We start from the raw sequence: 922746 nt of genomic DNA on the forward strand, positions 1-922746 counted from the left end.
GACATCGGCATGGACCTGAAGCGGTCGGTGACGCCCCGGTCCACGTCGGTGGTTACCGCGATCGTTGTCTGCGCGATGCCGAACAGCATGGTCATGGTGAACATGCCCGGCATCAGGAAGTCGCGGTACTCGCCACCGCCCGGCACGATGATCGCGCCGCCGATCAGGTAGTTGAACAGGAGAACGATCAAGACGTTGAACAGGAGCGTGAAGATGACCACGCCGGGATTGCGCGCCCAGTGCGCGAACGCCCGCTGGGTCACGGTCCACCCGTCGATGAACACCCAGCGCAGGCGGCCGCCGGCGCCGGTCGGGATCGCCGGTGTGTCGATGACCGTCATGACTTGACCTCCTGTCCGTCCTTGCTCGTCTTCTCCTGCATGGCCTGGCCGGTGACGTGCAGGAACACGTCGTCCAGGGTCGGACGTCGGAGCGAGAGGTCGTCAAGGGCGGTGCCCAGCTCGTCGAGCACCCGGACGATCCCGGCCAGCGCGTTGGTCCGGTTGTTGACCTGCACGCTGATCATCCGCTCGTCGCGGTCGATGTGGGGCTCGGCGCCGGTGAACCGCGCCAGCGCGTGCCCGGCGATGGTCAGGTCGCCGGCGTTGTGCAGCACCACGTCGATCCGATCACCGCCGACCTGCGACTTGAGCTCGCTCGGTGTGCCCTCGGCGATGACCTTGCCGTTGGCGAGCACGGAGATCTGGTTGGCCAGCTGGTCGGCCTCGTCCAGGTACTGGGTGGTCAGGAGCACTGTCGTGCCCTTGTCGACCAGTTCCCGGATCGCCTGCCACACCTCGTTGCGGCCGCGGGGGTCCAGCCCGGTCGTCGGCTCGTCCAGGAAGAGGACCGCCGGGGCGAGGATCATGCTCGCGGCCAGGTCGAGCCGGCGGCGCATGCCCCCGGAGTACGCCTTCACCTGCTTCTTCCCGGTCTCGCTCAGGCTGAACTGGTCCAGCAGGTCGACCGCCCGCTTCTTGGCGGCCGCGGTGCTCAGGTGGTAGAGCCGACCGAACATCACCAGGTTCTGGTACCCGCTCAGGACTTCGTCCACCGCGGCGTTCTGCCCGACCAGGCCGATCCGGTGCCGAACCTGCGCCGCTTGGCTGACGACGTCGTACCCGGCGACGGTCGCCCGTCCCTCGTCCAGCTTCAGCAGGGTGGCCAGGATTCGCACGGACGTGGTCTTGCCGGCGCCGTTCGGGCCGAGCAACCCGCACACCGTCCCCTGGGGCACCGACAGGTCGAACCCGTCCAACGCGTACTTGTCGCCGTAGCGCTTGCGGAGGCCCTCCGCCGCCACAGCCAGCGTGCTCCCTGTCACCTTAACTCCTCCGGCTGTCGTCAGCGCCGTGGACGGCAACTGAACCGTACGTCATACGGTACAACATACCGAATGCGTTGTCACAGCCTCTCCGCCTTCCGGGCGAGTTCGGCTTGGCGACGCTCGACGAACGCCTCGATGCCGTCGAGCACGCGCTGGAGGCCGAACTCGAACGCGTGCTCGGGGGCGTACGCGGCGCCGTACGCCTCGCCGGTGGCTACGCCCACCCTTGCCGCGGTCGGGAACTTCGCGTCGTCCACGATGTTGCGGATGAGCGGGCCGTTGAGCTCCCACCACTCCTCATCGGTCATCCCGCTCTCGCGCTCCGCCTGCGTCGCGTCCAGCCACCGCCGCGCCACGTGGTCGACGTGCCCGTTCACCAGGTCGACGATGGAGTCCATCTCGATCTCGGACAGCCCGATCCCGGCGACCGCGGTGAGCTCGAAGTCGTACTTCGCGATCGAGTTCGGCCCGAGTGGCGGACGAATCGTGGAGACCTGGAGGATCCAGGGGTGACGTCGGGCGAGCAGCCAGTTCTCGCGGGCGACCTGTTCGAGTCTGGCGCGCCAGCCCTCGGGCAGGTTCGCGGGACGGGTCATCTCCCCGTACACCGAGTCGAGCATCAGGTCGATCAGTTCTTCCTTGCCCGGGATGTACGTGTACAGCGTCATCGTCCCCACACCGAGCCGCTCGGCCACGCGCCGCATCGACAGCGCGTCGAGGCCTGCTTCGTCGGCCGTGTCGACGGCGCTGCTGACGATCTTCTCGATGCTCAGGTCCGCCCGGCTCTTGCGGCCCGACCACGGCTGGAGACCCCACAGCAACGCCAGTCGCCGCGCCGCGTTGCGGTCCGTGCCCTTCATCTTGCTCATCGGCTCTCCCGTGGGCGTACCGTATATCGTACGGTACATAGTACAATCAGCTGGGGGTGTGAACCAAAGATTCTTCACCGCAGGGGAAAGCCCCGACGGCGAGGTGCCGGCGGGGCTGGGGAATGCGGCTTCCTCCGCTCTACTCGGGGAGCTCGATCGACAAGGCATGCCGGAAGACGTTGTTCGGATCCCACTTCGCCTTGGCCTGCCGCAAACGGGGGTAGTTGTCCCGGTAGAACAACTCCGGCCACGGCACCCCCGAGGTGTTCCAGCGCGGGTCGGCCAGGTCGTTGTCGGGGAAGTTGACGAAACAGCCGCCGTCGACGTCCCCTGGCACGGGGACGCCCCCGGTCTCGGCGTACATCTCGCGGTAGAACCGCCTCATCCAGTCCAGCGCGGCCTCGTCCTGGGACTCCTCCGCCCACGTGCTGTAGTACAGGGCTTGGAGGACTGTGTCCCGGAACGCCACGGCAGTCGCGTCCCGCGCCACCGCGTTGGTCTGCCCGCCCATGGACTGGAGCGCCACCGCCGCCTCGCCGCGGTCGGGGTCCGGTGTGCTCAGCCACTCGTAGCACGTGCTGATCTGGCGCTCGGTGTAGCAGCGCTTCAGGTACGCGGCCTTCAGCTTCACCCTGACACCCGGCGTCTCCTGGAGCCTCGCCTGCTTGACCATCAACGCCATCCACGGTGATGAGGTGACCGGTGCGATCATCGGGTCGGCTCCGACCCCGTCGGCGATCGCCGCGACGTAGTCCGCCAGCTTCCCGTCGGCCTCCGGATCGGTCGCGTCGATCTGCGAGAACGACAGGACCGCGGGACCGGCTCCCTCGCCGAAGCCGCGGCCGAGCAGCACCAGACCGCCGTACAGACCGTTGTACGGCGACGCCGGATCACTGTTGCGCTCGTGCCACTCGCCGTGGTTGCGGACGATGCGGTGGAAGGACTTCTCGTCCATCGTCGCCCACGGCCACATCACCTGGCTGCTGAGCACGCCGGCCGGCGCCTTCGGCAGCAGGTCGGACGGCGCGTCGCCGGGCGCCCCGGGCGTGCTCAGCCAGTACCTGGTCACCACGCCGAAGTTGCCGCCGCCTCCACCCGTGTGGGCCCACCAGAGGTCGTGGTTCGGGTCGTCGGGATCCCTGGTCGCGACGACGACCCTCGGCGTGCCGGACCGGTCCACGACGACCACCTCGACCGCGGCCAGGTAGTCCACCGCGAGCCCGTGCTTGCGGGACAGCGGACCGTAGCCACCGCCGCAGATGTGCCCGCCCGCGCCCAAGTCGCAGGAGCCGCCGGGGAAGGTGACCCCCCAGCCGAGGAACAGCCGCTGGTAGACGTGCACGAGGGTGGCGCCGGCCTCCACCGCGAACGCGCGCCGTTCGCGGTCGAAGTAGACGGCGTTCATCTCGCTCATGTCCAGCACGATCCGGACCGAGCTGTCGCTGACGAAGTTCTCGTAGCAGTGCCCACCGCTGCGCGCGACGATCCGCTTGCCCGAGCGGACGGCGTCGGTCACCGCACGCACGACCTCGGTGGTGTTCCGGGCCAACTGGAAGGACTCCGGCCTGGCCACCATTCGTGCGTTCGCCCCGCGGATGGACAGATCGGCGTACCTCGGGTCGTCCTGTGTCACGACGACAGGGCCCACCACATCGTTGCGTTCGCTGATCACATCCGAACGTTCCGCAGGTTTCGCGACGGTGTTCGCGACATCCGGCATCAGCCCACTCCTGTCCCTACCTGGTACGTGCGGTTCGGGACCAGTCTTCCGGCACGACCTCAAGAATGCGTGGAGGGAGAATCCAGCCGCACGGCCGCAAGCTGGTCGCGCAGGTGTTCCGCGAGTCGGGTCGGTGTCGGGAAGTCGAAGACCAGTGTTTCCGGCAGGTCTACCCCGGTCGCGGACTCCAGTCGCCTCCGGAAGTCGGTCGCGCTCAGCGAATCGAAGCCGATGTCGATGAAGTCCCGGAGCGGTTCCACAGTGCCGGCCATCGCGTGCCCGAGCACCTCGGCCGCGTGCGCGCGGACCACTTCGAACAGCACGTCGACCTGATCGTCCGGGGTCGCTGCGGCAAAGCGGTCGCGCACCGTCGGTGTCGACCCGACGGGATTATCCGCGGAGCTTTCCGCAGACGCGCCGTTCCTTTCCGATACGCCTTCCCCATTGGCGCTGCCGGAGGTGACGTTGATGGTTTCCCTCGCCCAGTTCGCGAGCGCGGGCAGTAGTCCGCTCAACGGTGTGTCGGCGTCGATCCCGAGTACTCCGGCGAGTTCCGCGGAATCACCCTTGCGCACGAGTTCCCAGAAGTGTTGGTCGTCGACAACGGGTTGTGGCGCGCTGTCGAGCCAGTAGTGGTGGTGTTGGAAGGGGTAGGTGGGGAGGTCGGGGGGTGGTGGTGTGGTGGTGGGGTGGATTGTTTGCCAGTTGGGGGTGGGGTTGTGGTGGGTGTGGAGTGTGGTGAGTGCGTTGGTGAGTGTGTGGTTTTCGGGGTGGTGGGGGTGGAGTGTGTTGGTGGTGGTGTGGTGGTGGGCGTTGAGGTGGTGGAGGATGTTTTTGGTGAGGGTGGTGAGGGTGGTGTCGGGGCCGATTTCGAGGTAGTGGGTGGTGTTGTTTTTGTGGGCGTGTTGGATGGCGTGGTGGTAGTGGACGGTGGTGCGGAGGTGTTGGGTCCAGTGTTCGGGGGTTTGGAGTTGGTGTGGGTTGGTTGGTGTTTCGGTGGTGGTGATGATGGGGGTGGTGGGTGGGTGGTAGGTGAGTGTGCGGGTGGTGGTGTGGAGTTGGTGGAGGAGGTGGTTTGTGTGGGGTGAGTGGAAGGCTTGGCGGGTGGGGAGGGTGGTGGTTTTGGGGAATTTTTTGGCGATGGTGTGGGCGGTGTGGTGGTCGCCGGAGATGACGGTGTGGTGGGGGCTGTTGATGGCGGCGATGGCGATGTGGTGTTCGTGTCCGGTGAGGTGGGGGAGGACTTCGTGGTGGGGGGCGTGGATGGTGATCATGGCGCCGGTGGTGGGGAGGGTTTGCATGAGGCGGGCGCGTGTGGTGATGAGTGTGGCGGCGTCGGGGAGGGTGAGGATTCCGGCGAGGTGTGCGGCGGTGATTTCGCCGAGTGAGTGGCCGATGAGGTGGTCGGGGTGGATTCCCCAGTGTTGGAGTTGGCGGTGTAGTGCGATTTGGAGGGCGAAGAGGGCGGGTTGGGCCCAGCGGGTCTGGTGGAGTGGGGGTGGTTGGTGGATGGGTGGGAGGCCGAGGTGGTGGGCGGCTTCGTTCCAGGCTTGTGCGAATACGGGGTGGTGGTCGTGGAGTTGTCGGCCCATGTGTTGGTGTTGTGGGCCTTGGCCGGTGAAGAGGAACGCGAGTTTGCCGGGGATGACGCGTCCTTGGGTGAGGGCTTGGTGGTGTTGGTCGGTGGCGAGTGCGGTGAGTGCGTGGAGCAGGTCTGTGGTGGTGGTTGTGGTGAGGGTGGCGCGGTGGGGGAAGTGTGTGCGGTGGTTGGCGAGTGTGGCGGCGAGTGCGTGCAGATCGGTGTCGGGACGTTCCCGCAGATAGGCCGCCAAACGCACCGCTTGTTCTTTGAGTGCTTGGTGGGTGGTGGCGGAGAGGAGGTGGGTGGTGGGTGTGGTGGTGGGTTGTGTGGTGGTGGGTGTGGTGGGTGGTGGTTGTTCGATGATGGTGTGGGCGTTGGTGCCGCTGATTCCGAATGAGGAGATTGCGGCGCGGCGTGGGTGGTTGGTGTGGGGCCAGGGTTGTGTGGTGGTGGTGAGGGTGATGTGGGGGTTCCAGTGGGCGTGGGGGGTGGGTTGGTTGATGTGGAGGGTTTTGGGGAGGGTTTTGTGGTTGATGGCGAGGGTCATTTTGATGATGCCGGCGATGCCTGCGGTGGCTTGGGTGTGGCCGATGTTGGATTTGAGTGATCCGAGGTGGAGTGGGTGTTGGCGGGGTTGTGCGTAGGTGTCGATGATTGCTTGGGCTTCGATGGGGTCGCCGAGGGTGGTTCCGGTTCCGTGTGCTTCGACGGCGTCGATGTCGTGGTGGGTGAGTTTGGCGTTGGTTAGTGCTTGGTTGATGACTTGTTGTTGGGCGTGGCCGTTGGGGGCGGTGAGGCCGTTGGTGGCGCCGTCCTGGTTGATGGCGGTGGCGCGGATGATGGCGTGGATGTGGTGGTTGTGTTGTCGGGCGGTGGAGAGTTTTTCGATGAGGAGGATGCCGATTCCTTCGGACCATGCGGTGCCGTCGGCGGTGTCGGAGAAGGGTTTGCAGCGTCCGTCGGGGGCGAGTCCTTGTTGGCGGCTGAATTCGAGGAAGATGCCGGGTGTGGACATGATGGTGGCGCCGCCGGTGATGGCGAGGTCGCATTCGTTGTTGCGGATGGCCTGGGTGGCGAGGTGGAGTGCGACGAGTGAGGAGGAGCAGGCGGTGTCGATGGTGATGGCGGGGCCGTGGAGGCCGAGGGTGTAGGCGATTCGTCCGGAGGCGACGGCGCTGGTGTTGCCGGTGAGTTTGTAGCCGGTGAGGGTGGTGGGTGTGTGTTGTAGTTGGGGTCCGTAGTCGTGGGTGGTGGCGCCGATGAAGACGCCGGTGTTGGTGCCGTGGAGTGTTGTGGGGTCGATTCCGGCGCGTTCGAGTGTTTCCCAGGTGGTTTCGAGCAGGTGTCGTTGTTGTGGGTCCATGGCGGTTGCTTCGCGGGGTGAGATGCCGAAGAAGGCGGGGTCGAAGTCTGCGGCGTTGTGGAGGAATCCGCCGTGGCGGGTGTAGGTGGTGCCGGGGTGTTGGGGGTCGGGGTGGTAGAGGTTGTCGAGGTCCCAGCCGCGGTTGTCGGGTAGTCCGGTGATGGCGTCGCGTTCGTCGATCAGCAGGTTCCACAGGTCTTCGGGTGATCGGACGCCGCCGGGCAGTCGGCATCCCATGCCCACGATCACGATCGGATCGTCATCGACAGGTCGCTCCGAGGTCCTGGTCTTGGTGGTGACCGGTGTCGTGCGCCGGCTGTCCGTGTCGGGGTTGCCCGTGAGGAGTTCCCACACCCGTCCGGCCACCGCCATCGGCGTCGGGAAGCTGAACACGAACGTCGGTGGCAGGCGCAGCTCGGTGACCGCGACCAGCCGGTTGCGCAGATCCACTCCGGCCATGGAATCGACGCCCATGTCCCGGAAGGGCACGGTCAACTCGACCTCGTCGGGTGAGTCGAAGCCGAGCACCTCGGCGGTGTGCCGGCGGACCAGGTCGAGCACCACGTCCCGGCCCTGTTTCTCGGGCAGCTCCGCCAGTCGGCGGGCGTACTCCGACGGAGCCGGCGATTCTCCGTCCACGGACTCCTCGACCTCTTGGTCCACGGGCATGTCGGCGGACTCGGGCGGATCGTCGTGGACGGCCGACGGCGTTCCGACCGCCTGCGTCGTGTCGAGCCAGTACACCCGGTGCTGGAACGCGTACGTCGGCAGTTCGACGCTCCGGCCGGCGAACCCGGGCAGCGGGTCGACGTCGACACCCCGCACGAACGACTCGGCGAGCGAGGTCAGGAACCGGGTCATCCCGCCGTCGTCGCGGCGGAGACTGCCGATGACGACGGCGTCAGGACAGGTCTCCTCCATCGGCATGGTCAGCACCGGGTGCGCACTGGCCTCGATGAACGTGCGGAAGCCTTGGTCACCGAGCGCGCGCACGGCCGGCTCGAACAGCACCGTCTGCCGCAGGTTCCGGTACCAGTAGGCCGGGTCCAGCGTGGTGCCGTCCGCCCAGGCGCCCGTCACCGTGGAGAAGAACGGGATCTGCCCCTTCTGCGGCCTGATGCCGGCCAACGCGTCCAGCACACCGTCCCGGATGGACTCCACTTGTGCGGAGTGCGACGCGTAGTCCACCGGAACGCGCCAGACCCGGATGTCGGGCCTGCGCGCGATCAGCTCGTCGATGGCCGGGGAGTCACCGGAGACGACCACAGAGGACGGCCCGTTGATCGCCGCCACCGACAGCCGACTGTCGTGGAGCAGCTCGCGCGCCTCGTCCACCGGCAGCGGGACCACGGCCATGCTGCCGTGGCCGGCGAGGCCGAGGATCACCTTCGACCGCAGCGCCACCACCTTGGCCGCGTCCTCCAGCGACAGCGCACCGGAGACGCAAGCCGCTGCGATCTCGCCCTGGGAGTGCCCGAGCACCGCGGCGGGCTCGACACCGTGCGACCGCCACAAGGCGGTCAGGGACACCATGACCGCGAACAACGCGGGCTGCACGACATCGACGGCCGCGAGCGCCTCGGCATCGCCCAGGACGTCCGGCAGGGACCAGTCGACGTGGGGCGCCAGGGCGTCGGCGCACTCCCGCATCCGTTCCGCGAACACCGGGGACGACTCGATCAGCTCCTGTGCCATGCCGACCCACTGCGCTCCCTGGCCGGGGAAGACCAGCGCCACCTTGCCCGCGTCGCACGCGGTTCCGCGTACACCGCCTTGGCCCGAGGCGATCTCGGCCAGTCCCTGGAGGAGGCCGGTGTGGTCCTCGGACACGACGGCGGCGCGGTACTTCAACCGGGCGCGGGCCGTGGCGAGCGTGTGAGCGGTGTCCGCGAGGCTGAGTCGTGGGTGCTCGGTGAGGTGTCGGCGGAGCCGTTCGGCTTGTTCTTTGAGTGCTTGGTGGGTGGTGGCGGAGAGGAGGTGGGTGGTGGGTGTGGTGGTGGGTTGTGTGGTGGTGGGTGTGGTGGGTGGTGGTTGTTCGATGATGGTGTGGGCGTTGGTGCCGCTGATTCCGAATGAGGAGATTGCGGCGCGGCGTGGGTGGTTGGTGTGGGGCCAGGGTTGTGTGGTGGTGGTGAGGGTGATGTGGGGGTTCCAGTGGGCGTGGGGGGTGGGTTGGTTGATGTGGAGGGTTTTGGGGAGGGTTTTGTGGTTGATGGCGAGGGTCATTTTGATGATGCCGGCGATGCCTGCGGTGGCTTGGGTGTGGCCGATGTTGGATTTGAGTGATCCGAGGTGGAGTGGGTGTTGGCGGGGTTGTGCGTAGGTGTCGATGATTGCTTGGGCTTCGATGGGGTCGCCGAGGGTGGTTCCGGTTCCGTGTGCTTCGACGGCGTCGATGTCGTGGTGGGTGAGTTTGGCGTTGGTTAGTGCTTGGTTGATGACTTGTTGTTGGGCGTGGCCGTTGGGGGCGGTGAGGCCGTTGGTGGCGCCGTCCTGGTTGATGGCGGTGGCGCGGATGATGGCGTGGATGTGGTGGTTGTGTTGTCGGGCGGTGGAGAGTTTTTCGATGAGGAGGATGCCGATTCCTTCGGACCATGCGGTGCCGTCGGCGGTGTCGGAGAAGGGTTTGCAGCGTCCGTCGGGGGCGAGTCCTTGTTGGCGGCTGAATTCGAGGAAGATGCCGGGTGTGGACATGATGGTGGCGCCGCCGGTGATGGCGAGGTCGCATTCGTTGTTGCGGATGGCCTGGGTGGCGAGGTGGAGTGCGACGAGTGAGGAGGAGCAGGCGGTGTCGATGGTGATGGCGGGGCCGTGGAGGCCGAGGGTGTAGGCGATTCGTCCGGAGGCGACGGCGCTGGTGTTGCCGGTGAGTTTGTAGCCGGTGAGGGTGGTGGGTGTGTGTTGTAGTTGGGGTCCGTAGTCGTGGGTGGTGGCGCCGATGAAGACGCCGGTGTTGGTGCCGTGGAGTGTTGTGGGGTCGATTCCGGCGCGTTCGAGTGTTTCCCAGGTGGTTTCGAGCAGGTGTCGTTGTTGTGGGTCCATGGCGGTTGCTTCGCGTGGTGAGATGCCGAAGAAGGCGGGGTCGAAGTCTGCGGCGTTGTGGAGGAATCCGCCGTGGCGGGTGTAGGTGGTGCCGGGGTGTTGGGGGTCTGGGTGGTAGAGGTTGTCGAGGTCCCAGCCGCGGTTGTCGGGTAGTCCGGTGATGGCGTCGCGTTCGTCGATCAGCAGGTTCCAGAGGTCTTCGGGTGATCGGACGCCGCCGGGCAGTCGGCATCCCATGCCCACGATCACGATCGGATCGTCATCGATCGAGGGGTTGTCGACCCTGGTCGTGCTGACCGCCGCGCTTTCGGGTTTGCCGTCCTCGGCCGGATCACCGGTGAGCAGCTCCCACACCCGGGTCGCCAGCGCCGCCGGAGTCGCCCGGTCGTACAACAAAGTGGGGGGAAGTCGGAGATCCGTCGTCGCGGCGATTCGTTCGATCAGGTCGACTCCGGCCATCGAGTCGATGCCGATGTCGGTGAACGTCGACTCCATGCTTATCTCGCGTGGTGACGCAACGCCGCGGATAGCGGCCGTCGCGTTCCGCACCAGCGTCCTTACTTCTTCTTCGGAAACGGCCTCGTGCTTCGCTTCCGGTGACGTGGTCTCCGAGTCCTCGTCCGACTGCTGCGTGATCGGCAGTTCCGAATCGAGCCAGTAGTGGTGGTGTTGGAAGGGGTAGGTGGGGAGGTCGGGGGGTGGTGGTGTGGTGGTGGGGTGGATTGTTTGCCAGTTGGGGGTGGGGTTGTGGTGGGTGTGGAGTGTGGTGAGTGCGTTGGTGAGTGTGTGGTTTTCGGGGTGGTGGGGGTGGAGTGTGTTGGTGGTGGTGTGGTGGTGGGCGTTGAGGTGGTGGAGGATGTTTTTGGTGAGGGTGGTGAGTGTGGTGTCGGGGCCGATTTCGAGGTAGTGGGTGGTGTTGTTTTTGTGGGCGTGTTGGATGGCGTGGTGGTAGTGGACGGTGGTGCGGAGGTGTTGGGTCCAGTGTTCGGGGGTTTGGAGTTGGTGTGGGTTGGTTGGTGTTTCGGTGGTGGTGATGATGGGGGTGGTGGGTGGGTGGTAGGTGAGTGTGCGGGTGGTGGTGTGGAGTTGGTGGAGGAGGTGGTTTGTGTGGGGTGAGTGGAAGGCTTGGCGGGTGGGGAGGGTGGTGGTTTTGGGGAATTTTTTGGCGATGGTGTGGGCGGTGTGGTGGTCGCCGGAGATGACGGTGTGGTGGGGGCTGTTGATGGCGGCGATGGCGATGTGGTGTTCGTGTCCGGTGAGGTGGGGGAGGACTTCGTGGTGGGGGGCGTGGATGGTGATCATGGCGCCGGTGGTGGGGAGGGTTTGCATGAGGCGGGCGCGTGTGGTGATGAGTGTGGCGGCGTCGGGGAGGGTGAGGATTCCGGCGAGGTGTGCGGCGGTGATTTCGCCGAGTGAGTGGCCGATGAGGTGGTCGGGGTGGATTCCCCAGTGTTGGAGTTGGCGGTGTAGTGCGATTTGGAGGGCGAAGAGGGCGGGTTGGGCCCAGCGGGTCTGGTGGAGTGGGGGTGGTTGGTGGATGGGTGGGAGGCCGAGGTGGTGGGCGGCTTCGTTCCAGGCTTGTGCGAATACGGGGTGGTGGTCGTGGAGTTGTCGGCCCATGTGTTGGTGTTGTGGGCCTTGGCCGGTGAAGAGGAACGCGAGTTTGCCGGGGATGACGCGTCCTTGGGTGAGGGCTTGGTGGTGTTGGTCGGTGGCGAGTGCGGTGAGTGCGTGGAGCAGGTCTGTGGTGGTGGTTGTGGTGAGGGTGGCGCGGTGGGGGAAGTGTGTGCGGTGGTTGGCGAGTGTGGCGGCGAGTGCGTGCAGATCGGTGTCGGGACGTTCCCGCAGATAGGCCGCCAAACGCACCGCTTGCTCTTTGAGCGCTTCTTGGGTGGTGGCCGAGAGCGTGACCACCGATTGCCGGTCCGCCCGTTCGACCACTTGGAGGTCGACGGGCGGGGAGGGCGGTGCTCCCGTCAGCACGACGTGGCAGTTCGTGCCGCCCATGCCGAACGAGCTCACGCCGGCGATGCGCGGCCCGTTCTGGTCGGGCCACTGCGCCAACGACTCCTGGACGCGCAGGTTCAACTCGTCCAGCGGGATGCTCGACGGCGGCGAGGAGAAGTTGAGGCTCGGCGGCAAGTGGCCGTGCCACACGCACAGCGCGGCCTTCACCATGCCCACGATCCCGGCCGCGCCCTCCAGGTGACCGATGTTCGTCTTGGCGGAGGCCACCCGCAACGGCTCGCGGCGGGACGGCGCCTTGCCCAGGACCGCGCCGAGGGCATCGGCCTCCACCGGGTCGCCACGCTTGGTGCCGGTTCCGTGCAGTTCGACGTACTGGACGTCGCCGGGGTCGATCCGCGCGTCCTTATAGGCCAGTCGCAGCACTTCCCGCTGAGCGGCTGAACTCGGCGCGGTCAGTCCGTCCGTGGCGCCGTCGTTGTTCATCGCGCTGCCCCGGATCACGCAGTAGATCCGGTCTCGGTCGGCGACGGCTTGCTCCAGCGGTTTGAGGACGACCACGCCGCCGCCCTCGCCCCGGACGTACCCGTCCGCGCGCTCGTCGAAGGTGAAGACGCGATCTCCGGTGGAGAGCGCCCCGAACTTGGCTGTGGCGAACGTGGTCTCGTCGGCCAGGTTCAGGTTCACCCCACCGACGACGGCGAGGGACGACTCGCCGTGGCGCAGGCTCTGGCACGCGAGGTGGACCGCGACCAGCGAAGAGGATTGCCCGGTGTCCACGGTCATGCTCGGTCCGTGGAGATCGAGGAAGTACGAGATCCGGTTGGCGATGATCCCGCGGCTGAGACCGGTCAGGCTGTACTGCGTGATGGAGTCCGGCCCACGTCGGTGCAGCAGCGCCGCGTAGTCGTCCCCGATGGCGCCCACGAACACACCGACAGCGGAGCGGTCGAGCCGGTCGGGCACGATGCCGGCGTCCTCGAGGGCCGACCAGCTCAGCTCCAGCATCAGCCGTTGCTGTGGGTCCATCATCGCCGCTTCGCGTGGCGTGATCCCGAAGAACGCCGGGTCGAACTCGTCCACGGCGTCGAGGAATCCGCCGTACCGGACGATTTCTCCGGCCGCCGGCCACCGGCCGCGGGGCGGCTGTGTGATCGATTTCCCGCCTTGGCGCAGCAGTTCCCAGAAAGCCGATGTGCTGGTGCAGCCGGGCAGCCGACAGGAAAGACCGACGACCGCGATCGCGCCGTGGCGTGCCGGTGTGGGCTCGACTTCGGATCCGTGTGCGATCGGGAACACTCCGACCTCCCGTTGAACGGCATTGGAAATGACGCGTGCCGCAGCGGATTCGGACCGGATGGTATTTCCGTACTGGCGCGACTGCGGCGATGGGCCGGGATCGGCGTCCGGCGCGCACCAGGCAGCCGTTGAAATTAAGGAGGTGTCCGAATCTCGTGGACCTCGGCAGCGCAGGGTGCTGGCTGCGGACCGACCGGAGGGCCGGTTCGGGTCGAGTCGAGTCTTGTTCGGTGGCGGGGCAGCGCCGCGGGTCGAACCCGGCGATCAGATCGAAATGTCGCTGTCGAGGTCGCCGCTCGAACTCAATATCCCCAGATGCAGACGCTGGACCTGTGGGCTCGGCTCCAAGCCGAGTTCGAAGACGAGTTTGTCCCGTAGCATTTGATACACCATCAGTGCCTGGGCCCGCCTGCCGCTGTAGTGCAGCGCGCGCATGTACTGCGCGTGCAGCCCTTCGTGCAAGGGGTTCTCGGTGGTGAGCATGACGAGCTCCGGCAGCACTTCCCGGTGATGCCCGAGCCGCAACTGCGCGTCCACCATGTACTCGACCGCGACCAGGCGGGATTCTTCCAGCTGGCGCCGCTTCGACTCCAGCACCCGACCGCCCTTCACGTCCACGAGTGCGGGCCCCCGCCACACGCGCAGCGCTTCGCCGAGGCTCTTGACGGCGGTCCGGTCGTCACCGCCGGCCAGTGCGGCCTGGGCCGCCGCGAGGTACGTGTTGTACCGGTTGAGGTCCAGATTGCTGGGGCCGATGTTGAAGACGTACCCGCCCGCCCGCGTCACGAGTACTTCACGGGAAATCTCCGTCAAGCTCAGCTTCATGGTCGAAGCGAATAGCTTGCGGAGATTGAGGATGTAGGTCTGCAAGGTGGTCAGTCCACTGACCGGAGGTTTGTCGTCCCACAATTCAGACATGAGTGCAAACGTTGGAACTGTTTGTCCCTCATGGACCAGCAGAGTGCCGAGCACGCTCCGGAGTTTTGGTGCGCTCGGCACGCCGGAAATTGATCCCACACGGAGTTGTAAAGGTCCCAGAATGCCCGCATCCATGATAGTCCCCCAAGTCCGGCTTTAATCAGCCCCCGTCAGTTCAACCTACCACGGCTTTACCGGTGCTGCACTTGGTTCCCCAATGTTCTACGACCGATCCCGGTTGGGTTGACGGTTCAACTTCCGTCGAAGGCCAAGGCAATACGCCGAAAGCGAGGTCGATCTTAGTCATTTCGCAGTCGTGCGAGGTGCTCCCCGGCCAAACGGATCGTCGCGGTGCTGTTATCGCCGAGACTGGTCCGTACCAATTGGCGCGCACCGGCGACGGTCGCGTCGCGGCCGAGCAGAGTGGGAATGGCCAGGCGGTCCAGTCGCACGTTGTGTGTCGCAGTGACTACGGTCTGTTGGCCGGTCCCCGTCAGACGCCATTGGCCGGTGTGGGCGGTCATGATGCCCGGGGCTTGGAGCTGCTTGTAAACGATCCGGTCGTCGGGGAAGCACACGCGCACCGACTTCGTGGTGTGCGTGGACCCGTCCGCTGCGAGGGTGTTCATCTCCAGGGTCTGGATGTTCGGTGATTCCTCGGTGAGCACGACGCCCACGACGTGGGGGATGCGCTCGGTCCACTGTCCCGCGTCGTGCAAGAATTTGTAGACATCCCCTCGTTCGGCCGGAACCGCTACCGTGTCGTCGAAGGTGAGCAGCAGTTCTTCCGCGTCTTCCCGTTCGGCCTCGGCCTTCAGCGCGGCCAGTTCGGCCGTGCTGTTGCGGTCCACCGCGCGCTCGACCCAGGCCACGTTCCTCGGCTCGTTGCCCACAACGCGGAACTCGTGCGTGAGCCTGACGTGGGTCCGCTTCCCGGGCAGCGCCGCGATCAGCCAGGCGCCGGCCATGCTGAGCAGGGGGTGCTGGGAGACCTCCTGGTGGAACGTGACCCGCAACCGGTCGTGGTCCAGTTCCCGTCGGGACTGCCACTTCCTCACCTCGCCGTTGCCGGTTGCCCATATTTGCAGCCGCTCGGCACTTTCCCCACGTTCGAGGTAGTCCACATGCACCGTGGGTGGAAAGATCATCGGCCATTTCGCCGCATCGGCGATCAGATCGAACACGGTCTTCGCCGGTGCCGCGACAGTGATCTCGTGTGCGGTCGTCCGGGTGTCGGAACTTGCCATGTGGTGTCCGTTCTCGGGCGTCGGATCGGGTGGCGAAGATCGTCGTCTGTGGGATGCCGATGTCGCCGCAACCGTTGAGTTCCTACGGGGCGGACAACGCCACGGCCGGGTGGCGGACGGATCGAGCCGACCCCTTCGGGGCGGCGCGACGACCCGGCGGAATCTTCGCCTTGGACTTGTCTGGAACTGCCGCGCCCGTCGTCCCCCGACCGCTGCCCTTACGGGGCAGACGACGCCGCGTTCGGGCGCGCGGAGAGGACCGCTTCGTACGGCTCTCTCCGCACGTCGCCGGTTTGGTCGACGCCCCGGATATCGCGTCGGAGATCGACGTCGACCTCCTGGTCGGTGGCAATCGTGGCCAGCTGGTCCGCTGCGGCCATCGGTCTCCTCAGCTCTCGGATGTCCGGGCACGTCGAGGGCGCCGCGTCCGAGGTTGGCACGAGGTGCTAGGAGATCGCATGGAGCGTCGGGCCACGCTCACTAGGGATCCACTGGATGTGCGCAGCGTGGTGGTTCAAACGCGCTCCGCTTCCACGATCCAGGCCGGGGTGTGGATGTGGCCGTTCTCGTCCGGTTCGAGGTCCAACCGGAAGTACTCGAGGGCCGCCTTGGGCATGACGCCGGTGATCAGGCCGGCGTCGAGTCGGGTGATGGCCCACCCGGTGGCCGGAAGCGTCTTTCGCAGGTCGTCCTCCGAGATGCGGAAGGGGACCGGCATCTCCTTCGGTGTGGCGTCCGACGCGCAGAGCATGTGGAGCCGGGCGCCGGGCCTGGTGGCCCGGTGCAGAGCCGTCGTGTAGTCCCGGCGTTGTCTCCCCGCGCTCAGGCCGTGGTAGAGCCCGCTGTCCAGCACGACGTCGAAAGAGGCGTCATACCCCGGCAGCACGCACGCGTCGGCGACCTCGAACGCGACCGCGACACCCCGTTCGGCGGCCCGTTGCCGTGCCTGCTCGATGGCCGTCGGCGCGGAGTCGATCCCGGTCGTCCGATGGCCGTTGCCGGCGAGGAAGATGGCGTTCTCGCCGCGGCCGCAGCCCGCGTCGAGCACATCGCCGTGAAATCCGCCGGCGCGTTCGATCTCGACCACGACCGGTTGTGGTCCGTGAATGTCCCACGGCACGAAGTTGAACAGGTCCGGGACGTCGCCGCGATAGATCGACTCGAAATCGAAGTACTGATCGATTTTCTGTCGCTTGGAATACTCGCCCGCCATGCGAACTCCTCCGGGTATGCAGATGGCACCAGCAGAGTAGTGCGTTGCGCGTCGATGTGGTCCACCCCGGCGCGCCTCAGCTGTCCCGCCGATGGGACTGGCGCACCGGCCTGCGGCGGACGGGTGCGTCTCGGCGGTCGGCGCACCTCCGGTCGAGCCCGAGCGATTTACGAGAGCCGCTCGATCACCTTCGCCAAAGCTGGTCGGGTACCTGGACGAGCTGTTCGGACGAAGGGCTTTCGAATGCTGATGAACCGGCGGGTCGCCGTCACCGGGATAGGTGTGCGTGCCCCGGGCGGGGGGAACACCAAGGAATTCTGGGAGCTGATCTCGTCGGGCACTTCGGCGACGCGGACCATTACGCAGTTCGACGCTTCCCGGTTCCGGTCGCAAATCGCCGCCGAGTGCGATTTCGACCCGGTCGCGGACGGGCTCACACCGCAGCAGATCCGGCGGATGGACCGGGTCGCCCAATTGGTCGTCGCCGCGACCAGGGAAGCACTGGTGGACAGCGGCGCGGCCGACGGGCTGGACCCGGAGCGCACAGGTGTGTCGGTGGGGAGTGCGATCGGCAGCACCATCAGCCTGGACCGCGAGTACAACGTGCTCAGCGACGGGGGCCGCAAGTGGCTTGTCGACCACGAGTACGCGATTCCCCACCTGTTCAGCTACCTGGTCCCGACGTCGCTGGCGGCCGAAGTCGCCTGGGTGGCGGGCGCGGAGGGGCCTGTGGCGGTGATCTCCACCGGGTGCACGTCGGGGATCGAGTCGGTGGCGCACGCGGCGCGGCTGATCCGGGAGGGCTCTGCCGACGTGATGATCGCCGGCGCCACCGACGCGCCCGTCACGCCCATCACGGTGGCCTGCTTCGACGCGATCAAGGCCACCTCGCCGCGCAACGACGACCCGTTGCACGCCTGCCGGCCGTTCGACCTGAACCGCAACGGGTTCGTGCTCGGGGAGGGGAGCGCGGTGCTGGTCCTGGAGGAGCTGGAACGAGCGCGGGCGCGTGGTGCGCACATCTACGCCGAGCTGGCCGGCTTCGGGGTGCGGGCGAACGCCCACCACATGACCGGTCTCCGGTCGGAAGGCCATGAGATGGCCGCCGCGATCACCTCGGCGTTGGCGATGGCCGGCCGCTTGCCGGAAGACGTCGACTACGTCAACGCGCATGGTTCGGGCACGAAGCAGAACGACCGGCACGAGACGGACGCGTTCAAGCGCAGCCTCGGCTCGCACGCGTACCGGACTCCGGTGAGTTCGATCAAATCCATGATCGGCCATTCGCTGGGGGCCATCGGTGCGATCGAGATCGCCGCCTGCGCCCTGGCCCTGGAGTACGGCGTGGTGCCACCCACCGCCAACCTGCACGAGCCCGACCCGGAGTGCGACCTCGACTACGTGCCGCTCAAGGCGCGCGAGGCTCCATTGGAGACGGTGCTCACCGTGGGCAGCGGTTTCGGCGGTTTCCAGAGCGCCGTAGTGCTGACGAAGGGGGAATCGTGACTACCACGAGCACACTGCCGCGAGCTGTGATCACCGGATTGGGGATCACCGCGCCGAACGGCTTCGGCATCGACCGGTACTGGGCGGCGACCCGGCGCGGTGAGAGCGGCATCGGCCGGATCACCAGGTTCGACCCCTCCGGCTACCCGGTGCGGCTGGCCGGCGAGGTGCCGCCCTTCGACCCGAACGACTACCTGCCCGGACGGTTGGTCCCGCAGACCGACCAGATGACCAGGCTCGCGCTGATGGCGATGGACTGGGCGGTCGAGGACGCCGCGGTCGACCTGTCCACGATCCCGGAGGAGCTGGTCGGCATCGTCACCGGCAACTCGGTCGGAGGCCTGGAGTTCAGCCAGCGCGAACTGGAGAAGCTGTGGAGCGTCGGCGGCAAGCACGTCAGCGCCTACCTCTCGTTCGCCTGGTTCTACGCGGCGAACACCGGCCAGATCTCCATCCGGCACGGGCTGCGTGGACCAGGCGGGGTGCTCACCGGCTACGCGGGTGGCCTCGACGCGGTGGGGCACGCTCGTCGCTACGTGCGTGACGGCGTGCCGCTGGTGGTCTCCGGCGCGGTGGACAGCGTCCTCTGCCCGTTGGGCTGGGTGATCGAGATGACCACCGGCCGGGTCAGCGAACACCCCGACCCCACCCGTGCCTATCTGCCGTTCGACGCGGCGGCGAGCGGCTACCTGCCGGGCGAGGGCGGCGCCATCCTGATCGTCGAGGACGCCGATGCCGCGCGTCGCCGGGACGCCCGTCCCTACGGTGAGATCGCCGGCTACGGGTCGACCTTCGACCCGGCGCCGGGCTCGGACCGCGAGCCCGGACTGCGGCGCGCGATCGAGCTCGCCCTGCGGGAAGCCCGGGTGACACCCGCCGAGATCGACGTGGTGTTCGCCGACGCCGCCGGTGTGGCCGAACTCGACCGCGCCGAGGCGACCGCGATCAGCGGCGTGTTCGGCCCTCATGGCGTGCCGGTGACGGCGCCGAAGACCATGACCGGTCGGCTGCACTCCGGCAGCCCCGCGCTCGACGTCGCCACCGCGCTGCTCAGCATGCGGCACGGCGTCATACCGCCGACGATCAACGTGACCGATCCCGTCGCGGCGGACCAGCTCGACCTGGTGCTCGACACGCCACGCGAAGCGTCTCCACGTGCCGCTCTGGTGCTGGCCCGCGGCGACGGGCTGAACTCGGCCATCGTGCTGACCGCCCTCTGAACACGGCGAAGTGGGCGGACCCCGCGGGTCCGCCCGCTGTGGGCAACTCAGAAGTTGCCGAGGCCGCCGCAGACGTTGAGCGCCTGCGAGGTGATCGACGCGGCCGTGGGCGAGGCCAGGTACGCGGCCAGCCCGGCGACCTCCTCGGGTGTGGTGTAGCGACCGAGCGGGATCTTGGCCTGGAAGCGTTGCAGCACCTGGTCTTCCGTGATGCCCCACGCGTTCGCGTAGCCCGCCCGGACCCGTTCGGCCATCGGCGTCTCGACGTAGCCGGGGCACACGGCGTTGACCGTGATGCCGGTCGACGCCAGTTCGTTGCCCAGTGCCTTCGTGAAACCGACCACGCCGTGCTTGGACGCAGAGTACGGCGCACCGAGCACCACGCCCTGCTTGCCCGCGGTGGAGGCGATGTTGATGATCCGGCCGCTCTTCCGGTCCCTCATGCCTCCGGCGGTGAGCACCTCGCGGGTCACCCGGAAGACGCTGTTCAGGTTGGTCTCGATCACGTCGTCCCAGGTCTCGTCCGGGATGTCGGCGGTCACGCCGCCTCCGGTCCGGCCCACGTTGTTGACCAGCACGCTGATCGGGCCGTACGTCTCCACCGCCGTCGCCACCAACTTCCGCACCTGGTCGACCGAGCGGACGTCGCACGGCGCACCGGAGACCTCCAAGCCTTCGCCGCGCAGCTTCTCCGCGGTCATGGCGACGGTGTCGGCGTCGCGTGCGCAGAAGAACACCCGCATCCCGGCGTCCGCCAGCGCGCGGGTGATGGCCAGCCCGATACCGCTCGATCCGCCCGTGACGAGCGCGGTCCTGTTGTCCGACATGTCAGCTCTCCCGCCTGATTAAACCTTTCCGAGTCAACTTCGCAGGCGCCGCTAGGAACCCGGTCGAGCACGAGGTGATCCCTCACAGCACTTCCAGGACCGCGACCGTCCAGCTGAAGCCGGCGCCGATGCCGACGAGGACGCACGTCTGGCCCGGGTGCAAGAGGCCGGTGTCGACGAGGTGGGCGAGGCCGGCGAACTGGTCACCGGCCCCGAGGTGCCCCACCCGTGTGCTCCACGGCCACGTCGTCCGCTCGGGGTCGATGCCGAACGGGCCGAAGTACTGCGCCGACATCCGGGTGCGGCCCAGGTTGGGCAGGACGAACCAGTCGATGTCGGCCAACTTCACGCCCGCTCGCGCTGTCGCCTGGTCGAACGCCTCGCGCTGACCGGACTCGATCCGCTTGAGCAGCGCCTCCAGCCCGATCTCCTGGACCAGCGCGGAACTGGTGGCGCTCAGATCGATCGGCATCCCGGTCGCGAAGGGAGCGTCGGCGAACGGGGCGTCGCCGCGACCGCCGCGCTCCAGGCCCGGATCGGACACCGTGACGAGACCTCGGATCCTGGCGAACCCGCCGCGAGTGGAGAGGACCAGCGCGGCGCCGCCGTCCCCGCAGATCGTGCTGGGATCACTGCGCCACCGGTCGAACCCCGGCATGCAGAAGCGGTCGGCCGTGGTGAGCAGGGCGGCGAATCGGCCGGGGTCCGCCTCGAGGTAGGCAGCGGCGAGTTGCAGCGCGGCCATGCCGCCGTTGGACATCTGCCGGACTTCCATAGCGGGACAACGGTTACCCACGGAGAACCGTTGCACGTAAGAAGCGGGTGCCCACATGTCGTGGCCTTGGAAGTACGCGCTGGCGTGCAGGACCAGGCTGATGTCGTCCGGGGAGCAGCCGGACCGGTCGAGCGCGGACCGAGCGGCCAGCACGGCCATCTCGGGCGCCGACTCCCGCGTCGAGACGCGGACCGACTCGATCCCGGTGTTCCACACCAGGATCCGTTCTGCCAGCCCCGCTTGTTCGGCTTCGTCCAGGGTCATCGGGTTCGGCAGCCATGAAGCAGCGCCGGCGACGTAGAGCACCATACCGGCGACTGTCGCCCATCCGGGTCGAGAACGGGCCGGGATCCGGCCGGGGAGCCGACCTCGAGCGGCCTTGGGCCAAGTCTTGAGCCGCCGTCGCTATCCATGCAGCAACAGCCGAACAGGAGGAACTGCCATGACCCGACGAGTGGCGCTGCTGTTTCCGGGACAGGGGTCGCAGTACCCGCGGATGGCGGCCGGACTCTATGGCAGCGACGACGTCTTCACCTCGGTCATGGACGAGGCGTTCGAGCTGCTCGGCGAGCAGGGACCGGCGATCCGAGCGGCCTGGCTCGACGACAGCCACGCGGAGCATTTCGACGACGTGACCCGTGCGCAGCCCTTGCTGTACGCCGTCGACTACGCCCTCGGACGGGTGGTCCTCTCGTGGGGGCTGGAACCGGTGGCGATGCTCGGCCACAGCGTGGGGGAGATGGTCGCGGCGACTTTGGCGGAGGTGTTCACCTTCGCCGAGGGCATGGAGCTGATGCGCGACCGGGTCAAGCACTACGCCGACTCGCCGCCCGGCGGGATGCTCGCGGTCGCGGCGTCGGTCGACGACGTCACGCCGTTCCTGACGGGCGCCGTGGCCATCGCCGCGGTCAACGCCAAGCGGCAGACCATGCTCGCCGGCGGGCGCTCCGAGTTGGCCGCGGTGGCGAAGGCCTTGCACGCCGATGGGTACACCTGCATGCGCGTCCGCGCGAACCAGGCGTTCCACAGCCCGATGGTGGCGGACGCGGCCGAACGCACGCTCGACGGCTTCCGCTCCGTTCGGCTCTCGGTTCCCCGCCGCACGATCGTCTCGTCGCACCTCGGCACGGTGTTGACGCCTGAAAAGGCCCTGGACCCGGTCTTCTGGGCGATGCAGCCGGCCACCACGGTGCAGTTCTGGCCGGCGCTCGACCTGCTGCTGGGCGGCGAGGACCTGTTCGTCGTGGAAGCCGGTCCCGGGCAAGGGTTGACCACGCTCGCGCGCCTGCACCCCGCGGTCCGGTCCGGGAGGAGCGAGGCCGTCGCGCTGTTGCCGACACGGGCGATCAGTCCTCGGGCCGACCGCGACGCGGTGCGCGACGTCGCGCACCGCATCAAGGCCGAGAGCATGACCGCGACCGCGTCGTGAAAGGACCCGAGATGCACAGGACCGAGCACCTGCGCGCCCGGCTGCGCGCGGAGCTGGCCCGGCTGCTCGAAGTGGACCCCGCCGAGGTGGACGAGGACGACCGGTTCGCCAATCTCGGCCTCGATTCCCTCCGTGCCACGGCATTGGCGGACGCGCTGTCCGGCGTGCTCGGCGACCGGGTGTCACCGGCATTGCTGTGGGCGTATCCCACCGTCTCCGAGCTCGTCCACCACCTGACCCGGCCCGCACCGGTCGAGACGACGGTCCGGCACGCGTCCAGCGCCCGCGAGGAAGAGGTCGCGGTGATCGGCATGGCCTGCCGGTTCCCGGGTGCGGGCGACATCGACGCGTTCTGGGAATTGCTGCGCACCGGGACCGACGCGGTCAAGCCGGTGCCGCCAGACCGGTGGACCCCGGACCCGACGCTGGTCGGGATGCCGGACCACGCCGGTTTCCTGGACCAGCCGGTGGACGCCTTCGACCCGCTGTTCTTCGAGATCTCGCCCCGTGAAGCGGCCGAGATCGACCCGCAGCACCGGTTGTTCCTCGAGGTGGCCTGCGAGGCGCTGGAAGCGGCGGGAGTCGCGGGCGACGCGCTGAGGAACAGCCGCACCGGGGTCTACGCGGGCGCGATCTGGCACGACTACGCCGATCTGCACGGCACGGACGTGGACCGGCTGTCCCCGCACACCGCCACTGGCCAGGCGTTGGGCATGGTGGCCAACCGGCTGTCCTACGCGCTCGGACTGCGCGGTCCCAGCATGACGCTCGACAGCGCGTGCTCCTCTTCGCTGCTCTCTGTGCACCTCGCCTGCCAGAGCATCCGGTCGGGTGAATCCGACATGGCTGTCGCCGGTGGGGTGAACCTCCTGCTGAGCATGGCGACGATGGCCTCGCTCGCCCAGTTCGGCGGGCTGGCCCCGGATGGGCGCTGCAAGGCCTTCGACGCCCGTGGTGACGGTTTCGGCCGCGGGGAGGGCTGCGGTGTCGTCGTGCTCAAGCCGCTGTCCCGCGCGCTGGCGGACGGTGACCGGATCTGGTGCGTGATCAAGGGGTCCGCGGTCAACAACGACGGCCCCAGCAACGGTCTCACGGCGCCGAACCCGTTGGCGCAGCAGGAAGTCCTCCGGGACGCCTGCGAACGGGCCGGGGTGCCGCCCGGCGACGTCCACTACGTGGAGACGCACGGGACCGGAACCGCACTGGGCGACCCGATCGAGGCGAGCGCGCTTGGTGCGGCGTTCGGCTCGGGCCGGTCGGCCGACGAGCGGTTGGTCATCGGTTCGGTGAAGACGAACATCGGCCACTTGGAGGGCGCCGCCGGCATCGCCGGTCTGATCAAGACGGCGCTGTGCCTGCACCACGGCCAGGTGCCGCCGAACCTCCACTTCGACGAACCCAACCCGCACATCGACTTCGACCGGTTGCGGTTGCGCGTGCCCCGTGCGGTGGAAGAGTGGCCGCCGGACCGGCGGTTGGCCGGCGTGAGCTCGTTCGGCTGGGGAGGCACGAACGTCCACGTCGTGCTCGGCGGCTGGACGGAGCCTGCGCCGCCGGCCGAGTTCACCCCGGCGCACGACGCCGATGGGCACGCGCGGATCGCGTTCGTCTGCTCACCGCACGGCCACCAGTGGGTCGGCATGGGGCGGCTGATGCTGCGCACAGAGCCGGTGTTCCGGTCCGCGATCGAGCGCTGCGACCGCGCACTCGCGCCGCACACCGGCTGGTCCCTGCTGGACGAGCTGTTCGCGGACGAGGATCGAGTCCGCTACGACGACGTTTCGGTCACCCAGCCGATCCTGTTCGCGGTGCAGGTGGCGCTCGCCGCGTGGCTGGCGTCGCGCGGGGTCCTACCGGACACCGTGGCGGGTCACAGCCTCGGCGAGATCAGCGCCGCGGTGATCGCGGGTTTCCTGGACATCCCCGAGGCAGCGCGGCTGGTCCACCACTACAGCAGGCACCAGAGGCTGCTCGCCGGCCGTGGTGAGGGGATGGCCGTGGTGGAGCTGTCCGCCACGGAACTCGGCGAAGAGGCGGAGCGGGCGGGAGTCGTCGTCGCGGCCCGGAACGGCCCGAGGTCGACCTCACTGGCCGGGTCGGTGGCCGCCCTCGAAGGACTGCTCGCGGACCTGAAGGCCCGCGGCGTGCTGTGCGCGATGGTGAAGGTGGGCGTCGCCGCGCACAGCCCGGCCATCGACGAGGTGAAGGACGACCTGGTGGCGGCCATCGGCGAGCTGGCCGTCACTCCAGGCCGGATCCCGATGATCTCGACCGTGACCGGCGCGCCGGTCGAAGTGTCCCAACTGGACGCCGCCTATTTCGCGCGAAACCTCCGCGAGCAGGTCCTGCTGGCGGATGTCACCGCCAAGTTGCTGGCCGACGGGCACGACGTCCTGGTGGAGCTGAGCGCGAATCCCGTGCTGCTGTCCGCCCTGCGGCAGAGCGCGGAGGACGCGGGCGGCGCCGCGACCGTTTTGGGCACCATGACCCGGGGCGACGACGACCGCGCGGGTGTCCGGGAAGCGCTCCTGGAACTCGACCGGCTCGGTGCGGTGCGGCCGGTCCCGACCGGCTCCGCCGAGCTGTTCACGCTGTCCGCGAAGACGACGGCGGCACTCCGTGAACACGCCGGGCAGGTGGCAGCCGTCGTCGACGGAAGCCGGCCGATGCCGGACCTCGCGGCCGCCGCGGCCCGTCGTCCCGATCATCCCTACCGCCTCGCGGCGGTCGCCGGCACCAGCGGCGAACTTGCCGACGTGCTGCGCGACTACGCCGAGGGCGCGCACTCCGGTGGACTGCGCGCCGCCACGAGACCGGCCCGACAGCCCAAAGTCGCGTTCGTGTTCCCCGGCCAGGGCTCGCAGTGGATCGGCATGGGCCGGGAGCTGCTGGCCGGGGAACCCGTGTTCCACGCGGTGATGCGGGAGTGCGATGCGGCCATCGCGCGGTTCGTCGACTGGTCGTTGCTGGACGAGCTGCTCGCCGACGAGTCGACCGCCCGGCTGGACCGGATCGACGTGGTGCAGCCGACGCTGTTCGCCATGGAGGTCGCGCTCGCGAAGCTGTGGGAGTCGTGGGGCGTGCTGCCCAGTGCGGTCGTCGGGCACAGCATGGGTGAGGTGGCGGCCTCGTACATCGCGGGTGCCGTCTCGCTGGACGACGCGGCACGGGTGATCTGCCGGCGCAGCAAGTTGATGCGCCGGGCCGGTGGTCAGGGCGCGATGCTCGCCGTCGAGCTGACCGCGAACGAGGCGGCGGAGGCGATCGGTGACCGGCGGGAACTGGTGTCCATCGCGGTGAGCAACAGCCGGCGTTCCACGGTGTTGTCCGGTGACCGCGCCGTTCTCACGGCGGTGGCGGACGAGCTGGCCCGGCGCGAGGTGTTCCACCGCTGGGTCAAGGTCGACGTCGCGTCGCACAGCCCGCGGATGGACCACCTGCGCGACGACCTGGTCGAGCTGCTCGACGGCGTGTCCGGGCGGTCACCTCGGGTGCCGATGTACTCCACGGTGTCCGGTCGGCTCGCCGAGGGCGCCGAGCTGGACGCCGGCTACTGGTTCCGCAACCTCCGGATGCCGGTCCGGTTCGGCGACCAGATCGAGAACCTGGTGCGCGCGGGGCACACCGTGTTCGTGGAGATGAGCCCGCACCCGATCCTGCTGCCCGCCGTGCAGCAGGTCGCCGCGGACCTCGGTTCGACCGACGTGACCGTCCTGCCGTCGCTCCGGCGCGGCGAGCCGTCCCGCCGCGTGCTGCTCGACTCCCTCGGCGCGCTCTACGTCCTGGGTGCTCCGGTCGATCGGGAGCGGGCGTCGACCCCCGGACGTCGCACGGTCGCGCTGCCGCACTACCCCTGGCAGCGAGAGCGGTACCGGCTGGAGGTCCGGTCCCGGTCGCGGCGCGGGTCGCTGCTGGGCGACCGGCTCGATTCGGCGATCGAACGGGGCGCCCACTACTGGCAGCCCGAGCTGGACCTGGACACCGCGGCCATCGGCGATCACGTGATCGGCGGTCGGGCCGTCGTCCCCGGGAGCGCCTACCTGGACATGGCCCTGCGGGCTGCCCGCGAAGTGCTGCCCGGGTCCGAGGGGTTCGAGGCGAAAGCCGTGCGGTTCCGCAGACCGTTCGTGATCGGCGAATCCGGTCGCAGAGCCCAGATTGCGCTCATCCTGGACGAGACGACCGGCTCGGGCGCGGTCCGCTTCTTCGAGGACGGCGAAAACGGGTTCGCCTCCGTCGCCGAGCTCGACTTGTCCACCACGGCCACCGCCCCGCCAGAGGTGTCGGCGGACGCCACGGCGATCAGGCGGCGGTTGGCTGCGGACGGCATCCCCGGCGACGAGTTCTACGCGCGGCTGGCGGAACGCGGCCTGGCGTACGGACCGGCCTACCGTCGCATCCGGCGGGTCAGCAGTGCGGAGCAGGAGGCGTTCGCCGAGATCACCGCGGCTCCGCGTCGTCGTGACGACGGGTGCGTCGTCGATCCCGCAGTGCTCGATGCCGCTCTTCAAACGGCCGTGGCGCCCGCGCTCGGCCCTGAGGGCGGGTTGATCAGCGTCGGGATCGAGCGGGTCGTGGTGCGTCGAAGCCTGATCGAGGACTGCTACGCCCACGCCGTCGTCCGACCGTACGAACGCGGCTTCAAGGCGGACGTGTCCGTGTACGACCTGTCGGGTGAGGTCGTCGTGGGAGTGACCGGGCTCGCCCTCGTCCGGTCGACACCTGTTTTTCCGGCGGACGCGGACACCCCCGTCGCCGCCGGAGGCGAGTCGCGGCCGGCCGGGAGGATCCCCGCGCTGGTCCGCGACTCGCTGCTGAAGATGTCCAGCGGAGCGCACCGGCGGGCCGCCATCGAGACGGCCGCGGCGGAATGCGTGGCGACCGTGGCCCGCATCCCGGCGGCCTCGATCGACCCGGACATGCCGCTGCGCGCGCTGGGCATCAATTCTTTGATGGCCATGGAACTGCGCAACCAGCTCGAAGGCCGGTTCGAGATCACGTTGTCGACCACGACCATCCTGAACCACCCGACCGTGCGCGCGCTCGCGCCACTGGTCGCCCGGCAGGCGGGAGTTCCACTGGACGACGCGGTGATCGATTCGGCCTGAGCGGCCCGTGCGACGTCGCAAACCATTCCGGCGAAGGGAGATATATCGACATGGGAAAGTTCACCATGGAAGATCTGGTCCGTGTGATGCGAGCCGCGGCAGGCGAAGACGGACAGGTCGACTTGGACGAAAAGGTCCGCCAGTGCGGCTTCGACGAACTCGGCTACGACTCCCTCGCCGTGTTGGAGACGGCGAGCCGCGTCGAACGGGAGTATGGGGTGATCCTTGACGAGGAGGCCATGGCGTTGGTCGAGACGCCGACACAGTTCGTCGCGCTCGTGAACGGTCAGCTCGCCTCTTTGGCGTGACGGTTCGCCACGGGATCGGCCGGGGCCGAGTGGATAAGCGGCCTCGCACCGGGTAGCCGGAGGGATTTCCGCCCTCCGGCTATTCGTGGTGGCTCGGGTGCGACAGCGACCACGTGCCCAGTTTTCCTGGATCAAAGGTCGAGTGGGCGCTCGTACGCTCTCACCATGAGCGAAGTCAATTACCAGGAATTGTCGAGAAGCGTCATCATCACCGGTGGTGGAACGGGAATCGGGAGAGCCGCGGCGCTGGCTTTCGCGAAGGCCGGCGACCGGGTCCTCATCGTCGGCAGGTCGGCCGGGCCGCTCACGGAAACCGCGAACCAGAGCGATCGCATCAAGGCGCTGCCTCTCGACATCACCGACCCCGACGCGCCGGAGCGGATCGTCCGCACCGCGCTCGACGAGTTCGGTCGCATCGACGTCCTCGTGCACAACGCTTACACCGCCGGGTTCGGTGACCTCGAAGCGATCGAGCGGGCCTCGGTCGAAGCGCAGGTGGCGACGAACCTGATCGCGCCGATATTCCTCACCCAGCACGCCGTGAGCGCGCTCGCCGAAACCGGGGGGACGGTCGTGAACATCACCACCTCCGGATCGCTCGGCATCCGGGCCACGCCGAGTCGCGGTGTGTACGGCGCCACCAAGGTCGCCCTCGACTCGCTGACCAGGACCTGGGCGGTCGAACTCGGGCCGAAGGGCATTCGGGTCGTGTCGGTCGCGCCCGGTCTGGTGGACACCGGCGGCGCCGTGCGGGCCGGGATGATGCCGGAACCCGTCTACCAGGACTTCCTCAACGGCATGCGGTCCAAGGTGCCCGCTGGTCGCATCGGCGATCCCGAGGACATCGCGTGGTGGATCGTGCGGATCACCCAGCCCGGGGCCGGGTACGCCACCGGGGCCGTGCTCGCCGTCGACGGCGGTTTGTCACTCACCTGAACCGTGTCGCCCTGGTGATGTCGCGAACGGTGCGGCGCCGGCAGCGTGGTCGTGGACAACGCGGAGCCGACACCGCACCGTCGCATTACGAGCGTGGTGCGGATTTCTCACTGATCGGCCGAGGTATTCCACTTCCCGGCGTTCTCGGCCAACCAGTCCAGCGTGCTGCGGACGTTCAGCGGTTCCAACTGGACCTTGACCCGCACCTGGTCCTCCAGGTGCTCGTGGGCGCCCATCTGGTAGCGCTCGTCCAACTCGGAGAGGTGCTCCTGCGCGCCTTCGGTAGTGGTGCCGACCAACCGGGCCTCGATGTGCACGGTCCGCGTCATGTCTTTCGGATCGATGAGCAGCAGGGAAGCTTGCTGGTCGCGCTCGAGGTGCTCCAGCCAGCGGGCGCCGCGGAACGTGTTGAGCCAGAAATGGCCGTCGCGGTACTTGTACCACACCGGGTCCATCTTCACCACGCCATTCCGGCGCTTCGTGCCGATCACGATAGGCATTACTTCCGCGAAGAAATCGACATTGGCTTGACTTATCTCGAGCATGGTGGCCTCCGGTGATGACCAGGTCGCGTGCCCCTATCGTGTCCGGGTGTCGGTCGGTGCGCAATGGTCATCCAGCGATTCTCGAGCGATCCAATGTACACCGTGGTCGTCTAGTCATGCTCGACCGGCGATAGAAAGGTCGCCGCTACAGTGGCGGACAGCCTGGCGATACCGGATCGGGCATTATCCGCAAGAGGGGAAACTGCCGATGAGCACCACCGACGACGTGATCGAGCGAACCTCGCCGGAGCCCTTGCCGTCGACCCCGGCCGAGTTGCTGGAGTGGTGCCGCACCCACCGCGCGGACAACCCGGTCCACTACGACGAGCGCCAGCGGTCGTGGCAGGTGTTCCGGTACGTCGACGTGGCCGAGGTGCTCGGCGACCCGGCCCGGTACCTCGCCGACCTCGGCGACCTCAGGCCGTCCAATCCGGAACTGGACCTCATGCAGCGGGGCAACTTCGTCAACATGGACGGGCCGAGGCACAGGATGCTGCGCGGTCTGGTGAGCCAGGCGTTCACCTCGAAGGTCGTCACCGCGCTCACACCGAAGATCACCACGCTCACGGGCGAACTGCTCGACGCCGTCGCCGACCGCGAGTCGTTCGACCTGGTTGACGCTCTCGCCTACCCCCTCCCGGTCACCGTGGTGTCGGAACTGCTCGGCGTGCCTGCCGAGGACCGCCCGCTGTTCCGGCGGTGGGCGGAGCAGCTGTTCCCGTTCAACGAGGAGGACTCGAACGTCGCCGGCACGCAGGACGCGATGGACGCCCTGATCCCCGCCGTCCGCGAGATGATCGAGTACTTCCGGGCGCAGCTCGACCGGCGCCGGGCCCGACCGGCCGACGACCTGACGACCAGGCTGGTCGAGGCGGAGACGGCCGCCGACAAGTTGACCGACGACGACATCATCGGGGTCATCACCCTGCTGTTGACGGCCGGCCACGTGACCACCACCGCACTGCTCGGCAACGCCGTGCTGACCCTGCACGAACACCCCGAGGCCGCTGCGAGGCTGCGCACCGACCGGGACGCCCTGCCGTCGGCGGTCGACGAAGTGCTGCGTTACCGGCCGTCGCTGCCTTGGCTGACCCGGCGCACGGCCACCGAAGTGACCCTCGCCGGACAGGTGATCCCCGCCGGGGACGTCATCATGCCGTGGTTGGTGTCGGCGAACCGGGACGAGGCGAAGTTCCGCGACCCGGACGTGTTCGACATCGGCCGCCGGCCCAACCAGTACCTCAGCTTCGGCCACGGCATCCACTACTGCCTGGGCGCTCCGCTGGCCAAGCTCGAGACCAGGATCGCGCTGGGACTGCTGTTCGACCGGTACCGGGAGATCGCCGTCGTGGACGACGAGTTCCACCACCCGTTCGCGATGGGCGGCGCCAAGAGCCTCAGTGTGGCCGTTGTCCGCTGAGGCGCCGGATGGCGAAGAACGCGAACGGCGGGTCCCGTGCCCCGGGACCCGCCGTCGTCGCGCCCGATCAGCGTCCAGGCCGCTGCTCGCCCGCTTGGACCGACAGCGCGTGGCGGAAGACGTCGCCGGGGTCCCAGGCCGCCTTGACCGCCTGGAGCCTCGGGTAGGCGTCCTGGTAGTACAGGTCGTGCCACGGCACACCTGAGGAGTTCCACTCCTCGGAGGCCAGGTCGGTGTCCAGGAAGTTGATGAAGCACCCGTCGCTGACCTCGCCGGGCACCGGCACACCCCCGGTTTCGCGGTGCACGTCCCGGTACAGGGCCCGCAGGAAGTCGAGGTTGGCGACGTCCCCCGCGGGGTCGGTCCACGTCTTCATGTAGAGCACCCGCATCACCGAGTCGCGCTGGGGCACCGCGGTCGCGTGGGAGGGAACCAGGTTCGCCGCACCGCCGTACGACTGCAACGACACCGACGTGTCCATGCCGTCGTTCCCGACATGGTTGAGGTGGTCGAAGATGGTGTCGATCTGGCTGTCGGTGAACGACCGCCGCAGGTACGACGACTTGACCTTCTGCCGGTTGGTCTCGTCGTCCTGGAGCTCGGCCAGCAGCCGCACGGAGTACAGCCAGGGCATCGGAGTGGTCGGCATGCGCATTTCCGGCGGACCGTCCGCGGTCACCGCGCCGATGAAGTCGTCCAGCAACGCCTCGGCGTTCTCGCCGGTGCCGTCCATGTGGGTGAACAGGATCGCGCCCAAGTCCGGTCCCTCGGCCGCGGCCTGCGGGCTGAACAGGATGAGGCCGCTGAAGAGGCCGGCGTACGGCGACTCCGCGTCGCTGTTGTGCTCGTGCCAACGGCCGAAGTTGCGGACAAGGGCGCGGAAGGAGTCCCGGTCCATGCCCTCCCTCGGGAACAGCACGGTGCTGGTGAGCACGGTCGACGGCGGCTTCGGCAGCAGACCGGACGGGTCGACGCCGGTGGCGTGGGGCGACCGGAACCAGTAGCGGGTGACGACACCGAAGTTGCCGCCTCCGCCACCGGTGTGCGCCCACCACAGCTCGCGGTAGGGGTCGTCGGCTTCCCGGGTCGCGATCACCGCCCGCGCTTGGCCGGCCTGGTCGGCCACGACCACCTCGACCGCGTACAGGTGGTCGACGCTGATGCCGTACCGCCTGGACAGCGCCCCGAACCCGCCGCCGGACACGTGCCCGCCGAAGGCGATGCCCGCGGAGGCGCCGCCTGGAACGGTGACGCCCCAACCCAGGTAGAGCGTGCGGTACACGTCGAGGAGGGTCGCACCCGCCTCGATGACGAAAGCGTTGCGCTCGTGGTCGAAGCCGACCGCGTTCATCTCGGAGAGGTCGAGCACCACGTCTACGTGGTCGGTGCCGACAAGGTCCTCATAGCAGTGCCCGCCACTGCGCACGATGATCCGCCTGCCGGACCGCGCCGCCTCGGTCACCGCTCCGACCACCTGCTCCGTCGAGCCGACGACGTGGAACGAGTCCGGCGTGGCGGTGATGCGCTTGTTCGCCCCCTTGGCGCTCAGCACGGTGTACCTGGGGTCGTGCCGATCGATGGTGATCGGGCCGAAGGTCGCGGATCGGGTGTCTTGTGCCCAGGGAATCAGATCAGTCAACGTCAACCTCGCTCGGTAGTGCGGATCGGGGTCGGGGGCGGCCACCGGCGTCCGCCCAGCCGCACGCGGGGGTGCGCCAGGGCTCGGCCTGTCGCCGGTGGACTGTGCCGAACCCGTGTTGCCGCAACGCGTTTCAGGCGGCGGCGGGGATCACACCGATCGCTTGGAGTGCCGGAAGCATGTTGACGACGTCCCAGCGCTCGATCACCTTGCCGTTGGCGAATCGGAGCTCCTCCACCATGTCCCAGGTCACCGACCGGCCGGTCGGCTGGATGCCCGCGAACTCGCCCTTGTGGGTGCCGGTCACGGTGATCCTCAGCGTGACCAGGTCGTCCTCGGCGATGATGCTCCGCACGTCGAGGTGCAGGTCCGGGAAGGCGTTGAGCCCGGTCTCCATCTGCTTGATCATGAACGACTTCTCGACCGGCGCGCCCTGCCAGTAGTGCACGACGTCCGGGGCCCAGTGCTCGATGATCCCGTTGAGGTCCCAACGGTTCCACCCGGCGACCATCTGGAGGCACTTCGCCTTGTGCTCCTCCGGTGTCATACCGACTCCTCGGGTCATGTGATGGCCTGCTCCTACGCCGTCCGGTGCGACACGTGTGCCCGGCCGCTGGAGCAGCTTCATGATCGGCTTCTGCCGACGGGGTCAAGCGTGTCAGCGCCCGCTAGAGAACCAGGGCAGTCCGGCTGTAAGGCCGCCTTGAGCCCGCTACTTGGAGGTTTCAAGAGGCGCGGCCGACGCTGGTGTCGGTTCGGAAAGGAGCCGAGATGACAATCATGGTGACCGGGGCGACCGGCAGCGTTGGCAGGCACGTCGTCGCAGAACTGGTGGCAGCGGGGGAGTCCGTCTCCGCGTTGACCAGGACGCCGGAGGAAGCGAGCCTGCCGGAGGGGGTGCCGGTGTTCGCCGGGGACCTCGCCAAGCCGGACGGCCTCGAGCGGGTGTTCGCCGGCGTGCGGCGGCTGTACCTGTTCCCGGTGCCCGAGACCGCGCGCGAGGTCGTCGCGGCGGCCGTGCGGGCTGGTGTCGAGCGCATCGTCGTGCTCTCATCGAGTTCTGTGCTCGACGAGAGGCCGGACAACCACAGCGGCCAGTACCACCGCGCCGTCGAGCGGGCCGTCGAAGCCGCGGACGTGGAGTGGACGTTCGTGCGGGGCGGCGAGTTCGCGACCAACGTCCTGCTGCGGTGGGGCCACTCCATCCGCACGGAGAACGTGGTCAGGGCGCCCTACGCCACGGCGGCACGGGCACTGCTGCACGAGGCGGACGTCGCGGCGGTCGCTGTGGCGGCGCTGCGGTTCGACGGGCACCACGGCAAGGCCTACGAGTTGACGGGGCCCGAGTCGCTGACCCAGCTTCAGCAGCTGAACACGATCAACGAAGTGACCAGGCTCGGGATCCGGTTCGAGGAGCTCTCCCCGGAGGAGGGAAGGGCGCAGTTCAGCCGGTTCATGCCGCCCCCGGTGGTGGACATGGTGATGAAGTACCTGGCCGAGGCGGTCGGCGGTCCGGCGGCGGTGCTCCCGACCGTGCAGGAGGTCACCGGCGCGCCCGCGCGCACGTTCGGCACGTGGGTGGCCGACCACGCCTCCGAGTTCGCCCCCGACCCCGTCCCGGCCCGCTGAAGCGGACCGGGACGGGCATCCGGTTCAGGCGTAGCTCATGGGCTGGAGTCGCCAGTCGACGGCGGCGAGCCAGTCGGAGAAGGTGCGGAGGCCGGGATGCCGGCGGCGCAGGTCCGCGATGTCGGCGCGGTAGCCGGCGGACCGGAACCACTCGAACATCAGGGCGACCTCGTGGCTGAACGGGACGTGGGTGTTGGCGGCCAGGTCGTCGGGCTCCATGGGAACGTACTTCGCCGGAAGGTCAGCGTGGGCGCCGAACGCCGCTGCCAACTCCGGTCCGGCGAGTTCGTCCCCGGCGAGTTCGACGGCCTGGCCGGCGTACTGCTCGGGCCGGTCGAAGGCGTCGGCCGCGAACACGGCGATGTCTTCGACCGAGACCAGTTGCACCCGGGTCTCCGGCGGCAGGGCCAGGCTCACCGTCAGCACGCCGTCGACGAGTGCGGGGCCGTGCGCGGCGAAGTTCTCCATGAAGAAGGTCGGGCGCAGCACCGTCGTCGGCACACCGGTCGAGCGCAGGTGCTGCTCGATCGTCCACTTGCTCGCGAAGTGCGGCACCCCGCTGTCGCGGTCGGCGCCGCCGACGGAGGTGTACACCACGTGCCCGACGCCGGCGGCCGCGGCCGCGTCGGCGACCGCCTTGCCGTGCCGGATCTCCCCGCCGATACCCGCCGGTGACATGAACGTCTGCACGCTGAACACGCCGTGCGCCCCGGACATCGCGCGCACCAGCGACGCCCGGTCGTCCAGGTCACCGGTGACGAGTTCGGCCCCCCGCGCGGCGAGTTCCCGCGCGGCCGGCCCGCCGGGATCGCGGACCAAGGCGCGCACGGGCCGCCCACGGCGGAGCAGTTCGCGCGTGACGGCGCCTCCCTGCTGGCCCGTCGCGCCGGTGACGAGGACCGTGCCGTCCCACCGGGTCCTCGTGGATGCCGGTCTACTGTGGACCGATCCGTCATGAGCGGCCATGCGAGTTGTTCCTTTCATGTTCGGTGTCCGGTCCCGCGCGGTCAGCGGAACAGGTGCGCGTTGGTCGTCGCCCACTCCCGGAAGGTGCGCGGTGCGCGGCCGGTGATCTCCTTGACGGTCTCCACCGTCCTGCCCCACGGCACTCTCGGGCTGTGCAGGGCCTCGATGTTCGTGGTGGACGCCTCGCGGTCCCACGACAGGTCGGTGAACACGTCGGTCGCCTCCGACTTCGTGGCGACGAGGAACTCGATCTCCTTGCCGAGCGCGTCGCCGATGATGCGGACCTGTTCCTCCGAGGTCAGCAGCTCGCCGCCGGTGAGCTCGTAGGAGCTGTACTCGTGCCCCTCTTCGGACAGCACCTGCACCGCCACCGCGGCGATGTCGTCCGGGTCGATGGGGGCGCCCGGGTTGTTGCCGATCAAGCAGCGCGCGACGCCCCTGGTCTGGATGGTCTTCGCCCACCACAGCGAGTTCGTGTGGAACGGTCCCGGCCGCAGGAAGGTCCACGGGACACCCGTCCCGCGGATGGCCCGTTCCGCCTTCTCGTGGTTGTCCTTGATGGCGTGGGGTACCGGGTGCAGCACCGCAGACGACGACAGGACCACCATGTGGCGCAACGTGCCCGCCGCCGCCGCGGTGGCGAGCGTCTGCGCTTGGCTGTCGATGTCGCCGGTGAGCACGACGAACGCCTTCTCCACACCGGCCAGGGCGGCGTGCAGTGAATCCGCGTCGTCCGGGCTGCCCTGGACGACTTCGACCGCGGCGGGCAGCGCCGCCTTCTCCGGCTGGCGACTGAGCGCCCTGACCCGCGCGCCCCTGCCCACCAACCGCGTCACCACGCCGCGACCCACCTGGCCCGTCGCGCCTGTCACGAGGATCATCGCAAACTCCATTCGGTCAACTGGTCTTGTGTCACCCGGGGTCGGTGGAGGGGATGAGTCAGGGGCGCCAGCCGTCGCCCTCGGGCCATGGCTCGCCCAGCTGCCGGTACGTGCCGAGGTAGTCCGGCCAGTCCCGGTGGTCGCGGACCTTGCCGTCCACCAGTCGGATCAAGTGGATCTGCTCGCCGGAGAAGCGCCGCCCGGTCGCCGGCATGCTGACCATGTTCCCGACCTGGCGGCCGAACAGGACCAGCCTCGCGCGCACCCAGGCGCCGTTCTCCTCGTAGCCGATCTCCTCCAGGTGCATCTCTTCGGAGAAGGTCGCCTTCAGCCACTTCACGGCCAGCGCGAACGCCTGCGGGCCGAGCAGGTCGGAGAAGTGCTCCATGGCGCCCGGGTTGAGGTACTCCGGGTGGATGTACTCGTCCACGTCGTCCACGAAACCCGTGTTGTACGCGTTTACCATCCGGCGGACGGTGTCGATCTGGTCGCTCATCGCTCTCCCATTTCTCCCATGGAAACCCATCCCGGAACGGCCGGCTGTCGATGTCGGCGGATCGGTTGATATGGCATCATGGTGACTCAGACTCCGGTTCCATAACAAGCCCCGAAACGCTCGACGAGCGATTTCTCGAGCATTAACGGATCTATTTTTTACCGCGTTCCGACTCGATTTCGAGTGGGTGGCGATAACGTACGTGCGGAATACGCGCTCCGAATCGTTGCCCGAAGCGGCGGAGGCGCGTCGCCGAGCCTGAAGACAGGAGCCGGGGATGGACCCGACAACCTACAAGGCCACTGTGACCGCGGCCTTCAACGACGCGGCCGCGTCCTACGACCAGTACGGCGTCGAATTCTTCACGCCGATGGGCAGGCGCCTGGTCGAGATCGCCGACCCGCGCCCCGGTCAACGAGTGCTCGACATCGGGTGCGGCCGAGGCGCGGCGCTCTTTCCGGCCGCGAACCTGGTCGGGCCGACGGGCCGCGTGCTCGGTATCGACATCGCGCCGGCGATGGTCGAGGAAGCACGCCGGGAGGCGTCACGTCAGGGTGCGACCAACGTCGACGTCCGGGTGCTCGACGGTGAGGCGCCGGATCTGCCGACCGCCTCGTTCGACGTCATCACCGGCAGCTACAGCGTGATCTTCCTGCCGGACGCCCCCGCTGCGTTGGCGCGCTATGCGAAATTGCTCGACAACGACGGCAAGATCGTGTTCACCAGCCCCATTTTCAGGTCGGACACGTTCCCGTTCCTGCCTCCTGTGTTCACCGACATAATTCCGCGAACGCTGCTGCGCAACCTCCCCCCGGAATGGCAGCCGGAACAGCTCATCCGCCGGTTCAACAGCTGGCTGGAGAACGTCGAGGACCTGCGCTCGACCATGACCGGAGCCGGGTTTGCCGACGTCGTCATCGTGGACGAGCCGGTCGAACTGGTCGCCGAGTCCGGCACGACCTGGGTCGACTGGTCGCACACCCACGGCATGCGGCTGCTGTGGCAACACCTGCCTCCAACGGAGTCGCGTCAACTGCGCGAACGCCTGATCACGGCACTGGACGCCATGCGGGAAGACGGCGGGCCGCTCAGGCTCGAGGTCCCGGTCCGGTACGTCTCCGCCCGGGTCTCCCGGTAGGGCACGCCGCCTCGGCAGGCCCGCGGCGGGTAGGAGGACGACGAGACCGGCACCACCCCGGGGAACCGCGGGTGGTGCCGGTCTGGTGCGTGTCCCCGTCGGTGGCCGGTATCGACCGAGCGAGTGATCGCCTTCACCGACCGCCGGGTCCGTCCCCTCCCGAGACGCGCTCCTGGACCGGCCGGTAGACGTTGGGCTCGCTCGTGCTGACGGTCCGCAGCACCGCGGCGTGCGCCTGGAACTCAGGCTGCCGGACCGCTAGTTGCAGGTCGGCTTCGCTGCGCCACCGGGCGATGTTCACGTAGCTGTCGGGCTTCACCGCGTGCCGCACGAGGGTGTGCTGAACGAAACCGGGCTGGCGGGTCATGAACGCCGCGGTGTCCGCGAACACCCGCTCGAACTCCTCCGGCTCGGCGTGCACGGTGAACCTGTTCACGAAGGTGATCTCGGACGCGTCCGGGGTGTCCTCAACGGACATGATCGGTCCTTATCTTCTTGGTCGGGTCTGTTCTGGTCATTCGTAAGATCGGGAAGGCCCAGGGGGACTCGGGTGTGGCTGCATGGTCGGTGCCGTTGGTGTGGCTCGAAGGGATTGGCCGCCCGAGGCCCCGCGACGACTCCGGCCGCTGATTGGGATGAGCGAACCGATCGCTGCATAAGGACATGACGGCGAGGTCGTCTGCTGGGTGCCCCAAGACCAACGACGACGGAGGTGACCGTGCCTCAACTGTGGGCCGGTGTGGACGCGGGTAAGGCCCACCATCACTGTGTGGTGATCGATCCGGAGGGCACCACGGTCCTGTCGCGGCGAGTGCCCAACGACGAGACCGAACTGCTGGAGCTGATCGCCGACGTGCGGGAACTGTCGGCGAATGTGTTGTGGGCGATCGATCTCAACGCCGGCGGCGGCGCCCTGCTGATCGCCCTGCTGATCAATCACGACCAGCGGTTGCTCTACATCCCCGGCCGCGCCGTCCACCACGCCTCGGGCGGCTACCGGGGTTCGGGCAAGAGCGACGCCAAGGACGCGTTCATCATCGCCGACCAGGCCCGCATGCGCCGGGACCTGCACCCGATGACCGCCAGTGACGAGATCGCGGTGGACCTGCGGATTCTCACCGCCCGCCGCTACGACCTGGTCGCCGACCGGACCCGGGCGATCAACCGGCTGCGCGCCCAGATCCTGGAGTACTTCCCCGCTTTGGAGCGGGCCTTCGACTACAGCGGTTCCAAGGCGGCCTTGGTGCTGCTGACCGGTTTCCAGACTCCCGCCGCGCTGCGGGAGATCGGCCAGGCCGAGCTCGCCGATTGGTTGCGGGCACGGAAGGTCCGCAACAGCTCGGTGATCGCCGCGACCGCGCTCGCCGCTGCGCAGGCGCAGTTCACCACCGTCCCGGGCCAGAGCACGGCCGCGGCCATGGTGGCGCGGCTGGCGAAGGGGGTGATGGACCTCGATGCCGAGATCGCGGAGACCGATGCCCTGATCGAGGGTCGGTTTCGCCGGCATCGCCATGCCACCGCGATCCTGAGCATGCCGGGCATCGGGCCGATGCTGGGAGCCGACATCATCGGCTTGACCGGCGGGAACCTGGCCGCGTTCGGCAGCGCCGACCGGCTGGCCGGGGTCGCCGGCCTGGCCCCGGTTCCTCGTGATTCCGGCCGGGTCCAGGGCAACCAGCCGGCCACCGCTGCTGGTTGACAACCTCATTGGGAATCCCTTCTGGTCGATCGGTGTGGTGTGTCAGCCGCACCCGGAACGGGTGTGGTGGGCGACGGCGACACGGGACCGCGTCGCCGTCGCCCACCACACCGCCGGGCTGTGCCTAGACGGTGACCGCGACCGTGATGGCGTCCTCGACCGCGGCCTCGAAGTCGCCGACGAACGAGTCGGGGTCGATGTCGAGCGTGACGGAGGCGACCACCCTCGTCTCGCCGTCGATCGTCGCCCCGATGAAGGTCGCGTAGCCGGGGATGCCGCCCCCGTGCCCCCACAGCTCCAGCCCCGTCGAGGTGGCCGTCCGCATGATCCCGAGGCCGTACGCCTCTGCCATCGGCAGGTCGAGGGTGAGCCCCTCCGGCAGTGGCTCGGTCAGCACGGCGAACTGCTCTTCGGTCAGCAGTTCGTGCCGGATGAGCGCGAGCAGGAACCGGTCGAGGTCCGCCGTGGTCGAGATCATCTCGCCGGCCGAGCACGCCTCGGACGGGTTCATCAGGGTGACGTCCTCGGTCTTGCCCTGGATCTTCATGTAGCCGTGCGCGTGCGGACCTGGGATGGTCGGGTCCGAACCGGGGAGGAACGTGTCCTTCAGGTCGAGCGGGGTGAGGATGCGGTCGCGGATCTCGTCGGCGTACGACCGCCCGGTCACCGCCTTGATCAGCTCGCCGATCACGATGTAGTTCGTGTTGGAGTACTCGAACTTCGTGCCCGGCTCGAAGTTCAACGGCCGCTCCGCGGCGACCGCGATGAGCTCCCGCGCCTCGTACTGCTTGTAGCGATCGCGCATGAACCGCTCGCCGGGGCGCTGGAACGAGTCGGCGTGGTTGAACAGCCCGCTGGTGTGCTGCATCAGGTGCCGAACGGTCATCCGGTCGCCGGTCGGGATCAAGCCCGGCAGGTAGCGCTCGACGGGCGCGTCCAGGTCGACCTTGCCCTCGCTGACCAGTTGGACGATCACAACGGCGACGAAGGTCTTGGTGATGCACGCGATCCGGAAGCGACCGTCGGTCGGGACGGGGGTGTCCTCCCCGATCTTGGCCACCCCGGATGTGACGGTGAACTCGTGCCCGTTCTTGGCGACCCGGAACTGGACGCCGGACGCGCCGAGCTGCACCACTTTCTCGCATGCACCGCGCAGGGCCGCTTCGTGTGATGCGCCCGGCTCGTACGGGGCTGTGGTGGCGGTCGAGGAATTCTTGAGAGGCATTGTCTTACCACACCTGACTTTCTCGATTGGAAGGAAGACGTTCGGTACCGCTTGTTCGCCGGACTGGCTCCCATGGTCGACCGGCGCCCTGGAACCTCGTACGAGCCCACCTAGGGCCCTGGTCGGGAAAGCCGGGCCGCCGCGTCCACGCCGTTGACGGTTCCGGGGTCGTGCGGCGCTTCGAACCCGGGCACGTTCACCGACGTCGGCGGTCCCTGCCAGCGGACCGCTCCCGGCAGTTCGAGCCCGAACTGGTCGAGCACCCTCGCCGCGATGTGGGTGACGATCTCCTCGACGGTGGTGGGCCTGGTGTAGAAGGCGGGCACGGGGGGCGCTATGACCACGCCCATCCGGGCCAGCCCGAGCATGTTGTCGAGGTGTATCTCGGAGACCGGGAGTTCGCGCGGCACGAGCACGAGCCGTCGGCGCTCCTTGATCGTGACGTCCGCGGCTCGCGCGATGAGGCCATCGCCGTACCCGCCCCGGACCGCGGCCAGGGTCTTCATGCTGCACGGCGCGATGATCATGCCGTCGGTGTGGAAGGAGCCGCTGGATATCGGCGCGGAGTGGTCGCCGGCGCCGTGCACCACGTCGGCGAGACGGTGGAGGTCGGCGGGGGAGATGTCGGTCTCCATCCCCAGCGTGGCCCGGCCCCACCGGCTGAGCACCAGGTGCGTCTCCACACCGAGATCCCGGAGAGCGCGGAGGATGCGCACGCCGATGATCGATCCGGTGGCTCCTGTGATGCCGAGTACCAGCCTCATCGGTGCGCTCGCACCGGGACGGGGAAGCTGCGCACGACGCTCTCCCTCAGACGGTGCGGCACGGTCGCGTCGATCGCCACCCGCCGCACGATCTCCCCTCCGGTGCCCTTGGCCGCCGCCCAGGCCAGCGACTGCGAGGGATCCATGGCCATGTGCGGGAACCCGGCGAAGGACAGGCAGTCGGTCGCCAGGTTCGCGCGCGTGGTCATCGCCCACAGCACGTCCTCCGCCGAGCTGATGTCGATGTCCTCGTCGGTGAAGACGATCAGCTTGACGAAGGGGTGGTCCGCGAAGACCTTCCTGGCCAGCGGGGCCAGGCGCTGGTCGGCCCGCGGCGACCCTTTGCGCACGGACATCGTGAGCAGCAGCAGACCGCCTCCCGCGGCGGAGAAGTGCGCGTCCCGAACGAGGTCGCGGTAGTCGTCGCCACCGGACAGCGCCAGCGACAGCGCGCCGGCGAGGCCGAGGATGACCGACTGCTCCCGACCGGGACCGATGGTCGCCTGGTACACCGGGCGCCGGCGGGTGGTTATCGCGGTCACCGTGACCACGGGCAGGTCAGGTCGGGCGGACCCGTCGTAGCCGAGGAACTCCGGCAGCGAGGTGGTGGGCGGCCCGACCACGCTCTCGTCCGCGGTGGCGCCGTCCAGGTAGCCCTCCAGCACGATCTCGGACTCGGCCAGCACGGTGACCGGCTGGCTGACCGCGGTGGCGAGCGCGATCGGCGCGCCGGCCAGCGCGCCGGCCACGTCGAGCTTGTCCACCCCGGCCGGGAGGAATCGGCTGTTCAGCGCCGATGCGATCATCGCGGCCGGCGGGACACCGATGTTGATCGAGACGGGTAGTCGCTCGCCCCGGCCGGCCGCTGCCGCGCACAACTCGCGCAGCCGCCGGCTCGGCAACGTCCAGAGGGTGAGCCGGTTGTGGTCGAGCACCAGCATCCGGTGCACCGACACGGCGTACCCGTCGCGATCGGGGTCGTGCGCGCACACCATCCCCATGGTCAGGTACCGACCGGCGTCGCGCGGGGTCGTCCGCAGTACGGGCAACGCGGCCAGGTCGACGGCGTCGGCGCCGAGCCGGCCGGACCCGCGGCCGTTGACCGCTCCCCGGACCCGGCCGTCGGCGACGAGCACCTCGGCCTGGCAGGCCGGTTGGTCACGGACGAACTCCGGTGCGCGCGCGGCAGCCACCAAGGCGTCCGCAGCCGCGCGGTCGGCGACGGTCGGCAGCCCGGGCAGCCACCCGCGCACCCGATCGGCGTCGCCGTACAGACCGAGCACGACGGGCATCGTCCCGTCGTTGACATCGGTGTACAGCACAACATCCTCGGAGTGGGACCGCGATGTCGCGGGGATGCCCGCGAACTCGGCGGCGAAGTCCGCACCGACCTCCTCGTCGGTGAGCCTCCGAGTGGAGACGCGGAAGTGCCGCGGATCGTCCCGGCGTGCCGCTTGGAGCGCGGCTCGCAGGGACAGCGCCGGATCGTGGGGTTGTGCGGTCACGGAACACTCCTCGTCCCCGGCGTGGAGGCGTCGGCGACCAAGGAGCCCGCGGTGAGCCGCCGACCGCCGCCGTCGGAGGCCGCGAACAGACCGGGGTGTGCCGCCCGCACGTCCTCGATCACCCGGTCGTAGGGCAAGTCGTCGAACACCCCGTGTTCGACGAGGAACTCCATGGACCGACGACCGTCCAGGTCGTACGGGTGGAAGACGGCGTCGGTCGTGCCGTCGAAGTCCAGTTCGGCGATGCGGTAGAGACGGCACAGCGCCCGGTTGAACACCGGGGTCGCGCGTACCCACTTGCCGTTCAGGCGCACCGATACAAGGCAGTGGTGGTGGACGACGTCGCCGCCGAACAGCGTGCGGATGCGCTCGGAGGACAGGTGGTTGCGGACGTTGGCGAGCACCAGGCGGCAGGGGATGTCGAGCGACCGGACGGCCGCCGCGTAGAGCACGGACTTGTGCAGGCACAGCCCGCTGCCCGAGCGGACCGTGCTGCTGGCACGAAGGCCGGACCTGGACATGTCGGCGCCGTAGATCTCGTAGTGGATGCCGTCGCGCACGGCGTAGTACAAGGCGACGGCGCGGTCCACCGGATCAGAACCCACACCCGCGACCGCGGCTTCGGTGAAGTCGCGCACTTCCTCCGATCCGTAGTCGAGGAACTCGGTTGCTCGGCGGGCCTCGGCCGGCTCGGCCGTACCGGACACGGACATCGTTCCTCCCCTTTCCCGGGGGCTCGGCACGCTTCTCACATGCCGAGCATCGAGGCGATTCGGTTGCGTTGGATTTCCGAAGTACCCGAGTAGACGGTGCCCGCCACGGCGTCGCGCAGTTCCTGTTCGAGCCCGTACTCGGCCAAGTAGCCGTAGCCGCCGAAGACCTGTATGGCAGCGAGGGCGGAGGCCGTGTTGTTCTCGCTTGTCACCAGCTTGGCGATCGCTATGTCCATTGTGGACTCGACGCCGGTCATGACCTTCTCCGCCGCCGCGTACAGCCACATCCGGGAGGTCTCGAGCCCGATCTTCATCTCCACGATCTTGTGGGCGACGGCCTGGTACGAGCCGATGTTCTTGCCGAACTGACGACGTGTGTTGGCGTAGTCGACGCAGCGGTCGAGCCGGTGCCGCATCGCGCCGGCGCTGATCGCGAACGAGTAGAGGATCTCCCGCTTCATCACGTGGTGCAGCACGCGATAGCCCCAGCCGACCCGGCCGACGACGTTGTCGGCCGGTACCCGGCAACCATCGAAGTACAGGTCGCTCAACGGCGAGCTGTGCAGGCCCATCTTGGCGACCGGATCACCGATGTCGAAGCCCGGCGTGCCCCGTTCGACGAGGAATGCGGTGATGCCGAGGGAACCACCGGCCGGATGGGTCCGCGCGTACACCACGAAGATGTCCGCGACCGGGCCGTTGCTGATGAACGTCTTGTTCCCGTTCAGGACGAAGTGGTCCTTGTCCCGCACCGCGGTGGTGTGCATGTTCAGCGCGTCCGAGCCGCTGTCCGGTTCGGTGATCGCGTGCGCGCCTATCGCGTCCCCGGCGCAGATCTTGGGCAGGTACACCTCCTTCAGCCGGGTCGAGCCGAACCGCTGGAGGGGCACACCGGTGCTGGCGACGTGCGTCGCCACCGAGAAGCTCAGACCGCCATCGCGGCAGCCCTCACCCAGTTTCTCCAGGACGTGCATGGTCGTCCGCAAGTCCGCGCCGAGTCCGCCCCACCGTGATTCGAAGGGCAGCCGCAGGAGGCCGCTGTCCTTGACGAGCTTCCACCTGTCCCAAGGGAAGGCGCTTGTCCCGTCGTGCCCGGTCGACGTGGTGTTGAGCGCGTCGAGCCAGCGCGCCAACCCGTCGCGCAGCGCGCTCGAGGTGTCCGTCCACTCCGTCACCGATGCGTCCTTTGTCCGCTGTGCCACCCCGTTGTCATCAGTACTGGGAGAACTCGTCGGCGGAATCGAAGCGGTGCTGCTCGTGCCCGGCGAGCGCGGGAGCGAACACGCACACCAACCGCAGGTCCTCGTCGGGGCCCGCGATCAGGAAGTGCGGGTCGTGCCGGTCCAGTGCGTACAGGACGCCCGGCTCCAATGGATATGACCGGCCGTCGACGCTGACGACCTCACCCCGACCGGCGATGCAGTAGCAGGTTTCGAGGTGGCGCCGGTACTCGAGTCGAGACTTCGTACCGGCCCTCACCGTCGTGTCGGTGAGGGTGTACCCCATGCCATCCGACGCGAGGAGGAAGCGTCGACTGAGCCCGTTGCCCCAATCGACGGTCGTCACCTCGCTCATCTCGCGGTAGATCATCGTCGCTATCTCCCTGTCGTCGCTCGTTCTACGAACGAGGCCATGGCCGTGATCGACTGGAAGTCCGTCGGACTGATGTCGATGTCGTCCATGGAGATCTCGAACTGCCGCTCGAGCCACGTCAGCACCTTGAGCACCGCGAGGCTGTCGATCACGCCGCCCTCCAGCAGGTTGTAGTCGTTGTCGAGCTCGCCCGCGTCGACGTCGGGCAGGAATTCGTGTATGACGTACTGCTTGATGATCTGGGTGTTCATACGAACTCCGATTCGTGCTCCGCGGCACCCTCTGGGAACCGCGCCGCGGGTCCGATCCGCTTCCGGTCGACCTTTCCGGTCGAGGTCCTCGGCAACGGGTCGTCAACGATGTGGATCACCGCCGGCACGGCGTCCCGGGACAGGCGCTGGGCGCAGTGCCGGCGCAGGACGAGCGTGTTCAGCCGCGTGCCGGCGCGCCTGCGCACCACCGCGTGCAACCGGTGCCCGGCGAGGGCGTCCGGCACCGCGACGACCCCCACCTCGACCACGTCCTCGTGATCGCCGATCGCACGCTCCACCACCTCGGTGTTCACGCGCACGCCGGCGACCTTGACGTGGAAGTCCGTGCGCCCTTCGAGGGTGACGCTGCCATCGGCGTGCCGGCGGACCACGTCGCCGCTCCGGAAGTAGCGCGAACCGCTCGAGCCGCCCTTCGGGTCGGGTACGAAGTCCGCCTGCGACTCGCCGCGCCGGCTGCCCAGGTATCCCTCGGTCTGGAACGGCGTCGAGACGTACAGCTCGCCGACTCCGGCCCCCTCGACGACCATGCCGTCAGAGCCGACGACCACCGCGTCCACGCCGGGCAACGGCGTGCCGAGCGGCATCGGCGAGCGGGGCGGCGCGGTGGTGTCGACCTCGTGGATGAAGCTGTCGTTGGTCTCGGTGCAGCCGTAAAGGTTGTACAGCCGCGCGGCGCCGAACAGGCCGCCCAGCGCCACGAAATCCCGCCACGGCATGCTGTCCCCGGTCACGATGACGTGATGCGGTCGGTCGAGCCCGGCCGACGCGCCGCCGGATCGACCGCCCCCGGCCGCGGCGTCGAGCAGCAGCCGGTAGGCCAGCGGCACCGCTTGGACGACGTGCACGTCGTTGTCCGCGAACAGGTTGAGCAGGTAGCCGGCGTCGGTCGCGCGGTCCGGGTCGACCAGCACCACTTGGCCGCCGTGCTTGAGGGTGGTCCAGATGTCGAGCAGGCAGAGGTCGAAGTTCAGCGGAGCGTAGTTGAGCACCGCTGTGCCCGGTCGGATGCCGAAACGCTCGGCCGCCCACTCGGTGAACCGGTCGACGGCGCCCGCGGTGAGCGGGACGAGCTTCGGCACGCCCGTGGATCCGGAGGTGGTCAGGATGAAAGTCAGGTCCTCCTCGCCGACCACGTGCGGCGACGCGATGACGCGGACGTCGTCCGGCCGGTCGGCGACGGCCGCGGCGATCCGCTCGGGCGTCAGCACGGTCCGGCAGCCGGCGCGGTCGCTCAACAGCTCCAACGTGGACCGCGGGAGCGCCGGCGACACGGCCAGCACGCTCTGGCCGGTAGCCAGGCACGCCAGCACGACGGCGATCGCGGCCGGGGATTTCTCCGCCACGACGCACACCGGACGGGTGTCCGTCCGCGCGGGGCCGGTGTCCACGACAGCGCGGGCGCGGTCGACCCAGTGCGCGAGTCGGCCGTAGCTGACGCGTTTCCCCCGCCAGACCAACGCCGTCGCATCCGGACGTCGCCGGGCGTGTGCGCGAAACGAGTCGAAAAGCGATTCTGTGCGCATTTCGGCCCTTCACTCGGAGACGATGGCGACCGCGCGCGTCCATCCCGCACCGGCGCCGGTGATCTTCACCGGGAAGCACGAGACCTGAAATCCGAACGGCGCCGGCAGCGCGTCGAGGTTGTTCAGCCGTTCGATCTGGCAGTACTCGCGCTCTCGGCCGGCGAAATGCGCGGGCCACAACACGGAGCGGTCACCGGTCCGGTTGTACTCCTCGATGATCGTGCCGAAAGGCGCGTCCAGGCTGAACGCGTCCGTGCCGATCACCCGCACACCGAGGTCCAGCAGCAGGTGCACCGCGGAGCCGTCGAGCCCGATGAAGTCCGTGAAGTAGAGCTGGGTGCCGGCGTGGCGCGTGGCGCCGGTGCGCAGTAGCACGATGTCCATCGGCTCCGGGGTGTGCCCGATGCGGGTGAACTGCTCCTTCAGGTCCTGTGCGTCCACGGTCGGCCCTGGCCGGTCGCTGACGTCGAGCAGGACTCCCGGGTTGAGGAACCAGTCCAGCGGCATCTGGTCGATGTTCCGGGGCGGGCCGTCGCGGTACGCCGCGCGGGAACCGTAGTGCGACGGCGCGTCGATGTGCGTTCCCGTGTGCGTGGTGAGCGACATGCGGTCGAGTGAGAGGAATTCGGACTCGGGCAGTACGTCCGGATCGAACAGGACGCCGAAGCGCTCACGCATGCCGTCGCTCATGTGTCGAGCTCCTTGCTTCGGCGTCAGCACCTCGTGCCGCACCGGATCGGGCTCGGGCGCGGAGGCGTCAATGGGCGAAGAAAGATCGATGATCCGCATGTCTGTCTCCGGTTCGGGTCCGCATCCGGCCACTGCGCTCACGGGGGTGGCGCAGCTGAACTCATGCTGGTTCCGGCCGCTCAAGGAGCGTTGGAGATCCGGTAGTGGACCGCGGAGAGGTCGTGTATCGATCTTTTAGCGACGATAGAGGAGGAGTTGCGAATATCGGCCGGTGGCCCTCCGCAGGCAATCGGCACCTATCGCTTCCCCGTCCGGGACCGGACCGGACGCGCAGCCCTCCGCGTGGGAGTTGTGCGCCGGATGCGGCGCGGTGGTGTACGCACCACGCTGGGAACGCGGCCACCGGGTGTGCCCGGAGTGCGCCCGGCACCACCAACTCACCGCTCAGGACCGCATCGCCCAGGTGCTCGACCCGGGATCGGTCACGTGGCTCGACTGCGACGTGGTCACCGCAGACGTGTTGGGGTTCGTGGACACCAAGCCCTACCCGCAGCGGCTGGCCGCGGCCCGCACGGCCACGGGCATGGCGGACGCCGCACTCGCGGCCCGGGGCGCCGTGTGCGGTCACCCGCTCATCATGGTGGCAATGGACTTCCGCTTCCTGGGCGGCAGCCTCGGCGCGGCCGTGGGCGGGCTCGTCACGCTGGTGGCGGAGACCGCGCTGGTAGAGCGAGTTCCGTTGCTCATCGTGTCCGCCTCCGGCGGGGCGCGGATGCAGGAGGGCGCGGTGTCGCTGATGCAGATGGCCAAGACGGCCGCGGCGCTGGGCCGCCTGGACGACGCGGGCGTGCTCACGATCTCTTTGCTGACCGACCCGACCTTCGGAGGGGTGGCGGCTTCGTACGCCACGCTCTGCGACGTGATCCTCGCCGAACCGGGTTCGCGGTTCGGGTTCGCCGGGCGGCGGGTGATCGCCCAGACCGTGCGACAGGAGCTGCCCGCGGACTTCCAGACCGCGGAATTCCTGCTCGGCCACGGCCTCGTCGACCGCATCGTGCCGCGGGAACGGCTACGGGCCGGGTTGGCCGCCCTGCTCGGCATCGCCGCCAACCCGGGAGACCGCTCGGGCGACGCGCCACCGCCGGTCGACGGAGCCGAGTCGATCGTCCGCGATCCCGGCACGCTCCCCGAAACGGTTGCCTGGGAGAACGTGCGCCGCGCGCGGGACCTGACCAGGCCGACCACGCGGGACTACCTCGCCACAGCGTTCGACGAGTTCTTCGAGTTGCGCGGCGACCGCGCCGGGGACGACTGCTCCGCGGTCGTAGCCGGGCTGGCCCGGCTCGGCTCACGCGGCGTGGTGGTCGTCGGCACCCAGAAGGGCCACACGCCCGCGGAGCTGGCCGAGCACAACTTCGGCATGCCGACACCGGCGGGCTACCGGAAGGCCGCGCGGGCGCTGCGACTGGCGGCGAAGCTGGGGCTCGCGGTGGTGACGCTCGTCGACACGCCGGGCGCGTACCCCGGCATCGAGGCGGAGGAACAGGGCCAGGCGTTCGCGATCGCGGACAACCTGAGGTTGATGGCGTCCCTCCCGGTGCCGGTGGTCAGCGTGATCACCGGGGAGGGTGGCAGCGGCGGTGCGCTGGCGCTCGCCGTCGCCAACCGGGTGCTGGTGTTCGCCGACGGCATCTACTCCGTGATCAGTCCGGAGGGCTGCGCGGCGATCCTGTGGCACGACGCCACCGCGGCCAGGCAGGCGGCGACCGCGCTCCGGTTGACGCCCCGGGACCTGTGGCGGCTGCGCGTCGTGGATGGCGTCCTGGCCGAACCGGAGGGCGGTGCCGGCGCGGACCCACTCGTCGCGGCCGCACGGCTGCGCGCCGCGCTGCTCGACACCCTGTCCGAACTGTCCGCGATGGACTCGACAGAGCTGAGGAACGACCGGTGGGCGAGGTTCCACAAGTTCGGTGCGCCGGACTCGGTGGACATGCGAATCCCGACGCCGAGTGAGGAGCCGACATGACCTGGCCGGCCGACGACGAGACCGATCGGCGTGCTGACCAGCCCAAGGCGGTGCTGCTCGCCGTCGAGCAGCTCCTTTGGGCATTACCGGACCAGCCGCGTCGCATGCGGGTGCGCACGGCGGATTTCGTCATCGACCTGGACTGGTCGGGACCGGCAGAGGCGCCGACGCCGCGTGCCACGGTCGAACCGGTCGACCACGAAGAGCGGATCGGCCAGGGGGAGGGGACCGGCCTGGGGGAGCGGATCGGCCCGGCGGAGCCGACCGTTCCGGGGGAGCGGACCGGTCCGGCGGACACGACAACGTCGGTGGAGCCGAGTTCGCCGACGCGCCACCACGTGCTCGCCCCGAGCATCGGCACCTTCTACCGCGCGCCCGAACCCGGTTCGACGCCGTTCGTCGTCGAGGGGCAGCGGGTGGAAGCCGGCCGGCAGGTCGCGATCGTGGAGATCATGAAGCTCCTGTTGCCGGTGGAGTCCGACGTGGCCGGAACGGTCGTCCAACTGCTCAAGGCGGACGGTGAACCCGTCGAGCACGGGGAACCGGTCCTGGTGATCGCACCGGACGAAACGGCGTAGGCGGGAGCGGCGGATGTTCGAAAAGGTGCTCATCGCCAACCGGGGCGAGATCGCGCTGCGGGTCGCGCGGACCTGTCAAGAGATGGGAATCCGCACCGTGGTCGCACATTCCGAGGCTGACCGGGACTCCGCGGCGGTGCGGTTCGCCGACGAGTCCAAGTGCATCGGCCCGGCGCCGGTGAAGGGCAGCTACCTCAACGCGGCGGCGGTGCTCACGGCGGCGTTGCAGACCGGGGCCGAGGCGATCCACCCCGGTTACGGCTTCCTCTCCGAGGACGCAGACTTCGCCGACGCCTGCGCCCGGTACGGCATCAGCCTGATCGGTCCGGACTCGGAACTCATGGCAGAACTCGGCGACAAGTCGTCGGCCAGAGTGCTGATGAGCAAGGCAGGGCTGGCACTGCTTCCCGGCAGCCTGGAACCGCTGACCGTCGGCCGGGCGCGGGTGCTCGCCGACGAGATCGGCTACCCGGTGATCATCAAGGCGGTCGCGGGCGGCGGGGGGCGCGGCATGTCGGTGGTGGACTCCGCGGCGGACTTCACCGACGCGTTCGTCCGTACCCGCGCGATCGGGCAGACCCTGTTCGGCGACGACCGCGTGTACGTGGAGCGCTACCTGCCCACCGCACGCCACGTCGAGGTGCAGATCCTCGCTGACACCCACGGCCGGGTGATCCACCTCGGCGAACGGGACTGCTCGGTGCAGCGCCACCGGCAGAAGCTGGTCGAGGAGACCCCCGCGCCCCGGCTGCCTCCTGGCCTCGCCGACCGGATGTGCCGGGCAGCCACGGCCGCCGCGGCCTCCGTCGGCTACACCGGCGCCGGGACGGTCGAGTTCCTGGTCGACGAACGCGGCGAGTTCTACTTCATGGAGGTCAACTGCCGCCTCCAGGTGGAGCACGCGGTGACCGAGGCGGTGACCGGCATCGACCTCGTCCGCGAGCAGATCTCGGTGGCCTCCGGCCACGCGCTCTCGCTGGACCAGCCGGACGTGGACCGGCGGGGAGTGGCCATCGAGTGCCGCGTCAACGCCGAGGACCCGACTCTGGACTTCCGCCCGACCGCGAGTCCGATCACCGAGTTCCTGCCGCCCGGTGGGCCTTTCGTCCGGGTGGACAGCCATGCCTTCGCCGGGTACTCGGTGCCGCCCAATTACGACTCGCTGCTGGCGAAGCTCGTGGTGTGGGCTCCGGAACGGGACCAGGCGATCGCGCGGGCACTGCGCGCGCTGCGCGAGTTCCGTCTGGGCGGCCCCACCCTGCGCACGACGGCTGACTTCCTGCGCCGCGTGCTGGAACACCCGAAGTTCGCCAAGGCCGAGCACAACACCTCGCTGGTGCGGGACATCGTTTCGACCGAGGCCTGACGGATCGGCCGCCGGACCAGCCGACCAGACCGACACCAGCCGATCACGACCGAAACAGGAAGAAGGTGCCATGTCAGTACAGGCCGAACCGGTAGGAGCCCAGCACGACGGCTTCCCCGCCCTCTACGCCGAAGTGCTGCGGTTCTACGCCAGGCAGATGCGTTTCCTCGACGACGGCGCTGCCGAGGAGTGGGCGCTGACGTTCACGGAGGACGGCATGTTCGCTCCGCCGTCGCTGCCGGAACCGCTGCGCGGGCGGGGCACGCTGGCCGCGGGTGTCAAGCAGGCCAAGGCCGAGATGGCCGAGTCCGGGGAGGTGCACCGGCATGTTGTCTCCATGGTGGATGTTCAGGCCAATCCCGACGGGAGTGTCGAGGCACGCTCCTACGTTCAGGTGATCGCTACGCCGCGTGGCGGCGAACCGAATCTCTACATGATGACCACCTGTCACGACGTCCTCGTCCGCGACGGCGGCGAGCTCCGGGTGAGCGAACGCAGGGTCCGCCGGGACGACCGGCCGTCTGCCTAGCCGCAGGTGCGGTCGTGCCCGATTCGAGTCCGTTCCGAGTGAACAGCCGGACTGATCGGCCACCATGGGTACGCGAACGTGCACAGACAGTTGTTCCGTGGTAACAACCGGGTTGGAGGACCGATGAAGATCTTGGTGACCGGCGGCACGGGGAATGTGGGTCGCCGGCTCGTCGAGCGGCTGGCCACCCGGCCGGGGGTGAGCGTCCGGGTGCTGACCCGCGACCCCTCGCGCGCGGCGTTCGGGCCGGGCGTGGACGTGGTGAGGGGCGACCTGGCCGACCTGGACGGTCTCGCGGCAGTGTTGGAGGGGGTCGACCGACTGTTCCTCTTCCCCCTCGCCTACCCCAGCGGACCGAGCCAGTCCCTCGACGAGTACGTGGTCACATCGGCGGTTCCCGAGCTCGCGGCGAAGGCGGGCGTGCAACGGGTCGTCCTGCTGTCGTCGAACGCCGTGATGTACGGAAGGGATCCGCACCACCAGCAGGCCGAGGCGGCCGTCGAGGAATCAGGGCTGGACTTCACGCTGCTGCGACCCGGTGAGTTCGCGATGAACAAGGTCCTCGCGTGGGGCGGGAGCATCCGGTCAGAGGGTGTGGTGCGCTCCGGGTTCCCGGACGTCAAGGGCGTGCCCATCCACGAGGCCGACGTCGCGGCGGTCGCCGAGGTCGCGCTGGTCGAGGACGGGCACGCGGGCGCCCGCTTCGAGCTCACCGGCGCGGAGGTGCTCACCGAGCGCGAGCAGGTCGCGGCGATCGCCGCCGGCGCCGGGAGGGAGATCCGCTTCGAGGTGCTCACTCCCGACCAAGCGCGGCAGGACTGGATCAAGCAGGGCATCATGCCGGAACTGGTCGACGAGATCATGGACCATTACCGCCACTTCACGGACAACCCGCCCCGGGCCACCGACACGGTCGCCGAGACGACCGGCGTTCGTGCCCGGACGCTCGAGGAATGGGCTGCGGACCACGCCGCCGATTTCCGGTGACAGGCGACCGGGCGCGGCGCTCTGGGCCGGCAGGTTCCAGGCGGTCGGCGCGTCGATGAACCAGCGGCCCGACAGCGCTCTGCCCGCGGCAGGCGCGCTGTCGGGCCATTGCCTGCCGAGCGTTCTCCGGGGGATCGGAGAGGTGGGCGCGGAGGAATTCGGCCGGAACACCACGCGGGCCGCGGTCGGCGCGGATGACGGGGGTTGAACCGATGACGGAAGCAGATGATCTGGCGGCGACGAGGCCCGGTCGGCCCGGCGGCGAACTCACCATGGGCGGCCTGATGGCCGACCCCGATCGACTCGGCACGTACGCGCGACTCCGAGAGGACGGACCCGTCAGTCGGTGCCTGTTCTTCGACGGCAATCCGCTGTGGCTGGTCACCCGGTACGAGGACGCCAAGGCGGTGCTGTCCGATCCCCGGCTCGCGAGCGACTCGTCCAAGCACGGCCGGATGCGCGTCACCGACGCCCACGGCCTGCCGGAGAACATCGCGCGCTACTTCAACGGGAACATGCTCGACAGCGACCCGCCGGAGCACACCCGGCTGCGTGGGCTGGTCTCACGTTCCTTCACAGCACGGCGGATCGCCGACCTGCGGCCCGCGGTGGAGCGGATCGTCGACAGGCTCATCGACGACGCCGCGGAGCGGGAGCGGCGGGACGGCCACGTGGACCTTGTCGACGTGCTCGCCGACCCGCTGCCGCTCAGCGTGCTGTGCGAACTGCTCGGCGTGCCGGACGATCACCGGCACCGGTGGGCCGCCGCGGCCAAGGACCTCACCGCGATGGGGCCCGACGTCGTGGCAGCCGCCGGCACGCTGGTCGAGCTGGCCAAAGCGCTGGTGGACCTGAAGCGGGCGCGGCCCGGCGCCGACCTGATCTCCGACCTCATCCGCGCCCGCGACGACTCCGGCGACCGGCTCAGCGAGGACGAGCTGGTGACCACGGCGATCACCGTGCTCGGCTCGGGCAACGAGTCGACCGTGCAGTTGATCGCCGCCGGCACGTTCCACCTGTTGTCCCACCCCGAACAGGCGGCGGCGCTCGCCGACGATCCGGCCCTGCTGCCGGGGGCGGTCGAGGAGTTCCTGCGCTACTTCAACCCCTTCGAGCTCAGCGGCGTCCGCTTCACCACCGAACCGGTGACCATCGGCGGCGCCGACATCCCCGCGGGCGAGGCCGTACTGGTCGTGCTGGCCGCCGCCGACCGCGATCCGCGTGTGTTCGCCGAGCCGGACCGCGTCGACTTCTCCAGGCCGGACGGCCGCGGCCACCTGGCGTTCGGCCACGGCATCCACTACTGCCTCGGCGCACCCCTCGGCCGCATGCAGGCCGAGGTCGCCATCGGCACGCTGTGGCGGCGCAGGCCGCGCGTCGCGCTCACGGTGCCGGCCGAACGCATCAGCTGGCGTGCCGCCTTCGTCAGCGGGCCGGGCGAGCTGCCGGTCCGGCTCGGTCCAGAGGCCGAGGTCGGTCGTCAGCCGTAAAGGAGGCGATCCACCCTCGCCAGGCCAACCGGACGGCATACGGTACAGTGTACCGAGAAGGGTGATCGGACGGTCGGGCCGCCGATACGGGTCGGCCGGGACACGCGTGTCCGCAACCGCTGCCGGTTGACTCTCGCGTCCATCACCGCATCCACCTCGCAGGAGGACAGCACATGAGCGACTCGATCGAGATCCGCGGCGCCCGCGAGAACAACCTCATGGACGTGTCACTGGACATTCCCAAGAAGAAGCTGACGGTGTTCACCGGGGTATCCGGATCGGGGAAGTCGTCGCTGGTGTTCGCCACGCTCGCCGCGGAATCCCAGCGGTTGCTCAACGAGACGTTCACCGCGTTCATCCAATCGGTGCTGCCGCAGTACGGCCGGCCGGACGTCGACGCGCTGTCCGGGTTGTCCGCGGCGATCGTGGTCGACCAGAAGCGCCTCGGCGGCGATGCCCGGTCCACCGTGGGCACGGCGACGGACGCGTACTCCGTGCTGCGCATCCTGTTCGCCAGGCTCGGCCGTCCCCACGTCGGGTCCGCCAGCATGTTCTCCTTCAACGACCAGCAGGGCATGTGCTCGGCGTGCGGCGGTCTCGGTCAAACCTCGCACATCGATCTCGACCAACTGCTCGACCGGGACCTCGCGCTCGCCGACGGCGCGATCCGATTCCCCACGTTCGCGGTCGAGTCGTGGTTCTGGACGATCATCGTCAAATCGGAGTTCTTCGACGTCCACAAGAAGCTGCGCGACTACACCGACGACGAGATGGGCAAACTGCTCCACACCGACGAGGTGAAGATCCGCAACGGTCAGATCAACTCGACCTACGAGGGCCTCATCCCCAAGTTCACCCGGCTCTACCTGACCAAGGACCCGGATTCGATGGCGCCGCACCTCCGCGTCGCCGTCGAACGGGTCGTCACGACGGTGGTCTGCGAGACCTGCGCCGGCAGCCGGCTGAGCGCGGAGACGCTGTCGTGCAAGATCGCGGGCACGAACATCGCTGAATGCGCGGCTATGCAGGTCAGCGAGTTGGCCGAATTCGTGGACAAGATCTCCGATCCGACCGTGGCCCCGGTCGTCGCGGCGTTGCGGGTGACTCTCGACAACCTCAACCGGATCGGGCTCGGCTACCTGAGCCTCGACCGGCGGACCTCGACCCTGTCCGGTGGTGAGTCGCAGCGCGTGAAGATGGTCCGCCACCTCGGCTCCAGCCTGACCGATGTGACCTACATCTTCGACGAGCCGACCGTCGGCCTGCACCCGCACGACATCACGCGGCTCAACGAACTGCTGCTGCAATTGCGCGACAAGGGCAACACGGTCCTGGTCGTGGAGCACAAGCCCGATGTGATCGCCGTCGCCGACCACGTTGTCGACCTCGGACCAGGGGCGGGCAAGCACGGCGGTCGGATCATGTACCAGGGGGACGTGGCGGGGCTGCGCGCCTCCGACACGATCACCGGTCGTCATCTCGCCGACGGCGCGCTGATCAAGACGACGCCGCGCACCCCCACCGGTGCGCTGCGGGTCGAACACGCGAACCTGCACAACCTCAAGGACGTGACCGTCGACATCCCACTCGGCGTGCTCACGGCCGTGACGGGTGTGGCGGGCGCCGGCAAGAGCACTTTGATCACCGGAGCCCTGCCGCGCCAGCACCCCGACGTGGTGGTCATCGACCAGGACCTCCCCAGGGCCAACCGCCGGTCCAACCCCGCGACCTACACGGGCATCCTCGACCCGATCCGCAAGGCTTTCGCCAAGGCCAACAGGGTGAACGCCGCCCTGTTCAGCCCCAACTCCGCAGGGGCCTGCCCGCAGTGCAAAGGGCTCGGGCTGATCTACACCGACCTCGCGTTCCTCGACACCATGGTCAGCGTGTGCGACGCCTGCGACGGACGGCGTTTCACCGACGAGGTGCTCACCTACACCCTGCGTGGGCAGACGATCAACGACGTGTTCGGGATGACCGCGGAGCTCGCCGTGGAGTTCTTCACGGAGCGCACGATCGCACCGACGCTCAACGCGCTCGTCGACGTCGGACTGGGGTACCTCACACTCGGCCAGCCGCTGTCGACCCTGTCCGGCGGTGAGCGGCAGCGGTTGAAGCTCGCGATCGAGATCATCAACTCCGGCCAGGTCTACGTGCTGGACGAGCCGACCAGTGGCCTGCACATGCACGACGTGGACAACCTCATCGGCCTGCTCGACCGACTGGTCGACCTGGGCCGCACGGTCATCGTGATCGAGCACAACGTCAACCTCATCGCCTCCGCGGACCACGTCATCGACCTGGGGCCGGGCGCCGGCCACCTTGGCGGGACCGTGGTCTACCAAGGGGGACCTGCGGGCCTCGCCGAGGACGGGAACTCGCTGACCGGTCACCACCTCCGGCGGCGCGCCAACGTGCCCGCCGGCGTCTGACCAGCCAGGCCACGCACTGGTCGGCAACGGGTCCTCTCGGCGTCGGCCGACGCCGGCGCCGAGTCCGCGGCCCGGTTGGAGGACTACCCCCAGAGTCCTCCGGCCGGGCCGACCTTCGCCGCACGCCCCAGGACCCGACGATCAGCGCGAACGCCCCGACGGATCGGTCCGGTCGGCGGCCTGACCGCAGACGGCGACACGCTTCACCGGCTGTAGCGGCCGGTCACGTGTCGGCCATGACCGATTCGGCTACCCCTGTGGCGTCGGTTCTCGTCGACCACGGGAGGGTGGGGCCATGTCCAGCCCGGACAGCCTGGAGAGCCAGCTGGGACGCGGTGCGGTGGTCGTCGGGTTCGACGGCTCGGAGCGGTCGCGGCAGGCCGCGCGCTGGGCGGCACGCGAGGCGGTGAGCCGAGGGCTGCGCCTGGTCGTCGTGAACGTCATCCGCGGGCCGTTCCCGGAGGTGCTGGTGACGCCCGTGTCCATGCCGCTGCCGCAGTTGGTCAACGAGGACGCGGTGCGTGCCTACACGAACGAGCACCTGGCCGAACTCGCCGACGAGTGCGCACGGATCGCGCCCGGCCTGGAGGTGGACACCCGCGCGTTCGACGGGCATCCGGCCGCCGTGCTGGGTGAGGTCGCCGACGAGGCGGCGCTGCTGGTGGTCGGTTCGTCCGGCACCACGGGCCTGACCAGGCTGTTCGCCGGTTCGATCACCGCGGACCTGGCACACCACTCCACCGCGCCGCTCGTGGTGGTCAGGGAGACCGGCGCCGAGGACGGCCACGTGGTGGTCGGCGTGGACGGATCGGACCCGAGTCACCGCGCGGTCGACTTCGCCCTGGACTTCGCCTCCCGCCACGACCGCCCGGTGGTCGCCGTGCACGCCACCACCGGCCTCCCGGTCGACGCGCTGACCCCTGGTGGGGCCTGGGGTCAGGGCCTCGGCCTGGGTCTCGACGCCGACCAACTCCGCACGTCCGCGGACGCCCTGATCACCAAGTCCCTCACCGGACCGCTCGCCCGCCACCCGGAGGTGCGGGCGGAACGGCTGGTGTCGTTCGCCCGGCCTGCCCAAGCCCTGCTGGACGCCTCGGAAGGCGCCGCGCTGCTGGTGGTGGGCAGCCACGGCCACGGAGCAGTCCACCGCGCGCTACTGGGCTCCGTCAGCCACGCCATGCTCCACCACGCCCACTGCCCGCTCGCGCTGGTGCACGGCAAGTCCGAGCCCCGTTGACGCGGCACCCGACGTCCGTCGGGCCTCGGCGGTGATCCGCTCCACATCGGCCAGCTCAGCCGCCGGACGTGGAACTCCGGTCGACTCCCACAGCCGGTGCGCGTCGCCGAGCAGCCGCACGGCCTCCTCATGCGCGTCCGCAAGCAGACACGCCCCGGCGAGCCCTTCAAGGGCGGCGGCCTCCGCACGGGGATCACCGAGCCGCCGTGCGAAGTCGAGGGCCTGCCGGTGGTAGCCCGCCGCCCTGGCACCGTCACCGCGCAGCTCCGCGACGAAACCGAGCTCGGTCAGCACCACCGCGTACCCCGGCGCCCGCCCCGTGCGGCGGTACCACTCGGCGGCGGCGCTGAGCTGCGCCTCCGCCTCCGCCAGGTCCCCGGCACGCCGTGCGCTCTGCCCCAAGCCGATCGCGGCGTAGATCTCGCCGGGTTTGAAGCCGTGTTCCGCCGCCAGCCGCCTGGCCCGTTCGTGGAACCGCCGCGCGGTGTCGTGGTCGCCACGGAGCATCGCGATCCGGCCCAGCCCGGACAGCCGGTCCGCCGCCTCCGCCCACATGCCGAGCTCTTCGGCCGACGCGAGCCCGTCACGGTGCAGCCGCTCCGCCGAGTCGTAGTCACCCTGGATCTCGGCCAACGCCGCACGCGGGTACACGGTGAGCAGTTCGCCGCCCCGATCCCCGAGATCCCGGAACAGCGCCAGGGCACGGTCGCCGGCGTCGGCCGCCGTCCGCAGGTCCCCGCGGGCCAACGCGTGGTTGGCGCGCAGACCGGTCGTCACGGCCACGCCCCACGTGTGGCCGAGCGAACGGAAGCCCTTCGACGCCCGCGCCGCCAACTCCTCGCTCGTGTCCAGGTCACCGCAGTGCAGGAGCACGTAGGCGAGGAACCACTCCGCCATGGCCAGCCCGAGCGGATCGTCCACCCCGTCGAACGCCCCCACCGCGGACAGCGCCGGCTCGGCGTCCGACAGGATCGCGATGCCCGCCTCCCAACACCGCACCCTCGCCCGGAGCGCAGGCGGCGCGTCACCCGGAACGGCCAGCGCCCGACCCGCCCACCGGGCCGCCTGACGCACCCGTCCGCGCAGCAGCAACGACCACGCCAGTGCGTCCACCAGCCGTAACGCCACCTCGGCGGCCCCGCGGGCGATCGCGTGGTCCAACGCGCAGTGCAGGTTGCCGTGTTCGGCGTCGAGCAGGTCGAGGCACGACCGCTGGTCGGGACCGAACAGACCGGGAACGCACGCCTCGGCCACCGCCAGGTGGTGCAGCGAGTGCCGGTCGCGCACCGCGTCACCCTCGCCGGCCTCGGCCAAGCGCTCCCGCGCGTACGCCCCCACGGTCTCCAGCAGCCGATACCGCCGGTCACCCGTGACGGTCACCATCGACCGGTCGACCAACCGCGCCAGCACACCGGCCACGTCGGCGCGGCGCACGGCGCCATCCGAGCAGATCGACTCGACCGCCGCCACGGGACCGCCGTCCAGCACGGCGAGTCGGCGCAGCACGACGCGTTCGGCGTCGGTCAGCAGCTCCCAGCTCCAGTCGAGCACGGCGTGCAGGGTCCGCTGCCTGGCCGGCCCACCGCGGTTGCCGCCGGCGAGAAGCCGGAAGCGGTCGTCCAACCGGGCGGCCAGTTCGTGCACGCCCAACGCACGCACCTTGGCCGCGGCCAGTTCCAGCGCCAGCGGCAGACCGTCCAAGCCCCGCACGAGATCGGCCACCGCCCGCGCGTTCGACGGGTCCACCGTGAACCCGGGGTCGGCGTCGGCGGCGCGGGCGAGGAACAGCCGCACCGCGCTCGACTCGCGCACCCCTTCCACATCGGCTCCCGGCGCGGGCGGCTCCAACGGCGGCACCGGCCGCAGCACCTCGCCCGGCATGCCCAACGGCTCGCGGCTCGTCGCCAGCACCCGCAGCCCCGGCGCCGCGCCGAGCAGCGCCACCACCAGCTCCGCGGACTGCCCGGCGACGTGCTCGCAGTTGTCCAGCAGGAGCAGGAGTCGCTTGCCGCGCAAGAACGCGGTCAGCCGGTCGAAGTGGCTCACCGGCTCGCCGGTCGGCACCGGTCCCGGTATCGAGTTCTCCCGGATGCCGAGCACCGCCATCACCGCCTCGGCGACACCGTCACCGGACCGGGCGTCGGCCACCCCGGCCAACTCGACCAGCCACACCCCGTCCGGGAACGACGCGACCCGCTCGGCGGCGGCCAGGCCGAGGCGGGTCTTGCCCACCCCTCCGGGACCGGTCAGCGTGACGAGCCGCCCGGCGTCCAACGCCGCGAGCACGTCCGCGACCGCCTCGTCCCGGCCGATCAACCCGGTGACGGGGGAGGGGAGGTTGGTCCGGCGGCGAACCGGGCGCGGCTCCAGCGCCGGGTCACGCGCCAGGATCGCCTGCTGGAGCGCGACCAGGCCCGGTCCGGGGTCGAGCCCCTGGTGGTCGGCCAGCCGGCGGCGGAACTCGTCGTAGCCGGCCAACGCCTCGGCCTGCCGCCCGGACAGGTACAGCGCACGCAGGTGGGCGGCCCGGAGCCGTTCCCGGTCGGGGTGCCGGTGCACCCATTCGGACAGGTCCGCGGCCACCGCGTCGTGCTCGCCGATGTCCAGCCGCGCCTCGGCGAGCTCTTCGACGGCGGCGAGCCGCTGCTGCGCCAACCGCTCGGCCACCGGTCGCGCGAACGCGAAGTCGGCGAAGTCGGCCAGCGCCGGACCACGCCACAACGCCACCGCCTCGGATAACAGCCGTGCTCGGGTCCACGGGTCGTCGGCGGCCCGCGCCTGCCGCAACAACGCCTCGAACCGGCTCGCGTCCACCGAGTCGGCCGACGTCCGCAGCCGGTACCCGCCCGACCGGTGCTCGATCAACTCGCGTCCACCCGGCCGCGCGGCCTCCAACGCCCGCCGCAGCCGGGAAACCCTGACCTGGAGCGCGTTCGCCGGGTTCGCGGGCAACGCGTCCGGCCAGAGGTCGCCGATCAACCGGTCCGCCGGCACCAACGCGCCGTCGTGCACCAGCAGCACGGCCAGCAGGGCGCGCACGTCGCCGCCAGGCACGGTGACCGGGGTGTCGTCCGCTTCCCGCCACACAGCGAGGGGACCGAGCACACCGAACCGCACGACCCCAGCGTAACGCCCGACAGCGGACGGACAGTGATCGGCAAGCGACCGGCGGAATCCTCGGCGGCACCACCCACACGTCACCGCGACCGCGCGGTGCCCGAGAAGGATCCGGGGCATTGGAAAACCGAAGCACGCTGTTCAGGCAACTCCTCCCGCTGTCGCTGGCCCTGTTCGCGGTGGGCACCGACGGGTTCGTCATCGCAGGCCTGCTGCCGCAGATCGCGGCGGACCTCGACGTCGGCGTCTCCGCCGCCGGTCAGCTCGTCACGGCCTTCGCGCTGGCGTTCGCCGTCTCCGCGCCGGTCGTCGGCGCGCTCACCAGCTCGATGGACCGGCGCACGGCCCTCCACCTGGCGCTCGCCGTCTTCGTGGTGGGCAACGTGGTGACCGCGATCGGCCCCGACTACCGGACCGTGATGATCGCCCGGGTCGTCACGGCCGTCGGCGCCGGGCTCATCGGCTCGGCCGCGTTCAGCGCCGCCGCGGCCATCGCACCGGACGAACGCCGAGGTCAGGCCCTCGCGTTCGTCATGGGCGGCCTCACCCTCGCGATCGCGTTCGGCCTGCCCGCCGGCACCTTGATCGGTGGGTCCGACTGGCGCGTGACGCTGTGGGGCGTGGCCGGGATCGGGGTCGTCGCCGCGGTGGGTGTCGCGGTGGCCCTGCCCCCGGTGTCGCTGGCGGCCGACTCGTTGCGGGCCCGGCTGGCGCCGCTGCGGGAAGGCCGGGTGTTCGGCATGCTCGCCGTCACCCTCATGAGCCTCGCCGGCACGCACGTCCTCTACACCTACATCAGTCCGGCGGTCGGGACGGCCACCAGCGGCTCCACCACCTCGCTGACCGTCATCCTGCTGGCCTGGGGCGTCGGCAACATGATCGGCAACACCGCCGCGGGCCGGCTCGCCGACCGCTACCGGCCGGAACGGGTCGTGTCCGGTGGCCTGGCCGCCGCCGCGGTCGTGCTGGCCATCAGCCCGCTGGTCATCGGCAACCTGGCCGCGGCGATCGCGTGGGCCCTGGTCTGGGGCGTCTTCGTGTCCCTGCCGGTCGTGCCGCAGCAGAGCCGGCTGGTGGAGCACGCGCCGAGCGCGTCGGCCGTGCTGCTCGGGCTAAACAACTCGGCGATCTACATGGGCGTCGCGCTCGGCGGTGTCCTCGGCGGACTTCTCCAAGGCCACCTGACCCCAGCGCGGCTGGGACTGGTGGCCGCCGGGGTCAGCGTGATCGGGCTGCTGGTCAACCTCACCACCGCCCGGCGCACGGCGGTCGGCGCCGCGTCGGGGCGGTGATGGTAGGAAGGCCGGGTGAGTAACTTGGATGACGGGGCCGGGCTGCGGCTCGCGCAGGACGAGGTCGTGTCGCTGGCCAGCGAGTTGATCCGGATCGACACGACCAACACGGGCGATCCGGCCACGGTCGTCGGGGAGCGCGCCGCCGCCGAGTGGGTGGCCGAGAAGCTGGGCGAGGTCGGCTACGAGACGACCTACGTCGAGTCCGGCGCCAAGGGCCGCGGCAACGTGGTCGCCCGGCTGGCCGGCGCCGATCCGTCACGGGGCGCGCTGCTCGTGCACGGGCACCTCGACGTGGTGCCCGCCGACGCCTCCGAGTGGTCCGTGCACCCGTTCTCCGGCGCGGTCCAGGACGGGTACGTGTGGGGGCGCGGGGCCGTCGACATGAAGGACATGGTCGCGATGACCCTGGCCGTCGCACGGCGGTTCAAGCGGGAGGGCGTGGTGCCGCCGCGGGACATCGTCTTCGCGTTCCTGGCGGACGAGGAGGCCGGTGGCCTGTTCGGGGCCAAGTGGCTGGTGGACAACCGGCCCGAGCTGTTCGAGGGCGTCACCGAGGCCATCAGCGAAGTCGGCGGGTTCTCCATCACGCTGAAGGACGACGTCCGGGCGTACCTGGTGGAGACCGCCGAGAAGGGCATCCGCTGGCTCAAGCTCCGGGTCCGCGGCACGGCCGGCCACGGCTCGATGATCCACAACGACAACGCGGTGGCCAAGCTGGCGGCGGCGGTCACCAAGCTCGGGCAGCACCGGTTCCCGATCGTCATCCGGCCGTCCGTGCGCGAGTTCCTCGACGGCGTCACGGAGATCACCGGGCTGGAGTTCCCCGACGACGACATCGAGGGCGCCGTCGGCAAGCTCGGCGCGCTGTCCCGGATGATCGGCGCGACGCTGCGCGACACGGCCAACCCGACCATGCTCTCCGCCGGGTACAAGGCGAACGTCATCCCGTCGCTCGCCGAGGCGACAGTGGACTGCCGGATCCTGCCGGGCCGCGAGGAGGCGTTCGACCGCGAGCTGGCCGAACTGCTCGGACCGGACGTCGAACGCGAGTGGCTGGGGCTGCCGCCGGTGGAGACCACGTTCGACGGCGCGCTGGTCGACGCGATGACGGCGTCGATCACCGCCGAGGACCCCGGCGCGCGGGTGCTGCCGTACATGCTGTCCGGCGGCACGGACGCCAAGTCGTTCCAGCAGCTCGGCATCCGCAACTTCGGCTTCGCCCCGTTGAAGCTGCCCGCCGACCTGGACTTCTCCGGCCTGTTCCACGGCGTGGACGAGCGCGTGCCGGTGGACGCGCTCCAGTTCGGCGTCCGCGTGCTGGACCGGTTCCTGCGCAACTCGTGACCGACCGGGTGCCGTCCGCGCGTGCGGGCGGCACCCGGCCCGCGCGACCGCATTATTCGTAGGAATTGTCGCCGCGAATTCCTCCTATCGAATGCATGACCGGCGTTTTGCGCGGTCGCCCGGAACCCGTCGCCTCGATACTGCTCGCCTCGATTCCGACAGGAAGAGGCGAAGGTGAACGATCCTCTCTTTCGCGGCGTCCGCGTGCTGCTGTCCGTGATCAGGGGCCTCGTGAGCAGGCCGAAGTGGCGCCCCCGCCGAGGCCGGGACGGGCTGCGCGGCGACCGCCCGCTCCCGCTGCTGTGCCTGATCCGCGATTCCGGGCGGAACGACGTGCTGGACGCGTTGTCGGACCACCTCGGCCGAGCCGGGACACCGCGAAAGCGAAAGGTGCCGTCCGTCCTCGTGCGGGCCGATCACGCCAAGGAGGACTCGAAGGACCACTGGTCGCCGCTCGGCCGCGAAGTGCCCCTGCTGCCCCTGCTCGACGTGCTGCACCGCCGGCTGCTGAGCGACCGGTTCGGCCCCGACGGGCTCAGGTCGTTCCGGCACTACCGGCTGGTCGACTGGCTCACCGGCCAGTGCCCGCTGCCCGGCAGCAGGCGTGACGACCGCACCATCACGGACGTGCTCCGTGACTGGTACGCGGTGGCGGACAGCCCCGCCGAAGGGGACCAGCGCACGGCGGTCGAGCATGCCGCCCAGTCCTTGTGGGCCCGGCTCCTCCTGCTGGCCTTCACCGTCTGGAACCGGCCGCTGCGCTTCTGGCTGTGGGTGCACGGCGTGCCGCCGATCGGCCGTGAGCCCCGGTGGCTGATGCGCCAACCGTTCATGGTCCCCGGGCACTCCACCGCCTTCACCGGGTTCGCCGAACGCCTCACCGTCGTCAGGCGTGGCGAGGAGAGCCTGGAGCACCTGAAGAAGCTGCTGGTGCACGCGTTCCTGCAAGACCTCCGGTTGGCGTACCGACCACGCCGGCTGAGCCTGCGCCGGTGGCAGCGCACGGCGTACACGGTCGTGCTCCTGGACGGCGTCACCGAGGAGAACGGCGGCTGGGAACTCCTCCGGCTGATCAACGACGTCCGCAACGAGTCGACCGAGCACGACCCGCTGCTGGTGATCGCCACCGCCGCGGCGAAGCCGGATGACCTCCAGACCGATCGCCCCCTGGCGCCGGTCAGCCGGATCAAGGGCGAGTTGGACGCCTGGCGGGCCGGGCTGCCCGGACACCGGCAGTCGCTGCGCCCCGACGCGAGGTTCGTCTTCGCCCGGATCCCCGCGCAGGTCGGCGCCGACACCGCGCTCAGCCAGGACGACGACTCGGCCTGGTCCGACCTGGGCGACATCCAGCCGCGCACACCGCCGCTGCCCGCCCGGAAACCGGTCGTCGCCGCGGTCCTGGGCGCGGTGCTCGTCGCCGGGCTGCTGACCGGTGGCCGCTGGGGGTACGTGCGGCTGGAGCAGCGCTGCCTGCCCGATCCAAGGTCGGGCGTCGCCGTCCGCTGGGTCGACGACATCACGACCTGCATCGGTTACAGCGACGACGCGGCGCACGTGTTCGGTGACGACCCGCGGCTGGAGGCGGTCCAGCTCGCGATCTTCGGACTCAACCGCGAAGCCGAACGGCTGCACGAGGACAACCGCGATCGGGCCATGGTGAGCCTGGTCTACTTCGCCGACGTGACCCCTCGGCAGTCCGGTCCCGACACCTACGACTCCGTCTCCGAAGAGCTGGAAGGGCTGCTGATCCGCCAGATCGCCCAGAACCGGCCCAGCCCGGACGAGCCGCTGCTCCGGGTGATCGTGGCCAACGGCGGCGACGAGATGAAGGCCGCCCGCACCGTCGTCGACGAGTTCCTCGAACCCCTGCTCGCCCGCGACTCCTCGATCCTGGGCGTCGTCGGCATGGGACTGACGAGGCCGTCCACCGAAAGCGCCATCGGGGCGCTGGGCGACCTCGGCACGCCGGTGCTGGCCACCTCGTTGACCGGCGAGGGTCTGGGCGACCTGTCCCCGCTGTACTTCCAACTCGTGCCGGGGAACGGGGTGCAGGCCGAGCTGATCGCCGACTACGCCCGGGTCCAGGGCAAACCCGTCACCGTCTACCACCCGGTCCCGGACGACAACTACCTCCAGAGCCTGGTCGACGAACTGGACCGGGCGCTCGGCGGACCTCCCAAGCGGTCATGGGCCGAGCGGGTCGGCGAGGTCTCCGTGGACTGCGGTCGGGAGAAGATCGCGTTCTTCGCGGGCCGCGAAGGGGAGTTCACCACATTCCTGAGCGAGGTCATCCGCAAGTGCGACGACGACCGCCCGATGATCATCGGGGACGACAGCGTCTCGCGGTTCGTCGCGCAGGGTGGGGAGAGGCGCAACAACGAGTTCAAGGGCGTCGCCGTCTCCTTCGTGTCGATGGGCTCCCGCGTCGTCCTCGCGGGTCCGGACTGCCTGGAAAGTGGTGAGCCGGCCGCGGGACGAGCCGCTCACGGCGGCACGCAGTCCCTCGCGGCGTTCTGCGCCGGGCACCACGTGGTGCGCAACGGCACTGGACCCGATCGGGTCGCGGAGCAGGTCGGCTCGACCGGGAAGACCGACGACCGCATGCCGTGGCCGGGCGAGCGGGTCGGACTCGCCTTCGACGCGGCCGGTGTCTTCGTGGACGCGGTGCGGAACAACCTGAACCGGAACAGGGTGGCCAACCCGGACAAGTCGGCGCCGTCCGTCGAACACCGCGTCCACCGGGCAGCCGTCGCCCAGGAACTGCGAGAGCCGAACAAGTTCAGGGGAGCCACCGGCCCGATCGACTTCGCCGAGTCCCGCACCGGCCGGACCCGGCCACTGGCGATCCTGACCATCGCCGACATCTACGACCTCGACCAATCTCCGAAGTGCGCGTACGAGATCACCATGCCGGCGGGCACGTCGACGAAGCCCCGGGGCAGCTCGGACTGCTGACCGGGGATTGACGCCGGGCGGCGGTGTTGGCATGGTCTGTACCAGTGTGAGAGCGCTCTCAACGACTTGCCTGGGCGCGTGGCCACTCCTGCGCGGCCGCGCGCCTCCCTGCGGACAAGGAGGACTGCGTGCGCATGACAACGTTGACGAAGTTGGGTGTGGCCGCCGCGTTGGCGATGAGCGGACTGGTGGTCGCACCGGCCGCCCAGGCCGCACCGCCGTCGGCACAGCTGTCACCGGGGCTGGTGTCCTCGATGCGGGCCGCGTTCGGGCTGACCGAACACCAGGCCCTGGCCAGGATCGACCAGGAGTCCAAGGCCACGCGGCAGGCGCCGTCCGCACGTGCCGCGGCCGGCTCGTCGTTCGGCGGGAGCTGGTTCGACCAGGACAAGGGCGTGCTCGTGGTCGGCGTGACCGACGCGGCCGCCGCCGAACGGGTCCGGGCCACGGGCGCCGAAGCCCGGCTGGTCGACCGGACCGCCGGCGAACTCGACCGGCTCAAGGACCGCGTGGACGCGCTGTCGGCGGCCGGCAAGGTCCCTTCGGCGGTCACCAGCTGGCACCCGGACCCGCGCAGCGGCGCGGTCGTGGTCGACGTCCAGCCCGGCGTGCAGACCGCGCAGGTCACGGAATTCCTTGCCGACGCACGGGAACTCGGCCCGATCGAGGTCAACACGAAGGGCGTCACCGCGCCCGTGCCGTTCGCGGCAGGCACCGTCGGCGGCGACCCGTACTACACCGGCAACGTCCGCTGCTCCATCGGCTTCTCGGTGCACGGCGGCTACGTCACCGCCGGGCACTGCGGCCGGACCGGCGCGCAGGTCTACGGCTGGGACCGGTCCTGGCAGGGCCAGTTCGCCGGATCTTCCTTCCCCGGCAACGACTACGCGTGGGTGCGCACCGGTGGCGGCTGGTGGAACGTGCCGGTCGTGCTCGGCTGGGGCACGGTGCCGGACCGGCTCGTGCGCGGCTCGTGGGAAGCACCGGTCGGCACGTCGGTCTGCCGCTCCGGCTCGACCACGCGCTGGCACTGCGGCGTGATCCAGTCCCGCAACGAGACCATCCACTACGCCCAGGGTGACGTGCACCAGATGGCGGGCACCAGCGTGTGCGCCGAGGGCGGCGACTCGGGCGGCTCGTTCATCACCGGCGACCAGGCCCAGGGCGTCACGTCCGGCGGGTACGGCAACTGCTCGTCGGGCGGCCGGACCTGGTTCCAGCCGATCAACGAGATCCTGTCCACCTACGGCTTGGCACTGCTCACCGCCTGACCTCACCGCCTGACCGCGACAGGCCCGCCCGCACAGCTGCGGGCGGGCCTACGCGCGTTGACCTGTCACTACGTTCCCGTCAAGTGAATTGCCGTTGACGTTCTCGGTCTTCCGACACTGTTGCATCCGTCACGGGCGGCCTCTACGGTTGCCAGTCGAAGCGCTTCGATGACGCGGGAGCCCTGCTCCCTCCGAAGACGAAGGGGATGACCGTGTCGAGACTCCGCCGCCCGGTGCTGATGTCACTGGTCGCGTTGCTGGTGTTGATACCCCTGCCCGCCCACGCCCAGGAGCTGCCGTTCCGCGACCCCGACCTGCCGCGCGCCGTCCGGATCGACGACCTGGTGGGGAGGTTGACGGCCGACGAGAAGGTGTCGTTGCTGCACCAGTACCAGCCGGCGATCCCGAGGCTCGGGATCGGCGCGTTCAAGACCGGCACGGAGGCCCTGCACGGCGTCGCCTGGCTCGGCGAGTCGACGGTCTTCCCCCAGGCACTCGGCCTGGCCAACACCTGGAACCCCGACCTGGTCAAGCAGATCGGCGCGGTGACCGGCCGCGAGGCCCGCGGCTTCCACGCGAAGGACCCCGCGTACAACGGCCTGAACCTGTGGGCGCCGGTGGTGAACCTGTTGCGCGACCCGAGGTGGGGGCGCAACGAGGAGGGCTACTCGGAGGACCCGTACCTGACCGGCGCGATCTCGACCGCGTACGGCCACGGCATCCAGGGCGACCACCCCGACTACCTCCAGGCAGCGCCGACGCTGAAGCACTACCTGGCGTACAACGTCGAGGACAACCGCACCACGGTCGACTCGATCGTCCCGCCGCGGATCATGAAGGACTACGACGAGGCCGCGTTCAAGCCGGCGATCTCGGCGAACGCCGCGACCGGCGTGATGGCCTCGTACAACCTGGTCAACGGCCGCCCCACGCACGTCATGCACGACCTGGACGACGTCGTGCGCTCGTGGACCGACGAGGACCTGATGATCGTCGGTGACGCGGCCGGCGCGTCGAACCTCACCGGCTCGCAGCGGTACTACGCGACCAAGGCGGAGGGCAACGCGGCGGCGGTCCGCGCGGGACTGGACAGCTTCACCGAGGACAACCAGAACTCCGCGCCGACCACGACGGCGATCAAGTCCGCGCTCGCACAGGGTCTGATCACCATGGCGGACGTCGAGGGCGCCGTGCGGAACGTGCTGTCGATCCGCTTCCGGCTCGGCGAGTTCGACCCGGCGGGCCGTAACCCGTACGCGAGCATCACCCCGGACGTGATCGACGCGCCGGAGCACCGTGAACTGGCCCGCAAGGCCGCTGCCGAGCAGATGGTGCTGCTGCGCAACGACAATAAGACCCTTCCGCTGTCCACCGCGGACACGAAGAAGGTCGCGGTCGTCGGCCAGCTCGCCGACACGCTGTACGAGGACTGGTACTCGGGCACCATGCCCTACCGGGTCACGCCGGTGAAGGGTCTCGCGGAACGCGCGGCGGTCACGGCGAGCGAGGGCGTGGACCGGATCAGGTTGAAGAACCTGGCCACCGGCAACTACGTCACCGCGTCCGCGGCGGAGGCCGGCGCGGCGCTGACCGCCACCGAGGCGACCCCGACCGACGCGAGCGGGCTGGACGTGTTCGACTGGGGCGAGGGCACCGTCACGCTCCGGGCCGCGGCCAACGGCAAGACCCTGTCCCTCGGCGACGGGCGTGCCTTGGTCAACAACGCCGTGCAGCCCAACGGCTGGTTCGTCCAGCAGCAGTTCAAGCTCCTGGCGCAGACCGACGGCTCGTACGTGCTGGAGTACGCGGGCAACGAGGTCACGCAGTCGTGGTTCGGCCGGAACAGGTACGTGGTCGTGGGCGCGGACGGCAAGCTGACCGTGGGCGCCGAGACGCCGGAAGGCGCGGCGAAGTTCGGCCGCGAGGTCGTGCACAGCGGTGTGGAAAGCGCTGTGGCGGCGGCGAAGGGCGCCGACGCGGCGGTCGTGGTGGTCGGCAGCATGCCGTTCATCAACGGCCGTGAGGACGACGACCGCAAGACCACCGCGCTGCCCGCCGGTCAGCGTGCCGTGATCGACGCGGTGCGCAAGGCGAACCCGCGCACGATCGTGGTGCTGGAGAGCAGCTACCCGTACTCGGGCGACTGGGACACCGCCGACCTGCCCGCGATCCTCTGGACCACGCACGCGGGCCAGGAGACCGGCCGGGCGCTGGCGGACGTGCTGTTCGGCGACACCAACCCGAGCGGCAAGCTGACCCAGACGTGGTACCGGTCCGACGCGGACCTGCCGGACATCCTCCAGTACGACATCTCCAAGTCCGGGCACACCTACCAGTACTTCCAGGGCAAGCCGCTGTACCCGTTCGGGTACGGGCTGAGCTACACGTCGTTCCGCTACGACAGGTTGCAGGTCGACAGGACCACCGTGGACGCCGCCGGTCAGGTGAAGGCACGCGTGGACGTGACGAACACCGGCGACCGGGCGGGCTCCGACGTGGTGCAGCTGTTCTCGCACCAGAAGAAGTCGCGGGCGGAGCAGCCGGTCAAGCAGCTGCGCGCGTTCGAACGGGTGGAGCTGGGGCCGGGTGAGACCAAGACGGTCGAGTTCACCGTTCCAGCCTCCGACCTGTCCTTCTGGGACGTGACGCGGGAGAAGCGGGTGGTGGAGACGGCGCCGCACGACCTGATCGTCGGTTCACTCACCCGTGCGATCAACGTGCGGGGCGAGAAGATCCCGCCGCGTGACCTGCGCAAGACCACCCAGGCGCAGAACTTCGACGACTACTCCGGCGTGACCCTGGTGGACACCACCAAGGAACTCGGCACCGCCGTGGCCGCGACGGCGCCGGGCCAGTGGGTCGCGTTCGAGGACGTGAACCTCGGCCGGTCTTCCCGGTCGCTGTCGGTCCGGGTGGCGAACCCGGACGCGCCGACGACCGTGGAGGTCCGCCTGGGCGGCCCGACCGGCCGGCTGGTGGGAACGGTGGCCGTGCCGACCACGGCCGACAAGTACTCCTGGACGTCCGTCTCGGCGCCTCTGCGCGACGCGGCCGGTCGACAGGACGTGTACCTGGTCTTCACGGGGAAGGCCCGGATCGACAACCTCACCGTGGAGGGATCCTGATGTCCAAGCGACTCCTGGTGGCCGCCGTAGCGGCCCTGATGGCCGTGGCCGGGTGCGGCGGCGGTTCGGACGACGCGTCCGACGGCAAGACGCTCAAGCTGTGGCACTACGAAGGCCCGGACAGCGCCATGGGGGTGGCGTGGGCGGAGGCGATCAAGCAGTTCGAGGCCTCCCACCCGGGTGTGAAGGTGGAGTTCGAGGAGAAGGGCTTCGAGCAGATCCAGAAGACGGCGCCGATGGTGCTCAACTCCAACGACGCGCCGGACCTCCTGGAGTACAACAAGGGCAACGCGACCGCCGGGCTGCTGTCCAAGCAGGGCCTGCTGACCGACATGAGCGAAGAGGTCACCAAGCGCGGCTGGGACAAGAAGCTCGGTCCGGGCATCGACACCACGGCCAAGTACGACGAGCGCGGCGTGATGGGTTCGGGCAAGTGGTACGGCATCCCCAACTACGCCGAGTACGTGATGGTCTACTACAACAAGACCATGTTCGACCAGCAGGGCTTGGCCGAGCCCAAGACGCTGGACGAGCTGACGGCCGCGATGGCGAAGTTCGTCGCCGCCGGGATCACCCCGCTCGCGCTCGGCGGCGCGGAGTACCCCGCCCACCAGCTGTTCTACCAGTTGGCGTTGACCAAGGCCGACCGTGACTGGGTGGACCGCTTCCAGCGCTACACCGGTGACGTGAACTTCCACGACAACACGTGGGTGTACGGCGCGGAGACGTTCGCCAAGTGGCTGCGCGAGGGCTACATCTCCAAGGACTCGGCGGGTGTGAAGGCCGAGGAGATGGGTGTCTCGTTCATGCAGGGCAAGGCGCCGATCATGGTCAGTGGTAGCTGGTGGTACGGCCGGGTGGCGTCCCAGGTGAAGGACTTCGAGTGGGCGTCGGTGCCGTGGCCGGGTATGACGGCCGGGTCGAGCGGCAACCTGTGGGTGGTGCCGAAGGGGTCGAAGAACAAGCAGCTCGCCTACGACTTCATCGAGATCACCATGTCGCCGGCGATCCAGGACAAGCTGCGTGACGCCGGTGGCATCGCGGTCGCGCCGAGCGCCACGCCGCCGACCGACCCGAAGACCAAGCAGCTGAACGACGACTTCAAGACGATCAGCGATGCCGACAGGTTGGCCTTCTACCCCGACTGGCCCGCCCCCGGCTTCTACGACGCCCAGGTGTCGTCGGTGCAGAAGCTGATCACCGGGCAGGCGGGGCCGCATGAGGTGCTGACCGAGATGGCGGACTACTACAAGGAAAACACGGCGAGCGTAGGCAAATGAGCGTTGTCCCCTTCTCGATCCGTGATCGCGGGTCGTACCTGTGGTTCCTGATACCGGGTGCGTTGTTGTTGCTCGCGGTGATCCTGGTGCCGTTCGGGATGAACATCGGCATCAGCTTCACCGAGTGGTCCGGCGCGGGTGAGCCGGAGTGGATCGGGCTGGACAACTACACCCGGTTGATGGGCGATGGCACGTTCTGGGCGTCGTTCCGGCACAACGTGGGCCTGGTGGTGGCGATGGCGGTCCTGCCGACGTTGGCGGGGCTCGTCATCGCCGCGGCCCTGTTCGACTTCGTCGGAAAGCATTTCGGGTCGCGGCACGCCAGCATCCTGCGGGCGTGCATCTACCTGCCGCAGGTGTTGCCGATCGCGGTGGCCGGGATCGTGTGGAGCTGGATCCTGGCCCCACAGGACGGCGCGCTCAACGAGGTGCTGCGCGCCGTCGGGTTGGACTCGTTGGCGCAGAACTGGCTGGGCGACCCGGATCTGGCGTTGTGGTCGGTGATGGGGGTGATGCTGTGGATCCAGGTCGGCTACCCGGTGGTCATCTTCATGGCCGGGATGCAGCGGGTGGACCCGTCGTTGCACGAGGCGGCGGAGTTGGACGGGGCGTCGTGGTGGGGCCGGTTCTACCACGTGACGGTGCCGCAGATCCGGCCGGAGATCTTCGTGGTGCTGCTGACGTGCACGATCGCGGCGTTGAAGGTGTTCGCGCCGATCTACGTGCTGACCCGCGGTGGTCCGGGCGGGTCGACGAACGTGCCGTCGTACTACTCGTTCCAGAACTTCTTCGAGAAGACCCAGGTCGGCTACGGCGCGGCGATCGCCACGGTGCTGACCGTGCTGATCCTGGTGCTGACGACGGTGTTCCTGCGGGTGCAGAATCGGGGTGATCACCGGTGAAGCGGCACGCGGTGTTGTGGTCGATGATCGTGCTGGCCGTGGTGATGCTGGTGCCGTTCTTCCTCGTCGCGCTCAACGCGGTGAAGACACCGGAGGAGTACTCGACCGGCGGCCCGCTCGACCTGCCGGGCGGCATCTCCCTGGACGGCATAGTCGCGTTCTGGGAACGGGTCGACTTCGGCGAGAAGCTGCTCAACAGCGTGGTGATCAGCGGGTCGGTGGCGGTGCTCGCGGTGGTGGTGTCGGTGTTCAACGCCTACGCGTTGGGCATCGGCCGGGTGAAGGGCCGCCTGTGGATCCTGGTGGTGTTCCTCATCGCGAACACCCTGCCGCAGGAGGCGTTGGTCTACCCGCTGTACTTCCTGGCCAACCAGGTCGGCCTGTACGACACGAAACTGGCCGTGATCATCATCTTCACGGTGATCCAGGCCGCGTTCGGCACCTACCTGCTCACCTCCACCCTCGGCGGCTTCCCCCGCGAACTGCTGGAAGCCGCCCGGATCGACGGCGCCAACAAGTGGCAGACGCTGGTGCGGATCGTGGTGCCGATCAGCAAACCCACCCTCGGCGTGCTGTTCGTGTTCTTCTTCATCTGGACCTGGAACGAATTCTTCCTGCCCCTGGTCCTGCTGATCTCCAACGAGAACCAGACCGTGCCGGTGGCACTGGGTGTGTTGCAGGGCCAACGGATGATGGACGCCACCATGACCAGCGCCTCCGCGCTGCTCGGCGTCATCCCGGCCATCGTCTTCTTCCTCATCTTCCAGCGCGCGTTGACCCGCGGCATCACAGCAGGAGCAGTCAAATGAAGTTCAGCGATGGGTACTGGCTGCTCCGACCAGGGGTGGAGGCCGCGCACCCGGTCGAGGTGCACGACGTCACCACGGGCAACGGGGAGGTCGTCGTGCACGCGTCGACCCGCCCGATCCGGCACCGCGGCGACACCCTCAAGGGACCGGTGATCGCCCTCGGCCTCACCTCACCGATGGCCGACGTGATCGGCGTCAAGATCACGCACTTCAGCGGTGAGACGGCCAAGGAGCCGGCGTTCGCCCTGCACACCGACAGCGCGCACGAGGCCAAGGTGGTCGAGGACGACGCCGGCGCGGTGATGACCGCGGGCGCGTTGACGGTCCGCGTGCACCGGGGTGACGAGTGGAAGGTCGACTTCACCGCGGACGGTCGTTCGCTGACGAGCAGCGGCGTCAAGGGCATCGGCCTGATGACGGTCGACGGCACGCACCACGTCCGCGAACAGCTTGTCCTGGGCGTGGGCGACACGGTCTACGGGCTGGGCGAGCGGTTCGGGCCGCTGGTCAAGAACGGCCAGACCGTCGACATCTGGAACGCCGACGGCGGCACGAGCAGCGAGCAGGCGTACAAGAACGTCCCGTTCTACCTGACCAACGCCGGCTACGGCATCTTCGTCAACCACCCCGGCCACGTCTCGTTCGAGGTCGGCTCGGAGGCGGTGTCGAAGGTCCAGTTCAGCGTCGAAGGCCAGTCGCTGGAGTACTTCCTCATCTACGGCCCGACACCGCGCGAGATCCTGCGCAAGTACACCGCGCTCACCGGACGACCCGCGCTGCCGCCCGCCTGGTCGTTCGGCCTGTGGCTGTCGACGTCGTTCACCACCTCGTACGACGAGCAGACGGTGTCCGGGTTCATCGACGGCATGTCGGAGCGCGACCTGCCGTTGAGCGTGTTCCACTTCGACTGCTTCTGGATGCGCGAGCACCACTGGTGCGACTTCGAGTGGGACCCACGAACGTTCCCCGACCCGACCGGCATGCTCGAACGCCTGCGCGCCAGGGGCCTGCGCATCTCGCTCTGGATCAACCCGTACATCGCGCAGCGGTCGCCGATGTTCGCCGAGGGCAAGGCGAACGGGTACCTGCTGCGTCGCCCGAACGGCGACGTGTGGCAGTGGGACCTGTGGCAGCCGGGCATGGCGTTGGTGGACTTCACCAACCCCGCCGCCCGCGCCTGGTACTCGGCCAAGCTGGACGCGTTGCTGGCACAGGGCGTGGACTGCTTCAAGACCGACTTCGGCGAGCGCGTGCCGACCGACGTGGTCTACCACGACGGCTCCGACCCCGAGCGGATGCACAACTACTACACCCACCTCTACAACCAGACCGTCTTCGAGGTGCTGCGCAAGCGCCGCGGCGACGGCGACGCGGTGGTTTTCGCCCGGTCCGCCACAGCCGGCTCGCAACAGTTCCCCGTGCACTGGGGCGGCGACTGCGAAGCCACCTACGAATCCATGGCCGAAAGCCTGCGCGGCGGACTGTCCCTCGGCCTGTCCGGGTTCGGGTACTGGAGCCACGACATCGGCGGCTTCGAGGGCACGCCCACGGCCGCGCTGTTCAAGCGGTGGATCGCATTCGGCCTCCTGTCCTCGCACAGCCGACTGCACGGCAGCTCCTCCTACCGGGTGCCGTGGATGTTCGACGAGGAGTCCGTCGACGTCCTGCGGCACTTCACAAAGCTGAAGCTCAGCCTGATGCCGTACCTGGACCAGGCGTCGCGGCAGGCCGCCTCGGAGGGCGTGCCGATGATGCGGGCGATGGTGGTCGAGTTCCCCGACGACCCCGGCTGCGCCCACCTCGAACGCCAGTACATGCTCGGCGACAACCTGCTGGTCGCCCCGGTGTTCTCGGATGACGGCGACGTCTCGTACTACGTCCCCCAGGGCACTTGGACGCACCTCCTCACCGGCGCGACCGTCGAAGGCCCGCGTTGGGTGAAGGAGCGTTGCGACTTCCTCACCGCGCCGGTCCTGGTGCGCCCCAACACGATCCTGCCCGTCGGCGCGGTGGACGACCGGCCCGACTACGACTACGCAGAGGGCGTCACGCTGCACGTCTACCAACTAGCGGACGGCGACCACGTGACGGTCGTCGGCGACACGACGTTCCGCCTCCACCGCGACGGTGACGGTATCCGGGTCGAGACCGAGGGCGCGCCGTCGCACTGGCGGCTGCTCCTCGTCGGCGCGGAGGCGGTGGGAGAAGTGGACGGTGGTGCGGCGAGCCCGCACGACAACGGAGTGCTCATCAGCGCCGAGGGCGGCGCTCTGACCCTGCAAGGGATCCGATGAGCCGGGGCACGACGTCTCGCTCGGCCTGCGGTTCGACGACGCCACCGCCCGCGGCTACCGGGTGCTGATCTTCGTCAACGGCTGGAACATGGGCCAGTACCTGAACGGCGTCGGCCCGCAGCGGGAGTTCGTGCTGCCGGCCGGTGTGCTGCGCGACCACAACACGCTCACCTTCGCCGTGATCGCGACCGAGGCGGCGCAGGGTGATCCGGGACCGGTGCGCCTGGTGACCCTAGGCAACCGCCGGACCGGTGCTGCTCCGGACCGTTAGCCGGGGCGGGAGCAACCGGACCTCGGGTTCGGCCAGGCCGTCGAGTTGGCGCATCGCCAGCTCGACGGCCAGCGCGCCCAGCTCGGTGGCCGGGATGTCCACCGAGGACAGCGGAACGGATTGCGCCTCGGCCAGGTCTGGCGGGCAGACCGCGAGCACGGAGATGTCCTCCGGCACCAGCCTGCCCCGCCGGGCCAGTTCGGACAGCAGCGGGCCGAGGATGGCCTCGTTGTGCACCACCAGACCGGTGGCCGGACGGGGTCGGGCGAGCAGGTCGTCCAGGACCGCGCGGAGGCCGTCGTAGCTGGGCACGCAGGCCAGCGTGGCGGCGTCGACGCCGCGGTCGGCGGCCGTCTCCTGGAACCCGCGCAGGAACCGGCCCGCGTAGCTCGTGCCGCGCTCGTAGACGGCGGGGGACGGGCCGATGAGGGCGATGTCCCGGTGGCCGAGGTCGGCAAGGTGGGTGACGCACTCCGCGCCCGCCGCGGTGAAGTCCAGGTCGACGCAGGCCAGCCCCTGCGGGTCGTCCGGCACGCCGATCAGCACCGCGGGCCGGGCCAGCGACGTCAGCACCGGGACCCGCGGTTCGGCCGCTTCGACGTCCATCACGATGATCGCGTCGGCGAGGGAGGAGGCCGCCACCCGGTGCAGGCCGTCGGCGCCTTCGTCGGCGGTCACCAGGAGCACGTCGTGGTCGTAGCGGCGGGCCTCGGCGACGGTGCCCGTCACGAACTGCATGACCACCGGGACGTTCAGGTCGGTGCGCAGCGGCACGACGAGGGCGAGCACGTTCGAGCGGCTGCTCGCCAGTGCCCGCGCGCCCGCGTTCGGGTGGTAGCCGAGCTTGCGGATGCTGTGGTGCACCCGGCGCCTGGTCGACTCCGAGATCGAGCGCTTCCCGGACAGCACGTACGACACGGTGCTGGGTGAAACACCCGCCGCGCGTGCGACGTCGGCGATGGTGACCATCGAACGATCATAATGCGTCCCACGCGGCGGACCGGATGGAGGTCCACAGTGGACCAGCGAGAAAGCGCTTTCCAGACCACTTGACGTGACCCGGCCGGATGCTGAATCTTGAGTGGTTCTGATCGAACATGGAGGTTCGGTATGCCGCGCCTGCGCGCTTTAGCTACGATCCTGTTCGTTCTAGGTGCTTCGGTGGTCAGCGTCAGCTCCGGCGCGGCTTCGGCCGCCGGACCACCGGGCGACCTCTACTCGTACCTCGAGGATCCGGGCATGGTCGCCGAGGGGCAGGAGCGGGCGCACGCCTACCTCCGCCCGTACGCCGACGTCGACTCGGCCGTCCGCCGTGACGAGAACTCGCCCTACACGCGGTCGTTGGACGGCACGTGGCGGATCGCGATGGCCAAGCTGCCGGAGGAGGTCCCGGCCGGCTTCCACGCCGACGGCTACGACACGTCGGAGTGGCGCGAGGTCTCGGTGCCGCACACCTGGCAGACCGACGGCCTGGACCACCCGATCTTCCGCAACATCGCCACCGAGATCCAGCCGGACGACCCGCCCCGCGTGCCGCGCGACATCAACCCGACCGGCGCGTACACGCGTGACTTCGACCTGCCCGCCGACTGGGCGGACCGCAGCACGTTCCTCCGCTTCGAAGGCGTCACCTCCGGCTACTTCGTCTGGGTCAACGGCGAGTACATCGGCTACGACCAGGGCGGCTACACGCCGGCGGAGTTCGACATCTCGACAGCGCTGCGGCCGGGCAAGAACCGCGTCGCCGTGCAGGTGCACCGCTGGAGCGCGGGCGCGTACCTGGAGGACGTCGACCAGTGGCGGTACTCGGGCATCTTCCGCTCGGTCCGCCTGCACTCGACGCCCGCCACCCACGTGAGCGACGTGACGCTGCGGACCGACCTCGACGCCACCTACACCGACGCGACCCTTTCGGCCGCCGTCGAAGTCCTCCGCAAGCCCGGCGGCACGACCGGGACCCACCGCGTCACGGCGAGTCTGCGTAACGCCCGGGGCACCGAGATCGGGACGGTCGGCCAGGACGTGGAGGTGACCGACCAGGGCGGCCAGGTCCAGTTGACGTTGCCGGTGCGCGACCCGGCGAAGTGGACCGACGAGACCCCGAACCTGCACACCGTCGTGTTCACCCTGACCGACCCGGACGGCCGCACCACCCACGTCACCAGCGAGACCACCGGGTTCCGCGAGATCGAGATCCGCGACAAGCAGCTGCTGGTCAACGGAAAGCGCGTGCTGTTCAAAGGCGTGAACCGCGCGGAGACCGACCCCGAACACGGCCGGCACGTGCCGAGGGCGGCGCAGGAACGTGACGTGGCGCTGATGGAGCAGCTCAACGTCAACGCGGTGCGCACCTCGCACTACCCGTCCGACCCGTACTTCTACGAACTGGCCGACAAGCACGGGCTGTGGATCGCCGACGAGGTCGACATCGAGACCCACAACCACGAGAACTGCAACAACTGGTGCCAGGCGGACCAACCCGAGTGGCGTGCGGCGTTCCTGGACCGCTTCACCGCGATGGTCGAGCGGGACAAGAACCACCCGAGCGTCTTCCTGTGGGACACCGGCAACGAGGCCGGACTGGGCGCGCACCACTACGCGATGGCCGAGTGGCTCGACGCGAACGAGCCGACCCGGCCCAAGTACCACCAGTCCAACAACCCCGACGGAGACGCGCCGTTCGCCGACGTGTGGGGTCCGCGCTACCCGTCGCCTGAGCGGTTCGAGGAGCAGGCGAAGAGCACCACGAAGCCGTTGATCTTCGGCGAGTACGCGCACGCGATGGGCAACAGCCTCGGCAACTTCCGCGAGTTCTGGGACACCATCCGGGCGAACCCGGCGACCCAGGGCGGTTTCATCTGGGACTGGGCCGAGGGCAGCATCCGGCAGAAGGTGCGCATCCTGCCCGACTCCTCGGGCAACGACATCTCCGCGCACATGACTGGAGCGCCCGAGCTGGTCGACGGCCACCGCGGCAAGGCGCTGTTCATGTCCGGCCTGGACGACTTCGTGGAGGTCTACCGCGACCGGAAGCTCGACATCACCGGCAAGACGCTCACGCTGGACGCGTGGGTCAAACCGGCCCGGTGGAGCGGTGACTTCCGCATCGTCGGCAAGGGCGATCATCAATACGCGCTCAAGCTGAAGTCCGCGAACACGCTCGAGTTCTTCATCCACAGCGGCACTTGGCACGCGGTCCAGGCCACCGTGCCGAGCGACTTCTACGGCAACTGGCACCGGGTCAGCGGCACGTACGACGGCACCGCGCTGCGGCTCTACATCGACGGCCGCGAGGTCGCGAGCACGCCGTTCACCGGCGCGATCGACCCGTCGTCGGCCGAGGTCAACATCGGGCGGGACTTCGAGACGTCCTGGAACGACCCCAGCAAGGTCGGGCGGATGGCGCACGGCGCCGTGGACGACGTCCGGATCTACGACCGCACCCTCACCCCGGCCGAGCTGAACGCGGCGGAACCCGTCGGCGGCGCGGTGCTGGCGCTCGACTTCGACCGCGTGGAGGAGCGCGGCACGCACCTGTCCTACGGTTCCAGCCTGTCCGGCCTCGACGGTCTGATCAGCCCGGACCGCGACGCCCAGCCCGAGACCGCCCAGATGGCGTGGGCGCACCAGCCGCTGCGGTTCGGCTACCAGGACGGCGTGCTGTCGGTGCTGAACGAACGGCAGTTCAGCGGCACGGACGGCCTCGCGCTGCGGTGGAAGGTCACCGAAGGCTCACGGGTCGTGGCGAAGGGGGAGCAGCCGTTGCGGGTGGCGGCGAACTCGACCGGCACGATCCGGGTGCCCGCGCCGACCAACCCGGCCGACCGCGAGCGGTTCCTCACGGTCGAGGCCTTCACCACGTCGAAGCAGCCGATGGTCCCCGCCGGGCACGTGCTGGCGCACGACCAGTTCTCCTTGGGCGGTACCAAGGTGCCGGGCCTCGACCAGGCTCCCAAGGGTGGCAGGGCTTCGGTCACGGCCGACACGTCGAGTGCCGTGACGGCGGCGGCCGAGGGCGTCAGCTACACCGTGGACAAGAAGACCGGTTCGTTGTCGTCGATCAAGGTCCGCGATCGGGAGTTGCTGAGCAGCGGGCCGGAGCTGGACGCGTGGCGCGCGCCGATCAGCAACGAGACCTTCAAGTGGGGACGTGCGGAGGGTGAGGACTGGCGCAAGGTCGGGTTGGACCGGCTCGCCACCACCGTCACCGACGTCCGCGTCGAGCCGGCGCCGTCCGGTGTCCGCGTGGTCGTGGACAGCCGGGTGGCCGCGCCGGACGTCACAGGTGCGTGGTTCGACCAGACGATGACCTACACGGTCGAACGCGGCGGTGTGCTGAACCTCGGGCACAAGGTCACGCCGCAGGGCGCCATGCGCACGTTGCCGTACCTGCCGCGCATCGGCGTCTCGCTGGCCGTGCCGGACAGCTACGACCGGTTCGCCTGGTACGGGCGGAAGGCCGAGAGCTACGTCGACCGCAAGGACGGCACGCCGATCGGCGTCCACTCGTCCACGGTGGACGAGCAGTACGTCGACTACCACCGGCCGCAGGACTACGGCAACCACACGGATTCGCGGTGGGCGCTGTTGACCGACGGCAGCACCGGCGGCCTGCTGGTGGCCGGTGCGCGGGACGTCAGCGTGACGCCGTACGACGACCTGGACCGGGCCGCGTACCCGTTCCAACTCCAGCGCAACAAGGGCTGGGTGACGCTGCACGCGAGCCACGCCGTGACGGGTGTCGGCGACACACCGAACCCGGTGCGGCAACGGAGCCAGGTCCGACCGGACACCACCTACGAGTACACGCTCAGCCTCCGGCCGTTGACCATCCAGGAGGCCCGTTCGGGGATGCCCTCCGGCGGATGATCGCCGCCTGACGGTCATGGGGCCACTCCGCGCGGGGTGGCCCCATGACCGCGCTCAACCTCCGCCGCTCACATTTCGGCGCTGTGAGCCGCCACGTTGACCGTCAGCCGGCGCAGCGAGTCGCGCAACCGGTCCAACTCCGCCTCCGGCATGCCCATGGCGTCGCCGATCGCGATCGGGATGTGGCGGGTCGACTCGCGCAACGCCCGTCCCTCGTCGGTCAGACCGACTTCGACGGACCGCTCGTCGTCCAACCGGCGGCGACGCGTGACCAGGCCCGCCGCCTCCAGCCGCTTGAGCAGCGGGGTCAGGGTGCCGTAGTCCAGTTGCAGGTGGTCGCCGAGTTCCTTGACCGAGATCGACCCGTGCTGCCAGAGCACGAGCATCACCAGGTACTGCGGGTACGTGAGGTTCAGCGCCTGCAACAGGGGCCGGTAGGCGGACGTGACCGCGCGCGACGCGGCGTAGAGCGCGAAGCACACCATGTCGTCGACGGTCGACACCGCTTTGTCCGGGTCCATCCCCATGGCAACCACTCCTCACCGACCGGTTGTTCCCCGTTCGCCATGATGCCATGCGTGCCATTGGTCACGCTCAAAGTAAGTTGTGCACAAGTTAGTTGCGCACTAGCTTTATCGACATCAGCCCGCACGGAACGAGGAGAACACGATGACCAGCAACAACAACCCCACAGTCGTCCTGGTGCACGGCGCGTTCGCGGACGGCTCCAGCTGGGCCGGGGTGATCGACCGGCTGCGGGCGCGTGGCGTCGAGGCGGTCGCGGTGAGCAACCCGCTGCGCGGCTTGGCGCACGACGGCGACTACGTGGCGAGCGTCGCGGGCCAGATCGACGGGCCGGTCGTCCTGGTCGGGCACTCCTACGGCGGACCGGTCATCACGCACGCCGGTTCCAAGACCCCGAACGCGAAGGCGCTGGTCTACGTGGCGGCGTTCGGCATCGACCAAGGTGAGAGCGCGCTGGGTTCGGTCGAGAGCTTCCCGCCGGTGGACCTCGGCACGTCACTGGTGCAGCAGACGTTCCCCGACGGCGAGAGCGTCGAGGTCGAGTTCACCATCCGCCGTGACGCGTTCGCCGGGGTGTTCGCCGCCGACCTGCCCGCCGACTTCACCGCGACCGCCGCCGCCAGCCAGCGTCCGATCGCAGCGCGGGCGCTAGGCGAGCCCTTGACTGTCGAGCCGGCCTGGAAGACCCTGCCCTCTTGGTTCTTGGTGGCAACGGCCGACAACGCCATCCACCCCGACTCCCAGCGCGCCGCCGCCAAGCGCCTGGACGCCACCACAGTCGAGGTAGACGCCTCGCACGCAGTAGCAGTGTCCCGCCCCGACGAGGTAGCAAACCTGATCCTCGCCGCCGTCAACTCCCTAACCTGACACCCCCGCCCCAACCCCCGCCCCTGACACCCCCGCCCCTGACACCCCCCGCTCAACGCAACCACCCCGCGAGGTCGCGTCGGTCGTTCGTGACCCATTTTCCGGCGATCACGCCCTTCGATCGTCGGAAAATGGGTCACGAGCGGCCGACTTCCAGGCGACCGAGCCCGCGACGCCGGAGGCGGCGCAATCCAATACAGCGGCGCCATCCAACACAGCGCAAGCTTGTGTCGGAGGTGGTGCGGGTGTTGCGGCTGCCGTTCGCGGTGCACGACGAGGTGCGCGCGGAGTTCGAGCGACGCTGGTCGCGGGCGCGGCCTTCGCTGCTGGGTTTCCTCGCGCCACCGGTGGTCAGCCTGGTGGTCGCCCTCGTCGCCCCGTGGTCCGGCGCCGCGCTGCTGGGCTGGCCAGTCCTGGTGATCGGCGTCGCCGTGCCGGTGTGGTTCCTGGTCCGGAAGGTCTACCTGCACCGGACGAGCTGGTGGGCGGGCGTCGTCATGTACGGCGGGGTGGTGCAGGCGCTCGGGGTCGGGTTCCTCACCGCGAGACCGCTGCTGGTCGTGCCCACGGTCGTGGCGGCGGCGATCGGTGTGCTGCTGGTGGTCCGGGCGAAGGCCGTGCTGCTGGACGAGGTCGGCTGCGCGATCGCCGGGACGACGCTCGGCGTGCGGAGCGCGTCGCGGCAGGTCCGCAGCCCCACCGGCCACCTGGTGCCGGCCCACGCGGTGTTCGACGGCGAATGGCTGCGCTGGCACGTGTCCACCGGGTCGTCCCACCCGGACACGTTCGGCGGCGAACTCCCGATGGCCGAGATCATCGACGTGTGGGTGGCCGAGGCGAGCGGCGAGCCCGGCGGTCCGGTGGTCGTCGTGCGGACGCATGAACGGACCGTGGAACTGGTCGTCGGGCACCCGCACGACTTCGCCACCGTCCTCGATCGCCGGGTGCGGCTCCTCGGGCAACCGGGCTGGTCTTGACCTGGCCGGCCCTGAGGCCACGGATCGTCGTCGCGTGACGTCCGCCGTTGTTACTCGTTGGTCAGGAAAGACGTTCGACGACGGAAGGGGCAGCGGCCATGGCGACCGAGCGGTTGCGGCTTGAGGACGGCACGGAGCTGAACGTGGCACACAGCGGCCCCTCCGACGCCGAGGTGACCGTGGTGCTCGCGCACGGCTACGCGCTGGACCACCGCAGCTGGCACCGGGTGGTGGCGGCGCTGCCGGACTCCGTGCGGGTGATCGCCTACGACCACCGCGGGCACGGCGGGTCGTCGCCGGCGGACAAGGAGACCGCGACGATCGAGCGGTTGGGCGAGGACCTCGGCGAACTCGTCGAACGGCTGGCGCCCGACGGGCGGGTGATCCTCGCCGGTCACGCGATGGGCGGGATGGCCGTGATGGCGATGGCCGAGCGCCGTCCCCGCCTGTACCGGCAGCGGGTGGCGGGGGTGGTGTTCGTGTCGACCGCCGCGACGGGGTTGGCGGAGACGTCGTTGGCCTGGCCCAAGGCGTTGGGGAAGCTCGTCCGCGAGCTGGAACGGGCGTTCGGGCCGTTGGTGCGGGCGGTGCGGGAGAAGATCGAGCCGACGAAGACGGCCGGGTTGCGCTGGTGGCTGTTCGGCGACGAGCCGCGCCAGGAGGACGTGGACCTGACCGCGGACATGGTGTGGGCGCACTGGCCGGAGACGGTCGCGTTGTTCCGGCCGGCGGTGGACCGGTACGACCGCGAGGCAGCCCTCACCGTCGCGGGCGAACGGCCGGTGATCGCGATGGTCGGCGACGAGGACCGGCTCGTGCCCGAGTCGAACGCCAAGGCGCTGGCCACGGCGGTCGGCGGCGAGTCGGTGGTGGTGGAGGACGCGGGCCACATGCTTCCGTTGGAAGCGCCGACCGAGGTGGCGGCTCGGATCATGGAACTTGGCGTCTAGAGCCCGGCGGCCGAGCACGGCCGCCGGGCATCCGGTTCATGGCTTGCGGCCACGCCGCCCGCTGGTCGTTCACCTCGACGACGGCGTGGTCCGGTAGCTCTCGGTGTAGTAGTCGCCGAGGCGCTGCCGGTAGTCGTCGGCGTCGAACGTGTCCGCGTCGTACTCCGGCGCCTCCCGCACCTGGTCCTTGGTGCGGTCGACGTGCACCTTCTTGGCGTCGTGGTCGACCTTGACGACGGCGCCGACCGGCAGCACGACCTTCAAGCGCGACAGCCACGTGCCCGCGTCGACCAGCAGGCAGTCGGCGGGCACGCGGGCGTTGGACTGGTCGACCTCGCCGATCGAGCCGTCCAGCGCCTCGACCTCGTACCCGATCAGGCCGATGTCCGGGCGGTCCTGCCGCCCGGCCGACTCGGTCGCCTCGTCGGCCTCGGGGGAGTCGGTGTCGCGCCGGTCGAGCGTTTCCGCGACGTTGCGCCAGACCCACGGCGCGAAGGGGATGGGGAGCGGCTGCATCTCGGCCTCCTTGGTCGGATGGACAACCTGGGAGTACCCGTTAGGAGGGCCTCCGAGTCCCCACGAGACAGGTGGCCCGCGCCCGTCGCTGCTCAGCAAGCAGATGCCCCGGAACCTCGGGTTCCGTCACTAGCGGGTTACGTGGTCCAGCGCCAGACCGATGGCGGCCGTCCGCCCTTCGGCAGGGCGGCGGCGTGCTGGGCGGTGCGTTCCAGCCCCGGCACCCGTTCCATGGTCCGCCCCAGGTTGGCCGGGTACGGACGGTCGCCGGTGAGGGATTCGGTCAGGTCCAGCGCCTGCGCGGTGGTGAACTCGCGGCCCAGCAGGCCGGCGGTGAACGTGGTGTCCCGCCAGAGCCGGTCGGCGAGCATCGGACGGCAGTCCCGGACGATGCGGTCGTGGTCGAACGCCAGCGGCGGCACGTCGTCCAGCTGGGTCCACGTCGGGCCGGCGCCGGTCAGCCGGGTGGCGTCGATCGTGGACCACAGCGCGATCGACAACGTCGGCCCGCGTGGATCACGGGACGGCTCGTCGAACGTCGCCAGCTGACCCGACGCCGAGATCGCCTCCTCGGGCACACCGAGCTTGCCGGTCACCGCACGTCGGGCCGCGTCACGCAGCCGCTCGCCCCGGCCCAGCAGCACACCGGGCAGGGCGAGCGCGCCCGCGAACGGTTCGAGCGCGCGTGGAGCGACACCGAGCAGCACAGTGCGCGCGTTCGGGTCGAAGCGCAGCGCCAGCACGTCCACCGACACGAGGGTCGACTCGATCATGCCCCAATCCTCCCGCACGTCACCGGGGGACCGGTGTCCGCACCGCGTAGGCCGCCCGGTCGGGGCCGGCGCCGGTCACGAGGACCGGCACGCCCAAGTCCTCTTCCAGCCACGCCACCGGGTCCGGCATGTCGACCAACGTCGGCGTGCGGCCGGAAAGGAACTCGGTCAGCCCCGAGGACGGCAGGGGAGCGTCGTACGAGGTGGCCACCTTGAGACCGTCGACGTCCAGGTGCGTCACGGCCAACGCGTCCACGCCACCGCACGCCTCCACCGCGTACCGCAGCAGCACGGCGTCGAGGTGCCCCGCCCGCCACGAGCCCTGGTACTCGCCGGTGCCGTTGTGGCGTTCAGGGAACCGTGCCAGCACGCCGTGATCCTCGGTCGGAAGCGGCCCCGCGCCGTGGCGGGTCTGGTAGGTCCTCGTCACGCCGATCACGGTGGCACGGCGGTGTCCCAGCAGGCTCCGGGCGTTGTCCGGCGTGACCGTGGACCACGTGGTGTGCGGGTGGAACCCGTGCCACTGGTCGAGCAGCACACCCTGCGCGCCCTCGAACACCAGCCGGCCACGATCGGCGAGCCGGCCGACCTCGTCACCGGTCGTGACGCGGACCGCCCCCGCGAAGTCCCGGTACAGCGCCACCAACTCGTCCACCGACGTGCCGGCGCCGATCAGCGGCTCGTAGAACCGGGCCAGCGCGTCGAGCTTCCCCCGCAGCACCGAGGGCCGGGCGCAGTCGCCGACCGTCGGAGCCGGCCCTGGAACACCGATCACCCGCTGGTTCTCCACCACGTCGCCCGGGACCGCGCCCGCGAGCAGCGCGTACCAGGCGGTCTCACCGATGCCCTTCCCGCACGACCCGTGCCGACCATCACCGCGGGCGTCCTCCCGCGCCCGGTTCGCGGCCACGTGGATCGGGGTGGTGAGCAGGGCGTCGGCGTCGATCGACAGCAGCCGGAGGGGGTCGGCGACACCGAGTGCCGCCAACTCCTCCGACTCGCCGGCCAGGGCGATCGGCTCCACCAGCACGTGCCGGGAGAGGTGGGTCGGCACGCCCGCGAGCGTGCCGGACCCGAACTGGCTGAACGTGTGGTGCCGGTCGCCGACGACCACGTTGTGCGCGGCCTGCGCACCGCCGTTGAACCGGACCACAGACGTCACCGCGCCGCCCTGAGCCGCGCCGCCTTGCGCCAGACCGTCTTGCGCCAGACCGCCCCGCGCTGTGCCGTCCTGGCACAGCGCGTCGACGACCGCTCCCTTGCCCTCGTCGCCGAACCCCAGACCCACGACGATGATGTGCTCCGCCATCAGGTCAGCGCCACGTCGTCGGGACCGTCGAGCATCGGGGGAGTGGCCGACTTGGTCAGCCCCCTCCCACCCGCGTGGACGAGCGCCTTGCCGACCGACTCGCTCTCCGCCACCGACCCGATCTCGGCCAGGTCCACCATCGCCTGGTCCAGGTCGACCACCCGCTCCTCCATCCCGATCGTGGCGGCGATCAGCTCGCACACCGCGCCCGGGTCGTCCAGCTTGAGGAAGTTCTGGCCGAGCAGGTCACGCCAGTGGTCGGCGATCTGCGGGTCGTCGTAGTACGAGGACTGCTTGGGCAGCACGAAGTACACGTGCCACTTGCGGCTCAGCTCCTGGTACACCGACGCCGGGTCGATGTCCTCCCGAACGTCGTCCCCGATGAGCCGGCGGATGTGCTTGGCCTCCAGCCGCGGCTTGTTCAGCTCGTCGCCGATCAGGAACAGGTAGCCCTTGCGCCCGCGCTTCTGCCACGCGTCGGTCACCACGTGCCGGGCCACGAAGTAGGCCGCGAGCTCGTACGACTCGCTCTTCTGCCCGCCGCCGTTGCCCTCCAGGAAGATGGTGCGCAGCTGCTCGTCCATCCGGTTGTCCGACTCGAACTGCCCGACCTGGAGCGGCACGCGGTCGCTGTCCGCGTCACCGATGCCGCCGAACATCAGCTGCGGGTCCGTCAGGTAGCCCTTGCGCTGCAACAGGCCGTGCAGCTTGCCCAGCTTGCGCTGCATGATCTTCGGCACCTGGCCCATAGAGCCGGTGACGTCGAACAGCACCGCGATCGGCGTCGAGTCGGCGTGGTCGGGTGAGTCACGGCACTCGCGCGCCACCACGCCCTTCGGGTCGAGCGACGGGTCGGCCTTCCACTTGTCCCTCGGCTGCGACCGCAGCGTGGCGGTGTAGCCGAAGTCGTCGACGCCCTTGGCCGCGCGGAAGGTCCGGCCCGCCGCGTAGGCGTTGTCGTCCCACTTGCCGTGTCCCATGTCAAGCTCCTGTCCTGGGTAGCGCGAACGGGCGGAAGGTCCGTTCGCCGTAGAGTTCTTCGAGCAGGTCGTCGTACTCGGTGAGCAGGTCGGCGGTGTCGGGCCGTCGGTCCGGGTTGTCCTGCGTGCACCACCGCGCGAACGTGCGCTGTCGGGTTTCGTTGTCCGCCAGGAGGTCCAGCATCAGCATGTGTGCCATGTGGACGTCCGTGGCGGTGGTGACCGGTCGTCCGTCGTGGACTTCCGGCGGGTAGGCGATGGTCTTGTCGGTGGCCAGGAGCCGTTCGCCGGCCGTGACGCCGAACGTCCAGCCCGCGAGCACGATCCCGTGCTGCTCCGGGTGCACCAGCACGTTCGCCGGGGTGATCGCGCCGTGCACCAGTCCGATCTGGTGCGCGCCCGCGATCGCCCGCAGCAGCCTGCGGTGCATCCACGCGTAGTCACGCCCGTCCAGGCCTCCGGGGAACGCCCGGCGCACGTCCGCCAGCGTGACGAACCCGTCCACCAGCGGTTCGAGCACGGTGAAGGCGCGCTCGCCGCGACCCACGTCACCGGACTTGTCGACCAGGCGCGGGTAGTAGGGGCGGAGCCGGCGGTCGGTGAGCCGGTCGAGGCGGCGCAACGCGTCCCACTCGGCGTGCAGCAGCGGGTTGAGCGCCGGGTTCCGCACCACCTTGACCACGTGCGGGCCGTCGGTCCGGTAGACGTTGGCGACGCTGCCGACCGCGTGCCGGTCGGTGATCCGGTAGGTGGCGTGCGCGGTGCGCAGTTCGACCGGCGTCCCGTGCTGCCACTCGTGGTGCAGTCGGGTCAGCTCCGCCGACGCCGCGTGCGCCCTGGCGTCGTCCGCGCCGACCCGATCGGGGTGCAGCACGGTCGCCAACGCCCGGAACAGCCTCTGCGCCTCCTTCTTCCGGGTCGTGTCGAACGGACCGAACAGATCGGCCGGCGAGCCTGCCCGCTCGACTCGGTCGAGCGCTTCGTCCCTGGTGAACATAGTTTGAGTCTAGACGACTCAAACTGCTGGCGGGATGGAATAACGGTGTGTCCCCGGTCACGTCGGCTACCCGGCGGCGGCTTGGCGGTGCAGGCGGCTCACCGCCGCCATGCGCGCTACTCGTTGATGAGCTGCTCGCGCAGGATGTCCGCGTGTCCGCAGTGCTGAGCGAGCTCGCGCAACACGTGGAGGTACACCCAGCGAAGCGGGAGCGGGCCGCGTCGGTTGCCACGGACCGTGTCGTCCAGTCCCAAGGACGACGTCGCGCGGCGGGACGCTTCACATGCGGCGCGGTGTGCTTCCCGCACCGTGGCGATTGTGTCGTCGTCGTTGAGGATGAACGACTCGTCCGGTGTCGTGGGGATGCCGATCTCGGCGCGCGAGCGGCACGTGACGGCTTCGTTGAACCAGACCTTCTCCACGAAGGTCGCGTGCTTCACCAACCCCAGCAGCGTGGTCCGGGAGGGCACCAACGATCGGCGCGCTTGCTCCTCCGTGAGCCCGTCCAGGCAGCGGTTCAGCGCACCGCGGTGCTCGTCGAGGAACGCCTCGAACTGGGCTCGGACAGGCTGATCGACAACGTCGTCGGCGGACGCCTCTGGGGACACGTGCGAAGCATCCCAGACCGTCGTCCAGCGGACGAGGCTGTTTTCAGGTCCGGGCGATCGGCTGGGACGGGTCGCGGTGCAGGCCGGTCGCCGCCGCGAACGGCCGCCACGCGACGACGGTCACGCCCGTCACCACCACGACCGCGAACCAGAACGGTGTGGTGATGTCGAACTGCCGTGCCAGCACACCGCCGACCACCGCGCCCAAAGCCGACCCGCCGATGCTGAGCAGGAAGTAGGCGCTGCCGACCCGTCCGCGCAGCTCGTCGGGCACCTCGCGCTGCCGCACCGTATGGGTGATCACGTTCCACACCACCGCGTGAAAGCCGAACACGGCGAGCGTGGCGCCCGCGACCCACACGTTCCGGGCCAGCGCCAGCGCGAGGTGGGTGGCCGTCTCGATCACCAGCCCGATCCGCAACAGCGTGGTCGGCCCGAACCGGTCGATCAGCCGGTTCGCCAGGACCGTGCCGAGGATGCCGCCGATCGCGATGGTGCTGAGGAGCAGGCCGTACCACTTCCCGTCCAGGCCGAGCCGTTCACCGGCGTAGAGCACCAGGATGGACATCGCTCCGGTGAGCGTGAGGTTCATCAGGCACAGGCAGAGGGCGAGCGTCCGCAGCACCTCGTGCCGCCACAACCACTTCAGCCCCTCGCCGATCTCCACCCGCAGCGGTCGGCGTTCGGCGGGCACCTGCTTCGGCACGCCCCGCAGTGACGCGATCAGCAGCGCGGCGACCACGAACGTGACCGCGTCCAGCCCGAACGGCAGCGCGGCGGCGACCACGAACAGCGCGGCGCCGATCGGTGGCGCGGCGAACTGGTTCCCCAGGATGTGCGTGGCCATCAGGCGGGAGTTGGCCCGCGGCAGGTGTTCCTTCGACACCACGGCGGGGAGGATCGCGCCGGTGGCGTTGTCGGCGACCGTCTCGCCGATGCCGAGCAGGAACAGGCAGGCGTAGACGACCGGCACCGACGCCTGATCCGCCACGATGGCGACGGTGAGGAGCGCGACGACCCCGGCCCGGAACAGGTTCGCCGCGACGGCCAGCTTGCGCCGGTCCAGCCGGTCCACGATCGCGCCGCTGAGCAGCGAGAACAACAACCAGGGCAGCTGATGGGCGAACACCGCGCCCGCCACCAGCGCCGGGTCGTCGGTGAGCGAGGCCAGCAGCAGGGGCCCGGCGGCCGCCGTCATGCCGTCACCGATGTTCGACACCGCCGACGCGAGCCACAGCTTGCCGAAGTCGCGTCCGATCCTCGCCGTCATGGTGATGAACGCTAGCGAGCCGCCCGCGCGGGGGCACGTGGTTAAGCAATTCTTCGGATAGTCGAACATTGCTCACGGTATCCGCGGCACGACGTCCGGCGGCGCGACGGGCAGTGACCGAAGGTGGTGTGCCGATTACACTGCGCTCGAACACCATATCACGGCGATCTGCTCCGCAATGGCGTCCGATAGGCAGCGCCAATGGCAACTTCCGGTCACGTTAATACCGCCGGAGTCGTCCCGCAACGGCGAAGTAAACACTGGTTTGCGGGCCAGTCCGGCCGGGGTCGCCGCCCGCGCCGGCCGACCACCCCTACCGCCACCCCTAAGTGCGGAGTTACCTGTGGATACGTCCATGCGGAGCCCGACTCGCGGCCCAGCTCGCGCGGTGGCCGTTGCTGCTTGCGGCCGAACGGGACTGGGCCGTCTACCGCAAATCGCACAAAGCCCGCCGCGGGCGCCGCGAATCAGTGCTTAGGTACGCTGTCGTAGCGGCCGGCTCATTCCACGGAAGCGGTCGAGCCAGTGACGCGTCGCCGACAACGGCGGGCCAGCCTGGGGGATGGCAGCAAATGAATCTGGTCGAAAGAGAAAGCCATGCGGAATTACTCGTCGGTATGCTCGCGGACGGCCTGGCCGGCCGTGGCCGGGTCGCGCTGGTCTCCGGCGGTATCGCCACCGGCAAGACGGAGCTGATCTACGGCTTCACCGAGTCCGTCCGCGACGCGCTGGTGCTCAGGGCGACCGGGTCGCGTGGCGAGCAGCAGTTCGAGCTGGGCGTGGTGGAGCAGCTGTTCTACTCGGCCGCCATGCCCGCCGACGTGGCGACGCGCGCACGCAGCCTGCTCGCGTCCGCGATGGCCGCCGTGCCCGAGGACTCGACGGGTGGCGAGGGGGATGCCCGATCGGTCCACGACCTCTGCGCCCTGCTGCTGGAACTGTCCCGCGAACGACCGCTGGTGATCGCCGTGGACGACGTGCAGTTCGCCGACCGGACGTCCTTGCGCGTCCTGCTCCACCTGCAACGGCGGATCAGGTCCGCCGCCGTCCTGCTGGTGCTCGGTGAAGCCGCCGGCACGAGCACCCGGCCCGCGCACACCGCGCTGCGCGACGAGATCGTCCGGCAGCCGCAGGCACGTCACCTGCGGCTGAGACCGCTGTCCCCGGCGGGCGTCCGAGACCTGCTGGCGCACCAGCTCGGCCCGCAGGCGGCGGCCGACCTGGAGGAGCCGTGCCACGTGCTCAGCGGCGGCAACCCGCTGCTGGTGCACGCGCTGATCGAGGACTTCGTCGCGGCCGGCCGCCCGGCGACCGAGCAGGGCGTGTCCGAACCGGTCACCGGTGACGCGTTCGCGCAGGCCGTGTACACCTGCCTGCGCCGGGGCGAGGAGCTGCTGCTGCGCGTCGCGCAAGGCGTCGCGGTCCTCGGCGAGCTCGCCAAGACCGAGCTGCTCGCACGCCTGCTGGAGCTGGACTCCCGGACCGTGCGGGACGTGTTCAAGACCATGAACGAAGCCGGGCTGATGGACGCCGACCGCTTCCGGCACCCCGTGGCACGCACCGCCGTGCTGCGCGAGCTGGATCCGGACGAGCTGTCGGCGTTGCGGCTCAAGGCCGCGCGGTTGCTCCACGACGACGGCGTGCCGGCCGTGACGGTGGCCGAGTACATCACCGCCGCCGAGTGCGAACCGGGCGCGTGGGCGGTGCCCGTGCTGCGGGACGCGGCGGCGGAAGCGTTGGCGCGCAACGACATCCACCGGGCGGTGGAGTGCCTCGACCTGGCCCGGACGGCGTGCCGGGACGAGCCTGAGACCATCGCCGTCACGGCCACGCTCGCCGCCGCGCAGTGGTTGGTCGACCCGGCCGCCGCAGCCCCGCACCTGACCCGGCTCGGCGCCGCTTTCCACCGCGGCCTGCTCCCCGAACGCGAGGCGTGGGGTCTGGTGCGGGCGCTGGTGTGGTTCGGCCGGTCGACCGAGGCGGCGGCGGTGCTCGCCGAACTGGACGAAGGCGACCAGGACAAAGCCGAACAGGACAAAGCCGGACGTCACGTCACCCGGCACTGGCTGGTCACCGTCCAGCCGCAGCTGCTCGGCGACCTCGCGGCGGACCTGGACGGCCGACAGCTCGGCACGCTGGCGTCCGTGGCCGCGTTCGGCGCCACGCCCGCCGCCGTCGAGAGCGCGGAACGCGTGTTGCAGAGCGCCCGCATCGGCGAGACGCCGCTGGAAGAGCTGATCTGTGCGTTGCAGACGCTCAACCACGGCGACCGCGGTGACCGGGCAGGCTACTGGTGCGACGAATTCCTCGAAGAGGCGCGCACGCACCGCGCGGTCACCTGGCGTGCTGCCCTGTCGGACGTGGCCGCCGGCGTCGCGCTGCGCCGAGGCGACCTGGTGTCCGCCGAACGCCTCGCCCGTGCCGCGTTGGGCGCGTTGCCCGCGCCGAGCTGGGGCGTCGGCATCGGCTCACCGCTGGCCACGCTCGTGCAGGCGGCGACCCGGCTGGGCAAGTACCCGGAGGCCGACGCGCAGCTGCGCCAAGGCGTGCCGCAGGCCGTGCAGCAGACCCTGCACTGGCCCCAGTACCTGCTCGCCCGTGGTCAGCACTACCTGGCGACGGACCGGCTCCGCGCCGCGCTCGCCGACTTCCTCGCCGTGGGCGAACTGGCCGCCGAGTGGAGGCTGGACCTGCCGGTGCTGCTGCCGTGGCGGCACGAGGCCGCGCAGGTCTACGTGCGGATGGGCGAACCGGAACGCGCCCGCGAGCTGGTGGACGAGCAGCTGGCCATGCCGGGAGCGGACGGCGCCCGCGTGCGCGGTGTGTCGCTGCGGATCCTGGCCTCGGCCAGTGCGCCGGGACGTCGGCTGCCGCTGCTGCGGGAGTCGGTCGACCTCCTCGGCGGCCTCGGCGACTGGTACGAGCTGGCGTTGGCGTTCGCCGACCTCAGCGCCGCCCACCAGGCGTCCGCCGAGTTCGACCAGGCCCGTATCGCTGCCCGCCGCGCGCTGCGGCTGGCCAAGAGCTGTAAGGCGAAGCTGCTGCACGAGCACCTGCAACACCACCGCACCGCCACGGGCGGCCTTGACTTCGGCGACAGCACGGAGAACGGCGTGTCCGTGACGCCGCTGAGCGCCGCGGAACGCCGGGTCGCGGGTCTCGCCGCGCTCGGCTACACCAACCGCGAGATCAGCCGCCGGCTCTACATCACCGTGAGCACGGTCGAGCAGCACCTGACCAGGACGTACCGGAAGCTCAAGATCAACCGGCGGGCCGACCTGCCGATCCTGGCCAACCCGGTGCCGGGCGGGTTGCCGGTCGAGGCGCGTCCGGGGGTGGCGCTGCCCGGCGACCGGCTGCGCTGACCCCTTCGGTGGGTGCACGGCCGTGCGTGGAGTGGTGGACTGGGGGTGACGTGCGACCGACCCCAGGAGAGGGATGCCGATGACTCTCGACCAGACCGGCACGACCGACACCGCCCCCGCGTGGTGGACCTCGGCCGTGGTGTACCAGGTGTACCCGCGCAGCTTCGCCGACTCGGACGGCGACGGCGTGGGCGACCTGGCCGGGCTGACGTCACGGCTGGACCACCTGGAACGGCTCGGTGTGGACGTGGTGTGGCTGTCGCCGGTGTACGCGTCACCGCACGCCGACAACGGGTACGACATCTCGGACTACCAGGCGATCGACCCGGTGTTCGGGACGTTGGAGGACTTCGACCGGCTGCAGGCCGAGGTGCACGCGCGGGGCATGAAGCTGGTGATGGACCTGGTGGTCAACCACACGTCCGACGAGCACCCGTGGTTCGTGGAGTCCCGGTCGTCGAAGGACAACCCGAAGCGGGACTGGTACTGGTGGCGCCCGCCCCGGGACGGCTTCGAGGCAGGGCAGCCGGGCGCGGAGCCGACGAACTGGGAGTCGTTCTTCTTCGGCCCGTCGTGGACGTTGGACGAGACGGCAGGGGAGTACTACCTGCACTTGTTCGACCGCAAGCAGCCGGACCTGAACTGGGAGAACCCGGAGGTCCGGCAGGCGGTGTACGAGATGATGCGGTGGTGGCTCGACCGGGGCGTGAACGGCTTCCGGATGGACGTCATCAACCTGATCTCGAAGGACCCGGCGTTGCCGGACGGCGCGACGACGGGCGCCGGTGGCCTGGGTGACGGGTTCCCGCACTACGGCAACGGTCCGCGCATCCACGAGTTCCTGCGCGAGATGCACCGCGAGGTGTTCGAGGGACGGCCGGGTGAGCTGCTGACCGTGGGGGAGATGCCCGGTGTCACGTTCGAGCAGGCGAAGCTGTTCACCGACCCGGCGCGGCGCGAGCTGGACATGGTGTTCCAGTTCGAGCACGTGTCGCTCGACCACGGTCCCGGCGGCAAGTTCGACCCGAAGCCGTTGGACCTGCGCGACCTGAAAGCGTCGCTGGGTCGGTGGCAGACGGCGTTGGGCGACACGGGCTGGAACAGCCTTTACTGGAACAACCACGACCAGCCACGGGTCGTGTCCCGGTTCGGCGACGACGGCGAGCACAGGCGTGAGTCGGCGACCGCGTTGGCCACGGTGCTGCACCTGCACCGCGGCACGCCGTACGTCTACCAGGGCGAAGAGCTGGGGATGACCAACGCGCCGTTCGGCGGCGTGGGCGAGCTGCGCGACGTGGAGTCGCTCAACCACTACCGGCACTCGCTGGCGGCCGGGGGCGACCCGGAGTCGGTGTTGCGCGCCCTGCGTGCGATGGGCCGGGACAACGCCCGCACACCGGTCCAGTGGGACTCGACGCCCAACGCCGGGTTCACCACCGGCGAGCCGTGGATCGCGGTGAACCCCAACCACACGTGGCTCAACGCCGAAGCGCAGTACGACGACCCCGGCTCGGTCTTCAACCACTACCGGCGGCTCATCGACCTGCGCCACAAGCTCCCGGTCGTGGCCGTGGGCGACTTCCGCATGCTCATGCCCGACCACCCGCACGTCTACGCCTACGAACGCAGGCTGGACGACGCGCGCCTGCTCGTCGTGGCCAACCTCAGCGGCACCACCCAAGCGGCCGAACTGGACGCCGAGTGGTCCGCTTCCGACGTGATCCTGGCGAACACCGAAGATCTCCGGATCTCGCCCGGTCGGGTGGAACTGGCGCCGTGGCACGCCCTGGTTTTCCAACGGTGATTTTGGCCGGCGTGTATCCCACTTAGGGGCGAGAGTCTCTTTTCTACCGTAGGGGTTGTTGTGCCCCTCGGAGGTGGGAACGATGCGTTGGCGCCGGACAGTCGGTTCGTTGGTCATTTTCGCTGCCGTCACCGCCGGGTGCGGGAGCAATCCCGGACCCGGCGATGATCTCTCGCGGGATTCCGCGCAGTCCTCGGACACCGGAACGGATCAGCCCGGCGCCGAATCGACGGGCGCCGAACCCGACGCCGGCGAACCCAACGCGGGCGAATCCACTGACGGTAAAGGCACCGACGGTGAAGGCACGGCCACGGGCGGCCCGCCCACGCGAGGCGGCAAACCCGGAACGGCCACAGAGGGCAAAAAGCCGGGCGCGCTCGGCAGTCCGATCAAATTCGACCCGACCCAGCAGAACCCCACGCTCGCCGAACGGCGCGATCATTTCCGCGACCTGCTCAGGGCCGAATGCGGAGCCGACCTCTGCGACGTCACGTTCAGCGTGATCTACCACGACGAGCCCGACTTCGCCGGTGAGGACTGCTCGGTCCGGGGAACGGACTGGCCCAAGCCTCCCCATCGCGGCATGGTGATCACCATCGAGGTGAACAACCCGTGCTCGGAGAACCCGGCCCGGTCGAAGGACACGACGACGGTCACCACCGCCGCCGAGCGCACGACCACCACGACGCAGGACACCGCCCAGGCTCCGGAGCAGCCCACCGTTCCCGAGCGAGCGACTGTGCCTCCGACCAGCCCTGATGGCGGTTGACCGTGGCGGGCCCGCTCGATCGCCGCGGCCGTCCGCCGGTACCCGTGCCGGGCGTTAAGGCGCGGCGCATCGCGCATCCCCTGCATCACGTCAACGGCTCGGAACCACCGGACGACGCCGGGGAATCGGGACCGGCGCGCGCGCTGAAAGTCGTCGGCTCGGTCCTCGCCAACGCGACGCTGTTGACCGCCCTGGTGTTCCACTTCGGGTTCCTGTACACCCAGGTGTTCTTCGCGCATTTCGGCGTGCATTACACACTGCTCGGTGAGAGCACGGACATCATCCTGGTCCGCGGTGTCGACGGCATCTACATCCCGCTCGCGGTTATATCGGCTTCGGCGCTCGTCGTGATGTGCGTGATCGCCTACCTGCGCGCCCGGCTGGCCGAGAGCACCTGGCTCGCGATCCTGCGGGTTTGCACACCGATCGCCGCCGTGATCGGAATCGTCCTGGTCGGCATCGCCGTGGTCGTCGCGATCGACCCGCAACCGTTCCAGGACCACGCCGGTCTGCCGGGAATGAGTTTCTCCGCCGGAATCCTCCTGCTGATCTTCTCCTGGCGTCGGGTGATGTCGGGTGCGCCGGAACGGGCGACCGGCACGGCCGTGGCGGAATGGGTGATCACCTTCGTGCTGGTGAGCGTCGGCTTGTTCTGGGCGGTCAGCGACTATTCCAGCGCGGTCGGTGTCCGGCGGGCGTCCGAAACGGAGGCCGCCATCCCCGCGATGCCGCACGTGCTCCTGTTCAGCGCGAAAAGCCTCAATTTCGCCGCGAACGGCGTGGCCGAGGTCGAATGCCAACGCCCCGAGTCCGCCTACCGGTACCGCTACGACGGCCTCAAGCTCCTGCTCCAGTCCGGGAACCAGTACGTCCTGCTGCCGGCGGAGTGGACGCCGTCGGACGGCACGGCGATCATCCTGCCGCGCTCCGAGCAGGTCCGACTGGAGTTCACCCCGGCAGCGAGCCCGCCCGGTGACACCTGCTAGCACCACCTCTGTCGCGGTGCGTGAGCAGGCCTGACAGCCGATCGTCCGGCGTTTGCCTTCGCGGGACAGGGGAGTGGGCCGTGCGGATCGGGTACAGCGCCGAGGCCCGGGTGCTCGATCGGGCGATCCGCTGGGCCTCTTCGCGTCGGCCGGGTGACCCGGTCGGGCAAACTCGTTTCGCGTCCACGACGGTCTTGCCGGACAATCGCCCGATCATCGCGGACGCGACGGAGGGTGATCGGTGCTGGGTGGGGATGTCGGGCTTGAGCTCGGCCTGCGGGTGGCCAACGCGCTGGAAGCGGCGCTCGACGTGGAGATCACACCGGACGAGGCGCTGATCCGACCCTCCGCACCCGGTCGCGGCGCGGACTACCAGTGCAACGTGGCCATGAGCCTGGCCAAGAGGCTCGGCCGGCCGCCGCGTGACGTCGCCGCCGCGATCGTGGCGAACCTGGACGCCGCCGAGATGGTCGAGCCGCCCGAGGTCGCCGGACCGGGGTTCATCAACCTCACCCTGCGCCGCGAGTGGCTGGAAGATCAGACGACCCGACTGCTCGGCGACGACCGGCTGGGCGTGCCGACGGCCCAGGACGGGACGGGCGGGCGCAAGCGGTACGCCATCGACTACGGCAGCCCCAACGTGGCCAAGGAGATGCACGTCGGCCACCTGCGGTCCTCGATCATCGGCGACGCGGTGGTGCGGATGCTGGAGTTCGCGGGCCACGAGGTGATCCGGCACAACCACCTCGGCGACTGGGGCACTCCCTTCGGAATGCTCATCGAGCACTTGGTGGACCTCGGCTGGACGTCCGGCGACCACACGATCAGCGACCTCAACGGCTTCTACCAGGAGGCGCGCAAGAAGTTCGACGCCGACCCGGAATTCGCGGACCGGTCACGCCGCCGCGTGGTGGCGCTGCAGGGCGGCGACGAGACGACGTTGGCGCTGTGGCGCGAGCTGGTGGAGGAGTCCGAGCGGCACTTCGCCACCGTCTACGAGCTGCTGGGCGTGAAGCTGACCGCGGAGGACTACTACGGCGAGAGCTTCTACAACCCGTTCCTGGCCGATGTCGTGGACGAGTTGGAGGCCAAGGGCCTGACGGCGGTCAGCGACGGCGCGGTGTGCGTCTTCCCGCCGGGCTTCACCAACCGCGAGGGCGAACCGCTGCCGCTGATCGTGCGCAAGCGCGACGGCGGGTACGGCTACGCGAGCACCGACCTGGCCACCGCCCGCTACTGGACCCGTGAACGGGGCGCCACCGACCTGCTGTACGTGGTGGGCTCTCCGCAGGCGCAGCACTTCCAGATGGTGTTCGCCGTCGCCCGCGAGGCCGGGTGGCTCGGCGACGAGCACCAGGCCGTGCACATCGGGTTCGGGTCGATCCTCGGTGAGGACGGCAAGGTCCTCCGCACCCGTGCCGGCGGGTCGGTGAAGCTGGTGGACCTGCTCCGCGAGGCCGTCGACCGGGCCGCCGCCGTGGTCGCCGAACGGTCCAAGATGGACGCCGCGCAGCAGGAGGCGGTGTCCCGCGCGGTCGGCATCGGCGCGGTCAAGTACGCCGACCTGTCCAGTGACCGGGAGAAGGACTACGTCTTCGCCTGGGACCGGATGCTGGCCATGGAGGGCAACACCTCCGTGTACCTCCAGTACGCCAACGCGCGTGTGCCGTCGGTGCTCGCCCGTGCCGGGAAGCAGGCGGAACCGGGAACCCCGGTCCTGCTGGGCGTGACGGCGGAACGCGCGTTGGCGCTGAAGCTCCTCCAACTACCGGCCGCCCTGTCCACCGCGACGGCGGAGTACGCGCCGCACAAGCTGTGCACGTACCTGTACGAGACGGCGGTCGCCTTCTCGACGTTCTACGAGAACTGCCCGGTCGTGCACGCCCCGGACGACCGCACCCGCATGTCCCGGCTGGCCCTGGCCCAGCTGACGTCCCGCGTGCTGACCCTCGGGTTGTCGCTGCTCGGGATCGAGGCCCCGGACCAGCTGTGACGAGGAGATCCCCTTCTCTTGTCCACCGATCTCCGTGATGTCGTCGGAGAGGACGTGGTCGGAAAGCCTGGCCTCACGTCTGGTAGCGCGGGTTGGTGGCGTGCCACTCGAACCCGCCCCCCATCCATGCCCGAGCCCCGCGCAGGAACCGCTGTAGTTCCGGTGACGGCAAGGCCTGGAGCTCCCGGTGGCCCGCTTCGAAGTCGCGGACGAGGTTGTTGTGGAGGTCGACGGTGATCTCGGTGGCCTCCTCGACCGAACTGCCCCGGTCGGCCATGATCTGCAGGACCATGTTGCAGACCGGGGTCTCGTCCGCCGCGTCCTTGGCCACCGAGTGCAGGTCGTTGACCATCACCGAGGCGGTGCCGGCCTGCATGAGCAGGCGGCGGACACGCGGGTCGTAGTACAGGTTCGCGGGGAGTTCGTAGCCGCCGACGGCGTCGACCACGGTCATCGACGTGTAGAAGCTGTCGTGCTGCCTGGCGGCGAGGTACTCCCACGCGGGCGGGTACTTGCCCGTGTGCCGCCACGCCGCGTACGCGTTCCAGCTGACGAACATCGCGAACGTGGCGTAGCAGGCTCGTTGGACCTGCGCCGGCGTTCCCTGCCTGGCGAGGTGGTCGACCGCGGACTTCAGCGCGACCAGCACGGGATCGCCGCGCAGCGCTTCGTCCAGCTCGGCGGAGAACTCCCCGGCGGGCGCCACCGGGTCCATGGCCGCCATCACGAGCGCGAGTCGCGGCGGGAGCTCCACCGGCACGGCGCCCATCCCGCTGTCGTCGGCGTAGAGGTCGTCGGCCGCCCACCAGGCGGCGTTGAGCCGCGCGGCGATCAGCAGGCGCTCCGGGTCGTCCGTGTCGGTGTGGGCGAGCATCGCCAGCCGCCCGAAACCCGCCTTGCGCAGCGGTTCGAGATCGTCGTCGGCGAATCCGCACTCCGACGCCCAGCGGACGAGCCGGTCGTCGACCTCCTCGCCGAGCGGCTCGTTGATCCGTTCCACGACGGGCACGTAGAGGGGCGGCGCCTCGCCGTCGCCCCACGGCCGTTCGACGTACGCGGGATCGTGGCCGAAGAGGGGGGCGACGTGTGCCGCCGAAGTGCCCAGCCCGGACGGTCCGGCCAGCGCGGTGGCCACCGCCACCGCGCTGTCGAACGGCGTCCCCTCGTGCTCAGACACGGTCGGCCGCGATGAGCAGGTAGTGGAAGCTGCCTTCGCGGTACGCGGTGAGGAAGGCGTCCTCGATGCCGGTGGCGACCGAGGACTTCGCGCGCAACTCCCAGTAGGGAATCGTCGCCGCGGTCAGGTCGATCACGTTGATCGGGACGAAATCATTGGTCGCCAATGCCTTGAAGTACTCGCTGCGCGGGTGGATGTTGCAGATGTAGTGCTGGTCGATCTGGCTCACCGCCCGCGACCGGCCGCCGGTGACGTCGTTGTAGCAACCGGTAATGGTGACGTAACGACCGCCGGGCGCGATCTGGCGCGCGTGCTCGGCGAACAACTCGAACAGGTCCACGTACATCGTGCTCTCGTTGTTCCACGCCGCTTTCATCGAGCCCGTTTCGAAGCGGGTGTCGAGCATGTTGCGCAGGTGGTACTTCACCTTGTCGTCGACGCCCCGCTTGTGGGCCTGGGCGTTGGCGAACTGGACCTGCTTCTCCGAGATGGACACACCGTCGACCCGGCAGCCGAAGCGCTCGTTGGCCATGATGCTGGTGCCGCCCCGGCCGCAACCGGCGTCGAGCAGGCGGTCACCGGGCAGGATGTCGCCCAGGTTGTCGAGCAGGACGTCGGCCTGCGCGGTCTCGAGGCGGTGCATCTCGGCGATCACGGCCTCGTCGCGCCGGTCGGCCGGGACCTCCAGCACGGCGGGGTCGTAGTCGCCGATGCCGTAGTGGTGGTGGTAAAGGCCGTCCACCTCGCCCAACCGCAGGTTCACCGGGTTCTTCTCGTTGTTCCAGTACGTGGCGATCGAGCGCTGGTAATCAGTGCGCAGCACCGGTCGTCCCTCGGTGTCCTGTGCGGTCGTCATTGAGTCGGCTCCCTACGTCGTTTCCCGTGACCCACGCCCATTTTGGCCTTCGGCGAAACTAACACCACGTTCTGTGCGTGCGCAGTCACCTGACGGAGTGGCGTGACGCCGACCGGCACAGGATTCGATCCGAGGAGTTCTTATCCCATTGGCCGCAATTTTCACCCGCTCCGGTGACGACCGAGCACCGTGAGTGGATGCCTTTGGCGCGCGATTACACCTTTTAGGCGGATCACGGGACGAGGACGACCTTGCCGGTGACGGTGCCGGACTCGGCCAGCCGCATCGCGTTCGCCACCTGCTCCAGCGGCACGCGGGCGGCGACCTGAGGGCGCAGGGAGCCTTCGGCCAGCAGTGCGAACACCGCGCCGAGGTCGCGGGTCATGCGGGCGCGGAACTTCGCCGCGTTCCGCCTGCCCGCCCAGATGTTGAAGAACGTCGTGGTGCGGCCGTTGGGCAGCGCGTTCCACCACAGCAGGCGGACGAACAGCTTCAGCACGGGCAGGCGGGACGAGCCCTCCTGGTCACGGGTGGACGCGGTGCCGTAGGCGACGAGCGTGCCGCGCGGCGCGAGCAACCGGTAGGAGTCCACGACGCCGGGGCCGCCGACGTGGTCGAACACCGCGTCCACGCCGTCCGGGGCGAGTTCGCGCACCTTGGCGGGCAGGTCGGTGTCCCGGTAGTCGATCGGGGTGGCGCCCAGCGCGCGGACGGCGTCGTGGTGCCGGGGTGAGGCGGTGCCGATCACCCGTGCCCCGGCGAGGCGGGCGAGCTGCACCAGGGTCGAGCCGACGCCTCCGTTCGCGCCGTGCACCAGCACGGTCTGGCCGGCGGTCACCTTCGCGATGCCGTGCAGCATCTGCCACGCGGTGAGGCCGTTGACCACGACCGTCTCCGCCTCGGCCGGGTCGACGCCGTCGGGGACCGGCACCAGGTCGGCCGCGTCCACCAGCGCGTGGCTGGCCCAGCCGCCGATCTTGGTCAGCGCGGCGAACCGCCGGCCGACCAGCGTCGGGTCGACCCCGGGGCCGACCTCGGCGACCGTGCCGACCAGGTCGTAGCCGGGCACGAAGGGGAACGCCGGCTGGTCGTAGTACTTGGCGCGGCGCATCTGCTGCTCGGCGAAGGACACCCCGGACGCCTCGACCCGCACGAGGGCCTGCCCGATCGAGGGGGAGGGGCGATCGCGGCGGCGCAGTTCGAGACCGTCGGGCTCGACGGCGCCGGGGAGCACGACTTCCAGGACCTGCTCGGTGGACGGCTTGCCCATCGCTTCCTCCAAGGGTGTGAGTGGTCAGTCACTCAGTACTTGGCCGAGTTAACGCCAGCTCGGCTATATGTGTCAACCCAGGCAGCTTTTGAGGAGTGGTTGGTGAGTCACAGTTACGACGGGTACGCGTGCGCCTCGGTGGCCTTGACCGCCGCCCACAGCTCGTCACCGGGCTGGAGGCGGAGGTCCGCGACGGTCGCGGTGGTGATGTCGGCCAGCACGGGCGGCACGCCGTCCAGCCGCACACGGGTGGTGTGGGCGTGCTGCTCGATCCCGGCCACGGTGACGCGCCACGCGTTGCGCGGGCTGCCGGTCGGGTGCCCGGGGTGGAGGCTGACCGCGGTGGGCGGGAACACGACGTGCACCGGCCCGGTCGCCGGCATCGCCACGGTGAGGGTGCCGCCGGCGTCCAGGGAGACGGTCGTGCCGTGCGCCGTGCCGCGGTAGAGGTTGAGGCCGACCAGGTCGGCGACGTAGTCGGTGCGCGGGCGGCGGGCGACCTCGGTCGGCGTGCCCTGCTGCACGATCCCGCCGTGTTCCAGCACCACCAGCCGGTCGGCCAGCACCATCGCGTCCAACGGGTCGTGCGTGACGAGGACCGTGTGGCCGGGGTAGTCGCGCAGGTGGCGGCCGAGTTCGGCGCGCACGTGCAGCCGGGTGGCGGCGTCGAGCGCGGCCAACGGCTCGTCGAGCAGCAGCAGGTCAGGGCCGGTGACCAGGGCGCGGGCCAGGGCGACGCGTTGGGCCTGCCCGCCGGACAACGTGCGCGGCCTGGCCTTCGCGTGCGCCGTCAACCCGACCCGGTCGAGCCAACGAGCCGCTTCCTCCCGTGCCGCCGCACGTCCGATCCCCCGCGCCCGCAGACCGAAAGCGACGTTCTCCAACGCGGACAGGTGCGCGAACAAGAGGTAGTCCTGGAACACCACACCGATCGGACGCCGTTCGGCGGGCCGGAACACGTCCGGCGGCGCGTCCCAGGTCTGCCCGCCCAGCCGGATGTGCCCACCCGTCAACGGAAGCAGCCCCGCGAGCGCACGCAGCGCCGTGGTCTTGCCCGCCCCGTTCGGCCCGAGCAGCGCGACGACTTCGCCCGGTTCGACGGCCAACTCCGCGTCGAGCCGGAACCCGTCCCGGGTGACCTTCAAGTCCGCGTGCAAGGTCATGACGGCCCGCTGATCCACCGGTCGCGCAGCGCGGCCAGCACACCGACGGACACCAGCAGCAGCACGACGCTGAGCACGATCGCGGACTCCGGATCGGTTTCCAGGGCCAGGTACACGGCCAGCGGCATGGTGGTCGTCTCACCGGGGAAGTTGCCCGCGAACGTGATGGTGGCGCCGAACTCGCCCAACGCGCGCGCCCAGCACAGCACCGTCCCCGCCACCACGCCCGGCAGGATCGACGGCAGGGTCACCCGCCGGAACGCCAACCAGCGCGACGCGCCCAAGGTCGCCGCGGCCTCCTCGTAACGAGGGTCGGCCGCGCGCAACGCGCCCTCCACCGAGATGACCAGGAACGGCATGGCCACGAACGCCTCCGCCAGCACCACCCCGGCCGTGGTGAACGGCAGCGAGATGCCGAACCAGGCGTCGAGGTGCTGCCCCACCAGTCCACGCCGGCCCAACACGAACAGCAACGCCACACCGCCCACCACCGGCGGCAGCACGAGCGGCACCGTCACCAACGCCCGCAGCACACCGCGCCCTGGCACGTCACCGCGCGCGAGCAGCCACGCCAACGGCACGCCGAGCACCAGGCAGACGACCGTCGCCAGGCTCGCGCACACCAGGGACAGCCGCAGCGCGTCGCCGACCGACTCGCTGAACAGCTGCTCCGGCAGGGTCCTCCAGGGCGCGCGCACGAGCAGTCCGACCAGCGGGATCAGCAGGAACGCGAGCCCGACCACGGCCGGCAGCACCAGGACCACCGGCAGTCGACCCCGGGCGCGGCGACGGGTCGACGTCACGGCACGTCGAACCCGGCCTCGGCGAGCACCGCCCGGCCCTGCTCGGACCGGACGTGCTCGATGAACGCCCGCGCGCCCGCGTCGTTCGGCGCGTCCGCCAGCGGCGCGATCACGTAGTCGTTGACCGTCCGATCGGCTTCGGGGAACGCGACGCCCTCGACCTCGCCGGCCGCCGACCGCACGTCCGTCCGGTACACGAGCGCCGCGTCGACCTCGCCGAGCCGGACCTTGGCCAGCACGGCCTTCACGTCCTGCTCCAGCGTGTCCGGCCGGGCGGTGATCCCGGCGGCGTCGAACGCCCGCTTCGCCGCCGCCCCGCACGGCACCTGCTCCGCGCACAACGCGATCTTGGCTTCGGCATCGCCGAAGTCGGCCAGCCCGGAGATGCCCGCCGGGTTGCCCCGGGGCACCGCGATCTCCAGGCGGTTGCGCGCGAACGTGACGGGCGCGGCAGCCGTTCCGCCCGAGTCGACGACCTGCGCCATGTTCGCGGGCGCGGCGGAGGCGAACACGTCCGCCGGCGCGCCCTGGCCGATCTGCTGGGCCAGTCCGGCGCTGCCGCCGAAGCTGAGCACGACCTCCACGCCGGGGTGCGCGGCCTCGAAGTCCTCGCCGAGCCGGGTGAACGTCCCGGTCAACGACGCCGCCGCGAACACGGTTATCCGCCCGGTCGCCGCACCATCGGATCCGGTCGCGCCGCAGCCCGTCAGCACCATCAACGCCACCAGGGCGAGCGCACGCATCAGGCCTCCGGGATCTCGACCACGACGTGGGTGGACTTGATCGAGGCGACCGCCACGCTGCCGACCTCCAGGCCCAGCTCGTCGGCCGACTCGCGGCTCATCAGCGACACCACCCGGAACGGCCCGGCCTGCATCTCGACCTGCGCCATCACCCCGTCCTTGAGGACCCGGGTGACGATCCCGCGCATCCGGTTGCGCGCCGACGCGGCCACCGTCACCCCCGGTTCGGGCGCCTCGGCCAGGTGTTGGGCGAACTCCGCCAGCTCCCGGCCGTCCACACCCTTGCGCCCGCTGTCGAGCTGCACCTCGGCCAACCGGCCCTGCTCGATCCACCGGCGCACGGTGTCGTCGCTGACCCCGAGCAGGGCGGCAGCCTCACTGATCCGCAGATTCGGCACAGTGACGAGTATAACTCCGTACCTGCGGCACTTCGTGATCTTGGTTTCACCCGTTCGGGCCTGGGTACGCCACAGGAAGCCGGTCCGATCGGAGGTGGCAGCCATGACGACCTCAGCGGAACGCGTCGGCCTCCGCCGTCGTCCCGTCCAGTCCCTCGCCCTGTTCGTCGGGGTGGTGTTCCTGCTGGTCGGCCTCCTGGGCTTCGTGCCGGGCGCGACCGCGGACCTCTACCTGCTCGAATTCGCCGGACCGCACTCCGGCGCGATGCTGTTCGGCGTGTTCCAGGTGTCCCTGCTGCACAACTTGCTGCACCTGCTGTTCGGCGTCGCCGGGATCCTGTCGGCCTGGACGTGGGGCGCGTCCCGCCTGTTCCTGGCCGTGGGCGGGTTCCTCTACCTGCTGCTGTGGGTCTACGGGTCGGTCGTGCACTCGATGGACCACGACGGCGGCGCGGCCAACTTCGCCCCGTTCAACCCGGCCGACAACCTGCTGCACCTCGCGCTGGGCGCCGTCATGGTCGTCCTGGCCGTGGTCGGCACGGTCTACGAACGCACCCACGGGCAGTATCCCGGTCGCGAGCAGCGTGGTCGGTGACGCCCGGTTGATCGGTCGTCGGAACCAGTCGCGTAAGTTCACCCAAGGAGGCGCTTGACTGGGAGGACGTTGATGGCGAGTTCCGGAGGACGGCGGCATTTCGGGCGAGTGGACCCGTTTTGCCTGTTCATGGTCCTGCCGCTGGTGCTGATCGCGGGCATCCTGATCGTGGGTGGCCTGGCCTTGGTCGGCGTCGTCGTCATCGTCATCGCGGCGATCGTGATCTTGATCGACTCCTGGACGAACCGGCCGCTGCCGTTCGACCTGCCCGACGAGGACTACGACTACGAGCCGCCGCCACCCGGTCGCCGCGCCCACTGACCGCGCCCACTGACCGCGCCCACTGACCGCGACCTCTGGTGCGACCGCCGCTCAGGCGTAGGTGTAGATGCCGCGGTGGTCCAGCGTGGAGGCCACGGTGGCGCCGAAGGGCTCCAGCACCTCGTTCACGTCGACGACGTTCGCGACGTTCCCGCCGGGCTGGTACCGGGAGGCGCCGAATCCCCAGGACGTCTGCCAGCGCGACCAAAGCCGGTCGATGTTGCAGTGGTGCAGGAAGAACGCCGGGTCGTTCGGCGAGTCGACCTGCGCCATGTGCCCGCCGACCCAGTTGTGCACGCGCCCGTGCAGGGCCGGCGTCAGGCCGCCCTCCACGCGGTTGCGCATGCCGCCGCTGGAGGCGGAGCTCCAGGGCGCCACGTCGTAGGTGGACGTGCCCATGATCGAGTCGACATCGGACGTGGTGGGCAGTGAGCCGCGCAGCGTCATCGCCCGGCGCAGCGACGTCGAACTCGTGGCGCTGACGGTGATCGGCCAGTTCGCGGAGCCGGCGAACGGGCCGCTGACGACGGGGCCGTTGCCGCCGGAGCCGTTGCCGCCCATGAGGTCGGAGGTGAAGGGCGCCCCGGTGGTGGAGCGGTTGGCGGCCCAGTTCCAGTAGGGCAGGTCGACCGCCGGGTTGAACGCCTTGAGGGCGTTCTCGAGTTCCAGCAGGTACTGCCGGTGCCACGGCAGGAACGACGGCGACATGTGCGCGTACCTGTGGTTGTTGACGACGTTGAAGTAGGTCATGTGCGTGCGCACGAACCAGTCGTAGTTGCGACCGCCGGCCTGCGCCTTGAGCGCCTTCAGCGCCGCCACGAAGTTCGACTTCTCGGTGGCGGTCAGGGCGGCCGCGCTCTTGCGGGTTCCCATGGGCTCGTTCCTCTCGGGGTGGTCAGGCGCCGGTCACGGGTGCGGGTGGTCGGCGTCGTGGGTCAGTTCCTGGTCCCCGAGCTGGTCCACGGCCAGCTTCGCCAGCTTCTTCAGGCCGTCCCGGTTGTTCCCCTCGTCCAGGGGGATGGGGTCGAAGTGGTTGACCGTGCTCAGCACGGCGGTGTACGTCGCGGTCGAATCGGGGGCGACGGGCAGCTCGATCTGCATGACCCCGAGCTTCTTGCCGTTGATGTGCACCTTGTGCTTGCCGTTGGCCTTGTCGTGTTCGCCCTTGATCTTCTTGCCTTTGTAGGTCTCGTCGAAGTCGCGGGGATCCGGCAGGGCGGCGGAGTCGACCGGGCGGGCCGTCGCGCCGGAGGAGGTCAGGCCGGTGAAGCCGGCCGCGGTGATGGCGACGAGGGTGGCCGCCGTGCCATGTCGGAGCACGTTGCGGCGTGACATGTCATTCATGGGAAGTCCTCGGGGGTGGGTGTTGTGAGAGGCCCCCACCGGCGTCGCGACTGCTGCCGCGATCGGCCGTCCCTCTCATGTGGAGCGTGCAACTGCTCCACATCCCGGACAACCACCCTCACCCTGCCGTGTGGGGGCCTGTACACCCCTGTGGGTGACAAGTGGCGAGCCGGCGCTCGTGACACCCACGCAGGTGACCCCTCAGGCGGTGCGCAGGGTGAGCAGTGAGATCTCGCTCGGCGCGAAGACCCGCAGCGGCGGCCCCCAGAACCCGGCGCCCCGGCTCGTGTAGAGCCTGGTGCGCTCGCCGTGCCGGCTCAGCCCGGCCAGGACCGGCTGCTGGAGCCGCACGAGCAGGTGGAACGGCCAGATCTGGCCGCCGTGCGTGTGACCGGACAGCTGGAGGTCGACACCGGCGGCCACCGCCTTCGGGATCTCGCTCGGCTGATGCGCCAGCAGCACCACGGCATCGTCGTCACGAGTGCCCGCCAGCGCGGCGGCGAGGTCGGAGCCGTGGCCCGCTTCGCCGGAGTGCGCGGCGGTGATGTCGTCCACGCCCGCGATCACCAGCCGCGCGTCACCGCGTTCCAGCACCCGGTGCTGGTTGTGCAGGCTGGTCCAGCCCAGGTCGGCCATGTGGTCGAGCCAGGCCTGGGCGTTGCTGCCGTACTCGTGGTTGCCGGAGACGTAGAACCGGTGCCGCGCCCGCACGTCGCCCAACGCGGCGGCCTGACCGCGGCGCTGCGCCACCGTGCCGTCCGCGATGTCGCCGACGTGGACGACGACGTCCGCGGCGAGTCCGTTGACCGCCGCCACCGTGCCCTCGGACCACTTGGTGCGGTCGATCGCGCCGTAGTGCGTGTCGGCGAGGACGGCGATGGTGAGGCCGTCGAACGCCTTGTCGAGCCGGGGGAGCACCACGTCGGTCCGCTTGATCCGGGGCACCCGGCGTGCCTCGATGATGCCGTAGGCGACCAGGGCCAGGGCGACCACCAGCAGTGACACCGCGACGAACCGCGAGCGGAACGGGTCCGCCACGTCCGTTGCCGCCAGCACGAGCCGCAGCACGTGGGCGATCAGGGACCAGGCGAAGAACACCCACGCGACGCCGAGCATCAGGTGGGCGGTGCGGGCGGCCCGGTCGGAGTGCTCACGGCCGTGCGCACGGACCAGGAGCAGCGGGAACGCCACCGACGTGACCACGAAGAACGCTGTGCCGACCGCCTGAACGGGCCACGGCCACTGGGCGCCCGGCGTGAGCAGCACCGTCCACGGCACCCAGAACAGCAGCGCGGTCACGGTCAGCAGCACCGCCGTGAAGACGACCCGCCGCCGTGCGGCTGGACGGGGTGGCGCGGTCGTCGTGCTCGACATCGGTTCTCCTCGGCGTTACGAACCAGTGGGCTCTTATCGAAGGTAGCCCGCCGCCTGGCAGCTGTCCAAGTTTGCCGGTGGAGCGCCCGGAAACCCTGGTCGCATGGCCGACGACGAACGTGAGATCCGCGTGCCCGAGGTCGACACCACGGCGCAGGAAGAGCAGCTGGCCGACACGCAGCGGAAGATCGACGAGGCGAAGGTGGCCGCCGCCGACCTCGCCCGGACCACCCCCGATCCGCTGCCCGACAGCGAGCCCCCGGAACGGTCGACACCCGCGTCCTAGCCCCTCCGCGGGCTGGTCCACAGTGGACTCACCCGAATGGCGGTTGCCGACTGTGAACACGGGTATGGATAGTTCGATCTTCCGTGTGAGATGTTCAGTCGATTGCCGCTTGACCGGGGGTAACAGGGCGTGGCCCGTCCAACCCGCAGCGTGGTGGGCCCGCCACTGTCGTCACCCGGGCAGGCCGGCTTGCGTCGGATCAGACGCCTGACCGAGGTCTACGCCTGGCTGTCCGGCGTCGCCTTCACCCTCCAGCTGTTCTTCCTCGGGGACGGGCACGGTCGCCTCCTGCTCCTCGTGCTGGTGCCCGCCGTGCTCGCGTCGTGGTGGCTGCGGCCGGCCAGGGACGGCTGGGCGGTGGCACTGGTGGAAGGCGTGATCGCCCACGGCGCGGTGTTCGTGCTGCCCAATCCCCAGCCGGTCATCGGCTTCCTGTTCGCGGTGACGATGCGGCGCGCGCTGCGCGGCCACACCGAACGGTTCCCGCTCAAGGCGGTGCCCGCGCTGCTCGGGTACCTGTCCGGGTTCGGGGTGTGGGTCGTGGTCAACCCGGCCACGGTGACCGGCCCGCTCGTCACGTCCGTCGTGATGCCGCTGGTCGCTCTGGCGGTCGGGACCATGGCGCTGCACGAGACGGTGCGCTCGGCGAGGCTGCTGGAGGACGCGCACCGGACCGTCGAGGCGGTGGTGGTGGCCAGCCCGGTCGGGCTCGTGCTGCTCGACGCCTCGGGTGCGCCGCAGCTGCACAACGAGCGGGCGCGTCAGCTGCTGGAGTGGGACGCGGGCGGCTCGGGGCGGGTGCCGTGCCCGCACGGTCCGGACATCTCGCGCTGCGGCGACGGCTGCCGTTCCGCCGAGGACCCGGTGGAGGTCGGCGTGACCCGTGCGGACGGCTCGACCGGCGTGCTGGCGGTGCACGCGGTGCCGGTGGAACACGTCTCCGAAGAGCACACCGTGGTGACCGCGCTGGACGTGAGCAAGCGTCGGGAGTGGGAGGACGCGTTGCGCACCCGCGCGGAGCGGGACGAGTTGACCGGGCTCGCCGGGCGCACGCACTTCCTGCACCTGGTGGACGAGGCGTTGCGCGGTGGTGAGGCGGTCGGCCTGCTGGTGCTGGACCTGGACGGGTTCAAGGAGGTCAACGACGCCGAGGGGCACGAGGCGGGGGACTGGTACCTGGTGTCGGCGGCCGAGCGGATCAGCCGGGCCATCGGACCGGTGGCGACCGCGGCCCGGCTCGGTGGTGACGAGTTCGCCGTGCTCGCGCCGGGGCATGACGTGCGCGACTCGGCGCGGTTGGCCACCCGGATCCTGTCCGAGCTGGCGCGGCCGTTGACCGGGCTGGGGCACGAGACGGTGATGCGCGCGAGTGTCGGAATCGCCGTGTCGTCACCCGGCGCCGGCACCACGGAGCTTTTGCGTGACGCGGACACCGCGATGTACGTGGCGAAGCGGGAGGGCGGCGGGCGGATCAGGCTGTTCCGGCCGGAGATGGGGGAGCGGGTGCTGGCCCGGCAGCGCGACAAGGCCGACCTGCGCACGGCCGTGTCCGACGGGCAGTTGGTGTTGCACTACCAGCCGATCGTGGACCTGGCGACGTCGGCGGTGGCCAGCGCGGAGGCGTTGGTGCGGTGGCAGCGTCCGGGGCACGGGTTGCTCGGGCCGGGTGAGTTCATCGGGCTGGCCGAGGAGACCGGGCTCATCGTGCCGCTGGGGAACAGGGTGCTGGCGGGTGCGTGCGACCAGGCGATGCGGTGGCGTGAGCAGGGGCGCGCGTTGGGGGTGACGGTGAACGTGTCCACGCGGCAGTTGTCGGTGCCCGCGTTCCTGCCGTCGTTGGACCGGGTGTTGAAGACCACCGGCCTGCCGCCCGATCGGTTGACGATCGAGGTGACCGAGTCGGTGTGGGCCGACGGCGCGGCGATGCGCGGGCTGATGGAGGTGCGGGAGACGGGGGTGCGGGTGGCGTTGGACGACTTCGGCACGGGGTACTCGTCGCTGAGCTACCTCCAGCGGTACCCGTTCGACGTGGTGAAGATCGACAAGTCGTTCACCGGCGCCCTCTCCGAGACCGGTCGCACCGCCGGCGTCGTCCGCTGCATCATCGACCTGGCGGAGGTCCTGGGCGCCGACACCGTCGCGGAGGGCATCGAGACCCAGGCCCAGGCCGACTGGCTCCGCGACGCCGGCTGCGCGTACGCCCAGGGCTACCTCTTCGGCCGTCCCGACCTCCCCGAGAACTGGCGCCCCCACCCCACAACCGCGTGAGTCCTACGTTCAGAACCCGTGAGTCCTACGTTCAGGACCACCGTGTCCTACGTTCAGGACCCCTGAATTCAACGCTCAGGACCCGACGACTGTCGGTGCGCGGTCGTAGGGTCCGCGCCATGACGACCACCACGCCGTTGCACGCGGTGTACTGCGAGGGTTGGGACGCGGAACGCCGGGCCGTCGTGGGCCGACTGACCGCCGCCACGGCCCGTGAACGCGACCGCAGCGGCGAGCAGTACGCCGTCGCGGTGATCGAACCGCAGACGCACACCGTCGTCGCGGTCCTCGAAATCGCCTGGAGCGACCACTTCGCGCGCTGCTGGCACCTCGACGTCCGCGGCCGGAGGCACGCGGTGGACGAGTTCCGCGAACTGGACGGTCGGATGTTCCTCCTGCGCTCCGCCGAGTGGGGCTACGACGACCCGGAGCAGCCGGAGTTCGACGAGGAGCGCGCCCGGCACGAGGAGGTGAAGCACCACCCGGACGGGACGGCCACGCGGACCACCCAGCCGCAGGGCGGTTCCGGACCCATGAGGGTGACCACCGTGCTGACGCCGGTGGAGGACCTGTACCTCGACGTGCCGCGGTTCGGCGAGTGGGGCGGCCTAATCCGGTCGGACGCCGAGCTGGTCGTGCAGCCCGACCCGTCGGCGGACGAGACAGTGGAACCGCCGTGGCGGCCCGCTGCGCCGCTGCGACCCGAACGCCTGGGCCTGGTGTTCCAGCCGGACGTGCGGTGGACGCTGGCGAAGACCGACCACACCGTGGTCACCGAACTCCGGGACGGCGGCACGGTCCGGTTGCCCAGCGGCCGCCTGGTGGTGGCGGACCCGGCGTGGTTGAGCGTCGAGCTCGAGCCCTTCACCGCCACCGTCCGGCCCGGCGACTACGGCGTCGAGTTGGCGGTGGTCCGGTTCGTCACCGAGGAACACCGGCGGGTGGCGGCGGCCAAGCTGGTCGTCTCCACCGAGCCGGTGGCGTCCTGGGAGCCGGCGCTGACGGCCGGGCAGAACCCCGTGCTGCTCGGTGACGGCGCGTTCTTCGGCTTCGGCGTGGACGCCGGCACGGCCTGCTTCGTGGACGGCGACGTGCTCGGCGAGATGGAGCGGATTCTCGAGGAGTCCTGTGAGACCGTGGTCGGGATCCCTGCCGGCGAGACGGTCGAGGTCCGCGAACCGGAGTCCGGCGCCACGCTGGTCGCCTTCGGCAGTGGCTGGGGTGACGGGGCGTACCCGACGTGGGTCGGTCGCACGGCGGACGGCGACATCGCCTGCTTCGTCGCCGACATGCTCGTCCTGCACGGCGCGACGGCGGTGCAGGACGAGCACGAAGATCAGCCCAGGTCGGCGAGGGTGTTCCAGAACATCAGCTCGTAGGAGTGCAGGAGGCGGGCGGCGGGCATGGCGCCCTCCGGCTTCCACCCCGTCGCCAGCACCTGGTCCAGGGCGCGCAGCCCCAGCGCGTCCAACTCGGGCGCGGGCACGGCGAAGAAGTCGAAGAACGCACACCCCGCGTCGTCGAAACCGTAGTGCTCACGCAGCGCCGCCGCGATCGTCGCGCAATAGCCGCCCCATTCCGCGAAGTTCGCCAGAATCGCGAGCAGCGCGTGGTGCGGATTGCCGTCCAACGTCAGCCTGGCCACGTACGACGGGTACGCCTGGCATCCCGGCAACGGCCGGTACGCGGCCACGTCATCCGGGCTCAGACCGCACGCGGCGGCGAAATCGGCCAGCTTGGCCAACGCCAGGCCTTCACCTCCCGCGACCGCCGCGAAGAACTCGCGTTGCGCCGGTTCGGTGGACTGCGCGGCCAAGGTGAGGAAAGCTCGCCAGTCGCTCTGGACGATGCGGTGCTCCTCGGCCGCCAACGCCTTCAACGCCGCCAGTGGCGCCTCACCACTGGCGATCAACGGTACCAGCCGGTTCGTCCCTCCCTCGCCCTTCAGCTCCTCGCGCACCCGTTCCAGCAGCGCTTTCGCGTCCTTCGTCATCGCTCTCCCTCGTCCCGGCGCCGTCGACCCGCGGCATGATCAATGGGCACTCTATCGACGCCCCAACCCGTGCATATGCACGCACACGCACTTCCTACGGTGAAGACTCGGCAACAGGGATTGACGCCGACTCCCCTTTCCGGTCTCATGACTCCCGCCTTGTAGGATGTCAGCGTTGCCGCAGTAGGGAGAGCCGGGATTGCGCGTCGCCGGAACAACCTCGGTCGAAAACCGCGGAATCCCGATCGAAAAGTCGCACCGGGTGTGGATCGGTTACCTGGTATTCGGCCTGTTATCGATCGGCGTCTACTATGCCCTGCCGATCTTCGTCGGCACGGTGCCGCTGCGGGTCATCGTCTACTGCGCGGTGAGCCTGTCGGCCGTCATCGCCGTGTGGTGGGGTGTCCGCCGGAACCGGCCCGAGCCGCGCTCGCCGTGGGTCGTGCTGGGGCTGAGCCAGGTCGTCTACGTCCTGGCCGACTCCACGTTCTACGTCTCGCACTACGTGTTGAACGAGACGAGTTACCCGTCCGTGGCGGACGCCTTCTACATCGGCCACTACCCCCTCGTCGTGGTCGGCCTGGTCATGCTGATCCGGCAGCGCCGCTCGGACCGCGACCTGCCCGGCCTGCTCGACGCCGTGTCGCTGACCGTGGTCGCGGGCCTGCTGTCGTGGGTGTTCGTGATCGGCCCGCAGACCCGCCTCGGCACGCCGCTGCTGGTGGAGATGGCCTCACTGGCGTACCCGCTGATGGACCTGGTGCTGCTGCTGGTGTCACTGCGGCTGCTGTTCGACGGCGGTCGGCGTGAAGGGTCGTTCGTCCTGCTGGTCCTGTGGCTGACCGCGATCCTCACCGCCGACACGGTGTACGTGCTGCAACGCCTCGCCCACAGCTACGAGGCGGGCAACTTCCTGGACGCGATCTGGCTGACCGGGAACCTCGCGCTCGGCGCGTGCGCGCTGCACCCGTCGATGGGGCGGATGGCGCAGGCGGTCGACGTGCCCGCGTTGCGGCTGAGCTGGCCGCGCCTGGCGATCCTGTCGACCGGCGCGTTGATCGGACCGGTGGTGCTGCTCGTGCAGCACGCCCAGGGCGTGCGCCGGGACGTGCCGGTGATCGCGGCGGGTTGCGCGGTGCTGTTCGCGTTGACGGCGACCCGGCTCGCGGGCCTGGCCGTGGACCAACGCAGCCTCGCCATCACGGACAGCCTCACGAGGCTGCGTAGCCGCCGGTACTTCGAGGCCCAGCTGGCGGACGAGGTGGCGCGGGCCAGGCGCACCAACTGCCCGTTGGGCGTGGTGATCCTCGACGTCGACCGGTTCAAGTCGATCAACGACCGGTTCGGGCACCCGGCCGGTGACCGCGTCCTGGTCGAAGTGGCGACAAGGCTGCGTGCCGTCGCCGGGGCGGATCGAGTGCTCGCCCGGTACGGCGGGGAGGAGTTCGCGCTGATCGCGACCGGTGCGGACGCGGAGAACCTGCACCGACTGGCGGAACGGCTGCGGCACGGTGTCTCGCACCACCCCATCGCCGTGAGCGGACGGCGTTCGGTGACGGTTACGCTCTCGGCCGGCACCGCCGCGTTCGCGCCGCACTACGGCACGGCGTCCGCGCTGGTGTCGGCGGCGGACCGTGCGCTGTACCTTGCCAAGGATCTTGGTCGGGATCGCGCGGTCGCCGGTGGCACATCGCTCACCGAACACCGGGAGGACGTCGCGGTGGACTACCTGAACCAGGTCGCGGACCTGGTCGATCTACGCGTCGCAAGCCCCGGGCGCAGCCTGGCCATCGCCGACTGGGCGCGGACCATGGCAGAGCACCTGAAGCGCGACCCGGGGGAGATCCGCACCGCGCACCGCGCCGGACGGCTGTTGGACGTCGGCATGATCGTGCTGCCGGACGACCTGCTCACCGAGTCCGGCCCGCTCACCGACCAGCAGTGGCACCTCTTGTACGAGCACCCGGACAGCGGCGCCCGGATGGTCGGCGTGCTGCCAGACCACGGCGACGTGGCGGAGGTGATCCGCCAGCACCACGAGCGCTGGGACGGCGCCGGCTACCCGGTCGGGCTGACCAGGGACTCGATCCGGGTCGAGGCGCGGATCCTGTCCGTGTGCGACTCGTGGGCGGCGATGCGCGCCGACCGGCCGCACCGGCGGGCGTTGACGCACGAGCAGGCCGTGCGCGAGCTGACGTCCGGACGTGGCGCCCGGTTCGACCCGGAGCTGGTGGACGTGTTCCTGGAGTTGCTGGAGAAGCGGGTCGTCGGCGACCTGACGGCGGGTCCCGCTGCCGGCTCGGCGGCGGTGTGGGAGGACAGCCGCCTATCGTGACGCCATGTCGCGCCGGGCACTGATCACGATGACAACGGACGAGGTGCGCGCGTTCCTTGAGGAGCAGCGCGTGGTCACGGTGGCCACGATCGGCCCGAACGGCAGGCCGCACCTCGTGCCGCTGTGGTTCGTGCTGGAGGACGGCGAGCTGGTCGGCTGGACGTACCGGGCGTCGCAGAAGGTGGCGAACCTGCGGCGCGAGCCGGAGGCCACGGTGCAGCTGGAGGCGGGGGAGACCTACGACCGGCTGCGCGGCGTGACCATGGAGTGCGACGTGCGGCTGGTGGAGGAGCCGGCCGAGGTGGCACGGATCGGCGCGGCGGTGGCGGCGCGGTACTCCGGGCACAGCGGGCCGGAAGTCGATGCGCTGGTCGCGGCGCAAGCGGTGAAGCGGGTCGGGCTGCGGTTCGCGCCGACCTCGGTGGTGTCGTGGGACCACCGCAAGTTGAGCGGCACTTATTGAGGCTCGTTCTGTTCGACCTCGACGACACCCTGGTCGACTTGGCCGGGGCCTTCGGTCGTTGGGCGGTGGAGTTCGTCGGGGACCACGATCTCCCGTCCCATGCGGTGTCCTGGCTTGTGGCCGCGAACCGCCGTGCGACCGGCCCCAAGGACCGGCTGTTCGCCGAGATCCGCGCGCACTTCGGCCTCACCGATCCGGTCGACCGGCTGTGGGGCCGTTACCGGTCGCGGATTCCCGAGCTGGTCGCGCTGCGCCCGTTCGTGCTGGACGGGCTGGTGGGGCTGCGCGCGGCCGGCTGGCGGCTCGGCGTGGTGACGAACGGTCAGCCGGACAACCAGGTCGCCAAGCTGCGGCGCACCGGCCTGGCCGACCACGTCGACGGCTGGTGCGTTTCCGCCGAGGTAGGCGTGCGCAAGCCGGACCCGGCGATCTTCCGGTCGGCCGCGCGGCGTTGTGGCCGACCGATCGAGGACGGCCGCATCGACGGCTGGATGGTGGGCGACAGCGCGGAACTCGACGTCGACGGCGGTCGCCGGGCCGGGCTGGCGACGTTCTGGATCAGCCACGGCCGACCGTGGCCCGCCGATCTGACGCCGCCTGACCGCGTCGCGTCCGACACCCACCTGGCGATCCAGGCGCTCCTCGAACGCCGCTGAACGGTCAGCGTAAGTGAACGCAAGTTTCTGTAAGTCATCTGCAAGCACAGTGATCAGCGGCGCACCGCACCGACCGTGAACGCCCTGTACAGGCGCGATGTCGAACGGCTGAAACCGCTGCACACACCAGACATTCGGGCTAGTCGTGATTTTGCGGAGTTTCGTAGACATCTTGCGTCGACTCGATCGGGCTGCTTAAGGTGTGCGCCACGCCACACCCTGCGACATTCCCTGCCCGCAGTACGAGGTCCCGTCCAACGAAGGGCTGAACCCATGCGAGTCGACCCCACCCACCGGCGCCCGTTGGCGCTCGGCGCGGCGGCGGTGGCCACCTCCCTGGTAACCGCGCTGGCCGTCGCCGCCGCACCGGGCGAGGTGTCCGCTCAAGTAGCCGCGGCAGCCGCCATCTCGCCGTTCGACATCCCCGGCCGGGGCGCCGACGTGCCCTTCGTCGAGCACGAAGCCGAATCCGCCGCCACCAACGGCACGAAGATCGGCCCCGGCCGCCGCCAGGGCACGCTGGAGGGCGAGGCGTCCGGCCGCCAAGCCGTCACGCTGTCCGGCCAGGGCAAGTACGTCGAGTTCACCCTCACCGAACCGGCCAACTCGATCGACCTCCGCTACAGCGTCCCCGACGGCAACGGCGGCGCGGGCATCACCGCGCCGCTCTCCTTGTACCTCAACGGAACGAAGACCGGCAGCCTCACGCTCACCTCGAAGTACGCCTGGCGCTACGGCGGCTACCCGTACGCGAACGATCCGAACCAGGGCAAGCCGCACCACCTCTACGACTCCACCCGTGCCCTGTTCCCCGGCACGCTCCCCGCCGGCGCCAAGGTGAAGCTCCAGGTCGACGCCGGCGACACCGCGCCGTCCTACACGATCGACCTGGCCGATTTCGAACTCGTCGCGCCCGCCGCCACCCGCCCCGCGAACTCGGTCTCCGTCACCGACCACGGCGCCACCCCGAACGACGGCACGAACGACAACGCCGCCTTCGACGCCGCGATCGCCGCCGCCAGGGCGTCCGGCCGCGAAGTGTGGATCCCGGCCGGCCGGTTCACCGTCACCAAGCACATCACCGTGGACCAGGTGACCGTCCGCGGCGCGGGCCACTGGCACAGCGTGGTCGCCGGCGACCGGGTCGGCTTCTACGGCCTCGGCGAGCCGTCGAGTTGCGGCCAGGGCGGCAACTCCGGCGTGAGCACCCGCGTCGGCCTGCACGACTTCGCGATCATCGGCGAGGTCTCGAACCGGGTCGACTGCGACCAGACCAACGCCATCGGCGGCGCGTTGGGCGGCGGTTCGGTGATCTCCGGTATGTTCCTCCAGCACACCAAGGTCGGCCTGTGGCTGGACGGCCCGTTCGACGGACTCACCATCCGCGACAACAAGGTGGTGGACCAGCTCGCCGACGGCATGAACCTGCACCGCGGCATCAGCAACGTGCTGATCGAGCACAACCTGTTCCGCAACATCAGCGACGACGGCATCGCGTTCTGGTCGGAGCACCAGGCCGACCACAGCAACACGATCCGCCGCAACACCGTCGTCGTGCCGATGAAGGCCAACGGCATCGCGATCTACGGCGGCCGGGACAACATCGCCACCGAGAACGTCGTGGCCGACACGCAGGACCAGGGCGGCGGCATCCACGTCGGCAACCGGTTCTCGTCCGTCCCGCTCGCCGGCACGACCACGTTGTCCCGCAACACCACCCTGCGCGCCGGTGTGCTCGACTCCAACTGGCAGTTCGGCGTGGGCGCGCTGTGGTTCGACGCCCGCGACGGCGCGATGAACGGCCGGATCGACGTCACCGACACCGATCTGATCGACAGCAACTACGAGGCGATCCAGTTCATCAGCGGCACTATCACGAACGTCCACTTCAACGGCGTGCGGATCAACGGCGCGGGCACGTTCGGCATCCAGCTCCAGTCGCCGGGAGCGGCGTCGTTCACCAACGTCACCGCCACCGGACTCGGTCGCGCCGGGATCTACAGCTGCCTGGGGGAGAACGGGTTCCAGATCACCAAGGGCGCGGGCAACTCCGGCTGGGACGGTCCGTCGTACTGCGGCCCGTGGCCGGACCCGATCTACGGCGACCCGACCAACCCGCCGACCAGCACCACAACCACCACCACAACGACCACGACGACCACCACTACGACGGTTCCTCCCGGCGGCAACCTGGCCCGGGGCAAGGCGGCCACGGCGTCCAGCGCGAACGGCGGGTTCCCGGCCTCCAGTGCGGTGGACGGTGACGCGAACACGTACTGGGAGAGCGCGAACAGCCAGTTCCCGCAGTCCCTGACCGTCGACTTGGGACGGTCGGAGAGCGTCGGCCGACTGGTCCTGAAGCTGCCGCCGCCTGCCGCGTGGGAGGCGCGCACGCAGACCTTGAGCGTGTCCGGCAGCACGGACGGCAACGCCTACAGCCAGGTGGTCGCGTCCGCCGGGTACCGGTTCGATCCGGCGTCGGGCAACCAGGTGACCATCCCGGTGTCAGGGAGCCACCGCCACCTGCGGTTGACGTTCACCGGCAACACCGGGTGGCCCGCCGGTCAGTTGGCCGAGCTGGAGGCGTACAGCGGCCCTGCGACGACCACGACTACGACCACCACCAGTCCTCCACCGACCGGGAACGTGGCGCGGGGCAAGCCGGTCCAGGCCTCGGCCAACGGCGGTTTCCCGGCGTCGAACGCGGTGGACGGTGACGTGAACACCTACTGGGAGAGCCCGAACAACGCGTTCCCGCAGTCGCTCACGGTGGATCTGGGCCGGGGGATCGCGGTGAACCGGATCGTGCTGAAGCTCCCGCCGGCGGCGGCGTGGGCCGCGCGCACGCAGACGTTGAGCGTGTCCGGCAGTACGGACGGCAATGCCTACAGCCAGGTTGTGGCGTCGGCCGGGTACCGGTTCGATCCGGCGTCGGGCAACCAGGTGACCATCCCGGTGTCGGCGAACCACCGCTACCTGCGGTTGACGTTCACCGGCAACACGGGGTGGCCGGCCGCTCAGCTGGCCGAGTTGGAGGCGTACGCGGGCTGACCCTCACTCCGACGGGAGATCGCCCCGCCACGCCCGCTGGTTCTCCGTGATCCGCCCGAACAGCCGTTTGAACTCGCCGAACCCGTCGCAGCCGACGCGTTCGGCGTTGCGCTGTTCGATGGCGGCCATGATCGCGTCGGCCTGGACCATCTGGTCGAGCCCGCGTTCGGTGGGCATGACGAGCTTCGCGCGACGGTCGCACGGGTCGGGGTGGCGGGTGACGTAGCCGAGCGCCTCCAGCTCGTCCAGCACCTTGCCGACGACCTGTTTGTGCTGGCCGGAGCGCCGCGCGATGTCGGTGGCGCGGGTGCCTTCGGGGTCCAGGTAGGCGAGCACGGCGCCGTGCAGGGGGCGGAGGTCCGGGAACCCCTGGCGGGCCAGCGTGTCGAACAGCTCCTCCTGCACGGCCAACAGCAGTCGGCTGGTGAGCACGCCCAGGTCGGGGTGGGTCAGTTTGCGTTCGCCTCGACGCATCGCGCCGCTCCTTCGGTCACCCAAGGTGATAGTCACCATATTTGACTATCACAGGCTATGACTATAACGTCTTGAGCGTGATCAAGCAGCAGGAGGAGTCCACCGTGGACAGTCCCGTCAAAGTCGCGATCGTCTACTACTCGTCAACCGGGAACATCGCCCACATCGCGCAGGAGATGGCCGACACGGCGGAGAAGGCCGGCGCCGAGGTCCGGTTGCGCAAGGTCGCCGAACTCGCGCCGCAGTCCGCGATCGACGCCAACCCGGCCTGGGCGGCCCACGCCGCTTCGGCCGCCGACGTCGCGGTGGCCGTCGCCGACGACCTGATCTGGGCGGACGCCGTGATCATGGGCACGCCGACCCGGTTCGGCAACGTGTCGTCGCAGCTCAAGCAGTTCCTCGACACACTGGGTGGCGCGTGGCAGCAGGGGCTGCTGGCGGACAAGGTCTACAGCGGGTTCACGTCCACGGCGACGCTGCACGGCGGCCACGAGTCGACGCTGCTGGCGTTGGCCAACACGTTCCACCACTTCGGCGGCATCGTGGTCGCGCCCGGCTACACGCATCCGGACAAGTTCGCCGACGGCAACCCGTACGGCACCTCGCACCACGACGGGGGTGGCTCGATCGCTGTGGACGACACCGTGCGCGCCGCGGCCCGTGTGCAGGCTGAGCGAGTCGTCCGCTTCGCCCGCGCGATCGCCGCCGCCTGACGATCGTCGAGGCGCGCATCCGGCTTTCGGACGTGCGTGGGGCGCGGTGCGCGACGCACCGCGCCTCGTTCACTTCTTGTCCAGCCACACCATCCACTCGCCGTGCGCGCCCTCGTGCTCGACGCTGATAACGATCTCCTCGCCGGGTCGCCCTCCGGACCCCTGTCCCTGCACGCTGGCGGTAGTCAACCAGGGGGGCGGACGGGTGCTGACGGCGTTACGGGTGGGGGATTTCAGGCTGCTGTGGGCGGCGCGGACGATCAGTGTGTTCGGCACTTGGCTGCTCGTCGTGGCGGTGCCGGCGCACGTCTACCTGCTCACCGGCTCGTACATGGCGGCCGGATTGGCGTTGGCGGCGGAGTTCCTGCCGCCGGTGCTGCTCGGGCCGTTCGCCGGGGTGGTGGTCGACCGGTGGGACCGGCGGCGGGTGATGATGGCGGCCGACGTGCTGCGTGCCGCCGCCCTCGCACTGCTGCTGCTCGCCCGTGACCCCGGCGACCTCTGGCTGGTCTACGTCGCGTTGGTCGTCGAGAGCACCGGAACGGTGGTGTTCCGACCGGCCGCCCAAGCGCACACGCCGGTTGTCGTCGGCACCGGCACGGCGTTGAGCGGGGCCAACGCGCTGAACTCGATCACGGACGGTGTGGCCCGGCTCGCCGGCGCGCCACTGGGCGTCGCGTTGCTCGGCCTGGTCGGGTTCGAAGCGCTGGTGCTGATCGACATGGCGAGCTACCTGGTCTCGGTCGGCCTGATCGCGTTGATGTCCAAGCGAGCCACCACGACCACAGCGCGGGGCGTGGGCAAGGAGTTGGCGGAAGGGCTGGCGTTCCTGAAGAAGGAACGGACGGCCTCGTCACTCCTGGTCGTCAGCAGCGTCTTCCTGGCGGCGAACGCCTCGCTCAGCGCGTTGCTGGTCCCGTTCGGCATGACGACCCTGGGCGGCATCGGGCCGGTCGGGCTGGTGATGTCCGGACTGGGCGTTGGGTTCCTGCTCGGTGCGCCCCTGACCCGGCTCCTGGTCGACAGGCTGCGCACCGGACCCCTGCTGGCCGCCGCACTCGTCGCCACGGCCGTGGGTTTCGTGCTGCTGTTCAGCTCACGGTCGATGACTTCCGCCGTGCCGGCCGCAGTTCTCATCGGGTTGGCCGGGTCCGCGGTCCTGGTCGTCACGCAGACCGCCGTGCAACGGGTGACACCCACCGACGTGCTGGGACGGATCAGCGCGGTGATGTTCACGGGGGAGGCGGTGGCGACGTTCGTCGGCGCGCTGGCCGGCCCTGCTCTGGCCGAGACCACGTCACCGCGCACGGCCGCTTACACCGCGTGTGCGATCACGTTGCTCAGCGCGGTCTACGCGGCCAGATCGACGCCTTCCGTTCACCAATCGTTCGCCCGCTGATTCGCCGTTCCCCGCGTCATACAAGGGGAACGGGAGAGATGATCAGCGGGGAACACGGGGGTGAGCGGGTCCAGTGAAACGCCGGTTGTCCATCGGCTTGGCCGTGGTGTTGTTGGCCGCCGTCGTCGCGGTGGTCGTGTGGGGTCGTTCGGACGACGCCGAGGGCGGCGAAGCGGGCGACCTGACCGTCGTGCGCGGCGTCATCGGGTCGGAGAAGCTGGCCTTCTTCAGCGATCAACGCGTGGTCGACGCGTTCGCCAAGCAAGGTCTGAAGGTAGAGGTGGACACGGCCGGCTCGCGGCAGATCGCCACCTCCGTCGACCTCGGCAAGTACGAGTTCGCGTTCCCGTCGTCCTCGCCCGCCGCGCAGAAGATCCAGCGCGACCGCAAGACGACCGCCGCGCACACGCCGTTCCAGTCGCCGATGGCCGTGGCCACGTTCGAGCCGATCGTCCAGCTGCTCCAAGCGGCCGGTGTGGTGGCCAAGGGTCCGGGCGACTACCTGGTGCTCGACGTGGCCAAGTACCTGGAGCTGACCAAGGCCGGCACGCGCTGGGACCAGCTGCCCGGCAACACCGCCTACCCGGCCCGGAAGAACGTCCTCATCACCACGACGAACCCGGCCGAGTCGAACTCCGCCGCGATGTACCTGTCGATCGCGTCGTTCGTGGCCAACGGCAACACCGTGGTCGGCACGCCGGAGCAGGAGGCGGCGGTCCTGCCCGACGTCGCCCGGCTGTTCCGCGACCAGGGCTACACGCAGAACAGCACCGAGGGCCCCTTCGAGGACTACCTCGCGGCCGGCATGGGCAAGACGCCGCTGGCGCTGATCTACGAGTCCCAGTACCTCGATCGCGTGGTGCGCGCCGACGGCTCGATCCGCCCGGACATGCGCCTGCTCTACCTCGCCCCGACGGTCTACTCGAAGCACACGCTGGTCCCGTTGTCGGACAAGGGCGACCAGGTCGGCAAGCTGCTGACCACCGATCCCGAACTGGGCAAGCTCGCCGCCACCTTCGGCTTCCGCACGAGCGACCCGCGGCTGTTCGCCGAAGTGGTGGGGGACAAGGCGCCCGCCGACCTGGTGGACGCGGTCGAGCCGCCGTCCTTCGAGACGCTGGAACGCCTGCTCGACGCGGTCGGGAAGTGGTGACTCCGCCCACGCCTGCAGACGCGGGCTTCCTGCGTCGGTGGCTAGGCCCCCGCGCAGAGGGCCAGCCCGGCCCTGTGCAGAACGTTCAGCGCGCCGACGCGGTCCGCGTTCTCTCGGAATCCGCACTTGACGCACTCGAACTTGGCTTGGGTGGTGCGGTTCTCCGCGCTTACGTGTCCGCATCCTCCGGCGGAAGGCGGGCACGTGCGGGAGGTGTTGCGGGCGTCCACCGCGATCACTCGGCGACCGGCGCTCTCAGCCTTGTTCGCCAGGATTCGGAAGAACAGCCCCCAACCCGCGTCCAGGATGCCGCGGTTCAACCCGGCCTTCGCGGCAGCCCCGTTCGGAAGGAACGAGCCCGCGTTGTCCGGATCGGACTTGGGTGCGGGCGCTCGCGTCATGCCCGCCGTATTCAGCTTCTCGTGCCCGATCACGTCGTGCTTGGCGATCACGGCGTTCGCCGCCTTGTGGTGGTGGTCCAGGCGGCGGCGCTGGATCTTCGAATGAAGCCGGGCGACTTTTCGCGCTGCGGCCCGGTGTTTCCTGGTGCGACGTCGGATGCGTTTGGGGAAGGCGTCCAGTACACGCTGAGCGGCGGCCAGTACGTCGGCCATCGCCTTCAGGAATCGCGGGTTCTCCTCGTGGTTCCCGTTGGAGTCGGTGAAGAAGTGCACCGTGCCCATGTCGATGCCGACGAGCGATCCGGTTGCCGGGAGTCGTGCATCCGGCACGTCGTCGCAGGCCAGGATGACGTACCAGCGCTTGCCCTCGCGCTTGACGCTGACCGTCTTGACCCGACCGTGCACGGGCCGGTGCCGGTGGACCCGGATGTGTCCGACGCCCTGCAACCGGACGCGGGTCTGACGATAGTGAGGGGCGGAGTCCCAGCGGCAGCCGTCCCCGTCCTTGGGGAACTCCACGGTGTCGAAGTGCCCGACACCCTTGAAACGCGGGTAACCCGGCGTCCGACCCGCCTTGACGCGGCGGAAGAACGCTCGCATCGCCTTGTCCAGCCTCCGCAGGGTGGCCTGCTGCGACGAGCACGACCACCGGCCTTGACGTTCGGGGTCGAACGCCCGGATCTCCTTCAACTGTGCGGACTGATCCCCGTACCGCACGGTGGTTACCGACGGGTGGCGGTAGGCGTCGCGTCGTTCCTGCAACGCCCCGTTGTAGAGCGAACAGTGGTCCCGAAGCATCTCCGACAGCGCCTGCACCTGCTTGGCGGTGGGACGGAGGAGGAACTTGTAGGCGCGCTTCACAAACACACCCTCCTTCCACCCCGGTCAAAGCCACTCGATCCTTACACACACGACATGTCTGCTTACCGAGGGGAGGTGGCGAGGATGCCCGGTACAGCCAAGAACGACTGGTCCGGCCCCACAGCGGCGATTCACCCCGCAGCTCTGGCGACGGGGCCCCTCGCCGAACTGTGATGGACGACTTCACCCTCACCGCGCCGGAGCCGGTGACGCCGATCCCGGTGGAACGCGCGGCCGGGCTGATCGCGCTCGGCGACGACGTGCGCGATGACGTCGACCGGCGGGCCGGGCAGTTCGCCGAACGCCTGCAAGCGCTGGACGCCCGGTCACCGGAGTTCACCGCCGTGCTGGACGACGTGCTCGCGGTCGGCGAGGCGGACATGCGTGCCGCGGCGGGTGTGGCGGGCGCGATGCTGGACCGCTCGGCCCGCGCCATGCGTGACAACTCGCCGCAGGTCCAGGTCACCACCTCCCTGTCCGACCTGCGCCGCACGGTCGGCGAACTGGACCCGGCCAAACTGCCGATCACCGGCCGCAAGCTGCTGAAGGTCTTCCCCGCCGGGAACGCCGCGAAGAAGGCCCTCGACCGCTACCGCGCGGCCGGTGAGCCGGTGAACGCGCTGGTGGTCGACCTGCGCGACCGCCAGGACGTGCTGCGCCGGGACAACGCCGCCATCAAGGGCGAGCGGGAGCGGTTGTGGCGGGCCATGGGCAAGCTGTCCGAGGCCGCCGCGTTCGCCGAGGCGGTGGACGCGGCGATCGACCGTCAGGCCGACGTGTTCGACCTGACCGATCCGGCGAAGGCACGGGCGTTGCGCGCGGACGTGCTGCACCCGATCCGGCAACGCCACCAGGACCTGCTGACCCAGCTCGCGGTGAGCGCGCAGGGCTACCTGGCGCTGGACCTGGTGCGCCGCACCAACGACGAGCTGATCCGTGGCGTCGAACGCGCGGTGACGACCACCGTGGCCGCGTTGCGGATCGCGCTGCTGGTCAGCGGCGCCCTGGCGAGCCAGCGGGACGTGCTGGACGAGGTCGCCGCGTTGCAGGCCACCACGGACGGCCTGATCCGGGCCAACAGCGACCTGCTGGACTTGCAGAGCGCGGAGATCCGCCGTGCGAGCAGCGACCCGGCCGTCGCGGTCGAGACGATCCGCGCGTCGTTCGACCGGATCTACGCGGCGATCGACGCGGTCGACGGGTACCGGGCGGACGCGGTGCGCACGATGGCGGTGACCGTCGAGTCGCTGTCGGGGGAGATCCGCCGCGCCGAAGAGCATCTGCGCCGCTCGCACGACGCGACGGCGGCCGAGGGGGACCGATGAGGACTGCGCTCGTGGTGACCGGGCTCGTGCTCGCCACGCTGCTGACCGGGTGCACCGACGAACCGGATCCGGCCGCGCCGGTCGGTCCGGCGGAACCGGGTGTGCTGCGGGTGCTCGCGGGCAGCGAGTTGACGGACATGCAGCCGGTGCTGGACGAGGCCGCCAAGGCCACCGGCATCAAGGTGAAGTTCACGTTCACCGGCACGCTCGAAGGCGCCGAGGCGTTGGCGAACGGAGAGGTGGACGGCAAGTACGACGCCGTCTGGTTCTCCTCCAACCGCTACCCGGCGGGCATCCCGGACGCCGCGAAACGGCTCGGCAACCAGGTCAAGATCATGAGTTCGCCGGTGGTGCTCGGCCTGTCGACGTCGTCGGCGAAGCGGTTGGGGTGGGCGGACAAGCGGGTCGGCTGGGGCGAGATCGCCGAGCAGGCCGGGCGCAAGGCGTTCAGCTACGGCATGACCGACCCGTCCGCGTCGAACTCCGGCTTCTCCGCGCTGGTGGGAGTGGCGTCCGCGTTGGCCGGCGCGGGCAACGCCGTGGACGCGGGCCAGATCACCGCGGTGACGCCGCAGCTCAAGAGCTTCTTCGGCGCGCAGGCGCTGTCCGCCGGGTCGTCGGGCTGGCTGTCCGAGGCCTACCAGCGCCGGGCCACCGGGCAGGACCCGGGCGCGCAGGTGGACGGGCTGATCAACTACGAGTCCGTGCTGCTGTCCATGAACGCGGCCGGGAACCTGCCCGAACCGCTCACCGTGGTCTACCCGAGCGACGGCGTGGTCACCGCGGACTACCCGTTGACGCTGCTCACGGACGCCGGTGACGACGCGCGTGACGCCCACCAGCGGCTCAGTGACCACCTGCGCACGGCGGACGTCCAGCGCAAGATCATGGAGACCACGCACCGGCGGCCGGTGGTGCCGGGTGTCGAGCTGGCGTCCGCGTTCGCGGTGCGCGACCTGGTCGAGCTGCCGTTCCCGGCCGCGCGCGACTCGGTGGACGCCCTGCTCTCGGCCTACTTCAACCAGATCCGGCGGCCGTCGCGCACGCTGTACGTGCTGGACACGTCGGGTTCGATGGCGGGGGACCGGATCGAGTCACTGCGGTCCGCGCTGGTCCGCCTGACCGGTGCGGACGACTCGCTCACCGGCCGCTTCCGCCAGTTCCGCAGCCGGGAAGAGGTGACCATGCTGCCGTTCAACACGGCTCCCGGCGCGCCGCGCACGTTCACCATTCCCGAGGGTGATCCGCGGGCCGGGCTGGCGGAGATCAAGGCGTTCGCGGAAGGGCTGCGTGAAGGCGGCGGCACGGCCATCTACGACAGCCTGTCCCGGGCGTACGAGGTGATGGGACCGCTGGTCGCGGCCGACCCGGACCGGTTCACGTCGATCGTGCTGATGACCGACGGCGAGAACTCGAACGGCTCGGGCCTGGCCGAGTTCCAGGCGTCGTACCGCTCGGTGCCCGAGTCGGTGCGGCAGGTGCCGGTGTTCACCGTGTTGTTCGGCGAGGGCAGCAGCGCGGAGTTGGGCATCGTCGCAGCCATGACCGGTGGCAAGGTGTTCGACGCGCGCAACGGTGAACTAGGCAAGGTGTTCCAGGAGATCCGCGGCTACCAATGATCCGTTACCTGGGCTCGACCAAGAACCTCGTCGGCTGCGTCGGCGGTCTCGTCGGCGTGCTGCTGCACCTGACGGGTGTGGTCGGCGGGCTGTGGCCGGTGGTGGTGGCCGGGCTGTACGCGGTGGGTGCGTTGCTGGCGCCGTCGGAGAAGGTCCGGCTGGTGCCGGTGGACGCCGTCACCGAGGCCGGGCAGCTCCGCTCGGAACTCGACTCCCTGGTGCGCGAGGTCGGCACGCAGGCGTCCCGGGTGCCTCCGTCCGCGGTGGCGGCGGTGGGTCGGATCGCGGGGGTGCTCGGCGACCTCCTCGGCCGACCCGACGCGTTGGCCGCCAACCCGGACCTGCGGCACACCGTGGTCCGCTTGGCGCGCACCGATTTGCCGTTGTCCGTGCAGACGTACCTGAACCTGCCGTGGTGGTTCGCGGTGAAGCAACGCGCGGGTGGGGAGCCGAGCCCCGGTGACGAGCTGACGACCCAGCTGGGGCTGCTGGAGGCCGAGGCGCACCGGCTGGCCGAGCGCGTGTACGCGGCGGACGTGAACCAGCAGGCCGACCACACGCGGTACTTGCGGGAGCGGGACGCGGGCGAGCCTTTCTGACCGCAGGGGGAGTTAAGGGGTCGGCGCGGCGGTCGCCTCTCGGCGAGTGGCTCGACGCGGCTCCAGCCTGACAAGACGGTATTCCGCGACGGCGCTAGGTGAGGCCCGGGGACACGGACCGCACCGACCGAAGCTTCCAACGGCTCGGGGCCGTCCGGTGTTCCCGACTGCGCGTGGCGTGCGTCACGAGTCCTCAGTTTCCGTGGGATAGCGTCCGGACGATCGACCATACGGTCGCGTACGGAGGTGTCGGATGACGGCGTTGGCTCTGCTCACGGCAGGTGTGTTGGTGCTGGTGAGTGCGATTCACGTGCTGTGGATCTTCTCGCCGTGGCCGTGGCGGTCATGGGAGGAGTTCGGCCGGAAGGGGGCCGACGTGTCGGTGGACAAGCTGCCGCCACCCGCTCTCACGGCCGCCGTGGCCGTGCTGCTCGGGCTGGCCGCCTACCTCGTTGTGGGACGGGCGGGTCTGGTCGGCGTCCCGGGTCCGTCGTGGTTGACGGTGGTCGGCACGGCGGGTTTGGCGGCGGTGTTCCTGCTGCGCGGTGCGGGCGGGTTGGTCGTGTCGTCACGGCGGTCGACCGACTTCGCCCGCTTGGACCTGCGCGTCTACTCGCCTTTGTGCCTGGCGTTGGCGGTGTCCTGCGCCGTGATCGCGTTCGCCTGACGGTCTCACCCGATCGGGACGCGTGGACCACTGGGGCGACAATCACTATCGCTTCAGTGTTGACTAAACTCAACCATCACGGGTGGTCGCCCGGAATGGGATCGGCCCCCGCCTCAGCACAAAGGCTCAGACGGGGGCCGACGACTGGCTGTGCACGATCAGCTGTGCACGATCGGATCGACTACGCGCACTTCGGCAGGTGCGGGTGCTTCTCGCCGCGCTCGACGGCTTCCTTGGCCAGCGTGCACTGGAGAGCGTGGTACGCGGGCTTGCGGGAGAAGTCGTTCCACATCACGGTCGCCGCACCCTGGCCGGAGAAGAACACCGGCACCCAGGAGTACTTGTCGGTGAAGCCCCAGATCGTGAAGGAGTTGCAGCCCTCCACGTTGAGGCACGCCGACAGCGTCCGCTGGTAGTAGTCGGCCTGCTTCGCCAGCATCTCGGCGGTGGGCACGCCGTCAGCGGGCAGGTCCATCCGCACGTCCAGCTCGGTGATGGCGGTCTCGAGGCCGAGGTCGGCGAACCGGTTCAGGTTCGTCTCCAGGTCACCGGGGAAGCCGTACCGGGTGCTGAGGTGCGACTGGGCGGAGAACCCGTGCACCGGCACGTCCTGCGCGAGCAGGTCCTGGATCAGCGTGTAGTAGGCGTTGCTCTTGGGGTTGACGCCCTCGACGTTGTAGTCGTTGAAGAACAGCTTCGCCTTGGGGTCGGCCTCGTGCGCCCAGCGGAACGCGTCCGCGACGATGCCGGGGCCGAGCTCGCGGATCCAGATGTTGTCGGTGGTCCGCAGCCGGCCCGAGTCGTCGAAGATCTCGTTGGCCACGTCCCACTGCTGGATGTCGCCCTTGTAGCGGCTCACGACCGTGGTGATGTGCTCACGCAGGATCTCGCGCAGCTCGTCGGGCGTGAAGTCGCCCTGCTCCACCCACTGCGGGTTCTGGCTGTGCCACAACAGGGTGTGCCCGCGGACCGCCTGGTTGTTCTTCCGGGCGAAGTCGACGATGGCGTCGGCCATGCCGAAGTTGTAGCGGCCCTGCTCCGGGTGGATGTACTCCCACTTCATCTGGTTCTCGGCGGCCACCGAGCTGAACTCGGCCGCGAGCACCTTGCGGTATTCGAGGTCCTTGGTGAACGGGTCGGGGTAGGGCTGCGACTCGTGGTGGCCGCCGCCGGCTGCGGCGGTGCCGATGTAGAACCCCTTGGGCGCGACCCAGCGGAGGGTGTCCTTCTTGGCGTGCCCTGCCGACAGGTCGCCGCTGGTGGGTACTTCGGCTGCGGCTGCCACCAGTGCCAGCGGTGACGTCAACGCGATCGCGGCAAGCGCGGCGGTGGCGAGGCGGATCGACTTCATGGGGACTTCGCTTTCTCGGACGACTGCGACGGCGGCTTTCGAAAGTTTCGAGATTGACCCAGTAATTTTCGAGATGCCGGACACTAAGTCGATTGCCGCGCGATCGTCAAGACCTGTCCACGCTGTGTCTCGATCCGTCGACGTCGGGTCCGCGTTGGTCCGTTCTGTGGCATGCATACGCCCATACGTGTCACTAGTTCACCCACCTGGGGAACGTGTGTTCGACTACGGTGGAACCCGTTGATCGAACTACATCACTCGGGGGTCTGCGGACATGAGGAAGCTGGCGGCACTGCTGGTCGCGGTGCTGGGGATCGCGCTGGTTCCGGGCACGGCGACGGCATCGGGCCTGGGGTGGGGTGCGACGTGGGCGGCCTCGCCGCACGCGCCGACGGACGTGTTCGGGCCGGGTTGGGGCACGGTCGGGTTCGACGACCACACCGTCCGCCAGGTCGTCCGGATCAGCGAGGGCGGCGCGGCGGTGCGCATCAGGCTGTCCAACGCGTACGGCACGTCGCCGCTGGTGGTGACGGGTGCGACGGTCGCGCGTGCGGAGGGTGGGGCGGCCGTGCGGCCGAGCACCGTTCGGCACGTGACGTTCGAGGGCCGGCGGTCGGTGACGGTGCCGGTCGGCGGTGAGGTGGTCGGTGATCCGGCGGCGTTGTGGGTGTCGCCGTTGAGCCGGGTGACCGTGACGCTGTACCTGGCCGAGCCGACCGGTCCGGCGACGGGCCACGGGTTGGCCAGTGCGACGAGTTGGCGTGCGTCCGGGGACCACCGGGCGGACGTGGCGGCGGACGCGTTCACCGAGACGTCGTCGTCGTGGTTCTACCTCAGCGCGGTGGAGGTGGTCGACTTCTCGCCCCGGCGTGAGGTCGTGGTGGCGTTCGGCGATTCGATCACCGACGGTGCGGCGTCCACTGTGGACGCTGACAACCGTTACCCGGACGAGTTGGCGGAACGGCTCGGTGGGCGGCTGGGCGTGGTGAACGCGGGTATCGGCGGGAACCGGGTGCTGAACGACTCGCCGTGCTTCGGCGAGAAGGCGCCGGCCCGGTTCGAGCGGGACGCGTTGGGGCAGGCGGACGTGCGCACGGTGCTGTTGTTGGAGGGCATCAACGACATCGGGTTCCCGCACTTCGCGCACGAGTGCACCACGCCGAACCCGGAGGTGGCGGCTGCCCAGTTGATCGCCGGGTACCGGGAGTTGATCGGCATGGCGCGTGCGGCGGGTGTGCGGATCGTGGGCGGCACGCTGCTGCCGTTCAAGGGGGCCGGGTACTACACCGACGCGGGTGAGGCGGTGCGGGACGAGGTGAACGAGTGGATCCGCACGTCCGGGGCGTTCGACGCGGTGGTCGACTTCGACCGTGCGTTGGCGGACCCGGCGGATCGGGACGCGTTGCTGCCGGTGTACGACAGCGGTGACCGGCTGCACCCGAACGACGCGGGCTACCGGGCGATGGCCGAGGCGGTCGACCTGTCCGTGTTGTAGCGGCACGAGTTCGACATCCAGCTCAGCTTCCGCATGATCGAGCAGAGCCTGGGCTGGGCCGCCCGCAACTGCGGTCGCATGAGCAGGTCGACCGGTGGACCTGGCTGGTCATCGCCGCCTACGCGAACAGGCCGAAACTCGGGCTAGCGTTCCCGCATCCGGGATCTGAGCACGTCGAACTCGCATCCCGGCGCGTCCGGATCGAAGCCGTGCTCGATCAGCCAGCGAGACGCCACCAGGCTGCGCAGTGACCACCAGGCGCGGATCACGTCCCGGTTCGCGTCGGCGCCGTACCCGGCAAGCAGGTCGTCCAGGCGTTCCTCGTGCCCGAGCGTCAAGGTGGCGAGGTCGAACATGGCGTCGCCGGGGGCTGCCTCGGACCAGTCGATGACGCCGGTGACCTCGTCGCCGTCGACGAACACGTGGGTGATCTGGAGGTCGCCGTGGATGAACACCGGTTCCCACGGCCGGAGCGCGGCCTCGGCGATCTTGCGGTTGCGCCGGATCACCTCGGCGGGCAGAACGGCGTTGGCGAGCAGCCACGCGCACTCGATGTCGAGTTCCGCCGCCACGTCGTCGAGGCTGGGCCCCGGCCACTGCGGCAACGGCGCATCGTGCAGCGTCCGTATGGCGGCACCCGCCGCAGCCCACGCCGACGGCGACGCAGACGACGGTTCGCCGAGGAGGCCGAGCGCCTTGCCGGGCACGGCGGCGATCGCGAGCACGGGCGGCTCGCGCCAGAGGATCGCCGGGGTCGGTATCGGCGCCATGGCCATCGCACGCACCTCGACGTCGGCGTGCGCCGGGTCGCCGTCGACCTTCAGGAACACGTCGCCGACGCGCAGTGTCGCGCGCCGGCTGTGGGCAACGACGACTTCAACCTCTTCCACACCGGTCATCCTGGCGAGGATGGCCGCCGATGTCGCCGGATTTCGCGGGGTGGCGGGACGCCGCTCAGCCAGGAAGCCCCTACTGGAGCCCAAAGCGGTGTCGGGAGGGTCTTTGTCGAATTGCGGTCGAACGTGCGTCGAATGGGAAGTCGTTGTCCGCCAACACTTCCCAATTCTGTGCACGGATGGTTACAGTGCGATTTGGGAGCGCTCCCAGCCCTTCCATGGTCGTCTTCACCATGGACATCCTCAACGAGGAGGAAGCGTGGCGCTGATATCCGTCCCTGCGAACAAGAGCCTGCTCGCCAAGGCCCTCGCGACCGCCATGGTCGTCGCCGGGCTCATGGCGAGCGTGCTGACCGGTGTCGCCGACGCGCACGGGTCGACCACCGATCCGCCGTCGCGCAACTACGGTTGCTGGCAGCGGTGGGGCAGTGATTTCCAGAACCCGACGATGGCCCAGCAGGACCCGATGTGCTGGCAGGCCTGGCAGGCTGACACCAACGCGATGTGGAACTGGAACGGCCTCTACCGCGAAGGTGTGGCGGGCAACCACCAGGGTGCGATCCCCAACGGGCAGCTGTGCAGCGGTGGCCGTACCGGCGGCATGCGGTACGCGGCGCTGGACAACCCTGGTCAGTGGAAGGCCGTGACCAAGCCGCGGCAGTTCACCCTGACCGTCACCGATCAAGCCCGGCACGGCGCGGACTACCTACGGGTGTACGTGACGAACCAGGGCTTCAACTCGACGACGCAGTCGTTGGGCTGGAACAACCTCCAGTTGGTCGCGTCCACCGGCCGTTACGCGCCGGCGGGCCAGTACCAGGTCGCGGTGAACGCGGGCAGCCGCACCGGCCGCCACATCGTGTACGTGATCTGGCAGGCCAGTCACTCGGACCAGTCGTACTACTTCTGCAACGACGTGGTCTTCCAGTAGATCGGCGGTGCGGATCCCGGCTCCCGGATGCTCGGGGGCCGGGATTCCGCTGTGCCCGGAGTTGGCCCGGTCAGATCCGGCCGACGCCGGCGCCTTGCGTGACCAGCGCCTTCACGTTGGCCGGGGAGTCGAGGGTGTAGGCGTAGTAGGTGCGGGGTTCGACGACGGTCCCGAGGGTCTCCGGCGTGCCCGAGTTGACGTAGATGTTGTTGCGCTCCACCACGCGGCCCGGTCCGCTCTTGTCGTAACCCGACAGGATCGGGTGCGCGACGTTCTCGAAGTAGTTGCCCTCGACCACGACACCGGCGTCCATTGTGGACGCGACGCCGTAGAGCGAGGTGCCGGCGTAGTAGTTGTTGTAGATGTGCACCGGCTCGGCGAACCGGATGCGCGGGTGGCGTTGGGCCGTGCCGTCGAAGAAGTTGTGGTGGTAGGTGACCCGCAGCTTGCCCCGGTCCAGGGTGTAGGTGTCGGAATGGCCGATCAGGGCCGTCTTGCTGTGGTCGTGGAAGTGGTTCCAGGACACCGTGACGTAGTCGGACTGGCGCTTGATGTCGAGCAGTCCGTCGTAGCCGCGGGACAGATCGCAGTGGTCGATCCACACGTGGTGGGCGGAGTTCGTGACGCTGATCGAGTCGTCCGAGGCGTTGGTGAACCGCAGGTTGCGGATGATCACGTTGTTGCCGGGGCGGGTGGTGGAGCCGAGTTGCAGGCCGCCGCCGGTGATCTCGGCGGTGGCGCCGACGCCGATGATGGTCTTGTTCGCGACCACGGTCACCATGCCGCCGAGTTGGATGCGGCCGGACACCGTGATGACGTACGGCTCCTTGCGGCCCACGTAGTCGGCGAGGGCGGCGGCGGTCGTCACGGTGACGGCCTGGCCGCCCGCGCCGCCGGTGGTGCCGTTCTGGCCCAGGGCGTTGACCCCGGCGAACCCGTTGGCGACGTTCTGGATGACGATGTCCTGGGCGCCGATGTCCTGCGCACCACTGTCCTGCGCACCACTGTTCTGCGCACCACTGTTCTGGGGATCGGCCGGTCCGGCCCAGGCGGCGCGCGGGGCGGTGGCGGCGACCACGGCGAGTGCCGTGCCGGTGAGCAGGCGTCGTCGGTTGATGGGGCTCATGCGTGTTCTCCTGGCTGTGCGGGCTCAGATCCGGCCGACACCGACGCCGCCGGGGACGGTGCTCGGCAGGGTCGAGGGGTTGTCCGGGGTGTACGCGTAGTACGTGCGGGGTTCGACGACGGTCCCGAGGGTCTCCGGGGCGCCCGAGTTGACGTAGATGTTGTTGCGCTGCACCACCCGGCCCGGTCCGCTCGCGTCGTAGCCGGAGTAGATCGGGTGCGGGACGTTCTCGAAGTAGTTCGCCTCGACCAGGACGCCGGCGTTCATCGTGGACGCGACGCCGTACAGCGCGTTGTCGCGGAAGTAGTTGTTGTAGACGTGGATCGGCTCGCCGAACCGGACCCGCGGGTGTCGTTGGGCGGTGCCGTTGAAGTAGTTGTGGTGGAACGTGACGCGCAGCTTGCCGGCGTCCTGGCTCGCGTTGGAGTCGGAGTGGCCGAGCAGCGCGGTCTTGCTGTGGTCGTGGAAGTGGTTCCAGGAGACGGTGATGAAGTCCGCGCCCCGGACGATGTCGATCAGCCCGTCCTGGCCGCCGCTGAAGTCGCAGTGGTCGATCCAGATGTGGTGCGAGGACTGCTGGACGCTGATGGCGTCGTCGTCCGCGCCGCTGAACTTGAGGTTGCGGATGATGACGTTCTGCCTGCGGTACATGTCGAGGCCGCCGCCGCGGATCTCGGCGCCGGGCAGGCCGATGACGGTCTTGTTCGAGCGCAGGCCCTGTTTGCTGCTGAACGTCATGATCCCGTCGACCTGGATGACGTAGGGCTCGTTGCGGTCGCAGTAGTCCAGGAAGGTCTCGGTGTCCCGCACGGTGACCACCGGGCCGCCCACACCACCGGTGGTGCCGTTCTGGCCGAGGGTGTTCGTGCCGGCGAACCCGTCGGCGGTCTGGAACGGCTCGGCCCACACGGGGTTGGTCCGGGCCGGGCTTGAGTGGGCAGCACGTGCGGTCACGGCGGTGAGCGCGGTGGCGGCGGCGCCCGCGAGGAGGCCGCGCCGGCTGAGCCTGCTGATGTCGTTCATCGTGGTTTCTCCTCTGGATGCGACCGGTCAGATGCGCAGGGCAGGTGCGGCAGGGCAGGTGCGGCAGGTCAGGTGCGGCAGGTCAGATGCGGCAGGTCAGATGCGGCCGGTGCCCGCACCGGCGGGCACGATCGTGGGGACCTCGGCGGCCCGGTTGAGGGAGTACGCGTAGTACGTGCGGGGCTCGACCACGGATCCGCGCACTTCGACCTGGTGGTTGCACTCCACGAGGATGTTGTCGCGGGAGACCATCCGGCCGAGGTCGCCGCTGAAGTCGACGCGGCCGGGGTTGTTCACGCTGAAGAAGTAGTTGCCCTCCAGCACCACGCCCGCGTTCATCGCCGAGGCCACGCCGTAGCTGTTGTCGCGGTAGTAGTTGTTGTAGACGTGCACCGACTCGCCGAACCGGACCCGCGGGTTGCGCTGGTCGGAGCCGTCGAAGTAGTTGTGGTGGTAGGTCACGCGCAACCGGCCGATGTCCTGCGCGCCGTTGTCGTCGTCGTGGCCGAGGAGCAGCGTCTTGTCGTGGTCGTGGAACCTGTTCCACGAGACGGTGACGAAATCGCTGCCCCTTTTGATGTCGACCGCGCCGTCGTCGCCGTTGGAGAAGTCGTTGTGGTCGATCCAGATGTGGTGGCTGAACATCTGCACGTTGATCAGGTCGTCGGTGGCGCCGGTCAGCGCGAGGTTCCGGATGATGATGTTGTGCACGGCGTTCGCCGGGGGAGTGGTGACGCGGTCGTCCGCCGGCTGGCCGATGGTGAGGCCGCCGCCGACGAGTCGGGCGTCGGCGCCGAGGCCGATGATGGTCTTGTCCGACGCGACCTTGTGCATGCCGTCGGTGGTGCCGGTCGGCAGCGTGATCGTGCCCTTGACCTGCACGACCAGCGGTTCCGGGCGGGCGATGTAGTCCAGGAACTGGGCGGTGTTAGTGGCGGTGACGACCGCGCCGCCCGCGCCGCCGGTGGTGCCTTGTTGACCGAGTGCGGTGACCGAGGCGAACCCGTCCGCTGTGGTCGCGGCCAGCGCCGGCGTGGCGCCGGGGAGGACGACCAGGGTCGTGGCGAGCATGACGGCGGCGGTGACGACCTTCGGCAGGGCGCGCGTGTTCCCGACAAGTGTGCGCATGGGAATTTCCTCTCCCGTATGAGGGTGAGTGCAGGGTTTTATCGGGAAAGCGCCTTCCCTTTCGCACCGTAGCGCAAGTTTCGGGCGTGTCAACGGCCGATGGCAGGCTGGGTCCGATGTTCACATATGTGGCCGGACTATTCGACGGAGAGGTTCACATATGTGTCGGGGAAGGCCGGTTGAACACCCATTCCGGGTGGCCTGGAATTCGCCGGACGGCATTCTCGACGGTGTGGAGACCCACCCGGGAGTCGAACCCGGAATCGACGGCTTTGCAGGCCGCCTCACGACCGTCGTGACGTGGGTCGGGCGCCCCCTCCGGGGCGTTGCTGGTCTGGAACCACCGACCGCCGCCCTCCGGGTCGTTCCCGGTGAGTCGCGGTGGCGCGGGTTCCAGCGGCGCCCCCACCAGGAGTCGAACCTGGGACCTCGCCGTTCGTAGCGGCGCGCTCTGTCCTGCTGAGCTATGAGGGCATGGTCGTGCGGACAATTCTTGAGGGCTGCCGATAATGGACGTCCGAGAATCGGCGGCCGCAGTATTCGAATCGCTTTTCGGGGTGCGCGAAAAGAGAAAGCCGCCCTGGTCGGTTTCCCCGACGGGCGGCTCCCTTGACCGGACCTTTCAACAGGTCACGGCGGGGAGCCCGGACTGCCCGGACAGCGTCGACGAGTGTTCGTCATGTCCCCTCCCGGGCTCGTTGTGTGTTTCCATGATGCACACCGGCCCGCACCGCGGTCAAACCATTTAGGACATCTTTTCGAATCCGGTGGCGGCTGTCCCGCGGGTTGGACAGAATCCCGGGGTGACCACCGCACGACGCCTGCTGAAGGCCATCGACCGACTCCCGTACGGCGCGCGTCAGCGCCTCCTCGCCCGCACGGCGCGCGAGCTGGCCGCCACCGGGGAGCTGGACGCCCTGCTGTGCGACCTTGACGGTCGAGGCGAGTTCGAACGGCGCGTGGCGTTGCACCTTGCCTACGTGGCGCGCGATGGCGCGTACGTAGAGCAGTGCCTGTCCGCCGGGCAGACCTCCGTGGTCCGCCAGGCGATCGGCGCGGCGATCCGATTGGACCTGCCCGCCGAAGTGTTCCTCGCCCGGCTGCCGCACCTGCCGACCGCGCTGCGCCAGACCTTCTACAGCGCCATTCGCCGTCATGGTCGCGGGGCGTTGGCGGAGCGACTGTTGCCGGTGGTGCGCGAGACGTTCGGTGATCATGAGGCCGCCGGTCTGCTGCCGGTGTGCTCATCGGCGGTGGTGATCGAGGCGCTGCCGGACCTGGAGCACGCGATCGCCAACTGGGGCGCGTTGGGTCGCAGCCACCCGACGGTCCTGCTGGACTTCGTGACCGCCGAGCTGTCCGCCGTCACGCCGGTGTGGTGGCCGGACGTGTGGCGGCGCTTCGGCGACGCCGCGGCCGGTGCCGCGGTCGCCGAGCCGGACCGGGTGCTGGACCTGCTCGAACGCCTCCTGCCGCACGCGCCGCTGCCGTGGCAGATCGACCGGGTCATCGGCGGTTTGGCCCGGCACGCGCCCGAGCGGGTCGCGCGGATGCTGGTCGACCCGCGCCGCACCGGGCACCTGCCCCAACGTCAGTCCCTGTGGCGGGCGCTCGCCGTGATCGGTGACGACGAGCTGATCGCCGTCGCCCGTTTGCTCGACGGGTCTCGCCTGGCCCGGTTCCTGCACGCGATCGCGCCGTCACGGCGGGCGGCGGTGTTCACCGGCGCGCTCGACGACCGCCCGGACGCGCCGCTCGACGCCGTGGACGAACTGCCGTCCGCCGCACGGCCCGCCGTCGCCCGCCGGCTGCTGGCCCTGCGCCAGGTCGCGGACGACCCGGCCCGCCGACTGGCCGTCACCGCCCGGCTGGCGTGGGCGGACGCCCGTGACACCCTGCTCGCCGCGACCCGCCGTGCGACCGCCGACGAACGCGCCGAGGCGTACCCGCTGTACCTGGCCGCTGCCGCCGCCACCCGAGACCCGGAGGTCGTCGGCGGTGTGATCACGGGCCTGACCAGGCTCGCCAACGAGCAGGACCCGGTCCGGTCCGTCGCGATCGCCGCGCTCGCCGCGATCCCGGGGTGGCTGTTCCGCCCGGACGAGGCCGACGCGCTGGTCAAGTTGATGGTCGACGCGACCGAGGCCCGCGACTGCTCGTGGCAGACCCAGCAGGCCGTGCGCGCGCTGGCCGACACGGTGATCCGCGAGGGCGCGATGTCCCTCCGTCCTCAGCTGGTCGAGGCCGGGCTGACCGGGTTGGCGCACATGAGCCGGAACGCGCCGTGGATCAGCCTGAACGGGTTGGACCGGCTGCCACGCGGCGCCGAGCACCAGGTTTTCGAGGCGCTGCGACCGCGGATCACGGCCGACGCCCGGCTCGGCCGGTTCGAGGTGCTGCTGGCCGTGGCCGCCGGTCTCCGCCGACGCGCGTGGGACATGGGTCCGTTGCAGGAGCTGCTGGACGAGGCGCGGTCGGCCAAGGACGACGGTGTCGTGCGGCGCGCGGTGGAGCTGTGGCTGGCGCCGTCGGCACAGCGGGACGAACGGGTGGAGCGCGTGTTCGCCGACGACCCGTCCACCATCACGTTGCACCCGGTGCGGCAGGCGATCGCGTTGCGGCGCACGGATTTGCTGGACCGGGTGATCGGCCGGTCGCCGCACGGCCGGTTCCTCAAGCGCGGTGTGCGGTACGTGCCGCCGTTCGAGGGCTGCTTCGACCGGTGGCTGCCGCGTCAGGTCACCGCGTTCGCCGCCGAGCTGACGGACGTCGCCACGTCTCCCCGTGCCAGCGCGTTCGAACGCAGGGCCGCCGTCAGTTCGTTGGGACGGGTGCCGGGCTCGGTGAACCTGGTGCGCGGGTTCGTCGCCGACCGCGAGACGATCGTGGCGGAGGCGGCGCTGGCCGCGTTGGCGTGGACCGACGAACCCGGCGACGTGCTGCCGGACCTGCTCGCCCACGTCGGGACCGACCGTGCGCGGGTCGCCGTGTACGCGTTGGGCCGGTGCGCCCGGTTCACCATGCCCGAACGGCTCGGCGCGCTGCTCGCGCCCGTGCTGGAAGGGCAGAAGGTGACCGCGCGCAAGGAGGCCGTGCGGCTCATCGCGAAGCACCGCACGCCGGGCGCGGTCGTGGCGTTGACGGGGGCGTGGGAGAACGGCCACCGGGACGTGCGGCGCGCGCTGGTGTCCGCGACCCGCTGGTTCCTGGACGACGAGGCCGCGTGGGACCTGCTGGGCCGTGCCGTCGCGGACGAGCACGCGGTGGCGGGTGCGGTGCTCGACCTGGGCCCGGACGTGGTGGCGCGCCGGCACCGGGCCCGGTACGCGGAGCTGGTGGGGGCGATCGCGGGCTCGGCCGACCCGGACACGGCAAGGCTGGGCCTGGCCGCGTCGCCGTCGTGGATCCGCTGGTCGGACAGTGGCGCGGAGCCGCTGGTCGACCGCGTGACCGATCTCGCCGACACGGCCACGTGGCGCTATGCGCTGTCGGCGTTGGTGCGGCTGTCCGCCACGACGGCCGACGTGACGCCGCTGCGTGCCGTGGTCACCGCGCTGCTCGCCGCGGACGGTGAGTTCGACGCGGTCGAGGATCGGGATCTGCCCGCGCGGCAACGGATCGCCGCGCTCGTCGGGGAGTTGTCGGGCACGCGGAACTCGGAGCACTCGCGTGCGGCGGCACGGACGCTGATCCCGAGCCTCGCCGCGGCCGGATACGGGTCGTGGGCGGTGAACCTCGCGGTGGTCGCCGTCGCGTGGGAGGAGGAAGGCGCGGACCTCGACGGGTTGCGCGAGGTGGCCCGCCTGGCGGTGCGGCCGACGCTGGCGCGGCAGGCCGCGGGCGAGCTGACGGCCGTGCTTCCGGACGTCATGCGGCGGTCGTCCCCGGCACGGCTGCTCGACGTGGCGAACGCGCTGGCCGGCTCGGGTGCGGCGGCGCTGGCACTGGGGATCGCGATCCCGGCCGGTCGTGACGCCGGGTGGCCCGAGGGGTGGCGTGAACTGCTGCGCGGCCTTCGTCGGCACGACGACCCGGACGTGCGCGAGGCCGCGTCCGCCGTGTTCACCAGTCAGGAGTGAACACGGCTACGCCTCCGTGCCGCGTCAGGACACCACCAGCGAGCGCGCCATCTCCCGGAACGCCGGCAGCTGATCCGGGTGGGTGGCGGGGTCGAAGTCGCCGGCGATGACGATGTAGCCGTCGTCGGTGAACACGATGGCGGCGTACACGGTCTCGCCACCGCGGCTGCCGGCGCCGGTCAGCTCGAAGCCGGGCAGGCCGGCGATCTCCACCTCGGCGGTCGAATCCGCGGACGGCTTGGCCGGCAGACCCTTGAACCGCGTGACGGCGAACGAACGGCGCTCGCCCTCGGCGACCAGGGCCTGTCCCAGGGACGGCGCGGCGAGCAACTTGGGCGCGTCCGCGCCGGACTCGCCGCCGAGGGTGAACAGGACCGCCCCGCCCACGGCGTCCTTGCGTTCGTACCCGGCGGCCGGGGCGAGGTCGAAGCCGAGATCGCCCGCGGCCGTCTCCGCGCTCCACCGTGCGCTGGTCAGCACCGCCAGCAGGTCGTCCGCGGTGAGCGACCCGTCCTCCTCCGCGGTGCCGCTGATCAACACGACGGTGTCGTCCGCGGCCAGCACGGCGATCGCCTTGGCGTAGGTCTGGCCGGACTGGCGCTGGACGCCGGACGCCACGATGGCCGGGCGGCCGGCGATCGTCAGCCGCCGCACCTCGCCCATCTCCAGCCCCTGCTTGGCGGCCTTGGCCCCGGTGAAGCCGGTGGCCATCTCGTTCATCACCTCCTGCGGCGTCTGGTCGTTCACGGGCATGGTCGTCACCACGATCGAGTTCCGGGTTCCCGGCTCGCCCAAGCCGGACAGCCTCTCGTCGACCGTCATGCCGTCCGGCACACGCAGGAGGATGTTGGTGCGGGGGATGGCGGCGAAGTCGCCGAGCGCCACCGGGTCCGCCGAGATCGTGGTGGCGGACGTGGACTGCGACGTGGACGACCCGGCGGTCGGCGTCAACTGCCCGGCACAACCGCCCAGCAGCACGACGCCGCACAGCGCGACGACGGGCAGCATTGTTCTCGACGACATTCCGGAATCCCCCACGATGGCAGCCAGGTGCGACGCGCGAGACGCTACCGTTCGCCGAGGGCCGGGCGAAATCCGAAACGGCTGGTCAGCGCATGATCGCGGGGTGCGGCGAGTTCAGGCAGGCGTCAACCGGGATCGCAGCGTCAACCGGGATCGCCGCGTCAGCCGGGGTCGCCGCGGCGCTTGCGGTGCACCACCCAGCCGAAGTCGACGATCAGCACGACCACGATCACCGCGAGCAGCACCGCGAGCCACGTCAGACCCGCCCGAACGCACAGCCACGCCGCCACGCCGTTGAAGACGACGCCGAACCCGGCCAGCCACAACCGCAGGGTCAACGCGCTGCGCGGCGGTGCGGGTGGTGGCAGGTCGTCGTCCGGTTGGCGGGGCGGGGTCACGTCCGCCACTCCTCCTGCCAGCCGTGGTGCGTGTCGTAGGCGGCGGCGACCATCTCCAGCACCGACCGGTCTTCGGTCCGCTCGATCTCGCCGCGCAGCCACCGCGCCTTCTCCTCGAACGGCACGGCCACGCGCTCGTCCTGCGCGTGCGCCGAGCCGGGCACGAGCAGCAACTCCCGGCCGTCGTCGGACCGCAGGATCCTCAGCCGTCCCCGGAGTTCGGCCTCGTCCAGGAGCGGCGAGTGGTCCTGTTCCAGCCGTTCCTCGTCTTCGGTGAGCCGGTCCAGGACGAACCGGCGCAGGTCCTCATCCGACAGGCGTTTCGGCTCCACGTCCATGGGCACGGGGTATCCCGTTCCCGCCCGGCCACACGTGCGGGACAGGCCGGGCACGATGGCGGGATGGACCTGGTGCCCCTGGCCGAGCGGTTGCTCGGTATCCGCTCGACCGCCGACCGGCCCGACGAGCTGCGCCGGGCGTTGGACTTCGTGCTCGACGTCGTCGGACCGGGCTTCACCGTGGAACGGTTCGAGGCGGGCGGGAAGCCGAGCGCGCTCGTCTACGCGGGCGGGCGTCGGCCGCACTTCCGGGTGATCTTCAACGCGCACCTGGACGTCGTGCCCGGCGCGGACGACCAGTTCCTGCCGCGTCGTGACGGCGACCGCCTGATCGGCCGCGGCACGCAGGACATGAAGCTGTCCGCGCTGGTGCTGGCCTCGGTGTTCCGCGATATGGCAGCCCGGCTGCCTTACCCGATCGGGCTCCAGCTCGTCACCGACGAGGAGGTCGGCGGGCGTCACGGCACCCTGCACCAGTTGGAGCAGGGCGTGACCGGGTCGTTCGTGGTGATCGGGGAGCACAGCGCGCTGCGGGTCGTGAACGAGTCCAAGGGCCTGATCACCGCACGGCTGCACGCGGTCGGACGTGCCGCGCACGGCGCGTACCCGTGGCTGGGGGACAACGCGTTGCTCAAGCTGATGCGGGCGGTGGACGGCGTGCTCACCGCGTACCCGGTGGCGACGGCGGAGGCGTGGCGGACCACGGTCAACGTCGCCCGCGTCTCGTCCGGGAACCAGGCGCTCAACCAGGTGCCCGCGGACGGGACCGCGTGGCTGGACATCAGGTTCCCGCCGCAGGACAGCGACTTCGCCGGCCGAACGTGCGACGAGATCGCCGCCCACCTCACCGCCCTGTGCCCGCCCGGTGTCACGGCGGCGGTCGACCACGCCGAACCACCGCACCGGGCTGATCCGGCTGGCGTCGACGTGCTCGCTTTGCAGCGCGCCGCCCGTGCCCAGGGGTATTCGGGGGAGCTGCTGCGCAAGCACGGGGCGGCCGACTCCCGGTTCTTCTTCCAGCGGGGGATGGACGCGGTGATCTTCGGCGTCGGCGGGGACGGGCAGCACGGGGCGGACGAGTACGCCGACCTGACCACGGTCGAGCCGTACCGGCGCGCGCTGACCGCGTTCTTGGAGGGGATCGCCGAACGTGAGGGCATCGCCAAGCGCGTTGCTGAACCCGACGGCATTGCAGAAGCCGAGGGCGTCGAACCTGAAGGCATTGCAAACCCGTAACGCAGTGGTTACGCTTCCTGGTGTGGACGAGGTGGCGGCAGCGATCGCCGACCCGGTGCGGCGGGAGATCCTGGAGATGCTGCGTGACGAAGCGCGGCTGTCGGCCGGGAACATCGCCGAGCGGTTCGCGATCAGTCGGCCCGCGGTGAGCAGACACCTGCGGGTGCTGCGGGAGAGCGGGTTGGTGCGCGACGAGACGGTGGGCCGGCAGCGGTTCTACGTGCTCGACGCCTCCCGCCTGACGCCGTTGGCGCAGTGGCTCGCCTTGTTCGAGCGCTCGGGCCGTCCCGCGGACCGGCCTTCGGGCTGGGAGCACCACCTCGACGCCCTCGAAACCGAGGTCTACCGCGCCCGGCGGGAACGCCGCCCCGACAAACCTGACGAATCTGACAAACCTGACGAATATGACGAATATGACGAATCCGAGGAGAACACGGCATGACCCCCATCCCCACCGGCCGGCTGTTCCGCACCGACACCGGCAGCGACCTGGTGCTCACCAGGACGTTCCGCGCGCTCGCCGACGATGTGTGGGCGAGCCTGACCGAGCCGGAGCGCACCGCCCGGTGGTTCGGGCCCTGGGAGGGCGAAGGGCGGCCGGGTAGCACGGTCAAGGTGCAGATGGTGTTCGAGGAGCAGGAGCCGTGGGTCGACGTTCGCATCGAGGCGTGCGACCCGCCTCAGCGGCTGTCGCTGTCCATGGCCGACGAGGCCGGCTCGTGGCGGATGGAGCTGGTGCTGTCCGAAGTGGACGGAGTCACCGAGCTGCGACTGGTGCACCACCTGGACACCGAGGAGGGCCTCGGCGAGGTCGGTCCCGGCTGGGAGTACTACCTCGACATGCTGCTCGCGTCCCGAGCCGGTAAACCCCTGCCGTCCTTCGACGACTACTACCCGTCGCAGAAGGCCCACTTCGAGTCCCTGACCACGGCCGTCGACTTATGAGCGTGGCGGCTGCACGGCTGTGAACTGCGGAGTTCCCGGATCGGGGGTACCGTTCGAGGCGCAGCGGGTTGAGCCAGCAGCCACTGCCTTCTTCGACCCCCGAGGAGGCTGCGGGCCGTGAGAGCAGAGCGATTCGACCACCCGTTCCGGGTGGAACGGCAGGTGCACGGCTACGCCGTCGTCGTACGGGTGGCCGGCGAGGTGGACGCGTTGACCGTCCGCGAGCTGAAACGCGAGATCGCGGTCGGCCTGGCGCTGGCCACCCCGCCCGCCCCGGTCGTGGTGGACTTGACCGAAGTCGAGTTCTTCGCCGCCGCAGGCCTGAACGAACTGCACCGCGGTCACTTGGCGGCGCAGGCGGCGGGTGTGATGCTGCGCGTCGTCGCCTGCCACCGTCACGTGCTCCGGCCGTTCGAGATCAGCGGCCTCGACCACGAGCTGAGGCCGTGCCGAACGCTGGCGGAAGCACTGGTCGTGCGAACCCCCAACGGCGTCCGCAAACTCACCGTGCCCGACGTGACGCACGCCAGCGGCGCCCGCTGACCCGAGTCGGTCGGCCGCGTGGGCCAGCCGCGTGGGCCAGCCGCGTGGGCCAGCTGCGTGGGTTGGCCGCGTGGGTTGGCCGAACGGTGCAGTGCAGTACACCGGCCGAGCGTGCCAACCCCAGCGCGTCGCCGTGCGGGCCGAGGCCCGCATGGTGACCCGTCGTGCTTTGTCACGTGCACCGGCCGGTGGCGCTGCCGCAACCGGGTGACGGTGAGCCCAACCCAGCGGGCTGCCGGGCGCGTGAACTGAGCGGGCTGACGTGTCGCGCCAGCCGAGTTGAACCGGAGTGGCGGCGGGTGGGTCCGCCTTGCGGGCGGACCTAGCCCGCCCGTCGAGCGGGATGGACGCCGCGCCAACCAAGTACGCCGAACCGAGCTAGCCGGGTGCACCAGCGGGGCGCGCTGCCGCAACCGACCGTGCGGCCAACCCAGCGAGCTGCCGGGCACGCGAGCTGAGCGGGTTGATGTGTCGCGCCAGCCGAGTGTGCTGACCCGTAGTGGTAGCGGGTGGGCCAGCCCTGCGGCGAAGCTATCGCCATGCCGAAACGGGATAGCCGCCGCGCCAACCCAGCGCACCCACGTCCTGCTAGCCAACTGCACCGGCCGGGCGCTGCCGCAGTGTCGTGACTCAGCGGTCCGCCCGGCGTGCTGGCTGTGGGTGGTTTCCCGGCGCACCGGCCGATTGGTCGTCGTGCGGTTGGCCGGGCGCTCACCCAGCGTGGTGGTAATCGAGCGTGTTAACCGGGCGTGCTTGCGGAGCGTTGGGCGGCGCGTTAACCCGGCGTGGTAGTCGAGCGGTACGGAAGGCGGCTAACTCGGCGTGGTTGCGGAGCGTTGAGCGGTGGGCGAGCTGGGTGGGGCCCGGAGGTTGGCGGCGGCCGAGCTCGGTGTGGTCGCGGAGGGTTGGCGGTGGGTGAGCCCGGTGTGGTCGCGGAGGGGTAGGGGTCCGCGGTGGGCGAGTCGGGTGTGGCATGGAGGGTTGGGCGGTCGGCGGGTCTGGCAGGGGGTTGAGTGGGCGCTAACCGAGTGGGCTGGCGCTAGCCGAGTGTGCTGGCGTAGGCCAGCGCGCCCAGCGCGGTGGTGGTGGCGAGGGTGGTCAGGACTGACCGGCGGCTTGGCTTTGGGCCGTTCGAGGCCAGTCGTAGCCCGCCTGGCACGAGCGCCACGCATAGGCCGACGACGGCGATCACCGATGTGACCTCCGTGCCCTTCAACACGCCTAGCGGCAGCAAGCACATCGCGGCCAAAGCGAGTGCGCGGGCTGGGCCTAGGACGCCGCTGCGGTAGGCGGCGAACGCCAGAACCAGCCAGCCGAACAGGATGGTGAACGACAGGAAGCTGAACAGGTGCACGTTCTGGTACGACGTGCCAACGAGATCGGTGGCGGCCTGAGCGCCGTGGTGCTCCACCAGACCGTGTGCGGCCTGGTCGATTCCGGCGTGGAACGTGCGTTCCAAGAGGCCTACGAGTACTAGGCAGCCACCCCATGCCGCCAGGAGGGGCCGGGTTCTCCCGATTTGGTGCGTCAGCGCGACTACGGCCGGGGCCAGCAGCACGGTCCCGGCGATGAACGCGGTGTGCGCGGCGGTCATCAGGGCCGGGTGGGTGGCGACGGCAGCCAGCTGGTCAGGGAAGAAGTAGTGGAACGGCCACCGCAGCAGGACCGCGACCAGCAGGAGCACCGGGCCGAAGACCATCGCGGTCGCGGTGAGCCAGCGGCCGGGGAAGGTGTGGTGGGTTGTCATGGGGATGACTTTGGCGGGCGGGGGGTGGTTTCGGATCGGCCTACGGTCCGAAGTGGAGGATCAGACCAGGGTCCTATGCCGCCGGAGGAACGGGCGGTCGCCAAGCGGCACGTCGACCATCGGCCCGGCCGCGCGCAGCACCACGTCGAGCGCCCGTGCCGGATCCGACATGTAGACCTGACTGAACCACGCCATGTTCGCCTCCACCACCGCGAGCGTGGCGCGAGGGTCGTTCGGCGGGCCGGTGAGACCGACGTCCACCACGACCGCGGAGGGCAGGCCGGGAAGGTTCGCCGCGAACGCGCATACACGGGCCGCGTCGGGGCAGTCGGCCAGCGGCGCCGGGTCGAGGCGCCCCCACGTCGCGTATCGCGAGCCCGTGCGCACCTCGCCGTCGAGCAGGAACAGGCGGAACTCCGCAGCGAACTCGACCACATCGGCCACCAGCACGGCCGTGTCGGCAGGCAGGTCGGCCGGCAGTTCACCGCCGTGCTCGTAGACGCGGGCAGTGAAGCTCTTGCTGCTGGGCGGTTTCACGAACACCCGATCGGGCCGAGAACGGGCTTCGCCGAGCGTGGTCGCGTGGATCCGGCGGCCGACGAGAGACAGCGGTAGCCCCGGAAGCCAGTCGTCGGCCGGTTCGAGCAGGCAGAGGTCAGGGCGGAGGTCAGGGCGGAGGTCGGCGACGAGACGGTCGGCGAACAGGGGTCCGCCGTAGTAGTGCACCCGCACCGCGGAGGCCACTGCCGGAACCACAGCGGAGACCACGGCCATGCCCCGATCCACCGCCGCGCGGGCAAGCGGACCGATCGTGGGCAGCGCAGCGGGCGGGACGAGCAGGGAGCCGGTCATGGTCCGGACATCGTGCGGACGAAGGAGCCGTCCGTCGAGCGAATAGTCCGCCGGCACGCCTCCGTAGGCTACTGCGGGTGATCGACTACGAGTGGCGGGGCACGTTCGAGAACGGCGAGCTCAACGCACTGCATGCGGAAGGCTTCGATCACCCGCCGTTGGACGACGACTGGTGGGGCCGGGTCACCCGGCACAGCCTGGGCTGGGTCACCGCACGCCGCGACGACGAGCTGCTGGGATTCGTCAACGTGGCCTGGGACGGCGCGATCCACGCGTTCATCCTCGACACCCTTGTCACCGGAACGGCACAACGGCAGGGCGTCGGACGACGACTCGTCGCCACGGCGGTGGACGGCGCGCGGGCCGCCGGGTGCGAGTGGCTGCACGTCGACTTCGACGACCACCTCAAGCCGTTCTACTTCGACAGCTGTGGCTTCCAGCCCACCAACGCGGGCCTCATCGCGTTGTGAGAACCAGCGTGTGAGGAACCCCTTGCGGGCGTCACCGCGTGTAGGTCGGCCGGACACGGGTAGTCGGCGGAGGACTGCCGACAAGGAGGAGCACGTGGATCCGATCAAGCCCGCCAAGGTCGTGAAAGAAGCCCTGGAGAAGGCGGTCGAGAAGGTCGCCGACCTGGTCACACCGCCTGCCCCGGGCAAACCCGCCGGCGTATCGCCACCCGTGGACCCGCCGAACCGGCCACAAGGCCCGCTACCCCGCAAACCCGACCAAGCGTCCCCCTCGACGCGGACCGCCACCGGCGCGGAGACCGGGGCCGCCGCGGACACCCGTGGCCAGCAGGCCGAATACCTCACCACCGCCCAAGGCGCACGCCTGTACGACACCGACCACTCCCTCAAAGCCGGTGAACGCGGCCCGACGCTGCTCCAAGACCACCACCTGCGCGAGAAGATCACCCACTTCGACCACGAACGCATCCCCGAACGGGTTGTCCACGCCAGGGGCGCGGCGGCACACGGCGTCTTCGTCGGCTACGGCACCGCCGCCCAGGTCTGCAAGGCCGGTTTCCTGGCCGAGGGCGTGACCACCCCGGTGTTCACCCGGTTCTCCACGGTCGTGGGCTCGCGCGGCTCGGCGGACACGGTGCGTGACACTCGCGGTTTCGCCACGAAGTTCTACACCGCCGAGGGCACGTTCGACCTGGTGGGCAACAACATCCCGGTGTTCTTCATCCAGGACGGCATCAAGTTCCCCGACATCATCCACGCCGTCAAACCGCACCCCGACCGCGAGATCCCGCAGGCACAGAGCGCGCACGACACGTTCTGGGACTTCGTGTCCCTGCACACCGAGGCCACCCACCACCTGTTCTGGCACCTGTCCGACCGGGGCATCCCGCGCTCCTACCGGATGATGGAGGGCTTCGGCGTCCACACGTTCCGCCTGGTCGACGCCAAGGGCGCCACCACGCTGGCCAAGTTCCACTGGAAGCCGAAGCTGGGCGTGCACTCCCTAACGTGGGAGGAGGCGCAGCTCATCAACGGCATCGACCCGGACTTCCACCGCCGCGACCTCGCCGACGCCATCGAATCCGGCGCGTTCCCCCAGTGGGAGCTGGGCATCCAGGTCTTCCCGGACACGCCGGAGCAGACGTTCGAGGGCATCGACCTGCTCGACCCGACCAAGATCGTGCCCGAGGAACTGGCTCCGGTGCAGCCGATCGGCATGCTCACGCTCAACCGCAACCCCACGAACTTCTTCGCCGAGACCGAGCAGGTCGCGTTCCACGTCGGGCACCTGCCGCCGGGCATCGACGTCACCGACGACCCGCTGCTGCACGCCCGACTGTTCTCCTACCTCGACACCCAGATCACCCGGTTGGGTGGACCGAACTTCGCGCAGATCCCGATCAACCGGCCGCACGCGCCGGTCAACGACATGCTGCGCGACGGGTTCCACCAGCACGCCGTGCAGAGCGGTGTGGCGCCGTACAAGCCGAACACGCTGGACGGCGGCTGCCCGTTCATGGCGGGCGCGGACGTCGGCGCGTACGTGGAAGTCGCCCAACCGGTGGCCCAGTCCGTCAAGCAGCGGGAGGCGCCCGCGTCGTTCGCCGACCACTTCACCCAGCCGCGCCTGTTCTACCGCAGCCTGAGCCCGGTGGAGCGCGAGCACGTGGTGCGGGCGTTCACGTTCGAGCTGGGCAAGTGCTACGAACAGTCGATCCGGGAACGCGCGCTGCGGATCCTGGCGAACGTCGACGCCGAACTGTGCGCGCAAGTGGCCGACGGTCTCGGCCTGCCCGCGCCGGAAGCGACGAAACCGGTCGGCGAGGTGACGCCGAGCCCGGCGTTGTCGCAGATCGGGCAGGTGTGGCCGACCGCGGGCCGGATCGTCGGCATCGTGGTCGACGCGGAGAACCAGGCGAGCCTCGACGGCCTGCACGAACTGCGTCAGGCGATCAACGCCGCCGGCCTCACGCCGTTGGTCATCGCCGCACGCGGCGGGCATTTGGAGGACGGGCTGGAAGCGCAGCGGACGTTCCTCACCGCCCGCTCGGTCGAGTTCGACGCCCTGCTCCTGGCCGCCGCGCCACCGCCCGCCCCGGACGCGCTGCCGAGCCGTGACGACAAGGCCGCCGCCCAAACCGCCGTCGACCCGCGCGTGGTGCTGATGATCGAGGAGTGCTACCGGCACGCCAAGGCGATCGGCGCGTGGGGCGACGGCCCGACCGCGCTGCTGGAGGCGCGGGTCGCGCCGGACGACCTCGGCATCGTCGTCGGCGACTCCCCGGCCGGCGTGTTCCAGCAGGTCCAGGAGCTGCTCGGGACGCACCGCGTGTGGGACAGGTTTCCCGCCACCGTCGTCTGACGATCGCAAGGTGATCGTAAGGTGATCATCGGTCGAAACGGATCGCCGAGGTCGGGGGACCGGCCAGAATGCAGCGGGTGAACGACAAGGCGCCGGCCGACGGGGACGCGGCCGGCGCCACCGTCCCGAGCCCTCTGCCGAGAAAGCCGATAGTGACCGCCATTCCCGGTGACCGCGACGCCTCGACCCTCGTGCTGATCTGCGACCACTGCGGTCGCACCTACCCGGAGCCGAGCCCCGAGTGGGCGGGCCTGTGGCAGGCCGCCACCGCCGCCGGGTGGGGCGGCCGGGGCAGACCCGTCGGACCGCACCGGTGCCAGGTCTGCGCCGTTTGACCCGTGTACGTCAGCGGGCCTCGCACAGGCCGAAGCCACCCGGTTTCCATCCGGCAGCGAATCAAGCGGATCCAGCGGATCAGCCCGCCACGGCGTCCCGCTCCGACTTCACCCGGGTCAGCAGGTACCCGGCCACCGCGGCGAGCGGGAACATCACCACCCCGTACACGGCGGCCGGCACGGCGAGTTGCTCGCTGCCGAGCACGGTCACCGCGACCGTGATCGCCAACGTGCTGTTGTGGATGCCCACCTCGAACGCCGACGCGATCGCCTGCCGCTTGCCGACCTTCGCCAGCCGGGGGATCAGGTAGCCGGCGGTCAGGCTGCACGCGCAGAACAGCACCGTCACCAGCCCGATGTCGGCCAGGTAGCCGCCGATGTTCTCCCGTTCGGCGACGATCGTGCCCGCGATGACGGCCACCAGCACCACCGCCGAGAAGATCCGCACCGGCTTGTCCGCCCGGTCCGCGAACGCGGCCGACCAGCGGCGCACCAGCATGCCCAGCACCACCGGCACCAGCACGATCGCGAACACCTGCGCGACCTTGCCGAACTCCAACCCCACCGCGCCCTCGGCCGACGGCTCGAAGTAGTCCAGCGCGAAGTTGACCACCAGCGGCAGGGTCGCCACGGCGAGCACCGAGTTCACCGCGGTCAGCGTGATGTTCAGCGCGACGTCACCGCGGAACAGGTGGCTGAACAGGTTCGCCGTGGTCCCGCCGGGCGACGCGGCCAGCAGCATCATGCCGACCGCCAGCACCGGGTTCAGCCCGAGCACCACGACCAGCCCGAAGCACACCACCGGCAGCAGGATGAGCTGCGTCGCCAACGCGACCGCCACCGCTCGCGGCTCCCGTGCGATCCGGGCGAAGTCGGCGACCGTCAACGACAGCCCGAGCCCGAACATGACCACGGCCAGCGCGATCGGAAGTCCGACGCTCGTCAGTGCGGAGTCCACGGCGACCACCTGCGTTTCTGCGTCGAGCCCGGCATCGGGAGGAGCCGCATCTTCCCCCAGAACGGGACGGAATGGGGAGGCCCGACACCGGTTCGATGGCATTCGGTGATCAAGGCGTGCGAGCACGCCGACCGTGTCGTGAGCGTTGAATTCGGGGGTCCTGAACGTAGGACACGGTTGTTCTGAACGTAGGACTCGCGGGTTCTGAACGTAGGACTCGCGCGGTGGGAGGGTTGGCTGTTAGCGTTAACAACGCGTGGGCGCGGTGCCTCGGCGGCGCATCGCGCCCGCGTGCGCTACCGACTTCCCAGTTGCGCCAGCGTGCGGCCGACGTTCTGCTCCACGATGTCCAGCATCCCGGCCCGGTGGGGGAAGTCGCCGTCCAGCAGCCTGAGCGGTCCCGCCACCAACGACAGGTAGGTGGCCAGCCGGTACAGGCGCAGCCGGGCGGGGTCGAGGTCCGGGTTCGCGAAGTGGCGGTAGTGGGGACCGAACCTCAGCTCCAGGAAGGCGTGCTCCCACTCGACGTCGAAGAACACCGCGCCCTCGATGTCGATCAACACCGGCTCGTCGCGTTCGGCGTCGACGAGGACGTGGTCGGGGCCTAGCTCGCCGTGGACCAGACCGAATCGGGATCGCGGCGCGACGTCGGCATGTCTCGTCCGCAGCCGGTCCGCCAGCCGATCCCGCACGGCGTCGAGCCGGTCGACCCGGTCGGCGGACGCGGTGAGGTTGGTGAGTGCTTGGCGCAGCACGACGTCTTCGAGGCGTTCGAGCTTTTCGAGGGGTTCGTGCGGCTTCGGGTCGGCGGTGTGGGCGTGCATGTCCCGCACGGCGGTCCCGAGCTTGGCCAGCACGCCTTCGGCCCGCTGCGGATCACGGGCCGTCAACTCCTCCAACGTGCCGCCGCGAACGTCCTCGACCACCGCCACGTCACCCAGCGGCCCACCGGCCTCGCGCAGCAGCACCCGGGGCGCCCGGACGCCTACGGCCGACAGCCGGTCGTGCGCCTGTCGGAACAGTTCCAACCCGGTGGTGTGCTGGAACGGGCTGTCCGGATCCACCGGCGCGTCCGGCCAGAAGTCCTCGTCGGGGTGCCACACGTAGGCGATCCCGCTGGTGCCGTCGGCCAATCCGAGCCGGTAGACACCCTTCTTCGTGCCACCCCGCAGCCGCTCGACCGACACCAGGTCCGGGTTCCGAACACGGCCCGTGTGACACCGCGCAGGTCTTCGAGCCCGAGGTGCTTCCGCACGGCAGGACCGGGTCCGCTCTCGTCCGATGGCATGTCCGCCATGATCGCGCACGGGCACGCCGCCCGGTTCAGGGCAGGATCGAGTCGACGTAGCCGCCGTCCACGCGCACCGCCGCCCCGGTCGTCGCCGACGCCTGCGGTGACGCCAGGTACACCACCAGGTTGCCGATCTCCTCCGGCTCGATCAGCCGCCCCAGCAGGGACTGCGGCCGGTGCAGGCGCATGAACTCGCGCTGCGCCTCGTCCCACGGCAGCGATCGGTCCACCAGCTGGTAGACGAAGTCCTCGACCCCGCCGGTGTGCGTCGGCCCGGCGATCACGCAGTTCACCGTCACCCCGCTGCCCGCCGCCTCCTTGGCGAACCCCCGCGACACACCCAGCAGCGCCGTCTTCGACACCCCGTAGTGGATCATCTCCGCCGGGATCGCCACGGCCGAGTCGCTGGCGATGTACTGCACCCGCCCCCACCCGCGCTCCCGCATCCCCGGCAGGTACGTGCGGGTCAGCCGGACGGCCGCCAGCACGTTCACCTCGAAGTACCGCCGCCACTCGTCGTCGCTGATCTCCAACGCCGGCTTCGCGCCGAAGATGCCGACGTTGTTCACCAGCACGTCCACCTCGGGCAGCTCGGCCGCCAACGCCGCCGCCCCGGCCTCCGTGGACACGTCCGCCGGCACGCCGACCAGGTTCGCCCCCGGCACGTCCTCCCGCAGCCGCGCCACCGCCGCGTCCACCGCCTCGGCCTTGCGCCCGTTCACCGCCGTCCGAGCCCCGGCCCGCGCCAACGCCGCCGCGATCGCCTCGCCGATGCCCTGCGTAGATCCGGTGACCAGCGCCGTCTTCCCGCTCAGATCCAGGTGCATGCCGACGATGATCGCGCAGCCGGCCCGACCCCGCCGGTCACGAGTACAGCGCCCCCAGGAACTCCACCAACAGCCGTTCCCGCAACGCCGGACGTGCCGCGGCGAGCAGCGTGTTCACCGTCGCCATCCGTTCGGGCAGGCCGGTGTCCCCGGTCATGCCCGCTGCCGCGAGCAACCCGCCGAACTCCTCCGGCGTGAGCGAGTCCGGCTCCAACCCGCCGATGAACTCCAGGACCTCAGGCGCCACCGCGACCGGTCCGGCCTCCACCGCCGCCTTCACCGACGCCCGCAGGTCGGCCAGCAACTCCGACTCCTGCCCGTGGTTCGCCGCCGTCACGGTCAGGTGCAGGTTCGCGGGGGAGGAGCGGTAGGCGAACTGCGGCTGCACGTACCAGTTCCGCGCCTTCATCTCGTCGGCCACGGTGAACACGTCGAAGTCGTCCCGTGACGCCGCGACCGCCAGCAACGTCGACGAGGGCGCGCCCAACACCCGCAACCCGTCGATCTCCGCGATGCCCTCGCGCAACACCCGCGTGCTTTCCAACGCCCGCAACGCCAACGATCGGTACCCGTCGTCACCGATGTGCCGCAGCACCGCCCACGCCGCCGCCAACGGCCCACCTGATCGAGTGGACTGGGTCGTCGAGTTCAACATCGTGTAGCCGGGCCAGGCGGCCGACGCGAAGTACTGGGACCGGCGCAGGTCGGCCGACGCATGCAGCAGCACGGACGTTCCCTTGGGGCAGTACGCGTACTTGTGCAGGTCCACCGAGATGCTGGTGACGCCCGGCACCGAGAAGTCGAACGGCGGCACGTCGGGCCCGTGCGGCAGGACCCATCCGCCGATGCACGCGTCCACGTGGAAGCGCACGCCGTGTGCCGCCGCAGCAGCAGCGATGTCCGCGATCGGATCGACCACCCCGTGCGCGTACGACGGCGCGCTCGCCACCACCAACACCGTGGACGAGTCGATCGCCGCCGCCATCGCCGCCGCGTCCGCCTGGAACGTCACCGGATCCACCGGCACCGCCACCACCCGCACCCCGAAGTAGTGCCCAGCCTTGTGGAACGCCGCGTGCGCCGTCTCCGGCAACACCATCGAAGGCCGCTCGACGTCCGGCCGCGCATCCCGTGCAGCGACGACCGCGAGCAGGCACGACTCGGTGCCGCCGGACGTGACCGTGCCGACCGTCCGGTCATCGCCGCCCAACAACCGCGCGGCCGTGCGCACCACGTCGTTCTCCAGCCGCAGCAGGCTCGGGAACGCGGTCGGGTCCAGGCCGTTCACCGATGCGGCCAACGCGTGCGCGGACGCGGCCAGCTCGTCCAACCCCGGCAGCGCGCTGTCGTACACGTAGGCCAACGTCCGACCGCCGTGCGTGGGCAGGTCGCCGGCCCGCAAAGCACGCAGCTCGGCCAGAACGCCATCGGCGGACACGTCGGTCACCGGGTCTCCTCACGCAGCAGGGGAAGGGCCGCCAACGCCAGCACGGCCGGGATGACGGTGAAACCGAGCAGCGCGGCCGTCACCGCGCCGGAGGACTGCACGGCCGAGCCGTCGGTGCTCGCGGTGTACCCGCCCAACGCCAGGACCAGCCCGTACACGCCCGGACCGAGTGCCAGGCCCAACGTCTCGCCGGCCGTCCACACGCCGGAGAACAAACCCGCCCGTGTCGCACCGGAACGCTGTTCCTCGGCGGTGATCACGTCCGGCAGCATGGCCAGCGGGAACACCTGCATGCCCGCGTAACCCACGCCGATCACCGCCATCAGCGCCAGCACCGCCGTCACCGGCAGCACCCGTGACGCGGTCAACCCGGCCACCGCGACCGCGAAGAGCGCCGAAGCGGCCACCAACCCGACCCGTTTGCCGTATCGGCGGCCGACCCGTTGCCACAGCGGCATGACCAGCAGCGCGGGGCCGACGAACCCGACGAACAGCACGGTCTGCAAGCCTTGCTCGCCCAATACCAGTCGGGCGAAGTAGTCGACGCCCGCCAACATCGTGCCAAGGCCCACGGCTTGCGCCACGAACACGGTCAGCAGCAGCCGGAACGCCCGCGACTCGCGAACCACCGCCAACAGCTCGCCGACACCGGCCGCCGACGCCACCCGACGTGAGGCCGGGACCCGGCGCGTGCCCACGAACGTTGCCAGCGTGCCGACGACCATCAGCGCCGCGACCGCCACGCCCATCCCCGGATACCCGACGAGATCCCGCACCGCCGGCGCACCCGCGCCGCTGATCAGGATGGCCAACGCCAGGAACGCCATCCGCCACGCCATCAGCCGGGTGCGCTCGTCGTAGTCCTCGGTGATCTCGGCGGCCATCGCCACGTACGGCACTTGGAAGAACGCGTAGGCGGTCGCGCAAGCGAGGAACACCAACGCCACGTACGCCGCCGCGCCGGTTCCGGTGAACGGCCCGGCGAAGAGCAGGGCGAACAGGACCGAGGTGGCGAGCCCGCCGTGCAGGAGGAACGGTCGCCGGACACCGGCCCGGTCGCTGATCCGACCGGCGACCGGGTTGAACAGGACGTCCCATGCCTTCGGGGCGAGGACCAGCAGTCCGGCGAGGGCGGCGGGCACGGCCAGGCTGTCGGTCAGGTAGGGCAGCAGGAGCAGGCCGGGCACCGTGGCGAACGCGCCGGTGACAAAGGACCCCGCCGCATACCCACCCCGAACCCCGCCCGCAATCTGCCGCATAGGCGGAGAAGTTTCGCATTCCACCCACTACCTGCGCGAGGGCCACTTCGGGCATCGGGCGGCGGGCAGTGCGCGGCGCTGTACGCCGCGAGGGATGGTGCCGGCCACGCGGGGCTGGGGCGTTTAGGCCGGGTGCTGTGAGCGGTTGGTGGTTGGGGTGGTGCCGGTCAGTTCGGCGACCAGTGCGACACCTACCTCGCCCGCCCGCTCTCCACCCGGATGCGCTGCCGTCGCGTACATGCCTTCGATGACGAGCCAGATCCGCTCAGCCAGCAGTTCGGGGTTCGGGAGGCCGGTCTGCCGGGTCAGCTCACCGATGTGCGCCCGCACGTCCGCCAAGTGGTCGGCGGCGAACCGGCCCACCTCGTGGTCCGGGAACTCGGTGAAGCAGTTGCGGAACGCGCAACCCCGGTAGTCGACCTCGCCGACCTGGCCCGCGGCCAACCGCGTGATCGCCACCAACTGCGCCGCCGGGTCATCGACGAGCGGCGCGGTCGCCTGTTCGACCTGGTCCATCCAGAGCGAACGAATCCTTGCGAGGTGGGCGACGACCAAGGCGTCCTTGCCGGGGAACTCCCGGTACAGCAGGTTCTTCCCGCAGCCGCACTCGTCGACGATCCGCTGCATCCCCACCGCACGCACCCCGTGCTCGGTGAAGAGCCGGGCCGCCGTGTCCAAGATGCGGTCCCGAGTGCCCGGTTCCCGCTGACGCGCCATCACGTGAGCAGCTTAGCGGACCAATCGGTCCGTTCCCTTGACGTGGCTCTTCAACGTAAAGCAAGATCGGCGGACCGATCGGTCCGGGACTGATCGGTCCATAACGGGAAGGAACGGACGAATGTCGGCACCCAGCGTGCTCGTGCTCGGCGCAACAGGCAGGACCGGCGGCGCCTTAGTCGACCAACTGGTCGACGCCCACCGTGAAGGCGAAGTGACACTGATCGCCGCAGTCCGCCGCCCCGAGGCCGCCGCGGCCTTCACGGAACGCGGCATCGAGACACGCCACGTCGACCTGGACTCCGCCGAGCGGCACGGGCTGGCCCCGATCGTCGCGGCACTGCGGGACGTGCGGCGGGTGTTCCTCGCCTCCGGCTACGACGTGCGGATGCTCAGCCAGGCCAAGGCCGCGATCGACGCCGCCCGGCTCGCGGGCGTCGACCACCTTGTCCACCTCGGGGTCCACGCCGAACCGGACACCACGGTCGTCCACTACGGCTGGCACCAGCTGGTTGAGGCTCACCTGGCGCGATCCGGGCTCGGGCACACCAATCTCCACCCGACCGCGTTCATGCAGAACCTGCTGATGCCGGTGATGAGCGACCCGGAGTCGGCCGTGCTGACCCACTACATCGGCGACGCACCGACAAGCTGGGTGGACGCGGACGACATCGCGGCGGTCGCGGCGACCATCCTGCGATCACCGGAAGAGCACGACGGCCGGAGCTACGGTCTCGGCACCGAGGTCGCCACCATCAAAGGTGTCGCGGCCATCCTCACGGAGCTGACCGGGCGGACATGGCGGCACGCGGCGAGGGAACCGGGGGAGTTCCTGGCGGCGGTGACGGCGGCGGGCGCGGACCCGGTCTACATGGACTGCGTGCGCAACGTCTTCGAACGGATCAGGGACGGATCACTGCCGGAGGCGGCGGCCACGTTCGACACGGTCGAGCGGATCACGAAGAGGCCGGCCACGTCGCTGCGCACGTTCCTCGACCGTCACCGCGAGCACTTCACAGCATGAACGGACCGCTGGGGCGTCGAAGGGGTGCTCGACGCCCCAGCGGCCAAGGACTACGACGCAGGCACCGTGTCGACGTGGTCCACGCCGGAGGTGCGGTAGCCGTTCACGCGCGACTGCACCTGGGCCGGGCTGAGCACCTGGTCCTTGGCGAAGTACACGTAGTCCACGTGCTGCTGGTACGCGCGGTCACCGGGTGTGCCGACCAGGCCGCCCGAGATGAACCACAGGTTGAAGTTCAGCGACATCGGCGTCTCCGGGTAGTACTTGTCACCGTGATCGGCCACCTGCGCGCCGTCGATGAAGTACTTCACCCGGCCACCGGACACCTGGATCACCAGGTCGTGCCACCCGGCGTAGCTCTGCCGCTGCTCGGTGTGGATGTTGTCGGCGATCCACGGCTCGTTCTGGTAGGTCTCCCAGGTCGTCTCGTACATGATGTTGGCGGGCTCGCCCCACCCGCCGTTGGGCAGGTACTCGAAGTCGATCTCGCCGTAGTTCGGGTCCATGTTGCTGTTGAGCGGCGTGATGGTGAAGAACGTCTGCACCACGTGGTCGCCGTCGGGACCGTAGACCGGCGCGTCGGAGAACTTCACCCGCGCCGCGTACGTGCCCTCGAAGAACTTCCGCTGGTGGTACAGCTCGGTCTGCCGCGCGGACGACCCGTTGTTGGACGACTCCAGCCGCATCGACTTCTGGCCGTCCACGGTCGGGAACGTCACCATCGCCGGATCCCACACCGCTCCCGGCACGCCCGGACCGCCACCGCCCGAGCGGACCGTCCACCCGCGCTGGGAAATCCGCGAGTCCACGGAGCTCGCGTAGTTGAAGTCGTCGAACAACGCCGGGCCGTTCGGGTTCGGCGGAGTCGAGGACGTGGTCGTGGTGGTCGGGCCGGTGCCACCGGGCGGCGTGCCCCACAGCAGGGTTCCCGCCCGGTGCACGGTCACCCGTGACCACGCGGAGTAGGTGCTCGCCGCGCGGAACGAGTAGTCGTCGGACTGGGTGATCGGCCCCCAGTTCGACCGGTAGAACCGCAGTTGCAGGTCACCGGTGTCGGCGCCGGGCCCGAGCGAGCCCGCGCCCGAGGTGAACCCGACCTCCAGGTACCGGTCGGCCGCGCCGCCGGTCAGCGTGCCGAAAGCGCCGGTCACGTTGGCGCAGCCGCGCACCGCCCACGAGCACGCGAAGCGGTAGCCGACGTCGGGCGTGTCGCTCTTGAAGTAGTAGCGGACCTTCAACTCGGTCAGCGGCACGGTCGTGCCGCCGGTGTTGACCAGCTTGAACCACGGTTCGACCTGGTCGGTCGTCGCACCGGACGCGCTGGTCCGGTACTGGGCGGTGACCACGTCGGCGGCGAACGCCATCGGCGCGACCACCAGCGCGGCGACGGACACCGCTGCGGCTCCGATCGCCGCGATCATGCGTGCGGACACAGTGTTCTCCTCAAGTCAGCAGGGTGGGACAGGGGAGCGGGCGTCGTCCTCCTTTCGGGGCAAGGGCACGGACAGCGCGCTCAGGCGGCCGGTGTGCGCGCGCATCCGTTCGGTGAAGTCGGTCCAGGACGGGCGCTGAGCCCAGAGCGTGTCGGCCAACGCCGCCAGCCGGGGGTACGCCAGCCGTTCGAGGTGGTGTGCGGTCGGCACGTACTCCGTCCACAGCGCGCACTGTGCGCCGAGCACCCCGTCCGGCAACGGCAGGTCGTAGACGTCCCGCGCGGTCACCACCAGGCCGGGCTGTCCGGCCGGCTCGTCGGGGTCGGCGGACTGCGGGTAGTCCAGGTAGGTCGAGCGGTGCGGCGCCATCACCACGGCGTGCCCGAGGTCCATCGCCGCCCGCGCGTCCGCCGCGTCACGCCACGGCATCACCACCGCGCGTGGGTCGCCGATCGGCTCCCACGACACCGGCACCCGCCCGCGCTCGACGACGTGGTCGGCCATCGCGCGCAGGAACCAGCCGTGCAGGTCGTGCGGACCGGTCAACTCCTCGCGGCGGACCCGCCGCAGCGCACCGGGACTGGACTCCCACTCCGCGGTGGGGCACTCGTCGCCGCCCAGGTGCACGTGCGGGCCGGGGAACACGTCCACCACCTCGTCCAGCACGTCACGGCAGAACTCCAGCACGGCGTCGTCCACGCCGAACACCGCGTCGCTGATGCCCCACCGCGTCCACACCGGCGACCGGCGCCGGGGGAAGTTGCCCAGGTGCGGGTAGGCGGCCAAGGCGGCGCGGGCGTGTCCCGGCATCTCGATCTCCGGCACGATCCGCACACCGCGTTCGTCGGCGTACGACACCAGCCCGGCCAGCTCGGAGCGCGTGTACGAACCGCCGTGCGGCACGCCGTCGCCCATGGTCTCCGCACGCCACCCGCCGACCGACGTCAGCAGCGGGTGGCGCGGCACCGGCATCCGCCAGCCCTGGTCGTCGGTCAGGTGCAGGTGCAGCACGTTCAGCTTGTGCACCGCCATCAGGTCGACGAACCGGCGCAGCACCGCGACCGGCTGGAAGTGCCGCGCCACGTCCAGCAGCACCCCGCGCCACGGCAGCCGCGGCGCGTCGCGGACGTCCACCCCGGGCAGCGTCCAGTCCACATCGGACACCGGCCGTGAGCCCAAGGCCGTCGGCGACATCAGCTGCCGGATCGTCTGCACGCCGTGCGCCAGCCCGTGACGCGTGGCCGCTCGCAGCACCACCGCGTGCTCGTTCACGGTCAGCGCGTAGCCCTCGTCGCCGAGCCCGATCAGCCGGTCGTCCAACGCGAACACCACCCGGCCGTCCTCGTGCAGCGGCAGCGGCAACCCGGTGGCCGGTCGCACCAGCGCGCGCAGCAACCGTGCCGCGCCCTGGGCGCCGGGCGTGGCACGGATCGCCGTGTCGCGGTCGAGCGTGAACCGGCCGTGCCGCCGGATCAGTCGCGTCGGTCGTGGAACGATCACCAGCAGAACCCCCGAATCAGCCTTTGACCGCGCCGCCGACGATGCCGGTGGTGACCCGGCCCTGGAGCACGAGGAACACCACCAGCACGGGCAGCATGAACAGGGTCGAAGCGGCCATGGTCGCGCCCCAGTCGGTGCCGAACGTGTTGCTGAACGACGACAGCCAGACCGGCAGCGTGCGGTCGTCCTGGTTCTTGATGATCAGCACGTTGGCGAAGGCGAACTCGTTCCACGCGGTGATGAACCCGAACAGCGAAGTCGCCAGCAGACCCGGCGCGAGCAGCGGGAACACCACCCGCCGGAACGCCTGCGCCCGCGAGCACCCGTCCACCAGCGCCGCCTCTTCGAGGTCGACGGGGATGGCGGCGAGGAACCCGCGCAGCGTCACGATCGTGAACGGCAGGGTGATCATGAAGTAGACCAGCGTGAGCATCCAGAGCGTGTCGAGCATCCCGGTGTCCCGCGCGATCACGTAGATCGGGATGAGCAGCGCCTCCCACGGCGTCATCTGCGCCACGAACACCATCAGGATGAACCCGCGCCGCCCCTTCCACCGCAGCCGCGCCACCGCGAACGCCGCCAGCAACGCCACCACGAGCGCCAACAGCACCGCCCCGCCCGCGACCAGGATGCTGTTGCGCCAGAACGACCAGAAGCCCTGCGCCGACACCGCCGTGCCGAAGTGCTCGAACGTCAACGACAGCGGCAGGAACGTCGGCGTCTCGGCCTGGATGTCGCGGGTCGGCTTGAACGCGGTCAGCACCATCCAGTACACCGGGAACACCGACACCACGAACACGACCACCGCGGCGACACCGCGCAGCACCCTGCCGGTTGCGGGACGGCCGGTCACGAGACCTCCTCCTGCCGGTACATCTGCCGGAAGTACGCCAGCAGCGCCAGCACGAGCAGCAGCACCATGAGCATCGACACCGCCGCGCCGAGGTCGTAGCGCTGCAACGACTGCGCGACCTGGAACGCGTACACCGGCAACGTCGTGGTGGCCTGCCCCGGCCCGCCCTGGGAGATGACCCAGATCTGGACGAAGCACTTGGCCACCCAGATCACCTCCAGGCAGGTGATCAGCCCGAACATGGCCCGCAGCACGGGGAACGTGATGGAGGCGAACTCCCGCCACGCGCCGGCGCCGTCCATCCGCGCCGCCTCGTACAGCTCGGACGGCACCGTCACCATGGCCGCGTACAGCGACAGCGCCGCGAACGGCACGGACTGCCACACGATCAGCGCGACCAGGATCCCGAACGTGGCCGGACCGTCGGCGAACCACGTGTAGTCGCGGTAGCCCTCGAACCCGAGCGACACCAGCACCCAGTTGACCACCCCGAGCCGGGACTGGAACAGCCACTGGAACACCGTGGTCGCCGCGATCACCGGAGTCGCCCACACCAGCACGAGCCCGGACATCACCAACAGCCGCGTCCACCTGCCCAGCCGCACCAGCAGCAGCGCGACCAGCGTGGACAACACCATGATCAGCACGACGTTGATCGCGGTGAACACCAGCGTGCGCCGCACGACCGCCCAGAACTCCGGGTCGCTCAGCACCCGCGTGTAGTTCGCCAGGCCCACGAACCGCGCGCCGCCGCGGACCAGCTGCGGCAGGCCGAACTCCTGCACGGACATGACCACGTTGCGCACCAACGGGTACAGCAGCAGGAACCCCATCGCCAGCACGGTCGGCGCGATCAGCAGGTACGGCCACCAGGGCGTACGGCGGCGGCGCGGGGGAGGGGTCGACAGCGGGCGGCGCTCGACCGCCCGCGTCAGCGTCGTCGCCACGGCTACGCGCCCGAGTTGAGCGCCTGGGTGATCACCTTGTCCGCCTCGGCCGCGGCGGTCGCCGGGTCCGCGCCGGTCAGCACCGCGGTCAGGAACTCCTTGATCGGGTTGCGCGCCTCGACCGCCGCCCAGTTCGGCGAGTTCGGCGTGGCGCGCCCGTTGACCGCGCCCGCCGCCATCGCCGCCGCGCCGGGGTCGTCGCCGACCGCGCTCGCGAGCGACGTCCGGTTCGGCACGTAGTTCATCGCCTTGGCCAGCTCGACCTGCCACTTCTCCCCGGCCAACGCCTTCACCACGGCGTACGCGCCGTCCTGGCGAGTGGAGGCGAGGGGGATGATCAGGTCCGAGCCGCCGGTGAACACCGCGCCCGGCTTGGCCGCGGTCTTGCCGGGGATGGGGAAGAAGCCCAACTGGTCCGCCAGCTCCGGGTTGGCCTTGGCGACCAGCTTCGCCGCGCCGGGCACCGCGATGAACTGCGCGACCTCGCCGCCCGCGACCACGTCGGTCTGCTGCGGTTTGGCCTCGTCGGAGTCCTTCGGCCCGTCGCCCAACGCCTGGAGCTTCCGGTAGAAGTCCGCGCCCGCCAACGCCTCCGGCGTGTTCAACGCGCCGGACCACTTGTCGCCTTCCTGTTCGGCGAGGTCACCGCCCTCGTCCCAGACGAACCCGGACAGCACGTACCAGTTCTGGCCGGGCAGGTAGATGCCCTGCGTGTCGCCCTGGTCGAGCTTTTCGGTGGCGGCCAGCCACTCGTCCCGCGTCTTCGGCGGCGCGACCCCGGCCGCCTCGAACAGGTCCTTGCGGTAGATGACGACCCGGTTGGCCGCGTAGAACGGCACGCCGAACTGCTTGCCGTCCACCGCGCCCGGCTCGGCCAGGCCGGGGATCCAGTCGTCGCCGCCCAGCTCGCCGACCTTGGCGGACAGGTCGGTGACGCCGTCGCTGGCCGCGTACTGCGCGACCTGCGTGTTGCCCACCTCGATCACGTCGGGCGGATCGGTGCTGGCCAGCGCGCTGGTCACCTTCTGCGTGATGCCGTTCCACTCCTGGATCTGGATCTTCAGGTCCAGCTCGGGGTGGTCGCGCTCGAACTCGGACTCGAAGCGGCTGACGAAGTCGTCGGTGGCCGAGTCCTTCATCAGCCAGACCGTGATGTCCTGCTTGCCGCCGGACGCGCCCGGGTCGGCGCCGCAGGCGGACAGGACGAGCAACGACGCGAGGACCACGGCGACGGGGCGTTTCGGCACGTCTCACCTCTCAGCTGACCAATTGGTAAACCTCGGTGGAGCCTGTCCGAAGATGGCATAGACCAATCTGGCAGTCAACACCCAGTTCACAGCGGTGAGAGCGCTCTCGATCTTCACCGACATCGACCTGACCACTGGTCTGACATACTGGTCGGCGACCGGCAAGACGAAGCGAGGCGGCATGGCCGAACCGATCCTCAAGCGCGAACGGGTGCGCGACTACCTGCTCGAACTCATCGAGACCCACCCGCCCGGCGCGCCCATCCCGGCCGAACGGGCGCTGTGCCGGCAGCTCGAGGTCTCCCGGCCGACGCTGCGCTCGGCCGTCGACGAACTGGTCAACACCGGCCTGCTGATCCGCCAGCACGGCCGCGGCACGTTCGTCGCGCCCGCCAAGATCACCCAGGAGCTGGTGTCCGCCGACCGCGCGATGACGGTGCCGCAGGCGGACGGCGCGTGGACCAGCCGGGTGCTGGAGCACGCGCGCATCCCGGCCGGCGCGCGGGTCGGCCGCAGGCTGCGCGTGTCGCCGGCGGCCGAGATCACCTACATCGCCCGGCTGCGCCTGGTCGACGGGTCGCCCATGGCGATCGAGTACCTGCACGTGCCGGTCGCCGTGGCGCCCGGCCTCACCGTCGAGGACATGGAGTCGGGCAACTTCTACGACCGGCTCGCCGACCACGGCGTGCACGTCAGCGACGCGGTGCAGTCCATCGAGCCGACCGTCACCAACGAGGACGAGTCCACGCTGCTCGGCGTGCCGGTGTTCGCGCCCGCGCTGTTGTTCGAGCGGCTGACCAACGACACCACCGGACGCCCGGTCGAGTACGTGCACTCGTTGTACCGGGGCGACCGCTACCGGATCGTGTCCCGGCTGTCGCTCGCGCCGACCGCGCCCACGCCCGGCGCGCGGGCGGGCCACCACCCCGGCATCCCGCCCGGCGACCTGTCCTCCGGCACGGTCCGCTCGGCCACCAGGGGCGACGTCCAGTAGCCCTGGGTGCTTCTCCTGCGGCCGGACGCACGTGCTGCCAGGATGGGTCCGCCCGTACGACCTTCCCCGTATGACCGTCAAGGAGGACCCGGTGGCGTCTCGACTCAACCCGTACATCAGCTTCGCGGGAAACGCCCGTGAGGCGATGGAGTTCTACGAATCGGTCTTCGGCGGCACGCTGCGGCTGAACACGTTCGGCGAGTACGGCGACCCGGACGCGCCCGAGGCGGGGAAGATCATGCACGGCATGCTGGAGACACCCAGCGGCTACACCATGATGGGCGCCGACACCCCGCCCGGGATGTCCGTCAACGCGGGCGACAACATCACCATCAGCCTCAGTGGCGACGACGCGGACGAGCTGCGCGGCTACTGGGAGAAGCTGTCCGAGAGCGGCAACATCATGATGCCGCTGGAGAAGCAGATGTGGGGCGACGAGTTCGGCGCCTGCCAGGACCGCTTCGGCATCTCGTGGATGGTCAACATCAGCGGCACGTGAGCGCGCCCGCCGCCCGGCCTCGTACCATCAGCCCGTGGTGAACCGGTTGGGCGAGTTGGAACGTGCCGCGATGGACGTCCTGTGGGACCGGGGCGAACCGGTCGCGGTGCGGGAGGTCGTGCGCGCGCTGAGCGACCGCGACCTCGCCTACACGACCGTGATGACCGTGCTGAACCGGTTGGTGAAGAAGGGTTTCGTCCGCCGGGAGGCGGGGGAGGGGCGTGCCTGGTACTACGCGCCGGTGGCCAGCCGCGAGGAGTACGTCGCCCGGCTGATGCTGGACGCGCTGTCGCTGACCGGCGACCGGGAGACCGCCCTGGCGCACTTCGCCCAGTCGATGAGCGCGCCCGAGGCGGAGGCGTTGAGCCAGGCGCTGGACGAACGGTGAACGCCGCGCTGCACCTGGTGGCGACCTTGGCGCTGTGCACGGTGGTCGCGGGCCCGCTGGCCGGTGCACGGTGGGTCTGGCGAGCCCCGCGCACCGGCATCCTGCTGTGGCAGATGCTCGGCCTCACGTGGGTGATGTCCGTGGTCGGGCTGCTGCTCGCCCTCGGCCTCGCCCCCTACGACGCCCCCATCCCGGTCGCCCTCGGCCGATGGGTGGCCGACGCCGTGCGCGGGGACGTCACGCCGCTCGCCGTCCTGGTGGTGCTGGGCCTGCTGTCGGCGTTGGACCTGCTGATCGGCCTGCTGTGGACGTGGTGGTCGGTGCTGAGGGTGCGGCGGCGGCACCGTGACGTGCTGGCGCTCGTGGCCCGTCGTGACGACGCCGCGCCCGGCGCGCTCGTGCTCGACCACCCGCACGTCGTCGCGTACTGCGTGCCCAGCGCGCGGTCGGTCGTCGTGCTGAGTTCGGGCGCGCTGACCGCGTTGACCAAGGACCAGCTGGACGCCGTGCTGGGGCACGAGCACGCGCACGGCCGTGAGCGGCACGACCTGGTCTTGCTGCCGTTCAGCGCGCTGTGCGCGGTGCTGCCGAAGGTCCGCCTGGTGCGGTCGGTCGCGCAGGCGGTGGCGTTGCTGGTGGAGATGCGGGCGGACGAGAGCGCGAGCCTGCGTCACGGCGCGGTGCCGTTGGCGGCGGCACTGCGCAGGTTCAGTGCCGTCCGGCCGCCCGAAGGTGCGCTGGGTGCGGTTGCGTTGGGTGCGGCTGACATCGCGGTCGAGGCACGGCTGGACCGGCTCGCGGGCCTGCCGCCGCTGCCTCCGGTGCTGCGGTGGTCCGTGCTGGTCGCAGGCCTGGTGCTGGTCTCGACCCCGGCGAGCTTCCTGGTCTTCTGACCCCTCCGGATCGGCTACTACAACGTGTAGTGCTACGTTCTGTAGTAGCCATTCCGGAGGGGTTCGATGATCCAAGTCCTGGCGACCGCGTTGACGGTCGTAGCGCTCGTCGCCGCTGCCTGGTCGTTGGGGTTGGCCGTGCTCGACCGCCCGATCACGTTGCGCACCAAACCGACGCTGTGGCTCGCGGCGGTCGTCCTGCTGCTGGAGGTCGGGCTTCTGGTGCAGGCCGTGGCCGGTGTCGTCGCCATGCTCGGCGCCGACCGTGAACTGGACCGGGCCACGTTCGTCGGCTACCTGATCGGCGCGGCGGTCGTGCTGCCGTTGGGCGCGGTGTGGTCGGTGGCCGAACGGTCCCGGTGGGGCGCCGGCGTGCTGACCATCACCTGCCTCAGCGTGCCGGTGATGATCCTGCGGCTGAACCAGCTGTGGGCCGGCCATGGGTGACCGGCTCGGAGTGACCGCGCTGCTCAGCGACTGGCTGTTCACGAGCGCGTTCGGCGTCTACATGCTCGCGGCCCTGCTGTGCTCCGCCGAGTACGCGCTCACCCGGCACGCGGCGAGCCCGCCGGCCTACGCGGTGAGGTTGGGGCGGTCCGGTGTCGCGCTGACCGTCCTCGGTGGACTGCTGCACCTGGGATCGCTGGCGCTGCGCGGTGTCGCCACCGGTCGGGTGCCGTGGGGCAACATGTACGAGTACCTGTCCGCGGTCGGTCTGATCGCCGTCGGCGTGTGGCTCTACCTGGTGTTCCGGCACGACATGCGCCGGATGTCGGTGTTCGTGCTGCTGCCGATCGCGTTGCTGCTGTTCCTGGCGGGCAACCGGCTCTACACCGAAGCCGCGCCGCTCGTGCCGCCGCTGCGCTCCTACTGGATCGTCATCCACGTCGCCGCGGCGATCATGGCCAGTGGTGTGTTCCTGCTGTCCGGTGTCGTCAGCGCGCTGCACCTGGTCAGCACGGGGGAGTTCAGCCGGAAGGGCAAGTCGGGCCGTCGGCTGCCGCCCGCCGAGGACCTGGACAAGATCGCCTACCGCACCGGCACGGTCGGGTTCCTGACGCTGACGTTCGCCATCGTCACCGGCGCGGTGTGGGCGGAGCAGGCGTGGGGCCGGTTCTGGGGCTGGGACCCGAAGGAGACGGTCGCCTTCGCGTCCTGGGTCTGCTACGCCGCCTACCTGCACGCCCGTGCCACGGCGGGCTGGCGGGGACGGCGTTCGGCGTGGCTCAACGTGATCGGTCTGGTCGTCGTGCTGTTCAACCTGTTCTTCGTCAACCTCGTCGCCGTCGGCCTGCACTCGTACGCCGGGGTGAAGTGACCAGCGCATGTTTCAGATGTGGCTAGCGCTCCCGGTCGAGCGGACCCCAGGCGGTGTCGGCGTTGGCGTCGACCAGGCGTTCGCACTCGGCCATCACCTCGTCCGCGATCCACCCGATCGGACGATGGCACTGGACCAGCGGCTCGTTGTCCGGGCCTCGCCCGACCTCCTCGCCCTCCAACACCCACGGCCGCACCCCCGGCCCCCGGCGTTCCCGCAGGTGGCGGTAGTCGTGCAGGCGGCGGGCCACCCACAGTCGCAGCGGCCGGTCGCCCCACCACGGCTCGATCGCCAACGGGTTCGCGGACAGGCCGGGCAGCCGCCCACCGGTCAACCCGTCCCGACTGCCCCGCCCGCCGTCCGCGTCGGGGCCACGCGACCAACGCACGAACAACTCGTGCGCGGGCGCGCGGTCGTCGATCAGCGCGACGAGGTCGTCGAGGTCGGCGAAGGTGCGCATGACCGGGGGATAGCCCGCGAAGCGGAGGTTCGAACGCGATGGGCTTGGGTATGAGCTAGAGCATGACGGAAGCGACCACGACGGCCCGGCACTCGCTGTGGTCGGAGGCCATCCCGCACGGGCGGTTCCCGGCGCTCACCGGCGAGACCGCCGTGGACGTCGCGGTCGTCGGCGGCGGTATCACCGGGATCACGACGGCGCTGCTGCTCAAACGGGCGGGGCTGCGGGTCGCGGTGGTGGAGGCGGACCGGGTCGGCAGCGGGGTGAGCGGCAACAACACGGCCAAGGTCACCGCGCTCCAGTCCACTGTGTACTCGACCATCGAACGCAAGCACAACGCCGAAGTGGCGTCCGACTACGCCCACGGCAACATGGCCGCCGTCAAACGCGTGGCCGCGTTGGTGTCCGAGGAACGCCTGGACTGCGACCTGCACCGGATGCCCGCGTACACCCTCGCGTTCGACGAGCGCGAGCTCGCCGCCGTCGAGGAGGAGGGCACCGCCGGGATCAAGGCCGGTCTGCCGCTGTCACGCGATCGCGGTGAGCTGATGGGCGTGCCGTTCCCGGTCGCGGGCGCGGTGCGGTTGGACGACCAGCTGGTGATCCACCCCGTGAAGTACGTGCGCGGCCTGGCCGAAGCGGTCGACGGCGACGGATCGCGGGTCTACGAAGGCAGCCGGGTCCAGGGCGTCGAGGACGGCAGGCCGTGCCGCGTCCACACCGACCGGGGCACGGTCGTCGCCGAACGCGTGGTGATCGCCACGCACTACCCGATCCTGGACCGCGGCCTCTACTTCGCGCGCCTAGAGCCCGTGCGGGCGTACTGCATCGCCGCACGCCTCCGGTCCGGCACGCCTCCGACCGGTCTGGCGATCAGCGCCGGCAGCCCGTCGTGGTCGCTGGCGCGGCACGGCGACCTGCTGATCGTCGCCGGGCGCAGTCACCCGACCGGCTCGTCCGAAGGCGACCCGTACGGCGGGCTGATCGCGTTCGCCGAACGGCACTGGGACGTCGCCGAGGTCACCCACCGCTGGTCGGCCCAGGACCCGACCTCCTACGACAACCTGCCGATGATCGGCTCGTACATGCCCGGCTCGACCACCCTGTACTGCGCGACGGGGTTCATGAAGTGGGGCCTGAGCAACGGCACCATGGCCGCCGAACTGCTGACGGACCTGGTGGTGGGCCGCGCGAACCGGCTCACGGCGACGTTCAGCCCGCACCGGCTCACCTTGGGCGCCACGCCGAAGCTTGCCAAGCTGAACGCGAAGGTCGCCGTGGACCTGGTCGGCGACCGGCTCCGGTCCGCCGAGGTCGGCTCGGTCGCGGACGTGCCGGTCGGCGCGGCGCGGGTGGTGCGGGACGGCACGGGCAAGGCCGGGGTGTACCGCGACGAGGCGGGCGGCGTGCACGGCGTGTCTTTGCGCTGCACGCACCTGGGCTGCATGGTGCGCTTCAACGACGCCGAGCGCAGCTGGGACTGCCCGTGCCACGGCTCCCGGTTCGACGTGGACGGCGCCGTGCTCGAAGGCCCGGCGACCAAGCCCTTGCCGCGGCGCGACCCGGCCTGATGACCGTGGGCGTCGAGGAGGAGTTCCTCCTCGTGGACCCGTCGACCCGCCATCCGGTGGCACGCGCCGGGGACGTCCTGGCACGAGTGCGGGGTCTGCCGCCGGGTGCGGAGGTCCACCGTGAGCTGAGCCGCGCGCAGGTGGAGTTCGCCAGCGGAGTGTGCGCGGACCTGGACGAGTTGCGCGACCAGCTCGTGACGGGACGCCGTGTGTTGGCCGATGCCGCCTACTCCGAAGGACTGCGGCTGATCCCGTCCGGCTCACCGGTGTTCGCCGACCCGGACCCGGGGTTGAGCGAGGGGGAGAGGTTCGAGCGGATCGAGGCGATGTACCGCGGCCAGGTGGACGACTACCAGTGCTGCGGCTGTCACGTCCACGTCGGTGTGCCCGACCGGGAGACGGCGGTGCGCGTGGTGAACCACCTGCGGCCGTGGCTGCCGACGCTGCTGGCGTTGGGAGCCAACTCGCCGTTCGTCCGGGGCCGGGACACCGGGTACGCGAGCTGGCGGATGATCGACCAGGCGGGGTTCCCGGGTTCGGGCGTGCCGCCGTTCTTCCGCACGGCCGCCGACCACGACCTCCGCGTCACCCAGCTGATGGCCTGTGGCGCGCTGGTCGACGCGGCCATGACGTTCTGGCTGGCCCGGCCGTCACCGCGGTACCCGACTGTCGAGGTTCGTGCCGCCGACACCGTGGCGACGGTCGACGACGCTGTGCTCCAGGCCGGTCTGACGAGAGCGCTCGTGGACGCCGCGCTCGCCGGGGGAACCGCTCCGGACCTGGACGACCAGGTGTTGGCGGCGGCGGTGTGGTCGGCCGCCCGGTACGGCCTCACCGGTCCGGGCGTCGACCCGTTCGCCGCACGCCAAGTGCCCGCGGTCGAGTTGGTGGAGGCGTTGCTGGAGCACGTGTCGGACGCGCTCGGCGACGACCGTGACCGGGTTCGGAAGCTCGTGCGGGGCGTCCTGGAGAACGGGACGGGTGCGGAACGGCAGCGCCGCGCCGGATCACCGGAAGCGGCCGTCGATCTGCTCGCGTGCACGGGCGTCCGAGCGGGTAGTCCACCGTCATGACCACTGCGGATCCGGCCGTTCACCAAGCCGTGCTGCCCACGCCGCGCGGCCCCGTGTCCGCTGCCGTCGTCGAAGCTCTGCGCGCCGGTCCGCCGGCCGACCTGCCGTCGCACGTGTCGGCCGACCCGTACGGCGAAGACCTGCAACTGGCCCTGCACGTCTGCTACGAGCTGCACTACCAGGGCTTCACGGGGGTGTCGGACGAGTGGGAGTGGGATCCGGAGCTGCTGCGGTTCCGCGCCACGCTGGAGCAGGTGTTCCTCGACGCGCTGCGGCACGACGTGCCCGGCGGTGTGGACGTCGGTGGTGTGCTGGACGAACTGCTGGTCGAGCCGGTCGACGCCGTCGGTGTGAGCCACTACCTCCGTGATCAGGGGGAGTGGTGGCAGATGCGCGAATACCTGGCGTTGCGCTCGGTCTACCACCTCAAGGAGGCCGACCCGCACGCGTGGGTCATCCCGCGCCTGCGCGGCCGGGCGAAGGCGGCGCTGGTGGCGGTCGAGTTCGACGAGTTCGGCGGCGGGCGCGGTGACCGGATGCACTCGCGGCTGTTCGCGGACCTGCTCGTCGGCGCCGGTCTGGACGACGGCTACCTGCGCTACCTGGACCACGTGCCCGCCGAGATGGTGGCGACGGTGAACCTGATGTCGTTGTGCGGCCTGCACCGGTCGCTGCGTGGCGCCCTGGTGGGCCACTTCGCCGCCGCCGAGATCACCACCGCGCCCAGTGCCGCGCGGATGGCGAAGGCGCTGGAGCGGCTGGACGCGCACCCGGACTGCGTCGAGTTCTTCACCGAGCACATCGAGGCGGACGCGGTGCACGAGCAGGTGATGCGGCGGGACGTGATCGGCGACCTGCTGGCCCGTGAGCCGGGGCTGGCCGAATCCGTGGTGTTCGGCGTGCAGGCCACGGAGTTGCTGGAACAACGGCTGGGTGAGCACCTGCTGGGCGCGTGGACGGCGGGACGCTCGGCGTTGCTCCTACCGCTGTAAAGCTCCGGCCGCTGCAAACGCGGGAGAACCGCTCAACCAGAGGAGATCCGTCAACGACGCTTGCGGTGGCTGGTGTCGCACAACGGATAGCGCTTGCTGCGCCGGCACGCGCACACGGCGACGACGAAACGGTCCGAGCACACCACCGTCCCGTCGTCCAGCCGCAGTTCGACCGGCCCTTCCACCAGGACCGGTCCGCCGGGCACGACCGTCACCACCCGGGCTTCACGCGGCGTCGGCACGGATCACCACCAGTTCCTCGTGTTCCTGGCCGTCCGCGATGAGGTCGCGCCGGGCCAGCCACCCGGCCCGCTGCCGCATCACGGGTCCGAACGGGACGGTGCGACGGGCAACCACCGATGCCTTCAGCCCACCACCGCGCAACTGTCGCAGCGTCACGTCCGAATCGCACAACGTCGAGTGCACGATCAGCCCCATGCCCTTGGCCGCCAACAACAACGGCATCACGGAGCACAACCGGTCGAGCACGGAGCGTCCCCGCGGTCCCGCATCCCAAGCCCTCGCACGTCCACGTTCCGGCGTCGACGGGCTCGGCACGTACGGGGGATTAGCCGTGATGACGTCGAACTCGTCGCTGCCGACCAGGTCGCCGAAATCACCGCGCCGCACGCGCACCGGCAGACCGCGCAACCGCGCGTTGACCCAGGTGGCAGCCACCGCACGGCGGCTCAGGTCGACCGCCGTGACGTGACCCGCACCGGCCAGCCCGGCGGCGATCGCGACCGCGCCGGTGCCGGTGCACACGTCCAACACGCGCCCGCCACGCGGCATGCCGGCGCCGGCCAGCGCCTCGGCGATCAACCAGGTGTCCTCTTGTGGCCGGTACACACCCGGCGGCCTCCACAACAACATGGTCTTTGGTTCCCGAAGCCACGGGCGGCAAACGGGTGCGCGGAAAGGGAATGGACCGCCCGGTACGGGGAATCCTCTTGTGCCCGAACAGGCTCAGACCGCCGGAACAGGGAGGTCGGATGGGCGTGGTGGAGGCGGCGCGCGAAGCGGCCAGGGAACAGGTGCTGGTGGCCATGATGCTCGGCATCCCCCGTCTGCTGGGCGATCCGGCGTGGCGTGCCGCCGAACCGGACGAAGGCCGTGGCCTCGGTGTGCTGCTGGCGCCGGGGTTCGGTTTCGGGGACCGGAGCCTGCACCTCACCGCCACGTGGTTGCGCAAACGCGGTTACGTTCCCATCGGGGCGAGGATCGGCCTGAACGTGGGCTGCACGACCGAGTTGGTCGACCGGCTGGAACGCCGGTTGGCGGCGCACGTCGAGGCGACCGGCGGCAAGGTGGTGCTGTTCGGCCAGAGTCGCGGCGGCGGGCTGTGCCGACTTCTCGCGGTGCGCAGGCCGGAGTTGGTGCGTGGCCTGGTGATGCTCGCCAGCCCGGTGCTGGACCAGCTGGGCGCGCACCCCAGCGTGGTGCGGGTGGCGCGGAAGTTGGCCAGGCTGTCGGCGGCGGGCATTCCGGGCCTGCTGGACCAGGACTGCTTCGCGGGCACGTGCTACGAAACGAACTCCACGGCCATGGCCCGACCGCTGGAGGTGCCCGCGATCGCGGTGTTCTCCCGCAACGACCCCATCGCGCCGTGGGAGCTGTGCGCGGACCCGTGCGCGGACTGCGTGGAGGTGGCCAGCAGCCACACCGGCATGAGCCTGGACCCGGAGGTGTACCGGCTGCTCGCGCCACGACTGGCGGCCTGGGCCAGGATCAGCGAACCCGCCCCACGCGCCGGCTGAGCCAACCTCCACGATCGGGTGCCTGCCGCTCGTTTGAGGCCAGTGGTCTTTATAGCTTCAGTGTGGACTAATTCTTATCTCTTCCCGAACGGTTCGTTGATCATTCACTCGAACGAGTGATCTTCCATGGGATCCTGCCGAGGTGCGGCCACCCTGCGCCGCCGCGCCCGGGAGGAGACACCCCATCGTGCGATCCCTGCTGAATCCGCTTGCCGTCGTCGTTTCCGTGGTCGCCATAGCGGCGGCCCTGCTGATCCCCACCGCCGCCGCTGCCACGCCGATCACCGTCGCGCAGGCCATCGGCCAGCAGACCGGCGCGTCCGCCACCGTCCGCGGTTACGTCGTCGGGCAGCCCACCGCCACCAATACCGTGGTGCGGTCGAACTTCCCGTCCGACTACGCGTTGGCGCTGGCCGACACGCCCACCCAGACCAGCACGAGCCAGATGCTGTACGTGCAGATCACGTCGGCGTTCCGGGCCCAGTGGGGCCTGCGGACCAACCCCGGTCTGCTCGGCGCGCGGATCGACGTGACGGGCCCACTGAACGCGTACTTCTCGCACCCGGGCCTGACGTCCCCGACCGCGTTCGCCCACGCGGGCACGTCGCCGACCACGACGACCGCACCGACCACCGTCACGACCACCACGAGTTCCGGTGGCGGCTACGACACCACGTACTACCGCAACGCGATCGGCAAGACCGGCTCGTCGCTGAAGACGGCGTTGAACGGGATCATCCGCACCAACACCAAGCTGTCGTACGACCAGGTGTGGAACGCGTTGAAGGTCACCGACCAGGACCCGAACAACAGCGCGAACGTGATCCTGCTGTACTCGGGGCGTTCGCAGAGCAAGACGCTCAACGGCGGTGACCCGAACGACTGGAACCGCGAGCACGTCTGGGCCAAGTCGCACGGCGACTTCGGCACCGCGACCGGTCCGGGCACCGACATCCACCACCTGCGGCCGACGGACGTGTCGGTGAACTCGGAGCGTGGGAACAAGGACTTCGACATGGGTGGTTCGCCGGTGGCCGAGGCGCCCGGCAACTACACCGACACCGACTCGTGGGAGCCGCGCAACGCCGTGAAGGGCGACGTCGCCCGGATGCTGTTCTACATGGCCGTGCGGTACGAGGGTGGCGACGGCTACGTGAACCTGGAGATGAACAACAACGTCAACAACGGCACGGCGCCGTACCACGGCCGGCTGTCGGTGTTGCTCCAGTGGAACGCGCAGGACCCGCCGGACGCGTTCGAGAAGCGCCGCAACCAGGTCATCTACGACACGTACCAGCGCAACCGGAACCCGTTCATCGACCACCCGGAGTGGGCGGCGTCGATCTGGGGCTAGACCCTGTCCGGTCCGACGACAACGCCTGCCCTCGCCGCCTCACACGCGGCCGGGGCAGGCGTTTCTCGTGCCGGATGAGTATTCGGCGTTGACTGTGAACGCGAACTCTGTTCGACTGAACAGGACGTCTGTTCAGTAGGGGGTTGGGTCATGAGGGTCGGGATCACCATCCTGCCGGAGTACCGCTGGGCCGAGGCGAAGCCGCGGTGGCAGGCGGCGGAGGCGTACGGGTTCGCCCACGCGTGGACGTTCGACCACATCGGCTGGGGGCCGCTGGTCGACCACACGTGGTTCGGCTCGGTGCCGACGTTGAGCGCGGCGGCGCAGGTGACCTCGCGGATCGAGTTGGGCTTCATGGTGGCGTCGCCGAACTTCCGCCACCCGGTGCCGTTCACCAGGGACGTGACGGCGCTGGACGACCTGTCGGACGGACGGTTGACGGTGGGCGTCGGCGCGGGCGGTCTGGGCGGGTACGACGTGGAGGTGTTCGGCGGCGGGACCGCGCCGGCCAGTCGATCACGCCGGTTCGAGGAGTTCGTGGAGCTGCTGGACGCGTTGCTGACGCGGGAGCGGGTCGACTACTCCGGCGAGTACTACACGGCGGTAGACGCCCGCAACGCGCCTGGTTGCGTCCAGCGCCCGCGGACGCCGTTCGTGGTGGCCGCGAACGGTCCGAAGGCGCTGGCCCTGGCGGCGAGGCTGGGTCAGGGCTGGGTGACCATCGGTTCGCACTACGACACGTTGGACGGGTGGTGGAAGTCGGTGGCCGAGTTGCCGGCCCGTTTCGACGACGCGTTGGCCGCGGAGTCCCGGCCGTCCGCCGAGGTGCGCCGTTTCCTCCAGACCGACGCCGCGCCGCTGTACGCGTTGTCGAGCATCGAGTGCTTGCGCGACTTCCTGGGTCGGGCGGACGAACTGGGCTTCACCGACGTGCTGCTCCCGTGGCCGAGGGAGTCGGGTCGGTTCGCCGGTGACGAGGCGATCCTGGACACCGTCGCCACCGACGTCCTGCCGACCCTCTCCTGACCGACCGCTGTCTGCCCGGTTGGCTGTCCGGGCCGCCGTGACCGGGACCGGTTCGTCGCCGACTTCGAGCGCGAGGCCGTGCGCTTGTTCGACAGCGTGGTGGCCGGCAGCGCCGAGGTGCGCTCGTTCGTGACGCCCCAGGAGATCGCCGCCGGTTCGCTGTCCCAGGCCCGCAAGATCGAGGTGATGCGGGCGATGTGCGACGCGAGTCAGGCCGGCGGCTCCGTTGCGCCAGTTGCCGAAGGCTGCGCGTAGGGCGGACTGTCCGTTGTAGATGGTCGTGGGCTGTGCCGACCGAGCCCGAGCATCGACAGCGCCTTGTAGACGCTGGAGTGCGGCGCGCGCCGGAGCACACCTTCGTCGGTCCGCCATTTCGGGCTTCGTGACGCCTTGCATCCGCTCTCTGTCTTGATCGACGAGCAGGACGGTCGGATGTCGCCCGAACTCGTGAACTTTGGCGGGTTTCCGGTCCCCGACACCCACAGCGGCCACGTGTGATGTGACCGACCGGATGAACCTTCGCCGAGGGCCGCAACCTGGCCGAGTGGTGTTCGGTCCGGGCACCACTCTTAGCTCTGGGTGACTGTTAGCTTGCGGACAGCAATGAATCCAGACGAGGAGGCGATCGTGAAACGCAGGTTCGGTGTCGTGCTCGGCGGGCTCGCGTCCGTCATCCTGCTGGCTCCGCTCGCCCCGCCGGCGCAAGCGGCAACCGGGCAGGTTGCGGTGTTCTCGGTCGAGTTCCTTCCACTTGAGACCTATGAGAACCCCAGGGGCTGCAAGGTACTTCCGGCCGGCGCGCACGTGTTGGCAAACCTGACCGACGGCGACGTGACGATCTTCAGCGACCAGCTGTGCCTCACGCCGGCCATGGTCACGGTGCCGGCGGGGTACGGCACGCACGTGCCGTCGCTCGGCGCGGCGTTCCGCGCCTGAACCCTGTCCGCGCAAACGAATCCGATGAAGTGGAAAGGCGCAAGTGTCCTTCGATCTGGTCGTGGTCGGAGTCGGCTACGTCGGGCTGCCGCTCGCGGCGGCGGCCACCGCCGGGGGTCTGTCGGTGGCCGGGTACGACACCAGTCCGGACGTGGTCCGTACCCTCACCGAGGGCCGCTCGCACGTGCTGGACGTGCCGTCCGCCGAGCTGCGGGTGATGCGCGCCAGGGGTTTCACCCCCACGACCGACCCTTCGGTGATCGCCGGGGCCGACACCGTGGTGATCTGCGTGCCGACCGGTTTAGGCGCCGACGGTCGACCTGACCTGGGTGCGGTCCGTGCCGCCGCCGAGACCGTGTCCGAGCACCTGAGGCCCGGCACGCTGGTGGTCCTGGAGTCGACCAGCTTTCCCGGCACCACCGACGAGGTGCTGCGGCCCGTGCTGGAGCGGCACGGTCTGCTTGCCGGAGAGGACTTCCCGCTCGGCTACTCGCCCGAACGGGTCGACCCCGGCAACCGGCACTACGGCATCCGCAACACACCCAAGGTGGTGAGCGGGCACACGCCGTTGTGCGCGAAGCACTGCGCCACGTTCTACAGCCGGTTCGTCGACACGGTCGTGGTGGCGCGCGGCACCCGTGAGGCCGAGATGGCGAAGCTGCTGGAGAATACCTACCGGTACGTGAACATCGCGCTGGTCAACGAGATCGCCGTGTTCTGCGACCGGATCGGCGTGGACGTGTGGGACGTGCTGCACTGCGCGGCCACCAAACCGTTCGGCTTCCAGCCCTTCACCCCCGGGCCGGGCGTCGGCGGGCACTGCATCCCGATCGACCCGCGCTACCTGCTGGACAAGGCCCGCCGTGAAGGCGCCCGGCTCGGCGTGGTGGAGGCCGCGCGGCTGGTCGACTCGGCGATGCCGTCCTATGTGGTCGAACGCGCGGTGCGGTTGCTGGCCGATGAGGGCGTGCCGGTGGAGGGTGCGCGGATCCTGCTGTTGGGTGTCTCCTACAAGGCCGATGTGCCGGACACGCGTGAGTCCGCCGCGTTCCGGATCGTCGACGAGCTGTGCGCGCTCGGCGCGGTGGTGGGCTACCACGACCCGGTGGCCGGCGCCGTGACCGCGCTGGGTCCGCCCGTCGCCGACCTCGACTCCGCGCTGCGCACGAGCGACGCCACCGTGCTGCTCGTCGCGCACAGCGGCTACGACCTCGGCCGCCTGGCCAGGAACGCGCGGCGGCTGCTCGATGTCACGGGCAGCGTGCCGGGAGGGGAGGTCATGCGCCTCTGAGACGCCCCGACGGGGGAGCCGGTCCGGAGACCGGATTCGCACGCCGATTTTCGCTGGAACAACGTTTTTCACACTGAGGAGAATCCCCGAAATGGTCATGTCCACGACCGTCAAGAACGATCGGCTCAAGAAGCGCTTCGAGAAGTGGGACGTCAACGGCAACGGCCGGATCGAGAAGTCCGACTACGAGGCCGAGGCGCACCGCATCATCCAGGCGTTCGGCGAGGACCCGGCGTCCCCGCAGGCGCGGGCGCTCCTCGACGCCTACGTCTCCATGTTCGAGTTCCTGGCGACCAAGGCCGGGGTCAGCGTGAACGGCGCGATGACCGAGGACCAGTTCCTGAGCGTCGTCGAGGCGCAGGTGTTCGCCGAGGGCGACGCCGGCTTCAACCGCGTGATCCGGCCGACCGTCGCGGCGATGGTCGGGCTGTGCGACACCGACGGCGACGGCGAGGTCAGCCCGTCGGAGTTCCGCAGGTGGCTGGAAGCGATCGGCGTGGACGCCTCGTCCGCGGTCGAGTCCTTCCGCACGATCGACGTCAACGGCAGCGGGACGTTGACCGTGGACGAGCTGGTGGCCGCGGTGCGCGCCTACCACTTCGGCACCCTGGACGTGCCGCTCCTCGGTCACTGACCTGACGCACACGAACGGCGCCCCGGGGACGATCCCCGGGGCGCCGTTTCGCGTGAAGGTCAGACGGCGGGAACGACCGCCGGGCTGAACACCACGCCCATCTCGGGCCGCAGGCCGAGTTCCGGGCCGGTGCGCGGGGTGGGGGTGCTGATCAGGATGTTGTAGTGGTTCGGGTGGTGGCAGGCGTCGAACCCGAGCACGGTGCCGACCAGACCGCCGTCGCACCACACCTCGTCGCCCCGGTCGATCACGCCCGCGTTGGCGATCTCCACGAACCCGAGGAACGCGACCCGGTCGACGCGCGCGCCCGGCGTGGTGTCGTGGTGGTCGGTGGTCACCAGCTCGTGCACCTCACCGCGGCGCACGCAGCGGCTCGCGTACGGCTCCAGGCTCATCCCGCGGTCGTCGCGGCGGTGCACCAGGACCTTCACCACCCTGCTGCCGACCGCCCGCTTGTCGCCGTCCTCCAGCATCACGCGCCCTCTCGTCGGTATGCCTCGTCCACCAGGTCCAGCGCGGCCAGGCCGCCGTCCCGCCACGCCGGACCGAGTGCCACGGCGTGCGCGAAGTCGTGCAGCACGCCGGTGTACTCGTGCCACAGCGAGCCCTTGAACTCGTCGAAGCCGGCGAGCATGTCCGCCCGCAGCGCGGTTCCGTCGGTCAACCGGACCGTCACGTCCTTCGTCTCGCCCGGGTGCGACCAGTCCAGCTCCACCGTCGCCGGCGCGGTCCCGCGCACGTGCAGCACGGCATGCCGGTCGACGCCCGCCGTGCGCGTGATCCGCACCGACTCCAGCGTCAGCTCGCCGAGGAACAGCCGGACCAGGTCCAGCGCGTTCGGCCCGTTGTCCGCCACGCACCCGCCGCCGGACCGGGCCGGGTCGAGGTACCAGCGGTCGCGGCCGACGTGCTCCTCGATCCGTTCCAGGTAGCGCACGGTCAGCTCGGCGATCGGCGCGCCGCCGGTCAGCTTGTCCCGCAACGCCAGCACGTTCGCGTTGTACCGGCGGTGGAACGCGGTGAACAGCGCCACGTCCCGCGCCCGCGCCGCCTCGGCCACCGCCAGACCATCCCGCAGCGTGGTGGCCAGCGGCTTTTCCACGCACACCGGCAGCCCGCACGCGATGGCGTCGAGCGCGACGCCCGCGTGGACGTCGTTCGGCGCCGTCACCACCACCGCGTCGAGGCCGCCCGCGTCGAGCATCGCGCGATGTGACCGGTACACCGGCACGCGGTGCCCGGCGGTCGCCTGTTCGTCCGGATCGCACACGGCGGCCAGTTCGAAGCGCGGCGAGGAGGCGATCGCGGCCAGGTAGAACCGCGAGATCACCCCCAGCCCCACCACGCCCAACCGGATGATCTGGTGCCCGGTCATCCCGCCTCCCTCAGCTCGGGCGCGACCGCGCGCAGCTCCTCGTACAACTCCACCGGCACCGGAACGCCGTGCGCCCGCCGCCACCGCGCCCGTTCACCCTCGTGCCACCCCGGGTACGACACCGCCTTGCGCGGGTCGACGGGCAGCGCGCCCACCACCGCCCCGAACAGCGCCGACGCGTCCTCGGCGAACCCGGACCGCAGCGCCGACGGTGCGAACGCCAACGCCGTCACCCCGATGTCGTCGTCCTGCGACACCGACGACGTCGGTCCCGTCGTCGCACCCGGCACCAGCGCGGCCAGCACCTCGACCAGCAGACCGAGCCCGAAACCCTTGTACGCGCCCGTTTCCGCCGCGCCGCCCAGCCACAGCAGGTGGCCGTCGCCCCGGTCGAACGCGGCCGGGTCGGTCACCGGCGTCCCGTCGTCCGCGGCCAGCCACCCCGGCGGGATCTCCTCACCGGCCCGCGCCGCCGCCCGCACCCGTCCCGTCGGCACCACCGTCGTGCTCATGTCCAGCACGAACGGCGGCCGGTCACCCGCCGGGCAGGCCAACGCCAGCGGGTTCGTGCCCAGCATCGGCTCCCGACCGCCCGGCGGCCGGGCGATGCGCTGCCCACCGCAGTTGGAGACGATCAGCCCCACCATGCCGTGCGCCGCCGCCCGTGCCGCGTGGTGCCCGGCGCACCCGATGTGCGTCGCGCCGCGCAACGTGACCATGCCGATCCCGTACCGGGCGGCCCGTGCCGCGGCCAGCTCCATCGCCTGGGACGCAGACCACAGCCCGAGCGCCTTGCGCGCGTCGGCCAGCACGGACGCGCCCAGGTCGGCGATCACCGCCATGTCGGCGGCCGGGTCCGTCCGGCCCGAGTCGAACAGCGGCAGGTACAGCCTGGTCAGGTTCACCAGCCCGTGCGTGCTCATCCCGGTCAGGTCGCCGTGGCACAACGCCTCCGCGGCGACCGCGGCCCGGTCGGGCGGCATCCCGCGCTCCCGGAAAACACCGGTGACGGTGGCCAGCAGGATCGGATAGGGCACCAGGACGGTCATGTTCCTGCTTCCAATTCCTTGATCAGGGTTGATCGGTTTCGGATATTTCGCTCTCCACACCGACAGTGACCTGCGGTGTTGGAGTCCTGGTCCGGCAGTCTGGACCGTCGGCGATCTCGTTCCTGGATGATCTGCTTCACCCGCGTGTGCGGGGGTGTGCAGGCCGATGTCGGAGTCGGCGGCTCGAGCCAGGATGTTGATCGCAGCGGCGTGGTCGGCGTGCCACACGGCCCCGCATTTCGCGTGGTCGCCGCGTTCGGCGGCTTTCTCCGCGATGCCACAGAGCTTCGCTCGCCGCGCGTTCTTCCTCTTCCGGTGGTCCGATTCGCTGGTCGGCAGTTCGCCCAACCCGGTGTCGTGGCGGTGGCCGTCCGATCGGTGAGGACTTCGCTGTAACCCTTGTCCACGCCGACCTCGCGGTTGCCACGGGGTCGCTTCGACGATGTCACCGTGGCCGCGTCGATCGTGTAGTGCACCTCGACCCGGTTGTTACGAAGGATCAGCCGGAGTGTCCCGGTGGGGGTCCACGTGTCGATCCACCGGTCGCGGATGACGCGGTCCCTGATACCGGCCCCGTTGATGGAGCCGTGCTCGCGCCACACCATGGACCGGATGACGCCGAGCCGCCGTGCCTGCTCCGCGAGTTGCTTGAGCTTGCCGGCGTTGAGGTCCGCGGAGTAGGCGACGCGGGTGACCTTCACCGGCCACCACCGTCGAACTCGTCCTTCAGCGCCTTCTCGCAGGTCGCCTTTCCGTTCCGCGCGAACCGCACGACGACGTCCCGCACCACGTCGGTGAACCGGTCGAGGTCGGCGACGTCGGCGTGTTCGCCGCGCGCGTGGGCGTTGTTGGCGTCCAGCGATCCGGGGCCGAGGACGGCGGTCCGCGCGCCGGGCACGTCGGCGAGCCAGATCGCGTCACAGGTGAACGCGGGCTCGTGCGCGGGCCAGCGCGGGACCACGCCGTCGAGCAGCGGCACGTCCTGGGGCGGTAGGGCGGGCAGGCCGCGTTTGCGCCACTCCAGCCGGGTGATGGCGGCGGCGTCGACGGCGGTGCGGTGGAATGGCGGCACACCGCGGAACCGGGCGGTGAACTCGGCCAGCCCTTCGCGCAGCGCCGCGTCCAGCGCCACGGCCAGCACCCGCGCGGACGCCGTGCTGCCGTACGACAGGTTCAGCAGCAGCTCACCGGACCCGTACACGCGGTTGTGCATGCGGCCGGTGTGCAGACCCGCCACGCACACCTGACCGTCGGGCACCCGTCCGGCCAGCGCGCCCGCCACGTGCTGGGCGAGGAAACCGAGCAGCACCGACGCGTTGTGCCCGGCGTGCGGCCGGTCGTCGATCGCGTCCTCACCGCGCACCCGCACGCACGCCGTCATCGCGGCGGTGGACCTGGGCAGGTAGCGCAGGCCGGTGGGCTCGCAGAACACGTTGAGGCTGCCGTGGAACCCGGCCTCGACCAGCGGACGGGTGCCGAACACGCCCATCGCGCCGCCCTCCTCGCCGGACACGGCCTGGACCAGCACGCTCACGTCCCGACCGACCGCCGGATCGGCCAGCGCGGCGCGGATGCCCGCCAGCAACGCCACCGCCGGGCCCTTCGCGTCGATCGCGCCGCGGCCGTGGAACCGGACGCCGTCGAAACCGGCCGGCTCGAACGGCGCGACCGTGTCCAGGTGCACGTTGAACATCACCGTCGGCTCGGCGTCGCCCACGCGCAGCACCAGGCTCGGCTGCCGTTCCAGGAAGTCCGGGTCTTCGGCGATCGCCTCGCGCACCACCGCGGGCACGTCGTGCCGCAGCACGTCCGCTTCCCGGGCCGCGCCGAGGTGGACGGTCCGCAGCCCGAATTCCTCACCGGCCTCCGCGTACGCGTGCACCGCGTCCCACAGGCGAACCTCGGCCGTCGTCTCCAACGGACCGGCGGTCGGCAGGGCGAGCAACGTCAGCAGCAGGTCCCGATCCTGGTCGATCACCGCACGAACCCGATCACCGCACCAGCCCGGCCATCGCCCGACCGGCGGCGACGAACGCGAACGCCGCGTCGGGGGCGAGCGCGCCGGACGCGTGCGGCAACAGCGACACGTGCGGCTCCAGCGACCACGCGCCCTGATAGCCGTTGGCGCGCAACAACTCCACGCAGTCCGCCACCCGGGCCGACCCGGAGCCGGGCAGCACGAACCGGTCACCGAGGGCGTCCTTGACGTGCACGTGCTCGACGTGCGCGACGACCTCCCTCAGCAGCGCGTACCCGTCGTAGCCGTGCGCGACGCCGTTTCCCGTGTCGAACAGCAGCTTCAGCGCCGGGTTGTCCACCGCGGCCAGCAGCTCCAGCGCGCGCTCGCCGCTCATCCCCGCCCAGCCGGAGCAGTTCTCGTGCAGCAGCACGACACCGGCCGCCTCGGCGCGCTCCGCGAGGATGGCCACCCGCGTGATCACCCGGTCGCGCCACCGCCGCTCGGACAGGCCCGCGTTCGGGTACGACATGATCCGCACGTACCGGGTGCCCAGCTCGGCGCACCGGCGCAGCAGCACGTCCAGCTCGGCCAGGTCCTCGTCGAACGGCGTGACGACCGGGCGCGCCCAGCCGCCGATCCGCGACGCCAGGCACACCACCCGGACCTCGCACGCGGCCAGCGTCTTCGCCACCACGGCGAACTCCGCGTCGTCCAGGTCCGCGACCGCGCGGTGGTCGACCGTGCGCAGCTCCATGTGCGACCAGCCCAGCTCGGCGAGCACCGCCAGCTGACCGGCCAGGTCCGGCGCCGCCTCGTCGGTGATGCCGGCCAGCACGGGGTCAGCGGACATGGACGGCCACCGGGCCGGGCGACGCCTCACCGCGCGCGGTGGGTATCACCGGCTCGGCGCAGATGTTCTTGGCCACCGACAGCAGCTGCACCACGTCCGTGGCGAACGCGAACCCGCGGGCGTGCTGGTCACCGCCGGCGACGAAGAGCCGGTAGGCGCGGATCATCCACTCGGTGAGCGAATCGTCCCGCAGCACCTCGTGCTCGCTGCGCCCGTTGACCGTCACGGTGAGCTGCGAGTGGTCGTCGTCGTCGCTCACCGCGTAGTGGCCGACCGCGCTGCCCCGCTCGAACTCCACCGTGATCCGGCGCTCCCGCACCGGCGACGTGAGGTCGGAGCTGATCTCCGTGCGCACACCGCTGTTGTGCCGCAGGCCGATCCGCGCGCCGCCCATCCGCGGCACCACCACGTCACCCACGGTCAGGTCGTACCCGGCGGCGTGCGTGACCCGGGCACTGCCCGCGAGCCGCAGCGCCAACGCCACACCGTGCGGCAGCTCCACGTCGAACGCGGTCAGGTGGCTCGGCCTGGTCAGCGAACGGCGGAACCGCGGCTTGTTCTGCACGATCGAGATCGCCCTCGGCTCGCCGAGCGTGCCGCCGCGGACCAGCTCCGTCAGCCGCACGGTCAGCGAGCTGGTCAGCCACGGCTCCACGACCGCGATCCGCAGGCCGTACTTGCGGCGCAGCCTGGTCAACCGGGCGAGGTCGTCGGTGTCGGCGGCGAGCGGCTTCTCCGAGATCACGTTGCGGAAGCCGCGTTCGGCCAGCTCGACCATCACCTCGGCGCGCACGGTCGGCGGGGTGCACACGTGCGCCACGGTGTCGGCCGGGTCGAGCAGCGCGGCGGCCTCCGCGAGGCTGCCCGCCATCGCCAGGCCGGGTCGTTCCGCCGGCAGCCGCCGCGGGTCGCACGCCACGATCGGCCGGTCGTCGAACAGCTGTCGGACCGAGGTCCGCGCCCTGGTCAGCACCGGCAGGTGCAGTTCCGCCCCGGCCCGGCCCAACCCCACGACGAGTGTCCGCACTATGTGAGCCCTGTCTTGTCTCGTCCGCTTATCGAAGGCATCAGGAATGGCGATCTCAATTGAGTGACGGTGCCGACGTTGTCCCAAATCGGGTAGGGCTGTCAACTCAGGACCGGTGAGTTGACCAGGAAGAGTGAACTCCCCCGTGCTCGGGGGTTCGTCCGGTCGCCTGCCATACGCTCGCTGCCGAAAGCGGTGATCGCGGAGGTGAGTGCGCTGACCGTGCCATTCTTCACGCAATCGGCGACATTCTCTGAAATGTGGCCGACAATGCGCAGGCACATTGTCGAAGTGGTCGAGAACGGCAAGTTCTCGCACGGGAGCAAAGTTCTCGAACTGGAAAGCGCGTTGGCCGCGTACACCGGGGCCGCGCACGTGATCGGGGTGAACAGCGGCACCGACGCGCTGGTCCTGCTGCTGCGCGCGTGCGGGCTGCGCCCCGGTGACGAGGTGGTGGTGCCGGCGTTCTCGTTCATCGCGTCGGCGTCCTCGGTGGTGCTCGCGGGCGGGCGGCCGGTGTTCGCCGACGTCGAGCCGGACGGCTACGGCCTCGACCCCGGCTCGGTCGCCGCCGTCGCCGGTCCGCGCGCCCGGTTCGTGATGCCCGTGCACCTGTTCCACCACCTCGCGGACATGACCGGGCTGGGCGAGGTGGCGCGCGGTCTCGGCCTGACGGTGGTCGAGGACAGCGCGGAGGCGATCGGCATGCGCTACGACGGCGTGCACGCGGGTCTGCTCGGCGCCGGGGGAGTGCTGTCGTTCTTCCCCACCAAGACCCTCGGCGCGCTCGGTGACGCTGGCGCGGTCGTCACGAACGACCCCGACGTCGCCGAGGCGGTGGGCGCGCTGCGCCACCACGGGCGGTTCGGCCGCACGATCGACAACTTCCCCGGCATCGCCACCACCACCGGCCTGGTCGGCGTGAACAGCAAGATGGACGACGTCCAGGCCGCGGTGCTGCTGGCCAAGCTCGGCCGGCTGGAAGAGGACATCCGCCGCCGTGCGGTCCTGGCCGAGCGGTACGCCGAGGCGCTGGCCGGTGTGCCGGGCGTGCGGAAGCTGCCGTCAGTGGTCACGCGCCGGGGCAGTGTGCGCGGCGTCTTCTACGTCTACGTGGTCGAAGTGGACCGGCGGGACGAGCTGGCGGCGCACCTGGCCGGGCTCGGTGTCGGCACGGAGACCTACTACCCAGTGCCGATGCACCTCCAGCCGTGCTTCGCCGACCTCGGCCACCGCCCCGGCGACTTCCCCCACGCGGAGGCGGCGTGCCGTCGCACGCTTGCGTTGCCGCTGTACCCGGATCTGCCGCCCGGCGACGTGGACCGGGTATGCGACGCGATCCGCTCCTTCTACCTCGGACGGCGCGCGTGACGATCCAGTTCTTCCCACCGGACCTGTTCGACCGCGACCTGCTGCTGGAGGTGGTGGAGCAGGTCGGGCTGACCGCGGACCAGAAGTTCATCCTCGGCGAGCGCACGGCGGAGTTCGAGGCGGTGCTGCGGGACTCGCTCGGCGTCGCGGACGCGGTGGCGTGCGGCAGCGGCACTTCCGCGTTGACGCTGGTGCTGCACGCGATGGGCGTGGGGCCGGGCGACGAGGTGATCGTGCCCGCGTACGGGTGCGCGCCGCTGGCGTCCGCGCCGTTGCTGCTGGGCGCGACGCCGGTGTTCGCCGACGTGGACCCGTGGACGATGGTGGTCGACCCGGCCGAGGTGGACAAGCTCGTCACCGAGCGCACGAAGGTCGTCATGCCCGCGCACATGTTCTCGGTGATGGCGGACATGCCCGCGTTGCGGCGGATCGCCACCGCGGCGGGCGCGCGGCTGCTGGAGGACTCCGCGGTCGGGCAGGGCGGTGTGCTCGCCGGTCGGCCCGCCGGGACCTGGGGCGACGCGGGCGTGTTCTCGTTCGTGCAAGTCAAGACGTTCGGGATGCCCGGTGAGGGCGGCATGGTCGTCACCGGAGACCCGGCGCTCGGCCGGGCGGTGCGGATGCTGCGCAACCACGGCCAGGACGGCGGGCAGCGGTTCGTGCACCACCGGGTCGGCTACAACAGCCGGTTCGACGAGGTGATGGCCGCGTTCCAGCTGCGCCGGTTCGCCACCCTGCCCGACCGGTTGGAACGGCGGGCGCGGATCGGCGAGTACTACACCGACCGGTTCGCCGGGCTGGAGGGCCGGGGCGTCCTCGCGCCGCCGCCGGGCCGGGACGGGCGCTGCTTCTACGTCTACTCGCTGCTGGCCGACCGGCGTGACGCGCTGCGCGACCACCTGACCGCCCGCGGCATCGGCACGCACATCTACTACCAGGCCCCGCTGCCGCGCCAGCCCGCGTTCGCCGGGCACGCGCAGCCGGACCGCGACTGGCCGGCCGCCGCATCGGCCGCGCGGCGCCAACTGGCCATCCCGATCCACCCCCACCTGACCGACGCGGAGGTGGAGCACATCGCCGACGAAGTCTGCCGGTTCGCGGCCACACCCGGTCCCACGGCCTGAGGAGGCCCCGATGACGACCACCGTCGCGCCCGGATCCACCGGTGCGTACGTGAAGCTCGCCAAGCTCGACATCGTCGACTACTACCTCGGCGTCCTGGTGGTGTGGGCGCTGCTCGCGCCCGCGCTGCGGCTGGACGGCGGCGTGCTGGCCACGATGGGGGTGTTCCTGGTCGGCGAGGTGTTCGTGATCGTCGCGATGGTCGCCCTGGACGACCTCACCGGGTACCGGGACGGCAGCGACATCGCGAACTACGCCCCCGACGCCCCGGCGCGCAAGCTCAACCGCAAACCGCTCGTCGCGGGCACCCTCACCGAGCCGCAGGTGCTGCGGTTCGGGCTGATCACGGCGGTGGTCGGCGCGGCGGTGTGGCTGGGCGCGCTGGCGATCGCACCACACCGTCCGATGTGGACTCTTGTGCTGGTCGCGGTCACGTACTTCTTCGCCCTCCAGTACTCGTGGGGCGTCAAGCTGAGCTACCACGGCTTCCAGGAGTTCTTCCTGGCGGCGTTGGGCTGGGCGCTGGTGATCGCGCCGTACGGCCTGGTCACCGGCGGGGTGGACGGCGTGGTGGTCGTGCAGGCGCTCATCTTCGGCCTGGGGCCGCTGCTGTTCGGCGTCTACTCCAACACCAACGACGTGGCGGGCGACCGGCGGGTCGGCCGGCCGACGGTGGCCGCGCTGACGTCACCGCGCGGGAACATGCTTTTCGTCGCGGGCGTCTCGGCGTGCGAGCTGCTGCTGATCCTGGCGCTGCCGCTGGTCGGCGGGCCGTGGTGGTTCCCGCTCGCGCTGCTGCCCACGATCCTGTTGCGGGCCAGGCAGTTGCGGGTCGGTTTCGGCGAGGGCGACATCCTGCGGGCCCGGCGGATCGGCATCGACGTGCACCGGGTGACCGTGGTGACGCTGGTCGTGGTGAACCTGGTGGTCCGGTGACCGACCTCGACGTGGCCGTGATCGGCGGCGGGATCGCCGGGTTGGCCGCCGCGCACGAACTGACGCGGGCGGGCCGCGAGGTGCGGGTGTTCGAGGCGGCGGACCACGTCGGCGGGCGGATGGCGACGCGGCGGGTGTCCGGGTTCGTGGTCGACAGCGGCGCCGAGCAGATCTCCACCCACGGGTACCCGCACACGTGGGAACTGTTGCGGCGCCTGGGTCTCGACACCGTGCCGAAGATCGGGCGGCAGCTGGGGGTGTGGCGTGGCGGCCGGGTCCGGCGAGGGCTCGCGCACCCGCTGGGGCTGGTCACCGGCGCGGGGCTGTCCGTCCGGGCGCGGGCCGACTTCCTGCGGGCGAGCCGGGCAAACGGGGTCGACACCGAACGTCCGGAGGCGTCCCCGCTGGGCACGGCCACCGTCGCGGAGTTCGCCGCGCCGTGCCACCGGGACGTGCTGGAGTACCTGTGCCAGCCGGTGGTGTCCGGGTTCTTCGGGTGGCAGCCGGAGCGTTCCGCCGCCGCGCCGTTCCTTGGTCTGCTCGGCGCGATCGGCCCCTCCACGGCGTGGCGTGCCTACGACGGCGGCATGGACGTGCTCGCGCGGGCGCTCGCCGCACGGCTGGACGTCACCACGTCGTTCCCGGTGCGGGAAGTGGTGACGGGGCAGGGTTCCGCCAGGGTCAGCGGTGACGGCACGGAGTTCCGCGCCCGGTCCGTGGTGCTGGCTGTGCCCGCGCCCGTCGCACGGCAGGTCCACGTGAACGCCCCGGCGTACGAACGGCCGTTCCTGGACGCGTGCACGTTCACGCCGATGGTGAAGGTCCACGTGATGCTCGACCACCGCCCCGAGTCGCCCGTGTACGTGATCGCCGTGCCGCGTTCGGAGAGCCCGTCGGTGTCGGTGGTGCTGTTCGACCACCTCAAGCACCCGGACCGGGCGCCGGACGGCCGCGGCCTGGTCACGGTGATCGCGAGCCCGGCGATGGCGCCCGCGCTGCTCGACCTGCCGGACGACGAGGTGGTGCGCGTGCTCGCGGACGAAGCCGGCCGGTTCGTGCCGGGGCTGCGGACGGGCGTCACGGGATCGGTCGTGCACCGGTTCCGCCACGGCCTGCCCGAGGCCACACCGCGTGCCCTCGCGTTGCGCGGTGAGTTCGAGTCCCGCATCGGCGGGGTCGTGGACTACGCGGGGGACTGGGTGACCTTGATCCCGTACAGCGAGGCCGCCGTGCGATCCGGCCGCCGGGCCGCCGCCCGGGTGCTCGCCCTGAACCCGTCGTACACCGGCACGAGGAGGCAGCTCAGGTGAGGCCGCATGACATGGGCACGTTGTTCGAAGAGGTCGCGGACCGGCGCACGCACACCACCGTCCACCTGGACCGGCCGTTCGACATCGCGCCGACCGGCGTCGTGACGTCCGCCCGCGGTCCGGTCGTCGACTACACCGTGCCGCAACTGGCCAAGCTGGTCCGCGAGGCGGCCGGCTGGCTGTACGCGGCGGGCGCGCGCCGGGGTGACCGGGTGGCGGTGGTGAAGCGCAACCACTACGACTACGACCTGCTCGCGTGCGCGGCCGTGCGGATCGGCGCGGTGCCCGCGCTGCTGTCCGGGCACCTGTCGGACGACGTGCTGGAGATCCTGCTCAAGCGGCTGGATCCGGCCGTGCTGGTGACCGACCGGGTGCTGCCGGCCGACCTGGCACGCCGGGTGCTGTCGCTCGGCCCGCCCATCCCCGGTGCGGTGACGCTGGACGACGTGCGCGGCTCGCGGGTGCCGGTGCCCCGGCGCAGGCACGACGACGACCCGCTGATCGTCAACCACACGTCGGGCACCACCGGCGTCCCCAAGCTCGTGGTGCACACCACCCGCACCATCGTGCACCGGCTGGCCAGGTTCGAGGCCGTGCGCTGGCCGGTGATCGGCGTGCGCCGTGACGACGTGGTGGCGAATGCCAGCTCCTACGCGCACGGCCGCACGTTCTGCTGGACGGCGAGCGTGTTCTGCCTCGCGCCGCGCAAGATCGTGCTGCTCAGCTCCCCGGAGTCGCTGTCGGTGCTGGAGCGGTACCGGCCGACGACGCTGGAGGCGCTGCCCTCGGCGTACGTGCGGTGGCAGCCGTCGGCGGCGCGGCCCGACAACCCGTTCCGCGACGTCCGGCTGTTCGTCAGCACCTACGACGCCATGCACCCGCCGGCCATGCGCGCGATGCTCGGCGCGTCCCGGCGCAAGCGTCCACTGTGGATGCAGGGCTGGGGGCAGACGGAGACGGGTCCGCTGACGTTCCGGTTCCTGACCCGGCGTGCGCTCGACCGCGCGCCGGATGCCCGTGACCTGGGGCGTCCCGTGCCCGGCCGGACGAAGCTGCGCGTGGTGGACCCGGTGACGTTCGAACCCGTGGCACGCGGGCAGAGCGGGCTGGTGCTGGCGCGGACGGCGGCGCGGTGTGCGGGGTACGTCGGTGAACAGGACCGCTGGCAGGCGAAGAAGAACGGCCCGTGGTGGAACACCGGCGACCTCGCCGTGCTGACCCGCGGGGGTTCCGTGCGGCTGCTGGACCGCGAGGTGGACGCCGTGCCGGGGCTGAGCTGCCTGGAGGTCGAGGACCTGGTCGAGGACCGGTTGCCGGAGGTGGTGGAGTGCGTGGTGCTCGGCACGCCCGGCCGGCGGCCGATCCCGGTGCTCGTGACGGAAGGGCCGGTGGACCCGGAGGTGTGGCGGCGGGCGGTGGCCGACCTGCCGACGATGGCCGACCCGCACGTGCTGGCCTGGGACGACGTGCCGCGCACCGCCACCGGCAAGGTCCGTCGGCTCGACCTGCTCACCCGGCTGGTCGGCAGCGCCGAGACGTGCGGCTCCGGACGGTGGACGTGACCACCTACGTCTTCGACCGCGCGCACGTGGCCGAGCAGCACCGCTGCCTGGCCGCCGCGTACGACCCGGTGACGTTCGGGAGGCTGGCGCGGATCGGGATCCGGCCGGGTTGGCGGTGCCTGGACGTCGGCGCGGGGGGCGGCAGCGTGGCGCACTGGCTGGCCGCTCGTGGTGCGAAGGTGCTGGCCACGGACGTGCAGCCGGACCACGTGCCGCCCGCGCCCCGGCTCACCGTGCTGCGGCACGACGTGGTGTGCGACCCGCTGCCCGAGGCCGAGTTCGACCTGGTCCACGTGCGGTTGGTGCTGCGTCACCTGCCCGAGCGGGACGCGGTGCTGCGCAAGCTCGTCTCTGCTTTGAAGCCAGGAGGGTGGTTGCAGGTGGACGAGTTCGACAACTCGTACAGCCCGGTGCTGCTGGCGCCGGACCGGCGGGCGGCCGAGCTGTACGAGACGTTCCTGGCGGTCAAGGAGAGCGTGTTCGACGCGTTCGGCGTGGACGGCGCGTGGGGTCGCAAGGCGGCCGGCGCGATGGTCGGGGCCGGACTGGTCGACGTGGACCCGAGGGTGGTCGTGCACCCGTGGCGGGCCGGGTCGCCCGGTGTGCGGCTGCTCGCGCACACCACGCACATGTTGCGGGACAAGCTGATCGCGGCGGGGATGACGGACGAGCAGTTGGTGGCGGTGCGGGAGGTGCTGGCCGACTCGCGGTTCCTGGCCACCTCGCCGGTCGTCTACTCGGTGCACGGGCGGCGGCCCGTATGACGTCAGTGGTGTCGGCGGTGCCGTGGTCTGGGCCGGTGGACGTGCCGTTGGCCGGTGAGCTGGACGTGCAGGCTGCGTGCGGGTTGATGCACGTGCACGGCCGACGGTTCGGCCGGCCCACGGCGCTCGGGTTGGATTATGCGTCGATCGTGGCGGCGGAGCTGGACTCGATCGGGGCGCTGGCGCTGGAGGTGGCGCGGTTGCGCGGCGTTCCGGTGCGGACGGTGTCGACGTCGGTCGCGCAGGCGGGGTTGCTCGCGGTGTCGCAGTACCTGGCGGCGGCGACGGCGGACGAGCCGGAGTCTGTCGGTGAGGGTGTGGGCGGGCCGCCGTTCCTGTCGGTGGACGGGGTGGCGTTCGAGGTCGAGGCGTTGGACGCGGAGGTGTGGCGTCGGTTCTGGGCCGAGTTGGACGCCGATCCGGGCGTGGTGGCGGGTGCTTGGCGGCCGTTCCAGCACCGGTTCGCCACTGCGACCTGTGCGGTGCCGGGGGAGCTGACCGGGTTGACCGCGCGGTTGCCGATCACGCGGCTGGAGCAGGTCGCGGCGGTGACCGGGATGACGCTGGTGCGGGTGGCGAACCGGGCGGTGGACGACCTGCCGCCCTACCGGATCCGTGCGTTGGGCACGGCTCCGGTGTCGACGGCTGGTGAGTTGCCGGACGCCGGAGAGCTGCGCGGTGTCGGGGTGCTTCGCCGTGCGGGGGAGTTGCCGCTGTCGGGGGTGGTGGTGCTGGAATCGTGCCGGCGGGTGCAGGGGCCGATGGCTGGGCACTTGCTGTGGCAACTGGGCGCGTCCGTCGTCCGGGTCGAGCCGCCGGGTGGTGATCCGTTGCGGGGTGTGCCGCCCATGTCCGGTGACGTGTCTGCCCGCTTTCATGCCCTGAACCGGGGCAAGCGGGTGGTCGAGGTGGATCTCGGCACGGTGGCCGGGCGGCGGGAGTTGCTGGAGCTGGCATCGGGCGTCGACGTGTTCCTGCACAACTGGGCGCCTGGCAAGGCCGCCTCGTGGGGGTTGACGGCCCGGGACGTCGCACGGGCGCGGCCTGGGGTCGTGTACGCGCACGCGTCCGGCTGGGGTGACGCGCTGGGCCCTCGGCCGCCGTTGGGGACGGATTTCGTCGTACAGGCGCACGCCGGGGTGCCGCCGTCGCTGATGACGATCGTGGACGTGTTCGGCGGGGTGGTGTGCGCGCGAGGCGTCGTGGAGGCCATCGCGCGGCGGATCCGGTCCGGAGTGGGGCAATCGGTGGCGTCCTCGCTTCTGTCTGCGGCGTCACGGATGAACGCGCAGGCGACGCGGCGGTGCACGGCGCCGTTGAGCGTGCCGGTGTGCACCGATCTGGCGATGTTGGGGCGGGATCCGCGGTTCTCGCGTGCCCTGGTCCGCGACGGGTGCGTGGTGCCGGTGTCGGCGTGGGAGTTCGGATGAGGTGGACGTCGTCCACCGGCGTCGTGGTGCGGGACCTGGTTCCCGCCGCGTTGCGCCGGTCGTGGGTCGAGGCGGGGCACTGCCCGGACCGGGACCTGTACTCGTTGTTCCGGGACCGGGTCCTGGAGCACCCGGAGCGGACGGCGGTGATCGACGACGCCGGAGCGATGGACTACGCGTCGCTGGATCGCGCTGTGCGGCGGCTGGCGGCGTCACTCCGGGGTCACGGCCCGTCCGACATCATCGGCATCGACCTGCCGAACGGGCGGGAGGCGGTGGTGGCGGAGTTGGCGGTCGCGGCGGTCGGTGCGGTGGCGGTGCACTTGCCCGACGGCGGTTCGCCGATCGCCGGCACCATTGTCAGCGACGTGTCGGCGGCGTTGGAATCGCGCTGGGACGCTCCGCTGTCGCCGGTCGCGGTCGATCCGGAAGCGCCGGCGCGGGTGCTGGTGTCGTCGGGCTCGGAGGCCGCGCCGAAGCTGGTCGCCTACTCGCACAACGCGTTCGCCGGCGGTCGGGGGAACTACGTGCGGGCGGTGCACGGCGACACGGTGGTGCCGCGCGACCTGGTGCTGGTGCCGTTGGCGTCGGCGTTCGGCTCGTTCGGCGCGGCGATCACGCTGTGCCGGTTCGGGGGAACGTTGGTGCTGATGCGGCGGTTCGACGCGGCGGCGGCGTGGCGGATGGTGGCCGAGCACCGGCCGACGCATGTGTTCGGCGTGCCGACGATGCTGCGCCGGATGGCGGCGCTGAGGTCCACTGTGGACGCACACTCGGTGCGGGCTGTGGTGTCGAGCGGTGATGTGCTGACGCCGGAGACCTTGGCGGACGTGCGCACGGCGTTCGGCTGCCCGGTGATCAACATCTACGGGTCGTCGGACGGCGTCAACTGCCACACGTCCACGCCGGAGAACGGTGTGGGCCGACCTGATCCGGCGGTGACCGACATCCGGATCGTGGACGGCGAGATCTGCGCGCTGGGTCCGATGACACCGCTGTGCTACGTCGACGCGCCGGAACTGGACGAGCGCCACCGCCTGCCCGGCGGCTGGGTGCGGACCGGTGACGAGGGATTCTTCGACCCTGACGGCACTTTGCACGTGGTGCGCCGGCTGAAGCGCGTGGTGATCCGCGGCGGTTACACCATCAGCCCGGCCGAGGTGGAGTCCGCGCTCGGCGGTCACCCCGTCGTGGCCGAGGTGGTGTGCGTGCCGGTGCCGGACCGGGACCTGGGGGAGCGGCTGTGCGCGTGCGTGGCCGTGCGTCCTGATGGCCGCCCGCCGTCGCTGGGACAGTTGACGGAGTTCCTGAGCGAACGCGGTGTGAGCCGTCGGAAGCTGCCCGAACACCTGCTGGTCCTGCCCGAGCTGCCGTTGGGGCGGACGGGGAAGGTCTGCCTGCCCACCGTCACCCGGCTGGCCGTCGAACAACTGGCACAAGGGAGTTGATGGCGATGAGGCTTGATCCGTTCGCCGGGCCGGGATTCGCCGCGCTGGGCGCGTTGGACAAGGCCGTGGACGACGTGGACCTGCCGGTCGGGCTCGTGGAACTGGTGCGGCTGCGGTGTTCGCAGATCAACGGGTGCACGTATTGCGTCCGGCTGCACACCGACAAGGCCGCGGCGGCGGGGGAGGTGCGTGATGTCTCCTCCTGGCGCACCGATCCCGCGTTCACGGAGGCGGAGCGCGCTGTGCTCGCGTTGGCCGAAGCGGTGACGCTGGTGCACGACGGCCACGTGCCGGACACCGTTCTCGACACCGCGATCAGCCGGCTGGGAGAAGTCCGGGTCCAGCAGGTGGTGTGGGTGGTGACGGTGGTCAACGCCTACAACCGGCTGGCGATCAGCGCTCGACTCACCTGACCTAGACCGTCACGCAGCATCCTGGCACCTCCCCGCGCGGGACGGGAGGCGGCGGTGATCCGTTCTGCCGGCTCCGACGCGAATGCGGCCCGCGGGTGATGAGGCAGAATCGGGCCGGTGAGCACCAACTGGGCAGGCAACTTCACCTTCTCCGCCGCGCGGACCGCGCACCCGACGTCGGTCGAGGAGGTCCGGGCCGCGGTCAAGGCCGCCGACTCGGCACGCGTCGTCGGCGCGGGCCACTCGTTCAGCACGATCGCCGACACCACCGGAACGCTGATCAGCCTCGACGGGATGCCCGAGGTGTTCGAGGTCGGATCCGGATCGGTCCGGGTGGGCGCGGGGATGCGGCTGGCCAGGCTCGCCGACCTGCTGAACGCCGCCGGGCTCGCGCTGCCCGCCATGCCGTCGCTCCCGCACATCACGATCATCGGCGCCTGCGCGACCGCCACCCACGGCTCGGGGAACGACGTCCCGTCGCTCGCGAGCCTGGTCCGCTCGCTCGACCTGGTCGCCGCCGACGGTGGCGTCACCACCCTGAGCAGGGGAGACGCCGGTTTCGACGGCGCCGTGGTGGCGTTGGGGTCGCTCGGCGTGGTGGTGGCGGTGGAGCTGGACGTCGTGCCGACGTTCGACATCGAGCAGCGCGTCTACGAGGACATGCCGTTCGACGCCCTGGTCGCGAACGTGGACGCCGTCTTCTCCGGCGCCTACAGCGTCAGCGCCTTCACCACCTGGCAGGGCGTGGCCCAGGTGTTCGTCAAGCAGCGTGCCGAGGTCCCCGGCCACGACCTGACCTGGACGGGCGCGAGGCCCGCCACCGAGCCCCGGCACCCGGTGCCCGGCCAGCCCGCTCTGCACTGCACGGCCCAGCTCGGCGAGCCCGGCCCGTGGCACGAACGGCTGCCGCACTTCCGCGCCGACTTCACGCCGAGCGTCGGCAAGGAACTCCAGTCCGAGTACTTCGTCGCCCGCGAGCACGCCGCCGACGCGCTGACCGCGTTGAACGAGCTGGGCGCGGACATCACGCCCCTGCTGCTGACCTCCGAGGTCCGCACCGTCGCGGCCGACACGCAGTGGCTGAGCCCGGTGCACGGCCGGCCGAGCGTCGCGCTGCACTTCACGTGGTTGCAGGACGACACGGCCGTGCGGGCCGTGCTCCGCAAGATCGAGGCGGCGCTCAGCCCGTGGCGTCCCCGCGCGCACTGGGGCAAGTTGTTCGAGATGGCCGACCCCGGCGCGCGGTACGAGAACTGGGCGCGGTTCGCCGAACTGCGCGCCGAACTCGACCCCACGCGCAAGTTCCGCAACCCCCTGGTCGACGGCTGGTTCACCGCCTGATCGCAAGCGGACGGCTGGTTCACCGCCTGATCACAAGCGCGCGAACCTCCGCAGCCCTTCGAGGTCGGGCACGACGACGTCACGCCGGAGGTGGCTCACCACCACACCCGCCTTGCGCAGGTCGGCGAACGCCTTCTCCGCGGTGCGCGGCTTCATCCCGGCGATCGACGCCAGCTCCACCTTGGTCAGCGGGATGCCGAGCACCCAGCCGCCGACCTCCTGCCGGCCGTGCGCGCCGACCAGCTCGGCCAGCACCCGGGCGACCCGCTCGGCGGCGGTGTGGGACAGGAAGTCACGCCGCCGCCGGTTGGCCCACCGCAGCTGGTCGTCGATCACGCCGATCAGCTCCACGAAACCGTCGTTGCGGCGGTGCAGGAACCCGTGCAGCTCGGCGCTGGTGATCAGCCTCGCGGAGACGTCGCCACAGGTCACCACCGTGGCCGACCGCGGCTTGTGGTCCAGGGACGCCAGTTCGCCGATCAGGTCGCCCGCGACCCGCACGGTGAGCACGGCGGTCTCCCCGCTCGCGTCGTTGACCAGCACCTTCACCACGCCTTCGAGCAGCAGGAAGACGTGCGTGTCGGTGGCGCCCTGGACGATGATCTCCCGGTCCGCGGCGTAGCGGACCGCGGTGCCCAGGGTCAGCAGCTCCTGCCGGCTGCTCTCCCGCAGCCGGGCCAGCAGCGTGCCCGGCGGCCACTCCGTCGGCATGTTCTGCCGCACGGCCGGCGTTCCCGGCTTCGCGGTGGCCAACGACCGGCCGGCGTCGGCGAACGACGCGTAACCGCGCTCGAACGACGGGTCGGGCCCCGCGCCGGACAGCAACGCCTCGCACGCCCGCCGCTGCTCGTCCAGCGCGACGGCCGCCGGGTGGTCCGGGCCGAGCGCCGACATGGACCGCATCGACGCGTCGCGCACCAGGTCCAGCAGCCGCTGCGCCTGCGCGCGGGCGCCGTCGAAGTGGGCCAGCTCCAGCTCGGCCGAGGCCAGGTTCGACGCCGCGACCATCGCGTGCGGGTGGTCCTGGCCGAGCCTGGTGCTGGTGCGGTCGGAGGCCGAACGCAGGTTGGGCAGCACGTGCCTGGCCCGTTCGGCGGACCGGCGCATCCTGGCCAGCTCGAACTCCGCGGACGCCAGGTTCGCCTGCGCGACCAGCGCCCGCGGGTGGTAGGTGCCCAGCGAGTTCAACGCCCGGTTGGTCGCGTCACGCATGTCGGTGAGCGACTCGGCGATCTCCTCCGCGTCACCCTGGTCGCGGGCCACCCGGAACCGCGCGCACATCAGGTTCAGCCGGAGCACGCACGTCTGCGGGTGGTTCGCGCCCAGCACCGCCGAGTTGCGCTGTAACGCCAGCTCCAGCGCGCCCGTCTCGGTCGATTTCGCCGGTTCGACGGCCACCGCGACCGCGCCGACCGTCACCGGGTCGGGCAGCGGCACCGGGTCCAGGAAGTCGCCGACCACCTGGCGCAGGGGAGCACCCCGGCCGAACGTGGTTCCGGGTGCCCTGCGCCGCGCCTGACGCGCCAGTGTCGCGCCAGGGTCCCGCCGACCGCGGGCCACGGAGGTCAGCGCCTGCTGGTCGCGCACGCGTGACGCCTCGGGCCCCACCGGGTCCACCAGGGCCAGCATGGCGATCAGCAGCGCGTCGGCGGCGTCGGCGGAGCCGATCCGGGTCAGCGCGCCGGCACAGCGCAGCAGGCGGTCCACGTCCCGGCGGGCGCTGAGCGCGTCCAGCGAGCGCGCCAAGTCCACGGCGAGGCGCCGTGCCGCCTGCCGGTCCGGCGCGGACCGGGACAGGACTGCTTCGAGTTCGACCATTCGGCTGTTCATCCGGCACCCCAGTTGGTTGCTCGGTCTGCGACGGCGCGGTTCAGGCGTTCGGACGCCGTGCTCCGGCGTTCGGGCGCGAGGACTCCTGCCGTCGGAGTGGAATCCTCGTTCATAGCGGCGTTATCGGTTGCTCCGGGTATTTGTTAGCGCATACCCGACATTGTTACGGCACGAATGGTCGGATGTCCGAACGCTCTCCGCAATAATGCGGAAAACCGGGCAAGTTTTTGGTCACGAATCCGTCGCCCTGCATGGTGCCACGTGATCACCGGGCGTGACGTCGTGACGCACCGCAGTCGAAGCGTGACGCGACCGTGCGTGCGGACCGGCGTTCCGGGGTCGATCCGGGGTCGTTCCCACCGTGGGGGACGGGCGCCGACCTGGCCCTAAAGCGTTCCGGTTACCGAAGCGGAACGGTCGGCGGCATTCCTACCTGGGCTGTTCGTCGGTCATCCTGTGGCCTCGCCGAACCCCGGTTAGCGGTACGCCGTTCCGGGGGCGATCCCGTAGTTTCGCGCCGGTGCGGGCCGACCGTCCGGTTGACCTCGTCCGCAGGAGGAAATCGATGACCGTTGCCCACGACGATCCCCACGTCGCGCGGCTCTTCGATCGCATGGCACAGCTGGTCGCCGAGGGAGTCGGCGATCCGCGCGACGTCCAGGGCGAGCTGGTCGAGCTGGCCATGGCGAACTCGCCGGACGTCGCCCGGTACTGGAAGCAGGTCGGCGTGGGTGTCGGCGTGCCGGACACCGCCTACAAGGACGGCGGACCACACCTGTTCCCGGACGCGCCGGCGGTGCGGGTGTTCCGGACCAGCGGGACGACCGGGAGCGTCCGCGGCACCGTCCGGTACTCGGCGCTCGGGCTGGAGCTGAAGCGGCTGGCGATCGAGGCGCAGGCCCGACGGCACTTGCGGCCGGACGACGGGGTGCGCCCGGTCGTCCTCGCGTTCGCGCCGTCCGAGGAGGCCGCGCCGGAGATGGCGATCGCGTTCGACATGGCGCGGATCGTCCGGTCGTGCGGCGACCCGGATCTCAGCACGGCCGTGGTCGGCGCGAACGGCGTGGACTTCGACCTGCTGGCGCGGCGCCTGGACACCGCTGTCGCGGAAGGACTGCCGGTGGTCCTCGTCGGCGCGACGTTCGCGTTCGTCAACATCTGCGACGCGCTGGAGGCCCAGGGCCAGAGCTGGCGGTTGCCGCCCGGCTCGCGGATGTACGACGGCGGCGGGTTCAAGGGCCGCTCGCGGATCATGCGGGTGGACGACCTGCGCTCCGCCGTGCGCCGGGTCTTCGGCATCGACCGCCACGGCAACATCTTCGGCATGACCGAGCTGGCCAACCAGCTCTACGACGCCTCGGACACGCCGGTCGGCCCGCTCGGCGAACGGCCCAAGGGCGCTCATCCGGCAGGTGGTCCACGGGTCCGTGACCCGCACACCCGTGAGTACCTGACCGAGGGCACGGGCCTGCTGGAGATCACCGACCTGTCCCTGCTCGACCGGCCGCACGTGCTGCTCACCGGCGACCTCGGCATCACCGGACCGGAGGGCGTCGCGATCGCGGGCCGCGTCGCGGGCGGCACCAGCCGCGGCTGCTCGCTCACCCTCGACGACATGACCGGAGGAGCCGCATGAGCGTGTCGTGGATGCCGCAGTGGGCGCCGGCGGACGGTGTGCCGTTCACCCTCAGCTCGGGTCCGCACGAGTGGCGTGGCGTCCGACCCGTCGACTGGGCCGCGATCGGAGCCGGGCTGGCGACCGCGCACGACGGACTGCGGCGGCTGCCCGTGCGTCGGATCGTGGACGCCATCGACGCGGCCGTCGACCTTTGGAGCAAGCGGGACTTCGCCGCACGCCGTGACACGGTGCGGGACGCGGCGCTGGTCACCGGCATGTCGGAGGAGACGATCGACCGCGCGCTGGACGGCGAGCTGGGCAACCTGCGTGCCGAGCCGCTGCTCGCCGCGCTGACCCGGGAACTGGGCGATCCCGATGTGCTGGACGGCTTCAAGGGCGGAACCACGGCGGTCGGGCCGCGGACCGTGCTGGCCGTGTTCTCCGGCAACGTCCCCGGCCTGCCCGCGCGGTCGCTGGTGCGGGCGCTGCTGGTCAAGGCGACCGTGATCGCGAAGGTCCCGGCCAGGGAACCGCACTTCACCGCCGCGTTCCTGCGCACGCTGCACGACGTGGAGCCGGTGCTGGCCGACGCGGTCGTGGCCACCTACTGGGACCGTGACGACGAGGAGACGCTGGAGGCCGCGCTCGGCCAGGCGGACGCGGTGATCGCCTACGGCGGCGACCAGGCGTGCGCGGCGATCCGGGCCAAGGTCGCGCCGCACCAGCTCTACGAAGAGCACGGGCACAAGCTGTCGTTCGGCATCGTCGACGCCGGGTACGTGGACCGGCACGGTCCGGCGGAAGTGGCGCGACAGATCGCCGCGGATTGCAGCGACCTCGACCAGCACGCGTGCCTGTCGCCGCAGGTGTACCTGGTGCACGAGCAGCACGCCCGCCCGGTCGCCCAGCACCTGGCCGAGGCGATGCGGCGCGAGGCCCAGGACAGCCCGCCGGGGACGATCGACACGCAGGACGCCGCCATGCTGCAACACCGCAGGCTCGTCGCCGAGTGGCGGGCGGCCGGTTCGGACCACAGCGAGGTGTGGGCGCCGGACAGTCTGGAGTGGACGGTCGTGCTGGACGACACGCTGATGCCGCTCAGCGGCGCGGGCAACCGGGTCGCGCGGATCGTCTCCGTGCCCGACGTCGCCGCGGCGGTCGACGTGATGCGCCCGTACGCCGAACACCTCCAGAACGTCGGGCTCGGGATGGTCGGCGAGGAGTTCCGGCGCACCGCCCGCGAACTGGCGACCCTCGGCGCGAGCCGGGTGTGCGCGCCCGGCGCGATGACGAAGGCGTCGATGGTCTGGCGGCACGACGGGCAGCCGCGCATCGCCGCACTTGTGCGCTGGTGCGATATCGAGCTTCACCCGGAGCTCGAAACCTCCTAGCCTGTGCCCGGGGTCACATGCGTTCTCCGTGCCCCGCCCGAGTGGGCGGGGCACGCCATCCTCATGGGGGAGACGAGCAATGTCCGTGACGGTTACCGGCGCGCGCGGCGCGTTGGGGGAGAGAGACTTCCGCCGAGTGGCGGAATCCGTGAGTTTCATCCAGGACACGAGCACCGCGGAGGCGTTGGCCGCCGTGCTGGGCGGTGACGCGCCTGCTGCGGCCTTACCCCACTTGGAATTCCTGCACGCCGCCGTCTTAGTGGCGGTGGAACGGGTGCCGGACGCGGTCAGTGTGCTGGCCGATCTCGGTGTGGAGGCGAGGGAACCGGTCCCGAGCGTCGTGGTGCGCGACCGGCTCCGGCGCAGGACCGGGCAGGACCTCGACGTGCGGATCGTGCGCGGCAAGGTCGCCGGCGGCCCGCGTGAGCTGGAATTGTTCGTCGTGGCCGGTGGATCCGCGTTGTCCGACGAGGACCGCGAGGCCGAGTCGCACCTGGCGTTCCGCGTCACGAACGGCGACGACGTGCTGGTGCGGGGGCTGTGCGGGACGTTGCTCGACGCGGGCCTCGTCGTGGACGGCGGCGGCTACAACGACCACGAGAACATGACGGTGCTGTACTTCCGCGGCGTCGCGCCGGCGGCCCGGATGGAGCTGAAGCTGCCCGGCCGCCACCCGGACCTGCTGGCCCGTCACGTCGGGCCGCCGGACCGGTCCCGCCGCGAGATGCTCGACCTGATGACCGGCGCGTGGCGCACCAGCGCCGTCGCGGTGGTGGCCGAGTTGGGTGTGGCCGACCTGCTGGCCGACGGCCCGCTCGGCACCGCAGACCTGGCCGAGCGCACCGGCACGCGGGAGGACAACCTCCGCCGCCTGCTGGCGTACCTGGCCGCGCTCGGCGTGTTCGACCGGGACGGCGACGAGTGGTCGTTGACCGACGTCGGCGCGATGCTGCGGAGCGACGCGGCCGGGTCGCAGCGGGACCTGGCCCGCATCTACGGCGGCCTGTTCTACCGGTCGTTCGGCGCGCTGGAGCACACCGTGCGCACCGGCGGGAGCGCGTTCAGCCACGTGTACGGCGTGCCGCCGTTCGAGCACTTCGCCCGGCACCCGGCCGACGCGCGGCTGTTCGAGGGCGCGATGGCGGCGGGCACGGCGTTCCTGGAGCTGGTGCCCGGCGTGCTGGACCTGCCTGCCACCGGCACCGTGGTCGACGTGGCCGGCGGTGACGGTCGGCTGCTCGGCCTGGTGCTGGACTCCGTGCCGGGGCTGCGAGGTGTGCTGTTCGACCGGCCGCACGTGGCCGGTGCGGCGGCTGACGTGCTGGCGGGGTACGGGGAGCGGGCGGAGGTGGTCGCCGGCGACTTCTTCGACGACCCGGTGCCGCCCGGCGGCGACGTCTACCTGCTGTCGCGGATCCTGCACGACTGGGACGACGAGCGGTGCTCGGTGATCCTGCGCAACGTGCGTGCGGCGATGGCGGAGGGCGCGACGCTGGCGTTGGTCGAGCGGCCGATCCGGGACGGTCGGCCCGCGGTGCTGCCGCTGGCGTTCAGCGTCCACATGATGGCGAACACCACGCAGGGTCGTGAGCGAACGACCGACGAGTTCCGAGAGTTGTTGTCCGCCAACGGCTTCACGTTGGAGGACGTCCGCGAGCTGCCGCTGGACATGGCGGTGCTCGTCGCGCGCGCGACCGTGTGATAACGCTCTCACCGGGTCCGGATGGTGATAATCGGTTTCCTCGTCGCCCGGGTGGGCGGCGAGGATCGCCGGTGTGGCACTGACCGAGAACCCCGCTCCCGCCCGTTCACGACCCTTCATCCCGTTGGTGTCGATGAGCCTCATGACGGGTGTCGGGTACGCGTTGGCGGCCCCGTTCATGTCCTTGTTCCTGATCAAGGAAGTCCAGGCCGGTCCGGTCGCGGTCGGGGCGTTCCTGCTGATCAGCGCCCTGATGTCGATGGTGGTCAGCACGCTGATCGGACGGCTGTCCGATCGGCGTGCGATCCGCCGCACCCTGTTGGTGGTGGCCAGCTTGACGGGCGCGGCGGCGTGGGCGCTGTTCGCGGTCGTGCGCGACTACTGGCTGCTGCTCGCGGTGGCGGTCACGCTGAACGCGGTGGCGTCCTCCCAGTTGCCGCAGATGTTCGCCTACGCGCGGCAGTTGCTGGAACGCAGCGGCTCGGCCAAGGCGCCGCTGGCGATGAGCGGCCTGCGGATGACGTTCTCGATGGCCTGGGTCGTCGGGCCGCCGCTGGGCGCGCTGCTCATCGTCGGCGGCGGGTTCACCGGCCTGTTCGCGGCCAGCGCCGTGGTGTACGCGCTGGCCGTCGTGGTGACGCGGGTGTGGCTGCCAGAGCTGGGACCTTCCCCCGCGCCCGCGCCCGGCGTCGAACGGCAGTCCGGGTTGCGCCGGGAGGTCGTGCTCGCGGCGCTCGCGTTCGTGCTGCTCCAGTGCGCGACGGCGGTCGGCGTGGCGGCGATGCCGTTGTTCGTCACCGAGAACCTGGGCGGCACGCCCGGTGACGCGGGCCTCGTGCTGGGTCTGTGCGCGGCGCTGGAGATCCCGCTGATGCTCGGGTTCGGCGCGTTGGCCCTCAGGTTCAACCACCGGGTGCTGGTGCTGGCCGGCGGCGCGGTCGCGCTGGCGTACTACGGGGTCATGCTCCTGACCGAAGCCACCTGGCAGGTGATGGCCGCGCAGGTGCTGCACGCGGTGGTGATCTCGGCGGTGATGGGCGTGGGCATCTCCTACTTCCAGGACCTCGCGCCGGACCGGCCGGGTTACGCCAGCACGCTGTACACGAACACCGCGAAGACCAGCGCGATGCTGGCCGGGCCGCTGCTGGGGCTGGCCCAGCACCTCGGCTACCGCACCGCGTACGGCATGGGCCTGGTCATGTCAGTGCTCGGGCTGGCGCTGCTGCTGGCCGCCCGCCGTCGGGTGACACCGGCGGCATGAGGACTACTGCGGTCGGCGGGTGACGCACGGTCAGTGAGTTGACCATGCGTTGCGCTCTTCGAGGGGTTCTCCGCGAAATTCGGGTCTACGACCCCCTCGGCGTTGATAGACCTACCTCAGGGGGAGGAGGTCACAGTTGCCCAGAAAGTTCACATCCAGAAGGTTCTACACGGATGCGAAAGGCCGGGTTCGGCCGGTCGCCGGCGGCGGCGGGAAGACCGGCTCGGTGCTGTTGGCCGGGTTGGTCGTGTTCGGCGCGGTCGGGTACGGGGGAGCGGTCGGCCTCACGGGCGGCTCCGGTGGCGGCGGACCCGGGCTGACGGTCGAGGAACGCACGGCCGAGGGCGTCGACCAGGCACGTCAGGGTGACGCGGAGGCCGCGTGGCAGGAGATGGGGCTGCACGGGCTCAACCAGACCGGGAAGCACCGGGCCGAGTGCGTCGACGCGTCCTTCGGCTGGGTGCAGTACTTCCTGAGGACGACGCCGTGCACGTCGATGGACCGGGCGCTGTTCACGGTCGGCGACGACTGGGGCAACTCGGCGGTGATCACCGTGGCATGGGTCGAGTTCCCCTCGCGCGGCGACGCCGAGGACTTCCACCACGTCGTCGACAAGCCAGGCTCGGGTGACCTGGAGCCGTTGGGGTGCGCGCTGGTCGGCGTGGCGGACATCCCGTTCAGCGGGCAGAACTACGGGTCGGAACGGGACCGGACCACGGTGGCCGTCGCCGAGGCCGAGGTCGCCACCGGCTACCTCACGCCGGAGGTGTTGGACGGGTTGGCGGAGGTGGCGGCGCGACTGCCGCGCTGAACCCCGGATCTTCGGGCGGTCCGAACACCGCATCGCCGAACGAGGCCTTGCGGGCGGCCCGGCGCAGCGTGCGCAACAGCACCGGGCCGGTCGCCAGCACCAGGATCGTGGTGGTGACGGCCCGGCCGATGTCCCAGCCCAGGGACGTGGCCAGGCTGAACGCCACCACGCGCGCGAGGTTGTCGAGGATCGGGCCGCCCGGCTCGTAGGACAACGACGTGCTGCCCGCGCCCAACGCGAACGGCCAGAACGACAGGTTCAGCAGCAGCCCGTAGACCAGTGACGCGGCGGCGCTGTACGCGGCGAGCATCGCCAGTTCCGCTTTGCCTCCCCGCGACGACGCCCGCAACGACGGCAGCAGCCCCGCGCCCATCGCGACCCACGCCGCGCCCAGCATCTGGTACGGCAGCCACGGCCCCACACCGCCGGTGAGCAGGCCGGACGCGAACAACATCGTGTTGCCGAGCACGAACCCGAAACCGGGCCCGAACACCCGTCCGCCCAGGACGAGCAGGAAGAAGACGGTCTCGATGCCGGCCGTGCCCGCGCCGAGCGGCCGGATCGCCGCACCGAGCGCGGACAGCACACCGAGCATCGCCACGGCTTTCGCGTCCAGCCCGCCTTCGCTGACCTCCGCCAGCACTACGGCGAGCACGAGGGGGAGGAGCAGCGCGAACGTCCACGGCGCCGTCGTGCCCCGGACGATGTCCGCGTCGGCGGAGACCAGCAGCGGCCAGCCGAACGCCACCACCGTGATCGCCGCCGCGACGGCCAGGGCCAGGGTGGCGCGGGGTCGGATGCGGATCGGCGCGTTCACGGCCGCGTTCACGGCGCCGCCGCCAAGGCCGCGCGCACGTCCGCCACCGTCAGCCACGGCTGCGGTGCGAGGACCTTCGCCACCTGAGGTGAGAACACCGGTGACGCCGTCACCACCTCGGCGGTCGGGCCGTCGGCCACCACCTCGCCGTCGGCCAGCACCACCACCCGGCTCGCGTACTCGGCCACGAACTCCACGTCGTGCGTCGCCAGCACGATCGCGTGCCCGTCGTCGGCGAGGTCGCGCAGCGCGCCGGCCAGCCGGGTCTTGGCCGGGTAGTCCAGCCCCCGGGTCGGCTCGTCCAACAGCACCACGCGCGGAGACGGGGTGAGCGCGACGGCCAGCACCAGCGCCAACCGCTGACCCTCGGACAGATCGCGCGGGTGCCGGTCGTCCGGGACGCCGGGCGCGAACCGGTCCAGGAACTCGCGGCACGTGCCCGCCGGCTTGTCGGACTCACGATCGGCCTGCGCGCACTCGCCGCCGACGGTGTGCAGGTACAGCAGGTCCGCCGGCTGCTGCGGCACCAGTCCGACGGCCTTGCGCCGCGGACCGGGCTTCAACGACGCCGGGTCGACGCCGTCCACCGCGACCTCGCCACCGGACCGCTTGCCGGTGCCCTGGACGGCCCACAGCAGGCTCGACTTGCCCGACCCGTTGCGCCCCATCACCGCCACCCGCTCGCCCGCGCCGACGCTCAACGACACACCGCGCAAAGCGTCCACAGTGGAATACCGAACCCGCAGGTCCTTCGCTTGCAAGAGTTCCACGGTCTTGGGGGTGGAGACCGCAGGCGGTTCTGCGAGATGGTCGCGCAACGGCCCGGCCAACCGCCGCGCGTCCCGGATCGACACCGGCACCGGCTCCCACCCGGCCAGCTGACCCAACCGCACCACGGGCGGCGCGACCGGCGCGTCCGCCAACACCGGGCCGGGCTCACCCGCGACCGGCGGCAGCCCACCACCGGGCAGCCACACCACGCGGTCCGCGTACTGGGCGACGCGTTCCAACCGGTGCTCGGCGATCAGCACCGTCATCCCCAGGTCGTGCACGAGCCGGTGCAGCGCGGCCAGCACGTCCTCCGCCGCACCCGGGTCCAGCGCCGACGTCGGCTCGTCCAGCACCAACACCTTCGGGTGGGCGGTGAGCGCCGCGCCGACCGCCACGCGTTGCTGCTGCCCGCCGGACAACGTCGCCAGCGGCCGGTGCCGCAGGTCGGCCAGGCCCAGCAGGTCCAGCGTCTCCTCGACCCGCTTGCGCATCACCGGGTTCGGCAACGCCAGCGACTCCATCGAGTACGCCAGCTCCTCCTCGACCGAGTCCGTGACGAACCCGGCCTGCGGGTCCTGCGCCACCATGCCGACCACGTCCGCCAGTTCGCGCGGCGGGTGCGTGCGGGTGTCACGACCGGCGACCAGCACCCTGCCGGTGAGCGTGCCGCCGGTGAAGTGCGGCACCAGCCCGTTGACCGCGCGCAACAACGTCGACTTGCCCGACCCCGTGCGCCCCACCACCAGGCAGAACTCACCCTCCGGCACGTGCAGGTCCACCGCCGTCAACGTGGGTGCGGCGGCGTCGCGGTAGGCGACCGAGACGTTCTCGAACCGGATCACGCGGGCACCTTCTTCCGGGTCGCGATCAGGACGGGCGCCAGAGCGCACAGCAGACCGATCGCGGGCAGCAACGGCAGTTCGGGCGCGGTCAACGGCACCGTGCTCGGTGTCAGCACCGCGCCGCCCAAGCCGGCCGGGGCCAGGTACGTCGCCAACGCCGCCACCAACCCCGAAGTCATGATCAACAGCTCGCGCGGACCCCAGGTGTCCGGCCGGTACCGACTGCGCCGCACGCGCCGCGACCCGCTCCACAGACCCGCGATCGCGAGCACCGACCCCACCGCCAGCATCGGTCCGCCCACCACGGTCGGCGTGCTGCCGCCGAGCAACCCGTACGCGCCGACGCACAGTCCCATCAACCCGCCCAACACCAGCACACCCGTCACCATCCGGGTCTTCTTCGACAGACCGGCCGTGCGGCCGTACCCGCGCGAGTCCATCGCCGCCGCCAGCACCAGGGACCGCTCGAACGCGTCCTCCAACACCGGCACCATCAGCACCCGCACCGCCTTCACCCCACGGACCGCGTCACCTCGCAACGCCCGCGCCCGCCGCACCGACCGCGCGCTCGCCACCAACTGCGGGGCGACCGTCAACGCCACCACCACCGCCACGCTCACCTCGTACAGCGCGGCAGGCAACGTCCGCAGCAGCCGCTTGGCGTTGGCCAACGCGTTCGCCGCGCCGACACAGCACAGCAACGTCGCCAGTTGAAGTCCCTGGTACAGCGCGAAAGCCAGGCCTTCGGCACTGACCGGGCCGCCCAGCCGGATACCCCTGGTCCACTCGGGCAACGGGATCTCCGGCAACGTCACCAGCACCGTCGGCCCGCCGACACCGCCGAGCAGCACGTGCAACACCACGCGGATGGCCAGCACCACCAAGGCGAACTTGAGGAACACCCCGTACGCGCCGGCCCACGGGGTGTCCTCGCGGCAGGACACCGCGACGTACCCGGCGACCGCGATCACGAGCGCGAGCAGCACCGGGTTCGTCGTGCGGCTGGCCACGGCGGCGAGGCACAGCGCCCAGAACCACCACGCGCCAGGGTGCAGGCTCACTCCGCCGCCTTGGCCCGTCGCCGCGCCGTCCACACACCCAGACCACCCAAAGCCGCGATGACCACGAGCCCGATGACCAGCCCGACCGTCCCACCGGACGACGTCCCCGCCGTCGGCTGCACGGCCACCGGCGTCTCACCGACAGGCGTGGACGAACTCGTCGCGGGACTGCTACTGGCCGCCGTCTCCGAAGAAGCCGGCGCAGTCGTCTCGACCGTCGTGGTCGCCTCCGACTGCTGCGGCGGCGCGGACTGCCCCGGCTGCGTCGACTGGCCCGACGTCACCGGTTGTCCCGGTTGTCCCGGTTGCACGGGCTGGCCTGGCTGAGCGGCGGGAGGTTGCGGCGCCGGAGGCTGCGCTGCGGGCTGGGTCGGCTTCGGCGCGGGCTGCGGCGGGGGAGCAGGTGCCGGAGGTGCGATGCCAGGCGGCTCGCCCGCACCGAACGACCAGCCCTCCACGCTCCCCGGCGCCGGGTTGTACGCGCTCGCGCTGGAGTTGCTGTAGACCCACGACCCGCCGGGCTGCCCGTGCCAGTACGACCAGTGCGCGTCCGACGGTGGCGTGTAGTTGCACGAGTCGCCGGCCGGTTGGTCGTTGATCTTGCACACGAAGCCCGGTTGCCGGGTCACGAACGTGTAGCCGAACCCGGCGGCGGTGAGGGCGGCCGTGCCCGACGACGGATCACCAGGGGCACAACCCGTCCGCACACCGCCGCCCAGCGACCGGAAGTCCACGACCACCGTCACGCCCGCGCAGTCCGCCGCCTGAGCGGTCGGCGGAGCGCCGATGATCGTGAGTCCGAGCACCGCCGACGCCGCCAGGACGCGCCGCCACCAGCCCGTCATGGCGCGGTGGCGAGGGCCTGACCGGAGCCGAACGCCCAGCCCTCGACGTCGCGTGCCGTCACTTCCGTTCCCCCGCATACCGCTTGCGCGACAGCACGACCGCCAGCACGCCGCCGACCAGCATCAACACGCCGATCCACAGCATCGGCCCGACCACCGCGCCGGTCCGGGCCAGGGTGCCGTTGCGGTTCACCACAGCCGCTGCCGCCGTCGTCGTGGTCGTGCTGGTGGCGGTGACCTCGGTAGTGGTCGTCGGAGCCGCCGTCGTGGTGGTGGTGGTGGGAGTCGTGTCCGTTGTGGACGAAGTCGGCGTCGTGGTGGTGATCGGGCAGTCGAGCACGGGCGCGCCGGACGTGCCGCCCTCCGCTGTCAGGTCCGCGAAGCTCACCCCCACCAGCCCGAGGATGCCCTGGGCGCTCGCGCGCTGCGCGGTGTCCGGCGTGAAACCGGACTTGTCGAGCGCGATCGCGCCCCGTTCGGCGTCGGTGGCCGTGCAGCCGACCTGCAACGACTTCAGGAACGCCGTCGCCTTGTCCGCTTCCGCCGTCCGACCTGCCGCGCGCAGTGCCTGTGCCGCGAGACCGGTGCTGTTGGCGTTGCCCTCGCCGGTCGCCTTGTCGTCGAGGAACCCGCCGCCGGGCTGCTGGTGCTCGGCGAACCACTTGAGCGCCTTGGCCACCGCGCCCGTCACGGCGGGGGTCTGGTCGACGGCCAGCAACGCCTGCACGGACATAGCGGTGGCGTCCGCGTGCGACACGCACGGCGTCGCTTCCAGGATCAGCGGGAAGCCGCCGTCCCCGCACTGCTGGCCGACGACGTACGTGACCGCAGTCTGCGGCGCGCCCTCCCACCGGTCCAGAGCCAGCACCGCGAACGCCTGGCTGAACCCGTTGGAGAAGTCGGGGTACTTCGACTTGTTGACGAACCGGCCGGAGGGGGCCTGCAACGCGGTGAGGCCTGCGATCAGGTCGTTGCCGGCGAACGTCGTCGGGTCCTCGCCGCGCGCCTGGACGGCCAGCGCGAGCTTCGCGTACGAGCCCGCGACGAACTCGGCGGGGTCGCCGATGTGCAGGTAGTCGTTGATGACGTCCGGCTTCGCCAGCCACGCCATCGCCCGATCCGCGCTGTCCGACGCCACACCGGCCGCGGTGAACGCGAACACGGCGTCCAACGTGCCGCCCTGGTCGCCGGAGGTGCTGCCGGGGTACACGAAGTGGTCACCGTCGATCAACTGCCGGGCGAGCCACCCCGCGGCGGCCTCGCTCGCGTCCGTCGTCACCGGCGCGTCGGGCAGGCCTTGGGCGGGCGGCACCAAGGCGAGCGCGGCGACAGCGGTGGTGGCGATGACGGCGGCGGTCCGTCTCAACGACATGTTTGCCTTTCCGGGCGCAACGCGTGAGCGGACCCCGGACAGCCGTGATCGACTTCCCCCGGGCTCCGACCCGTTGACCTCGACGGTGTCTGGAGCGTGCACGCGCGGCGGGTGTTCGGGCTCGTCCCGGGCGGGACCTACCGTTGCGGGTCAGCGCCGGATTTCGACCGGCTTCCCCCGTTTCGCACGCGATTGCCGATCGTCTGTCAACCACGATCTCCTGTCAATCCGCCTGTGGCGCGATGCTGCTCACCCCTACGTACGGTTACCGTCGCTCAAGTCAACCTGGGGAAGAGGGGTGTGGGGATGACGACTCTGGCGTCCGTGCGCGACGGTTTGGTGGCGTGGGTCGCACGGCGTTCGGCGACACGGTGGGTTGTGGGCAAGATCGGTTCGCGGGCGTTGTCGCTGCTCCCGGACCGTGCGCTGGTCCCGTTGAAGCGGGACGGCGTGGTGCCCGTCGCCGAGTTGGAGCGGATGCGGGAGGCCGGCGCGGTGCACCGGATCCCGGTGCCGTTCGGCTTGCGGGTGTGGTTGGTCACTGGTCAGGAAGAAGCCAAAAAGGTGCTTTCCGACACAGTGGCGTTCAGTAACGACTACGCCCGGCTGGGTGCGGCCGTCCGTATCGAGCAATCGCCCGGAGGCCTCGGTTTCGCCGACCCGCCCGACCACACGCGGTTGCGCAAGCTGCTCACGCCGGAGTTCACCATGCGGCGGCTGTCGCGGCTCGTGCCGCGGATCGACGCGATCGTCACCGAGCGGCTGGACGCGATCGAAGCGGCCGACGGGCCGGTGGACCTCGTGCAGGAGTTCGCGCTGCCGATCCCGTCGCTGACGATCTGCGAGCTGCTGGGCGTGCCGTACGAGGACCGTGACCGGTTCCAGGAGCTGGCGGCGGCCCGGTTCGACCTGTTCGGCGGCGCGGGGCAGGCGTTGGGGGCCATCTCGGAGTCGTTGTCGTACATGGAGGAGATCGTGCGCCGTGAGCGCCGGTCGCCGGGGGACGGCCTGATCGGGGCGATCATCCGGCAGCACGGTGACGACGTGAGCGATGTCGAGTTGGCCGGCTTGGCGGACGGCGTGCTGACCGGTGGCTTCGACACGACGGCGTCGATGCTCGCGTTGGGTGCGATCGTGCTGATGACCGACGAGGACGCGCGCACGGCGATGCGTGACGACGACGCGGCCACCGGGCCGCTGGTGGAAGAGCTGCTGCGGCACCTGAGCGTGGTGCAGGTGGCGTTCCCGCGGTTCGCCCGGCACCAGCTGCGGGTCGGTGACCAGCAGATCGAGGAAGGCGACGTGGTCGTGGTGTCCCTGACGGCGGCCAACCGCGAGGGCACGTCCGACTTCGACGCCGGTCGACCCGCGTCCGCGAACCTGGCGTTCGGCCACGGCGCGCACCGCTGCGTCGGCGCTGAGCTGGCCCGGATGGAACTGCGCGCCGCCTACCCGGCCCTGCTGCGCCGTTTCCCCAACCTCCGGATGGCCACCGACAACCCCGGCTACCGCACCGCGTCGATCGTCCACGGCGTCGACACGCTGATGGTGCACACGCGCTGACCTGAGCGGACAGCTCGCGGTGCCGGACCTCACGGTCTGGCACCGCGAAGCCCGCGACGTTTAAGTGATGCTTAACGTGAGGTGAGCAGGCTTCACTTTTCTTTAAGCCGGTCGTGGGGGACGGTGGTCCCGTGACCGGACGAGGCGTGCTGAGGATGGGAGTGCTGGCCCTGTTGTGGGGGTCGGGCTTCCTGTGGATCAAACTGGCCCTGACCGGGTTGTCGCCGGTGCAGATCACGGTGATCCGGTGCGCGCTCGGTGCGGGCGTGCTGTTGGTGCTGGCCCGTGCCGGCGGCCAGCGGCTGCCGCGCAAGCTGTGGGGTCACCTGGCGGTCGCCGCGTTCTTCTGCAACGCCCTGCCGTTCCTCCTCTTCGCCATCGGCGAGCAGACCGTGGACTCCGGCGTGGCAGGCGTCCTCAACGCGACCACCCCGCTGTTCGCCGTGCTCATCGGGCTCATGATCGGCGCTGAACGCGGCCTCACGCCGGTCCGCGTGACCGGTCTGGTCCTCGGCTTCGCCGGCGTCCTGCTGATCTTCGCCCCGTGGCAGCAGGAAGGGCTGACCAGCGTCGGAGCCCTGGCACTTCTCGGCGCGGCGGCGAGTTACGCGGTCGCGTTCGCCTACATGGGACGCAACCTCGTCGGCAAGGGCGGCCCGATCGCGGTGTCGGCCGCCCAGTTGACCGCCGCCACCGGCCTCAGCGCCGTCATGATGCCGTTCGACGGCGCCCCGACCACCCCCAACGCCACCGCGATCGTCGCCGTGGTCGTCCTCGGCGTCTTCGGCACCGGCGTCACCTTCTACCTCAACTACCGGATCATCGAGGACGAAGGCGCGACCAGCGCCGCCACCGTCGGCTACCTGCTGCCCGTCGTCTCCGTCGCACTGGGCGCGATCGTGCTCGACGAGCCGCTGACCGCGCGGATCGTGGTGGGGATGGCCGTGGTGTTGGCGGGGGTGGCGCTGACACGGTCGGCCCTGGCCAAGCGCCCGCACGAGCGAACCGGGCGTTACCAGTTGTCGGTTATGTCCACCGAGCGTGACACCGGTCGCGGCCGTTCGGCCGACCTTCGTTGACCTTGGGATAACCGCTGGTCAGGCTGCTCGGTGTACCCACGGACGAGTGACCGTTCGCTCCGTCAACCCTGCGTCGGAGCGCGCTCGCCGGGGGTCGTCCGAAGGAGCCGTTCCGTGCGTCCTTTCAGCAGAACCCTTGCCCTTCTCGCCGCCTTAGCCGCCGCGACCGGAGCCACCACAGCGACCGCCGGCGCCGCACCCCTGCACCAGGCCGACATCGTCCTGGCGACGGCGTCCGCGACCGTCCACCCGATCAAGGACTCCTACATCGTCACGCTGGACGCCACCGCCCGCAGCGGTGCGGGCGTGGCCGCCACGGCGGGCGTCACGCCGACCCATGTCTGGAACGCGGCGTTCAACGGGTTCGCCGCCAAGCTCACACCGGCACAGCTGCGCAAGCTCAGCCACGACCCGGCGGTCACCGCGATCGAGCAGGACGTGCTGGTCACCGACGCGCTCGACGCCACCCAGACCAACCCGCCGTCGTGGGGCATCGACCGGGTCGACCAGCGCAACCTGCCCCTGTCCCGCAGCTTCACCTACACGTACACCGGCGCCGGGGTGCACGCGTACATCATCGACACCGGCATCACGCCGGGCCACGCGGACTTCGGCGGCCGGGCCACGTTCGACTACAACGGCATCGACACCAACAACACCGACTGCCACGGCCACGGCACGCACGTCGCCGGCACCGTCGGCTCCGCCACCTACGGCGTCGCCAAGGGCGTGCGGCTGCACGGCGTGAAGGTCATGAACTGCTCAGGCAGCGCCACGACCACCGCGGCGATCAACGCGATCAACTGGGTCACGGCCAACCACACCAAGCCCGCCGTGGCCAACACGTCCTGGAACTTCACCGCGTCGGCGAGCCTGGAGACCGCGATCCGCAACATGATCGCCGCGGGCGTCTTCCTGGCCACCTCGGCGGGCAACACCGGCGGCAACTCGTGCGACCGCCTGCCGCGCAAGGTCGAGACGGCCAGCGTGGTCGCCTCTTCCACCAACACCGACGCCCGGTCCTCGTTCTCCAGCACCGGCCCGTGCGTCGACATCTACGCGCCCGGCAGCTCGATCGTCTCGACCGTCCGCACGGGCGGCTCGGGCACGATGAGCGGCACGTCGATGGCGGCCCCGCACGTGGCGGGCGTGGCCGCGCTCTACAAGCAGCGGTACGGCGACCAGTCGTCGGCCACCGTGCACAACTGGCTGAACTCCAGCGCCACGCCGAACGTCGTCAGCGGCGGCACCACCGGCGGCACGGTCAACCGGCTGCTGTTCACCAACGGTTCCTGATCGCACCCCGGCGCGCGGGCGGGGACGTCCGCGTGCCGGGGACCTCCCCTCAGGATCGCTCTGCGAAGATCGGCCCATGGGGACCACCGCGCTGGTGCTGCCGCTCGCCGACTCCGCCGCGGACCTGGACACGGTGGGCGGCAAGGGCGCCTCGCTGGCCCGGCTCGCCGCCGCAGGCCTGCCGGTGCCGGACGGCTTCCACCTGACCACGCACGCCTACCGCCGGTTCGTCGCGGACATCGAAGCGCGGATCGGGGACGCGCTGCGCGAGGACGACTCGGCGGCCCTGATCGCCGCCGAGTTCGAGCGCAAGGACATGCCCGAGGAGATCGCCGCCGCGATCCGTGCCGCCCTGCCGCCGGGACCGGTCGCGGTGCGTTCGTCGGCGACCGCCGAGGACCTGCCGGACCTGTCGTTCGCGGGCCAGCACGACACGTTCCTCGACGTCACCGGCGACGACGTGCTGGACGCCGTCAAGCGGTGCTGGGCGTCGCTGTGGACGGAACGCGCCATCGCCTACCGCGCCCGCAACGGCATCACCGACGTGGCGTTGGCCGTGGTGGTGCAGGAGATGGTGCCCGCCGACGCCGCCGGCGTGCTGTTCACCGCGAACCCCGTCACCGGCGCGCGGACCGAGTCGGTGGTCAACGCCGCGCCCGGTCTGGGTGAGGCGCTGGTCGGCGGAACCGTCACCCCGGACGAGTACGTGGTGACCTCCGGCGTGGTGCGGCGGTCGGGCGACCTGCTGTCCGACGCCGAAGTGCTGGAGCTGGCCGGGCTGGGGGAGCGGATCCAGGACCTGTACGGCATGCCGATGGACGTCGAGTGGGCCGTGGTCGGCGGTCGGATCTCGGTGTTGCAGGCCCGGCCGATCACCGCGCTGCCCGAGGCGAGGGCCGAGGTGTGGAACGACAGCCTGCGCGGCGACTACCTGTGGACGTGCGCGAACCTGCGCGAAGCCGTGCCGAGCGTGATGACGCCCGCCACCTGGTCGTTCGCAAAGGTGCTTGCTCAGCCACCGATCGCCGGGCACCCGATGACGGGCGCCATCGGCGGCCGGTTCTACCTCAACATCAGCGTCGCGCTGGCCGTCGGATCGGCGCTCGGGCTGGGGCTCGGCGGGTTCATGCTCCAGACGACCGAGCAGTACTTCGGCCGCATCCCGCCCGGCGTGGAGCTGCCGAGCCTGCCGATGTCACGCCTGGCCGTGCTGCGTGCGGCGATCGGCGCGGCGGGGCCGTTCCTGCGGCAGGGCCGTGAGTACCGGGTGAAGATCGACGGGCTGCTGGCCTCCGCGCCCGACCGCGCCGAACGTCTGCACGCCGCCTTCCGCGCCGCGTCCACACCCGATGACCTGCTCGCACTGTGGAAGTCCGATGTGGACGGAGTGCTGCACGTGGACGCCAGGGTGTTCGACGCGGGCGCGCGCAACGGCTCGATGTCGTCGCACAAGGTCCGCCGCCGGCTCGTGAAGCTGGTGGGGGAGGACGACGCCACCGCGTTGCTCACCGGAGCGCACGGCGCGGCGGGCGAGTTGGAAAGCCTGGGCCCGCTGCTGGGCCTGGCCCGCTTGAACCGGGGCGAGATCACCCGCGAGGCGTACGTCCGGCAGTACGGCCACCGGTTCGCCGACGAGTTCGAGGTGTCCGCGCCGCGCCCGGCCGAGGACCCGGAGTGGCCCGCACGGCAGGACGTCGGCATCGACCCCGAAGAACTGCTGGCCCGGCAGGCCGCCGTGCGCGACTCGGCGTGGGAACGGCTGCGCGCCGCCCACCCCGGCAAGGTGGAATCCCTGCGCCGCCAGGTGGCCAAGCTCGCCGAGCTGGCCCGTGAACGGGAACGGGCGAGGTCGGAGTTCGCCCGGACGTTCGGCATCCTGCGGGCGTTCCTGGTGCGGGTGGGCGAGGTGACCGGGCACGGCGACGACGTGTTCTTCCTGCCGTTCCAGGAGACCTTGCGCGTCCTCGAAGGCGACGAGACCCCGCTGGCATCGGTCCCGGCCCGCAGAGCCGCCTACGACCGCTACCGCGCGCTGCCGCCGTACCCCACGGTGATCCGGGGCCACTTCGACCCCGAAACCTGGGCCGCCGACCCGAATCGCAGGTCGGACGTCTACGACTCGTCGGCCGAGCCCCTGGGTGACGCCGTGTCCGGTTTCCCCGGCGCTGCGGGCGTGGTGGAGGGCGTGGCGCGGGTGATCCACGACGTCGAGGACGGCGCGTTGCTGCGGCAGGGCGAGATCCTGGTGACCACGGTGACGAACATCGGCTGGACCCCGCTGTTCCCGCGCGCGGCCGCCGTGGTCACGGACGTCGGCGCGCCGTTGTCGCACGCCGCGATCGTGGCCCGTGAACTCGGCATCCCGGCCGTCGTCGGCTGCGGCAACGCCACCACCCGGATCAAGACCGGCGACCGCGTCCGGGTCGACGGCGGACGCGGCACCGTGAACGTGCTGGACCGGTGACCGGGTAGTACGCGCGTTCGTTCCACCGACCGTTGCGGCAGCCGGAGTATTCCATTGGGGTGACGGAATCGTTACAGTCTGTTTCTGGGAACGCTCCCAGAAACGACAACGAAGGGGTTGTTGTGCGAAATCTGCTGGCGGCGGTAGCCGCTGTGGTGTCGATAGCCGGGTTGGTGGTGATCGGCGGGACCAGCCCTGCGGGGGCGGCTCCCGTCTGCGCCGTGGACTACAAGCTCAACCAGTGGTCGACCGGGTTTACCGCCAACGTGACCGTGACCAACCAGTCCGCTCCGGTCACCTCGTGGACGCTCGCCTGGACCTTCTCCGGCAACCAGGCGATCAGCTCCGGGTGGAGCGCGAACGTGAGGCAGTCCGGCGCGCAGGTGACGGCGTCCAACATGCCGTGGAACGGTTCGCTGGCCACGGGCGCGAGCGCCCAGTTCGGCTTCCAGGCGACGTACAGCGGCACGAACGCGACGCCGACCGACTTCGCGTTCAACGGTGTCTCGTGCAGCGGTGACCCGACCACGACCACCACGCCCACTTCCACCACCACGAGCACGTCCACGAGCACGTCGACCTCGACCTCGACCACGACGTCGACGACCACCACCACGACCACCACTACGACGACCAACCCGACCGGCTGCGGCACGGCGGCGTTGTGCGACGACTTCGAGCAGCAGACCGGGACCACCCCGGCCGGCCGCTGGACCGTCGGCGCGTCCAACTGCACGGGTCAGGGCACGGTGGCCATCGACAACTCGGTCGCGCACAGCGGCTCGAAGTCGGTGCGGGTGAACGGCGCGTCCGGCTACTGCAACCACATCTTCTTCGGCACCCCGGTGTCCGGGTCCGGCCCGGTGCACGGCCGGTTCTACGTCCGCCACACCACGGCCCTGCCGATGGCGCACGTGACGTTCATGGCCATGAAGGACTCCGCGGACGGCGGCAAGGACCTGCGCATGGGCGGCCAGAACTCGGCGCTCCAGTGGAACCGCGAGTCCGACGACGCCACCCTGCCCGAGCAGAGCCCGGCGGGTGTGGCGAAGAGCAAGCCGCTGCCCACCGGCCAGTGGAACTGCGTGCAGTTCACCGTCGACCCGGCGGGCAAGATCTCGACCTCGCTGAACGGCGGGGTGGTCGAGGGCCTGGTCGTCGACGGTGTGTCCACCCCCGACGTCGACAGCCAGTGGCTGCGCAAGACCGGCTGGCGGCCCGCCGTCACCGACCTTCGGCTGGGTTGGGAGAGCTACGGCGACGGCGCCAACACCCTTTGGTACGACGACGTCGCGGTCGGCTCCTCGCCGATCGGCTGCTGAGGTAGATCGCTCCGTGGAAGAGGGGAGGGCCGGTCGAGACCGGCCCTCCCCGTTCAGCCCGAGTGGATCAGGACGCCGTCACGGAGACGTCGTCCAGCACGAACGAGGTCTGGTAGGACCAGTCCTCCGCGCCGGTGAAGCTCAGCGTGACGCTCTGGCCCGCGTACGCGCCCAGGTTGAAGGTGCGCACGGCGTAGCCGGACGGGTTGAGGTTGGTGTAGGTCGCCAGGGTGGTCGAGCCCGCCTTGACGGTGAACGTGTCGAACACGGCCGGCTCGTACTCCGCCGTGCTGATCTTCAGCCACAGCGACAGGGTGGTGTTGGCGCAGCCCGCCGGGACGGTGACGGTCTGGGACAGCGTCTCGGTGTAGGTGTAGCCGTAGCCGCCGATCCAGGAGGAACGGCTGCCGGTGCGCGGTGAGCCTTCGCCGGTCCACGCGCCGATCGTCCAGGTGGCGTTCGACCAGCCGGTGGTGCCGCTCTCGAACCCGCCGTTGACCAGCTTCTCACCGGGCGCGGAGCACGAACCTCCGGTCGGGCTGATGGTCCAGGTGAACGTGGTGCTCGCGGACTTGCTCGCGGTGTCGGTCGCCGTGACGGTCACGGTGTAGGCGCCGGCGGTGGTGGGCGTGCCCGAGATCAGACCGGTCGACGCGGCGAGCGTCAGGCCGGGCGGCAGGCCGGTGGCCGACCAGGTGTACGGCGGCGCGCCGCCCGAGGCCTTCAGCTGGAGGCTGGTGGCCGTGCCGACGGTGCCGGTCTGGTTGCCCGGCGGGGTGACCGACGGGTTGCCGGGACCGGGGTCGCCGGTGTTGACGTACAGCAGCCGGTTCGGCGAACCGGTGCCCGGACTGGTGATCTTGTCCAGGGTGGAGTTGGCGACCATCGCGTTGGCGACCTGCGCGGGCGTCAACGACGGGGTGGCGCCGAGCAGGACCGCGGCCCCGCCCGCGACGTGCGGTGCGGCCATCGACGTGCCGCTGATCGTGTTGGTCGCGGTGTCGTTGGTCATCCACGCCGAGGTGATGTTCTGACCAGGCGCGAAGATATCCGTGCACGTGCCCCAGTTGGAGAACGAGGCGCGCGCGTCGGTGTTGGTCGACGCGTTCACGGTGATCGCCTCGGCGACCCGCGCCGGGGTGAAGTTGCACGCGTTGGCGTTGGAGTTGCCGGACGCGATCGCGTAGGTCACGCCGTCGGCGATCGAGTTGCGGACCGCGTTCTCACCGGTGGTGTCGCTGCCCTGGCCCCCGAGGCTCATGTTCGCCACGGCGGGGCCGGAGGTGTGGTGGCCGGTGACCCAGTCGATGCCCGCCGCGACGCCGGCGAACGAGCCGGAGCCCTGGCAGTTGAGCACCTTGACCGCGATCAGCCGGACGCCCTTGGCGACGCCGTGCGCGGTGCCGCCGACGGTCCCGGCGACGTGGGTGCCGTGGCCGTTGCAGTCGGTGTTGTTGGTGTCGACGGTGTTCGTGCCCCAGCTGGCACGGCCGCCGAAGTCGCTGTGCGTGGTCCGGATGCCGGTGTCGATGATGTAGGCGGTGACGCCGGTTCCGTCGTTCGGGTAGGTGTAGGTCGAGTCCAGCGGCAGGTTGCGCTGGTCGATCCGGTCCAGCCCCCAGGACGGCGGGTTCGGCTGGGTCCCGGTCGCCTGGACGGTGCCGTTCTGCTGGACGTAGGCGACGCCGGGTTCGGCGGCCAGGCGGCGGGCGGCCCGTTCGGACAGCGTGCCCGCGAAGCCCTTCAGCGCGTGGCGGTAGGTGAAGTCGACCTTGGCGTCGTGCTTGGCGCTGAGGTCGGAGGTGAGCGCGTCGACGCTCTGGGTGGTCACGTCGTTGTAGACGACGATGTAGCTGTCCTTGATGGCGGTCGGGTTGTTGGCGCCGAGAATGTCGCCTTCGGCGGCCGCGGGCGTTGCGCCGGTGGCCAGCGCCATGGCGGTCACCGCCGCGCCGGCTAATGCGATCAGGGCTCGTCTTGATCCGCGAACGTCTCCCATTGCAGGGTTCTCCCTCATGCAGGGTTACCGGCGGACCCGAATGTGGGCTCGGTTCCGTCGGGGAGTGGAGGTTCTGCGATCACGTTCGCGCGGACGTGATCGGGAACGTTAGAGGACCGGGTGAGGCCGGACAATCGGCCGGCCGTGGGAACGATTCGCCATGTGGCCACTGGTCCAGTGAATTATCAACTACCTCGATAACTTCAGTGTTGAATGAAACGAGCGTTCCCGGCATCGCTTGACACCAAGGAACGCTCGTTTCAAAACAAGCCAGGACGGTCAGCGGCCGACGTAGGCCCGGAGGTGCTGGGCGGTGAGCGTGGACGCGTTCTCGACCAGGTCGGCGGGCGTGCCGGTGAACACGATCCGGCCGCCGTCGTGCCCGGCGCCGGGGCCGAGGTCGATGATCCAGTCGGCGTGGGCCATGACGGCCTGGTGGTGCTCGATCACGATGACCGTGTTGCCGTCGTCCACCAGGCGGTCGAGCAGTGCCAGCAGTTGGTCCACGTCAGCGAGGTGCAGGCCGGTGGTCGGCTCGTCCAGGATGTAGGTGGACGCCTTCTCCGCCATGTGGATCGCGAGCTTGAGCCGCTGCCGCTCGCCGCCGGACAGCGTGGTCAAGGGCTGGCCGAGGGAGAGGTAGCCGAGGCCGACGTCCACGAGCCGGTCGAGGATCGCCTTGGCCTGCTTCTCGGTGAAGAACTCGCGGGCGTCGGTGACGGACATGCCGAGGACTTCGCTGATGTTCTTGCCGCGGAGCTTGTGCGTGAGCACTTCCGGCGTGAACCGCTTGCCTTCGCATTCCTCGCACACGGACGCGACGCCGGCCATCATCGCGAGGTCGGTGTAGACGAGGCCGATGCCCTTGCACTTCGGGCACGCGCCTTCGGAGTTGGCGCTGAACAGTGCGGCTTTGACGCCGTTGGCCTTGGCGAAGGCGGTGCGGATCGGGTCGAGCAGGCCGGTGTAGGTGGCCGGGTTGGACCGCCGTGAGCCGCGGATGGCCGCCTGGTCGACGGTGACGACGTCCGGACGGCGGGCCAGCGATCCGTGGATGAGGGAGCTCTTGCCGGAGCCGGCGACGCCGGTTACGACGGTGAGCACGCCGAGGGGGATGTCGACGTCGATGTTCTTCAGGTTGTGCAGTGAGGCGCCGGTGATCGGGAGTTGGCCGGCGGGTTCGCGGATGTCGTCGCGGAGGCGGGCGCGGTGGTCGAGGTGGCGGCCGGTGAGGGTGTCGGAGGCGCGGAGTTCGGCGACGGTGCCGGTGAAGGTGATGTGGCCGCCGTTGGCGCCCGCGCCGGGGCCGAGGTCGATGACGTGGTCGGCGATGCGGATGGTCTCGGGCTTGTGCTCGACCACGAGGACGGTGTTGCCCTTGTCGCGGAGGCGGAGCAGGAGGTCGTTCATCCGCTGGATGTCGTGGGGGTGCAGGCCGATGGTGGGTTCGTCGAAGACGTAGGTGACGTCGGTGAGGGCGGAGCCGAGGTGGCGGACCATCTTGACGCGCTGGGCCTCGCCGCCGGAGAGGGTGGCGGCGGGTCGGTCGAGGCTGAGGTAGCCGAGGCCGATCTCGACCAGGGAGTCGAGGAGTTCCTTGAGGGTGGTGAGCATGGGGCCGACGGAGCGGTCGCTGACCTTGGCGACCCAGTCGGCGAGGTCGCTGATCTGCATGGTGGAGCAGTCGGCGATGTTGACGCCGTCGATCTTGGATTCGAGGGCGGCGGCGTTGAGGCGTGCGCCGTGGCAGTCGGGGCATTCGGCGAAGGTGACCGCGCGGTCCACGAAGGCGCGGATGTGCGGCTGCATGTTCTCCCGGTCCTTGCCGAGCATGAGGCGTTGGACTTTGACCAGGAGGCCTTCGTAGGTGACGTTGGTCTTGCCGATCTTGACCTTGGTGGATTCGAGGTTGAGGAAGGCGTCCCATTCCTCTTCGGTGAAGTCCTGGAGTTTCTTGTCGGGGTCGTAGAAGCCGGATTGCAGGTAGGTCTGGACGTACCAGTTGTCGACGGTGAAGCCGGGGATGGTGATGGCGCCGTCGGTGAGTGATCTGGTGCGGTCCACGAGTTGGTCGACGTCGATGGTGGAGACGCGGCCGAGGCCTTCGCAGTGCGTGCACATGCCTTCGGGGAGGTTGAAGCTGAAGGCGCCGGAGGTGCCGACGTGGGGTGTGCCGAGGCGGCTGAAGAGGATGCGGAGCATGGTGTGGGCGTCGGTGGCGGTGCCGACGGTGGAGCGTGAGTTCGTGCCCATGCGTTCCTGGTCCACGATGATCGCGGCGCTGAGGTTTCGCAGGCCGTCGACGTCGGGGCGGCCGAGGCTGGGCATGAAGGACTGGATGAACGCGGTGTAGGTCTCGTTGATGAGTCGTTGGGACTCGGCGGCGATGGTGCCGAAGACGAGGGAGGACTTGCCCGAGCCGGAGACGCCGGTGAAGACGGTGAGTCGTCGTTTGGGGATGTCGACGGAGATGTCGGCGAGGTTGTTCACCCTGGCCCCGCGGACCTGGATGACGTCGTGGCTGTCGGCTGGTGCGGACATCGCCTGGCTTCCCCCTGCTTTGTTTATGTCGTAAGGTGACCGCGGGCACGATACTTTAGGCTGTAAAGGGGTGGCAAGTGGCCGTCTTCGCCGGGCAGGGTGACGCGGGTCGGTCGATGCGGCTGCTGTGGCGTGGGCCCGGTGGGGGAGCGGGGCCGGGGCTGAGCGTGGACGTGATCCTGGACGCGGCGATCGAGGTGGCGGACCGGGACGGCATGGCGTCGTTGTCGATGCGTGCGGTGGGGGAGCGGTTGGGGCGTTCGGCGATGGCGTTGTACACGTACGTGCCGAGCAAGGCCGAGTTGGTGGATCTGATGTACGACAAGGTGTTGGGGGAGTTGCCGGCGGAGTACCCGTTGGACGGCGGGTGGCGGGTGGCGTTGCGGGCGTGGGCGGAGGACGTGCGGGCGTTCTTCCTGGCGCATCCGTGGGTGTTGCAGGTGTCGCAGGCGCGGCCGGTGTTGGGGCCTCATGAGTTCGCGATGCTGGAGACGTTGTTGCGGATCCTGCGTGCGACGGGGTTGGGCGCGTCGGTGTTGCGGGGTGTGGTGGGCGCGGTGATGCAGTTCGTGCGCGGCGCGGCGGGGGTGATCGCGGACGCGCGGCAGGCGGCGCGGGAGACGGGGATGACGGACGAGGAGTGGTGGTTCTCGCGGTCGTCGGTGTTCGAGGAGGTGGCGCCGGATTTCGCCGTGCGGTTTCCGTTGTCGGCGTGGATCGGGTCGGAGGAGCCGCCGGCGGTGGAGGGGGACGAGTGCGTGCCGTATTTGGAGCGGGACGCGGTGCGCAATTTCGCGGTGGGGTTGGACGTGTTGTTGGACGGTGTCGAGGCGGCGGTGGCGCGGGCTCGCGCGGGTGGCGGCTGAGGGTCGTTCCGGGTGGGATACCGTGTGGCCGTTCACGCGGATTTTGGAGGTGGGACCCATTTCTGCTGGTGCATGTCGGGTCGTCTCCGGCCGCGTTGTGGCGGTGTAGGGGCGCCCGCGGTTCTTACGCGAGAGGCGTTGCGCTGTCCATGCTGGTTCCCGATGTCGATGTGGTCGCGCGGTTGCGTGCGGCGGGTTGTGTGTTCGCCGAGGACGAGGCGCGGTTGTTGGCCGCTGCCGCTCGCACGCCCGCGGAGTTCGAGGTGTTGACGGCGCGGCGGGTGGCCGGGTTGCCGTTGGAGCACGTGGTGGGGTGGGCGGAGTTCTGCGGCTTGCGGGTCGTGGTGGAGCCGGGCGTGTTCGTGCCGCGTCGGCGCACGGAGTTGATGGTGCGGGTGGCGGTGTCCGGTGCGCGGCCGGGCGCGGTGGTGGTGGACCTGTGTTGTGGGTCGGGTGCGGTGGGTGCGGCGGTGGCCGATCGGGTGGCGGGGGTGGAGTTGCACGCGGTGGACATCGATCCGGCGGCGGTGCGCTGTGCTCGTCGCAACGTGGGGGCTGGTTCGGTGTACGAGGGTGATCTGTACGCGCCGTTGCCGGTGTCGTTGCTGGGCCGGGTCGATGTGCTGGTGGCGAACGCGCCTTATGTGCCGTCGGGGGCGATCGGGCTGATGCCGCCGGAGGCCCGCGAGTACGAGCCGTTGGTGGCGTTGGACGGTGGTGTGGACGGTCTGGACGTGCAGCGGCGGGTGATCGCGGACGCGGTGCGGTGGTTGGCGCCGGGTGGGCGGTTGCTGGTGGAGACGGGTGCGCGGCAGGCGGCGGGGACGGTCGCGGCGTTCGCGCGGGGCGGGTTGCGCGCGGAGGTCGTGTCGGACGAGGACCTGTCGGCGACGGTCGTGGTCGGGTGGCTCGACCAGGTGGTCGTCTAGGAGCTGTTTGAGCGAGTGCTCAACACCGTCTACCCTCCGATTTGAGCGATCGCTCAAAAGGGGTGGGTCGATGGTCGAGCGCACCGTGGTCGTGGTGGCGGCGGGATCGGGGGACTCGCGGCGGCCGTCGCGCTGCGCCGGCGGGGTTGGCGGGTCGTCGTGCTGGAGCGGGCCGGGGAGTTCGGCGAGGTGGGCGCCGGTCTGTCGCTGTGGCCGAACGCCCTGCGGGCGCTCGCGGCGCTCGGTGTGGAGGAGCGGGTGCGTGCGCTCGGGGCGGTGGAGTCGGCGGGCGGTGTGCGTGATCGCAGGGGCCGCTGGCTCTCCCGGCTGGACAACGCGGAGATCGCGCGGCGTCACGGCCGGCCGCTCGTGGTGGTGCACCGGGCGGATCTGGTGCGGGCGCTGGTCGAGGCGTTGCCGGTGGAGTGCCTGCGGTCGGGCGGCGAGGTGCGGGCCGTGCGCCCGGACGGTGACGCCGTGGTGGTCGAGTACCGGGGCGGGGTCGTGCGCCCGGACGGTGATGCCATGGTGGTCGAGCACCGGGACGGGGTCGTGCGCCCGGACGGTGACGCCGTGGTGGTCGAGCACCGGGACGGGGTGGTGCGGGCGGATCTGGTGGTCGGCGCGGACGGTGTGCACAGCGGGGTGCGGCGGCAGTGGTGGCCGGAGGCGGCGGTTCCCCGCTACGCCGGGTACACCGCGTGGCGCATGATCGCCGGGCCCGTCGCCGAGCCGCCCGCGGAAGGCGCCGTGACGTGGGGTCGCGGTGAACGGTTCGGGTTCACGGCATTGCCGGGCGGGCGGTTCTACTGCTTCGCGGCGGCCACCGTGCCCGAGGGGGTGCCGCCGATGGCGAGCATGCGGCCGTGTCGAGCCGGTTCGCCGACTGGCCCGATCCGATCCCCGCGCTGCTGGCGGCGACGCCGGAGGGCGGTGTGATCCGCCACGACATCTACCACCTGCCGCCGTTGGCGACCTACGTGCGCGGCCGGGTGGCGTTGCTGGGGGACGCGGCGCACGCGATGGACCCGATGCTGGGGCAGGGCGCGTGCCAGGCGTTGGAGGACGCGGTCGTCCTCGCCGCCTGCCTGGACGAGACCCCGGACGTGGAGTCGGCGCTGGCCCGCTACGACGGGCTGCGTGGGCCGCGGACACGGGCTGTCGTCCGCCGCTCGGCGCGTCTCGGCGCCGTCGCCCAGTGGTCGTGGCCGCCGGCGGTGTGGGCCCGTGATCTCGGCGCCAGGGTGGTCCCGGCGTCGGTGACCTTGCGTTCCATGGCGTCCGTCCTGGACTGGACGCCGCCGCGCGGGTCGGGGGAGGGCGTGTAGTGCCCGACTGGACGTACCACCCGCTGCGCGGAGCGGCGGCGGCGCTGCTGGGAACTCGTCGGTCGCAGCGGACGGCGCTGCGGACGCTGGCCGCGGTGGCGTCGTTGCCCGGGGGTGGGTGGCTGATCTCGCGGGGGTTCGGGCACCGGCACCCGCCGCCGGAGTCGGCCGGTTCGGTCGCGGGGGTGGTGGTGGCGAATCGGCTGGGCGCGGTGGTGCCGCCGGACGTGGCGCGTGACGCGGTGCGCGCGTTGCCGCTGTTGGGTGCCGGGCTGGTCGAAGTGGCTCCGGTCGGCCCGGCGGACGTCGAGGTGGTGCGGGAGGCGGCGGTGGGTCGACGTGTCCCGGTGGTGGTGCGCGCGACGGGACCGGACGTGGTGGCCGCGCTGTCGGGGCACGTCGACGCTGTCCTGACCGAGGCCGACGACGGCGTGATCGTGATCCGGACGGGATCGGCCTCCGTCGCCGAGGCCGCCGCCGCGCTCGTCGACCCGGGCACGACGGTGCTGGTCACGCCGGGGGTGTTGGTGGAGGCCGGTCCGGGCTGGTTCGCCCGGGTCACGGACGCGGTGACGCCCACCCGTCCTGCGCCCACCCTGCGCGACGTCGGCCGTGATCCCCGGCGGTGGCCGGCCTGGTGGTGGGGTCTGCTGGTCGGCCTGGGCATGACCGGGGCCGGGCTGGGGGCCGCCGTGATCACGCTCGGGCCGGTGCTGCTGTGGTACGACCGCGGCTTCCTGGGCATGGGCGTGGACCGGCTGCACGGGATCAACCACCACCTGGTGCACTTCCTCCAGCACGACCGGATCACCATGGCCGGGACGATGGTCGCGATCGGCGTGCTCTACGTCGGCCTCGCGGTGGGCGGCATCCGGCGGGGGTGGCCGTGGGCCAGGGAGGCGTACCTGGTCTCCGGGTGGATCGGGTTCGCCACGGTGCTGTACTTCCTGGGGTTCGGGTTCGTGGAGCCGCTGCACACGGCGGTCGCCGTGGTGCTGTTCCCGATGTTCCTGGCCGCGACCCGACGCCGCCCGGACCGGCCACAGTGGACCGCGCGACCCGAGGGCCCCGAACGTGAGCGGCACCGGGCGCTGGTGGGGCAGTTGCTGATGGTGTGCACGGGGCTGGGGCTGTTCGTCGGTGGCGCGGTGGTGTCGGCGGTCGGTCTCACGGAGGTGTTCGTGGCCAGTGACCTGGAGTTCCTGCGGACCGGCCCGGACGAGCTGCACGCGGCGAACCCCCGGCTGCTGTCGTTCGTCGCGCACGACCGGGCCGGCTTCGGCGGTGCGCTGATGTCGGCCGCCACGGCGATCACGCTGCTCAGCGCGTGGGGGTGGCGGCGGGGCGAGTCCTGGGTGTGGTGGTCGCTCGCACTGGCCGCGATCGCCGGGTTCCTCCCCGCGGTCGCGGTGCACGGCGCCATCGGGTACACCGACGCCGTCCACCTGGCGCCGGTCTTCGCCGGGATGGGTCTCACCCTGACCGCGCTGGTCCTGGCCCGCCCCTACCTGTGCGCGCGCCCGGAGGAGGTCCGTGCGACCGCGCACCTACCGTATGCGGCATGGCGGACACCCGACAGCGACTGATCGACGGCGCGATCGACGCGATCCGGCGGCACGGCATCGCCGGCACGTCCGCCCGGACGATCGCCACCGCCGCCGGCGTCAACCAGGCCCTGATCTTCTACCACTTCGGCAGCGTGCACGATCTGCTCGAAGCCGCGTGCCTGGCGTCCACCGAATCGAGGGTCGCGCCGTTCCGGGACCGGCTGGACGGGGTCACGTCACTGCGGCAGCTGTTGGACGTGGGCCGACGCCTGCACGCCGAGGAACGGTCGGTGGGCAACGTCATGGTGCTCGCCCAGATGCTCGCCGGCGCGCAGTCGGACCCGAAGCTGGCCGAGGCGACGTCGGCGGCGCTGCACCTGTGGATCGCCCCGATCGAGGGGGTGCTGGAGCGGCTGCTGGCCGACTCGCCGCTGGCCGGGTTCGTCGACACGGCGGGTCTGGCGCGCGCGGTGAGCGCCGGGTTCATCGGCCTGGAACTGTTCGAGGGCGTCGACCCCGCCGGCGCGCACGCCGCGCTGGACGCGCTGGACCGCCTCGGGGCCCTGGCCGAGGTGGTCGACGACCTCGGCCCGGTCGCCCGGCGCGCGCTCAGCGCCAAACTCCGCAAGTCGGCGAAGTGACCCGTCCCGTCAGGCGCCGACGACGCCGTCGCTGAGCTCCCGTGCGATGTCGAGGTGCCCGGCGTGCCGTGCGTACTCCTGGAGCAGGTGGAACAGGATCCACGCCAGGGTCGGGCGCGGCACGTCGGGTTGGCCCCAGTGGGCGGCACGGTCGGTGAAGGCGGATTCGGCGACGATGTCGCGGGACCGGGCGCACTGCTCGCGGTAGAAGGCGCGGACGTTGTCGGTGGAGTCGTCGCCTTCGATCACCCACTCGGCGTCCTCGACGTCGGGGTTGCCGTACGGGTGGGTGATCTCCTCGCCGCGGAAGCACCAGCGCAGCCAGCGCAGTTCGACGAAGGCGAGGTGTTTGACCAGGCCGAGGGGTGTCCAGCCGGAGGGCAGGCGGCTGGTGCGCAGTTCCTCCTCGGTCATCCCGTCGATCTTGCGGAGCACGGCTTCGCGGTAGAAGTCGAGGTAGGCGAGGAGGAGGTCACCGGTGTCGGCGATGTCCGGCGTGGGTTCGACGGGCACGGGCAGGTGCGCCAGGACGCGGGTGCCGTCGACGTCGAGGATGGCGCCGGCCTTGCGGAGGACGGTGATGGCGGCGATGTTGTCGGTGGTGGTGTCCGCGACGATGGCGCTCACGCCGCGCCCGGGTGCTTCCTCCACGATGCGGCGCAGTGCGGCCAGTCCGACGCCGGCCCCGCGGGCGCAGCGGGCGATCCACATGCCGGTCTCGCCCTTGACGGTGAGCCGGGCCATGCCGACGGTGCGGTCGTCCTCCACGATCTCGTACGCGTCGTCCCGCATGCCCCGGTAGAACTCGCGGAACTCGTCGGGGCGGTCCACGGTCCAGCCGGGTGGCATCACGTCGGCGGGATCGGCGTCCGCGACCGCCAGGCCGAGCAGGCGCTCCACTCCCTCGTCGTCCAACCGCCGCAAGAGGATCATTTCGCCAACTCCTTTTCCAACGGGGTCCGGAAGCGGGGGATCACGCGCACCCCGGCCAGCCGGACCGCCACTCGGTCCGCCTCACGGGCGATCGCGGCCGCCGCCTCCGTGCCGACGTCCTCCACGAGTTCCCAAACGAGTTCGCCGTCCGCGCGTTGCGCCCACCCTCCGACCACCGAGCCGTTCCACCAGACCGTCGGCCCGACGTTGCCCGTGGTGTCGAACAGGCGTGACCGCTGGTGGTCGGGGAGGTACCAGCCGCGAGCCTGCCACCCCATCGGTGTCGAATCCAGTGCCGGCAGCAGCGCGGCCCACGGCTCCGGCTCCCCGATCGGCTCCACGTCGTCCGGCAGCACGTAACCGTCGCCGGTGGACAGTCGGACCCGGACCGCGCCAACGGCGGTGAGCGCCTTGCGGACCGCGCCGAGCGTCCAGCCGGTCCACCACTTGACGTCCGCCTCGGTGCCGGGCCCGTAGGACGCGAGCCAGCGGCGCACCAGTTCGGCGCGGGCCTCGTCGGGGTCGATCTCGGGCCACGGTGTCGCGGGCGTCCAGCGGAACTGGCTGCTCAGCCACGTGCCGAGCGGGCGGCCGCGACGCATCCAGCCCTCGGCGGCCAGGACCCGGATGACGCGGCTGGAGACGTTCTGCCGGATCTCGCGGGGCGTGCCGGCGCCGAGCACGACCTGCTCCAGCAACGCGGGCACGTCCCGGGTCAGCTCGACCGCGGTCGCCTCGCCGCGCAACCGCAGCGCCTCCAGCGTGGCCTTCTCGACCTCCGCCAGCCGGTCGGCGTCCCAACCGACGCCCTCGGCGAGGTACTGGACCAGCCTCTGCCGCTCCTTCGCGGCGATCGCGTCGCCGGCGGCGGCCTGCACGACAGGGGCCGTGGCGGCGGTGACGGCGAACATCGTGCGGCGCATGCAGAGCAGCCGCACCAGCGTCCGCCGCTCGTAGAACGCGGTCTCGACCTCGGCCGCCGAAGGGTGTTCCATCCGGGCGCACGCGGACAGGACCACGGTGGCCGGGTCGGTGGCGTGCAGACCCACCAGGGTGTCTGCGACGTCCTCGACGGAGGCGGCGGTGGGGGTGGCCAGCAGGTGGCGGACGCCGAGGCGGACCCGCCGCTGGGCGTCGTCGATCTCGGCGAGCGTCACCGCTCCATCCTCGGCGATCTACCCTGGTCCCGGAACCGGTGATGCGAAACCGGAATACCGCCGGACAAGGACGAGATGTCTGCTACACGGCTGTTGGTGCTCGGGGTGGTGCACGGTTATGGGCGTGCTCACGGCTACCTGATCGGCAACGACCTGATGGCGTGGGGTGCGGGGGACTGGGCCAACGTCAAATGGGGCTCGATCTACCACGCGCTCAAGCAGCTCACGAAGGACGGCTGCCTCGCCGATCACGCCGTGCCGCCCGGTCGGACGGATTACGAAATCACCCCCAAGGGGGAGGCCGAGTACCGGCGGCTCCTCGGTGACGCGCTGCGCCGTCCGGAGACCCGGCCGGACATGCTCGCCGCGGGACTGGCCTTGCTGCCGTCGTTGGCGCGGGCGGAGGCGGTGGAGTTGCTGACCGAGCGGTTGGCGGAGCTGGAGAGCCGTCGTGACGCGGCGCGCAAGCAGGCGGAGGAGTGGCGGGAGCCGGCGCACGTGCGGGAGCTGTTCGGGTTGTGGGAGCACACGGCGGCCGGTGGGGCGGAGTGGACGCGGGGGCTGCTCGAACGGCTGGAGGCCGGTGCGTACCGGATGGCGGGCGAGCCTGGATCGCCGGGGGAGGCCGGCAGCTGGGTTATACTCAAACTTGAGTAGCTAGGGGGAGTGCTGAACACAGGGTTGGAGCGGTACGCGGCCGTCTTCGAGGCCGCCGACCCGCCACGCACGTCCACGATCGCCTTCTACCCCGATCAGAGCCCGCCCGATCAGAGCCCGCCAGGACCCGCCGGCGAACACGACGCCCGGCCGGATCGGCCGGGGCACAGCGGCGCCGACGAGCGCTTCGCCAACGACCGGCCTGCCGCGGCACGCGTGGGCGAGCACTCGGACCGGGACCGTCGCTCCGCAGCCCATCCCGGCGCCGACGAGCGGTTCGGCGAGGATCGGCTCACCATCGCCACCCCGGACGGCACCCGCCGCGACGTCCCCGCTCTCCGCCTGCCCGTCACCGAAGCCATCCCCCTGCTCAGCCGCGCCCGCCGCACCCCGCACGCCCACCCCGCCGCCGCGTTCTGGGGCGCCGCCGTGGTCGTCGCGCTGCAACTCGTCTCCCGGGGCCGGGTGCGGCCGGCCGTCACCGACGGGGACTTCGACGCCTGGCTCCTCGGCCCGCTCGACGCCGCCGACCACGCCCGCGTCCGAGACCTCGCCGAAGCCATGCCCCCGCACGCCCGCGCCGTCCCGCTGACGGGCCGAGACCCGCTCGAACTGCCCGACGCCGAACCTCTGCTCCGCTCCTTCCTCGACGCCGTCGCCGACACCATGCCGCGCGGTGCGGCGGCAGTGCACGCCGCCGGGGCCCCGGCGTTCGCCGCGAACGCGCCCCAGAAGGTCCCGCACCTGCGCGACTGGGCCGACCAGGGCGTCCGGATCTCCCTGCGGATCGAGGGATTCGGCCCGTTCCGCGCCGTCGTGCAGGTGCACAGCCTCGCCGACCCGGCCCGCGTGGTGGACGCGGCGGAGCTGTGGGCCGCCGCGAACCAGCGGTCCCGGGCCGATGCCACCGTCGCCCTGCGCCGCGCCGCCCGCGCCTGGCCCCCGCTGGAACGGCTGCTCGACCAGCCGGTGCCCGACGAGGTCGCCCTGCTGGACTCCGACGTGGAGCACCTGCTCACCACCGGCGCCGTCCGGCTGGCCGGCGCGGGCGTCGACGTGCACTGGCCGAAGGACCTGGTGCGGGACCTGTCGGCGAAGGTCGTCATGGGGGAGCGGCCCAGCGACCGGCCGGCGTTCTTCGGCCCCGACCAGGTCACCTCCGTGGACTGGCAACTCGCCCTGGGCGACGACCCGCTCACCCCCGACGAGCTGGACGTGCTCGCCGAGGCCACCCGGCCCGTCGTCCGGCTGCGCGACCGCTGGACCCTGGTCGACCCGGAACTCGCCCGCCGCGCCCGCGAACGCGCCGTCAAGCCCGTCACCGCGATCGACGCCCTCGGCGCCGCCCTCACCGGCACCACCGAGATCGACGGCGTCGTGGTCGAGGTCGCCGCCACCGGCTGGCTGGACGAGCTGAGGTCCCGCCTCGTCGACCTGGACGGCGCACCCGTCGAGCAGCCCGCCGCGTTGCGGGCCACCCTGCGCGACTACCAGCTGCACGGCCTGCGCTGGCTGGACCGGATGACGTCCCTCGGCCTCGGCGCGTGCCTGGCCGACGACATGGGCCTCGGCAAGACGATCACCCTCATCGCCCTGCACCTGCACCGCGACGGCGGCCCGACGCTCGTCGTCTGCCCCGCGTCCCTGATGGGCAACTGGCAGCGCGAGATCGAACGCTTCGCGCCCGGCGTCCCGGTCCGCCGCTTCCACGGCCCGCGCCGCGACATCGCGCACGACGGGTTCGTGCTCACCACGTACGGCACGATGCGCCTGGACGCCGACCGGCTCGCCGACGTCGACTGGGGCATGGTCGTCGCGGACGAGGCGCAGCACGTGAAGAACCCGGCCTCCGACACCGCGAAGGCGTTGCGCCGCATCCCCGCCCGCGCCCGCGTCGCCCTCACCGGCACGCCCGTCGAGAACGCCCTGTCCGAGCTGTGGGCGATCCTCGACTGGACCACGCCCGGCCTGCTCGGCACGCAGGCGCAGTTCAAGGCCCGCTGGTCCGGCCCCATCGAGGCCGACCACGACCGCGAGGCCGCCGAACGGTTCGCCCGCCTGGTCCGGCCGTTCCTGCTGCGCCGCCGCAAGACCGACCCGGGCATCGCGCCCGAACTGCCGCCGAAGACCGAGACCGACCAGCCCGTCTCGCTCACCCGTGAACAGGCCGCCCTGTACGAGGCGGTCGTGCGGGAGCTCATGGCGGAGGTCCGGGACGCCGACGGCATCGCCCGACGCGGCCGGATCGTCAAACTCCTCACCGGCCTCAAGCAGGTCTGCAACCACCCGGCCCAGTACCTCAAGGAGCCGTCGCCGAAGCTCGCCGGGCGCTCCGGGAAGCTGGAACTGCTGGACGAGCTGCTCGACACGATCCTCGCCGAGGACGGCGCGGTGCTCGTGTTCACCCAGTACGTCGCCATGGCCCGGCTCATCGAGAAGCACCTCGCCGGCCGCGGCATCCCCACCCAGCTCCTGCACGGCGGCACGCCCGTCGCCAAGCGGGAGGACATGGTGCGGCGCTTCCAGGACGGCGAGTGCCCGGTGTTCCTGCTGTCCCTCAAAGCCGCCGGCACCGGCCTCAACCTCACCCGCGCCGACCACGTCGTGCACTACGACCGGTGGTGGAACCCGGCCGTGGAGGACCAGGCCACCGACCGGGCGTACCGCATCGGCCAGACCCGGCCCGTGCAGGTGCACCGGCTCATCGCCGAGGGCACCATCGAGGACCGGATCGCCGCGATGCTGCGGGCGAAGCGCGACCTCGCCGACGCCGTGCTGGCCCGCGGGGACGCCGCGTTCACCGAACTCGGCGACGACGAACTGGCCAACCTGGTCGAACTCAGGAGCGGAACGTGAGCGACCGCGTCAAGGGCTTCCCCGCGTTCGGCAAGGGCGTCCGCCGCGCGCGGTCGTGGTGGGGCAAGGCGTGGCTCCAGGCGTTGGAGGACACGTCTCTGGACCAGGCGCCGCTGCGGCAGGGCCGCAAGTACGCGCACGCCGGGCTCGTCGGCACCATCACCGTCAGCCCCGGCCGCATCGCCGCCACCGTGTACGACGTCGAGGACACCTACCGGACGTCCGTCCACCTGACCCCGCTCACCGACGGCGAGTGGAACCGGTTCCTGGCCCAGATCGCGGCCAAGGCCGGGCACCTCGCCGCGCTGCTCGACCGGGAGATGCCCCGCGAACTCGCCGACGCCGCGGCCGACGCGGACGTGCCGCTGCTGCCCGGCATCGGCGACCTCGACCCCGAGTGCACGTGCCCCGGCTGGGAACTGCCCTGCAAGCACGCCGCCGCGCTGTGCCACCAGGCGTCGTGGCTGCTCGACGCCGACCCGTGGGTGCTGCTGCTCCTGCGCGGACGTGACCAGGACGAGGTCGTCGCCGGCGCCCGCCCCACCGCCGGCGTCCTCGCCACCGCCGCCTACGCGCAGCCGGTCCCGGACCTGCCCGACGACCCGCTTCCCGGCGACCTCGGCCCTCTGCCCGAGTTCGAACCCGCACCCGGCCTCGACGTGGACGTGCTGCGGCTGCTCATCGCCGACGCCGCCGCGAAAGCCCGCGACGTGCTCGCCACCGGCCGGTGGCCCGCCGCCGACGACCGCCGCGACCACATCCGGATGGCCGCCACCAACCCCGCGCTGCGCGAGCGCCTCGACGTCGAACCCCGCGCCGTCCGCGCCTGGCAGCAGGGCGGGGCCACCGCCCTGGACGTCCTCGAACAGCCCTGGACACCGTCCACGACGGACACCGCCCGCGCCCGCGCCGCCTGGGACAGCGGCGAACTCCCCGAACCCACCGTCCGGCGCAACCACTGGACCGTCCACAACCGACAACTGCGCTACGGCCCCGACGGCCGCTGGTACCCGTACCGCGTCACGGACGGCACGTGGTGGCCCACCGGCACCCCGCACCGCGACCCGACCGCCGCCTTCGCCGACACCGACTGAACCCCCGCAAACCGTTGGTCGACCGTCGGCGCCACTGAATAGGGTGGCCCGACACGGGATCAAGGGGGACATGTGACGAACGAGGCCGCCCAAGTACAGGTAGATCCGTCCAACGCCGAGCAGTTCCGCGCCTGGGAAGGCGACGAGGGCGCCTACTGGGTGTCCCGCGCCGAGCGCATCGACGACGGCGTCGCCCGCTACCACCACCGACTGCTGGACGCCGCGGCGATCGACCCGGCCGACAACGTCCTCGACATCGGCTGCGGCGGCGGCCAGACCACACGCGACGCCGCGCGCCGCGCCACCACCGGGTCCGCCCTCGGCGTGGACCTGTCCTCGCGGATGGTCGACCTGGCGACCCGCGTGGCCGAGCGGGAACACGTGCCGAACGTGACGTTCCTCCAGGCCGACGCCCAGGTCCACCCGTTCCCCGAGGGGCACTTCGACGTCACCATCAGCCGCCACGGGGTGATGTTCTTCGGCGACCCCCACGCCGCGTTCACCAACCTCGCCCGCGCGACGCGCCCCGGCGGACGTCTCGTCCTGCTGACCTGGCAACCGCACGAGCGCAACGAATGGCTCACCGTGTTCCGCACGGTCCTCGCCGCCGGCCGCGACCTGCCCCCGCCGCCGCCACCCACCCCGGGCTCCCTCAAGGACCCCGACCAGGCGCGGGAGTTGTTGACCTCGGCCGGTTTCACCGACGTCCGGCTGACCGGGCTCACCGAGCCCATGTACTTCGGCCCCGACCCCGACGACGCATGCGGGTTCGTCCGCGGCCAGTTCGCCGGGATGCTCGACGGCCTCGACCCCGCCACCCGCGCGCGTGCGGTCGACGCGCTGCGGGCCGACATGGCGGACCACCACACCGACGCCGGCGTCCACTACGACTCGGCGGCCTGGCTCGTCGAAGCACGTCGCTGACGTCCCCAAGCGACACGACCGCCGTCCACAACGGACGGACGTGGGACCAAAGCCCAGTTCGAGCCCGCTCCACCACAGGTGTGGTACCACACCTGTGGTGGTAGCCGGCGGGTGGCCGCTCTTGGCCGTGATCACGTCGGCGGGGTCGTACAGTTTCGGATCATGGACGCGTTGTCGGAGCACTACGGCCGGAACGTCGCATCAGCGATGGCGACCGTGTTCGGGCCGGACCTGGTGGGCGTCTACCTGCACGGCTCCGCCGTGCTCGGCGGGTTCGACGCCCGGCGAAGCGACATCGACATTCTCGCCGTCTGCGAAGGGCCGACCAGCGCAGCGGAACGGTCGGCCGCCGTGGAACGGCTGAGCGACCGGCATCTGCCCTGCCCCGCCCACGGGCTGGAGCTGAGCATCGTCACCCTGCCGGTGGCCCGGCACCCCACGGCGCAGCCGGCTTTCGAGTTGCACATGACCACGGCGCCGGAGGGCAGCAAGGTCGTCGACGGTCACGGGCACGACGGCGACCCCGACCTGGTGCTGCACTTCGCCGTGTGCCGCAGCGCCGGGCGCGCGCTCGGCCCAGGGCCCGTCGCGGCCGCGGTGTTCGCCCCGGTCGCCGATGACCTCGTCGTCGCTCAACTCGTGACCGAGCTGCGCTGGAGTGTCGAGCACGCCAGTGGTGAGTACGCGGTGCTCAACGCCTGTCGTGCCTGGCGATTCGCGGTGGACGGCGCCCTCGTGTCCAAGATCGACGGTGGTCGATGGGCTCTCGACCGAGTGCCAGGCCCGGACCGCGAGCTGATCAGGACCGCGCTCGACCGCCAACGATGCGTCCTCGCCGCCGAACTCGACCCGGACGCCGTCCGACGATTCATTCGGCGGGCCCTCGCCCACCTCACCGACACCTCGTCGTGTTGAAGCGCACCGGACGTGGCGAGCGTGGAACCGGGCATGAGGTGTAGTTCGACCTCGGCTCGGCGGGCGAGATGGCGAACGGGTCCGCCGCCACCGCCGAAACGGTGACGCGACAGGGGACCGCGCCGGCCCTAGGTGATCACGCCCGGCATCAGGGCGGCCGTCCGCTTGCGGCGCAACCACACCTTGCGCGAACCGTCCCCGAACAACAACGTCCGCGACAACTCCCACCCGGCGAACTCCGCGTGGATCGTCAGCTGCGTCGTCGCCGTGCGACGGGAGACACCGGCCGGCAGCCGCAGCGGCCGGTACTCCCAGTCCCCGTCGACCACCCCATCGCCCATCATCCGATCACCTGCATCCCTCGGCCGTCCCCGGACGCGACGAACACGCGCCCGCTGCCTGGATCAACCGCCACCGAGTCCGGCTGGCGGACCGTGGCGAACCGGTGCTTCTCCACCGGCTCGCCACCGGCGACGTCGAACCCCACGACCTCGTTGCGCTCGGTGAGCGTGATCCACACCAGGTCGCGCGCCTCGTCGTAGGCCATCCCGTACGGCGCTCCCGGCAACGGGTAGCGCAACCTCATGATCAGTGGGGCGGTGGAGAACGCCATCAGCTCGCCGCCGCGGGTGTCCACGACGAACACCCGGCCGAACCTGTCGGCCACCGCGTTCGTCGCGCCATCGCCCGCGCGCAGCCCCGCACCGGGGCCGTCCGCCGCCGGGTCGAGGTCGAACACCGCGCTGCGCGGCCGGTCCAGCACCACGGCCGCGTCGCCCACCGCGACCAGCCGGTCCGGGCTGGAGATGCCGCGCACCACGTGCCCGTCGACCTCGACCTGCTTCAGGTCCCGCTGCGCCACCAACGTCGCGCCGTCGACCCGGGCCACGTCCACCGGGCCGCCCTCCACCGCGCGCTGCGACGTCGACCCGTCGGGCCGGATCGTCACCACGACACCGGCGGGCACCACGGCCTCCACCGCGTCACCCACGGCCACCAGCCGCTCCGCCGGACCGGGCAGCGGCACGACCACCGGGTCACCGGGCGTGTGGACCGGGTACAGGGCCACCGACGGGGGATCGGCCACCGCCACCGCGACGCGCCCGCCGGCCACCGCGACCGACGTCGCCCGCCCGAGCGGCACCACCCGGCCCTCCGGCGTCGCGGACTGCTCCGGCGAGACCGCCGGCCGGGCCGGCTCCAACGTCGCCGCCAGCTGCAACGGGTCGGCCGGGTTCTCCTCGGCCGCACAACCGGAGACCAACACGGCTCCGGTGAGCACTACCGCCGCGAGTCGGCGCAACGTCGGACCTCCCCGTTAACCCGTTCGCTCACTGCCCTCCCAGCATCCATCACCGAACCACCATCGTCACGCAGGGGGCGGGTGTTGTCGTTGGTCTGTGAGGGTGGTAGTCGCGCCGCACCCACACCGACCACCCCCGGTCCGGCCACCATCCCCGGTGAGGGAAGGCGGCGCGATGACGATCGAGGAGCTGCGGAGCACGCACGTCCGACTGCTGCGGGACCGGCGGGTGGTCGACCACCTCGAACCCCTCGCGAACCCCGCCGACACCGCGCTGCGCTACCACACGTGGACCAGGGTGGCCGCCGAACCGCTGTCCTCCAGGCTCGCCCGACTGGCCGAGGTCCGCGTCCGGCCCGCCGCCTACCGGCCCGCGCACCTGCACGACCGGCAACGCACGCTGGACGCCCTCCAGCCCGAAGTGCTGCACCTGGCCAGGACCGCCGGCCTGCCCGTCGACACACCGGTCTTCGCGGGCGTGTTCCCCACCGGCACCCTCGACGGGCTCACCGTCCCCGTGCCCGGCCGCGGCATCCTCGTCCTGGTCGACACGTCCCTGCTGGACCTGCTCGACGCCGTGCTGAAGATCATGACCGGGACGTCGCCGACCTACGGCACACCGCCCCTGCTGACCCAGGAACAGGCGTCCTACGCGCTGGCCGAGGCCTTCAACGCCCACTTCTACGGCAACGGCGCGGTCCAGGCACGGCGGCTGCCCGAGCTGTCCGGGCAACGCCTCGCCCTGGCCAGCCTGATGGCCCGCCGCGCCACCCAGTTCGTGCTCGCCCACGAAGTGGCGCACCTGCTGGCCGGACACCTCGTGCACGCCGGCCGCCGCACCGACCCCGACACGCCAGTCGGCGCGCTCGACGCCCGGTCCGTCGGCTGGCCGCGTGAACACGAGGCCGACCGCATCGCCGCCGTGATCATGCTGCACACCCTGGACGACCTCGGCGCCCGCGACCTCGACGCGCACGAGCCGTGCCTGGTCGGCGCGGTGCTGCTGGTGCTGTTCCTGCACGAGGTCACCGACCGGCTCGCCGACGAACTCGGCCTCACCGTGCCGTTCGCGGGCAACCACCCGCCGCCGGTGCGGCGCGTCCACGACCTGGCCGACCACCTCGCCGGCCACGTCAGCACACCCCGCGCGATGGACCTCGCCGCCGACATCGCCACCTGGCTGGAGGACCAGCTCGGCGGGGTCCGCCACTGGTTCCGCCTGGTCGACGAGGCGACCTCCTGACCGCCGCCGCCGCGTCGTCGAGCCGGGCCGGTCCGGCGGCGGGGCCGTGCGCCATCGCGGCGGCGCGGGTGGTCAGGTCAGGCGGGTCACCGCGCCGGTGTCGAGCTGGTAGCTGGCCGCGACGACCTTCAGCCCGTGGTGCGCCACGGCCGTCCGCAGCGTCACCGACCGCTCCTGCATCAACGACGCCACCCGCCGCGCCTGGTTGTCCACCGCCGTCGCCAGGAACCGCGCCTCGTCCGCGTCCGGCGGCGTGGACAGCACGGCCGGCTCGATCGACCGCACCAGCACGCTCACGTCACCCGACACCTCCGCCCGGCCGCGCACCACGTCGACCGCCGCCGACACCGCGCCGCACTTCGCGTGACCCAGCACCACCACCAGCGGAACGCCCAGGTGCTCCACCGCGTACTCGACGCTGCCCAGCACGCTGTTGTCCAGCACCTCGCCCGCCGCGCGGATGGTGAACAGGTCGCCCAGCCCGTGGTCGAACACCAGCTCCGGCGGCACCCGCGAGTCCGCGCACCCGAGGACCACCGCGAACGGGTGCTGACCCTCCACCAGCGACTCCCGCCACCGCAGCGACTCGTGCGGGTGGGACTGGCGCCCGGTGACGAACCGGAGATTGCCGTCCGCGAGCTTGCGCCACGCGCCTTCCGCGTCCAGGGACGTCGCCTCGCGGGGCCTGATGGGACTCTGCCGCACCGAAGTCGAAGCCGAAGCCGCCGCAGACGCTGCCGCGGGCCCCCCGGCGGCCACGAACGTGCCGGCCGCCGTGCCCGCCGTGATTCCGAACAGCCGACGCCGCGTCACCGCGGTCGGCTCACCGCTCAATTCACGCACCTGGCGAAAGTAGACCCGGATCGGCCGTACGGGTGACGCAGGGTCACGCAGCTCACAGGATCGATCACGGAAAGCAACATTCCGCCCAACTCCGTCCTATTCGGACACTGGCGGACATACACCGCGAGCGGAAATCAGACCAGGCGTCGTTCGGGATAGCCGAACTCCACCGCGCTCACGTCGTCCAACGCGGCCCGGATCGCCGGCGGCAACGTCAACTCCTCCGCCGCGAGCGACCCGAGCAGCTGCACGGTGTCCCGCGCCCCCACCACCGGTGCCACCACACCCGGCCGGTCACGCACCCACGCCAGCGCCACGCACAGCGCGTTCGTGCCCAACCCGTCCGCCGCTGTCGCCACCGCCTGCACGATCCGCGCCGCCCGCTCCGTGCGGTGCTGCTCCACGTACCCGGCGAAGTGCGCCGACGCGCCCCGGGAGTCCGACGGCGTGCCGTTGCGGTACTTCCCGGTCAGCACGCCACGCCCCAACGGCCCCCATGGCAGCAGCCCGACCCCGTGGTGCTCCGCCGCCGGCACCACCTCGCGCTCCACGCCACGCTCCAGCAGCGAGTACTCCACCTGCGTCGACACCAGCGGCGTGTGCCCCGGCAGCGCCGCCGCCGTGCCCAGCTGCCAGCCCGAGTAGTTCGACACCCCCACGTACCGGACCCGGCCCGACGCCACCGCCGTGTCCAGCGCCGACAGCGTCTCCTCCAGCGGCACGTTCGCGTCCCACGCGTGCAGCTGCCACAGGTCCACGTGCTCGACGCCCAGCCGCCGCAGCGACCCGTCCAGCGCGTGCAGCAGCGCACCACGGGACGCGCCGCCGCCGAACGGGCCGTCGTTGCGCCGCGCCACCGCCTTCGTCGCGATGACCACGTCCTCGCGCGGCACCACCTCGCCGAGCAGGCCGCCCAGGATCCGTTCGCTCTCGCCCTCCACGTACACGTCGGCGGTGTCCACCAGCGTGCCGCCCGCCTCGGTGAACGCCAGCAGCTGCGTGGCCGCCTCGTCCGCGTCGGTGTCCCGGCCCCAGGTCATCGTGCCCAGTGCCATCCGGGAGACCCGCAGTCCGCTGCGGCCGAGGTATCGCTGTTCCACGCCGGGGAGCCTAAGGGGTGATCGAAATTCCGGCGGGTCGTAACGCGCATCTGTCAAGGGCGAATCTCGCCACGATCGGATCACAGGGTGTCGCGGCCCGCCCTGGCCAACCAGGTTACCGGGCGGTAGGGTGCCGGTTCGTGCGACTGGGACTGAACCTCGGGTACTGGGGCGCGGGCAACGACGCCGCGAACCTCGAACTGGCCAAGGAAGCCGACCGGCTGGGCTTTTCGGTGGTGTGGGCCGCCGAGGCCTACGGCTCCGACGCCCCCACGGTCCTGGCCTGGGTGGCCGCGCAGACCGAACGCGTCGACGTCGGCAGCGCGATCCTCCAGATCCCCGCGCGGACACCGGCGATGACCGCGATGACCGCCGCCACCCTCGACTCGCTGTCCGGCGGCCGGTTCCGGCTCGGCCTCGGCGTGTCCGGGCCGCAGGTGTCGGAGGGCTGGTACGGCGCGCGGTTCGACAAGCCCCTGGGCCGCACCCGCGAGTACATCGACATCGTCAACACCGCCCTGCGCCGCGAGCGGCTGTCCTACGACGGCGAGCACTACACGCTGCCGCTGCCCGACGGCCCCGGCAAGGCCCTCAAGCTGACCGTGCACCCCGTGCGCGAGCACATCCCCGTCTACCTGGCCGCCATCGGCCCGAAGAACGTCGAGCTGGCCGGCGAGATCGCCGACGGCTGGCTCGCGCTGTTCTTCTCGCCCGAGCACTCCGGCGACGCGCTCGCCGCGCTCAAGGCCGGCCGCGACAAGGCGGGCAAGACCCTCGACGGGTACGACATCGCCGCCACCGTCCCGCTCGTCGTCGGCGAGGACTGGCGCGCCTGCGCCGACCAGATCCGGCCCTACACGGCGCTGTATGTCGGCGGCATGGGCAGCAGGAAGAAGAACTTCTACAACGACAACGCGGTGCGCATGGGCTTCGCCGCCGAAGCCGCCGAGGTGCAGGACAAGTACCTCGCCAAGGACTACGACGGTGCCATGGCCGCCCTGCCGCTCGGCTTCCTCGACGGCACCGCCCTGCTCGGCACCAAGGAGCGCATCGCCGACAAGATGCGCGCCTACGCCGAAGCAGGGGTCACCACCCTCACGCTTTCGCCCATGCTGCAAGATCTTGAGCAGGGGATCGCCGCGCTCCGCACGGCGACCGAAGCTCTGGATCTGGCAGGAGTGGGTAGTTGAGCTGGTTGCAGGCCCTTGTCCTAGGACTGGTCCAAGGACTCACGGAATTCCTGCCCATTTCCTCGTCGGCGCACGTCAGGATCGTCTCCCAGCTCTTCTTCGGCAACGACGCGGGCGCGTCGTTCACCGCGGTCATCCAGCTGGGCACCGAAGTCGCGGTGCTGATCTACTTCGCCAAGGACATCGGCAACTTCATCAAAGCGTGGTTCGTCGGCCTGTTCAGCAAGGCCGCGCGCAAGACCGAGGACTACCGGATGGCCTGGTACGTCATCATCGGGTCCATCCCGATCAGCGTGCTCGGCTACCTGTTCAAGGACGAGATCCGGTCCTCGTTCCGGAACCTGTGGATCACCGCCACCGTGCTGGTGGTGTTCGGCATCCTGCTCGGCGTCGCCGACCACTTCGCCCAGCACCTGCGGTCCAAGCTGAAGCTCACCGACGCGGTCGGCATGGGCCTCGCCCAGGCCCTCGCGCTGATCCCCGGTGTGTCCCGTTCCGGCGGCACCCTGACGGCGGGCCTGTTCCTCGGCCTGGACCGCGCTGCCGCCGCGCGCTACTCGTTCCTGCTGGCGCTGCCCGCGGTGTTCGGGGCCGGGATCTTCAGCATCCCCGACGTGCTCGACCGGTCCGGGTCCAACGCCGCCTCCGTGCCGCAGATGATCGTGGCCACGATCGTCGCGTTCGGCGTCGGCTACGCCACCATCGCCTGGCTGCTGCGGTACGTCTCGAAGCACAGCTACTCGGCGTTCGTGTGGTACCGGCTGCTGCTGGGCATCACGCTGATGGGGCTGCTGTCGATGGGTCTGCTCAACGCCACATAGGGTTGGCCACGTGGCTACCGTGATCTTGCTGCGACACGCCCGGTCCACCGCCAACGGATCGGGCGTCCTCGCGGGCCGCCAAGCCGGCGTGCGACTGTCCGACCGTGGCGAGGACCAAGCCGCGGCACTGGTCGCACGGCTCGCCGGCGTGCCCCTCCACTCCGTGGTGACGTCTCCGCTGGAACGCTGCCGACAGACGTTGGCGCCGCTGCTCGCCGAACGGGGCCTCGAAGCGACCGTCGAACCGGGCATCGTCGAAGTCGACTACGGGCAGTGGACCGGGCGTGCGATCAAGGACCTCGGCGCCGAACCCCTGTGGACGGTCGTGCAGCAGCACCCGTCGGCGGCGGTGTTCCCCGAGGGGGAAGGCCTCGCCGCGCTCCAGGCGCGCGCTGTGGCCGCGATCAGGGCCCACGACGCCCGCGTCACCGCCGAGCACGGCCCTCGCGCGGTGTGGCTGGCGTGCAGCCACGGTGACGTGATCAAGGCGGTGCTCGCGGACGCGCTCGGCGTGCACCTCGACGGGTTCCAGCGCATCGTGGTCGACCCGGCGTCCGTGTCGGTCGTCCAGTACACCGAGACGCGGCCGTTCGTGCTGCGCGTCAACGACAACGGCGGCGACCTGTCCGCCCTCGTGCCCGCGCCCGAGGAGAGCAAGGCGGCCGAGCCGCTGTCCTCCGACGCCGTCGTGGGCGGCACCACCGGGGCCTGACCAGAAGCACCGCGTGGCCCCCGGACAGTGCAGGGTAGTCCGGGGGCCACGGTGTGTTCGGCCGGGGCGGGCGGCCTCGTGGGACGATCGTATTGGCGTTAACGCGCGGGTAGACGCACTCCCGAGGGGTGGGCGCCCGGAGGCGCCGCTCCGCCGGGCGCAGGTCAGATTGCCGACTTGGCCGGGAAAGCGCTTAAAACCGCAGCTCACGGCATGTGGAAACACGTCGGAAACAACCGTGGCAAGCGATCGGGTGCCCTAACCCGCTAGGCCGTTCGGTTCCGCCCGGAAGGACCGCGCGTGTTAGAAGTTAACGACGCCGTGTGCGCCCTTGATCACAGTCCGAGACGGGTGACGGCGTTGTCCTCCAACGGATTCGCCGTCCGGATGTAGCGGTGCACGGTCCGCGGGTTCGTCCAGCGGCCCTGCCGCATGATCTCCCGGTCGCTCGCACCGCCCAGCGCCGCCTGCGTGGCGAAGCCCGCCCGCAGCGAGTGGCCGCCGAACATCGCCGGGTCCAGACCGGCCCGCAGCGCGTACCGCTTCACCACGTCCGACACGGCCCGGTCCGACATCGACCGCGTGCCCACGCCGCCGTGGCGGGTCACCGACGGGAACAACGGGCCGCGCAACGGACCCGGCCGGTAGCCGTGGCAGCGGTGCGTCGGCTGCGGGTCGCCCTCGTCCTCCAGCAACGCCCGCCGGTCCGCCGCGGTCAGCACGTCCACCCAGTCCGCGAACGAGCACACCGGGCACGTGGGGCGGCGTGCGCCGCGGGGGAGCACCACCCGCTGCCGGTGCACGCCGGTCTGGTCGGTCTTCGTGACGCCCAGCTCGACCAGCAGCAGCGGCTCGTGCGTGCGCGGGTCCACGTCCACCGTGACGTCCTCCAACGCCACCGCGGCCAACTCACTGCGCCGCAACGCGCCCGCGAACCCGACCAACAGCAGCAGCGCGTCACGGCGGCGCGCAACACCCGTCGGCCAGCCCGGCGGGGGACGTTCCGCCAGCAACGCCTCCAACGTCCCCAGCAGCACCGGGCGTTTGCGCTTGGGCTGCGTCTGCCGGGTGCGGCGGATACCGCGCAGCGTCAACCGGACGACGTCCGAACGGGTGGGGGAGGGGAGCCCGCCGGCGGCGTGCACGGCGGCGATCGCGGCGGCCTTGCGCTCCAACGTGGACGGACCGAACGCGGGGGAGCCGTCCGCCTTCGTCGCGTCCGCTGCCACCGCCAGGTACACCGCGACGTCCACCGGATCGGCGGGCAGCGCCACGCGGCCCTCGGCCTCGCACCACGCCGCCCAACCCACCCAGTCCGAGCGGTAGGCGCGCAGGGTGTTCGCGGACTGGGCCGCCCGCAGGTACCCGGAGAGCGAGGCGGCCTGCTCGTCGTCGAACCGGCGCCGCACCTGCTCCAGCGCGGCGTGGTCGACCAGGACGGTGTGCCTGACGCGGTCCAGTTCGGCACGCACCGGCTCGGGCAGGGTCACACGATCACCGTAACACTTTCGAGTGAATTTATAGCTTCAGTGTTGACTAAAAAAGAACCTATCGGTGGCGGCTACTATGCGAAACCGTGCGCGCCTTACACCACCCAGCCGTGGACGACATGGACCTCGCAACGGTACTGAGCGCGCTCGCGGACCCCATCCGACTGAAGATCGTCGCCGAACTCGCGCGGTCCGGCGGGATCGCCTGCGGGCAGTTCGACGTGCCGGTCGGCATGTCGACGCTGTCGCACCACCTGAAGGTCCTCCGCGAGGCCGGCGTGCTCCGCGTGACGCCGCAGGGCAGCTACCGCACGCACGAGCTCCGGCGTGACGAGATGGAACACCGGTTCCCGGGCGTGCTGGACTCCATCACGCGGGCGATCGGACCGGACTGACCGCCCGCGTGGCGACACCTCACCCCCGGTGCAGCTCGCCGACCTTCGGCCCGGCCTGCTGGAGTTCGCGCAACAGGTGGAAGTACGCCTGGTCGCCCTCGGCGTAACAGCCCCGGCCGAACTTGATCGCGTACCGGGAGCAGGTGCCGTCGAGCTGCTTCGTCATCTGCGCGTTCATCGCCAGCAGGCCCGGCGAGTTGTCCGTGCGGGGCATGTACCGGTCGCCGATGGCGGATCCGGCGGACGCCAGCACCACGAACAGCGCGGTGAACGCGCCGATGGCCGCCGACCGCGACCCGGCGATCCGCGAGCCGGTCCTGGGCGGGCCGGCCGCCATCCGCCGCCGGGTCTCGTAGTAGACGGCGAACCCGGTCAGCAGCAGCAGGCAGTAGAGCAGTTCGGCGGTGCTGCGCGGGTAGAGCTGGACGGCCTGCTCGGCGTACATCTTGGAGCCGAAGTGGAACCGCAGCATCCACGCGCCGACGAACACCGACACCAGCATGATCACCGCGCTGCGCTGCCGGGCGACCGCGATCGCGAAGCCGAGCCCGAGGACGGCGAGCAGCGTGAACAGGCCGACGCCGCCGAGTTCGCCGGGCGGCGGCCAGGGGCCGGGGTTCATGCCGGGCAGGTCGCCGCGCCACATGGCGATGTAGGCGGGTTCGATCCAGGTGTCCCAGTAGAAGTAGGTGTCCTTGATGGAGCTGGACGCCAGCAGCAGGCCGTAGAGGTGTCGTGCGGAGACGACGGCGAACACGACGGAGGTGACGGCGACGAGTAGGAGCGCCTTGCGCCACCCGGTGCGCCAGGGGCAGAGGACCAGTGCGGCGACGATGAAGCCGGGGGCAGACCAGACGAACCAGCCGGAGTAGATCAGGAACACCACGCCGAGCGTCGCGCCGAACGCGATGCCGGAGAGCACGATCTGGCGGGTGGTCCGGGTGGTGATCCCGCGCAGTCGGCGCAGCAGGAGCAGCAGCACCGGGATCAGCACGACCAGCATCAGGTTGGTGTAGGGCTTGTACGGGTCGATCAGCGGCAGGGTGGGGACGATGCCCAGGCCCAGTGCCCACAGCGGGGAGAGCAGGCGTCGCCAGGTGAGGTAGGCGATCGGCCCGAACAGGGCGGTGATGCCGATGTGCAGGGCCTTGAGCGCGTACTCGGGCGGTTGGCCGGTGAGCTGGGACGTCCAGGCGAGGATGTGCGGGAAGCCCGGCGGGTAGTTGGCTTCCATCGTGCCGTGCTGCTCGATGTACTGGGCGATGGCGACGAGCGCGCCGGAGTCGCCGAAGGTGGCGTGCAGGCCGTAGGAGGTGCCGGCGAGGGCGACCACGACGGCGCCGGCGACGAGGCCGCTGAAGAGTCCGGCGGCGGTCGCGGCGGCGATGCGTTCCACGACGGGTGCGTAGGCGCGCCAGCGGACGCGGGCGGCGAGGATGACGAGGACCGTCGCGATCACGGCGATGAGCGCGAACCGGGACTGGAGGGCGGCGAGGCCGCTGACCTGGCCGATGCGGTCGAGCGGGTCGACGTCGACGCCCTGGGCGTGCAGCACCATCAGGCCGGCGGCGCCTACGGAGGCGACGATCTCGGCGGCGACGAGCAGCGCGCGGCGTCGTGGGCCGCGGCGCACGGGTGCGAGGTCGGGGACGGTGGCCTGGTCGACGCCGGTCGGAGCCGAGGTGGCTTGGTCTTGGTCTGGGGTGTCTTGGTCTGGGGTGGTGGTGCGCGGGTCGGCCGGGGTCAGCTGCATGGCGACCACTCCGCCGCGGTGTTCACCGGTCTGGCCGGTCGCGTGTTGTCGTGCTCGGTTTGGTTTTCAGTGCACACGTTGTCGACACACCTTCGCCCGGCGATGGACAGCTGACCCCTGGATCGGCCACCCGTGGCGGTGCGGAGACTGCTTCGGTGGTGGCGGCGCCGAAGCCTATCGGGGCGCGGTGCGGTGGTCGGTGCGGGCCTGGCGCGGATGCCTTGTGGCCGGGCACGGTCCGTGGTAGGCGGTGCCGTTGTCAGGTGCGGATCCAGAGGCAGAACGGGTGGCCGGCGGGGTCGAGGTAGACGCGGACGTCGTCCTGGGGTTGGTGTTCGGCGAGGGTGGCCCCGGTGGCGACGGCGTGCGCGCCGGCGGTGTCGAGGTCGTCGACCTCGATGTCGAGGTGGGCCATCATCTGCTGGTCGCCGTCGCCCGCGGGCCAGGTGGGGCGCCGGTAGCGGGTTTCGGTCTGGAAGGACAGGCCGGCGCCGCCGTCGGGTGGGCGGACGGTGGCCCAGCCGGGTTCGTCGTCGCCGAGCGGCCAGCCGAGCAGGTCGCGGTAGAAGCGGGCGAGGGCTTGGGCGTCGGGTGCGTCGAGGACGGTCGCGCTGAGCTTCATCACGCCCTCGATTTTCACTCGCTTGTGTGATCGTCGCATTCGGGCGCGGGGCGGCTGGTCGGTGTGCTCCGGTCGGTGTGCTCCGGTCGGTGTGCTCCGGTCCGCGTTCTCCCGGTCAGCGTTCGCCGGGGATGTGCGGGAGTTCGCCGGGCTTGGGTCCCTGCTTGCGCAGTTCGGCCAGGACTTCGCCGAGGCGCGGGTCGTCCGGTGCGAAGCAGCCCTGGTTGAGGGTCGCGGTGTAGGCGGCGCAGGTGCCGTCGAGCAGTTCGATCATGTGGGAGTTCAGGGCGAGGATGCCGAGGGAGTTGTCGGTGCGGGGCATGTACCGGTCGCCGGTGGAGGAGCCGGCGGAGGCGATGAGCAGGAACAGCGCGGTGAGCACGCCGAGGCCGAGTGAGGGTGAGGCGAGTGCGGTGCGGACGCGGGCGATGCCGTGGAGGCGGCGCAGGCCGTAGTAGCCGGCGAACCCGGTCAGCAGCAGCAGGCAGTAGAGCAGTTCGGCGGTGCTGCGCGGGTAGAGCTGGACGGCGTCGGCGGCGTACATCTGGGAGCCGAAGTGGAACCGGAGGAGCCAGGCGCCGCCGAAGACCGCGGTGAGGGTGATGACGACGGTGCGGGTGCGGGCGACGGCGATGGCGGCGGCGAGGCCGATGAGGGCGAGGATGGTGAACAGGCCGACGCCGCCGAGTTCGCCGGGCGGGGGCCAGGGGCCGGTGTTGCCGGGCAGGTCGCCGCGCCACATGGCGATGTAAGCGGGTTCGGTCCAGGTGTCCCAGTAGAAGAAGCGGTCCTTGACCGAGCCGGAGGCGCGCAGCATCTCTGAGAGGTGGCTGTAGGACACGGCGACGAACACGGTGGCGGTGATCGCGATGAAGGCGAGGCCCTTGCGCCGGCCGGTGCGCCAGGGGAACAGGACGAGGGTGGCGACGAGGACGCCGGGGGCGGACCAGACGAACCAGCCGGAGTAGATCAGGAACACCGCGCCGATGACGGCGCCGAAGGCGATGCCGTGCGCCACGATCGTGCGCCACGGGGTGTCGCCGGCGCGGCGCAGCCTGCGGAGCAGGGTGAGCAGGACCGGGACGAGCACCACGAGCATGAGGTTGGTGTAGGGCTTGTAGGGGTCGATCAGGACGATGGCGGGGACGACGCCGAGGGCGAGTGCCCACATCGGGGACAGCAGGAGTCGCCAGCTCAGGTAGGCGATCGGCCCGAAGAGGGCGGTGCCGACGATCTGGATGATCCGGAGGCCGTACTCGGGCGGGGTGTCGGTGAGCTGGGAGTACCAGGCGAGGACGTGGGGGAAGGCCGGTGGGTAGTCGCCGACGAAGGTGCCGGTGCGGATGACTTCGTGGGCCCAGCGGGTGAGGGTGCCCGCGTCGCCGTAGGCGGCGTTGAGTCCCCAGGAGGTGCCGCGCAGGGCGATCACGACGGCGCCGGCGACGAGGCCGCTGAACAGTCCGGCGGCGGCTGCGGCGGCGATCCTGCGGGCGAGGGGCGCGTGGGCGGCCCAGCGGACGCGTGCGGTGATCACGACGAGCGCGAGCAGGACCACGGCGATGAGCGCGTGCCGGAGTTGGAGTGCGGCCAGGCCGCTGATCTGGCCGATCCGGTCGAGCGGGTTGACGTCGACGCCGCGGGCGAGGAGCACCATGAGTCCCGCGGCGGCCAGGGACACGGCGGCTTCGGCGGCGTAGAGCGGGCCGGTGCGTCGTGGTGTGGCGGGCGGTGGGGACGGGGGCTCGGGGCTGGTCCGCGGCGGTTGTTCGGACGCGGTCGACAGCACCGGCGATCACTTCCTCACGGGTCTGGTGGTTCCGGATGCGCGGCGGGCGGGGGCTCGGTCGTGCCGTGGTGTGGAACGGCCGTCGCCCCGGCCACTGCGTTGCGTCCTGCTCCTCGTCGATCCGCCCGGTGGTCGGTCGAGGACCGGCCTTCGGGAGGTGGCGACGCGGGAGCCTACTGCGTCGGTTGATCGTGTCGTGCCCACGGGGTTGGACCGTGGGTTCGGGCATGTCGGTGCGTGGTGGCGCGCAGGGCTTACTTGATCACCACGGTTTCACCCGGTCGTGCGACGGCGGCGCGGGCGCGTTCGGTGGCTTCGGCGTTGGTGAGGGTGTGGCCGATGTGGGTCAGCAGGAGTCGTTTGGCGCGGCGGCCCGCGGCGGCGGCGTCTTCGGGGGTGCAGTGGTGCGGTCCTGCGCCGTCGGCTTCGCAGAGCAGGAGGTCGGCGCCGTCGGCGAGGGTGTCGAGGGCGGGGCAGGGGCCGGTGTCGCCGGAGTAGGCGATGACCCGGTCGGCGTGGGTGGCGCGCAGGCCGAACGCGGGCAGGCCGTGGTCGACGGCGTGGCTGGCGAGGGTGATGTCGCCGACCTCGGCGTGGTGGCCGTCGTGGAGTTCGTGGACGTCGAAGGCGGCGGCGGCCGGGTTGTGGTCGGCGCCGGCGAGGAACGTCTCCAGTCGTGCGGCGAGTCCTGGTGGGCCGTAGAGCGGGATGGGTCTGTGGGGGTGTTCGCCGGCGAACAGCAGTGCGTAGTAGTAGGGCAGGAGGTCTGCGGCGTGGTCCGCGTGGGTGTGGGAGATCCAGACGGCGTCGAGCAGGTCGGGGCGGTGGTGGCGTTGCAGTTCGGCGAGCGTGCCGGGGCCGGCGTCGACCCACACTGCGGTGTGTTCGGTGCGCAGGAGGTACCCGGAGCAGGGGTTGCCGGGGCGCGGGTAGGGCGTGGCGGTGCCCAGGACGGTGAGGCGGAAGGTCACGAGTCAGTGTGGCGCAGGACGTGCACGCCGGCTGCTGTTTTCAGGTAGGCCCAGGTGGTGGCGCCGGTGGTGGCGAGGCCGACGTGGGAGGCGGAGGTGCGGGCGAGGGCGTCGGGCAGCGGCACGGCGGTCCAGGTGTCGCCGGTCCAGCGGTGGAACGCGGGTCTGGCCTCGAACGAGGTGCGGGTGGCGCGCACGCCCCAGGTCCAGCCGGCGGCGACGCCGTGGACGCTGAGGCGGCCGACGTCGTCGGGTGATGGGACGGAGGTCCAGGTGTTGCCGTCCCAGCGGTGCACGCGGAGGCCTTCGGTGTCGCGGACGTGGCCGAGCCACAGGTCGTCGGGTGCGGCGGCGGCGAGTCGGGCGATGTGGCCGCGTTCGAGTCTGGGGCCGGCGACGTCGGTCCAGGTGTCGCCGTCCCAGTGGGTGAGGACGGGGTATTCGTAGCTGGCCGCGCCGGCTCCGGCGAGGCCGCCGCCGCCGGCCCACACGTCGTGGGGTGCGGGGGCGGTGATGGTCAGTAGCCCTTCGCGGGCGGAGGAGAGCGCGGTGCGCTGGTGCCAGGCGGCGCCGTCGAAGTGCAGGGCGTCGCGGCCGGTGCCGACGACGTGGACTTCGTCCCTGGTCACGGCGACGACCGCTTTGGCCCAGGTGATGGCCGGGGTGTGGACGGTGTGCCAGGCCGTGCCGTCGAAGTGCAGCACGAGCGGTCGGCCCGCGCTGTTGCCGACGGCCCACACGTCGTCGGGCGCGGTGGCGGCCACGCCGGACAGGCTCGCCGCGGCCGGCAGGTCGGGCAACCGCTCCTCTCGCCAGGTCTCGCCGGTCCAGCTCAGCACCAGGGGTGCGGAGGGACGGCTGGTGAACACGCCGGTGGTGCCCGCGAGCCACGCGTGGTGCTCGCCCGCGGTCGCCAGGTCGGCCAGTGCGGTGCTGGGCGGCAGCACGGGCACCGGCACGGGTCGGAACAAGCCAACTCCCCCTCGATGGGTCCCCCGACTCATCGCGTGGTCAAGCTCATCGGGCCTGGTGCCGATTCGCCATCCGCCGAACGGCGGCTTGTGCGGCGCAACAGCACGACCCCGAGGCGATGTTTCGGAAGTCCCGTGCCGCCAGGGGCCGCATCCGGCGCGGCTATCGCGAACACGACCTTCCGAAACACCGCCTACGACTTCGCGCGGGCTTCGAGGTAGCGGCGTTCGGGGAGGCTGAGGGTGGTGCGGGCGGCCTTCGCGTAGTGCTCGCGGGCTTTCTCGTGGTCGCCCGCGAGGTCGAGCAGGTGCGCGCGGACGGCGTCGACCCGGTGGTGCCCGGCCAGGGCGGGGTCGGCCGCCGCGTCGTCCAGCCGGGCCAGTCCGGCGGCGGGGCCGTGCACCATCGCGGCGGCGACGATCCGGTTGAGGGCGACCATCGGGCCGGGTGTGACGGTGTGCAGCAGGTCGTAGAGGGCGAGGATCTGCCGCCAGTCGGTGTCCGCCGCGTCGCGTGCCTCGGCGTGCAGGGCCGCGATGGCCGCCTGGAGCTGGTAGGGGCCGATTGCGGTGGTGGTCAGCGCGTGGCGCACCAGGCGGGTGCCCTCGGCGATCATGTCGGCGTCCCAGCGGGTGCGGTCCTGCTCGGCGAGTGGCACCAGTGAGCCGTCGGGGCGGGTGCGTGCGGGTCGGCGGGCGTCGGTGAGGAGCATCAACGCGAGCAGTCCGGCCGCTTCGCCGTCGTCGGGCAGCCGGGTGTGGAGTTCGCGGGCCAGTCGGACGGCCTCACCGGAGAGGTCGACGCGGTGCAGGTGGTCGCCGGAGCTGGCGGTGTGGCCCTCGGTGAACACGAGGTACAGGACGTGGCGGACGGCGTCGAGGCGTTCGACGCGTTCGCCGTCGGGTGGCAGGTCGAACCGGGCGCCGGCGGCTTTGATGCGCTGTTTGGCGCGGCTGATGCGCTGGGCCACGGTCGGTTCCGGCACCAGGAACGCGCGGGCGATCTCGGCGGTGGTCAGGCCGCCGACCGCGCGCAGGGTCAACGCCACCCGGGACGGCGGGGTGAGCGACGGGTGGCAGCACAGCAGGAGCAGCGTGAGCGTGTCGTCGACGCCCGGTGCGGGTTCCGGGTCGGGTGCGGTCAGCGCGAACGCGGTCTCCTCGCGTCGGCGGCGTGCCGTGTCGGCCCGCCACATCTCGATCCGGCGCCGTGACGCGACGGTGACGAGCCACCCTTTCGGGTTGTCCGGCAGGCCGTCGGCGGGCCAGCGGGTGGCCGCGGCGAGCAGTGCCTCCTGCACGGCGTCCTCGCACGCGTCGAACCCGCCGTGGTGACGCACGAGCGCGCCGAGGACCTGCGGCGCGAGTTCCCGCAGCAGCGGGCCGATCCCGGTGTCGGTCACAGCAGGAAGTCGTCGAGCGACGACAGCACCGGCCGCACCTCCACCAGACCGAGTTGCGCCTCGGGGACGCGTGCGGCGATCTCCACGGCCCGCTCCCGCGTCTCGCAGTCCACCAGGTAGAAGCCGGCCAGCAGCTCCTTGGCCTCGGCGAACGGCCCGTCGGTGGTCAGCGCCTGCCCCTCGCGCACCGTCACGCGGGTCGTCAGGGCGGGGTCCGCCAACGCCTCGGTCACCACCAGTTCGCCCGACGCGGCCAGCTCCTCGTTCAGCGCCGCGTAGGCCTCCAGACCGGTCGCCCGGTCCTCCTGGGCCATCCGGTCCCAGATCGCGCGGGACTCGGGGTTGCTGTAGATCAGGACGAGGTACTTCACCAGAACCTCCGAAAAACTCCGGCCCGGGGATGTCGAGAATGCCCAGCCAGCTTCTACGTCACCAGTGGAAGGCGCCCGACGGGGGTGCCCCATCGGGAAGGACCATCACCATGAGCCAGCACGTCCGAGTCCGTGACCTGCTCGAAGAGCGCGCCGCCGCGATTCGCGCGGGCGACGCCGACCGCCTTGTCGCCGACTACCTGCCCGACGCCGTCACGTTCACCATGGCCCCGCCGCTCAAGCACACCGCGCCGGAGGTGACGGATCCGGAGGCGATGCGCGCGTGGTTCGCGACGTTCGACAGCGCCGTGGACTACGAGATGCGCGACCTGGAGATCACCGTCGAGGGCGATCTCGCGTTCTGCCACAGCCTCAACCGCATGTCCGCCGTCCCGCAGGGCCGCACCGAGGCGTTCGACCTGTGGTTCCGCTCCACGGTGTGCCTGCGGCACGTCGACGGCGCGTGGCGCATCGCGCACGAGCACGAGTCCACGCCGTTCTACATGGACGGAAATTTCGGGGCGGCCCTGGATCTGAAGCCGTAGTGTTGCGGCGTTGATCAACGGGGGACTGGAGTCGATGTGAGCAGAGCCGACGCGAGCGCGGCACGGGCACTGCGGGCGCTGCACGTGCCGGGTGATCCGCTGGTGCTGCCGAACGTGTGGGACGCCGCGTCCGCGCGGGTCGTCGCCGACGTCGGTCACCCGGTGGTCGCCACGGCCAGCGCCGCGGTGTCCGCCGCGCTCGGCTACCCGGACGGCCACGGCATGCCCGCCGACGAGGCGTTCGCCGCCGTCCGCCGGGTCGCCTCGGCCGTGGACGTGCCGGTGACCGCCGACGTCGAACGGGGTTACGGCCTGTCGCCCGCGCGGATCGTGGAGCGGTTGGCCGAGGCCGGCGCGGTCGGCTGCAACCTGGAGGACTCCGACCCCGCCACCAACGCCATGGTCGACGTCGCCGAGCAGGTCGACTTCCTGGCGGCGGTGCGTGCGGCCGACCCGGACCTGGTGATCAACGCCCGGGTGGACGTGCACATCCACGGCGACGGGTCGTTCGACGAGAGCGTGCGGCGCGCGCTGGCCTACTTCGAGGCCGGCGCGGACTGCGTGTTCCCGATCGCCCTGCCGGCCGCCGACGTCGCGCGGTTCGTGCGCGCCGTCGGCGGCCGGCCGGTGAACGTCGGCCACGACCCCGGTCCGCCGACCGCCTCGGAGTTGGGTGTGGCGCGGGTCAGTTTCGGCCCGCGCCTGCACCGGCAGCTCATGGCCCAGTTGAAGACCGTGGTGACGGACCTCCGCGCGGGCACCTGAGCTACTGGCGGGTAACGTCCATTAGGGTGATCCCCATGCATGAGTGGGACGCCGACACGCGGGTCGATCCGACGGGGGACGGGCGGTTCACCGCCCACCTCACCGACCGGTGGAGCGGCCCCGGCGGACGTCCCAACGGCGGCTACCTCGTCGCGTTCTGCCTGCGGGCGCTCGGCGAGGTGCTGCCGCACCCGGACCCGCTCGTGGTGAGCGCGCACTACCTCCGGCCCGGTGTCGTCGGCCCGGTCCGCGTCGACACCGAGGTGGTCCGTACGGGCCGCAGGCTGTCCACCGGTGAAGCGCGCCTGAGCTGCGGCGACCGTGAAGTGCTGCGCGTCGTCGCGTCCTACGCCGACCTCGGGGCCGCCACCGGCCGCACGCTGGTGCTCGGCGAGGCGCCCGACCTGCCGCCGCCCGACGAGTGCGTCGACGTCCACGGCGGCGCGCGCCGGTCTGACATCACCGTCGCCGACCGCGTCGACCTGCGTGCGCCCAAGCCCCACGGCTGGGCGCAGGGCCGTCCGACCGGCACCCCGCACACCGAGTTCTGGATCCGCTTCGCCGACGGCCGGCCCGCCGACACCGCGAGCCTCGCGTCCCTGGTGGACTCCGCCGCGCCGGCCGTCCTGGAACTCGGTGAGATGGACTCCACCACGGTCGAACTCACCGTCCACGTGCGTGCCCGGCCTCTGTCGGAGTGGCTGGCCGCCCGTGTCACGACCCGCTACCTCGTCGGCGGCCACCACGAGGAGGACGTCGAACTGTGGGACGCCACCGGGCAGCTCGTCGCCCAGTCGCGTCAACTCGCGCTCCTGCCCGCCGGATAATCGGCGGCCCCACCAGTCCCACCCGGATATCCTTTACCCCAAATGAACCCGATGTCGCACGCTGACCTGCGCGAACGCCTGTCCGAACTGATGCCGCGGGACCAGCGGAGGCTCAGTCGCCGGCTCGACGGCGCGCGCAAGGTCCGCGACGACAAGGCGCGGGCGGCCGTCCTCGCCGAGATCGAGGCCGAAGTCGAGGCCGCCGACCTGCGGGTCGCGCTGCGCCGCGAGAACGTGCCGAAGATCACCTACCCGGCCGAGCTGCCCGTCAGCGCCCGCAAGGACGACATCGCCGCGCTCATCCGCGACCACCAGGTCGTGATCGTGGCCGGCGAGACCGGCTCCGGCAAGACCACCCAGCTGCCCAAGATCTGCCTCGAACTCGGCCGCGGCGTGCTCGGCCAGATCGGCCACACCCAGCCCCGCCGCCTCGCCGCCCGCACCGTCGCCGAACGCGTCGCGCACGAACTGGGCACCGAGCTGGGCAGCGCCATCGGCTACAAGGTCCGGTTCTCCGACCAGTCCGGCGATGAGACGCTGGTCAAGCTCATGACCGACGGCATCCTGCTGGCCGAGCTCCAGACCGACCGGATGCTGTCCCGCTACGACACGATCATCATCGACGAGGCGCACGAACGCAGCCTCAACGTCGACTTCCTGCTCGGCTACCTCAAGCAGCTCCTGCCGAAGCGGCCCGACCTCAAGGTCGTCATCACGTCGGCGACCATCGACCCGCAGCGGTTCTCCCGCCACTTCGGCGACGCCCCGATCATCGAGGTCTCCGGCCGCACGTACCCCGTCGAGGTCCGCTACCGACCCGTCGTGGACCCCGAAGACCCCGAAGCCGACCCGGACCGCGACCAGACCCAGGCCGTCTGCGACGCCGTGCGCGAACTCCAGGCCGAAGGACCCGGCGACGTGCTGGTGTTCCTGTCCGGCGAACGCGAGATCCGCGACACCGCCGACGCCCTCGCCGCGCTGGACCTGCGCAACACCGAGATCCTGCCGCTGTACGCGCGGCTGTCTTTCGGCGAGCAGCACCGCGTGTTCCAGCCGCACACCGCCCGCCGCGTCGTGCTCGCCACCAACGTCGCCGAGACGTCGCTGACCGTGCCGGGCATCAAGTACGTGGTCGACCCGGGCACCGCGCGCATCTCCCGCTACAGCCACCGCCTCAAGGTGCAGCGGCTGCCCATCGAACCCGTCTCCCAGGCGTCGGCCAACCAGCGCAAGGGCCGCTGCGGTCGGATGTCCGACGGAATCTGCATCCGCCTGTACAGCGAGGACGACTTCGACGCCCGCCCCGAGTTCACCGACCCGGAGATCCTGCGCACCAACCTCGCCTCGGTCATCCTCCAGATGACGTCCATCGGGCTGGGCGACATCGCCGCGTTCCCGTTCATCGACCCGCCCGACGCCCGCAACATCAACGACGGCGTGCAGCTGCTCCAGGAGCTGGGCGCGCTGCTGCCCGCCGAGAAGCAGCTGACCCCGCTGGGCCGCAAGCTCGCCCAGCTGCCCGTCGACCCGCGCCTGGCGCGCATGGTCATCGAGGCCGACCGCAACGGCTGCGTCCGCGAGGTCATGGTCATCGCCGCCGCGCTGTCCATCCAGGACCCGCGCGAACGCCCGTCGGACAAGCAGCAGGCCGCCGACGAGTTCCACGGCCGGTTCAAGGACCCCGACTCGGACTTCACCGCGTTCCTCAACCTGTGGCAGTACGTGCGGGAGCAGCAGAAGGCGCTGTCGTCCAACCAGTTCCGCCGGCTGTGCCGCAACGAGTTCCTCAACTACCTGCGCGTGCGCGAGTGGCAGGACATCTACCAGCAGCTGCGGCAGGTCGCGAAGACCCTCGGCGTGCACGTCAACGACGAGCCCGCCGACCCGCGCAACGTGCACATCTCGCTGCTGTCCGGGCTGCTGTCCCACATCGGCGTCAAGGACGTGCCGAAGAAGCGCGATCCGGGCAAGCGGGTCTCGACCGAGTACCTGGGCGCCCGCAGCGCGAAGTTCGGGATCTTCCCCGGCTCCGCGCTGTTCCGCAAACCACCGCAGTGGGTGATGGCCGCCGAACTCGTGGAGACCTCGCGGTTGTGGGGCCGCACCGTCGCCAAGATCGAACCCGAGTGGGCCGAGAACCTGGCCGGGCACCTCGTCAAGCGCACCTACAGCGAACCCCACTGGGAAGCCAAGCGCGGCTCCGTCGTCGCCATGGAGAAGGTCACGCTGTACGGGGTGCCGATCGTGGCCGCCCGCAAGGTCAACTACGGGAGCATCGACCCCGAGCTGTCCCGTGACCTGTTCATCCGGCACGCCCTGGTGCAGGGGGAGTGGACCACCCACCACAAGTTCTTCCACCGCAACCGGGAACTGCTCGCCGAGGTCGAGGAACTGGAGAACCGGGCCCGCCGCCGCGACATCGTGGTGGACGAGGAGACCGTCTACGCGTTCTACGACGAGCGTGTGCCGGCCGACGTCGTGTCCGTGCGGCACTTCGACACGTGGTGGAAGAAGACCCGCCACACCGAGCCCGAACTGCTCACGTTCGACAAGGCGATGCTGGTCAACGACCGGACCGCGGTCACCCCCGAGGCCTACCCCGACGAGCTGCGCCGCGGCGGACTGACCCTGCCGCTGACCTACCGGTTCGAACCCGGCACGGCCGTCGACGGCATCACCGTCGACCTGCCGCTGCCCGCGCTCACCGCCCTGCCGGACGACTCGCTGTCCTGGCAGGTCCCCGGCCTGCGCACGGAACTCGTCGTCGCGCTCATCAGGTCGCTGCCCAAACCGGTCCGCCGCAACTTCGTGCCCGTGCCCGACGTCGCCGCGGCCGCCCTGTCCGGCATCGACCCCAACGAACCCCTGCTGCCCGCGCTGGAACGCGAACTGCGCCGGCTCACCGGCGTCGTCGTGCCCCGCGACGAGTGGCAGCTCGACCAGGTCCCCGAACACCTCAAGCTCACGTTCCGGATCGTCGGCGAGGACGACCGCGAGCTCGCCCGGGGCAAGGACCTCGGCGCGCTGAAGGCCAAGCTCCAGGGTCAGCTGCGGGAGACCCTGGCCGCCGCCGCGAGCAACCTCGCCCGCACCGGCCTCACCACGTGGACCATCGGCGACCTGCCGCGCACCGTGCAGCGCCGCCACTCCGGCATCGTCGTCACCGCCTACCCCGCGCTGGTCGACAAGGGCGACACGGTCGCGGTGGAAATCCTCGACACCCCCGGACGCCAACGGCAGGCCATGTGGCGCGGCACCCGCCGACTGCTGCTGCTCAACGTGCCGTCACCGGTCAAGAGCCTGCAACGCGGCCTGAACAACGCCGAGAAGCTCGCCCTGACCCGCAACCCGCACGGCGGCGTCGCACCGCTGCTCGCCGACTGCATCGCCGCCGCCGTCGACAAGCTCCTGCGCGACGCCGGCGGACCGGTGTGGGACGAGTCGGCGTTCACCAAGCTCACCGACACCGTGCGGCGGGGCCTGGGCGAGACCACGTTCGACGTCGTGCACAAGGTCCGCAAAGTGCTGGAAGCCGCACAGGACGTCGAACTGCGCATCAACGGCGTGCGCGGCCCGGTGTTCGAGGAATCGCTCGCCGACGTCCGCACCCAGCTCACCGGCCTGGTGCACAACGGTTTCGTCACGTCGGCGGGCGCGGACCGGCTCACCGACGTGCACCGCTACCTGCAAGGAATCTCGCGGCGGCTGGAGAAGCTGCCCGAGAACGTGAAGCGCGACCAGGAGTGGATGGACCGCGTCCACGCCGTGCACACCGAGTACCGCGAACTGCGCGCCGCCCTGCCCGCCGACGAACCGCACGAGGAGCTGGACGAGGTGCGGTGGATGATCGAGGAACTGCGGCTGAGCTACTTCGCCCAGACCATCGGCACCCGCTACACCGTGTCCGACAAGCGGATCTTCAAAGCCCTCGACGCCGTGCCCCGCTGACCGCCCGGTAATCCGGTTGAGCGGGCCGGGCAGGGTCGGTAGCGTCGGCCCCGTCCGGTTGATCAAGGTTCGGTTGTCCAGGAGGCTGACGATGACGTGCATGGTTTCCGGTGGAGTCACGATCGCTCCGACCGGGGAGCGCGCCGCGCGCTGACCGTGCCGCCGACACGTCGTCGGCCGTAGCAGCTCAGCGAGACAGAGCGCGCACCCCTCCTCGACTCGGAGCGGTCCTCACCGGCCCGCGGGGTTCCTCCCCGGGCCGCCGGCATCGCCGCGCGCGGTGCCGTGACCCGCGTACCGCACTCCACGAGGAGAAATCCGTGCATTCCGCATCATCCGGACCACCCGCACAGCCGTTGACCGCGGCCGAAGGCGGACCGAGCGACGTCACCCACTCCGACGGGACCATCCTGCGTCCCGCCCGACCCTGGACCACGACCGTCCACGCGCTGCTGCGCCACCTGGAGGACGTCGGCTTCACCGGCGCGCCCCGCGTGGTCGGCGACGGCGTCGACGCGGACGGCAACGAAGTCCTGACCTACATCGACGGCGCCATCGTGCACCCGCACGCGTGGACCGACGAAGGTGTCCGGCAGGCCGGTGCGCTGCTCCGCGACCTGCACGACGCCACCGCGGGGTTCCGGCCGCCGCCGGACGCGGTGTGGCAGCCGTGGTGGATGCACCACACCGGCCCGGACACCGTGATCGGGCACTGCGACGCGGGTCCGTGGCACATGGTGGCCCGCGACGGCCTTCCCGTCGGGCTCATCGACTGGACCCTCGCCGGTCCGGTCGACCGACTCGACGAGATCGCCGCCGCGGCGTGGTGGAACGCCCAGTTGCACGACGACGACGTCGCCGAGCGCAACGACCTGCCCGACGCCGGCCACCGCGCCCGGCAGTTGGGACTGTTCCTCGACGGCTACGGACTCCCGTCCCGCGACCGGGACGGGCTCGTCGGCCGGATGATCGAGTTCGCGATCCGCGACTGCGCCGCCGAGGCGACGTACGCGGGGATCACCCCGGACTCGACCGACCCGGGGCCACTGTGGGCGCTGTCCTGGCGGGCCAGGGCAGCCGCCTGGATGATCCGCCACCGAGGACTGCTGGAAGCGGCCGCCCGGCGTTGACCCGGGGCCCGCTCACATAGGCAGTCGTGAGGCAGGGCAGGGCCGTCGGCCCTGCCCTGCCCTGCCTTCTGGAACCAGCCGTCCCGGACCACGGCCGCACGGTGTCGCCCGAACTCCCGGTTGATCGTCCGAAGTGGACGTGCCGGTTCGGTCGCGCGGGTCGCCGGGTGGTGGCGCGGCCGGCCGGCTCGACCGGAACGTCGCCCGCCGCGGGGGACTACCGGGACGCCCCACCCGTGGACGGGTCGGCGACCAGGCGGAACAGGTCGCGCGTCGGGTGCACGTCGACCGGGATGCGCGTCCCGACTTCGATGATCTCCTCCCCGCCGACGAGGTGGCTCGTGGTGAACGGCGGCCGGCCCGGCACGGTGACCAGCATCCGGACCCTGGTGCAGCGGTCGTCCTCGCCGCACCACACGCGCTCGGCGGACGTGACCTCGCCCATGACGCGCACGCCGGCCGTGTCCAGGTCGCGCCACACGCGCTGGTCCCGCACGGTGCCGACGACGGCCAGGACCAGGACGACCACGGTGAGAGGAGTCAAGACGAGACCGGTCACGACGACGCCCACCTTGTCGTCGTCGGGGACGTACCCGTTCAAAGCGGCCAGCAGGATCAGGGGACCGGCACACACGACCAGGAGCCCGAGCGCGGTCCAGATCGGCTGCTCGGCAAAGCCCGTCGGACGGTTCACCGGACCTTCCGCCTCGGGTAATCCGCCACTCGTCACGGTTCGAAATAGTACGGACCTGATCCAGTCGGCGGTGCCGGTTACTCGCACTTCTCCAGCAGCCACGATCGCCTGACCGCACCCTGGGCGCCGGGATGCCGGATCCAGGCTCCTTAGTCGGCCGACAGCTCCTCCGTCGCCGTGCGGCCCAACGCCGTCGTCCGGCGCAGGAAGTCCGCCAGCAGCGCCAACTCGTCCTCGCTGTACCCCTCGAACAGCCCGTCCATCGCCGAGTTCATCCCCGAGTACAGCCCGAACAGCTCGGCATTGCGGTCCTTCACCGGCCGCACGGTCACCGCCCGCCGGTCCGCGGCCTGCGGATCGCGTTCGCGCGTGACCCACCCGCCCTTCTGGAGCCGGTCGAGGATGCCGGTCAACGTCGCCGGGTGCAGCCCGGCGCGGCGTGCCAACTCGCCCGGCGTCATCGCACCGTGCTTGAGGATCAGCTCCAGGCAGTCCAGGTCGACGTCCTTCAGCTCCAGCCGCCGGCCGACCTGGTGGTTGAGCAGCGACAACTGGTTGCGCAGGTCGCGCAGCGCCTCCTTGATGGCCGTGACGGTCCGACGCCGGTCCCGCGCACTCCCTGAACTTATGGAACTCATATGATATGGTCTCCGTATCGTATCCGATCCACACGGAGTCTAACCGGGGGAACCAGCCATGACCGTCCTCGTGACGGGGGCGACCGGCACCGTCGGCCGCCACCTCGTCCGCCTGCTCGACGGACCCGTGCGCGCCGTGAGCCGCGACCCGCACGCCGACCTGGGCCCGCACGACGCGGAGCACCGCGTCTCGGTCGTCGACAACGACCCGATGCACCTCGTGGGCGTCACCGCCCTGTTCGTCCACCCGCGCGCCGTCGCCGACCCGGCCACCCTCGTCGCGCGGGCCCGTGCCGCCGGTGTGGGCAAGGTCGTCGCGCTGTCCGCGTCCAATGTGGACGACGACCCGGCCGACCAGCCCTCACGTCACCGCGGCGACCGCAACAAGGAAGCCGAGGACGCCGTCGCCGGCAGCGGCCTGCCCTGGGTGAGCGTGCGCGCCGGGTCGTTCGCCGGGAACACCGCCACCGCCTGGGCACACCAGATCCGCGCCGGCGACGTCGTTCACGGGCCCTACGCCGACTTCTCCGAGGCGCCGCTGCACGAACGCGACCTCGCCGAGGTCATCGCCCACGCGCTGACCACCGACACGCTCGACGGCCGCCGCGTCGAGGTCACCGGACCCCGTTCGCACACCCACGACGAGCTGGTCGCGATCATCGGCGGCGCACTCGGGCGACCGCTGCGCTACCAGGAGATCCCGCCCGAGCAGGCGATCGCCAACTTCGTCCGGGCCGGCCTGCCGGAGCCGTTCGCGCACGCCCTGATGGCCCGTTACGCCAGGGGAGCGGGCCTGCCCGCCACCGTCACCGGCGAGGTCGACAAGATCCTCCGCCGCCCCGCCCGGACCTATCCCGACTGGGTCGCCGACCACCTCGACATGTTCACCGGAGACCACTCATGACCATCCTCGTCACCGGGGCGGCCGGCACCGTCGGCCGGCACCTCGTCACCCAGCTCCTCGCCGCGGGCCACCAGGTCCGGGCGCTCAGCCGCCACCCCGAAGCCGCCGGGCTGCCCGCCGACGTCGAGGTCGTGCGGGGCGACACCACCGACGTGGACAGCCTCGCCGCCGCGTTCGCCGGCGTCACCGCCGCGCACCTGATCAACTTCGGTCGCGGCTACCAGCCGCTGGACAACGGCGAGCAGATCGTCGCCGCCGCGGTCCGCGCGGGCGTCCGGCGCGTCACGCTCCTCGGCGGCTGGTCCGAAGGCACCCTCGAACCCGCCGTGCGCGCGAGCACGCTCGACTGGACCCAGCTCCAGCCGCGGGCGGACTTCATGGCCAACACCCTCGCCGACTGGGGACCGCCGCTGCGCGCCCACGGCGTGATCCGCGAACCGCACGGCGACCGGCTCGGCGCCTCCGTGCACGAAGCCGACATCGCCGCCGTCGCCGCCACCGCCCTCACCACCGACGGCCACGCCGGGCAGACCTACACCATCACCGGCCCCGAAGCGCTCACCCCGCGCGCCAAGGTCCGGCACCTCGCCGACGCCACCGGCCGTGACCTGCGGTTCGAGGAACTGACCCCCGACCAGGCCCGCGCGCTGTGGACGGCCGAGCCGCCGCCGTTGCAGATCTACCGCGTCGCACCCGGCGGCCCGGCGGAGAAGGCCGACTTCGTCCTCCGGCTCTACGCGAACGTCCCCGAGTCCGGCTCGACGCCCACCGACACCGTCGAACGCGTCACCGGCCGGCCCGCCCGCACGTTCGCCCAGTGGGCGGTCGACCACGCCGACTCGTTCCGGCCGTCAGCCGCCTGAACGAGGGGTGACCGGGTCCGCGTGGACCCGGTCACCCCTCGTCCGGGAACACTCCCTCGTCCGGGAACACTCCGGACTCAAGCGCCGTGCCCGCCCCGCAGCTGCACGACCACCACCGTGATGTTGTCGTGCCCGCCCGCCTTCAACGCCACGTCCACCAGCTCCCGCGCCACCTCCACCGGCGGCAACCCGCGCGGCAGGACCTCCAGCAGGTCCTCCGGCTCCGGCACGTAGTTCCACAGCCCGTCGCTGCACAGCACCAGCAGGCCCGCCGTCTCCACCCGGAACGTCACCGTCTGCGGCGCCTCGATCCCCGAGTCCGCGCCCAGCCACCGCGACAGCACGTGCGCCCGCCGGTCGGTCAGCGCCTCCTCCTCGGTCAGCACACCCTCCGCCACGAGCTGCGCCGCCCACGTGTCGTCCGTGGTCAACCGCGCCGCACCACCGGCGGCCACCAGGTAGGCGCGGCTGTCGCCGACCCAGCCCACCGTCGCCGACTCGTCCGTCACCACCGCCGACACGAACGTGCAGGAAGGCGCCACCTCGGCCGCCTCCGGCCGCGCCAACCGGCTCACCGCGTCGTTCGCCGCCACCACCGCGTCACCGGTGGACTTCTCGGCGTCCGTGCCGGACTGCAACCCGGTCAGCAGCACGTCCGCCGCCGTGTCCACCGCCGTCTGCGACGCCCGCTCGGCCCGCTCCGACGACGCCACCCCGTCGCACACCACCACCGCGACACCACGCCCGCGGACCCGGCCGAACGCCATCGAGTCCTCGTTGCGCCGCCGCCGCTTGCCCCGGTCGCTCACCCCCGCCACCGCGGGCAGCACGAACTCCACCCGGTCCCGCGCCGACGGCCGCGCCCGACCGCACGCCTCGCAGAACCCCTCCGCGTCGAACTCCTCACCGCCGCACGCGCACATCGGCGGCCACTGCGCGGCCGGACCACCCACCGGTGTCCGCTGCACCCGCAGGTTCCGGCCGCACGCCTCGCAGAAGCGGTCCTGCGACGTCACCGGCGACGCGCACTCGGGACAAGACTCCATCGTCACACCAACGTCCTGGGCCGGACCGCGTTCGCGCGGTCGACGAGCGCGATGCGCTCCTCCGGGGTGTCCGCCAACCGTGCCAACTGCCGATAACAGCGTTCCAGGCCCGACCTCAGACCCGACTCGCTCAACTCGCAGCCCACCAACCTCCCCTGAGGCGGGGAACCGTCGCCCGGCAACGACTCCAACGCTACGCGGAGCAACTCCGCCGTCAACCCGGCCCGCCTCGCCACGTCCAACTCCAACCCCGACAGCCGCGCACCGGCCGCCATCACATCCGACAACGTCCCACCGGCCGACTGCGCCCGCACCGCGGCGACCTGCGCGGCCACGTGGTGGACCGACGTGTCGGGCACCGAGTGCAGCACGTCCACCGCCGCCTCCCGGTCGCCCTGCGCCGTCAACACCCTGGCCAGCCCGAACGCCGCCGACACGTACGCGTGGTCGGTACGCCACACCACCTCGTAGCCGCACGACGCCGCGTCCCGGTCGCCCTGCGCCTCCGCGCACACCGCCGCCGCCAGCTTCGGCGCCGGCTCACCCGGCAGCACGTCGCACACCTGCTCGAACGCGGCCCGCGCGTCGTCCGCCCGGCCGGCCACGAGCGCGGCCACACCCCCGTACCAACCGGGCCGCCAGTCGTCCGGCGCGGGCGTCAGCGGATCGTCCGGATCGTCCGCGTCCGAGGGGGACGTCAGCTCCGCCAGCTCGGTGACCGCCTCGTCCAGCCGGCCCGCCTCGATCAACGCCCGCACCACCTGCAACCGCACCTCGACCGTCTGCACCGGGGCCGCCCGCAACGCCGCCACCACCTGATCCGGGTCGCCCGTGGTGGCGGCGGTCGCCAGGAACCCTGCCGCCGCGTCGGCCGTGTCCACCTGCGGCACCGGCAGGCCCGTCGCCACCGCCCGCACGTCCAGCCCGCCCTCCGTGCCGAACGCGCGCCGCTCCGGCGTGAACTGGCGTGACACACCCGGCCGCGGCACGTCGTCCTGCTCCGCCAACACCTCCCGCAGCACGCCCGTCAGCTGCTCGGCCATCTCGTCGGCCGTGGCGAACCGCTGCTCCGGATCCGGGTGCGTCGCGCGGCGCAGGAACCGGTGGAACGACTCGTGCCGGCGCAGCAGCGGCTCCTCGTCCGGACTCGGCAGCGACTCCTTGTGCCGGCCGCGGAAGTCGAACCGGAAGCTCATCACCGCCAACGCCCGGCCCACCGTGTACAGGTCGGACGCCACCGACGGGCCGACCCTGCCGATCTCCGGCGCCTGGTAGCCGACGGTGCCGTAGATGGGGGAGTGCCGGTCGTCGACGCGCCGCACCGCCCCCAGGTCGATCAACTTCAACTGCTCCTCGGTCTGGATCACGTTGTCCGGCTTGAAATCGCAGTACAGCAGGCCCACGCCGTGCAGGTAGCCCAACGCGGGCAACACCTCCAGCGCGTAGGCGATCGCCTGTGCCAGCGGCAACGCCCCGGCGCCCGTGCCGTGCTTGATCATGTCCTTGACCGAGGTGCCGCCGACGTACTCCATCACGATGTAGTCGACCAGCTCGCCACTGGCCCGGTCCTCGTGCCGCACGAAGTTGTGGATCTTGACGATATTAGGGTGCTCCACCTCGGCGAGGAACCGCCGCTCCGCCATCGCCGCCGCCATCGCGTCCGCGTCACCGGAGTCCAGCAGCCCCTTCAACACCACCCAGCGGTCGCTGACGGCGTGGTCGAGGGCCAGGTAGATCCAGCCGAGGCCGCCGTGCGCCAGGCATCCGAGCACTTCGTACTGGTCGTGCAGCACCTCGCCGGGGGCCAGCTTCGGCGTGAACGAGTAGTGGTGCCCGCAGTGCGCGCAGAATCCCTCCACCTGGCCGGGCCTGCCCTCCCGACCCCGACCGACCGCCTTGCCGCAACTGGAGCAGAACCGCTTCGCCTCGGGCACTTCGGGGTTGGTCAGGACGGCCGTCTTGGGATCCCGGTAGGGCACCCGCGGCACCTCCACCAACCCCGCCCCCAACCGACCTCGGGCGGACGACCGGGAAGCCCCCGACGCCCGCCGCGTCCGGCCGGCCGACCCGGTCGAGCCCCCTGAGCCACCGGAACCACCACCTGAACCGCCGGAAGCGCCCGCACCCCCACTACGCGCGCCACCGGCCGGACCGGCCGGACCGGCCGCAGCACCCAACGGCGCCGTGCCTGGCCCTGTCGCAGGGCCTGTCGCAGGGCCAGTTACAGGGCCAGTTACAGGGCCGCTGTAGGCGCCAGTGGCGGGGCCACTGTCCCGCTTTGCCACGGGCTCACGGTCCCGTCCAGTCGCGGGGCCACTGTCCGGCCTGGTCGCGGGGCCGCTGTCGGGACCGTCGTCCCGGTCGGATTGGTGTCCGTTGTGGGGAATCGTGCTCATCGAGGGACCTCCGTCCTCGCCGGCACCGCATCGAACTCCGCCACATCCCGAAAACGTCTCCGCAGCCCGTCGAGTGCCCCACCCGTCTTCACCACGACCACCGCCCGCCGCCCACCGAGCTGAACAGCACCCTGAACAGCACCCTGAACAGCGCCGCACCACACCCGAAGTCCGTCCATGTCAGTCCCGGTACACCGCGACCGGCGGGGCAGGGGGAGGGCCGAGCCACCGCTGGTGCAGCCGCGCCCACGTCCCGTCCGCCCGCATCCGCTCCAACAGCGCGTTGACGAACCGCACGAAGTCCTCGTCCGCCTTCGGGACCGCCATCCCGTACGGCTCGTCGGTGAACTTCGGGCCGACGATCTTCGTGTACGGGTCCTGCGCGGCGAACCCGGCCAGGATCGTGTCGTCGGTGGAGATCGCGTCCACCTGCCCCTGCTGGAGCAGCACCAGGCAGTCCGTCCAGTTCGGCACGGACACCGCCACCGGCCGCACCGGCGCGGCGGCCACGTTGGCCAGCGAACTCGACCCCTTCGTCGCGCACACCCGCTTGCCGCCCAGCGACTCGATGCCCGTCACGTCCGAGTTCGACGGCACCAGCACCCGCTGCCCGGCCTCGTAGTACACGGTGGAGAAGTTGACCCTCTGCCACCGTTCGCACGTCACCGTCATGGTCCGCACCACGATGTCGACCTCCCGGTCCTCCAGCGCCGGGATGCGCTGCTCGGACGTCAGCACCTTGTACTGGATCGCGTTCGGATCACCGAACACCGCCCGCGCGACCTCCCGCGCCATGTCGACGTCGAAACCCTCCAACTCGCCCGAGAACGGGTTGCGGAACCCCATCTGGAACGTGTTCTGGTCCACGCCCACGATCAGCCGGCCCCGCTGCTGGACCCGCGCCATGGTCGACCCGGCCGGCATCTGCCCCGGCACGGGCAGCGGCCCTGTCGGACGCAGGCTCGCCCTCGGATCGCACGACGCGGGCGGCACGGCGGGTGCGCTGGGCGGCGCGGTCAGCTCCACCACGTCCGCCGGCAACGGCAGCACGGCCGAACCGCCACCGATCGGCGGCGCGCCACTGGGCACCGGGGCGCACGCCGCGAGCACCACGGCGAGCAACGCCGCCACCGCGGGCCTCACCGGTACTCCTTGAGCCGCTGCCACAACCCGAACGACGACGCCACCGGCGCCAGCAACGCCAGCACCACCACCAACGGCACCGCACCGCCCAACGCGGCCCGCGCCCGCCCGATCGCCTCGGTCAGCTCCGCCCGCGCCGCGCCGATGGCGTCCACCAGGTCGGCGTCCAACGCGTCGAACGCCGTGGTCGCGCCCGCCGGGTCCGGCCCCAACGCCAGGTCCACCGCCGCGGTGAAGTCGCCCTCGTCGTCGGCCGCACGGATCCGACGGTGCGCCTCCTGCCACCGCACGTGGTGGTCCACCGCCCCCACCACCGCAGGCGTCCCGTCCAACGCCCGCGCCCGGCCCAGCAGGTCGGCCAGGTTCCGGTCCGCGTCCAGGTAGTTCTTCTCGTACTCCGCGCCGCTGCCCCGCGCGACCAGCGTCAACGTCTCGTCGCCCCGCGCGGTGAGCGTCGCGATCCGGGACCGCGCCAGCAGGTCCACCAACGTCGCCTCGTTCTTGCTCTCCGACGCGTGGTAGACCACGAGCAGGCTCGCGAGCAGCACCCACAGCAGCGAGAACGCGGTCAGCGCGGTCGCCACCACCAGACCGGGGTTGAGCACCCGGTTCGTCCGGCGGGTCAGGTACCGCTGGACCAACACCAGCACCACCAGCACCAACGCGCCCAGCAGGAGTTCCAGCCACGGCAGCGACGCGGCGTCCTCCAGGTCGCGCACCACGTTCCGGGTCTCCACCTCGTACAGCTCCCGCGCGGCGGGCAGCAGCTGCGTGCGCATCAACGTGGACGCCTCACGCAGGTACGCCGCACCGACAGGGTTGCCCTGCCGGTTGTGCGCGCGGGCCGCTTCGACCAGGCCCGTGTAGACCGGCAGCTGGCCGGACAGCGTGGACAGCGCCTCGATCAGCTCGGGGGAGCGGGTGATCTCGCCGGTCGCGGTGGACAACGCCGCGGCGGCCTTCGCCACATCCGCCTCGTACCGCCGCCGCAACACCGTCGACTCGACACCACCGGACAGGAACGCGCTCGCCGCCGCGGCGTCCGCGTCCGCCATCGCCCGGTAGACCTCCTGGGCGGCGAACGCCAGCGGCTCGCTGCGGTCGGCCAACGCCTCCAACGCGTCCGACCGGCGCTGCACCGACGCCGCGGTCGACGCCCCGACCAGCAGGCTCACCACGATCAGCAGCAGGGCGAGCAGGCTCAGCCGACCCGGCGTGCTGCGGGCCAGACCGGTCACCCGCCGCACGGGACCGCGGTTCCGCTGAGCCTCGACCAGCACGACCGCCCCCTTCCCGAGGTGATCGGCGCCACTCGCCGCTCCGTTAGCGTAGATCGAAATACGCCGATCGGACCGCGATTGACCCCAACCGGCGCGGCACGCCCGGACGCACTTCGCGCGGCGCCCTCGGTCGGGTGACGCTCAGCCCCGCCCGAGCCGGTCGCGCACCTCCATCAGGGCCTCACCCAGCAGGTTCAGGCCGCGCCACGTGGCCGGATCGGCGGCGCGCTCGTCGTCGGCGGCCAGGCCGATGCCCCAGATCCGGTCCAGCGGGCTCGCCTCGACCAACACCCGTTCCCCGGTGCCCAGCAGGTACTCGCGCAGGTCGTCGTGCGCGCCGAACTTCGCCAGGTTCCCGCGCACGACGACGTCGAGCCGCCCGGCCACCCACGTGTCGTCGTCGAACCCGCGGACCTGGCGGCCCAGGGACTTCGCCTCACGGGGCGTGCGCGCCGCGAGGACCCGGGCGGCGGTGTGCTCGTCGCCGAACATCAGCGCCTTGCCCCACATCATGTAGTGCTCGGCCGTCCGGTAGTCGCGCCCGTCCTCGGTGAACGGCGCCTCCCACCACTGGCTCAGGCACTGCTTGCCGACCGGTGCGCCGGGCTTCGCCTCGTGCCCCCAGAAGAACAGGTATTTCGCCACGGCGCAGACGATGTCACACGGCGCGCGTCACACGAACGGGTTTTCAGCGCGGCAGGTTTCAGCGCGGCGGCAGGGGCAGCGGGACGGCGGGCAGCCCGTCCAGGCTGACCGCGACGTGCTCCTTCTTGTCGCAGTACGCCGCGAACTCCTCGTCGGACTTGCGCTCGAAGTACTCCTCGTGCAGCGTCCGCTCTTCCCGGTAGTCCATGAACGGCACCGCGAACCCGCACGTGTCGCTGATCAGCTTCGCGGTGACGACCACGACCGCCCGCAACGCCGGCCCGTCCGCGTCGCCGAACCCGGCGACCAACTCCGCGAACCTCGGGTCGTCCCGGAACACGGGCTCACCCGTCCCGTGCACCCGGACGATGTTCGGCGGACCGTCGAACGCGCACCACATCAGCGTGATCCGGCCGTTCTCGCGCAGGTGGGCGATGGTCTCGGCGTGGCTGCCGCCGAAGTCCAGGTACGCCACCCGCTGCTCGTCCAGCACCCGCCAAGTGCCCTTGCGGCCCTTCGGCGACAGGTTCAAGTGTCCGTCGGCCGACAGCGGCGCGGTGGCCGTGAAGAACACCGGCTGCGCCTCGATGAACTCGCGCAGGCGCCCGTCGATCCGTTCGTAGGTCTTCCCCATGCTCGCAGTATCAACGCCGGATCAGCCTTCGACGACCCTGTAACGCCGAACGTCACTTCCCTTGAGACCGGTGAACGACCGTACACGTCGCCACAGGTCGGACACCCCGACCGCACCGTCCCCACGGGCCAACGCGTCCCGGTGCGCCTGCGCCGACGTCCACTCCGCGTAGTTCAGCACCCGCAGGCCGTCCGAGCTGATGTGGAAGTGCCCGGAGATGCCGCCCGGGTCCGGCTCGTCCTCGGCCGCCAGCGCCGAGAACACCAGGTCGATCCACTCCTCGGCGACGCCGGTCCGGTCGAACTCCACCGACACCAGCACCACGCAGCCGACCGGCCGGTCCGGTGAGGCCAGGCCTCCGGACCGGTAACGCCGGTACGCCACCCCGCCGTCGACGTCCGCCGGGCCGGACCACTGCGAGTAGGTGACGGGGTCACCGCCTTCCAACGGCTCCAGCCACCGCACGTCCAGCAGACCGTCGGGACGGGGTTCGAACGGCACGCGGCCGTAGTGGACGAGGACGAGTTCGGCATCGGCACGGGTCAGATCCATGACTCCGACGCTAAGCGCGGCGATCCCGCCATGAATCCGTCACATGACCGGTCAAACCCCGTTGCACGCCGTCCGGCCGCGACACCAGACTCCGGCAATGGCATCCGAGACCCGCCGTTCCCTGATCCAGCACTCCAGGCTCCGCCGCGACCCGCACGCGATGCTGCGCCGCATGCTCGACCGGGTCGAGCCGGGAGCCCTCCTGGACGACCCGACCAAGGAACTCGAACAGCGGATCGCCGACCTGCTCGGCAAACCGGCCGCCCTGTTCTTCCCCTCCGGCACGATGGCTCAGCAGGCCGCGCTGCGCGTGCACGCCGAACGCACCGGCCGCCGCACGTTCGCCGCGCACGCCCAGTGCCACCTCGCGCTGTGGGAGGACGGCGGCTACAACGCGGTGCACGGCCTGCGGCACAAGACCGTCGGCGACCACCACGGCCTGATCACCCTCGACCACCTCGCCGAGGTCCGCGAACCGATCGCCGCGCTGCTGCTGGAACTGCCGCAACGCGAGATCGGCGGCCTGTTGCCCGAGTGGGACGACCTGGTCGCGCAGACCACATGGGCCCGCGAACGCGGCGCCGCGACGCACATGGACGGCGCCCGCCTGTGGGAGGCGCAGACCTACTACGAACGGCCGTTCGCGGAGATCGCGGACCTGTTCGACACGGTCTACGTGTCGCTCTACAAGAGCCTCGAAGGCGTGCGCGGGGCCGTTCTCGCGGGCGACCAGGAGACGATCGACTCCGCGTCGGTGTGGCGGCGCAGGCTCGGCGGCGCGATCCCGGACGCCTGGCCGCTGGCCGTCGCCGCGCTCGTCGGGCTGGACGACGTGCTGCCCCGGATGGCCGAGTTCCGCGACCACGCCCGCGCGGTGGCCGCCGCCATCAACGCCGACGGCTACGCCCGCACGTACCCCGAGGTGCCGCAGACGCCGCTGTTCCACGTCCACGTGCCCGCGTCGAAGAAGGCCGTGCAGGCGGCGGCGAAGCGGATCCACGACGAGACCGGCGTCGAACTGCCGAAGCACCCCAAATCGTCGCCCGATCCGGGCCGGTGCACCATCGAGTTGACCATGGGCGTGGTGTCGCTGGAGTTCACCCCGCAGGAGGTGGCCGACCTGATCCGGCAGCTGCGCTGACCCGGCTAGCCCGGCTAGCCCGGCCGGTCCGGCTGACCGGCTGCCCGGCTGCCCGGCTGACCCGGCTGCCCGGCCGGTTCGGCTGCCCGGCTGACCCGGCTGACCCGGCTGACCCGGCTGACCCGGCTAGCCCGGCTAGCCCGGCTGTCCGGCTAGCCCGGCTGTCCGGCTAGCCCGGCTGTCCGGCTAGCCCGGCTGTCCGGTGACGGCGTCGAGCCCGCGTCGCAGCAGATCGCGCTCGGCGTCGTTCCCGGCCAGGTCCAACGCCCGCCGGTACGCGTCGGCCGCCGCCGAAGTCCGTCCCGCGCGACGCAGCAGGTCGGCGCGGACGGCGTGGAACAGGTGGTACCGGTCCAACGCGGCCAACCCGTCCACCAGCGCCAACGCCGCCTCCGGCCCGTCCACCTCGGCCACCGCGACGGCCCGGTTCAACGCCACCACCGGGCTCGGCGTCAACGCCAGCAGGTGGTCGTACAGCCGCACGATCTGCGCCCAGTCGGTCGGCGGCGGATCGCTGTGGACCGCGTTGATCGCCGCCTGCACCTGGTACGGGCCGGGCCGGTTGCGGCGCAGGCACAGCCGGACCAGCGCGCGGCCCTCCTCGAGCATCTCCCGGTCCCACGACGAGCGGTCCTGGTCGGCCAACCGCACGAGGCCGCCGTCCGGGCCGGTGCGCGCCGGACGGCGGGCGTGCAGCAGCAGCATCAGCGCGAGCAGGCCGACGACCTCCGGCTCGTCCGGCATGAGCTCCGCCAGCACCCGACCGAGCCGCACCGCCTCGGCGCACAGGTCCTCGCGCACCAGCCGGTCACCCGAACTGGCCGAGTAGCCCTCGTTGAACACCAGGTACACCACCGCGAGCGCACCCCGCAGCCGGTCGGGCAGCTCCGCGTCGCCCGGCACCCGGTACGGGATGCGCGCGTCCCGGATCTTCGCCTTCGCCCGGACCAGCCGCTGCGCCATCGTCGACTCCGGCACCAGGAACGCCCGCGCGATCTCCGCCGTCGACAGCCCGCCGAGCAGCCGCAACGTCAACGCCACCCGCGCCGCCTGGTTCAACGCCGGGTGGCAGCACGTGAAGATCAGCCGCAGCCGGTCGTCACCCACAGCGCCCACCTCCACGGGCTCGTCACGCACGTGCAGCAGCGCCGCCTGGGCCTGCTTGTCGTCGCGCGCCGACTCCCGGCGCAGGCGGTCGATCGCCCGGTTGCGGGCCGTGGTGATGATCCAACCCGCCGGGCTCAGCGGCACACCGGTCTCCGGCCAGCGCCGCACGGCCTCGGCGAACGCGTCCTGGACCGCTTCCTCGGCGACGTCGATGTCGCCGAAGACGCGGACCAGGACGGCCACCGACCGGCCGTACTCGGCCCGGAAGACCTCCTCGACCGGCGTCACGTCCGCTGTCACCTCATCCGGGGAAGTCCTGGAACGGCCGGACCTCGACCGGCAGCGTGCACGCGACGCTCATCCGGCGGCCCCACTCCAGCGCCGCGTCCAGGTCGGGCACGTCGATGATGTTGAAACCGCCGATGTGCTCCTTGGACTCGCTGAACGGACCGTCGGTGACGACCACCTCGCCGTTCTCGCCCGGCCGCAGCGTCGTCGCCGACTCCGGCGCGTGCAGTCCGCCCGCGAACACCCACACGCCGGCTTCGCGCATGTCGGCGTCCACGGCCTGGACGTCCTTCATGATCCGTTCCAGTGCCTCCGGCTCGGGAATGTCGTAGCCGGTCGGCTCGATCACGCTGATCAGGTACTGGGTCATCTCGTCCTCCTCGGAGCGGGTTCCTGCGACGCCCTCTACACGAACGGGGCCCGACCGGATCGACACGACTCCGGAAAAATCTTGGGAACCGCCTCAGATCACCACGACGAGCTTGCCGATCCGCCGGTTGTGCTCCAGGTCGTCGTGCGCGCGCCGGATGTCGTCCAGCCGGTACACCGTCGTCGGCCCGAGCGACACCTCACCGCCCGCGACCTGGTCGAGGAACCGTTGCAGCACGTCGGCGGGAAGGTCCTCGCCCTCGCCGCCGTACGCGGTGAGCCGGACGCCCTTGGGCAGGTAGCCGATGGGGTAGAAGTCCCGCACGATCCACTCGTTGGACAGCATCCCGGTGAAGCACACCGTGCCGTGCACCTTCGTCGCGGCGAGCGTGTCCGGCAACGTCGGCGTCCCGACCAGCTCCAACGCCGCGTCCACCCCGTCCGGGACCAGGTCGCGCACCTGCCGGGCCACCTCGCCGTCGTCCACCAACGGGTGGGCCACCCCGTGCTCGCGCAGCACGTCGAGCCGGTCGGCGCTGCGGGTCGTGGCGAGCACCGCGGCCCCGATGTCGTTCGCCAGGGCGGTCGCCGCGAACCCGAGCGCGGACGTGCCGCCGCGGATCAGCAGCGTCTGCCCGGCGCGCAGGTCCAGGCCCGTGGTCAACGAGCCGTAGGCGGTCTGCAACGTCTCCGGCACCGCGCCCAGCACCTCCCACGGCAGGTCGGAGGCGAACGGGATCAGCAGCTCGCGGGGCACCACCGTGTGCTCGGCGTACCCGCCGTCGAACACCCGCCCCATGCCGCCCATCATCGCCGCCACCTGCTGTCCCAGGGGCAGGTCGCAGTCGCTGTCCACCACGCCCACGGCTTCGATGCCCGGCACGCGCGGGAACGTGACGCCCTCGGCCAGGCCCAGCCGGGTGTGCAGCTCGGACCGGTTCACCCCGAACGCGCCGACCTTCACCCGCACCCACCCCGGCGGCGGCTCGGGCACCGGCCGCTCCACCACCTGCAGGTTCTCCACCGGCCCCGGCCCGCTCAGCACGACCGCGCGCGTCATCCGTGGTGCTCCAAGACCAGGGTGAGCATCCGCCTCAACTCCTCCCGCTCGGCCGCCGACAGCGGCGCCAGCAGCGCGTCCTGAGCCTGCCCCAACACCCGGTCGAGATCGCGCAGGTGGGCCACCCCCGACGGGGTGATCGTCACGATGTTGCGCCGCTTGTCCACCGGATCCGGCCGGCGCTCGACGAACCCGCGGTCCGCCAACTCGTTCACGGTGGCCACCACGTCACTGCGGTCCACGCCGCCCCGACGCCCGAGGTCCGCCTGACTGGCCGGGCCGAACTCGTCCAACGCCGCCATCAAGGAGTAGTGGTAGCGCCGCGCGCCCACCGCGCCCAGCCCGTCCGACACGAGCCGGTGCGCGTGGGTCGTGGTCTGGCCGAGCAGCCAACTCGTCGCTCCGCGCAGCCGTTGCGGCGCGCCGTTGGTCTCCATGCCGCCGCAGCCTACCCACCTGTTGGCCAGGCCAACGATCGTGGCGGCTCAGGCGTGTCCGCCGACCGTCACCGTGCCGATGGTCAGCTCCGGCCGGCCCTCCAGGAACTCCCCGACCCGCGCGACCTGCCGGTCCAACTCGGCCAGTCGCGCCTTGGACAGGGTTCCGAACAGCTCCACCGTGACCACGATCCGCCGGCCCGACCGCTTCTGGTGCCACACCCCGGCGACCACGCCGTCCACCAGCACCACCGGGAAGTTCCCCGCCTGCCCACCCGACAGCGCCCGCTCGAACGCCCGGCCGGGGAACACCTCCTCACGCGGGTGGCTGCCCACCACGTACGCGTCGAAGTAGGGGAGCAGCCGCACCCCGCCCGGCGGCTCGTCGGGCCACGACACGTCGCCGCGCACCACCCACCCGCCGTCGACCTGCTCCAGGTCCGCCCGCTCGAACAGCTCGTTCACCCACCGCTTCGGCGCGGCCAGCCACTTCGCGAAGTGCGCCTGCGTCGCCGGCCCGTACGAGCGCAGGTAGGAGCGCAACAGCTCCACCGCGCCGTCCGCGGCCGGCGTGAAACCGGGCAGCCACCGCTGCGGACTGGTGTAGGCGACCTTGCGGCCCTTGTTCGGCGCGAAGCACATCGCGCCCAGGTTCGACGCCGCGCCCATCGCCTCCACCCACCGCGGCCACGGCGTGCCGCCGAACGCATCCATCACCCGATCGCCCGCCCACGGCCCGGTGCGCTCGACCACCGCCTCGGTCAACTCGTCACCGGTCAGCTCGGCGTCCCGCAGCGCGTCCGCGATCGCCGCCACCACCTCCGCCCTCTGTTCCCCGGTGAGCAGCACCGACCGCTGCGGCAGCCCGGCCAACGCGCCCGTCCACATCGGCAGGTCCGCCGTCGGCAGCAGGTGCACCGTGCCGCGCGGTCCGCGCGTCTTCACCAACGTCCGGTCCACCCACAACGCGTCCCGGACCTGCTGCCGGGTCAGGTTCGTGCGCAACCCGATCGACAACTCCGCCGCCGACATCACCTGGGCGTGCGCGCCGCACATGGCCCGAACCACCCCGACCGGGTCGTCCGACAGGTCCAGCAACGAATGCCGACGCAACCGCCGGCCGATCACACGCTCGGTCACAGGACTCACGCTAGAAGCCATTCAGGACAGAACCGGTCCTAAATCGAACCCGGATGCCCGAACCGCGCGATCCGCAGCCCGCCGTCGACCACCACGGTGTCGACCACCCGGAACCCCAGGCTCTCGTACAACGCGATGGCCGGCGCGTTCGCCGCACCCGTCGACACGATCGCCGGACCGCCCTCGGCCAGCACCTCCTCCACCAACCGCCGCGCGAACCCGAGCCGGAAATGGCTGGGCGCCACGCACAACCGGTCGATGTCCAGCACGCCGTCGACCTTCGCGTACCCGACGAACGCCACCAGCTCGCCGTCCACGTACCCGCCCAGCCACCGCAACGGCAGCCGTCTGATGTCGTCCACCGACTCGTGCAACGCCGGGATCCCGGTACTCCCGATCAGCTCCGCCTCCACCGCGTAGGACAGCAACGCGATCCGGTGCACGGCTTCCGCCGTCGTGTCGTCGGTCAGGTCCAGGGGAACGATCATGGGGCCACCGCCTGCTCGTGCGTGGGGACTCGTGCGTGGGGACGTGAGCCGAAGATTGCCATTCGGTGATCGGTTCAACCATGATCGCCCACGAACGGCTCCGGATCGAAGTACTTCGATACGTCGGCACGGCTCGTATACTCGGCGTGATCACCATGACGACGCGCGCCGAGCTCCCGCCGGACGCCTCCGAGCAGCTGCTGGAGGCGTTCAAGGCGTTGGCCAACCCCGTCCGGCTCCAGGTGCTCCAATGGCTGCGCGAACCCCTGCGCCACTTCCCTGTCGATCAGGAAACCGCGGAGCGGGTCGGCGTGTGCGTGAGCCACATCCAGGCCAAGACCGGGCTCGCGCAGTCGACCGTGTCCGCTTACATGGCGTCGCTGCACCGCGCCGGGCTGGTGCGTGCGACCCGGGTGGGGAAGTGGACCCACTACCAGCGCGACGAGCGGCACATCGCCCGGCTTGTCGACTTGCTCGGACGCTCGCTCTAGCGACGACCCCGGCGAGGGTGGAGCGGAAAAGACAAAGGCAAGGAGCTAATCCACTCCTTGCCACTCCTAATTTATAGCGGACCCCCGGTCTTGCCGCAAGACCCGGGTCGTGCCGCACAATCTGCGGCCGAAGCCAAGTACCCGCGGAAATCAGGGATTCGCGGAGTACGTCAACGGGGGTTTTCGTGTTCGACGTGATCGTGGCCGGCGCCGGGCCGACCGGCGTGATGCTGGCCGCCGAGCTGCGGCTCCAAGGCGTGAACGTGCTCGTGCTGGAGAAAGATCAGGAGCCGACCAAGGTCGTCCGCTCACTCGGCCTGCACGCGCGCAGCATCGAGGTGATGGACCAGCGCGGACTGCTGGAACGGTTCCTCGCGCTCGGCACGCGGTATCCGGTCGGTGGATTCTTCGCCGGCATCACCAAACCGTCACCGGAACGGCTGGACACCGCACACGCCTATGTCCTGGGAATTCCGCAGCCTCTCACCGATCGACTGCTGACCGAGCACGCCCTCGAACTCGGCGTCGAGATCCGGCGCGGCTGCGAGCTGGTCGGGCTGAGCCAGGACGACGACGGCGTGACCGCGGAGCTGGCCGACGGCACACGGCTGCGTTCGCGCTACCTCGTCGGCTGCGACGGCGGCCGGAGCACGGTGCGCAAGCTGCTCGGCGTCGCCTTCCCCGGTGAGCCGAGCACGGTCGAGACGCTGCTGGGCGAGATGGAGGTGGACGTACCGCACGAGACGCTGGTCGCGGTGATGGCCGAGGTCCGCAAGACCCAGCTCCGGTTCGGCGCCATGCCCCTCGGCGACGGGGTGTACCGCGTCATCGTGCCCGCCGAGGGGGTGGCCGAGGACCGCAGGGTGCCGCCGACCCTGGAGGAGGTGAAGCAGCAGCTGCGGGCGACCGCCGGCACCGACTTCGGCGTGCACTCGCCGCGCTGGCTCTCCCGCTTCGGCGACGCCACCCGGCTGGCCGAGCGCTACCGGACCGGCCGGGTGCTGCTGGCCGGCGACGCGGCGCACATCCACCCGCCGACCGGCGGGCAGGGGCTCAACCTCGGCGTCCAGGACGCGTTCAACCTGGGCTGGAAACTGGCCGCCGAGGTCAACGGCTGGGCGCCGGAAGGGCTGCTGGACACCTACGACTCCGAACGGCGCCCGGTGGCCGCCGACGTGCTCGACAACACCCGCGCGCAGATGCGGTTGATGTCGCTGGACGCGGGTTCGCAGGCCGTGCGCCGGCTGCTCTCGGAGCTGATGGAGTTCGACGAGGTGAACCGCCACCTGATCGAGAAGATCATCGCGATCGGGCTGCGCTACGACTTCGGCGAGGGCCACGACCTGCTCGGGCGGCGGCTGCGGGACGTCGGGCTGAAGCGGGGACGCCTCTACGGACTGATGCACGGCGGCCGTGGACTGCTGCTCGACCAGACCGGCCGGCTGTCGGTGCAGGGCTGGGCGGACCGGGTGGACCACGTGGTCGACGTCAGCGAGGAGTTGGACGTGCCCGCGGTGCTGCTGCGGCCGGACGGCCACGTGGCGTGGGTCGGTGAGGACCAGCAGGACCTGGTCGACCGACTGCCGCGGTGGTTCGGCGCCGCCACCGGCTGAGCGGGGTCGTCCGGTGTGCCAGGCCGTGACGTGCGGTCCGGCACACCCCCTCGTCCGTCACATCGTTAATCTGCGATACTTCGATTCGTTCGCAGGTTCCGCAGGACCAGGGGGAGACATGGGCTCGATCGACGGGATGGATCTGGGGCGCTTCGGGGTCTGGACGTTCGACTTCGAGGACCAGCCGGCGGGCATGGTGCGGGAGTCCGTCCAGGAGTTGGAAGAACTCGGCTGGCAGGCGATCTGGGTCCCGGAACTGCTCGGGCGGGAGGCGCTGACGCACGCCGGGTTCCTGTTGTCCTGCACCCGGCACATCACCGTTGTCAACGGCATCGCCAAGATCTGGTTGCGAGAGCCGCAGTGGATGCGGGGCGCGGCACTGCTCCTGGCCGACGCGTACCCGGACCGCCACCTGGTCGGCCTCGGTTTCGGTGACGTGCGCCCCGGGGTGAAGCCGTTGCGGGCGATGAGCGACTACCTCGACGCCATGGACGCGACGACGAGCCCGAACCCGTTGCCGCAGTCGCCGATGCGACGCGTGCTCGCGGCGTACGGGCCGAAGATGCTGGAGCTCGCGCGCGACCGTTCCCTGGGCGCGCACACCTACCACGTGTCCGTGCGGCACACGGCGCAGGCGCGGGAGGTGTTGGGCGACGGCCCGTTCCTCGGGGTCGAGCACGCGGTGCTCTTCGAAAGCGACCCGGACAAGGCCCGCGAGATCGCCCGCGAACACCTGCACCTCTACTTCACCTCGACGTACAACGTCGCCAAGTTCCTCCGCCTCGGCTACACCGAAGCGGACATCGACGGCGGACGCGGGAGCGACCGACTCGTCGACGACCTCGTGTTCTGGGGTGACATCGACACGATCGCCGACAAGCTCCAGGGCCACCTCGACGCCGGCGCCGACCACGTCGGCATCCAGGTCATCAACACCCCGCCCGGCCAGTCCGCCATGCCCCACTGGCGACGTCTGGCCGAGGCCCTGCTGCCCGCGAGCGTGTCCGGCCGGACGTGACCGATCACGGCGGCTCGGCGGTCCGAAACCCAAGGCGCCGCTGGTGACCCTGCTGAGGAAACAGGGGTCACCGCGTGGTGAGGCCGAGCGCGGCGCGGTGACCCCAGGCCAGGGTCAGGCATGCCTGCGCGCCACTGCGGGTCGCGGGCTCGGACGCGTAGTGGCGCACCCACTCCTCGGTGAACGGGATACCGCGCCCGTCCGGCCCGACCAGGATCGTGCCCTCACGCCCGGCGGCGACGATCCCGGCGAACAGCGCGTCGAACACGTCCGCGTCCACGGCGCTCACCACGAAGAGCTCCGGCGTCCACGTCAACGGGTCCAGGCCGACGCCGAGCACGTGCAGCCGTAGCGCGCCAGTCCCGTAAGCCGCCGCCAACCCGCCCAACGGTCCCGACTCGTAGTCGGGCGCCTCCTGGACCTCGTCGGCGTCCAGGAACTCCTCCACGTACTCCCGCGCGATCACGTGCCACAGGTCGAAGTCGGTGCCGTGGAACGTCCTCCCGGCGGGCGCGAAGTTCCCGGCGGGCACGCAGTGCAGCATCTCCGGCGCGGCGACCACCCGTTCACCGTCCCGCCGGTGCAGGTAGAACCCGCTGTCCGCGCCGTCCACCCGCACCGTCAGCACCACCAGCCCGAAGCACGTCGTGCGGGCCGCCAGGTCGAACGGGTCGCCGAGCGCCGCGCGGTACCGGCCCCCGGTCGGCGGCCTGCCCGCCAGGTCGGCCGCCGCCGCTTCGTACGCCAGCACCTCGGTCTCGTCCAGGTGGCCGAAGTAACCGGCCGAGGTGAACGCCAGGCAGAGGCCGCCGGGAGAGAAGTCGATCGACAGCGGCCGGTAGATCCGCCCGTCGAACAGGTGCCCCATGCCGGCGAGTCCGGAGAGGGCCGCGCTGTACCCGGACACGGGCCGGGCCTCGCGCGCCGGGTGGCCGGGCGGTGGCACGGGCCGCCACTCCAGCCGGATGTCGTCCAGCGGCAACGGTTTCGCCGGTATCCACTCGGGTCCGGTCAGCACGGGCAGGTCGTGCCGCCGCCACGACCGCGGGGCGGCGGACGCGGCCAGGTTCACGAGTCGCGGCTGGCCGAACCGGACGTGCCGGTACACCTCCGCGAAGCTCGGATCCATCGACCCCCCCAAGGTGGATCGCTATCGGAGACTCAACCTAGCACCAGGGCATGGTAATATCAAGGTTGACTTATATAAGTGTCCGGTGTGACGACTCCGTGGGAGGTCGGTGTGCGATTGCCGCGCGGGAGGTGGTTCTGGAGCCGTCGACTCGACTCACTGGAACTGGAGCTGGAACGGGTCAAGCTGGACGAGGCTGACGACCCGCGCAGCGAGGGCGACGGGAGTGAACCACACCCGACCGGGGAGTCCACGCGTGTGGTCGACGAGGAGTCCCGGGGTGACCACCTTGACTAGTACATTTAAAAATATATAGTCAGATGGGGCTGGTAGTGGCCAACCCGAGATGGCGAGGTCTGCGCATGGCACCCGACGACCGACTCTCGGTGTTCCTCGTCCAGCAAGGCATCTGGGACCTGGCCCTGGAGTCGATGCCACTCGCGGCCGGCTACCTCAAGGCCGCCGCGCTCGCCGACGAGCGGATCGCCGGGCGCTTCGACTTCGAGATCCTCAACTTCCGCGGCGGGGACACCCTGGCCGACATGGCGGAGCGGATCTTCAGCCTCCCGGCGCCGGACGTGCTCGCGTTCTCCGTGCTGGGGTGGAACTTCCGCGAGTTCTGCGCGCTCGCGGAGACCTTCAAGCAGGTCAACCCCGACGGCTGGGTGGTGTTCGGCGGCACGCACGTCGCCAACCAGGCCGACCGGACGTTCCGGCTGTGCCCGGAGGTGGACGTGGTCGTCAACGGCGAGGGCGAGCCCGTGTTCCGCGACCTGCTGCTCGCCTTCCTGGACGGCGTGTCGCCGCACGACCTGGCGGACATCCAGGGCCTGTCCTACACCGGCGGCGACGGCGAGGTCGTCACCACCGTGCCCAGACCCCGGCTGGACGACCTCGACGCCATCCCGTCCCCGATCCTGACCGGCGCGATCGACCTGACCGACGAGCACGGCGCGTTCCGGTACGACGTCGCCCTGATGGAGACCAACCGGGGCTGCCCCTACAAGTGCTCGTTCTGCTACTGGGGCGGTGCGGTCGGGCAGCGGGTGCGGGCGTTCTCCCGGGCCAGGCTGCGCGCCGAGCTGGAGGTGTTCGCCCGGCTCCAGGTGCACACGGTCGTGTTGTGCGACGCCAACTTCGGGATGCTGCCGATCGACGTCGAGTTCGTGGACGACGTCATCGCGGTGCGCGACCAGTACGGGTACCCGCGCGCGCTGGACACGTCGTGGGCGAAGAACAAGTCCGCGGTGTTCCACGAGATCGTGAGCCGGATGAAGCGCGCCGGGCTGCGCAGCTCGTTCACGCTGGCGCTTCAGACGCTCAACGACGCCGCGCTGCGCACCATGAACCGCCGCAACATGAAGGTGAACGACTGGGAGGACATGGTCGCCTGGCTGGACCGGGAGGGCCTGGACTGCTACGCCGAACTGATCTGGGGCGCGCCGGGCGAGACCGTCGAGTCCTTCATGGAGGGTTACGACAGGCTGTCCAGGCACGTGTCCCGGATCGCCGTCTACCCGCTGCACCTGCTGCCGAACACGGAGTACGCGGAGAAGAAGCACAAGTACGGGATCGTGTCGGTGCGCGGCGACAACGACGACTTCGAGTACATCCTCAGCCACGACACCATGACGCTGGCCGACAACCTCTCGGTGGTGCGGTTCCTGTTCTGGGCACGGGTGGTCGCGGAGAGCGCGCTGCTCCGGCACATCTGGGTCGGCCTGCGCGAGCTGACCGACCTGACCCAGTCCGGGGTGCTGCGCCGGCTCGACGCGTGGGTGGAGACGACGGACGACCCGGCGGTGACGCCGCTGCGGGCCGCCGTCGGGCGGGTGTCGAGCATGGACGTGGCCTACGGCGACGCCGTCGCCTACCTGTGCGGGCACCCGGAGGCCAAGCGGCTGCTGGCCCGGTGGTGGACCGAGGCGATCCGGCCGGACCTCGACCCCGCGCACGTGTCGCTGCTCGACGAGATCTTCCGGTTCGACGTGCTGACCCAGCCGCTCTACCGGCACCCCGACGCGCCTGCCTCGGCCGACCTGCCCGTCGTGCGGCTGGCGGACGGCGAGTACGCGGTGCGCCGCGGTGTCGTGCTCCGGCACGACGTGCCCGCCGTGGTGGCGGCGCTGCGCGCGGGCGGGGAGGCCGATCTGGAGCCTCGGGAGACGGTCCTGGACGTGTACTACCGGCTGGGCGCGGAGAACTTCGTGCGCACCACCAACCACGAGCAGATCGTGAACTACCTGGGCCTGACCGGCGCGGACGTGCCCGACGTATCTCAGACTTGACTTATATAAGTCGAGGCTGCACAATTGATCCGTGCACGCGTTCGACGTACTCGGCGACCCGGTCCGCCGGCGGATCCTGGAGTTGCTCGCCGACGGCGAGTTGGCCGCCGGTGAGATCAGCGCGGTCGTCCAGGCGGAGTTCGGCATCTCCCAGCCGGGGGTGTCGCAGCACTTGAAGGTGTTGCGCGAGAACGGCTTCACCAAGGTCCGCCCGGAAGGCACCCGCCGGCTGTACTCCGTCGACCCCGCGCCGTTGCGCGACGTCGACCGCTGGCTGGACCGCTATCGCGGGTTCTGGACCCAGCGGCTGGACTCGCTCGACACGGAACTGGCGCGCGGCAGACGCGCACGAGGGCCATCCGGCAGATCGTCCACCACCCCACCGGGCGAACCGACTTCGGACACGGAAGGCGCCAAGGGAAAATGACCGACATCACCGATGTGCTCGACGACACCCGCCGGGAGATCGTCACCAAGCGGATCGCCGCCGGCGAGGTACGGGCCATCCGGATCCGCAGGCACTTCGACGCCCGCCCCGAGGAGGTCTGGCACGCCTGCACCGACCCGGCCCGCTTCGGCCGGTGGTTCAGCGGCGTGTCCGGCGACCTGCGCCAGGGCGGCCGCTACGAGATGGACCTCGGCGTGTCCGGCGACATCCTCCACTGCGAGGCCCCGACCCGGCTCGTGGTGACCTGGGCGTACGACGACCGCGGCGCCGACGAAGTCGAGCTGCGGCTCGCGCCCGACGGCGACGGCACCGAGATGGTGCTGGAGCACGCCGCGGTGAACGAGACCGCGGAGATGGACGGCCGGCTGGTCGACGTCATCCTCAACGACGCGGGCAGCGGCGCGAACGGCCAGGGCGCGGGCTGGGAACTCGGCCTGGTGCTGCTCGACAAGTACCTGCACGACGAGCTTCCCGATGACCCCGGTGCGTGGGAGGAGTCTCCTGAGGCGCTGGAACTGGCCGACCGGTCCGGCGCGGCGTGGGAGGCGGCGCTGGCCGAGTACCGGAACGTGGGCGGCTGACGGGTCGCTGGAAGTTTGTTTTTCGGACAGCGCCGCGCTCGTCAAGGCACATCTTCACCCGCTCGAGCTGCCTTGACGAGCACGAGCGCGGCCCTGTCCGAGAGGCGAGTCCGGCGGGTCAGTCGGTCGGCCGTCAGCGGGCTTCGGCGCGCAGGCGCGCACCGGCGATCACCGCCTGACCGGCCGCGATGCCGCCGTCCGACGGTGGGATCGCGCCGTGGTGCAGCACCCGGAAACCCGCCGCGGTGAGTTCGGCGTCCACCCGCACCGACAGGTACTGGTTCAGGAACACGCCGCCGCTCAGCGCCACGACGCCCAAGCCCGTCTCCCGGCGCAGCCGACCGCACACCTCGCCGATCGCGGCGGCCAACGACGAGTGGAAACGCCTGCTCAGCACCGGCACGGGCGTCGTGGCCAGCTCGTCGACCACCGCCCGGACCCACGGCCGGACGTCCACGACCTGCAGTCCGCCGACGTCGTCCACCCGCACCGGCCACGGCGGCACGGGCGTGTGGTCGCCGCCCAGGACCTCCTCCAGCCGGATGGCCGCCTCGGCGTCGTAGCCGACCGAACGGCACACGCCGAGCAGGGCGCCGAACCCGTCGAACAGCCGGCCCGCGCTGGACGTGACCGGCGCGCCGACCCCGCGTTCGCACATCCTCAGCAGCACGTCGCGCTCGAACGGGTCGCGGTCGCGCACCGCGGCCAGCGGCAGGTCCGCCGCCTCCCGGCCGTAGGCGGCGTGCAGGAGGGCGAGCGCCACCCGGTCGGGTTCGCGGACCGCGCGGTCGCCTCCGGGCAGCCGGAACGTCGACAGGTGGCCGCGTCGTCGCGCCGACACGTAGTCGCCGACCAGGAACTCGCCGCCCCAGATCGTGCCGTCCTCGCCCAAGCCGGTGCCGTCGAACACGACGCCGATCGCCGGCTCGTCCACCCCGTTGTCGACCAGGCAGGACGCCAGGTGCGCGTGGTGGTGCTGCACGGCGATGGTGCGCAGCCCGGACCGCGCGGCCCACCGCGTGCCGTGGAAGTCCGGGTGCAGGTCGTGCGCGACGGCCACCGGGTCGACTTCGAGCAGCCGGCCCAGGTGTGCGACGGCGGAGTCGAAGAACGACCTGGTGCGCTCGGTGCCCAGGTCGCCGAGGTGCTGGGTGAGCACCAGCCGCCGCCCGGAGCCGTAGCACGCGGTGTTCTTCAGCTCCGCACCGACCGCGAGCACCGGCGGCAGGTCGAACGGCGGCCGCACCGGTCGCGGCACGTAACCCCGCGCCCGCCGGACGAGCTGCGGACGCGGCCCGCCGGCCAGCGGCACGACCCGGGCGATCGAGTCGTCCACCCGGCTGTGGATGCGGCGGTCGTGCTCCAGGTACGCGTCGCAGATGCGGCCGAGGTCGCGCCGGGCCGACTCGGCGGTGCGGGCCATCGGCTCGCCGGGCGCGTTGCCGCTGGTGGCGACGAGCACCGGGAAACCGGACGCGAGCAGCAGGTGTTGCAGGGGCGTGGAGGGCAGCATCACGCCGAGCACACCGAGGCCGGGCGCGACCTGCACGGACAGCGGCGCGTCCGGGTGCGCGCGGAGCAGCACGATCGGACGCGCCGGCGAGCACAGCAGGTCGGCTTCGGCGTCCGACACGCGCGCGTACCGGCGCACCTCGCCGACGTCCGCGACGAGCACCGCGAACGGCTTGTTGCCGCGGTCCTTGCGCTTGCGCAGCCGGGCCACCGCCTTGTTGTCCGCCGCGTCGACCACCAGCTGGTACCCGCCGTGCGCCTGCACCGCGACGACGAGACCGTCCCGCAGCAGCGCGGCGGCGGCCTCGACCGGGTCGCCCCCGGTCAACGGGACGCGGTCGTGGTCGGCCAGCCGGACCCGGGGGCCGCACACCGGGCACGCGTTCGGCTGGGCGTGGTAGCGGCGGTCGGTCACCGAGTCGTACTCGGCCTGGCAGTCCGCGCACATCGGGAACGGCGCCATCGTGGTCAGCGGCCGGTCGTAGGGCACGTCCAGGATGATGCTGAACCGGGGTCCGCAGTCGGTGCAGTTGATCAGCGGGTAGCGGTGGCGGCGGTCGGCGGGGTCGAACAGCTCGGTCAGGCACGGCCCGCACAGGTGGGTGTCGGCCGGTACCAGCGCCCGCCGCCGTCCTTCCGGGTCGCTGGGCCGGATGCGGAACCCGGCGGCCGGCACGTCCACCGGCTCGTCGGTGTAGTCGAACGAGTCGATCACGGCCAGCGGCGGCGGTCGTTCGGCCAGGTCGCGGGTGAAGCGCCGCACGTCGTCCGGCGCGCCCTCAACGCACACGGTGACGCCGTCCACCCCGTTGTTCGCCCAGCCGCCGAGCCGGTGTTCGGCGGCCGTGCGGTGCACGAACGGCCGGAAGCCGACTCCCTGCACGATCCCGCCGATCCGGATGGTCCGCCGCAGGCCCATCAGCACAGCCGGGGCAGCTGGGCGCCGCGCAGCACGTCGACCGGAGTGGTCCGGCCGCGCGCGTCGCGGATCCGCACCCGGCCGTCCCCGGTGACGACTTCGCCGACCGCCACCGTCGTCGCAGCTTCCGGCCACCCGCGCAGCACCCGCACCGCCTCGTCGGCGACATCGGGGTCCACGACCGCGCACAGGACGCCCTCGTTGGCCAGGTACAGGACGTCCAGGCCGAGCATGGAGGCGGCCATCCGGGTCTCGTGGCGCACCGGCAGCGCGGGCCCGTCGAGTTCGACGTCCACCCCGGACGCCCCGGCGAGTTCGTTGAGGACGGTGCCCAGACCACCCCGGGTCACGTCGCGCAGGCACCGGATTCCGGGGCCGCACGCGTCGAGCAGCGCCGCGACCACCCGGTTGAGCGGCGCGCAGTCGCTGGTGACGCGTTGCTCGAAGCCGAGTCCTTCGCGCAACGACAGCAGGTGCACGCTGTGGTCGCCGAGGTGGCCGGTGACGAGGACGGCGTCGCCGGGCCGCAGCAGCCGGGAACCCAGCCGCAGCCCCGGCCGGTCGAACACGCCGATGCCGGTCGTGTTCAGGTAGAGCCGGTCCGCCTCGCCCGCGCCGACCACCTTGGTGTCGCCCGCGACGACGGTGACGCCCGCCGCGAGCGCCGTCTCCCGGACCGAGTCGAGCACCCGGACCAGGTCGGTGATCGGGAACCCGGCCTCGATGATCATCGCGAGGGTCAGGTACAGCGGTCGCGCGCCGGACACGGCGAGGTCGTTGACGGTGCCCGCGACGGCGAGCTTGCCGATGTCGCCGCCGGTGAAGAACAGCGGCTTCACCACGAACGAGTCGGTGGTCACCGCGATCCGCTCGGCCGGCGCGGCCACGTCGGCGCTGTCCTCCATCAGGCCGGTGTGGACCTCGCCCAGGGTGGCCGCGACGATCTCGCCGACCAGCCACTGGCTCGCACCGCCGCCGGCGCCGTGGTCGAGCGTGATCCGCTCGGTGGCCGCGACGTCGTTCGCCACGGTATTCGGGTTGGCCATGTCGGGGTTCGCCATGTCAGGACGCCGGGTTGGGCATGACCTCGGCCAGGCTGCCCGCCTCGGTGCGCTCCAACGCCTCGGCCATGGTGATCACGCCGCCGCAGAACGACCCGATCCAGTCCAACGCCCGCCGCAGGTCCTCCTCGGACATCGAGATCACGCCCTCCCGCGGCACCGCGACGTTGTAGCCGCGGAAGAACGCGTCGGCGGCGGTGGTCTGCACGCAGATCTGGGTGTGCATGCCGACCACGACGAGGTCCTGGACGCCCTCCGCGTGCAGCAGCTTGTCCAGTTCGGTCTCGAAGAACCCGCTCGCCTGGTGCTTGACGACGACGGCGTCGCCGGGCGCAACCAGCTCGGCCAGCACCGCACGACCCGGTGAGTCGGCGGTCGCCGGCAGCCAGCCGTCGTAGCGCTCCGCCCTCGGGTCCTCGGGCCGGTTGATCAGTTGCAGGTGCACCACCAGCGCGCCGAGTTCCCGCATGGCCGCGAGGAACCCGGCGAGCCCGGGCACCACCTCGTACACCACGGCCCGGCGCCGCTCGTCCTTGTTGACCAGGTCGTACTGGAGGTCGTTCGTCAGCACGGCGACCCTTGGCATGGAGGGGCTCCCGGTGAGGTTGAGGGACCGCGGTCGAGTCAGCGCAGGCGAGTCGGCGCGGTCGGGTCAGCGCAGGTCGGGTCAGCGCAGGTCGGCGTCGGCCACCGCGAACACCAGTCCGTGCGGTCTGGCGTGCCCGTGCTCGCCGTGCGGCCACCGGTCGCGGTTGAAATCGACGCACGGCGTCCGCTTGGCCTCGTCGACGAACCGGGTGTCCTGGGTGAGCCTGCCGCGGTGGTCGACCAGCGCCATGCACACCTGGTGGTTGCCGTCCACGCCGGTGATCTGGACGAAGTAGTTCGAGGTCGCGACCCGGGTGATCCGCTCGGTCTCGTGGTAGCGGCGGTCGCCGCCGAGGGTGAAGTTGTCCAGTGCGCCCCAGTGCGGGCCGCCGCTGGTCACGTCGGCGATCGGCAGCGCGCCGGCCAGCGTCGGGCAGTCCGGCTCGGCCCCGCCCTGGCTGACCTCGGCGAGGGTGTCGATGCTGCACTGAACGTCCGGGCCGGCCGCGAGCAGCTTGTGCAGGTCCAGCACGTAGAGCGTGCCGGGCACGCGATCGCTGTCCGGTGTCCCGGGTCCGGCGCCGACCACGACGTGGAACAGGTACCGGTCGTCCGGGCTGACCTGCATCCACCCCGCGCCGGACGCGCCGGCGGTCGGCGTCCCGGTCGGGTAGAGCGCGGTGAACACCGACGTCAGGTCGTACACCTCGCGCCAGCGCGGGCTGGGGTCGGTGATGTCGGGCGTGTAGTAGACCGCGCCGCCGCCGCTGGTCGACGCGAACGCGCCACGGTGCCAGGGCTTGTTGGTGACCGCGACCTCCATCGCACCGCGCGGCTCCGCGGTCATGGGGTCGGCGTCCCGGCGCGGCCCGACCGGCAGCCGCGACACGGACAGCAGCTCCGGGTCGCCGCGGTCGGCGATGTCGTACACGCGCACGGTGTCGCGCAACAGGTTCGGGTCGAAGTCCGTCGGCGGGGGATCGGTCGGCAGCAGGTTACGCACCTCCACGAAGTCCGAGGTGATCATCCGGTCGAGGTCCTCGCGGACCTGCACGCCGTGCGGGTTGGCGCAGGACGCCTTGGGCAGCGCGGGCACCGACGGGCACAGCTTCGGGTCCTCGCCCGCCAGATCGGCTGCCCGCACCTGCGCGAGCACCCGGCCGTCCGGCCCGTAGCGCACGACCTGGCCCGGTGTGCCGCCGAAACCGTTGCCCACGACGACGTCGCCGTTGCTGTAGCGGCAGGGTCCGGCGACGTCCGGCCCGCCCATGTTCGTGCCGTACGCCGTGCCGTCGCGCAGCACCCAGAACGCGTCCGGCGCCGAGCCGCACGGTGTGTCGGCGGGCTGGGCCACTCCGCTGAGCCGGATCTGCGGCAGCTTGGACACGTCGAACACGAACGTGGTGTCGGACAGCAGCCCGCCCGCGTAGATCCGGTGCCCCTTGTGCCACGTGTACTGCATGTGGTGCGGCTCGTTGCCCAGCGCGTCGTCGAGCGTCGCGGTGTTCACCACGCGCCCGTACCCCGGTGTGCCGCGGGTGGCGTCGATGACGGCGATGAAGTCCGGGTTGGGCGCGTCGGGCGTGCCCGCCTGGTCCGCGCCGGCCCACACCAGCAGGTACTCCCGCCGGATCCGGCGGTACTCGGCCGTCCGCGTGTCCGCGACGAGGTGGTTCGTGACGGTGTAGGTGCGACCGTCCGAGCCGGTCGCGGTCGAGCGGATCTCGTAGGTGTCCGCGTCGGCCGACCGACCCGACGGGAAGGCCGCCGCCAAGGCGGCGAGGAGCGTGGCGGCGGCGCAGAACGCGGCCATCCGACTGCGGCGGGATGAACTCGATCGGGACAGCATGACTCCTCCACGGAAGGCGGCCGGTCCACAAGATCGCGCTGACATGCTTTTATAACACATAGTGAGTTTGCGGCGATAGGTCGCGGTCGAAGTCTTTTTGTCCTGGTTGACGAGCTGGTTTCTCGACGCCCGATCCCGGTATGCTAACTAAATTTACAGCGAACGGCGCACATGTCGAGCACATGTCGATGGGATGGTGGGCTATGGCCACAGCGGTGGTCACCGGCGGGTTCGGGTTCATCGGCAGCCACCTCGTGGAGCGGCTGGTCGCGGCCGGCGTGGACGTGACCGTGTACGACCCCGCGCCCCCGCCGCCCGACCTGGCATGCGACCCATCGGCGGTGCGGCACGTGGCGGCGGACGTGCGCGACGAACGCGCGCTGGGCCTCGTGATCACGCCCGAGGTCGACGTGGTCTACCACCTGTGCGCGCTGGTCGGCGTCGACCAGTACCTGCACGACCCGCTCGACGTGATCGACGTGAACGTGCTCGGCACCCGGAACGTGCTCCGCGCCGCCCACGAGGTCGGCGCGAAGCTGCTGGTCGCCAGCACCAGCGAGGTCTACGGCCGCAACCCCGATCCACCGTGGACGGAGGACTCGCAGCGCGTGCTGGGCAGCACCGCCGCCGACCGCTGGTCGTACTCGTCCAGCAAGGCGGTGGCGGAACACCTCACCTTCGCCTACGCCCGCCAGCACGGCCTGCGCGCCGCGATCGTCCGCTACTTCAACGTCTACGGCCCGCGCCAGCGCCCGGCCTACGTGGTCAGCAAGACCGTCCACCACGTGCTGAACGGCGTCGCGCCGCTGCTGTACGACAGCGGCGAGCAGACCCGGTGCTTCACCTACGTGGACGACGCGGTGGAGGCGACCCTTCTGGCCGCCGCGTCCCCCGAGGCGGAGGGGGAGTGCTTCAACATCGGCAGCGACCGGGAGACCACGATGGCGGAGGCCGTGCGGACGGTGATCGAGGTGGCCGGCTCGACCACCCGCCCCCGCATGATCGACACCGCCGCCGTGCTGGGCGCGGGCTACGAGGACATCCCGCGCCGGGTGCCGGACGTCGCCAAGGCGTGGCGGGTGCTGGGGTGGCGCAGCCGGACCTCATTGCGGGACGGGCTGGAGCGGACGGTGGAGTGGGCCAAGGCGAACCCGTGGTGGCTAGCCTGACCCTCGGCTCCGCTGACCCGGGCCGTGTCTGACCAGAGGGCTCGCCTGCCGCGTCTGGCCAGAGGGCTCGCCTGGCCCAGGCCGGGCCTGATCCGGTGGCTCGCCTGACTCGGGCCGGGCCTGACCCGCGGGCGCGCCAGCGATCGCCTGCCCCGGCCTCCCCCGACCGGGGCCGCACCTGACCTCCTGCCGCGCCTGACCCGCAGGCCTCCCACTGACCTGGGCCGGGCGCGGGCCTGGCCCTGGCCTTGCCCCAGGGCTGGGCCGTGGCGCCGCGCCTTCACAACTTACTTCTCGCAACGAAATCGGCCTTACCATTCATCCCCGAAGCCCCTTGCCCAATCGGGTGATCCTCGGGTGGTGAGGCGAGGGACGTCGCAACCTCGCCTGGGCGGGCCGCGCCTGACCAGAACGGCGCGCCGGCACTCACGGTCGGCGCGCACCAAGGTCAACCGCAGCCGTCGACGGCTCCGGCGCAGTTGTCCGGGTTGTTGCCCGTCGCCGTGCTGTTGGTCATGGTCACCACACCACCGCCGGTGTTCGCCACTCCGCCGCCAGGCACCCCGGAACGGTTGCCCCGGACCGTCGTGTTCACCAACTTCACGACGCCGCCCGCGGTGTCCGCGACACCACCACCCGCGCCCGTCGCAATATTGCCGCTGATCGTGCTGTTCACCACGGTCACCGAACCGCCACTGCCGTTGGTGACACCGCCGCCCGAGTCGGCCGTCGTGTTGCCGGTGATCTCACTGTCGGTGATCAGCGTCGTACCACCGCCCAGGTTCGCCACCCCTGTACTGGTGTTGTCGGTGACCTTGCAGTTGACCACCTGGAGGATGCCCGCGTTCGCGAGCCCGCCACCGCACAGCGCCACACCCGGCGGGCAGACCAGCCGGTTCGCACGGATCTCGGTGTCCAGCACGGTCATCGAGCCGCCGCCGTTCACCAGGCCGGCGCCCGCACCGAGTTCGGCGACGTTGCCCACCACCACCCCACTGATCACGGTGACCTGGCCGTTGGTGTTGAACATGCCCGCCGCGAGCGGCGCGCGGTTCTCGGTGATCCGGGTGTTCGACACCGTCATCACCGCGCTGTAGCCGTTGTTGCCGAGCCCGGCCGCGCTGTAGGACGCCGTGTTGCGGTACACGTCCGAGTCGTTCACCGCGACCGTGCCGCCGAGGTTCGCCACCGCGCCGCCGAAGTGGCCGGTGTTGCCGGTGAACCGCATCCGCTCGGCGGTGAAGCTGCCGCCGGTCGCCACCGTCACCGCGCTCGACGTCGCGCCGGTCAACATGAAACCGCTGAGCTGCAACGAACCCCGGTCGCCCACGTCGAACAGCGAGTCACCCCCGCGCAACGTCAGCGAGCCGGGGCCGGCGGCGGTCAGCGCCAGCCGCCCGGTCAGCACCTCGAGTCCGTCCGCGTCGACGTCGACCGTGCACGCGCCGTGCGGACGCAGCGTCTCGGTCACCGCCGCGCCGTTGTTGGCCTTGCGGATCCAGTCGTCGAGCCGCTTCTCCGTGACACCGCGGCACGGTCCGCTCGCGTCGTCCTGCGCGTACAGCGGCGTGTGCCACCCCAGCAGCACGGCCGCCGCCGTTAGGATCACAGCCACCCTGGCGCGCCGGGCGTTCACCGGACCCCCGGCTTCCGACCGACGCCCGCCACCGCGAGTCGCCGAGCCGTCTCGGAGACCGGCCTGGTGGAGTCCGGCCCGGTCGAGTTCGGCCGCCAGTCGGGCGTGCACACCACACCGGGGTCGAGCAGTTCGAAGCCCGCGAAGAACTCCGTGACCTCTTCGGCGGTCCGCATGTACGCGGGGGTGTCGGTGTCCTTCGACATGGCGATCGCGCTGCGCAGCACCACCGGGTTGTCGCCCTCGGTGCCGTGCGTGACGAGCAGGTGGCTGCCCGGCGCGAGCACGTCCCGGTAGCGCGCGACCAGTCTCGCCGGATCGTCGTCGTCGTGGACGTAGTGCAGGACGCCGAGCATCAGCAGGCAGACCGGCCGGTCGAAGTCGATCAGCCGGCGCACCTCGGGCAGCGCCAGCACCTCGTCCGGGTCGGTGAGGTCGGCGCTGACCATCGCGGCCCGCTCCTCGCCCTCCAGGATCGCCCGGCCGTAGGCGAACGCGACCGGCTCGCGGTCGACGTACACCACCCGGCACGACGGGTCGTGCTCCCACGCGATCTCGTGCACGTTCCCGACCACGCCCGCGGTCGGGATGCCCGAGCCGAGGTCCAGGAACTGCCGGATGCCCTCGCGCAGGCAGTGCTCGACGCCGCGGCGGAGGAACTTCTTGTTCAGCAGCGCGACTTCCGGCGCTTCGGGGACCTTCTCCAGCAGGCCGCGGGCGAACTCCCGGTCCACCTCGAAGTTGTGGTCGCCGCCCAGCAGGTAGTCGTACATGCGCGAGATGCTCGCCTTGGTGGTGTCGATACCAGGTGGTGCCCAGCTGGGTGTCTCGTTCACGGCCTGGCCCTCCGTGTCGCCCTAGAAAGCTACACCTTCTTATAGCAGCACGGCTGACGTCAGGGAAGTGGCAACCGCCCTTTCCTGCTCGTTGTCGAAGCGGCTGTCCAAATAAGCTTTAGTCACATATGGTGAAGCGCGTTGCCGTGGTGAAGGGCGGACCCCGACATGACCGACGACGAGCCGACGTACGGCGGCACCCTGCGCTACTTCGGCCCCGGCGGTATGGACCACGTGGACCCGGCGTGCGCCTACTACACGTTCTCCCACCAGGTGATCCGGCTGTTCGCCCGCCAGCTCTACGGCTACCGCACCGCCGTGGACGGCTCGGCGCTGACGCCGGTGCCGGACGTCGCGCTGGACGTGCCCGAGGTCGGCGCGGACGGCCTCGTCCACACGATCCGGCTGCGCACCGGGGTCCGGTGGGACACCGACCCGCCGCGCGAGGTCACCGCCGAGGACTTCGTGCGCGGCCTCAAGCGGATGTGCAACCCGGTCGTCGGCTCGGGCGCGATCCACTACTACACCAGCACCATCGCGGGCATGGCCGAGTTCGCGCGGAACTACCGCGACCGGTTCGCGGGCCGCACACCGACCGCCGCCGACCTCGCCGGGTTCCAGGACGCCAACGAGGTGCGCGGCCTGCGCGCGGTCGGACCCAAGACCCTGGTGGTCGAGTTGACCAGGCCCGCCAACGACCTGCTGAACGTGCTGGCCACGACGTTCGCCTCCGCCGCGCCGCGCGAGTACGACGCCTTCCTCCCGGACAGCCCCGAGTTCGTCCGCGGCGTGCGCTCCAACGGGCCGTATCGGCTCGTCTCCTACCGGCACGCCGAGTCCCTGCGGATGGAGCGCAACCCGGCGTGGCGGGCCGACACGGACCCGTTGCGGCACGGCTACGTGAACGCGATCGACGTCCGGATGTCCAGGGTGGACGACGACACCGTGCGTGACGCGATCGAGCGCGGCGACGCCGACCTGTCCTGGGGCGCCCCGGTGATCAGCCGCGACCGGGTGCCGCCGGACGCCGACCGGCACCTCGGATACGCGCTCAACCCCTACCTGACGTTCAACCTGCGCAGCCCCAACGAGCGCGGCGCGGTGCGCAACCTGCTGGTGCGGCGGGCCGTCGCGCACGCGATCGACAAGGCCGCGATGGTCAAACTCTTCGACGACATGGACCTGGGCACGGTGACCACCGTCGCGCACACCGCCATCCCGCGCGGCAACACCGGCCACCGCGAGTACAACCGCTACCCGACGCCCGGCGACCGCGGCGACCCGCGCAAGTGCCGCGAACTGCTCGCGGAGGCCGGCTACGGCGACGGTCTGGTGCTGCGCGCGCTGTACCGGTCGGACGCGCCGCACGCCGACGTCGCCGAGTTCTACGCGGAGAACCTCGAACGCGGGGGCATCACCGTCGACCTGGTGCTGATCAGCCAGGCGGACGACTACTACCGCTTCCTCCAGGACCCGGCGAAGGCGGTCGCCGGCGAGTGGGACATCACCGCCGCCGCGTGGACACCGGACTGGTTCGGCAACAACGGCCGGGCCTGGGTGCAGCCGATGTTCCAGTCCAACTTCGCCGCCGGTACCAGCAACTACGGCGACTACCGCAACCCGGAGGTCGACCGGCTGATCGAGGCCGCGCTGTCCGAACCCGACCCGGACCGGGCCGCGGACCTGTGGCACGAGGTGGACCGGCAGGTCATCGAGGACGTGGCGATCGTGCCGATCCTGATGTGCGAGCCGACGATCCCGCACATGACCGGCCACCGGGTGCGCGGCGCGCTGCCGATGCCGCAGGTCGACCGGTGGCTGGACGCGGCGAACCTGTGGCTCGACCCGACGTCCCGACCGCACGCCGGGCAGGGGTCGGGCGCTGACCAGGGGTCGCACGTGACGGGCGCCGGGCAGGGGACGCACGTGGCGCAGGTGGCGGGCGCCGGTCACCGGCCGATGCCGCGGTAGCCGAACCCGTTGCGCCGCAACCGTTCGATGTACTCACGCGAGTAGTAGGCGCGGCCGTCGAACACCAGGCACGGCAACGAGACCAGCCCGGCCAGCCACTCCGGCGGCAGGTCGGCGAACGCCCGGTGCCCGGCCAGCACCGCCACGCAGTCCGCGCCCACCACGGCATCCGCCAGCTCCCGCTCGGGCTCGACGCCGAACACCCGGCGCATCGCGTCCGGGTCGGCCAGCGGGTCGAACAGCCGCACGGTCGCGCCGGTCGCCCGCAGCGCACGCACCACACCCAGCACCGGGGTGTGCCGCAGGTCGCCGGTGTCGCTCTTGAACGCCGCGCCGAGCACGGCGACCGTCGCCGAGCCGACGTCCTTGCCCAGCTTCGCCAACTCGTCGCCGATCAGCCCGGCGGCGTAGTCCGGCATCGCGTCGTTGACCTCCCGCGCGGTGCGCACCGTGCGCAGGTCCGCACCCCGGTCCCGCGCCGCCCGCCACACCATCCACGGGTCCTTGGTCAGGCACGACCCGCCGACGCCGACGCTGGGCAGCAGCACGTTCACCCGTCCCGTGCCCTTGGGCAGCGAGTTCGCCGCCGAGATCACCTCCAGCACGTCCACGCCGTAGAGCGCGCAGAACCGGGCGAGTTCGTTCGCCATGGCCACGTTCACGTCGATCCACCAGTTGCTGGCCAGCTTCACCACCTCGGCCACGTCGGCGTCCGGCACGCGCCGCACCTCCACGCCGAGCGCGGTGCGCCAGAACAGGTCCGCGGCGTCCGCGCTGGCCGGGTCGCAGCCGCCGACCACCACCGGCAGGGTCACGAGCTGCGCCAGCGCGTTGCCCTCGGCCAGTCGTTCCGGGCAGTACGCCAGCCCGAAGTCCTCGCCCTGCACCAGCCCCGAGCCCTCCAGCAGCGGCTTGACCAGGCCCCGCGTCACGCCCGGCGCGACCGTGCTCTTCAGCAGCACCAGCTGTCCCGGCCGTAGCCGGGGCGCCAATTCCCCGCACACCTCCTCCAGCTGCGCGGTCTCCAGCGCCCCGCCGTCGTCCACCGGTGTCCCGACGGTCACGACGACGACGTCCACCGCGCGTACCGCGTCGTAGTCGGTGGTGAACGCCAGCAGCGGACCGCCCGCCAGCCCGGCCAGCGCCTCCGCCAGACCGGGCTCGGGCACCCGGCACCGCCCGGCCGCGAGATCGGCGACGAGGTCGCGGTCGCGGTCGACGCCGACCACGTCGAACCCGGCTCCGGCCAGCGTCACGCCCAGGCAGGACCCCACGTACCCGAAGCCGATGACGGCGATCCGCGGAGCACCCGCTGCCGGCCAGAACCGCATGGCTCGCTCACTCTCTGGTCCCGATGAAGTAGCCGTTCGCGAAGGGCTCGGCCGTCACGTACTCGACGTCGGCGCACCCGGCGCGCCGGAACGAGCCCAGCACCTCGTTCCGGCTGAAGGGCGTGTACACGTGGGTCTGGGTGAAGTGCTCGACGCCGTCCGGACCGGCGACCACGAAGTGGATCTCCATCTCCGCCGACCGGCCCGGCAGCGTGGTCCGCGACACCCGCGACATCACCCGATCGCCGTCGCGGACGATCTCCGCGCCGATGTAGCCGTCCAGGTACTGCTCCGGGAACCACCACGGCTCGGCGAACAGCACGCCGCCCGGCGACAGGTGCCGCGCCATGCACCCGACCAGCATGTCCAGCTCCTCGACCGACCGCATCAGGGCGAACGTGCCCCACATGCACACGACGGTGTCGTAGGTCCGGCCCAGGTCGAAGTCCCGCATGTCCTCGTCGTGCACCACCACGTCCGGCAGCTTGGCCCTGGTCTCCTCGCGCATCCGGCTCGACAGGTCCAGGCCCTCGACCGTCGTGAACGCCTTGGCGTAGTGGGTGAGGTGCTCGCCGGTGCCGCTGCCCACGTCGAGCAGGGACGCGGCGCCGGGCTTGCGGGCCAGCACCAGGTCCACCACGCCGACCGCCTCGGCGCGGTAGTCCTTGCCCTTGTGGTCGCGGTAGATCGAGTCGAACCAGTCGGCGAGCTTGTCGAAGATCCGCTCGGCGTTCTCGTCGGCCACGGGTTGCCTCCTCCGGTCAGGACAGCGGGTCAGGACAGCGGGTGGGGTGCCGGTCAGGGCAGCCGGTCCGCCAGCTGGTCCGCGATCCGGTCCACGACGACGGCCGGCGAGGGGAGGCCGGCGATCTCCGCGCGCACCGCGGCCGTCGCGGCGCGCAGCCCGTCGTCCACGACCAGCCGTTCCAGCAGCGCGCTGGTCACGTCGGCGCGGTCGCACACCAGGCCGACACCGCTGTGCCGGATGGCGTTGCACGTGACGTGCTGCATCTGGTCGCGCGGGTCGACGGCGGCCAGCTGCGGCACGCCCGAGTCGACGGCGGTGATCGTGGTGGCCGACCCGCCGTGGTGCACGACGGCCGCGCAGGTGCGCAGCAGCACGTGCAGCGGGACCCAGCCCACCGACCGCACGTTGGGCGGCAGCTCGCCCAGCGGCGAGATGTCCACGTCGCCCAGCGCCAGCACGAACTCCGCGTCCGCCCCGGCCGCGGCGGCCAGCAGCGGCGCGACCGAGTCCACCCCGAACGTCTGCAACTCGATGGTGCCGAGCGTGATCGCGATCCGGGGCCGCTCCGGCGCGCGGGTCAGCCAGTCGTCCAGCACCGCGCCGCCGCTGTACGTGACCCAGCGCGTGAACCAGCCCTCGGGCTCGTACTGGAGCATGCTCGGCGGGAACGCCTCCAGCGTCACGTCCGGCTCGGGCAGCACCACCCGGTACCGCTCGCAGAGGTCCTGGAGATAGCCGCCCACCGCCTTGTGCAGCCGGCCCGTGCGGTTGCCACCGAGGTTGCGCTGTACGGCGGGCACCCCGCGTCGGGCAGCGCCGAACAGCCCCGCGGTGGCGCCCTGGTCGTACACCACCAGGTCCGGTTCCCACTCGTCGGCCAGCTGGACGGTCCGGTCGACCGCCCGCCGGTTGACCGCGGCGATCGACGGCGCCCAGTCGGACACGTCGACGACGGGTTTCGTCGTGGCGGTGGCGGCGAAGTCCGGGTAGTCCCGCGCCACCTCCTCGAACACCGCGACCGAGCTGAAGCCCGGCGCGACGTCCACCACCTCGAGCCCGGCCGCCGCCGCCCTGGCGCTGTGCTCGGCGACCGTCACGACCACGTCGTGGCCCGCCGCCCGGAACGCCCAGGCGAGGCTCACCAGGGGGAACAGGTGCCCGACACCGGGCGCGGCACAGAACATCACGCGCATGCGAGTGGTCCCTTCTCGATCCGCTGTGCCGCGCGGGTCACCAACCGGCGCGGATGGTCGTGGAGATGTGGGCGAGGTCCTCGTCGGACAGCCACCAGCCCACGGGGATGTGCACCACCCGGTCGTGGACGGAGTCCAGACCGGGCAGCGGCACGCCGGCGTCCGCGACGCAGCTGTGCGCGTCGTTGCGGCGGGCGATGAGGCTGGTGCCGATGCCCGCCTCGGCGAGCCGGCGCAGGAAGCCCGGCCGGTCGTCCACCTTGACCGGGTAGACCCAGAACGACGGGTCGGCCGCGTCCGGCCGCGCGACCTGCTCCAGGCCGGGCACGTCCGCGAGTTCCTTGTCCAGGTGTGCCGCGTTCGACCGGTGCCGCTCCAGCAGGTCGTCCACCGCGGCCAGGTTCGCGAGCCCCACCGCGGCGCACAGCTCGTTGAGGTGGAAGCGGTATCCCCAGTCGGCGACGTCGTACTCGCCCAGCCGCCGTTCGGAGTGCCGGTTGATGCCGAAGTAGCGGCGCGACTTCGCCCGGCGGTGCGCCTCCCCGTCCGGGAACGCGACCACGCCGCCGCTGCCGCAGGTGAGCAGCTTGATGGCGCCGAAGCTGTAGACGCTGATGTTGCCGTGCGTGCCCAACGGACGGCCGCGGAACGTCGCGCCCCAGGCCTGGGCGCAGTCCTCGATGACGACGCAGCGCACGCCGTGCTCGGCCTCGCCCGCGTCCACGACGGCCCGCAGCCGGTCCAGGTCGACCGGGTAGCCGGCCCAGTGCACCAGCACGATCGCGCGGGTGGCCGGGGTGATCTTGCGCGCCAGGTCGTCCAGGTCCATGTTCAGCGTGGCCGGGTCGACGTCCACCCAGCGCAGCCGCAGACCCTCGGCGAGCACCGGCCAGTTCGTGGCCTCGAACGTCAGCGGGGTGCACAGCACCTCGGCGTCCCGATCCGCTGGGCGGCTGTCGCCGGGCCGGTGCACCAGGCTGAGCGCCAGTTGCAGGCCTGAGGTCGCCGAGTTGACCGCGGTGACGAACGGGTTGCCCAGCCGCGCGCCGATCGACCGCTCGAACTCCTCGGCGCGCGGCCCGTGTTCGAGCTGACCGCTGCCCAACGCGCCCGCCACGCCGTCCAGCGCGTCGGGCAGGTTCATCGCCACCTTGAACAACGGGATCATCACGCCCCCGGTTGCTAATAGCTAATGAAGTGAAGTCGCCCGTCCGGTGTCGGCCCGTCCGGTGTCGGCTCGCGCGGCGAGGAGGCCCTCGATCGCCTCGGCGGCGCGGGCGGCGCCGCCCGCCTCGTGGATGTCCTGCCGCATCCGGTCGACCCGCCGCCGCACCTCGGGGTCGTCGACCAGCCGGCGGACGGTGTCCGCGAGGGTGTCCGCGACGACCTGGTCCAGCGTCAGCCGGTGGCCGAGCCCCAGTTCCACGACCCGGTCGGCGGACGGCTCGGCCTCGGTGGCGTAGTCCGGCACGACCAGCAGCGGCACGCCCCAGCTCAGGGCCTCCATCACCGCGCCGGTGGTGCCCTGGGTGACGCAGGCGCTCGCGTGCCGGAGCACCTCGGGGAACGGGATCCACCGGTGCGCCTCGACGTTGTCGGGCAGCGCGCCGAGCACGTCCGGGTCGAGGAACTCGCCGACGGCGAGCACGACCTGCCACGACGTGCCGTCGAACGCCCGCGCGAACTCCTGGAAGAACTCGGGGTGCTCGTTGAACGTGGTGCCCAGCGACACCAGCAGCACCGGCCGGTCCGGGTCGCGCGGCCGCCACCCGTCCACGGGGTCCTGCTGCGCCGAACCGGGCCCGACGAACACGTACCGCTCGTCGCACGACTCGGCGGCGATCTGGAACGAGCGCGGGATGAACACCACGTTCAGCTCCTCGATCTCCGACCAGAAGTCTCGGATGGACAGGGCCACGCCGAACTCGGCCAGCAGCGGGGTCAGCCGATCGCGGAACGGCCCGACCTCCGCCGGGTGCCGGAAACCGTGGCTGCGCCACAGTTCCTCGAAGATGGAGTAGACCGGGGTGGACGCGAAGATCGGCCACATCCGCACCGCGGGCACGTCCCAGCGGGTGGCCAGCAGCCGGGCGGCGATGAACGGGAAGACGTCGTACAGGAGGAGGTCCGGCGGGTCGTCCGCGAGCTCCCGCTCGACGGGCCGCAGGATCGCCTCGTTCTCGGCCAGGTGGACCAAGTGGACCTGGGTCTCCGCGTCCGCCGCCGCGGCCAGGTCGGGCAGGTGCGCGTCGTCGAACACCGACTTGTAGAGCAGCGCCCGCGCGCCGACGGATTCGACCGTGGGCGCGAACTTCTCGTTGGTCACATAGGTGACGCGGTGCCCGCGGTCGACCAGTTCGGCGATGACGCCCAGGGAGGGGAGCACGTGTCCGGCGCCGGCGAGGTTGACGACCAGGATGTGGCGCCGCTCCATGCGAACCCCTCGCGGTCGGTTGGTTCGTGATCAGCTTCGGCCAAACCTACCATCTGAAAATATAGTAAGCAACGACGAAATGAAGAGTTGCCTTATATAAGCGGCTGCTTTAGGATCGGCCTGTGCCGAACTCGGTTCGGCCGAGGCGAGGAGGAGGAGCGGTGACGTCGGATTCGACACTCGCGATCGAGACGTCCGGCCTGGTCAAGGTCTTCGGCGACACGAAGGCCGTTGACGGGCTCGACCTGGCGGTGCCGGCCGGGACGGTCTACAGCGTGCTCGGCCCGAACGGCGCCGGGAAGACCACCGCGATCCGGATACTGTCCACTTTGCTGCGTCCGGACGGCGGTGTCGCGCGCGTGTTCGGCCACGACGTCGTCACGGAGTCGGCGGCGGTGCGCGGCCTGGTGAGCGTGACCGGCCAGTCGACGTCGGTGGACGAGGACCTGACCGGACTCGAGAACCTGATCCTCGTCTCCCGGCTGTTCGGCCACCGCCCGGCGGCGGCCAGGGACCGGGCGGCCGAGCTGATCGAGGCGTTCGGCCTGACCGAGGTCGCCAAGCGACTGGTCAAGACCTACTCCGGCGGCGAGCGCAGGCGCGTCGACATCGCGGCCAGCATCGTCGTCACGCCGGACCTCCTGTTCCTGGACGAGCCGACCACCGGCCTCGACCCGCGCAGCCGCAACCAGGTCTGGGAGATCGTCCGGGAACTCGTCGGCAGCGGCACCACCGTGCTGCTGACCACCCAGTACCTGGAGGAAGCCGACCAGCTGGCGGACCGCATCGCGGTCATCGACCACGGCCGGGTCATCGCCGAGGGCGCGCCGCAGGAGCTGAAGTCCTCCGTCGGCTCGGGCGTGCTGCACGTCGGCGTCACCGGCCCGGCCGACCAGGCCAGTGCCGTGCTGTCCCGCGTGCTCGGCGTCGAAGTCCAGTCCGAAGGCGACGGGACCCGGCTCTCCGCCCGCGTCGGCGACCCCGACCAGGCGACCCTGGCGCTCGCCGAACTCCGGTCCGCCGGCGTGGCGGTGCGCGACTTCTCCCTGGGCCAGCCCAGCCTGGACGAGGTGTTCCTCGCGCTGACCGGGCACCCCGCCGCGGACGAACCCGCCCTCGGCACGACCGTCGACGAGGAGGTCCCGGCATGACGACGTCGACCGCGCCCGCCACCGAGGGCGCCGCACGGCGCGGCGCGCTGTCCGCCCGCACCCGTCCACCGAAGGCCGGCCCGCTCTCGGCGGCGCTGACCTTCGCGTGGCGGTCCATGCTGAAGCTCAAGCACGTGCCGGACCAGATGTCCGACGCGGTCGTGCTGCCGGTGATGTTCACGCTGATGTTCACGTTCCTGTTCGGCGGCGCGATCTCCGGCACGACGCACGACTACCTCCAGTTCTTCCTGCCCGGCGTAATGGTGCTCGCGGTGACGCTGTCGTCGGTGTTCTCGGGCATCTCGCTGAACCTCGACCTGTCCAAGGGCAGCTTCGACCGGTTCCGCACGCTGCCGATCTGGCGGCCGTCGATGCTCATCGGCGCGGCGCTGGGCGACACGTTCCGCTACTTCGTCGCGTCGCTGGTGCCGTTCCTGGTCGGTCTGCTGCTGGGTTTCCGGCCTGGTGGCGGCGTGGTCGGGCTGCTGCTGGCCCTGCTGTTCCTCCAGCTGTTCGCGTTCTGCCTTTCGTGGCTGTGGACGATGTTCGCGCTGCTGCTCAGCACGCCGACGGGGTTCCAGGGTCTGACGATGCCGATCCAGTTCGTGCTGGTGTTCGCCAGCAACGTGATGGTCCCGCCGCAGACCATGCCCGGCTGGCTGGACGCGGTGGTCAGCGCCAACCCGATCAGCCACGTGGCGACGGCGGTGCGGGGCCTGCTGCACGGCACCGTGACGGCGGGTCAGCTCGGCGCGGGTTTCCTCGCCTGCGCGGCGTTCCTGGTGGTGTTCGGCACGGTGACGTCGGTCCTGTTCAGCAAGCGCCAGCGCTGAGACCCGCGGTAGGCGGGGCGCGCAACCCGCCCCGCCTACCGAGATCAGCAGGTCTCCAGGTCCGCCGGCAGCAGCGGCTGCTCCAGCAGCACCCGGTACCGGTCGACCGCCGACTCACCCTCGGGCCGGGCCGCCAGCCAAGCCCGCACGAGCCGCGCGCCCTCCACGTAGGTGACCGAGTACGCGCGCCACAACGGGTCCATCAGGAACCGGCCTATGTGCTCGGCCCGGTCGCGCGGCAGGAGCAGCCAGCGCTCCAGGTGGTCGACCGCCTCGTCCAGGCTCGCGCCCCGGTCGTGCAGCATGATCGCCGCGTCCTGCCTCGCCGGCATCAGCCGCTGCACCAACACCAGCAGGCGTTCCACCAGCTCGCCATCGGTCTTGAGACCCAGTCCGGCCACCACCTCGGACGTCCACTCGCCCCAGCCCGGCCCGAGCACGACGTCCACCGCGAGTTCGGCCGCGCCCTCCGCGGTCAGGCACTGCGGCGTGTTCACCAGCGCGATGGTCTGCTCGATCTGACCCAGCCCGGTCACCAGCCCGGCTTCCTTCAGGCAACGTTCGGTGTGGTGGCCGGGATACGCCTCGTGCGTCGCGATCAGCGGCAGGGCGGCAATGGTCCGACCGGCCTCCGCGTTCACCGCGACCGCCGAGCGGTGGCCGCCCAGGTAGCGGTTGAACGCGTTCCACGGCTTGCCTTCCACCACCTCGAACTCCACGCGTTCGTCGGCGGGCAGCGGGAACTCCGCGCGCACCTTCGCGCGCAGCTCCTCGGCCACCGCCCGGACGGCCGCGCCGATCCGGTCCGGCGGCACCGCGTTGCGGTCGTAGAACGCCGCCACCCGGTCGGTCAACGGCCCGCCACCGGGCAGCAGCGCGGAGATCTCCTCGTGGATACCGGCGTACGCGTCGGGCTCGCCCAACCCGACCCGCACCCCGAAGCACGTCTCCACCTCCGTCAGGAACGGCATGTCCCGGCCCGCCATCCGCCCCGCGCCGCACTCCAGCGCGGTCAGCTGCGCGTGGAGGAACCTCGTGCGGCTCGCGTCGAGACCGCTGTCCGGCAACCGGACCAGGAGTTCGGCCGCCTGCCGCGCCAGGTCGGCCGGATCGGGCGCCGGCTCGGCGTCCACCCGCTCCTTCAGCTCCGGGTCGCCGAACCAGCAGTCCACGAACCCGTCCACCACCCGGCCCATCCGCAGGCCCAGCGACAGGTAGTCCCGCGCGAGGTCGCTCACCGGTCCGCGCCCGGCTCGACGCGGACCGTGGCCAGGTCGATGGAATGGCCCAGCGACGGCAGGATCCGCGCGTCGCGCACCCGCGGACCACGCAACGGCGGCCTGGACGGTCGGCGGAACAGCAGCGGCACCACGGCGGCGTCCGCCAGCACCGCGCGCTGCGCCGCACGCCAGTGCTCGGCCTCCTGATCGGGGTGCGCCACGGCCGCCAGCGCCCGGTCGACCAGCAGGCCCACCTCGGGATCGCCGGTGTCGCCCAACGCCTGCACGAACACCCGTCCATTGCGGTGGAACCACGGCGCGGACCAGCAGGCCAGCGCGGCGTCCCACTCGGCGTCCGGGTCGTCGAGCACGGCGCGGTGGCGCACGTCGTCCAGCACGACGGTCCGCACGGTGACACCGGCCTTCTCCAGGTCCGCGGTGACGGCCGACGCCACCGCCGCGTCGCGTTCAACGCACACCAGCGTGAGTGCCAGATCGGCGTGGCCCGCTTCGGCCAGCAGGGCGCGGCAACGTTCCGGCGCGCCGGTCAGCGGGACGACGGGCGTCTCCTCGTGCCCGTCGCTGCCCGGCGGGATGAGCGAACCGGCGGGCAGCACGTCGAATCCGGGCTCCGCCACCAGCTCCGCCGTGGACAGCCGGTCGAGCGCCTGGGCCAGCGCCCGCCGCACCGCCGCGTCACACGCCCGGCCGCGTCCGTTGAACACCAGGTACGGGTCGAGCGCGAACCCACGGGCGTCGAGCTTCCCGTTCGGTTGGAGCAGCGGTGTCGCCCACGGCAGGTCGGCCTCGTCGGCCGCGATCCGCGCGGCGAGGCCGTCCGCGTCGTCGACGGTGAACTCGACGCGGTCGAAGTGCTGTTCACGCACCGGATCGGTGTCCTTGCGCCACCAAGGATTGCGCTCCAACGCCGCAGGTTCGCCGGGCACCGGTCGGTACGGGCCGGTGGAGCGCACGTGGTGGACGAACGCCGGGTCGCCCGGCACCAGCAGGTCGTACTCGGCCGGCGCGGGGGAGAAGCACGGCAGGGTCAGCACGTCCACGAAGTCGAGCGCCGGCCGGATCAGCTCCACCATGACGGTGCTGTCGTCCAACGCGAACACCCCGCTGATGTCGTGCGCCGCCTGGTAGTTGGACATGTCCGCCGCGGTCGGGCCGACCCGCGCGTAGCCGGCGTGGAACTCCGCGAGGCCGCGGACCGTGCCGAGGAGGTAAGGCAGGGCGGCGTTGCGTGCCGCCGGGTGTGCCAACCGCTTGAACGCACGCACCACGTCGTGCGCGGTGACCCGCCTGGGCGGCGTGGTGTCCCAGACGACTTCGGGCCGCAGGTGCACCACGTAGCCGAGGTGGCTCGCGCCCAGGCCCGCGTTGTAGGTCGACGGCACGGCGGTCGCGAGGTCGCCGACGGGCTCGTAGGCCTGCCAGTCCCGCAGGTTGTCCCGCGGTGGGTAGGCGAACAGCGTGCGGGCGAACAGCCTGGTCACCCGGTCCTCGATCCCGTTGCGCCAGTACGCCGGGTCGACCACCAGCGGCGTCGCCGGTCCACGCAGTCGCAAGGGGGTCGGCACCCTGCCACCGGCGACCTCGTGCCGGTTCACGGCGTCCGACGAGTTCACGGCGTCCGGCGGGTTCACGGCTTCCAACGGGTTCGACGCTTCCGGCGGGTTCACGACATCCGCTCCGCGAGCCGGGCCATCACCGCGACCGCGCGGTCGATCTCGGCGTGGTCGTTGAACAGGTGGGTGGTCAGCCGGGCGGCGTAGTGCTGGTGCGGCGAGCCGGGCACGTCGAACTCCGTCCACCTGGTCCAGATCCGGTGCTCCTCTTCGAGCGTGTGCACGAAGGCGTTGAACTTCTTCACGTTCCAGGCGTCCTCGGGCGCGCGGAACGGGTTGAACGCGATCAGCGGCGACCGCAGCGCCGGGTCCACACCGGGCGAGTACAGCGACTCCGCGCCGAACGCCTCGATCAGCCGGCCGCGCGCGTGCTCGGCGAGCTCCATGATCCGCCGTTCGATGCGGGCCCGGCCGATCCGGTCCCACAGCTCGCACGCCTTCGCCAGCGCGGCGCCCCGCGCGATGCTGGCGCTGCCCGCGCTCTGGAGGTAGTCGCCCATGTTGCAGCTCTCCACCTTCGTGGTGGTGCGCGGCGGCGGACTGCCGAGCATCGGGTACCACGTCGAGATCACCGGCCAGAACGTCGGCAGCGGCAACGGGTTGTGCTCGGGGTAGACCTTGTTGCGCACGTACAGCAGGCCGGTGCCGAGCGGGCCGCACTGGAACTTCGAGCCCGAGCACGCCATGAAGTCGACGCCGAGCGCGCGCAGGTCGGCGTCGAGCATGCCGGGCAGCAGCGCGCCGTCGACCACCGTGGTCAGGCCGTGCCGCTGGGCCAGGTCGCACAGCCGCCGGATCGGCATCATGGTGCCGGTGAACAGGGTGACGGCGGCGAACGCGAGCACCTTGGTGCGCGGCGTGATCGCCTCCTCGAACAGGGCGACGATCTCGTCCGCGGCGACCTCGTGCCCGGACGGCGGCGTGATCACCTTGAGCGTGATGCCGTGCCGGTTGCGGACGAGGTTGAAGTTCGACAGCACCGAGTAGCACTCGTGCGAGGTGGTCACGACCTCGTCGCCGGCGTGCAGGTCGAGCCCGTTGATCACCCGGGCGACGCCCTCGGTCGCGTTGTGGCAGATGACCATCTCGTCCACGTCGACACCGTAGGAGCGGCCGATCGCGGTGCGGTACTCGGTGAACATCGCGGGCAGGTAGACGTCCATCAGCCCGCCGGTCCACTCGCGGGTCACCCGGTCGACGGTGTCGAGCACCTCGTACGGCATCGCGCCCACGGTGCCGGTGTTGAGGTGGATGGTGGTCGGGTCGAGTGCGAACAGTTCGCGCAACCGGTCCCACGACGCGGTGCGCAGCGGATCGGCGGTCGGGTGTCCGAGGTTCGCGGTGTGGCTCACGCGTGGCCCCCTCTGCGTGGAAGGACTCCGGAACCACACCGACGATACAGTTAATTTTAACGTAGTGAACAGGGTCTTCCGGTGGTCCCGTCATCGAGCCGGGTAGTGCGCGGACAGGCACAGGAGCAGGCTCCGCGCCTCGATGTCGACCTGGTAGCTGGACCGCGCGAGCGCGGCGACCGCGGCCACGTCCAGCCAGCGGAACCCCGGCGGCTCCGGCGCGTCCGGCGCCTCCACCAGCACGTGCCTGGTCACCGCGTGCCGGAACCGGCCGCCCTCCTCGGACTGCACCACGTCGTAGCGCACGTCGGCGCCGGGCGCGAGCACGTCGTCCAGGAACCGCGGGCGGGAGCCGTCCGCCACGGACGCGGGCGCGCACTGCACCGTCGGACCCAACTCCACCACGTCCCGGTAGCCCGGCCGCAGGTCAGCGCGCGCCAGCACCTGCGGCACGCCCTCGCGGCAGCGCACCAGGAACGCGGCCAGGCCGGGCGAAGCCGGCTCCAGCAGCGGCTGGCACCAGCTGCCGACCTCGCGGTTCGTGGCCTCCACCCGGACGCCGACGATGCCGAAGAAACGCCCGTCCGGCCGGGAGATCCGCTCGCCGTCCCGCCGCCACCCGGTCACCCGGTCCAGCCGGATCGGCGTTGTGGTCAGGAAGTGCGCCGACTTGTGCCGGGTGAGCCAGCTGCCCGCCGCGCCGGGGCACGCCGCCGACGCGCCCGCCAACAGGCACGACAGGACGGTCCGGGCGTCCATGTTGACCACGTTCGGCACCGCCAGCGACGCGTGCAGCTGGCCCAGCGTCAACCAGACGAAGTCGTCGTGCGCGGGCGGCGGACCCGGCAGTTCCACCACGACGTTCCGGTTCCGCTTGCCGCGGAACCACGAGCCCTGCTCGGACTGGAGCACGTCGACCAGCACCGATCCCGGCTCGGGGTCGAGGAAGTGCTCGACGTACCGCGACGCCGCGCCGCGGTGGGCCCGCAGGTAGTTGCTGGACGTGGCCTGGACGGTGGGGGAGAGCTGCACGACGTTGACGTTCCCCGGCTCCATCTTGGCCTGCATCAGGAAGTGCAGCACGCCGTCGATCCGGGTCGCCAGGATGCCCAGGATGGCCACGTCCTGCTGGTTGACGATGGGTTGCCGCCAGTGCCGCGCCCCGCCGTGGTCGGTGCGCACGTCCACGCCCTCGACGGCGAAGAACCGCCCTTCCCGGTGCGCGAGGTGGTCCGTCTCCGGGTCGAAGTGCCAACCGGCCAACCGGTCGAACGGGACCGTCACGACCGTGAACGGGTTCCGCCGCCGTCGTTCGGCGAGCCACCCCAGCAGCCACTCGACGTCCCGGGGCACGTGCTCGGCCGAGTCGGCGAGTCGTCGGGAGAGGTGGTCTGCGGTCGCCCTGGCCATGAATCCCCCCGGTACGGATAGACTTCAAACATCTATAGCATGTCGGGTGACCGTGAGAGGTGTCCATGGACGATCACGAGTCGGCTCTCTTCCTCTTCCACGAGGCGATGGCCTTCACCTACGCGGCGGCGTTGCGGGCCGTGGTCCTCACCGGGGTCGCCGATCACCTCTCCGACGGACCCCGCACCGCGGCGGAACTCGCCGAGGCCACCGGGACCAGCGCGGACGGGCTGCGGCGGACCATGCGGCTGCTCGTGACCCGCGGTGTGTTCGAGGACCACGGCGACGACCTGTTCGCCCTCGCCCCCCGCGGTGTCGCGCTGCGCACCCACTCGCCGCTGTCCGCCCGCCCGGCGATCCTGATGTTCACCGATCGGATGTGGTGGGACACCGCCTGGGAACTCACCACGACCCTCCGTGACGAGAACGTCGGCTTCGCGGGCGTGTTCGGCACATCGCTCCAGACCTACTTCGACGCCGACGCCGACCGGGAGGCGTTGTTCTACGCCGGGATGGAAGCGGTGTCCGACGCCGAGATCCCCTACGTGGTGGACCTCTGCGACTTACCGGACACCGGCGTCGTGGCCGACCTCGGCGGCCGGCACGGCGCCCTGCTACGCGCCGTCCTGCGCCGCCACGCCGGACTGCACGGCATCCTGTTCGACCGGTCGCAGCAGGTGCTGGACCGACACCGGCTCGGCGCGACGGACCTGGCCGCCCGCTGCGACATCGTGTGCGGCGACTTCATGGTGGACGTGCCCGCGGCGGACGTTTACCTGCTCAAACGGGTCGTGCACAACCTGGACGACGAGCAAACCGCGCTCCTGCTGCGCAACTGCCTCGAACGGCTGCGGCCCGGCGGCCGGGTCATGGTCGTCGACGCGATCGTGCCGCCGGACGGGCAGCGGCACCAGAGCAAGGAGATGGACCTGATGATGCTGGCCGCGCACACCGGCCGGGAACGCACCGAGTCCGAACTCGACGCGGTGTTCGCGGCGGGCGGGCTGAGACTCACCAAGGTCGTCCGCACGCCCTCGGTGATGTCGATCGCCGAGGGCGTGCCCGCGCGGTGAGCCACCGTTCAGCCGGGCCAGCGCAGGTAGGCCAGGGGAGGCTCGCGGTGCGGCAGGACGCGCAACGCGCCGCGGGCCAGGCCGAGCACCTCGCGGACGGCGGCGGTCTCACCCGGCCACTTCGCGTGCGCCAACTCGTCGAACGCGACGACGCTGCCCACCGTGAGGTACGGCTCGATCATCTCCAGCACGGCGCGGGTGGGCTCGTAGAGGTCCATGTCGAGGTACGCCAGCGCGATCACCGTCTGCGGGTTGGCCGCCAGGTAGCGCGGCAGCGTCTCCCGGACATCACCCTGCACCACCACGTTCCGCTGCACGTGACCGAGGTGTTCACCCGCCTGATGCGCGTCCAGCACCGCCCGCAGGTGATCCGGGTAACCGGGTGCCGTGGCGAACCGGCCCACCACCGCGCTCGTGCTCACGTCGTCCACGTCCGCGATGTCCGGGAAACCGCTGAACGTGTCGAACCCGATGATCCGCCTGGACGCGTTGTACGGCTCGAACACCCCGCGCAGCGCGGTGAACGCCGCCAGGTGCCTGCCGTGCAGCACACCGAACTCCATCACCACACCCGGAACGTCGACCACCATCCGGTAGATGTCCACGATGGACAGCAGATCCGCCAGCTGACCGCGCCGCAGGTACAGGGGCAGGTTGTCGATCAGGTACTCCTCCGGGATCGGGCTGCTCGCCAGCAGCTTCGCCAGACCCTCCCGCGCGGCGCGGTCGCGGTCGGACTCGTGCGGCAGCATCGCCGGGTCGACGTGTTTGTCGGTCACGTTCGTTCCTTCCCTGGAAACCTCGTTCGAAGGGCACCGCGATGAGCAACCCGGAGTTCCGCTACGTCATCCACATCGAGGCGACGCCCGAGCGCGTCTGGCAAGGGCTCACCGAGGCCGACCTGACCAGGCTGTACTGGGGCGTCGGGCTGAAGTCGGACTGGGCGGCCGGTTCGGTGGTCCACTGGCAGGACGACCGCGACCCGGAAGGCCGGTTCGTCGACCTGGGGATGCGGGTGCTGGCCGCCGAGCCCGGCCGGCTCCTGTCCTACACCTGGCACCCCTACCAGCCGGAGGACCGGGTGGAGTTCGGCTGGACGGAGGAGGAGTTCGCGGCGGCGTCCGAGGAGGAGTCGGCCGTCGCGTTCGAACTGGAGCGGATCGGCTCCTCGGTCAAGCTCACGTTGACGCACAGCGGGTTCACCGATCCGGGCAGCCGGATGCTGTTGTCCGTGACCGACGGCTGGCCGTCTGTGCTGTCCCGGCTCAAGACCGTGCTGGAGACCGGCACGGCGCCGGGCGGCACCCACCGCGAGTGGTACCGGGCCGCTAACTACTGACACCTCGGTCACGTGGTCTGACGCCTTGCTCACGTGATCGCCTGGGTCACGTGGTCGTCTGGTCACGTGACCCAGGCGGCCGGCGCCGGGCCACCCGAGCCCAGCGGCGGGAACAGCGCGTCCAGCGCGTCCAGCTCCGCGGCGGACAGCCGGAGGTCCGCCGCGGCGAGCGCGCCGTCCAGTTGCGCCTCCGTGCGCGGTCCCGTCACGAGCGCGGTGACACCGGGCCGCGACAGCAACCACGCCAGCCCCACCTCGGCGGGCGGACGGCCGATCGACGCGCAGAACTCCTCGTAGCGGCCGATCTCGTCCCGCAGCGCGGGCAACGCCTCCGCTCCCCGGCCCTGCGCGGACTTCACCGCCGTGCCCTCGGCGGTCTTGCGCAGCACCCCGCCGAGCAGACCGCCGTGCAGCGGCGACCACACCAGCACGCCGATGCCGTACGCGCGGGCCGCCGGGATCACGTCGAGTTCCGCGTGCCGAACCGCCAGGTTGTACACGCACTGCTCGGCGGCGATGCCCGGGAAGTGCCTGCGGCGCGCGGCCTCCTGCCCGGCGGCCAGCTGCCATCCGGCGAAGTTGGACGTGCCCGCGTACCGGACCTTGCCCTGCGCCACGAGGGTTTCCATCGCCTGCCACACCTCGTCCCAGCCGGCCGCCGGGTCGGGCGTGTGCAGCTGGTAGAGGTCGATCCAGTCGGTGCCAAGCCGGCGCAGCGACGCCTCGCAGCCCGCGATCAGGTGCCGCGCGGACAGTCCCCGGTCGTTCGGCCCCGGCCCGGTGGGGTTGCCCACCTTGGTCGCCAGCACCGTCCGTTCCCGGCGGGAGGGGTTCCCGGCGAACCAGCGGCCGAGCAGTTCCTCGGTGTGGCCGGGGTGGACGCGCCAGCCGTAGATGTCCGCCGTGTCCACCAGGTTCGCGCCGCCGTCCAGCGCGCGGTCGAGCATCCGCACGGCCGTGTCGTCGTCCACCCTGCCGCCGAAGTTCACCGTGCCCAACGCGATCCGGCCGACCCGCAGCGCGGTGCGCCCCAACGGCACGTACCTGTCGTCGTCCGCCATGCGCGCGGCTCCCGTGGTTCGCAGGCACGATCGAGTGTGCTATTAGTATCACTAACTTAACTTCAAGTGTCGAGCGGTGGTGGCGGCATGAGAACCTTGTCTTGCTGGACACAACGGAGCGTTGCCGGCCTGTCGGTACTTTTACTGATAGCGACCAGTTGGCCTAGTGCCGCAGCAGCACCAGCCGCGCAGCGACCGGAGGCGGCACCCGCGCCGGCCTGCGGGGGCGTGTCGGAAACGACGCTCAACGGCTGGATCCGCGCGGCGAACAACGGCGCCCACGTCCACGAACGGCTCACGCCGACACCCAAGGACTGCGTGGTGACCATCGGCCCGGCCGGGCTCGACCCGCTGGTCGGCAAGTTGACCCTGACCGTGACCGATCCGGGCCGGCTCACGTTCAGCGGCGGCGACTCGATCTTCGACGTCCGCGACCGCGGCGTCCTGTCACTCACCGGCTTGGTGCTGACCGGCGCCACCGCGACCGCGATCACCAACAACCACGGCGGCACCGTGACCCTGACCGGGACCAAGGTCACGGGCAACAGCAACCAGGGCATCTTCGGCGGCGGCCTCGCGAACAGCGGCGGCACGATGACCATCGTCGACAGCGAGGTGTCCGGCAACACGGCGGCGGGCCAGGGCGGCGGCATCGCCAACGCGGGCATCAACAGCTCGCTGACGGTCGTCAACAGCCGGGTCACCGGCAACACGGGCTTGTTCGGCGCCGGCATGTCGACCAGCGGCGGCACCGTCCTGGTGGTCAACACCCGCATCGCGGGCAACCAGTCCTCACCGGACGGCGCGGGCGGCGGGTTCACCAACGGCGCGGGCACCGTGACGATCATCGGCAGCGAGGTCGTCGACAACTCCTCGAACGAGGGCGGCGGCCTGACCAACACCGGCACCCTGCACGTCATCAACACCAAGGTGTCCGGCAACCGCAGCACCGGCATCGCGAACCTCGCCGGCGGCGTGGTCCTGGTGACCGACTGCAAGGTGACCGGCAACCACACCGACGGCCCCGGCGGCGGCGTGATCAACGGCGGCGGCGGCACGATGACCGTCGCGAACACGGAGATCTCGGCCAACACGGCGACCGCCGCGGGCGGCGGCGCCGCGAACACCTCGGGCGGCGTGCTCAGACTGGTGAACGCCAAGGTCTTCGGCAACAAGGCGGACGCGGCAGGCGGCGGCGTGGCCAACACCGGCACCGGCCGCACCTACCTCACCAACACCGCGGTGGACGGCAACACACCGGACAACGTGCGGAACGGCTGAGCCCACAGCCCAGGCCGTCGCCATCGAACCTGGACCGAAATTCATTCCAGGTCCCCGGAAGGCGTGTGTTCGGACCAGCTCTGATTGGTGATGCTGCGGCTTCACTTTGGTGGTCGACGACGTACGTGAACTCCTATCCATGCGGGATTTCCGGACATCGCGGCCCGGACCGAGCGGATGCGCCGGCACGGCGTCGCGGCCTGCTCGTTCAGCGACCGCCCACGGCCCCCATGGCTGGGCGCCGTCGGCCCGTGTCGCGGGCGGCAGCCCCTGGTCGTCGTGGAGGGCTGATCCGCTTCGACGGCCGGTCCTGGCGGAGGGTCGGGCCGACCACGCTGCCCGACTTCCTGCACTGGGCCTTCCACGGGCAGGCCGTGCCGCACACGGTGCACTCGCTCGCGATGCGCACGATGTTCAGCAGCCCGCGGAGCAGGTGGGACGCGCGGTAGAACGCGGCGTGCAGCGCGCGTTCCCATAGATCGGCCAGTTCCTGCCGCTGGCTTCCGATAAGGTTCACTTATCGGAAGCCAGCAATTTCGCACTCAATAGCGTTACGTTATATCCAATAACGTTTGTAGTGACGGAATAGTGCTACGGTATTGCTGTGACGACGACCGAGACCGCCGCGACGACCTGCAACTACCCCGGCTGCACCCGACCGGTGTTCCGGGGCAGTGGGCCGGGGCGGCCGGCCGAGTACTGCGACCTGCCGGAACACACCCGGTGGCGGGCGTGGCGGGAACGGCAGCGGTTGGCGCAGGGGGCGGAGGCGGAGCAGGAGGTCGTCACCGTGACGAAAGGCCTGCAGGGGATCACCGCGGGCAAGATCAGGGCCGAGGAACTGTTGGAGCGGTTCCGGGTGCTCTCCGAGCAGATGTCGACCACGCTCACCGGCGCCGTGGCGGAACTGACCGCGATCGCCGACCCGAGCGTCGCCGAAAGCCAGGTGCAGGCCGTCGAAGCCGAGGCCGCACGGCGGGTCGCCGAAGCGGAAGCTGCCGTAGCCAAAGCGGAACGACGACGGCGTGACGCCGAACAGGCCCGCAAGGCCGCCGAAGACACCACCGAAGACGCGGTCCGTGCCGCCGAACAAGCCGAACAGGACGCCGAAGCCGCCTACGCACAACGTGACGCCGCCCGCGCCGAAGCCGACGCGGCCGTCGAACGCGCCGAACAGGAAATCGCCGCCATCCGCGTCGAAGCCGCCACCGTCGTGGACGAAATCCGCCGGGACGCCCAAACCCAGGTCGAACAGGCCAAAGCCGACGCCGTCTCACACGCAGAACAAGCCCGACGGCTGGCCGTACGCGAGGTCGAGCAGGTCCGGGCGGACGCCCAAGCCCTGATCGACCAGGCCAGGCAGGACGCCCAGGCACTCGTCGAACGCACCCGCACCGAAGCGCAGACCCAGGTCGACCGGGCCCAGACGGACGCGCGGACCCTGGTCGAACAAGCCCGCGCCGAGGCGCACGCGAGCGTCGAACAGGCCCGTGCCGCCGCACGCACCGAAGCGGACGCCGCGAACGAAGCACGGATCAAGGCCGAACGCGCCGAGCAGACCGCCCACGACGCCCGCACCGAACTCGACCGCGCACGAGCCGAACTCACCGAACAGCGCGAGACCCACCGCGCCGACCTCGACCGGGCAGAACGCGCCGCCCGCGAACGCCTCGACGCCCTCGAAGAAGCCCGCACCCAGACGCTGGTCCGCGCCGAACGGGCGGAAAGCCGACTCGACCGACTGCAAGCGGAACTCGACGCCCTCCGAGCGGAGCGAAGCACCCAACCCTGACCGCACGACGTGCCGACCGGATCAACCCCGCTGCGCACCCGAACGGCACGGGGCCGGTACCGCCCGTGCCACCTCAGTTCAGCCGAGAGGGGCCGGTTTTCCGACCAGGCTCGTGGCCACCACACGGTTGACGCCGGGCAGGTTCGACAGCCTCATCGCCACCCGCCGCGCCCACAGCCGCCGCGGCGACGAGGGCAGGAACCAGCGCGCGCCCGACCGCGCCACCTCCTGCTTGTCCACCACGACCGGTCGCCACGCGCGTTCGTACGCCACCGGATCGTCCAGGTGCTCGGCCAGCACGTACGCGCCGCCGATCCCGAGTGACGCGCCCTGCCCGGCCAACAACGACACCGCGCCGCACGCGTCACCCACGAGCACCACCCGCCCGGACGACCACCGCGGCAGCTCCACCTGCGCGACCTGGTCGTAGTAGATCTCCGCCGGACACTTCGCCAACGCCCGCGGCACGACCCAGCCCAACGTCCCGTACGCCTCCATCACCGCCGCACGCGGATCGTCGGGCAGGTCGGGGGACGTCGTCCGGTGCACGGTGAACGCCGCCACCCGACCGTCGCGCAGCCCGTAGAACCCGACCTGCCGGCCGACCGTGTCGGTGACGCAGAACCGTCCGGCGACCAGCGCGTGGATCTCCGGGTCGTCGAACGTGAACGCCGCCGTGTGGAACCCCAACCGGCGCAGGTGCCCGTCACCGAACACGAGCCGCCGCACGGTCGAGTGCACGCCGTCCGCCCCGACCAGCAGGTCACCGGACACCGTCGAACCGTCGGACAACCGTGCGGTCACATCGGATTCCGAATCCTCGACACCCACCACTCCGGCGCCGAACCGCAACGTCACGCCGGCGGGCAGGTCCTCCCGGAACGCACGTTCCAGGTCCGGCCGCATGATGCTCAGCAGCCGCCCGTCCACCGCCCGCGCGAGCCGGTCGAACCGCAGCCCGGCCACCCGACGGCCCCGGGAGTCGACGTACGCGGCCTCCCGCACCCGGTACCCCGACTCCACCAGGCGCGGCAGCACGCCCATCCGTTCGGCGGCGTCGTACCCCGGGCCGAAGAAGTCGATCATGTAGCCGGTGGTGCGCGGCCCGGTGGCGCGTTCCACCACGACGACCTTGTGGCCGAGCGTCCCGAGCCGGTGTGCCAGGGCCAGCCCGGCGATCCCCGCCCCGCTGATCACGACCTTCACCGCAGCACCCTCCCCAGCACGGGCACGACGACGTCCGACGTCAGGTCGGGGGAGATCGCGCGGTGCAGGAGCACGCCGTCGACGGCTGCCGCCAGCACGGCGGCGGTCTCGACCGGTGTGGGCACGTCACGGGAGGCCAGCCACTCGGCGAGCGTCCGGCGGAAGTCCGCCAGCACCGCCCCGACGGCCTGCCGCAGTTCGTCGTTGCGGGTGGCGGCGAGCAGGGTCTCGGTGAACAGTTCCTGCCCGCCGTGGCCGTCCAACGCCTCCAGCAGCCGGGTCAGCACGTCGGCCGGCGTGGACACCGTGTCCAGCAGCCGCCCGAGGTCGTCCACGGCGGACCGCAGCGCGCCGACGGAGGCCTGCACGAGCACCGCCTGGACCGAGTCGAAGTGGTAGTGCACGACCCCCGAGCCGACGCCGGCGCGGTCGGCCAGCATCCGGGTGCTGACCGCGCCCCAGCCCTTCTCGGCGATGAGTTCCGTGGCCGCGTGCAGCAGCCGTTCCCGAACCGTCATTGGACGATCGTACTGGACGATCGTCCTAAGCGTTCGTCCAGATCTAGAGCCGGACCTCCCCGGTCACGCCCGCGAACGCCAGCAGCCGGGCACCCTCGGAGGACACATCGGCCTTCTGCGCGCTGGTCAACGGCCGGAACAGCTCGACGTCCAGCCCGTCGCCGGCGATCTTCCAGGTGCCGTGGACGAAGCCGTCGACCAGCAGCGTCGGCTTGCCGCCGACCACGATCCCGCGCCGGTAGTCCTCGTCGGAGATAACGCGGGTGCGGTCGTCGTGGCCGAGCAGGAGGTTGTCGAACTCGGGCAGGAACCGTGCCGGCGCGGGGGTGTCGGGGTCGGGCAGCGGCCCGTCGGGCACGTCGTAGAGGGTGCGTCCGCGTTCGTCGGTGAAGGTCCGCAGGTCCATCGCCTCGACCACGGGCTTGAGCCGGGTCATGCCCGCCCAGGTCTGCACGTCCCGCACCGAGGCGGGTCCGAACGCGGCCAGGTAGCGGCGCACGACCTCCTCGGGTGTCGTGGCGGGTTCGGCGGTGCCGAGCCAGGTCGAGGCGGTCGTCCACGCCGCCGGTCCGGACTTCCCCCACACCGCGCGGGGCGGCACCTGCACGGCCGGGACGAGGTAGCTGGCCGCGTAGCCGAGGGCGGTGGCGTCGCGGTCGGGCCACCGTGCGCCGAGCCGGTCGCTCAGTTCACGGCGGGTGCGCGGCTTCTCGGCGGCCAGGGCGGTGGCGGCTTCGATGAACGTGTCGCTGTCGAGCCCGTCGAGCACGAACCCGAACGGCGAGGACGCGAACCGCCGGTGCAGGAACGGCCGGAGCAGCGGTTCGATCCGGCCGTGGTCGGCGGCGCTGACGAGGTGGATCGTGGCACGGTGCAGCGACGCGCGGACCACCTTCCGGTCTTCCAGCAGTGACGCGAGCTCCTCGGGCCGGAAGTCCCGGATCCGCGACCACAGGCCGTAGTAGGGCGAGAACGGTTCCTGCGCCTGCATCCCGACCAGGTGCTCGACCACGTCGAGCGCGGGCGTGGTCACCAGGTCCAGCAGCAGTTGCCGGTGCAGTGTGGCGCGGTTCAACGCCCGGGTCGTCAGCTTCTCGATCACGAGGTCACGCTATCCGGAATCGCGGACAGGTCCCGTCCGCGATTCCGGATCGGAGGTGGACTTCAGCGGGACCCGGCGTTGACCGATCGGCGCAGCGCGATGGCGTCGGTGCGCACGCGTTCGGGTGGTTCGCGGTCGATCAGGGCGCGGCGGATGAGGTCGGCGACGGCGGGCTGGTGTTCGGGGGTGAAGCCGCGGCGGGTGATCTCCTGGGTGCCGATGCGCAGCCCGCGCAGGCCCTCGTCGATGCGCTGCCACGGCAGGCTGATGCCGCTGAGGTAGACGCCGGCGTCACCGAGCCGCACGGCCGCCGCGTCGCCGCCGCCGATGGTGAGGGCGTCGATGGCGAGGTGGTGGGAGCGGGTGAACTCGCCGTCGTGGCGGGCGACGTCGAAGCCGTTGTCGGACAGCGCCCGGCCCAGGGCCTGGGCGTTGGCGATGCACGCCCGCGCGTACTCGGGGCCGTGTTCGGCGAGTTCGGCGGCGGTGACGGCGAGCGCGCCGAGGCGTCCGGCGTCGTAGTTGGCGAGCATCCCGGGGTAGGCGACGTTCGAGACGCGTTCGGCGAGGTCCGGGTCGCGGGTGACGACGCAGCCGCCGGACGGGCCGCCGAACGACTTGTAGGTGGAGAACGTCATGAGGTGGGCGCCCTCGTGCAGGGGCCGCTGGAACTCCTTGCCGGCGACGAGGCCGGCCATGTGGGAGGCGTCGTAGACGAGGACGGCGCCGACCTCGTCGGCGGCCGCGCGGACCGCGGCGACGTCGTGCGGGAACAGCATCATGCTCGCGCCGATGACGACGATCCGGGGCCGGTGCACGCGCAGGAACCCGGGAAGCTTGCCGTAGTCGATGTCGAGTTCGTCGGGCAGGTAGGGCAGGTCGACGACGGTCAGGCCGCGGATCGCGGGCACGCCCTGGGCGTGGTGGCTGGCGTGGCCGCCGGCGAACTCGGGCAGCACGGCGATCTTGTCGCCGGCGCGGGCGAACGCGGTGTAGACGGCGAGGTTGGCGAGGGTGGCGCTCTGGAGCCGGACCTCGGCGAAGCTGCCTTCCATGAGGGACGCGACGAGCATCGGCGTGAGGACTTCGAGGGTGTCGAGGTGGTCCAGGCCGACCTGGTACTTCTCGCCGGGCCAGCCCATGCTCGGGCGGCTGGACACGCTGTGGGAGACGGCCGCCGCGGCGGCGGGGCTGACCACGTTGGTTCCCGCGTAGAGCACGATCCCGTCGTCGTCGACCTGGGCGCGGTGCGCTTCGAGGGCTTTGCGGACGGTGCTCGCGACACCGGCGGCGGTCAGGTCGGTCGAGACGGCGGCTTCGACCTCGGCGAGTCGGCGTTGCGCCTGCGGGGAGGCCCAGGGGGCGATCCGGCTGTTCGTCACGAGTGTGCACGCTAGGGCGTCGGCGTCGGGTGGGGCGACCGTCCGGCGACTGGAGTTGTTCCTACAGTTGTCGGAATGCAGGAGTTGCTGGACGAGCTGTCCCGGGTGTTGGGACGCGGTGTGTCGGTGGACGACGTGGCGGGCCGGGTGGTCGCGCACAGTGCCCAGGCCGACGACGTGGACCCGGCGCGGGTGCGGGCGATCCTGACCCGGCGGGTGCCGGCGGACGTCGCGGCGTGGCAGGAGCAGCACGGCGTCTCGACCGCGGCGGGGCCGGTGCGGGTGCCGGAGAACGCGGTGTTGGGGTTCTCGCAGCGGGTGGGTTTCCCGTTGCGGCACAACGGGGTGCTGGTCGGCTACCTGTGGGTGTTGGGCGAGCCGCCGGAGCTGGACTTGGGCGGTCGGTTGGCGGCGTTGGCGGCGCAGGTGCCGGTCGGGGAGCGGACGCCGGTGCGGGTGGTGGTGGGGTTGGAGCCGCGGGTGGTGCGCACGGTGCCGGCGGGTGATCCGCTGCCGGAGTTGTCGGGGCACGTGGGGGTGAGCGATCCGCATCCGCCCGACCGGGCCGGGTCGGCGTACCAGCAGGCGTTGGCGGCGGCGGAGTTGGCGCGGCTCGACCCGGCGTTGCCGGACCGGGTGCGGTGGTCCGAACTGGGCGCGTACCGGCTGTTGCTCGGGGCGTCGCCGGACGAGGTGCTGTCCGGGTTGTCGGAGGTGCTGCTGGTGACGTTGGAGGTGTACCTGGACTCGGGGTGCGACGTGCGGGCCGCGGCGGATCGCCTGCACCTGCACCGCACGAGCCTGTACTACCGGTTGGGCCGGATCGCCGAGCTGACCGGCCGTGACCTGGCGGACGGCGGGGTGCGGCTGGAGCTGCACCTGGCGTTGAAGCTCGCCCGGCTGGCCCGACGCCCCTGAGCGGTGTCGACGCGCAAGCGGGGTTGACGCGCGTCCGGAGTTGACGCGCGTCCGGAGTTGACGCGCATCCGGAGTTGACGCGCATCCGGGTCGAGTGGTCCGCGCTGCGCTTGTGTCACAGTCCCGGTGGTGTCGCGGCCTGTCGCGATAAGGTGATCGACTTCGCTGGCCGATGTCAAGGAGTGCCGTGCCCGACGACCTCAGCCTGCTGCTGTACCTGCCGCACCGCGAGATGGAGGACCGCGTGTTCGCCGCCTTGGCGGGGGCGGGTTTCGACGACGTGACGCCCGCCCAGTCGCGGGTGTTCCAGCGGATCCGCCGCGACGGGTCGAGGTTGACCGAGTTGGCGGAAGCCGCACAGATCACCAAGCAGACCGCGGGTTTCCTGGTCGACCAGCTGGAACGCGGCGGGTACGTGGAGCGCACGCCCGATCCGACCGACGCGCGGGCCCGGCTGATCCGGGTGGCCGAGCGCGGGCAGAAGGCGATCCCGGTGGGGCGGGCGGCGATCGCGGAGGTGGAACGGGAGTGGACGGCGCACCTGGGTCAGCGGCGGATGGCGGCGCTGCGTGACGCGTTGGCCAGGCTGCGGGAGATCACCGATCCTTCGTTGTAGTGCGCACGGTGTACTTCAGGTGGGTGGCGCGTGTGCCCTGGATGACGACCGGGTCCTCGAACCGGTGCGGCGCGCGGGTCAGGTTGGCGAAGTAGGGGATGCCCTCGCCGAGCAGGACGGGCACGAGGCTGACGTGGACCTCGTCCACCAGCCCCAGGTCCAGCGCCTGTGCGGCGATACTGGCACTGGCGATCGTGACGTCCTTGTCCCCCGCGTCCCGGGCGATGCGCTTGGCCTCGGCGATACCGGCCTCGACGCTGTCGGTGAAGGTGGTCGTCTTCCACCTGTCGGCGTCCTCGGGCCGCCGGTGGGTCACCACGACGACGTGGTCGGCCGCCGGGTGTTGGCCGCCCCACCCGTCGGTGTAGTCGAACAGGCGTCGGCCGCACACGATGACGGCGGCGTTCTCCAGGTACCCGCGCAGCATCGCGGCGCTGTCGGGGTCGACCTGGAACGAGTACTCGGGGGCGTGGCTGGGCACGGTCACGTCGCCCGCCTGGTACCAGTCGAACAGCTCGGCGACGCCGTCCTGCGGGTCGGCGATGAACCCGTCGAGCGACATCGTCATGTGCGAGAAGACCTTGCCCATCGTGGACCTCCTGCGGGTTGCGTCGGCTACGGGAGTGGAACGTCCGCGGGCGACGAAACTCATCGGTGGCGCGATTACCCCCTACCGCGATTACCCCTTCGAGGACAGGCTAGGACGACAGGAACCGGTCGAGCACGCGCGCGCCGAAACGCAGGCCTTCGACGGGCACGCGTTCGTCCACGCCGTGCGGCATGGCCCGGTAGTCGTAGCCGGCGGGCAGGGTGAGCGGCGAGAAGCCGTAGCAGTCGATGCCCAGCCGGCTGAACGCCTTGGCGTCGGTGCCGCCGCCCATGCAGTAGGGCACGACCACGGCGTCGGGGTCCTCCGCGCGCAGCGCCGCGGCCATCGCGTCGAACCAGGGCGAGTCGATCGGGGCCTGCACGGGCGGTTCGCTGGCGATGAACTCGCGGCGCACCTCGGCGCCGAGCGCGACGTCGATCGACGCGAGCAGTTCGTCCACGGTGCCGGGCAGGGTGCGCACGTCGATCTCGGCGGTGGCGCTGCCGGGGATGACGTTGACCTTGTACCCGGCGCGCAGCACGGTGGGTGTGGTGCTGTTGCGGACGGTGTTCTCGACGAGCCGGGCGGCGGGTCCGAACCGGGCGATGGTGCCGTCGACGTCGGCGAGGTCGACGGGGACGTCGAGGGCCGCGCCGACCTGTTCGATGAACGCCTTCACGGTGGGGGTGAGCCGCACGGGGTGGTCGATGGCGGCGATGCGGGCGAGCGCGCCGAGGAGCTTGACCACGGCGTTGTCGTCGTTGCGGCGTGATCCGTGGCCGGCGCGTCCGGTCGCGGTGAGCCGCAGGTGGGAGGTGCCGCGTTCGGCGGTGCCGATGGGATAGACACGATGGTCGCCGACGGGGTAGGAGTAGCCGCCGGATTCGCTGATCGCGGTGGTGCAGCCGGCGAAGAAGTCCGCGTGGCGTTCGACCAGCCACTGGGCGCCGTACTCGCCGCGGTCCTCCTCGTCGGCGACGAACGCGAGCACGATGTCGCGGCGGGGCCGGCGTCCCTCGCGGGACCAGTCGCCCAGCACGGCGAGCACCATGGCGATCATGTCCTTCATGTCGACCGCGCCGCGGCCCCACAGGAACCCGTCGCGTTCGACGCCGGCGAACGGCGGCACGCTCCACTCGGCGGCGTCGGCGGGCACCACGTCCAGGTGCGCCTGCACGAGCAGCGCGGGCAGATCGGGTTCGGTGCCGGTCACACGGGCCAGCACGTTGCTCCGGCGTGGCGCGGATTCCAGCACGGTGGGCTCGACGCCGACGGCGTCCAGGTGCGCGGCGACGAACTCGGCCGCCTCGCGTTCACCGGCGGACCGGCCGCCGCCGTGGTTGGTGGTGTCGAACCGCAGCAGTGCGGCGCACAGGTCGACGACGTCCTCAGCCATGCGTTCCCTTACCCGTAGATCCCTTCGACCGCCCCCGCCGCGATCGCGGTGACGATCTTGAACGCCTGCATCGCCAGGGTCATGGACGCTGCGTCGAACCCGACCCGGCGTGCTCCGACCTGCTGCACAGTAGGGACCACGGCCGCGGCGGCGGCGAGGTGGGTGGCGTCGAACTCGACTTCGACCCGGTGCGGGGCGACCGTGCCGGGCACGCGTCCGGCGCGGTCCATGGCGGTGCGGGCGGCGGCGGTGATCCGCTCGGAGGTCACCTTCGGCGGGGCGCAGACGGCGGCGTAGCGGCTGACGCAGTCCTTGACGGCGACGAGTTCGGCGTCGGGCGCGTAGTCGCGGGCGTCGTCGCACGCCTTGTCGTCGCCGGTCACGAGCAGCACGGGGACGCCGTGCTCGGCGGCCAGCGCGGCGTTGAGCCTGCCCTCGCTGGCGGGGACGCCGTCGAGCCAGACGCCGGTGATCGAGTTCTCGAGGTAGGTGTGGGCGAGGACGCCCTCCTGGCCGGCGCCGGCGTGGTAGCCGAGGAAGACCACGCCGTCCACGCCGGAGTCGATGCCCTGCATCATCGACAGCGGCTTGTGCCGTCCGGTGAGCAGTCGGGCGCGGGGGTCCAGGTCCTCCAGCAGGAGGTTGCGCTGGGACGAGTGGGCCTCGTTGACGAGCAGGTCGGTGGCGCCGCCGGCGTGGGCACCGGCGACGCACGCGTTGACGTCGCCGGTGAACAGCCGGCGGAACCGCTGCCACTGCTCGGTCTGGGGTACGACGTCGGCCGTCCAGGTGACGCCGGTGGCCCCTTCCATGTCCGCCGAGATCAAGATCCGCATGGGGTTCACCGTACCGAGGTGTCGTCGCTTCTTGACGTGCACCTCGCGGTAGTGGTTACTTCTTGACCTCGACTCACGGGCAGGAGGCGGTCACTGTGGGTATCCGGCGGTTCGGCGCGGTCACGGCGGCGATGGCATTGGTGGTGTTGCTCGCGCCCACACCGGCGCCGGCGCAGCAGACGGTCACGTTGAGGGTGGCGATCACCCAGCAGGTCGATTCGCTCAACCCGTTCCTGTCGGTGTTCCAGGCGGGCACCGAGGTCGGCAGGCTGATGTACGACTACCTCACCGCCTACGACGTCAAGGACCAGCGCCCCGTGGAGGGCCTGGCCGACAAGTGGGAGTCCTCCGAGGACCGGCTGACCTGGACGTTCCACGTGCCCGAGGGCAAGAAGTGGTCCGACGGGCAGCCGATCACCGCCAAGGACGCGGCGTTCACCTACAACCTGATGATGCGCGACGAGGTCGCGGGGACCGCCAACGGCAGCTTCACCGCCGCCTTCGAGTCCGTCACCGCGACCGACGACCGCACGCTGGTGATCAAGACCAAGCAGCCGCAGGCCACCATGCTCGCGCTGGACGTGCCGATCGTCCCCGAGCACGTGTGGTCCAAGGTCACCGACATCGCCGAGTACCGCAACGACCAGACGCCCGTCGTGGGCAGCGGGCCGTTCGTCCTCACCGAGTACCGGGCCAACGAGTTCATCCGGTTCAAGGCGAACAAGGACTACTGGCGCGGCGCCCCGAAGTACGACGAGCTGACGTTCACCTACTACAAGACCTCCGACGCGGCCGTGCAGGCGCTGGGCAAGGGCGAGGTCGACCTGGTCAACCGGATGGGCCCGGCGCAGTTCGACTCGCTCAAGGACAAGTCCGGCATCACCCGCAACCAGGCGCACGGCCGCCGCTTCAACGAACTGGTGATCAACCCGGGGGCGGCGACCCGCACCGGCGAGCCGATCGGCGACGGCCACCCGGCGTTGAAGGACGTGGTGGTGCGCCGGGCGATCGCCAAGTCGCTGGACCTCGACGCGATCATCAAGCGGGTCAACGGCGGCTACGCGCAGCGCGGCACCGGCCCCATCCCGCCCGTGTTCGCCGACTACCACCTCAAGCCCGAACCGGCGCACCCCTACGACCCGGCCGCCGCGAACGCCGACCTGGACAAGGCGGGCTACGCGCGCGGAGCGGACGGCATCCGCGTCTCGCCGGAGGGCAGGCGGATGGAACTGCGGCTGCTCGGGCACTCCAGCCGTGCCTACGACGAGCAGGCCGGCGAGTTCGTCAAGCGGTCCCTGGCCGACCTGGGCATCGTCGTGGACGTGCAGATCGTGTCCGACAACCAGCTCAACGAGTCCAGCACCGCCGGCACGTTCGACCTGGTGTTCTCCGGCTGGGGCACCAACCCCGACCCGGACTTCATCCTGTCGCTGCACACGTGCGACCAGCGGCCCAACGCCGACGGCAAGGGCGGCACCACCGACACGTTCTTCTGCGACGCCGAGTACGACGCGCTCTACGCGCAGCAGCGCGCCGAGTTCGACCCGGCCAAGCGGCGTGAGCTCGTGCAGAAGATGCAGCAGCGGTTCTACGACCAGGTCCCCGCGGTGGTGCTGGGCTACGACAACGCGTTGGAGGCCTACCGCAGCGACAAGTTCGCCTCGTTCCCGGTCCAGCCCGACCCCGGCGGCGTGATCATGGCGCAGAACGGCGTGTGGGGCTATTACGGGGCGTTGCCGGTCGCGTCGGCCGGTCAGCCGAGCGGGTCGAACACCGGCTTGATCGCGGGCGTCGTCGGCGGCGCGCTCGTCGTCCTGCTGGGCGGCGTGTGGCTGATGAACCGCCGGCGCGGTGCGCGCGCGGAGGACCGCGAGTGATCCGCCACCTGGCGGGCAAGGTCGGCGGCGCGCTGGTCAGCCTGCTCTTCGTGGTGGCGCTGGGGTTCCTGCTGTTCCGGGTGATCCCCGGCGACCCGGTGGTCGCGATGACGCGCGGCCGGCCGGTCACCGGGGACCAGCTCGCCGAGCTGCGCGTGCGGCTGGGCGTGGACAAGCCGCTGGGCGAGCAGTTCGTCGACTACCTGACGGCGGCTCTCCAGGGTGACTTCGGCACGTCGTACGTCTACAGCCGGCCGGTGATGGAGCTGATCGGCGAACGGATGTGGCCGACGATCCTGCTGACCGGCACGGCGACCGTGCTGGCGGTGGTGCTCGGGCTGTGGCTGGGCATCCGCGGGGCGTGGCGGCGCGGGTCGCGGTCGGACCGGATCTCCACCGGTGCGGCGCTGGCGCAGTGGGCGATGCCGACGTTCTGGCTGGGGATGCTGCTGTCGCTGGCGACCGGGGACCTGTTCCCCAGCGGCGGCATGCGGTACCCGGACACGCCGCCGGACTTCCTGTCGCAGGCGGTGGACGTGGCGCACCACATGGTGCTGCCGTGCCTGACCATGATCGCGGTGGTCTACGCGCAGTACCTGCTGGTGATGCGGTCCTCGCTGCTGGAGGAGATGCACGCGGACTACCTGACCACGGCGCGGGCGAAGGGGCTGCGGGACGACGTGGTGCGGCGGCGGCACGCGGTGCCCAACGCGTTGCTGCCGACCGTGACGCTGGTGTTCCTGCACCTGGGGCTGGTGGTGTCGGGGGCGATCACGGTGGAGACGGTGTTCTCCTGGCCCGGGTTGGGGCTGTTGACCTACGAGGCGTTGACCGGGCCTGACCTGCCGCTGTTGCAGGGCACGTTCGTCGTGCTGGCGGGAGCGGTGATCACCATGAACGTGTTCGCGGACCTGCTGTACCGGGTGCTCGACCCGCGGGTGCGTGCGTCGTGACGGCGATCGTGTGGCAGCGCCGTCGGGCGGCGGCCAGGGCGACGTGGCGTGAGTTCGCGTCGCAGCGGTCCGGGTTGGTCGGGTTGATCGGGCTGGTCGTGATCGGGGTGCTGGCGGTGCTGGCGCCGTTCGTGACCGACCAGTCGGGGTTGGACGTGACGCGGCTGACCGCGTCGCCGTGGGAGCCGCCGTCGTCCTCGAACTGGCTGGGGACCGACCACAACGGGCGTTCGGTGCTGCTGCTGACGTGGTGGGGCACCCGGATCTCGCTGGTCGTGGGGCTCGCGGCGACGGTGTTGTCGGTGCTGATCGGCACGGTGGTCGGGATCACGGCGGCGCACTTCGGCGGCTGGGTGTCGGCGGTGCTGATGCGGTTCACCGACTTCTTCCTGGTGCTGCCGTCGCTGGTGCTGGCGATCGCGCTGTCGACCGTGCTGCCCCGCGGTCTGGGCACGATCGTGCTGGCGATCGGCGTGACGTCCTGGCCCGCGACGGCGCGGCTGGTGCGGGCGCAGACGCTGGCGGTGGAGGCGCGTCCGTTCATCGAGCGCGCCCGTGCGCTGGGCGGCGGGCACGGGCACGTCATCGGCCGGCACGTGCTGCCCGCCGTGCTGCCGCTGGTGTTCGTGAACACGACGTTGACGGTGGCGTCCGCGATCGTGGCGGAGTCGACCCTGTCGTTCCTGGGGTTGGGCGATCCGACGCGGGTGTCGTGGGGGTCGCTGCTGCACGCGGCGAACATGCACGGCGCGGTGTCGCAGCGGGCGTGGTGGTTCCTGATCCCGCCGGGGTTGGGTGTGGTGTGCGTGGTGCTGGCGTTCACGCTGTGCGGGCGGGCGCTGGAGACGGTGCTCAACCCGCGGCTGAAGGGGGAGCGGTGAGCCTGCTGGAGCTGCGGGACCTGAGCGTGCACTACCGGGGCGCGCGGGGCGAGGTGACGGCCGTGCGGTCGGTGTCGCTGGCGTTGGAGGCCGGGCGGACGCTGGGGTTGGCGGGGGAGTCGGGCTGCGGCAAGTCCACCGTGGCCATGTCCGTGCTTCGGCTGCTGCCGCGCAACGCCCGTGTCGAGGGGCAGGTGCTGCTCGACGGCGAGGATGTCCAAGGGATGTCGTGGGGCCGGTTGCGGGCGGTGCGGTGGGCGGCGGCGTCGGTGGTGTTCCAGGGTGCGATGCACGCGTTGAACCCGGTGCACCGGGTGGGCGAGCAGATCGCCGAGCCGATGCGGCTGCACGGCGTGACCGGGTCGGTGTCGGCGTTGCTGGACCAGGTGGAGCTGCCGGCGCGTGCGGCGCGGGCGTATCCGCACGAGTTGTCCGGCGGGCAGAAGCAGCGGGTGATGATCGCGATGGCGCTGGCGTGCTCGCCGCGGCTGGTCATCGCGGACGAGCCGACGACGGCGCTGGACGTGGTGGTGCAGGCGCAGGTGCTGGACGTGTTGAAGCGGCTGGTGGCCGAGCGGGACATCGGGTTGGTGATGATCAGCCACGACCTGTCGGTGCTGGCGTCGACGTGCGACCGGCTGGCCGTGATGCGGGACGGTGTGATCGTGGAGGAGGGTCCGGCGCGGGAGGTGATCGCGTCACCGACCCATCCGCACACGCAGGCTTTGGCGGCGGCGTTCCCGACCGTGGGCGATCCGGCGTCACGGCACGCGGGCCCTGCGGTGTCTTCGCCTTCGTCCTCTGCCTCTTCACCTTCACCTTCACCTTCGTCGTCTTCGTCTTCGGGGCCGGTGCTGCTGCGCGCGGAGGGTCTGCGCGTGGACTACGGCTCGACGAAGGCCGTGGCGGGGGTGGACCTGGAGGTGCGGGCGGGCGAGATCGTCGCGCTGGTCGGCCAGTCCGGCTCCGGCAAGACCACCCTGGCCCGCACGTTGCTGGGCCTGCAACGACCGACCGCCGGCCGCGTCTTGTTCGAGGGCGTGGAGCTGCCCCGTTCGGCGTCGGGTCTGCGTGCGTACCGGCGGCAGGTGCAGCTGGTGTTGCAGGACCCGACGAGCGCGCTGAACCCGCGGCACTCGGTGTACGAGGCGGTGGCGGAGGGTCTGCGCATCCACCGTGTCGAGGGTGACGAGGCCACGCGGGTAGCCGAGGCGTTGTCCCATGCGGAGTTGCGCCCGCCGGAGCTGTTCTTCACCTCCCTGCCGCACGAGTTGTCGGGCGGGCAGCGGCAGCGGGTGGTGATCGCGGGGGCGCTGGCCTTGGGGCCGCGGTTGCTGATCGCGGACGAGCCGGTGGCGTCGTTGGACGCGTCGGTGCGGGGGGAGATCCTGGCGTTGCTGCTTCGGTTGCGCCGTGAGCTGGGATTGGCGGCGTTGGTGATCACGCACGATCTGGGGTTGGCGTGGACGATCGCCGACCGGGTCGCGGTGATGTACCGGGGTGAGTTGGTCGAGCAGGGCACGGTGGAGCAGGTGCTGCTGTCACCGCAACACGACTACACGCGCACTCTGCTCGCCGCCGTCCCCCACCACGACGTACCCGAACCGGACAGAACCGGCACGCCGTAGTACACACCCACCCCGCACCGCCGGCCCCCCGCCCACGTTCCTGACCTGCACAGATCCCGGTCACAGCTTGCACGATCGGGTGATCATCGCCCCACAACCAAAGAACACGCCGTTATCATTGAACTGAAACGTCGGTAGAAACAACGAGGCCCCCGACCGACCCCGACCCATGCCGCCGCCGGGCATCGACCAGATCACCGGAGTGCTCCTCGGCCCAGGCGGCCAACGCCCGAACCGGCCCCAACAACGACCGCCCGAGCCCGGTCAGCTCGTACCGGCCGTCGACGCCGACCACCAGCCCGTTCCCGCGCAGCCGGGCGAGCGTCTGGGTGAGCATCTTGTTGCTGATGCCGCCGATCCGCTCCAGCAGCTCGCCGTAACGCAGCGGCCTCTCCCCGAGCGCGACCACGACCACGACCGACCAGGTGTGCCCGATGACCTCCAGCGTCGTGCGGGCGGGACAGTCGGCCAGGAACACGTCGTAGTCGCTCACCCCGTCACAGATACCGCTTGAGCTCCCGCTTCGCCAGCGACATCCGGTGCACCTCGTCCGGTCCGTCGGCCAGCCGCAGCGTGCGTGCCGCCGCCCAGAGTTCGGCGAGCGGGAAGTCCTGGCTCACGCCGCCCGCGCCGTGTGCCTGGATCGCCTTGTCCAGCACCCACTCCGCCATGATCGGCGTGCCGATCTTGATGGCCTGGATCTCGGTGTGCGCGCCCTTGTTGCCGACGGTGTCCATCAGCCACGCGGTCTTGAGCACGAGCAGTCGGGCCTGTTCGATGCGGACCCGCGACTCGGCGATCCACTCCTGCACCACGCCCTGGCGGGCGATCGGCCGGCCGAACGCGACACGTGAGATCGCACGGCGGCACATCAGTTCCAGCGCGCGCTCGGCGATGCCGATCAGCCGCATGCAGTGGTGGATGCGGCCGGGGCCGAGGCGGGCCTGGGCGATCGCGAAGCCCTCGCCCTCGCCGGCGATGAGGTTGTCGGCGGGCACGCGGACGTTGTCGAAGACGATCTCGGCGTGCCCGCCGTGCGAGGCGTCGGTGTAGCCGAAGACGTGCATCCCACGCTTGACCTGCACGCCGGGCGTGTCGCGGGGCACGAGGATCATGGCCTGCTGGCGGTGGCGTTCGGCGTCCGGGTCGGTCTTGCCCATCACGATGAAGATGGCGCAGTTCGGGTTCATCGCGCCCGACGACCACCACTTGCGCCCGTTGACGACGTACTCGTCGCCGTCACGCACGATGCTGGTGGCGATGTTCGTGGCGTCGGACGACGCGACCTCGGGCTCCGTCATGCAGAAAGCGGACCGGATCTCGCCGTCCAGCAGGGGTCGCAGCCACTGCTTCTTCTGCTGCTCGGTGCCGAACATCGTCAGCACCTCCATGTTCCCGGTGTCCGGCGCGGCACAGTTGAGCGCTTCGGGCGCCAGGTGCGGGCTGCGGCCGGTGATCTCGGCCAGCGGCGCGTACTGGAGGTTCGTCAGGCCGCCGCCGTGCTCCGGATCGGGCAGGAACAGGTTCCACAATCCCTGCCTGCGCGCCTCGGCTTTGAGCTCTTCGAGGACGGGCGGGCGCGCCCACGGGTCCTCGGCGTCGTGGAGCTGCTGCTCGGCGACCGGCTCGGCGGGGTAGACGAACTCGTCCATGAACCGCAGCAGCTTGGCGCGCAGTTCCTCGGTCTTGGCGTCGTAGGCGAAGTCCATCAGTGCTCCCCTGAGGTCGCGGCTAGTCCCTGCCGGACCAGCGGCAGGGTGAGTTGGCCGATCTGGTCGAACCCCGCTCCCACGGTCTTGCCGTGGGTGAAGCGGAAGTGGATGCCTTCGAGGATCACGGCGAGCTTGAAGTACGCGAACGCCGTGTACCAGGCGAGGCCGCTGGTGTCGGCGCCGCTGCGCTCGGCGTAGCGGCGCACCATCTCGTCGGTGCCGGCGAACCCGGGCAGGGTCGGCACGGTGCCGGTGATCGGGTCGTCGTCGCGCGCGCCGATGCCGTTCCAGTAGACGCACAGCAGGCCGACGTCGGCGAGCGGGTCGCCCAGCGTGGCCATCTCCCAGTCCAGGACCGCACTGATGTCCACCGGGTCCTCGGTGACCAGGACGTTGTCCAGCCGGTAGTCGCCGTGCACGATGGTGGCGCGGGCGGAGTCGGGGACAGTGTCGGCGAGGCGGTCGCGCAGGTCGTCGATGCCGGGCAGGTCACGGCTGCGGGACGCGTCCAGTTGCTTGCCCCAGCGGGAGACCTGGCGTTTGAGGAAGCCGTCCGGTCGGCCGAAGTCGCCCAGCCCGACCGCCTTAGGGTCGACCGCGTGCAGGTCGGCGAGCACGTCGACCAGCCGTTCGGACAGGGCCTTCGCCTTGTCCGGGGTCATCCACGGGCACTGGTCGCGGTGCCGCAGCGCCGCGCCGGGGACCTCTTCCATCAGGTAGAACGGCGCGCCGATGACGTCGGGGTCCTCGCACAGCAGCTCGGCCTTCGGCACCGGCACGGCGGTGTCGGCGAGGGCTTTGATCACCCGGTATTCGCGGGGCATGTCGTGCGCGGTGGCCAGGACGTGGCCCAGCGGCGGTCGGCGCAGGACCCAGCGGCGGGCGCCGTCGGTGACCCGGTAGGTGAGGTTGGAGCGGCCGCCGGGGATCAGGTCGCCGGTGAGGGGGCCGGTGTCGAGGTGGGCGGCGAGCCGGTCGAGGTCCAGGCCCGGTAGTCCGGTCATGCGGCGGCTCCCCTGAGCTGGGCGATCACGGCGCGCGTGGTGTCGGCGTCGGTGTGGAGGTGTGCGTGCATGCCGACAGCCTGCGCGCCTTCGACGTTGACCGGTGCGTCGTCGAAGAACACGCACCGGTGGGCGGGCAGGCCGATCTGGTCGAGGGTGTGGCGGAAGATCTGCGGGTCGGGTTTGCGCATGCCGATCCGGCCGCTGATCACGATGGTGTCGAACAGTTCCAGCAGGAGGTCCTCGGGGTAGCCCTCGCCCCAGCTGTTGGACAGCAGGACGGTCCGGAGGCCGTCGGCGCGCAGTTCGCGGACCAGGTCGACCATCTTCGGGTCGGGTCGGGCGCTGCCGAACATGCGGCGCAGCAGGCCTTTCGACGCCACCTCGCGCCCGTCGAGGGTGACGAGTTCGGCGGCCAGGAGCGATTCGAACTCCGCGGGCGTCAGCTCGCCGGTCTCCAGTCGGAACACCGGGTTGTCCGGGGCCGCCCGCCGACCCATCCAGTTCCGCATGGTCTCGCCGTAGCGGGCCCGGTCGATGTTGTCCGCTGTCAGCCAGTCCTCGATGAAGGCGGGCACGGACACCGTGAGCACGCCACCCCAGTCCAGAACCACCGCGTCGATGCGCCGTTCTTCCACGTCGTGAGGGTACCGACCGGTCGGTATGTAGGCAACCCGCCACGCTGCCGAGCCTGCTTGGGACGGCGCGCGCTGGTGCGCGCCGGCGCGCGCCCTACTGCGGTCGCGCCGGTCGCTCCGGTCCCGCCGGTCCCGCCGGTGTTGCCGATTCCGCCGGTCGCTCTGGTCCCGCCGATTCCGGCACGGCGTTGCGCAGCCGGATCCCGCTGAACCCCATGGTGCTCGCGACGACCCGTCGCCAGAACGGCCACAGGTTGGCCATGAGCCGCACCTCGATGCCGGCGTCCTCGTGCAACGTCAGCAGGCCCCCGACCGGCACGGGTGCGCCGAGCGGTTCGACCGGTTCGGTCGCCACGTGGGCGTTGGGTGGCTCACCGAACGGTCGGAACGTCCGCGCGTCGAACCGGTACGCGTAGAGGCGTGCCGTCTGCATCCGGCTCAACCAGCCGAACTCGATCGCGTGCACCCGTTCGGCGCCCAGCCATGCCGCGTCTTCGGCGCTGGTGGTGGGCTCCACCCACGCCATCGCGCGCGGACACTGGCGCGGGAACCAGTAGTCGGGTGCCCGGTCGTGGTCGACGGCCCACACGTACGCCTCGGGCTGCCGTGCCGTCGCCGCGACGTGCGGCGAGAACCGGGTGATCGTCGGATCTTCCGAGAAGTGCAGCACTTCCCCTGACGCCGGCCGCATGACCGGTGATCTTTCCGGGAACCGCCGCCGCGAGCGACCGATTTCCGGTGGACTCCCCTCTAATCGGTTCACGCCTGCATGGTTCACGGTGACTCACGGCGCGGTTGTGGACGACGGCGCGGTTGTGGTCGGTGTGGGACGTGCATTGGCGTGCGATGTGCACCGGGCCTACCCGTCGTAGACCCGGTGCACATCCTGGGATCCGACGGCGGTCGGCTCAGGCGTTGATCTCCTTCGGTGCGCCGTCGGTTTGGCCGATGGCGATCTTGCGCGGCTTGGCCTTCTCCGCGACCGGGATGCGCAGGGTCAGCACGCCGGAGTCGTAGTCGGCCTTGATCCGGTCGAGGTCGAGCGAGTCGCCGAGGAACAACTGGCGCGAGAACACGCCGAGCGGCCGCTCGGACAGTTGCATCTCGACCTCGTTGTCCGTCCGGCTCGGGCGCCGCTCCGCCTTGACGGTGAGCACGTTGCGTTCCACGTCGAGGTCGATCGCGTCCGGCGTGACACCGGGCAGGTCGAACTCCACCACGAACTCGTCACCGGCGCGGTAGGCGTCCATCGGCATGGGCGTGGGCCGCGACCAGGTGCCTGGTCCGGTGAAGAGCTGCTGCGCCAGTCGGTCCAGCTCGCGGAACGGGTCCGTGCGCATCAACATCGGGAACACCTCCTGTTTGGTCGGGTCAATGCGCTGCGATTCAGTTCTACCATGTCGTCATGCCGTTGACAACCCGGTCTGTCATCTGTACGTTGACGTCATGGCGATCGGAGATTACGAGACCGTCCGGGCGGCGGCCACCGGAGACGACCTCAGTGCGGGGCAGGTGTTGTCCGCACTGGTCCTGCTGCGGCGGTTGCGCGACGAGCTGGCCGGATGGGAGCCGCAGCTGATCGCCGCGGCGCGTGAGCTGGGCACGAGTTGGGCCGAGCTCGCGCCCGCGCTCGGGGTGGCCAGTCGGCAGGCCGCCGAGCGCCGCTACCTGAGGCTGCGCCCGTCGGAACTGGGCGCGACGGCCGAAGGGACGGCCGAAGGTCGGGTGCGTGCCGAGCGGGACCGGCGGGCGGCCGACCGGGCGGTGTCGCAGTGGGCCCGCGACAACGCCGCGTCCTTGCGCAGCCTGGCCGGTCAGGTGGGCCGGGTGGACGTGGTGGTCCGTGAGGCGCTGGCGGAGGACGACGCGGTCGCGCTGCTCGGGCCGTTGACGGCGGCGCTGTCGAGGGTTCGGGCGACCGATTCCGGGCTGGCCGCCGAGATCCAGTCGGTCAACGAACAGGCGGAGGAGGTGCGACGCGACACCCAGACACTGCGGGACAGTCAGACATTGCGCGACAACCAGTGACGGCGCGACGGCCATGACTCCGCCTCCATGACTCCGCTGCCCGGTCGACACTGCCGAGTCGACAACTGCTGAACCGCCGCGCCGAACTCGAGCGGCGCGGCCGGCAGCGGCTCGAGCGGCGCGGCCGGCAGCGGGCCGGTTTCGGCAGTCCGGCAGGAACCCGCCCCTCGAACCCGGCGAACCTTGGTCGGCGAACCTTGGCGGCGGGAGGTGGTCGGCGGGGCCGGAGCTGGTGGTGGAGCGGTGGGTAGTCGGCCGGCGCGGTGGTGTGTTCTCTCAGATGGTCTTGCCGTTCGACGCCGCTGTGGCGGCCCGCTCGATCTCCGCCCGGCGGGCCGTCCAGAAGGCCGCGTCGCGTGGTGGACTGGCGTGTCCGGTTGCCGTCCCGGTCGTGCCGTCGAGCTGTTCTCGCAGGATGTCGGCGTGTCCGGCGTGCCGGCTGGTTTCGGTGAGCACGTGGACCAGGACGTTGAACAGCACCACGTTCGGGCGTGGCCACCACGGCACATGGCCGGGCGAGTCGATGCGAAGAGCCGCGATCGTCGCGTCGGAGTGCGCCCACACCCGCCGATAACGGGCGGTGATCTCGTCACGGGTCTCGTGCTCGGTCGCCCACATGTCGGCTCCGCGCGCGTCGAGGTCGTCCCATCGGGGCAGTGGTTCGGGGAACGGTCGGTCGAAGACCTCGCCGAAGTACCGGGACTCCGACAGCGTCAGGTGTTTGACCAGTCCGAGGAGGTTGGTTCCCGTCGTCGTCAGGGGACGGCGGACCTCGTACTCGCCCAGCCCGTCGAGCTTCGAGAGCATCGCCTCGCGGATCTCCCAGAGATCGCTGTGCAGGTACGCCTTCGCGAAGTCGTCGATCATCGAGAAGACCGGGGGTCAGGCAGGGTCGGGCGGGAAGGTCCGGGCGAGGAACTCGGTGGTGAGGGTCCACGCGGTGGCGGCGGCGGCCGGGTGGTGGAACTTCGGTGCCACGCGGTTGTGGAAGGCGTGGCCGGCGGCCTCCTGGACGTGGATCTCCGCGTTGGGCCGGTCGGCGACCGCGTCGACCACGCGTTGCACGGCAGGGCGCGGGATGTAGGGGTCCTGGCCGCCGAAGTGGAACTGGATGGGGCAGGTGACCGCGTCGATGCCGGTGATCCGGTCGGGCACGGTGGAGCCGTAGAACGACACGGTGACGTCGGGGTCCGCGGTCATCGCCGCCTCGTACGCCAGGGATCCGCCGAGGCAGAAGCCGAGGAGTCCGGCGCGTCCGGTGCGGGCGCGGAGGTGTTCCAGGGTGGCGACGACGTCGGACACGCCGAGGGCCGGGTCGAAGCGGGAGCCGACGTCCATGGAGGCGGCGAGTCCCGCGTCGTCGTGGCCCGAGGACCAGCCCGGGGCGACGCGCCAGAACAGTTCGGGGATGGCGACGACGTAGCCGAGCGCGGCGAGGTCGGCGGCGACGGACTTCAGGTACTCGTCCAGGCCGAAGATCTCCTGGATCAGCACCAGTCCGGGGCCGTGCCCGGAAGCCGGTTCCCACACGGGTGCGTCGAACGCGCCGTCGGCGACGTGGATCTTCACCCCAGTACGGTTACCACACCCGTGGCTCCGTCGATCTCGACCGACACGCCCAGGGGCACGGTGAGTTGCGCCTCGCAGTGCCCGAAGCCGACGTCGGCGACGATCGGCACGCCGAGGCCGCCCAACCGGTCGGCGAGGACGGGCGCGGCGTCGCCGCACCCGATCCACGAGCCGAGGACGAGCCCGCCGACCGGGTCGAACCAGCCGGATCGCAGCATGCGGGTGAGCCGGTGGTCGAGTCGGTACGGCTCCTCGTTGACGTCCTCCAGCAGGACGATCGCGCCGTCGGGCGGCGGGGCGTCGAGGAGGCTCAGGTTGCCGCCGACGGCGACGCCGCGGGCCGTGCCGGGCGCCATGCCGATGCCGGCGTAGGACCGGACGCCGGTGAACAGGGCGCGGTGGAGTCGGTCGCGGGCGGCGGTGTCCTCGACGAACGCCCTGGTGCCGATCATCGGTCCGAACCAGGTGGGTGTGCCGTGGTGCCAGAACCGTTCGTGCAGGGCGGTGATGTCGCTGGAACCGACGAAGACCTTGCGGTGCGCGGCGACGGCGGTCCAGTCGACCAGGTCGACCATGCGCATGCTGCCGTAGCCGCCGCGGGCGCAGAGGACCCCGTCCACAGACGGGTCGAGCCAGGCCTGTTCGAAGGCGCGGGCGCGGTCGGCGTCGTGGCCGGCGAGGTAGGGCAGGTCCGGGTGGGTGTCGAGGACGTTCGGGGCGAGTCGGACGTCCAGGCCCCAGGTGCGCAGCCATGCCGTGCCCGCTTCGAGGAGTTCGGCGGGGCAGGGCCCGGCGGGGCTGACGATGGTGACGCGATCGCCCGGCCGCAGCAGTGGCGGTCGAGCGAGTGCGGCGGACACGGCACCGGCATCGTCCGCATGGGCTGCGGCTGGGTGGGTGGAGGTCTTGGCGGTCGACATCCGGTCGGTGGCCGAGGTGGCGGAGGTGACGGAGGTGGCGGAGGTGACCGCGGTGGCTGAGGTGACCGCGGACTCCGGTGCCGGCTCAGGTGCGGCGGGTGTGGCTGGCCCGGCGGGTGTGGTCGGCCCGATTGGTGCGGTCGGTGTCACCGGCGCAGCTCCAGGACCGGGATGCCCTCCGGGGTGAAGCCGAAGACCTGGCCGTAGAACGACAGCTCGGCCTCCAGCGCGGCCACGATGGTCTCGGCCTTGCGGAACCCGTGCTGCTCGCCCTCGAACGTCAGGTACGCGTGCGGGATCCCGGTGCCGTCCATGGCCGCCGCGAACCGGTCCGCCTGCTCCGGCGGGCAGATCTCGTCCTCCAACCCCTGCAACAACAGCACCGGCCCGGCGAGCCGGTCCACCCGGTTGGACGGCGACCGCTCCGCGTACACGGCGGCTGCCTCCGGCCACGGCCCGACCAGGCCTTCCACGTACTGCGACTCGAAGTCGTGGGTCTCCCCGCCCTCGGCGGTCCACCCGGCCAGGTCGAGGATGGGGAACGCGACCATCCCGCACCGGTAGGTCTTCACCGACGTCAGCGACGCGGCCGACGTCCACCCGCCTGCGCTGCCGCCCCGGATGCCGAGCCGGGCGCCGTCGGCGGTCCCCTCGTCGGCCAACGCCTGGGCCACGGCGGCGCAGTCGTTGACGTCCACCACGCCCCACTGGCCGCGCAGCCGTTCGCGGAACGCCCGCCCGTACCCGGTGGAGCCGCCGTAGTTCACCGCGACCACGCCGATGCCCCGGCTGGTCAGGTAGGCGAGTTCCAGGTCCAGCGCCGGCATCGCCCGCCCGGTCGGCCCGCCGTGGACGTGCACGACGTACGGCGGCTTCTCGCCTGACGGCGCGGCGAAGTCGGGGTTGCGCGGCGGGTACACGTAGGCCGGGACGTCGCCGTCGGGCCCGCTGAACACGCGTTCCTCGGGCACCGGCAGGTACTCCACCGGCAGGACCGACTCGCCGGACGTGTGCTCGGTGAGCGTGCCGGTGGACAGGTCCAGCGACACCACCACGGACTCAGCGCCCGGTCCGGCGGCCCCGCTGACCACGACGCCGTCGTGCACGGCGAGGTGCGAATGCCACACCGGCAGGTCCACGTCGACGTCGGTGACGGTGCCGCTGCGCTCGTCGAGGACGGCCAGCGCTCCGGAGCGCAGCACCGCGTACCGGCCGGCGCCGATCGCGGCGAACCACCGGTTGCCCAGCCGCCACATGGGGCCGCCCAGTTCCTCGGCGCACGGCGCGAGGTTCTTCGCCGTGCCGTCCAGGCCGATGCGGTAGAGGTTCCACCAGCCGTCGGGGTCGGTGAGCGCGAGCAGCGACGGCGCCCCACCGGTCTCGGGCGTCTCCCACTCGACCTGGCAGACGGCCTCCGAAGGTCCGCCGGCGAGCACCCGGTACTCGGAGGAGCCGACCTCGGCGACGCACAGTTCGGTGCCGTCCCACGGCATGTTCGGGTGGTCCCAGCCGATCCAGGCGTAGTGGCGGCCGTCGGGGGAGAGCCGCGGCCCGCTCATGAAGTGGTGGCTCGCGCCCAGCACCCGCGCCGGGGAGCCGTCCAAGGGCAGCGCGACCAGTTCCCGCCGCACGTCGGTGCGCGCGTCGCCGGTGACGGTCTCGCGCACGCACCACACCTCGCCGGCGGGTCCGGCGGTGAGGTCGGCGTACCGGTGGCCGTGGTGCCGGGACGGGGCCGGGGTCAGCGGCACGGGCGAGGGGTCGTCGGGGTCGAACACGTAGACGCGCTGGTCGTCCCAGTTGGTGAACGCGACGCGCGTCCCCTCGGGGGTGTCCAGCACGACCCACGGCCGTCCGCCGTACTCGTGGACGCGGTTGCGCACGTTCCACGGGGGCGGCAACAGGTCTTCCCCGTCGCGCACCAGCGCGACCCTCCCGCCCTCTCCTGGTCGTCCCTCGGCCCACCAGGGTCGCCCGTCGTGCAGGTCGACCCATGAGAGGCCCCCACCGGCCGCGGCGGCGTCTGCCGCGTCGATGGGCGATGTCCACGTTCCGTACGGTGCGATCTTCACCACGCGGCCGACCCTATCCGGGTGTCCGCCGCCCGGCCGGCGCCTTTCGTCGGCGACGCGCGAATCGCGGGGGCAGGGCTGCCGATCTTGCTCGCGTGGCCTAGGGTCGTCGTTGTCATGGCACGCGTCATCCACGTATTCCGCCAGCCCGACCGGTTCGTCGCCGGCACAGTCGGGCAGCCTGGCGAGCGCACGTTCTACCTGCAGGCCTCCGAGGAGGCCCGTCTGGTGAGCGTGGCGCTGGAGAAGCAACAGGTCGCCGTACTCGCCGAGCGCATCGGCTCGCTGTTGGAGGAGGTGCACCGGCGGTTCGGCGCGGAGGTCCCCGAAGTGGTCCCCGACGACCTCCGGGACACCGAACCGCTGTCGGTGCCGGTCGAGGAGGAGTTCAAGGTCGGCACGATGGGGCTGGGGTGGGACGCCGAGTCCCGCGCGGTGGTCGTGGAACTGCTCGCGATCACCGAGGAGGAGGTCGACGAGGCGGTGGTCCTCGACGACACCGAGGAGGGTCCGGACGCGGTGCGGGTGTTCCTGAGCCCGGTCGAGGCGCGGGCGTTCGCCGAGCGCGCGGACCGGGTGGTGCGGGCGGGCCGCAAGCCGTGTCCGCTGTGCGCGGAGCCGCTGGACCCGGAGGGGCACGTCTGCCCGCGGCAGAACGGCTACCGGCGTTCGGACGAGGGCTGAGCCGCACGTGGGGTCGGGCGTGGGTCCGGGCGACGACGGCGTGGTCGACCTGCTGGAACGTGGCCGCATCGAGGTCGAGGGGCGGTTGGTGGACGCGTCGAACGCGACGCTGTTCTGCCGGATCGGGCTCGACGGCGTGACCGCGCAGTGCGTGTACAAGCCGGTGCGGGGCGAGCGGCCGTTGTGGGACTTCCCGGACGGCACGCTGGCGGGCCGCGAGGTGGCGACGTACCTGGTGTCGGAGGCGGCGGGCTGGGGTCTGGTGCCGCCGACGGTGCTGCGGGCGGGTCCGTTCGGGCCGGGCATGGTGCAGCTGTGGGTGGAGACCCGCGAGGACGAGGGCCTGGTGGACATCGTGCCCGCGGACCGGGTGCGGGCGGGGTGGCGTTCGGTGCTGCGCGCGCACGACCGGCACGGGGAGCCCGCGGTGCTGGTGCACGCCGACCACCCGCGGGTGCGGGAGATGGCGGCGTTCGACGTGGTGGTGAACAACGCCGACCGCAAGGGCGGGCACGTGCTGCACGCGGTGGACGGCGGCGTGTACGGGGTGGACCACGGGATCTGCCTGCATGCCGATCCGAAGCTGCGCACGGTGCTGTGGGGCTGGCTGGGCGAGGAGCTGCCGGCGGAGTCGGTGGAGGCGCTGCGGCGGCTGCGGTCGTGCCTGGACGGCGATCTCGGCGACCGGCTGCACGGGCACCTGACGCGCGCGGAGGTGCGGGCGTTGACCGAGCGGGTGGAGAAGCTGCTGGCGGCCGGGGTGTTCCCGGAGCCGTCGGACGAGTGGCCGGCGATCCCCTGGCCGGCGTTCTGACCGGCGGTTCTGCCGGGTGGATCCGGTGCCGGGGATCTTCTGGCGGCGGGGGTGTCCGGTGTCTACTTGCCGGGTGGACATCGAACTGCGCGAGGTGACCGCGGCCGACGTGCTGGTGTTCTTCGAGCACCAACGCGATCCGGAGGCCGTGCGGATGGCCGCGTTCACGTCGTCCGACCCGTCGGACCGGGCGGCGTTCCTGGTGCGGTGGGCGCGGTTCCTGGCGGACGACTCGGCGGTGGCGCGGACGGTGGTGTTCGACGGCCGGGTGGTGGGGCACGTGGGGCGGTTCGCGCAGTTCGGTGAGCCCGAGGTGACGTACTGGATCGATTCCGAGTACTGGGGCATGGGGTTGGCCACGGCGGCGTTGCAGCTGTTCCTGGACGAGGACCCGGTGCGTCCGCTGTACGCGCGGGCGGCGGTGGACAACCTGGGGTCGCTGCGGGTGCTGGAGAAGTGCGGGTTCGTCGCGGTCGGCGAGGACGTCGGGTTCGCGGAGGGGCGGGGCGAGGACGTGGAGGAGTTCATCCTGAGGCTGGACCGGTGACGTCGCTGGAGACGCGCATGGTGCGGCGGTTCGGCGACGGGGTGCGGTCGTGGCTGGACGGGTTGCCGGCGCTGGTGGCGGGGTTGTGCCGGGACTGGGGCCTGGAGGTGGTGCGGCCGATGTCGGGCGGCACGTCGCACGCGCTGCTGTGCGAGCGCGATGGGGTGCCGGTGGTGCTGAAGGTGACGCCGGAGCCGCTGCTCGCGGTGCAGGAGCACGCGGCGCTGCGGGCGTGGGAGCCGTCGCCGCGGATGGTGCGGGCGCTGCGGGTGGATCCCGCGCGGGGCGCGCTGCTGCTGGAGGGCCTGGTGCCGGGCACACCCGTGCAGGACGGGCCGGGGCCGGCCGGTTCGGGGCTGGCGGAGGTGCTGCGGGCGTTGCACATCCCGCCGCCGGAAGGGTTCCCGCCGTTGGCGGAGCGGGTGGACTTCGTCTTCGGCCTGCTGCGCACACGGCATCCGGGTGATCACGACGCCGCGCACGCGAAGGCTGCGGCGTTGGCGCGCGACCGGGTGACGGCGACGTTGCTGCACGGAGACCTGCACTTCGGGAACGTGCTGGACGCGGGCGAGCGAGGGCTGGTGGCGATCGATCCGCGGCCGTGCGTGGGTGACCCGGCGGTCGACGCGGTCGACTTCGCCTACGCGTCCCCGGACCTGCGCGACGGGATCGAACGCTGGTCGTCGGTGGTGGACGGCGACCGGTTGGCGGCGTGGTGCGGCGTGTTCGCCGGGTTCTTCCCCGATCATCCGTCGGTCGCCGGCACGGCGTAGCCGCGTTCTGTCGTGGGGGGCGGGTAACGTCGCCGGCCGTGCGATCACACGACTACGGCCGCGACGTGCTGTCGGGCCGCAAGCGCAGGACGGTGCCCGAGGTGGTGGCCGAGGTCGGGCTGGTGGCGGAGGACCCGGCGTCGGGGTTCTGCGGCGCGGTGGTGCGGTTCGAGCACGGGCAGGTGGTGCTGGAGGACCGGCACGGCCGGCGCCGGCTGTTCCCGCTGCTGCCGGCGGGGTTCCTGGTGGACGGCCGGCCGGTGACGCTGGTGCGGCCCGCGCCCACCGCCGCCGCACCGGCGCGCACGGCGTCCGGCTCGGTGAAGGTCGAGGGTCTGCGGGCCCGCACGGCACGTGACAGCCGCATCTGGGTGGAGGGCCTGCACGACGCGGAGCTGGTGGAACGCGTGTGGGGCCACGACCTGCGGGTGGAGGGCGTCGTGGTGGAGCCGCTGGACGGGGTGGACGAGCTGGCGGACCGGATCGCGGACTTCGGCACCGGCCCGGGGCGGCGGCTGGGCGTGCTGGTGGACCACCTGGTGGCGGGCAGCAAGGAGTCACGGCTGGTGTCCGCGATCGACGACGACCACGTCCTCGTCACCGGTCACCCGTTCGTGGATGTGTGGCAGGCGGTGAGACCGGCGTCGGTGGGGATCGCGGCGTGGCCGGTGGTGCCGCGCGGCGTGCCGTGGAAGGAAGGGGTGTGCGAGGCGCTGGGCTGGGGCGAGCCGTGGGAGGGGTGGCGTCGGGTGCTGGCCGGTGTGTCGGGGTTCCGGGACCTGGAGACGCCGTTGATCGGCGCGGTGGAGCGGCTGATCGATTTCGTGACCGATCCCGGGGTCGGGTGAAACAGCCCCCGAGGGGCGGTCGGGGTGGGAGGATGGACGGGTGGCCGCGCTGATCTGGTTGGTCCTCGGTGTCGTCCTGGTGGCGGCCGAGGTTCTGTCGGGCGACTTCGTGCTGGTCATGTTGGGTCTGGCCGCGTTCGGCGCGGCGGGCGCGTCGGCGTTGGGCGCGGACGTGCTGGTCAGCGCGATCGTGTTCGGCGTGGTGTCGCTGGGGTTGGTGGCGGGCGCGCGTCCCGCGATCAAGCGGCGGATGGCGCTGGGCACGGGCCACCGGTCGGGCGTCGAGGCCCTGGTGGGCAGCACGGCGATCGTGGTGTCCACTGTGGACGGCCACGACGGTAGGGTGCGGATCGGCGGCGAGGTGTGGTCGGCGCGGTCGTTGGACCGCGAAGTCATCGAGCCCGGCGCCGAAGTCACAGTTGTCGAGATCTCGGGCGCGACCGCAGTGGTGCTGTCCGGGGCCTGAGTGGAGGCTGGAGAGTTGACCACCACGCTGATCGTCATCGCGGTCCTGGTGCTGTTCGTGTTGATAGTCATGGTGAAGTCGGTGCTGGTGATCCCGCAGGCCACGGCCGCGGTGATCGAGCGGCTGGGCCGCTACCGCACCACCGCCGCGCCGGGGTTGAACATCCTGGTGCCGTTCTTCGACCGGGTGCGGGCCAAGATCGACCTGCGGGAGCAGGTGGTGTCGTTCCCGCCGCAGCCGGTGATCACCAAGGACAACCTGACCGTGTCGATCGACACCGTCGTGTACTTCCAGGTGACGGATCCTCGGTCGGCGGTGTACGAGATCTCGAACTACATCGTGGGTGTGGAGCAGTTGGCGACCACGACGCTGCGCAACGTGGTGGGCGGGATGAGCCTGGAGGAGACGCTGACGTCCCGCGACCAGATCAACAACCAGCTGCGCGGTGTGCTGGACGAGGCGACGGGCCGCTGGGGCATCCGGGTGGCGCGGGTGGAGTTGAAGGCGATCGACCCGCCGCCGTCCATCCAGGACTCGATGGAGAAGCAGATGCGCGCGGACCGGGAGAAGCGCGCGATGATCCTGACCGCGGAGGGTCAGCGGGAGTCGGCGATCAAGACCGCCGAGGGCCAGAAGCAGGGGCAGATCCTGTCCGCGGAGGGCGCGAAGCAGGCGGCGATCCTGACCGCGGAGGCGGAGCGGCAGTCGGCGATCCTGCGGGCGCAGGGCGAGCGGGCGGCCCGGTACCTCCAGGCGCAGGGTCAGGCGAAGGCGATCGAGAAGGTGTTCGCGGCGATCAAGGCGGGCAAGCCGACGCCGGAGGTGCTGGCCTACCAGTACCTCCAGACGTTGCCGCAGATGGCGCAGGGCGACGCGAACAAGGTGTGGCTGGTGCCGTCGGACTACGGCAAGGCGCTGGAGGGGTTCGCGCGGATGCTGGGCACGCCGGGCGAGGACGGGGTGTTCCGCTACGAGCCGCCGGCCTACGAGAAGCCGGAGACGTCCGCGCCGGAGGAGGACGACCCGGCGGTGGCGGACTGGTTCGACACGGCGCCGGATCCGGCGGTGGCCGAGGCGGTGCGCGCGGCGGAGGCGGTGGCGCGCAAGGAGGTGCCGGGTCCGTTGGAGAGCTCGTCGGCGCCTTCGGTCCCGCCGGCTTCTTCGCTGGGGCAGGGTTCTCCGGGGCGGGGTTCGCTCGGGCAGGGTGCGACGCCGGCGCGTGAGGTGGAGTCCGGGGAGGCCGAGCCTCCGCGTTCGCCGCACGAGTGATCTTGGACATGCCTGGGAGGGCGTCGGCGTGATCGCCGGCGCCCTTCGGCGTGTTCGGGGGGTTGTAGGCGGGTGACGGGCGTCCGGCCGGGCGTCGCCGGGGAGGGTCGGCGTGCGGTTGGATGTCGCGGTGGATCCCTTACCCGGTCGTGCGGCGGCTGCGCTGTCCCGTGTCGACGTTCCGTGGCCCGCGCGGTGGGACGAGCTGGCGTCGGTGGTGGCGGACCTGTCCGTCCTGGTGCGGGGTGGCCCGGGGGCGCGGGTGGTGGCGCAGGAGCTGGTCGGGGTGTTGGTGGCGGCGGCGCAGGACCGTGAGCTGCGGGACCGTGAGCACCGGGTGGCGTTGGCCGGGTTGGTGGACCGGGTGTTGGACCTGCACGCGGTGGCGTGTCTGGCGGAGCCGCCGGACGGGCGTGGGTTGGCGTCGTGGCTGCTGTGGCTGCAGACGGGGTTCGCCGAGCCGCCGGAGGTGCGGTTGGCGCCGTACGCGTCGTCGTTGGGCGAGGACGGGTTGGCGTGGTACCGGGCGGAGGCGGTGGCGCGGTTCGAGCGGCTGCCGGTGATCGGGTTCGGGGAGACCGGGCGTTACGACCGGGAGCGGTGGGCGTTGTTGCGGCTGATGGAGGAGTTGGCCGAGCACTGCGGTGACGTGGACCTGCAGGTGTCGGTGCTGTCGAAGGACCTGTCGTCGGGCTGGCACTACTTGCAGGTGGCGACGGTGCTGCGGGACGCGGGCCGGTCGGGCGAGGCGCTGGAGTGGGTGGAGCGCGGCCTGGTGGCGACGGGTGGGCGTGGCGCGGCGCTGCGGTTGGTGGACCTGGGTGTGGACGAGTGCCTGCGTGCGGGGTGGGTGGAGCGGGCGGTGGAGTTGCGGCGGCGGGCGTTCCTGGCGTGTCCGGGGGTGGAGACCTACACGCGGTTGCGGGCGGCGGCGTCGGCGTGGGGTGACTGGCCGGCGGTGCGTGCCGAGGTGTTGGCGCGGGTGGGTGACGGTGTGGACGACGCGTTGCGGCAGGTGGTCGCGGCGGAGTCGGGAGGGGCCGAGTCCGGCGGGGCGGAGTCGGGCGCGGCCGGAACCCGCGATTCCCGTGCCTGAGTGTGCGGCTCGCGGTGCCTCACCGGACGACCTGCGCGGGTGTGCGGTGTTCTGAGCGTTGAATTCGGGGGTCCTGAACGTAGGACACGGTGGTCCTGAAGGTACGACTCGCGCGTTCTGAACGTAGGACTCACGCGGGGCAGGGGGCGGGGGTCAGGGGTAGGCGGGTGGGCGGCGGTCGGTCCAGGGGCGGGCGCGTTCGAGCTGGCCGGCGGCGGTGAGGACGGTGGCGTGGTCGTCGGTGGCGGCTACCAGCTGCACGGCGAGGGGCAGGCCGGTTCGGGTGTGGCCGGCGGGGACGGCGGCGGCGGGGTTGCCGGTGACGTTCCACAGCGGCAGGAACGTGGTCATGCGGGCGGCGGCGAGCAGCGCGGCGATGGTGGGCAGGCGGCCGAGTTCGCCGATGCGCAGCGGCGGCCGGGTGAGCGCCGGGGTGAGCAGCACGTCGTGGTCGGCGAAGATCCGGTTGGCGTGCTCGGTGAGCTTCGCGGTCCGGGCGAGCGCGGCGCGGACGACCGGCGCGGGCAGCGACCGGCCGAGGGCGGCGACGGCGCGGGTGCGGGCGTCGAGCCGGTCGGGCCGGTCGAGCCGCTGTTCGGTGGTGACGGCGCAGTGCAGGTAGCGCACGGCGAACCAGGCGGGCCCGGTGAGATCGTGCTGGTCCAGGTCGACGCGGGTGACGTCGTGGCCGAGGTCGGCGAGCAGCCCGGCGGTGTCGAGAACTGCGTCGCGCGCTTCGGGGTCGACGGGGATGCCGCGCCCCCAGGTGCGCAGGGACACGGCCACGCGCAGCGTCCGCTGCTCGGTGACCGCGGCGGTGTGGTCGGTGCCGGGTACGAGGACGTCGAGCAGCAGGGCGGCGTCGGCGACGTGGCGGGTGATGGGTCCGGCGGCGACGAGGCCGTTCCACACGTCGCGGTCGGGGGCGAGCGGGACGTGGTCGCGTTGGGGTTTGATCCCGAACAGGCCCGTGCACGCGGAGGGGATGCGGATGGACCCGGCGCCGTCAGTGCCGATGGCGGCACCGACGAAGCCCGCGGCGACGGCGGCTGCCGATCCGCCGCTGGACCCGCCCGGCGAGTGCTCGGGTGACCAGGGGTTGCGGGTGGCGCCGGCCCAGGTGGACTCGGTGTGGGGCCAGAGGCCGAGTTCGGGCATGCGGGTGCGGCCGACGATGACGGCTCCGGCGTCGCGGAGGCGTCGGACGATCTCGGCGTCGGCGGGTGCGGTGGTGTCGACGGCGGCGGTGCCCTTGGTGGTGGGCAGCCCGGCGATCGCGATGTCCTCCTTGACCGCGACGGGCACGCCGAGCAGGGGCGCGTCCTCGCCCCGGGCGCGGCGGGCGTCGGCGTGCTCGGCTTCGGCGAGGGCGCGGTCGGTGAACACGATCCGGAACGCGTTGAGCGCGCGGTCGTGCCGGTCGATGCGGCGCAGGCATTCGGCGACGAGGTCGCGTGCGGTGAGCGCGCCGGACCGCAGCAGCTCGGCCTGTCGGGCGGCGCCCGCGAAGCACGCGTCGGTCAGGTCCATGTGCGGACTCTAGGGCAGGAGCGGGGTGCGCGTGATCCGCTGACCCGGCAACGGGATCGGAGTCCCGAGGGGATCAAGATCACAGTGGCTCAGGCGTGGTGGAGGCGGCGCCGTTGGACGCCCCGGTAGATCAGGAACCCGATGAGGAGGACGGGCCACGGGAACGGGAGGGGCGAGGCGATCCAGGCGACGGTGACCAGCAGGAGGATCACCGGCACCAGGGGTGGGCGGCGCCGCGCGGGCGGGGTGGGCGGCGCCGGCGGGACGGGGAGGTCCGCGGTGAGCAAGGCGAGGTCGTGGTGGTGGACGGCGGTGTAGGCGGCGGCGATGCGCTCGTCGGCCTCGGCCAGCGTGAGGCGGCCTTCGCCGACGGCGTCACGCAGTCGGGCGGCGATGTGTTCACGGTCGGTGTCCGAGGCGCGCAGTGCAGTGGCGGCCGGTCGGGCTTGTGGCGTGGTCATGCCCTCGATGGTCCGCTCGGGCGGCTGTCTCGGCGTCGGGTGGGAAGCGGTGACGGGGGATACGTCCGTCGACGTACGCGTGGGGGCATGATCGGGGGTATGTCCTCGTGGCTCGTGCCGTTGGCGGTGGCGTTGGTCGTCGTCTGGGTGGTCGTGCGTCATGTGCGCGCGTCGCACTCCGACACGTTGCTGGACGAGCACGCCCGGCGGCGGGTGGGACCGGACGCGGTGGCCCCGGCGGCGGTGTCGGTGTGGCGGGAGGCCAACCGGCTGTTCCGGGCGGGCGAGACGGAGGGCTTGCTGCTGCTGGCCGAGATCGGCCGGCAGGTGCCGCGACGGCGGCAGGCGGTGGTGGACACGTGGCTGGCGGCGTTGCGCGGCGGGGTGAGCCTGGGGCTGGACGCGCCGTGGCGCACGGCGGTGCAGCGGGAGTTGGTGGCGCACCTGCGGCCGGGTGACGACTTCTGGCCGGGGATGGACCTGGTGGCGCCGGGCGCGATCCTGGTGGACCTGGACCTGTCGGGGTGCCGGGTCCGCCGGGTGGAGCTGGTGGGCGCGGTGTTCCTGGGTGACGCGCGGTTCGAGGCGACGACGGTGACGGGCGACGCGGACTTCGCGGGCGCCCGGTTCCTGCGGCACGCGCTGTTCACGGACGTGTTGTTCGCGCGGTCGGCGTCGTTCGGGTCGGTGGTGTTCACGGGCAACGTGTCGTTGCGGTCGGCGCAGGTGGCGAACCAGCTGGTGTTCGCGCGGGCGAAGGTGTCGGGCCGGGCGGACCTGCGCCACGCCGAGGTGTCGGGTCTGGCGGATTTCCGGCACGTGCTGTTCGGCGGGCGGGCGCTGTTCGGCGACGTGGTGTTCCACCAGGACGCCTGGTTCCGGCATGCGTGGTTCCGGGGCCGGACCGATGTCGGGTCGGCGTTGATCGGGGAGGCGGCGGAGTTCGGCAACGCCCGCTTCGGCCGCCGAGTCCTCCAGTAGGGCACGGCAGGTCCTTCAGTAGGCCTTCAGTGGGGCACGGCAGCCGGCGATACGCAGGGCAGGTAAGGCCGTGGTGCAAGTGGGGCGGGCCGTGGGGCGAGTAGGCAGGGCAGGGCAGTGCGGCGCGTGAGCAGGGCCGTGGGCGAGTGGGCAGGACCGTGGGACGAGTAGGTGTCAGGGCGGTCGGGCCGGTGGGGTTCGTCGGCGCCGACGGCGCGGGGTGCGGCGATGTGCGCGCGGTTGGGGTGGCGGACGGAACTGATCAGGTGGTGGCGGTGGGTCTCGTGGGATGGGCTAGGGTCCCGTCCCCGTGACGAGCCGTCGGGACCTGCTGTGCGACTGTGCGATCTCGGTGTTGGCGGCGGAGGGCGGTCGCGGGTTGACGCACCGGGCCGTCGACCGGGCGGCCGGGGTGCCGGAGGGCACGACGAAGAACTACTTCCCGTCGCGCGACGCGCTGTTGGAGGCGGCGGCGGGGCGGATGACGGCCTCGCACGCGGCGGCGGTGCGGCGGTTGCGGGAGACGACTCCGGTGGGCATCTCGCCGGCGCAGGTGGCGGAGCTGTACCCGGCGTTGCTGCGGCGCGCGGTGGTCGAGGATCCGACGCAGCTGTTGGCGATGGTGGAGCTGTATCTGGAGGCGGTGCGGCGGCCGGGGGTGCGGGCGGCGCTGGGGCGGATGGCGGTGTCCAACGCGGAGGCCGGCGCGGGTCTGCACGCGGCGGCGGGGTTGTCGAGCACGGCGCGGGACGCGGGGCTGTTGGACGCGTACTTCCTGGGTGTGGCCGTGTCGTTGTTGGCGTTGCCCGCGGAGGCGTTGGGGGCGGTCGGGTTGGACGATCCGCACGCGCTGGGGTTGGGGCTGTTCCACGCCGCGGTGCCGGGGTCGACGGCCCCTGCCGGGTGAAACGTCGGCCGGGTGGGCGTCGGGCAAGGGTGGGTGTCAGGCGACGGGGACGAGGTCCTCGACGGCGGTGACGACGAGTGCGGTGTCCCGGGTGGGGGTCGCGCCGCAGCTCGCGGGCCGGGCGGCCGGGAGGTCCCGGGTGTCGACGGTGACGCGCCAGGACCGGCCGTCGGTGTGGTGGACGGTCGTGTGACGGTCACTCCCGCCGTGGCCCGAGGCGTCGGTGTCGTGGTGGACGGTGAGCACGTCGCGGTGTTCGCCGATGTGATCGCGGACGGCGAGTTCGGCGGCCTGCCCGTGCGGTGTGTGGGTGGACCGGCCGCGGCAGCGTTCGGTGACGACGTGCCCGACGGCGGCCTGGTCGAGCAGCCGGGCGGCGAACGCGGTGTCGAGGCGGCCGTAGAGGTACCCGGTGGGCAGCAGCACGCCCGTGGGCGCGAAACGGTGGCCTCCGGTGTGCGTGCACTCCCACACGGCGCCGGGACGCGCGGACGCGAGCTCTTCCACGAGCGGACGGCCGCGCAGCGCGCAGCACACGTCACGACGGCTGTTGGTGCACACGAACAGCAGCGGCGCGGTCACGGGGACACCGAAACCGGTGGACCGGCCCGCGCCGAGCGCGGCGAAGTCGAGGTCCAGCAGCGCTTCCGGATCGGCGACGTCGGTCTGCTCGAGCCACGGACGACCCGGCGTGGTGGCGGCGAGGAACACGCGGCGCGGGGCGTCGTGGTGGGTGTCGGCGTGCCGGCCGGGGCGACGGATCAGCAGCACCCGGACCCCGGTGGCGGCGGCGCGGCGGGCGAGCTCCGCGCCGAGCACGGGGTCCAGGCGGCTCTGGGTGAGGGCGTCGCGTCCCCACGGCCCGGGCTGCTCCAGGCAGACCCACCCGGTGGCGGTGGTGGCGGTGCCCGCCTCGGGCTCCCCGATGTCGGCGGAGATCGCGGCGCAGCGCGGCTCGGTCACAGTCCCAGAGTGCCCTGGGGACGCCGTTCGTGTGACACCGGGGTTCGGGTTCACGCATCAGGGTGACCGTCCGGTGGCGGTCCGTGCACGTCGACACGGCAGGGAATCGTCACGAACGGGCCGACGCCGCGCGGGCAGGGGCGGGACGTAGGTTCGGCGTCATGGTGATCACAAGGTCGACCGCAATCGGGCCCACGCCCGGGAACAACGCGGAGGTGACGGCGTGGCGGGTCTGATCGTGGTGACCGGCGGCAGCCGGGGCATCGGCGCGGCGGTCGTGCGGCGGGTCGCCGCGGACGGCCACCGGGTGGTGCTCGGCTACCGCGCCGCGACCGCCGAGGCCGAGGCGTTGGCCGAGGAGGTCGGCGGGGTCGCGGTGCGGGTCGAGGTGTCCGACGAGCACGACGTGGACGCCCTGTTCGACACCGCCGCCCGCCTCGGCCAGGTGACCGGGGTGGTGATCAACGCCGGGATCACCAGCCCGGTCGGCACGCTCGCCGAACTGCGCACCGAGGACCTGCGCCGCGTGGTCGACGTGAACGTCGTCGGAGCGCTGCTGTGCGCCCGACGCGCCGCCCGCGACCTGGTCGAAGGCGGGTCGATCGTCTCGGTGTCGTCCGCGGCGGCCACCCTGGGATCACCGGGGGAGTACGTGCACTACGCGGCGAGCAAGGCCGCCGTCGACGCGATGACCGTGGGCCTGGCCAAGGAGCTGGGGCCACGCGGGATCAGGGTGAACGCCGTCGCGGCCGGCACGGTCCGCACCTCGATCCACGAGCTGTCCGGCGTGCCGGACCGGCCCGACCGGGTCGCGTCACGCATCCCGCTGGGCCGACCCGGCGAACCGGAGGAGATCGCCGAGGCCGTGGCGTGGCTCCTGGGCGACGCCGCCTCGTTCACGACCGGAGCGGTGCTACGGGTTGCCGGGGGGCTGTGAGCACCCGAGGCCCGTCCTCCGTGACGGCGACGCTGTGCTCCACGTGCGCCGCACGGCTGCCGTCCACGGTGTGCAGCCCCCACCCGTCCTCGCCCGCGTAGTACCCGTCCCGACCGCCCGCGTGGAACATCGGCTCGATCGCGATCGCCATCCCCGGCCGCAGCGTCAGACCACGCCCCGGCTTGCCCTCGTTCGGCACACCGGGCGCCTCGTGCATCTCCCGGCCGATGCCGTGACCGCCGAAGTCCGACGGCATCCCGTAGCCCGCGGCACGGCAGATCACGCCGATCGCGTGCGACACGTCCCCGATCCGCGCACCCGGCACCGCGGCGGCGATCCCCGCCTCCAACGCGCGCCGGGCCGTGTCGATGAGCAGCAGGTCGGCCGGGTCCGCCTCGCCGACGACGAAGCTGATCGCCGAGTCGCCGTGCCAGCCGTCGAGGTGCGCCCCGCAGTCGATGCTGACCAGGTCGCCGTCGCGCAGCCGGTAGCCGTCCGGGATGCCGTGCACGATGAGGTCGTTCACCGAGGCGCAGATGACGCCCGGGAACGGGGTCGGCGCGAACGACGGCCGGTAGTGCAGGAACGACGACCCGGCGCCCGCGTCGCGGATCACCTGGTGCGCCACCTCGTCCAGCTCCAGCAGGGAGACCCCGACCCGGGCGTGGTCGCGGACCGCCGCCAGCGCGTCGGCCACCACGACGCCGGCGGCACGCATCGCGTCCAGTTCGCCGGGGCTCTTCAACTCGATCACCACATGCTCCCAACCGTGATAGTAATACCGGTATTACTATCACAGCATGGTCCGACAGCCACTCACCCCGTCCGACCGCGAACGAGGCGAACGCCTCGGCGAGATCCTCCGCCTCGCACGCGGACCACGCAGCATGGTCGACGTCGCCGCCACAGCCGGCATCTCGGTCGAAACCCTCCGCAAAATCGAACGCGGCCGCGTGCCCACACCCGCCTTCTTCACCGTCGCCGCCCTCTGCGAAGCCGTCGGACTCTCACTCGACGCGCTGTCCCGCGCCCTCGAACCCCAACGGCTGTCGGCCTGATCCGATGCACGAGTTCGTCCGCGCCGCGACCACCCCGCGGCCGGTGCCGCTCACACCCGACATCGTCCTGCACACCGCCGACGACCTCATCACCCTCTGGGAACGCACCGGCACACCCGAACCCCCGTTCTGGGCGTTCCCCTGGGCCGGCGGCCAGGCACTCGCCCGCCACATCCTCGACCACCCCGACCTCGTCGCCGGCCGCCGCGTGCTCGACCTCGCCTCCGGCTCCGGCCTGGTCGCCGTAGCCGCCGCCCGCGCCGGCGGACACGTCACCGCCAACGACATCGACCCCGTCGCCATCACCCTCAACGCCCACGCCAACGACGTCACCGTCACCATCGCCACCGGCGACCTCCTCGACACCACCCCCGACGTCGACGTCCTCCTCGCCGGCGACGTCTTCTACGACCGCGACATGGCCGCCCGCGTCGAACCGTTCCTCCTCGCCGCCCACCGCCGCGGCATCCTCGTCCTCGTCGGCGACCCCCAGCGCAGCTTCATGCCCCGCGACTGGACCCGCGTCGACGCCTTCCCCGTCCCGGTGCCCCACGACCTGGAAGGCGTCGACATCAAGACCACCACCGTGTGGCGGCCCGCCACTACCTGACCATGCCCACGAACTCCACCCAGTAGAACCGGGCCGACGCCCCGCCATGCCGGGCACCCCGGCCACCCGCTACGCCCGCGCCACACCCGGGACACGCGACCCCTGACCTACAGGCGATACGCGAACCCGTCCGTCGCCGCCAGCACCGCCTCACCCATCCCCGGATCCGTCGCCGCGTGCGACGCCCCCCGCACCACCACCAACTCCGCGTCCGGCCACACCTGCGCCAACTCCCACACCGTCCCCAACGGCAACTGCAAGTCCAACCGACCGTGCACCAACACCGCCGGAATCCCGTGCAACCGCTCCACGTCCCGCAACACCCGACCGTCCTCCAACCACGCCCCGTGCCGGAAGTAGTGCGCCGTCAACCGCGCGAACGCCATCTGCCACACCGGATCCGACATCCGCGGTCCCGCCCGGTGATCCGGGTGCACCGACAGGATCGACGCCTCCCAGTCCGTCCAGTCCGTCGCCGCCTTCACCCGCACCACCGGATCAGGCGAATTCAGCAGCGCGTCGTACGCCTCCACCGGATCCGCCGCACCCTCACCCGCGCCCCGCCGGAACCTCGCCCACTGCTCCGGGAACAACATGCCCAGCCCGTTGTACAACCAGTGCAACTCACGACGCCGGGCCGTCATCACCGCGACCAGCACCATCTCGCTCACCCGATGCGGGAACAACTCCGCGTAGTGCAGACCCAGCGTCGTTCCCCACGACGCGCCGAACACCATCCACCGATCGACACCCAGGTGCTCCCGCAACCGCTCGATGTCCGCCACCAGGTGCGCGGTCGTGTTCACCGACAGATCCGTCGAGTACTCGCTCGCGTGCGGCAGACTCCGACCACTCCCACGCTGGTCGAACAACACGATCCGGTACGCCGCCGGGTCGAACCGCCGCCGGACGTCGGGGGAGCAGCCCGTACCCGGACCACCGTGCAGGCACACCACCGGCTTCCCCTCCGGATTCCCGCACACCTCCCAGTAGACGAGGTTGCCGTCCCCGACGTCCAGCATCCCGTGCTCGTACGGCTCGATCTCCGGGTACATCGGCACTCCTCGGATATGCAACAGTGCTGTTACATTAGGGGAGTGGACCACCGACCCGCACCCGAATTCCTCGGCACCCGCCTACGCCACCTGCTCGACCTCCTCGACAGCGGCGTCGCCCGCGTCTACACCGACCTCGGCCTACCGGGCTTCCGACCCCGCTACACCCCGGTCATCCGCCTCGTACACACCGGGGGACCGCAGTCCATCCGCGACCTCGCCAACACCATCGGCGTCACCCACTCCGCCGTCAGCCAGACCGTCAACCAGATGCGCCGCGACGGACTCGTCGACCTCCGACCCGGCGACGACGCCCGCCAACGCATCGTCCACCTCACCGACCACGCCCGCGCCATCCTGCCCACCCTCGACGCCGAATGGCAGGCCACCACCGCCGCCGCCCGAACCCTCGACGCCGAACTGCCCCACCCCCTCACCGACCTCGTCGCCGCAGCCCTCGAAGCACTGGGGGAGCGGCCCATGCACGACCGCATCCACGACCACCTCCAGCCGGACCGCACACCACTCCCGACCCAGCCGCCGACTCAGCCCGGTCAGCCGTCGCCGGACCAGCCACCGGGTCAGCCGCAGCCTGGTCAGCCGTAGCGCGCCACCAACTCCGAGCCCAACCGCGCCAACTCAGCCCGCACCCCGTCCGACTCCACCACCTCCACCAGCGCACCCCACCCCGCCAACACCTGGGCGATCATCAGGGGAGCAGGCGCCGACAACCGCAACCGCGCCCGACCGTCCACGTCCTCCAACACCTCACAGTGCCGCCCGAACTGATCCCGCAACACCGACACGTACCGCGCCTCGACCGACACCACCGCCGACACCGTCGACCGCCGACGCTCCACCTCGGACACCACCCGGTCCCACGCCGCAGACAGGTCGAAATCCGCCGGACGCGCGAACACCTCGTCCGTCACCCGCGCCGACACCACCCGATCCACCCGGAACGTCCGCTCACCCGCACCCGTCCCCGCCACGAGGTACCAGACCTCGTCCTTGTCCACCAACCCCCACGGCTCCACCACCCGCTCCGACCGCGACCGCCCACGCCCCTCGTACACCAACTCCACCCGCAGACGCCGCACCACCGCCTCCTGCAACACCTCCACCAACCCCGGCCGGTCACGACCCACCGCACCCCACCCGGCCACGTCCACCACCACCGCGTCCGCCGCCGCCTGAGCACCCTCCCGGAACGTCTCCGGCAACGCCCGCACCAACTTCCGCAACGCCGCCCGCACCTCCGGCGACCCCGCCGCCGCAGGCCCCACCAACAGGAACAACGCCTGCGCCTCCGACGACGTCAACCCACTCAGATCCGTCCGCGCACGCCCCACCAACCGCCAACCACCACCACGACCCGGCTGCGGGTACACCGGCACACCAGCCGCCGACAACGCCTCCAGATCCCGACGCGCCGTCGCCAACGACACCTCGAGCTCACCGGCCACCTCGGCCGCCGTCACCTGCCCCCGCGCCTGCATCAACAGGAGAGTGGCCACCAACCGGTCCGCACGCATGGCCCCAGTCTCCCCGGAAAAGTGCTCACACCGTGAGCACTTTGACCGCCAGAGTGGGAACCAACAGCGAACGAACGACCGGAAAGAGGAACCACCATGCTCCGCGGACTCACCACCACCAGCTTCTTCGCCGACGACCTCGACGCCGCGGCCGCCTGGTACACCGAGTTCTTCGGCATCGAGCCGTACTTCAAGGTCCCCGGCGGCTACATCGAGTTCCGGATCGGGGACTACGAGCACGAGTTCGGCATCGTCAAGAGCGACTACGCGCCGCACGACGTGCACAGCGGCCCGGCCGGGGCGATCACGTACTGGGCCGTGGACGACCTCCAGGCCACGCTGGACCGGCTCGCCGAACTCGGCGCCAAGCCGCACGACGAGCCGAAGGTGCGGGGCGAGGGTTACGTCACCGCCAGCGTGGTCGACCCGTTCGGCAACGTCCTGGGCGTGATGGCGAACGCGCACTACTTCGAGATGCTGGGGAAGCGGTCCTGAACCCGCTACTTAACATAATGTAGATTATCGGCGTTACGGACGACCCGGTGAGCAGGGGTTGAAAGCACGGCACAGACCATCCACACAGGCCGAACACATCGTTCCGCACACGCCGCCGTCGACCGTCCCGCCGCGCCGCCCGCGCGCACTGCCACGGCAAGCCGTCGCACCAACGACGCCACGGTGCCGGGCGGCCGATACGGACCGGCGAGCCCGAGGGGCCCCACACCGGGGCGCGGACGGGCATCCGCTCACACCACCGTAGAAACGTCACAGTGACGGATCACCGGTGGTGTGAGCGGATGTCGAGCCCGACGCGCACGCCGGACCCGCCGTCGAAGTCGATCACCAGAGGCCGCCTGGAGGGCCTGAGCGCTCGGCAGGTCGTCACTGACTCGACTGGCCACCGGCGCGCGACCTGCCAACGGCGGCACGCATGCACACGTGCGCGTTCGAAGGGCTGAGTCGGCCGCCGGCGTGACGTCCGAGAGGGGTAATCCCCCAGTCGGGGCCCGAACCCCTTCCAGCCCCTTCCGGACCTCCTTTTGATGGATAATGGCGATTATCCATCAAATGATCTTGAGTGCGGGGGATCGGGACCGATGAGTTCGTGGTCGCCGCTGCGTACACACCTTCGTAGGCAGTCATCGCGTACTACGGAAGGTGTCCCCAGTGTTGATCATTGCCGGTTTCCTGGAGGTCGACCCGGATCGGCGCGACGCGTTCGTCGCCGCTCACGTGGATCTGGTGCGTCGGGCCCGCCGCTCCCCCGGGTGTCTCGACCTGGCCATCACCGCCGATCCGGTGGACCCCGGTCGGGTGAACAACTTCGAGCGCTGGGCGTCCCGTGCTGAGTTGGAGGCGTGGCGTGCGGTGGCGGGGGCGCCGGACATGGGGATCGAGATCGTCGGTGGTGACGTGATGGAGTACGGCGTGAGCGGGGTTCGTCCGGTGTTCGGCTGAGCGCCGTCGTGGGTTCCGTCGCGGGTTTTGTCGGTGGGGTGCGGTAGGAAGATCGACATGCTGGTGCTTGCCGCTCAGGAGTCGTTCTTCCTCGCTCGTCGTCCGCGGAAGGATTCGCCGCACACGACGGCGGCGTATCGGCGTGATCTGGCTGGTGTGACGGTGTTGCTGGCGGAGGTGACGGGTACTCCCCCGGCTCGGTTGGAGATCTCGGATCTGACGGGGCGGAACCTGCGTGAGGCGTTCGGGGTGTTCGCGGATTCGCATGCGAAGTCGTCGGTGTTGCGGGCGTGGTCGACGTGGAACCAGTTTTTGACGTTCTGCGTGGCGGAGGATCTGGTGCCGGGGAATCCGATGGGTGCGGTGGCGCGGCCGAAGACGCCTCCGTTGACGCCGAAGCCGTTGCGGGGTGAGGACACGCCGGAGCGGTTGTTGGCGGCTGCGGCGGAGGGGGCGCGGAAGGGGCGTGATCCGTGGCCTGAGCGTGATGTGCTGGTGTTGGCGTTGGGTCTGGTGGCGGGGTTGCGGTCGGCGGAGATGCGGACGTTGACGTTGGCGTCGGTGGTGGGCCGGCCGGGTGAGCGTCGGTTGCACGTGGTGGGCAAGGGGAATCGGGATCGGTCGGTGCCGATCGAGTCGGCGATGGATCGGATCATCGAGCAGTACCTGGTGTCGTGTCGGCGGCGTTTTCCGCAGGCGCGGTTCGATCGGGGGTCGGCGTTGGTGCGTGATCGGCATGGTGAGCCGATCGGTCGGGGTGGGTTGGAGTATCTGGTGCGGTCGTGTTTCCGGTGGGCGGGGTTGCACGATCGGGTGCCGTCGGGGGCGAATCTGCACGCGTTGCGGCACACGTTCGCGACGCGGTTGGCGGAGGACGGCGCGTCGGCGTCGGAGATCATGGCGTTGTTGGGTCATGCGTCGTTGGCGACGTCGCAGAATTACATCGAGGCGACGGCGCGGGAGCGGCGGGCGGCGGTGGCGGGTAGTCGGACGAATCTGTCGTTGGCGCGGTTGCCGGACCGGGAGTGACGGGTCTCCCCTGGTCCGGTGGTTGCACTCCCCCGGTTCGTTAGCCCGTTCGGGTGACGTGCTAGTGCGGATCGTGCGGTTCGCGGGTAGTCACGTGGCATGAGGTCCGTGTGGCGTGGGGCGATCTCCTTCGGGTTGGTGACGATCGGTGTCCGGTTGTACACGGCCACGGAGGAGCACGACTTCCGGTTCCACCAGGTGCACCGGGAGGACGGTGGGCGCGTCCGGTACAAGCGGGTGTGCCAGGTGTGCGGCGAGGAGGTCGCTTACGCCGACATCGCGAAGGGGTACGAGCTGGACGACGGTCGTGTGGTGGTGATGGACAGCGAGGATTTCGACAAGCTGCCGATCAACACGGATCACGCGATCGACGTGTTGGAGTTCGTGCCGGTCGACGAGGTGGATCCGATTTATTTCCAGAAGTCCTATTATCTGGAGCCGGACAAGGCGGCGACGCGTCCTTATGTGTTGTTGCGGACGGCTTTGGAGCGGAGCGGTCAGCTCGCGGTGGTGAAGATCACGATTCGTCAGCGGGAGACGTTGGCGATGTTGCGGGCGCGTGAGGACTTGTTGGTGATGCACACGATGTTGTGGCCGGATGAGGTGCGGAAGCCTGATTTCGAGTTCCTGGGTTCGGATGTGGATGTGCGTCCGCAGGAGTTGAAGATGGCGTCGTCGTTGGTGGAGAGCATGGCGGGGTCTTTCGATCCGGGTGATTTTTCCGATGATTACACGGTGGCGATGCAGAAGTTGATCGAGGCGAAGGCCGAGGGTGCGGAGGTGCCGGAGCGGCCGGAGGCCGAGGAGGCCGGTGAGGTGATCGACTTGATGACGGCGTTGGAGCGGAGTGTGGAGCAGGCGAAGACGGCGCGTGGGGGGAAGTCGGCGGCGCGGAAGCCTGCGGCGAAGAAGGCTGCTTCGGGGTCGTCGGGGTCTGATGGTTCGTCGTCGTCGTCGTCGTCGTCGCGGAAGGCTCCGGCGAAGAAGAAGGCGAAGCCCGCCTGAGGGCGTGGCGGCGTGGGATGGGTGGGGATCTTTCGGAGTACCGGCGGAAGCGGGTCGTGGGGCGGACGCCGGAGCCGGTGCCGGATGACGGGGTGTTGCCGCGGGGTGGTGATGACACTTTTGTGATCCAGGAGCACCACGCGTCGCGGTTGCATTGGGATGTGCGGTTGGAGCGGGGCGGGGTGTTGGTGTCGTGGGCGGTGCCGAAGGGTTTGCCGGCGGAGCCGGGGACGATCCGGTTGGCGGTGCGCACGGAGGATCATCCGTTGGAGTACGCGTCTTTTTCGGGTGTTATTCCGAAGGGTGAGTACGGCGCGGGTGAGATGTTCATCTGGGATCGCGGTCGGTATGAGACGGTGAAGTGGTCGGACCGCGAGGTGGATGTGGTGTTGCACGGTTCGCGGGTGGAGGGCGAGTTTGTTTTCTTCCGCCGTGAATCGTCCGGTGGTGATTCGTCGTCGGGCGGTAAGGATTGGATGGTGCGGCGGCGGCATGAGGCGGTGCGGCCGGATTGGGTGCCGTTGCCGGAGTTCGTGGCGCCGATGTTGGCGACGGCGGCGGCGGAGTTGCCGCGGCCGGAGTCGCGGTTCGCGTTCGAGTTCAAGTGGGACGGGGTGCGGGCGGTCGCCCGGGTGGAGGGTGGCCGGGTGCAGTTGACGAGTCGTGCGGGCAATGACGTGACGGGGACGTATCCGGAGTTGCAGGGCTTGGGTGCGCAGTTGGGTGCGACGCAGGTGTTGTTGGACGGGGAGATCGTGGCGTTGTCGGGGGGCCGGCCGAGTTTCGGGGCGTTGAAGGAGCGGATGCACGCGTCGGCGGCGCAGGCGCGGCGGTTGGTGGGGCGGGTGCCGGTGACGTTTTTGGTGTTCGACGTGTTGCACCTGGACGGTTCTCCGACGGTGGATCTGCCGTATTCGCGGCGGCGTGAGCTGTTGGAGGGTTTGGGGTTGGGTGGTGCGCACTGGTTGACGCCGAGGGCGTTCCCGGGTCAGGGGGCGGCGGTGTTGGCGGCGAGTCGTGAGCAGGGGTTGGAGGGGGTGGTGGCGAAGCGGCTGGATTCGCGTTATGTGGCGGGTCGGCGGTCGCCGTTGTGGGTGAAGGTGACGGGGGTGTTGACGCAGGAGGTGGTGGTCGGGGGGTGGCGGCCGGGTGCGGGGAAGCGGAGGGGGCTGGTGGGGGCGTTGCTGCTGGGGGTGCCTGAGGGTGAGGGGTTGGTGTTCGCGGGGTCGGTGGGGACGGGGTTCGGTCAGGCGGAGTTGGAGCGGTTGACGGCGCGGCTCGGGGAGTTGGAGGTGGCGGAGTCGCCGTTCGTGTCGGGGGTGCCGCGGGATCGGGCTCGGGGTGCGCGGTGGGTGCGGCCGGTGTTGGTGGGTGAGGTGGCGCATCGGCAGTGGACGGCGGACGGGCGGATGCGGTTTCCGACGTGGCGGGGGTTGCGGCCGGACAAGTCGCCCGGGGAGGTGCGTCGGGTTGACGGGTGACGCGGTGGTGCGGGTGGAGGGGCGTCTGTTGAAGCTGACGAACCTGGAGAAGGTGCTGTATCCGGAGGTGGGGTTCACGAAGGCGGAGGTGATCGACTACTACACGCGGATCGCGCCGGTGTTGTTGCCGCATGTGCGGGATCGGCCGGTGACGTTGCGGCGGTATCCGAACGGGGTGGACGGGAAGTCGTTCTTCGAGAAGAACGTGCCGTCGCACGCGCCGGAGTGGGTGCGGACGGTGCGGGTGGAGACGCCGGGGTCGTCGCGGGGCGCCGAGTTCGCGGATTTCGTGGTGGTGGACGACTTGGCGACGGTGGTGTGGTTGGCGAACCTGGCGGCGTTGGAGTTGCACGTGCCGCAGTGGACGGTGGGTCCGCGGGGTGGTCGGCACTCCCCTGACCTGGTGGTGTTCGACTTGGATCCGGGTGAGCCGGCGACGGTGGTGGAGTGTTGCCGGGTGGCGTGCCGGGTGCGGGAGGTGTTGGTGGCGGATGGGTTGGCGCCGGTGGTGAAGACGAGCGGGTCGAAGGGGTTGCAGGTGTACGCGGCGGTGTCGGTGTCGTCGGCGGAGCGGACGTCGGAGTACGCGAAGGGGGTGGCGCGGCGGTTGGCGGGTGAGGCGCCGGGTGAGGTGGTGTGGCGGATGGCGAAGGCGGAGCGGACGGGGAAGGTGTTGATCGACTGGTCGCAGAACAATCCGGCGAAGACGACGGTGGCGCCGTATTCGTTGCGGGCTCGGGCGCGGCCTTCGGTGTCGGCGCCGGTGCGGTGGGACGAGGTGGAGGCGTGTCGGGTGGTGGAGGACCTGGTGTTCCTGGCTGATGAGGTGCGGGATCGGGTGGCGTCGGAGGGTGACTTGTTCGCGGTGGGGGAAGCGGTGGTGTTGCCGCGTTGAGTGGCGGGCGCGTGTTGAGGCGGGACGTCCCGTTGTTGGAGCGGTTGTGTGAGCTGATGCTGTTCGGCCGGGAGTGGGTGGCGCAGCAGCCGCACGAAGCCCGCATGCGCGGCGACCTGTCCGTGGTGGGCCACGACGCGGTGCCCGACCGGACAACTCGCGGTGCCCGGGTGGAGGGCTCGCGGGTTGTCCGGTCGTCGGTGTGTCCGGTCAGCGGGCCAGGACGGTGTCCAGGGCCGCGGTGAGGGCGGCGGCCGAGTCGGGAGTGGTGGCGGGGGCGGTGGTGCGCCAGGCGACGTGGCCGTCCGGGCGGACGAGCACCGCGCCCGCGGAACCCACGCCGTACACCTGTGCCCACTGCGCGGAGTCGGTTGCCCCGGAGCCGTCGGCGGAGATCTCCACCGTGTCCACCGCCACCCGGGCGTCGGTTTCCTTCGCCGCCTGGGCCCACCCGCTCCCGGTTGGGGTCAGCACGGTGAACCCGATGCCGAGCACGTCCAGGGTGGACACCCGGCCGGCCGCGCGGTCCAGCCACACGTGGGGCGCGCGGTGGCCGGGACGGGCGGTCGGCACGTAGGTGCGGTAGGGGTCCGCCGGTGTCGGGGCAGGGGTGCTGTCCGGGATGACCGCGGTCGAGTCGTAGTGGAAGCCGAGCACGAGTCCTTCGACGCTGCGCCGGCCGGCCTGGAGGCTCAGCGACTCGGCCATGCTGAGCTTGCCTTCCATCATGTCGAACGTGATCAGGGCGTTGCGCAGGCTCTCTTCGACGGTCCGCTCGCCGATGGGGTGCCGTTCGGCGCCGTAGCTGTCCAGCAGGGCCTCCCCCGCGCCCCACCGCTGCCGCGCCGCCAGCTTCCAGACCAGGTTGTGGGCGTCCTGGATGCCGCAGTTCATGCCGAACCCGCCTTGCGGGGTGGACACGTGGGCGGCGTCGCCGGCGAGGAACACGCGGTCCGCGCGGAACCGTTCGGCGACGATGGCCTGCTGGAGCCACGGCGACACCCCGATCAGGGTGACGTCGAGGTCGGGCAGGCCCACCGCGGAGCGGACGATCTGCACGCAGAACTCGTCGGTGAAGTCGTCGATGCTGCCGCCGTCGGCGGGGTCGTAGCCGGTCTGCACGATCCACCGGCGGTCGTTGTCGACCGCCTCCACCGCGCATGGGATGGCGCTGCGCAGGAAGTACAGCGCGCACATCCGGTCGCGCAGCAGGTGCGCGATGTCGGCTTCGAACATGATGCTCACCATGTGGCCCAGCGGCGGTGGGCCCTGCACGCCGATGCCCAGCGCCGTGCGGACGCCGCTGCGGCCACCGTCGGCGGCGACCGCGTGGCGGGCGCGCACGACCGTCGACCGGCCGCCGGACTCCACCACCGCCCGCACTCCCGACGCGTCCTGCGTCAGTTCGGTCATGGTGGTGGAGAACCGGACGTCCGCGCCGGGCTGCGACTCGGCGAGTGCGCGCAGCACGACCTCGAACTTGTCCTGTGCGCAGATGTAGGAGTAGGTGGGGCTCTGCGGCGCGTCGGTGGCGATCTCGGCGACCTGGTGGTGGAAGTCGTCGGCGAGCAGCGACGAACCCACCCCCACCGCGAGGCTTTCCTCGCGCGGCAGCCCGACCCGTTCGACCTCGTCCTGGATGCCCCATGCGCGCACCAGTTCCATGGTGCGGGTCGACATCAGCCGCGCCTTGGGGAAGATCGACGTGCCGGCGTGCCGCTCCACCAACACCGAGGACAGCCCGTGCCGGGACGCCTCCACCGATGCGGACAGGCCGACCGGGCCGCCGCCAACTACGAGCACATCGACCTCGACCTCGTTCATGGCGGCAGCGTCGCGCACGTCCCGTGACTGGTCAACACGATGGATAACGATGTGAAAGAGCTCCGATATGGCGCTTCGTTAGCGTCCTGCGCCACAGCGCGCAGACGCTCTCGAACGACGATGCTGGAGTTGCCGAATGTTCACCGAAGGCTCGGTAGCACTGGTCACCGGCGGGTCGCGCGGCATCGGCCGGGCGGTCGCCCTCGACCTCGCCTCCCACGGCGTGCACGTGGTGGTCAACTACTCGAGATCCGAGCAGCCCGCCAAGGAACTGGTCGCGCAGATCGAGGCGGACGGTGGCAGCGCGAGCACCGCCGGCGCGGACGTGACCGACGAGGCCGCGGTGCGCGCCATGTTCCAGGGTGTGCGCTCCGAGCACGGGCGGCTCGACGTCCTGGTCACCAGCGCCGGCGTGACCCGTGACCGGTTCATGGTGGTCATGGGCAGCAAGGACTTCCGCGAGACCATGGACGTCAACATGACGGGCACGTTCCTCGCCTGCCGGGAGGCGCTGCGCATCATGCAGCACCAGCGGCGCGGGGCGATTGTGACGCTGTCGTCGTCCAGCGGCTTGGACGGCGGGTTCCCCGGCCAGACGAACTACGTCGCGTCCAAGGGCGCGATCATCGCCTTCACCAAGGCGCTGTCCAACGAGGCCGCCCCGCACGGGGTGCGCGCCAACTGCGTCGCGCCGGGGTTCATCGCCACCGACATGACCAAGTCGATCCCCGCCAAGATCCGCGCGGAGTACGAGTCGCGCATCCGGCTGGGCCGGATGGGCACGCCCGAGGAGGTCGCGCAACTCGTGACGTTCCTCGCCTCGGACCGCGCCTCTTACATCACCAGCGAGACCTTCGTCGCCAACGGCGGCGGGCTGGCCTGACACCCATCCACCGGGAGATGAAGTTGAGCATCGACGAACTGCGCGCCACGGCGGCCGCGCGCCTGCAGACCTGCGCCCAGATCAAGAAGATGATCGTGTCCCGTCTCGACCTGCCGATCGAGCCGGACTGGATCACCGACGACCAGCCGCTGTTCGGCCGCGGCCTCGAGCTGGACAGCCTCGACGTGCTGGAGCTGTACGTGGCGATCGAGGCCGAGTTCGGCGTGGCGCTCTACGACAGCGACATGTCGGTGTTCGGGTCGGTGTCGCGGCTTGCCGACCACGTCAACCCGAAGCTGGCCGAGGCGAATTCGCTGACCGGGGCATGATGCGCAACGGCACCCGCCCCCGCGAGAGCTCGGCGCTGACCAACGACCAGGTCCGCGAACTGCTCCCGCACCGGTGGCCGATGTTGCTGCTGGACCGGGTCGAGAAGATCGACGCGGGCGTCAGCGGTGTGGCGATCAAGAACGTCACCGGCACCGAACTGTGGTTCCAGGGCCACTTCCCCGAAGAGGCCGTGCTGCCCGGCGTCGTGGTCATCGAGGCCATGGCGCAGTTGTCCGGTGTCATCTTCTCCCTGGCCGGCTCCAGCCGGATCAGTTACCTCGCCGGGGTGCGGTCGATGCGGTTCCGCCGGCCGATCGTGCCCGGCGACCAGATCGTGCTGTCCGCACGACGCACCGCCGGCGGTGCGGGGTTCTGCGAGTTCAAGGTCGAGGCCAAGGTCGACGGCCAGGTCGCCGCCGAAGGCTCGCTCACCATCGCCGATCCCAGCAGCTCACTCGGAAGGGCCTGACAAACACCATGGATTCGCTGACCTCGCCGCTGGCCGCCGTCCACCCGGAGGGCACCGAGTACGGCGCCGCGCAGGAAGCCCACGTGGCTTTGCGCTACACCACGCTCGATGAGGAGTACACCGCGATCCGGGAGCGCGCCGCGGTGCTGGACCTGTCCGGTTCGCGCGTGCTGGAGGTCTCCGGCTCCGACGCGACCGACTTCATGCAGCGGGCGCTGGCCCGCGACGTGGAGTACCTGACCTCGGAGCGCTGCATGACGAGCCTCGTCCTGGACGAGGAGGGCCTGGTCGTGGACCAGGTCGTCGTGTGGGGCCGTGAGGACGGGATGCTCGTGGAGAGCTCCGTGGGCGGCGGCGCCCGGCTGTTGGAGCACCTGCGGTCCGTCGCGGGCGAGGACCGGGTCGAGATCAAGGATCTGACCGGCGAGCAGGTCCTGCTGGGCCTGGAAGGGCCCTACGCGTGGGGTGTCGTCGGCCGCCTGGTCGACGGTGAGCTCGCCGCGCTGCCGTTCGAGTCCGTCGTGGACACCACCTGGGACGGCGTGGACGTGCTGTTCGCCCGCACCGGTGTCACCGGCGAGTACGGCTACAAGGTGCTCGTGCCGCACGACCAGGCCGCGACGCTGTGGGCCAAGGCCGTCGAGCAGGCCACCCCGGCGGGCCACGAGGCGCTGGAGCTGGCGATGCTGGAGGTCCGCCAGCCCACCCACCACGAGCACGCCGACGGCGCCGACGTCCTCACCATGGGCGCGAACTGGCTGGTCGACATCACCAAGGAGTCGTTCATCGGCCGGGACGCGGTGCTGGCCGCGTTCTCCGGTGGCGCGACCCGCCGCACCGTCGGGTTCTCCGGCGGCGACACCGTCCCCGCGGCCGGCACTCCGGTCACCGTGGGCGGCGAGCAGGTCGGCGTCGTCGTCCACGCCGTGCACAGCATCGGTCTCGGCGCGCCCCTGGGGTTGGCGCGCCTGGACGCCGACCTGGCTGCCGCCGGACTGCGGCTGACCGTCGGCGACGCCGACGTCACCACCCTCACGAGCCCTTACGTCACGCCCAAGAGCTGGAGCACCCCGATCATCTGATCGGGGCCAGGGAAGAAGGAGCACGCCATGGCGCTGCGACCGGTCGTCATCACCGGGGTCGGCGTGATCTGCGCGATCGGCCGTGACCCGCAGGAGTTCTGGCAGCGGCTGGCCGCCGGTCGCAGCGGGATCACCGAGATCGCCGACGACGCGTTCCACGCGTTCGACGCCCGTTATGCCGGGCAGGTGCCCGACGAGTGGATCGACGGGCAGTCCGGTCCCTCCGACGCGCACCTGGACCGAACGTCCCGGTTGGCGCTGGTCGCGGCCCGCCAGGCGATCGCCCAGGCGGGACTGTCCGAGCAGGACCTCGACCAGGACCGCTACGGGCTGGTGCTGGGCAAGTGCCAGGCCACCCCGGCCGCGGACGGCGGCTACCAGCCGATGCACGCGACCGGTGACATCGTCGCCGGTGTGCTGGGCATGCGGGGTCCGCGGATCCTCGTGTCCACCGCGTGCGCGGCCGGCGGCAACGCGGTCGGGCTCGCCAAGGACAAGATCCTCACCGGCGAGGCCGACGTGGTCCTCGCCGGCGGGGTGGACCCGCTGCTGTTCGGCACCTACGCCGGGTTCGCCGGGCTGCACGCGCTGAGCGACCGGCCCTGCGGCCCCTACAGCCGTTCGGACGGCCTGAACCTCGGCGAGGGCGCGGCGTTCGTCGTGGTCGAGCCGCTGGACCGGGTCCTGGCGCGGGGCGGGACGCCGCTGGCGGAGGTCGCCGGCTACGGCCTGTCCGCGGACGCCCACCACGCCACGGCGCCCGACCCCACGGGTCGCGGCGGTGTCAGCGCGATGCGCCGCGCCCTGGCCGACGCCGGCCTGACGTCGGACGACGTGCACTACGTCAACGGGCACGGCACCGGCACCCCGGCGAACGACGCCATGGAGATCAAGGTGATGCGCACCGTGTTCGGTGACCGCGCGCCGCAGGTCCCCACCAGCAGCATCAAGTCGTTCCTCGGCCACACCCTCGGCGCCGCCGGCGCGGTCGAGGCGGTGGCGAGCGTGCTGGCGCTCAAGCACCAGACCGCGCCGCCGACGATCGGGTTCGAGGGCCGCGAGGCGCCGTCCGGGCTGGACTTCGTGCCCGACACGGCACGGCCGATGCCGATGTCGGTGGTGGCGTCGAACAACTACGCCTTCGGCGGCAACAACGTGTCGCTGCTGCTCACCTCACCCCGTGACACCGGCGCGGACACGGCCGACGCGGACACCGCGGGCGGGTTGCCCGAGATGGACGTGGTCATCTCCGGCCTCGGCCCGGTCGGCCCGCTGGGCGTCGGCATCGCGGAGGTCTCCGAGGCCCTCGCCACCGGCCGCCGCCAGGTGGGCGGGCAGCCGTCGCTGACCGGCCGCACGTTCGCGCCCCGGTCGCTGTGGCGGCACATGAACAACCTGTCGCGCATGGCGATCGCCGCGTCGCGGCTGTCGCTGGAGGACGCCGGCCTGCAGCTGTCCCGCGCCGAGGCCGAGAACGTGGGCGTCATGTTCGCCACCGCCGCGGGGTCGTGGGAGAGCACCGACGGGTTCGACGAGAGCGTCCTGGCCAACCCCAACAAGCCCGCCGTGCTGAGCTTCTCCAACGTGGTGCTCAACGCCACCGGCGGCGCGGTGTGCCAGACGCTGGGCCTGCGCGGGCCGACGACGACGATCTGCAACGGCGGCGCGTCGGCGTCCATCGCGCTGGACTGCGCGGTGGAGACCATCCGCGCGGGCAAGGCCGACGTGGTGCTCGTGGTCGCCGCCGACGAGGCGGCGCTCGCCGCCGAAGGTCTCGACGTCACCCCCTACGACCGGGTGAACAACGGGTCGGTGCCCGCGTCCGGAGCGGTGGCGCTGGTCGTGGAGTCGGCGCGGCACTGCGCCGAGCGCGGCGGCACGCCCTACGCGAAGGTCGTGGGCGGCGGCCACGTCGGCGGCGCCGGCGAGGACGAGCGGGTCCTGGTGGCGCGCAGCCTGGCGAAGGTCGACACGGAAGGCGTGCGGCTGGTGTTCGGCGCGGCGGTCGGCGACGAGCACGACGCCGACGAGGCCGCGGCGGTGTTCGACGCGGTCCCCGACGCGCTGCTGACCGCCACCACCGGTTACACCGGCGACTGCCGGGCCGCGACCGGCGGGTTGAACCTGGCGCTGGCCGCCCTGGCGGTCCGCGACGGCGTCGCACCCGCCGTGGCCGGCCTGACCACCCCGCAGGTGGGCGGCCTGTCCGGGTACGTCACGAAGTCGGAGCTCGACGCACCGGTGGACCGGACGCTGGTCCTCAGCGCCGCCGCCGGGTCGGTGCGGGGCGTGACCGTGCTGGGCGCACCGTGACCACCGCGGCGGATCCCGTGACGGCCCCGGCGGCCGCTCCCGGGACGCCGTTCGACGTGGCGGAGACCGACCGGTTGCTGACCACCACCCGGTCGGTGCGCCGCCGGCTGGACCTGGACCGGCCGGTTCCCCGCGAGATCGTCGAGCAGGCCCTGGAAGTGGCGGTGCAGGCGCCGACGGCCAACGACCAGCAGAACTGGCGGTGGCTGGTCGTCACCGAGCAGTCGGTGAAGGACGAGCTGGCCGCCGTCGTGCGGCACGCGTGGAACTTCCACCAGCGCGAGGTGCTGACCAGGTCGGGGCGGCGGCGCAACAACGCGCAGAACCAGCGCAACAACGCCTCCGCCGCGACCCTGGTCGACATCCTGGCCAAGGTGCCGGTGCTGGTGATCCCGTGCGTGCTGGGCCGCCCGCCGGACATCGGCGCGATCGACGAGGAGTACGTGCGCACCGCCGCGGGCCGGCGCAACGTCGGCACCTGGCAGGAGGACGTGCGGCTGGGCGCCATGCGGGCCAGCAACTTCTACGGCTCGATCTTCCCCGCCGTGTGGTCGTTCCAGCTCGCGCTGCGCAGCCGGGGCCTGGGCTCCACGATCACCGGCCTGCACCTGCCGTTCGAGAAGCACGTCGGCGCCCTGCTGGGCATCCCCTCGGGGGTCACCCAGGTGTGCATGGTGCCGGTGGCCTACACCGTCGGCACCGACTTCCGCCCCGCGAGCCGGCACCCCGCCGCGGAGCGCACGCACTGGGAGAGGTGGCAGGGATGACCCCCACAGGGACGGGTTCCGGCACGGGCACGGCACGGGTCGACGTGGTCGTCGTCGGCGGAGGGATCGCGGGCGCCTCGGCGGCGGCGAACCTCACCGCGAACGGCCTGTCGGTGCTGCTGCTGGAGAAGCAGGACACCTACCAGGACATCGTGCGCGGCGAGTGGATCGCCCCGTGGGGCATGCGCGAGGCGCAGCTGCTGGGCGTGGAGGACGCGTTCGGCGTCGGCGGCGCCTGGGAGATCCGCGAGTGGGTCCAGTGGGACGAGACCGTCGCCCCCGACGACGCCGAGGTCGTCGACATGACCCGCTTCGTGCCCGGTGTCGGCGGGCCGATGTCGTTCCCGCACCACACGGTGTGCGAGCTGATGGTCGAGCAGGCCCACGGCAACGGCGGCCAGATCGTGATGGGCGTCCGCAAGGTCCGCGTCACGCAGGGCACCGAACCGGTGGTGACCTACCACACCGACGCGGGCGAGCACGAGGTGCGGGCGCGGATCGTGCTGGGCGCGACCGGCCGCGGCTGCACGGTGGGCCGCCAGGTCGGCGTCACCATGGAGACCTCGGTGCACCACTGGGGCGGCGGGGTGCGCGTGTCGGGCCTGGACGACTGGCCGATGGACGTGCAGGCCATGGGCACCGAGGCCGACAAGATGTTCATGGTGTTCCCGCAGGGCGAGGGCGTCGCCCGGCTCTACATCAACTTCCCCACCACCAACCGCGACCGCTACCGCGGGCCCAACGGCATGGAGCGGTTCATCGGCGACTTCGAGCTGGAGTGCCTGCCCGACCGCGGCAAGTCCGTCTACGCCGCGGCGGTGCCGCTGGGGCCGCTGAAGCTGTGGCCGTCGGTCAAGGCCGTGCCGGAGCGCCCGCCGGTGGTGGACGGCGTGGTGCTGATCGGCGACGAGGCCGGCGCCGCGGACACCGTGCTGGGCACCGGGTTGTCGTCGGCGCTGCGCGATTCCCGCGCGGTGTGCGGCATCCTGCTCGGCGGCGACGACTGGTCGCCCGCCGCGTTCGCCCCCTACCTGGCCGAACGCGACTTCCGGATGGGGCGGCTGCACTTCGGCGCGGAGATCGTCGCCAAGCTGCACTGCGAGTTCGGCCCGGAAGCGGCCGAGCGGCGCCGCCGCGTCCGCGACCTCATGAACGACAACTTCGCCGCGCAGGTCACCGGCCTGCTCAACATGGTCAGCCCCGAGGACGTGCCCGACTTCGGGTTCAGCGAGTTCTTCGCCGAACGGCTTTTCAGGGAGACGGTGTGAGCGCCAACAACAGCTTGATCAACGCCCGCGCGCAGGTCAACGGGGTCGAGATCGCCTACGTCGACCAGGGCGAGGGCGACCCGGTGCTGCTGCTGCACGGCTTCCCCGACTCGCACTACCTGTGGCGCCACCAGATCCCGATGCTGGTAGACGCCGGGTTCCGGGTCATCGCGCCGGACCTGCGCGGGTTCGGCGAGTCGTCCAAGCCGCAGGAGATCGACGCCTACTCGATGCGCAACATCGTCAACGACGTCGTGGCGCTGACCATGCAGCTGGGCATCCAGAAGACCCACGTGGTGGGCCACGACTGGGGCGCCGCGGTGGCGTGGATGTACGCGTTCCTCATGCCCCGGCGGGTGGACCACCTCGCGGTGCTGTCGGTCGGGCACCCCGGCGTGTTCGCCACGCAGACGGTGCAGCAGCGCGCCGCCAGCTGGTACATGCTGCTCTACCAGTTCCCCGGCGTCAGCGAGCAGTTGTTGCGCCGCAACGGGTGGCGGCTGTTCAAGGAGATCATCGGCGGCGAGGGCGACCACCAGCGCTACCTGCGCGAGCTGGCCAAGCCGGGCGCGTTGACGGCGGGCCTGAACTGGTACCGGGCCAACCGGTCCCCGGAGGCCGAGCTGCGGGTGGAGGGCAACTTCCCGCCGGTGTTCGCGCCGACGCTGGGCATCTGGTCCAGCGGCGACAAGGCCCTGCTGGAGGACGGCATGGTCGGGTCGGCGAAGTTCGTCAAGGGCCCGTGGCGCTACGAGCGCGTCGAGGACGCCAGCCACTGGATCCCGCTGGACCAGCCCGAGCTGGTCGGCAAGCTGCTGCTGGGGTTCCTGGGCACCGAGCAGCCCGCGGCCGCGGCGGTCAGCCGCCGCCGCCGCATGTAGACGTCCGCCCATCGGGACCAACGGAGGACTCATGATCGGGTATCTGTTCCCGGGCCAGGGCACGGTCCGCGTCGGCATGGGCGGCTGGCTGCGCCGCGACCCGGCGGGAGCGCGGGTGTTCGCCGCCGCCGACGACGTGCACGCCGACCTCGACGGCGGGCTGGCGGAGCTGTGCGCGCGCGGCCCGCTGGAGCGGCTGATCAGCACCGACGTGGCCCAGCCGGTGGTGACCGCGTGCAACCTGGCGGCGTTGGAGGTGCTGCGGTCGCGGGGACACGTCCCGGACATCGTCGCCGGGCACAGCGTCGGCGAGCTCAGCGCCCTGTGCGCGGCGGGCGTGCTCGACGTGGAGGCCACGCTGCGGCTGGTCGCGGTCCGCTCCCGGCTGATGGCGGCACTGCCCGACGTGGGCGGCATGACCGCGGTGCTGGGTCTCACCGAGCAGCGGGTGGCGGAGTTGGCGGCGGAGGCGTCGGCGCCCGGCGAACCCGCCGTGGTCGGCCTGGTCAACGGACCCGACAACATCGTCGTCTCCGGTGCGCTGCCCGCGTTGCAGCGGGTCGCGGACCTCGCCGTCGACGCCCGCAAGGTCGTGTCGCTGAAGGTCGGCGGCGCGTTCCACTCGCCGTTGATGGCGGGCGCCGTGGACGACTGGGCGGCGGCGGTGCGGGCGACACCGATGCGGCCACCGGCGGTGCCGGTCGTCCCGAACGTCACCGCCGAGCCCACCACGGACCTGGCCGAGATCACCGACGCGCTGATCGCCCAGCTCACCGGGCGGGTGCGGTGGGCCGAGACGGTGCTGCGCCTGACCGACGTGGACACGTGCGTGGAGGTCGGCGACAGCAAGGTCCTCACCGGGCTGCACCGCGGTGTCGGGGGCCGGTGCCTGACCATGGCCGACCCCACCGCGGTGCGCAGGCTTCGGGCGGAGTCGGTGGCATGAGGCGGTGGGGCAGCGCCGCGGTCGCGCTCGACGGGCTGACCGCGCCCCGGCAGCTGGTGTGGCCGATGCGGCTGGAGGACGTCTACTCCCGCGAGGAGCGGCTGCGGTCCGCCGCGGGCCGGACCCTCCAGCACTGGGCGGGAAGGCTGGCGGCGAAGTACGCGGTGCTGTCGCTGCTGGGCCTGCCCGCGACGGCACTGCACCTGGGCCGGGTGGAGGTGCTGCCGCAGCCGTCGGCGATGTGCGCCCGCACCACGGCGTGCACGCACGGCCACCCGCCGTGCGTGCGGCTGCTGGACGGGCTGCCGAAGGACCCCGACACGGCCGACACCCTCGGCGGCGGGCGGATCGGCGTGTCCATCAGCCACACCGCGGACCTGGCGTTCGCGGTGGCCCTGGTCTCGGCGCGGCTGCCCGAGGACGACGTGGTGGAGGCGGTGGGCGGGTGGAACTGACCGACGCGGACCAGTCGGAGGGCGACGTGACCGACGTGGACCGGACCGACGTGGACCGGACCGACGTGGACCGGACCGATGCGAGCCCGACCGAGGGCGGCGGCTCCCGCGCGGAGCCGGGCGGGAAGGACACCGAAGGCTCGACGGGGCTGGACCTGGCGGGGCTGGACCTGGCGGGGGTCGCACGACGGCACATGGCCGCCTGGAGCGCCGCCGACCCGGCCGCGATCACCGCGACGATCGCCTCGTTCGACGACCCCGACACCCCCGGCCCCCTGACCGGCGACGACCTGGCCGGGCACGTCGCCTCGGTCCTGGCCCGGTTCGCCGAGCTGAAGCTGGAAGCCGACGAACCGGTCGTCGCCGGCGGCACGGCCGTGGTGACGTGGACGTTGCGCGCGGTCCACCGCGACGCCTACCTGGGGATGCCCGGCACGGGCGGCGAGGTCGAGGCGTCCGGTGTGGACGTGCTGACCGCCCGGGACGGCGCGGTGCACGTGCGCCGGGTGTTCGACCGGCTCACGGTGGCCGAGGCGCTGGGCTACACCCCGCGGTTCGTGCCCGCCGCCGACGGCGAGCGCGAGTTCGGCGTCAGCTCCCGCACCCCGGCCCGCGCGTCGTCCGCCGGCACCCCGGTGGGCGCGCTCGTGCTGACCTGGCTCGACGTCCGCGACGACGCCGAGGCGGCCGACGTGGACCTGCTCAGCGTGGAGATCGTCAAGAGCCTGCGCGCCTCCAAGGGTTTCCTCGGCGCGACCAGCCTGGACGTGGGGCTGCGCAAGTACACCCTGACGGCGTTCGAGTCGGTCGACGCGGTGCGCGCCGTGCACGCCCGCCCCCACCAGCGGGCGCTGCGGAGGTTCTTCCGCAGCGGCCTGTGCACCGGGGCGTCGACCGGGGTGTGGGTGCCGCTGCGGGACAGCCTCTACACCCGCTGCCCCGACTGCGGGTCGGTCGTGACGCTGGACCGCGAACACCCCGACAAGTCCTGCGACTGCGGGTGGATCCCCATCCCCGGCGCCCTCTTCTGATCTGGAGTGTCCCCATGACTGCCTTCACCTTCGAGCACATCACGGGCAAGGAGTCGCGGCCCGCGGTCGTGTTCATGTCCGCGCTGTTCGCCGGCGGCTGGATCTGGGACGACCCGGTGCGGCGACTCACCGCCGCCGGGTGGCCGGTGCTGCGCACCGTGGAACCGATCTGCGCGGTGGACAGCCGCATCGCCGGGTCCATCGAGCGCCTGGGCGACGAACTGCTGGCGGCGTGCGACGAGGCCGGTGTCGACGAGATCGTGGTGTGCGCGAACTCGCTGGGCGGGCTGGTCGCGATCGACCTGGCGGGCCGGTTCCCGCAGCGCGTCAGGGGCATCGGGGTGTCCGGCGCGCCGGGCCTGACCCCGGACCCGAACGTGGGCCTCAACGTGGACAGCCGCGCCAGCGTGCAGCCCTCGGGCCCGGAGTTCGAGGACATCATGATGAAGGCGCTGTTCCACGGGCCGGCGCTGTTCACCCGCGAGCAGCTCACCGAGACCGCGGACCTGCTGCGCCAGGGCCCGGCGATGCTGTCGATGGCCCGCAGCATCCGCGCCACCCGCACCTACCAGGTCGAGCCCGCCCTGGACCGCATCACCTGCCCGTCGCTGTACGTGTGGGGCCGCCACGACCGGATGACGCCGATCGACCCGTGGGAGACGGTGATCCCGGGCCGTGCGGACACCGAGTTCGTCGCGGTCGAGGACTGCGGGCACATCCCGATGATCGAGGCGCCCGAGGAGTACTCCGACCGGTTGCTGGGATTCCTGGACCGGGTGGCCGGGGCGCCGGTGTGATCGACACGCTCTTCGGCGGTGTCGCGGGTGGACGGCCGGTGCTGTTCGGCGTGGACATCGTCGACATCAGCCGCGTCACCCGCGCCATCGCCTACAGCGGCCCCGCCTACCTGCGGCACGTCACCACGCCGCAGGAGCACGGGCTGCACCCCGACGAGGAGCTGGCCGCCGCGGCGAGCGTCGCGGTGAAGGAGTGCTTCATCAAGGCGGTCGGCGGCCGGCCGCCGGGGTTCAGCTGGCACGACTTCCGGGCCCTCGGCGACGTGGACCACGCGGCCCGGGAGTGGGCCGGGCCGCTGCTCGCGGGCGCGGCCCCCGAGGTGGAGAAGACCACCGGCATCCCGTTGGGCAACACCATGGCCTACAGCGTGCACGGCGCCAGCCACGCCGCCGCGCTGACCCGGTTGGCGCCGGGGCGGCCCGCGGCGGACGTGGTCGGCGAGGCCCGCTGGGGTTGGGCCGGCGACCGGGTCGTCGCGCTCGCGATCCTGACCGCTACCACCGATGAGGAGCAACGATGGCCGTGAACCAGACCCTGGACCAGACTCCCCGACCCGCCGCCGACAACGAGATCCGGGTCGAGCCGGGCCAGTCGGTCCAGGAGGCGGTGGACCGCGCCGGCCCCGGCGCGACCGTGCTCCTCGCGGAGGGCACCCACAGCGGCAACGTCGTCGTCACCCACCCCGGTGTGACGCTGAAGGGCGCCGGCGCCGGCCGCACGATCCTGGTGCCGGGCCCGGTCGCGCCGTCCACCGTGGCGCCGCTGCACGACGCCCCGCCGGACGTCGTCAGCGGCATCGTCGTGCACAGCGACACCGGCATCGGCGAGGTGGCCGTCGAGGGCCTGACCGTGCGCGGGTTCTCCGGCGCCGGGGTCTACGCCCACACCGTCACCGGTCTGCGGCTGCACGACGTGGAGGCCGTCGACAACGTCGTGTGGGGCCTGTACGTGCGGGAGTCCTCCGGCATCGACGTGTCGCGCTGCCGCGGCGAGAACAGCCGCTACGGCGGGATCGCGTTGGCGTTCTGCGCCCGCGCCGACGCCGTGGTCGCGGACAGCGAGTGCGTCGGCAACGCCTTCGGCGTGTTCGTCGACAACTCCAGCCGCGCCAGGGTGCTGCGCAACCGCTGCCACGGCAACGCCGCCGGGATGCTGCTGCTGCACCAGGTGTACCCCGGTGAGCCCGAGGGCGGCGTGCGCGACTGCCTGGTGTCCGACAACGACGTGTACGACAACACGCTCGCGGCGGGCGGCGACGACCCGGAGGCGCTGGGCGCGGCCGGTCCGCCGATCTCCGGTGTCGGTATCGCGCTGATCGGCACCGAGCGGGTGTCGGTGGTGGGCAACCGGCTGCACGGCAACCAGCCGGGCGGTTTCTCCGTCATGCCCGCCGCGCTGGTCGTCGATTCCTCCGCGGAATGGGGCGGATCGGACGCCGTGGACAATTCCCTGGAGTGGAATACGATCACCGGGAACAGCCCGCTCGACGTGCGCATCAGCGTCGACGTGACACGCCAGCGGCTGGCCAACAACGTCGTGGGCGCGTCCGAGCCGGAATCCCTGTCGGGTCGCGCCGCGGAAGGGACCCAGTGACCTCGACGCCGATGGCTTCCCCGCCCCGGACCTCCACCGCGCCGCCCGCCTTGCAGTGCACCGGGCTGCGCAAGCGCTACGGCGACAAGACCGTGGTCGACGACGTGGGCTTCCACATCGACAGCGGCGAGGCGTACGGGCTGCTGGGTCCGAACGGCGCGGGCAAGACCACCACGATCTCCATGCTCGTCGGGCTGCTGCGCCCGGACGAGGGTTCGGTGCGGGTGGGTGACGCGGTCCTGTCCGACGACCCCGCCGTCGCCAAGTCCCGCATCGGCTACGTGCCGCAGGAGATCGCCCTCTACCCGGAGCTGACGGCGCTGGAGAACCTGCGGTTCTTCGGCCGGCTGCACGGCATCCCCCGGCGCGCCCTGGCGGGGCGCATCGACGAGGTGCTGGAGATGGTGGGGCTGCGCGACCGCGCGAAGGACCGGGTGGAGACCTACTCCGGCGGCATGAAGCGCCGCTGCAACATCGCCGTGGCGCTGCTGCACGAACCGTCGCTGCTGATCCTGGACGAGCCGACCGTGGGCGTGGACCCGCAGAGCCGCGTCGCGATCCTGGACGGGGTGGAGGCGCTGGTCGCCGCCGGGATGAGCCTGCTCTACACCTCCCACTACATGGAGGAGGTCGAGCGGGTCTGCACCCGGGTCGGGATCATCGACCACGGCAAGCTCGTCGCGGAGGGCACCAAGGAGGAGCTCGTCGCCGGGCTGGGCAGCGCCGACCGGATCGAACTGGTCCTCGACGGCGACGTCACGCGCGCCGCGGACACGCTGCGCGGCATCGACGGGGTGAGCGAGGCCATCGTCACGGGCTCGCACTCGGTGCGGCTGCTCGCCACCGGCGGACGGCACCTGCTGCCGGCGCTGATCGGCGCGCTGCCCGGCATCGCCGCGGTGACGGGCGTGGAGGTGGTGGAACCCGACCTGGAGGCCGCGTTCCTGCACCTGACCGGCAAGTCGCTGAGGGACTAGAGGGCGGACGCGGACGTGAGAGCCCTTTTCGTGGTGAGCCTGCACGAACTGCGCAGCCGGCTGCGCGACGGCACCGCGGTGCTGATCACCCTGGTGGCGCCGATCGCCCTGGCCACCCTGTTCGGGGTGGCGCTGGGCGGCGACGACCCGCCGCTGCGCACCACCATCGCCATCGTCGACCACGACGGCGGCGAGTTCCCCGCCAGCGTGCGCCGCGAGGCGCTGGCCGTGCCGGAGCTCGAGGACATCCTGACCTTCCGCGACTACACCGACGAGAACGCCGCACAGGCCGCGATCGACACCGGCGAGGCCGGTGCGGCGCTGGTGTTCCCCGCCGGGTTCACCGACAGCGTCGGCGCGGGCCGCGGCGGCGAGATGCAGGTCATCGAGTCCCCCGACACCCCGCTGGCGGGCACCATCGCCCGCAGCATCGTGGACCGGATCTCCGCGCTCGTCGACGCCCGCACCCTGGCGGCGAAGTCCGTGCTGGCGGCCGGGATGCCGCCGGAGCAGGTGAAGGCGTACGTGGAGGAGAACGGGGCCCGCGGTCCGACCCTGGAGTTGGCGGGCGACCCGTTGAGCGGCGGCGCCGTGGACCTGGCCGTGTACTACGGCTCGGGCATGGCGGTGCTGTTCGCGTTCTTCGTGGCGGGCTCCTCCGCCCGCAGCCTCCTGACGGAACGCCAGCTGGGCACGCTGGGCCGCATCCGCGCCGCACCGGTGCCGGTGTGGACCGCCCCGGCCGGGAAGGCCGTGGTCGGGTTCGGGTTGGCGCTGCTGAGCATGTGCGCCACCTGGTGGTCGTCGGTGCTGATATTCGGCGAGTCGTGGGGCGATCCGGTGGGGGTGTTCGCGCTGTGCCTGGCGCACACGTTCGCCGCGACGTCCCTGGTGATGCTGGTGGCCAGCGGCGCGAAGACCGACGCGCAGGCCGACGGCTACACGCTGGGCATCGGGTTCGTGTTCGCGTTCCTCGGCGGCAGCCTGGTGCCGCTGTACAACCTGCCGGAGTTCCTCCAGCACGCCGCCCTCCTCACCCCCAACGGGTGGGTGGCGTCGGGCTTGACCCACCTGGCGAGCACCGGTGAGGGCGCGACGTCCGTCGCCGGTCCCGTCGCCGTGGTCGCCGGTATCGGTGTGGTGGCGGGCACGCTCGCGGTGTACCGCATCCGGAAGGGACTGCTCGCATGAGCGGCATGAGGCCGCGGCCGATCACCGCGCTGGTGGCGGCGAACCTGCGCCGCCAGGTCAAGGACCGCGTCGGGTTGTTCTTCATCGTGGTCATGCCGATCCTGACGATCCTGTTCGTCGGCATGGCGTTGGGCGGCACGTCGGGCACGGGCGCGATGCCGGTCGGCGTGGTCGCCCAGGACTCCGACCCCGTCGCCGCGGCGCTGCTGCGGGAGTTGGCGGCCAACCCGAAGCTCGAGGTGCATCGGCACGACACCGAGGACGAGATGCGTGAGGGCGTGCGCCGGGGCGCGCTGGCCGCCGGCCTCGTGGTGCGGCCGGACGACCCGTCGCTGGACCTGGTGACACCGCAGGGCAGCGGCAGCGCCCTGGCCGCGCGCAGCGAGATCGACGTGGCGGTCGGCAAGGTGTCCGCGGTGCGGGAGGCGACGCGTGCCGCGCTGGGCGCGGGCGCCACCCCCGAGTTGGCGGAGAAGTACGTGTCGGCCGCGCAGGCGGAGTCCGGTGACGTCGCGATCCGCCGTTCCGGGCAGGGGGCCGACACGCCGACCGGGTTCGCCTACACGGCGCCGGCGAACCTGCTGCTGTTCACGTTCATCAACTCGCTGGCGGTGGCGGCGGCGCTGGTGGAGAGCCGCCGGATCGGCATGGTGCGCCGGGCGCTGGCCACCCCGGTCGGGCCGGGCCGGGTGCTGGCGGGCGAGGCGCTGAGCCGGTTCCTGGTGGCGTTGTCGCAGTCGCTGCTGATCATCGTGGTGAGCCGGTTGCTGTTCGACGTCCGCTGGGGTGACCCGGTGGCGGTGGCGGCGGTGGTGACGGTGTTCTGCCTGGTCGCCACCGGCGCGGCGATGCTGGTGGGCGCGTTGGTGCGCTCGCCGTCGCAGGCGCCCGCCATCGGCCCGCCGATCGGGATCGTGCTGGGCATGCTCGGCGGCTGCCTGTGGCCGCGGGAGGTCGCCGGGGAGACCCTGACCACCATCGGCTACCTGTTCCCGCACTCGTGGGCGATGGACGCGCTGCTGGCGCTGTCCACCCCCGGCACGGGCGTGGGCGCGGTGCTGACCGAGATCGCCGTGCTGGCCGGGATGGCGACGGTCGTGCTCGGCGTGGCACTGGTGGTCTTCCGCCGCCGCGCCCTCGCACTGCGGTAGGTCTTCCTCCAGCTCCTCCTGCACGGGTTCCGGTGGTTCCGCAAGGGCCACCGGAACCCGTTTTTCGTCTTCCCGGCGGCTGCGGTCCCCGCCGGGGACCTGGTGCTGCGACCTGCGCGTGCACCCGTCGACGAGTCCCGGTCATGCCGCGCCCCGGCGTTTCGCCCCGGGCCGGTGTGGTCGGGCGGGGGGTGGCGGGTGCGGGAGGATCCGCGGGTGCGGTTCGGGGTGTTGGGTCCGATGGTGGCGCGGCGTGCGGACGGGTCGGAGGTCCGGGTCGGTGGGCCGCGGTTGCGTGCGTTGTTGGCCGTGTTGGTGGTGGACGCGGGCCGGGTGGTGGGGGTCGACCGGGTGAGCGAGGCCCTGTACGGGTCGGAGCCGCCGGTGGGGGTGGGTAACGCGATCCAGTCGCAGGTGTCGCGGTTGCGGTCGTTGGTGGGCGTGGAGGTGGAGCGCTCCCCCGCCGGGTATCGGCTGGCGGTGGATCCGGGTGAGGTCGACGCGCTGCGGTTCGAGGAGTTGGTGGCGCGGGGCCGTCCGGGTGAGGCGTTGGCGTTGTGGCGTGGTCCGGCGTTGCGGGATGTGGGTGACGCGCCGTTCGCGGCGGTGGCGGCGGCGCGGTGGGAGGAGCTGCGGCTGCGCGTGGTGGAGGACCACGACGTGGCGCCGGTGGGATTGTTGCGGGAGTTGGTGGCGGCGCATCCGACGCGGGAGCGGCTGGTGGCGCGGTTGATGCGGGTGTTGCACCGGGAGGGGCGGCAGGCGGAGGCGCTGGAGCTGTTCGGTCGGGTGCGGGGCGTGTTGGCGGACGGGTTGGGTGCGGATCCGTCTCCCGTGTTGGCGGCGGCGCACGGCGAGGTGGTGCGGGGTGACGTGCCGCGGGCTCGGCATGTGCTGCCGGCGCAGTTGACGGGTCTGGTGGGTCGTGACGGTGAGGTGCGGCTGGTGACGGCGGCGTTGGGGGCGTCGCGGCTGGTGACGTTGACGGGTCCGGGCGGGGTGGGGAAGACGCGGTTGGCGGTGGAGGTCGCGGGCCGGGATCCGGGTGAGGCGCTGTTCGTGGATCTGGCGCCGTTGGCGGTGGGCGGGGATGTGCCGCGGGCGGTGGTGTCGGCGTTGGGGTTGCGTGAGGACGGGTTGCGTCCGGCGCCGGACCCGGTGGAGCGGTTGGTGGAGGCGTTGCGGGACCGGCCGGTGTTGGTGGTGTTGGACAACTGCGAGCACGTGGTGGAGGACGCGGCGGCGTTGGCGGGCCGGTTGTTGGCGGCGTGTGCGGGGTTGCGGGTGTTGGCGACGTCGCGGGAGGCGTTGGGGGTGACCGGGGAGGCGGTGCGTCCGGTGCCGCCGTTGGGGTCGGACGGTGTGGGGTCGGCGGCGGTGCGGTTGTTCGCGGAGCGGGCGGTGGCGGTGAGTCCGTCGTTCCGGCTGGATCCGGTGACGGCGGGTGTGGTGGTGGACATCTGCCGTGCGTTGGAGGGGTTGCCGTTGGCGATCGAGTTGGCGGCGGCGCGGGTGCGGTCGTTGCCGGTGTCGGAGGTGGCGGCGCGGTTGGGTGACCGGTTCCGGTTGTTGTCGCGGGGCAGTCGGGGCGGGGCGCCGCGGCATCGGACGTTGCACGCGGTGGTGGAGTGGAGTTGGGGGCTGCTGGACGACGGGGAGCGGGCGTTGGCGCGGCGGCTGACGGTGTTCCGGGGTGGTGCGACGTTGTCGGCCGCGGTGGCGGTGTGCGGGGTGGCGGGGACGGACGAGTTGTTGCCGTCGTTGGCGGACAAGTCGTTGGTGGAGGTGTCCGGGGACCGGTATCGGATGTCGGACACGATCCGGGCGTTCTGCGCGGGCCGGTTGGCGGAGTCGGGCGAGGAGGAGGTGCTGCGGCGGGCGCACGCGGAGCATTTCGCGGCGTTGGTGGCGGAGGCGTCGCCGCACCTGTACGGGTCGGGGCAGTTGGCGTGGTTGGGGCGGTTGGCGGCGGAGCACGGGAATTTCCTGGCGGCGGTGCGGTGGGCGGCGGGGCGCGACCACGGGTTGGCGTTGCGGTTGGCGGCGGATCTGGGGTGGCCGTTGTGGCTGCGGGGGTTGCGGTCGGAGGGTGCGGCGCTGGCGGCGGAGGTGGTGCGGGCGGTGGGGCCGGTGCCGCCCGCCGGGGTGGCCGAGGAGCATTTGCTGTGTGTGGTGAACGCGTCGTCGACGGGTGTGGGGTTGCCGGGTGCGCCGTCGCCGAGGGAGCCGACGCCGGAGGGGTTCGCGGGTCCGCCGACGCGTCCGTTCCTGTCGGTGCTGTGGGGTCTGGCGCACGGGGTGCCGCGGATGGATCTGCGGGAGGCGGAGGTCCTGCGGATGCGGGCGAGCCTGTTGGCGACGGATCCGTGGAGTCGGGCGTTGGGGCGGCTGGGCTCGGGGATGCAGCACCAGTACCTGGGGCGGGTGGGTGTGGCGTGGGAGGAGCACACGGCGGCGCTGGCGGGATTCCGCGCGGTCGGCGAGCGGTGGGGTATGTCGATGGCGCTGTCGCAGTTGGCGGAGTTGGCGCGGGCGCGCGGGGATCTGGCGGGGGCGGTAGGGTTCCTGGACGAGGCGTTGGCGTTGTCGCGTCAGTTCGGGGCGACCGAGCACACGGCGAGTCTGCTGTGCCGGCGGTCGGAGTGGGCGCTGCACGCGGGCGACCTGGACGGCGCGGCGGCGGATGTGGAGCGGGCGGCGGACCTGGCCCGGTCGCAGGGTGTGGTGGAGACGGTGGCGCAGGCGTGGTTGGGGATGGCGGAGGTCGCGCGGCGGCGGGGTGATCCGGGGGCGGCGCGGCGGTGGTGCGCGGAGGCGTTGCGGGTGTGTCCGGAGGGCTGGTTCGGGTCGGACGAGACGCGGTCGCTGGTCCACGTGACGGCGGGGCGGGTCGAGTTGGAGTGCGGTGACCAGGGTGCCGCGGTGCGGCGGTGGCGGCTCGCGGCGGGGACGGCGTTGGGCTGGGGCAATCAGGTGGTGCTGGCGCGGGTGGTGGACGCGCACGCGGCGTTGGCCGTGGTGGTGGGTGACGGTGCGCGGGCGGCGTTGTTGGCGGGTGCGGCCCGGGGGTTGCGGGGTGAGGTGGCGGTGGTGGACCCGGACGTGCTGGAGGTGGAGCGCGCGGCGCGGGAGGCGGTGGGTGACGGGTTCGACGCGGTGTCGGCGCGCGGTGCGGCGTTGGGGCGGGACGAACTGGTCGCGCTCCTCGACACCGCGCCGGCCGACACCGCGCCGTAGCCGTGGCCCCTAGTCGGCCGCTCGCGGCCCGGGGTTGGGGAAGTCGTGGAGGTGGTCGACGAGGAAGTCGGGGTCGTCGAGCCACGGGAAGTGGCCGGCGTCGGGTTGTTCGACGTAGCGGGCGCTGGGGATCAGGTCCGCGAGCTGCCGCACGAGGTGGGGTGGGGACACCGGGTCGGCGCCGCCGGCGTGGACGAGCACGGGGACGTCGAGGCTGGCGAGGGCACGTCGGGTGTGGCCGGGGCTGAACGCGCCCTCGGCGTCGTAGCCGGCGGCGGCGGCCGGGGCGGCTTCGGCGGTTTCGGCGGCGGCGTGCGCGCGGGCCTGGTCGTCCCAGCGGCCGTAGAACAGGGGTGAGGAGGCGAGCCGGTTCGCGGGGGTGTCGTCGCCCCGGCTCCAGGCGGTGAGCGCGGCGGCGGCTTCGGCGTACCAGGGCTGGTGGGCGTGACGGCCCAGGTGGGCGCCCCAGTCTGCTTCGGTGGGCGACGCGCCGACGGCGCGCAGGGCCGGGGTGAGCAGCACGAGCGACGCGAGCCGGTCGGGGTGCTGTTCGGCGTAGGCCATGGCGATGCCCGCGCCGGCGGAGTGGCCGAGCAGGTCGACGCGGTCGAGGCCGAGGTGGGCGCGCAGGGCGTCGACGTCGGCGGCGAGCCGGTCACGCCGGTAGGTGGCCGGGTCGGCGGGGACGTCGGAGTCGCCGGTGCCGCGGTTGTCGAGGAGCAGCAGGGTGCGGTGGCGGTCGAGTCCGCCGAGGTCGCCGAGGTAGGAGGCGGCGCGGCCGGGGCCGCCGGGCACGCACAGCAGAGGCGGGCCGTCGCCGGTTTCGCGGTAGGCGAGCTTGGTTCCGTCGTGAGCGGTGAATCGGGGCATGGTGGTCATCTTCGCCCAGCCGTGCGGTGCGGGAGACCGGTGGGCGGGTTGCCGGTGGGGCGGGTTCTCCTAGGCTGGTGGCATGCCGAGAATCGCCACCGCCGACGCCGTGCCCCGCGACGAGTTGCTCGCTTTCCTCCGGCCGCGTCACCGGGCGCTGTTGGTGACCGCGCGGGCGGACGGGCGGCCCCAGGTGTCGCCGGTGTCGTGCGGGGTGGACGGCGAGGGCCGGATCGTGGTGTCGACGTATCCGGGGCGGGCGAAGTCGCGTAACGCGCGCCGGGACGAGCGGGTGACGGTGTGCGTGTTGTCCGACGACTGGGACGGCCCGTACGTGCAGGTGGACGGGCGTGCGGAGGTGCTGGACCTGCCGGCGGCGCTGGAGCCGTTGGTGGAGTACTACCGGTCGATCGCCGGTGAGCACCCGGACTGGGACGAGTACCGGGAGGCGATGCGCCGCCAGGGGAAGGTCCTGATCCGGGTGACGATCGACCGGTGGGGTCCGGTGGCGACGGGCGGTTTCCCGCCCGAACTCGCCGACTGACGCCCCAGTCCCCTCCCCCGGTGTCCTCGGCTCACACCTTGGCGGGCACCGGGTTGCCGGAGGCGACGATCGCGCGCCGCACCGGCACGAAGATCATCAGGACGAAGCCGACGACGAAGAACACGACCAGCGAGATGATCGCGAGCCGGAACGACCCGGTGGCCTGGCCGACGCCGGCGAACACCATGGGGCCCAGCCACGAGGTGGAGCGCTCGCCCACCTCGTAGAGGGAGAAGTACTGGGCTTCGCGGCCGGGCGGGATCATCTGGCTGAACAGCGACCGGGACAGGGCGTTGGTGCCGCCCAGGACGAGGCCGATGCCGGCGGCGAGGGCGTAGAACTGGGTCTGCTGCCCGGCCTGCACGAAGAACGCCGCGCCGATGACGACGATCCACACGCACAGGCTGACCATGATGGTGCGTTTCGCGCCCCACGACTTGGCGAGCCGTCCGTGGAGCATGCCGCCGAAGAACGCGACGAACTGGACGATGAGGATCGTGGTGATCAGCACCGTCTCGTCGAGCATGAGCTCGTCGCGGCCGTACTGGGCGGAGACGTTGGCGACGGTGGCGATGCCGTCGGTGTAGATGAGGTAGGTGCCCAGGAACGCGAGGGTGAGCGGGAACATGCGGGCCTGTTTGACGGTCTGGCGCAGTTCGGCGAACCCGGCGGTGATGACGGACGCGCCGGATTCGGTGCCGTGCGGCGCCTGGTGCCGTTTGAGGCGGGCCAGCGGGATGAGGGTGAACCCGGCCCACCACAGGCCCGAGAGGATGAAGCCGACGCGGACGGCGCCGCCTTCGCTGAGGCCGATGGCGTCGTGGCCGATGAACAGGGCGAGCTGCATGCCCAGTGCGAGGCCGCCGCCGAGGTAGCCGAACGCCCAGCCGCGGGCGGACACGGCGTCGCGTTCGTCGGGTCCGGCGATCTCGGGCAGGAACGCGTAGTAGACGACGACGGACGCGCCGTAGCAGATGTTGCCGAGGATGAACAGGACGACGCCGAGGTGCCAGTTGTCGCCGGAGACGGTGGCGAGGGCGATGGTGGCGACGGAGCCGGAGAACGCGAGGGCGCCGAGCATGCGCCGCTTGTTCTGGGTGCGGTCGGCGATGGCGCCCATGAGGGGCAGCACGAGGACCTGGACGAGGGTGGCGATGGACAGCAGGTAGCCCCACAGCGACCCGGCCGGGAAGTAGGCGCCGAACAGGGAGATGTCGCACTGCTTCAGGGATCCGTCGGCGCAGGCGTTGGGGCCGTTGCGGGCGGTGTCGGCGATGGCCGCTTCCTTGGCCACGGCGGTGAGGTAGCCGGAGAGGAACACGGTGATCACCGAGGTGGGGAACACCGAGTTCGCCCAGTCGTACCAGGTCCACCCGCGCTGTTCCCGCTTGCGGTCCACGGCGGGTGCGGTGCTGTCGGCCACGCTCATGGGCGGGGACTGTATATCGCCCGCCACCGGTTCGTGGTGATCACCGCCAACCTGTTGCCAACCGGCCGCCCGCACGCCATCCGCGCCCCCCGGGGGGTGTCAGCTGCCGGTCCAGGCCCCGCGGTCGATCAGCACGTCGCGCAGCCGGTCGGGGCGGTCGGTGACGAGGCCGTCGACGCCGAGGTCGAGCAGCCGGCGCATGGCGGTCTCGTCGTCGATGGTCCAGACGTGCACTTCGAGGCCGCGGCGGTGGGCGGCGCGCACGAACCGGTCGTCGACCACCAGCAGTCGGCCCTGGTTGACGGGGACCTGCGCGATCATGCCGCGCACGGGCAGCCCGACCAGCGGCATCCGGCCCGCAGCCCACAGCGCGCCCGCCGAGCGCGGCCCCATGGAGGTGAGGAGGTCGGGGCCGCCGAGGCGGCGCAGCCGGGCGAGGCGTTTCTCGGAGAACGACGCGAGGCACACCCGGTGCACGGCGTCGGTGCGGCGCAGCACTTCCAGGACGGGCACGACGGCGGAGTCGGCCTTGACGTCGATGTTGACCAGCGCGTCGGGCAGTTCCTCCAACAGCTGGTCGAGCCGCGTGATCGGCTCCCGTCCCCCGACGTTCGCGCGCCGCACCGCGGACCACGGCTGCGACGCGACGGGGCCTTCGGCGTCGGTGGTGCGGTCGAGGACGTCGTCGTGGTGGACGACGACGACACCGTCGGAGGTGGCGTGGACGTCGGTCTCCAGGTACCGGAAGCCCTCCTGGGCGGCGCGGCGGAACGCGGCCAGCGAGTTCTCCATCCCCGCCAGTTCGGCGAGGTGCCAGCCCCGGTGGGCGAACGCCCTGGGGTGCGGTCCGGACAGGTACGGGTGGTTCGCGGTCACACCCGGAGTCTGCCCTGGCGGCGTGGCGTGGTGGTGACCGGCGGGTAGCCGGATACCGTCGCGCGCCATGGAGTCGGTGACCGAGGCCGTGGCGGCGCGCCGTGAGGAAGCCAGGCACTGCTCGTGGTGCGGGCGTCGTCTGCCGGACAGCGGGCGGATCGGCCGGCCCCGCCGGTATTGCGCGCAACCGTGCCGGCAGCGCGCCTACGAGCGCCGTGCCGCGGTGCAGCGGGGCGGGTTGCCGGAGGACGCGGTGGTGCTGTCGGCCGGCGAGCTGGCGGACCTCCAGGACCGCTTGTTCCAGTTGCGGTGCGCCGCGGAGGACGTGGCGACCGCGGCGGAGGACGGTGCGGCGCGCGCCGAGCTGCGGCGCCTCGCGGGAGAACTCGTGGACACCGCGCGCGGGCTGGAACGGCTGCGCTGACCTCCCCCGACGTCCCGCTCGGGCCTCTGCGGGGGTGCGCGGGGCGGGTTCGGGGGTGTGCGGGCTGAATCGTGTCGGCTTGCCCGTTCCGCGTGGTCTCGACCATCATGGCGCGCGGGTGGCGAGGAGGGCGCGTGGACGGCAACGGCGCGTTGCACCGTGAGGTGCTCGACCGGGCCGACGTCGGTTTCGGTGTGACGGACGCGGACGGCGTGCTGGCGTGGGTGAATCCGGCGCTGGCGGAGATCCTGGGTGTCCCGGCGGGTCACGTGGTGGGCCGGTCGCTGCCCGCGTTGCTGCCCGGCGCCCCGGACCGGCCGCGGTCGGGTCTGGCGCTGCTCGCGCCCAGCTCCTACCGGCGGGGCCACCGCTGGCTGGACGTGACGTGCCAGACGTTGGGGTCGGACGGGCAGTTGCTGTACCGGGTCGCGGACGTCACGGCGTGGCGTGACCGCGAGCTGGAGGCGACGCACGAGGCGGACGCGTTGCGGCGCGCGCAGGTCCTGGGCCGGATGGGCACGTGGGAGTGGCACGTCGCCGAGGACCGGGTGGTGTGGTCGGACACCCTGTTGGAGATGTTCGGGTTCCCGGCGGGCACGGACCTGGACTTCGAGGGCTACGCCGCGTTGGTGCACGCCGACGACATGCCGATGATCCAGGCGACGCTGGAGGAGGCGATGCGGTCGGGCGTGGGCTTCTCCTACACCCACCGCATGATGCTCGCGGACCGGTGCACGGAGCGGTGGTTCGAGTGTTTCGGCGAGATCGTCGCCGACGCGGACGGCACCCCGCTGCGGGTGCTGGGCACCGCGCACGACATCACGCGGGCCCGCCGGGTGCACGACGAGCTGCTGGCGCTCGCGGAACAGGATCCGTTGACGGGGCTCGCGAACCGGCGCGCGGTGACGCGGGAGCTGGAGCGGCAGCTCGCCGGCGGCGGTCCGGGCGCGTTGCTGCTGCTGGACCTGGACAACTTCAAGGACGTCAACGACCTGCGCGGCCACGCCGTCGGCGACCGGCTGATGAAGGCGCTGGCGACGGCGCTGCGGTCGCGGCTGGAACCGGCGCAGCTGATCGGCCGGCTGGGCGGCGACGAGTTCGCGGTGGTGCTGCCCGGCACGGCGTCCGCCGACGCGGCGCGCATCGCCGAGGGCCTTCGGGACGCCGTAGCGTCGTTGCCGCTCGTCGGACCCGCCCGGGGCATCACGGTGTCGACGGGTGTCGCCGAGTACGGGCCGGGCGACACGTGGGAGCTGGTCCTCGCGAACGCCGACCTCGCGCTCTACGCGTCGAAGGCGGCGGGCCGCAACCGGGTGACCGTGTACGAGCCGGGCCACTACGCCGACACCGCCAAGCGGGTGTCGGTGCTGGACCGGCTGCGCGCCGCCCTGGACGGCGGTGGTCTGGCGCTGCACGCGATGCCGATGCTGCACCTGGCCACCGGCCGCACGCTGGGTCACGAGCTGCTGCTGCGGTTGGAGGACGGCAAGGACCCGTACCTGGGGCCGGCGGAGTTCCTGCCCGAGGCCGAGCGGTCCGACCTGGTGCTCGACATCGACCGCTGGGTGCTGTCGACCGCGATCGACGCCCTGGTGCGCCACCCCGATCCGGGGCTGCGGTTCAACGTCAACATCTCCGGGCGGACCCTGGAGGACGAGGACTTCGGCGGGTTCGTCCTCGACCGCCTCGCCACCGCCGGCGTCGCGCCGGGCCGGCTGGGGTTGGAGATCACGGAGACGGCGGCGGTGACGAACCTCGACGCGGCGCGCGCCCTGGCGTTGCAGCTGCGGGCGTTCGGGTGCCGCATCATCCTGGACGACTTCGGCTCCGGGTTCGGGTCGTTCGTCCACCTCAAGCACCTGCCGATCACCGGCATCAAGATCGACGGCGAGTTCGTGCGCGGCATCGACGAGCGGTCCACCGACGCGGTCCTCGTCGCGGGCATCGTGGAGATCGCCCGCGGCCTGGGTCTGGACGCGGTCGCCGAGTGGGTCGAACGCCCCGCCCAGGTCGACGCGCTGCTGCGGCTGGGCGTCCGGGTGGGCCAGGGTTTCCACCTGGGCAAGCCGATCCCGCTCACCCACGTGCTGTCGGCGCAGGCCCGGACCGAGCAGAGCCATACCGGGCAGGCCCCTTCCGGCCCGACCTCCTCCGGTCAGGTCCGCCCGGGTCAGGTCCGATCGGGTCAGGGATAGCAGCCGAACGGAGCATTGCCGTCCCGTATGGGGGGTGCGGAGGATGGGGCGCGTTCCTGATCTCCGCCGCTCCGCCCCCCGATGGGAAACCCTCCGCCGTGCCCGGTACCCCCGACAGCCCCGCGCGCGGTGTCCGCCGCGTCGAGCTGAGCACCACCGATCCCGAGAAGACCGCCCAGTTCTACGCCCACCTGCTGGGGTGGGTCCTGATCGCCGAGCCGGACGGCTCGTTCACCGGCTGGGTGGGCGACCGCCTCGCGCTGCGCGTCCGTGCCGGCGACCCCGGCTGGCTCGTCGTGTTCGCCGGCCGCGAGCCGCGTGACCTGCGCGACGAGTCCGGCCACAGTGCCGCCGTGGACCAGGGGCGGGTGCTGCACGGGCCGTGGGCGCCCGAGCCGCGGCCCGGCGAACCCTGCTGGGTCGAGCTGATGGCCGACCCCGGTGTCGACGAGCACTGGGCCGGCGAGCTGGGCTGGCGGGTCCGCGACCCCGGCGCCGAGTTCACCCTCTACGACGCGCACGTGGCCGACGACCGCCGTGCCGTCGCCGGGCGTCTCACCGCGCCGGGCGGCTGGACGTGCTACTTCGCCGTCCCCGACGCGGCCAGGACCGCGGCGGAGGCGACGGAGTTCGGCGGCAGGGTCCTGATCGGCCCGAAGGAGGTCCCCACCGGTGTGGTGGCGGCCGTCGCCGATCCCTCCGGGAGCGTCTTCGCGATCCTGGAGAACCCGGCCGGTTGGGGCGGCGCCTGGCGCACGCCCCGCCGCAAACCCGACTAGTCCTCGATCCCCGGTGCCCGCCTTCGGGCACCGGGGATTCCTGTCCAGCGGCTCTGGCGGCTCGCGAGCGGCTCCAGTGGCTCCAGTGGCTCTAGTGGCCGGTTGTCGCCGGGGTCGTGGCGCGGGCCGTCCACGGGCGGAACGCGGCCACCACGGCCACGGCGACCAGCCACGACAGCAGCATCGTCGCCGTCGACAGGCCCGGCGTGAACAGCACCGACGCCGCACCGACGACGAGCGCGACCGGCGCCATCACCCACCACACCCGCGGCACCGGCGGCGCCTCCCGGTGGAACCCGAGCAGCACGGCCACCGCCGTCACCCACACCGGCAGCTGCCACAGCACGTGCGGCCACCCCATCGCCCCGACCTCGGCCAGCGTCCACACGACCGGCCACAGCGCCGCCAGGCCCAACAGCCCTCCGGCGACCCGCCCGGCCGCGCGCCGCCCCGACACGAGCGCCGCGAACGCCGCCACGGCGAGCACGTCGTACCACCACACCGGCCGGTCCCCCGCCCAGCCGAACCTGGCCGACACGGTCCACGACTGCGCCGCGACCACCAGCAGGCCCAGCAGACCGGTCAACGCCAGCAGCCGCACCACCGCGCCCGCCGGACGCCCCACCCCGAACCGCACCCGCACGGCCAGGCCGAGCGTCGCCGCCGCCTCACCCCACCCCGGCCACCCGTGCTCCAGGTCCAGGTCGTCACCGCGGTCGGCGAAGAAGATCCCGACCATCTCCTCCTCGCGCTCCGCCCGGTACCAGGCGGGCAGGACCCGCAGCAGCGTCCGGTAGCGGCGTTCCAGGTTCGAGCTCACAGCGCACCCCTCGCCTTCAGCACCGACGACGCGGCGCGCACGTTCGCCGACAGCCGGGCCACCTCCGCGGACAACACCCGCACACCCGCGTCGGTCAACCGGTAGTAGCGGCGCAACCGGCCCTGGTGCACCTCCTCGCGGTCCCGCTCGGCCAGGCCCTCCGCGACCAACCGGTCCAGCACCCCGTAGAGCGTGCCCACCCGCAACCGCATCCGACCCTCCGACAACCCGTCGACCGCGCGCACGATCGCGTACCCGTGCAACGGCTCCTCCGCCAACGCGGTGAGCACCAGGAACACCTGCTCCGACATACCTCTCACACCGCACGTTATATCGCGAAGCGGTATATCTCGTCCAGTGTCACCCGTGTGGTCGCGCGCAGCGGGCGGCCGTCACACCCCGGCGCGGGAACCGGTCGGGTCGGTACTGCGTCCTCCCGGCGCTCCGAGGAGCCGTCGACGCCCGCGCCGGTACCGCCCATTAGGGTGGCGCGCCGTGGAACCGATCAACGCCTCACCCGACCCGACCGACGCGCTGTCCTCCGTGCCCGCCTCCGGCGACGGCCGCGCGCCCACGGGGCGGTTGCGGTTCTTCTTCGGCCCCATGGACTGCGGCAAGTCGACCCTCGCGCTCCAGATCGACCACAACCAGGCCCGCCAGGGCCGCCGCGGACTGCTCCTGGTCCGCCACGACCGCTCCGGCACGCCCACCATCTCCAGCCGCATGGGCCTGGCCCGCAACGCGCTGGAGGTGCACCAGGCCATGGACCTGCGCACCCTGGTCCGCGACCACTGGACCCGCGGCGCCCGGGTGGACTACCTCATCGTCGACGAGGCCCAGTTCCTGTCCCCCGAGCAGGTCGACCAGCTCGCCGAACTCGCCGACGACACCCACCTGGAGGTGTACTGCTTCGGCCTGGCCACCGACTTCCGCAGCACCCTGTTCCCGGGTTCGCAGCGCCTGTTCGAACTGGCCGACGAGCTCGACGCCATCCAGGTCGAGGTGCTGTGCTGGTGCGGCCGTCCGGGCCGGTTCAACGCCCGCGTCCACGACGGCGACGTGGTCCGCGCGGGCGACACGGTCCTGGTCGCCGACACCGCGCCGCCCGCCGCGCCCGACGGCGTCGACATCCGCTACCAGGTCCTGTGCCGCAACCACTACCGCACCGGCGACCTCGGCCCGCACGCCGTCAAGGGCCACCAGCTCAGCCTCACCTGACCCCGCCCCGACCCTCACCCGATCCCCCGCACGCGGCGGTCCGGGCAGTGCTGCGGGCGGTCGGTTCACGCGGTGGGTTCAGGCGGCCGTGAACACCAGGTCGGCGTTGACGGCCACCCCGGCCTTCGCGCCCGCCGCCGCGGCGGACACCACCTGTGCCATCGCGTCCACCACGTTCCCCGCCGCGTAGACACCGGGCACGCTCGTCGCGCCCCACCCGTCCACCCGCACCCAGCCCGCGTCGTCCCGCTCGCACCCCAACGCGTCGAGGAACCCGTCGCGGGGCAGGAACTCGGGCGCCACGAACACCGCCCGACGCGGCACGAGCCCTTCCGCCTCGGTCTCGACCCCGGCGGCCGTCACCGCGTGGACCGGTCCGTCGACGATCCGGATGCCCCGCTTGGTCAACGCGGCCCGGTCGTCGTCGGACAACGGCCGCACGGCGAAGAACACCAGGTCCGACGACCACTGCCGGACCAGCAACGCCTGGTGCGCGGACCGTTCGTGCGTCCCGAGGATGCCCAGCGGCCCGTCGGCCACCTCGTACCCGTGGCAGTACGGGCAGTGCAGCGCGTAGGCGCCCCACCCTTCCCGCACACCGGGCACGTCCGGCAGTTCGTCGCGCAGCCCGGTGGCCACGACGACCCGTGCGGCGGCCAGCACGGTCCCGTCCTCCAGCACCACCCGGAACGACGGCCCGTCCCCCGCCTCCTGCTCCACCCGCGCGACCCGGCCGGACACGAACCGGCCCCCGTACCGGGCCACCTCGTCCCGTCCGACCGCCAGCAGCTCGCCGGGCGGCATCCCGTCGCGCGACAGGAACCCGTGCACGCCCTCCGCTGGGGCGTTGCGAGGCTCCCCCGAGTCGACCACCGCGACCGAACGCCGCGCCCGCCCCAGCACCAGCGCGGCGTTCAGCCCCGCCGCGCCACCTCCGATCACCACGACCTCGTACCTGTCCGAGCTGTACCCGCTGTCACCGATCTCCATGTGGACGAGCATCCCCCCGATGTCCCACAATGGACAAACCTTGTTGCCGAAACCGGGAAACGATCATGAACAGTACGACCGGCCCGCCCGACCACCCGACCGACGACCTGGCAGACGACCCGACCGACGACGTGCTGGGCAAGGTGGGTGAACGGCTCCGTCACGTCCGCACCAGCCGGGGCGCGACGCTCGCCGACCTCGCGGAGGCCACCGGCATCTCCAAGAGCACCCTGTCGCGGCTGGAGTCGGGGCAGCGGCGTCCCAGCCTGGAGCTGCTGCTGCCCATCGCCCGCGCGCACCGCGTCCCGCTGGACGAGCTGGTGGGCGCGCCGCCGGTGGGCGATCCGCGGATCCGTCCGGTGCCGGTGCGCCGTGACGGCATGACGATCCTGCCGCTCACCCAGCAGCCCGGCGGCCTCCAGGCCTACAAGATGATCATCCCGCCGCGCGGCGAGCCGGATCCGCGCACGCACACCGGCTACGAGTGGCTGTACGTGCTGTCGGGGCGGCTGCGGCTGATCCTGGCGGACCACGACGTGGTGCTGGTGACGGGCGAGGCGGCCGAGTTCGACACCCGCCTGCCGCACTGGTTCGGCCCGGCGGACGACGAGCCGGTCGAGCTGCTGAGCCTGTTCGGCAAGCAGGGCGAGCAGATCCACATGCGCACCCGCCGCAAGACCTGACCCGCCGCCGGAAGGCCTGACCACCCGCCGCAAGGGCCTGACCCGCCGCCGCGCTCCGGGACGCCGGCCCGCACCGGTCCGGCGGTGCGGGACACGTCACACTGTGCGCATGACAGGCAGGCGCAGCGCCGGGATCCTGCTCCACCGCGTGGTGGACGGCGAACTCCAGGTGCTCCTCGGGCACATGGGCGGCCCGTTCTGGGCCCGCAGGGACGACGGCGCGTGGTCGATCCCGAAGGGCGAGCCCGACGGCGACGAGGATCCGGAGGCCACGGCGCGCCGCGAGTTCACCGAGGAGCTGGGCCTGCCGGTCCCGGAGGGTGAGCTGGTGCCGCTCGGCGAGGTCCGCCAGTCGGGCGGGAAAGTCGTCCAGGCGTGGGCGCTGGCCGCCGACCTCGATCCCGATCAGGTGATTCCGGGCACGTTCACGCTGGAATGGCCGCGGGGGTCGGGTCGGTTCCGGGAGTATCCCGAGGTCGACCGGGTGGCGTGGTTTCCGCTGGTCGAGGCGAGGGTGAAAGTCGTGGGGGCGCAACGGGAGCTGCTCGACCGACTGGTCGGGAACGTTGCGTTCGGGCAACACTGAAGTCATCGAGGGGACCAAGCGCCCGGATGGACGTTTGGGGGCGGTCCGGACGGGTGATTCATCCTCATGTCCGCCACCGTCCACACCCGCGCCGCCACCGAGCGTGGCGACGTGGCCGAAAAACTCCGGATTAACTTTGCGTAACCGTAACCATGACGGGCGTCACTACTGTCGAGTTAAACCCGCCGTAACGTCGCCCTACGTGTTCGGTCTAAGCTGTCGCAGCCGCACGACTTCTCCCGGGACTGCTCCATCAGTGTGATGAAGTACCCCGGTAGCTTGATAACGCGTCACGAACCGGTCGCGATTGCATCCCTTAGGAGGAAGCCTTCGTTGACGGGTGAAAGACGTCACTGTGGGCGACGATGACCGTGAAGCCGGGAACGAACGGAGCAGTCCGATCGTTGCACTCGGTGAGCAACAAGCCTGGGCCCCGGCCCTGAGCCGAGCGAAAGGACACCGCCATGGCCGACCGCGTTCTACGGGGTAGCCGGCTCGGAGCAGTCAGCTACGAGACCGACCGCAATCACGACCTCGCCCCGCGCCGGTCGGTGCGGTACGCCTGCCCCAAGGGCCACGACTTCGAGGTGCCGTTCTCCGACGACGCGGAGATCCCGCACACCTGGGAGTGCCGTCTGCACGGCCAGGTGTCGAAGATCATCGACGGTGCCGTGCCGGAGGAGAAGAAGGTCAAGCCGCCGCGGACGCACTGGGACATGCTCCTGGAGCGGCGCACGATCCCGGAGCTCGAAGAGCTGCTGGACGAGCGGCTGGAAGAGCTGAAGGGGCGGCGCACCCGCACCGCCTGAGCCGCATGACGCCGAAGGGGCCCGCCGGATTGATTCCGGCGGGCCCCTTCGGCGTTCGTGCGTCCGTGGACCGCTCAGCGGCTGCTGGGGGTCTTCGGCTTGGGGGCGAACAGGTCGCGCAGCTGGCCGCCGCGGCGCCGCAGGCCCCACTTCGTGACCCGCCACAGGGCTTCGCGGACGATGTTGCCGCTCATCTTCGACTCGCCGACCTCACGCTCGGTGAACGTGATGGGCACCTCGACGACGCGGTGGCCAAGTTCGATGGTGCGCCAGGCGAGGTCGATCTGGAAGCAGTAGCCCTGCGAGGCGACGGTGTCGAGCTTGAGGCTTTCGAGGACCTCGGCGCGGAACGCGCGGAACCCGCCGGTGATGTCCTTGACCTTCGCGCCCAGGGCGATCTGGGAGTACACGTTGCCGCCGCGGGAGATGAGCTCCCGGTACTTGGGCCAGTTGACCGTGCTGCCGCCGGGCACGTAGCGGGAGCCGAGGACGAGGTCCGCGTCGCGCAGCGCGTCGAGGAGCCGGGGCAGGTCCTCGGGGGCGTGGGAGCCGTCGGCGTCCATTTCGACGACCACGGCGTAGCCGCGGTCCAGTGCCCACCGGAAACCGGCGACGTAGGCGGCGCCGAGGCCTGCTTTCTCCGTGCGGTGCATCACGTGCACCCGGTCGTCGGCGGCGGCCATCTCGTCGGCGAGGTCGCCTGTGCCGTCGGGGCTGCCGTCGTCGACGACGAGCGCGTGCACGTCCGGCAGTGCCGTGTGCAGCCGTCGCACGATCTTCCCGATGTTGTCCCGCTCGTTGTAGGTCGGGATCACCACCAGCACCGGCCCGAGCTCGCGGTCAGGCTGCGCCTGCTGGTCCGCCATCCGTTTCCTCCTCGCCGACGCCCTCTTCGGGGGTCGGACGCGATCGTCGTTTCGTCGTCACGCTGAACGCCACGGCCAGAAGGCCCAGGGCGGTCATCACCCACTCGGGCCATGCGCCGAGCCGGGTGGCCAGCGTAGCCTCCCCCCGCAGCGGCACGGTCGCCACCAGCGCGTCGGGCGTGAACATGCCGGTACGCGCGGTGACGGACCCGTCGGGTTGGACGATGGCGCTCACCCCGCTGGTGGCCGCGACGACCACCGTCTTGCCGTACTCGACGGCACGCACACGGGACATCGCGAGCTGCTGGTAGGTCATCTCGGTGTAGCCGAACGTGGCGTTGTTGGTGGGGATGGCGATCATGTTCGCGCCGGCGGCGACGGAGTCGCGGACCACACCGTCGAACGCGACTTCGTAACACGTGTCGATGGCCACTTTCGCCGGTCCCATGGTGAAGCCCTCGGGGTCGGTGCCCGGTTGGAACGTGCCGGCGCGGTCGACGGTCTCGCTGAAGATCCGGAAGAACGACCGGTAGGGCATGGTCTCGCCGAAGGGCTGGAGCTGCCGTTTGGTGTAGGTGTCGGTGGCGCCGCGGCCGGGTTCGTAGAGGACGACGGTGTTGCGGGGCAGCCGGTCGTCGGGGTCGATGACGACGGCGCCGACGGCGATGGGCGCGCCGATGGTCTCGGTGGCGAGTCGGATGCGGGCGGCGGCGTCGGCGTTGCGGAACGGGTCGATGTCGGAGGAGTTCTCCGGCCAGATGACCAGGTCGGGTTGCTCGGCGCGGCCGGCGCGGACGTCGTCGGCGAGTTGCAGGGTGCGTTTGACGTGGTTGTCGAGGACGGCGCGGCGCTGGGCGTTGAAGTCGAGGCCGGCGCGGGGGACGTTGCCCTGGATGGCGGCGACGGTGGCGGTGCCCTGGTCGGGGTTCGTGTGCACGAGCGCGGACGCGCCGACACCGGCGGCGAGGGGCAGCACCACGGCGGCGGCCGCGATCCCCCGGCCGCTCCAGGCCCGTTGGCGCAGGAGGTGGGCGGCGCCGAGGCCGGTGAGGGCGACGGCGAACCCGATCAGCGGGGCGCCGCCGACGGAGGCGAGCGGCAGGTACCAGCCCTCGGGCTGCCCGAACGCGATCTTGCCCCAGGGGAAGCCGCCGAACGGGACGACGGCGCGCAGTGCCTCGTCGGCGACCCACACCAGCGCCATCCACAGGGGCGCGCCGGGCAGTCGGGACACGACGGCCATGGCGGCGGTGCCGACGGCGATGAGCAGGGCGCACAGCAGGGCGAGGGGCAGCCAGGCGACGAGGCCGACGAACTCGCCGGTCCACCGCAGCAGCGGCACCATGAACCCCAGCCCCCACACCAGGCCGAGCCCGAACCCGGCCCGCGCGCGCCGCCCGTGCAGCAGGACGCCGAGGACGGCGAACCCGACGGGCGCCAGCCACCACACCGTGCGGGGCGGGAAGCTGAGGAACACCGCCCCGCCGCCCAGCGCGGCCACCACGACCCGCGTCAGCGTGCCGCGCAGGTCCCGGCGGCGGGCGGGGGGCGTGTCGGCGACGGACTGACCCGGCGCCACGGGGGTTGCGACCACCCGATCAGCCTACGAGCCCCCGGTCACGAACCCACAGCCCGTCCCACGCCCGGGGGACGGGCTGTCCGTTCTGTCCGGGATCGGCGGTCGGGCCTGCGCGCGGCCGGCGTCCGTCCTGCGCGGGGTCGGCGGTCGGCGCGCGGTGTCGCCGGGGGTGGGTGGACGTGTGGGCGGGGTGGTGGTTGCCCTGGGGTTGGGGTGGGGCGGGCGGGGGTATCAATCAGGGTTCCCACCGATGTGGGGGGCGTCCAGTGCGGGGATGGTGGAGTCATGACCACGTTGACCAGGCCTCAGAACCAGAAGGTGATCGCGGGCGTGTGTGCGGGGCTGGCGGCCCGGTACGGGTGGAAGCCCAACACCGTGCGGTTGGTGTTCGTGTTGTCGTGCCTGCTTCCGGGACCGCAGTTCCTGATCTACCTGGTGTTGTGGGTGATGATGCCCAAGCGTCCCTACTGACGGGACCGGACCAGCGCTTCGATGCCGTCGAGCACGCGTTCCAGCCCGAACGTGAACGCGTGCCCGCCGTCGTAGGCCGCGCCGTGCGCCTCCCCCGCCGCCGCTCCGACCCGGGCGGCGGTGGGGAAGCGGTCGGGGTTGAAGACCTTCGCCAGGAACGGCGCGGCGGCCTGCCACCACTGCTCGTCGGTGAGGCCGGTGCGCTGTTCGACGCGTGCGGCGTCGACGGCGATCCGGGCGGCGGCCCGCACGTGGGCGAGGACGAGGGTGAGGACCGAGTCCATCTCCAGGTCGGTGAGGCCGATGCCGTCCACCGCGCCGAGTTCGTAGTCGTACTTGGCGGCGACGTTGGGCCCGAGGACGGCGCGGTGCGCGATGACGTCGAGCAGCCACGGGTGGCGCAGGTGCAGCGCCCAGTTCTCCCGCGCCACCTGGGTCAGCCTGCCGCGCCACCCGCCGGGGACGTCGACGGGCCGCGCGGTCTCCGCCTGCACGGCGTCGACCATCACGTCCACCAGCTCGGCCTTGCCGGGGACGTGCGTGTACAGCGACATGGTGCCCACGCCGAGCCTCTCGGCGACGCGCCGCATGGACAGCGCGCCGAGGCCTTCCTCGTCGGCCAGCGCGACGGCGGCGACGACGATGCGATCCACGCCGAGGTCCTTGCGCGCCGTGCGTTCCGTGGTGCGCCACAGCACCGCGAGGGTCCGGGCGGGGTCGCCGCCGTGTTCGTTCGCCACCCGCCCAACCCTACGGGTCAGCCGGCCAGCGCCGCGCGCACGATCTCCAGCGCCTCGTCCGCGGTGAGGCCCTGCTCGCGGGCGGTGGCCGCGTAGGAGCGGGCGGCGCGCAGGACGCGTTCACGGCTGCGTTCCCCGGCGGCGCTCACAACCGTCCCCGCCCGGCCGCGGGTCTCGATGAGACCGGCTTCCTCCAGTTCGCGGTAGGCGCGGGCGACCGTGTTCACGGCGAGGCCCAGTTCCGCGGCCAACGCCCGCACCGTCGGCAGACGGGTGCCGACGGCGAGTTCCCGCTCGGTGATCTGGCGGGCGAACTGCGACCGCACCTGCTCGTAGGGCGGCACGGCGGAGGCCGGATCGAGACTGATCACGTGACCGATCCTGGCAGAACGGCGGCGCGGTGCGTGCCGCGGCACGCGGGGTGACGCTGGGTCGCGGCCGTGCGACGGTACGTGGCAGGCTGGTGCCCGTGGTTCGCAGACCGCTGCTGCTCACCGTGGGCCTCGCGCTGGCCACCGGCGTCACCGCGCTCCTGGTGGTCTTCCCGCAGGCCCGGCACGTCCCCGGCGCCCCGACCCCGTACTGCACCGCGTTGCAGGTGCTGTTCGACGCCGACGACGAGATGCGGCGCGTCGCCGACGAGCTCCGCGACGACGACCGCGTGCGGGAAGTGCGCGACGAGCGGACCAAGGCGGAGAACCACCGGCGGCTCACGGACGAGCTGCGCGAGGCGGGACGCGAGGATCTCGCCGACGCCGCCGCCGTGGACCACACCCCGGCGTCGCTGCGGGTGGTGGAGGCGTTCGGGGTCGACGCCGGGGTGTTCGCCGACGAGCTGAGGCTGCGGCACCGGGTCAACCACGTCGACGCGTGCGAGAACCCCGAAGTCCTCCAGGAGGGCGACTAGTCCGGCCGGGGGTCGGCTCAGGCGGGCTTGGGTGCGACGACCGTGCCGCGGGCGCGGGTGACGACCAGGGGCGGGTCGAGGACGACGGCGGCCGACGGGCCCCGGTCGGGGGCGGAACGGCACACGACACGCGCCTCGAAGTCGATCTCGCGGGAACGGGTGCCGACCCGGACGAGGGTGGCGGTGGCCTCGACGACGTCGCCGGCGAGGACGGGGGCGAGGAACTCGACCGAGGAGTAGGCGGCGAAGAGTCCTTCGTCGCCGTCGGTGCGGATGAGCAGTTCGGTGGCGACGTCGCCGAACAGCCCCAGCCCGTACGCGCCGTCGACCAGGGCGCCGCCGTAGTGGGCGTGCGAGTGCGGCACGTACCGGCGGTGGGTGACGGCGAATCCCTCGGTGACCGATCCCGCGGTGACCGAGGGATCGGTCACCGTCCCCGCAGCGCCCGACCCCGCGGGGACGGGTTCGGCGGTGGCGGATCCTTCGGCGAGGCTCACGTGTTCTCCTTCGTCTTCGCGCTCGTCACCCGCGCGGCTTTGACAGGCGGTGCGGTTTTCCTGGTCTGGACGGCGTGCACGAGGTAGCCGGCGACCTCGCCGGGGGTGGTGCCGCGACCGAACACGCGGTCCACGCCCAGTTCGCCGGCCATCAGCGGGTCGAAGCGGGGTCCGCCGGCGATGAGCAGCGGCCGCCGCTCCCCCATCGCCTCGCGGAACGCGGCGGCCATCTCCCGGATGTTGAGCAGGTGCGCGTCACGTTGGGTCACGACCTGCGACACGAGCACCGCGTCGGCCTTCTCCGCACGCGCACGCCGCACCAGCTCGGGCACGGACACCTGCGCGCCGAGGTTCACCACCTTCAGCTCCCGGTAGTACTCCAGGCCCTTCTCGCCGGCGAATCCCTTGATGTTGAGGATCGCGTCGATGCCGACGGTGTGGGCGTCGCTGCCGATGCACGCCCCGACCACGACGAGCTTGCGGCGCAGCAGCTTCTTCAGCGTCGTGTTCACCTCGGCGGGCGACAGCAGCGGGTATTCGCGTTCCACGACGCGCACGTCGTCGAGGTCCACGATGTGCTGCACGGAGCCGTAGACGACGAAGAACGTGAAGTCGTCGCCGATGGGCTTCGAGTGCACGACCATGGCGGGGTCGACGCCCATCCGGTTCGCGAGCTGCCGGGCGGCGCCGTCGGCTTTGGGGCCGGCGGGGACGGGCAGGGTGAACGACATCTGCACCATGCCGTCGCCGGTGGTGTCGCCGTAGGGTCGGACGTGCCGTGTCACCGTGCCTCCAGCAGCTCGGACGCCGGGTTGAGGTAGTCGTCGGCCTTCTCGACCACGCCGTCGGCGCCGCGTCCCCCGTCGGCGGGGCGTTTCATCAGGCCGAACGTGCCGTCCGCGATGGCGTTGAGCAGTCCGTCGTCGACGATGCGGGCGAGCAGGTCCACCGCTTCCCCCAGCACCTGGTGCGCGCGTTTCACGATCAGCCCGTCGGGCGCGGGCCGGAAGTCCTCGGCGAGACCTCCCGCCGCGTCCAGGACGTAGCGGACGTTGGCCAGGGCGAGGTCGCGGTCGGACAGGAACGGCGTCACCACGGCCTCGGTCATCATGCCGACGAGCAGGATGCTCTGCCCGGTGAGGACGCCGGCGAGGGTGAAGAACCCGTCGAGCAGGTAGCCCTCGAACACGTTGCCGGTCATGTGCTTGGTGGGCGGCATCCACTTGAGCGGCGCGTCGGGGAACAGCTCGCGGGCCAGCAGGGCGTGGGCGAGTTCGAGGCGGAACGACCCGGGGATCTTCGGGTCGATCTCGAACGCGTGACCGAGGCCCAGCAGGTGGTCGGACAGGCCGGCTTCGTGGGCGAAGTGCTCGTTGAGCAGCTGCGACACGGTGACGGTGTGCGCGGCGTCCACGGCGTCGTCGGTGGTGAGGTAGTTGTCCTCGCCGGTGTTGATGACGATGCCGGCGCGGGCGTGGACCTGCCGGGAGAACCGCTGGTCCACGAACGTGCGGACCGGGTTGATGTCGCGGAACAGGATTCCGTACATCGAGTCGTTGAGCATCATGTCCAGGCGCTGCAACCCGGCGAGCACCGCGATCTCCGGCATGCACAGGCCGGAGGCGTAGTTGGTGAGCCGCACGTACCGGCCCACCTCGGCCGACACGTCGTCCAGCGCGGCGCGCATGATGCGGAAGTTCTCCTGCGTGGCGTACGTGCCCGCGAACCCGTGGTGGGTGGCGCCTTCGGGAACGTAGTCGAGCAGGGACTGCCCGGTGGAGCGGATCACGGCGATCACGTCCGCGCCGGCGCGCGCGGCGTTCTTGGCCTGCACGACGTCCTCGTCGATGTCGCCCGTCGCCACGATCAGGTAGATCCACGGCCGCCGGGGCGGATCGCCGAGCCGCGTGACGAGCCGGTCCCGCTGGGCGCGGTTGCGGTCCACGATCTTCAGACCCTTGATGACGGCGGCTGTCGCGGCCTTGCCGGCGCGTTCCCGGTCGCGCCCGGTGGGCAGCGAGTATCGGACCTGCCCGGCGGCCGTCGCCTCGGCCAGGTCGGTGAGCCCGGCCAAGTTGTGCTCCCGCAACGCGTGGAACACCGGCAGCACCACGCCGTGTTCCAGACCGCAGTGCTCCCGCACGGTGTCCACGACCCGGTTCACCCACGGCACGTCGCCCGCGCGGTGGGTCGAGTCGGCGCCGGTGATGCCGGCGAGGCGCAGCGTGGCGCGCTCGACCGCCACCGTGGTGTGGGCCTTCGCCAGGGCCACCACCGGTTCGGCGGCCCGCGCGGCGAGTTCCCGCGCCGTGGCGACCACCTTCGGGTCGAGGTCGAGCAACGCCATCAGGTCACTCCTGCTCTTCGGGGTCTGGAATTTCGCTCATCGCCTGGCTCATCCGCGCGCCGCGCTCGGCGACGGCCCGGCCGGTCGTCGGGCGCGGCGGCCCGAAACCGGTCCGGTCGCGAGCAGGTTCCACCTGTGGTCCGGGAGACGCGCCGGTCGCGACTCGGTCGGGTCGTCGCGGACCGAGCCGGGGAACGCGGGCACGTCGCCCGCGAAGACCGTCACGGGGCCTCCCGGTCGAAGATCGTGCGGCCCCGCAGGACGGTGCGCAGGCACGTCGGGGCGGGGCCGTCGAGCGCGGGCAGGGCGGGAACGCGGGAACGGGGGTCGGTGGACCAGCGCTGCACCCGGCTGTCCGGGGCGGCGACCTCCAGGTCGCCGGCGTCCCACACGGCGTAGGTGGCGGGCGCGCCGGGCTGGAGGGTGCCGGTGACACCGTCGTCCACACCCGCCGCACGCCACCCGCCGCGGGTGTGGGCGGTGAACGCGGCGCGCGCGGACAGGCCGGAGCCGTCGGTGCGGTGCCGCACGGCGGCCTTGATCGCCGCCCACGGGTCGACCGCCGTCACCGGCGCGTCGGAACCCAGCGCGAGGATCATGCCGGCGGCGGCGAGCCGCGAGAACGGGTTCAACGCCGTCCCCCGCTCCACCCCCAGCCGCTGCGCGTACATGCCGTCCGGGCCGCCCCACTCGCGGTCGAACAAGGGCTGCACCGACGCGACGACACCCCAGGAGCCGAGCTTCACCGCCTGCTCCGCGGTGACCATCTCCAGATGTTCCAGACGGTGCCTGCGGGCGGCGAGCGCAGGGACGCCGACCACCGCCGCGGCCTTCTCGAAGCCCTCGACCACGGCCGCGACGGCGGCGTCACCGATGACGTGGAACCCGCCCTGCAACCCCGCCTCCGTGCACGCGACCAGGTGACGGGCGATCGCGTCGGCGTCCAGGTACAAGACGCCGGACGTGTCCGCGTCCGCATACGGGGAGCACAACGCGGCCGTGCGGGAACCGAGGGCGCCGTCCACGAACAGGTCACCCGCCAGACCGCGCACGGGCAGGTCCACCGGCTCCAGACCACCCCAGTAGAGACCACCCCAGTAGCCGACGACGTCGAGCACGTCGGTGGCCAGCAGGTCGGCCAGGTCGTCCACGCCGGAGATGTCCGGTCCGGCGCATTCGTGCACCGAGGCGATACCGCGCGACGCGGCGTGCGAGAGGAACGCCTGCTGCGCCGCCCGCCGCCGCCCCACCGGGATCGCCTCCTTCGCCGCCCCCCGCACGTGGTGGTGCGCCGCGCGGGACAGCGGCCCGTCGGGCGACCAGCCGTCGGCGTCACGCGCCGCCGGGGCGAGCTCGACCAGCGCCGACGACACCAGCGCGGAGTGCACGTCGATACGGGACAGGTAGACCCGCGCCCCACGGGCGGCGGCGTCGAGTTCGGCACGGGTCGGCGGACGGTTCTCCGGCCACCGCGTCTCGTCCCACCCGTGACCCCACACCACCGGCCCCTCCGCCGCACGCACCGCGTCCAACAGCTCGGCGAGAGAGCGGCAGCCGGTGAGATCCAAGCCGGTCAGCAGCAGACCGGCCGACGTGGCGTGCACGTGGGCGTCGACGAACGCGGGCGCGACGAACGCCCCGTCCAACTCGACCACCTCCGCGTCGGGATGCAGCGCGCGCCCCACGGAATCCCGGCCCAGCCACACCACGGTGCCGTCGCTGATCGCCATCGCCGTCGCGTCCGGCGCGGTCGGAGAGTGGACGCGTCCCCCCACGAGCAGACGCGTCGCAGGACTGGCCGACGCCGGGACGCCGTTCACGGTAGTCACGCCTGCCGAGTCTGCCGGTGCTCGAACAACGCCCGCACGGCAGGTTCGGCCCGCAGCAGATCCAGCGCGAACGCGGCGTGACCGGGCACGTAACCGTTCCCGACCAGCATCTCCACATCCGCCGCCAGACCCTCCGCGCCGAGCGCCGCGGCAGAGAACGACGTCGCCATCGAGAAGAACACCACCGTGCCGCCGTCGGCCGTGGCGAGGATCGCCCCGTGCTCGCACCCCGGCACGTCCACGCACACCACCGTCACGTCGACCGGGGCACCGACCGCCTCCGCGACCGCCACCGGGTCACGGGCATCGGCCACCACGACCACATCGGCCAGCCCAGCGTCACGCACCGCGCCCGCCTCACGCTCCGTCGGCACCAACGCGACCAGCCGCGACGCCCCCGCCCGACGCGCGGCGGCCAGCGACAACGACCCAGACTTGCCCCCACCACCCAACACCAGCACCGACGGCGCGCCGTGACGCCGCACGACCCGATCGGTCAACGCGGGCGCACCGCACACGTCCAGCACCGACAACGCCAACCCCGCCGGCAGATCGTCCGGCAACACCGCCGCGATCGACCGGCCGAACAGCACCGCCGTGCCCGAACACGGCACCTGCTCATCCGCGCCGTCCCACCGCGCCAGACCGTCCGTGATCCGCAACGGGGTCAACGTCAGCGACACCAACGTCGCAACCCGGTCACCCACCCGCAGACCCAGAGGCGACGACGCACCCACCGCGCGGACCGTGCCCAACAGCATCCCGCCCGACCCGGTGACCGGGTTCTGCATCTTCCCGCGCGACGCCACGATGTCCAGCACCGCCCGCCGCACCCCCGCGACACCGTGCTCCTCGCGCAACTGCCGGTACGACGCCGCGTCCAGGTTCAGCCGCTCCACGTCGACCACGACCTCGTCCGCACCGCACTCCGGGGACGCGTCCAACCGCCACGCCTGCTGCGGCAACACCCCCGCGGGCTCGACGACACGATGCAGACCGTACGGCGAAGTCATGGAAATCCTTCGGTCGACAAGGTCAGGACGCGAATATCTTCACGTGAACGACCGGGATTCCGCAAGTATCTGGTTCGAACGTAGTCGCGGGCTACGCGGGCGTCGGCGGGGCTACCGCACCTGCCGGAACCACCGACAGTCGTAAGGACCCAACTCCACCTGCGCCTTGCCGTCCTTCACCGGCACCGTGCCGTCCACCAACACGTCCGTCAGCTCACCCTCCAACTCCGACAACTCCACCGTCACCTCCCGCTCCGCGAAGTTGTGCACCGCCACCACCGTGCCGCCGTCGATGTCACAGCGATGCGCGAACACCGCCGGATCCGCCGTGTCCACCACCTTGAACGTCCCCCACGCCAACTCCGGGCACTCCCGGTACCGCTCGACCAGCAACTGCGTCCACGCCAGCAGCGAGTCCCCGTCCCGCCGCTGCTCGGCCACCGCGTCCCACCACATCGGCGTCCGCACCGCGCCCCGACCCTCCACGGCCAGGTCCTCCGTCATCCCGACCTCCTCCCCGTAGAACAGGACCGGAGTGCCCGGCAGCGAGAACAACAGGCTGTACACCATCCGGATCCGCCGCAGGTCGAAGTCCAACATCCCCGGCAACCGCCGCCGCAGACCCCGCCCGTACAACTGCATGTCCTCATCCGGACCGAACGCCTCGAACACCTCCTGCCGCTCAGGCACCGTCAACTTGTCCAACGTCAACTCGTCGTGGTTACGCACGAACGTCGCCCAATGGCAGTCACGCGGCGGCACCGGACGCTCCGTCAACGCGTGCGTCAACGGACCCGCGTCCTTCCGCGCCAACGACAAATACATCTGCTGCATCCCGATGAAGTCGAAACACAAGTGCAACTCGTCACCCACGCCGTCGGAGCGGCCGAAGAACTTCATCGTCTCCGCATAAGGCAAATTCACCTCGCCCAACAACACACCCTCGCCATTGCGACGCGACAGGAACGCCCGCAGATCACCCAGGTAGTCATGCGGATCCGGCAACTCCTCGATCGGCGCCTCCAACAGGAACGGCACCGCGTCCACCCGGAACCCCGACAACCCCAACTCCATCCAGAACCCCATCACCCGCGCGATCTCGTCCCGCACCGCCGGGTTCCCCACGTTCAGATCAGGCTGGTGCTTGTAGAACCGGTGCAGGTAGTACCGCTTCGCCTTCCGGTCGTACGTCCACAGCGACTTCTCCTTGTCCGGGAACACCACACCCTTCTCCGCGTCCGGCGGCGGCTCGTCCCGCCACACGTACCAGTCGTGGAACGGACTCCCCGGATCCCGCGCGGCCTGGAACCACGGATGCTTGTCCGACGTGTGGTTCACCACCAGGTCCGCGATCACCCGGATACCCCGATCACGGGCCGTGCGCACGAACTCCACGAAATCCCCGAGCGTGCCCAAGCGGGAATCCACACCGTAGAAATCGGTGATGTCATAACCATCGTCCCGCTCCGGCGTCGGAAAGAACGGCATCAACCACACACACGTCACACCCAACCGGTGCAGATGGTCGACGCGCTGCGTCAACCCCCGGAAATCACCACAACCATCGCCGTCCGAATCATGGAACGTCTCCACATCCAGGCAGTACACAACAGCGTTCTTCCACCACAGGTCCGCCGTCCGCGTCAGCTTCACGCCCTCACCCCCGGCAGCACCCGCGCCCCGAACACATCCAGGAAACGCTCCTGCTCCCGACCCACGTGGTGCAGGAACAACCCGTCGAACCCCAACCCCGCGTAATCCCGCAACACCGCGACATGCCGATCGAGATCCGACGACACGTTCACCACCGCCGCCACCTGCTCCGGCGTCACCCGCTCCGACACCACGTCGAAGTGCTCCACCGTCTCCAAGTCCCAACACACCGGCGGACCGAACACATTGCTCCGCCACTGGTCATGCGCGACCGCCGACGCCTCCTCCTCCGACTCCGCCCAACTCAAATGCACCTGCAGGTACAGCGGACCCCGACCACCCGCGTCCCGATACGCCCCCACCATCCGCTTCAGGTGCTCCACCGGCGCGTTCACCGTGATCAACCCGTCCGCCCACTCCGCGCACCACCGCGCGGTCGCCTCACTCACCGCCGCACCCACCAGCGGCGGAGGCACCTCCGGCCTCGTCCACAACCGCGCCCGGTCCACCCGCACCAGCCCGTCGTGCGAGACCTCCTCCCCCGCCAACAACGCCCTGATCACGTCCACACACTCACGCAACCGCGCCGACCACACGTCCTTACGCGGCCACACCCCACCCGTGATGTGCTCGTTGCTCGCCTCACCGGTCCCCAACGCCGCCCAGAACCGACCCGGGAACATCGCCCCCAACGTCCCGATCGCCTGCGCCACCACCGCCGGGTGATACCGCTGACCCGGCGCGTTGACCACCCCGAACGGCAACGACGTCGCCTGGAGCGCCGCACCCAGCCACGACCACGCGAACCCCGACTGCCCCTGACGCTCACTCCACGGCGAGAAGTGATCCGAACTCATCGCCGCGTCGAACCCGACCTCCTCCGCCCGACGCACCGCCTCCAACAGCGCCGACGGATGTACCTGCTCATGCGAGGCGTGCACACCGATGACCGTCATGCCGTGTCACGTACCCAACGCCCCACCACACGACACCCCGGCAGGGTCGGCAGCCGACCCGCGCTCAGGTCAACCCGGGCTCACGACAACTCGGCTCATCAGCAATTCGGGCTCAGGTCAACCGGCGCTCACGGCAACTCGGGCCGGTCCACCGGCGCCGGACCCGGGCGCACGTCCCCCTCGACCACCACACCGTCCACCACCACACCACCGGCCATCGGCGACTGCCCATAGCGGAAGTTCAACGCCATCGCCCGCTCACGCTCCTCCGCGCGCCGGACGATCCGCCGGCTCACCAACCTCCGCGTCGGCGGGAACAGCAGGAACAACCCCACCACGTCACTGATGAACCCCGGCACGATGATCAGGAAACCCGCCGCCGCGATCAACACGCCGTCCGCGATCTCCTGATGCGGCGCACGACGCGTCCGCAACGCCTCCGAGAACGCCCCCATCGTGCGGGCGCCCTCCCGGCGCATCAGCACCGAACCCACCACCCCGCCCACGATCAACAACCCGAGGGTCGGCAACGCACCCCAGGCGTCGAACGCCGCCACCAGGGCTGTGACCTCGACCGCCAGGCCGACGAGCAGTACCGCCAACACACGCATACACACCCCAACGCACGAACACCCCGAAACGCTCCCCGCCGAAATATTTACGTCGCAGGGCCCATCTGGCAACATATCTTCACGCCACTCGACGGGTAGGGAGCACAGATGACTGCGCTGCAGGAGGTCACGCCCACGTCACACCGGGCCGACCTACAGCCCTACACCTACGTGCGCCAAGAACTGACCGAACCCGACTGGCGCCGCTTCCCCGGCTGGCGCGACGTCACCGACGCCCAATGGCGCGACGCCCAGTGGCAACGCGCCCACTGCGTCAAGAACCTCAAACAGCTCCGCACCCTCATGGGCGACCTGCTCACCGACCGCTTCTACGAAGACCTGGTCGCCGACCAGGAACACGCGGCCACCATGTCCATGCTCACGCCGCCCCAGATGCTCAACACCATGGCGCCCCACGCGCCACTGGACCCCGAAACGTTCACCACGGCGTTCCTCGCCGACCCCATCCGCCGCTACATGATCCCCGTCCGCTCCGACCGCGACCCGGACTGGCCCAGCCACCCCCACTCCAGCCGCGACTCCCTCCACGAAGCCGAGATGTGGGTCGTCGAAGGCCTCACCCACCGCTACCCCACCAAAGTCCTCGCCGAACTCGTCTCCACCTGCCCCCAGTACTGCGGCCACTGCACCCGCATGGACCTCGTCGGCAACTCCACCCCGCAGATCCAGAAGCAGAAGCTCGCCCTGAAACCGGTCGACCGCCAAGACCAGATGATCGACTACCTCAAGCGCACACCCGGCGTACGCGACGTGGTCGTCTCCGGCGGCGACGTAGCCAACGTCCCCTGGCCCCAACTCGAGTCGTTCCTCATGCGGCTGCTCGACATCGAGACCGTCCGCGACATCCGACTCGCCACCAAGGCACTCGCCGGACTCCCCCAGCACTGGCTCCAGCCCAAGGTCGTCGAAGGCCTCGAACGCGTCGCCCGCACCGCCTCCCGACGCGGCGTCAACCTCGCCATCCACACCCACGTCAACCACGTGCAGTCCGTGACACCACTCGTCGCCGAAGCCGCACGCACCGCGCTGGAAGTCGGCGTCCGCGACGTCCGCAACCAGGGCGTGCTGATGAAGGGCGTCAACGCCACCCCGGACGACCTGCTCGACCTGTGCTTCGCACTCCAAGGCGAGGCGAGCATCCTGCCGTACTACTTCTACATGTGCGACATGATCCCCAACGCCGAACACTGGCGCGTCGCCGTCTGGGAAGCCCAGGAACTCCAGCACGCCATCATGGGCTACCTCCCCGGCTACGCCACGCCGCGCATCGTCTGCGACGTCCCGTACGTCGGCAAGCGCTGGGTCCACCAACTCCACGAGTACGACCGCGAACTCGGCATCTCGTACTGGACCAAGAACTACCGCACCGGCATCGAACTGGACGACCCGGACGCGCTGGACCGCCGGTACCCGTACTACGACCCGATCTCCACGCTCGGCGAATCCGGCCGTCAGTGGTGGGCATCGCAACCCTGAGCCGTCGTTGCAAGGAAGCCCCCGGCCCCGCCCGGGGCTTCCTTGCTGTTTTGGTTGTTTGTTGGGGCCGGACCACTGGGTTGGGGCTAATTTTGGTCAACACTGAAGCTATTGAGATAATTATCCTGTGACGATCGCTCGATTACGCCATTCCGTTGGCGCGCATGGCCTCCGACCGTGACGACGGGACAGACTGGCGTTCATGAGCGATTCAGCCGTTGCCGTCCAGTCCTACGACCTGTTCACCCCCGAGGCCATGGCCGATCCCACAGGGCTGCTGCACCGCATCCGCGCCGAGAGCCCGGTCAGCCATGTCCCCCAGCTCGACGCGTACATGCTCACCCGGCACGCGGACATCATGGCCGCGCTCAAGGACCGCCGCCTCTCCCCCGCCAACATGACCCAGACCATCTCCACGCTCAGCCAGGACGAGCAGGACGAACTACTCCCCCTGCGCCAGTCGATGGAGCTGTGGATGGGCCACACGGTCGAGGCCGACCACCTGCGGTTCCAGCACCTGCTCAAGCGCTACTTCACCCCCGCGACCGTCAACGGCTTACGCCCGCGGGTGCGTGAGCTGACCAACGAACTGCTCGACGCGGTCGCCGAGCGGGGCCGGATGGACGTCGTCGCCGACCTGGCGTACCCGTTGCCCGCCAACGTGATCGCCGAGATGCTCGGCATGCCCACCGACGAACGCGAACAGCTCCAGGCGTGGTCGAGGGACATCCTGGCGATCTTCCTGCTTTCCGACGTCGACCAGCTGCGCCAGTCGCAGCGCAGCGTGCTGGAGATGCAGGAGTACGTGCGCGGCCTGGTCCGGCAACGCCGTGCGGAGGCGCGTGAGGACCTGATCAGCATGTTCGTGGCCGCCGAGCGGGAAGGGCAGGTCACCGAGGACGAGATCGTGGCCAACTGCGTGCTGCTGCTGTTCGCGGGCCACGAGACGACCGCCGGGCTCATCGCCAACGGGCTCGCGCTGCTGTTCGAGAACCCCGGCGAGCTGGCGCGGCTGAAGGCCGACCCGGAGCTGACGCCCGGCGCGGTGGAGGAGATGCTGCGCTGTGACGGGCCGGCGGGCGTGATCGTCCGGGAGAGCACCGAGCCGGTCGAGGTGGGCGGCCTGGACCTGCCCGCCGGCAAGCGGTTCTACCTGGCGATGATGGCGGGCAACCGCGACCCCGAGGTGTTCACCGACCCGGACCGCTTCGACATCACCCGTAAGCCGAACCGGCACACCGCGTTCGGCCTCGGCGCGTTCTACTGCCTGGGCGCCGCCCTGGCCCGCACCGAAGCCGACGAGTGCTTCCGCATCCTGCTGAACCGCTTCCCCGACATCCGCCCGGCCAACGCCGTCCTCGACCGCACACCCCTGCCCCCGCTCGGCCACCGGCTGCACACGCTCAACGTGGAGTTCTGAAATCGGCGGACGGTCGTGCTTTGAGCAGAGCGATACTGGTTCTTTTTATTCTACACTGAAGGTATAGAGGCGAGTATGACAGCACTTGCAGCCAGCGCTGCCGAGCGCTCGCCCGTTTGTTGATCACGCCCGACAATGGCGGGCATGCGGAAACCAAGGGTGTTCGTCGCGGGGCCGGTGTCGTGGAACCGACTGGTCTTCCTGGACCAGTTGCCCGAGGCACGGCCGCACACCGTGTTCGCCTCAGGCCACCGGACGACAGTCGGCGGCACGTCGGCGGGCAAGGCGTTGAACCTCGCCTCGCTCGGCGCGGACGTCACGCTGCGGACCGTCGTGGGTGACGACGCCGCCGGCCGCGCGGTGCTCGACGTGCTGGAACGGGCTGGGGTCGAGGTGATCGCGGAGGTGGCGGACGGCGCCACTGAGCAGCACCTCAACCTGATGGACCCGCACGGCGGGCGGGTGTCGATCTACCTGGAGCTGCCGGAGCTGCGTGTCTCCCGGCACGACGAGCGGACGGCGGCGGCGTTGGCGGCGGCCGATGCGGCGGTGATCGACCTCGCCGACCACGCCCGTCCCCTGCTGTCCGCCGCCCGCGCGGCCGGGGTGCCGGTGTGGTGCGACCTGCACGACTACGACGGGGTCGCCGACTTCCACCGTGACTTCCTGGAAGCCGCCGACTACGTGTTCCTCAACAACGACGCCTTCACGGGCGAGGACGCGCTGTCAGTGTTCCTGAAGTCGCTCGACAAACCCGCCGTGGCCACGCTGGGAGCCGCCGGAGCGCTGGGTGTGGCCGAAGGCGCCGTCCACCGCGTCCCGGCTGTGCCGATCGAGGAGATCGTGGACACCAACGGCGCCGGTGACGCGTTCTTCTCCGGCTTCCTGCTGGCCCACCTCGCCAGCGCGGACATGCCGGCGGCCATGACCGCCGGAGCCGAACAGGCCGCCCGCTGCCTGGCCTCACCGAACCTGGCACCGGAGGCGTAAGTTGTCAAGGGCTTGCAGAAACCGCTTGCAAGGACTTTCCTAACGGGTGCGTGTGTCGCCACGAAGGAGAGGACCCGACATGGACGGCGTGACCGCGAGGTTGAGCGATATCGCCGCGCAGGCGGGCGTCAGCGAGGCGACCGTCAGCCGGGTGTTCAACGGCAAGTCGGGCGTCTCCGCCGCCACCCGGCAGGCCGTGGTCGCCGCGATGGACCTGCTCGGCTACGAACGCCCACCCCGGCTGCGGCAGCGCAGCGCCGGGCTCATCGGGCTGATCACCCCCGAGCTGAGCAACCCGATCTTCCCCGCCCTCGCCCAGGTCGTGGAGCAGGTGCTGACCAGCGCGGGCTACACGCCGCTGCTGTGCACGCAGACGCCAGGCGGCTCGACCGAGGACCAGCTGACCGAGATGCTGGTGGACCGGGGCGTGGCCGGCATCGTGTTCGTCTCCGGCCTGCACGCCGACTCCACCGCCGACATGGACCGCTACACCAAGCTCGCCGGGCGCGGCATCCCGTTCGTCATGATCAACGGTTACACGGAGAAGATCTCGGCGCCGTTCATGTCCACCGACGACCGCGCGGCCATGCGGCTCGCGGTGTCACACCTGGCCGAACTGGGTCACGAGCGCATCGGTCTGGCCGTCGGGCCACGCCGGTTCGTGCCGGTGCTGCGCAAGATCGAGGGTTTCGTGCAGCACATGCGCACGGTCCTCCCCTACACCGCCGAACAGGCCGAAGAGCTCGTCCAGCACTCCCTCTTCACGGTCGAAGGCGGCCAGTCCGCGGCGACGGCGTTGCTGGACAAGGGCTGCACGGCGATCGTGTGCGGCAGCGACCTGATGGCGTTCGGCGCGATCCGGGCGGCCCGGCAACGCGGGCTGAACGTGCCGCAGGACGCCTCGGTGGTCGGGTTCGACGACTCGCCGCTGATCGTGTTCGCCGACCCGCCGCTGACCACCCTGCGCCAGCCCGTGGAGGCGATGGGCCAGGCCGCCGTGAACGCGTTGCTGGAGGAGATCGGCGGCACACCGGCGCCGCACGCGGAGTTCGTGTTCATGCCCGAGCTGGTGGTCCGCGGCTCGACGGGCGCGGGGCCGAGGTGACCGCCGGTCGGGCGAGGGCGCTGCGCATGCGGGCGCAACGCCTGACGACCCCCGCCCGCTCACTGCCCGAACTGCTGCGCGACGTGCTCGCCGTGCAGGCGCAGGACATCACGGCCGCCGGTCTCGCCGTGCGGGCCCGCACCACCGGCGTCACGCCCGCCGACCTCGTCACCGCGCTCGACTCCGGCGACGTCGTGCGGACGTGCGCGATGCGCGGCGCGGTGCACCTGCTGCGCCACGAGGACGTCGGCTGGCTGGTGGCGCTGCTCGGCCCGGTGAACGTGGCCCGCTCCCGGCGGCACCGGCTCGAACTCGGGCTCACCGACGAGCTGTCCGCGCAGGCGTTGGCGGCCCTGCGGGAAGTGCTGACCGAACCCCTCACCAGACCTCAGGTCGTCGCCCGGCTCGCCGAGGTGGGCGTGGTGCTCGACCCGTCCACCGCCGCGGCGGCCTACCTGCTCGCCTACGCCGCGAACAAGGGTGTGGTGTGCGTGGGAAGGTCGACCTACCGGCTACTCCCCCACACCGACGACACCCGACACGGCATCCCGGAGCTGGTCCGCCGCTATCTGCGCGCCTACGGCCCCGCCACGGTCGAGGACTTCACCGCGTGGAGCGGGCTGCCCGCGGTCGACGCGCACGCCGCGTTCCCGTTCGACGAGCTGGTGGAGGGCAAGCACGGCTGGCAGCTGCCGGCCACCGACGCCGCCGACCTCGACGGCACGGTCCGCCTGCTCGGCCCGTTCGACACGTTCCTGCTCGGCTACCAGGACCGCGACCTGCTGCTCGACCCGCAGCACGCGCCGCTCGTGCGGGGTGGCGTCGGCGGCGCCCCGATACCGCACGTCGTGGTGGACGGGCAGGTGCGCGGCACGTGGCGGCGGCGGGACGGGCGGATCGTGGTGGAGCAGTTCGGCCACATCCCGGTGTCCGAACTCGACGTCGAGGTGGAGTCGGTGCTGGCCTGGGCGTGACCCTGGGATCCGGCGGGCGGGCGGTGGGAGAGAAGCACGCCCGCCCGCCGGAAGTCACTTCAGGTACGGCCCGTCGACGCCGACCTTGCCCGGCGCCGGGTTGCCCGGCAGGTCCAGCACGTAGACCCGCACGTTCCCCTTGCCGCCCACCGACGCGGACAGGCTGCCGCCGGTGACGACCTTCGTGTCACCCGTGACGACGTCGCGGTAGGTGCCGTTGGGGATGCCGCCGAACGTCGCCGACCCGGAGACGGTGACCAGCGCGAAGCTGTCCACCGACCCGGACGTGTAGCGGCGCTTGAACGCCATGCCGCCGGAGACGCCGTCGGTCGAGTACTGGCCCTTCTGCAACGCGGGCACCGCCCGGCGGATCTGGTTGAGCCGCTGCACGTGCTTGACCAGCGGCTTCTGCAACGTGGTGGCGACGGTGCCGGACGCGGACGACACCACGCCGTAGTCGGACGCCGTGACCTGACCCGCGATCTGGTCGCCGAAGTAGGCCCGCCCGGTGGTGGCCAGCGGGCACGTCGGTCCGCAGTCGATCGGCTTGCCCGCCTGGAACTCGACCTCCGAGCCGTAGTAGAGCGTCGGGATGCCCCGGAACGTCCACATGAGACTCATGTTCTCCGCCCACGCGTCCGTGCCGCCCGAGTAGCGCACGCTGGACTTGTTCGGCCCGAAGTCGTGCGAGTCCACGTACGTCACGTTGTAGGTGGCGTCGTTGGTCGAGTCGTCCGAGTCCTTGGCGTTCCAGAACGCGTTGTTCGCATCGCCAAAGTTCATGTGCATACGCATGTCGATGATGTTCATGCCGGAGAACTTCGAGTGGTCCGGCGCGTGGTAGGCGTTGCCGTCGAGGAACGCGTTGCGGCTCGTCGGCTGCCCGCCCGTGCCCATGCCCTGCTCGTAGTCGTACTGCTCCAGCGAGGCGGTGGCGTCGTCGGCGCTGTACTCGCGGCGCTCCTTCCAGGTGAAGAACTGCGCCGAGTGGTTGACCGAGCCGCGGTTCCACTTGTCGTTGACGAACGCGGCGACCTCGCCGAAGACGAAGAAGTCGCGGCCCTTCTCGCCGAACTTCGCGGTGGCGTGCTGCTGGATCGCGGGCAGGAACCGGCGGTTCCAGGTCACGCGGGGGATGTGCACGGCGGTGTCGACCCGGAAGCCGTCCACGCCCATGTCGATGAACCGGTTGTAGGCGTCGATCAGGTACTTCTGCACGATCGGGTTCTCGGTGTTGAAGTCCGCCAGGTCGTCGTGCAGCCAGCACGAGCGTGAGTCCTCACCCTCCCAGTTGCCGATCCAGCAGCGGTGGTAGAGCTGCGCGGGGAACATGCCCGAGGTGGGGCTGGGCCACTGGCAGCTGTAGATGCGGTAACCCTCGGGGCTCGTGTATTGGGTGGGTTTGCCCCAGTCGACGCACGTGTTGCCGGTCGGCTCGGTGGTCGACCACAGGTCGCCGTTGTAGTACGACTTGCCGGTGTTCGGGTCGATGGTCAGTCCGTCGTACTCGAAGCCCTGCACGGGCTGGTCGTAGTGCCAGGACCACTGGTTGTCGCGGACGCCGAAGACCTTGGCCTGGAACAGGCCCTTCGCGCCCCAGCGGGAACTGTGGTTGTAGACGACGTCCTGGTAGATCTTCAGGCCCTTGGCGTGCGCCTTGTTGATCAGGTCCTGGTACGACGCGCCGGGGGTCTCCAGGCGCGGGTCGACGCGGTAGAAGTCCCAGCCGTGGTAGCCGTGGAAGTCGTAGTCCGAGCGGTTGAGCACGACCGGGGTGATCCAGACGGCGGAGAAGCCGAGGCCCTTGATGTAGTCGAGCTTGTCGACCAGGCCTTGGAAGTCGCCGCGGAACATCGGGTCGTTGTTGGCCGCGTTGCCGGAGCGGACGTGCTGGCTGCCGCCCCGGTTGTTGGCCGTGACGCCGTCGTTGAAGCGTGCGGTCATCACGAAGTAGATCGAGTCCTCGCGCGGGTCGCCGCCCAACGGTGTGCCGCCGGGTGGGGCGGGTGGCGCGTCTCCCGTGGTCACCGCGACGGACGCGGTGGAGGCGGACTTGTTGCCCGCCGCGTCGTAGGCCTTGAGGGTGTAGGTGTAGGTGGTGTTCGCGGTCAGCGGGCCGTCGGCGAAACCCACGTTGCCGGTGTTGCGCACGACCGTGCCCAGCGCGCCGCCGGTGCGGGTGATCTCGTAGCCCGCGACGGCGACGTTGTCGGTGGAGGCGGTCCAGGCCAGGGAGACGGTGAGTTCGGACGCGGTGGCTTGGAGGCCGGTCGGCACGGTGGGCGCGATCGTGTCCTGCGGGGCAGGGGGTCCGCAGGGATCGGCCGCGCCCGCGGTGACCACGCCGTCCTTGACGGTGCTGCGCCCGGTTCCGATGGTGTAGTCGGCGCCGTTGTTGTTGTCCCACTGGCCGGAGCCGTTGTTGAACGCGGCTTTGAGGCCGGTGGCGGTGCCGAGGTCGACCGAGGCTCGTGCCCAGTCCGCGCAGACCTGTTCCATGGGCACGCCCGGCACGGCGGTCCACGTGCCGCCGGTGGGCTGGTAGTGGATGCGGGTCGCGGTCCAGTTCCGGGTCTTGGTGAAGTAGTAGACCTCGGCGTCGCCGGTCGGGTCCGGGCCCGGGCCTGGGTCGGCGCCGCAGGGGTCTCCGGTGCCCGTGACGCCGGCGGCGACCGTGACGTTCCCGGTGCCCAGGCTGTAGTTCTGCCCGTTGTTGTTGTCCCAGGTGCCCGAGCCGTTGTTGAACACCGCGACCAGGCCGGTGGCGTCGGCGAGCGACACGGTCCGGCGCACCCAGCCGGCGCACGCCGCTTCCATACGTTCCCCGGGCACGGCGGTCCACGGCCCGTTTCGCGGTTGGTAGTGCACGTTGGCCACCGGCCAGCCCGACGGCAGGCGGTAGAAGACGGTCGTGGAGCCGGCCGCGGCCGGCGGTGTGGTCGAGTCCTCGGCGGAACCGATCGGCGCGGCCCAGGTCGCCGCGGCCAGGCCCGCCGCCACGAGTAAGGCGGTCCATCGTTGCGATCTTGCTCGCATCACTGCTCCCGTCACGCGTCTTTGCGCAAGGTCATGCAATTCCTTGCAGGCTAGACCTGGGGCTGTACCGCTGTAAACGGAGTGAAGTGCTTCGATTCAGGGCGAGCTTCGCAAGGATTTGCAGAGTGATTCGCCTGCGGGCCGCTTCGGCGATCTCACGCCGCGTCGGCGATCGGTGTCGTACGGTGTCCGGATGACCGACCGGGCATCGGGAAGCGGTGTCATGCCGCGTGCACTGAGTTCATTCGTGGGACGGAAGGAACTACTCGCCGAACTGCGTCGACGGATCGGCGTCGCACCGCTCATAACGCTCACCGGCGTGGGCGGTGCGGGCAAGACCCGGTTGGCGCTGGAACTGGCCGCGCAGGTGGACCGCGCCTACGACGACGGCGTGCGCCTGGTCGAGCTGGCGTCCGCCCGCGGCGGCGACCCGGAGTTGTTGGCGCAGGTCGTGGCGAGCGCGGTCGGCGTGCCGGACCAGGCCACCACGACGCCGTTGGAGACGCTGGTCGACTACCTCAAGCCGCGGAAACTCCTGCTGGTGCTGGACAACTGCGAGCACCTGGTCGAACCGGTGGCGCACCTCGTGCGCACGGTGCTCGGCGCGGCGCCCGGACTGCGGATCGTGGCCACCAGCCGGGCCCGGCTCCGGGTGCCCGGCGAGGTGCTGGTCATGGTGCCGCCGCTGGACGTGCCCGCTGAGGGCTCGCCGCTCGACCTGGGCCACGAGTCGGTGGCGCTGCTGGTCGACCGCGCCGAGGCGAGCGTGCCCGGCTGGGGTGGTGTCACGCCGGAGAACTGGCCGGACGTGGTGCGGGTGCTGCGCCGGGTCGCGGGCATCCCGTTGGCGATCGAGCAGGCCGTGGTGCGGATGCGGTCCATGCCGGTGTCGTTGCTGGCCGATCGGCTGGACGACGTGATGCGCGTGCTCACCGCCAACGACACCACCGCGGTCGAGCACCACCAGACGATGGCCGCCCTGATCGACTGGAGCCACGACCACTGCACGCCCGCCGAACGCCTGTTATGGGCACGGCTGTCGGTGTTCGAGGGCGGGTTCACGCTGCCCGCGGCCGAGGCGGTGTGCGCGGGCGACGGGCTGGACGCCTACGACGTGGCCGACACGCTGGCCGGGCTGGTGGACAAGTCGATCGCCCTGCCGTCCGCCGACCGCAGCCGCTACCACCTGCTGGAACCGTTGCGGCAGCACGGCGCGGCCCGGCTGCGGGACGCGGGCGAGGTGGACGACGTCCGGCTCCGCCACCAGGACTACTTCCGACGTGACGCGGCCCGGCTGGCCGAGTCGTTCGTCGGGCACAACGAGGCCGCGCTGCTCGCCGCGGTCGACGCGGACATGGCCAACCACCGGGTGGTGCTGGCGGACCTGATCGGCAACCCCGCCACCGCGTACGCCGGGCTCCAGATGAGCGTCGACCTGGCCCGCACCCGCTGGTACACCTACGCCGGCCGATTACCGGAAGAGCGGCTGTGGCTGGGGCGCGCGCTGGCCGCCGCACCCGTCGCCGCCGACCCGTTGCGGGCCAGTGCCATCGCCCTCGACGCGTGGATCGCGTTGTGCCTGGGCGTGGAACGGCAGCAGGTCGCGCGGCGGGTGGACGAGGCCGTCGCGTTGGCCCGCGAGGTGGACGTGCCGCTGGCCGCGGTGACGTTCGTGGGCGGCGCGTACATCGTGCTGGCGACCGGCGACCTCGACGGCGTGGAGCTGCTTCGGCAGGCGCACAAGGAGTTCGGGGAGCTCGGGCAGCCGTTCGCGGTGGACCACCACCTCGCGCACATCCTGCTCACCGTGTCGCTCGTGCTGCTCGGCACCCGTGAGCAGGCCGAGCCCGCGGCGGACGACTTCCTCACCACCTGCCAACAGCTCGAAGCGGCCTGGGGGCTGAGCTGGGCGCACTGGTGCAACGGCGTGGTCGAGACCCGGTGGGGTGATCCGAAACGGGCACTGGAAGTGCTGCGGGAGGGCCTGCGGATCCAGCGGGCGATCCGCGACAAGTGGGGCCCGCTGTGGACGATCGAGGCTTTGGGCTGGGCGCACGTGCGCGCCGGTGACGCCCGCGCCGCCGCACGGATGCTGGGCCTGGCACACCGGCTGCACCGCGTCACCGGCGTGCGGGTCGACGGCCTGGTGCCGTTCTCGCTGCTCTCGGAGCAGACCGCGGCCCAGGCCAGGGCGGCGCTCGGCGACGACGAGTACGAGCGGGCCTACGCGAGCCGGGCCGAGTCCGTGGACGAGGCGCTGGCAATCGTGCTCGACGAGGACGTCGCCGCGAACAGCGCGCCGGACCACCGCCCGGCCGGGCTCACCCCGGCCGAGTGGAACGTGGCCCGGCTGGTGGGTGACGGCCTGTCCAACACGGAGGTCGCCACCAGGCTGGTGATCTCCCCCGCGACCGTGCACACCCACCTGACCCGGATCTACCGCAAGCTCGACATCGCCAACCGCCACCAGCTCATCACCCTGCTGGCGAGCATGGTCGAACGGCCGCCCCCCGGCACCGTCCGCCGCAGCTCGCCCAGTCGTGCCGACATGTGAGTTCCCGTCCTGTTCGCTCTACGCGTCCAACGCCACGTGCACGGCGGCGAAGGTGTTGGGCACGACCTTGTCGCCACGCTCCAACTCGGCCGCGTCCACCGACAGCCGTGCCTGCGGCGCGCGTTCACGCAACGCCAAGAGTGCGGCGCGCGTCTCGATCCGGGCCAGGTAGTGGCCCACGCAGAAGTGCACCCCGTAGCCGAACGTCGCGTGGCCCAGCGTCGCGTTGCCGGTCGCGGGCACGCGCGTCGGGTCGAAGCGGTCCGCGGTCGGTCCGTGCACCAGCGGGTCGCGACCGGCCGTGCCCATGCCGATCATCACCACGGAACCCTCCGGGATGACGCCGCCGGGCACGTCCACGTCGACGGTGGCGCGGTAGTGCGGGGTGACGCGGACCGGCGGGTCCCAGCGTGCCGTTTCCTCGACCGCGGCGGACACGGTGTCCTCGTTCAACGCCGCCCACGCGCCGGGGGTGGCGAGCAGGGCGGTGGCGGCGTTGCCGATGAGGCCGGTCGTGGTCTCGTGTCCCGCCACGACAAGCAGGATCGCGGTGGTCAGCAGTTCTTCGGGGGTCAGCCGGTCGCCGTCGATCTCCGCCTGCGCCATCGCGCTGAGCAGCGCGTCGTCCGGCTGCTCGCGCTTGTACTCGATCAGACCGGCGAGGTAGCCGAACATGGCGTCGGAGGCGGGCACGACCAGCTCAGGGCGTTCGGTCATCATCGCCGTGGTCCAGTGGTGCAACTGGGCGCGGTCCTCGGCCGGCACGCCGAGCAGGTCGCAGATCACCGCCAGGGGAAACGGGAACGCCAGTCCGCTGATCAGGTCGGCGTCCTGGGGCAGGGCGGCGACCATCTCGCGGGCCGTCTTCTCCACCGCCGGGCGCAGCTCTTCGACACGGCGTGACGTGAACGCCTGCGACACGAGCGCGCGCAGCTTGCGGTGGTGCGGCGGGTCCGTGTTGAGCATCGACGGGCCGATGATCCGGGACAGGTCGGTCGGTCTGCCCTTGCGCGCCAACTGGTCCTGCATCGCGGACCGCAGCGAGGCGGCGTCCTTGGCCATCCGGCCGTCGTTGAGCAGGGCCCTGGTCGCCTCCAGGCCCAGCGTGGTGACCAGGACTTCCAGACCGTTCGGCAGTTCGGCCGGGTGCACGGGACCGAGACGTGCCAGCGCGTCCTCGTGCGCGTGGTGCTGCCATCCGCGCAGCGGACCGCCGACAAGGGTCTGTCGGTCCGGGGCGAACTCCGCGGTCAGCTGCACATCGTCTCCTTGGCATGGTGCGGTTGCCTCGTCTACTTTGCTGTGACCGCCCCGCTTCGCGCATCCACCGCGATCCGTATCCCTGTGGGACGACATACGGAGACAGGTGTACGTCCGCGTATACGGATGCGAACCGACCTCGCGGTACTCGGCGTGCCGGCAGACTTCGGTGATGTCATCTCGCACAACGGTTCCCATGCGGAAGCTCCGAAGACTTGTCGTCGCGCTGGTGGCGATCACAGCCGTGGTCGTGCCGTCGGCGCCGGCCGGCGCCGCAGCCGCCACGCCTCGGTTGACCAGGGTCGACACCGACACCGCCGGTCAGCCCGACCCCAAAGGCGGCGTCGTCTTCACCGGGCTGTCCGGTGACGGTCGGCACGCGCTGTTGGCGGCGTACAGCCACAGCACCCTGGTGCCCGCCCCTCACCGCACTCCCGCGGACCAAGGGGTCTACTTGGTTCGCAAAGACCTGCAGTCCGGCGCGCTTGTTCTCGTGAGCGTGCGGGAGAACGGCAGTCCGCTCGCGGTGAGCTGGGAGGCCGGGATGGGGCACACCGGCACGACGTTCGCGTACGCCGGCCGGGTGAACGCAGGTCCGATGGTCCTCTACTACCGCGACCTGACTTCCGGCGTTCGCCCGATCTACACCATGTCGGGCGACTGGTCCCCCAACAAGATCACGCTGTCCTCCGACGGGCGATGGCTGTCGTGGCTGGCCAGAAACAACGCGGCGGGCGGTGTCATCATCCGGCACGACCTCCACACCGGCCAGACCACCAGGCTGCTCGAGTGCGCGGACCCGCTCACCGGCTGCTACATCTACACGGGGCCGCTCTTCTCCGACGACGGCACCACGATCGCGTTGCAGTACCGGAAGACCCCCGCCGACCCCATCCGGCTGGCGGTTCTCGACCCCGGGGCCGTCGAGCCGCGCATCCTCCCGGAAGGCGTGCAGGGCGAAGGCTTCGTGATCAGCGGCAACGGCAAGTGGATCTTCTACGGCCGCGGCAGCGGCTGCCCGGGTTGCGGCGGGGGCAGGTTCGAACTCAAGAGGATCGCCACCACGCCCGGCGCCTCTCCACAGCTGCTGCGGGCGTGGGAGGACGGGGTCACGTGGGGCCTGTATCCGACCTCCAGTGACCGCACCGGCACTCTGGTCGGCTACTTTCGGCAGACCGGCGACAGCGGGAAGTACTACGCCGCGGCGCGCGGCTACCTGCACGACATGCTGACCGGCATCGAGACCCGGCTCCCCGAACCGCGTACAGAGCTGGCCTATGCGGCGCAGCCCAAGATCAGCTCGAACTCGCGGGTGGCCGTGTTCGTCGAATCCTGCCTGTCGGCCACATCGTGCTACCCGACAGGCACCTACGCGGTCGCGCTGACCACGTTGCTGCCAGGTCGGATGTGGGCTTTCGACCAGCGTTGACCCGGCGGCGGTGCGGCGTCTCACTTGTCGTCGATACGCCCGATCGGGTCGGTGGTCTCCGCGAGTTCGGCCTGCACCTGCTTCCACGCGATGTCGTCGATCCCGAGAGCGCTGCGGAGGTAGGCCCAGCAAGCCCACCGGATCAACGCGACGCGCTCGGGGCTCTCGTCGGTGGTGTCCGTGGCGTTGTAGGCGTGGATCCCGCCGAGCAGGTGCTCGCCCCCGAACAGGGTGAGCAGGCTGCGGGCGCCGGGGCTGTGCCGGTGCACGTCGGTGAACCAGTCGGGGCCACGAGTGGAGAGCGCGGACTGGTCGTGGTCGCCCGCGACCACGAGGGTCGGTGTGGTCAGGCGGTCGAAGTCGGGGCTCATGAAGGAGAAGTTCTCCTTGGCGAACGGCGTCAGGTCGTCGCCGCCGAGGCCCGTCGTCGCCAGGAGCACACCGGCTTTCACGCGGGCATCGGTCTTGTCGGGTCCCGGCTGTCCGTCCGCGCCGACGACGCGTGCGCCGAGAAGCATGCCGGCGGTCTGCCCACCCCAGGAGTGTCCCGCGACGGCGATGCGGTCCCGGTCGACGCGGTCACCGAGCCCCGGGACTTCGGCGAGGATGTGGTCGAGTTCGTCGAGCACATGTCCGACGTCCTGCACCCGGATGCGCCAGATGTCCGCGTACCGGGGGTCGGCGGGGGTGATGCCGAGGGTGCGCGAGTCGAGGAACGTGGGCTGGATGACGACGAAGCCGTTGCCCGCCCAGAAATCGACCAGCGGGTCGTAGGAGGACATCGACTTGCCGAAGCCGTGGGCGAGGACGAGGACCGGGAGACCGGCGCCGGAAGCCGGGGCCGACACGCGCACCTGTAGGTCGTCGCCACGTTCCGGCGCGGGCAGGACAACCGGCTTGACGCTGATGATCGGGGTGGTCATGGCCGGGACGGCGCTCGGCGTGGCCGTGACGGGTGCGGGCATGTGTGGCTTCCTCACAGTGCTTGTGGGCGTTGTGTCGGCGCGGGCTGTCGAGCGAGTGGACAACCGGATAGGCTCGTAACCGGAGCGTTGTTCCAAATATACGGAGCAGTGTTCCGTTTGGCAAGCGCGGTCGTGGAAGGAGTGCAGTCGTGGGAGAGGAGCGCCGCGTGGGCGCAGGAGACGAGCCGTTGTCGAGGACCGCGAACCCGACCAAACGCGCGGACGCCCGGCGGAACGAGAAGGCGCTGCTCGATGCCGCGGCATCGGTGTTCGTCACCGACGGGGTGGACGCGCCGGTTCGCCGGATCGCCGCCGAGGCGGGCGTCGGCATGGGGACCATCTACCGGCACTTCCCCACCCGCGCCGACCTCGTCGTGGCCGTCTACCGGCACCAGGTCGACGCCTGCGCCGAAGCCGGACCCGCCCTGCTCGCGACAGCAGCGTCACCGTTCGTCGCGATGACTCGATGGGTGAACCTCTTCGCGGACTTCCTGGTGACCAAACACGGGCTCGCCGCCGCGATGCGCGACGACCACGACGGCTTCACCGCCCTGCACGCGCTGTTCCTCGATCGCCTGGTGCCGGTGCTGGCCGACATCCTCGCCGCGGCCCGCGACGCGGGCGAAGTCAAGGCTGACCTCACCGCCTACCAACTGCTTCGCGCGATCGGCGACGTCTGCGCGGGCGCCGAACGGGTCGATCCCGCATACGACGCGCGTCTGACCGTTCAGCTGCTGCTCGACGGATGCCGACAGCGGTAGTTCCGTTGGCGCACAAGGAACTCAAGACGCTGCACAGCGGCGCGTGACGGCCCTCCGACCAAACCCGGCACGCCGTCATGACGCTGTGTGACACCACCCACTTGCCGTCGCGTTGACACGACGGTCACGTGAATGGCGGGTAAAGTCGCACGTCGGCGGTTTCGTGGTTGCGATCGCCGAGGCTGCTTGGCCGGTCCCCGCCGGGTGCGGAGCAGCGATCCGACCCTTCGGAGGACTACACAGTGCGTTCGCGTCCCATCGGTGCCCGCCGGTGACCATCGCCCCCGACACCGCCTTCCCCACGCTGATCGACGCGCCGGCGCTGTTCCGCGCCGGGGCCGCCGCGCCCGAGCGCACCCTGCTCGACGTCCTGGCCGACACGGCCCGCCGGCACCCCCACTCCCCCGCGCTGGACGACGGCGTCACTTCGCTGACCTACCGCGCGCTCCTGGACGAGGTCGACGCGCGGAGCCAGGTGTTGACCTCGTCCGGCGTGGGTGTCGGCGACCGGGTCGGCATCCGCGTCCCGTCCGGCACGGTCGACCTGTACCTGGCGGTGCTGTCCGTTCTCGCGGCCGGTGCGGCGTACGTGCCGGTGGACGCCGACGATCCCGACGAGCGCGCCGAACTCGTGTTCACCGAAGCGGGTGTGTGCGCCGTCGTCGGCGAAACGCTGGAGATGCGCGGCACTCCGATGGGTCTGCTGGGCACGCCGAGCCCGGACGACGACGCGTGGATCATCTTCACCTCCGGTTCGACCGGCAAGCCCAAGGGCGTCGCCGTCTCGCACCGGTCCGCCGCCGCGTTCGTGGACGCCGAGGCCCGCCTGTTCCTGCCGGACGACCCGATCGGCCCGGACGACCGCGTGCTCGCCGGCCTGTCGGTGGCGTTCGACGCCTCGTGCGAGGAGATGTGGCTCGCCTGGCGCAACGGCGCGTGCCTGGTGCCCGCGCCCCGGGCGTTGGTGCGCACCGGTTTCGACCTCGGCCCGTGGTTGGTCGAGCGCGAGGTGACGGTGGTGTCCACGGTGCCGACGCTGGCCGCGCTGTGGCCGGTGGACGCGCTGGACGACGTCCGGCTGCTGATCTTCGGCGGTGAGGCGTGCCCGCCCGAACTGGCCGAGCGGCTCGCCGTCGACGGCCGCGAGGTGTGGAACACGTACGGCCCGACCGAGGCCACCGTGGTGGCGTGCGCGGCACGGCTGACCGGTGACGGTCCCGTGCGCATCGGCCTGCCGCTGGACGGCTGGGAGCTGGCCGTGGTCGACGCCACGGGCGCGCCGGTGCCGATGGGCGGTTCCGGTGAGCTGGTGATCGGCGGCGTCGGCCTGGCCCGCTACCTCGACCCGGCCAAGGACGCGGAGAAGTTCGCGCCGCTGCCCGGGTTGGCCTCGTACGGGCCGGGCTGGGACCGCGCCTACCGCAGCGGTGACCTGGTCCGCGCCGAACCCGAGGGCCTGCTGTTCCTCGGCCGCGCGGACGAGCAGGTCAAGCTCGGTGGACGGCGGATCGAGCTGGGCGAGGTGGACGCGGCGTTGCAGGCGCTGCCCACCGTCGCCGGCGCAGCCGCGGCCGTGCGCACCACCAAGGGCGGCAACCAGGTCCTGGTCGGGTACGTCGTCGCTGCCGAAGACTTCGACCACGCCGACGCGTTGGCCCGGCTGCGGACCGCCCTGCCCGCGGCGCTCGTGCCGCTGCTCGCCGTGGTGGACACCCTGCCCACGCGCACGTCCGGCAAGGTGGACCGGGCCGCGCTGCCGTGGCCGCTGCCGTCCCTCGACGTCGGCGTGCCCGAGGACACCCTCACCGGCACCGAGGCGTGGCTGGCGGAGCAGTGGACGGAGCTGCTGGGCGCGCGGATCACCAGTCCAGACGCGGACTTCTTCGCCCACGGCGGCGGCAGCCTCGCCGCCGCGCAGCTCGTCTCCACGATCCGGACCCGCCACTCCGGCGGTTCGGTCAACGACATCTACCAGCACCCCACGCTGCGGCAGCTGGCCGCGCGGCTGGACGAGCTGAGCGGCCACCGTGCCGCCACCCGCGAGGTCGTGCCGACGCCGCGGCGGACCGGCGTGATCCAGTCCCTGCTGCTGATCCCGCTCATGAGCCTCATCGGCTTGCGCTGGTCGGTCGCCCTGGCCGCGGTCGGCAACCTCATCGGCTTCACCACGCCGGTCTCGTGGTGGTGGATCGCCGCCGGGTGGCTGCTGTTCGTCAGCCCGCCCGGCAAGGTCGCCATCGCGGCGGGCGGCGCACGGCTGCTGCTGCGCGGTCTGCGTCCGGGCACGTACCCGCGTGGCGGCGGCGTGCACCTGCGGCTGTGGACCGCCGAACGGCTGGCCGAGTTCAGCGGCGCGACGAACCTCGCCGGGTCGTGGCTCACGCACTACGCCCGCGCGTTGGGCGCGAAGATCGGCCCCGACGTCGACCTGCACTCCGCGCCGCCGGTGACCGGGATGCTCAAGCTCGGCAAGGGCAGCGCGATCGAGCCCGAGGTGGACCTGACCGGGCACTGGGTGGACGGCGACCGGCTGCACGTCGGCCGCATCCGGGTCGGCGCGGGCGCGTCGGTCGGCGCGCGCAGCACGCTGTTCCCCGGCGCGCGGGTCGCCAAGCGGGCCGAGGTCGCGCCCGGTTCCGGGGTGACCGGCTCGGTGCCGACCGGGCAGCGGTGGGCCGGTGTGCCCGCGACGCGCGACGGCAAGGCCGGTCGTCCCGGTCCGCGTCCGCCGCGGTCGCTGTGGTGGAAGCTGGTCTACGCGGTGACGACGTCCGCGCTGGGGTTGCTGCCGGTGGCGGCGGCCGTTCCGGCGGTGCTGCTGGTCGTGCGCCAGCCGTTGACTCTCGGGTCGGCGCTGCTCTCGGTGCCGTTGGCGACGGTGGCGTGGCTGGGCGCGTACGCGCTGCTGGTCCTCGTGTCCGTGCGGCTGCTCGGGATCGGGCTGCGGGCCGGGACGTACCCGGTGCACAGCCGGATCGCCTGGCAGGCGTGGACCACCGAACGGCTGATGAACATGGCGCGGGTCGCGCTGTTCCCGCTGTACGCGAGCCTGTTCACGCCGGTGTGGCTGCGTGCGCTGGGGATGAAGGTCGGCCGCCGGGTCGAGGCGTCGACCGTGCTCGCGCTGCCGAAGATGACCACGATCGGCGACGGCGCGTTCCTGGCCGACGACACCATGGTCGCCTCCTACGAGCTGGGTGGCGGCTGGCTGCGGATCGCCGCCGCGCGGGTCGGCAAGCGGGCGTTCCTGGGCAACTCGGGGATGACCGCGCCGGGCCGCTCGGTGCCGAACCGCGGCCTGGTGGGCGTGCTGTCGGCGACGCCGAAGCGGGCCAAGGCGGGCAGCTCGTACCTGGGCATGCCCCCGATGAAGCTGCCGCGCGCGGCCGAGCAGGGCGACCAGAGCCGCACGTTCGACCCGCCGCGTCGGCTGGTCGTGGCACGGGCGCTGGTCGAGCTGTGCCGGGTCGTGCCGGTGATGTGCCACGTCGCGCTGGTCGTGGGTGTGGTGTTCGCGCTGCGTGCCGTGATGTCCCTGTGGGCGTGGCCGCTGCTGGCCGGGCTGGTGCTGCTCGCCGCGGGTGTCGCGGCGTGCGCGGTGGCGGCGGTGGCGAAGTGGCTGCTGGTCGGCCGGTTCCGGGCCCGTGAGCACCCGCTGTGGAGCGGGTTCGTCTGGCGCAACGAGCTGGCGGACACGTTCGTCGAGGTGCTGGCGGTGCCGTGGCTGGTCGGCTCGGCGGGCGGGTCGCCGGTGATGGCGCTGTGGCTGCGGTCGCTGGGCGCGCGGATCGGGCGCGGCACGTGGATCGAGTCGTACTGGTTCCCGGAGTCGGACCTGGTGCGGCTGGGCGACGGCGCGACCGTGAACCGGGGGTGCGTGGTGCAGACCCACCTCTTCCATGATCGGATCCTGCGCATGGACAAGGTGGATTTGGCGGACGGGGCCACGCTCGGCCCGCACGGGATCGTGCTGCCCGGTGCGACGGTCGGCGCGCACGCGACGGTCGGCCCGGCGTCGTTGGTGATGCGCGGCGAGCACGTGCCGGCGGGCACGCGGTGGCTGGGCAACCCGATCTCCGCCTGGCGATGACCGGGTACCTCCCCGATCACGGCGACGGCGGTTACCGGGTCGCGCACTACGACCTGGACCTGGACTACAAGCCGCACACCGGACGGCTGGGCGGGCGGGCGACCCTGTCCGCCGTGGCCTCGGCGCCGTTGACGCGGGTCGTGCTGGACTTCGACGCGCTGGCGGTGAGCCGGGTGCTGGTGGACGGCAAACCGGCACGCCACACCCACGGCGGCGGCAAGCTGCGGATCCGGCCGACACGTCCGGTGGACGGGCCGTTCACCATGGAGGTCCGGTACTCGGGGGTCGCGCGCCCGATCCGGACCCGGCACTGGGGCGAGCTGGGCTGGGACCAGCTCGCCGACGGGGCGTTGGTGGCGAGCCAGCCGGTCGGCGCGTCGTCCTGGTTCCCGTGCAACGACCTGGTGCGGGACAAGGCGACGTACCGGATCTCCGTCACCGCGCCGTCGTCGTACGTGGTGCTGGCGAACGGCGTGCAGGTCGAGGGTCGCACCGGCGGCAGCAGCACGACGTGGGTCTACGAGCAGGCCGAGCCGATGGCGACGTACCTGGCGTCCGTGCAGATCGGGCAGTACGTGCGGGTGCCGTTGGGCGGCGGCCAGGACGTGGCCGCGCCCGCCCGGCTGGTGCGGGACGTCCGGCACGACTTCGCCCGGCAGCCGCGGATGATGACCGTGTTCGAGGAGCTGTTCGGCCCCTACCCGTTCCGCGCCTACCAGGTCGTGGTGACCGACGACGAGCTGGAGGTGCCGGTCGAGGCGCAGGGCATGTCGGTGTTCGGCGCCAACCACGTGGACGGGCGGCGCGGGCACGAACGGCTGGTCGCGCACGAGTTGGCGCACCAGTGGTTCGGCAACAGCGTCGGCCTGGCCGACTGGCGGGACATCTGGCTCAACGAGGGTTTCGCCTGCTACGCCGAGTGGCTGTGGTCGGAACGCTCCGGCGGCCCCACCGCCGCAGTCCTCGCCGAACGGGCGCGTGCCCGGCTGACCCGCGCACCGCAGGACCTCAGGATCGGCGACCCCGGCGTGGCGAACCTGTTCGACGACCGGGTCTACAAGCGTGGCGCGCTCACCTTGCACGGCCTGCGGACCCGCCAAGGCGACCTCGACTTCTTCGCCACTCTCCGTGAATGGACCGACACCCACCGGCACGGCACCGCGACGACCGCCGACTTCATGGCCTTGGCCCAACGCCACACCACCTACCCGCTGAGCCTCTTCTTCCGCTCCTGGCTGGAGGAACCACACCTCCCGGCGCTGTGACCCACGGCACGCAGCGCTCACCAGCCGGTGCCCTCATACAAGGCATGACGGAAGCTCCAACGGATGCGATCGGGGTGTTGGCGTTGACCAACGCTCCCGGTGTCGGTCCACCCCCGAAAGCCGGCCCGACTGAATCGGACGCCGCGGAATCGGACGCTCCGGAATCGGACGCCGAGCTGTGGCGCACGATCGCGGGCGACGGACCGGAGGCGCACGCCGCCTTCACCGAGTTGTTCCAGCGGCACGCCGAGGCGGTGTGGAACTACGCCTACCGGCTCACGGCGTCGTGGGCGCAGGCCGACGACCTGCTGTCGACCGCGTTCCTCAACGCCTGGCGCACCAGGGGCCGGGCGGTCCTGACGCGGGACTCCGCGCGCCCCTGGCTGTTCACCGTCACGGCCCGCCTGGCCCGTGACGAACGCCGCGCCGGCGCACGGCTGACCGCGTTGCTCCAACGGTTGTCCCGCACGACCGCCGAACACGATCACGCCGACGCGGTCGTGGAGGGCGATTTCGCCGAACGCCGCCTGCGCCGCATGGTCGAGGCCGTCGACCGCCTGCCGCGCGGCGAGCGTGAGGCCGTCCGACTCTGCCTGCTCGGCGAGGTGTCCACGGCCGACGCAGCCCGGCTGCTCGGCATCGCCGAAGCCAGCGTCCGCTCCCGCACGTCCCGCGCCCGTGCCCGACTCCGCGAGCTGCTCAAGGAGGATTCCGATGACTGACCTGGACCTGCCCCCGAACAGCCCGCTGCCCGACGGAGTGCGCGCCGCCGCGCTCATCCGCGTTCGGGAAGGGCTGGACGCGCCGCCCCCGCGCCACCTGCCCCTCAAGATCGCCGCCATCGTGGTCGCCGTCGTCACCGCGACGACCCTGGCCGTGCAGCTCGGCGACCGCGGGGACTCCACCGCGACGACCACTCCGACGGAGATCCCCGAACTGCGCCACCACGACCTCGATCCCTCCTACGACGTGCGCACGAGTTCCGCCCCGGACGGCGCGGCCCAGCGCTGCCACGCGCAGTCGACCGGCCTGCCCCCGGCCGACCAGTGGACCCCGATCGCCACGGCGTCCCGGCACCGGGTCGACCTGATGGCGTTCGAGACCACCGCCGGGGTCGTGTTCTGCGAGAACACCCCCATGTCGGTCACCGTGTCGCCGCCGTCGACCGACCCCGGAGCCCTCACCATCGCGTTCACCACGGCCACCGGCTCGATGGCCGGGTTCACCGGTTCCGAGACCCGGTCGTTCGCGCTCGCCGCCGGCACGGACGTCCAGCGCAAACGGGCCATCGTCGCCCGATCAGGCCGCGTGTTCCTGATGCCCGACGGTTTCGTCGCCGACAGCGTCGTCGCCCAGCCGGAAGTGGCGGAGTCGATCGACCTCGCCCAGACGTTCGAGCTGACCACGCCGCTGCGGTCCCCCACCGTGGTCGACCGGCCGGCCCCGCCCGAGGATCGCGGCAGCGCGGAAGGACGCCGGCTCGGCGAGTGCCTGGCCGACCAGCCACAGCCGGTCCCGGACCCCGACGCGTGGAGGGCCGGGCAGGCGATCGCCCTGACCCCGACCGAGTCGGTGCAGCTGGGCCACTACCAGGACCTGCTGCTGCTGTGCCGTAAGGACCGGACGGTCGTGGTGTACGACTTCCGACGGCCGGACACCCCTCAGTGGGCCAGGACGCTCATCACCGGCACGACGGTTCGAGGGGTGCTGACGTTCTACTACATCGCCCGGACCATCCCGAATGCCCCGACCACCCAGGACAGCGCCGCTTTCGACACGCTGGCCCTGATCGCCGAGGTCACCGACCCGCGGGTCGCCACCGTGACCGTGGTCATCCCGGGAAGGCCCGACGTCACGGCCGAGCCCGTGGCCGGTTCCGTGGTCGTGCGGGATCTGCGCTCGGACGGCTCGGGCCGCCCGCCCGGGATGCGGATCGTCGTCCGCGACGCCGCCGGGACCGTGGTGGAGGAACTCACGTACGAGTTCTGAGTCCCAGGGGTCCGGGTGCTTCGATCACGGTCATACCGGGTAGCTCTCGGTCATGACGGGTCGAGTAGCGGTGTTCGCGCCGTCGCCTGAGCTGACGGTGACGGTGGAAGAGCTGGACGGCACGCCCGACATCCACATCCACGCCGGAGGGCAGGGGGTGTGGATGTCGCGCATGATCGAATCCTTGGGCGCCAAGGCGGTGCTGTGCTCGGCGTTGGGCGGGGAGACCGGGCACGTGCTGCGGCACCTGATCGGGGTCGAGCTGAAGGCGCGGGACGTTGCCGCCCGCAACGGCGGGTACGTGCACGACCGGCGTGACGGCGGACGCGACCTGGTGGTGCGGATGCCCGCCGACCCGCTGTCCCGCCACGAGCTGGACGACCTGTACGAGATGACCCTGATCGAGGCGCTGAACGCGGGTGTCGCGGTGCTCAGCGGTCCCGCCGCGGACGACACGCCGGTGCCCGACTCAGTGTACGAACGCCTCGCCAACGATCTACGCGGCAACGGCTGCCGCGTGGTCGTGGACCTGTCCGGCGCCCGGCTCGCCGCCGCGCTCGCGGGCGGCCCCACGGTGGTGAAGGTCAGCCACGAGGAGTTGGTGTCGGACGGGCGCGCCGAGTCCGACGCCCTGCCGGACCTGGTCCAGGGCGCCCTGAAGATCGCCGACTGCGGCGCGAGCGCGGTCGTCGTGTCCCGGGCCGCGGAGGAGACGTTGACCTGGATCGACGGTGACGTGTACCTGGTGGACGTGCCCGATCTGAGCCCCGTCGACACGCGCGGCGGCGGTGACTCGATGACCGCCGGACTGGCCGCCGGACTGGCCCTGGGCGGCTCGATCGAGGACTCGCTGAAACTCGGCGCGGCGGCCGGCGCGGTCAACGTGACCAGACACGGGCTGGGCACCGGCAGCGGTGACGTGGTGCGCGCGCTGGTCGACCGGGTGAAGCTGAGGCCGTGGGAGGACGCATGAGGGTGCTCATCACCAACGACGACGGCATCGACTCGCCCGGCCTGGCCGCCTTGGCGCGCGGCGCCGTGGCGCACGGGTGGACGACCGTGGTCGCCGCGCCCGCCGCCGAGGCCAGCGGCACGAGCGCCGGACTGACCGCCGCCGAGGACCACGACCGGGTCCGGGTCGAACGCCGCGAACTGGCCGGACTGGACGGCGTGCCCGGCCACGCCGTCTCCGCGCACCCCGCCCTCATCGCCATGGTCGCCGCGCAGGGCGCGTTCGGCGACCCGCCCGACATCGTGCTGTCCGGCGTGAACAGGGGCGCGAACGTCGGCCGCGCGGTCCTGCACTCCGGCACCGTCGGGGCCGCCCTCACCGCCGCCATCAACGGCGCACGCGCGATGGCGGTGTCCCTCGACGTCGGGCTGGACCCGGACGTCCACCACCACTGGGACACCGCCGTCGCGGTCGCCGCCGGGCTGTTCGACCACCTCGCCTCGATGCCGGCCGGCACGGTGCTCAACCTCAACGTGCCGAACTGCGCCGACACGCGCGAACCGCGCCGGGCGAGCCTCGCCGAGTTCGGCTCCGTGCGGAGCCGGGTCAAGCACACGGACGACGGCACGATCGGCATCGCCACCGTCCTCGTGGAAGGCGAACTGCCTCCGGGCAGCGACGCCGCCCTACTGGCGAGCGGTCACCCGACCGTCACACCCCTGCGGTCGGTGGCCGAAGACCTCGACCTCGTGTTCGAACCGTCCTAATCGTCGTCGGTGCGCTCCCCCGTCGCGGGCTCGGTCTGGTCCGCATCGGACCTGACCAGCGCGTCCTCGGCCCCGTTCACCAAATCGGGACCGCCCCATTGGCCGCTGTCGCTCTGACCCAGCCGGTGCTTCGCCATGGTGTGCTCCCATCGATCGCCGGACAGGTACCCACTTCCGGGCGACCTCACACGCGTGAATCGGTGGCCCACGCCGAACTGTGGCGAGGGCCACCGACGTTCACGGACGTGATCAGCGGGCGTAGTACACGTCCGGCCACGGCGCGGACACGGTGCCGCTCCCGATGTGGAAGCTCGGGTGCGGCGGCTGGTTGTAGGCGGTGTTCTGCCACGCGATGGCGACCCGGTACATCGTGTCGTGCATCAACGTGGGGATGCGGCGGTCCGTCTGGTGCGGGGTGGAGTAGATCCGCAGCGCGGAGTTGTCCGAGGTCCGCCAGACGACCTCCTCGCGCCAGTCGCCCAGGATGTCGCCGGACAGGGCGGGGGTGGCCTTGGTGCCGTTGTTCGAGGCCACGCCGCTGCCGGTGAGCAGCCGGGTGTCGCCGGACGTGCCGTACTTGTCGATCCTGGTCTGGTCGAGCAGCTCGCGGGACGAGTCGCCGTCCCACCAGATCAGGAAGTTCGCCGACGACGGCTTGCGGGCGATGCCGGTGCCGCTGGTGTTGCGCAGCTGGGTGTCCGCGCTCGACCACGACTCCGCGCCGGGGCTGCCCGCGTAGATGTCGGCCGAGATGCCGCGGCCGTTGTCACCGGCCGGGGCGGTGGTCCACAACCGCTGACCGGTCCGGGCGTCGGCGAACCACGAGCCGGGCTTGGACGAGTCCTCGGAGACCTTGTAGTACTCCAGGCCCGGACGTGACGGGTCGAGGTCGCCGAGGTGCGCGGCGTCGCCGTGGCCGAGGCCGGTGGTCCACAGACCGCGGCCGGTGTCGTCGATGGTGGCCGCGCCGTAGACGATCTCGTCCCGGCCGTCCTGGTCCACGTCGCCGATGGTCAGCGAGTGGTTGCCCTGACCCGCGTAACCGCTGTTGCCGGAGGTGTTCGAGTCGAACGTCCACCGCTTGACCAGCGCGCCGTTGCGGAAGTCCCACGCGGCGACGACGGCACGCGTGTAGTAGCCGCGGGCCATGATCAGGCTGGGCCGTGCGCCGTCCAGGTACGCGGTGCCGGCCAGGAACCGGTCGACCCGGTTGCCGTAGCTGTCACCCCAGGACGAGACCGTGCCGCGCGGCGGGTCGTAGTTCACCGTGGACATCGCCGCACCGGTCTGACCGTTGAACATGGTCAGGAATTCCGGCCCGGTCAGGATGTAACCGGACGAATTGCGGTGATCGGCGGTGGAACTCCCGATCACGGTGCCGCGACCGTCACGGGTGCCGTCCGCGGTCTTCATGGCGACCTCGGCGCGGCCGTCACCGTCGTAGTCGTACACCTGGAACTGGGTGTAGTGCGCGCCCGCCCGGATGTTCCGGCCCAGGTCGATGCGCCACATGCGGGTGCCGTCGAGCCGGTACGCGTCGATGTAGACGTTCCCGGTCACGCCCGACTGCGAGTTGTCCTTCGCGTTGTCCGGGTCCCACTTCAGCACGAACTCGTAGTCGCCGTCGCCGTCCAGGTCGCCGACGCTCGCGTCGTTCGCGCTGTACCCGACGCCCGGTGACTGGATCGGCACGTCCCGGTAGCCCGCGCCGAACGAGAGCGAGGGTGGGGACGCCGGCTGCTCGGACCCGTTCACGATGGCGCTCACCGTGTAGGTGGCGTCCGCGGGCGCGCCGTTGTCCAGGTAGTTGGTGGACGCCGTGATCGGCGTGCTCGTGATCCTGGTCGAGCCCCGGTACACGAGGAACGACACGTTGGACGGGTCGCCGGCCAGCAGCCGCCAGCTGACGAGGTTGCCGGTGCCCGAACGGACGCTCACCACACCGCGGTCCAGCCGCTCGGCCTGCTTGCGACCGGTCGGGTCGGCCGGGCCGGGCTGCTGGGTCGTGGAGGACGGCGGCGTGGTCGTGGTCGTCGGCGTGGGGTCGACGGCGCCGGTGCACGTGACGCCGTTGAGCGTGAAGGTCGTGGGCACGCCGACCTGGTCGCCGGTCATCGTGGCGTTGAAGCCGAACGACGCCGTGCCGCCGGTCGGGATGACCCGGTTCCAGTCCACGTTGGACGCCGTCACGCTCGCGCCGTCGGAGTCGAACGTCGCGTTCCACCCCTGGCCCATGCGCTCGGAGCCGGGGAACGCCCAGGCGAGTCGCCACCCGTCCACCAGGTCGCCGACGTTCCTGATCGTCACGTTGGCGGAGAACCCGCCCTGCCACTTGTTCTGCACCGTGTAGTCGACCCCGCAGCCGGGGGCCGCCGACGCCACGCCGACCATCACCGTGCCGCCGGTCAGTGCGATGACCGCCGTGGCGGCGCCGATCGCGCGCACTCTGAACGAGTTGGTGAGCACCGTTGCTCCTTCGTCGTTGTTCTGGGAGCGCTCCCAGAAGTGCCCAGGGTAACGCCCAAATGGGGCACATGACAGTCACCTGGTCAAGATTGCGTTGAAGCGTTCAAACGCGCCGTTCACCGGTACCGACGACGCACCCGGGGCACCCGCCTGCTCGACTCGCGGACGACCAGTTCGGGGGCGAAGAGCACGTGCCGGTGCGTGTGCTCGGCCGGTCGCAACGTCTCCTCGATCACCAGCTCCGCCCCGGTTCGGCCGATCAGCTGGCGCGGCTGGCGCACCGAGGTGAGCGGCACGGCAGCGGCGGCGGCGAAGTCGATGTCGTCGTAGCCGACGATCGCGATCTCCTGCGGCACCCGCACGCCGGCCCGCACCAGCACTTGGAGCACGCCGAGCGCGAGCAGGTCGTTGGCGCAGAACACCGCGTCCGGCCGGGTGCGCGGGGGACGGGCCAGCAGCTGCTCGCCGGCGCGCTGCCCGGACACCACGTTGAGCGCCGGCACCTTCAGCTCCTCCAGCACGCCCTCCTCACGGCCGGCCTTGCGCACCGCGTCCACCGCGCCCTGGTGCCGCTGCCGGGCCTGGTGGATGCGGGACGGCCCGTTGACCATCACGATCCGCTCGTAGCCCTCGGCCAGCAGGTGGGTGACGGCGGTCTCGCCACCCGCCCGGTCGTCCACGGCCACCGCGCACAGGTCGGGGTCGACGGTCGGGTGGTCGAGCAGCACGACCGAGATGCCCCGCTCGCGCAGCCTCCGCACGGGGGCGAGGTCGCTGTCGACGGGCGTGATCAGCACGCCGTGCACCCGCTGCTCGGCCAGCAGCTCCACGTGCCGCGCCTCGCGCTGCGCCGACTCGTCGCTGTTGCACAGGATCACCGCGTGCCCGGCGTCGCTGGCGGTGTCCTCGACCCCGCGCGCGACGTCGGTGAAGAACGGGTTGCCCACGTCGAGGACCACGAGCCCGATGGCGCGCGGCGTGCCCGAACGCAGCTGACGGGCGGCGTCGTTGCGGACGAAACCCAGCTCGACGATCGCGCCCAGGACGCGGTCCCTGGTGGCCGGCGCGACGACCTCGGGGCGGTTCAGGACGTTGGAGACCGTGCCGACGGACACCTTCGCGCGCGCGGCCACGTCGCGGATGCTCACCGGCAACGCCACCGTGCCTCCTCGGCGGGCCGCAGTACCCGACCCCGTTGGATCAAAACCGTTTCACAGCCCAATGGTCCAGTCCAGTGTCAGTCCAGGTGGAAGACCTCCGTCAGCGGCTTCATGGCCTCGTCGGGATGCCTGCCGTCCAAGGCGACGAAGAACTCGGCCATCTCCGTCTGCCACCGGTCGTTCACCTCGCGGTCGCGCATGCCGCGCTGGGCCGCGTCCCAGTCCGGCGTCTCCAGGTAGCCGACGAGCAGCCCGTCGTCGGCCAGGAAGAGGCTGTAGTTGCCCCAGCCCGTCTCGCGCAGCGCCTCCCGCATCTCCGGCCACACCTCGCGGTGCCGCTCCCGGTACTCCTCCAGCCGCTCCGGACGCACCCGGAGCAGGAAGCACACACGTCGCACGTCGACCTCCGCCATAGAACGTTTCACAAGGACAGGGCTTCACGGCTGCGCACGCCGTCGTAGAACGCCACCCGCACGGTGATCTCCCGCTCCTGGCCAGGCGCGAGCACCACGGGCGCATCCCACGCGAGGGCGGAGCCGATGCCCTGGTACTGCCCGACCCGCACGAACCACGGGTCGGTCGGACCCGACACCACGGCCGTCCACGGGCGCACCGGGTCACCGACCACGACCGCGACCCACGGCGCGGTGCTTCCGTTGACCTCCTCCTCCCCCACGCCGTTCGGGCTGTGCACCCGCACGTACATCGGATCGAGGTCGGGCAGCCGCCAGAACCAGCCGCCGTAGCCCGCGCCCGCCCGGCCCTTGCTCCCGGGACTGTGCAGCACCACGTCGTCCTCGGCGGTCAGCACGCTGGTCCACTCCAGCTCCCAGCCGTCGGTCAGCATCCGGCGGCGGACGCGGCGGCGTTCGCGCAGCATCGCCTTTCCCGCCGAGTCGCACCAGGCCAGCTCGCCGGGGCCGGACTCCTCGACCCGGCCCAGCTCCCCCGGCACGTAACCCTGGCCGGGCACGTAGTTCCGCCCGCCCCACAGGTTGACGCCGTTGACGTCGGGCAGCGCCAGGCCGATGCCCCGGTGCCACTGGTGGTCGTCCGGGTGCTCGCCGGTGACCACGACCCCGCCGAGCGTGCGCACGGGGTGCAGCGCCGGTCGGGGCACGACCAGTGGCAGCCGCACGCTGTCCCAGCCGTACCGGGCGACGCCGCCCAGCGGCGACCACGGCGCCTCCAGTTCGGCGAACGTGCGCAGGTGCTCGGCGGCCTTGGCCACCACGTGGTCCACTCCGTCGACGTCCACCCGCTTGCCGTTGCGGCGCAACCACGCCGGGTCGATCGGCACCGGATCGGGCGCGGTGCGCACCGCCTCCAGCACCCGCATGAACCCGCCCGTCGCGGCCAAGGGCGAGTGCAGCGGCACCGCGGGATCCTTGAGGTGGGCCAGCAGGTTCCGCAGTGGGCTGTCGTGCCGGTACCGCTCCTCGATGCCGTCGATCACCAGCCGGTGCTGGGTGTAGTGCAGTTCAGCGCGCTTGCGGCTGCCGTGCACGACGAGCACCGGCTCCCGCACGACCTCGGCGCACAGCGTCACCGCGACCACGACGACCGTGCCGTTGCGGGTGCGCAGCCGCAGGCAGGAGGTGTCGTCGGCCTCGATGTCGCGGGCGCGCAACAACTCCAGCTCGACGTCGTCCACGTCGTCCACGCCCGTGCTGTCGTCCAACGCCAGCGCGGTGGCGATGCCGTGCGCGAACGGGTTGGTCAACGCTCCGTCCACCACGGGCACGCCGTCGAGCGTGCGACGACCGGCCCACGTCGCGCGGGTGTAGTAGGCGTCGTCGCGCGACCACGTGCCGCGCACGCCGATGCCCCTGATCTCGCCCAACGTGCCCAAGCGCATCAGCTCGGCCAGCCGGTGCACGGCGTGCGAGCCCAGGCTCTGGAAGCCGACCTGGACCAGCCTGCCCTCGGACCGCTCGACCAGCCCGTGCCAGTCGGCGAGCGTCGGCGTGGGCGGTTTCTCCAGCAGCAGGTGCGCGCCGGCGTCCAGGACCTGGTGCGCCAACGGCACATGGGTGTGCAGGGGCGTGGACACGATGCCGATGTCCGCGCCGCGCAGCAACGTCGACAGGTCCGCGTCCACCGGCCGGTCGCCGATGATCCGCCGGGCCTCGTCGTCCAGCGCGCCGACCTCGCACACGCCCGCCAGCCGCACCAGCCCTTCGGCCTCCAGCGCGGCGATCTCCCGCAGGTACAGCCGCCCGTAACCGGAAGCCCCGGCGAGCACCACCCGCGGCGTCACCGGCGTTCCACGGCAACCGCGGCGAACACCAGCAGACCCGGCACGATGATGACGAACGCGGGCGCCTGAGCGACCACCAGCACCGCGATCACCAGCGCGACGACCAGGTACGCGTACCCGACCCAGTCACGCGAAGGGTCGGCCAGCGACACGGCCCACCGGTCACCCGGACTCCACCGTGCCGCCGTCCGCAGCAGCACCAGCACCAGTCCTGCCAAAGCCAGCCCGATCACCGGACCTAGGACGGAAGCACCCGGGAGCCCGCCCAGCACCGCCAGCACGTCCATCACGCCGACCGCCAGCACCACCACCGGGACCACGACCGCGACCGGGTCGCGCAGCGCCTGACCCAGCAACACGACGAACCGCCGCACCGTGGGTGTGCGGCCACCGTCGACCAACTCGCGCAGCAGCACCGCACCCGCCGCCGCGGCGGGCAACGCCGTCAGCACCGGAAGCGACGCTACGGTCACCAGCACCCCGATCAGCAGCACCTCGGCCAACAACGCCAAAGGCCGCACCCACGGGCTCATCGCCCCCTGCTCCCGCATAGCGCCCCTCACCCCTTGAGACCGGACGTCGCCACACCTTCGACCAGGAATCGCTGGAACGCCAGGAAGAACAGCCCGATCGGCAGCAGCGCGAGCACCGACATGGCGAACATCGGCCCGAACGCCGACTGCGACGCCTGGTCGATGAACAGCTGCAACGCCAACGGCAGGGTGAACATCTCCGGGTCGTTGAGGTAGATCAACTGGCTGAAGAAGTCGTTCCAGGTCCAGATGAACGTGAAGATCGCGGTGGTGATCAGGGCCGGCCGCAGCAGCGGCAGGATCACGTGCCGGAACACCCCGATCGGACCGCAGCCGTCCAGCGTCGCCGCCTCGTCCAGCTCACGCGGCAGCGAGCGGATGAACTGGACCATCAGGAAGATGAAGAACGCGTCGGTGGCCAGGAACTTCGGCAGCACCAGCGGCCAGAAGGTGTTCACCATCTCCATCTGCTGGAAGATCACGTACTGCGGGATCAGCACCACGTGCTGCGGCAGCATGATCGTGATCATCATGAACCCGAACATCGGACCGCGACCGCGGAAGTGCAGCCGGCCGAACGCGTAGGCCGCGAGCGAGCACGACAGCACGTTGCCGACGACCGCGCCGACCGAGATCATCAGCGAGTTCCAGAAGTAGTGCAGGACGCCGAACTCGCCGACGCCGTCGAACACCTCGGCGTAGTTCTCGCCGGTCGGGTCCCGCGGCAGCAGCGCGAGCGTCGAGACCACCTCCGTCGCCGGCTTGAACGACGTGGAGACCAGCCAGACCACCGGGTACAGCAGGACCAGGAGGACGCCGATGACCAGGACGTGCCACACGGCCTTCTTGGGCCACCCGGATTTCGCCGGCTCGGCTTTCGACGGCTTGGACGTGGACGACACCGGTGTCCCGGATGCGGCAGTCATCGTGCTCAACGGTCCTCCCCCGCGTAGAACACCCAGCGCCGGGCGCTGCGGAACACCAGCGCGGTCAGCACCGCGACCACGACGAGCAGCACCCAGGCCATCGCCGAGGCGTAGCCCATCCGGAAGTCGGTGAACCCGCGCTGGTACAGGTAGAGCGGGTAGAGCAGGGTCGCGTCGCTGGGACCGCCTCGTCCGCTGCTCACCACGAACGCGCCGGTGAACGCCTGGAACGCGTGGATGGTCTCCAGCACCAGGTTGAACAGGATCACCGGCGACAGCATGGGCAGCGTGACGCTGAGGAACCGGCGGGCCGGCCCCGCGCCGTCGATCGCCGCCGCCTCGTACAGCTCCCGCGGCACCTGCTTCAGCCCGGCCAGGAAGATCACCATCGGCGCGCCGAACTGCCAAGCGGCCAGCGCCACCAGCGTGTAGAGCGCGTACTGGGGCTGGTCGACCCAGCCGCCGAGGTCGAGGCCGACCGAGGACAGCAGTCGGTCCACCGTGCCGTCGGTGGAGAACATCGCCCGCCACGCCAGCGCGACGCTCACGCTCGCGCCCAGCAGCGACGGCGCGTAGAACGCCGACCGGTACAGACCGACGCCCGAGCGCTGCCGGTTGAGCAGCATGGCCACCGCGAGCGCCAAGCCGAGCTTGAGCGGCACCGAGATCAGCACGTACTTGGTGGTGGTCCACGTCGCGTGCCAGAACCGCTCGTCGGCGGTGAACATGGTCACGTAGTTCTCGACGCCGATCCAGCTCGGCGCCTCGAACAGGTCGTAGTCGGTGAACGACAGGTACAGCGACGCCACCATCGGGCCGATGGTCAGCAGCGTCGCGCCGATGATCCACGGTGACAGGAACAGGTACGCCACGCCCTGGCCCCGCCGACGCCCGCGGGTGGCGGGCGCCGGCGGCGGTTCGACGACCTCGGGCCGCTTCACGAGGGATTGCGTCACGTCAGGACCCCAGCGACTTCTCGGCGTCCTGGATCACGCGCTTGGCCGCGTCGGCCACGCTCACCCGGTTGAAGATCACGTCGTCGTAGGTGCGCTGGAAGTCGCGCTTGATCGCCGACGAACCGGTGGGCCAGGCGCCGAACGCCGGACCGATCTTGTCCTTCTGCGCCACCTCGTAGTCGCACACGGCCTTGCTGCCGCCCTCCGCGGACGAGCACACCTGCGCGCGGACCTCCTCGTTCGGCGGCACACCACGCGAAGCGCCGAGCAGCTTGCCCGCCTCCGGGTCGTTGACCAGGAAGTCGAGCAGCTTCACCGCCGCGTCCTTGTGCTTGGAGCGCTGGCCCACCGCGAACGACACCGGCGGCATGGCGGCCATGCCGCTCTCGGCCGCGTCACTGGGCAGCGGAGCGACCTTGAGGCTGGGGCCGTACGCGCTGAAGTAGCCGGTGACGCCCGAGTCGTACCCGATCTCCGAGGCAGCCTGCTTGGTCACCATGCCGGAGTTCTGCACCGAGCCGTCCATCTTGGTGGTCACCTCGGCGGGAGAGACGCCCTTCCCGGGCCGCATCTTCCCGATCATCTCCCAGTACTCGGTCAGCTCCTCGGCGCTGAAGCCGAGCTTGCCGTCCGGGGTGTAGAGGGACTTGTCGCGCTGGTGCAGCCACACCTCGAACCAGTCGATGGCCCAGCCGAAGTCGGTGGTGCCGGACACCTGGCCGGCCGCGCCGACCTTGGTCATCGCGTCGGCGAACTCCGTCCAGGTCCACTTCTCGCCGGGCGCGGTGGGCACCTTGGCGCCGACCGCCTCGAAGTGGGTCGGGTCGAAGATCAGCATCTGGGTGGTGGCGCCGGCCGCGACGGCGTGCTGCTTGCCGTCGACCTTGCCGCCTTCGAGCAGGTTCGCGGGGATCTTGTCGACCTTCAGGGTCTTGCCCACGTACTCGCCGAGGTCGGCCAGCACGTTGCGGCCCGCGTACTCGCCGATCGTGCCCCGGTCCAGTTGCAGCAGGTCAGGGCCCGCGCCGCCGGCGACCTGGGTGGACAGCTTCTGGAAGTACGCGTCGTAGCCGCTGTACTCCGTCTCCACCTTGATGTCCGGGTTGCGCTTCTGGAACTCCTCGACCGCCGCCCTGGTGACCTTGGCGCGGTCCTCGTTGCCCCACCAGACGAACCTCAACGTCACCGATCCGTCAGCCGACTCGCTGCCGCACCCGGACAGCGCCGCGGTCGACGCCAGGAGCCCGACCAGCAAGCCCGCCGCGCCGCGGCGAGACATTCGTCCCATCACCCTCACCTCTCGATTGAATCGGTTCAAGCAATGTAGGTGAGCCCCATCACCGGGGTCAAGGCTGCTGTTCCGATGTTGAAACTCGATCGTCATCCAGTATTGCGATTTATGTTGAAACGGTTCATCGTGTGTCTTCGTCAGGCACCTCGCGCAAAGTCGCGCTCCCTGGAGGCCCGCACATGACCCGCGTCAGACCCCTGTTCGCCGTCCTCACAGCACTCGCCATAGTGCTGTCCACGTCCCCCGCCTCGGCGACATCCCCGACCGAGGCCTCACCCGGCGGAGCGCGGCTGGAACGCCTCGACCGCGGCCTGGTCGCCGCACGCACCACCGCCGGTGTGCACCTGAGCTGGCGGCTGCTGCGCCACGAGGCCACCGGCCACACCGACACCGGCCTCGCCGGTCCTGCCTTCGCGGTCTACCGCGACGGCAAGAAGATCGCCACGGTGACCGACAGCACCAACTACCTCGACGCCGAAGGCGGCTCCGAGTACCGGGTGGCCCCGGTGGTCCGCGGCCGGCAGGGCGACCTGAGCAAGCCCGTGTCGCCGTGGGCGGGCGGGTCCTACGACCTGCCGCTGCGCAAGCCCGCCGACGGCGTGACGCCGACCGGTGAGGCCTACACGTACTCCGCCAACGACGTGAGCGTCGGCGACGTGGACGGCGACGGCAGCTACGAGTACGTGGTCAAGTGGGACCCGTCCAACGCCAAGGACGTCTCGCAGATCGGGTACACCGGGCCGACGTACGTCGACACGTACCGGTTCGACGGCACCCTGCTGCACCGCGTCGACCTGGGCGTGAACATCCGTTCCGGCGCGCACTACACGCAGTTCCTGGTCTACGACTTCGACGGCGACGGCCGTTCGGAGATGATGATGAAGACCGCGCCCGGTTCGAAGGTGACGTCCTACGACCGGCACGGGAACGTCGCGTCGGAGCGGCACGTGACCATGCCGCGCGAGGACGTCAAGGCGGGCTACTCGCACAGCGACGACTACCGGCTCAGCGCCGCGGGCTACTACGAGCACGTGGTGGAGATGTTCCGCGGCTGGCACCAGCACCCCGAGGTGGTGGCCGGCAAGTGGCCCGCGACGTTGGAGCAGGCGTTCGGCATCGAGCCCCGGCACAGCTACCCGCTGTCCGATGTGGACGCCCGTGCGATGGCGGACCACTTCATCGACGTGTACGCGCCGAGTCGCAGCGCCCGCAACAACCTCCGGGCGTTCGCCGGGTTCATCGTCGACGGTCCGGAGTACCTGACCGTGTTCGACGGCAAGTCCGGCCGTGAGCTGGAGACCGTGCGGTACGAGCCCGGTCGGCACGACGACGGCCTCATGTGGGGCGACTACGCGCTGGGCCGGATCGAGCCGGGCAACCGGGTGGACCGGTTCCTCGCCGGTGTCGCGTACCTGGACGGCAAGAACGCGTCGGCGGTGTTCGCCCGCGGCTACTACACGCGGACGACGCTGGTGGCGTACCGGTGGAACGGCCACAAGCTGACCAAGGACTGGTTCGTGGACAGCGGGTGGGTGCCGATGAGCAACCCGTTCAACTTCCCGGTCCACGGCCGTGACGGCACCTCGCCGGAGTACGGCTCGCTGGCCACGCAGGGCGCGCACTCGTTGAGCGCGGCGGACGTGGACGGCGACGGCAAGCACGAGATCGTGTACGGCGCTTCGACCATCGACCACGACGGCAAGCTCCTGTACAGCTCGTCGGGCGTGCTGCCGCCGGGCAGCGCCGACCCCGGCGCGACGGCGCGACTCGGGCACGGCGACGCGTTGCACGTGACGGACATCGACCCGGCTCGACCGGGTCTGGAGATCCACATGGTGCACGAGGGCGGGACCTACGCGCCCTACGGCTACACGCTGCGTGACGCGGCGACCGGTGAGGTGCTCTACGGCGGGTACACCGGTCGGGACACCGGGCGCGGCATGGTCGGTGACGTGCTGCCGGACGAGCCGGGCCTGGAGACGTGGGCATCGGTGCCTGGCGGTTCGGGCGCGGTCGGGTTGTGGTCGGCGGACGGGCGTCCGCTGTCGGCCTCGATCCCCGGCACGAACGCGAGCATCCGCTGGGCGGCGGACCTCACCACGCAGATCGTGGACGGCGCGGGCACGGTGACGCCGTCGATCAAGGACTGGCGGCGCGGGACCCTGCTCACCGCGACGGGCACGCTGACCAACAACGGCACCAAGGGCAACCCGTCGCTGGTGGCGGACGTGTTCGGCGACTGGCGCGAGGAGATGGTGGTGCGCACGGCGGACAGCTCGGCGTTGCGGATCTACCTGAGCACCGAGGTCACGGGGCACAAGCTGTACACCCTGATGCACGACCCGCAGTACCGGGTCGACGTCGCGCGGCAGCAGACCTCGTACAACCAGCCCGCGTACACCGGCTTCTACCTGGGCTCGGACACGGACTGGTCGAAGGTTCCGCGCTAGCCCTGTCCACGCCGGCTTGTCTCAAGCAATGCGGCCGTGCCGCACCGACTTCGAGGTTCGTCCACTCGAAGGTGGTGCGGCACGGCCGTTTTCATTGACTGGCAATGGGTCCGTCCGGTTCGGCGGGTCGCTTGGCGGTCCGGTGGCGGGTCCGGTGGAATGATCGGGTTCTCCAGCGCACGGATGGAGGGGCATGACCGACGCCGATTTGCCCGGTTTCTTCCACGATGCCGACAACGCCTCGCAGCGGGGTCAGCGGTTGACGTTGACGTGGAGCAGGATTCGGCTGTTCAGCGCCATCGCGGCCGGTCTCGGAGGTGCGCTGGAGTGGAAGCTCGCCGAGAACTTCCACCCGTGGGCGGCCTTGGCGCTGGTGGCGTTCTCGGTGGCGCTGGTGGTGGAGATCCTGCTGTGGACGCAGCAGCCCGAGCGCGAGTGGTACGCCGGGCGCGCGGTCGCCGAGTCGATCAAGACGCTGGCCTGGCGGTACGCGGTGGCCGGCGCGCCGTTCTCGGCCGGCGTCGAAGACCCCAAGGCGTTGTTGCGGGAACGCGTGAACGAGGTGATCGCGCAGGGCGAGCAGCGGTTGCCGCTGGAGAGCGACGACCCGTTCGCCACGGCCTCGATGGCGAAGCTGCGGGCGGCGCCGTTCGAGGAGCGCCGGAAGGTGTACCTGGAGAACCGGCTCCAGGCGCAGAAGACCTGGTACGCGGAGCGGTCGAAGGTCAACCGGCTGCGCGCGATGCAGTGGCGGACCGCGCTGGTCGTCGGCGAGGTGCTGGCCGTGGTGCTCGCGGGCGGGCGGGCGTTCGGCCTGTGGGAGGTCGACCTGTCCGGCATGCTCGCGGCGGCCTTGGCCAGCGGCGCGGCGTGGCTCGGGACGCGGCGGCACTCGACCCTGGCGACCAGCTACTCGTTGGCCGCGCGTGAGCTGGTGCTGGTGCGGTCCAAGCTGCTCGACGCGGACGAGGCGTCGTGGGACGCGGCGGTGGCGGAGGCGGAGGAGACGATCAGCCGGGAGCACCAGATGTGGCTGGCATCGCGCCCGGTGGAGAGCTGACCGCTCGACCGCCGCGTAGTTGTACTCATGCAGCACCGTTCGCCGGTCGTGGAGACTGGGCGGATGGAAGATCTCGACCAGCGGAAGCGCAAACGCCCCGGTGTGGCGTTCGCGGGTTTCCTCGTGCCGTTCGCGCTGCTGATGGCGGTGATGGCGGCGCACCGGGCGCAGTCCTTCGACGCGCTGGGCTGGCACGGTGGCGAGTACGCCTACGCGTTCATCGGCGTCGCGCTCGGCGCCGTCGTGGTGGGAGCGCTGCTCAAGGCCGCCCGGCCGCCGTGGCCCTCGGTCGGCACCGGCATGATCCTCGCCGGCACCGTGGGGGTCCTGATCGCCATCGCGATCGTCGCGTTGTTCGTGATCGCCTTCTCCGGGATGGTGTCCTGACCGGTGTCCTGGGCGTTACCGCGCGGACAGCCAGGACAGCAGCTTTCCCATGTTCGCCACGTACGCCGCGGTGCTGATGACCAGCGGGCGTTCGCTCGGCACGTACGGCGCTTCCGCCGGAGGGTTCCGCGGGTCGTAGGGCGAGGTGTCGTACCGGTCTCCGACGTGCTTGCTCATGTACGCCGTGCCGTCGTAGGGGTCTGCGGGCGCGGGACCGCGGTACGGGTTGGTGACGGCGTCAGCGGGGGTGAGCCAGTGGCCCTTCGGTCCGAGGTCGGCCACCAGCGCCTCGGCCTGGGCGTCGGTGACGGTCGGGAGTGGTGGCGGGGCGTCCCGGAACAGGTCGGTCAGGGCCAGGTCCCGCAGGGAGAAGTAGCGCGGCAGCGGGATGGGTCGGCCGGTCAGCGGTGACCTGGCCTTGAGGTCGGCCACCTGCCGCGGGGTGAGCGACATCAGCTCGTCGTAGGTGGCGCGCAGGGACGCGGTGTCGACCGCGCGGCCCGCCGAGTAGTGGCTGGGCGTCGAGCGGTGGTCGTAGTCGAAGTAGTAGGCGCCGTTGCGGACGTTCGAGCCGAAGCGGTGGACGAACCTCGCCCGGTTCGTGCCGAGTTCGACGAACGTGGGGTGCGTGCGGCCGGCCAGCAGCGGGTTCTCGCCGATCTGCTGGTCCGTGAGGCGGCAGCCGTCCAGCCACGCGATGGCCTCCGGCACGCGGGCCAGGTAGGCGTGGTCGCCGGTGAGCCGGAAGTAGTGGAACAGCTGGTTGACGTTGGTCTGCGTGGTGTGGGTGGTCAACGCCCTGGGCTCGTAGGACCGCGCGCCCGCCGGTGCGCCGGCCGGTCGTCCGCCCGCCGTCCTCGACAGGTGTTGCAGACCCCAACCCGCCTGCGGACCGGGCTGGTGGAGGCGGTGCAGGCAGCGCATGGCACGCACCACTGGGTCCACGAGGTCGTGCCTGCCCAGCGTGGACACGCACATCAGCAGGAACTTGATGTTCTCACCCAGCACGTCGTCGTTGAACGTGACGTGGCCGGTGTAGTCGCCGTCCTCCATGCCGTGGCCGACGTCGTCCGGCAGCCACGGCGGCCGTGCGTCGGGCCACGGGGACCGCGTGATCGCGCCAGGGCGGTGCGGGAAGCGCTGCGGCCAACCGCCGTCCGCCACACCGCCTCGGAACTGCGCCTTCAGCACGAACCGGATCGCCCGCTCGACCGCCGTGCGGAACCGATGGTCACGACGTTCCAGGTACAGGCGCAGCAGCAGTTGGGCCGCCGACGCGGTGCCGCCGTCGTCGAACGTGGCGTTGTCGTAGTGGTGTTGGAACTCCTCCAGCCGCCAGCCGTTCGCGCCGACGGTCTCGTACCAGCGGCGCAGTGACGCCGTGCCCGCGAAGTCGTGGACGTAGTTCCAGCCGCCGATGGGCAGTTGCGCCCGCACGAGTGCCAACCCGGTCCGTTCGGCCGCACGGAGGAACGTTTCGTCGCCGGTGGCGTGGTAGGCGTCGAGCATGCTGTGGCCGACGGACGGCGTGCCGGGTGGCTGGACCCAGCACATCGTGCGGTTGGCCTCCATCTCGCCCCAGGTGCGGGACAGGTCGGGCAGGTAGCTCCAGACGTACCCACCGCGGTACGACAGGCGTTCGTCCAGGAACGCGGCGGCCCGGCGCATCGCACCGACCACGTCGGGTCCGGCGGGCGCCGCGACGGCCGGTGGTCCCACCGCGGCGGCGACCGCCGGAGCTGTCACGAGCAGGCCGAATCGACGTCGGGTGAAAGCCATCGACCAGCAGTACAGGTCCGACGGCCGGCGCGTCAACGGTGGATCACAAGCGTGAACCGAGTGGTCCGCGCGGTCCACAGTGGACCGGAACTCGTGATCTTCTCCGTCACTCGACCGATGTCTCCGCGGCGGTGCGGCCTCATCGTTGGTGCATCGCACCGATGCCCGCACAACGACGTGCGGCCTCACCGGGAGGTGCACCCAGCATGATCCACTCTGTGCCCGCCGCTCGACCGGACGACGCCGAAGCCCGTGCCGAGACGATGGCCCGGTTCCTCCGCGACGTACCCGTCCCGTTCACCCGTGTGCTGTCCCTGTGGGTGGGCTACCGCCTGCGCCGCGACCCCCGGCAACCGGACACCCCGCACTCCCTCACCCCGCGCCAGGCCCACCTGCTCGGCTTACCGCCGCACGCCACCGTCACCCGGCGGGAGGGCTACCTGGTCCCGTACCTGGGCGATCAGGGCCCGCGCCTCGCCGCGATCACCGCCCTTGTGCACCGGCGGTCGTTGGAACTGGACGAGCCCGGACGCGAAGACCTCGCCAAGGGCTACGTCCCGCTCGGCGTGCTGGTCACCGACGCCCGTCGGGCCACCCACTACGCCACCACCACCCGCGCGCCCGACGACCCCGACTTCGCCGACCCGCTGCCCGACGAGCCCGACGACGTCCCCGCGCTGTGGTGCCAGGCCACCCTGCTCAGCGCCGGCCGACCCGTGGCGCTGGTCCGGGAGACCGTCTACCGGGCGGCGTTCACCGGCCGCCGGCCACCCGACCTGTCGTTCCACCTGCCCCCGGCGCCGCCACTTCTGGTGTCGTGATGCGCGCCCGGATCTCCGCCCTCGCCGCGACGACGGTGGCGGCGGGGTCCAGCGGGTACGTGGTCGCGGCGGTGCTGACCGAGGTCGCCGACGACCACGGTGTCACCACGGCGGCGGCCGGCCAGACGATCACCGCGTTCGCCCTCGCGTACGCGATCGGGTCACCGCTGCTGGCGATCCTGACCGCACGCGTCGAACGGCGTGTCCTGTTGGTGGTCGCGCTGCTGGTCGCCGCGCTGGGCAACGTCGGCGCGGCGCTCGCCCCGACGTTCGACCTCCTGCTGATCGCCCGCGTGCTCACGGCGTGCGGCGCGGCGCTGGCCACGCCGGCGGCCACCGCGGTCGCCGCCGGACTCGAACCGGACCACAAGGCGAGGGCGATGGCCGTGGTGACCGGCGGTCTGACCGCGGCGACCCTGTTGGGTGTGCCGGCCGGGCGGTTCGTCGCCGACCTGTACGGCTACCGGTCGGCGTTCGTGCTGGTCGCGGCGTTGTGCGTGGCTGCCGCCCTGGTGGTGCGGGTCGCGGTGCCGCGGGTGCGGACCGGTCCGGTGTCGGGGTTCCGGCAACGGCTGGCGCCGCTGGCCGACCCTCCGGTGCGGCGGCTGCTCGCGGTGTCGCTGCTGGCGTGCCTGGCGACGTTCAGCGTGTACGGCTACCTCGGCCCGATCACCGGTCAGGCGGTGGACGGCGGGCACCTGCTCGCCTACGGGGCCGGCGGCGTGCTGGGCAACGCGATCGGTGGTGTGGCCGCGGACCGCCACGGGCCGCGCACGCCGTTGCTGGTGGCGTTGGGCGGCTGCGCGGCGGTGCTCGTGCTGTTGCCGGCCGCGCTGACCGGGTCGGCCGCGTTCTTCGTGATGGCGGCGTGGGGCGCGTTGTTCTGGGCGTTCAACCCGCCCTTGTTCGCGGCCCTCGTGGCGCTGGACCCGGACCGGGCGAACCTCCTGCTCGCCCTGAACGCGTCCGCCATCTACGCGGGCATCGCGGGCGCCGGTGTGCTCGGCGGTGCGGTCGACGCCCCGGTCGTCCCTCTCGTGGGCGCTGTCGTCGCCGTCGCGGCCACCGTGATCGCCACTTCGGTCGGGGAAAGGAGGCTGGTGACGCGCTGATCGGCGCGATCCGGGTTAGGTTTCCCGCATGGCCGGAAAGGTGCCTTCGGTGGAGCTGGAGGTCGGGGACCGCGTCGTGCGGATCTCGAACCCGGATCGCGTCTACTTCCCCGCCCGCGGGGAGACCAAGCTCGACCTCGCCCGGTACTACCTGTCGGTCGGCGACGGCATCGTGCGCGCGCTGCGGGACCGGCCGTGCATGATGCACCGCTTCCCGTCCGGGGTGACGGGCGAGAAGGTGCACCAGAAGCGGCTGCCGCAGGGCGCGCCGCCGTGGGTGCCGACCGTGCGGGTGCACTTCCCCCGGTACAACCGGCATGCCGACGAGCTGTGCGTGGCCGATGTGGCGGACGTGGTGTGGGCGGTGCAGATGTCGACGGTGGAGTTCCACCCGTGGAACTCGCGGCGGTTCGACACCGAGAAGCCGGACGAGTGGCGGATCGACCTGGACCCGATGCCGGACTGCCCGTTCGACCGGGTCCGGCGGGTCGCTCACGTGGCGCACGAGGTGTTGGACGAGTTGGGCGCGGTGGGCTGGCCGAAGACCTCCGGTGGGGCCGGGATGCACATCTACGTGCGGATCAAGCCCGAGTGGGGGTTCACGGACGTGCGGCGGGCGGCGTTGGCGTTCGCGCGGGAGGTGGAGCGGCGCGCGCCGGACGACGTGACGACGGCGTGGTGGCGGCGGGACCGTGACCCGAGCAGCTTGTTCGTCGACTACAACCAAAATGCCCGCGACCACACGATCGCCGCTGCTTATTCGGTGCGGGGCGTGGCGGAGGCGACCGTGTCCACGCCGGTGCGGTGGGACGAGGTCGACTCGCTCGACCCGCGTGACTTCACCATCGCCACGGTGCCCGCCCGGTTCGCCGAGCTGGGCGACCTGCACGCCGGGATCGACGACGCGGTGTTCGGGCTGGAGCCGTTGCTGGAGTGGGCGGACCGGGACGGCGAGGAAGTCCCCGAGGAGTGAGGTTTCAGCGAGGAGTGTTGGTTTCAGCGCAGCACGCGTGGTCGACGGCGGCCCAGCGCGATGCCGTTCTCGATGTGGTGCAGCGACTCCCGCTCGGTCCAGCCCTCGATGCCATTGTGGGTCGAGGCGGCGGCCAGCAGGAGTGACGTCGCGGTCGCCTCGTCCAGCCAGCCCGCGCCGACCAGTTCACCGAGCCGGCACGCGGCGGTGAACACGGTGTGCGCGCGTCCGCCAGGTCTCGCTTCGCGGACGCGTTCCACCTCGCCGTCCACGGCGGCGGCACGGTAGGCGTCGACGCGGCGTGGCGACGGGCGTTGGGTGGGGATCGGCAGGTCCTCGGGCGGCGGTGGGGTCAGCACGGCGACCAGCCAGTCCGGCGCTGGGGCGACCGGGGCGTCCCGCAGCACCTGGTACCGGTGCGGGCCCAGGAGCGACCCGGCGGCCACGACGTACCCGCCGACACCCCTGGTGTCGACGTGCGGCGCGATCCGGCCGACGGTGTTGCCCAGCGGCACGTCCGGCGCGTGGAAGTACCGGTGCTCTCCCCCGCTGGGCGTGGCGACCGTGTACGTGTCACGCGGGTCTTCCGCGCCGTGCTGCCAGGCGCGGCGGGCGAACGCCTCCCGGCCGTGCGGGACGTCGAGGTCGACCACCAGCAACCCGGCCGGACCGCACGCGATGCCGACGTTGTAGGCGCGGCGCGACCACCAGTGCCTGATCCGGTCACGGTTCAGCGTGGCCTCGTCGTCCCAGCCGCGCAGGGCGGGAACTTTGCCGTGCGGGCGCAACGGCACCACGGGCCAGCCTCGTGCGGCGGCGGCCAATGCCGCCCGGTACCTGCTCATGCTCGTCTCCCCCTGGTGTCGGGCAACGGGGGAAGCGCCGCCGATGTCCAGTCTGCCGGGGTCGGGACTGCCGGAACAGGGCCACCAGGACGCCGTGCGCTGGGCGAGCCGGAGTCCCTCACGCAGTAGGTGGGTACCCGGCAGGTGCAACGGGTAGTCGACAGCGGAACCGACCGGATGGAGGCGTGAACGACCATGTCCGCGATGACGATGATGGACACCTACCCCGCCGAGATCAACCTGGACCGGAGCAAGCTCGCGGCCACCATCGACGCGCTGATCGAGTGCGCGGAGGCGTGCACGGCCTGCGCGGACGCGTGCCTGAGCGAGAGCTCGGTCGCCGAGTTGACCAAGTGCGTGCGGACCAACCTGGACTGCGCGGACGTCTGCGGCACGACCGCACGGGTGTTGTCCCGGCACACGGGTTACGACGCGAACATCAGCCGCACGCTGCTGGAGGCGTGCGCGATGGTCTGCAAGTCGTGCGGTGACGAGTGCGCTTCGCACGCGTCGATGCACGAGCACTGCCGGGTGTGCGCTGAGGCGTGCCGGGCCTGTGAGCAGGCATGTCTGGATCTGCTGGCCGCCATGAGCTGACCGAGGTGTACCCGTGGCGCACACGGGTAGGCCACTGGTCGGACGAGTGGAAGGAGCCCACCATGCCCGATCCAGGGAGCCACGCCTACGACGTCCGCCGCACGCGCCTGCGTGCCGAGTACGACGACCAAGGCGTGCCGGACCAGCGCGCCGACCGGGCGGCGAACGAGGAACTCCAACGCGACCACCCGCCCCGTGCCGTCGGTGAGCGGGCGGCCGGCCCGCCCGGCGGCGGTGGCGGCGTCGAGGAGGACGGCGGCCTCAACGCCCGCAGCGCCGCGTTCAGCGGTCACACGATGATCCCCGACCGGTACTCGTACGAGGGCGGCAACACGTCGCCGCCGTTGGAGTGGTCGGACGTGCCGTCGGGCACGGCGGAGTTGGCGTTGCTGTGCGAGGACCCGGACGCGCCGAGCGGCACGTTCACGCACTGGGTGGTCACCGGCATCCCCGCGGACGTGACCTCGATCGAGGAGGGGGCCGTGCCGCCGGGCGCGGTCGTCGGCCGCAACGGCTTCGGCGAACAGGGCTGGGGCGGACCCCGGCCACCGGTCGGCGACGAGCCGCACCGGTACATCTTCCGCGTGTACGCGGTCGACCGCCCGCTAGGACTAGGCGAAGGCGTCACCGCGGACGACCTACGCAGCGCGATCAAGGGCCGCGTCCTAGCCCACGGCACCCTCGTAGGCCTATTCGGCCGCTAACCCCAGGACCGTTTACTCGGGCCGGCTGACCCGCGCGCCAGTCGGCCCACCTGCTGACCGCGCTGGCTGACTCGGCAGCAGCTGACTCCGGGCTGACTCGGCGCCTGGCTGGCCGACCCCGCATCCGCTGCCCCCAGCCCCGCTGCCCGCGCCCGCTGACCCGCACCTGCCTGCCCGCTGAAGATCCTGGCGTGGGTGGAGGACCGAGGATCCAGGCCCGCCACCCACGCCGGAGTCAGCCGAGCTGCGCGATGGTGGCCCGGCAGCCGAAGCAGTACCCGCCCACGCGGTAATACCGGCCGGTTGACCAGACCGTCGCCGTGCCCGGTACCGCGGCGATACCACGCATCCCGCTGTACGCCAGCCCTTCCGGGGACTCCGTGCTCCACTCCCCAGCCACGTGATGCCCCAGGAATGGCGCCGACTCGCGCCCCACCTTGGTCTCCCCCGCCACCCACAGGCCGCCACGCCCGTCGTCCGCCACCGCGTTGAGCCTGGTCCCGGCCGCAACGACGGGCATCTTCACCTCCGTCCACACGCCGTCGGCCCAGCTCAGCGTCAACGGCCGACCGTCCGCACGACCCACCGCCCACACCCGGTCCGCCACCGCGACCACGTCCGTCAACTCCACCTGATGCGCGCCGACCGAAGGCACCGGGACTTCCTTCCAGCCCGCGCCGTCCCAGCGCCACGACACCCCACGTGACGCCGCTCCGGCCAGCCCGCCCTCGGTGCCGACCGCCCACACGTCACCGGTCGGCCCGCCCGACACGCCCTCCGCCTTCGCGTACGTCCCCACCACAGGCAGGACGAACCGCTCCAGCGCCGTCCCGTTCCAGCGGTGCGCGACCGGGCGTTCGGTCAAGCCGGAACCCTCCCGACCGACCGCCCAACCGAGCCCGACGTCGGACGCGAACGTGACGTCCGACAGCCGTGCGCTATCGCCTTCGGGCGCGACACCCACGGCCTTCGTCCACACCCCGCCGCGTTGCGCCAACAGCAACGGCCGCATGACGCCGGACACCAGGTCGTGCCCGGCGACGAGCACCCCATCGCCCCGAGCGTCCACGGCGCGCAACGTCGGGGAGTTCGTCGCCGGCGGGTTCGCCTCGTGCCGCCACGCCGAGCCGTCCCAGCGCAGCAGGAACAGCCCGCCGCCCACCTCGGTGAACCCGACCGCGTAGGCCAGGTCCGGCCCCACCGCGCTGACGTCGTCCAGCAGGTAGTCCAGTCCCGACGGCGGCGCGGCGACCCGCGTCCAACCCCGGGTGTCGGCATGTGCCGTCGTCGTGAGCATTCCGAGCGCGACCGCCGCGACGGTCGCCTTCCGCATCACGCCCACCATCTCCTCCATGTGATCGAGTCGCCACGGAGTGTCGCGGGCCCGCCGGCCCCGGCGGAAGATCGATCCGGCGACGGTAAGGAGGCGGTAAGACCCTGCGCGAGGCGTGATCACGCCGCTGGATACCTGGCCGTGTTCATCCGTTCGAGAAGTGGTGCGACTGGGGGTTGCCGATAGCATCGATACAGGGGGCACTATGGATCACTTTGAGGTTCGTCATGGACGACGGTGACCTCGTCGAACGATTCACCCGCCGACTGCGGCTGTTCGACTCGAACGCGGACGGCATCGTGCGGCGGCGGGACGTGGTGGCGGCGGCCGAGCGGCTGGTGCGCGTGTTCCGCGTCGACCCGAGGTCGATCGGGGCCGAACGGATCCGGACCGCGTACGAGATGCTGTCGTTGGCGCTGCTCGCGGAGTTCGGCGACCAGGCCAGGGACGAGGTCGCGGTGCCGCGGTTCGCCGAGGCGCTGGCCGCGGACCCGTGCCGCCGGACCGACCTGGGCCACCGGATCGCCGGTGCCGACGCGGTGGCCGTGCGCGAATGCCTCGCTCCGATCGGCGCCTCGGTCAAGGCCGAGCACGTCGCCGAGGTGATCGTGGTGCTCGGCGCCCACCCCGGCCACCAATGGTTGATCCAGCAGACCCTGGAACGCGACGCCGCGCTGATCCTGCGCGCCGCCGTGATCCGCCCCTTCGCCGCGTACTTCGCCGGTTGCGGCTACCCGGGCCTCTACGGCCGGGCCTAGGGTCGGCAACATGGCGGACTCGGACGATCAGTACGACGAACTCGGCAAGCTCTACGAGCGCACCAAGCACATCCCGACCGGTCTGGCCGAGCGCGCCACCTTTCTGTCCGCCCTGCCCGACCTGCGCGGCAAGTCCGTGCTGGACGTCGCGTGCGGCACCGGTTTCTACCCGCGCGAGTTCCGCCGCCGGGGCGCGGTCCGGGTGGTCGGCGTCGACTCGGCGGCCGAGATGATCGGCTACGCCCGCGAGGTGGAGAGCCGCACACCGCAGGGCATCGAGTACCACCGGCAGGACGCGACGACGTTGCCGGTGCTGGGCGTGTTCGACGTGGTGACCGCCGTGTGGCTGCTCGGGTACGCCGAGGACGAGGCCGCGCTGGACCTGATGATCGGCAACCTGCGCGCCAACCTCGCGCCCGGCGGCACGCTCGCCGTGCTGGTGCCCAACCCCGACGCCGACTGGGACCTCCTCGCGGACTACGGCCGTTACGGCTACGAGGTCACCCGCACCGGGCCGGCCGGCGCACGGCAGCCGGTGGCGGTGCACGTGCTCGGCGACCCGCCGTTCGACTTCGACTCGTTCTTCTGGCCCGGCGGCACGTTCGAGGCGGCCCTGACCCGGGGCGGCCTGACCGACGTCGCCCGGCACGCCACCGTGGTGCCCGACGACGGGCGCGGTGAGGAGTTCTGGGGACCGCTGCGCCGCAGCCCGAGCTTCGCCGTCTACACCGGACGCGGGTGATCCACAGCCGCTGTCGGACCCGGATGGCAGGATTTCCCCGTGACCGTTCCCGCAGTGCTGCGCACGCTGGCACGCCTCAGCGCGTCCGAGCAGCCGCAGCGGGTGCAGCTGGACCTGACCAAGACCGCCGGGTTGGTGTGGCTGGGCACGGACGAGACCGCGTGGAGCGCTCTCACCGAGCCCCCGGTGCAGCCGCGCTGGACGCCGATGCCGTGGACCGCGCGGGCGGACCAGCAGACGACCGTCGAGCGGCTGGCGTCGTTCGACGCGTTGCACCAGGAGGACCGGCTGCTGAGACTGGGCTGGGCGTTCCTGTGCGGGCCGGCGACGGTGGGCGGCCAGCGCCGGCGGGTGTGCCTGCCGCTGGTCTCGCGGCCGGTGCGGCTGCACCACTCGGGCGGTCGGCGCTACATGTTCCACGTCGCCGGTGACGTGGCGATGTTCCCGCTGCTCACCGACTGGTCGAAGGCGGCCGAGCTGGAGACGCGGCTGGCCAGGGGCGAGGAGTGGATCAGAGCGACGCTGGCGGCCGGCGGGTTCGGCGACGTGCCGGTGCTGGGGCCGGAGCACGACCCGCGTGGGCTGATCAGCGGGAACGACCTCGTCGTGGTGGCCGGGGCCGGGTTGCACGCGGGTGAGCCGGTGGTCAGCACCGAGCGTGGTGCGGCGCTGTACTCGTGGGCGCGGACGCGGGGGGTCGAGCAGACCGCGCTGGCCGGGCTGTACTCGTCTGCGGAGGACACCGCGGAGGACGTCGACACCGCGACAGGTGACGTCACCGGGGCGTTGGCGTTGAGCCCCAGCCAACAGGCCGCCGTGCTGGCCGCCCGCGCCGCGCCGGTGACCGTGATCGGCGGACCGCCGGGCAGCGGCAAGACCCACACGCTGGCCGCGATCGCGCTGGACGCGGTGGCGTCGGGCCGTTCGGTGCTGTTGGCCAGCCGCACGCGCAACGCCGCCGACGTGCTCGGTGACGCGTTGCGGCGGGCCGGTGGTCCGGTGCCGGTGCTGTTCGGCGACTCCGAATTGCGGCAGGAGATGGCGCGCGAGCTGGGCACCGGGCTGGCCGCCACCTCGGCGAAGGGCGAGCTCGACCGGCTCGACCACGCCAGGAAGGGCGCCATCGCGGCGGTCGCGCGGATCGAACGCGCGGTCGGTGCGGCGTTGCGGGACGAAGGCCTGGTAGAGGCCGCACTCCGGTTCCAGGCGCTCATGCCGGCACACCGTTCGGTCGCGCCGCGGGCCTTCGAGGAGGGAGTGGACTTCGAGCGACTGCACGGGCTCCTGCGCGCACGTCACGGCCTGTTCGGGCAGTGGCGGACGCGGTGGGCGGTCCGGTCGGCACGGCGGCTGACCGGCGCGGCGGACGACGTGGACGTGGTGGACCTGGAGGCGGCGGTGCGGGCCGCCGAGCAGTCCGCCGCGCAGGTCCGGGTCGCCGCGAACGGCGGCACGTCGACGGCCTCGCTGCGCGCGCTGCTCGCCGAGGAGGACGCACGCGGCCACACCGCGATCGCCGCCTGGCTCGCCACCCTCGCGGTGAGCAGACGTGGCGCCGGACCGCGTCGTGCGGTGGCTGCGTTGGCGACGTCGTTGCGGTCGGGTCGGGCGGCGCGGCGGCGGGCGTTGGCCGGGATCTCGACCGAGCACCTGGTCCAGGCACTGCCCCTGTGGGTGGGCACGCTGGCCGACGTGGAGGACATCCTGCCCGCCGTGCCGGGGATGTTCGACCTGGTGGTGATCGACGAGGCGAGTCACGTCGACCAGCCACTCGCCGCGCCCGCGTTGTTGCGCGGCAGACGGGTGGTGATCGGCGGCGATCCGCGTCAGCTGCGGCATGTGTCGTTCGTCGGCGACCACGCCGTGCGCGAGGCGTTGGCGGCGGAGGGCACGGAGTCGTTGGCGGACCGGCTCGACGTGCCCAAGGTGAGCCTGTTCGACGCGGGCGCGGCGGCGGCCGGGGTGCACTGGCTGACGGAGCACCACCGCTGCGCGCCGCACCTGATCGGGTTCGCCGCGAGCCGGTTCTACGAGGGTCGGATCGCGCTGCTCACCACGCACCCGTCGATCGCGGACGTGGACTGCATCGACGTCGAGCGGGTGGCGGGAGTCCGTGACAACAAGGGCGTCAACGAGGTCGAGGTGGACGCCGTGCTGGCGCACCTGCGCCGCCGGATCGCCGCTGGGGTGCGCTCGATCGGCGTGGTCACGCCGTTCCGGGCGCAGGCCGACGCGCTCGAACAGGCACTGCTCGACCGGTTGAGCCTGGACGAGATCACCACGGGTGGGGTGCGAGTCGGCACCGTCCACGGCGTGCAGGGCTCGGAGTTCGACGAGGTGGTGGTGAGCATCGCGCTCACCGACGAGGACCGGCCCGCTGCCTGGCGGTTCGCCAACGACCGGAACCTGCTGGCCGTGCTGACCACGCGGGCCCGGCGGCTGGTGCACGTGATCACGTCGGCGGGTGAGCCGGTCGGCCTCCTCGCGGAGTACCTGCGGCACGCGGAAGTCCCGCCCGACGAGACCGAGGGCGTTCCGCCGTCCGACGACTGGACCGTGCGGCTTGCGACCGAGCTGACCGGCCTGGGCATCACCGTGCGCACCGGCTATCCGGTGGGTCAGTGGCGGGTGGACCTGGTCGTCGGCGAACGGGCGTCGGCCGTCGCGCTGGACACCCGACCGCACCCGGACGGCACGGCCGCGCACCTGGCCCGGTGGCGTGCCCTGCGCGGCGCGGGCTGGCGGATCCACGACGCGTTCCCCAGCCGGTTCGACCACGACCCGGCACGCGCCGCCGTCGAGCTGGCCCAGGAGCTGAACCCGCAACCCGCCCACCGCTCGTAGCGGCTTCGTCAGGCCCGTGCGCGCAGCCAGTCCAAGGCGGACGCGGCGGGGTCGAGCACCGAGATGTGCCCGTCCTCGGCGAACACCCGCAGCTCGGCCGCCGGGCAACGACGTGCCAGCCACTCACTGTGCGAGCTGGGCACCACGCGGTCCTGACCGCCGTGCACGAACAGCACCGGCGCGGACACGTCGGCGGGGTCGCAGCCCCACGGGTTCACGTAGGCGAGATCATCGTCGATCAGCGCGGCCGGCCCTGCCGCAATGGCCGGCCCGACGACGTCGTCGAACCACGACCAGTCGCCCGAGAGCGCGGCGAGGTCCGCCGGGATGAACCCGTCGAACTCGACGTCCGACGCCTCGAACCGCTCCTTCACCGCACGGCCCGCGGCTGCCGCGCGCAACGACGCCACCCCGGACGGCGCCATCCCCGCGAACCAGTCGAGCCCGTCCGCGTCGTACGGGGCGACCCCTGCCACGCTCACCACACCCAGCACCCGGTCGGGCAGCAACGCGCCGCAGGCCAGCGCATGCGGCCCGCCACCCGAGTGCCCGAACACCGCGAACCGGTCGATGCCCAGCGCGTCGGCGACGGCGGACGCGCAACCGGCGGCGGACGCGATGTCCCGGCCGGGGTGCGGCGTCGATCCGCCGTAGCCGGGGCGGTCGTAGGAGACCCACCGGATGCCCAGCCGTTCGGCGGCGGGGAAGAACGGCACGGGCGGTGCGCCGATGTTCGGTGTGCCGTGGTGCCAGAGGACGGCGAGATCGCCGACACCGGAGTCGTACGCGTGCAGCGTGCGGCCGTCGTGCAGTCCGATGTCGATCTCCGAGACCATCGGTGGAGGCTAACAGCGGCTGCCCGGAACCGGCCCTGATCCACCGTGCACCTGATTAGGATCCCCCCTCGTGTTCGACGAGCGGTGGGCGGTGGTGCCGGCTCGACCGGTGGCCACGAGGTGGGCCACCCGTCGGGCCGAGAAGCTCGTGCTCGGCGTCGTGCACAACGTGACCGCGGCGACGCGCCTGTTCGACGTGCTGCCGCTGGTCGCCACCGACCCGAGGGTCCAGGTGCTGTTCACCTGCACCGGGTCGTCCCCGTTCACGCCCGGCACGGTCGAGCACCTGGCCCGGCTCGGCGTGCAGCCGATCGACTGGGCGCAGGCGGAGCGGACGCCGTTCGACTTGGCCGTCGCCGCCGGCTACGGCGGACCGCTGGAACGCCTGCGCGCACCCCTTGTGGTATTGCCGCACGGAATGGGATATAATAAATACCTGGAAATCGGAAATCGGAAATCGGAAATCGGTGACCGGAGTCCGGTTTTCGGTTTGTCGCCGGAATGGCTCACCCATGACGGCCGACTGATTCCCTCCAGCATGATCCTCTCCCACGCCGAACAGCTGGACCGACTGCGCCTGAGCTGCCCAGAAGCGGTTCCGGCGGCGGTGGTGGCGGGTGATCCCTGTTTCGACCGGATGCTCGCGAGTTTCCCCTTGCGCGATACCTATCGCGCGGCGCTGGGCTTGCGAAGCGGTCAACGATTGGTGGTCGTTTCCTCGACTTGGGGGCCCGGCAGTCTCTACGACCAAGCGGCCGATGTCGTTCGCCTCCTGCGCACGGAATTGCCTTTGGACGACTACCGGGTCGCGTTGGCGCTCCACCCGAACACCTGGTTCGGCCACTCGCCGTGGCAGGTCCGGATGTGGCTCGCCGAGTGCGAACGGGCCGGGGTGGTCGTCCTCCCGCCCGAAGAAGGCTGGCGTGCCGCCCTTGTCGCCGCCGATGTGGTGGTCGGCGACCACGGATCGGTCACGTTCTACGGCGCGGCACTCGGCGTGCCGGTGCTGCTCGCCGCCGCCGCGCACGACGCCGTGGACCCCGCGTCGGCGGTCGGCCGCTTCATCGACAAGGCGGACCGGCTCGTCCCCGGCCGTCCGCTGCGCCAACAGCTGGGCGCGGCGACGCTGAGCGACGAGGTGTCCGCGATCGCCGCATTGGTCAGCTCCGCGCCAGGCCAGGCCGCGACGTTGCTGCGCACCGAGTTCTACCGGCTGCTGCGACTGGCGGAACCCGGGACCGCACCGGAAGTCCGCACCATTCCCGTCGCCCGGGTCACGACGCCACCGGTCGTGCACCAGTGGGTGCGGGTCGAGTTCGACACCCCCGACCGGGCAGCGGTGGTCCGCTTCCCCGCCGACCTCCGCCGCGCCTCACCACCGGACAGCCACCTGGTGGTGGGCGTGGACACGCCGGACGCGACGCTGCTGGAGAGTGCCGAGATCGTCGTCCACGACGACGCCGGTGACGCCGAACGGTGGATCGCGGCGATGTTCGACGCGCTACCCGGCCTCGGATGCGCGTCCATGCCCGACCACTCCGGCCGATGGCTCGTCGGCGCCCGGGACGGCTCGCTGCTGGCGTTCACCGGCCCCGCTCAGGCGGGCAGGGTGTGGGCGTCCGTGGTCCACGCCTGGCAGCTGCACGCCCTCCCGTTCCCGACGCATGTCACCGTGACGCTGGGCGAGGAGGAGCGCACCGCCGAGGTCTGTCAGCTCAGGGCGGCCAGCCGCTGAGCGGTGCGGGTCATGGCGTTGACGAAACCGTGTTCGGCGTAGAGCGCGATCGCCTGCTCGTAGAACGCCTTCGCCGCATCGCCCGTCTCCAGGTCGCCGAGCGCGTCGAGCACCTGGGCCTGGTCGAACGGCCAGCTCTGCTCGGCCGTGATCGCCCTGGCCTGCGCCAGACGTTCACGGGCCTGCTCGGTGCGCCCGGCCTCGCCGGACTTCCGCCCCTGCCAGGTCATGATCTTGGCGAAGTTGCGCGGTTCCGGGGCGGCCAGCCCGCGGAAACCGGCCAACGCCTGGTCGAGCAGAGCGATCGCGGACTCCGGTGGTTCCGCCTTGGCCAGGTGGAAGCGCGCCAACGCGATCCGGCGCGGGTCGCCGACCGACTCGGCCAACGCCAGGTTCCGCCGCAGCACGGTCCGAGCCTCGTCCACGTCGTCGCGCGCCAGTCGGGCGAGGCCCGCGCATTCCAGTGCGGTCGCCTCCGCCTCGACGTCCCGCGCCGCCAGCGCGATCCCGATCGCCGACCGACATGCCGCGATCGCCGCGTCGGTGTCGCCGAGGTGGAGGTGGGCGAAACCCATCTGCGTCAACAACACCGCGCGCACGACATCACCGGCTAAGTGTTCCGCCGCACGGACGCCGATCTCGTTGGTGGCCAACAGGTCGTCGTAGTACTTGCCCGGCTCGTACAACGCCCACAGCACCAGGCACAGCACCACGACCGCTTCGAACGCGCCATCCTCATAGGACGCCACGACCACCGCGCGCAAGGTGACCCGCTCGCGCTCCAACCACCCGCGCGAGTCCACCTCCGCCGGGTGGCCGGGCTGCGGCCGGACGTCGGGGAACAGCCTGCGCCGCCACACCCGTTGCCCCATCACGGCGGCCTCGGCGGTGACCGCACCCGCCACGTACCAGTCGATCAGCCGCCGCCGGAGGGCGTCCCGCTCGGCCCGGTCGACCACCTCGCCGATCCGCGCCGCGTGCCCGCGCACGAGGTTGTGAGCCACCACCCGGCCGGCGACCGGGTTCTCGACCACCCTCAGCGACACCAGCTCGTCCACCGCGCGGCGAACCGTCACCTCGTCGACACCCATCCCTGCGGCCAACGCCGCGACGGACACGTCGCCCGTGCCCGGATGCGCGCCCAACGCCCGGTAGACGCCCTGAGCCCGCGGGCTCAGCCGGGCGTAGGTGGCGTCGAACAGCGAACCCAGCGTCGGCTCGTCACCGACCGCCACGGACGTGATCCCGGCGTCCGGATCGGCCAGCTCCTCCAGCAGTTCGGCCAAGGACAACGTCGGCCGCTCGGCGAGCATGCCGCCCACGAGGCACAACGCGACCGGCAGTCCCGCGCACAACTCCAGGACGCCGCGCAGCGCGTACTGATCGGCGCCGACCCGGTCCTCGGCGAACTGGCCCAACAACTCGACCGCCATGTCCGGTTCCAGCGGATCGATGTCGATCAGCGTCGCCCGCTGCCGCGCCAACACGCCGAAAGCGCCGTGACCGGTGACGACCACGACGGAACCACCGGACCCCGGCAGCAGCGAACGGACCTGCGCGGGCGAGACCACGTCGTCGAGGAACACGGCCAGCGACAAGCCATGCGTGACCGACCGGAACATCGACGCCCTCGACGCCAGATCGGCGGGCAGGTTCCCCCGCTCCACGCCGAGCGACACCAGGAACTCGCCCAACACCTCGCGCGGCGCGACCTGGTGATCGCCCCACGCGCCGAGCGTCGCGTACAGCTGGCCGTCGGGGAAGTGCTGCTGGACGCGGTGCAGCCAGGACGTCGCCACCGTCGACTTGCCGCTCCCCCGCGGACCGAGCACGACCTTGATCACCGGATCGTCCAGCGGCGGCCGGTCGGCGATGTCCCGTTCCAACTCGGCCAGCACGCGGACCTGGTTGACCAGCTCCACCCGCGGCGGCAGTTGGCGGGGCACCTTCGTCGCGGGCCAGTGGAAGTGCACATCACCGTGGATCGCACCGGCCTGCACGACGGCACGCGCCGACCCGCTGAAATCGTTGCGCGCGACCCGTTCTTCGCCGACCACCCGTGACCTCCGCGCCCACGTCGAGGACAAGATCGTCGGGCCAGCCTACCGACTGTGCCGACCGCAAGCAGCCGGTTCGCTACACACCGTCAGCACGTGTCCTGGTCCTGATCATGCCGAGATGCCCGGAATGTGACGCAAGAGCTGGTTTGGCGCGTCTGCGGAACGGTTACCACCTGCGTGCGCCTTGAGTGGACAGGGTGCTGGAGGAGCGTGCCATGAACATGGTGGAGCTGCCTGACGACGGGCTCGACCTGGAGTCGGACGGCACGGTGGACCGCATCGGCGGTTGGGTGCGACAGGTCGCCTACGAGGTGGACGAGCGCCGGATCGCCGATCTGGCGTTGATCACCGCGGAGTTGGTGGGGAACGCGCGTCGGCACGCCGAGGGGCCGTGGCGGGTGCGGCTGTGGCGGGTGGACGACCGCCGGGTCGTCCGGGTCGAGGTGGAGGACCGCAGTCCGAGCCTGCTGCCCGTGCTGGGCCGGGCCGACAACCCCTCGCTGGGCAACGGCCTGGTGCTGGTCAACCGGCTGTCGGTGCACTGGGGGTTCGAGCGCCACGAGGACCGCAAGGTGGTCTGGGCCGAAGTGCCGATGGGGTGAGCGGCCCGCTGGGGCGAGGCCGGAGTGCGGGGTCCGCGGCGCGTGCGGACCCCGCACCACCGTCAGCGGCCCACCTCCTCCACTGCCCAGGAGGAGACCGCCGAGTAGTAGTCCCGCGCGTTGGGCGCGAGGTTGATCGAGTGGCCGTAGTCGGGCAGCACGTACGTCCGCAGCGGCGCGCGGAAGTACGGCGCCTCGGCCGCGTGGAGCGTCGTGGACGTCGAGCAGTCGGTGGCGAGCAGGCCGCACACCGCCGCGTCACGGCTGCCCACGGCGGACATCACCGGCACGTCGATCAGCTTGCTGTACGGCAGCAGCACGGCCACCCCGAGCCCGTCGGCGGCCTCGGTCGGCGCGAAGACGTCCTTTGTGGACTCTTCCAGGGGCAGGACGCCGGACAAGGGCAGGCCGGGGGCGTGGAAGCTGGCGTGCCGGGTGCCGGGTGCGGTCGTCAGGTAGCCCAACGGGTGGAGCAGGCCGAACTTCGGGTCGAGGTTGGCCGGCCGGAAGTTCGCGAACGCCGCCACCACGCCCGCCGGGTTGATCCGGTGCGTCATGCCGGTGAGCAGCACGCCGTCCACGTCGCCGTAGGTGCCCGCCTCCACCACGCTGATCGCCGCGCCGAGCGAGTGGCCGCCGATGATCACGCGGCTGAACCGCGGCCCGTACGCGCCGGCACGCAGTCCTTGCACCACCTGGTGCATGGCGTCGGCCTGGACGAACGCCGTCAGCGTCAGCGCCAAGGGCCGCGAGCTGCGTCCGGTGCCGAGCCGGTCGACCGCGAACGTGGCGAACCCGGCCGCGTTCTGCGCGGCGCGGAAGGAGTGCCTGCCGTCGGGGAAGTCCCAGTAGGAGCTGTTGTAGGTGGCGCCCGGGACGAGCACCTGGACGGTGGCGGCGCCGGCCGGCGTGCACAGGGTGCCGTGGACGACGTGGCGGTGGCCGAGGACGGTCACCGGCGCGTCGACCGGACGACACGTGGGACCGGCCGAGGCGGACGCGGACGTGAGCGACGACGCCACCATGAGCGCCACCACGGCGGCGGCGAGTGAGTACCGCAAGAAGGACTACCTCCAGGATCAGCGGGGACGGGAGTGGGCGGTCATCGGCAGCCGGTTGGGGTACAGCAAGCCGATCACCTTGGGGCGCACGGGTTTCCCCGGCACGGGCACGAGCCGCCAGCGGGCGGCCAGGGTCGCCACGACGATCGCCATCTCGATGTGCGCGAAGGCGTGGCCGGGGCAGTGGTGCAGGCCGCCCGCGAACGGCACGTACGCGCCCTTGGGCAGCGCGGCGGCACGTTCGGGCAGCCACCGGTCGGGGTCGAAGCGCTCGGGTTCGTCGTAGTAACGCGGGTCGTGGTGCAGCGCGTGCGGGCTGAAGCCGACCTCGGTGCCCGCGGGCACCCGCGCACCGCCCAGCGACACCGACGTGTTGGTCCGCCGCAGCATGATCCACAACGGGTAGCGGCGCAGCACTTCCGTGATCACGCGCTGGAGGTACGGCAGCCGGCGGACGTCGTCGATCGTCGCCGCACGGCCGCCGAGCACGTCGTCCACCTCCGCGTGCACCCGCTGTTCCACCAAGGGGTTGCGGGCCAGTTCGTGGAACAGCCAGGCCAGCGCGGTCCCGGTGGTCTCGGTGCCCGCGGTGAGCAGGGTGACCACCTCGTCCCGGATCTGCTGCCGGCCCATCGCCTCGCCGGTGTCCTCGTCCCGCGCGTTCAGCAGCACGGACAGCAGGTCGTCCCGGTCGCCGCGGGACGAGTCGACCACGTCGTCCACGACCCGGTGCACGCCCGCGACGGCCCGGTCGAACCGCCGGTTCACCGGGAGCGGCAGCTTCTCCAGCCCCGGCGGCGACAGCGCGCGCACCACGCCCAGCCTGATCACCGTCGGCGTGTGCGTCCGGATCGCCGCGCTCGCCGCGGGCCCGAAGTCGGCGGAGAACAGCGTGCGGCCGACCACCGAGATCGCCAGGTCCCGCATCACCCGATCGAGCGACACGGTCTGTCCATCCCGCCAGGAATTCGCCAGGTCAGCGGCCAATGCGGTCATAGTCTCCGAATACCTCGTCAACGGGCGGCGGTGGAACGCGGGCTGGATCATCCGGCGTTGCCGGCGGTGGAAATCGCCGTTGGTGCTGACCAGCCCGTTCCCGAACGCGCGCCGCAGTTTGTCGACGAAGATGCCCTTGTCGAACTTGTCCGTCTCGCCGGTCAGCACCTGGTGCGCCAATTCGGCCGAGGTGACGAAGTACAGCGGCAGGCCGCCGAGGAAGATCCGCACCACCGGCCCGTGCGACCGCAGATCTGCGGTGAAGGCGAGGCGTTGTCGCAGCAAGGAGGCGGTGTGCCCGAGCAAGGGTAATCGCCCGGGAACCGTGGGAACCTCATGTCCACCGGTATCGGTGTTGTCGCTGGTATTCGGGCCGGACGTCATCGGGCGCCACTCCCAGGTGCCGGCCAGTCCGCCGGCAAGTCATTGACCGCGTGCACTCTATGCGCCACCCGGACCGCAACGGGATCGCGCATTCGAGTTATATTGTCGAATCCGCTGGTATCCACCGGACCCAGGCGGTTGGATGTCCTGGTTCACCACGACCCGAAGCTCGAAAGGCCCACGGAGCACGCCATGAGCGACCTTGACTGGGTACCGGAAGGCATCGACGTCACGGTGCCGAGCGTGGCCCGGACCTACGACTACCTGCTGGGCGGCGCGCACAACCTCGCCGTCGACCGCGCCATGGGCGACCAGATGCTCAAGGTGCTGCCCGGCGCGCGGGACTTGGTCCGGCTGAACCGGGCCTTCCTGCGCCGCGCGGTCACCCACCTCGCCGAGCGCGGTGTCCGGCAGTTCCTCGACATCGGCTCGGGCATCCCCACCGCCGGCAACGTGCACGAGATCGTGCGGGACGTCGCGCAGGGGTGCCGGGTGGTCTACGTGGACAAGGACCCGGTGGCCGTCGCGCACGGCCGACTGCTGCTCGCCGACGACGAGAACACCGCCGCCGTGCAGGCCGACCTGCGTGAGCCGGAGGACGTGCTGAGCCGGCCCGAGGTGACCGGTCTGCTGGACTTCGACCAGCCCGTCGCGCTGCTCCTGCTGCTGGTCGTGCACTTCGTCAGACCCGAGGAGGAGCCCGGCGACCTGCTGGCCCGGTACCGGGACCGGCTGGCGCCCGGCAGCTTCATGGTGATCTCGCACGCCACCGCCGACGACCGCCCCCAGACCATGGCGCGGGCCGCGGACACCGTGCGGGAGAGCAGGTCCAAGGACAACCTGGTCTACCGGACGCGCGCCGAGGTGACGGCCCTGTTCGACGGCTACGAGCTGGTCGAGCCGGGTGTGGTCGGCCATGCCCTGTGGCGGCCGGGTGGCGCCGGGGACATCGCGGACAAGGCCGAGGACAACACCCAGGTCTGGGCGGGCGTGGGCCGCAAGCCGGCCGGACACGAACCGGCCGGACACGAACTGCCCGGCGTGGGCGACGAACCGGCCGCCGGGGGCCGCTGAGATGACCGCGCCGCTCCCCCAGGACGCGGATGGGCTGCGTGCCCGCACCAGGCTCGCCAAGAAGTGGGCCTACCTGCTCAGTTCCAAGACGTTCATCCCGATGGCGAGCCCCGAGGTGGAGCGCAAGCTGCTCGGTTTGGTGGAGCGGCTGTGCGCCGGGGTGGCGACGGAGGCGTTGGCGCAGCGCGCGGGCCAGGAGGTCGGCGAGGCGCTGGTCGACCTGAACTGCACCACGGCCGAGGGTCTCCAGGTGTCGGTGGAGATCGTGGGCAAGGGCCTGCTGGGCATGCCCGCGCTCGCGCCGCCGGACAAGCTGCGCGAACGCGTGGTGGACGTGATCGCCTCGCTGACCGCCGCGTTCGTGGCTCAGGTGAAGGCCTCCACCCTGGCGCAGCAGGAGCAGCTCGGCCGGTCGCTGTACCGGGCGATGCGCGAGGCCCAGGTCGAACTCCAGCTCAGCGAGGCCCGGTTCGAGCTGCTGGAGCACCACCTGTCCACCGGTATCGCGATCGCGGACGTGGACGGCGGGCTGGTGCGGTCGAACGCCGCGCTGGGCCGGATCGTGGACCGGACGCCCGCCGAGTTGACCGCGTTGCCGGTGTTCGAGCTGGTGCACGAGGACGACCGCACCGCGTTGCGCGCCGATTTCGCGGAGCTGACCAACGGCGGCACGGCGTCGATCACCCAGCCGCGCCAGTTGCTGCGCGGCGACGGCGAGCTGGCCTGGGTGACGCTCACCCTGTCGCCGCTGCGCCGGACCGAGGGCCCGGCGCAGGTGATGGTGCTCGCCGAGGACGCGACGGACGTCAACCTGTTGCAGGGCCAGCTCAACCACCAGGCGCTGCACGACGTGCTGACCAGGCTGCCGAACCGGCAGTACTTCACCAGCCGGCTGGAACAGGCGCTGCGCACGGCGGATCCGGGCGCGGGCGTCAGCGTGTTCCACCTGGACCTCGACGGTTTCTCGCGCATCACCGGCGGGCTCGGCCGCGAGGTCGGCGACCACGTGCTCAAGATCGTCGCCGGTCGGCTGCGGGCGCTGGTGGTGGAGGAGAACGCGATGGTGGCCCGGTTCGGCCACGACGAGTTCGCGATCCTGGTGGAGAACACGCCGACCACGCCGGACGTGGTGACGATGATCCGGCGGATCAACGACCTGCTGTCCGCGCCGTTCCACGCCGACGGCAACCGGGTGGCGGTGTCCGCGACGATCGGCGTGGTGCACCGGCCGCCGCGCGATTCGACGCCGTCGGACCTGCTCGACTCGGCCGACCTGACGTTACGGCGGGCCAGGGGCGTCGGGCGCAGGCAGTGGGAGTTGGCCGACCGGGCGCAGGACGGCCGTGACCGGCGCACGTTCAGCCTGGCCGCGACCATGCCCGGCGCGTGGGAGAACGGCGAGATCCGGGTGCTGTACCGGCCGGTGGTGCGGCTCGCGGACGGGCGGGTGGAGTCGGCGGACGTGGTGTTGCGGTGGGACCACCCGACGTTGGGCGGGCTGCCGCACGAGCAGTGCCTGGCGCTGGCCGAGGACACCGGGCTGATCGTGCCGCTGGGCACGTGGGCGCTGCGGATGGCGTGCGAGCAGGCTCAAGCGTGGCGGGAGGAACCGGGGCGCGACCTGCCGGTGCGGTGGGCGTTGACGCCGAGCCAGGCGGCCGACCCGGACCTGCTGGGCGCGGTGCGGGACGTGCTGTCCGAGTCCGGGCTGCCGACGTCGTCGCTGCGGCTGGGCGCGCCCGCTCAGGCGCTGTTCGGCGACCTCGGTGAGGCGGCCGACAACCTGCGGTACCTGGCGGAGCACGAGGTGGGCGTCGAGCTGGACGAGTTCACCGCCGCGCCCGCCGACCTGGTGCGACTGCTGGAGGGCGGGTCGGTGCGGGCGGTGCGGATGGCGCAGTCGTCCGCCACGGAGCCGGATTCGACCGTGGCACGGGCGTTGGCCGGTGTGCTGGAGGTGGTGCGTGACGCCGGCATCGGCCTGACCGCGGCCGGCGTCACGACCCCCGAGCAAGCCCGGTGGTGGCGGGAGGTGGGTGCGGACACCGCGTCCGGTCCCCTGTTCGCTCCCGCCGGTCCACCGGACGCGATCACCCGATAGCGCAAGTCAGAGCAGGCGCTGTCGGGGAGCCGTTGGCCAGGTAGCCGAACGTGATGGTCTCCCCCGGCTTGATGGCCGCGTTCCACGACAGGTTCTTCGCCGTCGCGGTCGTGCCATCGGTGGTGATGGTCGCGCCCCAGGCGTGCCGGACGTGCCCGCCCGCGAACGGCCAGGTCACCCGCCAGCCCGCCGACGGCGAGTTCTCCTTGTGCTTCACGGTGATCTCGACGTGGTGGCCGGTGCCCCACTGCGCCACCACGCGCATGGCCGCCGTGCAGTGGCCCTGGGTGGTCTTGAAGGCCGGCAGCTCGTCGAGCGTGATCACCTTCGCGTCGTTGTAGACGCGCTGCACGAAGTCACGCGGGTTGACCACACCGTCCTGGATGAACGAGCCCGACCACGTGACGAACCACGACCAGCGGGCTTCGTACGCGCGGACGAGTTCCGGGTCCGGGATGGAGCCGACCTCGCCCAGCGCGACCAGCTTGCGGTCGCCGCCCAGCTCGACCAGCCGCTCGTACGGGCCGATCACCGGACCGTGGTCGCCCTGCGGCGGGTAGGAGTCCATGGAGACCACGTCGACCACGTCGTCACCGGGGTACCACTCCGGCGCGATCGAGTTCCACACCCAGATCAGGTTGTGCAGGTTGTGGTGGCCGACCAGGCGCTGGTGCAGCAGCCGGTACAGCTCCTTGGTCGGGCCGGGGCCCTTCGCGCCCCACCAGAACCAGCCGCCCTCGGCCTCGTGCAGCGGGCGCCACAGCACCGGGACCTTCGCGTCGGCCAGCCGCTTGAGCTGCACGGCGATCGCGTCCATGTCCCGGATCAGCAGCTTGTAGTCCGCCGACGTCGGGTCCGCGAGCGCGGCGGCCACGTCGAACGTCGTCGCGTCGGTGTAGAAGCCGCGCCACCACTCCTTGCCCGGCACGTCGATCAGGCCGGACGGCGCGTTCCAGTGCCACGCCAGCGTCACCATGCCGCCGCGCCGGTCGTAGGCCAGGGCGTGGTCCACGTCCGTGCCGACGGTGCCGCGCTCGACCCGGCTCGGCGAGTAGTCCATCAGGTCCAGGCCCGCGATCGCCGGCGCCTTGCCGATGTTCTGCTCGACCCAGTCGATGCTGCCCTGGTCCTGCTGGCCGGACAGGATGTTCTTGCCGTAGTTGTCCGCCAGGTACCGCATCAGGCCCTTGGCCTCGGCGGTCGCGGCCGGGTCGGTCAACGCGCCGGTGACCTGGTGCGGACCGCGGGGCGCGCTGGGCGTCACCTTGATCGCGTCGATCAGGTACCAGCCCCAGTTGTTGGTGATGGTGACCGTGTTGTCGCCCGGTCGCAGCAGCACCTTGCCCGCTGGGATCGACGTGAACGTCGGGTTCTCCGGGAAGGAGACGTCACCGAGTCCGCTGCCGTTGAGGGACAGCGACGCCGTCTTCGCGCCGTACGGCGTGGCGTAGAGGATCGCCAGGTCGTGCAGCCCGCCGGGGCTGTCCGAAATCGTGATCGTGACGTTGTCCGTGCCGGTGTCGAAGCCCGCCACGTAGCCGCGGCCGGAGAAGCCGGCGACGCTGGACTCGACCACCGTGCCGTTGAGGACACCGTCCTCGGCCTCGTGCACGCCCGGTGCGGACGGCGCGCTCGGGGCGACGCTGATCGCGTCGATCAGGTACCAGCCCCAGCCGGTGGCGAAGGTGACCGTGTTGTCGCCCTCGGCCAGCATCAGCTTCGCGCCCGTGGCCTCGGTGAACCCGGCGCTCTCGGCCAGCGCGACCTCGCCGACGGCGGTGCCGTTGAGCGACACGGCGGTCTTCTTGGGCCCGTTGGGCGCGGCGTAGCGGACGGTGAGGTCGTGCAGGCCTCCCGGGCTGTCCGGGATGGTGATGGTCACGTGGTCGGCGGCCTCGTCGAAGCCGCCGACGTAACCGGCGCCCGAGTAGCCCTCGACGGTCGTCTCGACCACGACGCCGGACAGCGCGCCGTCCTCGGCCTCGATCCACTCGCCCGGCGCGGCGGCAGAGGCCGCTGGGGCGAGCGTCAGGGCTAACAGGGAGACGAGCAGCAACAACCTCACGTCGTTTTGTCCCTTCACCGTCGTTGGCAGGGGCGCCTACATTTCTGGGAGCGCTCCCAGAAGTGTAGGCCGCAACTCACCCGCGGCAAAGGAGTTGTTCACCGACGCGTCCACGGGTTCGGCGCTGTCGGGCGCACCCGGTCGGCGGGTGCGCCCGACATGCCCGTTACCCGCTGACCGAGGCGGAGAAGTTGTCGACAGCCAGGCCGACGCCGCCGTTCCAGGGTTCGAAGCCCGCCTGGATGCTGGTCAGGTACCAGGAGCTGGTGATCGCGCCGCGGTTGCGCACGTCGTTGACGAAGTCCAGCACGTTGAACGACCACGAGTTGATCGGCGAGGGCGCCACGTAGGAGATGACGTTGTTCGCGCCGTTGCTGCCCCGCCACACCTGCCAACTGCGGCCACCGACGTTGGCGTTGCCGACGGCGCTGCCGATGGGCTGGATGGAGCCCTGGCGGTTGAACCAGATCATGATCTCCATCTGGTTGACCCCGTTGGTCTTCGGCGTGGGGTCGAGCCAGATGTCGTACGAGGCGTTGTACGTGCCGCCGGCGTAGCGGTAGTTGATCGACGACGTGGCACTGCGGATGCGACTCACCTGCATCGGCAGGTTCGAGCCGGGGGAACAGTTGGTGTAGTGGCAGCCCAGGAACGCCGACGGGTAGGACAGGGGCGCGCCGTTGGTCGGGGCGGAACCCTGCTGCTGGGTGATCTGGAACCCGCTCGACGTGACGTTGATGCACTGCGTGGCCGAAGTGCCCCACCGGTTGTTCTGGACCACGTAGCGGCCCTGGATGGTGGTCGATCCGTATTGCTGGCAGATCGTCGTGTCGGCTTGGGCCGGTCCTGCGCCGGCGAGGACCGTGCCCGCGGCCAACAGGCCGATGGCGACGAGTGCGCGGACGGTGCTTCGCATGGGAACTCCTTCCGACGGACTCGCAGCGGCGGGTGCGACATCCGAGAGACCGTTGACGGGATGAACGCCTCGGGTACGTCGCCCGACTGGGCGATATCACCTTTCCGGTGATCTACGGGGAGCGGATCGCTCGAGAACCACGCCGCCGCGGGTGTGACAGCACCACTCCGCCCTCCTCGTCGAGGTTCTCCGCAACTGCGCTGGGAGCGCTCCCAGAGCCCTCGACTCTAGCAAGCCACGCCCGTTGTGAACAGAGATCGCGCCTGCCGCCCCGGCGCACTCACCCGGTGACCGGAGTTCCCCGCCGTGCGCGACGGCTCGACAGGGGTCGCCCGAGTCGGGGTCGGGCGACGCCTGTCGAGCCGTCGGCACCTCCGCGGCCGGAGGGGCGGTGTGCAGGGCTCAGGTCAGCAGGGCTTGCGGAGGATGGCCCCGGAAGTGCCCGCCAGCGACACCGATGTGACCTCCGCGCCGCGCTCGTCGGCGTGCGCGCTGCCGAGCCGGACCGTGACGGACGTGCTCGCGGTCCGGTTCGCGTTGACCACGACCGTGCCGCACGAGAAATCTCGCTGGAACACGTTCCCGGCCACGGACCGGTACGGCCCCGCCGGCGCGCCGAGGTCCCAGTCGTACTCCGCGTGCCACGGTGACGGGTCGCCGTAGCCGTCGGTCTGGTCGACCTCCGCGATGGCCGCCCGCTCCCCCGCCGCCATCAGGTAGCTGGCCAGCGCGTACCGGTGCGGCCGGTCCTGACCGGCGGTGAAGTGCGGCTGCACCCACGTGATCTTGCCGCGGGCCTCGTTCGAGGCGATCTCGGCGACCTGCCTGCTCCACCCCTCGGGGTACTCGGACAGCAGGTTCTGGTCGTCGAACGTGAGCCACCACTCGTCGAAGCCGCCGTCCAGGTGCTCGGTGTAGGCGTCCCAAGCGCCGGGGTGCAGGCGGGCGTTGGACAGGTTCGCGACCGTCTTCAACCCTGCCGCGACGAATTCGTCCCGCGTGTTCGCCAACATCGACTTGTACGCTTCCTGCAATGCCGTGTCGGTCGGGTAGTTCGCCGGGCACACGCCTTCGTGGTATGCGTCACACGGGAAGAGGGCGTTGTCCATGAACACGCCGTCGAATCCGGCGGCGGTGCTGCTCTCGATCACGTTCGCCGCCCAGGCGTCCTGGTACGCGGTGTTGCCGACGTCCATCTGCCAATGCCCGGAATAGCCGCCGTACTCGAACCGGCGTCCGTTCGGATCGAGCAGGAACCACTCAGGGTGAGCCTTTTCCGCCTCGCAGTAACCGACACCGGTCGGCAATTGCGCGTCGTCCACCCCGTCGCGGCAGGCGTACGACCGGGTGGACGACAGGTCCTTGTAGACGAACACCTGGACCGCCGGGTTCGCCGCCTTGAGCTTGGGGACCATCGCGCCTTCCCAGGCGTTGAGCACGACGTAGCTGCGCCGTTTCGCCTCGGTGGCCAGCATCGCATCGGACACCGGCGTCCCGTTCCAGTGCAGCCAGAAGGACTGCACCCGTCCGCCTCCCGCAGCCGAATCGGCACCCGTGGCGACTGAAGGGGCCGTCACAGCGGCCGCGATGGCGACCACAACGGACAGCATGACGCGGACTCGGCCGCGTCGCATCGGCCGGTGCCGGTGCCGGTGCCGGTGCCGAACAGGATCGTTCCGAGTGCTCAAGGACATGCCGGACTCCCGTTCGACAGGCGCCACCCATCGTCGATCACCACGACAATGTCGCCCCACAAAGGGAACAATGGGCGCGCCCGCGCTCGCTTCGGTAGCGCGAAGGTCATCTACCAGTCGGTAGGTGAATGCGCGACGGCAGTAAAGCCGCCGACCGGCAAGCAGGTCAAGTAACGCACGCCACACCACGCACGAAATTCGCCGTCTCCATTGGACGCGATTGTTCGGTCAACTGGCAAAAAATCATGGGAGCGGTTTCAGCGGGCCCGGTCCACCGGGTCGCGCGTCACGGCACCGTGCCCGCACTTGTCCGCGCACGTCGAGCAGCGCGAGCGTGCAGTGCTCGTGCGCGATGTCAGGATCACGTACGGGACGCCGCGCCCAGCGGGTTCGTGCTGGACGGCGCTACTTGCCCGCAGTCCGGTCGACCGGGCTTCCTCCCGGCGCGATGCCGGCCCTGGGAATCCCGCCCTGAGAGCTTCCGCCCCGAGGGATTCCGCCCTCGGAAATTCCGCACAGTTCGTCGGCGGCGGCCCACAGCTCTTCCTCACGTCGCTCGTCGTAGGACTCGGACGATGAAGGGATCACCTCGCCCCGGCTGATGTAGGCGCCACTGTCACCGGGGCGGGGCCCCGCCATCGCCTCCGCCAGGAGCCGACCGGCTTCAGCGGGCTTGGTGGCGATCCGCGTCGACGCCAACGCGGTCGCAACCGCCTGGAACACGGCTTGGCCGACCCGGCCGGCATCGCGCGCCAACCCCGTCCCCGGCACCAGGCCGGGGTTGTAGGAGTAGACGTCGATCCCCTCGGGCAGCCGGCGCTGGAGCGCGTGCACGAGGTAGATCACGCCGAGCTTGCTGGTGGCGTACGCGCGCCTGCCCGCTTTGCCGGTGTCCTCCCCCGGCTTGGCCAGCTCGCGCGGATCGTCCCAGCGCGGCGGCGGGATCAGGCCCATGCTCTTGTGCGCGCTGTCGTGCACGTCGCTCGCGACGACGACGATCCGCGCCGGGTTCGTGAAGCGGGGCATCAGCAGGTTCAGCAGCAGGTGGTAGGCCAGCACGTTCACGCCGAACGTCATCTCGTGGCCGTCCGCGGTGAGCTTGCGCGTGGTCGTCGTCTGGAGGCCCGCGTTGCCCAGGAACCCGTCCAGCGGACCGTCCACTTCGGACACCGCACGGCGGATGTCGGCGAACGACGCCAGGTCGCACACCACCTCGGACACGTTGCGGTTGCCGGTCTGCTCCGCCAGTTCGGCGGCCAGGCCGGGCTTGCGGTTGAACACGAGCAGGTGCCGGTCCGGGTGGTGGCGCAGCAGGTGCTCGGCGGCGTGACGGCCGAGCCCTCGGCTCGCCCCGGTCATCAGCGTGGTACCCATGATCGCTCCTGGTACGTAGTTCGAACTGGTACTCAGTACCGTACCGGACGCCGTTCCGGACCACTATGCTGGGCGCATGTCGGGACGGATGCCGCTGCGTGAGCGCAAGCAACAGCGCGCGCGGGAACAGATCGTGGAGGCGGCGTTCGCGCTGTTCGCCGAACGCGGGTTCGCGGACGTCACGGTCGCCGACATCGCCGAACGGGCGGAGGTCGGGCGGACCACGTTCTTCCGCTACTTCGGCGACAAGCAGGAGGTCGCCTTCTTCAACGAGCAGGCGATCGTCGAGGAGCTGACCGAGCGGCACCGGGCACTGCCGCCGGTGCACGACCTCGCCGGTGCGATGGCGCAGCTCCGCGAGGTTTCGGTGGGTCTGTGCGCGGCGTTGACCGCGGACCAGGAGCACTTCGTCGCGCACGAACGACTGCTGCGGGAGAACCCCGAGCTGCGTGACCGTTCCGCGCGGAAGTTCGCCAGGCTGTGCGCGATCTTCCGGGACGCCCTGGTCGAACGCGGCACGCCCGTCGAGGTGGCCGTGCTCGCGCCGCAGCTCGCGGTCGCCTGCTACCAGGCCGGCAACGAACTCGCGGCCGGCGACCCTTTGTTGCTCCCCGGCGCGGTGGACGCCGCGTTCGCACAGATGAGCGAATTGGGCGCCCCCGACACCCCCTGAACGTTCGTACGGTGTCGGTCCCGTGCGTTAGGTTTCACCCTGCCATGCGACTCATCGGACGGGACCATCCAGCCGGGGTGCTGCGCGTCGAGATCGACCGCGCCACCCGGAGCCACGGTGGGCTGGTCCTGGTCGCGGGCGAGGCCGGGATCGGCAAGACCACGCTGGTCACGGGCGCGGCCGAGGAAGCCAGGCGGCACGGTGCGCTGGTGCTCGGCGGGTCGTGCTGGGATTCCGACAGCGCGCCCGGCTACTGGCCGTGGGTGCAGGTGATCCGCGCGTTGCGCCGGGCCGCCTCGCCCGACGAGTGGGCGTCGGTCGACCGGGGTCCGCTGGCGGTGCTGCTCGGCGAGGCGCCCGCGGAGCACAAGCCGGAGGGCTTCCCGCTGTACGACGCGGTGACAACGGCGCTGGTGGCGATGTCGCACCACCGGCCGGTGGTGGTCGTGCTGGAGGACCTGCACTGGGCCGATCCGGCGTCGTTGCGGCTGCTGGAGTTCGCCGCGCAGCACACCTGGTTCGAACGGGTGCTGCTGGTCGGCACGTACCGCGACGCCGAGGTCGACGCCGAGGACCACCCGCTGCGGCCGGTGATGGCGCCCCTGCTGAGCCGGGCCACCACGGTCGCGTTGACGGGTCTCGCGCCGGTCGAGGTGGGCGAGTTGATCTCGCGCACGGCGGGCCGCGAGCCCGATCCGGACCTGGTCGCCGAGGTGCACCTGCGCACCGGCGGCAACCCGTTCTTCGTGGAGCAGACCGCGCGGCTGTGGCACGGCAGCGGCTCGGTGACGGCGGTCGCGCCGGGCGTGCGGGACGCGTTGCACAGGCGGTTGTCGCTGCTGCCCGTGCAGGTGGGCGAGCTGTTGACCACGGCCTCCGTGCTCGGGCGCGAGTTCCACCGGAAGGTGCTGGCCGCGGTCGCGTCGCTGCCGGTGCCCGCGGTGGACCGACTGCTCGCCCAGGCCGTGCAGGCGCGACTGGTGCTGGGGCTCGGTGGCGGCCGGTTCTCCTTCGCGCACGACCTGGTGCGCGAGACGCTGTACGACTCGCTGCCCGACGCGGCCGAACGGCACGCGGACGTGGTTCGCGCGTTGGAAGGCGACCTGGAGGGCGAGGTGTTCCCCGCCGAGCTGGCCCGGCACGCGCACCTGGCGGGCGACCTGGTGCCCGCCGACCGCGCGGTGGACGTCCTGGTCGTGGCGGCGCGTGACGCGAGCAGCCGGATGTCGGTCGAGGAGGCCGCCGGGCACTACCGGCGTGCGCTGGCCCGTGCGGACACCCCGCGGCGGCGGATCGCGGTCGCGTTGGAGCTGGGCCACGACCTGTTCCACTGCGCCGAACCCGCCGAGGCACGCCGCGTCTTCGACGAGGCCGCCCTCATCGCCCGTGAGCTGGACGACCCCGAGCCGTACGCCAGGGTGGCGTTGACGATCTTCCGGTTGACCGACCTGGAGGACGGGGGCGCGGGGCTGCTCCGGGAGGCGCACACCCGGCTGATCGGGCCGCCGCCGGACGTGCCGCCGGACGAGTTGGCCCGCATGATCAGCCTGCACGCCACCGAGATGGCGCGGGGCGCCGGCGACTACGACGCGTTGGCCACGGGGCTGTGGGCGGCGCACGACACCACGCCCGGCATCGGCAACGCCGCTCGACGGCTGGCGTTGACCGAGGAGCTGATCTCCGTGTCGCGCCGCAGCGGCGACCACAACGTGGAGCACTACGCCACGTCGTTCCGCTGGGTTGCGCTGGTCGAGCTCGGCGACCCGCGCTACGCCGACCAGTTGCACGCGTTCGTGGCGCTGTCCGAACGCCTCGGCCTGACCAGGTTCAGCTTCTCGTCGGCCATCGACCAGTGCATCGTCTTCACCATGCGGGGCCGGTACGCCGAGGCCGAGGCGATGCTGGCCAAGGCGACCGAGCTGGGCGCGAGCAGCCACCCCGGGTTCCGGATGATGTACCTGCACCTGCGGTGGGCGCTGCTGCTGCCGCAGGGCCGGTTCGCCGAGCTGGACGACCTGGCGGCGGAGATCGCCGCGAGCACCCACCCGTGCCCCGGTCTGCCGGCCGGGATCGCGGCGCTGGAACGCGGTGACGTCGAGGCGGCGCGCGCCCTCCTCGACCGGCCTGCGCCGGACGACCGGCACCAGCAGATGTTCGAGCCGCTGTGGCTGCGTTTCCAGGCCCGGTTCGCGCTCGCGGCAGGTGACCGGGAGTTGGCGGCGCGGGTGCGCGAGCAGTTGGCGCCGCACCGGGGCAAGTGGCTGGTGTCGTTGTACGGGTGCGACATCAGCGGCCCGGTCGACCTGTGGCTGGGCGTGGTGGACATGGTGCTGGGGCGGTGCGACGACGCGGTGGAGGAGTTGCGCGCGGCGCAGCGGTCGGCCGAGCGGATGCAGGCCCGGCCGTGGGCGGCGCTGGCCCGGCGTCACCTGGCCGAGGCGTCGGGGCGGTCCTCGACGCCCGAGCCGGTCGCCGCGGCAGCACAGGAGTTCCGCCGCGACGGTGACGTGTGGACGTTGACCTACGGCGGTGCCACGGTGCGGATGCCCGACTCGAAGGGCTTGCGGGACCTGCACGTGCTGCTGAGCAGTCCGGGTGAACCGGTGTCGGCGGTGTCACTGCTCGCACCGGAGGCAGTGGCGTCGGCCCGTCTCGGCGGCGACCCGGTCCTGGACGACGAGGCGAAGGCCCGTTACCGGCGGCGCTTGGACCAGTTGGACGACGAGATCGACCGGGCGTTCGACGACGACCGAGCCGCCGTCCTGGACCGCGAACGCCAAGCCCTGCTGGAGGAACTGCGCGCCGCCGCCGGCCTGGCGGGCCGCACCCGCCGCCTGGGCGACGAAGCGGAAAGGGCCCGAAAAACCGTCACCGCCCGCATCCGCGACACGCTCCGGAAACTGGACGAACGCCACCCCGGTCTCGCGGCCCACTTGCGGGAGACCGTGTCGACCGGGGCGGCGTGCCTCTACTCAGGACACGAGCACTTCAAGCTCTAGCCCTTGTCCCGGAACATCACTTCCGGTTGTACAGGCGCATGGTCCAGTAGCCGAACACGACGGTGAACATCACGCTGTAACCCAGCGTCCACAGCATCGCGTCACCGTCGAAGCCACCGGCCATCAGCGACCGCACGGCCGCCACCAGCTTGCTGATCGGGTTGACGTTGACGAACGACTGGAGCCAACCGGGCATCGTGGCGGGGTCGACGTAGACGTTGGACAGGAACGTCAGCGGGAACAGCACCAGCATGCTCGTGCCCATCACCGACTTCTCGCTGCGCAGCAGCAGCCCGAACATCGTCCAGACCCACGAGAACGCGAACGAGAACACCACCAGCAGACCCACGCCGAGCACGACCCCGACGAAACCGCCGTCCGGCCGGAACCCGAGGATCAGGCCGACGACCATGATGGTGAACGACGCCAGCACGTACCGCAGCAGGTCACCGAGGATGTAGCCGACCATCGGCGCGGGCCGCCAGATCGGCAGCGTGCGGAACCGGTCGAACACGCCCTTCTCGATGTCGGTGTTCACCGCGACGCCCGTGTACATGGTGATCATCACGACGCTGGTCACCGTGATGCCGGGCAGCAGGTACTGGATGTACTCCCCCGGCGACCCGGCGAGCGCGCCGCCGAACAGGTAGGTGAACATCAGGATCATCATGATCGGGAACGCGGTGACGTCGAACAGCTGCTCCGGCACGTGCTTGATCTTCAGCACCGCGCGCCAGCCGAAGGTGAGCGACGCGGACAGCGCGGACGGCCGCTTCGGCTGCACGGTCTCCAACAGCACCGCCGCCAGGTCCTCCGTCTTCGGCGCGGGCAGGAGTTCGGCTTCCTTGGTGACGGTCACGCCGCCGCCTCCTTCTTCTTGTCCGGGTTCCCGGTGTTGCCGGTCTTGTCGGTGAGGGCGAGGAACACCTCGTCCAGGCTGGGCTGCCCGAGCGAGAACGTGTCGACGGTGATGCCCTCGCGGGCGAGTTGGGCCAACGCCTCGGCGGCCTGCTCGGTGGCCCGGCCGGTCAGCCGCGCGGTGAGCGCCACCGGGTCCGAGTCGAGCTGAACGTCCGCGTCCAGCGCGGCGGTCAACACCTCCTGCGCCCGTGGCCGCTGGTCCGCGTCACGCAGCCGCAGGTGCACCGCGCCCACGCCGACCGACGCCTTCAGCTCGCCCTTGGTGCCCTCGGCGATGACCTTGCCGTGGTCGATCACCGCGATCCGGGACGCCAGCTGGTCGGCCTCGTCCAGGTACTGCGTGGTCAGCAGCACGGTGGTGCCGTGCGCGACGACCGCGCGGATGATGTCCCACACCTGGTTGCGGCTGCGCGGGTCCAGGCCGGTGGTCGGCTCGTCCAGGAACAGCAGCTTCGGCGTGTTGAGGATGCTGGCCGCGATGTCCAGCCGGCGGCGCATACCGCCGGAGTAGTGCTTGACCTGCTTGCCCGCCGCGTCGGTCAGCCCGAACGCCTCCAGCAGCTGGGCGGCCCGCTTGCGGGCGTGGACGCGGGTGTGGCCGAGCAGCCTGCCCAGCAGGACCAGGTTCTCGGTGCCGGTGAGGTCCTCGTCCACCGAGGCGTACTGCCCGGTGAGGCTGACGAGCTGCCGGACCGCGTCCGGGTCGGCGCGCACGTCGTGACCGAACACCCGCGCCTCCCCGTCGTCGGGTCGTAGCAGGGTGGCGAGCATGCGTACCGTCGTGGTCTTGCCCGCGCCGTTCGGGCCGAGCAGGCCGTACACCGTCCCGGCGGGCACGGTCAGGTCGACGCCGTCCACCGCGCGGGTGTCGCCGAAGACCTTGACCAGGCCCGACGTTTCGATGGCGTTCATGATTTCCCTTTCTCGGAGGTCAGGAGACGTAGGGGCGTCGGGTGCGGGCTTCTTTCAGGGCCGACGCCCACCAGGTGAGCTGGTCGAACATCGCTTCCGCGGCGCACCGGCGGTGTTCGGTGTCGATCGGTTCGTCGGCGAAGAGGTTCACGCCGACGCCGGTGCGCATAGTCATGACGTGCAACTCGGTGAAAACTGTTCGGAGCTGTTCCACGGCGTGGAAGCCCTCGGAGCGGTAGCCGTAGGAGACGAACCCGACGGGTTTGGCCTGCCACTCGTCGTACGCGTAGTCGATGGCCTGCTTCAGCGAGGCGGGAAAGCTGCGGTTGTACTCGGGCGTGACGACGACGAACCCGTCCGCGTCCGCCACCTGCCCGGTGAACCGCCGGATCTCCGGCGTCGGCCGTGCCGGGTAGCACGGCGGGAAGTCGTAGTCGGCCAGGTCGACCACGACCGGTTCGACGTCGGCCCGCCCGGTCGCGACGTCGGCGACCCACCGGCCGATGCCGTCACCGACCCGTCCCTCGCGGGTGCTGCCGATGATCACGGCGATGCGCAGCGGCTCCACCCCGACCACCTCCTCTCACCCAGAAGGCGCGAGACCACCCGCTAGACCGCGTCTAGCACCCGCGAGTCGAACGCTCAGGTCCCGCGAGTCGAACGCTCGCGACCCTCGAATTCAACGCTCAGGACGCGCGGCCGGCTGCCAGGAAGACGAAGAACTCCACGTTCGCGCACGGGTGAGGTACGCGAACGTGGAGTTCGGGGTGTCTGAGTGTTCGACTCGCGGGACCTGAGTGTTCGACTCGCGGGATTTAGATGCGGCAGGTGTCGAGGGAGCTGACGAGGATCGCGCGGGCGCCCACGCGCCACAGCTCGTCCATGATGAACGGGGCGTCGTCGCGCGGCACGAGGGAGCGGACGGCCACCCAGCCTTCGCGGGCCAGCGGCGAGACGGTGGGCGACTCGATGCCGGGCACCAGCTTGAACGCCTCCTCCTGCGCCTCCGTGGGGCAGTCGAAGTCGAGGATGACGTAACGGCGGGCGATCAGCACGCCCTGGAGCCGGCGGTGCAGGATCTCGACCGCGCGCACGGAGTCCCCGTTGTCGGCCACGGTGTCGCCCTGGATCAGCACGGCCTCGGACTTGAGGATCGGCGAGCCGAACGTCTCCAGCCCCGAGGTCTTCAGCGTGATGCCGGTTTCCACCACGTCGGCGATCGCGTCGGCCACGCCGAGTTCGACGGCCGTCTCCACCGCGCCGTCCAGCCGGACGAGGCGCGCCTTGACGCCGAGGTCGGCCAGGTGGTGCTCGACCAGGTTCGGGTAGCTGGTCGCGATCCGCCTGCCCTCGAGGCCCGCGGCGTCCTCGATGCCGCCGGGCTTCGACGCGAAGTAGAACGACGCCCGGCCGAAGCCGAGCGGCAGGATTTCCTTCGCGGACACGGTGGAATCGAGCAGCAGATCACGACCGGTGATGCCGACGTCCAACGACCCCTCGCCCACGTACACCGCGATGTCGCGGGGACGCAGGAAAAAGAATTGCACATCATTTGCCGGGTCGGCCACGATCAGCTCACGGCCTGACCTGTTCACCCGATAACCCGCTTCGGCCAGCATTTGGGCCGCGGGAGCACTCAACGAGCCCTTGTTGGGCAGGGCGAAGCGAAGAGGAGCCATGGCGCGAAGTCTCCCACACCGAGGCGTCCGTCCCCGTCCCGGGTATGCCCAGGTGTCCCACGGTGTGGAAACCACGCGGTGTGGTGCCGGCGTCACCCGTCCGGGCTTCCCACTACGTGAACACCGGACGTCCCGACACCGCCCGGCACGTCTATTCGACCCGAATTGACGCCGACATCGAGCACATTAAAGAAAGCGGCCCAAACGGGTTCGGGTGGTCAATAGCCAACCGGCCCCGAAAGACACCGCGATCGCGATCGCCGCCACCAGGAACGCTTTCACCTCGGCCGGGAACGGCAACGGCCGGGCCGCGACCGCCAGCACGATGAGAACCGGCCCCTGGATGAAGAACGCGGCGAACGCACCACGCGCGAGCGCCACCGCCAACGGTCCGTCACGGGTCAACCGGCGCTGCGCCCAGCCGAGCAGCCACACCGACCCGCCGACCACGAGCACCGCCTCCACCGCGGCGAACAGCAGCGCCTGCCACCGCCAGCCGCCGAGGAACGGTCCCGCCTGACCGGCCAGGTCCGACACACCCAGTGCGACCGCGGCCACCGGCACCGACAGGATCGCCAGCGCCGCCACCACCCGACTCCCCCGCCACATCCCTTCCGGCACCCGCTGCGCGAACCCCGAACGCGCGCCCACGATGCCCAGTCCGAACATCGCGATCAGCTGCGGCCACCACCAGATGTGCAGGTCGCCGACCTGGCCGCTGCGCGCCGGAATCCACAGCCGCACCACGAACGTGCTTACCACGACGCCCGCCGTGACCGCCACGAGGTGCCCGCCGGTCAGCACGACGGCAGCCGACGCCGGCCGGCCGAACAGCGCGTAGGCGACGGAGAACAGCAGCAGGATCTCGACGAACCACAGCGATCCGGAGTCCAGCAGCGGCTCGCGGTGCGTGAACACCCACCACGGCGTGACGTCGTGCCCGGCGGCCCGGTACGCCACCCACAACGTCAGCGGCCACACCAGCAGCGCGGAGATCGCGAACGGGATGCCGAGGCGGACCAGTCGGTCGCCGATGAACCGGGCGGTTCCCTTGCGCGCCAACGACTCCGGCGTGAACAGTCCGGACAGGAGGTAGAAGGTGCCCATCAGGAACAAGCCCGACGGGCCGAGGACGGCGGCGAGCACGGCCTCGACGTGCGGTTCGAACGTGACTTCGTTGACCTCGTCGTACGGCCACCCGCCCACCGCGGAGTACCCGAGCAGCGCGTGCCCGCCGATCACCCAGGCGACGAGCAGCACCTTCAGGTTGTCCACCGCGGCCAGCCGGGACCGCTGCCGCACCTCTGCGGTCATTCTCCCAAGGTAACTCCGGAAACGTGAAAAAGACCCCGGAGAAGTCCCCCACCAGCGACATCATCACCCGTTCGCAGTCGGGCCACATCAGCCCGGAGGCGTGACGCCCGTCAGTCGATGTTCGACCACCAAGCGGCCTGGGTGACGACGGAGAAGCCGAGCGAGTCGTAGAGCGGCCGACCCGTCTTGGTCGCGCTGAGGGTCATCGGCAGCACCGGGAACTCGTTGAGCACGGCGTGCATCAACGCGCGGCCGACGCCGCGGGAGCGGTGCTCGGGCAGGGTCGTCACCCAGTACACACCGGCCGCGTCGTCCGACTCGACGGTCAGGCACACACCGGCCACGACGCCCTCGCGCCACACCGTGTGCATCCGGAAGCCCTCGCGGTCCTTCAACGCCAAGGGCACCGCGTTGCCGGTCGGGAAGCCCGGCAGGGGAAAGCCTTCGACCACGACCCGCTCGGCGACGGCCCACTCCTCGGCCGTGCGCACCGTCCGAACCTCCAGGTCGGGCGGCGGCACGGGGGCGGACGGCCGGATCATCACCGGCAGCTGCCAGAAGGTGAGCCCGAGCGCCGCGCCGTCGATCCCGCCGAACGAGTCCTCGACCACCACCCGCGCCGGGGCCCGCTTGACCAGCAGCTCCAGCTCGGCGATGTCGTCCGGGTCGGGGTCCGGACGGACCGCGAGCACCCGCAGCAGGGTCGGCCCGCTCATCGCGAGGTACCCGGCGCGGGTGATCAGGTCGTAGCCGCGGGTCCGGGCGAGCGCGGTCGTCAGGGCGGCGGCGTTGCGCACCGCGAGGTGCAGCGAGGCGGACATGGACCGAACCCTAAGCGGCGACCGGACCGGCGGTCAGGTCCGTTTCCACCTCGCCGACGTGCGCCGCTCACCGTCCGGCGAGCAACTCCTCGAACGGCACGAACCGCTCCGCGGGCTTGGTGGCCGCACGTCCCGCGAGCAGGTCCGCCAGCTCACCGGCCGCACGGTCGACGCGGCCGGGCAGGCCTTCCGCGCCCCAGTCGGACGACGCCGCGTACACACCGGTCGGCGCCACGATCGCCCGCATGTAGGCGAACAACGGCCGCAGCGCGTGGTCGAGCACCAGCGAGTGGCGCTCGGTGCCGCCGGTCGCGCCGATCAGCACCGGCTTGCCCGCCAGGGACTCCGGCTCCAGCACGTCCACGAACGACTTGAACAGGCCGCTGTAGGACGCGTTGAACGTCGGCGTCACCGCGATCAGCCCGTCCGCCCCGACCACCGACTCCACCACCTCGCGCAGCCGTGCGCTCGGGAAGCCGGTGACGACGTTGTCCGCGATGTCCCGCGCCAGGTCCCGGAGGTGCACCGTGCGCACCTCCAGTCCGGGCACGAACCGCTCGACGCCTTCGGCCAGCCGGGTCGCCAGCATCTGCGTGGACGACGGCGACCCGAGCCCGGCCTGCACGACAGCCAGCGTGGTCATCGGCTGTTCACCCCTTCCGCGGCGAGCATCGAAGCGTGGGTCGGGGCGTCCGGCACGTCCGCCGGCCGGCCCACCGCGAACTCACGGCGCAGCGTCGGCACGATCTCGCCGAGGAGGTCCAGCTGCTCCAGCACCGTCTTCAACGGCAGGCCCGCGTGGTCCATCAGGAACAGCTGCCGCTGGTAGTCGCCGAAGTGCTGCCGGAACGTCAGCGTCTTGTCGATGACCTCCTGCGGGCTGCCGACCGTCAGCGGCGTCTGCGACGTGAACTCCTCCAGCGACGGGCCGTGCCCGTACACCGGGGCGTTGTCGAAGTACGGCCGGAATTCGCGCACCGCGTCCTGCGAGTTGCGGCGCATGAACACCTGGCCGCCGAGTCCGACGATCGCCTGGTGCGCGGCGCCGTGCCCGTAGTGCTCGTAGCGCTCCCGGTAGAAGGTGATCAGCCGCTGGAAGTGCTCCTTGGGCCAGAAGATGTGGTTGGCGAAGAAGCCGTCGCCGTAGTAGGCGGCCTGCTCGGCGATCTCCGGGCTGCGGATCGAGCCGTGCCACACGAACGGCGGCACGTCGTCCAGCGGACGCGGGGTCGAGGTGAACGACTGGAGCGGCGTGCGGTGCTTGCCCTCCCAGTCCACGACGTCCTCGCGCCACAGCCGGCGCAGCAGGGCGTAGTTCTCGATCGCCAGGTCGATGCCGTCGCGAAGGTCCTTGCCGAACCAGGGATACACGGGCGCCGTGTTGCCTCGGCCCATGACCAGGTCCACCCGGCCGTCGGCGAGGTGCTGGAGCATCGCGTAGTCCTCGGCGATCTTCACCGGGTCGTTCGTGGTGATCAGCGTGGTCGCGGTGGACAGGATCAGCCGCTCGGTGCGGGCCGCGATGTAGCCGAGCATGGTGGTCGGCGACGACGGCACGAACGGCGGGTTGTGGTGCTCGCCGGTCGCGAACACGTCCAGGCCGACCTCTTCCGCCTTCAGCGCGATCGCGACCATGGCCTTGATGCGCTCGGCCTCGGTCGGCGTCCGGCCCGTGGTGGGGTCGGGCGTCACGTCGCCGACGGTGAAGACACCGAACTGCATGGCCACTCCTCATCAGGTAGTTGCACTTTCAACTAACTCGCACAACGGTACCTCACCCCAGGACTATTCCGGTGTTGTCTGGTGGCGCGGACCACGCCAAGGTGTGTCACACGGGTCACCGACGGGGGAGGCACGGTGCACGAGCTGGTCCGGCGCGCCGCGGAGATCGTCCCGGTCCTGCGCGCCCACGCCGCCTGGGGTGACGAGCACCGGAGGCTGCACGAGGGCGCGTTGGAAGCGATGGCCGACGCCGGCGTGCTGCGCCTTCGGGTGCCCGTCGCGCACGGCGGTCACGAAGCGGACCTGACCACGGTGGTCGAGGTCATCGCCGAACTGGCCCGCGGTGACGGGTCGGCGGCGTGGACCGCGGCGGTGTGGGCCATCTCGACCTGGGTTGCCGGCCAGTTCCCCGACGAGGTCCGGCAGGAGGTCTTCGCCAAACCGGACGTGCGGGTCACCGGCATCCTCAGCCCCACCGCGACGGCCGAGCCGGTCGGCGGCGGGGTGCTGGTCAACGGGCGGTGGGCGTTCACCACGTCCGCGCCGCAGAGCCACTGGACCACGAACGCCGCCATCCTCATGCCGGACCGGGTACCCGTGGCGCTGGCGATCCCCCTGGTCGACCTGGAGGTCGTGGACGACTGGCACACCACCGGCCTGCGTGCGACGGGCAGCGTGACCACGGTCGCGAAGGACCTGTTCGTGCCGGCCGAGCGGGTGCTGCGCCTGGCGCCCGTGCTGCTGGCCCACCCGGACGCCTCCGCGCCGATGTTCCGCGCGCCGTTCATGCCCGCCGCCTGCGCCACGGTCAGCGCGCCCGCCGTCGGCCTGGCCCGCGCGGCGGTGGAGGCGTTCGCGGCGGTCACCTCCGCGTTCCCGCTGCGGATCCGCGAGGCCACGGTGCTCGCCGACGAGGCCCAGGTCCACTCCCGCCGCACCGCCTCCGTGGTCGACCGCAAGGCCGCCCGCGGCGAGACGTGGACGCCCGAGGACCGCGCCGGGGTGCGCCGGGACCTCGGCGAGGCGTGCTCACGGGCACGGGACGCGGTCGCCGTCCTCGACGCGAACGTCCTAGGCGCGAACGGTGCCGGGGCGGACTGCCCGGCCCTGCACCGCATCCAGCGCGACGTGCACGCGCTCAACCTGCACGCGGTCCTGCACCCCAACGCCAACCTGGAGCGGTACGGCCCGGTCTTCCTCGGCCGGCAGCCGGAGGCGGACGCGTGATTCCTTGATCCACCATTGTTTGCTGTTAGAAAGTAGTTAGCGCGGTTCCCCACTCTTGTCCGCAAGGCACAACGCCTGCACACAATCGAGGGGGAATGATCGTGATTCGCAGGATTCTCACGTTGCTCGGCGGTGTCGTGGCCGCCGCAGCGCTGTTCAGCGCTCCCGCCCAGGCCGCCGACACGGCCGACGTCCGGACGTACACGGCTCCGAGTGATTCGGTCTCCACCCTGGCGTGGAGCGACTGCCCGGCCGCCCGGATGTGCATCTTCGCCAACCTCAACGGCGGCCGGCCGTACGGCTACTTCGCGTCGGGTGACGGCGACCTCGCCGACTCCAGCGGTCCGAGGGGGCTCAACAACACCACCGAGAGCGTGTGGAACCGCACCAGTCAGTACTGGTGCTTCTACGACGCCGGCGGCTACAACAACCTGATCTTCATCGTGGGGCCCGGCGTCCAGACCAACCTGGTCCCCGGGGACCGCAACCGGGTGACGTCGCTGCGCATCTGCCCCTGAGCCCACCGGGGGTGAACGGGTCCGCGGCCGGGTTCTCGAAACCCGGCCGCGGGCCTGTTCGAGCGGTCACCACCCCGCTGCGACCTCGCCGCGCAGGATGCGGGAGTGCAGCGCGCGCAGCCGATTCGACGGCTCGACGCCCAGTTCACCGACCATCGTCCGGCGGAACGCCGCATAGACGTCCAAAGCGTCGGCGACCCGGCCGGACGACGCCAGCGCGGTCATGAGCTGCGCGCGGAGCCGTTCCCGCAGCGGGTGCTCCGCGACCAGCCCGGTCAGCTCGGCGACGAGGTCGGCGTCCCGGCCGAGCAGCAGGTCGGCGTCCACGCGCTCCTCCAGCACCGCCATCCGGAACTCCTCCAGCCCGGCCGCCACGTGGGCCGCGCAGCGGAGTTCCGGGAGCACCGGCCCCCGCCACCGCTTCAACGCCGACCGCAGCATCGCGGCGCCCGACTCGACGTCACCGGCGGCCAGCACGCGCCGGGCGTGCTCGACGTCGTCCCGGACCAGGTCCACTTCGAGTTCGGCCGGACTCGCCCGGAGCACGTACCCGGGTCTCGCCGTCCCGATCCGCGTCCTGCCGAGCAGTCGGCGCAGCCGGAACACGATGCTGTGCAGCTGCGCCTTCGCCGACGGCGGCGGGCACTGATCCCACAGCTCGTCGAAGATCCGACCGGCCGACACCACCTCGTTGGCGTGCAATACGAGCATCGCCAGCACAACCCTGTTCTGCGGTGTGCCGAGCGGAACTTCCTCCCCGCCGCATTCCACCCGACATTGCCCCAGTGAACGGAAAAGCCACATAAGCGCATCCCCCCGGATCCGTCTGCGATCCAGGGTGACACGCGACCGCGCCATTCGCAGGGAATGCGGCAAATCGCTTTCGCGCGTGGCGGCGGGGCTCAGTCGCGTTCGATCAGGTGCCCCACCACGTCCGGACCGGGGTGGGCGTGGCCGGAACCGTCCCGGCGGTCGTCCGCCGCGGGCAGCTCGACCGGCGACCCGTTGTCCGCCGCACCGGCCGGCCGCGGCCCCACCCAGGCCAACGCCAACGCCGTCTCGCCCTTCAGGAACCGGTGCGCCCGCACACCACCCGTCGCCCGGCCCTTCGCCGGGTACACGGAGAACGGCGTCACCTTCACGCTCTGCCCCGTCGACGTCACGACCATCGGCTCACCGTGCTCGTCATCGTCCGTGCGCACGGCCCCGAAGAACACCACCGACGCGTCCGAGCCGACGTTGACACCGGCCATACCGCCGCCCTTGAGGCCCTGCGGACGCACCAGCGACGCCGGGTACCGCAACAGCGACGCCTCCGACGTCACGAACACCACGGTCTCGTCCGGGCCGGCCAGCCAGGTCGCGCCGACCACCTCGTCACCCTCCTTGAGGGTGATCACCTCGAACTCGTCCGACCGCACCGGCCACTCCGGCGCGCACACCTTCACCGTGCCCTGCCGCGTGCCCAACGCCAGCCCCGGCGACTCCGTGTCGGTCAGCGGCGCGATGCCCACGACCTTCTCACCGGCCTCCAGGTCCACCAGCTCACCGGCCGACATCCCACCGCTCAACGACACCGTGCCGCTCTGCTCCGGCAACACCGGCAGCGGCAGCACGTCCGTCTTGAACGCCCGACCCCGGTTCGTCACCAGCAACACCTGGCCACGCGCCGTCGTGTGCACGGTCGCCGCCACCGCGTCGTGCTTCGTCCGCCCGTTGCGGCGACGCGCCTCCGACGCCTCCTCCGACTCGGCGGCCGTGCGCGCCACCAGGCCCGTCGCGGACAGCACCACCTGGCACGGGTCGTCGGCCACCTCCAGTGGCCCGGCCGGCTTCGACGCCGCCAGCACCTCCTTGAGGTCACCGTCGAGCAGCGTGGTGCGGCGCTCCTGCTGGAGGTCCTTGGCCACCTTCGCCAGCTCGGTCGACACGACCTTCTTCAACACGGCCGGGTCGTCCAGGATCTTGCTCAGCTCGGCGATCTCGTTGCGCAGCTTCTCCTGCTCCGCTTCCAACTCCAGCGCGTCGTAGCGGGTGAGCCGGCGCAGCGGCGTGTCGAGGATGTACGTCGCCTGGATCTCGGAGAGCTTGAACGTTTTCATCAAGCCCTCCTTCGCGGCGGCGGCGTTGTCGCTGCCCCGGATGAGCTTGATCACCTTGTCGATGTCCAGCAGCGCCCTGAGCAGGCCCTCGACCAGGTGCAGCCGGTCCTCCCGCTTGCGGCGGCGGAACTTGGTGCGCCGGGTGACGACCTCGTAGCGGTGCTTGAGGAACACCTCCAGCAGCGCCTTCAGCCCCAGCGTCCGCGGCTGTCCCTCGACCAGGACCAGGTTGTTGATGCCGAACGACTGCTCCATCGGCGTCAGCCGGTACAGGTCGGACAGCAGGGCCTGCGGGTTCACGCCGACCTTGCACTCGATGACCACGCGGGTGCCGTTCTCGCGGTCGGTGAGGTCCTTGACGTCGGAGATGCCGGTCAGCCGCTTGGACTTGGTGACCTCGTCGGTGATCTTCTCGATGATCTTCTCCGGCCCGACGCCGTACGGCAGCTCGGTGACCGTGATCGCCTGTCGGCCACGGCTGCCCTCCAGCAGCCCGGTCTCCACCTTGGCCCGCATCCGCACCACACCGCGCCCGGTCTCGTACGCCTTGCGCACCTCGTCCAGCCCGAGCAGCACCCCGCCGGTCGGCAGGTCGGGGCCGGGGATGAACTCCATCAGCTTGTCCAGCGAGGCGTCCGGGTGCGTCACCAGGTGCCGCGCCGCCGCGACCACCTCGGCCAGGTTGTGCGGGATCATGTTCGTCGCCATCCCGACCGCGATCCCCGACGTGCCGTTGACCAGCAGGTTCGGGAACGCGGCGGGCAGCACGGTCGGCTCTTGCAGTGAGCCGTCGTAGTTGGGCCGGAAGTCGACGGTGTCCTCGTCCAACTCCCCGACCAGCAGCATCGCGGCGGGCGACATCCGGGCTTCCGTGTAGCGCGACGCCGCCGGTCCGTCGTCCGGGCTTCCGAAGTTGCCGTGCCCGTCGACCAACGGGGTGTTCAGCGAGAAGTCCTGGGCCAGGCGGACCATCGCGTCGTAGATCGCGGTGTCGCCGTGCGGGTGGTACTTGCCCATGCAGTTGTGCACGACGAAGCCGCTGACCACGAACGCGTGCTCGTCGGTGGCGACCTGGATGTCGTACGTGGTGTCCGGTGCGACCGGTTCCACCGACACGACCTGCGGGAACGGCTTGTCGGTGGCGTGCCGGGCGTTGCGGATGACCTGGACCAGGCCGTCTTGGCGCGGGCCGACGCCGGTCCAGCGCAGCAACGCCACGGCGAGCGCGGCGGCGTCACGGCCGGTGATGGCGAGGGAGCCGGCGTCACGCCGGGTGCGGATGCCCGAATCGGCGAGCATGGCGTACTCGGGCTCGCCGCCGGGCAGCACGATCTCGCGGCCGTCGCGGACGAAGCCGCCGGCGGCGAACAGGCCCGACAGGAACGGCGTCCACGCCGAGCGGTCGCGCAGCACGGAGTCGAACCGGCCCGCGACGGCCGCTTCCAGGCCTGTGTGGCGGGCGAAGGTGAGGGTGTGGCGGACGCGCTCGTCCGTCTCGACCTTGTCGCGCGCCACGGTCACGTCGTGCGCGATGGCCCAGCCGTGCGCGATGTCGATCGGGTCGACGTCGGCCAGTTCCAGCCGCACCCGCCCGTCGGCGAGCACGTCACCGGCCGCCGCGACCAAGCCGAGCACGAAACCGGACGAGTCGCCGTCGGCGAGGAGGTTCGCGTGCCGTTCGCCGCCGAAAGCCACCGTGTGGGCGCCGGCGAGGTCACGGGCGTCGGTCCACCCGTCGGTCTCGTCGTGGGTGCGGAACCGCTGACCGGGTGTGACGAGCATCGAGTGGCCGTCGGACCAGGTGACGCGGACCAGGTCGGACACGGGGTTCTCGTACACGGCGTTGACCGCGACCGGCTCGCCCCGCCCGTCCAGGACGCGGTCGCCGATCTCGATCTCCTCGATCGGCCGCAGGCCCTCGGGCGTGGACACGAGCGCGCCGCGGACGAAGCAGTCGCCGACCACGCGGGAGGACTTCACGTACGCGCTGGTCGGGCGGTAGCCCTGCTCGTTCATCGAGAACAGGATCCGGCGGTGCACCGGCTTGAGGCCGTCCCGCGCGTCGGGCAGGGCCCGGGAGTGGATCACCGAGTAGGCGTACTCCAGGTACGAGTCCTCGATCTCGGTGGTGAGCGAGTTGTCGAAGACCTGGGCGCCCGCGCGGTCGAAGGCGGACGGGTCGACCCTGGTCGTGGGGGTCTTGCGGCGTGCCATGGTCGGTCGTTTCCTCGTGTCAGGCGGGGTGTCAGGCGGGTCAGATGTCGATCGCGGACTGGTCGACCCGGGCGGACGACTCGACGAGCCACGCCCGGCGCGGCTCGACCTTCTCGCCCATCAGCAGTTCCAGCGCGGCTTCCGCGGCTTCCGCGTCGTGCATGGTGATGCGGCGCACCGAGCGGGTGGCGGGGTTCATCGTGGTCTCCCACAACTCGTCCGCGTCCATCTCGCCCAGGCCCTTGAACCGGGGCACCGGCTTGACCACCGTCTTGCCGGCCTTTTCCAGCCGGGCGACCTTCTGCTCCATCTCGCGCTGGCTGAAGGTGAAGTGGGTCTCGGCGTTGCGGCCCTTGGTGACGACCTTGTGCAACGGCGGCATGGCGGCGAAGAGCCGGCCGTCCTCGATCACCGGACGCATGTACTTGGCGAACAGGGTGATCAGCAACGTCCGGATGTGCGACCCGTCGACGTCCGCGTCGGCCATCAGGATGACCCGGCCGTAGCGCATGGTGGCCAGGTCGAACGTCCGCCCCGTGCCCGCGCCGAGCACCTGGACGATGCTGGCGATCTCGGCGTTGCGCAGGGTGTCGGCGAGGCTGGCCTTCTGCACGTTCAGGATCTTGCCGCGCAGGGGCAGCAGCGCCTGGTACTCGGACACACGGGCCATGCGCGCGCTGTTGTGCACGAAGACACCGGCTTCGAGCGCGAAGTTGTGGTAGCCGTCGACCGTCAGGTCGTAGACGTCGGCCGTTTCGCTGAGCGGCTCGACCGCGGCCACCGCGTGGTTGACGTGGGCAGCGGCCTTCCAGAGCCGACCAACGTCGCCGTCGACGGTTTCGAGCAGGCGCTCGAACTTCAGGCCGGTGCGGGCGTTCGCCAGGCGATCGGCTTCGTACGCAGCGGCGATCTCCGCGTCGGTCAACGACAGCAGCGGTCGGAGGCGCTTCAGCGCGGCCAGCCGCCTGCCTTCGATCTGCTTCGCCACGCGCTCCGACCTGTCCACCGTCTCGACGTAACGACGGCGCCCCGCCTGGACCTTGGCCAGGTGGCCGTTGTCCGGGTCGAGCAGACGCAGCTTCATCCGCAGTGCGTGCCGTTCCCCGAACTCGGGGTGCTCCTCGTGCCAGGCGATCACCGCGGCCCGCTGGCGTTCCCGCTCAGCCGGGTCCGAGAACTGCTCGACCGTTTTCCTCGATCGCCACGCCACCAGGTCCTCGTCGGCCCATTGCCGCTTCGACCTCTCGCTCCACTCCGCCCGCCGGCCAGGCTCGGCGAAGAAGAGCCGGACCCGCTCGGCCGCGTCCTCGCGGTGTTCGGGACGTGCCCAGTAGTTGGCCTGCCGCTCGCGCATCCGCTCGGCGTACTCGGCCCGCTCGTCTTCGGTGAGCGACGCGTACCAGTCCTGGAAGCCCTGCTCGATCCGCCGCCGGAACTCCGGGTCCGAGTTCAGCGCCACCAGCCGCGCCAGGCAGGCCTGGCGGAAGTCAGGGTCTTTCCACTGCGCCGACAGCATCGCCGACTTGAACTCCAGCCCGCCCTCGGCAAGCCACGCCCGGTAACCCGCGTGGACATGCTCACCCATCATCGAGGCGTGTAGGGCGGCGTGGTCGTCCCACGTCATCCGACGAAGGTTGCGCGGGTCGTTGTTGCGCTTGTCGACGTCGACGTGGTGACGGACGGTGCCGTTCTCGGCACTGTCGAGGCCGTGCCGGAGGTTGTAGGCGTCGGCGAGGTAGTGGGTGTAGACCCACTCGTCCCGGTCGTTCATCCAGACCCGCTCGTAGCCGTCGAGTTTGTCGCCCGTCGCCTTGGCCGAGAAGGAGCGGTACAGCGGCATCAGCGAGTCACCCGGCTGGAGCTGGTCGGCGCGCCGGTAGGAGCCGTCACGGAGCCGGAACAGGTGGTCCGGCGTGCAGCGGACGGACTCGCCGCTGTCCAGCGTGACGCGCACCAGCGGCGCGTTCCGCTTAGTCAGCCTTGGCTCTACGAGCGGCGCGACGACGACGCGGCCAGCCTTGTTGGTCGTGTAGCCGAAGTGCGTGACACCGCGGTCCCAGTCCGCGGCGAGGTCCGCGAAACTCATGGCGCGCCCGGAGGCCAATGCCACCTGTGTGTCGCCAACAAAACAACCGAGGGCGCTGTCGCCTTCCACCAGAAATAGTTCGCTACGCGAAACACCTGTGCTGCGGCAGTCCACCAGTTTCGCGGGCATCGCGGCGCCTTCGAGGGCCGTCTTGCGCCGCGCGGCGTCCTTCTGGTGCTTCTGGGTCAGTCGGACGCGGGCGGCGTCGACGACCTTCTGGAGCACCACCTTGGCCTCGCCCTTGGTGCGGCGGTCCTCGGTCCACGCCTTGAGGTGCTTCTCCACCACCGCGAGCGTCACCTTGGTGATGCCGGCGGTGGACAGCTCGTCCTTGGTCTGCGAGGTGAACTGCGGTTCCGGGATGCGGACGTGGACGACGGCGGTCATGCCTTCCAGCACGTCGTCCAGGGTCGGCGGGTCCTCCTTGGGCTTGAGCAGGCCCCTGGTCTTGCCGATCGCGTCCTGGATCGCCTTGACGACGGCGCGGTCGAAGCCGCGTCGGTGGGTGCCGCCGTGCACGTTGCGGATCGTGTTGGTGAAGCACTCGATCGTCCGCTCGTAGCCGGTCCCCCAGCGCAGCGCGATCTCGACCTCGGCGTGGCGCTCCACCTTGGACCGCATCACGCCGTTCTCGTCGGCCGCGTTCTCGTAGTAGACGCCGGTGCCGTTGATGAGCAGGGTGCCGGAGACCGGCTTCTCGCTCGCGGGGGCCAGGTGGTCGACCATGTCGACCAGACCGCCCGGGAAGTGGAACGTCTCCTCGCCGATCGTGTCGTCGGTGGCGACGCGGAGGGTGTACGTCACGCCGGGCACGAGGAAGGCGGTGTTGCGCAGCTTGGTGCGGACGGCCTCGACGTCGAGCGCGGCGCCGTTCTCGAAGTAGCGGGTGTCGTACCAGTAGCGGATGGACGTGCCGGTGCGCTTGGTGCGGCCGGTGACGCGGAGGCCGGACTGGCGGGTGAACGCGGCCTTGGGGCCGGGGCCGTCGAAGACGCCGGGGACGCCGTGCGCGAACGACATCTCGTGCGTCTTGCCCTCACGGCGGACGACGACGTCGAAGCGGTGGGACAGGGCGTTCACGGCGGACGCGCCGACGCCGTGCAGGCCGCCGGAGGTCTTGTACCCGGAACCGCCGAACTTGCCGCCGGCGTGCAGCCTGGTGAGCACGAGTTCGACGCCGGACAGGCCCGACTTGGCGTGGGTGCCGGTGGGGATGCCGCGGCCGTCGTCGTCGACCTGGACGCTGCCGTCGGCGTGCAGCGTGACGACGATCTTGGTGGCGTGACCGGCCACGCCCTCGTCGGTGGAGTTGTCCACGACCTCGGAGAACAGGTGGTTGATGCCCCTGCTGTCGGTGGACCCGATGTACATGCCGGGGCGCTTGCGTACCGCCTCCAGACCCTCCAGGTGGGTCAGGTCGTCGGCCCCGTACAGGATCTCAGCGGTCACCGGGTCGTTCTCCCCAGGTCGTGGGCGTGCGTCGAGCGGTTCACGGTAACCGAGGACAGCGTGGGATCTGCCGAGTCCCCGGTGTCGGGATACGGTCGGGCACGTGGTTCGGTCGTTCACCCGCGATCTTGCCATACTCGAACACAGGTTCGAAGCGTGGCATCGGATCGGAGCAGGGACCGCCGCGAAATGACCCCGCACTCCCGTCTGCCATACCCCTCGCGCGGTGGGCCCACACCTACGACGCGCCTGTTGCGGGCGTGGTTGGTCGCGTCGACCCTCGGCGGGGTGCCGTCGACCGTGCACGCGCTGCTGACCGGTGGTGACGTGCTGCGATCGACCAGGGCGGCGGCGACGTTGCTGGGCGGCTCACGCTCGGGCGGCCCAGGTTCTGGCTCAGGCTCGGGCGGCCCAGGCTCAGGCTCGGGCGCGGCCGGCCTGGTCCGTGGAGCCGTCGCGCACCTCGGCGTGTCGGCGTTCTGGACGGTCGCCTTGGCACTCGTGGACCGGCGGTGGCCGTTGGACGCGCGCCGGGGCGCGGTGGCCGGGGCGGTGATCGCGGTGGTCGATCTGGAGGTGGTCGGCCGGCGGTTCCCGGCGATCCGGGAGTTGGGCCGAACGGCCCAGTGGGCGGACCACGTGGCGTTCGGCGCGCTGGTGGGCGCGGTCCTGGGGTCCACAGTGGACGAGGTTGGCGGCACGCGCCGGTCCCTGGCCCGACGTCGTCCGGGTAGGGTGCGGGCGTTCCCGCGCTGTCGTGCCTGGAGGTGATCGGGCGCCTTGATGTTCCGACGTGCCGCACCGAAGGAGCGTGCCCCGCAAGTGGATCCCGTGATCGAGCGGGAGCCCCTGCCCGCGCCCCAACCTCCCGCCGCGACGCCCCCGCCCGCCCAGTTCTCGGCTTCGTTCGCGGGCGCCACGCTGGTCATCGGGCCGCCTTCGGGCGCGACACCGCCCGCGGTCGCCGTGGGCCGGAGCCTGCCGGTGGACCGCGGCCGCACGGTGGTCGTGATCGATCCGCCGCACGGCGACGAGGCGTCCTTCTGGCCGGCCGTGGCCACCGCGCTGCACGGCCGTGGTCCGGTGCGGCTGATGACCTCGCACTCGGGCTCGATGCGGCCGACGGCGCCCGCGCAGTGGCTCGCCGAGCAGTTGCAGGCCGAGGTGGTGGCGCCGGACGGCGCGGTGACCACGGTGCCGGGCGCGGCGTTCGTCGCGGGCAACGGCGGGTACGGCTGCTGGCTGCGGTTCCTGCCGGGCGCGTCGCCGGTGCCGATGGGCCGCCGGTTCCCGGTGCCGCAGTGGGAGGCGGTCGACCCGAACACGCCGTGGCCGACGGGTGACGTCGGCATCTCCGAACCGATCCCGGCCGGGCTGTGGCTGCGGGCGCAGCGCGCGCAGTTCGACCCCCAGGCGCCGGACGCGCGTGCGGTCATCGGGCTGCCGTGCCGGGACAACGTGCTGACCGTCGTGATCGGCGGTCCCGGTCAGCCGGCGATCCCGACCGACGAGGTGTGCCGGCTGCTGGGCGGGCTGCCGTCGGTGGCGCGGTCGCGGGTGCGGCTGGTCTGGTACGGCGGCGAGCACCAGGCGCAGGCGGTGGCCGACGAGCTGGGCGAGCCGATTTCGCTGTACACGGGCCTGCCGGTGGGTTCGGTGCGCACCGGCGCGGCCGTGGTGGCGGTGAACCCGCGTGGGCAGCAGACGTGGCGGCCGTACGTGACCGAGGTGCGGTACGCGCCGGCGGGCGTGCCGGTCGTGTCGGGTTACCGGGCTCCGGTCCCCGGCCTGGTGGAACGCGGCGCGGGCATCTTCGACCTGGGCGGCGGCGTGGTGCTGGAGGTCGTGCCGTCCGGCTTGTGGGTGCGTGAGGCGGAGGACAACGGGCCCGAGGTGCGGTCGCTGCCGGTGGACCCGGAGTGGGCTCGGCTGACCGTCGGCACGCCGGGCCGCACGACGGCGGGCGCGGTGGCGGTGGCGGGCGCGTCGCTGGTGGAACGGCTGGAGCCCGAGGTTCGCCGGCTGCTGAAGGTGGTGTTCTGCGACCCGTCGCCGCCGTCACGGCCACCGGTCGCCGAGGAGGAGCCCCCGCCCGTGACGGCGGACGAGCCGGTGCCGCTGAGCGTGGACGGTCCGCTGTCCGACTCCCCCGCACCCGTGTGGGGCGAGCAGGTCGGCGAGGAGGTCGTGCCGCCGGACCACCGCAGCACCGAGCAGGAGCGCGACGCGCTGCGCCGGATGCTCGGCGAGCGCTACGGGCAGCACGCGGCGGTGGCGTGCCGGCACATCGCGGAGCGCCCGGACGACTCCGAGGCGTTCGAGGCCGTGGTGACGGACCTGGCGGCGGTGTCGGCGTACCTCCAGCAGGACGAGGAGATCCTGGTCGAGGCGCTGCGCACGGGGAAGCTGGGCCGGTTGTGGCCGTACGCGGCGTCGGTGGTGTCGGGTCTGCGGCGGCTGCCGGTGTACCAGGGTGTGACGGTGTGCTGGGGCGAGGCGCGGCGGTACCGCACGGGTGACGTGCTGGTCGAGCAGGGCCTGCTGAACACGGTGGCCGGGCCGGCGGTGCCGGTGGACGGGCGGGTGGAGTTCCTGATGTGGTCGGTCACCGGGCGACGGGTGTCGGTGGTCGACTCGTTCGGCAGCGTGCTCCAGGAACGGGTGGTGTTCCCACCCGGCAGCGCGTTCAAGGTGCTCGCGGTGGTGGAGGCCGAGGAGTCCGCGCCGATGCAGGTGATGGTGCAGGAGGTCGTGGGTCGCCACCACGAGCTGCCCCAGGGTGTGCTGGGCAGCCTGGAGCGTGCCGCGGTCGCCCTGCGCAACCACGCCCGCGCCACCGCCTGACCCGGCGGGTTCAGTACCCGAAGGCGCGGTCGGCGAACTGCTCGGCGGGTGAACCGGCCGCGGCCGGGTGGGAGATCCGGCCGGGCACGCCGTCGGACGTGTACCGCTGCTCCGGGGCGGCGGCCAACTGGTCCAGCCACACCGTCGAGCCGTAACGGGCGTCCTCGCCGGTCGGGTCCTGCGACCGGATGCGCGGCGTGGCGACCGGGTCGAACTCGGCCGAGTACGGCGAGGGCGCCGGTCCCGCGCCGACCATCAGCACGCACACGTAGTCGTAGGACGCGCCGTCGGACGTCCCGCGTCGGGCGAGCTCCGGGTTGCCGGGCACCGCGCCGAAGGGCAGCGCGAGGCTCGACACCCGGTACCCCGGCACGGCCTTCTCGATCTCCCGCTGGCCGAGCGCCACGGCCTGCTGGACCTGCTGGTCGGCCACGGAGCCGAGGTTCGTGTGCTCCAGCGTGTGGTTGCCGATCTCGAAGCCGTTGTCGTGCAGCCACCGCAGCGCCGCGCCGTCCGGCGACGCGAACGGTCCGCCGTTGACGTACAGGCTCGCCACCGGCCGGAAGCCGGGGTGCTGGGCGGCCACGTCGAGCAGGATGGCGATCGCGGTGCCAGGCGCCGGGCGGCCGTCGGGGCCGAGCGCGAACTGGGTCGGGTCACCGTCGTCGAACGTCAGCACGACGGGGTGCTTGCCCGCCGGGATGTCGATCCGACCCGTCGCGTACTCCGAGGTCGTCACCGGCACGTACCCCTCGCCGGCGAGCCGTTCCAGCTCGGCGCGGAACGCCGCCGGTGTCCGGTCGTAGACGGACGTCGGCTGCTCGACCAGCCGGTGGTACATCAGGATCGGGACCTGCCCGAGTTCGTTGGCCCGGACGGCCGCCGGGTCCGGCGGCGCGGAGGAGGAGGGCGCCGGCGACGGAACAGCGGCGGCCGGTCCGGGCATTTCCGCCGCGGGCAGCTCGGCGGCGGGCTGGGCGGTGCAGGCGAAGCACAGGGCGGCGGAGAGCGCCACGACGGCCGGTACCGGCCTGGGCGACATGGTGTTCACCTTCGGATGGTTGCGCTTGTCGGCCGACCGGAAACCCGAGTACACCCCTTTGGATGACCGCCTGTTTGGCAGCCGGCCAGGGGGTTAGTCGCTGGTTGCAGATGGCACGCCCAGATCGGAGTCGACCGGATGTCGGATTCAGCCTCATCGGACGCAGCCTTGTCGGACGCCGCCCCGCCGGACCCGCCCCTTTCCGGCGGTGAGCCTGGAGAGCCGCCTCGCAAGACCAGGCGCGTGGTGATACCCGCGGTCGGTGTCGTGGTGTTGCTGCTGATCGCGGCGGTCGTCACGACGATCGTCTACGGCCGTGGCGTCGGACTCTCCGTCGCCGAACTGGCCGACGGAATCGCTGTCACTCGTTCGGGTGTAGAGCGCGTGTCCATCACGACCGCGGACCCCAAGGGGCTCGATCGTGTCACCGTGCACTTGGACGGACAGCCGGTGGAAGTGGTGCGCGCCGACGGCCGCATGACCCTGACCGGCGTGAAGCTGGCCGAGGGCAGGCACATCCTGTCCGTGTTCGCGGCGAACCCGCTGCCGTGGATGCCCGACGCGCAGGTCCGGCGCGAGTTCACCGTCGACGACACGCCGCCCACGTTGAACGTCGACGTGGTCGAGGCCGAGTCGCCGCGCGGCCCGGTGACCGTGCGGGGCAGCGCCGACGGAGCGGACTCGGTGCTGGTCGGCGACCAGAAGGTGCCGGTCCGGGACGGCAAGTTCGAGGCGTCGCTGGCCGCGGCGCCCACCCGGATCCGGGTCGAGGCCAACGACGCGGCGGGCAACGCGCAGCACCGCGAGGTCCCGGTCAAGGTGACCCATCCGGGGATGCGCGCCGTGCACATGAGCGCCACGGCGTGGGCGACCCCGTCGCTGCGCGATCCCGTGCTGGCGATGGCGCGGGAAGGCCGCATCGACACCGTGCAGCTGGACATCAAGGACGAGAGCGGCGAGATCGGCTACGACTCGCAGGTGCCGCTGGCCAGGCAGATCGGCGCGAACCGCAACCACTACGACGCCCGCGCCGTGCTGGACGACCTGCACGGCAAGGGGCTGCGGGTGGTCGGCCGGCTGGTGGCGTTCCGCGACCCGGTGCTGGGCAAGGCGTCCTGGGATTCCGGCGCGCGCGACCGGGTGGCGCAGAACGCGTCGGGCGCGCCCTGGTCGGCGCACTACGGCCAGTACGCGTTCACCAACTTCGCCAACCCCGAGGTCCGCGCCTACAACACCGCGATCGCCGAGGAGGCCGCCCGACTCGGGTTCGACGACATCCTCTACGACTACGTGCGGCGGCCCGACGGCCCGCTGCGGCAGATGGTGTTCCCCGGCCTGAGCACCACGCCCGAGCAGTCCATAGTGGACTTCCTCCGGGACAACCGGGCCGCCGTCCGCCCGCACGGCGCGTACCTGGGCGCGTCGGTGTTCGGCATCGCCGCGCACAGCCCGCAGGACGTCGCGCAGGACATCCCGGCGTTGTCGGCGCACGTCGACTACGTCGCGCCGATGGTCTACCCGTCGCACTGGGGTCCGGGCGAGTACGGCGTGGACAACCCGAACGCCAAGCCGTACGACATCGTGCGGGCGTCCGTCGCGGACTTCGTGCGGATGACGGAGGGCACCGGCGCGACGGTCATCCCGTGGCTCCAGGCGTTCTCGCTGGGCCACGCCTACGGGCCGGGTGAGGTGCAGGCGCAGGTCGTCGCCACGGCGGACGCGGGCGCGCCGTCGTTCCTGCTGTGGCACGCGGGGTGCACCTACGGCTCGGCCGGGTTGGAACCCGCATGAGGTCCGTCCCGCTCGTGCCCTACCTGACCGGGGTGTGCCTGGCCGTGACGACGGTGGTGGCGTTGGACTTCGGGCTCGCGGACCGGCCGGCCACCGTCGTGTGGCCCGCCGCCGGCGTCGTGCCCGCCGAGCTGCCATCCCCGTCCACTCCGACCCCGGCCGCGGCGCCGTTCGACAGCTTCCGGTCCGCCCCGGATCTGCCGCCCGGCCACCCGTTCCCGGCGCACGGGGTAGGGACGTGGCGGGTCGTGCCACCGGTCGCTCGGAACTCCGATGGGGGTGGGTTCACCTACACGGTCGAGGTCGAGGACGGCATGGAGCTGCCGAACGGCGACAAACCGTTCGCCGCGGTGGTCGAGTACGCGCTGACGCACCCGCGCGGGTGGTCCGGACGACAGCACGCGTTCCGCCGGGTCGGGCCCGAGGTGGAGCCGGAGCTGCGGATCAGGTTGACGTCCCAGCAGACCTCACGGACGCTGTGCGGCTTCGAACTGCCCTACGACACGTCGTGCCGGATCGGGTCGACCGTGCACCTCAACTCGGCACGCTGGTTCCGCGGCGCGCACACGTACGGCCGTGATCTGCTGGGCTACCGGATCTACACGATCAACCACGAGGTAGGCCACTTCCTCGGCCTCGGGCACGAGGTGTGCCCGACGGACGGCGGCCCGGCCCCGGTGATGATGCAACAGACGTTCAGCATCGACAACGACGGCCTGGCGTCGATCATCACCGGCAGCAACCAGGGCGTCCAGGTGACCCCGGACGGCAAGTCCTGCACCCCAAACCCCTGGCCCTGAACCGGACCACGCCTCACGCACCGCGAGGTCGACTTCCCAGGCGACCGAGCCCGCCATCTGCGGAGCCGGGGCAATCAAATGCAGCCACCGTCGCGCCGAACGCGCCTCCGCGCGACGGTGGCCCGGCAGGTCACCCAGCAGCGGCGGAACTCCCCCGCTGCTCGGCGACCAGGTCGCGGTACCAGTGGAAGCTCGCCCTCGGCGTGCGCTCCAGCGTGTCGTAGTCCACGTGGACCAAGCCGAAGCGGTGCTTGTAGCCGTGCGCCCACTCGAAGTTGTCCAGGAACGACCAGACGAAGTAGCCGCGCAGGTCCACCCCCGCCGTGACCGCGTCCCGTGCCGCCGCGAGGTGGCTGCGCAGGTAGTCGATGCGCTCCTGGTCGACGAACCCGGGGTTGTCCGGGTAGACGCACCCGTTCTCGGTGACGTAGACCGGCGGCAGGTTCGGGTACCGGTTCTTGAGGCCCACCAGGGTCTCCGTCATCCCGGCGGGCTCGACCGGCCAGTTCATCGCGGTGCGCGGCACGTCCGGCAGCCGGCTGGTGTCGATGCCGACGTCGATCGACGTGCGGGTGGCCGGGTTCGGGTCGCGGTGCGGCGCGTCGGCCACGTGCTGGCGGTAGTAGTAGTTGATGCCCACGTAGTCCAGCGGCGTGGAGATCAGCTCCAGGTCGCCGTCCTGCCGGAAGGAGAGGTCGGTGACGCCGGCGAACGTCTCCTCGTAGTCGTCGGGGTAGCGCCCGGCGAACAGCGGCTCGGTGAACTGGCGCCGCAGCAGCAGGTCGTGCCGGCGTGCGGCGGCCACGTCCGCCTCGGACTGCGTCACAGGGGTCGACGGCGACTGGTTGAGCACGATGCCGAACTCATGCCCCTCCTTGCCGCGCATGGCGTTCACCGCGAGGCCGTGCGCGACCATCAGGTGGTGCGCGGCGGCGAGTGAGCCGTGACCCTCCCGTGCGCCGGGAGCGTGTCGGCCCTCGCCGTAACCGACGATGGAGGAGACATACGGCTCGTTGAACGTCGTCCACTTCGACACCCGGTCGCCCAGCGCGTCGTGGACGATCGTCGCGTACTCGGCGAACCGCAGGGTGGTGTCGCGGGAGCGCCAGCCACCCAGTTCCTCCAACGCCTGCGGCAGGTCCCAGTGGTAGAGGGTGAGGAACGGCTCGACGCCCCGTTCCAGCAGCCCGTCGACCAGCCGGCTGTAGAAGTCCAGGCCGCGCTGTTCAACCGGGCCAGAGCCCGTCGGCAGGATGCGCGACCAGGACACGGAGAACCGGTAGGCGTCCACACCGAGCTCGCCGAGCAGCGCCAGGTCCTCCGGCACCCGGTGGTAGTGGTCGCAGGCCACCGCCCCGGTATCACCACCCGCGACCGCACCCGGCACCGCGCCGAACGCGTCCCAGATCGACGGTCCTCTCCCGTCTGCGTCCACGGCCCCTTCGATCTGGTACGCCGAAGTGGCGACGCCCCAGCGGAACCCTTGGGGAAAGTCGATCATCTGAAAACTCCAATGGGGGCTATCCGGCGTTCATGCCGGTCGATCCTCGCTGGGACCGACACTCGACTGACGTTCACATACGAACTGTTAAAGTGTGAATGGTGGGGAGGATCTCGGTGAAGCGTGCGTTCAAGTACCGCTTCTACCCGAGCGAGTCGCAGGAACATCAGTTGCTGCGAACGTTCGGCTGCGTCCGCCTCGTGTACAACAAGGCGTTGGAAGCCCGGACGATCAGCTGGTACGAGCAACACCGGCGGGTGAACTACGGCGACACCTCCGCAATGCTCACCGCCTGGAAGAAGACCCAGGACCTCGCCTTCCTGAACGACGTGTCGTGCGTGCCGCTGCAACAGTGCCTGCGCCACCTGCAAGGCGCGTTCACGTCGTTCTGGAAGAAACAGGCGCGGTACCCGAAGTACAAGTCCCGCAAGCGTAGTCGGGCTTCGGCGGAATACACCCGCGCGGCGTTCCGGTGGCGCGACGGCCGGCTCACCCTGGCGAAGATGGCCGAACCACTGGACATCCGCTGGTCCCGTCCCCTGCCCGAGGGCGCCGAGCCGTCGACGGTCACCGTCTCGTGCGACCGCGCGGGGCGTTGGCACGTGTCGATCCTGGTCGAGACCACGATCGAGCACCTGCCGCCCACCACCGCAGAGGTCGGCGTGGACGCCGGGCTGACCGCGCTGGTCACCCTGTCCACCGGGGAGAAAATCACCAACCCCTGCCACGGCAAACGCGACCACGCCCGACTCGCCCGCGCCCAGAGGGCCTTGTCCCGCAAGCAGAACGGGTCGAACAACCGCGTCAAGGCCCGACTTCGAACCGCCCGCGTCCACGCCAGGATCGGGGACCGACGACGGGACTTCCTGCACAAGCTGTCCACTCGACTCGTCCGTGAGAACCAAACGGTCGTGGTCGAGGACCTCAACGTGCGGGGCATGATGAAGAACCGATCGCTCGCCCGAGCGATCGGCGACGCGTCCTGGGCGCAACTGCGGTCGATGTTGGAGTACAAAACCCGGTGGTACGGGCGTGCACTGGTCATCGTCGATCGCTGGTACCCGAGCACGAAGACGTGCTCGCGATGCGGGCACCTGCTCGACCGGATACCGATGGGTGTCCGCGAGTGGACCTGCCCAGGATGCGACACGACGCATGATCGCGACGTGAACGCCGCGACGAACATCCTGGCCGCCGGGCGGGCGGCCGCAGCCTGTGGAGTCGGAGTAGGACCGACCCGACGTCAGTCGGCGAGGCATCTGACGCAACCCTCCCCTCGTGGGTGGAAGAAGCAGGAACTGCCTGGCGTGAGCCTGGCGGAATCCCGACCTGTGGGCCGGGGTGGACGCCAAGCAAGGAGCGCTGAAATCAGCCCTTCAATGCGCCCTGCATGATTCCGCCGACGATCTGGCGTCCGAACAGGAGGAACACGGCGAGCACCGGCACGGTGCCGATCGTCGCCGCGGTGAGCACGAGGGTGTAGTCGGTGGTGTACCCGCTGGCCAGGGTGGACAACGCGGTCTGGACGGTCGGGTTTTCCGGGGGCAGCACGACGAGCGGCCAGAAGAAGTCGTTCCACGCCTGCATGAACGTGAACAGGCCGAGCACCGCGGCCGCCGGACGAGCGGCGGGCAGGACGACGTTCCAGTACAACCGCAGTGAGCTGCACCCGTCCATCCGCCCGGCCTCCAGCAGCTCGTCGGGCACCGCCCGTTCGAAGTACTGCCGCATGAAGAACACGCCGAACGCGGTGACCAGGCCGGGCACGATGACCGCGTGGATCTCCCCCGCCCAGCCGAAGTCGCTCATCATCATGAACAGCGGGATGACGCCCAGTTCCGTCGGCACCGCCTGGGTGGCCACCACCAACAGCATGAGGCCCGACCGACCCCGGAACTTGAGCTTGGCGAACGCGAACCCGGCCAGCGTGGAGAAGAGCACCACGGACACCGTGATGGTCCCCGACACGATCACCGAGTTCATCATCGCCAACGCGAAGTCGGTCTGGTCGAACACCCGCGCGATGTTGGCGAACAGGTGGCCGCCGGGCACCAGCACCGGCGGCACGCTGTCCACCTTGTCCGGCGTCTGCGACGACACGACGAGCGACCAGTACACCGGGAACGCCGACCCGGCCAGCACCGCGATCAGCGCCGCGTAGGTCCACGGTCCGGGCATCCGCATCCGCATCACGCCACGCCGCCGGGGCTGCGGGGGCGCGCCGGGCGCCAGCGGTTCGAGCACGGTGGTCATGGGTGTCCTCTCAGTCCGTCCGGATGCGGCGCGCGGCCAGGTAGCTCAGCCCGGTGATGACGACCGTGGCGATGACCAGCAGCCAGGCGACGGCCGACGCGTAGCCGAAGTCGAACTGCTTGAAGCCCTGCTCGTAGAGGTAGAGCGCGGCGGTCTGGAACTGGCGGTCCGAACCACCGGTCTCGCCGCCCGCGCCGAACAGCAGCGGCTCGGCGAGCAGCCGCATGTTGCCCGCGGTGGCGATGACCGTGGAGAAGATGATCTGCGGGCGCAGCATGGGGACGGTGATCCGCCAGAACTGCTGCCAGCCGCTCGCGCCGTCGAGCCGGGCCGCTTCGTACACGCTGGTCGGGATGGCCTGCATGGACGCCAGGAAGATCAGCGCGTGGTAGCCGGTCCAGCGCCACACCACCATCGCGGCGATGGCGGTGTGGGAACTGCCGGTGCCCGCCTGCCAGTCGATCTTGCCCAGGTCGAACAGGCCCAGCACCCAGTTGATCATGCCGAAGTCCCGGCCGAACAGCTGCGCGAAGATGATCGTCACCGCCGCCACCGAGGTGATGTTCGGCAGCAGCACGCCCATCCGGAAGAACGTCCGGCCGCGCAGCCGCCGGTTGAGCAGCTGCGCGACGCCGAGCGCGAACAGGATTTGCGGGACGGTGGTGAACAACCACAGGCTGAGCGTGTTGCCCATCGCGTTCCAGAAGTGCGGGTCCGCGGTGAGCAGCTCGACGTAGTTGTCGAGCCCGATGAACGTCGCCGCGTCGCCGTCGAGCAGGTTGCGGTCCTGCATCGACACCCAGGCGGTGTAGAGCAGCGGGAACAGGCCGAACACCGCGAACAGCAGGAAGTACGGCGCGATGTAGGCGTACGGCGCGTACCGGATGTCCCACCGGTGGCGGCGTTCGCGCCAGTCCGTCTTCATCACTCTTCGACGTCGGCGACGAACTGCTGCCACGACTCGTCCGGGCTCTGCTTGCCCTGTTCGACGCGGAGCATGGCGTTGCCCATCGCGGTCTGCACGTCACCGGCCTTGGGACCCTGGTACTGCGGCTTCAGGGCGCGGGCCGCGTCGGTGAACACCTTGCCGACCGGTGCGTTGTTGAAGAACTCGTCCTGCTTCATGGCCACGGACTGCTCGCCGTACAGCTTGGGCGCGGACGGGAGCAGGCCGGCGTTGGCGAAGACCTTGGCCTGCTGCTCGGGCGCGGTGAGCCAGGTGGCCAGCGCGACGGCCTTGTCGACGTTCTTGCCCTGCTTGGGCACGGTCAGGTAGGAGCCGCCCCAGTTGCCGCCGCCGCCGGGCACGGCCGCGAGGTCCCACTTGCCCTTGGTGTCGGGGGCCTGGTCCTTGATCTTGGCCATCATCCAGGCGGGGCAGGCGAGGGTGGCGAACTGGCCCTGCTTGAAGCCGGTGTTCCACTGCGGGGTGCTGTGCAGGAGCCCGGCGGACAGGCCGTCGGCCACGCCCTGGGAGACCAGGTTCCAGCCCTTCCTGATGTCGGCGTTGTCACCGACGACGATCTTGTCTTCCTTGTTGTAGTAGCCGGTGGGCGCCTGGCCCACGATGGCGTTGAGCACGGTGGGGCCGCCGTCGAAGAACTTCGCGCCGGCGGGCGCCTTGGCCGCGAACTGCTTGCCGGTGGCCATGAACTGCTCCCACGTGGGCCACAGCGCGGACACCTGGTCGCGGTCGGAGGGCAGGCCGGCGGCTTCGAACAGGTCGCGGCGGTAGCAGATGGCCAGGCCGCCGATGTCGGTGCCGTAGCCGATCTGCTTGCCGTCCTTGGACAGCGAGCCCTCCCACTTCCAGTCCAGCCAGCGGTCCTTGATGTCGGAGCTCAGCTCGGTGAACTGGCCGGGGTTGGCCTTGAACTGGTTGATGTAGCCGACGTCGACCGCCTCGATGTCCGCCGCGCCGTTGTTGGTGGCGAGGTGGGCGGCGAGGTTCTTGTGGTGGTCGGAGTAGGAGGCGGTGCGGTCGGTGATGTCGATCTCCGGGTGCGCCTTCTCGTACTCCTCGAACAGCTGCTGGTAGCCGAAGTTGCCGAACATGCCGATGGTGATCCTGGTCTTGCCGTCGGCGCTGTCGCCGCCGCAGCCGGCGAGCAGGCTCGCGGCCAGCAGACCGACGCCGACCATGGTCCCGGTTCGTCTCATATCGCGGCTCTCCCTCTTTTCCAACAATCCAGCCGATTCGGGGCACGCCGGATACGCGCAGGGTCGAACCGAGGGGTTTCCGGCGAATTCGACCGGGTCCGCGCCCGGTCTGTGTGGTGTACATGACAGCCGTGGGCCGCGACACCGTCAAGTAACGAACAGATAACCCCACTGTTTCAGGGCTCCGGCGTTTCCGCAGGTGATACGGTGTCCAGCCTGGTCAGGGCCTGGTCCCTGCGAGCTTGAAACCGGTTACAAAGAAGGGGCCGTGCGATGCCGACGATCCGCGAGATCGCCCAGCTCTGCGGAGTGTCCGTGGCGACCGTTTCCCGCGTTTTCAACCAGCCCTTGACGGTCAGCCGGGAAAAGCGCGAAGTGGTGGAACGGGTGGCCCGCGAGCTGGACTACCGACCCAACGAGTCGGCACGCGCGTTGGCCACCAAGCGGTCCGGGCTGATCGGCCTGGTGTGGGACACCGACCACCGCCGGCCGGGGTGGCGGCACCCGTACCTCCAGGAGTTGCTGATCGGCTTGAAGTCGGCGCTCAGCGCGCACGGGTACCACCTGCTGATGCTCGCCACGAGCGGGTCTGCGGCGTTGCGGGCGGTCGGCGCGTCCCTGGCCGACCCGGTGGCGTACGTGAACATGACCCGGCGGCACCACTTGGGCGGGCTGGTGCTCATCGACAGCGGGTCGGACGCGTCCGCGTTCACCGCGTTCGCGCAGTCGGGGCTGCCTTGCGTGGCGGTCGACGTGGACGTCGACGGGCCGCGGGCCACCTACGTGACGTCGGACAACGTAGGCGGCGCGGCACTGGCCGTTCGGCACCTCGCCGCTGCCGGGCACCGCCGGATCGCGACCATCACCGGGCCGCGCACCAACCGCCCGTCGGTCGACCGCGTGACCGGATTCCGTGCGGCGATGGCGGAGGCAGGCCTGGACGTGCCGCCGGAGTACGTGGTGGAGGGCGACTTCTACCGGCCCAGCGGCCAGGCGGCGATGCGGTCGCTGATCGCCCTGCCCGAGCCGCCGACCGCGGTGTTCTGCGCGAGCGACGAGATGGCCGTGGGTGCGCTGCTCGCCGCACGCCACGCGGGTTTGCGGGTGCCGGACGACCTGGCCGTCGTGGGGTTCGACGACATCGAGCTGGCCGCCTTGGTCGACCCGCCCCTCACCACGTTGGCGCAGGACAAGTCGGGTATCGGAGTGGCCGCGGCGCGCGCTGTGCTGACCATGGTGCACGGCGGCGAGACGCCCGAGCCCGCGTTCCTGCCGACCAAGCTCGTGGTGCGCGCCTCCAGCAGATGACCCGGTCAGGGCTTGACGCGGTCAGGGCTTGACGCGGTCAGGGCTTGACCCGCCCGGTGGCCCAGGCCCACGCGGCGATCGCGACCCGGTTCCGGGTGCCGGTCTTCTGCTGGACGGACGCGATGTGGTTCTTCACGGTGCCCGGCGACAGGAAGAGTTCGGCGGCGATCTCGGCGTTGGTCCGGCCGACCGCGACCATGGCCACGACCTGGTCTTCCCGTTCGGTCAGCACGACGCTCGACTGTTCACGCGGCAGTTCCCGGCCTCTGAGCAGCCGGACGGTGAGCTCCGGGCTGATGAGCATGTCGCCGTTGATCGCGGCCCGGACGGCTTCGATCAGCAGGGCCGGGGCGGAGCGCTTCAGGATGAACCCGGCGGCGCCGTGGCGCAGGGCGGCCTGGACGTACTCGTCCAGCCCGAACGTGGTGACCACGACGACGTGGATGCCGGAGCCGTCCAGCGCGCGGGCCACCTCGATGCCGTCGATGCCGGGCATCCGGATGTCGGCGAGCACCACGTCCGGCCTGATCGCGAGGGCGGTGTCGATCGCGGACCGGCCGTCGGCCGCCTCGGCCACCACCGTCAGGTCGGGCTGGGCGTCGAGGATCATACGGAAGGCGCCGCGGATGCCCTCCTGGTCGTCGGCGAGGAGGATTCGGGCGACCACTCCGGTGATTGTGCCGGCGGTAGGCGCGCTGTCAGCGACCACCCGTCCGGCATTGCGCGGGTGACCAGTTCGCCGCCCTGTTCGGCGACGACCGCGGCCAGGCCGGGCAGTCCCGACCCGCCACGCCGCCGGCCGCGCGTGCCGCTCACGCCGTCGTTGGTCATCCTGACCTCCAAGGCCCCGGCCGAGTCGCCGACGTGCAGCTCGACGCGCGTCGCCCGCGGTGCGTGCCGCCGGACGTTGGTCAGGCCCTCGATCACGATCCGGTAGGCCAGGGCCGCGGTCTCCACCGGAACCGTCAACTCCGGGTCCAGGTGCAGGTCGACCCGCGCGGGACCGGCGGCGGAGAACCGTGCGGCTGCCTCACGGATGCCGCCCAGATCGCCCACGGGGCCGAGAGGTCGGTCGTGGTGGAGCATGTCGAGCGTGCGGTCCAGCACCGACAGTGCCCGCTGACCCGCGGCCTCGACGCGTTCCAGCGCCGGCAGCGGATCGCCCGCGACCGCGCCCGCCTGGGCGTGCGCCACCATCTCGCTGATGTCGTGGGCGACGAAGTCGTGCAGGTCCCGGGCCAGCCGCAGCCGCAAAGCGGTGCGCGTGTCGGCCACCGCGCGCTCCTGCCGCACGTCCAGGGAACGCAGGTAGGCGCCCACCCCGGCGGCCACCAACGCGCCCAGTCCCCAGAACACGCACGCGCCCAGCACCTCCAGCGGCGACTCGGGCGTGAACACGCGCAGCAGCCAGCCGCCCGCGGCCAGACCCGCCACCACCGCGGCCAACACCGCTCGCGGCGGTGGCGCGTACCGGACGGCCAGGCCCGCCGACACCATCAGCGCCGCGCTCTCCACCATCCCCAGCACGCCGGTGCCCCACTCCGGCTTGACCGCGCCCAAGAGATGGGCCAACGTGAAGATCAGGGACACGCTTCCGGCCGTGAGGACCAACACGGGCAGACGCGGCCTCAGCCGTGGCCGGAACAGCCCGATCGCGTTCACCGCGACGGCGACCACCACCGGCAGCAGGACGACAGCCCAAGTCACGTTCACCCCAAGACGATAAGCACATCCGCCGATCGCATGACGAGTGCCGAACGGCACCTCTTCCGCGAACACCGGTGCCGAACGGCATCTGGCTCGCCACCCGGCCACGGCGGAAGGCTCGACCACATGAAGAAACTGTCTACTTCGGACCGGTGGGGCTACGCGGCAGCGCTGTGGGCGTTGACCTACGGCGTACTCGGCGTCGCCTGGGCGTTGGGGATGCCGGGGTACCCGTGGGGCGCCAGCGATTCCGATCCGGACGGGGCGTTGTCCGTCCTGGCCGGCACAACACCGGGCTTCGGCTGGTGGATCGCCTCGTTCTCCCTGGTCACCGCGGCCTCCGCGCTGGCGCTGACCGGGAACAGCGGCCACCGCGCGCCGTTGGTCCCGGCCTGGACGATCGCCGCGCTCCTGGTCCTGGTCATCCCCGACTCCCGGCTGCTGATGGGGGTCGCCTACACACCGTTGCTGACGGTCGCCCCTCTGTTCGGCTGGGAGCTGGGCGGCACCACGTTCGCCGACGCCTGGCCGTGGCCGGTGCTGAACCAGCTCGTCTGCGTGCTCGGCGGCCTGCTGCTGGCCGCCGCAGCGCTGGCGTACGGGCGCAAGCGGGAAGGCCGGACGTGGTTCACCCCTGAACGCGGGCGCGTCGCCGTGTACGTGGCGTTCGCCGCGCCGCTGGTGTACTGCGCGACGCGGTGGGCGTGGGCGCTCGGCATCCCTCTCGGCGTGACCGGCGAGTTCATGGCCGAAGGTGAGGACGGCATGTGGCTGGCCGGCGCGTACCTGGCGACCTTCGGCGCGTTCGGCGGCGTGCTCACCCTGGGACTGATCCAGCGGTGGGGCGAGGTCTTCCCGCGCTGGATCCCCGGCCTGCGCGGCAAGCGGGTGCCCCCGATGCTCGCGGTCATCCCGGCCGGCTTCGTCGCCATCATCGTCACCGTGGCCGGGTTCACCTATATCCGCTTCGCCATCGCCGGCCACTTCACCGCCGACGAATGGGGCGCCTGGCTGCCGGAGTGCTTCTGGCCGATCTGGGGCGCCGCACTCGCCACCGCCGCCATCTCCTACCACCAGCGCCGCAAGCGTCCGGCACGCCCCATGTCGGCCGCCGGCACCCGGTAAACCCGGTTGCCGTCCGATGCGATCCTGGTGGCCGACGGCGACACCGGGGAGAGCTGGTTGGCGAAGCGGCGGTACGTGGCGAGGGGTGTGCCCGGCGGCTACCGGATCTGGGACAACAAGGCGCGGCGGTGGTGGGGCGACCACTACGAGCTGTGCCCCGACGACCTGCTCGCCGAGCTGAACGGCGCCGCCGACCCCGCGCGGATCACCGCCCTGCTCAAGCGCTACCGGTCGCTCCGGCGCTGACTCAGACGTTGCGCCGGTACTGGCCGCCCACCTCGAAGAACGCCTCGGTGATCTGGCCCAGCGTGCACACCCGCGCCGCGTCCATCAGCACCGCGAACACGTTCTCCCCCGACGCCGCCGCCTCCTTCAGCCGCCGCAACGCGGGCTCGGCCTCGGCCGCGTGCGCGGCGGCGAAGGCGCGGGTCCGCTCGACCTGGGAACGCTTCTCGTCCTCCGTCGCACGGGCCAACTCGATGGTCACGTGCTCGCGCGACCCGTCCTCCGGCAGGAACGTGTTCACGCCGATCAACGGCAGCGAACCGTCGTGCTTGCGCTGCTCGTACAGCATCGACTCGTCCTGGATCCGGCCACGCTGGTACCCGGTCTCCATCGCGCCCAGCACACCGCCGCGCTCGGAGAGCCGGTCGAACTCCGCCAGCACCGCCTCCTCGACCAGGTCGGTCAGCTCCTCGATCACGAACGAGCCCTGCAACGGGTTCTCGTTCGCCGACAGGCCCCACTCCTTGTTGATGATGAGCTGGATCGCCATCGCCCGCCGCACCGACGACTCGGTCGGCGTCGTGATCGCCTCGTCGTACGCGTTGGTGTGCAAAGAGTTCGTGTTGTCGTACAAAGCGCACAACGCCTGCAACGTGGTGCGGATGTCGTTGAAGTCCATCTCCTGCGCGTGCAGCGACCGCCCCGACGTCTGCACGTGGTACTTGAACTTCTGCGAACGGTCGTTCGCGCCGTAGCGCTCGCGCATCGCGATCGCCCAGATCCGCCGCGCCACCCGGCCGATCACGCTGTACTCGGCGTCCATCCCGTTGGAGAAGAAGAACGACAGGTTCGGCGCGAAGTCGTCGATCCTCATCCCCCGCGCCAGGTACGACTCGACGTACGTGAACCCGTTGGCCAGCGTGAACGCCAGCTGGCTGATGGGGTTCGCCCCCGCCTCGGCGATGTGGTAGCCCGAGATCGACACCGAGTAGAAGTTCCGCACCTTCTGCTGGATGAACCACTCCTGGATGTCGGCCATCATCCGCAGCGAGAACTCGGTGGAGAAGATGCAGGTGTTCTGCCCCTGGTCCTCCTTGAGGATGTCCGCCTGCACGGTCCCGCGCACGGTCGCCAGCGCCCACGCCTTCAGCTGGTCCGCCTCCGCCGACGACGGCTCACGGCCGTGTTCGGCGCGGAACTTGTCGACCTGCTGGTCGACCACCGTGTTCAGGAAGAACGCCAGGATCGTCGGCGCCGGGCCGTTGATCGTCATCGACACCGACGTGTTCGGCGCGGTCAGGTCGAAACCGTCGTAGAGCGCCTTCATGTCGTCGAGCGTCGCGATCGACACCCCGGACGTGCCGACCTTGCCGTAGACGTCCGGCGGGGTGTCGGGGTCGCGCCCGTACAGCGTCACCGAGTCGAACGCGGTCGACAGCCGGGTCGCCGGCGAGCCCTTCGACAGGTACTTGAACCGCCGGTTGGTGCGGAACGCGTCACCCTCCCCCGCGAACATCCGCGCCGGGTCCTCGCCGTCCCGCTTGAACGGGAAAACCCCCGCTGTGTAAGGGAAGTAGCCCGGCAGGTTCTCCCGACGCAGGAACCGCAGCAACGTGCCGTCGTCGTCATAGCGCGGCAGCGACACGCGGCGCACCTTGTTGCCGGACAACGTCTCCCGCGTCAGCTGGGTGTGGAGCTCCTTGTCCCGCACCCGCACCACGAGCTCGTCACCGCTGTAGCCCTCCACCATCGTCGGCCACGACGCCAGCAGCTCCGCCGACACCGCGTCGACCTGCTTCTCCGCCGACTCCAGCAGCGACGAGATCGCCGCCGTGTCGTGCCCCGCCTCCTCCAGCTCTGCCCGCGCCGCACGCAGGTGCGCCACCCGCCGCACCGCGTCCACGTGCGTCTCGGTCGCACGGTGGTAGCCGCGTACCGTCTCGGCGATCTCGGCCAGGTACCGCACGCGCGTCGCGGGCACGACGGTCGCCGCCGACGTCGAGACCTTCCCCGACACCACCGGCAACGCGCCCTCGGCGACGTCCAGCCCGCGCTTCGTCAACTCGTCGCGCAAGTGCTGGTAGAGGGCCGTCACGCCGTCGTCGTTGAACGTCGCCGCCGATGTGCCGAAGACCGGCATGTCCTCCCACGACGCGCCGAACGCCTCCCGGTTGCGCACCAGCTGGCGGGCCACGTCACGGCGGGCGTCCTCCGCGCCCCGGCGCTCGAACTTGTTGATCGCCACCGCGTCCGCGAAGTCCAGCATGTCGATCTTCTCCAGCTGCGACGCGGCGCCGAACTCCGGCGTCATCACGTACAGCGAGAGGTCCACGAACGGCACGATGGCCGCGTCGCCCTGGCCGATGCCCGGCGTCTCCACCACGATCAGGTCGAACCCGGCGGCCTTGCACGCCAGGATCGCGTCACCCAGGCCGTCCGGCACCTCCGAGCCGGCCCGCCGGGTCGCCATCGAGCGGAAGAAGACGCGGTCGCCGTCCAGGCAGTTCATCCGGATCCGGTCGCCGAGCAGCGCGCCGCCGCCACGCCGCCGGGTCGGGTCGACGGCCAGCACCGCGACCCGCAGCTTGTCCTGCTGGTCCAGCCGGAACCGGCGGACCAGCTCGTCGGTCAGCGACGACTTGCCGGAACCACCCGTTCCAGTGATACCCAGGACCGGCGCCGCGCGATCGGCCGCCGTCCGCACCATCCGCTCACGCACGTCCGCGGGGAGCGCACCGGCCTCGATGAGCGTGATGGCGCGGGCCAGCACGTCCTCGCTGCCGGTGAACAGGCCGTCCCACGACGACGGCGGACGCTCGGCCAGTGACTGGTCGCACTCCTCCACCATCGTGTTGATCATGCGGGCGAGGCCGAGCTCCTGGCCGTCGGCCGGGGAGAAGATGCGCGCGACACCACGTGAGTGCAGCAGCTCGATCTCCTCCGGCACGATGACGCCGCCACCGCCGCCGTAGACCTTGATGTGCTGCGCGCCGCGTTCGGCCAGGAGTTCCACCAGATAGGTGAAGTACTCGACGTGTCCGCCCTGGTAGGCGCTGATCGCGATGCCCTGGACGTCCTCCTGCACGGCCGCGGCGACGACCTCGCGCACCGACCGGTTGTGGCCGAGGTGGACGACCTCCGCGCCCTGCGACTGGAGGATCCGGCGCATGATGTTGATCGCCGCGTCGTGCCCGTCGAACAGGCTGGCCGCGGTCACGAAACGGACCGGGTGCAGCGGGTTGTGCAGCGATGTGGCGGTCACGACGGCTCCTTCGGGCAGCGCTGGACTACCACCAGATTACTAGGACATCCGTCTATCGGAAGTACGATGGAGTTGTGTGCCAGGTCACCCGCCGGCACGGTCGCGTCGATCGTTTTCGCAACCCTGGCCGTACCCCTCACTGACTTAGCGTGTAACTTCCGTCCAAACGGGGTAGAGGATCTTCCATGAGCAGCACACCTATCTACGACGAGCTGGCCGCCATCCTGCTCGCCGACAACCCGGGGACGACCGAGAAGGCGACCGCCGGGAAACAGCAGCCCGAACCGGCGTCCGAGACCTCGAAGCAGGTCCGCACCGGTGGCCGACGACGCAAGCCCGAGCCGGACGCCTGAGCTTTCAGTTAACACTGAAGCTATAGAGTTCACTGCGGGTCGAACGCGTGTTCGACTCTCGGGTTATGCTGCGCTCATGCAGGTGTCGCTGTTCGACGACGGCGCGGAGACGCCCGCCCTGCGCCCGCTGGCCGGTATCCGGCGGACGGTGCTCGGTGACGGCGCCTGGGTCGACGTGCTCCCCGGCTGGCTGACCGGCGCGGACGCGCTGTTCCAGGGCCTGGCCGCCGAGGTGCCCTGGCGTGCCGAACGCAGGCAGATGTACGAGCGCGTGGTCGACGTCCCGCGCCTGCTCTGCTTCTACGACGAGGACATGCCGCTGCCGGAGCCGGTGCTGACGCGTGCCCGTGCGGAGCTCACCGCCTGGTACGCCGAGGAGTTGGGCGAGCCGTTCCGCACCGCAGGCCTCTGCTACTACCGCGACGGGCGCGACTCCGTGGCCTGGCACGGTGACACGATCGGACGCGGTTCGAGCGAGGACACGATGGTGGCGATCGTGTCCGTCGGCGCTCCGCGCGCGTTGGCGTTGCGGCCCCGTGGCGGCGGCGCGACGGTCCGGTACGCGCTGGGGCACGGGGACCTGATCGTGATGGGCGGCTCGTGCCAGCGGACGTGGGAGCACGCGGTGCCGAAGTCCGCCAAGCCGGTCGGACCCCGGATCAGCGTCCAGTTCCGACCGCGGGGCGTGCGCTGAGCTGTTGCTGTTCGGACCACGGACGGACCGCCCGATTCGGCTCAACCGGGCGGTCCGGGCGTCGTCGCTGGTAGTGCCCGGAATTACTGGTCCTTGAACACTGTGACCGCGGTCATTACCCTCCGCTGGGAGCGCTCCCTGGGAGCGCTCCCAGAACGCGTTGCGAACATCCTCAAAGGAGAGCGGTATGCGGCAACGGAGATCGATCTTCGGCGCCTTGCTGGCGGCTGCGATGGCCGTCAGCGGGGTCGTCGCGATCACCACGGCGGGTCAGGTCACCGCGGCCCCGGCCGGTGGTTACCTGCACACCGCGGGCAACAAGATCGTGGACAGCAACGGCGCCACGGTCCGGCTGACCGGCATCAACTGGTTCGGCATGGAGACCGACAACAAGACGTTCCACGGGCTGTGGTCCAACCGCACGTGGAAGCAGCAGCTCGACCAGATGGCCTCGTTGGGCTACAACACCCTGCGCGTGCCGTTCTCGAACGACGCGCTCAAGCCCGGCGCGACGGCGTCCGGTGTCAACGACTTCAGCAACCCCGACCTGGTCGGGCTGACGCCGTTGCAGATCCTGGACAAGGTCGTCGACTACGCGGGCCAGAAGGGGATGCGCATCATCCTCGACCGGCACCGGCCGACCAGCGCCTCCCAGTCCCCTCTCTGGTACACGTCGACCGTCCCGGAGTCGACGTGGATCAACGACTGGAAGATGCTCGCCCAGCGGTACGCGGGCAACACCACGGTGATCGGCGCGGATCTGCACAACGAGCCGCACGCAGAGGGCACCAACCCGGCGGCGACCGGCGCTTGCTGGGGCTGTGGCGTGGTGGAGCGCGACTGGCGGCTGGCCGCCGAACGGGCGGGCAACGCGATCCTGTCCGTGCAGCCGAACTGGCTGATCTTCGTCGAGGGTGTGAGCTGCCCGAGCGGCGGTCTGTCGAACACGTGGGACAACGACACGTCCAACGACGAGGACTGCGGCTGGTGGGGCGGCAACCTGTCCAAGGCCGGTCAGTTCCCGGTGCGGCTGAACGTGGCGAACCGGCTGGTCTACTCGCCGCACGAGTACGCGACGTCGGTGTTCGCCCAGAAGTGGTTCGACGCGCCGGACTACCCGGCCAACATGCCCGCCATCTGGGACAAGTACTGGGGTTACCTGTACAAGAGCAACACCGCGCCGATCATGATGGGTGAGTTCGGCACGACGCTGGCCAACCCGAAGGACAAGGTGTGGCTGGAGAACCTGATGGCCTACACCGGGACGGGTGTGAACGGGATGTCGTTCACCTACTGGTCGTGGAACCCGAACAGCGGTGACACGGGCGGCATCGTGGGCGACGACTGGACCACGGTGAACCAGGCCAAGCAGTCCATCTTGCAGCCGTACCTGATCCCGCCGACCAATGGGCCTGTCACCACGACGACCAGTTCCACCACTTCGTCCAGCACCACGTCGTCGACCGGGAGCACCACGGTCACCACGACGACCACGACGTCGAACGGCAACTCGGGGTCGTGCAAGGCGGCGTGGCGGCAGGACAACGCCTGGCAGGGCGGGTTCCAGGGTCTGCTGACCGTGACGAACAGCTCCACCAGCGCGGTCAACCCGTGGAAGGTCGTGTTCACCCTGCCCGCCGGGGCGACCATCAACAGCGGCTGGAACGGCACGTTCAGCCAGACCGGCACGACGGTCACGGTGACGGCGCCGTCGTGGGGGTCGTCGTTGGCGGCCGGTGGGTCGGTCGGTCTCGGATTCACGGCGAACGGTCCGCTGGGCCAGCCCGCCGGCGTGACGCTGGCCGGGACTGCCTGCACGGCGTGATCTTCGTGGTCGGCGGGCCGCCTTGCCTCGCGGCGGCGGTCCGCTAGCCCAGGATCGAGATCATCGTGTGCGCGGTGGTGGTGCTCGGCCGGTCACTCACCTGGCCGTCGCCGAGCTCCACCACCCGCCAGACGCCGTCCTGACGCCGGGCCAGGTCGACCGCGACGAACCGCAGATGTCCCACGAGCGGCCCGATCGCGGCCAGGTCCGGCGCGTCGCTCGGATTGCCAGTCGAGTCGCCCAGCTCGCCAGTCGCGTCATGCGGGGTGCCGGCTGCGTCATGCGACGTGCCGGCTGCGTCATGCGGGGTGTCCGGGTGAGGGCCGACGAGGGCGCACACGCCGTCCACCCACCACGTACGGACCTCGGACGAGGTGAACGGCTCGAAGCGGCGAAGCACGAATCCGCCGGTGGCATCGTCGTCCCGCAGCTCGATGAGGCGACGTGCGACGTCCCAGGCGGCGTCGGCGTCGGCCAGGTCCGGGATGTACGCGGCTTCGTGCCAGTAGTGCTTCATCGACTTGGTGTAGTCCCGCAGCACGGCAGGGCCGGCGCGGAGTCGTTCGCGGGCTCGCTCGAACTCTTCCCGGTCGAAGCCGTCGGTCCAGACGGACTCCGGCGTGAGGTCCTTGAAGTCGTCGTACCAGCCCGGCAGTTCGTGCGCGCTGCGGTACTGGTCGGCGGTGGTCCGCAGCACGGCGCCCCGTCGCGCGAGCGCGTCCGCGAAAGCCGCGTAGTGCTCGGACCGCAGCATCCAACCGCGGTAGACAGCGCGATGGACGGCGCGGTGGACGGCGTCCCCAGGCTCCTCGGGCACCGGCACCTTGGCGACCGCACGCGCTGCTTCGCCGCGGGCGAGTAAGTCGTGGTCGACCAAGGCGACCCGGTGCCCGGCGTCACGGGCGGCGGTGGCTTCCGCTGTGAAGTGCGGGTCGGGGCGGGTGGAGCGGAGCGGGTCGGCCGGCACCAGGAGCATCATGGCCGTCATGGTGATCGATCGGCACGTCTGTTGCCGGCGGGTTTATCGCCCGGCTGGGCCTGAGGCTGGGTCTGAGCCGGCAGTGGGAGTGAGTGTGCGGGCGTGGGAGTGGCGGGAGTGCTGTGCGCTTGGCGCGTCGTGGGGTTGGTCGCGGGCCTCGTTGTTTTAACCGACGTTTGAGTTCAATGATAACGGCGTCTTGCTTCAACGTGCCGGCATGATCACCCGTTCGTGGAGCTGACGGATCAGAAAGCCGCAGGTCAGAGCGGGTCCGACCTCGCGTCGTCACCGGACCACTGTGGCACGGTGACGACGCGCGCGCTGTGCGGCTACGGGTGGGTCAGGCGGCTACGGGTGGGTCAGGTTGTCCATCAGCAGACCGACGAAGTGGTTCATGTCGGCCAGCAGGCACGGGAACTGCGCGTGTTTGCCGGTGCAGCCCTCCGCCCACCCGCCACCATCGCCGTAATCCACGAACGTGTGCGGGATGCCCGCCGCCACCAGGTGATCCCGGGCAACCCGGTTCGTCGCCCTGGCCCGGTTCTCCAACACGGCCAGGACCGTATCCACCGTGAGGTCGCCGCCGTCGCCGGTGTACATCGCCACACCCATGCCGCGCAGCGGTCCGACGTGCTGCGCCGGGCTCTCCCGGTTCCACACCCCGTCGAACGGCCACACCGGCGGACCGAAGATCGCGTCCACCGCCACCGTCGGCACACCGCTCCCGGACAGCTGCGTGGACCCGACGACCGCCACCCGCTGTTCCTGGCTGAGCAGGTCCAACCCACCGGAGAAGCTACCGACGTACCCGAACAGCTCCGGCCGGTGCTCGGCGTAGTGGAACGCGCCGAACCCACCCATCGAGTGCCCCGAGATCGCCCGGCCGTCCCTCGTCGGGATCGTCCGCAGGTTCGCGTCCACGAACGGGATCACCTGGTCCAGGTGGAACGTCTCCCAGTTCTGCGGCCCGAGCGCGGCCGGCGGGTACACCCAGTTCGTGTACCACCCGCGGCCTGAACCGTTGGGCGCCACCGTGATCAGCGGGACGCCGACCGTGCTCTCCTCGAACAACCTCTGGTTGGCGGCCGTGTTCGGGCGGTCCGGGTGGCCGTGCAGGTGGTACTGCACCGGGTAACGGGTGGCGGCGGCCTGGTCGTAGCCCTCCGGCAGCGTCACCATGATCGCGTGCTCACCGGAGACCTGGCCTTCCATCACCGAGTACGCCGGCACCTGGGCGGTCCGGACGGTGAACACGAACGTGCGTTCGTCCGCGTCCACCCACTTCGGCTGGCTCACCACCGTCAGCCCATGCCCATCGGCGAACACGGGCGGCGCGCTCGCTGCGTGCGCGCTCGTGCCTCCGGAGAGCAGGCCGAGCAAGCCGAGCACCACGACGAACGCGGTCGGTCGCCGTCGCCGCATCACGCCTCCCCCTCACACAGCGCGGAATCGGCAACGGCGCCGATGGACGGTGTCGTGTTGGCGTTGTTCGAGTTGGTGACCACCGAAGCGAACCGGCCGTCGTCGGTGACCAGGGTCATCGAGTAGTGCCCGGTGGGCAGGCTGCCGTCGTGGCCCCATGCCTCACCGCCGCACGACAGGGGCACCCTGGCCAGCGACAACCCGTAGAAGCCGCCCGGCGTGAGGGTCCGCATCTCGGCGAGCGCGGCGGCCGAGACGACGCGGCCGTCGAGGAGTGCCCGGTAGAACTTCGCCAGGTCGTCCAGGGTGGACGCCATCGCGCCGGCGGTGCTCCAGAACGACAGCTCGGTCGCGGTGGTGGCCTCGACCCAGAAGAAGAACGGGCCGGCCCTGCCGCCCAGGTAGCCGGGCAGGTACGGGTCGGCCAAAGCTCGGACTCGCGGCGCGGGGAAGGACGTGCGAGTCAAGCCGAGCGGCACGATGAGCCGTTCGGTGATCACGTCGCCGACCGTGCGGCCGGTGATCCGCTCGATCAGCATGCCCAGGACCAGGTAGCCGACGTTGGTGTACTTCCAGTCCGTGCCGGGCGGGAACTGCGGCGGTTCGTCCATCGCCGACCGCACCAGCTCGGCGAGCGAGTAGGTGCCGTCGGGGTTGGGCACGGCGTCGCGGACGTCCCTGACCAGTCCGCTGGTCATCTGGAGGAGCCGGCGGACCGTGATGACGTTGCCGTCGTAGTTGCCGGTGACGACGCCGGGGAGGTAACGCTCGATCGGCGCGTCCAGCGTAACGAGCCCTTCATCCACGAGCTGGAGCACCACTGCCGCCGTGAACGGCTTCGTCTGGCTACCGATGCGGAAGTGGTCGGTTGCCGTGAGCGGGCGGTTCTGGTTGATCTTGGCGGTGCCGCTGGTCAGCGTCCACGAGCCGGTGGCGTTCCCCGCGTGGACGGCGGCGCCCGGTCCGGCCTGTGAGCGGTAGCGGTCGAGCACGGCCCTGGTCGCGGGGTGGTCGTCCTGCGCGGCGGCGACCACGGGCGTGGTGACACCGGCCGTGACGGCCAACGCGACACCGCCCGCGATCGCGGCCAGCCACCGGCGAATCGTGCCGGTCATGCCGGTTCGTCCGTCGTCGGTGACGTCGGGTCTGCGGGCTTGGCGGTGGGCTCGGCTGCGGGCTTGGCCGCGGGGCCGGCCGATTGGCTCTGCTCGCCGATGAACGACAGGACCTCCTTGACGACCTTCAGCACGCTCAATGCGCCTTCGACCAGCTTGATCAGGTTCTCGCCGGACGCCAGCAGCTCGGCCAGCTTGCCGGCGATCCGCGTGCCGCAGTCGACCGCGATCTGGACGCACTGCGGGATCGCCACCGCGATGCTCTGCCCGAACGTCGCCGGGGCCGCCGCCACCGCCTGGGTGATGATCGGGGTGATCTTGCCGACCGCCTCGGTGATCAGCTGGGTGACGTCCGCGACGACCTTCGCCACCACCTCGCCGGCCGCGATCATCGCCTTGGCCGAGGTGAGCGAGGTCTCGGCGATCGACAGGATGCCGTCGGCCAGCTCGGTGCCGGTCTTCAGGTAGTCGGTGGAGGCCTCGCCGGACCACTCGCTGGTCTCGTCGCCGACGGAGGACCGGTACTCCTCGGCGACCGACGTCGCGTCCCGCCCGGCCGTGTCGAACTCGGTCGCGCCCGAGGTGACGGAGTCCGGGTCGCCGCGCAGCTGGTCGAGCGGCTCCTCCAGGAACGAGATCATCGGCGTGAGGAAGCCGACGCCCGCGCTGTCCAGGGCCGACAGCGGCCGTTCGGTCGAGCCGAGCGCACCCAACGGGGCGGGCTGTCCTCCGGCCAGATCGGACGACAGCCACTCCTTGTTGTCGACGGCCGCACCGGCGGCCCGCAGTTCGGCGAGCAGCGCGTTGATCCGTGCCACGTCCGTTGCCGGCTCGGCCACCTCGGACCGGGTCAGTGTCGTCACCACCGGAAGCCCTCCCCCATGGTCGCCTCGATGCCGGTCAACCCGGTGGCGCTGTCGTCGTCGGTCCGCTCGTACTGGTCGGCTGCCTGCCTCAAGCCGCTGCTGACCTTGTCCAATGTGGAGGCGGCGTGGCCGAACGCGTCGAGCGTGGTGGCCATCGCGCCGCCCAGACCGGCGGTGAGGAAGCCGGCGAACGAGCCCAGCGACTGCTCGCCGAGCGAGTCCGGCAGCCGGGTGCCGGACTCGCTGAGCAGGTCGGCGCGGCCGGCCAACGTGCGAGCGTGCGCGCGCAGCTGCTCGGGGTCGACGGTGAAGGCGTCCGCGGTAGAAGGGCCTGTGGTGGGAGCGTCTGCGCCGGTCATCGCGTGACCTCCGCGGGCTGGTGCTCGGTGATCCGTTCCAGCGCCTCGCCCTCACCGAGGTAGCCGGCCATCACCTCGGTCATCCGCGCGCCCGCCAGCCGTTGTGCCTCACGGGCGGTGGCGACGATGAGCACGGCGAGCGCGTCCACCTCCAGCTTTCGGGCCGCCGGCGTCAACGTGACCTGGTCGAGCACTCCCCCGGCGTTCACCGTCACGGTGACCTCACCTCGCGGCGATGTCGCGCTCGCTCCCACCTCACGCAGGCTCGCACTCGCCGCACGGGCGCCGTGCGCCGCCCGTTCGAGCCGTTCCCGGTAGTCCGCCAGCCACTGTGCTGAATCCATGGTCCTCCCCTTTCCTGGCTCCACTTGTTCCGCCCGACCTCTAGGCGCGGGCGATCGCCGCGATCTCGCCGAGCACCCGGACGAGGTCGCTGTGCCGCAACGGGTTGACGCTCACCCAGCCGCCGTCCCCGTGATCCACCCGGACCCGCCCCCGTGCGCTGTCCAACCACGACACCTCGCACGGCCGGGTGACGGCGTCGCCGCCGGATCGGCGGACGACCCCGAGCTGCCCCCTGCCCGTCACCGCCGGGAACAGCTGGACGAGCCGGTCGACCACGGCCTCGTCACCGCCGTACGCGCGGACCAACTCGCGCACGCGCCGCCGGGTGACGTCGTCGGCGTCGGTCGTGTCCGGCGTGTCGGCGAGCAGCCGCATCGCGCTGTCGACCACGCCGGGCGGCAACGTGACCGGCATGGTCACCGCTGCCCGGACCGCGGGGATCAAGCCGGCGAGTTCGTCCTCCAGGGCGGTGGCTTCGACCACCGTCACCTGGACCGCTTGGCCGTCGTGCGACTGGTTGCACACGACCGCCCGGTCCCCGTAGACCATGGCCACCGCGCCGATCTCCACACCGCCGCCGACCACCACCAGGTCGACCGCGCCCCGGTACTCCCGCAACGCTCTGACCAGCTCGTCCGCGACGCCGACCGGTCCTTCGTCGGTGGCGAGCCCTCGGGCGCACAGCGTGTGGCCGGCCGAAGCGAGCAACGCGTCCCGTTCGTCGGCGAACCGGCCGAACGACGGCACCCGCAGCGGGAACGGGAAGCGCACCCCGGCGTGGGTGGCGAGGAGGTCCAGCTCGACGGGTTCGAAGCACGCCGCACGCTCGATCGCGGCGGTCACGACGCCGCCCCGTCCGTCCGCGGGGAGCCACCGGCGGCCTGGACGCCCTTGCCGGTGTCTCCGTCGACCTTGGCGTAGGCGGCCTTGGCCTCGGCCAGCATCCGCCGGAACTCCACCACCTCGCGTTGCGCCGCGCTCACCTCGCCGGCCAGACCGGACTCCCCCGCCGCCGCACGCAGCCGCGTCGCCAACTCGACCGCCGGCGGCGCGGTGCCGAGCATCGGCTGCCGTTCGGCCAGCCGGCTCACCGCGGTCACCAGGTCGCCGGTGAGGTCGCCGAGCTTGGTCAGCGTCGTGATCCGCAGCTCGATCTGGTCCAGCTCGACCTGGTAGCCCTGCCCGGCGTTCACAGCTGTGCTCCCGTCGTCAGGCCGATGACCGCCGGGCTGACCGGCAGGTCCACGGTGAACAGGCCGTGGTCGACAGTCGGCATCTGGTTCTCGTGCGGCTCGTCGTCGTTGCCGGTTCTCCCGCCGCCGACCGGCGCCATCACCCCGCCGTTCGCGCCCGTACGTGCCGAGGTTTCGCTCCCGTGGTGCGTGGTGGGCATTCCGAGCACACCGGCGGTCATGCCGGCCAGCACGCCGGCACGCGGTCCGGGCCCCAACGACACGCCATGACCGGCGGTCGGTGCGCCGATGGCCTGGTTCATGCCGGCCACCGACCCTCCGCCGAGGAGACGTGACCACGGCACCCCGCCCCGCGTGCCCGCCGACGTGCCGCCAGTCGTGCCGAGCGGCATGCCGCCACCCGTGCCTGCGGGAACGTCGGCGCGGAGCACCGGAGTAGCCGGCGGGATCGCTCCCCGCGCCTGGTCGATCAGCCGGCTGCCGCCCACGAGGCTGGACTCGTAGGTCCGCATCGCGCGGATGGCCTCGGCCTTCTGCTGGTCCACCGAGGCCGCGCCGAAGTAGAAGCTGAACCCCGCACTGCCCACCGCGCCGAACGCCGTGCCCATGCCTGAGGTCGGAGCCGTGCCGAAGATCCCGGCGTAGTTCGGGATGGACGGCAAGGAGGCCGTCGACCAGCTGGGAATGGTCGATCCGGTGAAGAAGTTCGGCGCGGTCGGGAAGTTCGGTGCCATCGGGATGGTCGGCGCGGTCGAGAAGGTCGGGATGGCCGGTGCTGCTGGGAAGCTTGCTGTCGTCGGGATGGTCGGCATCGACTGCGCCAAGGCCGCCGCGAAGCCGCCCGTCCCGAAGGCGGACTGCACCCGCGTCGCCGGATCGCCGTCGATCGGCGCCACAGGCTCGGCCGGTGGCGGCGGCATCATGGCCCTGGCCGTGGCCAACGCGTCGGCCGCCTCCTGCGCGGCCCGTTGCCCCGCGTACGCCAGCTCGCTGATCTTCTCCACCCGGCCGGCCAGCGCGTCCAGCCGGTCGGCCGCCTCCTCCGCCGCCGAGCCCTGCCACCCGTCCAGCAACGCGACCCGCTGTTCCCGCAACACCTCGGCGTGCGTGTCCAGCGCGGCGCGGTACTGCGCCCACTCGGTGGCGACCACGCTGACGTCGGCGACGTCGGCGTCCTGCCACAGCATCCGGTACAGCTCTTCGTGGCTGTACGCCTCCCAGTTCACCGCACCCGCCGGTGACGCCGACTCCTCGGTTGGCACCCCGCGACCCCCTCCCACTGCCGGCCTCCACCGGACACTGCCAATGCTCACGGCGCGGGGGACGGCGGGACAGGCCAGGAAGGCGGCCATCTATGGCCGGTGGCCGTGATCAGGGAAGACGGCGGTGGATGCCGGTCAGGTGGTCCTGGAGTCGGGCATGGCGGAACTGGTAGACCGCACCGGCCCGGCGCAGCACACCACGCCGGTAGGCGTCATCGAGGAAGCCGTTGACGGCCCACGGCAGCCTGCCCATCAGCGGCAGCCAGATCCGGGCGAACACGACCCACTGGCCCCACGCGGTCATGCTGAGCACGTAGCCGAGTCCGTCGCCGAGCCCGCCCACGATCCCGATCGCCAGCACGGCGGCGGTGCTCGTCTCGATCGTGACCCCGAACGGTCCACCGCCTGGCAAGGCCATCAACGCTGTGGCGATGAGCCAGGTCGTAGCGGTGACGAAGACCACGAAGGCCGGCACGAACAGCGCCACCTGGACGAGCACGGCAGTCCTGTTCGCGTGGAGCAGGCCGGCCGGGCTCGCGGCCGACCGGATGTCCAGAGGCGCTTCGACCGCCGCGAGCAGCCCGAATGCCAGGCCGACCCCGAGAGCGAACACCGCGATGTACACCGCCGTGTCGACAACGATCCCCGCCAGTGAGATGGGGACGCCCAGGATGATCCGGGATGCCAATCGGAGCACGCCCCCGTAGGACAGACCGACCAACGCACCGAACAGCAGGCCCATCCGGGCCCGCGACCGCACCCGCGGCCACCTCGTTCCCGATCGCGCCCGGAATCGGAACCTCAGCCTGAACCGCGCCGGGCGGAGCGGCTGGACGACGGCCAGGTGCCCGTGCGCCAGGCCGAACGAGACGCCGACGAGCACGCCGACCATGGTCCCGAACAGGAACAGTCGCCCGTTCACCTCGCCGAGCAGGAAGCCCTCGATCAGCACGTCCGCCACGCTGACCACGGCGCAGACGACGAGCCCGACCACCAGCGCCCTGGTTCTCGGACGCGCGGAGGTGCCGAGCTGCCACCAGGCGAGGTCGTGGGTGCCGAGCCGGCTCAGGTGGTCGGCGAGGTGGCCGAGCCAGCGCAGGACGTGGTCGATCTCGTAGGCGCGGGCGCCGCGGCGTTCCCGGTAGACGGCCGGCACGAATCCGGCGAGCAGGTGCCGCTCGATCGACTCGCGTGTGCCGAACCGGTCTGCGTCCAGCAGTTCCGCCGGGTCGTGGTCGGGGGTGTCGCTGTAGATGCGGCGTGCGAGCGCCACCATCAACGGTGTGGTGAGCACGGCGGCGAGGGCGCCGTCGGGACGCGCCAGCACCTCGTCCAGGATCGGTTGCCAGACGTTGCCCGCGCCGCTGCTCTTCCGGGTGGTGCGGGGGAGGTAGTCGGCCAGGTCGTCCTGGGTGAGGTCGACCAGTTCCACCGCGCCCGCCGCCCTCAGCACGCCGGTCGCCTCGACCGCCGCGCGGTACTCGTCCACCCGGCTGGTCAGCAGGAGCGGCAGGGTGGTGGCGTTCAACGCGGCGAGTGCGGCCCGGTGCAGGCCGCGTGCGATCTCGTCGAACCCGTCCAGCACGGGCAGGACGCGGTGGGCGTCCACCAGCGCCGCGGCCAGTGTCGATCCGCCGGGGCCGGGTGCGGCGAGGCCGGGGTGGTCGCGCACCAGCTGTTCGGCCAGCCAGTCGCGCAGGCCGGTGCGGTTCGGGTTCCACGAGCCGAGGCCGAAGATCACCGGGACCGGGTCGTCCGGTGCTCGCGTGGCCAGCAGGTCGAGCACGAATCGCGTGGTCAGGATCGTCTTGCCGGCGCCGGCCCGGCCGAGCACCACCAGTCGGCAGGAGGGGATCCGCCGGTAGACGGCCACCACCTGGTCGAGCCGGCCGCTCAGGTCGAGCGGGCGTGCGGGCTCACCCGGCTTGGTCACGAGGATGTTGGCCCAGCTGTCCTCCAGTGCGGCAGGCGCGCGTCGCCAGCTCACGGGCAGCGGCACCGGGTCGTGGACCTGCTGCTGTTCCTCCTCCCGCTGCCAGCGGGAATGCACCGCGTACGCGAGCGCGTCGGTCGCCTCGACCAGTGGGTCGTCGTTCACCGCCGGTCCGCGGCGCGACCGGCTGGGCGCAGGTCCACGTCGGACGGTGGCGGGTGGGTCCTCGACGTCTTCGATCTCTTCGGCGTGCCCGGCGGCGGTGAACAGCTCGGCACGCTCGGGTCCGCTCAACCGCAGTGCGTCGGCCAGCATGCGCACCGTGCGGACCTGCGGGTTGTCCCGTTTACCGGTCTCCAGCCCGCGGACCGTGCGCTCGCCGAGACCGGCGCGCGCGGCCAACTCCTCCTGGCTCAACCCGGCCCGCTGCCGCCACTGCCGCAGTAATGCGCCGAACCGGCTCGTCAACCCGCCCCCCAGCGTCGTGCACGTCAACACACTGTGTCAGCAGAGGGGCATGACCGGTCCGCACTCTGGCGGGCCGAATCCTAGACTCCTAGATCAACTCGGCTGGACCTGCCCATCGGCGTGGTGGCACCTTGTCTATCGACAAGGGTGACTGGTAGCGATCGACACAGGACTCTGCGTAGCGATCTCCATATGGTCGGTGCCATGAACGAACTCATGGCGGCACAAGCCGTGTCAGAGCCGGCGTACCCCGCCTCGGTGTCGGATGTGCCGGACGTGAGCGCGTGGTGGTACCTGGAGGTGGTCGAGCGGGCCGCGGGGAGTGCGGGGTTCACGCAGTCGTTCGCGGCATTCGCGACGGAGGCGCTGATCGTCGTCTTCGCGGTGCTGTTCGCCGTCGTGTGGTGGCGGGCGCGCCCTGGTTCACCCGCTCGGCGCCGGGCGTACCTGGCGCCGGTCGTCACCGTGCTGGCGTACCTGGTGAGCGAGGGTGTGAAGGAGGTGTGGCAAGAGGACAGACCGTGTCGGGCGCTGGGCGAGGTGACGACCATCGTGCCGTGTCCGGAGGTGGGCGACTGGTCGTTCCCCAGCAACCACTCGGCCATCGCCGGGGCCGCCGCGGTGGCGGTCCTTTGGTCGAGCCGGGCGCTGGGCGCGTTAGCCGTGGCCACCGCTCTCCTGACCGCCGCGTCGAGGGTGTTCGTGGGTGTCCACTACCCGCACGACGTCGTCGCGGGTCTGCTGCTGGGCGCCTCGGTGGCCGCACTCCTCCTCGCCTTGCTCATGCGCCTCACCACCCGTCTCATACCGCCCGGCTCCGGCGGCCCACGTCGGACACGCCACTCGACGGCCCGCCAACCCGCCACCGAGAGGACGTCGCCAGTTTGATCGCGACCGGCCAGGCGCCGACACCGGCGGATCCAGCGAAACCTGACCGACAACAGGGAAGGAGCCTTCTGGTGGACCGGCTGTCACGCGCGGTGGCCCTGCGTCGCCGGCGCCTCTGCGACGCTGCTGAACAATGACTCCCATGCTGAGACTGCGCGCGCTGCTCCTCTCGGCCGCTGTCTTCCTGCCGATGATGTGGGCGGCGGGCACGTCGCAGCCGGAGCGGGTCGGGCCGTGGGAGACGGCCGCTTCCGTGGTGGTGTTCACGGGGTTGCTGGTGCTGGTCAAGTACCGGCCGATCACTTCGCTGGTGCTTGCGGTCGCGGCGTGGGAGGTGAGTTTCCTGTCGCGCTTCGCGGCGGACACGACGGTGGCCGTGGTCGCGACGGCCGGCGGGGTGGCCATGGTCAGCCTGATCGCCGGTCGGAACGCCGACGACGAGCAGCGAGGCGTGGTGGCGCTCGCCGTCGCCGTGGTCGGGACGGCGGTGGCGGCGGCCGTCGCCGGTGGGGCGGACACCGCCGTCGTGGCGGTGGCGGCGGTCGGCGCGCTGGCCGTCGTGCCGTGGGCGCTCGGGCGGTACCGGCGCGGGTACACCGAGTTGATCGGCGCGGGTTGGGAACGGGCCGCGTTGATGGAGCGGGACGCGCAGGAGGCGCGGGGCCGTGAGAGGGCGCGGCTCGCGGCGGAGATGCACGACCTGGTCGGGCACGAGTTGGCGCACGCGGCGTTGCAGGTCGGGGCGTTGGAGGTCAGCCGGACGCTCCCGCCGGAGCACCGGGACGCGGTGCGCCAGGCGAGGGCGGGGGTGACGGCGGCGGCCGAGCGGCTGGCCGACGTGGTGCGGCTGCTGCGCTCGGACTGGGGTTCGGCGATCGAGTCGGTGGAGGAGGTGGTGGAACGGGCCAGGCAGTCCGGGTTGCGGGTCGAGTTGGAGGTGCGTGGCGCGGCGGCGCGTGATCCGGTCATCGCGCGGACGATCCACCGGGTGGTCACCGAGGCGATCACGAACGCGATGAAGCACGCGTCGGGTGCGGCGGTCTCGGTGTCGCTCGACCGGTCCGGCGGCGGCACCGAGGTACGGGTGGCCAACGGGCCGGGCCGGGCGGTCGTGCCGCGGACGGCCGGCGGTGGGCACGGGCTGCTCGGGCTGGCCGAGCGGGTGGCGCTGGTGGGCGGACGGCTGACCGTGCGCTGGATCGAGGACGGCGGGTTCGAGGTGGTCGCCCAAGTCCCGGACCGGCCGAGGTCCGAGCGTCCGGCCGACACCATGACGCCGATCCTGCGACTGCGGGCGCAGGATCGGAACCGGCGGAACTCGCGGCGGACGATGCGGCTCGTGGCGTGGGTGTCGGCGGTGATCGTGGTCGGCGTGGCCGGGTACTTGGTGTTCGACACAGCCACGTCGACGCTCACTCCCACCCGGTTCGCCGACCTGCGGGTCGGGCAGTCCGAGGCGGAGGTCGCCGGCGTGCTGCCGCCCCGGACGCGGACGGACGGCACCGGGGGCGGGCCGGAGCGGTCGACGTGCCGGCTCTACAGCACTCACCCCAACCCGTTCGACGAGCGCAGGCGCGACCGGTACCGGGTGTGCTTCCGTGACGGCCTGCTGGTGACCAAGGACCTGCTGGCCCGCGACCCGTGAGGCAGGATGCCCGACATGATCAGGGTGGTGCTCGCCGACGACGAGGCGATAGTGCGAGTCGGCGTGCGGGCTGTGCTGGCGGCGGCCGACGACATGCTGGTCGTGGCCGAGGCGGACAACGGCCGGTCGGCGGTGGACCTCGTGCTGCGGCACCGGCCGGACGTCGCGGTGCTCGACATCCGCATGCCCGGGTTGACCGGGCTCGACGCGGCGGCGGAGATCAGGCGGGCCGGCAGCGGTACCGCGACGCTGATCCTGACCACGTTCGCCGAGGACTCGTACATCAGCCGCGCGCTGGGTGAGGGTGCCAGCGGTTTCGTGCTGAAGACCGGTGACCCGCACGAGCTGATCGCCGGGGTCCGGGCGGTCGCGGCCGGAGCCGCGTACCTGTCCCCTTTGGTGGCGCGGCGGGTGGTCGACCACCTGTCCGGCGGTGGGCCGCGACTGGGAGCGGCCGAGCGGGTGTCCGGGTTGACCGCTCGGGAACGCGAGGTGCTGGGGCTGGTGGGAGCCGGCCTGTCCAACGGGGAGATCGCGAAGCGCATCCACGTCGTGGAGGGGACGGTGAAGGTGTACGTCAGCGCGATCCTCAAGCGTCTGGACCTGCGCAACCGCGTGCAGGCCGCCATCGTCGCCTACGAGGCCGGGCTCATCCCAGCCGAAACCTGACCGACTGCCGAACTTGACCGACCTGACCGACTGCCGAACCTGACTGGCTGCTGGAACCTGACCGACGACGATACCGACGATGATGGCTCAGGGGTCAGTCGTCCGGATCAGTCGTCGGGGTCGGGGATCAGTCGTCGGGGTCGTTCTCGCGGAGGACGACCGCGGACGCGGGCACGTGGTCGTCGCACGAGTCGCAGGCCAGCTCGGTCCGCACGGTGCCTTCGCAGTTCGCGTGCACCGCCATGGCGGGCGGGCCGGGGGCGATCGGCAGGTGCCGGTCGCCCCACTCCATCAGCACCATGATCACCGGCATCAGCTCACGGCCCCTGGCGGTGAGCAGGTACTCGTGCCGGGGCGGCCGGTCCTGGTACTGCACCCGCTCCATGACGCCGTGGTCGACCAGACCGTTGAGGCGGTCGCTCAGCACGTTCCGGGCGATCGGCAGCGAGTTGAGGAAGCCGTCGAACCGGGTGACGCCCGTCAGCGCATCGCGCACGATCAACAGCGTCCACCGCTCGCCGACTATTTCCAGCGTGCGGGCGACCGAGCAGCGCTGGCCGTCGTAAGTGCGTCGGAGCATCCGCGCATGATAACCACGGGTTTTGTGATGAAATCCACCATTCGCTTGATCGATTGCACCCGGTCACCGAGGCGTCGCGATGAGCTACGCCGGGTCGGGTGCGGTCTCTGGTTCGGGGTCGTCCGGACGGTCGGGGGCGACGGGCGGCGGCGCCGAGTGGTGGTCGATGACCTCGCTCAGGTACCGGAGCACGACCGCCGCCGCGGCGACCACCGGCACGGCTAGGAACGCGCCCGCGATGCCGTAGATGGTGCTGCCCGCCGTCACGGCGAGCAGGACGACCGCGGCGTGCAGGCGCAGGCTCCGGGACTGGAGCACCGGCTGGAGCACGTTCCCCTCGACCTGCTGCACCACCACCACGACCACCAGCATGATCACGGCGGTCGTCAGGCCGTTGCTGACCAGGGCGACGAGGACCGCCAGCGCGCCCGCGATGAACGCGCCCACGATGGGGATGAAACCGCCGAGGAACGTCAACGCCGCCAGCGGAATGGCCAGCGGCACGCCCAGCACCACCAGGCCCAGGCCGATCAGCACCGCGTCGACCAGGCTCACCAGCGCCTGCGTGCGGATGAAGTCGCCGAGCGTCGTCCAGACCCGCTCCAGCACGATGGTCACGTGCCTGCCGGCGCGCTCGCCGACCACCCCGCGCAGCCACGGCGTGAACCGCGGCCCGTCCTTGACGAACAGGAACGCCAGCAGCAGCGCCAGGATGCCGGTGACGATGCCGGAGGTCACCGTGCCCACGCCGGTGAGCAGCCCGTCCGCGATCGACCCGACGCTGGACTGCAACTGGTCGACGCCCTGCTGGAGCAACTGGTCCAGCTGGCTGTCGGCGAGGTTGATCGGCGGACCGGCCAGCCAGTCGCGCGCCTGCCCGAGGGCACGGCTGGCGCTCTCGGCGATCTCGGGCACGCCGGACGCGATGGACGTCGAGATCAACGCCAGCACGCCGCCGAGCACGGCCAGTCCCCCGAGCAGCACGATCGTCGCGGCCAGCGCGGCCGGGAGACCGCGCGAGCGCAGCCACCGGGCCGGCGGCCACAGCACGGTCGTGATCAGCAGACCGAGCAGGACCGGCATGACCACGACCCACAGCCTGCCGATGAGCGTCCACAGCAACCAGAAGCCGACCGCGACCAGCGCGAGTCGGGTGCTCCAGCGCGCCAGCCAGCTCACCCCGTGCCCGATGGCCGCACCGCGATCGGTCCAGCGGCGGTCTCCAGCGTCCACGTCTTCCCGTCCCCTCCACGGCGGCGCGTCGTGCCGCACGTGTTCGGCAGCCTGCCAGAACCGGCCGCCGGAATGGCGTCGCCCGCGCCGACGGGTCCGACCTGAGCCGTGGTCACGTGATGCGCTTGGCGCGGCGGGACGAAGTAGGCTCGGAAAGGTGAGCGACACTGCGGCGGCTGCGGAGAACGGCGCGAACCCCGAGCACACCCGGGGCGGCACCTACTCGGTCAAGGGCAAGGAGTTCACCCGCGACACCCGGTACATCAACACCCGGATCACGGCCGACGGGCAGGACGGGTTCCCGGTCGAGCCCGGTCGGTACCGGCTGATCGCCGCGCGGGCCTGTCCCTGGGCGAACCGGGCGATCATCGTGCGCAGGCTGCTCGGCCTGGAGGACGCGCTCTCGATGGGGCTGGCCGGCCCGACGCACGACGCCCGCTCGTGGACGTTCGACCTCGATCCCGGCGGGCGTGACCCGGTGCTCGGGATCGAACGCCTCCAGGAGGCCTACTTCAAGCGCGACCCGGACTACCCGCGCGGGATCACGGTGCCGGCGGTGGTGGACGCCAGGACGGGCGCGGTCGTGACGAACGACTTCGCGCAGATGACCCTGGACCTGTCCACGGAGTGGCGCGAGCACCACCGCGAAGGCGCGCCCGACCTGCTGCCCGACGCGCACCGCGACGAGATGGACGACGTCAACCGGCGCGTGTTCACCGAGGTCAACAACGGCGTGTACCGGTGTGGTTTCGCGGGCAGCCAGGAGGCGTACGACGACGCGTACGCGCGCCTGTGGACGGCGCTCGACTGGCTGGAGGACCGGCTGCGCGACCGGCGGTACCTCGTCGGCGACACGATCACCGAGGCCGACGTGCGGCTGTTCACCACCCTGGCCCGCTTCGACGCCGTCTACCACGGCCATTTCAAGTGCAACCGGCAGAAGCTCGCCGAGATGCCGGTGCTGTGGGCGTACGCCCGTGACCTGTTCCAGACGCCCGGTTTCGGCGACACGGTCGACTTCCGGCAGATCAAGGAGCACTACTACATCGTCCACAAGGACATCAACCCGACCGGGATCGTGCCGGTCGGTCCGGACCTGTCCGGGTGGGTCACCCCGCACGGGCGGGAGGCGCTCGGCGGGCGGCCGTTCGGTGACGGCACGCCGCCGGGTCCCGTCCGCGAGGGCGAACGGGTGGACCCGGCGAACACGCCGCTGAGTTGAACAAGCCCACCTGAACGAACCGCCGACCTGAACGAACCGCCGAACCGAACGGACGGCGGCCGGTCCGACCGGCCGCCGATCCGGCCCGACCAACCACGGATCGTCAGGCGTCCGCCGGAATCTTCCCGCCGGACAGCGACGAGACCAACTTCCCCCACTCCGGGTACTTCGCCACCTTCGCCAGGTGCAGCGCGAGGACCTTCTCGCCCAGGTCCGGGTCGGTGTCGTCGGTGAACCGGACCGGCGCCAGCTCCGCCACGTGCGGCAGGATCTCGAAATCGCCCTCGACGTGCACGGGGTCGTGCAGGTACCGCTCAAGCGCGGCCAGGTCGGCGATGCCGGCGACGTAGGCGTGCGTGTACCCCTCGGCCGGGTCGCCGATGTCCTGGCCGACGGCGCCGAAGGACACCGACTCCACGCTTGCCGTCCGCCTCATGGCGGCCAGCACCGCAGCCTGCTGCTCCTCGGTCGTGCCCTCCTTGAAGCTGAACCGCAAGATGTTGACTATCAAGGGTTTCCTCCATCGGTTGAACTCGCTGGTTCAGTTTGATGACCTGTTCGGGAAACTAACAAAACGATCCACTGGAGTGAACCCGTGAGTTCAACTCGGGCCGGGTGCGGGCTACCATGGCGTGGTGACGGCGACATCGGCCCGCGGGCGGATCGACAAGCGGCAGGCCATCCTGGAGGCCGCGTTCACCGTGTTCGCGCGGCGCGGCTACGACCAGGCGTGCGTGCAGGAGATCGCCGAGGAGGCCGGGGTCGCCAAGCCGACCGTCTACAACCACCTGACCGACAAGGAGAACCTGTTCCGGCACGCCGTGATGGCCGTGGCGGATCTGGTGATGGCGGAGAACCTCGACGTCGTCGAGCGGCTGCGCGAGCCGGGGGACGACTTGCGCGCGGCGCTGGAGGACGTGGCGTACCGGATGTCGCGGGTGTGCTCGAGCGAGCAGGCTCGCGCGCTGCGCTCGCTCGCCTACGGACAGGCGGGCAGGTTCCCGGACCTGATCGACGTGGTCCGGGAGCGCACGTCGCACCGGCTGAGGGAAGCACTGGCAGACCGGCTGGCCCGACTGTCGCTGGCGGAGCGGTTGCGCCCGTGCGATCCGACGCTGGCCGCTGACCAGTTCCTCGCGCTGCTCACCGGCCCGATGGAGGTCCGGTCACACCTGGGCGCCCGCAAGGTGTCCGCCGCCGACACGCGCATCGTGGCGAACGCCGCCGTTGACACCTTCCTGCGCGCCTACAAGGCCGACTAGCGGAGCCGGTCCGCCACGTGCGAACCCGACAGTGGCGCGAGGCTGCCCCGCGCCACTGAGGAACCGACCGACCGCCGCGTCAACGCGCCTTGGGCGGGCAGGTGCTCTCCCGCACGATCAGTTCGGTGGCGAGGTCTATCCGCTCGTTCGGCGGGTGCTGGCCGCGGGCCAGGCTGAACACCATGTGCGCGGCCGTGGTGGCCATCTCTTGCAGAGGCTGACGCACGGTGGTCAGTTGCGGCCCCACCCACTCGCTGACCGACAGGTCGTCGTAGCCGACGATCGACACGTCCTCCGGAATCGACAGTCCGAGCTCACGGGCCGCCCGCATCACGCCGAGCGCCTGGAAGTCGGAGCCGGCGAAGATGGCGGTGGGCGGGTCGGGGCGGTCGAGCAGGTCGAGACCGTGGCTGTACCCGCCGTTGACGTAGAAGTCGCCGTAACGGACGAAGTCCGGGTCCACGACGACGTCCGCGGACTCCAGCGCGCTGCGGTAGCCGTCGACCCTGGCGCGGCTGCACAGCATGGTCGTCGGCCCGGAGATGACCGCGATCCGGCGGTGGCCGAGCCCGAGCAGGTGCCGGGTCGCGGCCAGGCCGCCGGCCCAGTTCGCCGATCCCACGGTGGGCACGCCGGGCGGCGGCTCGCCGGCGGTGTCCACGAAGACGAACGGGATGTTGCGGGTGGTCAGCTGGCGGCGCTGCTCGGCGTCCAGCCCGGCCAGCACCAGGATGACGCCGAGCGGGCGGCGGGACAGGAGGTCGTCGAACCACTCCCGGCGCGGCCGGTGCTCACCACCCAGCTCGGACAGCACGACGGCCGCCCGCTCGTTGGCCGCGGCCAGCTCGACCCCGCGGATGATCTCCGTGGACCAGGCCGAGTTCAACTCGTGGAAGACCAGGTCGATGAGGGCGGGCCGGGACGACTGCCGGGCCCGCCGTCGCCGGTAGCGGTGCTGCTCGATGACGCTCTCGACCCTGGCGCGGGTGTCGGCGGCGACGTCCGGGCGTCCGTTGAGCACCTTGGAGACGGTCGGGATCGACACGCCCGCCTCGGCCGCGATGGACGAGATGGACACCGCGCCCTTCACCGCCTTCTCCGGCACGGCGCCGGCGTCCGGCTCGGTCGACGAACTCATGCTGCCCCCTGGTTCGCGCGCGGCACGCACACGCCCTCATACCGTTCCCGAAAACGTCTAAAGTTTCGACGGCCGAGCGTAAAGGTTCGCCCTTCCGATCACCAGCCTAGCCGCCAAATGCGTCAGCGGGGACCGAAATTGTTCAGGTCTGTGAACCTGATCAGACCCGACGTGACGGCCGGTGAACTGCGAATATATCGAACTGACACGAACTGTTGACGTCTTGCGGAGATCCCCCTACGTTCTCCCCACCGGATCGGCATGTCGGAAGTTACTTCGATAGTTTCGGTCTTCACGAGGACGTGAGCGGGGGTTTCTGGTCGATGATGAACAGGACGACGGACGTCACGGCGCCGCCGGCGGGCGATGCCGCGAGGACGACCGCCGACCGGCCGAACGCGGTCTGGCAGGACGTGGGCCTGCCGGTCACCGAGCGGGTCGAAGCGCTCGTGGGCGCGATGACGCTCGAAGAGAAGCTGGCGCAGCTCGTCGGGGTGTGGGTCGGCGCCGATCCGGAAGGCGGCGAGGTCGCGCCGCACCAGAACGACATGACCGGCGACCCGGTGGTGTGGAACGAGGTCATCGCCGCCGGACTCGGCCAGCTCACCCGCCCGTTCGGCACCCGGCCGGTCGACCCGGTGGTCGGCGCCCGTTCACTCGCCCTGTCCCAGCAGCAGGTCGCCGCCGCCAACCGATTCGGCATCCCCGCGCTGGTGCACGAGGAATGCCTCACCGGCTTCGCGGCGTGGCAGGCCACCGCGTACCCCGCTCCCCTCGCCTGGGGCGCGTCGTTCGACCCCGGGCTGGTCGCCGAGATGGCGGGCCTGATCGGCCGTTCGATGCGGGCCGCGGGCGTGCACCAGGGTCTGGCGCCCGTCCTCGACGTCACGCGCGACTACCGCTGGGGCCGCACCGAGGAGACCATCGGCGAGGACCCGTACCTCGTCGGCACGGTGGGCACGGCCTACGTGCGCGGTCTCGAAGAGGCCGGGATCGTCGCCACGCTGAAGCACTTCGCCGGCTACTCGGCCTCACGCGCCGGGCGGAACCTCGCGCCGGTGTCCATCGGCCCGCGTGAATTCGCCGACGTCATCCTGCCGCCGTTCGAGATGGCCGTGCACGACGGCGGCGTCCGGTCGGTCATGCACTCCTACAGCGACGTCGACGGCGTGCCGTCCGCGGCCGACGCCGGGCTGCTCACCACGTTGCTGCGCGACACCTGGGGTTTCGACGGCACGGTGGTCGCCGACTACTTCGCGGTCAAGTTCCTCCAGACGCTGCACGGGGTGGCCGAGGACGAGTCGCACGCCGCCGCGCTGGCCCTGAGCGCGGGCGTGGACGTCGAGTTGCCGACCGTCCGCTGCTACGGCGCGCCGCTGCTGGAAGCGGTCAAGCGCGGCGACGTGGACGAGGCGCTGGTGGACCGCGCGTTGCGCCGGGTACTCCGGCAGAAGATCGAACTCGGCCTGCTCGACCCGGACTGGACGGCACTGCCGGAGAACGTCGACGACCTGCGGCTGGACTCGCCGCACGCACAGGACGTCGCGCTGCGCCTGGCGCGGGAGTCCGTGGTGCTGCTGGCCAACGACGGCGTCCTGCCGCTGCGGCCCGGTGCCCGGCTCGCCGTGGTCGGCCCGCTCGCGGACGACCCGATGGCGATGCTCGGCTGCTACTCGTTCCCGGCGCACATCGGCGTGCACCACATGGACATGTCGCTGGGCCTGGAGATCCCCACCGTCCTGGCGTCCCTGCGGAACACGGTGGACAGCGTCACCTACGCCCGCGGCTGTGAAGTCATCGGCGAGAGCACTCCCGAGGACATGGCCGCCGCAGTGGCCGCCGCGTCGGAGGCGGACGTGTGCGTCGTGGCCGTGGGCGACCTGGCGGGCCTGTTCGGACGCGGCACGTCCGGCGAGGGGTGCGACGCGACCGAACTCGTCCTTCCCGGCGCGCAGGCGGATCTGGTCCGCGCGGTCGTCGCCACCGGCACGCCGGTGGTGCTGCTGCTGATCACCGGACGGCCGTACGCGATCGGCGACCTGGCCGGCGGCGCGGCGGCTACGGTGCAGACGTTCTTCCCGGGGCAGCTCGGCGGCCAGGCCATCGCGGACGTCCTGACCGGCGCGGTCTCCCCCTCGGGCCGGCTGCCGGTCGGCATCCCGGGTGACGCGTCCGGTCAGCCCGGCACCTACCTGTCCGCACCGCTGGGGCGACGCAGCGGAGTGTCCAATGTGGACCCGACACCGGCGTTCCCGTTCGGGCACGGGCTGGGCTACGACACGTTCACGTGGTCGTCCCCGCGCGTGGTGGGCGGCGACCGGCCGTGGGCCACGGACGGCGAGGTCGAGGTCGAACTCGACGTGCGCAACCCGGGCGACCGCGCCGGAGCCGACGTGGTGCAGCTGTACCTGCACGACCCCGTCGCCCAGGTGACGCGCCCGGTGGTGCGGCTCGTCGGGTACGCGCGGGTGCCGCTGGACGGCGGCGCGTCGGCCCGCGTGACGTTCCGCGTCCCGGCCGACGTCACGTCGTTCACCGGCCTGAACGGGCGTCGTGTGGTGGAACCGGGCGCGGTGCAGCTGCGCGTGTCGCGGTCCAGCGCCGACGTGCACGAAGCGGTGGACCTCCGGCTCGTGGGCCCGCTGCGCGAAGTCGACCACACGCGCCGTCGGCTCACCGACGTGTCGGTCACCCACGAGGAGGTGGAGCGAGCATGACCACCCAGGTCAGCGAACCAGCCGCCGCGGCGGCGCCGACCGGGAAACCGCCCAAGGCCCCGAAAACGCCCCGGTACAAGACGACCTGGCGCAAGGCGTGGAAGCGCGACTGGCAGCTCTACACGCTGGTCATCGTCCCGCTGCTGTTCTTCCTGGTCTTCCGCTACGCGCCGATGCTCGGCAACGTCATCGCGTTCCGCAAGTTCGTGCCGGGCGGCAGCATCTACGGCGAGACGTGGGTGGGCCTGCGCTACGTCAAGATGTTCATCAACGACCCGAACTTCTGGGAGGTCTTCGGCAACACGATGGCGCTGGGCGCGCTCAGCCTGTTCTTCGTGTTCCCGCTGCCGATCGTGCTGGCGCTGCTGCTCAACGAGGTCCGCTCGCGCTACTTCAAGCGGTTCGTGCAGACGGTGTCCTACCTGCCGCACTTCCTCTCCATCGTGATCGTGGCCGGCATGGTCATGCAGCTGGTGTCCGTGGAGGGCACGGTCAACCAGGTCGTCCGCGCCTTCGGCGGCGAGCCCACCTCGTTCATCCAGGAGCCGGACTGGTTCCGCTCGATCTACGTCTCGTCCGAGATCTGGCAGACCGTCGGCTGGGGCACGATCCTCTACCTGGCCGCGCTGACCACGATCGACAGCCAGCTCTACGAGGCGGCCCGGATCGACGGCGCGAGCCGCTGGCAGCAGACCTGGCACGTGACGCTGCCCGGCATCCGGCCGACGATGATCGTCTTGCTGATCCTCAACATCGGCACGTTCATGGCGGTCGGTTTCGAGAAGGTCCTGCTGCTGTACAACCCGCTGACCTACCCGACCGCGGACGTCATCTCGACCTACCTCTACCGGGTCGGCCTGGTGTCCAACAACTTCAGCTACGCCGCCGCGATCGGCCTGTTCGAGTCGATCATCGGTCTCACGCTGATCCTGTCCGCCAACGCGATCTCGCGCCGAACAGTGGGGACGAGCCTGTGGTGACCACCGACCCTACCGCTCTCGCCGCCAGGCTGGACAAGCCCGCCGGGCCACGCCGCACCTCGCTGGACGACTCGCGCGGCTACCGGATCTTCCGCGTCGTCAACGTCGTGGTGCTGCTCGGCGTGGTCGCGGTGACGCTGTACCCGTTCGTCAACATCGTGGCGCAGTCGTTCAGCAGCGAGGTCTTCATCCGCACCGGCCAGGTGAACCTGGTGCCGCGCGGGTTCAACCTCGACACCTACAAGCTGGTCGCGTCCGACCCGGTGTTCTGGAACAGCTACTTCAACACCGTCCTCTACACGGTGACGGCCACCGCCATCTCGATCGTGCTCACCACGATCTACGCGTACGTGCTGTCGAAGCACAAGCTGAAGGGCCGCGGCCTGCTCGTCGGCATCGCGGTGTTCACGATGTTCTTCAACGGCGGCCTGATCCCGAACTACGTGCTGGTGAACGGGCTCGGGATGACCAACACGATCTGGGCGATCGTGCTGCCGAACGCGATCAGCGTGTTCAACCTGCTGGTCATGAAGGCGTTCTTCGAGAGCCTGCCGACGGAACTGGAGGAGGCCGCCGCGATCGACGGCCTCAACACCTACGGCATCCTGCTGAAGATCGTGCTGCCGCTGTCGAAGGCCGTGCTCGCGACCATGATCCTGTTCTACGCGGTCGCGAACTGGAACTCGTGGTTCCAGGCGTTCCTCTACCTCGACCGGGCGGACCTGTTCCCGGTCACCGTGTACCTGCGGAACATGATCGCGGGCGCCACCTCTGCGACGTCGGTCGGCGCCGTGGAGACCAACGCGGTGGCGATCTCCGCGAACATCAAGGCTGTGACGATGGTGCTGACCGTGCTGCCCATCGTTGTCGTTTACCCCTTCATTCAGCGCTATTTCGTGTCGGGCGTAATGCTCGGCGCGGTCAAGCAGTAGCGCGCCTCCGAGTTGACGACGGTGTCAAACACCCGAGGAGAGAGCACGATGCGATCGAAATGGAAGCGCACGCTTCTGACTCTTGTGGCGGGCAGCCTCGTGGTCAGCGTGGCGGCGTGCAGCGAAGAAGACCCGGCCTCGACCGGCGTCAACCTGGACGGCAAGAAGGTCGCCGCCATGGCCGAGTACAAGGCCGGTGACCAGTTCAAGGCGACCGAGCCGCTGGACGTCAGCCTGCTGTACCTGGACCAGGCCCACTACCCGATGAAGGAGGACTGGGCGATCTGGAAGGAGATCTCCCAGCGGACCAACATCACGCTCAAGCCGACGGTCGTGCCCTACAGCGACTACGACCAGAAGCGCGGGCTGCTGATCAGCTCGGGTGACGCGCCGACGATCATCTCCAAGACCTACCCCGGTCAGGAGGCGCCGTTCGTCTCGTCCGGCGCGATCCTCCCGGTGAGCGACTACCTCGACCTGATGCCGAACTTCAAGGCGAAGATCGACAAGTGGAAGCTCCAGCCGGAGCTGAACACGCTGCGCCAGGAGGACGGCAAGTTCTACCTGCTGCCCGGCGTGCACGAGAACGTGTGGCAGGACTACACCCTGGCGTTCCGCACCGACGAGCTCCAGCGCCTGAACCTGAAGGCCCCGACCAACTGGGACGAGGTCTACACGGTCCTGAAGGCCATCAAGACCGCGAACCCGGACAGCTACCCGCTGTCGGACCGGTTCGAGGGCAAGTCGATCCTCAACTACGCGGGCCAGACCTTCGGCACCCAGGCCGGGTGGGGCTACAACAACGCCACCTGGAACGAGTCGGCGCAGAAGTTCGACTTCACCGGTGCGACGCCCGAGTACAAGGCGATGATCGAGTACTTCCGCAAGCTCGTCGCGGAAGGCCTGATGGACCCGGAGAGCTTCACCCAGAAGGATGACGCGGCGATCCAGAAGTTCGCCAGCGGCAAGTCGTTCGCGATCAGCAGCAACGCGCAGAACATCGTCAACGACTACCGGCCGAACGTCTCCAAGATCGCCGGCGCCACGGTGGCGAAGATCCCGCTGCCCGCCGGCCCTAAGGGCGACGTCATCCGCGGCACGCGCCTGGAGAACGGCCTGATGGTCTCGGCCAAGATCGCCGAGAGCGACAAGTTCGTGGCCACGATGCAGTTCATCGACTGGCTGTGGTACTCCGACGAGGCGCAGGAACTCGTCAAGTGGGGCGTGCCCGGCACGACCTACGAGAAGGACTCCTCCGGCAAGCGGACGCTCAAGTCCGACGTGGCGTTCGGCGGCATGAACGTCGGCGCGGCGAAGAACCTCCAGCGTGACTTCGGCTTCCAGGGCGGTGTGTTCGCGTACGGCGGTCCCACCGAACTGCTCCAGTCGATGTTCACCGAGGAGGAGCTCGCCTTCCAGAAGACGATGGCGGACAAGAAGGTGATCGCGCTCGCCCCGCCGGCGCCGCTGAGCGAGGAGGAGCGCGAGCGCGCCACCCTGTGGGAGTCCCCGCTGAAGGACCTCGTCACGCAGTCGACGCTCCAGTTCATCCTCGGCAGCCGCGACATCTCCACGTGGGACGCGTACGTCAAGGAGTTGGACGCCAAGGGCATGACCCAGTTCATCGACGTGGTGAACGGCGCTCACAAGCGGTACAAGGAAAAGAACGGCTGATAGTTCACCTGGCCCGGTCACGGCGAGATGCCGTGACCGGGCTGTGTTCAATGGCCGCTGCTCCGCGGGCGGCGGCCGGGTCCTGGAGGGTATGTGAACCGCGTTGTCGTCCCCGGTGAGCCGATCGGCCGCCTGTCCGAGTCCTGGCGGCACTGCGTGGGCACCGGCAGGCTGAACCTCGCGCTGCGCGCCGACTACCAGGAATCCCTGGCCATGGTCCAGCGCGACATCGGTTTCCGCTACATCCGGGGCCACGGGCTGTTGTCCGACGACATGGGCTTGCACCGCGTGTCCAATGGCCAGGTCCGGTACTCGTTCACGTACGTGGACCAGGTGTTCGACCGGTTCCTGGAGCTGGGCCTGCGGCCGTTCGTGGAGCTGGGGTTCATGCCCACCGCGCTCGCCTCGGGCGACGACACCGTGTTCTGGTGGAAGGGCAACATCACCCCGCCGAAGGACCTGGACGAGTGGGCCGCGCTCGTGCGGGCGCTCCTGCGGCACCTGATCGACCGGTACGGCCTGGACGAGGTGCGCACCTGGCCGATCGAGGTGTGGAACGAGCCGAACCTCGTCAACTTCTGGAAGGACGCCGACCAGGAGGCCTACTTCCGCCTCTACGAGACCACCGCGCGGACCGTCAAGGACGTGGACGCCGGGCTCCAGGTCGGCGGCCCCGCGATCTCACCCGGCTCGGACGAGTGGTGGGCGCCGTTCGCGGACTTCGTCACCCGCCGGGACGTGCCGATCGACTTCGTCAGCAGGCACGCCTACACGTCCGGGCCGGCGCAGCACGTGCCGTTCGGCACCTACCAGACGCTGACCGCGCCGGAACTGCTGCTGGAGCAGTTCGACGCGCCGCGCAAGCACCTCGCGGCGACGGCGCTGGCCGGGCTGCCGGTGCACATCACCGAGTTCAACACCTCGTACCGGCCGGACAACCCGATCCACGACACCGCCTACAACGCCGCCTACCTGGCGCCCGTCCTCACCGGCGGCACGGAACTGGTCGACTCGTACTCCTACTGGACGTTCTGCGACGTCTTCGAGGAGGAGAACGTGCCGACGTCGCTGTTCCACGGCGGTTTCGGGCTGCTCACGCACCGGCAGGTGCCGAAGCCGACCTACCACCTGTACGCGTTCATGGCCCGGATGGGCTCGCACGTGCTGGCGCGCGGCGTCGACCACCTGGTGTGCGCCACGGACGACGGGCGCGTCACGGTGCTGGCGTGGCAGCCGGTGGGCGGCAGCGACGCGCCGGAGGCCCCCGAGCGGCACGAGGTGCGGCTGTCGGTCCCGATGACGGGGCCGCGCGCGTTCGTGCGCCGCGAGCGGGTGAACGAGCACGACGGCAACGCGTTCGGCGCGTGGCGCGAGCTTGGCCGGCCGCGGTCACCCGACCGGCGGACGATCGAGGTGCTGCGTGACTGCGCACGCCCGGCCGTGGAGCACCGGTCGGCGGCGGTCGAAGGTGGTCGGGTGCTGCTCGACCTGGCATTGTCGCGGCACGAGGTGACGTTCGTCGAGCTGATCCCGGTCGAACCCGAGGAGCACACCGGGTTGGACGACCGGCGACTGCTCGGCGGATCCGACGAACGCCTCGTCGCGGAGCACGAGAGGTGACGGCGATGGCGACGAAACCGGGACGCGGCGACCCGGCGGACGAGATCGGCAAGGGCGTCCTGTCCCGGGCGTCGGCGATCGTGTACTGGTTCGTCGTCATCGAGGTGCTGCTCCTGCTCACGGCCGGTCCGCCGTTGCTGCTGGTGGTGTTCCTGGTCGGCGAGGCGGGCAACGCGCCGTTGATCGGCCTGTGCTTCGCCCCGCTGGCACCGGCGCTGTCGGCGGCGTTGTTCGCGTGGCGGGTGTTCCTGAACGACCGGGACCTGTCCCCCGCCCGGCACTTCTGGCGCGGCTACCGGCTCAACCTGCTGGACGTGCTGCGCTGGTGGCTGCCCACCCTGGCGGTGCTGACGGTCATCGGCTTCAGCCTGGCGAACCTCGGTCTGGCGGGCGTGCCGGCCGGGTACGGGCTCGTGCTGGTCGTGATCGCGGCGGCGGTGCTGCTGTGGTCGTGCCACGCGCTGGTGCTGTCGTCCGCGCTGGCGTTGCGCACCCGCGACACCGCGCGGTTGGCGTCCTACTACCTCGCCGCACGTCCCGCGTGCACGCTCGGCACGTTGTCGCTGCTCATCGCGGCCGGCGGGCTCGTCGTGCTCACCTCCGACTGGGTGCTGGCGCTGCTGGCTTCCCCGTTCACCCTTCTCCTGCTGCGCAACGCCGATCCGGTGCTGCGCGACGCCACCGAAAGGTTCACCGCGTGACCCCTCAGATCGGCTACGGCGGCGACTACAACCCCGAGCAGTGGCCCCGTGAGGTCTGGGACGACGACTACGCCGCCCTCAAGCTCGCCGGCATCAACACGGTGACCGTGGGTGTGTTCGCGTGGGCCCACCTCCAGCCCGCCGAGGACCGGTACGACTTCTCGACGTTGGACGCGATCGTGGCGCGGGCGACGGCCGAGGGAATGCGGATCGTGCTGGCCACTCCGAGCGGCGCGATGCCGCCGTGGCTGGCGCACAAGTACCCGGAGGCGTGTCGGGTCGACTTCGAGGGACGTCGGCACGTCTACGGGCAGCGGCACAACGCGTGCCCATCGTCGCCCGACTTCCGCCGACTCTCGGTGGCGATGGCCGGGCGGCTCGCCGAGCGGTACGGGGACAACCCGGCGGTCGTGGCGTGGCACGTCGGCAACGAGTACGGCGGCGCGTGCTGGTGCCCGCGGTGCGGTGAGGCGTTCCGGGAGTGGCTGGGCGAGCGCTACGGCTCCCTGGACCGGCTCAACGACGCGTGGAACACCACGTTCTGGTCGCACACGTTCACCGACTGGGCGGAGATCCAGCCGCCGAACATGCTGTCGGAGCACTGGCGCGGGCCGGACCACACCGCGTTCCAGGGCATCACGCTGGACTACAAGCGGTTCATGTCCGACGCGTTGCTCGGTGGGTTCGTGGCGGAGAAGGCGGCGATCCGCGAGCACTCGGCGCACACGCCCGTGACGACGAACATGATGGGCCTGTACCAACCGATCGACTACCACCGGTGGGCTCCGCACCTGGACTTCGCGTCGTGGGACAACTACCCGCCCGAGGACCCGTCGGCGTCCCGCACGGCCGCGCGGATGGCGTTGGCGCACCGGTTGATGCGCGGGCTGCGCGACGGCGAGCCGTTCTGGGTCATGGAGCAGACGCCGTCGGTCACGGCGAGCCGGAACGTCAACTCCGTAAAGCGGCCCGGCGTGCTGCGGCTGTGGTCGTGGCAGTCCGTCGCGCACGGCGCGGACGCCGTCCTGTACTTCCAGCTGCGGCAGTCTCGTGGCGCGTGCGAGAAGTACCACGGCGCGGTGCTGGACCACGCGGGGCGGACGGACACGCGGGTGTTCCGCGAGGTCTCCGAGGTGGGAAGCGAGTTCGCCCGGGTCGGTGACGCGGTGCTCGGCGCCCGCACGCCCGCGCGGGTCGCGTTGCTGGTGGACTGGGACAGCTGGTGGGCGGTCGAGATGTCCGACGGTCCGAACCGGAACGTCCGGTACATGGACGTGCTCACGGCGTACCACCGGACGCTGTGGCAGGCGAACGCGTCGCTGGACGTCGTGCCGGTGACGGCCGACCTCTCCGGCTACGACGTGGTCGTCGCGCCGTTGCTGCACATGGTGAAGGGCGATCTGGCGGAGCGCGTCACGGCGTTCGTGGACGCTGGCGGCACGTTCGTGACCACGGCGCTGTCCGGTCGCGTGGACGAGGACGACAACGCGTTCCTGACCGACGTGCCCGGTCCGTTCGCCTCGCTGCTCGGGTTGCGGGTGGAGGAGACCGACGCGCAGCAGCCCGACGTGGTCAACCCGGTGACGTTGTTCGGCACGGAGTACGAGGGCCGACACGTGTTCGAGGTGGTCATCCCGGACGACGCGGAAGTGCTCGGCACCTACGGCGCGGACTTCTACGCCGGGACACCGGCCGTCACGCGGGCGGCACGGGGACGTGGCAGCGCTTGGTATGTGGCGACGTTGCTGGACGACGCCGGTGTGGCGACTGTGGTTCGGAAGGCGCTGGACGAGCACGGGCTGGTCGGTCCGCTCGCCGACGTGCCCGATGTCGAGGTCACCGAACGCGTGTCACCGGACGGCACGCGCCACCTGTTCGTGCTCAACCACGGTGAGGCCCGGACGGTGGAGTGCCCGGTAGGCGGGACGAACCTGTTGGACGGACGGGCGCTGCGGGCCGGTGACAAGGTGGACCTGCCACCGGCCGCAGTACTGGTGATCCGCCAGGATCAGTAGATCCGGCGACCCCGGGCGTCCGGCACGCCCGACTTGCGCCGGAAGTACGTGTTCACCTGGTCACGCCATTCGGTCGCGCACCGCAACTGCTCCGCGAGCAGTTCGGTGACGCGGCCGAAGACGTCTTCGGGGACACGGCCTTCCAGCGCCGACCAGGTGGCCACCATCCGCTCCACCTCTTCACGACCGGCGAAGTGCGTGTCGTAGATGTGCTGGATGACCGTCGTCCCCGAGTGCAGGACGTGCTCGTAGGGCACGTGGTGGAAGAACAGCAGCAGCTCGTCCGGGCACGTTTCGGTCGACTCGTACAGGTCCCGCCACGGCGCCGGGTACTGGCCGGTGTAGCCGGTGCCCGTCGCCCGCGTGCGGTCCACGCCGACACCGTCGCGGTCGGCGAAGTGGTAAGTGCCCCAAGACGAATACTCGTAGCCGTCGACGTCCGGCCCGTAGTGATGGCGGGCGGGACTCACCATGAAGCCCACGCCCAGCGGCGCGGTGTAACGCTCGTAAGTGAGCCACGAGCCGTCCATCAGCTCGTGCAACGCCTTGCCCACGCCCGGATCCGCGAAGGTGAGACCGATCCACTCGTCCAGCACGTCCTCCGGCGCGATCCGGTCGTCCCACGTGAGCCGCCCGAAGCCGAACAGGTTGGCCTGGGCCAACGGATGCCCGGTCCAGAACCGGTCGTCACCGACGTTCGACACCGCCACCACACCGCCTGCCGGCGCGGACGCACGACCGCCGGCGACGTCCGCCACCGTCGGCTCACCCTCGCCCCACAGCGGGAAACCGAGCATCTCGGACCACTGCGGCACCAGGTGGCACACGTGCTTCTGCTGCCCGGTGTACTCCTGCGTCACCTGCAACTCGACCGCGAGCCGGGTGCGCGGCATCGCGGCGATCACCGGCGAGATCGGCTCGCGCGCCTGGAAGTCCATCGGACCGGCCTTCACCTGCACGACCACGTTCGGGTCGAACTTGCCGTCGAGCGGGGCGAAGTTGTCGTGCGCCGCACGCGCGCGGTCGGTCGAGCGGTCGCGCCAGTCCTGGCGGTGGTTGTAGACGAACGCGCGCCAGAACACCGTGCCGCCGAACGGCGCGAGCGCGCGGGCCAGGACGTTCGCCCCGTCGGCGTGGTCACGGCCGTAGGCGAACGGGCCTGGTTGGCCCTCGGAGTCGGCTTTGACGACGTACCCGCCGAAGTCCGGGATCGCCGCGTACACCGCGGCGGTGGTGCGGGCCCACCACTCCCCCACCGCCGGGTCGAGCGGGTCCGCGGTGGGCAGGCCGCCAAGCGTGACGGGAGCGGCGAAGCTCACCGACAGGTGCACCTTGATCCCGTGCGGACGGAACACCTCGGCGAGGCGCACGACGTCCGGCAGCCGTTCGGTCAGCAGGAGTGCTTCCGGGCGGTGCACGTTGACGTTGTTGAGGCCCACGCGGTTGATGCCGATCGAGCCGAGCAGCCGCGCGTAGGACCGTGCCCGCGACAGGTCTTCGCGCACCACGCCGTCGTCGTAGAAGATCGAGCCGCCCGCGTAGCCGCGTTCGACCTGGCCCATCACCGGGTGCACGGCGGCGTTGTCCCAGTGGTCGAGCATCCGGACCGGCTGGCGGGGCGCGTGCCGCTGGAGCTCCAGCGTGCCTTCGAACGCCGACTCGCCCTGCCGCACCACGTGGTGGAAGCCGTAGAGCAGGCCGTTCCCGGCCACCGCGCGGACCGTCGTGGTCGACGCGTCCCGTGCCACGACGAACGATTCCGGGTCTTCTTCACCGTCGTCCGGCGCGCACACCAGCTCCAGGTCCGCCGGACCGAGGTCGACCAGCGTGCCGCCGTGCTCGGCCACCGCCGCCTCGACTTCGCCGCGCACGGTGGCGACCACCGGGCCGTCACCGACGACCCGGACGCGTCGTGAGCCGACCGGCCGGAGCGCGGACGCGGGCAGCCACGCGGGGTGCACGCCCTCCGGGAGTGGTGCGACCGGTGTCCGGTCGTCCAGGGCTTCCGGTGGCGTCGTGCCGACCATGCGTGGTCCTCTCGCGTCGGGCTCGGTGACCACGTCAACCTATGACGATTCCGCTGTCCGGGCAAGGAAAACGCACCTGTTTGGTGCGTCCACTTTCGACAGTCGGGGCTACGAAACTTTTGCGTGACAAAGCCTTTGGATCACCGTCACGCGGGTCCGGGCGCGAACAGGTCCAGCGGGACGGCGTCCGCCAACGCCTGGTAGCCGGCCGGGCCCAGGTGCAGGCGGTCACCGTCGTCATAGGCGGTGAGCAGGCGTTTCGGCTCGTCCGGGTCACGAACGGCCGCGTCGAAGTCGACCACCGCGTCGAACCGCCCGGAGGTCCGGATCCACTGGTTGACCGACTGACGCGATGTGTCGCGGTGGCCATCAGGGTCGTCGTAGTCACCACTGCCGCCGAGGGGTGTCAACGTGGCACCGCACACGGAGATGCCACGGGCATGGGCACGTTCCACGATCTGCTCGTACGCGGCGACGAGGTCGTCGGTGACCTGCTTCTGCGCGGCGGGCGTCGGGGCGGCGGTGCCGATGTCGTTCACACCCTCGAACAACACCAGCCACGTGACGCCGCCCAGTGCCAGCACATCGCGGTCCAGCCGGGCCAGCGCGCTCGGGCCGAGCCCTTGGCCGAACACCTGGTTCCCGCCGATGCCCTGGTTGAGCACGGCGACGTCCGCGGTGGCCGGGTCGGCACGCAGCCGGGAAGCCAGGCGGTTGGGCCAGCGGTCGTTGCCGTTCGTGGTGGAGCCGCGGCCGTCGGTCAGGGAATCGCCCAACGTCACCACGGCCGTGGTGGGCCGGGTCGACCACACCTCCACGCCGCTGAGGAGGTACCAGTGGTCGACGGGGGTCGCGCCGGGCAGGTCCACGGCGTCGACGTGGTCGCCCCGCAGCAGGTGGGAGGTGGTGCGGGAGCCAGGGTGCGAGGTGAGCGCGTCGGCGGGCTGCCCGTCGGCCAGGAACACCGTCACGGTCAGGTCGGCGTCCGGCGCCACCGGGAAGTCCAGCGCGTCCGACACGACCTGCGCGCCGACCGGGACGACGACCGACGTCCGGCCGTGGAAGGTGACGGGACGGATCGTGCCCGCTCTGACCGCGCTCTTGCCGACCTCTTCCGGGGACGCCACGGACACGGCGGTGAGCGCCAACGCCGTGCGGCCGAAGGCATTGGAGAACCGCAAGCGCAACCGGTCCCCGCCGACGGACACCCGGATCGTCTGCCGCACCGTGGCATCGGCCAGCGCGACACCGTCCCGGACGAACGGCTCGGGCGGCAGGTCGGCCGGGTTCGTCGGCTGGGGCGAGGAGACCCAGGTGTGCGCCCAGCGGCCGGGCGGAGTCGTTCGGGACGGGTTGTGGCTCATGGGTGACCGACCTCCGCGCTCGATGGCGTGACGGGGCCGATTACACCATTGGGCCCGTGGGCCGAAGGCATGTGCCGGGCAGGCGTAGCGATGTGCCGGTCCGCGACGATCACCTGTGCGGGAGTTCCCCACGGGAGTTCCCCAATGGCCCCAAGGAGAGCACATGCCTCGCTTATCCAGGTTGTTCGCGGCGGTCGCCGCCGCGACCCTGGTCCTGTCCGGCACGGCTCACGCGCAGGACGACCCGTTGGTGGTGATCACCACCCCGACCACCCACGCCGGCGCTGAGGTCGGCGTCCCGCTCCTGATCACCGGCAGCTCGCTCAGCCCGACACCGGGCACGATCACCGCCACCGAGCTGACCTTCGACGGCGGGGCGACGTGGGTGACCACCGAACGCCTGCGGGTGCTGGACGGCTTCCGGACCGACTGGCGGTACGCCTACACGCCGGACGTGGCCGGTGACGTCACGGTCGCCGGTCGGGCCGTCACCTCGTCCGGGGTCGGCACCACCGGCGCGGCGACCACCGTCCACGTGGGAGGCACGACCGTCCCGCAGCCGGTGCACTGCGAGATCCGCTGCGAGTTCTCCACCCCGTACGCGGCCGTGGTCGACGATCCGGACGTGCTGCCCGTCGAGGTGGGCGTGCGGACCCGGTTCGACCGACCGGGGCACGTGCTGGGCGCGTCCCTGCTGCGTGGCGCGTACCGGGGGCCGATCAGCCTGCGGCTGTGGTCGGACGCGGGCGTGCTGCTCGCCGAGCGGCCTTGGGACCACCCCGGTCGGATGGCCGAGATCGACTTCCCGACGCCCGTCCCGGTCGAGCCGGGCCGCGACTACGTGATCTCCTACTACACGCCGCACGGTGGCTACGCGACGTCGGAGAACTACTTCACCGGCACGCTGACGCACGCGCCGTTCACCGCGCCGCACGACGGCACGCACGGCGCGGGCGTGTACCGCTACGGCGGCGGGTTCCCGACCGACAGCTGGCACGACAGCACGTACTGGGTGCAGCCGGAGTTCCGGGGCTGACCTCCGGGGTGCCGCGCCGACCACTCGGCGCGGTCACTCCTCGCGTATCGCGGTGGCCTCCACGAGCGGGGTGATCGCCAGGCCGAGGAGGTTCGCGGCGGTCGCGCTGGACAGGGCGATGCCCCAGCCGATCGGGCCGAGCGGCGTGCAGCCGAAGAACTGGCTGACGCCCGGCGTCTGGATCACCGCGCCGAGTGCGGCGAACGAGCCGAGACCGGCGGCCAGCACCGACCGGTCCAGTCCGCCGGTGACGAGGGTCTGGCCGAGTTGGGTGCCGACCAGAGCGGCCAGTGCCACGGTGCCCGCCCGGCGGGAACGGCCGGTGAGGCGGGCCGCCGTCCACGCCGCCGTCGCGCCGAGCGCGGTGGTGATGGCGCGGGCGGTGATGTCCCGGTTCAGCGCGCTGCCGAGAGACGAGGTCGGTCCTTCGCGCAGCAGTTCGGGCACGGACTCGCGGGCGGGCCGGCTCAACGCGATGGCCAACGCGGGCGCGAGGTCGGTCAGCAGGTTCACCAGCAGGAGCTGCCGTGCGGTCAACGGCGACCGGCCGGTCAACGCGGAGCCGAGCACGCTGAACGCGATCTCGCCGATGTTGCCGCCGAGCAGCACCGCCAGCGCCTCGCGCACGGACGCCCACATGGCCCGGCCCTCGATCAGCGCCGCGATGATCGTCTCCAGCCGGTCGTCGGTGACCACGAGGTCTGCGGCGGCACGGGCGGCCGGTGTGCCGCGCCGGCCCAACGCGATGCCGACGTCGGCGAGCCGGATGGCGGGCGCGTCGTTCGCGCCGTCGCCGGTCATCGCGACCACCCGGCCCAACCGTTGGTACGCCTCGATGATCCGCACCTTCTGGGACGGTGTGCAGCGGGCGATCACGTCCACGGTCGGCAGCAGGGCGTCGAGTTCGCCGTCGTCCAGCCGGTCGAGCCGCGATCCGGTCACCACGGTCATGTCCGCGCCGCTGCCGCTGACCTCCGCGGCGATCGCCTCACCGGTGGCGGGGTGGTCGCCGGTGATCATCACGATCCGCACGCCTGCCTCACGCAGTTTCGCGGCGGCGGGCGGCGCGGCGTCGCGCACCGGGTCCGACAGGGCCACGAAACCCAGCAGGGACAAGCCTTGCACGTCGTCGTCGGTCACGATGGCGGCACCGTTCTTGGCGGCACCGTTCTCGAAGCCGGTGCGTTCGGCGACGGCGAGCACGCGGTGGCCGCGACCGGCGAGCCGCCGCACCCGTTCCTCCAAGCGCTTCAGACCCCGAGGGTCGACGTCGCAGCGCGGCAGCACCACTTCCGGCGCGCCCTTCACGCTCAGCACCGACTGCTTCCCGACCTTGCCGACGGTCGCGTGGTAGCCGCGGGACGGTTCGAACGGCAGCGCCTCGACCAGCGACCAGCCGCGGGCGCCGGTCGTCGGGCGGATGCGGGCCCGTCGTGCGCCGGCCAGCACGGCACGGTCCGTCTGGTGGGCCAGGTCGTCCGGGTCGTCGGCGGGCGGTGTGGCCCGGACGGCGGCGGCCATGACCCGGCGCAGTTCGTCGTTGAGCTGGTCGAGCGGCGCGGCGCGGCGGCCGTTGTCGACGCGGCTGACGGCCAGCCTGCCCTCGGTCAGCGTGCCGGTCTTGTCGAAGCACAGCACGTCCACCCGGCCCAGCGCCTCGATCGTGCTCGGGTTGCGCACCAGCGCGCCGTGCTCGGCCAGCCGCCGTGCCGCGGCCAACTGGGCGGCGTTGACCAGGAACGGGAGGCCTTCGGGCACCGACGCGACGGCGAGGTTCACGGCCGCGCCCATGCTCTGCCGCAGCGGCACGCCCCGCAGCAGTCCCGCGCCGGTGACGGCCGCCGCCGAGCCCAGCGCGACGGGCATGATCTTGCGGGTCAGGTCGGCCAGCCGTGCCTCCACGCCCGTGGTGGGGATGTTCCGCCGGGCCGCCGCCATGCTGCGGCCGACTTCGGTGGCGTCCCCGGTGGCCACGACCACGGCCAGCGCCTCGCCGGCGGCGATCGTGGTGCCCTCGTAGAGCATCGAGGACCGGTCGGCGAGTTCGGCGGCCACCACCGGGGCCGGGTCCTTGGCCACGGGCAGGGACTCTCCGGTGACGGACGACTCGTCCGCTTCGAGCCCGTCGCCGTCGAGCAGCCGGCAGTCGGCGGGCACCACGTCTCCGGTGACCAGCCGCACCACGTCGCCTACCACCAACGCGTCGGCCGTCACCTCGTGGTCACGGCCTTCGCGGACCACCGTCGCACGCACCGCAGAACGGCTGAGCAGGGTCGCCAACGCCCGGTCCGTCGCCACCTGCTGCACGCTGCCGATCAGCGCCGACACACCCACGACGCCCGCTACCAGCGCCGCGTCGACCGGGGAACCCACGGCCGCCGACACCGCCGCGCCACCCGCCAGCACGGGCGTCAGGGGGTTCGCCAACTCGGCCAGGAAGGCGCTGCCCAGGCTCGTGCCGACGGCCTGCCGCCCGGTGGACGTGCGCTGCCGGCGTTGCGCCTCGCCGTCGGCCAACCCGTCCCGCCCCGAGCCCAGCCGGTCGAGCACGGTGGCCGCCGGCATCAGGTGCCACGGCTGCGAGGTGCCCGCCGCGACCGGCGCGGCGCCGTTACCGGTCAGCCGCTTCGCCCGCCACACACCGTCCACGAAGGCGATCGCCGACGCGCCGTCGACCGCGCGGGCAGCTCCTCGAGAGGGTCTGGGACCACGCGTGCTCAGCGCGCTGACCGCGCCGATGCCGCTCGCGGCCTGGGCGAGCATGATCCCGTCCCGGTCGACCCGCCGTGCCGCGGGCACCGCCTCCGCCAGCAGGACGGCCCCTTCGAGGTCCCGGACGACGACGTGCGCGCCCCACGGCGGCGGCCCGCCGTCCCGGTGCACGCCGACGCCGCAGTCCGCGGTGCCGAGCGCCCGCCGGTTGTCCGACACCAGCAGCACGACGTGCCCTTGGCCCTGGAGTTCCCGGACCGCGCCGACCAGGCCTTTTCCCGACGGGACGCGGCTGTCGGCGAACCGGACCGGCGTCCGTTCGCGGTCCGTGGCGACGACCACGCGCAGCCCGGCGTCCCGTGCCGCCGCCGCGATCGCGTCCACCGCCGGGTTGGTCTCGACGTCGACCGCGAGCACGGCCTGGAGGCGGTGGCCCTTGCTCAACCCGAGCACCGCCGCGTGGTCGGACAACCGGCGTTGTTCGCGCACGCCCTTGCGGCCTTGCAGGCCGAGGTGGTCGACCGGGCCGATCGCCCAGTCGCCGTCGCGTCGCACGGAGGTCGGGTCCTTGGGGTCGAACAGCGCGAACGCGCGTTCCGCCGCTTCGGCGGGCTCGGTGTCCGGCAGCGGAACGAGGTCCACCAGCACCGAACGGCCCGAACCCAGCGCGGTCTCGTCGAGCACCAGCACGTCCATCGCGTCCAGCCGGCGCAGGACCGAGCGCTCCATCACCAGGGCGCCCCGCCCGGCCAGCACGCGGCCCAGTTGCGCGGCGAACGCGGCCCGGCCGACGAACGGCGCCTTCGGCAGGCTCGCCACGCCCAGTGCGGCGGCCCGGCGCGGACCGGTGAACGGAACCGCCGCGAGGCCCGCCGCCGCACCCGCCGCCAACGCCCGCCGCGCGTAGCGGTCGACCGGCCCTTCGGGGAACGGCAGCGGCCGTTCGACCACGACCGGCTCGGCCACCGCGTCGTCCGGGCCGTCGATCAGGTCGCCTTCGGCGGCGCACCACGCTTCCTCGTGCGCCTTCACCTCACGCCACTGCTGCACGCGTTGTGCGATGTCCAGCAACGTGCTCTCGCTGCGTGAGGCGAGGCCCTGGACCAGCGCGGCGGCGATCGACGTCGCGGTGTCGGCGCGTTCCCGGCCTTGCAGCCGCCCGGCGGCCAGCTCGCGCAGCTTCGGGTGCAGGTCGACGGCGGCGATGAGGGCGGCCAGCTCACCCGGCAGCGGCGCCCACGGCGCGATCTTCGTGATGGCCGCCAACGCCAGGCCCGCCACGTCGGCGGCGAGCGCGGGCAGCAGGCGGGTGCCCTGGAGGCCGTCCGCCGGGTGGTGCAGCTCGTCCTCGACCAGGCGTTCGTCCTCGGTGGCGGGCTCGGCCTCGGCCCGGCGCACCAGCGCGACCAGCTCGGACGTCGGCGGTTTGCCTTCGACGGCGACGATCACCCGGGCCGACGGCGCGTTCACCCTGGCCCAGAGCACTCCCGGATGGCTTTCCAGCGCCCGTTCGATCCGTTCGGACACCTGCTTGCCCCTCGGCCCGTGCACGCCGTGCGCCTCGATGTACAGGCGTCCCGGGCACGACCAGACCTTCCGCCGGTCCTGGCGCAGGGCGGTCTGCTCCAGCGGGGCGAGGGCGAGTCCGATCAGCCCTTTGGCCAGGCCGCCGGCCACCCGGACGGGATCGATGCCGAGAAGCTCCACCGTGCCTGTTTTCCCGAACGGGTGGTCTCCTATGCCTCACGATCGGTGCGAGATCGAGAAGGACGGCTCACCGGACGATCCGCTCCAACGCGGCCACCGCCGTGCCGACGCCGTCCTCGGCGCGCACCCGCTCCCCCAACTCCCGGGCGGACCGCGCCATCACCTCGTTCCCGACCACCACGTCGAGCGCGGCGGCCAGGCTGTCGACGGTGAGCCGGCGTTGCGGCACGGGCGGCGTGCCCACGCCACGCCGGTGCACCACGTCCCCCCAGAACGGCTGGTCCGCCACGAACGGGCACACGACCTGCGGACGTCCGGCGGCGAAGGCCGCTCCCGTCGTGCCCGCGCCTCCGTGGTGCACGACCGCCGCCACGCGCGGGAACAGGCTGCGGTAGTCGATGTCGTCCACCACCAGCACGTCGGCGGCGGACGTCGCACCCGTCAGAGCACCCCAACCAGCGGCCAGGATCGTCCGCACGCCCACGCGGCGGGCCGCCTCGACAACCACCTCGGCGAGCCTGGCCGGGTCGCTTCCGATCATCGAACCGAACCCGACGGACACCGGAGGGTCGCCGGCCGCGAGGAATTCCTCGACTCGCGCCGGGAGCGGCGCGCAGCCCGACCCGGTCCAGTAGCCGGTGGTGAGCGCCGACGCGGGCCAGTCGGCCGGTCGCGGGATCACCGCCGGGCTGAACGCGTGCAGCACCGGTGCCGCCGTGCCGTCCGCCGCACGCGTCGGATCGTGCCTCCCTCGCCTGGGCGGCAGGCCGACTGTCCTCTCGCGCCACTTGTCCACGACCCGGCCGAACGCCACCGCGGGCACCCTCATGCCGAGGTAGCTGGCACGGTTCAACGCGCCCGGCAGACCGGCCGGCAGCGGCGCGCCCGGCCAGCGGAACTCGCGCGTAGGCACGTACATCGGCAGCGGCAACCCCAGCACGGCGGGCACGCCCAGCGCCTCGGCCACGTGCTGCCCGGCGATGATCTGTCCGTTGTGGACGACCAGGTCGAACGCCGGTCCGGCCGTGGCCACCGCCCAGCAGTCCTCCAGCACCTTCGTGAACATCGCGGGCATCTCCCGCATCTGCCGCAGCCGGACGCGGAGGCCGCCCTCGATCACCTCGCCGGCCCGGTCGTCGTCCATCACCCGCAGCGGACCGTCGTCCACCCCGGCGAACGGCACGCCGAACCCGTCCGCCAAAGCGGTGAACCGGTGCGGCGCGGCGACCAGCGGATCGTGGCCCGCCGCACGCAGCCCGCGCGCGAGTTCGAGGAACGGCTGCACGTCACCGCGCGTGCCCAGCGTGAGCACCAGAACTTTCACCACGAGCCCCTATGTCCGGACGGCCGACCCCACGACCCCCTCCGAATCCTGTTCTCCCGACCGCTCGCGGACAACGCCGCGCCCCGGCCACTCGCCGATCACCTTGATTGCCGGTCACCGGCAACCGAGGTCGTCACGAGCCGGCGTCGGGCCAGCCGAGCAGCTTCGCGCCGAGCACCGCGACCTGGAGCGTGAAGCCCTGACCCGGGTCGTCCGCCGCGTAGCCGGTGAGCTCGCGGATCCGTTGCAGGCGGTACGTCACCGTGCGCACGCCAAGGTGCAGGTTCCGCGCGCACACCGTAGCGACGGACCCGCACGCGAAGTAGGCGGCGAGCGTGTCCAGGAGCGGCCCCGCGCCGCCACGCGCCTGCCGCAGCGGCTCCAGCACCTCGCCGACGAGATCGGCGAGGGCCGCGCTGTCGCGCAGCAGCACCTGGTAGACGAGCAGGTCGGCGGCCTTGTGCAGGCGGCCGGGCAACGCGAGCCGGTCGGCGATGTCCAGCGCGTCCCGGGCCTGCTCGAACGACCGCACCGCGCCGCCCGGACCCGACTGCGCGCGCCCGAGCCCGACCCGCCAGTCCGCCTCCACACCCATCACGGCCGACACCTGGCGCACGAACTCCTCCGGCACGTCGGCCGCCAGTGCCGGCGAGACGCACACCAGCAGCCCGTCCTTCGTGGTGACCAGCACGTCACGCGAACCGAGCCGCAGTTGCACGGCCGTCTCCACGTTCCGGGCCACCTCGCCGCCGACCGCGATCGGCTCCTCGGCCCGCATCGCCGCCACCACGTTGCTGGCGGCGAGCCGGAAGCCGATCCGCTCCGCCCGTTCGGCCAGGTGCCCCAGGTTGCGGCCGTCCAGCAGGTCGTCCACGAACTCGCGGCGGAACGACTCCTCCCGGCGCACGGACCAGCGCTGGGCCTCCTCGTACCCCTCGGCCAGCGCCGTGACCGCCGCGTCCGCCGCCCGGAACACCGCCTCGCCTACGGCCCGCACCGCGTCCGCGCCCGTCGCGTCCCGCACTCCCGGCAATGACGACCAAGCCAGCCAGGTGGCGCTGAGGTAGAGGTCGACCAGGTCGCGCAGCGGCACCCCGTCGGCCGCCGCACGCGCGCCGGCGGCGTGCCGGACCCGCAGCTGCTTCGCACCCAGCTGGACGCCGGTCGTGCTGAGCTCGGCCAGGTCCTCCAGGTAGCCGTCGAGCAGTTCGGCGGGCACACCCTTGGCGTCCCGGCTCGCCCGCAGCCCGAGGTCCACCACGTCGAACCCCACCGCACGCCTCGTTCGTGACATACCGGGAAGTCTTCCCTGGCCGACGGGTCGGTGGGAGCGGGGCCACCGGTTTTGTCCGGCCGCACGCCGGGTAGGCAGCCCTATGGGCCGTTACGGGGACGAGGTCGCGGCGATGGCCGTGCCGCTGCACGACGCCGGCGACTTCGACGTGCTGATTGACCGCGTAGGCGACGCGCGGGTGGTCATGCTGGGCGAGGCGAGCCACGGGACGCACGAGTTCTACCGCTGGCGGGCGCTGCTCACCCGGCGGTTGATCACCGAGAAGGGCTTCTCGTTCGTCGCGGTGGAGGGTGACTGGCCCGCCTGCGCACGGGTCGACGACTCCGTGCGACGCCGGCCGGACGCGCCCGAGGACCCGCGCGCCGCGTTGGCCGCGTTCGACCGCTGGCCGACGTGGATGTGGGCGAACGAGGAGGTCGTGGACTTCGCCCGGTGGCTGCGCACGCACAACGCGGGGTTGGCCAAGGAGGAGCGCGTGGCGTTCCACGGCTTGGACGTGTACTCGCTGTGGGAGTCGCTGCGCGAGATCCTGACCCACCTGCGCGAGCACGACCCGGAGGAAGTGCCGACCGCGCTGGCCGCCTACCGGTGCTTCGAGCCGCACGGCGAGGACCCGCAGGAGTACGCGATCTCGACCCGGTTCGTGCCCCGTGGCTGCGAGAACGAGGTGGTCGACCTGCTCGTGCGGCTTCGGCGGCAGGCGGACGCGGACGGCGCCAGGTCGTTCGGGGCCTGGCAGAACGCCGAGGTCGTGGCGGGGGCCGAGCGCTACTACCGGGCCGTCCTCGGTGGCGGGCAGCCGTCGTGGAACGTCCGCGACCGGCACATGGACGACACCCTGGACCGGCTGCTCGACCACCACGGGTCCGGTTCGAAGGCGGTCGTGTGGGCGCACAACACCCACGTCGGCGACGCCCGTGCCACCGAGATGTCGCTGTCCGGGCTGGTCAACGTCGGTCAGCTGGCCCGCGAGCGCTACGGGGCGGAACAGGTCGTGCTGGTCGGCTTCGGCACCCACAGCGGCACGGTCGTCGCAGGTGAGGCGTGGGGTGCGGGCACGCAGGTGATGTCCGTGCCGCCGGCCAGGCCGGGTTCGCTGGAGGACGAGCTGCACCACACCGCGCCCGGCGCCGCGCTGTTCACGTTCCCCCGTTCGGAGCAGCCGGACCTGCTCACGACGACGCTCCCCCACCGCGCGATCGGCGTCGTCTACCACCCGGAACGGGAGCGGTGGGGCAACTACGTGTCGACCGTGCTGGGCGAGCGCTACGACGCGTTCCTCTGGTTCGACCAGACCACGGCCCTGCACCCGCTGCACACCCGCAGGGTCGACGTGCTGGAGCCGGAGACGTACCCGAGTGGTGTCTGAGCGTCACCGTCACTCCACCGGGCCCGGCTGCTGACCTCGAAAAACGAGAGGTTGATAACATCGTGTCACGGCAACCGCGTGCCGTCTGCTCGGCGAGGATGGCACCGTGACCAAGGCACAGAGAATCGTAGCGGCGTGGGCGAACCTGCCCGCACCGGAGTTGACCGACCAGGTCCGTCTCCTGGTGAAGGCCCGGGACGCCGCCTCACGCGGCGTCTGGTCCGTCGTGAGCGAGAACCCCGTCATCGCCGCGCGTGTCCGTGGCGCGTTGGCGGGCTTGAAGGCCGAGTACCGCGGCCACCGTGACGAGGCCATGTGGCTGGTGTGGATCGCCCAGGTCCAGCAGCAGCTGAACGCACCGCCCCCCGCGCCCGTGTCCGCGCCCGCCAAGGCCGCCCGCGCCGACGACGTCACGCCCGACGACGGCCCCACCCCCGAGGAGTGGGCCGCGCAGCACGAGACGGCCCCGCGTCCGCCCAGCGACGCCCCGCCGGTCCTGTTCCAGGAACCGTCGATGAAGTAACCGTCTTCCCCGACCGGGTCGGTCAGCCACGACCGGCGGGCGCGAGTGCACCCCGCAACGCGCCTCCGGCCCAGTTCGAGGAACCGGCGATGAAGTAGCCGTCCTCCCCGACCCGGCGGTCAGCCACGACCGGCGGACGCGAGTGCAGGTGCGACGACCGGCGGGACACGGCCGGCACCAACCCGCCCGACAGCACGGCCGCCGCCGTCAGGTGGCACCACACCGGCACCGCTACGGGTCTCGCGGTCGGCCGGCGTCCGGACGATGATGCACGTGGGCCGGACGGGCGGAAGCGAGGGTGGCGCGGTGGGGTCGACCGGGCGGGTGGTGAGCCAGGACCAGGTGCTGCACGGCGCGTGCCGGTTCTTCCTGCGGCACGGCGGGGTCGACATGGACGGGCTCGCGTCGAGCCTCGCCATCAGCCGGGCCACGCTCTACCGGGTCGTGCACAGCCGTGACGGACTGCTCGGCGACGTCCTGTGGGTGCTCGCCGACCGCGTCCTCGCACGGGCCCGGCGCGAACGCACGAACGGCGGCGTCGAAGGCGTCCTGGAGGTCACCCGGCGGTTCGTGGACCAGTTGCGGGCGGCGGGACCGTTCCGCGCGTTCCTGCGCGGCGAGCCGGAGACGGCCGCACGGGTGTTGTTCAACGCGTCCGGCGGGGTGCACCGGCGGGCGGTGTCCGCGCAGAAGGAGATCCTGCTCGAAGTCGACGGCGGCCCGTGGTCGACCGCCGCGCTCGACCAGGTGGCGTTCCTCTACGTGCGGATCGTGGAGTCGACCCTCTACGCCGAACTGCTCACCGGCGCGCCGCTCGACCCGGACCTGGCCGAGCGGGCGGCCAGGACGGTGCTCCTCCAGCACCGTTGAGCCTGCTGCGACAGCGGTCTCACGATCACCGCGTGTTCTGGTGCCGGTCGTCCGGGCCTGGCTACGGTCGGCGATGTGACGCCCTCCATCCCCCATCGCTGTGGGAGCCGGTATGTCCCTTTCCCCGTGGCGGCGACTCGGTCTGGTCGCGGCCGCCCTCGGCCTCCTCGTCCCGACGCCCGCCGCTTCCGCATCCCCCGACCCCGCGTCAGCGTCCCTGCCTCAAGTCGTCGGCCCGCTGCCCGGAACCGTGCCGGGTGACCGGCTCGCGGACCGGATCGAGGACACCTACCCGTTCTTCTCCACGCCCGCGGACCTCGCCGCTTCCGGTTACGTCGAAGAGGAGTTCCACGTCTCCGGCACGGCCGACGGCTGGGCGGTCGACGGCACGAAGGTCGCCACCGGCGTGCCGTACACGACCCGGATCATCGTGCGGCGTCCTGTGCACGCACGGGACTTCAACGGGACCACGCTGGTCGAGTGGCAGAACGTCACCGCCGGGTACGACCTGGACGCGTTGTGGAACACCGAGTCGGTCGTCCGGGCGGGCTACGCCTGGGTCGGCGTGTCCGCGCAACGGGTCGGCGTGGACCAGCTCCGCGGCTGGAGCCCGGCCCGGTACGGCGGCCTGGACGTGACCGGCGGCGGCCGGTTCACCGCCGACGAGCTGTCCTACGACATCTTCACCCAAGCGGGCCGTGCGGTCACGAAAGCGTTGGGAGGACTGCGGACCAGGACCCTGCTCGCCATCGGCGCTTCGCAGTCGGCGGCCCGGATGACCGTGCTGTACGACCGCGTCCTGCCGCAGCAGCAGCCGGTCTTCGACGGTTACAGCTTCATCGTCGGCACCGCGCCGACGCGGGCGGGCGCCGAACCGGTCTTCCAGGTGCTGTCCGAGACCGACGTGCGGACCGCGCAACGCCCGGCCGACACCGACCGGTTCCGCCGCTGGGAAGTGGCGGGCGCGGCGCACTCCGGCCACGAGGGTCAGGTCTACCGGGCGCCGATCTCCGAACGCGACCTCGGCGGCGCGCCCCAGTACGACTGCGACCGGCCGCCGTTCAGCCGGATCCCGATGCACCACGTCACCGCCGCGTCCTACGACCACCTGCGGCGGTGGGTCGAGCGGGGCACGCCGCCGCCGACCGCCCGGCCGCTGGAGTTCGAGCCGGACGGCGTCACCAAGAAGCGGGACGCGCTCGGCCTCGCCCTCGGCGGCATCCGGTTGTCGCAGGTGTCCGCGCCCAGGGCCTTGAACACCGGCGACAACACCGGCGTGACGTTCTGCCGGCTGTTCGGCACGCACGTGCCGTTCGACGCGGAGACGGTGGCCCGGCTCTACCCGAACCGCGGTGACTACCTGCACCGGGTGGTGACGGCCGACGTCGCCAACGTCCACTCGGGCTACCTGCTGCCGGCCGACGCACGGCGGAACCTGGCGGACGCCTTGACCACCGGAGGACAGCGATGAAGGTCTTGACCCTGGTCCTGGCACTCGTGGCGACGACCGTGACGCCCGCGCAAGCCGCCGAACTCACGCCCGTGGTGTTCGTGCACGGCCAGCAGGGGTCGGCACAGCAGTGGCAGTCCAACGCGAAGCGGTTCTCCGGCAACGGCTACCGGGACGCGCTGCTCCACGCCTACGAGTACGACACCACCATCCCGACCAACGACCGCGCCGTCGCCGACCTCGAAGTGTTCATCGCCGGGGTGCGGGCGCGAACCGGTGCGTCCACAGTGGACGTCGTCGCGCATTCCCGTGGCACGACGGTGATGCACGCCTACCTGGCCTCACCCGAACGGGCCGCGTCGGTGCGGAGGTACGTCAACGTCGACGGGCGTTCCAGCGCCGCGCTGCCCGGTGGCGTGCCGACGCTGGCGTTGTGGGGCAGTTTGCAGCCCAACGGCTCCATCGGCGGCGCGACGAACGTGTACCTCACCACCCTGGGGCACACCGAGACCACCACGTCGGCGGACGGTTTCGCGCACATGCACCGGTTCCTGCGCGGCCGGCCCGCGCTGACGACCTGGGTGGTGCCGGAACCACCCGGTCAGGTGGAGATCGCGGGCCGGGTGACGTTCTTCCCGCAGAACGCGGGCGTCGAGGGCGTGTTGCGGGTGTGGGAGGTCGACGCCTCGACCGGCGCGCGGCGGGGCGAGCCGCGGCACAGCGTGCGGACCGGTGTGGACGGCTCGTTCGGCCCGTTGCCCGTCAACGGTCGCAAGCACTACGAGCTGGTGTTGCAGCGGGAAGGGCAGCAGGCGAACCACTTCTACTTCGAGCCGTTCGAGCGCAGCGACCGGTTCGTGCGGTTGCAGGTGTCACGTCCGGGCGGCATCGCGGACAACGTCGACCGGTGTCCGGGCCACAGCGCGCTGACCGTCGTCCGCAACCGCGAGTGGTGGTCCGACCAGCCCGACTCCGACCGGCTGACGTTCGACGGCGTCAACGTCATGGAGCAGGCCGTCTCACCCCGCGCCCGCCAGGTCATCGCCGCGTTCGTGTTCGACGACGACTGCGACCGCGCGTCCACGCCGGGCGTCGCGCTGCCGCCGTTCGCCACCCTGCCGTTCCTGACCGCGGTGGACGCGTACCTGCCCGCCCAGCCCGACGCCGCCGACCCGATCCGCGTCACCCAGACCGCACGCGGCACCGATGGTCGGTCGCGGACGATCGCGGTGCCCAACTGGCCCTCGGACGGCCACTCGGTGACGGTGCAGTTCAAGGACTACCTGGACGTGGGAGGACGGCACGTGACGCCCTGGTGACGTCCCGTGCCCGGCACGGATTCCAGTTCTGGACGGTCCCCCGGATCGGTTACGCTCCGCGCCGGTCGGGGGACCATCCAGTCTGGGGGACAAGTGTTCCGTTCGGTGCGCGGCCTCGGGGTCGCCTTTGTCGTGCTGGTCGGGCTGACCGCGTTGTCGGACGTGCTCGTGACGGGCTGGGTGTGGCACGTGCGCGCCATGCTCGACGGCTACCTCTACGGCGACGTGAGCGAACCGGAGATCGACCGCACGCTCGCCTTGGGCGTGTTGATCGACATCCCGAACATCGGCCTGTACCTGGCGACGGGCATCGTGTTCATCGTGTGGCTGTGGCGGGTCCGGTCGAACGCCGAGCTGATCGCGCCGCACGGGCACCAGTACCGCAAGTCGTGGGCGATCTGGGGCTGGCTGCCGATCGTCAACCTGTGGATCCCCCGCCGGTACACCCTGGACGTCTGGCAGGCCAGCCGGCCCGCACAGGAGCTCGGCCGGAGCCACGCGGAGGTCAACTGGTGGTGGGCGCTGTTCCTGGCCTCCCAGGCGCTCGAGCGGATCGCGGGCCAGATGCTGGAGCGAGGAGAGACGCTGGAGGCGTTCACCAACGGGGCGACGCTGGCCACCGTGGCGGCCCTGCTCGGAGTGCCCGCCGCCGTTCTCGCGGTGATGATCGTGCGGCGGATCAGCGACTGGCAGTCCACGCCCGGGTTCCTCGCGCCGGTGGAGCTGCTGTCGCAGCCGCTGGTGGGACTGGCGCCCGTCGACCTGGACCGACAGCCTCCGACGATCGTCGCCCCGCCTCGTGACGACCCGCGGTGGCAACGCCCGGAGTGACCCTCCGGGTGCCGGCGTCCGAGAGGTCGCGTGCGGCTCCGGGGCCCATACTCGTCCTCGGGTTCGGGATCCCACGCGGAGCAGCGCCGCCGCCACGCCCGTTCGGAGGACCACATGCACGCGAGTTCCACCGCGACGCTCCGGCGGGAAGACCTCACGTCGCTGTTCACCAGATCAGGTGACGTCCGCGAGCGGATCGGGCTGGAGATCGAGAACGCGGTGGTCGATCCGGACACCGGGCTCGCCATCCCCTACTCGGCGCCGGGCGGCATCCGCGACCTGCTCGGAGCGCTGTTGGCCGAGTTCGGCGGCGAGCCGCTGCACGAGGGCGAGCACCTGACCGGGCTCACCACCGGCAACGGCATGGCGGTCACGCTGGAGCCGGGCGGCGCGCTCGAGTACTCGTCCGCGCCGACCGCCGACCTGGCGACCGCGGTGGCGGACATGCGTCGCACGATGGAGCGGTTCGCCGAGATCGCCCGCCGCTTCGGCCACGCGATCGTGCCCGGCGGGAACCTGCCGTTCGACCGGCTCCGCGACGTCTCGTGGGTGCCGAAACCGCGCGGTGTCGTCATGCGCGAGCACTTCCACCGCCTCGGCGAGGAGGGCGCGGAGGGGCCGGTGGTCATGGCGCTCACCCTGTCCACCCAGACCACCCTGGACTACACGTCGGCCGAGGACCTGGCCGAGAAGGTCCGGGTGCAGGTGGCCGCCTCGCCGGTGGTGTCCGCCCTGTTCGTCAACTCGCCGTTGGCTGGTGGTGAAGTGACCGGGTTGCGGTCGCGCCGCCGCAAGAGCTGGCTGAAGGCCGACCCGAGCCGTTGCGGTCTGCTGCGGGTCGGGCTGCGGGAGGCGATGACGGCGGAGGACTTCGTCGAGTGGGCGCTGACCTTCCCGATGATCTACCGCCTGACGGCCGGTGGCTGCGACCCGGCCGGCGGGCGGCCGTTCGGCGCGGTGCTGGCGGACGGCTTCCCGGACGGCAGCCCGCCGACGTGGGCCGACTGGACGTCCCACCTGTCCCAGCTGTGGACCGACGTGCGGGTGCGGGGCACGCTCGAACTCCGCGCGCCGGACGGTCCGCCGTACCCGCACATCCCGGCCGTGCCCGCGCTGTGGGTCGGCCTGACCTACCACCGGCCGTCCCGGCTCGCGGCCTGGGACCTGCTGCGCGGCTACTCGGCCGACGACCTGGAGCGCACCATGCGGGAGGTTCCGGTCAAGGGGCTCTCGGCGATGGTCGGCGACGTCGAGGCGCGTGAACTGGGCGGTGAGCTGGTCCGACTCGCCCAGGAGGGCCTGGCCGCGCGGGTCGAGGCCGGGGTGGAACGCCCGGAAGTGGTCGGCTACCTCGATCCGATCGAGGAGGTCGTGGCCACCGGGACGACGTTCGCCGACCACGTCGTCCGCCGGTGGGAGGGCGAGTTCGACCGCGACCCGGCCCACTACGTCGCCGCGTTCCGGGTCTGACCGCCCGATCAGGTGGACTCCCGTCACCCGATCCCGCGTCACGCCCGTCAGCGGCGCGTAGGTGGCGGGTCGGCGTGCACAGAATGCGGAGGTCGCTGCCCGCTCCGAACGGAGATCCCGGTGTCCGAATCGAGGGCCGCCGCCACGGCCACCCACGCCGCCGCCGGCCACGCGCAGGCAGGGGACATCGCAGCCGCCCGCCACGCGCTGGGCGACGCTCTCACCGCCGATCCGGGGTACGAGCCGGCGTGGCGGTGGCTGGCATCCCTGGTCACGGAGGACGCGGAGCGCAAGTTCTGCTGGCAACGCGCGCTGGCCGCGAACCCGACATCCGAGGCGAGGCGGCGGTTGCGCGCGCTGCGGCACGTCACCCCGGCGCCACCGGCCGAGGTCGGCTGGCTCGCCGATCCTCCCGCTCCCCCGCCGCCCGCCGATCCAGAACCTCTCGTGGCGCGTCGGCACTGGCGGTGGATCGCGGTCGGGCTGGTGGCGGTCGTGCTGCTGGGCGCGGGCGCGGTGTGGCTGGGTGGACGCGGGAACGACCTCGAACCGGTGCACCTGGCGTTCGTCGCGGGCGGGTCGAGCGACGAGGCCCGGACCGTGCGGACCATGCTCGACGCGGTGAACCTCGTGCTGGACGACGTGAACGACTCCGGCGGTATCGGCGGCCACCCGGTCGAGTTGCTGGTCCACGACGACGCCAACCAGCCCGAACAGGCACGCGAACGGGCCGAGGAGATCGTCGCGGACGGTCGGGCGCGGGCCGTCATCGGCCACATGACCACCGACACGTCGCTGAGCGCCGCCCCGGTGTACGAGGCCGCCGGACTGCCCGCGATCACGCCGACCGCGACGTCCGACGAGCTGGTGGCGTCCTCGCCGTGGTTCCTCCGGACGGTGTTCGGCAACCGGGCCCAGAGCGAGTTCGCCGCCGCCTACCTCGGCTCGGTGCTGGGCGCGCGCCGCGTGTCCGTGCTCAGTGAGGACAGCGAGTACGGCCGGGACATCCGGGACGGCTTCGTCCGCGCGTTCGCCGCGCACGGCGCCATCGCGCACGACCTGACCGTGGGCGCGGCAGGTGCCACGAGCGCCGTGGGCACCGCCGGGCAGCGCGGCAACACGACGGTCGAGCAGGCGGTGGAGACGTTGAAGGCCGACCCGGACCGCGGCCCGGTCATGGTGGCGTTCCAGGAGGGACCGGGGCTGGACGTGGTCGGCAGGCTGCGCGAGGCCGGGGTGGACGGGCCGGTGTTCGCCGGCGACTCGATGTCCGACGACGCCTTCCACCAGGCGCTGGCCGAGCGGACCGCGCGCGGTGACACCTCGATCGGCGAGTTCTACGCCATGTCGCCGCTGGTCGGGGACGCGGTCACCGGCTCAGCGCTGCGCTGGTCGAACACCTTCCGCAACCGGTACGGCTACCGCCCGACGTGGCACGCGGCGACCGCCTACGACGCCGCGGTGCTGGCCGTGCACGCCTTGCGGCAGCCGGGGATGCGGCTCGACGCGGACGGCACGGCGGACGACCGCCGCCGCGTTCGTGACGTGATCGCGGGTCTGGACGATCCCGCCGAGCCGGTGGACGGCGTGCTCGGCCCGATCCGCGTCGTGGACCGTTCGGCGGTGCGGCAGGTGTCCGTGGCCAAGAGCGACGGCAAGCGGTTCGTCTCCGCGCCCGTGCAGTACGTCGACTACGTCCCGCGCACGGCGGACGCCGCCGCCGCGGACCTCCAGGCGGGCCGGGCGGTGGAGGTCGGCGGCCGACTGCTGGCCCGCAGGCAGATCGTGTCGACCGGGATCAACATCAACGAGGTCCGCGACCTCGACACCCGTGACGGCACCTTCTTCGCGGACTTCTTCCTCTGGCTCAAGTACGTCGGCGACGACACCGCGGCCGACGTGGCGTTCCTCAACTCGGTGCGCCCCGACCTGACACCGGGCGAGGAGATCCGCAGCGCGCGGCACGGTGACACGACGTACAAGCTGTACCGGGTCGCCGAGAAGTTCAAGGCGGACCTGGACTTCCGCGCGTTCCCGTTCGACGAGCAGACGGTCGGGATCATGCTCCAGAACCGGGAGCTGCCCACCGAGCACGTCGTCTACGTCACCGACCAGGCGGTGCTGGACCAGTCGCAGGAGGAACGGCTGCGCAACGGGGCCGACGCCGCCGCAAGCATCGACCGCATCCCGAACTGGCAGGCGGAGAACCTGTACTTCTTCCGCGAGACCGTGGGCACCAGCGACGAGCTGGGCGATCCGACGACCGCGGCCGGCTCCGGGACGTACTACAGCCAGTACGTCGCGGAAGTCCGCGTCACCCGCGAGATCGGGCCGTTCCTGGCGAAGAACCTGTTGCCGCTGGCACTGCTGGTCGTGATCACCTACATCGGGCTGTACTTCCCGGCCGATTCGGGCGTCCCGTTCTCCATCGCGATCACGGCGATCCTGAGCAGCGCGGTGCTGCTCGCCGCGGTGACCTCACCGCTGCCGAGCGTCAGCTACACCGTGGCGATCGAGTGGGCCTACTACGCGTTCATCACACTGGCCGCGCTCGTCATGTTGACCCTGCTGCTGCGGCAACAGCTGAGCGCGCGGAGGCGGGACGACCTGGCGCACCGGCTCGGGCTGGCCACCCGCATCGGCTACCCGGTGGTGATCGCGGGCATCGTCACGGCGTACGTCGTCATGTTCGGTTGACGGTGGCAGGGGTCAGGCGCTCGACCAGCTGGAGGCACAGGCGTCCGTTGTGGTAGCAGCACTTCCACTTCCCAGCTGCCTCCTTCCGCAAGGCGACGTTGTCCGCGTCCCTGGCGTAGAGCCATTCCCCGGTCGGCCGGGAGTCGATCATGCTGGTGGTGATGTAGTCCCAGGTGCCGCGCGCCAACGCGCGGAACGTCCCGTCGCCGGTGCGCTCGTGCGCGTTGAGGAAGCCGACGACCGCCTCCGCCTGCACCCACCAGACGCGCGTCGCGTCGACCCGGCCCCCGATCGCCTCGTTGGCCACCGAGCCGTCCGCGAGCACCGCCCGCTCGGCCGTGCCCCGGGCCAGCCCGACGACCATGTCCGGCAGGTCCGCGCCGATCTCGCGGGACGCCTCGTCGATCAGCCAGCTCGCCTCGATGTCGTGGCCGTACGACATCACGTCACCGAGTTCGCGCCAGTCGGCGTCCAGGAACACCCGCAGTGACCGTCGGCGCGGGTCGTAGAGCCGGTCGCGGAACGTGTCGAGCAGGGCGGCGATCCGACCCGTCACGGCCGGTGTCGGGGCTACCACGTGGTACGCGGTCAGCGCCTCCAGGACGTGCAGGTGCGTGTTCATCGTGATGTCGGCCCGGTCGAACTCACCGAGCAGGACGTTCGGCTTGGCCGTCCAGGACCGGTCGAACTGCTCGCGGTACGCCCCGGTCGCCGGGTCGAACCCGATGCCGGTCACGATGTCGTGGATCTCCGTCGCACTGGCGAGCGCGCTCTCGTCGCCGGTGGCGCGGTGGTACTCGCTGAACGCGTACAGCGCGAACGCCTGCGCGTAGACGTGCTTGTCGGTGTCCGCCGGGGCGCCGGTGTGGTCGACCGACCAGAACACCCCGCCGTGCTCGGCGTCGACGAGCCGGCCGGTGATGAACCGGTACATGTCCTGCGCGGCGGCCAGGTACGACCGGTCGCCGAACTGCCGGTATGCGGCCGAGAAGGTCCACAGGAACCGGCACGCCATCACCGCGCCCTTGTCCGCCTTGCGGTCGATCTCCAGGTCCGCGTCGACGTGGCCGTGGACGCCGCCGTGCTCACGGTCCGCCAAGCCGAGCCAGAACGGCAGGATCCGGTGGCGCAGTTCGGTTTCCGCCGCTTGCCGCAGCTCGTCGTCGCTCACCGTGTCACTCCAGGCTCTGATGGTGTTCCGACTCTATCCGCCGCACCTGCTTAACCGGTTTTGCCCCTGCGTCATCGCTGCTAGACATCCGACCCATGAGCGAACACGACGACGGGGTGCCCGACCTGGTCGCCAAGGCTGTGGACCGGGCCCGCGAGCTGGAGTTCGGGTACTCGTGCGAGCACCCGGTGGGTCCGCTGCTGGCGACGCTGGCGGCGGCCGTGCCACGCCGCGGGCGGATCCTCGAACTGGGCACAGGCGCCGGTGTCGGCGTGGCCTGGATCGTCTCGGGTCTCAGCGGTCGCGCCGACGTCACCGTGCGGACGGTCGAACTGGACGCCGCCCTGGCGGCCGAGGTGGCGGTCGACCTGCCGGAGTGGGTCGAAGTGATCACCGGCGACGGCGAGGCGTTGCTGCCCGGACTCGGCCGGTTCGACCTGATCTTCGCCGACGCGCCGGCGGGCAAGTGGAGCGGCCTGGAGTTGACGCTCGACGCGGTGCGACCCGGCGGCATGCTGATCGTCGACGACATGGACCTCGACCAGTACGCCAACCCCGACCACCGGGCGTCCACAGCGGCGGTGCGGACGACGTTGACCACAGATCCCCGGCTGGTGACGACCGAGCTGCCGGTCGGCTCCGGCATCATCCTGGCGACCCGGCGCGGCTGACGCCGATCAGGCCACCGGTCGTCAGTTCTGTTATCGCTAACAGGATGCCCGCCGTAGAGAACCTTGAATCGGTAAGGCCTGCGCTGTTAGCGTTAACAGGAGGAGGCAACGATGCCCGCTCCCCCGCGCAGACCACCGGCGAACCTAGGCCGGGTCGACCCGTGTCGATCCGGGCAGGACCGACACGGCGGTGGACTCGCGGAGCACCAACCTGCAAGGGCTGACGTGCCTACCGGGCGCCGGTTCGCCGTTGATGGCCGCCAGCAGCAGGTCCGCCGCCGTCCGCCCGAGCCCTTCCAGCTCCATGTCGATGCTGGTCAACGGCGGCTGACAGGCCAGGGCCATGACGTCCCAGTTGTCGAAGCCGACCAGGGCCACGTCGTCCGGAACCCGGCGGCCCGCAGCCCGCAACGCGTCCGCCACGCCACGCGCTATCTGGTCGCTGCCGCAGAACACCGCGTCGAACTCCTCGGCCGCGCCGAGCAGGATCCCGGTCGCCTGCCTCCCCCACGCCTCGCTCCACTCGCCGAACAGCGGAGCGCCGACCAGGTCGAGCCCGGACGACGCCAGCCGCTCGACCGTCGCCGAGGCGCGCACCGCCGCCGAGTGGTGGTGCTCCGGACCGGTCACGTGGGCGATCCGCTTGCGCCCCAACGCCAACAGGTGGTCGACGGCCTTCTGCGAGCCGCCCACCTCGTCGGGCACCACGGAGCAGTCGTCCGGGTCGGTGGAGCTGATGAACGCGTAGACCACCGGCACGGGCAGGTCGACGCCGATCGGGGCGCGGGCCTCCGTGCGGCGGCCGGTCACGATGATGCCGTCCACCCGGCGACTGAGCAGGGTGCGCAGGTAGTACTGCTCGCGGATCGGGTCGTCCCGGGCGTCGCAGAGGAACACCGACATGCGGCCCGCTCCGAGCGAGTCCTCGGCGCCCGTCATCAGCGGGATGCTGAACCGGCCGATGGTGTCGGTGGTGATCATGCCGACGGTGTACGTGCGGCCGGAGTTGAGCGTCAGGGCGGCCGTGTTCGGCTGGAAGCCGAGCTCCTCGGCGGCGTGCCGGACGCGTCGCCGGGTCTCCTCGCGCAGCGAGCCGCGGCCGTTGAGCGCCTTGGACGCCGTGCCGACCGAGACGCCCGCCAACCGGGCCACGTCGCTGATGGTGGCCGGTCGGACCACCGTTCCGGCGTTTTCCTTGAGTTTCCTCGGCGGCATGGGCGAAGGTTACCCCAGCGTCCGTCGGCCGCTGAGCCGAACGGCGAATTAGCACTTCACAGGGTCGAAACCGCGTCTTGACACGGGTTGCGCCGATCCCTAGGTTCTCAAGGCAACCGGTTTCCTTATTTTCCTCCGACGATGCCGTCGCAGCCCTTGCCCGAGGAGACAGCCCCCGATGAGTCCCTTCCCCCCGTCCCGGCCACGCCGGGCGCTCGCCACGGCCGCGGCGGCGTTGCTGCTCCTCACCGCGTGCCAGAGCGGCCCGGCGGTGTCGTCAGCGGACGAGACCACCGCCGTGGACGACGGCACGACGATCACCATGTGGACCCGGTCGCCGACGGCCACCTTCAGCCAGACCCTGGTCGACGCCTACAACGCGAGCCACAAGAACAAGGTCGAGCTGACGGTCTTCCCGGCCGACTCCTACCAGCAGAAGGTCGGCACGGCGGCGGGCGCGAAGCAGCTGCCGGACATCCTCGCCGCGGACGTCGTCTACGCGCCGAACTACGCCGCCAAGGGCGTCTACCTGGACCTCACGGCACGGGTCGACACACTGCCGTTCAAGGGCAAGCTCGCGCCGGCGCACATGGAGACCGCCACGCACGAGGGCAAGGTCTTCGGCGTGCCGCACGACATCGACCTGTCCGCGGTGTTCTACAACAAGGTCCTGTTCAGCCGGGCCGGGCTCGACCCGGAGAACCCGCCGACCACGCTGGAAGGCCTGTACGAGGCGGCCAAGAAGATCGACGCCCTGGGTGACGTGGACGGCTACTTCTACGGCGGCGCGTGCCCCGGCTGCATGCTGTTCACCACCTGGCCGATGATCTGGGCGGCCGGTGACACCGTGCTCGACGAGAAGGGCACCGCGGCGACGTTCGACAACGAGTCGGCCACCGACGTCTACGCGATGATGCGCCGGATGTACGCCGAGGGCATCGTGCCGACGTCGGCGAAGAACGAGTCCGGTCCGACGTGGACGCAGCTGTTCGGCGAGGGCAAGATCGGCATCCAGCCGATGGGCGCCACCGCGTTGCAGGGCATGAAGGAAGGCCCCGGCCTCCAGATCGGTGTCGCGCCGATCCCCGGTCCGAAGGGCGGCCGGTCGTCGTTCGTCGGCGGTGACGTGCTGGGCATCAGCTCCAACTCCACCAAGGCCGCGGCGGCGTGGGACTTCATCTCGTGGACGCTGTCCGAGGACGCCCAGGTCGAGGTGCTGGCGAAGAACAAGAACATCACCGTGCGCAGCGACCTCGCCGACAACAAGTACGCCAAGCAGGACCACCGGCTGCGGATCTTCAACCTGCTCGCGGGTGAGGGCCAGACGCCGATCTCGGTGAACTTCGGCAAGACGTTCAACGACACCAACGGCCCGTGGACGGCCGCCGTCACCGACGCGCTGTTCGGCACGCAGGACGTCGGCGCGACGTTGAAGCAGCACAACGGGACCATCACCGAGTCCCTGGCGAGCGGCGGCTGACGATGGCGACCGTCACGCGGACCCGACCGCCCGCGCCGGCCAGGCCGACGCCCGCGGGCCGCCGTCCCACCATCGCGAGTGCGCGGCGGCGGCTCGGCCTCCTCTACGCGAGCCCGATGGCACTGCTGGTGGTGGTCCTGTTCGTCGTCCCACTGGTGCTGATGGTGTGGATGTCGTTCAACCACTGGCCGTTGCTGGGCGCATCGTCCCCGAACGGGGTGGAGAACTACAGCGCGTTGCAGGACCCGTTCTTCCTGCGGGCGGTCATGTTCACCCTGAAGTACACCGCCGTCACGACGGTGGTGCTCGGTCTCGTCGCGTTCGGCCTCGCCCTGCTGGTGCAGGAGACTCGGCCTGGCGTGGGCGTCTACCGGACGGCGTTGTTCCTGCCGAGCGTGGTCGGGCTCGCGTCCACCAGCCTGCTGTTCTACGGGCTGTTCAACACCGAGGCGTCACCGTTGAACGAGCTGGTCCGGTGGCTCGGGCTCGGCTCGGTGGACTGGCTCGGGTCGACGGACAACGCGCTCGGGTCGGCCGTCGGGATGATCACCTGGCGGTTCGCCGGGTTCTACATGCTGATCCTGATGACCGGGCTCCAGAGCATCGACCCGCTGCTCTACGAGGCGGCGCGGGCCGACGGGGCGAACCGGTGGCAGATCATGTGGCGGGTCACGCTGCCACTGCTGCGGCCGACGCTCGCGCTGACCATGGTGCTGTCGCTGACCGGCTCGCTGCTGGCGTTCGACCAGTTCTTCATCCTCACCGGCGGCAGGCACGAGACCGCCACCGTGGTCATCAGCGTCTACCGCGAGGCGTTCCTGTCCCAGGACCTCGGCCGGGCGGCCGCCGTGTCCGTGGCGATCCTCTTCGTCCTCATCCTCGTCAACGGCGCGCAGATGCGGCTGATCCGCCGTGCGGACCGCTGACCGCGTCAACCCGCCTCACACCGCTAGGAGATTGGGCGCCATGTCCCGCGCGCGCACCGCCGGTTTCCACATCACGGGCTCCGCCCTCGCCGTGCTCTTCCTGCTGCCGATGCTGTGGACGCTCTACTCGTCGGTCCACGGCAGGCGCGCGGCCGACGGCGGGCCGGGCTGGGGCGTGGACAACTACGAGCGGCTGGCCGACTACGGCACCGGGTTGGGCACGTACCTGCTCAACACGGTGGTGGTGGCGGGGGTCGCGGTCGTGGTCACCGTCGTCACGACCACGCTCGGCGGGTACGCGCTGGCGCGGCTGAGGTTCCCCGGCCACAACCTGCTGTTCCTGGTCACGCTGGCGATCCTGATGGTGCCGTACACGACGATCCTGGTCCCGCTCTACATCCTGCTCGGCTGGATCGGCCTCCAGAACTCGCTGGTCGGCCTGGGGCTGGTGCTGGCGATGTTCCAGCTCCCGTTCGGCCTGTTCATGATGCGCAGCTCGTTCGAGGCGCTGCCGCGTGAACTGGAGGAGGCGGCGCTGATCGACGGCTGCACGCCGGGCAGCGCGTTGTGGCGGGTCCTGCTGCGCGGTGTGCTGCCGGGCATCGTCACGGTGGGCCTGTTCTCCTTCCTGGCGGCGTGGAACGAGTTCGTCGCGCCGCTGATCTTCCTCACCGACGGCGCGAAGTTCACGCTGCCGGTCGCGTTGTTCAACCTCCAGTCCGGCAGCCTCGGCTCCGTCGACTTCGAGGCGCTGCAAGCGGGTGTGGTCACGTCGGCGCTGCCGTGCGTCGTGGTCTTCCTGCTGCTGCAACGGCATTACGTACGCGGTTTCACCTCGGGCGCCCTCAAGGGCTGAACCAGCCTGGGCCAGACAAGGAATCTCCATGACTCACCTGCACCAAGGCCCTGTCCAGCCGACCCCGTCCGCGAAATCCGCGCTGCGCCCGGTCGCCCTCGACGGCGTCACGTTCGCCGCCGACGGCTTCTTCGGCCGGTGGCAGCACCGCAACGCCACCGGCACGCTCCCGCACTGCGTCGACCAGCTGGGCACGTCCGGCGCGCTGCACAACCTGCGGCTGGTCACCGGTGAGGCGACCGGCGAGTTCCGGAACATGTGGTTCGCCGACTCCGACGTGCACAAGACGTTGGAAGCCGCCGCGTGGCTGCTCGCCTCGCAACCGGACGACGAGCGGCTGCTCGCGTTCGTCGACTCGACCGCCGCGTTGTTGTCGAAGGCGCAGGGCGACGACGGCTACCTCAACTCGTACTACACGGCGGTGAAGCCGGAGCTGCGGTGGCAGGAACCGCACTACAGCCACGAGATGTACTGTGCGGGGCACCTGATCCAGGCCGCCGTCGCCGCCGCGCGCGCCGGTGTCGCGGCCGAGCTGGTCGCCGTCGCCCGCCGGTTCGCCGACCTGATGGTCGACCATTTTGGCAAAGCCGACAGCCCCATGGCGTTGGACGGGCACCCGGGCATCGAGACGGCGCTGGTGGAGCTGTACCGGGTGACCGGCCACCGGCCGTACCTCGACCTCGCGCGGCGGATGCTCGACCAGCGCGGCCACGGCCTGCTCAACGGCGAGCGCTTCGGTTCCTCCTACCTCCAGGACCACGTCCCGGTGCGGCAGGCCGACGAGGTGGCCGGGCACGTCGTGCGGCAGCTGTACCTGCTCGCGGGCATGGTGGACGTCGCGGTGGAGACCGGCGACGACGAGCTGTTCGAGGCCGCCCGCCGGTTGTGGGAGGACGCGTTCGGCAGCAAGACCTACATCACCGGCGCGCAGGGCTCCCGGCACCGCGACGAGGCGTTCGGCGACCCGTACGAGCTGCCGGCGGACCGGGCGTACGGCGAGACGTGCGCGGCGATCGCCAGTGTCCAGTGGAACTGGCGGATGCTGCTGGCCACCGGTGGCTCCCGCTACGCCGACGAGATGGAGCGCGCGCTGTACAACGCGGTCGCGGGCTCGACCTCGTTGGACGGAACGCACTTCTTCTACTCCAACCCGCTGCACCTGCGCACCGGCCACGACGGCTCGCACGAGGACGCGCCGTCACAACGCCTGCCGTGGTACTCCTGCGCGTGCTGCCCGCCGAACCTGGCCCGGCTCGTGGCGTCCCTGCACGGCTACACCGCGACCACCGACGACACCGGGCTCCAGGTGCACCTGTACTCGGCGGGCGCCGTGCGTGCCGAGGTGGACGGCGTCCGCATCGAGGTCGTCACGCGCACCGACTACCCGTGGGACGGCCGGGTGGAGCTGACGGTCACCGGTTCCGGCCCGTTGGACCTGTCGCTTCGGGTGCCCGACTGGTGCTCGGAGCCGTCCTTGCTGGTCGACGGCGTGCCGCTGGACGTCACGCCCGACGACGGCTACCTGCGGTTGCGTCGGGACTGGTCGGCCGGCGTCACCGTCGTGCTGGACCTGGCCATGCCGGTCCGCGTGGTCACCGCACACCCCCGTGTGGACGCCGTGCGCGGCTGCGTCGCGTTGGCCCGCGGCCCGCTCGTCTACTGCGTGGAGCAGGCCGACCTGCCCGCCGACGTCGTGCTGGAGGACGTCCGGATCGACCCGGCCGCGGCCGTCGTCCACACCGCGCTGCCCGCCGTCCCGGTCGCGCTGACCACCGAGGGCGCGCTCCTGCCGCCCGGTGGCGACGCCCTGTACCGGACCGGCGTGCCCGAGAACGCCGCCACTCCGCTCACCCTGACCGCCGTCCCGTACTTCCTGTGGGGCAACCGGTCGCCCGGCCCGATGCGGGTCTGGATCCCGACCACCACGGGATGACACCACCTCCACAACCCATCCCCTGAACGAGGTGCACGGTGCCAAAGCCGACACTGCGGACCGCGATAGCGGTCTCCGCCCTCGCCGCCACCGCCCTGGTGGCCCTACCGCTCCACTCCGCCCAAGCGGCCGGCAGCACGTTGGTCGTCGACGCGGCCGTGCCGTTCCGGCCGGTCACGCACGCCGCCTCCGGTGGCCTGTACGCGTTGGCGGAGAACAACCGGCCGGCGGACTCGCTGCTGCTGCCAATCAAGATGCACACCCTGACCCAGCCGCCGCCGAGGGTCGGGCAGGCGCCCAACGGCCAGCCGCCCGGCGGTGACACCCTCCTCGTCGCGCCCCAGGCCGACCGCGTCGGCGCCGCGCAGGTGATCCGGATGCCGGACATCTACCGCGACTTCCCCTACCGCTGGGTCGGCTGGAACGACTGGTTCGCCAAGGTCGACCAGATGGTCAACGACCGCCTGGCCGCCACGAACGTCAGCAACGTCACCGCGTACGAGATCTGGAACGAGCCGGACTGGACCTGGGACACCGCCGCGGCGGGGGACTTCAACACCGGCTGGACGCGCACCGTCCAGCGCATCCGCACCCGTGACGCCGTCACCCCCGTCGCCGGCCCCGGCTACGCGGTGTGGAACGTCAACTGGATGCGGGCGTTCCTGACCAACGCCAGGAACACCAACACCCTGCCCGACATCGTGGTGTGGCACGAACTCGGGCACACCACGCCGCACATCGCGGCCAACGTCGCGGCCTACCGGTCGCTGGAGGCGTCGCTGGGCATCAGCCCGCGCCGGATCTTCATCAACGAGTACGCCGAGCGCGACGAGATCGACGTGCCCGGCCGCGTCACCAACTACATCGCCAAGCTGGAACGCGCCGGGGTCTGGGCCGCCGACCGGGCGTTCTGGTACGAGTACGGCACCGTCAACGGCCTGACCCACAACAACCAGCCGACCGCCTCGTGGTGGCTGTACAAATGGTACGGCGACATGGCGGGCAACATGGTCCGCACCATCCCGCGCGCGCAGACCGGCCTGGACGGCTTCGCCTCCTACGACAGCACGCGCAAGCGGGTCGACGTCGTCTTCGGTGACGAGTCCGGCACGAACTCCGTGCGCGTCACGGGTCTCGCCGGGCTCGGCAGCACGGTCCGGGTGAGGTTGGAGTCCACGCCGGGCTCCGGCCGGTTCACCAACGTGTCCGGGCCGACCACGCTCGCCAACACCACGTACACGGTGACGAACGGGCAGATCACCGTGCCGGTGCCGAACATGTCCGCGACCGCCTCGTACCACCTCGTGGTCGAGCCGACCAGCGGCGTGCCGTCCTACCAGCAGCGGTACGAAGCGGAGAACGCGTCGGTGTTCCGGGCCGAACGGTTCTCCGCCGGCAGCGCGTCCAACGGCGGGTACGTCGGCTTCATCGACAACACCGGTGACCCGCGCACCGCGAGCTACGTCGACTTCGTCGTCAACGTGCCCACGGCCCGCAGCTACACGATGACCATCGGGTACGCCAACGGCACCGGCGCGACCGCGACGCACGGCCTGGCCTACAACGGCGGCGCGTGGTCGACGGTGAGCTACCCGCCGACCGCCGGGTGGGGCCAGTTCGGCTCCACGGTGTCCACCACGGTCGGCCTGCGGGCCGGCTACAACGTGATCCGCCTGGCGAAGGGCTCCCCCTTCTTCGCCGGTGGCACCGGGTACGCGGAGCTGGACTACCTCCAGCTGACCTGATCCACCGAGTCCGGCTGCCGGCGGTGGCCCACCGCCGGCAGCCGGTCCCCCGCGCAGTCCGCACGAGGAGAGGTATGACATGGCACAGCCCGTAGACCGGCGAGTTTTCCTCCGCGCCACGGCATTGGCGGCGGCTGCTCCCCTGGTCGCGTCCACCGTCGTCGGACGCGCGGGAGCCGCACCCGTGGTGGCTGCGGCGGGGTCCGCGTTGCCACCACCGGCCGCGTGGCGGGTGCGACCGTTCGCGCTGGACCAGGTGGCGCTCGGCAACAGCGTCTTCGCCGCCAAGCGGGACCTGATGCTCGACTACGCCCGCGGGTACGACGTGGACCGGTTGTTGCAGGTCTTCCGCGCGAACGCCGGGCTGTCGACGCGTGGCGCGGTGGCGCCCGGCGGCTGGGAGGGCCTGGACGGCGAGGCCAACGGCAACCTGCGCGGCCACTACACCGGGCACTTCCTGACCATGTTGTCCCAGGCGTACGCGGGCAGCGGTGACGAGGTCTACGCCGACAAGATCCGCTACGCCGTGGGCGCGCTGGTCGAGGTGCGCGAGGCGTTGCGGCACGAGCCGGTGCTGCGCAGCGTGCCAGGGAAGTTCGGCACGGCGGTGGACAACCCGCGCGGCAGCCACCAGATCTTCGACCTGCCGCCGACCGTGCTGGCGGGGTCACCGGCCATCACGATCTCGGTGTGGGTCAAGCCGGAGCACGACACCATGTGGGCGCGGATCTTCGACTTCGGCAACGACGTCTCCCGCTACATGTTCCTGACCGTCCGCAGCCACCTGAACCGGCCCCGCTTCGCGATCACACCCAACGGACCCGGCGTGGAGCAGGTGATCGACGCCGCCGAGCCGCTGCCGGTCGGCCGGTGGAGCCACCTCGCGGTCACGATCGAGGGCACCACCGGTTCGCTCTACGTAGACGGCAAGCGCGTCGGCGAGAACCGGAACATGACCCACAACCCGGCCACGCTGGGCGCGCTGCGCAACCATTGGCTCGGCAACTCCCAGTTCCCCGCCGACCCGGCGTTCGCGGGCGCGTTCGACCAGGTCGACATCTGGTCCCGGGCACTGGGCGCCGACGAGATCGCCGCGCTCCAGCACACCCCCGCGCGGGGCGACCTGGCCTCCTACTCGTTCGACGAGACGAGCGGCTCGACGGTCGCCGACGCGTCCGGGCGCGGGCAGCACGCGACGTTCCGGCGCACGTGGGGCCGGCCGAGCCACCCGGGTTTCCTCGCCGCCTACCCGGAGACGCAGTTCATCACGCTGGAGTCGGCGACCACGTCCAACTACTTCGTCGTCTGGGCGCCGTACTACACCGCGCACAAGATCCTGCGCGGTCTGCTCGACGCCTACCTCAACACCGGTGACGAACGGGCGCTCGACCTCGCCGACGGCCTGTGCGACTGGATGCACTCGCGGCTGTCCAAGCTGCCCGAGTCCACGCTCCAGCGGATGTGGGGCATCTTCTCCAGCGGCGAGTTCGGCGGCATCGTGGAGGCGATCTGCGACCTGCACGCCATCACCGGCAAGGCCGAGCACCTGGCGCTGGCCCGGCTGTTCGACCTGGACCGGCTGATCGACTCGTGCGCGGCGGGCGCCGACATCCTCGAGGGCCTGCACGCCAACCAGCACATCCCGATCCTCACGGGCATGGTGCGGCTGCACGACGAGACCGGCGAGCAGCGGTACCTGACGGCGGCGCGGAAGTTCTGGGACATGGTCGTGCCGACCCGCATGTACAGCATCGGCGGCACGAGCACGGGGGAGTTCTGGCGGGCGCCCGGCAGCATCGTCGGGACGTTCAGCGAGACCACCGCCGAGACGTGCTGCGCGTACAACATGCTCAAGCTGAGCCGGGTGCTGTTCTTCCACGAGCAGGACCCGAAGTACATGGACTACTACGAGCGCGCGCTCTACAACCAGGTGCTGGGGTCCAAACAGGACCGTGCCGACGCGGAGAAGCCGTTGGTCACGTACTTCATCGGGCTGCTGCCCGGTCACGTGCGGGACTACACGCCGAAGGCGGGCACGACGTGCTGCGAGGGCACCGGCATGGAGAGCGCGACCAAGTACCAGGACTCGGTGTACTTCGCCAAGGCCGACGGCAGCGCGCTGTACGTCAACCTGTACAGCGCGTCCATGCTGAAGTGGGCCGACAAGGGCGTCACGGTCACGCAGACCACGAACTACCCGGTCGAGCAGGGCAGCACGATCAGCGTGCGCGGCAGCGGCCGGTTCGACCTGCACCTGCGCGTGCCGGGCTGGGCGGGGTCGGACTTCCGGGTCGAGGTCAACGGCGAACGGGTGCCGCGTGCCGCCGTTCCCGGCTCGTACTTCACGTTGTCCCGCACGTGGCGCAGCGGTGACACCGTGCGCGTGTCCATCCCGTTCCGGCTGCGGATGGAGCGGGCGTTGGACGACCCGGCGACGCAGACGTTGTTCTACGGTCCGGTGAACCTGGTCGCGCGGGACGCCCGGCGGACGTTCCTGGAGTTCGGGCTGTTCCGCAACGCGGGGCTGTCCGGCGACCTGCTGCCGAGCCTGACGCCGGTGGCCGGCAAGCCGCTGCACCACGTGCTGGACGGGGTCGAGTTCGCGCCGTTCTTCGAGGGCACGGAGGACCCGACGCACGTGTACTTCCACCGCCGTGAGCCGCGGATCGTGTTCGGCGGCCGGGACGCCGGGGTGGCGAACCCCAGCCGGGGCGACGGGACGACGTTCCTGGACGAGGTGTGGGCCGCCGCGCCGTTCCGGGGCAAGGGGCACCTGATCCAGCACGTGAAGGCGACCGCCGACGCGTGGGTGTCCGCCGGCCTGCTCACCGCCGACGACGCGCGGAAGGTGGTGAGCACCTCCCAGGACGCCACGTACGCGGCGTGAGCGCTCGTGCGGCGCGGGTGGACCCGGCCACCCGCGCCGCCGCCGCTCGACCAGGCCTTTCCCGCGATCGGGCGTACGATCGGACCTGCCCGGTTCGACTGGACAGCGGAGTCGCGGGACAGCGGATCGGCTGGTGTGCGAGGAGGTTCCGGACATGGGCCATGTGCACGAGATCGTGAACATCCAGACCGACCTGGCCACCGGCATCCCGGGTGAAGCCGGGGACTACGCGCGGCTGAAGGTCGCCGCCGTGGGCAAGTACTCCCCCGCCGACATCCACTGGGCCAAGATCCGCCTGAGCTCGGACGGTCCGCGCCGGGTCGTCGCGCACGCCTCACTGGACGTCAACGGCACGCCGGTGAACGCCGAGGCGGCCGCGGAGACCTACCACGAGGCGGTCGACCAGTTGCACGAACGGCTGCGGCACCAACTGGTGGAACTCGGGCGCTGACGACGGGTTCCCGCACCCGGTGGTCGCCCGGACGAGTGGTGTGTCCGGGGTCGCAGCAGGCGTTATCGCCACGGTCTTGTGTGAAATTTAGGTTAGCTTTACCTTGTCTCCGCCTGGGCCGCCAGGGTGGAGTACGAGGAGGACCCGCAGTGAGCCGTCGCGCACGCGCCGTCGCGTTGATCATGGCGTTGTTGACCGTTCCGGTAGTCGCGTGCGGCAGCGCCGGCGGCAGTGACGCCCTGGTGATCTACTCCGGCCGCAACAAGGAGCTCGTCGGCGGTGTGCTCGACCAGCTGGAGCAGGCCACCGGCGTCAAGGTCGAGGTCCGCTACGGCAGCAGCGGCGAGATGGCGGCCCAGCTGCTGGAGGAGGGCGACGGCACCCAGGCCGACGTGTTCTTCTCGCAGGACGCGGGCGCGCTGGGCGCGGTCGCCGAGCAGGGCCGGCTCGCCGAACTGCCCGCCGACGTGCTGGGCATGGTGCCCGAGGAGTACCGGGCGGACGACGGCAAGTGGGTCGCCACCTCGGCCCGTGCCCGCGTGGTCGCCTACGACCCGCGGGTGGTCACCGAGGCGGAGCTGCCGGAGACGCTGGAGGACGTGGTCGACCCGAAGTGGAAGGGTCGGATGGGGTACGCACCCACCAACGCCTCGTGGCAGGCGTTCGTCACATCGGTGCGCGTGGTCAAGGGCGAGGAGTTCGCCAAGGACTGGCTGGCCAAGTTCGCCGCCAACGACCCACAGCGGTACGACAACAACATCGCCATCATGAACGCGGTGAACGACGGTCAGCTGCCGGCCGGCTTGATCAACCACTACTACTGGTACGCCAAGGTCGCCGAGAACGGCGCCGACGCGGTCAAGGTGAAGCTCCACTACGCGGGCGGCGGCGATCCGCTGAGCCTGGTGAACGTGGCGGGCGCGGCCGTGGTCGCCGGCTCCGACCGGAACGAGGCCGCGGTGAAGGCCGTCCGGTTCCTGCTGTCCGAGCAGGCCCAGAAGTACTTCGCCGACGAGACCGCCGAGTACCCGGCCAACCCGGCGGTGACGTCCGACAAGCACAAGCTCCCGACGTTGGCCGAGCTCAACGGCCCGGACATCGACCTCTCGAAGCTGTCGACCCTCCAGCAGACGCTGACCCTGTTGCAGGAAGCAGGGCTGTCCTGAGGGGTCCGTTGCGGGCCGCACCGACGAACACCGCGCTCGCCCTGGTCGTGGCCGGGGTCGCCCTGACACCTCTCGCCTACCTGGCGGTCCGCTCCTTCGACCGCGGGGTGGGCGAGGTGGGGCGGGTGCTGTGGCGTGCCCGCACCCTCGACCTCGCCGTGCGCAGCCTGGCGTTGGCGGGCGCCGTGACGGTGGCGTGCGTGGTGATCGGCGTGCTGGGCGCGTGGCTGGTGGTGCGCAGCGACATGGTCGGACGGCGCGTCGCCGGAGTGCTGCTGGTGCTGCCGCTGGCCGTGCCGTCGTACGTCGCCGGGTTCACATGGGTGGCGCTGCTGCCCGGCCTGACCGGGTTCACGGGCGCTTTCCTGGTGCTCACGCTGGTGTCGTTCCCGTACGTGCTGCTGCCGGTGGCCGCCGCCCTGCGCACGGCCGACCCGGCGGTGGAGGAGGTCGCGCGGTCGCTGGGACGGACGAGCGCGCAGACGTTCTTCTCCGTGACGCTGCGCCAGATCCGACCGGCGGCGACGGCGGGCGGGCTGTTGGTGGCGCTGTACGCGTTGAGCGACTTCGGCGCGGTGTCGTTGATGCGGTACGAGGCGTTCACGCTCGGCATCTACACGAGTTACCGGGCCACGTTCGACCGCACGCCCGCCGCGATCCTGGGCTGCGTCCTGGTGGCGCTCGCGATCGCGCTGACCGTCGGTGAACGGCGGGCGAGAGGCGCCGCGGCCACGACCCGCGGTCCCCGTCCGGCCGTCACGGTGCCGTTGGGCCGCGCCCGTGTCCCGGCGTTCCTCGGCACCGCCGCGCTGGTCGTGGTGTCGCTGGGTGTGCCGGTGTTCAGCCTGGGCTGGTGGCTCGCGGCGGGCCGGTCCACGGTGGGCGACGACCTGCTGTCCACCACCTTGAACACGGTGACGGTGTCGGCGCTGGGCGCGGCGCTCACGATCGTGATGGCGCTGCCGGTCGGTGTGCTCGCGGCACGTCATCGCGGCGCGCTGGTGCGGGGCGTGGAGCTGGCGGGGTTCGCCGGTCACGCGTTGCCGGGCATCACGATCGGGCTGGCGCTGGTGTTCTTCGGCATCCGGTTCGCGCCCGGTCTCTACCAGACGACGCCGATGCTGGCGTTCGCGTACGCGGTGCTGTTCCTGCCGCTCGCGGTGGGCGCGGTGCGGACGGCTGTCGCGCACGCACCGCCGGTGCTCGAAGACGTCTCGCGGTCGTTGGGCAAGAGCCGGACCGAGACGCGGTTGCGGGTGACCGTGCCGCTGGCCGCGCCGGGCATCCTCGCGGGCGCCGCGCTGGTCTTCCTGACCTGTGCCAAGGAGTTGCCCGCGACCCTGCTGCTGCGGCCGACCGGCGTCGACACGCTGGCGACCGAGCTGTGGACCAAGACGGAGGTGTCCGCGTACGCCGCAGCGGCCCCGTACGCGGCGGTGTTGTTGGTGGTGGCGGCGATACCGGCCGTGGTGCTGGACCGGTTCCTTCGTGGAGGTGTGCGATGAGCGACTTGCGCGTCAGCGGTCTCGTCGTGGGCTACGGGCCCGAACCGGTGCTGCGCGGCCTGGACCTCGCCGTCCCCGAAGGCCGCCTGCTCGCCGTGCTCGGTCCGTCCGGCTGCGGCAAGACGACGTTGCTGCGGGTGCTGGCTGGCTTCCACCCGGTGCGGTCCGGTGAGGTCCGGCTCGGCGACCGGGTGCTGGCCGACCGGTCCACCCACGTGCCACCGGAACGTCGTGGCATCGGCATCGTTCCGCAGGAAGGCGCGCTGTTCCCGCACCTGACCGTGGCCGGCAACGTGGGCTTCGGCCTGCCCAGGGCACAGCGCCGGGACGGCCGGGTCGAGGAGTTGCTGGAGCTGGTCGGGCTGTCCGGGTACGGCCGGCGGATGCCCGCGGAGCTGTCCGGCGGGCAGCAGCAGCGGGTCGCGCTGGCGCGGGCGTTGGCGCCTCGGCCTGGTGTGGTGCTGATGGATGAGCCGTTCTCGTCGCTGGACGCGAGCCTGCGCGACGAGCTGCGTGCCGACGTGCGGACGGCGTTGCACGCGTTCGGGGCGACGGCGTTGCTCGTGACGCACGACCAGCAGGAAGCGCTCGGCGTCGCCGACCTGGTCGCCGTGATGCGTGACGGTTTGGTGGCGCAACTCGGTGCGCCGCAACAGATCTACTCGTCACCGGCCGATCTCGGGGTGGCGTTGTTCGTGGGTGAGGCGGTCACGTTCGACAGCTCGGCACGGGATGGTGTCGCCGAGACCCCGCTGGGGCGGCTGCCGGTCCGTGACACGGTGTCGGGCGCGGGCACGGTCCTCGTGCGGCCAGAGCAGCTGCACGTCGGCACGGACGGTGTCGCGGCCACTGTGGACGATGTGCTGTTCCACGGGCACGACGCGACCGTGCTGCTGCGGCTCGGCGACGGCACGCGCGTGCGGTCACGGGTCCAGGGTGCTCCGCCGGTGCGACCAGGGGACGTCACGGCGGTGCGCGTGTCCGGGTCGGCGCTGTTCTTCGCCGGCGGCCCGTCGTGACCGCGACCGCCGACCTCGGGTTCGCGGCCGGGCTCGCCGCGCACGGTGACCGGGTCGCCCTCGTCTCCCCGGACGGCACGGCGATCAGCTACCGGGAGCTGGACGACCGGGTGGCCGCCGCGACGGACCGGCTGGGACCGGTGCGGCGGCTGGTGCTGCTGGCCGTGCGCAACGACGTCGACTCGCTCGTCGCCTACCTGGCCGCGTTGCGCGGCGGGCACCCCGTGCTGCTCACCTCGCCCACGCAGGTCGACGCGCTGACGTCCGCCTACGACCCGGACGTGGTGGTCGACGGCCGGTGGACCGAACACCGGACCGGCACCGCGCACGAACTGCACCCAGACCTCGCGTTGCTGCTGTCCACCTCCGGCTCGACCGGGTCGCCCAAGCTGGTGCGGCTGTCGGCGGACAACCTGGCGGCCAACGCCGAGGCCATCGCCGAGTACCTGGACCTGCGCGCCACGGACCGCTCGATCACGTCCCTGCCGATGCACTACTGCTACGGGCTGTCCGTGGTCAACAGCAACCTGCTGCGCGGCGCGGGGCTCGTGCTGACCGACCGGTCGGTGGTCGACCCGGAGTTCTGGGCGGTCGTGCGGGAGCACGGCGTGACCGGGCTGCACGGCGTGCCGCACACGTTCGACCTGCTCGACCGGGTCGGGTTCGAGCGGCTGGACCTGCCGAGCCTGCGGTACGTGACCCAGGCGGGCGGGCGGCTCGCGCCGGATTCGGTCCGCCGGTTCGCCCGGCTCGGCGAGCGGCGCGGCTGGCGGCTGTTCGTCATGTACGGGCAGACGGAGGCGACGGCCCGGATGGCGTACCTGCCGCCGGAACTCGCGCGCGACCACCCGTCCTCGATCGGTGTGCCGATCCCCGGTGGGGAGTTCGACATCGCGGCGGACGGCGAGCTGGTGTACCGCGGCCCGAACGTGATGCTCGGGTACGCCCACCGCCCCGCGGACCTCGCCCTCGGCCGCACGACGGGTGAGCTGCGGACCGGTGACCTGGCCCGACGCACGCCCGAAGGCCTGTACGAGGTGGTCGGCCGGAAGAACCGGTTCGTCAAGCTGTTCGGGTTGCGGATCGACCTGGACCGGGTCGAGCGGGTGCTGGCGGAGGACGGTTTCGAGTCGGCGTGCGCGGGAACCGACGACGGGCTCGTGGTCGCGGTGCGGGGTGCGGTCCGGCGGGTGGACCGGCTGGTGCGGGAGCGCTGCGGCCTGCCCGGCGCGAGCGTGCGGGTGGTCCGGGTCGGCGAGTTCCCCCGGCTGCCGAACGGGAAGGTCGACTACGCGGCGGTGGCCCGGCTGGGTCGCCCGCCTGCTCCGGAGGACGGCTCGGTCCGTCAGGTGTTCGCCTCGGCGCTCGGGGTGTCCGACGTGCCGGACGACGCGACGTTCGTGGACCTCGGCGGTGATTCGCTGAGCTACGTCCGGACGTCGGTGGCGCTGGAACGGGTGCTCGGCCCGCTGCCGGAGGACTGGCCCACCACGCCGGTGGCGGAGCTGGAGGGTCGGCGGGCGCCGGTGTCGTCGCGGATGCCGTCGGTCGAGATGAACATCGTGCTGCGGGCGTTGGCGATCGTGCTCGTCGTCGGGTCGCACATCGAGTTCTTCGACATCACCGGCGGGGCGCACCTGCTGCTGGTCATCGCGGGGTGGAACTTCGCGCGGTTCGTGCTGCCGATGCCCGGTCGGATGCTGCGCAGTGCGGCGTTGATCGCGGCTCCGGCGGTGCTGTGGCTCGCGTACCGGGCGGCGGTCACGGATGACGTGACGGTCGTGAACGTGGTGCTGGTGAACAACTTCGTCGGCACGGGCGCGGTCGGCTACTGGTTCGTGGAAGTCGTGGTGCACGCGCTGGTGGTGTTCGCGTTGCTGTTCGCCGTGCCGTTCATGCGGAGGGTGGAACGTGCGCACGGGTTCCTCACCGCGCTGGCGTTCCTGGGCGTGTCGCTGTTGCTGCGCATCGGTTTCGACGCGTCCAGTTCCTTCGCCGAACGCAACATGACGACGTTGGGCGCGGTGTGGTTCTTCGTGCTCGGGTGGCTCGTGCAGCGGGCCGGTACTCGGTGGCAGAAGGCGCTTGTGCTGGTCCTGGCGTTCCTGCTGATCCCCGACACGTTCGACGACCCGGCGCGGGAAGCGGTCGTGTGGGTGGGGCTGGTGCTGCTCCTCGGGGTGGCGCGCGTGCGGCTGCCCAAGCCCGTGGTGGCGGTCGTGACGCTGCTGGCCGGCGCGTCCCTCTACATCTACCTGACCCACTACGCGGTGTTCCCGGCTTTGCTCGACCACCTGCCGCTCCCCCTCGTCGTGGTGGCGAGCCTCGCGGTGGGCGTCGTGGTGTGGCAGGTGGGCGGGCGGTACCAGCAGGCCGCGGCACGGTGGTGCCGCCGGGTGTTCGCGGAGCCGGCGCGGGTGAAGGGACGGCGTTAGGCGCGTGGCTGTAGGCACGCACCGCACGGCACGGCACCGAATCACCCCCTCAGTGCGGATCATGAGCAGTTTGGCGGAAGACCTCCCCTGACCACGTCGCTATGTTCGTCCCGTGGGGTTCGTCGTTGGCTCGGCGGCGTCAGGGGGCGGCTGGTGGAGTTGGCACTCACCGATCAGCGGTGGCGGGACCTGCGTGACGCGCTCGCCGAGGTCAGTCACCGGTTCGCCCGGATGCTCCGGGACTGCCGGACACCGGACCGGCTCGCGGTCGGGAAGTGGTCGGTCGCCGAGACCGCCGCCCACACCGCCGTCGTCGCCCGCCTCAACGCCGCCCTGATCGTGGACGACCCGTCCCCGCTCGGCGACCCGGAGCTGGACCGGCTCTCCCGGGAGAGCAGCTTCGCCGAGTTCGGCCGGCTCAACGACGCGATCCTCGACCACTACTCGGACCGGTCGACGGACGCGTCGGCGCAGGGCCTCCTCGATGGTGTCGACCTTCTGCTGGCGCGCGCGGAGGACGTCGATCCGCACGAACTGCGCCCGTGGCTCGGCGGCGCCCGATTACCCGCGGCCTCGCACGTGGCCCACCAGCTGAACGAGACCATGATCCACGGCCTCGACATCGCCCGCGCGCTGGGCGTCCCCTGGCACATCCCCACCTGGCACGCCGCCTTGACGTTCGACGTGTTCCTCATGCACCTGCTCGGCGGTGACTCCGGCCGGCTGATGGGCAGCGGGGGCACACCCGGTCGCATCGCCATCGAGTTCCGCTCGAAGCACACCACGCCCGTCGTCCTCACCAGGGACAACGGGCGGCTGTCCGTCGACCCGCCCGGCGGTGGTCAGGTCGACGCGCGGGTCCGGTTCGACCCGACCACGATGATGCTGACGATCTTCCGCCGCGCCCGCCTCTCACACGCCGTCGTGACGGGCAAGGTGTTCGCGTCCGGCCGCCGTCCCTGGACCGCCGTCAACTACCTCCGGGGCATGCGATCTCCGTAAAGATCCCGGCGGCCGGAGTGCCCTCGGCGCGATTCCGACTTATGGTGCTCCGGTCGGGGTGTTGATCGTCCGGGGGAGTGAGCGTGAGGGCAACGCGTCCTCGGGTGACGGCCGGGATCGGCAGCCCTTCGCGGCTGGTCGTGCTCGGGTTCGGCGGCGCGGTGCTGCTCGGCACGCTGCTGCTGGCACTGCCCGTCGCGACCGAGAACGGCACGTCCGCGGGTGTCGTGACGGCCCTGTTCACCGCCACCTCGGCGGTGTGCGTGACCGGGCTGGTCGTGGTGGACACCGCCACGCACTGGTCGACGTTCGGCGAGATCGTGGTGCTCACGCTGATCCAGGCCGGCGGGCTGGGGATCATGACGCTGGCCTCGCTGCTCGGGCTGCTGGTCGCCCGCCGGCTGGGGCTGCGGCTGCAACTGACCACGCAGACCGAGACGAAATCGCTCGGGCTGGGCGAGGTGCGCGGGGTCGTGCTGCGTGTCATCGCGGTCAGCCTGGCGGTCGAGGCGGTGATCGCGGTCGTGCTGACCGCGCGGTTCGCCGCCCGCTACGACATGCCGTGGGGACGCGCGGTGTACGAAGGGGTGTTCCACGGCGTCTCGGCGTTCAACAACGCGGGCTTCGCCCTCTACGCCGACAGCATGATCCGGTACGCGACCGATCCGTGGATCACCGTGCCGATGATGGTCGCGATCACCGTGGGCGGGCTGGGGTTCCCGGTGCTGTTCGAGATCGGCCGCCGGCTGCGCGGCCGGCTGGGCCGCTGGACGCTGCACGCCCGCATCACCCTGTTCACCTACGCCGCGCTGACCGCGTTCGGCGTCGTCGCCATCACCGCCATCGAGTGGGCCAACCCGGCCACGCTGGGGCCGTTGGGCGTGCCCGGGAAGCTGCTGGTCGGTGCGTTCCACGGGGTCAACCCGCGCACCGCCGGGTTCAACTCGCTCGACGTCGCCCAGATGTCACCGGCGTCGTTGCTGGTCACGGACTTCCTGATGTTCATCGGCGGCGGCAGCGCGGGCACCGCGGGCGGGATCAAGGTGACCACGTTCGCGTTGCTGGCGTTCGTGATCGCCGCCGAGATCCGCGGTGAGCCGAGCGTGCACGTGCTGGGCCGGCGGCTGTCCGCCGACATCCAGCGCCAGGCGCTCACGGTGGCGCTGCTCGGCGTCGGCGCGGTGGCCGCCTCGACCTTCGTGCTGCTGCTGATCACCGGTTTCCCGCTGGACGCGGTGCTGTTCGAGGCGATCTCCGCGTTCGGCACCGTCGGCCTGTCCACCGGCATCACCGCGTCCATCCCGGCCGGCGGCCAGCTCCTGCTGGTGGTCCTGATGTTCCTCGGCCGACTCGGCCCGATCACCCTGGCCGCCGCGCTCGCCCTGCGCGAGCGGGCGCGCCGCTACGAACTACCTGAGGAGCGACCGATCGTTGGCTGACCGCACCGCACCCCGTCCCGCCCGCGTCGTGGTCATCGGCCTGGGCCGCTTCGGCGGTTCCCTGGCCCAGGAACTCGTCGCGCACGGCTCGCAGGTCCTGGGCATCGACTCCCGGCCCGCGATCGTGCAGCGCTACGCGGACGACCTCACGCACGCCGCCGTGGCCGACACCACCGACGAGACCGCGCTGCGCCAACTCGGCGTGCCCGATTTCCAGCGGGCCGTGGTGGCCATCGGCACCGATCTGGAAGCCAGCATCCTGACCACGGCCCTGCTGGCCGACTTCGGGATCCCCAACATCTGGGCGAAGGCGACCAGCCGCCAGCACGGCCGCATCCTGGGCCGGATCGGCGCGCACCACGTCGTGCTGCCCGAGCACGACATGGGTGAACGCGTCGCCCACCTGGTCACCGGCCGGATGCTGGACTACATCGAGTTCGAGGACGACTACGCGATGGTCAAGACCGTCGCGCCGGCTCAGGCCGTCGGCGTGCCGCTGGGCCAGAGCAGGCTGCGCAGCCTGCACGGCGTCACGGTGGTGGCGATCAAACGCCCCGGCCACGACTTCACCTACGCCGCCGCCGACACCGTCGTGCAGGAGGGCGACATCCTCATCGTGGCCGGCCGCACCAACCAGGTGGAGCTCTTCGCCGACCTCACCTGATCACACCCCGTCGCGCTGGTGGACGTCCGGGATGCCGTCCTGGTTCTCGTCGCGTGTCTCCTCCTCGTGGATGCGCCGGTACACCCGGTTGCGTGCGCGCAGGATGACCGTCGCCACCAGCACCGCCAGCAGGGACCCGAGGAGCACGCCGACCTTGGCCTGGTCGTACTCGGCCGAGCCCGCCTCGAACGACAGTTCGCTGACCAGCAGCGACACCGTGAACCCGATGCCACCGAGGATGGCGAGGCCGAGCACGTCCACCCACGCCAGGTCACTGTCGAGATCCGCCCTGGTGAACCGGGACACCAGCCAGGTGCCCGCGGTGATGCCGATGGTCTTGCCCAGCAGCAGGGCCAGCACGATGCCCAGCGTGACGCCCTCCGTGGCGGCGGAGAGCAGGCCGCTCACCCCGCCGAAGGACACGCCGGCGGCGAAGAAGGCGAACACCGGCACGGCGAAACCGGCGGACAGCGGACGGAACCGGTGCTCGAAGTGCTCGGCCAGGCCAGGCCCCTCCCCCGTGCGCCGGACCACGGGCACGACGAACGCGAGCAGGACCCCGGCGACGGTGGCGTGCACACCGGACGCGTGCATCAGCCCCCACGCCAGCGCGGCCAGCGGCAGCAACACCCACCACGACCGCACCCGGCGCTGCACCAGCACGGCGAACAGCCCCAGCGGCACCAGGACCAGCGCCAACGGCACCGGCGACAGGTCGTCGGTGTAGAAGACGGCGATCAGCACGATCGCGATCAGGTCGTCCACCACGGCGAGGGTGAGCAGGAACGTGCGCAGCGCCGCCGGCAGGCACCGGCCGATCACCGCCAGCACGGCGAGCGCGAACGCGATGTCCGTGGCGGTCGGGATGGCCCACCCGTTGAGCGCGGCCGGGTTCGTCGCGTTGACCAGCACGTAGATCAACGCGGGCACGACCACACCGCTGATCGCCGCGGCGACCGGCACCGCGGCCCGTCGCACGTCCCGGAGGTCACCGGCGACGAACTCGCGTTTCAGCTCCAGCCCGGCGACGAAGAAGAACACCGCCAGCAGGCCGTCGGAGGCCCACTCGACCAGGCTCAACCTCAGGTGCAGGGACTCCGGCCCGAACTCGACCGCGCCGAACGACGTGTAGGCGCCCGCCCAGGGCGAGTTCGCCCAGACGAGGCCGACCACCGCCAGGACGAGCATGAGGACCCCGCCGACGGTCTCCAGCCGGAGGACGTCGCCGATCCGCTTGGCTTCCGGCCACGAACCGCGGCTGAACAGGCGTGTGGAGTTCGGGTGCACGGGCGGCTCCTGGCGTCGTCGAGAACAGACGCCGACCAGGCTTCCCGGCACACCATGCCACGTGCGGTGGCAACGTGTGGCAACCCTACCTGCCGTTCATGAACACTGTGAATCCCCGCGAAAACGGCTTCCTCTCGGACGGGTGGGTGAAGGAGAGTGTCACCACGGTCGGAGCGACGTCCAAGGGGATCACCGGATGAGCACACCATCGCCCGAGGACGCACGGCCGGTCACCGGTGACGCGATACCGGGCCGTTGGCCCGAGGACGCGGTGGTCCGCACAGCGCGGTTGCGGATCGAGCCGGTGCGGGTCGGGCACGCCGAGGAGATGGCGGCGGTGTTGGGTGATCCTGCGCTGTACTCGATCACCGGCGGTGCGCCGCCGACCGTGGCCGACCTGACGGCGCGGTACCGGCGGTGGGAACGGCCGTGGTCCGACGACGGACATGAGGGCTGGCTGAACTGGACCGTGCTTCGGGAGGCGGACGACGTCGCGGTCGGCACCGTGCAGGCGACCACGGCGGTCGGCGTGAACGGGCTGGTCGCCGAGGTGGCGTGGGTCGTCGGGGTACCGTTCCAGGGGTACGGCTACGCCACCGAGTCCGCAGCCGCCGTGGTCGGTTGGCTGGTCGGACGTGGCGCGCGGGCCGTGCACGCCCACATCGCGCCCGACCACCCGGCCAGTGAGGCGGTCGCGCGGCGCATCGGCATGCGTGCCTCCGGCGAGTTCCGCGACGACGGCGAACAGCGGTGGCGCCTGCACGCGTTGTCCGCGCGAACGACGTCGACGTGGAGCGGCGGTTCGAGTTGACCGGACGGTCGCCAGGGGTTATCCACGGTTGTGACCGATGACGAAAGCCAGCCGCGGCCGTCCGGTGTCGTCGCGGCCGGGGGTCTGCGGAACGGGCTGACCCTGGTGGCCGTGTTCCTCGCCGGGCAGCTGGCGATGCTGGCCACGTCGGTGCTCGTGCTGCTGGCGTTCGGCACGCCGGATCCGGCCCTGATGTCGGACGGCGGCCTGCTCGCGGTGCTCATCCTGCCGACGGCGCTGGGCGCGACCGTGGCCTTCCTCGGCGTGGCCCGTTGGGGTGGCGGGCCGCGGGCCGGGCGCGCGGCGCGTGAGTTGGCGGTCCGCTGGAACGGGCGGGACATCGGGATGGGGCTGGCGTTCGGGGTGGGTGGGCTGTTGCTCACGCTGCCCGCGGCGGCGTTGTGGGCGGCGTGGGTGGGCGCCGAGCGGGCGAACTCGGCGGTCGGCGACGTGTTCTCCGGGCGCGAGCTGGGACCGGTGGCGGCCGTCGTCACGTTCCTCGCCGTGTGGCTGCTGGCGCCGATCGGCGAGGAGGTGCTGTTCCGGGGCGTGCTGTGGCGTGCGCTCGAACACTGGGGCCTCAACCGCTGGGTCGTGTTCGCGGTGACCAGCCTGCTGTTCTCCTTCGCGCACCTCGAACTGCTGCGCACGCCGTTGCTCCTGGTGCTGTCGATCCCGATCGGCCTGGCCCGGCTGTACACCGGCAACCTGCTCGCGGGCATCGTCGCGCACCAGGTGAACAACTTCCTCCCCGCCGTCGCGCTCCTCCTCGCCACCACCGGCGCCCTGCCTTAGGTCGGCTACCCGATTCGTCGAAGGGACTTCTCCCGGCGCTGCGCCACGCTCGACCCCGATTCGCGGCGGGCCATCCGGCGCAGCACGATCGGCGCCAGCACCAGGCCGACGACGGCCCACGCCACGAGCACGCCCACGGTTTCCAGGTGCCGCCACGATTCGCCGATCTCCACCACGACCGCGGAGTCGGGCAGGAGCGCCGACCGCATGCCGAGGCCGAGCCAGTAGACCGGGAAGACCTGGGCGATCCACTGCGACCACACCGGCAGGGACGTGATCGGGTAGAAGATGCCGGAGATCGCGATCAGGCCGAGGATCGGCAGCATCAGCAGCCCTTGGCCGCGCGTGCTGGAGAACACCGAGCCGAGCACCGCGCCGATGGGCAGGGCGGCGACCATGCCGAGTGCCAGCACCCACGCCAGCGTGAGCCACGAGTCGAGGCTGCCGGTCACCAGACCCGACACGAGGAACATGCCGGGGATCAGGAAGAGGGCCAGGTCCACGATCAGACCGCCGGCCACGGACACGATCTTGCCGACCAGGTAGCCGAGCATCCCGTTCGGTGTCGCCTTCGCCCGCAGCAGCGTGCCGTCCTCGCGTTCGGCGGTGAGGAGTTGGCTCATGGCGACCATCGCCATCGCGGCGTTCATGCCGAGGATGCTGGGCAGTGCGAGCGCTCCGACGGAGAACCCGCTCTGCCCGAACGACACGTCCCGCAGGAAGTACGTGACCACGAGCATCAGCACCGGCCAGAACGCGTGGTTCCACAGGTCCGCGCCGTTGGTCAGCGACTGCCGCAGTTCGATCAGTCCCCGCTGCCAACCCGAGCGCAACGCCGTCGCCGTGGGGTTCATCGGGTCACCTCCGCCGACTCGACGCGGCGCACCAGCGAGAGGTAGCTGTCCTCCAGTGAGGCCTGCCGGACCGCCAGGTCGGTGATCTCGTCGCCGTGCCGGCGGAACAGGTCGTGCACGAACCTGGTGGACTCCTTCACCGACCGCACGTGCCGCTGCCCGGCGTGGGTCCAGCGGACCTCGTCCTCCCCCGCGATCCGCTCCGCCAACTCGTCCGCCGTGCCGTCCGCGACGATCCGGCCGCCGTCCAGGATGACGATGCGGTCGGCGAGCTTCTCCGCCTCGTCCAAGTCGTGCGTGGTGAGCAGGATCGTGGTCTCGTCCTGCTCCGCGAGCCGGTGCACGAGCTCGTGGAACTCGCGCCGGGCGACGGGGTCGAACCCGGTGGTCGGCTCGTCGAGGAACAGCAGCTCGGGTCGGCCGACAATGCCCACGGCGACGTCCAGCCTGCGCCGCTGCCCGCCGGACAGCGTCCTGATCTTCTTGTCCGCCTGCGCGGTCAGGCCGACCGCCTTGACCAGATCGTCCACGTCCCACGGCCGGGTGACGTCGTCGGTGGCGTAACAGGTGTAGTAGGTGCCGAGGTGCGCGAGCAGTTCACGAACCCGCCACTTGCCGTGGTCGCGCCACGATTGCAGGACCACGCCGACGCGTGCGCGCCACCGTTCGTCGGCGTGCGCCGGGTCGACGCCGAGCACCGAGACCCGGCCGGCTGACCGCATCCGGAAGCCTTCCAGGATCTCGATGGTCGTGGTCTTGCCCGCGCCGTTCGGGCCGAGCAGGGCCAGCACCTCACCGTGGCAGGCCTGGAACGTGACGTCGTGCAGCACGTCCGTCGTCCCGTAGCGCATGCGCAGGCCTTCGACGTCGAGCACCACTTGCTCGCTCGCCATTTGCCCTCCTCCTCGTCGGTTGATCTTCAGCAGGCCGCGAAGGCTACGTTGCGTTTTTGCCTGTCTCAACGCTGGAGAACCGCTGCTGAGGCATCTGAGCTGGCTGGAGAGTTTGAATCATTGCAATGAGATTGCCGGTTAACGCAATGATCCGTGCTGGCTCGTTGCAATGTCCTGATCGTGAATGCACACTGGAGGGACCGACGAGCAGGGGGACTTCCGATGCCGGGAGGCAGGCTGACCGACGAGGACCGCCGCGACATCGCCTCGGGCCTGACCGGAGGGCTCGGGTACGCCGAGATCGCACGACGGCTGGGCCGGCCGACATCGACCGTCAGCCGGGAGGTGACCCGTAACGGCGGCCCGCGCGACTACCGCGCCGACCGTGCCCACCGGGCCACCCGACGACGGGCCATCCGACGCAGGACGGCCGTGCCGCACGACGTTCCGGACGTCGTCGGTGCGGACGGCCGTGACCCGGCGGCGGTGCTGGCCTTCGCGGACGAGTTCGCCGCGCTCATGGTGCAGACCGGCCTGCCCCGGATGGCGGCACGGGTGCTGGCGAGCCTGGTCACCACCGACTCCGGCGCGCTGACCGTCGCCGAGCTGGTCGGCCGGCTGCGGGTCAGTCCCGCGTCGGTGTCGAAGGCCGTGGGCTACCTCGAAGGGCTGGACCTGGTCCGCCGTGAACGTGACGGCCGTCGACGGGAGCGGTACTTCATCGATGACGACGTGTGGCTGCGGACGTGGCTGACGAGCGCCCGGACGAACGCGATGCTGGCGGACGTGTCACGGCGGGGTGTCGAAGTGCTCGACGCCGCCACGCCCGCAGGCGCCCGGCTCGACCAAATGCGGCGGTTCTTCGCGCAGCTCAGCGACGACATGTCCGGCGTAGCCACCACCACCGGCGACGTGGTGACCGTCCTCGCCGCCCTCGTCCGCGCCGTCACCCCGGACGCCGTGGATCAGCTCGCCGCCGCAGTGGACTGGCCGGCGGAGCGCGTCGCCGAGGCGTTGAAGAACGCCGAACAGCTTCTGCGCGACCGACCGTGAACGACGCGGGCAGCCCATCCTGATCACGCCGCTACGATGAGCGCATGGCCCTGATCCACCAAGCGACCATCCACCCCACGAAGCTCGAACTTCTGGCCGAGTGGCTGCCCAGCCGGAGCTGGTACACCGCACCGGCCGGTGAGCCGACGCGGGTGGCGGCCTACCGCTTCGACGACCCGGCCGGTGCGGTCGGGATCGAGACGCTGCTGGTCCGGGTCGGCGACGGACCGGTTCACCAGGTGCCCCTCACCTACCGCGACGCGCCCCTGGACGGCGCCGACGAGTGGCTGCTCAGGACCACTGAGCACTCGGTGCTGGGCAAGCGCTGGGTGTACGACGCGGTCGGCGACCCGGTGTACGCCGCGGCGCTGGCGGGCGCGGTCCTCGGGAACACCGGTCAGGCCGAGCTGATGGTGGAGGTCGAGGGCCGGCTCGTCCGCCGCGACGTCGACATGACCATCGTGAGCAGCGCTCCGCGAGGCGCGGAGGTGCCCGCCGTGGGCGCGATCGAAAACGTGGTCCAAGGCGACCCGACGCTGATCGTGACGAACACCGTCGAGTTGGCCGTCGTCCGCAGGCTCGGGGCCGACGCCGTACCGACCGACGCCGTGCTCACCGGCGCGGTCCTGACCGGCACGTGGCCCGGTCAGGAGACGCCGGTGCCGTTGGCATCCGCGACACTTCGCTGACGACGTTTCACTGAAGCCGGCCGGTCGGGTTCAGTCCTTCCAGGGCATCTCGTCGCGCAGTCCCTCGTGGATCGCGTAGGCGTTTTTCACCGCGGCCTTGAGCGCGCCCTCCACCCACCGCCGGTGCCGGCGGTCGCAGGCGTCATTGGCGAACCAGACCCGGTTCACCGGCCGGATCACGTCCTCGTAGAACGCCTCGCTCATCTCGAACGCGCGGAACAACGGGCCGATGCCGCACGCGAACCAGTCGAGCGCCCAGTCCTTGTACACGCCGAACTCGAACGTGTCCCGCGCCTCGGGGTGGATCTTGGCCAGGTCCTCCAACGCCTGCGCGACGCACTCGTCCCCCGCCAACGGCGTGTACGGCATGGAGTCCTGCTCCCAGCAGTACGACGCGATCATCACGCCCTTGCGGAACCGGGTGTCCTGGCCCGCCGGCGGGTAGACGACGTTGCGGATCGCCAGGTCGGTCACCGTGAGGCCGTGCGTGATGCCGTACGCGGTCTCCCACCACCGTTCGCTGAACTGCATGAACAGCTTGTGCGCCCGGCCGTAGTAGGTGTTGCGGATGGCGTACCACTTGTCCGGGTCGAGCCCTTCGATCTCCATGTGCCGCAGGCTCGCGAACGGCACCGTCACGATGCACTCGTCCGCGACGATCGTCTGGGTCCGGCGGCCGGCCCTGAAGTGGACGCGCACCTCGCTGTCGGTCTGGTCGACGGCGTGCACTAGCGCCCCCAGCCTGATGTCGTCCATCAGGAACGGCTCGAACGCCCGGGGCAGCGAATCCGCCCCGGCCGCGATGTAGTCCAGTCGGCCGAACACGTCCTCGTAGTAGTGCGAGAACCACTCGACCAGCGAGAAGTGGTACCGGCCCTCCAGGTTGAACAGCGGTCCGAGCATCGCCAGCGCGCCGTCGCTGAGGCCGCGTTCCTTGAGGTACCCGAGCAGCGTGTACCGGTCGTAGTCGGTCAGCAGCCGGTGCCACGCCTTCGCGTCGTCACCCTCCTCCATGATGTCCACGAGCGGCTGCACGGTGGCACGCAGCAGTTCGTGCGGGGTTTTGTCGATCTCTCGGGGCGACATGGCGAAACTGAACTGGTCGGCGCTGAAATCCCGCCGGCGGACGCCCTTTCCCTGGAGGTACACGAACGTGTCCTCGTCGTACATCGGAAACGGTCTGATGGGCAGCTCGAACTTCTCCTCGATCAGCCACCGGACCAACGGGTGCTGCTGCGGGAACCGCATCGCGCCGAACTCGCCGTACATGTCACCCGCGAAACCGCGGTAGGTGAGGATGCGCCCGCCCAACCGGTTCTGACCTTCGAGGATGACCACCTCGTGACCTGCTTGTTTCAACAGCATGGCCGCCGTCAATCCGGCCATTCCCGCGCCGACCACCACGATCCTCCGCCGCGGCGCGGAACTCTCCGGCAAGCCTTCCTTGAGCAGATCGAGAACGTCGAGCCCCATCGGAATCCACCTCACGCCCATCCATTCCGCGATCATCCGCGGAGTTTCGACACCGGGAGGTGGCCATCCTCGATATCCGACCGTACTCGGCCCGAGAACCGGCGGCCAACGCCCCGATGGGGTGATGTGAAAATTACCGAATGTGCCCGCATTTTCGCGCCGAATATCCGGCCCGGACCGCGGCCGGTCATGCCACCGCACCGTCCCGCATCGCCATGGTCGCGGGCAGGTCGTCCTGCTCGCCTTGACTTGCCCTACGCGACGATGAGTTCTAGAGTTCTAGATGTGTCAGCCACAGAAGTCAGCACCGACGCGATGCGCGCACCCGACGCCGCCGGTCGGTTCGGAAGGTTCGGCGGGCGGTACCTGCCGGAAGCACTCATGCCCGCCGCCAAAGCGGTGGAGGCGGCGTTCCGCGAGGCGTGGTCCGATGCCGCGTTCACGACCGAGTACCGGCGACTGCTGGCGACCTACGTGGGCCGGCCGACGCCGTTGACCGAGTGCGCGAGGCTGTCCGAAGCGCTGGGCGTGCGCGTGCTGCTCAAGCGCGAAGACCTCGCGCACACCGGCTCCCACAAAATCAACAACGTCCTCGGCCAGGCGCTTCTCGCCCAGCGGATGGGCAAGCGCAAGCTGATCGCCGAGACCGGCGCGGGGCAGCACGGCGTGGCCACCGCGACCGCCGCCGCGCTGCTCGGCCTGGCCTGCACCGTCTACATGGGACAGACGGACGTGCGGCGGCAGGAGCTGAACGTCTTCCGGATGGAACTGCTCGGCGCCGAGGTCGTGCCCGTCACGTCGGCGAACGGCGTCGGCACGTTGAAGGAAGCCACCAACGGCGCGCTGCGCGCGTGGGTGAACGAGACCGAGAACGCGCACTACTGCGTGGGCTCCACCATGGGCCCACACCCCTACCCGTGGATGGTGCGCGAGTTCCAGCGCGTCATCGGTGACGAAGCCCGCGCGCAGTGCGCCGACCGGCTGCCCACCGCCGTGCCGGACGTCGTGGTGGCGTGCGTCGGCGGCGGGTCGAACGCGGCGGGCACGTTCGCCGGGTTCGTGGACACCCCGGCCCGGCTGGTCGGCGTCGAAGCGGCCGGCGGCAGCGCCGTGGACAAGGGCAAGCTCGGCGTGCTGCACGGGTTCATGTCGCACTTCCTCCAGGACGACGACAGCCAGGTCCTCGAAGCGCACTCGATCTCGGCCGGGCTCGACTACCCGGGCGTCGGCCCCGAACACGTGCACCTCGCCTCGATCGGACGCGTGCACTACACGAGCGTCACCGACGAGCAGGCGATGCGGGCGTTGAAGCTGGTGACCAGGACCGAGGGAATCCTCCCCGCGCTCGAATCCGCGCACGCGCTGGCGTGGGTGGTCGACGCCGCCGCGACCGGTGAGCTGCCGGCCGGGTCGACGGTGCTGGTCACGTTGTCCGGCCGCGGTGACAAGGACATCCACCAGATCAGGGAGCATCTCCGATGAGCGTCGCCGTGGCCACGTTGGAACACCACTTGCGGGCGGCCCGAGCCGACGGGCGTCGGCTGCTGATCCCGTACGTCATGGCGGGTGTCGTGCCCGACTGGCTCGACCTGGTCCGGGGTGCGGCGGAGGCCGGGGCGGACGCGATCGAGATCGGGTTGCCGTTCTCCGACCCGATGCTGGACGGGCCGACCGTGCAGCAGGCCGCCGCGCTGGCGACCGGTCGTGGCGCACGACCCAGGCCGTTGCTCGACTCGTTGGCGGGGCTGGATGTCGGGGTGCCGCTGGTCGTGATGACGTACGCGAACGTGGCGATGACGTTGACGCCCGAGCGTGGTGTGGGCGGGTTCGTCGACTACCTGGCCGCGGTCGGTGTGCGGGGCGTGATCGTGCCGGATCTGCCGTTGGAGGAGTCGGCGGAGTACCTGGCGCGTGCGTCGGAGGCCGAGGTCGCGGCGGTGCTGCTGGCCGCGCCCTCGTGCGATGACGAGCGGTGCCGGGAGATCGCGCAGGCGTCGTCCGGTTTCGTGTACTGCATGAGTTCTATGCGCATCACCGGCGAACGCGCCGACCTCGCCACGACCGCCCGTGAGACGGCACGGCGGCTCAAGGGGATGACGGACTTGCCGGTGGTGACCGGATTCGGCATCTCCACGGTCGCGCACGCGGTGGAGGCCTGTGCGGACGCCGACGGCGTGGTGGTCGGGTCGGCGTTCATGCGGATGCTGGTCGACGGCGCGCCGGTCGCCGAGGTCGTGGACGCGGTGGCCGCGTTCCGGCGGGCGCTATCCTCGGCCGGGGGTTGACCGAGGTCGGGAGTTTCCACCGGTGGACGACGGGCGGCGCACGGGCCGCGAGTACGGCACGCGCGTGCCCAAGTACCTGGCGATCTACCGGGTGCTGGCCGACCGGATCGCGGACGGGCGGTACCCGGTGGACGCGCCGCTGCCCGCGCAGCGCGAGTTGGTCGAGGAGTTCGACGTCTCGCTCATGACGGTGCGCCAGGCGATCCAGGCGTTGGAGTCGGACGGGCTGTTGGAGACGCGGCACGGGGTGGGGACGTTCGTGCGGGGGCCGTCGTTCTCGTACGGGTTGACCGGGTTGCGGAGCCTGGCGCAGGACTTGGTCGAGCAGGGCATCGAGCTGGAGACCGAGGTGTTGGACTCCGGGCTCGTCGTGCCGCCGGTGGACGTGGGCACGCGGCTCGGCGTGCCGGAGGGCGGTCGGGTGCTCGCGGTCGAACGGCTGCGCAGCACCCGCACCACCGGCACACCGGTCCCGCTGCTGTTGCAGACGTCCTACCTGCCGGAGGAGATCGGGGCGCGGATCGGCGCCGAGCCGTTGCGCCACCAGTCCCTCTACCGCCTCCTCGCCGACGTGGGAACGCCCGTGCAGCAGGCGAGCGAGACCATCCAGGCGGTGGCGTTGACCCCGCAACAGGCCGCGAGACTCCACCGCGAGCCCGGTTCGCCGGCCTTGCTGAGCTGCCGCCTGAGCCGCAGCGACACCGGCGCCCCACTGGTGGACGACCGCGCACTGTTGGTCGGCGACACCGTGATCACCGCCGAACGCGCCGCCACCGGCACGAACCTCGCCTACGAACACCTCCCCACCTGACCGCGAGCCCTCCAGTCAGACGGCTTGCCTGAGCGGAGGACTCGCGGGGGTCAGGGGTGGGTGGCGGGCAACCAGGCTTGGCGGGCGGCCGCACGGGTGAACTCGCGGACGTGGAGGCCGGCGCGCAGCCACGCGAACGGGAAGTCGTCGCCGGTGTCGCGGACCACCCGGCCGAACGCGTCCCGGCCACGGTCACGTGACGCGGCGGCCAAGTCGGCCAGCACGTCGGCGGTGGTGGTGAGGCCGGTCCGGGTCAGGGCGGCGACGTCACGGTCCGCCGACGAGATCGCTGCCACGGCACGGCCGCCCAGCGCCACCCGGTGCAGCACGTTCTCCAGGGGACGCACCGGGCGGGGGACGCGTTCGGCCGGTTCCGGTCGGGGCGGCAGCTCCCGGGTGCCGTCTCCGGCGACGTGCGAGCGTTGCAGCCGGTCCAGGCCGAGGTCGACGTGGTGCCGGAGGTTGCCGGGCAGGTCCAGATCACCGGCGACGGCCAGCGCGACGGCCGTTCCGGGACGGTCGGGCAGCAGGCGGGCGACGAAACGCAGCCGCACGCCGGCGGCGCTCGCCAACAGCCGCAGGTTCTCCCGAGCCCGCTCACCCTCGCCGACCAGGTCGACATCGGTCGTGTCCGTGGCCACCCGCAACGCGCCACCCGCCGTGCCGAGCACGGTGCCGTCCAGGAACAGCAGGTCCGCGCCGGCCGGGCGGTCGCCCTCGGGTCGGGTGTCGGCCTGGAATGCGCGCGACACCTGGTCTGGCAACGGTTGCGCCCACAGGCCGGCCAACGGCGGGTCGGTCCAGGACGCGGCGGACGCGGCCACGGCGCGAACGGCCTTGCCCGCGCCCAGTCTGTGGTCCGGGGAGGCGGTGCCGCCGGACAGGAGCAGCCCGGCGCGTCCCAACTCCCGTTGGCTGAGCCCGGACTCGCCGATCGCCACCGGACCGCTCGCGGCGGCGGAGATCCGTTCCGCGCCACCGGGCATGATCGCCGGGACGGTCCACAGCACGCCGTCGGCGTCCACCAGGTGGGTGACGACACCGCTGTAGCCCGAGCCGCTGACGATCACTTCGGTGCACAGGCCGTACAGGCGGAGGGAGCCGATGGGCCGGTACTCGCGCCGGGCGGTGCCGCGCAGTTCGGCCACCGGACCGGTGTCCGTGCGCAGGTCTTGGCACAGGAGCATCAGGTCGACCAGCTCGGCGGTGAGCAGTTCCCGGTCGAACGACGAGTCGCCGGCACGTGCGGCGGCCAGGGCGGCGGCAATCCGCAGACCGTTCGCGGAGGCCCGGTACAGGCCCGCGACGCGTGCGGTGTGCACGGCTCGCAGCAACCCGGCCCGTACCACCGCGCCACTGCCCGTCGCGCCGGCTCGGAGTACCGTCGCGCACGCGTCCCACAGCGCCGCCGCTGCCGCGCGTTCACTCCCGGACGCGGGTTCGGCGTCGGGTGCGGGTTCAGTGTCGGCTTCGGCGGCGGCCTCGGTGACCTCGGTGACCTCGGCGTCGGAGGCGATGTCGGCCGCCGAGACGGCTATGCCGCGGTGCAGGCACTTCGGCGCGAGCAAGCAGCTGCACGCGAGGTCGTCGGCCGATGTGAGGGCCCCGCCGTGCAACGTCCACGTCAGCGTGGTCTCCGCATCAAGCGCGACGTGCGCCGTGTCGCCGTCGACGGTCACCGTCCACTCGGCGACCCGAGCCAGTGAAGCGTCGACCCGCTTCCGCAACCGGGGCGGCAAGGCGTCGAGCACATCGGCCACCACCACCGGGGACACCGGGGGCACGGTCATCCGCGCACCTTCTCCCCCACCCAGCGCGCCAACTCCTGCGGGCTCAGCGCGGCGATCGGCATCCCGGCCGCGACCAGCGCGCCCGCTACCGACGTGGAGTAGCGGGCGACGCCGCGGTCGTCGAGGCTCGCGCAGCCGAGCACGGTCACCCCGGAGGTGACCAGCTCCCGGACCTGCCCGAGGAGCGGCCCGACCGGACCGCCCTCCTCGAAATCGCTGACCAGTACCACCATCGTCCTCTCCGGAACGGTCACAAGGGAACGGGCATGACGCAATGCTCCCGCGATGTGGGTGCCACCCCCGACCCGAACCTCCAGCAGCAACGACAACGGGTCCGAAACGCGGTCGGTCAGGTCCACGACCTCCGTCGAGAACGCCAGGAAGTGCGTCGACAGCGCGGGCACCCCGGCGAAGACCGAAGCCGTGAGCGCCGACCACACCGTGGAGGCCTCCATCGAGCCGGACACGTCCACCACCAGCACCAACCGCCAGTCGCTCGACCGCCGTCCTCTGGTGCGGAACACCGGGCGTTCCGGCACGACCACCACCCGCCCGTTCGCGTCACGGCGCGCGGTGGCGAGGTTGGCGCGCAGTGTGCGCGGCAGGTCGAGCCGACCACCGGGACGCCGGGTCGGCACCGGCAGTTGGATGCCGCTCAACGCCGGGCGCATCCGGTTGGCCAGCTGGGCGGTCAGCTCCCGCACCAACCGCGCCACCAACGGCCGCAGCCGCGCCAACGCCGACTCGGACAACCCGCCGGCCAACGACAGGACGTTCCGCAGCAGCTCCACCGAAGGCCGCACCGAGCCGGGGTCGATCTCCAGCGCCGCCTCCAGCCGACCGCCTTCCGCCGCCGCGGCCAGCACTTCCTCCCGGACGTGGTCGCCGAACAGGTCCCGCAGCTCCTCGGACCACTCGCGCACGTCGGGGAACGGGCTGGAGCGGTCGGCCCCGAGATCACCGGACGACGCGCCCTCACCGCGGTCACGCCCGTACAGCTCGTCCAACGCGGCGGCATAACGGCCGACACCGGCAGGCCGTTCACCACTGGCCCCCAGCACCAACCGCCACCGGATTGCCGCAGGCAACGTGCCCGAAGCCGTCACCGAAACCGCAGGTGCCTCGGCGGACGACACGGTCCGTTCACGGCGCTCGGGCAGCAAGCCGTGGGCGCGCAAGGCATCCGCCCCGGCCTGCTCGGCGGCCAGCCAGACCGCCAGCAACTCGGGATCGGGGGCACCGGACGCGTCGACCCGGTCACCGGTCCGCTCCTCCACGACCGCCAGCACCCGGGCCCGTGCCGCCGGACCGACCGACGTGAACGCCCCGCGCAACGCGGGCAGCCGGTCCAGGAAATCCCGGTCCGCCAAGCCTTCCACCCGGTCCAGCAACGGCGACAGCGTTTCCGGCGTCTCCAACAACGGCCCCGCCGCCGCGAGCACCCCGGTCAGCCCGCGCCGCAGCACATCCCGCCGTTCGGGGGTGCCGGCACCGTCCACCCACGACGCCACCCGCTCCCCCAACGCTTCCGGCGGCGCAAGCCCCAGCAGCACCCGCGCCGCCCCGGCAGCCCCGGCGATCAGCGGCGCGCCCTCATCGGCCAAACGCCGCAGGCACGCCGCGAGCCGCAGCCCGTGCACCTCGTGCCGCTGCCCCAACTCCACCAACGCCCGCGCGTCCGCGACGTCCTCGGACCCGGCGAGCCCGTCGAGCTGGCCCACCGCCGCCGTCTCCAGTTCCCGGGCGAGCAACGGGTGCGCGTCGAGCACGTCACCTGGTGTCCCGGGCAGGTGGCCGGCACGCAACCGGTCCAGCAAGTCCAACGCCGCCAACAACTCCCGCAACGTGCCGGCGGACGGCAGGACGGTCGCCGCGTCGTCCAGCACCACGCCCACCAGGTCGGGCAACCCGCACGCGGCAGCGTCGGCGAGGTCGGCCAGCACCGCTGCGGGGGTGTGACCACCTCGCTGCTCGCGTTCGGCACGCCGCGCGCGCAGCCGACCGGACGCGGCCAGTTCCAGCGTCGCGCCCCACAACCCGGCCACCGGCAACGTCGCCGCCGTCGCCGGAGTCCACGCCACCGTCCACCGGGTGGTGAGCGCGTCACCGCCGCCGACGCCCGTGGTCGCCGTCTCCTCGGCGTACGTCACCCCGAGCACACTCAACCGCCGCAACGCCACCTCACGCCGTGCGTCCAGCGCCGACCGCAACGGGTCCAGCCGCAACGACACCGGCTCCCGAGAATCCGGACCTGGCAGGCGAAGCGAGTCGAGCAACGTCTCGACGGCCGGAGCCAGACCGGATCGGGGCGTGCCGGGCGCGAGCACCCCGGTGCGGTGCCCCACCAGCACGTCCCCGGCGGCCCGAGCCACGACCCGACCGCGTCCCAACGGCTCGGCGTGGGTCAGCACGGTCTGCACCGCCTCCACCACCTCACCCCGTCCAGGTGCGGGCAAGCCGCGTAGCCGGGCAAGGTCGACTGCCAGCCGCAACGCCTCGCGCGCCTCACCCGGACCGGCGGGGTGCCCGAGCTCCCGCACCCGCACGCAGATCCGCACGATCATCGACGCCGCAGCGGCCTCCACCGCGCCCGGATCACCCGCCGCCTCCAGCACGGCCTGCTGCCACTCGGGATCGCGGATTCCCGCCGGATAGCCCGATCGTTCGTCCAGCAACCCGAACCCGTACGGGACCAACGACGTGACGACGTCCGCCTTCGGCACCGGCGAGTCGTCCACCGACCCGTCCAGCAACGCCGCCGCGTGGAACGACCCGATCACGGCCGCGCACCGCCGTCCGTCCGCACGCTGCACCGCCCGCCGCATCCACGCCTCGCGACGCAGGTCGAACGGGTCCACCCCGCTGTCCTCGGCGTCCCGGCGCAACGCCCAGCCGACCAGCAAAGCCGCCCGCCGCACCGCTTCGGCGGTCTGGCCCGGCGCGGCGGCCTCCACCAGCCGGTCCCACAGGTCGTCGCCGTCACGGCCGGTGGTGGCCCGGCGCAACGCGTCCGTCAACGGTGACGCGCCCTGCCGTCCACCTCGGTGCCCGTCACCGCGCGCCGCGATCGGCAGGTCGCACGGGCGGACTTCCACGCCGTTCCGGTACGCCCACCGGATCGCGGCCAACTCGGGTGAGAAGTCCGCGAACGGGTAGAACGCCAGGCCGCCGTCGGGGGACGCGCCGGACAAGGCGACCGGCGCGACCAGGTGCGGATCGGCCAGGAACGGCAGCCACTCCCCCAGTTCCTCCGGCAGTTCGACCAGCAACACCTCGGGCGCGAACGCCTCCAGCAGGGCTGGCATCACACCGGCGAGCGCGGGCGAGTGGTGCCGCACCCCGATCAGGTGCGGCACTTCGTGTCCGGCGAGCCGGTCGGCGAGATCGGAGTCGGCAAGCCGGTCGGCAAGACCCGGGTCCACGGGCCGGTCGGCGAGGTCGGAGTCGGCCAACCGGTCAGCAAGACCCGCGTCGGCCAACCCGTCGGCGAGATCCGGGTCTGCCAACCCGTCGGCGAGTTCAGGCGTCGAGTACGTCACGGAGTTCCCACAGCCGCCGCCACGTGCGCGCGCCCGACTCGGCCCGCCGTCGCACCGCGCCGTCCCAGTAGCCGAGCAACCGGACCGCGTCGGACGGGTCGTCCTTGCGGACCACGCCGAGCAAATGCCCTGGCAGCAACGACAACGGGTCGCGGTCGCCGGGGAAGTACGCGTCGGCCAACCCGAGCGAGGTCGCCACCGACACCGCCTCCGCCGTGCTCATCACGGTGGACGGCCGTTCGACCGCCCAGCCCTCCTCGGACACCCCGTTGCGCAGGTCGCGGAACGCGGTGACCAGCACTTCCAGCACCACGTCGTCCACCGAGAACGGCGCGCTGACCCGTTCCAGCGCGGCGCTCGCCTGCCGTCGCACCAACGCCGTCTCGGCCGCCAGGTCGCCGATCGGTCCGACGGCCTCGAAGTTGAACCGCCGCTTCAACGCCGCCGACATCTCCGACACGCCCCGGTCGCGCAGGTTCGCGGTGGCGATCACGGTGAAGCCGGGCGCGGCGTGCACGGTCGCGGCGTCCGTGCCGGACAGCTCGGGCACGGCGATGCGCCGGTCGGACAGGATCGACACCAACGCGTCCTGCACCTCCGGCAGGCACCGGGTGACCTCTTCGACCCGCACCACCCCGCCGCCACGCATTGCGTTGAACACCGGTGACGGCACCAGCGCACGCGGACTCGGCCCCTCGGCCAGCAGCAACGCGTAGTTCCAGCCGTAGCGCAACTGGTCCTCGGTCGTGCCCGCCGTGCCCTGGACGACGAGCTGGCTGCTGCCGGACACCGCGGCGGCCAGCAGCTCGGACAGCATCGACTTGGCCGTGCCCGGTTCGCCGACCAGCAGCAGGCCACGCTCGCCAGCGAGCGTCACCACCGCCCGTTCGACCAGCGCGCGCTCGCCCACGAACTTCGGGCTGATCAGCAGCCGGGACGGCACGCCGTCCACCGAGACGCCCTTGGGCAGCGCCAGAACGTCGCCACTGCCCATCACGAACGTCACCACGGCACGCGGTGTGAGCCGCCATCCGGGAGGCCGGGGGCCGCTGTCGAAAGCCGCCAGGAACGCCAACTCCTCGCGGAAGGCGTCCTCGGCCGGTTCGACCTGCCTGGGGCCGGCCGCTGTCGGTTCGACCCCAGTGGGTTCGACCTCAGCTGATGCGGTCACCTGCGTCCTCCGGTCTTCAACTCTTCGTAGGCGGGGGTGTCGCCGTCGAGAACCCGCTGCCACGCGCGCGCGAACAGGTCCGCGACGGGTTCCAGCGGCACGATCGCGCCCGGCCGGTCCTTGGTGTACTCGAACATCGGCGCCTTCCACATCTCCAGCGGCAGGTGCGGCGTCGACAACGCCAGCCACCCGCCGGGCAGGAACAGCGACCGCCCGGCCCGCGCGCGTTTCGCGGTGAGCACCAGATCGGTCCCGGCGAGCGCGGCACGGGCTTGCTTCAGCCGGGCGGGCTTCCACCCGGTCCACCTGGCCACGTTCGCGTCCGTCGGGTCGGGCAGCGCCAGGAGTTGCAGGTACAGCGCCGCCGCGTCCTCGGGCAGCCCGAACCGCTCGGCGGCCTCCGCCACCAACGCGGGCACGGACACCGTCGGGTCCTGGTGGTACGCGGCCGGGTCGACACCCTCGGGCGCCGGCACCGCACATGCGGCGGTGAGGCGGTCGTCCGCCAGCAGGTCCAGCATCCGCAGCGTGTCGTGCCCGCTCGAGATCGTGGCGACGGCGACCAGCACCTCGTGGTCGCCGGGCCCGATCAGGCCGGGACGCGCCACCACGCGGCAGTACTCGTCGCCGACACGGGCCATCTCCAGCCAGCCGTGGAACCCGTAGACCTCGGTCGTGGTGGGCTCGTCGACGTCGAGCAGCGCGCAGACCTTGTCCAGACTGACCCAGCGGCCGAGTTCCACGGCGAAACCGGGGTCCGCGACCCGTTGCCGGGCCAGTGCCAACGCCTCCGGCAGCCGGGCACGCAGCGGCGAGCCGGACGGCAGCCGGTGCGCCAGCCACAGCAACACCTGCGGCACCGCCCACAGCGCCATCCGCTCGAACCCGTCGGGGTGACGGGCCTCCAGTCCGGTGCCGTTGAACGTCAGCTCGGCGTCCTTGGTGAGCCACGACGTGAGCTCGGGGTTGAGCACGCCCGTCACGTACTCGCCGACGCGCTGCACCTGCACGAACTTCACCGCGTCCGCCAGCACGTCGTCCGGCACCGGCGTCCGCTGCCCGTGCGCGGCGGTCCACACCTCGGCGACCGCGTCCACGTCGGGGCCGCGGGTCCACAGGTCGGCCGGGTCCGCGGGCACCGCGGCGGCCAGCAGCCGGCGGAGGTACCAGCGCGACAGCCCTTGCAGCCGTTCCTTGGCCGCCTTCGCCCCGGCCGCGGACAGGTCGAGCAACTGCCGTTCGGCGGCGTCGAGGAACTTCGCGCCCCACTGGAGCACGCCGGGCATCCCGGCCAGCAGGACGGTCGCCTCGGCGTTGCTCAGACCCGTGCGCTCCACCAGCGCGGGCACCGCCTCGGGGAACCACGGCGCCGGGCCGCGTTCCGCGAGCACGTCGAGGAACCGGGTGATCCGCTCGCGCGGGAACGGCGTCCGCACCTCGTCGGCGTTCTCGACCCGCCAGTCCTTCGGCAGGTGGAACACGCCGGGCGTGCGGCTGAACTGCACGCCGTTGAACCGGCTGCCGGGCTCGTTGCGCCACTGGGACTCGAACAGGGCGATGAACCCGTCGCGCACCGGCACGACCCGCCCCTTCGGGGTGGTCTGGCCCCCGGTCACGACCACGCCGACAGTGCGCCAGTGCCCGGCGGCGTCGGTCATGCCGCTGTCCGCGACGGCCCGCAGCACGAAAACCAACGCGGCCCGCTGGTCCTCGGGAGTGAGCGGTGACGCGGCACGGTGTGCCAGCGCGGCCAAATCCGGCAGCGCGGAGAACCAGTCCGGCACCCCCGACTCGGGCAGCTCCCGGTCCACCGGCTCGGCCTGCGCGGCCGTCTCGGCGAGTGCGGCGATCAACTCGGGCAACCTGGTCGGCGACTCACCCTGCGTGTAGCGGGAGGAGTGGTTGCCGAACCAGCCGAGCGCGGCGGCGACCTCGTTGTCGGTGATCGAGGGTCCGGTGGGTGCGAGGACGGGCTCGACCAGCCGGGCGGCCTCGGCGATCAAGGCGTAGTCGCGGTAGCCGCGCAGCAGGGCGGCGGCGCGGCGCACCATGTCGGCCACGCCGGCGATCAAGGCGGGGTGGGTGAGGCCGGGCAGGGCGGCGGTGACGGCAGTGGTCACAGCGTCGCGTTCCCCGCGCACCAGCGCGTCCAGCCGGGCGCGCATCGACGGCGGCTTCTCCTCCTGAGCCGCCAAGGCGGCGGCGAGCATGGCGTCCACGGCCTCCCTGGTCACGCCGCGCAGAGCGGCGGACCCGGCCTCGTCGCGCGGACGCAGGAGGTGCCACCAGTCCAACCCCGGCACGAGCGGCGTGCCGGCCGCGTACGCCGGGTTCTTCGCGGTGGCCGACAGGGACGCCAACTCGACGCCGTCCGGGTCGAACAGCACCATCGACTCGCGGGCGCCGGTCACGGTCAGCTCCGCCCCACCGGGCAGGCGCAGCACGCCGATCGGGCTCCGACGACTGCCGGACAGCCTGACCCGGCGGCCGTCGATGCCCTCACCGGTCCACGAGCCGTCGGCTTCGCGCCGCACCCGCCAGCCGTGCAGGCCGTCCGCAGCGCCGAGCGGGCTGCCCTCGGTCCCCGGCACGGCGGGCCGCAGGTCGCAGTCGCCGAGCGAGAGGGAAGCGCCGTCGGCGGCGAAGTCCTCCACGAACCGGGGCAGGCTGGCCCGGCCGCGCTCGCCGGTGGCCGGGTCGATTTCGAACCAGCGCCACCCCTGGTGGTTGTACGCCCCGATCCAGACCGTCGTGCCGTCACCGTGCGCTTCCTGCACCGGCGGCACGACCGTGTCACCGGGGTGCACGGCCCGCCCGCCTCTGAAGCGCCCTCCGCCGGGCAACGCGATCGACGGCGTGGCCGATTCGCGCCGGGAGTAGTAGCGGCTGCCCTCGCCGACGGTGAACACGCGGTCCGGCGCGTCGCTCCAGTACGCCAGCTCGCCGTCCGGCCCCTGCCAGCGCACCAGCAGCACACCGTCGAACCACGACGCGCGCGGCTCGGGCCGGTTGCCGCGGGCGTCGGCGGGGATGCGGGACACGTGTTCGGCGAGCACCCCGTCCGGGCCGACGACCACGAACGTCTCGCCTCGGCACAGCACGAGCGCGGGCCAGCCCTCGCCGCACACCTCGACGCCGGCGTTCTTGGGCACGGCGGCGGACCGCAGCCGCTCGACCGCCTCCTCCAGCGCCGGCCACCCCAGCTCGTCCAGCAGGCCGGCGCGCAGCGTCGTGCGCAGGGCCGCGCCGACGTCGGTGGCGGCGATCGACTCGGCCGCCTCCGGCACGTCCACGAACGCCTCCGGCAGGCGCACCACGGCCAGCCTGCCCAGGTGGGCTTCCAGGCTCGGCAGGCCGGTGGCGGCGACCTCGGCGGCGGTCGTGGTGATCCACCCGCGCAGCGCGGCGCGCAGACCCGGCACGGCCATCGCGGCGACCAGCACGTCGACTTCCGCGCTCTGCTTGCGCGACCTGGAGTTGAGGTACGTGACGAACCCCTTGCCCAAGGCGGCGCCGAACCGCTCGGAGGCGGCCAGCGCGGTCAGGTCGCGATGGCCGGGCTTGTCGTCGGACAGCCAGTTGGTGACGGGGAGTTCCGGTTTCTCGCGGTCTTCGGACGCGATCGGCACCCCGCGCGCCACCAACAGGTCGAGCACGTCGAGGTCGCCCTGCGCCCGGTAGAGCCGCGCCACGACCGGCACGCCGTCGGCGACGAGCCGGTCGGCCATCGCCTCCACCAGCTCCAGCAGCCGCACCGAACGCCCTGGGCTCGGCCAGGCGACGCAGCGGACGTTGAGCACCGCCGACAGCCACTGGGCGGGTTCGGCCCGCACCTCGTCCGGCCCGATCAGGGCACGGGTCGCGCCGCACTTCGTGAGGATGTCCAGCCACAGGTCGAGCGCGCCGTCCGCGTCGGGCACGAACGTCAGCAGCCGGCCGCGCACCTCCACGTCGTCCGTCGCCAACGCCACCAGCGAGTCCCGGTACGCCTTCCAGAACCCGGCGCTCGCCCGGCTGATCGCCGAGCTGTCGAGGACACCGCGCAGCAGCCTCAGGTCCTCGGCGCGGAGGTCCCGCTTGGCCGCCTTCGCCAACCGCCGCAGGTCCTCCGGCATCCCGGTGTACGGGGGCAGGCCGCCGCGGGTGCGTTCGACGCACAGGGTGAAGAACAGCTCGTAGGCCGCGTCCGCGTCGTGCTTGCGGGCCAGGCCCTTGGCGTGCGCGGACAGGGCCTTGGCGGTGAGCGCGCCGGCGAACGCGAACTCCAGGAACACCTCGCGGGTGCGTTCCGGGTCGACCGCCAGGTCGTGCACCTCCTCCGCCTCACGGGCCTTGCCGAACATGCTCGCCGCGTAGGAGGTGTTGCCGTGCTGGAGGAAGATCCGCCCGGCCTGCTCGTAGAACGTGGGCAGGAAGTGCGGCGCGGACCGGCCGAGCATGGCGCCGAGCGCGGTGAAGCCGTCCTTCGCCGAACCGGCCTTCGACTTGGCCCGGCGAGCCAGGCGCTCGATGTCCTTGACGAGGTTGAGCGCGTGGTGTGCGTTGGCCGGGTCGTGCACCAGCGCCCACGCTGGGAAGCCCAGCGCGCTGCGCCGGCCGGTGCCGACGTCCTCGACTCGCGCGGGCGCGTCGAAGCCGAGATATTCGCACGCCAGGTCTTCGGCGCGGCCGAGGACGGCGGGCACCAGCCGCACCACGACGCGGTCGGCGAGCGCCGGGTGGTGGTAGTGGCGGGCGGTGACGGTGTCGCGGTCCTCGCCGACGTCGGAGGTGCCGGGCAGCACGGCGCCCGCCGAGAGGAGGGCGTTCGACTCCCGCGCGTTCGACTTCTGCACGTCCGGGTTACGGGCCATCACGCCGCCACCTCCGCTTCCTCGACCACTCGGCCGGCGTGGATCGCCGACGCCATGCGCATGCCCTCGGACCAGGCGACCGGTCCGACGTCGGCGAGCGGCACCGCGGTTCCGTCCTCCAGCGCCCAGGTCAACCCGCCGGTCCACGACTCGTTCTCGGGGTAGTCCGAGCCGATCCAGTAGCGGGCCTCCAGCACCCGGCCGTCCTCGAACGCGGAGTAGACCGCGTCACCGCCGCGGACCGGGTAGCCGAGCGTGCGGCAGCGGGCGAGCGCGTGGTTGAGCTGCTCGAACTTGCCGCCCGAGTAGTCGTCCACGGACCTCTTGCCGGCCACGTCGGCGGGCCGGGTGAACGTCTGCCGGAACAGCTGCTGCACCTTCTGCTCGACGCCCAGCTCCGCGCCGAACTCGCGCAGCTCCTCCAGGTCCTCCAGCAGCACGGGGTGCGGGATGCCCACCACCTCGGGCCGCAGCCGACGGGTGTCTCCGTCGAGCGTGACGACGCCGAGCCCGCGCTCCGGGTCTGCGTCACGCAGGAAGCCGGTCTCCGGGCCGCTGCCGTCGTCCGCCGTCACTACGAGGTCCCGCAGCACGGCGGCCCACGCGGTGTCCGCCCAGACCTCCGCGATCAGTGCCGCGGGCACCGGCAGCGAGCGCACCATCCAGCCGTCGACGGCGGCGAGGCACTCGGCCTCGTGCCGGGACAGCCATTCGGCGAGCTGCCTCAACTGGACGACCTGGGGATCGTCCTTGAGCGACGCGGGCACCGAGGAGAGCAGCTTTCCCTTGCCGTTGCGGCACTGGACGCGCCCGTTCTCCCCGAGCCGCACCTGGTACCCGGCGGCGTCCAGCCAACCCACGGTTCCTCCTGCGAATCGTTCTTGACGGTGTTGGGGCAGGAGGCTAGCGACGGGGTCCGACAAAACGATCAGTTCGGTGGGTTCGTCGCCTCGCCGTGACCACCCGGAGTGGGTTCCCGTACCTCAAGCCTTGCCCAATTCAGGTGTGCTGTGACCCGCGTCTCCCTAACCTTTCCCTCATGAGACTGCTGCTGTGGATCGCACTCACGTGCGCGCTGGCGGTCGAGGGGGCCATGGTCCTTCCGCTGCTGGCGGGCGTGGTGATCGTCGGCTGCGCCGAGGTGCGACCGAGGTCGCCTCGGCCGCACGCCCGACGCCGTCACGACCTCGTCGTGGGCTGACCGGAATAGAACCGATAGAGACGGGTATTTCGTGCGTGAGGGGCGCACGAGTGCTTGACCCGTGCGCCGATGGAAGGTTTTACTGCCGATACGCACGAGCTACCGAACAGTAGGTGATCCGGGCACTTCGAGCACGAGGGCGGGCGCCCTTTACCCACGATCCCGTTGACATTGTCGGCGCGACGGGACGGTATCGGACACGGCCCTGCCATGATTGGGGTCGGCATGTCCCTGCTCAATCGACATGAACACGACTGGAATGAACGCGGCCGACTTGCGCGCCGCGGTCTGAGCCGCATAATGCTGTCCACTGCGGTCGCCGCGACCGTGTCGGCGGTCCTGGTCGCCCCGTCGGAGTCCGCGGTGCCCGGTGGCGATCCGACACTGGCCGGAGGTGGGCGCGTGCAGTCGTTCTGGCTGCACCTGAACAGCACACCGGTGTCCGAGATCGACCTGTTCACCGAGGCGCGCAGGCGCAGTCACATCGTGCTGAACGCCTGGGAGGGCTCGCTGGTGCCCAGGCTCAAGGCGATGAACCCGGCCGTCCAGGTGTTCGTCTACAAGGACCTGTCGTCCACCCGTTCGTACGCCTGCCGCAACGGGATCGACGACGCGCAGTTGCCGACCGGAGTGGGCTATTGCGAGGCGGAAAAGAACCACCCTGAGTGGTTCCTGCTCGATCCGCGAGGTCGCCGGTTCGAGTACAGCGGCTATTCGGGGCATTGGCAGATGGACGTGGGCAACACGGCGTATCAGAACGCTTGGGCCACCCGGGTGATCGAGGACAGCACCGCTTCCCGATTCGACGGCGTCTTCATGGACAACGCATTGTTCCCGTGCGACGCTTATCATCCGGGCGTCTGTCCCGCGAAGTACCCGACCGACGCCGCGTTCCAGCAGGCGTACAAGTCGATGCTGGCGAACACCCGGGACGAATTCGTCGCGGCGGGGTTGAAGACGGTCGCGAACCTGTCCAACGCCCGCCTCCACACCGGCGCTTGGGACGCCTACACCGAGCACCTGGACGGCGGCTTCGACGAGTGGTGGCTCACGTTCGACGACGACAACCTGCTGCCCGAGTACGCCGAGGGGTGGAGCAGGCAGGTCGCCGAGATCGCGTCGAACGAGGCCCGCGGCAAGCTCACGTGGGTGCAGCCGCACTTCACCGCGGGCAACGACCGGGCGTTCCGCTACGCGCTCGCCGGCTACCTGATGGTCAACGGCGGCCACGCCGCGATAGCGGAGATCGAGGAGACCGACCGCTACGACGACGCGTCACCGTGGCACCCCGAGTACAACTGGGACCTCGGCACGCCGTCCGGGCCCTACCGGTCCGTGGCGCGCAACGTGTTCCGGCGCGACTTCTCGTGCGGCATGGTCCTGGTCAACGCGAACCCGACCGGCAGCCGGTCCGTCACGGTGAAGCTGGGCAGCCCGCACGTCGACGAGCGCGGCATGGTCGTGAAGTCCGTGTCGCTGTCGGGCACCTCCGGCTCAATCCTCCGCAGGTTCTGCTGACGGCTCCGGCGTCAGCGGCAGGTGGGCCTGGAACCGGGTGTCGCCCGGCTCTGACTGGACCAGCGGGACCCTTCCAGCGCCCCAATCCGCCGCCTTCGCCGGTCCGCAGTGACGTGCGAACGTGCGGAGACGTCGGTGTCCGCCGCCCCCAGCCCCTGGTATATCGGGAGATTCTGCCCGTGAAGGGGTGTCGGATGGCGGTCTTGGTGCTGGGACGGCCCGTGGTGCGGTCCGGTGGGGTGCTGCGCCACCCGGCGCGGCGGATGGCGCGGATCCTGCTCGGTGTGCTGGCGTTGCGCGCCAACCGGGCGCTGCCGTTGGAGTGGATCATCGAGGCGCTGTGGCCGGGCCAGCCGCCGGCGTCGGCTGCGTCGAACGTGCGCACGCACCTGGCCGAGTTGCGCAGGCTGCTGAGTGCGGCCGACCAGCCGGGCATCGTGAGTTCGCGCGACGGGTACGTGCTGGTCGCGTCGCCGGACGGGGTGGACGTGACGTCGTTCCAGCGGCTCCTGGCCGAGGGCCGGGAGTTACGCGGCCACGGCGCGCACGACGCGGCGGCACGGTCGTTGGCGCGCGCCGTGGGTTTGTGGCGGGGGCCGGTGATGGCCGGTGTGCCGGTGCCCGAGGCGGTCCGGCCGGATGTGACGATGCTGGACGAGCAGCGGATCAGTGCCGTCGAAGACCTCGTCGGCGTCCGGCTGGCGCTCGGTTTCCACGACGAGTTGGTGCCCGTGCTGGCCGGGCTGGTGGTCGAGTACCCGCTGCGGGAACGGTTCTGGCGGCACCTGGTCGCCGCGTTGGCCGCTGCGGGACGCCGCACCGAAGCCGTCGCGGTCTACCAACGGCTGGTGCGGGTGCTCGCCGCGGAGCTGGGCGTGGCGCCGAGCCGGGAGACGACGGAGCTGTTCGAGGCCGTTCGGCGCAACGACGCCGCCGCGCCGGAACCGGGTGGGTGCAACTGAACGGCGCAGCGCGACTTTTTGTGTGCGCGACCGTGTGCACAGGATTTTTACACTCCGGCTCCCATCGAGGAAGGGAGCACGGATGACTTCCGCAATGCTGCTCGACGCCGAGGAACTGGTGGCACGCTGGCGTGCCGGTCTCGACGAGTGGGACAACCCGGCCGGTCCGCTGTTCGCCAACGGCGAGTTCGCCGAGGGTGACATCGTGGCCTGCAACCCGCCGGGCAGCCGCTGCTCGTCGTGCACCGCGTCCGCGCCGGTGTACTGCTGCTGACGATGCCACTTGACGAGGTCGGCGAGCTCGACCGGACCCTGGATTGGCTCATCGGTCCCGCTTTGGACCGGTTGGCCCGTTGTGTGGCCGAGGTCGCCGACCTCGCCGCCGCCGAGGCGGACGCCGTGCTCGACGCCGCCCGCGACGCGTTGCTGGACACCGTGCGGCGCAAGGTCGTCCGCGTCATCGTGCTGGAGCTGAACGCGGCCCGGGTGACCGGCAAGCTCGTCGCCACCGACCCGGCCGGGCGCTGGGCGGAATTCCTGGCGCGGGCGGCGGAACCCGACTTCTGGCACGACCTCACCCGCCACTACCCGCACGTCGTGACCCGATTGCGCGCGGTCGTGACGAACCGGGTCGACGCCGTGCACACGATGGCGTCACGGTTCGCGGCCGACCGGTCCCGGCTGGCCGACCTGCTCGGCGCGGACGCCGGTGAGCTGCGCAAGGTCGAGTTCGGCGCGGGTGACAGCCACCGCGGTGGCCACACCGTCACGCTCCTGCACTGCACCGGTGGCACGGTCGTCTACAAGCCCCGTCCGATGGAGGTGGACCGGCGGCTGGCCGAGTTCCTGGCCGTGCTGACGGTCGGTGACGCCGAGGGCATCCGGGTGCCGCGCGCGATCGTGGCCGACGGCTACGGCTGGGCCGAGCACGTAGCCCACCGGTACTGCGAGACGGACGCGGAGCTGGACGTGTTCTACCGCAACCTGGGCCACTGGCTGGCCGTGATGCGGCTGGTGTCCGGGACGGACCTGCACGCGGAGAACATCATCGCCTGCGGGCCGGTGCCGGTGGTGGTGGACTGCGAAAGCGTGTTCACGCCCCGGCCGCCGCACCCGCCGACCGGCGCCGGCGAGGCGACCGACCTGATCGCCGAACAGCTGAACGGGACGGTGCTGCGGACCGGTCTGCTGCCCGGACGTGGCGCGGGACTGGGCTGGCGTGGCGTGGACGGGTCCGCGATGGGCGGACTGCCGGGCGAGCAGCCCGACGTCGGGATGCCGGACCTGGTGGGAGCCGGCACGGACCAGGCGCGGGTGGTCATCGTGCCGCAGCAGCTGCCGCCGACCCGGAACCTGCCCAGCCCGCACCCCCGGCTGGCCCGCCACTGGCCGCGCGTCGTGGCGGGGTTCGACGAGATGGCGGCGCGGATCACGCGGCTGGACCAGGCCGGTGACCTGGCGCCGCTGCTGGCGACGTTCGCCGACTGCGTGGTGCGGGTGATCGTGCGCGACACCGAGTCGTACACCGAGCTGGCCCGGATGCTGTGGCACCCGGCGGGCCTGCACGACCAGGACACGGCGGAACGCAAGGCCAGGGCGTTGCTCGCGCGGCACTCGATGAACACCCGTGGGCCGGGCGACCCGGACGTCCACGCGGCCGAGGTCGCCGAGCTGCTGAACGGCGACATCCCCGTGTTCACCACCACGCCCGCCGAAGGTTGGCTGCACACGCCCGGCGACACGGTCTGCGGGCCGCGGGTCGACCAGGTGGAGTTGGCGTTGCACAACTGGCGCACCGCGGACCTCGCGCTGGAACGCCGCGTCACGCACGCCGCGTTGGTCAGCGCCTACCTGAACCAGGGCGGAGAACCCGACCTGCACCGCATGACCACCCCGCCACCAGCTCAGTCCTCTTTGGACACACGCCGACGCGCGCTGGCAGCGGAGCTGATGCGTGAACTGGCGGGCGAAGCGATCCGTGGCGGCGACGGCACGGCAACGTGGTTCGCGCCGATCCTGGACCGGTCCGGGTGGCAGACCACTCCCCTCACACCGGACCTGTACGGCGGCACGTTGGGTGTCGCCGTGCTGCTCGCGGCCTACCGCCGGGAGGTGGCCGCGGGCCGTGCCGACGCGGTGGACCACGTGTCGGACCTGCTCGACGCGACCGTGCGGACCGCCGCGTTGACCCAGCGGTGGTGGGCCGCCCAGTCGGAACACACCCGCCGCAGGCCCGATCCCGTGGGCGCGTACATCGGGCTGGGCTCGCAGATCTGGTGCTGGCTCACGCTGCACCGGCTGGGGCTCGACTGCCTGGAAGACGCCGAGTTCCTGGCCGCGCAGATGCCCGCCGCGATCGCCGCGAGCGAAGGCCCGGACGTGGTCGTGGGCACGGCGGGCGCGATCGTGCCGCTGCTGATGCTGGCCGAGCGGACCGGTCACGCGCGGTGGGTGGACGTGGCGGCAGACGCGGGCCGGAGGCTGGTGTCCGAGGCCCGCACCGACGGCGGCCTGGTCCGGTGGGGCGCACCGAACTGGCCGGACGGCATCGGCGGGTTCGCGCACGGAGCCACCGGCATCGGGTGGGCGTTGGGCAAGCTGGCGGCGGTCACCGGTGAACGCCGGTTCTCGACGTTGACCGAGGGCGCGGCGGCGTTCGAGGAGACCTGGTACAGCCGGGAGCGCGGAGCGTGGATGGACCCCCGTGAGCCGAACACGATCGCCGCCGCCTGGTGTCACGGCGCGGTCGGCGTCGGCCTGGCCACCTCGGACCCGGACGTGCTGCGTCGAGCGGCGGCTTCGGGTTTGCGGGACGGCATCGGGTGGACCCACACGCTGTGCCACGGCGACACGGGCACGTGGGAGCTCCTGACGACCGCGCTCGACGCCGGTGTCGCGCCCGACGGGCTGGACCGGGCGAGCCTGGACGCGATGGTGATCGGCAGCCTGGAGGCGAACGGGCCGACCACCGGTCTGGCGCGTGAGGTGTACTCGCCGAGCGTCATGTCGGGCTCGGGCGGCATCGCGTACCAGCTGCTGCGGATGCACCCGGATTGCGACCTGCCGTCCGTGCTGCTGCTCGGCGACGGCCCGACGTGACCGGCGCGACCGGCGTGACCGGCGCGAAGTCCGAGGAGGGAGACCCGCGCGACGGTGCCTTGGTCACCCCGCACTGGCAACTGGACGACACCGCCGCCACCGCACCCCGCCGGGTCTTGCGGGGTCTGCCGTCGGCCACCTGGCCCGTGCTCGCCATGATCCGCCAGGCCGCGCCGGTGCCCGCACTGGCCGTCGCGGTGATGCAGGTGGTGTCGGGGCTCGCGGCGGCGTTCGGGCTGTTCGCCACGACGGGTGTGCTGACCGAGTTGCTGGCGAGCGGACCGACCACCGAACGGGTGTTGGCCGCCCTGCCGAACCTGCTGCTCGTCGGCGCGGCGTTCGGGCTGCGCGGCGCGATGGACGTCGGGGTGTCCCTCGCCCACGCACGCATCACGCCCGCCGTGCGGCGGTTGGCCGAGGAACGGCTGTACGCGGCCAGTCTCACCGCCGACCTGGCCGCGTTCGACGACTCCCGGTTCCACGACCGGATGCACCGCGCCCGCGACCGAGGGCTGTTCTACCTCGAACGCGCGGCCGACAACCTGGTCGAACTGCTCGGCGCCGTGCTGGGCATCGTCGCGGCCACCGGCAGCCTGGCCGTGCTGCACCCGATCCTGGTGCCGGTGCTGCTGCTGGCCGTGATCCCGGACGGGTGGGCGGTGCAGCGGGCCGCGAAGCTCGCCTACGCCAGCGTCGGCCGGACCGTGGCGCTGGACCGGCGGGTGCAGATGGTGGCCGGTCTCGCCACCGAACGTCAGCCTGCCGCCGAGATCCGCGCCTACCAGGCGGAACCGTTCGTGCTGCACGAGTACCGGGTGGCGGCGGACCCGTTGCGGGACGAGGACGTCCGGCTCGCCACCGCGCAGGCCCGGGTGCGCGGAGCCGGCCGTGCGCTCGCCGGGCTCGGTCTCGCGGTGACCTACGTCGTGCTGGGCGGGCTGGTGCGGTACGGCTGGGTGCCGCTGGCCGTGGCGGGCACGGCGGCGATCTCGATCCGGGTGGCCACGAGCGCGTTGAACCGGCTGGTGCTGGCCGCCAACCAGCTCGTGGAGCAGGGCATGTACGTCGCGGACTACCAGGAGTTCCTGGCCTCCGCCGCACGGTCCGCGCAGCGCGACGGCGTCGACGCCCCGATCGATCCGAGCCGGGTGACGCTGGACCGCGTCAAGTTCCACTACCCCGGCAGCGCCCGACCGGCGGTCCGGGACGTGTCGTTGACCATCGAGCCCGGCGAGACGATCGCCCTCGTCGGCGAGAACGGGTCGGGCAAGACCACGCTGGCCAAGCTGATCGCCGGGCTCTACACGCCGACGTCCGGCGCGGTCCGCTGGGGCGGGCACGACATCGCGCTGGTCGACCGGAGCCAGGTCGCCGACCGGGTGATGATGGTGCTCCAGGACCCGGTCCGGTGGCCGCACACGGCCCGGGTGAACGTCCGCGTCGGCAGGCACGACCGGCCCGACCCGGACGGACTGGCGGTGCTGGACGCGGCGACGCAGGCCGGCGCGGACGAAGTGGTCGACCAGCTTCCCGACGGCTGGCACACGTTGCTGTCCAAGCAGTTCCGGGGCGGCGTGGAGCTGTCCGGCGGCCAGTGGCAGCGGCTCGCCGTCGCCCGCGGGCTCTACCGGGACGCCCCGCTGCTGATCTGGGACGAGCCCACCGCGCCGTTGGACGCCAAGGCCGAGTTCGCGGTGTACGAGTCGCTGCGCGCGTTGGCCGAGGACCGGACCGTCGTGCTCATCACGCACCGGCTGGCCAGCGTGCGGCACGCGGACCGGATCCTCCTGCTGCACGAAGGGGAGTTGGTCGAGGAGGGCACGCACACCGAACTGCTGGCGTTGGGTGGACGGTACGCGGAGCTGTCCGAGTTGCAGAGCCGGATGTACGCCGGTGCTTGAGCTGGTGGGGCCGGACGATCCGCGGTACGCGTGGTCGCGCAGCCAGTTCATCGGACGACCGCACGAGGTGCTGCCGCACTCGGTCGCCCGCTGCGCCTCCGCCGCCGACGTGGTCGCCGCTCTCGCGTTGGCCCGGACGCGCGGGTGGCCGTTCGCCGTTCGGGGTGGCGGGCACAGCAACGCCGGCTACTCCAGCACGACCGGTCTGCTGCTGGACCTGACGCCGACGGACTCGCTGTCCGTCTCGGGTGACCTGGTGACGGTCGGCGGCGGCGTCCGGATCGGACGGTTGGCCGAGGCGTTGGCCCCTTCGGGTCGGCTGGTGCCGGTCGGGTCGTGCCCGTCGGTCGGGGTGGTCGGCGCGGCGCTCGGTGGCGGGTTCGGCAGTCACGGGCGGTTGCACGGGCTCACCTGTGACGCGCTGGTGTCAGCGGAGGTCGTGCTGGCGTCGGGGGACGTCGTGGAGGCGTCCGAGGAACGGGAGGCCGACCTGTTCTGGGCGCTGCGCGGCGCGGGCGGTGGCAACTTCGGCGTGGTGACCCGTGCGACGTTCCGGACCATGCCCGCCCGGCCCCGCACCCATCTGAGGATGTCCTGGGACTTCCACCATGCCGCCGCGTTGATCGACTGGTGGCAGCGGTGGGCGCCCGATGCGCCGGACGGGGTGTCGGTGGAACTGGTCGTGCTCGGTCCGGAGTCCCCGGACGAGGAGCCGGTGGTGATGCTGGTCGGGGCGGTGCCCGACCGTGACGCGCTCGGGTTTCCGGACGCGCTCGGGTTTCCGGCCGACGCCCAGCCGGTGTTCACCGAGGTGGTCGACGTGTCCGCCGCCGACGCCGTGTTGCTGCACGCGACACCGCACTCGGCCGTCGCCCGTGATCCGGTGAGCATCCCGCTCGTGCACGAGCGGCCCGGGATGTCGACCGCCAAGACCGAGTTCTTCGACCGGGCGTTGCCCGAGGAAGCGGTGGCGGCGCTGCTTGAGCACTTCGCGGCGGGTCGCCGGCACGGTGAGCTGCGGGAGATCGCGTTCACGCCGTGGCGTGGCGCGTACGGGCGGGTGGCGTCGGACGCCACCGCGTTCGCCCACCGTGACCAGGCGTTCCTCGTCAAGCACACGGTCCTGGTCGGCCCGAACGGCGCGGCGCGGCGTGGGCAGGAGGTGCTGGACCGCCTGGCGGCGGCGTGGGCGATCCTCCACCCCTGGGGCACGGGTCGGGTGTACCCGAACTTCCCCGACCCGGCCCAGGCCGACTGGCAGACCGCGTACTACGGGGCCAACGCGGACCGCCTACGTGCCGTCAAGTCGCACTACGACCCCGACGACAGGTTCCACTTCGCCCAGTCCATCCCCGGGACGGCTCAGGTCGGGAAGATCCAGTAGAGGTCCCAGCCGTTGTACTTCCAGCAGACGTGCTCGTCCACGTCCCAGGGCTTCTTCTGGCCCGCCTCTTCGCATTCCTGCTTGGTTTCGTAGGTGGCGACGTACTGCCAGTAGTCCATGGCCACCGCTTGACCTGGTGCGGCTGACGCCGGGGCGGTTGCGGCGCCCAAGGCGAGCAGGGCCGCGACGACCAGTGCGCGCATCGGTTCCCCCTTCACGGAAAACGCTTTCCACGCGGCGGTACACCGATCCCAGCACAGTGGCCGGCAACCTGGCAATGCGTCGGCCGACGACCCGCACGGGGTACCGAAGTCACTCGCTACCCAAGTCACGCGGTCCCGAAGTCACGCGGTCCGGAAGTCACGCGGTCCCGAAGTCACGCGCCAGGCCGCGGCCTGGTCACTCGTCGTCGAGCTCGACGTCCGTGAGTTCGTCCACCCCGACCACGTCGGCGCCGTTGAACACCACCACGACCCCCAGCTCGCCGAGGCCGGCCACGCTGCACTCGGCGAACCGGACCAGCCAGTCCCGGCCCGGGTGGAAGGTGAACTCCGGCTCGGCGACGGCGTCCGGGCCGTAGCCGGGACGATCGCGCAGGTGCTCGTCCACCGCCTCGTGGGCGGTCTTGAGCAGCCGCTCGCGCTCGTCCAGGACCGAGCCGATGAACGCGAGGTCGAGGTCGTCGGTGGTGGCCGGCTCCTCCACCAGCACGCTGACCGACGTCCCGGCGGCAGTCGCGTTCCAGCACGCCACACCCTCGGGCGTGTGGTCCACCGGCGTCAGCTCGCCGAAGCCGGGAATGGTGATCGTCACCCCCGGATCCTAGCCGCCCGGGGTGCGACCGGCGGGCGGCGGCGGACAGCTGCCCGGCGCGACCAGGCCGCTGTGGAACGCGGCGGCGATCGCCTGGGCACGGTCGCGCAGCCCGAGCTTCATCAGGATCCGGCCCAGGTGGGTCTTGACCGTCGCCTCGCCCACCACCAGGTGCGAGGCGATCTCGGGGTTCGACAGCCCGTGCGCGACGAGCACCAGCACCTCGCGTTCCCGCACCGTCAGCTCGCCCAGCTCCGCCGACGTCGGCAGCTGGTGGCGGGGCCGGGCGGCGAACTCGCGGATGAGCCCCTTCGCCACGGTCGGGTCCAGCCACGCCTCACCGGACGCCACCGTGCGCACGGCGTCGACCAGCTCGCGCGGCACGGCGTCCTTCAGCAGGAACCCGGACGCACCCGCCCGCAACGCCGCGTACACGGCCTCGTCCACGTGGTACGTCGTCAGGATGATGATCTTCGTGGCGTGGTCCTCGCCCTCCGGGTCGGCGTCGATGATCCGCCGGGTGGCCTCCACCCCGTCCACGCCCGGCATCCGCACGTCCATCAGCACCACGTCGGGGTGCAGCTCGCTCGCCCGAGCCACCGCGCTCTCGCCCTCGTCCGCCTCGGCCACCACCTCGATGTCAGGTTCGGCGTCCAGCAGCATGGCGAGACCTGCCCGCACCAACGGCTGGTCGTCCACCAACATCACCCGGATCACCGACGCTCACCCACAGCCCCACTCACCACCGGAAGCACCACCGCCACCACCCCGACACCCGGCTCCGCGTCCACCAGCACGGCCAGACCAGCCCGAACCAACCGCCGGCCATCCACCAACACCACCCGAATCACCGACGCTCACCCACAGCCTCGCTGGCCACCGGACCGGACACCGGGAACACCGCCACGACCCGGAAGCCGCCCGCCGGCAGTGGGTTCGCCTCCAGCCGCCCGCCCACGATCGCCAGCCGCTCGCGCAGCCCGGCCAGGCCGTGGTCGGTGGAGAACGTCCGCTCCGGCCGCCGCCCACGCCCGTCGTCGGTGACCTCGACGGTCAGCTCGCCATCCGCCCACCCCAACCGGACGTCCACCGCCGCGCCCGGACCGACGTGCTTGGTCACGTTCGTCAGCGCCTCCTGCACCACCCGGTACGCGGCCAGGTCCACACTCGCCGCCAGCCGCCGAGGCTCCCCCTCCACCCGCGTGTGGACCCGCACGCCGGCGGCCGAGATGGCGCCGACCAGCTGGTCCAGGTCGGCCAGGCCGGGCTGCGGGAGGCCGTTCACCCCGCCCGACTCGAGGTCCTCGTCGTCGTGGCTCAGCCGTAACGCGGTCAGCATCCGGCGCAGCTCCCCCATCGCCTGCTCGCCGGCCTCCTCGATGTGGCGCAGCGCCTGCCCGACCCGCACCGGATCGCTGTCGAGCACCCGCCGCGCGCCGGCGGCCTGCAACACCATCACCGTGACCGAGTGCGCCACGATGTCGTGCAGCTCGCGCGCGATGCGGGTGCGCTCGACGGCCACCGCCTCCTGCGCCGCCACCCGCCGGCGGAACTCCAGGTCTTCGGCGTGCTGCCGGCTCAACCGCGCCCACCGCCCACCGGCCCACACGCACCCGTACAGCAGCAGGTTGAACGCCATCGTGGCGTACAGGGCCACCGTGGCCTCGTCCTGCGTCCTCGACCGGGCTTCCAGCAGCGAGGACGTCAGCGCCGGGACCGCGCACGCGAGCAGGGCCACCACCGCGACCCGGCTCGACGCGTGCAGCGCGACGGTGAACAGCGCGACGCACGTCGTCGCGGTCGGGGTGAAGTCCATCCCGCCCAGCGGAGCGGCGAGCACGGCACAGGCCCAGACCACGGCGAACACCGCCACCGGGTACCTCCGCCGCACCAGCAGCGCGGCAAAGGCGACCGCGCCGATCGCGATCACGCGCCAGGCGTCGGCGTTGCCCGACCAGTCGGTGCTGACCGTGGAGAACAGCAGCAGGTCGAGGACCGTGGTCGACGCCGCCAACGCGACATCGACGGCGGTCTGCCGGGATACCCAGGCCGGCCGCTTTCCGGTCATGACCTGGGTGGGGCGCACACCTTGATGACCGGGCACAACGGTGCCGGGCCCGACGCCAGCGACCGGTGCTCGAACTCGGGTGCGCGTTGGGCGTCCTCGATCACGGCCGCCTCGCGCAGGAGGTCCGGCGTCACGGCGTCGCGCACTCCCGGCGTGATGGCGCCGATGGTCTCCAGCGCCGCCCACAGGTCGCCTTCGTGCGCGCGCACGGCCTCGTCCAGATCGGTGCCGCTGAACCGGCTCACCTGCGGCTCGTGCCGGGAGGCGTTGCCGAACCGGAGCACGGCGAACCGGTCGCCCCCGTCCTCGGGCAGCGTGGACGACATCAGCACCTGCTCGACGACCAGGCGTTCGATCCGGCCGCCACCGTCGAGCGGCAGCGGCAGCACGAGCAGGTCGAGACCGCCGGTCGCCTCGCCCAGCTCCACCGGCGCGGACGGCACCAGCACCTCGTCCGGCACCACCAACAACCCCGTGGCCAGGTGGCCTTCCCAAGGTTTGTCCGGGAAACCACGGGCTTGGACGGACACTGCGAGACGCACGTTGGAACTGGACACTTTTCCTCCCCGTTGTCGCGTGATCCACGCGTTCGGCGCTCCCTTTTTCGCGCCGCGAACAATGGGACCACGCGCTCTTGGGGATATCGTCCGCCCGGGGTCCGATCTTGACGATCCCCCTCAGGTCTTACCTCGATCGGGCGACGCAGCACGGGAAAGCGGACCCGGCGAATCCACCCGGGGACAGACGAAATGGCCCCCGTCATTCGACAGCATTGCGGTCAGAACCAGGAACCGCAGGAAACCGGATCGACGGAGGCCGATGTGTCCACCGAACCCGTTCCGCGCAGTCACACGAGGGCGTTGTCCGAATGGGGGACGGCGCACTGGAAATCGCTGCCCGCCGCCCAGCAGCCGCCGTGGTCGGATCGCCGGGCACGGGCGTTCCGGGCCCGGCTCGCGCGGCTGGACGGCCTGGTGACGCCCACCGAGGTGGCGGCGCTCCGGGCCGATCTGGCCGAGGTCGCGGCCGGCCGGCGGCTCGTGTTGCAGGCAGGTGACCGCGTCGAGCCGTTCGCCGAGTGCGGCCCGCGCGAGGTGGTCCCCAAGGTCGCGCTGCTCGACCGGCTGGCCACGGCGCTGGGCGAGGGTGACCGGCCGGTGGTGCGGGTCGGCCGGCTGGCCGGGCAGTTCGCCCAGTCGCGGTCCCGCCCGACGGAGGTGGTCGACGGGGTGGAGCTGCCGGTGTACCGGGGCGACCTGGTCAACGCGCCGCAGCCGCACGTCCTGGCCAGGCAGGCGGACCCGGCACGGCTGATCGCGGGCTACCACGCGGCGCGGTCGGTGACGGAGTTCCTGCGGCGTCACCTGCCACTCGTGCGGACCAGCCACGAGGCGCTGGTGCTGGACTACGAGCTGCCGATGGTGCGCCGGGACGAACGGGGCGTCCCGCTGCTGACCTCGACGCACTGGCCGTGGGTCGGCGACCGCACCCGTGACGTCCACGGCGCGCACATCCGGCTGCTTGCGTCGGTGGCGAACCCGGTGGCGTGCGAGATCGGCCCCGGCATGCGCCCGGACGAGCTGCTCGCGCTGTGCGAACGGCTCGACCCGGAACGCGAGCCGGGTCGGCTGACGCTGATCACCCGCCTCGGCGCGGACCGGGTGTCCGCGCAGCTGCCGCCGCTGGTGGACGCGGTCCGCTCGGCGGGCCACCCGGTGATCTGGCTGTGCGACCCGTTGCACGGCAACACGGTCACCGACGCCGACGGCCGCCAGACGCGACTGGTCGAGACGGTCGTCCGCGAGGTGGCGGACTTCCGGGCGACCGTGCACGTCGCCGGTGGCGTGGCGGGCGGTCTGCACCTGGAGACCACGCCGGACGAGGCCGCATGGGACGACTTCTCCACCGGCTCGCACCGGAGCCTCTGCGGCCCGCCGCTCACTCCCGGACAGGCGCTCGCCGTGATCGCGGCCTGGCGTGACGTCCGACTCTGACGTCCGACTCTGACGTGTGACTCCGAGGGGGAGAAAAACCATGCGCAGCAACGTGATCACGTCATCCCAGTGCTCATTCCGGACCGCGCGGGAGTTCGCCGAGCTGGCCGGTGACACCGTGCTGGGCGCCGTCCGCCACTCGACTACCGCCGGTCCGCCGCGGTGGGAGCACGGCCTCCCGGTCCTCCCGCTGCACATGGCACGGCCGGGTGAGCCCGAGGTGGTGGAGGTCTGGCACACGGACGGCCAGATGGTGCGGACCGGCGAGCACAAGGGGCTGCTCTACGCGCACGACGGCGAGGTGCTGTTCGGCGCGGGGTGGATCGGCCCGTCCGCGGACTGCGGCGAGGCGGCGCACCGGGCGTACCTGGCGGCGTTCGAGGTGGTGGAGCGCCTGGGCTACCCGAACGTGTTCCGGATGTGGAACATGATCGAAGGCATCACCGAGGTGTACACGGACTTCTGCGTGGGCCGTGGCCGGGCGTTCGACGGCCGGGCGTTCGACGAACGTGGCCACGCCATGCCCGCGTCCACCGACATCGGCGCGCTCGGCGGCGGCGTCGCGTTCTACTTCCTGGCGCACCGGACGCGCAAGGCGGTGCACCTGGAGAACCCGTTGCAGACCCCTGCGCACACCAGCCGGTGCCCGAGCGTCGCGCGGGCCACCTACCTGACGTCGGAGAAGGGCTCGCTGTACGTCTCCGGCACCGCGAGCATCCTCGGCCAGACCACGGTCGCGCGGGGTGACGTGGCCCGCCAGTGCCAGGTGACGCTGGCCAACATCGCCGCCTTGATCGGCCAGGACAACCTCGCCCGGCACGGCATCGACGGCGGCTACCGGCTGGACGACCTCCGCACGATCAAGGTCTACGTCAAGCGCCCCGAGGACGTGCGGACGGTGACGCGGCTGTGCCGGGACGAATTCCCCCGACGCGCGGACATCGCTGTGTTCACGGTCGACGCCTGCCGCCCCGACCTGCTGGTCGAGATCGAAGGGAGCACACCGTGAACCGAGGGGCCGCGGTGGTGCGACCGCGGGCGGCCTAGTCACGGAGAACTTGGTGCTCGCGCTCACGCGGCACCACCGCCGACGGCGTCGGACCGCCGTTCGGCACGCGGCCGGTCGGTCAGCTCTGAGGGGTGCTGACCGGCCGGCGCGTGACTCTGCCGTCCTGTTCGGACGGTCGTGTGCGGGTCAGGCCCTGGTGTAGGTCAGGCAGTTGGCCGCGTGGTCGCCCTCGCCGGGCCCGACGCGCACACCGGACGCGGTGCACTCCAACTCCTTGTTGTGGATGCAGTCCGTGCGCGAGCACGCCCCGACCTGCGCGATGACCTTCGGCAGACCGCCCTTCCGGGCGAGGGGGATGAACGTTCCGCAGTCGGCGGCGCCGTCGTGACCGCTGACTGTGATCGCGAAAGCGTGACAACCAACATCGTGGTTGTACGAACAACCCGTGACGGTGCACTCGCTGACGGCCGGCATTTCCGTGGTGGTCATAACCGCTCCTCTGACATCAGCTCCGGGACTGCGACGTTGCCACCGACCACCCGGCACCGCAACACGAAACCATTAAGGGAAGCCTAACCAAAGGCCCGGAAATGGGATTCGATCAATGCGCGGAAATGCGATTCACGGTTTGCACAGCGGTGGTTGGCAGAGCATCCCGCTCAACGCGCTGTGGAAGATCCCGTCGATCGCCGCAGGGTCGGCTGTGGTGAACGCCCGGCCGCCGGTGGCGGTGGCGATCCCGGTCAGCTCGCCCAGGTCGGCGTCGGGTCCGATGCCCAGACCGACCAACGGCAGTGGGCGGCGCGGGTCCTGGAGGGCGCGGAGTTCCGCCAGCAGGGTGTCCGCCGTGATGCCGACGGCGTCCTCGTTGCGACCGTCGGTCATCACCACGACCACGTTCAGCCTGCCCGGCTCCCAGTTCTGCCGCGCGGCCCGGTAGGTGGCGAGCACGCTGTCGTACAGGCCGGTCGCCCCGCCCTCGATGGCCCGCACCGCGCGCAACTTGGTCAGCGAGTCGCCGGCCAGGTGTTCGGCGACGGTTCGGGCGGGGAGCAGCTCGCGGTGGTCGCGGTCGCCGTCCAAGTTGGTGGAGAACAGCGAAATGCCCACTTTCGTGGTGGGTTTGACCAAGTCGAAGCCCGCTTCGGTGGCCTTGAGCGTGACCGTCATCCGGTCGAGGCGGGTACCCGGGACGGGTTGGCCCATCGACCCCGACACGTCCAGCAGGATCTGGAGGCGACCGCTGAGGTTGATCGCCGCCCACTGGTTCAGCATCTCGTCGGCCACGTCGGTGTCGGGCACGGCGACCGGCGGGACGGTGTCGGCGGTGGTGCGTTCGGACGCCGGACCTGCGGTGCCGTTCGGCTGCCGGAGGCCCTGTTCGGTCAGGTCCGGTGCGGTTCGCGCGTCGAGGAGTTCGGCGAGCAGGCGGCGGGCGGCGTCCCGTTCCCCGGATCGGGGCATCACGGTGAACGGGTAGTCGAGCGGCGGGACGGGCGGGTCGGCGTAGGCGGCCACCAGGCCGGGGCGTTGCAGCAGTGCCTGTTCGGACACGGGGAACGCGGCGAGTGGGTCGGGTCCGTCGAGCCTGGCCCACAGGTCGGCCGCCCGTTCCTCGGTGTCGGTGGACAGCCGCCGGAGGGTCGCGGTCGCGGTGGGGAGTTGCCGGACGCCGAGCACGGCGGACAACCCGATCGGGTCACGTGCCGGGTCGGGGAGGCCGACGCGCAGGTCGAGCACCTTCGGCCAGGTCAGGGGTTCACCCGGCCAGCCGAGCGCGCGGGCCGACTCCTCGGCGACGCCCAGCACGACCGGTGACGAGGCGATGGACGTGCCGCCCACGGGCAGTTCCCACGCGCGCCTGGCCTGGGTGCGCTGCAACCACACGGTGGACTCGGGAATCCACACGTCAGGGTGATCGGCGGCCGGGTCGGCGAGCGCGTCACCGACTCGGGCGGACTGCGCGCCGGTCACGACGACGCGCAGGCAGGGGTCGGCGAGCCGCTGGGCCGCCTCCTCGACCACGGGCGCGATCTCGGGCGCGGCGGTGACGTCGAGGATCCGGGTGCAGTCGGCGGAGGAGAAGCGGAGGTGCGGGTAGCCGACCCAGGCCGTGACGGCGAGGAGCAGCAGCACACCGAACACGACCGCCGGCCTGCGCACCGCGTTGCCTCCCGAGGGCGTGAAGGGCCGATCGCACGGTAGCCGCAGACCGGTTGTCCGTGCGCACAAAACCTTCTGTGACCAGTGCCAACGCGGTCGCCGTTACGTTGCGGGGCAGGGCTGTCATGGGAGAGGTGCGAGTGGACTTCGACCAGGTTCGCCGGGACTGGACCACCCTCGGCGCGCGGGATCCGCTGTGGGCGGTGAGCGTCGCGCCGGACAAGCGGGGTGGGCGGTGGGACGTCGACGAGTTCCTGGCACAGGGCCAACACGACGTCGCCCGCACCCGTTCGTGGTTGGCCGCGTTGGGGTTGCCGACCGAGTGGGAGCGGGTGCTGGACTTCGGGTGCGGCGCGGGCCGGTTGTCGCAGGCGTTGGCGGAGTTCGCGGACGAGGTCGTCGGAGTGGATGTGTCGGTCCCCATGCTGGAGACCGCACGTGCCCTGGACCTGGGTAGACGTCGGCCGGCGGATGGTGGTGGGACGTGCCGGTTCGTGCTGAACGAGGCGCCGGACCTGCACGTGTTCCCGAGTGGAAGCTTCGACCTGGTGTATTCGGAACTGGTGCTGCAACACCTGCCGTGGCGGGTGATCGCGGGTTATCTGGCGGAGTTCGTGCGGGTGCTGCGGCCGGGGGCGGTCGCGCTGGTCCAGTGCACGACACGTCCGATGTGGACGGTGAAGGGGACGGTGTGGCGGATAGCCCCGGCGCCGGCTGTACGTCTGGCACAACGGGTCCTGCTCGGCTATCCCGCGCCGATGTTGATGACGGCGGTGCCGGCGGCACGGTTGCGCGCGGTGGTGCGGGCGCATGGCGGTGAGGTGGTCGACACCGCGACTACGCGGGAGCCGGCGACGCATTGGGTGTCTTCGCGGTACGTGATCCGCAAACTCGCCGGGGAGCGTTGACATCAGCATCGTCGACCCGCCGACGGCCCCGGGGAGCGAGAACACCCGGCGAAGGGCTTCGCAGGCGTCCCCGCCCAACGCCGATCCCCTCACCCCCCACGCCGCCCCCGCATGCACCCCTTCGCCACCCAGCTCCCCCGCCGCGCCGCCCAGCGCACCACCGCCAACCGCTCCTCACGAGCCTCCGCCCAACGAACCATCGGCCATCGCTCCCCAAGCCTCGCCTCCCAACGCGCCTCGGCGATCGGCTCCGCAAGCTCCCGACGCAACCGGGCGAGCGGCATCCCCAGCGCCCCTTCCCGACAGAAACCGGCGAACCGCTGCACAAGCGACCTCGGCCGGCGGAACCCGCCCTAGGGCTTCACAACCGTCCCCGGCCGACGGGACCCGACACACAGCGGCAAATGCACCTCCGCCAAGCGAAACCGTGCCAAGAGCTTTGCAAACATCCCCGGCCAACGAAGCCGGACAGGCGACCCCACAAGCACCCCCGCCAGGCCAAACCCACCAAACGGCTTCGCAGGCGTCCCCGGCCAACGAAACCAGGCAAGCGACCCCACAAGCACCCCCGGCAGGTCGAACCCGGCGAAGAGCTTCGCAGGCGTCCCCGCCCAGGGGACCCCTGAATTTGATCCTGCCGGCAGGGACCGACAAGAACGGGCGTTCGGGGCGGGTCTGTGGACAACTGCGATCTGTCCCCAGGTCGCCGGTGACGTGGATCGTCGCCGCGCTGACCGCCCTCTCCTTCCTCCAACTGCCGGGCCGCACCACGTTCGACACGAAGCTAGACCTGGTCGTCGACCCGCTGTCCTTCCTCGCCCGCGCATTGCGCCTCTGGAACCCGGCGGCCAGCGGCGGGGAGTTGCAGAACCAGGCATACGGCTACCTCTTCCCCATGGGGCCGTTCTTCGTGCTCGGCGACCTCACCGGCCTACCGCCCTGGGTGACGCAGCGGCTCTGGTGTGCGCTGCTCTTGTGCCTGGCCTACGGCGGCGCGCTGCTGGTGGCGCGGGCGCTGCACATCGGCACGGAACCAGCGAGGCACGTGGGTGCGTTGGCCTACGCGCTGGCACCCCGGATGTTGACCGAGATCGGCCCCTTGACCGCCGAGACGCTGGCCGCGGTGATGTTGCCGTGGGTGTTGCTGCCGCTCATCACCGTCCAACGGCTCGGGCCGCGCAAGGCTGCCTGCCTGTCCGCGGTCGCCGTGCTGGGCATGGGCGGCGTGAACGGGGCCGTCGTGGTGATGGCCCTCGTGCTCCCAGCACTGTGGTTGCTGACCCGCCGCTGGACGTGGGCGCACGCACGGCTCGTCGCCTGGTGGTGCGCGGCGGTGACAACAGCGGTGTTGTGGTGGCTGCTGCCTTTGCTGTTGCTCGGCCAGTACAGCCTGCCGTTCGTGGACTACGTCGAGTCCGCCACCAACACCACCGCGCCGACCTCGCTGTTCCAGGTGCTGCGCGGCACGAACCAGTGGGTCGCGTACGTCGTGCAGGGCACGCCGTGGTGGCCGGCCGGGTTCCTGCTGGTCGACAACCCGGTGCTGATGGCCGCCACCGGTCTCCTCGCAGCGATCGCGCTGGCGGGGTTGGCCCGCGCCGGACTGCCGGAGCGACTGTTCCTGACGTTGGGCGTGATCACCGGCGCCGTCCTGCTGACCATCGGGTACGTCGGCGCGTTGGACAGCCCGCTGTCGGAAGTGGTGCGCGGTCTGCTCGACGGACCACTGGCGCCGCTGCGCAACGTGCACAAGTTCGAGCCGGGGCTGCGCCTACCGCTGACGCTGGCACTGTGCCACGCCATCACCGCACGAGCACCACAGAGGCACGCACGGACGAGGTGGGCGGTCGGGGCGTTGGTGGTGTTGGTGGCCGCCGCACCCGCGTGGCTGCTCACGTTGCGGCCCGGACCGGGGTGGGACGAGATCCCGGCGTACTGGCGTGAGGCCACCACCTGGCTGGCCCACGCGGACGGGAACGGTCGGACGCTGCTGGTGCCGGGCACCGGGTTCGCCGAGTACACCTGGGGCCGGCCGATCGACGAGCCGGTGCAGTCGCTGGCACGGTCACCCTGGGCGCTGCGCAGCCAGGTCCCGCTCGGTTCGGAGGGCAACACCCGACTGATGGACGCCGTGGAGGACGCGCTGGCGGACGGCCGCGGCGCGCCGGGTCTCGCCGACTTCCTGGCACGTTCCGGGCACCGGTTCCTCCTGCTGCGCAACGACGTCGAACGCGCCGACGTGCCGCCCGTGGCCGTGCTGCGCGAGGCGTTGGCCCGCTCCCCCGGCTTGACGAAAGTCGCCACGTTCGGCCCGGACACCCAGTCGACGGCGGACGTGGACGCAGGGCTGGGCAAAGTGCCCGCGCTGGAGGTCTACCGGGTGGACCGGGACGTGCCGCGGGCCACTGCGGTCGTGCTGGAGGACGTGGCCACGGTGAGCGGCGGGCCCGAGTCGTTGTTGCCGCTGCTGGACTCCGGTCTGCTCGATCGGCGCCGGCCCACCGTGCTGGCCGGTGACGGCGGCGCGTCGGAGGGAACGGACTGGCTGGTCACCGACGGTCTGCGCAACCGGGAGCGCAACGTGGGCCGGATGCGGGACAACCTCGGCCAGACGTTGACCGCCGACGAACAGCCCCGGCAAGTGCGGCCCGCGTTGGACGTCCTCCCGTTCGACGGCGTGGAGCACCGGACGGTCGCCGTGCACCGGGGCATCCGCGGGGTCACCGCGTCGTCGTCGGCCGCGTTCGCCGACTCGGTCCGGGGCTCGGACCTGGCATCGATGCCGTTCGCCGCACTGGACGGCGACCCGTACACCGCGTGGCAGTCATCCACGGTGGAAGGCCCGGTCGGTCAGTGGCTGGAGGTCGCACTCGACACCCCGCGCGTGGTGACCGAGGTCGGGCTGCGGGTGGTGGACGACCGCCGGGTGGGGTGGCCGGTGAGCCGGGTGCGGATCACCACCGACGCGGGCGAGGTCGAGCACGAGGTGGCCAGGGGATCAGGTGAGCAGCGGTTCCCGGTGGCGGCAGGGCTGACCGGGCGGATCCGGGTGACGGTCCTCGCCGTGGCGGCCGGGAGGGTGACCGGCAACGTGGGTATCGCGGAGCTGAGCGTGCCTGGTGTCGCGCCGCAGCGCGCGCTCCGCGTTCCGCAAGACGTGGACCCCGCGCCCGGCCAACGGACCGCGTTCGCCTTCACCAGAGGCTCGCAGCCCCGGTACGCCTGCCTCCGGGCGGGCGAGGTCGTGCGGTGCGACGCGTCGCTGGCCCGGTTCGGTGAGGAGCCGCAGGGCCTGCACCGGCTGTTCCGCACGACGACGCCCGCGACCTACGGCGTGACGGGCACGGTGCTGCCGGCCGGTGGCGCGTCTCCCCCGCTGGAGTTGCCGGGACTGACCGTGGCGGCGTCCACCCAGTTGGCCGGTGACCCCGGTGCGGCGGCGCTCGGCGCGGTGGACGGCGACCCGGCCACCACGTGGATCGCCGACCACACCGACCAGCGGCCGGTCCTGCGATTGGCGTGGGACCGGGCGCGGGACATCACCGGAATCCGGCTCACCACCACGGCGGGCTCGGGCGCGAGCACACCGTCCGAAGTAGACATAACGACTGCGGCGGGCACGGTGCGGCGAGCGGTGGGGCCGGACGGCACGGTCACGTTCGCGGGAACGACAGATCGCCTCGACATCGCGGTGACGCGGGTGGCAGCAGGCTCGCAGGGAGCGCCTGGCATCACCGAACTGACGCTCGACGGCGTCCAACTCCCGGCCATCCGGCAGGACACGCCGGTGACTGTGCCGTGCGGACGCGGTCCGGAGCTGCGGGTGGACGGGATCTCCTACGAGACGTCGGTCTCCGGCACGGTCCACGACGTGGTCGAACACCGCCCGCTACCCCTGACCACATGTCCGGACCTGGCCGAAGGCCTGGAGCTGAACGCGGGTGAGCACGAGCTGCGGACCGGTCGGACGGCCGACTTCCTGGTGCAGGACGTCTGGTTGCGCCAGGTCGGCACGCCGGCCGCCGAACCTCGGCAGCGGGCGGTCGAGGTGGTGGAGTGGACGTCGGCGCACCGGCAAGTGCGGGTGGCGGACGGACCGGCGGCGGTGCTCGCCGTGCCGGAGAACGCCAACGACGGTTGGGTGGCGACCGTGGGTGGGCGGCCGTTGCCGAAGACTCGGGTCGACGGGTGGCAGCAGGCCTGGCGGGTGCCGGCGGGCGCGGTGACGGTGGTGCTGGAGTTCCACCCGGACCGGTCGTACCGGACGAGGCTGCTGATCGGCGGTCTGGCCGTGGTGCTGTTGCTGGGCGCGGCTCTACTGCCGACACGGCGGCGGCGTGCGCAGGTCGCTGCGAACACGTCACCGCAGGTCGAGTTCGGCACCAGGCCAACCGATGGTCGGTGGGTGCCGTGGGTGGTGACCGCGCTGCTCGTCGTGCTGGGCGGGATGGCCGGGTTGGTGGCGTTGTTGGCGTGCCTGTTCCTGCGCAGTCTGGTGCCGAAGCGTCGGCGGGCGGTGTCGATGGCGCTCGCGTTCGGTGGCATGGCGGTGGCGACCGGTGTCAGCGTGACCGGTCGGGTGTTGGGCCATGGCCAGGAGTGGGCTTATGGCACGGCGGCTCAGGCGGCGGTGCTGGTGGCGCTGGCCGCGGTGGTGTCGGCCAGGATCAGGTGGTTCGACGATGCCTGATCTGGACCTCGACCGCCGCGCCGGCCAGCACCAACAGGCCGGTTGCCACGACCGCCGCGCTCACCACTTCGAGTGGCGAGTCGTTCAGCCACAACAGAACCAGGCCGGTCTCCACCGCCACGGCGAGCCACGTCAGCAGGGTCGCCCGACGGTCGTGCCCCGCGATCCGGGCGAACAGCAGGATCTGCGCCAGCGACAGCAACGACCCCACCACTGCGAACGGCCACAGCGCCAGCACACTGTATACATAAGACTGTCCACCGATCAGCCGCATCGCCTGCGACCCGAACAGAACCGAACCGACCACAACCACACCGTCCAGCGCCGCACACACCGCCAACGCCCCCACAACCGCCCTTCCACGGCCGGTATGGTGACCGGCACGCGCACCGGCGCTCGCCAAGCGGGGCAGGATCATTATGGCGATCGCATTCGGAAGCCAGTATGCAATCTTCGTCAGCACGGCACCGACCGCGTACTCGCCCGACGAGACCGGCAGGACGTGCCGGGCCAGCACAAGGTCCAGGTTCACCAGCACCACCATGGCCAACAACGCCTGCACGGCATGCCCGGCCTCCCGCAACCGGACGAGTGGAAAGCGGGCGGGCCGCGGCCGTCCACACACGACCCAGCCCACGACCGCCGAAACCGCCGTACCCACCGCAACCCCGGCCAGCGCACCCGTAGTGGACCGCGAGATCACCAGTCCCACCAACGCACCGCCGACCCTCAACCCCGCCTCCGCCGCGACAAACGCACCGAACACCGCGAACCGCTGACGTCCTTGCAGCAACCCGTGCCACAGACCATTGACTGTCAACGGCCCCACAGCACAAGCCAGCCACACCACCGCGAGCACGTCCCCCACCCGCAGCACCCCGACGATCACCGGCACCGCAACCCCGGCAAGCACCGCGACAACCGACGCGACCGCCAGCCCAAGACCGATCAGCGGCGCACGGCACTCACCGGGATGACCGGCGACGCGCAACGCCACCACCGTCTGCACTCCCATGGCCGGCACCGCACCCACCAACAGCACCGCCAGCAACGCACCCAGTTCACCGAAGGCCGCCGGCGCCAGCGCACGAGCCGCCACAACGGTCAGCAGGTACCCCGAAGCGTTCGACGCCATCACCCCGGCCGTGACCGCGAGCGCCTGTCCCCTGGCCCGACGCGTGCTGACGGCCACGGCACTCCCCCTCGGTTACCGGACGGTAAGGTCTGCACTGTAACCGCGCCGCCTGGCAGTGGAAACCCTTGACCACCAAGGAATTCCTCGATCGGGCCGCCCTACCGGCGGTCTCCGTAGCGATGGCCTTGATAGTGCTGGCACCGACCCTCAAGCCCGGTTTCGTGCTGACCTACGACATGGTTTTCGCCCCACAGCACAGCCTTCTTCCCGACAGCCTCGGCCTCGGCACAACCCCCGCGCGTTCAGTGCCCGCCGACGCCCTCATCGCCGCCGCGACCGCGATCATCCCCGGCGACGTGGTCCAAAAACTCTTGCTGGCAGCGGCATTTGTGCTCGGCCCGCTGGGCGCGGGACGGCTGACCCCCACGACGTCGACCGGCACCCGATTGGTAGCGGCCACCGCGTACGGGTGGACGCCGTTCGTCGCGGAACGGCTGTTCATGGGCCACTGGCCGTACCTACTCGCGTACGCGTGCCTGCCGTGGGTCGCACAGGCCGGGCTAGCACATCGCCGTGGCGAGCCGAAATCCTTGGCACGGCTGGTGCTGTGGTCGGTGCCCGCCGCACTCACCCCGACCGGTGGACTGCTCGCCGCCGGCACCGCACTGGCCACGTCCGGACGGCTGCGCGCCGTGCCCGCACTGGTGCTGCTCAACGCGCCGTGGTGGGTGCCGTCGCTGCTGCGTCCGCCGACTTCCGCCCCGAACGCGGTCGGGTGGTTCGACGCGCGGGCCGAGAACTGGGGTGGCGTCGTGCTGTCCGTGCTGGGAACAGGCGGTTTCTGGAACGCCGACGTGACGCCGACCAGCCGCGAACTGCCGATCATTCCCGTGATCACGCTCGCCACCGTCGCGGTTGCGGCGGCTGGTTGGCCGATCCTGGTCCGCCGGATTCCCCAAGCCCAAGGCCTGCTCGCACTCGGTGGCGTCGGTCTGGTGTTCGCCTTGGCAGCTCACCTGCCGTTCGGTGCGACGGCGTTGCAGTGGCTGGTCAGCACGGTCCCCGGCACCGCACTGCTGCGTGACGCCCAGAAGTGGGTGGCGTGGTGGGCGCTGCCGCTCGCCCTCGGTTTCGCCTTGGCCGTGGAACGCGCACGGCCCGCACTGGCCGTCGGGATCCTGTTGCCGGTGCTCGCGATGCCCGACCTGGCGTGGGGCGGCTGGGGCAGGCTGACCACGGTCGACTACCCGGCCGACTGGTCGACGGTCCGCGAGATCCTCACCCACGACGATCACCCCGGCGACGTGCTCGCCTTGCCGCTTGGCGCTTTCCGGCAGTTCGGGTGGAACGAGAACCGCACGCAGCTGGACCCCGCACCGAGGTTCCTGCCGCGCACGACCGTCATCGACGACACCGTGCACGTCGACGGAAACCCCATCACCGGCGAGGACACCCGGCTCCCCGCGATCCGCGAGGCCCTGCGCCACAACGGCGACCTGGGCGCGTTGGGCATCGGTTGGGTCCTGGTCGAACACGGCACTCCCGGACGCATCGACGCCAGGACAACGGAATCGCTCACGGAGGTCCATCGCGGCGCCTGGTTGAGCCTCTACCGCGTGCCCGGTCCAGTCGCCGAGAGTCACGTCCGACTTCACGCACCGGTGGTCGCCGCCGACATCACAGTACTGCTGTTCGTAGCCGGATGCCTGTTGTGGCAAGCGTTACCGGCCGGTAGATTGATCGGACACCGACGGCGCGAGGAGTGACACGTGGGCAAGATCGTGGCAGCAGTGGTCGCGGTTCTGGCGGGCCTGGCGCTCGCCGCCGGTGGCGTCGTCACCCTCGTCGGCGTGGCCGGACCGGACAGTTCGGTCGACTTCGAGCACGCCCCGGCCGCCAACGGGTCCGGCGGCGCGGTCGACTACGGCACGTCCGGCAACTAGCGTCCACTGTGGACAAGGCAACGCTGTCCCGGTCCGTGCGGCTGTTCCGCGCGTTCCGCTACGAGCAGACCGACCGTGACACGTTCTACCGCGTGCTGGCGCAGGACTCTGCGGACCAGGTGGAATCGTTCACGCCGCTCGACGGACGGGTGCTGCTCGACGTCGGCGGCGGTCCCGGCTACTTCGCGGAGGCGTTCCGCGCCAAGGGCGCCCGGTACGTCGGCCTCGACCCGGACGTCGGCGAGTTGTCGGCGCGCGGCACGCCGGGGCAGGACATGGTGCGTGCCAGCGGAACGAACCTGCCGGTGCGCACGGGTTCCGTCGACGTCTGCTACTCCTCGAACGTGTTGGAGCACGTGTCGACGCCGCACGCGATGCTGGCCGAGATGGTGCGGGTGACGAAGCCGGGCGGCACGGTGTTCCTGTCGTTCACGCCGTGGTGGTCGCCGTGGGGTGGGCACGAAACGTCACCGTGGCACTACTTCGGCGGGCACTACGCGGCACGCCGGTTCGCCGGGCGGCACGGCCACGAGCCGAAGAACCGGTTCGGCACCAGCCTGTTCGCGTTCTCCGTCGGCGCTGCGTTGCGCTGGGCCAAGCGGTGCGAGGACGCCACGTTGGTGCGGGCCCTGCCGCGTTACCACCCGTCGTGGGCGACGTGGGTCGTGCACGTGCCGGGCCTGCGCGAAGTGGCGAGTTGGAACGCGGTGCTGGTGCTGCGCAAGAACGGGGACAGCCGCAAGAACGGGGACGCCGGCAACAACGCGGACGCCCGCAAGGACGGGGACGTCTGAGCGGGCGTCCCCGTCCTCCGGTTCTCACACCGGCGCGGCGACCTTCGTCGGCGGTCCCGGCCGGCTGTGCCGTCCACGTCCGGCCGCGAAGAACATCAGCAGCGACACCGCGAGCAGCACACCGCCCGCCGCCCACAGGATCGGTGGCAGTCCGGTGATGAGCGACAACCGGGAGACGTTCTTCTCGCTCTCCGCGACGTTCGCCGCCACCGTCTTGTCGTCCAGGGTGAGCTCGCCGTCGAACACGACGGTGCCCTGTCCGACGCCCTGTCCCTCGGTGCGCAGCTCCTGCCGCACGTCCTCACCGCCGGCGATCACCTTGCCCGTCACGGGTTCCACGAACAGGGTGCGCGTCACCTCGTAGTACAGCTCCGCGCGCACGGTCGGCACTCCGGGTTCGCCCACCAACGCGCCCGGCACGTCCCGCTCGTCGATCCGGGTCGGCGGGATCTGCTGCACGAACCGGTACGTCGTCAGGCCGCGCACGTCTTCCTCGCCGAGGTAGCGGATGTCGAGGGCCTGCTTGACGTTGCCGTCGTACCAGAGGTAGTCGCGGCGTTGGGTGTCGAACGGGAACTTGAAGCTCAGTCCGGGCTGCTGCCGCTCGCCCCGGTCGGCGACGACGCGCTGTCCGGAGACGTCCTCGTAGTACTGGTTCTCGCACGGGGTGACGCCTTCGCCGGAGTGCCGGTCCAGGCACAGCGAGCGCAGGCCGGCGGTGACGACCAGGCCGTCGTCGTCGGACGTGACCTTGGAGGCTTCGACCCACACCGTCACGTCGCCGTCCTTGGTGACCTCCTCGGCGCGGAGGTTGCCGGTGACCTTGGTGCTGGAGGTCAGGGTGAGACCTTCACGGATCTCGGGCCTGGCCCGGTCCCCTTCCGGCACGTAGACCAGCGCGGTGATGCCGGTGCCCCGGGCCACCGACAGGGTGTCGATGTCGTGCGGGACCTTGGCGAGTCTCGGGTAGGCGTACAGGCGCAACAACAGGCCGGCGGCCACCGCGAACACCCCCAGGCCCAGCAGGACGAAGGTGGCGTAGCGACGCAAGGGTCCTCCTCCAACGGTCACGACCGCGGTTGCGATCGGTGGTCTTCACCCAGCGAGGGCACCTGGCCAAACGGCACCGGGCCGAACGACTGGTCGCCCACTCGGCCGAGGAGCCGTTCGGTGGCGCTCGCCGCGCGCACGGTCACGTCCTCGGCCCCGGCGGCACGCAGGGAAACCAGCAGGTCACCGGGGCGGCACTGCTCGACCAGCACCCAGCCCGGTCCCACCCGAGCCCCGGGCCGACGCGGCACGTCGCGCGGCGTGAACTCGGCGACGGACGCCTCCGGCATGCCGGGCAGCCAGCCCCCGGCGGTCGCACCTTCGACCAGCGAGGCGAACCGCGCGCCGGAGTCGTCCCAGTCGAACCTCGCCGCCCAGTCACGGCACCGCGCGGCTACCCGTGACGCGGTGGCCGGGTCCGCCAACTCGGTGAGCGCCCACAGCAACACATCGGCAACGACGGCACCGCGCGGCATGAGCCAACCCGTTTCGCCGTGCCGGACGGAGTCCCGCAGCCCGTCCACATCCCGGCACACGGTGGGCACGCCGTGCGCCGCCGCCTCGATCACGGCCAGACCCCAGCCCTCGCCGTCGGACAACGTGACGTTGAGCCAGGACCGGGCCAGCAGGTCGGACTTCACGGCCTCCGGCACATGTCCGTGCACGACCACCGCCCCGCCGCAGCGCGCCGCCCATTCCCGCAGCGCCGCTTCCTCCCGCCCGCCGCCCACGACGTGCAGCCGCAGCCCCGGCAGCCGGTGCCGCAGCACGTCCACCGCGTCGATGAGCCGGTCGACCCGCTTCTGCGGCACCAGCCGACCCAGGCACACCACCGTCGGCTCGGACGCGCGCGGCGGCAGGTCGGCGGGCGCCGGGTCCGCACCGTTCGGCACCACGTGGACCGGCCCGCGCCAGCCGAGCCGCGACCGCATCGCGTCCACTGTGGACGGCGACACGGCGACGGTGACCGCGTTCCGGTACACCCGGCGGGCCACCGGCCCCTCAAGCCACCGCCCGACGGCCGCGAGCCAGGCCGGGAAGTGCACCCGGAACTGGTCGTGGTGCACGTGGTGCACGACCTGGACGACCCTGGCACGGCCCACCGCGAGCGGGCTGAAGAACGGGATGCCGTTCTGGCAGTCCACGACCACGTCGATCGCCCGCCGGTGCCGGAACAGCCACAGCAGCGCCCACGGGTACACCGTCCACCTGCCGCCCCGGCGCACCGCGGCGACCTGCCCGATGCGGTCGGCGGCGCTCTGCCCGACGTCCCGCGCCGTCAGGAACGTGACCTCGGCGCCGGTCCCAGCCACCGACGACGCGATCCGGGTGGCGTACAGCTCCGCCCCGCCCGCGAACCGGTGCCCGGAATCGCGCCAGTTCACCACCACGATCCGCATCTACGCGGCCTCCGCGACGAGCACCGGCCGCGTGACCGGCCGTTCCTCGGCGTCGAGCAGCGCCCGGATCCGGTGCAGGGCGGCGAAGCTGCGGTAGCCGTCGCGCAGGGTGTCGAACGTCGACCCGGCCACGTCGATCCACCGCACCGGCACCTCCTCGATCACCGCGCCGAGCCGCTGCGCCCGTGCCAGCACCTCGACGTCGAAGGTGAACCCGGTGGTGCGCAACGGCTCGAACGCGGCCCGTGCGACGTCGGCAGCGAAGAACTTGAACCCGCACTGCGTGTCGCCGATGCCGGGCACGATCGGCTGGACGGCCCGCCTGAACGCCCACGCGCCGACGTGCCGCAGCGGGCTGTTCCTGGCCCGCACGTCCGACCGCGGGTGTGCCCGTGAGCCGACCACCACGTCCACGCCGCGGCGCAGCCGGTCCAGCACGGACGGCACCGCGTCCACGCTCGCGGCCAGGTCGGCGTCGCAGAAGCCGATGAACCGGCCGCGTGAGGCGAGGACACCGGCCCGGACGGCCGCGCCCTTGCCCCGTTCCGCGCAGTGCAGCAGCCGCACCGGCCCGTCGTGCGCGCGGACCACGTCCACGGTGCCGTCGGTGCTGGCGTTGTCGACCACGACGACCTCGGCCGCGATGCCGCGCAACGCCATGTGCAGCCCCACCAGGCTCGCGGGCAGCCGTCGTTCCTCGTTGTAGACCGGCACCACGACGGACAGCTCGACACCCGCAAGGCGCATCGACAGGCTCCTCAACATTGAGACGCAGGTCACACGGGCCGAAAGTTACTCAACAGTAGATCCGGTGGATCGAGACTCAAGAGGTGATCGGAGCCGCAGCACCCGCCCTACCGCCGTGAGGCGCAACGGGAACACCCATCCGGTCCAGTCGCCGTACGCGCGAAGGACCGAGCGAGACAAGGAACATTGTCCCCACGCACAAAATCAACCGTCGAGGCGGACGCTCTCCACGGCCAGGTACAGCTCGGAGATCCCACGCGGGTCGGTCAGGTCCCGGCCGGTCAGGTCCTGCACCCGGCGGATCCGGTAGCGAACCGTGTTGGGGTGCACGAACAGCCGCTCCGCGGCGTCCTTGGCCGAACCGTGCTCGGCGAACCACGCGTGCAGGGTGTTCAGCAGCACCTCCCGTTCAGCGGACGGCAGTGCGAGCAGGTCGGCCAGCACGTGGTTGGCCAACTCCCGGGCCAGCTTCTGCGCCCCGGCCACCAACGTGGTCAGCGGCCGGTCGCCGAACCCGACCACGCCGGTCTCCCCCGGCGCGAGGCACGCGTGGGCGATCCGGGCCCGCCGCAACGCCGCCGGCAACAACGCCAGACCCGACACCGCCGGACTCAGCCCGACCGCGAACGACGTCGCCTCCATCGCCTGCCGCAACGCACGCACGTCGGCCGTGCGTTCGACGGCCACCACGCCCACCTCGCTGTCGGACAACCGCCGCCACACCGCCCGTAACCTGCTGTGCTGGACCAAGTCGGACAGGCAGCGGTCGCCGGTCGGCTCGCCGTAGACCAGCACGAACGGCCCGGCGGGCGGCAGCCGCAGCACGCGCGCGGCGTCCTCCAACTCCTCCGGCTTGGTGTACCGGCCGTCGAGCAGGCCACCGATGACGGCGAGCCGCGCCTTCTCGTCGTAGCGGGCGGAGTCCGTGGCGACCTCGGTGTAGGCGTCCGCGATCACGTCGGAGAACGAGTCGATGATCTGCCAGACGGTGGCGCTGGCGGGTATCAGCTGCTCGGGGGTGAGGGTGCGCGACGACGCGGCCCGCCCGATCAGGCCCTCGTAGGCGAACGTGCCCGCGATCCGGAACGCGCGCAGCACCGCCGACAGCGGGATGCCCAGCCTCGCCTGCGCCCGACCGGTCTTGCGCGCGGCGTCGAGATCGACCTCGCGCGCCTCGATGAACGCGTTGAAGGCGTGCCCGAGGTTGACCTCGCACACCTTCCGCACCTCGGCCGGCGCGCTGATCTCCAGCCGCCGGTAGAACTCCTCCTTCTGGCCGAGCAACCGGGCGAGTTCGTCCGCGAGCTCGGGCAGCCTCCGCAACTGGCCGCGGACGACCTCGATCAGCTCGGCCGGCAACGGCGCCATCATCGTCGGGGCGACCATGAGGTCAACGTAGCCCCGACATCACCATTGGCGGAAACCCTTGGTATTCAACAGATATCACTGCACCGATGAAGACGGCGATCCCGCTCGGGCACGCCGAAAGGATCAGTCCACATGCCGCAACCCCTCGGCCGCGACCTTCAGCCGGGCCAGTGTGCTCTCGATGTTGCGCTGGTTCTCCGCACTCCGGTCACGCACGCCGGTCGCCAGCACGGAGAGCGGCCGCATCCACGCCGGTCGGCGGTCCCAGGTGCTCTCGGTGACGCGGCAGCCGGTGTCGGTCGGCTCGATGTCGTACTGCCAGCGCGCCACCGACAGCCCGAGCGCGCGGACGTCGAAGGCGAACCGGGTCGGCTCCGCGTCGGTCACGGTCGAGACCGTGCGCCACACGCGGAAGCCGCGCCGGTTCGACCCGACGAAGCGGGCGCCCACCGCAGGCCCCGTCGCCGGTGCGAGCCACCGCCCACCCGAGTACTCCTCCGCCATCTCCGACATCCCCGGCAGATCGCTCACCAGGGCATACACCTCGTCCGCGGTGGCACCGACTTCGACGTGCGCGCGTGCGTTCGGTTCGGTCACGCCCGGAACCTAGCCGATCAAGCTACCGGCCGGTAGCACGGGTTGGCTCACGGCGTCACGGGGATGTTGGTCAGGCCGTTCACCGCCCGCGTCACCGTGTTCGACGCGTGCACGACGTTCGGCACGCCCGCACACTTCGACGTGGACGTGATCCGGATGGCGTACTGGCCGACACCGCCCAGATCGGAGCGGTTGTCCCGCCACACGGTGCCGCAGCCGTTGGTGAACGACGGCGTGGTGGCAGGGTTGTGCGTCTCGTAGCCGTTGGCGAACGTCCCCGGTGCGGCGAAAGTGCCGGTGTTGCCCTCGATCAGGTAACCGATGCCCTTCACGTCGACCCACGAGTCCGCCGAGTTCTGACCCGAGATCCCACTGCCGTCGAACGTGTTGCCCCTGATCACCCCGTCGAACGTGCCTTCCTTGACGTCGATGTGCTCGGCCGTCACACCCGGCCCGATGCGGTTGCCCAGCACCCGCACCCGGTCGCTGCGGTCGACGCCGCCGGAGTTGCCGTGGCACGCCCAGTTCGAGTTCGCCGACCCGATGTAGACCGCCTCGCCGTACCCCTGCTGCACCAGGCCCGTGTGGCTGATCGCGGAGTCGCGCAGCACGCTGTCCGCCGACGAACGCCGGAAGTGCACGGCCTCCTCGTCCACGTGGTGAACGTGCACGCGGTCGATCACGGTGTGGTGCGAGTTGTCCGCGACGATGCCCTTCTTCGACTCCCGCACGGTGAACCCGGTCAGGTTCCAGTGCGGCGCGTCGTGCAGCCACAGCCCGTAGCCGGGGTCCCAGCCCTGCGTCGGGGTCGGACAGCTCGGCGCGGAGCCGGACGGACCGTCGTTGACCAGCACCGCGTCCGCCGGCCCGGTGAGCGTGACGGGCGCGGCGGCGGTGCCGGGTCGGGTGATCGTGAACGCGCCCCGGTACACGCCGGCGGCCATCCGGATGGTCTGACCCGGCGCGGCGGCGGCCAACGCGGCCTGGAGCTGCGCGGGCGTGGAAACGTCCACAGTGGACCCTCCGGAGCCACCGTCGGTCGTGGCGGTGACCTCTGCGCTCGAGCCGGACGCGTTGCCCGCCGCGTCACGCGCCCGCACGGTGAACGCGTACGCGGTGCTCGGGAGCAGACCGCCGACGGTCACGGCGGTGGACGTCGTCGACGCGACCACCGTCGTGCCGCGCAGGACCTGGTAGTCGGTCACGCCGACGTTGTCGGTCGACGCGGTCCACGACAACGACACCTCGCTCGCCGTCACCCCCGTCACCCGCGGGCTCCCGGGAACGGTGGGCGCGGACGTGTCGGGCACCGGGCCACCGCCGTCACACGGCACGCCATCGACCTTGCAGCCGGTCGGCAACCCGAGACCGGACACGTTGAAGCCGAAGCTCACCGTGCCACCGGGGCGGATCCGGCCGTTGAAGCCCGCGTTCACGAACCGGTAGTGCTGTCCGTCGCGGGTGAGCACCGAACTCCACGCGTTGGCCACCGCCGACCCCGGCGGGAGGTCGAACTCGACCACCCAGCCCGTGCTCTCGGTGTCACCGGTGTTGGTCAGCAGGTACTGCCCGCCGTACCCCGTGCTCCACACGGACGACTGGCTGAACGCGGCGGACAACGCCGCCGTGTCGGCCTGGGCCGAGCCGACGAGCGCTGCGACGAGGCAGGCGAGCGCGACGCCCACCGCCGTAAGACGCTTCCCCATGCGATGTGATCCCCTCGGGTCTCCGGCGGCGACCGTGACTCGATCCCTGGCTACCACGTCGGCGGCGGGTAGTCGAGGTGATCGCCCGTCACCTTTCGGTCTTCCGCCTCGTCTACCGGGTGGACAAAGCGGGAGGGGACCGATGCGTAACGGGCCGGCGGACCGATTCGAGGCGCATCGCGCGCACCTGCGCGCGGTGGCCTACCGGATGCTGGGCTCGCTGCCCGAAGCCGAGGACGCGGTCCAGGAGACCTGGCTCCGGCTGTCGCGGATCGACGCCGACGAGGTCGACAACCTCGCCGCCTGGCTGCGCACCGTCGTCTCCCGCGTGTGCCTGGACGTGCTCCGGCATCGCCGTGTCCGCCGCGAGGACACCGTCGAGCACCTGCCCGACACGCCCGCCGACGACGACCCCGCGATGGAGGCGGTCCTGGCCGACTCGGTCGGGCGCGCGCTGCTCGTCGTCCTCGACACCCTCACGCCCGCCGAACGCGTGGCGTTCGTCCTGCACGACACGTTCGCCGTGCCGTTCGACCGGATCGCGCCGATCGTCGGCCGCAGCACCGCCACCACCAAGAAACTGGCCAGCCGCGCCCGTCTGAAGGTCCGCGGCACCAGTGCGCCCCCCGAAGCCGAACTCGGCCGTCACAGGCACGTCGTGGACGCGTTCCTCGCCGCCGCACGGCTCGGCGACTTCGACGCGCTGATCGCCGTGCTCGACCCCGACGTCGTCCGCCGCGCCGACCCCGCCGCCCTGCCACCAGGCGCGGCCACCGAAGTCCGCGGTGCGTCCGCCGTCGCCCGCGAGACCGTCGTCCTCACCGCGAACGCCCGGCACGCCGCAACGGCTTTGGTGGACGGACGGGTCGGCATCGTCGTCGCCCCGCGCGGACGGCTTCGGTTCGTCCTCACGGTCACCGTCCGGCACGACCGGATCGCCGCGTACGAGGTCATAGCGGACCCCGCGCGACTTCGTCGGCTCGACATCGCTGTGCTCGGGGACCTGTAGGCGGGACGAGACGGGACGAGACGGGGCGGACTTTTATCGTGGCTTGATTCAAGGGTGTCCAGTAAGGTCGGGCCCGGCTGCCGCCCCTGATCGCGTCGAAAGGACACGACCATGCAGTCCCCTGCACGCACATCGACCCGATGGGGCGCCGCGGGCCTCGCCCTCGCCACGGTGGCGGCCGGCCTCACGGTCGCCATCGCCACCGCGCCGGCGGCACACGCCACCGTCCTGCCCAACGGCTTCAAGAGCGTCGGCTACCTGCCGTCGTGGGCCGGCAGCGTCAACGCCGTCCAGTACACGAAGCTCACCCACATCAACTACGCGTTCGCCCTGCCGAACGCCAACGGCACCCTCCAGGCCATCCCCGACCCCGGCAAGCTCTCCTCGCTGGTCACCCTGGCCCACAACAACGGCGTCCGCGTCTCGCTCGCCATCGGCGGCTGGAACGACGGCAACGACTCGGCGTTCGAGGCGCTGGCCGGCAACGCCACCAGCCGCACCACGTTCGTCAACAGCGTCGTCAACGCGGTCAACCAGTACAACCTCGACGGCGTCGACATGGACTGGGAGTACCCCGACCCCGGCACGTCGGCGAACAACTTCACCGCCCTCATGGGGCAGTTGAGCACCGCCATGCACAGCCGCGGCAAGCTGCTCACCGCCGCCGTCGTCTCGGGCGGCACCACCGCCGAAGGCGTCCAGCCCGCCGTGTTCGGCCACGTCGACTGGCTCAACATCATGGCCTACGACGGCGGCAGCCCACACGCCAACTACGACTGGTCCATCGGCGCCGTCAACTACTGGAAGTCCCGCGGCCTGCCCACCGCGAAAGCCGTGCTCGGCGTGCCGTTCTACAGCCGGCCGAACTACTACACGTACGCGCAACTGGTCGCCATGGACCCCGCCAACGCCAACCGCGACTGCGTCACCGTCAGCGGCGCCCAGCAGTGCTACAACGGCGTCCCCACGATCAAGCGCAAGACCCAGTGGGCCATGGCCAACGCGGGCGGCGTCATGAACTGGGAGCTGTCGCAGGACACCAGTGGCAGCACGTCCCTGGTCAGCGCCATCTACGACACGGTCATGGGCGGCACCAACCCGCCCGGACGCACCGGCCCCATCGCCGGCATCGCGGGCAAGTGCGTGGACGTGGCCGGCGCGAACACCGCCAACGGCACCGCGGTTCAGCTGTGGACGTGCAACAACACCGCCGCGCAGTCCTGGACCGTCGGCGGTGACGGCACCCTCCGTGCCCTCGGCAAGTGCATGGACGTGAGCGGCGGCGGCACCGCCAACGGCACCGTCGTCCAGTTGTGGGACTGCAACGGGACCGGCGCGCAGACGTGGCAGGCCCAGTCCAACGGCACCCTCCGCAACCCGGTGTCCGGCCGGTGCCTGGACGCGACCGGCCCCAGTTCGGCCGACGGCACCCGGCTCCAGATCTGGGACTGCTTCGCCAGCTCCAACCAGATCTGGCGACTCCCCGCCTGAGCGCTCGGCCCTTCGGGACCCGGCCCGTTCCCTCGCGGAACGGGCCGTGTCCGGCTTGCCGAGGGCGCGTCGAACGGCAAGGGTGGTGCGATGGGTGAAGAGCGGGACGGCGTGGCGCTGACCAACCTCGACCAGCCGCTGTTCGACGGGGCCGACGCGACCAAGGGCGACCTGGTCGACTACCTCGACGCGGTGCGGGACCGGATCATCCCCGGGTTGGCCGGGCGGCCCCTGTCGGTGATCCGGGTCCGGCCCGGCCAGGAGCCCTTCACCCAGAAGAACCTGCCCAAGTACACGCCGCCGTGGGTGCCGGCGGTGACGCTGTGGGCCGAGACGTCCAAGCGCGAGATCCGGTACGCGGTGTGCGAGGACCGGCGCACGCTGCTGTGGTTCGCCAACCAGCGCGCGGTGGAGTACCACGTCACGTTGGGGCTCGCGGGCGCGTTCGACCGGCCGACGTACCTGGTGCTCGACCTTGACCCGCCGGAGGGCGCCGGGTTCGACGTGGTCGTGGCGGCGGCGAAGCTCGTCCGCCGGGCGTTGGCCGACGATGGGCTGTCCGGGGTGGTGAAGACCAGCGGGTCCAAGGGCGTGCACGTGTTCGTGCCGGTGGACGGTGTCGACCACGATGTCGCAGCCGCTACGCGTGCGTTGGCGGCGCGGGCCGAACGGCTCGACCCGGCGTTGGCGACCACCGCGTTCATCAAGGACGACCGGGGCGGGCGGGTGTTCCTCGATTCGACGCGGGCGTACGGCTCGACCGTGGCCGCCGCGTACAGCCCGCGGATCCGGCCGGGCGCCACCGTGTCTTTCCCGGTGGACTGGGACGACCTCGACTCCGTGACGACCGCCGACTTCACCGTGAAGACCGCCGTCGCGCTGCTCGGCGACTCCGATCCGTGGAACTCGCGGATGCCCGCGCCGCAGACGCTGCCGGACGACCTGGTGGCCGAGGGGCACACCATCCCGGTCGCCCGCGTGCAGGCGATGCACGAGGGCAAGCGCCGGGCTCGGGCCCAACGGGCCCAGCAGTAGCTTCTCCGCTTTCTCCAGGCAGGTTTCTCCGGGCCCTTCTCCGGGCGGTTTTGCCGGGCGGGTTTTGCCGGGCGGGCTTGCCGACCCACCGCCGCTTGGCGCTTATTTCGGTCTACACTGAAGTTATCGAGGATACAGATCTGTCGGTGGTGCGTCCGAACGTGCCACAACGAAAGTCGCTACCGCATGGTGTCGCCGCCCCTCAGGCTCAGGCGTGGCTTTCCCTACACCCTGCGGAGGCAGCCATGTCCTTGAAGAGGACGACACCGCTGGCGAGCGCCCTGTTGCTCGCCGCGGCCCTGCTCAGCCCACCCGTCGCTACCGCGGCGCCGGTGGACGCGCTGGCCGTGCCCGACATCTCGCTGACGAACGTCCAGGCGCACCTGAACGACCTCCAGACGATCGCCACCAACAACGGCGGCAACCGGGCGCACGGTCGGCCCGGGTACCTGGCGTCGATCAACCACCTCAAGGCGAAGCTCGACGCGGCCGGGTACCAGACGTCCGTGCAGCAGTTCACCTACAACAGCGCGACCGGGTACAACCTGATCGCGGACTGGCCGGGCGGTGACCCGAACTCCGTGCTGATGCTCGGCGGCCACCTCGACAGCGTGACTTCGGGGCCGGGTATCAACGACAACGGCACGGGGTCGGCGGGCCTGCTGGAGGTCGCGTTGACCGTGTCCCGGCTGAGCTTCGCGCCGCAGAAGCACATCCGGTTCGGGTGGTGGGGTGCGGAGGAGCTGGGCCTGGTCGGCTCCAACCACTACGTGAACAGCCTGCCGACGACCGAGCGGTCGAAGCTCAAGGGGTACCTGAACTTCGACATGATCGGCTCGCCGAACCCCGGGTACTTCGTCTACAGCGCCTCCGGTCAGCCGACCGGGTCGTTGCAGTTGCAGCAGACGCTCCAGGCGGCGTTCAGCGTGCCGACCGAGTTGACGTCGGTCGGCGGTCGCTCCGACCACGCCGCGTTCGCGCGGGCCGGTATCCCGATCGGCGGCACGTTCACCGGCGCCGAGGTCATCAAGACTGCGGCACAGGCGCAGAAGTGGGGCGGCACGTCGGGCGTCGCCTTCGACCGCTGCTACCACCGCTCCTGCGACACCATCACGAACGTCAACGCCACCGCGTTGGACCGCAACAGCGATGCCATCGCCTACGCCCTGTGGAACCTGGCCGGTGCGGGCACCCCGCCCGGACCGCGCTTCGAGAACCTGACCGACGTGACCATTCCCGACCTGAGCACGGTCGAGAGCCCGATCACCGTGTCCGGGGTGGCGGGCAACGCGCCCGCCGCGTTGGCGGTCGGGGTGGACATCGCCCACACCTACCGGGGCGACCTGGTGATCGACCTGGTCGCACCGGACGGCACCGCGTTCCGGGTGAAGGGGTCGAGCAGCGACAGCGCGGACAACATCCTCACCACGTACTCGGTCAACGCCTCGGGTGAGGTGGCGAACGGCACGTGGAAGCTGCGCGTGCAGGATGTCGCGTCGGCGGACGTGGGTCGGATCAACGGTTGGTCCCTCCAGTTCTGATCTCCGGCAGGTTCTGACCCCAGGCAGGTTCTGAACTCAGGCCAGTACTGGCCTCAGGTCCACGCCCGGCTCGCGGTGGCGAAGCTTCCTGCGGCTCCGCCACCGCGCGCCGCGTTGTCACTGGACCATGGCGTCACGGGATCATGGCGTCACGGGATCGATCTCCAGAGGTCGTACCGGTGCCTGGCGGCGAAGTCGACCGGCCCGACGCTGCCGGGCGCCAACTGGTGGGCCGGCTCGCCCTTCCGCCACCGAGGTGCGCCGTGGCCGTTCGGGTCACCGGTCTTGGCGAACCTCGTCCAGTAGCCGATCATCTCGTCACCCAGGACCCGCTGCCCGTCCGTCAACGGCTCGTCGAAGTTCGCCGTCCGGAACAGGTACTGCAACTCCGACGTGTGGTAGGCGCCCGTCGGAAAGGCGGGCTTGCCGAGGTTGCTCATCCACGGCGCCGCCGGGTCGGCGAACTCGTACGCGTACGTGTCCACCCGGCGTTCGAGCTGGCGGTGGAAGTCGACCATCGGTCTCGCGAAGACCGCGTCCGTGACGACCGCCGACCACGCCTCACTCGGACTCGCAGTGACCGGATACCCGGAGAGCACCTCGGCTTCGTGGTCCGGTCCGACGAAGTTCGCCACTCTCGCCCCGTACTGCTCCGCGGTGAGCGGTGGGAGGCCGAAGGCCTCGTTGAGGCCGTCGGCGATCCGGTACTCGTCGCGGGTGATGCCGTGCAGCACCGGGACTCTGGCCACCTTGCCCGCCAACGCCGGATCGATCGGGAGCAGCGAGGTGCCGTAGGTCGGGGCGAACCACTCGGTGGTGGTGAGCAGTTCCGCCGGTGTCTTGGTGCGCAGGCACGCCACGTCGGCGCACCCGAGCGCCTTCGCCACGGCCTCGCCCTGCCGTTCGGCGACCTGCCGCGACCGGGGGAAGCCGGGCGGCTCCGCCTCGGGCGTGCCGTCCGCCGCCGGCCAGTCGGTCATCGTGCACGGCTCGCTTTGCAGGATCGCCCGGTGGAACAGGCCTTGTGACGCGGGCGCGACCAGGTGGCCGCACACGCTGCGGGAGCCCGAGGACTCCCCCGCGATCGTCACGTTGCCCGGGTCGCCGCCGAACGCCGCCGCGTTGCGCCGCACCCACCGCAGCGCCGCCTGCTGGTCGGCCAGGCCGTAGTTGCCGGAGCCGGCCAGTTGCGGGTGTGCCAGGAACCCGAACACACCCAGCCGGTAGTTCACCGTCACCACGACCACGTCGCCCAGCGCGGCCATCCGCTCCGCGCCGTACTCGGCGCCCGAGCCGAACTGGAACCCGCCGCCGTGCAGCCACACCAGCACGGGCAACGCCCGACCCAAGCGCGGGGTGGTGACGTTCACATACAGGCAGTCCTCGTGCTCGCTGCCCGGACTGAACGCCTGCGGCTGGGCGCACGCGTTACCCGGTCTCGTCGCGTCACGCGGCTCGCGCCAGGGAACGGCGGGCCGGGGAGCGGCCCACCGCGTCGGCGGCGCCGCGTACGGAACGCCCTGGAACACACGGTGGTCGCCCCCGACGACCCCGCGCACCGGCCCGCTGTCGGTGAAGACCACCTCGGCGGACGAGGGCGCCGCGGCCACGGGACTCGTGGCCGAGGCGACGCCCAGGCAAGCGGCGGCGAGCGCGATCAGCCCGCCGCCGCGGCCGAACCCCCCGGATCGACTCATCCCTGCGCCGCCGCCTCGTCCATCCAGAACAGCTCCCAGAGGTGGCCGTCGAGGTCGTAGAAGCTGCGGCCGTACATGAAGCCGTGGTCCTGCGGCTCCTTCACGAACTGGCCGCCGGCGGCGAGGGCCTTGTCGGCCAACTCGTCCACGCGCTCACGGTTCTCCAGGGAGAGCGCCAGGATCATCTCGGCGGACTTGCCGGTGTCGGCGATCTCCTTGTCGGTGAGCGAGGACTGGAAGAACGGCTCGGTGAGCAGCATGGCGTAGACGCTGTCGCCGAACACGACGCAGCTGGCGTTGTCGTCGGTGAACGCCGGGTTGTGCTTGAAGCCGAGCGCGGCGAAGAACTCGATCGACTTCGCCAGGTCGCGGACCGGCATGTTCACGAAGATCTTGACGGACATGGGCTAACCCCCACTGCGATGGATGGACACTTGGTGTCTGCCGGAGACTTGAGTGTCCGGCGGACACTGGGTGTACGATAGACACAGATCGACAACGCGGGCAAGCCCTGATTCGGAAGTGGTGAGTGGATGGCGATCGAGGACCAGGGCACGGACCTGTTGTGGGGTCCGCGGGACAAACCGGCACGGGCGCCGAGGGTCCCGCTCACCGTCGACCGCATCGCCGGCGCCGCGATCGAGGTGGCCGACGCGGAGGGCATGACGTCGGTGTCGATGCAGCAGGTGGCGGCCAGGTTGGACGTCACGAAGATGGCGCTGTACCGGCACGTGTCGAGCAAGGCCGAGCTGGTCGCGGTGATGATCGAGTCGGCCGTCGGCGAGCCGCCGAACCTGCGGAAGGTGTCCGGCGGGTGGCGGCCGAGGCTGATCACGTGGGCGGACCTGATGCGCCAGACCTGGCGGCGCCACCCGTGGCTGCCCGCCGCGACCACCGGCGAACGCATGACCGGACCGCGCGAGGTCGGCTGGACGGAGTCCGCGGTGGCCGCGCTCAGCGACACCGGGCTCAACGGTGGTGAGCGGATGGACGCGGTGTTCCTGCTCAGTGGGCACATCCGGAACACGCAATCGGCGGCGACGGCGGGCACTCAGCCGTGGACGGCGGAGAAGCAGCTGCGGGACATCCTGATCGAGCACGCCGAACGGTTCCCGGCGCTGCACGAGGCCGCGCTGTCAACCGATGGGGTGGTTCGGGACAACGGGTGGGAGTTCGGCCTGAACCGGATCCTGGACGGGCTCGAAGTGCTGATCAAGGGCCGGCGGCCGGAGAGAACCAGCTGACGAGCGGGCCGCTGTGAACCGGCCGACCGGGTTGACCGGACCGAACGGGCTGAACCGGCTGGCCGGGTTGAACGGGTTGAACGGGCCTGATGGATGGGAGGGGTTGGCGGGCACGGCAGGCACAGGCCGGGCTGAGTGGTGCGGGTTCGGACAACACGTCCTCGGGCAGCGCGGCACGGCCCGATCAGCGGCGCGAGTTCAGGCGGGCTGGGCAAGACAGGCAAGGCGGACGGGCAGGGCTGCCAGCACCGGCCAGCGAGCGGAAGCGCAGGGCCGCTGGTGTCGACCGGCGGGGCGAACGGGCGGGCTGCTAGCTGCTGGCGGCAGCGCGGGCGAGCGGGCGGCGCGGGCGGCAGCGCGGGCGAGCGGGCGGCGCGGGCGGCAGCGCGGGCGAGCGGGCGGCGCGGGCGGCAGCGCGGGCGAACGGGCGGGCTGCTAGCTGCTGGCGGCAGCGCGGGCGAGCGGGCGGCGCGGGCGAGCGGGCGAGCGGGCGGCGTGGGTAACTGCTTCCGGCGGTGCAGGCAGCGGTCCGGGCGGGCTGGAAGTTGCAGCCGGCAGTGCGAGCAGCGGTGCGGGCGGGCGGTTCGAAGCACGCGATCTGTGGCCAGGCCCGCTGCGCCGACCCGGTGGTCGGCGTGCCGGGGTTTACCGTGCGCCGAACCAGTTCGTCACGTCGTCGCGGGAAGGATGTCGACGTACCCGTCGGTCCCGTTCACCCGGATCCGCTGCCCGTCCTCGATCGAGTGCGTCGCCCGTTCCACCCCGACGACGGCCGGCAGCCCGTACTCCCGCGCGATCACCGCACCATGCGTCATCAGGCCCCCGACCTCCGTCACCAACCCCGCGATCGCGACGAACAGGGGCGACCAACTGGGGTCCGTGTGAGCCGTGACCAGGATGTCCCCGGGTTCGAGATCGGCCTCCGCCACGTCCAGGATGACCCGGGCCCGCCCTTCGACGGTCCCGGCGGACACCGGCAGCCCGACCAGCGCACCGTTCGGCAGGTCGTCGCGTCGGTACGTCCCGACGACGGCCTCGCCATCCGACGTGAGCACCCGAGGTGGCGTGAGCGCTTCGTACGACCTGAACGCCTCCTTGCGCCGGCGAATGAGCTCGTCGTCAACCTGGTTGGCGCGCACGACTTCCTGAAGCTCCTGGAACCTCAAGAAGTAGATGTCTTCCTTCTCCCGCAACACATCGGCCCGCACCAGGCGCTCGGCCTCCTCCAGCAGGGCCTGCTTGTACACGAAGTAGCGGCTGACCATGCCGTACTTCGGGTACTCGCGATACCCGGTGAAGGTCCGGACGCGTTCGATCATCCGCTTGGTCTCGTCGGCCTTCCGCTCCCCCTCCGGCAGGGCCCGCAAGCGCTCCAGCAGGTCCCGTTCCTTCTCCGACGCCTCCTGCCGCCCCTGCTCGAAACGTCGTTCGCCGGCACCCGGCTCGAAGTTCCTGATGTTGGACAGGAGCATGGGGAGGAGCGCGGTGGGCCGTTCGCTCCAACGCGGCCTCGTGATGTCGATCTCGCCGACGCAGCGCATCCCGTACTTGTCGAGGTACGCCACGATGGTGTCGCGCACTTCCTGCCCGCCCGCGAGCCCGTCCATCCGGTCGAGGAAGCCCTCGTCCTCGACCTCGCGCAGGAAGGCGACGACCTCCGGATGCCAGCGGATCACATCCGCCACGTCGAGGAGCGCCAGCCCCATCTCCGACGTGACGTTGTGCGGCACGGACTGCGACAGCGTGTCGGCCGCGTTCTTCTCCCCCAGCCACTCGTGCAGTCGCTCGTTGAGCCACCACGTCGTCTGCATCGCCGCAATGATCACCTCATAGCTTCGCGGATCGAACAGGATCCGCTTCAGCTCCTTGATGTCCGCCAGGATGAAGTCGAGCAGCTCCGACCCGGATTTCGTCCGGATGTCCCGCTTCAACACGGCTACGGACGCCTCGCTGTGCCCGATCAGCTCGGTGACGACGTCCGGATCGGTCTCGATCGTGGCCGGCGCGACGCCGGGGATCGGCACGCCAGGCCCGTCGTCCTGGGACGGCGCGATGAAACCCTCCCGTTCGAGGATGGTCCGCAGCGCGTCCCCGATCAGCGGATCGGACTTCCCCACGACGTCCAGGAAGCCGGCGCGGCTCTCGGGCGAGGCCAGCATCCCGGTGACGTCGGCGAACAGTCGCCCGCCCGCCTCGGCCATGGGCGGCCTGGGGGTCGTCAGCTGCCACACGGACAGCCCCAAGGGCTTCATGGCGTCGGTCATCATCTGCTGGTGACCGACTGACACATAGACGTGGTTCTCCCGGTCGCCGGTCGCCGGAATGGGGAACAGCGTGGTGATCGGCCGGCTCTGGACGACCTGGAAGCCGTCGTCGACCAGGCACCACTCGATGTCCTGGGGATGACCGAAGTGCGCTTCGATCCGTCGTCCGAGCCGCACGAGACGCACGACCTGCGCATCCGTCAGCGCCGGCTCCTCCTGGCGCGTCGGCTCGATCACCTGTTCCCGTGTCCCGCCGCCCTGCGCGGCGTGCACGGCGAGTTCCTTGGTGGCGATCGCCTTGGCGACGACCTCGTCGTCCCGCACCGTGTAGGCGTCCGCGTTCACCAGACCGGACACCAGGGCCTCACCGAGGCCGAAAACCGCCTCCACGGAGGCGACCTTGCGGTTGGACGTCACGGGGTCTGCCGTGAACAGGACGCCGGACGCGTGCGGGAAAACCATCAGCTGCACCACCACCGCCATGTGGACCTTGCGGTGGTCGAAGCCGTTCCTCAGCCGGTAGGTCACGGCCCGCTCGGTGAACAGCGAGGCCCAGCACAGGCTGACGTGCCGGAGGATCGCCTCCGGCCCCACGACGTTGAGGTACGTGTCCTGCTGGCCCGCGAAGGACGCCCCCGGCAAGTCCTCCGCCGTCGAGCTCGATCGGACGGCACAGGCGGTGCCGTCACCGAGCCCGGCGACCGCGCGGGTGACGGCCGTCACCACGTCGCACGGGACAGCGACCCCGTCGACGGTGCGTCGGATCTCTGCGCTGAGCGTGCGGATCTCCTCCCGGTCGTCCAGGCGCAAACGCGACAAACGATCCAGCCGATCGTCGATCGACCGAGCGTCCGCCATGACTCGTTGGAAGGCGTCCGTCGTCACGCAGAAGCCGGCCGGCACGTGGACGCCTTCGACCCGCGCGAGCTCCCCCAGGTGCGCGCCCTTGCCGCCGACGACCGCAGCCCGCGTCTGGTCGATCTCCTGGAAATCGAGCACGTAGCTACCCATTCGTCCACCTTCCCCCAGCCGGACCAGTCGCGCTTCTCATCACCACCCGATATGCAACTAGTTGCACTGCACCCCGTTGCACAGCTACCGTCACCGCCATGGCGTTGGAGCACGCGATCCTGGTGTCGCTGGACGAGCGCTCGGGCTCGGGCTACGAACTGGCCCAACGGTTCGAGAAGTCCATCGGCTTCTTCTGGCCCGCCACCCACCAGCAGATCTACCGCACGCTGAAACGCATGGTCGACCTCGCCTGGGTGTCCTGCCACGAGGTCGCCCAGGACGGTCGCCCGGACAAGAAGGTCTACGAGGTCACCGAGGCGGGCCGGGATGAACTCGCCCGCTGGCTCGCCTCCCCCGGCGAACCCGAGACCGTCCGGAGCGACCTCGCCGTGAAAGTGCGCGGAGCGTCGTTGGGGGACGCGAAAGCCGTGATCGCCGAGCTGGCCCGCCACCGGGACCTGCACGCCGAACGACTCGACGTCTACCTCGCGTTCGAGAAGAAGGACTTCCCCGACCCGTCGACCCTCTCCGGCCGCCGCCTGCACCAGTACCTGATCCTGCGCGGCGGCATCCGGGCTGAGCAGGGGCTGGTCGAGTGGTGCGACGAGGCACTTGCCGCGATGCGAGAGGACGACCGGCGATGACCGCGTACCCGAACCTGCTCAAGCCCCTGGACCTTGGCTTCACCACCCTCCCCAACCGCGTCCTCATGGGCTCCATGCACACCGGCAACGAAGACCGCGCAAAGGACTTCGACAAGCTCGCCGCCTACTTCGCCGAACGGGCAGGCGGCGGTGTCGGGCTCATGGTCACCGGCGGCTTCTCCCCCAACCGGGCGGGTTCGCTGTACCCGTTCTCCTCCAAGCTCACCACCCACCGCGAAGCGCGCAACCACCGCACCATCACCCAAGCGGTACACGACAACGGCGGCAGGATCGCGCTCCAACTGCTCCACGCCGGCCGCTACGGCTACCACCCGTTCACCGTGTCCGCCTCCGCCCTCAAGTCTCCGATCAGCAAGTTCCGCCCACGCGCGCTGTCCGACCGAGGCGTGATGGCGCAGATCGACGCGTTCGCCCGAGCCACCGCGCTCGCCCGCGAAGCCGACTACGACGGCGTCGAGATCATGGGCTCCGAGGGCTACTTCATCAACCAGTTCCTCGCGCCCCGCACCAACAAGCGCACCGACCGCTGGGGCGGCACCCCGGAGAACCGACGCCGCATCGCGGTCGAGGTCGTGCGGCGCTGCCGTGAGGCGGCCGGGCCGGACTTCATCCTCATCTACCGCCTCTCGATGATCGACCTGGTCGAGGACGGCCAGACGTGGGACGAGGTGGTCGCGCTCGGCCAGGAGGTCGAGGCCGCCGGCGCGACGATCATCAACACCGGCATCGGCTGGCACGAGGCACGGGTCCCGACGATCGTCACCTCGGTGCCCCGGGCGGCGTTCACGAACGTCACCGCGAAGCTGCGCCCGCACGTCGGCATCCCCGTGGTCACCTCGAACCGCATCAACATGCCGCAGGTCGCCGAGGAGGTGCTGGCTCGCGGTGACGCGGACATGATCTCGATGGCCCGCCCGTTCCTGGCCGACCCCGAATGGGTGCGCAAGGCGGAGACCGGCCGGTCGGACGAGATCAACACGTGCATCGCGTGCAACCAGGCGTGTCTGGACCACACGTTCGCGCTGAAGAAGGCGACCTGCATGGTCAACCCGCGCGCGGGCAACGAGACCACGCTCCAGCTGCTCCCGACCCGCCGTGCCAAGCGGGTCGCGGTGGTCGGCGCGGGTCCGGCGGGGCTCGCGGCGGCGACGTCGCTGGCCGAACGGGGGCACGCGGTGGAGCTGTTCGAGGCGGACGACGACATCGGCGGCCAGTTCGCCATCGCCCGGCGCATCCCCGGCAAGGAGGAGTTCGCCGAGACGATCCGCTACTACCGGCGGCGGATCGAGCTGACCGGCGTGAAGCTGCACCTCAACCGGAAAGCCGACGCGGACACCCTCGCCGACTTCGACGAGGTCGTCCTCGCCACCGGCGTGACACCGCGGCTCCCCGGAATCCCCGGCGTGGAGCGCGCGCTGTCCTATGTGGACGTGGTTAAGCACGGTGCGAAGGTCGGCGACCGGGTCGCGGTGATCGGCGCGGGCGGCATCGGGGTGGACGTCACCGAGTTCCTCACCCACACCTCCCTCGACTTGGACGGGTGGCGGGCCGAGTGGGGCGTCACCGACCCCGAGGAGGGGCGCGGCGGCGTCACCGCGCCGAAGCCGGCGAAGCCCGCGCGGCAGGTGTTCCTGTTGCAGCGCAAGTCGTCCAAGATCGGCAAGGGGCTCGGCAAGACCACCGGCTGGGTGCACCGCGCCGCGTTGGCGGCCAAGGGCGTCGAGCAGCTGACCGGGGTGAACTACGAGCGGATCGACGAACGGGGCGTGCACATCTCGTTCGGGCCGAAGCGTGAACGGGCACGGGTGCTGGAGGTCGACACGGTCGTGGTGTGCGCGGGACAGGAGTCCGTGCGCGACCTCGTGGACGTGCTGACCGAACGCGGTGTCGTCACGCACGTCATCGGTGGCGCGGACGTCGCCGCCGAGCTGGACGCCAAGCGCGCCATCGACCAGGGCACGCGCCTCGCGGCCACCATCTGACCGGAGGAACGGCCGTCATGTCATCGCGTGTTCCGACATCCGTCCACCTAGGCTGAACACCGTGGACTTCTTCACCCCGCCTGATTCCAAGGCCGCCGCCACGGCGCTCGACGTGTGCCACGAGTACGCCGAGCCGTGGCTGCTGAACCACTCGTTGCGCGCCTACGCGTGGGCCGTCGTGCACGCGGCCTCCGCCGACATCCCCCACGACGGCGAGCTGCTCTACGTCGCCGCGCTCCTGCACGACCTCGCGCTCACCCCGCCGTTCGACAGCCACACCATGCCGTTCGAGGAGGCGGGCGGCCACCTGGCGTGGGTGTTCGCGGCCGGCGCCGGCTGGGGACGGGTGCGGCGGGACCGGTTGGCCGAGGTCATCGTGCTGCACATGCGCGACGACGTGTCGGCGGACGAGGACCCGGAGAGCCACCTGTTGCAGGTCGCGGTCACCGCCGACGTGTCCGGCGGCGGGTTGGACCGCTTCACCGAGCAGATCAAGGACGACGTGGTGACCCGCTTCCCCCGGCTCGGGTTCGCCGAGGCGTTCCTGAAGCGGGCCGACGACCAGGCCGCCCGGAAACCGGGCTGCGCGGTGGCCGGCCTGATGGGCACCGGGTGGGCGGATCGGGTGCTGGCCAACCCGCTGGACGCCCGCGGCAGGTGACCGGACGCCGTCCCGTCAGCGGCCGGCAATCACCCGATCGGGCCGGGCAGCGGCGTCCGACGGAATGGGCGCACCACTTCGCGGAAGTAGTCCACCGCGCCCCAGTCGTCGGCTCGGTGCGCCACGGTGCTGAGCACTTCCCGCAGGTTGAGGATGCTCATCCGGTCCTGCCAGCCGGGTTCCGGCGGCCGGAGCTCGTGGTAGGCGGCGAAGAACCGGGGCGGCGAGTTGTCGCCCAGGTACATCATGCTCAGGTCGACCTCCGGCCACATCCACGACACCGCCGGGTCGATGAACGCAGGTTCGCCGGCCGCGGTGGCGACCACGTTGTTGTGCCACAAGTCGCCGTGGGTCAACGTGGGCGGTGCGGCGGGCACGATGTCCGGCAATCGCGCGCAGAGCCGTTCCAACGCGTCCCGGTCGTCGGCGGTCAGCACGGCGTCGACCTCGGGGTCGTCCAGGTACCGCAGCAGTCGTTGTTCGGCGAAGAACACGTGCCCGTCGTCGTGCCACGTGTTGCGCTGGGGCAGCACGCCGAGCCACCCGTCGTGGTCCCAGCCGAACCTCGGGCCGCGCACCTCGTGCAACGCGGCGATCGCCCGCCCGGCGGACTCCCAGAACGCGTCGGACGCAGGCGGTTGTGGTGTCAGCGCCTCCAGCAGCAGCCAGTCGGCCCCGACCTCGTGCACCCGCGGTGTGGTCAGACCGTGGCGGCGGAGCACCGCCAATCCTTCCGCCTCGATCTCGAACAGGGTGGGCGGCGCGTCCTCGTTCATCTTGAGCACTAGTTCGGCGTCTTGGGCCAGCCACACGGTGTTGACCACGCCGCCGGTCAGCGGGACGACGTCGTCCCCCAACCGGGCCAGAACATCCTGTGCACGAACCTCTTGGGCACGAACCTCTTCGGCAGTCAACGATCCCCCCGATTCCGCTGTCCGGCCGTCGCCGGTGCCACCCGACCGAGACTACCGTCGAATCGATTCAGCGGACATCTCGCAATGGAGCGACCATGCCCAAGTTACGCACGCCCATAGCCGTTCTCACCCTCGCGTTGGCCTTGCCTCTGGTGGCGACACCCGCCGCGCAGGCGGCCATCACGATCGAGCTTCCCGGCCTGCCCGGCTACCCCACCCACCGCACCATCGCGGTCAACGACCTCGGCCAGGTCGTCGGCGCCGCCTACGGCAACGGCGCGCCGCACGGCGTGCAGTGGGAGCGCAGCAACGCGGGCACCGACCTCGGCGCCGGCACCCCCACCGGGATGAACGGGATCGGCCAGGTGCTCGGCCTTGTCACGGTCAGCGGCGCCGGACCGTACGTCCAGCGGCCCTTCATCTGGCACGAGGGCAAGGTCACCGACATCACGCCGTCCGGCTCGGGCTGGGTCTCCGCGTCGGCGATCAACAACAACGGCGCGGTGCCGATGACGTACTCCACCTCACCGTACGGCTACCACCAGGAACGCGCGGCGGTGTGGCAGGACGGCAAGCACACGGCGTTGCCGTTGTCCGGCTCGCACCTCTCGCTGAACGCCATCAACGACGCCGGGGTCGTCGCGGGCTCCAAGGCGCCCATGTTCGGCACCGACGCACACGCGTTCCGCTGCGTCGACACCACGAAGTGCGAGCGGCTGGCCGCCGCGCCCGGCTCCGGCACCTATTCGGTGAAGGCGATCAACGAGGCCGGGGTGGTCGTCGGCAACCGGGGCACGCAGGCGCTGCGCTGGGAAGGCGCCGGCGTGACCGTGCTGTCCCCGAACGGGCAGGTGGCGAACGGTCCGCAGGCCATCAACGAGCGCGGTGACGTCGTCGGCTGGTCCACGGGGTTCAACGCGGTCAAGCGGGCGACGTTGTGGCCGGCGGGCGGCAAGCCGGTCGACTTGGGCGTGCCCGGACCGTCCGAGGCGGTCGCGGTCAACGAACGCGGTGACGTGATCGGCTGGACGTCGGCGGACAACCCGGACGCGCCCCGCGCGTTCCTGTGGCGTGACGGCAGGATCCACTACCTGGGTTCGCTCGGCGGCGCGCACAGCCTGCCGGTGGCGTTGAACGACAGCGGCCTGATCGTCGGCGAGAGCACCACCGCCGACGGCACGCTCAAGGCCGTGAAGTGGGCCCTGATCAGCACGACCCCGCGCGGCTGACGCGGCGGACCCCGGTGGCGGCGGTCAGGCCGTCACCGGGGCGATCGGCAGCGAGATCACCATGGTCAGGCCGCCGCCGGGGGTGTCCTCCGCGGTGATCGCGCCGCCCATCGCGTCCACGAATCCCTTGGCCACGCTCAACCCGAGGCCGACGCCAGGCGTGGCGGCTCGGTCGCCCAGCCGTTGGAACGGCGCGAACACCGCGCTCGCCGTGTTCTTCGGCAGCCCTTGGCCGTGGTCCACGACGCGCAGCTCGACCCGGTCACCGTAGGCGCTGGCACGCACCGCGATCTCCGGCTCGTCCACCTTGATCCGGCCGTCTCCGTCCACGTCCACCATCCGGCGCGGGGTGAGCCTGCCGTGCCGCAGCGCGTTGTCGATCACGTTAGCCACCACGCGTTCCAGCAGGCCGACGTCCGCGAGCACCGGCGGCAGGTGTTCGGCCACGTCCACGGACAGCGTGGCTCGTTCGTCGATACCGGCCAGAGCGCGCGCCACCACCTCGTCGTACGTGACGGCACGCAGTTGGGGCGCGACCGCGCCGGTGGCCAGCCGGGACGAGTCGAGCAGGTTGTCGATCAGCCCGGTCAGCCGGTCTGCGGACACCTCCACGGTCTCCAGCAGCTCGGAGGTGTCCTCTTCGGACAGTCGCAGACCGGTGTCGCGCAGGCTGCCGATGGCGGCCTTGATCGAGGTCAACGGCGTGCGCAGGTCGTGGCCGACGGCGGACAGCAACGCGGTGCGCAGCTCGGTCGTCTCGGCCCGCCGCTGCGCCTCGGCGGTCTCGGCGGCCATCCGCTGCTGCCGCAACGCCATCAACGCCTGCCCGGCCGCCGCCTCCAGCGCGCGCTGGTCCCCGGCCGGCAGCGTCCGGCCGCGCAACGCAAGGTGCACGTCCGCCGTCACCGGCACGTCCACGTCGGCTTCGTCCGGCTCGGCGCACGGATGCGGTCCGACGCACGCCACCCGTTCCCACTCCCCGTCGCGCCGCTCCAGCAACGCCACCGACTCCAGCCCGAAGTTCTCCCGCACCTTCTCCAGCAGCCGGACCACCGGGAACGGGCTGGTCAGCACGGTCCGCGCGTAGGAGGCGAGCAGCGCCGCCTCGGTCCTGGCCCGCGCGCCCCGCTCGGCCAGCCGGGCCGCCCGGTCCACCACCAGCGCGACCACCACCGCGACCGCCAGCATGGCGACCAACGTGACCAGAGCACCCGGAGTGCCGACGACCAGGCTGTAGCGCGGCGGCGTGAAGAAGTAGCTCAGCAGCCCGGCTCCGAGGAACGCGGCGGCAAGCGCCGGGCCGAGCCCGCCGACCAGCGCGACCACCACCGTGGCCAGCAAGAACCCGACCACGTCGGTGGAGAACGTCAGGTTGTCGCGCCACAGCAGCCCGGCTCCCGTCACGGCGGCGGGCAGCAGCACCGCCAACGCCCAGCCGAGCAGGCTCCGCAACCGGGCCGTGGCGCCGCCGAGACGCCACCGGGGGACGCGACGCGCCTCGTCGTGCGTGACCATGTGCACGTCGATCGGCCCGGAGGCCTGGATGACGGACGCCCCGATGCCCTCGTCGAACACCCGCCCCAGACGTGAGCGCCGGGACGTCCCCAGCACCAGCTGGGTCGCGTTCACGCCCCGCGCGAAGTCCAGCAACGCGGTCGGCACGTCGTCACCGACCACGGTGTGGAACGTCGCGCCCACGTCCTCGGTGACCCGCCGCAACCCGGCCACCAGCTGCGGTGACGCCCCGCTCAGCCCTCCGCCGCGCATGATGTGCACGACCATCAGCTCCGCGCCCGCGCGCACCGCGACGCGACGGGCCCGGCGGATCAGCATCTCGCTCTCCGGGCCGCCGCTGATCGCCACCACGACCCGTTCCCTGGTCTCCCAGGTGTCGGTGATGCGCTGCTCCGAGCGGTACCGCTGCAACGCGACGTCGACCTGGTCGGCCACCCACAGCAGGGCGAGTTCGCGGAACGCGGTGAGGTTGCCGATCCGGAAGTAGTTGCCCAGCGCCGCGTCGATCCGGTGCGCGGCGTAGACGTTGCCGTGCGCGAGGCGGCGGCGCAGCGCCTCCGGCGTGATGTCGACCAGTTCGACCTGCTCGGCGTGCCGCACCACCTCGTCCGGCACGGTCTCGCGCTGCGCCACGCCGGTGATCCGCTCGACCACGTCGTTGAGCGATTCGAGGTGCTGGACGTTGACCGTGGAGAGCACGTCGATACCCGCGTCCAGCAGCTCCTCCACGTCCTGCCAGCGCTTCGGGTTGCGGGAGCCGGACGCGTTGATGTGCGCCAACTCGTCCACCACCGCGACCTCCGGCGCGCGGGCCAGCAGGGCGTCGAGGTCCAGCTCCAGGTGGTCGGGCGGCAACCGCTCCAGGCCTTCGAGCAACGCCTCGATCCGCTCCCGGCCGTGCGTCTCGACCAGGCCCACGACCACGTCGGTGCCGCGGGCCCGGCGTCGGTGCGCCTCGCTCAGCATGGCGAACGTCTTGCCGACACCGGGCGCCGCGCCGAGGTAGATCCTCAACTCGCCGCGCTTGCGCTTGCCGTCCACAGCGCCAGTGTGCTCGCGCCTGATCCGGCCCGCGTTCGAGGGGGCTACTGCCGCACGGGCACGGCTTCCTCCTCCACCGCTGCCGCGACCCGTGGCAGCGACATCGCGATGAGCGCACCCACCACCGCCACCACACCGCCGATGGAGAAGGCGAGGCGACCGCCAGGACGTCACCGGACAGCCCGCGCGTGCCCGCGTTTCGCGATGGCCACGAAGACGGCGAGGCCGATGGCGTAGCCGATCTGCTGGGTCGTCGACGCCATGCCCGATGCGATGCTCTGCTCTTCCTGCGCGACACCGGACGCCGCCGCGATCCACATGGCGGTCCACGCGATGCCCTGCCCGACGCCCATCACGACCAGGCCGGGCACCAGACCCCAGTACATGCCGTCGGCGACCACCCCGAACGCGAGCCCGACCGTGCCGACGCCACCCATGACGAAGCCAGTGATCAGGCTGGTCCGGGTGCCGTGGCGGCTGGTCATCCGCTCGCCGACCTGGGTGCCCACCGCGATCGCCACCGCCCGCGGCCGGTCGGCCGGGATGAGCACGAACGCGGCCAGCCCGATCGCGAGTGCCAGCGGCACGTTCACGAAGAACACCGACGCCCAGCCGAACGCGCCGGTCAGCACGCCGCCCAGCAGTGAACCCAGGGTCAGGCCACCCGCGCCCGCACCGCCCCAGACGGCCAGCGCGCGGTTACGTGGTCGGCCCTCCGCGAACAACGTGTTGACCGGCGACAGCGTGGCCGGAAACAGCAACGCGCCGCCAAGACCCTGCACCGCGCGCACGGCGATGATCGTCATGCTCGCGGGCGGCAGGACCAGGTCCATGAGCGCACGGCCGACCGGGACTCAGGCCGACGCGGGCTCCGAGTCGACGGATAGCACCCGCAGGTGTCAGCGATTCGCATTCATTGGGACATCAATCGGCGAAACCCGCGTCCAGCCGAGCGATCATCACGCCGATCAGGTCGGACAACTCGGGCCGGTCGGCGGCGTCCAGCCACCAGCCGACCACGACGCGCAGCGTGGCCATCACGGTAGCCGCGAACATCATCGGGTAGACGTCGACGGCCGGGTCGACGCCGACCCGCGCGGCCACAACGGCGGCCAGTTCGCGCTCCTGCACGGTGAAGGCCGCCACCTGGTGCGGCAGCAACGCGGGCGTCCGCCTCAGCACCCGCAGCTGCGCCACCCGTTCCGGGTCGATCCGATCGGGCACGATCTCGATCAGAGCCGCGTGCAACGCCCGCAACACCGGTTCCTCGGCAGGACGCCCCGCGAAGGCTTCCACGAACGCGGCGGCCGTGGCGACGTCACCGGCGACGACGGCCTCTTCCTTGGACGAGAAGTAGTTGAAGAACGTGCGGACGGAGACGCCGGCCTCGTTCGCCACCTGTTCGACTGTCACCCCGTCGAGGCCGTGCTCGACGCACAGTCGCAGTGCGGCATCAGCCAACGCCGTGCGAGTGGCCAGCTTCTTGCGTTCACGCAGTCCTGACACGCGCGAAAGTGTCGCACCTGCCCGGTGCCGGACAGGTGCGACACCCGTGTCTAGTGGCTGTCCGCCATCTCCGCGGCCAGCCGCTCGTCACCACTGAGCGTCTTGAGCGGCTTCTCCTTGATGAACAGCACCGCCACCAGCGCGAGCACCGCGATCGGCGCGCCGATCAGGAACAGCTCGGCCGTGGCCGTCGCGTAGATCTCCCGCATGATCACCCGCACCGGCTCGGGCAGCAGCGACAGGTCGGGAACGGTGGCCTCCGCGCCGTCCGGCGCCGGGCCGAACTTCTCCTCGCTCAGGCCCGTCACCCGGTTGGCGAGCACCGCGCCCAACGCGCTCACGCCGATCGCGCCGCCGAGGCTGCGGAAGAACGTGAGGGTGGACGTGGTCGTGCCGAGGTCGCGGGCCGGCACGTCGTTCTGCGCGGCCAGCACCAGGTTCTGCATGAGCAGACCGACGCCGACGCCCAGCACGGCCATGTGCACGCTGACCATGAACACGCTCGTGTTCGCGTCGATCGTGGCCAGCAGCAGCATCCCGCCGACCATGATCACGCCGCCGGCGACCAGGAAGCCCTTCCACTTGCCCCACTTGGTGATCAACTGGCCCGCCACGGTGGACGACACCAGGAGGCCGAAGATCAGCGGCAGGCTCATCAGGCCGGCCTGCGTCGGCGTCTTGCCCAGTCCGATCTGGAAGTACTGGGACAGGAACACCGTGCCGCCGAACATCGCCACACCGACCAGGGCGCTGGCCAGCGTCGTCATCGCGACCGTGCGGTTGGCGAAGATGCTCAGCGGCACGATCGGGTCCACCGCCCGCGACTCCACCCACACCGCCAGCGCCAGCAGCACCACGCCGAGCGCGACCAGCAGCGCGGTCCACGCCGAGGCCCACTCGAACTGGTGACCGGCCAACGTCGACCAGATCAGCAACGTCGACACGCCACCCACGATCAGCGCCGCGCCCAGGTAGTCGATCTTGACTTCCTTGCGCACCACCGGGAGGTTCAGCGTGCGCTGGAGCAGCATGATCGAAGCAAGGGTGAACGGCACGCCGATGAAGAAGCACCAGCGCCAGCCCAGCCACGAGGTGTCCACCAGGATGCCGCCGATGAGCGGCCCGGCGACCGTGCCGACGCCGAACACCGCGCCGAAGATGCCCGCGTAACGGCCCATCTCGCGCGGCGGGATCATCGCCGCCATCACGATCGTCGCCAACGCCGTCATACCGCCCGCGCCGAGACCCTGCAGGATCCGGCTGGCGATCAGCACTTCGACGTTCGGGGAGAACCCGGCGATGAGCGAGCCCACCGCGAACAGGCCGAGCGAGAGTTGGATCAGCAGTTTGCGGCTGTAGAGGTCGGCGAGCTTGCCCCACAGCGGCACGGTCGCCGTCATGGCCAGCAGTTCGGTGGTGACGACCCAGGTGTAGACGGACTGCGAGCCGTGCAGGTCGGCGATGATGCGCGGAAGCGCGTTCGAGACGATGGTCGAGGCCAGGATGGACACGAACATGCCCAGCATCAGGCCGGACATGGCTTGCATGACGTCCCGGCGCGAGGTCGTGCCGGTTTCGGTGGACATCGGATCCCCCAGTTAGTCGCGGTGTGGTTCGGCGAGCCCGTGAGCGAGCATGTCGACGGCTTCGGCGAGCAGGACGTGCAGCGGCGTGGCGGTGCCGGCCCAGCGGGCGACAGCCACCCGGAACGCCGCGCCCGCCGCAGCGCCGAGCAGCAGCGGGTAGGTGTCGTCGGCGGGCAGCCCGACCCGTTCGGCGATTCCCGCGACCAGCTCGCGCTCGACCACTTCGCCGCCGGAGAACACCTTCGCCAGCAGCACTGGGTGCTGCTGCACCACACGCATCCGCTGCAACCAGAGGTCGCGGTCGTCCGCCAGTTCCGCGGCGACTTCCGCCAACAACGCCTCACGCACAGCCGCCGCGGCGGACAACTCCGCCGGTGCGGCGAGCACGTGGGCACGCATGCGAGGCCCCGCGTCCGGGTCGGGCCCGAGAACAGCGTCTTCCTTGCACGCGAAGTAGTTGAAGAACGTCCGAGTCGAAACCCCCGCCGCAGCGCTGATGTCCTCGACGGTCACCTGATCGAGACCATGCTCGGCGACCAAACGCACCGCGGCGTGCCCCAAAGCCGTCCGCGTCTGCCGCTTCTTGCGGCCACGAAGCCCCTCGGCCGCCGGCGTGCTCACCCGATCAGCGTAAGGAGAAACCTGCACGTACTGCAACTTTGCAGACCGTGCAACCTTGTGATCCCTCTCTCAGCTGTCGTGCCTGGTAGGCGCATCAGCGGCGACAAGAACGGCAACGGTCCCCGGGTAGTCACCGTCCGACGCACGACTGTTCCGCTCACCCCACAGCGCACAGTCGAGCGGCGTGGGCCCGTCCTCGTCGAACGCCTTATCCGCAAGATCAGCACCACGCTCCACCAACAGCCGGACCACCTCGACCCGACCGTTCATCGCAGCCTGGTCCAACGGCGTGAAGTTGCTCCACCCCCGAGTGTCGACATCCATCCCCGCGTCGAGCAGAGCGGCCACCACATCAGCCCGATCCAAAGCGGCGAACTGCCCCAGGATCCACCCGTAGTCGTCACCGCCAGGCGTGCCGAGGACCGGCGCGACAGCACGGGGCAGCGACACGGACTCACCACGCGCCACCGCCAACACCGCCTGATCCACAGCGTCCAACTCGGCTTCGGCACCATGCGACCGCAACAACGAATACGCGTCCAAGTGCCCACACCGAGCCGCCAACGCCAACGGACGCCGGCCGACGTCCCACCGCCCCCACGGCAGGTTCACGTCAGCACCAGCGGCGATCAACAGCCGCAGAACCTCGACGCTCCGACCCCGCCCGATCGCATGGTGCAGGCAGAACTCGGCGTTGACATCGACACCCCGGTCGAGGAACCACCGCAGCCCGACCACGTCCTCGCAGTCCAGCTTGTGGTTGACCATACGTTCGAAGCCCGGCCGGTACAGATCGTCCAGCAGCGTGGTGTCCGACTGCTCGCAGGCGTGGTAGAAGGCGTCTTCGTCCGAAATCGGAGGCACACCGAGGACACTACGTCACCCCGACGCGTGACCGTCTACTTCGAACAGTCCCAGCGCGCCGGCCGCTAAGGTGCCCGGAAGGCAAGATCGACCCTTGAGGGAGAACGATGCTCCGCAGCACTCGCCTCTTCGGCCCGAAGCGCCGCGTCACCTTCTCGCTACCGCTCGACCACCCGCGCGGCCCGGTGAGCGTCGTCGGCACGTTCAACAGCTGGACCCCCGGCGTGCACGAGCTGGTACCCCGCCGCGACGGCACCCGCACCGTCACCGTGATCCTCCCCCCAGGCACGCACCGCTTCCGCTACCTGGGCGCCGGCGGCCACTGGTTCGACGACACCGACGTCCCCCACGTCGACCACGAAGGCTGCGTGATCACGATCGGAACCGACTCATAACCACGATTGACACCGATCGTCCACAGAGGACGCCCTGGACGCAGCCGCCGCACAACGGACCCGCAACCGACGCGCCGAGGCCCGATTTGACATGGGTTCGGGTGCCATAGGCTGGTCGAAGCCGGGCAGGCTTGGCGGGCGCTTTATCCGCCAGGCCTGCCCGGCTTTGGCCTGTCTGGGGTGCCCGTAAGGGTCCCATGTCAAATCGGGCCGGCCCATGCCGACGTATAAGTGCTAATGTAACAGCACTGTCATACTTCCCACATACGTCCCGCAGGAGGCACCGTGCTGTACCCGGAGATCGAGCCCTACGACCACGGGATGCTCGACGTCGGCGACGGCCATCACGTGTACTGGGAGGTGTGCGGCAACCCGGACGGCAAGCCCGCCGTGGTCCTGCACGGCGGGCCGGGCTCCGGCTGCTCCCCCCACGCCCGCCGCTACTTCGACCCCGCCGCCTACCGCGTCGTGCTGTTCGACCAGCGGGGCTGCGGCCGGAGCACACCGCACGCCGGTGAGCCGGTGGTCGACCTGTCCACCAACACCACCGACCACCTGATCGGCGACATGGAACGGCTGCGCGAACTCCTGGGCATCGACCGCTGGCTGGTATTCGCCGGGTCGTGGGGTTCGGTGCTCGGCCTCGTGTACGCGGAACGCTTCCCGCACCGCGTGTCGGAAATGGTCCACGCGAGCGTGGCGACCGGCCGACGGTCGGAGACCGACCTGTTGACCACCGGCCTGGCGCCGATGTTCCCGGAAGCACACGCCCGGTTCCGCGAGTTGGCGCCGACAGGCGATCCCGCGGCGGGGTACCTCGAACTGCTCCTCTCCCCCGACCCGGTCGTGCACTACCGGGCGGCCAGGCAGTGGTGCGCGTGGGAGGACGCGTTGCAGCCGTTGACGACCGCAGGAGCGTGGTTCGACCCCCCGAAGCACGGATTGGCCTTCGCACGGCTTGTCACGCACTACTGGGCACACGGCTCGTGGCTCCCGGAAGGGATCGTCCTGGAGGAGGCGTGGAAGCTCGCCGGCATCCCCGGCGTAATCGTTCAAGGACAGCTCGACCTGGGCAATCTGATCGGCACCCCGTTCGACCTCGCGCACGCGTGGCCGGACGCCGAGCTGATCCTCCTCACCCAGACCGCCCACGGCGGGAGTGACGCGATGACCGAAGCGAGGGTCGCCGCTACCGACAAATTCCGGTAACACCCCGAAACTCGGTGCGATGCTGTGATTGCGGCTCTGTCGGCTGAAGGCGGCTCAGTCGGCTGTGACCACAGCGAGGTACACGCACGGGGGGTGCCGGATGCCAGACAGGTTCACCGAGAGCGCGCGCCAGGTCTCCGTGCTGGCCCTCCAAGAGGCTCGGAGGCTCAACCACACCGCCATCGGCACCGAACACCTCCTCCTCGGCCTGATCGGGGAAGGCGGCGCGGCGGCATCGGTCCTGACGTCCTTCGGCATGTCACTGCCCAACTGCCGGGCACACGTCCAGAAGATCAACGGCCGGGGGACCCTCCCCGTGCCCGGCCACCTGCCGTTCACCCCCGGCGCGAAGCGGGCACTGGCCTACGCGGTGCGGGAATCCCTCACCCTGCACCACCTGCACGTCGACACCGGCCACCTGCTGCTCGGCGTGCTCGCCGAATCCGACGGAGTCGCGCTCGACGTGCTGGCCGCCTCCGGCGTGTTCCCCACCGACCTACGAGACCGCGCGTTCGCCGCGCTGGCCGGGATCGAACTGCCACCCGGGCAACGACAAGCCCGCCTGTTCCTCAGCTACCGACGCCCGCAAGACCTCCACCTCGCGGGACGCATCGCGGACCGGCTGGACGACATCGGCCGATCGGTCGTCCGTGACGTGGCCGAGTGCGACGTGCTGCTGGCCGTGGTCAGCCCGGACTGGACGCCGACCGACCTGATGCGCGCCGAGGTGGAGCGCGCGGCCGAACGAGCGGTGCCGGTGATCCCGGTGCTGGTCGACGGGGCCGAACTGCCCCTCGACCAGCTACCGGGACCCGATCACGTCACCGTCCGCCACGAGACGTTCCGCGCGGACGTGGGCCGGTTGGCCGACGTGGTCCGCTACGCCCAGCCGGGCATCGGGTAGCCGGCCATCAGGTCGGCCACCTCGGCCGCGATCCGGTCCAACGCCTGCGCATCGTCCGCTGCCACGACCGCCCGCTCGATCCACTCCGCGATCTGCGGCATGTGGTCCGTCGTCAGGCCACGCGTGGTGATCGCGGCCGTGCCGAGTCGCACCCCCGACGGGTCGAACGGCTTGCGCGGATCGAACGGAACGGTGTTGTAGTTCGCCTCGATCCCCGCCCGGTCCAACGCCTTCGCCGCGGGCTTCCCGCCAATGCCCTTCGCGGTCACATCAACCAGGATCAGGTGGTTGTCGGTGCCCCCGGAGACCAGGTCGAAGCCCCGGTCCAACAGCGCGGCGGCCAACGCCCGAGCGTTCTGCACGACCGCGTGCGCGTAGAGGCCGAAGGACGGCTCCAACGCCTCCCCCAGCGCGACCGCGATAGCCGCAGTCGTGTGGTTGTGCGGGCCACCTTGCAGACCGGGGAACACCGCCTTGTCGATGGCCTTCGAATGCGCGGCGTCGGTGAGGATCATCGCGCCACGCGGCCCGCGCAACGTCTTGTGCGTGGTAGTGGTGATCACCTGGGCGTGCCCGACCGGCGACGGGTGCGCGCCGCCCGCGATGAGCCCGGCGATGTGCGCGATGTCGGCGGCGAGCACCGCGCCCACCTCGTTCGCGATCTCGGCGAACGCGGGGAAGTCGATGGTCCGCGGAATGGCCGTGCCACCGCAGAAGATGACCTTCGGGCGTTCGGCGCGGGCCAGGTCCCGAACCTGGTCGAGGTCGACGACCCCGGTTTCCTTGCGCACGCCGTACTGCACGCTGCGGAACCACTTGCCGGTGGCCGAGACGCCCCAGCCGTGGGTCAGGTGGCCGCCGGCGGGCAGGGCCATGCCCATGACCGTGTCACCGGGGTTCAGGAACGCCATGTACACGGCCAGGTTCGCCGGGGAGCCGGAGTACGGCTGGACGTTGGCGTGGTCGGCGCCGAACAGGGCCTTGGCCCGCCCGATCGCCAACTCCTCCACCGGGTCGACCACCTGCTGGCCTTCGTAGTACCGACGGCCCGCGTACCCCTCGGAGTACTTGTTGGTCAGCACCGAGCCGGTCGCTTCCAGCACGGCGGTCGAGACGTAGTTCTCCGAGGCGATCAGCCGGACCTTCTCGAACTGGCGGCGGGCCTCGGCCTGGACCAGGCGGGCGACCTCGGGGTCCGCGCCGGTCAACGACGGGATGGCGGGTTCGTGCACGACGACCTCCACGCGCGCGGGGGCGCTGCCGTAGCACCCAGGCGCGCGGTGCGATCCGGCTCAACGCTCCCCGGTGGTCTGTCCCACCCTCCGCACGCCAGTCGCGAACGTCCGAATCCTACGCCCGCCTGCTCCACCGCACCACGGAGTTGCGAGCTGCCACACAACCCCTGCCACACAGCCCCTGCCGCACGACACCCACAGCACATCACCCGCTGCCCGACACCCACAGCACAACACCCGCCGCACAAACATCTGCCGCACAACACCCCACGAGGCATTCGCCCCTGCCAGGTTTGGGCGAAATGGACCATTGCCGCGACGAACGGCCGGCCCAATACTCGGGGTTGGAAACACACGGAGTTGGAAACCTTCCAACAGGCCCTGTGCCACGTCAGCACTTCCCCCTGCCCCCGAAAGGACTGACGTGCTCGATCGGCGAACGTTCGTGCTGGGTGCCGCCGCTTCCGCGGCCGTCGCCAGCGCATTACCGGCCCACGCGGCTGCCTCGGCACCCGCGCCGGGCGCTACACCGGACAAAACCACACCCGACAAGACCGCTGGAGTCTTCGCCGCAGCCGGCGGCACTCCCCTACTCCTGACCCAACGCGACAACCAGTGGGTGCTCGTCGACGAGGGCGGTTCGGTGCGCATCACCACCGGCCTCACCGGCGCCGACCTGGTGGACGTCACCAGCGACGGAACCACGTTCACCACCGTCGGCGCGGTGAGCGGCGACCCCATCGCCACCATCTGGGAGTCCACGGACGGCATCGCGTGGACCGAGGTTCGCCGCCTGCACGGCGTTCGCTCGGAGTTCACCGCCGTCGGCGGCGGCCTGGCACTTGGCTCGGTCGTGAAGCACGAGCGCGCTTCGGTGGTCCGTATCGCCGCACGCCGCACCGCGAACGGCTGGAACACCGTGCGGATGCGCGGACTGGAGTGGACGGACGGCCTGTCCGCCACCGCTGTCGCCGCGACCGCCGACGGCTGGATCGTCGCGGCCGTCGACATCTCCGGCACCGTCCTCCACACGTCGCGCGACGGCGTCAACTGGACCGCCCGTCCCCGTCTGGACGGTGTCGCGGTGCGCGGGCTGACCGCGGTGGACGGCCGCGTGCACTGGGTCGGCAACGAGATGGTCGACGCCACCCCGCTCACCGGCGTCCTGGACGCCGACACGACCCGACCGGACGTGCCGGCGGACGCGAAGGCGCTGGGTGTCGCGGGCACCCGGTCCGGCTGGCTCACCGGCGGCCGACTGATCACCGTGGAGGCGACCCGATGATCACGTTCAGCCGGATCGACGGCACCCCCGTCTACTACTGGCGGTCCAGCCGCGGCAACACGACCCTGCGCAACTGGCAGGCGACCCAGGCCTTCTACGACTCCCTGGTGCTGTGGATCCGGGACCTGCGGTCGTTGTCGTCGGCCTACGGCAGCATCACCTACCTGGTGTCGGCCGGGTTCTACGTGAACAAGCCCGGCCAGCACGGCGCGGGCACCGCGATGGACCTGGACTACGTCCGGTGGAGCGGCGGGCAGGTCTCGTCACCGCTCGACCAGCACCACGCGTCCGGCACCCTCGCCACCCGGCGTCGGTACCTGGCGGTGGACGCGGCGTGTCGGCGGCGCTTCCGGTACGTGCTGGACGGTTGGTACAACTCCGCCCACGCCGACCACATCCACTCCGACTTCGGCGGCCTGCCGGTCCGCTGCGTGACGAGTTCGGACAGCGACACGAAGTTCGTGCAGTCGCTGTGCAACAACTTCATGAGTTCGGGGCTGGTGGTGGACGGCATCTGGGGTCCGAGGACCCAGAGCGCGTTCAACACCGCCAAGTCGCGGCTCGGCGTCACAGGCGACCCGCACACCAGCAGCGCGGCGTGGCAGACGTTCCTGTCCGCCGCGGCGCGCCGGGGATTCGCCAACCAGGCGTTCTAAACGCTAACGAACTAAACGCTGACGGGCCCGTGAGTCAACCGACTCACGGGCCCGCCTCGTCACCAACCCGCTCCTCACCCACCAACCCGCTGTTGAGCACCAACCCGGTTCTTGCCCACCAACCCGGTAGCCACGATCAGCAACCCCACAGCCGTCGCGATCACCGGCACCACCAGCGCCCGGTGGAACCCCTCCAGCAACCCGGCCTCCCCCACGCTCAGCGAAGCGGCCATGCCCAGGCCGAGCGCGCCGCCGAACTGGAACGACGTGTTCCAGATGCCACCGGCCAGCCCTTGCTCCTCATCCGCGACGCCCTCCACCGCGACGATCGTCAACGTGCCGTAGACCAGCGTGAACGCCACCCCGAGCAGCACCATGGTCGGGAACATCGCGGTCCAGTAGTCGGCGTCGGCGGGGATGCCGAGGAACAACGCGTAGGCGACGAGCGCGACCGCGAAGCCGGCGACCAGGACCTTGGGGTTGCCGAACCGGTCGACCAGCCTCGGCGTCAGGGTCGGCGCGAGCACCGAGTCGATGGCGATCACCAGCAGGGCCAGGCCGGTCTGCAACGCGGTCCAGCCGCGCAGGTCCTGGAGGTACAGCACGGTGATGAACTGGAAGCCGACGAACGATCCGGCGAACAGGATCGTGGCCAGGTTCGCCCGCACCAGGTTCACGCTGCGGAAGATGCCCAGCCGCATCAGCGGCGCACTGGACCTCCGTTCCGCGATCACGAACGCCACCAGCAGGGCGACGCTGATCGCCGCCGTCAGCACCGTCTCGCTGGGCGGGACCTCCGGGGCGACCACCACCGTGTAGACCACGCCGACCGCGCCGAGCGTCATCGTGATCGCGCCGAAGACGTCGTAGCCCTGGCCGGTCCGGGGCGGCGCGTCGTCGTGCGCGATCAGCCTGACCGCCAGGACCAGGATCACCGCGGCGAGGATGACCGGGACGAAGAACACCCAGCGCCAGCCGAGCGCGGTCAGCAGGCCGCCGACGACGAGGCCGAGCGAGAAGCCACCCGCCGCCGTGCCCGCGTACCAGAGCAGGGCACGGTTGCGCAGTGGTCCTTCGGGGAAGCTCGTGGTGATCAGGGACAGCCCGGCGGGCGTCATGAACGCGGCGGCCAGGCCGGTCATCGCCCGTGCGGTGATCAGCATCCAGCCGTCGGTGGCCAGGCCGCCCAGCCCGGAGAACACGACGAACACGGTCAGCCAGAGGACGAACATCCGGCGTCGGCCGAGCAGGTCGGCTGCGCGACCGCCCAGCAGCATGAAGCCGCCGTAGGCGAGCACGTAGGCGCTCACGACCCACTGGAGTTCGCCGGGGGCCATGCCGAGGTCCCCCCTGATCGCGGGGAGGGCGACACCCAGCATCGAGACGTCGACGCCTTCGAGGAAGATCGAGCCGCACAGAACGAACAGCAGTGCGCGGGCGCGCGGGGTCATGCGGGTCAGGCCGCCGTCTACCGGTGGGCTCTGCGATGTCGTGTGCACTTCACTCCTTGGTCCGCCGCTTGCATGCACATGCATCATCTGCCATGCGCGACGGGCGCGGAAGAAGGCACTTTGAAGTCACCTCTCCGGCTATCTGGGCCCCAGGCCGGTCTTCCCGTCCAGCAACTCACGCACCGCGTCGAGGTGACCGGCATGGCGTGCGGTCTCCTCGATCATGTGCAGGACGATCCGACGTAAATCGGTGGTCTCCTCACCCAGCCAGCCCGGATGACGCCCCACCGGGGCTGTCGACAGCGGCAGGGAGGCGAGCGCGGCGTCCGACCGCTCGCACTGCTCCCGGTAGAACGCGAACACCTCGGACGGCGATCTCGGCGTGGTGAACGGCGCGGGGTCGGCCCACGGCAACGGGTCGGCGTGCCCGGTGAGGATTTCCTGGAACCAGTGCCGCTCGGCGTAGCCCAGGTGTTCGACCATGGCCAGCGGTGTCCACCCCGAGGGCAGGACCGGGGTCGTCAACGCCACGTCGTCGAGGCCTTCGAGGATCGCCAGCACCGCACCGCGCTGCGCGTCCAGGAACATCGCCAACGCGCTCTTCTCCTCGTCCACCGTGGCCCCCGTCGTCCCGATCATGCAGTCGCCGGAAGCTAACAGGCCCCACCGACAATTCCGGTCAACCAGACAGGTCAACCAGACACCCGGGGCGGCATCACGACGTCCTCGGGGTTCTTGTCCGGCCGCAGCCCGCGCCACGACGAGTGCCGCAGCCGGCCGTCCGTCGTCCACGCCCGGTACTCGACCTCGCCGACCAGGTCGGGGTCCACCCAGTGGGCGCGGCGGGCCTGGTCGAGGGGCACCGGGCCGGCGAACGGCGACGTGGTCCGGGCCAAAGGCAGCAGCCGTCCCTGGAGGTCGACCAGCGCCGCGTGGGTGAAGCCGGTGCCGACCTTGCCCACGTACCGGAGACCGTCGTCGGTCGGCACGCCGAGCAGCAGTGACCCGATCGTGCCCGCGCGGCGACCGTCACCGGGCCGCCAGCCGCCGATCAGCACCTCCTGCGTGCGCACCAACGGCACCTTCACCCACGCCGTCGAGCGACGTCCGGGCTCGTACCGGGAGGAGACCCGTTTGGCGACCACGCCTTCGAGCCCGTAGTCCTCGGCCACCGCCAACACGTCCCGACCGTCCACGTCGGTGAACGACGGCGGCACGCGCACCTCGGCCCGGCCGCCCAGCCCGAGCGTCGCCAGCTCGTCCCGGCGGGTCGTGTACGGCTCGCCGAGCAGCGACCGTCCGTCCAGGTGCAGGAGGTCGAACACGTAGTACACGAGGGGCACGCGGGCCATCAGGTCGTCACCGGGTCGGGCGACGTGCATGCGGGACTGCAACCGGCCGAAATCCGGCTGCTTCTGTGCGCCGAGAGCGACGATCTCGCCGTCCAGGACGGCTTCCCGTTCACCCAGAAGTGCGGACAGCGCCCGGACCTCCGGGTAGGTCGCGGACACCTCCAGGTCGTTGCGGGTCATCGCCCGCACCCGCCCGCCACGCACGTAGGTGACCGCTCGGACACCGTCCCACTTGAACTCGAACGCCCACCCCGTGCCCGCCGGCAGGACGCCCGACGAGGCCAGCATGGGACGGATCAGCTCGGGGAACGCGGTCTCGGCGCGCAACGGCATACGACCGTCCCTTGTAGACGGACATTGCGCCAAGTGTCACCCCGGCGGCCCGGCGCCGCACGTCGGACTTACGCGCCGGCCGCGTTCCGAGTGTTGAATTCGGGGGTCCTGAACGTAGGACACGGTGGTCCTGAACGTAGGACTCGCGCGTTCTGAACGTAGGACTCACGGGGATTTGCGGCGTTCGAGCATGACGGTGTCGCGCCACACGCCGTGGTGCTGGGCGATGCGTTCGCGGACGCCCACGGTGCGGAAGCCGGCCGAGTGGTGCAGGGCGATGCTGGCCCGGTTCTCCGGGAAGATGCCGGTCTGGAGGGTCCACAGGCCACCCTCGTCGGCTGCGGTGACCTGCCTGTGCAGCAACGCCTTGCCCACCCCGCGACCGCGGAAGCCCTCACCCACGTACACCGAGTTCTCGGCCACGCCGGAGTAGCACTCGCGGGTCGACACGGGGGCTAGTGCGGCCCATCCGGCCACCTCGCCGTCGATGACCGCCACCCAGCGGTGGTCCGGCAGCCACTTGGATTCGAGGACGCGTCGACTGGGGGTCTCGGTCTCGAAGGTGGCGTTGCCGGTGGCGATGCCCTCACCGTAGACGCGGCGGACGTCGGCCCAGTCGTCCTCCGCCAAGGCGCGGACGGTCACGTCGGACGGCAGGTCCACCGGGCAGCACGGCCGGGTGACGATCGTCCCCATCACGGCGTCCGCCGCGTGCGGCAGGCCGGTGCAGCACGCCGCGTTGACCGACACGAGGGTCGCGGTGCCCTCCTTGCGCAGCCGGACGAAGCCCACGTCGGCGAGTTTCCGCAGGTGGTGCGAGCAAGTGGACTGACTCACGCCGACCGCCTCGGTGAGCGCGCCGACCGTAATCTCGCCAGGGTGGATGGCGACGGTGTGCAGCAGCCGCACCCTGGTCGGGTCGGCCAGGCACGCGAACCACTCGGCGTACGTGGTGGCGTCCTCCGGAGCGAGGCCCGGGGTGGGCAGCAGCGTCGTCATGACCCCAGACTATCGACAAACACCGATGGTTGCATCTATCTACGTTCCTCGATACATTCTCCTCGTTCGATCGATGAACGCCGATGAAAGAGGTGTCTGGTGGACGAGCTCTCCGTTGTCGTGGTCGGGGCGGGGCCGGTCGGGTTGGCCGCGGCGGCCCACCTGCTGGAGCGCGGGTTGCGGCCGTTGGTGCTCGAAGCGGGCCCGCAGGCGGGTGCGGCGGTGGCGCAGTGGCGGCACGTCCGGCTGTTCTCGCAGTGGTCCGAACTGGTCGACCCGGCCGCACGCCGGCTGCTGGAGCCCACCGGGTGGAGCGCGCCCGACCCGGACGGCTACCCCACCGGCGAGGAGTGGGCGGCGGAGTACCTGGTGCCGTTGGCGCGGGCGCTCGGCGACCACGTCCGGGTGAACTCGCGGGTCGTCGGGGTCACGCGCCGGGGACGGGACCGGGTCGTGGACGCGGGCCGGGACAGCGAGCCGTTGACGGTGCACGTCGAGGGCGGCGAGCGGATCACCGCCCGCGCGCTGGTCGACGCGTCGGGCACGTGGGGTGTGCCGAACCCGCTGGGCGGTGACGGGCTGCCGGCCGCCGGTGAGCCGGAGGCGTCCGACCGGATCGGCTACCGCGTGCCGGACGTGGTCGGCGAGGAGGCCCGGTACGCGGGCAAGCGGATCGCCGTGGCGGGCAGCGGGCACTCCGCGCTCACCGCCCTGATCGCGCTGGCCGACGTGGCCGAGCGGCACCCCGACACGAAGATCACGTGGCTGCTGCGCCGCGGCGCGGTCGGCGCCGTGTTCGGTGGCGGCGAGGCGGACCAGCTGCCGGCGCGCGGCGCGTTGGGGCTCAAGGCGAAGGAAGCGGTGAAGGCCGGGCACGTCGAGGTGGTCACCGGGTTCCGCACGGAGGCGGTCGAGCGTGACGGCGAGCGCCTGGTGCTGGTGTCGGAGGACGGGCACCGGCTCGACCCGGTGGACGAGGTCGTGGCGCTGACCGGGTTCCGACCGGACCACTCGTGGCAGTCCGAGGTGCGGCTGGACCTCGACCCGGTGCTCCAGGCGCCCACCAGGCTGGCGCCGCTGGTCGACCCGAACGTGCACTCGTGCGGCACGGTGTACCCGCACGGCGCGAACGAGCTGCGGCACCCGGAGCCGGGCGTCTACCTGGTGGGCATGAAGAGCTACGGCCGCGCGCCGACGTTCCTCGCGTTGACCGGGTACGAGCAGGTGCGCAGCGTGGCGGCGGAGATCGCGGGTGACCACGAGTCGGCGGCGAAGGTCGAGCTGAAGCTGCCGGAGACCGGCGTGTGCGGCGGGTCCGGTGTGTTCGACGTGGCCAAGCCGGAATCTTCGGGCGGCTGCTGCGCCGCGCCGTCCGTGGCGGCAAAGGACGAGCCGGCGGCGGCAGCGAAGGCCGAGCCGGTGCCGGCGGTGACGAAGGTCGAGGCGGCGCCAGCGGTGGCGAAGGTGGAGCCGGAGTCGGGCGGCTGTTGCGGCACGCCGTCCGTGGCGAAGGACGAGGCGGCGCCGGCGGTGGCGAACGTCGAGCCGGAGTCGGGTGGCTGCTGCGGCACGCCGTCGGTGGCGGATCTGACGCTGACCGCGTCGGGTGCGCGAGCCTGAGGTGGTGCGGCCCGGTGTGCTCAAGGGGCACGCCGGGCCGCGCCGTGTCCTGGTCGTCCTCTGCCTGACGCAGATCACCAGCTGGGGCGTGCTGTTCTACGGCTTCCCGGTACTCGCTCCCACCATCGCGGCCGACCGGGGGTGGTCCGGCGCGGCGGTTACCGGGGCGTTCTCGGTGGCGCTGCTGGTCAGCGCCGTGGTCGGGGTGCCGGTCGGCCGACTGCTCGACCGGCACGGCCCCCGCGTGGTGATGACGGTCGGGTCGGTGCTGGCGGTGGCGGCGCTGGGCTTGGTGGCGTCGGCGCGGTCGTTACCGTGGTTCTACGCGGGGTGGGTGTTGGTCGGGGTGGCGATGGCCGGGGTGCTGTACCAGCCCGCGTTCGCCGCCCTGACCCGCTGGCACGGCGCGGAACGCCGGGTGGCCGCGCTGACCGTGGTGACGTTGGCGGGCGGGCTGGCGAGCACGGTGTTCGCCCCGCTCACCGACGCGTTGGCCGGGCACTTCAGCTGGCGGGAGACCTACCTGGTGCTCGCCGCGCTGCTGGCCGTGCTCACCATCCCCGCGCACCTGTTCGGCCTGCGGCTGCCGTGGCCCGCCCATCCGGCGGCAACGGACGGCCGCCGTCCGACCACGATCGCGCGCAGCCGCCCGTTCGTGCTGCTCGTGGTCTCGATGAGCGTCGGCGCGGTGGCCGTGTACGGGATCGTCGTCGCGCTCGTGCCGCTGTTCGTGGAACGGGGAGTCTCCCCAACCACCGCCGCCTGGGCGCTCGGTCTGAGCGGCGTGGGTCAGGTGCTCGGACGCCTCGGCTACGGGCGTCTGGTGGCGAAGTTCGGCGTGAAGGCCCGAACCGCGGGCGTCCTGTCCGCGGCGGCCACCACGACCCTCCTCTTAGGACTGATACCCGGTCCGGCCGGCGCGCTCGTCGCCGCCGCGGTGCTGGCAGGCGTCGTCCGGGGCATCTTCACGCTCACCCAGGCCACCGCCATCTCCGACCGCTGGGGCACCGCCCACTATGGACGACTCAGCGGCCTCCTCCACGCGCCGCTGACCGTCACCGCCGCCGTCGCACCGTGGGCGGCGATCGCACTCGCCGGACCACTGGGCGGCTACCCGGCGGTGTTCACCCTGCTGGCGGCGGTGGGACTGGTCGCGGCCGCGATCTCCCTCAAGTCCGTGCCGTCCCGACGGGACACTTACACTGTGGAGTAGGACGTCTCAGGGGGCTGCGGTGGCTGTGGGTAGTGACGAGTTCTTCCGGATGGTGAACGCGCTCGTCGACGTCGAACGCAAGGACAGCGGGGACTACAGCTCGTACGGCGTGCGGGGAAAGCGGTTCGGCTACTACTGGCCGCGCACGCAGACCGTGGGCCTGAAGCAGACCATCTCCGAACAGCTCGCGCTGGTGGCCGAGCGGCCGGACGTGTTCGAGGAGCAGTTCACGGCCGGCGGCTTCGGCTGGGTCGTCGTGTGCCTGGAGGGCATCGAGGCCGACGAGCTGTCCGAGTTGGTCTTCGAGGCGTGGCGGCTGTCCGCGCCCGAGGAGCTGATCGCCGTGGCGCCCGACCCGGCCCGGTCCCGCTGACGGTTCAGGCCCGCTGACGGTTCAGGCGGCCGGCACGTCCAGTTCCGCGAGCAGGGCGCGGACCCGGCGTTCGATCTCGTCGCGCACCGGGCGGACGTCGGCCACGTCCTTGCCCGCCGGGTCGTCCAACGTCCAGTCCAGGTAGCGCTTGCCCGGGTAGACGGGGCACGCGTCGCCGCAGCCCATCGTGACCACGACGTCGGCGGCGCGGATGATCTCCTCGGTCCACGGCTTGGGGAACTCGCCGGTGATGTCGATCCCGCGTTCGGCCATCGCCTCGATCGCGGACGGGTTGATCTCGAAGCCCGGCTCGGAGCCGCCCGACCAGGCCACGGCCGCGTCCCCGGCCAGGTGCTGGAAGAACCCGAGCGCCATCTGGCTGCGGCCGGCGTTGTGCACGCACAGGAACAGCACGGTCGGCTTGCCGTCCTGGTGGTGCCCCTCCACCCGTGCCAGGGCGTGCAGGCGCTGACGGGCGAACCGCTCGGCCAGCAGCGGCAGGAAGTTCGGGATGGTGCTGTGCGCCGCGAACTGGTCATAGCTGGAGTACAGGAACCGCTCGATCGTCTCCGCGCCGAACACCCCGTCGAACGACTCGCGCAACCGGACGGCGGCCGTGCGCAGGGCGAGTTGCTGGTCGACGCTCAGGTCGTGGCGGCGGTGTTCGCTGGTCCCGGTCATCGTTCCAACCCTCCGGCATTCTCAGTCAACGTTTATTGAGTCAATAGTCGTTGAGCATCCCGGTGGGCGTCAACACGTTGACTGGGTGAACCCGCTCAAGCATCATTGACTCAATGACTACTGACTGGCCTTCGGACACGGTGGCCCGTGCACGGGTGCACGCGGCCCTCGGCGAGCCCGCCCGGCTCGCTTTGGTCGAGCTGCTCGTGCTCGGCGACGCCTCACCCGGCGAGGTCGGTCGCGAGCTCGGCCTGCCCAGCAACCTCCTCGCCCACCACGTCAAGCTGCTCGAACAGGCGGGCGTGGTCGAGCGGTCCCGGTCGGAGGGCGACCACCGGCGCACCTACCTGCGGCTGCGCACCTCCGCCCTGGCCGACCTCGTGCCGACGGGGCTGCGCCAAGCGCCCCGGGTCGTGTTCGTGTGCAGCCACAACTCGGCACGCTCGCAGCTGGCCGCCGCACTCTGGAAGAAGCGCAGCACCGTGCCGACCGCGAGCGCGGGCACCCGACCGGCCGAACGGGTCCACCCGCTGGCCGTCGCCACCGCCCGCGCCCACGGCCTGTCGCTGACCCGCGCCCGGCCGCACCACCTGGACGACGTGCTCCAACCCGACGACCTGGTCGTCGCGGTGTGCGACAACGCCCACGAAGAACTCACCGACCACCACGACCGGCTCCACTGGTCCGTGCCCGACCCGGCCGCCGTCGGCACCGAGGACGCCTTCGCCACCGCCTACCGGGACCTCGCCGACCGCGTCGAACGCCTCGTGCCCGCCGTCCGCCCCGCCCCCGAGGGATCCTGAATGCCCCGCCCGCTCCCCCACCGGCTGGTCGCCGAATACCTCGGCAGCCTGCTCCTCGCCGCCCTGGTGATCGGCTCCGGCATCGCCGCCCAACGCCTCTCCCCCGGCGACGTCGGCCTGCAACTGCTGGAGAACGCCGCCGCCACGGCCGTCGGCCTCTTCGCCCTCATCCTGATCTTCGGCCCGGTCAGCGGCGGCCACTTCAACCCCGCCGTGTCCCTCGTGGACGCGATCTTCCGCGGGCTGGCATGGCGCGACGTCCCCGCCTACGCGCTCGTCCAGGTGCTCGGCTGCGTCACCGGCGCGGTCCTGGCCAACACCATGTTCGAAGCGGCCCCGATCAGCATCAGCACCACCGAACGGGCCACGGCCGCGCACGGGCTGTCCGAGGTCGTGGCCACAGTCGGCCTGCTGCTGGTCATCTTCTCGCTCGTCAGGTCCGGCCGGGCCGCCCTCGCGCCCGCCGCCGTCGGCGCCTACATCGGCGCCGCGTACTTCTTCACCAGCTCCACCAGCTTCGCGAACCCGGCCATCACCGTCGGCCGTGCGTTCAGCGACACGTTCGCAGGCATCGCCCCGAGCTCCGTGCCCGCCTACGTGCTGGCCCAACTCGTCGGCGTGGCGGTGGCCGTGCCGCTGCTGCGCCTGCTCTACCCCACCCAGACCACCCCGGCTCCGACCGCCCCGGTCCCGTCCACCACCGACAGCACCGCACCCGTCACCGAAGGGCAAGTCCGTTGACCAGCAAGCCCGAAGTCCTGTTCGTCTGCGTGCACAACGCCGGCCGCTCCCAGATGGCCGCCGCGCTGCTCCAGCACTACGCCCTCGGCCGCGTCACGGTCCGCTCGGCCGGCTCCGCGCCCGCCGACAAGGTCAACCCGGCCGCCGCCGAGGCGTTGGCCGAGCTGGGCCTCGACATCACCGCCGAGGTGCCGTCCAAGCTCACCACCGAGGACGTCGAAGCCTCCGACGTGGTCATCACCATGGGCTGCGGCGACACCTGCCCCGTCTTCCCCGGCAAGCGTTACCTCGACTGGGAGCTCGAAGACCCGGCCGGCCAGGGCGTGGACGCCGTCCGCCCCATCCGCGACGACATCGACCGCCGCGTCCGCAACCTGCTCGCAGAACTCCTCGACGCGCCCGCGTAGTCTCGGTGCCCCCGCGAGTCGGACCGTTCGATTCTGGGTAATCCCCACAGCGGACCGACAGCGGAGGTAACCCGATGAGCGCGCGTTTCCAGGAACTCGACTGGCGGCGGACGCCCCTGGGCGAACTCGTGCTCCGCCGCCGGTGGGACCCGATGTTCGACCGCGAGGTCCACGAGATCAAGCTCAACGACGAGTTCCTGATGTCGAGCCTGTTCACCGTGTCCGAAGTGGAAATGGCGCACCTCGCGCTGGCGGGTCTGCCCGCGCCGTTGGACGTCGTCGTGGGCGGGCTCGGCCTCGGGTACACCGCGCGGACGGTGCTGGAGAACCCGAACGTGCGGTCGATGCTCGTGGTCGACGCGCTCGGCGAGGTCATCGAGTGGCACCGCCAGGGACTGCTGCCCGGCGGCGCGGAGTTGGCCGCCGACCCGCGCTGCCGGCTCGTCCACGGCGATTTCTTCGCCCTCGCGCGCTCCGGCCAGGGGCTCGACCCGGAAGCACCCGGCCGGCGTTTCCACGCGATCATCGTGGACATCGACCACTCGCCGCGCCACCTGCTGCACCCGGACAACGCCGACTTCTACCAGCCGGAAGGCCTCGGCCGACTGGCCGACAGCCTGCACCCCGGCGGTGTGTTCGCCCTGTGGTCCAACGAGCCGCCGGACGACGAGTACACCGCGGCGCTGACCGACCGGTTCGAGCACGTCAGCGCCGAGATCGTCCGGTTCCCCAACCCGCTGCAACAACGCGAGGCGACCAGCACGGTCTACGTGGCCAAGACCTCCGGCTGACCGGTTGCTACGGGTGCGCGAACCCGAACCGCCTCCACGGTCGCGCCACCGGCAGTAAAGTCGGTTCGGAGATCACTTCTTCGGAGGGTGTAATGAAGCGCAACATCACCTGTCCCTGTGGAGAGCCCATCACGGGGCAGGACGAGGACGAACTCGTGGCCAAGACCCAGCAGCACCTCAAGGAGAACCACCCGGGGCACGACTACTCCCGGGACGAGATCCTCTTCATGGCTTACTGAGCCGACCCGACAGACGTCCGGCGCGGTCGCGGTCTACTTCTTCGGCGTGACGGCGACGGTGAACTCCACCGTGACCGGCGTGGCCGAGCCGGCCGTGACCGTGCCGCTGATCGCGCCGCCGACCGCTTTCGGTCCGGCGAGCAGCCGGAAGACGAACGTCACCGAGCCACCCGCGGCCAACTCGTGACCGGCCGCGCACGTCACCGTGCCCTGACCCGCCGGGCACCCGATGTTCTGCCGCGCCGCGCCGTCGAACCCCACCAACGCCCGGCCTCGCACGTTGTTGCCCGGGCCGACCACTCGAATGCCGTCGGGTAGCGACAGCACCAGCGTCGGCGACGCCACCGGCGTCCGGCCGGTGTTGCGGATGGTGACGGGCACGTCCACGGGCGGCCCACCGGTGTTCATGGTGAAGCCATGCGGCACGACCGGCACCAACGGCTCCGCCACGGGCTCGACGGTGGTGGTCGGCGCCGCGGCAGTGGACTCCGCGGGCGGCACCGGTTCCGCTGGACCGTTGGCCGGTTCCCCCGTGGTCAACGGAGTCGCGCCGGACAGCTCGGTGGGCACGGACGACGGCTCCGAGGTGGCCGCGAACGTCGGCGAGTCGGACGACCGCGAGTCGACGCTCACCGTGGGCGGCAGGGCTTCCGGCATCGGGACGACGGCCTGGCGCTCGCTGTTCAGACCCCACACGACGGCTACCACCACCGCGGTGGTCGACGCGGCGACGCCGAGCCAGGGCCCGACCGAGTGAGCCGCCGCACCCGCACCCGCCGCCGTGCCCGCCTTGGCAGCGCCCGCCGACGCGGCCAGGTAGCCGGTGACACCGGTGCCCAGCACCAGCGGCGCGATCACCGCGCGCAGCGTGCCGTTGACGTCGGCGAGTTCGGCGGCGAGGGCACGGCAGTCCACGCACTCGTCCAGGTGCGCCTCGACCTGCGCCGCTTCACGCCGGTTGAGGCCGCCGCGGGTCCACGCGCCGAGCTTCGCCACGGTGGCACGGCAGCGGTTCGCCTGGTTGCGCGCCAGATGCGCCTGGAGGTAGGCGGTCTTGAGGCCTTCACGGGCCCGGTAGGCCAACGCGGAGGCGCCGTTCGCGGTCAGCCCGAGCAGCGGCGCCAGCTCGGAGGCGGTCTGGCCCTCGATCTCCGTCTGCCACAACACGGTCTGCCAGCGCTCGGGCAGGCTCGCGAACGCCATGGTGGCCAGCGACCGCTCCAACGTCTCCACCGCCGGGTCGCGGAAGGGCACCGTGGTGACCTTCTCCACGCCCGAGACCGCCTCGACGTCGTCCACCAGCCTGAGCCGCTTGTCCCGCCGCGTCCGGTCGTACGCGCTGTGCCGCACCGCCGTCAGCAGGTAGGCGCGGAACGCCGAGTCCGGCCCGAGACCCGCCCGCAGCACGTCGAGCACCTTGGCGAACGCGTCCGAGACCAGGTCGTCGGCTTCCGCGTTCGACCGGGACAGGTGCCGGGCCAGGTTTCGGGCGGCCGTGACGTGACGCTCGTAGAGCAGCCCGTACGCCTGGATCTCCCCGCCGCGCACGGCTTCGATCAGCTCCGGGTCGGACGGTGGCCGGGACTGCTGCGGCACCTCCCCGCTCTCCCCGTGCAGGGCGTGGTCGAGGTCGTCGCGCAGGACCGCCAAGTCGGCGGTCTCCCACCGGTCCAGGGCGTGCTCGTCGGGATGCCCGATCAACCGGACGTCTCCTTCCCGGCACGGTTTGTATGCACGGAGTGCAATATGGACCTTATCGAAGGACCAGCGGCAAGTTTCATCGAGATACCCTCTGCCGGACCAGCCTTTCCACCCGACCGATGCAACGCGAGCATGATCGGCACGAGAGCGCGTGTCCGTACACGGCGGACCGCGCGCACCGCCCAGGGCCTGAGGGACGTCACGCAGGGGCTATCCGTCAGCGGTCCAGGGCCTGGGTGATGTCGTCCCAGATGTCGTCCGCGTCTTCGATGCCCACGGACAGCCGGATCGTCCCGCCGCTGATGCCGTTGGCGTTCAGCTGCTCCTCGGTGAGCTGGCGGTGCGAGGTGCTGGCCGGGTGCAGCACCAACGTCTCGGTGCCGCCCAACGACGGCGCCAGGCGGACCAGGCCGAGGCCGGTGACGAACCGCCGGCCCGCGTCCGCGTCCGCCAGGTCGAACGAGAAGGTGCTGCCGTAGCCGTCGATGAACCGGGACGCGACGGCGTGGCTGGGGTGGGTGTCGAGGCCGGGCCAGTGCACCTCCCCCACCGCCGGGTGTTCCGCCAGCCGTCGGGCCAGAATCCCGGCGTTGCGCTCGTGCTTCCGGACGCGCAGCGCCAGGGTGTTCATGCCGCGGATGGTGAGCCAGGCGGCGAACGGGTCCGGCGTGACGCCCAGCTCGATGGAGTGGTGCCAGGTCGCGCGGTGACGGTCGGCGTCGGCGAAGACCGCCACGCCGCCCGTCACGTCGCTGTGGCCGCCGAGGTACTTGGTGGTCGAGTGGACGACGACGTCCGCGCCGTGCTCGATCGGGCGGCACAGCAGCGGTGAGGCGAACGTGTTGTCCACGACCACGAGCACGTCGTCACCCGGGACGGCGGCGAGCGCGGGCAGGTCGCTGACGTGGCCCGTGGGGTTGGCGATCGTCTCCAGGTAGAGGACCTTGGTCTCGGGGCGCAGCGCGGCGCGGACCTCCTCCGGGTCGTGGCCGCCGACGTAGGTCACGGCGATGCCCCAGCGTTCCTCCAGGTCGTGCAGGAGGGCGAGGGTGCCGCCGTAGAGCGCGTGCTGGGCGATCATGTGGTCACCGGTCTTGAGGTTCCCGAGCAGCACGGCGTTGATCGCGCCCATCCCCGAGGCGGTGGCGAGAGCCGCCGCACCGCCTTCGAGGGCCGCGACGGCGTTCTCCAGCGCCCGAACCGTGGGGTTGCCGAGCCGGCTGTACACGAACGCGCCGTCCGGCCGCGTCATGCCGTCGGCGAAGGCATCCAGGTCGTCGAACGAGAAGCCGGAGGTCTGGTACAGCGGCACGGACAGGGGCCTGCTGGTCAGGGTGGGTACTTCGGTGTGCACAACGCGGGTGTCGGGCTTCATGACACGAGCTTGCCGCGCGGAAGTGGTCTGGGAGTAGATCCAATTCGGTTAGATTGGTCCGATGGTGAAACCAATCGCCGTGGACGACCTCGCGGGACGGCTCGGGCGCTGGTCGGCGGGCCGGGGCTCGCTGTACCTGCTGCTCGCCGCACGCCTGCGCGAGTTGATCGACGAAGGGCTGCTGCCCTCGGGCACGTTGTTGCCGCCGGACCGGTCGCTGGCCTCGGGGCTCGCGGTCGGGCGGACGACCGTGATCGCCGCGTACGACCTGCTCCGGCAGGAGGGGCGGCTGACCCGGCGGCGCGGAAGCGGGACGTGGGTGTCACCGGGTGGCCGTGCGGCGGCCGCCCGTGAAGAGACGGCGAACCCGATGTTCGTGAACCTCCTGGAGCCACCCGACGGTGTGCTCCAGTTCGCGTGCGCCGGGCCGTTGTCGCCGCCCGCCGGTCTGGTCGGGGCGCATCGGCGGGCGGTGGACCGGCTCGGTGCCGTGGACCTGGGTTATCACCCGTCCGGGCACCCGGCGCTGCGTGCCGCGCTCGCCGCCAGGTACCGCGATCTCGGCGTGCCGACGACGGCGGACCAGATCCTGGTGACCACCGGGGCGCAGCAGGCGTTGGCGCTGCTGACCCGCGCGTTGGTGCGGCCGGGTGACGAGGTGCTGGTGGAGGCGCCGACGTACCCCGGTGCGCTGGACCTGTTCCGGGAGGCCGGGGCGGTGGTCCGGGCGGACGACGACCTCGCGGGCGCGTTGGGTCGGGGCAAACCGGTGTTGGTGTACGCGATGCCCGCGTTCCGCAACCCCAGCGGCACGTCGTGGAGCCCGTTGGAACGGCGGCGGCTGATCCGGGTGGCGGGCGACGTGCCGGTGATCTTCGACGAGGTGTTGGCCGAGTTGGACCTGACCGGCGCGCCGGTGCGACCGCCCGACGCGGAGGCCGTCACCGTGGGGTCGTTGAGCAAGGTGGTGTGGGGCGGGCTGCGGGTCGGCTGGGTGCGGGCCGACGCGTCGCTCGTCGCCCGGCTGGCGCGGTTCAAGGCGGTGCAGGACCTGGGCAGCGCGGTGCTGGACCAGCTGGCGGCGGTGGAGTTGTTGGCGGACTTCGACGCGGTGCGGTCGGCGCGCGTGACGGCGCTGCGGCGGCAGCACGACCACCTGTGCGGACTGCTTCGGGAAGAGCTGCCGGAGTGGGAGTTCACGCCCGCGCTGGGTGGCCAGACGCTGTGGGTCCGGCTGCCCGGCGTGAACGCCGCGTCCTACGCCCAGGTGGCGTTGCGGCACGGGGTGGCCGTGCTGCCCGGTGGTTCGCTCGACCCGACCGGTGGCAGCGGCGACCGGCTCCGGCTGCCGTTCACCGCGGAACCCGAGGTGATCAGCACCGCCGTTGTCGCGCTGGCCGCCGCGTGGCGCGCGTTCGCGGCCGACCCGATCCGCCCGCCGCTCGTGGCCTCGATGTCCGTCTGACCAGCGGTGGGGTGAGCTGGTGTGGAGTGAGCTGCCTCACGGCCTGTCACAGCCTCCGGTGCCGCGGTGTCTTGTGCTCGAACCGCTGGAACACAGAGGAGAAACCATGGCTGTGAACACCGATGTGGTCGTGATCGGCGGCGGGTACGCCGGGGTCATGGCGGCCAATCGCCTGCGGCAGCGCGACGACGTGACCGTGACCCTGATCAACCCGCGGCCGACGTTCGTCGACCGGGTCCGCCTGCACCAACTGGTCGGCAGCACGCACGACGCGGTGGTCGACTACAAGGACGTGCTGGCCGAGGGCGTCCGGCTGGTGGTCGACAGCGTGACCCGGATCGGCGCGGCCGAGCGCGGTGTGACGTTGGCGTCCGGCGGCACGGTCGGCTACGACTACCTGATCTACGCGGTGGGCAGTGGCAGCGCCGACCCGACCGTGCCCGGCGCGGCCGAGTTCGCCTACCCGATCGCCACCCTGGAGGACGTGCGGCGGCTGCTGCCGGTTCTCGACGCCGCGTCCGCCACGGCCCCGGTGACGGTGGTCGGAGCCGGCCCGACCGGCATCGAGACCGCCACCGAGCTGGCGGAGGCCGGCCGCGCGGTGACCCTGGTGTGCGGCGGCGTGCTCGGCCCGTACCTGCACGCCCGGGGCCGGCGCTCGGTCGCCAAGCAGATGGCCAGGCTCGGCGTGACGGTGCTCGACGGCCCCGGCTCGAAGGTGACGGCCGTGACGCGTGACGCCGTGCGGCTCGCCGACGGCCGCGAGCTGCCGAGCGGGGTGACGATCTGGACCGCGGGCTTCGGCGTGCCCGACCTGGCCAGGCGCAGTGGGCTGAGCACCGACGCCCTGGGTCGTCTGCGCACGGACGAGACGTTGACCAGCATGGACGACGTGCGGATCGTCGCGGCCGGTGACTCGGCGGCGCCGTCGGACCTGCCGCTGCGGATGAGCTGCCAGGCCGCGATTCCGCTGGGCGCGCGGGCCGCCGACACGGTGCTGAGCCGGATCGACGGTGAGGAACCCTCGACGCTCAACCACGTGTTCGCGGGTCAGTGCATCAGCTTGGGGCGCAGCGCCGGCATCTTCCAGTTCGCCCACCGCTACGACGTCGCGGTGGGGTTCCACATCGGCGGTGGCCTCGGCGCGAAGGTGAAGGAGATCGTGTGCAAGGGGATCGTCGGGCACCTGGCCGGTGAGGCGGGCAAGCCCGGCTCGTACCGCCTGCACCGCGTCTCAGGCGGCCGTAAGCGCCAGGAGCTGCTCGCGGCCCGGAACAGCGGAACGCCGACCGCCGACCAGAAGGATCCCGCTCAGAAGGTGTAGTTCACGACGAACGCCGGGTGGTCGGTGCGGTACATGGCGTACTCCTGGGTCGACACGAAGGTCAGGGTGCGGGCGATGACGTGCTGCACGTCGCCGTCGCCCTTGCGGAACCAGCCCGACGGGACGCAGTTCTGGGCGTTCGTGGCCGAACCCGGGTTGTACTTCAGGTTCAGGTCGCCCACCACCACGTGCCTCGTCGTCGAGGAGCCGGTGGGGTCGTGGGCCAGGACCGTCGCGGGCACCAACTCGCGGCACTGCGCCAGCGCCGTCGTGCCGGTCGTGCTGAGGTGCGTGGTGCAGGCGGTGAAACCACGCACGGCGCTGAGCGCGCAGGCCCAGGCGCGGATCTCGTTGCCGCCGTCCTGGGCCGCGTAGGTGCCCTGACCACCCGACCTGATGCCCTCCTTGACGATGATCCCGCTGCCGTAGGCGCCACGGCCGGCCGTGCACTGGAGGTTCGAGTTCGTGGACCTGTTCTGCACGAACGCGTACCGGTACGCGGCGGTCGCGCCCACGGCGGCGGTCAGGCGGGACATGTCGGACAGGCACACCTCGTTCACCGACACCACGTCCGGCAGCCGGCGCTGGATCATCACGACGGCTTCGTCCACCGCGCGCCCGCCCTGGTAGCAGCCGGCCACGCCGCTGTTGCACAGGTTCAACTGGAGCACCTTGAACGCGGTGGCGGCGGCGGCCGGGACCGACAGCAGACCACTCAGCAGGAACACGACCATGAGGGAACCGGCGATCCTGCGCGTGAGGCCCATGCGGACCATGCTCACATCCGGCCGCGCACCCGCCGTACCGCCAAGCGGACCCCTGCCGCGCCGGCACTTCGGGACACCGGACCGCTCACTTGTTTTGCATGCCGCCGTGGAGGTGCCCGACCTGGATGGTCATCCCGCTGTGGCTGCCACCGCTCACGACGTTGGAGGTGACGGTGCCGGCGGGCGTGGGCGGCGTCTCCTGCACGGCCTTCGCCGCGTCGAGGTCCTCCTGGTACTCGGCGACGCCGTGGGACAGCAGGTCGCCGCTGGGCTTCGGCACGTACAGGTACACCGTGCCGCTGTACTCCTTGATCTGCACGAACCGCGGCACCACGCGGGACGCGGACAGCGACGCGAAGCCGGCGGCGAGCACGTCGTCGAACACCCGCTGGGACAGCACCACCGAGAGGAACGTCTGGTCCGGGTCCGACCGGGTGAGCACGTCCCGGACGGGCTGCGAGTCGAGCAGTCGATGGGTCGTGATCACCGCGCTGCCGACCACCGCCGCGGATCCACCGGGAGGGGCCTCGCGGACCGGTCCCACGTTCAGGCTGGCCCGCATCCGCAGGCGCAAGGCCCGGTCACGTGCGCGCAGCCGGGCGTCCCGCTCGGCCAGCTCGTCCTGGAGCGCGTCGAAGAACCCGCTGACCACGGCGGGCAGGTGACGGGTGTCGAATCCGATACCGACACCGTCCCCGGTGTTGTGCGGGAACAACGCCTCCCGCCACACGTGACCGAGCCCGGCGCGTTCGAAGGCGCGGGCGAGGACGTCGGACACGATCTCCACGAGATGAGCCTGACCAGGGTCCGAGTTGGAGCCGAACTCCTTGGTGTCGACCACCAGCACGGCTCGGTACGGCGGAAGTTCGACCGGGTTGCCGACTTCGACACCGTGATCTGGCATGTCGTTCCTCCTCGGAACACTTCACGAACGTGACCCGGCTAGTTATCCCACAATGCGAGCGTGGAAGCAGCGAAGACACGGCCCGGCGGGCGTCCGAGGAAGCGCGGAACCCCCAGGTTGACCATGGTGTTGGGGGTCCAGCACAGTGGTGGCGTGCAGTGGGCGTTGAGCGTTCTGACCGTGATCGCGTACGCGACGCTGCCGCTTGGCTCGGCGAGCTACGAGCAGGAACTCGTGCCGACGCTGCTGGTCGGGCTGGTGTACGCGCTGATCGCGATCTTCGGCTTCCAGTGGGTCCAGCGGCGCGGCCGGGCGTTCGCCGTGGCGTACGCGTGCGTCCAGGTGCCGCTGGGCTTCCTGCTGTTCTCGCTGTCGGGGGCGGCGGTCGGCGCCGTGCTGCTGCTCGTCGTCCTGGTGTCGCAGAGCGTGTTGCTGCTGCCGACGCCGGGCGCGGCCGTAGTCGCCGCCGTCATCCCGCTGATCCACGTGAACATGGACTGGCCCGACGGGCTGCGGGAAGGGCTCAACACCCTGGCCGTCACCACGTTCACGCTGGTCGTGACGTTGCTGCTAGTGCGTGAGCAGCGTGCCAGGGCGGAGCTGGCGGCGGCCAACGAGCAGCTGCGCGGGTACGCGGCCCAGGCCGAACAGTTGGCGACCACGCAGGAGCGCAACCGGCTCGCCCGGGACATCCACGACGGGTTGGGCCACCACCTGACCGTCGTGCAGATGCTGCTCCAAGCCGCGCGTGCGGTGATCGGCACCGCCGACCCGGACCGGCTCGACTCGATGCTGGCCAAGGCTCAGGACCAGTCGAAACAGGCGCTGGCGGAGGTCCGCCGCTCGGTCGCCGCGCTGCGCGAACCCCGATCGGAGCCGCTGGTGGACGCGTTGCGGGCGTTGGCGGGCGAGGCGGTCGTGCCGACCGAGGTGGAGGTCCACGGCGCGGCCCGCGCGATCCGGGCCGAAGTCGAGGAATCGCTGTTCCGGGCTGCCCAGGAGGGGTTGACCAACGTGCGGAAGCACGCGGGCGCTTCGACAGCGACCGTCGTGCTGGACTTCGACCGCGACGACGTGGTCCGACTGGAGGTCCGTGACGACGGCTGCGGGCTGCGTGAGGACGTGCCGCCGGACGCCGGGTACGGCCTGATCGGGCTTCGGGAACGGGTGGCGAACCTGGGCGGGCAGGTGGCCGTCGACTCCGCCGCCGGGCGCGGTCTGACGCTGACGGTCGAGGTGCCGGCATGAGCGCGTCGGAGTCCGCCGTGCGGGTGCTGATCGTGGACGACCAGGCGTTGTTCCGGGAGGCGTTGGCGACGTTGCTGGAGGTGCAGCCGGAGATCGAGGTGGTCGGCGAGGCCGGCAACGGCGAGGAGGCCGTGCGGCGGTGCGCCGAGTTGCGTCCCGACGTGGTGCTGATGGACCTGCGCATGCCGGTGCTGGACGGCATCGCGGCGACCGACCGGCTGCGGGTGGAGCAGCCGGGGGTTCGGGTGCTGGCGCTGACCACGTTCGACGACGACGCGGACGTGTTCGCGGCGCTGCGGGCGGGCGCGGTCGGGTACCTGCTCAAGGACGTGTCGTCGGCCCGGCTGGTGGAGGCGCTGGTGGCCGCACGGCGCGGGGAGTCAGTGCTCCAGCCGTCGGTCGCGGCCAAGCTCGTGGCCAGGGTCGCCCGACTGCCGCAGGAGGACGTTCCGGTGCGGCAACCGATGGCCGTGCCGCTGTCGGAACGTGAACTCGACGTGGTCCGGCTGCTCGCCGAGGGGCGCAGCAACCGCGAGATCGCGGGCAGCCTGTTCCTGGCCGAGGGCACCGTGAAGAACCTCGTCACCAGCGTGTTGTCCAAGCTCCAGGTGCGTGACCGCACGCAGGCGGCGTTGCGGGCACGGGAACTCGGCCTGTGCTGACCGCCGGGGTCATGCCGCGCACATGACCCGACTCATGACCTTCGGCACCTGACCTGGCGTCGCTGACGGCCGACGATCTCCGTAGCACTGAAAGCCCGCTACGGAGGAGGCGTCATGAATCCCGAACAGACGATAACCACAACCCGTCGGACCGAGCCCGAGCCGAAGACGCGCGCAGTGTGGCGGTTCACCCGGCACTTCCTGGAGATGGTCGTCGCCATGGTGGCCGGGATGGTCGTCCTGGAGCCGGTCTGGTCGTTCGTGTGGCCCGGTTTGGCGGAGGTCGTGACGGCGCACGTGCTGGTGATGGCCACGAACATGTCGCTGGGCATGGCTTTGTGGATGCGGATCCGCCGCCACGGCTGGGCCGGCATCGCCGAGATGTCCGCCGCGATGTACGTGCCTTTCCTGGTGCTGCTGCCGTTCCACTGGGCCGGACCGCTGTCCGGGATGGCGCTGATGACCGCCGGCCACGTGCTGATGGTCCCCGCCATGCTGGTCGCGATGCTGCGCCGTCGGCACGAATACGGGTGCTGAGCGATGCGAACCGTTCTCCGGATTACCGGCACCGCACTGGTGTTCCTGCTCGCCGCCCTGGCGCTCCCCACCGCTCTCGGCACGCCGACCGCCTTGGGTGCGTTCGACGACCTGTACGCGCCGCGAACCGACAGTGCGTCACCGCCTTCGTCGCCGGTGGCGCACGACCCCGCCAAGCCGACGGCCGTGGTCGTGGTGGGCGACCATGGCGCTGTCGTCTCGGACACCCTTGCTCCCTACGAAATCCTGGCCACGACGGGCGCGTTCAACGTCTACACGGTCGCGCCCACCGGTCACCCGGTTCCGCTCACCGGCGGGCTGGACCTGGTGCCGGACCTGAGCTTCACGGAACTCGACGGCCTGCTCGGCACTTCGCCCGACGTGGTCGTGGTGCCCGCCCTGCCGGACGTCGGTGAGAGCACGTCGAAGCCGGTCATGGACTGGCTCGCCCGGCAGGCCGCCGGCGGATCGCTGGTGTTGGGCATCTGCAACGGATCACGGGTGCTCGCGGCGGCCGGGGTGCTCGACGGACGTCCGGCCACCTCGCACTGGCTCCGCATCGACGCCGCCGAAGACCTCTACCCGGCCGTCGACTGGGTCCGGGGCACGCGGTACGTGGACGACGGCGATGTCATCACCACGGCGGGCATCCTGTCGGGCATCGACGGCACGCTGCACGTGGTCGAACGGCTCGTCGGGCCGGAGGCGGCGGCACGGGCGGCGGACGTGGTCGGCTGGCGTCACTTCCGGCCCGGCACTCCGGCTCCGATGGCGCAGGCGCAAGTCGAACCGGCCGACGCCGTGGTCGCGTTCAACACCGCTTTCCGGTGGGACCGGTCCACTGCCGGCGTGCTGCTCACCGACGGGGTCGGGGAGATCGAGCTTGCTTCGGTGTACGACACGTACGGGCAGTCGTTGGCCGTACGGACGGTGGCCGTCAGCCTCGACGCCGCGCCGGTCCGGTCCCGACATGGGCTGACGTTCATGCCTCGGGCAGCGCCGACGGGCGATCTCGACCGGCTGGTGGTGCCGGGCGCGTCGGCCTCGGACCGTCGTGCGGCGGACCGGTACGCCGAACTCGCGCCGGTCTACCTCCACGGCGAGCCCGGTTTCCCGTTCGACGGCGTGCTGCGCGACCTCGCGCACACCACGGACGTGGCCACGGCGGTGTGGACGGCGAAGGTGTTGGAGTACCCGATCGACCACCTCGCGCTCACCGGCTCGGCTTGGCCGTGGACCCTCACCCTCCGACCGTTCTCGCTCGCCGCGCTGGGTGTGTTGGCGGCGCTTGGTCTCATGCGCGCGGTCCACGGCGGACGGACGGGCCACCTTCTTTCGCCGCCCCACCCTCACGTAGCGTGAGGGTGTGACCATGGCTCGAACCTCCGCCCCTCCGCCGCCCCTCGCCCCCGACGCGCTGCGCGTCACCGCCCTGGGAGGGCTCGGTGAAATCGGCCGCAACATGACCGTGTTCGAGCACGACGGCAAACTGCTGATCGTGGACTGCGGGGTGTTGTTCCCCGAAGAACACCAGCCCGGCGTCGACGTCATCCTCCCCGACTGGACCAGCCTCCGGAACCGCCTCGCCGACATCGTCGCCGTCGTGTTGACCCACGGCCACGAAGACCACATCGGCGGCGTCCCCTACCTGCTCCGCGAACGCCCCGACATCCCCATCATCGGCTCCCGCCTCACGTTGAGCCTGCTCCGCGCGAAGCTGGTCGAGCACCGCATCGTCCCCGTCACCGTCGAGGTCGCCGAAGGCCAGGAACTCACCCGCGGGCCGTTCGACCTGGAATTCCTCGCCGTCAACCACTCCATCCCGGATGGTCTGGCGATCGCCATCCGCACCGCCGCCGGCCTCGTCCTGCACACCGGCGACTTCAAAATGGACCAATTCCCCCTCGACGGCCGCATCACCGACCTGCGCGGCTTCGCCCGCCTCGGCGAAGAAGGCGTCGACCTGTTCCTCGTCGACTCCACCAACGCCGACGTCCCCGGCTTCACCACCGCCGAACGCGACCTCGCCCCCGCCATCGACGAAGTGTTCCGCACCACCCCCCGCCGCGTCGTCGTGTCCAGCTTCGCAAGCCACGTCCACCGCATCCAACAGGTCCTCGACGCCGCCCACACCCACGGCCGCAAAGTCGCCTTCGTCGGCCGCTCCATGGTCCGCAACATGGCCGTCGCCACCGAACTCGGCTACCTCAAAGTCCCGCCGGGGCTCGTCGTGGACATCAAACGCATGGACCGCATGCCCCCCAACCAGGTCACCCTCGTCTGCACCGGATCCCAGGGCGAACCGATGGCGGCACTGTCCCGGATGGCCAGCGGCGACCACTCCATCCAGGTCGAGGAAGGCGACACCGTGCTCCTCGCCAGCTCGCTGATCCCCGGCAACGAGAACGCCATCTACCGCGTCATCAACGGCCTCACCGACCTCGGCGCCAAAGTCGTCCACAAGGGCAACGCCAAGGTCCACGTCTCCGGACACGCCAGCGCCGGCGAACTCGTCTACTGCTACAACATCGTCCAACCCGCCAACGTGCTACCCGTCCACGGCGAAGCCCGACACCTGCGCGCCAACGCCGAACTCGCCGTCCGCACCGGCGTCGACCGGGCCCGCGTCCCCATCGCCGCCAACGGCGACGTCATCGACCTCCAGGACGGACGCGTCACCGTCACCGGACGCGTCGAAGTCCACAACATCTACGTCGACGGACAAACCGTCGGCGGCGTCACCGAAGCCTCCCTCGCCCAACGCCGCACCCTCGGCGAAGAAGGCGTCATCACCATCGTCGCCCTCATCGACACCGACACCGGCCACCTCGCCGAACCACCCGACTACATCGCCCACGGCTTCGAACACGACGGCGGCACCTTCACACCCGCCACCACCGCCATCGAACGATCCCTCGCCGGCGCAGCCGAACGCGGCGTCAAGAACATCGAAGAACTCGAACGACTCATCGGACGCGAAGTCCAGATGTGGGCCCAACGCACCTACCGCCGCCGCCCCGTCGTCATCCCCGTCGTCGTCGAGGCGTGATTCCGGTGGTGCCGAACCGGGTAACCGCCACCCCATGGTGGAACGCTGGTACCGCAACGGGCTGATCTACTCGCTGGACGTGTGTCTGTTCCAGGATTCCAACGGTGACGGCACCGGTGACATCCCTGGCCTGGTCAGCAGACTGGACTACCTGTCCCGGCTCGGCGTGACCGCGATCTGGGTCAGCCCGTTCCACCCCTCGCCACGCCGTGATGGCGGCTACGACATCACCGACTACTACGGCGTGGACCAGCGTCTGGGCAGCCTGGGCGATTTCGCGGAACTGCTCGCCGAGGCCGACGAACGCGGGCTGCGGGTGGTGATCGACCTGGTGTTCAACCACACCAGCGATCAGCACCCGTGGTTCAGATCCGCCCGCGCCGACCCCGATTCGCCCTACCGGGACTGGTACGTCTGGTCCACCGACGAACCCGCCGACCGCTGGGGCGGCCCGGTGTTCCCCGGTGCGGAGAAGGGCATCTGGACCTGGGACGAGCAGGCCGAAGCCTGGTACCGGCACCGGTTCTACCGCTTCCAACCCGATCTGAACACCGATCATCCCGCCGTGCGCGCCGAACTGCACAAGATCATGGCGTTCTGGCTGCGGTTGGGGGTCGCCGGTTTCCGGATCGACGCCGCGCCCATGCTGATCGAGTCGCGCTCTCGGCGACGGCGTGACTACGCACTGCTGCACGACATCAGGGAAACCGTGTCGTGGCAACGGCAGGACGCCGTGCTGCTGGCCGAGGCGAACGTCGACCGGGACGAGTTGATCGAGTACTTCGGCGCGGCCGACGGTCGGGCGAGCCGCGCCATGATGGTGTTCGCGTTCCGGCTCAACCAGTCCATGATGCTGGCGCTGGCCCGCCAGGACGCCCGTCCGATCGCCACCGCTCTGGCCGACCTGCCGGATCTGCCGGGCCACGGGCAGTGGGCGACGTTCCTGCGCAACCACGACGAGGTCGACCTCAGCGGCCTTGCCGACGACGAGCGCCGGGACGTTTTCGCCGCTTTCGGGCCGGAGCCGGAGATGCAGGCGTACGGGCGCGGGATACGTCGTCGCCTGGCGTGCATGCTCGGCGGCGACCGGCGTCGGCTGGAACTGGCCTACAGCCTGCAACTGAGCATGCCCGGCACGCCGGTGATCCGGTACGGCGACGAGATCGGCATGGGGGAAGACCTGTCGCTGCGTGAACGTGAGGCGATCCGCACGCCGATGCAGTGGACCGACACGGCGAACGCGGGCTTCTCCCGTGCCGCGTCGGAACAGCTGATCGCGCCCGTGATCAGCGACGGTCCGAGCGGGCACAAGCACGTCAACGTGCTCAGCCAGCGGCGTGACCCGAACAGCCTGCTGACGTGGTTCGAGCGGATGCTGCACACCCGGAGGGAGTGCGAGGAGATCGGTGTGGGCGAGCACAAGGTGATCGACACCGGTGTGCCGCACGTCCTGGTCCACACCGCGCACGGCCCGCACGGCGCGATCCTGTTCGCGCACAACCTCTCACCCGACCCGTGCAACGTCAGCATCCCGCCCCTGCCCGGCGAACGGCACCGGCCGCTGACCCTCGCGTCCGACATGGGCTACGACGACGATGACGTGGACCTCCTGTCACTCGACCTCACCGGCTACGGCTACCGCTGGCTGCGGCTCAACCACACGCCGTGGGACTAGCGCCCTTTCGCCAGACCTCGGTAACGGTGTGCGACTCCGCCGGGGAGCAGGTACTCGGCCAACACGTTGCCAGTGCGGTGCGAAGGGAACCCCATGTCGTGCATGAGTTCGTCCGCGCAGTGGATGTCGTAGGGCCCGAAGTCGTAGCCGCCGGAGCCTGGAAGCACCTGCTCCTGCCAGTCCAGCCTCGCGTCGACGGCCCGCTCCATCTGCTGCTCGTCCGGGGTGCTGCGCAGTGCCGCCCTGAAGTGACGTGCCAGCCAGTGCGCGGTGAGTTCCACGCCCATGATGTTGTTGAAGACCTGCCGGAATCCGACGAAACCCAGCCGGTCGACGCCGGGCGGCACGATGCCCCGGTAGAGGCGCAGCCGTCCGGTGGAATCGTGCACCCGCACGCCGGGGTCCAGGAACGGGAAGTCCTTGTGGTGGCCGGTGGCGAACACGATGACGTCCGCCGCGACTTCCTCGCCGGTCGCCAGTCGCAGCCCTTCGTCCGTGTACGCCTCGACCGCGCTGACCTTGGCGTCGATCAGGCCGCGGCGGACGGCACGCACATAGCCGCGGGGCATGACCCCGGCGTGGGCGAGGTGGAAGGGCAGGGCGTGCGCGGGCCGCAGGTGCTTCGGCAGCCGGTACCAGCCCGAGGAGATCAGCATGTCGCGGGTTATGGCCGACCAGAGCGCGCGCTTGACCCGGTCGTTGAGGCGGTCGACCGGGCGGACGCAGGCCGGGTCGTGGTATCGGGGCAGGAGCGACTCGCCGAGCCGGGTCATCAGGATCCACTTGTAGCCGACCAGGCCGAGCAGGAGGCGTTCGGGGATCACCCAGTTCACCTTGCGCTGCACGAGCGTCGCCGAGGCCGCCTCTCGCGCGGCACGGGTGACCAGGTCCAACGCCGACTTGCCGCCGCCCACGACGACCACACGCCGGCCGGTGAACGTCCCGGCCCGCACGTCATTGGAGTGCAGGACGGTCCCGGGGAACGACTCACGCCCCGGCAGGTCGGGCAGCCGGACGTAGTGGTGGGCGCCGCTGGCGACGGCCACGTAGTCGAACGTTTCGCTTCGCACCTCTGCGGCCTCGTCCCCGGTGGGCCGGGAGTCGACCGTCCAGCCGGAGGCGCCCACCCGTCCGGGTCCGTCCACCGGTCGGATGGAGATCACCTCGGTGCCCGGCCGGAGGCGTTCCAGCACACCGAAGGTCCCGGCGTAGTCCTCCAGGTACCGCCGGCTGTCCACGGCACTGGCGAACCGCAGGCGGTTGGGCAGGTCGGCGAACTCGAAGAGGCGGAGCGCGGACTGGTTGGCCAGGCCGTCGTAGCAGCCGCCGGGTGACCAGATGCCGCCGACCTCGTCGTACTTGTCGAAGACCGTGACGTCGAAACCGTTCTCCAGCAGCACTTTGGCGGTGACGATCCCTCCGGGACCCGCACCGACGACGCACGCTCTCATAGGCTGCCACTCCCCCGGTGATCGGCATGTCCGGCAGACCCATCATCCCGGTCGAGGGCGCCTCGTGGGGTTGGCGGCGTGGCCGACTTGGCCGGCCACGCCGCGCAGTGGTCGTCAGCCGCCGATCTTGCCCACGCCGGCTCCCGCCGTCACCACGGACTTGACGGTGTTCGGGTCGGTCAGCGTGTAGGCGTAGTAGTCCCGCGGCTCCTGCACCGAGCCGCTGCAATCCGGCTGGCCGGACTCGCCGACCAGCACGTTGTTCCGGGCGACGCAACGTCCGCCCGGACCGGCGTAGTTGTTGCTCACCGGCTCCTCGACGTTCTCGAAGTAGTTGCCCTCCACCAGGCAGCCCGCGTCCGCCTGGCACGCCACGCCGACGTCGGTGTTGTAGAAGTAGTAGTTGTTGTACACGTGCACCGGCTCGCCGTACCGGACCCGCGGGTTGCGCTGCGGGGTCGCGTCGAACCAGTTGTGGTGGTAGGTCACCTTCAGCCGTCCGACGTCCTGCGCGCCGTTGCTGTCGTCATGGCCCAGCAGCATGTTCTTGCTGTGGTGGTGGGCGTGGTTCCAGGACACCGTGACGTAGCTGGACCCGCGCTTGATGTCGATCAAGCCGTCGTACCCGTTGGACAGGTCGTTGTGGTCGATCCAGACGTGGTGGGAGAACATCTGCACGTTGATCGCGTCGTCCGCCCAGTTGCGGAACACCAGGTTGCGGATGATGACGTTGTGCACCGCGTCAGCCGGCGGCGACGTCACGTTGGACGGCGGCAGGCCGATGTTCAGCCCGCCACCGGTGAAGCCCGAGGTGGAGCCGATGCCGACGATCGTCTTGTCCGACGTGACGTTGTGCATCGGGCCGGGCAGCGCGATCATGCCGCGCACGCAGATGTTCAGCGGCCCGATCTGGGCGATGGCGGACAGGAACTCCGCCGCCGTGTCGACCTCGATCGTGGGCCCTCCCGCGCCGCCGGTGGTGCCGTTCTGGCCCCACGCGTTGACGGAGGCGAATCCCTGGGGACTGCCGGAGGTGGTGCAGGACCCGGGCGGCAGGGTGGTCGTCGTAGTGCTCGTCGTGCTGGTCGGACCGCCGGTGCCGGGCACGTCGGTCACCACCACGTCGTCGAACGCCGCGGCGGCGTAGTAGGTCGCCAGGCCGATCTTCCCGCTGCCGAACGTGGCGTCGGTCGCCGTCACCACTTCGGCGCCGTCGACGAAACCGCGCAGCGTGCTGCCGAACACCTCAAGCCGCAACGTGTACCAGGTGCCGACCGAGACTGTGGCCGGCGCGGACGCCAGGGTGGTGTGCCCACCGCTGACCCGTTTGCCGAGCACCACCGAGCCCGAGTTCGACAGGCCCAGGTAGTAGTAGTTGCTCGTGTTCTGCACGCGGGCGGTCACCGCGACGTGCCTGCCGGACCCGTTGAACGCGGCCGGCTTGACCCGGACCTGCGCCGTCTGGCCGGTCCAGACGGCGCCCGCCAACGCCTTCGCGTCGGTGCTGGTGCCGGACTGGCGCCAGGCCCGCGTGCCGTCCGCGACCACGGACCAGCTGCCGCCGCTGGAGCTCCAGCCGGTCGAGTTGCCGTCCTCGAAATCGTCGCCGAACAGGGTCGCGGCGGACGCCGTCGGCACCACCAGAAGAGCCACCGCGAAGATGAATCCACTCGCCGCCGCGACGAGCGACGCTAATCTTCCGTGCTTGCTCAAGCCAAGCCTCCTATTGCGAATCGGGCGTCGGTGGCCGATTCGCGTGTTCACGGTCGTGAATACGTTCACGCAGGTGAACACGACTACTGCGGCTGCCGACAATCGGAGGCGGCGGTTGGCGGCACGCTGACTGAAACGGACGATGACCTTATCCTGAAAGGTAATGGCTCGTTTCCGGCACGTCAACGTCAGGTCACTCCGACGCGTCGACGCCGTTTGGCACGAAATGTCGCCGAAAAGGCCGACTAACGGAGCAACGCCCGCTTGTCGGGCTTACCGCCGGGACCGACCGGGACGGCGTCGATGAACCGGATCTCGGCTGGGGTGGCGCCCGTGCCGAGTTCGTCCGCGACCGCCGTCCGCAGCCGGTCCGGGTCCGGGGTGCGGCCAGCGACCGCGACGACGAACGCGTGCACGGCTTCACCGGTCCGCTCGTCCGGCACGGCCAGCACGTACGCCTGGTCGACGTCGGGGTCGGCGGCGAGCACGCGTTCGATCGGACCGGCGTGGTGCAGGATCGCGTTGACGATCACCACGTCCCGGGCCCGCCCGGTCAGGTACAGGTAGCCGTGCTCGTCGAAGTGGCCGATGTCGCGGCTGCGCACCCACCCGTCCTGCCGGACGTCGGCGGACTCCTCCGGGTCGTCGCGGTAGCCGACGAACGTCATGCTGGTCCGCGACCAGATCTCCCCCGACTCACCGGCCGGCAGCGCCCGTCCCGCCTCGTCGCGGACCTCCAGCTCGACACCGCTCCACACCTTGCCGACCGAGGCGAGCGCTTCCGGCCGGTCGCGGACGTCTTGGGCGGTCAGCAGGGTGAGCATGCCCGTTTCGGTCTGCCCGTAGCCCGAGTGCGCGACGTCGCCAAGTACGTCGACCGCTTCTGCCATGCGGTGCGGCGCGAGCGCGGAACCGGCCACCAGCACCGCCTTCAGCGCGCTCAGGTCGACTTGCCGTTCCTTCAGCACGTCGAGCACGTGGTGCAGGCGCGGGACGGTGAGCAGCGTGGCCGTGATCCGTAAGTCCGCCAGGACGTCGGGGAACTGGGGCGTCCCTTCGGGGATCACGGCCGTGCCGCCGGACGCGAGGCAGTACCCGAGGTGTTCCTGGACGACCAGGCTTGCCAGCGTGCCGAAGATGACGAGCCGGCCGTAGCGCGTGGCGAGCGCGCGCGCCCGGTCGTCCCAGCCGGCCGGGTGCCAGGACCACCACCGCGCCAAACCGGCGTACGAGTGCTGGACCCCCTTCGGTGTCCCGGTGCTGCCGCTGGTGTGCACGACCCAGGCGATGTCGTCCGGCCGTGCCCGCACGACAAGATCGGCCTTGCCGCCGACGAAGTCCTTCACGTGCAGCACGCGCGGCACGAGGGACAGCAGGGCGGCCGGCGCGGTGTCGTCGACCACCAGCACGTCAACGCCGCTCGCCACGTGCGTCACCTGCTTGGCGCTCTGCTGCGGCGCGATCCCGACGACACGGCAGCCCAGCGACCACCCCGCGACGTACCCGGCGAACGCTTCCGGCGTGACCCCCGTGGCCAGCGCGAGGCCGTCACCCGGCCCGAGTCCGGCGGACCTCATCCGGTCGACCGCGGCGGCGATCATCTCCAGCAGCTCACCGCGGCTGACCACGCGCGTGCCGTGCTCGAACGCCGGGGTGTCCGGCGCGGACGCCAGCAGGTCGAAAATCGCGTGCGGGAACAGTTCCGCCATGTCGTGTCCGTTCGTCGGGCCGCCACGTCTCCGGTGCTTTACGCCGACAACGGTCGGATCGTTCGAAATTCCACCCGACCCGGAAACACGGTCACCGCGCGACCGGCGGCCCGTCGACCGGAACCACCGCGCCGCGGACCTCCGACAGCAACGCGCGCATGGCGTGCTCGGCCGCCTCGGGACGGCGGGACGCGACCGCCCTGGCGACCTCCTCGTGCAAGTCCAGCGCGGTGGGCACGGGCTTCTCCGGCATCAGCCCGAGGGACGTCCGCCCGCGCAGGACCACGGCCACCACGTCCTTGAGGGCGGCGAACATCTCGTTCCCGCCCGATTCCAGGAGCAGCGTGTGGAACTCGATGTCGAGTTCGAGGAACGACTCCAGCCGGCCCGCCTCACCCTCGCGGCGCATCCGGGCGGCGAGGTCGAGCAGGCGGTCGCGTTCCTTCGCCGACGCGTTCCACGCCGCCCGCGCCGCCGCCACCGGTTCGACCGCGATCCGCAGCTCGGTGAGCGAGCGCAGCTGGGTGTCGCGGTTCGGGCCGGCCAGCTGCCACCAGATGAGCCGCGGGTCGTAGACCTGCCACGCCGACCTCGGCCGCACGGTGATGCCGACCCTGCGCCGGGACGTCACCAGGCCCATCGACTCCAGCACCCGCATCGTCTCGCGGGCCACCGTTCGCGAGACCCCGAACTGCTCCTGGATGCCGTCCAGGGTCAGGACCTGGCCTTCTTCGAGGTCCCCACTGGTGATCCGCGACCCGATGGTGTCGAGCACGGAGGCGTGCAGGGCATCGCCCGGCCCGCCTGCTTGACGTTGTACCGGCACCGCCGAAGCGTAGCCCGCGCGGCCTTCCTCAGCCCGTTGAAAGGTGATACCTTTCGCCGCCAAAGGTACTACTTTTGCCGATCTTCGTCGCCGGAGCCGAGGGGTAACCCATGACCACGAGCGCCAAACCCCCCGTGCCGACCTCCGTGGTCGTGATGGGGGTGTCCGGGTCGGGCAAGAGCACGGTGGCCCGGCTGTTGGCGGACCGGCTCGGCTGGCCGATGGCCGAGGCAGACGAGTTCCACCCCGCCGCGAACATCGCCAAGATGTCCGCCGGCACCCCGCTCACCGACGACGACCGCGCGCCCTGGTTGGCCGCGATCCGCGACTGGATCACCGGACGGGCGGCGGCGGGCGACAGCACGGTCGTGACGTGCTCGGCGTTGAAGCGGTCGTACCGGGACGTGCTCCGCGAAGCCGACGCGCGGGTCCGCTTCCTCTTCCTGGACGGCGGGGGCGACGTGATCGGCGGGCGGATGGCGCTGCGGTCCGGCCACTTCATGCCGCCGTCGCTGCTCCAGTCCCAGTTCGACGTCCTCCAGCCGCTCCAGTCCGATGAGGACGGCGCGACCGTGGACGTGCACGAGACCCCGGAACTGATCGTCGAGGACGCCGTCACCCGGCTCGACCTCGTGGCCGCGACCCCGGCCGACCACTGACCCCACAAGGGAAATCCCGGAGCAACGGAGCTGCCGATGAACACCATTGAAAACTGGGTCCCGACACTCGGCGCGGGCGCGCTGCTGGGCATCGCGGCGGGCGCGATCGCCCTCCTGCTGGTCCTGATCATGTACCTGCGGGTGCACGCGTTCCTGGCGCTGGTCGTGGTCAGCCTGCTCACCGCGTTCGCCGCGGGCATCCCGGCGGCCGCGGTGATCCCCACCCTGACCGGCGGGTTCGGCACCACGCTCGGCGGTGTCGCGCTGCTGGTCGGTCTCGGCGCGATCCTCGGCCGACTGGTCGAGGTGACGGGTGGCGCCCAGTCGCTGACCGACGCGTTGATCTCCCGGTTCGGCGAGCACCGGGCGCCGCTGGCGCTCGGCGTCAGCTCGCTGGTCTTCGGCTTCCCCATCTTCTTCGACGCGGGCCTCGTGGTGATGCTGCCGATCGTGTTCGCGGTGGCGCGACGACTCGGCGGCGGCGTGCTGCGCTACGGCCTGCCCGCTGCGGGCGCGTTCTCCGTGATGCACGTGTTCGTCCCGCCGCACCCCGGCCCGGTCGCCGCGACCGAACTGCTGGGCGCCGACGTCGGCCTGGTCATCGCGTTCGGCCTGCTGCTGGCGATCCCCACCTGGTACGTGACCAGCTACCTGTACGGGCTGTGGGTGGGCGAGCGGCTGGTGCTGCCGGTGCCGACCATCCTCAGTGGCGGCCCGCAGGCCGAGCACGACGAGAACCCGCCGCGTCCGGCGACCGTCGTCGCGCTCCTGCTGCTCCCGCTTGTCATGATCTTCACGAACACCGGTCTGGACGCCGCACGCGCCGCGGGCCTGGTCGACGGTGACGCCTCCTGGTACGCGGTGGCGCGTGCGCTCGGTTCGACGCCGGTCGCCCTGCTGGTGACCGTGCTCGTGGCCTCGTTCGTCCTCGGCATCCGACGCGGCAAGGGCAAGGACACCGTCGAGAAGCTGGTCGACTCGGCGCTCGGTCCGGTGTGCGCGGTCATCCTCATCACCGGCGCGGGCGGCATGTTCGGCGCCGTGCTCCGGGCCGGCGGTATCGGTGACGCCCTGTCCGACGGGTTGAGCGACCTCGGTATGCCCGTGTTCGTGGCCGGCTTCGTGATCGCCGCCGCGTTGCGCGTCGCCCAAGGCTCGGCCACGGTCGCGCTCACGACGGCGGCGGGCCTGGTGCAGCCGGTCGTGCTGGCCGGTGGGTTCAGCGCGCTCGAACTGGTCGCGATCGTGCTCGCACTGGCGGCCGGTTCGGTGATCGCCAGCCACGTCAACGACTCCGGCTTCTGGCTGGTCGGCCGACTGATGGGGATGGACGTCCGAACGACGCTGAAGACGTGGACCGTCATGGAGACCACGATCAGCCTGGTCGGCTTCGGGCTCGCCGGGATCCTGTTCCTGGCCGGCTGACCCGCTTTCGCGCCCGACGTCCGTCAGGCGACGGGCGTCGGGACGCGATCCTTTCGGCGCGCCCGCACGTAATGCGCGACGACCGCGAGCGTGGCGGCCAGGAACACGATCTGGAGCAGGGTGCGCGGCAGGAGCTGGTCGTCCAGCGACGGTGAGATTCCCTGCTGTGCCGCGTAGACGTTGGCCGGGAACATGCCGACGAGCATCGCGCTCAGTCCCGCCGCAGCCCACGGCGCGGTCCGCCACCACAGCAGGCCCACCACACCCGCGAACTCCAGCACGCCGGTCACGGTGACGAGCAGCCCCGGCTCCGGCAGCACGGGCGGGACCATCGCGATCAACTCCTCCCGCATGCCGATGAAGTGCGCGCCGGCGGTGAGGGTGAACATCGCGGCCAGGCCGCCCCGCAGGGCGATCACCCAGTGCCTGCGGAACAGCAGCAGAGCCGCTGAAACGACGATCAGAACGACGAACGGAGCCATCGGGAGCCTCCCCAGGAACGAAACTTGTCACCGACAAGATGCACCTGCGACCCCCATCTTGTCAACGACTAGATAGGCTGACCCCATGAGCCCCTACCACCACGGCGACCTCCGACGGGCCGTGCTGGCCGCCGCCGTCACCGCGATCACCGAGAACGGACCCGCCGCGATCAGCCTGCGCGACCTGGCCCGCCGGGTCGGTGTCTCGCACGCCGGTCCGGTGCACCACTTCAAGGACAAGGCCGGCCTGCTCACCGCCGTGGCCGCCGAGGGTTTCGAACTGCTCGCCGACGCGCTCGTCGAGACCCGCGACAACGGCGGTGACTTCGTCGAGATCGGCGTCTCGTACGTGCGCTTCGCCATCGAGCACCGGGCGCACTTCGAGGTGATGTTCCGCCCGGACCTCTACCACGAGGACGACGAGTCGGTGGCAACCGCGCAGGAGCGTGCGCGGGCCGTGCTGGTAAGCGGGGCAGGCGAGGTGCCCGGTGACCGCGACCCCGAGATCGCGAAGCTGGCCGCGTGGTCCCTGGTGCACGGCTTCGCCACGCTGTGGATCACCGGCGCGCTCTCCGATCCCGGCGACGACCCGGAAAGCACCGCGCGGGCCGTCGCCGGAATGCTCTTCGCGAAGTAGGTCAGCCGGTCGCGGGGCCGGTCCAGCCGGTGGGGACGTGGCCGACGCGCACCCGCTGCGGGTGGTCGCCGACCGGCACCGAGACGATCTTGCGACCGGTGGCGAAGTCGATCGCGGTGACCTGGTCCGCGCCGCTCTCCGAGATCACGCAACTGCGCCCGTCACCGCTGACCGTCGCCCAGTAGGGCTTGGCGGCGGGCACGAGCGGGCCTTCACGCAAGGTCGCCCGGTCCACGACCACGGCGTAGTCGTCCATCGTCCCGGCGACGCACAGCTTGTCGCCGGCCGGGCTCATCGCCATGCCGTGGTGGCGAGAGTCGTTGACCCAGGTGGTGCGGTCCTCGCTGGTGGCCGGGTTCTTCGGCAGTTCCTTGTGGCGGGTGATGCGGTCGGCGGCCACGTCGTACTCCAGGAAGCCGTGGTGGAACGACACCTGGAAGTACAGCTTGGACTCGTCGGGGGTGAACGCCACCGGCCGCAGGGCGTCGGACAGGTCGGGCCGGCCGAACGCGTCCAGGCGCTGCCTCATGTCGATCACCTTCAGCTGCCGGAACGTGCCGGCGTCGACGACGGTGATGCGGCGGTCGCCCTTGGTGAAGTCGAACACCGGGTCATCCAGCGCGGTGTTCACCTCGCCGATGGACATGTTCCACAGGTGCCGGCCGCCGTCGGTGAACACGTTCTCGTGCGGCTTGTCACCGGTGGCGAACGAGCCGAGTTGGCGGCCGGTCGCGATGTCGAGCACATGCACCGTGTTGGACGTCGAGGCGGACACCGCGATCCGGCGGCCGTCCGGTGAGACGGCCATGTGGTCGGAGCGGAAGCCGGAGACCGGGAACCGCCACCTGATGCGGCCGGTGGCCAGGTCGATCGAGACCACGTCGGCGAAGCTGGGGCGGGACGCGACGACGGCGGTGCCGTCCGGCGTGGTGAACATGTCGTCCACGAACTGGTCGTGGCCCTCGCCGGGACCGGACCGGATGCCGAGGAAGTAGGCCAGTTTGACCGGGTTGAGGTAGATCTCCCACAGCCGCTCCTCCCGGTCCGGGATGACGTTCACCCGGCCGATGCGGGCGAAGTCGCCGCTGGCGGCGATCACGTCGGCGGTGCCGTCCCAGTTGTTGCCGACGAACATGACCTGGCGGAGGGCGGCGTTTGAGGGCTGGGCGACGGCAGGTGCGGCGGTTGCGTGTGCGGCGGTTGCCGGTTCGGCGATGGCAGGCGCGGCTGTTGCCTGTGCGGCGGTTGCCTGTGCGGCGATGGCGGGTGTGGTGGCGGCCAGGGCGGCGGCTGCGATCACGCCGAGCAGACGTGTGCGGCCACCGTGCTTCCGCCCTTTCGACATGGATTCCTTGCTCACGAGAACTCCCCACGCCGGAGTTACCAGTCAGTAGCCAGGCATACCAGTCGTCGCACGTCTGCGGTAGGGCCGCTCTGCGGGTCAGCGGTGTCCGGTTGAGATCACCATCACTGGACTGGGCGAATTCTTGTCGACGGGTAATGCCGGTGCCATGCTCCAGCCATGAGACTCGGGGGCGGTTTCGCGGTCGACCATGGGCCGGCCGGATCGACAGGACTGCCGTTCACCGAGGCGGCCGGCGCGTGAACCCGCTGCTGATGCCGATCGTCGCCGCCCAGGGGATCTGGGCCCGGAAGTCGATCAAGATCCTGCCGCCGGCCGCCGGTCCGACCACGGGGTCGGCGGGTGACACCGCCGGAGGTACGGCCGTGCGCCTGGCGGTCCTGGGTGAGTCGACGGCGGCGGGCTGCGGGGTCGACGCGCACGACGACGGGTTCCCCGGCAGCCTGGCCCGCACGATCGCGGAACGCACCGATCGGCCCGTCACGTGGGAAGCGATCGGTCAAGACGGCGCGACGGCACGGCGGATCCGCTACAAGCTCCTCCCCCGGCTCGGCGAAGACCTCACCGTCGCGGTGCTCCTCGCGGGCGTGAACGACGTGCTCGGCCGACGCAGCCCGGCGCAGTGGACGGAAGACCTCGGCGCGGTCGTGGACGAGCTCGGCAAGCGGGCCGAACACGTTGTGGTGGCGGGGATTCCGCCGTTCATGGCGTTCCCGTCACTGCCGGGCACGCTGCGCCGCTACCTCTCCCAACGCGCGGAAGCCCTCGACGCGGCGTCCCGGCGGGTGTGCGCGGAGCGGCCGGGCGCGTTGTGGATCGGTTCGGCCGACATCATGCCGGTCGGCCCGGACTTCTTCTCCGAGGACCGCTTCCACCCGTCGGCGTACGGCTACCTCCGCTGGGCACAGGGCATCGCCGACCACCTCCCGCTCACCGCCGCTGCCTGACGTGGACACCGACCTCCCGTACGTGGACGAGCACAGCGTGCTCGTCCCGGCCCCGCCGATGGCCGTGTGGCACAGCCTCGCCTCCGTGATGACGCGCTCTCGGGCCGACGGCAACGAGGCACTGGGACTGCTGCTGGCCACGGAACCGCGCCGGGCCACCGGGACGCCGTTCGAGGTGGGCTCGACCATCGCCGGGTTCGCGGTGACGGCGGCCGTGCCCGGACAGCTCCTGGAACTCAGCGGACGGCACCGGTTCTCGCGGTACCGGCTGGTGATGACCCTGGCGGAGCAGGCGGGCGGAACGCTGCTCAGCGCACGCACCTACGCGCTGTTCCCCGGACCGCACGGTTTCCTGTACCGGCAGCTGGTCATCCGGACCGGCGGGCACCGCCTCGTCATGGCGGGCCTGCTCCGCTCGGTGCGCCACCACGCCGCGAAGAACCGCTCTGTGGCTTGACCTGGAGCGTCGTGGCTTGACCTGGAGCGTCGTGGCTTGACCTGGAGCGCGCTCCAGGATCTAGCGTCCCGGCCGTAGGTCACGGGGCAGTTGGAGAACGGAGCACGGCGTGCGTCTTGGTGTGCACATCAGCAGGTTCAACCAGGGTGCGGCCCGACTCGGTCCCGATCTGGCCGCCGCCTGCGTCGCAGCCGAGGCGGCCGGGGTTTCGTGGCTGTCGGCCATGGACCACTACTTCCAGATGGAGGGCAACGGCAGCCCCGATGACGCGATGCCGGAGTGCTACACGACCCTCGGCTTCCTCGCCGCGCACACCTCCACGATCCAGTTGGGCGCGCTCGTCACCGGTGTCACCTACCGCCACCCCGGGCTGCTGGCGAAGATCGTGACCACGCTCGACGTGCTGTCCGGTGGCCGGGCGACCCTCGGCATCGGGGCCGCCTGGTACGAGCGTGAGCACCGTGGCCTGGGCGTGCCGTTCCCGCCGTTGGCCGAGCGCTTCGAACGCCTGGAGGAGACGCTCCGGATCTGCCATCAGATGTGGGACGCGGACGACAACGGGCCGTTCGACGGCAAGCACTACCGCCTGGCCGAGACGCTGTGCTCACCCGCGCCGCTGAGCACGCCGCACCCGGAGATCATGATCGGCGGCAACGGCGAGCTGAAGACGCTCCGGCTGGCCGCCCGCTACGCCGACGCCTGCAACTTCCTCGTGCCGAGCCCCGCGGAGGTCGCGCACAAGCTCGACGTGCTGCGCCGCCACTGCGACGACGTCGGCCGCGACTACGCGGACATCCGCAAGACCACGGTGTACCTCGGGAGCACACCGAAGGACGGCGATGTCGACGCGTTCGCCAAGGAACTGGCCGACTACTCGGGGCTGGGCCTCGACACCGTCGTCGTGATGGCGCCGGACGGCGACCTGGCCGAGTGGATCGAACGCGTCGTCGCCCCGACCACCGAACGGGTGGCGGAGGTCGACTGAAGGACTACTTGGAGATGCGCTCCGACGTGCCGACCGGTGGACTGGTCCGACTTCCGGTGACCACGACGAGGAGGGACCGCGGTGGACGAGCGCATTCGCGCCAAGTGGGACGAGTTCGCGCCGACGTACGACCGGTCCATCGGCGTGTTCGAACGGCTCCAGTTCGGCGGCGGGCGGGAGTGGGTCTGTTCACGGGCCGAGGGCGACGTGCTGGAGGTAGCCATCGGGACCGGCCTCAACCTGCGGCACTACCCGCCCGGCGTCCGGCTGACCGGCCTGGACTTCAGCCCCGCCATGCTCGACCGGGCCCGCGCCCGTGCCGCCGAACTCGGCTTGGACGTCACGTTGAGGGAGGGTGACGCCCAAGCCCTCCCGTTCGCCGACGCGTCGTTCGACACGGTCGTCTGCACGCTCGGGCTGTGCGGTGTCCCCGACGAACGCGGCGCGCTGGCCGAGATGCACCGGGTGCTGCGCCCGGGAGGAACGCTGCTCCTCCTGGACCACATCGGCAGCCACCACGGCGTGATCAACTTCGGCCAGCGCCTGCTGGACCGGATCACCGTGCCGATGATCGGCGACCACCAGACCCGCCGCCCCCTGCCGCTGGTAGTGGAAGCGGGTTTCACGGTCGTGCGCAGCGAACGGCTCAAGCTCGGCACGGTAGAACGCGTCGCCGCCGTCAAACCGTCCGTGTGAGACGGGGGCTGCCTCAGATGTCGCGGAACGTGGTGATCTCCGCGCCGAGCTGGTTGAGCCGGTCGGCGAGCTGTTCGTAGCCGCGGTTGATGACGTAGACGTTGCGCAGCACCGAGGTCCCCTTCGCGGCGAGCATCGCGAGCAGCACCACCACCGCCGGCCGCAGCGCGGGCGGACAGATGACCTCCGCGCCAGACCAGTGGGTCGGACCCTCGACGTAGACGCGGTGCGGGTCGAGCAGGGTGACCTTGCCGCCCAGCTTGGTGAGCTCGGTCAGGTACAGCGCGCGGTTCTCGTACACCCAGTCGTGGATCAGGGTCGAACCGTGCGCCGTCGCGGCGATGAGGGCGAAGAACGGCAGGTTGTCGATGTTCAGGCCGGGGAACGGCATCGGGTGGATCTTGTCGATGGGCGCGCGCAGCGTCGACGGCCGCACGACGACGTCCACGAGCCTGGTCCGGCCGTTGGCCGCCGGGTACTCGGCGGACCGGTCGTAGTCCAGGCCCATCTCCTCCAGCAGGGCCAGCTCGATCTCCATGAACTCGATCGGCACCCGCCGGACGGTGATCTCCGAGGACGTCACGATCGCGGCCGCGATCAGGCTCATGGCCTCGATCGGGTCCTCGGACGGCGCGTAGTCGAGGTCGCGGTCGAGCCGCTCGACACCGTGCACGGTGAGCGTGGTGGTGCCGATGCCGTCGATGCGCACACCGAGGTCCGTGAGGAAGAAGCACAGGTCCTGCACCATGTAGTTCGGGCTGGCGTTGCGGATCACGGTGACGCCGTCGTGGCGGGCGGCGGCCATCAGCGCGTTCTCGGTCACCGTGTCGCCGCGTTCGGTCAGCACGATGGGACGTCGCGGCCCGGCCTCGCGGTCCACCACGACCTGGTAGCGACCGGCCGCGGCTTTGACCACCAGGCCGAACGGCCGCAGAGCCACCATGTGCGGCTCCACCGTGCGCGTGCCGAGAGCGCAGCCGCCCGCGTAGGGCAGCTCGAAGGTGTCCTGGTGGTGCAGGAGCGGTCCCAGCATCATGATGATGCTGCGCGTGCGCCGGGCCGCCTCGACGTCGATTCCGTCCAGGTTCAGCTTCTTCGGCGGCACGACCTCCAGGTCGTTGTCGTCGTTGAGCCACCGGGTCCGCACCCCGATGCTGTTCAGCACTTCCAGGATGCGGTTGACCTCCTCGATGCGGGCGACCTTGCGCAGCGTCGTCCGGCCCGAGTTGAGCAGCGCGGCGCACAGCAGCGCCACCCCGGCGTTCTTGCTGGTCTTGACGCTGATGGAGCCGGACAACGTGCGGCCGCCGGTGACGCGCAGGTGCAGCGGCGCCGCCTGGCCGAGCGTCACGATGCCGGAGTCGAGCGCCTCGCTGATCCGCGAGAGCATCTCCATGCTCAGGTTCTGGTTGCCGCGTTCGATCCGGTTGATCGCGCTCTGACTGGTCGACACGGCGGCCGCCAGCTGCGCCTGCGTCCAACCCCGGTGCCGCCGCGAGTCGCGGATGAGGTTGCCGATCTGGGTCAGGTACGGCTTGGCGCTGTCGAGATCACTAGTCACCTGGCGAACGTTATCTCATATCTGAGATAACCGAGTCGGCGAGGTGGCGGCGGAACCACGTGACCAGGCCGGCGTCCACCTCGCGGGCCAGTGGCAGCTGTGGCGCGGGCTCGATGCCGGGTTCGTCGGCGAGCGGGTGCGCCAGGCCGGGGATGGACAGCAGTTCGGAGCGCTCACCCAGGGCGTCGGCAAGGCTGAGCGCGTCGGCACGCAGCCCCGGGTGATCGAGTTCGCCGCTGACGACCAGCAGCGGCGCGCGGCCGGCGATGGCGTCCGCCTTGGCCAGGAAGTCCAAGCTGTCGACGGCTTTCTCCGACTCGGCGTCATACGGGTAGTCGCCGGGGAACAGGTCCACTACGGACCGCATCCGGATCGCGGCGTTGACGACAGCACCGGCGAAGACCGGAACGTCGCTCTCGGCGAGAACGCGCAGCGCGACGGCCCCGCCCAGCGATCCGCCGAGCACGCCGATCGGGCCGTCGTCGACCGGCAGTTGCGCACGGATCGACTCCAGCGCGGCCGGGAACTCCTCGAAAGCCTGTCGGACGAATGGGTACAGATAGGACATCAGCGGGTCCTTGCGCATCAACTCCACGACGGCGTCCGTGCTGCCGTCGACCATGCGCGCCCCGCACATCGGCATCCCCAGGTGCACCCGCCACGCGGGCAGGTCGTTCATCGGCAACGCGGCGGCGAACGCGGCGTCCGACCTCGGCGCGTCGAGCATGTGCCAGGTGACGATGAGCGGCGCGGGGACGTTGTCTGTAGAGGGAACGGGCGGCAGTGCGGTGAACGGCACGCCGGCGGCGGTGCCCGTGATCGGTGACTCCATGCGGCCACGGTAGGACGACGGCCGCGTGCGCGGAATCGGTTACGCCACCGGCGGAATCGACGCGGCGAGCCAACAGCGGGGGCGGACGGGTGCTGCCCTCACGAGGGTCCTCAGGCCTCTTTAAAACGCACGTAGTACCCCCTGTGCGTGAACATCGCGGCGAACTGCGGGTTGTCGGAATAGCCGCTGCTGCAACACGCGTAGTGGACCTGCGTGTGCCCGTCGGCCGCCGCCCGTTCCACAAGCACGCGCAGCGGCGTCGGTGCGTCGACCGTGATCGGTGAACCCTGGATCGACAGGCCGTCCGGCGGCCGGACCGTGTAGTCGACCACTTCCTGCCCGGCGGTGAAGGTCCACGGGTACCCGGCGGGCATGGGTTCGACCTTGGCCGAGTCCGTCTGCTTCAACTCCAACTCGTCCGCGCGCGGTACCTGCCCGGTTTCGATCCGGTTCGCCACGGCGTTGTCCAGGTAAGCGCCGTTGGGCGCGTACATCCTCACCGTCATGTTCTGCGGCACCGTGAACGTCCCGCGCTTCGTGCGCCGCTCGGTGGCCAGGTGACCTTCACTGAACCTGCCGTGCCCGCTGACCACCGCGCCGTACTCGTCCTGCTGTTGCGCGGGCATGTCGAGGTCCATCCCCTCGGGAGCCTCCATGGAGGACAAAGAGGACAACGACGACATCGAGCTTTGCCTGCTCGCGCGCTGCACGGGCGTGAACATCTCCGCTACCGCCCGGTTGCCGATCTGCCGTTGCAGGTCGAGCACTTCCTGGTGTGGATGCCGGTGCGGTGCGGGGGCGTCCTGCCTGGCGGCTTCGTCCTCCGCCTTGTTCCGGTGGCGTCCGGACTTGTGCACGACCGTTCCCCTTCCTCCTGGCGACACCGTCCATCGTGGTCGGTGCGCCAGGGCTTGGGAGGGGCCGTGAGGGCAACACAGCGGCAGGGCTATTGCCTGAACGGGATCAGAGGCGGTCGAGGGGGATGCGCGCTCGTGCGTCGGGCAGCCCGGCGAGCGGCCACGTGACGAGCAGGTCCAGCACGTCGTCCGCGGGCCGTTCGATGATGAAGTCCTGGGTTGCGGAGACCGTTCCTTCGCCGCCCGAGAACGAGCCGGACTGCGCTCGGAGCCAGTGCGCCCGGCCGTCCCGGATCACCGCGATGGAGCCGCCCGGACCGTCCGTGCGGATTCGGGCCGCTTCACCGAGCGCCCGCGACGAACGTCGGGACGGTCCGAAAGCGCTGCCCGCGATCGTCCGCGCCACATCACCCTCGGCGATGCTCGACAGGCCCGCGGAGAGCAGGTCCGGGCCGACGGCGACCAGGCGCGTGAGCACGACGGCCGCGCGACCGCCCCGGTGCAGGACGCGCGGGAGTGCGGCGGTGGTACCGGCCTCGATGGCCGCACCGCGCGGCCAGGAGGCCACCTGGTGCTCGAACGGCTCGGCGGTCGGCACGGCGGCGACCGGGGCGTCCCAGATCGACGTCGTCGCCCGCTCGACGGCGGCACGGTCGGGCAGCGGCACGGTGACCACCGACTCGGGGAAGCCGATCTCGGGCCAGGCGAGCACCAACGTGACCTCGTCGAACGCCGGCGGCAGCCGGAAGACCGAACGGTGGGTCGGCCCCGACTCGCCCCCGGCGTGGTCACCGCTGTTGGTCGCCAGGGAATCCGGGTAGCGCCAGTGCGCCAGGCCCGACTCGTCCAGCAGGCCGAGGCGCAGGTCGATGCCCTCGTCGACGGCCGGCAACAGCGTGCGAGGCGCGATCGCACCGGCCTTACGGGTGTCCCGCCGCCGTTCGTTGGCGTTGCGCCGGTCCAGCGGCCGTCGGGCCAGCAACTCGATCTCCAGCCCGGACACCCTGGACACCGCCCTGACCACGCCGACCGACAACTCCGGTCGGCGCACCAGGAACCCACCAGGATGCGCCACGGCACCCAGAACCTGCTCGCTGTCCCCCGCCATCGAACCAGCATGCTCCCCGACTCCACCGCCGGGCAAACGGGTCAGCCCCTGTCAGCGAGCCCTTGCAGGTCGAGCAGGAGGTCACGGACGTCGGTGGCGGCGATCCGGCCGGTGCGTTCGACCGCGTCCGGCACTTGAGGGCTGGAGCACAGCAGGACCGGGCCGTCTTCGGCGCGGTCGGGCAGCCTGCCGTGCGTGCCTCGTACGCAGGTCGGGTCGAGTGGCACGACGTTCATCGCGTAGCGGAGGCCGAGCTTCTTGCGGGCCAGGTTGAGGCCGGCTTTGGCCTTGGCGAGCGGGTCGTCCGGGTTGAAGAACAGCTCGGCCGGGTCGTAGCCGGGTTTGCGGTGGATCTCCACGCCGCGGGCGAAGTCGGGGGCACGGTCGTCGTCGGTCCAGTAGTAGTAGGTGAACCACGCGTCCGGCTCGGCCACCGCGATCAGCTCTCCGGACCGCTCGTGGTCGAGCCCGACGCCTGCCTGCTCCGAACGGCCCAGCACGACGTCCACGCCTGGCAGTTCGGCGAGGACGGCCCTGGTGCGGGGCACGTCGGCGGGGTCGGTGACGTAGACGTGGGCGATCTGGTGGTCGGCGACCGCGAACGCGCGGGAGGTCCACGGGTCCAGCAGCTCCATCCCGGCCTGTGTGTAGACCTCCAGCAGCCCGGCCCGGCGCAGCGCCCGGTTGATGTCCACCGGCCTGCGGGCGTCTGTGATGCCGTACTCCGACAGCGCCACGACGGTCGCGCCGGCCGCCTGCGCGTCGGCCAGCAGCGGGGCCAGGGCGGCGTCCACCTCGGTCGCCGCCTTGACCGCCTCCGGTGCGGACGGGCCGAAGCGCTGGAGGTCGTAGTCGAGGTGTGGGACGTAGACCAGCAGCAGGTCAGGGCGGTGCGACGCGAGAACGCGGCGGGCCGCGGCGACGATCCACTCGCTCGACTTCAGCGCCGCCGTCGGCCCCCAGTACTGGAACAGCGGGAACGCGCCCAGCTCGGCCACCAGCTCGTCGTGCAGCCCGGGTGGCCGGACATAGGCGTCGGGCGACTTGCGGCCGTCCGCGTGGTAGATCGGGCGCGGGGTCACGGTGACGTCGGTCGACGCGCCCATCGCGTACCACCAACAGACGTTCGCGGCGGTGTAGCCAGGGTGAGCGCGGCGCGCCGTCTCCCACACCTTCTCCCCCGTCACCAGCCGGTTGTGCTGGCGCCACAGGAACACCTCGCCCAGCTCACGGAAGTACCAGCCGTTGCCGACGATGCCGTGCTCGGCCGGGGTGAGGCCGGTGAGCAGTGTGGACTGCACGCTGCACGTCACGGCGGGCAGCACCGTGCCCAACTCGGCCTGCCAACCCCGTTCGCCCAAGGCGCGCAGGTTGGGCATGTGCGGCAGTAGCGCCGGCGTCATGCCGACGACGTCGATGACCACGAGCGGTTTCACGGTGCGCCTCCGATGTGGTCGATGGCCCAGCGCAGCTCGGCGGCGATACCGGCCGCCAGATCCGTGCTCAGGCCGGGCAGGACGGTCCACGTGTAGGTCTCGACCTCGACGTGCGGCATGACGTCCGAGGCAGCCCGGACCGCTTCGGCCGCCGCGAGCAGCACGTCGGTCGTGGAGGTGAGCGGGGCGGCGGGCTCGGCGTGCAGCGGCACGTGGAAGTGCACCCGCCACGGATGCGACGCGGGCAGGTCGGTCAGCGCTTCGGGCAGGTCGTCGGCCGCGAGCACCCCGGTCGGCGTGTTCTCCCGGACCTGGTGCAGGTAACGCGGCTCGACGAACGCAGCGATGGCCCGCTTGCCCTCGTCCGTTCCCGGTTCGGCGACCTCCAGGGCCGCTGACGCCTGCACCTTGACCACCGACAGCCCGGTCCGGTGGATCTCCTTGACCGCCTCGACCGGGTCGGCGAAGGACACGGCCAGGTGGCACGTGTCCAGGCAGATCCCGATGTGGTCGTGGTCCACCCGGCCGGCCAGCCAGCCCACCGCGTCGGCGACCGTGTCGAGCACGCACCCCGGCTCCGGTTCGACGGCCAGCTTGATCGGCCTGCCGTTGCGATCGGCCTCGGCCCGCAGGTAACGCGCCAGCACGTCGAACGCGGCCTGGGCGCGCACGTCGTCGGTCTTGGTCCACGGCTCGCGCCAGGCCAGCGGCAACGTCGAGATGCTGCCGTAGGACGCGGAGTCGGGCAGCAGGTCGGCCAGCACGGTCGCGCACGCCATCGTGTACGACAGGCGGCGTGGATCGGTCCACCTCGGCAGGTAGACCGAGTGCTTCACGACGTCCTGGTGGAACCCGCCGTACGGGAACGCGTTCAGCGTGCTCACCGTGAGCCCTCTGGCCCGCAGTTCCGCCGCCAGCCCGCGCCGGGCCGTAACGTCCTCGGCGAGGCCGCGCGCGACCGGTTCGGCCAGCCAGAGCCCGAGGGCGAGCGTGTCGACGCCCAGCTCCTCCCGCACCGGGACGGCGTAGCGGTCGAGCTGGGCGATGATGCCGGGGAGGTCCTCGGCCGGGTGGACGTTCGTGCAGTAGGCGATGGACGTCACGGGCGTTCACCCCGCAGCACGGAGTTCCCGGCGAACGTGTCCCCCGCCGGGGTGTCGTCCAGCATCAGCCGCCCGCTCTGGCCGTAGAACTCCACCGGGTTGTCCCACAACACCTTGTCCACATCGGACTCGGCGAATCCGGCGGCGAGCATGGCCAGGCCGGTCTTGTGGGTCTTGAGCGGGTCGGACCGGCCCCAGTCGGCGGCGGAGTTCACCAGGACTCGTTCGGTGCCGTACTCGCGCAGGATCGCCACCATGCGGTCCTCGTCCATCTTGGTGTCGGGGTAGATGGAGAAGCCCATCCAGCAGCCGGAATCGGCGACGGCACGCACGGTCGTCTCGTTCAGGTGATCCACGGCCACCCGTTCAGGTGCCAGGCCGGATTCGCGGACGAGGTCGAGCGTGCGCGCGGTGCCGGCGGCCTTGTCCCGGTGCGGTGTGTGCACCAACGCGGGCAGACCGTGCCGCACCGCCAGCTCCAACTGCCGGGCGAACGCCTCGTCCTCCTCCGGGGTCATCGAGTCGTAACCGATCTCGCCGACCGCGACCACGCCGTCCTTGGCCAGGTAGCGCGGCAGCACGTCCAGGACTTCGACGCAGCGCGGGTCGTTCGCCTCTTTGGGGTTGAGCGCGATCGTGCAGTGGTGCGCGATGCCGAACTGCGCCGCGCGGAACCTCTCCCAGCCGATCAGGGCGTCGAAGTAGTCGGTGAACGACCCGACGTTCGTGCGCGGCTGCCCCAGCCAGAACGCCGGCTCGACCAACGCCCGCACACCGGCGGCGTACATCGCCTCGTAGTCGTCGGTGGTGCGGGAGGTCATGTGGATGTGCGGGTCGAAGATGCGCATCAGGGTTCGCTCCTCAGCAGGTCGAGCGCGTCATCCGGTACGGCACGGCCGGCGGCACGGCGTTCGTCGGCGAACGCGGCGACCATGCGCACCAGTTCCTCGTCCACGCGCTGGTCGAGGCCGGCAACGGCGGTCAGCGGAATGCCCAGGAACAGGCACTTCAGCACGCCGTGCCGCCACGAGTGCAGGTCGAGGTGTTCGGCGGCGAACGGCCCGAGCGCCGCCGCGACGAGCCTGGTGTCGTTGCTGCGCAACGCGTCCTTGACCAGTTCGACGCCCACTGTCGGCACCCGGTCACCGATAGACGCGAGCGCGCGCAGGACGCCGCGTCGTTCGGCGTCGTCGCCGTGGTGGTAGAGCGACGTCAGCTCGGTGGCCAACTCCGCCGGTCCGACCGCCGACGCAAGGGCCACCAGCAGCTTGGTCCGGGCCACGTCGTCCACGGTCCCGTGGACCACGCCGAGCGGGTCGGACTCGCCTCGGACCGGCGTTCGCCCCACTTCGCGGCCGACGGCGGGAAAGAGCACGCCGATCGACGCGGGATCAGCCAACACCGCGCGCTCCGCTTCCGCGAGCCACGACTCGGCCGACACCGGCAACACCACACCCAGCTCCGCCGACACCCCACCTGGCTCCGGCAACGCCGCACCCAGCTCGGGCGACACTGCGCCCGACTCGGCCAGCCCCGCACCTGACCCGGGCAAGGCCGCACGCAGCGCACTCATGGCCCGACGTGCCACATCGGGCGCGGCGTGGCTGTGGCGGGGGAGTTCTACGGCGGCTAGGCCGGTGTAGTCGATCTCGGCCAGTGCGGCGAGCGTGGCCGGTAGGTCCAGATCGCCGTCACCGAACTCCAAATGCTCGTGCACGCCGGGCAACATGTCGTCCAGTTGCACGTTGAGCAGCAAGTCGCCCGCCCGGCGGATGCAGTCGGCCGCGTCCTCCGGTTCCACCGCCACGCAATGCCCCACGTCCAGCGTGATCCCGAGCAGGTCAGGCGACCCGAGCTCCTCCCTCAGCCGAAGCGCCTGGTCCAAGCGTTCCACGAGCATCCCCGGCTCCGGTTCCAGCGCCAGCGGAACGCCGTGCTGGACCGCACCGTCCAGCGCCGCCGTCACACCAGCCCGCATCCGCTGCCACGCCTCCTCGTCATCCACGCCGGCGGGCACGATGCCGGACCAGAACGACACGCAGTCGGCGCCGAGGTCGGCCGCGACCCGCAGCGCCCGGATCAGGAAGTCGACCCGGACCTCCTGCGCCTCGCTGACCAGCGTCGGGTGGTGCTTGCGGCGGGGGTCGAGCAAGTAGCGCGCCCCCGTCTCCACCACGACACCCAGACCGAGGCCGTCGAGCCGGGCGGCGACCTGGTCGACCCGCCGCGCGAGGTCAGGGGCGAACGGGTCGAGGTGGAAGTGGTCGAGTGTGAGCGCCACGCCGGTGTAACCGAGGTCGGCGATCATCGCCAAAGCGTCGTCCAGCCGGTGGTTCGCGAAGCCGTTCGTGCCGTACCCCAGACGGAACGTCATGTCGGCCCCACCTTCCTGCTCAAAGCACGGGCCAGGGGCAGCACAAGCGCCAACCCGGCAGCGACGGCCGGTGACCCGCTGCGCGCGACGAGCGCGCTTTGCAGCGGCAGCATGCCGTGGATCCCCGCCTTCGTCGCCGATCGGACGGTGCCCGCTCCGGGATCGCGCACAGCGGCCAACTGGGCACGGCCGACCGTTGCCGCGTATCCCGCCGCACCCGCCAGCACGCCCAACCGGTTCCGCCAAGTCCGGACCGGGCGGGCGATCGTGGCCACCGCCGCCACGGCCGTCCCGCCCAGCACCGCCTTCACCGTGTTGGGTGAAGTGCCGTGCACCTCACCGCGAGACAACACCGTCACCCCGAACGTATGCCCGGCCATGACCACCGCGGCGGGCAGCGCGGTACCCGCCCGTGAACGACCCGCACCCATCAGGACGTCCAGCGCACGGCACGCCGCCATGGCGAGAGGCCCGACCTTGGTGTCCTTGAGAACGGTGTCGTAGGACCACACCGCCACGGCGAGCGGCGCGGCGACGGCCAGCGAGTCACGGCCACCGGCCAACGCGGCCAGCCCGAGCCCGGTCGCACTGAGCGCCACAGCGGTGGCCAGCGCGGCACGAGGGCTGATCCGCCCGGACGGGATCGGCCGTTCCGGGCGCTCGACGGCGTCCAGCTCACGGTCCGCCCAGTCGTTGAGCGCCATCCCCGACCAGTACAACGCGACCGACGACAACGGCAGCAATAAACGCCTACCGCGCAACGATGTGCCCGCCGCAGCAGCCCCGACGAGTGTGTCGCCGAGCACCGTCAACGCGGCCGGTGCCCGGACGAGTTCCGCGTACGCCTTCACCCCAACTCCCCCGCCCACCGGTACAGCTCACGAGTCTGCTCCGCGAACCGGTGCTCGTCACTGCCCAACGGGTCCTTGAAGAAGAACGCCAACGCCCCCAACGCCCCCACCTCACCGGCCGCGTGCGCCGCGGCGACCAACCGCGCCAGGTCCAACACCAACGGCGCGGCCAACGACGAGTCCAGCCCGGTCCAGGTGAGCTGCAACGACATCCGCGCACCGAGGAACCCCTCGAACGACACGTGGTCCCACGCCGTCTTCTGCTCACCCAGATCCGGCACGTTGTCGATGTGCAGCGGCGCGGTGACGTCGTCCCCGAGCAACGCCGCCAGACCACGCGCCTTCGACACGATCTTGCTGTCCGCGTGCGCCGGGTCCTCCAACGTCGCCCCGTCACCACCACCGAGCAGATTCGTCCCCGCCCACGACCGCACCCGCAACGCCCGCGCGGTGAACATCGGCGCGAGCACCGTCCGCAACAACGTCTCACCCGTCTTGCCGTCACGCCCCGCGTACGGCAACCGCTCCCGACGGGCCAACTGATCAAGCGCGGCCAACGCGATACCGGTCGACGGCGTGAAGTCCACGAACGGACAACCGGCCAGCAGCGCCGCGTACGCCGCCACGGAACTGGGCGGCAACACCGCACGCGCCGGATCGGCCAGCGCCTCCTCCAACAACGCCAGGTCGTCGTGCTCCGGCGTGGCCGGGACCGGCGGCTCCGTCGAGGACACGTTCACCACCACGACCCGCGCCAACCCGTGCCGCTCCCGGAAGTCCGCGATGTCCGCACCGAGCCGCCGAGCAGCGTCCGCCTGGCTGCCCCGGTGCGTCACCGGGTGATAGCCCTCCCGGATCTCCTCATCCGCCGCCCGCAACCCCGCCGCGATAGGCCCGAGCAGCCGGTGCGGCACCACACCGCTGTCGGCCAACTGCTCCGCCCGTTTGACCAACGCCGTGTCGACCACATCGTGCCCGCCGACGACCAGGTCATCCCAGCCGGGCAACGGCGCCCCGGCCAGATCCGGTCGTTCGGTCACGCACCCGGTCGGCGGCGCCAAGCCCGCCCGCAACGCCAGCAGCCCGCTGATCGCCGTCGTCGCGACCGACCCTCGTGCGCCGATCAACCACAGCCCGGTGGGTTCGTCCGCCATTGGCCACCCTCCTTCGCCTGCTCCACTCGAAGTCCGTCCAGGTCACCGGGTTCGGTTCAGATCACCGAGGTCTCGCCGAGCCGGCGCCGGGACGCGAAAACGTCCCGGCGCCGGTCGGGTGGGCACGGACCGGCACCCGCGCCCACGCATGGTGGGTGGTGGCCGCCGCGTCCAGCGGACAACGGCGGCCACCACGGTCGATCCGGTCCGATCAGCCCGCCTGCCCGCGCACGGCGGCGATCACCACCTCCGCGTCGGCCACGAGCAGGTCACGCACGGGCTTGTCGGTCACCTTGCGGGCGACCGCGTCGCGGAAGCCCTCCAGCTTCTTGACCGCCTCGGCCCGCTTGCCCTGGAACAGCAGCCGGCGGGCGTCGTCCAGGTCGCGGTCCAGTCCTCGTGCGACGGAGGACGGGATGCGCCCTTCCGCCGAGAACCGGTCGACCAGGGCCTGCAAGTCGGGCAGCGAGGTGGTGACGGTGAACGACACCACCAGCTCCCGCTTGTTGCCCGCCTTGTCGGTCGCGGTCAGCGCCAGGGTGTGCGCGCCGAGCGCGAGCGTGTGCATCGAGAGCGTCGCGCCGGACGTCACCGGCGCCCCGTCGAGCGTGGCGGTGACCGAGCCGACCCCGGACGCGGCGTCCTCGCCCTGCCAGGAGACCACCTTGTCCTCGGAGTGGCCGTAGCTCACGCCGTCGTACAGCCCGGTGAGCTTCACGGTCGGCGCGGTCGCGTCGACCTTGACCTGCACCGAACCGGGTTCGGACACGTTGCCCCGAACGTCGGTCGCCCGGTACTCCACCGCGTGGACGCCGTCACCCGACACCGGGAACGGTGCGGTGTAAGGCTTCCAGTCGCCGCCGTCGACCCGGTACTCGGTGCTCGCCACGCCGGAACCTGCGTCCACCGCGTTGACCGTCACGGTCGGCGCCGTGGTCCACCAGCCGTCCGTGCCGGTGGGCTCCGCCGGGTTCACGGTCGCCGTGACCTCCGGCGCGGCGTTGTCCACGGACACCCGGAACCAGTCGAAGTCGACCGTCACCGGGCCCATGGTCTGCGACGGGCCGATCGCCATCAGGCCGATCTTCGCGTTCGGCACGTCGTTCGTCACCGGCGCGCCCATCGACCTCCACGTGGTGCCGCCGTCGCTGATCTCGCCGCTGTAGGTGTTGCCCACCTTCTTCAGCCGGAGGTGCCACCACCCGCTCTCCGGTGTGCCGATGGTGATGCCCCGGTTGCCTCCGTCGCCGAACGAGCCGTTGTTCTCGGAGACGAGCTCCGCGCCCAACGTCACGGCCTGGCCCGGCGCGTTGCGGGCGACGACGTCGAACTTCACGTAGTCGTCGTCGTTGGCGTACACCATGAAGCCGGCGAGCTGCCACTGCTCGACCAGCGGCGCGGCCATCCTCGTCTCCACCGCCCAGTCACCCGCGGGTGCGTTCTGGAGGACGAAGTTGCGCGGGTTGTCGTTGCCGCCGCCGTTGATGTCGCCGGGCAGGGTGTCGATGCTCAGCACACCGTCGCCCATCCGCATCGAAGGCAGGTCCGGCCGCACGACGGCGTTCCAGCGGCAGCCGTCGAGCCGGTCACCGTCGAACTCGTCGCTCGGCGCGATGGCCGGGTTCGGGGTGTCGCAGGTGATGGGCGGCATCGGCGGGTCACGCACGAGCACCGGCGTGGACACCTTCTTGGTCCGCCCGGCCGCGTCGGTGACCGTCACGGACGCGTAGTACGTGCCGTCCGCCGCGTAGGTGTGGTCCACCGTGGGGCCGGACGCCGAAGTGCCGTCACCGAGGTCCCACGAGTAGGTGAACGGCGCGTCGTTCTCCGCGTCGGTCGCCGTCGCCGTGAGCTTGGTGGTGAACGGCGCGGTGCCGGTCGCCGGGTCCGCCGTGACGACGACGTGCGGCGCGGCGTTGACCGACACGCCCTTGCCGATGAACGTGAACGAGTCGAGCGTGAACTGGTTGGCCGGGCCGAGGAACACCGCGACCAGCTTCATCGTGCCGCCGGGGTTGGTGACCGCCACTTCGGGCGCGGTCACGTACCGGTCGACGCCGCCGGTCTCGGGCACCTGGATGGTGGCGACCAGGTCACCGGTCGGCGAGCCCTTGCGCAATTCGATCGAGCCGCCCGCGCTCGCGGACGCCACCCGTGCGGTGACGCGGTCGATCTGGTGCAGGTTCACCGGGTCGAAGGCGATCCAGTCGCCGTCGCCGATGTCCCCGACCCGCTTGCCCGATTCGGCGGCGGGGTCGTTGCCGACCAGGATGCCCGAGGACTCCTGGTGGAACTCGGCCTGCTTGTGCTTGGGCTGGATCACCGCGAGGTCGCGGCCGACCAGTGGCGGCAGGTCACCGGCGCCGCCGTCGGTGTAGGACGCGTCCACGGAGTAGAAGATGTCCGCGTCGGCGTGGCCTTCGTCCACCAGCGTGGCGAACTCGCCCTCGCACGCGTTGATCGGGTCGATCGGGTGCGCGTGCGCCTCGTGACCGAGGGCGGGCTGGACGACCGCCTTGGCGCAGTCCGGTTGGCCATCCTCCGGATCGGTGATGTCGAGGTCGAACGCGACCTTGTCACCGAAGTCGAAGAACCCGCCGTCGACCGGGGACGTCATGGTCACCGACGGCGCGGTGTTGCCGACCGTCACCTGGACGTTGGTCACACCGCTCTTGCCCGACGGATCGGTCACGGTGAGCTGCGCGTTGTAGACGCCGTTGGCGTTGTAGGTGTGGGTGGGCTCGGCCTCGGTGGACGTGCCGCCGTCGCCGAACGTCCACGCGTAGGTCAGCGCGGCGCCTTCGGGATCGTTCGACCCCGTGCCGGAGAACTTGACCGGCAGCGGCGCCTGACCCGACGACGGGGTGGCCGTCGCCTTCGCGGTCGGCCGCCGGTTGCCCTGCGTGTAGTCGATCCGGTAGATGCCCGAGTCCGGGTTGTCCCGGCCGTACCCACCGCCCCACTCCACGACGTACATGGCGCCGTCAGGACCGAACTTCATGTCCATCGGGGCCAGCGGCGCGGCGCTCTTGAACCACTCGTTGATCTTGAGCAGGCCACCCTGGTCGTCCTGCGAGAACGTCCAGAACTTGTTGCGCGTCCAGTCGTAGTAGAACGGCTTCCCGTCGTAGTACTCGGGGAACTTGACGTCCGACACCAGGTTCGGGTCGAACTCGTAGCGCGGCCCGGCCATCGGGGCCTCGCCACCCGTGCCCATCTCGGGGAAGTCGTCGCCCTCGGCCCCGTTGCCGTACCACACGTCGGCGGCCTTGGCCGGCGGCAGCGTGGTCAGACCGGTGTTGTTCGGCGAGTCGTTCACCGTGTTGCCGCAGTCGAACTTCGCCTTCGACGTGTTCGTGGCGAAGTCGAAGTCGTTGAACGGGGTGTTGTTGCCCACGCAGTACGGCCAGCCGTAGTTGCCGGGCTCCTTGATGACGTTCCACTCGACGATGCCGCCGGGGCCGCGCGACGGGTTGTCCCCGCCCGCGTCCGGGCCGTAGTCGGCCATGTAGACCGTGCCGTCGGAGGCGACGTTGAAGCGGAACGGGTTGCGGAAGCCCATGGCGTAGATCTCGGGCCTGGTCTTCTCCGTGCCCGGCGCGAACATGTTGCCCGCCGGGACGGTGTAGGTGCCGTCCGCCTCCGGGTGCACGCGCAGGATCTTGCCTCGCAGGTCGTTCGTGTTCGCCGACGTCTTCTGCGCGTCGAACAGGTCACGGCCGGGGCGCTCGTCGATCGGGGCGTACCCGCTGGACTGGAACGGGTTGGTGTCGTCGCCGACGCCGATGTACAGGTTGCCGTTCGGCCCGAACTCCAGGTACCCGCCGGTGTGGCCGGGCTCCTCGCGGCGTGACGCCGGGATCTCCAGCAGGACCTTCTCGCTGTCCGGCTGGATCACGTTGCCCGTGGCGGTGAACCGCGAGACCCGGTTGATCTCGGCCAGGCCGGGCGGCGAGTAGTACACGTACAGGTGGTTGCTGGTGGCGAAATCGGGTGCCAGGGCCAACGACACCAGGCCGTCCTCGCCGCCGCTGTAGACGGGCAGGGACAACGCGGTGGAGGTGGCGCCGGTGGCCGGGTCGTGCACGCGGATCTCACCGAGCAGCTCGGTGTAGAACACCCGGCCGTCCGGCGCGATGTCCAGCGTCGTCGGCGCGTGGGTGCCGTCGTCCAGCGCCACCTTCTCGAAGTTGCTGTCGACCGTCGCGCCGCAGTCCGACGACACGACGCCGGCGGCGGTCCGGATGCCGCCCAGGACGTGCGCGACGAAGTTCGGCTCGGTGTAGTCGGCGACGTTGTGGCCCATGCCGGTCGCCCAGACCCGGCCGCCCTCGGCGTCACGGCACCACGAGATCGGGTGGTCGTGGCCCATGGCCTCGGAGCCCGGGTCGTAGGTCTTCTCGTCCACCTCGACCAGCGGGTGGACCTTGCCGCGCATGCTCGGCTTGAAGTTGTACCACTCCTCGACCTTCTGCCAGCGGTCCGGCAGGTGCCTGGTCGACTCGTGCACCTCGTCCACCTGGTACGAGGTGGCGGTGAGGCCGTTGGCGGAGTGCGCGGTCATGTGCGCGCCGCCGTTGACGAAGTCGTCCCACCACGGGAAGGACGACTCGATGTTCATGTCGGTCGCGTTGTGGATGGCGACGATGCCGCCGCCGTTGTTGACGTACTTCCGCACGGCGGCGCGCTGGGCGTCGGTGTCCCAGACCATGCCGCCGTTCTGGAGCATGATCACGACGTCGAACCCGGCCAGGTTCTCGTCGGTGAACTGGGCGGAGTCGTCGCTGTGCACGACCTCGAAGTGGTTGTCCACGGCGAGCTTCTCGACCATCGCGATGCCGGCCGGGATCGAGTCGTGCCGGTAGGCGCCGGCGGCGGTCTTGGTGAACAGCAGGGCCCGGAATTCGGCCGGCGCCTCGTGGCCGGGGTGGGCCGCGGCGGTCGCCGGGGCCAGGCCGACCACGACGAGCAAGGCCAGCACGAGCGTCAGGACAGTGCGCAAGCGGACTACAGGGGTTCTCACGATCCTCCACACACTTTCGGTTCCGCCCGGCGTGCCGGCGCCGGTGAGTCGGGGGACACGCGGGTCAGGCGGTGGCTACCACCTCCCTCAGGAACCGGAGCCCGTCGACGGCGAGCGCGTCCTGCGTGGACGCCAGCGGGCGCCAGATGGACGCGGCGGTCGCGATGGTCGCGTTCTCACCGGTGAACGACTCGATGCACAGCGGACCGGTGTAATCGGCCTCCGCCAGGGCGGCGACGATGTCGGGCCAGTCGAGGGTGTCGTCGCCGGGGGTGCCTCGGTCGTTGGCGCACACCTGGACGTGCGCGATCCGGCCCTTGGCCGACCGGATCGCGCCGCCGACGTGCTTCTCCTCGATGTTCTGGTGGTAGACGTCGACCGCGACACCACACCCGTCGGCGGGCAGGCCGTCCAGTGCCGCGAGGGTCTGCCCGATGGTGTTGAGCAGGCTGGTCTCGTAGCGGTTGAGGGGTTCCACCGCGACCCGCACGCCGGACGCGAGCGCGTACTCGACGACGGGCGCGAGGTTGTCACGCAGCTCGGCGTAGGCGTCCGACCGCTCGCGGTCCGACATGCGCCACGTGCGGCCGACCGAGGCGTAGGCGGGGCCGGCGATGACCGGCGACCCCACCTCCGCCGCGATGTCCACGACCTGCCGCAGGTAGTCCTGGGTGGTGGCGACGGTCGCGGCGTCGGCCGCGACCAGCTCCCTGCCCGGTGGCATCACCAGGCAGACGGTCGCGGTGAGACCGTGGTCGGCGAGCACCCGTGCCGCCCGTGCGGGATCCCAGTCACCGACCTGCTCCACCGGGAGTTCGAGCACGTCGAACCCCCAGCCGGCGGTCCGCGTGGCCAACACGGCCAGCGTCTCGTCGCGCAACGGTGACGTCCAGACCCACGTGTTCACACCGATGGCGTGCACGGGTGCCTCCGTTCCAGTTCCAGGCGGGTTTTCGAGGTCACTTCCAGGGCGCGGGGTAACCCGGCATCCCCTCGCACCCGCACATCGCGTAGTGCAGCGGGGGCATGTCCTGCTTGAGGAAGCTCTGGAGGTTGTCGCCGGTGACCTTCGGCTGCGGGAGCACCCACTCCTTGGGCACCTGCTGGCCGTTGAGGACCTTCAGCGCGGCGATGATCGGGGTGCGCCACTGGTACGTCGGGTAGGTCGGCGCGACGGCGGTCATCTTCTCGTCGGCCCACATGCGCAGGAAGTCCTGCTGGTCCTCGCCGACGAACGCCGGGATCGGCACGCCCGCGTCCTGGAACGCCTCGACCGCGGCGACGGCGGTCGCGCCCGCGTCCATCCACACGCCGTCGATCTGGCCTTCACGCTGGATGAAGTCGTTGACGATGCTCTTGGTCTTGGCCGCGTCACCGTCGGTGAACTCGACGCCGACGACCTTCAGGTCACTGCCGGAGAAGATCTCGTTCGCCGCGGCCCACCGCTGCTCCAGCACGTCCACGCCGGGCAGGATGCGCAGGGCGAGGACCTTGCCGCCCGACTTCACCTTCTCCTTCAGGAACTCCGCGCCGTCCGCGCCGAACGCGAACCCGCCGATCGGGTGGACGAACGTGACCGGACAGGTCGAGTTGACGCCGCGGTCGAACACGATCACCGGCACACCGGTCTTGCAGGCGGCCTCGATGGCGGGCGTCAGCGTCGCCGTCGTGTTCGGGGACACGATCAACGCGCTGCACCCCTGCGAGGCGAACGACTGGATGTCGCTGATCTGCTTGTCGTCCTTGGCCTCCGCGTCCAGCACGGTGAACTTCGTGATCTCCGGGTGCAGCTTCACCTCCTCCTTCATCGTCTTGAAGCCGACCTGCCGCCACGGGTTGTTGACCGCCGCGTTCGAGAAGCAGAGGTGGTGGTTGCCGCCCGGCTTGGCGAACTTGGCCGTGTCGACCAGCTCGGGGGAGATCATCTGCTCCCACGGCTTGTCGGCCGGGCCGTCGGCCGCGGTCGTCCGGAACTTCAACTGGCGCTCGTACTGCGCGCTGTTGAAGAACTCGGACTTCGCGCTCTCGGCCTTGGACGTGCCCGTCGAGCCGGGTGTGCCGCCGTCGGCGGGCAGGTCGCTGCTGCAACCGGCCATGGCGAGCACGCCCGCGACGGCCACGACGGACCACTTCCTGTTCATCGGATCTCCTTGTGCGGCGGTGAGGTGGTGCTGGAGGTGGACTCGGCGGTCGCGGTGCGCGACCTGAACCCGAGCCTGAGGTTGGCGCCGAGGGAGGCGTAGGCCACCGCGGCGATGATGATCACGCCCTGGACGGCGGACTCCAGGGCACCGGAGACGCCGAGCAGGTTCAGCAGGGAGAAGAGGGCTTCCAGGGTCAACGCCCCGGCCGCGGCGGCCACGACGGAGCCACGTCCGCCGCCGAGCAGGACGCCGCCCAGCACCACGGCGGTGATGGCCCGGAACTCCAGGCCCTCCCCCACCTGCGCCGACACGCCCGCGAACCCGCCGAGCAGGATCGCCGCCAGCGCGGCCAGCAGACCGGACAGCACGAACGCCAGCACCTTCAGGCGCACGACCCGTCCGCCGGCCAGCCGCACGGCGTCCTGGTTGTCCCCCACCGCGACCAGCGTTCGGCCCGTGCCGCTGCGCATGAAGTAGGCGGCGGCGACCAGGACGACGAGGAGGATGACCACCGACCACGGCAGGTGACCGAGCACCGGCAGGTCGATCCCGCCGCGGCCGAACACGCGGAACGAGGGCGACAGAGCGCCCCGGGGAGCGCCACCGGTCCACAGGAACACCGCGCCGTCGAGCACGAGCAGCATGCCCAGGGTCACGATGAACGACGGCACCATCAGCTTGGTCGTGATCAGCCCGTTGACCAGGCCGACCAGCACACCGAAACCGAGCAGCAGCGGGATCACCCAGATGGTCGCCGACTCCTGCCCGTCGATCAGCCTGGCCGCGATCACCACCTCGGCCGTGACCAGCGACCCGACCGACAGGTCGAAACCGCCGGAGACGATGACGAAGTACTGGCCGATGGCGAGGATCACCAACGGCGCCGCGCGCTTGAGCAGCGCGAGGTAGCCGGTCGGTTCCGAGTAGGCCGGGCCGGCGAAGGCCAGTGCGACGAGGAGCACGGCCAGCACGGCGAGCACCGGCGCGGTGCCGTCCGCCAATCGGGGACGCCACGTGGTGGGCGCGTTCACCCGGACCTCCTGGAGAGCTGACGGCGGGCGTAGAGCGCCACCGCGACGATGAGGACGATGCCGCGCACCACGTCCTTGAAGAACGGGTCGACCGCGAGGTCGTCGAAGACGGTGTCCAGGGTGGCCAGGATGAGGACGCCGCCGATGGTGCCGACGACACCGCCGCGGCCTCCGGCGAGCGCCGTTCCGCCGAGCACGACGGCCGCGATGGACTCCAGGTCGTAGCCCGCGTCCGTGCCGACGTACGGCGCGCCCGACCCGAGCCTGCTGGCCAGGAACACCCCGGCGAGACCGGCCGCGACCGCGCACAGGACGTGGGCGGTGACGATGGTGCGGCCGGTGCGCACACCGGAGAGCCTGGCCACGTCGATGTCTCCGCCGACCGCGTACATGTGGTAGCCGCCGCGGGTCCGCCGCAGGTACCACCAGGCCGCCCCGGCGACCGCGAGCATGAGCAGCACGCCGACCGGGATGGGGCCGAAGCGGTCGAACCCGAGGTGCTGGAACGCGCGCGGCACGTCGCCGGCCGGTCCGGTGTAGTTCTCCTCCAGGTAGCCCCGCAGGATCAGCGCCACGCCGAGGGTCGCGATGAACGCGTTGACCTTCAGCACGGTCACGACCAGGCCGTTGACCAGGCCGACGAGGGCGGCGACACCGAGGGCCAGCAGCACGCCGGGCACCATCATGCCGTCGCTGCCCGCCATGGTCTCGGCCGCGATGAGCGAGCACAGCCCGACCAGGTAGGCGACCGACAGGTCCAGCGACCCGTTGATGATCACGATGGTCTGGCCGACCGCGACCAGCCCCAGCACGGTGCTGCGGGTCAGGATGTTGAGGATGCCGCCCTGGTCGAGCAGGACGCCGCCCTGGATCCCGACCAGCACGCTCCCGACGATCAGCAACACCGCCAGGGCGAGGTAGACGGTCACGGTCGGGGTGAGGCTGAACCGCCGGACGCCACCTCTGGCGGCTCCCCGGGCGACCTCGATCTTCTCCTGCACGACGCTCACGCCACTTCTCCGATTCCGTGCCCGGTGGCGAGCCCCATGACGGCCTCTTCGCTTGCCCCGGCGGGCAGTTCACCCGCGATGGCGCCCTCGTGGACGACCAGGATCCGGTCGCTCATGCCGATCAGCTCCGGCAGTTCGGACGAGATCATCAGCACCGCGACGCCGTTGCGGGCCAGGTCGCGCAGCAGCCGGTGCACGGCCTGCTTCGCGCCGACGTCGATGCCGCGGGTCGGCTCGTCCACGATGAGCACGCGCGGCCCCACGGCCAGCCACTTGGCCAGCACGACCTTCTGCTGGTTGCCGCCGGACAGGTACCGCACCTCCTGGTGCTCGCCCCGCGCGACGATCTCCACCGACTTCAGCAACGCGCCGAGGTCGGACTTCTTGCGCCCCGCGCCGCCCGGCAACGCCGACCGCCGGACCAGCAGCGCGTTGTCCCGGATGGACTGCCGCAGGGCCAGGCCCTCGCTCTTGCGGTCCTCGGTGACGAAACCGATGCCGAGGCGCACGGCGACACGGGGGTCGGTGATCCGCCGCGCCACGCCGTCCAGTTCCAGCGTGCCGCCGGTGAACGGCTCGACACCCCAGATCGCCCGCGCGATGGCCGACCGCCCGGAGCCTTGCAGCCCGGCGATGCCGACGATCTCCCCCGACCGCAGCTCCAAGGTCACCCCTCGGACCCGCTCGTTCCCCGCGCCGCGCAAGGCCAACCGGACCTCGCCGAGGTCTTCCTCGGTCGCCCGGTCCGGGTAGAGCGCGTCCAGCGAGCGCCCGACCATGTGCCGGACGAGCTGGTCGGACGTCATCTCGGCGGTCAGGGCGCAGGTGACGAACGCGCCGTCCTTCAGCACGGTGATCCGCTTGCTGAGGTCGAACACCTCGCGCATCCGGTGCGAGACGTAGAGGATCGCGATCCCCCGCTTGCGCAGCCGGTCCACCAGGTCGTACAGCAGTTCCACTTCCTGGTCGGCCAGCGCGGCGGTCGGCTCGTCCATCGCCAGCACCTTGGCGTCGGTGGACAGCGCCTTCACGATCTCGACGACCTGCTTGCGGGCGACCGAGAGCCGGCTGATCGGCGCGGCCGGGTCGATCCCGTCCTCACCGAGCCAGTCGAGGAGCTTCCGGGTGTCCTCCTCCATCTTGCGGCGGTCCACCTGGCCCCGCCGGACCGGTTCACGGCCGAGGTAGACGTTCTCCGCGACCGTGCGGTGTTCGAGGAGGTTGAACTCCTGGTGGATGATCGCGATGCCCGCCTCTTGGGCGTCGCGCGGCGTGGTGAAGACGACCGGCTCGCCGTTGACCTCGATCCGGCCGGAGTCGGGCCGGTGCACGCCCGCCAGGACCTTGAGCAGCGTCGACTTGCCCGCGCCGTTCTCGCCCATCAACGCGTGCACCTCGCCCGCGCGCAGTTCGAGGTCGACACCGCGCAGCACCGGCACACCGAGGAAGCTCTTGGTGATCCCGGTGAGGCGGACGACGACGTCCTGTTCGGCACTCATCCGGCCACCCCGGTCTGATCGCCCGCTCCACCCACAGTGGCCTGATCGCCCGCTCCACCCACGGTGGCCTGATCGCCCGCTCCGCCGACAGTGGCCTGATCGCCGACTCCGCCGACGGTGGTCCACTCCCCGGCGGACGCGGCGGACAGCAGGACCGCCTCGGTGATCCGGGTCGCGCGCAGGCCGTCGGCGAAGGTCGGCAGCCCGTCCGGCCGGTCCTCCCCCCGCACGGCGCGGTAGGTGTCGGCGACGAAGGCGTCGAAGCAGTCCTGGTAGCCCTGCGCGTGCCCAGCCGGAAGCCGCGCGTACTTGGCGGCCGAGGGCGAGAGGGTGGACGGGTCGCGCACCAGCACCCGGTTGCCGTCCCGGCGGCCCACCCACAGCCGCTCCGGGTCCTCCTGGTCGAAGGCGAAGCTGGACTCGGTGCCGGAGACCTCCAGGTGCAGCCGGTTCTTCCGTCCGGCGGCGACCTGCGAGACCACCAGCGTCCCGAGGACCCCGGCCGCGGTGGTGAACTGGACGACGGCGGCGTCCTCGGTCGGCGTGACCGAGGGTCGCGGTCGGGCCTGCACGGTGGCGGTCTGGGCGGACAGCCGGTGGATCCGGTCGCCGGTGACGAACTCGAACAGGTCGCACCAGTGCGAGCCGATGTCGGCGAACGCCCGGGACGGCCCGCCCACCGCCGAGTCGACCCGCCAGTCGTCGTCGTTCGGCCCGGCCAGCCAGTCCTGGAGGTACCCGCCGGTCACGGTGGACACCACGCCCGCCTCACCGGACGCCAGCCTGGCCCGCAGCTCGCGCACCATCGGGTGAAATCGGTAGACGAACGGGACGGTCCCCACCCGGCCCGCGGCCAGCGCCGCGGCGGTCAGGGCGTCGGCCTGCACCGCGCTGGTGGACAGGGGCTTCTCGCAGATGACGTGCGCACCCGCGGCCAGCGCCGCCTCCACCGCTTCCGCGTGCCGGGCGTTCGGCGTGCACACGTGCACCACGTCCGCCCCGGCTTCGGCCAGCAGCGCGTCGAGATCCGGGTACCCGCGCTCGGCGCCCACGGTCCGCGCGGCGTGGTCGGCGGCCTCCGGGGTGCTCGCCACGGCGGCGACCACCGCGGCCCCGGCACGCCGGGCCGCTTCGGCGTGCACACGGCCCATAAACCCAGCACCCACCACGGCAACCCGCAGTGTCCGAGGCTCGGTACGACCGCTCTCGGCCGTTTGAGTTAGGTGGGTCACAGTCATGCGGCGAACGGTAAGGGGGCTAATGGCGGATGTCAATCAAAAGTCGGTGAGGTTTCAGCGAGTTGCGCCGTATTGGCTCACTCTCTGGTTCAATTGAGGGGTGAAAGAAGACGTTCCCTCCGTCGGCGCCGCTTCACCGGGCGAGCTGCTGCGACTCCTGCGCGACGGCGTGCCCCGCACCCGCTCGGAACTCACCACGGTCACCGGGCTGGCGCGGTCGACCGTGCGGGCCAGGCTGGACGCGCTCCTGGACGCGGGCCTCGTCAGCGACGGGGGCAGCGAGGCCTCGACCGGTGGCCGACCGGCCGGCCGGTTCGTGTTCAACGCCCGCGCGCGGGTGGTGCTCGCCGCCGAGGTCGGCGCGACCCACGCCACCATCGCGGTGACCGACCTGACCAGCGCGCCGCTGGCTGTCCGCCGGCTCGACCAGGACATCGCCGAGGGTCCGGAAGTGGTCCTGCCCCGGCTGATCGCGGCCTGGCGGGCCCTGCTCGCCGAGACCGGCCTCGAATCGACGCGCGTGGCGGGTGTCGGCATCGGCCTGCCCGGCCCGGTCGAGCACTCCACCGGGCGGCCGAACAACCCGCCGATCATGCCCGGCTGGGACGGCTACGACGTGCCCGGCCTGATCAGCGCCGAGCTCGGTGTCCCGGTGCTGGTGGACAACGAGGTCAACCTGATGGCCCTCGGCGAGCACACCACGTCGTTCCCGGAGGCCGAGCACCTCATCGTGATCAAGGTGGCGACCGGTATAGGCGCCGGTTTCATCAGCAACGGCCTGCTGCACCGCGGCGCGGTGGGCGCGGCGGGCGACCTCGGGCACATCCTCGCGCCGCACGCAGGCGACGTGCCGTGCCGCTGCGGGAACACCGGTTGCCTGGAGGCCGTCGCCAGCGGCTCCGCGATCGCGGCGGCCTTGCGCGCCAAGGGAGTCGAGGCGTACACCAGTTCCGACGTGGTGGCGCTGGTCCGGGCGGGCAACCTCGAAGCCGGTCAGGCGGTGCGGCAGGCGGGCCGCAACATCGGCGAGGTGCTGGCGGCGTGCGTGAGCATGTTCAACCCGTCGCTGATCGTCGTGGGCGGCACCGTCGCGCTGGCCGGCGAGATGCTGCTGGCCGGTGTGCGCGAGGCGATCTACCGCCGTTCGTTGCCGTTGGCGACCGGGAACCTGCGCATCGTGCCGTCCCAGGCGGGTGACGACGCCGGTGTCCTGGGCGCGGCGGCGATGGTGGTGCAGCACGTCCTCTCACCGGCCGTTGTGGACCGACAACTCGCCTGACCACCCGGGAACCGCCGCGGCGCAACGCTTTCGCGGACACCCACCGACTAGGAGGCGCGCGTGCCATCAGAAGCCGCAGCCCGTGCCCGACCGGTTCGCGACGTCGTGGTGTGGAGCCGCGGCATGGTGGAGCCGGCGCTGCGTGCCGCCGTCGACGGGTTGCCGGGGTCGGTGCGGCACGTCGCCGGGTACCACCTGGGGTGGTGGGACGAGCACGGCGAGCCGACCGCTTCGGGCGGTGGCAAGGCGATCCGGCCCGTGCTGGCCCAGCTCGCGGCCGAGGCGGTCCACGGGTCCGCGATCGACGCCGTCCCGGCCGCCGCGGCGGTGGAACTCGTGCACAACTTCTCGCTGCTGCACGACGACGTGCTCGACGGCGACCTGACCCGCCGCCACCGGCCGACGGCGTGGCACGTCTTCGGCGTCCACTCGGCGATCCTGGCCGGGGACGCCATGCTGGCGTCCGCCTTCGACGTGCTCGCCGCCAGTGGCCACCCGGCCGCGTTGACCGGCGTGCGGATGCTCAACGCCGCGGTGCTGAACCTGGTCGAAGGTGAGCACGAAGACCTCGCGTTCGAGGCCAGGCACGACATAGCGGTGGCCGAGTGCGTGGCGATGGTCGAACGCAAGACCGCCGGTCTCCTCGCCGACGCGTGCGCCCTGGGCGCCCTGTTCGGCGGCGGCGGACCCGCAGAAGTGGCCGGACTGCGTGACTTCGGCCTGAAGGTGGGCGTCGCGTTCCAACACGTCGACGACCTGCTGGGCATCTGGGGCGACCCGGCCGTGACCGGCAAGCCGGTGCACGGGGACCTGCACGCCCGCAAGAAGTCGCTGCCCGTGGTCGCCGCCCTGACATCCGGCACACCGGCCGGTCGGGAACTCGCCGTGCTGTACCGGGACGCGGTCATCGAACCGGCGCGCATGGCGGAACTCGTGGAGGCGGCAGGCGGTCGCAAGTGGAGCGAACAGCAGGCGGGCCTGCTCCTCTCCCAGGCCCTGCACCACCTCGACTCGATCGACCTCGCACCACGCCCGGCCGCAGAACTCGCCGCCCTGGCCAACACCATCGTCCACCGCGACCACTGAGATGGCCCCAGGCGCTGCCGCACTTCTGACCCGCGATCGCCAAAAGCGTGGTCAGGCCACCTGCCGCACGCGCTTCGGTCCGAGCACCGCCAAGAGGGCACCCGCCAGCATGACGACCGCGCCCACCGCTTGGAGGCGGGAGAACGACTCGCCCAGGAACGCGGTGGAGCACGCGGCGCCGAAGACCGGCACGGTGAACATCATGATCGTCGCGGTCGACGGGCTGACCCGGCGCAGACCCTGGTAGTAGAACAGGTACGCGATCGCCGTCGGCCCGATCGCCAGGTACACCACGTTCGCCCAGACGCCGGCCGGCACGGTCGACCACTCCACCTGCGGCACGGTCGGTATCGCCAGCGCCATGAGCCCCAACGCGCCGATCCCAGTCCCCCACGCCGTCGCCCGCAGCGAGTCGGAACCGGCCAGCAGGCTCTTCGACGTGATGCTGTAGACCGCCCAGCAGCCGGCGGCGAGCAGGAACACCAGATCGCCCCACAACCGCGACGCGCCCGCCTGCCCGTCCACGCCGAGGAAGAACACCACCGCGCCCGCGAGCCCGAGCGCCAAGCCCGCCAACCGGGCCGCCGACGCCCGCTCCCGTCCCAGCACGAGCAGCAGGATCGTGGTCAGCACCGGGCTGAGGACCGGCACGATGATCGTCCCGTCCAGCGAGGGCGCCATCGACAGCCCCCAGAAGAACAGGACGTTGTAGCCGAGCACCCCGAGCAGACCCACCAGCCCCGAGCGGGTGGCTTCACGCCGGGTGAACGGCCCGCGTCGCCGTCCGAGGACCACCGCGAGCGCGACCAGGACGAGCGCGCCGCCACCGAACCGCAGTGCGGCGGCCACCTGGTGCGGCAGTTCGCCGACCACGGTCTTGGAACTGGCGAACGCGCTGCCGAAGAGCGCCATCGTGACCAGCAGGTGCAGGTACGGCGTCACGCCGTGATCTTGCGCATCGTCCTTCATCGTGTCCCCCGAAGTCGCGCCCCTGCGGCGAGTCTACGAAGGGGTCACCGGCTCAGGTGGGCCACCAGCGCGTCGGTCGCCTGCCGGGTCGACGCGGTGCCGCCGACGTCGGCCGTCCTGGTTGACGGGTCGGCGAGGACCGATTCCACGGCGGCCAGCACGTCGGCGGCGGCCTCGGGGTGTCCGAGGTGGTCGAGCATGAGGGCGGCCGACCAGACCGCGCCCACGGGGTTGGCCACGCCGCGGCCCGTGATGTCCGGCGCGGACCCGTGCACCGGCTCGAACATGGACGGATGCGTGCGGGTGGGGTCGAGGTTGGCCGACGGCGCGATGCCGATGCTGCCCGCCACCGCGGCGGCCAGGTCGCTGAGGATGTCGCCGAACAGGTTCGAACCGACCACCACGTCGAACCGCTCCGGCTGGAGCACGAACTTCGCCGCCAACGCGTCGATGTGCTCCTGGTCCCACCGCACTCCCGGGTGGCGCGCCGCGCGCTCGGCCACGATCTCGTCCCAGAACGGCAGCGTGTGCACGATGCCGTTGGACTTGGTGGCGGACGTCAGCCTGCCCCGCCGGCCGGCCGCCAGTTCGAAGGCGTAGTCGACGATCCGGGTCACCCCGCTCCGGGTGAAGATCGCCTCCTGGACCGCCAGCTCGTCCGGGAAACCCCGGTTGAACCGGCCGCCCACCTCGCTGTACTCGCCCTCCACGTTCTCCCGCACGACGACGAGGTCCACCTCGCCGGGACGGGCGTTCCGCAGCGGGCTGTCGAGCCCGGGGAACACCCGGATCGGCCGCAGGTTCACGTACTGCCGGAAGGCACGCCGGATCGGGATCAGCAGGCCCCACAACGACACGTGGTCGGGCACGTCCGGCCGGCCCACCGCGCCGAGCAGGATCGCGTCGAACGCCCGCAGCGCGTCCAGCCCGTCGGCCGGCATCATCGCCCCTTCGGCCCGGTACCGCCCGCACGACCAGTCGAACTCCACAAAGGACAGTTCCAGGCCGTGCGCCGCCGACACGACGTCCAGCACCTCAAGGGTCGCCGCGATCACCTCCGGCCCGATGCCGTCACCCGGGATGACCGCGATGCGGTGCGCCGACCCGGGCATCAGGCGCCGATCCCCACCAGCGCGACCATGGCGGGCAGGCCGAGCAGGATCACCACCGCGCCGATCACGTCGAAGGAGGCGCCGGACCTGATCATCTTGGTGATCGGCACCGCGCCGGAGCCGTAGACCACCGCGTTCTGCGGCGTCGACACCGGCAGCATGAACCCGAACGACGCGGCGAACGTCGCGGCCAGCGCGGGCACGAACGGATCGGCGCCGGCGGCCACCGCGATCGGGATGACGATCGGCACCACGACGGCCGCCGACGCCGTGTTGCTGGTCGTCTCCGACACCAGGATCGCCAACACCACCGCGAAGATCGTGATGGGCACGACGCTGCTCAGGCCGAGCGCGTCGGACGCGGACTCGCCCAGGGTCTTGGCCAGGCCGGTGCTCGCCAACAGCGAGCCGAAGATGATGCCCGTGCCGAACAACAGGATGGTGCCCCAGTCGATCTCCGCGGCGTCGCGCCAGCGGAGGGTGAACTCGCGCTTCGGCCAGTCCGTCGGCAGCAGGTACAGCAGGGACGCGCCGAGCACCGCCACGATGCCCTCGTCGAGCCGGTCGCTGATCGCCGCGTAGACGTCCGAGTCGTTGCCCGCCACGAGGGCGACGATGCCGGGCACGATCCACAGCGTCACGGTGACGCCGAAAGCGATCAGCGTGTTCTTCTCCGCGCGCGACAACGGACCCATGGCGGCACGCTCGCGCGCGACGTACTCGCCGACACCTTCGATGCGCTGGATCTCCGGCCGGTTGAGCAGCAACAGCACGACGGCCAGCACCACGAACATGAGCGCGCAGATCGGCAACGCCGCGGCCGTCCACTGGGCGAACGAGATGCGTTCGCCGGTGGCCTTCTCGATCAGGCCGCGGCCGATCAGGTTCGGCGGGCTGCCGACCGGTGTCAGCAGGCCGCCGACGCTCGCGCCGTACGCGAGCATCAGCATGATCGCGGTGCCGACCCGCAGCCGCAGCGGGTCGAAGTCCGCCGCGACCATTCCCCTGTCCTGCAACAGCTTGGCGATGACGCCGAGGATGCCGAGCGCGGTCGGCAAGAGCATCGCCACCGTGGCGGTGTTGGACACGAACGCCGAGAGCACGCAGGTGATCCCGCCGAACGCGATGATCACGCCCGTGGTCGAGCCGCCGACCCGCGGCAGGGCCAGGATGCGGAACGCGAACCGGCGCGCCAGGCCGTGCTTGAGCATCGCCTGGGCCAGGATGAACGCCCCGATGAACGTGAAGATCGTCGCGGAGCCGAACGGGCGCAGCGCGTCGTCGGGCGGCACGACGTTCAGGATGACGACGGCCGCGACGCCGATCAGCCCGCCGATCGGGATCGGGACCGCCTCGGTGATCCACAGCACGATCACGCCGAGCAGGATGCCGCCGAGGGTCTGCTGGTTCCCCGGCACGTCCAGGGGCAGTGCCAGGAAGACGATCGTGACGAGCGGCGCGAGCCACAGCCCGACCGTGCGGCGGCCCCGCTCGAACTTCTCCTCGGCCGGGGACAGCCGCTGCTCCCCCAGGCCGCGGTAGGTCGCATGGCCGAGCAGCGCCTTGTCGACGTCGGTTCGGTTCGCCGGCTTCTCGTCCGCCATCGGGGCCTCCCGTCGATCCACCCACCAGCGTGGCACCGGTGACGCCCACCGGCCACCCCACCGCCGTTGATCCGAAAGGCTGAATCGATCCGATCTTCTCCCTGGAGGTCGTCGCCCGCTCGCATAATGGCCCGACTTGCCGGGGTGGTGCACAAGGCAGTCCTGGGAGACTCATGCCCGATGACGAGGGTGACTTAGCCGGGGTGGACGGCGTTTCCACCCACCTGGTCGACGAGTTGGTGCGGCGGCCCGGCGGACAGGCGCGGCCGTTGCCGCTCGTCGTCGCGCTGGGCGCCCGCGGAACCGGCAAGACCGCATTGCTGCGGCGGATTCGGGACCGGTGCGCCAATCGGGTGCCGTGGGCGATGTTGGACCTCGAAGAACTGGGCGAGGCCCGCCCGAGTGGGATCCTGACCGGGATCGCGTTCGAACTCAGTCGGGACGTGCCGCAGTTCGGCCGGATCGCGTTCCCCAGGCTGTGGCTGTGCGCGCTGGTCCTCACCGGCAACCTGAACCACACCGACCGGGGCCAGGCGCTGGCGGAGGTCAACGCCGTGATGCGCGAGGACCGGCCCGTGGAACAGCACCGGCAGCAGGTGTTGGGCCTCGCCCAACTCGCCGCGGACGCGGCCGGTCTGCCCGGCTGGGCGCCGTCGGCGACGGACGCGCTGCTCAACGGCCTCGACTGGCTGTCCCGCCGCCGGGTGCTGCGTGCCATCAAGGGCATGTCGCGGTCCGCGCCGCGTGATCCCCGCGACCTGCTGGTGGACCTGCACCACAAGGACAAGGGTGCTTCGGACGATCGCGCCGCCGTCGACGCCATCGTGTTCGACGCCTTCCTCGCCGACCTGCACCAGGCCTTCACCGGCCGGCTCCACCAGCTGCGCCGGACCGCGAACTGCGTGGTGCTGCTCGACAACGCCCACACCCCGGCGGGCAAGGCGTTCCTGTCCGGTCTCCTCGCGGCGCGCAGGCGGTCCGGGGCCGGAGGAGACCACGCGGCCGTGTTCGTGACCAGCCGGACGTGGAACGTCGACTGGAACGGCACCTGGCGGCGGCCCGGCACGCTCCCCACCGGCAACGCGCCCCTTCCGCCCACACCCGAAGAGGTCAAGCGGGACTTGCGCACCGAGTGGCGGCACTGGTTCCTGGTCCGACTGGGGCACTTGAATCCCGCCGACACCGAGGACATGGTCAAGCGCGCCGCCACGTCCCGCCTGCCCGCGTCGCTGCCCTACCGGCTGACCCACGGCCACCCGGGCGGTCTGCGGACGATGCTCGACGTGCTGGCCCGGCAGGAGGAGCACGTTCCCCTGCGGCGGCTGCTATCCGTGCCGGCCCATCCCGACCGGACCGCGTCCTTCGCCGACGAGGCACTGGGCCGATTGCTCGGCGACCTGCCGGCGTCACAGGTGGACGACCTCGTCACGGCGAGCGCGGGACGGGGCGTGGAGTTCCTGTCCGACGCGGCCATCCTCGGCACCGACCTGCCGGACGGCGGCGGCGCGCTGTACACGTTCCTGCTGAACAACTTCCTGCTGACCGTGGCAGACGACGGCGACGCCCGACGCGTTGTGCTGGACCCGTGGTTGCGCACCCTGCTGCTGCATCGGCTCGCCCAACGCGAGGACCCCGAACGCGGCTGGGACGCGGTGCACCGCCGCTGCCGGGACCACTACGAGGACCAGGGGCAGGCCACCGAGGCGCAGTACCACGACCTCGCCCTCGGCAACGTCCGCTCGGCGGTGGCGCACCTCGCCGGCCCGTTCACGTCCGACCGGCAGCTGGACATGGCCACCGCGCTGAAGTGGTTGGCAGAGCTCGACGTCATCACGTCCGCGCCCAACCGGCTGCCGCGCGACGCCGAGCCGTTGACGCAGGTCGAACAGCTCATCGAGGGCGTCCCGCCCACCGGGTCGCACGGCGCGGCCCTGGCCAGGCTCGTCGCCGCGCTCTGGATCGCGGCCGACCCGCTCGGCGATCCCGACGACACGCTGCGAGGTCGGATCATGGAGGCCTACCGGCGGCTCGGACAGCACGGTGGCGAGGGCTCGATCCTGTTGCACGACCGGGCCGAGAGGTGACGCAGATGAGCGTGGACGTGCCACGACCGCCCTTCCGGCGGCCGCTGATCGTGGTGCTCGTGGTCCTGCTCGTCGCCCTCGGCGTGGTGGGATACCTGGTGGCGGATGACCGTCTGGGACGCTGCGACGGCCAGGAGGACGTGCGCAGGGCCGCGGACACCGGCGAGTGCGTCGGCGTCACCGCCGCCGAGAGCGACTTCGACCAGCCCCAGCTCGGTGGCGTCATGGACCGCATCCGGACGGCGAACGCGGACGCCCGCACGGACCGGGAGTTCGTCAGCGTCGCGGTGTTCCTGCCGATGACGACGGTCCCGGGCGGCATCACGACCCAGGACTGGGTGCGCAGCCAGCTCCAAGGCGCGTCGCAGGCGCAGGTGACGTTCAACCGGAGCGCACGGCCCAAGGTGCAGCTGCTGCTCGCCAACCCGGGCAACGACATGCGGCACTGGCGGTCCGTCGTGGACGACCTCGACTCCCGGCGGGACGGCCCCGACCACCTGGTCGCCGTGACGGGCATCGGGTTGAGCCTCGGGCACGCCCGTGACGCGATGCGGCGCCTGTCCGAGCTGCGCATCCCGATCGTGGGTTCGACCATCACCGCCGACGACCTCGCCGGCATCCCCGGCCTGCTGCGGCCCGCGCCGACCAACGACCGCCAGGCCCGTGCGGCGGCCGACCACGTCAAGGGCACCGGCGCGACGACCGTGTTGCTGGTGCAGGACACCAACAACACGGACCTGTACCCCGAGACGCTGGCCAAGGCGTTCCGGGACCAGTTCGACGACGGCGCGCACCGGGTGCTCGAACAGGCGCAGCAGTACGACTCCGGGCTGGGCAGCGTGGAGAACGCCTTCGCCCTGATGATGCCCAACATCTGCGCCACCCAGGCGGACGTGGTGTTCTTCGCGGGCCGCGGCCGTGACCTGGCGCGCTTCGTGGAGCGGCTGGCCACCCGGTTGTGCCGGGAGCGGGTGATCCACATCGTCACCGGTGACGACATGTCGGCCGAACAGCTGCTCAGCGAGTCGTTCAAGCGGGGCCTGAACGCGGGGGTGGACGTCACCTACACCGATCTCGCGGACGGGGCGGCGTGGGAGGCGGATCGGCTGAAGCCCCTCGCCGAGCGCAAGTTCCCGGACACGGCGGTCCAGACCTTCCTCGGCGACGAGCGGGATTCGGCGACGTGCTTCCGGTGCATGTTCGGCCCGGTGGCGGCGGGCGACGACGGCGCAATCATGTCCTACGACGCGATGCTCACCGTCACCACGGCGATCCAGCGGGCCTCCGGTGCGACGGCCCAGCGCGTGTCCACCACCCAGGTGTTGCAGGCGTTCAACTCGCTCAACGGCGAGAACGCCGTGCCGGGGGCGAGCGGGCTGCTGTCCTACGACAACGACGGCAGCGCGCACCAGAAGATCGTGCTGCTGATGCGGCTGGACGGCGCCGGTGTGCCGACGTTCGTGGACCTGGTGTCGGGCTGAGGACCGTCGGGCCTGATGAACGGCGGGCTGAGACACGTCGGGCCGGGAAACGTCAGAGGCCCCGGGCTGTTGCCCGGGGCCTCTGCACCACGTGGTAGCGGGGACAGGATTTGAACCTGCGACCTCTGGGTTATGAGCCCAGCGAGCTACCGAGCTGCTCCACCCCGCGTCGCTAAAACCAGTCTACGCCATCATGGACGCGGGTTCACACCACCCCAGGTCAAGCAGCGATTTCGCAGGTCAGAGGCTCGTCAGGCCTCCCAGGCGGTGCAGGAGACGTGCAGGTTGCGCCCGCTCGGTTCGTCACTCAGCACCAGGCAGGTCACCCGACCCCGACGATGCCGCCGTTCCGCGGCGCGTTGTCACCGACCTGCGAGTCGGACTGTCCAGCCATATCGGCTCCCTGTGCGCACTGCCGTCGCCGATCAAGTCGGAATCCGGGCGATCCGAGGACAGCCTCCGCGGCAAATCCACTCGATCGACGTAATTCGGCACAGAACAGGGCCGGATTCCCCCGGAAACCGCGCCCACCTGGATGATCTTCGGACCCGCGCCCGGCGGTGAGTGCCGGGGTCGGCGACGGCCGTCCCGGTACGTAGGATTGCCCGGATTCGCAATCCGGAAGGGTGAGGTGCCGGCGATGGACGTGGGCCGCTTGGTAGCCGGGCGATACCGGCTGCGCGGGCGCCTCGGGGCCGGTGCGATGGGCGTGGTCTGGCAGGCGGTGGACGAACGCCTGGGCCGCGAGGTGGCGCTCAAGCAACTGGTGGTGCCCGAGGGCGCCGATCCGGTCGAGGCGGCGGGCCGTGCCGCGCGCGAGGGGCGCATCGCCGCCCGGTTGCAGCACCCGAACGCGGTGACCGTGCACGACGTCGTCGAGGAGGACGGCAGACCGGTCCTCGTCATGGAGTACCTGCCCGCGCGGACCCTGGCCGACAAGATCGCCGAACGCGGCTCCCTGCCCGCCGAGCAGGTCATGCGCGTCGGCGCGCAGATCGCGGGTGCGCTGACGGCGGCGCACGCGGCGGGCATCGTGCACCGGGACGTCAAGCCGGGCAACATCCTGCTGACCGACGACGGCACCGCGAAGATCACCGACTTCGGCATCTCCCGTGCCGTCGGGGACGTCACCGTCACCAAGACCGGGCTGCTCGCCGGAACGCCCGCGTTCCTCGCGCCCGAAGTCGCGCTGGGCCGTGAACCTGGGCCCGCCTCCGACGTGTTCTCCCTCGGCGCCACGCTGTACGCGGCGGTGGAGGGGCGTCCGCCGTTCGGCGACAGTGACAACGCCATCGCCTTGCTGCACACCGTCGCCGCGGGCCACTACGCCCCTCCGACGCAGGCGGGGCCGCTGACCGACGTGCTGGTGGAGCTGCTGCGCGCCGACCCGTCCACCCGGCCGACCATGGCGCAGGCCGCCGACCGGTTGCGCGCGGTGCGACCGGCACCGGCGCCGACCCGGCTCGACCTGCACCCGGCCGGCCCGCTGACGGCCCCGTCACTCGGCCCGTTGTCAGGGCCAATGTCAGGGCCCATGTCAGGGCCACCATCAGGTCCACCACATGGTTCGCAGTCAGGTCCGCCACATGGTTCGCAGTCGGGTCTGCCACACGGCCCGTCGTCAGGCCCCTCACACGGCCCGTCAGGCCCCTCACACGGCCCGTCGTCAGGTCCGCCACACGGTTCGCTACTCACCCCACCACCAGGGCCGGCGCGTCGAGGAGGTCTCGTCGCGCTGATCGCCGTGGCCGTCGCGGCGCTGGTCGTGTTCGGCGTGGTGCTGGCGACCAAGGCGTCGAACACCACAGGCGGGACCACGCCGACAACCGTCACGTCCGCCGGTCCGACGACCCTCGCCCCGGAACAGCTGGAAAAGGTGGTGGCCGACTACTACGGGCTGCTGCCGGAGAACCCGACTCGCGCGTGGGACCTGCTCGGGCCGGGCCTCCAGGCGCAGGGCAGGCAGCAGTACGAGAAGTCCTGGGGCGACATCAAGGACCTGACCATCAGCACGCCGCCCGACGCCACCGGCCCGGACTCCGTCACCGTCGGCATCGACTTCACCGGCGCGGAGGGCAGGAAGTACCGCGAGTCGCACCGGCTGGGGCTCGTCGTCCGCAACGGCACGCCGCTGATCAATTCCGATGAAGTCCTTTCCCAGCAACGCATCGGCGGCGGCAAGGACGACAAGGACGACGACGATGACGATGACAAGAAGGACGACAAGAAGCGCGGTGAGGGCAACGGCGGCGGCTGAGCCGTCATAAGTACCGGCGCACGCCACCGGCCGTTCACCTCGACGACGCCTCCGCGGGTTACAAAGCCCGCGCCGTCATCGAGGTAGGAGACCCCATGGCCCGTCCGGTCCGTCTTGTCGCAGGTCTGCTGGTCTGCGGGGTGACCATGTCGCTGCTGCCGTCGTCCGCGACGGCGACCGCCCCCGGCCGCTTCCAGCGCGTCGACACGTTGTCCGTGTTCCACAACAGTTCCGCCACCGAGCACACCGCGGCCGAGATCGCGGCGGCGACCGAGGACGGTCGGACCGTGGTCTACACCGACTCCCCGGGCGGGCGGATCGGGTTCGCGACGGTCGGCCGGGACGGCGGTCTGGAACCCGGCGGGGTGCTGGACATGCCGGGTGAGCCGACCTCTGTGGACATCGTGGGTCGGTTGGCCTTGGTCGCTGTCAACACTTCCGCGTCGTTCACCGCGCCCTCCGGCGTGCTCGTGGTGGTCGACCTGGACAACCGGACCGTCGTGGCCACGCACGACCTGGGCGGGCAGCCGGACTCGATCGACATCTCCCCCGACGGCCGGCACGCCGCCGTGGCGATCGAGAACCAGCGTGACGAGGACGTCGACGACGGCGCGATGCCACAGGCTCCGGCGGGCTTCCTGACGATCGTGAACCTCGACGGCGCTCCGACCGCGTGGACGCTGCGCCAGGTCGGGCTCACCGGGATCGCCGAGGTCGCGCCGGGCGACCCCGAGCCCGAGTACGTCAGCATCAACGGCCGGGGCCAGGTGGCCGTGACGTTGCAGGAGAACAACCACATCGCCATCGTCGACCTCGCTTCCGCCACGCTGGTGAACCACTTCTCCGCGGGTACGGCCACGGTGGAGGGCGTGGACGTCGAGGACGACGGCCGGATCGACCCCACCGCGACGATCACCGCGGCCCGTGAGCCGGACGCGGTGGCGTGGTTGGACGACCACACGCTCGGCACCGCCGACGAGGGCGACTACCAGGGCGGCTCGCGCACGTGGACGGTGTTCGACGCGGCGTCCGGTGAGGTCGTGCACTCGTCGGGCAACGAACTCCAGCAGGCCGCGATCCGCCAGGGCCAGTACCCCGACGGCCGTTCGGACAACAAGGGCGTCGAGCCCGAAGGTCTGGCGGTGGTGTCGTTCGGGCGCGACAGGTACGCGTTCGTCGGCATGGAACGCGCCAACATGGTCGCGGTCTACGACGTGAACGACCCGCGCCGGCCGCGGTTCCTCCAGGCGTTGCCGACCGGTGTCGGTCCGGAGGGCCTGCTGCCGATCCCGGCGACCGGAACGCTGATCGTGTCGGCCGAGGAGGACTCCGCCAAGGACGGCGTGCGGTCGTCGCTCACGTCCTACCGCATCACCCGGATGCCGCTGTCGGTGTCCGCGGCGCGCAACGAAGGCACGCCGTCCATCGTGTCCGACGGCATCGGTTTCGGTGCCCTGTCGGGTCTTTCCGCCATCCCCGGCAACAACCGTGACGTCGTCGCGATCACCGACTCGGCGTACAGCCCGACCCGGGTGCTGACCGTCGACACGGTGTCGACGCCCGCCCGCGTGCACGCGGAGCTGGTCGTGACCAAGGGCGGGCAGCCGGTGGACTACGACGGCGAGGGCATCGCCGTGCGCCGGGACGGCGGCTACTGGCTGGCCGCCGAGGGCAACGGCAAGGCGCGGCCGAACCTGCTGGTCGAGGTGACGGCGACGGGTGAGGTCGTCCGCGAGGTGCCGCTGCCCGCCGCGGTGGCGGAAACGGCCACCAGCAACGGTTTCGAGGGCGTGACGACGACCGGCGGCGGTGCCGGCGAGCAGGTGTGGGTCGCCGTGCAGCGGGAGTGGAAGAGCGACCGTCCCGGGCAGGCGACCCTGGCCCGCTTCACCCCGGCCACGGGCGAGTGGGCGTTCGTGGCCTACCCGCTCGACGCCGCGCCCGCCGGGGCCTGGGTCGGCCTGTCCGAGGTGACCGCCCTGGACGACCGCACGCTGCTCGTGCTGGAACGCGACAACCAGCGCGGCGACGCGGCGGTGCTCAAGAAGGTCTACCGGGTGGACGTCTCGCAGGTCGCCCCCGCCGCCGCGGGCCAGGCCAAGCCGGTGGTGGCCAAGACCGAGGCGCGAGACCTGCTGCCCGCCCTGACCGCGGGCGGCGCGGTGGCCCACGACAAGCCCGAAGGCCTGGCCGTCGTCGGTGACGGGCCGCGGCGGCGACTGGTCGGCGTGGTGGACAACGACGGCGTGGACGACGCGCCGGGCGAATCGGTGTTCCTCCGCTTGGGCGCTGTCCGCTAGCCATCCGCCAGAGCCATCCGCTAGTCCTGCGGGGTGCCCGGACCGGTCGGTTCGGGCACCCGCCGCATGTTTCCGCAACCATGTCGGAGTCCGTAGTCGTCCTGCGGGTTCGCCCTTGACGGAGGCCGGGCGGCGACCGTACCGTCGTCGTGATCGTTTAAGTTGCGCAATGTTCCAGGTGTCTCGACCTCTGATCGCCTTCGGGTGGCCACAACGGCCCCGAGCGATCGGCCGGCGGACACCGCACCCGGAGTAGGACCGATGAGCAGTCAGTTTTCGACACCACGTCTGGGAGCGCTCCCAGGCAGTTGAGGCCGAGTGCTCACGAGCTTCGAGAACCGTCGGTTCCGGCCGCCCCCGGAACCGGCGGAAGTCCACGTCGTCGATCAATGAAGATTTGGCGGTTCACATGCTTCGCTTCTCTGAAAGCGCACCCGACGGGCCTCGCCAACCGGGCGGCGGTTCGAAGAAGGCCCCGTCGCCCAAGGCCCTCGTGTGGCGGGCGTCGGCGATCTTCGGCGCCTGCCTGACGCTGCTGACGACCCTGGTGGTGGTGACCTTCGGCGCGGGTAACGCCTCGGCCCACGGCGCGGTGAGCGACCCGCCGTCGCGCCACTACGGCTGCCACAACCGGTGGCCCAACGGCCCGACGCAGCAGATGGCCACCGAAGACCCCATGTGCTACCAGGCGTGGCAGGCCAACCCGTCCGCGATGTACAACTGGAACGGCCTGTTCCGCGAAGGCGTCGCCGGCAACCACCAGGGGGCCATCCCCGACGGGCAGCTGTGCAGCGGCGGCCTGACCTTCGACGGCCGCTACGCCGCGATGGACAAGGTCGGCGCGTGGAACGCCCCGAACCGGCCCAACCAGTTCACCATGAACCTGAACGACACGTCCTCGCACGGCGCCGACTACATCCGCGTCTACTCCACCAAGCAGGGCTTCAACCCGAAGACCCAGGCTCTGAAGTGGGGCGACCTGGAGCTGGTCGGCCAGACCGGCAGGATCCCCACGGGCACCCGGACGCCCATCGAGGTCAACGCGCCCGGCCGCAGCGGCCACCACATCCTGTTCACCGTGTGGCAGGCCAGCCACCTCGACCAGAGCTACTACGCGTGCAGCGACGTGAACTTCAACGGTGGGACGACCACGACGACGACCCCGACCAGCACCACCTCCACCAGCACGACCACGACCACCACGACCAGCACCACGACGACCACCAACCCGGTGGCGGGCTGCTCCGCCACCTACCGGGTGACCTCCCAGTGGTCGGGTGGCTTCCAGGGCGAGGTGCGCGTGGCGGCCGGCACCACGCCGATCAACGGCTGGACAGTGAGCTGGACCTTCGCCAACGGTGAGCGGATCAACTCCTCCTGGAGTTCGACCCTGACCACGAGCGGGTCCACGATCACCGCCCGCAACGCCGCCTACAACGGCTCGGTCGGCGTCGGTTCCAGCGCGAGCTTCGGCTTCGTCGCCTCCGGCACCTCGGCCAACGCCTACACCCTCACATGCGCCGCATCCTGATGTGATCCCGAGTCCGCCCGTCGGCTACCACAGCGGCGGGCGGACTTCGCGTCTCAGAAGTTGGCGTGGGCCGTTCGGACGGACTGCTCGGCCTGCGCGTCCCGGAACTCGAAGGTCGAGCCGTCCGCGAACGCCAGCCGCACGAACCACTCCGGTTGGACCGCCCGTCCCAGCGGCACGGCCTCCGGACGCGCGGTGGTGACGGGACCCTCCCACCAGGTCACGAGCGCCGGCGCGTCGGGCTGCGACTGCCCGAGGGAGCGCACGCGGCCCAGCAGGCCACCGGACGCGGGCGCGGCGGGCCTGGTCGCCTCGCCGTCCACCACCAGCGCGAGCCGCCGGTTGGTCAGCAGCAGCCGGCACTCGTCGCGGCCGGCGGTGAACAGGTCGGCCCACCGGGCGGCGATCCGGTCGGGCCCTGGGGCGTGGGCCCAGGCCCAGACCGCCGGGTCGTGCACCCACTCGTCGTGGTGGAACCGCCCCTCGCCCACCGCGCGGGTCGGCAACGGCCACTCGGGCACGGTCACGTCCAACGCGGCCGTGTCGGTCCGGTGCGGCGCGGTGCGGGTCGGTCCGATCGTGCTGCCGACGTGGCCCTCCGGGTCGACCACCCAGACGACCTGCTCGCCCGGCCCGACCCAGCGCTGCTGGGCGATCTCGCCGATCTTCAGCCTGTTCTTGGGCAACTTCCCCGTCCTCTACCGGCCATTGACCAGGGCTAGCAACCGTTGCGCGTGACCGGATCCGTGACCGGCGACGATGTCGATGCCCGAACCGTCCACAAGCGACACGCGGAGCACGTGGACGGCGCCGGTCGTGTAGTCGTACGGCAGCTTGCGTTCCGCCACGGCGACGCCCGCGATCCCCCCTCGCGGGACCTCGGCCAGCGACTCGACGTCGGCCGTCTCGATCGGGACGTGCGCGGGATACGGGTTCTTGCCGGCCAGCGCGTCGCGCGCGCTCTTCGCCAAGCCCCAGACCTGGTCGAGCAACGACTTGTCCGGTTCCGCGTCGGGCGCTCGGGGTTCCGGCTCCGTCCGCACCCAGGCCATCCGCCGCGGTGTCAGCACCCACCACGCGAACGTCAGGTCCTTCACCGCCAGCCCTGCCCCGACCGCCATCGTGCCGGCGCCCGGCCCGAACACCACCGCCTTCGGCGGCGCCTGGCCCTGGTCACGGGGACCGCCGGCGGACGCGGCCGCGGCCGCGGTGCCCAAGGCGCGCAACGCCTTGCCCCCGAGGCTCCGTTCAGGCTCGCCCCACCAGTCCAGGCCGCTCACGTCGAAGCAGGAACCGGTCGACCCGACCGGCGCGCACAGCAGGATGGGCTCGTCCGGCGCGCACCACGACTGCCGGAGGGCCGGCACTCCGTCCAGCTTCACCAGTTGAACCCGCGTTCCTGCGTCTCCCGGCGTTCCTCTTCGGACGGCTTGTTCTGCGCGGCGTCGTAGGCGGCGTCGGCGCCGAACTTGATGGCGCCGTCGACAGCCGCGTCGACAGCGGCGTTGGTCGCCGCGGCGGCGAACCTGGTCTCGCCGCCGAGCACCCCGCTGAGGACGGTCTGGCTGATGTTGCCCGCCAGCGCGCCCTCGCCGGTGACGCCGTCCATGAACCGGTTCCCCGTGGTCGAGGCGAGCGAACTGTCATCCGCCCTGGTCAGGATGTTGACCAGCGGGTTGGAGCCGGCACGGCGGCCGACCGCCTGCTCCAGCATGTTGCCGCCGCGCAGGCTGTTCATCCGCTGGATGACCTGGCGCAGCGGGCCGCGCAGCCGGGTCAGCAGCTGCTCCAGCCGCTTCATCATCTGGAACAGCTTCATCTGGAGCTTCGTCACGCGCATGGTGAGCCGGACGCCGGTGCTGCCGACCTGCACCGTGGTCGTCGCGCCCGCCGCCGCCACCGAACCGCCCGCGGTGATCCACGAGGCGGCGAGCGCGGCCAGCCACTGCACGATCAGGCCGATGATCAGCTCGGTCAGGATCTGGACCACGAACTCGACGAACATGTCGAACAGGTCCGCGATCATGTCCAGCGTCTGTTTGAGGCCGCGCACGTCCTCGGCCAGCGCGGACACCCCGCCGCTGAACTCGGTGATCTGCTTGCGGAACGCGTCGCCCGCGTCGCCGACCCAGAGGGCGCTGGTCGCGTCCGCGCGCTTCTGCTCGGCCTCGGCGACCTGGTCCAGCCAGGTCGCGACCTCTTCCCAGCCGTTGCCGGTGGCGCGCATCTGCTCCGGATCGCCGATCGCCCACTCCGCGATCTCGATCAGCGGGCTGAGCACGATCGACACCAGGAAGCCCAGGCCGTTGTCCATCAGCGCCTTGCCGGGGCTCGCGATGGTCTCCAGCAGCTCCATCCGGCCGGCGACGGTCGCCGCGGCCATCTGCGGCGGGCTGGTGGCGTCGGCCAGGTCCTGCATGGCCCCGATGCCCGAGCTGCCGCGCCCGGCGGCCTGCTCGAACCAGTTCTTCTGGTCGCCGCCGTTGAGGTCGGCGAACGTGCCCGGTCCGGAGTTCACCGGCCACCGCCCAGGCCGTCACCGATCGTCGTGAACGCCTGCGAGATGCCGTCGTCCACGCCCTTGTAGACCTCGAAGCTGCCCTTCAGCTGCTCGCCGGTCTGCTTCAGGAAGTCCTGCGCGTCGGTGGCCAGCTGCCGGCACTCGTCAAGGCTGGAGAAGTAACCGCTGCTCAGGCCCACGGCATCGCCGATCGGACCGAAGCACTGGTCGTCCACCCTGGCTTGCTCCAGCAGGTCGGCCAACGCGCCGAACTTCTCGGCGAGGCTCTCGCTGCCCGCCGCGAAGGCGGTCAACGCCTCCGGAACGACGTTGAAAGTCATCCTGTCCCCCTCAACTCAGGCACCCTGTCCCCCTCAGGTCAGGAACGTGCTCGGTGGTTCGTCGTCGTCTTCGACCGGCGGGCGCGGCGGACGGTTCCCCGGCGCCTGGTTCGGCGGCGGGTTCACCGGCCGCTGGAACGGCTGAGGCGGGCCCGACGGCGGCGGTGCGCTCACCGGCGCGGTTATCGGACCCGTCACCGGCGGCGCGGACGGTGGCATACCCGCAGGTGGCATACCGGGAGGTGGCGGGCCCGGGGGCGGCATACCAGGAGGTGGCGGAGCCGACGGCATGATCGGCTGCACCCCGGACGCCGCCATGCCCTGCTTGAACTCCTGCAACCGGTCGCCCAGGATCGGCGCCACCGCGGCGTCGAGCTGCTGCGCGGCGTTCAGCGTGGCCATCCGGATCGCGTCCAGGATCTCCTGCTGCAACGCCACGTGCGAACGGGACATGGCGGCGGGCGACAGCTGGAGCCCCAGCACGGCGCCGGACGGCGCGGCGGTCACCGTGACGGCTCCGTCCCGGCTGCGCCCCACCCCTCGCAGGTCCTTCATCGCTTCCTGGAGCTGACCGGCCTTGGCCGCCTGTTCCTCGAACGATCGCATCATCGCCTGCAACCGCTGCTGACCATCCACCCCGCACGCACCCCCGGCGCCTTGACGTTTCCGGCGAAAAGGCTATCCGAACGCGTCCGGACGCGTGATCAGATCGCCGGCAACGGGGTGTCGGTCTCGTCCTCGAAATCGCCGATCAGCTCTTCGAGCAGGTCCTCCAACGCGGCGATGCCCACGACCCGGTCGTCGTCCGCCACGAGGGCGAGCTGCGCGCGGTCCGCTCGCATCGCGGTGACGGCCTGGGCCACCGGCATGGCCGCGGGCAGCGTCAGGGCCGTGCCCATCAGGTCGCGGGCGGTGGTGTCGGCGCCCGCGGCGGTGGCCCGAACCGCTTCACGGATGTGGACCAGCCCGACGAACCGCCCCTGCGGGTCCGTCACCGGGAAGCGGGAACGACCGCACTCACGGCTGCGCAGCTCGATGGTCCGCGCGCTGGTCCGCTCGGACACCGTCACGGTCCGCTCGACGGGGATCATGACCTGCGCCACCGTCGTGTTCTGGAGTTGCAGCATCCGCGTGAGCAGTCGCCGCTGACCTTCGGGGATCAGACCGTCCTCCGCGGACTGCCGGACCAGCATCCGCAGGTCGTCGGGCCGGTGCGCCTGCGCCAACTCGTTCTGCGGCTGTACCTTCATCGACCGCAGCAACGCGTTGGTCACCCCGTTCAGTCCACTGAGGACCCAGCGGACCGAGTGCGCGAACGCCCGGAACGGCAGCGCCAGCAACAGCGCCGAACGCTCCGGGTGCGAGATCGCCCACGACTTCGGGGCCATCTCGCCCACCACCATGTGCAGGAACACCACCAGCACCAGGCTGATCGCGAACGCGATGCCGTAGGACACACCGGCGGGCAGTCCGGTCGCGGCCAGCAGCGGGTCGAGCAGGTCGGCGACGGCGGGCTTGGCCAACGCGCCGAGCCCCAGCGTGCACAGCGTGATGCCGAGTTGGGCGCCCGCGAGCATCAACGACAGCTCACGCACACCGGCCACGGCCGCACGGGCCGCGCGACTCGTCTCGGCGGCCTGCTCCAAGCGGTGCCGCTTGGCGGAGATGAGGGCGAACTCGGCGGCGACGAAGAACGCGTTGGCGATCAACAACCCCAACGACAGCGCCAACGACCAGCCGGTGCTCATCGGACACCCTCCCGGTCGGCGACGCGGAAGGCGAGCACGACGGTCGACGGCACGTTGCGCGCGACCGCGGTCACCAGCACCGACACGCCGTCGAACTCGATGCGGTCGTCCACCCGGGCGGTGCGCCCGAGCCGGCTCAGCACCAGCCCGGACACTGTGTCGTAGCTGTCGTGCTCGGGCAGCTCCACGCCGGTGGCGGCGGCGATCTCGTCCACCCGCATCCGACCGGGCACCCGCCACATCCCGTCGCCCAGCGGCTCGATCGCGGCCTCGTCCAGGTCGTCCTCGTCGCGGATCTCACCGACCAGTTCCTCCGCGAGGTCTTCCAGCGAGACGACCCCGGCGAAGCCGCCGAACTCGTCCACCACGCACGCCAGCTGCCGGCGCTCGGTGCGCAACCGTTCGAGCACCGCCGGCAGCGGCAGCGTCGCGGGCACCACCAGGGCCGGGGAGGCGATGTCGCCGATCGGCGTGTCCGCGCGCCGCTCGGGGTCCACGGTCAGCACCTCGGCCAACCCGACCACGCCACGCAGGTCGTCCAGGTCGTCGCCGAAGACGGGGAAGCGGGAGTGGCCGGTGTCCAGCAGCTCCACCACCCGGGAGGTGGGCTCGTCGGCGCGCACCGCGTGCACCGCCACGCGTGGGGTCATGGCCTGGTCGGCCGCCAGTTCGCGGAAGCCCAGGCCGCGGTCCAGCAACCGGGACAGCTCGGCGTCCAGGTGCCCCTCGCCGCGCGCGTCGGTGATGATCTGGCGCAGGTCGTCCGGCGTGGCGCCCTGCGGCAGCTCCTCCACCGGCTCGATGCCCACCGCGCGCAGCAGCCGGTTCGCCGCCGCGTCGAACAGGCGGATCACCGGACCGGCGACCTTGAGGTAGGCCAGCGTGGACGCGCTCAACGCCTTGGCCAGCGACTCCGGCCGGGCGATGGCGAAGTTCTTGGGCAACAGCTCGCCCAGCACCATCTGCACCACCGTGGCGAACACCAGCGCCACGACCATCGACAGCGACACCGCCACGGCCGGGGACAGGCCCGTCAGCCCGAGCAGGTCGGCGAGTCCGGTGCCGAGCAGGGGTTCGGCCACGTAACCCGCGAGGAGAGCGGTCACGGTGATGCCGAACTGGGCGCCGGAGAGCATGAAGGACAACTTGCGGGTGACGCGGTAAGCCCGCTCGGCGGCTTTGTCGCCGCCCTCGGCCAGCTGCCGCAACCGGCCCCGGTCCACCGCCATGTAGGCGAACTCCTGGGCCACGAAATACCCCGTGGCCACGGTGAGGGCCACGATCGCCAGCACACCGGCGAGGATCAACACGAGGCGTCCGCCTCGGCCGGTGAAACCATGATCAGCCGGGTCGGACCCGGCCTACTACTACAACCGTCTGTATCGGCACTATCAGGCATGGGTTCAGACTATCAAGTTCCACGGTCCCGGACTCGTCGGCCAGACCAGGGCGTCAGCTCGTCAGGGCTTGCGCCCGACGCCGGCGAGGCCGGTGAACCGCTCGGGGTGCTCGTCCACGTCGTCCGGCGACTCGGGCCGCCACAGCGGCAGGTACACCACGCCCGGGTCGACCACGTCGAAGCCTTCGAACAGGGCGGTGACCTGCTTGCGGCCGCGCATCGACATCGGCGTCGAAGTCCGCTGGTACAGCTCCCGGTGCCCCTCGGCCTTCTCCGGCTGCCCCTCGTCCGTGGCGTGCGACACGACGAGGAAGCTCCCCGGCGCGAGCGCCTTCCGGTACCCGGCGATGATCGACGCCGGGTCGTCCGAGTCCGGCACGAAGTGCAGCACCGCGACCATCATGACCGCGATCGGCTGGTCGAAGTCCAGCAGCGACGTGACCTCCGGGCGGGCCAGGAGCGCGTCCGGCTCGCGCAGGTCGGCCTTCACGACGGTGGTCCGCCGGTCGTCACCCAGGATCGAACGGCTGTACGTCACCGCGACCGGATCGCGGTCCACGTACACGACCCGCGTGTCCGGCTCGACGACCCTGGCCACTTCGTGCACGTTGCCCGCGGTCGGGATGCCGGAACCGAGGTCGAGGAACTGCCGGACGCCCGCGGCGACGCAGTAGCGGACGGCGCGGCGCAGGAACGCCCGGTTGGCCTGCATGATCACCGGCAGCTCGGGCCACATCCGGATGGCCTGCTGGGCCATCTCCCGGTCGACCGCGAAGTTGTGCGCCCCGCCGAGGTAGTAGTCGTACACCCGGGCGGCGCTCGGTCGACTCAGGTCGATCTCGTCCGGCCCCCCGGCCTCGTTGTTCTCCATCTGGTCCTCGCTCCCCCGCAGTCCACACTTCTGCCCCGTCAAGTTACTCCGCCCCTTCGCCGAAGCCCGGCAACCGGCGCGGAACGCGCGCGCTTCCGGTGAGTGGAAACGGGTGGGGAATCCGGCCGGTCGCGCCGGTTACGTTGCCGTGGTGCGAACGGCCAACGGCGAGTCCGTGCTCTCCGGTGTGATGCGCGTCTTCGAGGCGTGCGATGTCGGTCACCCGGACAGCCCCGCGCTCCGGTACGCGTTCGCCACCCACCCGGACCAGTGGCAGCGGTTGCGGACCGAGCCGCACCTTGCCAGGGTGGCGTTCGACGAGGCCGTTCGCTGGGAGTCGCCCGTGCAGACGTTCTTCCGCCCCGCCACCAGCGACATCCGGATCGCCCGCGACCCGTCCGGCCGCGTCGGCTTCGGCATGGGCCTGCACCAGCGCGTCGCCGACACGGCGCCACAACAACACCCTGCGCGCGTGGGAATCTCTTACCGTGCGGGTTGATCGAGCATGAGCACTGGGAAAGGGATTTCGTGACGCAGACGGTTCGTGGCGTGGTGGCCCGAGGCAAGGGCGCCCCGGTCGAGGTGACCGACATCGTGGTGCCGGACCCCGGCCCGGGTGAGGCGGTGGTGCGGGTGCAGGCGTGCGGCGTGTGCCACACCGACCTGCACTACCGGGAAGGCGGGATCAACGACGAGTTCCCGTTCCTGCTCGGCCACGAGGCCGCCGGGATCGTGGAGCAGGTCGGCGACGGCGTGACCGACGTCGCGCCGGGCGACTTCGTGGTGCTGAACTGGCGTGCGGTGTGCGGCACGTGCCGGGCGTGCCTGAAGGGCAAGCCCTGGTACTGCTTCAACACCCACAACGCCGCCCAGCCGATGACGCTGGCCGACGGGACGCCGCTGTCGCCGGCGCTGGGCATCGGGGCGTTCGCCGAGAAGACCCTCGTGCACGCCGGGCAGTGCACCAAGGTGGACCCGCAGGCGTCACCGGCGGTGGCCGGGCTGCTCGGCTGCGGCGTGATGGCCGGGTTCGGCGCGGCGGTCAACACCGGCAACGTCGGACGGGGTGACAGCGTCGCCGTCATCGGCTGCGGCGGCGTCGGCTCGGCGGCGGTGGCGGGCGCCCGGATCGCCGGGGCGACCACGATCATCGCGGTCGACCTCGACCCGCGGAAGCTGGACTGGGCGCGTGGACTCGGGGCGACGCACACCGTGGACGCGTCGTCGGAGGACGCGGTGGCGCGGGTGCAGGAGCTGACCGGCGGGTTCGGCGCGGACGTGGTGATCGACGCGGTGGGGCGGCCGGAGACGTGGAAGCAGGCGTTCTACGCCCGTGACCTGGCCGGCACGGTCGTGCTGGTCGGCGTGCCGACGCCGGACATGCGCATCGACATGCCGCTGATCGACTTCTTCTCCCGTGGCGGGGCGCTCAAGTCGTCCTGGTACGGCGACTGCCTGCCGTCCCGCGACTTCCCGTACATGATCGACCTCTACCGGCAGGGGCGGCTCGACCTGGACGCGTTCGTCACCGAGACCATCGCGCTCGACCAGGTCGAGGACGCGTTCGCCAAGATGCACCACGGCGACGTGCTGCGCTCGGTGGTGATCTTCTGATGGCCCGCGTCGACCACGCCGTCACGCGCGGCACGTTCAGCCTCGACGGGCAGACGTTCGACGTCGACAACAACGTCTGGGTGGTGGGTGACGACACCGAGTGCGTGGTGATCGACGCGCCGCACGACGCGGACGCGATCCTGCGGGTCGTCGGCGGTCGCAAGGTGAAGGCCATCCTCGCCACGCACGCCCACGACGACCACGTCCGCGTCGCCCCGGACCTGGCCCGAGCGACCGGCGCGCCGGTGCTGTTGCACCCCGCCGACCGCGTGGTCTGGGACCTCACCCACCCGGACGTCGCACCGGACGGCGACCTCGCCGACGGCCAGGTCATCGAGGTGGCGGGCATCACGCTGCACGTGCTGCACACCCCGGGCCACGCGCCGGGCGCGTGCTGCTTCCACTCCCCCGAACTGGGCGCCGTGTTCACCGGCGACACCTTGTTCCACGGCGGGCCGGGGGCGACCGGGCGGTCGTTCTCGGACTACGACACGATCGTCCGGTCCATCGCGACGAGGCTGCTCACCCTGCCGAAGGACACGGTCGTCCACACCGGGCACGGCGAGGACACCACCATCGGCACCGAGGCGCCGCACTTGCCCGAGTGGCTGAGCCAGGACGTCTGACGCGAGTGGGGCCTGCATCTCCGAGGGGATGCAGGCCCCTGCGCTACAGGGTGATCGTGCGACGGACGGGCAGGTCACCGGCGTACCCGGCGCCTTGCACGCTGGGCACCACGACGACGAAGGCGAAGAAAACCAGGCCTGGTAGGACGAACCACCACGGGATCGACCGGGCCCGGCGGCGCGATGGCGGGCCGGACGGAGAAGCGGCGCGTGACGATCCGGTGCACCGCGATGTTGGGTTTACGTCGGCACACATCTGGTTGCGCGAGGTGGTCGCGCGCGTCGGCGGCGCTATCGCCTGAACCCCTCTACTGCTTCAGGGCCGGTCCGGTGGACTTGCGGACCACGAGCGTGGTGGCCAGTTCGATGTGGAGCGCTTCGGGCTGGTGCCCGTCGAGCATCCGCATGAGCTGGGTGACGGCGATGCGCCCCATCTCCTGCAACGGCTGGCGCACGGTCGTCAGCGGCGGGTCGGTCGCCCGGCTGATGTCTATGTCGTCGAACCCGGCGATGGACAGGTCGTCGGGGATGCGCAGCCCGCGTTCACGGGCGGCCTGCACCGTGCCGACGGCCAGCTTGTCGTTGAAGCAGACGATCGCGGTGGGCCGTTCCGGGTGGTCGAGCAGTTCGGCGGCGGTGCGGTGGCCGGCCTCCGTGGTGGGCTCGACGTGCCAGAGGTGGTGCGCCATCGGCAGGACACCGGCTTGGGAGAGCGCCGCGCGGTGGCCGGCCAGGCGGGCGTCGCTGGCCAGCCACTCCTCGGGACCGGCGATCACACCGATGTCGCGGTGACCGAGGCCGACCAGGTGGCCGGTCAACGCGCGGGCGCCGGCGAAGTGCGCGGCCGAGACGGCGGCGATGTCCGGCGGCGGCGGGGTGCGCGGGTCGACCACGACGAACGGCAGGTCGGTTTGGGACAGGGCGACGAGCTGGTCGCCGTCCTCCGGCGGGAGGATGAGGATCGCGGCGTCGACGCCGGGCTCGTCGGGCAGGCCGGCGAGCGCGTCGGCGTGCTGGGAGGCCTCCCCCGCGTCGAGCAGCACGCGCAGGCCGTGGCGCTTCAGCGTCTCGGCGATCGAGGACACGATCAGGCCGAAGTAGTCGGTGAGCACGTAGGGGCAGCGCACGTAGACGGTGCGCGGCCGACCCGGCTCCGTGACGCGCATCTTGCTTCGTTCCACGGCCCGGAGCACCAGATCACGGGTCCGCGGGGCCACGTTGGCGTGGTCGTTGAGCACGCGGGAGACGGTGGCGATCGAGACACCGGTCTCCGCGGCGATGTCGCGGACCGTGACGCGCCGGTTATCGGGCATGACGTTGCCGCAGGTCACCGGCGTCTGTTTGCACCTGCTCACTATAGCGACCGGCGTCCGGCGCGGGGTTGACGCCGGCCCCCACCGCGTGTTTCATGCTGCGAGCAGCTGTTACACAGTGACTGGCCTCTTGTTACATCGGTGCCTCCTCAGCCCTAAGGACGACGATGAGAACGACTGTTCGCCGCGCCGCGACCGCGGCCCTGATCCTCGGTCTCGCCGCCGTGCCGGCGGGGCAGGCCGCCGACGGTCACGATCCCGGCCCACGGGCGCGGGTCTGGGTGACGACCGTCGACCGGGCGGAGCTGATGGCGCAACGCGCGCCGGTCACATTCGGCACCGGCTCCTCCACGCACCCGACGATCGTCGTGGACCCGGATCGCGCCGAGCAGACCGTGGACGGCTTCGGCGCGTCGATCACCGACTCGTCGGCGAGCGTGCTGCACGGACTGGCGCCGGCGGTGCGCGCCGAGACCATGCGCAAGCTGTTCGACCCGGTGCACGGCATCGGCGTGAGCTTCCTGCGCCAGCCGGTGGGCTCGTCGGACTTCACCGCCGCCGCCGAGCACTACACCTACGACGACGTGCCGGCCGGGCAGACCGACTTCCCGTTGGCGCACTTCAGCATCGCCCCCGACGAGGCGAAGGTGCTGCCGCTGCTGCGCGAGGCCAAGCGGCTCAACCCGGCGTTGAAGGTCATGGGCACGCCGTGGAGCCCGCCCGCGTGGATGAAGACGACCGACTCGCTGGTCGGCGGCCGGTTGAAGGACGACCCGGCGGTCTACGACGCCTACGCCCGCTACCTGGTGAAGTTCGTCCAGGCCTATGCCGCCGCCGGCGTGCCGGTGGACTTCCTGTCCGTTCAGAACGAGCCGCAGAACCGCACCCCGGACGCCTACCCCGGCACGGACATGCCGGTGGCGCAGCAGCTGAAGGTGATCGAGGCGCTGGGTCCGAAGCTGCGGACCGCCAGCCCGCGCACGAAGATCCTGGCGTACGACCACAACTGGGCGACCCACCCCAACGACATCGCGGCCACCCCGCCCGGGACGAGCCCGGAGACCGACTACCCGTACCAGATCCTGAACAGCCCGGCCGCGCGCTGGGTGGCCGGCACCGCGTTCCACTGCTACTACGGTGACCCGAGCGCCCAGACTGCGCTGCACGACGCGTTCCCGGACAAGGGCATCTGGTTCACCGAGTGCTCGGGCTCGCGCGGCCTGACCGACCCGCCGGCGAAGGTTTTCCGCGACACGCTCACCTGGCACGCCCGCAACGTCGTCCTGGGCACGACCCGCAACCACGCCAAGTCGGTCGTGAACTGGAACATCGCGCTGGACAGCACCGGCGGCCCGCACAACGGCGGCTGCGGCACGTGCACCGGTCTGGTCACCGTCCACCCGGACGGCTCCGTGACCACGGACGCCGAGTACTACACCATCGGCCACCTGTCGAAGTTCGTGAAGCCGGGCGCGAAGCGGATCGCCAGCACGTCGTTCGGCACCACCGGCTGGAACGGCCAGATCATGGACGTGGCGTTCCGCAACCCCGACGGCTCGACCGCCCTGGTGGTGCACAACGAGAACGACGACCCGCGGACGTTCGCGGTGAAGGTCGGCGAGCGGCTCTTCGAGTACACCCTGCCCGGCGGCGCGCTGGCCACGTTCACCTGGCCGCGTGACCACGCGTTGCGCGGCAAGCTCGACCAGGTGTCGCTCGACGGCGCCACCGCCACCGCGTCGCCGGCCGGTGAAGGCGTCGGAAACCTGGTCGACGACGACGCCTCCACGCGGTGGAGCAGCGGACAGTCCCAGGCCGCGGGTCAGCACGTGCAGCTGGACCTCGGTTCACGCAAGCACTTCCGCCGGGTGGCCGTGGACAGCGGCGGCAACCTCGGCGACTACGCCCGGAACTGGGAGCTCTCGATCAGCGACGACGGCACGGCATGGCGACCACTGGCTTCCGGCGTGGGTGTCGGCCAGCTGACCGAGGTCGACGTGCGCCGGACCGCTGCGAGGTACCTGCGGGTCACGTCGACCGGTGCGGCGGGCAACTGGTGGAGCATCGCGGACATCCGCCTGTACGACTGATTTCCAACCGTTCGTGTCATCCTGACGTAGACGGACGACTCGGCCATCCACCCGTACAGGAACGGCGCGGCCAGCAGGGCGAAGTACGCCGCCGGCATCACCCCGCGCGGCTCCGCCGAGACCTGGTCCCCACGCCCCTGCCCGCTGACGCCGGGTGGGTCAGCGGGCGTGGGTCAGCGGGCACGGGTCAGCGGGCACGGGTCAGCGGGCACGGGTCAGCGGGCACGGGTCAGCGGGCACGGGTCAGCGGGCACGGGTCAGCGGGCACGGGTCAGCGGGCACGGGTCAGCGGGCACGGGTCAGCGGGCACGGGTCAGGGCGGACCTGGCGAGTGACTGCACCTGGTGGTCCTCGGCGATCAGGCGCCAGCCGCCGTGCAGGCCGTCGAGCCTGCGGGGTGAGGCGACGGCCGTCGCCAGGATGTCCGCCGCCTCACCGGAGAGCGTCCCCATCTCGGCCGTGTACCGCAGCGCGGGCGTGACATAAGGGGCCGAGAAGCCTTGCGCCAGCGGTCGGACGGCTTCGGTCATGATCGCCGGCGCTTCCGGGACGTCGTCGCCCAGCATCCACAGGGCGTGGACGGCCTCGACCCTGGTGTTGAGCCGTTGGGCGAGGAATCGCCGGACGGCCGGGATGTGCCGGTGGGCAACCGCGCCCATCCGGGCCAGGTGGCCCAGGTAGTAGCCGCGGCCCGCCTCGACCGCCGCGCCCAGCGCGCCCAAGGCCGGTTCCGGCTCGCCGGTGATGCGCCACCGCGCGTACGCGACCTCGAGACGGGCGGGCGCGTCGCCGGCCAGGTACGCGTCGATCCTGTCGACCACGGGGTCCGACACTCCCGGCCCGACAGCGGCCAGGACGTCGGCCGCCGCGGCGTCGACACCGGGGCTGGAGCCGAGGAGTGAGGCCACCTCGAGCGCGCCCGGTGACGCACTGGCGCCCCACTCCCCCAGTGCCGACAACACCTGCTCCTTGGCGCGATCCGACGTCGTGGGCGCCGTGACGAGCCGGAGCAGCGGTTCCAGCAGTTCACCCGAGTGGGCGTCCAGCGGGGTCAGGACCTCGCCCAGCGTCGGCGGGTCGAAGCCCTCGAACGCCCGGGGGAAGTACACGCGCGCCGTGCGATAGGTGAAGTGGCCGGTCAGCACGCGCCGCCGCAGGACTGGCAGGCACCGGTCGTCGCGCATCGCGGCCATGGTCCAGGCGAACGTGTCGGCCGCCGTGTCGTCCGACCGGGCGACAGCGTGCACGGAGTCCGCGATGACGTCGGCGTACTGCGACGCCCGCTCGCCGTACGCCGCCAGGACGGCCAGCGCCATCTTGCGGGACTCGTCGTCGGCGTCCGCCAGACCGGCTACCAGACGAGGTAGCGAGTGCCGGTCTGAGTTCCGCCGGCCGGACAGGGTGGCGATCAGGCTGCGGATCTCGCCGCCCGTCCCGTTCGGGTCGGAGTCGTGGGTGGGGGGCCCGTCAGGCTCGACAGGCCCCCCACCATCAGGTCGATCACGCACGGACGTCAACCTACGCTTCGCGCACCACCGGCGACGATGACGTTCAAGCACGACGCGCACGCGCCGACGATGTTGCCGTCCCGGTCCACCACCGCGTACTCGACGTTCGACAACGTCGCCAGCTCATCGTCCGGCGCCCCGCCAAGAGCACGGTTGCACGCACGGACCTCGGCGCAGTTCGTCGAGTCCCAATCGGTCGTGCCGCCGGCCCGCGGGAGCCGTTCGGTGATCGCGTCCTCGTAGAACGGATCACCGTGCCCAGCGCCGCTGTACGCGGTCTCGATCTCGCCGGGGCGGCCGTTGCCGGCATTGCGCAGACGCGCCGCGGCGATCTTGGACACGCCCTTCGGCGCGTTCTTCGCCGCCTCCCGCGCGGCTTGGACCAACTCCAGGTCGCACGCGTCGACGTTGTGGACGAGGAGCGACTGGCTACCCGCCACCACGTAGTACGTGTGCGTGCCGTCGACCGTGAGGTCGAACGTCCGCTGCACGCCCGCATACGCGCGCACGGCACCGATCTGGACGTGCGTCCCCGCAGCCGTGCGGAGCAGTTCGCCCGGCTTCAGGTGCGCGGCATCTACCCAGCGTCCCCGCGTAACAGACCAGAACGGGTGGTTGTCGGTGGTCGTGATGGTGTGCGAACCACTGTCGTCGCGGACCGTGACGTCGACGTAGGACTTGTCGTGGTCGGTCCGGATCGAACGGGTGACCTGGCGGCCTTCGGTCTTGCCGGTGCCGGGCTCGGTGGCCTGCACCTTGTCACCCGGCTTGACCTGTTCGATCGGCTTGCGCGTCCCGTCGGCGAGCAACACCAACGTCCCCGCCGCGAAGCTGTGCGTCTTGCAGCCCTTCGGCGGTTTCTTGGTCGCCGCTTTAGCCTTGGCCGCCACGGCTTTCGCGCGTTCGGCCGCCTTGGCCGCCGCCCTCTTCGCCGCATCCTCGGCCACCGCCCGCGCCTTCGCGGCCTTCTCGGCCGCCGCCTTGGCCGCCGCCGCCGCGGCTGCCTTCGCCGCTTCGGCCGCCTTCTCCGCGCCCTGGATGATGGCGCGCGCCCACTTCAGCTCCTGGAAGAACGTCACGACGGCCTTGCCGGCGCGGAAGATGGCTTCGGCGATCTTCTTGGCCTTGAAGATCTTGCCCCACGGCAGGGCGCCGATGACCACGGAGACGCAGGCGCCGATGTCGCCCTTGAGGCAGTTGACGATGTCGTTGATGCCCAGGAACTCCATCAGGATCTGGCCGCCGCCCTCCAGGATGACGTCGACCAGGCTCTTGCTCTGGATCTGCTGCGCCTTGGCCACGTCCTCGGGGCTCGGCCCGGTCGGCTGCGTCGCACCGGTCTCGGACGACGAACCGCTGCCGCCCCCGTTGTCGACCACCGCGCCCGTGGGGTCGGTGTAGGACAGCGGGTTGTTCTCGGCGTACGCGTACGCGGAGATGGCAGGCCCTGGTTGGGGCATGGGGTCGGTGCTGGTGAAGCGGCCGGTGTCGGGGTTGTAGTTGCGGGCACGCAGGTAGTAGTTGCCCTCGCCCGACTTCGAGTCCTGGTACGCGCCGGTGAACCGCAGCGGGTTGGCCGGACCTGCCTGGTCACCCGGCTTGAGGGTGGCGCCCTCGCGCGGGTTGCCGAACGGGTCGTAGTCGTAGCCGCCCTCCGGCACGCCGGTCGGGCTGAGCATGTTCGCCACGCCGCCCAGCCAGTCGTGCGTGTAGGAGTGGACGCTGGAGTCGAGCAGGGCCAACGGCTCGTCGTCCGGCCCGTAGGCGAAGCCACGGCGTTCGGTGATCGTGCCGGCGGCGTCGGCGGTGGTGTCCAGGGCGATCTGCGGCAGGGTGCCGTTGACGTCCCAGGACCAGCGCTGCGTGTCACCGGACGCGGCGGCCACCCGCAGGCCGGTGGCGTCGTAGGAGAACGTCGTCGTCCGGCCGCCGGTGGTGGCACTGGCGAGGGTGTTGTCCAGGTTGTAGGTGAAGGTGTCCCGGCCGGCCCTGGTCTGGTTGCCGTTGATGTCGTAGTCGTAGTCGATGACGGTCGGCAGGCCGACGACCTCGCCGTCGGGCGCGCTGCCTGCCCGGTGCTGCGAGACGATGCGCTTGGTGAGCTGGTCGGCGGAGTCGTACACGTAACGGGTGGAGTCGCTGCCCGCGGTGCCGGTGCGCTTCTGGGTCAGCCGGTTGCCGACCAGGTCGTAGCTGTAGTCGATCCGCCCGGCGGCTTCGGCGTGCTTGTCGCACGTGGCGGCGGCGTAGCAGGCCGAGGTGACGCGGTCGGCCGGGTCGTAGGCGTAGGCGACGGCCTCGGACACGCCGCCTCGGGTGGTGGTGACCTTGATCGGGTTGCCCACCGGGTCGAGGTCGAGCTTGAACGCCGAGATCGGGTCCTGCACGTCCGGTGGTGGACCGGCGCCCGGTGTGCGGTCGGTGCCGATGGCGGTCAGCCGGCCCGCGTCGTCGTAGGTGCGCCGTTCCACCAGGCCGGTGGCGGCGGGCAGGGTGGTGCTGGTGCGGCGGCCGGCGACGTCGTAGCCGAACCGCCAGGTGGCCGCGTCGGCTCCCGCGCTGCCGCCTCGCACGGTCAGCTCGGACACCCGGCTGTCTGCGTCGTAGCCTGCGGTGACGCGGGTGCCGTCGGGGTAGGCGCGGCTGGTGATGTTGCCGCGCTGGTCGTAGTCGTAGTCGAACGTCTCGCTGCGCCCGCCCGCCTCCTCACGGGTGACGCGCGTGATCTGGTCTTCGTCGTCGTAGGACATCTTCCGCACGCCGAGCGGGTCGCCGTAGGCGGTGATGCGGTCCTTGGCGTCGTAGGCCCACGAGTACTTGGGCCCGCTGTCTCCCAACGCGCGGGTCACGCGGCGGTTGACGATGTCGTAGGTGTCGACGATGGTCCGCTTGGCGCGTTCGGCGTCGTTGAGCCACTCGTGCTCGCCCTTGGTGATGGCGGCGATGAGGTTGTTCTCCACGTCGTAGGTCGCCTCGACGCGGCGGCCCTTCGGGTCGGTGGTGCTGGTGGGGCGGCCGGCCCGGTCGTAGTCGATGCGGCGCACGTGGTGGTTGGGGTCGCGGATCGCGGCGAGGAGGCCGTCCTTGTGGTAGCTGTAGACGGTGGCCTCGACGTGCGGGGCGTGCGGGATGAACTTGGCGTCCGGCGCGTGGACGCTCTCGATCTGGTTGTCCTCCCGGTACCGGTAGTGGGTGGCGTGGTTGTTGGGGTCGGTCATCGCGCTGAGGCGGTTGTTCGCGTCGTAGGCGGAGACCGTGGCGTTGCCCAGCGGGTCGATCACCTTGGTGCGGTTGCCGGCCAGGTCGTACTCGAAGCGGGTGGTGAACCGCGCGCGGTCCGCTCCCCCGACGTTGCCGCGCGGTTCGGTGGTGCTGATCAGCAGGCCGTCGTCGCTGTACTCCCACGTGGTGACGCCGCCGGTGGCGCTCTCCTGGCGGACCTTGTTGCCGGCCTCGTCGTAGGTGGACTTGGTGGTGTTCCGGCCGGCGTCGGTGTTGGTGGTCTGGCGGCCGTTGCGGTCGTAGCCCATGGACAGGCCGCGGCCGAGGGTGTCGGTGGCCCCTGTGACGCGGCCGGTGTTGTCCCGGGCGAAGGTGGACGGCTTGTTGAACTCGTCCACCGTGGACGTGGTGCGGTCCAGCTCGTCCACCTTGATGTCCTTGTGGACGACCTTGCCGCCGGGGTACGGGCGTGAGATGCGCACGAGGTTGTCGTTGGCGTCGTAGCGGTAGGTGGTGGTGAAGTCCGCTTCGACGGCGCCGGGCACGTTGCCGCGTGGCGAGATCGTCCGGTGCAGCAGGCCTTTGGCGTTGTAGCGGTAGGACGTGACGATGTCCTGCTGGCCATGGCCCATCTCGATCCGCACGGCGGCACGGCGGCCGGCGTTGGTGTAGGTGATCGAGGTGGTCTTGCGCGCGTCGGCGACCGAGGCCAGCCGCCCGTTGTCGAAGTAGCGGTACTCGACCTTCACCCATTCGGGATTGATCGTGCTGCTGACCCGACCGACCTCGTCGTAGTGCGTCCGCCACGGGTGCCGTTTGCCAGGCTCGTGCACCTCCACCACGCGGTCCTGCTCGTCCAGGCGGTACCTGGTGGTGAACGCCCGGCGATCGGCTCCTGGGGGCGTGCCGCGCGGGTCGACGGTGGCGACGCGGCGGCCGGTGTCGTCGTACTCGACCTCGGACCGGCGGCCCTCCGGTGAGACGACCGCCGAGACCAGCCCGGAGTTCGGCTGCCCGAGCGGGATGTGCTCGTAGCGGGTGACCTTGCCGCGCTGGTCGGTGGTCGAGGTGCGCAGGCCGCGCTCGTCGTAGGCGTGGCTGATCGAGTGGTTCTCGGCGTCGGCGCTGCGGACCAGCTCGTTGAACTCGTTGTAGGTGTTCTTCCAGACGTTGCCGTTGGCGTCGGTGAACTCGATCGGGTTGTTGCGCTCGTCGTACTTGGTCTTCTCGTCGAAGCCCTGCGGCGCCCTGCGCACGGTCGGGTTGCCGTTGAGGTCGTGCTGGGCTTCGTGCTGGTTGTGGTTGCCGTTGACCAGCAGGCTGCGGTTCAGCGAGCCGTCGTAGCGGTGGTTGTCGGTGTCGCCGGCGCCGCGCCGGCTGTAGACGAGCACGTTGCCCCGGTAGCCGTCGCGGACGATGACGCCGTCCGCGTCGGTGGTCGTCGCCTCCTGCTCGGCCGCGTTCCAGGCGAAGCTCGTGGTGTTGCCCACGGCGTCGGACTGGCGTGCCACCCGGCCGGCGGCGTCGTACTCGTTGCGGACCAGCGTGGTGCGGTGCGGTTGCGGGTCCTGGACCTCGGTCAGCCGGCCCTCGGCCGAGTAGGCGTAGCGCCACTGGCCGCCGCGGGCGTCCTTGTAGACCGCGAGCCGGCCGGCGGCGTCGTACTCGTAGTGCACCTTGCGGTGGTCGGGCAGGGTGATCATGCGGATCAGGCCGTCCACGACGCGCGCACGCGCCGTCCGTCCCGACGCGTCGGTGATGGTGATGCCGTCCGGGTTGTGGGCCAGCGAGACGCCCACGCCGCGCGCGGTGCGGACCGACGTGAGGCGGCCCTCGCCGTCGAAGCCGTAGGCGATCCGGGTCAAGGTGACCAGTTCCCAGCCGCCGTCGGTCTTGCGCAGCGTGGAGCGGATGCCGGCCGGGCGCTGGTAGGAGCCGTCGACCAGGCGGTACAGCACCTGGGCGCCGTCGTCGGCCAGGACCATGGCGCCGGCATCGGTCGGGGTCACGCGCATCCCGTACGTCCAGGCCCAGCCCGGCCCGAACAGGCCCGGCAGGGACAGCGTCGAGGAGTAGACGCGCGTCGAGGTGAACGGGACGCCGATCGACGCCATGGACAGGTCGGGCTCGATCCGGGTGAACGCGCCGGTGGCCGTGTTCACGCCGTCGCCGCGGAACGCCTGCCCGGCCCCGGTCGTGCTCAACGCCGTGCCGCAGCCGCAGCCGGACGCCTGCTCGATCGGGATCGGCGGCGGCTCGGCCGTCGTGCGCGGACGCGTGTTCGGCCCCGGCGCGGACACCAGCTCGCCACCGCCGTCGAGGATGGCGGCCAGCGTGACGAAGTACTCCTTGGCCGGGTCGAGCACCCAGCCCTCACGGCCGCCGAACGTGCGGCAGAACTGCCGGACCGCGCCGCACGGGACCTGCAACTCCGAGCGCGGCAGCACGGTGGAGGCCTGTTCGGTGCCGGTGGACGCCTCGAACACCCGCGCCCGCCACGCCGACCAGGGCCTGGGGTCCTCACGGACGTCGAAGTAGGCCACCAGCGAGGTGTCGCCGAGCGCGAAGCCCGGCCGGGTCAGGACGGCGGCGAACACCTCTTCGGCCTGGCCGGGCTTGGGCACCCGCGCCCAGTCCTCGGCGGACAACCGCACGGGCTCGCCACCGGCGCGCACACCCACGGGCACCACGGGCGGCCACTTCTCCGGCGGCACCGCCTCGTCCGGACGGGCCGACGCGGGCGCCGGGCGGTCGACCGGTCCCGCTCCCGCCGTGACGCCGGGCGGCTGGCCCTGCCTCGCCGCACGCGCCCACGTGACCGGCTGCACCAGGCTCGCCGCCACCACCAACACGCACACCGACGCGAGCCACCGAATCCGACTCGCGCCTACCCACGCCCGATTTGTCACCGTTTTCCCCCCGCTACTGATCCACCCCACAACAAGAACGCAGGACAAAGCCGCGGCTTCACCGGGCTGCGAGCAGCACCGGACACCGCCGAGTCGGAATGCAGGAAACCGGCTCACGCACGCGACGCGCAGGTCGATTCACTCGACACGGGCCGGGACGCGGCCTGGGTCACGGACGCGTCAAGCACTGTCCCACCGGCTCGCGAATTGGCGCAACCAAACACGACCATCCGGGTGACCCTCTATCGGAATTCACCGTGATAAGGAATCTCCGCGACTCCCGATGCTCCGTTCGGGCGAGCGCCGAGCAGTGGTGATCATTCGACATCAATTCGACGGCCCGCCGCCGCGGTTGTTCACGATGGTGAACTGAAGGCAATTCCGGGCCGTTGTTCACGATTGTGAAACCCCTAGTGGCACACCGCCCGGATATTGCGTGTCCGGAACGGCTGAGTTAACGTGCCTGAGACCGCTCCCGAAAGCGTTTGTGCAGTTCAGAGACGTGAACGAGGGAGCAGGTCACGTTCCGGCCGATTGCCCGCAAGGAGGCGCGCATGAGCGCTCGCGCAGTGGTGTCCGTTTTCGTGGAATCGCGGGAATTGGCGGCAGCCACGACACAGGAGATCCCACGATGAGATTGACACCGCTAGCCGCAGCCGTCGCCTTGGCCGCGAGCGTCGTGCTGGCGCTACCGCTCGGAACGGCCAACGCCGCGACGACGCGCCACGAGGCGGAGACGTCACCCGCCGTCTGCACCGGCTCCATCGACCGCGACTGGTCGGGCTTCTCCGGCACCGGGTTCTGCAACGGCACGAACGCGACGGGCGCCTACGCCCAGTTCACCGTGAACGCCGCGGCGGCGGGCACGGCGACGCTGGCCGTGCGATTCGCCAACGGGACGACCAGTGCCCGTGCCGCGAACCTGATCGTCAACGGCACGACCGTGCAGCCGGTGTCGTTCGAGGGCACGGGCGCGTGGAGCACCTGGGTCACCAAGACGGTGACCGCCGCCGTGAACGCGGGCAGCAACACGATCCGGCTCAGCCCGACCAGCTCCGCGGGCCTGGCGAACATCGACTACCTCGACTTCACGTCCGAGGGCACCCCGCCGCCGACCGGCGACACGCTGTACGTAGCCCCGAACGGCCGTGACGGCGCGACGGGCACGCTGGCGGACCCGACGACGCTGACCTCGGCGATCAGCCGGATCGCCCAGGGCGGCACGATCTTCCTGCGCGGCGGGAACTACCCGTTCTCGCAGACCGTCACCATCGCCCAGGGCAACAACGGCGCCTCAGGCGCTCTCAAGAAGCTGTACGCCCAGCCCGGCGAGACCCCGGTGCTCAACTTCTCCGCCCAGGCCGAGGACCCGGCCAACCGCGGCCTGGCCGTGAACGGCAACTACTGGCACGTGCGCGGCATCGTGGTCGAGCGGGCCGGTGACAACGGCATCTTCGTCGGCGGCAGCAACAACATCTTCGAGCGCACCATCACGCGCTTCAACCGCGACACCGGGTTGCAGCTCTCCCGGATGCTCTCCACCACGCCCAAGGACCAGTGGCCGGCCAACAACCTCGTCCTGAGCGCCGAGTCGCACGACAACGCCGACTCCGACGGCGAGGACGCCGACGGCTTCGCCGCCAAACTCACCTCCGGCCCCGGCAACGTCTTCCGCTACGCCGTCGCCCACAACAACATCGACGACGGCTGGGACCTCTACACCAAGACCGACACCGGCCCCATCGGCGCGGTCACCATCGAAGACTCCCTCGCCTACGAGAACGGCACCCTCAGCAACGGCGGCCAAGCCGGCAACGGCGACCGCAACGGCTACAAACTCGGCGGCGAGGACATCGGCGTCAACCACATCATCCGCCGCAACATCGCCTACGACAACGGCAAACACGGCTTCACCTACAACCGCAACCTCGGCTCGATGACCGTCTCGGACAACGTCAGCATCGACAACACCGAGCGCAACTTCAACTTCGACGGCGGCTCCTCGGTGTTCCGCAACAACACGTCGTGCCGCAGCGGCAGTGGGTCGACGGACCGGACCCTCGGCAACGTCGACGGCTCCAACCAGTTCTGGTCCGGCACGAACGGTTCGCGGTGCTCCTCGTACGCGGGCGCCCTGCGCTGGTCGTACGCCTCGGACGGTCGCCTCGTCGTCACCTTCGGCTAGGCAGTACCAGCTCTGCGCGGGTCGGGCTGCTTGACCGCCCGACCCGCGTGGCGCGCCCGTTCGGCCGGGTAAGGTCGGACGAGTGGGTCGTGTGGATCGTGTGGCGGAGATCGTGCGCATCGGTGTGTTCTACGACGGAACGTGGTTCGCGTACCTGAGTGATTTCTACGCCACCGCCCATCCGCGCGCGGCCCGTGTCTCGATCGACGGCTTCCACGACGCGTTGCGGTGGTACGTCCACACCGAAACCGGGCTCCCGCTGGACGACTGCGTGCTGCACGAGGCGCATTACGTGCGCGGTCGCATCGAGACTCCCGCCGCTTCCTTCGACGCCGTGCTGGCCGCCGCCGGGGTCGTCCGGCACGACCTTCCGTTGCACGGGGGCAAGGAGAAGGGCGTCGACGTCCACTTCGCACTCGAAACGTGGGAGCGCGCGACCACCGTGCCGTTGCAGTGGGTCGTGCTGGTCACCGGTGACGCCGACTTCACCCCGTTGGTGACCCGGTTGACCGGTCGCGGTGTGCGGGTGGCCGTGCCGGTGGTGGACGTGCCGTCCGTGTCGCTGCCCGCCTGGACACCGCGCACCGCGGCTCCGCTGCGGGCGGCGGCGACCGTGACACCGTCCTTCGACACGCTGTTCACGCCCACCGACCGTGACGACTACCCGTTGCGTCGCCCGTTCGTGCGTTCCGCGGAGGCCGTGGCCTCGTCCGCGGGCCTGCCACGGGGCCGTCGTCGCGGGACGGTGACCGGGTGGCGCACCGGGCAGCCGCACGGGTTCATCACCGACACCCGCGGCGGCTCCTGGTACGCCTCCCGCGACGACATCCCCGAAGGCCTCACCCTGCTGCTCCCCGGCACACCGGTGTCGTTCACCGGATCGCCGACGCCCGTGCCCGGCCGGAAGTACCCCCGGGCACAGGCCATCCGGCCCGAGTGAGGGTGGTCAGTCGCCCTTCACGTTGACGATCTGCCGCAGCGTGTGCCGCACCTCCACCAGGTCCCGCGCGTCGTGCATCACGATGTCGATGTCCTTGTACGCGGCCGGGATCTCGTCGATGAACGCGTCGGTGTCGCGGTACTCGATGCCGACCATCGCCTTGCGCAGGTCCTCCCGGTTGAACGCCCGGCGCGCGGCCGACCGCGAGTACTCGCGCCCGGCGCCGTGCGGCGAGGAGTTCAGCGAGAGCGCGTTGCCCTTGCCGACCACGACGTACGACGCGGTGCCCATCGAGCCCGGGATGAGGCCGGGCGTGCCCTTTTCGGCGTTGATGGCGCCCTTGCGGGACAGCCACACCTTCTTGCCGAAGTGGGTTTCCTGCTCCGTATAATTGTGGTGGCAGTTCACAACCTCCTGTCGTTCCACGTCACGGCCGATCCAGTCCGTCACGCAATCGACGACGCGGTCCATCATCTCCTCGCGGTTGAGCCAAGCGAACTCCTGGGCCCAGCGCATTTCGCGGATGTAGTGCCAGAACTCGTCCTCGCCCTCGACCAGGTAGGCCAGGTCGAGGTCGGGCAGGCTGATCCAGCGCCGGTCGCACTGCTCCCGGGCGATCCGGATGTGCTTCTGCGCGATCTTGTTGCCCACACCGCGCGAACCGGAGTGCAGGAACAGCCACACCTGCCCGGTCTCGTCCAGCGTCACCTCGATGAAGTGGTTGCCGCTGCCGAGGGTGCCGAGCTGGAGCTCCCAGTTCCCGACGTAGGAACCGGGGTCGAAACCGGCCTTCTCCGCATGGGCCGCGAGCACGCCGACCCGTTCGCGCGCCGTGGAGGTCAGGTGCTTGTTGTACTTGCCCGCCGACAGCGGCACGGCCTTCTCGATCGCCTCACGCAGCGCGGCGAGCGGGCGCGGGCGGAAGTCGTCCTGGGTGAACTGGGTCCGCACCGCGATCATCCCGCAGCCGATGTCGACGCCGACGGCCGCCGGGATGATCGCGCCCAGGGTCGGGATGACGCTGCCGACCGTGGCGCCCTTCCCGAGGTGCGCGTCGGGCATGAGCGCCAAGTGCGGGAAGATGAACGGCATCCGCGAGGCCTTCTCGGCCTGCTCACGCGTGCCAGGGTCCAGGATGGAAGCCCAGTTCATCAGGCGCTTGTTGATGTGCTCCACGGTTCTCCTCTGTTCGAGGGTGAACTTATTCACCATCGAACCGCGGCGCGACCGAGATTCAGCCTGCCCTGGTGTCGGCCACGAGGTTGAACGCCGAACGGGTGTCCAGTCCGCCGTACAGCAGCGAGATCATGACGGCGGCCATCGCTTCGAGGTGGTGGGCGTGCCCGAGGTCCCCGACCCGCAGGGGTTCGCAGCCGATGTCGGCGATCAGCCGCGTGGCAAGCTCCGCCGCCTCGGGATCGTTGCCGCAGTACGGCACAACCAGCCGTCGGCCGTCGAACACGGGCGGCTCCATCCGCCAGACGTCCGCGTGGCAGAGGTTGAACGCCTTGACGACGTGCCCGCCGGTCACCTGCTCGATGTGTTGCGCCATCGACACGCCCGGCCGCGTGACCAGCGTGAAGCGCTCGACCTCGACGGGGTTGTTGCAGTCGATGACCGCCTTGCCGCGCAGCGCGTCCCCGATCCCGTCCAGCGTCGCCGCCATCCCCTGGTAGAGGACCGCGATCAGGGCCACCTCCCCGAATTCGGCGACCTCCCGGAAGCTTCCACTCCGACCTCCCCACCTGCCCGCCAACTCCCGCGCCTTCGACTCCGTGCGCCCGGCGACCATCAACTCGTGACCGGCCGCGGCCCACCGCGTGCCCAACGCGTCCGCCATCGCCCCTGCACCAAGGATTCCGATTCTCACGAACGCGAGGCTAGGAGGCCCTCAGGAACCATCCGGTTCCCAAGGCCTGTCCTGAGTGGACTACAGCCTGAGCGGACTACAGGCAGTACACCTGGCCGGTCTGCGCGCCTTCGACCGAGCGGACGTAGGCCTGGGTCACATTGGCCAGGTCCACCGGCTCCATGCCCGGGAAGAACGCGCCGTAGTCGTCCAGGCTCTCGGTGAACACGGTCGGGCTGACGGCGTTGACGCGCTGTGGTGCGATTTCGATCGCCGCCGCCCGCACGAACGCCTCCACCGCGCCGTTCGCCATGGACGCCGCGCTGCCGGTGGGCACGGGCTCGCGGGCCAGGACACCGGTGATCAGGGTGAACGAACCCCGTTCGGCGACCCGGCGCAGGCCTTGCCGGACCAGTTCGACCTGGCTCAGCACCTTCCCCCGGAACGCCGCCTCGTAGTCCTGCGGGGTCATCTCGGTGATCGGCTTCCACGGGGTGTCGCCGGCGGCGCTGACGACGGCGTCCACGGAGCCGATCCGCTCGTACATCTCGGCGATCCGCGCCGGGTCGGCGATGTCGAGGCGCAGGTCGCCGCTGGAGCGTCCGACGGTGACGACCTCGTGGCCCCGCCCGATCAGGGTGGTGTGGACGGCCGAGCCGAGGGTGCCACCGGCGCCGATGAGAACAATCTGCATGCCGGTCACGCTAGAGCCCGCTCCCACCGCCTGGGAAATGCCGTTTGCGCAGCACTTATGCTTGGTGGTTATGAATGTGGAGTTGCGGCACCTGCGCGCGTTCGCCGCGATCGGCAACGAAGGCACCATCACCGCTGCCGCGGCCGTGCTGCGCATCAGCCAGCCCGCGCTCTCACGCACGTTGGACCAGTTGGAGAGCCGGCTCGGCACCCGACTGGTCGAGCGCACGACCCGCAGCCTCGCGCTGACCGAAGCCGGGACGCGACTGCTGGACCACGCCAATCGCATCCTCAACCAGGTGGACGACGCGCTGGCCGAGGTCACCGCCGGTCCGCGTGCGCTGCGCGTCGGATTCGCCTGGGCCGCGCTCGGCCGGCACACGGTGCCGTTGCTGCGTGGTTGGCGTGAGGCACGGCCCGACGCGGAGGTGCGGGTGTTCAGGCTCGACGACCCGGAGGCCGCGCTCCGGCTCGGTGAGCTCGACGTGGCGTTCGTGCGGACGCCACTGTCCGGCAGCGGACTGGCATCCCTGGACCTCTACCGGGAACGCCGGGTGGCCGCCGTGCCCGAAGATCACCCGTTCGCGCTGGTCCCCGGCGTGCGACTGGACGACCTCGCCGACCACCCCGTCGCACTCTGCGCCACCGCTTCCAGTGCCGGCGTCTCGTTGTGGCCGGCAGAACGCCGCCCCCACACCTTCGAAGTCGCCAACACGGATGAGTGGCTCACCGCCATCGCCACCGGGGACGCCGTCGGCGTGACCACCGAGGCGACCGAGCACACCCATCCGCACCCCGGCGTCCGCTACGTGCCGATCACCGACGCCGAGCCCGTGACCGTGCGCATGGTCTCGCCGCAGGTGGCGGCCCATCCGGCGACCCGGGCGTTCCGCGATCACGCCCGTTCACTGCTCGGCGACGCGTAACCCCCTCCGAAGATGTTGCAACTTGCGGGTTGCTACTCACCGGGCTTTGTGCAACTATCTGGTTGCACCCAATCCCGACAGTGAATGGAGTCCTTCCCATGAGCGAAGACCGGATCGAGCGCGACACCCTCATCGCGGCGCCGTTGGAGCGCGTGTGGTCGCTCGTCGCCGCGCCGGGCTTCTGGGTGGCCGTGGACCCGGGCGTGGGCGTGGCGGTGGCCAAGGAGGGTGAGTCGGTGCTGGCGAAGAACCCCGAGTACGGCGAGTTCCCCGTCCGCGTGGTGAAGGTCGAGCCGCCGACGTACGTGGCCTACCGCTGGGCCAGCGCGTTCCCGGGCCAGGAACTGCGTGACGACAACAGCACGCTGGTCGAGTTCACGCTGACGGCCGAAGGCGACAAGACCCGCCTGCGCGTCGTGGAGAGCGGCTTCGCCACGATCGCCGCGTCCGAGGACGTGCGCACGCAGGCGCTGAACGACAACAGCGGTGGCTGGCCGCAGGTGTTCGACGCACTCAAGGACCGCGCCGAACAGGCCGGGTGACCGAAGCGGAACGCGACGTCGCGGGGGTCGGCAGCGTGCTTGTCGCGCTGGCCGACCCCACCCGACGTCGACTGCTCGACCTGCTCGCCGCACACGGCGAGGTTACCGCGACAGCGCTCGCCGAACGGCTGCCCGTCACCCGGCAGGCGATCGTCAAGCACTTGGCCGTGCTGGACGCCGCCGGACTCGTGTCCGGCTGCCGCGTGGGCCGGGAAGTCCGCTACGCGCTGAAGCCCGCCGCCCTGGATGCCGCGGCCCGGTGGATCGTCTCCCTCGCCGTCCGTTGGGACCGGCGACTGGCGGCGGTCAAGCACGTCGCCGAGCTGGCCCGACTCGACAAGGAACCGCCTTGACCGCCGACACGCCTCGCCGCCCCGGTTCGCCAGCCGGCAGCGGTTGATCCTGCCCGCTGCCGGCTTCACCCTCCTCTTCGGACGGTTGGCCGACCTGTTCGGCCGCCGCAGGCTGTTCCTCGCGGGCATGGTCCTGCTGGACGGTCGCCGGGTTCAGTAGTAGCGGCGCAGGTCGGGCCAGATCGTGGACCACGGCGCGTCGGTGCCCGCGCACAGCCGGACCACCGCGCCCTGCTCGTCGTTCTCCAGCCCGTGGCCGTTGTCGACGGTCGCCACCGGCCGGCAGTCGGTGAAGTGCCTGCCGATCGTCCGGTTGGACGGGTAGTGCACCAGCACCACCGGTCCGTTGGCGGAATCCGGCGGCGCGCCCCAGTCGGCGAAGCTCATGTGGCCGGAGTACGGGCCGGGCAGGCCGTGCTCCGGGCCGTAGCGGGCGATCGCCCCCGCCTCACCGTAGTTCTGGGTGACGATCACCGCCCGGTCGCGCCGGTCGGCCGGGATCTCGCGCCACGCGGTCGCCACGGTCGCGGTCAGCTCCGGCCACCCGACCTGCTCGCCCTGCTCCTTGTTCATGCCGTTGATCGGGTTCAGCGACGTCGGCGGCAGCACCGGCAGCGACACCACGACGTTCACCGCCGCCGCGACCAGCACGAGCGCGGGCAACGCCCACCGTCGTGAACCGGCCCGACTCCGTGCGGCGGCCCAGCGCACGGCCGGTGCGGCGCCCGCCGCCAGCACCACGACCAGCAGCGGGATCACGTAGTACGCCTTGCCGCCGATCGCCAGCATGAGGACCGCGAGCAGCGGGTAGGCCAGTCCGAACGGGCGCGCCCACCGGATGTCCGGGTCACGCCACAGCCGCCGCATCCCCGCGACCAGGACCGGCACGAACACCGGCGACAGGTACACGAATTGCAGCGGCACGAACAGCGCCCGGTTCTCCGCGCCGTCCTCCGCGCTGATCCCGACCGCGATGGTGAGCTGCGGCCAGCCGTGCGCCGCCTGCCACCACAGGTTCGGCGCGGCCAACGCCAACGCCACCAGCACGCCCGCCACCGCCCACCAGGACCGGAGCACCCGCCGAGGCCCCACCACCAGCACCGACGCCAGCACGCCGAACAGCAGCAGCGCGACCAGGTACTTGTTCAGCACCCCGATCCCGGCCGCCGCGCCGACGGCCAGGTACCAGCGGCCGTCGCCGGTGCGCAGCAGCCGGAGCGTGAAGAGGCTGATCAGCAGCCACAGGAAGATGTCGAACGACGCGGTCGAGACCATGTGGCCGTTCACCAGGATCACCGAGGACGACGCCGCGCACGCCGCCGCGAACACCTGCGCCCGCCGTCCGCCGCCCAGCTCGCGCGCGATCAACGCGACCACCACGACGCCCGCCACGCACGTCAACGTGGACACCACCCGCAGGCCCATGACGGTGTCGCCGAACAACGTGGTGCTGAGCCTGGCCAGCAGCGGCGTCAACGGCGGCTGGTCGACGTACCCGGCGGCGAGGTGGTCGCCCGCGACCCGGAAGTACAGCTCGTCCCGGTGGTAGCCGTAGCGACCGGACAACGCGGTCAACAGGGCCGCCAACGCCGCGCCGACCACCGCGACCTGACGTGCTGCGAACGGCCGTAAGGGCCGACCGGTGTCCGCGTGCCGCACCGCTTCGAGGCTCACCGCACGCATCATGCCGGCCACCGCGCGGACCGTCCCCGCCGCGCGGACCGGCGGCGGGTATCGCAGCGCAGGAAACGGTCATCTTCCGCACGTGTCCCGGTACTCCAGATCGGGCAGGTAGCGCGCCCATTGATCCCGGTTCAGACCACCGGCGGTCACCCGGCAGGCCGTCTCGTCCAGCCGGGCGCGCACGTCGTACGTCGGCCGCATGTCCCAGAGGACGACGTCACCGTCGGAGCCCGAGGTGGCCAGCGTGTTGCCGTCCGACGAGAACCTGACGTGCGTTATGGCGTCCGGGTTGTCGGCCAGCGCCGGACCGAGTTGCCGGGGCAGGATGCGGTTGCCCAGGTCCCAGAGGTACGCGTTTCCTTCGATTCCCGCGGTCACCAGGATGTCCGCCGTCGGGGCGAACCTCACGGCGACCTGGCTGAGGGTGCCGTGCGGGGCAAGGGGGTCACCGAGGCGGTGAGCCTTGGCCGGGTCCTTCAGGTCCCACAGGATGACGGCCCCATTGCCGTCGCCCGTGACCAGGAGGTTCCCCTCCGGGGATATCGCCGCGGTGGCGACCGCCGCTTCATGGCCGACGAGGGCCGATCCCACTTGGCGCGCGTCGCGCGGGTCCGTGATGTCCCACAGCCGGGCGCCGTTCGGGTCTCCCGGACCGCTTTCCACCGGTCCGGCACGGCCTTCGCCGCCACTGCGCTCTTCCCCGCTGCTGTTCCGATCCTGCCCGCCACCCGTCGTGGTGGGGACGACCGGTCGGCTCGTGCTGTCGGGCTCGTGCGACCCGGTCCCCCGCACCACGGCCAGCATCCGACCGTCGGCCGTCCGCGAGACCATCAGCACACCGTCCTCTTCGAGCACCTGCGCGAGGCGGACAGGCCGGGCGGGTTCCCGCACGTCCCAGAAGACCGCGCCGCTGTCACCGCCCACGACGAGAGTCTTGCCGTCGGCGGAGAACATGATCGACCGTGTGATGCCCGTCGATGTCTTGAGGGGCGCGGCCCACGGACGCGGGTGGTCGCGGTCGGTCAGGTCCCAGAGGATGACGTTCTCCTCGCTGTCACCGGAGGCCAGGAGCTTGCCGTCGGGTGAGAAGCCGACCCCCTCGACGCCAGTGCCGGTGTGCCCGGTGAGGGCGTCGACCTGACGCGGTCGCGCGGGATCGGTCACGTCCCACAGCACGACGGTCGTGTCCCGGCCTCCGGTGGCGACCATCGTGCCGTCATCGGACATGGCCAGGGCGTAGACCTCCTGATATGGCTCGCCCTTGTGCCCGACGAATGGCGGCCCGTAGGCGCGCGGCCCGCCGGCACGCCGGAGGTTCCAGAGGGTGACCCGGCCGTCCCCGCTCCCGCTCGCGACCACCCGGCCGTCCGGTGAGAACGCCAGGCTGCGGTCGTCCTCACCCGCGATCAGCGTTTCGGTCCGGCGTGGGAAATCCCGATCGGAGGTGTTCCACAGCAGCAGCCCGGTGTCCCGACCAGCGGTCGTGGCCAGCGTGGCGCCTTGGGGCGAGAACCACACCTTCGAGCCCATCCCGACGCGGAGGAGGTCACGGGCGGGACGTGGACTGGCCGCGTCGCTCACGTCCCACAAGCCGGTGCCGCGGAAGAACCCCCCGACGGCCAACATCCTGCCGTCGGCGGAGAACGAGAGCGAGTCCACGATATCGGCCGGGGCGGGTGCGATGCGGCCGACCAGCCGGGGCGCTTCCCGCTGCCGGAAGTCGAACAGCTGCACCATGTCCGTGTCCGCCGGCCCGGACGTGGCGATCATCGTGCTGTCCGCGGAGAACGCGACGGCTCGGACCTCCTTGGGGTAAAGCGCCAGCGGAGGCCCCAGCGGACGCGGGTGCGCGGGGTCGGTGAGATCCCACAACTGGAGCCGGGGATCCTCCTTGTTCGAGGTGGCGAGGACGGTGCCGTCCGGTGACAGCCACGCGCCACCCTCTCGGCCCGACTTCCCCACGACCGGAGTGCCGAGCGGGCGCGGACGTTCCGGCTCGGTCAGGTCGAAGATCGTGACGGAGCCGGACGTGCCCGCGGCTACCAGCCTGTTGTCCCCCGCGAACCCCACCACGACACCGCCGTGGAAGTCCTGGAACCGGAAGGGCTCGCCGACCTGTCGCGGGCGCAGCGGGTCTTGCAGGTCCCACAACATCACGGCGCCCGTCTGGAAACCAGCGGCCAGGTACCGACCGCCGGGCGAGTAGGCGACCGAGTCGACCGTGCTCTTGACACCCGTCAGCTGACCCGCGTACGGCGTGGTGGTGAGCGCGGTCTGCAACGACGCGTACGTCTCGGCGTCCGGGTGGATCCGGTGGGCGGCGACGTTGAGCATCAGCGCGGTCCGGGGATTGGAGTGCAGTGCCGCCTCGGCTTTGGAGACGAGCTGTCGGGCGGTGGCGAGCAGCGCCTGTTCGTCGGCTTGGCGTTGCCGATCGGCCGCGGTCCGCTGCTGGACGAACGCGATCACCCCGGCCACCAGGGCCATGACGAGCAGGGCGGACGCGGCGCCGACCACGTTGCGACGGCGGGAGCGGTTGCGCCGGACGCCGGCGTGCACGAAGTCGCGGCCGACCGGGCTGATGTCCACCCGCTCGGCGGTCACCTTGCGGGCCCGCACCCGGACGCCGGTCGCGGTGATCGCGGCGGACAGCCGTCCGCGCTCCCACAAGGCTTCCGACGGCCGTCCGGCGACGTCCCACTCCGCGGCGGACTCCTCGATCGACCGGCGGGCGCGGAGCGCGGACGCGGCGGCCTTGATCGCTTCGTCCAGCGGCGGCCAGGTGGTGAAGAACTTCTCGTGGGACGCGCTGACCATGGCTTCGCCGTTGACGGTGTCGATCGTCAGCAGCCGGCGCGCGACGAAGGCGTCCAGCTCCGCGGACACCGGCGCGGGCAGGTCGTCCCGCCTGACGTGCCACCGCGTGGGGCGGTTGTGCTCGTCCACCGTCACCACGCGCAGCAGTCCGGCGATCACGTCGTCCCGCCCGCGACCGGTCGCCGCCACGGCGTCCGCGAGGGCGAGGTTCGCCTGCCGGATCAAGGCGCCCTGCACGCCGCCGAGCTCGTCGTAGCGCCGCATGGACAGCTCACCGCCGCGAAGGACGCCGTCGGCGAGCTGCGCCAGCGTGAACGCCAGCAGTGGCAGCGCTTCGCCGCTGTCTGTGTCGTCCACGAGCTTGGCGACCAGTTCGTCGGACACCCGGAGACCGGCCAGCCGGGTGGGACCTTCCACGACCGTCCGCAACGTCTCCCGACGCAGCGGACGGACCATGCGCGGGTGCATCGGCAGTGTCGCCAGGTCCGGGTCCACGAGCAGTTGGTCCAGGAACTCGGGCCGCAGGGTGGCCACCACGTCCACCGGCCCGCCCAGCGCGGCGCGCAGCAGTGCCGCGAAGGCCGCGCGCTTGTCGGCCGGTGTCTGGATGAGCAGCTCCTCCAACTGGTCGATGACCACGAGGAGCCGCTTCCGGCGTCGGCCGGGCGTTTCGAGCAGCAGTTCGTCCACGACGTCGACAACGCGCCCGGCGGCCAGTTCGCGTTTGATGTCGCCGAGTTGCCGACCGCCTTCGGTTTCCCGGGCCAGGGCGGCGAGTTCACGGGCCAGCGCCGCCTCAGGGTCCACCCCCGGCGTGAACGCGGGCAGCGTCCACCAGTCGGGCTCGTCGGCCATCCGGGGCAGCAGCCCGGCCCGGACGAGTGACGACTTGCCGCAGCCGGACGGCCCGACGACGAGCAGGATCGCGTTGTCGGCGCGTTCGGCCGGTGACCGGAGCAGTTCGGCGAGTGCTTCGACGTCCTCCTTGCGGCCGAAGAACGCCTGGTGCAGATCGGCGTCGAACGGTCGCAGGCCGGGGAACGGCGACCGGTCGTCGGGCCAGCCGAGCCCTCCGGTCCGGTCGATCCGCCGCAACGCCGCCGCCAGCGCGTCCCTCGCGTGGGCCGGATCCCGGGTCATGTCCGTGTACTGCAACGTCCCCATCAGCGGGTGCTCCAGGCCGGCCTCGGCTAGCACGGGGAGGAGCTTGCTGCCCCGCGACCGCCCGATGGCGACCTCCGCCATGCACCAGGCGGAGTTCACGTACGCCGTGGTGACCAGGCAGACCGTGGCGTCGGCCCACCGCAGCCGTTCGTGCAGCAGGTCCTCCCACTCGTCGCCCACCGCGATGCCGTCGCGCAGGTCGCGGTCCAGGAAGACGTCGTGGCCGTCGGCGACCAGCCACTCCCGCAACTCGGCCGCCGGCCGCGAGTCCTCACCCGCGTGGCTGATGAACACGTTCGCCACGTCGACCTCCCGGGCTCGCCGACCGGCCGCGCCCCCTCGCCCATCTGTCGGCACCAACGGTGACCGCGTTACGACCCACCGTGGCTTCAAGGCGTTCGGGTGAGGGCCGCCGCAGGGTCCGGTCACGCGCCGGTCGCGCCGCCGACTGCCGGGCCGGTCGCGGCCGGAATTCCCGGTATTACCGGTATTACCACAGAATTCCACCGGTCACGGTTCTTTCCGCACTGAGTTTCCACCACTCGGTCACCGCGTGAATACAAATCACGGAAAAACTTGACGTGACCCCGACAAACAGGCTGGAATCCCGTTCTTCCCATTTCACCCGAGGTCCGGGAGTCGGCCATGCACCGTCGGAGAACGCTCTCCGTCGCCCTTGTCGCGTTGATCGCCACGGCGTGCGGTGATGACGGCCGGAACCGGTCCGAGGCTGATGGCGCGAACGCCGACAAGCCGGTCGTCGGCGTGATCCTGCCCGACGACGAGACGTCCTCGCGGTGGGTGGAGCAGGACAGGCCGAAGCTCGCCCAGGCACTCAGATTCGCCGGTGTGGAGCCGTTGATCGAGGACGCCGACAACGACGAGGGCAGGTTCGCGAGCATCGCCGACGACATGATCCGACAGCGCGTCGACGTACTGGTGACCACGCCGCTGAGCCCGGAAGGCGGCGCGGACGTCGAGGCCAAGGCGAAGGCGGCCGGCATCCCGGTCATCAACTACGACCGGATCAGCATGGGCGGCCACGCCGACTACTACGTGTCGTTCGACAACATCAACGTCGGCGAACTCCAGGCCGAGGGCCTGCTCAAGTGCCTGGGCGACAAGCCGGGCGCGCACATCATCGAACTACAGGGCGCACCCAACGACAACAACGCCACCCTGTTCGCGGACGGCCAGCACCGCAAACTACGCCCCCTGTACGACAACGGGACGTTGAAACTGGCGCAGAGCCACGCCGTCGACAAGTGGGACGTGGCCGAGGCCAAGGTCGCGTTCACCCGGATGCTCGACGCGAACGACGGCCGGGTGGACGGCGTGGTCGCCGCCAACGACGGCTTGGCGGGCGCGGCGATCGAGGTGCTCAAGGAGCGAGGGCTCGCCGCCGGCCGGGTGCCGGTGACCGGTCAGGACGCCACCCTCGACGGCCTGCGCGCCATCCTGCGCGGCGACCAGTGCATGACGGTCTACAAGCCGATCCGGGACGAGGCCGAGGCCGCCGCACGCCTGGCGGCGGCCGTCGCCAAGGGTGACCTCAGCGGCGCCGACGACCTGGCCACCGGCAACACCCGCGACCTGGTGTCGGGGCGGGACGTGAAGTCCGTGCTGCTGGGCGCGGACCTGATCACCGCCGAGAACGTCCGCCAGGTGGTCGTCGCGGAGAACGCCATCAAGCCCGCCGACCTGTGCGCGGGCGACCTGGTCGAGGTGTGCGCCGACCTGGAGATCCTGATCGGCTAGCCGCGCCCGAGCCGCCCGCCGCGCGTGGTGTCAGAAGTGGTCCTTCTCTGTCAGCTCGTGCTCGAACGCGTCGGCGCTGGCGACGAGCATCGTCAACGGTCGTTCGAACTCCTCCAGGACGCTCAGGTCCTCCAGCGGCACGGTGTGCTTGAGCAGGGCGACGCCGTCCACCACCGCCGCGCCGCCGACCAGGCACGTGCCGGCCAGTTCGAGCAGCCGGCCCGGGTCGACCTTGTCGGCGTGGCCGACCGCCGAAGAGATCTCCAGCCAGCCCCCGCCGTCCTCGTCCGGCACGTGGTGCACCGCGACCTGCTGGGTGCGGCTGTTCTCCGTGTCCAGCCGGAACCGCAGCCAGCTGTCCGTCTCCTCCAGCACCTCGTATCGCGTGCGGACGTAGTTGATCACATCGGTCCAGGTGGTCACCGTCGTTGCCTCCCGCGTCCGGCCACGTCACCACCGTAGTACCTGCCGCCCGCGACACGGCGTGAACAACACCCCGGGAACCGTTAGGTTCGGCGCATGAACGAAACGCCCGACATCAAACCACGCAGCCGCGACGTCACCGACGGCCTGGAGCGGACCGCCGCGCGCGGGATGCTGCGGGCGGTGGGGATGGGGGACGACGACTGGGTCAAGCCGCAGATCGGAGTCGCGTCGTCCTGGAACGAGATCACGCCGTGCAACCTCTCGCTGGACCGGCTGGCGAAGGCGAGCAAGGACGGTGTGCACGCGGCCGGCGGGTATCCGCTGGAGTTCGGCACCATCTCCGTGTCCGACGGCATCTCGATGGGCCACGAGGGCATGCACTTCTCGCTCGTGTCGCGCGAGGTGATCGCGGACAGCGTGGAGACGGTCATGCAGGCCGAGCGGCTGGACGGGTCGGTCCTGCTCGCCGGCTGTGACAAGTCGCTGCCCGGAATGCTGATGGCGGCGGCCCGGCTCGACCTCGCCAGCGTGTTCCTCTACGCGGGTTCGATCCTGCCCGGCCGGGTCACGCTGTCGGACGGCAGCGAGCGCGAGGTGACGATCATCGACGCGTTCGAGGCGGTCGGCGCGTGCTCCCGCGGCCTGATGAGCCGGGCCGACGTCGACCTGATCGAACGCGCCATCTGCCCTGGTGAGGGCGCGTGCGGCGGCATGTACACGGCGAACACGATGGCGAGCGCGGCCGAGGCGTTGGGCATGTCGCTGCCGGGCAGCGCGGCCCCGCCCGCGACGGACCGGCGTCGGGACGGTTACGCCCGGCGGTCCGGTCAGGCGGTGGTGGAGATGCTGCGCAAGGGCACCACCGCCCGGCAGATCATGACGCGGGAGGCGTTCGAGAACGCGATCGCCGTGGTGATGGCGTTCGGCGGCTCCACCAACGCCGTGCTGCACCTGCTGGCCATCGCGCACGAGGCGGAGGTGGAGTTGAGCCTGGACGACTTCACCCGGATCGGCGCGAAGGTGCCGCACCTGGCGGACGTGAAGCCGTTCGGCCGGCACGTCATGACGGACGTGGACCGCATCGGCGGTGTGCCGGTGGTGATGAAGGCCCTGTTGGACGCGGGTCTGCTGCACGGCGACTGCCTGACCGTCACCGGCCGCACGGTCGCCGAGAACCTGGCCGACATCGCGCCGCCGGACCCGGACGGCACGGTGCTGCGGGCGATGAACGAGCCGATCCACCGGACCGGCGGGATCACCATCCTGCGCGGCTCGCTGGCGCCGGACGGCGCGGTGGTGAAGTCGGCGGGGTTCGACTCGGACGTGTTCACCGGCACGGCCAGGGTGTTCGACCGCGAGCGTGCCGCGATGGACGCGCTGGAGAACGGAACCATCAAGGCGGGTGACGTGGTCGTCGTCCGCTACGAGGGTCCCAAGGGCGGGCCGGGGATGCGGGAGATGCTGGCCATCACCGCCGCGATCAAGGGCGCCGGCCTGGGCAAGGACGTGCTGCTGCTGACGGACGGCCGGTTCTCCGGCGGCACGACCGGCCTCTGCGTCGGCCACGTCGCGCCGGAGGCGGTGGACGCCGGTCCGATCGCGTTCGTCCGCGACGGCGACCCGATCACGCTGAACGTCGCCGACGGCACGCTGGACATCGGTGTGGACGCCGCCGAGCTGGCCGCCCGCCGGGTGGGCTGGGAGCCGCTGCCCGCCCGTTACCAGCGCGGTGTGCTGGCGAAGTACGCCAAGCTGGTCGGCTCCGCGTCCAACGGCGCGGTCTGCGGGTAGTCGCTACGAGCGGGGACGGCAGGTCGTCGTCCCCGCTCGTCAGTCGTACGTCACCAGCACCAGGCAGAGCAGGTTCTCGTCGCCGTCCACGATCTCGTAGCCGGTGACGTTCTCGGCTCCCACGGGGAAGACGAAGGCGTTCGCACCGGTCTCCCGATCCAGCACCGCCTCGACCCAGTTGGCCCGCCGGTGGTGCGGCCCCTTGGCCACGATGTCGTCCCGCGCACCGTGGACGAAGTGGGGCACCAGGTCGTCGCCGAACGGGAGCGTCGCCCGCATGGCCTCTTCGCCCCACAGCACGGCGTAGTCCTCGATCAGGTGAACGTCGCCGTATCCGTCGCCGTCCCACTTCGCCGCCTCGATCCGCGCGGGCTCGGCCGGCGGGATCACGATCATGCTGGTGGCGTACCGGAACGCGTCGGGGTTCCAGTCGTCCGGGGTGTAGGCGTAGGTGCCCACGTACACCGGGTGGGAGCCCGCGGGCAGCCCGTGGGTGAACCCGCCCTCGGTGCACCACGGCGTCTCCCAGCTGACCCGCCCGTCCCCCACCACGAGGTCGCCCGCGCGGTCGAACCACTGGGGTCTGACCGTGCCGGAGTGCGCCGGCAGAGCGGGCGCGTACTTGTCGACCAGGCGCCACAGCAGCCGTTCCACGTCCACGTTCACCGGGTCACCCTCCGCACCGTGATGCCGACTTCGGGGTTCGCTCCGGTGGCGATCACGAGTGGGCCGTCGGCCCCACCGCACACGGCCATCGTCGCCACTTCGCCGTCACAGCGAATCGGCTCCCCCACGCGTCTCCCGGTCTCCGCGTCCCACCGCAACACAGTGCCGTCCCTCCCCACGCTGACGAACACCGCGCGTCCGTTCACCCGTGCGGCGCCCAACGCCGTCACCCGGCACGACGCGGAATGGCCCTCCATGGGTCCGCCAACGCGCTGCCCGGTGTCCGCGTCCCACCGCCGCAGCACGCTCTTCTTCTCCAGACAAGCGAGCAGCGCGCGTCCGTCGTCCAACGTGACGGCGGCCATCGGCCCCCGGACCCCGGTGATCGGCTCCCCCACGGGCGCTCCCGTCTCCACGTCCCACCGCAGCACTTTGTTGTCGTAGGCGACGCTCGCCAGCAGCGTGCGGCGATCTCGGAGTCGCACGGCGGCCAGCGACCGCACGTAGTTGGTGTGTCCCGTCAGCGGGTGGCCGACGGACTGTCCCGTCACTGCGTCCCAAAGTCGGATTGTGTGGTCCTGGGAGCCGGCGGCGATCACGGCGCGACCGTCGGCCAGGTGGAACGCCGACACGCACGTCACGGTCTCGGTGTGGCCGAGGAGGGCTTCGCCCACCTGCTTGCCGGTGTCGGCGTCCCAGCGGCGCACCGAGTGGTCCTTGCCTCCGCTGATGAGCAGCGTGCGCCCGTCCAGTGGCCCGAAGGCTGCGACCGCGCACACTTCGTCGGTGTGACCGACGAGCGGTTCGCCCACTTGCCGACCGGTGTCCATGTCCCAGCGGCGCACCGTGGTGTCGCCCGCGCTCACGAGCAGTGGGCGGCCGGCCGACTCGGTGATGGCCAGCGACGCCACCCGCCTGGTGTGTCCGGTCAACGGGTCGCCGACAGCCTCTCCGGTGGCCGCGTCCCAACGGCGCACATCGCCGTCATCGGAACCGCTGAACACCAGCACGCGGCCGTCACCCGGACCGGTCGCAGCAACCAACCGCACCGGACCTCCCAGCAGCGCCCGGCCGTCCAGACCAGTCGCAGCGACCGACCGCACCGGACCCCGGTGGCCGACGAGCGGGAGGCCGACCGGCAAACCGGTCTCGGCGTCCCACCGCACCACCCCACCGTCACGACAGCCGCCCACGAGCAGCGCGCGGCCGTCAGGCAAGACAACCGGGACCAGCGACAGCACGGCCGCGGCGTGGCCGGTGAGCGGGTCGCCCAAGTGCCCGGTCTCCGGGTCCCAGCGGCGCACGTCGCCGTCGTCCGACGCGCTGAACAGCACCGACCCGACGACCGCCAATGCCCGCACCGGCCCGGTGTGGTGGGTGAGCGGATCCCCCACGGGCAGGCCCGTCACCGCGTCCCACCGCCGCACGTCACCGTCGTCGGAACCGCTGAACACCACCGTGCGGCCGTTCAGCCGAGCCGTCACCACCGACCGCACCCACCCGGTCCGGGGCGTTTCCGCCGACCGCCGCCCAGTCGCCGCGTCCCACCGCACCAGCCGGCCGTCCTGGAAACCGGTGACAACCACCGCGCGTTCGTCATCGGCGGTCGCGGCGGCCAACGACCAGACCCACCCACGGCCGCCGAGTGGTTCATCCAACGCCTCTCCGGTGACCGCGTCCCACCGGCGGACACCGCCGTCACTCGATCCGCTGACGAGGAGCGTGCGCCCGTCCACATGGGGGACGACGGTCAGCGCGGTGACCGGTCCGCGGTGCGGAGGGCTGATCGACAACGGCACGCCGGGTTCGGTCAGGTGCTCACGGCCCATGCGCATGATCATTCGCCATGAAACGCGCGCACAGCAGGTCGGGAGGTGTTAAGCAGGCAGTTGTGGATCGACAGACGCTCAGCGCCTTGGCGCGCCCGACCCCCGGATCGTCCCGATGACCGACGGACGCTGGACCACCGTCGCCGACCGCGTCCACGCCCGCCGCTACGGCGAACTCGACCTCACCGTCGGTCTCGTCGTCGGCGACCGACGCTGCCTCGTGATCGACACCCGCGGTGACGTCGTGCAGGGGGCGGAACTCGCCGCTGCGGTGCGGGAGATCACCGCGCTGCCATGGACGGTCGTGTACACCCACGCGCACTTCGACCACTGCTTCGGGACGACCCCGTTCCTGCCCTGTGACGTCTGGGCGCACGAAGGCTGCGCCGCCGAACTCGCCCGGTCCGGCGAATCCGCGCGGCAAAAACGGATCGCCAAGTACCGCGCCGAGGGCAAGCCCGGCATCGCCGCCGCGTTGGAGGACACGGTGATCACCCCGCCGAACCGGGTGCTGCGCGCCGACGCCGAACTGGACCTCGGCGGCCGGAGTGTGCGGCTGGTCCACCCCGGGCTCGCCCACACCGACCACGACGTGGTGGTGCACGTGCCCGACGTCGGCGTCGTCTTCGCCGGCGACACCGTCGAGCACGGACCCCACGGTTGGACAGCCGAGTCCTTCAGCTCCGACACGCACATCACACGCTGGCCCGGCGCACTCGACGCGATCCTGGCGCTCGCACCCCGCGTCGTCGTGCCGGGGCACGGCGAGCCGGTCGACGTCGCGTTCGTCACGAAGCACCGCGACGGCCTCGTCCGGCTCATCGGCCTCAAGAACGCGATAGCGGCAGGCGAAATCACCCACAGCGACGCGCTCGCGCATTCCCCGTACCCGCAGGAGGTCTCCCGAGCGGTGTTGGCCTGACTCAGACCTCCAGCTCGCGCGGCAGCTTGGCGGGGGCCACCACGAAGTCCACCCGCTTGACCATCCCGTCGTGGAGGGTGAACGCGCAGACGAACCGGGTGGCGTTGCCGGTGAGCACCGCGAATCCCGGGCCGCCGTTGACGGTGAGGGGCGCGATGCGTTCACCGGCCGCCATCTTGCGGCGCACGCCGACCAGGAACCGGCCCACCCGATCCGCGCCGAGCACAGGACGACGGGCCACGCCGAGCATGCCGCCGCCGTCCGTCGTGAGCAGCACGTCCGGATCCAGCACGGCCACCAGACCGCGCAGATCACCCTGGCCCACGGCACGCACGAAAGCATCGACCGCCCGCCGGTGCTCGGCCGTCTCCACGTCGACGCGTGGCGCACCGGCGGCGACGTGCGCCCGTGCCCGCACCGCGAGCTGCCGCACCGCAGCCGGACTGCGCCCCACGACGACAGCGATCTCCGGGAACGGCATGCCGAACACCTCGTGCAGCACCCACGCCGTGCGTTCGGCGGGCGTGAGGGTTTCCAGGACGACCATGAGCGCGAAGCTCACCGTGTCGTCCAACGTCACTTTCTCGGCCGGATCAGCGGCAACGCCCACTAGCGGTTCCGGCAGCCAGGGGCCGACGTACTCCTCCCGCTGCACGCGGGCCGACCGCAGCACGTCCACCGCCCGACGTGCCACGGCCACCACCGACCACGCCTCGACGTCGCGGACGGGGTCGTGCGCGTCGGCGGCGGTCAGCCGCAGCCAGCAGTCCGACACCACGTCCTGCGCCTCGGCGAGCGTGCCGACCAGTGAGTACGCGACACCGACCAGGCGCGGCCGGATGCGGGTGTACTCGGCGGCCAGTTCGGCGGCGCGGTCGGTCACGGACGCACGGTCGGTCACGGGCGCACCGACTCCAGGTATTCGGCGAACGTCGTCCTGCCCTCGGTGTACTCGCCCTGCGGCGTCAGCGCACCGGTGGCGAGACCGTCCGGTGACTGCCCCGCCTCCTCGACCCGCAGGTCGTCACCCCGACGCGCCACCACCTGCCGCGCCATGTCGACCAACCGCAGCCGCTCGGGCCCGGCAAGGGGCAGGCTGAAGCCCTGCGGCTCGCCTTCCGCCAACTCCACCAGCCGTGCCGCCACGTCCTCCGTCGACACCGGCTGCGACAACATCGCCGGCACCTGCGCCACCGGCCCCGTCGCACCGGCCAGCACCTGGGACGGGAACTCGAAGAACTGCGTCGCCCGCAGCACCGTCCACGGCACCGGCCCGCCCACCACCAACTCCTCCTGACGCCGCTTGGCGAGGTAGTAGTCCAGGTCCACGACGTCCACACCCACGATCGACAACAGCACCAGGTGCCGCACGCCCGCCCGGACCGACGCGTCGAGCAGGTTCCCGGTGGCCTCGGTGAAGAACCGCTCGGCCTCCGCGCGCCCCCACTCCGGCGAGTTGGACACGTCGATCACCGCCTCGCACCCGGCCACCGCCGCGTCGAGCCCGTCACCGGTGGTCAGGTCGACCCCGCTCGACCGGCTGAGCACGACCGGATCATGTCCCGCCCGGGTCAGCGCCTCGACCACCTTGCGCCCCACCACACCCGTACCGCCCGCGACCGCGACCTTCATCGTCCACCCCTCGAATCGTCCTCACCGGAACCTGCCACCGACAGGACGATCCGGCCGGCCGGGCTGTGACATCACCGCGGTCGGTCCGCGCGGGATGACCTGGCGTCGCCGCCCGATCCCGAAGTCGCCACCGCCAGACCCGAAGTCAAAATCGCGCCGTCCGCAGTAACCCTCGGGGTAAGCCGCCCGCATCGGCCGGACCGCGACAAGGTCTCCCGGTGAGAATCCTCTTCTCGAGCCTCGGCTCGCACGGACACACGTTCCCCCTCGTACCGCTCGCCGTCGCGGCGAGCGAGCTGGGTCACGACGTCACGTTCGTGACCACGGACACGTTCGCCGACGCGCTGACCGCGCAGGGCATCGAACACGTCACCGGCGGGATGGACATGCTGGAGGCGTTCGAGCTCGGCAACGCGAGTCCCGCGGCGCGCAAGACCAAGGACTTCGACCCCCGACGGGTCTCGGCGGTGTTCGGCTCGATCCTGGCGCGCAGGCACGCCGCCGACCTGGCGCCGATAATCGTCGACCGCAAGCCCGACCTCGTCGTGCACGAGGTGGCCAACGTCGGCGTGGCGCTCGCCGCGAGAGCCGCGGAGACACCCGCGGTGTGCCATTCGTTCGGCAAGTACTGGCTGCCCAGCGGCCCTTTGGCAGACATCCGCCTGCACCTGGCCGAGGTCGCCGCCGAGTACGGGGTGGAGGTGCCCGACGGCGACGTGATGCGGTTCGGCAACCCCTACCTCGACATCTGCCCGCCGTCCCTCCAGGACCCGGACTTCCTGGCCACCGCGACGGACCGCATCTCCCTGCGACCGGTGCCGTTCGCCGAGCCCGGCGGACTTCCGTCGTGGGTGCTCGAACACCGCGAGCCGCTGGTGTACCTGACCCTGGGCACGGCGTTCGCCACGGTTGGCGTGCTGCGCACCGCCATCGAGGGTCTGGCCGGGCTGGGCGCGAAGGTGCTCGTGGCCGTCGGTCCGACGGTCGAGGTCGACGCGCTCGGCGACGTGCCGGACAACGTCGTCGTGGTTCCGTGGCTGCCGCAGGCGGACCTGTTGCCGTACGCGGACCTCGTGGTCCACCACGGCGGCGCGGGCACCACGATGGGCACGTTGGGCGCGGGCGTGCCGCACCTCGTCCTGCCGCAGGGCGCCGACCAGTTCGGCAACGCCGCGATGGTGACCGACGCGGGCTTGGGCGACCGGGTGCTCGGCGCGGAGGTGACGGCCGAGGTGATCGCCGCCAAGGCGCACCGCCTGCTGACCGACGACGCCGTGCGCGACGCGGCGCGGGCGATGGCCGACGAGGTGGCCGCCATGCCGTCGCCGCACGACGTGGCAGGCGCGTTGCTCGACTACGCCTGAGCCCTGCAACCCGGAACGACCGCAATTCACCCGCTGTAGAAAATTTCGCTACGCTCGACCCGGTGCGAATCCTCTTCTCGAGCCTGCAAACACACGGACACACCTACCCCCTGGTGCCGCTCGCGATCGCCGCGCGCAAGCTGGGCCATGACGTCACGTTCGTCACCGGAGAAGCGTTCGCGGACGCCTTGACCCCGCACGGCATCGAGCACGTCACCGGCGGCTTGGGCATGCGTGAGGCGTTCGCGATCGCGCAGGAAGGCGTCCCGGTGGGGCAGGCGCAGGACGTTCGGCCCGACGTGATCCCGCGGGTGTTCGGCTCGGTGCTGCCGCGCCGCTTCGCCTCCGACCTGAAGCCGGTCATCGCCGACCGCAAGCCCGACCTGATCGTGCACGAACTCGCCAACGCCGGCGCGGGCCTGGCCGCCAAGGTCGCCGGTCTGCCCGCGCTGTGCCACTCGTTCGGGCGAATGTGGCAGCCGGACGACATCGGCTCCCTCGCGCAGTCGCACCTGGCCGAGGTCGCCGCGGACCTCGGCGTCTCCGTGCCGTCCGACGACCTGATGGTGCTCGGCAACCCGTACATCGACATCTGCCCGCCGTCGGTGCAGGACCCGGCCTTCCTGGCCAGATCGCCGAAGCGGATCGAGTTGCGGCCGGTGTCGTTCGCCGAGCCGGGCGACCTGCCGTCATGGGTGCTCGAACACCGCGAGCCGCTGGTGTACCTGACGTTGGGCACGGCTTTCGGTGACGTCGGCGTGCTGCGGACCGCTATCGAGGGCTTGGCGGCGTTGGACGCGCGGGTGCTCGTGGCCGCCGGTCCGACGGTCGAGGTGGACGCGCTCGGCGACGTGCCGGACAACGTCGTCGTGGTGCCGTGGCTGCCGCAGTCGGACCTGTTGCCGCACGTGGACCTCGTGGTGCACCACGGCGGCAGCGGCACGACGTTGGGCGCGTTCGGCGTGGGCGTGCCGCAGCTCGTCGTGCCGCAAGGTGCCGACCAGTTCAGCAACGCCGAGATGGTGGTCGAAGCCGGGCTGGGCGACCAGCTCATCGGTGACGACCTGACCGCCGAGGCGATCACGGCCCAGGCGCGGCGGCTGCTCACCGACGAGGCCGTGCACGGCGCGGCGCGCGCGATCGCCGACGAGGTGGCCGCCATGCCGTCCCCGCACGACGTGGCCCGCCGGCTGCCCGAGTACGCCTGATCCACTCCTGATCCACGCCTGATCCGGCTTGGCCGCGCCCCCTGCCTAGGGGCGCGGTCAGGCCTCGCCGGCCCAACTTATGCGTTAAGTTGAACCACTCATCGCAACTCTTACGCCGCTCGTCGTGCCTTGCTTGACCGGTTAATCACCTCGCTGCCACGGTCGCCACGCCACCAATGACGACTGGCGTAGGGAGACCTTCATGGCAAGACACGTCGGGAAACTGGCCGTGATCGCCGCGCTCGTGGCGACGGTGGCGGCACAGCCCGCCGCCACCGCCCACGGCTCACCGTGGGTGGCCGGGTGGGCCGCGAGCCCCGTGGTCGGCAGCGTGATCCCCTGGAGCGACTGCCCGGCCGGACAGGGCCTGGAGAACCAGACCGTGCGGAACGTGGTGTTCCTCAGCGCCGGCGGTGAATCCGTGCGGGTCCGGCTGACGAACGCGTTCGGCTCCACGCCGTTGGAGGTGGGACGGGCCTCGGTCGCGGTGCAGGCGTCCGGTGACGCGGCGGTGCCGGGCACGTTGCGCACGTTGACGTTCAAGGGCAAGCGCGGCGTCACGGTGCCGGCCGGTCGGGAGATCTTCAGCGACCCGGTCCGGTTGGACGTGAAGGCGCTGTCGACCCTGCTGGTGAGCGCCTACGTGCCGCGCGCCACCGGTCCGCTGACCAACCACCCGTTCACCGCGCAGGGCAACTACCTGGCGTCGGGCGACCGGACCGGCGCGCAGTCGGGCGGGTTCCAGGACACGCCGTGCTGGATGGTCGTGAACGGCGTGGACGTGGCGCCGTCGCGGCGGGTCGCGGGCACGGTGGTGGCGTTCGGCGACTCGATCACCGACACCGCGAGCACCACCGGCAACGCCAACCGCCGCTGGCCGGACTTCCTGGCACGGCGCCTGAACGCGGTGCCCGGCCGGACGCTGTCCGTGGTGAACGCGGGTCTGGGCGGCAACCGCCTCATCGCCGACCGCGACGAGCCGTTCTGGGGTGTCGCGGGCGTGACGCGCGTGCAGCGGGACGTGCTGTCGCAGACCGGTGTCAAGGCGATGATCCTGCTGGAGGCGGTGAACGACATCGGCTACAGCGCGTCGGCCGAGGACCTGATCGCCGGGCACCGCGACGTGATCGCGCAGGCGCGGGCGAAGGGCGTGAAGGTGTACGGGGGCACGGTCCTGCCGTTCAAGGGGTCGTTCATCTGGACCGAGGAGCGGGAGGCGACGTGGCGGACGCTGAACGACTGGATCCGCACCTCGGGCGAGTTCGACGGCGTGATCGACTTCGCCGCCGCGACCGCTGTGCCGGGTGATCCGGCCACGCTGGACCCCGCGTACGACAGCGGCGACCACTTGCACCCGAACGACGCCGGCACGGAAGCCATGGCGAACGCGATCGACCTGACGATGCTGCTGGAGCGCTGACCACTGCCGTCCGGGGCGGAGCCGCTGTCGGCGAACCGCCCCGGACAGCACGGCCGAATTCGGTCGCGCGCCCTCGTGCCGGCCCGCTACCAGCGGTGCCAGTAGACGGTGGCGTTGGGGCCGCCGTAGAGCACGAGGTTGGAGTCGCTCTGCACGACCATGCGGTCGGCCGCGGTGCCCCAGGTGTTGGTGTGCCACTTCGCTTCACGGGCGGCGGTGTAGACGACGAAGTTGCCGTCGGTCTGGAGGGTCGCGTGGGTGGCGCCGGAGCCGTCGGTGCGGCTGTGCCACAGCGGGTCGCCGGTCGCGCTGTACAGCACCAGGTTGCCGTCCGCCTGCATGGTCAGCCTGAACCTGCCGTCCGGCGAGGTCTTGGACTGGCCGATGTCCAGGCGGTCGCCGCGCGCCAGCCGGTGGTCGGCGACGTCGATGACCGAAACGTACTGGCCCGCCCGATGGAGCACGTAGGCTTCGTCGCCCTTCGGCGTGATGGCCACGGTCCCCAGGTAGCGCCCGACCTGCCTGGTCTGGGCGACCGTGTTGGTGGCCACGTCGATCGCCGTCAGGGTGTCCCCGTCATAAGCCGCGACATGGACCTGGCGACCGTTCGGTGCGGCGGCCACGCCCATGGGGTTCCCGGATGTGTCGATGACGGCTTTGACCGAGTTGCCGGCCGTCGCGATCATGTACACCTTGTTGCCCTGGTAGCTGGTGACGTACACGCGCAGGCCATCCGGCGTGATGGCGAGGTGGTTGGGAGCGGTGTCCAGCCGCACGGTGGCGATCACGCTGTCCGTCGCGGTGCTGACCACCATGACGCTCTTGGTGTGGAAGTCCGCGATGTAGACGCGGGAGCCGTCAGGTGTGACTTTGACGTCTGTCGGGCCGTTGTTGCCGATGTAGACCCAGCGGGCGATGTAGGTCGCGGTATCGATCACCGCCAGGTAGGTGTAACCGACGACGTAGACCTTCTTCCCGTCCGGCGTGACGGCGACCGCTCTCGGTGACGTCAGCGGGTCCACTGAAACAGTCCTGACGACCTCCCTGGTCGAGGTGTTGATCACCGATATCGAACCTTGATCGGTGCTGTGGTTGCCGGCGTTCGCGACGTAGGCGGTGCGGCTGTCCGGGCTGAAGGCGATGCCCTCGGGCTGCGTGCCGACGTTGATGGTGCGGACGACCGTCTTGCTGGCGGTGTCGATGGCAGACACCGTGCGGTCGTACGCGTTGGTGACGTACGCGTGAGCACCGTTCGGGCTGATCGCGACGGCGATCGGATTGCTCCCGACTGTGATGTACGGCGGCGGCCACTCGGCGGCCGTCGCCGCGGTGGGCACCGCCGCGGTCAGGCCTGCGATCAGGCCCGCGCTCAGCAGCACGCCGAGCGCGCCTGACCTTGTCCTGGTTCTTCGCGTGTGACCGTGCATCGCGTACTCCCCCATCAGCCCATGGGCCGGGCGTCGAGCCGCGGCCCGTCGACAGCGCCTCGGCGCGATCGTGCGCCCGGCGTGTCGGATCTTGCCAGACGGACGGAGGGTGGCGGGCGCGAACGAAGTCAGCGGAAGGGGGCGGTGAAGCAGGCCACCCGGCCGCCCGCGCTGCCCGCCCGGCCCTGTTCGGTCGCCGTCTTGGGTTGTTCGTGCAACACGATCGAGGACGGCACGCGGTCGTCGAAGACGAACGGGACCGTGGTCTCCGCCGAGCCGTTCCCCTGGCCGTCGGTGGTGAGGTCGAGCCAGATCTCGTTCTGCGGGTTGGCGTAGGCGGGGTCGACGGACGGCCGGTCCGGTGTCGCGGCGGGGTCGATCTCGTGCTGGTAGTGCGGGCCCGCGTCAGTGCCTGTCACGCCGCACGGCTCGGTGTGCGCGTGCACCGCGTAGCCGCGATCGGGCTGGAGCAGTTCGACCGTCAGTCGCACGGTCGTCGCGCCCGCGCCTTCCATCACTTCCAGTTCCAGCTGGGCTCCGGGAGGGGCGGCGGCCTGGTCGTACGTGAACGCCGTGTCGGCCGAGTCGACCGGAGCGAGCACACCGATCTGCCTGCTGGTCACCTTCGGCTCGGACGCCCCGGTCCGCCCAGGCTCCGCCGGTTCACCTCCGCAACCCACGGCAGCGCCCACCACGGCGCACAGGCCCGCGACGACGATGACGGTGCGCATGCCCGCGGCTCCCTTCGAGGTCGGTCACCGTCCGACTACCCCCGTCACCCGCCGTGTAACCGCGGCACACCACTCGGCCGGGTGGATTCCCGCTATTCCGAAGATGGGCGGGAAACCTCCGGTCGCCAACGCCGCACGACCCACAGCGGCGCACCGCGACAGAGGGGATTTCGATGAGTACCCGCACGTTGATCGCCGTCCTCGCCTGCACGGCGGCGTTCCACGCCCCGGTAGCGCACGCCGACCCTGGCGCCAAGATCGCCTGCGGCACGACGGCGGAAGACCGCGTGACCTCGCGCAGCGAGACCGACGTCAGGTCGCAGTCCTGGTTGGACGCGCGGGTGCCGTACAGCCAACAGTCGTGCCACCAGAACGAATACGGCAGCTACCGCACCGACTGCTCCGGCTACATCTCGATGGCGTGGGGCCTCACCCACTCCCGGACCACGGTCACCCTGCGGGACGTCTCCAGCGAGATCCCACGCGCCGACCTCCTGCTGGGTGACGCGCTCGTCAACACCAACCACGCGGCGCTGTTCGTCCGCTGGGCCGACGACGCGAAGTCGGAGCCGGTCGTGCGCGAGCAGACCGGCCCCGACGGCGCGCCACCGGTGGAGCGGAAGTGGTCGGCGGCAACGGCGGACGCCTACACGCCCGTCCGCTACCACCGGATCACCGAGAACTGAGCGTCACCTGATCATGGCCCGGCAGCTCACCCCGTTCAGGGTGTACGCGATCGGCTTGACGTTGCGGTCGGCCCAGGTGCCGAGGAACCCGAACGTCACCGTGCCGGCCGGCGCGATGGTGCCGTTCCAGGACGCGTTGCGCACGGTCACGTTGGCGCCGTCCTGGGTGTGCACGCCACCCCACAGCTGGGTGATCTGCTGACCGGCGGAGTACGACCAGGTGAGCGACCACGGGCTGATGGCGTTCGCGGTCCCGTTGGTGACGCGCACCTCGCCCTGGAACCCGCCCTGCCACTCGCTGACGACCGTGTAGACCACAGTGCACGGTGCCGGCGGCAGGCTCGTCGTGGTCGTCAGCGTGGCGGTCTTGCTGGTGGTCGTGGTCGAGCTGGACGTGGTGGTCGTCGTGGTCGTGCTCGTGGTCGAACCAGAGGTGGTGGTCGGTGTGGTCGTGGTGGTGGTCTCGCCGATGCGGCTCGGGTCCACGACGCCCCAGTACGCGTCCTTGGCCTGCAAACGCGTGTCGAACAGCAGCGGGTGGTCCTTGCGGGTCACCGGGAAGCTGTCCAGCCAGGTGCCGTCGTCCGCCAGGCCCCACAGCGTCACCGAGCTGATCTTGTCCGAGTGACGCTTGTACAGCTCGAACATGTCGCGGTAGCGGTAGGCCTGGGTGAGCAGCACCTCGCGCGGCGGCGTCGGGTAGGACTGGCTGTTGTCGGTGTAGATCGAGATGTCCATCTCGGTGATCTGCTGGTCGATGCCCAGCGGCGCGAACTTGGTCAGCATCGCCTCGGTCTCGGTGACGGACGGCCACTGCACGTTGATGTGCATCTGGTGACCCACCGCGTCGATCGGCACGCCCTCGGCACGCAGCTTCACGACCAGGTCGTAGAGCTTGTCGCGCTTCGACGGCACGTTGGTGTTGTAGTCGTTGATCACCAGCTGGGCGTTCGGCGCGACCTCGCGGGCGACCCGGAACGCGGTGCGGAGGTAGTCCAGCCCGGTCAACTCGAACCACTTGCTGCGGCGCAGCCCATCGGCCTGGTTCTCGTCGATGACCTCGTTCACCACGTCCCACACGGGGATGTCGGCGCCGTAGTGGCCGACGACCGCACGGATGTGGGCGTCCAGGCGGGCGAGCACGAGGGCCTTGTTCTCCGGCGTCGCGGTCATGTCGTTGCCGGCGGCGTCCTTGAACACCCAGGCCGGGGTCTGCTGGTGCCAGACCAGCGTGTGGCCGCGCACAGCCGAGCCGTTCGCCTTCGCCCAGTTGACGAGCGCGTCCGCGTCGGCGAACCGGAACGTGCCCTCGGTGGGCTCGGTGGCGTCCCACTTGAGCTGGTTGCCGGGGGTGATGGAGTTGAAGTGCTTGGCCAGCAGCTGCCCGTGGTTGTTGAGGATCTGCGCGTTCTCGACCGCCGCGCCCACGGTGAAGTGGTCGGCCAGCACGTCCTTCACCGACGGGATGTGGGTCTGGATCGGCGGCAGCGGCGTGTAGGACATCGAGAAGTCGTCGATGTGCAGCGAGGCGGTCTCACTGGCCGCCTCGACGTAGGCGGTGAGGAAGTCGACGTCGGCGGCGAGCGTGTACGAGCCCTTGAGGTTCGCCCAGCCGTCGGCGGTCACCGCGGTGCTGCTGACCACCTGGTCGTACGACGGGGTGCCGGCGGTGCGGCGTTCGACGGACACCTTGGCGCTCGTGCCCGTTTGGCCCGCGGCCAGCCGCACCCACACCGAGAACTCGTAGCGGACGCCCTTCTGCGTCTTGTCCAGGATGCTCAAGGAAGGGCCCTGCCAGCCGGCGGTGCGACCGGTGACCGCGAGGCTGTGCGTGCCGCTGTGGGCGACGGCGGTGCTGGGCGCGACCACCTCGCTCGCGCGGGCCGTCCAGCCTTGTGTCGTGCCGTCGTCGAACGTGCTGGAGACGACGACTACCGGCTCGTCGGCTGCTGCGGTCCGGGGGCTCGCTTGCGCTGCGATCGTGACCAGTCCGGCCAGGACCGAGGTCGCGAGCACACCGGCGAGAACTCTCCTCATCGAGAATCCCTCTTCCGTCGGGGCGATTTCTGGGAGCGCTCCCAGAACATCTCGCCCGGACTATAGGCAGCCTCGAAGGCTGCCGCCCAGCCGCCGTTCAGCCCAAACGCCCGACTACTCGCAGCCGGTGCCGTCGCCGTCCCTGTCCAGGTCGTACTCGTCCGGGCCCACGACGGTGATCGGGCCTCGCACGTACGCGGGACCGTTGCCGCTTCCGCCCGCGCAGTCGACGTCGCTCGCGTAGGGCACACACGGCTTGTAGCTGGGGTGGCAGCCGTCGTTGGGCGCGGGTGCGGGGGCGGGGGCCGGCGGGGGCTGCGGAGCTTGTGTGGCCGGATTGGGTTGCGGCTGCGGTTGCGGGTTCGGCTGCGGTTTGGGCTCCGGATTCGGAGCGGGCGCAACCGTGGTGGTGGTGGTGGTGGTCGTCGTCGTTGTCGTCGTGGTGGTGGTCGTAGAGGTCGTGGTCGGCGCGGCGGTGGTCGTCGTGGCGGACGCGGCGGACGTCGTCAGTGCGGCGGACGGAACCTCACCGGTCTTCGGGTCGGACAACGCGCCGATCACGACGAACAGCGCCACCACAGCACCGACGGCGATCAACACCTTCCGACGTGACCGGCCCTTGACCGGCAGTGCGGTCTGCCGGGGTGACGCGATGACGCCCGAGGGGTCGCGCGGCAGGTAGAGCACGACTTCCAGGCCACGGTCACCACGCCGGATCACGGCCTCACACCCCGGCGTGCCGCCACCGTCGATGACCTGGCCGACCACGTCCGCGTAGCGCCGCGACATCAAGTACGTCAGCTCGCCGACCCGCTGCCCGTCCAACCGGACCTCGATGGCGTACTGGCCGCGGTACTTGCCCGCGCCGATGACGCACCACGCCAACGAGACCGCGACTCGCCGTCGTCCGGGCTCGACGGGATACCGCGCCAACCACGCCTGGTGGTCTTCCTCCCCAGTCACGACGACCGGGACCCCGGCCTCCAGCATGACCAGGCCTAACGCCGAGTTCTCCACCATGCACTCCCGCCAACGGACGTATGTAAGCCGCTCATCGGCGCAGTTCCACCGCCCGTTACCCGGACAAGAGATCACCAAGATCTCGGAGCCGACATGACCACCCCTGCCGTCGAAAGTCCGACCTCGACCACACCCACCCCGACCACACCCTCGCCCGCGTGCCATGTCGCGTCCCATGAGGACATGGGCATGATGGGCGTCCTGGAGGTCACCGGATGAGGCCTCACCGGAGAAAGTGAACTGATCATGGACATCCTGCTCGTCGCCGGCCTGTGGCTCGACGGATCCGCCTGGGACGATGTCGTGCCCGCGCTCGAAGCGCTCGGCCACAACCCGGTGGCGATCACCCTGCCGGGCCAAGGTGACGGAGCCACGTCAGCGACGCTGGACGAGCAGGTGGCAGCAGTGCTCGCGGCCGTCGACTCCGCGTCCGGAAAGCCCGTGGTGGTAGGACATTCCGCCGCCGCGACCCTGGCGTGGCTGGCCGCCGACGCGCGACCGGAGAAGGTGGCCAAGGTCGTCCTCATCGGTGGCTTCCCGGCCGGCGACGGGAAGCCGTTCGCGGACTTCTTCGAGACGACGGACGGCGCCATGCCGTTCCCGGGCTGGGAACCGTTCGAAGGTCCGGACTCCGTCGACCTGGACGACGAGGCCAGGGACCGGTTCGCGGCCCGCGCGATCCCCGTGCCGGAAGGAGTGACCAACGGCGTGGTTCGCCTCACGGACGAGCGCCGTTTCGACGTACCCGTCGTGGTCGTGTGCCCGGAGTTCAGCCCCGAGCAGGCGCGGGAGTGGATCGGTGACGGCGACCTCGCCAGGGCCGCGCGGCTGGACTTCGTCGACATCGACTCGGGCCACTGGCCGATGTTCACCAAGCCGGTCGAACTCGCCCGGATCCTCGCCGCCGAAGCGTGAACGCTGCTACGAGGCCGCCATGAGCAGGCCCATTTCGTAGACGAAGAGGGTGCACAGGTAGGTCGGCAGTGAGATGAGCAGGACCGCCCAGTACGGCAGCGGCATGCGCCGGGTGATGAGCCACGAGAGCAGGGCGGAGACGATCACCGGGATCGGCATGTGGAAGGCCAGGTAGTCGACCACGGCGCCGGCGGTGAGCGGGTTCTGGTTGGGGACGGCGAAGGTCAGCACCACGAACACCACGATCCCCGTCAGCAGGTGCGCCGCGAGGTACTTGAGGAACGGGATCTGCGGCCGGTCCGGTGCCGGTGTGCCCTTGCCGCCCCGCCCTGCACCGCCGGACTGCCCCGCACCGCTGACCTGCCGGGAACCGCCGGCTTGCCCTGGACGCGACCGTGCGGGACGTGCCTGGCCGGGACGCGCCTTGCCCCGGCGGGCGGCGTTGGGATCCGAGTTCATCTGGGCTCCTGTCGGTGGATACCCCGGTGTTCACGCCGGGGAGGAAACCGATGCTGTCGACCGCATCGGCGAGGCTCAGTTGCAGGGGTGTTAGATGTGATGCGTGTCGTCGGTGTCGGTGGTGAGGCGGGCGTTCCGGTTCCGCTTTTATCCGTCTGCGGCGCAGGAAGTGGAGTTGTTGCGTACGTTCGGGTGTGTGCGTCTGGTGTACAACCGGGCGTTGGAGGCCCGCACTGCGGCGTGGTTCGGCGAGCAGCGCAGAGTGAACTACGAGCAGACCTCGGCGCTGTTGACGGAGTGGAAGAAGACCGACGGCCTGGGGTCTCTCAACGAGGTGTCGTCGGTGCCGTTGCAGCAGTCGCTGCGGCACCTCCAGACCGCGTTCACCGCGTTCTGGGAGAAGCGATCCCACTGGTACGGCCGCGACCTGGTCGTGGTCGACCGCTGGCTGCCCAGCTCGAAGACCTGCTCGGCCTGCGGGCACCTGATGGACACGCTGCCGCTGCGGGTGCGCGAGTGGACCTGCCCCGGCTGCGGGGCTTCGCACGACCGCGACGTCAACGCCGCGCGCAACATCCTGGCCGCCGGGCGGGCGGCCACAGCCTGCGGAGCCGGAGTAAGACCGACCCGACACTAGTCGGCGAGGCATCCGACGAAACCTCCCTTCCAGGGGAGAAGAACCAGGAACCGGCGGGCGCGAGCCCGACGGGCAATCCCCACCCGTCAGGGAGGGGAGGTTGTCAAGTCCTTGTCCCTCTGGTCGTGGACCCCGGATCCTACGTCCGGGGATCCACGGACCCGCCGGCCGCGTCTCAGGTCGTGCGCAGCACCCGATCCCGGATTCGAGGTGGTGCAGAATATCGCCAGTCCCGAACCGACAGGAGAGTGTGATGGTCGTTCCTCACGTCGGCCGGCCGCCGACCCGGCTGGAGATCGTCAGGAGCGAGGCGGTGCAGACCGTCGGGAAGCAGGACGCGAGGCGCGTCGAAACGTTCAAGGACGGCACCCTGTACGTCCGGGCGAGCGGGTGGCAGCAGATGGGGACGTGGGTGGTCGACTTCCTGGTCTACCTGCTCGGCGTGATCATCGGCATCGTCGCCGTCTCCGTCCCGTACAGCAACGGGGCCATCGACGACAACCAGCTCGTCCTGTTCCTGATCGCGCTGTTGTTCCTGGTGCCACCGCTGTACGGCATGTTCTACGGCAATGGGCGTGGGCTCGGCGCGGTGCTCGCCGGCACTCGGCTCGTGCGCGCCGCCGACGGCAGTCGGATCGGTCTCAAGGGCCCGTGGGCGATGACGACCAGAACTGTCCTGCTGCCGTTGCTGATGGTCGTCCTGTTCGCCGGCGCCCTCTCCGGAGGCGGCTTCTCGTCACCGGGTGGATCACCGGTCCGGACCGGAATCAACGACCGTGCCACCCGCCTGCTGCACGCCGCCGGCTTCCGCCGAGTAGACGACGTTCGCCTCCCCTACTGACACCCCTGCGTCTACTGACACCCCTGCCTCACGGTCCCCGATCCGCTCGACCGCGAACAGGTCGGCGAACTGCATCGGCGCGAGTGCGGTCAAAGCGCCACCGATGAACGCCGGTCCAGGCTGGAGTTCACCCTGCCGCACACGCGCCACAGTGGACCGGTTGACCTCCATCGCCCTGGCGAGCGCGTAGTCCGACTCGAACCCGGCCAACGTGACGGCCCGGCTGAACAGGCCGGCACGCAAGTGGACGGTGAAGCCCACGGCGCGGCCCCGGTTCACGCCGACGACAACGGCAGCCCAGCCGCCGCGTCCGACATCCCCACCGTGTACGTAACGCGATCCATGGCGTCCACGGCCTCCGTCATCGCCTGCTCAGCGGCCTCGGCGGCAGTCTGCGCCGCCGAGGCCGCCGTCTCGGCCCCGGCCGCCGCCTCCCGCAGCCGCGCCGCCTGCACGACATCCCCGGCGCGGTCGGCGGACTCGGCCCGTTCCAGCGCCAGTTCCGCCGCACGCCGTGCTTGCGCCCCGGCGTCGTAGGCGCGCTCGACGATTCGCTCGGCAGCGTCGATCGCCTCCATTTCACCAAGTGCAGTGGCGATGTCCCCGCGCAATGCCAGCACATGCGACTCGTGCAGCGTGACCTCGATCGCGGTGCCCAGCGTGAGGAACACGGTCCGCCCGAGGCTGCCGTACAACCGCACTGGCGCGGTCGCGTCCGGGCGCAATCCCATGCTCGACACGATGCACTCGGTACCCATTTCGACTCCTGATTTTTCGCTGGGCTGTGAGATCGTTTGGGGCGGAGCCGCACCAGCGGAGCCACCCTCTGCCGATAGGCTACGGTGGAGCGGCTACAAGATCTAGTCATCCAATAGGGTGACCCCGTGCCGAAAGGATGGCCACGTGCCGCTATCGACCACTCCGACCGTGGTGAAGCGCTACATCGGATTCGAATTGCAGCGCCTTCGTGAAGCGGCCGGGAAGAGCCAGCCCGAGGCGGGCAAGGAGATCGACACGAGCAAGGCCAAGATCAGCCACTTCGAGTCCGGCCGGAACCTGCCCAGCCTGCTGGAAGCCGAGGCGCTGCTGAACTTCTACGGCGCACCGGACCTGATCGACCTGTTCAAGGACCTGATCGTGCAGGCACGTGAGGCGAAGTCGTCCTTCGATCTGGACCCGTCGCTGGACCTCGCGCCGGGTTTCTCGATGTACGTCGGTCTTGAGCAGGGTGCAAGCCGGATCTTCACGTACGACGCCGTAGTCGTGAAGGGCATCCTCCAGTGCCGTCGGTATGCTGAGGCGACGATTCGCGGCTACCTCGGCGGCGAGGATCTGTCGGACGACCAAGTGCACGAGTTGGTCGATCTCCGGATGCGGCGACAGAACGTCCTCCACCGCACCGAGCCACGTCTGGATGTGGTGGCGGTCATCAACCAGGGAGTGCTGTACCACCAGGTCGGTGGCCCGGTGGTCGCCGCTGAACAGCTCGCCCACCTGCTGAGCACCGCCGAACGGGACAACGTGACGATCCGCGTGCTGCCGTACGACATCGGTGCACATCCTGCTTTGCACGGACCGTTCACGCGGCTGGAGTTCCCGATCCCGCGCGATCCGGGTGTGGTCTATCTCGAAGACCTGGTCGGCGGGCGGTACAGGGACGACACTGAGGACATCGACAGGTACGCCGACGTCGGTGACCGGCTGCTCGAACTGGCACTGCCCGAACGCGAATCCCTGTCGTTGATCGACACCATCCGGAGGGAGCTAGCACCATGAGCGACACTTGGACCTGGCGAAAGTCCAGCCGGTCCGTCGGTAACGGGGACTGCGTCGAGATCGCCCGCCCCAGCACTTCCGAGGTGGGCCTGCGCGACTCGAAAAACCCGGACGGCAGGCACCTACGGGTGTCCCAGACCGCGTTCGGCGCGTTCCTGACCACGATCAAGAGCACCAGCGCCTGACCTGATCACCCGAACAACGACGCCCCGGCCGTCACTACCGGCCGGGGCGTCACCCAAGATCTGGTCGGCGCGCCGCCCACCAGCCGACAGCGCCCCGCCCAGTGAACTACCGGCGGCCCCGCGGGGCCGGGTCCTCGTCCCAGTCCGGCTCGAAGTTGAACTCCTGTGGCCCTCGTGAACTCGGTGGCGCGGCGGCGTCGCGGCGGTCCTCCGCCCTGCGCTGGATCGCGGCGACGCGCTCGTGCCAGCGTCCCGTCAGTGCCGCGGACTTCTCCGCACCGGCCTTCTCCGCCGCATAGCACCGCTCGGCCCTGGCCGCGATCCGGTCCCGGTTTCCGGCGATCCGGTCGGCGAACTGCGCGCGCATCCGCTCGACGCGCTCCTCCCGCATGCTCTCCCCGATCATCCCGCTATCGCCCCCTCGCGCCGTTGGACCCGGAACCGGCCTGTGCTCCCTGAACGAGCATCTCCCGCATCACGCCGAGGATCTCCTCGAACCCCTCGTCAGTGGCGTCGCAGACATCCCAGAAGGCCTCGACCTTCGTCTCCACCACCGGCACCAGGTTGCCGTCGCACCACTCGGACGCCGACCGCTGCACCTCGGCCTTGACGTCGTCACTGATGTCCAGGCACTCCTGGTCGGCCGGTATGCCGAACTGCGAGGCCACGTACAGGATGTCCCCCTCGCTCGCGCCTCCCTTGGCGACGGTGACCAGCCGGCCGACGACGTCGGGGCTGATTCCGTTGATGGTGGAGGTGAACAGGCCGTTCACGGTCTGCGCCTTGGTCACGCACATCTGCTCCAGCGCGCTACGCACCTCGTTCAGCACCGTGCCGGCGTTGTCCAGCTCCTTCATCAAGGTCCTGGCCTGGTCCACCGCATCGTCATAGGTCAGCGAGGCGGCTTCGGCGGCCTCCCCCTCCCAAGCGGCGAACAGGTCGCGCTGGGCCGTGGTCAGCTCGTCGACGTGGCGCTGGAGGCTGTCGACCGCACGTGAGTACTGCTCGACCTGGTCGCTGATGCGCCTGAACACCACTTCACGCTGCTCGTTGTACCGGGCCTTGAGGATCCACTTGTCCGCGAACGGATTACCGGTCAAGGACGTGCCGCCGCCACCCTTCGAGTCACGGGCGCCCGCCCTGGACCCACCACCGCCGCTCCGGTACCGGCAGTACTTCCCCCAGAACAGCCGGAAGAACTCCAGTCCGATCTCGCCGGAGTCGAAGATCTCCTCCGAGCTCGCGGCACCGGTGCTGCCCGTGGCCTTCAACTGGTCCGCATAGGACTGGAGCCGCTCGCCGTTCTCTCGCTGCTCTTCTACCTTGTCCGCATATCTGCGCTCGCTCGCCGCCTGGTCGATCGCGGCCTGCATATCCGCGCTCGGGTTGCCGGACCCGGGCAGCGCGCCGGGACCCCCGGGGTTCTCCTCGCCGTACGTCGCGATGGTCGCGGCGTCGTTGACCGCCTGGCTCAACGCGTCGTTGCCGATGGCGTTCGCGGCGTAGTTGTCCACGTACTCCTGGGCGTCGTACTCCTCGATGTAGTCCTTGACCTCATCCGGCACGTTGTCCGGGTCGAACCCGGTCCGTTCCTGTATGAGGACGTCACCCCAGATGTAGCCCGTCGCGTAGTCGTAGCTCCACGCGGCGATGAGCTCCCGTTTCGTCTCGTCGGAGACGTCGGGGTCGTCGAGGATCGCCGTGATCTCCTCGTCGGTCGGGCTGACCTGGCCGTTCGGGCCCGCCGGCCGGTACCTCGCCTTGGCCTCGTCCCACCAGGCCATCACTCGCCTCCGCCGTGCAGGCCGTCGAACCGTCGCACGCCGCCCGACTCGTTCTCGTCGTAGACACCGGCGGTCTCCCGCAGCAGGCGGGTGATCTCGTCGACCTCACCGACCAGCCGGTCGGACAGATTCGCCAGCTCCCCGCTCGCGGCGAGGTACGCGGCGCCGTAGTCCTGGTAGCGGTCGCCGCCGAAGTCCGTCGGGGCCACTACGACGTGCGCCAACTGCCCGGTCACTGAACTCAGCCCGGTGCTGATGCCCGCGACCTCGTCACTCACCCCCAGCAGCGTTGCCGTATCGACTTCGTAGCCCACGCGATCCCCAATCGTCCCGCCTTCACGTGAAAGGCTCCACTCGGGACGCTAGTCAGCACCGGGACCCGACTCTGTCAGGTGAACACCTGACAGGGTGCACTCGACGCGGACTCCACAGTGGACGGACGAGCGGGCCGGCTAGTCGGTGTCGCGGGCGTTGAGGTACATCACGAGCGGCACGGTGACGACGATGAGGATGGCCGCGCCCATGAGGGCTTCGGACACCCGGGCGCGGGCGTCTTCACCGCCGGTCGTCCAGACGGCCACGCCGACGGCGACGAACCCGGCGAAGACGGGGCCGATGCACAGGACCCCACGGCGGTAGCTGCACCACCAGGTGCATCCCCCCGGCTGCTGATGACGGCACAACGCCTCGCCCCGGATGTCGTGGGGCAACTGAACGGCGCTCACAGCTTTGCTCCGCAGAGTTGGCACTGGTTGCGCCCTGGCGCGGTGGACGGGACGTGCCGCCCAGTGGCGGACGCCGGGCACTCAGCGGCCATTCTGACCGGGTTGGATCCGGTTACGTTCTCCACGCGCCCGAGTGTCGCACAGCACACTCGCCCGTGTTTCGCACGCACTGACCCGACGAACTCGGGTCTGCCCATTCGGGTCGAGGAGGCCACGCGAATGGACGCTCCGGTTCGACCATCGACAGTGAGAGGATCGTTACTGAACGTAACTTCCGCAGGAGGTTTGCCGATGAGTTCCGACGTCCTCACCGCCATCCAAGCCCTCTCGCCACAGCTCACCGACGCCGCCGACCAGGCCGACGCCGAACGCCGACTGGCCGACGACACCGTGGCGGCGATGCGGGAGACGGGCGCGTTGCGCATCGCCACCCCCACGCGGTACGGCGGCGGTGAGGCGACGGTCCGCACGCACCTCGACGTGGCGGCCGAACTGTCCGCGATCGACGGCGGCGCGGGGTGGGTGGCGTCGCTGTGGAACGGCGGCGGCTGGATCGTCGCCCAGTACCCCGAGCAGGCGCAGGACGACGTGTGGGGCGCCGATCCCGACGCCCTGATCAGCGGCACCCTGAAGCCCAGCGGCCCGGTCCACCGCGTGTCCGGCGGCTACCGGCTCAGCGGCGGCTGGAGCTACGCCTCCGGCATCTGGCACGCGACGTGGGGCTTGGCGGCCGTCGTCCTCGATGACGGTCCGGCGATCCTCCTGGTGCCGCGCGAGGACTACCGGATCGTCGACGAGTGGCACATGGCCGGGATGAAGTCGACCGGCAGCAACCGTTTCGTGGTGGAGGACGCGTTCGTGCCGGACCACCGCGTGCTCCGGCTCGGTCCGCTTGTGGGCGGCTCGAACGTCACGCCCGCCACCCCGACCACGTACCGCGCCGCGTTCGTGGCGACGCTCGTGGTGATGCTCGCCGCCCCGCTGCTCGGGCTGGGTCGCGCCGGTCTGGCCCACGTGATCAACGCCGCCGACCGCAAGGCCATCGCGTACACCGACTTCACCCGACAACGCGACTCGGTCGCGTTCCAGCTCCAGGTCGCCGAGGCCGCCACCGCCCTGGACACCGCCGAACTGCACGCGTACCGGGCCGCCGACACCCTCGACCAGCACGCCGCCGCGACCACGTACCCGTCCGACCGAATCCGCGCCCGCTGCCGCGCCGACGCATCCGTGGCCTCCCGCAACGTGACCCGTGCCCTGGAAACCCTCGTCTACGCGCACGGTTCGAGCGGCTTCGCCGACGCGAGCCCTCTACAGCGGATCTGGCGTAACGCCAACGTGTCCGCCCGCCACGGAATGCTCATCCCCCAGGTCAACCTGGAGTTCTACGGCGCGGCGCTGGTGGGTGCGGAGAACACCGTGAGCCCGTTCGTCTGAGCCCTCACACCACTGATCCCCCTCACACCACGCGGATCACGTTCTTCCCGCGCACGCCACCGGCTTCCAGCGCGCGGTGGGCTTCGGCGACCTCCGCGAGCGGGTAGACCGCGTCGACCACCGGCCGGACCGCACCGCTCTCGACCAGTGCGGTGAGGTCGGCGAACAGGTCGACCTCGGGCCTGCCGCTGAAGAACCGGACGCGGCGCGAGCCGAACACCGTCGACGCGAGGAGGTAACCGACGTCGGCGGCCGAGCGGAAGGCGATGCCGACCATGCGTCCACCGGGGGCGAGCAGGCGGCGGTAGGCGCGGGGCGTGCTGCCGAAGGTGTCCAGGACGACGTCGAAACGGCCGAGGTCGGTGGGGGCGGTCCGGTAGTCGATCGCCTCGTCGGCGCCCAGCTCGCGCACGAAGTCCAGGTTGCGCTCACCGGCCAGGGCGGTGACGTGTGCGCCGTACGCCTTGCCCACCTGCACGGCCACGCTGCCGACTCCGCCGCTCGCCCCGCGCACGAGCAGGCGTTCACCCCTGCGCAGCTTCGCCTTGTCGCGCAACGCGGTGATGGCGGTGGTGCCGACGCCCGGCAGCGCGGCGGCGTGGACCAGGTCGAGTCCGACAGGGCTGAGCGCGAGTTGGCGCGGGTGCACGGCGACGTACTCGGCGGCACTGCCGAACGGGAAACCCGGCAGTCCTCCCCACACGTGCGCGCCGGGCTCGAATCCCGGACCGGACACGACCTCGCCCGCGAAGTCGATGCCGACGCGCTTCGGGAACTTCCGGCCGAGCAGGAGCTTGAGCTTCCCGGACCGGGCCATCACCTCGCCGCCGTTGACGCTGGCCGCGTGGACCCGGACCAGCACGTGGCCCGGCGTGACCACCGGGTCGGGCACGGCGCCCTCGTACAGGACCTCCGGCGGCCCGTACCGGTCGAACAGCGCTGCGCGCATTCCGCACTCCTGAAGTAAGTGGAAGGTGCCCTCCACTTCGACGTTAACACGACAAACGGAAGGCACCCTCCACTTGAGCTAAAGTGAGAGACGTGACCGGTGGGACGACTCAGTTGCGCGTGGACGCGCAGCACAACCGCGACCGCATCGTCGCCTCCGCGCGGGAGACGTTCGCCGCGGTCGGGCTGGACGTGTCGATGACCGAGATCGCCCGCCGCGCCGGAGTGGGCGTGGCAACCCTCTACCGGCGTTTCCCGACCAAGGAATCGCTGGTCACAGAGGTGTTCGCGGACCAGCTGGATTCCTGCGCGGCGGTGGTGCACGACGCGCTGGACGATCCCGACCCGTGGCGCGGCTTCTGCCGGGTGGTGGCCGAGCTGTGCGAGATGCAGGCGAGGGACCGCGGTTTCAGCGCGGCGTTCCTCAGCGCGTTCCCGAACGCCCTGCCGGTGGACGAGAAGCGCGCGCAGGCCGAGGAGGTGTTGGGCCGGCTGGTGGCGCGGGCGAAGGAGTCCGGCCGACTGCGCCCGGACTTCGCCCCCGAAGACCTGATCCTGGTGCTGATGGCCAACAACGGTCTCGTCACCGACTCGGCGGACGCCACCGCGGCCGCCTCCCGCCGCCTGGTCGCCTACTTCATCCAGGCGTTCCAGGCCGACGGCCCACTTCCCCCACCGGTCCGATTGGACCTGCGGGAGGCGATCGGCTGACCCCGGCGTGTCCGGACGCGGTCAGCGCGCGCTCCACTCCGTCGCGAGTTGGGTCGCCAACTTCAGGTTCGCCGCCGCGGCGGGCTCTGTGCGCCGCCCGTACCCGCACGCTGCGGCGACACCGGCAACAGGCCGGCCGAGAGCGTCCACAGTCAACTTCAGCGCCTGACGCGTCTCGTCGGGATTGTCCTCGGCCACCACCCCCGCGATGATCTCCACACCGGGCCGCAGGCCGCGCAACGCGTCGAAGAACGCGGGATCGGTGGACGGCGGGCTGTCACCGCTGGCGATGGGCAGGTGCACGGTCGGCATCGGGACGCCCCGCTCGGCCAGCACGTCGACCAGCGCGTTGAGGAACACCACCGCCGAACGCAGGTCGGTCGGCGTGAACACGGGCACGTGCTCCAAGTCGCCGTAGCAGAGGTGCAGCACCCAACGGGTGTCCGGCGCGGCGGCGAGCACCTCGGCGACCTGCGCGGTGATCCGACCGGTCACCACCGGCCAGGCCGGCTCCGGCGTGAGGTGGTACGCGACCAGCACGGCCGGCGTCTCCAGCTGCAACTGCAACCGGTCACCCCACCTGGCGACCAGCCCGACGACCTCGTCCACCACCGCTGCCTGCACGACAGGCAACCATTCGCAGCCCGCCTCCATCGAGCCGAACGCGAAGATGGCCAGGTCCAGCGCGTTGGGGATGCCGACCTGCACCCGCAGCGACCCGGCCGTGCCGAGCCGTTCGAGCGCCGCGAACGCCGCGTCCGCCTGGTCGACCCGGGCGAGGCCGATGTCCTCCGACCGCAGCAGGTGCCCCGGCCGGACGCGGTAGTACGGCATGTCGTCGTAGCCACGGCTGTCCCCGCCGCGAACCTGGTCGAGCGCCGGCAGTGACGCCAGGTGGTAGGTGAGCCAGTCGATGATCCAGCGTGGATCCCGGTCCCACGGCAGGGCGGTCAGCGTTGCGCCGTCACGATGTCCGAGCACCCAGCCCATGGAACTGGCGGCGTCGTTACACAGTGGGCGCGGCAGCGAGCCTACGAGATGGACGGGAAGTGAGCAGCCTTCAGGTGACTTTTCGTTGCTGGACATGAGTGTTGTTCTGCTTTCGATCCGAGTGGAGCGTCAGGCGCCGGGGACGGCACGTGATCTCCGCACTCGAATCCCCGGCACTGGAGCCATCTTCACCACACGCGGCCGACCACGTCCACTTAGGACGATCAACGCTAGCCGACCGTGCGGTTCATCCACGCGAACGTGTGAATCGGTTCCGAACCACCCTCACATTGACGACGACAGCCACGCCCGACCAGGCCGACGGCGGCGAGCAGCCCGGGGCATTCCCGCAGGCCGCGACCGGAGAGACTAGGCTCCGCGCATGGCGAGGTACTTCGACGTTCACCCGGTGAACCCCCAGCGCAGGTCCATCGACCAGGCGGTCGCGCTGATCAAGGCGGACGGGCTGATCGCCTACCCCACCGACTCGTGCTACGCGCTCGGCTGCCGGTTGGGCAACAAGGCGGGCCTGGACCGGATCCGGCAGATCCGGCAGCTCGACGACAAGCACCACTTCACCCTGATGTGCCGTGACTTCGCCCAGCTGGGCCAGTTCGTGCACGTGGACAACGCGGTGTTCCGGGCGATCAAGGCGGCGACGCCGGGCAGTTACACGTTCATCCTCCCGGCGACCACCGAGGTGCCGCGCCGGTTGATGCACGCGAAGAAGAAGACAGTCGGCGCGCGCATCCCCGACCACCCGGTGGCGCTGGCGCTGCTGGAGGAGCTGGGCGAGCCGCTGCTGTCGAGCACCCTGCTGCTGCCCGACCAGGAGGAGCCCCTGGTGCACGGCTGGGAGATCAAGGAACGGCTGGACCACGTGGTCGACGCGGTGCTCGACGCGGGCGACTGCGGCACCGTGCCGACGACCGTGGTCGACTTCTCGCAGGGTGACCCGGAGGTCGTGCGGCACGGCGCCGGCGACCCGTCCCGCTTCGAATAGCCCGGCTCGGACCGCGCGAACAGATCAACGCTGTTGCGCCGCTCAGAGGTATGGGAGCGTTCCCAGAACAGATAGCTTCCTGCTGCCCCCCTCAGCGCAGAAGGAGCTACCCGTGCGGAAACGGTTGTCCTCGGCGGTCCTCGCCGTCCTGCTGTCGGTCGTCGCCCTCCCGGCCGCGACCGCTTCCAGCCCCGCCGACCACCGGCTGAAGACCTGCGACCGTCCCGGCCTGCTGTTCTGCGAGGACTTCCAGCACGTGCCGACCGGCGCGGGCACGAGCCTGAAGTGGGGTGTCGACACCAGGAACGGCTCGCTGGAGGTCGAACGCGACCGGCGCGGCCAGAAGGTGCTGCACGTGCGCGCCGAGGGCAACGGCCGGGCGTTCCTCAAGGTGGACGACTTCGCCGCGCCCGGCAACAGCTTCTACGGCCGGGTCCGGGTGAAGGTGGCGGAGTTCCCGGACCAGCCGGACTGGGCGCACTACACGCTGATCGAGGCCACCGGCGACGGGCCCGAGGTGGTGCGCCCGCTGGGCGGCCAGTACGTGCCGCCGCTGGACAAGGCGCTGTGGGGTGTCGGCGCGGACGGCGGACCGACCGGCGACTGGACCAACTGGCGTGAGTCGGCGCCGTCCAAGGCCGGTGTGTGGCAGTGCGTCGAGTGGCGGATGGACGCCGCGGACAACCGGATCACGCTGTGGTTCGACGGCGTCGCGAACCCGGACCTGACCGTGTCGACCCGTGAGCACGGCGGCAACCAGGTCGACTTCCTGTTCCCGAAGTTCGACACGGTGAAGCTCGGCTGGCAGCTCTACCAGCCCAACGAGGGCAGCTACGACATCTGGATGGACGACATCGCGCTGGGCACCCACCGCCTCGGCTGCTAGGACCCGGGCTGCCGGGGACACCGCTGCCGGAGACACCGCCGGCAGGGAACCCGGACAGGCGATAACGACGCGCGGGACTGGCGGCGGCACTGCTAGCGTCGCCGCCATGTCGTCGCGGTTCTACGTGACCACCGCAATCCCCTACGTCAACGCCCGCCCGCACCTCGGATTCGCGTTGGAGCTCGTGCAGGCCGACGTGCTGGCCCGGCACCACCGCCTGCGCGGCGCCCGGGTGCGGTTCCTGACCGGCACCGACGACAACTCGCTGAAGAACGTGCTGGCCGCCGAGGCGGAAGGTCTGTCGACGGCGGAGTTGGTCGACCGGAACTCGGCGGCGTACGCGGCGTTGCGCGAGCCGCTGGCGTTGTCGTTCACCGATTTCATCCGCACCAGCCGCGACGCCAGGCACCGTTCCGGCGTCGAACGGCTGTGGCGGGCCTGCGCGGACGCCGGCGACATCTACCGCACGCACTACGAAGGCCTGTACTGCGTCGGCTGCGAGCAGTTCTACACGTCCGCCGAACTGGTGGACGGCAAGTGCCCGGAGCACGACGTCGAACCACAGCTCGTGGCCGAGGAGAACTGGTTCTTCCGGTTGTCGCGCTACGCGGACCGGCTGCACGACCTGATCGCCGGCGGCACGATCCGGGTCGAACCGGCCTCGCGGCGCAACGAGGTCCTCGGGTTCATCGCCGCCGGGCTGCGGGACTTCAGCATCTCCCGGTCGCGAACGCGCGCCCACGGCTGGGGCATCCCCGTGCCGGACGACCCGGACCAGGTCGTCTACGTGTGGTGGGACGCTCTGGGCAACTACATCACCAGCCTGGGCTACGGCGAGGGCGGCTCGAACTACCGGCGCTGGTGGGTGGAGAACGACCGGCGCGTGCACGTGATCGGCAAGGGCGTGCTCCGCTTCCACGCGGTGTACTGGCCGGCCATGCTGCTGTCCGCGGGCGAGCCGCTGCCGACCGACGTCCTGGTGCACGACTACCTCACCACCGACGGCCGCAAGATCAGCAAGTCGGCCGGTGACGTGGTCGACCCGGTGGGCCTGGCCGACCGATACGGGGCGGACGCGGTGCGGTGGTGGCTGCTCCGCGAGGTGCCCCGCGTCGGTGACGCCGACTTCACCGTCGCCCGACTCGTCGCCCGCGCCAACGACGACCTGGCCAACGGCCTGGGCAACCTCGTCAACCGGGTCACCGTCATGGCCCACCGCTACCGGGACGGGCGACCACCCGTGTGCGCCGGGCCGGACGCGGGCGCGGAGCCGTTGGCCACGGCGTGCCGGGAGTGCCCGGACCTCGTCCACGCAGCCCTGACCGACTTCGACTTCAGGCGTGCCGCGGCGGCGGTGTGGCGGATCGTGGAGGAGGCCAACCGCTACATCGAGCGCGTTCGGCCGTGGGAGCTGGCCCGAGCGGAACGCGGTGGTGACGTCGGCGCGGGACGGCGGCTGGACTCCGCCATCGCGGCCCTGCTGTCGGCTTGCCGGGTCCTGGCCACCGAGCTGACCCCGTTCATCCCGACCTTGGCCGCGCGGATCTCCGGGCAGTGCGTCACGCTGTCGGACCGGCTCCCCCAACCACAACCCCTGTTCCCCCGCCTGTGAACGCGGACGGACCCGCCGGGTGGCACCCCGGCGGGTCCTCAGCGGCTACCGGGGCAGGTACGCCCGGTGCGAACGGGAGAACTCGAATCCGTTGTAGCGGTCCCAGTTCACCGACCACGTCATCAGCCCGCGCAAGTCCGGGTACACGGCCTTCGGCTTGTACGTGCCGCAGTTCGCGCCCTTCATCAGGCAGTCCAACGACTTGTGCACCTCCGCGACCGACGTGAACCCGTTGCCCGCGTTGACGCTCGCCGGCAACCCGATGGCCACCTGGTCCTGCCGCAGCCCCGGGAAGAACTTCGTCGCGTCACCGCGCACCGGGAAGCCCGCCAGCACCATGTCCGCCATCGAGACGTGGAAGTCGTGGCCGCCCATGAAGTGGTACTGGTTGTCCAGGCCCATGATCGGGCCGGAGTTGTAGTGCTGGACGTGCAACAGGGTCAGGTCGTCGCGCAGCGCGTGGATCACCGGCAGGTACGCGCCCGCCCGCGGGTCCGCGCCGCCGCTGCCGCCGTAGTGCTGGTAGCCGATCTGCACGAAGAACGTCTCCGGGGCCATGGTGAGGACGAACTTCGCGCCGTAGCGGGCTTTCAGCGTCTTCAACGCCTGGATCAGGTTGACGATCACCGGGCTGGTGGGGGCGCGGAAGTCGGTGTCGTTGGCGTTGAGGGACAGGGAGTGGCCCTCGAAGTCGACGTCCAAGCCGTCCAGGCCGTACTTGTCGATGATCGCCGACGCCGAGCGGACGAACGCGTCACGTGCGGCCGTGGTCGACAGCTGCACCTGGCCGTTCGCGCCGCCGATCGAGATCAGCACCTTCTTGCCCTTGGCCTGCTTCTCCCGGATGCCCGCGATGAACTCGGCCTCGGACTCGACGTTCGGGCACTCGGCGACCGGGCACTGGGCGAAGCGCAGGTCGCCGGAGGTCGCGGAGGTGGGTTCGGCGAAGGACAGGTTGACGATGTCCCAGTCGTCGGTGACGTCCTTCATGCGGATGTAGCCGGAGCCGTTGGCGAAGCTCGCGTGGAGGTAGCCGACCAGGACGCGTTTGGGCAGCCCGGTGGCCGGTGGCGTGGTCGTGGTCGTGGTCGGCCCGGTTGTCGTGGTCGTGGTCGTGGTGGTGGTGGTCGTTGTAGTCGTCGTCGACCCGGCGCACGACGCGCCGTTGATCTTGCAGTTGGCCGGCGACGCGGTGCCCGAGGCGTTGAAGCCGAACGTCACCGTGGCGCCGGGCGCGACGCTGCCGTTGTACTCCCGGTGGGTGAACGTGTAGTGCCCGGCGGCGTTCGTCTGCAACGAGTCCCAGTAAGCGCCGACCGCCGACCCGGCGGGCAGGTCGAACTCGACCTTCCACCCCGAGATCGACGCGCTGGTCCCGTTCTTGATCGAGAACTGCGCCGTGTAGCCGGTCTCCCAACTCGCGGTCTTGGTGAACGTCGCGGTGACCGAGGCGGCGTACGCGGGCGTGAAGCCCACCGCCGCCGCGCCGACCACCAGCGCCGCCACCACCGCCGCCCTGGCGAACAGGACTTTGCGCGACATCGTTCTCCTCCTAGTGGTGGCGGCCTCCAGGTCGTGTGGGGAATTGGACTAGACCAGTGAGCACCCTGTCAAGGGAGGATCGGCTCGCCAACCCGACCGATGCGCGTCCCGACTCACGGTTCTTGCCGGTCGCCGTTCTTCGAGTAGATGCCGCGGCGGATGGCTCCTGGCGCCGGCGTGGTGCGGTCGTGGACCTTCGCGGAGGAGGCGAGTTGCCAGGGGACGCTGGTGACCATGACACCGGGTTCGAACAGGAGTCGGCCTTTGAGGCGCAGTGCGCTCTGGTTGTGCAGGAGTTGTTCCCACCAGTGGCCGACGACGTATTCGGGGATGAAGACGGTGACGACGTCGCGGGGGTTGTCGGTGCGAATGCGCTTGACGTAGTCGAGGACCGGTTTGGTGATCTCGCGGTAGGGCGATTCGACGACCTTGAGCGGGATCGAGAAGTTCTGCTTGTTCCACTCGGCGACGAGGTGCCGGGTGTCCTGGTCGTCGACGTTGACGGTGACGGCTTCGAGCCGGTCCGGTCGCAGCGCTTTGGCGTACGCGAGGGCGCGTTTGGTGGGTCGGTGCATCCTGGACACCAGCACGATCGCGTGGTTGCGGGAGGGCAGCCTGATCGGCGGGTCGTCGTCGTCTTCCTGCAGTTCCTCGCCGACCCGCTGGTAGTGGCGGCGGATCGCGCTCATCAACGCGTAGATGGCGGCCATCGCGGCCAGTGAGATCCACGCGCCCTGGGTGAACTTGGTGATCAGGATGACCGCGAGCACCAGGGCGGTCATTGCGAAGCCGAAGGCGTTGACCGCCTGGGAGCGGCGCATCCGTCGCCGTGCCGCGGGGTCGGTTTCGGTGCGCAGCAGTCGGGTCCAATGGCGGATCATGCCGCTCTGGCTGATCACGAACGACATGAACACGCCGACGATGTAGAGCTGGATCAGCCGGGTGACCTCGGCGTCGAAGGCCACGACCAGGACGATGGCGAACCCTGCCAGGAACACGATGCCGTTGGAGAAAACCAGCCGGTCGCCGCGGGTGTGCAGCTGGCGGGGCAGGTAGCGGTCCTGGGCGAGGATGGAGCCGAGCACCGGGAAGCCGTTGAACGCGGTGTTCGCGGCGAGCACCAGGATCAGGCCGGTGAAGAAGATGACGTACCAGGTCGCGGGTGGGAATCCGGCGAACACGGCGTTGGCGAGCTGGGCGACCAGGGTCTTCTGCTCGTAGTCGGCGGGCGCCCCGATCAGCTGGTGGGCCGGGTCCTCGGCGACCTGGGCGCCCGTGAGCCGGGCCAGCATGATCAGGCCGAGGAACATGGTGATGGCCAGCACGCCCATCATCAGCAGGGTGGTCGCGGCGTTGCGGCCCTTGGGTTTGCGGAACGCGGGCACGCCGTTGCTGATCGCCTCCACCCCCGTCAACGCGGCGCTTCCGGAGGAGAACGCGCGCAGGATCAGGAACGCGAACCCGAGCCCGGCCAGGCTCCCGTGCTCCTCCACGAGCTCGAAGTCGGCACTCTCCGCCCGCACGTCCCCGCCCAGCACGTACACGCGCACCAGCGACCACACGATCATGGCGAGGATGCCGAAGACGAAGGCGTAGGTGGGGATGGCGAACGCGGTGCCGGACTCCCGCACACCCCGCAGGTTCATGGCGGTGAGCACGACGATCGCCCCGACCGCGAACTCCACCTTGTGCGACGCCACCAACGGCACGGCCGAGCCGATGGTGGACGCGGCCGAGGCGATCGACACGGCGACGGTCAGCACGTAGTCCACGAGCAGTGCGCTGCCGACCACCAGACCCCACCGCGGTCCGTGGTTGACCGTGGCGACCTCGTAGTCGCCGCCGCCGGAGGTGTAGGTGCGCACGTTCTGCCGGTAGGAGGCCACCACGGCGGCCATCACCACGGCGACCAGCAGCGCGATCCACGGGCTGAACACGTACGCCGACGCGCCCGCGACCGAGAGGACCAGCAGGATCTCCTCCGGCGCGTACGCCACGCTGGACATCGGGTCGGACGCGAACACGGGCAGCGCGATGCGCTTGGGCAGCAGCGTGTGGGACAGGCGGTCGCTGCGAAACGGCCGCCCGACCAAGAGCCGCTTGGTGACGGAGGCGAGCTTGGGCATGAGGGCAGGGGCCTAAGTGTCTCGGTCCAGCGTGGAGACGCCTGGACTTGTAAGAGCAGGATGTGGTCGTCCGCGCGTTCGTCGACCGTCCAGCGCCGCGCCGGGGCTGTCGGACACAGCTCGCGGGCCGGAAGCGTCCGCGCAGACATGCTCCCGACCTCTGCGGCGGACCTTAGCGGGCTCAGCCGTCCCGACGACGCCTGTAGCCCGGTTCCTTACGCGACCCTGATGCCGGAGCCTGCCAGGCCGACGTCAGCAACCGGGCAGGAGCCGGCCGGAAGCGATGGTGAAGCCGATCGTCGCTCCGCCACCGGCCCGGTTCCTGGCGAAGGTGGTCCCGTCGTGAGCCTCGGCAATGCCGGCCACGATGGCCAGGCCGAGACCGGAGCCGGGTAGCGACCGCGAGGCGTCCGCGCGGTAGAACCGGTCGAAGATCCTGCCGAGGTCCTCGGCGCCGAGGCCGGGTCCGCGGTCTGACACGGCGATCGTGCCCGCGCGGACCTCGACGTCGATCGGACCGGCGCCGTCGGTGTCGAACTTCGCGGCGTTCTCCAGCAGGTTGCCGACGGCGCGTTCCAGGGCGAGGCGCTGTCCGCGCACCCGTGTCCGGTCGGACTCGACGTTGATCTCGCGTTCGGTCCGGCGCTGTGCACGTGCGGCCGCGTTGCGGACGACTTCGGCGAGTTCGACGTCGGTCTCCTCCTCGTCGGTCCCCCTCGCGAGTGCCAGTGCGATCAGTTCGTTGACGAGGTGGGAAAGCTCCCTGGTCTCGCCCTCGACGTCGGCGAGCAGGCGCGCGCGGGACTCCGGCCGGAGCTGATCGAGACGGTGTAGCACGGTGGCGTTGGTGCGCAGGCTCGTGAGGGGCGTGCGGAACTCGTGCGCTATGTCCTGGATCAGTCGTTCCTGCGCTTCCCGCGAGTCCGCGAGCCTCCGCAGCATGGTGTTGAACGACGACGACAGCCGCGCCACCTCGTCCCGCCCCTCCACGGGGACCTCACCTGCGCCAAGACCGGTGGCGCTGACCTCCTCGGCGATCGCGGTCAACCGGACCAGTCGACGGGTGATCCGGCGAGCCAACACCCAGCCAAGGCCGGCGGCGACCGCGGTCACGAGCAGCGTGAGCAGGGCGATCTCCTTCGCCAGCCCGCTCATCACCTGTCGTGACCGGTTCACGTCGATGCCGACCTGGACCGCACCGGCGCCGTCTCCCAGGGACGTGGTCAGCACCCGGTAGGTGTCGTGCCGCACGATCACTTCCGCGGTCCTGGTAGCGCCACGTGCGGATTCGGCGGCGAGAGCGCGGTCGGCGTCGCTGACGGGGAAGGTCACGGCGCGTCCGCCGAGCGGTGTGACGCCGCCGCCGGGTTCGATGCGCTGCGCGGTCAGCCGTCCCTCGTCGCCGGTGACATCGCTGACCGGGTGGTGCAGCACCCCGTGGTGTCCGTCGATGACGGCGGTGGAGGCTGTTTGCAGGCCGCGGTTCACCTCATCGACCACGCGCTCGACCGCCGAGTGGAAGCCGAGCACGCCGACCACCCCCGCCACGAACGCGGCGACGAGGGCGAAGGCGAGGGCGAGCCGGGTGCCGAGGTTCACGGGTGCCGCACCGTGTACCCGACACCGCGCACCGTGTGGATCACGGACGAGGCGCCCGCCGCCACCAGCTTGCGCCGCAGGTAGCCGACGTAGACCGCCAGGTTCTTGGAGTCCCCGCCGAAGTCGAAGCCCCAGATCCGGTCGTAGATCGTCGCGTGGTCGAGCACGACCCCCTCGTTGCGCATGAGCAGCTCCAGCAGGTCGAACTCGGTCTTGCTCAGGTTCAGCTCGGTCGACGCCCACCACGCGCGTCGACTGGCCGGATCGAGCCGCAGCGCCCCGACGGACAGGGCACGATCGCCGGTGTCCTCCGTCGGGACCGCCCTGCGCAGCAAGGCGCGCAGCCGCGCCAGGAGTTCATCGAGTTCGAAGGGCTTGGGCAGGTAGTCGTCGGCGCCCGCGTCGAGACCGGCGACCCGGTCGGAGGTCTCGACCCTCGCCGTGAGCATCAGCACCGGCACCCGGTCACCTTCCGCTCGCAGGAGCCGGACGACGCCGAGCCCGTCGAGCTCGGGCATCAGCACGTCCAGCACGAGGACGTCGAACTTCTGCCGACGGACTCGGGTCACCGCCTTCACGCCGTCGTCGACGTCCACGACGGCATAGCCCTCCAGCTCCAGCGCGCGAACGAGCGACTCACGAATCGCACGGTCGTCATCGGCGATCAACACGGTGCATGTCATCCAGTTCCTTCCCCCATCTCGACCATTGCCGATGATTCTCACGGAGAGACTCACCGCACTGCACGAAAGTTTGCCCTGAGAACGGTAGGAACCTGGTGAGAATCCACGGTAATGGGCGCTTCGGCATTGCCGGCCGGTGCGGACGATTCCTACATTCGGTTGCACGAGCGAGCACTTCTCACGCTGTCTGCGTGTGCCGCACCTCACCGAAGGAGTTTCGTGGATACCACCATGAGCGCCCACGGCCCGCCGGGCACGCCACAACACACGCGGTGGAACCCACGGCTCGTCGGGCAGATCGCCGCGTTGCTCCTGGCGAACATCACGGCGGACTCGGTGATCGTGATGCCCCTGTTGGTCCTGCCGCAGATGCTCGACCACTTCGACACCGGCCAGGCGGCGTGGATCAGCTCCACCGCGATGCTCGCGGGTGCGATGTGGGCGCCGCTGTTCGGCAAGAGCGCCGACATCCACGGCAAACGCCGGATGCTGACGGTCGCGTTGCTCGTCACCTGCGGTGGCGCCTTGGTATGCCTCACCGCGCCCACCCTCTGGATCTTCGTGCTCGGGCGCATGCTCCAGGGGGCCGCCGTGGCGGCGGTGTTCCTGACCGTCTCGATCGTCCGCGACCTCTGCGCACCACGGATCGCGATGCCCGCGGTGGGAGCGGTGACCACCTGCGCGGGAGTCGTCGGGATCTCTTTGACCGCAAGCGTCGAACGGCTCGCGGCGGAGTCCGGGTTCCGGGTCGTGTTCGTGGCCTCGGCGGTGTTCTCGGTCGTCGCGGTGACCTGCATCCGCGCCTTCGTCCCGGAATCGGAGTCGAGGACGCCGGGACGGGTCGACGTCGCGGGAACGCTCCTGCTCGGCGGAGGCCTCGTCGCGGTGCTCGGCTACATCAGCCTCGGTACGGACATCGGCTGGCTCAGTGCCGGCGCGCTCGCGCTGCTGGGCGTCGGCGTCGCGGCGCTGACCCGGTGGTACCTGGTCTCCAGCCGGGTTCCCGAGTCGGTGATCGACATCAGGAACCTCGGCCGGCCGATGGTGCTCACACTGCTCGTGGTCGTGCTCGCCACCGGCGCGGGGCAGAGCATGGACCAGCTCCTCAGCCTCATCGCCCAGGTCTCCTCGGACCGGGGGCTCGGCTACGGGCTCGACGCCCAGGGCTCGCTCGCCCTGCTCTTCGGCTTGCCCGCCATCGGGATCATGGCGGGAGGACTGCTCTCGGGCTGGCTCGCGGCCCGCACCGACCCGGCCGTGGCTCTGGCCGGAGGCGTGCTGGTGGGCACCGCGGGAGCCCTCGGGATGTTCATCGGCGCGTCCTCGTTCCCGGCCGCCATCTCCTTCGCCGTCCTGCTGAACCTCAGCATGGGATCACTGGTGGCTTCCGGGTTCAACATGGCGGGAGCCCTCACACCACCACACCGCCAAGGCGTGATCGCGAGCATGGTCGCGGTCACGAGCGCGATCGGCTCGGTGGGGGTCAGCTTCATCGGCGCGGCAGTCCTGTCCGCCACGAGCGACGTGGTCGACGGGACCACGGTCAACTCCGCCACAGGCGTGTACAGCTACATCGCGACGGCGGCCGGACTGTTCATGGTCGCCGCTGTGCTCGCCATCCTGCTGCTCGCTCAGCGGCGCACTGAACATCCACAAAGGACCAACCGTTAAGGAGTTTCCGTGTCAATCACCGACCCAAATCACCCGAAAGCGAACATCCTCTCGGTCCACCAGCGTCTCGCCACGTCCGGCGCTCGTAGCGCGCACGTTTTCCGAACCGACCACGGGCTGCACCTCGTCGTTCCGCAACTGGCCGAAGACGTGCCGGGACAGGCCGCGGACATGAACGGCGGCAATGCCGACGTGGACGCCATCCTCTACCGCTGGCAAGGAGCGCAGTTCGTAGAGGTGAACCGCCTGCCCTGCCCGAGCGGTGAGGACGCGCTGACCTTCCGCAGCGGAGGGAAGACCTACCTGGCGTTCGCCAACCTCCGCACCGGAAAAGGCCCCTACAACACCGACGTCGACTCACTCATCTACCGCGAGGACGACGACGGGAAGTGGATTGTCGACGAGACCCTGCCCACCTTCGGCGCAAAACAGTGGCACCACTTCTCCATCGACGACCGCGAATTCCTGGCACTGGCCCAGGGGTTGACCATGCCCGGCCTCTCACCCCAGGGCCATGGACGCTCGGTCATCTTCGAGCGCATCGACGGACGGTGGCAGGAGTTCCAGGTCCTGGGCGGGCGCTGGGGCTACAACTGGGACTACTTCCGCGTCGCCGGACACCATTTCCTGGGCTATGCCGACCACATTTCGCCCAGTGTCGTCTACCGCTGGGACGGGAATTCCTTCATCCCGTACCAGACGTTCGGCGAACGTTTCGGCCGGAGTTTCCTGCACTTCTCGCAGGACGGCGAGGAGTGGCTCGCTTTCGCGTGCATCAACGGCGAATCGACGCTCCACCGCTGGAACGGTGAACTCTTCGAGCCCCACCAGTCACTCGGCGGTGTCGGAGGCCGCGAGTTCGAACTCTTCCGGCACGGCGACGACCTGTTCCTCGTCCGTGTCTGCTTCGTCCAGGGAAGGCCGCCCGTGGCCAAGACCGATCTGATGTCCCAGCTGTACAGGTGGGACCACGGCAAGTTCGAAGTGGTCGAGGAGTTCCCCACCTTCGGCGGAACCGACGCGAGCTTCTTCGAGGCCGACGGCAAGAGCTTCCTGGTAGTCGCCAACAGCCTCACCGCGGACGGGCGGTTCCGTCAGGACAGCATCGTCTACGAACTCTCACTCGACAACGCCTGACCCACACCGAACAAGGAGAAATTCGATGCGATACCAGCCCAACTCGCACTTCATGCGGCTGTTCGAGCTGTTCACCTCGGCCCCGGACAGCATCGGCCAGAACCTCCAGCGGCAACTGGGCGCGGCCCACTCCGAAACACCGTTGCTGGTGGCGACGGGCACCGACCTGGTGCTGTTCCCGGGCGGCGGACGCCCGCCCGCGACGGTCAACTTCAGGAAGGGCACCCGCGGGTTCTTCGAGATCACCGCGGTCTCGCACCTCGGCCTTGCGATCCCCTACCTGGCCCGGCTGCGCGAACTCGGCCACCCCGGCTGGGAGGCCGACGCCAGGGAGCTCATCGCGCAATGCCGCGTCGTCCAGGACTTCAACAACGTCTCGTACTGGCGTGACGAGGTCGCGGTCACCGCGTGGCGGGGGCACGAGGAGAAGATCACCGACCTCGTCGACTACACCTGTGCGACCACCGCGGACTACCTGGAACGCGCGCTCGTGAACCCGGAACTCCTGGACTTCGAGTACCTGCGCGCGAACCTGCTCGACGGCGACGGGCCGAACGCGGTACCCGTGCCGTTCAACGACATGATGGCGGCGACGTTCGCCCTCGCGGCACTGGACGCGGTCCACCGGACCTTGAAGTGGCTCCACGAGCAGCCCATCGACTGGGCCCGGCTGATGGTGATCGTCGCCGGTCGTGCCGGGCGTTTGAGCGCGGGCCTGACCTGGCAGACCAACAACGTGTGCCCGATCCTCTACGAGGCGTCGGAGCGGAAGCTCGACCCGGCTCGGCTGATCATCGCCCCGTTCGCGCCGACCGTCGAGATCGAGGAGCTCGCCGACAGCGAGGCGTGCGCCCGGGCCGAGTCGCTGTACCGCAGGCTCTGGTACAGCTCCATGTCGTCGGCGCAGATGAGCGGTCTCATGTGGCCGAACTACCCGGCCTTCGAGAAGAGGATCGACCAGTCGCCCGTGGTCGACGAAGACACCAAGGTGGTCAACGCCATGCCGGTCGTCCGGTCGGTCCACGACAAGCGGGCCATCGTGACCCGGCTGCGCTACGTCATGGAGGACCCGGCCGCGCAGATCGCGACCGCCGGCTCGCAGTTCATGCTCGACCAGTTGAGCGCCAACGGAAACAGGCCCGAACTGGTCGAGCTTCCCGGGTTCACCTACACCACCTACCCGGCCGGATCGCGGAGGTAGGGCTCGCCCGCGAGCCAAGGGCTACCGGCGCTCGCTGCTGTCGATCATCCTCGTCGGTGTGGATACGCTGCCTGGGTGGAGGACAGCGGCCGGCGGGGCTCGGGTGTGGACGGCAGGGCTGCCAGGTGGGCCGGACATCGGGAGAAGCGGCGCGCGGCGATGGTGGCCGCTGCCTTGTCCGCCATCGCCGAGCACGGTCCGTGGGCGTCCACCGAGCAGATCGCGGACCGCGCGGGTGTCTCCCGGCCGCAGCTGTACCGGCACTTCGCCGACGCCGACGACCTGCACGACGCCGTCTCGCACCGCGTGGCGGAGGTGTTCGCGGCGGCGATCACGCCGGAGTTGGCCCGGCCGAGCGGCAGTGCCCGGGAGATCATCACCCGGATCGTGGGCACGTTCGTGTCGTGGATGGCCGACAACCTCGCGCTGTACGACTACATGGTCGTGCGCGCCGTCGGGCCGGCTCCGGGCCGTCGCGGGAAGGCGGCCGACCTGCGGGTGCAGATCGCGGAGAGGGTGCGCGAACTCCTGACCGCGTACACGGAACTGCTCGGAGTGGACCAGCGGCCCGTGGACAGCATGGCGTTCGGAGTGGCCGGGATGGTGGAGTCCGCGACGGTGCGGTGGTTGACGGCGCCCGGCGAACTCGACCGGGAGCAGCTCGTGCAGCGGCTGACGTCCGCGGTCTGGGCGCTGCTCGACGACGTGTTGAAGGATGCCGGGATCGAACTCGACCCCGACTTCCCGCTGCCCGAGCTGCCCTACCAACCGGATTAACCCCGGCGGGTGACGTCGTCCGAGTGACGTGCCGTCCGCGACGTCGCCCTCAGAACCGCGTTGTCCGAGGACACGGCGCATTGGCACCCCAGAAATCCTTGCGCACGCTGCGCGACATGTCAGAGCTGTGCGTGTCCAACGCCGCGGTCTAGCTGATACTTTCCTGTACCTGTTACATCGGTGTCCGCCTCGCAGCGGTGGCCTGTCTGACGACGTCGGCGCCAGGAGCGCCGGCCGCCGCGGCGGAAGGAGTGCCTGTGATCGAGTCGGCCGAGCCGGCGGATCGCCCGGTCCGGGCCGGGCGCCCATCCGACACCGCGTCGGATGCCCTGACCGTCGCGGCAGTCGTGGCCACTCCGCTGGTCCGCGAAGGACTGCGAGCGGTGGTGCAACGGTCCGGCATGCGGTGGCTCGGCGCCGTCGCCGGCCCACGTGAAGCGCTCGCCGACCTGCGCCGCGTGCGCCCCGATGTCGTCCTCGTCGACAGTGCCACGGACCCGCTGGGAACCCTGATCGCCGAACTCTGCCGCCCCGGTCGGGTTCCGACCGTGCTCGTGCTGCTGAACGAAGACCACCCCGCACCGGACCTCCCCCGCCTCGGACGGGCCGCCGGCGCACGCGGCGTCATGCCGTTGGGCGCCCATCCCGCCGATCTGGTGGCCGTTATCCGCCGGGCCCACCGCAGCCGCCTCTCAGTCGCCGTCCGTGCGCCCGCTGTCGGTGACGTCGCCGAGACGTCAACCAGTGTGGACCGTGACGACAGCCGACTGTCCCCGCGACAGATGGAAGTGCTGGAGATGATCGCCGCGGGCATGACGTCGGTGGCGATCGCGGAGGCGCTCGTGGTGTCGCCGGAGACGATCCGCACCCACGTGAAAGCGGTCCTGCGCCGACTCCGAGCCAGCAGCCGCACGCACGCGGTCTCGCTCGCGTACCGCAAGGGCCTGCTCTCCCCGGATCCGGACCACCGCCCGCTGCGCATCCCCGCTCCGTGCGCGGACGGTCCTCCAGCCGGCCGGGTCCGACTCGATGAAGCCGACGGTCCCGCTGACACCGACGTGCTCGTGCCGTCGACGCGATCGGCCTGAACCCTCCCGCCGCTCCCGGAGAGTCGTGATGACGGACCTCAAGCCTTGGCAACACCAGCAGCCGGACGAGGGACGCGCCCACTTCCTGAACCGCTTGATGCACTCCTGCTACCGGTGCGGCCATCGGGAGAACGACCTCGGCGCGTTGGCCAAGCATGAAGACCGGTGCGCGGACGATGACACCAAAATAGGCTGTTCGGCTTAATCGACCGTTGATCCATTGGCGGACCAATGCGCCGATGCCCCTATTTTGTTCATCATTGTGAACCCGCGTCGGGTTTCTTCGTCCACTATTGTGCGTTCCAGCGGGTTGCGTTAACTTGCCGTGGGGGCCGCTTCCCGAACAGTTTATGAATTCATAGGCGTGAACGCGACGACTCGATCCCACGGAGACCTCCCGATGAATGTCAAACCCCTGATCGCGTGCGCGAGTCTGTTAGCCGGCGCGGTGGTCGTGCTCTCCCAGTCCACGGCGCAGGCCGCGCCGACGCGGTACGAGGCCGAGACCTCGCCGGCCGTGTGCACCGGCACCATCGACTCCAACTGGTCCGGCTACTCCGGCTCGGGGTTCTGCAACGGCACCAACGCCGCCGGCGCCGGATTGCAGTTCAGCGTCACCGCGCCGACAGCGGACTCGGCGACCATCGCGGTCCGGTTCTCCAACGGCGCCACCACCAGCCGATCCGCGAACCTCGTGGTCAACGGCTCCACCGTGCAGTCCGTCTCGTTCGAGGCGACGGGCGCGTGGTCGACCTGGGTGTCGAAGTCCCTGACCGTCCCGCTGGCCGCGGGCGGCAACACGATCCGGCTCGACCCGACCACCTCGACCGGCCTGCCCAACATCGACTACCTCGACGTCAGCGTCGATGACGTGCCGGTCGGCAACGCGCTGTACGTGGCGACCAACGGCGACGACAGCGGTCCGGGCACCCTGGCCGCGCCCCTGCGCACCATCCAGAAGGCGGTCGACCTGGCACAGCCCGGCCACACCATCCACATCCGCGGTGGCACGTACGCGCCGAGCACCAACATCCAGATCCTCAAGGACGGCACGGCGAGCCAGCCCATCACGATGCGCAACTACAACAACGAGCGCGTCATCCTCGACGGCGAGAACATGCCCTACACGCCGGGCGACGTCGGCTCCACCATCCCTCGGGCGCAGCGCGGCGCGATCCACATCGAGGGTGACTACTGGCGGCTGATCGGCCTGGAGATCATCCACGGCCCGTACGGCATCTTCGGCCTGGACTCCAGCAACAACGTCTATGACCGGCTCATCACGCGGGACAACTACGAGACCGGCTTGCACCTCGTCCTCGCGACCAGCAACAACCAGATCCTCAACCTGGACAGCTACGGCAACCGCGACCCGCGCAAGAACGGCGAGAGCGCGGACGGGCTGGCCATCAAGGAGGGCTCCGGCACCGGCAACGTGGTGCGCGGCGCGCGTTTGTGGAACAACGCCGACGACGGCCTGGACTACTGGATGTTCTCCTCGCCGATCCTCACGGAGAACTCCCTGGCCTGGGGCAACGGGTTCAACCGCTGGAACATCCCCAACTACACCGGTGACGGCAACGGGTTCAAGCTGGGCGGCAACGGCGTGTCCGCCAACCACACCGTGCGCAACAGCATGACGTGGGACAACGCGGTCGGCGGTTTCATCGACAACAACAACCCCGGGCAGCACAGGATCGAGCGCAGCACCGCGTGGGACAACCCGAAGACGGGGTTCCAGGTCGACCGCTCCGACAGCACGTTGACCAAGAACCTCGCGGCGGCCAACGGCACCAACGTGTCGTTGGGCTCGAACTCCAGCGGTAGCGGCAACTCGTGGAACATCGGCGGCTCGTGGTCGTTCGAGAGCACGAACACGGCCACGATCACCGGACCGCGCAACGCCGACGGCTCGATCCCGTCCTCCAACTTCCTGCGCCCCAGCAACGGCGCCGACGTCGGAGCCCGCTTCTAGACCGCCACAGCAGCCGAGCCGCGTCCACAGGTCGTCCGACGAGCCCACGCACCAAGGAGGGGCACACCATGGAACACGCCAAGCTCAACGGCCGACTACGGCGACGCGGCTCGCTGGTCACCTGCGCGGTCGGCCTGTTCGTCGCCGGGACGATCGCGACACTCGCTCCGACCGCCGCGGGCGCAGGCCCCACACGGGAGACGGGGGCCGTCGGCTCAGCGAACGGCTTCGCCGCCGTCTCTGCGTGGGGTCAGGACGGCACCACCGGCGGCGCGGGCGGCCCGACCGTCACGGTGGACACGGCGGACGGATTCCTGGCCGCGATCGCCCGGCCAGGTCCGCTGATCATCAGGGTCGACGGGGTGATCGACCTGCCGGGCCCGATGCACGACGTCACCTCGGACAAGACCATCATCGGACTCGGCACCGACGCCGGCCTCACCGGCGGCGGCCTGAACATCGGGCTGCCCGTGGACAACGCCATCACCGAACCGCCGGCCGACGCGGTCCACAACGTCATCGTGCAGAACCTGACCTTCGACGACTGGGCCGACGACGCGATCAACGTCCAGATGTTCTCCCACCACGTCTGGATCGACCACAACACGTTCGTCAGCGGCTTCGACGGCGCGGCCGACGTCAAACGCGGCTCGTCGTACGTCACCGTCTCGTGGAACCACAGCACGCACGGCAAGAACATGCTCGTGGGGCACAACCCGGACAACGGCGCGCAGGACATCGGGCGGCTCAAGGTCACCTACCACCACAACTTCTTCGACCGCACCGTCGAGCGCAACCCCTGGGTGCGCTTCGGCGACCCGGCACACGTCTACAACAACTACTACGTCAACAGCAGCAAGTACGGCGTCAGGTCCAGCTCCGACGCGGGCATCCTGGCCGAGGGCAACTACTTCCAGGGCGTCGCCCGACCCTTCCAACTCGACGTGGTCGGCACCCAACCCGGCAACCTGGTGTCCCGCAAGAACTGCTTCGCCGACTCCGGCACGCCGCTCACCCGCGGCACCGTCGCGAAGATCCCCTACCGGTACCACCTCCAACCGTGCAAGGCCGTGCCCGCGATCGTGACCGCGGGCGCTGGTGCGGGCAAGCTGTAGGGGGTACCGGCGACCTGCTCGTGACAACGGTGACGGGACGTCCGGCGATGAGATCGCCGGGCGTCCGTCCGCGCTCATCCGGTGTTGACGGTGAAGCCCTGCTGGTTGCCGTAGTCGACGAGTGCCTTCTGCCAGTCGGCCAGACCGGTGTCGAGCGCGGTGCCGCCTGCGTAGGACTTGCCGACGGTGTCGCCGAAGATCGTGTTGGCGTAGATCTGGTAGGGCAGGTAGGACCAGTCGGTCGAGACCTGTCCGGCGGCCGCGGTCAGGATGTGGTTGGCCTTCTGCCCGCCGAAGTAGGGCGTCTCCTCGTCCTTGAAGGCGGGCGATTCCAGGTCGGCCTTGGTGGCGGGGAAGCCGCCGCTGTCCACAAACGGCTTGACGCCGTTGCCGTTGTTGAGCCAGCGCACGAACGCCGCGGCCAGCGCGGGCTTGGAGCTCTGCTTGAGCACCGACTGCGCGCTGCCGCCGTTCTCACCGGTGACCGGGGTGCCGCCGTCGTAGGTGGGCACCGGGGCGACGGCCCACTTGCCCGCGCCGTCCTTGACCGACGACTCCAGCACGCCGGGCATCCACGCGCCGCTGACCAGGCTGGCGACGGTGCCGTCACCCAGCGCCTTGTACCAGGCGTCGGACCAGCTGGAGATGGGCGCCACCAGCTTCTGCTCCACGAGCTGGTTCCACACCGAGGTCCACTTCTTGGTGCCCTCGTTCTGGAGGTCGATCGTCACCGACTTGCCATCGGTCTTGAAGGGCCGCCCGCCGGCCTGCCAGATCATGCTGTTGGCGAAGCCCGCGTCACCGGTGTCGTTGGTGATGTACTTGGTCGGGTCGGCGGCGTGCAGCTTCTTGCCCGCCTCGACGTACTCGTCCCAGGTCTTGGGGACAGTGATGCCGTGCTGGTCGAAGAGTTCCTTGTTGTAGAACAGGGCCATGGGGCCGGAGTCCTGTGGCAGGCCGTACAGACCTCCGCCGACCTTGACCGAGTTCCACGTCGAGGGCGTGTAGTCGTCCTCGAACGTCTGGAAGCCGTACTGGCCGAGGTCCGCCAACGAGCCGGTCAACGCGAACTGCGGCAGCGCCTGGTACTCGACCTGGGCCACGTCCGGCGCGCCGGAACCGGCCTTGATGGCGTTCTGGAGCTTGGTGTAGTGGTCGTTGCCGGTGCCGGCGTTGACGTAGTTGACCTTGACGTTGGGGAACTCCTTCTGGAACGCCTCGACCTGCGTCTTGGCAGACGGGGTCCAGCTCCAGTAGGTGATCTCGCCGCCTTCGCGCAGGGCGGCGTCGACCGCGTCCTGCGTGCCGGTCGCGCCGCCGGACGTGGTGCCGCCGTCGCTGGAGGAGCAGGCCGAGAGCGTGGTGGCGACAACGGCGGCCAAGACTATGGCCACCTTGCGGCTGCGCCTGATGGGTGACATGGGTGGAGTCCTTTCGCGGCGGTGAGAAGGGTTACTGCTTGACGCTGCCCGCGCTCAGCCCCGACTGCCAGAAGCGCTGGAGCAGGAGGAATGCGGCGACGAGCGGGATGATGGTGAGCACCGATCCGGTGATCACGAGGTGGTAGATCGGTTCCGCGCCGACTCCCGCGGCCTGGGCGCTCCACTGGTTGAGGCCCACGGTCAGCGGGTACCAGTCCGGTTCGCTGAGCATGATCAGCGGCAGGAAGTAGTTGTTCCAGGTGGACACGACGGCGAACAGGGCGACGGTCACGACGCCCGGCAGGAGCAGCCGCAGCGTGACGGTGAGGAAGATCCGCACCTCGCCGGCGCCGTCGATGCGGGCGGCCTCGATCACCTCGTCCGGGACCGCCTCGACGGCGTAGACCCACACCAGGTACAGGCCGAACGGGCTGATCAGCGACGGGATGATGATCGCCCACGGGGTGTTCGTCAGCCCCAGCTTGCTGAACATGAGGAACGTCGGCACGGCCAAGGCGGTGCCGGGGATGGCGATGGCGCCCAGCAGCACGGCGAACACCGCGCGGCGGCCCGGGAAGCGGTACTTGGCCATGCCGTACCCGGCTGCCGTCGCGAGGATGGTCGCGCCGCCCGCGCCGACCACGACGTACAGCAGGGTGTTGCCCAGCCAGCGCAGGAAGATCCCGTCGTCGTGGGTGAACGTCTCGACGATGTTGTCGAACAGCGCGAACGAGTCGCCGAAGGACAGACCCGATGTGTTGAACAGCGCCGGCTGTGTCTTGGTCGCGCTGATCAGCAGCCACGCCAGCGGCACCAGCGTGTAGACCAGGAACAGCGACATGAGGATCGTGAGCACGACGGACTTGCGGGGCCGCAGGAAGGACGATTGCGGGGTCTGCACGGTGCTCACACACCCTTCCGCGTGCCGCGCAGCTGCACGACGTAGGCGATGATCGCGGTGATGACGCCCATGACGATCGCCACGGTGGCCGAATAGTCGTACTGCTGGCCGCCGAAGGACAGGTTGTAGGCGTACATGTTGGGTGTGTAGAAGGTGCTGATCACGTTGGGCGCCAGGGCGCGCAGGATGTTGGGCTCGTTGAACAGCTGGAAGCTGCCGATGATCGAGAAGATCGTCGCGATCACCACCGCGCCGCGGATCGCGGGCAGCTTGATGCTCAGGACCGTGCGCATCGTCCCCGCGCCATCGATGGCCGCCGCCTCGTACAGGTCGTTCGGGACGACCTTCAACGCGGAGTAGAAGATCAGCATGTTGTAGCCGACGAATTCCCAGGTCACGATGTTGCCGATGGACGGGAGGATCCAGTCGTCCGACAGTGGCACGACGGCCTTGCGGCCGAGCCACTCGTTCAGGTCGGCCGCGAGGCCGAAGTTGTCGCCGTAGATGAAGCCCCACATCAGGACCGCGACGACCCCGGGCACGGCGTAGGGCAGGAAGATCACGACCCGGAAGAAGCCGGACGCGTGCAGCCGGGCGCTGTCGATCGCCAACGCCGCCACCAGCGCCAGCAGCAACATGACCGGCACCTGGACCACCAGGAACAGCAGGACCCGCAGGAACGACTCCCAGAACTTCGCGTCCGTGAGGACCGCCGCGTAGTTGTCCAACCCGACGAACTCCGTGCCGCCGAAGAACACCTGCTCCCGGAACAGGCTCAACCACATCGCGTAGACGATCGGAGCCAGGAACACCAGCGCGAACACCACCAGGAACGGCGCGACGAACAACCAGCCCTTCCGATCGGGGCGCAGGCGACGGGCGGGGCGCGCCGACCGTGCCGCCGGAGCCTGGACCGGCACCGAGATGGACGTCATCGTCTCTCCTGTCGAGAATGAGTGCGGTATGCCTTGTTCCTTGGAGCGCACGGTCGGATGAGTCGTCAAGGACTCGACACGGTGAAGCCGTTTTCCCGGCCGTGGCGGGTGATGGACTCCTGCCACTTCCCCAGACCCGTCCCGAGGTCCGACTCGCCGCTGATCGCCTTGCCGACGGTGTTGTCGAAGACCGTGTTGGCGTACGCCTGGTAGGGCAGGAACTGCCAGTCTGCGGACACCCCGCGCGAGGCCTCGGCGAAGACCTGGTTGACGGGCTGGCCGCCGAAGAACGGAGCGGGCTGCTCGCGGAACGCCGGGTCTTCCAGCAACGCCTTGGTCGCCGGGAACAGGCGTACGTCGGCGTTGAGCGAGGCCGCGCCCTCGGGGTCGGAGTTGAGCCACTGCGCGAAAGCGACCGCGGCCGCCTTGTGCTTGCTGACGGCGGTGACGGCCACCGAGGACCCACCGTGCTCGGCGGCCGTCGGCTTGGCCGGGTCCCACCGGGGCATCGGGGCGACCGCCCACTGCCCGCTGGTCTCCGGGATCCACTTCTCCAGGTTCGCCTGCGCCCACGCACCGGCGACCCAGGTGGCGTACCGACCCTCGGCCATGGCCTTCCACCACTCGTCGGTCCACTGGGTGGCGGGCTCGACGGCGCCTTCCGCCAGCATCGACCCCCACACCTCGGCGAACGCGTCGACGCCGGCGTCCGCGGTGAGGTTGACCCCGACCGACTTGTTCGGCCGGTTGGTGAACGGCCTTCCCCCGGCCTGCCAGATCAGGCCGCCGACCGTCCCGAAATCGACGGGGTCCAGCGAGGCGATGTAGGTGCCGGGTTCCTCCCGCTTGATGCGCTGACCCGCCTGGCGGTACTCGTCCCACGTGGTGGGTGGTTCCAGGCCCAGCCGGTCGAAGACGTCCTTGCGGTAGAACATCACCATCGGCCCGGTGTCCTGGGGAATGCCGTAGACCCGGTCCTCGACCAGCACCTGCGACCACGCCGAAGCGGTGAACCGGTCCTTCAAGTCCGTTACGCCGTATGGGGTGAGGTCGGCGATCTTGCCGGAGGTCGCGAACTGGGGCAGGGCGAAGTACTCGACCTGCGCCAGGTCAGGGGCGCCGATCTTCGTGTCGAGCGTGTTCTGGAGTCTGAGGTAGTGGTCCGGGCCCTGGCCGGCGTTGACCACGTCGATCTTGATCTTGGGGTGGGCGGTCTCGAACCTGTCGATCGCCTTCTCGATGTTGGGCACCCACGTCCAGAACGTCAGCGTGGTCGGCTGTTCCAGCGCTGCCGGCACCGCTGCCGCACCGGTCGGCTGCTCGTCGGCGGAACCGCAGCCGGCGAGCGTCGCGGCTGCGACCACCAGCGCCGCGAGGGTGCGGCGCGGTCGTCTGTCGGAGGGCATGGGACGGCCTTTCACGGAGTCGTGCGGGAAGGGCTGGATGCGTCGCCGGTCGCCCGCCGCTGTCGTCACGGCGGGCGGCCGGGCATGGTGGTCCTACACCAGCAACCACTGCTGGTTGGCGCCGCCGTTGCAGCTGTACTGGGTCAGTGCGGTCCCGGAGACCGTGGAGAACGCGCCGATTTCGAGGCACTGCCGGCTGTTGACGTCGGAGAGGGTGAAGTAGCCGCCGTCGGCGGTGCTGTTGAACCACACGTCGGCGCAGTGGTCGCTGTTCTGGTTGACCAGGTGGTTGTTCCTGAAATCGAGCGGCCCCGACAGGACCGGCCACCCGTTGGCCATCGAGATGTGACGGATGTCCAGCTTCCCCAACCCGTTCGCGTTGGCGTCGTAGTAGTGGTAGGCGAGATACTTCTCGGCTCCGTCGTCGTAGACGTCAGCGCCGCCCGCGCCGACCTTCGGCCACGCGCCGCTGAGCGCGGCGGCGGGGGTGGCGCCGACGAGCTGGAGCAATGTCGCCGCGAGCAGAGCGAGCACGGCCACGAGAGCGGAGCCACGACGGCGGTGCCTGACCGCGCGGATGGTGTCCCTGTTGATCCTTCCGAACACGTGATCCTCATTTCCCAGGAGAACGACGGGCCAGGTCGCACGGGGTCAACGGCACGACTGCGCGGCCGAGGGGCAGGTGGCCGCGCAGTCGTGTTCACCGGGTTGAGAACCGCGGACGGGCGGCACACCCGCGGCCGATGCGCGGAACGTCGGTCAGCCGGCCACCTGGACCAGCGACCACTGCTGTTCGAGCCGGTTCTCGTCCGGCCACTGGATGACCTCCGCGCCGTCGGCGGTCGATCCGCCACCGACGCTGAGCAGCTTGCCGCTGTGACGGGCGCGGATCTCGTAGTAGGCGCCGACCGGTTCGAGCGTGAAAGCCTGGTCGGGCGCCAGGTTCTGCACCCACTGCGCGGCCCTCGCGGCGTCGGCGGTGCTCGCTCCGTAGATGGACACGGCGCGGCCGCTGTTGCGGTTGAGGAGCGACCGGTAGCCGCCACCGATGTCGGTCACGTGCCAGTGCTGGTTGAAGCCGCCGTTGTCCGCCCACTGCACGAGGTTCGCGCCGTCGGCCAGGTCGGCGCCGAACGCGTCGAGCACCTTGCCGCTCTGCCGGTTGACCAGCTTGTAGTACGCCCCGGCGGAACGTCCGAAGTCGATGTCGGCGTGCCGAATGGTGCCCGCGCCCGACAGGATCAGCACTCGGCCGGTGCGGGGCACGTGCGTCAGGTTGCGGAAGTAGCCCGCGTCGATGGTGGTGTGCTGCCGCGTCCAGGCCCCCGTGCTGCTGCCGCTCGGGTTGACCCAGACGTCACCGCTGCCTGACGCGTTGAACATCAGCCTGCCGTCGGGAAGCCGGATGACGACCGGGCTTCCGCCCGTCGTGAGTGCCGGAGACCCAGCCGTGACCGGGAGTGCGCTGATGTTGGTGCCCGCCTCACCACCGACGGAGAAGAAGTCCAGCGGGTTGGACGAGATCTTGTAGCGCACGTTGTCGCCGCCGCCGAAGTACTCGTACGTCATCATCCACCGGCCGTCGGTGGTCGGGACGACGTTCGGCATGCCCGGACGTCCGCCGCCGATCTGGTTGACCCCGCCGACGCTGTGGGTGTACCCCGCGACGTCGAGCACGGGCGCGCTCCAGGGACTGGACGAGTTGCCGTTCCAGGTGCGGTGGGCGATGACCTGCCCGTGCGAGTCCCCTGCCGTGGCGTTGTCGGCCCGCATGGTCAGCACACCGGTCGAGGTGTTGTAGCCGGTGAAGTCGTTCTCGTCCGAGTAGTACGCGACCAGTTGGTTGTTGTACACCATCAGGTACGGCTCCCACACGGGGTCGACCTGGCGGTAGGTGTTGGCGCGCGCGATGCGCTGACCGATGGCCCCGGCGCTGCCGCCCTGCCAACCGGCGGTGGTGATGATGTTGAGGAAGGTCCAGGACGCGCCCTGGTCCGTGCTGGAGTACAGGGCGGTCGCCATGTCACGGCGGTCGCCGTCGTTCGTCGGCACCCAGTTCGGGTTCGCGGCCTTCTGCTCGGTGTAGTAGTGGTCCTCACCCGTCACCGTCGTCGACAGCAGCAACGTGCCGGCGCTCAGGCTGCCGACGTTCTGGGGCAGGACGTAGAAGAACGGGCTCCCCCAGTTGCTCGTGTACTTCGCGTGCGCGGGGTTGCTCGACATGTACGCCGGCGCCCGGACTTCGGACAGCGGCTGCCACGTCGTGCCGTCGTCGTCACTGCGGTACACCGGGATGACCTGCCCGACCGCCGTTCCGGTGGGGCCGACGAGCGCCCTCTCGAAACCGGCGACCAGGCGTCCGCTCGGGAGCGCCGCCGCCTTGGAGTAGATCGCGCAGTTGCCGAGACCCTTGGTGCACTGCGCGTTCGACGGCAGTTGGTAGAGCGTTCGAGGTGTCGGGCTGACGGCTTGGCCGGGGACGGCCGGCAAGGCCAGCAGGCCCGCCCCCATCACTGCGATCACGGCCCTTGTGAGCCACTTCATCGTGTTCACGGACTGTCCAATCAGGAGTTGGTCGGATCTTCACCGTGCCGAGCGGATGGTCGCGGCGACGGCGGGTGTCGGTTTACTCGGTGGGACGTCGTAGAACGGCGACCGCACGAGGTGGGAGGGCAAGCGGTTGTCCGGCCGCCACGTCAGGGCCGATCACGATGTCTCCGCCCGGCTCGGAGACCTCGACCGGTTCGTCGGTGCGGTTGATCAGGAACCAGAAGGTGGTGTCGTGGTCACCGCGGACGGCCAGCTCGACCAGGCCTCGGACTTCCACCGGGAGTTCACTGTGGACGGCGGCTGCGTCCAGGATCTCGGTCAGCACCGGACGCAGGCCCGTTGCCCCGAGGCGGGTGGAGACGTACGTGGCCGATCCGGTCGCCGTGACCCGCCTGGTGATCGCGGCTCGGCCCGCGTGGTCGCCGGACTTGTACCAGGCGAGAACCTCCACCTCGGCCGCCGTGACGTCGATGCGGTCCGTCCACATCGTGCCCGTCGTGCCGTTGTCCAGGTCCACCCGCCGGTCGTCGGGCAGCGGCCCGAACTCCTCGATCCGGATGCCCAGCAGTTCCCGCAGCGCGCCGGGGTAGCCGCCCGGCCAGACGTGGTCGTTCTCGTCGACGATGCCGGAGAAGTACGTCACGGCGAGGTGTCCCCCACCGGCGACGTACGCGGTCAGGCGCTGGGCCAGCGTCGCCGGAACGACGTGCAGCACCGGCGCGATGACGACGTCGTACCCGTCGAGCGGCGTGTCCACGGGCACCACGTCGACGCGGACGCCGAGGTCGAGGAAGGCCGAGTACCAGTCGAGCGCTTCCTGCCGGTAGTCCAAGCGGGAGGTCGGGTGGGAGTCCTGTTCGGACGCCCACCACGACTGCCAGTCGAACACGATGGCGGCACGCGCCGGGCGGCGCACCGAACCCGCGACGGGACCGAGTTCCCGCAGGGTCCGGCCGAGTTCGGCGACGGATCGGTAGACCTCGCTGTCCTCGCCGGCGTGCGGCAACATCGCGGAGTGGTACTTCTCCGCGCCGGCCACCGACTGCCGCCACTGGAAGAAGCACACCGCGTCGGCGCCGTGGGCCACGTTGGTCAGCGAGTCGCGGGCCAGTTCGCCCGGCCGTTTCGCGAGGTTGACCGGCTGCCAGTTGACGGCGCTGGTCGAGTGCTCCATCAGGAACCACGGGCGTCCCGGAGCCAGGTTGCCGGTCAGGTTCGCCGAGAACGACAGCTCGTCGAGCGCCTGCGGTCCGGGGTGCACGTAGTGGTCGTTGGAGACGAAGTCGACCTCGTGCGCCCAGTCCGCGTAGTCCATGCCCTTGATGCCGCGCATGACCATGAAGTTGGTCGTGACCGGCACGTCGGGGGTGACGGCCCTCAGGACATCGCGCTCCGCCCGCAGGTAGTCCTTCAGGGCGTCGGAGGAGAAGCGCTTGAAGTCCAGCTGCTGGGTCGGGTTCGGGTGTGCCGCCGCCTGCCGGGGAGGCAGGACGTGGTCCCAGTCGCTGTAGTGCTGCGACCAGAAAGCCGTTCCCCAGGCGGAGTTCAGGCCGTCCAACGTGCCGTAACGAGCCCGCAGCCACGTTCGGAACGCACGCGCCGCATCGTCGGAGTAGTCGTAGATGTTGTGGCAGCCCAACTCATTGGACACGTGCCAGGCCGCCAGCGCCGCGTGGTCCGCGTACCTCTCGGCCATGGTGCGAACCAACCGCAGCGCGTGCTCGCGGAAGACGGGCGAGGTGGGCCGCCAGTGCTGGCGCGCGCCCGGCCACACGGTCGCGCCGTTCCGGTCGACCGGAAGGACTTCCGGGTGTTCGGCGGTCAACCAGGGCGGCGGCGAGGCGGTCGCCGTGGCGAGGTCCACGGCGATGCCTCCCGCGTGCAGCAGGTCCATCACGGTGTCGAGCCAGGCGAAGTCGTGGACGTCCCGGGAGGGCTGGATCCGGGCCCACGAGAAGATCCCCAGCGAGACGATGTTCACCCCGGCCGCCCGCATCGCCCGGATGTCGTCGGCCCAGACCTCGGCAGGCCACTGTTCCGGGTTGTAGTCGGCGCCGAAGGCCAGCTGCGCCGCGGCGGAGTGCGGCCGGCGCAGCCAGCGAGGCGCGGGGTGAGGAACCACTGCTGCTCCTTGACGTTCGAAGTGGGTCATGAGTGGCGTCGGCGTGACCGTTGCCTGCATGTTTACGTCAACATGGTGGTGGTGCACGGCGACCATCTCCCGATAGAGCGGTGATCACCGAGGAGTCCGTCCACTACAGGGTCACGCCACGATCAGGCGGACCATGTTAACGTGAACATGGCGCTGATAGTGTCACCCGCGCCACAGGATCGTCAAGACCCGGATCGCGTCAGGACCAGGCGCCCCGTCGAGAAAGGTGACAGGCGATGAGCGCCGCAGAGACCCCGCCCGGAGCGACACCTCCACCGGATCCGCCCACGAGGAGAGGTCGTGCGAAACGCGCGGTCTCCATCGGTGACGTGGCGCGACTGGCCGGCGTCTCGTCGCAGACGGTGTCCCGGGTTTCCACCGGTCACCCGCGGGTGATCCCGTCGACCCGTGAACGCGTGCTCTCCGCCATGAAAGAGCTGGGCTACCGGCCGAACAGCGCCGCACGGGCGCTGAGGATGGGCGAGTTCCGGACCATCGGCGTCGTGCTGTTCACCCTGTCCAGCACCGGCAACAGCCGCACGGTCGAGGCGATCGCCGACCACGCCGCCGCCGAGGGCTACGCGATCACGCTCATCCCCGTCGCGCGGCCGACCCAGGACGACGTCCTCGGAGCGTTCACCCGCCTGGAAGAGCTCGCGGTGGACGGTGTCGTCGTGATCATGGAGGTGCACCTGTTGGACACCGCCACGGTGACGCTGCCACCCGGTGTGCAGCTGGTCGTGGTCGACTCCGACGCGGGAGACCACTACGCGGTGGTCGACAGCGACCAGTACGACGGCGCCCGGCAGGCCGTTCGCCACCTGCTGGACCTGGGGCACCGCACGGTCTGGCACGTCGCCGGCCCGACCGGGTCATTCGCCGCCGAACGCCGTGCCGAGGCGTGGCGCACGACCCTCAAGGAGGCCGGCCGCCGCGTTCCGCGCATCGAGCAGGGCGACTGGTCGGCCGCGTCCGGCTACGAGGCCGGTCTGCGACTGGCCGAGCAGCCGCGGTGCACCGCCGTGTTCGCCGCCAACGACCAGATGGCGTTGGGCGTCCTGCGGGCCTTCCACGAGCACGGCCGCAGCGTGCCCGACGACGTGAGCGTGGTCGGGTTCGACGACATCCCCGACTCGGCCTTCTTCATCCCACCGCTGACCACGGTCCACCAGGACTTCGCCGAAGTGGGGCGGCGTTGCGTCCAGCGCCTGCTCCAGCAGATCCGCCGCGAAGCAACCGACGCCGACGCGGGCCTGGTTCCGACCCAGTTGGTCGTTCGCCACAGCGCAGCGCCGCCCCGCCGCGCGCGGTGACGCGGCGGCGGGGCTTCTCGTGCTGCGACTCCGTCAGGCAGGCGCCTGGCGCCAACGCTGGTTCGTGCCGCCGTTGCAGGTCCACTGGATGAGCAAGGTGCCGCTGGCCGTGCTGGACGAGGGGACGTCGAGGCACTTGCCGCTTGCGCGGTTGGCGAGTGACACGGTGGTCGCGTCGAGCTGACGCACCGTCCACTGCTGGTTGTTGCCGCCGTGGCAGCCGTACTGCAACACGCTCGCGCCGTCCGCGGTCGAACTGCTCGACACGTCCAGGCACGAGCCGGTGGCCCGGTTGATCACCTCGACGTAACCGCCCGGCTTGGCGCGGAACTGCCAGTGCTGCGCCTGCGCGGTCGACGCGGTCGCCTGCCGGACCGACGAACCCGAGGTGTCGAGCCTGAGGCCGCTGTGCTGCGCGGTGAACGTCGAGAACGGACCCACACCGCCCGCGGTCTGCACCACCGTGCGGATCGTGCCGTCCGCGTTGTGGTGCAGGCGATCCATCACGACCGACCTCTTGTACCCGCCGCCGCCGGTGCGGGCGTTCTTGTGGTAGGCGATGTACCACTCCCCCTGGTACTGCACGATCGACTGGTGGTTCGTGCTCACGTTGACGTAGTCCAGGACGACGCCGCGATAGGTGAACGGGCCCAGTGGTGACGTGCCGGTGGCGTAGTGGATCTGGCCCGGCCAGCCGGTCGAGTAGGTGAAGTAGTAGGTGCTGCCTACCTTGTGCAGGTGAGGCGCCTCGCCGTACACCGTCGAGCCGGTCACCCGGACGTCGGTGATCGGTCCGGACGTGGACACCATGTCGGCGCCCAACCGCACCACCTTCGGCGTCCTCGTGCCGAAGTACATGTAGGACGAACCGTCGCTGTCGGTGAAGATCATCGGGTCGATGGGCTCGTCGCCGACGTTCGTGTCCCGGGCCTGGTCGACGAGCGGGTTGCCGCGGGCGTCGGTGAACGGACCCGTCGGGGACGACGAGACCGCCACACCGATCTTCGTGCGGTCGACGGGGAGGTAGAGGTAGTAGCGGCCGTTCCGCTCCGCCGCGCCGGGCGCCCAGGCGTACCGGCTCGCCCAGGAGAAGCCCGCGATCGAGAACACGTCGCCGTGGTCGGTCCAGTCCACCAGGTTCGACGACGAGTAGGACCGCCACGACTTCGAGTCCCAGTAGGTGCCGCTGTTGGTCTGGTCGTCGGTGAGGTAGAGGTGCACCCGTCCGTTGAACACGTGCGCGGACGGGTCCGCGACGAACCGGTCGGGGATGATCGGGTTCGCGGCGCTCGCCTGTGGCACGCCGATCACCGCGGAACCCACGAGCACACCGGCGGCAAGGATGCCGCGGAGGGCCATCCGGCCCCGACCACGGCGCCTTCCCATCTCATGCGCGGGCCGCGCCATGAGGGCCGGTCGACCACTGCGTGAAATCTCGATGGCGATCACGTCCAATCTGCGAAGTGCGAGTCTGGTCCGCTGCGGCTCGAGTGGGACTCCGGCCCCGCGCTCGGCGGCATCGCGCATCGCCGACCGACTTTGCCGCACTGGGGCACGTCGCGGCCGCGACTTCACCCGCAGAGCTGTCGATCAAGCACGGTGTTAACGCTAACATGACTTCGCTCGCACCCCAATACCCCGTTTCGACGAAGCGCTCAGCGCAGGGTCGAGCCGCGATCCAGGTCCAGCAGCGGCAGCTCGGCCCGGGTCGGAAGCCCTTCCCAATCGCCGGTCGTCATGACGGCGAAGGCGCCGGTGGCGTTGCCCCGCGCCAGGCAGTCCGCCGGGGGCAGTCCGTCGAGCACGCCGGACAGGTAGCCGGCGGTGAACGCGTCGCCCGCGCCGACGGGGTCCACCACTCGCACGCGGTACGCCGGGGCGGTCCAGCTGCCGTCGGGGGTGCGGACCCGCGCCCCGTCCGCGCCGAGCTTGGTGACGACGTGGTCGCCGCCGCCGACGAGGTCGAGTTCGGCCGGCGATCCGATGAGCACGGACGCCTTGCGCGCGAGAGGCGTGAGCACCCGTGACGCTTCGCGCGCGGACCACAGGAGGCTGCGGTGGTTGACGTCGAACGACACGAGGCCGCCCGACTCGCGCACGTGGTCGACGGCGGCGTGCACCGCGGCCAGCGGCCCGGGGCCCAGCGCGGGGGTGATGCCGGTGACGTGGAGCAGTCGCGTGCCGCCGGTCAACCCGGTGAGCGCGTCCTGCGCGGTCAGGCGCGAGCCGGCGGACCCGCGGCGGTGGTACAGGACGCGGGTGACGTCCGGTGTCCGTTGCTCGAACAGGATCAGCCCGGTGGGCGCGTCCTCGTCCCGGACCGCGGCCGAGGTGTCGACTTCCTCGGCCCGGAGTGTGCGCAGCACCAGTTCGCCGGGTTCGTCCGCGCCGACGCGGCCCACCCAGCGGGTGGTGTGCCCCAAGCGGGACAGGCCGATGGCCACGGTGCTCTCGGCTCCGGCGATCGACGTGGTGGCGGTCGAGCCGAGCCGCCAGCCACCGGTCGACCGCAGCGACATCATGGTCTCGCCGAGCACGACGGCGTCGATCACGACCGGCTCGCGTTCGCCAGGAACGACCGGACCCGTGCCGCCAGGCCCGTCGGGTCGCCGCCCGTGAGAGGTGCGCCGACCCCGACCGCGACGGCGCCCGCGTCGAGGTACCGCGCCACGTCATCGACGCCGATACCGCCCACCGGGACGAGCGGGATGTCGGGGAACGGCGCACGCAGCGCGGCGACGTGCCCCGGTCCGAGCGAGGAAGCCGGGAAGACCTTGACCGCGGTGGCTCCCGCACGGTGCGCGGCGAGGACTTCGGTGGGGGTCAGCGCTCCCGCCAGGACAGGAAGTCCAAGCTCGACCGAAGCGCGCACGCCCTCCCCCAGCGCCGGGGTCACGGTGAAGGTCGCACCCGAGTCCCGCGCCCGGCGAGCGTCGTCCGCGGTCAGGACGGTGCCCGCACCGACGTGGACGTCCGGGCCGACCGCGGCGGCGACCCGTTCGATCACCTCGAGCGCGTCGGTGGAGGTCAGGGACACCTCCAGCACGGAGATGCCGTTGTCCACCAGCACGGCGGCGATGCGCTCGCAGGTCACGGGGTCGTCCCCGCGGATGATCGCCATGAGCCGGTGGGCGCGCAGTGCCTCGATCAGCCGCATTCCTCGTCCGTTCCTCGTCACCATTCCGCGAACGACCCGTCCGCGTGCCGCCACACCGGCGGTCGCCACCGGTGCCCCACCGCGTCCGCCCGGCGCACCGCGTCCTCGTCGACCTCGATCCCCAGGCCAGGGGCGTCCCAGCGGCGCACGGCACCGTCGTGGAAGGTGAACGGGGCGCGGTCGAGCACGTAGTCGAGCAGTTCCGTGCCGGTGTTGTAGTGGATGCCGATGCTCTGCTCCTGGATCAGGAAGTTGGGGGTGGCGAAGGCGACCTGGAGGCTGGCGGCCAGCGCGATCGGCCCCAGCGGGCAGTGCGGCGCCAGGAGCGCGTCGTGCACCTCGGCCAGCGAGGCGATGCGCCGCACCTCGGAGATGCCGCCGGCGTGGGACAAATCGGGCTGCACCACCGCCACGCCGGCACGCAGCGCGGGCAGGAAGTCGGCCCGTGAGTACAGGCGCTCGCCGCAGGCGATGGGCACCGGACTTGCCCGGACCACGTCGGCGAGGCGCTCGCGGTGCTCGGGCAGGACGGGTTCCTCCACGAACAGCGGGTGCAGCGGCGCCAGCTCGGGCAGCACCCGCAGCGCGGCGGCGGTGGTGAAGCGACCGTGGAAGTCCACCGCCACGTCGCGGTCGTCGCCGATGACCTCACGCACGGCGGCGACGCGGTCCACGACGGCGGCGGTCTCGGCGCGGGTGGGCACGGGGCTCATCCGACCGCTCGCGTTGACCTTCACGGCGGTCAGCCCGGCGGCGACCTGCGCGGCGGCGGCGTCGGCGACCTCGGCGGGCTCGTCGCCGCCGATCCAGCCGTAGACCCGGACCCGGTCGCGGACCGCGCCGCCGAGCAGCTGGTGCACGGGCACGCCCAGCGACTTGCCGAGGATGTCCCACAGGGCCTGGTCGATGCCGGCGGCGGCGCTGGAGAGGACCGGGCCGCCGCGGTAGAACGCGGATTTGGTCATCAGCTGCCACAGGTCCTCGATGCGGCCCGGGTCGGCGCCGACGAGCAGGTCGGACAGCTCCGCGACGGCCGTGCGCACCGTCTCCGCGCGCCCCTCCACGACCGGTTCACCCCAGCCGGTGACGCCCTCGTCGGTGCTGACGCGGCAGAACAACCAGCGGGGCGGGACCAGGAAGGTCTCGACGGCGGTGATCTTCAACGCGGTGCGCTCCTCGCTGGTCGGGGTGCGGTGCTGGTCGGGGTGCGGGGTCGGGGTGCGGGGTCGGGGTGCGGTCAGGACGAGGTCTTGTAGACGCTCCACCCGCCGTCGACCGGCACCGAGGCGCCGGTGACGAACGAGGCGTCGTCGCCGACCAGGAAGGCGATCACGGCGGCCACCTCCTCGGGACGACCCAGACGCCGCACGACGGTCTGCTCGGCGCTGGCACGCCGCTCGTCCTCGCCGATGTCGTCCCACGCGGCGGTCAGCACGGGACCGGGCAGCACGGCGTTGACCCGGACCTCGGCGCCGTACTCGACGGCCAGCTGGCGGGCCAGCCCGGTGAGGCCGGCCTTTGTGGAGGCGTAGGCGGCACGGCCGGGCAGTCCGAACAGGGCGTGCACGGAGGAGACCAGCACGATCGCGCCACGCCGGTCGCGCCGCAGGTCGGGCAGGCACTCGCGGACACCGAGGAAAGCGCCGGTGAGGTTGACCGCGAGCTGCCGTTCCCAGGACTGCGCCGTGGTCTCGTGAGCCGGGCGCACGTCGACGGTGTAGGCGTTGCCCACCAGCACGTCGACCGCTCCCAGCCGTTCGCGGCAGGCCCGCACGGCGTCGGCCCAGTCGGCCTCCGAACTGACGTCGCAGCGCAGGGCGATCGCACGTCCGCCCGCGGCGGTGATCGCGGACGCCACGGCGTCGGCCTCCGGCGAGACGTCCAGCAGGGCGACGGCCGCGCCGTCACGGGCCAGCCGGTGCGCGGTGGCCGCGCCGATGCCGTTGGCCGCGCCGGTCACCACGGCCACGCGGCCGGTCAGCGGCCCGGTCACCGGTGCTCCGCACGGGCGGCCATGGTGTCGATGTCCTCCAACGCCTTGGCCAGCAGGTCGAGCATGGCCAGTTCGGCGCGCGGCGCGTCGCCGTCGCGCACGCCGTCGAGCACGGCCCGGTGGCTGGGCACGGGGTCGTCGGCGCCCGAGTGGGCGTGCACCAGCCGGTCGCGGGCGCGCAGGCCGGGTTCCAGGAGCAGGTCCATCCGGGCGAAAAGCTCGTTGCCGGTGGCGGTGAGCAGGGCGCGGTGGAAGGCCGCGTCGGCTTCCGCGGCTGCCGCGGGGTCGCCACCGGCCGAGGCCATGGCCGCCAACGCGGCGTCGAGGGCTTCCAGATCCGCGTCGGTGCGCCGCAGGGCCGCGCGGTGGGCGACCGCGGGTTCGATGACCGACCTCAGGTCCGCCAGGTCGCGCAGGACCCGGTCGGCGTCGCCGCCGTCGATGCGCCAGTCGATCACGTCGTTGTCGAGCAGGTTCCACGCCGTGCGGGGGCGCACGAAGGTGCCGCGCTTCTGCCTCGCGTCCACGAGACCCTTGCCGGTCAACACCTTCAGCGCCTCGCGCAGCACCGTGAGGCTGACGTCCAGCTCCGCACCGAGCGCCCGGAGGTCCAGGACGTCACCGGGCGCGTACTGCCCGCTCACGATGCGCGAGCCGATGTCCTGCACGACTTGGTAGTGCACGCCGCGGCCGGTGTAGCGCGCCATGTTGCCTCCCGCTGTGATGACCCCACCCTAGCAAGTCCTCATTAATTATGAATAATTCTTGACACCCGGAGTGGCCACTGCCCACGATGAACCCGCCGCCGACCACCGGAGCCCAGGAGCGCACATGCTCTCGCTGCACGCCCACGATCCCGGTCCACCGCTGGTGGGACACCTGCCGATGGGCACGGCGCCTGACGACGCCAGACCCGTCCGGGTGGACAGCCGGGCGCTGAGCCGGGACGGACGCCCGTGGCTGCCCGTGATGGGCGAGTTCCACTTCAGCCGCTTCCCCGAATCACTGTGGCGGCGCGAGCTGCTGCTGATGAGGGCCGGTGGGATCGACCTCGTCGCCACCTACCTGTTCTGGAACCACCACGAGGAAGTCCGCGGGCGACTCCGTTTCGACGGCAACCGCGACGTGCGGCGCTTCGTGGGGCTGTGCGCCGAACTCGGCCTCGCCGTGTCGGTGCGCATCGGCCCGTGGTCGCACGGCGAGTGCCGCAACGGCGGGTTCCCGGACTGGCTGTCCGATGTGGACTGCGCACCGCGCACCGACGACGGCGCGTACTTGGCGCTGGTGCGGCCGTACTACGCGGCGATCGCCGAGCAGTTGGCCGGGCTGTGGTGGGGCGACGGCGGTCCCGTCGTCGCGGTGCAGGTGGAGAACGAGCTGTACGACCAGCCGGGTCACCTGGCCACGCTGCGCGCGCTCGCCGAAGAGGTGGGCATCCACGCACCCCTGTGGACGGCGACCGGCTGGGGCGCCGCACGACTCCCGCCCGACGTGGTCCTCCCCGTCTACGGCGGTTACCCCGAGGCGTTCTGGGAGGACGCCTTCGACGGGTGGGCGCGCGAGGTGCGGCGGCACTACTTCCCCACCCCGATCCGGGACGACCACGCCATCGGCGCCGACCTGCGCACCACCGCGCCGCAGGGCAGCGGCTCCGACGACACGCGCTACCCGTACGCGACGTGCGAGGTGGGCGGCGGCATGGCCATCGCCTACCACCGGAGGCCGCTGATCCCGGCGGCCGACGTGTCGGCCCTGGCGCTGGCCAAGCTGGCGAGCGGGTCGGCGTGGCAGGGCTACTACCTCTACCACGGCTGCTCCCAACGGCTGGACCTCACGACCACCAACCAGGAGTCGCACGCCGGCGGCTACCCCAACGACCTCCCCGTGGTGGACTACGACTTCCAGGCGCCGCTGGGCCAGTACGGGCAGGTGCGGCCGTCGTTCGCGGCGCTGCGGCTCCAGCACCTGTTCCTGCGCGACTGCGGCGTCGACCTCGCCCCCGCCGGACTGCACCTGCCCGACGAGCGGCCGTCGAGCCTGGACGACCGGCGCACTCCGCGCTGGTCGGTGCGGTGGAGCGGAGGCCCGGCGTTCCTGTTCGTCACCAACCACCAACCGCACGAGCAGCTGCCCGACCACCACGACGTGCGCTTCGAGGTGGCGCTCGGCGACCGGACCGTGCGGCTGCCCGCCGAGGGCGTGACGATCCCGTCCGGGGCCTCCTTCGCCTGGCCGATCGGTCACCGCGTCGGCCGGGTCGAACTGGCCTGGGCCAGCGCGATGCCGGTGGGCCGGTTCACCGTGGACGGCGTGCTCACGGCCGTGTTCGTCGCCACCGCGGGCATCACACCGCAGTTCGCCATGCCTGCGGGGACGCGGGTGGAAGGGGCTCCGGTCGACGGTCGGGGCGTCGTCACCGTCGCCATTCCCGGGCCGGGCGCCGTGGTCACCGCCACCACCACCGACGGCGAGGTGGCGCGACTGCTGGTGCTGGACGAGGAGAACGGCCTGCGGTTGCAACGCGTCACCGTGGACGGGATCGACGCGCTGGTGCTCTGCGACGAACCCCTGGTGGTGGACGGGGACACGGCCTGGGTGGAGACGACGGCGGACCACCTCGACGTGTCGTTCCTGCCCGCGCCGGAGCAGGTCGCCGGGGAACCGCACGGCGCGTTCACGCGGGTCCGCCTCACCGTGCCGCGGACCTCGCACGAACCGGTGGCCGAACCGGTGCGCGCCGAACCGGTGCGCGCCGAACCGGTGCGCGCCGAGGCGCAGGCACCGCCGACCCGGACCGGCGGTCCCCGGCACCGGGCCTCGGCGCCGCTGGAGCAGGACTTCGAGCACGCCGCCGTCGTCCGCGTCGACGTGCCCGCCGAAGCGCTGCACGGCGACGACGAAGTGCTGCTGGTGCTCGACTACACCGGGGACGTGGCCCGCGCGTACGTCGGGGAACGGCTCGTGGCCGACCACTTCTGGCACGGCCCCGAGTGGGAGATCGGCCTGCGCCGCTTCGCCGACCAGGTGGTGGAGCACGGCGTCGAGATCAAGGTCCTGCCCCGTCCACCGGACAGCGCCGTGTACGTGGACCACTCGGTGCGCGCCCGGTACAAGGCCGCGCTGGACACCGCACGGGTCGAATCGGTCCGGTTGGTGCGCCGCGCCCGGGTGGAGCTGTGGTGAACGCGGCGAGGAACCCGTTCACCAGGCGTGCCCTGCTGCGCGGCGCGCTGGGCGCAGCGGCCGTGGGTGCGTTGGGGGCGTGCGGGTCCCGCTCTACGACCCCGATCACCTCGGGCGCGGTGGACCTGCGGATCTGGACCCACGACCCCGGCTACGTCACCGCGTTCACCCGGGCCGCCGGCGACCCGGCCATCACGAGCGGTTCCGCGTTCACCTTCCAGCCCCGGACCACCTCCGTCGCGCCGGGCGACATCGTCACCCGCGTGATCGCCCAGGCCGTGGCCGACGGGAACACCCCGGACCTGGCGGGCGTGGTCATCGACCAGTTCCCCCGGGTCATGGGCTCGGCGATCGCCGAGAACCTGTTCGTGGACCTCACCGACACCGTCGCGCCTATGGGCGACGACCTGCTCAAGCTCGCCCCGTACTCGGTGGGCGGCAAGCCCTACGGCCTGGACTCCGACAACTCGATCACCGTCCTGTACTACCGGCAGGACGTCCTCGCCGAGCACGGCGTGCCCGAGGACGTCGCCACGTGGGAGGAGCTGGCGGAGCACGGCGAGCGGCTGGCCCGCGACAAGCAGGTCAGCCTGGGCATGGTGTCCGTCGGCGACAACGGCGCGATCGTCAACGGCTTCACGCAGATGCTGCTGCAACGCGGCGGCCGGGTGTTCGACGAGTCCGGCGCGCTCGTGCTCGATTCGCCCGAGGCGGTCGAGGTGCTGGAGTTCCTGGCGCGTGGGGTGAAGAGCGGATTCCTGCTGGCGCTGCCCGACCCGTACGGCAGCGCGTGCGCCGCCGCGCTGAAGTCCGGGCGACTCGCCGCGACCGCCATGCCGAACTGGTACAACGCCTACGGGTTGCAAGCCAACGTGCCCGACCAGAAAGGTCGGTGGCGCATGCGCACGCTGCCGAGGTTCGCCGGCGGCGGGCACTTGGCCACCACGCTGGGCGGCACCGCGTTCACCGTGGTCAAGGACAAGCCGGCCACGCAGGCGGCGCTGGAGTTCCTGCGCCGGGTCTACCTGACGCGCGATGGACAGGTGTTGCGCTACCACGCGGGCGGCTACCTGCCGACGCTGCGCCCCCTGTACCGCGACCCCGAACTGCTGGCAGTCCAAGACGACTACCTCGGCGGCCAGCGCGTGTTCGACGTCTACTCCGCGGCGGCCGACGACCTGCCGCTGTTCCACCAGGCCGCGGGCATGCAGGTGCTGGCCGCGGTGCTGGGCGGCCCGGTGCTCGACGCACTGCGAGGACGCACGTCCCCCCGCGCCGCGATCCAGGCGGGTATCGCGGCCTACCGGCAGCAGGCGAAGCGATGAGCACCCCGACCCTCGAACGTGAGCGGGCCAAGCCCGGCGCCCCGCCACCCGCGCCGGGTTCGTGGTGGTCGCGCCACCAGCGCGAAGCGGCGCCGTACGCCTTCATCTCGCCGTTCTTCGTCCTGTTCGGCCTGTTCATGGCCGTGCCGATCCTCGTCGGCCTGTACCTGAGCTGCACCGAGTGGGCCGGGTTGGGCACGCCGAAGTGGGTCGGCCTGCGCAACTACACCGACCTGCTGACCGACGCGAGCTTCTGGACGTCGATGGGCAACACCGCGCTGTACGTGGTGTTCACGCTGCTGGTCGTGGTCCCCGCGGCGCTGCTGATCGCCCAGGCCCTCAACGCCCGCGGCCTGCGCGGGCGGGACGTGTTCAGGCTGGCGTTCTTCATGCCGGTGGTCATCTCCCCCATCGTGATCACGCTGGTGTTCGGCCTGTTCTTCGACACCGAGTTCGGCATCGTCAACGGCGCGCTCAAGGCGGTGTTCGGGTTCGGCGGCATCGACTGGACCGGCGACCCGACGTGGGCCAAGGTCGCCGTCGTCGTCCTCGTGCTGTGGCGCTGGACCGGCTACCTGACCGTGTTCTTCCTGGCGGGGCTCCAGAACGTGCCGCGCGAGCTGTACGAGGCCGCCGCCATCGACGGCGCGGGACCGGTGCGCCGGTTCACCGACGTCACCCTGCCCGCGCTCAAGCCGGTGACCGCGTTCGTCGCGGTGACGGTGCTGGTCAGCACCGCGCAGATCTTCGAGGAACCGTTCCTGCTCACCCGGGGAGGGCCGGGCGAGGCGACGCTGTCGGTGGCGATGTTCGTCTACCGCGCGGGCTTCGAGCGTCAGCAGCTCGGTTACGCCGCCGCGGCCGGTGTAGTGCTGTTCATCGTCGTCGTGAGCGTCGGGCTGCTGGCCAACCGCCTGCTCGGCGTGGGGAGGGACCACCGGTGAGCACCCTGACCGCACGCCGTCCGTTCGGCGGCCGACTGCTGCTCTACGCCTTCCTCGTCACGTTGCTGCTGGTCTTCGCGCTGCCACTGCTGTGGGCGTTGTCGTCGTCGTTCAAGAGCCGCGCCGACATCTTCTCCTACCCTCCCGCCCTGCTGCCGAACCCGGCCGTGCTGGACAACTACCGGGGTCTGCTGGAGGCGCAGCCGTTCTGGAGCTGGTTCGCCATCAGCACGGTCGTCGCCGTCATCTCCACGGTGGTCTCGGTGCTGCTGTGCTCGCTGGCCGGGTTCGCCTTCGCCAAGTACCGCTTCCGCGGCCGCAACGCCCTGTTCACGATCATGTTCAGCTCGCTGGCCGTGCCGTTCGCGGTGATCGTCGTGCCGCTGTTCATCATGGTCGCCAAGGCGCGGCTCACCGAGCCGTACTTCGCCCTCGTCGTCCCCTGGGTGGCGCCGGCGTTCGGGATCTTCATGATGCGCCAGTACACCGAGCAGGCAGTGCCCGACGAACTCCTCGACGCTGCCCGCATCGACGGCTGCACCGAGTTCGGCCTGTTCCGGCGTGTGGTGCTGCCCTTGCTTCGACCCGCGTTGGGCGCGTTGGGGGTGTGGTCGTTCCTCAACAGCTACAACAGCCTGCTGTGGCCGCTGATCGTGATCAGCGAACCGGAGGACTACACGCTCCCCATGGGCATCCAGGCGCTGTTCGGCGCCACCGGACGGCAGTACGACCTGGTGCTGGCGGGGTCCGTACTGGCCGCCGTGCCGAGCCTCCTGGTGTTCTTCCTGCTGCGCAAGCAGTTGCTGGAAGGTCTGACCGCCGGGGCGGTGAAGGCATGACTCCGGAGAAGCTGACCATCACGCTGTGGGACTTCTCCTGGTACACCCGCACCGGGCCGGGTGAGCCGTTCGAAGACCTCGACCGGGCGTTCGCCGAAGCGGTGGAGCGGGGCTACAACACCGTGCGGATCTGCGCGATGCCGCTGCTGCTCGGTTCCGGCATCGACACCTCCGCACTGCGACTCGGCCCGTTGGGCGGCGGCTACGGCAGCCGCGTGCGGTGGTACAACGTGGGCGCACCCACCACCATCGACGCCCACGCCCACCTGCTGGCGCTGTTCCGGGCGGCACGGCGGCACGGCTGCTTCGTCATCCTGTCCAGCTGGGAGTACCAGCAGAGCCCGTTGTTCGCGCTGGATCGGCCCTGGTTCGACGCGATCACGGCGATCGACCCGGAGGACCGCGCCGCGGCGTTGGCCGACGCCTTGGCCGACCTGGTCGACTTCCTGGCCGAGCACGGCTTGGACGACCGCGTGGTGTTCACCGAACTGCACAACGAGGTCCAGGCCGGACACCTCGCCGACGGCCTCGACGGTGATCTCGTGGTCGCCTTGCGCCCCCGTTTGGAACGCGGGATCGCCCGGTTCAAGCAACGCCACCCCGGCCATCCCGTCACCGTCAACTACGCAGGCGTTCCCGTGGGGTCGATGCGCGGCATCCCGCGCACGGTCGACGTGGCCGTGTTCCACCCCTACGTCTACGGCGTGCTGGACGAGCTGCTCGACGCGTTCGCCCTGCGTGACACCACCCGGCCCTTCCCCCAGGAGCGTGCCCACCGCGAACTGCTGCGCCCCGGCGCTCCGGACCTGGACGACTGGCTCCCACCGCAGGAGAACCGCCGGCGGCTGGACGCCACCATCGTCGGCAGGCGAGAGGTGTACGTCCACGACTGGTGCGACCCCGACAAGTGGGACGCGTGGCTCTACGACCGCTACGCCACCCACCGCACCGCCATGCGTCAACAGCTCACGACCTGGATCGACGCCGCCGCCGACTGGGCCGCCAACGCCGACGTGCCGCTGGTGTTCGGCGAGGGCTGGATCGGCTACACACCCCTGCACGGCGCCTTCGAGGAAGGCCCCGTCGGCGCCGCGTTCTGCCGCACCGCCGCGACCGAGGCCGCCCGGGTCGGCGCGTGGGGCTCGGTCGTCTGCTCCAACGCCGCCCCGCACCACCCGATGTGGCACGACGTCGCGCTCCAACTCGAGTGCAACGCCCTGCTCACCCGCTCCTGAACATCGTCCGAAACGGTCGCGGTAGTCGGCCTGGCCGGCCACCGAGGTGGCCGGCCATCACGAACCTCGTCACCACTTGTCGGACGTGACGATCGCCTTTAGCTGGTCGAGGGTCAGCGGCGGGTGCGGCGCGTAGATCCGACCGCCCGGCGACTCGATCGCAGCGCCCAGGGGGTCCTCCTGGTTGCTGACGTTCAGGAGGACCATCGTCCCGTCCGGCCGCTTGACGCACGCCACGTGCGACACCGCGCCGGGAGCCGCCTGCCCGGTCGCGGTCGCCAGCCGGGAGCCGTCGGGCAGCGTGCTGACATCGCAGTCCTCCGTGCGGAAAAGGCTGCACCACTCCTCGGGCCCGGAATCGCTGGAGGGGATCGACAGGCCGAAGCTCCCGGTGACGCCTGCGGAGGTCAGAGTCCCGACAATCAGCGGGTTGGTGCCGTCCGGGATATCCAGCCGTTCTGTGGTGACCGGTCCTGTCTCCGGGTGCTTCGACGGGGAAGCCCCTGACGACGGGGAAGCCCCTGACAGGGCGACCTTGTCGGTCACCTCGAACGTCGCGGTGTCGCCGAGCACCACCCTGAACCGGGCGATCAGGTCATCCGGCGAGGCGTGGGCCAGGCTGCCCGCCGTGGTCGTGGATGGTGCGGCCGACGACGAGGTGGTCGACGAGTCGGCGGCGTGCGTGCCGGAGTCGCCCGGCACCAGCCACACCGCACCCGCGACCAGGCCCGCCACCGCGACGACGGTGGCCGCGACGGGTACCAGCCGCACTGCCCGCCGCGGCCGCACGACCGGGGCAGTACCCACGGCCGCGGCGTCGGCGCGCCGCTCCAACTCGGCGAAGGCATCGTGGAGGGTGCGCAGGTCACTCATGAGGTCTCCTGGAAGTTGGGGGCGGTGGCGGCGAGGTCGATGCGCAGAGCGTTGAGCGCCCGGTGGATCTGGCTGCGCACGGTCGGTTCCCGGCACCCCAGTTGTGTGGCGATCTCCCTGTCGGACAGTCCCGCGTAGTAGCGCAGGACCACGGCCGCGCGCTGCTTCCTGGGCAGGCCGGCCAGGCGGCCGATCATCGCGTCCCGCTCGGCCCGCTCGTCCGCGCCGTCGGAGATCACCATCGGTTCGACCTCGGCGCGCGGAGACGTGCGGGTCAGCCTTCTGCGCCAGGACAGGTACTCGTTGACGACCATCCGCCGCACGTAGGCGTGCGGCTCGGCCATCACCGAGATCCGTTCCCAGCGCTCGAACGCCCGGCCCAACACGTCGCTCACCAGGTCCTCGGCCAGCCACGTCCGGCAGGTCAGGATTGTGGCGAACCGCATCAGCGCGGGACGCTGCCTTGCCACGTACTCGGCGAACTCCATCGGCCACTCCCGATCATCGACCTGACCTCGTTTTCGCATCCCTAATGCGCCAGTGCCCCCTTTCGTTGCATTTGGTCCTTAACGGCTTCACGCAACGTCCGCGACCTCGATCCTTAGGCAATGCTCCAGTCCTGCGCGGTGAGGCCGTTGCAGGTCCACTGCCGGACCTCGGCGCCTGGTGCGGTGCCCCAGTTGTAGTTGTCCAGGCAGAGACCGCTGTGCCGGTTGACCAGGGTGGTGACGCCGCTGGTGGTGGTCAGCCGCCAGTGCTGGACGGGCAGGTTGTTGCACGTCCACTGGTGGACCACGGCTCCGGGCGCGGTCGCGAAGTCCTTGTTGTCCAGGCACAGGTCGCTGTGGCCGTTGCGGACCTCGTAGTAGCCATCACCGACCGGGGTCAGGGTCCAGTCCTGGACGGGCAGGCCGTTGCAGGTCCACTGCCGGACCTCGGCGCCTGGTGTGGTGACGGCGTTGTAGTCGTCCAGGCAGAGGTTGCTGTGCTGGTTGCGGATGCGCTTCACCGTGGGGTCGGGCACCGGGTTGCCCGACAGGACGTCGATGTCCATGTTGCCGTAGGTGTCCTGCAACATCGCCAGGGATTCGGCGTGCGCGACGGAGTTCCACGGCAGCCAGAGGTCGACCCCGCCGTAGCGCAGGTCGGCCAGGCCGATGGCCTCCTCCACCAGGCCGTCCCGGCCGTAGCCGAGCGGGTTGCCGGGGTACTGGGTGGTCAGCTTGGTGTTGTTGGCGAGCAGCCGTGCCTGTTGCAGGTAGTGGTTGTCGTTGGTGGCACGGTAGAGGCGGTAGAAGTCGAACAGCATCCCGGACTGCCAGGTGTCCATCGCCGAGTGCCCGGTCGCGATGACGCTCTGGCCCCGCACGCCGTACTTCGCGTAGGCCGGGCGGCTGGAGGCCACCGAGTAGTTCCAGGCGAACTGCCAGGTCTCGGCGAAGTCCGCGGCCCGCTGCGCCGCCTGCAACCACCGCTGGTCGCGGGTGTGGTCGTAGGCCGACAGGAACGCCCGCAACGCCAGCGAGGCGGCCTCCTTGTCGGTCACGTTCGGGTTGTCCGGCGTGCCACCCACGTAGGCCGAGGGCAGGTGCACGGTCTGCCACGCGAACTCCGCCGCCCGCAACGCCGCCGTGCGGTACCGGGTGTCACCGGTGTAGGCGGTCAGCTCCATCAGGAACGGGATCGCGTTGTGGGTGTTGTACTTGGCCTGGTTGTCCGGCGCGGTGCCCGCGAGGTTGTACGACCGGTAGTAGGACCCGTCCGCGTTCTGGTTGGCGACCAGCCAGTCGCCGAAGCGGCGGGCGTAGGACTCCCAGGACGCGACCGGCGTGCCGCGGCCTCGCATGAACCGGGCGGCCTTGAGGACGCCCTCCAAGCCATCGGTGGCGATGCGCAGGTAGGTCGGGTAGAAGCTGCGCCACCCCGGCGGGTTCACGTCGTACCACGTCCTGGGCAGACCCGACGGCGCCGACGAGTTCGCCGCCCAGAAGTCCAGGATCTGCCGCCCCTTGGTCGCGTGGTCCGGGCGGTTGTTGAGCAGCCCGTCGCGCAGCATCAGGTAGGCCGCCGGTATCTGCTGACCGACGAACCCCATCTGATAACTGACCTCGCGCACGTTGCCGTCCATCCACACGCTGAACGGCAACCCCGGCGCCCCACCCCAATTCCCCTGGTACGACGCCAGCACGTCCACAGAGGACCGGTAGACCTGCTGGACCGGGACCTTGGTGATCTCCGGGTTGCTCATGTCCCAGTGGTAGCGCCACGAATCGCGCACCGCCGCGCCGAAGTCCGCGGTCTTGTGCGCCCGGATGCGGAACTGGTAGCTCTGCGTGTGCCCGACCGTCACCGGGTTGCTGCGCCGCACCCACGCCGCGCCCCGGTTGACGTAGTTCTTCTCCCCCTCCATACCGGGGTAGACGATCGCCAGCTTGCTCGACGGGACCCGCTGCGCGCCCAACGCGGCGTGCGTGATCCCGCCGTTGACCAACCAGGCCCCGCTGCCCTCGTCCACCGGTGACGCCGCACGCGGGTTCTGGTGGGCGAGACTCACGTCCAGACCGCTGCCCGGGTCGTGCATCATCACGAACGGCAACGGCATCCGCATCTCGCGGAAGTACAGGTAGTTGTCGTTGAGGTTGCTGCCCAACGCCCCCGCCGGCACGGTGCGGTTGCGGTCGTACATCACCCCCGGCGCCAGGAACTGGTAGTCCTGCAACGGTCGCGGAGCCGCGGCACCGATCGTGAACCGGGAGTTGAAGCCCTGGTCGGCCGCGTTGGCGGTGACCACCGCGACGGTCCGGGTCACACTGAACCCACCGCCCGGCGCGGCCTCGTAGCTGTCCCTGAACCTGAACACGCTGCCGTTGCGGCTGCGCACGTCACCGGCGCCGACCAACCGCGTGCCTTCCAGCACGACCGACGCGTACTGCCCGTTGGCGTCCGTGGGCGTCTCGCCGTTCTTGACGATCACCTGCATCGGCTGCTGCTCGGCCAGCACCGACGCGCCACTGGCCACGTCCCGCACCACCACCGATTGAGTGGTCGGGCCGGTGGTGAGCACCAGCTCGTGGTTCCCGGAGCGCAACGAACCCGAGGCGGCCTGCGCACCGGTGCCGCTCACCGGCGCCAGCACCGAGGCAGTCGCCAAGGCCAAGGCAGCGGCGAGTAAGCCCTTCCTTCTGCGGATCATGGTTGAACCCTTCGACGTTGGAGGGCGTGGACCATCCCCGAACGAAGTGGGGACCATGTTAACGCTAACATGGCTGCTCGGGCGGCTCAAGAACCTCAGAGTCCGCGGATCGCGCGCGTTCGATCCCGCGGTTGCCAGTGGCGGCCTCGACACCGACATCTGGGCAGAACGGGCAAGGTCGCCGACCGAAGGGGCAGGACGGACATCCGTACCACCTGCGCGGTGCTCGCTCGGTGCTTCCATGGCTGCGGGACCGCCAGGTGACCTTCGAGGGGAGTGTCCGACGTGGGATACGGCTTGGGTGTCGATCTCGGGACAACGTTCACCGCCGCGGCCGTGTGCGGGCACACCGGAACGCGGATGGTGCCGCTCGGCCCGGACATCGTGACGCCCTCGGTGGCGTTCGCGCGGCCGGACGGCACGCTGCTGACGGGCGCCACCGCGGAGGCCGCCGGGGCCACCGATCCGACGAGGGTGTCCCGGGGGCACAAGCGCCGGCTCGGCGACCCCACCCCGCTGGTGATCGGCGGCACCGCCTACTCCCCCGCCGCTCTGCTCGCCGCGCAGTTGCGCGACCTGGTGTCCGACCTCACCGCGATGGAGGGCACGCTGCCGGAAGCCGTCGTGCTGACGTGCCCGGCGGTGTGGGGCCCGTACCGGCGCGAGCACTTCGACGAAGTGCCGCGCCTGGCGGGCATCTCCGGCGTCCGCATGGTCACCGAGCCCGAAGCCGCCGCGATGCACTACTCGGTCGAACGGCGGCTCGGCGACGGTGAGCTGGTGGCGGTCTACGACCTCGGCGGCGGCACGTTCGACGCCACGATCCTGCGCGCCCGTCCCGGTGGCATGGAGATCCTGGGCACGCCGGAGGGCATCGAACGGCTCGGCGGCATGGACTTCGACGAGGCGCTGCTGGCGCACGTCGACTCACGGCTCGACGGCGCGATCGACGCGCTGGACCCGGCCGACCCGGAAGCCGCGACTGCGCTCGCCACGATCCGCGCGCTGTGCGTGCGCGCCAAGGAAGACCTGTCGGTCGAGCCCGACGTGACGCTCCGCCTGCCGCTCCCGGGCGGGCCGCGCGAGGTGAACGTCACGCGGGTGGAGTTCAACGACATGATCCGGCCGTCGGTGGCGCTCACGACGGAGGCGCTGCACCGCACGATCACCTCGGCGGGGCTGCGGCCGACCGACCTCGCGGGTGTGCTCATGGCCGGTGGCTCGTCGCGCATCCCGCTGGTGCCGCAGATGGTTTCGGCCACGTTCGGCAAGCCGGTGCGGGTGAGCCTGCACCCCAAGTTCACGGTGGCGCTCGGCGCGGCGGCGCTCGCCCAGGCGGCGATCACCGTGCCGTCGCCCCAGACCGCCCCCGCCAACGTAACGCCCGACGCCGTCCCCTCGGCAACGTCCACCGGTCGCCGGCCGAAGTGGCTGCTGCCGGCGGTTGGCGCCGCCGCGGCCGTGGTGGTGGCCACGACGGCGGTTCTGACCGGCGGCTCCGACACCGGCGACGCGGGTGGCTCGACGTCGAGCGCGCCCCCGCAGTCCTCGCTGTCGAGGTCCGCGGCAGTCGCCTTGCCGGACCTCGAAGTGTTCACCGGTCGCGATGTCGGCCCGTACACCGGCCTGCTCGGCGCCGCCGAGGACGGCTGGGCCAGTACCGCGCTCGGCGCGGGCCGGGCGGCGTCCAACGGCTCGATCTCGGCGGCCCCGGACGGCGCGAAGGCGATCCGGGTCTCGTGGAGCGGCGTCGGGCCGGCCCAGTTCTACGTGCAGCGCAACGCGGGTAGCAGCGACCTGCGCCCGTACGTGGCCGACAGCGCGCTGGTGGTGGACGTTGTGGTCCACCGCCCGCCGACCGCACGCACCGCCTTGGCCGTGCACTGCGTGTTCCCGTGCGCGGCCGAACTCGACGCCAGTTCGGTGTTCCGGGCGATCAAGCCCGGCCAGAAGCGGACGCTCAAGATCCCGGTCCGGTGCTTCACCGACGCCGGGCTGAACGCCGCCAAGGTCAACACCCCGTTCCTCGTCGTGACCGCGGGCACGTTCGAGGCGTCGTTCGGCGACGTGCGGTGGAAGGCGGGGGCCGCCGACGACGCCGACGCGACGCCGTGCGACGACCTCCGCTGATCAACAGTCGGACGTGAGGTCACGCGCGGGCGGTGAGGACCATCCAGGTCAGTTCTTCGTTGCTGCTCAGGGAGATCTTCGTGTCCCACCGCCGCAGCAGGCCGTCGTACTCCTCACTCGTGAACCGGGTCAGGAAGCCGTCCCGCTCCTCGATCATGCGGGTGCGCTCCTCGATCTCCGAGGCGGTGAGGTCACCGGTGCGGTTCTCCGTCACGACGTCGGTGAACCCCGCCGACTCCAGCACGGCTGCGTAGTCGTCCTGCGTGATCAGGTGGAACCCGCTGTCCCGGTGCATCTCCTCGAACGCCGGCGAGCACTCCCCCGCGCCACGGCAGTAGTCGGTGATCATCACGCGTCCGCCGGGCCGCAGCGCCCCGCGCAGCCGCGACCACGCGAGCCGCTTGTCCGGCGGGGACAGGTACATGAAGCAGTCCCTGGTCCACACGAGATCGACGGACGACTCGTCGAGGTCGATCGTGCGCACGTCACCGGTCTGGAACTCGACGCCGGTCAGCCCCTGCTCCGCGGCGCGTTCGACGCAGAGCCGGGTCATGTCCGGCGACGCGTCGATGCCCCGCACGCGCGCACCGTGCCGGGTGGACAGGCGGAAGGCGTCGCCACCCAGGCCGCTGCCGATCTCCAACACGTCCATCCCCGGCCACACCGGCTGCCGGGCCACGAGCGCCTCGAAGAGCGCGAGGCTCGACGGACCCTGGTAGCCGTCGCCGTAGATCCACTCCGACCGAAGCGCGCTGCGCTGGGAGAAGCGCACGGACAACGGTCCGACCGGCGGAATCGCACCGTCGGAGGTCATGGCGGCCCACCCTTCCTGCTCGACGCCCGGCTGCCTGTCACGCACTGCTGAAACTGCCGATGAGCTTGACCGCACCGGGCAGCTCGTACTCGATGTTGTCGGCGGCGACCAGGAGCGGGTCCCAGCCCGCCGGGTCGATGCCCAGGGCGGTCAGCCCGTCGACGAACGCGAACCAGTCGAGCGTCGCACCGGGCTTCGTGGCCGTGACGACCATGTCCACCAGCTGCCGGGCGTGCTCGACCGCGTCACGCGCCGCGCCCGCGGCCTCGATGTCGCTCAGCAGGCGGTTCAGCGCCCGCTCGGAGTTCAGATCGTGCCCGCCACAGGCCGCGTACACGTTGTCGATCTCCGGCCGGCAGTCGTCCGCGCCGTCCCGGACGGTCCGGGCGAGCCGTTCGTGCAGCTCGGACAGCACCGGCTCGGTGAACAGGATCGCCAGCTCGCGCAGGATGTCCAGCGGCTCGTCCGCGCAGTGCACGCAGCCGAAGATGCGGTTGAGCGCGCCGAGCCTGGACCGCAGGCTCTCCGGACCGCGCTTGGCCGGGTCGGACGACCCCTTGATCCCCGCCAGCCGGCTGCTGCCGGGCCGGGTCGTGGACGCACGGCGGTCCTTCAGCACCAGCATCAGCGACTGGCCGTGGCAGTACACGCCCTCGCCGATCGCCTTGCTGTCCGGACCGATCGCGGTGAACTGGAACCGCCACAGCACCCGCGACATGGGCACGGTCAGCTGGAACGGCACGGCGAACAACGGCTCGAAGTCGTGCGAGTCGAGGAACGACAGGATCTCGTCCACCTGGCGGCGGGCGATCCCGTCGGGCTGGACCACCATCACGGCGACCTGGGCGAGCACCTCCGGCATCGCCGCACCGTGCGCCCGCGTGGCCGCCGCGAGGCCGGTCGCCAAGTAGTCGCCTTCCTCCTCCTGGTAGTACGCGAGCTTGCCGGGAACCACCGTCAGGCCGGCGTGGTTCGAGGCCGTCTTCGTCTCCACTTCATCGGGCATGTGGTCAACTCCGTTCGCCAGGGCTCGACGGCCCGGTCCTGACTTGCCTGGTGTGGGTCGCGGACAGCACGTCCGCCAGTTCGGATACGAAGCGCTCCAACGTCTCCAGGGACAAGTGGCCCATGTTGGAAACCCGGAAGAACTCCGACGACAGCGCGCCCTGCGCGGCGTAGACGACGAATCCCCGTTCCTTCAGCGCGTCGTGCAGCCGTTGGTACGACACCCCCTCGGGCAGTCGCGCCGTCGTCACGGAGTTGGATCGGTGGGGCGGGGCGATGGGCAGCTCCAGTCCCAGCCGGTCCAGCCCCGCGCGCAGCACCGCGGCTCTGGCTCGGTAGTCCGCGACACGCGCCGGGTAGCCGCCCTGCTCGCGGAACTCGCGGATCGCCTCGTCTAGCGCGTAATAGGCCGGGATGGCCGGGGTGTGCAGCACGTCCCCGACGCGTTGCGCGGCCAGGTGACCGCTCATGTCCAGGTACACGCCGCGCGCCGGCACGTCCCGCAGTCGGGCCAACCCCTTGTCGCGGCTGACCAGGCTGAACGACGCGCCGGGCAGCCCGTGCAGACCCTTGTTCGCCGTGCCGCACACGAAATCGGCGCGGATCTCCGGCAGGTCGGGTTCCTCGTGCCCGGTCGCGCTGATCGCGTCGACCACTAAGACCGCGTCCGTGGCGGCGACGATCCCGCCGATCTCTCGGACGGGGTTGACCAGGCCGCTGCTCGTCTCGTGCATCACGGCGGCCACCGCGTCGACGTCCGGGTGCGCGGCCAGCGCGTCCGCGACGCGCGCGGGGTCGATCGGTTGACGCCAGTCCGCCTCGACCACGTGGACCGGCAGGCCGTGCAGCTCGCACATCCGACGGATGCGCGCCCCGTAGACGCCGTTGTCGAGCACGAGCACGGAGCGACCGGGGCGCACCGCCGACAGCAGGCTCATCTCCACCGCCGCCGTGCCCGATCCGGAGATCACCACGGCCTCGTGGCTGTCCGCCAGGTGCAGCGTCTCGACCAGTCCCGCGCGGATGACGCCGAGCAGGTCCCCGAACTCGGACTCGCGATGGCACAGGTCTCCCCTGGTCAGCGCGCCGCGGACCCGTTCGGAAGTGTTGGCCGGTCCCGGGTTGAGCAGCACCAGGGCCGGCCGGGCGTGATCGATCACAGGCCCTCCTCAGCGAGGTCGAGGCGGATGTTCGCGCACCGCTGGACGTGCGGGTGCGCCAAGGCGATCCGCACCGCCTCGGTCGCCGTCTCCTCCTGCGGACGTCCGTCGACCTGCAGCACCGTCCAGCCCCACTCCGTCGCGGCGGACCGCAAGTCGGCCGCGACCGAGCGCTGCAACTCCACAAAGGACTCGACGCCCGACCGGCCGGCCAGCCACAGGTCCTCCGCCGGGCCCATCCGCCCGCTCTGCGACAGGCGCCAGCCGTACGACCGCTCGGGGTCCGCGTCGAGCAGGAAACCCAGGTCCGGTTGCAGGAACGGATCGGAGTACGCCATCCGCACCAGCGCCGCCGTCCGGTCCAGCACGGCGTCCGTCACCGTGTCGTCCACCAACCGGCGCGCGATGCCCAGGACCTTCGCCGCGCCTTTGAAGCCGAAGCCGTCCGACAGGGCGACCGCGCCCCGGGCCAGCACCGGCTCCACCGCCTCCGCCCGGACCAACTGGTCGATCGTGTACTCGGTCCACAACGACGCCAGCGGACCACTCCGGCGCACGCCGGTCACGTGCTCCGGCAGCTGGTCGACGATCTCGTCCGACGACATGCGCGTGAACTGCACCGGCACCGCGGCGTCGACCGGTCGTCCGTCCGCGTGACCGCCGCCGAACAGCAACCGCCACGACTCCAGCCACAGCCGTTCCAGGCTCGGACCGGGGAACGCCGCTCCCGCCGCCCTGACCGCCGGCTTGCGGCCCACCTCGACGCACTCGATCCCCACGCCCTCGAACGCGCGGCGCAGGTGCCCGGCGAGCGAGGTCTTCCCGGCGCCGTCGATGCCCATCAGGGCCACGGACACGCCACGCGGCTGCTGCACACCCATTCCTCTCCCCCACTCGCCGTTCCGGTCACCCGAGAAAGGCGTCAGATGTCCACGGCCTCGGTCGCGGCGATCTCACGGAGGAAGGACAGCTTGGAGAAGTAGCCGCGCTCGGCCCGCACGCCCCAGTCGGCCAGCAATGCCTCGACCTGCTCGCTCAGCCGGAGCAGTTCCGGCTCCACGGTCGCCGCGGTCACGCCGTGGCAGTCCCGCGTCCGGTGGTACTCGATCTCCAGTTGGCGCAGCACCCGACCGCCCGCCTGGACCTCGTCGGTCTCCAGGCCGAAGAAGTGCCCGGTCGACGCCGACTCGACGTTCACGTCGAACCGGCTGCGCCGCAGGTGCGGCAACGGGCGGATCTCCGCGCCGGGGATCGTGGCCAGGACGTGGTCGGCGAACTCCTCGGGCCGCAGGACCACGCCGGGGACACAGCGCTCGATGCGCCGCAGGCTGTCCTCGGCGAAGTACTTGTACTTGACCTCGTAGGTGCCGTCGTGGGTCTGCATGAAGGCGACGTAACCCACCCGGTCCGCCGGGGCGGTGACCTCGAACGTCGTCTGCTCGTAGGTCCACCGCTGCATCTCGTTGCCGAGGTCGGGGATGAAGCCGGACAGGCCGCGGCGCTGCACCGCCACCGCGAGGCGGTGCGCAATCTCCCACGGCGCGGTGTCGTCGAGCAGGGTGAACTTGAGCTCGATCTCGATGTCCGCGTCGAACCGGGTCATCTGCCCGCCCTCGTCGCAGAACTTGTCCAGCAGCACCGGTTCCCGCTCGCAGGCCTCCCGCACCGTCCACGCGACGTCCCGGCCGGCCGGGACGTCACCGGACCAGATCCGGGTGAACAGCATGCCCGATTCGCGGATGCGCGAGCACACGTAGACCGTGCGCGCACCGGCCGCGGGTCCTTCGGCCACCAGGAAGCTCGGGACGAGACGACCGCCCGCCATTCCCGGCGCGGCGGCGTCCAGGTTCAGCAGATCGCCCCTCCTCCGGTCGAACGGCAACGACGTCGACACGGCCGTCGGTCCGGTGAAGGTCTCCGCCGCGCACGGCTGCCCGTGCTCGTCCCACCTCAGCGACCCGTCGGACACGACCTCCTCGTAGGGGAGCCACTCCGTGGTGCCCGCGGGATCGGTGTTCGCCGGCAGCCGGACGGCGGCCATGGCGCGCGACGACGGGTGCTCCAGGTTGCGGAAGCTCGTGCCGATCTCGGCGAACACAAGCCAGCGTGTGGTGCTCACGACTTCTCCTCCTGTGGGACGGCTGCGGTGCGCGTGCCCTGCGGTGTCATGGGGACGGCATGGCCGGGTCCAGTCCGGCCGTCCGCCCGCTCCGGAGCGTGTAGAAGCCCCACACGGCCATCGAGACGGCGGCCAGGCCCAGGGCCGGCACCCAGAACCAGGAGCCGCTCAGCCGGCTGGACCACGCGTAGACGAAGCCCGACAGCGGGATGGCCCCGGTGATGAACATGCGGATCACGGCGTTCACCCGGCCGGCGAGTTCCACCGGGATCGTGTTCTGCCGGTACGTGATCGACGCGACGTTGCTGGCCCCGAGCGCGAACGAGATCGCGGTGTACCCGACGATCTTGGCCACGGTGAACGGCAGGGCGATGACGCACAGCGCCCCGAAGGACGCGAGCTGGAAGGCCAGGATCCGCTTCTCGACCGTGGCCGACGGCCACAGGTGCGGTCCGAGCCTGCTGCCCGCGGCGCCCACCAGCAGCCCCGCGGCGAGCACCACGGAGATGACCAGCGCGTCGACGCCGCCGTCACCGAACACGGTCACGAGCACCGTCTCCAGTTCGCCGACGGCGAGGTTCGCGAGCGCCATCGTGACCACCAGCCAGAGGATCGCCGGCCGGACCAGCCACCGGAACCCGACGGCGAGGTCCTGCCTGATCCTGGTGCGCGGGCCTTGCGTCGGGATCGACGGCAACCGGACGGCCATCAGCCCCGCCACGGCGTAGAGCGCGGTGATGCACCAGGACGCGGTCGTCGCGCCCAGCGTCGAGAACACCAGCCCGCCCAGCAGCAGGCCGACCACCTTGGCCAGTTCGATCGCCGAGGCCAGCCTGGCCACCGCGGTCTCCCGCCGCTCGCTGTCCACGAGCTTCGGGATCAGCACGAACTGGCCGGTGATGGTGACCACCACACCGCCGAACCCGGACAGCAGCAACAGCACCGCGACCGCGAGCGGGTTCGACAGCATCACCGCGAGCAGCGCCAAGCACAGCGCCTGCTGGAGCTGGGCGAGGACGAACACGGTCCGCTTGTCGAACCGGTCGATCAGCGAGCCGAGCAGCGGTGAGGCCACGTAAGGCGCGCTGCGCAGCGCGAACGCGACCAAGGTCATCGCCACGGACCCGGTGTGGGCCAGGATCACCAGCGGGATCACGATGCCCAGTTGCCAGTCCGCGACCTTCGACACCACCGACGTGGCGATCACGACCCGCAGCGGGTCGCGCCCGTTGTCACTGCCTCCCATGCCGCAGGGCTCCCGTCGGATCGAGGGGTTCGACACCGTCACCCAGGAAGAACTGGAGCGCCTCGCGGCTGTCCGGGTCCCCGTAGTTGCCGAGGCAGGGGTGCGGAGCGACGTCGTCGTAGTCGGAGACGCGGCGGCGGATGTCGTCCCTGACCTTGGGCGACGAACGGCCCAGCCGGTCGAACGAGTCCCGGGCCTGCGCGATGACGGTGAACGCCGACCCGACGTTGCGGCTGCGCCTGGCGTGGTGCCGAGGTGAGCTGAAGTTCAGGAACAGCCCGGTGTCCTCGAGCCAGAGCATCCACTCGGGGTCGTCCGGCCGGGGCAGGACGGCGCCTGGCCGGGCCTCCGCGTTCGCCCGCATCACCGCGTGCACGATCCGCCCGGCGACCGCGAAGTCCTCCGTGATCGTCCCGCCTTCGACGCCGTCCACGAAGATCACGCCGATCGCGTCCGGAACCTCCCGGATGACCAGGCACAGCTGCTTGAGCAACGCGACCGTGCCGTCCTCGACGGCGTCCGGTCCGGGCACGAGTCCGAAGTAGAGCTCCCGCGTGGTGAACGGCCGTCCGGAGAAGACGCAGGGGAACCGGTTGTTGTTGACGATCGCCTCGAACTCGCGCGCGAACCCGAGCAACCGCGCGTGCGACCGCTCCGGCAGGTGCTCCAGTTCATCGACGCGGTGCAGCACTGGACCTCCCCCGCGTGCCGGCCCGATCACCGCGGACGTGTCGGACGACCCGGTCGGCGAGTTCGTCGAACTCCTCGCGGGTGTCGGCCGACAGGACGACCTTGTGGCCGTAGTCCGTGCAGTGGCGGACCTTGCCCGCCACTGCGGGGTGGGAGAAGTGGTACGACAGCACACCGGGGATCTCGTCCTCGATGCCGGTCGCCGGCCCGTCTTCCTCACCGAGGGCGTGGTAGACGCCGACGATGCCGACCACGGCGTCCGGTGGCGAGTCGCCCACCGGCAGCAGAGGACGCGTCCCGGACTGGAGTTCGATCGCCGCGCGGACGAGGTTGACGCCGTAGCCGCGGAACACGATGTCGTCGATGCCACCGCCGCCGGGACGTGCCGCCGCCTCGCAGAACACCAGTTCCCCGGACGGACGGCGGAAGAACTCGACGTGGGTGACGCCGGTGGTCATGCCCAACAGCCCGAGCACCTGCTCGTTCTCCCGCATGAGCGCGTCGCGCAGTGCTCCGGCCTCCAGCAGGACGCTGCCGGCAACGGCGCCCGGCCGGTAGTCGCCCGGCGGCGCGATGTACTCCGACGCCGCGCAGAACAGGACCTTCCCCTCGTGCACGGCGGCATCGCAGTGGAACATGACGCCCTCGACGAACTCCTCGATCTCCAGCTCGTCGGAGTCGCCTTCCAGTTCCCGCGCCGCACGGGCGGCCTGGGCGAGGTCGTCCACGATGCGGACCTGTGACGAGCCCACGCCCCAGCGGCTCTTGACCACGCTGCGACCGGACCACGGCACGGACCGCGGCTCCTCACCCCGTTCCAGCCCTCGGTACTTCGGCAGACCCTTGTACCCGTTCGCCGCCAGCGTGTCCTTCATCAGGAGCTTGTCCCGGAACGGGAGCGTGGTCGGGACGTCCATGCCCACCAGGCCGTGCGCCTGCCTGATCCGGGCGGCGAGCAGCATGTCCTTCTCGTGGATCGCGACGACCCGTTCGATGCCGCGTGCCGCGACCAACCACCGGGCGATGTCCTCCACCCGGCCGAGGTCGTCCATGTCCAGCACCACCGTGTTGGGGAACGCCTCGGGTTCGTGGCCCGCCAGCCCGTCGCCGAACGTCCGGGTGATGAGGTGGCGGTCCGCCGGTTCGGCCGGCAGGTAGTCGCCCCTGTGACCCGCGGTCCAGGGCAGGGGGTGCCGGTTGACCAGGAGCGTCCTCATCGGACTTCCCCCTCCTCGGTGCGCACGACGGGTTCGCCCCGCAGCGCCTGGGTCGCGTCACGGCAGGCCTCGGGCGACTCCCCCGCCAACGTCGCCCAGCCGACCCGGTCACGGGAGCTGCGCAAGTCGTCCACTGAGTCGCCAACCGCCACGTCGATCGCCCAGTCCTGAACCGCCGCACCTGGGAAGGTCTGTCGCGGCTCCTGGACGTGCACGACCTTGCCGGGTGCGGCGGTGAAGAACGTGATCGCGGCGGCTGCGGCCTGCGGCACTCCGGGCTCCGGGCGGACGCCCAGCGGCCAGCCCAGGCAGACGCGCCGCCAGTCGAAGCCCGCGGTGATCGCCACCAGGTCGGCGATCCCGTCCCCGCCCGGCCGGTTGTGCGTCTCGATGATCCGCACGGTGTCGCCGACCAGCTTCAGCTCGGTGTGCGCGGGTCCGTCACGCAGGCCCAGCGCGTCCAGCAGGTCCCGGACCGCACGGTCGATCAGGTCCACCTGGCGCGGCTTGAGGTCGACCGGCGGCACGACGTGGCTGACTTCCACGAAGTTGCCCTCGGTGCCCTTCTCCGCGATGGCCACCACGCTGTGCTCACCGCCGGCAGAGAAGGACTCCACGCTGAACTCGGGGCCGTCGACGAACTCCTCCAGCAGGCACCGGTCCAGATCCGGGCACGACCGCAGTTCGTCGGACGAACGCAGGGTGCGCACGTTCTCGCTCGCGGTGCCCCGCACCGGTTTCACGATGACCCGTTCGTGATCGGTGAACAGCCGCGCCACGGCGGCCTCGTCCGACGGATCGGCGAAGTCGACGTTCAGGTGCCCGGCGCGCTCGGCCAGCACCCGGCGCATCGTGAGCTTGTCGCGCATCGCGCGGACCACGTCCAGCGGAGTGCCGGGCGTGCCGAGCAGCGCGGACAGGATCGCCGCGGGTTCCAGCCCCTGCTCGGTCACCGACACGACCGCCTTCGGCGCGCGTGGCCGCAGGATCTGCTCGGCGAACGGAGCCAGCCCCGACTCCTCCCGGAAGTCCAGGGGGAACAGCTCGTCGACGTCGTCCCGGACGAACTGCCGCACCCGGGCGCCCGGCTGCTGCACGAAGATGAGCGGCTCGCCCAGCGTCCGAGCCACCCGCGCGATGTTGGCGGACGCACCGATCACGACCAAGCTCATGTAACCCCCAGACGGAAGAACCCCAGGCGGAAGAACCCCAAGCAGGAAGACCACTGCCGAGCCAACGGCGTCACCGGCCGATGTGACTTGTCCTGACCGGACCGACCGTCGGGTGTCAGGCCGTGACCTGCGGACGACCCGAGACCTCCAGCTGCGCGAGGCTCGCTTCGGCGAGCTTCTCGTACCGCGTCTGGTTCTCCAGCATCGCGTCGACCCGTTGCAGGTCGAAAACCTGTTTGAGGGGCGCGATCCGGGACTCGACGTACTGGGTGGTGCCGTCCTGGTGGATCTGGGCGAGCACCTGCTGCATCGCCTCGATCGCGCCGCGCAGCGCGTGGTTGGCGTAGATGACCGCGCCGAAACCGGCCGTCTGCAAGTCTTTCGTGGTGACGGTGTTGTAGGTCGTCGGCACGACGATGAGCGGGATCGGGCCGTCGAACAGCTTCCGGAACTCGTAGACCTCGTCCGGGCCGGACTTCTTGGAGTGGATCAGCAGCGCGTCGGCGCCCGCCGCGGCGTACGCCTCCGCCCGCCTCAGCGCCTCGGTCATCCCGGCGCCGGCGATCAAGGCCTCGATCCTCGCCACCACCACGAAGTCGGGGTCCTCGCGCGTCTGCGTGGCGGCGATGATCTTCGTGACGAAGTCGTGAACGGGCGTGAGGTCGTGGTTGCCGCTGACGAAGCTGTTCAGCTTCGGGAACTGCTTGTCCTCGATGCACACGCCGGCGATGCCCGCGCGTTCATAGCGCTGCACCATGTCGACCACGTTGTTGACGTTGCCGAAGCCGGAGTCGCAGTCCGCCAGCACCGGCACCGGCACGGCCGCCGCGATGTCCGCCGCGGACTGCAACACCTGGCTCATCGACAGGATGTTCGCGTCGGGCACGCCCGCGACAGCGGAGATCTCCAGACCACTGGCCCACACGGCGTCGAACTGCGCCTCCGCCCCGAGTCTCGCGCTCAGCGGGCTGTGCGCGCCGATGATGCGGGCGAGGGAGGGACCCGTCAACAGGTCTCGTAACACAGTCGTCTTCGCCATGCAACGGCGTCCTTTCCGAATGTCCTGTTCGGCGCGCTGACCACCGGCCCGGTCGCGTGCGGCTCAACCGCCGGACGCGCCGGACGGGGTCATCGCATGAGTGATTCCGGTGCGGAGTCGTCGAGGAAGGCCCGCACCCGGCCGACGAGTTCTTGCGGCCGTTGCCGGATCCGGTGGCCCGCCGCCGCGGTCCGCGCCGCCACGATCGCGTGGATGAACAGCGGTGTCGTCCGCCCGCCCAACCCGTCGACCGCGGCGAGGTCCGACGGCGACCGCACCGTCACGACCTCCGGGTAGCCCGCGCCCGACGCCACCGCGGCCAGGTCGTTCGGCAGCACCGTGCTCTGGCCGCCGGTGCTCTGGTGCATGCCGTTGTCGAGCACCAGGTGCACGACGGGGAGCGCCAGTTCGGCGGCGAGGGCGAGGCAGCCGAGGTTCATCGCGATCGAGCCGTCACCGTCGATCGCGACGACCGGGCGACCCGGACGGGCCGCGGCGATGCCGTACGCCACGGGAGCGGCCATCCCCATCGACCCGAGCAGGTAGAGGTTGCCGGGCCGGTCCATCGAGTTGTAGAGCTCGCGGCTGGGGTAGCCGCACGTCGAGACCACACAGGCGTTCGGCAGCGCGGTGAGCACATGCCGCATGACGGTTTCCGATGTGAGCATGCGTTTTCAGAGCCCTCCGCGGACGATCAGGAAAGCCGGCCGGCCGGTCGTGCTCATCAGCTTCACGCACCGGTCCACGCACCCGGCCGCGTCCGCCTTGTCGAAGACCTCGTGCGGCAAGTCGAACAGGGTCAGCAGGTCGGGCAGCTTCGCGCCGATCACGTCGTGCTCCACCGCGTCGCCCGTGCCCGGCTCGCCCCGCCAGCTGACCACGACCAGCAGCGGCACGTCGTAGATCAGGTTGAACGACGTCAGCACGTTGAGCGAGTAGCCGAGGCCGGAGTTCTGCATGAGCACCACCGGGAACCCGCCACCGACGGCGATCCCGGACGCCAGGCCCAGCGCCGTGTCCTCACGCGGTGCGCGGACGTACCGGATGCCGCTCTCGTGGCCGGTCTCCAGCAACGCGAAGAGGCCCTTGAGATAGGAGCAGGGAACGCCCGTGGCGTGGGTGACACCGTGGAATGCCAGTCGCAGCAGCACCGCGGAAGCGTCTTCGAGGACATTTGTCGCAGCCACAAGTTCCCCCTTCTTCCACTATCCATACGGATAGCCGAACCGCGTCCACCCCTGGCTGCGGCAAAAAGCACGCTATAGACGCTCTTGGCGTAGCAGCGGACAGTACTCACACCGTGAAAACAGCGTCAACCCTGCCGTTCACCTCCAGGGTCACAAAAATTAATCACCGCAGGTCAGACGCACGTAGACGGTAGTTTCCGAGGTCTTGGGCGCCACATAGGCCGTCCGGTGACTTATTTGTTGAAAGTCAACGCACAAATCCGCGCTTACCGAGGGCAGGGCTCTGACAAGCTGATGGGTCGGTTTCGCGGATCCGGGTCAGAGGAGTGACGGGAGCACGTGCTCCTCGGTGACCATCAAGCCCGTGGTGGCCATGGTCTTGGCCAGGTCGGGATCCCAAGTGGCCTCTGCGGGACGGCTGTTCAACGTCGGCAGTTCGACACTGCGGGCGATCAGGGTGGCGACGGCCTCGCGGTAGTCGTTCGCCGACATGCGCCACGCCGTGCCGCCGGTCCAGGCGAGGATCTCGTTGGCCGCGCGGATGCCGTCCGGCGTGAAGTCGTTGTGGCAGCGGACGACCTTGCCGTTGAGGTGGTGCTTGGCCTGTGCGGTGAGGCCGTTCGGGAGCACCATCAACGGGCCGGGCACGCCGGATTCGAGCAGGCGTGGGCTGCGGACGACGGTGATTTCACGGGTCTCGAGGGTGTCGTTCAGCGTCAGGTAGCCCTGGGAGGTCAGCACCGGGTCGCTGTAGGCGTCCTTGAGGATTCCAGCCTGCTCCCAGGTCGTGCCCATGAGCTCGAGCGCCTTGCCCACGATGCGGGCGAGCGGCCGTCCGTCGTCGAGGTCGTTGCCGGCCAAGGCGAACCGGGTCGTCGTGGGCCCGAGCTTGCCGAGCACCCCGGCGGCCTGGTTGGCGAGCATCGGCAACGCGGGCTGCGGGATCTTGCCGTACCGGCGCACGTGCGCGATCCACGGTGCAGCCCACGGTTCGTGCAGCAGGTTGTGCTCACGCAGCGCGAACTTCAGCACGGCGTCGGCTGTCGACGCTTCCTCGGTCGTGGACATGCCGATCGGCTTGCCGTGCACCGCTTCCAGCACCTCGGTCAACGTGCTGCCGTGCGTGCGGACGTGTTCGTCCAGGCGCGCCAGGGAGATCTGCCGGCGGGCCGGGTGCGCGACGGGCTTGCGCAACAGTTCGGTGAGCGCCGCGGCGGTCTTCTCGTCCTCGACACGGATGCTGAACGCGGACCGACCGCCACCCTCCAGCGTCTCTCGAGCAAGCCGCCACAGCTCAGCGAGTTCAGGTTGGTCGAAGTGCACCACCTGAGCCTAGCGGTGGCCGAGGCCACCCGCGTCCAGGTCCAATGGCCCGGCGGCCGCGCTCCGAGCCGCACGTGGAGGGCAACCCGGGTCGGGGGTCGTGAGCGACCCCCGACCCGTCCGAGGGATGTGATCGGTCCTGTGGGCCCTGTCGTGGAGTGGGGGTTCAGCGGTGTCGGGTCGACTCGTCAACCGGAAGGTCGCGTCGGCGCGGCCGATGGCGTCGGTGATCTGGTGCAGCCGCAGCTGGTAGTCCTGGTGGCGGATGTAGCGGTCGGGGAAGTTGTAGGACTGAATGCGGTTGACCGGAGTGACCGGTCCCGCCGCGTAGCCGGCAGCCGCGATGTTGGCCTGCACGGCGTCCTCGGTGGCGTTGGTCGGGTAGCCCGAGGTCATGACGCCTTCGTCGAAGGTGCCGGCGCCGGCGATGCTGTTGTCGCCGCCGATGCCGAGCAGGATCGCGCCTTCCTTCTGCATCGGGTGGTAGCCGTTGGGGCGTGGCCCGTCGAAGGTGGTCGACAGTCCGCCGGACTGGGCGTTGCCGCTGCGGATGGCCCAGTGGTCGGGCTCGCCCTTGACGATCGCCGTGACGAACCGGTGGTTGATGGTCGGGTTGGGGTTGTAGCGGGGGTTCACGCCGGAGAACAGCCCCCACTCCAGGTCTGCCATGACCCACGGTCCGGGGCCGTCCCCGGACCCCCACCAGTTGTTGGAGCCGAAGTAGACGGTCTCCATGATGCCCTGCCGGTCGGCCTTGCCGTCGGTCTGCGCGTTGCCGTAGTCGAAGCAGCAGCCGCCGCTGTAGTGCGTGCCGTCGAGGACGGCGTAGATGCCTTCCGGCTGGTCGCCGGTGGCGATGCCGTTGGTTTTGTTGTTGCGGTAGCCGGTACCGGGCGAGATGTACACGCCGTACGCCTTCCGTCCCCCGATGGTCACCGGCGCGGCGTTCGCGACCGCGAGGTTGTCGTAGCCACCCGGAGCCGGGCCCGCGAAATCGCCGGGAGGCGCCTGGGTGAGGTGGTTGCCACGGCCCGACTGGTCGTAGAGGACGGTGATGAGGCAGTTCGTGTCGGCGCAGAAGGAATCCTGCGTGGCGGCGTTGACGACCCCGCCCTGGGTGAGCGGGCCGATGTCGCGCGTGGTGTTGTCCGACGACCGCCGGACTTGGTACAGCGCGCCGTACAGCGCCTGCGTCCCGGCCCGTCTCACATGAGCTTTCCGCGATCCGCAGTGTTCCCGGTGCCGGGCGGGGATACTCGGCCGGTGGCGAAGCTGGTGCGGACGTTCAAGGAGTTCCTCGTACTGAGGCGCGACGCGGCGATCTTCAACTCCGACGACCGGGCACGGGTCGATCCCGCGGTGCTGCCGGTCGTCGTGCGGGTGGCGCTGTGGCAGAGCGTGCTCATGGGCGTGGTCGGCGGAGCGCTGGTCGCGGCCGGCGTGACCGGCTGGTTCTCGGTGCGGGCCGCCCAGGACGAGTTGCTGGAGTCGGGGAGACGGGTCGACGGCGTCGTCACGGAGGTGGAGGACGCGCGGCCTGATCGCGATCCGACGGGCATCGACGTCCGCTTCACCCTTCGCGGTGAAGAGCGGGTCGCCACCGTCGAATTCGGCGTCGACCGCCGGCCGTACGAGGTCGGGGATTGGGTGATGGTGATCGTGGACGAGAACGACCCGACACGGGTCCGCACCTTCCACGACCGCAACATTTCCGAACGGGGTGAGGTCGTTGTGATCTTCGGGGTCGTGCTGGGGACGGTGCTGCTCGTCGGCGGTCTGCGCACGATCCCCCGGTGGGCGCGCAGGTTGCGCACTTCCGAGTGGCGTCGTGGTCAGGTGATCGTTGGTGACTGGACGCTCGACGTGGAGTTCGACGACGACCCCGGGACGGTCAGCCGTTTCGTGATGAAACAGCCGTCGTTGGGCGGCGACGGGGTGAAGGCGTCGTGGGACTACGGACGGGTGTGGATCGGCCGCGCGGGCGGCGTTTGGACCGCGGTGTCCGAGAACCGCCTCCGGATCGCCGCTGTCACCCCGGTCCCGCACTTCCAGGGCGAGCCGACGTAGTCACCGACGACGCACGAGCCGGCACTCTCCGTCTTCGTGGTGCCAGGTGTACGGGGGCCGGTCAATGAGGTGATCTCGCTGAGGTTGACCCGGCGCTGAAAGTGCGGTGGCTTTTCACGGGACTCGTTTGGACAGGTACCTCGGCGAGCGCCGGAACCCGGAGGAAGAGGGCCGGGGAGCCCTTGGTAGAACCAGATTTACGAAGATCAAGTCCGAACCAGAAGGCTCTCCGTGATCACCTATCGAGCCACACTCGACATGCCTCGCGAACTCGCCCAGTACCTGGGCCGCCTGCTCCGCACAGAACGCCGTGACCGCGGCACCCGGACTGGGACAGGGTGCTGACCTGCTACGGACAGGTGGTCCTGGCCCTGCGCTGGTTCCACGGGCCTCGACGGCCACCTCGTCGTCGAACCCGGCGCGATCGTCCTGGCGGCAGGGCGGTCGAGCGAGGACCTGCCTGTCACCACCGGGATACGGCTCACCGAGTCCGCCCGAAGGGTGCGCGGGCGCGAGCACGTCGACCACGAGATCGTCACGGCGACGGCCGGTCGTGATTCCCCTGGCACGCAGGCGCCTGCGTGCTAAGGAGCGCCTACGGCTGCCGTTTCCTCCGCTCCGCCAGCGATCGCGCCGAGGTGCGCTCCAGCTCGGCCGCGTCGACCTTGCCGTTGGTCGTCAACGGGACCCGGTCGAGGAAGGCCCAGAGCGCCGGGACGGCGTACCTCGGCAGGGATCGGGCGAGGTGCGCCCTCAGCGTGGGTTCCAGCCGCGGCTCGGGGTCGGCGACCACGCCGGCCAGAAGGCGCCGGGAGGACGCGTCGGCGCCCACCGCGACCACCACGGCGTCCCGCACCAGGGGGTGCTCCAGCAGCCGCGCCACGATCTCCTGGGTTTCGATGCGATGGCCGCGGACCTTGACCTGGTGATCGGTCCGGCCCATGAAGCGGACGAGGTCGCGGGCGTCGAGGCGCACCAGGTCGCCGGTGCGGTACATGCGCTCACCGGTGTCCGGGGCGGGGCGCCCGAACGCGGCCCGGGTCTGGTCCGGCATGCCCAGGTAGTCCAGGGCCAGACCCGCGCCGGTCACGTAGAGCTCGCCGATTGCCCCCGGTGGCACCTCGCCTCCCGCGCGGTCCAGGATCACGAGTCCGGTTCCGGCGATCGCCCGCCCGATGGGCAGGGGTGACTCCACCGCGGACGGATCGTCGAGGTGGTGCACCGTGCTGAACGTCGTGTTCTCGGTCGGCCCGTAACCGGAGGTGACGCGGATGCCCGGATAGCGCTCGAGCAGCCGCCGGACCTGCTCGGGCGGCACCACGTCGCCACCGGTCAGCACCTGTCTGACGCCGGCGAAGGCGTGTGGGGCGAGGTCGACCATCAGCCGGAACAGCCCGGCGGTGAGCCACAGCACGGTGACGCCGTGCTCCTGGATGAACTCCGCCAGTTCGCCGGACGACGGCAGCTCGTGCGGCAGCACGTCCACGGAACCCCCGTTGGCTAGGGGCGCGAACAGCTCGAGCGTCGAGGCGTCGAACGCCAGCGGGGCGAACCTGAGCATCCGCTCGCCGGGACCGCAGCGCACGTGGGCCGGGTCTCGCACGAGGCGGACCACCGCCCGGTGGGGTACCCGCACGGCCTTGGGGACGCCGGTGGAGCCGGAGGTGAACGTGATGTAGGCCGCCCGATCCGGGTCCACCGGTGGCAGCGGCGCCACCGCGCGGCCCTCGGCGCCCACTGGGCCCTCGGTATCGCCTGCGTCGAGCGGATCCGGCGCGATCACCGTGGCGCACGGGAACGGGCACAGCGGCCTGATCCGGTCCACCATGACCGGGTCACCACCGACGATCACGCCGGGATTCGCCGTGCTGAACATCCGTTGGAGGCGATCGTCGGGAGCCTCGGCGTCGAAGGCCACGTACGTGCCGCCGCAGCGCAGCACCGCCAGGACCGACACCAGTTCCCCGGCCGATCGGGCGTGGGCGATCAGGACGTTGACGCCAGGACCGACGCCGGCGTCCGCCAGAGCAGCCGCCAACCGCTCCACCGCAGACACCAGATCCGCGTAGCTCAGGGGCCGCGCCAGGTCCGGGCCGTTCACGGCCTCGGCACCGCGCCGTTCCCGCGCGACCGCCGCCACCATCCGCCAGATGTCGTCGGACGAGTCGCACGACGGCCCGTTGCGGACGACGGCGAGCCGTGCGCGTTGCGCGGGTGAGATGGTCCGAACCGCCTCCAGCCGCTCGTCCAGCGAGTCGACGAGTTCGCCGAGCGTGGCGTCGAGCGAGTCCGCCAGGGCGGAGGCCTCCGACGGCAGGAGCACGGAGGTCGCGTAGTCCAGCGCCAGTTCTGGGCGGTGAGCCCACCGCCGCAGGACGAGCGAAGCGTCGAACGGAGATACCACGGCGCGGTCATCGTCGTGGACGACCAGCTCGACATCGCCAGCGGAGATCCGTGCGGGACGGCCCTGCACGTCGACCACGAACTGGATCAGCGACGCCCGGCGGGGATCATCGGGAACGTCGAGCCGCGCCCGAAGCTCGTCCACCCCCACGTCACTGGCGTCCTCGGCTTCGGCAAGAGCCGACGAGATGCCATGCACGTACGCACGCACGGACTTCGCCGCCGTCAGCACGCACCGGACGGGGACCAGGCGCGGACCGGCAAGGGTGTGGCCGAGGAGGAGGTCCTCCACCCCGGCACGCCGGGCGAGCACCAGGCTCCACGCCGCGAACACGACCGTCGCGCGACTCACGGAACACTCCGCCGCCAGCCGTGCGCAGGCCGACCCGGCACGGTCGGACAGGGCGAACGCCAGCCGCGCACCGGCGAGGTCCCGGGTCGCGGGACGGGGGAGGTCGGACGGGAGTTCGAGCACCGTCGGAACGCCATCGAGCTGGGCGGCCCTGGCTGCCACGAGCGCCTCCGAGGGCTCCTGACCGACGGCGCCTGGCGCGCGGTCCGACACCAACTCACCCGCCGCATGCTCCGGCGCGCGCTCCGACACCAACTCGCCGGCCCGCGAGGACGCCTCCGGCAGCGTCGCCGACCTAGTCCTGTCGGTCATCGGGCCGCTCCCCCCGTCGATCCGGCCCCCGCCAGCAGGGCCGCGAGCCGTTGCGCGAGAACATCCACCTGCGGCGGAACCATCATCGTGTGGTGGTCGCCGGGCACTCGCTCCACACGAACCCCGGACCCGTAGATCTGCGCCCAGCCCAACGTCTCGCCGACGTCGTCCCGCACCGGTTCGTCCACCGCCAGGAAGAGCGTGACGGGGTAGTCCACCGACGGCGTGAGTGGCGGACGCGCGTCCCGGATGTACCTGCGCGCCGCGTTGACGTTCCCGCGGTACACCGTGAGCATCTGCCGCAGCTCCGCGCGGCCCGCGTCGGCCGGCAGCAGGTCCTTGCTCCGCACCAACCGGACCAGGTAGTCCAGCCGCGCCTGGTCGTCCAGTGACTCGAGTTCGCTCGTGGGGATGTCCAGCTGGTAGTGCCAGGCGAAGTTCTGAACGAGCTCGATGTCGGTGACGTCGCCGTCGGACGACTCGGCCCCGGCAGATCCGTCGAGCTGCGCTTCGACCGGCGCGTCGCTGTCGAACAGGACCAGCCGCGCCACCTCGTCCCCCGCGTCCACCATCTGCCGTGCGACCTCATGGGCGATGATGCCGCCGAGGCACCACCCGCCCAACCAGTACGGTCCCTGTGCCTGGTGCGCCTTGATCTCCTCCACGTATCGGGCGGCCATCGCGGTCAGTTCGGCCGGGCTGCTCCCGCCGGGGTAGAGCCCCGGTGATTGCAGGCCGATGAACGGGCGCTCGTCTCCGGCGGCCCGCGCCAGCGGCAAGTAGCCCAGCACGCCGCCACCGCCCGCGTGGACGCAGAAGAACGGGTCCAGCGATCCGGAGGCCTGCAACGGCACGGCCGACCGGAACCGGTCCTCCCGCTCCTCGGTGCGCAGGAGCTGAGCCATCGCCTCGATGGAGCTCGCGTTGACCATGGCCGACACGGGCAGGCTGATTCCGGTCGCCTTCCGGATGTCCGCGATGAGGCGGATCGCCTTCAGCGAGTTCCCGCCGACCTCGAAGAAGTCTTCGGTGACGCCGACGGTCCTCCCGAGCGACCGCGTCCACAGGTGCGAGAGCAGCAGCTCGGTGGTGTCCCTGGGCGGAGTCTCACCCCGGTGACCGGTCTGCCGGACGTCGGCCGCGGCCTCGACCAGCGCCGCGCGATCCAACTTGCCGTTGGCGCTCAACGGAAACGCGTCGAGCGTGACGATGGCGGCCGGTCGCATGTAGTGCGGCAGGCGTGCCGCGGCGAACTGGTGCAGCTCGGTCTCGGGGAGATCGCCGGCGCCGACCACGAACGCGACCAGCCTCTGCTGCCCGGCGTCGTCGGGATTCACCAGCGCGGCAGCGTCCTTCACGTCCGGGTGCGTCCGCAGGGTCGACTCGATCTCCCGCAGCTCGACCCGGTAGCCGGCGATCTTCACCTGGTCGTCGTCGCGTCCGAGGAACTCGAGGTCGCCGCTGGGCAGCATGCGCACCAGGTCGCCCGTCCGATAGCGGCGGCCGTCCGGGCGGGGCGACAGCGGGTCCGGGATGAAGCGCTCGGCGGTGAGCTCCGGCAGGCCGAGATAGCCGTCCGCGACGCCCGGTCCACCGATCACCAGCTCGCCGGGCACCCAGCGCGGAACCTCGTGCAGCGCCTTGTCCACGACCTGGACCGTCGCCGCGCCCAACGGGCCGCCGATCGGCACCGACTCCGACCTCGGGTCGAGGTCCCCCTGCCGCACCCGGTACGCGGTCGTGCCCACCGTCGCCTCGGTCGGGCCGTAGTGGTTGACGATCTCGCAGCCGTCGGCCAACTCGTCGAGCCGGGCGGCCAGGTCGCGGCGCAACAGCTCGCCACCGATGACGAGCGCCCGCGCCGGGATCAGGCCCGCGGGGTCCCCGGTCGTCTGGAGGAGCGCCGTCAGGTGGGACGGGGTGATCTTGACGACGTCGACCGCTTCGCGCTGGAGGTGGTCCGCGAGTTCGTCGCCGTTTCGGAGGACGTCGTCGTCCACGAGGTGGAGCGTCCCGCCGGTGCACAGCGCCGCGTACAGGACGGTGTACCCCAGGTCGGCGCTGAGGGTCGACACGTGGGCGTAGCCAAGACCGGGGACCAGGTCGAGGCGTTCGGTGATCGCGTCGACGTACGCGGCGATGTGCCGGTGCCCCACCAGCACGCCCTTCGGCCTGCCGGCCGTCCCCGACGTGTACAGGACGTAGGCCAGGTCCGCAGCCACTGCCGGGACGTCCCGAACCTGCACGGGACCACCGTCGCGGCTCAGGTCGTCCACGACGATCGGGGCAGCGCGGAGGGACTCGGCCATGGGGGCATAGGCAGGCTCCGTGATGATGATCTGGGCACCGCTGTCCTCGACCATCAGGCGCAGGCGTTCCACCGGCAGTGTCGGATCCAGCGGAACGTACGCCGCGCCGGACTCCAGCACCGCCAGCATCGCGGCCAGCGCACCCGCACCGCGTCCGAAGAGGACGCCGACGAGGCTGCCCGGCCCGGCTCCGCGCTCTCCGAGCCGGTCGGCGAGCGCCTGTGCGGTCGCGTGCAGCGCGCCGTAGCTGTGCCTGCCCCGGTTGTCGACCACCGCGATGGCCGACGGTTCCGCGAGAGCGTGCCGGGCGAACCGCTCGTGGACAGGCACCGGTTCGCCGACAACGGGCGCGGTGCGGTGGCGATCGGCCGGCAGGAGCGGCACCTCGTCAACGGGAGTCTCGGGGGCGGACAGCCAGGTCTCCAGCACCGATCCGAGGGCGGCGGCGAGGTCGGCCACGTCGGCCCGGTCGAAGCTGTCCGTCCGGTACCTCAGCATCACCCGCACCGACGCGTCGTCCTGCTCGACCGCGAGTTCGATGTCGGTCTCCAGCACGGCGCCGATCCGGTCGAGCTCGAACTCGGCGCCTCCCGCACGGACGGCACGTGGCCGGACGCGATGGGTGAAGCCGATGGACGTCCGCGCCTGCTCGGCGGAGTCGTCGGTGAGCCACGCCTCGGGTGCAATGGCGTAGTGGAGCACTTCGGCCGCTTCATCCTGTGCCATGACGTGACGGATCAGGGACCGCAGCGAGGCCGAGGGGTCGTCGTCGAGCCGGACCGGCACGAGCTTGGCCAACGGACCGATCGCGTCCGCCAGGTCGGCCTCCTGCCTGCCCGATCGCGACGCCATCACCACCAGCGGCCGGCCGGGCGTGTACCGACCGAGCAGCGCGGCCCAGGACGCGAGCAGCACCTGGCGCACCGTGCCGCCGTCGCGCTCGGCCATCTCGCGCAGGCCGTCGGGCAGGGGCACCTCCACGGTGTCCTCGGCCGCGGCACGAGACGCCCGATCCGCACGGGAGTACTGGAACGGCAGCCGCGGCAGGTCGCCGCTGATCTCGGCGAGCGACTGCCAGTGCCGCCTCGATTCATCGTCCGCGTCGCTCACCTGCTGGTTGAACCATTCGGCCAGGTCGGCGTACTGGAGCGGCTCCTCGTCCGTGGACGCCTGCGCCGTGCCGCCGTACAGCCCGGCCAGGTTCTCCACCAGCAGCGCGACGCTCTCGGCATCGGCGTTCATGGCCGGCAGCCGCAGGAACAACGTGTGCAGCTGGTCGTCCCGTCGCGCGAGCCCGACGTGCAGCGGCGGACCGGCGGGATCCATCAGTTCCGCGGCGCGGGACCGCCAGCCGCTTTCGGTGATGTCGTCGACGGCGACCGGGGCGGCTGCGTTGATCCGCTGCAACGGCACGTCGAGCCCGGCGACGCGCAGGTAGTCGGTGCGCAGGATCTCGTAGCGCTCGACCAGGCCGTCCAGGGCCGCACGCAGGCGGCCGACGTCGAGCGGGCCGCGGATCGTGATCTCACCGGAGATCGCGGGACAGCCCTCCCCCGCGCCGGTCGACACGTCCCGCGTGAGCCACGCGTACCGCTGCTGCGGCGACAAGGGGAACATCTCGGTGGTCACGTCCGTGCTGGTCATCGAGCCCTCTCGAGGTCACTCCAAGCGCCGGACATGGCGACGAGCACTTTCCGGGGGCCCTGGTACGGGTTCCGCCCATGGCTCATCAGGATGTTGTCCACCAGCATCACGTCACCGGTCTGCCAGGGGGTCGCGACGGTCTCCGCCTCGAACGCGGCGCGGATCTCGGTGAACGCCTCGTCCTCGATCACACTCCCGTCCCCGTACAGGGCGTTGCGCGGAAGCTGCTCGGGTCCGAAGGACGCCAGCAGCTCCTCACGAACGGCGGCGGGCAGGCTGGACGTGTGGAAGAGGTGGGCCTGGTTGAACCACGCCACCTCGTGGGTGCGAGGGTGTTCCGCGACCACCTGGCAGATCTGCCTGGTGCGGAGGCCGCCGTCCGGGAGCCACTCCAGGTCGATCCCGTTGGCCGCGCAGAACCGCTCCACGGTCTCGCGGTCGTCGGTCTCGAACACCTGCTGCCAGGGCAGGTCGACACCGCCGCCGTAGTTGCGCACGTACATGATCCCGTCGCGCTCGAACCGCGCACGGACCGAGGACGGGATGCGCTCCAGCACACGCCTGCTGTCCGCGAGCGGTGTCTCCCCGCCGCTGACCGCGTTGAGCTGGCAGAAGAACCACAGCCGCAGCGGCCAGTTCCGCGCGTAGGCCATCTCGTTGTGCTGGGGGATCGTCGCCTCCGGCGGGTATTCGCTGGAGGTGTACACGCCCTTCGATTCCTTGGTGCGCGGAGTGGAGCCGTACAGGTAGTCGAGCAGCGGCACGTCACCACCGTCACCGGCCACGTCGGCGAGGTCGGCCGCCGTGACGACCTGGAACTTCCGGAAGATCACCGCGCCGGCGTCGTACAGGTGGCGGTCGACGGTTTCCTGGCTCTCCCGCAGCCATGCGGCCAGGTCGAGGCCCGCCGCCCGCGCTTCGACGACGACGGGCGCACCGGGCCGGTCGGCGCGCGCGATGTGCACGAGACCGTCGATGCCGGGTTCGACGCTCCGGCGGCGGACGGACCGCACCGAGCGCCCCTGCGCTGCGGTCGTATCTCCCATTTCGTCTCCTTCGACGTTCGTGTGCCGTGCACTCTGGCTCAGGGCTGGTCCTGGTTCTCGGTGATGCGCAGGCCGCGGATCGGGGACAGCACCAGCAGGACGGTCGGGATCAGCAGGGCGGCGCCGGTGAGGAGCACGACCGCCCGCGAACTCGTGGCCTCGGCGACGACTCCGCCGATCAGCGATCCCAGCGGGATGCTGCCCCAGATGAGGAAGCGCATCGTGGCGTTCGTGCGGCCGAGGAGCGGGGCGGGGGTGACCGCCTGCCGGATGGTCACGGCCGCGACGTTGAAGATCGGGATGCCGCACACGAACAGGAAGTAGCCGCTTCCCGCCAGCACGAGACCGAACCCCATCCCGGCGGGCGCGAGTCCCACCAGGAGGACGCCCGCCGCCATCGTGACGCTGCCGGAGAGGAAGCCGGTGCCGATGCCGAGGCGGTTCGAGATCCACCCGGCGGCGAGCGCTCCCAGCACGCCGCCGACACCGCCGAGGCTCAGGAGCACCCCGACGAACACGGCGCCCAACTGGAGATCGTCGATGATGAAGAGGAACTGGATCGCCAGGAACGCGTAGGCGAACAGGTTGGTGAGGCCGGCCACGACCGCGTTCCACCGCAGCACGTCGGTCCGCCAGACGAAAGCGATGCCTTCCTTGATGTCCTGCCAGGCGGACTGCTTGCCGCTCTCGGCTTTCTCCTTCGGGTCCTCGTCCTTGGGCAGCGCCGACAGCATGGCTCCGGACACGAGGAACGACACGGCGTCCACGACCAGGGCGAAGGGCGCCGTGATGAACTGGACCAGCGCCCCGCCCAGACCGGGCCCCACGACCTCGCTCGCGGAACGAGCGGCCTCTAGCTTCGCGTTGGCCCCGGCCAGGAAATCCTTGGGAACCAGCGAAGGCATGATCGACAACGCGGCCACGTCGGACAGGACGGTGAGCGTGCCGAGCAGGAACGCCACCACGTACAGCTGCGTCACCGTCATCCAGCCCATGGCCGCGGCGACGGGAATGGTCAGCACGAGCGGCGCGCGCAGGATCGAGGCGTAGATCAGCAGCCGCCGGCGGGAGAAGCGGTCGACGAGCACGCCGGCCATGAGCGCGAAGATCAGGAACGGCACCCGCTCGGCCGCGACGAGAAGCCCCAGCTCCACGGGTGAGGCGTCCAGCTCGAGCACCGCGATGAGCGGGATGGCGACCACGCTGACCTGGAAGCCGAGCTGCGCCACAGTCTGCGACCCGAGATAGGTGACGTAGCCGCGGCGCTTCCAGAGCGAAGGTTTCGACGCCGCCTTGGCCGTGGTGTCCTCCGTCATTGCGAGCGGCCTCCCTGCGCGACCTGCTCGTCGGGGCGGCCGGCCAGCCGGTCGAGCGCCAGGAGCATCGTCTCGGCCATCTCCGCCGCCCGCCGCAGCGGATGCCGCACGGTGTCGACCGTGACGTCGATCTGGAGCCCGCAGGCCCCGGGGGCGTAGATCGCCTCGACGCGGATGGGCACGCTGGTGCTGTCCCGCCAATCCTCCTCAGCGTCAATGAGTCCCTGGGCGAGCAGCTCCTCGATGTTGTGGAAGTGCACGAAGTTCAGCGCAACGTCGAAGGGGCGGCGGCCGAGGAGCTCGATGATCTCGGAGTACGGGAAACGCCGTTGTGGCAGGAGATCGCGTTCCGCCTCGAACGCCTGCCGTGCGAGTTCACGCCAGGTGGCACCGCTCGACGCGAGTCGCACCGGCAGGTGGTTGAGGAACAGGCCGAGCGTCAGATCCGCGCCGGGCAGCTCCGGCCGTCCGCTCATCGACAGCCCGGCCACCTGGCCGCGACCGAACGCGGCTTCCACGGCGGTGTAGTAGGCGGCCACCACCAGGCTCTTGACCGGCAGGCCCCACGCCGCCGACAGCGTGGCGAGCGACTCGACCGTGGGCCGCTGCGCGAGCACGGAGACCTTGTGGGGCACCGGCGGCGCTGATCGCCGAGCCGGCCGGACCTGCCCGTCCAGCGGCCCGTCGGTGAATCGCGCGAAGAACTGCCGCTGTCCCTCGTCGGCGAGCGCCTCGCGCTCCAGCCGGACGAACTCGGAGAACGGCGCGGGCGGCGCCAAGGCGGGCTGCTCGCCGTTCAGCACGGCCCGGTAGGTCGTGATCAGCTCGAACGCCAGGACCGACTCGCTCCAGCCGTCGAGGATCGCGTGGTGGAACGCGTAGGTGAGGCGGAAGCGGTCCGGCCCGGACGGTGCGGCATGCGCGCGGATCAGCGGGACGTCGTCCACGTCGAACGGCCGGCCGATCTTCTCCATCGTCGCGGCGCGGCACACCGTCACCTCGTCGTCGGACAACCCGCGGAGGTCGTCCAGCTCCAGCTCGACGGTCACCTGCTTCTCGACCAGCTGAAGCGGCTCGCTGTAGCCGGCGAGATCGAACCGGGTGCGGAGGATCGGATGTCTCTCCACGACGTGGTCCAAGGCCTGGCGGAGCACCTCGGCATCGAGCCGCAGCAGGACCTCACGGGAGACCACGTCGACGTAGAGGGCGCCTCCGCTGGCCGCGCTCTCGTAGACCAGACCGAGTTGCAGCCGAGTCATCGGGTAGGCCTCGCCGACCCCGGCGGGCAGCTCATCACGATCGGCCTGGGCGAGCAGGTCGGCGGCTGGCGCGGCGCCGCCCCCGTCCGCCACCGTCAGGTTTTGGCAGCACCCGCGGAGATCCGGTCGCTTGAACAGATCCATCAGCTTCAGCGGCAGCCCCCGCTGCTCGGCCGCCGAGATGATCTCGATGGCCAGCAGCGAATCACCGCCGAGCGCGAAGAAGTCGTCGTCCGGACCCACGTCGGTGACGTTCAGCACCGACTCCCAGATCTCGGCCATGACGGACTCGACCGCGGTCAACGGTTGTTCGGCAGCGCTCGGCGTGCTCATCGAACCTCTTCCTTCTCAGCCTGGTTGGACGGCTGCCGGTCCCGCGCAGCCGCCTCGAACCGCACCGGCAGCCTGGTGAACCCACTCAGGAAATTGGAGTAGAGCCGCTTCGGCTCCCCGGTCAACTCGATGCCATCGGCGGTCTCCACCAGTGCGCCGACCAGTGCGCCCAGCTCGATCCTCGCCAGCTGGGCGCCCAGGCAGAAGTGGGCGCCCACCGCGAACGACAGGTGGCGGTTGGGTGTGCGGTCCAGCCGCAACCGCGCCGGATCGTCGAACTGCCGCGGATCGAAGTTGGCCGAGGAGTTCCAGACGGTGACGATGTCGTCGCGCGCGATGTGACGACCGCCTAGGGTCGTGTCGCTCGTGGCGGTCCGGCCCGCGTGGAGGGTCGGCGTCGTCCACCGCAGAAACTCCTCGACGGCGGTTTCCACCGGCACGGCACCGGTCTTGAGCCGATTCCACTCGTCCGGCCACTGGGTCAGGGCGTGCGCGGCCCCGATCATCGACAGCCTGGTCGTCTCGTCGCCGCCGAGCAGGATGCTGTACGCGTTGTACAGCAGTTCCTGGCTGGTGAGCGCGACCTCCGACCTCGTCATCTGGATCAGCAGGCCGAGGATGTCGTCACCGGGCTGGTCCTGGCGGGATCGCGCCAGCTTGGCGAAGTAGAGGAGGATTTCGTTGCGCGCCAGCCGCGCGTCGAACTCGGTGCCGTCGGGATCCTCCGAGGCGAGCGCCAGCTTGCTCTGGGTGAGCAGCAGTTCGCGGTCGTCCTCGGGCACCATGAGCAGGTCGCAGATCACCGCGAGCGGGAGGTAGGGCACCACGTCGCGGCCCAGATCGCAGTCTCCGCTTTCCACCGCCTCACGCACCAGGCGAACGGTGGCAAGGCGGACCCGCTCGGCCAGGCCGGTCAGCGCACGGGGAGTCAGCGCGCGCATCAGCACGCGCCTGATCTGCTGGTGCCGAGGACCGTCGGAGACGGGCAGCATCTTGCCCCCGGCCGGATCGCCGCCTGCCAGGAGCATGGCGAGGACGTTGCCGCGGCTGGAGGTGTACACCTCGCTGTTCCGGTAGACCTCCGCCGCGGCGGAGTAACTGCTGACGACCCAGAACCCACCACCGGTCGTGGGGTGCCAGGCCACCGGCTGCCGTTCACGCAGCATGCCCCAGACATCGCTCAGGTCGCGCTCGGCGTGCAGACGGGGCGACGTCAGGTCGACATCGGCGAGCGGGCCCGAGCCGAACTCCAGGAACGGGTGCCGCGTGGACGACTCGTCACCGACCTGTTCAGTCATCCTGGCCCTCCAGTCCCGCGCGGAGGGTCGCCGAGAACTGCTCGCCCAGGTGCCTGATCGTGTCCGGTTTGAAGAGGTCGACCCGGTAGTTGATCTGGATTTCGAGGCCGACGTCCTCGAAGAACGAGAACGTCAGGTCGAGCGGGGCGGGGGTCAGCGGCGCCGGTATCGGCCGCACCGCCACGTCCCCGATGTGGTACTCGGCGATCGACTCCGGCTGGTGGACGAAAGCGGTCTGGAGGAACGGCGTCTGCTGTGGTCGGCGCGGTGGCCGGATCGCGGACACGAGCATGTCGAACGGCAGGTCCTGGTGGTCTTGCGCGTCGAGAACGGTGTGCCGGACACGCCGCACCACCTCACGGAAGCCCGGCTCGCCGCTCAGGTCGGTGCGCAACACGATGTTGTTGACGAAGAACCCGATCAAACCGTCCAGGCCGACGTCGTTCCGGCCGGCGACCGACGTGGTCACCACGACGTCGGTCTCGCCGGTCAACTTCGACAGCACCACCTTGTACGCCGCCAGCAACACCATGAACGACGTCGCGTTCTCGTCACGGGCCAACGCCCGCACCCCGCCCATCACCGCCGGATCGAGGGAGAAGCTGAACGTGCTGCCCTCCCGCGACTCCACCCCGGACGGATCCCGGTCGTACGGCAGACTCGTGTACGCCGGAGCGCCCGCCAGCCGCTCCCGCCAGTAGTCCTCCACCACCCGGCGCCGCTCAGGGGTCAGCGACTCCCGTTGCGACACGGCGAAGTCCGCGTACTGCAACGGCAACTCGGGCAACGGCGACACGCCACCAGCCGCCAGCACCGGGTACAACGCCACCAGCTCGTCCTGGAGAACCGCGCCGGACCAGCCATCCGTCACGATGTGGTGCATGTTCACGAGCAGGACACCGGCGTCGTCGGCCTCCACGATCACCCGCGCCCGGAACAACGGGCCACGAGCCAGGTCGAAAGGCCGCTCCAACTCCGCGCGAATCGCCTGATCGACACCGGCCGCCCCGTCACCACGGCAATCCACGACCTGCACGTCGGCGCCGCGGAACTCGCCCACCAGCTGCGTCGGAACACCCAGCTCCGTCACGAACGCCGTCCGCAACACCTCGTGCCGCTCGACCACCGCGTCCAGGCACGACCGCAGCACCTCGACCCGCATCTCACCACGCCACCGCAACAACACCGGCGTGGTGTAGGCCAAGCTGCCCGGCGCCACCTGCTCCGCGATCCACAACCGGCGCTGCCCGAACGACAACGGCATCTTCCGCTGCGTCGAACCGCTGCCGCCGTGTCCGACGATGGCGGTCATGACGCCTTCTGGAGAAGTTCGACGTAGTGGGCCAGCGCGGCGGGCGTGCGGTGCTCGAGCACGTCCCTGAACCGGATCGCGATCTTGAAGTGTTCGCTGACCCGTGCGGCGATACGCATTCCGGACAGCGAGTTGCCGCCCAGTTCGAGGAGGTCGACGTTCGGCCCGCACTCGTCGATCCCGAGGGCCTGGCACCAGATCTCGATCATGTCGGCGGTGTGTTCGCTGCCGGCTGGTCCCCCGGCGGACGTAGGGGTGACTGCCTCGGCCCGTGTCGCCAGGTCGCCGACATCGATCTTGCCCGAGGAGAGCAGCGGCATCGTCTCGAGGACCACCAGGCTGGCCGGCACCATGAAGGGCGGCACCCGTCCCGCCAGATGCTCCCTGACGTGCTCGACGTCGTGCGTGGGGTTGGCCAGTTCCAGGTAGGCGACGAGGCCCGGGTGACCCGATGCTTCCCGGCGTGACACGACACAGGCCCGGTGGACGGCCGGGTGCGAGGTGAGCGCGCCCTCGATCTCGGTGGGGTCGACCCGGAAGCCGTTGATCTTCACCTGGCGGTCGACGCGTCCCATGAACAGCAGCCGCCCCGACGCGTCGACCATGCCGAGGTCCCCGGTGCGGTACAGCCGTCCCTCGCCGAACGGATCCGGGATGAACGCGGCAGCGGTGCCTTCCGGGTCGCGCCAGTACCCCGCTGCCACCCCGGGACCGCCGATGAAGAGCTCGCCGACCGTCCCCGCGGGCGCGGGCTCCATCCGATCGTCGAGCACGTGCGTCGTCACGGTGGGACACGGACCGCCCAGAGGCATCGACGGGAACTCCCCCGCCGGAACGTCCCGGTCGTCGCGGTAGAGCGTCGAGGTCACGCAGGTCTCGGTGAGGCCGTAGCAGTTCCACAGGTCCACCTCGGCGGGAACCGAACGGCGCCACACCGCCAGGTCCTCCGCCGACGCCCGCTCCCCGCCGATCAGCACGCTCCGCACGGAGGCCGGCAGCCGCTCCGAGCCGTCCCGGAACTCCAGGCACATCTCGCGCCAGTAGGCGGTGGGCAGGTACAGGTGCGAGATCGACTGGTCGGCGAGTTCACGCAGGAAGTGCGGGACGCCGTAATCGGCTTCGTCGGTGCACATCGTCAGCGGCGTGCCGCGGAACAGCGGGAGGATCATCTCCTCGATGCTCGAGTCCCAGCCGAGCGCGCCGAAGTGCAGCGCGTGATCCTCCGGGCCGGGGGCATAGGGCGAGGCGACCGAGGTGACGAGGTTGTACAGGGACGCGTGCTCGACCATGACGCCCTTGGGCTGCCCGGTCGACCCGCTGGTGTGCACGAGACAGGCGAGCCGGCCAGGGTCCGGCCTGCCCGGCTTGCCCGGCGTGGTCGTGCGGGGAGTGCAGGACTGGTCCGCGGTGGCCACCTGCTCGACATCGAGGATCGGGCAGCCCGTCCACGCCGCCCGGAGGAACTCGACGTTGGCGGCGTCGGTCAGGATGGCCCCGGGCTCGACGCGCTCCAGGATGTCCCGCAGGCGTTGCTCGGAGATCGCCTCGTTCAACGGCACGTACACGCAGCCGGCGTGCCACACCCCGAGCATCGCGACCACGGCCCATTCGCTGCGCGACGTGATGACGACGACGGGAGCGTGGTCCTGCGGCATGGCGACCGCCGATAACGCGTGCTGCGTGTTGCGCACCAGCTCGTCGAGTTCCCTGTGGGTCAACCAGCGCCGCCGCGACCGCAACGCCAAGGCGTCCGGTGTCGCCACCGCCCGCGCGGCTATCGCCTCATGGACAAAGCCGTCCGACAGATCGCGGTGCACAGCGTCGATCATCGAAGTCGCCTCCGGGGAAAGGGGATCAAGACAGTGGCTGGTGCACCCAGACGTTGGGTTCGACGTACGCGGCCGTGTCGTGGGTGAGGTCGCAGTGCACCGGGACCATGGCGCCGGGGACGATGACGGGGCCGTCCTGGTCGAACGGCAGTCCCGTCCACTCCCGCCACTGACTGAGCGAACCCGCCACGACCATCGAGGCCTGGGCGATACCGACGACCGATGCGCCGAGCCGGGCCTGCGCGCGCAGCAGCGGATCCGCGGGCAGGCCCTCGGCCGTCAGCCGGGCCGCGTACTCGTCCATCGTCATCTCGGGCACGTCCGTCTTGCCGGGCGGCCGCACCGGCGCGACGAAGTGGCGCAGGCCCTTCGACCGGGCGATGACGCGGAACCGGCGCAGCATCTCGGCGCCCAGGCCGGAGCTGCGCATGTCGGGGCGGATGGTGACCTCCAGGCCGCACAGCGCGTCGCCGCCGTACCCGGCGAAACGGGCGATGCGGGCCAGGGTGATGGCGGCGTCCCAGCCGGTGTCGGGCAGGCCGGCCGGCGGCTCCTCGGCGAGCCCGATCGGCACCGAGTACGCCCGCCCGATCACCTCGTCCGGGCGGCCGGCCGCCGTGGCGACCACCGTGTAGTCGGTGTAGTACTCGGCCGCGTCCATGTGGAAGCCCTGCCCGACCTGGTCGTGCAGCATGAACTCCGGCCAGCCGCCGTCGAGCGCCGCCACCTTCTGCGCGAGGTGGGGCCGCTCGGTGAGCGTCGTGATCTCGATGCCCTCGATCACGAGCCCGCCAACCGTCGCTGCTCGACCCCGGTGGCGATGGCCTTCAGGTGCACTAGCGCGCGTACGTGGATCATCGACCCTCCTTGCTGTCAATGCCCGGTCAGTCCAGGTAGGACTCGAGGGTGCCCGTTCGGCGGACATCCAGGGTGGCGCAGTGGAAAGAGCCGCCGAAGCTGTTGAAGTTGCGGAAGTTGCAAGGGATCGGGCTGAAACCCCAGTCCCGCAACGCCTTGATCATCGGCTCGTCCTGCGCCTCGACGACGACGCGCGTCTCGTCGATCGACAGGACGTTCATGTTGATCCACTTGCTGGTCATGTAGAGCGGGTGCGAGTCGGGCATCACCGGGGTCGGCGCCGGGAGCATGTCCCATGCCTTGAACATCTGCGGGATCTTGGGGACCCGCTCCGGGTTCACCAGCAGCTTGCCGGGCGCGAGCGGCATGATCGAGGCGTCGATGTGCATCGGGTGGTCGTCGTCGAACTCGACGATCCGCACCCGGTAGTCCTCACCGAGGTGGCGGGCCAGCCAGGCGATGCCGAAGTCGTTGGTGACGTTGCTCTTCTGCCCGACGATGTCGCGGCCGAAGCGCAGGAAGTCCGCCGCGTCGAAGGTGGGCTCGAACTCGGTCACCACCAGGCGGGTCGGCTCACCCGCGGCGGGCTCCGACCACTCCAGGTCGTAGAGCTCGTCCAGCAGCTCCGGCTTGGGACCGGCGCTCCACCGGGCGCCGCCGTGGAAGTACTCCTTGAGCAGCGGCCGGTAGGCCAGGCTCTCGTAGTACCGCGACCGCCACGCCATGGGGCACTCGATGATGTCCTCGCCGACCACCAGCAGCGCGTCGCGCGGCATGGCGGCGTACATCCCGGTGCTCGTCCACGCACCCGTCGAGTACGGCCGGGTCTGCGGGATCGGCTCGGGGCGGCGGACGGTGACGCCCTCGCCCTCCAGCACCCGGACGAACTCCTCGAGTTCCCGGCTCGCGGCCCGGACGAGCTCGGTCGGGAACGGCCTGCCCTGTTCCCGCCGGAACGTCTCGTGCTGCCCGGTCGGCAGGACCGGTTCGAGTGCGGGGTGCCACGGCGGGAAGGTCGCGTCGTCGACGATGCCGACGACGACCTCCTCCAGCGGATCCCATTCCGTGTACGAGCGGACCGGACTGTTGATCACCTCGTGCGAGATGACCGCGTCTTCCAGGAACATGACCCGCCTTCAGCCGTAGAGGTGGCCGTCGTCTGTGGACACACGCCGACCATCGGTTCGCCCTTGATGCCTTGCGGGCGACGCGTGACCAGTCCGCCTCGACCGGCGCCGGCCATGCGAAACGGGCGCGACCTTTCCGTCGAATTTCAACGCCGTTCGCCCCGTGTCGCCCATTTCGAAACCCCCAGTGTCAATTCATCGCACGGCCGGCGGGCCCGGAACGGGCGCATGCGGCCACGCGGAAACGCCACTCAAAGATCGTGCTTCCAGACCCCCGTCTGCCCCGCCCCGCCAGAATGTGATGCTCAGTCATGTGCATCATCGGCGGTCAGGTTAACTGACCACATGGGGCAAGTAAAGGGTCGTTCCGAACCTTTGCAAGCGCCGGGGACGCGACTCCTCGCACCTACTGTGAGCAGGCACGATGCGACAAGAGCGCGCGCCGGAATCCCGACGGGAGCGCCGATGTCAAGCGTTCGTCCGCGACCAGGAACGCCGCCGCGCCCGGTTGTCGTCGCACTGATGGCGACCGGTTCGTCCGATTACCGGACGCGACGTGCCTGTCGGTCGGGACCGCGTCGTTCAATGGTGCGGAAACCCGTAGAAGGGGGCGGCTTGACTGGATCGGTTCCTCTCCGACCGTGATATCGCCTTCAGGGTCGCAGGAGCGTTTTGACGGCGCGGCGTTCGTCCATGGCGCGGTAGCCCGCGGCGACTTGGTCGAGGGGAAGTGTCAGGTCGCAAACCTCGCCGGGGTTGATGCGGCTGCCGAGTACCCGGTCGACGACGACGCGGCGTCGCACCTGCCGCCGACCAGGCGCTGACCGACCTCGCCACCGACCGCGTCGGCGGCGCCGCCGTGCTCCTAGCGGGTACGTCGACGTGATCGAGTGCACGGTGGCGCGAGGCGCCACCAGCCAAGATCACGAGTTCCGGCGGGAACGCACGGCTCCATCCGCGCCAACGGTGAACAGCTGCGGGTCTGACTCGCCGCCCGCCGACCCGGCGAACTCTTCCAGCAGCGCCGCGACGGGCGCTTCCGCCGCACCCAGGCGGAAACGTGCGACGGATCGCCGGTAGGCCGCCACGACCGCGTCGGCATCGCTCGTCGGGAAGAAGGCGGCTATTCCCCGCTCCCCCCAGTCGCGTGTGTCGTCGACAACCCCGTCGGAGTAGGCCCGGACCGCCTCGTAGTCCACCCCACCGCTCGAATCCGCTGACGCGACGAGCCGCCGCAGCCGTTCCGCATGGCACACGGCGCCGATCTGCATGCCGCCGCCCTCGTTCCAGTGCCCGTTGCCCACGGCGTCCCCCATCAGCACCACGTTCGCGCCCGCCCAGGCCTGCCGGACCAGGTGCTGTTGGAGCACGAAGGCCCGAGGGTTGATCTCGAACCGCCCCGGACCCCACATGCCGTAGTCCAAGACCTTCGACACCGGCTCACCGATCACCTGGGCCACCGTCGCCGCGAAGTCCTGCCGGACCTCCCGCTTCGACATCGCCCGGGTCCGGTCGACGCCGTGGCGTCCCCCTGTCCCGGTCAGCGCGATGTCGCCGACGACCCAGGTGGAGCCCCGTCCACGCTGCGAGATCGTGCCCGTCTCGAGGATGTCGTCACCGCGGTGCCGCAACTGCTTCACCATCGAGCCGTCGTCACGGCCGAAGACCTGACCGGCGATCTGCCGGCGTTGCGGCGAGGTGGCCGCGCGCGTGATGCCGACCCGCGAGCGCGACAAGCTGCCCGCACCCTCCGCGATGACCAGCAGGTCCGGTTCGAGACCGTTGGCCAGGAAGTACCTACCGCTGCTCGACATCCCACCGATTTGCAGCGACTGTCCCAGCTGGACGGTGACGGTGGGCAGCGACCCGAGGTAGCCGCGCAGCAATCGCTCGATCTCGGTGGCGGCGACGAGAAAACAGGCAGGCGATTCCAGCATCTCCTGCGCGGACGTGGGTACGCGGCCCGAGTCGCCACGCCGCGGAAAGGGCTTGGCCTTGACTTCCCGGCGCCCGTCGACGTGGATCCTGGTCGAACCCTGGTAGATCGGGCCGCACAGGCCGAGGAAGCGGTCGGCCAGGCCCGGGTCGAGCCTGGCCAACTGGTCGATCAGGCTCTGCCGCCCGGCCCACTGGATGCTTCGGGACGATTCGACGCGACGGTCGACGGCCAGCACGTCGTAGCCGGCGTGGGCGAGAATGGCCGAACCCACCATCCCCGTCACCGACAGGCCGGACACCACTGCCGTGCGCCGCCTTCGTCCGCTCACACCCACACCTACCTCGCGCCGCACGCGGCGTCGCCGGGCGACCGGGAGTCGTCGAGCAGCGGCCCCAGCAACGCCAGGACGCCGTCGTCCTCGACCGAACCGCCGACCCGACCGGCCACCGCCTGGAGGCCCGGCGGGCTGCCGCCCATGGCGACGGAATGCGCGGCCCAGCTGAGCATTTCCATGTCGTTGAGCTGATCGCCACACGCGTAGGTGGCTTCCGCCTCGACCCCCAGCAGGCGCCGCACGTTCTCCAGAGCGGTCGCCTTCGACACGCCGGGCGGTGTGATGTCGACCCAGCCCCGCCCGAGGACGTCGTATCCGGCGCTGTGCACGCCCAACTCGCGCAACAACGTCATCAGCTCTTCCGCCACGCCGTTCGCGGCTCGAATGGTGACGCGGATGGCGTCGAGGGTGGCCAGCCGAGCCCACCCGACGACCTCCGAAGGCCCCATGAGATCGCCCGGAGGGAACTCCCTGTTGACGCGAAACCCCAGCCAGCTGCCCTCTACGGCGACGGAGGCGTCGGGAATCAGGGCACCCAGCCGTCCGAGGAGCGCGGCCGAATCGAAAGTCACGACCTCGATCACGTCTGCCCGGCGCGATGGTCCGGTGACCCTGGCGGTGAGCGCGCCGTTCGAGCAGACCGCGTAACCGTCGATGTCGAGCTGGTCGAACACCGGAACCGTCGCGACCAACGAGCGCCCGGTGGCCAGCACGATGTGCGTGCCCCGGTCGCTCAATTCGCGGATGGCGGTGGCGACGGCGCCGGAGACGGTCCCGTTCGAGTCCGCGATGGTGCCGTCGATGTCGAGGCAGACCAATCTGCCCGAGGCCACGCCGGGAGCGGTCGGCTGCGCGGATGTCATATACCCGATCCAATCCGGTCGGCGTTGGCCCGGTGCTCTGCGCGCAGCGACGTCAACGCGGTGATCAGTGCGATCGACACCAGCGCGATCGCCACCCACAGCGGCGCCGACCAGACGCCCCCGTAGGCCAGGACGAGACCGCCGACCCACGGGCCGATCGTGTTGCCCACGTTGAACGCCGAGACGTTCGCCGAGGCCGCGAGCGTCGGCGCGCCACCGGCGAGCGTGAACACGCGGGCGTTGAGAACGCCACCGAGGCAGAAGGCGAACGTGCCGAACGCGAAGGCCGCGGGAAAGACAGCACCGGGCACCTCCGCCGCGACCAGTACCGCCCCGAGTCCGGCCGCCAGGAGCGCGAGCCCGCCCAGCAGCACCCCGGCGGGGAACCGGTCGGCCAGCCTGCCGCCGATGTAGACGCCGACGATGGACCCGACGCCGAAGGCCAGGAGGACCACCGGCGCCTCACCGGCGACGACGGCGCCCGCGTCGGTCAGCATCGGGATGAAGTAGGTGAAACCCGCGAAGATCCCCGCCTGCGACAGGATCGTGGTGGCCAGGGCGAGCCAGAGCGTCCCGCGTCGGAACGCCTTGATCTCCCGCTTGACCAGCGCCTTGAGGTCCACATCCCGTTCTCGCTCGCGCCTGGGCAGGACCAGCGACAACAGGACGGCGGCCAGCACCGTGAGCACGGCGAGCAGTCCGAAGGACGCCTTCCAGCCGTAGGTCTGGCCGATCCACGTCCCCAGCGGGACGCCCAGCACCGCGGCGAGCGTGATGCCGCCGATCATGAGGGACAACGCCTCGGCGGACCGGCCGACCGGAGCCTCCCGTACCGCGATGACCGCTCCGATGGACCAGTAGGTCGCACATGCCAGCGCACCGAGGAGTCGCAGGAGCAGCAGCGGCACGAAGCCGTCGACGATCAGGACCAGCCCATGGGCGACGGCGAAGACCATGCAGGCGATCAACAGCGAGCGACGTTGATCCAGGGTGAGGGTGACGATCGACATCACCGGAGCGCCGACCACCATGCCCAACGCGAACACGCTCACGAGCAGGCTCGCGCCGGCGATGTCGACGCTGAGGTGGGTGGCCAGTTCGGGCAACAAGCCGATGATCATGAACTCGGACGTGCCGAGCAGGAAGGTCCCGATGCCCAACAGGTACACGGTCGCCGGCAATCGCCGCTGCGGCGCCACTACGTCCGTTCGTCCCCCGTGACCGCTCATGCCCGGACGCCCGCGGGCGTGGCGATGGTGGGCCCGTCCGGTGACAGGTCGACCGGCCGTGAGCCGACCCGTCCGACCTCGGTCTCCACCGCGCGCAGTGCTTCGCGGAGTTGCGCCACGGGGTCGATCCCGTTCCGGACGGCGCCGTGCACAAGTGCCAGCAACCGGCTGCCGACATCGGACCACGCGTCGGGATCCGGGTGCGCGCCGATGTCGGCCATCAGGTGGTCGAGTCCGTTGTCTTGGAGCCGCCGTGCGATTTTCGCGGCCCGGTCGAGGACGGGCATGGCCGGCGGGATGCCGTCCAGGACCGACGACCGCTCCGGCTTCTCGCGTGCCTTGGCGGCCTCCCACTCACCCACCGGGTCACGCGGTCCGCCGCCGTGGTCGCCGCCGTGGTCGGTGCTGTCCCCGCCGCCGAGCACGCGCGGCTGCCTGCTGAGCAGCTTGTCGCAGATGCCACCCGCGACCTGGTCGACGTCGAACGGCTGGACGGCCCGCTCTTCGCCGATCCGCGCGTGGAACACGATCTGCATCAAGAGGTCGCCGAGCTCTTCGACGATGTCCGCGCGGCTTCCGTGCTCGATCGCGTCGACCAGCTCATAGGTCTCCTCGATCAGGTAAGGCACCAGGCTGCGTTGCGTCTGCGCGCCGTCCCACGGGCAGCCACCCGGCGAACGGAGGCGGTCGAGGTACTGGACCAGTTTCAGCACCGTCGAGCCGGGCGGGTCCCACGCGCCGATCAGGTGGTTGACCAGTGGCGCGTCGCTGAGCGTGTCGACCTGTCCGGCCAACTCCTCGATCAGGCCGGCTGTCCACTGCGGTGACGACAGCCAGACCACCGACTCGGCGGAGGCGAGGCGCAGCAGCCGGGCGGCCAGCTCCGCCGGGCTGGGAGCCGCAACGGGTTCCACGGTGATGCCGGCGGCCGCGACGGCCGCGACGATGTGGTTGTCCTTGTGGTCGCCGCACACCCGGTCGGCGGCCTCGATGACCGACCAGGCTTCACGCGTCAGGAACTGCGCGGGAAGGACGGTGGGGCCCTGGACCAACGTCAGCAGGCCCACGACGCTCCTGCCCAGCCGAAGCGGCACGCGTCGAACCCCATTCGTCCCCCATACTTCGAATGTCGAAACTGATCGATACGCGAATCGCGCGCACGGAAACCGGACATGAAGAAGCCGTGCCATTAAAGCCGAAAACCGGCAACGCTGACACGTCCGACCGGGTGAATCCGCGATCAAGGGGTCGAAATTGCGAAAACCGACAGATACTCGTCACCGCAAAAGGGTTGAACCGTTGCCATCGTTTTTATCGATGACACACGTGGACATTGCTTTGTGAGGTGAGGCGCGGGTTGCACGGGTAGTCCGGAAGGACGATCACACTCCCCCACCAGGCGTGTCGCGGAGTGGCCGGTGGTCCAGGGTTCGCACCCGGACCTGACCACCACTGCCTGCGAGTGTGACGGTGGTGTCGGCCGGTGCGGTGAAGACCTGGCTCGTCAGGGTGGCCGAGCCGTCCTGGGCGAACACCTCCACCGATCCCCGGTCCACGTACACCTGGAGTCGGAGCGCGCCGTCGCGAAGGGGGACGGTGGTGGAGTCCGCCGAGGGGAACGCCGGGTGGAAGTCCGTGCCGCCGGATGCCGTGCGGTCCAGGGTCAGCCGTTCGGTCGCCGGGGTGTAGGTGACGCGGGTGGTGTGCCCGGCGCCGGACAGGACGTCGAGGACCACGGCGTCCGCGGAGATCTCGTCGACGGCGAGGTCGAGGCGGTAGGGCGGGACGGCTTCGAAGGAACGTGGAGTCGTCAGGGTGAACGGGAGCGCCGAGAACCCCGGCTGGTCCAGCACGTCCAACTCCGCCACGGGCCGCTGCACGAGCGTGACCACTCCCCCGACCGTGGCCAGCGCGAGTTCGCGGGGCAGCGACATCGACCCGCGCCAAGGTGACGTGGGCACGCTCCCCGCGTAGTCCCAGTTGCTCATCCAGCCCAGCAGGACGCGGCGGGAGTCGGGCGCGTTCTCGAACGTGACGGCGGCGTACAGGTCGCGTCCCCAGTCCAGGCGGCGGAAGCCGTCGGCGGAGGGCGTGAACGTGACACCGTCGAAGTCACCCACGAAGTAGCGGGTCGCCGAGCCGTTGCCCGCGTGGTCCGGGTTCAGGCTCACCACCAGCACCCAGGCCACCCGGTCGGGGTCGCCGTCGACCGGGAGGGCGAACAGGTCCGGGCACTCCCAGAGGCTGTCGGGACCTTCGAACGGGCCGAAAGTGCTCAGGTAGTCCCACTCGCGCAGGTCGGCAGAGCGGTAGAAGACGATCTCCCGCGCCTCCGCCTCCGCCGCGACCATCACCCAGCCCACCTTCGGGTGCCACGACACCTTGGGGTCGCGGAACGCCTTGGAGTCCCGGTCGAGCACCGGGTTGCCCTCGTACTTCGTCCACGTCGCGCCGCCGTCGGTGCTGTGCGCCAAGGACTGCGCCTGCTTGCCGCCGGCGTAGACGCTCGTGTAGATCGCCACCAGGACCGGCTCGTCGCCCACGCCGAAGCCCGACGTGTTGTGGTGGTCCACGACCACCGATCCGGAGTAGATCTCCTCGTCGTCCTGGTACGGGATGGCGACCGGGTGCTCGGTCCAGTGCACCAGGTCGGGGCTCGTCGCGTGTCCCCAGCTCATGTTGCCCCAGACGTCGCCGTCCGGGTTGTGCTGGAAGAACAGGTGGTACACCCCGTCGTGGTGGACCAGGCCGTTCGGGTCGTTCATCCAGTGCCGGCCCGGCGTGAAGTGGAAGCCGGGCCGGCACTGGTCGGTTCGGTCGTTCAACTGGCTCGCCGATCGTCAAGGGTGACGTGGTCGCCACTGATGTGCGACCACGCCCCGGTGTTGTTGTCGATGATCTTCAAGTGGGCGGCCCGCCCCACGTTCCAGGCGGCACGGCCCTAAGCGCCTACCGACAGCGCCTACCGACGAACGCCCGCCGAGTCGCGTTCCACCGGCGGGCACTCGATCCTGACCAGCGCGTGCTCCTCCACCCGGTCCAGGCCGAGCAGCAGGCGCACGCCCGCGACCCCGAGTTCGTAGTGCGGCAGCGCGACCGTCGACAGCGGCGGGCGCAGGTGCGCGGCTATGACCTCCTGGTTGTCGAACCCGACCACGGCGATGTCGTCCGGGATGGCCAGGCCGTGCTGCCGCAGGCCGTCGTAGAGGCCCATCGCCACCCGGTCGTTGTGGCAGAACACCGCCGTCGCGCCCTGCCGCAGGATGTCCGGGACGCAGCCGTAGCCGCCCTCCTGGTTCGGGATGGCGTCGAGGACCAGGTCCGGGTCGAACGGGATGCCGGCGGCCTCCAGCGCCGCCCGGTAGCCCTTCAGCCGGCCGTCGCGGGCGGGGGCGGCCGTGGTCGTGTTGACGAACGCGATCCGCCGGTGCCCCCGGTCCACGAGCATCCCGGTCGCGGTGCGCCCGCCCTGTTCCTCGTCCGGGACGACGGCCCGCGAGTCGCCGTCCGGTGAGAAGCAGTTGACGAGCACGAAGTTCGTCTCGCGCAGGGCGGCGGGGATGTCGGCGGCACGGTGGAACCACGTCGAGTACAGGATGCCGAGCACCTTGTGCTCCAGCATCATCGAGATGGCCTCGCGCTCGGCGGACTCGTTGCCCTCGGTGTTCGCCACCAGGAGCACGAACCCGTGCTTCCACGCCTCGTCCTGCGCGCCGCTGATGATCTGCCCGGCGAACGGCGTGGTGGCGATCGCGTCGGCGACCAGGCCGATGAACCGGGAACTGCCCTGCACGAGGTTCTTGGCCAGGGCGTTCGGGCGGTAGCCCAGTTCGCGGATGGCCTCCATGACGCGGCGGCGGGTGTCCGCGCCGATCCGGGCGTCCTTCTTGTTGTTGACGACGAGGGAGACCGTGGCGACGGAGACACCAACCGCCGCCGCCACCTCGCGCATGGTGACCGGGTTCGAGGCCGGGCGTTGTTCCGTCATCCCTTGGTGGCTCCCTGTTCCAACCCGTAGATCATCGCTTTGTTGAGCACCAGGAAGGCGAGCAGCAGCGGGGTGATCATGACACAGACGGCCGCGAAGGTGGCCGTCCAGTCGACCTTCCCCATCGCCCCGATGTAGTTCTGCAAGCCCAGCGGGATGGTCTTGAGCCCTTCGGACAGCACGAACGTGTTCGCGAAGATGAAGTCGTTCCAGATGAAGATGCTGTTGACCATCACCACGGTCACGACGGTGTTCTTCGACATCGGCAGCGTGATCGAGCCGAACACGCGGTACGGCCCCGCGCCGTCCAACGCCGCCGCCTCGTACATCTCGCGCGGGATGTACTGGAAGAACGACGAGAACAGGTACACCGACATCGGCAGCGCGAAGCCCGCCAGCGGGATGATCATCGACAGGTGCGTGTCGAGCAGGTCGACCGAGGCGTAGTCGATGAACAGCGGGACCAGCGCGATCTGCACGGGCACGATGATCCCGATCAGGAACAGGCCGCGGACGAAGCCCGCGAGCTTGAACCCGAGCACCTGCAACGCGTAGGCCGCCATCATCCCGAGCAGCACGATCAGCAGGTTCGCGCCCGCCGTGACGATCAGGCTGTTGAGGATGTACGTCCCGGTGTCGCCGGTGGCGAACGCGCGGGTGTAGTTGTCGAAGGTGATCGACTCGGGCAGCCCGAACGGGTTGCCGGCCGCGAAGTCGTCCTCGGAGCGCAGGCTGGTCAGCACCAGCCAGGCGAGCGGGTAGACCTGCACCACCACGATCACGACGATCAACGCCGTGGACAGCGCGTGGTGGACGCTCGGCTTGCGCCGCGGTCGAGGGGCCGGGCGCGGGGTGCGCGGCGAGGCGACGGGGGCAGGTGCGGGTTGCGTGATCACGCGTCCCCCTTCCGTCCGAGCAGGCGAACGATGAGCCAGACCGCGACCAGGCACTCGACCACGATGAACACCGAGATGGTGCTCGCGTAGCCGTAGTCCGTGCTGGTGAACGCGGTCTTGTACATGTAGGTCGTGAGCAGCTCCGAGGACTGGCCCGGACCGCCGTTGGTGAGCAGGTAGGGGATGTCGAAGCCGCGCAGCGCGAACGTGGCGGCCATGATCGTCGTGGTGATCCAGACCGGCCGGATGTACGGGAAGCGGATCCTGGTGAACACCTGCCACCGCGACGCGCCGTCGAGCCGGGCGGCCTCCTCCAGCTCCTTCGGCACGGCGAGCAGCGCGGCGTAGATGATGAGCATGTAGAGGCCGGTGAAGCGCCACCCCTCCGGCGCCGACACCGCGGCGAGCACGGTGTCGGTGTCGGACAGCCAGGCGCGCCGCAGGTCGCCGAGGCCGACCCAGCCGAGCACCCGGTTCAGCAGGCCCTCGGGTTCGAGCGAGTAGATGCGCTGGAACAGGAACGCGATCGCGACCGTTGAAATGACCGCGGGCAGCAGGTAGAGCGTCTTGACGACCTCCCGGCCGCGCCGCAGCGACGTGAGCAGGCCGGCCACGACCAGCGCGCCGCCCAGTTGCAGGACGAGGCAGATGGCCAGGTAGCCCAGTGCGTTGAGGAACGCGTGCCAGAAGACGTCGTCGCCGAAGAGCATCCGGCTGTAGTTCTCCAGCCCGACGAACTCCATGTCGCTGATGCCGTCCCACGAGAAGAAGCTCAGGAACAGCGACTGGACGATCGGGAAGAGCACGGCGACCCCGTACAGCAGCAGCGGGGGCACCAGGAAGATCAGAACCGACAGTCGTGACCGGCCGGGGATCATGGTGAGGCCTTTCGGGTGGGGGCCGCCGGGGCGGGACCGGGCGGCCCCCACCACCCATCGAGAGCTACTTGAAGAACTTGGGCGCGTTCTGCGCGATGGTCGAGTCCATGGTGGACGTGAACTCCGCCGGCGTGGTGCCGCCTTGGACCAGCAGCACCAGTTCCTGCTGCAACCGGGTGTTCGAGGTCGGGTCGAGCTGGGTGTCCCACGGCATCGCGAGCTTCGACCCCAGGTCGTTCGACTGCTCGATCGCCTTGCGGTACAACGGGGTCGCGTTCGCCGGGATCGTGGTCCGCACGTCCTTGGTCGGCGACAGGGCGCCGGTGGCGGCGTACTCGGCGGGGTAGCGCTCCAGCGCGAACTTCAGGAAGTCGCGGACCAGCGGGTCGAACGTGGCCGAGTTGACCGCCATGCCGATGCCCGAGCTGACCACGTACTCGTTGGCCGCGGTGACCGAGTCGGGGCCGGCGGGCACGGTGAAGTAGTCAATCTCGTCACGCACGGCCGGGTTCAGCTCGTCCGTGGCGAGGCTCGCCAGCTCCCAGGTGCCGATGTTGTAGAGGGCGGCCTTGCCCGAGGTGAAGAGGTTCTGGGCATCGGAGTAGCCCTGCGACGAGAAGCCCTCCTGGAAGCACTGGGCCTTGCCCAGCTCGCTGAGCCAGGTCACCGCCTTCTGGCCGGCGGGGTCGGCGAACGTCGCCTCGCCCTTCTTCAACTTCTGCACGTAGTCGGGACCGGCGACCCGGAACGGCTGGTAGGCGGCGTACCGCTCCAGCGGCCACTGGTCCTGCCCGTTGAGCGCGAACGGCGTGATGCCCGCCTTGCGCAGCGCCGTGCACATCGCCGGGATGTCGTCCAGCGACTTCGGCGGCTCGACGTCGGCCTGCCGGAGCAGCGCCTTGTTGTACCAGAAGAACTCCAGCTCGAACTGGAACGGGATCATGTGCAGCGACCCGTCGTCGAAGCGCTGGTAGTTCAACGCGTTCGGGCGGTAGTCGTCGTGCACGCCCACGCTCTTGAGCAGCTTCTCCGCGTCGAGCATCCGGCCCTGCTTGGCGAGCTTGCGCGCGAACGGCGTCGCGTCGGTGTCGAACAGCTCGGGCAACTTGTTCGCGGCGGCCAACGTCTCGTACTTCTGGATGTAGGACGGCCGGTCGGGCGTCGTGATGAGGTTCAGCTTGAAGCCCGCGTGGTCCTTCGCGTAGTCATCGGCGAGCTTCCGCATGATCGTGATCACCGCGCCGTCGGCCGGCCGTGACAGCAGCCAGGAGATCTCGCGGGGCACGATGTCGCCCTTCGGGTCCACATCGGACGCGTCGCCCGCCTTCTGGCCGCCGCCGCACGCGGCGAGCACGATCGCGGCGACGGCCGTCGCGGCAATCGCGGTGAAGTTCTTCATCGCCCTTCCATCTCCTTTGACAGGGGTGAGTGTTCAGACGTCGGCACGGGTGCGCACCTCGAAGTCGCGGACGGTCGCGCCGCCCTCGCCGAGGAAGACGCCGACGCGGCCTTCCGGGCGGTCGTAGATCCGGGTGCTGAGCGCGACCCGGCGGTCGAGGACCACGACGCACAGGTCGCCGTCGACCACGAGTTCGAGGGTGTGCTCCCCCGCCGGCAGGTCGCACGGTCGCTCCAGCTCGATCTCGAACGGGACGTCGCCCGAGACCTGCCACTGCGCGTCACCGGTGGACGCGCGCGGCCAGCGGTCGAACACGAGCCGACCGCGTTTCGGCTCCAGCCGCACGACGTACGACCGGTCGCCATCCGCGGTGGACCTCAGCAGCAGGCCGCACTCCGTGGTGCCGGGCTCGATGTCCAGCACCACCTTCGCGTAGAACCGGCGAGGGGCGTCGTCGGCCGAGACGACCGCCGCGTACCCGTCCGGGGCGTGCAGCCTGGTGGGCAGTGGGGGGTCGAACGTCGGTGTGGCGGCTTCGGTGAAGCTGTCCACCAGTTCGTCGGGGAAGCCGAACGCCAGCGTGCCGTCGGTGTTCTGGCGGGCCTCCAGCACGGACAGCGTGCCCGCCCACTGCCAGGGGCCGTCGTCGCGCTGCCCCTCACGGGTGGCGATCCAGCCGAAGAAGAACCGCCGGCCGTCGCGTTCGGCGGTCTTGGAGGCGTAGAACGCGCGGCCGTCGACGGTGTCGTGCTGGGGCACGGTCCACGGGCCGTCCGGGCTCCTCGCCATGCGGTAGCGGGTGGTGAAGGACTCGGTGAACTCCGAGTACACGAGGTACCACCAGTCGCCCCACTGGAAGACGTCCGGGCACTCGTGCGTGACGTACCGGCGCGGGTCCCAGAACGGCGGCGCGGGTTCCCACGTCACCAGGTCGGTGGAGACGCACTGGGCGATCACGCCGCGGCGGCGCTCGGGCCCGGCGGTGTGCCGTGCGGCGAGCAGCATGCGCCACTGGCCGGTCCGGTCGTCGCGGAAGACGAACGGGTCGCGCCAGTCGGCGGACTCGTAGCCGTCGGCGGCGCCGAAGGTCCGCTCGGGGTGCTTGACCCAGGTCGCCATGCCATCGGTGCTGGTCGCGTGCATGACGAGCTGGAGCGGGAGGCCGTCGGCGCCGAGGCGGTCCGGGTTCTGGCCGGTGTAGAACAGGTGGTGCGTGCCCTGGTCGTCACGGACGACGCTGCCGGTGTACGCGTTGAAGTCCGCGTCGTCGGGGCCGCCGTTGGGCAGCGCCACACCGTGGTCCTCGAACCGGGCGAGGTCCTTGGTGATGACGAGGCGCCACGGCGTGCCCGACTTCGGGCTGTCGCGGACCTCGTGCAGGTAGAAGAGCCAGAACCTGCCGTCCTCCTGGAACGGGATGACGTCGCCGACCCATCCGTCGTCGGGCTGGAAGAACACCGGTTGTGCCATCTGCGCTGGTTACCCGTCTGCTTAAACGTTTGACCAGGCGGACGGTAGCCCACGTCACAGGCCAGATCAAGCGTTTAACCACACCGACACAGGAGCTGCCGGTTCGTGTGCGGAGCGTGTTCGCAGCGGGAGCGGTCGGCCGAGGCGGCATTGGCTCGCGAGGTGGTCGCGACCGTCAGGAATAGTAGTTGAAATCAGAAATATTCAGGATCGCGGACGCCCACCGCACAAACCCTCACATTTGTCGACGAAGGCGGTGGCACCGGATTCAACGGCCCTCAGTCATCGTCGTCATCGCCTTCGCCGGCCTCGGCGCCGCGACGGGGAACGTGAGGAGGATTCGACGGCGGATCGGCGATCGGGGTGGCCGTTTCCGCAGTCGTCGAGGTGATCGCCGCGCTGGTCCGCGGGTTCCCCGGGGTGCCGACCGTGACCATGGGGGCAGTGCCCGACTCCACCTCGACCAGGGACAACACGGCGGCCAGTGACACGGTCACGGCCAGGCACGTGACGACCGCCCAGAGCCAGACGAACCGCATCGACGCGGTCACCTCCCACTTGTGAATTCCCATGACGCACGGGGCTTCACACCGTAGCAGTGCACTGGTCGAATACGCACAGAAGTCGGGCTGCCTCCATTCGGGGAATTCTCACCGCGGAAACGTTTGTTCGCTCAAGTGAACCGCGCGGGGCGCACCGTGTCCAGGTGCGCCCCGCGGGTCGCCGGGGTCAACGGTGGCACTCCTCAATGAACGCCATCGTTTCGCAGGTTCCTGTGCGCACCCGGCGGCAATGCGGTCGTGACCTTCGCTCCCTCCTTCCCACGCTGCCGTGCCCAGTCGTCCACCACGCCGTGGCAGGTCCTGTCGAGGTGGGTCAGGGAGGTCATGTCCAGGTGGACGACGTCGTCGCGCACGGCGTCGAGCGCGGCCTGGAGCTTCGGCACGGTCAGGAACGTCGCGCTGCCGCCGAACACCAGCTCGACCCCGCCACCGGACGCGAGCCCGCGGGTCGCGGTCAGCCGCGACATCTGCCACGCCAGCTTGAACAGTGCCGCCACCAGGCCGATGACCACGCCTTCCAGCAGGTCCGTGGCGAGGATGGCGCACGTCGTGACGATCAGCACCGCGGCCTCGCCCCGGTCGTGCCGCCACAGCTGTGGCACCTGTCGCGGGTTCAGCAGCTTCCAGCCGCTGAACACCAGGATCGCCGCGAGCACCGTGATCGGCACCAGCCTGAGCACACCGGGCGCGAGCACTGCGAACGCCAGCATCCACACGCCGTGCAGCACCCGCGACAGCTTGGTGCGCGCGCCGGCGTGGACGTTGGCCGCGCTGCGCACCACCACGGCGGTGAGCGGGATCCCGCCCAGGAAGCCGGAGACGACGTTGCCCGTGCCCTGGGCGAGCAGTTCCTTGTTGTACCGGGTTTTCGGGCCGTTGTGCATGCGGTCGACGGCCGTCGCCCCGAACAGGCTCTCCGCCGACCCGATCAACGCGAAGACCAGCATGGTGCCGAGTACCGCGGGCGACATCAACGCGCCGGCCGACTCGGCGGTCGGCAGGTGCACCGCGTCGAGCAGGACCCCGACGGAGAGCATGCGCACGTCGGCGTGGAGGAACGCGGCCAGCGCCGCCACCACCAGCACCGCGGCGAGCGGGCCCGGGACCACGCGCAGCGCCTTCGGCGCCCGTCCCCAGAACGCGATCACGACCAGCCCGCACACTCCGAGCAGCAACGCACCGCGTGCGGCCGGATCACCGGAAGCACCTTGGAGCAGCGCGGGGAGCCCGATCAGGTTGTGCACCGCGTCGCCCGGCGCCTTGCGGTCGGCGAGCGCGTAGGCCTGGCCGAGGATGATCAACAGGCCGATGCCCGCCAGCATCCCGGCGACCACCGACGACGCCATGGCCTGGAACCACTTCCCGAGCCGGGCCAGCCCCATCAGGATCTGCAACACGCCCGAGCCGAGCACGATCATGCCCAGGGTCGCGGTCCCGTGGGTCTGCACGGCGTCGAACACGAGCACCGCGAGCCCGGCCGCCGGTCCACTGACCTGGAGCGAGCTGCCGGGCATCATGCCGGTCACGAGCCCGCCGACGATGGCGGTGATGATCGCGGCTTCCGGGGTGACCCCGGAAGCGACCGCGATGCCGATGCACAGCGGCAGCGCGACGAGGAACACGACGAGCGAGGCCAGCACGTCCGACCGGTAGCGGCCTACGAGGTCGACGAGTTGGTGTTTGGACGGTTCGACGGAGATGTTGAGGGTCATGGGGGTCTCCGAGGGCGTGGTGGCGGTTCAGAGCGAGACCAGGAAGCCATCGCGGAGTTGTCTGACCTCTCCGGTGTCCACCTCGTAGAACCACCCGTGCACGCGAAGGCGACCATCCGAAACCCGGCGGTTCACCTCCGGGTAGGTGTGCAGGTTCGCCAACTGGGTGGCCAGGTGGCGGATCACCGCGCCGGTCAACGCCGGGTCGTCCGCTTCTTCGGCCGACAGCGACTCCCGACCGATGCCGTTGCCGTGCACCCACTGGCGCACGGCGGGGACGAGCGTGAGGTCGTCGCCGCGCACGGCCGCGCCCACCGCGCCGCAGTGCGAGTGGCCGCAGACGACGATGTCGCGAACGCCGAGGATGTTCACCGCGTATTCAATGGTCGCGCTCGCCGAGCACGGTTGACTCGTCGTGTACGGGCTGATGACGTTGCCGGCGGTGCGGTACTCGAACAGCTTGCCTGGTTCGGCGCCGGTGATGAGGTTCGGCACCACCCGTGAGTCCGAACAGGACACGAACAGCACGGTTGGCCATTGACCGTGGGCGAAAGCCGCGAGGCGAGGGCCCCAGGTGCGTTGGAACGTGGTGACGTCGATGTCGAGCACGTCTGCGCCGCCTTTCATCGGGAGGGGGAGTTCCGACGATGGCCGCTCACAGTGACCGCGGGAATACGGAGAAGGCGGATATCGGGTCGTTTTAGGGTCGTTTTAAGACGCGCGGGCGAATGCCAGCACGACCTGGGCGCCGCCCAGCGGCGACCGGCGCAAGCGCACCACTCCCCCGGTGGCCTCGACGACCCGACGCGCGATGTCCAGGCCCAGCCCGGTCGAGCCGCTCGACGGCCGTGGTGCGTTCGACGGGTCGGGGAAGCCTGGGCCCGCGTCGTCCACCGCGAGCGTCACCCTGTGC

785 protein-coding genes, 3 tRNA genes, 1 pseudogene and 2 riboswitches (2 of these 791 cut by a window edge) are annotated in these 922746 nt (G+C 70.9%); of the genes and pseudogenes, 381 read left to right on the forward strand and 408 right to left on the reverse strand.

The window, feature by feature from the left end; translation table 11 throughout:
* From F4560_RS09605 to F4560_RS09645, 9 genes are all read right to left on the reverse strand, one after another.
* On the reverse strand, positions 1 to 341 hold the 5' portion of the coding sequence (locus F4560_RS09605) for an ABC transporter permease (RefSeq protein ID WP_184918746.1). The gene continues 490 nt to the left of window position 1, outside the view; 341 of the gene's 831 nt are visible here — the first part of the coding sequence; the start codon lies at positions 339 to 341; the stop codon falls past the left edge of the window.
* The gene (locus F4560_RS09610; RefSeq protein ID WP_184918749.1) at positions 338 to 1324 is read right to left on the reverse strand and encodes an ATP-binding cassette domain-containing protein; all 987 of its coding nucleotides are present in this window, start codon (positions 1322 to 1324) and stop codon (positions 338 to 340) included. The genes F4560_RS09605 and F4560_RS09610 overlap by 4 nt, the downstream gene beginning before the upstream one ends.
* Positions 1325 to 1404: 80 nt before the next feature.
* Positions 1405 to 2196 carry a TetR/AcrR family transcriptional regulator gene (locus F4560_RS09615; RefSeq protein ID WP_184918751.1) on the reverse strand — a complete coding sequence of 264 codons (792 nt, stop codon included), beginning with the start codon at positions 2194 to 2196 and terminating at the stop codon, positions 1405 to 1407.
* A 139-nt stretch (positions 2197 to 2335) separates the two neighbouring features.
* A complete protein-coding gene (locus tag F4560_RS09620) occupies positions 2336 to 3916 on the reverse strand; it encodes an FAD-binding oxidoreductase (protein WP_184918753.1) in 1581 nt (526 codons plus the stop codon).
* A gap of 59 nt (positions 3917 to 3975) precedes the next feature.
* Positions 3976 to 13167, reverse strand: coding sequence for a type I polyketide synthase (locus F4560_RS09625; RefSeq protein ID WP_184918755.1), 9192 nt, complete (start codon positions 13165 to 13167; stop codon positions 3976 to 3978).
* Positions 13168 to 13431: 264 nt separating this feature from the next.
* Positions 13432 to 14139: an AfsR/SARP family transcriptional regulator gene (locus F4560_RS09630; RefSeq protein WP_221483430.1), complete on the reverse strand. Its 708-nt coding sequence runs from the start codon at positions 14137 to 14139 to the stop codon at positions 13432 to 13434.
* A gap of 245 nt (positions 14140 to 14384) precedes the next feature.
* Positions 14385 to 15332, reverse strand: coding sequence for an aromatase/cyclase (locus tag F4560_RS09635; protein ID WP_184918758.1), 948 nt, complete (start codon positions 15330 to 15332; stop codon positions 14385 to 14387).
* A 218-nt stretch (positions 15333 to 15550) separates the two neighbouring features.
* Positions 15551 to 15712 (reverse strand): hypothetical protein, encoded by a 162-nt coding sequence (locus tag F4560_RS09640; protein WP_184918760.1) that lies wholly within the window; start codon positions 15710 to 15712, stop codon positions 15551 to 15553.
* Between the two features lie 134 nt (positions 15713 to 15846).
* Entirely contained in the window at positions 15847 to 16545 is a 699-nt protein-coding gene (locus F4560_RS09645) for a class I SAM-dependent methyltransferase (protein WP_184918762.1), read from the reverse strand.
* A 249-nt stretch (positions 16546 to 16794) separates the two neighbouring features.
* Here F4560_RS09645 and F4560_RS09650 point away from each other — a divergent pair, with 249 nt between their 5' ends.
* Both F4560_RS09650 and F4560_RS09655 read left to right on the forward strand, forming a co-directional pair.
* The gene (locus tag F4560_RS09650; RefSeq protein WP_281392109.1) at positions 16795 to 18051 is read left to right on the forward strand and encodes a beta-ketoacyl-[acyl-carrier-protein] synthase family protein; all 1257 of its coding nucleotides are present in this window, start codon (positions 16795 to 16797) and stop codon (positions 18049 to 18051) included.
* A complete protein-coding gene (locus F4560_RS09655; RefSeq protein ID WP_312868963.1) occupies positions 18048 to 19271 on the forward strand; it encodes a ketosynthase chain-length factor in 1224 nt (407 codons plus the stop codon). The genes F4560_RS09650 and F4560_RS09655 overlap by 4 nt, the downstream gene beginning before the upstream one ends.
* 47 nt (positions 19272 to 19318) lie before the next feature.
* Here F4560_RS09655 and fabG (F4560_RS09660) read toward each other — a convergent pair whose 3' ends face one another.
* Both fabG (F4560_RS09660) and F4560_RS09665 read right to left on the reverse strand, forming a co-directional pair.
* Complete coding sequence (gene fabG / locus F4560_RS09660; protein WP_184918766.1) at positions 19319 to 20098, reverse strand: 3-oxoacyl-ACP reductase FabG; 780 nt, start codon at positions 20096 to 20098, stop codon at positions 19319 to 19321.
* A gap of 82 nt (positions 20099 to 20180) precedes the next feature.
* Positions 20181 to 21182: a ketoacyl-ACP synthase III family protein gene (locus F4560_RS09665; protein WP_184918767.1), complete on the reverse strand. Its 1002-nt coding sequence runs from the start codon at positions 21180 to 21182 to the stop codon at positions 20181 to 20183.
* Positions 21183 to 21315: 133 nt separating this feature from the next.
* Between F4560_RS09665 and F4560_RS09670 the strand changes: the two genes are divergently transcribed.
* The 4 genes from F4560_RS09670 to F4560_RS09685 all read left to right on the forward strand — a co-directional run bounded on the left by F4560_RS09670 (position 21316) and on the right by F4560_RS09685 (position 28654).
* Positions 21316 to 22302, forward strand: a complete 987-nt coding sequence (locus F4560_RS09670) for an acyltransferase domain-containing protein (protein ID WP_184918769.1) — start codon at positions 21316 to 21318, stop codon at positions 22300 to 22302.
* Positions 22303 to 22313: 11 nt separating this feature from the next.
* Positions 22314 to 27410 carry a type I polyketide synthase gene (locus tag F4560_RS09675; RefSeq protein ID WP_184918771.1) on the forward strand — a complete coding sequence of 1699 codons (5097 nt, stop codon included), beginning with the start codon at positions 22314 to 22316 and terminating at the stop codon, positions 27408 to 27410.
* Positions 27411 to 27460: 50 nt separating this feature from the next.
* Positions 27461 to 27718, forward strand: coding sequence for an acyl carrier protein (locus F4560_RS09680; RefSeq protein WP_184918773.1), 258 nt, complete (start codon positions 27461 to 27463; stop codon positions 27716 to 27718).
* A 165-nt stretch (positions 27719 to 27883) separates the two neighbouring features.
* Positions 27884 to 28654, forward strand: a complete 771-nt coding sequence (locus F4560_RS09685) for an SDR family NAD(P)-dependent oxidoreductase (RefSeq protein WP_184918775.1) — start codon at positions 27884 to 27886, stop codon at positions 28652 to 28654.
* A gap of 107 nt (positions 28655 to 28761) precedes the next feature.
* Here the strand turns inward: F4560_RS09685 and F4560_RS09690 are convergent, their stop codons facing one another.
* Positions 28762 to 29199, reverse strand: coding sequence for a pyridoxamine 5'-phosphate oxidase family protein (locus F4560_RS09690; RefSeq protein ID WP_184918777.1), 438 nt, complete (start codon positions 29197 to 29199; stop codon positions 28762 to 28764).
* A 208-nt stretch (positions 29200 to 29407) separates the two neighbouring features.
* Here F4560_RS09690 and F4560_RS09695 point away from each other — a divergent pair, with 208 nt between their 5' ends.
* A complete protein-coding gene (locus F4560_RS09695) occupies positions 29408 to 30619 on the forward strand; it encodes a cytochrome P450 (protein WP_184918779.1) in 1212 nt (403 codons plus the stop codon).
* A gap of 67 nt (positions 30620 to 30686) precedes the next feature.
* Here F4560_RS09695 and F4560_RS09700 read toward each other — a convergent pair whose 3' ends face one another.
* Together F4560_RS09700 and F4560_RS09705 are read right to left on the reverse strand one after the other, a co-directional pair.
* Positions 30687 to 32258: an FAD-binding oxidoreductase gene (locus tag F4560_RS09700; RefSeq protein WP_246477768.1), complete on the reverse strand. Its 1572-nt coding sequence runs from the start codon at positions 32256 to 32258 to the stop codon at positions 30687 to 30689.
* A 133-nt stretch (positions 32259 to 32391) separates the two neighbouring features.
* The gene (locus tag F4560_RS09705) at positions 32392 to 32805 is read right to left on the reverse strand and encodes an ester cyclase (RefSeq protein WP_184918781.1); all 414 of its coding nucleotides are present in this window, start codon (positions 32803 to 32805) and stop codon (positions 32392 to 32394) included.
* Positions 32806 to 33029: 224 nt separating this feature from the next.
* On the opposite strand from F4560_RS09705, the gene F4560_RS09710 reads away from it, so the two are divergent.
* On the forward strand, positions 33030 to 33887 hold the full coding sequence (locus F4560_RS09710; RefSeq protein ID WP_184918783.1) for an NAD(P)H-binding protein: 858 nt from the start codon (positions 33030 to 33032) through the stop codon (positions 33885 to 33887).
* A 24-nt stretch (positions 33888 to 33911) separates the two neighbouring features.
* Here F4560_RS09710 and F4560_RS09715 read toward each other — a convergent pair whose 3' ends face one another.
* From F4560_RS09715 to F4560_RS09725, 3 genes are read right to left on the reverse strand one after another with little or no spacing between them, the layout of a single operon-like run.
* The gene (locus F4560_RS09715; RefSeq protein ID WP_184918785.1) at positions 33912 to 34853 is read right to left on the reverse strand and encodes an NmrA/HSCARG family protein; all 942 of its coding nucleotides are present in this window, start codon (positions 34851 to 34853) and stop codon (positions 33912 to 33914) included.
* 41 nt (positions 34854 to 34894) lie between these two features.
* The gene (locus tag F4560_RS09720; protein WP_184918786.1) at positions 34895 to 35734 is read right to left on the reverse strand and encodes an SDR family oxidoreductase; all 840 of its coding nucleotides are present in this window, start codon (positions 35732 to 35734) and stop codon (positions 34895 to 34897) included.
* 58 nt (positions 35735 to 35792) lie between these two features.
* Entirely contained in the window at positions 35793 to 36230 is a 438-nt protein-coding gene (locus F4560_RS09725) for an ester cyclase (RefSeq protein ID WP_184918788.1), read from the reverse strand.
* 277 nt (positions 36231 to 36507) lie between these two features.
* Here F4560_RS09725 and F4560_RS09730 point away from each other — a divergent pair, with 277 nt between their 5' ends.
* The gene (locus F4560_RS09730; protein WP_184918790.1) at positions 36508 to 37368 is read left to right on the forward strand and encodes a class I SAM-dependent methyltransferase; all 861 of its coding nucleotides are present in this window, start codon (positions 36508 to 36510) and stop codon (positions 37366 to 37368) included.
* A gap of 133 nt (positions 37369 to 37501) precedes the next feature.
* Here the strand turns inward: F4560_RS09730 and F4560_RS09735 are convergent, their stop codons facing one another.
* The gene (locus F4560_RS09735) at positions 37502 to 37846 is read right to left on the reverse strand and encodes an antibiotic biosynthesis monooxygenase family protein (protein ID WP_184918792.1); all 345 of its coding nucleotides are present in this window, start codon (positions 37844 to 37846) and stop codon (positions 37502 to 37504) included.
* Positions 37847 to 38080: 234 nt separating this feature from the next.
* On the opposite strand from F4560_RS09735, the pseudogene F4560_RS09740 reads away from it, so the two are divergent.
* A pseudogene (locus F4560_RS09740) lies at positions 38081 to 39043 on the forward strand (IS110 family RNA-guided transposase); the annotation flags it as partial.
* A 148-nt stretch (positions 39044 to 39191) separates the two neighbouring features.
* Here the strand turns inward: F4560_RS09740 and F4560_RS09745 are convergent.
* From F4560_RS09745 to F4560_RS09785, 9 genes are all read right to left on the reverse strand, one after another.
* Positions 39192 to 40292 carry a serine hydrolase domain-containing protein gene (locus tag F4560_RS09745; RefSeq protein ID WP_184918794.1) on the reverse strand — a complete coding sequence of 367 codons (1101 nt, stop codon included), beginning with the start codon at positions 40290 to 40292 and terminating at the stop codon, positions 39192 to 39194.
* Positions 40293 to 40402: 110 nt separating this feature from the next.
* Positions 40403 to 41056 (reverse strand): UbiX family flavin prenyltransferase, encoded by a 654-nt coding sequence (locus tag F4560_RS09750; protein ID WP_184918796.1) that lies wholly within the window; start codon positions 41054 to 41056, stop codon positions 40403 to 40405.
* Positions 41053 to 42561 carry a UbiD family decarboxylase gene (locus F4560_RS09755; RefSeq protein ID WP_184918798.1) on the reverse strand — a complete coding sequence of 503 codons (1509 nt, stop codon included), beginning with the start codon at positions 42559 to 42561 and terminating at the stop codon, positions 41053 to 41055. Before F4560_RS09755 ends, F4560_RS09750 begins: the two co-directional genes overlap by 4 nt.
* Positions 42558 to 43274, reverse strand: coding sequence for a transglutaminase-like domain-containing protein (locus tag F4560_RS09760; RefSeq protein ID WP_184918800.1), 717 nt, complete (start codon positions 43272 to 43274; stop codon positions 42558 to 42560). Before F4560_RS09760 ends, F4560_RS09755 begins: the two co-directional genes overlap by 4 nt.
* 35 nt (positions 43275 to 43309) lie before the next feature.
* Positions 43310 to 44449, reverse strand: coding sequence for an acyl-CoA dehydrogenase family protein (locus F4560_RS46070; protein ID WP_184918802.1), 1140 nt, complete (start codon positions 44447 to 44449; stop codon positions 43310 to 43312).
* A 37-nt stretch (positions 44450 to 44486) separates the two neighbouring features.
* The gene (locus F4560_RS09770; RefSeq protein ID WP_184918804.1) at positions 44487 to 44864 is read right to left on the reverse strand and encodes an ectoine synthase; all 378 of its coding nucleotides are present in this window, start codon (positions 44862 to 44864) and stop codon (positions 44487 to 44489) included.
* A 5-nt stretch (positions 44865 to 44869) separates the two neighbouring features.
* Positions 44870 to 45118: a phosphopantetheine-binding protein gene (locus tag F4560_RS09775; RefSeq protein WP_184918806.1), complete on the reverse strand. Its 249-nt coding sequence runs from the start codon at positions 45116 to 45118 to the stop codon at positions 44870 to 44872.
* Positions 45115 to 46662: an AMP-binding protein gene (locus tag F4560_RS09780; protein ID WP_184918808.1), complete on the reverse strand. Its 1548-nt coding sequence runs from the start codon at positions 46660 to 46662 to the stop codon at positions 45115 to 45117. The genes F4560_RS09775 and F4560_RS09780 overlap by 4 nt, the downstream gene beginning before the upstream one ends.
* A gap of 9 nt (positions 46663 to 46671) precedes the next feature.
* On the reverse strand, positions 46672 to 47451 hold the full coding sequence (locus tag F4560_RS09785) for a cyclase family protein (RefSeq protein ID WP_184918810.1): 780 nt from the start codon (positions 47449 to 47451) through the stop codon (positions 46672 to 46674).
* Positions 47452 to 47722: 271 nt separating this feature from the next.
* Here F4560_RS09785 and accA point away from each other — a divergent pair, with 271 nt between their 5' ends.
* From accA to F4560_RS09825, 8 genes are all read left to right on the forward strand, one after another.
* Entirely contained in the window at positions 47723 to 49378 is a 1656-nt protein-coding gene (gene accA / locus F4560_RS09790; RefSeq protein WP_312868973.1) for a carboxyltransferase subunit alpha, read from the forward strand.
* Positions 49375 to 49956 carry an acetyl-CoA carboxylase biotin carboxyl carrier protein gene (locus F4560_RS09795; RefSeq protein WP_184918812.1) on the forward strand — a complete coding sequence of 194 codons (582 nt, stop codon included), beginning with the start codon at positions 49375 to 49377 and terminating at the stop codon, positions 49954 to 49956. Before accA ends, F4560_RS09795 begins: the two co-directional genes overlap by 4 nt.
* A gap of 13 nt (positions 49957 to 49969) precedes the next feature.
* Positions 49970 to 51322 carry an acetyl-CoA carboxylase biotin carboxylase subunit gene (locus F4560_RS09800; RefSeq protein WP_184918814.1) on the forward strand — a complete coding sequence of 451 codons (1353 nt, stop codon included), beginning with the start codon at positions 49970 to 49972 and terminating at the stop codon, positions 51320 to 51322.
* A 70-nt stretch (positions 51323 to 51392) separates the two neighbouring features.
* Positions 51393 to 51851, forward strand: a complete 459-nt coding sequence (locus tag F4560_RS09805; RefSeq protein WP_184918816.1) for a nuclear transport factor 2 family protein — start codon at positions 51393 to 51395, stop codon at positions 51849 to 51851.
* Between the two features lie 123 nt (positions 51852 to 51974).
* The gene (locus F4560_RS09810; protein ID WP_184918818.1) at positions 51975 to 52838 is read left to right on the forward strand and encodes an SDR family oxidoreductase; all 864 of its coding nucleotides are present in this window, start codon (positions 51975 to 51977) and stop codon (positions 52836 to 52838) included.
* A gap of 212 nt (positions 52839 to 53050) precedes the next feature.
* A complete protein-coding gene (locus tag F4560_RS09815; RefSeq protein WP_221483431.1) occupies positions 53051 to 54328 on the forward strand; it encodes a cytochrome P450 family protein in 1278 nt (425 codons plus the stop codon).
* Positions 54329 to 54501: 173 nt separating this feature from the next.
* Complete coding sequence (locus F4560_RS09820) at positions 54502 to 56760, forward strand: ATP-binding cassette domain-containing protein (protein WP_184918820.1); 2259 nt, start codon at positions 54502 to 54504, stop codon at positions 56758 to 56760.
* A 295-nt stretch (positions 56761 to 57055) separates the two neighbouring features.
* The gene (locus tag F4560_RS09825; RefSeq protein WP_184918822.1) at positions 57056 to 57997 is read left to right on the forward strand and encodes a universal stress protein; all 942 of its coding nucleotides are present in this window, start codon (positions 57056 to 57058) and stop codon (positions 57995 to 57997) included.
* Here F4560_RS09825 and F4560_RS09830 read toward each other — a convergent pair.
* Positions 57914 to 61114 carry an AfsR/SARP family transcriptional regulator gene (locus F4560_RS09830; RefSeq protein WP_184918824.1) on the reverse strand — a complete coding sequence of 1067 codons (3201 nt, stop codon included), beginning with the start codon at positions 61112 to 61114 and terminating at the stop codon, positions 57914 to 57916. The genes F4560_RS09825 and F4560_RS09830 overlap by 84 nt on opposite strands.
* A gap of 119 nt (positions 61115 to 61233) precedes the next feature.
* Here F4560_RS09830 and F4560_RS09835 point away from each other — a divergent pair, with 119 nt between their 5' ends.
* From F4560_RS09835 to F4560_RS09880, 10 genes are all read left to right on the forward strand, one after another.
* Positions 61234 to 62406 (forward strand): MFS transporter, encoded by a 1173-nt coding sequence (locus F4560_RS09835; protein ID WP_221483433.1) that lies wholly within the window; start codon positions 61234 to 61236, stop codon positions 62404 to 62406.
* Positions 62407 to 62430: 24 nt separating this feature from the next.
* Complete coding sequence (locus tag F4560_RS09840) at positions 62431 to 63753, forward strand: M20/M25/M40 family metallo-hydrolase (RefSeq protein WP_184929018.1); 1323 nt, start codon at positions 62431 to 62433, stop codon at positions 63751 to 63753.
* A gap of 174 nt (positions 63754 to 63927) precedes the next feature.
* Entirely contained in the window at positions 63928 to 66708 is a 2781-nt protein-coding gene (locus tag F4560_RS09845; protein ID WP_184918826.1) for an ABC transporter substrate-binding protein, read from the forward strand.
* Between the two features lie 134 nt (positions 66709 to 66842).
* The gene (locus F4560_RS09850) at positions 66843 to 67979 is read left to right on the forward strand and encodes a S1 family peptidase (RefSeq protein ID WP_184918828.1); all 1137 of its coding nucleotides are present in this window, start codon (positions 66843 to 66845) and stop codon (positions 67977 to 67979) included.
* Between the two features lie 206 nt (positions 67980 to 68185).
* The gene (locus F4560_RS09855) at positions 68186 to 71104 is read left to right on the forward strand and encodes a glycoside hydrolase family 3 protein (RefSeq protein WP_184918830.1); all 2919 of its coding nucleotides are present in this window, start codon (positions 68186 to 68188) and stop codon (positions 71102 to 71104) included.
* Positions 71104 to 72384: an ABC transporter substrate-binding protein gene (locus tag F4560_RS09860; protein WP_184918832.1), complete on the forward strand. Its 1281-nt coding sequence runs from the start codon at positions 71104 to 71106 to the stop codon at positions 72382 to 72384. The genes F4560_RS09855 and F4560_RS09860 overlap by 1 nt, the downstream gene beginning before the upstream one ends.
* Positions 72381 to 73286 carry a carbohydrate ABC transporter permease gene (locus F4560_RS09865; protein WP_184918835.1) on the forward strand — a complete coding sequence of 302 codons (906 nt, stop codon included), beginning with the start codon at positions 72381 to 72383 and terminating at the stop codon, positions 73284 to 73286. Before F4560_RS09860 ends, F4560_RS09865 begins: the two co-directional genes overlap by 4 nt.
* Positions 73283 to 74095 (forward strand): carbohydrate ABC transporter permease, encoded by an 813-nt coding sequence (locus F4560_RS09870; protein WP_312868982.1) that lies wholly within the window; start codon positions 73283 to 73285, stop codon positions 74093 to 74095. Before F4560_RS09865 ends, F4560_RS09870 begins: the two co-directional genes overlap by 4 nt.
* A complete protein-coding gene (gene yicI, locus F4560_RS09875; RefSeq protein ID WP_184918837.1) occupies positions 74092 to 76389 on the forward strand; it encodes an alpha-xylosidase in 2298 nt (765 codons plus the stop codon). Before F4560_RS09870 ends, yicI begins: the two co-directional genes overlap by 4 nt.
* A 61-nt stretch (positions 76390 to 76450) precedes the next feature.
* The gene (locus tag F4560_RS09880; RefSeq protein ID WP_376775282.1) at positions 76451 to 76660 is read left to right on the forward strand and encodes a beta galactosidase jelly roll domain-containing protein; all 210 of its coding nucleotides are present in this window, start codon (positions 76451 to 76453) and stop codon (positions 76658 to 76660) included.
* On the opposite strand, the gene F4560_RS09885 is transcribed toward F4560_RS09880, so the two are convergent.
* Positions 76622 to 77629, reverse strand: coding sequence for a LacI family DNA-binding transcriptional regulator (locus tag F4560_RS09885; protein ID WP_184918839.1), 1008 nt, complete (start codon positions 77627 to 77629; stop codon positions 76622 to 76624). The two genes, F4560_RS09880 and F4560_RS09885, sit on opposite strands and share 39 nt — an antisense overlap.
* A 192-nt stretch (positions 77630 to 77821) precedes the next feature.
* On the opposite strand from F4560_RS09885, the gene F4560_RS09890 reads away from it, so the two are divergent.
* On the forward strand, positions 77822 to 81529 hold the full coding sequence (locus F4560_RS09890) for a glycoside hydrolase family 2 TIM barrel-domain containing protein (protein ID WP_312868985.1): 3708 nt from the start codon (positions 77822 to 77824) through the stop codon (positions 81527 to 81529).
* 68 nt (positions 81530 to 81597) lie between these two features.
* Here the strand turns inward: F4560_RS09890 and F4560_RS09895 are convergent, their stop codons facing one another.
* Positions 81598 to 82056 carry a MarR family winged helix-turn-helix transcriptional regulator gene (locus F4560_RS09895; protein WP_184918843.1) on the reverse strand — a complete coding sequence of 153 codons (459 nt, stop codon included), beginning with the start codon at positions 82054 to 82056 and terminating at the stop codon, positions 81598 to 81600.
* Between the two features lie 142 nt (positions 82057 to 82198).
* Here F4560_RS09895 and F4560_RS09900 point away from each other — a divergent pair, with 142 nt between their 5' ends.
* From F4560_RS09900 to F4560_RS09910, 3 genes are all read left to right on the forward strand, one after another.
* Entirely contained in the window at positions 82199 to 82921 is a 723-nt protein-coding gene (locus F4560_RS09900) for an alpha/beta fold hydrolase (RefSeq protein ID WP_184918845.1), read from the forward strand.
* 245 nt (positions 82922 to 83166) lie between these two features.
* On the forward strand, positions 83167 to 83898 hold the full coding sequence (locus F4560_RS09905; RefSeq protein ID WP_184918846.1) for a hypothetical protein: 732 nt from the start codon (positions 83167 to 83169) through the stop codon (positions 83896 to 83898).
* A 98-nt stretch (positions 83899 to 83996) separates the two neighbouring features.
* The gene (locus tag F4560_RS09910; protein ID WP_184918848.1) at positions 83997 to 84848 is read left to right on the forward strand and encodes an alpha/beta fold hydrolase; all 852 of its coding nucleotides are present in this window, start codon (positions 83997 to 83999) and stop codon (positions 84846 to 84848) included.
* 69 nt (positions 84849 to 84917) lie between these two features.
* Here F4560_RS09910 and F4560_RS09915 read toward each other — a convergent pair whose 3' ends face one another.
* The 7 genes from F4560_RS09915 to F4560_RS09945 form a co-directional block, all read right to left on the reverse strand.
* Positions 84918 to 85364, reverse strand: coding sequence for a PRC-barrel domain containing protein (locus tag F4560_RS09915; protein ID WP_184918850.1), 447 nt, complete (start codon positions 85362 to 85364; stop codon positions 84918 to 84920).
* A 137-nt stretch (positions 85365 to 85501) separates the two neighbouring features.
* Positions 85502 to 86137, reverse strand: coding sequence for an NUDIX hydrolase (locus tag F4560_RS09920; protein ID WP_184918852.1), 636 nt, complete (start codon positions 86135 to 86137; stop codon positions 85502 to 85504).
* Between the two features lie 19 nt (positions 86138 to 86156).
* On the reverse strand, positions 86157 to 87446 hold the full coding sequence (locus F4560_RS09925; RefSeq protein WP_184918854.1) for an adenylosuccinate synthetase: 1290 nt from the start codon (positions 87444 to 87446) through the stop codon (positions 86157 to 86159).
* Positions 87446 to 88426 carry a hypothetical protein gene (locus tag F4560_RS09930; protein WP_184918856.1) on the reverse strand — a complete coding sequence of 327 codons (981 nt, stop codon included), beginning with the start codon at positions 88424 to 88426 and terminating at the stop codon, positions 87446 to 87448. The genes F4560_RS09925 and F4560_RS09930 overlap by 1 nt, the downstream gene beginning before the upstream one ends.
* 1 nt (position 88427) lies before the next feature.
* A complete protein-coding gene (locus F4560_RS09935) occupies positions 88428 to 89423 on the reverse strand; it encodes a protein kinase family protein (protein ID WP_184918858.1) in 996 nt (331 codons plus the stop codon).
* A 116-nt stretch (positions 89424 to 89539) separates the two neighbouring features.
* The gene (locus F4560_RS09940; RefSeq protein WP_184918860.1) at positions 89540 to 90031 is read right to left on the reverse strand and encodes a DinB family protein; all 492 of its coding nucleotides are present in this window, start codon (positions 90029 to 90031) and stop codon (positions 89540 to 89542) included.
* Positions 90032 to 90074: 43 nt separating this feature from the next.
* Complete coding sequence (locus F4560_RS09945; protein WP_184918862.1) at positions 90075 to 91301, reverse strand: MFS transporter; 1227 nt, start codon at positions 91299 to 91301, stop codon at positions 90075 to 90077.
* 572 nt (positions 91302 to 91873) lie between these two features.
* On the opposite strand from F4560_RS09945, the gene F4560_RS09950 reads away from it, so the two are divergent.
* The 5 genes from F4560_RS09950 to argS all read left to right on the forward strand — a co-directional run bounded on the left by F4560_RS09950 (position 91874) and on the right by argS (position 100218).
* Positions 91874 to 94666, forward strand: a complete 2793-nt coding sequence (locus F4560_RS09950; protein WP_281391899.1) for an AAA family ATPase — start codon at positions 91874 to 91876, stop codon at positions 94664 to 94666.
* A 79-nt stretch (positions 94667 to 94745) separates the two neighbouring features.
* Positions 94746 to 96470, forward strand: a complete 1725-nt coding sequence (locus tag F4560_RS09955; RefSeq protein WP_184918866.1) for a glycoside hydrolase family 13 protein — start codon at positions 94746 to 94748, stop codon at positions 96468 to 96470.
* 82 nt (positions 96471 to 96552) lie between these two features.
* Entirely contained in the window at positions 96553 to 97239 is a 687-nt protein-coding gene (locus F4560_RS09960) for a hypothetical protein (RefSeq protein WP_184918868.1), read from the forward strand.
* Between the two features lie 44 nt (positions 97240 to 97283).
* Entirely contained in the window at positions 97284 to 98225 is a 942-nt protein-coding gene (locus F4560_RS09965; protein ID WP_312868991.1) for a hypothetical protein, read from the forward strand.
* A 241-nt stretch (positions 98226 to 98466) separates the two neighbouring features.
* The gene (argS, locus tag F4560_RS09970) at positions 98467 to 100218 is read left to right on the forward strand and encodes an arginine--tRNA ligase (RefSeq protein WP_184918870.1); all 1752 of its coding nucleotides are present in this window, start codon (positions 98467 to 98469) and stop codon (positions 100216 to 100218) included.
* Between the two features lie 73 nt (positions 100219 to 100291).
* On the opposite strand, the gene F4560_RS09975 is transcribed toward argS, so the two are convergent.
* From F4560_RS09975 to F4560_RS10005, 7 genes are all read right to left on the reverse strand, one after another.
* Entirely contained in the window at positions 100292 to 101395 is a 1104-nt protein-coding gene (locus F4560_RS09975; RefSeq protein ID WP_312868994.1) for a family 2 encapsulin nanocompartment cargo protein terpene cyclase, read from the reverse strand.
* Positions 101388 to 102251 (reverse strand): geranyl diphosphate 2-C-methyltransferase, encoded by an 864-nt coding sequence (locus tag F4560_RS09980; RefSeq protein WP_184918872.1) that lies wholly within the window; start codon positions 102249 to 102251, stop codon positions 101388 to 101390. Before F4560_RS09980 ends, F4560_RS09975 begins: the two co-directional genes overlap by 8 nt.
* 232 nt (positions 102252 to 102483) lie before the next feature.
* Positions 102484 to 103521, reverse strand: a complete 1038-nt coding sequence (locus F4560_RS09985) for a medium chain dehydrogenase/reductase family protein (protein WP_184918874.1) — start codon at positions 103519 to 103521, stop codon at positions 102484 to 102486.
* Positions 103522 to 103634: 113 nt separating this feature from the next.
* Complete coding sequence (locus F4560_RS09990) at positions 103635 to 104684, reverse strand: ABC transporter ATP-binding protein (RefSeq protein WP_184918876.1); 1050 nt, start codon at positions 104682 to 104684, stop codon at positions 103635 to 103637.
* Positions 104681 to 105487, reverse strand: a complete 807-nt coding sequence (modB, locus tag F4560_RS09995) for a molybdate ABC transporter permease subunit (RefSeq protein WP_184918885.1) — start codon at positions 105485 to 105487, stop codon at positions 104681 to 104683. The genes F4560_RS09990 and modB overlap by 4 nt, the downstream gene beginning before the upstream one ends.
* Positions 105484 to 106230, reverse strand: a complete 747-nt coding sequence (gene modA / locus F4560_RS10000; protein ID WP_184918887.1) for a molybdate ABC transporter substrate-binding protein — start codon at positions 106228 to 106230, stop codon at positions 105484 to 105486. Before modA ends, modB begins: the two co-directional genes overlap by 4 nt.
* The gene (locus F4560_RS10005; RefSeq protein ID WP_184918889.1) at positions 106230 to 106628 is read right to left on the reverse strand and encodes a TOBE domain-containing protein; all 399 of its coding nucleotides are present in this window, start codon (positions 106626 to 106628) and stop codon (positions 106230 to 106232) included. The genes modA and F4560_RS10005 overlap by 1 nt, the downstream gene beginning before the upstream one ends.
* Before the next feature lie 103 nt (positions 106629 to 106731).
* On the opposite strand from F4560_RS10005, the gene F4560_RS10010 reads away from it, so the two are divergent.
* Positions 106732 to 107223, forward strand: a complete 492-nt coding sequence (locus F4560_RS10010; protein WP_184918891.1) for a DUF4383 domain-containing protein — start codon at positions 106732 to 106734, stop codon at positions 107221 to 107223.
* 72 nt (positions 107224 to 107295) lie between these two features.
* Positions 107296 to 107544 (forward strand): hypothetical protein, encoded by a 249-nt coding sequence (locus F4560_RS10015; protein WP_184918893.1) that lies wholly within the window; start codon positions 107296 to 107298, stop codon positions 107542 to 107544.
* Positions 107545 to 107595: 51 nt separating this feature from the next.
* Here the strand turns inward: F4560_RS10015 and F4560_RS10020 are convergent, their stop codons facing one another.
* The 3 genes from F4560_RS10020 to F4560_RS10030 form a co-directional block, all read right to left on the reverse strand.
* Positions 107596 to 108417 carry a tyrosinase family protein gene (locus tag F4560_RS10020; protein ID WP_184918896.1) on the reverse strand — a complete coding sequence of 274 codons (822 nt, stop codon included), beginning with the start codon at positions 108415 to 108417 and terminating at the stop codon, positions 107596 to 107598.
* 33 nt (positions 108418 to 108450) lie between these two features.
* On the reverse strand, positions 108451 to 108888 hold the full coding sequence (locus F4560_RS10025; protein WP_184918898.1) for a tyrosinase family oxidase copper chaperone: 438 nt from the start codon (positions 108886 to 108888) through the stop codon (positions 108451 to 108453).
* Between the two features lie 201 nt (positions 108889 to 109089).
* On the reverse strand, positions 109090 to 110262 hold the full coding sequence (locus tag F4560_RS10030; protein WP_184918900.1) for a metallophosphoesterase: 1173 nt from the start codon (positions 110260 to 110262) through the stop codon (positions 109090 to 109092).
* Positions 110263 to 110365: 103 nt separating this feature from the next.
* On the opposite strand from F4560_RS10030, the gene F4560_RS10035 reads away from it, so the two are divergent.
* From F4560_RS10035 to F4560_RS10045, 3 genes are all read left to right on the forward strand, one after another.
* Positions 110366 to 110548, forward strand: a complete 183-nt coding sequence (locus tag F4560_RS10035) for a hypothetical protein (protein WP_184918902.1) — start codon at positions 110366 to 110368, stop codon at positions 110546 to 110548.
* Between the two features lie 189 nt (positions 110549 to 110737).
* On the forward strand, positions 110738 to 112816 hold the full coding sequence (locus tag F4560_RS10040) for a putative bifunctional diguanylate cyclase/phosphodiesterase (RefSeq protein WP_184918904.1): 2079 nt from the start codon (positions 110738 to 110740) through the stop codon (positions 112814 to 112816).
* Positions 112817 to 112935: 119 nt separating this feature from the next.
* Complete coding sequence (locus F4560_RS10045) at positions 112936 to 114195, forward strand: DUF4241 domain-containing protein (RefSeq protein WP_184918906.1); 1260 nt, start codon at positions 112936 to 112938, stop codon at positions 114193 to 114195.
* On the opposite strand, the gene F4560_RS10050 is transcribed toward F4560_RS10045, so the two are convergent.
* A complete protein-coding gene (locus tag F4560_RS10050) occupies positions 114153 to 114809 on the reverse strand; it encodes a thiaminase II/PqqC family protein (protein WP_184918908.1) in 657 nt (218 codons plus the stop codon). The genes F4560_RS10045 and F4560_RS10050 overlap by 43 nt on opposite strands.
* A gap of 262 nt (positions 114810 to 115071) precedes the next feature.
* On the opposite strand from F4560_RS10050, the gene F4560_RS10055 reads away from it, so the two are divergent.
* The 4 genes from F4560_RS10055 (at position 115072) to F4560_RS10070 (ending at position 121314) form a co-directional block, all read left to right on the forward strand.
* Positions 115072 to 117144, forward strand: a complete 2073-nt coding sequence (locus F4560_RS10055) for a diguanylate cyclase (RefSeq protein ID WP_312869000.1) — start codon at positions 115072 to 115074, stop codon at positions 117142 to 117144.
* Positions 117145 to 117148: 4 nt separating this feature from the next.
* Positions 117149 to 117607, forward strand: coding sequence for a pyridoxamine 5'-phosphate oxidase family protein (locus F4560_RS10060; protein ID WP_184918910.1), 459 nt, complete (start codon positions 117149 to 117151; stop codon positions 117605 to 117607).
* Positions 117604 to 118263, forward strand: a complete 660-nt coding sequence (locus tag F4560_RS10065; protein ID WP_184918912.1) for an HAD family hydrolase — start codon at positions 117604 to 117606, stop codon at positions 118261 to 118263. The genes F4560_RS10060 and F4560_RS10065 overlap by 4 nt, the downstream gene beginning before the upstream one ends.
* Before the next feature lie 273 nt (positions 118264 to 118536).
* Positions 118537 to 121314 carry a discoidin domain-containing protein gene (locus tag F4560_RS10070; RefSeq protein ID WP_184918914.1) on the forward strand — a complete coding sequence of 926 codons (2778 nt, stop codon included), beginning with the start codon at positions 118537 to 118539 and terminating at the stop codon, positions 121312 to 121314.
* A gap of 3 nt (positions 121315 to 121317) precedes the next feature.
* Here F4560_RS10070 and F4560_RS10075 read toward each other — a convergent pair whose 3' ends face one another.
* On the reverse strand, positions 121318 to 121788 hold the full coding sequence (locus F4560_RS10075) for a MarR family winged helix-turn-helix transcriptional regulator (RefSeq protein WP_184918916.1): 471 nt from the start codon (positions 121786 to 121788) through the stop codon (positions 121318 to 121320).
* 77 nt (positions 121789 to 121865) lie between these two features.
* Here F4560_RS10075 and wrbA point away from each other — a divergent pair, with 77 nt between their 5' ends.
* From wrbA to F4560_RS10090, 3 genes are all read left to right on the forward strand, one after another.
* A complete protein-coding gene (gene wrbA, locus F4560_RS10080) occupies positions 121866 to 122501 on the forward strand; it encodes an NAD(P)H:quinone oxidoreductase (RefSeq protein ID WP_312869004.1) in 636 nt (211 codons plus the stop codon).
* 223 nt (positions 122502 to 122724) lie between these two features.
* On the forward strand, positions 122725 to 123900 hold the full coding sequence (locus tag F4560_RS10085) for an MFS transporter (RefSeq protein WP_184918918.1): 1176 nt from the start codon (positions 122725 to 122727) through the stop codon (positions 123898 to 123900).
* A gap of 73 nt (positions 123901 to 123973) precedes the next feature.
* Positions 123974 to 125053 (forward strand): hypothetical protein, encoded by a 1080-nt coding sequence (locus F4560_RS10090; RefSeq protein ID WP_184918920.1) that lies wholly within the window; start codon positions 123974 to 123976, stop codon positions 125051 to 125053.
* Positions 125054 to 125094: 41 nt separating this feature from the next.
* Here the strand turns inward: F4560_RS10090 and F4560_RS10095 are convergent, their stop codons facing one another.
* Positions 125095 to 126315 carry an RNA-guided endonuclease InsQ/TnpB family protein gene (locus F4560_RS10095; RefSeq protein WP_184918922.1) on the reverse strand — a complete coding sequence of 407 codons (1221 nt, stop codon included), beginning with the start codon at positions 126313 to 126315 and terminating at the stop codon, positions 125095 to 125097.
* A gap of 173 nt (positions 126316 to 126488) precedes the next feature.
* Between F4560_RS10095 and F4560_RS10100 the strand changes: the two genes are divergently transcribed.
* The 4 genes from F4560_RS10100 (at position 126489) to F4560_RS10115 (ending at position 130525) form a co-directional block, all read left to right on the forward strand.
* A complete protein-coding gene (locus F4560_RS10100; RefSeq protein WP_184918924.1) occupies positions 126489 to 127640 on the forward strand; it encodes a toxic anion resistance protein in 1152 nt (383 codons plus the stop codon).
* Positions 127637 to 129259, forward strand: coding sequence for a VWA domain-containing protein (locus F4560_RS10105; RefSeq protein WP_184918926.1), 1623 nt, complete (start codon positions 127637 to 127639; stop codon positions 129257 to 129259). Before F4560_RS10100 ends, F4560_RS10105 begins: the two co-directional genes overlap by 4 nt.
* Complete coding sequence (locus F4560_RS10110; RefSeq protein ID WP_184918927.1) at positions 129256 to 129858, forward strand: hypothetical protein; 603 nt, start codon at positions 129256 to 129258, stop codon at positions 129856 to 129858. The genes F4560_RS10105 and F4560_RS10110 overlap by 4 nt, the downstream gene beginning before the upstream one ends.
* A gap of 253 nt (positions 129859 to 130111) precedes the next feature.
* Positions 130112 to 130525 (forward strand): DUF3995 domain-containing protein, encoded by a 414-nt coding sequence (locus F4560_RS10115; RefSeq protein ID WP_184918929.1) that lies wholly within the window; start codon positions 130112 to 130114, stop codon positions 130523 to 130525.
* 181 nt (positions 130526 to 130706) lie between these two features.
* Here F4560_RS10115 and F4560_RS10120 read toward each other — a convergent pair whose 3' ends face one another.
* Entirely contained in the window at positions 130707 to 131876 is a 1170-nt protein-coding gene (locus F4560_RS10120) for an endo-1,4-beta-xylanase (RefSeq protein WP_184918931.1), read from the reverse strand.
* Between the two features lie 274 nt (positions 131877 to 132150).
* Between F4560_RS10120 and F4560_RS10125 the strand changes: the two genes are divergently transcribed.
* A complete protein-coding gene (locus F4560_RS10125) occupies positions 132151 to 133371 on the forward strand; it encodes an SGNH/GDSL hydrolase family protein (RefSeq protein ID WP_184918933.1) in 1221 nt (406 codons plus the stop codon).
* 143 nt (positions 133372 to 133514) lie between these two features.
* Here F4560_RS10125 and F4560_RS10130 read toward each other — a convergent pair whose 3' ends face one another.
* Positions 133515 to 134270: a phosphotransferase family protein gene (locus F4560_RS10130; protein ID WP_184918934.1), complete on the reverse strand. Its 756-nt coding sequence runs from the start codon at positions 134268 to 134270 to the stop codon at positions 133515 to 133517.
* Between the two features lie 316 nt (positions 134271 to 134586).
* Between F4560_RS10130 and F4560_RS10135 the strand changes: the two genes are divergently transcribed.
* A complete protein-coding gene (locus F4560_RS10135) occupies positions 134587 to 135198 on the forward strand; it encodes a lytic polysaccharide monooxygenase auxiliary activity family 9 protein (protein WP_184929025.1) in 612 nt (203 codons plus the stop codon).
* A gap of 70 nt (positions 135199 to 135268) precedes the next feature.
* Here the strand turns inward: F4560_RS10135 and F4560_RS10140 are convergent, their stop codons facing one another.
* The 5 genes from F4560_RS10140 to F4560_RS10160 form a co-directional block, all read right to left on the reverse strand.
* Entirely contained in the window at positions 135269 to 136324 is a 1056-nt protein-coding gene (locus F4560_RS10140; protein WP_184918936.1) for a pectate lyase family protein, read from the reverse strand.
* A gap of 24 nt (positions 136325 to 136348) precedes the next feature.
* On the reverse strand, positions 136349 to 137347 hold the full coding sequence (locus F4560_RS10145) for a pectate lyase family protein (protein WP_184918938.1): 999 nt from the start codon (positions 137345 to 137347) through the stop codon (positions 136349 to 136351).
* A 96-nt stretch (positions 137348 to 137443) separates the two neighbouring features.
* Positions 137444 to 138475, reverse strand: a complete 1032-nt coding sequence (locus F4560_RS10150) for a pectate lyase family protein (protein WP_184918941.1) — start codon at positions 138473 to 138475, stop codon at positions 137444 to 137446.
* A 233-nt stretch (positions 138476 to 138708) separates the two neighbouring features.
* Positions 138709 to 138782 (reverse strand) — tRNA-Cys (locus F4560_RS10155).
* 93 nt (positions 138783 to 138875) lie between these two features.
* A tRNA-Arg gene (locus F4560_RS10160) sits at positions 138876 to 138949 on the reverse strand.
* 329 nt (positions 138950 to 139278) lie between these two features.
* Here F4560_RS10160 and F4560_RS10165 point away from each other — a divergent pair.
* On the forward strand, positions 139279 to 142554 hold the full coding sequence (locus tag F4560_RS10165; protein WP_184918943.1) for a hypothetical protein: 3276 nt from the start codon (positions 139279 to 139281) through the stop codon (positions 142552 to 142554).
* Between the two features lie 24 nt (positions 142555 to 142578).
* On the opposite strand, the gene F4560_RS10170 is transcribed toward F4560_RS10165, so the two are convergent.
* The 3 genes from F4560_RS10170 to F4560_RS10180 all read right to left on the reverse strand — a co-directional run bounded on the left by F4560_RS10170 (position 142579) and on the right by F4560_RS10180 (position 144313).
* A complete protein-coding gene (locus tag F4560_RS10170; RefSeq protein ID WP_184918945.1) occupies positions 142579 to 143577 on the reverse strand; it encodes a hypothetical protein in 999 nt (332 codons plus the stop codon).
* A gap of 161 nt (positions 143578 to 143738) precedes the next feature.
* Complete coding sequence (locus tag F4560_RS10175) at positions 143739 to 143975, reverse strand: DUF6343 family protein (protein ID WP_184918947.1); 237 nt, start codon at positions 143973 to 143975, stop codon at positions 143739 to 143741.
* Complete coding sequence (locus tag F4560_RS10180; RefSeq protein WP_184918949.1) at positions 143972 to 144313, reverse strand: hypothetical protein; 342 nt, start codon at positions 144311 to 144313, stop codon at positions 143972 to 143974. The genes F4560_RS10175 and F4560_RS10180 overlap by 4 nt, the downstream gene beginning before the upstream one ends.
* A 63-nt stretch (positions 144314 to 144376) precedes the next feature.
* Here F4560_RS10180 and F4560_RS10185 point away from each other — a divergent pair, with 63 nt between their 5' ends.
* From F4560_RS10185 to F4560_RS10200, 4 genes are all read left to right on the forward strand, one after another.
* Entirely contained in the window at positions 144377 to 145549 is a 1173-nt protein-coding gene (locus tag F4560_RS10185) for a M20 family metallopeptidase (RefSeq protein WP_184918951.1), read from the forward strand.
* Between the two features lie 22 nt (positions 145550 to 145571).
* The gene (locus F4560_RS10190; protein ID WP_184918953.1) at positions 145572 to 145991 is read left to right on the forward strand and encodes a metalloregulator ArsR/SmtB family transcription factor; all 420 of its coding nucleotides are present in this window, start codon (positions 145572 to 145574) and stop codon (positions 145989 to 145991) included.
* A complete protein-coding gene (locus F4560_RS10195) occupies positions 145988 to 146494 on the forward strand; it encodes an SRPBCC family protein (protein WP_184918955.1) in 507 nt (168 codons plus the stop codon). Before F4560_RS10190 ends, F4560_RS10195 begins: the two co-directional genes overlap by 4 nt.
* A gap of 117 nt (positions 146495 to 146611) precedes the next feature.
* Positions 146612 to 147037, forward strand: coding sequence for an STAS domain-containing protein (locus tag F4560_RS10200; protein WP_184918957.1), 426 nt, complete (start codon positions 146612 to 146614; stop codon positions 147035 to 147037).
* Between the two features lie 1039 nt (positions 147038 to 148076).
* On the opposite strand, the gene F4560_RS10205 is transcribed toward F4560_RS10200, so the two are convergent.
* Together F4560_RS10205 and F4560_RS10210 are read right to left on the reverse strand one after the other, a co-directional pair.
* Positions 148077 to 148784 (reverse strand): hypothetical protein, encoded by a 708-nt coding sequence (locus tag F4560_RS10205; RefSeq protein WP_184918959.1) that lies wholly within the window; start codon positions 148782 to 148784, stop codon positions 148077 to 148079.
* Between the two features lie 60 nt (positions 148785 to 148844).
* Positions 148845 to 149636 (reverse strand): ATP-grasp domain-containing protein, encoded by a 792-nt coding sequence (locus F4560_RS10210; protein ID WP_184918960.1) that lies wholly within the window; start codon positions 149634 to 149636, stop codon positions 148845 to 148847.
* Between the two features lie 77 nt (positions 149637 to 149713).
* Here F4560_RS10210 and F4560_RS10215 point away from each other — a divergent pair, with 77 nt between their 5' ends.
* The 3 genes from F4560_RS10215 to F4560_RS10225 all read left to right on the forward strand — a co-directional run bounded on the left by F4560_RS10215 (position 149714) and on the right by F4560_RS10225 (position 152803).
* Positions 149714 to 150106, forward strand: a complete 393-nt coding sequence (locus F4560_RS10215) for a GNAT family N-acetyltransferase (protein WP_184918962.1) — start codon at positions 149714 to 149716, stop codon at positions 150104 to 150106.
* Positions 150107 to 150200: 94 nt separating this feature from the next.
* Complete coding sequence (locus tag F4560_RS10220; RefSeq protein ID WP_184918964.1) at positions 150201 to 152468, forward strand: catalase; 2268 nt, start codon at positions 150201 to 150203, stop codon at positions 152466 to 152468.
* Between the two features lie 77 nt (positions 152469 to 152545).
* The gene (locus F4560_RS10225; RefSeq protein ID WP_184918966.1) at positions 152546 to 152803 is read left to right on the forward strand and encodes a hypothetical protein; all 258 of its coding nucleotides are present in this window, start codon (positions 152546 to 152548) and stop codon (positions 152801 to 152803) included.
* 79 nt (positions 152804 to 152882) lie between these two features.
* Here F4560_RS10225 and F4560_RS10230 read toward each other — a convergent pair whose 3' ends face one another.
* The 6 genes from F4560_RS10230 to F4560_RS10255 form a co-directional block, all read right to left on the reverse strand.
* Complete coding sequence (locus tag F4560_RS10230; RefSeq protein WP_184918968.1) at positions 152883 to 153761, reverse strand: bile acid:sodium symporter family protein; 879 nt, start codon at positions 153759 to 153761, stop codon at positions 152883 to 152885.
* Between the two features lie 296 nt (positions 153762 to 154057).
* On the reverse strand, positions 154058 to 154948 hold the full coding sequence (locus F4560_RS10235; protein WP_312869015.1) for a phosphotransferase family protein: 891 nt from the start codon (positions 154946 to 154948) through the stop codon (positions 154058 to 154060).
* 136 nt (positions 154949 to 155084) lie between these two features.
* Positions 155085 to 155879 (reverse strand): SDR family NAD(P)-dependent oxidoreductase, encoded by a 795-nt coding sequence (locus F4560_RS10240; protein ID WP_184918969.1) that lies wholly within the window; start codon positions 155877 to 155879, stop codon positions 155085 to 155087.
* Positions 155880 to 155916: 37 nt separating this feature from the next.
* Positions 155917 to 157317 (reverse strand): pyridoxal phosphate-dependent decarboxylase family protein, encoded by a 1401-nt coding sequence (locus F4560_RS10245; protein WP_184929026.1) that lies wholly within the window; start codon positions 157315 to 157317, stop codon positions 155917 to 155919.
* Between the two features lie 5 nt (positions 157318 to 157322).
* Positions 157323 to 158585, reverse strand: a complete 1263-nt coding sequence (locus tag F4560_RS10250) for an MFS transporter (protein WP_184918971.1) — start codon at positions 158583 to 158585, stop codon at positions 157323 to 157325.
* Positions 158586 to 158708: 123 nt separating this feature from the next.
* On the reverse strand, positions 158709 to 159302 hold the full coding sequence (locus tag F4560_RS10255) for a TetR/AcrR family transcriptional regulator (protein WP_246478283.1): 594 nt from the start codon (positions 159300 to 159302) through the stop codon (positions 158709 to 158711).
* Between the two features lie 121 nt (positions 159303 to 159423).
* Here F4560_RS10255 and F4560_RS10260 point away from each other — a divergent pair, with 121 nt between their 5' ends.
* Positions 159424 to 160326, forward strand: a complete 903-nt coding sequence (locus F4560_RS10260; protein ID WP_184918975.1) for an NmrA family NAD(P)-binding protein — start codon at positions 159424 to 159426, stop codon at positions 160324 to 160326.
* A 50-nt stretch (positions 160327 to 160376) separates the two neighbouring features.
* On the opposite strand, the gene F4560_RS10265 is transcribed toward F4560_RS10260, so the two are convergent.
* The 5 genes from F4560_RS10265 to F4560_RS10285 are packed head-to-tail and all read right to left on the reverse strand — an operon-like array spanning position 160377 to position 166306.
* On the reverse strand, positions 160377 to 161759 hold the full coding sequence (locus tag F4560_RS10265) for a cellulose binding domain-containing protein (RefSeq protein WP_221483438.1): 1383 nt from the start codon (positions 161757 to 161759) through the stop codon (positions 160377 to 160379).
* A 15-nt stretch (positions 161760 to 161774) separates the two neighbouring features.
* On the reverse strand, positions 161775 to 163259 hold the full coding sequence (locus tag F4560_RS10270; protein WP_312869018.1) for a beta-N-acetylhexosaminidase: 1485 nt from the start codon (positions 163257 to 163259) through the stop codon (positions 161775 to 161777).
* 16 nt (positions 163260 to 163275) lie between these two features.
* Positions 163276 to 164112, reverse strand: a complete 837-nt coding sequence (locus tag F4560_RS10275; RefSeq protein ID WP_312869019.1) for a carbohydrate ABC transporter permease — start codon at positions 164110 to 164112, stop codon at positions 163276 to 163278.
* Entirely contained in the window at positions 164109 to 165059 is a 951-nt protein-coding gene (locus tag F4560_RS10280) for a carbohydrate ABC transporter permease (RefSeq protein WP_221483439.1), read from the reverse strand. The genes F4560_RS10275 and F4560_RS10280 overlap by 4 nt, the downstream gene beginning before the upstream one ends.
* A 2-nt stretch (positions 165060 to 165061) precedes the next feature.
* Positions 165062 to 166306: an extracellular solute-binding protein gene (locus F4560_RS10285; RefSeq protein ID WP_221483440.1), complete on the reverse strand. Its 1245-nt coding sequence runs from the start codon at positions 166304 to 166306 to the stop codon at positions 165062 to 165064.
* A gap of 94 nt (positions 166307 to 166400) precedes the next feature.
* On the opposite strand from F4560_RS10285, the gene F4560_RS10290 reads away from it, so the two are divergent.
* The 6 genes from F4560_RS10290 (at position 166401) to ccsB (ending at position 170398) form a co-directional block, all read left to right on the forward strand.
* Complete coding sequence (locus tag F4560_RS10290) at positions 166401 to 167300, forward strand: GntR family transcriptional regulator (RefSeq protein ID WP_312869022.1); 900 nt, start codon at positions 166401 to 166403, stop codon at positions 167298 to 167300.
* Positions 167301 to 167391: 91 nt separating this feature from the next.
* Positions 167392 to 167799: a VOC family protein gene (locus tag F4560_RS10295; RefSeq protein ID WP_184918977.1), complete on the forward strand. Its 408-nt coding sequence runs from the start codon at positions 167392 to 167394 to the stop codon at positions 167797 to 167799.
* Positions 167800 to 167833: 34 nt separating this feature from the next.
* Positions 167834 to 168187 (forward strand): BlaI/MecI/CopY family transcriptional regulator, encoded by a 354-nt coding sequence (locus F4560_RS10300; protein WP_376775284.1) that lies wholly within the window; start codon positions 167834 to 167836, stop codon positions 168185 to 168187.
* Entirely contained in the window at positions 168184 to 169080 is an 897-nt protein-coding gene (locus tag F4560_RS10305; RefSeq protein ID WP_184918979.1) for a M56 family metallopeptidase, read from the forward strand. The genes F4560_RS10300 and F4560_RS10305 overlap by 4 nt, the downstream gene beginning before the upstream one ends.
* Positions 169081 to 169146: 66 nt before the next feature.
* Positions 169147 to 169527, forward strand: coding sequence for a hypothetical protein (locus tag F4560_RS10310; protein WP_184918981.1), 381 nt, complete (start codon positions 169147 to 169149; stop codon positions 169525 to 169527).
* On the forward strand, positions 169520 to 170398 hold the full coding sequence (gene ccsB, locus F4560_RS10315) for a c-type cytochrome biogenesis protein CcsB (RefSeq protein ID WP_184918983.1): 879 nt from the start codon (positions 169520 to 169522) through the stop codon (positions 170396 to 170398). Before F4560_RS10310 ends, ccsB begins: the two co-directional genes overlap by 8 nt.
* 22 nt (positions 170399 to 170420) lie before the next feature.
* On the opposite strand, the gene F4560_RS10320 is transcribed toward ccsB, so the two are convergent.
* Complete coding sequence (locus F4560_RS10320; RefSeq protein ID WP_184918985.1) at positions 170421 to 170858, reverse strand: DUF6098 family protein; 438 nt, start codon at positions 170856 to 170858, stop codon at positions 170421 to 170423.
* 62 nt (positions 170859 to 170920) lie between these two features.
* Here F4560_RS10320 and F4560_RS10325 point away from each other — a divergent pair, with 62 nt between their 5' ends.
* From F4560_RS10325 to F4560_RS10335, 3 genes are read left to right on the forward strand one after another with little or no spacing between them, the layout of a single operon-like run.
* Positions 170921 to 172429, forward strand: coding sequence for an FAD-dependent oxidoreductase (locus F4560_RS10325; protein WP_184918987.1), 1509 nt, complete (start codon positions 170921 to 170923; stop codon positions 172427 to 172429).
* Complete coding sequence (locus F4560_RS10330; protein WP_246477769.1) at positions 172429 to 173502, forward strand: carboxylate-amine ligase; 1074 nt, start codon at positions 172429 to 172431, stop codon at positions 173500 to 173502. Before F4560_RS10325 ends, F4560_RS10330 begins: the two co-directional genes overlap by 1 nt.
* On the forward strand, positions 173499 to 174494 hold the full coding sequence (locus F4560_RS10335) for an iron-containing redox enzyme family protein (RefSeq protein ID WP_184918989.1): 996 nt from the start codon (positions 173499 to 173501) through the stop codon (positions 174492 to 174494). Before F4560_RS10330 ends, F4560_RS10335 begins: the two co-directional genes overlap by 4 nt.
* A 50-nt stretch (positions 174495 to 174544) precedes the next feature.
* On the opposite strand, the gene F4560_RS10340 is transcribed toward F4560_RS10335, so the two are convergent.
* Entirely contained in the window at positions 174545 to 174736 is a 192-nt protein-coding gene (locus F4560_RS10340) for a CDGSH iron-sulfur domain-containing protein (RefSeq protein WP_184918991.1), read from the reverse strand.
* A complete protein-coding gene (locus F4560_RS10345; RefSeq protein WP_184918993.1) occupies positions 174720 to 175367 on the reverse strand; it encodes a HemK2/MTQ2 family protein methyltransferase in 648 nt (215 codons plus the stop codon). Before F4560_RS10345 ends, F4560_RS10340 begins: the two co-directional genes overlap by 17 nt.
* Before the next feature lie 119 nt (positions 175368 to 175486).
* Here F4560_RS10345 and F4560_RS10350 point away from each other — a divergent pair, with 119 nt between their 5' ends.
* From F4560_RS10350 to F4560_RS10380, 7 genes are all read left to right on the forward strand, one after another.
* Complete coding sequence (locus tag F4560_RS10350; protein WP_184918995.1) at positions 175487 to 176251, forward strand: alpha/beta fold hydrolase; 765 nt, start codon at positions 175487 to 175489, stop codon at positions 176249 to 176251.
* A 226-nt stretch (positions 176252 to 176477) separates the two neighbouring features.
* Entirely contained in the window at positions 176478 to 177605 is a 1128-nt protein-coding gene (locus tag F4560_RS10355) for an endonuclease (RefSeq protein ID WP_376775420.1), read from the forward strand.
* Between the two features lie 150 nt (positions 177606 to 177755).
* Positions 177756 to 178631 carry an LLM class flavin-dependent oxidoreductase gene (locus F4560_RS10360; RefSeq protein WP_184918997.1) on the forward strand — a complete coding sequence of 292 codons (876 nt, stop codon included), beginning with the start codon at positions 177756 to 177758 and terminating at the stop codon, positions 178629 to 178631.
* A 78-nt stretch (positions 178632 to 178709) separates the two neighbouring features.
* Entirely contained in the window at positions 178710 to 178886 is a 177-nt protein-coding gene (locus tag F4560_RS10365; protein WP_184918999.1) for a hypothetical protein, read from the forward strand.
* A gap of 372 nt (positions 178887 to 179258) precedes the next feature.
* Complete coding sequence (locus F4560_RS10370; RefSeq protein ID WP_312869030.1) at positions 179259 to 179567, forward strand: hypothetical protein; 309 nt, start codon at positions 179259 to 179261, stop codon at positions 179565 to 179567.
* Positions 179568 to 179610: 43 nt separating this feature from the next.
* On the forward strand, positions 179611 to 180858 hold the full coding sequence (locus tag F4560_RS10375; RefSeq protein WP_184919001.1) for a nucleotide sugar dehydrogenase: 1248 nt from the start codon (positions 179611 to 179613) through the stop codon (positions 180856 to 180858).
* A 91-nt stretch (positions 180859 to 180949) separates the two neighbouring features.
* Positions 180950 to 181492, forward strand: a complete 543-nt coding sequence (locus F4560_RS10380) for an EF-hand domain-containing protein (RefSeq protein ID WP_246477770.1) — start codon at positions 180950 to 180952, stop codon at positions 181490 to 181492.
* Positions 181493 to 181551: 59 nt separating this feature from the next.
* Here F4560_RS10380 and F4560_RS10385 read toward each other — a convergent pair whose 3' ends face one another.
* Genes F4560_RS10385 through F4560_RS10415 form a run of 7 tightly spaced genes read right to left on the reverse strand, consistent with a single transcriptional unit; the run spans position 181552 to position 187753 of the window.
* Positions 181552 to 181965 carry a DUF6917 domain-containing protein gene (locus F4560_RS10385; RefSeq protein ID WP_184929037.1) on the reverse strand — a complete coding sequence of 138 codons (414 nt, stop codon included), beginning with the start codon at positions 181963 to 181965 and terminating at the stop codon, positions 181552 to 181554.
* Positions 181965 to 182867: a Gfo/Idh/MocA family protein gene (locus tag F4560_RS10390; protein ID WP_184919005.1), complete on the reverse strand. Its 903-nt coding sequence runs from the start codon at positions 182865 to 182867 to the stop codon at positions 181965 to 181967. Before F4560_RS10390 ends, F4560_RS10385 begins: the two co-directional genes overlap by 1 nt.
* On the reverse strand, positions 182864 to 183916 hold the full coding sequence (locus F4560_RS10395) for an Ldh family oxidoreductase (RefSeq protein ID WP_184919007.1): 1053 nt from the start codon (positions 183914 to 183916) through the stop codon (positions 182864 to 182866). Before F4560_RS10395 ends, F4560_RS10390 begins: the two co-directional genes overlap by 4 nt.
* Complete coding sequence (locus tag F4560_RS10400) at positions 183913 to 184617, reverse strand: hypothetical protein (protein WP_184919009.1); 705 nt, start codon at positions 184615 to 184617, stop codon at positions 183913 to 183915. Before F4560_RS10400 ends, F4560_RS10395 begins: the two co-directional genes overlap by 4 nt.
* On the reverse strand, positions 184614 to 185894 hold the full coding sequence (locus tag F4560_RS10405) for a M20/M25/M40 family metallo-hydrolase (RefSeq protein WP_184919011.1): 1281 nt from the start codon (positions 185892 to 185894) through the stop codon (positions 184614 to 184616). The genes F4560_RS10400 and F4560_RS10405 overlap by 4 nt, the downstream gene beginning before the upstream one ends.
* A gap of 13 nt (positions 185895 to 185907) precedes the next feature.
* Positions 185908 to 186726, reverse strand: a complete 819-nt coding sequence (locus tag F4560_RS10410; RefSeq protein WP_184919013.1) for a sugar phosphate isomerase/epimerase family protein — start codon at positions 186724 to 186726, stop codon at positions 185908 to 185910.
* Positions 186716 to 187753, reverse strand: a complete 1038-nt coding sequence (locus F4560_RS10415; RefSeq protein ID WP_312869034.1) for a Gfo/Idh/MocA family protein — start codon at positions 187751 to 187753, stop codon at positions 186716 to 186718. The genes F4560_RS10410 and F4560_RS10415 overlap by 11 nt, the downstream gene beginning before the upstream one ends.
* Before the next feature lie 270 nt (positions 187754 to 188023).
* Between F4560_RS10415 and F4560_RS10420 the strand changes: the two genes are divergently transcribed.
* From F4560_RS10420 to F4560_RS46075, 10 genes are all read left to right on the forward strand, one after another.
* Positions 188024 to 189124: a DegT/DnrJ/EryC1/StrS family aminotransferase gene (locus F4560_RS10420; protein ID WP_246477771.1), complete on the forward strand. Its 1101-nt coding sequence runs from the start codon at positions 188024 to 188026 to the stop codon at positions 189122 to 189124.
* On the forward strand, positions 189121 to 190248 hold the full coding sequence (locus F4560_RS10425; protein WP_312869036.1) for a DegT/DnrJ/EryC1/StrS family aminotransferase: 1128 nt from the start codon (positions 189121 to 189123) through the stop codon (positions 190246 to 190248). Before F4560_RS10420 ends, F4560_RS10425 begins: the two co-directional genes overlap by 4 nt.
* Positions 190249 to 190258: 10 nt before the next feature.
* Positions 190259 to 191182 (forward strand): UbiA family prenyltransferase, encoded by a 924-nt coding sequence (locus F4560_RS44295; RefSeq protein ID WP_184919017.1) that lies wholly within the window; start codon positions 190259 to 190261, stop codon positions 191180 to 191182.
* Entirely contained in the window at positions 191179 to 192492 is a 1314-nt protein-coding gene (locus F4560_RS10435) for an NAD(P)/FAD-dependent oxidoreductase (protein WP_184919018.1), read from the forward strand. Before F4560_RS44295 ends, F4560_RS10435 begins: the two co-directional genes overlap by 4 nt.
* 11 nt (positions 192493 to 192503) lie before the next feature.
* The gene (locus F4560_RS10440) at positions 192504 to 194054 is read left to right on the forward strand and encodes a class I adenylate-forming enzyme family protein (protein ID WP_184929040.1); all 1551 of its coding nucleotides are present in this window, start codon (positions 192504 to 192506) and stop codon (positions 194052 to 194054) included.
* Positions 194051 to 194818: a class I SAM-dependent methyltransferase gene (locus tag F4560_RS10445; RefSeq protein WP_312869038.1), complete on the forward strand. Its 768-nt coding sequence runs from the start codon at positions 194051 to 194053 to the stop codon at positions 194816 to 194818. The genes F4560_RS10440 and F4560_RS10445 overlap by 4 nt, the downstream gene beginning before the upstream one ends.
* The gene (locus F4560_RS10450; RefSeq protein ID WP_184919019.1) at positions 194815 to 196248 is read left to right on the forward strand and encodes a CoA transferase; all 1434 of its coding nucleotides are present in this window, start codon (positions 194815 to 194817) and stop codon (positions 196246 to 196248) included. The genes F4560_RS10445 and F4560_RS10450 overlap by 4 nt, the downstream gene beginning before the upstream one ends.
* The gene (locus tag F4560_RS10455) at positions 196245 to 197696 is read left to right on the forward strand and encodes a class I adenylate-forming enzyme family protein (protein WP_184919020.1); all 1452 of its coding nucleotides are present in this window, start codon (positions 196245 to 196247) and stop codon (positions 197694 to 197696) included. The genes F4560_RS10450 and F4560_RS10455 overlap by 4 nt, the downstream gene beginning before the upstream one ends.
* A 5-nt stretch (positions 197697 to 197701) precedes the next feature.
* The gene (locus F4560_RS10460) at positions 197702 to 198109 is read left to right on the forward strand and encodes a carboxymuconolactone decarboxylase family protein (RefSeq protein WP_184919021.1); all 408 of its coding nucleotides are present in this window, start codon (positions 197702 to 197704) and stop codon (positions 198107 to 198109) included.
* Between the two features lie 117 nt (positions 198110 to 198226).
* Entirely contained in the window at positions 198227 to 199450 is a 1224-nt protein-coding gene (locus F4560_RS46075) for an FAD-binding protein (RefSeq protein ID WP_312869040.1), read from the forward strand.
* A gap of 30 nt (positions 199451 to 199480) precedes the next feature.
* Here the strand turns inward: F4560_RS46075 and F4560_RS44310 are convergent, their stop codons facing one another.
* Positions 199481 to 201280, reverse strand: a complete 1800-nt coding sequence (locus tag F4560_RS44310) for a Crp/Fnr family transcriptional regulator (protein WP_246477772.1) — start codon at positions 201278 to 201280, stop codon at positions 199481 to 199483.
* 565 nt (positions 201281 to 201845) lie between these two features.
* Here F4560_RS44310 and F4560_RS10475 point away from each other — a divergent pair.
* The 5 genes from F4560_RS10475 (at position 201846) to F4560_RS10495 (ending at position 208063) form a co-directional block, all read left to right on the forward strand.
* Positions 201846 to 202916, forward strand: a complete 1071-nt coding sequence (locus F4560_RS10475) for an acyl-CoA reductase (protein ID WP_184919022.1) — start codon at positions 201846 to 201848, stop codon at positions 202914 to 202916.
* Complete coding sequence (locus F4560_RS10480; RefSeq protein ID WP_184919024.1) at positions 202913 to 204289, forward strand: acyl-CoA reductase; 1377 nt, start codon at positions 202913 to 202915, stop codon at positions 204287 to 204289. Before F4560_RS10475 ends, F4560_RS10480 begins: the two co-directional genes overlap by 4 nt.
* Positions 204290 to 204368: 79 nt before the next feature.
* Positions 204369 to 205991, forward strand: coding sequence for a methyltransferase (locus tag F4560_RS10485; protein ID WP_184919026.1), 1623 nt, complete (start codon positions 204369 to 204371; stop codon positions 205989 to 205991).
* A gap of 73 nt (positions 205992 to 206064) precedes the next feature.
* Complete coding sequence (locus tag F4560_RS10490; RefSeq protein ID WP_312869044.1) at positions 206065 to 207252, forward strand: sugar efflux transporter; 1188 nt, start codon at positions 206065 to 206067, stop codon at positions 207250 to 207252.
* Positions 207253 to 207388: 136 nt separating this feature from the next.
* The gene (locus F4560_RS10495) at positions 207389 to 208063 is read left to right on the forward strand and encodes a hypothetical protein (RefSeq protein ID WP_184919027.1); all 675 of its coding nucleotides are present in this window, start codon (positions 207389 to 207391) and stop codon (positions 208061 to 208063) included.
* Here F4560_RS10495 and F4560_RS10500 read toward each other — a convergent pair.
* Genes F4560_RS10500 through F4560_RS10520 form a run of 5 tightly spaced genes read right to left on the reverse strand, consistent with a single transcriptional unit; the run spans position 208008 to position 213771 of the window.
* A complete protein-coding gene (locus F4560_RS10500; protein ID WP_312869046.1) occupies positions 208008 to 208892 on the reverse strand; it encodes an ECF transporter S component in 885 nt (294 codons plus the stop codon). The genes F4560_RS10495 and F4560_RS10500 overlap by 56 nt on opposite strands.
* Positions 208889 to 210493: an ABC transporter ATP-binding protein gene (locus tag F4560_RS10505; RefSeq protein WP_184919028.1), complete on the reverse strand. Its 1605-nt coding sequence runs from the start codon at positions 210491 to 210493 to the stop codon at positions 208889 to 208891. Before F4560_RS10505 ends, F4560_RS10500 begins: the two co-directional genes overlap by 4 nt.
* The gene (locus F4560_RS10510) at positions 210490 to 211554 is read right to left on the reverse strand and encodes a CbiQ family ECF transporter T component (RefSeq protein WP_312869048.1); all 1065 of its coding nucleotides are present in this window, start codon (positions 211552 to 211554) and stop codon (positions 210490 to 210492) included. Before F4560_RS10510 ends, F4560_RS10505 begins: the two co-directional genes overlap by 4 nt.
* Positions 211551 to 212399 (reverse strand): hypothetical protein, encoded by an 849-nt coding sequence (locus F4560_RS10515; RefSeq protein ID WP_184919030.1) that lies wholly within the window; start codon positions 212397 to 212399, stop codon positions 211551 to 211553. The genes F4560_RS10510 and F4560_RS10515 overlap by 4 nt, the downstream gene beginning before the upstream one ends.
* Before the next feature lie 58 nt (positions 212400 to 212457).
* Positions 212458 to 213771 carry a prenyltransferase/squalene oxidase repeat-containing protein gene (locus F4560_RS10520; RefSeq protein WP_184919031.1) on the reverse strand — a complete coding sequence of 438 codons (1314 nt, stop codon included), beginning with the start codon at positions 213769 to 213771 and terminating at the stop codon, positions 212458 to 212460.
* Positions 213772 to 213860: 89 nt separating this feature from the next.
* A riboswitch (cobalamin riboswitch) is annotated at positions 213861 to 213999 on the reverse strand.
* A 78-nt stretch (positions 214000 to 214077) separates the two neighbouring features.
* On the opposite strand from F4560_RS10520, the gene F4560_RS10525 reads away from it, so the two are divergent.
* From F4560_RS10525 to F4560_RS10545, 5 genes are all read left to right on the forward strand, one after another.
* Complete coding sequence (locus F4560_RS10525; protein WP_184919032.1) at positions 214078 to 215334, forward strand: cytochrome P450; 1257 nt, start codon at positions 214078 to 214080, stop codon at positions 215332 to 215334.
* 155 nt (positions 215335 to 215489) lie between these two features.
* Positions 215490 to 216413: a DMT family transporter gene (locus tag F4560_RS10530; RefSeq protein WP_184929045.1), complete on the forward strand. Its 924-nt coding sequence runs from the start codon at positions 215490 to 215492 to the stop codon at positions 216411 to 216413.
* Between the two features lie 114 nt (positions 216414 to 216527).
* Positions 216528 to 217709: a S8 family peptidase gene (locus F4560_RS10535; RefSeq protein WP_184919033.1), complete on the forward strand. Its 1182-nt coding sequence runs from the start codon at positions 216528 to 216530 to the stop codon at positions 217707 to 217709.
* 76 nt (positions 217710 to 217785) lie between these two features.
* Positions 217786 to 220173 (forward strand): PEP/pyruvate-binding domain-containing protein, encoded by a 2388-nt coding sequence (locus F4560_RS10540; protein ID WP_184919035.1) that lies wholly within the window; start codon positions 217786 to 217788, stop codon positions 220171 to 220173.
* Between the two features lie 122 nt (positions 220174 to 220295).
* Positions 220296 to 221495: a cellulose-binding domain-containing protein gene (locus tag F4560_RS10545; protein ID WP_184919038.1), complete on the forward strand. Its 1200-nt coding sequence runs from the start codon at positions 220296 to 220298 to the stop codon at positions 221493 to 221495.
* A 67-nt stretch (positions 221496 to 221562) separates the two neighbouring features.
* On the opposite strand, the gene F4560_RS10550 is transcribed toward F4560_RS10545, so the two are convergent.
* Positions 221563 to 223494 carry a S8 family peptidase gene (locus tag F4560_RS10550; protein WP_184919040.1) on the reverse strand — a complete coding sequence of 644 codons (1932 nt, stop codon included), beginning with the start codon at positions 223492 to 223494 and terminating at the stop codon, positions 221563 to 221565.
* 279 nt (positions 223495 to 223773) lie between these two features.
* Complete coding sequence (locus tag F4560_RS10555; RefSeq protein ID WP_184919043.1) at positions 223774 to 226035, reverse strand: ATP-binding cassette domain-containing protein; 2262 nt, start codon at positions 226033 to 226035, stop codon at positions 223774 to 223776.
* A gap of 77 nt (positions 226036 to 226112) precedes the next feature.
* Here F4560_RS10555 and F4560_RS10560 point away from each other — a divergent pair, with 77 nt between their 5' ends.
* The 6 genes from F4560_RS10560 to F4560_RS10580 all read left to right on the forward strand — a co-directional run bounded on the left by F4560_RS10560 (position 226113) and on the right by F4560_RS10580 (position 231346).
* The gene (locus F4560_RS10560) at positions 226113 to 226901 is read left to right on the forward strand and encodes a TetR/AcrR family transcriptional regulator (RefSeq protein ID WP_184919045.1); all 789 of its coding nucleotides are present in this window, start codon (positions 226113 to 226115) and stop codon (positions 226899 to 226901) included.
* Between the two features lie 149 nt (positions 226902 to 227050).
* A complete protein-coding gene (locus tag F4560_RS10565) occupies positions 227051 to 227830 on the forward strand; it encodes a putative protein N(5)-glutamine methyltransferase (protein WP_184919047.1) in 780 nt (259 codons plus the stop codon).
* A 132-nt stretch (positions 227831 to 227962) separates the two neighbouring features.
* Positions 227963 to 228769, forward strand: a complete 807-nt coding sequence (locus F4560_RS43475; protein ID WP_221484160.1) for an FAD-dependent oxidoreductase — start codon at positions 227963 to 227965, stop codon at positions 228767 to 228769.
* Complete coding sequence (locus F4560_RS46080) at positions 228697 to 229158, forward strand: FAD-dependent monooxygenase (protein WP_221483444.1); 462 nt, start codon at positions 228697 to 228699, stop codon at positions 229156 to 229158. The genes F4560_RS43475 and F4560_RS46080 overlap by 73 nt, the downstream gene beginning before the upstream one ends.
* The gene (locus F4560_RS10575; RefSeq protein ID WP_184919049.1) at positions 229158 to 230744 is read left to right on the forward strand and encodes a hypothetical protein; all 1587 of its coding nucleotides are present in this window, start codon (positions 229158 to 229160) and stop codon (positions 230742 to 230744) included. Before F4560_RS46080 ends, F4560_RS10575 begins: the two co-directional genes overlap by 1 nt.
* Positions 230720 to 231346: a TetR/AcrR family transcriptional regulator gene (locus tag F4560_RS10580; RefSeq protein WP_184919051.1), complete on the forward strand. Its 627-nt coding sequence runs from the start codon at positions 230720 to 230722 to the stop codon at positions 231344 to 231346. Before F4560_RS10575 ends, F4560_RS10580 begins: the two co-directional genes overlap by 25 nt.
* Before the next feature lie 9 nt (positions 231347 to 231355).
* On the opposite strand, the gene F4560_RS10585 is transcribed toward F4560_RS10580, so the two are convergent.
* Together F4560_RS10585 and F4560_RS10590 are read right to left on the reverse strand one after the other, a co-directional pair.
* Entirely contained in the window at positions 231356 to 232279 is a 924-nt protein-coding gene (locus tag F4560_RS10585) for a GNAT family N-acetyltransferase (protein ID WP_221483445.1), read from the reverse strand.
* Complete coding sequence (locus F4560_RS10590) at positions 232276 to 233436, reverse strand: winged helix DNA-binding domain-containing protein (protein ID WP_184919053.1); 1161 nt, start codon at positions 233434 to 233436, stop codon at positions 232276 to 232278. The genes F4560_RS10585 and F4560_RS10590 overlap by 4 nt, the downstream gene beginning before the upstream one ends.
* A gap of 75 nt (positions 233437 to 233511) precedes the next feature.
* On the opposite strand from F4560_RS10590, the gene F4560_RS10595 reads away from it, so the two are divergent.
* From F4560_RS10595 to F4560_RS10615, 5 genes are all read left to right on the forward strand, one after another.
* Positions 233512 to 234093, forward strand: a complete 582-nt coding sequence (locus tag F4560_RS10595) for a PadR family transcriptional regulator (RefSeq protein WP_184919055.1) — start codon at positions 233512 to 233514, stop codon at positions 234091 to 234093.
* Positions 234094 to 234102: 9 nt separating this feature from the next.
* Positions 234103 to 236949 (forward strand): SCO1167/SCO6262 family helicase, encoded by a 2847-nt coding sequence (locus F4560_RS10600; protein ID WP_512700344.1) that lies wholly within the window; start codon positions 234103 to 234105, stop codon positions 236947 to 236949.
* Positions 236946 to 238043 carry an SWIM zinc finger family protein gene (locus F4560_RS10605; protein ID WP_184919056.1) on the forward strand — a complete coding sequence of 366 codons (1098 nt, stop codon included), beginning with the start codon at positions 236946 to 236948 and terminating at the stop codon, positions 238041 to 238043. Before F4560_RS10600 ends, F4560_RS10605 begins: the two co-directional genes overlap by 4 nt.
* Positions 238044 to 238115: 72 nt before the next feature.
* Positions 238116 to 238967 carry a class I SAM-dependent methyltransferase gene (locus tag F4560_RS10610; RefSeq protein ID WP_184919058.1) on the forward strand — a complete coding sequence of 284 codons (852 nt, stop codon included), beginning with the start codon at positions 238116 to 238118 and terminating at the stop codon, positions 238965 to 238967.
* 162 nt (positions 238968 to 239129) lie between these two features.
* Positions 239130 to 239882, forward strand: coding sequence for an aminoglycoside adenylyltransferase domain-containing protein (locus F4560_RS10615; RefSeq protein WP_184919060.1), 753 nt, complete (start codon positions 239130 to 239132; stop codon positions 239880 to 239882).
* Positions 239883 to 240010: 128 nt separating this feature from the next.
* On the opposite strand, the gene F4560_RS10620 is transcribed toward F4560_RS10615, so the two are convergent.
* Both F4560_RS10620 and F4560_RS10625 read right to left on the reverse strand, forming a co-directional pair.
* On the reverse strand, positions 240011 to 240223 hold the full coding sequence (locus F4560_RS10620) for a DUF5703 family protein (protein ID WP_184929048.1): 213 nt from the start codon (positions 240221 to 240223) through the stop codon (positions 240011 to 240013).
* Positions 240223 to 241185 carry a hypothetical protein gene (locus F4560_RS10625; RefSeq protein WP_184919062.1) on the reverse strand — a complete coding sequence of 321 codons (963 nt, stop codon included), beginning with the start codon at positions 241183 to 241185 and terminating at the stop codon, positions 240223 to 240225. Before F4560_RS10625 ends, F4560_RS10620 begins: the two co-directional genes overlap by 1 nt.
* 175 nt (positions 241186 to 241360) lie before the next feature.
* On the opposite strand from F4560_RS10625, the gene F4560_RS10630 reads away from it, so the two are divergent.
* On the forward strand, positions 241361 to 242428 hold the full coding sequence (locus F4560_RS10630; RefSeq protein ID WP_184919064.1) for a M48 family metalloprotease: 1068 nt from the start codon (positions 241361 to 241363) through the stop codon (positions 242426 to 242428).
* A gap of 72 nt (positions 242429 to 242500) precedes the next feature.
* Here the strand turns inward: F4560_RS10630 and F4560_RS10635 are convergent, their stop codons facing one another.
* On the reverse strand, positions 242501 to 243271 hold the full coding sequence (locus F4560_RS10635) for a carbonic anhydrase (RefSeq protein ID WP_221483446.1): 771 nt from the start codon (positions 243269 to 243271) through the stop codon (positions 242501 to 242503).
* Positions 243272 to 243405: 134 nt separating this feature from the next.
* Entirely contained in the window at positions 243406 to 244371 is a 966-nt protein-coding gene (locus F4560_RS10640; protein WP_184919066.1) for an aldo/keto reductase, read from the reverse strand.
* A gap of 140 nt (positions 244372 to 244511) precedes the next feature.
* Between F4560_RS10640 and F4560_RS10645 the strand changes: the two genes are divergently transcribed.
* Genes F4560_RS10645 through F4560_RS10655 form a run of 3 tightly spaced genes read left to right on the forward strand, consistent with a single transcriptional unit; the run spans position 244512 to position 247094 of the window.
* A complete protein-coding gene (locus tag F4560_RS10645; protein WP_184919068.1) occupies positions 244512 to 245561 on the forward strand; it encodes an LLM class F420-dependent oxidoreductase in 1050 nt (349 codons plus the stop codon).
* Positions 245558 to 246382, forward strand: coding sequence for an undecaprenyl-diphosphate phosphatase (locus F4560_RS10650; protein WP_184919070.1), 825 nt, complete (start codon positions 245558 to 245560; stop codon positions 246380 to 246382). Before F4560_RS10645 ends, F4560_RS10650 begins: the two co-directional genes overlap by 4 nt.
* A gap of 10 nt (positions 246383 to 246392) precedes the next feature.
* Positions 246393 to 247094, forward strand: a complete 702-nt coding sequence (locus F4560_RS10655; RefSeq protein ID WP_184919073.1) for a histidine phosphatase family protein — start codon at positions 246393 to 246395, stop codon at positions 247092 to 247094.
* Between the two features lie 335 nt (positions 247095 to 247429).
* On the opposite strand, the gene F4560_RS10660 is transcribed toward F4560_RS10655, so the two are convergent.
* Positions 247430 to 248584: a site-specific integrase gene (locus tag F4560_RS10660; RefSeq protein ID WP_184919075.1), complete on the reverse strand. Its 1155-nt coding sequence runs from the start codon at positions 248582 to 248584 to the stop codon at positions 247430 to 247432.
* A gap of 119 nt (positions 248585 to 248703) precedes the next feature.
* On the opposite strand from F4560_RS10660, the gene F4560_RS10665 reads away from it, so the two are divergent.
* Positions 248704 to 248979: an ArsR/SmtB family transcription factor gene (locus tag F4560_RS10665; protein ID WP_221484168.1), complete on the forward strand. Its 276-nt coding sequence runs from the start codon at positions 248704 to 248706 to the stop codon at positions 248977 to 248979.
* A gap of 19 nt (positions 248980 to 248998) precedes the next feature.
* Here F4560_RS10665 and F4560_RS10670 read toward each other — a convergent pair whose 3' ends face one another.
* The 7 genes from F4560_RS10670 to F4560_RS10700 form a co-directional block, all read right to left on the reverse strand.
* Entirely contained in the window at positions 248999 to 250732 is a 1734-nt protein-coding gene (locus F4560_RS10670) for a hypothetical protein (RefSeq protein ID WP_184919079.1), read from the reverse strand.
* A 259-nt stretch (positions 250733 to 250991) separates the two neighbouring features.
* Positions 250992 to 251354 carry a VOC family protein gene (locus tag F4560_RS10675; protein WP_184929050.1) on the reverse strand — a complete coding sequence of 121 codons (363 nt, stop codon included), beginning with the start codon at positions 251352 to 251354 and terminating at the stop codon, positions 250992 to 250994.
* A 115-nt stretch (positions 251355 to 251469) separates the two neighbouring features.
* Positions 251470 to 253140 carry a hypothetical protein gene (locus tag F4560_RS10680; RefSeq protein ID WP_184919082.1) on the reverse strand — a complete coding sequence of 557 codons (1671 nt, stop codon included), beginning with the start codon at positions 253138 to 253140 and terminating at the stop codon, positions 251470 to 251472.
* A 254-nt stretch (positions 253141 to 253394) separates the two neighbouring features.
* Positions 253395 to 254111 carry an MBL fold metallo-hydrolase gene (locus F4560_RS10685; protein WP_184919084.1) on the reverse strand — a complete coding sequence of 239 codons (717 nt, stop codon included), beginning with the start codon at positions 254109 to 254111 and terminating at the stop codon, positions 253395 to 253397.
* Positions 254108 to 255082, reverse strand: coding sequence for a hypothetical protein (locus F4560_RS10690; protein WP_184919086.1), 975 nt, complete (start codon positions 255080 to 255082; stop codon positions 254108 to 254110). The genes F4560_RS10685 and F4560_RS10690 overlap by 4 nt, the downstream gene beginning before the upstream one ends.
* 194 nt (positions 255083 to 255276) lie before the next feature.
* On the reverse strand, positions 255277 to 256485 hold the full coding sequence (locus F4560_RS10695) for an RNA polymerase sigma factor (protein WP_312869061.1): 1209 nt from the start codon (positions 256483 to 256485) through the stop codon (positions 255277 to 255279).
* A complete protein-coding gene (locus F4560_RS10700; protein ID WP_184919088.1) occupies positions 256482 to 256856 on the reverse strand; it encodes a YciI family protein in 375 nt (124 codons plus the stop codon). Before F4560_RS10700 ends, F4560_RS10695 begins: the two co-directional genes overlap by 4 nt.
* A gap of 110 nt (positions 256857 to 256966) precedes the next feature.
* On the opposite strand from F4560_RS10700, the gene F4560_RS10705 reads away from it, so the two are divergent.
* The 5 genes from F4560_RS10705 (at position 256967) to F4560_RS10725 (ending at position 264071) form a co-directional block, all read left to right on the forward strand.
* Positions 256967 to 257401 (forward strand): YybH family protein, encoded by a 435-nt coding sequence (locus F4560_RS10705; RefSeq protein WP_184919090.1) that lies wholly within the window; start codon positions 256967 to 256969, stop codon positions 257399 to 257401.
* A 36-nt stretch (positions 257402 to 257437) separates the two neighbouring features.
* Positions 257438 to 258166 (forward strand): isocitrate lyase/PEP mutase family protein, encoded by a 729-nt coding sequence (locus F4560_RS10710; RefSeq protein WP_184919092.1) that lies wholly within the window; start codon positions 257438 to 257440, stop codon positions 258164 to 258166.
* Positions 258167 to 258201: 35 nt separating this feature from the next.
* Positions 258202 to 258993, forward strand: coding sequence for a thioesterase family protein (locus F4560_RS10715; protein WP_184919094.1), 792 nt, complete (start codon positions 258202 to 258204; stop codon positions 258991 to 258993).
* Positions 258994 to 259035: 42 nt separating this feature from the next.
* On the forward strand, positions 259036 to 262941 hold the full coding sequence (gene hrpA / locus F4560_RS10720) for an ATP-dependent RNA helicase HrpA (RefSeq protein WP_184919096.1): 3906 nt from the start codon (positions 259036 to 259038) through the stop codon (positions 262939 to 262941).
* Positions 262942 to 263261: 320 nt separating this feature from the next.
* Positions 263262 to 264071: an aminoglycoside phosphotransferase/kinase family protein gene (locus F4560_RS10725; RefSeq protein WP_184919098.1), complete on the forward strand. Its 810-nt coding sequence runs from the start codon at positions 263262 to 263264 to the stop codon at positions 264069 to 264071.
* A 217-nt stretch (positions 264072 to 264288) separates the two neighbouring features.
* On the opposite strand, the gene F4560_RS10730 is transcribed toward F4560_RS10725, so the two are convergent.
* Together F4560_RS10730 and F4560_RS10735 are read right to left on the reverse strand one after the other, a co-directional pair.
* Positions 264289 to 264765 carry a hypothetical protein gene (locus tag F4560_RS10730; protein WP_184919100.1) on the reverse strand — a complete coding sequence of 159 codons (477 nt, stop codon included), beginning with the start codon at positions 264763 to 264765 and terminating at the stop codon, positions 264289 to 264291.
* 149 nt (positions 264766 to 264914) lie between these two features.
* Entirely contained in the window at positions 264915 to 265403 is a 489-nt protein-coding gene (locus F4560_RS10735) for a MarR family winged helix-turn-helix transcriptional regulator (RefSeq protein ID WP_184919102.1), read from the reverse strand.
* A 58-nt stretch (positions 265404 to 265461) separates the two neighbouring features.
* On the opposite strand from F4560_RS10735, the gene F4560_RS10740 reads away from it, so the two are divergent.
* Both F4560_RS10740 and F4560_RS10745 read left to right on the forward strand, forming a co-directional pair.
* Positions 265462 to 266307, forward strand: coding sequence for an NmrA family NAD(P)-binding protein (locus F4560_RS10740; RefSeq protein ID WP_184919105.1), 846 nt, complete (start codon positions 265462 to 265464; stop codon positions 266305 to 266307).
* Complete coding sequence (locus F4560_RS10745) at positions 266304 to 267170, forward strand: NAD(P)H-binding protein (RefSeq protein ID WP_184919107.1); 867 nt, start codon at positions 266304 to 266306, stop codon at positions 267168 to 267170. The genes F4560_RS10740 and F4560_RS10745 overlap by 4 nt, the downstream gene beginning before the upstream one ends.
* Positions 267171 to 267247: 77 nt before the next feature.
* Here F4560_RS10745 and F4560_RS10750 read toward each other — a convergent pair whose 3' ends face one another.
* From F4560_RS10750 to F4560_RS10780, 7 genes are all read right to left on the reverse strand, one after another.
* Positions 267248 to 268216 carry a protein phosphatase 2C domain-containing protein gene (locus F4560_RS10750; RefSeq protein ID WP_184929052.1) on the reverse strand — a complete coding sequence of 323 codons (969 nt, stop codon included), beginning with the start codon at positions 268214 to 268216 and terminating at the stop codon, positions 267248 to 267250.
* Positions 268217 to 268218: 2 nt separating this feature from the next.
* A complete protein-coding gene (locus F4560_RS10755) occupies positions 268219 to 270195 on the reverse strand; it encodes a serine/threonine-protein kinase (RefSeq protein WP_446692406.1) in 1977 nt (658 codons plus the stop codon).
* 597 nt (positions 270196 to 270792) lie between these two features.
* On the reverse strand, positions 270793 to 271755 hold the full coding sequence (locus F4560_RS10760; protein WP_184919111.1) for a glutamate ABC transporter substrate-binding protein: 963 nt from the start codon (positions 271753 to 271755) through the stop codon (positions 270793 to 270795).
* Positions 271752 to 273035 carry a GlnX family signal transduction membrane protein gene (locus F4560_RS45500; protein ID WP_312869068.1) on the reverse strand — a complete coding sequence of 428 codons (1284 nt, stop codon included), beginning with the start codon at positions 273033 to 273035 and terminating at the stop codon, positions 271752 to 271754. The genes F4560_RS10760 and F4560_RS45500 overlap by 4 nt, the downstream gene beginning before the upstream one ends.
* 141 nt (positions 273036 to 273176) lie before the next feature.
* Positions 273177 to 273680 carry a riboflavin biosynthesis intermediates N-glycosidase gene (ybiA, locus tag F4560_RS10770; RefSeq protein ID WP_312869070.1) on the reverse strand — a complete coding sequence of 168 codons (504 nt, stop codon included), beginning with the start codon at positions 273678 to 273680 and terminating at the stop codon, positions 273177 to 273179.
* Positions 273681 to 273738: 58 nt separating this feature from the next.
* A complete protein-coding gene (locus F4560_RS10775; RefSeq protein ID WP_184919112.1) occupies positions 273739 to 274314 on the reverse strand; it encodes a pyridoxamine 5'-phosphate oxidase family protein in 576 nt (191 codons plus the stop codon).
* Between the two features lie 21 nt (positions 274315 to 274335).
* A complete protein-coding gene (locus F4560_RS10780) occupies positions 274336 to 274866 on the reverse strand; it encodes an antibiotic biosynthesis monooxygenase (RefSeq protein WP_184919114.1) in 531 nt (176 codons plus the stop codon).
* 97 nt (positions 274867 to 274963) lie between these two features.
* Here F4560_RS10780 and F4560_RS10785 point away from each other — a divergent pair, with 97 nt between their 5' ends.
* On the forward strand, positions 274964 to 276007 hold the full coding sequence (locus F4560_RS10785; RefSeq protein WP_184919116.1) for a threonine aldolase family protein: 1044 nt from the start codon (positions 274964 to 274966) through the stop codon (positions 276005 to 276007).
* A gap of 186 nt (positions 276008 to 276193) precedes the next feature.
* On the opposite strand, the gene F4560_RS10790 is transcribed toward F4560_RS10785, so the two are convergent.
* The 6 genes from F4560_RS10790 to F4560_RS10815 form a co-directional block, all read right to left on the reverse strand.
* Positions 276194 to 277402: an RNA polymerase sigma factor gene (locus F4560_RS10790; protein WP_312869074.1), complete on the reverse strand. Its 1209-nt coding sequence runs from the start codon at positions 277400 to 277402 to the stop codon at positions 276194 to 276196.
* Between the two features lie 13 nt (positions 277403 to 277415).
* Positions 277416 to 277772: a YciI family protein gene (locus tag F4560_RS10795; protein ID WP_184919120.1), complete on the reverse strand. Its 357-nt coding sequence runs from the start codon at positions 277770 to 277772 to the stop codon at positions 277416 to 277418.
* A gap of 93 nt (positions 277773 to 277865) precedes the next feature.
* Entirely contained in the window at positions 277866 to 278831 is a 966-nt protein-coding gene (locus tag F4560_RS10800; RefSeq protein ID WP_184919122.1) for a zinc-binding dehydrogenase, read from the reverse strand.
* Positions 278828 to 279268: a MarR family winged helix-turn-helix transcriptional regulator gene (locus F4560_RS10805; protein WP_184919124.1), complete on the reverse strand. Its 441-nt coding sequence runs from the start codon at positions 279266 to 279268 to the stop codon at positions 278828 to 278830. Before F4560_RS10805 ends, F4560_RS10800 begins: the two co-directional genes overlap by 4 nt.
* Positions 279269 to 279316: 48 nt before the next feature.
* Entirely contained in the window at positions 279317 to 280408 is a 1092-nt protein-coding gene (locus tag F4560_RS10810) for a winged helix DNA-binding domain-containing protein (RefSeq protein ID WP_312869077.1), read from the reverse strand.
* Between the two features lie 38 nt (positions 280409 to 280446).
* Entirely contained in the window at positions 280447 to 280896 is a 450-nt protein-coding gene (locus F4560_RS10815; protein WP_184919128.1) for a GNAT family N-acetyltransferase, read from the reverse strand.
* A gap of 155 nt (positions 280897 to 281051) precedes the next feature.
* Here F4560_RS10815 and F4560_RS10820 point away from each other — a divergent pair, with 155 nt between their 5' ends.
* From F4560_RS10820 to F4560_RS10830, 3 genes are all read left to right on the forward strand, one after another.
* On the forward strand, positions 281052 to 281387 hold the full coding sequence (locus F4560_RS10820; protein ID WP_184929055.1) for an ArsR/SmtB family transcription factor: 336 nt from the start codon (positions 281052 to 281054) through the stop codon (positions 281385 to 281387).
* 185 nt (positions 281388 to 281572) lie between these two features.
* A complete protein-coding gene (gene rox, locus F4560_RS10825; protein ID WP_184919129.1) occupies positions 281573 to 283000 on the forward strand; it encodes a rifampin monooxygenase in 1428 nt (475 codons plus the stop codon).
* A 136-nt stretch (positions 283001 to 283136) separates the two neighbouring features.
* Positions 283137 to 284018 (forward strand): TIGR03620 family F420-dependent LLM class oxidoreductase, encoded by an 882-nt coding sequence (locus F4560_RS10830; protein ID WP_184929056.1) that lies wholly within the window; start codon positions 283137 to 283139, stop codon positions 284016 to 284018.
* A gap of 67 nt (positions 284019 to 284085) precedes the next feature.
* Here the strand turns inward: F4560_RS10830 and F4560_RS10835 are convergent, their stop codons facing one another.
* A complete protein-coding gene (locus F4560_RS10835; RefSeq protein WP_184919131.1) occupies positions 284086 to 285147 on the reverse strand; it encodes a hypothetical protein in 1062 nt (353 codons plus the stop codon).
* An 87-nt stretch (positions 285148 to 285234) separates the two neighbouring features.
* Here F4560_RS10835 and F4560_RS10840 point away from each other — a divergent pair, with 87 nt between their 5' ends.
* From F4560_RS10840 to F4560_RS10855, 4 genes are all read left to right on the forward strand, one after another.
* A complete protein-coding gene (locus F4560_RS10840) occupies positions 285235 to 285444 on the forward strand; it encodes a hypothetical protein (protein ID WP_184919133.1) in 210 nt (69 codons plus the stop codon).
* A gap of 65 nt (positions 285445 to 285509) precedes the next feature.
* Entirely contained in the window at positions 285510 to 287435 is a 1926-nt protein-coding gene (locus F4560_RS10845) for a KedN5 family methylcobalamin-dependent radical SAM C-methyltransferase (RefSeq protein ID WP_184919135.1), read from the forward strand.
* Positions 287436 to 287466: 31 nt separating this feature from the next.
* Positions 287467 to 287862, forward strand: a complete 396-nt coding sequence (locus F4560_RS10850) for an ArsR/SmtB family transcription factor (RefSeq protein WP_184919137.1) — start codon at positions 287467 to 287469, stop codon at positions 287860 to 287862.
* Positions 287859 to 288464, forward strand: coding sequence for an SRPBCC domain-containing protein (locus F4560_RS10855; RefSeq protein ID WP_184919139.1), 606 nt, complete (start codon positions 287859 to 287861; stop codon positions 288462 to 288464). Before F4560_RS10850 ends, F4560_RS10855 begins: the two co-directional genes overlap by 4 nt.
* A 133-nt stretch (positions 288465 to 288597) precedes the next feature.
* On the opposite strand, the gene hypF is transcribed toward F4560_RS10855, so the two are convergent.
* From hypF to F4560_RS10875, 4 genes are all read right to left on the reverse strand, one after another.
* Positions 288598 to 290895 (reverse strand): carbamoyltransferase HypF, encoded by a 2298-nt coding sequence (gene hypF / locus F4560_RS10860; protein ID WP_184919141.1) that lies wholly within the window; start codon positions 290893 to 290895, stop codon positions 288598 to 288600.
* Positions 290895 to 291956 carry a hydrogenase expression/formation protein HypE gene (hypE, locus tag F4560_RS10865; RefSeq protein ID WP_246477773.1) on the reverse strand — a complete coding sequence of 354 codons (1062 nt, stop codon included), beginning with the start codon at positions 291954 to 291956 and terminating at the stop codon, positions 290895 to 290897. Before hypE ends, hypF begins: the two co-directional genes overlap by 1 nt.
* A gap of 1 nt (position 291957) precedes the next feature.
* Complete coding sequence (locus F4560_RS10870; protein WP_184919143.1) at positions 291958 to 292542, reverse strand: cysteine hydrolase family protein; 585 nt, start codon at positions 292540 to 292542, stop codon at positions 291958 to 291960.
* 81 nt (positions 292543 to 292623) lie between these two features.
* Entirely contained in the window at positions 292624 to 294393 is a 1770-nt protein-coding gene (locus F4560_RS10875) for a hypothetical protein (RefSeq protein ID WP_184919145.1), read from the reverse strand.
* Between the two features lie 203 nt (positions 294394 to 294596).
* Here F4560_RS10875 and F4560_RS10880 point away from each other — a divergent pair, with 203 nt between their 5' ends.
* Entirely contained in the window at positions 294597 to 295562 is a 966-nt protein-coding gene (locus F4560_RS10880; RefSeq protein ID WP_184919147.1) for an NAD-dependent epimerase/dehydratase family protein, read from the forward strand.
* Between the two features lie 448 nt (positions 295563 to 296010).
* Here the strand turns inward: F4560_RS10880 and F4560_RS10885 are convergent, their stop codons facing one another.
* Together F4560_RS10885 and F4560_RS10890 are read right to left on the reverse strand one after the other, a co-directional pair.
* On the reverse strand, positions 296011 to 297171 hold the full coding sequence (locus tag F4560_RS10885) for a hypothetical protein (RefSeq protein WP_184919149.1): 1161 nt from the start codon (positions 297169 to 297171) through the stop codon (positions 296011 to 296013).
* Positions 297172 to 297194: 23 nt separating this feature from the next.
* Positions 297195 to 298034 carry an SAM-dependent methyltransferase gene (locus F4560_RS10890; protein ID WP_221483449.1) on the reverse strand — a complete coding sequence of 280 codons (840 nt, stop codon included), beginning with the start codon at positions 298032 to 298034 and terminating at the stop codon, positions 297195 to 297197.
* Positions 298035 to 298202: 168 nt separating this feature from the next.
* On the opposite strand from F4560_RS10890, the gene F4560_RS10895 reads away from it, so the two are divergent.
* Positions 298203 to 300005 (forward strand): ABC transporter substrate-binding protein, encoded by a 1803-nt coding sequence (locus tag F4560_RS10895; protein WP_184919151.1) that lies wholly within the window; start codon positions 298203 to 298205, stop codon positions 300003 to 300005.
* Here F4560_RS10895 and F4560_RS10900 read toward each other — a convergent pair.
* From F4560_RS10900 to F4560_RS10920, 5 genes are read right to left on the reverse strand one after another with little or no spacing between them, the layout of a single operon-like run.
* A complete protein-coding gene (locus F4560_RS10900; RefSeq protein ID WP_184919153.1) occupies positions 299984 to 301336 on the reverse strand; it encodes a nucleotide sugar dehydrogenase in 1353 nt (450 codons plus the stop codon). The genes F4560_RS10895 and F4560_RS10900 overlap by 22 nt on opposite strands.
* A 7-nt stretch (positions 301337 to 301343) precedes the next feature.
* Complete coding sequence (locus F4560_RS10905; protein ID WP_221483450.1) at positions 301344 to 302081, reverse strand: class I SAM-dependent DNA methyltransferase; 738 nt, start codon at positions 302079 to 302081, stop codon at positions 301344 to 301346.
* Positions 302082 to 302134: 53 nt separating this feature from the next.
* Positions 302135 to 303277 (reverse strand): nucleotide disphospho-sugar-binding domain-containing protein, encoded by a 1143-nt coding sequence (locus F4560_RS10910; protein WP_184919155.1) that lies wholly within the window; start codon positions 303275 to 303277, stop codon positions 302135 to 302137.
* 37 nt (positions 303278 to 303314) lie between these two features.
* Positions 303315 to 304445, reverse strand: coding sequence for a DegT/DnrJ/EryC1/StrS family aminotransferase (locus tag F4560_RS10915; RefSeq protein ID WP_184929060.1), 1131 nt, complete (start codon positions 304443 to 304445; stop codon positions 303315 to 303317).
* A gap of 21 nt (positions 304446 to 304466) precedes the next feature.
* Complete coding sequence (locus F4560_RS10920) at positions 304467 to 305711, reverse strand: macrolide family glycosyltransferase (protein ID WP_184919157.1); 1245 nt, start codon at positions 305709 to 305711, stop codon at positions 304467 to 304469.
* 161 nt (positions 305712 to 305872) lie between these two features.
* On the opposite strand from F4560_RS10920, the gene F4560_RS10925 reads away from it, so the two are divergent.
* Positions 305873 to 306862: an ATP-binding cassette domain-containing protein gene (locus F4560_RS10925; protein ID WP_184919159.1), complete on the forward strand. Its 990-nt coding sequence runs from the start codon at positions 305873 to 305875 to the stop codon at positions 306860 to 306862.
* Complete coding sequence (locus tag F4560_RS10930; protein ID WP_184919161.1) at positions 306859 to 307695, forward strand: ABC transporter permease; 837 nt, start codon at positions 306859 to 306861, stop codon at positions 307693 to 307695. The genes F4560_RS10925 and F4560_RS10930 overlap by 4 nt, the downstream gene beginning before the upstream one ends.
* A gap of 44 nt (positions 307696 to 307739) precedes the next feature.
* Here F4560_RS10930 and F4560_RS10935 read toward each other — a convergent pair whose 3' ends face one another.
* The 4 genes from F4560_RS10935 to F4560_RS10950 form a co-directional block, all read right to left on the reverse strand.
* Complete coding sequence (locus F4560_RS10935; RefSeq protein WP_312869087.1) at positions 307740 to 308933, reverse strand: DUF885 domain-containing protein; 1194 nt, start codon at positions 308931 to 308933, stop codon at positions 307740 to 307742.
* Positions 308930 to 310603, reverse strand: coding sequence for an ABC transporter substrate-binding protein (locus tag F4560_RS10940; RefSeq protein ID WP_184919163.1), 1674 nt, complete (start codon positions 310601 to 310603; stop codon positions 308930 to 308932). The genes F4560_RS10935 and F4560_RS10940 overlap by 4 nt, the downstream gene beginning before the upstream one ends.
* Positions 310600 to 311901 carry an aminotransferase class V-fold PLP-dependent enzyme gene (locus tag F4560_RS10945; protein ID WP_312869089.1) on the reverse strand — a complete coding sequence of 434 codons (1302 nt, stop codon included), beginning with the start codon at positions 311899 to 311901 and terminating at the stop codon, positions 310600 to 310602. The genes F4560_RS10940 and F4560_RS10945 overlap by 4 nt, the downstream gene beginning before the upstream one ends.
* 90 nt (positions 311902 to 311991) lie before the next feature.
* Positions 311992 to 313311: an NDP-hexose 2,3-dehydratase family protein gene (locus F4560_RS10950; RefSeq protein WP_184919167.1), complete on the reverse strand. Its 1320-nt coding sequence runs from the start codon at positions 313309 to 313311 to the stop codon at positions 311992 to 311994.
* A 65-nt stretch (positions 313312 to 313376) separates the two neighbouring features.
* On the opposite strand from F4560_RS10950, the gene F4560_RS10955 reads away from it, so the two are divergent.
* The gene (locus F4560_RS10955) at positions 313377 to 314384 is read left to right on the forward strand and encodes a methyltransferase (protein WP_184919169.1); all 1008 of its coding nucleotides are present in this window, start codon (positions 313377 to 313379) and stop codon (positions 314382 to 314384) included.
* Positions 314385 to 314392: 8 nt separating this feature from the next.
* Here F4560_RS10955 and F4560_RS10960 read toward each other — a convergent pair whose 3' ends face one another.
* Positions 314393 to 315163 (reverse strand): class I SAM-dependent methyltransferase, encoded by a 771-nt coding sequence (locus F4560_RS10960; protein ID WP_312869092.1) that lies wholly within the window; start codon positions 315161 to 315163, stop codon positions 314393 to 314395.
* A 41-nt stretch (positions 315164 to 315204) separates the two neighbouring features.
* Between F4560_RS10960 and F4560_RS10965 the strand changes: the two genes are divergently transcribed.
* Positions 315205 to 315723: an SRPBCC domain-containing protein gene (locus F4560_RS10965; RefSeq protein WP_184919172.1), complete on the forward strand. Its 519-nt coding sequence runs from the start codon at positions 315205 to 315207 to the stop codon at positions 315721 to 315723.
* Between the two features lie 62 nt (positions 315724 to 315785).
* Here the strand turns inward: F4560_RS10965 and F4560_RS10970 are convergent, their stop codons facing one another.
* Positions 315786 to 316784, reverse strand: coding sequence for an aldo/keto reductase (locus F4560_RS10970; protein ID WP_184919174.1), 999 nt, complete (start codon positions 316782 to 316784; stop codon positions 315786 to 315788).
* 228 nt (positions 316785 to 317012) lie between these two features.
* On the opposite strand from F4560_RS10970, the gene F4560_RS10975 reads away from it, so the two are divergent.
* Positions 317013 to 318065 carry a hypothetical protein gene (locus F4560_RS10975; RefSeq protein ID WP_184919176.1) on the forward strand — a complete coding sequence of 351 codons (1053 nt, stop codon included), beginning with the start codon at positions 317013 to 317015 and terminating at the stop codon, positions 318063 to 318065.
* A 208-nt stretch (positions 318066 to 318273) separates the two neighbouring features.
* Here the strand turns inward: F4560_RS10975 and F4560_RS10980 are convergent, their stop codons facing one another.
* Complete coding sequence (locus F4560_RS10980) at positions 318274 to 318582, reverse strand: hypothetical protein (RefSeq protein WP_184919181.1); 309 nt, start codon at positions 318580 to 318582, stop codon at positions 318274 to 318276.
* 87 nt (positions 318583 to 318669) lie between these two features.
* Here F4560_RS10980 and F4560_RS10985 point away from each other — a divergent pair, with 87 nt between their 5' ends.
* Entirely contained in the window at positions 318670 to 319857 is a 1188-nt protein-coding gene (locus tag F4560_RS10985; protein ID WP_184919182.1) for a coiled-coil domain-containing protein, read from the forward strand.
* A 78-nt stretch (positions 319858 to 319935) separates the two neighbouring features.
* Here the strand turns inward: F4560_RS10985 and F4560_RS10990 are convergent, their stop codons facing one another.
* The 4 genes from F4560_RS10990 to glyA (F4560_RS11005) all read right to left on the reverse strand — a co-directional run bounded on the left by F4560_RS10990 (position 319936) and on the right by glyA (F4560_RS11005) (position 324065).
* Positions 319936 to 321063, reverse strand: a complete 1128-nt coding sequence (locus F4560_RS10990; RefSeq protein WP_184919183.1) for an FAD-dependent oxidoreductase — start codon at positions 321061 to 321063, stop codon at positions 319936 to 319938.
* Positions 321060 to 321581 (reverse strand): TetR/AcrR family transcriptional regulator, encoded by a 522-nt coding sequence (locus F4560_RS10995; protein ID WP_184919184.1) that lies wholly within the window; start codon positions 321579 to 321581, stop codon positions 321060 to 321062. The genes F4560_RS10990 and F4560_RS10995 overlap by 4 nt, the downstream gene beginning before the upstream one ends.
* A 43-nt stretch (positions 321582 to 321624) precedes the next feature.
* On the reverse strand, positions 321625 to 322683 hold the full coding sequence (locus F4560_RS11000; RefSeq protein ID WP_312869096.1) for a winged helix DNA-binding domain-containing protein: 1059 nt from the start codon (positions 322681 to 322683) through the stop codon (positions 321625 to 321627).
* Positions 322684 to 322745: 62 nt separating this feature from the next.
* Entirely contained in the window at positions 322746 to 324065 is a 1320-nt protein-coding gene (glyA, locus tag F4560_RS11005; protein WP_184919185.1) for a serine hydroxymethyltransferase, read from the reverse strand.
* A gap of 75 nt (positions 324066 to 324140) precedes the next feature.
* On the opposite strand from glyA (F4560_RS11005), the gene F4560_RS44325 reads away from it, so the two are divergent.
* Positions 324141 to 324983, forward strand: coding sequence for a PucR family transcriptional regulator (locus F4560_RS44325; protein WP_184919186.1), 843 nt, complete (start codon positions 324141 to 324143; stop codon positions 324981 to 324983).
* A gap of 187 nt (positions 324984 to 325170) precedes the next feature.
* Positions 325171 to 325599, forward strand: coding sequence for a MarR family winged helix-turn-helix transcriptional regulator (locus tag F4560_RS45505; protein WP_312869097.1), 429 nt, complete (start codon positions 325171 to 325173; stop codon positions 325597 to 325599).
* Here F4560_RS45505 and F4560_RS11020 read toward each other — a convergent pair.
* The 3 genes from F4560_RS11020 to F4560_RS11030 form a co-directional block, all read right to left on the reverse strand.
* Positions 325580 to 326188, reverse strand: a complete 609-nt coding sequence (locus F4560_RS11020) for a dihydrofolate reductase family protein (protein WP_184919190.1) — start codon at positions 326186 to 326188, stop codon at positions 325580 to 325582. The two genes, F4560_RS45505 and F4560_RS11020, sit on opposite strands and share 20 nt — an antisense overlap.
* A gap of 109 nt (positions 326189 to 326297) precedes the next feature.
* Positions 326298 to 327584 (reverse strand): M20/M25/M40 family metallo-hydrolase, encoded by a 1287-nt coding sequence (locus F4560_RS11025; RefSeq protein WP_184919192.1) that lies wholly within the window; start codon positions 327582 to 327584, stop codon positions 326298 to 326300.
* Positions 327585 to 327592: 8 nt separating this feature from the next.
* Positions 327593 to 328420 (reverse strand): M55 family metallopeptidase, encoded by an 828-nt coding sequence (locus F4560_RS11030; RefSeq protein ID WP_184919194.1) that lies wholly within the window; start codon positions 328418 to 328420, stop codon positions 327593 to 327595.
* Positions 328421 to 328551: 131 nt separating this feature from the next.
* Between F4560_RS11030 and F4560_RS11035 the strand changes: the two genes are divergently transcribed.
* Genes F4560_RS11035 through nikE form a run of 4 tightly spaced genes read left to right on the forward strand, consistent with a single transcriptional unit; the run spans position 328552 to position 333759 of the window.
* The gene (locus tag F4560_RS11035; RefSeq protein WP_221484184.1) at positions 328552 to 330297 is read left to right on the forward strand and encodes an ABC transporter substrate-binding protein; all 1746 of its coding nucleotides are present in this window, start codon (positions 328552 to 328554) and stop codon (positions 330295 to 330297) included.
* Positions 330294 to 331250, forward strand: coding sequence for an ABC transporter permease (locus F4560_RS11040; RefSeq protein ID WP_312869099.1), 957 nt, complete (start codon positions 330294 to 330296; stop codon positions 331248 to 331250). Before F4560_RS11035 ends, F4560_RS11040 begins: the two co-directional genes overlap by 4 nt.
* Positions 331247 to 332131 carry an ABC transporter permease gene (locus F4560_RS11045; RefSeq protein WP_184919198.1) on the forward strand — a complete coding sequence of 295 codons (885 nt, stop codon included), beginning with the start codon at positions 331247 to 331249 and terminating at the stop codon, positions 332129 to 332131. Before F4560_RS11040 ends, F4560_RS11045 begins: the two co-directional genes overlap by 4 nt.
* Positions 332128 to 333759 (forward strand): nickel ABC transporter ATP-binding protein NikE, encoded by a 1632-nt coding sequence (nikE, locus tag F4560_RS11050; RefSeq protein WP_184919200.1) that lies wholly within the window; start codon positions 332128 to 332130, stop codon positions 333757 to 333759. The genes F4560_RS11045 and nikE overlap by 4 nt, the downstream gene beginning before the upstream one ends.
* 115 nt (positions 333760 to 333874) lie before the next feature.
* Here nikE and F4560_RS11055 read toward each other — a convergent pair whose 3' ends face one another.
* From F4560_RS11055 to F4560_RS11080, 6 genes are all read right to left on the reverse strand, one after another.
* Entirely contained in the window at positions 333875 to 334252 is a 378-nt protein-coding gene (locus F4560_RS11055) for a winged helix-turn-helix transcriptional regulator (RefSeq protein ID WP_184919202.1), read from the reverse strand.
* A 4-nt stretch (positions 334253 to 334256) separates the two neighbouring features.
* Positions 334257 to 335468: an acyl-CoA dehydrogenase family protein gene (locus tag F4560_RS11060; RefSeq protein WP_184919204.1), complete on the reverse strand. Its 1212-nt coding sequence runs from the start codon at positions 335466 to 335468 to the stop codon at positions 334257 to 334259.
* Complete coding sequence (locus F4560_RS11065) at positions 335468 to 336475, reverse strand: phosphotransferase family protein (protein ID WP_184919206.1); 1008 nt, start codon at positions 336473 to 336475, stop codon at positions 335468 to 335470. The genes F4560_RS11060 and F4560_RS11065 overlap by 1 nt, the downstream gene beginning before the upstream one ends.
* Complete coding sequence (locus F4560_RS11070) at positions 336472 to 337113, reverse strand: HAD family hydrolase (protein ID WP_184919208.1); 642 nt, start codon at positions 337111 to 337113, stop codon at positions 336472 to 336474. Before F4560_RS11070 ends, F4560_RS11065 begins: the two co-directional genes overlap by 4 nt.
* Before the next feature lie 94 nt (positions 337114 to 337207).
* Positions 337208 to 337804, reverse strand: coding sequence for a DUF6886 family protein (locus F4560_RS11075; RefSeq protein WP_246477775.1), 597 nt, complete (start codon positions 337802 to 337804; stop codon positions 337208 to 337210).
* Between the two features lie 217 nt (positions 337805 to 338021).
* Positions 338022 to 338459, reverse strand: coding sequence for an Hsp20/alpha crystallin family protein (locus F4560_RS11080; protein WP_184919209.1), 438 nt, complete (start codon positions 338457 to 338459; stop codon positions 338022 to 338024).
* Between the two features lie 100 nt (positions 338460 to 338559).
* Here F4560_RS11080 and F4560_RS11085 point away from each other — a divergent pair, with 100 nt between their 5' ends.
* Positions 338560 to 339141: an HSP18 transcriptional regulator gene (locus tag F4560_RS11085; protein ID WP_184919211.1), complete on the forward strand. Its 582-nt coding sequence runs from the start codon at positions 338560 to 338562 to the stop codon at positions 339139 to 339141.
* 276 nt (positions 339142 to 339417) lie between these two features.
* Here F4560_RS11085 and F4560_RS11090 read toward each other — a convergent pair whose 3' ends face one another.
* From F4560_RS11090 to F4560_RS11105, 4 genes are all read right to left on the reverse strand, one after another.
* The gene (locus F4560_RS11090) at positions 339418 to 340008 is read right to left on the reverse strand and encodes a DinB family protein (RefSeq protein ID WP_184919213.1); all 591 of its coding nucleotides are present in this window, start codon (positions 340006 to 340008) and stop codon (positions 339418 to 339420) included.
* A gap of 15 nt (positions 340009 to 340023) precedes the next feature.
* A complete protein-coding gene (locus F4560_RS11095; RefSeq protein WP_184919215.1) occupies positions 340024 to 340710 on the reverse strand; it encodes a dienelactone hydrolase family protein in 687 nt (228 codons plus the stop codon).
* On the reverse strand, positions 340707 to 341570 hold the full coding sequence (locus tag F4560_RS11100) for a S66 peptidase family protein (RefSeq protein ID WP_312869108.1): 864 nt from the start codon (positions 341568 to 341570) through the stop codon (positions 340707 to 340709). Before F4560_RS11100 ends, F4560_RS11095 begins: the two co-directional genes overlap by 4 nt.
* Before the next feature lie 206 nt (positions 341571 to 341776).
* Complete coding sequence (locus tag F4560_RS11105) at positions 341777 to 343705, reverse strand: prolyl oligopeptidase family serine peptidase (RefSeq protein ID WP_184919219.1); 1929 nt, start codon at positions 343703 to 343705, stop codon at positions 341777 to 341779.
* A gap of 114 nt (positions 343706 to 343819) precedes the next feature.
* Here F4560_RS11105 and F4560_RS11110 point away from each other — a divergent pair, with 114 nt between their 5' ends.
* The 8 genes from F4560_RS11110 (at position 343820) to F4560_RS11145 (ending at position 350199) form a co-directional block, all read left to right on the forward strand.
* Positions 343820 to 344386 (forward strand): Rv2134c family protein, encoded by a 567-nt coding sequence (locus tag F4560_RS11110; RefSeq protein WP_184919221.1) that lies wholly within the window; start codon positions 343820 to 343822, stop codon positions 344384 to 344386.
* A 7-nt stretch (positions 344387 to 344393) separates the two neighbouring features.
* Positions 344394 to 345200 carry an Rv2133c family protein gene (locus F4560_RS11115; protein WP_312869111.1) on the forward strand — a complete coding sequence of 269 codons (807 nt, stop codon included), beginning with the start codon at positions 344394 to 344396 and terminating at the stop codon, positions 345198 to 345200.
* Positions 345201 to 345273: 73 nt separating this feature from the next.
* Entirely contained in the window at positions 345274 to 345747 is a 474-nt protein-coding gene (locus tag F4560_RS11120; RefSeq protein WP_312869113.1) for a GNAT family N-acetyltransferase, read from the forward strand.
* Positions 345744 to 346520, forward strand: a complete 777-nt coding sequence (locus F4560_RS11125; RefSeq protein WP_184919226.1) for an aminoglycoside phosphotransferase family protein — start codon at positions 345744 to 345746, stop codon at positions 346518 to 346520. The genes F4560_RS11120 and F4560_RS11125 overlap by 4 nt, the downstream gene beginning before the upstream one ends.
* Positions 346521 to 346558: 38 nt before the next feature.
* Entirely contained in the window at positions 346559 to 347368 is an 810-nt protein-coding gene (locus tag F4560_RS11130; protein ID WP_184919228.1) for a DUF3097 domain-containing protein, read from the forward strand.
* A gap of 40 nt (positions 347369 to 347408) precedes the next feature.
* Positions 347409 to 347834 (forward strand): NfeD family protein, encoded by a 426-nt coding sequence (locus F4560_RS11135; protein WP_312869115.1) that lies wholly within the window; start codon positions 347409 to 347411, stop codon positions 347832 to 347834.
* A gap of 69 nt (positions 347835 to 347903) precedes the next feature.
* On the forward strand, positions 347904 to 349103 hold the full coding sequence (locus tag F4560_RS11140) for an SPFH domain-containing protein (RefSeq protein WP_246478312.1): 1200 nt from the start codon (positions 347904 to 347906) through the stop codon (positions 349101 to 349103).
* A gap of 112 nt (positions 349104 to 349215) precedes the next feature.
* On the forward strand, positions 349216 to 350199 hold the full coding sequence (locus F4560_RS11145; protein ID WP_184919231.1) for a hypothetical protein: 984 nt from the start codon (positions 349216 to 349218) through the stop codon (positions 350197 to 350199).
* A gap of 153 nt (positions 350200 to 350352) precedes the next feature.
* Here F4560_RS11145 and F4560_RS11150 read toward each other — a convergent pair whose 3' ends face one another.
* Together F4560_RS11150 and F4560_RS43490 are read right to left on the reverse strand one after the other, a co-directional pair.
* On the reverse strand, positions 350353 to 351729 hold the full coding sequence (locus tag F4560_RS11150; RefSeq protein ID WP_184919233.1) for an amidase family protein: 1377 nt from the start codon (positions 351727 to 351729) through the stop codon (positions 350353 to 350355).
* An 89-nt stretch (positions 351730 to 351818) separates the two neighbouring features.
* Entirely contained in the window at positions 351819 to 352190 is a 372-nt protein-coding gene (locus F4560_RS43490) for a DUF1707 SHOCT-like domain-containing protein (RefSeq protein WP_221483451.1), read from the reverse strand.
* A 99-nt stretch (positions 352191 to 352289) separates the two neighbouring features.
* Between F4560_RS43490 and F4560_RS11160 the strand changes: the two genes are divergently transcribed.
* Entirely contained in the window at positions 352290 to 353171 is an 882-nt protein-coding gene (locus tag F4560_RS11160) for a pentapeptide repeat-containing protein (RefSeq protein WP_184919235.1), read from the forward strand.
* 310 nt (positions 353172 to 353481) lie between these two features.
* On the forward strand, positions 353482 to 354078 hold the full coding sequence (locus F4560_RS11165) for a TetR/AcrR family transcriptional regulator (protein WP_184919237.1): 597 nt from the start codon (positions 353482 to 353484) through the stop codon (positions 354076 to 354078).
* Positions 354079 to 354114: 36 nt separating this feature from the next.
* Here F4560_RS11165 and F4560_RS46085 read toward each other — a convergent pair whose 3' ends face one another.
* Complete coding sequence (locus tag F4560_RS46085) at positions 354115 to 355041, reverse strand: ferredoxin family protein (RefSeq protein ID WP_184919239.1); 927 nt, start codon at positions 355039 to 355041, stop codon at positions 354115 to 354117.
* 223 nt (positions 355042 to 355264) lie between these two features.
* Between F4560_RS46085 and F4560_RS11175 the strand changes: the two genes are divergently transcribed.
* Positions 355265 to 355978: an SDR family oxidoreductase gene (locus F4560_RS11175; RefSeq protein WP_184919241.1), complete on the forward strand. Its 714-nt coding sequence runs from the start codon at positions 355265 to 355267 to the stop codon at positions 355976 to 355978.
* Here F4560_RS11175 and map read toward each other — a convergent pair.
* Positions 355938 to 356732: a type I methionyl aminopeptidase gene (gene map, locus F4560_RS11180; protein ID WP_184919243.1), complete on the reverse strand. Its 795-nt coding sequence runs from the start codon at positions 356730 to 356732 to the stop codon at positions 355938 to 355940. The two genes, F4560_RS11175 and map, sit on opposite strands and share 41 nt — an antisense overlap.
* A gap of 46 nt (positions 356733 to 356778) precedes the next feature.
* On the opposite strand from map, the gene F4560_RS11185 reads away from it, so the two are divergent.
* Both F4560_RS11185 and F4560_RS11190 read left to right on the forward strand, forming a co-directional pair.
* Positions 356779 to 357036, forward strand: coding sequence for a helix-turn-helix domain-containing protein (locus F4560_RS11185; protein ID WP_184919245.1), 258 nt, complete (start codon positions 356779 to 356781; stop codon positions 357034 to 357036).
* 4 nt (positions 357037 to 357040) lie between these two features.
* Entirely contained in the window at positions 357041 to 357646 is a 606-nt protein-coding gene (locus F4560_RS11190; protein WP_184919247.1) for a class I SAM-dependent methyltransferase, read from the forward strand.
* Between the two features lie 107 nt (positions 357647 to 357753).
* On the opposite strand, the gene pip (F4560_RS11195) is transcribed toward F4560_RS11190, so the two are convergent.
* Complete coding sequence (gene pip, locus F4560_RS11195; RefSeq protein ID WP_184919249.1) at positions 357754 to 358701, reverse strand: prolyl aminopeptidase; 948 nt, start codon at positions 358699 to 358701, stop codon at positions 357754 to 357756.
* Positions 358702 to 358743: 42 nt separating this feature from the next.
* Between pip (F4560_RS11195) and F4560_RS11200 the strand changes: the two genes are divergently transcribed.
* The gene (locus tag F4560_RS11200) at positions 358744 to 359307 is read left to right on the forward strand and encodes a MarR family winged helix-turn-helix transcriptional regulator (RefSeq protein WP_312869125.1); all 564 of its coding nucleotides are present in this window, start codon (positions 358744 to 358746) and stop codon (positions 359305 to 359307) included.
* Here F4560_RS11200 and F4560_RS11205 read toward each other — a convergent pair.
* On the reverse strand, positions 359298 to 360236 hold the full coding sequence (locus F4560_RS11205; RefSeq protein WP_184919251.1) for a helix-turn-helix transcriptional regulator: 939 nt from the start codon (positions 360234 to 360236) through the stop codon (positions 359298 to 359300). The two genes, F4560_RS11200 and F4560_RS11205, sit on opposite strands and share 10 nt — an antisense overlap.
* Positions 360237 to 360332: 96 nt before the next feature.
* On the opposite strand from F4560_RS11205, the gene F4560_RS11210 reads away from it, so the two are divergent.
* From F4560_RS11210 to ligD (F4560_RS11235), 6 genes are all read left to right on the forward strand, one after another.
* Positions 360333 to 360731: a VOC family protein gene (locus tag F4560_RS11210; RefSeq protein WP_184919253.1), complete on the forward strand. Its 399-nt coding sequence runs from the start codon at positions 360333 to 360335 to the stop codon at positions 360729 to 360731.
* A gap of 672 nt (positions 360732 to 361403) precedes the next feature.
* On the forward strand, positions 361404 to 361694 hold the full coding sequence (locus F4560_RS11215; protein ID WP_184919255.1) for a putative quinol monooxygenase: 291 nt from the start codon (positions 361404 to 361406) through the stop codon (positions 361692 to 361694).
* A gap of 57 nt (positions 361695 to 361751) precedes the next feature.
* Positions 361752 to 362723: a tyrosine-type recombinase/integrase gene (locus F4560_RS11220; RefSeq protein ID WP_184919257.1), complete on the forward strand. Its 972-nt coding sequence runs from the start codon at positions 361752 to 361754 to the stop codon at positions 362721 to 362723.
* A gap of 99 nt (positions 362724 to 362822) precedes the next feature.
* Complete coding sequence (gene ku / locus F4560_RS11225) at positions 362823 to 363728, forward strand: non-homologous end joining protein Ku (protein ID WP_184919259.1); 906 nt, start codon at positions 362823 to 362825, stop codon at positions 363726 to 363728.
* Between the two features lie 17 nt (positions 363729 to 363745).
* A complete protein-coding gene (gene ligD / locus F4560_RS11230; RefSeq protein ID WP_184919261.1) occupies positions 363746 to 365209 on the forward strand; it encodes a non-homologous end-joining DNA ligase in 1464 nt (487 codons plus the stop codon).
* Positions 365199 to 366104, forward strand: a complete 906-nt coding sequence (gene ligD / locus F4560_RS11235; RefSeq protein WP_184919263.1) for a non-homologous end-joining DNA ligase — start codon at positions 365199 to 365201, stop codon at positions 366102 to 366104. Before ligD (F4560_RS11230) ends, ligD (F4560_RS11235) begins: the two co-directional genes overlap by 11 nt.
* 210 nt (positions 366105 to 366314) lie before the next feature.
* Here the strand turns inward: ligD (F4560_RS11235) and F4560_RS11240 are convergent, their stop codons facing one another.
* Entirely contained in the window at positions 366315 to 367928 is a 1614-nt protein-coding gene (locus F4560_RS11240; protein ID WP_184919265.1) for an FAD-dependent monooxygenase, read from the reverse strand.
* A 136-nt stretch (positions 367929 to 368064) separates the two neighbouring features.
* Here F4560_RS11240 and fabG (F4560_RS11245) point away from each other — a divergent pair, with 136 nt between their 5' ends.
* From fabG (F4560_RS11245) to F4560_RS45510, 18 genes are all read left to right on the forward strand, one after another.
* Positions 368065 to 368811, forward strand: coding sequence for a 3-oxoacyl-ACP reductase FabG (gene fabG, locus F4560_RS11245; RefSeq protein ID WP_184919267.1), 747 nt, complete (start codon positions 368065 to 368067; stop codon positions 368809 to 368811).
* A 17-nt stretch (positions 368812 to 368828) separates the two neighbouring features.
* Entirely contained in the window at positions 368829 to 369140 is a 312-nt protein-coding gene (locus F4560_RS11250; RefSeq protein WP_184919269.1) for an acyl carrier protein, read from the forward strand.
* On the forward strand, positions 369137 to 369610 hold the full coding sequence (fabZ, locus tag F4560_RS11255; protein WP_246477776.1) for a 3-hydroxyacyl-ACP dehydratase FabZ: 474 nt from the start codon (positions 369137 to 369139) through the stop codon (positions 369608 to 369610). The genes F4560_RS11250 and fabZ overlap by 4 nt, the downstream gene beginning before the upstream one ends.
* An 8-nt stretch (positions 369611 to 369618) precedes the next feature.
* Positions 369619 to 370692: a glycine cleavage T C-terminal barrel domain-containing protein gene (locus F4560_RS11260; protein ID WP_184919272.1), complete on the forward strand. Its 1074-nt coding sequence runs from the start codon at positions 369619 to 369621 to the stop codon at positions 370690 to 370692.
* Between the two features lie 27 nt (positions 370693 to 370719).
* A complete protein-coding gene (locus F4560_RS11265) occupies positions 370720 to 373005 on the forward strand; it encodes a beta-ketoacyl-[acyl-carrier-protein] synthase family protein (protein ID WP_184919274.1) in 2286 nt (761 codons plus the stop codon).
* Positions 373002 to 373772 (forward strand): nitroreductase family protein, encoded by a 771-nt coding sequence (locus F4560_RS11270; RefSeq protein WP_312869133.1) that lies wholly within the window; start codon positions 373002 to 373004, stop codon positions 373770 to 373772. The genes F4560_RS11265 and F4560_RS11270 overlap by 4 nt, the downstream gene beginning before the upstream one ends.
* Positions 373769 to 375040 (forward strand): NAD(P)/FAD-dependent oxidoreductase, encoded by a 1272-nt coding sequence (locus F4560_RS11275; protein ID WP_184919276.1) that lies wholly within the window; start codon positions 373769 to 373771, stop codon positions 375038 to 375040. Before F4560_RS11270 ends, F4560_RS11275 begins: the two co-directional genes overlap by 4 nt.
* Positions 375037 to 375921: an alpha/beta fold hydrolase gene (locus F4560_RS11280; RefSeq protein ID WP_184919278.1), complete on the forward strand. Its 885-nt coding sequence runs from the start codon at positions 375037 to 375039 to the stop codon at positions 375919 to 375921. The genes F4560_RS11275 and F4560_RS11280 overlap by 4 nt, the downstream gene beginning before the upstream one ends.
* 31 nt (positions 375922 to 375952) lie before the next feature.
* On the forward strand, positions 375953 to 376867 hold the full coding sequence (locus tag F4560_RS11285) for an ACP S-malonyltransferase (RefSeq protein WP_184919280.1): 915 nt from the start codon (positions 375953 to 375955) through the stop codon (positions 376865 to 376867).
* Positions 376864 to 377322 carry a holo-ACP synthase gene (locus F4560_RS11290; protein WP_184919282.1) on the forward strand — a complete coding sequence of 153 codons (459 nt, stop codon included), beginning with the start codon at positions 376864 to 376866 and terminating at the stop codon, positions 377320 to 377322. Before F4560_RS11285 ends, F4560_RS11290 begins: the two co-directional genes overlap by 4 nt.
* Positions 377313 to 378353, forward strand: a complete 1041-nt coding sequence (locus F4560_RS11295; RefSeq protein WP_312869136.1) for an ester cyclase — start codon at positions 377313 to 377315, stop codon at positions 378351 to 378353. Before F4560_RS11290 ends, F4560_RS11295 begins: the two co-directional genes overlap by 10 nt.
* A gap of 14 nt (positions 378354 to 378367) precedes the next feature.
* Complete coding sequence (locus tag F4560_RS11300) at positions 378368 to 379150, forward strand: alpha/beta fold hydrolase (protein WP_184919284.1); 783 nt, start codon at positions 378368 to 378370, stop codon at positions 379148 to 379150.
* Complete coding sequence (locus tag F4560_RS11305; RefSeq protein ID WP_312869138.1) at positions 379147 to 379677, forward strand: 4'-phosphopantetheinyl transferase superfamily protein; 531 nt, start codon at positions 379147 to 379149, stop codon at positions 379675 to 379677. Before F4560_RS11300 ends, F4560_RS11305 begins: the two co-directional genes overlap by 4 nt.
* The gene (locus F4560_RS11310) at positions 379668 to 380744 is read left to right on the forward strand and encodes a right-handed parallel beta-helix repeat-containing protein (RefSeq protein ID WP_184919286.1); all 1077 of its coding nucleotides are present in this window, start codon (positions 379668 to 379670) and stop codon (positions 380742 to 380744) included. The genes F4560_RS11305 and F4560_RS11310 overlap by 10 nt, the downstream gene beginning before the upstream one ends.
* An 11-nt stretch (positions 380745 to 380755) precedes the next feature.
* A complete protein-coding gene (locus F4560_RS11315) occupies positions 380756 to 381721 on the forward strand; it encodes an ABC transporter ATP-binding protein (protein ID WP_184919288.1) in 966 nt (321 codons plus the stop codon).
* A 15-nt stretch (positions 381722 to 381736) separates the two neighbouring features.
* Positions 381737 to 382912, forward strand: coding sequence for an ABC transporter permease (locus tag F4560_RS11320; RefSeq protein WP_312869142.1), 1176 nt, complete (start codon positions 381737 to 381739; stop codon positions 382910 to 382912).
* The gene (locus F4560_RS11325; protein WP_246477777.1) at positions 382909 to 384063 is read left to right on the forward strand and encodes an ABC transporter permease; all 1155 of its coding nucleotides are present in this window, start codon (positions 382909 to 382911) and stop codon (positions 384061 to 384063) included. Before F4560_RS11320 ends, F4560_RS11325 begins: the two co-directional genes overlap by 4 nt.
* Positions 384064 to 384261: 198 nt before the next feature.
* Entirely contained in the window at positions 384262 to 387300 is a 3039-nt protein-coding gene (locus F4560_RS45510; RefSeq protein ID WP_221483452.1) for an ATP-binding protein, read from the forward strand.
* Positions 387301 to 387309: 9 nt separating this feature from the next.
* Here the strand turns inward: F4560_RS45510 and F4560_RS11335 are convergent, their stop codons facing one another.
* Positions 387310 to 388170, reverse strand: coding sequence for an alpha/beta fold hydrolase (locus tag F4560_RS11335; protein WP_184919290.1), 861 nt, complete (start codon positions 388168 to 388170; stop codon positions 387310 to 387312).
* Positions 388171 to 388252: 82 nt separating this feature from the next.
* Between F4560_RS11335 and F4560_RS11340 the strand changes: the two genes are divergently transcribed.
* The gene (locus tag F4560_RS11340; RefSeq protein ID WP_184919292.1) at positions 388253 to 388714 is read left to right on the forward strand and encodes a PPOX class F420-dependent oxidoreductase; all 462 of its coding nucleotides are present in this window, start codon (positions 388253 to 388255) and stop codon (positions 388712 to 388714) included.
* Between the two features lie 31 nt (positions 388715 to 388745).
* Here F4560_RS11340 and F4560_RS11345 read toward each other — a convergent pair whose 3' ends face one another.
* Together F4560_RS11345 and F4560_RS11350 are read right to left on the reverse strand one after the other, a co-directional pair.
* Complete coding sequence (locus tag F4560_RS11345; protein WP_184919294.1) at positions 388746 to 390143, reverse strand: MFS transporter; 1398 nt, start codon at positions 390141 to 390143, stop codon at positions 388746 to 388748.
* Between the two features lie 99 nt (positions 390144 to 390242).
* Positions 390243 to 391019 carry a glycerophosphodiester phosphodiesterase family protein gene (locus F4560_RS11350; protein ID WP_312869144.1) on the reverse strand — a complete coding sequence of 259 codons (777 nt, stop codon included), beginning with the start codon at positions 391017 to 391019 and terminating at the stop codon, positions 390243 to 390245.
* A 67-nt stretch (positions 391020 to 391086) separates the two neighbouring features.
* Here F4560_RS11350 and F4560_RS11355 point away from each other — a divergent pair, with 67 nt between their 5' ends.
* From F4560_RS11355 to F4560_RS11365, 3 genes are all read left to right on the forward strand, one after another.
* Positions 391087 to 391443, forward strand: a complete 357-nt coding sequence (locus F4560_RS11355) for a hypothetical protein (RefSeq protein WP_184919298.1) — start codon at positions 391087 to 391089, stop codon at positions 391441 to 391443.
* Between the two features lie 134 nt (positions 391444 to 391577).
* The gene (locus F4560_RS11360; protein WP_312869146.1) at positions 391578 to 393638 is read left to right on the forward strand and encodes a putative bifunctional diguanylate cyclase/phosphodiesterase; all 2061 of its coding nucleotides are present in this window, start codon (positions 391578 to 391580) and stop codon (positions 393636 to 393638) included.
* Positions 393639 to 393736: 98 nt separating this feature from the next.
* On the forward strand, positions 393737 to 394417 hold the full coding sequence (locus tag F4560_RS11365) for a VOC family protein (protein WP_184919300.1): 681 nt from the start codon (positions 393737 to 393739) through the stop codon (positions 394415 to 394417).
* Between the two features lie 91 nt (positions 394418 to 394508).
* Here the strand turns inward: F4560_RS11365 and F4560_RS11370 are convergent, their stop codons facing one another.
* Together F4560_RS11370 and F4560_RS11375 are read right to left on the reverse strand one after the other, a co-directional pair.
* On the reverse strand, positions 394509 to 395237 hold the full coding sequence (locus F4560_RS11370; RefSeq protein WP_184919301.1) for a hypothetical protein: 729 nt from the start codon (positions 395235 to 395237) through the stop codon (positions 394509 to 394511).
* Positions 395234 to 395548: a PadR family transcriptional regulator gene (locus tag F4560_RS11375; RefSeq protein ID WP_184929076.1), complete on the reverse strand. Its 315-nt coding sequence runs from the start codon at positions 395546 to 395548 to the stop codon at positions 395234 to 395236. The genes F4560_RS11370 and F4560_RS11375 overlap by 4 nt, the downstream gene beginning before the upstream one ends.
* A gap of 184 nt (positions 395549 to 395732) precedes the next feature.
* Between F4560_RS11375 and F4560_RS11380 the strand changes: the two genes are divergently transcribed.
* The gene (locus F4560_RS11380) at positions 395733 to 396455 is read left to right on the forward strand and encodes a thymidine kinase (protein WP_184919303.1); all 723 of its coding nucleotides are present in this window, start codon (positions 395733 to 395735) and stop codon (positions 396453 to 396455) included.
* A gap of 78 nt (positions 396456 to 396533) precedes the next feature.
* Here the strand turns inward: F4560_RS11380 and F4560_RS11385 are convergent, their stop codons facing one another.
* Complete coding sequence (locus tag F4560_RS11385) at positions 396534 to 397445, reverse strand: NAD(P)/FAD-dependent oxidoreductase (RefSeq protein WP_184919305.1); 912 nt, start codon at positions 397443 to 397445, stop codon at positions 396534 to 396536.
* A 65-nt stretch (positions 397446 to 397510) separates the two neighbouring features.
* Here F4560_RS11385 and F4560_RS11390 point away from each other — a divergent pair, with 65 nt between their 5' ends.
* The 3 genes from F4560_RS11390 to F4560_RS11400 all read left to right on the forward strand — a co-directional run bounded on the left by F4560_RS11390 (position 397511) and on the right by F4560_RS11400 (position 399523).
* Complete coding sequence (locus F4560_RS11390; RefSeq protein WP_184919307.1) at positions 397511 to 398128, forward strand: helix-turn-helix domain-containing protein; 618 nt, start codon at positions 397511 to 397513, stop codon at positions 398126 to 398128.
* Between the two features lie 109 nt (positions 398129 to 398237).
* A complete protein-coding gene (locus tag F4560_RS11395; protein ID WP_184919309.1) occupies positions 398238 to 398714 on the forward strand; it encodes an NUDIX hydrolase in 477 nt (158 codons plus the stop codon).
* A 464-nt stretch (positions 398715 to 399178) separates the two neighbouring features.
* Complete coding sequence (locus F4560_RS11400) at positions 399179 to 399523, forward strand: RNA polymerase-binding protein RbpA (protein WP_077007752.1); 345 nt, start codon at positions 399179 to 399181, stop codon at positions 399521 to 399523.
* Positions 399524 to 399597: 74 nt separating this feature from the next.
* Here F4560_RS11400 and F4560_RS11405 read toward each other — a convergent pair whose 3' ends face one another.
* Both F4560_RS11405 and lnt read right to left on the reverse strand, forming a co-directional pair.
* The gene (locus F4560_RS11405; RefSeq protein ID WP_184919310.1) at positions 399598 to 400389 is read right to left on the reverse strand and encodes a polyprenol monophosphomannose synthase; all 792 of its coding nucleotides are present in this window, start codon (positions 400387 to 400389) and stop codon (positions 399598 to 399600) included.
* A complete protein-coding gene (gene lnt / locus F4560_RS11410; protein ID WP_312869153.1) occupies positions 400364 to 401983 on the reverse strand; it encodes an apolipoprotein N-acyltransferase in 1620 nt (539 codons plus the stop codon). Before lnt ends, F4560_RS11405 begins: the two co-directional genes overlap by 26 nt.
* A gap of 270 nt (positions 401984 to 402253) precedes the next feature.
* Between lnt and F4560_RS11415 the strand changes: the two genes are divergently transcribed.
* Positions 402254 to 402439, forward strand: coding sequence for a PspC domain-containing protein (locus F4560_RS11415; protein WP_184919313.1), 186 nt, complete (start codon positions 402254 to 402256; stop codon positions 402437 to 402439).
* Here the strand turns inward: F4560_RS11415 and F4560_RS11420 are convergent.
* Complete coding sequence (locus F4560_RS11420) at positions 402433 to 403179, reverse strand: TetR/AcrR family transcriptional regulator (RefSeq protein WP_184919316.1); 747 nt, start codon at positions 403177 to 403179, stop codon at positions 402433 to 402435. The two genes, F4560_RS11415 and F4560_RS11420, sit on opposite strands and share 7 nt — an antisense overlap.
* 17 nt (positions 403180 to 403196) lie before the next feature.
* Positions 403197 to 403550 carry a GntR family transcriptional regulator gene (locus F4560_RS11425; protein ID WP_184919318.1) on the reverse strand — a complete coding sequence of 118 codons (354 nt, stop codon included), beginning with the start codon at positions 403548 to 403550 and terminating at the stop codon, positions 403197 to 403199.
* A gap of 98 nt (positions 403551 to 403648) precedes the next feature.
* Between F4560_RS11425 and F4560_RS11430 the strand changes: the two genes are divergently transcribed.
* Positions 403649 to 404086, forward strand: a complete 438-nt coding sequence (locus F4560_RS11430; protein WP_184919320.1) for a hypothetical protein — start codon at positions 403649 to 403651, stop codon at positions 404084 to 404086.
* A 17-nt stretch (positions 404087 to 404103) separates the two neighbouring features.
* On the opposite strand, the gene kal is transcribed toward F4560_RS11430, so the two are convergent.
* The 9 genes from kal to F4560_RS11475 form a co-directional block, all read right to left on the reverse strand.
* Positions 404104 to 404583 carry a 3-aminobutyryl-CoA ammonia lyase gene (kal, locus tag F4560_RS46090; RefSeq protein WP_312869157.1) on the reverse strand — a complete coding sequence of 160 codons (480 nt, stop codon included), beginning with the start codon at positions 404581 to 404583 and terminating at the stop codon, positions 404104 to 404106.
* Positions 404580 to 405368 (reverse strand): lysine 5,6-aminomutase subunit beta, encoded by a 789-nt coding sequence (gene kamE / locus F4560_RS11440; protein ID WP_184919322.1) that lies wholly within the window; start codon positions 405366 to 405368, stop codon positions 404580 to 404582. Before kamE ends, kal begins: the two co-directional genes overlap by 4 nt.
* Positions 405365 to 406930 carry a lysine 5,6-aminomutase subunit alpha gene (gene kamD, locus F4560_RS11445; protein WP_184919323.1) on the reverse strand — a complete coding sequence of 522 codons (1566 nt, stop codon included), beginning with the start codon at positions 406928 to 406930 and terminating at the stop codon, positions 405365 to 405367. The genes kamE and kamD overlap by 4 nt, the downstream gene beginning before the upstream one ends.
* Positions 406931 to 406978: 48 nt before the next feature.
* Positions 406979 to 407155 carry a hypothetical protein gene (locus F4560_RS11450; RefSeq protein ID WP_184919325.1) on the reverse strand — a complete coding sequence of 59 codons (177 nt, stop codon included), beginning with the start codon at positions 407153 to 407155 and terminating at the stop codon, positions 406979 to 406981.
* Entirely contained in the window at positions 407152 to 408759 is a 1608-nt protein-coding gene (locus tag F4560_RS11455; RefSeq protein WP_312869159.1) for an amidohydrolase, read from the reverse strand. The genes F4560_RS11450 and F4560_RS11455 overlap by 4 nt, the downstream gene beginning before the upstream one ends.
* Positions 408756 to 409772 (reverse strand): L-erythro-3,5-diaminohexanoate dehydrogenase, encoded by a 1017-nt coding sequence (kdd, locus tag F4560_RS11460; protein WP_184919327.1) that lies wholly within the window; start codon positions 409770 to 409772, stop codon positions 408756 to 408758. Before kdd ends, F4560_RS11455 begins: the two co-directional genes overlap by 4 nt.
* 111 nt (positions 409773 to 409883) lie before the next feature.
* Complete coding sequence (locus F4560_RS11465; RefSeq protein ID WP_184919329.1) at positions 409884 to 411425, reverse strand: alpha-amylase family protein; 1542 nt, start codon at positions 411423 to 411425, stop codon at positions 409884 to 409886.
* The gene (locus F4560_RS11470; protein ID WP_184919331.1) at positions 411422 to 412381 is read right to left on the reverse strand and encodes a TIGR03885 family FMN-dependent LLM class oxidoreductase; all 960 of its coding nucleotides are present in this window, start codon (positions 412379 to 412381) and stop codon (positions 411422 to 411424) included. The genes F4560_RS11465 and F4560_RS11470 overlap by 4 nt, the downstream gene beginning before the upstream one ends.
* A 128-nt stretch (positions 412382 to 412509) precedes the next feature.
* Positions 412510 to 412992, reverse strand: a complete 483-nt coding sequence (locus tag F4560_RS11475; protein ID WP_184919333.1) for an FxsA family protein — start codon at positions 412990 to 412992, stop codon at positions 412510 to 412512.
* Positions 412993 to 413100: 108 nt separating this feature from the next.
* On the opposite strand from F4560_RS11475, the gene F4560_RS11480 reads away from it, so the two are divergent.
* The 5 genes from F4560_RS11480 to F4560_RS11500 all read left to right on the forward strand — a co-directional run bounded on the left by F4560_RS11480 (position 413101) and on the right by F4560_RS11500 (position 418978).
* The gene (locus tag F4560_RS11480; protein ID WP_184919335.1) at positions 413101 to 414489 is read left to right on the forward strand and encodes a KamA family radical SAM protein; all 1389 of its coding nucleotides are present in this window, start codon (positions 413101 to 413103) and stop codon (positions 414487 to 414489) included.
* A 202-nt stretch (positions 414490 to 414691) separates the two neighbouring features.
* A complete protein-coding gene (locus F4560_RS11485; RefSeq protein WP_184919337.1) occupies positions 414692 to 415909 on the forward strand; it encodes a cytochrome P450 in 1218 nt (405 codons plus the stop codon).
* Between the two features lie 144 nt (positions 415910 to 416053).
* Positions 416054 to 416899 (forward strand): carbohydrate kinase family protein, encoded by an 846-nt coding sequence (locus tag F4560_RS11490; RefSeq protein ID WP_184919339.1) that lies wholly within the window; start codon positions 416054 to 416056, stop codon positions 416897 to 416899.
* A gap of 79 nt (positions 416900 to 416978) precedes the next feature.
* Positions 416979 to 418004, forward strand: coding sequence for a LacI family DNA-binding transcriptional regulator (locus F4560_RS11495; protein WP_221483453.1), 1026 nt, complete (start codon positions 416979 to 416981; stop codon positions 418002 to 418004).
* Positions 418001 to 418978, forward strand: a complete 978-nt coding sequence (locus F4560_RS11500) for a winged helix DNA-binding domain-containing protein (RefSeq protein WP_184919341.1) — start codon at positions 418001 to 418003, stop codon at positions 418976 to 418978. Before F4560_RS11495 ends, F4560_RS11500 begins: the two co-directional genes overlap by 4 nt.
* A 54-nt stretch (positions 418979 to 419032) precedes the next feature.
* On the opposite strand, the gene F4560_RS11505 is transcribed toward F4560_RS11500, so the two are convergent.
* Positions 419033 to 422014: a carbohydrate binding domain-containing protein gene (locus tag F4560_RS11505; RefSeq protein WP_184919343.1), complete on the reverse strand. Its 2982-nt coding sequence runs from the start codon at positions 422012 to 422014 to the stop codon at positions 419033 to 419035.
* Between the two features lie 247 nt (positions 422015 to 422261).
* Between F4560_RS11505 and F4560_RS11510 the strand changes: the two genes are divergently transcribed.
* Positions 422262 to 424568: an ATP-binding protein gene (locus F4560_RS11510; RefSeq protein ID WP_184919344.1), complete on the forward strand. Its 2307-nt coding sequence runs from the start codon at positions 422262 to 422264 to the stop codon at positions 424566 to 424568.
* Positions 424569 to 424586: 18 nt separating this feature from the next.
* On the opposite strand, the gene F4560_RS11515 is transcribed toward F4560_RS11510, so the two are convergent.
* Entirely contained in the window at positions 424587 to 425828 is a 1242-nt protein-coding gene (locus F4560_RS11515; protein ID WP_184919346.1) for a cytochrome P450, read from the reverse strand.
* Positions 425829 to 426024: 196 nt separating this feature from the next.
* Between F4560_RS11515 and F4560_RS11520 the strand changes: the two genes are divergently transcribed.
* Positions 426025 to 427257, forward strand: coding sequence for a hypothetical protein (locus tag F4560_RS11520; protein WP_184919349.1), 1233 nt, complete (start codon positions 426025 to 426027; stop codon positions 427255 to 427257).
* 20 nt (positions 427258 to 427277) lie between these two features.
* On the opposite strand, the gene F4560_RS11525 is transcribed toward F4560_RS11520, so the two are convergent.
* Positions 427278 to 428222 (reverse strand): alpha/beta hydrolase family protein, encoded by a 945-nt coding sequence (locus tag F4560_RS11525; RefSeq protein ID WP_184919351.1) that lies wholly within the window; start codon positions 428220 to 428222, stop codon positions 427278 to 427280.
* A gap of 188 nt (positions 428223 to 428410) precedes the next feature.
* On the opposite strand from F4560_RS11525, the gene F4560_RS11530 reads away from it, so the two are divergent.
* The 7 genes from F4560_RS11530 (at position 428411) to surE (ending at position 438046) form a co-directional block, all read left to right on the forward strand.
* A complete protein-coding gene (locus F4560_RS11530; protein WP_221484210.1) occupies positions 428411 to 428983 on the forward strand; it encodes a TetR/AcrR family transcriptional regulator in 573 nt (190 codons plus the stop codon).
* 271 nt (positions 428984 to 429254) lie between these two features.
* Complete coding sequence (locus F4560_RS11535; RefSeq protein WP_184919353.1) at positions 429255 to 433073, forward strand: Pls/PosA family non-ribosomal peptide synthetase; 3819 nt, start codon at positions 429255 to 429257, stop codon at positions 433071 to 433073.
* Positions 433070 to 434338, forward strand: a complete 1269-nt coding sequence (locus tag F4560_RS11540; RefSeq protein WP_184919355.1) for a M1 family metallopeptidase — start codon at positions 433070 to 433072, stop codon at positions 434336 to 434338. Before F4560_RS11535 ends, F4560_RS11540 begins: the two co-directional genes overlap by 4 nt.
* A 44-nt stretch (positions 434339 to 434382) precedes the next feature.
* Entirely contained in the window at positions 434383 to 435060 is a 678-nt protein-coding gene (locus F4560_RS11545) for an RNA polymerase sigma factor (RefSeq protein ID WP_184919357.1), read from the forward strand.
* Positions 435053 to 436327 (forward strand): hypothetical protein, encoded by a 1275-nt coding sequence (locus F4560_RS11550; RefSeq protein ID WP_184919359.1) that lies wholly within the window; start codon positions 435053 to 435055, stop codon positions 436325 to 436327. Before F4560_RS11545 ends, F4560_RS11550 begins: the two co-directional genes overlap by 8 nt.
* Positions 436328 to 436379: 52 nt before the next feature.
* Positions 436380 to 437300, forward strand: coding sequence for a PfkB family carbohydrate kinase (locus F4560_RS11555; RefSeq protein WP_184919361.1), 921 nt, complete (start codon positions 436380 to 436382; stop codon positions 437298 to 437300).
* Positions 437297 to 438046 carry a 5'/3'-nucleotidase SurE gene (gene surE, locus F4560_RS11560; protein WP_184919363.1) on the forward strand — a complete coding sequence of 250 codons (750 nt, stop codon included), beginning with the start codon at positions 437297 to 437299 and terminating at the stop codon, positions 438044 to 438046. Before F4560_RS11555 ends, surE begins: the two co-directional genes overlap by 4 nt.
* Here the strand turns inward: surE and F4560_RS11565 are convergent.
* The 9 genes from F4560_RS11565 to F4560_RS11605 form a co-directional block, all read right to left on the reverse strand.
* The gene (locus F4560_RS11565; protein WP_184919365.1) at positions 438043 to 438183 is read right to left on the reverse strand and encodes a hypothetical protein; all 141 of its coding nucleotides are present in this window, start codon (positions 438181 to 438183) and stop codon (positions 438043 to 438045) included. The two genes, surE and F4560_RS11565, sit on opposite strands and share 4 nt — an antisense overlap.
* A 112-nt stretch (positions 438184 to 438295) precedes the next feature.
* Complete coding sequence (locus tag F4560_RS11570) at positions 438296 to 440512, reverse strand: rhamnogalacturonan lyase family protein (RefSeq protein WP_312869165.1); 2217 nt, start codon at positions 440510 to 440512, stop codon at positions 438296 to 438298.
* A 116-nt stretch (positions 440513 to 440628) separates the two neighbouring features.
* On the reverse strand, positions 440629 to 441672 hold the full coding sequence (locus F4560_RS11575; RefSeq protein ID WP_184919367.1) for a LacI family DNA-binding transcriptional regulator: 1044 nt from the start codon (positions 441670 to 441672) through the stop codon (positions 440629 to 440631).
* Positions 441673 to 441749: 77 nt separating this feature from the next.
* A complete protein-coding gene (locus F4560_RS11580; RefSeq protein WP_221483454.1) occupies positions 441750 to 442085 on the reverse strand; it encodes an L-rhamnose mutarotase in 336 nt (111 codons plus the stop codon).
* A gap of 8 nt (positions 442086 to 442093) precedes the next feature.
* Positions 442094 to 443932 (reverse strand): DUF6807 family protein, encoded by a 1839-nt coding sequence (locus tag F4560_RS46095; protein WP_184919372.1) that lies wholly within the window; start codon positions 443930 to 443932, stop codon positions 442094 to 442096.
* The gene (locus F4560_RS11590) at positions 443929 to 444465 is read right to left on the reverse strand and encodes a hypothetical protein (RefSeq protein ID WP_184919374.1); all 537 of its coding nucleotides are present in this window, start codon (positions 444463 to 444465) and stop codon (positions 443929 to 443931) included. Before F4560_RS11590 ends, F4560_RS46095 begins: the two co-directional genes overlap by 4 nt.
* A gap of 26 nt (positions 444466 to 444491) precedes the next feature.
* A complete protein-coding gene (locus F4560_RS11595) occupies positions 444492 to 445391 on the reverse strand; it encodes a carbohydrate ABC transporter permease (protein WP_184919375.1) in 900 nt (299 codons plus the stop codon).
* A 5-nt stretch (positions 445392 to 445396) separates the two neighbouring features.
* Positions 445397 to 446347, reverse strand: coding sequence for a carbohydrate ABC transporter permease (locus F4560_RS11600; protein ID WP_312869168.1), 951 nt, complete (start codon positions 446345 to 446347; stop codon positions 445397 to 445399).
* A 1-nt stretch (position 446348) separates the two neighbouring features.
* Positions 446349 to 447635 carry an ABC transporter substrate-binding protein gene (locus F4560_RS11605; RefSeq protein WP_184919377.1) on the reverse strand — a complete coding sequence of 429 codons (1287 nt, stop codon included), beginning with the start codon at positions 447633 to 447635 and terminating at the stop codon, positions 446349 to 446351.
* 182 nt (positions 447636 to 447817) lie between these two features.
* Here F4560_RS11605 and F4560_RS11610 point away from each other — a divergent pair, with 182 nt between their 5' ends.
* From F4560_RS11610 to F4560_RS11620, 3 genes are all read left to right on the forward strand, one after another.
* Entirely contained in the window at positions 447818 to 450088 is a 2271-nt protein-coding gene (locus F4560_RS11610) for a rhamnogalacturonan lyase (RefSeq protein WP_184919379.1), read from the forward strand.
* Between the two features lie 193 nt (positions 450089 to 450281).
* On the forward strand, positions 450282 to 451148 hold the full coding sequence (locus tag F4560_RS11615; protein ID WP_184919381.1) for a DUF4231 domain-containing protein: 867 nt from the start codon (positions 450282 to 450284) through the stop codon (positions 451146 to 451148).
* A 63-nt stretch (positions 451149 to 451211) separates the two neighbouring features.
* Positions 451212 to 451535, forward strand: a complete 324-nt coding sequence (locus tag F4560_RS11620; protein WP_184919383.1) for a hypothetical protein — start codon at positions 451212 to 451214, stop codon at positions 451533 to 451535.
* A 15-nt stretch (positions 451536 to 451550) separates the two neighbouring features.
* On the opposite strand, the gene F4560_RS11625 is transcribed toward F4560_RS11620, so the two are convergent.
* Entirely contained in the window at positions 451551 to 453314 is a 1764-nt protein-coding gene (locus F4560_RS11625; protein WP_184919385.1) for a pectate lyase, read from the reverse strand.
* A 206-nt stretch (positions 453315 to 453520) separates the two neighbouring features.
* Here F4560_RS11625 and F4560_RS11630 point away from each other — a divergent pair, with 206 nt between their 5' ends.
* The 3 genes from F4560_RS11630 to ligD (F4560_RS11640) are packed head-to-tail and all read left to right on the forward strand — an operon-like array spanning position 453521 to position 456220.
* Positions 453521 to 454135: a hypothetical protein gene (locus F4560_RS11630; protein ID WP_184919387.1), complete on the forward strand. Its 615-nt coding sequence runs from the start codon at positions 453521 to 453523 to the stop codon at positions 454133 to 454135.
* Complete coding sequence (locus tag F4560_RS11635) at positions 454135 to 455247, forward strand: MFS transporter (protein ID WP_184919389.1); 1113 nt, start codon at positions 454135 to 454137, stop codon at positions 455245 to 455247. The genes F4560_RS11630 and F4560_RS11635 overlap by 1 nt, the downstream gene beginning before the upstream one ends.
* A 28-nt stretch (positions 455248 to 455275) precedes the next feature.
* A complete protein-coding gene (gene ligD, locus F4560_RS11640; protein ID WP_184919391.1) occupies positions 455276 to 456220 on the forward strand; it encodes a non-homologous end-joining DNA ligase in 945 nt (314 codons plus the stop codon).
* A 23-nt stretch (positions 456221 to 456243) separates the two neighbouring features.
* Here ligD (F4560_RS11640) and F4560_RS11645 read toward each other — a convergent pair whose 3' ends face one another.
* Positions 456244 to 457065, reverse strand: coding sequence for a bifunctional DNA primase/polymerase (locus F4560_RS11645; protein WP_184919393.1), 822 nt, complete (start codon positions 457063 to 457065; stop codon positions 456244 to 456246).
* A gap of 204 nt (positions 457066 to 457269) precedes the next feature.
* On the opposite strand from F4560_RS11645, the gene F4560_RS11650 reads away from it, so the two are divergent.
* Together F4560_RS11650 and F4560_RS11655 are read left to right on the forward strand one after the other, a co-directional pair.
* Positions 457270 to 457662: a four-helix bundle copper-binding protein gene (locus tag F4560_RS11650; protein WP_246477778.1), complete on the forward strand. Its 393-nt coding sequence runs from the start codon at positions 457270 to 457272 to the stop codon at positions 457660 to 457662.
* A gap of 62 nt (positions 457663 to 457724) precedes the next feature.
* Positions 457725 to 458366, forward strand: a complete 642-nt coding sequence (locus F4560_RS11655) for a YbhB/YbcL family Raf kinase inhibitor-like protein (protein WP_184919397.1) — start codon at positions 457725 to 457727, stop codon at positions 458364 to 458366.
* A 235-nt stretch (positions 458367 to 458601) separates the two neighbouring features.
* Here the strand turns inward: F4560_RS11655 and F4560_RS11660 are convergent, their stop codons facing one another.
* Complete coding sequence (locus tag F4560_RS11660; protein ID WP_184919399.1) at positions 458602 to 459720, reverse strand: hypothetical protein; 1119 nt, start codon at positions 459718 to 459720, stop codon at positions 458602 to 458604.
* Positions 459721 to 459926: 206 nt separating this feature from the next.
* Here F4560_RS11660 and F4560_RS11665 point away from each other — a divergent pair, with 206 nt between their 5' ends.
* The 3 genes from F4560_RS11665 to F4560_RS11675 are packed head-to-tail and all read left to right on the forward strand — an operon-like array spanning position 459927 to position 464043.
* Positions 459927 to 460457, forward strand: coding sequence for a hypothetical protein (locus tag F4560_RS11665; protein WP_184919401.1), 531 nt, complete (start codon positions 459927 to 459929; stop codon positions 460455 to 460457).
* A 10-nt stretch (positions 460458 to 460467) separates the two neighbouring features.
* Complete coding sequence (locus tag F4560_RS11670) at positions 460468 to 461199, forward strand: class I SAM-dependent methyltransferase (protein ID WP_184919403.1); 732 nt, start codon at positions 460468 to 460470, stop codon at positions 461197 to 461199.
* Positions 461200 to 461238: 39 nt separating this feature from the next.
* The gene (locus tag F4560_RS11675; protein ID WP_184919405.1) at positions 461239 to 464043 is read left to right on the forward strand and encodes an AAA domain-containing protein; all 2805 of its coding nucleotides are present in this window, start codon (positions 461239 to 461241) and stop codon (positions 464041 to 464043) included.
* An 8-nt stretch (positions 464044 to 464051) separates the two neighbouring features.
* On the opposite strand, the gene F4560_RS11680 is transcribed toward F4560_RS11675, so the two are convergent.
* A complete protein-coding gene (locus F4560_RS11680; protein ID WP_184919407.1) occupies positions 464052 to 464879 on the reverse strand; it encodes an alpha/beta fold hydrolase in 828 nt (275 codons plus the stop codon).
* A 70-nt stretch (positions 464880 to 464949) separates the two neighbouring features.
* Between F4560_RS11680 and F4560_RS11685 the strand changes: the two genes are divergently transcribed.
* Complete coding sequence (locus tag F4560_RS11685) at positions 464950 to 466614, forward strand: hypothetical protein (RefSeq protein ID WP_184919409.1); 1665 nt, start codon at positions 464950 to 464952, stop codon at positions 466612 to 466614.
* On the opposite strand, the gene F4560_RS11690 is transcribed toward F4560_RS11685, so the two are convergent.
* Entirely contained in the window at positions 466590 to 468671 is a 2082-nt protein-coding gene (locus tag F4560_RS11690; RefSeq protein ID WP_184919411.1) for an NB-ARC domain-containing protein, read from the reverse strand. The genes F4560_RS11685 and F4560_RS11690 overlap by 25 nt on opposite strands.
* Before the next feature lie 218 nt (positions 468672 to 468889).
* Between F4560_RS11690 and F4560_RS11695 the strand changes: the two genes are divergently transcribed.
* A complete protein-coding gene (locus tag F4560_RS11695) occupies positions 468890 to 469276 on the forward strand; it encodes an ATP-binding protein (RefSeq protein WP_184919413.1) in 387 nt (128 codons plus the stop codon).
* Between the two features lie 62 nt (positions 469277 to 469338).
* Here F4560_RS11695 and F4560_RS11700 read toward each other — a convergent pair whose 3' ends face one another.
* Complete coding sequence (locus F4560_RS11700; RefSeq protein ID WP_246477779.1) at positions 469339 to 470337, reverse strand: alpha/beta hydrolase; 999 nt, start codon at positions 470335 to 470337, stop codon at positions 469339 to 469341.
* A gap of 18 nt (positions 470338 to 470355) precedes the next feature.
* Positions 470356 to 471717 carry a cytochrome P450 gene (locus F4560_RS11705; protein WP_184919415.1) on the reverse strand — a complete coding sequence of 454 codons (1362 nt, stop codon included), beginning with the start codon at positions 471715 to 471717 and terminating at the stop codon, positions 470356 to 470358.
* Between the two features lie 192 nt (positions 471718 to 471909).
* On the opposite strand from F4560_RS11705, the gene F4560_RS11710 reads away from it, so the two are divergent.
* Together F4560_RS11710 and F4560_RS11715 are read left to right on the forward strand one after the other, a co-directional pair.
* The gene (locus F4560_RS11710) at positions 471910 to 472791 is read left to right on the forward strand and encodes an SAM-dependent methyltransferase (RefSeq protein WP_246477781.1); all 882 of its coding nucleotides are present in this window, start codon (positions 471910 to 471912) and stop codon (positions 472789 to 472791) included.
* 1 nt (position 472792) lies between these two features.
* Entirely contained in the window at positions 472793 to 474892 is a 2100-nt protein-coding gene (locus F4560_RS11715) for a putative bifunctional diguanylate cyclase/phosphodiesterase (protein WP_184919419.1), read from the forward strand.
* Here the strand turns inward: F4560_RS11715 and F4560_RS11720 are convergent.
* From F4560_RS11720 to F4560_RS11735, 4 genes are all read right to left on the reverse strand, one after another.
* Positions 474882 to 476957, reverse strand: coding sequence for a glycosyl hydrolase (locus tag F4560_RS11720; protein ID WP_184919421.1), 2076 nt, complete (start codon positions 476955 to 476957; stop codon positions 474882 to 474884). The genes F4560_RS11715 and F4560_RS11720 overlap by 11 nt on opposite strands.
* Before the next feature lie 166 nt (positions 476958 to 477123).
* Positions 477124 to 477873 (reverse strand): GH12 family glycosyl hydrolase domain-containing protein, encoded by a 750-nt coding sequence (locus F4560_RS11725; protein ID WP_184919424.1) that lies wholly within the window; start codon positions 477871 to 477873, stop codon positions 477124 to 477126.
* Positions 477874 to 478280: 407 nt separating this feature from the next.
* Positions 478281 to 479396, reverse strand: coding sequence for a putative glycoside hydrolase family 15 protein (locus tag F4560_RS11730; RefSeq protein WP_184919426.1), 1116 nt, complete (start codon positions 479394 to 479396; stop codon positions 478281 to 478283).
* 576 nt (positions 479397 to 479972) lie between these two features.
* On the reverse strand, positions 479973 to 480941 hold the full coding sequence (locus tag F4560_RS11735; protein ID WP_184919428.1) for an SDR family NAD(P)-dependent oxidoreductase: 969 nt from the start codon (positions 480939 to 480941) through the stop codon (positions 479973 to 479975).
* 76 nt (positions 480942 to 481017) lie between these two features.
* On the opposite strand from F4560_RS11735, the gene F4560_RS11740 reads away from it, so the two are divergent.
* Both F4560_RS11740 and F4560_RS11745 read left to right on the forward strand, forming a co-directional pair.
* Positions 481018 to 481614 carry a TetR/AcrR family transcriptional regulator gene (locus F4560_RS11740; RefSeq protein WP_184919430.1) on the forward strand — a complete coding sequence of 199 codons (597 nt, stop codon included), beginning with the start codon at positions 481018 to 481020 and terminating at the stop codon, positions 481612 to 481614.
* Positions 481615 to 481658: 44 nt separating this feature from the next.
* Positions 481659 to 484613 (forward strand): ATP-binding protein, encoded by a 2955-nt coding sequence (locus F4560_RS11745; RefSeq protein ID WP_184919431.1) that lies wholly within the window; start codon positions 481659 to 481661, stop codon positions 484611 to 484613.
* Between the two features lie 16 nt (positions 484614 to 484629).
* Here F4560_RS11745 and F4560_RS11750 read toward each other — a convergent pair whose 3' ends face one another.
* The 8 genes from F4560_RS11750 to F4560_RS11785 form a co-directional block, all read right to left on the reverse strand.
* Positions 484630 to 485472 (reverse strand): ABC transporter permease, encoded by an 843-nt coding sequence (locus tag F4560_RS11750; RefSeq protein WP_184919433.1) that lies wholly within the window; start codon positions 485470 to 485472, stop codon positions 484630 to 484632.
* On the reverse strand, positions 485469 to 486446 hold the full coding sequence (locus tag F4560_RS11755; protein ID WP_184919435.1) for an ATP-binding cassette domain-containing protein: 978 nt from the start codon (positions 486444 to 486446) through the stop codon (positions 485469 to 485471). Before F4560_RS11755 ends, F4560_RS11750 begins: the two co-directional genes overlap by 4 nt.
* A gap of 19 nt (positions 486447 to 486465) precedes the next feature.
* Positions 486466 to 487014 carry an NADPH-dependent FMN reductase gene (locus F4560_RS11760; RefSeq protein ID WP_312869181.1) on the reverse strand — a complete coding sequence of 183 codons (549 nt, stop codon included), beginning with the start codon at positions 487012 to 487014 and terminating at the stop codon, positions 486466 to 486468.
* Positions 487015 to 487261: 247 nt separating this feature from the next.
* Positions 487262 to 488125, reverse strand: a complete 864-nt coding sequence (gene hisG / locus F4560_RS11765) for an ATP phosphoribosyltransferase (protein WP_184919439.1) — start codon at positions 488123 to 488125, stop codon at positions 487262 to 487264.
* A 186-nt stretch (positions 488126 to 488311) separates the two neighbouring features.
* A complete protein-coding gene (locus F4560_RS11770; RefSeq protein ID WP_184919441.1) occupies positions 488312 to 489439 on the reverse strand; it encodes an acyltransferase family protein in 1128 nt (375 codons plus the stop codon).
* Between the two features lie 110 nt (positions 489440 to 489549).
* A complete protein-coding gene (locus tag F4560_RS11775; RefSeq protein WP_184919443.1) occupies positions 489550 to 490260 on the reverse strand; it encodes a GNAT family N-acetyltransferase in 711 nt (236 codons plus the stop codon).
* A gap of 67 nt (positions 490261 to 490327) precedes the next feature.
* The gene (locus F4560_RS11780; RefSeq protein WP_184919445.1) at positions 490328 to 490903 is read right to left on the reverse strand and encodes an FMN reductase; all 576 of its coding nucleotides are present in this window, start codon (positions 490901 to 490903) and stop codon (positions 490328 to 490330) included.
* Entirely contained in the window at positions 490900 to 491982 is a 1083-nt protein-coding gene (locus F4560_RS11785) for an LLM class flavin-dependent oxidoreductase (RefSeq protein ID WP_184919447.1), read from the reverse strand. The genes F4560_RS11780 and F4560_RS11785 overlap by 4 nt, the downstream gene beginning before the upstream one ends.
* A gap of 135 nt (positions 491983 to 492117) precedes the next feature.
* Between F4560_RS11785 and F4560_RS11790 the strand changes: the two genes are divergently transcribed.
* Both F4560_RS11790 and F4560_RS45530 read left to right on the forward strand, forming a co-directional pair.
* Complete coding sequence (locus F4560_RS11790) at positions 492118 to 493209, forward strand: acyl-CoA dehydrogenase family protein (RefSeq protein WP_184919449.1); 1092 nt, start codon at positions 492118 to 492120, stop codon at positions 493207 to 493209.
* A gap of 101 nt (positions 493210 to 493310) precedes the next feature.
* Positions 493311 to 493727, forward strand: a complete 417-nt coding sequence (locus F4560_RS45530) for a peptidase inhibitor family I36 protein (protein WP_184919450.1) — start codon at positions 493311 to 493313, stop codon at positions 493725 to 493727.
* 66 nt (positions 493728 to 493793) lie between these two features.
* Here F4560_RS45530 and F4560_RS11800 read toward each other — a convergent pair whose 3' ends face one another.
* From F4560_RS11800 to F4560_RS11810, 3 genes are read right to left on the reverse strand one after another with little or no spacing between them, the layout of a single operon-like run.
* Entirely contained in the window at positions 493794 to 494585 is a 792-nt protein-coding gene (locus F4560_RS11800) for an AfsR/SARP family transcriptional regulator (protein WP_312869185.1), read from the reverse strand.
* A 44-nt stretch (positions 494586 to 494629) separates the two neighbouring features.
* Positions 494630 to 498043: a DNA topoisomerase (ATP-hydrolyzing) gene (locus tag F4560_RS11805; RefSeq protein WP_184919454.1), complete on the reverse strand. Its 3414-nt coding sequence runs from the start codon at positions 498041 to 498043 to the stop codon at positions 494630 to 494632.
* Positions 498044 to 498083: 40 nt separating this feature from the next.
* Positions 498084 to 501578 (reverse strand): ATP-binding protein, encoded by a 3495-nt coding sequence (locus F4560_RS11810; protein ID WP_184919456.1) that lies wholly within the window; start codon positions 501576 to 501578, stop codon positions 498084 to 498086.
* 252 nt (positions 501579 to 501830) lie between these two features.
* Here F4560_RS11810 and F4560_RS11815 point away from each other — a divergent pair, with 252 nt between their 5' ends.
* Together F4560_RS11815 and F4560_RS11820 are read left to right on the forward strand one after the other, a co-directional pair.
* Positions 501831 to 502349 (forward strand): hypothetical protein, encoded by a 519-nt coding sequence (locus F4560_RS11815; protein ID WP_184919458.1) that lies wholly within the window; start codon positions 501831 to 501833, stop codon positions 502347 to 502349.
* Between the two features lie 51 nt (positions 502350 to 502400).
* A complete protein-coding gene (locus F4560_RS11820) occupies positions 502401 to 504422 on the forward strand; it encodes a hypothetical protein (protein WP_312869187.1) in 2022 nt (673 codons plus the stop codon).
* A 10-nt stretch (positions 504423 to 504432) separates the two neighbouring features.
* Here the strand turns inward: F4560_RS11820 and F4560_RS11825 are convergent, their stop codons facing one another.
* Positions 504433 to 505464: a polysaccharide deacetylase family protein gene (locus tag F4560_RS11825; protein WP_184919460.1), complete on the reverse strand. Its 1032-nt coding sequence runs from the start codon at positions 505462 to 505464 to the stop codon at positions 504433 to 504435.
* A gap of 243 nt (positions 505465 to 505707) precedes the next feature.
* Between F4560_RS11825 and F4560_RS11830 the strand changes: the two genes are divergently transcribed.
* Both F4560_RS11830 and F4560_RS11835 read left to right on the forward strand, forming a co-directional pair.
* Entirely contained in the window at positions 505708 to 507255 is a 1548-nt protein-coding gene (locus tag F4560_RS11830) for a putative glycoside hydrolase (protein ID WP_312869188.1), read from the forward strand.
* Positions 507252 to 508055: a DUF3152 domain-containing protein gene (locus tag F4560_RS11835; protein ID WP_184919465.1), complete on the forward strand. Its 804-nt coding sequence runs from the start codon at positions 507252 to 507254 to the stop codon at positions 508053 to 508055. The genes F4560_RS11830 and F4560_RS11835 overlap by 4 nt, the downstream gene beginning before the upstream one ends.
* A 130-nt stretch (positions 508056 to 508185) precedes the next feature.
* Here the strand turns inward: F4560_RS11835 and F4560_RS11840 are convergent, their stop codons facing one another.
* On the reverse strand, positions 508186 to 509556 hold the full coding sequence (locus F4560_RS11840; protein ID WP_184919467.1) for a GH1 family beta-glucosidase: 1371 nt from the start codon (positions 509554 to 509556) through the stop codon (positions 508186 to 508188).
* Positions 509557 to 509672: 116 nt separating this feature from the next.
* On the opposite strand from F4560_RS11840, the gene F4560_RS11845 reads away from it, so the two are divergent.
* Positions 509673 to 510950: an RNA-guided endonuclease InsQ/TnpB family protein gene (locus tag F4560_RS11845; protein ID WP_221483455.1), complete on the forward strand. Its 1278-nt coding sequence runs from the start codon at positions 509673 to 509675 to the stop codon at positions 510948 to 510950.
* Here the strand turns inward: F4560_RS11845 and F4560_RS11850 are convergent.
* Genes F4560_RS11850 through F4560_RS11860 form a run of 3 tightly spaced genes read right to left on the reverse strand, consistent with a single transcriptional unit; the run spans position 510925 to position 513969 of the window.
* Positions 510925 to 511809 (reverse strand): carbohydrate ABC transporter permease, encoded by an 885-nt coding sequence (locus F4560_RS11850; protein ID WP_184919469.1) that lies wholly within the window; start codon positions 511807 to 511809, stop codon positions 510925 to 510927. The genes F4560_RS11845 and F4560_RS11850 overlap by 26 nt on opposite strands.
* A gap of 10 nt (positions 511810 to 511819) precedes the next feature.
* The gene (locus F4560_RS11855) at positions 511820 to 512734 is read right to left on the reverse strand and encodes a carbohydrate ABC transporter permease (protein ID WP_184919471.1); all 915 of its coding nucleotides are present in this window, start codon (positions 512732 to 512734) and stop codon (positions 511820 to 511822) included.
* Positions 512734 to 513969 carry an ABC transporter substrate-binding protein gene (locus F4560_RS11860; RefSeq protein ID WP_184919473.1) on the reverse strand — a complete coding sequence of 412 codons (1236 nt, stop codon included), beginning with the start codon at positions 513967 to 513969 and terminating at the stop codon, positions 512734 to 512736. Before F4560_RS11860 ends, F4560_RS11855 begins: the two co-directional genes overlap by 1 nt.
* A 273-nt stretch (positions 513970 to 514242) precedes the next feature.
* On the opposite strand from F4560_RS11860, the gene F4560_RS11865 reads away from it, so the two are divergent.
* Positions 514243 to 515277 (forward strand): LacI family DNA-binding transcriptional regulator, encoded by a 1035-nt coding sequence (locus F4560_RS11865; RefSeq protein ID WP_184919475.1) that lies wholly within the window; start codon positions 514243 to 514245, stop codon positions 515275 to 515277.
* A 37-nt stretch (positions 515278 to 515314) separates the two neighbouring features.
* Here F4560_RS11865 and F4560_RS11870 read toward each other — a convergent pair whose 3' ends face one another.
* Both F4560_RS11870 and F4560_RS44355 read right to left on the reverse strand, forming a co-directional pair.
* Positions 515315 to 515887: a response regulator gene (locus tag F4560_RS11870; protein WP_221484218.1), complete on the reverse strand. Its 573-nt coding sequence runs from the start codon at positions 515885 to 515887 to the stop codon at positions 515315 to 515317.
* Positions 515884 to 516990: a sensor histidine kinase gene (locus F4560_RS44355; protein ID WP_184919478.1), complete on the reverse strand. Its 1107-nt coding sequence runs from the start codon at positions 516988 to 516990 to the stop codon at positions 515884 to 515886. The genes F4560_RS11870 and F4560_RS44355 overlap by 4 nt, the downstream gene beginning before the upstream one ends.
* Before the next feature lie 120 nt (positions 516991 to 517110).
* Between F4560_RS44355 and F4560_RS11880 the strand changes: the two genes are divergently transcribed.
* Both F4560_RS11880 and F4560_RS11885 read left to right on the forward strand, forming a co-directional pair.
* A complete protein-coding gene (locus tag F4560_RS11880) occupies positions 517111 to 518109 on the forward strand; it encodes a hypothetical protein (protein WP_184919480.1) in 999 nt (332 codons plus the stop codon).
* A gap of 6 nt (positions 518110 to 518115) precedes the next feature.
* The gene (locus tag F4560_RS11885; RefSeq protein ID WP_221483456.1) at positions 518116 to 518355 is read left to right on the forward strand and encodes a hypothetical protein; all 240 of its coding nucleotides are present in this window, start codon (positions 518116 to 518118) and stop codon (positions 518353 to 518355) included.
* A 1-nt stretch (position 518356) separates the two neighbouring features.
* Here the strand turns inward: F4560_RS11885 and icmF are convergent, their stop codons facing one another.
* Complete coding sequence (gene icmF, locus F4560_RS11890) at positions 518357 to 521596, reverse strand: fused isobutyryl-CoA mutase/GTPase IcmF (protein ID WP_184919481.1); 3240 nt, start codon at positions 521594 to 521596, stop codon at positions 518357 to 518359.
* 185 nt (positions 521597 to 521781) lie between these two features.
* On the opposite strand from icmF, the gene F4560_RS11895 reads away from it, so the two are divergent.
* The 3 genes from F4560_RS11895 to F4560_RS11905 all read left to right on the forward strand — a co-directional run bounded on the left by F4560_RS11895 (position 521782) and on the right by F4560_RS11905 (position 524468).
* Positions 521782 to 521949, forward strand: coding sequence for a hypothetical protein (locus F4560_RS11895; RefSeq protein WP_184919482.1), 168 nt, complete (start codon positions 521782 to 521784; stop codon positions 521947 to 521949).
* A gap of 76 nt (positions 521950 to 522025) precedes the next feature.
* On the forward strand, positions 522026 to 522643 hold the full coding sequence (locus tag F4560_RS11900; RefSeq protein ID WP_184919483.1) for an alpha-ketoglutarate-dependent dioxygenase AlkB: 618 nt from the start codon (positions 522026 to 522028) through the stop codon (positions 522641 to 522643).
* Between the two features lie 187 nt (positions 522644 to 522830).
* Positions 522831 to 524468, forward strand: a complete 1638-nt coding sequence (locus F4560_RS11905; protein ID WP_184919484.1) for a cellulase family glycosylhydrolase — start codon at positions 522831 to 522833, stop codon at positions 524466 to 524468.
* Positions 524469 to 524511: 43 nt separating this feature from the next.
* On the opposite strand, the gene F4560_RS11910 is transcribed toward F4560_RS11905, so the two are convergent.
* From F4560_RS11910 to F4560_RS11955, 10 genes are all read right to left on the reverse strand, one after another.
* Complete coding sequence (locus F4560_RS11910) at positions 524512 to 525447, reverse strand: ATP-grasp domain-containing protein (RefSeq protein WP_184919485.1); 936 nt, start codon at positions 525445 to 525447, stop codon at positions 524512 to 524514.
* A 348-nt stretch (positions 525448 to 525795) separates the two neighbouring features.
* A complete protein-coding gene (locus F4560_RS11915) occupies positions 525796 to 526869 on the reverse strand; it encodes an alpha/beta hydrolase (protein WP_184919486.1) in 1074 nt (357 codons plus the stop codon).
* On the reverse strand, positions 526869 to 527984 hold the full coding sequence (locus tag F4560_RS11920; protein ID WP_184919487.1) for a serine hydrolase domain-containing protein: 1116 nt from the start codon (positions 527982 to 527984) through the stop codon (positions 526869 to 526871). The genes F4560_RS11915 and F4560_RS11920 overlap by 1 nt, the downstream gene beginning before the upstream one ends.
* Entirely contained in the window at positions 527981 to 528850 is an 870-nt protein-coding gene (locus F4560_RS11925; RefSeq protein WP_184919489.1) for a WXG100 family type VII secretion target, read from the reverse strand. The genes F4560_RS11920 and F4560_RS11925 overlap by 4 nt, the downstream gene beginning before the upstream one ends.
* Entirely contained in the window at positions 528844 to 529209 is a 366-nt protein-coding gene (locus tag F4560_RS11930) for a WXG100 family type VII secretion target (RefSeq protein WP_184919491.1), read from the reverse strand. Before F4560_RS11930 ends, F4560_RS11925 begins: the two co-directional genes overlap by 7 nt.
* The gene (locus tag F4560_RS11935) at positions 529206 to 529553 is read right to left on the reverse strand and encodes a YbaB/EbfC family nucleoid-associated protein (protein ID WP_184919493.1); all 348 of its coding nucleotides are present in this window, start codon (positions 529551 to 529553) and stop codon (positions 529206 to 529208) included. Before F4560_RS11935 ends, F4560_RS11930 begins: the two co-directional genes overlap by 4 nt.
* A 40-nt stretch (positions 529554 to 529593) precedes the next feature.
* On the reverse strand, positions 529594 to 530397 hold the full coding sequence (locus F4560_RS11940) for an ESX secretion-associated protein EspG (RefSeq protein ID WP_184919495.1): 804 nt from the start codon (positions 530395 to 530397) through the stop codon (positions 529594 to 529596).
* Positions 530394 to 530747, reverse strand: a complete 354-nt coding sequence (locus F4560_RS11945) for a hypothetical protein (RefSeq protein ID WP_184919497.1) — start codon at positions 530745 to 530747, stop codon at positions 530394 to 530396. Before F4560_RS11945 ends, F4560_RS11940 begins: the two co-directional genes overlap by 4 nt.
* Positions 530744 to 532009 carry a hypothetical protein gene (locus F4560_RS11950; RefSeq protein WP_184919499.1) on the reverse strand — a complete coding sequence of 422 codons (1266 nt, stop codon included), beginning with the start codon at positions 532007 to 532009 and terminating at the stop codon, positions 530744 to 530746. Before F4560_RS11950 ends, F4560_RS11945 begins: the two co-directional genes overlap by 4 nt.
* Before the next feature lie 109 nt (positions 532010 to 532118).
* Positions 532119 to 534410, reverse strand: coding sequence for an NACHT domain-containing protein (locus tag F4560_RS11955; protein WP_184929087.1), 2292 nt, complete (start codon positions 534408 to 534410; stop codon positions 532119 to 532121).
* A 204-nt stretch (positions 534411 to 534614) separates the two neighbouring features.
* Here F4560_RS11955 and F4560_RS11960 point away from each other — a divergent pair, with 204 nt between their 5' ends.
* The 3 genes from F4560_RS11960 to F4560_RS11970 all read left to right on the forward strand — a co-directional run bounded on the left by F4560_RS11960 (position 534615) and on the right by F4560_RS11970 (position 537612).
* Positions 534615 to 535298, forward strand: coding sequence for a phosphatase PAP2 family protein (locus F4560_RS11960; protein WP_184919501.1), 684 nt, complete (start codon positions 534615 to 534617; stop codon positions 535296 to 535298).
* A 142-nt stretch (positions 535299 to 535440) separates the two neighbouring features.
* A complete protein-coding gene (locus F4560_RS11965; protein ID WP_184919503.1) occupies positions 535441 to 536943 on the forward strand; it encodes a sensor histidine kinase in 1503 nt (500 codons plus the stop codon).
* A 15-nt stretch (positions 536944 to 536958) separates the two neighbouring features.
* Positions 536959 to 537612 (forward strand): response regulator, encoded by a 654-nt coding sequence (locus tag F4560_RS11970; RefSeq protein ID WP_184919505.1) that lies wholly within the window; start codon positions 536959 to 536961, stop codon positions 537610 to 537612.
* A 127-nt stretch (positions 537613 to 537739) separates the two neighbouring features.
* On the opposite strand, the gene F4560_RS11975 is transcribed toward F4560_RS11970, so the two are convergent.
* Both F4560_RS11975 and F4560_RS11980 read right to left on the reverse strand, forming a co-directional pair.
* Positions 537740 to 538192 (reverse strand): winged helix-turn-helix transcriptional regulator, encoded by a 453-nt coding sequence (locus tag F4560_RS11975; RefSeq protein ID WP_184919507.1) that lies wholly within the window; start codon positions 538190 to 538192, stop codon positions 537740 to 537742.
* 84 nt (positions 538193 to 538276) lie between these two features.
* Positions 538277 to 539425: an AI-2E family transporter gene (locus F4560_RS11980; RefSeq protein ID WP_184919509.1), complete on the reverse strand. Its 1149-nt coding sequence runs from the start codon at positions 539423 to 539425 to the stop codon at positions 538277 to 538279.
* A 262-nt stretch (positions 539426 to 539687) separates the two neighbouring features.
* Between F4560_RS11980 and F4560_RS11985 the strand changes: the two genes are divergently transcribed.
* Entirely contained in the window at positions 539688 to 540647 is a 960-nt protein-coding gene (locus tag F4560_RS11985) for a glutathione S-transferase family protein (protein WP_312869845.1), read from the forward strand.
* A gap of 103 nt (positions 540648 to 540750) precedes the next feature.
* Here F4560_RS11985 and F4560_RS11990 read toward each other — a convergent pair whose 3' ends face one another.
* The gene (locus tag F4560_RS11990) at positions 540751 to 541158 is read right to left on the reverse strand and encodes a Dabb family protein (protein WP_184919513.1); all 408 of its coding nucleotides are present in this window, start codon (positions 541156 to 541158) and stop codon (positions 540751 to 540753) included.
* Between the two features lie 124 nt (positions 541159 to 541282).
* On the opposite strand from F4560_RS11990, the gene F4560_RS11995 reads away from it, so the two are divergent.
* Entirely contained in the window at positions 541283 to 541909 is a 627-nt protein-coding gene (locus tag F4560_RS11995; protein WP_312869195.1) for a TetR/AcrR family transcriptional regulator, read from the forward strand.
* 79 nt (positions 541910 to 541988) lie between these two features.
* On the opposite strand, the gene F4560_RS12000 is transcribed toward F4560_RS11995, so the two are convergent.
* The gene (locus F4560_RS12000; RefSeq protein ID WP_184919517.1) at positions 541989 to 543047 is read right to left on the reverse strand and encodes a LacI family DNA-binding transcriptional regulator; all 1059 of its coding nucleotides are present in this window, start codon (positions 543045 to 543047) and stop codon (positions 541989 to 541991) included.
* 323 nt (positions 543048 to 543370) lie between these two features.
* Between F4560_RS12000 and F4560_RS12005 the strand changes: the two genes are divergently transcribed.
* The 7 genes from F4560_RS12005 to F4560_RS12035 all read left to right on the forward strand — a co-directional run bounded on the left by F4560_RS12005 (position 543371) and on the right by F4560_RS12035 (position 553686).
* Positions 543371 to 545764: a beta-xylosidase/alpha-l-arabinosidase gene (locus tag F4560_RS12005; protein ID WP_246477783.1), complete on the forward strand. Its 2394-nt coding sequence runs from the start codon at positions 543371 to 543373 to the stop codon at positions 545762 to 545764.
* Positions 545761 to 546744: an ABC transporter permease gene (locus F4560_RS12010; RefSeq protein ID WP_184919519.1), complete on the forward strand. Its 984-nt coding sequence runs from the start codon at positions 545761 to 545763 to the stop codon at positions 546742 to 546744. Before F4560_RS12005 ends, F4560_RS12010 begins: the two co-directional genes overlap by 4 nt.
* On the forward strand, positions 546741 to 547676 hold the full coding sequence (locus F4560_RS12015; RefSeq protein ID WP_184919521.1) for a carbohydrate ABC transporter permease: 936 nt from the start codon (positions 546741 to 546743) through the stop codon (positions 547674 to 547676). Before F4560_RS12010 ends, F4560_RS12015 begins: the two co-directional genes overlap by 4 nt.
* A gap of 48 nt (positions 547677 to 547724) precedes the next feature.
* Entirely contained in the window at positions 547725 to 549350 is a 1626-nt protein-coding gene (locus F4560_RS12020; protein WP_184919523.1) for an ABC transporter substrate-binding protein, read from the forward strand.
* A gap of 93 nt (positions 549351 to 549443) precedes the next feature.
* Positions 549444 to 550970: a GH39 family glycosyl hydrolase gene (locus tag F4560_RS12025; protein WP_184919525.1), complete on the forward strand. Its 1527-nt coding sequence runs from the start codon at positions 549444 to 549446 to the stop codon at positions 550968 to 550970.
* Positions 550971 to 550975: 5 nt separating this feature from the next.
* On the forward strand, positions 550976 to 551671 hold the full coding sequence (locus tag F4560_RS12030; RefSeq protein ID WP_184919527.1) for a DUF624 domain-containing protein: 696 nt from the start codon (positions 550976 to 550978) through the stop codon (positions 551669 to 551671).
* On the forward strand, positions 551668 to 553686 hold the full coding sequence (locus tag F4560_RS12035; RefSeq protein WP_184919529.1) for a beta-galactosidase: 2019 nt from the start codon (positions 551668 to 551670) through the stop codon (positions 553684 to 553686). The genes F4560_RS12030 and F4560_RS12035 overlap by 4 nt, the downstream gene beginning before the upstream one ends.
* Here F4560_RS12035 and F4560_RS12040 read toward each other — a convergent pair.
* Both F4560_RS12040 and F4560_RS12045 read right to left on the reverse strand, forming a co-directional pair.
* Entirely contained in the window at positions 553680 to 555713 is a 2034-nt protein-coding gene (locus tag F4560_RS12040; protein WP_184919531.1) for an alpha-glucuronidase, read from the reverse strand. The genes F4560_RS12035 and F4560_RS12040 overlap by 7 nt on opposite strands.
* Positions 555714 to 555859: 146 nt before the next feature.
* On the reverse strand, positions 555860 to 557077 hold the full coding sequence (locus tag F4560_RS12045; RefSeq protein ID WP_184919533.1) for an SGNH/GDSL hydrolase family protein: 1218 nt from the start codon (positions 557075 to 557077) through the stop codon (positions 555860 to 555862).
* Between the two features lie 163 nt (positions 557078 to 557240).
* Here F4560_RS12045 and F4560_RS12050 point away from each other — a divergent pair, with 163 nt between their 5' ends.
* The gene (locus F4560_RS12050) at positions 557241 to 558113 is read left to right on the forward strand and encodes a DUF4082 domain-containing protein (protein WP_184919535.1); all 873 of its coding nucleotides are present in this window, start codon (positions 557241 to 557243) and stop codon (positions 558111 to 558113) included.
* Between the two features lie 33 nt (positions 558114 to 558146).
* Here F4560_RS12050 and F4560_RS12055 read toward each other — a convergent pair whose 3' ends face one another.
* The 3 genes from F4560_RS12055 to F4560_RS12065 form a co-directional block, all read right to left on the reverse strand.
* Complete coding sequence (locus F4560_RS12055; protein WP_184919536.1) at positions 558147 to 562532, reverse strand: cation-translocating P-type ATPase; 4386 nt, start codon at positions 562530 to 562532, stop codon at positions 558147 to 558149.
* A gap of 67 nt (positions 562533 to 562599) precedes the next feature.
* Positions 562600 to 563859: a glycosyltransferase gene (locus tag F4560_RS12060; RefSeq protein WP_312869201.1), complete on the reverse strand. Its 1260-nt coding sequence runs from the start codon at positions 563857 to 563859 to the stop codon at positions 562600 to 562602.
* Between the two features lie 130 nt (positions 563860 to 563989).
* Positions 563990 to 565150, reverse strand: a complete 1161-nt coding sequence (locus tag F4560_RS12065) for a PucR family transcriptional regulator (protein WP_184919540.1) — start codon at positions 565148 to 565150, stop codon at positions 563990 to 563992.
* Between the two features lie 82 nt (positions 565151 to 565232).
* On the opposite strand from F4560_RS12065, the gene F4560_RS12070 reads away from it, so the two are divergent.
* Together F4560_RS12070 and F4560_RS12075 are read left to right on the forward strand one after the other, a co-directional pair.
* Entirely contained in the window at positions 565233 to 566519 is a 1287-nt protein-coding gene (locus tag F4560_RS12070; protein ID WP_184919543.1) for an erythromycin esterase family protein, read from the forward strand.
* Positions 566520 to 566625: 106 nt separating this feature from the next.
* Complete coding sequence (locus F4560_RS12075; protein ID WP_184919544.1) at positions 566626 to 567042, forward strand: hypothetical protein; 417 nt, start codon at positions 566626 to 566628, stop codon at positions 567040 to 567042.
* A gap of 22 nt (positions 567043 to 567064) precedes the next feature.
* Here F4560_RS12075 and F4560_RS12080 read toward each other — a convergent pair whose 3' ends face one another.
* On the reverse strand, positions 567065 to 567271 hold the full coding sequence (locus tag F4560_RS12080; RefSeq protein WP_184919547.1) for a hypothetical protein: 207 nt from the start codon (positions 567269 to 567271) through the stop codon (positions 567065 to 567067).
* Positions 567272 to 567348: 77 nt separating this feature from the next.
* On the opposite strand from F4560_RS12080, the gene F4560_RS12085 reads away from it, so the two are divergent.
* From F4560_RS12085 to F4560_RS12110, 6 genes are all read left to right on the forward strand, one after another.
* Positions 567349 to 567912, forward strand: a complete 564-nt coding sequence (locus F4560_RS12085; RefSeq protein ID WP_312869204.1) for a QsdR family transcriptional regulator — start codon at positions 567349 to 567351, stop codon at positions 567910 to 567912.
* A 112-nt stretch (positions 567913 to 568024) separates the two neighbouring features.
* A complete protein-coding gene (locus F4560_RS12090; RefSeq protein WP_221483457.1) occupies positions 568025 to 569383 on the forward strand; it encodes an alpha/beta hydrolase domain-containing protein in 1359 nt (452 codons plus the stop codon).
* Positions 569380 to 570681: an alpha/beta hydrolase gene (locus F4560_RS12095; protein WP_184919548.1), complete on the forward strand. Its 1302-nt coding sequence runs from the start codon at positions 569380 to 569382 to the stop codon at positions 570679 to 570681. The genes F4560_RS12090 and F4560_RS12095 overlap by 4 nt, the downstream gene beginning before the upstream one ends.
* Positions 570682 to 570774: 93 nt before the next feature.
* Positions 570775 to 571512, forward strand: coding sequence for a DUF4328 domain-containing protein (locus F4560_RS12100; RefSeq protein WP_221483458.1), 738 nt, complete (start codon positions 570775 to 570777; stop codon positions 571510 to 571512).
* 114 nt (positions 571513 to 571626) lie between these two features.
* Complete coding sequence (locus F4560_RS12105; RefSeq protein ID WP_184919550.1) at positions 571627 to 572982, forward strand: glutamate-cysteine ligase family protein; 1356 nt, start codon at positions 571627 to 571629, stop codon at positions 572980 to 572982.
* A 120-nt stretch (positions 572983 to 573102) separates the two neighbouring features.
* The gene (locus F4560_RS12110; RefSeq protein ID WP_184919551.1) at positions 573103 to 575679 is read left to right on the forward strand and encodes an ABC transporter substrate-binding protein; all 2577 of its coding nucleotides are present in this window, start codon (positions 573103 to 573105) and stop codon (positions 575677 to 575679) included.
* On the opposite strand, the gene F4560_RS12115 is transcribed toward F4560_RS12110, so the two are convergent.
* Positions 575666 to 576850 (reverse strand): AGE family epimerase/isomerase, encoded by a 1185-nt coding sequence (locus tag F4560_RS12115; protein WP_221483459.1) that lies wholly within the window; start codon positions 576848 to 576850, stop codon positions 575666 to 575668. The genes F4560_RS12110 and F4560_RS12115 overlap by 14 nt on opposite strands.
* A gap of 95 nt (positions 576851 to 576945) precedes the next feature.
* Between F4560_RS12115 and F4560_RS12120 the strand changes: the two genes are divergently transcribed.
* Entirely contained in the window at positions 576946 to 577521 is a 576-nt protein-coding gene (locus tag F4560_RS12120; RefSeq protein WP_184919552.1) for an O-methyltransferase, read from the forward strand.
* Positions 577522 to 577665: 144 nt separating this feature from the next.
* Here F4560_RS12120 and F4560_RS12125 read toward each other — a convergent pair whose 3' ends face one another.
* On the reverse strand, positions 577666 to 578736 hold the full coding sequence (locus tag F4560_RS12125; protein ID WP_184919553.1) for a LacI family DNA-binding transcriptional regulator: 1071 nt from the start codon (positions 578734 to 578736) through the stop codon (positions 577666 to 577668).
* 178 nt (positions 578737 to 578914) lie between these two features.
* Here F4560_RS12125 and F4560_RS12130 point away from each other — a divergent pair, with 178 nt between their 5' ends.
* The 14 genes from F4560_RS12130 to F4560_RS12195 all read left to right on the forward strand — a co-directional run bounded on the left by F4560_RS12130 (position 578915) and on the right by F4560_RS12195 (position 598244).
* Positions 578915 to 580216, forward strand: a complete 1302-nt coding sequence (locus tag F4560_RS12130) for an ABC transporter substrate-binding protein (RefSeq protein ID WP_184919555.1) — start codon at positions 578915 to 578917, stop codon at positions 580214 to 580216.
* A gap of 2 nt (positions 580217 to 580218) precedes the next feature.
* A complete protein-coding gene (locus tag F4560_RS12135; protein WP_184919557.1) occupies positions 580219 to 581142 on the forward strand; it encodes a carbohydrate ABC transporter permease in 924 nt (307 codons plus the stop codon).
* A 40-nt stretch (positions 581143 to 581182) separates the two neighbouring features.
* On the forward strand, positions 581183 to 581998 hold the full coding sequence (locus F4560_RS12140; protein WP_184919559.1) for a carbohydrate ABC transporter permease: 816 nt from the start codon (positions 581183 to 581185) through the stop codon (positions 581996 to 581998).
* Positions 581999 to 582026: 28 nt separating this feature from the next.
* On the forward strand, positions 582027 to 583931 hold the full coding sequence (locus tag F4560_RS12145; RefSeq protein WP_184919561.1) for a glycoside hydrolase family 127 protein: 1905 nt from the start codon (positions 582027 to 582029) through the stop codon (positions 583929 to 583931).
* Between the two features lie 38 nt (positions 583932 to 583969).
* A complete protein-coding gene (locus F4560_RS46100; protein ID WP_221483460.1) occupies positions 583970 to 585676 on the forward strand; it encodes a carbohydrate-binding protein in 1707 nt (568 codons plus the stop codon).
* A gap of 79 nt (positions 585677 to 585755) precedes the next feature.
* Positions 585756 to 588563, forward strand: coding sequence for a beta-L-arabinofuranosidase domain-containing protein (locus F4560_RS12155; RefSeq protein ID WP_184919563.1), 2808 nt, complete (start codon positions 585756 to 585758; stop codon positions 588561 to 588563).
* A 154-nt stretch (positions 588564 to 588717) separates the two neighbouring features.
* A complete protein-coding gene (locus F4560_RS12160; protein ID WP_184919565.1) occupies positions 588718 to 589014 on the forward strand; it encodes an HPF/RaiA family ribosome-associated protein in 297 nt (98 codons plus the stop codon).
* Positions 589015 to 589163: 149 nt separating this feature from the next.
* On the forward strand, positions 589164 to 590180 hold the full coding sequence (locus F4560_RS12165; protein ID WP_312869213.1) for an extracellular solute-binding protein: 1017 nt from the start codon (positions 589164 to 589166) through the stop codon (positions 590178 to 590180).
* An 8-nt stretch (positions 590181 to 590188) separates the two neighbouring features.
* Entirely contained in the window at positions 590189 to 591685 is a 1497-nt protein-coding gene (locus tag F4560_RS12170; protein WP_246477784.1) for an ABC transporter permease, read from the forward strand.
* A complete protein-coding gene (locus tag F4560_RS12175; protein ID WP_184919567.1) occupies positions 591682 to 592704 on the forward strand; it encodes an ABC transporter ATP-binding protein in 1023 nt (340 codons plus the stop codon). The genes F4560_RS12170 and F4560_RS12175 overlap by 4 nt, the downstream gene beginning before the upstream one ends.
* Positions 592701 to 595139: a non-ribosomal peptide synthetase gene (locus F4560_RS12180; RefSeq protein WP_184919570.1), complete on the forward strand. Its 2439-nt coding sequence runs from the start codon at positions 592701 to 592703 to the stop codon at positions 595137 to 595139. Before F4560_RS12175 ends, F4560_RS12180 begins: the two co-directional genes overlap by 4 nt.
* A 153-nt stretch (positions 595140 to 595292) precedes the next feature.
* Positions 595293 to 596141 carry a maleylpyruvate isomerase N-terminal domain-containing protein gene (locus F4560_RS12185; RefSeq protein ID WP_184919571.1) on the forward strand — a complete coding sequence of 283 codons (849 nt, stop codon included), beginning with the start codon at positions 595293 to 595295 and terminating at the stop codon, positions 596139 to 596141.
* An 83-nt stretch (positions 596142 to 596224) separates the two neighbouring features.
* Positions 596225 to 597580, forward strand: a complete 1356-nt coding sequence (locus F4560_RS12190) for a TrkH family potassium uptake protein (RefSeq protein ID WP_376775285.1) — start codon at positions 596225 to 596227, stop codon at positions 597578 to 597580.
* The gene (locus F4560_RS12195) at positions 597573 to 598244 is read left to right on the forward strand and encodes a potassium channel family protein (protein ID WP_221483461.1); all 672 of its coding nucleotides are present in this window, start codon (positions 597573 to 597575) and stop codon (positions 598242 to 598244) included. The genes F4560_RS12190 and F4560_RS12195 overlap by 8 nt, the downstream gene beginning before the upstream one ends.
* Here the strand turns inward: F4560_RS12195 and nhaA are convergent, their stop codons facing one another.
* Entirely contained in the window at positions 598245 to 599531 is a 1287-nt protein-coding gene (gene nhaA, locus F4560_RS12200) for a Na+/H+ antiporter NhaA (protein WP_184919575.1), read from the reverse strand. It lies immediately after the preceding gene.
* Positions 599532 to 599727: 196 nt separating this feature from the next.
* Between nhaA and F4560_RS12205 the strand changes: the two genes are divergently transcribed.
* Positions 599728 to 600342, forward strand: coding sequence for a GNAT family N-acetyltransferase (locus F4560_RS12205; protein ID WP_184919577.1), 615 nt, complete (start codon positions 599728 to 599730; stop codon positions 600340 to 600342).
* A 30-nt stretch (positions 600343 to 600372) separates the two neighbouring features.
* Positions 600373 to 601137 carry a CPBP family intramembrane glutamic endopeptidase gene (locus tag F4560_RS12210; protein WP_312869219.1) on the forward strand — a complete coding sequence of 255 codons (765 nt, stop codon included), beginning with the start codon at positions 600373 to 600375 and terminating at the stop codon, positions 601135 to 601137.
* A gap of 5 nt (positions 601138 to 601142) precedes the next feature.
* Here the strand turns inward: F4560_RS12210 and F4560_RS12215 are convergent, their stop codons facing one another.
* The gene (locus F4560_RS12215; protein WP_184919579.1) at positions 601143 to 601991 is read right to left on the reverse strand and encodes an ABC transporter permease; all 849 of its coding nucleotides are present in this window, start codon (positions 601989 to 601991) and stop codon (positions 601143 to 601145) included.
* The gene (locus tag F4560_RS12220; protein ID WP_184919581.1) at positions 601988 to 602884 is read right to left on the reverse strand and encodes an ABC transporter ATP-binding protein; all 897 of its coding nucleotides are present in this window, start codon (positions 602882 to 602884) and stop codon (positions 601988 to 601990) included. The genes F4560_RS12215 and F4560_RS12220 overlap by 4 nt, the downstream gene beginning before the upstream one ends.
* A 222-nt stretch (positions 602885 to 603106) precedes the next feature.
* On the opposite strand from F4560_RS12220, the gene F4560_RS12225 reads away from it, so the two are divergent.
* Together F4560_RS12225 and F4560_RS12230 are read left to right on the forward strand one after the other, a co-directional pair.
* The gene (locus F4560_RS12225; RefSeq protein ID WP_184919583.1) at positions 603107 to 603937 is read left to right on the forward strand and encodes a GbsR/MarR family transcriptional regulator; all 831 of its coding nucleotides are present in this window, start codon (positions 603107 to 603109) and stop codon (positions 603935 to 603937) included.
* A 44-nt stretch (positions 603938 to 603981) separates the two neighbouring features.
* Complete coding sequence (locus F4560_RS12230) at positions 603982 to 604626, forward strand: CG0192-related protein (protein ID WP_184919585.1); 645 nt, start codon at positions 603982 to 603984, stop codon at positions 604624 to 604626.
* A 30-nt stretch (positions 604627 to 604656) separates the two neighbouring features.
* Here the strand turns inward: F4560_RS12230 and F4560_RS12235 are convergent, their stop codons facing one another.
* The gene (locus tag F4560_RS12235; protein ID WP_184919587.1) at positions 604657 to 606099 is read right to left on the reverse strand and encodes a flavin monoamine oxidase family protein; all 1443 of its coding nucleotides are present in this window, start codon (positions 606097 to 606099) and stop codon (positions 604657 to 604659) included.
* A 264-nt stretch (positions 606100 to 606363) separates the two neighbouring features.
* On the opposite strand from F4560_RS12235, the gene trpB reads away from it, so the two are divergent.
* The 3 genes from trpB to F4560_RS12250 are packed head-to-tail and all read left to right on the forward strand — an operon-like array spanning position 606364 to position 609195.
* Positions 606364 to 607581, forward strand: coding sequence for a tryptophan synthase subunit beta (gene trpB / locus F4560_RS12240; RefSeq protein WP_446692407.1), 1218 nt, complete (start codon positions 606364 to 606366; stop codon positions 607579 to 607581).
* Positions 607578 to 608384, forward strand: a complete 807-nt coding sequence (gene trpA, locus F4560_RS12245; protein WP_184919589.1) for a tryptophan synthase subunit alpha — start codon at positions 607578 to 607580, stop codon at positions 608382 to 608384. Before trpB ends, trpA begins: the two co-directional genes overlap by 4 nt.
* Positions 608385 to 608406: 22 nt before the next feature.
* Positions 608407 to 609195 carry a GntR family transcriptional regulator gene (locus F4560_RS12250; RefSeq protein ID WP_184919591.1) on the forward strand — a complete coding sequence of 263 codons (789 nt, stop codon included), beginning with the start codon at positions 608407 to 608409 and terminating at the stop codon, positions 609193 to 609195.
* A gap of 50 nt (positions 609196 to 609245) precedes the next feature.
* Here F4560_RS12250 and F4560_RS12255 read toward each other — a convergent pair whose 3' ends face one another.
* Genes F4560_RS12255 through F4560_RS12275 form a run of 5 tightly spaced genes read right to left on the reverse strand, consistent with a single transcriptional unit; the run spans position 609246 to position 621408 of the window.
* Complete coding sequence (locus tag F4560_RS12255; RefSeq protein ID WP_184919593.1) at positions 609246 to 610985, reverse strand: hypothetical protein; 1740 nt, start codon at positions 610983 to 610985, stop codon at positions 609246 to 609248.
* Positions 610982 to 614524, reverse strand: coding sequence for a DUF5682 family protein (locus F4560_RS12260; RefSeq protein ID WP_312869225.1), 3543 nt, complete (start codon positions 614522 to 614524; stop codon positions 610982 to 610984). Before F4560_RS12260 ends, F4560_RS12255 begins: the two co-directional genes overlap by 4 nt.
* Positions 614505 to 615695, reverse strand: a complete 1191-nt coding sequence (locus tag F4560_RS12265) for an ATP-binding protein (RefSeq protein ID WP_184919595.1) — start codon at positions 615693 to 615695, stop codon at positions 614505 to 614507. Before F4560_RS12265 ends, F4560_RS12260 begins: the two co-directional genes overlap by 20 nt.
* Positions 615692 to 620548: a hypothetical protein gene (locus F4560_RS45535; protein WP_184919597.1), complete on the reverse strand. Its 4857-nt coding sequence runs from the start codon at positions 620546 to 620548 to the stop codon at positions 615692 to 615694. The genes F4560_RS12265 and F4560_RS45535 overlap by 4 nt, the downstream gene beginning before the upstream one ends.
* A complete protein-coding gene (locus F4560_RS12275) occupies positions 620548 to 621408 on the reverse strand; it encodes a DUF4132 domain-containing protein (RefSeq protein ID WP_184919599.1) in 861 nt (286 codons plus the stop codon). The genes F4560_RS45535 and F4560_RS12275 overlap by 1 nt, the downstream gene beginning before the upstream one ends.
* Before the next feature lie 179 nt (positions 621409 to 621587).
* Here F4560_RS12275 and F4560_RS12280 point away from each other — a divergent pair, with 179 nt between their 5' ends.
* The 7 genes from F4560_RS12280 to F4560_RS12310 all read left to right on the forward strand — a co-directional run bounded on the left by F4560_RS12280 (position 621588) and on the right by F4560_RS12310 (position 630613).
* The gene (locus F4560_RS12280; protein WP_184919601.1) at positions 621588 to 621749 is read left to right on the forward strand and encodes a hypothetical protein; all 162 of its coding nucleotides are present in this window, start codon (positions 621588 to 621590) and stop codon (positions 621747 to 621749) included.
* 300 nt (positions 621750 to 622049) lie between these two features.
* Complete coding sequence (locus F4560_RS12285; protein ID WP_184919603.1) at positions 622050 to 623267, forward strand: putative glycoside hydrolase family 15 protein; 1218 nt, start codon at positions 622050 to 622052, stop codon at positions 623265 to 623267.
* Between the two features lie 194 nt (positions 623268 to 623461).
* Positions 623462 to 624229 carry an AfsR/SARP family transcriptional regulator gene (locus F4560_RS12290; protein ID WP_184919605.1) on the forward strand — a complete coding sequence of 256 codons (768 nt, stop codon included), beginning with the start codon at positions 623462 to 623464 and terminating at the stop codon, positions 624227 to 624229.
* A gap of 82 nt (positions 624230 to 624311) precedes the next feature.
* Complete coding sequence (locus F4560_RS12295) at positions 624312 to 624503, forward strand: DUF6229 family protein (RefSeq protein ID WP_063747199.1); 192 nt, start codon at positions 624312 to 624314, stop codon at positions 624501 to 624503.
* Between the two features lie 2 nt (positions 624504 to 624505).
* The gene (locus F4560_RS12300; protein ID WP_184919607.1) at positions 624506 to 627328 is read left to right on the forward strand and encodes a type 2 lanthipeptide synthetase LanM family protein; all 2823 of its coding nucleotides are present in this window, start codon (positions 624506 to 624508) and stop codon (positions 627326 to 627328) included.
* Positions 627325 to 629229, forward strand: a complete 1905-nt coding sequence (locus tag F4560_RS12305) for an ABC transporter ATP-binding protein (protein WP_312869230.1) — start codon at positions 627325 to 627327, stop codon at positions 629227 to 629229. Before F4560_RS12300 ends, F4560_RS12305 begins: the two co-directional genes overlap by 4 nt.
* Complete coding sequence (locus tag F4560_RS12310; protein ID WP_184919609.1) at positions 629222 to 630613, forward strand: FAD-binding oxidoreductase; 1392 nt, start codon at positions 629222 to 629224, stop codon at positions 630611 to 630613. The genes F4560_RS12305 and F4560_RS12310 overlap by 8 nt, the downstream gene beginning before the upstream one ends.
* On the opposite strand, the gene F4560_RS12315 is transcribed toward F4560_RS12310, so the two are convergent.
* The 5 genes from F4560_RS12315 to F4560_RS12335 form a co-directional block, all read right to left on the reverse strand.
* Positions 630592 to 630816, reverse strand: a complete 225-nt coding sequence (locus tag F4560_RS12315) for a hypothetical protein (protein WP_184919611.1) — start codon at positions 630814 to 630816, stop codon at positions 630592 to 630594. The two genes, F4560_RS12310 and F4560_RS12315, sit on opposite strands and share 22 nt — an antisense overlap.
* Positions 630817 to 631012: 196 nt before the next feature.
* Positions 631013 to 631426, reverse strand: a complete 414-nt coding sequence (locus F4560_RS12320; protein ID WP_184919613.1) for a hypothetical protein — start codon at positions 631424 to 631426, stop codon at positions 631013 to 631015.
* A 9-nt stretch (positions 631427 to 631435) separates the two neighbouring features.
* Positions 631436 to 632143: a response regulator gene (locus F4560_RS12325; RefSeq protein ID WP_312869232.1), complete on the reverse strand. Its 708-nt coding sequence runs from the start codon at positions 632141 to 632143 to the stop codon at positions 631436 to 631438.
* 130 nt (positions 632144 to 632273) lie between these two features.
* Complete coding sequence (locus F4560_RS12330; RefSeq protein ID WP_184919615.1) at positions 632274 to 633494, reverse strand: sensor histidine kinase; 1221 nt, start codon at positions 633492 to 633494, stop codon at positions 632274 to 632276.
* Entirely contained in the window at positions 633491 to 634036 is a 546-nt protein-coding gene (locus F4560_RS12335; RefSeq protein ID WP_184919617.1) for a hypothetical protein, read from the reverse strand. Before F4560_RS12335 ends, F4560_RS12330 begins: the two co-directional genes overlap by 4 nt.
* 279 nt (positions 634037 to 634315) lie before the next feature.
* Between F4560_RS12335 and F4560_RS12340 the strand changes: the two genes are divergently transcribed.
* Entirely contained in the window at positions 634316 to 635488 is a 1173-nt protein-coding gene (locus tag F4560_RS12340; protein WP_312869235.1) for a 3-deoxy-7-phosphoheptulonate synthase, read from the forward strand.
* Positions 635489 to 635528: 40 nt separating this feature from the next.
* The gene (locus F4560_RS12345; protein WP_184919620.1) at positions 635529 to 636497 is read left to right on the forward strand and encodes an FkbO/Hyg5 family chorismatase; all 969 of its coding nucleotides are present in this window, start codon (positions 635529 to 635531) and stop codon (positions 636495 to 636497) included.
* Positions 636498 to 636683: 186 nt separating this feature from the next.
* Here F4560_RS12345 and F4560_RS12350 read toward each other — a convergent pair whose 3' ends face one another.
* On the reverse strand, positions 636684 to 636986 hold the full coding sequence (locus F4560_RS12350) for a DUF1540 domain-containing protein (RefSeq protein ID WP_184919623.1): 303 nt from the start codon (positions 636984 to 636986) through the stop codon (positions 636684 to 636686).
* A gap of 132 nt (positions 636987 to 637118) precedes the next feature.
* Positions 637119 to 638660, reverse strand: a complete 1542-nt coding sequence (locus F4560_RS12355; RefSeq protein WP_184919625.1) for a substrate-binding and VWA domain-containing protein — start codon at positions 638658 to 638660, stop codon at positions 637119 to 637121.
* A 125-nt stretch (positions 638661 to 638785) separates the two neighbouring features.
* On the opposite strand from F4560_RS12355, the gene F4560_RS12360 reads away from it, so the two are divergent.
* The gene (locus F4560_RS12360; protein WP_184919627.1) at positions 638786 to 639568 is read left to right on the forward strand and encodes a class I SAM-dependent methyltransferase; all 783 of its coding nucleotides are present in this window, start codon (positions 638786 to 638788) and stop codon (positions 639566 to 639568) included.
* A gap of 709 nt (positions 639569 to 640277) precedes the next feature.
* Positions 640278 to 644258, forward strand: a complete 3981-nt coding sequence (locus F4560_RS12365; protein ID WP_312869240.1) for an alpha-(1->3)-arabinofuranosyltransferase domain-containing protein — start codon at positions 640278 to 640280, stop codon at positions 644256 to 644258.
* Here the strand turns inward: F4560_RS12365 and F4560_RS12370 are convergent.
* Positions 644236 to 645450: a polysaccharide biosynthesis protein gene (locus F4560_RS12370; protein ID WP_184919629.1), complete on the reverse strand. Its 1215-nt coding sequence runs from the start codon at positions 645448 to 645450 to the stop codon at positions 644236 to 644238. The genes F4560_RS12365 and F4560_RS12370 overlap by 23 nt on opposite strands.
* Positions 645451 to 645518: 68 nt before the next feature.
* Here F4560_RS12370 and F4560_RS12375 point away from each other — a divergent pair, with 68 nt between their 5' ends.
* From F4560_RS12375 to F4560_RS12385, 3 genes are read left to right on the forward strand one after another with little or no spacing between them, the layout of a single operon-like run.
* On the forward strand, positions 645519 to 647159 hold the full coding sequence (locus F4560_RS12375; RefSeq protein ID WP_184919631.1) for an MmpA family trehalose lipid delivery protein: 1641 nt from the start codon (positions 645519 to 645521) through the stop codon (positions 647157 to 647159).
* Between the two features lie 3 nt (positions 647160 to 647162).
* Positions 647163 to 647336 carry a DUF2613 family protein gene (locus F4560_RS12380; RefSeq protein ID WP_184919633.1) on the forward strand — a complete coding sequence of 58 codons (174 nt, stop codon included), beginning with the start codon at positions 647163 to 647165 and terminating at the stop codon, positions 647334 to 647336.
* 35 nt (positions 647337 to 647371) lie between these two features.
* Positions 647372 to 648130 (forward strand): class I SAM-dependent methyltransferase, encoded by a 759-nt coding sequence (locus F4560_RS12385; protein ID WP_184929102.1) that lies wholly within the window; start codon positions 647372 to 647374, stop codon positions 648128 to 648130.
* Positions 648131 to 648154: 24 nt separating this feature from the next.
* Here F4560_RS12385 and pgfA read toward each other — a convergent pair whose 3' ends face one another.
* The 6 genes from pgfA to F4560_RS12415 form a co-directional block, all read right to left on the reverse strand.
* On the reverse strand, positions 648155 to 649180 hold the full coding sequence (pgfA, locus tag F4560_RS12390; RefSeq protein ID WP_184919635.1) for a cell envelope lipid trafficking protein PgfA: 1026 nt from the start codon (positions 649178 to 649180) through the stop codon (positions 648155 to 648157).
* 17 nt (positions 649181 to 649197) lie between these two features.
* Positions 649198 to 650580, reverse strand: a complete 1383-nt coding sequence (locus F4560_RS12395; protein WP_221483463.1) for a glycosyltransferase family 4 protein — start codon at positions 650578 to 650580, stop codon at positions 649198 to 649200.
* Positions 650581 to 651327, reverse strand: coding sequence for a dolichyl-phosphate beta-glucosyltransferase (locus tag F4560_RS12400; protein ID WP_221483464.1), 747 nt, complete (start codon positions 651325 to 651327; stop codon positions 650581 to 650583).
* A gap of 204 nt (positions 651328 to 651531) precedes the next feature.
* Positions 651532 to 652713 carry a PucR family transcriptional regulator gene (locus F4560_RS12405; protein WP_184919639.1) on the reverse strand — a complete coding sequence of 394 codons (1182 nt, stop codon included), beginning with the start codon at positions 652711 to 652713 and terminating at the stop codon, positions 651532 to 651534.
* A 105-nt stretch (positions 652714 to 652818) separates the two neighbouring features.
* On the reverse strand, positions 652819 to 653292 hold the full coding sequence (locus tag F4560_RS12410) for an SRPBCC family protein (protein ID WP_184919642.1): 474 nt from the start codon (positions 653290 to 653292) through the stop codon (positions 652819 to 652821).
* Between the two features lie 47 nt (positions 653293 to 653339).
* Positions 653340 to 654998 (reverse strand): cellulose binding domain-containing protein, encoded by a 1659-nt coding sequence (locus tag F4560_RS12415; RefSeq protein WP_184919644.1) that lies wholly within the window; start codon positions 654996 to 654998, stop codon positions 653340 to 653342.
* Between the two features lie 142 nt (positions 654999 to 655140).
* Here F4560_RS12415 and F4560_RS12420 point away from each other — a divergent pair, with 142 nt between their 5' ends.
* The 4 genes from F4560_RS12420 (at position 655141) to F4560_RS12435 (ending at position 660074) form a co-directional block, all read left to right on the forward strand.
* A complete protein-coding gene (locus F4560_RS12420; protein ID WP_184919646.1) occupies positions 655141 to 656007 on the forward strand; it encodes a sigma-70 family RNA polymerase sigma factor in 867 nt (288 codons plus the stop codon).
* 111 nt (positions 656008 to 656118) lie between these two features.
* Positions 656119 to 657498 carry a glycosyl hydrolase family 18 protein gene (locus tag F4560_RS44370; protein ID WP_184919648.1) on the forward strand — a complete coding sequence of 460 codons (1380 nt, stop codon included), beginning with the start codon at positions 656119 to 656121 and terminating at the stop codon, positions 657496 to 657498.
* A gap of 90 nt (positions 657499 to 657588) precedes the next feature.
* Positions 657589 to 658533, forward strand: a complete 945-nt coding sequence (locus F4560_RS12430; protein WP_184919650.1) for a DNA polymerase domain-containing protein — start codon at positions 657589 to 657591, stop codon at positions 658531 to 658533.
* A 245-nt stretch (positions 658534 to 658778) separates the two neighbouring features.
* Positions 658779 to 660074, forward strand: coding sequence for a M28 family peptidase (locus tag F4560_RS12435; protein ID WP_184919653.1), 1296 nt, complete (start codon positions 658779 to 658781; stop codon positions 660072 to 660074).
* Between the two features lie 149 nt (positions 660075 to 660223).
* Here the strand turns inward: F4560_RS12435 and F4560_RS12440 are convergent, their stop codons facing one another.
* Positions 660224 to 661771, reverse strand: coding sequence for a carboxylesterase/lipase family protein (locus tag F4560_RS12440; RefSeq protein WP_184919654.1), 1548 nt, complete (start codon positions 661769 to 661771; stop codon positions 660224 to 660226).
* On the reverse strand, positions 661768 to 662175 hold the full coding sequence (locus F4560_RS12445; protein ID WP_184919655.1) for a VOC family protein: 408 nt from the start codon (positions 662173 to 662175) through the stop codon (positions 661768 to 661770). The genes F4560_RS12440 and F4560_RS12445 overlap by 4 nt, the downstream gene beginning before the upstream one ends.
* A gap of 129 nt (positions 662176 to 662304) precedes the next feature.
* On the opposite strand from F4560_RS12445, the gene F4560_RS12450 reads away from it, so the two are divergent.
* Positions 662305 to 663015 (forward strand): TetR/AcrR family transcriptional regulator, encoded by a 711-nt coding sequence (locus F4560_RS12450; RefSeq protein ID WP_184919657.1) that lies wholly within the window; start codon positions 662305 to 662307, stop codon positions 663013 to 663015.
* A 668-nt stretch (positions 663016 to 663683) separates the two neighbouring features.
* Here the strand turns inward: F4560_RS12450 and rph are convergent.
* Positions 663684 to 666290, reverse strand: coding sequence for a rifamycin-inactivating phosphotransferase (rph, locus tag F4560_RS12455; protein ID WP_184919659.1), 2607 nt, complete (start codon positions 666288 to 666290; stop codon positions 663684 to 663686).
* Positions 666291 to 666388: 98 nt separating this feature from the next.
* Here rph and F4560_RS12460 point away from each other — a divergent pair, with 98 nt between their 5' ends.
* The 3 genes from F4560_RS12460 (at position 666389) to F4560_RS12470 (ending at position 669598) form a co-directional block, all read left to right on the forward strand.
* The gene (locus F4560_RS12460) at positions 666389 to 666934 is read left to right on the forward strand and encodes a PadR family transcriptional regulator (RefSeq protein ID WP_184919661.1); all 546 of its coding nucleotides are present in this window, start codon (positions 666389 to 666391) and stop codon (positions 666932 to 666934) included.
* On the forward strand, positions 666931 to 668937 hold the full coding sequence (locus tag F4560_RS12465) for an NADPH-dependent 2,4-dienoyl-CoA reductase (RefSeq protein ID WP_184919663.1): 2007 nt from the start codon (positions 666931 to 666933) through the stop codon (positions 668935 to 668937). Before F4560_RS12460 ends, F4560_RS12465 begins: the two co-directional genes overlap by 4 nt.
* Before the next feature lie 61 nt (positions 668938 to 668998).
* Positions 668999 to 669598 carry an HD domain-containing protein gene (locus F4560_RS12470; protein WP_184919665.1) on the forward strand — a complete coding sequence of 200 codons (600 nt, stop codon included), beginning with the start codon at positions 668999 to 669001 and terminating at the stop codon, positions 669596 to 669598.
* Between the two features lie 29 nt (positions 669599 to 669627).
* Here F4560_RS12470 and F4560_RS12475 read toward each other — a convergent pair whose 3' ends face one another.
* On the reverse strand, positions 669628 to 670455 hold the full coding sequence (locus F4560_RS12475; protein WP_221483465.1) for a fructosamine kinase family protein: 828 nt from the start codon (positions 670453 to 670455) through the stop codon (positions 669628 to 669630).
* A 152-nt stretch (positions 670456 to 670607) separates the two neighbouring features.
* Between F4560_RS12475 and F4560_RS12480 the strand changes: the two genes are divergently transcribed.
* Positions 670608 to 671741 carry a hypothetical protein gene (locus F4560_RS12480; protein WP_184919667.1) on the forward strand — a complete coding sequence of 378 codons (1134 nt, stop codon included), beginning with the start codon at positions 670608 to 670610 and terminating at the stop codon, positions 671739 to 671741.
* A gap of 24 nt (positions 671742 to 671765) precedes the next feature.
* Here F4560_RS12480 and F4560_RS12485 read toward each other — a convergent pair whose 3' ends face one another.
* From F4560_RS12485 to F4560_RS12510, 6 genes are all read right to left on the reverse strand, one after another.
* A complete protein-coding gene (locus F4560_RS12485) occupies positions 671766 to 674297 on the reverse strand; it encodes a DUF4118 domain-containing protein (protein ID WP_184919669.1) in 2532 nt (843 codons plus the stop codon).
* Positions 674298 to 674467: 170 nt separating this feature from the next.
* Positions 674468 to 675130 (reverse strand): MFS transporter, encoded by a 663-nt coding sequence (locus F4560_RS12490; RefSeq protein WP_184919671.1) that lies wholly within the window; start codon positions 675128 to 675130, stop codon positions 674468 to 674470.
* 91 nt (positions 675131 to 675221) lie between these two features.
* Positions 675222 to 675803: a TetR/AcrR family transcriptional regulator gene (locus F4560_RS12495; protein WP_184919673.1), complete on the reverse strand. Its 582-nt coding sequence runs from the start codon at positions 675801 to 675803 to the stop codon at positions 675222 to 675224.
* Between the two features lie 50 nt (positions 675804 to 675853).
* Positions 675854 to 677389: an MDR family MFS transporter gene (locus F4560_RS12500; RefSeq protein WP_184919675.1), complete on the reverse strand. Its 1536-nt coding sequence runs from the start codon at positions 677387 to 677389 to the stop codon at positions 675854 to 675856.
* Between the two features lie 12 nt (positions 677390 to 677401).
* Complete coding sequence (locus tag F4560_RS12505; protein WP_184919677.1) at positions 677402 to 678010, reverse strand: TetR/AcrR family transcriptional regulator; 609 nt, start codon at positions 678008 to 678010, stop codon at positions 677402 to 677404.
* Positions 678011 to 678079: 69 nt separating this feature from the next.
* Complete coding sequence (locus tag F4560_RS12510) at positions 678080 to 678874, reverse strand: ankyrin repeat domain-containing protein (RefSeq protein WP_312869255.1); 795 nt, start codon at positions 678872 to 678874, stop codon at positions 678080 to 678082.
* A 107-nt stretch (positions 678875 to 678981) separates the two neighbouring features.
* Between F4560_RS12510 and F4560_RS12515 the strand changes: the two genes are divergently transcribed.
* The 3 genes from F4560_RS12515 (at position 678982) to F4560_RS12525 (ending at position 681382) form a co-directional block, all read left to right on the forward strand.
* Entirely contained in the window at positions 678982 to 679269 is a 288-nt protein-coding gene (locus F4560_RS12515; protein ID WP_184919679.1) for an early set domain-containing protein, read from the forward strand.
* A 285-nt stretch (positions 679270 to 679554) separates the two neighbouring features.
* Complete coding sequence (gene pip, locus F4560_RS12520; RefSeq protein WP_184919681.1) at positions 679555 to 680478, forward strand: prolyl aminopeptidase; 924 nt, start codon at positions 679555 to 679557, stop codon at positions 680476 to 680478.
* Positions 680479 to 680578: 100 nt separating this feature from the next.
* On the forward strand, positions 680579 to 681382 hold the full coding sequence (locus tag F4560_RS12525; RefSeq protein WP_184919683.1) for a toll/interleukin-1 receptor domain-containing protein: 804 nt from the start codon (positions 680579 to 680581) through the stop codon (positions 681380 to 681382).
* Here F4560_RS12525 and glyA (F4560_RS12530) read toward each other — a convergent pair.
* Positions 681358 to 682614, reverse strand: a complete 1257-nt coding sequence (gene glyA / locus F4560_RS12530) for a serine hydroxymethyltransferase (RefSeq protein ID WP_184919685.1) — start codon at positions 682612 to 682614, stop codon at positions 681358 to 681360. The genes F4560_RS12525 and glyA (F4560_RS12530) overlap by 25 nt on opposite strands.
* A gap of 28 nt (positions 682615 to 682642) precedes the next feature.
* A riboswitch (ZMP/ZTP riboswitch) is annotated at positions 682643 to 682729 on the reverse strand.
* Between the two features lie 312 nt (positions 682730 to 683041).
* Between glyA (F4560_RS12530) and F4560_RS12535 the strand changes: the two genes are divergently transcribed.
* Together F4560_RS12535 and F4560_RS12540 are read left to right on the forward strand one after the other, a co-directional pair.
* Complete coding sequence (locus F4560_RS12535; RefSeq protein WP_184919687.1) at positions 683042 to 683902, forward strand: hypothetical protein; 861 nt, start codon at positions 683042 to 683044, stop codon at positions 683900 to 683902.
* Positions 683899 to 684558 (forward strand): extensin family protein, encoded by a 660-nt coding sequence (locus F4560_RS12540; protein ID WP_184919689.1) that lies wholly within the window; start codon positions 683899 to 683901, stop codon positions 684556 to 684558. The genes F4560_RS12535 and F4560_RS12540 overlap by 4 nt, the downstream gene beginning before the upstream one ends.
* 74 nt (positions 684559 to 684632) lie before the next feature.
* On the opposite strand, the gene F4560_RS12545 is transcribed toward F4560_RS12540, so the two are convergent.
* From F4560_RS12545 to F4560_RS12560, 4 genes are all read right to left on the reverse strand, one after another.
* Entirely contained in the window at positions 684633 to 686057 is a 1425-nt protein-coding gene (locus tag F4560_RS12545; RefSeq protein ID WP_312869260.1) for an MFS transporter, read from the reverse strand.
* A 90-nt stretch (positions 686058 to 686147) separates the two neighbouring features.
* Positions 686148 to 686648, reverse strand: a complete 501-nt coding sequence (locus F4560_RS12550) for a DinB family protein (protein WP_221483467.1) — start codon at positions 686646 to 686648, stop codon at positions 686148 to 686150.
* Positions 686649 to 686701: 53 nt separating this feature from the next.
* Positions 686702 to 687694, reverse strand: coding sequence for a non-homologous end-joining DNA ligase (gene ligD, locus F4560_RS12555; RefSeq protein ID WP_246477785.1), 993 nt, complete (start codon positions 687692 to 687694; stop codon positions 686702 to 686704).
* 165 nt (positions 687695 to 687859) lie between these two features.
* Complete coding sequence (locus F4560_RS12560) at positions 687860 to 688693, reverse strand: helix-turn-helix domain-containing GNAT family N-acetyltransferase (protein ID WP_184919690.1); 834 nt, start codon at positions 688691 to 688693, stop codon at positions 687860 to 687862.
* A 99-nt stretch (positions 688694 to 688792) separates the two neighbouring features.
* Here F4560_RS12560 and F4560_RS12565 point away from each other — a divergent pair, with 99 nt between their 5' ends.
* From F4560_RS12565 to F4560_RS12575, 3 genes are read left to right on the forward strand one after another with little or no spacing between them, the layout of a single operon-like run.
* Positions 688793 to 690313, forward strand: coding sequence for an FAD-dependent oxidoreductase (locus F4560_RS12565; protein ID WP_184919692.1), 1521 nt, complete (start codon positions 688793 to 688795; stop codon positions 690311 to 690313).
* Positions 690300 to 691526 (forward strand): MFS transporter, encoded by a 1227-nt coding sequence (locus F4560_RS12570; protein ID WP_312869265.1) that lies wholly within the window; start codon positions 690300 to 690302, stop codon positions 691524 to 691526. The genes F4560_RS12565 and F4560_RS12570 overlap by 14 nt, the downstream gene beginning before the upstream one ends.
* 19 nt (positions 691527 to 691545) lie before the next feature.
* Positions 691546 to 691899, forward strand: coding sequence for an MmcQ/YjbR family DNA-binding protein (locus F4560_RS12575; RefSeq protein ID WP_184919694.1), 354 nt, complete (start codon positions 691546 to 691548; stop codon positions 691897 to 691899).
* Between the two features lie 21 nt (positions 691900 to 691920).
* Here F4560_RS12575 and F4560_RS12580 read toward each other — a convergent pair whose 3' ends face one another.
* A complete protein-coding gene (locus F4560_RS12580) occupies positions 691921 to 692580 on the reverse strand; it encodes an arsenate reductase ArsC (protein WP_184919696.1) in 660 nt (219 codons plus the stop codon).
* Positions 692581 to 692693: 113 nt separating this feature from the next.
* Here F4560_RS12580 and F4560_RS12585 point away from each other — a divergent pair, with 113 nt between their 5' ends.
* The 5 genes from F4560_RS12585 to F4560_RS12605 all read left to right on the forward strand — a co-directional run bounded on the left by F4560_RS12585 (position 692694) and on the right by F4560_RS12605 (position 695561).
* Positions 692694 to 693383, forward strand: coding sequence for an arsenate reductase/protein-tyrosine-phosphatase family protein (locus tag F4560_RS12585; protein ID WP_184919698.1), 690 nt, complete (start codon positions 692694 to 692696; stop codon positions 693381 to 693383).
* Positions 693384 to 694124, forward strand: a complete 741-nt coding sequence (locus F4560_RS12590) for an aquaporin (RefSeq protein ID WP_184919700.1) — start codon at positions 693384 to 693386, stop codon at positions 694122 to 694124.
* Positions 694121 to 694531, forward strand: a complete 411-nt coding sequence (locus tag F4560_RS12595; RefSeq protein WP_184919702.1) for an arsenate-mycothiol transferase ArsC — start codon at positions 694121 to 694123, stop codon at positions 694529 to 694531. The genes F4560_RS12590 and F4560_RS12595 overlap by 4 nt, the downstream gene beginning before the upstream one ends.
* A gap of 74 nt (positions 694532 to 694605) precedes the next feature.
* On the forward strand, positions 694606 to 695322 hold the full coding sequence (locus F4560_RS12600; RefSeq protein ID WP_184919704.1) for a spermidine synthase: 717 nt from the start codon (positions 694606 to 694608) through the stop codon (positions 695320 to 695322).
* A gap of 92 nt (positions 695323 to 695414) precedes the next feature.
* Positions 695415 to 695561 carry a DUF1059 domain-containing protein gene (locus F4560_RS12605; protein WP_184919706.1) on the forward strand — a complete coding sequence of 49 codons (147 nt, stop codon included), beginning with the start codon at positions 695415 to 695417 and terminating at the stop codon, positions 695559 to 695561.
* Positions 695562 to 695594: 33 nt separating this feature from the next.
* Here the strand turns inward: F4560_RS12605 and F4560_RS12610 are convergent, their stop codons facing one another.
* Both F4560_RS12610 and F4560_RS12615 read right to left on the reverse strand, forming a co-directional pair.
* A complete protein-coding gene (locus F4560_RS12610; protein ID WP_184919708.1) occupies positions 695595 to 697262 on the reverse strand; it encodes a sigma-70 family RNA polymerase sigma factor in 1668 nt (555 codons plus the stop codon).
* A gap of 217 nt (positions 697263 to 697479) precedes the next feature.
* Positions 697480 to 698637 carry a trans-sulfuration enzyme family protein gene (locus F4560_RS12615; protein WP_184919710.1) on the reverse strand — a complete coding sequence of 386 codons (1158 nt, stop codon included), beginning with the start codon at positions 698635 to 698637 and terminating at the stop codon, positions 697480 to 697482.
* A gap of 61 nt (positions 698638 to 698698) precedes the next feature.
* On the opposite strand from F4560_RS12615, the gene F4560_RS12620 reads away from it, so the two are divergent.
* Both F4560_RS12620 and F4560_RS12625 read left to right on the forward strand, forming a co-directional pair.
* Entirely contained in the window at positions 698699 to 700102 is a 1404-nt protein-coding gene (locus F4560_RS12620) for an aminotransferase-like domain-containing protein (protein WP_184919712.1), read from the forward strand.
* A 106-nt stretch (positions 700103 to 700208) separates the two neighbouring features.
* Positions 700209 to 701426: an NAD(P)/FAD-dependent oxidoreductase gene (locus F4560_RS12625; protein ID WP_184919715.1), complete on the forward strand. Its 1218-nt coding sequence runs from the start codon at positions 700209 to 700211 to the stop codon at positions 701424 to 701426.
* On the opposite strand, the gene F4560_RS12630 is transcribed toward F4560_RS12625, so the two are convergent.
* Both F4560_RS12630 and F4560_RS12635 read right to left on the reverse strand, forming a co-directional pair.
* Entirely contained in the window at positions 701414 to 702193 is a 780-nt protein-coding gene (locus F4560_RS12630) for an endonuclease/exonuclease/phosphatase family protein (protein WP_184919717.1), read from the reverse strand. The genes F4560_RS12625 and F4560_RS12630 overlap by 13 nt on opposite strands.
* 85 nt (positions 702194 to 702278) lie before the next feature.
* On the reverse strand, positions 702279 to 703097 hold the full coding sequence (locus F4560_RS12635) for a hypothetical protein (protein WP_184919719.1): 819 nt from the start codon (positions 703095 to 703097) through the stop codon (positions 702279 to 702281).
* 123 nt (positions 703098 to 703220) lie between these two features.
* On the opposite strand from F4560_RS12635, the gene F4560_RS12640 reads away from it, so the two are divergent.
* From F4560_RS12640 to F4560_RS12665, 6 genes are all read left to right on the forward strand, one after another.
* Entirely contained in the window at positions 703221 to 704345 is a 1125-nt protein-coding gene (locus F4560_RS12640) for a sensor histidine kinase (protein ID WP_184919721.1), read from the forward strand.
* Complete coding sequence (locus F4560_RS12645; protein WP_184919723.1) at positions 704342 to 705007, forward strand: response regulator; 666 nt, start codon at positions 704342 to 704344, stop codon at positions 705005 to 705007. Before F4560_RS12640 ends, F4560_RS12645 begins: the two co-directional genes overlap by 4 nt.
* 114 nt (positions 705008 to 705121) lie before the next feature.
* A complete protein-coding gene (locus F4560_RS12650) occupies positions 705122 to 705544 on the forward strand; it encodes a hypothetical protein (protein WP_184919725.1) in 423 nt (140 codons plus the stop codon).
* Between the two features lie 3 nt (positions 705545 to 705547).
* Complete coding sequence (locus F4560_RS12655; protein WP_184919727.1) at positions 705548 to 706906, forward strand: DJ-1/PfpI family protein; 1359 nt, start codon at positions 705548 to 705550, stop codon at positions 706904 to 706906.
* 10 nt (positions 706907 to 706916) lie between these two features.
* Positions 706917 to 708593, forward strand: a complete 1677-nt coding sequence (locus tag F4560_RS12660) for a ribonuclease J (protein WP_184919729.1) — start codon at positions 706917 to 706919, stop codon at positions 708591 to 708593.
* Positions 708594 to 708627: 34 nt separating this feature from the next.
* Complete coding sequence (locus F4560_RS12665) at positions 708628 to 710268, forward strand: alpha-amylase family protein (protein ID WP_184919731.1); 1641 nt, start codon at positions 708628 to 708630, stop codon at positions 710266 to 710268.
* On the opposite strand, the gene F4560_RS12670 is transcribed toward F4560_RS12665, so the two are convergent.
* The 4 genes from F4560_RS12670 to F4560_RS12685 form a co-directional block, all read right to left on the reverse strand.
* Positions 710265 to 711719 (reverse strand): flavin-containing monooxygenase, encoded by a 1455-nt coding sequence (locus F4560_RS12670; RefSeq protein WP_184919733.1) that lies wholly within the window; start codon positions 711717 to 711719, stop codon positions 710265 to 710267. The genes F4560_RS12665 and F4560_RS12670 overlap by 4 nt on opposite strands.
* 114 nt (positions 711720 to 711833) lie before the next feature.
* On the reverse strand, positions 711834 to 713432 hold the full coding sequence (locus F4560_RS44375) for a pectate lyase family protein (protein ID WP_184919735.1): 1599 nt from the start codon (positions 713430 to 713432) through the stop codon (positions 711834 to 711836).
* Between the two features lie 245 nt (positions 713433 to 713677).
* Positions 713678 to 715141: a class I adenylate-forming enzyme family protein gene (locus F4560_RS12680; RefSeq protein WP_184919737.1), complete on the reverse strand. Its 1464-nt coding sequence runs from the start codon at positions 715139 to 715141 to the stop codon at positions 713678 to 713680.
* Positions 715142 to 715232: 91 nt separating this feature from the next.
* Entirely contained in the window at positions 715233 to 715967 is a 735-nt protein-coding gene (locus F4560_RS12685; protein WP_184919739.1) for a FadR/GntR family transcriptional regulator, read from the reverse strand.
* A 110-nt stretch (positions 715968 to 716077) separates the two neighbouring features.
* Here F4560_RS12685 and F4560_RS12690 point away from each other — a divergent pair, with 110 nt between their 5' ends.
* Together F4560_RS12690 and F4560_RS12695 are read left to right on the forward strand one after the other, a co-directional pair.
* Complete coding sequence (locus tag F4560_RS12690; protein WP_184919741.1) at positions 716078 to 716626, forward strand: gluconokinase; 549 nt, start codon at positions 716078 to 716080, stop codon at positions 716624 to 716626.
* 36 nt (positions 716627 to 716662) lie between these two features.
* Positions 716663 to 718051, forward strand: a complete 1389-nt coding sequence (locus F4560_RS12695; RefSeq protein ID WP_184919743.1) for a GntP family permease — start codon at positions 716663 to 716665, stop codon at positions 718049 to 718051.
* Between the two features lie 23 nt (positions 718052 to 718074).
* On the opposite strand, the gene F4560_RS12700 is transcribed toward F4560_RS12695, so the two are convergent.
* Entirely contained in the window at positions 718075 to 718533 is a 459-nt protein-coding gene (locus tag F4560_RS12700) for a DoxX family protein (RefSeq protein ID WP_184919745.1), read from the reverse strand.
* An 85-nt stretch (positions 718534 to 718618) separates the two neighbouring features.
* Here F4560_RS12700 and F4560_RS12705 point away from each other — a divergent pair, with 85 nt between their 5' ends.
* Positions 718619 to 719170 carry a TetR/AcrR family transcriptional regulator gene (locus F4560_RS12705; RefSeq protein WP_184919747.1) on the forward strand — a complete coding sequence of 184 codons (552 nt, stop codon included), beginning with the start codon at positions 718619 to 718621 and terminating at the stop codon, positions 719168 to 719170.
* 1 nt (position 719171) lies between these two features.
* Here F4560_RS12705 and F4560_RS12710 read toward each other — a convergent pair whose 3' ends face one another.
* Entirely contained in the window at positions 719172 to 720530 is a 1359-nt protein-coding gene (locus tag F4560_RS12710; protein ID WP_446692408.1) for a YncE family protein, read from the reverse strand.
* Between the two features lie 242 nt (positions 720531 to 720772).
* Here F4560_RS12710 and F4560_RS12715 point away from each other — a divergent pair, with 242 nt between their 5' ends.
* From F4560_RS12715 to F4560_RS12730, 4 genes are all read left to right on the forward strand, one after another.
* Complete coding sequence (locus tag F4560_RS12715; RefSeq protein WP_184919749.1) at positions 720773 to 721480, forward strand: SGNH/GDSL hydrolase family protein; 708 nt, start codon at positions 720773 to 720775, stop codon at positions 721478 to 721480.
* A gap of 1 nt (position 721481) precedes the next feature.
* Positions 721482 to 721937: a hypothetical protein gene (locus F4560_RS12720; protein WP_221483469.1), complete on the forward strand. Its 456-nt coding sequence runs from the start codon at positions 721482 to 721484 to the stop codon at positions 721935 to 721937.
* 109 nt (positions 721938 to 722046) lie between these two features.
* On the forward strand, positions 722047 to 722922 hold the full coding sequence (locus F4560_RS12725; RefSeq protein ID WP_184919750.1) for an LLM class F420-dependent oxidoreductase: 876 nt from the start codon (positions 722047 to 722049) through the stop codon (positions 722920 to 722922).
* 81 nt (positions 722923 to 723003) lie between these two features.
* Positions 723004 to 723618, forward strand: coding sequence for a class I SAM-dependent methyltransferase (locus F4560_RS12730; RefSeq protein ID WP_184919752.1), 615 nt, complete (start codon positions 723004 to 723006; stop codon positions 723616 to 723618).
* A gap of 13 nt (positions 723619 to 723631) precedes the next feature.
* On the opposite strand, the gene F4560_RS12735 is transcribed toward F4560_RS12730, so the two are convergent.
* The 17 genes from F4560_RS12735 to F4560_RS12815 all read right to left on the reverse strand — a co-directional run bounded on the left by F4560_RS12735 (position 723632) and on the right by F4560_RS12815 (position 746839).
* The gene (locus tag F4560_RS12735) at positions 723632 to 725179 is read right to left on the reverse strand and encodes a helix-turn-helix domain-containing protein (protein WP_184919754.1); all 1548 of its coding nucleotides are present in this window, start codon (positions 725177 to 725179) and stop codon (positions 723632 to 723634) included.
* 10 nt (positions 725180 to 725189) lie between these two features.
* Positions 725190 to 726011, reverse strand: a complete 822-nt coding sequence (locus F4560_RS12740) for an alpha/beta hydrolase family protein (RefSeq protein WP_184919756.1) — start codon at positions 726009 to 726011, stop codon at positions 725190 to 725192.
* Between the two features lie 110 nt (positions 726012 to 726121).
* Entirely contained in the window at positions 726122 to 726868 is a 747-nt protein-coding gene (locus tag F4560_RS12745; RefSeq protein WP_184919758.1) for a putative adhesin, read from the reverse strand.
* 106 nt (positions 726869 to 726974) lie between these two features.
* Positions 726975 to 727976: a hypothetical protein gene (locus tag F4560_RS12750; protein WP_184919760.1), complete on the reverse strand. Its 1002-nt coding sequence runs from the start codon at positions 727974 to 727976 to the stop codon at positions 726975 to 726977.
* A 41-nt stretch (positions 727977 to 728017) separates the two neighbouring features.
* Positions 728018 to 729412, reverse strand: a complete 1395-nt coding sequence (locus F4560_RS12755; protein ID WP_184919762.1) for an alkaline phosphatase family protein — start codon at positions 729410 to 729412, stop codon at positions 728018 to 728020.
* Positions 729409 to 730515 (reverse strand): metabolite traffic protein EboE, encoded by a 1107-nt coding sequence (gene eboE / locus F4560_RS12760; protein WP_184919764.1) that lies wholly within the window; start codon positions 730513 to 730515, stop codon positions 729409 to 729411. The genes F4560_RS12755 and eboE overlap by 4 nt, the downstream gene beginning before the upstream one ends.
* Entirely contained in the window at positions 730512 to 731363 is an 852-nt protein-coding gene (locus F4560_RS12765; RefSeq protein ID WP_184919766.1) for a TatD family hydrolase, read from the reverse strand. Before F4560_RS12765 ends, eboE begins: the two co-directional genes overlap by 4 nt.
* A complete protein-coding gene (locus tag F4560_RS12770) occupies positions 731363 to 732889 on the reverse strand; it encodes an EboA domain-containing protein (RefSeq protein ID WP_184919768.1) in 1527 nt (508 codons plus the stop codon). The genes F4560_RS12765 and F4560_RS12770 overlap by 1 nt, the downstream gene beginning before the upstream one ends.
* On the reverse strand, positions 732886 to 733740 hold the full coding sequence (locus tag F4560_RS12775; RefSeq protein WP_184919770.1) for an SCO3242 family prenyltransferase: 855 nt from the start codon (positions 733738 to 733740) through the stop codon (positions 732886 to 732888). The genes F4560_RS12770 and F4560_RS12775 overlap by 4 nt, the downstream gene beginning before the upstream one ends.
* On the reverse strand, positions 733737 to 734894 hold the full coding sequence (locus tag F4560_RS12780) for an inositol-3-phosphate synthase (RefSeq protein WP_184919772.1): 1158 nt from the start codon (positions 734892 to 734894) through the stop codon (positions 733737 to 733739). Before F4560_RS12780 ends, F4560_RS12775 begins: the two co-directional genes overlap by 4 nt.
* A 211-nt stretch (positions 734895 to 735105) precedes the next feature.
* Positions 735106 to 739896, reverse strand: coding sequence for a ThuA domain-containing protein (locus tag F4560_RS12785; protein ID WP_184919774.1), 4791 nt, complete (start codon positions 739894 to 739896; stop codon positions 735106 to 735108).
* Between the two features lie 85 nt (positions 739897 to 739981).
* Positions 739982 to 740839 (reverse strand): sugar phosphate isomerase/epimerase family protein, encoded by an 858-nt coding sequence (locus F4560_RS12790; protein WP_184919776.1) that lies wholly within the window; start codon positions 740837 to 740839, stop codon positions 739982 to 739984.
* Positions 740840 to 740876: 37 nt separating this feature from the next.
* Positions 740877 to 742058, reverse strand: coding sequence for a substrate-binding domain-containing protein (locus tag F4560_RS12795; protein ID WP_184919778.1), 1182 nt, complete (start codon positions 742056 to 742058; stop codon positions 740877 to 740879).
* Positions 742055 to 743092: an ABC transporter permease gene (locus F4560_RS12800; RefSeq protein ID WP_184919780.1), complete on the reverse strand. Its 1038-nt coding sequence runs from the start codon at positions 743090 to 743092 to the stop codon at positions 742055 to 742057. Before F4560_RS12800 ends, F4560_RS12795 begins: the two co-directional genes overlap by 4 nt.
* Complete coding sequence (locus F4560_RS12805) at positions 743089 to 744081, reverse strand: ABC transporter permease (protein ID WP_184929111.1); 993 nt, start codon at positions 744079 to 744081, stop codon at positions 743089 to 743091. The genes F4560_RS12800 and F4560_RS12805 overlap by 4 nt, the downstream gene beginning before the upstream one ends.
* 17 nt (positions 744082 to 744098) lie before the next feature.
* Positions 744099 to 745601 carry a sugar ABC transporter ATP-binding protein gene (locus F4560_RS12810; RefSeq protein ID WP_184919782.1) on the reverse strand — a complete coding sequence of 501 codons (1503 nt, stop codon included), beginning with the start codon at positions 745599 to 745601 and terminating at the stop codon, positions 744099 to 744101.
* Entirely contained in the window at positions 745598 to 746839 is a 1242-nt protein-coding gene (locus F4560_RS12815; protein WP_184919784.1) for a Gfo/Idh/MocA family protein, read from the reverse strand. Before F4560_RS12815 ends, F4560_RS12810 begins: the two co-directional genes overlap by 4 nt.
* 100 nt (positions 746840 to 746939) lie before the next feature.
* Between F4560_RS12815 and F4560_RS12820 the strand changes: the two genes are divergently transcribed.
* Both F4560_RS12820 and F4560_RS12825 read left to right on the forward strand, forming a co-directional pair.
* The gene (locus F4560_RS12820) at positions 746940 to 748118 is read left to right on the forward strand and encodes an ROK family transcriptional regulator (RefSeq protein WP_184919786.1); all 1179 of its coding nucleotides are present in this window, start codon (positions 746940 to 746942) and stop codon (positions 748116 to 748118) included.
* Positions 748119 to 748178: 60 nt separating this feature from the next.
* Positions 748179 to 749204, forward strand: coding sequence for a family 2 encapsulin nanocompartment cargo protein polyprenyl transferase (locus F4560_RS12825; RefSeq protein WP_312869283.1), 1026 nt, complete (start codon positions 748179 to 748181; stop codon positions 749202 to 749204).
* 51 nt (positions 749205 to 749255) lie between these two features.
* Here F4560_RS12825 and F4560_RS12830 read toward each other — a convergent pair whose 3' ends face one another.
* Genes F4560_RS12830 through F4560_RS12840 form a run of 3 tightly spaced genes read right to left on the reverse strand, consistent with a single transcriptional unit; the run spans position 749256 to position 752889 of the window.
* On the reverse strand, positions 749256 to 750173 hold the full coding sequence (locus F4560_RS12830; RefSeq protein WP_184919788.1) for a DMT family transporter: 918 nt from the start codon (positions 750171 to 750173) through the stop codon (positions 749256 to 749258).
* 44 nt (positions 750174 to 750217) lie between these two features.
* Positions 750218 to 751285 (reverse strand): tartrate dehydrogenase, encoded by a 1068-nt coding sequence (locus F4560_RS12835; RefSeq protein WP_184919790.1) that lies wholly within the window; start codon positions 751283 to 751285, stop codon positions 750218 to 750220.
* Positions 751285 to 752889, reverse strand: coding sequence for an SLC13 family permease (locus F4560_RS12840; protein WP_184919792.1), 1605 nt, complete (start codon positions 752887 to 752889; stop codon positions 751285 to 751287). Before F4560_RS12840 ends, F4560_RS12835 begins: the two co-directional genes overlap by 1 nt.
* A gap of 173 nt (positions 752890 to 753062) precedes the next feature.
* Here F4560_RS12840 and F4560_RS12845 point away from each other — a divergent pair, with 173 nt between their 5' ends.
* Positions 753063 to 754973, forward strand: a complete 1911-nt coding sequence (locus tag F4560_RS12845; RefSeq protein ID WP_184919795.1) for a hypothetical protein — start codon at positions 753063 to 753065, stop codon at positions 754971 to 754973.
* A 5-nt stretch (positions 754974 to 754978) separates the two neighbouring features.
* Positions 754979 to 756454 carry a type 1 periplasmic-binding domain-containing protein gene (locus tag F4560_RS12850; RefSeq protein ID WP_184919797.1) on the forward strand — a complete coding sequence of 492 codons (1476 nt, stop codon included), beginning with the start codon at positions 754979 to 754981 and terminating at the stop codon, positions 756452 to 756454.
* A gap of 92 nt (positions 756455 to 756546) precedes the next feature.
* Here the strand turns inward: F4560_RS12850 and F4560_RS12855 are convergent.
* Positions 756547 to 756623, reverse strand: a tRNA-Met gene (locus tag F4560_RS12855).
* A gap of 471 nt (positions 756624 to 757094) precedes the next feature.
* On the opposite strand from F4560_RS12855, the gene F4560_RS12860 reads away from it, so the two are divergent.
* From F4560_RS12860 to F4560_RS46105, 3 genes are all read left to right on the forward strand, one after another.
* Positions 757095 to 758711, forward strand: coding sequence for a serine/threonine-protein kinase (locus F4560_RS12860; protein WP_184919799.1), 1617 nt, complete (start codon positions 757095 to 757097; stop codon positions 758709 to 758711).
* A 95-nt stretch (positions 758712 to 758806) separates the two neighbouring features.
* Complete coding sequence (locus F4560_RS12865; protein ID WP_184919801.1) at positions 758807 to 761011, forward strand: esterase-like activity of phytase family protein; 2205 nt, start codon at positions 758807 to 758809, stop codon at positions 761009 to 761011.
* Between the two features lie 409 nt (positions 761012 to 761420).
* Entirely contained in the window at positions 761421 to 762542 is a 1122-nt protein-coding gene (locus F4560_RS46105; RefSeq protein ID WP_184919803.1) for a lytic polysaccharide monooxygenase, read from the forward strand.
* 53 nt (positions 762543 to 762595) lie between these two features.
* Here F4560_RS46105 and F4560_RS12875 read toward each other — a convergent pair whose 3' ends face one another.
* The 8 genes from F4560_RS12875 to F4560_RS12910 all read right to left on the reverse strand — a co-directional run bounded on the left by F4560_RS12875 (position 762596) and on the right by F4560_RS12910 (position 769401).
* Positions 762596 to 763228, reverse strand: a complete 633-nt coding sequence (locus F4560_RS12875; RefSeq protein ID WP_184919805.1) for a hypothetical protein — start codon at positions 763226 to 763228, stop codon at positions 762596 to 762598.
* A 12-nt stretch (positions 763229 to 763240) separates the two neighbouring features.
* Positions 763241 to 763924, reverse strand: coding sequence for a hypothetical protein (locus tag F4560_RS12880; RefSeq protein WP_184919807.1), 684 nt, complete (start codon positions 763922 to 763924; stop codon positions 763241 to 763243).
* The gene (locus F4560_RS12885) at positions 763921 to 765060 is read right to left on the reverse strand and encodes a WXG100 family type VII secretion target (RefSeq protein ID WP_184919809.1); all 1140 of its coding nucleotides are present in this window, start codon (positions 765058 to 765060) and stop codon (positions 763921 to 763923) included. The genes F4560_RS12880 and F4560_RS12885 overlap by 4 nt, the downstream gene beginning before the upstream one ends.
* Entirely contained in the window at positions 765057 to 765383 is a 327-nt protein-coding gene (locus F4560_RS12890; RefSeq protein ID WP_184919811.1) for a hypothetical protein, read from the reverse strand. Before F4560_RS12890 ends, F4560_RS12885 begins: the two co-directional genes overlap by 4 nt.
* A gap of 33 nt (positions 765384 to 765416) precedes the next feature.
* Entirely contained in the window at positions 765417 to 766019 is a 603-nt protein-coding gene (locus tag F4560_RS45540) for a YbaB/EbfC family nucleoid-associated protein (RefSeq protein ID WP_184919813.1), read from the reverse strand.
* 68 nt (positions 766020 to 766087) lie between these two features.
* Complete coding sequence (locus F4560_RS12900; RefSeq protein ID WP_184919815.1) at positions 766088 to 767131, reverse strand: hemolysin family protein; 1044 nt, start codon at positions 767129 to 767131, stop codon at positions 766088 to 766090.
* On the reverse strand, positions 767128 to 768441 hold the full coding sequence (locus F4560_RS12905; protein ID WP_184919817.1) for a hemolysin family protein: 1314 nt from the start codon (positions 768439 to 768441) through the stop codon (positions 767128 to 767130). Before F4560_RS12905 ends, F4560_RS12900 begins: the two co-directional genes overlap by 4 nt.
* A 150-nt stretch (positions 768442 to 768591) precedes the next feature.
* Positions 768592 to 769401: an SAM-dependent methyltransferase gene (locus F4560_RS12910; protein WP_184919819.1), complete on the reverse strand. Its 810-nt coding sequence runs from the start codon at positions 769399 to 769401 to the stop codon at positions 768592 to 768594.
* A gap of 151 nt (positions 769402 to 769552) precedes the next feature.
* Between F4560_RS12910 and F4560_RS12915 the strand changes: the two genes are divergently transcribed.
* The 3 genes from F4560_RS12915 to F4560_RS12925 are packed head-to-tail and all read left to right on the forward strand — an operon-like array spanning position 769553 to position 771641.
* A complete protein-coding gene (locus F4560_RS12915) occupies positions 769553 to 769900 on the forward strand; it encodes a hypothetical protein (protein ID WP_246477787.1) in 348 nt (115 codons plus the stop codon).
* Positions 769901 to 769929: 29 nt separating this feature from the next.
* Positions 769930 to 771015: an S-(hydroxymethyl)mycothiol dehydrogenase gene (locus F4560_RS12920; protein WP_184919822.1), complete on the forward strand. Its 1086-nt coding sequence runs from the start codon at positions 769930 to 769932 to the stop codon at positions 771013 to 771015.
* Positions 771015 to 771641 (forward strand): MBL fold metallo-hydrolase, encoded by a 627-nt coding sequence (locus tag F4560_RS12925; protein ID WP_376775286.1) that lies wholly within the window; start codon positions 771015 to 771017, stop codon positions 771639 to 771641. The genes F4560_RS12920 and F4560_RS12925 overlap by 1 nt, the downstream gene beginning before the upstream one ends.
* Before the next feature lie 308 nt (positions 771642 to 771949).
* Here the strand turns inward: F4560_RS12925 and F4560_RS12930 are convergent, their stop codons facing one another.
* A complete protein-coding gene (locus F4560_RS12930; protein WP_184919824.1) occupies positions 771950 to 772954 on the reverse strand; it encodes a LacI family DNA-binding transcriptional regulator in 1005 nt (334 codons plus the stop codon).
* Positions 772955 to 773121: 167 nt separating this feature from the next.
* Between F4560_RS12930 and F4560_RS12935 the strand changes: the two genes are divergently transcribed.
* The gene (locus F4560_RS12935; protein ID WP_184919826.1) at positions 773122 to 775044 is read left to right on the forward strand and encodes a discoidin domain-containing protein; all 1923 of its coding nucleotides are present in this window, start codon (positions 773122 to 773124) and stop codon (positions 775042 to 775044) included.
* 299 nt (positions 775045 to 775343) lie between these two features.
* On the opposite strand, the gene F4560_RS12940 is transcribed toward F4560_RS12935, so the two are convergent.
* Both F4560_RS12940 and F4560_RS12945 read right to left on the reverse strand, forming a co-directional pair.
* Positions 775344 to 776552 carry a hypothetical protein gene (locus tag F4560_RS12940; RefSeq protein ID WP_184919828.1) on the reverse strand — a complete coding sequence of 403 codons (1209 nt, stop codon included), beginning with the start codon at positions 776550 to 776552 and terminating at the stop codon, positions 775344 to 775346.
* A 5-nt stretch (positions 776553 to 776557) separates the two neighbouring features.
* Entirely contained in the window at positions 776558 to 782626 is a 6069-nt protein-coding gene (locus tag F4560_RS12945; protein ID WP_184919830.1) for an RHS repeat-associated core domain-containing protein, read from the reverse strand.
* A 688-nt stretch (positions 782627 to 783314) separates the two neighbouring features.
* Between F4560_RS12945 and F4560_RS12950 the strand changes: the two genes are divergently transcribed.
* Both F4560_RS12950 and F4560_RS12955 read left to right on the forward strand, forming a co-directional pair.
* The gene (locus F4560_RS12950; RefSeq protein ID WP_184919832.1) at positions 783315 to 784868 is read left to right on the forward strand and encodes a right-handed parallel beta-helix repeat-containing protein; all 1554 of its coding nucleotides are present in this window, start codon (positions 783315 to 783317) and stop codon (positions 784866 to 784868) included.
* An 82-nt stretch (positions 784869 to 784950) separates the two neighbouring features.
* Complete coding sequence (locus tag F4560_RS12955) at positions 784951 to 785808, forward strand: NYN domain-containing protein (protein ID WP_312869290.1); 858 nt, start codon at positions 784951 to 784953, stop codon at positions 785806 to 785808.
* A gap of 6 nt (positions 785809 to 785814) precedes the next feature.
* Here the strand turns inward: F4560_RS12955 and F4560_RS12960 are convergent, their stop codons facing one another.
* The 3 genes from F4560_RS12960 to F4560_RS12970 all read right to left on the reverse strand — a co-directional run bounded on the left by F4560_RS12960 (position 785815) and on the right by F4560_RS12970 (position 788351).
* Positions 785815 to 786984, reverse strand: a complete 1170-nt coding sequence (locus F4560_RS12960; protein ID WP_184919834.1) for an RtcB family protein — start codon at positions 786982 to 786984, stop codon at positions 785815 to 785817.
* 58 nt (positions 786985 to 787042) lie between these two features.
* Entirely contained in the window at positions 787043 to 787678 is a 636-nt protein-coding gene (locus tag F4560_RS12965; RefSeq protein ID WP_184919836.1) for an NADPH-dependent F420 reductase, read from the reverse strand.
* Between the two features lie 76 nt (positions 787679 to 787754).
* Positions 787755 to 788351 (reverse strand): short chain dehydrogenase, encoded by a 597-nt coding sequence (locus tag F4560_RS12970; RefSeq protein WP_246477788.1) that lies wholly within the window; start codon positions 788349 to 788351, stop codon positions 787755 to 787757.
* A 70-nt stretch (positions 788352 to 788421) separates the two neighbouring features.
* On the opposite strand from F4560_RS12970, the gene F4560_RS12975 reads away from it, so the two are divergent.
* The 3 genes from F4560_RS12975 (at position 788422) to F4560_RS12985 (ending at position 790171) form a co-directional block, all read left to right on the forward strand.
* On the forward strand, positions 788422 to 789276 hold the full coding sequence (locus tag F4560_RS12975; RefSeq protein WP_184919840.1) for a LysR family transcriptional regulator: 855 nt from the start codon (positions 788422 to 788424) through the stop codon (positions 789274 to 789276).
* A gap of 98 nt (positions 789277 to 789374) precedes the next feature.
* Positions 789375 to 789818, forward strand: a complete 444-nt coding sequence (locus F4560_RS12980; RefSeq protein ID WP_184919842.1) for an SRPBCC domain-containing protein — start codon at positions 789375 to 789377, stop codon at positions 789816 to 789818.
* Entirely contained in the window at positions 789815 to 790171 is a 357-nt protein-coding gene (locus tag F4560_RS12985) for an ArsR/SmtB family transcription factor (RefSeq protein WP_184919844.1), read from the forward strand. Before F4560_RS12980 ends, F4560_RS12985 begins: the two co-directional genes overlap by 4 nt.
* Before the next feature lie 153 nt (positions 790172 to 790324).
* Here F4560_RS12985 and F4560_RS12990 read toward each other — a convergent pair whose 3' ends face one another.
* Entirely contained in the window at positions 790325 to 791857 is a 1533-nt protein-coding gene (locus F4560_RS12990; protein ID WP_246478373.1) for an ArnT family glycosyltransferase, read from the reverse strand.
* Between the two features lie 66 nt (positions 791858 to 791923).
* Positions 791924 to 796138, reverse strand: a complete 4215-nt coding sequence (locus F4560_RS12995) for an nSTAND1 domain-containing NTPase (protein WP_184919846.1) — start codon at positions 796136 to 796138, stop codon at positions 791924 to 791926.
* A gap of 342 nt (positions 796139 to 796480) precedes the next feature.
* Here F4560_RS12995 and F4560_RS13000 point away from each other — a divergent pair, with 342 nt between their 5' ends.
* Entirely contained in the window at positions 796481 to 797593 is a 1113-nt protein-coding gene (locus F4560_RS13000; RefSeq protein ID WP_184919848.1) for a sugar ABC transporter substrate-binding protein, read from the forward strand.
* A gap of 30 nt (positions 797594 to 797623) precedes the next feature.
* On the opposite strand, the gene F4560_RS13005 is transcribed toward F4560_RS13000, so the two are convergent.
* Positions 797624 to 798016 (reverse strand): hypothetical protein, encoded by a 393-nt coding sequence (locus F4560_RS13005; RefSeq protein WP_184919850.1) that lies wholly within the window; start codon positions 798014 to 798016, stop codon positions 797624 to 797626.
* A 96-nt stretch (positions 798017 to 798112) separates the two neighbouring features.
* Here F4560_RS13005 and ilvD point away from each other — a divergent pair, with 96 nt between their 5' ends.
* Positions 798113 to 799810, forward strand: coding sequence for a dihydroxy-acid dehydratase (ilvD, locus tag F4560_RS13010; RefSeq protein WP_184919852.1), 1698 nt, complete (start codon positions 798113 to 798115; stop codon positions 799808 to 799810).
* Between the two features lie 39 nt (positions 799811 to 799849).
* Here ilvD and F4560_RS13015 read toward each other — a convergent pair whose 3' ends face one another.
* Together F4560_RS13015 and F4560_RS13020 are read right to left on the reverse strand one after the other, a co-directional pair.
* Entirely contained in the window at positions 799850 to 800476 is a 627-nt protein-coding gene (locus F4560_RS13015; protein WP_184919854.1) for a hypothetical protein, read from the reverse strand.
* On the reverse strand, positions 800473 to 802305 hold the full coding sequence (locus F4560_RS13020) for a WD40 repeat domain-containing protein (RefSeq protein WP_184919855.1): 1833 nt from the start codon (positions 802303 to 802305) through the stop codon (positions 800473 to 800475). Before F4560_RS13020 ends, F4560_RS13015 begins: the two co-directional genes overlap by 4 nt.
* A 115-nt stretch (positions 802306 to 802420) precedes the next feature.
* Here F4560_RS13020 and F4560_RS13025 point away from each other — a divergent pair, with 115 nt between their 5' ends.
* The gene (locus F4560_RS13025) at positions 802421 to 803227 is read left to right on the forward strand and encodes an MBL fold metallo-hydrolase (protein WP_184919864.1); all 807 of its coding nucleotides are present in this window, start codon (positions 802421 to 802423) and stop codon (positions 803225 to 803227) included.
* A 1-nt stretch (position 803228) separates the two neighbouring features.
* Here F4560_RS13025 and sigJ read toward each other — a convergent pair whose 3' ends face one another.
* On the reverse strand, positions 803229 to 804110 hold the full coding sequence (gene sigJ, locus F4560_RS13030; RefSeq protein ID WP_184929116.1) for an RNA polymerase sigma factor SigJ: 882 nt from the start codon (positions 804108 to 804110) through the stop codon (positions 803229 to 803231).
* 14 nt (positions 804111 to 804124) lie between these two features.
* Positions 804125 to 804859 (reverse strand): SDR family oxidoreductase, encoded by a 735-nt coding sequence (locus tag F4560_RS45545; protein WP_184919866.1) that lies wholly within the window; start codon positions 804857 to 804859, stop codon positions 804125 to 804127.
* A gap of 218 nt (positions 804860 to 805077) precedes the next feature.
* Between F4560_RS45545 and F4560_RS13040 the strand changes: the two genes are divergently transcribed.
* From F4560_RS13040 to F4560_RS13050, 3 genes are all read left to right on the forward strand, one after another.
* Positions 805078 to 806223 (forward strand): glycosyltransferase, encoded by a 1146-nt coding sequence (locus F4560_RS13040; protein ID WP_184919868.1) that lies wholly within the window; start codon positions 805078 to 805080, stop codon positions 806221 to 806223.
* A gap of 62 nt (positions 806224 to 806285) precedes the next feature.
* Positions 806286 to 807431, forward strand: a complete 1146-nt coding sequence (locus F4560_RS13045; protein WP_184919870.1) for a glycosyltransferase — start codon at positions 806286 to 806288, stop codon at positions 807429 to 807431.
* 202 nt (positions 807432 to 807633) lie between these two features.
* The gene (locus tag F4560_RS13050; RefSeq protein WP_184919872.1) at positions 807634 to 808851 is read left to right on the forward strand and encodes an SGNH/GDSL hydrolase family protein; all 1218 of its coding nucleotides are present in this window, start codon (positions 807634 to 807636) and stop codon (positions 808849 to 808851) included.
* 86 nt (positions 808852 to 808937) lie between these two features.
* On the opposite strand, the gene F4560_RS13055 is transcribed toward F4560_RS13050, so the two are convergent.
* Together F4560_RS13055 and F4560_RS13060 are read right to left on the reverse strand one after the other, a co-directional pair.
* The gene (locus tag F4560_RS13055; protein WP_184919875.1) at positions 808938 to 810278 is read right to left on the reverse strand and encodes a YVTN family beta-propeller repeat protein; all 1341 of its coding nucleotides are present in this window, start codon (positions 810276 to 810278) and stop codon (positions 808938 to 808940) included.
* A 128-nt stretch (positions 810279 to 810406) separates the two neighbouring features.
* Complete coding sequence (locus tag F4560_RS13060) at positions 810407 to 811009, reverse strand: superoxide dismutase family protein (RefSeq protein ID WP_184919877.1); 603 nt, start codon at positions 811007 to 811009, stop codon at positions 810407 to 810409.
* 173 nt (positions 811010 to 811182) lie between these two features.
* Between F4560_RS13060 and F4560_RS13065 the strand changes: the two genes are divergently transcribed.
* Positions 811183 to 811695, forward strand: a complete 513-nt coding sequence (locus tag F4560_RS13065; protein ID WP_184919879.1) for a hypothetical protein — start codon at positions 811183 to 811185, stop codon at positions 811693 to 811695.
* 3 nt (positions 811696 to 811698) lie between these two features.
* On the opposite strand, the gene F4560_RS13070 is transcribed toward F4560_RS13065, so the two are convergent.
* Positions 811699 to 813732 (reverse strand): endo-1,4-beta-xylanase, encoded by a 2034-nt coding sequence (locus F4560_RS13070; protein WP_184919881.1) that lies wholly within the window; start codon positions 813730 to 813732, stop codon positions 811699 to 811701.
* Between the two features lie 114 nt (positions 813733 to 813846).
* Positions 813847 to 814752, reverse strand: coding sequence for a hypothetical protein (locus tag F4560_RS13075; RefSeq protein WP_184929744.1), 906 nt, complete (start codon positions 814750 to 814752; stop codon positions 813847 to 813849).
* A gap of 93 nt (positions 814753 to 814845) precedes the next feature.
* Between F4560_RS13075 and F4560_RS45550 the strand changes: the two genes are divergently transcribed.
* Together F4560_RS45550 and F4560_RS13080 are read left to right on the forward strand one after the other, a co-directional pair.
* Positions 814846 to 814971 carry a hypothetical protein gene (locus F4560_RS45550; protein ID WP_281391906.1) on the forward strand — a complete coding sequence of 42 codons (126 nt, stop codon included), beginning with the start codon at positions 814846 to 814848 and terminating at the stop codon, positions 814969 to 814971.
* A gap of 27 nt (positions 814972 to 814998) precedes the next feature.
* Complete coding sequence (locus F4560_RS13080; RefSeq protein ID WP_184919883.1) at positions 814999 to 815667, forward strand: alpha/beta fold hydrolase; 669 nt, start codon at positions 814999 to 815001, stop codon at positions 815665 to 815667.
* 6 nt (positions 815668 to 815673) lie between these two features.
* Here the strand turns inward: F4560_RS13080 and F4560_RS13085 are convergent, their stop codons facing one another.
* The gene (locus F4560_RS13085; protein WP_184919885.1) at positions 815674 to 816126 is read right to left on the reverse strand and encodes a hypothetical protein; all 453 of its coding nucleotides are present in this window, start codon (positions 816124 to 816126) and stop codon (positions 815674 to 815676) included.
* Positions 816127 to 816247: 121 nt separating this feature from the next.
* On the opposite strand from F4560_RS13085, the gene F4560_RS46110 reads away from it, so the two are divergent.
* Positions 816248 to 816763: a zinc ribbon domain-containing protein gene (locus F4560_RS46110; RefSeq protein ID WP_184929117.1), complete on the forward strand. Its 516-nt coding sequence runs from the start codon at positions 816248 to 816250 to the stop codon at positions 816761 to 816763.
* 253 nt (positions 816764 to 817016) lie between these two features.
* Entirely contained in the window at positions 817017 to 817604 is a 588-nt protein-coding gene (locus F4560_RS13095) for an RDD family protein (protein WP_184919887.1), read from the forward strand.
* Here F4560_RS13095 and F4560_RS46115 read toward each other — a convergent pair.
* Together F4560_RS46115 and F4560_RS13105 are read right to left on the reverse strand one after the other, a co-directional pair.
* Entirely contained in the window at positions 817512 to 817883 is a 372-nt protein-coding gene (locus tag F4560_RS46115; RefSeq protein WP_312869291.1) for a hypothetical protein, read from the reverse strand. The two genes, F4560_RS13095 and F4560_RS46115, sit on opposite strands and share 93 nt — an antisense overlap.
* Positions 817880 to 818362: a hypothetical protein gene (locus F4560_RS13105; RefSeq protein ID WP_184919889.1), complete on the reverse strand. Its 483-nt coding sequence runs from the start codon at positions 818360 to 818362 to the stop codon at positions 817880 to 817882. Before F4560_RS13105 ends, F4560_RS46115 begins: the two co-directional genes overlap by 4 nt.
* A gap of 145 nt (positions 818363 to 818507) precedes the next feature.
* On the opposite strand from F4560_RS13105, the gene F4560_RS13110 reads away from it, so the two are divergent.
* Positions 818508 to 819380, forward strand: coding sequence for a helix-turn-helix domain-containing protein (locus F4560_RS13110; RefSeq protein ID WP_184919891.1), 873 nt, complete (start codon positions 818508 to 818510; stop codon positions 819378 to 819380).
* Positions 819377 to 819565 (forward strand): DUF397 domain-containing protein, encoded by a 189-nt coding sequence (locus F4560_RS13115; RefSeq protein ID WP_184919893.1) that lies wholly within the window; start codon positions 819377 to 819379, stop codon positions 819563 to 819565. Before F4560_RS13110 ends, F4560_RS13115 begins: the two co-directional genes overlap by 4 nt.
* Positions 819566 to 819671: 106 nt before the next feature.
* Here the strand turns inward: F4560_RS13115 and F4560_RS13120 are convergent, their stop codons facing one another.
* The 4 genes from F4560_RS13120 to F4560_RS13135 all read right to left on the reverse strand — a co-directional run bounded on the left by F4560_RS13120 (position 819672) and on the right by F4560_RS13135 (position 822074).
* A complete protein-coding gene (locus F4560_RS13120) occupies positions 819672 to 819971 on the reverse strand; it encodes a hypothetical protein (RefSeq protein WP_184919895.1) in 300 nt (99 codons plus the stop codon).
* Between the two features lie 4 nt (positions 819972 to 819975).
* The gene (locus tag F4560_RS13125) at positions 819976 to 821349 is read right to left on the reverse strand and encodes a hypothetical protein (RefSeq protein WP_184919897.1); all 1374 of its coding nucleotides are present in this window, start codon (positions 821347 to 821349) and stop codon (positions 819976 to 819978) included.
* Positions 821349 to 821627 carry a hypothetical protein gene (locus F4560_RS13130; protein WP_184919899.1) on the reverse strand — a complete coding sequence of 93 codons (279 nt, stop codon included), beginning with the start codon at positions 821625 to 821627 and terminating at the stop codon, positions 821349 to 821351. The genes F4560_RS13125 and F4560_RS13130 overlap by 1 nt, the downstream gene beginning before the upstream one ends.
* Before the next feature lie 174 nt (positions 821628 to 821801).
* Entirely contained in the window at positions 821802 to 822074 is a 273-nt protein-coding gene (locus F4560_RS13135) for a hypothetical protein (RefSeq protein WP_184919901.1), read from the reverse strand.
* A gap of 291 nt (positions 822075 to 822365) precedes the next feature.
* Between F4560_RS13135 and F4560_RS13140 the strand changes: the two genes are divergently transcribed.
* Positions 822366 to 823511: an acyl-CoA dehydrogenase family protein gene (locus tag F4560_RS13140; protein WP_184919902.1), complete on the forward strand. Its 1146-nt coding sequence runs from the start codon at positions 822366 to 822368 to the stop codon at positions 823509 to 823511.
* A 22-nt stretch (positions 823512 to 823533) separates the two neighbouring features.
* On the opposite strand, the gene F4560_RS13145 is transcribed toward F4560_RS13140, so the two are convergent.
* On the reverse strand, positions 823534 to 824460 hold the full coding sequence (locus F4560_RS13145) for an NAD(P)-dependent alcohol dehydrogenase (protein WP_184919904.1): 927 nt from the start codon (positions 824458 to 824460) through the stop codon (positions 823534 to 823536).
* A 92-nt stretch (positions 824461 to 824552) separates the two neighbouring features.
* Here F4560_RS13145 and F4560_RS13150 point away from each other — a divergent pair, with 92 nt between their 5' ends.
* Positions 824553 to 825170, forward strand: coding sequence for a TetR/AcrR family transcriptional regulator (locus tag F4560_RS13150; RefSeq protein ID WP_184919906.1), 618 nt, complete (start codon positions 824553 to 824555; stop codon positions 825168 to 825170).
* A gap of 21 nt (positions 825171 to 825191) precedes the next feature.
* Here the strand turns inward: F4560_RS13150 and F4560_RS13155 are convergent, their stop codons facing one another.
* Positions 825192 to 826151, reverse strand: coding sequence for a hypothetical protein (locus tag F4560_RS13155; RefSeq protein ID WP_184919908.1), 960 nt, complete (start codon positions 826149 to 826151; stop codon positions 825192 to 825194).
* Positions 826152 to 826542: 391 nt separating this feature from the next.
* On the opposite strand from F4560_RS13155, the gene F4560_RS13160 reads away from it, so the two are divergent.
* The 3 genes from F4560_RS13160 to metG all read left to right on the forward strand — a co-directional run bounded on the left by F4560_RS13160 (position 826543) and on the right by metG (position 829661).
* Positions 826543 to 827163: an L-threonylcarbamoyladenylate synthase gene (locus F4560_RS13160; RefSeq protein ID WP_184919910.1), complete on the forward strand. Its 621-nt coding sequence runs from the start codon at positions 826543 to 826545 to the stop codon at positions 827161 to 827163.
* A 112-nt stretch (positions 827164 to 827275) separates the two neighbouring features.
* Positions 827276 to 828049 (forward strand): hypothetical protein, encoded by a 774-nt coding sequence (locus F4560_RS13165; RefSeq protein ID WP_184919913.1) that lies wholly within the window; start codon positions 827276 to 827278, stop codon positions 828047 to 828049.
* Between the two features lie 106 nt (positions 828050 to 828155).
* The gene (gene metG, locus F4560_RS13170; protein ID WP_184919915.1) at positions 828156 to 829661 is read left to right on the forward strand and encodes a methionine--tRNA ligase; all 1506 of its coding nucleotides are present in this window, start codon (positions 828156 to 828158) and stop codon (positions 829659 to 829661) included.
* 45 nt (positions 829662 to 829706) lie between these two features.
* Here metG and F4560_RS13175 read toward each other — a convergent pair whose 3' ends face one another.
* The 4 genes from F4560_RS13175 to F4560_RS13190 form a co-directional block, all read right to left on the reverse strand.
* Entirely contained in the window at positions 829707 to 831203 is a 1497-nt protein-coding gene (locus tag F4560_RS13175) for a chitinase (protein WP_184919917.1), read from the reverse strand.
* A gap of 113 nt (positions 831204 to 831316) precedes the next feature.
* On the reverse strand, positions 831317 to 833329 hold the full coding sequence (locus F4560_RS13180) for an APC family permease (protein ID WP_184919919.1): 2013 nt from the start codon (positions 833327 to 833329) through the stop codon (positions 831317 to 831319).
* 252 nt (positions 833330 to 833581) lie between these two features.
* Positions 833582 to 834928 carry a HAMP domain-containing sensor histidine kinase gene (locus tag F4560_RS13185; protein ID WP_184919921.1) on the reverse strand — a complete coding sequence of 449 codons (1347 nt, stop codon included), beginning with the start codon at positions 834926 to 834928 and terminating at the stop codon, positions 833582 to 833584.
* Complete coding sequence (locus tag F4560_RS13190; RefSeq protein ID WP_184919923.1) at positions 834925 to 835611, reverse strand: response regulator transcription factor; 687 nt, start codon at positions 835609 to 835611, stop codon at positions 834925 to 834927. Before F4560_RS13190 ends, F4560_RS13185 begins: the two co-directional genes overlap by 4 nt.
* Positions 835612 to 835830: 219 nt before the next feature.
* On the opposite strand from F4560_RS13190, the gene F4560_RS13195 reads away from it, so the two are divergent.
* The 7 genes from F4560_RS13195 to F4560_RS13225 all read left to right on the forward strand — a co-directional run bounded on the left by F4560_RS13195 (position 835831) and on the right by F4560_RS13225 (position 844575).
* Positions 835831 to 837282: an MFS transporter gene (locus tag F4560_RS13195; RefSeq protein WP_312869292.1), complete on the forward strand. Its 1452-nt coding sequence runs from the start codon at positions 835831 to 835833 to the stop codon at positions 837280 to 837282.
* A gap of 9 nt (positions 837283 to 837291) precedes the next feature.
* On the forward strand, positions 837292 to 838419 hold the full coding sequence (locus F4560_RS13200) for a hypothetical protein (RefSeq protein WP_184919925.1): 1128 nt from the start codon (positions 837292 to 837294) through the stop codon (positions 838417 to 838419).
* Between the two features lie 25 nt (positions 838420 to 838444).
* Positions 838445 to 839620 carry a DUF5624 domain-containing protein gene (locus tag F4560_RS13205; RefSeq protein ID WP_184919927.1) on the forward strand — a complete coding sequence of 392 codons (1176 nt, stop codon included), beginning with the start codon at positions 838445 to 838447 and terminating at the stop codon, positions 839618 to 839620.
* Between the two features lie 75 nt (positions 839621 to 839695).
* On the forward strand, positions 839696 to 840397 hold the full coding sequence (locus F4560_RS13210; protein WP_312869293.1) for a TetR/AcrR family transcriptional regulator: 702 nt from the start codon (positions 839696 to 839698) through the stop codon (positions 840395 to 840397).
* A gap of 257 nt (positions 840398 to 840654) precedes the next feature.
* Positions 840655 to 841485 carry a response regulator transcription factor gene (locus tag F4560_RS46120; protein ID WP_184919928.1) on the forward strand — a complete coding sequence of 277 codons (831 nt, stop codon included), beginning with the start codon at positions 840655 to 840657 and terminating at the stop codon, positions 841483 to 841485.
* Between the two features lie 400 nt (positions 841486 to 841885).
* Positions 841886 to 843460, forward strand: a complete 1575-nt coding sequence (locus tag F4560_RS13220) for a right-handed parallel beta-helix repeat-containing protein (protein ID WP_246477789.1) — start codon at positions 841886 to 841888, stop codon at positions 843458 to 843460.
* Positions 843461 to 843528: 68 nt separating this feature from the next.
* Positions 843529 to 844575: a pectate lyase family protein gene (locus tag F4560_RS13225; RefSeq protein ID WP_184919931.1), complete on the forward strand. Its 1047-nt coding sequence runs from the start codon at positions 843529 to 843531 to the stop codon at positions 844573 to 844575.
* Positions 844576 to 844649: 74 nt separating this feature from the next.
* Here the strand turns inward: F4560_RS13225 and F4560_RS13230 are convergent, their stop codons facing one another.
* The 7 genes from F4560_RS13230 to F4560_RS13260 form a co-directional block, all read right to left on the reverse strand.
* The gene (locus F4560_RS13230; protein WP_184919933.1) at positions 844650 to 845996 is read right to left on the reverse strand and encodes an ABC transporter substrate-binding protein; all 1347 of its coding nucleotides are present in this window, start codon (positions 845994 to 845996) and stop codon (positions 844650 to 844652) included.
* A gap of 31 nt (positions 845997 to 846027) precedes the next feature.
* Positions 846028 to 846837 (reverse strand): carbohydrate ABC transporter permease, encoded by an 810-nt coding sequence (locus F4560_RS13235; protein WP_184929121.1) that lies wholly within the window; start codon positions 846835 to 846837, stop codon positions 846028 to 846030.
* 65 nt (positions 846838 to 846902) lie between these two features.
* Complete coding sequence (locus F4560_RS13240) at positions 846903 to 847832, reverse strand: carbohydrate ABC transporter permease (RefSeq protein WP_184919935.1); 930 nt, start codon at positions 847830 to 847832, stop codon at positions 846903 to 846905.
* A 65-nt stretch (positions 847833 to 847897) separates the two neighbouring features.
* Positions 847898 to 849238, reverse strand: coding sequence for an ABC transporter substrate-binding protein (locus F4560_RS13245; RefSeq protein WP_184919937.1), 1341 nt, complete (start codon positions 849236 to 849238; stop codon positions 847898 to 847900).
* A gap of 93 nt (positions 849239 to 849331) precedes the next feature.
* Positions 849332 to 849844 (reverse strand): RICIN domain-containing protein, encoded by a 513-nt coding sequence (locus F4560_RS46125; RefSeq protein ID WP_221483472.1) that lies wholly within the window; start codon positions 849842 to 849844, stop codon positions 849332 to 849334.
* A gap of 153 nt (positions 849845 to 849997) precedes the next feature.
* Complete coding sequence (locus F4560_RS13255; protein WP_221483473.1) at positions 849998 to 851782, reverse strand: RICIN domain-containing protein; 1785 nt, start codon at positions 851780 to 851782, stop codon at positions 849998 to 850000.
* An 82-nt stretch (positions 851783 to 851864) separates the two neighbouring features.
* On the reverse strand, positions 851865 to 853910 hold the full coding sequence (locus tag F4560_RS13260) for a beta-galactosidase (protein WP_312869294.1): 2046 nt from the start codon (positions 853908 to 853910) through the stop codon (positions 851865 to 851867).
* A gap of 266 nt (positions 853911 to 854176) precedes the next feature.
* On the opposite strand from F4560_RS13260, the gene F4560_RS13265 reads away from it, so the two are divergent.
* Positions 854177 to 855253 (forward strand): LacI family DNA-binding transcriptional regulator, encoded by a 1077-nt coding sequence (locus F4560_RS13265; protein WP_184919942.1) that lies wholly within the window; start codon positions 854177 to 854179, stop codon positions 855251 to 855253.
* 33 nt (positions 855254 to 855286) lie between these two features.
* On the opposite strand, the gene F4560_RS13270 is transcribed toward F4560_RS13265, so the two are convergent.
* The 6 genes from F4560_RS13270 to F4560_RS13295 form a co-directional block, all read right to left on the reverse strand.
* Positions 855287 to 856612, reverse strand: coding sequence for an RICIN domain-containing protein (locus F4560_RS13270; protein ID WP_184919943.1), 1326 nt, complete (start codon positions 856610 to 856612; stop codon positions 855287 to 855289).
* 296 nt (positions 856613 to 856908) lie between these two features.
* Complete coding sequence (locus F4560_RS13275) at positions 856909 to 857805, reverse strand: sugar kinase (protein WP_184919945.1); 897 nt, start codon at positions 857803 to 857805, stop codon at positions 856909 to 856911.
* Positions 857802 to 858410: a bifunctional 4-hydroxy-2-oxoglutarate aldolase/2-dehydro-3-deoxy-phosphogluconate aldolase gene (locus F4560_RS13280; protein WP_184919947.1), complete on the reverse strand. Its 609-nt coding sequence runs from the start codon at positions 858408 to 858410 to the stop codon at positions 857802 to 857804. The genes F4560_RS13275 and F4560_RS13280 overlap by 4 nt, the downstream gene beginning before the upstream one ends.
* Positions 858411 to 858427: 17 nt before the next feature.
* Complete coding sequence (gene dgoD / locus F4560_RS13285) at positions 858428 to 859573, reverse strand: galactonate dehydratase (RefSeq protein WP_184929124.1); 1146 nt, start codon at positions 859571 to 859573, stop codon at positions 858428 to 858430.
* A gap of 74 nt (positions 859574 to 859647) precedes the next feature.
* Positions 859648 to 860403, reverse strand: coding sequence for an SDR family NAD(P)-dependent oxidoreductase (locus tag F4560_RS13290; protein WP_312869295.1), 756 nt, complete (start codon positions 860401 to 860403; stop codon positions 859648 to 859650).
* Positions 860400 to 861110, reverse strand: coding sequence for a FadR/GntR family transcriptional regulator (locus F4560_RS13295; RefSeq protein WP_184919949.1), 711 nt, complete (start codon positions 861108 to 861110; stop codon positions 860400 to 860402). Before F4560_RS13295 ends, F4560_RS13290 begins: the two co-directional genes overlap by 4 nt.
* A 124-nt stretch (positions 861111 to 861234) precedes the next feature.
* Between F4560_RS13295 and F4560_RS13300 the strand changes: the two genes are divergently transcribed.
* Genes F4560_RS13300 through F4560_RS13320 form a run of 5 tightly spaced genes read left to right on the forward strand, consistent with a single transcriptional unit; the run spans position 861235 to position 867929 of the window.
* On the forward strand, positions 861235 to 863586 hold the full coding sequence (locus F4560_RS13300; protein WP_184919951.1) for a beta-galactosidase: 2352 nt from the start codon (positions 861235 to 861237) through the stop codon (positions 863584 to 863586).
* The gene (locus tag F4560_RS13305) at positions 863583 to 864911 is read left to right on the forward strand and encodes an ABC transporter substrate-binding protein (protein WP_221483474.1); all 1329 of its coding nucleotides are present in this window, start codon (positions 863583 to 863585) and stop codon (positions 864909 to 864911) included. Before F4560_RS13300 ends, F4560_RS13305 begins: the two co-directional genes overlap by 4 nt.
* The gene (locus tag F4560_RS13310; RefSeq protein ID WP_184919953.1) at positions 864908 to 865855 is read left to right on the forward strand and encodes a carbohydrate ABC transporter permease; all 948 of its coding nucleotides are present in this window, start codon (positions 864908 to 864910) and stop codon (positions 865853 to 865855) included. The genes F4560_RS13305 and F4560_RS13310 overlap by 4 nt, the downstream gene beginning before the upstream one ends.
* On the forward strand, positions 865852 to 866694 hold the full coding sequence (locus F4560_RS13315) for a carbohydrate ABC transporter permease (RefSeq protein WP_184919955.1): 843 nt from the start codon (positions 865852 to 865854) through the stop codon (positions 866692 to 866694). The genes F4560_RS13310 and F4560_RS13315 overlap by 4 nt, the downstream gene beginning before the upstream one ends.
* Positions 866691 to 867929 (forward strand): cellulase-like family protein, encoded by a 1239-nt coding sequence (locus F4560_RS13320; protein WP_184919957.1) that lies wholly within the window; start codon positions 866691 to 866693, stop codon positions 867927 to 867929. The genes F4560_RS13315 and F4560_RS13320 overlap by 4 nt, the downstream gene beginning before the upstream one ends.
* A 69-nt stretch (positions 867930 to 867998) precedes the next feature.
* On the opposite strand, the gene F4560_RS13325 is transcribed toward F4560_RS13320, so the two are convergent.
* The 3 genes from F4560_RS13325 to F4560_RS13335 all read right to left on the reverse strand — a co-directional run bounded on the left by F4560_RS13325 (position 867999) and on the right by F4560_RS13335 (position 871995).
* On the reverse strand, positions 867999 to 868802 hold the full coding sequence (locus tag F4560_RS13325; protein ID WP_184919959.1) for a hypothetical protein: 804 nt from the start codon (positions 868800 to 868802) through the stop codon (positions 867999 to 868001).
* Complete coding sequence (locus F4560_RS13330; protein WP_184919961.1) at positions 868799 to 869290, reverse strand: SigE family RNA polymerase sigma factor; 492 nt, start codon at positions 869288 to 869290, stop codon at positions 868799 to 868801. Before F4560_RS13330 ends, F4560_RS13325 begins: the two co-directional genes overlap by 4 nt.
* Before the next feature lie 113 nt (positions 869291 to 869403).
* The gene (locus F4560_RS13335; RefSeq protein WP_184919963.1) at positions 869404 to 871995 is read right to left on the reverse strand and encodes an RICIN domain-containing protein; all 2592 of its coding nucleotides are present in this window, start codon (positions 871993 to 871995) and stop codon (positions 869404 to 869406) included.
* A 276-nt stretch (positions 871996 to 872271) separates the two neighbouring features.
* Here F4560_RS13335 and F4560_RS13340 point away from each other — a divergent pair, with 276 nt between their 5' ends.
* A complete protein-coding gene (locus F4560_RS13340; protein WP_312869296.1) occupies positions 872272 to 874125 on the forward strand; it encodes an Hsp70 family protein in 1854 nt (617 codons plus the stop codon).
* Positions 874126 to 874144: 19 nt separating this feature from the next.
* Here the strand turns inward: F4560_RS13340 and F4560_RS13345 are convergent, their stop codons facing one another.
* The 14 genes from F4560_RS13345 to F4560_RS13410 all read right to left on the reverse strand — a co-directional run bounded on the left by F4560_RS13345 (position 874145) and on the right by F4560_RS13410 (position 888306).
* Positions 874145 to 874939, reverse strand: a complete 795-nt coding sequence (locus F4560_RS13345; RefSeq protein WP_184919965.1) for a methyltransferase domain-containing protein — start codon at positions 874937 to 874939, stop codon at positions 874145 to 874147.
* A 37-nt stretch (positions 874940 to 874976) separates the two neighbouring features.
* Positions 874977 to 875945, reverse strand: coding sequence for a nucleoside-diphosphate kinase (locus tag F4560_RS13350; protein ID WP_184919967.1), 969 nt, complete (start codon positions 875943 to 875945; stop codon positions 874977 to 874979).
* 4 nt (positions 875946 to 875949) lie between these two features.
* Entirely contained in the window at positions 875950 to 877104 is a 1155-nt protein-coding gene (locus F4560_RS13355) for a pyridoxal-phosphate-dependent aminotransferase family protein (RefSeq protein WP_184919969.1), read from the reverse strand.
* The gene (locus tag F4560_RS13360; protein ID WP_184919971.1) at positions 877101 to 877979 is read right to left on the reverse strand and encodes a nucleoside/nucleotide kinase family protein; all 879 of its coding nucleotides are present in this window, start codon (positions 877977 to 877979) and stop codon (positions 877101 to 877103) included. Before F4560_RS13360 ends, F4560_RS13355 begins: the two co-directional genes overlap by 4 nt.
* Positions 877980 to 878026: 47 nt before the next feature.
* Entirely contained in the window at positions 878027 to 879223 is a 1197-nt protein-coding gene (locus tag F4560_RS13365; protein WP_184919973.1) for a hypothetical protein, read from the reverse strand.
* A gap of 46 nt (positions 879224 to 879269) precedes the next feature.
* A complete protein-coding gene (locus tag F4560_RS13370) occupies positions 879270 to 880469 on the reverse strand; it encodes an MFS transporter (protein WP_184919975.1) in 1200 nt (399 codons plus the stop codon).
* Entirely contained in the window at positions 880456 to 881160 is a 705-nt protein-coding gene (locus F4560_RS13375; protein ID WP_184919977.1) for a YqcI/YcgG family protein, read from the reverse strand. The genes F4560_RS13370 and F4560_RS13375 overlap by 14 nt, the downstream gene beginning before the upstream one ends.
* Positions 881141 to 882376, reverse strand: coding sequence for an ATP-grasp domain-containing protein (locus F4560_RS13380; RefSeq protein WP_184919979.1), 1236 nt, complete (start codon positions 882374 to 882376; stop codon positions 881141 to 881143). The genes F4560_RS13375 and F4560_RS13380 overlap by 20 nt, the downstream gene beginning before the upstream one ends.
* Positions 882373 to 883548 carry an ATP-grasp domain-containing protein gene (locus F4560_RS13385; RefSeq protein ID WP_184919981.1) on the reverse strand — a complete coding sequence of 392 codons (1176 nt, stop codon included), beginning with the start codon at positions 883546 to 883548 and terminating at the stop codon, positions 882373 to 882375. Before F4560_RS13385 ends, F4560_RS13380 begins: the two co-directional genes overlap by 4 nt.
* 115 nt (positions 883549 to 883663) lie before the next feature.
* On the reverse strand, positions 883664 to 884587 hold the full coding sequence (aepX, locus tag F4560_RS13390; RefSeq protein ID WP_184919983.1) for a phosphoenolpyruvate mutase: 924 nt from the start codon (positions 884585 to 884587) through the stop codon (positions 883664 to 883666).
* Between the two features lie 89 nt (positions 884588 to 884676).
* A complete protein-coding gene (locus tag F4560_RS13395; RefSeq protein WP_184919985.1) occupies positions 884677 to 885255 on the reverse strand; it encodes a thiamine pyrophosphate-dependent enzyme in 579 nt (192 codons plus the stop codon).
* A gap of 6 nt (positions 885256 to 885261) precedes the next feature.
* Entirely contained in the window at positions 885262 to 885774 is a 513-nt protein-coding gene (locus tag F4560_RS13400; protein WP_184919987.1) for a thiamine pyrophosphate-binding protein, read from the reverse strand.
* A gap of 318 nt (positions 885775 to 886092) precedes the next feature.
* Positions 886093 to 887097: a DUF2399 domain-containing protein gene (locus F4560_RS13405; RefSeq protein ID WP_184919989.1), complete on the reverse strand. Its 1005-nt coding sequence runs from the start codon at positions 887095 to 887097 to the stop codon at positions 886093 to 886095.
* A gap of 9 nt (positions 887098 to 887106) precedes the next feature.
* Positions 887107 to 888306, reverse strand: a complete 1200-nt coding sequence (locus tag F4560_RS13410) for an arabinofuranosidase catalytic domain-containing protein (RefSeq protein WP_312869297.1) — start codon at positions 888304 to 888306, stop codon at positions 887107 to 887109.
* A 54-nt stretch (positions 888307 to 888360) separates the two neighbouring features.
* Between F4560_RS13410 and F4560_RS44415 the strand changes: the two genes are divergently transcribed.
* Positions 888361 to 889164 carry a DUF3592 domain-containing protein gene (locus F4560_RS44415; RefSeq protein WP_312869298.1) on the forward strand — a complete coding sequence of 268 codons (804 nt, stop codon included), beginning with the start codon at positions 888361 to 888363 and terminating at the stop codon, positions 889162 to 889164.
* 595 nt (positions 889165 to 889759) lie between these two features.
* Here F4560_RS44415 and F4560_RS13420 read toward each other — a convergent pair.
* The 24 genes from F4560_RS13420 to F4560_RS13535 form a co-directional block, all read right to left on the reverse strand.
* Positions 889760 to 892231, reverse strand: coding sequence for an amino acid adenylation domain-containing protein (locus F4560_RS13420; RefSeq protein WP_184919993.1), 2472 nt, complete (start codon positions 892229 to 892231; stop codon positions 889760 to 889762).
* On the reverse strand, positions 892228 to 896184 hold the full coding sequence (locus F4560_RS13425; protein WP_184920001.1) for a non-ribosomal peptide synthetase: 3957 nt from the start codon (positions 896182 to 896184) through the stop codon (positions 892228 to 892230). The genes F4560_RS13420 and F4560_RS13425 overlap by 4 nt, the downstream gene beginning before the upstream one ends.
* The gene (locus F4560_RS13430; RefSeq protein ID WP_184920003.1) at positions 896181 to 897230 is read right to left on the reverse strand and encodes a TauD/TfdA family dioxygenase; all 1050 of its coding nucleotides are present in this window, start codon (positions 897228 to 897230) and stop codon (positions 896181 to 896183) included. The genes F4560_RS13425 and F4560_RS13430 overlap by 4 nt, the downstream gene beginning before the upstream one ends.
* 38 nt (positions 897231 to 897268) lie before the next feature.
* Positions 897269 to 898546, reverse strand: a complete 1278-nt coding sequence (locus tag F4560_RS13435) for an MFS transporter (protein ID WP_184920005.1) — start codon at positions 898544 to 898546, stop codon at positions 897269 to 897271.
* Positions 898543 to 900138 carry a condensation domain-containing protein gene (locus tag F4560_RS13440; RefSeq protein WP_184920007.1) on the reverse strand — a complete coding sequence of 532 codons (1596 nt, stop codon included), beginning with the start codon at positions 900136 to 900138 and terminating at the stop codon, positions 898543 to 898545. The genes F4560_RS13435 and F4560_RS13440 overlap by 4 nt, the downstream gene beginning before the upstream one ends.
* Complete coding sequence (locus tag F4560_RS13445) at positions 900135 to 901436, reverse strand: cytochrome P450 (protein ID WP_184920009.1); 1302 nt, start codon at positions 901434 to 901436, stop codon at positions 900135 to 900137. The genes F4560_RS13440 and F4560_RS13445 overlap by 4 nt, the downstream gene beginning before the upstream one ends.
* Entirely contained in the window at positions 901429 to 902748 is a 1320-nt protein-coding gene (locus F4560_RS13450) for a condensation domain-containing protein (RefSeq protein WP_184920011.1), read from the reverse strand. Before F4560_RS13450 ends, F4560_RS13445 begins: the two co-directional genes overlap by 8 nt.
* The gene (locus tag F4560_RS13455) at positions 902745 to 904577 is read right to left on the reverse strand and encodes a non-ribosomal peptide synthetase (protein WP_184920013.1); all 1833 of its coding nucleotides are present in this window, start codon (positions 904575 to 904577) and stop codon (positions 902745 to 902747) included. Before F4560_RS13455 ends, F4560_RS13450 begins: the two co-directional genes overlap by 4 nt.
* Positions 904578 to 904602: 25 nt before the next feature.
* Positions 904603 to 905361: an N-acetyltransferase gene (locus F4560_RS13460; RefSeq protein ID WP_184920015.1), complete on the reverse strand. Its 759-nt coding sequence runs from the start codon at positions 905359 to 905361 to the stop codon at positions 904603 to 904605.
* Positions 905362 to 905461: 100 nt separating this feature from the next.
* Entirely contained in the window at positions 905462 to 906562 is a 1101-nt protein-coding gene (locus F4560_RS13465) for an amidinotransferase (protein WP_184920018.1), read from the reverse strand.
* A gap of 923 nt (positions 906563 to 907485) precedes the next feature.
* Positions 907486 to 908829 (reverse strand): FAD-dependent monooxygenase family protein, encoded by a 1344-nt coding sequence (locus tag F4560_RS13470; RefSeq protein ID WP_184920020.1) that lies wholly within the window; start codon positions 908827 to 908829, stop codon positions 907486 to 907488.
* Between the two features lie 8 nt (positions 908830 to 908837).
* Complete coding sequence (locus F4560_RS13475; protein ID WP_184920022.1) at positions 908838 to 909698, reverse strand: HAD family hydrolase; 861 nt, start codon at positions 909696 to 909698, stop codon at positions 908838 to 908840.
* On the reverse strand, positions 909695 to 910858 hold the full coding sequence (locus F4560_RS13480; RefSeq protein ID WP_184920024.1) for an MFS transporter: 1164 nt from the start codon (positions 910856 to 910858) through the stop codon (positions 909695 to 909697). Before F4560_RS13480 ends, F4560_RS13475 begins: the two co-directional genes overlap by 4 nt.
* Before the next feature lie 65 nt (positions 910859 to 910923).
* Positions 910924 to 912021, reverse strand: a complete 1098-nt coding sequence (locus tag F4560_RS13485; protein WP_184920026.1) for a nucleoside triphosphate pyrophosphohydrolase — start codon at positions 912019 to 912021, stop codon at positions 910924 to 910926.
* A 288-nt stretch (positions 912022 to 912309) separates the two neighbouring features.
* Entirely contained in the window at positions 912310 to 913752 is a 1443-nt protein-coding gene (locus F4560_RS13490) for a glycoside hydrolase family 32 protein (RefSeq protein WP_221483476.1), read from the reverse strand.
* Positions 913753 to 913889: 137 nt separating this feature from the next.
* A complete protein-coding gene (locus tag F4560_RS13495) occupies positions 913890 to 914915 on the reverse strand; it encodes a LacI family DNA-binding transcriptional regulator (protein WP_184920028.1) in 1026 nt (341 codons plus the stop codon).
* Positions 914912 to 915811, reverse strand: coding sequence for a carbohydrate ABC transporter permease (locus F4560_RS46130; RefSeq protein ID WP_184920029.1), 900 nt, complete (start codon positions 915809 to 915811; stop codon positions 914912 to 914914). The genes F4560_RS13495 and F4560_RS46130 overlap by 4 nt, the downstream gene beginning before the upstream one ends.
* Positions 915808 to 916689 carry a carbohydrate ABC transporter permease gene (locus F4560_RS13505; RefSeq protein WP_184920031.1) on the reverse strand — a complete coding sequence of 294 codons (882 nt, stop codon included), beginning with the start codon at positions 916687 to 916689 and terminating at the stop codon, positions 915808 to 915810. The genes F4560_RS46130 and F4560_RS13505 overlap by 4 nt, the downstream gene beginning before the upstream one ends.
* Before the next feature lie 64 nt (positions 916690 to 916753).
* A complete protein-coding gene (locus tag F4560_RS13510; RefSeq protein ID WP_184920033.1) occupies positions 916754 to 918088 on the reverse strand; it encodes an ABC transporter substrate-binding protein in 1335 nt (444 codons plus the stop codon).
* Positions 918089 to 918121: 33 nt separating this feature from the next.
* Positions 918122 to 919558 (reverse strand): glycoside hydrolase family 32 protein, encoded by a 1437-nt coding sequence (locus F4560_RS13515; RefSeq protein ID WP_184920035.1) that lies wholly within the window; start codon positions 919556 to 919558, stop codon positions 918122 to 918124.
* 278 nt (positions 919559 to 919836) lie between these two features.
* Complete coding sequence (locus F4560_RS13520; protein WP_184920037.1) at positions 919837 to 920130, reverse strand: hypothetical protein; 294 nt, start codon at positions 920128 to 920130, stop codon at positions 919837 to 919839.
* Positions 920131 to 920303: 173 nt separating this feature from the next.
* On the reverse strand, positions 920304 to 921833 hold the full coding sequence (locus tag F4560_RS13525) for a SulP family inorganic anion transporter (protein WP_184920039.1): 1530 nt from the start codon (positions 921831 to 921833) through the stop codon (positions 920304 to 920306).
* A 27-nt stretch (positions 921834 to 921860) separates the two neighbouring features.
* Positions 921861 to 922460, reverse strand: a complete 600-nt coding sequence (locus tag F4560_RS13530) for a carbonic anhydrase (RefSeq protein ID WP_184920041.1) — start codon at positions 922458 to 922460, stop codon at positions 921861 to 921863.
* An 84-nt stretch (positions 922461 to 922544) separates the two neighbouring features.
* A protein-coding gene (locus tag F4560_RS13535; protein WP_184920043.1) for a sensor histidine kinase crosses the window boundary here: on the reverse strand, positions 922545 to 922746 show its end. Its footprint extends 1061 nt past the window's final position; only the last 202 of its 1263 coding nucleotides appear in the window; its start codon lies off the right edge, out of view — the gene reads right to left on this strand; the stop codon is at positions 922545 to 922547.

Source organism: Saccharothrix ecbatanensis (assembly GCF_014205015.1).
In the GTDB taxonomy this organism is placed as follows: Bacteria; Actinomycetota; Actinomycetes; order Mycobacteriales; family Pseudonocardiaceae; genus Actinosynnema; species Actinosynnema ecbatanense.

Excerpts from the sequence above, each read along its gene's own strand:
- F4560_RS10540 (WP_184919035.1), top strand. The coding sequence starts at position 217,786 with ATGGGGACCACCGCGCTGGTGCTGCCGCTCGCCGACTCCGCCGCGGAC.
- F4560_RS13430 (WP_184920003.1), bottom strand. The coding sequence starts at position 897,230 with ATGGGAGATACGACCGCAGCGCAGGGGCGCTCGGTGCGGTCCGTCCGC.
- F4560_RS12605 (WP_184919706.1), top strand. The coding sequence starts at position 695,415 with ATGAAGCGCAACATCACCTGTCCCTGTGGAGAGCCCATCACGGGGCAG.
- F4560_RS09720 (WP_184918786.1), bottom strand. The coding sequence starts at position 35,734 with ATGATCCTCGTGACAGGCGCGACGGGCCAGGTGGGTCGCGGCGTGGTG.
- F4560_RS10775 (WP_184919112.1), bottom strand. The coding sequence starts at position 274,314 with ATGGGGAAGACCTACGAACGGATCGACGGGCGCCTGCGCGAGTTCATC.
- F4560_RS10045 (WP_184918906.1), top strand. The coding sequence starts at position 112,936 with ATGACGACCACCACGCCGTTGCACGCGGTGTACTGCGAGGGTTGGGAC.
- F4560_RS12415 (WP_184919644.1), bottom strand. The coding sequence starts at position 654,998 with ATGGGGAAGCGTCTTACGGCGGTGGGCGTCGCGCTCGCCTGCCTCGTC.
- F4560_RS10450 (WP_184919019.1), top strand. The coding sequence starts at position 194,815 with ATGACGTCAGTGGTGTCGGCGGTGCCGTGGTCTGGGCCGGTGGACGTG.
- F4560_RS13295 (WP_184919949.1), bottom strand. The coding sequence starts at position 861,110 with ATGGCGCGCTACACCGGCCGCGGCGTGCACTACCAAGTCGTGCAGGAC.
- F4560_RS12045 (WP_184919533.1), bottom strand. The coding sequence starts at position 557,077 with ATGAGCCACAACCCGTCCCGAACGACTCCGCCCGGCCGCTGGGCGCAC.
- F4560_RS11310 (WP_184919286.1), top strand. The coding sequence starts at position 379,668 with ATGGCCGTGAACCAGACCCTGGACCAGACTCCCCGACCCGCCGCCGAC.
- F4560_RS10030 (WP_184918900.1), bottom strand. The coding sequence starts at position 110,262 with ATGTCGAGCACGACGACCGCGCCACCCCGTCCAGCCGCACGGCGGCGG.
- F4560_RS10010 (WP_184918891.1), top strand. The coding sequence starts at position 106,732 with ATGACGACCTCAGCGGAACGCGTCGGCCTCCGCCGTCGTCCCGTCCAG.
- modA (WP_184918887.1), bottom strand. The coding sequence starts at position 106,230 with ATGCGTGCGCTCGCCCTGGTGGCGTTGATGGTGCTGACGGGCTGCGGC.
- F4560_RS10855 (WP_184919139.1), top strand. The coding sequence starts at position 287,859 with ATGACCGACATCACCGATGTGCTCGACGACACCCGCCGGGAGATCGTC.
- F4560_RS09915 (WP_184918850.1), bottom strand. The coding sequence starts at position 85,364 with ATGCAGCCGCTCCCCATCCCCTTCGCGCCGTGGGTCTGGCGCAACGTC.
- F4560_RS09910 (WP_184918848.1), top strand. The coding sequence starts at position 83,997 with ATGGCGACCGAGCGGTTGCGGCTTGAGGACGGCACGGAGCTGAACGTG.
- F4560_RS10485 (WP_184919026.1), top strand. The coding sequence starts at position 204,369 with ATGTCCGTGACGGTTACCGGCGCGCGCGGCGCGTTGGGGGAGAGAGAC.
- F4560_RS12345 (WP_184919620.1), top strand. The coding sequence starts at position 635,529 with ATGCGCAGCAACGTGATCACGTCATCCCAGTGCTCATTCCGGACCGCG.
- ilvD (WP_184919852.1), top strand. The coding sequence starts at position 798,113 with ATGAACGAAACGCCCGACATCAAACCACGCAGCCGCGACGTCACCGAC.
- F4560_RS12765 (WP_184919766.1), bottom strand. The coding sequence starts at position 731,363 with ATGCGCATCTTCGACCCGCACATCCACATGACCTCCCGCACCACCGAC.
- F4560_RS12350 (WP_184919623.1), bottom strand. The coding sequence starts at position 636,986 with ATGACCACCACGGAAATGCCGGCCGTCAGCGAGTGCACCGTCACGGGT.
- F4560_RS12460 (WP_184919661.1), top strand. The coding sequence starts at position 666,389 with ATGGCGTTGGAGCACGCGATCCTGGTGTCGCTGGACGAGCGCTCGGGC.
- F4560_RS11625 (WP_184919385.1), bottom strand. The coding sequence starts at position 453,314 with ATGGCTTTCACCCGACGTCGATTCGGCCTGCTCGTGACAGCTCCGGCG.
- F4560_RS13025 (WP_184919864.1), top strand. The coding sequence starts at position 802,421 with ATGACCGACGGACGCTGGACCACCGTCGCCGACCGCGTCCACGCCCGC.
- F4560_RS12865 (WP_184919801.1), top strand. The coding sequence starts at position 758,807 with ATGGCCCGTCCGGTCCGTCTTGTCGCAGGTCTGCTGGTCTGCGGGGTG.
- F4560_RS10240 (WP_184918969.1), bottom strand. The coding sequence starts at position 155,879 with ATGCACCTGGATCTGAGCGGGAAGACGGCGCTGGTCACCGGATCTACG.
- F4560_RS13325 (WP_184919959.1), bottom strand. The coding sequence starts at position 868,802 with ATGAGTGACCTGCGCACCCTCCACGATGCCTTCGCCGAGTTGGAGCGG.
- F4560_RS09710 (WP_184918783.1), top strand. The coding sequence starts at position 33,030 with ATGACAATCATGGTGACCGGGGCGACCGGCAGCGTTGGCAGGCACGTC.
- F4560_RS12155 (WP_184919563.1), top strand. The coding sequence starts at position 585,756 with ATGGCACAGCCCGTAGACCGGCGAGTTTTCCTCCGCGCCACGGCATTG.
- F4560_RS44295 (WP_184919017.1), top strand. The coding sequence starts at position 190,259 with ATGACGACCACCGTCGCGCCCGGATCCACCGGTGCGTACGTGAAGCTC.
- F4560_RS11915 (WP_184919486.1), bottom strand. The coding sequence starts at position 526,869 with ATGCGGCGACGGCGACCGACCGCGTTCGTCGTGGTGCTCGGCTTGCTC.
- F4560_RS12095 (WP_184919548.1), top strand. The coding sequence starts at position 569,380 with ATGAAGGTCTTGACCCTGGTCCTGGCACTCGTGGCGACGACCGTGACG.
- F4560_RS09785 (WP_184918810.1), bottom strand. The coding sequence starts at position 47,451 with ATGCGGATCATCGATCTTTCTTCGCCCATTGACGCCTCCGCGCCCGAG.
- F4560_RS13510 (WP_184920033.1), bottom strand. The coding sequence starts at position 918,088 with ATGAAGAACTTCACCGCGATTGCCGCGACGGCCGTCGCCGCGATCGTG.
- F4560_RS12620 (WP_184919712.1), top strand. The coding sequence starts at position 698,699 with ATGGTGAAACCAATCGCCGTGGACGACCTCGCGGGACGGCTCGGGCGC.
- F4560_RS09620 (WP_184918753.1), bottom strand. The coding sequence starts at position 3,916 with ATGCCGGATGTCGCGAACACCGTCGCGAAACCTGCGGAACGTTCGGAT.
- F4560_RS12780 (WP_184919772.1), bottom strand. The coding sequence starts at position 734,894 with ATGGCGGACGAACCCACCGGGCTGTGGTTGATCGGCGCACGAGGGTCG.
- F4560_RS09675 (WP_184918771.1), top strand. The coding sequence starts at position 22,314 with ATGCACAGGACCGAGCACCTGCGCGCCCGGCTGCGCGCGGAGCTGGCC.
- F4560_RS12000 (WP_184919517.1), bottom strand. The coding sequence starts at position 543,047 with ATGAGTTCGTCGACCGAGCCGGACGCCGGCGCCGTGCCGGAGAAGGCG.
- F4560_RS09985 (WP_184918874.1), bottom strand. The coding sequence starts at position 103,521 with ATGGGCAAGCCGTCCACCGAGCAGGTCCTGGAAGTCGTGCTCCCCGGC.
- F4560_RS09640 (WP_184918760.1), bottom strand. The coding sequence starts at position 15,712 with ATGGCCGCAGCGGACCAGCTGGCCACGATTGCCACCGACCAGGAGGTC.
- F4560_RS12010 (WP_184919519.1), top strand. The coding sequence starts at position 545,761 with ATGACCACCCAGGTCAGCGAACCAGCCGCCGCGGCGGCGCCGACCGGG.
- F4560_RS12515 (WP_184919679.1), top strand. The coding sequence starts at position 678,982 with ATGCTCCGCAGCACTCGCCTCTTCGGCCCGAAGCGCCGCGTCACCTTC.
- F4560_RS11860 (WP_184919473.1), bottom strand. The coding sequence starts at position 513,969 with ATGAGACGAACCGGGACCATGGTCGGCGTCGGTCTGCTGGCCGCGAGC.
- F4560_RS10555 (WP_184919043.1), bottom strand. The coding sequence starts at position 226,035 with ATGTCCGCACCAGCCGACAGCCACGACGTCATCCAGGTCCGCGGGGCC.
- F4560_RS12435 (WP_184919653.1), top strand. The coding sequence starts at position 658,779 with ATGTCCTTGAAGAGGACGACACCGCTGGCGAGCGCCCTGTTGCTCGCC.
- F4560_RS10460 (WP_184919021.1), top strand. The coding sequence starts at position 197,702 with ATGAGGCTTGATCCGTTCGCCGGGCCGGGATTCGCCGCGCTGGGCGCG.
- F4560_RS09810 (WP_184918818.1), top strand. The coding sequence starts at position 51,975 with ATGAAGATCTTGGTGACCGGCGGCACGGGGAATGTGGGTCGCCGGCTC.
- F4560_RS12930 (WP_184919824.1), bottom strand. The coding sequence starts at position 772,954 with ATGCCCGATAACCGGCGCGTCACGGTCCGCGACATCGCCGCGGAGACC.
- F4560_RS10845 (WP_184919135.1), top strand. The coding sequence starts at position 285,510 with ATGGCACCCGACGACCGACTCTCGGTGTTCCTCGTCCAGCAAGGCATC.
- F4560_RS13145 (WP_184919904.1), bottom strand. The coding sequence starts at position 824,460 with ATGCGCGCAGCGCTGTTCGACCGGTACGGGCCGCCGGAGGTCCTGTAC.
- F4560_RS10125 (WP_184918933.1), top strand. The coding sequence starts at position 132,151 with ATGAGGAAGCTGGCGGCACTGCTGGTCGCGGTGCTGGGGATCGCGCTG.
- F4560_RS12120 (WP_184919552.1), top strand. The coding sequence starts at position 576,946 with ATGAGCGAACACGACGACGGGGTGCCCGACCTGGTCGCCAAGGCTGTG.
- F4560_RS13280 (WP_184919947.1), bottom strand. The coding sequence starts at position 858,410 with ATGCGGCTGATCGAGGCACTGCGCGCCCACCGGCTCATGGCGATCATC.
- F4560_RS11615 (WP_184919381.1), top strand. The coding sequence starts at position 450,282 with ATGACCGACGCCGATTTGCCCGGTTTCTTCCACGATGCCGACAACGCC.
- F4560_RS11405 (WP_184919310.1), bottom strand. The coding sequence starts at position 400,389 with ATGGCGGACCAGCAGGCGCAGCCTGACCGCGAGCTCGGGCCGGTGCTG.
- F4560_RS10320 (WP_184918985.1), bottom strand. The coding sequence starts at position 170,858 with ATGCGCACCTTCGCCGACCTCGACGACCTCGTCGCGCTGATCGACGAC.
- F4560_RS09930 (WP_184918856.1), bottom strand. The coding sequence starts at position 88,426 with ATGGGACACGGCAAGTGGGACGACAACGCCTACGCGGCGGGCCGGACC.
- F4560_RS10820 (WP_184929055.1), top strand. The coding sequence starts at position 281,052 with ATGACGACGCGCGCCGAGCTCCCGCCGGACGCCTCCGAGCAGCTGCTG.
- F4560_RS11060 (WP_184919204.1), bottom strand. The coding sequence starts at position 335,468 with ATGGACTTCGCCTACGACGCCAAGACCGAGGAACTGCGCGCCAAGCTG.
- F4560_RS11080 (WP_184919209.1), bottom strand. The coding sequence starts at position 338,459 with ATGTTGATGCGCACGGACCCGTTCCGCGAGCTGGACCGACTGGCGCAG.
- ku (WP_184919259.1), top strand. The coding sequence starts at position 362,823 with ATGAGGTCCGTGTGGCGTGGGGCGATCTCCTTCGGGTTGGTGACGATC.
- F4560_RS12705 (WP_184919747.1), top strand. The coding sequence starts at position 718,619 with ATGAGCCCCTACCACCACGGCGACCTCCGACGGGCCGTGCTGGCCGCC.
- F4560_RS13435 (WP_184920005.1), bottom strand. The coding sequence starts at position 898,546 with ATGACGGAGGACACCACGGCCAAGGCGGCGTCGAAACCTTCGCTCTGG.
- F4560_RS13060 (WP_184919877.1), bottom strand. The coding sequence starts at position 811,009 with ATGCGCACCGTCATCGTCGTCGCGGGCCTGTGCGCCGTGGTGGGCGCT.
- F4560_RS13395 (WP_184919985.1), bottom strand. The coding sequence starts at position 885,255 with ATGCTCACATCGGAAACCGTCATGCGGCATGTGCTCACCGCGCTGCCG.
- F4560_RS10035 (WP_184918902.1), top strand. The coding sequence starts at position 110,366 with ATGGCCGACGACGAACGTGAGATCCGCGTGCCCGAGGTCGACACCACG.
- F4560_RS11620 (WP_184919383.1), top strand. The coding sequence starts at position 451,212 with ATGGAAGATCTCGACCAGCGGAAGCGCAAACGCCCCGGTGTGGCGTTC.
- F4560_RS13385 (WP_184919981.1), bottom strand. The coding sequence starts at position 883,548 with ATGAGCTTGGTCGTGATCGGTGCGTCCGCCAACATCGCGCGGGTGGCT.
- F4560_RS11630 (WP_184919387.1), top strand. The coding sequence starts at position 453,521 with ATGATCCACTCTGTGCCCGCCGCTCGACCGGACGACGCCGAAGCCCGT.
- F4560_RS10345 (WP_184918993.1), bottom strand. The coding sequence starts at position 175,367 with ATGTTGTTGTGGAGGCCGCCGGGTGTGTACCGGCCACAAGAGGACACC.
- F4560_RS10530 (WP_184929045.1), top strand. The coding sequence starts at position 215,490 with ATGGGAGTGCTGGCCCTGTTGTGGGGGTCGGGCTTCCTGTGGATCAAA.
- trpB (WP_446692407.1), top strand. The coding sequence starts at position 606,364 with ATGAGTTCTAGAGTTCTAGATGTGTCAGCCACAGAAGTCAGCACCGAC.
- F4560_RS10585 (WP_221483445.1), bottom strand. The coding sequence starts at position 232,279 with ATGATCCTCTTGCGGCGGTTGGACGACGAGGGAGTGGAGCGCCTGCTC.
- F4560_RS10950 (WP_184919167.1), bottom strand. The coding sequence starts at position 313,311 with ATGGCCAGGGCGACCGCAGACCACCTCTCCCGACGACTCGCCGACTCG.
- F4560_RS12430 (WP_184919650.1), top strand. The coding sequence starts at position 657,589 with ATGGGTGAAGAGCGGGACGGCGTGGCGCTGACCAACCTCGACCAGCCG.
- F4560_RS10185 (WP_184918951.1), top strand. The coding sequence starts at position 144,377 with ATGGACCTGGTGCCCCTGGCCGAGCGGTTGCTCGGTATCCGCTCGACC.
- F4560_RS12740 (WP_184919756.1), bottom strand. The coding sequence starts at position 726,011 with ATGGAGTCACCGATCACGGGCACCGCCGCCGGCGTGCCGTTCACCGCA.
- F4560_RS45535 (WP_184919597.1), bottom strand. The coding sequence starts at position 620,548 with ATGGCCCGTAACCCGGACGTGCAGAAGTCGAACGCGCGGGAGTCGAAC.
- F4560_RS12925 (WP_376775286.1), top strand. The coding sequence starts at position 771,015 with ATGGCCCGCGTCGACCACGCCGTCACGCGCGGCACGTTCAGCCTCGAC.
- F4560_RS09685 (WP_184918775.1), top strand. The coding sequence starts at position 27,884 with ATGAGCGAAGTCAATTACCAGGAATTGTCGAGAAGCGTCATCATCACC.
- F4560_RS09990 (WP_184918876.1), bottom strand. The coding sequence starts at position 104,684 with ATGACCTTGCACGCGGACTTGAAGGTCACCCGGGACGGGTTCCGGCTC.
- F4560_RS10140 (WP_184918936.1), bottom strand. The coding sequence starts at position 136,324 with ATGAGCCCCATCAACCGACGACGCCTGCTCACCGGCACGGCACTCGCC.
- F4560_RS11340 (WP_184919292.1), top strand. The coding sequence starts at position 388,253 with ATGCCGAGAATCGCCACCGCCGACGCCGTGCCCCGCGACGAGTTGCTC.
- F4560_RS11220 (WP_184919257.1), top strand. The coding sequence starts at position 361,752 with ATGCTGGTGCTTGCCGCTCAGGAGTCGTTCTTCCTCGCTCGTCGTCCG.
- F4560_RS13125 (WP_184919897.1), bottom strand. The coding sequence starts at position 821,349 with ATGGCCTGGTGGGACGAGGCCAAGGCGAGGTACCGGCCGGCGGGCCCG.
- F4560_RS13330 (WP_184919961.1), bottom strand. The coding sequence starts at position 869,290 with ATGGAGTTCGCCGAGTACGTGGCAAGGCAGCGTCCCGCGCTGATGCGG.
- F4560_RS13070 (WP_184919881.1), bottom strand. The coding sequence starts at position 813,732 with ATGAGGAGAGTTCTCGCCGGTGTGCTCGCGACCTCGGTCCTGGCCGGA.
- F4560_RS11325 (WP_246477777.1), top strand. The coding sequence starts at position 382,909 with ATGAGCGGCATGAGGCCGCGGCCGATCACCGCGCTGGTGGCGGCGAAC.
- F4560_RS13450 (WP_184920011.1), bottom strand. The coding sequence starts at position 902,748 with ATGACCGCCATCGTCGGACACGGCGGCAGCGGTTCGACGCAGCGGAAG.
- F4560_RS12840 (WP_184919792.1), bottom strand. The coding sequence starts at position 752,889 with ATGGCGGACGAGAAGCCGGCGAACCGAACCGACGTCGACAAGGCGCTG.
- F4560_RS11485 (WP_184919337.1), top strand. The coding sequence starts at position 414,692 with ATGAGCGATTCAGCCGTTGCCGTCCAGTCCTACGACCTGTTCACCCCC.
- F4560_RS10170 (WP_184918945.1), bottom strand. The coding sequence starts at position 143,577 with ATGTCGTCGAGAACAATGCTGCCCGTCGTCGCGCTGTGCGGCGTCGTG.
- F4560_RS12040 (WP_184919531.1), bottom strand. The coding sequence starts at position 555,713 with ATGGTCGGCACGACGCCACCGGAAGCCCTGGACGACCGGACACCGGTC.
- F4560_RS09650 (WP_281392109.1), top strand. The coding sequence starts at position 16,795 with ATGAACCGGCGGGTCGCCGTCACCGGGATAGGTGTGCGTGCCCCGGGC.
- F4560_RS10715 (WP_184919094.1), top strand. The coding sequence starts at position 258,202 with ATGCATGAGTGGGACGCCGACACGCGGGTCGATCCGACGGGGGACGGG.
- F4560_RS10480 (WP_184919024.1), top strand. The coding sequence starts at position 202,913 with ATGAGCGTGTCGTGGATGCCGCAGTGGGCGCCGGCGGACGGTGTGCCG.
- F4560_RS11400 (WP_077007752.1), top strand. The coding sequence starts at position 399,179 with ATGGCCGACCGCGTTCTACGGGGTAGCCGGCTCGGAGCAGTCAGCTAC.
- F4560_RS12290 (WP_184919605.1), top strand. The coding sequence starts at position 623,462 with ATGGCGGTCTTGGTGCTGGGACGGCCCGTGGTGCGGTCCGGTGGGGTG.
- F4560_RS10525 (WP_184919032.1), top strand. The coding sequence starts at position 214,078 with ATGACGACTCTGGCGTCCGTGCGCGACGGTTTGGTGGCGTGGGTCGCA.
- F4560_RS12205 (WP_184919577.1), top strand. The coding sequence starts at position 599,728 with ATGAGCACACCATCGCCCGAGGACGCACGGCCGGTCACCGGTGACGCG.
- F4560_RS13440 (WP_184920007.1), bottom strand. The coding sequence starts at position 900,138 with ATGAGCACGCCGAGCGCTGCCGAACAACCGTTGACCGCGGTCGAGTCC.
- F4560_RS10580 (WP_184919051.1), top strand. The coding sequence starts at position 230,720 with ATGGCGGACACCCGACAGCGACTGATCGACGGCGCGATCGACGCGATC.
- F4560_RS11835 (WP_184919465.1), top strand. The coding sequence starts at position 507,252 with ATGAGGTCCGTCCCGCTCGTGCCCTACCTGACCGGGGTGTGCCTGGCC.
- F4560_RS10955 (WP_184919169.1), top strand. The coding sequence starts at position 313,377 with ATGGACGATCACGAGTCGGCTCTCTTCCTCTTCCACGAGGCGATGGCC.
- F4560_RS10310 (WP_184918981.1), top strand. The coding sequence starts at position 169,147 with ATGATCCAAGTCCTGGCGACCGCGTTGACGGTCGTAGCGCTCGTCGCC.
- F4560_RS11770 (WP_184919441.1), bottom strand. The coding sequence starts at position 489,439 with ATGACCGCAGAGGTGCGGCAGCGGTCCCGGCTGGCCGCGGTGGACAAC.
- F4560_RS09805 (WP_184918816.1), top strand. The coding sequence starts at position 51,393 with ATGTCAGTACAGGCCGAACCGGTAGGAGCCCAGCACGACGGCTTCCCC.
- F4560_RS10330 (WP_246477769.1), top strand. The coding sequence starts at position 172,429 with ATGACCGTGGGCGTCGAGGAGGAGTTCCTCCTCGTGGACCCGTCGACC.
- fabG (WP_184919267.1), top strand. The coding sequence starts at position 368,065 with ATGTTCACCGAAGGCTCGGTAGCACTGGTCACCGGCGGGTCGCGCGGC.
- F4560_RS10965 (WP_184919172.1), top strand. The coding sequence starts at position 315,205 with ATGAGCAACCCGGAGTTCCGCTACGTCATCCACATCGAGGCGACGCCC.
- F4560_RS09895 (WP_184918843.1), bottom strand. The coding sequence starts at position 82,056 with ATGGGGATGGACCCGGACAAAGCGGTGTCGACCGTCGACGACATGGTG.
- kamD (WP_184919323.1), bottom strand. The coding sequence starts at position 406,930 with ATGGCGTTGCTCGACCTCGACCCGAAGGTGGTCGCCACGGCGCGGGAA.
- F4560_RS10255 (WP_246478283.1), bottom strand. The coding sequence starts at position 159,302 with ATGGCGCGTCAGCGGGAACCGGGCACTCGGGACCGCATCTTGGACACG.
- F4560_RS12690 (WP_184919741.1), top strand. The coding sequence starts at position 716,078 with ATGACCACGAGCGCCAAACCCCCCGTGCCGACCTCCGTGGTCGTGATG.
- F4560_RS09645 (WP_184918762.1), bottom strand. The coding sequence starts at position 16,545 with ATGGCGGGCGAGTATTCCAAGCGACAGAAAATCGATCAGTACTTCGAT.
- F4560_RS10835 (WP_184919131.1), bottom strand. The coding sequence starts at position 285,147 with ATGGATCCGAGCTTCGCGGAGGTGTACCGGCACGTCCGGTTCGGCCAG.
- F4560_RS11850 (WP_184919469.1), bottom strand. The coding sequence starts at position 511,809 with ATGACCACCGTGCTCGAACCGCTGGCGCCCGGCGCGCCCCCGCAGCCC.
- F4560_RS09695 (WP_184918779.1), top strand. The coding sequence starts at position 29,408 with ATGAGCACCACCGACGACGTGATCGAGCGAACCTCGCCGGAGCCCTTG.
- F4560_RS10075 (WP_184918916.1), bottom strand. The coding sequence starts at position 121,788 with ATGCGTCGAGGCGAACGCAAACTGACCCACCCCGACCTGGGCGTGCTC.
- F4560_RS12680 (WP_184919737.1), bottom strand. The coding sequence starts at position 715,141 with ATGGCGGAACTGTTCCCGCACGCGATTTTCGACCTGCTGGCGTCCGCG.
- F4560_RS11030 (WP_184919194.1), bottom strand. The coding sequence starts at position 328,420 with ATGCGGATCTTGATCTCGGCGGACATGGAAGGGGCCACCGGCGTCACC.
- F4560_RS11825 (WP_184919460.1), bottom strand. The coding sequence starts at position 505,464 with ATGTCGCCCAGGCCGGTACCGGCCGTCGTGGCGCTCTCCGCCGCCCTG.
- F4560_RS09945 (WP_184918862.1), bottom strand. The coding sequence starts at position 91,301 with ATGACGGCGAGGATCGGACGCGACTTCGGCAAGCTGTGGCTCGCGTCG.
- F4560_RS10875 (WP_184919145.1), bottom strand. The coding sequence starts at position 294,393 with ATGCTGTCCCGATCGAGTTCATCCCGCCGCAGTCGGATGGCCGCGTTC.
- F4560_RS09670 (WP_184918769.1), top strand. The coding sequence starts at position 21,316 with ATGACCCGACGAGTGGCGCTGCTGTTTCCGGGACAGGGGTCGCAGTAC.
- F4560_RS12835 (WP_184919790.1), bottom strand. The coding sequence starts at position 751,285 with ATGCCCGGGTCGGCGCACCGCATCGCGGTCATCCCGGGTGACGGCATC.
- F4560_RS09955 (WP_184918866.1), top strand. The coding sequence starts at position 94,746 with ATGACTCTCGACCAGACCGGCACGACCGACACCGCCCCCGCGTGGTGG.
- F4560_RS12670 (WP_184919733.1), bottom strand. The coding sequence starts at position 711,719 with ATGAGAGCGTGCGTCGTCGGTGCGGGTCCCGGAGGGATCGTCACCGCC.
- F4560_RS10750 (WP_184929052.1), bottom strand. The coding sequence starts at position 268,216 with ATGGAGTCTTGTCCCGAGTGCGCGTCGCCGGTGACGTCGCAGGACCGC.
- F4560_RS10110 (WP_184918927.1), top strand. The coding sequence starts at position 129,256 with ATGATCCGTTACCTGGGCTCGACCAAGAACCTCGTCGGCTGCGTCGGC.
- F4560_RS09850 (WP_184918828.1), top strand. The coding sequence starts at position 66,843 with ATGACAACGTTGACGAAGTTGGGTGTGGCCGCCGCGTTGGCGATGAGC.
- F4560_RS12645 (WP_184919723.1), top strand. The coding sequence starts at position 704,342 with ATGAGCGCGTCGGAGTCCGCCGTGCGGGTGCTGATCGTGGACGACCAG.
- yicI (WP_184918837.1), top strand. The coding sequence starts at position 74,092 with ATGAAGTTCAGCGATGGGTACTGGCTGCTCCGACCAGGGGTGGAGGCC.
- F4560_RS12230 (WP_184919585.1), top strand. The coding sequence starts at position 603,982 with ATGGCCCTGATCCACCAAGCGACCATCCACCCCACGAAGCTCGAACTT.
- F4560_RS13380 (WP_184919979.1), bottom strand. The coding sequence starts at position 882,376 with ATGAGGACGCTCCTGGTCAACCGGCACCCCCTGCCCTGGACCGCGGGT.
- F4560_RS12005 (WP_246477783.1), top strand. The coding sequence starts at position 543,371 with ATGATGAACAGGACGACGGACGTCACGGCGCCGCCGGCGGGCGATGCC.
- F4560_RS10100 (WP_184918924.1), top strand. The coding sequence starts at position 126,489 with ATGGACGACTTCACCCTCACCGCGCCGGAGCCGGTGACGCCGATCCCG.
- F4560_RS10705 (WP_184919090.1), top strand. The coding sequence starts at position 256,967 with ATGAGCCAGCACGTCCGAGTCCGTGACCTGCTCGAAGAGCGCGCCGCC.
- F4560_RS12175 (WP_184919567.1), top strand. The coding sequence starts at position 591,682 with ATGAGCGACTTGCGCGTCAGCGGTCTCGTCGTGGGCTACGGGCCCGAA.
- F4560_RS11655 (WP_184919397.1), top strand. The coding sequence starts at position 457,725 with ATGCCCGATCCAGGGAGCCACGCCTACGACGTCCGCCGCACGCGCCTG.
- F4560_RS11680 (WP_184919407.1), bottom strand. The coding sequence starts at position 464,879 with ATGGTCTCGGAGATCGACATCGGACTGCACGACGGCCGCACGCTGCAC.
- F4560_RS11090 (WP_184919213.1), bottom strand. The coding sequence starts at position 340,008 with ATGATCGACGACTTCGCGAAGGCGTACCTGCACAGCGATCTCTGGGAG.
- F4560_RS11865 (WP_184919475.1), top strand. The coding sequence starts at position 514,243 with ATGCCGACGATCCGCGAGATCGCCCAGCTCTGCGGAGTGTCCGTGGCG.
- F4560_RS12090 (WP_221483457.1), top strand. The coding sequence starts at position 568,025 with ATGTCCCTTTCCCCGTGGCGGCGACTCGGTCTGGTCGCGGCCGCCCTC.
- F4560_RS12235 (WP_184919587.1), bottom strand. The coding sequence starts at position 606,099 with ATGGGGCTCGACGTTCTCGATCTGCTCAAGGAAGGCTTGCCGGAGAGT.
- F4560_RS12600 (WP_184919704.1), top strand. The coding sequence starts at position 694,606 with ATGAGCGCGCGTTTCCAGGAACTCGACTGGCGGCGGACGCCCCTGGGC.
- F4560_RS12810 (WP_184919782.1), bottom strand. The coding sequence starts at position 745,601 with ATGAGTGCCGAACAGGACGTCGTCGTCCGCCTCACCGGGATCACCAAG.
- F4560_RS12540 (WP_184919689.1), top strand. The coding sequence starts at position 683,899 with ATGATCACGTTCAGCCGGATCGACGGCACCCCCGTCTACTACTGGCGG.
- F4560_RS13080 (WP_184919883.1), top strand. The coding sequence starts at position 814,999 with ATGGACATCCTGCTCGTCGCCGGCCTGTGGCTCGACGGATCCGCCTGG.
- F4560_RS11520 (WP_184919349.1), top strand. The coding sequence starts at position 426,025 with ATGCGGAAGCTCCGAAGACTTGTCGTCGCGCTGGTGGCGATCACAGCC.
- F4560_RS11660 (WP_184919399.1), bottom strand. The coding sequence starts at position 459,720 with ATGGAGGAGATGGTGGGCGTGATGCGGAAGGCGACCGTCGCGGCGGTC.
- F4560_RS10735 (WP_184919102.1), bottom strand. The coding sequence starts at position 265,403 with ATGAGTTCCATAAGTTCAGGGAGTGCGCGGGACCGGCGTCGGACCGTC.
- F4560_RS09900 (WP_184918845.1), top strand. The coding sequence starts at position 82,199 with ATGACCAGCAACAACAACCCCACAGTCGTCCTGGTGCACGGCGCGTTC.
- F4560_RS13065 (WP_184919879.1), top strand. The coding sequence starts at position 811,183 with ATGAGTACCCGCACGTTGATCGCCGTCCTCGCCTGCACGGCGGCGTTC.
- F4560_RS13230 (WP_184919933.1), bottom strand. The coding sequence starts at position 845,996 with ATGTCACCCATCAGGCGCAGCCGCAAGGTGGCCATAGTCTTGGCCGCC.
- F4560_RS09950 (WP_281391899.1), top strand. The coding sequence starts at position 91,874 with ATGAATCTGGTCGAAAGAGAAAGCCATGCGGAATTACTCGTCGGTATG.
- F4560_RS12225 (WP_184919583.1), top strand. The coding sequence starts at position 603,107 with ATGCCGGGAGGCAGGCTGACCGACGAGGACCGCCGCGACATCGCCTCG.
- F4560_RS13085 (WP_184919885.1), bottom strand. The coding sequence starts at position 816,126 with ATGAACTCGGATCCCAACGCCGCCCGCCGGGGCAAGGCGCGTCCCGGC.
- F4560_RS11160 (WP_184919235.1), top strand. The coding sequence starts at position 352,290 with ATGTCCTCGTGGCTCGTGCCGTTGGCGGTGGCGTTGGTCGTCGTCTGG.
- F4560_RS10915 (WP_184929060.1), bottom strand. The coding sequence starts at position 304,445 with ATGATCCCGTTGTTCAAGGTGGCGATGAACCTGCCCGACGCGCTGGAC.
- F4560_RS13335 (WP_184919963.1), bottom strand. The coding sequence starts at position 871,995 with ATGATCCGCAGAAGGAAGGGCTTACTCGCCGCTGCCTTGGCCTTGGCG.
- F4560_RS09795 (WP_184918812.1), top strand. The coding sequence starts at position 49,375 with ATGACCTGGCCGGCCGACGACGAGACCGATCGGCGTGCTGACCAGCCC.
- F4560_RS13505 (WP_184920031.1), bottom strand. The coding sequence starts at position 916,689 with ATGATCCCCGGCCGGTCACGACTGTCGGTTCTGATCTTCCTGGTGCCC.
- F4560_RS10815 (WP_184919128.1), bottom strand. The coding sequence starts at position 280,896 with ATGATCGTTCCCCTGGACCTGACCGACGACACGACGGCGGAAGCCGTG.
- F4560_RS11635 (WP_184919389.1), top strand. The coding sequence starts at position 454,135 with ATGCGCGCCCGGATCTCCGCCCTCGCCGCGACGACGGTGGCGGCGGGG.
- F4560_RS12635 (WP_184919719.1), bottom strand. The coding sequence starts at position 703,097 with ATGCCAGATCACGGTGTCGAAGTCGGCAACCCGGTCGAACTTCCGCCG.
- F4560_RS10250 (WP_184918971.1), bottom strand. The coding sequence starts at position 158,585 with ATGCGGCAGATTGCGGGCGGGGTTCGGGGTGGGTATGCGGCGGGGTCC.
- F4560_RS12255 (WP_184919593.1), bottom strand. The coding sequence starts at position 610,985 with ATGACCGTGCCCCCGGTGTCCCCGGTGGTGGTGGCCGATGTGCTCGAC.
- F4560_RS12400 (WP_221483464.1), bottom strand. The coding sequence starts at position 651,327 with ATGCGCCTTGCGGGTGTCGAGCTGTCCGTCGTGGTGCCGGTCTACAAC.
- F4560_RS10120 (WP_184918931.1), bottom strand. The coding sequence starts at position 131,876 with ATGAAGTCGATCCGCCTCGCCACCGCCGCGCTTGCCGCGATCGCGTTG.
- F4560_RS12770 (WP_184919768.1), bottom strand. The coding sequence starts at position 732,889 with ATGACGTTCCGTCTGGGGTACGGCACGAACGGCTTCGCGAACCACCGG.
- F4560_RS13265 (WP_184919942.1), top strand. The coding sequence starts at position 854,177 with ATGAGCGCCGCAGAGACCCCGCCCGGAGCGACACCTCCACCGGATCCG.
- F4560_RS11315 (WP_184919288.1), top strand. The coding sequence starts at position 380,756 with ATGGCTTCCCCGCCCCGGACCTCCACCGCGCCGCCCGCCTTGCAGTGC.
- F4560_RS11545 (WP_184919357.1), top strand. The coding sequence starts at position 434,383 with ATGACGGAAGCTCCAACGGATGCGATCGGGGTGTTGGCGTTGACCAAC.
- F4560_RS12910 (WP_184919819.1), bottom strand. The coding sequence starts at position 769,401 with ATGGAGAACAACGAGGCCGGGGGGCCGGACGAGATCGACCTGAGTCGA.
- F4560_RS09825 (WP_184918822.1), top strand. The coding sequence starts at position 57,056 with ATGTCCAGCCCGGACAGCCTGGAGAGCCAGCTGGGACGCGGTGCGGTG.
- F4560_RS10060 (WP_184918910.1), top strand. The coding sequence starts at position 117,149 with ATGTCGCGCCGGGCACTGATCACGATGACAACGGACGAGGTGCGCGCG.
- F4560_RS13120 (WP_184919895.1), bottom strand. The coding sequence starts at position 819,971 with ATGATCGGGGAGAGCATGCGGGAGGAGCGCGTCGAGCGGATGCGCGCG.
- F4560_RS11110 (WP_184919221.1), top strand. The coding sequence starts at position 343,820 with ATGGCACGCGTCATCCACGTATTCCGCCAGCCCGACCGGTTCGTCGCC.
- F4560_RS10930 (WP_184919161.1), top strand. The coding sequence starts at position 306,859 with ATGACGACGTCGACCGCGCCCGCCACCGAGGGCGCCGCACGGCGCGGC.
- F4560_RS12160 (WP_184919565.1), top strand. The coding sequence starts at position 588,718 with ATGGGCCATGTGCACGAGATCGTGAACATCCAGACCGACCTGGCCACC.
- F4560_RS10995 (WP_184919184.1), bottom strand. The coding sequence starts at position 321,581 with ATGACGGTTCGGGAACGGCTGCTGCACGCGGCCACGGAACTCATCGCC.
- F4560_RS09750 (WP_184918796.1), bottom strand. The coding sequence starts at position 41,056 with ATGAGGCTGGTACTCGGCATCACAGGAGCCACCGGATCGATCATCGGC.
- F4560_RS12145 (WP_184919561.1), top strand. The coding sequence starts at position 582,027 with ATGACTCACCTGCACCAAGGCCCTGTCCAGCCGACCCCGTCCGCGAAA.
- F4560_RS12660 (WP_184919729.1), top strand. The coding sequence starts at position 706,917 with ATGGCTCGAACCTCCGCCCCTCCGCCGCCCCTCGCCCCCGACGCGCTG.
- F4560_RS10895 (WP_184919151.1), top strand. The coding sequence starts at position 298,203 with ATGACCGACGACGAGCCGACGTACGGCGGCACCCTGCGCTACTTCGGC.
- F4560_RS09635 (WP_184918758.1), bottom strand. The coding sequence starts at position 15,332 with ATGGCAAGTTCCGACACCCGGACGACCGCACACGAGATCACTGTCGCG.
- F4560_RS13180 (WP_184919919.1), bottom strand. The coding sequence starts at position 833,329 with ATGCCCAAGCTCGCCTCCGTCACCAAGCGGCTCTTGGTCGGGCGGCCG.
- F4560_RS12830 (WP_184919788.1), bottom strand. The coding sequence starts at position 750,173 with ATGAAGGACGATGCGCAAGATCACGGCGTGACGCCGTACCTGCACCTG.
- F4560_RS12560 (WP_184919690.1), bottom strand. The coding sequence starts at position 688,693 with ATGACGACGCTGCTGCCCACCCCGGGCCTCGCTCCGGAGGACGCCACC.
- F4560_RS11705 (WP_184919415.1), bottom strand. The coding sequence starts at position 471,717 with ATGACGTCCGGCCCGAATACCAGCGACAACACCGATACCGGTGGACAT.
- ccsB (WP_184918983.1), top strand. The coding sequence starts at position 169,520 with ATGGGTGACCGGCTCGGAGTGACCGCGCTGCTCAGCGACTGGCTGTTC.
- F4560_RS12295 (WP_063747199.1), top strand. The coding sequence starts at position 624,312 with ATGACTTCCGCAATGCTGCTCGACGCCGAGGAACTGGTGGCACGCTGG.
- F4560_RS11355 (WP_184919298.1), top strand. The coding sequence starts at position 391,087 with ATGGAGTCGGTGACCGAGGCCGTGGCGGCGCGCCGTGAGGAAGCCAGG.
- F4560_RS11470 (WP_184919331.1), bottom strand. The coding sequence starts at position 412,381 with ATGACGGTCATCGGTGTGCACGCCTCGCATGAGCAGGTACATCCGTCG.
- F4560_RS11150 (WP_184919233.1), bottom strand. The coding sequence starts at position 351,729 with ATGGACCTGACCGACGCGTGCTTCGCGGGCGCCGCCCGACAGGCCGAG.
- F4560_RS09885 (WP_184918839.1), bottom strand. The coding sequence starts at position 77,629 with ATGGTCACCATCGCCGACGTCGCACGCGCGGCGGGTGTTTCACCCAGC.
- F4560_RS13495 (WP_184920028.1), bottom strand. The coding sequence starts at position 914,915 with ATGACGGAACAACGCCCGGCCTCGAACCCGGTCACCATGCGCGAGGTG.
- F4560_RS12665 (WP_184919731.1), top strand. The coding sequence starts at position 708,628 with ATGGTGGAACGCTGGTACCGCAACGGGCTGATCTACTCGCTGGACGTG.
- F4560_RS12050 (WP_184919535.1), top strand. The coding sequence starts at position 557,241 with ATGCCTCGCTTATCCAGGTTGTTCGCGGCGGTCGCCGCCGCGACCCTG.
- trpA (WP_184919589.1), top strand. The coding sequence starts at position 607,578 with ATGAGCGTCGCCGTGGCCACGTTGGAACACCACTTGCGGGCGGCCCGA.
- F4560_RS10210 (WP_184918960.1), bottom strand. The coding sequence starts at position 149,636 with ATGACCGGCTCCCTGCTCGTCCCGCCCGCTGCGCTGCCCACGATCGGT.
- F4560_RS12585 (WP_184919698.1), top strand. The coding sequence starts at position 692,694 with ATGACTACTGACTGGCCTTCGGACACGGTGGCCCGTGCACGGGTGCAC.
- F4560_RS12140 (WP_184919559.1), top strand. The coding sequence starts at position 581,183 with ATGTCCCGCGCGCGCACCGCCGGTTTCCACATCACGGGCTCCGCCCTC.
- F4560_RS11935 (WP_184919493.1), bottom strand. The coding sequence starts at position 529,553 with ATGGATTCAGCACAGTGGCTGGCGGACTACCGGGAACGGCTCGAACGG.
- F4560_RS09725 (WP_184918788.1), bottom strand. The coding sequence starts at position 36,230 with ATGAGCGACCAGATCGACACCGTCCGCCGGATGGTAAACGCGTACAAC.
- F4560_RS10135 (WP_184929025.1), top strand. The coding sequence starts at position 134,587 with ATGGTCGTCGCCGGGCTCATGGCGAGCGTGCTGACCGGTGTCGCCGAC.
- F4560_RS10745 (WP_184919107.1), top strand. The coding sequence starts at position 266,304 with ATGACCATCCTCGTCACCGGGGCGGCCGGCACCGTCGGCCGGCACCTC.
- F4560_RS11960 (WP_184919501.1), top strand. The coding sequence starts at position 534,615 with ATGAACGAACTCATGGCGGCACAAGCCGTGTCAGAGCCGGCGTACCCC.
- F4560_RS11880 (WP_184919480.1), top strand. The coding sequence starts at position 517,111 with ATGAAGAAACTGTCTACTTCGGACCGGTGGGGCTACGCGGCAGCGCTG.
- F4560_RS10740 (WP_184919105.1), top strand. The coding sequence starts at position 265,462 with ATGACCGTCCTCGTGACGGGGGCGACCGGCACCGTCGGCCGCCACCTC.
- F4560_RS10595 (WP_184919055.1), top strand. The coding sequence starts at position 233,512 with ATGTCTGCTACACGGCTGTTGGTGCTCGGGGTGGTGCACGGTTATGGG.
- F4560_RS13270 (WP_184919943.1), bottom strand. The coding sequence starts at position 856,612 with ATGGCCCTCCGCGGCATCCTTGCCGCCGGTGTGCTCGTGGGTTCCGCG.
- F4560_RS11345 (WP_184919294.1), bottom strand. The coding sequence starts at position 390,143 with ATGAGCGTGGCCGACAGCACCGCACCCGCCGTGGACCGCAAGCGGGAA.
- F4560_RS11140 (WP_246478312.1), top strand. The coding sequence starts at position 347,904 with ATGGTGAAGTCGGTGCTGGTGATCCCGCAGGCCACGGCCGCGGTGATC.
- F4560_RS11965 (WP_184919503.1), top strand. The coding sequence starts at position 535,441 with ATGCTGAGACTGCGCGCGCTGCTCCTCTCGGCCGCTGTCTTCCTGCCG.
- F4560_RS09690 (WP_184918777.1), bottom strand. The coding sequence starts at position 29,199 with ATGCTCGAGATAAGTCAAGCCAATGTCGATTTCTTCGCGGAAGTAATG.
- F4560_RS13465 (WP_184920018.1), bottom strand. The coding sequence starts at position 906,562 with ATGTTCCTGGAAGACGCGGTCATCTCGCACGAGGTGATCAACAGTCCG.
- fabG (WP_184918766.1), bottom strand. The coding sequence starts at position 20,098 with ATGTCGGACAACAGGACCGCGCTCGTCACGGGCGGATCGAGCGGTATC.
- F4560_RS12480 (WP_184919667.1), top strand. The coding sequence starts at position 670,608 with ATGCCCAAGTTACGCACGCCCATAGCCGTTCTCACCCTCGCGTTGGCC.
- F4560_RS46105 (WP_184919803.1), top strand. The coding sequence starts at position 761,421 with ATGCTTCGCTTCTCTGAAAGCGCACCCGACGGGCCTCGCCAACCGGGC.
- ligD (WP_184919391.1), top strand. The coding sequence starts at position 455,276 with ATGGCCGGAAAGGTGCCTTCGGTGGAGCTGGAGGTCGGGGACCGCGTC.
- F4560_RS09920 (WP_184918852.1), bottom strand. The coding sequence starts at position 86,137 with ATGATCGAGTCGACCCTCGTGTCGGTGGACGTGCTGGCGCTGCGCTTC.
- F4560_RS10620 (WP_184929048.1), bottom strand. The coding sequence starts at position 240,223 with ATGGGCGATGGGGTGGTCGACGGGGACTGGGAGTACCGGCCGCTGCGG.
- F4560_RS10920 (WP_184919157.1), bottom strand. The coding sequence starts at position 305,711 with ATGGAGCGGCGCCACATCCTGGTCGTCAACCTCGCCGGCGCCGGACAC.
- F4560_RS12220 (WP_184919581.1), bottom strand. The coding sequence starts at position 602,884 with ATGGCGAGCGAGCAAGTGGTGCTCGACGTCGAAGGCCTGCGCATGCGC.
- F4560_RS12135 (WP_184919557.1), top strand. The coding sequence starts at position 580,219 with ATGGCGACCGTCACGCGGACCCGACCGCCCGCGCCGGCCAGGCCGACG.
- F4560_RS11385 (WP_184919305.1), bottom strand. The coding sequence starts at position 397,445 with ATGGAGATCGGTGACAGCGGGTACAGCTCGGACAGGTACGAGGTCGTG.
- F4560_RS11725 (WP_184919424.1), bottom strand. The coding sequence starts at position 477,873 with ATGCGAAGCACCGTCCGCGCACTCGTCGCCATCGGCCTGTTGGCCGCG.
- F4560_RS11740 (WP_184919430.1), top strand. The coding sequence starts at position 481,018 with ATGTCGGGACGGATGCCGCTGCGTGAGCGCAAGCAACAGCGCGCGCGG.
- F4560_RS11800 (WP_312869185.1), bottom strand. The coding sequence starts at position 494,585 with ATGGCGCGGTCGCGTGTCACCCTGGATCGCAGACGGATCCGGGGGGAT.
- F4560_RS11565 (WP_184919365.1), bottom strand. The coding sequence starts at position 438,183 with ATGGCGAAGCACCGGCTGGGTCAGAGCGACAGCGGCCAATGGGGCGGT.
- F4560_RS10025 (WP_184918898.1), bottom strand. The coding sequence starts at position 108,888 with ATGAATGACATGTCACGCCGCAACGTGCTCCGACATGGCACGGCGGCC.
- ligD (WP_184919261.1), top strand. The coding sequence starts at position 363,746 with ATGGGTGGGGATCTTTCGGAGTACCGGCGGAAGCGGGTCGTGGGGCGG.
- F4560_RS09770 (WP_184918804.1), bottom strand. The coding sequence starts at position 44,864 with ATGATCTACCGCGAGATGAGCGAGGTGACGACCGTCGATTGGGGCAAC.
- metG (WP_184919915.1), top strand. The coding sequence starts at position 828,156 with ATGTCGTCGCGGTTCTACGTGACCACCGCAATCCCCTACGTCAACGCC.
- F4560_RS11590 (WP_184919374.1), bottom strand. The coding sequence starts at position 444,465 with ATGAGCCCGTGGGTGCGGCCTTTGGCGTTGTTGGCCGAGGTGCTGCTG.
- F4560_RS10130 (WP_184918934.1), bottom strand. The coding sequence starts at position 134,270 with ATGACCGGTGTGGAAGAGGTTGAAGTCGTCGTTGCCCACAGCCGGCGC.
- F4560_RS10440 (WP_184929040.1), top strand. The coding sequence starts at position 192,504 with ATGGGCACGTTGTTCGAAGAGGTCGCGGACCGGCGCACGCACACCACC.
- F4560_RS11715 (WP_184919419.1), top strand. The coding sequence starts at position 472,793 with ATGACCGCGCCGCTCCCCCAGGACGCGGATGGGCTGCGTGCCCGCACC.
- F4560_RS10205 (WP_184918959.1), bottom strand. The coding sequence starts at position 148,784 with ATGACAACCCACCACACCTTCCCCGGCCGCTGGCTCACCGCGACCGCG.
- F4560_RS12285 (WP_184919603.1), top strand. The coding sequence starts at position 622,050 with ATGCTGTCCACTGCGGTCGCCGCGACCGTGTCGGCGGTCCTGGTCGCC.
- F4560_RS13345 (WP_184919965.1), bottom strand. The coding sequence starts at position 874,939 with ATGACCTCCGACGGTGCGATTCCGCCGGTCGGACCGTTGTCCGTGCGC.
- F4560_RS09615 (WP_184918751.1), bottom strand. The coding sequence starts at position 2,196 with ATGAGCAAGATGAAGGGCACGGACCGCAACGCGGCGCGGCGACTGGCG.
- F4560_RS11670 (WP_184919403.1), top strand. The coding sequence starts at position 460,468 with ATGGCGGACTCGGACGATCAGTACGACGAACTCGGCAAGCTCTACGAG.
- pip (WP_184919249.1), bottom strand. The coding sequence starts at position 358,701 with ATGTACCCGGAGATCGAGCCGTACGAGCACGGGATGCTGGACGTCGGG.
- F4560_RS11610 (WP_184919379.1), top strand. The coding sequence starts at position 447,818 with ATGACCCGCGTCAGACCCCTGTTCGCCGTCCTCACAGCACTCGCCATA.
- F4560_RS11900 (WP_184919483.1), top strand. The coding sequence starts at position 522,026 with ATGCAGGTGTCGCTGTTCGACGACGGCGCGGAGACGCCCGCCCTGCGC.
- F4560_RS10630 (WP_184919064.1), top strand. The coding sequence starts at position 241,361 with ATGACGATCGAGGAGCTGCGGAGCACGCACGTCCGACTGCTGCGGGAC.
- F4560_RS10360 (WP_184918997.1), top strand. The coding sequence starts at position 177,756 with ATGAGGGTCGGGATCACCATCCTGCCGGAGTACCGCTGGGCCGAGGCG.
- F4560_RS12630 (WP_184919717.1), bottom strand. The coding sequence starts at position 702,193 with ATGGGCCTCACGCGCAGGATCGCCGGTTCCCTCATGGTCGTGTTCCTG.
- F4560_RS11645 (WP_184919393.1), bottom strand. The coding sequence starts at position 457,065 with ATGAGCAGGTACCGGGCGGCATTGGCCGCCGCCGCACGAGGCTGGCCC.
- F4560_RS12105 (WP_184919550.1), top strand. The coding sequence starts at position 571,627 with ATGCACGCGAGTTCCACCGCGACGCTCCGGCGGGAAGACCTCACGTCG.
- F4560_RS09730 (WP_184918790.1), top strand. The coding sequence starts at position 36,508 with ATGGACCCGACAACCTACAAGGCCACTGTGACCGCGGCCTTCAACGAC.
- F4560_RS11085 (WP_184919211.1), top strand. The coding sequence starts at position 338,560 with ATGGCGATCGGAGATTACGAGACCGTCCGGGCGGCGGCCACCGGAGAC.
- F4560_RS11540 (WP_184919355.1), top strand. The coding sequence starts at position 433,070 with ATGACCGGGTACCTCCCCGATCACGGCGACGGCGGTTACCGGGTCGCG.
- F4560_RS12440 (WP_184919654.1), bottom strand. The coding sequence starts at position 661,771 with ATGAGTCGATCCGGGGGGTTCGGCCGCGGCGGCGGGCTGATCGCGCTC.
- F4560_RS09820 (WP_184918820.1), top strand. The coding sequence starts at position 54,502 with ATGAGCGACTCGATCGAGATCCGCGGCGCCCGCGAGAACAACCTCATG.
- F4560_RS11595 (WP_184919375.1), bottom strand. The coding sequence starts at position 445,391 with ATGACTGCCGCATCCGGGACACCGGTGTCGTCCACGTCCAAGCCGTCG.
- F4560_RS10260 (WP_184918975.1), top strand. The coding sequence starts at position 159,424 with ATGTCGGCACCCAGCGTGCTCGTGCTCGGCGCAACAGGCAGGACCGGC.
- F4560_RS10665 (WP_221484168.1), top strand. The coding sequence starts at position 248,704 with ATGGACCTCGCAACGGTACTGAGCGCGCTCGCGGACCCCATCCGACTG.
- F4560_RS11870 (WP_221484218.1), bottom strand. The coding sequence starts at position 515,887 with ATGATCCTCGACGCCCAGCCCGACCTGACGGTGGTGGCCGAGGCGGCC.
- F4560_RS12700 (WP_184919745.1), bottom strand. The coding sequence starts at position 718,533 with ATGGCTCCGTTCGTCGTTCTGATCGTCGTTTCAGCGGCTCTGCTGCTG.
- F4560_RS11785 (WP_184919447.1), bottom strand. The coding sequence starts at position 491,982 with ATGCAGTTCGGTGTCTTCACCGTCGGCGACGTGACGCCCGACCCCACC.
- F4560_RS10350 (WP_184918995.1), top strand. The coding sequence starts at position 175,487 with ATGGGCGTGGTGGAGGCGGCGCGCGAAGCGGCCAGGGAACAGGTGCTG.
- F4560_RS10380 (WP_246477770.1), top strand. The coding sequence starts at position 180,950 with ATGGTCATGTCCACGACCGTCAAGAACGATCGGCTCAAGAAGCGCTTC.
- F4560_RS12315 (WP_184919611.1), bottom strand. The coding sequence starts at position 630,816 with ATGCGCGCACTGGTCGTCGCGGCCCTGCTCGCCTTGGGCGCCGCAACC.
- F4560_RS11930 (WP_184919491.1), bottom strand. The coding sequence starts at position 529,209 with ATGACCGGCGCAGACGCTCCCACCACAGGCCCTTCTACCGCGGACGCC.
- F4560_RS10410 (WP_184919013.1), bottom strand. The coding sequence starts at position 186,726 with ATGTCCGCTGACCCCGTGCTGGCCGGCATCACCGACGAGGCGGCGCCG.
- F4560_RS45545 (WP_184919866.1), bottom strand. The coding sequence starts at position 804,859 with ATGAAGGTCGCGGTCGCGGGCGGTACGGGTGTGGTGGGGCGCAAGGTG.
- F4560_RS12580 (WP_184919696.1), bottom strand. The coding sequence starts at position 692,580 with ATGACCGGGACCAGCGAACACCGCCGCCACGACCTGAGCGTCGACCAG.
- F4560_RS44325 (WP_184919186.1), top strand. The coding sequence starts at position 324,141 with ATGCAGGAGTTGCTGGACGAGCTGTCCCGGGTGTTGGGACGCGGTGTG.
- F4560_RS12405 (WP_184919639.1), bottom strand. The coding sequence starts at position 652,713 with ATGGTCGCCCCGACGATGATGGCGCCGTTGCCGGCCGAGCTGATCGAG.
- F4560_RS13310 (WP_184919953.1), top strand. The coding sequence starts at position 864,908 with ATGAGCACCCCGACCCTCGAACGTGAGCGGGCCAAGCCCGGCGCCCCG.
- F4560_RS09760 (WP_184918800.1), bottom strand. The coding sequence starts at position 43,274 with ATGTCCGTGTCCGGTACGGCCGAGCCGGCCGAGGCCCGCCGAGCAACC.
- F4560_RS10420 (WP_246477771.1), top strand. The coding sequence starts at position 188,024 with ATGCGCAGGCACATTGTCGAAGTGGTCGAGAACGGCAAGTTCTCGCAC.
- F4560_RS12615 (WP_184919710.1), bottom strand. The coding sequence starts at position 698,637 with ATGAAGCCCGACACCCGCGTTGTGCACACCGAAGTACCCACCCTGACC.
- F4560_RS12215 (WP_184919579.1), bottom strand. The coding sequence starts at position 601,991 with ATGAACCCCACGGCGACGGCGTTGCGCTCGGGTTGGCAGCGGGGACTG.
- F4560_RS09715 (WP_184918785.1), bottom strand. The coding sequence starts at position 34,853 with ATGGCCGCTCATGACGGATCGGTCCACAGTAGACCGGCATCCACGAGG.
- F4560_RS10970 (WP_184919174.1), bottom strand. The coding sequence starts at position 316,784 with ATGGCGGACGACGACAGGTACGTGCCGTTGGGGCGCACCGCGCTGCGG.
- F4560_RS13425 (WP_184920001.1), bottom strand. The coding sequence starts at position 896,184 with ATGACCAGCACGGACGTGACCACCGAGATGTTCCCCTTGTCGCCGCAG.
- F4560_RS11910 (WP_184919485.1), bottom strand. The coding sequence starts at position 525,447 with ATGATGCTCCTGGTGCCGGCCGACCCGCTCCGCTCCACCCGCCCCGAC.
- F4560_RS10675 (WP_184929050.1), bottom strand. The coding sequence starts at position 251,354 with ATGAAGCTCAGCGCGACCGTCCTCGACGCACCCGACGCCCAAGCCCTC.
- F4560_RS10180 (WP_184918949.1), bottom strand. The coding sequence starts at position 144,313 with ATGGACGTGGAGCCGAAACGCCTGTCGGATGAGGACCTGCGCCGGTTC.
- F4560_RS11605 (WP_184919377.1), bottom strand. The coding sequence starts at position 447,635 with ATGGGACGAATGTCTCGCCGCGGCGCGGCGGGCTTGCTGGTCGGGCTC.
- F4560_RS13000 (WP_184919848.1), top strand. The coding sequence starts at position 796,481 with ATGCACCGTCGGAGAACGCTCTCCGTCGCCCTTGTCGCGTTGATCGCC.
- F4560_RS11375 (WP_184929076.1), bottom strand. The coding sequence starts at position 395,548 with ATGTCGGAGCAGGTGTTCCTGGTGCTCACCGCGTTGGCGGAGGAGCCG.
- F4560_RS11905 (WP_184919484.1), top strand. The coding sequence starts at position 522,831 with ATGCGGCAACGGAGATCGATCTTCGGCGCCTTGCTGGCGGCTGCGATG.
- F4560_RS12990 (WP_246478373.1), bottom strand. The coding sequence starts at position 791,857 with ATGATGCGTGCGGTGAGCCTCGAAGCGGTGCGGCACGCGGACACCGGT.
- F4560_RS12980 (WP_184919842.1), top strand. The coding sequence starts at position 789,375 with ATGAGCGAAGACCGGATCGAGCGCGACACCCTCATCGCGGCGCCGTTG.
- F4560_RS12500 (WP_184919675.1), bottom strand. The coding sequence starts at position 677,389 with ATGTCCACCGAAACCGGCACGACCTCGCGCCGGGACGTCATGCAAGCC.
- F4560_RS10335 (WP_184918989.1), top strand. The coding sequence starts at position 173,499 with ATGACCACTGCGGATCCGGCCGTTCACCAAGCCGTGCTGCCCACGCCG.
- F4560_RS09775 (WP_184918806.1), bottom strand. The coding sequence starts at position 45,118 with ATGAACACCCAGATCATCAAGCAGTACGTCATACACGAATTCCTGCCC.
- F4560_RS10020 (WP_184918896.1), bottom strand. The coding sequence starts at position 108,417 with ATGGGAACCCGCAAGAGCGCGGCCGCCCTGACCGCCACCGAGAAGTCG.
- F4560_RS13350 (WP_184919967.1), bottom strand. The coding sequence starts at position 875,945 with ATGCCCGATGAAGTGGAGACGAAGACGGCCTCGAACCACGCCGGCCTG.
- F4560_RS10515 (WP_184919030.1), bottom strand. The coding sequence starts at position 212,399 with ATGACGGGCTGGTGGCGGCGCGTCCTGGCGGCGTCGGCGGTGCTCGGA.
- F4560_RS13455 (WP_184920013.1), bottom strand. The coding sequence starts at position 904,577 with ATGATCGACGCTGTGCACCGCGATCTGTCGGACGGCTTTGTCCATGAG.
- F4560_RS11695 (WP_184919413.1), top strand. The coding sequence starts at position 468,890 with ATGAACATGGTGGAGCTGCCTGACGACGGGCTCGACCTGGAGTCGGAC.
- F4560_RS11555 (WP_184919361.1), top strand. The coding sequence starts at position 436,380 with ATGACGGGTCGAGTAGCGGTGTTCGCGCCGTCGCCTGAGCTGACGGTG.
- F4560_RS11855 (WP_184919471.1), bottom strand. The coding sequence starts at position 512,734 with ATGAAGACGGACTGGCGCGAACGCCGCCACCGGTGGGACATCCGGTAC.
- F4560_RS12280 (WP_184919601.1), top strand. The coding sequence starts at position 621,588 with ATGAGACTGCTGCTGTGGATCGCACTCACGTGCGCGCTGGCGGTCGAG.
- F4560_RS11335 (WP_184919290.1), bottom strand. The coding sequence starts at position 388,170 with ATGCCCCGATTCACCGCTCACGACGGAACCAAGCTCGCCTACCGCGAA.
- F4560_RS11755 (WP_184919435.1), bottom strand. The coding sequence starts at position 486,446 with ATGAACGCCATCGAAACGTCGGGCCTGGTCAAGGTCTTCGGCGACACC.
- F4560_RS09980 (WP_184918872.1), bottom strand. The coding sequence starts at position 102,251 with ATGACGACCGCACAGGACACCGAGGGACGACCGGTGCTGCGCACTGAT.
- F4560_RS11475 (WP_184919333.1), bottom strand. The coding sequence starts at position 412,992 with ATGCGTGTGTTGGCGGTACTGCTCGTCGGCCTGGCGGTCGAGGTCACA.
- F4560_RS13140 (WP_184919902.1), top strand. The coding sequence starts at position 822,366 with ATGAGTTCCGACGTCCTCACCGCCATCCAAGCCCTCTCGCCACAGCTC.
- F4560_RS12655 (WP_184919727.1), top strand. The coding sequence starts at position 705,548 with ATGCGAACCGTTCTCCGGATTACCGGCACCGCACTGGTGTTCCTGCTC.
- F4560_RS11550 (WP_184919359.1), top strand. The coding sequence starts at position 435,053 with ATGACTGACCTGGACCTGCCCCCGAACAGCCCGCTGCCCGACGGAGTG.
- F4560_RS10880 (WP_184919147.1), top strand. The coding sequence starts at position 294,597 with ATGGCCACAGCGGTGGTCACCGGCGGGTTCGGGTTCATCGGCAGCCAC.
- hrpA (WP_184919096.1), top strand. The coding sequence starts at position 259,036 with ATGAACCCGATGTCGCACGCTGACCTGCGCGAACGCCTGTCCGAACTG.
- surE (WP_184919363.1), top strand. The coding sequence starts at position 437,297 with ATGAGGGTGCTCATCACCAACGACGACGGCATCGACTCGCCCGGCCTG.
- F4560_RS12420 (WP_184919646.1), top strand. The coding sequence starts at position 655,141 with ATGCGTAACGGGCCGGCGGACCGATTCGAGGCGCATCGCGCGCACCTG.
- F4560_RS10385 (WP_184929037.1), bottom strand. The coding sequence starts at position 181,965 with ATGCTGGAGGACGGCGACAAGCGGGCGGTCGGCAGCAGGGTGGTGAAG.
- F4560_RS13175 (WP_184919917.1), bottom strand. The coding sequence starts at position 831,203 with ATGTCGCGCAAAGTCCTGTTCGCCAGGGCGGCGGTGGTGGCGGCGCTG.
- F4560_RS12900 (WP_184919815.1), bottom strand. The coding sequence starts at position 767,131 with ATGAGCACCGGCTGGTCGTTGGCGCTGTCGTTGGGGTTGTTGATCGCC.
- F4560_RS13245 (WP_184919937.1), bottom strand. The coding sequence starts at position 849,238 with ATGCCCTCCGACAGACGACCGCGCCGCACCCTCGCGGCGCTGGTGGTC.
- F4560_RS45550 (WP_281391906.1), top strand. The coding sequence starts at position 814,846 with ATGACCACCCCTGCCGTCGAAAGTCCGACCTCGACCACACCCACCCCG.
- hisG (WP_184919439.1), bottom strand. The coding sequence starts at position 488,125 with ATGGCTCCTCTTCGCTTCGCCCTGCCCAACAAGGGCTCGTTGAGTGCT.
- F4560_RS11665 (WP_184919401.1), top strand. The coding sequence starts at position 459,927 with ATGGACGACGGTGACCTCGTCGAACGATTCACCCGCCGACTGCGGCTG.
- F4560_RS11075 (WP_246477775.1), bottom strand. The coding sequence starts at position 337,804 with ATGCGGCCGGCGTCAGGGGAAGTGCTGCACTTCTCGGAAGATCCGACG.
- F4560_RS12890 (WP_184919811.1), bottom strand. The coding sequence starts at position 765,383 with ATGACTTTCAACGTCGTTCCGGAGGCGTTGACCGCCTTCGCGGCGGGC.
- hypE (WP_246477773.1), bottom strand. The coding sequence starts at position 291,956 with ATGGCGAACCCCGACATGGCCAACCCGAATACCGTGGCGAACGACGTC.
- F4560_RS11300 (WP_184919284.1), top strand. The coding sequence starts at position 378,368 with ATGACTGCCTTCACCTTCGAGCACATCACGGGCAAGGAGTCGCGGCCC.
- F4560_RS11775 (WP_184919443.1), bottom strand. The coding sequence starts at position 490,260 with ATGTCCGCCTCGCTGCACCTCGCGGTGCGCAACGCCGCCGCCCTGACG.
- F4560_RS11260 (WP_184919272.1), top strand. The coding sequence starts at position 369,619 with ATGGATTCGCTGACCTCGCCGCTGGCCGCCGTCCACCCGGAGGGCACC.
- F4560_RS11275 (WP_184919276.1), top strand. The coding sequence starts at position 373,769 with ATGACCCCCACAGGGACGGGTTCCGGCACGGGCACGGCACGGGTCGAC.
- F4560_RS13520 (WP_184920037.1), bottom strand. The coding sequence starts at position 920,130 with ATGGGAATTCACAAGTGGGAGGTGACCGCGTCGATGCGGTTCGTCTGG.
- F4560_RS13515 (WP_184920035.1), bottom strand. The coding sequence starts at position 919,558 with ATGGCACAACCGGTGTTCTTCCAGCCCGACGACGGATGGGTCGGCGAC.
- F4560_RS11065 (WP_184919206.1), bottom strand. The coding sequence starts at position 336,475 with ATGACCGGACTACCGGGCCTGGACCTCGACCGGCTCGCCGCCCACCTC.
- F4560_RS11190 (WP_184919247.1), top strand. The coding sequence starts at position 357,041 with ATGCACGAGTTCGTCCGCGCCGCGACCACCCCGCGGCCGGTGCCGCTC.
- F4560_RS12590 (WP_184919700.1), top strand. The coding sequence starts at position 693,384 with ATGCCCCGCCCGCTCCCCCACCGGCTGGTCGCCGAATACCTCGGCAGC.
- F4560_RS10910 (WP_184919155.1), bottom strand. The coding sequence starts at position 303,277 with ATGCGCGTGATGTTCTGTGCCGCGCCCGGTGTCGGGCACCTGTTCCCC.
- F4560_RS13475 (WP_184920022.1), bottom strand. The coding sequence starts at position 909,698 with ATGACATCCGCGCAGCCGACCGCTCCCGGCGTGGCCTCGGGCAGATTG.
- F4560_RS13225 (WP_184919931.1), top strand. The coding sequence starts at position 843,529 with ATGGAACACGCCAAGCTCAACGGCCGACTACGGCGACGCGGCTCGCTG.
- F4560_RS11490 (WP_184919339.1), top strand. The coding sequence starts at position 416,054 with ATGCGGAAACCAAGGGTGTTCGTCGCGGGGCCGGTGTCGTGGAACCGA.
- F4560_RS11250 (WP_184919269.1), top strand. The coding sequence starts at position 368,829 with ATGAAGTTGAGCATCGACGAACTGCGCGCCACGGCGGCCGCGCGCCTG.
- F4560_RS11805 (WP_184919454.1), bottom strand. The coding sequence starts at position 498,043 with ATGGCACGCCGCAAGACCCCCACGACCAGGGTCGACCCGTCCGCCTTC.
- F4560_RS09665 (WP_184918767.1), bottom strand. The coding sequence starts at position 21,182 with ATGGTGCTCTACGTCGCCGGCGCTGCTTCATGGCTGCCGAACCCGATG.
- F4560_RS13020 (WP_184919855.1), bottom strand. The coding sequence starts at position 802,305 with ATGGGCCGTGAGCACCTGACCGAACCCGGCGTGCCGTTGTCGATCAGC.
- F4560_RS12950 (WP_184919832.1), top strand. The coding sequence starts at position 783,315 with ATGAGATTGACACCGCTAGCCGCAGCCGTCGCCTTGGCCGCGAGCGTC.
- F4560_RS10805 (WP_184919124.1), bottom strand. The coding sequence starts at position 279,268 with ATGGAGACCAACGGCGCGCCGCAACGGCTGCGCGGAGCGACGAGTTGG.
- F4560_RS12850 (WP_184919797.1), top strand. The coding sequence starts at position 754,979 with ATGAGCGTGGACGTGCCACGACCGCCCTTCCGGCGGCCGCTGATCGTG.
- F4560_RS13050 (WP_184919872.1), top strand. The coding sequence starts at position 807,634 with ATGGCAAGACACGTCGGGAAACTGGCCGTGATCGCCGCGCTCGTGGCG.
- F4560_RS12795 (WP_184919778.1), bottom strand. The coding sequence starts at position 742,058 with ATGAACAGGAAGTGGTCCGTCGTGGCCGTCGCGGGCGTGCTCGCCATG.
- rph (WP_184919659.1), bottom strand. The coding sequence starts at position 666,290 with ATGGGTAGCTACGTGCTCGATTTCCAGGAGATCGACCAGACGCGGGCT.
- F4560_RS10015 (WP_184918893.1), top strand. The coding sequence starts at position 107,296 with ATGGCGAGTTCCGGAGGACGGCGGCATTTCGGGCGAGTGGACCCGTTT.
- F4560_RS11265 (WP_184919274.1), top strand. The coding sequence starts at position 370,720 with ATGGCGCTGCGACCGGTCGTCATCACCGGGGTCGGCGTGATCTGCGCG.
- F4560_RS10455 (WP_184919020.1), top strand. The coding sequence starts at position 196,245 with ATGAGGTGGACGTCGTCCACCGGCGTCGTGGTGCGGGACCTGGTTCCC.
- F4560_RS10520 (WP_184919031.1), bottom strand. The coding sequence starts at position 213,771 with ATGTCGTTGAGACGGACCGCCGCCGTCATCGCCACCACCGCTGTCGCC.
- F4560_RS11580 (WP_221483454.1), bottom strand. The coding sequence starts at position 442,085 with ATGGCGGAGGTCGACGTGCGACGTGTGTGCTTCCTGCTCCGGGTGCGT.
- F4560_RS11205 (WP_184919251.1), bottom strand. The coding sequence starts at position 360,236 with ATGCGTGCGGACCGGTTGGTGGCCACTCTCCTGTTGATGCAGGCGCGG.
- F4560_RS12465 (WP_184919663.1), top strand. The coding sequence starts at position 666,931 with ATGACCGCGTACCCGAACCTGCTCAAGCCCCTGGACCTTGGCTTCACC.
- F4560_RS10390 (WP_184919005.1), bottom strand. The coding sequence starts at position 182,867 with ATGACCGGGCACCAGATCATCCGGTTGGGCGTGGTGGGGCTGGGGGTG.
- F4560_RS09800 (WP_184918814.1), top strand. The coding sequence starts at position 49,970 with ATGTTCGAAAAGGTGCTCATCGCCAACCGGGGCGAGATCGCGCTGCGG.
- F4560_RS13420 (WP_184919993.1), bottom strand. The coding sequence starts at position 892,231 with ATGACCGACAGGACTAGGTCGGCGACGCTGCCGGAGGCGTCCTCGCGG.
- F4560_RS10550 (WP_184919040.1), bottom strand. The coding sequence starts at position 223,494 with ATGGGAGACGTTCGCGGATCAAGACGAGCCCTGATCGCATTAGCCGGC.
- F4560_RS11210 (WP_184919253.1), top strand. The coding sequence starts at position 360,333 with ATGCTCCGCGGACTCACCACCACCAGCTTCTTCGCCGACGACCTCGAC.
- F4560_RS10475 (WP_184919022.1), top strand. The coding sequence starts at position 201,846 with ATGACCGTTGCCCACGACGATCCCCACGTCGCGCGGCTCTTCGATCGC.
- F4560_RS11745 (WP_184919431.1), top strand. The coding sequence starts at position 481,659 with ATGCGACTCATCGGACGGGACCATCCAGCCGGGGTGCTGCGCGTCGAG.
- F4560_RS09705 (WP_184918781.1), bottom strand. The coding sequence starts at position 32,805 with ATGACACCGGAGGAGCACAAGGCGAAGTGCCTCCAGATGGTCGCCGGG.
- F4560_RS13095 (WP_184919887.1), top strand. The coding sequence starts at position 817,017 with ATGGTCGTTCCTCACGTCGGCCGGCCGCCGACCCGGCTGGAGATCGTC.
- F4560_RS11975 (WP_184919507.1), bottom strand. The coding sequence starts at position 538,192 with ATGCTCCGACGCACTTACGACGGCCAGCGCTGCTCGGTCGCCCGCACG.
- F4560_RS10115 (WP_184918929.1), top strand. The coding sequence starts at position 130,112 with ATGACGGCGTTGGCTCTGCTCACGGCAGGTGTGTTGGTGCTGGTGAGT.
- F4560_RS10565 (WP_184919047.1), top strand. The coding sequence starts at position 227,051 with ATGCTGGTTCCCGATGTCGATGTGGTCGCGCGGTTGCGTGCGGCGGGT.
- F4560_RS11650 (WP_246477778.1), top strand. The coding sequence starts at position 457,270 with ATGACGATGATGGACACCTACCCCGCCGAGATCAACCTGGACCGGAGC.
- F4560_RS13370 (WP_184919975.1), bottom strand. The coding sequence starts at position 880,469 with ATGGGAGGCAGTGACAACGGGCGCGACCCGCTGCGGGTCGTGATCGCC.
- F4560_RS13115 (WP_184919893.1), top strand. The coding sequence starts at position 819,377 with ATGAGCGACACTTGGACCTGGCGAAAGTCCAGCCGGTCCGTCGGTAAC.
- F4560_RS13220 (WP_246477789.1), top strand. The coding sequence starts at position 841,886 with ATGAATGTCAAACCCCTGATCGCGTGCGCGAGTCTGTTAGCCGGCGCG.
- F4560_RS13235 (WP_184929121.1), bottom strand. The coding sequence starts at position 846,837 with ATGTCGCTGTTCCTGGTCTACACGCTGGTGCCGCTGGCGTGGCTGCTG.
- F4560_RS11505 (WP_184919343.1), bottom strand. The coding sequence starts at position 422,014 with ATGCGAGCAAGATCGCAACGATGGACCGCCTTACTCGTGGCGGCGGGC.
- F4560_RS11035 (WP_221484184.1), top strand. The coding sequence starts at position 328,552 with ATGGCATTGGTGGTGTTGCTCGCGCCCACACCGGCGCCGGCGCAGCAG.
- F4560_RS12525 (WP_184919683.1), top strand. The coding sequence starts at position 680,579 with ATGCCAGACAGGTTCACCGAGAGCGCGCGCCAGGTCTCCGTGCTGGCC.
- F4560_RS11920 (WP_184919487.1), bottom strand. The coding sequence starts at position 527,984 with ATGACCGGCACGATTCGCCGGTGGCTGGCCGCGATCGCGGGCGGTGTC.
- F4560_RS10105 (WP_184918926.1), top strand. The coding sequence starts at position 127,637 with ATGAGGACTGCGCTCGTGGTGACCGGGCTCGTGCTCGCCACGCTGCTG.
- F4560_RS11780 (WP_184919445.1), bottom strand. The coding sequence starts at position 490,903 with ATGACCACGCTGGCTGTCGTGCAGGCCGGGCTCGGGTCGCCGTCGTCC.
- F4560_RS10785 (WP_184919116.1), top strand. The coding sequence starts at position 274,964 with ATGGCATCCGAGACCCGCCGTTCCCTGATCCAGCACTCCAGGCTCCGC.
- F4560_RS43490 (WP_221483451.1), bottom strand. The coding sequence starts at position 352,190 with ATGACCACGCCACAAGCCCGACCGGCCGCCACTGCACTGCGCGCCTCG.
- F4560_RS12975 (WP_184919840.1), top strand. The coding sequence starts at position 788,422 with ATGAATGTGGAGTTGCGGCACCTGCGCGCGTTCGCCGCGATCGGCAAC.
- F4560_RS11480 (WP_184919335.1), top strand. The coding sequence starts at position 413,101 with ATGACTGCGCTGCAGGAGGTCACGCCCACGTCACACCGGGCCGACCTA.
- F4560_RS09780 (WP_184918808.1), bottom strand. The coding sequence starts at position 46,662 with ATGCGCACAGAATCGCTTTTCGACTCGTTTCGCGCACACGCCCGGCGA.
- F4560_RS11970 (WP_184919505.1), top strand. The coding sequence starts at position 536,959 with ATGATCAGGGTGGTGCTCGCCGACGACGAGGCGATAGTGCGAGTCGGC.
- F4560_RS10870 (WP_184919143.1), bottom strand. The coding sequence starts at position 292,542 with ATGCCAAGGGTCGCCGTGCTGACGAACGACCTCCAGTACGACCTGGTC.
- F4560_RS12970 (WP_246477788.1), bottom strand. The coding sequence starts at position 788,351 with ATGCAGATTGTTCTCATCGGCGCCGGTGGCACCCTCGGCTCGGCCGTC.
- F4560_RS11185 (WP_184919245.1), top strand. The coding sequence starts at position 356,779 with ATGGTCCGACAGCCACTCACCCCGTCCGACCGCGAACGAGGCGAACGC.
- F4560_RS09960 (WP_184918868.1), top strand. The coding sequence starts at position 96,553 with ATGCGTTGGCGCCGGACAGTCGGTTCGTTGGTCATTTTCGCTGCCGTC.
- F4560_RS09925 (WP_184918854.1), bottom strand. The coding sequence starts at position 87,446 with ATGGCGGAGCACATCATCGTCGTGGGTCTGGGGTTCGGCGACGAGGGC.
- F4560_RS11240 (WP_184919265.1), bottom strand. The coding sequence starts at position 367,928 with ATGAACGAGGTCGAGGTCGATGTGCTCGTAGTTGGCGGCGGCCCGGTC.
- F4560_RS12860 (WP_184919799.1), top strand. The coding sequence starts at position 757,095 with ATGGACGTGGGCCGCTTGGTAGCCGGGCGATACCGGCTGCGCGGGCGC.
- F4560_RS11735 (WP_184919428.1), bottom strand. The coding sequence starts at position 480,941 with ATGGGTACCACGCTGATGACCGGGGCGAGCCGAGGGCTCGGCCGTCAC.
- F4560_RS44310 (WP_246477772.1), bottom strand. The coding sequence starts at position 201,280 with ATGAACAGCCGAATGGTCGAACTCGAAGCAGTCCTGTCCCGGTCCGCG.
- F4560_RS12125 (WP_184919553.1), bottom strand. The coding sequence starts at position 578,736 with ATGCCGCCGAGGAAACTCAAGGAAAACGCCGGAACGGTGGTCCGACCG.
- F4560_RS13075 (WP_184929744.1), bottom strand. The coding sequence starts at position 814,752 with ATGGTGGAGAACTCGGCGTTAGGCCTGGTCATGCTGGAGGCCGGGGTC.
- F4560_RS12130 (WP_184919555.1), top strand. The coding sequence starts at position 578,915 with ATGAGTCCCTTCCCCCCGTCCCGGCCACGCCGGGCGCTCGCCACGGCC.
- F4560_RS10800 (WP_184919122.1), bottom strand. The coding sequence starts at position 278,831 with ATGACGCGCGCGGTCGTGCTGAGCGGGCCGGGGCCGGTGGAGAACCTG.
- F4560_RS10195 (WP_184918955.1), top strand. The coding sequence starts at position 145,988 with ATGACCCCCATCCCCACCGGCCGGCTGTTCCGCACCGACACCGGCAGC.
- F4560_RS13240 (WP_184919935.1), bottom strand. The coding sequence starts at position 847,832 with ATGACGTCCATCTCGGTGCCGGTCCAGGCTCCGGCGGCACGGTCGGCG.
- kdd (WP_184919327.1), bottom strand. The coding sequence starts at position 409,772 with ATGACTTCGCCGTACGGTCTGCATCGTGTCGTCGAGCCCGCGGGGGTG.
- F4560_RS09735 (WP_184918792.1), bottom strand. The coding sequence starts at position 37,846 with ATGTCCGTTGAGGACACCCCGGACGCGTCCGAGATCACCTTCGTGAAC.
- F4560_RS11525 (WP_184919351.1), bottom strand. The coding sequence starts at position 428,222 with ATGCCCGCACCCGTCACGGCCACGCCGAGCGCCGTCCCGGCCATGACC.
- F4560_RS09865 (WP_184918835.1), top strand. The coding sequence starts at position 72,381 with ATGAGCGTTGTCCCCTTCTCGATCCGTGATCGCGGGTCGTACCTGTGG.
- hypF (WP_184919141.1), bottom strand. The coding sequence starts at position 290,895 with ATGGGCCTGCGGCGGACCATCCGGATCGGCGGGATCGTGCAGGGAGTC.
- F4560_RS10150 (WP_184918941.1), bottom strand. The coding sequence starts at position 138,475 with ATGCGCACACTTGTCGGGAACACGCGCGCCCTGCCGAAGGTCGTCACC.
- F4560_RS09745 (WP_184918794.1), bottom strand. The coding sequence starts at position 40,292 with ATGCCTCTCAAGAATTCCTCGACCGCCACCACAGCCCCGTACGAGCCG.
- F4560_RS12640 (WP_184919721.1), top strand. The coding sequence starts at position 703,221 with ATGGTGTTGGGGGTCCAGCACAGTGGTGGCGTGCAGTGGGCGTTGAGC.
- F4560_RS10670 (WP_184919079.1), bottom strand. The coding sequence starts at position 250,732 with ATGCAGCTGACCCCGGCCGACCCGCGCACCACCACCCCAGACCAAGAC.
- F4560_RS13205 (WP_184919927.1), top strand. The coding sequence starts at position 838,445 with ATGCGATACCAGCCCAACTCGCACTTCATGCGGCTGTTCGAGCTGTTC.
- F4560_RS13255 (WP_221483473.1), bottom strand. The coding sequence starts at position 851,782 with ATGAAGTGGCTCACAAGGGCCGTGATCGCAGTGATGGGGGCGGGCCTG.
- F4560_RS11710 (WP_246477781.1), top strand. The coding sequence starts at position 471,910 with ATGAGCGACCTTGACTGGGTACCGGAAGGCATCGACGTCACGGTGCCG.
- F4560_RS44370 (WP_184919648.1), top strand. The coding sequence starts at position 656,119 with ATGCAGTCCCCTGCACGCACATCGACCCGATGGGGCGCCGCGGGCCTC.
- F4560_RS10900 (WP_184919153.1), bottom strand. The coding sequence starts at position 301,336 with ATGCGGTTCTGGCCGGCAGCGGGTGCTCCGCGGATCGCCGTCATCGGC.
- F4560_RS11390 (WP_184919307.1), top strand. The coding sequence starts at position 397,511 with ATGAACAGTACGACCGGCCCGCCCGACCACCCGACCGACGACCTGGCA.
- F4560_RS09815 (WP_221483431.1), top strand. The coding sequence starts at position 53,051 with ATGACGGAAGCAGATGATCTGGCGGCGACGAGGCCCGGTCGGCCCGGC.
- ligD (WP_246477785.1), bottom strand. The coding sequence starts at position 687,694 with ATGCCGTTGCGCGCCGAGACCGCGTTCCCCGAGCTGATCCGTCCCATG.
- F4560_RS12450 (WP_184919657.1), top strand. The coding sequence starts at position 662,305 with ATGGCGATCGAGGACCAGGGCACGGACCTGTTGTGGGGTCCGCGGGAC.
- aepX (WP_184919983.1), bottom strand. The coding sequence starts at position 884,587 with ATGGCGAAGACGACTGTGTTACGAGACCTGTTGACGGGTCCCTCCCTC.
- F4560_RS13320 (WP_184919957.1), top strand. The coding sequence starts at position 866,691 with ATGACTCCGGAGAAGCTGACCATCACGCTGTGGGACTTCTCCTGGTAC.
- F4560_RS13530 (WP_184920041.1), bottom strand. The coding sequence starts at position 922,460 with ATGAAAGGCGGCGCAGACGTGCTCGACATCGACGTCACCACGTTCCAA.
- F4560_RS11020 (WP_184919190.1), bottom strand. The coding sequence starts at position 326,188 with ATGGGCAAGGTCTTCTCGCACATGACGATGTCGCTCGACGGGTTCATC.
- F4560_RS11025 (WP_184919192.1), bottom strand. The coding sequence starts at position 327,584 with ATGGCTGAGGACGTCGTCGACCTGTGCGCCGCACTGCTGCGGTTCGAC.
- F4560_RS12750 (WP_184919760.1), bottom strand. The coding sequence starts at position 727,976 with ATGGCGGGGGACAGCGAGCAGGTTCTGGGTGCCGTGGCGCATCCTGGT.
- F4560_RS12490 (WP_184919671.1), bottom strand. The coding sequence starts at position 675,130 with ATGGACCTGGTCCTGCCGCCCGCGAGCATGACGATCATCGCCGTGCGC.
- fabZ (WP_246477776.1), top strand. The coding sequence starts at position 369,137 with ATGATGCGCAACGGCACCCGCCCCCGCGAGAGCTCGGCGCTGACCAAC.
- F4560_RS13105 (WP_184919889.1), bottom strand. The coding sequence starts at position 818,362 with ATGGGTACCGAGTGCATCGTGTCGAGCATGGGATTGCGCCCGGACGCG.
- F4560_RS09935 (WP_184918858.1), bottom strand. The coding sequence starts at position 89,423 with ATGTTCACCAGGGACGAAGCGCTCGACCGAGTCGAGCGGGCAGGCTCG.
- F4560_RS13525 (WP_184920039.1), bottom strand. The coding sequence starts at position 921,833 with ATGACCCTCAACATCTCCGTCGAACCGTCCAAACACCAACTCGTCGAC.
- F4560_RS09860 (WP_184918832.1), top strand. The coding sequence starts at position 71,104 with ATGTCCAAGCGACTCCTGGTGGCCGCCGTAGCGGCCCTGATGGCCGTG.
- F4560_RS13055 (WP_184919875.1), bottom strand. The coding sequence starts at position 810,278 with ATGCACGGTCACACGCGAAGAACCAGGACAAGGTCAGGCGCGCTCGGC.
- F4560_RS12650 (WP_184919725.1), top strand. The coding sequence starts at position 705,122 with ATGAATCCCGAACAGACGATAACCACAACCCGTCGGACCGAGCCCGAG.
- F4560_RS12330 (WP_184919615.1), bottom strand. The coding sequence starts at position 633,494 with ATGACCGGAAAGCGGCCGGCCTGGGTATCCCGGCAGACCGCCGTCGAT.
- F4560_RS12845 (WP_184919795.1), top strand. The coding sequence starts at position 753,063 with ATGCCCGATGACGAGGGTGACTTAGCCGGGGTGGACGGCGTTTCCACC.
- F4560_RS09855 (WP_184918830.1), top strand. The coding sequence starts at position 68,186 with ATGACCGTGTCGAGACTCCGCCGCCCGGTGCTGATGTCACTGGTCGCG.
- F4560_RS10325 (WP_184918987.1), top strand. The coding sequence starts at position 170,921 with ATGACGGAAGCGACCACGACGGCCCGGCACTCGCTGTGGTCGGAGGCC.
- F4560_RS13445 (WP_184920009.1), bottom strand. The coding sequence starts at position 901,436 with ATGACTGAACAGGTCGGTGACGAGTCGTCCACGCGGCACCCGTTCCTG.
- F4560_RS12360 (WP_184919627.1), top strand. The coding sequence starts at position 638,786 with ATGGGAGAGGTGCGAGTGGACTTCGACCAGGTTCGCCGGGACTGGACC.
- F4560_RS12625 (WP_184919715.1), top strand. The coding sequence starts at position 700,209 with ATGGCTGTGAACACCGATGTGGTCGTGATCGGCGGCGGGTACGCCGGG.
- F4560_RS10070 (WP_184918914.1), top strand. The coding sequence starts at position 118,537 with ATGCGAGTCGACCCCACCCACCGGCGCCCGTTGGCGCTCGGCGCGGCG.
- F4560_RS12395 (WP_221483463.1), bottom strand. The coding sequence starts at position 650,580 with ATGCGGATCGTGGTGGTGAACTGGCGCGATTCCGGGCACCGGTTCGCG.
- F4560_RS11395 (WP_184919309.1), top strand. The coding sequence starts at position 398,238 with ATGACAGGCAGGCGCAGCGCCGGGATCCTGCTCCACCGCGTGGTGGAC.
- F4560_RS12065 (WP_184919540.1), bottom strand. The coding sequence starts at position 565,150 with ATGTCACGAACGAGGCGTGCGGTGGGGTTCGACGTGGTGGACCTCGGG.
- F4560_RS10830 (WP_184929056.1), top strand. The coding sequence starts at position 283,137 with ATGGATCTGGGGCGCTTCGGGGTCTGGACGTTCGACTTCGAGGACCAG.
- F4560_RS11415 (WP_184919313.1), top strand. The coding sequence starts at position 402,254 with ATGACCACGTTGACCAGGCCTCAGAACCAGAAGGTGATCGCGGGCGTG.
- F4560_RS12030 (WP_184919527.1), top strand. The coding sequence starts at position 550,976 with ATGGCGACGAAACCGGGACGCGGCGACCCGGCGGACGAGATCGGCAAG.
- F4560_RS09680 (WP_184918773.1), top strand. The coding sequence starts at position 27,461 with ATGGGAAAGTTCACCATGGAAGATCTGGTCCGTGTGATGCGAGCCGCG.
- F4560_RS11290 (WP_184919282.1), top strand. The coding sequence starts at position 376,864 with ATGAGGCGGTGGGGCAGCGCCGCGGTCGCGCTCGACGGGCTGACCGCG.
- F4560_RS12445 (WP_184919655.1), bottom strand. The coding sequence starts at position 662,175 with ATGTCCGTCAAGATCTTCGTGAACATGCCGGTCCGCGACCTGGCGAAG.
- F4560_RS13190 (WP_184919923.1), bottom strand. The coding sequence starts at position 835,611 with ATGACATGCACCGTGTTGATCGCCGATGACGACCGTGCGATTCGTGAG.
- F4560_RS13160 (WP_184919910.1), top strand. The coding sequence starts at position 826,543 with ATGGCGAGGTACTTCGACGTTCACCCGGTGAACCCCCAGCGCAGGTCC.
- F4560_RS10795 (WP_184919120.1), bottom strand. The coding sequence starts at position 277,772 with ATGACCCAGTACCTGATCAGCGTGATCGAGCCGACCGGCTACGACATT.
- F4560_RS12695 (WP_184919743.1), top strand. The coding sequence starts at position 716,663 with ATGAACACCATTGAAAACTGGGTCCCGACACTCGGCGCGGGCGCGCTG.
- F4560_RS10050 (WP_184918908.1), bottom strand. The coding sequence starts at position 114,809 with ATGACGAAGGACGCGAAAGCGCTGCTGGAACGGGTGCGCGAGGAGCTG.
- F4560_RS12300 (WP_184919607.1), top strand. The coding sequence starts at position 624,506 with ATGCCACTTGACGAGGTCGGCGAGCTCGACCGGACCCTGGATTGGCTC.
- F4560_RS12070 (WP_184919543.1), top strand. The coding sequence starts at position 565,233 with ATGGGCCGTTACGGGGACGAGGTCGCGGCGATGGCCGTGCCGCTGCAC.
- F4560_RS13300 (WP_184919951.1), top strand. The coding sequence starts at position 861,235 with ATGCTCTCGCTGCACGCCCACGATCCCGGTCCACCGCTGGTGGGACAC.
- F4560_RS10615 (WP_184919060.1), top strand. The coding sequence starts at position 239,130 with ATGGACGCGTTGTCGGAGCACTACGGCCGGAACGTCGCATCAGCGATG.
- F4560_RS11895 (WP_184919482.1), top strand. The coding sequence starts at position 521,782 with ATGAGCAGCACACCTATCTACGACGAGCTGGCCGCCATCCTGCTCGCC.
- F4560_RS12020 (WP_184919523.1), top strand. The coding sequence starts at position 547,725 with ATGCGATCGAAATGGAAGCGCACGCTTCTGACTCTTGTGGCGGGCAGC.
- F4560_RS10145 (WP_184918938.1), bottom strand. The coding sequence starts at position 137,347 with ATGAACGACATCAGCAGGCTCAGCCGGCGCGGCCTCCTCGCGGGCGCC.
- F4560_RS11840 (WP_184919467.1), bottom strand. The coding sequence starts at position 509,556 with ATGATCGACTTTCCCCAAGGGTTCCGCTGGGGCGTCGCCACTTCGGCG.
- F4560_RS12815 (WP_184919784.1), bottom strand. The coding sequence starts at position 746,839 with ATGACTGTGACCCACCTAACTCAAACGGCCGAGAGCGGTCGTACCGAG.
- F4560_RS11285 (WP_184919280.1), top strand. The coding sequence starts at position 375,953 with ATGATCGGGTATCTGTTCCCGGGCCAGGGCACGGTCCGCGTCGGCATG.
- F4560_RS12550 (WP_221483467.1), bottom strand. The coding sequence starts at position 686,648 with ATGATCGGGACGACGGGGGCCACGGTGGACGAGGAGAAGAGCGCGTTG.
- F4560_RS11495 (WP_221483453.1), top strand. The coding sequence starts at position 416,979 with ATGGACGGCGTGACCGCGAGGTTGAGCGATATCGCCGCGCAGGCGGGC.
- F4560_RS10395 (WP_184919007.1), bottom strand. The coding sequence starts at position 183,916 with ATGACCGTCCTGGTGCCCTATCCGATCCTGCTGGCCACCGTCACCGGT.
- F4560_RS12935 (WP_184919826.1), top strand. The coding sequence starts at position 773,122 with ATGAGAACGACTGTTCGCCGCGCCGCGACCGCGGCCCTGATCCTCGGT.
- F4560_RS10780 (WP_184919114.1), bottom strand. The coding sequence starts at position 274,866 with ATGGATCTGACCCGTGCCGATGCCGAACTCGTCCTCGTCCACTACGGC.